Origin of the sequence: Ulvibacterium marinum (assembly GCF_003626755.1) — a bacterium.
Classification (GTDB): Bacteria; Bacteroidota; Bacteroidia; order Flavobacteriales; family Flavobacteriaceae; genus Ulvibacterium; species Ulvibacterium marinum.
Genome location: NZ_RBCJ01000003.1, coordinates 115,344 through 1,038,089, shown reverse-complemented (window position 1 = coordinate 1,038,089; position 922,746 = coordinate 115,344). Strand labels below are relative to the sequence as shown.

The 922,746-nt window shown below is 41.1% G+C and carries 813 protein-coding genes, 9 tRNA genes, 1 other RNA gene and 1 pseudogene (1 of these 824 cut by a window edge); 352 read left to right on the top strand and 472 right to left on the bottom strand.

The features are described 5' to 3' along the window. Positions 1–140 precede the first annotated feature (140 nt). A complete protein-coding gene (locus tag D7Z94_RS17690) occupies positions 141–1,769 on the bottom strand; it encodes a long-chain fatty acid--CoA ligase (protein ID WP_120712884.1) in 1,629 nt (542 codons plus the stop codon). Between the two features lie 262 nt (positions 1,770–2,031). Next, positions 2,032–2,439 carry a nuclear transport factor 2 family protein gene (locus tag D7Z94_RS17685; RefSeq protein ID WP_120712883.1) on the bottom strand — a complete coding sequence of 136 codons (408 nt, stop codon included), beginning with the start codon at positions 2,437–2,439 and terminating at the stop codon, positions 2,032–2,034. Between the two features lie 619 nt (positions 2,440–3,058). Here D7Z94_RS17685 and msrA point away from each other — a divergent pair. The 5 genes from msrA (at position 3,059) to D7Z94_RS17660 (ending at position 8,251) form a co-directional block, all read left to right on the top strand. After that, positions 3,059–3,757, top strand: coding sequence for a peptide-methionine (S)-S-oxide reductase MsrA (gene msrA / locus D7Z94_RS17680; protein WP_120712882.1), 699 nt, complete (start codon positions 3,059–3,061; stop codon positions 3,755–3,757). A gap of 233 nt (positions 3,758–3,990) precedes the next feature. Beyond that, the gene (locus D7Z94_RS17675) at positions 3,991–4,839 is read left to right on the top strand and encodes a sugar phosphate isomerase/epimerase family protein (protein ID WP_120712881.1); all 849 of its coding nucleotides are present in this window, start codon (positions 3,991–3,993) and stop codon (positions 4,837–4,839) included. A 10-nt stretch (positions 4,840–4,849) separates the two neighbouring features. Then, positions 4,850–6,181 (top strand): Gfo/Idh/MocA family protein, encoded by a 1,332-nt coding sequence (locus D7Z94_RS17670; RefSeq protein ID WP_120712880.1) that lies wholly within the window; start codon positions 4,850–4,852, stop codon positions 6,179–6,181. A gap of 42 nt (positions 6,182–6,223) precedes the next feature. Then, the gene (locus D7Z94_RS17665) at positions 6,224–7,414 is read left to right on the top strand and encodes a Gfo/Idh/MocA family protein (RefSeq protein WP_120712879.1); all 1,191 of its coding nucleotides are present in this window, start codon (positions 6,224–6,226) and stop codon (positions 7,412–7,414) included. A gap of 102 nt (positions 7,415–7,516) precedes the next feature. After that, on the top strand, positions 7,517–8,251 hold the full coding sequence (locus D7Z94_RS17660) for a sugar-binding protein (RefSeq protein ID WP_120712878.1): 735 nt from the start codon (positions 7,517–7,519) through the stop codon (positions 8,249–8,251). On the opposite strand, the gene D7Z94_RS17655 is transcribed toward D7Z94_RS17660, so the two are convergent. The 3 genes from D7Z94_RS17655 to D7Z94_RS17645 are packed head-to-tail and all read right to left on the bottom strand — an operon-like array spanning position 8,252 to position 10,818. Continuing rightward, positions 8,252–9,733 (bottom strand): CCDC174 family protein, encoded by a 1,482-nt coding sequence (locus D7Z94_RS17655; protein ID WP_120712877.1) that lies wholly within the window; start codon positions 9,731–9,733, stop codon positions 8,252–8,254. It abuts the gene before it with no gap. Further along, complete coding sequence (locus tag D7Z94_RS17650) at positions 9,705–10,292, bottom strand: hypothetical protein (protein ID WP_120712876.1); 588 nt, start codon at positions 10,290–10,292, stop codon at positions 9,705–9,707. The genes D7Z94_RS17655 and D7Z94_RS17650 overlap by 29 nt, the downstream gene beginning before the upstream one ends. Further along, positions 10,276–10,818, bottom strand: coding sequence for an RNA polymerase sigma factor (locus tag D7Z94_RS17645; RefSeq protein ID WP_120712875.1), 543 nt, complete (start codon positions 10,816–10,818; stop codon positions 10,276–10,278). Before D7Z94_RS17645 ends, D7Z94_RS17650 begins: the two co-directional genes overlap by 17 nt. Here D7Z94_RS17645 and D7Z94_RS17640 point away from each other — a divergent pair. From D7Z94_RS17640 to D7Z94_RS17620, 5 genes are all read left to right on the top strand, one after another. Further along, complete coding sequence (locus D7Z94_RS17640; protein WP_245967238.1) at positions 10,818–11,834, top strand: aldose epimerase family protein; 1,017 nt, start codon at positions 10,818–10,820, stop codon at positions 11,832–11,834. The two genes, D7Z94_RS17645 and D7Z94_RS17640, sit on opposite strands and share 1 nt — an antisense overlap. A 26-nt stretch (positions 11,835–11,860) precedes the next feature. After that, positions 11,861–12,421, top strand: coding sequence for a DUF2911 domain-containing protein (locus D7Z94_RS17635; protein ID WP_120712874.1), 561 nt, complete (start codon positions 11,861–11,863; stop codon positions 12,419–12,421). Between the two features lie 2 nt (positions 12,422–12,423). Further along, a complete protein-coding gene (gene meaB, locus D7Z94_RS17630) occupies positions 12,424–13,470 on the top strand; it encodes a methylmalonyl Co-A mutase-associated GTPase MeaB (protein WP_120712873.1) in 1,047 nt (348 codons plus the stop codon). Between the two features lie 90 nt (positions 13,471–13,560). Further along, positions 13,561–14,520: a glycosyltransferase family 2 protein gene (locus tag D7Z94_RS17625; protein ID WP_120712872.1), complete on the top strand. Its 960-nt coding sequence runs from the start codon at positions 13,561–13,563 to the stop codon at positions 14,518–14,520. Continuing rightward, on the top strand, positions 14,504–15,376 hold the full coding sequence (locus D7Z94_RS17620; protein WP_120712871.1) for a lysylphosphatidylglycerol synthase transmembrane domain-containing protein: 873 nt from the start codon (positions 14,504–14,506) through the stop codon (positions 15,374–15,376). The genes D7Z94_RS17625 and D7Z94_RS17620 overlap by 17 nt, the downstream gene beginning before the upstream one ends. 43 nt (positions 15,377–15,419) lie before the next feature. Here the strand turns inward: D7Z94_RS17620 and D7Z94_RS17615 are convergent, their stop codons facing one another. The 6 genes from D7Z94_RS17615 to mazG form a co-directional block, all read right to left on the bottom strand. Next, complete coding sequence (locus tag D7Z94_RS17615; RefSeq protein WP_120712870.1) at positions 15,420–17,078, bottom strand: ArnT family glycosyltransferase; 1,659 nt, start codon at positions 17,076–17,078, stop codon at positions 15,420–15,422. Next, positions 17,075–17,644, bottom strand: a complete 570-nt coding sequence (locus tag D7Z94_RS17610; protein WP_120712869.1) for a phosphatase PAP2 family protein — start codon at positions 17,642–17,644, stop codon at positions 17,075–17,077. Before D7Z94_RS17610 ends, D7Z94_RS17615 begins: the two co-directional genes overlap by 4 nt. Before the next feature lie 5 nt (positions 17,645–17,649). After that, the gene (locus D7Z94_RS17605; protein ID WP_120712868.1) at positions 17,650–17,877 is read right to left on the bottom strand and encodes a hypothetical protein; all 228 of its coding nucleotides are present in this window, start codon (positions 17,875–17,877) and stop codon (positions 17,650–17,652) included. 63 nt (positions 17,878–17,940) lie between these two features. Next, positions 17,941–19,305, bottom strand: a complete 1,365-nt coding sequence (locus D7Z94_RS17600; RefSeq protein ID WP_120712867.1) for an MATE family efflux transporter — start codon at positions 19,303–19,305, stop codon at positions 17,941–17,943. A 105-nt stretch (positions 19,306–19,410) separates the two neighbouring features. Further along, positions 19,411–20,982, bottom strand: coding sequence for a sulfatase family protein (locus tag D7Z94_RS17595; RefSeq protein ID WP_120712866.1), 1,572 nt, complete (start codon positions 20,980–20,982; stop codon positions 19,411–19,413). 54 nt (positions 20,983–21,036) lie between these two features. Further along, complete coding sequence (mazG, locus tag D7Z94_RS17590; RefSeq protein WP_120712865.1) at positions 21,037–21,810, bottom strand: nucleoside triphosphate pyrophosphohydrolase; 774 nt, start codon at positions 21,808–21,810, stop codon at positions 21,037–21,039. 176 nt (positions 21,811–21,986) lie between these two features. Here mazG and D7Z94_RS17585 point away from each other — a divergent pair, with 176 nt between their 5' ends. The 12 genes from D7Z94_RS17585 (at position 21,987) to D7Z94_RS17530 (ending at position 35,004) form a co-directional block, all read left to right on the top strand. Further along, on the top strand, positions 21,987–22,919 hold the full coding sequence (locus D7Z94_RS17585) for a TRAP transporter substrate-binding protein (protein WP_211341801.1): 933 nt from the start codon (positions 21,987–21,989) through the stop codon (positions 22,917–22,919). After that, positions 22,916–23,377: a TRAP transporter small permease gene (locus D7Z94_RS17580; RefSeq protein ID WP_120712863.1), complete on the top strand. Its 462-nt coding sequence runs from the start codon at positions 22,916–22,918 to the stop codon at positions 23,375–23,377. The genes D7Z94_RS17585 and D7Z94_RS17580 overlap by 4 nt, the downstream gene beginning before the upstream one ends. A gap of 10 nt (positions 23,378–23,387) precedes the next feature. Further along, positions 23,388–24,662: a TRAP transporter large permease gene (locus D7Z94_RS17575; protein ID WP_120712862.1), complete on the top strand. Its 1,275-nt coding sequence runs from the start codon at positions 23,388–23,390 to the stop codon at positions 24,660–24,662. A gap of 67 nt (positions 24,663–24,729) precedes the next feature. After that, on the top strand, positions 24,730–25,563 hold the full coding sequence (locus D7Z94_RS17570; RefSeq protein ID WP_120712861.1) for a sugar phosphate isomerase/epimerase family protein: 834 nt from the start codon (positions 24,730–24,732) through the stop codon (positions 25,561–25,563). Positions 25,564–25,629: 66 nt separating this feature from the next. Next, positions 25,630–27,279, top strand: a complete 1,650-nt coding sequence (locus D7Z94_RS17565) for an N-acyl-D-amino-acid deacylase family protein (RefSeq protein ID WP_120712860.1) — start codon at positions 25,630–25,632, stop codon at positions 27,277–27,279. 117 nt (positions 27,280–27,396) lie between these two features. After that, complete coding sequence (locus D7Z94_RS17560; RefSeq protein ID WP_120712859.1) at positions 27,397–28,290, top strand: SMP-30/gluconolactonase/LRE family protein; 894 nt, start codon at positions 27,397–27,399, stop codon at positions 28,288–28,290. A gap of 180 nt (positions 28,291–28,470) precedes the next feature. Continuing rightward, positions 28,471–29,787 (top strand): pectate lyase family protein, encoded by a 1,317-nt coding sequence (locus tag D7Z94_RS17555; protein WP_120712858.1) that lies wholly within the window; start codon positions 28,471–28,473, stop codon positions 29,785–29,787. Between the two features lie 168 nt (positions 29,788–29,955). Beyond that, positions 29,956–30,981, top strand: coding sequence for a serine hydrolase domain-containing protein (locus D7Z94_RS17550; RefSeq protein ID WP_120712857.1), 1,026 nt, complete (start codon positions 29,956–29,958; stop codon positions 30,979–30,981). A gap of 240 nt (positions 30,982–31,221) precedes the next feature. Further along, positions 31,222–32,019 (top strand): hypothetical protein, encoded by a 798-nt coding sequence (locus D7Z94_RS17545; protein WP_147415923.1) that lies wholly within the window; start codon positions 31,222–31,224, stop codon positions 32,017–32,019. A gap of 340 nt (positions 32,020–32,359) precedes the next feature. Next, on the top strand, positions 32,360–32,761 hold the full coding sequence (locus D7Z94_RS17540) for a hypothetical protein (RefSeq protein WP_120712855.1): 402 nt from the start codon (positions 32,360–32,362) through the stop codon (positions 32,759–32,761). A 463-nt stretch (positions 32,762–33,224) separates the two neighbouring features. After that, positions 33,225–33,659, top strand: a complete 435-nt coding sequence (locus D7Z94_RS17535; RefSeq protein ID WP_120712854.1) for a lipocalin family protein — start codon at positions 33,225–33,227, stop codon at positions 33,657–33,659. Positions 33,660–34,053: 394 nt separating this feature from the next. After that, positions 34,054–35,004, top strand: coding sequence for a bifunctional helix-turn-helix transcriptional regulator/GNAT family N-acetyltransferase (locus tag D7Z94_RS17530; RefSeq protein ID WP_120712853.1), 951 nt, complete (start codon positions 34,054–34,056; stop codon positions 35,002–35,004). A gap of 173 nt (positions 35,005–35,177) precedes the next feature. Here the strand turns inward: D7Z94_RS17530 and D7Z94_RS17525 are convergent, their stop codons facing one another. Then, positions 35,178–35,612 (bottom strand): cupin domain-containing protein, encoded by a 435-nt coding sequence (locus D7Z94_RS17525; protein WP_120712852.1) that lies wholly within the window; start codon positions 35,610–35,612, stop codon positions 35,178–35,180. 72 nt (positions 35,613–35,684) lie between these two features. Between D7Z94_RS17525 and D7Z94_RS17520 the strand changes: the two genes are divergently transcribed. The 5 genes from D7Z94_RS17520 to D7Z94_RS17500 all read left to right on the top strand — a co-directional run bounded on the left by D7Z94_RS17520 (position 35,685) and on the right by D7Z94_RS17500 (position 39,605). After that, positions 35,685–36,278, top strand: coding sequence for a TetR/AcrR family transcriptional regulator (locus D7Z94_RS17520; RefSeq protein WP_120712851.1), 594 nt, complete (start codon positions 35,685–35,687; stop codon positions 36,276–36,278). A 237-nt stretch (positions 36,279–36,515) separates the two neighbouring features. After that, complete coding sequence (locus D7Z94_RS17515) at positions 36,516–37,355, top strand: DUF6503 family protein (RefSeq protein WP_120712850.1); 840 nt, start codon at positions 36,516–36,518, stop codon at positions 37,353–37,355. A gap of 415 nt (positions 37,356–37,770) precedes the next feature. Beyond that, complete coding sequence (locus tag D7Z94_RS17510) at positions 37,771–38,220, top strand: ASCH domain-containing protein (RefSeq protein ID WP_245967237.1); 450 nt, start codon at positions 37,771–37,773, stop codon at positions 38,218–38,220. A gap of 60 nt (positions 38,221–38,280) precedes the next feature. Next, entirely contained in the window at positions 38,281–38,919 is a 639-nt protein-coding gene (locus D7Z94_RS17505) for an outer membrane beta-barrel protein (RefSeq protein WP_120712848.1), read from the top strand. Positions 38,920–38,987: 68 nt separating this feature from the next. Next, complete coding sequence (locus D7Z94_RS17500; protein WP_147415922.1) at positions 38,988–39,605, top strand: L-2-amino-thiazoline-4-carboxylic acid hydrolase; 618 nt, start codon at positions 38,988–38,990, stop codon at positions 39,603–39,605. Between the two features lie 29 nt (positions 39,606–39,634). On the opposite strand, the gene D7Z94_RS17495 is transcribed toward D7Z94_RS17500, so the two are convergent. Further along, complete coding sequence (locus D7Z94_RS17495; protein ID WP_158594672.1) at positions 39,635–41,038, bottom strand: serine hydrolase domain-containing protein; 1,404 nt, start codon at positions 41,036–41,038, stop codon at positions 39,635–39,637. A gap of 225 nt (positions 41,039–41,263) precedes the next feature. Between D7Z94_RS17495 and D7Z94_RS17490 the strand changes: the two genes are divergently transcribed. The 8 genes from D7Z94_RS17490 to D7Z94_RS17455 all read left to right on the top strand — a co-directional run bounded on the left by D7Z94_RS17490 (position 41,264) and on the right by D7Z94_RS17455 (position 48,237). Continuing rightward, a complete protein-coding gene (locus D7Z94_RS17490; RefSeq protein WP_158594671.1) occupies positions 41,264–42,097 on the top strand; it encodes a sigma-70 family RNA polymerase sigma factor in 834 nt (277 codons plus the stop codon). Positions 42,098–42,154: 57 nt separating this feature from the next. After that, complete coding sequence (locus tag D7Z94_RS17485; RefSeq protein WP_120712844.1) at positions 42,155–42,784, top strand: FMN-dependent NADH-azoreductase; 630 nt, start codon at positions 42,155–42,157, stop codon at positions 42,782–42,784. Then, positions 42,771–43,286: a cupin domain-containing protein gene (locus D7Z94_RS17480; RefSeq protein ID WP_120712843.1), complete on the top strand. Its 516-nt coding sequence runs from the start codon at positions 42,771–42,773 to the stop codon at positions 43,284–43,286. Before D7Z94_RS17485 ends, D7Z94_RS17480 begins: the two co-directional genes overlap by 14 nt. 157 nt (positions 43,287–43,443) lie before the next feature. After that, a complete protein-coding gene (locus tag D7Z94_RS17475; protein WP_211341800.1) occupies positions 43,444–43,785 on the top strand; it encodes a winged helix-turn-helix transcriptional regulator in 342 nt (113 codons plus the stop codon). Between the two features lie 10 nt (positions 43,786–43,795). Beyond that, complete coding sequence (locus tag D7Z94_RS17470) at positions 43,796–44,335, top strand: DinB family protein (RefSeq protein ID WP_120712842.1); 540 nt, start codon at positions 43,796–43,798, stop codon at positions 44,333–44,335. Positions 44,336–44,530: 195 nt separating this feature from the next. Then, entirely contained in the window at positions 44,531–45,829 is a 1,299-nt protein-coding gene (locus tag D7Z94_RS17465; RefSeq protein WP_120712841.1) for an agmatine deiminase family protein, read from the top strand. Between the two features lie 158 nt (positions 45,830–45,987). Beyond that, positions 45,988–46,968 carry a sugar phosphate isomerase/epimerase family protein gene (locus D7Z94_RS17460; RefSeq protein WP_120712840.1) on the top strand — a complete coding sequence of 327 codons (981 nt, stop codon included), beginning with the start codon at positions 45,988–45,990 and terminating at the stop codon, positions 46,966–46,968. Positions 46,969–47,067: 99 nt separating this feature from the next. Beyond that, positions 47,068–48,237: a serine hydrolase domain-containing protein gene (locus D7Z94_RS17455; protein ID WP_120712839.1), complete on the top strand. Its 1,170-nt coding sequence runs from the start codon at positions 47,068–47,070 to the stop codon at positions 48,235–48,237. An 8-nt stretch (positions 48,238–48,245) separates the two neighbouring features. Here D7Z94_RS17455 and D7Z94_RS17450 read toward each other — a convergent pair whose 3' ends face one another. Continuing rightward, positions 48,246–48,623, bottom strand: a complete 378-nt coding sequence (locus D7Z94_RS17450) for a Fur family transcriptional regulator (protein WP_120712838.1) — start codon at positions 48,621–48,623, stop codon at positions 48,246–48,248. Between the two features lie 115 nt (positions 48,624–48,738). On the opposite strand from D7Z94_RS17450, the gene D7Z94_RS17445 reads away from it, so the two are divergent. The 5 genes from D7Z94_RS17445 (at position 48,739) to D7Z94_RS17425 (ending at position 52,229) form a co-directional block, all read left to right on the top strand. Continuing rightward, positions 48,739–49,647 carry an NAD(P)/FAD-dependent oxidoreductase gene (locus D7Z94_RS17445; protein ID WP_120712837.1) on the top strand — a complete coding sequence of 303 codons (909 nt, stop codon included), beginning with the start codon at positions 48,739–48,741 and terminating at the stop codon, positions 49,645–49,647. An 82-nt stretch (positions 49,648–49,729) separates the two neighbouring features. Next, positions 49,730–50,302, top strand: a complete 573-nt coding sequence (locus D7Z94_RS17440) for a Crp/Fnr family transcriptional regulator (protein ID WP_120712836.1) — start codon at positions 49,730–49,732, stop codon at positions 50,300–50,302. Between the two features lie 79 nt (positions 50,303–50,381). Continuing rightward, positions 50,382–50,834, top strand: coding sequence for a carboxymuconolactone decarboxylase family protein (locus D7Z94_RS17435; RefSeq protein ID WP_120712835.1), 453 nt, complete (start codon positions 50,382–50,384; stop codon positions 50,832–50,834). A 191-nt stretch (positions 50,835–51,025) separates the two neighbouring features. Further along, positions 51,026–51,658 carry a GyrI-like domain-containing protein gene (locus tag D7Z94_RS17430; RefSeq protein WP_120712834.1) on the top strand — a complete coding sequence of 211 codons (633 nt, stop codon included), beginning with the start codon at positions 51,026–51,028 and terminating at the stop codon, positions 51,656–51,658. A gap of 118 nt (positions 51,659–51,776) precedes the next feature. Next, positions 51,777–52,229, top strand: a complete 453-nt coding sequence (locus D7Z94_RS17425) for a DUF1569 domain-containing protein (protein WP_120712833.1) — start codon at positions 51,777–51,779, stop codon at positions 52,227–52,229. A 4-nt stretch (positions 52,230–52,233) separates the two neighbouring features. Here D7Z94_RS17425 and D7Z94_RS17420 read toward each other — a convergent pair whose 3' ends face one another. After that, positions 52,234–54,441 (bottom strand): carbohydrate binding family 9 domain-containing protein, encoded by a 2,208-nt coding sequence (locus tag D7Z94_RS17420; protein ID WP_120713202.1) that lies wholly within the window; start codon positions 54,439–54,441, stop codon positions 52,234–52,236. Positions 54,442–54,661: 220 nt separating this feature from the next. Here D7Z94_RS17420 and D7Z94_RS17415 point away from each other — a divergent pair, with 220 nt between their 5' ends. From D7Z94_RS17415 to D7Z94_RS17405, 3 genes are all read left to right on the top strand, one after another. Continuing rightward, positions 54,662–55,900 carry a serine hydrolase domain-containing protein gene (locus tag D7Z94_RS17415; protein WP_120713201.1) on the top strand — a complete coding sequence of 413 codons (1,239 nt, stop codon included), beginning with the start codon at positions 54,662–54,664 and terminating at the stop codon, positions 55,898–55,900. A gap of 76 nt (positions 55,901–55,976) precedes the next feature. Next, on the top strand, positions 55,977–56,702 hold the full coding sequence (locus D7Z94_RS17410; protein WP_120712832.1) for an MIP/aquaporin family protein: 726 nt from the start codon (positions 55,977–55,979) through the stop codon (positions 56,700–56,702). A gap of 42 nt (positions 56,703–56,744) precedes the next feature. Beyond that, a complete protein-coding gene (locus D7Z94_RS17405) occupies positions 56,745–57,614 on the top strand; it encodes an alpha/beta hydrolase (protein ID WP_120712831.1) in 870 nt (289 codons plus the stop codon). A 90-nt stretch (positions 57,615–57,704) separates the two neighbouring features. Here D7Z94_RS17405 and D7Z94_RS17400 read toward each other — a convergent pair whose 3' ends face one another. Together D7Z94_RS17400 and D7Z94_RS17395 are read right to left on the bottom strand one after the other, a co-directional pair. Beyond that, positions 57,705–58,982 carry a mandelate racemase/muconate lactonizing enzyme family protein gene (locus D7Z94_RS17400; RefSeq protein ID WP_120712830.1) on the bottom strand — a complete coding sequence of 426 codons (1,278 nt, stop codon included), beginning with the start codon at positions 58,980–58,982 and terminating at the stop codon, positions 57,705–57,707. Between the two features lie 49 nt (positions 58,983–59,031). Then, positions 59,032–59,991 (bottom strand): RraA family protein, encoded by a 960-nt coding sequence (locus tag D7Z94_RS17395; RefSeq protein WP_120712829.1) that lies wholly within the window; start codon positions 59,989–59,991, stop codon positions 59,032–59,034. Positions 59,992–60,183: 192 nt separating this feature from the next. Here D7Z94_RS17395 and D7Z94_RS17390 point away from each other — a divergent pair, with 192 nt between their 5' ends. Continuing rightward, the gene (locus D7Z94_RS17390) at positions 60,184–60,831 is read left to right on the top strand and encodes a GDSL-type esterase/lipase family protein (RefSeq protein WP_120712828.1); all 648 of its coding nucleotides are present in this window, start codon (positions 60,184–60,186) and stop codon (positions 60,829–60,831) included. A 70-nt stretch (positions 60,832–60,901) separates the two neighbouring features. Further along, complete coding sequence (locus tag D7Z94_RS17385) at positions 60,902–62,518, top strand: family 20 glycosylhydrolase (protein WP_120712827.1); 1,617 nt, start codon at positions 60,902–60,904, stop codon at positions 62,516–62,518. A gap of 151 nt (positions 62,519–62,669) precedes the next feature. On the opposite strand, the gene D7Z94_RS17380 is transcribed toward D7Z94_RS17385, so the two are convergent. From D7Z94_RS17380 to ruvX, 3 genes are all read right to left on the bottom strand, one after another. Continuing rightward, positions 62,670–63,089 carry a DUF5606 family protein gene (locus D7Z94_RS17380; RefSeq protein ID WP_120712826.1) on the bottom strand — a complete coding sequence of 140 codons (420 nt, stop codon included), beginning with the start codon at positions 63,087–63,089 and terminating at the stop codon, positions 62,670–62,672. Positions 63,090–63,272: 183 nt separating this feature from the next. Continuing rightward, positions 63,273–63,863: a peptide deformylase gene (gene def, locus D7Z94_RS17375; RefSeq protein WP_120712825.1), complete on the bottom strand. Its 591-nt coding sequence runs from the start codon at positions 63,861–63,863 to the stop codon at positions 63,273–63,275. Further along, positions 63,860–64,273, bottom strand: coding sequence for a Holliday junction resolvase RuvX (gene ruvX / locus D7Z94_RS17370; RefSeq protein WP_120712824.1), 414 nt, complete (start codon positions 64,271–64,273; stop codon positions 63,860–63,862). Before ruvX ends, def begins: the two co-directional genes overlap by 4 nt. Before the next feature lie 103 nt (positions 64,274–64,376). Between ruvX and D7Z94_RS17365 the strand changes: the two genes are divergently transcribed. Further along, entirely contained in the window at positions 64,377–65,192 is an 816-nt protein-coding gene (locus D7Z94_RS17365) for a 2,3,4,5-tetrahydropyridine-2,6-dicarboxylate N-succinyltransferase (protein WP_120712823.1), read from the top strand. Positions 65,193–65,295: 103 nt separating this feature from the next. Then, positions 65,296–66,090, top strand: coding sequence for a glycosyltransferase family 2 protein (locus tag D7Z94_RS17360; protein WP_120712822.1), 795 nt, complete (start codon positions 65,296–65,298; stop codon positions 66,088–66,090). Here the strand turns inward: D7Z94_RS17360 and D7Z94_RS17355 are convergent. Beyond that, positions 66,072–66,908, bottom strand: a complete 837-nt coding sequence (locus tag D7Z94_RS17355) for a glycosyltransferase family 2 protein (RefSeq protein ID WP_245967236.1) — start codon at positions 66,906–66,908, stop codon at positions 66,072–66,074. The genes D7Z94_RS17360 and D7Z94_RS17355 overlap by 19 nt on opposite strands. A gap of 18 nt (positions 66,909–66,926) precedes the next feature. On the opposite strand from D7Z94_RS17355, the gene D7Z94_RS17350 reads away from it, so the two are divergent. From D7Z94_RS17350 to D7Z94_RS17320, 7 genes are all read left to right on the top strand, one after another. Further along, positions 66,927–68,006: a glycosyltransferase family 52 gene (locus D7Z94_RS17350; protein ID WP_147415921.1), complete on the top strand. Its 1,080-nt coding sequence runs from the start codon at positions 66,927–66,929 to the stop codon at positions 68,004–68,006. A gap of 8 nt (positions 68,007–68,014) precedes the next feature. Then, positions 68,015–69,184 carry an N-acylneuraminate cytidylyltransferase gene (locus tag D7Z94_RS17345; protein WP_120712820.1) on the top strand — a complete coding sequence of 390 codons (1,170 nt, stop codon included), beginning with the start codon at positions 68,015–68,017 and terminating at the stop codon, positions 69,182–69,184. Next, complete coding sequence (locus D7Z94_RS17340) at positions 69,174–70,043, top strand: N-acetylneuraminate synthase family protein (RefSeq protein ID WP_120712819.1); 870 nt, start codon at positions 69,174–69,176, stop codon at positions 70,041–70,043. Before D7Z94_RS17345 ends, D7Z94_RS17340 begins: the two co-directional genes overlap by 11 nt. 135 nt (positions 70,044–70,178) lie before the next feature. Next, the gene (locus D7Z94_RS17335) at positions 70,179–71,606 is read left to right on the top strand and encodes a CCA tRNA nucleotidyltransferase (RefSeq protein ID WP_120712818.1); all 1,428 of its coding nucleotides are present in this window, start codon (positions 70,179–70,181) and stop codon (positions 71,604–71,606) included. Between the two features lie 79 nt (positions 71,607–71,685). Continuing rightward, positions 71,686–72,717, top strand: coding sequence for a COX15/CtaA family protein (locus D7Z94_RS17330; protein ID WP_120712817.1), 1,032 nt, complete (start codon positions 71,686–71,688; stop codon positions 72,715–72,717). A 28-nt stretch (positions 72,718–72,745) separates the two neighbouring features. Then, on the top strand, positions 72,746–73,240 hold the full coding sequence (locus tag D7Z94_RS17325; RefSeq protein WP_120712816.1) for an IS1096 element passenger TnpR family protein: 495 nt from the start codon (positions 72,746–72,748) through the stop codon (positions 73,238–73,240). An 83-nt stretch (positions 73,241–73,323) separates the two neighbouring features. Then, on the top strand, positions 73,324–74,382 hold the full coding sequence (locus D7Z94_RS17320) for a nucleoid-associated protein (RefSeq protein WP_120712815.1): 1,059 nt from the start codon (positions 73,324–73,326) through the stop codon (positions 74,380–74,382). Positions 74,383–74,583: 201 nt separating this feature from the next. Here D7Z94_RS17320 and D7Z94_RS17315 read toward each other — a convergent pair whose 3' ends face one another. Further along, positions 74,584–75,669, bottom strand: coding sequence for a hypothetical protein (locus tag D7Z94_RS17315; RefSeq protein WP_211341799.1), 1,086 nt, complete (start codon positions 75,667–75,669; stop codon positions 74,584–74,586). A 91-nt stretch (positions 75,670–75,760) separates the two neighbouring features. Here D7Z94_RS17315 and D7Z94_RS17310 point away from each other — a divergent pair, with 91 nt between their 5' ends. The 6 genes from D7Z94_RS17310 (at position 75,761) to uvrB (ending at position 85,680) form a co-directional block, all read left to right on the top strand. Then, positions 75,761–76,663, top strand: a complete 903-nt coding sequence (locus tag D7Z94_RS17310; protein ID WP_120712814.1) for an ABC transporter ATP-binding protein — start codon at positions 75,761–75,763, stop codon at positions 76,661–76,663. Between the two features lie 7 nt (positions 76,664–76,670). Beyond that, entirely contained in the window at positions 76,671–77,504 is an 834-nt protein-coding gene (locus D7Z94_RS17305) for an ABC transporter permease (protein WP_120712813.1), read from the top strand. 26 nt (positions 77,505–77,530) lie between these two features. Continuing rightward, a complete protein-coding gene (locus tag D7Z94_RS17300; protein WP_120712812.1) occupies positions 77,531–80,245 on the top strand; it encodes a T9SS type B sorting domain-containing protein in 2,715 nt (904 codons plus the stop codon). Between the two features lie 57 nt (positions 80,246–80,302). Next, complete coding sequence (locus D7Z94_RS17295; protein WP_147415920.1) at positions 80,303–82,039, top strand: T9SS type B sorting domain-containing protein; 1,737 nt, start codon at positions 80,303–80,305, stop codon at positions 82,037–82,039. Between the two features lie 12 nt (positions 82,040–82,051). Continuing rightward, positions 82,052–83,506: a T9SS type B sorting domain-containing protein gene (locus D7Z94_RS17290; protein ID WP_120712810.1), complete on the top strand. Its 1,455-nt coding sequence runs from the start codon at positions 82,052–82,054 to the stop codon at positions 83,504–83,506. 185 nt (positions 83,507–83,691) lie between these two features. Further along, positions 83,692–85,680, top strand: a complete 1,989-nt coding sequence (gene uvrB, locus D7Z94_RS17285; protein ID WP_120712809.1) for an excinuclease ABC subunit UvrB — start codon at positions 83,692–83,694, stop codon at positions 85,678–85,680. Between the two features lie 298 nt (positions 85,681–85,978). Here the strand turns inward: uvrB and D7Z94_RS17280 are convergent, their stop codons facing one another. Both D7Z94_RS17280 and D7Z94_RS17275 read right to left on the bottom strand, forming a co-directional pair. Then, positions 85,979–86,404 (bottom strand): Hsp20/alpha crystallin family protein, encoded by a 426-nt coding sequence (locus tag D7Z94_RS17280; RefSeq protein WP_120712808.1) that lies wholly within the window; start codon positions 86,402–86,404, stop codon positions 85,979–85,981. A gap of 220 nt (positions 86,405–86,624) precedes the next feature. Next, positions 86,625–87,026 (bottom strand): tellurite resistance TerB family protein, encoded by a 402-nt coding sequence (locus tag D7Z94_RS17275; protein WP_120713198.1) that lies wholly within the window; start codon positions 87,024–87,026, stop codon positions 86,625–86,627. Positions 87,027–87,158: 132 nt separating this feature from the next. On the opposite strand from D7Z94_RS17275, the gene D7Z94_RS17270 reads away from it, so the two are divergent. After that, a complete protein-coding gene (locus D7Z94_RS17270; RefSeq protein ID WP_120712807.1) occupies positions 87,159–87,524 on the top strand; it encodes a DUF1456 family protein in 366 nt (121 codons plus the stop codon). Positions 87,525–87,555: 31 nt separating this feature from the next. Here the strand turns inward: D7Z94_RS17270 and D7Z94_RS17265 are convergent, their stop codons facing one another. From D7Z94_RS17265 to D7Z94_RS17255, 3 genes are all read right to left on the bottom strand, one after another. Next, a complete protein-coding gene (locus D7Z94_RS17265; RefSeq protein ID WP_120712806.1) occupies positions 87,556–87,891 on the bottom strand; it encodes a hypothetical protein in 336 nt (111 codons plus the stop codon). 240 nt (positions 87,892–88,131) lie between these two features. After that, positions 88,132–89,325, bottom strand: a complete 1,194-nt coding sequence (sucC, locus tag D7Z94_RS17260; RefSeq protein WP_120712805.1) for an ADP-forming succinate--CoA ligase subunit beta — start codon at positions 89,323–89,325, stop codon at positions 88,132–88,134. A gap of 99 nt (positions 89,326–89,424) precedes the next feature. Continuing rightward, a complete protein-coding gene (locus tag D7Z94_RS17255; RefSeq protein ID WP_120712804.1) occupies positions 89,425–90,063 on the bottom strand; it encodes an LON peptidase substrate-binding domain-containing protein in 639 nt (212 codons plus the stop codon). Between the two features lie 283 nt (positions 90,064–90,346). On the opposite strand from D7Z94_RS17255, the gene lysA reads away from it, so the two are divergent. The 3 genes from lysA (at position 90,347) to D7Z94_RS17240 (ending at position 93,222) form a co-directional block, all read left to right on the top strand. Further along, positions 90,347–91,588, top strand: coding sequence for a diaminopimelate decarboxylase (gene lysA / locus D7Z94_RS17250; protein ID WP_120712803.1), 1,242 nt, complete (start codon positions 90,347–90,349; stop codon positions 91,586–91,588). Between the two features lie 63 nt (positions 91,589–91,651). Next, a complete protein-coding gene (locus D7Z94_RS17245; RefSeq protein ID WP_120712802.1) occupies positions 91,652–92,185 on the top strand; it encodes a thioredoxin family protein in 534 nt (177 codons plus the stop codon). Positions 92,186–92,421: 236 nt separating this feature from the next. After that, entirely contained in the window at positions 92,422–93,222 is an 801-nt protein-coding gene (locus tag D7Z94_RS17240) for a carbon-nitrogen hydrolase family protein (protein ID WP_158594670.1), read from the top strand. Positions 93,223–93,267: 45 nt separating this feature from the next. Here the strand turns inward: D7Z94_RS17240 and D7Z94_RS17235 are convergent, their stop codons facing one another. The 8 genes from D7Z94_RS17235 to D7Z94_RS17200 all read right to left on the bottom strand — a co-directional run bounded on the left by D7Z94_RS17235 (position 93,268) and on the right by D7Z94_RS17200 (position 104,369). Then, on the bottom strand, positions 93,268–94,587 hold the full coding sequence (locus D7Z94_RS17235) for a dienelactone hydrolase family protein (protein WP_211341798.1): 1,320 nt from the start codon (positions 94,585–94,587) through the stop codon (positions 93,268–93,270). Between the two features lie 79 nt (positions 94,588–94,666). Then, complete coding sequence (gene guaB / locus D7Z94_RS17230; RefSeq protein WP_120712800.1) at positions 94,667–96,139, bottom strand: IMP dehydrogenase; 1,473 nt, start codon at positions 96,137–96,139, stop codon at positions 94,667–94,669. Between the two features lie 201 nt (positions 96,140–96,340). Beyond that, entirely contained in the window at positions 96,341–98,788 is a 2,448-nt protein-coding gene (locus tag D7Z94_RS17225; protein ID WP_120712799.1) for a TonB-dependent receptor domain-containing protein, read from the bottom strand. Beyond that, complete coding sequence (locus D7Z94_RS17220) at positions 98,769–100,136, bottom strand: HTTM domain-containing protein (protein WP_120712798.1); 1,368 nt, start codon at positions 100,134–100,136, stop codon at positions 98,769–98,771. Before D7Z94_RS17220 ends, D7Z94_RS17225 begins: the two co-directional genes overlap by 20 nt. 3 nt (positions 100,137–100,139) lie before the next feature. Continuing rightward, positions 100,140–101,279 carry an imelysin family protein gene (locus D7Z94_RS17215; protein WP_120712797.1) on the bottom strand — a complete coding sequence of 380 codons (1,140 nt, stop codon included), beginning with the start codon at positions 101,277–101,279 and terminating at the stop codon, positions 100,140–100,142. Between the two features lie 110 nt (positions 101,280–101,389). Further along, positions 101,390–102,691, bottom strand: coding sequence for a DUF4856 domain-containing protein (locus tag D7Z94_RS17210; RefSeq protein WP_245967235.1), 1,302 nt, complete (start codon positions 102,689–102,691; stop codon positions 101,390–101,392). Positions 102,692–102,845: 154 nt separating this feature from the next. After that, on the bottom strand, positions 102,846–103,712 hold the full coding sequence (locus D7Z94_RS17205; protein ID WP_120712796.1) for a hydroxymethylglutaryl-CoA lyase: 867 nt from the start codon (positions 103,710–103,712) through the stop codon (positions 102,846–102,848). Positions 103,713–103,742: 30 nt separating this feature from the next. Then, positions 103,743–104,369, bottom strand: coding sequence for a LysE family translocator (locus D7Z94_RS17200; RefSeq protein WP_120712795.1), 627 nt, complete (start codon positions 104,367–104,369; stop codon positions 103,743–103,745). Between the two features lie 79 nt (positions 104,370–104,448). Here D7Z94_RS17200 and D7Z94_RS17195 point away from each other — a divergent pair, with 79 nt between their 5' ends. After that, positions 104,449–104,874, top strand: a complete 426-nt coding sequence (locus tag D7Z94_RS17195) for a Dabb family protein (protein ID WP_120712794.1) — start codon at positions 104,449–104,451, stop codon at positions 104,872–104,874. Positions 104,875–104,938: 64 nt separating this feature from the next. Here D7Z94_RS17195 and D7Z94_RS17190 read toward each other — a convergent pair whose 3' ends face one another. Continuing rightward, positions 104,939–105,982 (bottom strand): quinone-dependent dihydroorotate dehydrogenase, encoded by a 1,044-nt coding sequence (locus D7Z94_RS17190; protein ID WP_120712793.1) that lies wholly within the window; start codon positions 105,980–105,982, stop codon positions 104,939–104,941. 93 nt (positions 105,983–106,075) lie between these two features. Beyond that, positions 106,076–106,522 (bottom strand): hypothetical protein, encoded by a 447-nt coding sequence (locus tag D7Z94_RS17185; RefSeq protein WP_120712792.1) that lies wholly within the window; start codon positions 106,520–106,522, stop codon positions 106,076–106,078. Positions 106,523–106,589: 67 nt separating this feature from the next. Between D7Z94_RS17185 and pepT the strand changes: the two genes are divergently transcribed. Beyond that, the gene (gene pepT / locus D7Z94_RS17180) at positions 106,590–107,819 is read left to right on the top strand and encodes a peptidase T (RefSeq protein WP_120712791.1); all 1,230 of its coding nucleotides are present in this window, start codon (positions 106,590–106,592) and stop codon (positions 107,817–107,819) included. A gap of 40 nt (positions 107,820–107,859) precedes the next feature. Beyond that, entirely contained in the window at positions 107,860–108,243 is a 384-nt protein-coding gene (locus D7Z94_RS17175; protein ID WP_120712790.1) for a DUF1801 domain-containing protein, read from the top strand. Positions 108,244–108,371: 128 nt separating this feature from the next. Here D7Z94_RS17175 and D7Z94_RS17170 read toward each other — a convergent pair whose 3' ends face one another. The 4 genes from D7Z94_RS17170 to nusB form a co-directional block, all read right to left on the bottom strand. Further along, positions 108,372–109,721: a Gfo/Idh/MocA family protein gene (locus tag D7Z94_RS17170; RefSeq protein ID WP_120712789.1), complete on the bottom strand. Its 1,350-nt coding sequence runs from the start codon at positions 109,719–109,721 to the stop codon at positions 108,372–108,374. 260 nt (positions 109,722–109,981) lie between these two features. Continuing rightward, entirely contained in the window at positions 109,982–110,269 is a 288-nt protein-coding gene (yajC, locus tag D7Z94_RS17165; protein WP_120712788.1) for a preprotein translocase subunit YajC, read from the bottom strand. 27 nt (positions 110,270–110,296) lie between these two features. Continuing rightward, positions 110,297–110,767, bottom strand: coding sequence for a DUF1573 domain-containing protein (locus D7Z94_RS17160; RefSeq protein WP_120712787.1), 471 nt, complete (start codon positions 110,765–110,767; stop codon positions 110,297–110,299). A 43-nt stretch (positions 110,768–110,810) separates the two neighbouring features. Continuing rightward, positions 110,811–111,758, bottom strand: a complete 948-nt coding sequence (nusB, locus tag D7Z94_RS17155; protein WP_120712786.1) for a transcription antitermination factor NusB — start codon at positions 111,756–111,758, stop codon at positions 110,811–110,813. Positions 111,759–111,936: 178 nt separating this feature from the next. Between nusB and D7Z94_RS17150 the strand changes: the two genes are divergently transcribed. From D7Z94_RS17150 to D7Z94_RS17140, 3 genes are all read left to right on the top strand, one after another. After that, a complete protein-coding gene (locus D7Z94_RS17150; protein ID WP_120712785.1) occupies positions 111,937–113,685 on the top strand; it encodes an ABC transporter ATP-binding protein in 1,749 nt (582 codons plus the stop codon). 85 nt (positions 113,686–113,770) lie between these two features. Next, a complete protein-coding gene (locus D7Z94_RS17145; protein WP_120712784.1) occupies positions 113,771–114,142 on the top strand; it encodes a PUR family DNA/RNA-binding protein in 372 nt (123 codons plus the stop codon). 87 nt (positions 114,143–114,229) lie between these two features. Further along, positions 114,230–116,761 (top strand): M14 family metallopeptidase, encoded by a 2,532-nt coding sequence (locus tag D7Z94_RS17140; RefSeq protein ID WP_120713195.1) that lies wholly within the window; start codon positions 114,230–114,232, stop codon positions 116,759–116,761. Between the two features lie 32 nt (positions 116,762–116,793). Here the strand turns inward: D7Z94_RS17140 and D7Z94_RS17135 are convergent, their stop codons facing one another. Continuing rightward, positions 116,794–117,837 (bottom strand): lysophospholipid acyltransferase family protein, encoded by a 1,044-nt coding sequence (locus D7Z94_RS17135; protein ID WP_158594669.1) that lies wholly within the window; start codon positions 117,835–117,837, stop codon positions 116,794–116,796. Between the two features lie 252 nt (positions 117,838–118,089). On the opposite strand from D7Z94_RS17135, the gene D7Z94_RS17130 reads away from it, so the two are divergent. The 3 genes from D7Z94_RS17130 to D7Z94_RS17120 are packed head-to-tail and all read left to right on the top strand — an operon-like array spanning position 118,090 to position 119,515. Next, on the top strand, positions 118,090–118,650 hold the full coding sequence (locus D7Z94_RS17130) for a thioredoxin family protein (protein WP_120712782.1): 561 nt from the start codon (positions 118,090–118,092) through the stop codon (positions 118,648–118,650). A 15-nt stretch (positions 118,651–118,665) separates the two neighbouring features. Beyond that, a complete protein-coding gene (locus D7Z94_RS17125; RefSeq protein ID WP_120712781.1) occupies positions 118,666–118,989 on the top strand; it encodes a cupin domain-containing protein in 324 nt (107 codons plus the stop codon). A 4-nt stretch (positions 118,990–118,993) separates the two neighbouring features. Beyond that, positions 118,994–119,515 (top strand): GNAT family N-acetyltransferase, encoded by a 522-nt coding sequence (locus tag D7Z94_RS17120; protein ID WP_158594668.1) that lies wholly within the window; start codon positions 118,994–118,996, stop codon positions 119,513–119,515. Positions 119,516–119,550: 35 nt separating this feature from the next. Here the strand turns inward: D7Z94_RS17120 and D7Z94_RS17115 are convergent, their stop codons facing one another. Continuing rightward, the gene (locus D7Z94_RS17115; protein WP_120712779.1) at positions 119,551–120,093 is read right to left on the bottom strand and encodes a YfiT family bacillithiol transferase; all 543 of its coding nucleotides are present in this window, start codon (positions 120,091–120,093) and stop codon (positions 119,551–119,553) included. Positions 120,094–120,259: 166 nt separating this feature from the next. Between D7Z94_RS17115 and D7Z94_RS17110 the strand changes: the two genes are divergently transcribed. Continuing rightward, a complete protein-coding gene (locus tag D7Z94_RS17110) occupies positions 120,260–120,898 on the top strand; it encodes a peroxiredoxin (protein ID WP_120712778.1) in 639 nt (212 codons plus the stop codon). 262 nt (positions 120,899–121,160) lie between these two features. On the opposite strand, the gene D7Z94_RS17105 is transcribed toward D7Z94_RS17110, so the two are convergent. Next, on the bottom strand, positions 121,161–121,934 hold the full coding sequence (locus tag D7Z94_RS17105) for an SDR family oxidoreductase (protein WP_120712777.1): 774 nt from the start codon (positions 121,932–121,934) through the stop codon (positions 121,161–121,163). Positions 121,935–122,045: 111 nt separating this feature from the next. Then, on the bottom strand, positions 122,046–122,960 hold the full coding sequence (locus D7Z94_RS17100; RefSeq protein WP_120712776.1) for a helix-turn-helix domain-containing protein: 915 nt from the start codon (positions 122,958–122,960) through the stop codon (positions 122,046–122,048). Between the two features lie 189 nt (positions 122,961–123,149). Between D7Z94_RS17100 and D7Z94_RS17095 the strand changes: the two genes are divergently transcribed. Then, the gene (locus D7Z94_RS17095) at positions 123,150–123,344 is read left to right on the top strand and encodes a cold-shock protein (protein WP_120712775.1); all 195 of its coding nucleotides are present in this window, start codon (positions 123,150–123,152) and stop codon (positions 123,342–123,344) included. A gap of 519 nt (positions 123,345–123,863) precedes the next feature. Here D7Z94_RS17095 and D7Z94_RS17090 read toward each other — a convergent pair. From D7Z94_RS17090 to D7Z94_RS17080, 3 genes are all read right to left on the bottom strand, one after another. Continuing rightward, complete coding sequence (locus tag D7Z94_RS17090; RefSeq protein WP_120712774.1) at positions 123,864–124,796, bottom strand: peptidylprolyl isomerase; 933 nt, start codon at positions 124,794–124,796, stop codon at positions 123,864–123,866. A gap of 102 nt (positions 124,797–124,898) precedes the next feature. Next, complete coding sequence (locus tag D7Z94_RS17085; RefSeq protein WP_120712773.1) at positions 124,899–126,275, bottom strand: M28 family peptidase; 1,377 nt, start codon at positions 126,273–126,275, stop codon at positions 124,899–124,901. Beyond that, positions 126,272–127,156: a PPK2 family polyphosphate kinase gene (locus D7Z94_RS17080; protein ID WP_120712772.1), complete on the bottom strand. Its 885-nt coding sequence runs from the start codon at positions 127,154–127,156 to the stop codon at positions 126,272–126,274. Before D7Z94_RS17080 ends, D7Z94_RS17085 begins: the two co-directional genes overlap by 4 nt. Positions 127,157–127,352: 196 nt before the next feature. On the opposite strand from D7Z94_RS17080, the gene D7Z94_RS17075 reads away from it, so the two are divergent. Beyond that, positions 127,353–128,060, top strand: coding sequence for a hypothetical protein (locus D7Z94_RS17075; RefSeq protein WP_120713194.1), 708 nt, complete (start codon positions 127,353–127,355; stop codon positions 128,058–128,060). Between the two features lie 66 nt (positions 128,061–128,126). Here D7Z94_RS17075 and D7Z94_RS17070 read toward each other — a convergent pair whose 3' ends face one another. The 10 genes from D7Z94_RS17070 to D7Z94_RS17025 form a co-directional block, all read right to left on the bottom strand. Next, entirely contained in the window at positions 128,127–129,290 is a 1,164-nt protein-coding gene (locus D7Z94_RS17070; RefSeq protein WP_120712771.1) for a sigma-54-dependent transcriptional regulator, read from the bottom strand. A gap of 9 nt (positions 129,291–129,299) precedes the next feature. Continuing rightward, positions 129,300–130,142, bottom strand: a complete 843-nt coding sequence (locus tag D7Z94_RS17065; protein WP_120712770.1) for a DUF6268 family outer membrane beta-barrel protein — start codon at positions 130,140–130,142, stop codon at positions 129,300–129,302. 31 nt (positions 130,143–130,173) lie between these two features. Continuing rightward, positions 130,174–131,109 carry a mechanosensitive ion channel family protein gene (locus D7Z94_RS17060; RefSeq protein ID WP_120712769.1) on the bottom strand — a complete coding sequence of 312 codons (936 nt, stop codon included), beginning with the start codon at positions 131,107–131,109 and terminating at the stop codon, positions 130,174–130,176. A 2-nt stretch (positions 131,110–131,111) separates the two neighbouring features. Then, positions 131,112–132,440, bottom strand: a complete 1,329-nt coding sequence (locus D7Z94_RS17055) for an ABC transporter permease (RefSeq protein WP_120712768.1) — start codon at positions 132,438–132,440, stop codon at positions 131,112–131,114. Next, positions 132,433–133,368: an ABC transporter ATP-binding protein gene (locus D7Z94_RS17050; RefSeq protein ID WP_120712767.1), complete on the bottom strand. Its 936-nt coding sequence runs from the start codon at positions 133,366–133,368 to the stop codon at positions 132,433–132,435. The genes D7Z94_RS17055 and D7Z94_RS17050 overlap by 8 nt, the downstream gene beginning before the upstream one ends. A 341-nt stretch (positions 133,369–133,709) precedes the next feature. Beyond that, a complete protein-coding gene (gene dnaJ / locus D7Z94_RS17045; protein ID WP_120712766.1) occupies positions 133,710–134,831 on the bottom strand; it encodes a molecular chaperone DnaJ in 1,122 nt (373 codons plus the stop codon). Between the two features lie 9 nt (positions 134,832–134,840). Further along, the gene (locus tag D7Z94_RS17040) at positions 134,841–135,401 is read right to left on the bottom strand and encodes a nucleotide exchange factor GrpE (RefSeq protein WP_120712765.1); all 561 of its coding nucleotides are present in this window, start codon (positions 135,399–135,401) and stop codon (positions 134,841–134,843) included. Between the two features lie 143 nt (positions 135,402–135,544). Further along, on the bottom strand, positions 135,545–136,507 hold the full coding sequence (locus tag D7Z94_RS17035) for a TIGR01777 family oxidoreductase (RefSeq protein WP_120712764.1): 963 nt from the start codon (positions 136,505–136,507) through the stop codon (positions 135,545–135,547). Positions 136,508–136,637: 130 nt separating this feature from the next. Next, entirely contained in the window at positions 136,638–137,300 is a 663-nt protein-coding gene (gene mnmD / locus D7Z94_RS17030) for a tRNA (5-methylaminomethyl-2-thiouridine)(34)-methyltransferase MnmD (protein ID WP_120712763.1), read from the bottom strand. Between the two features lie 95 nt (positions 137,301–137,395). Next, positions 137,396–137,899, bottom strand: coding sequence for a DUF4920 domain-containing protein (locus D7Z94_RS17025; RefSeq protein WP_120712762.1), 504 nt, complete (start codon positions 137,897–137,899; stop codon positions 137,396–137,398). 106 nt (positions 137,900–138,005) lie between these two features. On the opposite strand from D7Z94_RS17025, the gene D7Z94_RS17020 reads away from it, so the two are divergent. Beyond that, entirely contained in the window at positions 138,006–139,073 is a 1,068-nt protein-coding gene (locus D7Z94_RS17020) for a branched-chain amino acid aminotransferase (protein ID WP_120712761.1), read from the top strand. A 79-nt stretch (positions 139,074–139,152) separates the two neighbouring features. Here D7Z94_RS17020 and D7Z94_RS17015 read toward each other — a convergent pair whose 3' ends face one another. Beyond that, complete coding sequence (locus tag D7Z94_RS17015; protein WP_120712760.1) at positions 139,153–139,539, bottom strand: pyrophosphohydrolase domain-containing protein; 387 nt, start codon at positions 139,537–139,539, stop codon at positions 139,153–139,155. 544 nt (positions 139,540–140,083) lie between these two features. Between D7Z94_RS17015 and crcB the strand changes: the two genes are divergently transcribed. From crcB to D7Z94_RS16985, 4 genes are all read left to right on the top strand, one after another. Next, positions 140,084–140,455, top strand: a complete 372-nt coding sequence (gene crcB, locus D7Z94_RS17000) for a fluoride efflux transporter CrcB (RefSeq protein ID WP_120712757.1) — start codon at positions 140,084–140,086, stop codon at positions 140,453–140,455. A 292-nt stretch (positions 140,456–140,747) separates the two neighbouring features. Then, positions 140,748–141,086: a P-II family nitrogen regulator gene (locus tag D7Z94_RS16995; RefSeq protein WP_120712756.1), complete on the top strand. Its 339-nt coding sequence runs from the start codon at positions 140,748–140,750 to the stop codon at positions 141,084–141,086. Between the two features lie 28 nt (positions 141,087–141,114). Beyond that, positions 141,115–142,347, top strand: a complete 1,233-nt coding sequence (locus D7Z94_RS16990) for an ammonium transporter (RefSeq protein WP_120712755.1) — start codon at positions 141,115–141,117, stop codon at positions 142,345–142,347. Positions 142,348–142,464: 117 nt separating this feature from the next. Then, the gene (locus tag D7Z94_RS16985) at positions 142,465–143,535 is read left to right on the top strand and encodes an outer membrane beta-barrel protein (RefSeq protein WP_120712754.1); all 1,071 of its coding nucleotides are present in this window, start codon (positions 142,465–142,467) and stop codon (positions 143,533–143,535) included. Between the two features lie 73 nt (positions 143,536–143,608). Here the strand turns inward: D7Z94_RS16985 and D7Z94_RS16980 are convergent, their stop codons facing one another. Then, positions 143,609–144,259 carry a DUF1684 domain-containing protein gene (locus tag D7Z94_RS16980; RefSeq protein WP_120713193.1) on the bottom strand — a complete coding sequence of 217 codons (651 nt, stop codon included), beginning with the start codon at positions 144,257–144,259 and terminating at the stop codon, positions 143,609–143,611. Positions 144,260–144,344: 85 nt separating this feature from the next. Here D7Z94_RS16980 and D7Z94_RS16975 point away from each other — a divergent pair, with 85 nt between their 5' ends. After that, on the top strand, positions 144,345–145,082 hold the full coding sequence (locus tag D7Z94_RS16975) for a DJ-1/PfpI family protein (RefSeq protein ID WP_120712753.1): 738 nt from the start codon (positions 144,345–144,347) through the stop codon (positions 145,080–145,082). Here D7Z94_RS16975 and D7Z94_RS16970 read toward each other — a convergent pair. From D7Z94_RS16970 to D7Z94_RS16960, 3 genes are all read right to left on the bottom strand, one after another. Continuing rightward, on the bottom strand, positions 145,069–146,481 hold the full coding sequence (locus tag D7Z94_RS16970) for an alpha/beta hydrolase (protein WP_120713192.1): 1,413 nt from the start codon (positions 146,479–146,481) through the stop codon (positions 145,069–145,071). The two genes, D7Z94_RS16975 and D7Z94_RS16970, sit on opposite strands and share 14 nt — an antisense overlap. A gap of 86 nt (positions 146,482–146,567) precedes the next feature. Beyond that, complete coding sequence (locus D7Z94_RS16965) at positions 146,568–147,392, bottom strand: mechanosensitive ion channel family protein (RefSeq protein ID WP_120712752.1); 825 nt, start codon at positions 147,390–147,392, stop codon at positions 146,568–146,570. Between the two features lie 81 nt (positions 147,393–147,473). Further along, complete coding sequence (locus D7Z94_RS16960) at positions 147,474–147,926, bottom strand: Lrp/AsnC family transcriptional regulator (RefSeq protein WP_120712751.1); 453 nt, start codon at positions 147,924–147,926, stop codon at positions 147,474–147,476. A 180-nt stretch (positions 147,927–148,106) separates the two neighbouring features. On the opposite strand from D7Z94_RS16960, the gene D7Z94_RS16955 reads away from it, so the two are divergent. From D7Z94_RS16955 to D7Z94_RS16930, 6 genes are all read left to right on the top strand, one after another. After that, complete coding sequence (locus D7Z94_RS16955; protein WP_317125785.1) at positions 148,107–148,454, top strand: hypothetical protein; 348 nt, start codon at positions 148,107–148,109, stop codon at positions 148,452–148,454. Between the two features lie 101 nt (positions 148,455–148,555). Beyond that, the gene (purU, locus tag D7Z94_RS16950; RefSeq protein ID WP_120712749.1) at positions 148,556–149,407 is read left to right on the top strand and encodes a formyltetrahydrofolate deformylase; all 852 of its coding nucleotides are present in this window, start codon (positions 148,556–148,558) and stop codon (positions 149,405–149,407) included. A gap of 53 nt (positions 149,408–149,460) precedes the next feature. Next, positions 149,461–150,168: a DUF4197 domain-containing protein gene (locus D7Z94_RS16945; RefSeq protein ID WP_120712748.1), complete on the top strand. Its 708-nt coding sequence runs from the start codon at positions 149,461–149,463 to the stop codon at positions 150,166–150,168. 510 nt (positions 150,169–150,678) lie between these two features. Continuing rightward, positions 150,679–152,046, top strand: a complete 1,368-nt coding sequence (locus D7Z94_RS16940; protein ID WP_120713191.1) for a helix-turn-helix domain-containing protein — start codon at positions 150,679–150,681, stop codon at positions 152,044–152,046. A 651-nt stretch (positions 152,047–152,697) separates the two neighbouring features. Then, positions 152,698–155,697, top strand: a complete 3,000-nt coding sequence (locus D7Z94_RS16935) for a SusC/RagA family TonB-linked outer membrane protein (protein WP_120712747.1) — start codon at positions 152,698–152,700, stop codon at positions 155,695–155,697. Positions 155,698–155,707: 10 nt separating this feature from the next. Further along, complete coding sequence (locus D7Z94_RS16930) at positions 155,708–157,081, top strand: RagB/SusD family nutrient uptake outer membrane protein (RefSeq protein ID WP_120712746.1); 1,374 nt, start codon at positions 155,708–155,710, stop codon at positions 157,079–157,081. 408 nt (positions 157,082–157,489) lie between these two features. On the opposite strand, the gene D7Z94_RS16925 is transcribed toward D7Z94_RS16930, so the two are convergent. Together D7Z94_RS16925 and D7Z94_RS16920 are read right to left on the bottom strand one after the other, a co-directional pair. Then, positions 157,490–158,017: a hypothetical protein gene (locus tag D7Z94_RS16925; RefSeq protein WP_245967234.1), complete on the bottom strand. Its 528-nt coding sequence runs from the start codon at positions 158,015–158,017 to the stop codon at positions 157,490–157,492. Between the two features lie 10 nt (positions 158,018–158,027). Next, positions 158,028–158,813: an alpha/beta fold hydrolase gene (locus tag D7Z94_RS16920; RefSeq protein WP_120712745.1), complete on the bottom strand. Its 786-nt coding sequence runs from the start codon at positions 158,811–158,813 to the stop codon at positions 158,028–158,030. A gap of 229 nt (positions 158,814–159,042) precedes the next feature. Between D7Z94_RS16920 and D7Z94_RS16915 the strand changes: the two genes are divergently transcribed. Next, on the top strand, positions 159,043–159,237 hold the full coding sequence (locus tag D7Z94_RS16915; protein ID WP_120712744.1) for a hypothetical protein: 195 nt from the start codon (positions 159,043–159,045) through the stop codon (positions 159,235–159,237). A gap of 8 nt (positions 159,238–159,245) precedes the next feature. Here the strand turns inward: D7Z94_RS16915 and pyrF are convergent, their stop codons facing one another. From pyrF to D7Z94_RS16870, 9 genes are all read right to left on the bottom strand, one after another. Further along, on the bottom strand, positions 159,246–160,067 hold the full coding sequence (gene pyrF, locus D7Z94_RS16910) for an orotidine-5'-phosphate decarboxylase (protein ID WP_120712743.1): 822 nt from the start codon (positions 160,065–160,067) through the stop codon (positions 159,246–159,248). Positions 160,068–160,153: 86 nt separating this feature from the next. Further along, positions 160,154–161,230, bottom strand: a complete 1,077-nt coding sequence (gene prfA, locus D7Z94_RS16905) for a peptide chain release factor 1 (RefSeq protein WP_120712742.1) — start codon at positions 161,228–161,230, stop codon at positions 160,154–160,156. 157 nt (positions 161,231–161,387) lie between these two features. Then, entirely contained in the window at positions 161,388–162,659 is a 1,272-nt protein-coding gene (locus tag D7Z94_RS16900; protein WP_120713189.1) for a DUF3570 domain-containing protein, read from the bottom strand. A gap of 122 nt (positions 162,660–162,781) precedes the next feature. Further along, positions 162,782–162,991, bottom strand: coding sequence for a DUF4266 domain-containing protein (locus D7Z94_RS16895; RefSeq protein ID WP_211341797.1), 210 nt, complete (start codon positions 162,989–162,991; stop codon positions 162,782–162,784). 9 nt (positions 162,992–163,000) lie between these two features. Beyond that, positions 163,001–163,996, bottom strand: coding sequence for an FAD:protein FMN transferase (locus tag D7Z94_RS16890; protein WP_245967233.1), 996 nt, complete (start codon positions 163,994–163,996; stop codon positions 163,001–163,003). Next, on the bottom strand, positions 163,993–164,427 hold the full coding sequence (locus tag D7Z94_RS16885) for a thioredoxin family protein (protein WP_120712741.1): 435 nt from the start codon (positions 164,425–164,427) through the stop codon (positions 163,993–163,995). The genes D7Z94_RS16890 and D7Z94_RS16885 overlap by 4 nt, the downstream gene beginning before the upstream one ends. 32 nt (positions 164,428–164,459) lie before the next feature. Then, entirely contained in the window at positions 164,460–164,903 is a 444-nt protein-coding gene (locus tag D7Z94_RS16880; RefSeq protein ID WP_120713186.1) for a QcrA and Rieske domain-containing protein, read from the bottom strand. Between the two features lie 49 nt (positions 164,904–164,952). Then, entirely contained in the window at positions 164,953–166,131 is a 1,179-nt protein-coding gene (locus D7Z94_RS16875) for an AIR synthase related protein (RefSeq protein ID WP_120712740.1), read from the bottom strand. 166 nt (positions 166,132–166,297) lie between these two features. Beyond that, positions 166,298–168,484, bottom strand: a complete 2,187-nt coding sequence (locus tag D7Z94_RS16870) for a glutamine synthetase III family protein (RefSeq protein ID WP_120713185.1) — start codon at positions 168,482–168,484, stop codon at positions 166,298–166,300. Between the two features lie 215 nt (positions 168,485–168,699). On the opposite strand from D7Z94_RS16870, the gene D7Z94_RS16865 reads away from it, so the two are divergent. Continuing rightward, on the top strand, positions 168,700–169,722 hold the full coding sequence (locus tag D7Z94_RS16865) for a glutamine synthetase beta-grasp domain-containing protein (protein WP_120713184.1): 1,023 nt from the start codon (positions 168,700–168,702) through the stop codon (positions 169,720–169,722). Positions 169,723–169,786: 64 nt separating this feature from the next. On the opposite strand, the gene D7Z94_RS16860 is transcribed toward D7Z94_RS16865, so the two are convergent. The 5 genes from D7Z94_RS16860 to D7Z94_RS16840 all read right to left on the bottom strand — a co-directional run bounded on the left by D7Z94_RS16860 (position 169,787) and on the right by D7Z94_RS16840 (position 177,360). After that, a complete protein-coding gene (locus tag D7Z94_RS16860) occupies positions 169,787–171,388 on the bottom strand; it encodes a carboxypeptidase-like regulatory domain-containing protein (RefSeq protein ID WP_120712739.1) in 1,602 nt (533 codons plus the stop codon). A 2-nt stretch (positions 171,389–171,390) separates the two neighbouring features. Beyond that, complete coding sequence (locus D7Z94_RS16855; protein ID WP_120712738.1) at positions 171,391–173,160, bottom strand: carboxypeptidase-like regulatory domain-containing protein; 1,770 nt, start codon at positions 173,158–173,160, stop codon at positions 171,391–171,393. A 17-nt stretch (positions 173,161–173,177) separates the two neighbouring features. Next, the gene (locus tag D7Z94_RS16850; protein ID WP_158594667.1) at positions 173,178–174,755 is read right to left on the bottom strand and encodes a carboxypeptidase-like regulatory domain-containing protein; all 1,578 of its coding nucleotides are present in this window, start codon (positions 174,753–174,755) and stop codon (positions 173,178–173,180) included. 77 nt (positions 174,756–174,832) lie between these two features. Then, positions 174,833–176,407 (bottom strand): carboxypeptidase-like regulatory domain-containing protein, encoded by a 1,575-nt coding sequence (locus D7Z94_RS16845; protein ID WP_120712736.1) that lies wholly within the window; start codon positions 176,405–176,407, stop codon positions 174,833–174,835. 14 nt (positions 176,408–176,421) lie between these two features. Next, complete coding sequence (locus D7Z94_RS16840) at positions 176,422–177,360, bottom strand: calcium/sodium antiporter (protein WP_120712735.1); 939 nt, start codon at positions 177,358–177,360, stop codon at positions 176,422–176,424. Between the two features lie 131 nt (positions 177,361–177,491). On the opposite strand from D7Z94_RS16840, the gene D7Z94_RS16835 reads away from it, so the two are divergent. From D7Z94_RS16835 to D7Z94_RS16820, 4 genes are all read left to right on the top strand, one after another. After that, the gene (locus D7Z94_RS16835) at positions 177,492–177,851 is read left to right on the top strand and encodes a BlaI/MecI/CopY family transcriptional regulator (protein ID WP_120712734.1); all 360 of its coding nucleotides are present in this window, start codon (positions 177,492–177,494) and stop codon (positions 177,849–177,851) included. Continuing rightward, the gene (locus D7Z94_RS16830) at positions 177,852–179,585 is read left to right on the top strand and encodes a M56 family metallopeptidase (protein WP_120712733.1); all 1,734 of its coding nucleotides are present in this window, start codon (positions 177,852–177,854) and stop codon (positions 179,583–179,585) included. 445 nt (positions 179,586–180,030) lie between these two features. Further along, positions 180,031–181,368, top strand: a complete 1,338-nt coding sequence (locus tag D7Z94_RS16825) for an SPFH domain-containing protein (RefSeq protein WP_120712732.1) — start codon at positions 180,031–180,033, stop codon at positions 181,366–181,368. Between the two features lie 67 nt (positions 181,369–181,435). Further along, positions 181,436–181,591 carry an SsrA-binding protein gene (locus tag D7Z94_RS16820; protein WP_120712731.1) on the top strand — a complete coding sequence of 52 codons (156 nt, stop codon included), beginning with the start codon at positions 181,436–181,438 and terminating at the stop codon, positions 181,589–181,591. Here the strand turns inward: D7Z94_RS16820 and D7Z94_RS16815 are convergent. Further along, complete coding sequence (locus D7Z94_RS16815; RefSeq protein ID WP_120712730.1) at positions 181,585–182,094, bottom strand: adenine phosphoribosyltransferase; 510 nt, start codon at positions 182,092–182,094, stop codon at positions 181,585–181,587. The genes D7Z94_RS16820 and D7Z94_RS16815 overlap by 7 nt on opposite strands. Before the next feature lie 60 nt (positions 182,095–182,154). On the opposite strand from D7Z94_RS16815, the gene D7Z94_RS16810 reads away from it, so the two are divergent. From D7Z94_RS16810 to D7Z94_RS16790, 4 genes are all read left to right on the top strand, one after another. Then, positions 182,155–182,228 (top strand) — tRNA-Arg (locus D7Z94_RS16810). Positions 182,229–183,042: 814 nt separating this feature from the next. After that, the gene (locus D7Z94_RS16800; protein WP_120712728.1) at positions 183,043–183,228 is read left to right on the top strand and encodes a hypothetical protein; all 186 of its coding nucleotides are present in this window, start codon (positions 183,043–183,045) and stop codon (positions 183,226–183,228) included. Positions 183,229–183,660: 432 nt separating this feature from the next. Then, the gene (locus D7Z94_RS16795; protein ID WP_158594666.1) at positions 183,661–184,326 is read left to right on the top strand and encodes a DUF2064 domain-containing protein; all 666 of its coding nucleotides are present in this window, start codon (positions 183,661–183,663) and stop codon (positions 184,324–184,326) included. A gap of 113 nt (positions 184,327–184,439) precedes the next feature. Next, on the top strand, positions 184,440–187,574 hold the full coding sequence (locus D7Z94_RS16790; protein ID WP_120712726.1) for a TonB-dependent receptor: 3,135 nt from the start codon (positions 184,440–184,442) through the stop codon (positions 187,572–187,574). Between the two features lie 465 nt (positions 187,575–188,039). Here D7Z94_RS16790 and D7Z94_RS16785 read toward each other — a convergent pair whose 3' ends face one another. Together D7Z94_RS16785 and D7Z94_RS16780 are read right to left on the bottom strand one after the other, a co-directional pair. Continuing rightward, on the bottom strand, positions 188,040–188,747 hold the full coding sequence (locus D7Z94_RS16785) for a LytR/AlgR family response regulator transcription factor (RefSeq protein WP_120712725.1): 708 nt from the start codon (positions 188,745–188,747) through the stop codon (positions 188,040–188,042). Then, entirely contained in the window at positions 188,744–189,769 is a 1,026-nt protein-coding gene (locus tag D7Z94_RS16780) for a sensor histidine kinase (RefSeq protein WP_120712724.1), read from the bottom strand. The genes D7Z94_RS16785 and D7Z94_RS16780 overlap by 4 nt, the downstream gene beginning before the upstream one ends. Before the next feature lie 229 nt (positions 189,770–189,998). On the opposite strand from D7Z94_RS16780, the gene D7Z94_RS16775 reads away from it, so the two are divergent. Beyond that, positions 189,999–191,114 carry an NAD-dependent epimerase/dehydratase family protein gene (locus D7Z94_RS16775; RefSeq protein ID WP_120712723.1) on the top strand — a complete coding sequence of 372 codons (1,116 nt, stop codon included), beginning with the start codon at positions 189,999–190,001 and terminating at the stop codon, positions 191,112–191,114. 48 nt (positions 191,115–191,162) lie between these two features. Here D7Z94_RS16775 and D7Z94_RS16770 read toward each other — a convergent pair whose 3' ends face one another. The 7 genes from D7Z94_RS16770 to D7Z94_RS16740 form a co-directional block, all read right to left on the bottom strand. Beyond that, positions 191,163–193,394 (bottom strand): DUF4838 domain-containing protein, encoded by a 2,232-nt coding sequence (locus D7Z94_RS16770; RefSeq protein ID WP_120712722.1) that lies wholly within the window; start codon positions 193,392–193,394, stop codon positions 191,163–191,165. Positions 193,395–193,410: 16 nt separating this feature from the next. Continuing rightward, on the bottom strand, positions 193,411–195,651 hold the full coding sequence (locus D7Z94_RS16765) for a GH92 family glycosyl hydrolase (RefSeq protein ID WP_120712721.1): 2,241 nt from the start codon (positions 195,649–195,651) through the stop codon (positions 193,411–193,413). Between the two features lie 41 nt (positions 195,652–195,692). Beyond that, positions 195,693–197,957, bottom strand: a complete 2,265-nt coding sequence (locus D7Z94_RS16760; RefSeq protein WP_245967254.1) for a GH92 family glycosyl hydrolase — start codon at positions 197,955–197,957, stop codon at positions 195,693–195,695. A 52-nt stretch (positions 197,958–198,009) separates the two neighbouring features. Beyond that, a complete protein-coding gene (locus D7Z94_RS16755) occupies positions 198,010–199,056 on the bottom strand; it encodes a carbohydrate-binding family 9-like protein (protein ID WP_245967232.1) in 1,047 nt (348 codons plus the stop codon). A gap of 46 nt (positions 199,057–199,102) precedes the next feature. Further along, the gene (locus tag D7Z94_RS16750; RefSeq protein ID WP_120712718.1) at positions 199,103–200,068 is read right to left on the bottom strand and encodes a glycoside hydrolase family 130 protein; all 966 of its coding nucleotides are present in this window, start codon (positions 200,066–200,068) and stop codon (positions 199,103–199,105) included. Positions 200,069–200,072: 4 nt separating this feature from the next. Then, positions 200,073–201,914: a sodium:solute symporter family protein gene (locus D7Z94_RS16745; protein WP_120712717.1), complete on the bottom strand. Its 1,842-nt coding sequence runs from the start codon at positions 201,912–201,914 to the stop codon at positions 200,073–200,075. A gap of 115 nt (positions 201,915–202,029) precedes the next feature. Beyond that, a complete protein-coding gene (locus D7Z94_RS16740; protein WP_120713183.1) occupies positions 202,030–204,291 on the bottom strand; it encodes a GH92 family glycosyl hydrolase in 2,262 nt (753 codons plus the stop codon). 384 nt (positions 204,292–204,675) lie between these two features. On the opposite strand from D7Z94_RS16740, the gene D7Z94_RS16735 reads away from it, so the two are divergent. Then, a complete protein-coding gene (locus tag D7Z94_RS16735) occupies positions 204,676–205,239 on the top strand; it encodes a YeeE/YedE family protein (RefSeq protein WP_120712716.1) in 564 nt (187 codons plus the stop codon). Next, positions 205,236–205,649 carry a DUF6691 family protein gene (locus D7Z94_RS16730; RefSeq protein ID WP_120712715.1) on the top strand — a complete coding sequence of 138 codons (414 nt, stop codon included), beginning with the start codon at positions 205,236–205,238 and terminating at the stop codon, positions 205,647–205,649. Before D7Z94_RS16735 ends, D7Z94_RS16730 begins: the two co-directional genes overlap by 4 nt. A gap of 16 nt (positions 205,650–205,665) precedes the next feature. Here the strand turns inward: D7Z94_RS16730 and D7Z94_RS25965 are convergent, their stop codons facing one another. From D7Z94_RS25965 to D7Z94_RS16705, 6 genes and pseudogenes are all read right to left on the bottom strand, one after another. Beyond that, positions 205,666–205,941 (bottom strand): ATP-dependent Clp protease adaptor ClpS, encoded by a 276-nt coding sequence (locus D7Z94_RS25965; RefSeq protein WP_245967253.1) that lies wholly within the window; start codon positions 205,939–205,941, stop codon positions 205,666–205,668. 39 nt (positions 205,942–205,980) lie between these two features. Next, positions 205,981–206,814 (bottom strand): annotated as a pseudogene (prmA, locus tag D7Z94_RS16725) (50S ribosomal protein L11 methyltransferase); the annotation flags it as partial. A 101-nt stretch (positions 206,815–206,915) separates the two neighbouring features. Continuing rightward, positions 206,916–207,665, bottom strand: a complete 750-nt coding sequence (gene tpiA, locus D7Z94_RS16720) for a triose-phosphate isomerase (RefSeq protein WP_120712713.1) — start codon at positions 207,663–207,665, stop codon at positions 206,916–206,918. Positions 207,666–207,702: 37 nt separating this feature from the next. Further along, a complete protein-coding gene (locus tag D7Z94_RS16715; protein WP_120712712.1) occupies positions 207,703–208,098 on the bottom strand; it encodes a four helix bundle protein in 396 nt (131 codons plus the stop codon). A gap of 40 nt (positions 208,099–208,138) precedes the next feature. After that, on the bottom strand, positions 208,139–209,236 hold the full coding sequence (locus D7Z94_RS16710; RefSeq protein WP_120712711.1) for a BT_3928 family protein: 1,098 nt from the start codon (positions 209,234–209,236) through the stop codon (positions 208,139–208,141). Next, complete coding sequence (locus D7Z94_RS16705; protein WP_120712710.1) at positions 209,233–209,793, bottom strand: DUF1599 domain-containing protein; 561 nt, start codon at positions 209,791–209,793, stop codon at positions 209,233–209,235. The genes D7Z94_RS16710 and D7Z94_RS16705 overlap by 4 nt, the downstream gene beginning before the upstream one ends. Positions 209,794–209,902: 109 nt before the next feature. Between D7Z94_RS16705 and folP the strand changes: the two genes are divergently transcribed. Beyond that, positions 209,903–210,724 (top strand): dihydropteroate synthase, encoded by an 822-nt coding sequence (folP, locus tag D7Z94_RS16700; RefSeq protein WP_120712709.1) that lies wholly within the window; start codon positions 209,903–209,905, stop codon positions 210,722–210,724. A gap of 57 nt (positions 210,725–210,781) precedes the next feature. Next, positions 210,782–211,567 carry a diadenylate cyclase gene (locus tag D7Z94_RS16695; protein ID WP_120712708.1) on the top strand — a complete coding sequence of 262 codons (786 nt, stop codon included), beginning with the start codon at positions 210,782–210,784 and terminating at the stop codon, positions 211,565–211,567. Here D7Z94_RS16695 and D7Z94_RS16690 read toward each other — a convergent pair whose 3' ends face one another. Together D7Z94_RS16690 and truA are read right to left on the bottom strand one after the other, a co-directional pair. Further along, positions 211,568–213,334, bottom strand: a complete 1,767-nt coding sequence (locus tag D7Z94_RS16690; RefSeq protein WP_120712707.1) for an ABC transporter ATP-binding protein — start codon at positions 213,332–213,334, stop codon at positions 211,568–211,570. It lies immediately after the preceding gene. Next, the gene (gene truA / locus D7Z94_RS16685; protein ID WP_120712706.1) at positions 213,306–214,079 is read right to left on the bottom strand and encodes a tRNA pseudouridine(38-40) synthase TruA; all 774 of its coding nucleotides are present in this window, start codon (positions 214,077–214,079) and stop codon (positions 213,306–213,308) included. The genes D7Z94_RS16690 and truA overlap by 29 nt, the downstream gene beginning before the upstream one ends. 102 nt (positions 214,080–214,181) lie before the next feature. Between truA and D7Z94_RS16680 the strand changes: the two genes are divergently transcribed. From D7Z94_RS16680 to D7Z94_RS16665, 4 genes are all read left to right on the top strand, one after another. After that, positions 214,182–214,676, top strand: a complete 495-nt coding sequence (locus D7Z94_RS16680; protein WP_120712705.1) for a metallophosphoesterase family protein — start codon at positions 214,182–214,184, stop codon at positions 214,674–214,676. A 190-nt stretch (positions 214,677–214,866) separates the two neighbouring features. Further along, positions 214,867–216,291: an alkaline phosphatase D family protein gene (locus D7Z94_RS16675; RefSeq protein ID WP_120712704.1), complete on the top strand. Its 1,425-nt coding sequence runs from the start codon at positions 214,867–214,869 to the stop codon at positions 216,289–216,291. 99 nt (positions 216,292–216,390) lie between these two features. Continuing rightward, entirely contained in the window at positions 216,391–216,738 is a 348-nt protein-coding gene (locus tag D7Z94_RS16670; RefSeq protein ID WP_120713182.1) for an ArsR/SmtB family transcription factor, read from the top strand. Then, positions 216,735–217,196, top strand: coding sequence for an SRPBCC domain-containing protein (locus D7Z94_RS16665; protein ID WP_120712703.1), 462 nt, complete (start codon positions 216,735–216,737; stop codon positions 217,194–217,196). Before D7Z94_RS16670 ends, D7Z94_RS16665 begins: the two co-directional genes overlap by 4 nt. 72 nt (positions 217,197–217,268) lie before the next feature. Here D7Z94_RS16665 and D7Z94_RS16660 read toward each other — a convergent pair whose 3' ends face one another. Beyond that, positions 217,269–217,679, bottom strand: a complete 411-nt coding sequence (locus tag D7Z94_RS16660) for a DUF4293 domain-containing protein (RefSeq protein ID WP_120712702.1) — start codon at positions 217,677–217,679, stop codon at positions 217,269–217,271. Positions 217,680–217,875: 196 nt separating this feature from the next. On the opposite strand from D7Z94_RS16660, the gene rho reads away from it, so the two are divergent. Continuing rightward, positions 217,876–219,453 carry a transcription termination factor Rho gene (gene rho, locus D7Z94_RS16655; RefSeq protein WP_120712701.1) on the top strand — a complete coding sequence of 526 codons (1,578 nt, stop codon included), beginning with the start codon at positions 217,876–217,878 and terminating at the stop codon, positions 219,451–219,453. Positions 219,454–219,535: 82 nt separating this feature from the next. Then, positions 219,536–220,294 carry a HEAT repeat domain-containing protein gene (locus D7Z94_RS16650; protein ID WP_120712700.1) on the top strand — a complete coding sequence of 253 codons (759 nt, stop codon included), beginning with the start codon at positions 219,536–219,538 and terminating at the stop codon, positions 220,292–220,294. Between the two features lie 49 nt (positions 220,295–220,343). Here D7Z94_RS16650 and D7Z94_RS16645 read toward each other — a convergent pair whose 3' ends face one another. The 5 genes from D7Z94_RS16645 to proS all read right to left on the bottom strand — a co-directional run bounded on the left by D7Z94_RS16645 (position 220,344) and on the right by proS (position 223,727). Further along, a complete protein-coding gene (locus tag D7Z94_RS16645; protein WP_120712699.1) occupies positions 220,344–221,339 on the bottom strand; it encodes a fasciclin domain-containing protein in 996 nt (331 codons plus the stop codon). 283 nt (positions 221,340–221,622) lie between these two features. After that, positions 221,623–221,874, bottom strand: a complete 252-nt coding sequence (rpsT, locus tag D7Z94_RS16640) for a 30S ribosomal protein S20 (RefSeq protein ID WP_120712698.1) — start codon at positions 221,872–221,874, stop codon at positions 221,623–221,625. Between the two features lie 46 nt (positions 221,875–221,920). Beyond that, positions 221,921–221,992 (bottom strand) — tRNA-Glu (locus tag D7Z94_RS16635). Positions 221,993–222,070: 78 nt separating this feature from the next. Continuing rightward, a tRNA-Glu gene (locus D7Z94_RS16630) sits at positions 222,071–222,142 on the bottom strand. A gap of 109 nt (positions 222,143–222,251) precedes the next feature. Further along, positions 222,252–223,727 carry a proline--tRNA ligase gene (gene proS, locus D7Z94_RS16625; protein WP_120713181.1) on the bottom strand — a complete coding sequence of 492 codons (1,476 nt, stop codon included), beginning with the start codon at positions 223,725–223,727 and terminating at the stop codon, positions 222,252–222,254. 95 nt (positions 223,728–223,822) lie between these two features. Between proS and D7Z94_RS26100 the strand changes: the two genes are divergently transcribed. Further along, entirely contained in the window at positions 223,823–225,142 is a 1,320-nt protein-coding gene (locus D7Z94_RS26100; protein ID WP_158594664.1) for a hypothetical protein, read from the top strand. A 42-nt stretch (positions 225,143–225,184) separates the two neighbouring features. Beyond that, positions 225,185–226,690 carry an OmpP1/FadL family transporter gene (locus D7Z94_RS16610; RefSeq protein ID WP_120712696.1) on the top strand — a complete coding sequence of 502 codons (1,506 nt, stop codon included), beginning with the start codon at positions 225,185–225,187 and terminating at the stop codon, positions 226,688–226,690. A 53-nt stretch (positions 226,691–226,743) separates the two neighbouring features. Here D7Z94_RS16610 and D7Z94_RS16605 read toward each other — a convergent pair whose 3' ends face one another. Further along, on the bottom strand, positions 226,744–228,189 hold the full coding sequence (locus D7Z94_RS16605) for a T9SS type B sorting domain-containing protein (protein ID WP_120712695.1): 1,446 nt from the start codon (positions 228,187–228,189) through the stop codon (positions 226,744–226,746). A gap of 129 nt (positions 228,190–228,318) precedes the next feature. Further along, positions 228,319–230,124: a T9SS type B sorting domain-containing protein gene (locus D7Z94_RS16600; RefSeq protein WP_120712694.1), complete on the bottom strand. Its 1,806-nt coding sequence runs from the start codon at positions 230,122–230,124 to the stop codon at positions 228,319–228,321. A gap of 136 nt (positions 230,125–230,260) precedes the next feature. Here D7Z94_RS16600 and folE point away from each other — a divergent pair, with 136 nt between their 5' ends. The 6 genes from folE (at position 230,261) to D7Z94_RS16570 (ending at position 235,056) form a co-directional block, all read left to right on the top strand. Beyond that, entirely contained in the window at positions 230,261–230,944 is a 684-nt protein-coding gene (gene folE, locus D7Z94_RS16595; protein ID WP_120712693.1) for a GTP cyclohydrolase I FolE, read from the top strand. Positions 230,945–230,956: 12 nt separating this feature from the next. After that, positions 230,957–232,438: a cysteine--tRNA ligase gene (cysS, locus tag D7Z94_RS16590; protein WP_120712692.1), complete on the top strand. Its 1,482-nt coding sequence runs from the start codon at positions 230,957–230,959 to the stop codon at positions 232,436–232,438. A gap of 96 nt (positions 232,439–232,534) precedes the next feature. After that, positions 232,535–232,756 carry a membrane protein insertion efficiency factor YidD gene (gene yidD / locus D7Z94_RS16585; RefSeq protein ID WP_211341796.1) on the top strand — a complete coding sequence of 74 codons (222 nt, stop codon included), beginning with the start codon at positions 232,535–232,537 and terminating at the stop codon, positions 232,754–232,756. A gap of 184 nt (positions 232,757–232,940) precedes the next feature. Then, on the top strand, positions 232,941–233,903 hold the full coding sequence (gene lgt / locus D7Z94_RS16580; RefSeq protein WP_120712690.1) for a prolipoprotein diacylglyceryl transferase: 963 nt from the start codon (positions 232,941–232,943) through the stop codon (positions 233,901–233,903). Between the two features lie 119 nt (positions 233,904–234,022). Next, positions 234,023–234,511, top strand: coding sequence for a DUF192 domain-containing protein (locus D7Z94_RS16575; RefSeq protein ID WP_120712689.1), 489 nt, complete (start codon positions 234,023–234,025; stop codon positions 234,509–234,511). 5 nt (positions 234,512–234,516) lie between these two features. After that, on the top strand, positions 234,517–235,056 hold the full coding sequence (locus tag D7Z94_RS16570; RefSeq protein ID WP_120712688.1) for a GNAT family N-acetyltransferase: 540 nt from the start codon (positions 234,517–234,519) through the stop codon (positions 235,054–235,056). A gap of 21 nt (positions 235,057–235,077) precedes the next feature. Here the strand turns inward: D7Z94_RS16570 and D7Z94_RS16565 are convergent, their stop codons facing one another. After that, the gene (locus D7Z94_RS16565; RefSeq protein WP_120712687.1) at positions 235,078–237,846 is read right to left on the bottom strand and encodes a phosphoenolpyruvate carboxylase; all 2,769 of its coding nucleotides are present in this window, start codon (positions 237,844–237,846) and stop codon (positions 235,078–235,080) included. A gap of 232 nt (positions 237,847–238,078) precedes the next feature. On the opposite strand from D7Z94_RS16565, the gene D7Z94_RS16560 reads away from it, so the two are divergent. Then, on the top strand, positions 238,079–239,332 hold the full coding sequence (locus tag D7Z94_RS16560; protein ID WP_120712686.1) for an ATP-binding cassette domain-containing protein: 1,254 nt from the start codon (positions 238,079–238,081) through the stop codon (positions 239,330–239,332). A 37-nt stretch (positions 239,333–239,369) separates the two neighbouring features. Here D7Z94_RS16560 and secDF read toward each other — a convergent pair whose 3' ends face one another. Then, positions 239,370–242,345 carry a protein translocase subunit SecDF gene (gene secDF / locus D7Z94_RS16555; protein WP_120712685.1) on the bottom strand — a complete coding sequence of 992 codons (2,976 nt, stop codon included), beginning with the start codon at positions 242,343–242,345 and terminating at the stop codon, positions 239,370–239,372. 158 nt (positions 242,346–242,503) lie between these two features. After that, a complete protein-coding gene (locus tag D7Z94_RS16550; RefSeq protein ID WP_120712684.1) occupies positions 242,504–243,430 on the bottom strand; it encodes a malate dehydrogenase in 927 nt (308 codons plus the stop codon). Positions 243,431–243,685: 255 nt separating this feature from the next. Between D7Z94_RS16550 and D7Z94_RS16545 the strand changes: the two genes are divergently transcribed. Beyond that, positions 243,686–244,057: a hypothetical protein gene (locus D7Z94_RS16545; RefSeq protein ID WP_120712683.1), complete on the top strand. Its 372-nt coding sequence runs from the start codon at positions 243,686–243,688 to the stop codon at positions 244,055–244,057. 73 nt (positions 244,058–244,130) lie between these two features. On the opposite strand, the gene D7Z94_RS16540 is transcribed toward D7Z94_RS16545, so the two are convergent. From D7Z94_RS16540 to asnB, 4 genes are all read right to left on the bottom strand, one after another. Beyond that, positions 244,131–245,147, bottom strand: a complete 1,017-nt coding sequence (locus D7Z94_RS16540; RefSeq protein ID WP_120712682.1) for a DUF6588 family protein — start codon at positions 245,145–245,147, stop codon at positions 244,131–244,133. 71 nt (positions 245,148–245,218) lie between these two features. Further along, positions 245,219–247,159 carry a DNA topoisomerase (ATP-hydrolyzing) subunit B gene (gene gyrB, locus D7Z94_RS16535; protein WP_120712681.1) on the bottom strand — a complete coding sequence of 647 codons (1,941 nt, stop codon included), beginning with the start codon at positions 247,157–247,159 and terminating at the stop codon, positions 245,219–245,221. 226 nt (positions 247,160–247,385) lie between these two features. After that, positions 247,386–247,739, bottom strand: coding sequence for an iron-containing alcohol dehydrogenase (locus D7Z94_RS16530; RefSeq protein ID WP_147415918.1), 354 nt, complete (start codon positions 247,737–247,739; stop codon positions 247,386–247,388). Between the two features lie 424 nt (positions 247,740–248,163). Next, entirely contained in the window at positions 248,164–249,834 is a 1,671-nt protein-coding gene (gene asnB, locus D7Z94_RS16525; protein ID WP_120712679.1) for an asparagine synthase B, read from the bottom strand. Positions 249,835–250,077: 243 nt separating this feature from the next. Here asnB and D7Z94_RS16520 point away from each other — a divergent pair, with 243 nt between their 5' ends. Beyond that, on the top strand, positions 250,078–250,617 hold the full coding sequence (locus tag D7Z94_RS16520) for a DUF2911 domain-containing protein (RefSeq protein WP_120712678.1): 540 nt from the start codon (positions 250,078–250,080) through the stop codon (positions 250,615–250,617). Positions 250,618–250,681: 64 nt separating this feature from the next. Here the strand turns inward: D7Z94_RS16520 and D7Z94_RS16515 are convergent, their stop codons facing one another. From D7Z94_RS16515 to D7Z94_RS16490, 6 genes are all read right to left on the bottom strand, one after another. Then, complete coding sequence (locus tag D7Z94_RS16515; protein ID WP_120712677.1) at positions 250,682–252,313, bottom strand: amidohydrolase; 1,632 nt, start codon at positions 252,311–252,313, stop codon at positions 250,682–250,684. Between the two features lie 148 nt (positions 252,314–252,461). Then, complete coding sequence (locus D7Z94_RS16510) at positions 252,462–252,905, bottom strand: hypothetical protein (RefSeq protein WP_120712676.1); 444 nt, start codon at positions 252,903–252,905, stop codon at positions 252,462–252,464. Positions 252,906–252,972: 67 nt separating this feature from the next. Then, on the bottom strand, positions 252,973–253,725 hold the full coding sequence (locus D7Z94_RS16505) for an NYN domain-containing protein (protein WP_120712675.1): 753 nt from the start codon (positions 253,723–253,725) through the stop codon (positions 252,973–252,975). A 61-nt stretch (positions 253,726–253,786) separates the two neighbouring features. Beyond that, complete coding sequence (locus D7Z94_RS16500) at positions 253,787–254,848, bottom strand: OmpA family protein (RefSeq protein ID WP_120712674.1); 1,062 nt, start codon at positions 254,846–254,848, stop codon at positions 253,787–253,789. A gap of 182 nt (positions 254,849–255,030) precedes the next feature. Further along, positions 255,031–256,788 carry a TonB-dependent receptor gene (locus tag D7Z94_RS16495; protein WP_245967231.1) on the bottom strand — a complete coding sequence of 586 codons (1,758 nt, stop codon included), beginning with the start codon at positions 256,786–256,788 and terminating at the stop codon, positions 255,031–255,033. Positions 256,789–256,822: 34 nt separating this feature from the next. Next, entirely contained in the window at positions 256,823–259,846 is a 3,024-nt protein-coding gene (locus tag D7Z94_RS16490) for a tetratricopeptide repeat protein (protein ID WP_120712673.1), read from the bottom strand. Positions 259,847–260,089: 243 nt separating this feature from the next. Here D7Z94_RS16490 and D7Z94_RS16485 point away from each other — a divergent pair, with 243 nt between their 5' ends. Next, entirely contained in the window at positions 260,090–260,773 is a 684-nt protein-coding gene (locus D7Z94_RS16485) for a cell division ATP-binding protein FtsE (RefSeq protein WP_120712672.1), read from the top strand. 5 nt (positions 260,774–260,778) lie between these two features. Here the strand turns inward: D7Z94_RS16485 and D7Z94_RS16480 are convergent, their stop codons facing one another. The 4 genes from D7Z94_RS16480 to D7Z94_RS16465 form a co-directional block, all read right to left on the bottom strand. Further along, positions 260,779–261,126: a VOC family protein gene (locus D7Z94_RS16480; RefSeq protein WP_120712671.1), complete on the bottom strand. Its 348-nt coding sequence runs from the start codon at positions 261,124–261,126 to the stop codon at positions 260,779–260,781. A gap of 59 nt (positions 261,127–261,185) precedes the next feature. Further along, complete coding sequence (locus tag D7Z94_RS16475; RefSeq protein WP_120713179.1) at positions 261,186–261,698, bottom strand: DUF2165 family protein; 513 nt, start codon at positions 261,696–261,698, stop codon at positions 261,186–261,188. A 43-nt stretch (positions 261,699–261,741) separates the two neighbouring features. Next, complete coding sequence (locus D7Z94_RS16470; RefSeq protein ID WP_158594663.1) at positions 261,742–262,566, bottom strand: alpha/beta hydrolase; 825 nt, start codon at positions 262,564–262,566, stop codon at positions 261,742–261,744. Between the two features lie 89 nt (positions 262,567–262,655). After that, positions 262,656–262,934 (bottom strand): hypothetical protein, encoded by a 279-nt coding sequence (locus D7Z94_RS16465; RefSeq protein WP_120712669.1) that lies wholly within the window; start codon positions 262,932–262,934, stop codon positions 262,656–262,658. A gap of 275 nt (positions 262,935–263,209) precedes the next feature. Between D7Z94_RS16465 and D7Z94_RS26095 the strand changes: the two genes are divergently transcribed. Further along, positions 263,210–263,332 carry a hypothetical protein gene (locus D7Z94_RS26095; protein ID WP_262696934.1) on the top strand — a complete coding sequence of 41 codons (123 nt, stop codon included), beginning with the start codon at positions 263,210–263,212 and terminating at the stop codon, positions 263,330–263,332. Positions 263,333–263,398: 66 nt separating this feature from the next. Here the strand turns inward: D7Z94_RS26095 and D7Z94_RS16460 are convergent, their stop codons facing one another. The 6 genes from D7Z94_RS16460 to D7Z94_RS16435 all read right to left on the bottom strand — a co-directional run bounded on the left by D7Z94_RS16460 (position 263,399) and on the right by D7Z94_RS16435 (position 268,590). Further along, a complete protein-coding gene (locus D7Z94_RS16460; RefSeq protein WP_120713178.1) occupies positions 263,399–263,782 on the bottom strand; it encodes a VOC family protein in 384 nt (127 codons plus the stop codon). 150 nt (positions 263,783–263,932) lie between these two features. Beyond that, positions 263,933–264,745, bottom strand: a complete 813-nt coding sequence (locus D7Z94_RS16455; RefSeq protein ID WP_245967230.1) for an AraC family transcriptional regulator — start codon at positions 264,743–264,745, stop codon at positions 263,933–263,935. An 88-nt stretch (positions 264,746–264,833) separates the two neighbouring features. Further along, entirely contained in the window at positions 264,834–265,628 is a 795-nt protein-coding gene (locus D7Z94_RS16450) for a sugar phosphate isomerase/epimerase family protein (RefSeq protein ID WP_147415917.1), read from the bottom strand. A 73-nt stretch (positions 265,629–265,701) separates the two neighbouring features. Continuing rightward, on the bottom strand, positions 265,702–266,139 hold the full coding sequence (locus D7Z94_RS16445; RefSeq protein WP_147415916.1) for a hypothetical protein: 438 nt from the start codon (positions 266,137–266,139) through the stop codon (positions 265,702–265,704). Between the two features lie 20 nt (positions 266,140–266,159). Beyond that, the gene (locus D7Z94_RS16440) at positions 266,160–267,200 is read right to left on the bottom strand and encodes an alpha/beta hydrolase family protein (RefSeq protein ID WP_120712665.1); all 1,041 of its coding nucleotides are present in this window, start codon (positions 267,198–267,200) and stop codon (positions 266,160–266,162) included. A 100-nt stretch (positions 267,201–267,300) separates the two neighbouring features. After that, a complete protein-coding gene (locus D7Z94_RS16435; protein WP_120712664.1) occupies positions 267,301–268,590 on the bottom strand; it encodes an APC family permease in 1,290 nt (429 codons plus the stop codon). A gap of 198 nt (positions 268,591–268,788) precedes the next feature. On the opposite strand from D7Z94_RS16435, the gene D7Z94_RS16430 reads away from it, so the two are divergent. Together D7Z94_RS16430 and D7Z94_RS16425 are read left to right on the top strand one after the other, a co-directional pair. After that, positions 268,789–269,262 carry a MarR family winged helix-turn-helix transcriptional regulator gene (locus tag D7Z94_RS16430; RefSeq protein WP_158594662.1) on the top strand — a complete coding sequence of 158 codons (474 nt, stop codon included), beginning with the start codon at positions 268,789–268,791 and terminating at the stop codon, positions 269,260–269,262. Then, a complete protein-coding gene (locus tag D7Z94_RS16425; protein ID WP_120712662.1) occupies positions 269,259–270,593 on the top strand; it encodes a S41 family peptidase in 1,335 nt (444 codons plus the stop codon). Before D7Z94_RS16430 ends, D7Z94_RS16425 begins: the two co-directional genes overlap by 4 nt. A 118-nt stretch (positions 270,594–270,711) precedes the next feature. Here D7Z94_RS16425 and D7Z94_RS16420 read toward each other — a convergent pair whose 3' ends face one another. From D7Z94_RS16420 to D7Z94_RS16395, 6 genes are all read right to left on the bottom strand, one after another. After that, positions 270,712–271,170, bottom strand: coding sequence for a YHS domain-containing (seleno)protein (locus D7Z94_RS16420; protein WP_245967229.1), 459 nt, complete (start codon positions 271,168–271,170; stop codon positions 270,712–270,714). Positions 271,171–271,375: 205 nt separating this feature from the next. After that, entirely contained in the window at positions 271,376–271,735 is a 360-nt protein-coding gene (locus D7Z94_RS16415) for an SPW repeat domain-containing protein (RefSeq protein WP_120712660.1), read from the bottom strand. A 4-nt stretch (positions 271,736–271,739) separates the two neighbouring features. Continuing rightward, on the bottom strand, positions 271,740–272,093 hold the full coding sequence (locus D7Z94_RS16410; RefSeq protein WP_120712659.1) for a SnoaL-like domain-containing protein: 354 nt from the start codon (positions 272,091–272,093) through the stop codon (positions 271,740–271,742). 101 nt (positions 272,094–272,194) lie between these two features. Beyond that, positions 272,195–272,782: a Crp/Fnr family transcriptional regulator gene (locus D7Z94_RS16405; RefSeq protein ID WP_120712658.1), complete on the bottom strand. Its 588-nt coding sequence runs from the start codon at positions 272,780–272,782 to the stop codon at positions 272,195–272,197. A 115-nt stretch (positions 272,783–272,897) separates the two neighbouring features. Then, positions 272,898–274,031 carry an FAD-dependent monooxygenase gene (locus D7Z94_RS16400; protein WP_120712657.1) on the bottom strand — a complete coding sequence of 378 codons (1,134 nt, stop codon included), beginning with the start codon at positions 274,029–274,031 and terminating at the stop codon, positions 272,898–272,900. Positions 274,032–274,165: 134 nt separating this feature from the next. Then, positions 274,166–274,990: a winged helix-turn-helix domain-containing protein gene (locus D7Z94_RS16395; RefSeq protein ID WP_245967228.1), complete on the bottom strand. Its 825-nt coding sequence runs from the start codon at positions 274,988–274,990 to the stop codon at positions 274,166–274,168. A 204-nt stretch (positions 274,991–275,194) separates the two neighbouring features. Here D7Z94_RS16395 and D7Z94_RS16390 point away from each other — a divergent pair, with 204 nt between their 5' ends. Next, positions 275,195–275,731 carry an energy transducer TonB gene (locus D7Z94_RS16390; protein WP_120712656.1) on the top strand — a complete coding sequence of 179 codons (537 nt, stop codon included), beginning with the start codon at positions 275,195–275,197 and terminating at the stop codon, positions 275,729–275,731. Positions 275,732–275,987: 256 nt separating this feature from the next. Here the strand turns inward: D7Z94_RS16390 and D7Z94_RS16385 are convergent, their stop codons facing one another. Further along, positions 275,988–276,761 (bottom strand): hypothetical protein, encoded by a 774-nt coding sequence (locus tag D7Z94_RS16385; RefSeq protein WP_120713176.1) that lies wholly within the window; start codon positions 276,759–276,761, stop codon positions 275,988–275,990. An 87-nt stretch (positions 276,762–276,848) separates the two neighbouring features. Between D7Z94_RS16385 and D7Z94_RS16380 the strand changes: the two genes are divergently transcribed. Next, positions 276,849–277,463 carry a TetR/AcrR family transcriptional regulator gene (locus D7Z94_RS16380; protein ID WP_120712655.1) on the top strand — a complete coding sequence of 205 codons (615 nt, stop codon included), beginning with the start codon at positions 276,849–276,851 and terminating at the stop codon, positions 277,461–277,463. Between the two features lie 168 nt (positions 277,464–277,631). Here the strand turns inward: D7Z94_RS16380 and D7Z94_RS16375 are convergent, their stop codons facing one another. The 13 genes from D7Z94_RS16375 to D7Z94_RS16315 form a co-directional block, all read right to left on the bottom strand. Further along, entirely contained in the window at positions 277,632–277,916 is a 285-nt protein-coding gene (locus D7Z94_RS16375) for a type II toxin-antitoxin system RelE/ParE family toxin (RefSeq protein ID WP_120712654.1), read from the bottom strand. Beyond that, on the bottom strand, positions 277,909–278,148 hold the full coding sequence (locus tag D7Z94_RS16370) for a ribbon-helix-helix domain-containing protein (RefSeq protein WP_120712653.1): 240 nt from the start codon (positions 278,146–278,148) through the stop codon (positions 277,909–277,911). Before D7Z94_RS16370 ends, D7Z94_RS16375 begins: the two co-directional genes overlap by 8 nt. A gap of 185 nt (positions 278,149–278,333) precedes the next feature. Continuing rightward, positions 278,334–279,611, bottom strand: coding sequence for a serine hydrolase domain-containing protein (locus tag D7Z94_RS16365; protein ID WP_120712652.1), 1,278 nt, complete (start codon positions 279,609–279,611; stop codon positions 278,334–278,336). 147 nt (positions 279,612–279,758) lie between these two features. After that, a complete protein-coding gene (locus D7Z94_RS16360) occupies positions 279,759–280,640 on the bottom strand; it encodes a hypothetical protein (protein WP_120712651.1) in 882 nt (293 codons plus the stop codon). Then, positions 280,637–281,374, bottom strand: coding sequence for a hypothetical protein (locus D7Z94_RS16355; RefSeq protein ID WP_120712650.1), 738 nt, complete (start codon positions 281,372–281,374; stop codon positions 280,637–280,639). The genes D7Z94_RS16360 and D7Z94_RS16355 overlap by 4 nt, the downstream gene beginning before the upstream one ends. Positions 281,375–281,445: 71 nt before the next feature. Beyond that, a complete protein-coding gene (locus tag D7Z94_RS16350; protein ID WP_120712649.1) occupies positions 281,446–281,907 on the bottom strand; it encodes an HAD family hydrolase in 462 nt (153 codons plus the stop codon). 66 nt (positions 281,908–281,973) lie between these two features. Then, entirely contained in the window at positions 281,974–284,322 is a 2,349-nt protein-coding gene (locus D7Z94_RS16345; RefSeq protein WP_120712648.1) for an ABC transporter permease, read from the bottom strand. Between the two features lie 109 nt (positions 284,323–284,431). After that, positions 284,432–286,906, bottom strand: coding sequence for a TonB-dependent receptor domain-containing protein (locus D7Z94_RS16340; protein ID WP_120712647.1), 2,475 nt, complete (start codon positions 286,904–286,906; stop codon positions 284,432–284,434). An 80-nt stretch (positions 286,907–286,986) separates the two neighbouring features. After that, positions 286,987–287,796: a helix-turn-helix domain-containing protein gene (locus D7Z94_RS16335; RefSeq protein ID WP_120712646.1), complete on the bottom strand. Its 810-nt coding sequence runs from the start codon at positions 287,794–287,796 to the stop codon at positions 286,987–286,989. Positions 287,797–287,848: 52 nt separating this feature from the next. Then, entirely contained in the window at positions 287,849–288,778 is a 930-nt protein-coding gene (locus D7Z94_RS16330; RefSeq protein WP_120712645.1) for a DUF5996 family protein, read from the bottom strand. A gap of 128 nt (positions 288,779–288,906) precedes the next feature. After that, complete coding sequence (locus tag D7Z94_RS16325; RefSeq protein ID WP_120713175.1) at positions 288,907–290,223, bottom strand: prolyl oligopeptidase family serine peptidase; 1,317 nt, start codon at positions 290,221–290,223, stop codon at positions 288,907–288,909. Positions 290,224–290,475: 252 nt separating this feature from the next. Next, positions 290,476–290,985, bottom strand: a complete 510-nt coding sequence (locus tag D7Z94_RS16320) for a hypothetical protein (RefSeq protein WP_120712644.1) — start codon at positions 290,983–290,985, stop codon at positions 290,476–290,478. Between the two features lie 30 nt (positions 290,986–291,015). Next, the gene (locus D7Z94_RS16315) at positions 291,016–293,358 is read right to left on the bottom strand and encodes an outer membrane beta-barrel family protein (RefSeq protein WP_120713174.1); all 2,343 of its coding nucleotides are present in this window, start codon (positions 293,356–293,358) and stop codon (positions 291,016–291,018) included. A 260-nt stretch (positions 293,359–293,618) separates the two neighbouring features. On the opposite strand from D7Z94_RS16315, the gene D7Z94_RS16310 reads away from it, so the two are divergent. From D7Z94_RS16310 to D7Z94_RS16295, 4 genes are read left to right on the top strand one after another with little or no spacing between them, the layout of a single operon-like run. Continuing rightward, entirely contained in the window at positions 293,619–294,626 is a 1,008-nt protein-coding gene (locus D7Z94_RS16310) for a sensor histidine kinase (protein ID WP_120712643.1), read from the top strand. Next, on the top strand, positions 294,623–295,324 hold the full coding sequence (locus D7Z94_RS16305; protein WP_120712642.1) for a LytR/AlgR family response regulator transcription factor: 702 nt from the start codon (positions 294,623–294,625) through the stop codon (positions 295,322–295,324). Before D7Z94_RS16310 ends, D7Z94_RS16305 begins: the two co-directional genes overlap by 4 nt. A 43-nt stretch (positions 295,325–295,367) precedes the next feature. Next, entirely contained in the window at positions 295,368–296,249 is an 882-nt protein-coding gene (locus D7Z94_RS16300; RefSeq protein ID WP_120713173.1) for an MBL fold metallo-hydrolase, read from the top strand. 16 nt (positions 296,250–296,265) lie between these two features. Continuing rightward, the gene (locus tag D7Z94_RS16295; RefSeq protein ID WP_120712641.1) at positions 296,266–297,150 is read left to right on the top strand and encodes a dienelactone hydrolase family protein; all 885 of its coding nucleotides are present in this window, start codon (positions 296,266–296,268) and stop codon (positions 297,148–297,150) included. A gap of 44 nt (positions 297,151–297,194) precedes the next feature. Here the strand turns inward: D7Z94_RS16295 and D7Z94_RS16290 are convergent, their stop codons facing one another. From D7Z94_RS16290 to D7Z94_RS16265, 6 genes are all read right to left on the bottom strand, one after another. Further along, positions 297,195–298,037, bottom strand: a complete 843-nt coding sequence (locus tag D7Z94_RS16290; RefSeq protein WP_120712640.1) for a DNA alkylation repair protein — start codon at positions 298,035–298,037, stop codon at positions 297,195–297,197. A gap of 107 nt (positions 298,038–298,144) precedes the next feature. Then, on the bottom strand, positions 298,145–299,281 hold the full coding sequence (locus D7Z94_RS16285; protein WP_120712639.1) for an alpha/beta hydrolase-fold protein: 1,137 nt from the start codon (positions 299,279–299,281) through the stop codon (positions 298,145–298,147). 161 nt (positions 299,282–299,442) lie between these two features. Further along, positions 299,443–299,913: a YHS domain-containing (seleno)protein gene (locus D7Z94_RS16280; protein ID WP_158594661.1), complete on the bottom strand. Its 471-nt coding sequence runs from the start codon at positions 299,911–299,913 to the stop codon at positions 299,443–299,445. Between the two features lies 1 nt (position 299,914). After that, positions 299,915–300,124 (bottom strand): hypothetical protein, encoded by a 210-nt coding sequence (locus D7Z94_RS16275; protein ID WP_120712637.1) that lies wholly within the window; start codon positions 300,122–300,124, stop codon positions 299,915–299,917. 12 nt (positions 300,125–300,136) lie between these two features. Further along, positions 300,137–300,493, bottom strand: a complete 357-nt coding sequence (locus D7Z94_RS16270) for a YciI family protein (protein WP_120712636.1) — start codon at positions 300,491–300,493, stop codon at positions 300,137–300,139. Positions 300,494–300,581: 88 nt separating this feature from the next. Then, positions 300,582–301,862 (bottom strand): RNA polymerase sigma factor, encoded by a 1,281-nt coding sequence (locus tag D7Z94_RS16265; protein ID WP_120712635.1) that lies wholly within the window; start codon positions 301,860–301,862, stop codon positions 300,582–300,584. A gap of 229 nt (positions 301,863–302,091) precedes the next feature. Here D7Z94_RS16265 and D7Z94_RS16260 point away from each other — a divergent pair, with 229 nt between their 5' ends. Further along, on the top strand, positions 302,092–303,069 hold the full coding sequence (locus D7Z94_RS16260) for a M28 family peptidase (RefSeq protein ID WP_120712634.1): 978 nt from the start codon (positions 302,092–302,094) through the stop codon (positions 303,067–303,069). Between the two features lie 2 nt (positions 303,070–303,071). On the opposite strand, the gene D7Z94_RS16255 is transcribed toward D7Z94_RS16260, so the two are convergent. From D7Z94_RS16255 to D7Z94_RS16195, 12 genes are all read right to left on the bottom strand, one after another. Next, on the bottom strand, positions 303,072–303,551 hold the full coding sequence (locus D7Z94_RS16255) for a nuclear transport factor 2 family protein (protein ID WP_147415915.1): 480 nt from the start codon (positions 303,549–303,551) through the stop codon (positions 303,072–303,074). 113 nt (positions 303,552–303,664) lie between these two features. Further along, positions 303,665–303,973, bottom strand: coding sequence for a hypothetical protein (locus tag D7Z94_RS16250; RefSeq protein ID WP_147415914.1), 309 nt, complete (start codon positions 303,971–303,973; stop codon positions 303,665–303,667). Between the two features lie 115 nt (positions 303,974–304,088). Then, complete coding sequence (locus D7Z94_RS16245; protein WP_120712631.1) at positions 304,089–304,772, bottom strand: helix-turn-helix transcriptional regulator; 684 nt, start codon at positions 304,770–304,772, stop codon at positions 304,089–304,091. Positions 304,773–304,879: 107 nt separating this feature from the next. Beyond that, a complete protein-coding gene (locus D7Z94_RS16240) occupies positions 304,880–305,266 on the bottom strand; it encodes a DUF4345 domain-containing protein (RefSeq protein ID WP_120712630.1) in 387 nt (128 codons plus the stop codon). 59 nt (positions 305,267–305,325) lie between these two features. Beyond that, entirely contained in the window at positions 305,326–306,036 is a 711-nt protein-coding gene (locus D7Z94_RS16235; protein WP_211341795.1) for a helix-turn-helix transcriptional regulator, read from the bottom strand. Between the two features lie 69 nt (positions 306,037–306,105). Further along, positions 306,106–306,558, bottom strand: a complete 453-nt coding sequence (locus tag D7Z94_RS16230) for a nuclear transport factor 2 family protein (protein ID WP_120712629.1) — start codon at positions 306,556–306,558, stop codon at positions 306,106–306,108. A gap of 174 nt (positions 306,559–306,732) precedes the next feature. Next, positions 306,733–307,563 carry an ABC transporter six-transmembrane domain-containing protein gene (locus D7Z94_RS16225; RefSeq protein ID WP_120712628.1) on the bottom strand — a complete coding sequence of 277 codons (831 nt, stop codon included), beginning with the start codon at positions 307,561–307,563 and terminating at the stop codon, positions 306,733–306,735. Further along, entirely contained in the window at positions 307,560–308,438 is an 879-nt protein-coding gene (locus D7Z94_RS16220) for a sterol desaturase family protein (RefSeq protein ID WP_158594660.1), read from the bottom strand. The genes D7Z94_RS16225 and D7Z94_RS16220 overlap by 4 nt, the downstream gene beginning before the upstream one ends. Positions 308,439–308,507: 69 nt before the next feature. Continuing rightward, entirely contained in the window at positions 308,508–309,068 is a 561-nt protein-coding gene (locus D7Z94_RS16215; RefSeq protein WP_120712626.1) for a Crp/Fnr family transcriptional regulator, read from the bottom strand. 265 nt (positions 309,069–309,333) lie between these two features. Further along, positions 309,334–309,993, bottom strand: coding sequence for a Rossmann-fold NAD(P)-binding domain-containing protein (locus D7Z94_RS16210; protein WP_120712625.1), 660 nt, complete (start codon positions 309,991–309,993; stop codon positions 309,334–309,336). A 33-nt stretch (positions 309,994–310,026) separates the two neighbouring features. Then, positions 310,027–310,662: a DUF2306 domain-containing protein gene (locus D7Z94_RS16205; protein ID WP_120712624.1), complete on the bottom strand. Its 636-nt coding sequence runs from the start codon at positions 310,660–310,662 to the stop codon at positions 310,027–310,029. Between the two features lie 595 nt (positions 310,663–311,257). Beyond that, positions 311,258–312,190, bottom strand: coding sequence for an endonuclease/exonuclease/phosphatase family protein (locus D7Z94_RS16195; protein WP_120712622.1), 933 nt, complete (start codon positions 312,188–312,190; stop codon positions 311,258–311,260). Between the two features lie 67 nt (positions 312,191–312,257). Between D7Z94_RS16195 and D7Z94_RS16190 the strand changes: the two genes are divergently transcribed. From D7Z94_RS16190 to ppgK, 3 genes are all read left to right on the top strand, one after another. Then, positions 312,258–313,388: a serine hydrolase domain-containing protein gene (locus tag D7Z94_RS16190; protein ID WP_120712621.1), complete on the top strand. Its 1,131-nt coding sequence runs from the start codon at positions 312,258–312,260 to the stop codon at positions 313,386–313,388. Positions 313,389–313,457: 69 nt separating this feature from the next. Then, complete coding sequence (locus D7Z94_RS16185; protein ID WP_120712620.1) at positions 313,458–314,930, top strand: sulfatase; 1,473 nt, start codon at positions 313,458–313,460, stop codon at positions 314,928–314,930. 85 nt (positions 314,931–315,015) lie between these two features. After that, positions 315,016–315,765 carry a polyphosphate--glucose phosphotransferase gene (gene ppgK, locus D7Z94_RS16180; protein WP_120712619.1) on the top strand — a complete coding sequence of 250 codons (750 nt, stop codon included), beginning with the start codon at positions 315,016–315,018 and terminating at the stop codon, positions 315,763–315,765. Between the two features lie 114 nt (positions 315,766–315,879). On the opposite strand, the gene D7Z94_RS16175 is transcribed toward ppgK, so the two are convergent. From D7Z94_RS16175 to D7Z94_RS16165, 3 genes are all read right to left on the bottom strand, one after another. After that, on the bottom strand, positions 315,880–316,668 hold the full coding sequence (locus tag D7Z94_RS16175) for an SDR family NAD(P)-dependent oxidoreductase (protein ID WP_120712618.1): 789 nt from the start codon (positions 316,666–316,668) through the stop codon (positions 315,880–315,882). A 194-nt stretch (positions 316,669–316,862) separates the two neighbouring features. Continuing rightward, positions 316,863–318,662, bottom strand: coding sequence for a translational GTPase TypA (gene typA, locus D7Z94_RS16170; protein ID WP_120712617.1), 1,800 nt, complete (start codon positions 318,660–318,662; stop codon positions 316,863–316,865). Positions 318,663–318,818: 156 nt separating this feature from the next. Beyond that, a complete protein-coding gene (locus tag D7Z94_RS16165) occupies positions 318,819–319,409 on the bottom strand; it encodes a hypothetical protein (protein ID WP_120713172.1) in 591 nt (196 codons plus the stop codon). Positions 319,410–319,483: 74 nt separating this feature from the next. Between D7Z94_RS16165 and kdsA the strand changes: the two genes are divergently transcribed. From kdsA to D7Z94_RS16145, 4 genes are read left to right on the top strand one after another with little or no spacing between them, the layout of a single operon-like run. Beyond that, positions 319,484–320,305 carry a 3-deoxy-8-phosphooctulonate synthase gene (kdsA, locus tag D7Z94_RS16160; protein WP_120712616.1) on the top strand — a complete coding sequence of 274 codons (822 nt, stop codon included), beginning with the start codon at positions 319,484–319,486 and terminating at the stop codon, positions 320,303–320,305. Between the two features lie 50 nt (positions 320,306–320,355). Then, positions 320,356–322,335: a DUF3857 and transglutaminase domain-containing protein gene (locus D7Z94_RS16155; RefSeq protein WP_120712615.1), complete on the top strand. Its 1,980-nt coding sequence runs from the start codon at positions 320,356–320,358 to the stop codon at positions 322,333–322,335. Positions 322,336–322,368: 33 nt separating this feature from the next. Beyond that, entirely contained in the window at positions 322,369–323,697 is a 1,329-nt protein-coding gene (locus D7Z94_RS16150) for a sulfatase-like hydrolase/transferase (protein ID WP_245967227.1), read from the top strand. Beyond that, positions 323,694–325,304: a sulfatase family protein gene (locus tag D7Z94_RS16145; RefSeq protein WP_120712614.1), complete on the top strand. Its 1,611-nt coding sequence runs from the start codon at positions 323,694–323,696 to the stop codon at positions 325,302–325,304. The genes D7Z94_RS16150 and D7Z94_RS16145 overlap by 4 nt, the downstream gene beginning before the upstream one ends. Before the next feature lie 68 nt (positions 325,305–325,372). Here the strand turns inward: D7Z94_RS16145 and D7Z94_RS16140 are convergent, their stop codons facing one another. After that, positions 325,373–325,732 (bottom strand): DUF1801 domain-containing protein, encoded by a 360-nt coding sequence (locus D7Z94_RS16140; RefSeq protein ID WP_120712613.1) that lies wholly within the window; start codon positions 325,730–325,732, stop codon positions 325,373–325,375. Between the two features lie 93 nt (positions 325,733–325,825). On the opposite strand from D7Z94_RS16140, the gene D7Z94_RS16135 reads away from it, so the two are divergent. After that, positions 325,826–326,947, top strand: coding sequence for an Sb-PDE family phosphodiesterase (locus D7Z94_RS16135; protein WP_120712612.1), 1,122 nt, complete (start codon positions 325,826–325,828; stop codon positions 326,945–326,947). 152 nt (positions 326,948–327,099) lie between these two features. Here D7Z94_RS16135 and D7Z94_RS16130 read toward each other — a convergent pair whose 3' ends face one another. Next, the gene (locus D7Z94_RS16130; protein WP_120712611.1) at positions 327,100–328,311 is read right to left on the bottom strand and encodes an NAD(P)-dependent oxidoreductase; all 1,212 of its coding nucleotides are present in this window, start codon (positions 328,309–328,311) and stop codon (positions 327,100–327,102) included. A 345-nt stretch (positions 328,312–328,656) separates the two neighbouring features. Here D7Z94_RS16130 and ssrA point away from each other — a divergent pair. Both ssrA and D7Z94_RS16120 read left to right on the top strand, forming a co-directional pair. Further along, positions 328,657–329,055, top strand: a transfer-messenger RNA (tmRNA) gene (ssrA, locus tag D7Z94_RS16125). A gap of 235 nt (positions 329,056–329,290) precedes the next feature. After that, on the top strand, positions 329,291–330,511 hold the full coding sequence (locus D7Z94_RS16120) for a site-specific integrase (protein WP_120712610.1): 1,221 nt from the start codon (positions 329,291–329,293) through the stop codon (positions 330,509–330,511). 24 nt (positions 330,512–330,535) lie between these two features. Here D7Z94_RS16120 and D7Z94_RS16115 read toward each other — a convergent pair whose 3' ends face one another. After that, positions 330,536–333,613 (bottom strand): metallophosphoesterase family protein, encoded by a 3,078-nt coding sequence (locus D7Z94_RS16115; protein ID WP_120712609.1) that lies wholly within the window; start codon positions 333,611–333,613, stop codon positions 330,536–330,538. Between the two features lie 1,052 nt (positions 333,614–334,665). Here D7Z94_RS16115 and D7Z94_RS16105 point away from each other — a divergent pair. From D7Z94_RS16105 to D7Z94_RS16065, 7 genes are all read left to right on the top strand, one after another. Next, complete coding sequence (locus D7Z94_RS16105; RefSeq protein ID WP_245967226.1) at positions 334,666–335,172, top strand: hypothetical protein; 507 nt, start codon at positions 334,666–334,668, stop codon at positions 335,170–335,172. 165 nt (positions 335,173–335,337) lie between these two features. Further along, a complete protein-coding gene (locus D7Z94_RS16100) occupies positions 335,338–335,580 on the top strand; it encodes a helix-turn-helix transcriptional regulator (RefSeq protein ID WP_120712607.1) in 243 nt (80 codons plus the stop codon). After that, entirely contained in the window at positions 335,552–335,866 is a 315-nt protein-coding gene (locus D7Z94_RS16095) for a HipA N-terminal domain-containing protein (protein WP_120712606.1), read from the top strand. Before D7Z94_RS16100 ends, D7Z94_RS16095 begins: the two co-directional genes overlap by 29 nt. Next, positions 335,863–336,825: a HipA domain-containing protein gene (locus D7Z94_RS16090; protein WP_120712605.1), complete on the top strand. Its 963-nt coding sequence runs from the start codon at positions 335,863–335,865 to the stop codon at positions 336,823–336,825. Before D7Z94_RS16095 ends, D7Z94_RS16090 begins: the two co-directional genes overlap by 4 nt. Positions 336,826–337,117: 292 nt before the next feature. Further along, complete coding sequence (locus D7Z94_RS16085; protein WP_120712604.1) at positions 337,118–337,318, top strand: GIY-YIG nuclease family protein; 201 nt, start codon at positions 337,118–337,120, stop codon at positions 337,316–337,318. A gap of 979 nt (positions 337,319–338,297) precedes the next feature. Beyond that, positions 338,298–339,293 carry a hypothetical protein gene (locus D7Z94_RS16075; protein ID WP_120712602.1) on the top strand — a complete coding sequence of 332 codons (996 nt, stop codon included), beginning with the start codon at positions 338,298–338,300 and terminating at the stop codon, positions 339,291–339,293. 232 nt (positions 339,294–339,525) lie between these two features. Next, positions 339,526–339,933 carry a hypothetical protein gene (locus D7Z94_RS16065; protein WP_120712600.1) on the top strand — a complete coding sequence of 136 codons (408 nt, stop codon included), beginning with the start codon at positions 339,526–339,528 and terminating at the stop codon, positions 339,931–339,933. A gap of 1,057 nt (positions 339,934–340,990) precedes the next feature. Here D7Z94_RS16065 and D7Z94_RS16060 read toward each other — a convergent pair. Together D7Z94_RS16060 and D7Z94_RS16055 are read right to left on the bottom strand one after the other, a co-directional pair. Next, the gene (locus D7Z94_RS16060) at positions 340,991–343,861 is read right to left on the bottom strand and encodes a tetratricopeptide repeat protein (RefSeq protein ID WP_120712599.1); all 2,871 of its coding nucleotides are present in this window, start codon (positions 343,859–343,861) and stop codon (positions 340,991–340,993) included. Continuing rightward, the gene (locus tag D7Z94_RS16055; protein ID WP_120712598.1) at positions 343,858–345,438 is read right to left on the bottom strand and encodes a patatin-like phospholipase family protein; all 1,581 of its coding nucleotides are present in this window, start codon (positions 345,436–345,438) and stop codon (positions 343,858–343,860) included. The genes D7Z94_RS16060 and D7Z94_RS16055 overlap by 4 nt, the downstream gene beginning before the upstream one ends. A gap of 667 nt (positions 345,439–346,105) precedes the next feature. On the opposite strand from D7Z94_RS16055, the gene D7Z94_RS25955 reads away from it, so the two are divergent. Then, positions 346,106–346,495, top strand: a complete 390-nt coding sequence (locus D7Z94_RS25955) for a GIY-YIG nuclease family protein (protein WP_245967225.1) — start codon at positions 346,106–346,108, stop codon at positions 346,493–346,495. 99 nt (positions 346,496–346,594) lie between these two features. Beyond that, positions 346,595–346,879, top strand: coding sequence for a DUF2188 domain-containing protein (locus tag D7Z94_RS16045; RefSeq protein ID WP_120712597.1), 285 nt, complete (start codon positions 346,595–346,597; stop codon positions 346,877–346,879). Between the two features lie 88 nt (positions 346,880–346,967). On the opposite strand, the gene D7Z94_RS16040 is transcribed toward D7Z94_RS16045, so the two are convergent. The 3 genes from D7Z94_RS16040 to D7Z94_RS25670 all read right to left on the bottom strand — a co-directional run bounded on the left by D7Z94_RS16040 (position 346,968) and on the right by D7Z94_RS25670 (position 348,788). Beyond that, positions 346,968–348,110: a hypothetical protein gene (locus D7Z94_RS16040; RefSeq protein ID WP_120712596.1), complete on the bottom strand. Its 1,143-nt coding sequence runs from the start codon at positions 348,108–348,110 to the stop codon at positions 346,968–346,970. Positions 348,111–348,120: 10 nt separating this feature from the next. Next, on the bottom strand, positions 348,121–348,522 hold the full coding sequence (locus tag D7Z94_RS16035; RefSeq protein ID WP_120712595.1) for a hypothetical protein: 402 nt from the start codon (positions 348,520–348,522) through the stop codon (positions 348,121–348,123). A gap of 95 nt (positions 348,523–348,617) precedes the next feature. Further along, positions 348,618–348,788 carry a hypothetical protein gene (locus D7Z94_RS25670; RefSeq protein ID WP_158594659.1) on the bottom strand — a complete coding sequence of 57 codons (171 nt, stop codon included), beginning with the start codon at positions 348,786–348,788 and terminating at the stop codon, positions 348,618–348,620. A gap of 345 nt (positions 348,789–349,133) precedes the next feature. Here D7Z94_RS25670 and D7Z94_RS16025 point away from each other — a divergent pair, with 345 nt between their 5' ends. The 10 genes from D7Z94_RS16025 (at position 349,134) to D7Z94_RS15980 (ending at position 362,581) form a co-directional block, all read left to right on the top strand. Then, positions 349,134–351,371 carry an AAA family ATPase gene (locus D7Z94_RS16025; protein ID WP_120712593.1) on the top strand — a complete coding sequence of 746 codons (2,238 nt, stop codon included), beginning with the start codon at positions 349,134–349,136 and terminating at the stop codon, positions 351,369–351,371. Between the two features lies 1 nt (position 351,372). Further along, a complete protein-coding gene (locus tag D7Z94_RS16020; RefSeq protein ID WP_120712592.1) occupies positions 351,373–352,266 on the top strand; it encodes an HNH endonuclease family protein in 894 nt (297 codons plus the stop codon). Positions 352,267–352,311: 45 nt separating this feature from the next. Further along, on the top strand, positions 352,312–354,066 hold the full coding sequence (locus D7Z94_RS16015; protein ID WP_120712591.1) for an amidohydrolase family protein: 1,755 nt from the start codon (positions 352,312–352,314) through the stop codon (positions 354,064–354,066). Between the two features lie 31 nt (positions 354,067–354,097). Next, entirely contained in the window at positions 354,098–354,541 is a 444-nt protein-coding gene (locus D7Z94_RS16010; RefSeq protein WP_120712590.1) for a hypothetical protein, read from the top strand. A gap of 57 nt (positions 354,542–354,598) precedes the next feature. Further along, positions 354,599–356,596, top strand: a complete 1,998-nt coding sequence (locus D7Z94_RS16005; protein WP_317125784.1) for a DUF2779 domain-containing protein — start codon at positions 354,599–354,601, stop codon at positions 356,594–356,596. 11 nt (positions 356,597–356,607) lie between these two features. Next, positions 356,608–357,774: an endonuclease/exonuclease/phosphatase family protein gene (locus D7Z94_RS16000; protein ID WP_120712588.1), complete on the top strand. Its 1,167-nt coding sequence runs from the start codon at positions 356,608–356,610 to the stop codon at positions 357,772–357,774. 11 nt (positions 357,775–357,785) lie between these two features. Beyond that, the gene (locus D7Z94_RS15995; RefSeq protein WP_120712587.1) at positions 357,786–359,048 is read left to right on the top strand and encodes a peptidoglycan-binding domain-containing protein; all 1,263 of its coding nucleotides are present in this window, start codon (positions 357,786–357,788) and stop codon (positions 359,046–359,048) included. 108 nt (positions 359,049–359,156) lie between these two features. Beyond that, positions 359,157–360,368, top strand: coding sequence for a T6SS phospholipase effector Tle1-like catalytic domain-containing protein (locus D7Z94_RS15990; protein ID WP_120712586.1), 1,212 nt, complete (start codon positions 359,157–359,159; stop codon positions 360,366–360,368). A 113-nt stretch (positions 360,369–360,481) separates the two neighbouring features. Next, positions 360,482–360,943 (top strand): HNH endonuclease, encoded by a 462-nt coding sequence (locus D7Z94_RS15985; RefSeq protein ID WP_120712585.1) that lies wholly within the window; start codon positions 360,482–360,484, stop codon positions 360,941–360,943. 30 nt (positions 360,944–360,973) lie between these two features. Continuing rightward, a complete protein-coding gene (locus D7Z94_RS15980; protein WP_147415913.1) occupies positions 360,974–362,581 on the top strand; it encodes a hypothetical protein in 1,608 nt (535 codons plus the stop codon). Positions 362,582–362,633: 52 nt separating this feature from the next. On the opposite strand, the gene D7Z94_RS15975 is transcribed toward D7Z94_RS15980, so the two are convergent. From D7Z94_RS15975 to D7Z94_RS15855, 26 genes are all read right to left on the bottom strand, one after another. Continuing rightward, the gene (locus D7Z94_RS15975) at positions 362,634–364,547 is read right to left on the bottom strand and encodes an ATP-binding protein (protein ID WP_120712583.1); all 1,914 of its coding nucleotides are present in this window, start codon (positions 364,545–364,547) and stop codon (positions 362,634–362,636) included. Then, on the bottom strand, positions 364,544–365,881 hold the full coding sequence (locus D7Z94_RS15970) for a hypothetical protein (RefSeq protein WP_120712582.1): 1,338 nt from the start codon (positions 365,879–365,881) through the stop codon (positions 364,544–364,546). Before D7Z94_RS15970 ends, D7Z94_RS15975 begins: the two co-directional genes overlap by 4 nt. A 414-nt stretch (positions 365,882–366,295) precedes the next feature. After that, positions 366,296–367,468: a Gfo/Idh/MocA family protein gene (locus D7Z94_RS15965; RefSeq protein ID WP_120712581.1), complete on the bottom strand. Its 1,173-nt coding sequence runs from the start codon at positions 367,466–367,468 to the stop codon at positions 366,296–366,298. A 125-nt stretch (positions 367,469–367,593) separates the two neighbouring features. Then, complete coding sequence (locus D7Z94_RS15960; RefSeq protein WP_158594658.1) at positions 367,594–369,909, bottom strand: GumC family protein; 2,316 nt, start codon at positions 369,907–369,909, stop codon at positions 367,594–367,596. Positions 369,910–370,122: 213 nt separating this feature from the next. After that, entirely contained in the window at positions 370,123–371,088 is a 966-nt protein-coding gene (locus tag D7Z94_RS15955; protein WP_120712579.1) for a hypothetical protein, read from the bottom strand. Between the two features lie 5 nt (positions 371,089–371,093). Further along, positions 371,094–372,548 (bottom strand): MBOAT family O-acyltransferase, encoded by a 1,455-nt coding sequence (locus D7Z94_RS15950; protein ID WP_120712578.1) that lies wholly within the window; start codon positions 372,546–372,548, stop codon positions 371,094–371,096. A gap of 156 nt (positions 372,549–372,704) precedes the next feature. Beyond that, positions 372,705–373,754, bottom strand: coding sequence for a sugar-transfer associated ATP-grasp domain-containing protein (locus D7Z94_RS15945; RefSeq protein WP_120712577.1), 1,050 nt, complete (start codon positions 373,752–373,754; stop codon positions 372,705–372,707). 30 nt (positions 373,755–373,784) lie between these two features. Next, complete coding sequence (locus D7Z94_RS15940) at positions 373,785–374,504, bottom strand: WecB/TagA/CpsF family glycosyltransferase (protein WP_120712576.1); 720 nt, start codon at positions 374,502–374,504, stop codon at positions 373,785–373,787. Then, entirely contained in the window at positions 374,505–376,778 is a 2,274-nt protein-coding gene (locus D7Z94_RS15935) for a glycosyltransferase family 4 protein (RefSeq protein WP_120712575.1), read from the bottom strand. It lies immediately after the preceding gene. Next, on the bottom strand, positions 376,775–377,683 hold the full coding sequence (locus tag D7Z94_RS15930) for an ATP-grasp fold amidoligase family protein (RefSeq protein WP_245967224.1): 909 nt from the start codon (positions 377,681–377,683) through the stop codon (positions 376,775–376,777). The genes D7Z94_RS15935 and D7Z94_RS15930 overlap by 4 nt, the downstream gene beginning before the upstream one ends. Positions 377,684–377,692: 9 nt before the next feature. Next, positions 377,693–378,484 carry a glycosyltransferase family 2 protein gene (locus D7Z94_RS15925; protein ID WP_158594657.1) on the bottom strand — a complete coding sequence of 264 codons (792 nt, stop codon included), beginning with the start codon at positions 378,482–378,484 and terminating at the stop codon, positions 377,693–377,695. Between the two features lie 67 nt (positions 378,485–378,551). Next, complete coding sequence (locus D7Z94_RS15920) at positions 378,552–379,796, bottom strand: glycosyltransferase family 4 protein (protein ID WP_147415912.1); 1,245 nt, start codon at positions 379,794–379,796, stop codon at positions 378,552–378,554. Between the two features lie 32 nt (positions 379,797–379,828). After that, positions 379,829–380,572: a glycosyltransferase family 2 protein gene (locus D7Z94_RS15915; protein WP_120712572.1), complete on the bottom strand. Its 744-nt coding sequence runs from the start codon at positions 380,570–380,572 to the stop codon at positions 379,829–379,831. After that, on the bottom strand, positions 380,541–381,659 hold the full coding sequence (locus tag D7Z94_RS15910) for a hypothetical protein (RefSeq protein ID WP_147415911.1): 1,119 nt from the start codon (positions 381,657–381,659) through the stop codon (positions 380,541–380,543). The genes D7Z94_RS15915 and D7Z94_RS15910 overlap by 32 nt, the downstream gene beginning before the upstream one ends. 427 nt (positions 381,660–382,086) lie before the next feature. After that, positions 382,087–382,704 carry an acyltransferase gene (locus D7Z94_RS15905; RefSeq protein WP_120712570.1) on the bottom strand — a complete coding sequence of 206 codons (618 nt, stop codon included), beginning with the start codon at positions 382,702–382,704 and terminating at the stop codon, positions 382,087–382,089. Then, a complete protein-coding gene (locus tag D7Z94_RS15900; protein WP_120712569.1) occupies positions 382,679–383,968 on the bottom strand; it encodes a glycosyltransferase family 4 protein in 1,290 nt (429 codons plus the stop codon). Before D7Z94_RS15900 ends, D7Z94_RS15905 begins: the two co-directional genes overlap by 26 nt. A 6-nt stretch (positions 383,969–383,974) precedes the next feature. Then, positions 383,975–385,339 carry a lipopolysaccharide biosynthesis protein gene (locus D7Z94_RS15895; RefSeq protein ID WP_120712568.1) on the bottom strand — a complete coding sequence of 455 codons (1,365 nt, stop codon included), beginning with the start codon at positions 385,337–385,339 and terminating at the stop codon, positions 383,975–383,977. A gap of 67 nt (positions 385,340–385,406) precedes the next feature. After that, positions 385,407–385,574: a hypothetical protein gene (locus D7Z94_RS25665; protein WP_158594656.1), complete on the bottom strand. Its 168-nt coding sequence runs from the start codon at positions 385,572–385,574 to the stop codon at positions 385,407–385,409. Position 385,575: 1 nt separating this feature from the next. Continuing rightward, a complete protein-coding gene (gene rfbD / locus D7Z94_RS15890; protein ID WP_120712567.1) occupies positions 385,576–386,448 on the bottom strand; it encodes a dTDP-4-dehydrorhamnose reductase in 873 nt (290 codons plus the stop codon). Between the two features lie 58 nt (positions 386,449–386,506). Then, on the bottom strand, positions 386,507–387,892 hold the full coding sequence (locus D7Z94_RS15885; protein ID WP_120712566.1) for an MraY family glycosyltransferase: 1,386 nt from the start codon (positions 387,890–387,892) through the stop codon (positions 386,507–386,509). Positions 387,893–388,380: 488 nt separating this feature from the next. Next, the gene (locus tag D7Z94_RS15880) at positions 388,381–390,474 is read right to left on the bottom strand and encodes an alpha-L-fucosidase (RefSeq protein ID WP_120712565.1); all 2,094 of its coding nucleotides are present in this window, start codon (positions 390,472–390,474) and stop codon (positions 388,381–388,383) included. A 10-nt stretch (positions 390,475–390,484) separates the two neighbouring features. Next, on the bottom strand, positions 390,485–392,641 hold the full coding sequence (locus D7Z94_RS15875; RefSeq protein ID WP_120712564.1) for an alpha-amylase family protein: 2,157 nt from the start codon (positions 392,639–392,641) through the stop codon (positions 390,485–390,487). Between the two features lies 1 nt (position 392,642). Then, entirely contained in the window at positions 392,643–394,196 is a 1,554-nt protein-coding gene (locus D7Z94_RS15870) for a sulfatase (protein ID WP_245967223.1), read from the bottom strand. Positions 394,197–394,202: 6 nt separating this feature from the next. Then, a complete protein-coding gene (locus D7Z94_RS15865; RefSeq protein ID WP_120712563.1) occupies positions 394,203–395,816 on the bottom strand; it encodes a sulfatase family protein in 1,614 nt (537 codons plus the stop codon). 53 nt (positions 395,817–395,869) lie between these two features. Beyond that, positions 395,870–396,625, bottom strand: a complete 756-nt coding sequence (locus tag D7Z94_RS15860; RefSeq protein WP_120712562.1) for a CPBP family intramembrane glutamic endopeptidase — start codon at positions 396,623–396,625, stop codon at positions 395,870–395,872. Between the two features lie 117 nt (positions 396,626–396,742). Next, positions 396,743–397,849 carry a helix-turn-helix domain-containing protein gene (locus tag D7Z94_RS15855; protein WP_120712561.1) on the bottom strand — a complete coding sequence of 369 codons (1,107 nt, stop codon included), beginning with the start codon at positions 397,847–397,849 and terminating at the stop codon, positions 396,743–396,745. A 192-nt stretch (positions 397,850–398,041) separates the two neighbouring features. Here D7Z94_RS15855 and D7Z94_RS15850 point away from each other — a divergent pair, with 192 nt between their 5' ends. Then, entirely contained in the window at positions 398,042–399,433 is a 1,392-nt protein-coding gene (locus tag D7Z94_RS15850) for an exonuclease domain-containing protein (protein WP_120712560.1), read from the top strand. Positions 399,434–399,890: 457 nt separating this feature from the next. Here the strand turns inward: D7Z94_RS15850 and D7Z94_RS25785 are convergent, their stop codons facing one another. The 5 genes from D7Z94_RS25785 to D7Z94_RS15825 all read right to left on the bottom strand — a co-directional run bounded on the left by D7Z94_RS25785 (position 399,891) and on the right by D7Z94_RS15825 (position 405,166). Beyond that, on the bottom strand, positions 399,891–400,028 hold the full coding sequence (locus tag D7Z94_RS25785) for a hypothetical protein (protein ID WP_170158848.1): 138 nt from the start codon (positions 400,026–400,028) through the stop codon (positions 399,891–399,893). Positions 400,029–400,141: 113 nt separating this feature from the next. Continuing rightward, a complete protein-coding gene (locus tag D7Z94_RS15840; RefSeq protein WP_120712558.1) occupies positions 400,142–400,348 on the bottom strand; it encodes a YgaP family membrane protein in 207 nt (68 codons plus the stop codon). 332 nt (positions 400,349–400,680) lie between these two features. Next, positions 400,681–402,090 (bottom strand): MBL fold metallo-hydrolase, encoded by a 1,410-nt coding sequence (locus D7Z94_RS15835; protein WP_120712557.1) that lies wholly within the window; start codon positions 402,088–402,090, stop codon positions 400,681–400,683. Positions 402,091–402,186: 96 nt separating this feature from the next. Then, positions 402,187–403,917 carry a SulP family inorganic anion transporter gene (locus D7Z94_RS15830; RefSeq protein WP_120712556.1) on the bottom strand — a complete coding sequence of 577 codons (1,731 nt, stop codon included), beginning with the start codon at positions 403,915–403,917 and terminating at the stop codon, positions 402,187–402,189. Between the two features lie 67 nt (positions 403,918–403,984). After that, on the bottom strand, positions 403,985–405,166 hold the full coding sequence (locus D7Z94_RS15825) for a cytochrome-c peroxidase (protein ID WP_245967222.1): 1,182 nt from the start codon (positions 405,164–405,166) through the stop codon (positions 403,985–403,987). A 216-nt stretch (positions 405,167–405,382) separates the two neighbouring features. On the opposite strand from D7Z94_RS15825, the gene D7Z94_RS15820 reads away from it, so the two are divergent. Further along, a complete protein-coding gene (locus D7Z94_RS15820) occupies positions 405,383–405,814 on the top strand; it encodes an SRPBCC family protein (RefSeq protein WP_158594655.1) in 432 nt (143 codons plus the stop codon). Positions 405,815–405,835: 21 nt separating this feature from the next. Here D7Z94_RS15820 and D7Z94_RS15815 read toward each other — a convergent pair whose 3' ends face one another. The 9 genes from D7Z94_RS15815 to D7Z94_RS15770 all read right to left on the bottom strand — a co-directional run bounded on the left by D7Z94_RS15815 (position 405,836) and on the right by D7Z94_RS15770 (position 414,251). After that, on the bottom strand, positions 405,836–407,101 hold the full coding sequence (locus tag D7Z94_RS15815; RefSeq protein ID WP_158594654.1) for an RNA polymerase sigma factor: 1,266 nt from the start codon (positions 407,099–407,101) through the stop codon (positions 405,836–405,838). A gap of 3 nt (positions 407,102–407,104) precedes the next feature. Further along, positions 407,105–407,443, bottom strand: coding sequence for a YciI family protein (locus D7Z94_RS15810; protein ID WP_120712552.1), 339 nt, complete (start codon positions 407,441–407,443; stop codon positions 407,105–407,107). Between the two features lie 88 nt (positions 407,444–407,531). Beyond that, entirely contained in the window at positions 407,532–408,101 is a 570-nt protein-coding gene (locus D7Z94_RS15805; protein WP_120712551.1) for an isochorismatase family protein, read from the bottom strand. A gap of 88 nt (positions 408,102–408,189) precedes the next feature. Next, positions 408,190–408,780 (bottom strand): DinB family protein, encoded by a 591-nt coding sequence (locus D7Z94_RS15800; protein WP_120712550.1) that lies wholly within the window; start codon positions 408,778–408,780, stop codon positions 408,190–408,192. A gap of 385 nt (positions 408,781–409,165) precedes the next feature. Continuing rightward, the gene (locus tag D7Z94_RS15790) at positions 409,166–409,801 is read right to left on the bottom strand and encodes a Crp/Fnr family transcriptional regulator (protein ID WP_120712548.1); all 636 of its coding nucleotides are present in this window, start codon (positions 409,799–409,801) and stop codon (positions 409,166–409,168) included. Continuing rightward, positions 409,798–410,574 (bottom strand): aldose 1-epimerase, encoded by a 777-nt coding sequence (locus D7Z94_RS15785; protein WP_120712547.1) that lies wholly within the window; start codon positions 410,572–410,574, stop codon positions 409,798–409,800. Before D7Z94_RS15785 ends, D7Z94_RS15790 begins: the two co-directional genes overlap by 4 nt. 2 nt (positions 410,575–410,576) lie before the next feature. After that, entirely contained in the window at positions 410,577–411,875 is a 1,299-nt protein-coding gene (locus D7Z94_RS15780) for a M20/M25/M40 family metallo-hydrolase (protein ID WP_120712546.1), read from the bottom strand. Positions 411,876–411,905: 30 nt separating this feature from the next. Next, positions 411,906–412,886: a PLP-dependent cysteine synthase family protein gene (locus D7Z94_RS15775; RefSeq protein WP_120712545.1), complete on the bottom strand. Its 981-nt coding sequence runs from the start codon at positions 412,884–412,886 to the stop codon at positions 411,906–411,908. Between the two features lie 123 nt (positions 412,887–413,009). Next, complete coding sequence (locus D7Z94_RS15770) at positions 413,010–414,251, bottom strand: ABC transporter permease (protein ID WP_120712544.1); 1,242 nt, start codon at positions 414,249–414,251, stop codon at positions 413,010–413,012. A 3-nt stretch (positions 414,252–414,254) separates the two neighbouring features. Here D7Z94_RS15770 and D7Z94_RS15765 point away from each other — a divergent pair, with 3 nt between their 5' ends. Beyond that, complete coding sequence (locus D7Z94_RS15765) at positions 414,255–415,511, top strand: exo-beta-N-acetylmuramidase NamZ family protein (protein WP_120713166.1); 1,257 nt, start codon at positions 414,255–414,257, stop codon at positions 415,509–415,511. A gap of 88 nt (positions 415,512–415,599) precedes the next feature. Here D7Z94_RS15765 and D7Z94_RS26230 read toward each other — a convergent pair whose 3' ends face one another. Genes D7Z94_RS26230 through D7Z94_RS15755 form a run of 3 tightly spaced genes read right to left on the bottom strand, consistent with a single transcriptional unit; the run spans position 415,600 to position 417,157 of the window. Further along, positions 415,600–415,764 carry a hypothetical protein gene (locus D7Z94_RS26230; protein ID WP_394347447.1) on the bottom strand — a complete coding sequence of 55 codons (165 nt, stop codon included), beginning with the start codon at positions 415,762–415,764 and terminating at the stop codon, positions 415,600–415,602. Between the two features lie 45 nt (positions 415,765–415,809). After that, positions 415,810–416,565, bottom strand: a complete 756-nt coding sequence (locus D7Z94_RS15760; RefSeq protein WP_158594653.1) for a WD40 repeat domain-containing protein — start codon at positions 416,563–416,565, stop codon at positions 415,810–415,812. Between the two features lie 7 nt (positions 416,566–416,572). Next, a complete protein-coding gene (locus tag D7Z94_RS15755) occupies positions 416,573–417,157 on the bottom strand; it encodes a YceI family protein (protein ID WP_120712542.1) in 585 nt (194 codons plus the stop codon). A gap of 229 nt (positions 417,158–417,386) precedes the next feature. Between D7Z94_RS15755 and D7Z94_RS15750 the strand changes: the two genes are divergently transcribed. After that, the gene (locus D7Z94_RS15750; RefSeq protein WP_245967221.1) at positions 417,387–418,253 is read left to right on the top strand and encodes a helix-turn-helix domain-containing protein; all 867 of its coding nucleotides are present in this window, start codon (positions 417,387–417,389) and stop codon (positions 418,251–418,253) included. Between the two features lie 106 nt (positions 418,254–418,359). Here D7Z94_RS15750 and D7Z94_RS15745 read toward each other — a convergent pair whose 3' ends face one another. Together D7Z94_RS15745 and D7Z94_RS15740 are read right to left on the bottom strand one after the other, a co-directional pair. Then, a complete protein-coding gene (locus tag D7Z94_RS15745; protein ID WP_120712541.1) occupies positions 418,360–421,626 on the bottom strand; it encodes a S41 family peptidase in 3,267 nt (1,088 codons plus the stop codon). A 113-nt stretch (positions 421,627–421,739) separates the two neighbouring features. After that, the gene (locus D7Z94_RS15740; RefSeq protein WP_120713164.1) at positions 421,740–422,240 is read right to left on the bottom strand and encodes a YkgJ family cysteine cluster protein; all 501 of its coding nucleotides are present in this window, start codon (positions 422,238–422,240) and stop codon (positions 421,740–421,742) included. Between the two features lie 76 nt (positions 422,241–422,316). Here D7Z94_RS15740 and D7Z94_RS15735 point away from each other — a divergent pair, with 76 nt between their 5' ends. After that, complete coding sequence (locus D7Z94_RS15735) at positions 422,317–423,021, top strand: class I SAM-dependent methyltransferase (protein ID WP_120712540.1); 705 nt, start codon at positions 422,317–422,319, stop codon at positions 423,019–423,021. Between the two features lie 60 nt (positions 423,022–423,081). After that, the gene (locus tag D7Z94_RS15730) at positions 423,082–423,957 is read left to right on the top strand and encodes a hypothetical protein (RefSeq protein ID WP_120712539.1); all 876 of its coding nucleotides are present in this window, start codon (positions 423,082–423,084) and stop codon (positions 423,955–423,957) included. Positions 423,958–424,016: 59 nt separating this feature from the next. Here the strand turns inward: D7Z94_RS15730 and D7Z94_RS15725 are convergent, their stop codons facing one another. Then, the gene (locus tag D7Z94_RS15725) at positions 424,017–424,649 is read right to left on the bottom strand and encodes a 7-carboxy-7-deazaguanine synthase QueE (protein WP_120712538.1); all 633 of its coding nucleotides are present in this window, start codon (positions 424,647–424,649) and stop codon (positions 424,017–424,019) included. 272 nt (positions 424,650–424,921) lie between these two features. Between D7Z94_RS15725 and D7Z94_RS15720 the strand changes: the two genes are divergently transcribed. Both D7Z94_RS15720 and D7Z94_RS15715 read left to right on the top strand, forming a co-directional pair. After that, positions 424,922–426,427, top strand: coding sequence for a helicase HerA-like domain-containing protein (locus tag D7Z94_RS15720; RefSeq protein ID WP_120712537.1), 1,506 nt, complete (start codon positions 424,922–424,924; stop codon positions 426,425–426,427). Beyond that, on the top strand, positions 426,427–426,981 hold the full coding sequence (locus D7Z94_RS15715; protein ID WP_245967220.1) for a hypothetical protein: 555 nt from the start codon (positions 426,427–426,429) through the stop codon (positions 426,979–426,981). Before D7Z94_RS15720 ends, D7Z94_RS15715 begins: the two co-directional genes overlap by 1 nt. 81 nt (positions 426,982–427,062) lie before the next feature. Here D7Z94_RS15715 and D7Z94_RS15710 read toward each other — a convergent pair whose 3' ends face one another. Further along, positions 427,063–427,497: a winged helix-turn-helix transcriptional regulator gene (locus D7Z94_RS15710; protein WP_245967219.1), complete on the bottom strand. Its 435-nt coding sequence runs from the start codon at positions 427,495–427,497 to the stop codon at positions 427,063–427,065. A 105-nt stretch (positions 427,498–427,602) separates the two neighbouring features. On the opposite strand from D7Z94_RS15710, the gene D7Z94_RS15705 reads away from it, so the two are divergent. Both D7Z94_RS15705 and D7Z94_RS15700 read left to right on the top strand, forming a co-directional pair. Beyond that, entirely contained in the window at positions 427,603–428,442 is an 840-nt protein-coding gene (locus tag D7Z94_RS15705) for an alpha/beta fold hydrolase (protein WP_120712535.1), read from the top strand. A 72-nt stretch (positions 428,443–428,514) separates the two neighbouring features. Continuing rightward, complete coding sequence (locus D7Z94_RS15700) at positions 428,515–428,940, top strand: VOC family protein (protein WP_120712534.1); 426 nt, start codon at positions 428,515–428,517, stop codon at positions 428,938–428,940. A 20-nt stretch (positions 428,941–428,960) separates the two neighbouring features. On the opposite strand, the gene ahr is transcribed toward D7Z94_RS15700, so the two are convergent. The 11 genes from ahr to D7Z94_RS15645 form a co-directional block, all read right to left on the bottom strand. Beyond that, positions 428,961–429,968: an NADPH-dependent aldehyde reductase Ahr gene (ahr, locus tag D7Z94_RS15695; protein WP_120712533.1), complete on the bottom strand. Its 1,008-nt coding sequence runs from the start codon at positions 429,966–429,968 to the stop codon at positions 428,961–428,963. 174 nt (positions 429,969–430,142) lie between these two features. Then, positions 430,143–430,331: a hypothetical protein gene (locus tag D7Z94_RS15690; RefSeq protein ID WP_120712532.1), complete on the bottom strand. Its 189-nt coding sequence runs from the start codon at positions 430,329–430,331 to the stop codon at positions 430,143–430,145. 1 nt (position 430,332) lies between these two features. Further along, entirely contained in the window at positions 430,333–431,571 is a 1,239-nt protein-coding gene (locus D7Z94_RS15685) for an ADP-ribosylglycohydrolase family protein (protein ID WP_120712531.1), read from the bottom strand. 6 nt (positions 431,572–431,577) lie between these two features. Continuing rightward, entirely contained in the window at positions 431,578–432,435 is an 858-nt protein-coding gene (locus D7Z94_RS15680) for an alpha/beta hydrolase (protein WP_120712530.1), read from the bottom strand. 139 nt (positions 432,436–432,574) lie between these two features. Next, positions 432,575–433,591: a metallophosphoesterase family protein gene (locus tag D7Z94_RS15675; protein ID WP_120713162.1), complete on the bottom strand. Its 1,017-nt coding sequence runs from the start codon at positions 433,589–433,591 to the stop codon at positions 432,575–432,577. An 89-nt stretch (positions 433,592–433,680) separates the two neighbouring features. Further along, a complete protein-coding gene (locus tag D7Z94_RS15670) occupies positions 433,681–435,288 on the bottom strand; it encodes a sulfatase family protein (RefSeq protein WP_120712529.1) in 1,608 nt (535 codons plus the stop codon). 78 nt (positions 435,289–435,366) lie between these two features. Further along, positions 435,367–436,413, bottom strand: a complete 1,047-nt coding sequence (locus tag D7Z94_RS15665) for a nucleoside hydrolase-like domain-containing protein (RefSeq protein ID WP_120712528.1) — start codon at positions 436,411–436,413, stop codon at positions 435,367–435,369. 48 nt (positions 436,414–436,461) lie between these two features. Next, the gene (locus tag D7Z94_RS15660; RefSeq protein WP_211341794.1) at positions 436,462–437,946 is read right to left on the bottom strand and encodes a DUF5060 domain-containing protein; all 1,485 of its coding nucleotides are present in this window, start codon (positions 437,944–437,946) and stop codon (positions 436,462–436,464) included. Positions 437,947–437,990: 44 nt separating this feature from the next. After that, complete coding sequence (locus D7Z94_RS15655; RefSeq protein ID WP_120712527.1) at positions 437,991–438,611, bottom strand: DUF2306 domain-containing protein; 621 nt, start codon at positions 438,609–438,611, stop codon at positions 437,991–437,993. Positions 438,612–438,618: 7 nt separating this feature from the next. Further along, a complete protein-coding gene (locus tag D7Z94_RS15650) occupies positions 438,619–440,274 on the bottom strand; it encodes an alpha/beta hydrolase-fold protein (RefSeq protein WP_245967218.1) in 1,656 nt (551 codons plus the stop codon). Between the two features lie 118 nt (positions 440,275–440,392). After that, positions 440,393–441,715 carry a nucleoside hydrolase-like domain-containing protein gene (locus tag D7Z94_RS15645; protein ID WP_158594652.1) on the bottom strand — a complete coding sequence of 441 codons (1,323 nt, stop codon included), beginning with the start codon at positions 441,713–441,715 and terminating at the stop codon, positions 440,393–440,395. 314 nt (positions 441,716–442,029) lie between these two features. Here D7Z94_RS15645 and D7Z94_RS25660 point away from each other — a divergent pair, with 314 nt between their 5' ends. Beyond that, a complete protein-coding gene (locus D7Z94_RS25660) occupies positions 442,030–442,176 on the top strand; it encodes a hypothetical protein (protein WP_158594651.1) in 147 nt (48 codons plus the stop codon). 54 nt (positions 442,177–442,230) lie between these two features. On the opposite strand, the gene folD is transcribed toward D7Z94_RS25660, so the two are convergent. The 5 genes from folD to D7Z94_RS15620 form a co-directional block, all read right to left on the bottom strand. Then, complete coding sequence (gene folD, locus D7Z94_RS15640) at positions 442,231–443,115, bottom strand: bifunctional methylenetetrahydrofolate dehydrogenase/methenyltetrahydrofolate cyclohydrolase FolD (RefSeq protein WP_120712524.1); 885 nt, start codon at positions 443,113–443,115, stop codon at positions 442,231–442,233. A gap of 69 nt (positions 443,116–443,184) precedes the next feature. After that, positions 443,185–443,556: a four helix bundle protein gene (locus D7Z94_RS15635; RefSeq protein ID WP_120712523.1), complete on the bottom strand. Its 372-nt coding sequence runs from the start codon at positions 443,554–443,556 to the stop codon at positions 443,185–443,187. Positions 443,557–443,695: 139 nt separating this feature from the next. After that, complete coding sequence (gene ffh, locus D7Z94_RS15630; RefSeq protein ID WP_120713160.1) at positions 443,696–445,033, bottom strand: signal recognition particle protein; 1,338 nt, start codon at positions 445,031–445,033, stop codon at positions 443,696–443,698. 243 nt (positions 445,034–445,276) lie between these two features. Next, entirely contained in the window at positions 445,277–445,738 is a 462-nt protein-coding gene (locus D7Z94_RS15625) for a hypothetical protein (RefSeq protein ID WP_120713159.1), read from the bottom strand. Between the two features lie 64 nt (positions 445,739–445,802). After that, entirely contained in the window at positions 445,803–447,572 is a 1,770-nt protein-coding gene (locus D7Z94_RS15620) for a hypothetical protein (protein ID WP_120712522.1), read from the bottom strand. 105 nt (positions 447,573–447,677) lie between these two features. Between D7Z94_RS15620 and D7Z94_RS15615 the strand changes: the two genes are divergently transcribed. From D7Z94_RS15615 to D7Z94_RS15595, 5 genes are all read left to right on the top strand, one after another. After that, complete coding sequence (locus D7Z94_RS15615; RefSeq protein WP_120712521.1) at positions 447,678–448,190, top strand: RNA polymerase sigma factor; 513 nt, start codon at positions 447,678–447,680, stop codon at positions 448,188–448,190. 206 nt (positions 448,191–448,396) lie between these two features. Beyond that, complete coding sequence (locus tag D7Z94_RS15610; protein ID WP_120712520.1) at positions 448,397–449,308, top strand: FecR family protein; 912 nt, start codon at positions 448,397–448,399, stop codon at positions 449,306–449,308. Further along, positions 449,289–451,826: a TonB-dependent receptor gene (locus tag D7Z94_RS15605; protein WP_120712519.1), complete on the top strand. Its 2,538-nt coding sequence runs from the start codon at positions 449,289–449,291 to the stop codon at positions 451,824–451,826. Before D7Z94_RS15610 ends, D7Z94_RS15605 begins: the two co-directional genes overlap by 20 nt. A 448-nt stretch (positions 451,827–452,274) precedes the next feature. Beyond that, positions 452,275–454,617, top strand: a complete 2,343-nt coding sequence (locus D7Z94_RS15600) for a DUF2339 domain-containing protein (protein ID WP_120712518.1) — start codon at positions 452,275–452,277, stop codon at positions 454,615–454,617. A 392-nt stretch (positions 454,618–455,009) separates the two neighbouring features. After that, positions 455,010–457,469, top strand: coding sequence for an ABC transporter permease (locus tag D7Z94_RS15595; RefSeq protein ID WP_120712517.1), 2,460 nt, complete (start codon positions 455,010–455,012; stop codon positions 457,467–457,469). Positions 457,470–457,590: 121 nt separating this feature from the next. Here the strand turns inward: D7Z94_RS15595 and argS are convergent, their stop codons facing one another. Continuing rightward, the gene (gene argS, locus D7Z94_RS15590) at positions 457,591–459,396 is read right to left on the bottom strand and encodes an arginine--tRNA ligase (protein WP_120712516.1); all 1,806 of its coding nucleotides are present in this window, start codon (positions 459,394–459,396) and stop codon (positions 457,591–457,593) included. Positions 459,397–459,510: 114 nt separating this feature from the next. Between argS and D7Z94_RS15585 the strand changes: the two genes are divergently transcribed. Genes D7Z94_RS15585 through D7Z94_RS15575 form a run of 3 tightly spaced genes read left to right on the top strand, consistent with a single transcriptional unit; the run spans position 459,511 to position 462,855 of the window. Next, entirely contained in the window at positions 459,511–459,936 is a 426-nt protein-coding gene (locus D7Z94_RS15585; protein ID WP_120712515.1) for a hypothetical protein, read from the top strand. After that, complete coding sequence (locus D7Z94_RS15580; protein WP_120712514.1) at positions 459,933–461,360, top strand: SDR family oxidoreductase; 1,428 nt, start codon at positions 459,933–459,935, stop codon at positions 461,358–461,360. Before D7Z94_RS15585 ends, D7Z94_RS15580 begins: the two co-directional genes overlap by 4 nt. Continuing rightward, positions 461,344–462,855: a BCCT family transporter gene (locus D7Z94_RS15575; protein ID WP_245967217.1), complete on the top strand. Its 1,512-nt coding sequence runs from the start codon at positions 461,344–461,346 to the stop codon at positions 462,853–462,855. Before D7Z94_RS15580 ends, D7Z94_RS15575 begins: the two co-directional genes overlap by 17 nt. Before the next feature lie 149 nt (positions 462,856–463,004). Here the strand turns inward: D7Z94_RS15575 and D7Z94_RS15570 are convergent, their stop codons facing one another. Further along, complete coding sequence (locus D7Z94_RS15570; protein WP_120712513.1) at positions 463,005–465,128, bottom strand: sigma-54 interaction domain-containing protein; 2,124 nt, start codon at positions 465,126–465,128, stop codon at positions 463,005–463,007. Between the two features lie 312 nt (positions 465,129–465,440). On the opposite strand from D7Z94_RS15570, the gene D7Z94_RS15565 reads away from it, so the two are divergent. The 10 genes from D7Z94_RS15565 (at position 465,441) to D7Z94_RS15520 (ending at position 474,866) form a co-directional block, all read left to right on the top strand. After that, on the top strand, positions 465,441–466,175 hold the full coding sequence (locus D7Z94_RS15565) for a pirin family protein (protein WP_245967251.1): 735 nt from the start codon (positions 465,441–465,443) through the stop codon (positions 466,173–466,175). A gap of 50 nt (positions 466,176–466,225) precedes the next feature. After that, positions 466,226–466,975, top strand: coding sequence for a hydrolase (locus D7Z94_RS15560; protein WP_120712511.1), 750 nt, complete (start codon positions 466,226–466,228; stop codon positions 466,973–466,975). 60 nt (positions 466,976–467,035) lie between these two features. After that, the gene (locus D7Z94_RS15555; protein ID WP_120712510.1) at positions 467,036–468,829 is read left to right on the top strand and encodes an amidohydrolase; all 1,794 of its coding nucleotides are present in this window, start codon (positions 467,036–467,038) and stop codon (positions 468,827–468,829) included. Between the two features lie 32 nt (positions 468,830–468,861). Beyond that, on the top strand, positions 468,862–469,389 hold the full coding sequence (locus D7Z94_RS15550; RefSeq protein WP_120712509.1) for a YceI family protein: 528 nt from the start codon (positions 468,862–468,864) through the stop codon (positions 469,387–469,389). Positions 469,390–469,444: 55 nt separating this feature from the next. Continuing rightward, positions 469,445–469,894 (top strand): DMT family transporter, encoded by a 450-nt coding sequence (locus D7Z94_RS15545; protein WP_120712508.1) that lies wholly within the window; start codon positions 469,445–469,447, stop codon positions 469,892–469,894. 3 nt (positions 469,895–469,897) lie between these two features. Then, positions 469,898–471,250 (top strand): alginate export family protein, encoded by a 1,353-nt coding sequence (locus tag D7Z94_RS15540; protein WP_120712507.1) that lies wholly within the window; start codon positions 469,898–469,900, stop codon positions 471,248–471,250. A 332-nt stretch (positions 471,251–471,582) separates the two neighbouring features. Then, a complete protein-coding gene (locus D7Z94_RS15535) occupies positions 471,583–473,358 on the top strand; it encodes a M1 family metallopeptidase (RefSeq protein WP_120712506.1) in 1,776 nt (591 codons plus the stop codon). A gap of 225 nt (positions 473,359–473,583) precedes the next feature. Next, a complete protein-coding gene (locus tag D7Z94_RS15530) occupies positions 473,584–473,904 on the top strand; it encodes a metalloregulator ArsR/SmtB family transcription factor (RefSeq protein WP_120712505.1) in 321 nt (106 codons plus the stop codon). Position 473,905: 1 nt separating this feature from the next. Then, the gene (locus D7Z94_RS15525) at positions 473,906–474,394 is read left to right on the top strand and encodes an SRPBCC family protein (protein ID WP_120713157.1); all 489 of its coding nucleotides are present in this window, start codon (positions 473,906–473,908) and stop codon (positions 474,392–474,394) included. Between the two features lie 100 nt (positions 474,395–474,494). Further along, a complete protein-coding gene (locus D7Z94_RS15520; protein ID WP_120712504.1) occupies positions 474,495–474,866 on the top strand; it encodes an iron chaperone in 372 nt (123 codons plus the stop codon). Positions 474,867–474,973: 107 nt separating this feature from the next. On the opposite strand, the gene D7Z94_RS15515 is transcribed toward D7Z94_RS15520, so the two are convergent. Next, the gene (locus D7Z94_RS15515) at positions 474,974–475,837 is read right to left on the bottom strand and encodes an AraC family transcriptional regulator (protein WP_120712503.1); all 864 of its coding nucleotides are present in this window, start codon (positions 475,835–475,837) and stop codon (positions 474,974–474,976) included. Positions 475,838–475,871: 34 nt separating this feature from the next. Continuing rightward, positions 475,872–477,182 carry a lactonase family protein gene (locus tag D7Z94_RS15510; RefSeq protein ID WP_211341792.1) on the bottom strand — a complete coding sequence of 437 codons (1,311 nt, stop codon included), beginning with the start codon at positions 477,180–477,182 and terminating at the stop codon, positions 475,872–475,874. A gap of 199 nt (positions 477,183–477,381) precedes the next feature. Here D7Z94_RS15510 and D7Z94_RS15505 point away from each other — a divergent pair, with 199 nt between their 5' ends. The 4 genes from D7Z94_RS15505 to D7Z94_RS15490 all read left to right on the top strand — a co-directional run bounded on the left by D7Z94_RS15505 (position 477,382) and on the right by D7Z94_RS15490 (position 481,881). Further along, positions 477,382–478,248 (top strand): helix-turn-helix domain-containing protein, encoded by an 867-nt coding sequence (locus tag D7Z94_RS15505; RefSeq protein WP_120712502.1) that lies wholly within the window; start codon positions 477,382–477,384, stop codon positions 478,246–478,248. Between the two features lie 103 nt (positions 478,249–478,351). Continuing rightward, complete coding sequence (locus D7Z94_RS15500) at positions 478,352–478,750, top strand: nuclear transport factor 2 family protein (RefSeq protein ID WP_120712501.1); 399 nt, start codon at positions 478,352–478,354, stop codon at positions 478,748–478,750. Between the two features lie 216 nt (positions 478,751–478,966). Next, positions 478,967–480,028 (top strand): serine hydrolase domain-containing protein, encoded by a 1,062-nt coding sequence (locus D7Z94_RS15495; protein WP_120712500.1) that lies wholly within the window; start codon positions 478,967–478,969, stop codon positions 480,026–480,028. A gap of 107 nt (positions 480,029–480,135) precedes the next feature. Next, a complete protein-coding gene (locus D7Z94_RS15490; RefSeq protein WP_158594650.1) occupies positions 480,136–481,881 on the top strand; it encodes an alpha/beta hydrolase in 1,746 nt (581 codons plus the stop codon). A 191-nt stretch (positions 481,882–482,072) separates the two neighbouring features. Here the strand turns inward: D7Z94_RS15490 and D7Z94_RS15485 are convergent, their stop codons facing one another. Beyond that, a complete protein-coding gene (locus D7Z94_RS15485) occupies positions 482,073–482,855 on the bottom strand; it encodes an endonuclease/exonuclease/phosphatase family protein (RefSeq protein WP_120713155.1) in 783 nt (260 codons plus the stop codon). A 436-nt stretch (positions 482,856–483,291) separates the two neighbouring features. Between D7Z94_RS15485 and D7Z94_RS15475 the strand changes: the two genes are divergently transcribed. From D7Z94_RS15475 to D7Z94_RS15460, 4 genes are all read left to right on the top strand, one after another. Further along, the gene (locus D7Z94_RS15475) at positions 483,292–484,446 is read left to right on the top strand and encodes a hypothetical protein (RefSeq protein ID WP_120712497.1); all 1,155 of its coding nucleotides are present in this window, start codon (positions 483,292–483,294) and stop codon (positions 484,444–484,446) included. 294 nt (positions 484,447–484,740) lie between these two features. Then, entirely contained in the window at positions 484,741–485,088 is a 348-nt protein-coding gene (locus D7Z94_RS15470) for a hypothetical protein (protein WP_120712496.1), read from the top strand. 286 nt (positions 485,089–485,374) lie between these two features. Then, complete coding sequence (locus tag D7Z94_RS15465) at positions 485,375–485,701, top strand: PadR family transcriptional regulator (protein ID WP_120713154.1); 327 nt, start codon at positions 485,375–485,377, stop codon at positions 485,699–485,701. Continuing rightward, positions 485,694–488,381, top strand: coding sequence for an ABC transporter permease (locus tag D7Z94_RS15460; RefSeq protein ID WP_120712495.1), 2,688 nt, complete (start codon positions 485,694–485,696; stop codon positions 488,379–488,381). The genes D7Z94_RS15465 and D7Z94_RS15460 overlap by 8 nt, the downstream gene beginning before the upstream one ends. Positions 488,382–488,504: 123 nt before the next feature. On the opposite strand, the gene D7Z94_RS15455 is transcribed toward D7Z94_RS15460, so the two are convergent. After that, complete coding sequence (locus tag D7Z94_RS15455) at positions 488,505–489,146, bottom strand: transposase (protein WP_120712494.1); 642 nt, start codon at positions 489,144–489,146, stop codon at positions 488,505–488,507. A gap of 27 nt (positions 489,147–489,173) precedes the next feature. Next, positions 489,174–490,046, bottom strand: coding sequence for a transposase (locus tag D7Z94_RS15450; RefSeq protein WP_120712493.1), 873 nt, complete (start codon positions 490,044–490,046; stop codon positions 489,174–489,176). 28 nt (positions 490,047–490,074) lie between these two features. On the opposite strand from D7Z94_RS15450, the gene D7Z94_RS15445 reads away from it, so the two are divergent. The 3 genes from D7Z94_RS15445 (at position 490,075) to D7Z94_RS15435 (ending at position 491,865) form a co-directional block, all read left to right on the top strand. Beyond that, on the top strand, positions 490,075–490,404 hold the full coding sequence (locus D7Z94_RS15445; RefSeq protein ID WP_120712492.1) for a hypothetical protein: 330 nt from the start codon (positions 490,075–490,077) through the stop codon (positions 490,402–490,404). 125 nt (positions 490,405–490,529) lie between these two features. Beyond that, positions 490,530–490,910, top strand: coding sequence for a hypothetical protein (locus tag D7Z94_RS15440; protein WP_120712491.1), 381 nt, complete (start codon positions 490,530–490,532; stop codon positions 490,908–490,910). Positions 490,911–490,992: 82 nt separating this feature from the next. After that, entirely contained in the window at positions 490,993–491,865 is an 873-nt protein-coding gene (locus D7Z94_RS15435) for an HAEPLYID family protein (RefSeq protein WP_120713153.1), read from the top strand. Between the two features lie 159 nt (positions 491,866–492,024). Here D7Z94_RS15435 and D7Z94_RS15430 read toward each other — a convergent pair whose 3' ends face one another. From D7Z94_RS15430 to D7Z94_RS15415, 4 genes are read right to left on the bottom strand one after another with little or no spacing between them, the layout of a single operon-like run. Then, positions 492,025–492,771 carry a succinate dehydrogenase/fumarate reductase iron-sulfur subunit gene (locus D7Z94_RS15430; protein WP_120712490.1) on the bottom strand — a complete coding sequence of 249 codons (747 nt, stop codon included), beginning with the start codon at positions 492,769–492,771 and terminating at the stop codon, positions 492,025–492,027. Between the two features lie 47 nt (positions 492,772–492,818). Then, positions 492,819–494,726 (bottom strand): fumarate reductase/succinate dehydrogenase flavoprotein subunit, encoded by a 1,908-nt coding sequence (locus D7Z94_RS15425; protein ID WP_120712489.1) that lies wholly within the window; start codon positions 494,724–494,726, stop codon positions 492,819–492,821. Between the two features lie 8 nt (positions 494,727–494,734). Then, positions 494,735–495,388, bottom strand: coding sequence for a succinate dehydrogenase cytochrome b subunit (locus tag D7Z94_RS15420; RefSeq protein WP_120712488.1), 654 nt, complete (start codon positions 495,386–495,388; stop codon positions 494,735–494,737). Between the two features lie 7 nt (positions 495,389–495,395). After that, positions 495,396–496,190 (bottom strand): universal stress protein, encoded by a 795-nt coding sequence (locus D7Z94_RS15415; RefSeq protein ID WP_120712487.1) that lies wholly within the window; start codon positions 496,188–496,190, stop codon positions 495,396–495,398. A gap of 434 nt (positions 496,191–496,624) precedes the next feature. On the opposite strand from D7Z94_RS15415, the gene D7Z94_RS15410 reads away from it, so the two are divergent. From D7Z94_RS15410 to D7Z94_RS15360, 11 genes are all read left to right on the top strand, one after another. Continuing rightward, a complete protein-coding gene (locus tag D7Z94_RS15410; protein ID WP_120712486.1) occupies positions 496,625–497,767 on the top strand; it encodes a universal stress protein in 1,143 nt (380 codons plus the stop codon). A gap of 13 nt (positions 497,768–497,780) precedes the next feature. Next, a complete protein-coding gene (locus D7Z94_RS15405) occupies positions 497,781–499,529 on the top strand; it encodes a V-type ATP synthase subunit A (protein WP_211341791.1) in 1,749 nt (582 codons plus the stop codon). Next, positions 499,510–500,841 carry a V-type ATP synthase subunit B gene (locus D7Z94_RS15400; RefSeq protein ID WP_120712485.1) on the top strand — a complete coding sequence of 444 codons (1,332 nt, stop codon included), beginning with the start codon at positions 499,510–499,512 and terminating at the stop codon, positions 500,839–500,841. Before D7Z94_RS15405 ends, D7Z94_RS15400 begins: the two co-directional genes overlap by 20 nt. Continuing rightward, positions 500,834–501,433, top strand: coding sequence for a hypothetical protein (locus tag D7Z94_RS15395; RefSeq protein ID WP_120712484.1), 600 nt, complete (start codon positions 500,834–500,836; stop codon positions 501,431–501,433). The genes D7Z94_RS15400 and D7Z94_RS15395 overlap by 8 nt, the downstream gene beginning before the upstream one ends. After that, positions 501,430–501,999 carry a hypothetical protein gene (locus D7Z94_RS15390; RefSeq protein ID WP_120712483.1) on the top strand — a complete coding sequence of 190 codons (570 nt, stop codon included), beginning with the start codon at positions 501,430–501,432 and terminating at the stop codon, positions 501,997–501,999. The genes D7Z94_RS15395 and D7Z94_RS15390 overlap by 4 nt, the downstream gene beginning before the upstream one ends. A 2-nt stretch (positions 502,000–502,001) precedes the next feature. Beyond that, entirely contained in the window at positions 502,002–502,613 is a 612-nt protein-coding gene (locus D7Z94_RS15385; RefSeq protein ID WP_120712482.1) for a V-type ATP synthase subunit D, read from the top strand. Next, the gene (locus tag D7Z94_RS15380; RefSeq protein WP_120712481.1) at positions 502,610–504,457 is read left to right on the top strand and encodes a V-type ATP synthase subunit I; all 1,848 of its coding nucleotides are present in this window, start codon (positions 502,610–502,612) and stop codon (positions 504,455–504,457) included. Before D7Z94_RS15385 ends, D7Z94_RS15380 begins: the two co-directional genes overlap by 4 nt. Positions 504,458–504,497: 40 nt before the next feature. Then, positions 504,498–504,956, top strand: coding sequence for a V-type ATP synthase subunit K (locus D7Z94_RS15375; RefSeq protein ID WP_120713151.1), 459 nt, complete (start codon positions 504,498–504,500; stop codon positions 504,954–504,956). A 126-nt stretch (positions 504,957–505,082) separates the two neighbouring features. Next, on the top strand, positions 505,083–505,763 hold the full coding sequence (locus D7Z94_RS15370) for a response regulator transcription factor (RefSeq protein ID WP_120712480.1): 681 nt from the start codon (positions 505,083–505,085) through the stop codon (positions 505,761–505,763). Then, positions 505,760–507,007 (top strand): sensor histidine kinase, encoded by a 1,248-nt coding sequence (locus tag D7Z94_RS15365; protein WP_120712479.1) that lies wholly within the window; start codon positions 505,760–505,762, stop codon positions 507,005–507,007. The genes D7Z94_RS15370 and D7Z94_RS15365 overlap by 4 nt, the downstream gene beginning before the upstream one ends. Before the next feature lie 225 nt (positions 507,008–507,232). Continuing rightward, a complete protein-coding gene (locus D7Z94_RS15360) occupies positions 507,233–507,754 on the top strand; it encodes a dihydrofolate reductase family protein (RefSeq protein WP_120712478.1) in 522 nt (173 codons plus the stop codon). Between the two features lie 112 nt (positions 507,755–507,866). Here the strand turns inward: D7Z94_RS15360 and ctlX are convergent, their stop codons facing one another. Continuing rightward, positions 507,867–508,799: a citrulline utilization hydrolase CtlX gene (gene ctlX, locus D7Z94_RS15355; RefSeq protein ID WP_120712477.1), complete on the bottom strand. Its 933-nt coding sequence runs from the start codon at positions 508,797–508,799 to the stop codon at positions 507,867–507,869. Positions 508,800–508,953: 154 nt separating this feature from the next. Here ctlX and D7Z94_RS15350 point away from each other — a divergent pair, with 154 nt between their 5' ends. After that, the gene (locus D7Z94_RS15350) at positions 508,954–509,349 is read left to right on the top strand and encodes an ACT domain-containing protein (protein WP_120712476.1); all 396 of its coding nucleotides are present in this window, start codon (positions 508,954–508,956) and stop codon (positions 509,347–509,349) included. Positions 509,350–509,362: 13 nt separating this feature from the next. On the opposite strand, the gene D7Z94_RS15345 is transcribed toward D7Z94_RS15350, so the two are convergent. From D7Z94_RS15345 to D7Z94_RS15330, 4 genes are all read right to left on the bottom strand, one after another. Further along, entirely contained in the window at positions 509,363–510,658 is a 1,296-nt protein-coding gene (locus tag D7Z94_RS15345) for a hypothetical protein (RefSeq protein ID WP_147415910.1), read from the bottom strand. 20 nt (positions 510,659–510,678) lie between these two features. Continuing rightward, positions 510,679–511,452, bottom strand: a complete 774-nt coding sequence (locus D7Z94_RS15340; RefSeq protein WP_120712474.1) for an outer membrane lipoprotein-sorting protein — start codon at positions 511,450–511,452, stop codon at positions 510,679–510,681. A 29-nt stretch (positions 511,453–511,481) separates the two neighbouring features. Then, a complete protein-coding gene (locus D7Z94_RS15335; RefSeq protein ID WP_120712473.1) occupies positions 511,482–513,866 on the bottom strand; it encodes an efflux RND transporter permease subunit in 2,385 nt (794 codons plus the stop codon). Positions 513,867–514,051: 185 nt separating this feature from the next. Continuing rightward, a complete protein-coding gene (locus tag D7Z94_RS15330; RefSeq protein ID WP_158594649.1) occupies positions 514,052–514,636 on the bottom strand; it encodes a TetR/AcrR family transcriptional regulator in 585 nt (194 codons plus the stop codon). 224 nt (positions 514,637–514,860) lie between these two features. On the opposite strand from D7Z94_RS15330, the gene D7Z94_RS15325 reads away from it, so the two are divergent. Next, positions 514,861–515,682, top strand: a complete 822-nt coding sequence (locus D7Z94_RS15325) for a LytR/AlgR family response regulator transcription factor (protein ID WP_120712471.1) — start codon at positions 514,861–514,863, stop codon at positions 515,680–515,682. Between the two features lie 112 nt (positions 515,683–515,794). After that, positions 515,795–516,931: a serine hydrolase domain-containing protein gene (locus tag D7Z94_RS15320; protein ID WP_158594648.1), complete on the top strand. Its 1,137-nt coding sequence runs from the start codon at positions 515,795–515,797 to the stop codon at positions 516,929–516,931. 7 nt (positions 516,932–516,938) lie between these two features. Here D7Z94_RS15320 and D7Z94_RS15315 read toward each other — a convergent pair whose 3' ends face one another. The 37 genes from D7Z94_RS15315 to rpsL all read right to left on the bottom strand — a co-directional run bounded on the left by D7Z94_RS15315 (position 516,939) and on the right by rpsL (position 540,866). Then, complete coding sequence (locus tag D7Z94_RS15315) at positions 516,939–517,853, bottom strand: dimethylarginine dimethylaminohydrolase family protein (protein WP_120712469.1); 915 nt, start codon at positions 517,851–517,853, stop codon at positions 516,939–516,941. Positions 517,854–517,960: 107 nt separating this feature from the next. Then, positions 517,961–519,247 (bottom strand): citrate synthase, encoded by a 1,287-nt coding sequence (locus D7Z94_RS15310; protein WP_120712468.1) that lies wholly within the window; start codon positions 519,245–519,247, stop codon positions 517,961–517,963. 131 nt (positions 519,248–519,378) lie between these two features. Further along, positions 519,379–520,917 (bottom strand): glycogen synthase, encoded by a 1,539-nt coding sequence (locus D7Z94_RS15305; RefSeq protein ID WP_120712467.1) that lies wholly within the window; start codon positions 520,915–520,917, stop codon positions 519,379–519,381. Positions 520,918–521,042: 125 nt separating this feature from the next. Further along, positions 521,043–522,332 (bottom strand): phosphopyruvate hydratase, encoded by a 1,290-nt coding sequence (eno, locus tag D7Z94_RS15300; RefSeq protein ID WP_120712466.1) that lies wholly within the window; start codon positions 522,330–522,332, stop codon positions 521,043–521,045. 113 nt (positions 522,333–522,445) lie between these two features. Further along, positions 522,446–523,567 carry a glutamine-hydrolyzing carbamoyl-phosphate synthase small subunit gene (carA, locus tag D7Z94_RS15295; RefSeq protein ID WP_120712465.1) on the bottom strand — a complete coding sequence of 374 codons (1,122 nt, stop codon included), beginning with the start codon at positions 523,565–523,567 and terminating at the stop codon, positions 522,446–522,448. A gap of 93 nt (positions 523,568–523,660) precedes the next feature. Next, a complete protein-coding gene (rplQ, locus tag D7Z94_RS15290) occupies positions 523,661–524,200 on the bottom strand; it encodes a 50S ribosomal protein L17 (protein ID WP_120712464.1) in 540 nt (179 codons plus the stop codon). Between the two features lie 57 nt (positions 524,201–524,257). Continuing rightward, a complete protein-coding gene (locus D7Z94_RS15285) occupies positions 524,258–525,250 on the bottom strand; it encodes a DNA-directed RNA polymerase subunit alpha (RefSeq protein WP_120712463.1) in 993 nt (330 codons plus the stop codon). Between the two features lie 18 nt (positions 525,251–525,268). Then, positions 525,269–525,874: a 30S ribosomal protein S4 gene (gene rpsD, locus D7Z94_RS15280; protein WP_120712462.1), complete on the bottom strand. Its 606-nt coding sequence runs from the start codon at positions 525,872–525,874 to the stop codon at positions 525,269–525,271. Positions 525,875–525,961: 87 nt separating this feature from the next. Continuing rightward, positions 525,962–526,354, bottom strand: coding sequence for a 30S ribosomal protein S11 (gene rpsK / locus D7Z94_RS15275; RefSeq protein ID WP_120712461.1), 393 nt, complete (start codon positions 526,352–526,354; stop codon positions 525,962–525,964). A 47-nt stretch (positions 526,355–526,401) separates the two neighbouring features. Then, positions 526,402–526,776: a 30S ribosomal protein S13 gene (gene rpsM / locus D7Z94_RS15270; RefSeq protein ID WP_120712460.1), complete on the bottom strand. Its 375-nt coding sequence runs from the start codon at positions 526,774–526,776 to the stop codon at positions 526,402–526,404. A 2-nt stretch (positions 526,777–526,778) separates the two neighbouring features. Then, a complete protein-coding gene (ykgO, locus tag D7Z94_RS15265; RefSeq protein ID WP_013621733.1) occupies positions 526,779–526,895 on the bottom strand; it encodes a type B 50S ribosomal protein L36 in 117 nt (38 codons plus the stop codon). 9 nt (positions 526,896–526,904) lie between these two features. Then, positions 526,905–527,120, bottom strand: coding sequence for a translation initiation factor IF-1 (gene infA, locus D7Z94_RS15260; RefSeq protein ID WP_015753973.1), 216 nt, complete (start codon positions 527,118–527,120; stop codon positions 526,905–526,907). 3 nt (positions 527,121–527,123) lie between these two features. Then, entirely contained in the window at positions 527,124–528,467 is a 1,344-nt protein-coding gene (secY, locus tag D7Z94_RS15255; RefSeq protein ID WP_120712459.1) for a preprotein translocase subunit SecY, read from the bottom strand. A gap of 11 nt (positions 528,468–528,478) precedes the next feature. Beyond that, a complete protein-coding gene (gene rplO, locus D7Z94_RS15250) occupies positions 528,479–528,931 on the bottom strand; it encodes a 50S ribosomal protein L15 (protein ID WP_120712458.1) in 453 nt (150 codons plus the stop codon). Positions 528,932–528,942: 11 nt separating this feature from the next. Further along, a complete protein-coding gene (rpmD, locus tag D7Z94_RS15245; protein ID WP_120712457.1) occupies positions 528,943–529,122 on the bottom strand; it encodes a 50S ribosomal protein L30 in 180 nt (59 codons plus the stop codon). A gap of 12 nt (positions 529,123–529,134) precedes the next feature. Further along, positions 529,135–529,659 (bottom strand): 30S ribosomal protein S5, encoded by a 525-nt coding sequence (gene rpsE, locus D7Z94_RS15240; RefSeq protein WP_120712456.1) that lies wholly within the window; start codon positions 529,657–529,659, stop codon positions 529,135–529,137. A 7-nt stretch (positions 529,660–529,666) separates the two neighbouring features. Further along, entirely contained in the window at positions 529,667–530,023 is a 357-nt protein-coding gene (gene rplR, locus D7Z94_RS15235) for a 50S ribosomal protein L18 (protein ID WP_120712455.1), read from the bottom strand. A gap of 11 nt (positions 530,024–530,034) precedes the next feature. After that, complete coding sequence (gene rplF / locus D7Z94_RS15230) at positions 530,035–530,577, bottom strand: 50S ribosomal protein L6 (protein ID WP_120712454.1); 543 nt, start codon at positions 530,575–530,577, stop codon at positions 530,035–530,037. Positions 530,578–530,600: 23 nt separating this feature from the next. Further along, a complete protein-coding gene (gene rpsH, locus D7Z94_RS15225) occupies positions 530,601–530,999 on the bottom strand; it encodes a 30S ribosomal protein S8 (protein WP_120712453.1) in 399 nt (132 codons plus the stop codon). Positions 531,000–531,043: 44 nt separating this feature from the next. Beyond that, positions 531,044–531,313 (bottom strand): 30S ribosomal protein S14, encoded by a 270-nt coding sequence (rpsN, locus tag D7Z94_RS15220; RefSeq protein ID WP_013993870.1) that lies wholly within the window; start codon positions 531,311–531,313, stop codon positions 531,044–531,046. Position 531,314: 1 nt separating this feature from the next. After that, on the bottom strand, positions 531,315–531,866 hold the full coding sequence (gene rplE / locus D7Z94_RS15215) for a 50S ribosomal protein L5 (RefSeq protein ID WP_120712452.1): 552 nt from the start codon (positions 531,864–531,866) through the stop codon (positions 531,315–531,317). Positions 531,867–531,868: 2 nt separating this feature from the next. Next, on the bottom strand, positions 531,869–532,183 hold the full coding sequence (gene rplX / locus D7Z94_RS15210; protein WP_120712451.1) for a 50S ribosomal protein L24: 315 nt from the start codon (positions 532,181–532,183) through the stop codon (positions 531,869–531,871). A 13-nt stretch (positions 532,184–532,196) separates the two neighbouring features. Continuing rightward, positions 532,197–532,565: a 50S ribosomal protein L14 gene (gene rplN, locus D7Z94_RS15205; RefSeq protein ID WP_120712450.1), complete on the bottom strand. Its 369-nt coding sequence runs from the start codon at positions 532,563–532,565 to the stop codon at positions 532,197–532,199. A 2-nt stretch (positions 532,566–532,567) separates the two neighbouring features. Continuing rightward, positions 532,568–532,825: a 30S ribosomal protein S17 gene (gene rpsQ / locus D7Z94_RS15200; protein ID WP_120712449.1), complete on the bottom strand. Its 258-nt coding sequence runs from the start codon at positions 532,823–532,825 to the stop codon at positions 532,568–532,570. Between the two features lie 13 nt (positions 532,826–532,838). Next, on the bottom strand, positions 532,839–533,030 hold the full coding sequence (rpmC, locus tag D7Z94_RS15195) for a 50S ribosomal protein L29 (RefSeq protein ID WP_120712448.1): 192 nt from the start codon (positions 533,028–533,030) through the stop codon (positions 532,839–532,841). A 12-nt stretch (positions 533,031–533,042) separates the two neighbouring features. After that, positions 533,043–533,468, bottom strand: coding sequence for a 50S ribosomal protein L16 (rplP, locus tag D7Z94_RS15190; protein WP_120712447.1), 426 nt, complete (start codon positions 533,466–533,468; stop codon positions 533,043–533,045). Positions 533,469–533,487: 19 nt separating this feature from the next. Beyond that, positions 533,488–534,204 carry a 30S ribosomal protein S3 gene (gene rpsC, locus D7Z94_RS15185; protein WP_120712446.1) on the bottom strand — a complete coding sequence of 239 codons (717 nt, stop codon included), beginning with the start codon at positions 534,202–534,204 and terminating at the stop codon, positions 533,488–533,490. Position 534,205: 1 nt separating this feature from the next. Beyond that, positions 534,206–534,613 (bottom strand): 50S ribosomal protein L22, encoded by a 408-nt coding sequence (gene rplV / locus D7Z94_RS15180; RefSeq protein WP_120712445.1) that lies wholly within the window; start codon positions 534,611–534,613, stop codon positions 534,206–534,208. Positions 534,614–534,616: 3 nt separating this feature from the next. After that, complete coding sequence (rpsS, locus tag D7Z94_RS15175; RefSeq protein ID WP_120712444.1) at positions 534,617–534,895, bottom strand: 30S ribosomal protein S19; 279 nt, start codon at positions 534,893–534,895, stop codon at positions 534,617–534,619. An 18-nt stretch (positions 534,896–534,913) separates the two neighbouring features. Beyond that, positions 534,914–535,738 carry a 50S ribosomal protein L2 gene (gene rplB / locus D7Z94_RS15170; protein WP_120712443.1) on the bottom strand — a complete coding sequence of 275 codons (825 nt, stop codon included), beginning with the start codon at positions 535,736–535,738 and terminating at the stop codon, positions 534,914–534,916. A gap of 9 nt (positions 535,739–535,747) precedes the next feature. Beyond that, entirely contained in the window at positions 535,748–536,038 is a 291-nt protein-coding gene (gene rplW, locus D7Z94_RS15165) for a 50S ribosomal protein L23 (protein ID WP_120712442.1), read from the bottom strand. Between the two features lie 7 nt (positions 536,039–536,045). Then, complete coding sequence (gene rplD / locus D7Z94_RS15160) at positions 536,046–536,675, bottom strand: 50S ribosomal protein L4 (RefSeq protein ID WP_120712441.1); 630 nt, start codon at positions 536,673–536,675, stop codon at positions 536,046–536,048. Then, a complete protein-coding gene (rplC, locus tag D7Z94_RS15155; protein ID WP_120712440.1) occupies positions 536,675–537,292 on the bottom strand; it encodes a 50S ribosomal protein L3 in 618 nt (205 codons plus the stop codon). The genes rplD and rplC overlap by 1 nt, the downstream gene beginning before the upstream one ends. A gap of 192 nt (positions 537,293–537,484) precedes the next feature. Beyond that, on the bottom strand, positions 537,485–537,790 hold the full coding sequence (gene rpsJ, locus D7Z94_RS15150) for a 30S ribosomal protein S10 (protein ID WP_007094989.1): 306 nt from the start codon (positions 537,788–537,790) through the stop codon (positions 537,485–537,487). A 10-nt stretch (positions 537,791–537,800) separates the two neighbouring features. Then, complete coding sequence (fusA, locus tag D7Z94_RS15145) at positions 537,801–539,930, bottom strand: elongation factor G (protein ID WP_120712439.1); 2,130 nt, start codon at positions 539,928–539,930, stop codon at positions 537,801–537,803. Between the two features lie 6 nt (positions 539,931–539,936). Next, complete coding sequence (gene rpsG / locus D7Z94_RS15140; RefSeq protein WP_120712438.1) at positions 539,937–540,413, bottom strand: 30S ribosomal protein S7; 477 nt, start codon at positions 540,411–540,413, stop codon at positions 539,937–539,939. Between the two features lie 78 nt (positions 540,414–540,491). Further along, positions 540,492–540,866: a 30S ribosomal protein S12 gene (gene rpsL, locus D7Z94_RS15135; RefSeq protein ID WP_013305196.1), complete on the bottom strand. Its 375-nt coding sequence runs from the start codon at positions 540,864–540,866 to the stop codon at positions 540,492–540,494. Positions 540,867–541,731: 865 nt separating this feature from the next. Between rpsL and D7Z94_RS15130 the strand changes: the two genes are divergently transcribed. From D7Z94_RS15130 to D7Z94_RS15110, 4 genes are all read left to right on the top strand, one after another. Further along, on the top strand, positions 541,732–544,989 hold the full coding sequence (locus D7Z94_RS15130) for a SusC/RagA family TonB-linked outer membrane protein (protein WP_120712437.1): 3,258 nt from the start codon (positions 541,732–541,734) through the stop codon (positions 544,987–544,989). 12 nt (positions 544,990–545,001) lie between these two features. Further along, complete coding sequence (locus D7Z94_RS15125; protein ID WP_245967216.1) at positions 545,002–546,732, top strand: SusD/RagB family nutrient-binding outer membrane lipoprotein; 1,731 nt, start codon at positions 545,002–545,004, stop codon at positions 546,730–546,732. Between the two features lie 30 nt (positions 546,733–546,762). Continuing rightward, positions 546,763–547,563 (top strand): hypothetical protein, encoded by an 801-nt coding sequence (locus D7Z94_RS15120; RefSeq protein WP_147415909.1) that lies wholly within the window; start codon positions 546,763–546,765, stop codon positions 547,561–547,563. Between the two features lie 305 nt (positions 547,564–547,868). Continuing rightward, on the top strand, positions 547,869–548,627 hold the full coding sequence (locus D7Z94_RS15110; protein ID WP_120712434.1) for a hypothetical protein: 759 nt from the start codon (positions 547,869–547,871) through the stop codon (positions 548,625–548,627). 124 nt (positions 548,628–548,751) lie between these two features. Here the strand turns inward: D7Z94_RS15110 and D7Z94_RS25550 are convergent, their stop codons facing one another. Together D7Z94_RS25550 and D7Z94_RS15105 are read right to left on the bottom strand one after the other, a co-directional pair. After that, positions 548,752–548,937, bottom strand: coding sequence for a hypothetical protein (locus D7Z94_RS25550; protein WP_147415908.1), 186 nt, complete (start codon positions 548,935–548,937; stop codon positions 548,752–548,754). A gap of 151 nt (positions 548,938–549,088) precedes the next feature. Beyond that, positions 549,089–550,690, bottom strand: coding sequence for a vitamin K epoxide reductase family protein (locus D7Z94_RS15105; protein ID WP_120712433.1), 1,602 nt, complete (start codon positions 550,688–550,690; stop codon positions 549,089–549,091). Between the two features lie 362 nt (positions 550,691–551,052). Here D7Z94_RS15105 and rlmB point away from each other — a divergent pair, with 362 nt between their 5' ends. After that, complete coding sequence (gene rlmB / locus D7Z94_RS15100) at positions 551,053–551,793, top strand: 23S rRNA (guanosine(2251)-2'-O)-methyltransferase RlmB (RefSeq protein ID WP_120712432.1); 741 nt, start codon at positions 551,053–551,055, stop codon at positions 551,791–551,793. Positions 551,794–551,829: 36 nt separating this feature from the next. On the opposite strand, the gene D7Z94_RS15095 is transcribed toward rlmB, so the two are convergent. After that, the gene (locus D7Z94_RS15095; protein WP_120712431.1) at positions 551,830–552,573 is read right to left on the bottom strand and encodes a rhomboid family intramembrane serine protease; all 744 of its coding nucleotides are present in this window, start codon (positions 552,571–552,573) and stop codon (positions 551,830–551,832) included. A gap of 91 nt (positions 552,574–552,664) precedes the next feature. On the opposite strand from D7Z94_RS15095, the gene D7Z94_RS15090 reads away from it, so the two are divergent. Next, positions 552,665–553,942: a replication-associated recombination protein A gene (locus D7Z94_RS15090; RefSeq protein WP_120712430.1), complete on the top strand. Its 1,278-nt coding sequence runs from the start codon at positions 552,665–552,667 to the stop codon at positions 553,940–553,942. 86 nt (positions 553,943–554,028) lie between these two features. On the opposite strand, the gene D7Z94_RS15085 is transcribed toward D7Z94_RS15090, so the two are convergent. The 7 genes from D7Z94_RS15085 to D7Z94_RS15055 all read right to left on the bottom strand — a co-directional run bounded on the left by D7Z94_RS15085 (position 554,029) and on the right by D7Z94_RS15055 (position 561,699). Further along, the gene (locus tag D7Z94_RS15085; RefSeq protein WP_147415907.1) at positions 554,029–554,994 is read right to left on the bottom strand and encodes a hypothetical protein; all 966 of its coding nucleotides are present in this window, start codon (positions 554,992–554,994) and stop codon (positions 554,029–554,031) included. Positions 554,995–555,084: 90 nt separating this feature from the next. After that, entirely contained in the window at positions 555,085–556,518 is a 1,434-nt protein-coding gene (locus tag D7Z94_RS15080; protein ID WP_120712428.1) for a DUF5723 family protein, read from the bottom strand. Beyond that, on the bottom strand, positions 556,515–557,000 hold the full coding sequence (locus D7Z94_RS15075; protein ID WP_245967215.1) for a hypothetical protein: 486 nt from the start codon (positions 556,998–557,000) through the stop codon (positions 556,515–556,517). Before D7Z94_RS15075 ends, D7Z94_RS15080 begins: the two co-directional genes overlap by 4 nt. A 114-nt stretch (positions 557,001–557,114) precedes the next feature. After that, positions 557,115–557,804 (bottom strand): YjjG family noncanonical pyrimidine nucleotidase, encoded by a 690-nt coding sequence (locus D7Z94_RS15070; RefSeq protein WP_120712426.1) that lies wholly within the window; start codon positions 557,802–557,804, stop codon positions 557,115–557,117. After that, complete coding sequence (locus D7Z94_RS15065) at positions 557,797–559,092, bottom strand: polysaccharide deacetylase family protein (protein ID WP_120712425.1); 1,296 nt, start codon at positions 559,090–559,092, stop codon at positions 557,797–557,799. The genes D7Z94_RS15070 and D7Z94_RS15065 overlap by 8 nt, the downstream gene beginning before the upstream one ends. Before the next feature lie 111 nt (positions 559,093–559,203). Continuing rightward, the gene (gene radC, locus D7Z94_RS15060; protein WP_120712424.1) at positions 559,204–559,902 is read right to left on the bottom strand and encodes a RadC family protein; all 699 of its coding nucleotides are present in this window, start codon (positions 559,900–559,902) and stop codon (positions 559,204–559,206) included. A gap of 438 nt (positions 559,903–560,340) precedes the next feature. Next, positions 560,341–561,699: a UDP-N-acetylmuramate--L-alanine ligase gene (locus D7Z94_RS15055; protein ID WP_120712423.1), complete on the bottom strand. Its 1,359-nt coding sequence runs from the start codon at positions 561,697–561,699 to the stop codon at positions 560,341–560,343. Between the two features lie 259 nt (positions 561,700–561,958). On the opposite strand from D7Z94_RS15055, the gene D7Z94_RS15050 reads away from it, so the two are divergent. From D7Z94_RS15050 to D7Z94_RS15030, 5 genes are all read left to right on the top strand, one after another. Continuing rightward, a complete protein-coding gene (locus D7Z94_RS15050) occupies positions 561,959–564,826 on the top strand; it encodes a gliding motility-associated C-terminal domain-containing protein (protein ID WP_120712422.1) in 2,868 nt (955 codons plus the stop codon). Then, positions 564,762–565,787, top strand: a complete 1,026-nt coding sequence (locus tag D7Z94_RS15045) for a PorP/SprF family type IX secretion system membrane protein (protein WP_245967214.1) — start codon at positions 564,762–564,764, stop codon at positions 565,785–565,787. Before D7Z94_RS15050 ends, D7Z94_RS15045 begins: the two co-directional genes overlap by 65 nt. 2 nt (positions 565,788–565,789) lie before the next feature. Continuing rightward, complete coding sequence (locus D7Z94_RS15040; protein WP_120712420.1) at positions 565,790–567,934, top strand: OmpA family protein; 2,145 nt, start codon at positions 565,790–565,792, stop codon at positions 567,932–567,934. A gap of 179 nt (positions 567,935–568,113) precedes the next feature. Further along, entirely contained in the window at positions 568,114–568,425 is a 312-nt protein-coding gene (locus D7Z94_RS15035; RefSeq protein ID WP_120712419.1) for a cupin domain-containing protein, read from the top strand. 46 nt (positions 568,426–568,471) lie between these two features. Continuing rightward, positions 568,472–569,257 (top strand): SDR family oxidoreductase, encoded by a 786-nt coding sequence (locus tag D7Z94_RS15030; protein WP_120712418.1) that lies wholly within the window; start codon positions 568,472–568,474, stop codon positions 569,255–569,257. On the opposite strand, the gene D7Z94_RS15025 is transcribed toward D7Z94_RS15030, so the two are convergent. Further along, positions 569,252–570,082: a tetratricopeptide repeat protein gene (locus tag D7Z94_RS15025; protein WP_158594647.1), complete on the bottom strand. Its 831-nt coding sequence runs from the start codon at positions 570,080–570,082 to the stop codon at positions 569,252–569,254. The two genes, D7Z94_RS15030 and D7Z94_RS15025, sit on opposite strands and share 6 nt — an antisense overlap. Before the next feature lie 291 nt (positions 570,083–570,373). Here D7Z94_RS15025 and D7Z94_RS15020 point away from each other — a divergent pair, with 291 nt between their 5' ends. Beyond that, positions 570,374–576,463, top strand: a complete 6,090-nt coding sequence (locus D7Z94_RS15020) for an alpha-2-macroglobulin family protein (RefSeq protein ID WP_120712416.1) — start codon at positions 570,374–570,376, stop codon at positions 576,461–576,463. A gap of 51 nt (positions 576,464–576,514) precedes the next feature. Here D7Z94_RS15020 and D7Z94_RS15015 read toward each other — a convergent pair whose 3' ends face one another. The 4 genes from D7Z94_RS15015 to D7Z94_RS15000 all read right to left on the bottom strand — a co-directional run bounded on the left by D7Z94_RS15015 (position 576,515) and on the right by D7Z94_RS15000 (position 579,870). Further along, positions 576,515–577,042 (bottom strand): DUF4136 domain-containing protein, encoded by a 528-nt coding sequence (locus D7Z94_RS15015; RefSeq protein WP_120712415.1) that lies wholly within the window; start codon positions 577,040–577,042, stop codon positions 576,515–576,517. 65 nt (positions 577,043–577,107) lie between these two features. Further along, a complete protein-coding gene (gene obgE / locus D7Z94_RS15010) occupies positions 577,108–578,109 on the bottom strand; it encodes a GTPase ObgE (RefSeq protein ID WP_120712414.1) in 1,002 nt (333 codons plus the stop codon). A gap of 53 nt (positions 578,110–578,162) precedes the next feature. Next, entirely contained in the window at positions 578,163–578,681 is a 519-nt protein-coding gene (locus D7Z94_RS15005; protein ID WP_120712413.1) for a GNAT family N-acetyltransferase, read from the bottom strand. An 82-nt stretch (positions 578,682–578,763) separates the two neighbouring features. After that, the gene (locus tag D7Z94_RS15000; RefSeq protein WP_120712412.1) at positions 578,764–579,870 is read right to left on the bottom strand and encodes an adenylate kinase; all 1,107 of its coding nucleotides are present in this window, start codon (positions 579,868–579,870) and stop codon (positions 578,764–578,766) included. A 126-nt stretch (positions 579,871–579,996) separates the two neighbouring features. Here D7Z94_RS15000 and D7Z94_RS14995 point away from each other — a divergent pair, with 126 nt between their 5' ends. The 4 genes from D7Z94_RS14995 (at position 579,997) to D7Z94_RS14980 (ending at position 584,362) form a co-directional block, all read left to right on the top strand. Then, positions 579,997–581,151: a 5-(carboxyamino)imidazole ribonucleotide synthase gene (locus D7Z94_RS14995; protein WP_120713149.1), complete on the top strand. Its 1,155-nt coding sequence runs from the start codon at positions 579,997–579,999 to the stop codon at positions 581,149–581,151. 1 nt (position 581,152) lies between these two features. Continuing rightward, complete coding sequence (purE, locus tag D7Z94_RS14990; RefSeq protein ID WP_120712411.1) at positions 581,153–581,644, top strand: 5-(carboxyamino)imidazole ribonucleotide mutase; 492 nt, start codon at positions 581,153–581,155, stop codon at positions 581,642–581,644. A 79-nt stretch (positions 581,645–581,723) separates the two neighbouring features. Beyond that, positions 581,724–583,751, top strand: a complete 2,028-nt coding sequence (locus D7Z94_RS14985; protein ID WP_120712410.1) for a M3 family metallopeptidase — start codon at positions 581,724–581,726, stop codon at positions 583,749–583,751. A gap of 89 nt (positions 583,752–583,840) precedes the next feature. Further along, positions 583,841–584,362 carry a 5' nucleotidase, NT5C type gene (locus D7Z94_RS14980; protein ID WP_120712409.1) on the top strand — a complete coding sequence of 174 codons (522 nt, stop codon included), beginning with the start codon at positions 583,841–583,843 and terminating at the stop codon, positions 584,360–584,362. 22 nt (positions 584,363–584,384) lie between these two features. On the opposite strand, the gene D7Z94_RS14975 is transcribed toward D7Z94_RS14980, so the two are convergent. Both D7Z94_RS14975 and D7Z94_RS14970 read right to left on the bottom strand, forming a co-directional pair. Further along, positions 584,385–586,214, bottom strand: a complete 1,830-nt coding sequence (locus D7Z94_RS14975) for a heparinase II/III domain-containing protein (RefSeq protein ID WP_158594646.1) — start codon at positions 586,212–586,214, stop codon at positions 584,385–584,387. Between the two features lie 10 nt (positions 586,215–586,224). Next, on the bottom strand, positions 586,225–586,584 hold the full coding sequence (locus D7Z94_RS14970) for a rhodanese-like domain-containing protein (RefSeq protein WP_120712407.1): 360 nt from the start codon (positions 586,582–586,584) through the stop codon (positions 586,225–586,227). A 120-nt stretch (positions 586,585–586,704) separates the two neighbouring features. Here D7Z94_RS14970 and D7Z94_RS14965 point away from each other — a divergent pair, with 120 nt between their 5' ends. Both D7Z94_RS14965 and D7Z94_RS14960 read left to right on the top strand, forming a co-directional pair. Then, the gene (locus D7Z94_RS14965; RefSeq protein WP_120713148.1) at positions 586,705–587,259 is read left to right on the top strand and encodes a sigma-70 family RNA polymerase sigma factor; all 555 of its coding nucleotides are present in this window, start codon (positions 586,705–586,707) and stop codon (positions 587,257–587,259) included. Between the two features lie 2 nt (positions 587,260–587,261). Then, positions 587,262–587,492 (top strand): hypothetical protein, encoded by a 231-nt coding sequence (locus tag D7Z94_RS14960; protein ID WP_317125783.1) that lies wholly within the window; start codon positions 587,262–587,264, stop codon positions 587,490–587,492. On the opposite strand, the gene D7Z94_RS14955 is transcribed toward D7Z94_RS14960, so the two are convergent. Further along, complete coding sequence (locus tag D7Z94_RS14955) at positions 587,489–588,316, bottom strand: UbiA prenyltransferase family protein (protein WP_120712406.1); 828 nt, start codon at positions 588,314–588,316, stop codon at positions 587,489–587,491. The genes D7Z94_RS14960 and D7Z94_RS14955 overlap by 4 nt on opposite strands. Before the next feature lie 126 nt (positions 588,317–588,442). Between D7Z94_RS14955 and gcvP the strand changes: the two genes are divergently transcribed. The 4 genes from gcvP to D7Z94_RS14935 all read left to right on the top strand — a co-directional run bounded on the left by gcvP (position 588,443) and on the right by D7Z94_RS14935 (position 594,023). Beyond that, on the top strand, positions 588,443–591,295 hold the full coding sequence (gene gcvP, locus D7Z94_RS14950) for an aminomethyl-transferring glycine dehydrogenase (RefSeq protein WP_120712405.1): 2,853 nt from the start codon (positions 588,443–588,445) through the stop codon (positions 591,293–591,295). Positions 591,296–591,469: 174 nt separating this feature from the next. Further along, on the top strand, positions 591,470–592,528 hold the full coding sequence (locus D7Z94_RS14945) for a 3-oxoacyl-ACP synthase III family protein (protein WP_120713146.1): 1,059 nt from the start codon (positions 591,470–591,472) through the stop codon (positions 592,526–592,528). A 65-nt stretch (positions 592,529–592,593) separates the two neighbouring features. Further along, on the top strand, positions 592,594–593,148 hold the full coding sequence (locus D7Z94_RS14940) for a methyltransferase domain-containing protein (protein WP_120712404.1): 555 nt from the start codon (positions 592,594–592,596) through the stop codon (positions 593,146–593,148). A 5-nt stretch (positions 593,149–593,153) separates the two neighbouring features. Continuing rightward, on the top strand, positions 593,154–594,023 hold the full coding sequence (locus tag D7Z94_RS14935) for a glycosyltransferase (RefSeq protein ID WP_120712403.1): 870 nt from the start codon (positions 593,154–593,156) through the stop codon (positions 594,021–594,023). 95 nt (positions 594,024–594,118) lie between these two features. On the opposite strand, the gene D7Z94_RS14930 is transcribed toward D7Z94_RS14935, so the two are convergent. The 7 genes from D7Z94_RS14930 to D7Z94_RS14900 form a co-directional block, all read right to left on the bottom strand. Further along, the gene (locus D7Z94_RS14930; protein ID WP_120712402.1) at positions 594,119–594,628 is read right to left on the bottom strand and encodes an OmpH family outer membrane protein; all 510 of its coding nucleotides are present in this window, start codon (positions 594,626–594,628) and stop codon (positions 594,119–594,121) included. A gap of 154 nt (positions 594,629–594,782) precedes the next feature. After that, positions 594,783–595,625: an OmpH family outer membrane protein gene (locus D7Z94_RS14925; RefSeq protein WP_120712401.1), complete on the bottom strand. Its 843-nt coding sequence runs from the start codon at positions 595,623–595,625 to the stop codon at positions 594,783–594,785. A 91-nt stretch (positions 595,626–595,716) separates the two neighbouring features. Continuing rightward, on the bottom strand, positions 595,717–598,338 hold the full coding sequence (locus D7Z94_RS14920; protein WP_120712400.1) for a BamA/OMP85 family outer membrane protein: 2,622 nt from the start codon (positions 598,336–598,338) through the stop codon (positions 595,717–595,719). 4 nt (positions 598,339–598,342) lie between these two features. Further along, on the bottom strand, positions 598,343–599,083 hold the full coding sequence (locus D7Z94_RS14915) for an isoprenyl transferase (protein WP_120712399.1): 741 nt from the start codon (positions 599,081–599,083) through the stop codon (positions 598,343–598,345). Positions 599,084–599,091: 8 nt separating this feature from the next. Continuing rightward, positions 599,092–599,793 (bottom strand): type IX secretion system protein PorG, encoded by a 702-nt coding sequence (gene porG / locus D7Z94_RS14910; protein WP_120712398.1) that lies wholly within the window; start codon positions 599,791–599,793, stop codon positions 599,092–599,094. 108 nt (positions 599,794–599,901) lie between these two features. Beyond that, positions 599,902–600,786, bottom strand: a complete 885-nt coding sequence (locus tag D7Z94_RS14905) for an NAD kinase (protein WP_120712397.1) — start codon at positions 600,784–600,786, stop codon at positions 599,902–599,904. Between the two features lie 163 nt (positions 600,787–600,949). Beyond that, on the bottom strand, positions 600,950–601,606 hold the full coding sequence (locus tag D7Z94_RS14900) for a CBS domain-containing protein (protein ID WP_120712396.1): 657 nt from the start codon (positions 601,604–601,606) through the stop codon (positions 600,950–600,952). 88 nt (positions 601,607–601,694) lie between these two features. On the opposite strand from D7Z94_RS14900, the gene D7Z94_RS14895 reads away from it, so the two are divergent. The 7 genes from D7Z94_RS14895 (at position 601,695) to clpX (ending at position 608,844) form a co-directional block, all read left to right on the top strand. Beyond that, positions 601,695–602,408 carry a pyridoxine 5'-phosphate synthase gene (locus D7Z94_RS14895; RefSeq protein WP_120712395.1) on the top strand — a complete coding sequence of 238 codons (714 nt, stop codon included), beginning with the start codon at positions 601,695–601,697 and terminating at the stop codon, positions 602,406–602,408. Continuing rightward, positions 602,408–603,178 (top strand): alpha/beta fold hydrolase, encoded by a 771-nt coding sequence (locus D7Z94_RS14890; protein WP_120712394.1) that lies wholly within the window; start codon positions 602,408–602,410, stop codon positions 603,176–603,178. The genes D7Z94_RS14895 and D7Z94_RS14890 overlap by 1 nt, the downstream gene beginning before the upstream one ends. A 127-nt stretch (positions 603,179–603,305) precedes the next feature. Next, complete coding sequence (locus D7Z94_RS14885; RefSeq protein WP_120712393.1) at positions 603,306–604,898, top strand: SGNH/GDSL hydrolase family protein; 1,593 nt, start codon at positions 603,306–603,308, stop codon at positions 604,896–604,898. A gap of 78 nt (positions 604,899–604,976) precedes the next feature. After that, positions 604,977–605,321, top strand: a complete 345-nt coding sequence (locus D7Z94_RS14880; protein ID WP_120713145.1) for a phage holin family protein — start codon at positions 604,977–604,979, stop codon at positions 605,319–605,321. Between the two features lie 101 nt (positions 605,322–605,422). Next, positions 605,423–606,745 carry a trigger factor gene (tig, locus tag D7Z94_RS14875; RefSeq protein WP_120712392.1) on the top strand — a complete coding sequence of 441 codons (1,323 nt, stop codon included), beginning with the start codon at positions 605,423–605,425 and terminating at the stop codon, positions 606,743–606,745. Between the two features lie 85 nt (positions 606,746–606,830). Beyond that, positions 606,831–607,511, top strand: coding sequence for an ATP-dependent Clp endopeptidase proteolytic subunit ClpP (gene clpP / locus D7Z94_RS14870; protein WP_120712391.1), 681 nt, complete (start codon positions 606,831–606,833; stop codon positions 607,509–607,511). A gap of 97 nt (positions 607,512–607,608) precedes the next feature. Next, positions 607,609–608,844, top strand: coding sequence for an ATP-dependent Clp protease ATP-binding subunit ClpX (gene clpX, locus D7Z94_RS14865; RefSeq protein WP_120712390.1), 1,236 nt, complete (start codon positions 607,609–607,611; stop codon positions 608,842–608,844). Positions 608,845–608,918: 74 nt separating this feature from the next. Here clpX and D7Z94_RS14860 read toward each other — a convergent pair whose 3' ends face one another. From D7Z94_RS14860 to D7Z94_RS14845, 4 genes are all read right to left on the bottom strand, one after another. After that, entirely contained in the window at positions 608,919–609,476 is a 558-nt protein-coding gene (locus tag D7Z94_RS14860) for an alpha/beta fold hydrolase (protein WP_120712389.1), read from the bottom strand. A gap of 148 nt (positions 609,477–609,624) precedes the next feature. Continuing rightward, entirely contained in the window at positions 609,625–609,990 is a 366-nt protein-coding gene (locus D7Z94_RS14855) for a hypothetical protein (protein ID WP_120712388.1), read from the bottom strand. A 98-nt stretch (positions 609,991–610,088) separates the two neighbouring features. Beyond that, a complete protein-coding gene (locus tag D7Z94_RS14850; protein WP_120712387.1) occupies positions 610,089–611,219 on the bottom strand; it encodes a helix-turn-helix domain-containing protein in 1,131 nt (376 codons plus the stop codon). Positions 611,220–611,258: 39 nt separating this feature from the next. Then, on the bottom strand, positions 611,259–612,773 hold the full coding sequence (locus tag D7Z94_RS14845) for a GH3 auxin-responsive promoter family protein (RefSeq protein WP_120712386.1): 1,515 nt from the start codon (positions 612,771–612,773) through the stop codon (positions 611,259–611,261). 66 nt (positions 612,774–612,839) lie between these two features. Here D7Z94_RS14845 and D7Z94_RS14840 point away from each other — a divergent pair, with 66 nt between their 5' ends. Beyond that, a complete protein-coding gene (locus D7Z94_RS14840; protein ID WP_120712385.1) occupies positions 612,840–613,634 on the top strand; it encodes a DUF2797 domain-containing protein in 795 nt (264 codons plus the stop codon). Between the two features lies 1 nt (position 613,635). Here the strand turns inward: D7Z94_RS14840 and D7Z94_RS14835 are convergent, their stop codons facing one another. From D7Z94_RS14835 to sppA, 3 genes are read right to left on the bottom strand one after another with little or no spacing between them, the layout of a single operon-like run. After that, positions 613,636–616,356 carry an AsmA-like C-terminal region-containing protein gene (locus D7Z94_RS14835; RefSeq protein ID WP_120712384.1) on the bottom strand — a complete coding sequence of 907 codons (2,721 nt, stop codon included), beginning with the start codon at positions 616,354–616,356 and terminating at the stop codon, positions 613,636–613,638. A 43-nt stretch (positions 616,357–616,399) separates the two neighbouring features. Then, positions 616,400–617,110: a queuosine precursor transporter gene (locus tag D7Z94_RS14830; RefSeq protein WP_120712383.1), complete on the bottom strand. Its 711-nt coding sequence runs from the start codon at positions 617,108–617,110 to the stop codon at positions 616,400–616,402. Between the two features lie 3 nt (positions 617,111–617,113). Then, positions 617,114–618,874: a signal peptide peptidase SppA gene (gene sppA / locus D7Z94_RS14825; RefSeq protein ID WP_120712382.1), complete on the bottom strand. Its 1,761-nt coding sequence runs from the start codon at positions 618,872–618,874 to the stop codon at positions 617,114–617,116. Positions 618,875–618,943: 69 nt separating this feature from the next. Here sppA and folK point away from each other — a divergent pair, with 69 nt between their 5' ends. Then, the gene (folK, locus tag D7Z94_RS14820) at positions 618,944–620,089 is read left to right on the top strand and encodes a 2-amino-4-hydroxy-6-hydroxymethyldihydropteridine diphosphokinase (RefSeq protein ID WP_120712381.1); all 1,146 of its coding nucleotides are present in this window, start codon (positions 618,944–618,946) and stop codon (positions 620,087–620,089) included. 107 nt (positions 620,090–620,196) lie between these two features. Here folK and D7Z94_RS14815 read toward each other — a convergent pair whose 3' ends face one another. Further along, positions 620,197–620,739: an RNA methyltransferase gene (locus D7Z94_RS14815; RefSeq protein WP_120712380.1), complete on the bottom strand. Its 543-nt coding sequence runs from the start codon at positions 620,737–620,739 to the stop codon at positions 620,197–620,199. 240 nt (positions 620,740–620,979) lie between these two features. On the opposite strand from D7Z94_RS14815, the gene mutS reads away from it, so the two are divergent. The 3 genes from mutS (at position 620,980) to D7Z94_RS14800 (ending at position 624,022) form a co-directional block, all read left to right on the top strand. Then, positions 620,980–623,562 (top strand): DNA mismatch repair protein MutS, encoded by a 2,583-nt coding sequence (gene mutS, locus D7Z94_RS14810; RefSeq protein ID WP_120713144.1) that lies wholly within the window; start codon positions 620,980–620,982, stop codon positions 623,560–623,562. A gap of 229 nt (positions 623,563–623,791) precedes the next feature. After that, a tRNA-Gly gene (locus tag D7Z94_RS14805) sits at positions 623,792–623,864 on the top strand. Between the two features lie 73 nt (positions 623,865–623,937). Next, positions 623,938–624,022 (top strand) — tRNA-Leu (locus D7Z94_RS14800). 392 nt (positions 624,023–624,414) lie between these two features. Here the strand turns inward: D7Z94_RS14800 and D7Z94_RS14795 are convergent. Further along, a complete protein-coding gene (locus D7Z94_RS14795) occupies positions 624,415–626,763 on the bottom strand; it encodes a DGQHR domain-containing protein (RefSeq protein WP_120712379.1) in 2,349 nt (782 codons plus the stop codon). A gap of 4 nt (positions 626,764–626,767) precedes the next feature. Continuing rightward, positions 626,768–627,604 carry a DNA adenine methylase gene (locus tag D7Z94_RS14790; protein WP_120713143.1) on the bottom strand — a complete coding sequence of 279 codons (837 nt, stop codon included), beginning with the start codon at positions 627,602–627,604 and terminating at the stop codon, positions 626,768–626,770. 204 nt (positions 627,605–627,808) lie between these two features. On the opposite strand from D7Z94_RS14790, the gene D7Z94_RS14785 reads away from it, so the two are divergent. The 11 genes from D7Z94_RS14785 to D7Z94_RS14730 all read left to right on the top strand — a co-directional run bounded on the left by D7Z94_RS14785 (position 627,809) and on the right by D7Z94_RS14730 (position 640,489). Next, positions 627,809–628,507: an orotidine 5'-phosphate decarboxylase / HUMPS family protein gene (locus D7Z94_RS14785; protein ID WP_120712378.1), complete on the top strand. Its 699-nt coding sequence runs from the start codon at positions 627,809–627,811 to the stop codon at positions 628,505–628,507. 15 nt (positions 628,508–628,522) lie between these two features. Then, positions 628,523–629,551: a zinc-binding dehydrogenase gene (locus D7Z94_RS14780; protein WP_120712377.1), complete on the top strand. Its 1,029-nt coding sequence runs from the start codon at positions 628,523–628,525 to the stop codon at positions 629,549–629,551. A 3-nt stretch (positions 629,552–629,554) separates the two neighbouring features. Beyond that, positions 629,555–630,334 carry an SDR family NAD(P)-dependent oxidoreductase gene (locus D7Z94_RS14775; RefSeq protein WP_120712376.1) on the top strand — a complete coding sequence of 260 codons (780 nt, stop codon included), beginning with the start codon at positions 629,555–629,557 and terminating at the stop codon, positions 630,332–630,334. A gap of 74 nt (positions 630,335–630,408) precedes the next feature. After that, positions 630,409–631,302: a sugar phosphate isomerase/epimerase family protein gene (locus D7Z94_RS14770; RefSeq protein WP_120712375.1), complete on the top strand. Its 894-nt coding sequence runs from the start codon at positions 630,409–630,411 to the stop codon at positions 631,300–631,302. A 1,414-nt stretch (positions 631,303–632,716) separates the two neighbouring features. After that, on the top strand, positions 632,717–635,128 hold the full coding sequence (locus tag D7Z94_RS14765; RefSeq protein WP_120712374.1) for an outer membrane beta-barrel family protein: 2,412 nt from the start codon (positions 632,717–632,719) through the stop codon (positions 635,126–635,128). Positions 635,129–635,288: 160 nt separating this feature from the next. Next, positions 635,289–636,314: a sensor histidine kinase gene (locus D7Z94_RS14760; RefSeq protein WP_120712373.1), complete on the top strand. Its 1,026-nt coding sequence runs from the start codon at positions 635,289–635,291 to the stop codon at positions 636,312–636,314. Beyond that, positions 636,311–637,006 carry a LytR/AlgR family response regulator transcription factor gene (locus D7Z94_RS14755; protein ID WP_120712372.1) on the top strand — a complete coding sequence of 232 codons (696 nt, stop codon included), beginning with the start codon at positions 636,311–636,313 and terminating at the stop codon, positions 637,004–637,006. The genes D7Z94_RS14760 and D7Z94_RS14755 overlap by 4 nt, the downstream gene beginning before the upstream one ends. A 92-nt stretch (positions 637,007–637,098) precedes the next feature. Further along, on the top strand, positions 637,099–637,689 hold the full coding sequence (locus D7Z94_RS14750; RefSeq protein ID WP_120713142.1) for a DUF4202 domain-containing protein: 591 nt from the start codon (positions 637,099–637,101) through the stop codon (positions 637,687–637,689). Positions 637,690–637,746: 57 nt separating this feature from the next. Beyond that, the gene (locus D7Z94_RS14745; RefSeq protein ID WP_120712371.1) at positions 637,747–638,325 is read left to right on the top strand and encodes a precorrin-2 dehydrogenase/sirohydrochlorin ferrochelatase family protein; all 579 of its coding nucleotides are present in this window, start codon (positions 637,747–637,749) and stop codon (positions 638,323–638,325) included. Between the two features lie 217 nt (positions 638,326–638,542). After that, positions 638,543–639,178, top strand: a complete 636-nt coding sequence (locus tag D7Z94_RS14735) for a SanA/YdcF family protein (protein ID WP_120712369.1) — start codon at positions 638,543–638,545, stop codon at positions 639,176–639,178. Between the two features lie 57 nt (positions 639,179–639,235). Next, entirely contained in the window at positions 639,236–640,489 is a 1,254-nt protein-coding gene (locus D7Z94_RS14730) for an NRAMP family divalent metal transporter (RefSeq protein ID WP_120712368.1), read from the top strand. Between the two features lie 53 nt (positions 640,490–640,542). On the opposite strand, the gene D7Z94_RS14725 is transcribed toward D7Z94_RS14730, so the two are convergent. The 7 genes from D7Z94_RS14725 to D7Z94_RS14695 form a co-directional block, all read right to left on the bottom strand. Beyond that, a complete protein-coding gene (locus D7Z94_RS14725; protein ID WP_120712367.1) occupies positions 640,543–642,477 on the bottom strand; it encodes an OmpA family protein in 1,935 nt (644 codons plus the stop codon). Positions 642,478–642,488: 11 nt separating this feature from the next. After that, positions 642,489–643,484: a PorP/SprF family type IX secretion system membrane protein gene (locus D7Z94_RS14720; RefSeq protein WP_120713141.1), complete on the bottom strand. Its 996-nt coding sequence runs from the start codon at positions 643,482–643,484 to the stop codon at positions 642,489–642,491. A gap of 7 nt (positions 643,485–643,491) precedes the next feature. Beyond that, positions 643,492–647,589: an Ig-like domain-containing protein gene (locus tag D7Z94_RS14715; RefSeq protein WP_120712366.1), complete on the bottom strand. Its 4,098-nt coding sequence runs from the start codon at positions 647,587–647,589 to the stop codon at positions 643,492–643,494. 239 nt (positions 647,590–647,828) lie between these two features. Next, positions 647,829–648,713 carry an ACP S-malonyltransferase gene (gene fabD / locus D7Z94_RS14710; RefSeq protein WP_120712365.1) on the bottom strand — a complete coding sequence of 295 codons (885 nt, stop codon included), beginning with the start codon at positions 648,711–648,713 and terminating at the stop codon, positions 647,829–647,831. Positions 648,714–648,832: 119 nt separating this feature from the next. Next, a complete protein-coding gene (locus tag D7Z94_RS14705; RefSeq protein ID WP_120712364.1) occupies positions 648,833–649,345 on the bottom strand; it encodes a gamma carbonic anhydrase family protein in 513 nt (170 codons plus the stop codon). Positions 649,346–649,482: 137 nt separating this feature from the next. Continuing rightward, on the bottom strand, positions 649,483–650,211 hold the full coding sequence (locus D7Z94_RS14700) for a LytR/AlgR family response regulator transcription factor (RefSeq protein WP_120712363.1): 729 nt from the start codon (positions 650,209–650,211) through the stop codon (positions 649,483–649,485). After that, positions 650,211–652,385: a histidine kinase gene (locus D7Z94_RS14695; protein ID WP_245967212.1), complete on the bottom strand. Its 2,175-nt coding sequence runs from the start codon at positions 652,383–652,385 to the stop codon at positions 650,211–650,213. The genes D7Z94_RS14700 and D7Z94_RS14695 overlap by 1 nt, the downstream gene beginning before the upstream one ends. 245 nt (positions 652,386–652,630) lie before the next feature. Here D7Z94_RS14695 and D7Z94_RS14690 point away from each other — a divergent pair, with 245 nt between their 5' ends. After that, positions 652,631–653,803, top strand: a complete 1,173-nt coding sequence (locus D7Z94_RS14690) for a vWA domain-containing protein (RefSeq protein ID WP_120712361.1) — start codon at positions 652,631–652,633, stop codon at positions 653,801–653,803. Positions 653,804–653,874: 71 nt separating this feature from the next. On the opposite strand, the gene D7Z94_RS14685 is transcribed toward D7Z94_RS14690, so the two are convergent. After that, entirely contained in the window at positions 653,875–654,867 is a 993-nt protein-coding gene (locus D7Z94_RS14685; protein ID WP_120712360.1) for a PorP/SprF family type IX secretion system membrane protein, read from the bottom strand. A 121-nt stretch (positions 654,868–654,988) separates the two neighbouring features. On the opposite strand from D7Z94_RS14685, the gene D7Z94_RS14680 reads away from it, so the two are divergent. The 4 genes from D7Z94_RS14680 (at position 654,989) to D7Z94_RS14665 (ending at position 659,268) form a co-directional block, all read left to right on the top strand. Continuing rightward, on the top strand, positions 654,989–655,891 hold the full coding sequence (locus D7Z94_RS14680) for a NifU family protein (protein WP_120712359.1): 903 nt from the start codon (positions 654,989–654,991) through the stop codon (positions 655,889–655,891). Positions 655,892–655,961: 70 nt separating this feature from the next. Next, positions 655,962–656,162 carry a dodecin family protein gene (locus tag D7Z94_RS14675; RefSeq protein ID WP_120712358.1) on the top strand — a complete coding sequence of 67 codons (201 nt, stop codon included), beginning with the start codon at positions 655,962–655,964 and terminating at the stop codon, positions 656,160–656,162. Between the two features lie 146 nt (positions 656,163–656,308). Beyond that, positions 656,309–658,345 (top strand): thioredoxin domain-containing protein, encoded by a 2,037-nt coding sequence (locus D7Z94_RS14670; RefSeq protein WP_170158847.1) that lies wholly within the window; start codon positions 656,309–656,311, stop codon positions 658,343–658,345. 86 nt (positions 658,346–658,431) lie between these two features. After that, the gene (locus tag D7Z94_RS14665) at positions 658,432–659,268 is read left to right on the top strand and encodes a mechanosensitive ion channel family protein (protein WP_120712356.1); all 837 of its coding nucleotides are present in this window, start codon (positions 658,432–658,434) and stop codon (positions 659,266–659,268) included. 7 nt (positions 659,269–659,275) lie between these two features. Here D7Z94_RS14665 and tsaB read toward each other — a convergent pair whose 3' ends face one another. From tsaB to ruvB, 27 genes are all read right to left on the bottom strand, one after another. Further along, positions 659,276–659,950 (bottom strand): tRNA (adenosine(37)-N6)-threonylcarbamoyltransferase complex dimerization subunit type 1 TsaB, encoded by a 675-nt coding sequence (tsaB, locus tag D7Z94_RS14660; protein WP_120712355.1) that lies wholly within the window; start codon positions 659,948–659,950, stop codon positions 659,276–659,278. An 87-nt stretch (positions 659,951–660,037) separates the two neighbouring features. Continuing rightward, positions 660,038–661,408: a TolC family protein gene (locus D7Z94_RS14655; protein ID WP_120713140.1), complete on the bottom strand. Its 1,371-nt coding sequence runs from the start codon at positions 661,406–661,408 to the stop codon at positions 660,038–660,040. A 28-nt stretch (positions 661,409–661,436) separates the two neighbouring features. After that, the gene (locus tag D7Z94_RS14650) at positions 661,437–662,579 is read right to left on the bottom strand and encodes an efflux RND transporter periplasmic adaptor subunit (RefSeq protein ID WP_120712354.1); all 1,143 of its coding nucleotides are present in this window, start codon (positions 662,577–662,579) and stop codon (positions 661,437–661,439) included. Between the two features lie 70 nt (positions 662,580–662,649). After that, positions 662,650–663,912, bottom strand: coding sequence for an ABC transporter permease (locus D7Z94_RS14645; protein ID WP_120712353.1), 1,263 nt, complete (start codon positions 663,910–663,912; stop codon positions 662,650–662,652). A gap of 1 nt (position 663,913) precedes the next feature. Further along, positions 663,914–665,143 carry an ABC transporter permease gene (locus D7Z94_RS14640; protein WP_120712352.1) on the bottom strand — a complete coding sequence of 410 codons (1,230 nt, stop codon included), beginning with the start codon at positions 665,141–665,143 and terminating at the stop codon, positions 663,914–663,916. Next, a complete protein-coding gene (locus D7Z94_RS14635) occupies positions 665,136–665,837 on the bottom strand; it encodes an ABC transporter ATP-binding protein (protein WP_120712351.1) in 702 nt (233 codons plus the stop codon). The genes D7Z94_RS14640 and D7Z94_RS14635 overlap by 8 nt, the downstream gene beginning before the upstream one ends. Before the next feature lie 104 nt (positions 665,838–665,941). Then, complete coding sequence (locus D7Z94_RS14630) at positions 665,942–667,054, bottom strand: efflux RND transporter periplasmic adaptor subunit (protein ID WP_120712350.1); 1,113 nt, start codon at positions 667,052–667,054, stop codon at positions 665,942–665,944. 46 nt (positions 667,055–667,100) lie between these two features. Next, positions 667,101–668,360 carry an ABC transporter permease gene (locus D7Z94_RS14625; protein ID WP_120712349.1) on the bottom strand — a complete coding sequence of 420 codons (1,260 nt, stop codon included), beginning with the start codon at positions 668,358–668,360 and terminating at the stop codon, positions 667,101–667,103. 64 nt (positions 668,361–668,424) lie between these two features. Next, positions 668,425–669,669, bottom strand: a complete 1,245-nt coding sequence (locus D7Z94_RS14620) for an ABC transporter permease (RefSeq protein ID WP_120712348.1) — start codon at positions 669,667–669,669, stop codon at positions 668,425–668,427. Between the two features lie 116 nt (positions 669,670–669,785). After that, positions 669,786–669,959, bottom strand: a complete 174-nt coding sequence (locus D7Z94_RS25780; RefSeq protein ID WP_170158846.1) for a hypothetical protein — start codon at positions 669,957–669,959, stop codon at positions 669,786–669,788. A gap of 127 nt (positions 669,960–670,086) precedes the next feature. Then, positions 670,087–670,620, bottom strand: a complete 534-nt coding sequence (locus D7Z94_RS14610) for a DUF420 domain-containing protein (RefSeq protein WP_120712346.1) — start codon at positions 670,618–670,620, stop codon at positions 670,087–670,089. Beyond that, the gene (locus D7Z94_RS14605) at positions 670,621–671,331 is read right to left on the bottom strand and encodes an SCO family protein (RefSeq protein WP_120712345.1); all 711 of its coding nucleotides are present in this window, start codon (positions 671,329–671,331) and stop codon (positions 670,621–670,623) included. Then, positions 671,331–671,963: a hypothetical protein gene (locus D7Z94_RS14600; RefSeq protein ID WP_120712344.1), complete on the bottom strand. Its 633-nt coding sequence runs from the start codon at positions 671,961–671,963 to the stop codon at positions 671,331–671,333. Before D7Z94_RS14600 ends, D7Z94_RS14605 begins: the two co-directional genes overlap by 1 nt. Positions 671,964–672,032: 69 nt before the next feature. Beyond that, complete coding sequence (locus D7Z94_RS14595; protein ID WP_120712343.1) at positions 672,033–672,416, bottom strand: cytochrome C oxidase subunit IV family protein; 384 nt, start codon at positions 672,414–672,416, stop codon at positions 672,033–672,035. A 66-nt stretch (positions 672,417–672,482) separates the two neighbouring features. Beyond that, positions 672,483–673,457, bottom strand: a complete 975-nt coding sequence (locus D7Z94_RS14590; protein ID WP_120712342.1) for a cytochrome c oxidase subunit 3 — start codon at positions 673,455–673,457, stop codon at positions 672,483–672,485. Positions 673,458–673,552: 95 nt separating this feature from the next. Further along, positions 673,553–674,134 carry a cytochrome c oxidase subunit 3 gene (locus D7Z94_RS14585; RefSeq protein WP_120712341.1) on the bottom strand — a complete coding sequence of 194 codons (582 nt, stop codon included), beginning with the start codon at positions 674,132–674,134 and terminating at the stop codon, positions 673,553–673,555. 76 nt (positions 674,135–674,210) lie between these two features. Continuing rightward, a complete protein-coding gene (gene cyoE / locus D7Z94_RS14580; protein ID WP_120712340.1) occupies positions 674,211–675,110 on the bottom strand; it encodes a heme o synthase in 900 nt (299 codons plus the stop codon). A gap of 154 nt (positions 675,111–675,264) precedes the next feature. Next, positions 675,265–675,969, bottom strand: coding sequence for an energy transducer TonB (locus tag D7Z94_RS14575; protein WP_120712339.1), 705 nt, complete (start codon positions 675,967–675,969; stop codon positions 675,265–675,267). Positions 675,970–676,024: 55 nt separating this feature from the next. Beyond that, entirely contained in the window at positions 676,025–676,423 is a 399-nt protein-coding gene (locus D7Z94_RS14570) for a VanZ family protein (RefSeq protein ID WP_147415906.1), read from the bottom strand. Continuing rightward, entirely contained in the window at positions 676,416–676,796 is a 381-nt protein-coding gene (gcvH, locus tag D7Z94_RS14565) for a glycine cleavage system protein GcvH (protein WP_120712337.1), read from the bottom strand. The genes D7Z94_RS14570 and gcvH overlap by 8 nt, the downstream gene beginning before the upstream one ends. A 220-nt stretch (positions 676,797–677,016) precedes the next feature. After that, positions 677,017–684,165, bottom strand: a complete 7,149-nt coding sequence (gene sov, locus D7Z94_RS14560; protein WP_120712336.1) for a T9SS outer membrane translocon Sov/SprA — start codon at positions 684,163–684,165, stop codon at positions 677,017–677,019. A gap of 5 nt (positions 684,166–684,170) precedes the next feature. Beyond that, a complete protein-coding gene (ruvA, locus tag D7Z94_RS14555) occupies positions 684,171–684,752 on the bottom strand; it encodes a Holliday junction branch migration protein RuvA (RefSeq protein WP_120712335.1) in 582 nt (193 codons plus the stop codon). A gap of 144 nt (positions 684,753–684,896) precedes the next feature. Further along, positions 684,897–687,206, bottom strand: a complete 2,310-nt coding sequence (locus D7Z94_RS14550) for an NADP-dependent malic enzyme (RefSeq protein ID WP_120712334.1) — start codon at positions 687,204–687,206, stop codon at positions 684,897–684,899. Between the two features lie 108 nt (positions 687,207–687,314). After that, positions 687,315–689,033 (bottom strand): sodium:solute symporter, encoded by a 1,719-nt coding sequence (locus tag D7Z94_RS14545; protein ID WP_120712333.1) that lies wholly within the window; start codon positions 689,031–689,033, stop codon positions 687,315–687,317. A gap of 271 nt (positions 689,034–689,304) precedes the next feature. Then, a complete protein-coding gene (queG, locus tag D7Z94_RS14540; protein WP_120712332.1) occupies positions 689,305–690,225 on the bottom strand; it encodes a tRNA epoxyqueuosine(34) reductase QueG in 921 nt (306 codons plus the stop codon). Beyond that, positions 690,226–691,551 carry a cytochrome P450 gene (locus tag D7Z94_RS14535; protein WP_120712331.1) on the bottom strand — a complete coding sequence of 442 codons (1,326 nt, stop codon included), beginning with the start codon at positions 691,549–691,551 and terminating at the stop codon, positions 690,226–690,228. Further along, positions 691,551–692,573, bottom strand: coding sequence for a Holliday junction branch migration DNA helicase RuvB (gene ruvB / locus D7Z94_RS14530; RefSeq protein WP_120712330.1), 1,023 nt, complete (start codon positions 692,571–692,573; stop codon positions 691,551–691,553). Before ruvB ends, D7Z94_RS14535 begins: the two co-directional genes overlap by 1 nt. A gap of 493 nt (positions 692,574–693,066) precedes the next feature. Here ruvB and pckA point away from each other — a divergent pair, with 493 nt between their 5' ends. Further along, positions 693,067–694,653: a phosphoenolpyruvate carboxykinase (ATP) gene (pckA, locus tag D7Z94_RS14525; protein WP_120712329.1), complete on the top strand. Its 1,587-nt coding sequence runs from the start codon at positions 693,067–693,069 to the stop codon at positions 694,651–694,653. Positions 694,654–694,766: 113 nt separating this feature from the next. Next, on the top strand, positions 694,767–697,025 hold the full coding sequence (locus D7Z94_RS14520; RefSeq protein ID WP_120712328.1) for an acyl-CoA dehydrogenase family protein: 2,259 nt from the start codon (positions 694,767–694,769) through the stop codon (positions 697,023–697,025). Here D7Z94_RS14520 and D7Z94_RS14515 read toward each other — a convergent pair. The 9 genes from D7Z94_RS14515 to D7Z94_RS14475 form a co-directional block, all read right to left on the bottom strand. Next, entirely contained in the window at positions 697,022–697,846 is an 825-nt protein-coding gene (locus D7Z94_RS14515) for a GIN domain-containing protein (RefSeq protein WP_120712327.1), read from the bottom strand. The two genes, D7Z94_RS14520 and D7Z94_RS14515, sit on opposite strands and share 4 nt — an antisense overlap. 196 nt (positions 697,847–698,042) lie before the next feature. After that, on the bottom strand, positions 698,043–699,866 hold the full coding sequence (locus D7Z94_RS14510; RefSeq protein WP_120712326.1) for a cytochrome c oxidase subunit I: 1,824 nt from the start codon (positions 699,864–699,866) through the stop codon (positions 698,043–698,045). Positions 699,867–699,909: 43 nt separating this feature from the next. Further along, positions 699,910–701,034, bottom strand: coding sequence for a cytochrome c oxidase subunit II (locus tag D7Z94_RS14505; protein ID WP_120712325.1), 1,125 nt, complete (start codon positions 701,032–701,034; stop codon positions 699,910–699,912). Positions 701,035–701,065: 31 nt separating this feature from the next. Beyond that, on the bottom strand, positions 701,066–702,373 hold the full coding sequence (locus D7Z94_RS14500) for a quinol:cytochrome C oxidoreductase (protein WP_120712324.1): 1,308 nt from the start codon (positions 702,371–702,373) through the stop codon (positions 701,066–701,068). 12 nt (positions 702,374–702,385) lie between these two features. Then, the gene (locus D7Z94_RS14495; protein WP_120712323.1) at positions 702,386–702,946 is read right to left on the bottom strand and encodes a c-type cytochrome; all 561 of its coding nucleotides are present in this window, start codon (positions 702,944–702,946) and stop codon (positions 702,386–702,388) included. Positions 702,947–702,948: 2 nt separating this feature from the next. Further along, positions 702,949–703,479 (bottom strand): DUF3341 domain-containing protein, encoded by a 531-nt coding sequence (locus tag D7Z94_RS14490; RefSeq protein WP_120712322.1) that lies wholly within the window; start codon positions 703,477–703,479, stop codon positions 702,949–702,951. A 1-nt stretch (position 703,480) separates the two neighbouring features. Further along, positions 703,481–705,208, bottom strand: coding sequence for an NrfD/PsrC family molybdoenzyme membrane anchor subunit (gene nrfD, locus D7Z94_RS14485; RefSeq protein WP_120712321.1), 1,728 nt, complete (start codon positions 705,206–705,208; stop codon positions 703,481–703,483). A gap of 34 nt (positions 705,209–705,242) precedes the next feature. Next, positions 705,243–708,389, bottom strand: a complete 3,147-nt coding sequence (locus tag D7Z94_RS14480; RefSeq protein WP_120712320.1) for a TAT-variant-translocated molybdopterin oxidoreductase — start codon at positions 708,387–708,389, stop codon at positions 705,243–705,245. A gap of 34 nt (positions 708,390–708,423) precedes the next feature. Beyond that, positions 708,424–709,809, bottom strand: coding sequence for a c-type cytochrome (locus D7Z94_RS14475; protein WP_120712319.1), 1,386 nt, complete (start codon positions 709,807–709,809; stop codon positions 708,424–708,426). A 220-nt stretch (positions 709,810–710,029) separates the two neighbouring features. Here D7Z94_RS14475 and D7Z94_RS14470 point away from each other — a divergent pair, with 220 nt between their 5' ends. Continuing rightward, a complete protein-coding gene (locus D7Z94_RS14470; protein WP_120712318.1) occupies positions 710,030–710,410 on the top strand; it encodes an SPOR domain-containing protein in 381 nt (126 codons plus the stop codon). Positions 710,411–710,445: 35 nt separating this feature from the next. On the opposite strand, the gene infB is transcribed toward D7Z94_RS14470, so the two are convergent. From infB to rimP, 3 genes are read right to left on the bottom strand one after another with little or no spacing between them, the layout of a single operon-like run. Continuing rightward, positions 710,446–713,139: a translation initiation factor IF-2 gene (gene infB / locus D7Z94_RS14465; protein ID WP_120712317.1), complete on the bottom strand. Its 2,694-nt coding sequence runs from the start codon at positions 713,137–713,139 to the stop codon at positions 710,446–710,448. Positions 713,140–713,181: 42 nt separating this feature from the next. Next, positions 713,182–714,414 carry a transcription termination factor NusA gene (gene nusA, locus D7Z94_RS14460; protein ID WP_120712316.1) on the bottom strand — a complete coding sequence of 411 codons (1,233 nt, stop codon included), beginning with the start codon at positions 714,412–714,414 and terminating at the stop codon, positions 713,182–713,184. A 12-nt stretch (positions 714,415–714,426) separates the two neighbouring features. Then, positions 714,427–714,888 carry a ribosome assembly cofactor RimP gene (rimP, locus tag D7Z94_RS14455; protein WP_120712315.1) on the bottom strand — a complete coding sequence of 154 codons (462 nt, stop codon included), beginning with the start codon at positions 714,886–714,888 and terminating at the stop codon, positions 714,427–714,429. A 287-nt stretch (positions 714,889–715,175) separates the two neighbouring features. Between rimP and D7Z94_RS14450 the strand changes: the two genes are divergently transcribed. Beyond that, complete coding sequence (locus tag D7Z94_RS14450) at positions 715,176–716,474, top strand: cation:proton antiporter domain-containing protein (protein ID WP_120712314.1); 1,299 nt, start codon at positions 715,176–715,178, stop codon at positions 716,472–716,474. A gap of 86 nt (positions 716,475–716,560) precedes the next feature. Here D7Z94_RS14450 and D7Z94_RS14445 read toward each other — a convergent pair whose 3' ends face one another. Together D7Z94_RS14445 and D7Z94_RS14440 are read right to left on the bottom strand one after the other, a co-directional pair. Beyond that, the gene (locus D7Z94_RS14445) at positions 716,561–716,905 is read right to left on the bottom strand and encodes a hypothetical protein (RefSeq protein ID WP_120712313.1); all 345 of its coding nucleotides are present in this window, start codon (positions 716,903–716,905) and stop codon (positions 716,561–716,563) included. Between the two features lie 345 nt (positions 716,906–717,250). Further along, positions 717,251–717,682, bottom strand: coding sequence for a hypothetical protein (locus tag D7Z94_RS14440; protein ID WP_120712312.1), 432 nt, complete (start codon positions 717,680–717,682; stop codon positions 717,251–717,253). 620 nt (positions 717,683–718,302) lie between these two features. Here D7Z94_RS14440 and D7Z94_RS14435 point away from each other — a divergent pair. From D7Z94_RS14435 to D7Z94_RS14410, 6 genes are all read left to right on the top strand, one after another. Then, a complete protein-coding gene (locus D7Z94_RS14435) occupies positions 718,303–724,875 on the top strand; it encodes a gliding motility-associated C-terminal domain-containing protein (protein WP_120712311.1) in 6,573 nt (2,190 codons plus the stop codon). Between the two features lie 28 nt (positions 724,876–724,903). Then, positions 724,904–725,845, top strand: coding sequence for a PorP/SprF family type IX secretion system membrane protein (locus tag D7Z94_RS14430; RefSeq protein ID WP_120712310.1), 942 nt, complete (start codon positions 724,904–724,906; stop codon positions 725,843–725,845). 47 nt (positions 725,846–725,892) lie between these two features. Continuing rightward, on the top strand, positions 725,893–727,797 hold the full coding sequence (locus D7Z94_RS14425; protein ID WP_158594645.1) for an OmpA family protein: 1,905 nt from the start codon (positions 725,893–725,895) through the stop codon (positions 727,795–727,797). A 26-nt stretch (positions 727,798–727,823) separates the two neighbouring features. Then, entirely contained in the window at positions 727,824–728,330 is a 507-nt protein-coding gene (locus D7Z94_RS14420) for a hypothetical protein (RefSeq protein WP_147415905.1), read from the top strand. Between the two features lie 72 nt (positions 728,331–728,402). Next, positions 728,403–728,765, top strand: coding sequence for a hypothetical protein (locus D7Z94_RS14415; protein WP_120712307.1), 363 nt, complete (start codon positions 728,403–728,405; stop codon positions 728,763–728,765). A gap of 102 nt (positions 728,766–728,867) precedes the next feature. Continuing rightward, a complete protein-coding gene (locus tag D7Z94_RS14410; RefSeq protein WP_120712306.1) occupies positions 728,868–729,623 on the top strand; it encodes a LytR/AlgR family response regulator transcription factor in 756 nt (251 codons plus the stop codon). Positions 729,624–729,855: 232 nt separating this feature from the next. Here the strand turns inward: D7Z94_RS14410 and D7Z94_RS14405 are convergent, their stop codons facing one another. Then, positions 729,856–730,185 carry a YciI family protein gene (locus D7Z94_RS14405; protein ID WP_158594644.1) on the bottom strand — a complete coding sequence of 110 codons (330 nt, stop codon included), beginning with the start codon at positions 730,183–730,185 and terminating at the stop codon, positions 729,856–729,858. Between the two features lie 138 nt (positions 730,186–730,323). Here D7Z94_RS14405 and D7Z94_RS14400 point away from each other — a divergent pair, with 138 nt between their 5' ends. From D7Z94_RS14400 to D7Z94_RS14385, 4 genes are all read left to right on the top strand, one after another. After that, positions 730,324–730,680, top strand: a complete 357-nt coding sequence (locus tag D7Z94_RS14400; protein WP_120712304.1) for a YciI family protein — start codon at positions 730,324–730,326, stop codon at positions 730,678–730,680. Next, positions 730,664–731,932: an RNA polymerase sigma factor gene (locus D7Z94_RS14395; RefSeq protein WP_158594643.1), complete on the top strand. Its 1,269-nt coding sequence runs from the start codon at positions 730,664–730,666 to the stop codon at positions 731,930–731,932. Before D7Z94_RS14400 ends, D7Z94_RS14395 begins: the two co-directional genes overlap by 17 nt. Before the next feature lie 147 nt (positions 731,933–732,079). Next, positions 732,080–732,427, top strand: a complete 348-nt coding sequence (locus tag D7Z94_RS14390) for a VOC family protein (RefSeq protein ID WP_158594642.1) — start codon at positions 732,080–732,082, stop codon at positions 732,425–732,427. An 11-nt stretch (positions 732,428–732,438) separates the two neighbouring features. Next, on the top strand, positions 732,439–733,056 hold the full coding sequence (locus tag D7Z94_RS14385) for a DinB family protein (RefSeq protein ID WP_120712301.1): 618 nt from the start codon (positions 732,439–732,441) through the stop codon (positions 733,054–733,056). A gap of 317 nt (positions 733,057–733,373) precedes the next feature. Here the strand turns inward: D7Z94_RS14385 and D7Z94_RS14380 are convergent. Further along, positions 733,374–733,445: transfer RNA gene (locus D7Z94_RS14380), tRNA-Gln, on the bottom strand. A 279-nt stretch (positions 733,446–733,724) separates the two neighbouring features. On the opposite strand from D7Z94_RS14380, the gene D7Z94_RS14375 reads away from it, so the two are divergent. Continuing rightward, the gene (locus tag D7Z94_RS14375; RefSeq protein ID WP_120712300.1) at positions 733,725–737,045 is read left to right on the top strand and encodes a glycosyltransferase family 117 protein; all 3,321 of its coding nucleotides are present in this window, start codon (positions 733,725–733,727) and stop codon (positions 737,043–737,045) included. A 154-nt stretch (positions 737,046–737,199) separates the two neighbouring features. Here D7Z94_RS14375 and D7Z94_RS14370 read toward each other — a convergent pair whose 3' ends face one another. From D7Z94_RS14370 to D7Z94_RS14360, 3 genes are all read right to left on the bottom strand, one after another. Then, positions 737,200–737,496 carry a thioredoxin family protein gene (locus D7Z94_RS14370; RefSeq protein WP_120712299.1) on the bottom strand — a complete coding sequence of 99 codons (297 nt, stop codon included), beginning with the start codon at positions 737,494–737,496 and terminating at the stop codon, positions 737,200–737,202. Positions 737,497–737,589: 93 nt separating this feature from the next. Continuing rightward, positions 737,590–738,819: a metallophosphoesterase gene (locus D7Z94_RS14365; RefSeq protein WP_120712298.1), complete on the bottom strand. Its 1,230-nt coding sequence runs from the start codon at positions 738,817–738,819 to the stop codon at positions 737,590–737,592. Between the two features lie 56 nt (positions 738,820–738,875). Then, positions 738,876–739,598: a copper homeostasis protein CutC gene (locus D7Z94_RS14360; protein WP_120712297.1), complete on the bottom strand. Its 723-nt coding sequence runs from the start codon at positions 739,596–739,598 to the stop codon at positions 738,876–738,878. 38 nt (positions 739,599–739,636) lie between these two features. On the opposite strand from D7Z94_RS14360, the gene D7Z94_RS14355 reads away from it, so the two are divergent. From D7Z94_RS14355 to D7Z94_RS14345, 3 genes are all read left to right on the top strand, one after another. Next, positions 739,637–740,632: an isoaspartyl peptidase/L-asparaginase family protein gene (locus tag D7Z94_RS14355; RefSeq protein ID WP_120712296.1), complete on the top strand. Its 996-nt coding sequence runs from the start codon at positions 739,637–739,639 to the stop codon at positions 740,630–740,632. A gap of 55 nt (positions 740,633–740,687) precedes the next feature. Beyond that, a complete protein-coding gene (gene polA / locus D7Z94_RS14350; protein WP_120712295.1) occupies positions 740,688–743,525 on the top strand; it encodes a DNA polymerase I in 2,838 nt (945 codons plus the stop codon). A 132-nt stretch (positions 743,526–743,657) separates the two neighbouring features. Further along, positions 743,658–743,987, top strand: a complete 330-nt coding sequence (locus D7Z94_RS14345; RefSeq protein ID WP_120712294.1) for a T9SS type A sorting domain-containing protein — start codon at positions 743,658–743,660, stop codon at positions 743,985–743,987. 11 nt (positions 743,988–743,998) lie between these two features. On the opposite strand, the gene D7Z94_RS14340 is transcribed toward D7Z94_RS14345, so the two are convergent. The 5 genes from D7Z94_RS14340 to D7Z94_RS14320 all read right to left on the bottom strand — a co-directional run bounded on the left by D7Z94_RS14340 (position 743,999) and on the right by D7Z94_RS14320 (position 750,733). Then, entirely contained in the window at positions 743,999–746,413 is a 2,415-nt protein-coding gene (locus tag D7Z94_RS14340) for a TonB-dependent receptor (protein ID WP_120712293.1), read from the bottom strand. 18 nt (positions 746,414–746,431) lie between these two features. Beyond that, complete coding sequence (locus tag D7Z94_RS14335) at positions 746,432–747,574, bottom strand: DUF4249 domain-containing protein (protein ID WP_158594641.1); 1,143 nt, start codon at positions 747,572–747,574, stop codon at positions 746,432–746,434. Between the two features lie 134 nt (positions 747,575–747,708). Then, positions 747,709–748,854, bottom strand: coding sequence for a DUF4249 domain-containing protein (locus D7Z94_RS14330; RefSeq protein ID WP_120712291.1), 1,146 nt, complete (start codon positions 748,852–748,854; stop codon positions 747,709–747,711). Between the two features lie 68 nt (positions 748,855–748,922). Then, positions 748,923–750,068 (bottom strand): DUF4249 domain-containing protein, encoded by a 1,146-nt coding sequence (locus D7Z94_RS14325; RefSeq protein WP_120712290.1) that lies wholly within the window; start codon positions 750,066–750,068, stop codon positions 748,923–748,925. Positions 750,069–750,235: 167 nt separating this feature from the next. Next, entirely contained in the window at positions 750,236–750,733 is a 498-nt protein-coding gene (locus D7Z94_RS14320) for a lipocalin-like domain-containing protein (RefSeq protein WP_120712289.1), read from the bottom strand. Positions 750,734–751,049: 316 nt separating this feature from the next. On the opposite strand from D7Z94_RS14320, the gene rplM reads away from it, so the two are divergent. The 4 genes from rplM to tsf all read left to right on the top strand — a co-directional run bounded on the left by rplM (position 751,050) and on the right by tsf (position 754,248). Beyond that, on the top strand, positions 751,050–751,505 hold the full coding sequence (gene rplM / locus D7Z94_RS14315; RefSeq protein WP_120712288.1) for a 50S ribosomal protein L13: 456 nt from the start codon (positions 751,050–751,052) through the stop codon (positions 751,503–751,505). Next, positions 751,505–751,891: a 30S ribosomal protein S9 gene (gene rpsI, locus D7Z94_RS14310; RefSeq protein ID WP_120712287.1), complete on the top strand. Its 387-nt coding sequence runs from the start codon at positions 751,505–751,507 to the stop codon at positions 751,889–751,891. Before rplM ends, rpsI begins: the two co-directional genes overlap by 1 nt. A gap of 274 nt (positions 751,892–752,165) precedes the next feature. Next, on the top strand, positions 752,166–753,356 hold the full coding sequence (gene rpsB, locus D7Z94_RS14305) for a 30S ribosomal protein S2 (RefSeq protein WP_120712286.1): 1,191 nt from the start codon (positions 752,166–752,168) through the stop codon (positions 753,354–753,356). A gap of 67 nt (positions 753,357–753,423) precedes the next feature. Further along, positions 753,424–754,248 carry a translation elongation factor Ts gene (gene tsf / locus D7Z94_RS14300; RefSeq protein ID WP_120713139.1) on the top strand — a complete coding sequence of 275 codons (825 nt, stop codon included), beginning with the start codon at positions 753,424–753,426 and terminating at the stop codon, positions 754,246–754,248. 92 nt (positions 754,249–754,340) lie between these two features. Here the strand turns inward: tsf and D7Z94_RS14295 are convergent, their stop codons facing one another. The 6 genes from D7Z94_RS14295 to D7Z94_RS14270 form a co-directional block, all read right to left on the bottom strand. Then, positions 754,341–755,153, bottom strand: a complete 813-nt coding sequence (locus D7Z94_RS14295; protein WP_147415904.1) for a DUF4097 family beta strand repeat-containing protein — start codon at positions 755,151–755,153, stop codon at positions 754,341–754,343. Between the two features lie 81 nt (positions 755,154–755,234). Then, positions 755,235–756,101 (bottom strand): DUF4097 family beta strand repeat-containing protein, encoded by an 867-nt coding sequence (locus D7Z94_RS14290; protein ID WP_147415903.1) that lies wholly within the window; start codon positions 756,099–756,101, stop codon positions 755,235–755,237. Positions 756,102–756,195: 94 nt separating this feature from the next. Continuing rightward, on the bottom strand, positions 756,196–756,999 hold the full coding sequence (locus tag D7Z94_RS14285; protein WP_120712283.1) for a HEAT repeat domain-containing protein: 804 nt from the start codon (positions 756,997–756,999) through the stop codon (positions 756,196–756,198). A 6-nt stretch (positions 757,000–757,005) separates the two neighbouring features. After that, positions 757,006–757,557, bottom strand: a complete 552-nt coding sequence (locus tag D7Z94_RS14280; protein ID WP_120712282.1) for an RNA polymerase sigma factor — start codon at positions 757,555–757,557, stop codon at positions 757,006–757,008. A gap of 231 nt (positions 757,558–757,788) precedes the next feature. Then, on the bottom strand, positions 757,789–760,137 hold the full coding sequence (locus D7Z94_RS14275) for a TonB-dependent receptor (RefSeq protein ID WP_120712281.1): 2,349 nt from the start codon (positions 760,135–760,137) through the stop codon (positions 757,789–757,791). 153 nt (positions 760,138–760,290) lie between these two features. Continuing rightward, positions 760,291–762,162 (bottom strand): M61 family metallopeptidase, encoded by a 1,872-nt coding sequence (locus D7Z94_RS14270; protein WP_120712280.1) that lies wholly within the window; start codon positions 762,160–762,162, stop codon positions 760,291–760,293. A 180-nt stretch (positions 762,163–762,342) separates the two neighbouring features. Here D7Z94_RS14270 and pyrH point away from each other — a divergent pair, with 180 nt between their 5' ends. The 6 genes from pyrH (at position 762,343) to D7Z94_RS14240 (ending at position 769,805) form a co-directional block, all read left to right on the top strand. Then, positions 762,343–763,050 (top strand): UMP kinase, encoded by a 708-nt coding sequence (pyrH, locus tag D7Z94_RS14265; RefSeq protein WP_120712279.1) that lies wholly within the window; start codon positions 762,343–762,345, stop codon positions 763,048–763,050. A gap of 40 nt (positions 763,051–763,090) precedes the next feature. Then, positions 763,091–763,645 carry a ribosome recycling factor gene (gene frr, locus D7Z94_RS14260; RefSeq protein ID WP_120712278.1) on the top strand — a complete coding sequence of 185 codons (555 nt, stop codon included), beginning with the start codon at positions 763,091–763,093 and terminating at the stop codon, positions 763,643–763,645. A 125-nt stretch (positions 763,646–763,770) separates the two neighbouring features. Further along, complete coding sequence (locus D7Z94_RS14255) at positions 763,771–766,167, top strand: efflux RND transporter permease subunit (RefSeq protein WP_120712277.1); 2,397 nt, start codon at positions 763,771–763,773, stop codon at positions 766,165–766,167. Positions 766,168–766,265: 98 nt separating this feature from the next. Next, the gene (gene asnS / locus D7Z94_RS14250; protein ID WP_120712276.1) at positions 766,266–767,699 is read left to right on the top strand and encodes an asparagine--tRNA ligase; all 1,434 of its coding nucleotides are present in this window, start codon (positions 766,266–766,268) and stop codon (positions 767,697–767,699) included. Positions 767,700–767,742: 43 nt separating this feature from the next. Beyond that, the gene (gene rpoN / locus D7Z94_RS14245; protein ID WP_120712275.1) at positions 767,743–769,200 is read left to right on the top strand and encodes an RNA polymerase factor sigma-54; all 1,458 of its coding nucleotides are present in this window, start codon (positions 767,743–767,745) and stop codon (positions 769,198–769,200) included. Continuing rightward, complete coding sequence (locus D7Z94_RS14240; protein ID WP_120712274.1) at positions 769,200–769,805, top strand: hypothetical protein; 606 nt, start codon at positions 769,200–769,202, stop codon at positions 769,803–769,805. The genes rpoN and D7Z94_RS14240 overlap by 1 nt, the downstream gene beginning before the upstream one ends. A 50-nt stretch (positions 769,806–769,855) precedes the next feature. Here the strand turns inward: D7Z94_RS14240 and D7Z94_RS14235 are convergent, their stop codons facing one another. The 9 genes from D7Z94_RS14235 to D7Z94_RS14195 all read right to left on the bottom strand — a co-directional run bounded on the left by D7Z94_RS14235 (position 769,856) and on the right by D7Z94_RS14195 (position 776,165). Next, positions 769,856–770,467 carry an ExbD/TolR family protein gene (locus D7Z94_RS14235; protein ID WP_120713138.1) on the bottom strand — a complete coding sequence of 204 codons (612 nt, stop codon included), beginning with the start codon at positions 770,465–770,467 and terminating at the stop codon, positions 769,856–769,858. Positions 770,468–770,657: 190 nt separating this feature from the next. Beyond that, complete coding sequence (locus D7Z94_RS14230) at positions 770,658–771,347, bottom strand: porin family protein (RefSeq protein ID WP_120712273.1); 690 nt, start codon at positions 771,345–771,347, stop codon at positions 770,658–770,660. A gap of 183 nt (positions 771,348–771,530) precedes the next feature. Next, the gene (locus tag D7Z94_RS14225) at positions 771,531–772,016 is read right to left on the bottom strand and encodes an ExbD/TolR family protein (protein ID WP_120712272.1); all 486 of its coding nucleotides are present in this window, start codon (positions 772,014–772,016) and stop codon (positions 771,531–771,533) included. A 21-nt stretch (positions 772,017–772,037) separates the two neighbouring features. Then, complete coding sequence (locus tag D7Z94_RS14220; RefSeq protein ID WP_120712271.1) at positions 772,038–772,646, bottom strand: ExbD/TolR family protein; 609 nt, start codon at positions 772,644–772,646, stop codon at positions 772,038–772,040. A 15-nt stretch (positions 772,647–772,661) separates the two neighbouring features. Then, positions 772,662–773,105: a hypothetical protein gene (locus D7Z94_RS14215; RefSeq protein WP_120712270.1), complete on the bottom strand. Its 444-nt coding sequence runs from the start codon at positions 773,103–773,105 to the stop codon at positions 772,662–772,664. A 23-nt stretch (positions 773,106–773,128) separates the two neighbouring features. After that, positions 773,129–773,917, bottom strand: a complete 789-nt coding sequence (locus D7Z94_RS14210; RefSeq protein ID WP_120712269.1) for a MotA/TolQ/ExbB proton channel family protein — start codon at positions 773,915–773,917, stop codon at positions 773,129–773,131. A 249-nt stretch (positions 773,918–774,166) separates the two neighbouring features. Then, positions 774,167–774,254, bottom strand: a tRNA-Ser gene (locus tag D7Z94_RS14205). A gap of 69 nt (positions 774,255–774,323) precedes the next feature. After that, entirely contained in the window at positions 774,324–775,352 is a 1,029-nt protein-coding gene (locus D7Z94_RS14200) for an asparaginase (protein ID WP_120713137.1), read from the bottom strand. Between the two features lie 45 nt (positions 775,353–775,397). Continuing rightward, entirely contained in the window at positions 775,398–776,165 is a 768-nt protein-coding gene (locus D7Z94_RS14195; RefSeq protein WP_120712268.1) for a TatD family hydrolase, read from the bottom strand. A 37-nt stretch (positions 776,166–776,202) separates the two neighbouring features. Here D7Z94_RS14195 and D7Z94_RS14190 point away from each other — a divergent pair, with 37 nt between their 5' ends. Further along, positions 776,203–776,649 carry a retropepsin-like aspartic protease family protein gene (locus tag D7Z94_RS14190; protein WP_120712267.1) on the top strand — a complete coding sequence of 149 codons (447 nt, stop codon included), beginning with the start codon at positions 776,203–776,205 and terminating at the stop codon, positions 776,647–776,649. A 42-nt stretch (positions 776,650–776,691) separates the two neighbouring features. Here D7Z94_RS14190 and odhB read toward each other — a convergent pair whose 3' ends face one another. Genes odhB through D7Z94_RS14175 form a run of 3 tightly spaced genes read right to left on the bottom strand, consistent with a single transcriptional unit; the run spans position 776,692 to position 781,724 of the window. Then, positions 776,692–777,918, bottom strand: a complete 1,227-nt coding sequence (gene odhB / locus D7Z94_RS14185; protein ID WP_120712266.1) for a 2-oxoglutarate dehydrogenase complex dihydrolipoyllysine-residue succinyltransferase — start codon at positions 777,916–777,918, stop codon at positions 776,692–776,694. 24 nt (positions 777,919–777,942) lie between these two features. Continuing rightward, positions 777,943–778,911 (bottom strand): DUF3887 domain-containing protein, encoded by a 969-nt coding sequence (locus tag D7Z94_RS14180; RefSeq protein WP_120712265.1) that lies wholly within the window; start codon positions 778,909–778,911, stop codon positions 777,943–777,945. Positions 778,912–778,913: 2 nt separating this feature from the next. Next, positions 778,914–781,724 (bottom strand): 2-oxoglutarate dehydrogenase E1 component, encoded by a 2,811-nt coding sequence (locus tag D7Z94_RS14175; protein WP_120712264.1) that lies wholly within the window; start codon positions 781,722–781,724, stop codon positions 778,914–778,916. 101 nt (positions 781,725–781,825) lie between these two features. Here D7Z94_RS14175 and D7Z94_RS14170 point away from each other — a divergent pair, with 101 nt between their 5' ends. The 4 genes from D7Z94_RS14170 (at position 781,826) to D7Z94_RS14155 (ending at position 785,874) form a co-directional block, all read left to right on the top strand. Further along, positions 781,826–782,347: an alpha-ketoglutarate decarboxylase gene (locus D7Z94_RS14170; RefSeq protein ID WP_120712263.1), complete on the top strand. Its 522-nt coding sequence runs from the start codon at positions 781,826–781,828 to the stop codon at positions 782,345–782,347. A gap of 88 nt (positions 782,348–782,435) precedes the next feature. Continuing rightward, complete coding sequence (locus tag D7Z94_RS14165) at positions 782,436–783,527, top strand: serine hydrolase domain-containing protein (RefSeq protein WP_120712262.1); 1,092 nt, start codon at positions 782,436–782,438, stop codon at positions 783,525–783,527. 160 nt (positions 783,528–783,687) lie between these two features. Then, the gene (locus D7Z94_RS14160) at positions 783,688–784,494 is read left to right on the top strand and encodes a PIG-L deacetylase family protein (RefSeq protein WP_120712261.1); all 807 of its coding nucleotides are present in this window, start codon (positions 783,688–783,690) and stop codon (positions 784,492–784,494) included. Between the two features lie 63 nt (positions 784,495–784,557). Then, positions 784,558–785,874: an amidohydrolase family protein gene (locus D7Z94_RS14155; protein WP_120712260.1), complete on the top strand. Its 1,317-nt coding sequence runs from the start codon at positions 784,558–784,560 to the stop codon at positions 785,872–785,874. 42 nt (positions 785,875–785,916) lie between these two features. On the opposite strand, the gene D7Z94_RS14150 is transcribed toward D7Z94_RS14155, so the two are convergent. Beyond that, positions 785,917–786,264: a hypothetical protein gene (locus tag D7Z94_RS14150; RefSeq protein ID WP_317125782.1), complete on the bottom strand. Its 348-nt coding sequence runs from the start codon at positions 786,262–786,264 to the stop codon at positions 785,917–785,919. 268 nt (positions 786,265–786,532) lie between these two features. Here D7Z94_RS14150 and D7Z94_RS14140 point away from each other — a divergent pair, with 268 nt between their 5' ends. The 3 genes from D7Z94_RS14140 (at position 786,533) to D7Z94_RS14130 (ending at position 789,198) form a co-directional block, all read left to right on the top strand. Beyond that, positions 786,533–787,612 carry a serine hydrolase domain-containing protein gene (locus tag D7Z94_RS14140; RefSeq protein ID WP_120712257.1) on the top strand — a complete coding sequence of 360 codons (1,080 nt, stop codon included), beginning with the start codon at positions 786,533–786,535 and terminating at the stop codon, positions 787,610–787,612. 94 nt (positions 787,613–787,706) lie between these two features. Then, positions 787,707–788,699, top strand: coding sequence for an alpha/beta fold hydrolase (locus tag D7Z94_RS14135; protein ID WP_120712256.1), 993 nt, complete (start codon positions 787,707–787,709; stop codon positions 788,697–788,699). A 76-nt stretch (positions 788,700–788,775) separates the two neighbouring features. After that, complete coding sequence (locus D7Z94_RS14130; RefSeq protein ID WP_120712255.1) at positions 788,776–789,198, top strand: SRPBCC family protein; 423 nt, start codon at positions 788,776–788,778, stop codon at positions 789,196–789,198. A 56-nt stretch (positions 789,199–789,254) separates the two neighbouring features. Here D7Z94_RS14130 and D7Z94_RS14125 read toward each other — a convergent pair whose 3' ends face one another. From D7Z94_RS14125 to D7Z94_RS14115, 3 genes are read right to left on the bottom strand one after another with little or no spacing between them, the layout of a single operon-like run. Continuing rightward, positions 789,255–789,725 (bottom strand): hypothetical protein, encoded by a 471-nt coding sequence (locus D7Z94_RS14125; protein ID WP_245967211.1) that lies wholly within the window; start codon positions 789,723–789,725, stop codon positions 789,255–789,257. Then, positions 789,722–790,750: a UDP-glucose 4-epimerase GalE gene (gene galE / locus D7Z94_RS14120; RefSeq protein WP_120712254.1), complete on the bottom strand. Its 1,029-nt coding sequence runs from the start codon at positions 790,748–790,750 to the stop codon at positions 789,722–789,724. Before galE ends, D7Z94_RS14125 begins: the two co-directional genes overlap by 4 nt. Before the next feature lie 55 nt (positions 790,751–790,805). Continuing rightward, on the bottom strand, positions 790,806–791,960 hold the full coding sequence (locus D7Z94_RS14115) for a DegT/DnrJ/EryC1/StrS family aminotransferase (RefSeq protein ID WP_120712253.1): 1,155 nt from the start codon (positions 791,958–791,960) through the stop codon (positions 790,806–790,808). Positions 791,961–792,053: 93 nt separating this feature from the next. Between D7Z94_RS14115 and D7Z94_RS14110 the strand changes: the two genes are divergently transcribed. From D7Z94_RS14110 to D7Z94_RS14100, 3 genes are read left to right on the top strand one after another with little or no spacing between them, the layout of a single operon-like run. Beyond that, complete coding sequence (locus D7Z94_RS14110) at positions 792,054–793,289, top strand: 3-deoxy-D-manno-octulosonic acid transferase (protein ID WP_120713135.1); 1,236 nt, start codon at positions 792,054–792,056, stop codon at positions 793,287–793,289. Between the two features lie 18 nt (positions 793,290–793,307). Beyond that, positions 793,308–793,544, top strand: coding sequence for a hypothetical protein (locus tag D7Z94_RS14105; RefSeq protein ID WP_120712252.1), 237 nt, complete (start codon positions 793,308–793,310; stop codon positions 793,542–793,544). Between the two features lie 58 nt (positions 793,545–793,602). After that, complete coding sequence (locus D7Z94_RS14100) at positions 793,603–794,964, top strand: sugar porter family MFS transporter (protein ID WP_120712251.1); 1,362 nt, start codon at positions 793,603–793,605, stop codon at positions 794,962–794,964. Positions 794,965–795,345: 381 nt separating this feature from the next. Here D7Z94_RS14100 and D7Z94_RS14095 read toward each other — a convergent pair whose 3' ends face one another. After that, the gene (locus tag D7Z94_RS14095; RefSeq protein ID WP_120712250.1) at positions 795,346–796,041 is read right to left on the bottom strand and encodes an ABC transporter ATP-binding protein; all 696 of its coding nucleotides are present in this window, start codon (positions 796,039–796,041) and stop codon (positions 795,346–795,348) included. Between the two features lie 323 nt (positions 796,042–796,364). Between D7Z94_RS14095 and D7Z94_RS14090 the strand changes: the two genes are divergently transcribed. After that, complete coding sequence (locus tag D7Z94_RS14090) at positions 796,365–797,507, top strand: hypothetical protein (protein ID WP_120712249.1); 1,143 nt, start codon at positions 796,365–796,367, stop codon at positions 797,505–797,507. Between the two features lie 217 nt (positions 797,508–797,724). On the opposite strand, the gene D7Z94_RS14085 is transcribed toward D7Z94_RS14090, so the two are convergent. Beyond that, complete coding sequence (locus D7Z94_RS14085) at positions 797,725–798,666, bottom strand: NADP-dependent oxidoreductase (RefSeq protein ID WP_120712248.1); 942 nt, start codon at positions 798,664–798,666, stop codon at positions 797,725–797,727. A gap of 228 nt (positions 798,667–798,894) precedes the next feature. Here D7Z94_RS14085 and D7Z94_RS14080 point away from each other — a divergent pair, with 228 nt between their 5' ends. Continuing rightward, positions 798,895–799,266 carry a winged helix-turn-helix transcriptional regulator gene (locus D7Z94_RS14080; protein ID WP_120712247.1) on the top strand — a complete coding sequence of 124 codons (372 nt, stop codon included), beginning with the start codon at positions 798,895–798,897 and terminating at the stop codon, positions 799,264–799,266. Between the two features lie 92 nt (positions 799,267–799,358). Here D7Z94_RS14080 and D7Z94_RS14075 read toward each other — a convergent pair whose 3' ends face one another. The 5 genes from D7Z94_RS14075 to D7Z94_RS14055 form a co-directional block, all read right to left on the bottom strand. Beyond that, the gene (locus tag D7Z94_RS14075) at positions 799,359–800,216 is read right to left on the bottom strand and encodes a universal stress protein (protein ID WP_120712246.1); all 858 of its coding nucleotides are present in this window, start codon (positions 800,214–800,216) and stop codon (positions 799,359–799,361) included. A gap of 214 nt (positions 800,217–800,430) precedes the next feature. Beyond that, complete coding sequence (locus D7Z94_RS14070; RefSeq protein WP_147415902.1) at positions 800,431–800,796, bottom strand: hypothetical protein; 366 nt, start codon at positions 800,794–800,796, stop codon at positions 800,431–800,433. Between the two features lie 98 nt (positions 800,797–800,894). Beyond that, a complete protein-coding gene (locus D7Z94_RS14065; protein ID WP_245967210.1) occupies positions 800,895–801,332 on the bottom strand; it encodes a DoxX family membrane protein in 438 nt (145 codons plus the stop codon). An 11-nt stretch (positions 801,333–801,343) separates the two neighbouring features. Beyond that, complete coding sequence (locus D7Z94_RS14060) at positions 801,344–801,982, bottom strand: HmuY family protein (RefSeq protein ID WP_120712243.1); 639 nt, start codon at positions 801,980–801,982, stop codon at positions 801,344–801,346. Between the two features lie 11 nt (positions 801,983–801,993). Beyond that, complete coding sequence (locus D7Z94_RS14055; RefSeq protein WP_120712242.1) at positions 801,994–804,087, bottom strand: TonB-dependent receptor plug domain-containing protein; 2,094 nt, start codon at positions 804,085–804,087, stop codon at positions 801,994–801,996. A gap of 103 nt (positions 804,088–804,190) precedes the next feature. Between D7Z94_RS14055 and D7Z94_RS14050 the strand changes: the two genes are divergently transcribed. The 4 genes from D7Z94_RS14050 (at position 804,191) to D7Z94_RS14035 (ending at position 806,557) form a co-directional block, all read left to right on the top strand. Continuing rightward, the gene (locus D7Z94_RS14050) at positions 804,191–805,117 is read left to right on the top strand and encodes a DUF6607 family protein (protein WP_120713134.1); all 927 of its coding nucleotides are present in this window, start codon (positions 804,191–804,193) and stop codon (positions 805,115–805,117) included. Continuing rightward, positions 805,101–805,655: an FMN-binding protein gene (locus tag D7Z94_RS14045; protein ID WP_120712241.1), complete on the top strand. Its 555-nt coding sequence runs from the start codon at positions 805,101–805,103 to the stop codon at positions 805,653–805,655. Before D7Z94_RS14050 ends, D7Z94_RS14045 begins: the two co-directional genes overlap by 17 nt. Beyond that, a complete protein-coding gene (locus D7Z94_RS14040) occupies positions 805,652–806,023 on the top strand; it encodes a hypothetical protein (RefSeq protein WP_245967209.1) in 372 nt (123 codons plus the stop codon). The genes D7Z94_RS14045 and D7Z94_RS14040 overlap by 4 nt, the downstream gene beginning before the upstream one ends. Positions 806,024–806,104: 81 nt before the next feature. Next, a complete protein-coding gene (locus D7Z94_RS14035) occupies positions 806,105–806,557 on the top strand; it encodes a hypothetical protein (protein ID WP_245967208.1) in 453 nt (150 codons plus the stop codon). 118 nt (positions 806,558–806,675) lie between these two features. Here the strand turns inward: D7Z94_RS14035 and D7Z94_RS14030 are convergent. Beyond that, a tRNA-Leu gene (locus tag D7Z94_RS14030) sits at positions 806,676–806,760 on the bottom strand. A 463-nt stretch (positions 806,761–807,223) separates the two neighbouring features. Here D7Z94_RS14030 and D7Z94_RS14025 point away from each other — a divergent pair. From D7Z94_RS14025 to D7Z94_RS13990, 8 genes are all read left to right on the top strand, one after another. Continuing rightward, positions 807,224–808,147, top strand: a complete 924-nt coding sequence (locus tag D7Z94_RS14025) for a helix-turn-helix domain-containing protein (RefSeq protein WP_120712239.1) — start codon at positions 807,224–807,226, stop codon at positions 808,145–808,147. Positions 808,148–808,267: 120 nt separating this feature from the next. After that, a complete protein-coding gene (locus D7Z94_RS14020; RefSeq protein ID WP_120712238.1) occupies positions 808,268–809,008 on the top strand; it encodes an SDR family oxidoreductase in 741 nt (246 codons plus the stop codon). A gap of 29 nt (positions 809,009–809,037) precedes the next feature. Continuing rightward, positions 809,038–809,502, top strand: coding sequence for a DUF1097 domain-containing protein (locus D7Z94_RS14015; RefSeq protein ID WP_120712237.1), 465 nt, complete (start codon positions 809,038–809,040; stop codon positions 809,500–809,502). A gap of 10 nt (positions 809,503–809,512) precedes the next feature. Next, on the top strand, positions 809,513–810,265 hold the full coding sequence (locus D7Z94_RS14010) for an SDR family oxidoreductase (protein WP_120712236.1): 753 nt from the start codon (positions 809,513–809,515) through the stop codon (positions 810,263–810,265). Positions 810,266–810,373: 108 nt separating this feature from the next. Further along, positions 810,374–811,249, top strand: coding sequence for an SDR family NAD(P)-dependent oxidoreductase (locus D7Z94_RS14005; protein WP_245967207.1), 876 nt, complete (start codon positions 810,374–810,376; stop codon positions 811,247–811,249). Positions 811,250–811,346: 97 nt separating this feature from the next. After that, positions 811,347–812,258 carry a helix-turn-helix domain-containing protein gene (locus tag D7Z94_RS14000; RefSeq protein WP_120712234.1) on the top strand — a complete coding sequence of 304 codons (912 nt, stop codon included), beginning with the start codon at positions 811,347–811,349 and terminating at the stop codon, positions 812,256–812,258. A gap of 162 nt (positions 812,259–812,420) precedes the next feature. Next, positions 812,421–813,314, top strand: coding sequence for an SDR family oxidoreductase (locus D7Z94_RS13995; protein ID WP_120712233.1), 894 nt, complete (start codon positions 812,421–812,423; stop codon positions 813,312–813,314). Between the two features lie 15 nt (positions 813,315–813,329). Next, entirely contained in the window at positions 813,330–814,250 is a 921-nt protein-coding gene (locus D7Z94_RS13990; RefSeq protein ID WP_120712232.1) for a helix-turn-helix domain-containing protein, read from the top strand. Between the two features lie 22 nt (positions 814,251–814,272). On the opposite strand, the gene D7Z94_RS13985 is transcribed toward D7Z94_RS13990, so the two are convergent. After that, positions 814,273–814,677 (bottom strand): winged helix-turn-helix transcriptional regulator, encoded by a 405-nt coding sequence (locus D7Z94_RS13985; RefSeq protein WP_120712231.1) that lies wholly within the window; start codon positions 814,675–814,677, stop codon positions 814,273–814,275. A gap of 122 nt (positions 814,678–814,799) precedes the next feature. Here D7Z94_RS13985 and D7Z94_RS13980 point away from each other — a divergent pair, with 122 nt between their 5' ends. From D7Z94_RS13980 to D7Z94_RS13960, 5 genes are all read left to right on the top strand, one after another. Beyond that, a complete protein-coding gene (locus tag D7Z94_RS13980) occupies positions 814,800–815,345 on the top strand; it encodes a nuclear transport factor 2 family protein (protein ID WP_120712230.1) in 546 nt (181 codons plus the stop codon). Between the two features lie 5 nt (positions 815,346–815,350). Then, complete coding sequence (locus D7Z94_RS13975) at positions 815,351–816,226, top strand: NmrA family NAD(P)-binding protein (protein WP_120712229.1); 876 nt, start codon at positions 815,351–815,353, stop codon at positions 816,224–816,226. A gap of 168 nt (positions 816,227–816,394) precedes the next feature. After that, positions 816,395–817,030: a hypothetical protein gene (locus D7Z94_RS13970; protein ID WP_120712228.1), complete on the top strand. Its 636-nt coding sequence runs from the start codon at positions 816,395–816,397 to the stop codon at positions 817,028–817,030. An 8-nt stretch (positions 817,031–817,038) separates the two neighbouring features. After that, positions 817,039–817,761, top strand: coding sequence for a DNA alkylation repair protein (locus D7Z94_RS13965; RefSeq protein ID WP_158594640.1), 723 nt, complete (start codon positions 817,039–817,041; stop codon positions 817,759–817,761). Next, complete coding sequence (locus D7Z94_RS13960) at positions 817,739–818,653, top strand: SPL family radical SAM protein (protein ID WP_120712226.1); 915 nt, start codon at positions 817,739–817,741, stop codon at positions 818,651–818,653. The genes D7Z94_RS13965 and D7Z94_RS13960 overlap by 23 nt, the downstream gene beginning before the upstream one ends. 198 nt (positions 818,654–818,851) lie before the next feature. On the opposite strand, the gene D7Z94_RS13955 is transcribed toward D7Z94_RS13960, so the two are convergent. From D7Z94_RS13955 to D7Z94_RS13945, 3 genes are all read right to left on the bottom strand, one after another. Then, positions 818,852–819,886 (bottom strand): substrate-binding domain-containing protein, encoded by a 1,035-nt coding sequence (locus D7Z94_RS13955; RefSeq protein ID WP_120712225.1) that lies wholly within the window; start codon positions 819,884–819,886, stop codon positions 818,852–818,854. Between the two features lie 68 nt (positions 819,887–819,954). Further along, positions 819,955–822,414, bottom strand: coding sequence for an ABC transporter permease (locus D7Z94_RS13950; protein ID WP_120712224.1), 2,460 nt, complete (start codon positions 822,412–822,414; stop codon positions 819,955–819,957). Between the two features lie 190 nt (positions 822,415–822,604). Beyond that, positions 822,605–823,237, bottom strand: coding sequence for a family 16 glycoside hydrolase (locus D7Z94_RS13945; protein WP_120712223.1), 633 nt, complete (start codon positions 823,235–823,237; stop codon positions 822,605–822,607). A gap of 109 nt (positions 823,238–823,346) precedes the next feature. On the opposite strand from D7Z94_RS13945, the gene D7Z94_RS13940 reads away from it, so the two are divergent. Continuing rightward, complete coding sequence (locus D7Z94_RS13940) at positions 823,347–824,603, top strand: hypothetical protein (RefSeq protein WP_147415901.1); 1,257 nt, start codon at positions 823,347–823,349, stop codon at positions 824,601–824,603. Between the two features lie 555 nt (positions 824,604–825,158). After that, entirely contained in the window at positions 825,159–826,505 is a 1,347-nt protein-coding gene (locus tag D7Z94_RS13935) for a S41 family peptidase (protein WP_120712221.1), read from the top strand. A gap of 379 nt (positions 826,506–826,884) precedes the next feature. On the opposite strand, the gene D7Z94_RS13930 is transcribed toward D7Z94_RS13935, so the two are convergent. Beyond that, positions 826,885–826,969: transfer RNA gene (locus D7Z94_RS13930), tRNA-Leu, on the bottom strand. A gap of 133 nt (positions 826,970–827,102) precedes the next feature. Between D7Z94_RS13930 and D7Z94_RS13925 the strand changes: the two genes are divergently transcribed. The 5 genes from D7Z94_RS13925 to D7Z94_RS13905 all read left to right on the top strand — a co-directional run bounded on the left by D7Z94_RS13925 (position 827,103) and on the right by D7Z94_RS13905 (position 834,064). Continuing rightward, positions 827,103–828,491, top strand: coding sequence for a dipeptidase (locus D7Z94_RS13925; RefSeq protein WP_120712220.1), 1,389 nt, complete (start codon positions 827,103–827,105; stop codon positions 828,489–828,491). Between the two features lie 184 nt (positions 828,492–828,675). Further along, a complete protein-coding gene (locus tag D7Z94_RS13920; protein ID WP_120712219.1) occupies positions 828,676–829,041 on the top strand; it encodes a BlaI/MecI/CopY family transcriptional regulator in 366 nt (121 codons plus the stop codon). A 1-nt stretch (position 829,042) separates the two neighbouring features. Then, entirely contained in the window at positions 829,043–831,214 is a 2,172-nt protein-coding gene (locus D7Z94_RS13915) for a M56 family metallopeptidase (RefSeq protein ID WP_120712218.1), read from the top strand. 26 nt (positions 831,215–831,240) lie between these two features. Continuing rightward, entirely contained in the window at positions 831,241–832,344 is a 1,104-nt protein-coding gene (locus D7Z94_RS13910) for a serine hydrolase domain-containing protein (protein ID WP_120712217.1), read from the top strand. Positions 832,345–832,351: 7 nt separating this feature from the next. Further along, on the top strand, positions 832,352–834,064 hold the full coding sequence (locus tag D7Z94_RS13905) for a tetratricopeptide repeat protein (RefSeq protein ID WP_158594639.1): 1,713 nt from the start codon (positions 832,352–832,354) through the stop codon (positions 834,062–834,064). Positions 834,065–834,249: 185 nt separating this feature from the next. On the opposite strand, the gene fdhA is transcribed toward D7Z94_RS13905, so the two are convergent. Beyond that, on the bottom strand, positions 834,250–835,437 hold the full coding sequence (gene fdhA, locus D7Z94_RS13900) for a formaldehyde dehydrogenase, glutathione-independent (RefSeq protein WP_120712215.1): 1,188 nt from the start codon (positions 835,435–835,437) through the stop codon (positions 834,250–834,252). Between the two features lie 336 nt (positions 835,438–835,773). On the opposite strand from fdhA, the gene D7Z94_RS13895 reads away from it, so the two are divergent. Further along, positions 835,774–836,874 (top strand): DUF4407 domain-containing protein, encoded by a 1,101-nt coding sequence (locus D7Z94_RS13895; protein ID WP_120712214.1) that lies wholly within the window; start codon positions 835,774–835,776, stop codon positions 836,872–836,874. 6 nt (positions 836,875–836,880) lie between these two features. On the opposite strand, the gene D7Z94_RS13890 is transcribed toward D7Z94_RS13895, so the two are convergent. The 15 genes from D7Z94_RS13890 to D7Z94_RS13820 all read right to left on the bottom strand — a co-directional run bounded on the left by D7Z94_RS13890 (position 836,881) and on the right by D7Z94_RS13820 (position 850,667). Beyond that, complete coding sequence (locus D7Z94_RS13890; RefSeq protein ID WP_120712213.1) at positions 836,881–838,704, bottom strand: DUF5060 domain-containing protein; 1,824 nt, start codon at positions 838,702–838,704, stop codon at positions 836,881–836,883. Between the two features lie 51 nt (positions 838,705–838,755). Beyond that, positions 838,756–839,757, bottom strand: a complete 1,002-nt coding sequence (locus D7Z94_RS13885; protein WP_120712212.1) for a metal-dependent hydrolase — start codon at positions 839,755–839,757, stop codon at positions 838,756–838,758. Positions 839,758–839,814: 57 nt separating this feature from the next. Next, positions 839,815–841,587, bottom strand: coding sequence for a MutS-related protein (locus D7Z94_RS13880; protein WP_120712211.1), 1,773 nt, complete (start codon positions 841,585–841,587; stop codon positions 839,815–839,817). Between the two features lie 43 nt (positions 841,588–841,630). Continuing rightward, entirely contained in the window at positions 841,631–842,107 is a 477-nt protein-coding gene (locus D7Z94_RS13875) for a DinB family protein (RefSeq protein WP_158594638.1), read from the bottom strand. Between the two features lies 1 nt (position 842,108). Beyond that, positions 842,109–842,471: an MmcQ/YjbR family DNA-binding protein gene (locus D7Z94_RS13870; protein ID WP_120712209.1), complete on the bottom strand. Its 363-nt coding sequence runs from the start codon at positions 842,469–842,471 to the stop codon at positions 842,109–842,111. A 90-nt stretch (positions 842,472–842,561) separates the two neighbouring features. Further along, positions 842,562–842,957, bottom strand: a complete 396-nt coding sequence (locus D7Z94_RS13865) for a Dabb family protein (RefSeq protein WP_120713132.1) — start codon at positions 842,955–842,957, stop codon at positions 842,562–842,564. 10 nt (positions 842,958–842,967) lie between these two features. After that, the gene (locus D7Z94_RS13860; protein ID WP_120712208.1) at positions 842,968–843,600 is read right to left on the bottom strand and encodes a DUF4230 domain-containing protein; all 633 of its coding nucleotides are present in this window, start codon (positions 843,598–843,600) and stop codon (positions 842,968–842,970) included. Between the two features lie 31 nt (positions 843,601–843,631). Next, positions 843,632–844,384, bottom strand: a complete 753-nt coding sequence (locus D7Z94_RS13855) for a cyclase family protein (RefSeq protein ID WP_120712207.1) — start codon at positions 844,382–844,384, stop codon at positions 843,632–843,634. A 27-nt stretch (positions 844,385–844,411) separates the two neighbouring features. After that, positions 844,412–845,545, bottom strand: coding sequence for a radical SAM family heme chaperone HemW (gene hemW, locus D7Z94_RS13850; protein ID WP_120712206.1), 1,134 nt, complete (start codon positions 845,543–845,545; stop codon positions 844,412–844,414). 68 nt (positions 845,546–845,613) lie between these two features. Continuing rightward, positions 845,614–845,979, bottom strand: coding sequence for a four helix bundle protein (locus D7Z94_RS13845; protein WP_120712205.1), 366 nt, complete (start codon positions 845,977–845,979; stop codon positions 845,614–845,616). Between the two features lie 36 nt (positions 845,980–846,015). Next, entirely contained in the window at positions 846,016–846,570 is a 555-nt protein-coding gene (gene ruvC / locus D7Z94_RS13840) for a crossover junction endodeoxyribonuclease RuvC (protein ID WP_120712204.1), read from the bottom strand. Between the two features lie 102 nt (positions 846,571–846,672). After that, entirely contained in the window at positions 846,673–847,149 is a 477-nt protein-coding gene (locus D7Z94_RS13835; protein WP_245967206.1) for an energy transducer TonB, read from the bottom strand. 42 nt (positions 847,150–847,191) lie between these two features. Next, positions 847,192–848,328 carry a tetratricopeptide repeat protein gene (locus D7Z94_RS13830; protein ID WP_120712202.1) on the bottom strand — a complete coding sequence of 379 codons (1,137 nt, stop codon included), beginning with the start codon at positions 848,326–848,328 and terminating at the stop codon, positions 847,192–847,194. 6 nt (positions 848,329–848,334) lie between these two features. After that, positions 848,335–850,308 carry a M56 family metallopeptidase gene (locus D7Z94_RS13825; RefSeq protein ID WP_245967205.1) on the bottom strand — a complete coding sequence of 658 codons (1,974 nt, stop codon included), beginning with the start codon at positions 850,306–850,308 and terminating at the stop codon, positions 848,335–848,337. Continuing rightward, on the bottom strand, positions 850,305–850,667 hold the full coding sequence (locus D7Z94_RS13820; RefSeq protein WP_120712201.1) for a BlaI/MecI/CopY family transcriptional regulator: 363 nt from the start codon (positions 850,665–850,667) through the stop codon (positions 850,305–850,307). Before D7Z94_RS13820 ends, D7Z94_RS13825 begins: the two co-directional genes overlap by 4 nt. Positions 850,668–850,818: 151 nt before the next feature. On the opposite strand from D7Z94_RS13820, the gene D7Z94_RS13815 reads away from it, so the two are divergent. Further along, positions 850,819–851,334, top strand: a complete 516-nt coding sequence (locus D7Z94_RS13815; RefSeq protein WP_120713131.1) for a DUF456 domain-containing protein — start codon at positions 850,819–850,821, stop codon at positions 851,332–851,334. 17 nt (positions 851,335–851,351) lie between these two features. Beyond that, entirely contained in the window at positions 851,352–852,671 is a 1,320-nt protein-coding gene (locus D7Z94_RS13810) for a serine hydrolase (RefSeq protein ID WP_120712200.1), read from the top strand. A gap of 18 nt (positions 852,672–852,689) precedes the next feature. Here D7Z94_RS13810 and D7Z94_RS13805 read toward each other — a convergent pair whose 3' ends face one another. Next, positions 852,690–853,244 (bottom strand): nitroreductase family protein, encoded by a 555-nt coding sequence (locus tag D7Z94_RS13805; RefSeq protein WP_120712199.1) that lies wholly within the window; start codon positions 853,242–853,244, stop codon positions 852,690–852,692. 63 nt (positions 853,245–853,307) lie between these two features. Here D7Z94_RS13805 and hutH point away from each other — a divergent pair, with 63 nt between their 5' ends. The 4 genes from hutH to hutG all read left to right on the top strand — a co-directional run bounded on the left by hutH (position 853,308) and on the right by hutG (position 859,232). Then, on the top strand, positions 853,308–854,888 hold the full coding sequence (gene hutH / locus D7Z94_RS13800; protein WP_120712198.1) for a histidine ammonia-lyase: 1,581 nt from the start codon (positions 853,308–853,310) through the stop codon (positions 854,886–854,888). A 1-nt stretch (position 854,889) separates the two neighbouring features. Further along, on the top strand, positions 854,890–856,149 hold the full coding sequence (gene hutI, locus D7Z94_RS13795) for an imidazolonepropionase (RefSeq protein WP_120712197.1): 1,260 nt from the start codon (positions 854,890–854,892) through the stop codon (positions 856,147–856,149). Between the two features lie 117 nt (positions 856,150–856,266). Then, positions 856,267–858,270, top strand: a complete 2,004-nt coding sequence (locus tag D7Z94_RS13790) for a urocanate hydratase (RefSeq protein ID WP_120712196.1) — start codon at positions 856,267–856,269, stop codon at positions 858,268–858,270. Positions 858,271–858,272: 2 nt separating this feature from the next. Beyond that, the gene (gene hutG, locus D7Z94_RS13785) at positions 858,273–859,232 is read left to right on the top strand and encodes a formimidoylglutamase (protein ID WP_120712195.1); all 960 of its coding nucleotides are present in this window, start codon (positions 858,273–858,275) and stop codon (positions 859,230–859,232) included. Here the strand turns inward: hutG and D7Z94_RS13780 are convergent, their stop codons facing one another. Then, a complete protein-coding gene (locus D7Z94_RS13780; protein WP_120712194.1) occupies positions 859,233–860,390 on the bottom strand; it encodes a homogentisate 1,2-dioxygenase in 1,158 nt (385 codons plus the stop codon). It lies immediately after the preceding gene. 364 nt (positions 860,391–860,754) lie between these two features. Beyond that, positions 860,755–862,032 carry an NAD(P)/FAD-dependent oxidoreductase gene (locus tag D7Z94_RS13775; RefSeq protein ID WP_120712193.1) on the bottom strand — a complete coding sequence of 426 codons (1,278 nt, stop codon included), beginning with the start codon at positions 862,030–862,032 and terminating at the stop codon, positions 860,755–860,757. Between the two features lie 91 nt (positions 862,033–862,123). On the opposite strand from D7Z94_RS13775, the gene D7Z94_RS13770 reads away from it, so the two are divergent. Further along, positions 862,124–862,351, top strand: coding sequence for a hypothetical protein (locus tag D7Z94_RS13770; RefSeq protein ID WP_120712192.1), 228 nt, complete (start codon positions 862,124–862,126; stop codon positions 862,349–862,351). 83 nt (positions 862,352–862,434) lie between these two features. On the opposite strand, the gene D7Z94_RS13765 is transcribed toward D7Z94_RS13770, so the two are convergent. Continuing rightward, positions 862,435–863,337, bottom strand: coding sequence for a universal stress protein (locus D7Z94_RS13765; protein ID WP_120712191.1), 903 nt, complete (start codon positions 863,335–863,337; stop codon positions 862,435–862,437). 71 nt (positions 863,338–863,408) lie between these two features. Next, on the bottom strand, positions 863,409–864,113 hold the full coding sequence (locus D7Z94_RS13760) for a Crp/Fnr family transcriptional regulator (RefSeq protein WP_120712190.1): 705 nt from the start codon (positions 864,111–864,113) through the stop codon (positions 863,409–863,411). A 120-nt stretch (positions 864,114–864,233) separates the two neighbouring features. Here D7Z94_RS13760 and D7Z94_RS13755 point away from each other — a divergent pair, with 120 nt between their 5' ends. The 10 genes from D7Z94_RS13755 to D7Z94_RS13710 all read left to right on the top strand — a co-directional run bounded on the left by D7Z94_RS13755 (position 864,234) and on the right by D7Z94_RS13710 (position 874,894). After that, positions 864,234–866,630 (top strand): heavy metal translocating P-type ATPase, encoded by a 2,397-nt coding sequence (locus D7Z94_RS13755; protein WP_120712189.1) that lies wholly within the window; start codon positions 864,234–864,236, stop codon positions 866,628–866,630. Between the two features lie 116 nt (positions 866,631–866,746). Continuing rightward, a complete protein-coding gene (ccoS, locus tag D7Z94_RS13750; RefSeq protein ID WP_120712188.1) occupies positions 866,747–866,968 on the top strand; it encodes a cbb3-type cytochrome oxidase assembly protein CcoS in 222 nt (73 codons plus the stop codon). 5 nt (positions 866,969–866,973) lie between these two features. Further along, positions 866,974–869,175: a cytochrome-c oxidase, cbb3-type subunit I gene (ccoN, locus tag D7Z94_RS13745; protein WP_120712187.1), complete on the top strand. Its 2,202-nt coding sequence runs from the start codon at positions 866,974–866,976 to the stop codon at positions 869,173–869,175. A 6-nt stretch (positions 869,176–869,181) separates the two neighbouring features. Continuing rightward, positions 869,182–869,376 (top strand): CcoQ/FixQ family Cbb3-type cytochrome c oxidase assembly chaperone, encoded by a 195-nt coding sequence (locus tag D7Z94_RS13740; RefSeq protein ID WP_120712186.1) that lies wholly within the window; start codon positions 869,182–869,184, stop codon positions 869,374–869,376. Further along, positions 869,373–870,329 carry a cbb3-type cytochrome c oxidase N-terminal domain-containing protein gene (locus tag D7Z94_RS13735; protein WP_120712185.1) on the top strand — a complete coding sequence of 319 codons (957 nt, stop codon included), beginning with the start codon at positions 869,373–869,375 and terminating at the stop codon, positions 870,327–870,329. Before D7Z94_RS13740 ends, D7Z94_RS13735 begins: the two co-directional genes overlap by 4 nt. 97 nt (positions 870,330–870,426) lie before the next feature. Further along, a complete protein-coding gene (gene ccoG / locus D7Z94_RS13730; protein WP_120712184.1) occupies positions 870,427–871,845 on the top strand; it encodes a cytochrome c oxidase accessory protein CcoG in 1,419 nt (472 codons plus the stop codon). Positions 871,846–871,869: 24 nt separating this feature from the next. Then, positions 871,870–872,316, top strand: a complete 447-nt coding sequence (locus D7Z94_RS13725; protein ID WP_120712183.1) for a FixH family protein — start codon at positions 871,870–871,872, stop codon at positions 872,314–872,316. Positions 872,317–872,375: 59 nt separating this feature from the next. Beyond that, a complete protein-coding gene (locus D7Z94_RS13720) occupies positions 872,376–873,080 on the top strand; it encodes a sulfite exporter TauE/SafE family protein (protein WP_120712182.1) in 705 nt (234 codons plus the stop codon). Between the two features lie 128 nt (positions 873,081–873,208). Then, positions 873,209–874,480: an acetyl-CoA hydrolase/transferase family protein gene (locus tag D7Z94_RS13715; RefSeq protein WP_120712181.1), complete on the top strand. Its 1,272-nt coding sequence runs from the start codon at positions 873,209–873,211 to the stop codon at positions 874,478–874,480. Positions 874,481–874,501: 21 nt separating this feature from the next. After that, positions 874,502–874,894, top strand: a complete 393-nt coding sequence (locus D7Z94_RS13710; RefSeq protein ID WP_394347437.1) for a group III truncated hemoglobin — start codon at positions 874,502–874,504, stop codon at positions 874,892–874,894. 13 nt (positions 874,895–874,907) lie between these two features. On the opposite strand, the gene D7Z94_RS13705 is transcribed toward D7Z94_RS13710, so the two are convergent. The 3 genes from D7Z94_RS13705 to D7Z94_RS13695 all read right to left on the bottom strand — a co-directional run bounded on the left by D7Z94_RS13705 (position 874,908) and on the right by D7Z94_RS13695 (position 877,393). After that, positions 874,908–875,696, bottom strand: a complete 789-nt coding sequence (locus tag D7Z94_RS13705) for a hypothetical protein (protein ID WP_245967204.1) — start codon at positions 875,694–875,696, stop codon at positions 874,908–874,910. Then, a complete protein-coding gene (locus D7Z94_RS25950) occupies positions 875,627–876,118 on the bottom strand; it encodes a hypothetical protein (protein WP_245967203.1) in 492 nt (163 codons plus the stop codon). The genes D7Z94_RS13705 and D7Z94_RS25950 overlap by 70 nt, the downstream gene beginning before the upstream one ends. 666 nt (positions 876,119–876,784) lie before the next feature. Then, entirely contained in the window at positions 876,785–877,393 is a 609-nt protein-coding gene (locus D7Z94_RS13695; RefSeq protein WP_120712178.1) for a bacteriocin fulvocin C-related protein, read from the bottom strand. Positions 877,394–877,722: 329 nt separating this feature from the next. On the opposite strand from D7Z94_RS13695, the gene D7Z94_RS25945 reads away from it, so the two are divergent. Further along, positions 877,723–878,832, top strand: a complete 1,110-nt coding sequence (locus tag D7Z94_RS25945) for an NUDIX domain-containing protein (protein WP_120712177.1) — start codon at positions 877,723–877,725, stop codon at positions 878,830–878,832. A 75-nt stretch (positions 878,833–878,907) separates the two neighbouring features. On the opposite strand, the gene D7Z94_RS13685 is transcribed toward D7Z94_RS25945, so the two are convergent. From D7Z94_RS13685 to D7Z94_RS13660, 6 genes are all read right to left on the bottom strand, one after another. Continuing rightward, entirely contained in the window at positions 878,908–880,761 is a 1,854-nt protein-coding gene (locus D7Z94_RS13685; protein WP_120712176.1) for a hypothetical protein, read from the bottom strand. Continuing rightward, the gene (locus tag D7Z94_RS13680; protein ID WP_120712175.1) at positions 880,754–886,582 is read right to left on the bottom strand and encodes a hypothetical protein; all 5,829 of its coding nucleotides are present in this window, start codon (positions 886,580–886,582) and stop codon (positions 880,754–880,756) included. The genes D7Z94_RS13685 and D7Z94_RS13680 overlap by 8 nt, the downstream gene beginning before the upstream one ends. An 18-nt stretch (positions 886,583–886,600) precedes the next feature. Continuing rightward, on the bottom strand, positions 886,601–890,209 hold the full coding sequence (locus tag D7Z94_RS13675; RefSeq protein ID WP_120712174.1) for a hypothetical protein: 3,609 nt from the start codon (positions 890,207–890,209) through the stop codon (positions 886,601–886,603). Further along, positions 890,206–893,649, bottom strand: a complete 3,444-nt coding sequence (locus tag D7Z94_RS13670) for a DUF6603 domain-containing protein (RefSeq protein ID WP_120712173.1) — start codon at positions 893,647–893,649, stop codon at positions 890,206–890,208. Before D7Z94_RS13670 ends, D7Z94_RS13675 begins: the two co-directional genes overlap by 4 nt. Continuing rightward, positions 893,642–896,275 (bottom strand): S8 family peptidase, encoded by a 2,634-nt coding sequence (locus D7Z94_RS13665; RefSeq protein ID WP_120712172.1) that lies wholly within the window; start codon positions 896,273–896,275, stop codon positions 893,642–893,644. The genes D7Z94_RS13670 and D7Z94_RS13665 overlap by 8 nt, the downstream gene beginning before the upstream one ends. Positions 896,276–896,520: 245 nt before the next feature. Further along, the gene (locus D7Z94_RS13660; RefSeq protein ID WP_120712171.1) at positions 896,521–897,210 is read right to left on the bottom strand and encodes a response regulator transcription factor; all 690 of its coding nucleotides are present in this window, start codon (positions 897,208–897,210) and stop codon (positions 896,521–896,523) included. A 596-nt stretch (positions 897,211–897,806) separates the two neighbouring features. Between D7Z94_RS13660 and D7Z94_RS13655 the strand changes: the two genes are divergently transcribed. Beyond that, positions 897,807–899,603: a hypothetical protein gene (locus D7Z94_RS13655; protein ID WP_120712170.1), complete on the top strand. Its 1,797-nt coding sequence runs from the start codon at positions 897,807–897,809 to the stop codon at positions 899,601–899,603. Positions 899,604–899,691: 88 nt separating this feature from the next. Here D7Z94_RS13655 and nadB read toward each other — a convergent pair whose 3' ends face one another. From nadB to D7Z94_RS13595, 12 genes are all read right to left on the bottom strand, one after another. Then, complete coding sequence (nadB, locus tag D7Z94_RS13650; RefSeq protein WP_120712169.1) at positions 899,692–901,254, bottom strand: L-aspartate oxidase; 1,563 nt, start codon at positions 901,252–901,254, stop codon at positions 899,692–899,694. A 1-nt stretch (position 901,255) separates the two neighbouring features. Further along, the gene (nadA, locus tag D7Z94_RS13645; protein WP_120712168.1) at positions 901,256–902,182 is read right to left on the bottom strand and encodes a quinolinate synthase NadA; all 927 of its coding nucleotides are present in this window, start codon (positions 902,180–902,182) and stop codon (positions 901,256–901,258) included. 230 nt (positions 902,183–902,412) lie between these two features. After that, positions 902,413–903,195 carry an ABC transporter permease gene (locus D7Z94_RS13640; RefSeq protein WP_120712167.1) on the bottom strand — a complete coding sequence of 261 codons (783 nt, stop codon included), beginning with the start codon at positions 903,193–903,195 and terminating at the stop codon, positions 902,413–902,415. Then, entirely contained in the window at positions 903,188–903,898 is a 711-nt protein-coding gene (locus tag D7Z94_RS13635) for an ABC transporter ATP-binding protein (protein ID WP_120712166.1), read from the bottom strand. Before D7Z94_RS13635 ends, D7Z94_RS13640 begins: the two co-directional genes overlap by 8 nt. After that, entirely contained in the window at positions 903,895–905,076 is a 1,182-nt protein-coding gene (locus D7Z94_RS13630; protein WP_245967250.1) for a nitrous oxide reductase family maturation protein NosD, read from the bottom strand. Before D7Z94_RS13630 ends, D7Z94_RS13635 begins: the two co-directional genes overlap by 4 nt. Before the next feature lie 65 nt (positions 905,077–905,141). Continuing rightward, positions 905,142–905,576, bottom strand: a complete 435-nt coding sequence (locus D7Z94_RS13625; protein ID WP_120712164.1) for a CopD family protein — start codon at positions 905,574–905,576, stop codon at positions 905,142–905,144. A gap of 1 nt (position 905,577) precedes the next feature. After that, the gene (locus tag D7Z94_RS13620; protein ID WP_120713130.1) at positions 905,578–905,871 is read right to left on the bottom strand and encodes a cupin domain-containing protein; all 294 of its coding nucleotides are present in this window, start codon (positions 905,869–905,871) and stop codon (positions 905,578–905,580) included. 3 nt (positions 905,872–905,874) lie between these two features. After that, complete coding sequence (locus D7Z94_RS13615) at positions 905,875–906,309, bottom strand: nitrous oxide reductase accessory protein NosL (protein ID WP_120712163.1); 435 nt, start codon at positions 906,307–906,309, stop codon at positions 905,875–905,877. Between the two features lie 2 nt (positions 906,310–906,311). Next, the gene (locus D7Z94_RS13610; RefSeq protein WP_120713129.1) at positions 906,312–906,908 is read right to left on the bottom strand and encodes a hypothetical protein; all 597 of its coding nucleotides are present in this window, start codon (positions 906,906–906,908) and stop codon (positions 906,312–906,314) included. Positions 906,909–907,146: 238 nt separating this feature from the next. After that, positions 907,147–909,102 carry a Sec-dependent nitrous-oxide reductase gene (gene nosZ / locus D7Z94_RS13605; RefSeq protein WP_120712162.1) on the bottom strand — a complete coding sequence of 652 codons (1,956 nt, stop codon included), beginning with the start codon at positions 909,100–909,102 and terminating at the stop codon, positions 907,147–907,149. 32 nt (positions 909,103–909,134) lie between these two features. Next, the gene (locus D7Z94_RS13600; protein WP_120712161.1) at positions 909,135–909,722 is read right to left on the bottom strand and encodes a fasciclin domain-containing protein; all 588 of its coding nucleotides are present in this window, start codon (positions 909,720–909,722) and stop codon (positions 909,135–909,137) included. A 7-nt stretch (positions 909,723–909,729) separates the two neighbouring features. Next, positions 909,730–910,236 (bottom strand): c-type cytochrome, encoded by a 507-nt coding sequence (locus D7Z94_RS13595; protein WP_120712160.1) that lies wholly within the window; start codon positions 910,234–910,236, stop codon positions 909,730–909,732. A gap of 126 nt (positions 910,237–910,362) precedes the next feature. Between D7Z94_RS13595 and D7Z94_RS13590 the strand changes: the two genes are divergently transcribed. Beyond that, on the top strand, positions 910,363–910,794 hold the full coding sequence (locus tag D7Z94_RS13590; protein ID WP_120712159.1) for an RrF2 family transcriptional regulator: 432 nt from the start codon (positions 910,363–910,365) through the stop codon (positions 910,792–910,794). A gap of 67 nt (positions 910,795–910,861) precedes the next feature. On the opposite strand, the gene D7Z94_RS13585 is transcribed toward D7Z94_RS13590, so the two are convergent. The 3 genes from D7Z94_RS13585 to D7Z94_RS13575 form a co-directional block, all read right to left on the bottom strand. Continuing rightward, positions 910,862–911,719 (bottom strand): hypothetical protein, encoded by an 858-nt coding sequence (locus D7Z94_RS13585; RefSeq protein WP_245967202.1) that lies wholly within the window; start codon positions 911,717–911,719, stop codon positions 910,862–910,864. A 19-nt stretch (positions 911,720–911,738) separates the two neighbouring features. Beyond that, positions 911,739–913,808 carry a TonB-dependent receptor gene (locus tag D7Z94_RS13580; RefSeq protein ID WP_245967201.1) on the bottom strand — a complete coding sequence of 690 codons (2,070 nt, stop codon included), beginning with the start codon at positions 913,806–913,808 and terminating at the stop codon, positions 911,739–911,741. 93 nt (positions 913,809–913,901) lie between these two features. Next, complete coding sequence (locus D7Z94_RS13575) at positions 913,902–914,279, bottom strand: hypothetical protein (RefSeq protein WP_120712158.1); 378 nt, start codon at positions 914,277–914,279, stop codon at positions 913,902–913,904. Between the two features lie 162 nt (positions 914,280–914,441). On the opposite strand from D7Z94_RS13575, the gene D7Z94_RS13570 reads away from it, so the two are divergent. Continuing rightward, entirely contained in the window at positions 914,442–915,833 is a 1,392-nt protein-coding gene (locus D7Z94_RS13570) for a Gfo/Idh/MocA family protein (protein WP_120712157.1), read from the top strand. A 16-nt stretch (positions 915,834–915,849) separates the two neighbouring features. After that, positions 915,850–916,722, top strand: a complete 873-nt coding sequence (locus tag D7Z94_RS13565) for a PIG-L deacetylase family protein (protein ID WP_120712156.1) — start codon at positions 915,850–915,852, stop codon at positions 916,720–916,722. Positions 916,723–916,730: 8 nt separating this feature from the next. On the opposite strand, the gene D7Z94_RS13560 is transcribed toward D7Z94_RS13565, so the two are convergent. From D7Z94_RS13560 to D7Z94_RS13540, 5 genes are all read right to left on the bottom strand, one after another. Continuing rightward, a complete protein-coding gene (locus D7Z94_RS13560; protein WP_245967200.1) occupies positions 916,731–918,185 on the bottom strand; it encodes a mandelate racemase/muconate lactonizing enzyme family protein in 1,455 nt (484 codons plus the stop codon). A gap of 166 nt (positions 918,186–918,351) precedes the next feature. Then, complete coding sequence (locus D7Z94_RS13555; protein WP_120712155.1) at positions 918,352–919,179, bottom strand: universal stress protein; 828 nt, start codon at positions 919,177–919,179, stop codon at positions 918,352–918,354. 19 nt (positions 919,180–919,198) lie between these two features. After that, on the bottom strand, positions 919,199–920,560 hold the full coding sequence (gene hemN, locus D7Z94_RS13550; RefSeq protein ID WP_120712154.1) for an oxygen-independent coproporphyrinogen III oxidase: 1,362 nt from the start codon (positions 920,558–920,560) through the stop codon (positions 919,199–919,201). A gap of 116 nt (positions 920,561–920,676) precedes the next feature. Beyond that, entirely contained in the window at positions 920,677–921,837 is a 1,161-nt protein-coding gene (locus tag D7Z94_RS13545) for an alpha/beta hydrolase family protein (RefSeq protein ID WP_120713125.1), read from the bottom strand. A 21-nt stretch (positions 921,838–921,858) separates the two neighbouring features. Then, positions 921,859–922,746, bottom strand: the 3' portion of a protein-coding gene (locus tag D7Z94_RS13540; protein WP_120712153.1) for a Gfo/Idh/MocA family protein. 471 nt of this gene lie beyond the right edge of the window; the window shows 888 of its 1,359 coding nt (coding positions 472–1,359); its start codon lies off the right edge, out of view; it ends in the stop codon at positions 921,859–921,861.

The window sequence follows — 922,746 nt, the reverse complement described above, 5'->3', positions numbered from 1 at the left end:
CTACTCTTAAAACCAAGATAAGCGTGGACCGCGAGGAGAAAATATTATTAACTAGGGAACTGGATTAGGACTTTTCATAGGATACCTTGTTGGCATTTCGTTTTTCCTTTATATTTTATTCTAATCAGCGGTTATTCTACTTAATTAAGTTTTCCTTCGGAAAAAAGTCTTCTAATCTCTTTTTTATCAAACTTACCAACGCTAGTTTTTGGCACTTCCTTTATATAAACATAGTCTTTGGGAATTTGATATTTTACAAAGTCTCTTGATAAAAATTCAATTAATTCTTCATCTAAAATTTTATCTTCATTATGCACCAAGACTATTGAAGCCAAAGGTTTTTCTACCCATTTTTCATCTGATATCGCAATTACAGCAGCTTCTTTAATTTTAGGGTGCGCCATTAATGCAGATTCCAGTGCTACACTGGAGATCCATTCACCGCCACTTTTTATAAGGTCTTTGGCTCTGTCCTTGATTTCCATATAACCATCTTCATCAATTGTGCTCACATCACCTGTTTTAAACCAACCATCTTCTGTAAAGCTTTCATGATTATTCGTCTTAAAGTAGGAGCTTACGGTCCATGCCCCTTTTACTTGTAGTTCTCCCATGGTTTTACCATCTGTAGGGGCCAAAGTCCCATCATCTGTTACAATCCTTAATTCTACACCTGGAAATGCAGTACCTTGCTTCGCGCGAATATCTAATTTTTCATTTTCTGATAAACGCTCATGTTTTGACTGTATTCGACTTACTGTTCCTAGAGGAGATGTTTCGGTCATTCCCCAGGCGTGAACACCTCTTATTCCGAAATCTTTCTCAAAACCTTCAATAAGACTTTTTGGCAATGCAGAACCACCAACAATATATTCTTCGAGGGCTAATTTTTCTTTGGGAGGATTCATTTTCATGGCATCATACACGCCTAACCATATAGTTGGAACACCATTGGCTTTATTCACTTTTTCTTCTTTAAGAATTTTAATAATGGCTTCAGGCTGCAAATTGGAAGAAGGGAGTACCATGTTTGATCCGGACAAGAGACACAAGTATGGAAAACCCCATGCCATGACATGAAATTGGGGCACAATCAATAAAACTGTATCTCTATTGCTAAAATTTCCTGCATTTGGTGATATAATCGTTGTCGCGTGTAAAAAGGTTGACCTATGAGAATACAAAACCCCTTTTGGAAAACCTGTTGTTCCGCTTGTATAACACAAACCGCAAGCATCATTTTCATTTAACGTAGGCCACTCAAAATCTTCTGATTGGTCAGCGAGCAAATCTTCATAATGCAATGTATTTGGTAAAGTAGTTGTAAAATCTTCAGCTGCATTTATTAAAATGTAATATTCTACAGTCTCCAGTAGCGGAGCAATTTTTTCTAAAAGGGGGACTAATGTAGCATCAACAAAAATCACTTTATCTTCCGAATTATTGATAATATATTCTATTTGATGGCTAGACAATCGAATATTTATAGTGTGGCAAACAGCTCCCATACCAGATACCCCATAGTATAATTCTACATGAGGACCATGATTCCAAGCAAAAGTGCCCACCATATCACCTTTTGTGATTCCTAACTTCCGGGTTAACGCATTGGCTAATTTTTTACAGCGTTTATACATATCACCAAAACGATACTCATGTCGCGTTCCATCTGGTAAATGGGTTATTATTTTTTTATGATGATACACGTTGTTTCCATACTCAAGAATAGTATTTGTTGTCAGCGGATAATCCATTATTAATCCTTCCATTCTTAAAAATTTAGAATATTATTCTTTTCTATTACCCTACTTATTGCAGAATATTCAATCAGTCTCCATTTATCTGGTGCTCAAATGCCACCCTTTCTTCTAAATGAATGCCCAACGGTGAGTGTATGAAACGTAGGACATTTCGGAGCTGCGTATTTTTCCACCGCGACTAAACTTGCTGAAAGCACTGTCCGTCCTATGTTTTATACCCATTGTTGTGCTTTCGTTATTTATAGTCACTTATCAACCGATGTAATTAAAATTACTTTTCAGAGTCTGCCAATTTCTTAGTATCCACATATTGTTGAAAGGCAGTAATTTTTCCTTCATCGTTAAGCGTCCATAGATGTGCGGCTTGTGCATTATAAGCCTTGCCAGTTGCTTTCACTTTGGCATCATATCGTAAAGTAGCTAAGACTTTACTGTCGTTCATGCCGTGGACTTTAACATCCTGCAACCCAAAGTGCTCATGGTTAGCTCCAAGACGAGCAAATACACCTTCTAAAATTGCATCTGGACCAATGTAAGGATTACCATCTGCAAGCGAGTTACTTTCGGCTTCATTCCATTCAATTTTAGGATGCATCAATCCCAGAACAGTTGGCATATCACCAGTTGAAAAAGCGTTGTACAAAGAGTCAATAATTTGAGTGTTTTGTTCAGTTGTCATGATTTTGGTTGTTCTTTAGTGCCTACTCTGGTCGGTTTTCGGCTTTCCCGTTTGTTATTTCTCAATTCAGTTGGTCATAATGAAGCATAACTGGTTACATCCGCCCTAATTTACACTTTTATCCTATTCTGTCACTGGTTATCGGGACAATAAGTGCTCGTTTTTGTTATGCTCTCTGCTGAAGTATCCAACCAAAACACCAATCCCCGTAATTATTTCATTTATATGCTTTCCTTTAGATAAGCCCATTGAAATACCTATGCAAATGTTTTGGAGTCATATTAGGTATATCCGTATCGTAATGTATCAAAAGCGTCCTTTTATTTTATACCTGTGGAGAATGTAAATTGGGAAGTTGCCTATATTCGTATACCGAAACGTTAACATTTTTTAACCAAAGTTCCCGTAAGGAGGTGGTAACTTCGGCTACAAACCCTGAAAAAGAAAAATACATGAAACGAACATGAATTTTTTTAATCAAAAACTACACAAAGTGAAACGACTAAAATAAATTCATGAGAGAACGAATGCAACAAGTGCCTGCCTGCCGTAGGCAGGGTTGCATGGGTTCTTAAATTTTTATATATCTTATTTACAGACAGTTAAAAATTTTAAACACATGAAAATCTTAAAAACGTTCTTTTTGGTCCTTTCCTTCTTGGTTTTGGGTAGTTGCCAATCCAAGGCCAATGAAAACAAAAAAGTGGTCATTGATACCATGGGCCAGGAAGAAAACAAGGAAATGGCCCAAATGTCATCCCAAGACTTAAGTGCCTACGAGACCGCGTATTTTGCTAGTGGTTGTTTTTGGTGTGTGGAGGCCATTTTTGAGAGTGTAAGAGGGGTCAAAGAGGTCGTTTCCGGATATTCTGGTGGAAGTGAGGAAAATCCATCCTATGAGCAAGTAGCCCGCGGACAAACCACGCATGCCGAGGCCGTGGAAGTCTACTACGATCCTAAAGTGATATCCTTTGTAGAATTGGTACAGGTGTTTTTCGGTTCCCATGATCCCACCACCTTAAATCGGCAAGGGCCTGATCGGGGACCACAATACCGTTCCGTTGCCTTTTATAAGAATGTACAGGAAAAGAAAATCATAGACGGTTATATAGCGGCCTTAAAGGAGCAAAACGTCTATGAGGGCGCACCTATCACCACAGAAGTCACTGAATTCAGTAAGTTTTGGAAGGCTGAAGAATACCATCAGGATTACGAACGAAAACATCCCAATAATTCCTATATCACCAACGTGTCCATTCCACGTCTCAATCGGTTTAAAAAGAATTTCGGGGATTATCTAAAGAAGGATTCGCATTAATCCTTTTTTTGATCATCAATTGCAAAGCGACCCTAATTCGGTCGCTTTTTTATTTGTAAATTTATCGGATAGTCATAGTTTAGTGGCTTTTGAATCCAGTTGTACCTAAATTTACGCAAACGTTGTAGATTTTCCCTGCTGGTTTTTGCCTGTTCCATATAGAAAAGGCACCATCCAAAACGCAGTCCGTAACGGTACAAAGATGGGACTAGGGAATAAAGAGGAAGACCGATATGAAAAGTAGAAGAAATTTTATAAAAAAAGCATCCGCCGGAATTGTAGGGGTCACGACTGTTACCCTTCCGGAAATAGCCAAGGCATCCGGTTTAAAGGGTACTCCAGACCCAGTGGAAGTAGTCCTAAAGCTTGGGGTGGCCTCCTATACGCTTCGTGAATTTTCCATGGAAGAGGCCCTGGATATGACCTTGCGATGCGGAGTGGATCGGATTACTTTTAAGAGCATGCACCTTCCCTTGGATTCCGATAAGGAAACTATTGAAAAGGCAGTGGCCCTATGCAAACAGAAAGGCGTTGAGCTGTATGGTGCCGGGGTAATTTATATGAAGACCAAGGACGAGGTGGATCAGGCCTTTACCTATGCCCAGACCGCCGGCATGAAAATGATCATCGGGGTGCCTAACCATGAATTATTGGATTATGTGGAAGAAAAAGTAAAGGAAACCGATATTAAGCTCGCCATTCATAACCATGGACCAGGAGATAAACTGTATTCCAGTCCTGAGGATGCCTATGTAAAGGTTCAAAACCGGGATTCCCGTATGGGACTATGTATTGATATCGGCCATGCCCATCGTATCGGTCGCGATCCTGCGGCGGATGTCACCGCTTTTTCGGATCGGGTCTTTGATATCCACCTAAAGGATGTTACCGCGGCAAAGGCCGAAGGGGAGACCTGTATTATAGGCAGGGGTACCATCGATTTTCCAACCTTTTTAAGAACAATACAAAAAATAGAATACCAAGGCACACTGGCTTTGGAATACGAAGCGGAAGCAAAGGATCCACTGCCGGGAATGGCCGAATCCATGGGCTACGTCAAAGGCATTTTATCAACCTTATAACTTAAACCAAATGAGTACGAACAGAAGGGAGTTTATTAAAAAAACAACGGCGGGTACCGCGGCAATTACCTTGGGCGGACTGGTAATGCCCAATTTGGGCAACGCCCGCGTCCTTGGGGCCAATGATCATATCAATTGCGCCGTTATCGGGGTACGGAGCCGGGCCAAGGCCCATGTAAAGGCCATACATGCGGATAGTAATGCCCTAATTCTATACAATTGTGATGTTGATGACAGAATTATTGAGGAGCACAATGCCTGGTGCCAAGAGAATATTGGTTATGTGCCCAAGGTAGAAAAGGATTTCCGAAAGATTTTGGAGGACAAGGACGTGGATGCCGTCTTTATCGCCACTCCGGAACATTGGCATGCACCCATGGCCATTATGGCGCTCCAGGCTGGAAAACATGTGTATGTGGAAAAACCATGTAGCCACAACGCACATGAAAATCAACTTTTGGTTCAGGCCCAGAAAAAATATGGTAAGAAGGTGCAAATGGGCAACCAGCAACGTTCGGCACGGACCTCCATCATGGCCATTGAGGATATCCGAAATGGAATTATTGGCGACGTCTACAAAGGTGAGGCCTACTACTCCAACAATCGGGGTTCCATAGGTAAGGGAAACAAAATACCCGTACCCAAATCCTTGGATTGGGAGCTTTGGCAAGGCCCTGCTCCCCGAGAAAGTTATCGGGACAATATCCATCCCTACAATTGGCATTGGTTCCGCACCTGGGGTACCGGTGAGGTACACAACAACGGAACCCATGAAATCGATATCTGCCGCTGGGCCTTGGGCGTGGACCTACCCGAAACGGTTACTTCATTCGGGGGGAAATACACTTATGACGATGATTGGGAGTTTGTGGACAACCAACAGGTGACTTATGCTTTTCCCGGTAATAAATTTATCACATGGACGGGACACAGTCGCGGTGTGTTAAAACCGACCCGACCAGGAAGGGGCATCACTATTTATGGAAGCAAGGGATCCATTCAATTGGATCGCAACTTCTATAAGTTGTTCGATCTTCAGGGGAATCCCATAAAGGCTGAGTATGAAAAATCGGCCAGTGCAACGACCAATACCCAAGGTATAGGCGGATTGGACGTAGATCACGTAGGCAACTTTTTTGCGGCCATTCGAAAAGATCAGTCCCTTCATGCAGACATCAACGATGCCAGCTTCTCCACTATGCTGTGCCATCTGGGCAACATGGCCCAGGATGCCGGGGAAATGCTAAAGATCGATACCACTACCGGAAAGGTGCTGAACAGTGAAAAAGCCATGAAAAATTGGAAAAGGGAATACGAAAACGGTTGGGAGCCGAAAATCTAATCCAAAAGACATATAACAAGTAAAAAGAAACGATAGATTGAAATGAAGCGAAGGGAATTTGTGGTAAAAAGTAGCCTTGCCTCGGCTGCGGTGGCAACATCCGCAACGGCAATGGGACAGATCATACAAAAGGAAAGTGCCAATGAAACCTTAAATATTGGAGTGATAGGCACAGGAGACCGTGGCAGTGGATTGATCCCATTGATCAATCAGATTAGCAACTTCAACGTTATTGCCTGCTGTGATGTTCTTCCATTCCGATTGGAACAGGGACTTAAAAAGGCAGAAGGCAAAACCAAGGGCTTCAAAGATTATCGTAAACTTTTGGAACACCCGGACCTGGATGCAGTACTGGTCGCAACCCCGTTCAATACCCATTCCAAAATTGCCTTGGATGCCTTGGATGCCGGACTGCACGTTTACTGTGAAAAGACCCTGGCCAAGGGTTTCGATGGTATACAGAATCTAGTCAATAAGGTCAAGACCTCTGATAAAATCTTTCAGACCGGGCACCAATATCACAGCTCACGGTTGTATACCTATGTTGTGGACATGATCAAAAAAGGGGAAATCGGAAAAATTGCTGCTATTGAGTGCCAATGGAACCGAAACGGGAATTGGCGGCGACCCGTGCCCGATCCCAAATTGGAACGTTTGATCAACTGGCGTATGTACCGTGAGTTTTCCGGCGGATTGGTCGCCGAACTCTGTTCCCATCAAATCGACTTCTCCAATTGGGTCTTGGGAGAAACCCCGGAAAAAGTAATGGGTGTAGGCGGTATCGATTATTGGAAGGACGGTAGGGAAACCTATGATAACATTCACCTGCTCTATAGCTACCCTAGTGGAGTAAGGGCAAAATTCACTTGTTTGACCAGTAATGCCATGAACGACTACAAAATAAAGGTGATGGGCGACCAAGGTACCGTGATTATGGATTATGCAAAAGCCTGGTACTACCCAGAGGGCAAAAAGAACAAGGAAATGGGCGAAGTAGACGGTGTGGCCGGAGCTACCCTAAAATGGGACGAGGGCAAGGGCTACCCCATTGAAGTGGATCATGAAGATCCCAGCAAACAGGCCTTAATGGATTTTAGGGAGAGCGTTGCGAACAATACGGAGCCCATATCCAATATCGCTACAGGTGCCAATGCCGCGGTCTGCGTACAAATGGGACTCGATGCCATGCACAACGAAAAAATCGTGCATTGGAAGTCCGATTTGAATCTTTAGCATAGGAAATAAGACTTGCATTTTAACATTGCTTTTTCGAAAAGCGGTAAGAAGTGCCAAAAATTGCTATCTTTAATAGAGTAACCCCAATACTTATTACTGATGAAAGCTGCAATGACCTTATGCTTGGCTTTCCTTTGCATGTGCTGTAATACCACAAAAAAAAAGGAAGACCATCACATCATTTCCGTTAAAAAAAGTCCACATCCTATTGCTATCGACGGTAAGGCTACCGAAAATATTTGGGCGCACGCCAACTGGCATGCCCTGGACCAGAACTGGTTGGGAGGATTCTATGAGCATGACGATTTCAACGGACATTATAAGTTGAGTTGGGATGAGGATGCCCTCTACGTTCTGGTAGAGATAACCGACGATGTCCTATTTGATCAGTACAAAGATCCCCTTAAACTATGGTGGAACGACGATTGCGTGGAGGTCTTTATCGATGAGGACAATTCCGGGGGATTGCACCAATTTAGCCATAATGCCTTTGCCTATCATATTGCCCTGGACGGAAACGTGGTAGATCTTGCGCCAAATAAGGAACCACAACTATACAACGAACACATAGTCTCCAAACATACCACCGAGGGACAGACCACAACTTGGGAAATAGCCATTTATGTGTATGACGATACTTATGTCGATGGGGGAAACAATATCCCAAAAACTTTAAATAGCGCTAAGAAAATAGGTTTTGCCTTGGCGTATTGTGACAATGATAGCAGTACGGAAAGGGAAAACTTTATTGGATCGGTATTTGTTCCGGGAGAGGATAAAAATCAGGGGTGGATCAATGCGGATATTTTTGGGACGCTCTTGCTCGAAGAATAATCAATCCAAAAGGATATTGCTGTACTTGGAATGGATAACGATGGATGCCTTGTTGTTCTCATCCAAATGATACCCTTTTACGATTTCTGTGTTGCGATTCTTTTTTCGGTCAAGTTTTAGCTGCTCAGGGCAATTGACCTTGGAGTTGGTGCCATTGATGTATATGGCATAGGCGGTGGGGGGCAAATTGCAGATCAATTCGGCATTTTGTAAGGTAACGTCCAGCTCCTCAAAGTTCTCGGATACCGTATTGATGTGCAGAGGGCCCAAATCACTTTTTATAAAGGCACTTTTTAATAAATGGTCTATGGAAACATCAGACGAGGTAGCGCTCAAGCGAAGGTTGAGGACTTCCCGTAAATCTACATTTTCAGAATAGTCTGTTTGCAATTGCCCGTAATTCCATTTCTGTACGCTAACCGGAGAATAGGAGACCTTAATGTCAGTCTGGTCACCATCTATAGTACTCGCCCATAAATAGGCATGGGATAGCGTTGCGTTGATGTTTTTGGTATTCTCCGCTAGTTTTACCTCCCCATGGCGTACGTTCATCTTTATCTTGGTATTCTTTGGCATCTTTATCTTAATGGTCTTCTTTACCTTGTAATTTTTGTGCTCCCCATCACTATGAAAATAAAAGGTGTTCGGCAATCTCCCGAGACTGTCTCCTGCAATAAAGGGGTAAACGGAGTCGTGGTAGATAAATCGTTCCACTTTTCGTGCTTCAAGGGCGGCCATTCTTTTTTCACGGGCTTCGGCGCGTTTTTCCCTTGCTTCCTCCATTCTTTCCATACGTTCCGTCCTGGCGGCCTCCCTGGCCTGTAAACGTTCTTCCCGACCCCTTTCCCGTTCCTCCAATCTTTCTTTATTCCGTTTTTCCCTTTCGGCGCTTCGGGCCTCCATCCTTTTCCCCCACGCTTCCATTCTTTCCCTATACTCCTCGTCAAAGTACTTGCCGAATTCCTTCTGCCACTTTTTCAAATACTTTTCACCATCTTCCTTGTAGGCCTCATAATCGAAATCATGAAAGGGGACTACGGGAAGGGGCGGGAATTCAGGAAGTTCTGCAAATTCCGGGAATTCGGGAATTTCGGGAATATCAACGATAAAAGGCTCAATTTCAGGAATATCCATGGACATATTAAAGGAAGGTGCAAATGACCAGGAATTTCCCGAGTTTGTATGTATCTCTATCCTTTTACTGTTGCCCATTATGGTTATAGGATCCTTCTTAAAATAGTGCCGAGCCTCCTCTTCTGTGGCACCCTCCAAGGTTACCACGGCTTCAATACCGATCTGGTCCTTGTCCCAGGTCTCGAATTCAATATCCGCATGACTGGTATTTAATTCCAATACGGTATTATCGGTGACAACAAAGGTCTCGTTATAGGTCTCTGTACGTTTCTGGGCATTTGCAAACCAAATGCCCATACATATGAAAACTAGGATGGCACTATATGGTATTCTTTTTGACTTGTTCATTTTTTGATGATTTTAACTCGCTTAATTTTCCTTTTAATTTTTGCAATAATTGTAACCTTAACTGTAGGTTCTTGATCAAGGCGGTTATGGTCTGATCATTAGGCCCAATATCGTTCAGTTCCATATTAAGCCTTTCGTATTCAGTGTTTAGATCGGCCAGCCGGTCCATAAAACTATCCACCAGTATTTTATTTTCTTCGGACACCTGCAATCTGGAAAGTTCTAGGTTGATGTTGGTTACATAGTAGTCCTCTACTTTCTTAAGATTGGGTGACAGGTCACCAAAGGAAATACCCTTCTTTTCCTTGGATGGGTCATTTTTTTCCACAACGGTGGTCTTGATGGTATCCTCTCCCGTCAATACTTTATAACTGACAATTCCAATACTAAGCAGTACTAAAATGGATGCTGCAATTTTTAAAATATAAAATGAGGACTTCTTCCGTTTAGGAAGTTCGGCTTCCAAACGTTCCAAAAACCGGTTTTCATGACCTTCCGACATTTGGAATTTTCCGGCCTTATTTTCCCTTTTGAACATTTCCCTAAGATCCTGTCCCATATCTTTTCTTTTTTAAAAGTTCCTTCAAAAACCCTTTGCCCCGCAATAATCGTGTTCTACAGGCCGTTTCGCTCAACCCCAATACATTTGCAATTTCGTGATGGTCATAGCCTTCCAACAAGAACATCATCACCACATACTTGTACTTTTCCGGCAATTGTTCCATGGCCAGTTTTACCTCATCCAAGGTTATACCATCTTCCACAGTCCAATCATTATCCTCCACAACCTGCATATAATTTTCATCCAACGGCACCAATCGCTCTTTTTTCGATTTTAAAAAATCGATACTCTTATTGATTACAATCCGTTTGAGCCAAGCTCCAAAGCTTACGTCCCCCTTAAATTGATGTATTTTTTGAAAGGCCTTTATGAACGACTCTTGGATGATATCCTCCGCATCACTGCTATTTTTCACAAAACGCATAGCCACATAGAACATGCCACTGCAGTATTGATTATACAGTTGCAGCTGTGCTTTTCGGTCATTTGCCTTGCATTGCTCTACTACATCAATTTGAAACATTGGCCAGTTTCGTTGTTGGTTTTATCGGTGTCGTTATCCTAAGGACGGGACAAAAAACCCGATGTTGCAAAAAAGACTATTTTTATAGGGAAATTAATGATTTCGTCTTGAAACAGGTTACCATAAGTACTCCCTTCATTACTCTAATCGTACTGGACTACGGTGCCATCATTCAAAAACTTCTGGTAAAGGACAAAAAGGGCAGGTCCACTAATGTGGTGGTAGGATCCAATTATCCTAACAATTATCTTGAGGACACTGTTTTTTTGGGGGCCTGTGTGGGAAGGTATGCCGGGCGTATCTCTAATGCCAGTTTTGAACTAGATCGCGAAACCTTCCCATTATATGGTGAAAAAGGAATACACCTGCATGGTGGAAAGGAAGGCTTCGGAAAAAAGTACTGGACCATTGAAGAGGTAGATTATGGTACTGAGCCTTTTGTTAAACTTTCCTATTATAGCAAACATTTGGAGGAAGGCTATCCTGGAAACTTAAAAGTGATGCTCACCTATAAATTGGTGGAAAACGAATTGCACATCATACATGAAGCTGCGGCCGATCGGACTACGGTGATTAATTTGACCAACCATTCCTATTTTAGACTGGATAAGACGGGGTCCATAGATCACTATCGATTAGAACTTTACTGCCCGGAAATCGTTGAGACGGACAGGAACTTATTGCCTACGGGAAATATCGTTCCCGTCACTGATACCGAATATGATTTCCGTACGGAACGGAAAATTGGGGAATTGCGTTTGGATACCCCTTATGTAAAAAATTCAAAAACGGATTTGGCCGCCCGTATCTTTTCCAGAAGATCGGGCATCTCCTTGGAGGTAAAAACCAACCAACCAGCGGTGGTAGTGTATACTCCGCCCGATTTTCCGGCCATTTGTTTTGAAACCCAAAATTATCCGGACGCGCCCAATCATGAACACTTCCCTAGTTGCATATTACGACCCGATGAAATTTATCGTAATGCCTCCGTCTTTACGTTTGATTTAGTACTTTAGTTTTATAGAAATCAAGACCGGTAATCATGAAGTTTTTAAAATGGTTTTTAATAGTGCTCGTAGTATTGATGGCCTTGTTCTTTTTTGTGGGCAAGCCTTATATGCTGAAGCAAACCAAAAAAAAGAGCCCTGAAAAAACAGTGACCCATATTAAAGATGATTTTGACCTCTCGGTAACCTATAGCAGTCCCTTTAAGAAAGGGCGGGTCATTTTTGGGGAACTTGTTCCCTATGATGCAGTCTGGCGAACCGGGGCCAATGAGCCTACCACTTTTAGTACCAAAACAGATGTAAAAATCATTGATAAAAACCTGCCCGCTGGCACTTATTCCCTATGGACCAGACCTCAAAGGGAATACTGGACCATCATGTTCAACAAGGAAGTCCCGGAATGGGGCGTAACTTTTTTGAGCGGAGGTTCGGAAACTTCCCGTGATGAATCTCAAGATGTCATACAAGTACAGGTTCCGGTTGAAAAACTACCATCACCCCAGGAAAGCTTTACCATAGGCTTTGAGGACGGGGAACAATTGTACCTTGGCCTTTTTTGGGATGATACCAAAGTAAAGGTGCCCATTAATCCATAAAGTTGAGCATTCCAAAAAACACAGGCCAGGAAAGTATCTCCAAAGTAAAGGGGAAGAGAAAAAGTCCACCTTCCGTAGCGGAGCTGGTAGAAGGTATTTTGAGCTCCAATAAGACCGCACTGGCCCGGGCCATAACCCTTGTAGAAAGCTCCAACGGCGAACACCTTAAGAAAGCTACCGAGATTCTGGAGCATTGCCTGGGAAAAAAATCCGATACGGTCCGGATAGGAATCACCGGGGTGCCTGGTGTGGGGAAAAGTACCTTTATAGAGACCTTTGGAAAAACATTGACTTCCAAGGGGAAGAAAGTGGCCGTTCTGGCCGTAGACCCTACCAGCAGTTTGAGCAAGGGAAGCATTCTAGGGGACAAGACCCGAATGGAAGAATTGGTAAAGGACCCCAATGCGTTTATACGGCCTTCCCCTTCGGGAGACTCCTTAGGTGGTGTTGCACGCAAGACCCGGGAGACTATTATTCTTTGTGAAGCCGCGGGATACGACGTGATACTTATTGAAACCGTGGGCGTAGGCCAAAGTGAGACCGCCGTACATGGTATGGTAGACTTTTTCCTTTTATTAAAATTGGCCGGAGCTGGTGATGAACTTCAGGGTATGAAAAGGGGCATTATGGAAATGGCCGATGCCATAGTGATCAATAAGGCCGATGGGGATAACATAAAACCCGCACAACTGGCCAAGACCGAATTTTCCAGGGCGCTGCACCTTTACCCTCCTAAGGAAAATGGCTGGGTTCCCAAAGTGCTGACCTGTTCCGCCAGCGAGAATACCGGAATTCAGGAAATCTGGGAGGTAATCGATAGGTACATGGAGCGGGCCAAACAATCAGATCATTTTCTGTTGAATAGACAGGGACAGAACAAAAATTGGCTGCTGCAACATATTGACAGTCAAATAAAATCCGACTTTTATTCCAACCCAAAAGTAGCTTCGTTATTACCAAAAATCATCCAAGAAGTTACCCAAAGCAAAGTTTCTCCTTTCGCGGCCGCAGAAAAACTGATACAAGCCTACAGACAGGAAGCGAAATAGGGGTATCATGAAGACACAAGTTGCCTTCCAGTCAGGAATATTCCGATTCCGAATAAAAACATAACTTTGCCCCGATAACAAACCGAATACATGCAGCCTATAACGCCTCTACTCCTTTCCGTAGTCGTACCACTTTATAACGAAGAGGATAACGTGGCCCTCCTTACCCAAAAAATTCACGAGAGTTTGGTCGGGTATACTTACCAAATCATTTATGTAGACGACTTTTCAAAGGATAATACCCGAAAGGTGGTCAAAGACCTTAATGATAACAAGGTGCATTTGGTGGAACTCAAAAAAAACTATGGGCAGAGCCTAGCCTTGGCAGCGGGTTTGGATTATGCCGAAGGAGAATATATTATTACTATGGACGGTGATCTGCAAAATGATTCCAGCGATATTCCACAAATGCTACATTTTGCGGTAAATGAGGATTACGATGTGGTAACGGGAATACGTCAAAAAAGAAAGGATTCCCTCGTAAAAAAGATTCCGTCCAAAATCGCTAATTTTTTGGTCCGTCGGGTCACCAAGTTGGACATCAAGGACAATGGTTGTGCCTTGAAAGTGTTTACCAGGGATATCGCAAAAGAACTCAACCTTTATGGGGAAATGCATCGGTTTATTACCCTGTTGGCCCATTTGGAGGGAGCGCAAATCAAACAGGTACCTGTAAAGCATCATGCAAGGCATGCGGGAGTATCCAAATATGGACTGGAGCGGGTTTTTAAGGTAGTGGCGGATATGATGCTATTATTATTCATACGAAAGTACTTTCAGCGTCCTATTCATCTTTTCGGAATATTCGGTGTTCTAATGATCATTTTGGGGATTTTCATCAATATCTACTTATTGATCGTAAAGCTTGGCCTAGGAGAGGACATTGGCACACGGCCGCTACTAATGTTCGGGATGATGTTCATTTTGGCCGGTATTCAGCTGTTTACCATTGGCATCGTTATGGAACTTTTGATACGTACCTATTACGAGTCCCAGCAAAAAAGACCGTACCGAATCAAAAAAGTATCCGTAGGTGGCCAAACATCGTAAAAAGCTTATAACAGTACTGAAAATTGTTGTCAGCATTGCGCTTATTTATTTTGTCATCACCAAAATTGACCTACAGGAGGTTTTGGATATCCTGAAAAGGACCAAGCTTTCCTATCTCCTTCCCGCTCTTGCCCTTTTCATACTTTCCAAAGTATTGGCGGCCTTTCGGTTAAACCTATATTTTCACCAAATCCGTGTTCCCCTATCCCAAAAAAGCAATTTGAGGCTTAATCTTTTAGGTATGTTTTATAACCTTTTTCTTCCTGGGGGAATAGGGGGGGATGCCTACAAAGGGTATCTGATTAAAAAGAATTTTGATGTCGGTACAAAACGGGTGGTCTCAGTTTTGGTGTTGGACCGACTTAGTGGACTTTTACTACTGTTTGTATATGCGTGTATCCTGGCCTTGTTGTTAGATGCCAAGACTCTTACCGATATCAAATGGTTGTTTCTCCTGGCAATCCTCGGAAGTATTTCCGTGTTCCGGTGGGTCAACAGACGTTTTTTTGACTATGTATTGCCCATTTTTTGGAGGTCTTTCGGTCTTTCCGCCCTGGTGCAACTGGCCCAATTGATAAGTGTTTATTTTATCCTCAAGGCCCTATATCTTACAACTGGAATAGTGCCCTATCTATTCATTTTTCTGATTTCCTCAATAGTGGCCGTTCTTCCCTTGACCATAGGAGGAATCGGTAGTAGGGAAGTGACCTTTTTTTATGGGGCCACATGGTTGTCCTTGGACGAAAGCATTTCGATAAGCATTAGTATGGTGTTCTTTTTGATAACCGCCCTAGTATCCTTTTTTGGAATAGTATATCATTTTAGACAACCAAAATTGGAGACGCTTGGGGACTAAATGATGCATCCGCATTCAAATGCCGTTGGCCCAGGCAAGCTATTTAATACACATGGATCAAGTGCATTTTGTTCAATACCTTTTTTCGGGTATTTGGATTAAGGAACTTCGCTTGCAATCTGGTAATCCTGAATTGTTTCTCGGTAAATTGCCGATCCCAGTCGAAACCCAGTTTGTGCAATTCCTGAATCTCCGCATCATTGACGTACAACCAGAAATCCTTCTTTTTCCGTAACTCATTGTACGAAGCTATTTTTAGGGGCTCCTGATTATAAAAATCCAAGGCCCAAGTATGATTGGAAGAAAGCTTATAAATCTTTTCCTTGGGCACCTCGTTTTCCTCTACCCTTTCGGCCATGGAAGACCCTGCCTGATAGTCCAATAAAGATGGGTAAAAATGGATGTTCAGCGTTAGGTTCAGAAGAATGGCACTAAATATGGAAATGGTAATCAACCGGTAATAATACTCCTCTCTTTTAAGAACATAATATATGATAAGACCTCCCAATAATATGGTCCAAATGTGATCGTAAGGATTCTCCGCCTTGAAAACAAAATAACGAATGAGGGTAGAGGCGATAAATACCACACTAATCAAAAAGTATTGTATCCCAAGCAAAATCTTCAACGGCTTTCTTCTTGTATATTGATATAGGCTGTAGAGGTACGAGGCAGTCAAAACCGAAAAAAGAGGGATAATGATATTCAAATAATGGGGCAGTTTAAACTGTGCAAAACTGATAATTAAAAAAACAAGAGAGATACCGCCCAAGGTTAAAAACTCGTACTTGGGGTTATACTTGAACCTCAGCTTAAAAAAGGTCTTTACCCTGCACCAATAGGCGGTAAGTCCTAGGACGGTCCAAGGCACGAACACCCATAAGAACGTATGGAAGAAGAAGAAATAATCACTACTATTCTTACCTACCCCCTCGCCGCTTAGCCGTTCAAAGCTCTGCTCCCAAAAAATAAAAAAGATGCCACTGCGGTTGTCCTTGCCACGGATTATCTTTTCAGGATGCAAATCAAATTGATGGTAATACGCATACAACATGGGAGCAATCGCAATTCCAAAAAACAGAAGCCCAACCAAAACTTTCCAATGCAGCAAGGCCTTCCATTTTCGGGTATAGGCCAAGTGGCACAATAGAGGCAACCCGATGACCAAAAGCGCAATCTGTCCTTTTGTGGAAAAAGCGATTCCTGCTCCAAAAGCACCCAAGACCATATGCACGAGGGAGTTCTTTTCTATATAAGCGGCCAATTGCCAAATGGCAAAAATGGTGAACCCGGTGAGCACCGCATCGGTACGGACATCGATTACCGAAAGTACAATGGTCTGAGAGGTCATAAAGACCAACGCGGCCAATTTGCCAACATGGATATTGTAGAGCAATCTTCCAAGGCCATAACAGCTATATGCTCCTAAAAAAGTGGCCAAAATGGCCGGAATACGATAGGCCCAGTCATACAATCCAAAAACCTTAAAGGACAGCGCTGCCAACCAAAAGTGCATATGGGGTTTGTCCAGATATTCCTCCGGGCCCTTAAAAAGAGACAAAAAGTCGTTCTCCTGTACCATCCGCATGGCCATAACGGCAAATTGGGCGGAGTCATTTTCGAAAAGCGTAACGAACATTCCGGCGATATAAACCAGAATTATCAAGGACAGTAAAAACCAATACCTAAGATTGGATATCATAGAGGAAATCTGTTGAGTGCAAATATATACAACTTTACAAATAACCAGCTTAGAATCAGGCCAATTCCTAGGCCTGTAAGCACATCCAACGGAAAATGCACCCCAATATAGATACGACTATAGGCCACCAAAAACGCCCAAAAAATGAGGAAAACCCCTATATACCAACGTTTTTTGCCTATCAAATAAGTAAAGAAAAAAGCTACTGCCATATGGTTTGCGGCATGCGCAGAAAAATAGCCAAATTTTCCTCCGCAGTAATCCTTTACCAAACGCATCATACCATTTACCTCAATATCGTGACAAGGACGTAAGCGTTGTACCCCATATTTAAAAAAATTGGCCAATTGATCCGTAACCAGAATAAGAACAGCTACGCTGAGAAGGAGCAGCACCGTTTTTTTTGTCCCAAGTTGCCTATAGGAAAGGAAAAGTAGGGCCAGGTAGAGTGGAATCCAACTGAGTTTATTGGTAACGAACATCCAAAATCCATCCCAGGTATCGTTTCCCAAATTGTTTAGGAAGAGGAATAGTTCCTTATCATAGGCTACCAATTGTTCCAACATAGTTGCTATTCTTCATATCGGGATACTTCGCGATCATAAAAATCGGTCGCTTCACGTATCAGATTTTCCGCTTCGGATTCCAATTCCTTTTCATCTTCTTTGGTAAAGTCCTCTAACCACTCTACTTCATCATTTTCCAAATTGATCATAAATCTTGGATACTCCGTATGTATTATGAATATGGCGGAGGGATGATCCGTATTGTCCCCTAAAAGAAATTTTGGCAGTTCCATTCGTTTTTTGTTACTATTTAAAAAAGACCTTTAAGCGACCTTTGGGATAATCAAGAAAACGGATTAACCTATTAGTTTTTTGGTCAAATAATTAAATCGAATATACAACATAATGGCCGATGCGGTAAGCCCAGTCAATAACCCGATCCATATGCCCGTGCTTTTTAAATCGGTATGCAATCCCAAGTAATAACAAATGGGAAAACCAATCAACCAATAGGCGATAAAAGTAATAAAAGTTGGAATTTTAACGTCTTGCAATCCACGCAAAGCGCCGAGAACAACGACCTGTATTCCATCGGAAATCTGAAAAAATGCCGCGACCAAAAGTAACTGGGCGGCCAGCACAATTACCTCCGTATTATCTGCCATGTTCATAACATCATCCACATCCAAATACAAGGTAGGGAACCAATGTCTGCCCAATAAAAACAATGTGGCAAATACGATTTCCAACAGAAGGGTAAGCAAGAAAATGGATTGGGCCAATCTTCGCAATTCCTTAAAATTCTTTAGTCCCTTTTGGTTACCGACACGAATCATAGCGGCAACACCTAAGCCCATCCCGAACATGAAGGTCATACTACTCAAATTCAGGGCAATTTGATTGGCGGCCTGCGCATTTTTCCCCAATACCCCGCTCAACCAAATGGCAGCAGTAAAAATTGCCACCTCAAAGAACATCTGTAAGGCGGATGGAAATCCTAAATTGATAATTTTCCGCATCACTTTGTTTTCAATTTTCCTAAAATTGAATCCTGTAACGTAATCGTAAAATTTCTTTTTGCTCCTTAGGAGATACCAGATAAAAGCGACCATAATAAAACGGGAGGCCAAAGTACCAATTGCCGCACCTACAATACCCATTTTCGGAAATCCGAAGGAACCGAAAATCAACAAATAATTCAATACAATATTCACAACATTGGCAAGAATAGTGGCGTACATGGGATACTTGGTCTGTGATAGGCCCTCGGAAAACTGCTTAAAGGCCTGGAACATAATCAAGGGGACCAATGAAAATGCCACAAGATTTAAATAGGGTATCGCCAATTCCACCACCTCGGGAGGTTGATCCATAGAATACATCAACGGTTTGCAGAGCAAAATGATACCAAAAAGTGACAGTCCCAACAGCGTACACAGCACCAACCCGTGTTTTAAGGCGCTTTTACCATCGGCTTTGTTTTTTGCACCGTCCGCTTCCGCCACCAAAGGGGTAATCGCTGTTGAAAAACCAATACCCAGGGACATGGCAATGAAAATAAAACTGTTGCCTAAGGAGACTGCGGCCAGCTCCGCCGTTCCCAGTTGACCCACCATAATATTATCCGCAAAAGCCACGAACGAATGGCCCAACATACCCAGAATAACCGGGTAGGCCAGCTTAAAATTATAGCGGAATTCTTTGGTGTATTGTTGGAACAAAGGATTATGCGATTAGAACCGACAAAGATAGAAAGTTGATTTCACCGTGGGGTACAACAGTGAAAAAGTTTTTTAACACCTTTAGATACCCATGGATGGACTCCCCTATTTATAGGTCTTTGCCAATATCTCCTTCATAATGGGGTAATCCTCATCCAGATCTTTGTACTTTTTGCGTTCCTCCAAAAGGGCTTCCTTCATTTTTTTAATAATGCCCGCATACTTCTTCTCACCAATGGCATTATGAAGTTCTTTGGGATCTTCTTCTAAATCATAAAACTCCCATTGTGGGTCGGTTATTTGATCGGAAGTCCCTTTCATCCCCAAATCCTGTCCATAAAAAAAGGCCAGTTTATAGCGATCGTCACGAATACCAAAGTGTGCAGGTCTATGCGGGTGGTGCAACCAGTATCTGTAGTACATTTGTTTTCTCCAATCCTCGGGAGGATTTCCCTCCAGTATACCCCTAAAACTTTTTCCCTGCATATAATCGGGTGGGGCTACACCTGCATAATCGGCCAATAGGGCGGCAAAATCAATATTCAGGATAATGTCATCAATGCGCTGGCCTCCTTGTATCTCTTTCGGGTATTGTATTACAAAAGGCATTCTAAGGGATTCCTCATAGATCAATCTTTTATCAAAGAATCCGTGTTCCCCTAAAAAATAGCCCTGATCTGCGGTATAGATTACTATGGTATTGTCGGCGATGCCCTCTTCCTCCAAATAATCGAGCAATTTTCCAATGTTATCATCTATGGCCGCTCCACAACGCATAAAGTCCTTGACCAATTTTTGGTATATTTTTTTTCTTTTTTGAATACTGTCCAGTCCGTCCAAGGGATAAGGCAATCCAGGATAGGAGGTCCAAAATTTTTCCGGGTCTTTTGTGGCTGCTTCCCATCGCGCACCCAAGCGCTCCAAAATTTGACCTCCAAAGGTTCTCCCTGTAGTTTCCTCACCAAAATCCAACAACGATTCCGGTTCTGGAATTTCAAGATCGGTATAGAGGGAAGCGAACCGTTCAGGGTAATCAAAAGGCTCGTGCGTGGCCTTGAAATTACAGAACATCAAAAATGGCTTTAGACTGTCCCGCTTTTCCAAATGCTCTATGGTCAAGTCGGCAATAACGTCCGTAGAGAAGCCGGTATAGGTAGTGCCTCCGGAACTGTCATGTCCATCCTTCCATCCTTCTTTTTTCTTTAGTACAGGGTCCCAATACGAGCCCTGACCGGGAAGTACGTTAAAATAATCAAAACCCTCCGGTTGTTCCACCAAATGCCATTTACCTATCACGGCAGTTTGATACCTGGCTTTCCCAAGAGTCTTGGCGATGTTGGGATGGCCTTTTGGCAGTGGTTCATTAAGTGTATAAACCTGATTGATATGGCTGTATTGACCTGTAAGGATACTGCCCCTACTGGGTGTGCAAATGGAATTGGTGCAAAAGGCATTATTGAGTACGGCCCCATTCCGTGCCATGCGCTTTATGTTTTCGTTCTGTACATAATCCGCTAAAATACCACCATAAATTCCCCATGCCTGTGACGTATGATCGTCGGAAAGTATAAATAGGATATTGGGCTGCTCAGGTTCCGGTGTCTCTTTTTTTGATTCGCAGCTTAAAAAGTAAATACAGGAAACTACGGTAAGGAAATAGTGGATAGGTTTGGACATTTTCTTTTTGGTTTTAGGTTGCGCTTATACTTACGGGCGATGAGAAGCAAGATACTAGATCTTTTTGGCCTCTTCCCAAAAGACATCCATCTCGGGCAAGGTCATGTCCTTTAGGGATTTTCCATTCTCCTCCGCTTTTCGTTCCAAATATTGAAAGCGCTTTATAAATTTTTTGTTGGTACGCTCCAGGGCATTTTCAGGATTGACCTTTAGAAATCGGGCATAGTTAATCATGGAAAAAAGCACATCACCAAACTCTGATTCTATACGATCCGTATCGGATTTTGAAACCTCATCCTGTAGTTCTTCCAACTCCTCCTGTACCTTAAGGAATACCTGTTCTGGCCTTTCCCAATCAAAACCGAGTCCCGCCACCTTGTCCTGAACCCGGCTTGCCTTTACCAATGCAGGTAGACTATCGGGAACGCCCTCCAAAACACTTTTTTTACCTTCTTTAAGTTTTATGGCTTCCCAGTTCTGTTTTACCTGTTCCTCATTCTCCACGTTTACATCGCCATAAATATGGGGGTGTCTATTAATCAATTTTTCACAAATATCGTTGCACACATCGGCGATATCAAAATCCCGGGTCTCCGAACCGATTTTAGCATAAAAAACGATGTGTAGGAGCAAATCGCCCAACTCCTTCTTTACCTCTTCCAAGTCATTTTCCAGAATAGCGTCCCCTAATTCATAAGTCTCTTCTATGGTAAGATGCCTAAGGGTCTGCATGGTCTGCTTTTTATCCCAGGGGCATTGGGCACGGAGTTCATCCATGATGGTCAATAAACGATCAAAAGCTTGTAATTGCACCTTTCTGGAATTCATAAAAACCAATTTTGGCAAAAGTACAAAGACGCTAACTTTCTAAGTGTGGAAATTTTAGAGTATTTTAGGAAGCCGAGAAATACAAAAATTCCATAGGCAAGTTAGTATTCCAAACCAAAATGGCCCGCATCAAAAGACTATTTTTCAGTAGCTCCATCATTTTAACTTGCCTGTTGTTGTTACAATGTAAATCAGAGCAGGAGCCTGAATTCCTTCTTAGGGCCAGTCACCTGACCAATGAAAATCATACTTGGTTCAAAGCCTTTGAATATTTTGCCGAGATTCTTGAGGAACGGTCCAACGGACGGATAATACTGCAAAATTACCATTCCGAACAACTAGCCAAGGAAATTGAAGCCATACGAATGATCCAGGCCGGTGTAATCGATATGACGGTTACCGGATCTACTTTGAACAATTGGATCGAAATCATGGCCTTTTGCGAGATGCCATTTCTACTTCGGGATGAAGCGCATATGGAAAACTTAATACACGGGGCCATAGGGCAACGAATGGAACGAGAAATGCGGGAAAGGACAGGTTTTAGGGCTTTGGGTTATTTTCAACGCGGACCTAGGCACCTTACCTCCAATCGTCCCATTAAACATCCGGATGATTTAAAAGGACTTATCATTAGGGTTCCCAATGTACCTTCCTTTGTTACGGCTTGGCAGGCTTTGGGCGCCAAACCCACACCCATGTCCTTTTCGGAAGTCTTCACCTCCCTGCAACAAGGTACGATAGAGGCCCAGGAAAATCCATTTGCCATGATCAAAGCGGCAGGTTTTTCCGAAGTTCAGGATTATGTTAACCTAACCTCGCATGTGGTCAGTTGGACCTATCCTGTAATAGGTGAAAAACAATTCCAGGCCTTCCCCGAGGATTTGAAGAAAATTTTTCTGGAAGCGGCCCAGGATATGCAGGAATACGAGCATCGTTTGTTTTTGGAAAATGAGAAAGAAGTTCAGGATGAGCTTAAGGCTCAGGGGATGCAATTAGTGGAAGTGGACAAGGAAAGTTTTGAAAAGAAGTCTCGCAAGGCGCTATTTGAAAGTCTCTCACCGGAAATGCAGAAAGTGCATCAAGAAATTGTAGCGTTACGAAAATGAGGAAGACTAGAAAATATGTGGCCACTCTCCTCAAATATGGAACCTTAATCAGTTCTTTAGGGCTTATTGTCTCCACTGTAATACAGATATACGCCCGGTTTTATATGGAAAGTGCCCCCTCTTGGACCGAGGAATCGGCGCGTTTCTTTTTTATCTATGCCATGGCTTTCGCTTCCGGCCTCGCCATGAAAGATGGTTTTTATGTTCATTTTGATGTGTTCTTCAATAGACTGGGCAAAAAAGTGCAACGATGGATTACCCACCTCATATCCTTGCTAACCATAGTGCTATTTATGGTATTGATGCTGTACGGAATCCAATTTGTGATACAAGGGCTCCCCGAACGTTCCCCTAGTTTGGAGGTCCCAATGTCCATTGCCTTTGCCAGTATGATTCTTATGGGACTTTCCGTTAGCTTTTTTGCGCTTTTGGATTTCCTAAAAACCTTGAAAAAATAGAAAAATTGATATGATCTGGGTATTGTTGTTGGTCTTTGTCGTTTGCTTGTTAGTTCGGGTACCCATTGCCTTTGCATTGGGACTTTCCTGTCTTTTCTATTTACTTCTTGAGGGCATTCCCTTGATTGTAGTTCCCATGAAAATGTATTCGGGCATCGATGTATTCGTACTGTTGAGTATTCCCGGATTTATCCTTGCAGGTAATTTGATGAACCATGGCGGCCTTACCGCAAAGATCATTTCGTTTTGTAACCATCTTATGGGTCATATCCGGGGAGGTCTGGCTCTGGCCAATATTGGTGCTTCCATGCTTTTTGCCGGAATTTCTGGTACGGCGGTATCCGATACGGCCAGTATTGGTGCCGTAATGATACCTGCCATGAAGAAGGAAGGCTATGATGCGAGTTTTTCCTGTGCTATTACAGCGGCCTCCTCTACCGTAGGGCCCATCATCCCGCCTAGTGTTCCCATGATTATTGCGGCCACCTTAAGCGGGCTGTCCGTTGGCCGACTGTTCCTGGCCGGGGCCATTCCCGGATTCCTCCTGGGTTTTGGACTTATGGGCATAGCCTACTACATAGCAGTGAAAAAGAAATATCCCAAGCATCCCAGAAGCAACATTGGGCAGATAGCCAAAGGGTTTCTGGACACCTTTTGGTCGCTCCTGATGACCTTTATCATTCTCTTTGGGATTATTGGGGGTGTATTTACCCCAACGGAAGCTTCGATTATTGCCGTTTTATATGCCTTAATGGTGGGGATGTTAGTATACCGTAAATTGAATTTTAAAAACATTTTGGTTATTGTATTGGATTCCATGAAGACCTCGGCCTCCCTGATGGTTTTGGTAGGGTTCGCCAATCTTTTTGGGTGGATCCTTATTACCGAACAATTACCCCAATTGATTTCCAGTGAAATACTGGCCTTTTCGGAGAACAAGTATGTAGTGCTTTTATTGATCAATATCTTATTGATCTTGGTCGGTACCTTTATGGAGACCATTGCGGCCTTATTGGTCCTCTTTCCTATTTTGTTGAAAGTGGCCTTGGCTGTGGATGTAGACCCGATACATTTTGCCGTAATTGCCCTATTAAACCTAATGATCGGGCTTACAACGCCTCCCCTGGGAATTTGTCTCTTCGTGTCTTCCAGTATTGGTAAGGTATCCATTGGCAAAGTAAGTATGGCTGGACTTCCCTTCCTCACCGTAAGCATCTTGGTACTGATCTTGGTTACCCTTTTCCCGCAGTTGTCCCTCTTCCTGCCCGACCTTTTTATGGACTGAGAATTTTGCGCTACTTTTAAACAACATAAAATCAAAAGTCATTCAAACGAATTCCTAAAACCGAAGCATGCAAACACGAAGAAGCTTTTTACAAAAATCGGGAGGATTGGCAGTAGGCACCTTGCTTCTACCCTCTTTTACATGGGCATGGCCCGGAACACAAAAATTTGGGGTACAATTGTATTCCTTTCGTGACGCAATGGCCAAGGATGCCAAGGGCACCTTGGAAAAAATCGCTTCCATAGGGATTACCGAAATTGAATCGGCCCGGAGTAAAAAAGGGCATTATTATGGTCTGTCGCCCAGAGAGATGCAATCCACTTGCAAAGCTCTTGGGATGAAATTGGTGAGTGGGCATGTACATCTGGACGATAACTTTCAAAAAACCATGGAGGAGGCCGTGGAAGCGGATCAGGAATATCTTATCTGTTCCTCCATGCCCTCCAGGGGACAGACCGTAAGCAACTATAAAAAGGTGGCCGACGATTTTAATAAGGCTGGGGAGGCCTGTAAAAAAATGGGATTGAAATTCGGGTATCACAACCACGAATACGAATTTGAGTCACACAAGGGGCAGGTTTTATTTGATGTACTCATGGATAATACCGAAACCAATCTGGTGCATATGGAACTGGATCTGGGTTGGGTAATCGTGGGGGGTAAAGATCCCTTGGACTATTTCCAGAAATATCCGGGTCGCTTCCCTTTATGGCATTTAAAGGATATGAATATGCGAAAAAAGGAAAGTACGGAATTTGGCAAAGGTGGATTGGATATCCCTACTATGATGGCCCACCAAAAAGCATCCGGCGTCAAACACATTTTTATAGAACAGGAGGAGTATGCCAGTACCCCCTTGGAGAGTATGCAACATAATATGGACTATCTAAATAAACTATAAAACAGAACGGAGGGTCGATCCAAAGTTGACCAAACACCTTCTATCACAAATCTTGAAATACATAACATGAAAGACTCCCGCTCCCTCTTTTTCATTTTGATGAGCCTGCTCTTCATGGCCTGTACATCGCCCAAAACCTATGATGTCCTTATTAAAAATGGACAGATTTATAATGGTTCCGGCGAAAAATCCTTTAGAGGGGATATTGCCATCAATGCCGATACGGTTGCAGCAATTGGGCAGCTTAACGGTGCAAAAGGCAATTTGGAAATCGACGCTACGGGGCTGGCCGTTGCCCCGGGCTTCATTAATATGCTCAGTTGGGCCAATGTTTCGCTGATCGAGGATGGGCGTTCGCAGGGAGATATCCGGCAAGGGGTTACCCTTGACGTGCTAGGTGAGGGACATTCCATGGGACCTTTAAACGATGCCATGAAGAAGGAGATGAAAGCGGGCCAACAGGACATTACCTATGACATTCCTTGGACCACTTTGGGCGAATATCTAGAGTTTTTGGAGAAGAAGGGGGTATCTACCAACGTCGCTTCCTTTGTAGGCAATGGTACCCTGCGCCAATACGTAATGGGGTATGAAAATCGAGTGCCCAACGAATCCGAAATGGATACCATGAAATATTTGGTGAATCAGGCCATGGAAGAAGGGGCCGTAGGGATGTCCACCTCCTTGATCTATGTACCCAGCGGCCATGCCCAGACCAAGGAAATTATTGAATTGGCCCAAGAAGTTGCCAAACACAATGGCATGTACGTGTCCCATATCCGTAGCGAGGAAGGGGATTTGTTGGATGCCGTACAGGAGTTGATCACCATTTCCCGGGAAGCTAAAATCTCTGCCGAAATCTATCACTTTAAGGCTTCGGGCAACGCCAATTGGCATTTGTTGGATAGTGCCATACAATTGGTGGAGGATGCCCGTACCGAAGGATTGCCCATTACCACGGACATGTATATGTACAATGCCAGCTCCACAGGACTCAATGTGGTGCTCCCGGCATGGGCAAAAGAAGGAGGTCACGACGCTACCATGAAGTTGATAGCACAACCGGACCAGCGCAAAAAGATGATGGCCGAAATCGATTTTCATGTACCACCGGAAAAAATCCTTTTGGTGGGGTTTCGCAATAAGGAACTTCGAAACCTTATTGGTAAGACCTTGGCAGAGGTTGCCGAAGAAAGACAAAAATCACCCAACGAGACTTTGGTGGATCTAATTTACGAGGACGATAGCCGGATTCAAGTGGTCTACTTTTCCATGTCCGAGGACAATATCAAAAAGAAACTCGCCCTACCCTATATGAGCATTTGCTCGGATGCCGGCTCCTATACCAATGAGGGCGTTTTCTTGGAGCAAAGCACCCATCCCAGGGCCTATGGTTCCTTTGCCCGCTTATTGGGGCATTATGTTCGGGAGGAAAGGGTGATTCCTTTGGAAGAGGCCATTTATAAACTGACTACACTCCCCGCCACTAATTTAAAGATTAAAAAGCGTGGTGCGCTACAAACGGGATTTTATGCCGATGTGGTGCTGTTCGATCCCGAGACCGTAACGGACAATGCCACCTTTGCAAAACCCCATCAGTATGCCACCGGCGTACAACATGTATTTGTAAACGGCACCCAGGTGTTGCAGAATGGAGAACATACGGGAGCCTTCCCGGGACGGGTGGTCCGCGGCCCCGGATGGACCGGTAACTAAATAAGCTTAGATCCTCCCCTTAGCCAAGGGGAGGTGGCTTTCGACCTTTTTGAAAGCCGGAGGGGTTTGGTCTAATCAAATTTCTATTCGTACATTACCATATTAAAATCAAATCCAATGAAAAAGCAATACTTCACAATCCTCGTTCTCCTTGTTTTAGGTGTCCACGGCAAGGCCCAGGAAAACAACCTAGTCGCAGAGGGAGCCGAATTGACCTTGGTCGCCGAAGATTACGACTTTACGGAAGGCCCTGCCCTTGCCCCGAACGGCGATGTCTATTTTACGGACCAGCCCAACGACCGTATCTTAAAATGGGATGCCACAACGAATTCCGTGGAAACCTATCTGCAACCTTCCGGGCGTTCCAATGGGCTTTATTTTGACCATGACGGCAATCTGCTGTCCTGTGCCGATGAAAAGACGCAACTGTGGCGCATTGATACCGAAAAAAACGTCACGGTTTTGGTGGAGGATTTTGATGACAAAAAATTGAATGGCCCCAATGACCTTTGGGTAGACCCCAATGGCGGTATCTATTTTACCGATCCATTTTACAAAAGACCCTGGTGGACACATGAGGAACCGGAGCAGGTCGCCAAACGGGTCTATTACCTCACTCCGGATATGGGGGAGGTCCGTATCGTGGCCGAGGATTATGTACAGCCCAATGGCATCATTGGTACGGCGGATGGAAAAACGCTCTATGTCGCGGATATCGGGGACAAAAAAACCTATTCCTATACGATGAATGCAGATGGTAGCCTGACCGATAAAAAACTTTTCGCCGAATTGGGCTCCGATGGAATGACGGTAGATAACCAGGGCAATGTATACCTAACCGGGGACGGGGTGACTGTTTTTGACAAAACTGGGCAGCAAATCCACCATATTCCCATACCCGAAAAATGGACGGCCAATGTAACCTTTGGCGGACCCAAGCAGGATATTCTTTTTATTACGGCTATGGACTCGGTCTATACCTTGGCCATGCAGGTGCACGGGGTACGGTAGAAACACGCACTGCAAAGAATTTTGTTTGTTTTGTAGGGACAATTTTAGGAGCGCCATTGGGATATCTATAAATTACACTTTCCATCGGTTTCACACCCATATGGGCGTATAAAGATGTATTTTATAGCTATATAAATAAGTTGTGCCGCATGCAAGCCTACTTTAACTAAAATTGAAATTGTGAGAAAACTAATTTTAACAGGAGTATTTTCAATACTGACTTTGTTTTATGCATGGTCTCAACAATTAGCTTTCCCTACGGCAGAAGGATATGGTAAATATACTGTTGGTGGACGTGGTGGAAATGTATTTGAAGTTACAAACCTGAATGATTCAGGGAAGGGAAGTCTAAGGGCAGCATTAGAAGCTAAAGGGGCTAGAACAGTTGTCTTCAGAGTTTCGGGTACGATAACGGGTAATTTTAGCATCAAAAATGACAGCATAACTATTGCTGGACAAACGGCACCAGGTGATGGAATATGTATCAAAGGAAACCTATCAACAGATGCCAATAATATAATCATTCGTTATATCCGAGTAAGGTTTGACCCTTCCATGGGCGAAAATGACGGAATAGGTGGTAGGTATCATAAGAATATTATTTTTGACCATATTTCGGCTAGTTGGAGTACCGATGAAACTATGACACTTTACCATAATGAGAATACAACCGTTCAATGGTGCATAATCGCAGAAGCTTGCCCCAAAGGCACCACAGATGAACATCGATTTGGGGGTATCTGGGGGAATAACTATGGTACCTGGCATCACAACCTTTTTGCTCATAATGCAAGTAGAAACCCACGTTGGGCTTCTGGTTGCGGCTTTAACGATTATAGAAACAACGTACTTTATAATTGGGAATATGCGAGTAGCTATGGAGGCGAAGCACATCAGAAAGGAGATAGACGTAGACCACCTATTGAACATTCTACGATTAACATGGTTGCGAATTATTATAAACCAGGACCTGCAACAGACATAAAAGTGAGGAACTGCATTATAGATCCTTCATCACGGGATGCAGATGCAGATGCCGGGAAATGGTGGGTTTCTGAAAATGTCGTTGAAGGAAGCCCCGAAGTTACTGATAATAACTTGTTGGGTGTAACAAAAACAAGTTCGGCGTATAAACTCAATGAACCATGGCCTGCAATAGAAATTAATCAACAAACGGCAGAAGAAGCTTATAAAGCTGTACTAAAATATGCGGGTTGTTCTTTACCTAAACGAGATAAAGTAGATGCAGATATTATAGATGATGTTCTTCGTGGAACAACAAAATATGGGATTAAGGGTATTATTAATATTCCAAGCGATGTTGGTGGTTGGCCTGAATTGAAAAGTACCTCCGCTCCTATTGATACTGACCATGACGGAATACCTGATTACTGGGAAGACAAAAACAAGCTAGACAAACAAAACCCAGATGACCGCAATTTAGTCGCCCGAGATGGATATACTATGTTGGAAAAATATTTAAACAGTATAAATTAAAAGCACGACGGCACAACAACGAACTGAGTTAAAAAATAAGTTCTTTTAGTTCAATTTCGACACATAGTCTTCCTCTCGCAATCAGAGATCGCTCGCCGGAGACAAGAACGAAATCATGGCCAGGACCATTATGAGCAATTAAATAAGGGCAACTAGTCCTCAGATAAAATGAGAAATAAGCGAACCAAACAAATATTTAGAATAGTATTATTGCTAGGCACTGCAATCTCCTTGTTCTTTGTGCCACGGATATTGGTGAAAGCATGGATACTTCCACTACCGGATACAGTCCAAGAACAAGTAGATGAAGCCATTGGACATGGGTTTGACGGCATGATCGTTTATGTGGACCAAGCAGGAAAACTACCAGAATATTACACAGGTGGTTGGAAAGATAGAAAAAATAAAATACCGGCCGACCCAAAATCATTGTTCAAAATTGCCAGTATTAGCAAGTTATATAGCGCTGTAGCAGCTACTAAATTGGTTAAAGAAAAGCGTTTGTCTTTTGATAAAACACTCATTGATTATCTTCCAGAACTTAGAGGTAGGATTGAAAATGCTGAAGAAATTACCTTGAGGATGATGATTCAACACCGTTCCGGTATTCCAAATTTCACAGATAATCCAGATTATTGGGAAAACGAACAGGAAAATGGCCAAAATGCCTTGGATTTTGCTCTCGACCTACCAGCCAGTTTTAAACCTAATGGAGGATATGAATATTCAAACACGAATTATTTATTGCTTCGTAGGATTATGGATGATGTTTTAGGGTATGGCCACAATCGGTATGTCAAAGAGAAAATATTGATTCCCCTAGAGTTGAAAAACACCTTTTTTTCGATTACTGAAGTCGATTTAGATGATGTTATGAGTGGATATTATGTGGGATATGAGGAAGATTTTAAAGCTCGTGAATATGGGATGTTGGCTACAGCTGAAGATGTGGGTATATTCTTGCGAGCCTTAAACGATGGTTCGGTATTTGACGAGGGAGAAAGGGAAATCTATCCTTATGAATACAATCATGGAGGTCTAGTTATTGGCTATCAAAGCCTTGCAGAATACCACAAAGATATAGATGCGGTTGTAGTTCAATTTATTAATACAACCGATTTTGAGGGATACGAATGGAACTTATCGGAAATTACAATTAACCGAATTGTAAAAATCTTAGAAAAGAAAAACTAGCCACAACAAAACCTATGCGCAATACCCTTCGGGATACTGCGTATAGCCAAACCGTTAGAGCACATTCAGCTGAAGCTGACTTTTTTGCTCCGTGCCAAGGCACTCCCGCCCAAAAAGAAATGTGCTCTAACGACATTTTAATTTTCCATGAAATACCTTCTAACATTCATCCTAATCTTTACGATTTCGTGCAAAAACTTTGAAAATAAAAACGAGGCTAAACTTCTCACGAATGGTGAAATGAGTAAAATTCGTGACTTTGTTAAAGTGCTGAACACAGCTCTAAAAGAATATAATTATGATTTTATTCGGGACTCTTGGGATCATGGTCTGTTTCGAAAAAGAGTCACGAATTTGAATTCCACTGAACGTGGAGTTTTCGATTATATCTATGAATCAGAATTGGCCAAGGACATTGAAAATGCGAATATTGAGCTAATCAATCAAATTAGGCATTCTTTCGGAAAAATGACCCAAGTAAAAACTAATTTTGTGGACGGGAATCATGCTGAGTTGACCTATCTAATGGAGCTGGACTCTCGATTTTATTTTATAAAATACCGAATCGATATATGGGACAAAAAACCAAAACTCTCGGATATCTATTTCTTTAAAGAGGATAAGTGGATGAGCGATGGCGTAAAGGACATGATCAGACTTAATTCCCGATATACTGCTATGTCCAAGAATAGACATGATGCCAATAGAAGTTACTACAATTATCAGAAAGCATTGTCCAATGGAGATACGATCACAGCTTTTCAAGAGTTGAATAACATACCTGAAAGTCATCAAATCACCAACGACATAAGGATTGCGAGAATCAATCTTGCCGCCCATCTAAACGATTCCATATTTAATGAAGTCATAAATCGAGAATTAAGGACAAACCAAAACGTGTATATAGACTATCTCATTGGCCTGTACCTAAATGATTCGCTAAGAAATATGGAATCTTCAGTAAAAGTTGCCAGAAAAATCGGAATCTCCAGAAAATTACTTGATTCACTTCATAGAAAAGGATTGTACTGGAATTAAAAAACGTTCGGTAACAATGGAAATCGCTGCACAAGCCTATATTTTTTGGAATATTGAACCCATATAAGCCTCTTCTAGAGGCTTTTTTCTTGTCAAGCCGATACCGTGGTCAACTCAGTTCGAAGCCTTTCCATTTTTTAGGGAAGGCTACAGGAAAGGTAAGACTACAAAGTCATGCGCAAGCAGCGGATTGTTTTGGGGTATTTTATGTTTAGTTGCGCATATATTCGCAATCACTATTTTTTTGATAAACAGATTCCAAATAAAATAATAGACAATATTCTCTATTCATTGTCGTTTTGGAATAAATCATTTAAACAAAACCCCCAAATTAAAAATCATGAAAAAATCAATTTTATTATTATTTCTTGCAACTGGATTCTTTTTTACTTCGTGCAATAAAGACGATAGCGATTCCAATAATTCCGACAACTCATCTCTTTTAGATAAATGGTGGTTTGATTCAAACAATGTTATTGCTGACATTTATTTTCATTCAGATGGTAAATATGAACAGAGAATAGTTTTATTAGGAAATGAATTTACTGGATCTGGTGATTGGGCTTGGGAAGATGAAAATTCTGGAATAATGAAAATCGAAAATCTTGAAGGTAGCGGACAAATTGCTACATCTGTTTGGTTTAAAATTTCTGACATACAGAAAAATACATTCGCATTGCAACAATCAATTAATGGAACAGACTACACAAAGGAAGTATTTTATCAAGATACAGAAGAATAAAAATCTTTTGCCAACACCAGTAACCGTCATACAAACAACTGATAATTTACAAGCCCCTTTAAGGGGTTTTTTTACACTTTGGTATTGCAAAACCAGGACTTAAAAATTGGACGGAAAACAGAACTTGAAGGTGGCTTGTTTACGCAGATGTGTCGTAATCGGTTATAACAATGAATCCTATGAATGGCCATAGTCTGGTTCTCCCAAACCTGCCTGCCGAAGGCAGGGATAGCGAATATGTTCTTTTTGATTTAAGCCACTTTTTTCGTTTTCGTATAACTTGCTACGTGACCTATATGGGATACACTTCTTTCCCTATTCACCGCATCCGTTCTGAAGCATCCTTGTTGCGAGAAGTATTATATTGGATTTAATAAATCCTAAATAACTATGTAGACAATATTCTCCATAAACTGTCGTTTTGTAATAAAATATTTAAACAAAAACCCCCAAATTTAAAATCATGAAAAAATCAATCTTATTCTTATTTCTTACAACTGGATCATTCTTTACTTCGTGCAATAAAGATGAAAGTGAGCCAAAAACGGACGTAGATCTAATAGGCACTTGGACTTATATCGCGTATGTCGATGATGATGAGGGAGAAATACAGGCCGATGAGTGTGATGGTCAAGATTCGCTTACATTTATGAGTGATAATACTTTTAATTTCACGTACCACTACAATTTTGATGAAGAAGTCGGATGTTACAAAGCTCAAGATGCTATCGGTTCTTGGGAATATATATCTGACGGGGAAATTGAGCTTGATTATAGTAATGGAAATAATGTAGAGCCCAACAACCAGAAAACTCCTTTTGAAATTTCAGGAGATATTCTTACGTTAACAAAAGATGAAGGGTATGGAGTATTCCTAGAAAAGTACAAGAAAAAATAAATGCCCAATACCATCAACCAAAGATTAAAGGCCCGAAAAACGGGTCTTTTTTGGTTTTTGTCAATTTTAATCCAAACCAGTACACTTTTTATGAAATATGAAATTGAAAAATAGTGTTCTTTATCATTATTATGATGTTTATCGATTCCCTATTGGCCTTCTTTTTAGGTGCCACTATCCCAGGGATTTTGTTACTCTTCTCTTCTTCTATTTTTGGACTGGATGGGATCAAAAGCATGAAATAAAAATTAGTTGTTAGCAATGGTTGGGTTTCTGCGCGAAATCCTAATTAAATAGCTTTAGTAGCAAGCCAAAAGGAATATTTCTGAAAAATAATTACAAGTTATGAAATACCTTTCATATTTTTATGAAAGTACTTTTATAAACTAAGGATATGACAGATATACTAAATGAGTTAGGATATCTTGCGGGAGCTTCAAGATTTCGGAGAATTAGCGAAAAACTGCAAAAAGATGGAGATAAGATCTATTCCGATGCAAATATTAAGTTCAAGGCAAGTTGGTTTTCAGTATACTACGTTTTGGCAAAATCCAATTCCCCTCAGACCATACTTGAAATCTCCGAGCAAATTGGCTTTAGCCATATTACCGTTAAGAATATTTTACGTGAATTAAAAAAAGAAGAATTAGTTGGTATTAAACCAAACCCCAACGATAAACGCTCCAAATTAGTTGAACTATCCAAAAAAGGGAAAGAACTACAGAAGGAACTTGAACCTCTATGGCTTTCGTTTTCAAATATGCTCAAAGACCTGTTCTCTATAGGACATCCGGATATGATTGGCATTTTGAACAGACTTGATCGAGAAATCAATACTAAACCAATTCATCAACGGATTCATCGACCCAGAGGCGACTTTGTAAAAATCATAGACTATAAGCCGAGTCTGAAAAATTATTTTTATGAATTGGCAGGTCCTTGGTTATTGGGTGTTTTGAACGGAGCTTTGGAAGAAGATGATAAATTCACTTTGCACAATCCTGACAAAGCTTATTTGGAAAATGGTGGCTTCCTCTTTTATGCACGGTTCAAAAGTGAAATAGTTGGATGCGTTGCCCTAAAAAGATTGGATAAGGACACCTTTGAGTTTGCTAAGTTGTTCATTGACCCAAACCACAGAAAACTTGGAATAGCGACAAAACTAATCGAACGATGCATAGGCCGTTGCTTGGAAAATGATGCTAAAGAACTGTGGTTGCAAACCACGATGAGTATGCCTCAAGCACACAAACTATACTACAAACTCGGATTTAGCGATAAACTGGCACCGCCCCAAATGGATGTACTGGAAAGAACAGAAAAAATTATGTGTCTTTCACTTTGATTCACATTCTTGGTTATACCGTCTTAAGAATCAATTTAGTTTTAATGACAATGAAAAACATCTTTCTATGAAGATTATCCCGGTTGATTGCTAGTTTAAATTGTTTACAATGTTATTTATTCACCAACATCCATTACTAGTATAAAACCTTACCGTTAATAATGAGCTGTAACTTAAATCCTAATAATCATATCAAATTCCGCGGCAGTCGTTATCACCTTATTAATAATTTCTGGAGCAAGCGATTTGTCACTAGCATTTTCTTCATTTTCAGGGATGCCCATTTGCTCGAAAAAATCCCTGAATCCCTTTGGGCTATGGATATTTACCCATTTGCAGGGTCTGTCGCTCTTGTTGGAAAACGTGTGCAAGGTTTTGGGAGGTACGTCCACAGATTCTCCTGCCTTTACGACCATGGTATCGCCATTGACCATAAACTCCATTTCACCTTCAATGATCAGGAATGATTCCTTAAAAGAATTGTGCAAATGTGGTGGCGGGCCTTGGACTCTAGCTGGTGTTTCTGCTACCATTAGGTCATAATCTCCCGTAGTTTCATGGGGTGTTATCTTATGACCGAGTACCCATTTAGTTTTGGTTGAATTCATTTTATGAGATATTTGTCTCACAAACATAAGGGTAAATTTTTCTTTATCCAAATTTTATGAGATATTTGTCTTATGAAAGATAATTACATCAACAGTGGTAGGACAAATCAAAAAATTGAGACCAGAGGTAAAATTTTAATCAGTGCCCAGTATTTTTTAAACAAGGGGCTAGCGTTTAATCTAGAGGATATTGCGAAAAGAACTGGAGTTTCCAGAGCAACAATCTATAGATACTTTTCGAATGTAGACGTATTGGCAGCGGAAGCCGCACTCGACGTTAGCACCAAAAGTCCGGTAACAATTTTTGAAAACCTTCATGGCAAGACCGTTGAGGATAAGGTCCTTGAAATTCAGGACTACTACAACACTTTGGCCACAAACCATGAAAAGTTGTTTCGAAAATACTTGAGTACCGTTTTGGATTCAGGTACTTCAACCCAGAAAAGGGGAGCAAGAAGGAAAAAAACTTTGCAATTGGTACTTGAGAACACAAACTATACCTCCAAAGAAAAAAGGAATCTTTCAAACCTTCTTACTATTCTAATGGGGATTGAACCTCTTATCGTTACGAAAGATGTTTGCGGTTTAAGTGATGATGAATCATTCGAACTTTTAAAATGGGGTATGGAATTACTACTTAAGGGCTTTAACAGCTCTAAAAAATAAAAACTACGCATAGTGATGGATTTCATCTGTTGCGTCAATCCCCAAACTCCAAAAAAACACAACAGTTTATTAGAATGTTAGCTCCTGGGTACAAAAAGTCCTTTCGCTGACTTTATGGTTTCTGGTAAAACACAGGTTTTAGTTGGTTTCATGCCTATTGTGGCTTATAAAGCTGTATTTTATGGCTATGTAAACAAGATGGGGTACATTATGAATTAATTGATTCTATACTACTTTATGAAAAATATGATTACTTACTCCTTGCTATCCCTGTTTTTATTTTTCATAAAGAAAACTACGCAACTAGTACTTATCATCTGTATTTCAGGTAGCCTATTTATTTCTTGTAAATTTTCAAAAGAAAAGGAAAAAATTAACGAGGACCCAAAAAAAATCACAGCTTTAGAAATCGTAGAAAACTCGATTAATTGGGCTGGAACAATTGAAAAATGGAAAAACATAGCCTCTTTGGAATATACCAAAAAAACAAGATTACTCTTGGAGAATGGCCAAATTGAGTCAGAAGTAACCCAAAGACACCACTATGTACTAAGACCTCATAAAAGCATAAAAATATCATGGGTCGTTAACAAGGATAGCTTTCTAATTGTTCATAATGATCTCATTTCCCAAAAATTTAAAAACGATAGCATTATTGAGCAGGGCGATAACGTAAAATCAGCGGTTAACAGTTCACTTTACGTGGTAGGAATGCCTTTTAAACTTTTGGATACAGGCACGATCCTTACCTATGAAGGGCCAAAATTTTTAAGCGCCGCCGATACTGTACACACCGTTAAAGCGACCTATGAACCAAAGAAGCATCAAAATCATTCCACCAAAGACGAGTGGTGGTATCATTTTGACAAAAACAATGGGGCTTTGGTAAGCTTGATGGTCTATCACAAACCAACATACGCTTTAATAGAAAATGTATCCGTTATTGAGAAAGAAGGTCTGATCTTTCCGGAAAGGAGAAAAAGCTACAGATGTAATGAACTTGGGGAAAAACTCTTCCTGAGGGCCGAATTCTGGTATGAAGATTATTCAATTGAATTTCTAAATAACCAAGATTAGCCTATAACACATTATTTTTCAACCATTTATTGCGCAGCTTAAACAACCCTGTTTTATAATTGGCCCAACTAATTTCGTTTAATCAAAAAAATCATCATTCAAACTGTAACTACGATGACTTTATTATAGCTTCCGTTAAATAATGCAATAACATGCCATTAGTTAAACCAAAAGTAATTTGGCCACGTTCTCCCGTACTTCGCTATATTTAAACAGATTTAAGCTCAACGCGACCACATTTAGCCCTGCGTATGGCATTAAACCAAAAGAATCCATGAAACAACTAACAATAGTCTTGTTCTTGATTGTTATAAGCTGTAAAAATGAACAGAAAGTCCAAAATGAAAAGGAAATGGATTCGGACACACAAACTATAGCGAAAACTGAAAACGGAATTGATAAATCCGTCTACGAAATGTGGAACGACTATGTTGAATCAAATCCTGAATTTAAAGACCAAGAAATCCCGGAATCCGATTTTTTTCATAACAATAGAAACGATGCGAATCGACTAGCGGAATTAACACTAAAAGGTAAAAAGAAAGCTTCTTCAGGTTTATTGAGTTTGTATAAACAATACAAAGTTGATTTACCCAAAGTTGGAACAAAACAAATATTAACGGATTTTGATGGCCGAGCACAAGCAATAATTGAAAATACAAGAGTAGATACCATTCCGTTCAATGAAATTTCCAAAGAATATGCGGAAATGGATATGGGAACGGACACTCAACCTCTTGAGAAATGGAAAAAAGCGCACTGGGACTTTTTTGAGAGCTTTTTAAAAGAAAACGGAAAGCAGCCGACCGAAGAAATGCTAGTAGTGTGCGTTAGATTTAAAACCATCTGGCCGAAAAAGCAGTAATGGCATCAACGGCTCCTATGAAAAGATCAAGTTAAGAAAGCGTTATACAAAATTTTGAAAATGCGGTTTTTAATCACTTTTTCACCCTTTTTATTCTGCATTTCTGTACTACAGGCACAGGAGGTTCCAAGTCGATTCCGGCTTGGGTTGTCCGCTAGTCTTGAGGAAAATGTAAGTTCCAAGAGAATGGCCTTTAGTGAGTATACAGGCTTTTCGGTCAATTATGACAGGACCAACTATAGGCTTGGGGCAATCGGGGAGTACAAATTAAAGAGCCACCTTTCGATTAATGTAGCTATTCAGTATTCAAACAAAGATTTTACCGGAACCTATTTTTGTGATGTCTGTGACTTTGCCGTACCTCCAAGTCCAGAGGATGTCGATTTTGCTTTTATCGAAGTTCCTCTTACCGTAAAATACTATTTTCTTCCGAATACCGTCCGATTGTTCGGAGAGGCCGGAATCAACAATCTGTTCGCCTTGGACGATGTGGGTTATGAGGCAAGAATGAATCCATTGACCATTGGATTTAAAATTGGAGGAGGAATTGAATTGGGTTTAAACGAAAAAATCGCTCTACAATTGCTATTTGACTACAACAACAGCCTCACCAAACTTTTTAAGGATTCCTATTTTGAAGATCCGTATTTTATGTTACGGTCTTTTAACTTTGGAATCGTACTACTGAAAAGAATATGAGAACATTGGTTAAATCAAGAAGCAGCAAAGTAGTTGATAGTGATTATACTTAAAGAAACCTTCATGTTGTGAAGCACAAGAGGCATTTTAGAAAAATTTTGACTCGAAAATTTCCGGAATTGTACGACTCGATTTTACAGGATACAGAGAATCGCTATTGGCAAATTTCAAAGGATACAAATTTTTCAAAAAAGTCAACCAACCCGCTCGACAAGAGATTGGACCTCATGGCCTATTTTTTGGCCACAATCCTAACACTTCGGGAAAAGCGATTCGACTTTCAGACAATAAAATCGGTTTGTATGGAAATCGCCTTGGAATTTGTAAGGCCCAAAAACGGACTTCAAAAATGGTTAAAAAAACTTCCTCCAAAGCTTATCGATACGCAATTATCCCACTTATTCCTTAAAAGGATGCACAAAAAAATCAGCCGGAAAGGGCATGAGGACGGATTTCGTGCCGAGCTGATTACAGACAAAAAGGAAACCTATGGATTGGGATATGGCATTGACATTCTGGAATGCGGTATATGCAAATTGTTCAGCAAGTATAAGGCGCGGGAATATACCCCAATTTTATGCGAAGTGGACAAGATAACCTCAAATTTGGCAGGACTGGAATTGATCCGAAAAGGAACTATAGCCAATGGTGCCGATAAATGTGACTTTAGGTTTAAAAAGAAATGAAATCATTTAGCGGTTGGCGTATTCTTTGCCTAGTTCTTTTTGGGCATTGCTTTTTTAGTACCTGTAAACCCATCAAATTTCAGTTTCGAAAAATGTCCCGTACTATCCCGGACAAACTCCAACCGTGACCAAAACTGCCGATTGATAAACTTAACGATTTCACCATCGGCACCTACCACGGGTATCATAGGAGCACCATCGGAAAGCAGCATCCCGTCGGCATAACTAACAGTTACCGTTCCATTGGGGTTGTAAAAATTTTCATCAAACTGAAAGGTTCCCAGCAATTTTTGCGCAAGGTCATTATTTACGTACCTAGGGCTTACCAAGTTTAGTTGCTCATAGGGTTCCCCAAAAAAAATCGAGGCAATCTTGGGTACGTTAAAATAAGGGACATGGATATGAATGTTGGATAGCATGATAACGGTTAGACCTTCGTCCGGATAAACCGCAAAATAACTGGAAAAGCCTGGAGACCCACCACTTCGGTAATAACGCCTATAATCTCCTTGGGGTTTATTGGATATTCCATACCCCAAACTTGTTCCGTAGTAGGAATTGGTCATTTTTTTCCAGGAATCGGCGGACAATAATGTATTGTACATCATAGCTTGGGCAAACTTTTCCAGATCTTCTGCATTGGAGTAAATTGACGCATGACCAATTTTTGTGGACCAATGTATTAACCGGGCCCGCTCCAATTCGGTAACCCCTTGCTGTTCATAACCCAAGGCCAGATGGGGAACGTCCCCATACTTCATTGTATAGGCATAGTGTCCCGTATGCGTCATGTTCAAAGGCGAAAAAATATGGTTTTTAAGATACGCTCCAAAAGACTCTCCTGAGACTATTTCAATGACTTTGGCCAAGAGTATAAAGGAGGTCCCTGAATGCCTATATTTTTCTCCAGGTTCCGCTATAGGTTCCAATATTTTTATGTAATCCACTAATGCATCCAGCGTATGGGCCGACTCGATCATTTTATCATAGGTGCCATTGGTCTGTGATACAAACCTCGGCAGGCCCGATCTTTCCGTGAGTAAATGATGAATGGTTATCTTGTCCCCCTTGGGAAATCCAGGTATGAACTTGGTAAGTTTATCGTCCAGCGATATCTTTCCTTCTTCAACAAGTTGCAATATGGCTACTGCGGTAAACATCGCGGAAAGCGATCCTATGAAGAATTGGGATGCCCTGGTATTTTTGATTTGATTTTCCCTATCGGCATACCCGTAGGATTTTGATAGTATAACATCGCCATTCTTTTTAACTAGAACAGTACCACTGAAATTATTGGAATTGGCAATTGGACGGATCAATGCGTCTATTTTATGGGCAAGTTCATCATTAGAGCTTTTTGTGGTTGAACGGGTATCCTGACCATAGGCCATGATACCGAGAATTGATAATACGAACAGCATTATTTTTTTCATAATCATTGCTTTGGTGGTTTGTTATTAGGGACGGGTGAAATCCATTTTTGTGGCAAAAACCCTCCGAGTCCAATGGAATTCGAAAATTTCCCATTGAAATGAAGCAATATCAGGGTTGGGCCATATCATGTGAGACGTAAAGAGGACGATAGCAACTTTTTTATTCAAAATGTCACATTTTCATTAACTACCTTGTCACACTATTGGAATACTAAAAATTTCGATTTGAAAAATCACCAAAACACCTTGTTTCCCTACGCCTATAATATTCTGGGCACAGTGGAGGATGCCAAAGACGCCATACAGGATGTACTGGCCAAATACCAATCCATCAATCCTGCGCATATCAAAAATGAAATGGGTTATTTAACCAAATCCGTAATAAACCGATCCATAAATATCAAAAACAGAAAAGCCAAAATTACCATGCAAAAGGTTTGGCTTCCCGAGCCCATATCCACAGAAAAAGCGGACGACAACCTTATCGGCGAAGAGATATTATCCTATTCCCTATTGGTCTTATTCGAAAAATTGACGACCAGGGAGCGGGCCGTTTTTATCCTAAAGGAAGCCTTTGATTATTCGCATAAGGAAATTGCGGAAACTATTGGCATTTCCATTGAAAACTCCAGAAAACTCTTAAGCAGGGGAAAGCTAAAATTAGGAGCACATAAAACATCCAGCCCTAAAAACTATTCCGCCGTCCCCTCCCCTCACATGGAAAATTATATCCATGCCATTAAAAATGGGGAAGTAAAACTCTTGGGAGAAATGCTTTCGGAAGATGTTGCGTTAAGCGCGGATGGCGGGAAAGACATCAAGGTGATACGGGAATTGACCACTGGAAAAATGGCAACTTCCAACCTGTTGTTCTATGTGTTCAAAACCTATCAAAAATCATTGTCCATTGAAGTATCCGAAGTGAACCACCAACCTGCCTTGTTATTCTTTGATGGTGACATCTTAATCAATTGTCAAGTCTTCGAGTTTGAGAACAGTAAAATACGGCATATCTACGCGGTCATCGACCCCAATAAATTAAAAACGTTTTTTCGATAAATCCGTCACATTTATTCCTACTACTTGGTCATACTATTGAATTTAAAATATCAATAGATGAAACGATTATTGCGAATCGATTGTAGTTCCAGGACCGTAGGGTCGCACTCAAGAACGTTGGCGGATTACTTCGAAAAAAAATGGAAACTTTTAAACTCAAGCGGAACGGTTATTTATCGGGATTTGGCAAAACAGCAATTGCCGCACATCCAAAACAATACCATAGAGGGGTTTTACACACCTTTGGAACATATGTCTCCTGAAAGTAAAAAGGCTACCGCCTTATCGGATGAATTGATCAAAGAGCTGAAATCCGCGGATGATATCCTGATCAGTAGCCCTTTGTACAATTTGAATATTCCCTCAAATCTGAAGGCATACTTCGATCAAGTGGTGCGCATTGGGCATACCTTCAATACCAATGAAAAGGGCTATTATGGTTTGTTGGAGGGTAAATCGGCTTATTTGGCAACAGCTAAGGGAGGCCGATACAGAGGTACCTTTATGGAATCCTATGACTTTCAGGAACCTTATCTAAAAGCTATTTTGGAACATATGGGCATAAAGGTACGAGGATTATTTTCCCTTGAAGGTACCAGTGTTAACGGAATACTGGAACAGAACAAACAAATGGCACAAGAGAGCATCGATCAATCATTCAAAAAACAGAACAATGGAAGCAATTAAAGCAAATTACTTTGAGGACCAATTGGAGGACAACGCATCCATAATTAGGCCTAACGAAGGGGAAACCTTGGAGCTAAATACCATTGCAATAACCTTTAAGGTGACAAGTGAAATGTCCAATGACCAATTGGGGGTTTATGAGATTTCCCTTCCCTCTATGTGTATCGGTGCAAAATTGCACTATCACAGATTTATGGATGAGACCTTTGTCGTGAATCAAGGTATTTTGACCATAGAAGCAGCCGATAAAGTGTATGGGGCCAAACCGGGAACAGTGGTATATGTGCCACGATTTACGCCCCATGGATTTAGGAACGATACCGATGAAATGGTAAAATTGACCTTGATTTTCAACCCATCACAAAAACGGGAAGGCTTTTTTAGAGGTCTCCACGAAACATTTAACGAAGTCCCTATCAATCCCGAAAAATACCTGCAATTGTATAACAAATATGATAGTTTTCCTGTTAACACTTCTAATATGATTCCCATACGGGAATAAGAATACCAGAGGCAAGAAATGATAGATACCGGCGATTTGAGTTCAATTCAAATCGCCGGTACCTTGTACTTCCTAAATTGGTTTCGCAAAAAATATAGTTAAAAGATTTTGACTATTTGCTACGTTTTTTGTAGTATTGCTACATAATTTGTAGTGTATGGATAGCACCTCACAACCAACTCCCGGAAAACCGGTAAGAGGTTCAAAAACAGGGCAGCCTATAATGGTCATCTTTGATTTACTCGGTCGAAGTTGGGCCATGGGTATTATATGGCATTTGAACAATGGTCCCAGTACTTTTAGAAGGCTTCAAAAGTATTGTGAAAACATTTCTCCCACGACTTTGAATACAAGAATCAAAGAATTGACAAAGGCCAAATTAATTATCAGAACCGTTGATGGATATACCTTAACCGACCACGGACTGCAGCTTTTTAAGTTGATTCATCCCTTAGGGAAATGGGCAAAGAATTGGGCCAAAAACTATCAGGACATCTAAATTATATGTTATGGAAACATTGCAAAAACCCAAGCCATCCGAATATCCATCGTATTCATCGATTTATATGGATCTATTGGATGACAAGAAAAACATCCTAGATCAACTATGGGACAACTTTTTGGAAGTAAAGCGTTTCATTTATAGTCTTCCCAAGGAAAAATTGACCTATAGATACTCCGAGGGCAAATGGACTATTAAAGAGATTTTGGTGCATAACATTGATGATGAGCGTATCTTTTCATGTAGGGCAATGCGCTTTGCACGAAATGATACTACTCCTTTACCGGGCTTTGAACAGGACGATTATGCAAAATTTTCCGATGCAAACGAAAGAAGTCTAGACAGCATTTTTGAGGAATATGAAGCCGTACGGAAAGGTACCATTGCACTTTTTAAATATTTGCCCAAGGACAGTTTTATGAGGAAAGGTTCTGGAATTGATACGGATGGCAGTATAATCAATGAAAGGACGGTAAGGGCTTTTGCTTATCATATTGCCGGTCACGAATTGAGGCATTTGAACATTATCAAGGAACGGTATTTGTAACCTAAGGTCAGTAGAAGGTTTGGCTCCTTTCGTCTGAATTTCCAAATATGCCCGAGGTACAACTAGGGAAATCCAATGTAAAAAGTTATCTTGGAACCTCTGCAAGAGGCAACTTACTTTTATACCTATCTCCTTGATTGTTTGATTCGTTGGAGATACTATTACCAGGTCGGAATGCATCATTAAATCTAAAAAATGAAGGTATCTCTACTATCCATACTCATTCTGGTCTTACTACTTCTGGGGTGTAATCCGCTTTCGGATAAAAAACAGGAGCCATTGAAGGTGACCCGGCAAATGGGAGAGTTTGAAACTATCGATGCACTTTGGCTTATTTGGCCGACCACCGACCATAAGGAAGGAGAATCCGTTGAAAAAGTAACCTTGGCCATTATCGATGCCCTGATCAGTGACTTAAAGATTGTAATAAGCTGCGCGGACGATACGGTTCTTAAAGCGGCAAAATCCAAATTAAGCGAAAAATATCCCAATCTAGAGAATCTTGTTTTTCATGTCATTCCCTCGGTGGAGCTATGGGCCCGGGACATGGGACCTGTCTTTGTAGAAACTGAAAATGGAAAACATGCCATTGCTGACTTTAATTTCAATTCTTGGGGGTATTCGGACACGCTAGATCAAAGCTCCCGGATTGAAGAGAAGTATGATGAAGAGGTGGCCGAATTATTAAATCTTCCACTTATTTCAAGTGCCATGATCAGTGAAGGCGGCAATCGTGAGCTCAATGGAAAGGGAACTTTGGTGGTTACCGAGGTGGTGGAACAGGGACGCAACCCGGGGATGTCAAAAGCCACCATGGAAGCGGAATATCAAAGATTACTCGGGGCACAAAAAGTGATTTGGCTAAAAGACGGACTCCTTGAGGATAGCCATACTTTTTTGGGGCCACTATCAACATCTGATACTACGAAGGCGTATACCGTAGTTACGACCAACGGTCATGTGGATGAATTTGCCCGTTTTGTGAATGATTCTACCATCCTTTTAGCAAGTATTGACAGTACCGAACTGGGAGACCCGATTGCCAGGGAAAACCACAGACGTTTGGAAAAAAACTTCGAAATACTTTCGGCTAGTACCGATCAAGATGGAAATCCATTAGAAATAGTGCGATTGCCGTTGCCCCAAACCATTTTGACCACGATGGCCCCTGGTGATTATGTATATGATTATATTAAAACCCTGGACTACCAAGACGGAAGCCAATTTCCCTATGGAGAAACCATTGCCGTAGTCGCTCCGGCCAGCTATCTCAATTTCATTATCACCAATACCGTAATCCTTGGTCAAAAATACTGGCGGGAAGGCATGTCCGATAAAATCAGAATACAGGATGATGAAGCCAAAAGGATATTACAAACCATATTTCCAGAAAAAAAAGTGGTCATGTTGGATGCGCTGGCCGTGAATTTAGGGGGAGGTGGATTGCATTGCATAAGTATGCATCAACCCAAGTTACTTGTAAATCAAGACTAAAATACCGTGCTTGGCAGTTTATAAGTAGTATCACCTGCACATACTGAATTTGGGCATATAGTCAGCTCCAACTTTTTTGTATCTTTTCGGGCATGAAGCTTGTAATCGGTTGGCATTCCAATCCACATCTTTAGGTTTCATGATAAAACAATAACCCAATGAAAAACAAAATTTCAAGGAGAAAGGCCATCGCCACTGGCCTCACAGGCTCTCTTGCCGCAATAGGAGGTTACGCCTTTACATCCAATGCCAAGGATATGCCAATCGCTTTTGGCCTAAAGGAAAAGAAGCAACTGCCTTTTAGAATTAGTTTGAACACCTCTACCCTATTGCATTACGAGCTGGATGTGGATGTACAAATAGACCTAGTTGCCGATGCCGGTTTTGACGGTATAGAATTGTGGATGCGTAATATAAAGACCTATTTGGAAAAGGGAGGGAACACAGCTGACCTAAAGAATAAACTGCAGGCCCGTGGCCTTGTCCTGGAGAATATCATAGGATTTTCAAAATGGTGTAGTGACGATTCCGAAGAAAGAAAAAAGGCGATAGATCAACTGCGAGAGGAAATGCAAATTACCGCAGGCCTGGGCGGAACCTATATCGCTGCCCCGGTACAAGGAATATCGTCTTTGGATAGAACAAAATACGATGCCTATGCCGAGCGCTATGCCGCTATTCTAAAATTGGGCGATGAAACGGGCGTGACCCCTATTATGGAGCTTTGGGGTATGGGCGCCCTGAACAAGGTAGCGGACTGTGCTCAAATCGCTATTGCCACCGGACATCCCAAAGCGACAATTTTGTTGGATTTTTATCATGTATATCGCGGTGGGAACGACTGGGACACCGTAGATATTCTTAATGGCGGGAAATTACCTGTAATACATATGAACGATTATCCTGCCACGCCTTCTTATGACCAGTTAAAGGATTCAGACCGGGTATTGCCCGGAGAAGGGGTTTGTCCATTTGATGTTATTATCCCCAAACTATACGATGCAGGTTTTAGGGGCGGTTTTTCCGTAGAGCTGTTCAACAAAGGCTATTGGGAAACCATGGATGCCAAGACGCTTTTAAAGCATAGTTACGAAAATACGCATCATACTGTACAAAAAGCACTTGGGGACATCATTTGACCTAACTGGGAAAAAAGGAATCCATCACAAAATACGGACCGCGGTAGCTTGCTAAGGCACTCCATACAGTAAACATACTACCGATAATCATTAAAAAGAATGAAAAAAGTTGTAGGCATTGCTTTTCTTTGTCTTACCATTTTGGTAACAGTATCATGGGCAATCAATCCACAATTATTTAAGATAGCATGGTACCAAAAACCTGAGGTAGATACCTATAAAAGCTTTCCCACAAGAGAAATAAGCCCAAGTTCAACTCCTTTTAGTTTTGCCATAGATACCTCAAAAGGAAACAAACTGGACTCCGTGATGGTTCAAAATTGGGAAAGCCAATATGTTCCATTTTCGGAATACTTTGAAAAAGGTGATTTACTTGCTTTTCTAGTGATTAAGAACGATACCCTTGTTTATGAAAAATATAGGGGAAAATACAATAGAAAGACGGTATCCAATACCTTCTCCATTGGAAAGACCATGATTTCAATTTTAACGGGAAAGGCCATTGATCTGGGGTATATTAAAGACACCGAACAAAAAGTCATTGAGTACCTGCCCGAGCTTAAAGACCTTCCTAATTTTGCCGAAATCACTATTCAGGACCTGTTGAATATGAAATCAGGTTTAAAATTCAAACGGGCCGGAAAAGGGATTGTTTCCGATCTTTTCTGTGATGAAGCGCGATTCTACTATACCAATGACCTAAAGCATGATTTAGTAAAGGTCAAAGCGGATACCCTCCCTGGGACACGTTGGAAATATAGTAATCTTGACCCTTTGTTTTTGACCTGGGTCTTGGAAAGAGCTACAAAAACTAATGTTTCCGAGTTTTTTGAACGTGAAATTTGGAAACCTGTCGGGGCCGAATATGGGGGAAGTTGGGGTATTGACAGAGAAGGTGGTCTTGAAAACTCCCCGAGCAGTTTCCAATGTACGGCCATAGACTTGGCTAAAATTGGGAGGTTATACCTCAATGAGGGGATACGGGATACGGTTCAAATTCTATCTTCAGATTGGGTGAATAAAAGTACTACCATTAACAAGGAGAATAGGGGGAACACAGCAAAAGGTTGGCAAAAAGCAACACATCAATACTATTGGTGGCTACCCCAGGAAAATTATGAAGGGGACTATTCGGCAGAAGGTTTAAGAGGGCAACGCCTTTACGTAAACCCAAAGGAAAACATTATAATCGTTCAATTTGCCAATCGAGGTTATGGAGGTTATCCTTACAGGGCCATAGCCCATCATTTTTCTAGTGATAGTAACTAAAGGAAAACTTATAAGGAACAATCGCTACAAATTCCGGTTAGGATACAATTCATGTTTTCAATGATATACCCTTTGGGAGCGGAGAAGTGGACAGATTCCTGCAAACACTCTATTTTTTGGCAACGCCTACAACGAAAATGAAAATGATGGTCACGGTGCTTTTTGCTGTCACAGTTCGTGCAAACGGCAAAATATTGCTTGCCATCCTCCGCTACTATTTTGTGTACGACCCCATCCTCACAAAAACGGTTTAAAACCCGATAAATCGTTGCCCGATTAATATCAATTTTAATTTCCGTTTCGATGGCATCATGACTCAGTGCTTTGCCACTTTCCTTAAGCAAATTAAATACGGCCTCTTTTGTTGGTGTACTTCTACGATTCATAATTTATTATTGCGACTATGTTGCAATAATAAAAAATACGATTAACTTTGCCAAAAAAATTGAGAGTACAATAGTACTATTGGGCATTTTACCCATCTATTCAAAATAAAACAAAATGGCAGATAGCATTATTTATGATGTAACCATCATTGGTGGAAGTTATGCCGGTCTTTCGGCAGCTATGACCTTGGGACGTTCCTTAAAAAAAACATTGGTAATCGATAGCGGAAAGCCTTGTAACGCACAGACCCCGCATTCCCATAACTTCATGACGCAAGACGGCAATACGCCAAAGGGAATTTCTATGCTTGCCAAAAATCAGGTAGAGAACTATGGGGCTGTAAGGTTCCAGAACGATCTTGCCGTAAGTGGGAAAAAGACAGGGTATGGTTTTGAAATCAAGACGAAATCAAAAAAGACTTTTAGGAGCAAAAAACTGATCTTTGCAACCGGAGTACGAGACATCATGCCTAACATCAAAGGGTTTTCGGAGTGTTGGGGGATTTCGGTAATCCATTGTCCGTATTGCCATGGTTACGAGCACCGAAATCAAAAAACAGCTATCTTGGCCAATGGGGATACCGCGACCCACATGGTGCCTTTAGTTCACAATTTAACAAAAGATCTGACTATTTTAACTTCGGGCAAGGCCGAGTTTATCGATGAGCAGCGGACGAAGTTTGAACAACACAATATTCCCATCGTAGAATCCAAAATAGGTGAAATAGATCATCAAAATGGTCACGTAAAAAATGTAGTTTTTCAGGACCATACAAAAATGGGTTTTGATACCGTTTATGCAAGACCTCCCTTTGAACAACATTCCAACATCCCATCTTTCTTGGGGTGTGAATTAAATGAACAAGGATATATTGTGGTTGATGATTTTCAAAAAACGACCGTAGAGGGTGTTTTCGCCTGTGGTGACAATACCACAGCTTTTCGTTCCGTGGCCAATGCCGTTTACAAAGGAAATGTAGCTGGGGCAAAAGTAAATATGGAACTCACCCAGGAGGTGTTTTAGGAAAAAAATCGTTACTTCACCTAGATTATTTTTGAACCACAATTTCGATATCCATGGATGTTCTATCAAAATTTCCCATGTGATGAAAGAACAAATTAAAACGTATTTTGCTAGATACGTGGAATTTAACGATACTGAAATAGATGGGATCTATTCCGAACTCAAGCCAAGAGTTTTTCAAAAAAAGGAATTCCTCCTAGAAGAAAATACGGTTTGCAAACACAACTATTTTATTATCAAAGGAGTGGTCCGCTCCTATTATATGGATGAAAAGGGAAATGAGAAAATAACACAATTTGCCATAGACAACTGGTGGATAACCAATATGGAAAGCTTCATCAAGGAAACCCCATCAACCCAATATCTACAAGCTCTGGAAGAAACAACAGTCCTTTATTTATCAAAAGAAACATTGGAAAAACTGTATTCAAAATATCCTAAATTGGAGCGACTGTTTCGAATTATTACTGAAAACATGTTGATTGCCAATCTTCGTAAAAGCGATATCTTCCTTCAAATGAGAAGTAAAGAACGGTACACCAGTTTTGCAGAGGCAGTGCCAGACTTCATTCAACGGGTACCGCAATACATGATTGCCTCCTATCTAGAAATTACACCGGAGTACTTAAGTGAATTACGAAGGAATACAAAATGACCGAATTTCTTAAGATACCTTAATTTTTGGGTTCACCGTATTTATAAAATTTGTTCCATACTTTTAAAACAAACGAATCATGGAACGAATTACATATCAGGATATCCCAAAAGGAATGTTTGAAAGTCTACGACCTATTGAAGATTTAATCGACAAATCCCCTCTGGATAAAAATTTAACGGGGCTCATTAAGCTAAGAACATCCCAAAAGAATGGTTGCGCCTATTGTGTTGATATGCACCACAAAGAGTTGAAACATTTAAATGAAACGGAATTACGCCTATCTTCATTATGTGTCTGGGAAGAGACACCTTATTTTTCGGAAAAGGAAAGGGTGGTACTCTATCTCACCGATGCCCTTACCCAATTGGACGGGAAACCAATATCCGGGGAGATATATAATCCATTGCTCGATTTCTTTTCCAAAGAAGAGATTTGCTATATAACATTGACCATTTCGCAAAGCAACACCTGGAACCGATTGATGAAAACATTCGGATTCACCCCAGGGAATTACAAAGTGAACCAATAGTAAGGCAACTTACCGTGGACAAGTGGATTTGAGAAATCCTTATACATGGATATTTCGGGAATGTACCTAACAAGTAGCAAAACAGTGGTCCATGCTAATTCCGCAAAAATGGTTAAAAAGTAATTGGATTCAGTCGACCTTTGACTTCCACTTTTTAAATACATTTAGGCAAAACTAAAGGCTATTGCTTTATGAAACATGAATGGAGAAAAAAGGAAAAGAAGATTTATCTACCCGAGAACCAGCCGGAATTAGTGGAAATCCCTGAATTTAAGTTTCTTACCATAGAAGGTGAAGGTAGTCCTCAAAATAAGATTTTCGCCGAATACATCGGAGTCCTCTATTCCGTTTCCTACGCCATAAAAATGAATCTTAAAAAAGAGGAGAAACAACCAAGTGGGTATTGTGATTATACGGTTTATCCGTTGGAGGGTATTTGGGACATTACCGAGGAAGCTAAAAAAACGTTTAAAGGGACAATCAATAAAAATGACCTGATTTTTAAGTTGATGATCCGACAGCCATCCTTTGTAACCGATGATTATTTTTTGGAAATGTTGGAACAAACCAAAAAAAGAAAACCACACTCGTTTTTGGAGCAGGTTACGTTTGAAAAGATAACAGACGGAAAGTGTGTTCAAATGATGCATATAGGAAGTTATGATGATGAACCCCAAAGTTTTAAGGTCATGGAAGACTTTGCAGAGAAAGAAAATCTTTCCAGAATATCCAAGGACCATAGGGAAATTTATCTGACCGATTTTAGAAAAGTAGCCCCGGAAAAATTGAAGACCGTTTTGCGATTTAAAGTGGAGCCAAAGTAAAAGAATATGGACCGATAGTCATCTATTAACTATAAATTATAAGGAAAAAGAAAGTTTCCCCATGCTCAATTTTATTTTTTAGTACTTTAGAAATTTCAACCAAAAATTAAAGATATCCATGAAAAATATCTTCGATGAAAACGATGTAAAGCAAATCAAGACGCGCATCAACTCCTTGACTTCGGAAACCCAGAATCATTGGGGCAAAATGAGTGTCGATCAAATGCTGGCTCACGTAAACGTAGCCTATGAACTGGTGTATACGGATAAACATCCCAAGCCCAAAGGTTTCCAAAAATTCCTAATCAAACTATTCGCCAAAAACGTGGTCGTTGGTCCCAAACCGTACAAAAAAAATAGTCGAACTGCACCGATTTTTCTTATTGAAGGGCAAAGGGATTTTGAAAAAGAAAAAAAGCGTTTACTGGATCATTTGGATAAAACCCAACAATTAGGGGCTTCCCATTTTCATAATAAAGAATCCCATGCTTTTGGCCCGCTAACGGAAAAAGAATGGAATACCTTATTTTCCAAGCATTTGGATCATCATTTGCAACAGTTTGGGGTTTAAGGGCTTACCGCACCAAATCGAACATTCGCGTATACTTTACTATAAAACTATTGTTCAACGGATCACCGTCCTGAAGGTTATAGTTCCAAACTACAAAAAGTCCTGTATTGGCACGCTGCAACCATCCAAAACGTAGATTGGCCGCCCAAAGTTTATCCGTGGTATTGTGTTGGATAAGTCCCTGTAAATAAATATTGGGTCTAAAGGCATAGGATAGTTGACTTCTCAAAATATTGGCGGTAAAATTGCCTACGGGCAATTGAAAATTGTTATACAAGAACGTAACCTCCGAATTAAACTTATCGCCCAGACGTAAGCGTCCCGTAAGGCTCTCAATATAGCGTGTACCCCCAAAGGACCCTCCGATGACCGACCTTAGGTTCACCGAAAAGGGATGGCTTCTATTTGTAAAGAATACGATTTGGGATTCTACATGATTATAGGTGCCTGGCTGTACAATAACGTTTTTCCCACGGGAAATATCAAAGGCATCCACAACACCTTCCGTGGTTACGTTCACACCGGTATGGATTTCCAACCCACTTTTCCATTCAAAATGATTATCGATATGTAAAAAACTGGTTTCTAAAAAATTATCGAAGTTCCAGTAGCTGCGATACGAAATATGAGGTCTGTACTCCAATATTTTTGCATCCGGATTTCGAGGTCTTAAATGGTAAAGTACTCGGGCCTCCGGTTTTCTAAATGCCGTACGTAACAAAAAACCCACCTCAGGGTTAAAACCCTGCCCCACTTCCGTATAGGCGGCATTCAATTCCCAATTGTTCCAATTGTAGTCTGCCTGAAATTTAAAGGAGCGTTCATTTATGGTATCGTTTGGGTCTTGGGTACGGGCATAAAAGCCCGCCAATCGCGCCTTTTTGCCCAGACCCAATTTTCCATCTATGGCCAACGTACGGTTGAAATTATCATCGGATTGTAAGCCCTCCTTATTGATAATAACGGCCCCCAGCGCCGATCGTCCCTTAAATTCATGATTAACCCGGGCCAGGGTAAAATTGTTTTCCTCTACGCCCTCTTCCTGTACTTCTTCCGTCCACATGGACAAAAAACCGATATTGGTCCGGTTGAGTTTTCCAGAAAGTCTGGCCCCACCGATAATGGGAACAATGTTACCTTCATCCCCAATACCAATTCGACGACTAAAAAACAAGTCTACCTCACCTGGGCTGCCCACACTGAACTGGCCTGCATTTTCTAGAAAAAAGGGACGCTTCTCGGGAAAGAATAGGTTAAAGCGATCCAAATTCACTTGTTGATCGTCTACCTCAACCTGGGCAAAATCCGTATTGTAGGTAAGGTCTAGGGTTAAACTGGGGGTAACACTATATTTTAAATCTCCTCCGGCATCGGCACTCCATTCCGTACTGGGATCGGTCACCTCAAAATCCTTCTCCATACGACCAAGGACATAAGGAATCAATTTTAGATTTCCTGGGCTCCGCAAATCCAAGCCCGTTAAGGTTCCTGCAAGTGAAAGCCTCTTAAGGTCGAGTCCTACGGGCATAGGGGCCCAATAGGTAATTTCATTGGTCTTGCGAATATTTCTGCGGAAGTTAATGCCCCAATCCCTACCGGATTGGAACCGAAGTGTACGCAACGGGATGGCAAACTCGGCACTCCAGCCGTACTCCCCTACTTCTGTCCGAACCTCCCAAGATCCGTCCCAATTCAGATTAAATCCTCCAATGGTACCTCCCTGTTGTCGATTAGCATTAAAATTCCCCTGGCCTTCATTATCTACCTGGGCATCATATTCCACCCCAAGTGCATTGGTACCGAACACAAATCCGTTTTGGCTGTCCTTATACGTATCCAAAATAAAGATAAAGGCATCTGTATTGTCTAAATCCGCGTCCCTACGGGCGTCACTGACCACCAATCCATCCGGGTTGGCATCATAACAAACTGCGGAAATGAAGAACACCTCCGAAGTATAGGCAATACGGATTTCGGTTCGTTCGGTAGCTGGTAATCCGAAATTCGGTTGTGCTTGAACCATTTCATCAAATGGCGCTATGGTTTGCCAAATGGGGTCGTTCAATACATCACCATCAATCAATGGGGCCTCGGTCAAGGCCTGGGCTTCTGCTACAGGTCTCGTATTCAAATCTGAATTTGTAGACTGTGAAACTACAGATACGGAAATACAGCAAAAAGAACAGAAAATAAGGTTTTTAAAAAGGGTCATCGTTTTGGTTGGTCGGGATATTTTGGAAATACTCCTATAGTTAGATGGTTCGTTCTGTTGGGGAAAGCTGGCATCCAATGTACAAAAAAGCGAAATAAAAAGGGTATTTCTCTAGACTTACAATTGAAAGGAGAAAAAAGAGTATCTTGGAAATTCGAAAAACACTATGGGTTTGGCGAATATTGCCATATCCTATATCATATGGATAAAACTCCAAACAATGAAAAATAGCCACCATTTTGCTCTTATCTTAAGTTTTATTTGCCTTTTTGTCATATCTGTCCGTGGACAACAAGCACAACTAGAAAAGAAGGATGTAGCCGGAATATCCTCGGAACGTCTGGACAGGTATGATGCCTTTCTAAAGAAGGAAGTAAAAGAAGGAAGAATTCCCGGAGCGATTTCCCTAGTCTCAAGAAAAGGACAGATAGTACACGACAATATCTATGGAAATAGTAGTTTGAAAGATAAAACGCCTATGAAGAAAGATGGAATCTTTCATATCATGTCCATGACCAAACCCATAATTACTGTTGCTTTTATGATGCTATACGAAGAAGGACATTTTTTTCTTTCCGATCCCGTTTCCAAATACCTTCCCCAATTTAAGGACGTAAAGGTGGCCCAAGACCTTGAACTTGGAAAAGCAGGACCTACCGAACCTGCCAATACCGAAATTACCATTGCGCATATACTTTCCCATACTGCCGGTTTCTCGCATGGCCTTGGAGGGTCTATTTTGGATAAGGAAGTGCGGGAAGCCTTATACTTTAATCCGCAAGAAAATATAGAGAGCCGGGTCAACACTTTGGTGGGTTTGCCTCTTATGGGGCACCCTGGGGAACAATGGTATTATAGTGCTTCCCCGGATGTATTGGCGCTATTGATCGAACACTTCTCAGGGATGACCGTGATAGATTTTTTGCAACAACGGTTGTTCGACCCTCTTGAAATGAACGATACGGGATATAATATTTCAAGGGGAAATCAAAAAAGATGGGTACCCGTCCATAATTTCAATGAAGAAGGAAAAATGGTCAATTCCGAACAGCAACTGCCTACTCAGGGAAATACCGTTTTTGGAGGAACACACGGATTGTTTTCAACAGCCTCCGATTATATGACCTTTTGCCGAATGTTGTTGAACGAAGGTAAATGGAATGGAAGACAATTTCTGAGTCCCAAGACTTTGGAAATTATGACCATGAATCAGGTTGGCGATTTGTATCAAGCTCCTGGTCAGGGATTCGGTTTTGGTTTTGGGGTTACAACGGATTTGGCCGATAGCAAAAGTTTGGGATCTGTTGGACAATATTATTGGAGTGGAGCCTATTGCACCTATTTTTTTGTAGATCCCAAAGAAGAACTTATCGCTATTTTAATGACACAGGTCCAACCCTATAACAATTATTATGGAACCATAATGCGTCAGTTTATATATCAGGCCATTACCGAATGAAAATATGGGGTAAAGGTGTCCCCGTTCAACACCTGTCATATTTTTTTTATCTTACGGCAACTAAATAATCGACTTGATGACCGCTTATATTTTTGAATTCATAGGAACTGGCATGCTTTTACTTTTAGGAAACGGTATTGTGGCCAATGCAGTCCTGAAAGGAACCAAGGGATCTGATTCAGGTTGGGTCGGCATATCCTTGGCATGGGGTATCGCCGTTTTTGTGGGCGTTTTTATTAGTGCCGATGTAAGTGGAGCACACCTAAATCCTGCGGTAACCCTAGGGCTGGCCAGCGCGGGGAAGTTCGCGTGGTCTCTGGTTCCAGGCTATATGTTAGCCCAGTTATTGGGTGCTATGACAGGGACTACATTGGTATGGTTAACCTATAAAAAGCAATATGATGCCACCGAGGAACAGGATGCACTTAGAGCTACTTTTTGCACCTCACCGGCCATTCGTAATCCTTTGTGGAACTTTGTTTCCGAAGCTATTGGAACCTTTGCTTTGGTCTTCGGAGTATTCTATATAGCCGGAGGCACCTTTTCGGAGAAACCTATATCATTGGGTTCCTTGGACGCCCTTCCGGTTGCCCTCTTGGTGATGGGAATTGGTTTTAGCTTGGGAGGACCTACCGGATATGCCATTAATCCGGCACGTGATCTTGGACCGCGCATTATGCATACGCTTTTACCTTTAAAGGGAAAAGGAAGTAGTGATTGGGGTTATGCATGGATTCCCATTCTTGGGCCATTGGCAGGTGGTTTTTTGGCCGCCTTGGCATTTCTTTGGATAGGGAGCTAAAAAGATCCGAACAGAAGTTTAGAATAGTTCAAATAAATACACATGAAAAAAATTACTTTTTTATTGAGTTGTTTAATCCTAATACAGTTTACAGTAGCTCAGGAAATTGTAGAACTCCCTCATGAATCTCCAAAGGATATCTCATGGGAAGGGCCCGAGAAGCAGTATTATTCAAAAATTTGGGACAATGAGGTGGTGACCAATGTGTCCGTTCCCACCATGCGGGTTTTTCGTCCCGAAAGTCCTAACGGTACGTCTGTCATTGTTGCACCCGGTGGCGGACTTTATGCTTTAAGCATTCTAAGCGAGGGCAACCACGTTGCGGAATGGCTCAATAAAAAGGGGATTACCGCTTTTGTTCTCAAATACAGATTGGTACCAACCGGAGAGGATGGTGTAAAGGAAATTACGGATTTGGGCAATTCCAATCCCATGGAAATCGGTAGACGGGTACAACCTGTACTGCCACTATCCATTGCCGATGGATTGGCCGCTATTACCCATGTTCGTACGAATGCAGAAAAATATGCTATAGACCCTGACAAAATCGGGTTCATGGGCTTTTCCGCAGGTGGCGCCGTTACTATGGGCGTGGGCTATAATTACGCCGAGGACAATCGCCCAGATTTTTTGGTTCCTGTTTATCCATGGACAACGGTACTCCCGCCAAAAGACCCTCCTACCGATGCACCTCCCATGTTAATAATATGTGCAACGGACGATCCCTTAGGATTGGCATCGGGAAGTATTGACCTATACTCAAAATGGTTCTCTGCCAAAAAGCCGGTAGGACTTCATATGTACGCCAAAGGCGGTCATGGTTTTGGAATGAAGGAACAAGGGCTGCCATCCGACCATTGGATACAACGTTTTTACGACTGGTCAGTTGCCGAAGGTATTGCTGCACCCTAATCCGCCTATAGCGTAGGAACATTAGAAGGAGTTCTTTGATTTTAATTCAGGGGATAGATAAGGCACATCTTTTTAGTAGAATCCTTTTGGTCATTTGAAAAAGGGAACATCCTTTACCGCATATTTCCGCATGCCCTCTTCATTAATTTCCACGCCAATTCCGGGTTTATCGGAAAGTGGGATAAACCCATCTACCACCATTGGACCATCAAAAGTGACAATTTCCTTGAACATCGGGTTCTTATGAAAGTAAATCTGCCATTCCAATATCATAAAATTGGGTACGGAGGCACAGACATGACAGGAGGCCATGGCACCAAGATATGAAGCCACCATATGTGGAGAAAAAGGAACGTAATAGAGGTTGGCCAGATTGGCTATCCGTTGGGCTTCACCCAGGCCGCCCGCTTTTTGTAAATCCGGCATAATGACATCCACGGCACCTGCTTCCAACAAAGGTCTAAAACCATAAGCCAAATAGTGGTTTTCGCCAGCACAAATAGGGGTACTGGTCGATTCCGTAATCTTCTTATAGGCCTCCACATTTTCAGCTGGAATAGGTTCCTCCAACCACATCATATTCAGGGGCTCCAAAACTTTGGCTACCCGTTCACCTGAGGTGGTATCATATCGTCCGTGCATATCTGCGCAGATATCGATGTTGGGGCCGACCGCTTGCCGTGCCGCAGCCATCTGATCGTACATGCGCTGTATCTCGGCCGGACTCGCCGTCCAATTATAGGCATCATATTTATTGGGATCCTTGGCCTGGTCCAAATCGAATTTTACCGCTGTGAATCCCATCTGCACGGCCTCCTTGGCACTAGCGGCAAAATCCTCGGGTTTTGGAAGTCTATTTTGATAAAGTGCCGTATCCATATACACCCTTATTTTGTCCCTAAACTTCCCTCCCAACAACTGGTACACGGGAAGTCCCAAAGCCTTACCGGCCAAATCCCATAAAGCGGATTCTACAGCTGTGAGTACCGAAACGTACATCCCTGCTTGTGCTCCTTCAAAAAAACCTCTTCTACGTAAATCCTCAAACAATCGATGCACATTCAGGGGGCTTTTTCCCTGTAATCGGTCCCCGAATATTTTTACCAAGTGGTAGGTTCCCGGAGTGGCATCAACACCCTCACCATGCCCCACGATGTCTTGGTTGGTATATATTTTTACAAAAAGACTATGCCCGCCCCGAATATAACCACATTTGATATCCGTAATCCTAAGGTCTGATGGAGCCGACATTTTTGGTGTCCGATCAACTGCAGTTTCAAATTCCTTTCCATAGCTGGCGAAAGGTATGGCGGACAATGCACCGGCAGCCATAGTTTTGGCCAAAAAGTCTCTTCTTGAGTTTTTCATTTCTTGGATTTTAAGGTTATTTTGGAGGGATAGCCGTCATATAATCTACCTACCACGTTCGAGTCTTCAGTAATTCCTGTATCTGTGCCTTGGGGACGGGCAATTCATCAATATGGGCATTGAGCCACTGCGAAAAATCTTTCTCTATGGCATCGGACCAACGGGAATCGATCTGACCAGGTGTATATTTCTGCTCGCGCAATCGCTGGTGTCCAAACATATCTCGAAGTCGCACGATTTCGGAAGTTTTTACCACTTTTTCTGCCAAATGCGGAGGAATGAACATAACTCCACCGTCACGCCCCAGTACTATATCCCCGGGCATTACCGTTGCCATTCCGATCCGTGTGGGCGTATTGATCCCTATCAAAGTAGTATTTAGTTCTCCATCTGGATTGTTCAAATGATGAGATGGGTGATAACTACGAAAAAATGAGGTAAAAGATTCCAATTCCTTCAAACCATCTATATCCCGTATCGCCCCATTATAAACAATCCCGTTCCCGGTTTTTGCATAGATAGAATTCCCCAAATTGTCACCAATGGTAGGACCATCCAAGTGTGCCCCAAATTGATCCACCACATAGACATCTCCCTTGATCAGCAAATCGATGGTCCAGGCATTTTGGGATTTTATGCGACCATCCTTTGTATGACCCTTTTCATCGATTACACGATGAATATCCGGTCTACCCGGCACAAACACCGCAGTTACGGCTCTTCCGACCAAAACACTATCCGGATTGATGGTCTGCCAATTTTCTTCATACTGATACTTAAAATTTTGGCCCTTAAGCACGGCCCAGGCCTCTTCCAAAGTGACCCTTTTCATACGTTTCAAAATTTCGTCGGAGACATAAGGTCGGCCATCAGCCAAACGCTCACCTTTCCATTCTGGCGTTAAAAAAATAAGCTCTTCCTTGGAGATTTGCTGGGCGGAAGCAATTACTGCAAGAAATAGAGACAAGAATAAAAGGCATTTACGAAAAGTGGAAAGTTTGGTAGTCATTTTAGTGGATTTACCTGGTTCTCAAACAAGTTAAGAAAACCACTGCAATTCTGCTTAAAGTTGAATGACAGATTATTGCAATTGACATAATTTCAATTCTTCTTATAGTTTCATACGTTTTAAAATGATGACACCCTAAAACTTTTGGACAATCCCAAATAAAAACTAACTTACGCTCTTAATTTTTGCATAGTGAAATATCATATTGTCCTATTTTTTTTAATACTCTACACCATAGGCCATTCTCAGGACTCACTTCGTTTCAGGGATGAGGTGGAAGGCATGAGCAAAAAATACGATTCCCTTTGGGACCCTTCCAAACGAACCGTCGTTTTTACGGGCAGTTCCAGTATTCGGATTTGGAAAGACTTGGAACAGCACTTTCCCCAGCATCAAATTGTCAACTCTGGTTTTGGTGGTTCACAGGCCTCCGATTTATTGATCCATATAGATGATCTTATTTTAAAATATAACCCGTCAAAGGTCTTTATCTATGAGGGAGACAATGATATTTCTGCCCGTAAAAAGCCCAATGCGATTATTGAAACTACCAAGGAAATCATTGATAAAATCAAAAAGAAGGATAACACTACGCGAATAGTCCTCATATCGGCAAAACCAAGTATTGCCCGATGGAACCTAAGAGGGAAATATAAAAGGTTAAATCGCAAATTCCGCAGATTGAGCAAGCAAGACGAACATTTGGAATTTGCGGATGTCTGGACACCCATGTTGGATGGAAGAAAGGTAAAGACCGATATTTTCATCAAGGACGGGCTTCATATGAATGCTAAGGGATATGAGCTATGGCATGGAGTATTGAAGGCATACATGGATTAAATTTGAAATCTCAGTGACCCATCAAAGAAATATTCATCGATCAACATATCAACCTATAAATTTTTTGAAAATGCTTAAATCGACCTTAATCAAAACTTTTTCATTTCTATTTATCCTTATTCACGTTCTGGCCTGCCAAGAAGAAAAAAAGAAACCTATCAATTTTCCACCTACTAATTTGGCCCAGGAAAGTTTTATGCCGAAACCACTGAAAATAATTCCGACCCATTCCGCTTTTGCCTTGGATCGCTATACGGCAATCTTCACCTCTGAAAACGAGTCCGAGTATGAAAAAGTAGGGCAATTTTTAGCTAAAAAGATAAAGGCCAAAATAGATGTGGAAATCCCGGTTAACAGCGATGCTCCCGAAGGAACCCAAAGGGTTATTTACATCAACCGATCGGATAGCCTGGAGATGGAATCCCCCGAGGCTTATGAGCTGTATATTACCCAGGATACGGTAATCTTGAATTCCAACACGGCCGAAGGGGCATTCCGGGGTATACAGACTTTACGCCAAATCATTCCGGAAGCTAGCAACGATACCTTGGCCGAGCAGCGTATTTGGCCTATTCCCTCAGGGAAGATTATTGACAATCCCAACTTTGCGTATCGAGGATCAATGTTGGATGTAGCCCGGCATTTCTTTAGCGTTGAGGATGTTAAGAAATATATAGACCTACTCGCCTATTACAAAATCAATGTTTTGCATTTGCATTTGACAGATGACCAAGGTTGGCGTATCGAAATAAAATCATGGCCCAAGCTCACCGAAATCGGTGGAAGCACCGAAGTAGGCGGTGAGGCCGGAGGCTTTTTCACCCAAGAGGACTACAAGGAAATTGTTGCCTATGCCGCGGAACGCTATATGACCATAATACCTGAAGTGGATATGCCAGGCCATACCAATGCTGCATCCGTTTCCTATCCCTTTTTGAATGGTAATGGAAAAACACCCAAACTCTATGAAGGTACACACGTAGGCTTTAGCACTTTTAACACGCGAAAAGATACGGTATATGCATTTATTGATGATGTAGTACGTGAAATTTCGGCGATTACGCCAGGACCATACTTTCATATAGGAGGTGACGAAAGTCATGTAACCAAGAAAAGGGATTATATCTATTTTGTAGAAAGGGTAGAAAAAATTGTACAAAAACACGGCAAGCGTATGATAGGCTGGGACGAAGTGGCCACAGCGGATATAGATTCCACCTCCATAGCACAATGGTGGGCCAGTGAGGAAAACGCCAAAAAGGCGGTTGAAAAAGGGATGCAACTTATTGTATCCCCTGCCAAGAAGGCCTATCTGGATATGCAATACGATACACTTTCCAAACATGGACTCCATTGGGCTGCCTACATTCCGGTGGATACAGCTTATGTATGGAACCCCGATACTTATGGCGGTATTCCCAAAGAGAATATTCTGGGCGTAGAGGCCCCACTTTGGTCGGAGACCATCAGCAACATAGACGAACTGGAATATCTGGCCTTTCCACGTGTCCTGGGTTATTCCGAACTGAGTTGGAGCACGGAAGAAAACCGCGATTGGGAGGATTACAAAGTGCGCTTGGCCAACCAAGCCCCCTTCCTGGATCGTATGGATGTAAAATACTATCCCTCACCCCTTATCGATTGGAAAAAGAGCAAGTATACCTATGAGGAGATAGAGAAGGATTGAAAAAATCCAAACCGAAAGGAAAGGCACAATGGGAGAACCCTTGTTTGCCTAACTTAAATAAAAAAGTGTTTGAATAACCAACGGCCTACCAGCCATTTAACAAAAAAGCCTTGGCAAATTGCCAGGCTTTTCCTTTTCTACTGTTGCGTTGCTATTCTTCCTCAGAAGAATTTTCCTCGTCATCGGAAAAATCGGCAATACCATTATCATGCAAGAGGTTATACCATTGAATCACTTTTTTGATATCGCTGGCATATACCCTATCCTCATCATAATTGGGCAATATTTCAAAGAAGTACTCCTCCAGGACTATTTTCTCGGCCTTGTGGCCAACAGAAGTTTTCCCACCTTTTTCCTTTACTTGAATCTTTTGGAAGACTTGCCGTAATGGCAATTCCTCTTCCAAGGTATAGATAGCTATTTCCGAAAGCACGCTAACATTGTTGTGCGCACCAACGGATACTCTTTTTTTATCCAAAAGGGATTCGGCCACAAAACCGGTTCGTGTCTGGGTCAACAGCCTATAAAGACCTGGTTTACCACCTATGGAAAGAATTTTGTCCAAACTCATGTATTCAAAGAATTAAAGCCGCAAATATGATACTTTTCGTTTGACTTGGGAATTAAATAAAGAAATTTTTTGGAACGATTTGTTCTAACTCCTGATTTACATTTTTGCAAAAAGCAAAATAGGAACCCAAATTTATAAGCAAGCTAAACAAAAAAGAATCTTTTGGCACCAGAGGTCTTAAATTTAACGTCCCTTTTTTAGATTGGGAAAACGCATGCGATAATCCACCTCGATCTTGCCTTTGGAAATATTGTTCAACCTCCCTTTCAGCAATCGTTTTTTCAAAGGTGAAAGCTTGTCCGTAAAGAGGATACCTTCTATGTGATCATACTCATGCTGAATTACACGCGCCAGCAACCCGTCATAGGTTTCCGTGTGTTCCTTAAAGTTTTCGTCCAAATAAGAAACGGTAATGGTATCCATTCGCTTTATATCTTCGCGAATATCGGGAATGCTGAGGCAACCTTCGTTAAAGGTCCATTCCTCCCCTACTTCCTTCTCTATTTTGGCATTGATAAAGGCTTTTTTAAAGCCGTTCAACTTTTTTCGTTCTTCTTCCGACAGGTCTTCATCATCCGCAAATGGGGTGGTATCCACCAAAAAAAGGCGAATGGGCAACCCTATCTGTGGTGCCGCCAAACCCACGCCGTTCGCATTGTACATGGTCTCCCACATATTGGTCAAGAGTTCATTCAATTGGGGATATTGTTCGTCTATCTCCTTTCCCACCTTCCTTAAAACTGGGTCGCCATAGGCTACTATAGGTAATGTCATTGCTTTCTTTTTAAATAGTCCTGCAGGATGAGCGTCGCACTTATCTCGTCCACCAAAGCCTTGTTCCTACGTTGTTTTTTCTTCAATCCTGAATCAATCATGGTTTGAAAAGCTATTTTTGAGGTAAAACGCTCGTCCTGGCGATCTACGGGTATTTCAGGAAATTTCAAGGACAACCGCTTCAAGAAAGGCCTTATCAATACTTCTACTTCAGAAGGTGTATTATCCATTTGTTTAGGTTCGCCTACAATAATTTGATCTACCGTTTCATTCCGCAAATACTCCGTAAGAAAAGCAAATAATTCATGTGTAGGCACAGTTGTTAACCCAGAAGCGATCAACTTCAATTCATCGGTAACAGCAATGCCCGTTTTCTTTTTTCCATAATCTAGTGCCAAAAATCGTCCCAATCCTAAATTTTTGGCAAAAATAATTCATTATACGTAATAACGGCACATAAGGATGCATGAATTGAGCGATGACCTGTATATTTGATAAAATTTTAAACAACCAATGACCGAACTGAGACAAATAATTGAAAACGCTTGGGAAAATCGGGAACTTCTCAAACAATCTGAGACCCAAGATGCCATTCGTAAGCTTATAGACCACATTGATGAAGGAAAACTGCGTTGCGCGGAACCTACAAATGATGGATGGCAAATTAATGAATGGGTAAAAAAGGGCGTAGTGCTCTATTTCCCGATACAAAAAATGGAGGTTTTGGAAGCCGGTATCTTTGAATATCATGACAAAATTCCATTAAAACGAGGGTATCAAAAAAAGGGTATACGAGTAGTGCCCCACGCCGTAGCCAGACATGGCGCCTATATTTCTCCTGGAACCATCTTAATGCCCAGTTACGTGAATATCGGGGCCTATGTGGATGAAGGCACCATGGTAGATACCTGGGCAACGGTTGGCAGTTGTGCCCAAATAGGGAAAAATGTGCATTTAAGTGGCGGTGTTGGTATTGGAGGTGTTCTAGAACCTTTGCAGGCGGCCCCTGTCATTATTGAGGATAATGCGTTCATCGGTTCACGATGTATTGTGGTTGAAGGGGTCCGCGTGGAGAGGGAGGCCGTTTTGGGAGCTAATGTGGTCCTTACCGCTTCCACGAAAATCATTGATGTTACTGGTGACGTACCTGTCGAAACCAAAGGTAGGGTTCCCGCTCGTTCAGTTGTTATACCAGGGAGTTACACCAAGAAATTCAACGCGGGAGATTATCAAGTACCCTGCGCGCTCATCATAGGTACAAGAAAGGAAAGTACAAATAAAAAGACTTCCCTTAATGATGCGCTTCGGGAATATGATGTAGCTGTGTAGAAAGTTATTTGTAGGAAATTTATAGATTAACATACTATTTTCTATTTTTTTTAGTTATAAATTTGTTTATAGAATTGATTGTACCTGCTTAACAGAAATTTTTATGACCCCCCCCAAAGAAAAAATATCCGCACTGATAATTGCCTATAACGAAATTGGCTATATTGAAAGATGTATAAACTCCATATCCTTTGCCGATGAGATTATAGTGGTAGATTCCTATAGCACGGATGGCACTTATGAATTTTTGCAAAATCATCCCAAAGTCAAGGTCATTCAACACCCTTTTTCCAATTTTACCTTGCAAAAATCTTTTGCCCTAAAGCAGGCTTCCTATGATTGGATTTTATTTTTGGATGCAGACGAGGTGGTTTCCTCAGAACTGAAATCGGAGATAATTGATACGGTTAATGGCGATATGGGCCATGCGGCATATTGGTTCTATAGAAAATTTATGTTCCAGGATAGTCCGTTACACTTCAGTGGATGGCAAACGGATAAAAATTATAGGCTGTTCCGGAAAAGTAAAGCCCGCTTTTCCGATAAAAAAATAGTTCATGAAACATTGGTAGTAGATGGTACATGTGGTATCCTAAAGGAAAAATTGACACATTATTGCTACAAGAATTATGAAGATTACAAGGCAAAAATGCTGAAATATGGGCGTTTAAAAGCAAAAGAGGATTTTTATAGGGAGCGAAGATTTAGTTTTTTGTCATTAATTTTTAAGCCTCTATGGAAGTTTTTTAATCACTACTTTCTTCGTTTAGGTATTCTGGACGGTAAAAATGGAATTACCATTTGTTACCTAAACGCATTGAGCGATTTGGAAAGGTATCGCGAGCTTAAAAAACTGGAGAAAAAGAACGAACTGGCATACTACTTAGTAATGCCATAATAGGTCCACACACTTTTTTTCTGTCTTACTTCCTTACGGATTACTTGATTCTTGGCAATAGCCTCCGGTGTTCTATACCCCCGCTCATGATCTAAATGAACACAGACGGCACTATAGCGTAATTGCTTTGATCGAACACCAAAATTGAAGAGACGTTCCCCAAATTCACGATCTTCACCTCCATATTGCATCCGCTCGTCAAATCCATTTACATTAAGAATATCCTTTTTCCATCCGGAAGAGTTATGACCGTTCCAACTAGCATTGGTGGGTGTAAACGTGTTAAACAATGTAGAGATAAAACCCCTAGCCGTAAGTTTATTGTTCTTGAATGTCTTTGGGATACCCTTATCCTTAAGCCATTGAATATTAAAACAATTCTGCATTTCAATGTCTTTCAGGGTTATTGCCTTTGAAATATTCATGGGCAACATGTAATATCCACCGGATATAAAATAACCCGGCTCCTTGTTGATGTAATGTACCTGAACAAAATCTTCACGTGGAATACAGTCCCCATCCGTCATAATGATATATTCGGTCTTACTTGCTTGGATGGCCTTGTTGAGAATCCTACATTTTTGAAATCCATCATCCTCCTGCCATACATGATTTATAGGGTAACTGACCTTTTCCTCCATTTCGGCCAAAAGCTCCCGAGTTTCTACACTGGAACCGTCATCGGCGATAATAACCTCAAAATCCTTATAGGTCTGACATTGAAAGCCCCAGAGGACCTTTTTGAGCCATTCTGGTTTATTATAGGTACTTATGATTACACTGACCGTGCTCAAGCTATTTTCCTTAAATTTGTCCAACTTTACAAATGTAGTTTTTTGAGTTCCATCTCCAATATAAATCCAAAAAATTCTATACGCCGTACCTACGTAGGATCCACCATCTACCACATATACCTCTCTATATTACATATTATCCGAGATTCGGGATATGAATCCAACAACTGCGGAAATAATCTTTTGTTCCTAGTGGAAAGTACACCCATGATAGAGACTTTGATTCCTAATCTCAAAAAACGGTTTTTCCGGGATGTACATATAATTTCGGAGCGTAAGGATCATGTAGCGGATTTGGGCAAATTTGATTACTCTTTTCGAAGAAAGAAAAAATTACCTACTTATTTAGAAGAAAAACATCCTGCTTTAAGGGAAGAAAAAGTATTCGTTAATTCTTCGGACCTTTATCTATGTGATACGGACTCTTCCAAGAGTTATTTTCTATACGAGTTTGGAAAAAAGGATATCAAAATGATCGAGGACGGTGCGCGAACATATAGTCAAAGGCATAGCTTTTTTGAGCAGTTGATAAAGCATTATCTTACCAAAACACCTGTTGGTGGAGGTTTCGATAAGGAAGTTAAAACTATTTTCGCCCAATTTCCAAATAGGCTACCCCGACCTTTACAAAAAAAGGCTGTGGAGCTTAACATCAAAAAAGAAACAACGAAATTGGACGAAACGACAAAAAATGAAATTTTTGAAGTTTTCCTTCCCAAGGATACATTTAAAATAGAAGGGCAAAACAACGCTTTGATTCTTAGTCAACCCATTTCCGAGGACAAGGTCATTAAAAATGAGTCGGAAAAAATAAAAATCTACTCGGACGTAATCTCCAAAGTACCTAAAAATATGACCGTTGTACTAAAAGTACATCCAAGGGAAACAACGAGGTACGAGGAACATTTTACCGATATAGTTATACTTCCCGCTCTATTCCCTATTGAGATTTTAGGGCTTAGAAAAGGATTTTATTTTGAACAGGGGTATACCCTTTTCTCCACTGCACTTTCCAATTTGGAAATCGTAAAGGAGCGATTTTTTTTGGGTAAGGATTATTTGGATAAATTTACCGTTAAGGCGACTCGGAATTTAATAGAAAACATGGTCGTGGACCAATAAATAAACATATGTCTAAATCGATAGGATTCATTCCCCTCAGAAAAAACTCCAAAGGTATTCCGGGCAAAAACAAGAAAAAATTGCTGGGCAGACCTTTGTTTACCTGGGTGCTTACAGAGGCCATTTTTTCCAATTTGGACGAGGTTTTTATTTTTACCGATGATACTGAAATCATTGATTATGTGAACACCCATTTTAATTGGTCGACCAAGGTGAAGTGTCTCGAACGTTCTTCGGAAAATGCATCGGACACCTCTTCAACGGAAGCGGCCATGTTGGAGTTTTGCGACAAGGTAGAAACGAATTTTGATATTTTCTGCCTGCTACAGGCCACATCACCCTTGACCCAAAGAACGGATATTGACCGGGGATTGGAAAAATTGCAAAAAGAAAAATTGGATGCTGTTCTAAGCGTTGTAAATACGCATAGGTTTACATGGTCAAAAGATGGAAAACCTCTGAATTACGATTTCCGTAATCGTCCTCGGCGGCAAGATTTTGAAGGTCTACTCATAGAAAATGGAGCTATCTATTGTACTACTAAATCTGCCTTGCTGGCCTCCAAAAATCGATTAAGTGGGGAAATCGGTACTATAGAAATGTCAGAGGATACATTGGTAGAAATCGATTCCGAAACGGATTGGCAAGTTGTGGAACAATTATTGACCTCCAACTTTAAGCAAAATAAATCCACACAACGTATCAATTATTTGATTTTGGATGTAGACGGGGTGTTTACGGACGGGCGGGTGACATTCAATAGCGAGGGGGAATTCTCTAAAGTGTTCGACATGCGGGACGGCATGGGACTTGAAATATTGAGACAGCACGATGTAAGGGTCATGGTAATGACATCCGAAAACTCTGAAGTTGTGGCAGAGCGAATGAAAAAGCTAAAAATAGAGGATGTCTTTCTAGGGATAAAAGACAAATATTCCTGTTTGGAAGATATCTGTATGGAACGGAACATTTCTCCTAAAGAAATTGCTTATATCGGTGATGATGTAAACGATCTTAGCAATATGCTTAGGGCAGGTTGGTCCCTTTGTCCCTACAATGCTACCCGACTCATTCAATTCCATGCGGACATCGTTTTGAAGAACAAATCGGCCGAAGGTGCAATCCGCGAAGCATCCGAATTTATCATAAATTATAACCTAAGATTTAATGACCTATAAAGAACCCTATATTATAGCGGAAATTGGCTGTAACCACAAAGGCGATATGAAAATTGCCAAAGAACTCATTAATATGGCCAAGATTTTTGGCAATGCCAATGCGGTAAAGTTCCAAAAAAGGAACAATCGAGAGCTTCTTACCGAGGAGCAATATAATGCGCCGCATCCAAATCCAATAAATTCTTATGGGGAAACATACGGCGCACACCGGGAATTTCTGGAATTTGACGTTAATCAGCACCGTGAACTTAAGGATTACTGTGAAGAGGTGGGTATTACGTACTCTACCTCGGTCTGGGAAACCATTTCTGCTAAGGAAATGGCAAGCTTAGAACCGGATTTTATTAAGATTCCATCCGCCTGCAATAACAATTTTGAGATGTTGGGCTGGTTGTGCGATAATTACCTTGGAGAAATCCATATCTCCACGGGAATGACCACCAAGGACGAAATTGAGATCCTTGTAGATTTTTTCGAAGAACGCGGCAGAGGGAAAGATTTGGTGGTATACAATTGCACTTCCGGTTATCCTGTTCCTTTTGAGGACATCTGTTTATTGGATATTTTGAAACTTCGGGAAAAGTATGCGGAAAAAGTTAAAAGTATAGGGTTCTCCGGCCATCATTTAGGTATCGCCGTGGACGTAGCGGCCTTCACCTTGGGAGCTCATATCATTGAACGGCATTTTACCCTGGACCGGACTTGGAAAGGTACAGACCATGCAGCATCCTTAGAACCCATGGGATTACGGAAATTATGCCGTGATTTAAGAGCCACCCATAAAGCATTGACCTATAAACAAAAAGACATCTTGGATATTGAAAAAGTACAGCGGGACAAATTGAAATATCAAAAATAGCAGGTTTTATTTCGATTTGGGCAATGTAGCTTTATCGATTTTTAAGTAAAAATTCCATTGTCCCCTTGCCAGATGTAAACATTTTTTTAATTCTTTGCCTTATCCTATAGTAAAGCCCGAGGAAATAGTATTAAAATGCAACAACAAGACCATAAAAAGGCACTTCAAGATCCTATATTTATGCTAATCGCCGACACCGCCAAAGAAGTCGGCATGGACTGCTATGTTATTGGTGGTTTTGTACGCGATTATCTAATGGATAGGGGAACTCCTAAGGATATTGATGTTGTAGCCGTTGGAAGTGGAATAGAACTTGCAAAAAGAGTGGCTTCCCATCTGCCTGGCAACCCCAAAGTTTCTGTATTTAAGAACTTCGGTACCGCTATGATAAATCATAAGGGTCTGGAATTGGAATTTGTAGGTGCACGAAAAGAAAGTTATCAAAGGAACAGTCGAAAACCAATAGTTGAGGACGGGACCTTGGAAGAGGATCAAAAACGCAGGGATTTTACCATCAACGCCCTGGCCCTATCCTTGAATAAGGAAGATTATGGTATTTTACTCGATCCGTTCGATGGGTTGGGCGATCTAAACAGAAAATTGATTCGAACCCCGTTGGAACCTGGTATTACCTATTCCGATGATCCCTTACGTATGATGCGGGCCATTCGGTTTGCTACGCAATTGGGATTCACAATTCATAACGAATCACTTCAAGCGATTACCGAAAACAAACAACGCATTAAAATCATATCCAAGGAACGTATTGTTGATGAGCTTCACAAAATCTTGGGAAGTGCCAAGCCATCCGTAGGTTTTGCCTTATTGCATAAAACCGGTCTTCTTCCGTATATCTTACCAGAACTCAAGGCTTTGCAAGGTATCGAGGAGATTGAAGGCCAACGCCATAAGGATAATTTTTGGCACACCTTGGAAGTAGTGGACAATATAGCAAAGACTACGGAGAATGTTTGGTTGCGCTGGGCGGCCTTACTGCACGATATAGGAAAAGCACCGACGAAAAGATTCCATAAAAAAATTGGTTGGACCTTTCATGGTCATGAGTTTGTAGGTTCCAAAATGGTGTACACTCTTTTTAAACGGCTTCATATGCCCCTAAATGAAAAGATGAAGTTCGTACAAAAAATGGTGCGGATGAGCTCTAGACCCATTATACTTTCCGAAGATTTTGTAACAGATTCCGCTGTCCGTCGGCTTATTTTCGATGCAGGCGATCACGTGGAGGATTTGATGACCCTTTGTGAGGCGGATATAACGACCAAAAACCCAAGGAAACAACAAAAATATAAACGCAATTTTAAACTGGTACGTCAAAAAATAGTGGAAGTAGAGGAACGTGACCATATTCGCAATTTTCAACCCCCCATTAGTGGAGAAGAAATTATGAAGACCTTTGGCTTAAAACCTTCCAGGGAAATTGGCATTTTAAAAGAGGCCATCAAGGAAGCCATCTTAGAGGGTATTATTCCCAATGAATATAGTGCCGCTCAAAAATATATGCTTCAAAAAGGAGATGAGATGGGACTTATTGCAAAAATTTAAGGTATAAAATCCACAAAATGTAGCTCTTATTCTTCTTGACGACGTAATTTTGCAATATATATAACGGTACATTCTTTTCATGCCAAAAAGTTTTAGAAAAATCGCCAAGGTTTCCTTGGTTTTGGTTTACCTTGTAATCATCGCAGGAGCTGTAGTGCGTATGACAGGTAGTGGTATGGGCTGCCCTGATTGGCCTAAATGTTTTGGATATTATATTCCGCCTACCCAAGAATCCGAATTGCAATGGCAAGCAGAAAAAGAATACAAAAAAGGGCAGGTAATCATTCGCAATGAAACTCTTTTGGTGGCAGAAATGGATTTTGTTACTTCCTCTGTTTTCAAACAGAAAAACTGGGCTGCTTATACCAAACATGATTATGCGGTTTTCAATCCATGGCACACTTGGATAGAGTTTATCAATAGGCTTTTTGGGGCTCTAGCTGGTTTGGCGACCTTGATTCTCGCCGTACTCTCCTTAAAACACTGGAAAAAAAACAAATGGATTACGATTTTCTCCTGGCTCGTAGTATTTGGTATGGGATTTCAGGCATGGTTGGGCGCCACCGTAGTCTACTCCGTTTTGGAACCCGTTAAAATAACACTTCACATGGTTATGGCCCTAATTATTGTTGCCATGCTATTGTATGTGATACATCTATCAAAAAAAGAAATACATGCATCTACATACAACAGCACCATATTTACTTTTTTGACCGTTGCCCTTTTAATTACGATAGCACAGGTTGTGTTAGGTACCCAAGTCCGGCAGTTTGTGGATGAGCAAATTGATTTGGTAGGGCAAAACCCATACTTATGGTTGCAAGACCCGTCAATTCAATTTTATGTGCATCGGTCGTTTTCCATGGTCGTTGTATTGATCAATCTTTACTTGGCGTATAGGATCTATACATTAAACTTAAACCTTGTTAAAATCAATTGGGTCCTAATTATATTGTTGGCCGAAGTTATAACGGGGATGGCCATGTATTATTGGGATTTCCCATTTGCCAGCCAGCCTCTCCATTTGGTACTGGCGTCATTGCTTTTTGGGGTTCAGTTTTATTTGGTACTTGAAGCTTATAATTTCAAAAGAAGTCACAAATCTTTGTAACTTTGCCTTCACCCAAAAGTGAAAGCGAATGATTTATAAAATCAGGATAATCCTAGATGCAAAGGAGGATATTTTCAGGGATTTAGAGATCAATGCGGAAAATACCCTGGAAGATTTTCACAATGCGATTGCCCAATCATTTGGTTTTCTGGGCAGTGAAATGGCATCTTTCTACACTTGCGACGATAATTGGACCCAAGATGAAGAAATAGCCCTTTTTGATATGGCGGAAAACGGCTCGGAAGTTCGCCTAATGAACGAGACCTTTTTAGAAGACGTCCTTACCGAAAAAACTCCAAAACTGATCTATGTATATGATTTTCTTAATATGTGGACCTTCTTTGTAGAATTGGCCGATATCGTTAAAAAGGAAGACGGACGATCGTATCCCAACCTCTTATTTAGTTTTGGGGAACTTCCCGAAAATCCGCCGGAGAAAAACTTCAAGTCCGATCCTAAATTTGATTTTGAGGATACTTTTGAAAATTATGATGACTTGGACTTTGACGAAAACTGGAACTAAAAATTGGGTCATCACCTACTGTTTTACCATTTACTTTTTGACTTTTATTCCTTGACCTTTAACAAAAAACCATAACCCGAATTATGCTAAATTTATACCCTACCCAAATTGAAAATGTCTCCCTCCACAGCGTAGGCAACAAAAACAAGAATGAGAGCCTATTCCTATCCGAGAAACCCCTTTTTTTGAACGATGAGACCACTGGTCTTTTAAAGGAATATTTTTTTAAACCGTTTCGGGAAAAGGAAGAAAACTATTTCAAATTGTCCCATGAGGTGGATATCGAATTCAATGAACTTTTTAAAATTGTTACCGAAATTTTTAGCGATCAGGATAGCGTTCATTTGAATTCCAAAAAAATCGCCGCCCATCTCTTTGATCAGTCCAATCATCCCCATATAAAAAGCGGAGAGGTTTATGTAGCTTATTTAACGGGTATTCTGTTGGACAATACCAAAGTAGATGCAATCGGTATTTTCAAAAGTGAATTGAAACATGATTTTCTACAATTCAAGGAAAAGGATGGTAATATAGATATCGTCATTCAACAGGGAATCAACGTTAACAAGCTAGATAAAGGTTGTCTCATATTCAATGTAAACAAAGAAGAAGGGTATAAAGTCCTATCTGTGGATAGTAATCGATATGACACCAAATATTGGTTGGAGAACTTTTTGGGAGTTGATGTATTGGCCGATGAAAACTTTTATACCAAAAACTATTTGAAGTTTTGCCAGAATTTTGCCAAGGATGTTGTTTTGCCGGCAGAGGATAAACAACAGGAAGTTCTTTTTATGAACAAAGCCGTTAATCACTTTGCCAAAAACGATGCCTTCGAGGAATCCAACTTTTTAAATGAAGTTATGGAAAACCCGGAACTCATTCCAGAATTTAAACATTATAAGGTAGAAAAAGGGCCAAAATACAGCATTGAGGATGTTTCTAATTTTGACATCGCCAACAAAGCGGTTTCTGATGTGCGGAAGAAGATAAAAAATGTCATTAATCTAGATACCAATATTCAAATAAAACTGGATTTTATCAATCCGGAATCTGCAGAAAAATTTGTTGAAAAAGGCTGGGACGAAGAACGGCAAATGTACTATTACCTAGTCTATTTCAATAAGGAACAGAAGAGTTAATATTCGAATACCATTATATATACTTTCAGCATGATTGTTTTATCGTGCTGCCATTGCACTAAGCGAATAAATACAACTCTTTTTGGTTTTTGAATTTATGAATGCATAGGTAAACTCTCTTGAAAATAGAGAAGCTTTTCGAGAACCTACAAAAACCGCACACTGTTTACCGTTTACTGTTTACTGTTTACTGTTTACTGTTTACTGAACATCAAACTTTTTCTCGATAATCTGTCTCATGCTCACGTTTTCATAATTGCGACGTACAAAATTTAACGCCAAATCCAATATCTCGCCCATGGTGTTACATTGCCTAAAATCCTTATCCAGGACAAGCTCATAAATCTGTTCCTTTAGGAGATTTACATTTTCTTCTTTACTTATAATATCTGTTTTACAGGCATTCCGAAGTTTCTTTAAGCGATTTCCAGAACTTAGGATACGTTTGGCCACTATGGACCGTTCCTCTATTTTATACTGATCCACAGAATCTTGTAACAACTTTTTTTGGACCATTTCTACCATAACAAAATTCTCCTTAAAAAACTGTGGGAAGTATACCTTCAATTTACCTTCAAACGATTGCTGGTCAAAATCTATGGCCCTTATTTTATATACCACATGGTCAAAGTCATGAACTGGCATTATCACATAGTTGTAGGAACGCATATCTCCCAATAACCGTATCATGCAGCGCTCATTGAACTTTACAAATTCCTTGGCTAATTGGGATTTCTCCGATTCGGTACAGTTGGGCAGCATATCCTTAATGAACACATCACCCGGAATCCCGGCTATATGTTCTTCTATAAGAGTATCCTTATGGACCAAAAAATTAAGGTTGTACGGAGAAAGCATATGCTCCAATTCCAATCCGTAGATACGGGAAGCATCCGTTTTTTTAATATAGAAATAGGTGAAATTGTCATTTAAAATGTTTCGTACCTTGATGCGAAAGGGTTTTGAATTCCCAAACGTACAGTAGTCCACTGCATCCACATTGAGGTATTGAAAAATCCGATCACTACCATCGGAGTGTAGTATGGAATATACTTTTTTAAGGCTCAGGTCAATTTCCTCTCTTTCGGAATCCGAATAATACACCCGTACCCACAAAGTGTCCTCGCCTTCGGCATCATATACGGCTACAGAACCGGCAAAACGCAACAAATCCTCATAGAATATGGGAATTTCTATTTTCCGATTATATTCCTCCAAATAAGCATCCAGCTTTCCGCTGACCGGATAGGTGGGTTTCTTTTTGGACATCATTTTTTCATCCTCCATAATGCCTTTTTTACGTTTAAGGGGGTAGGATTGTAACAAAGTTAAGCTTTCCTCGTCAAGTTAACATAAACCATCCTAAAAGGCTTTTAATTTGGAGAAGATACTTACCGTAAATAAGCTTACCAAGAAATTCGGCTATCTGACTGCCGTAAAAGACCTATCATTTTCAATTGAAAAAGGCAATGTATATGGTATTCTGGGTCCCAATGGAAGTGGCAAATCCACTACTTTGGGCATTGTTCTCAACGTCGTAAACCGCACAAGTGGTGACTTCTCTTGGTTTGATGGGAATACATCTACCCATGAGGCGCTAAAAAAGGTAGGTGCCATTATTGAACGTCCTAATTTCTATCCATATATGACCGCGGTGCAAAACCTTAAGCTCGTATGTAAGATTAAAGAGGTCTCTGAGGATAAAATCGAAGAGAAATTGGAACTTGTAGGATTGTTGGACCGAAAAAATAGTAAGTTCCGTACCTATTCCCTTGGGATGAAACAGCGTTTGGCCATCGCGTCCGCCCTTCTTAACGACCCCGAAATCCTGATCCTGGATGAACCCACCAATGGTTTGGATCCCCAAGGTATCCATCAGATCAGGGAAATTATTAAGAAAATTGCATCCGAGGGCACTACTATTTTATTGGCATCGCATTTGTTGGACGAAGTAGAAAAAGTGTGCAGTCATGTAGTAATTCTGAGAAAGGGCGAAAAACTCTATTCCGGCCGCGTGGACGGAATGTTGGCTAGTTATGGTTTCTTTGAACTGAAATTCAATGACATGGATAAATTGAAATCTATTTTAGAAGATAATTCCAGTTTTGGAGAGATCAAAATAGACAACGGACTACTCACGGCATTCCTCAAAGAAGAGATGAATGCAGAAGTATTAAACAGATTTCTATTTGAAAAGGGGATTGTCCTTTCCCATCTGGTAAAAAGAAAAGAGAGCCTTGAAGAGCAATTTCTAACCCTTACCAAATCACAAACCAATTAGAATAGTTATGATTCGATTACTTCAAATAGAATTTATAAAACTTTGGAACAATAGGGCCAGCAGAGTGTTGATTCTCTCGTATTTTGTTTTGCTTACATCGATTGCCCTTGTAGCCGCTATAAAATTCGATATTGGCCCCATAAAATTCCATTTGGCCGAAATCGGTATTTTTAACTTTCCCTACATATGGCATTTCAACACCTTTGTTACGGCTTTTTTTAAACTGTTCCTGGCTATTGTCATTGTTTCCATGATGGCCAACGAATACAGCAACAAGACCATAAAACAAAACTTAATTGATGGATTGTCAAAAAAAGAGTTTATACTTTCAAAGTTTTTGACCGTACTCTCCTTCGCATTGATTTCTACGGTATTCGTATTTACCGTATCATTAATATTGGGACTTATTTATTCTGATTATGACGAATTACCCATTATATTCTCCGATCTTGAATTTGTACTCGCCTTTTTCGTAAAATTGGTCGGGTTCTTCTCCTTTTGCCTGTTTTTGGGAATCCTTGTCAAACGTTCGGCATTTGCCCTTGGGTTTTTAATCCTTTGGCAAATTTTAGAAGGTATTACGAGAGGGCTCATACGATGGAAACTATTTGATGGGGATACAACAGAAACGATAATGGGTTTCTTTCCCTTACAATCCATGTTTAACCTTCTCAAAGAACCTATTACTAGATTAGAAGCTGTGCAGACGGTGGCGGATCAGGTGGGAGAAGAAATTAGTTTGAATTATCAGGTTCATGGTTATGAAATTCTTATTGTGCTCGGCTGGACGGCAATTTTCATCTATTTATCCTATGCATTATTAAAAAAGCGTGATTTGTAGTATCTTGTAGTGTTTCGGGAAACGCTATGAACAAGACGATTACATTCCTCCTATGGTTAGGGATAACATTTCCTGTCTTCATTTTTGGACAAGGCGAAACCTCCAACTGGTATTTTGGGAATGGTGCCGGTATTGTATTCAACAATGATGGAAGCGTATCCCCAATAACTGATGGCAAGCTCGAAACTTTTGAAGGATGTGCCACCATTTCCGATAGTTCTGGAAATTTACTTTTTTACACGGATGGTATTACGGTATATGACCGGACACATTCGGTCATGGAAAATGGAAGGGGACTCTATGGTGATCCGTCCAGCACCCAGTCCGCCCTCATAGTGCCGGCCCCTTCCAGTCCGAACATATTTTACATCTTTACCGTTGACACCTCTACTTTTGAAAATGATCCGGACAACGGTTTAAACTATTCGGTAGTGGATATTTCCCGAAATAATGGAAATGGTGCAGTTGTTGAAAAAAATATAAATCTTCTCAAGGATTGCTCTGAAAAAATTACTGCAGTGGTCAAGGAATGTTCAGACCAATCCATATGGTTGATGACTTTGGCCTCTGAGAACGGAACCACGGGATTTTTCAATACCTATCATGCCTTTGAAGTAAATGCTAACGGTGTAGTGACAAATCCCATACGAACCACTTTTAGCGATCTACAAATTGAAGACCCCAGGGGTTACCTGAAATTTTCTTCGGATGGAACAAAAATGGCCAGTGCCCATATGAGATTTGGGCTCTATATCTACGATTTTGATGCGGAGACCGGAAAACTTTCAAATCAAAACCGAGTGAGTCTCCCTGCACCGGACAACAACCCTTATGGCATTGAATTCTCACCAAATGGGAAATACCTTTATGTACACGCATCCAACGATGTACAAGCCGCCCAAGGCCATACCTCTTCATTATTCCAATTGGATATGGAAGCAGTAGATATCTCCGATTCGCGGGTGGTTCTGGATAAGAGAGGAGTTTATCGGGGAGCCCTTCAATTAGGAAGTAATGGCACTATTTATAGAACCCTATCAGAAAGCTATTTTAAGGGTTCTTCTTTTCTAGGGGTAATCCATAATCCTAATGGAGGAGGTGTCGGGGCAGAATACGTTCATAATGCCATTGCCCTAAATGGCAAAATAGGGACCCAAGGGCTTCCACCCTTTATACAATCCTTTTTCAACAAGATAGAATTGATTCAAAATGAGGATGGTACTACCAGTAGTTCACTGGATTTATGTGAGGGCGAACCCTTTTTGTTGGAAACCGAAAATATCCCCGGAGCCGTCTATATCTGGAAAAAGGATGGTGTGATTTTTCAGAGTCCAGGGGTAAATAGCTTTCAAATTGATACGGCCAACGAGACCCACTCTGGAAAGTATAGTTTGGAAATTTTGTTGCCCGACCCCAAGGAATGCCCTATTTTGGGAGAATCCCTGATAAATGTACATCCTCTTCCACCCAACGACCAACTTACCTTAGTACAATGTGATGTAGATATTGGTAGTTCTGCGGACGGGGTTACAACGATCAATTTAGGGCAAGTGGAGCCTAACTCGGAATACACCTATACTTTTTTTGAAACCATTCAAGACAGGGATACGGACAATCCTATCCCAGATCCTGAAAGGTTTGTTAACACTCAGGCATTTGATCAAACCCTATACTACCAAGTTACCAGCGCTTTGGGGTGTGAAAGTTTTGGGGAGCTGCAACTTCGGATACAATCGGTAGATTTGGCCGAATCGGCACAGATGACCTATTACGCTTGCGATGATGATCCTGAGGATGAAATTCTTAAGGGGACCTTTGATCTTGAAAATTTCGGGAGAAGTAATTACCCTCAAAATGAGGTAGTGTTCTACAGGAATTTAGAGGATGTGACCCTGGAGCAGAACCCACTGCCCAATATCCATATCACAGAACCTACAGTGATCTTTGCCCGTCTGGAAAATTTGAATCAATGTGAGGATATCTTGGAAATTCAATTGCAGGTAAATCCATCACCAAGCTTTAGCTTACCACAGGTTCATCTCCTTTGTACGGACAATCCAAATTTAAGTATAACGGGACCCTATGGATTTGATACCTATACTTGGTTTAAGGAAGAAGGGGATTCCCAAGAGGTAGTTTCCGATAATCAACAAATTGATATTCTGGAAATTGGGAACTACGTTTTAGAGGTAGGATATGTTTATGAGGTAGATGGGGAAACCTTAATCTGTATCAATCAAAAAAGCTTTGCCGTGCTACCCTCCAACAAGGCTGTAGTAGAAGATATTCTGATTGAGGACATATCAGAAAACAATACCATTCAAATTATGGTTTCCGGGGATGGCGACTATGAGTTTTCCATGGATGAAGCCTCATTTCAGGATGAGGCTTTCTTTGAGGATGTAGCCCCTGGATTTAGAACCATTTCCATAAGGGACAAAAATGGCTGTGGGCGCATTGAAGAGCTGGTTTCGGTTATAGGATACCCAAAGTTTTTTACCCCTAATGGGGATGGCATCAACGATTTTTGGCAGATTATTGGGGTGGATAATCACTTTCAGACCAATACTCTGGTAACCATATTTAATAGATATGGAAAAAAGGTTGCCCAAATAGTACCTAATGACAATGGATGGAACGGCACATACAATGCCGAAGCACTACCCGCTTCAGATTATTGGTTTAGTGCCATTCTGGAGGATGGGAGAGAATTTAAAGGCCATTTTGCCTTAAAAAGATGAATGGAATGAAATGCGGTCTTATAGCAGCGTAGAATTAATGGAAGTTGAATACTAAAAGTGCTCAAAAAGGTCTTACATATATCGTTTATCATACTTGGAGGATTCAGCATCCAAGCACAATTGACATGCCCAATGTTAACAGGTCCCATGGATGGAGATAGTAATGTGCCCGTAGATACCAGTATCTCTTGGAACCCAGTAGATGGAATTACCAGCTATTTGATCAGTATCGGTACAACACCTGGCGGAGGAGAGATCCTAAATCGCGCCGGTGTAGGAATAGACACGACCTATCGGCCTCCCTTTGGGCTTCCAGAAAACACCATAATTTATATAACCATTACCCTCTTTTTGTTCGATGCTGCCGATGTTATCTGCAGTGTTGGTTCCTTTAGAACGGAGGATGTAACCATACCGCCTCCTTGCACCGCATTGGAGTTTCCCATGGATGGGGCAATTGATGTTGATATCGGTACACAACTATCTTGGAACTACGCGCCCCGCTCCACTGGATATAGACTTATTCTAGGCACATCTCCAGGCGGAAATGATATTCTTGATGAAACTATTATGACCTTCATCAGTTTTGACCCTCCGGGTGACCTGCCCTTTAATACTGAAATTTTTGTTAGAATACTACCGTTTAATGAAAATGGCCCGGCTCCAGGTCCATGTCCGAACTATAGCTTTACCACAGGCTCCGTTTCGGAAATACCGGATTGCACTACATTGACCAATCCAGTGGACGGAACTATCAACGTTCCTTTGGCATCCACTTTGGAATGGGAGGAAATACCAGGTGCAGAGGGTTATCGCGTTTCCATAGGGACCTCCCCCACTTCCAATGATATTTTGGATAATGGTATTTTTAGCGGTAACACGGCAGAACTTTTGGATTTCTTGCCCAGAAGAACTTTTTTTGTTACCATAGTCCCGTTTAATGACGGAGGTGATGCCGTAGGGTGTGTTCAAGAATCATTTTCCACTATTTTAGGCTGCGACCCCTTTATCGATTCCGCTACCGGGGAACTTATCTCCTTTAGTCCACAAATAGATTTCCCAGATGTCATTTCTCTATGTTTAAATGATGGCTCTGCAAGCATTATTTCAAATGATCAAGCAGATGGTTATCGCTGGTATAGGCTAAACGCAGATGATACGGAAACTCTGATTTCACAAACACCAGAAGTAAGCTTTTCCGAAGAAGGTAACTATCGCTATGAAATTTCTAACTTGGTTTCCCAACCTGGTACCGTTTTTGAGTGTTCAAGTTCAAAGGAATTTACGGTAATCTCATCCGAGATTCCCAATATATCAAATGTGGATGTCACGGAACAAGCAAATGGATTACGTATTATAGTTCAAACGGAGGGCATTGGCGACTATGAATTTTCATTGGCTTCCAACGGCCCCTTTCAGGATAGTAATATTTTTGAGAACCTCTCCCAAGGTTCATATACCGTTTTTGTGCGTGACAAGAATGGATGCGGTCTCGCCGAACGTAGCTCGAGTAATGGCCTCAGCCCGGATGATTTTCCCAAATTCTTTACACCGAACGGGGATGGTGTCAATGATTTTTGGCAGTACGACCCTCTAATTGATATTGGAGAAGTCGATTTACAAACTATTTATATTTTTAACCGCTTGGGAGCTTTACTGACCCGAATAGACCCTAAATCCCAAGGTTGGGACGGAAATCTGGACGGTATACCTCTTCCATCATCCGATTATTGGTTCAAAGCCAAATCAAATGATAATCGAGAAGTAAAGGGACATTTTTCACTCAAACGATAACTTTCTAAGTAGATGCACAGAAAAATAATAACATATCTTCTTTTTCTACTCCTTGGAGGGTTGTCTTTTGGGCAGGATTGTCCAAGAATAAGTACTCCACAGAATGGGGATATCGATGTGCCCGTTGATAGCGAAATTCGTTGGACCCCGATCAATGGCATTATAGGATATGTCGTTTCTTTGGGAACCACACCAGGTGGAGAAGATATCTTGAATCGACGATCTTCCGGGCAAAACAATTTCTATGTACCCGAGGTAGGGCTCCCGTCGAATACCACAATTCATGTTACCATACGGTTGTTCATATTTGGACAACCAGTAAAAGTCTGTCCAGGTGAGGTTTTCACAACCGAAGAGATTACCGGCCCACCCCCTTGTACTTCCTTGAGCAAACCACTGGATGGAGAAGCAGGTGTTTCTGCAAATGCCCCAATACGATGGAATTATGCATACGGTGCTACGGGCTATAGATTGTCCATAGGAACCGCCCCCGGTCTAAATGATATTCTTTCCGACTTTGATGTGGGAAATACACTTTCCTACAAACCTTCCCAAAGCTTTCCCATTGATACCACCATTTACGTGGGCATTGTTCCCTACAATGAAAATGGTGACTTGGGTCCGTGTAGGGAAGAAAGCTTTTTAGTAGATGAAAGTGTGGATTTTTGCGAACCATTTTTTGATAGCGCGCAAGGTGGTCTAGTTACACGAAAGCCCGACATAAACTTTCCGGATAGCCTATCCATATGCCGTGGAAGTTTATCAACACGAGCTCCTACAGATGATATTGCCGACGGTTTTCGATGGTTTAGAATACATCCGGATGGTACCGAAACTTTCCTTTCCGATGGTCCGGAGGTAGACTTGTCCGAAATAGGCCTATATCGCTATGAAGCTTATAACAGTATAACCATAGCGGGGAGTACCATAGAATGTTCTGCTACTAAGGAATTCTCCGTTTTCTTATCGGAAGTTCCTGTAATCAACGGTATCGATGTTATGGGTCAGTTCAACAATCGAGAAGTTAGGATCGATGTAAGTGGCTCTGGAGAATATGAGTTTGCCCTGAACGACCCAAATGGCCCCTATCAAAATAGCAATGTCTTTACAAATGTTTCAGAACGAAGACAGATGGTTTACGTAAGGGATAAAAATGGTTGTGGCATAACAGAGGGTATTGTTGCCCGCGAACTTTCCGTAGATGATTTCCCAAAGTTCTTTACCCCGAACGGGGACGGCATCAACGACTTTTGGCAATACATTGTACCCCGAGACGATGGCGAAATAAAGGTAGCCCGTATTTGGATCTTTGACCGTTATGGCTCTCTAATTGCCCAAATAGATCCTTCCTCTCAAGGGTGGGACGGAAATTACCGTGGCAAGGCTCTTCCATCATCCGATTATTGGTTTAAGGCAGTATCGTCCAGCAATCAAAATATAAGGGGTCATTTTACTCTAAAACGGTAAGGTTATCCTTAAGACTTTCCAAAAAGTATTCCCTAATTTATGCCCTTTTTGTAATTTTAAGCGATGAAACCCACTTCCCCAGAATTCAAGGGCCATTCAAAATATCTTCAAGTCTAAATCTGATTTTTTAAAGACGATGCAATAATAGATTGCATGTGTCCATACGAATAAACAAACAACAGCACATGAAGTTCAAAGTCGTATCCGAGTTTAAGCCTACCGGAGATCAACCGGAGGCCATACATCAATTATCGGAAGGCATTATTGCGCAAGAACCATATCAGACCCTATTAGGGGTTACCGGATCTGGTAAAACCTTTACGGTGGCCAATGTAATTGAAAAAACACAAAGACCAACATTGGTATTAGCTCATAACAAGACCTTGGCCGCTCAGCTCTACTCCGAATTCAAACAGTTTTTCCCTAATAACGCCATAGAGTATTTTGTGTCCTACTATGACTATTACCAGCCAGAAGCCTATATCCCCACATCAGGATTGTACATTGAAAAAGACCTTTCCATTAATGAGGATATCGAAAAGTTACGGCTCAGTGCAACGTCATCATTGCTTTCTGGTAGAAGGGATGTCCTGGTAGTAGCTTCGGTTTCCTGTCTTTATGGTATTGGAAATCCGGTGGAATTCCAAAAGAACGTAATTTCAATACGTAAAGACCAGGTAATAGCACGGACCAAATTTATGCACCAATTGGTCCAAAGTCTATATTCCCGGACCACCGCAGACTTTAGAAATGGTAACTTTAGGGTTAAGGGAGATGTTGTCGATGTTTTTCCAAGCTATGCGGATCATGCATTTAGAATTCATTTTTTTGGGGATGAGATAGAGGAAATAGAGGCATTTGATCCTTTTAACAACACCGTTTTGGAAGTTTATGAAAATCTGAACATTTATCCGGCCAACATGTTCGTCACTTCTCAGGATGTGCTCCAAAATGCCATACATCAAATTCAGGACGATTTGGTGAAGCAAGTAGATTATTTCAAGGAAATAGGCAAGCCTCTTGAAGCCAAAAGGCTAGAGGAACGCACCAACTTCGATTTGGAAATGATACGGGAGCTAGGCTATTGTTCCGGGATAGAAAACTATTCAAGGTATCTAGACGGCAGAGAACCGGGAACGCGCCCTTTCTGTCTATTGGATTATTTTCCGGACGACTATCTCATGGTGGTAGATGAAAGCCATGTCACCATTCCACAAGTACACGCTATGTATGGCGGTGACCGCTCGCGGAAAGAAAATCTGGTAGAGTATGGTTTTAGGCTTCCAGCGGCCATGGATAACCGCCCCCTTAAGTTTGAAGAGTTCGAAGCCTTGCAGAATCAGGTGATTTATGTAAGCGCCACTCCAGCGGATTATGAACTTCAATTGAGCCAAGGGGTATATGTAGAACAGGTGATACGACCCACCGGACTTTTAGATCCCATAATAGACGTTAGGCCCAGTTTGAATCAAATCGATGACTTGGTCGAGGAGATTCAATCGCGGGTAGAAAAGGATGAAAGGACCTTGGTTACCACACTTACCAAGCGAATGGCTGAGGAACTGACTAAATATTTGAGTCGAATCGATGTGAGATGTCGTTACATACATAGTGATGTAGATACTTTGGAGCGGGTAGAAATTATGCAAGACCTGAGAAAGGGTATTTTTGATGTTCTTATCGGGGTCAACCTATTGCGTGAAGGATTGGATTTGCCGGAAGTATCCCTAGTCGCCATTTTGGATGCCGACAAAGAGGGGTTTTTACGTAGTAACAGATCACTTACGCAGACTGTGGGCCGAGCCGCAAGACATTTAAATGGAAGAGCCATCATGTACGCGGATACCATTACCGAGAGTATGCAAAAAACTATTGACGAGACCAACTACCGGCGTGAAAAACAATCGACCTATAATGCCGAGAACAATATTACCCCTAAGGCATTGAATAAAAGTTTGGATAGCGCCCTTGCCAAGAACTCGGTTTCCACCTATCATTTTGAAAAGGAGACCATGAGGGCAGCTGAACCGGATATGGAATATTTGACCAAAGATCAAATTGAAAAATTGATACGCGAAAAAAGAAAGGCTATGGAAAAAGCGGCCAAGGAATTGGACTTTATGCAGGCTGCAAAACTTCGGGATGAAATCAAAATGTTACAGGAACAGGATTGAAATATTGGATTAAAATCCTTAACTTAATCCAAGTTATCACCAAATAGTTTCCATTTCAATTTCTAAATCAATTAACTAATCTCAATTATCTGATAATTAATATACTATCTATTATTTTTAGATAAGTCTAAATTTTAGATTTCTATTACTTTTCAAGTTCCATTCGCCCCAGTATCCAACAATTCGTAAAAAAGAGCACCCCAAAAAAATGGGGTACTCTTCAACCAACCAACTAAACCAACACTTATGAAACTCCCCCACTGTTGAGAGGGAAATCACATAATTTCCTTATCATTCTTTATGACAATTCTATCATCCTTTTGGGCTTGGGGAGAGCCTCCTCTTTCTTAGGCAAAACGAACTTCAACAAACCATCCGTATAGGAAGCTTTGATTTTGTCCTCGTCAATAGTTTCGGGTAAAGTAAAGGCTCTTTTAAATGAATAGAATCCAAATTCCCTTCTCGTATAGTTTTCCTCCGACTTGGTCTTTTCGGATTTCGCTTCAGCGGAAATTGTCAGTACGTTATCATCCACTTCAATATTGAAGTCTTCCTTCGTTCTACCGGGAACGGCCAATTCCAATTCATAATCGGCTTCATTTTCCTTAATATTTACCGCAGGCACTTTCGTATTGTAATTTTCCATGCCTCCAAACCAATCTGGCTTAAAAATTTCGTTCATCAAGGAAGGGAACAATACATCATTTCTTTTTATTAGACTCATGATTTTATTTTTATAGGGTTAAACACAATTTTCAAACTGTATATGGCAAAGTATGTACCAACCCATCAATAATGACTTTTTGACATTAAACTGGCTAAAGTTAATGCCATAATGTCGCTTTATGCTTTTAAGCAAAGAAACTTCGGATTCAAAATCTAGGTGACCACGGAAAAGGTTCCGCATGTCTTCATACCCTATTTAACTACAAAAACAAGGGTATTTAATTGTAATGCGCTTTAAAGATGTTTATGAGCACGTCCGGAGGTACTATTTTATCAGGATATTTGTGCATTATGGACAATACTTGTTCTATAGCGGAAGGCGGTAAACCCAAACCCAATCCAATGTTATGCAGCTTACTGATCTCAATGTTACTTTGCTCTTGATCCACGTTCATCAATAGGACCAACCTGTGAAATTGTAGAATTCGGTCAGCTTGGGAGTTGGGGATTATGCGTTCCACTTTGGTTTCGAATAAAGCATCGAATGTTTTTCGATCTACTCCCAATTGGGAAGCAACTCCCAACAGAAAGTTATATTCGGATTCCTTAACAACTTTATCCGCCTTGGCAAAAGCGATCATTTCAGAAAGAATGCTCAATTTTTCTTCATAGCTGCCCATAAAGCGCAAGTTTGTAGTGTCTACACACTTTAATAACAAAAAAAAGAAGGGTTTCGTATAAAAAATATGGAAAGGACCCATAATTCATAATCGAATTCCTAATTTGCAACTCCCTTGCAATTATAGAGGATAATGAGCAATAATGATATTTTTAAAAAATTGAGGGTAGCCCTGATGTTGCGGGATGACGATATTGTTGCAATTTTGGAATTGGTGGATTTTAAAATATCCAAAAGTGAACTTGGGGCTTTTTTCCGAAAAGAAGATCATCCAAAATATATGGAATGCGGAGATCAAATCTTACGGAATTTTTTGAATGGACTGGTAATCCATTTAAGGGGGACTAAGGAAAAACCTAAAAATCCCGGTGAGGTATTATTGTCCAGGAAAGCCACCTCTATCCAAAAAAAACCTTTACCCAAGAAAGGGCGGTTTAATCCCAAGAATTTGGACATAACGCCAGTTAAGTATAAGAACAAAGGAAAACCCCGAACTTGATTCTAATCGCGTCCGGGGTTTTATAGGCTCCTTAACTTACAATCTTAACGGGAATAGTATATCTTCTACCTTCGGGAATCTCTTTTGAGTCGACCTTGTGGTAGTTTAATCTGGTCTTGACAAAATACTCCAATACTTTGTCTTCGGTCTCTACGGACAAGACCACGAATTCATTTTCCTTGTTTACCGTAAATAGGATAGTAGCTGTCAAATCTTTTTTGGAGGGTTCTAAGGTATACCCTTTTAAAAGTTTCTGCACCTGTGTTTTAATGGACTGTGTAGGATCGGTCTCCTTTGGACCATTGGCAAAAATGCTCCCTGCGGACAATAACATTGCAGCTACGAATACTAAACTAATTTTTCTCATGACACTTGGTTTTTTGATTAATAAATTGATGAATTACTAAAAAGACTCACAAAACACCTAAAGTGTTACAGCAAAATCATTGATTAACAAAATTTTAATCAATCTTTACTATTTCCGCCAGCAAAAAGAGAATGATTTTTAAGGGTAAGGGAGCGCGTTGAAAGACCCGTGAAACCTTGTTTACAGGAATAAAAAAGCCGCTCTAAAGCGGCTCTAAATATTTTGTAATAAATTATTGGATTACTTCAATACTTCTTCCACCTTGTCCGCAGCTTCCTGAAATTGTACCGCAGAGTGTACGGCAAGGCCGGAATTATCAATGATTTCCTTTGCAAGTTCTGCATTAGTACCTTGCAAACGAACTATGATAGGTACCTTAATGGCATCTCCCATATTTTTATAGGCATCGACCACCCCCTGTGCAACACGATCACAACGCACAATTCCACCAAAAATATTGATCAATATGGCTTTTACAGCTGAATCCTTTAGAATAATCCTGAAAGCTTCTTCTACTCTTTTGGCGTCCGCAGTGCCTCCAACATCCAAAAAATTGGCCGGTTCCCCACCTGCCATCTTAATAAGATCCATGGTGGCCATTGCCAAACCGGCACCGTTGACCATGCAGCCTACGTTACCATCCAGATCCACATAGTTAAGACCAACGGCCCTTGCCTCTACCTCAATAGGGTTCTCTTCTCTAAGATCTCGCATTTCCGCATACTGCTTTCTACGATAAAGGGCATTGTCGTCAATGGACACTTTGGCGTCCACAGCCATAATTTTATCATCCGAAGTTTTTAGTACGGGGTTGATTTCGAACAAGCTAGCATCACTCTGTTCGTAGGCCTTGTACAATGATGTGACAAACTTGGTCATCTCCTTAAAAGCCATTCCCGAAAGCCCTAGGTTAAAAGCCACCTTTCTGGCTTGAAAAGGAAGAAATCCCGTAGCCGGGTCAATTTCTTCGGTAAATATTAAATGTGGGGTCTTGTCGGCCACCTCTTCTATATCCATACCTCCTTCGGTAGAGTACATAATCATGTTTCTACCTGTACTCCTATTGAGCAGAACGGACATATAAAATTCGCTAGTCTCACTATCACCGGGGTAATATACGTCTTCGGCAACGAGCACTTGATGTACTTTCTTTCCTTCTGCCGACGTTTGGGGAGTGATTAGGTTCATCCCGATTATCTGGCCCGCCAATTCTTCTACTTCTTTCAAGTTTTTGGCCAATTTAACTCCACCGCCCTTACCTCTACCCCCAGCATGCACCTGAGCCTTGATTACGTGCCAGCTGGTACCAGTCTCCGAAGTGAGCTGCTTTGCTGCTTCAACGGCTTCTTTGGAATTATGGGCCACGATACCTCTTTGTATGCGTACACCAAAGCTGGCCAAAATCTCTTTTCCCTGATACTCGTGAAGATTCATATGCGAAACGTCTTTAGGTTCGGCAGCAAAAATAGGAAACGAAGGTTAATTACCCTAATCAAAACAAACCTATATCGATTAACTTTGTTGCACAATTTCCTATATTTTAAAATCCTTGAAATCCAAAGGGTCAAAGTTTCTAAAATCCCCATTCATCTCTATAGTGCGTTTGGTTCTGTCCACCTCTTTTAAAACACTTACTGTTGCCAACAAATGGGCCTTAATAAATGATAGTCGTTCACTTTCCTTGGGCATTTGCAACAATTCAAATTCTTGTTCAAAGGACAATCCCATTTTATGTGCCAATATGTAGCTGTTGAATTTCTCCAAGGGTATGGACGAATACGGGACCCCCATAAGACCATAAAGTTCTTCGATGCCATTTAATACCTCCTGCTTCACTGCCCGGTCGGCATCATTTACATTATCCAAAAATTGGACGATGCCTCCCGCATACGGTTTCCCATCGATTTCATTGTCAAACGTAATAATCTTAAAAACCTGCCTAGCCACGCAGACCACATCCATTTCACCTCCCTCGTATGTGGTAACAACTTCCACCAACTGTACTTCCGTACCATAGGTAAGCCCATCATATATGTATACAGGAATGCCAAAAGTAATGGCCTCTTTTCTACAATCATTTATTAACCGCTTGTAGCGCTCCTCAAAAATATGAAGGGGTACGGTCTCCCCGGGAAAAAAAACAGACTGTAAAGGAAACAAGGGTAATTTCATTCTATTATATGGCCTTTTTGCTTGAACCTACATTTTCATCCTGCTTGCCTTTCCGAGTGTTTCCCAAAAAGTAAAGGATGGCTATGTAGATTGGAGTAAATGTATGAGTTATTCTATTTTTGGTATTCGTCCTAAAAGTACAATTCAAATAACGTAATGACAAAAGAAGAAAGCGGCAATTATTGTTTCAAACATAACAAATTGTTGTATTTTTTAATTATGAAGGTTTTTTTTTGCGCATACGATCCTAACACTTTAGTTTTGTCCCAAATTACAAAGTATTATGGAGCACCGAGACCTACTTAAAATCGCAAAAACCTTTGGCGACCCAGTTTATGTTTATGATTCTGAAAAAATAACCTCTCAATTCCAAAGGTTGACCCGCGCTTTTGGGAGTGTTAAAAAGTTGAAATTGAACTACGCCGCCAAGGCGTTGTCCAACATTACCATTTTAAAGTTGATGAACAGTTTGGGCAGTGGCTTGGATACGGTTTCCATTCAGGAAGTGAAATTGGGTTTATTGGCAGGGTTTAAACCGGAATCCATTATTTTTACGCCCAATGGGGTTTCCTTGGAGGAAATAGAAGAAGCAGCGGCACTTGGCGTCCGGATAAATATTGACAACCTGTCCATTTTGGAGCAGTTTGGGAGCAAGCATCCCGATATTCCGGTATGTATCCGTATCAACCCCCATGTAATGGCCGGTGGGAACTCAAAGATTTCAGTGGGTCATATCGACTCAAAATTCGGTATCAGCATCCATCAGATTCCCCATTTGTTGCGTATCGTTGAGCTGACCCATATGAATATCAATGGCATTCATATGCACACAGGAAGCGACATTTTGGATATCGATGTGTTTCTTTATGCCTCGGAAATTCTATTTGAGACCGCAAAGAATTTCAAGAATTTGGATTTTATCGACTTTGGAAGCGGTTTTAAAGTACCGTACAAAGAGGGTGATATAGAAACAAATGTTGAGGAACTAGGTAAAAAACTGAGCTCCCGTTTTAACACCTTTTGCAAGGAATATGGCAAAGAATTGACTTTGGCCTTTGAACCGGGAAAGTTTTTGGTCAGTGAGGCCGGTTTCTTCTTGGCAAAGGTAAACGTCGTAAAACAAACCACTTCTACGGTATTCGCTAGCATAGATTCAGGATTCAATCATCTTATAAGACCCATGTTCTATGGATCCAATCATGAAATAATCAACATATCGAACCCCAAGGGAAAGGAACGCTACTACTCCATAGTAGGCTATATTTGCGAAACGGATACTTTTGGAAGCAACCGAAGAATCAACGAGATTTCTGAAGGGGATGTTCTTTGTTTCCGTAACGCAGGAGCCTATTGCTTTACTATGGCGAGTAATTATAATTCCAGGTTTAGGCCACCAGAAGTACTATGGCATAAGGGAAAAGCCATCTTGATTCGGGAACGCGAAACCTTTGAAGACCTTATAAAGAACCAGGTGGATGTAAAGGACCTATTTACCTCCCAAAGGGAAAAGGTCGCTGCGAAATAAAAGTGCCTAATTTTCGTTAGCTTTGGTATAGTAATTGGACTAAGTAGTTCAAAAAAGTATATCATGATCAAGAGTAGGACCGCAATCATCAGATTCATTTCCCTTTTATCTATAGCATTGGTTTCAGTAAATACTTATGCCCAAAAAGTAGAATGGCTTACTTGGGAAGAAGCAACTACCCTGGCCATGAACGAAGAAAATCCTAAGAAGGTATTTGTAGATATTTATACGGATTGGTGTGGTTGGTGCAAAAAAATGGATAAGGACACCTTCCAAAATCCCGAAGTAGCCACATATATGTCCGAGAACTTCTATATGGTAAAATTGGATGGTGAAGGCAAGGATCCTATAGAATATAAAGGGAAGACTTACAAATTTGTGCCATCAGGAAGAAAGGGTTATCATGAATTCGCCGCTGCATTGATGCAAGGCCGATTAAGCTATCCTACTACCATTTTCTTGGACGAGGAAATGAATATGTTGTCTCCCGTGCCCGGTTACCAAAAACCGAAACCTTTTCTAAATATTGCCAAGTATTTTGGTGATGATATCTACAAGGAAAAGGATTGGCAGGCGTATAGCGGTAAAGGGAAATAAAGCCTTTAGGCAACACCGTTTTTCTTCTTTAACTTTACTAATTGGCAGTGCTTTATTGGAATTAAGGCATAAGGTTCGATGCCTTGGGGTATCCAAAACCAAAATTGTTGTACATTGGTGTATCCCTTTTTTGTTCTATATAGCCGATTATCATGAAAATCTACCATGCAATACAAACAGTGTATTTTGCCTTTTTCCTTTCATCGGTAGTTTTATCAACATTAAATCATACCCTTATGGCCCAATCCATAGCTAAAACAGTGACATTAAATGTTGGCATTGGGCAAATGCATGTGGAAGGTGGAAATCCTGAGGTAAACTTAAAAAATGCCGCTCTTTTTATTAAGGAAGCATCCAAAAAATCATGTGATATTGTCGTTTTACCGGAATGCTTGGATTTTGGTTGGACAAATTCCTTGGCCATTGAAGGAGCGCATTCCATTCCGGGAGCCCACAGTAAAATCTTGCAGGAGGCCGCAAAAAACAACAAAATTTATGTCGTTGCCGGACTCACGGAACGAAACGGGGATAAAATCCACAATACGGCCCTCTTAATCTCACCTACCGGAAAGATTTTAGGAAAACATAGAAAAATCAATATTCTGGATATCGCCCAACACATCTATACTCCAGGGACCAGTTGTACCGTAACCCCTACAGATTTAGGGATGGTGGGTATGAATATTTGCGCCGACAATTCTCCGGCTAGTAATGAACTAGGACACGCTCTTGGATATATGGGAGCAGATATCATACTTTCTCCCTGTAGTTGGGCCGTACCACCTGATTACGACAACGAAAAAACGCCATATGGGGATATTTGGAAAGAGTCCTATACTGAAATTGCGCTAAAACATCATATACCGGTCATTGGAGTGAGCAACACTGGACTGGTCAAAGATGGGGAATGGAAAGGCTGGTGGTGTATAGGGGCTTCACTGGTAGTTTCCAAAGATGGTGAAATCCAAAAGCAATTTGAATATACCAAGGAGGAAAGCAAACTTTATACTATTAAGATAGAAGTAGGGTCCGACTAGTTCAATCCCGACCAAGGCAAATTCTCGAAATCACTTTTCCGTAAACTACTTCAACCATTTATCGAACCATTTAAACGCATCGTCTTGCATGGCCGTATCAAATTTATGTCCGCCAGGGTAGAACTTACCACTATATCGGTCGGAGGCCCCTGCTTTTTTATAAACCTCACGTAAAATAGTATCTGCCTTTTTCATTTCCGGCAAGGCATATAGTTGGTCTTCGTTATTACTCATGACCATAGTTGGTAAAGGTACCCTAAGCCCCAGAACTTCTGGGAAATCCAAAAATTTTGGCAAGAGTGGAACATAGGTCATCCACGTATGCGTAAAGGATTTATTCAATAAAAAATCGTTCCAGGTGGACATAAACCCTACGCTGATGGCACATTGGATCCTATGGTCCAAACCACCAAGGTAATCCGTTCGAAGCCCTCCTCCGGAGAGGCCGCAACAACCTACTTTTTCTTCATCCACATCGGATCGGTCACATAGAATATCCAACGCTATTTGATCCTCCAGTAAAGTCACGCCCGGCCAAGTGGTTCCTCCACAAAAAAGGGATTTTGACATAATATGCTCGTGTTCCGCCGCCCATTCATTGTATATCTTGATATTCTGGGGGTCTTCTGGGTTTTGATCTGTTTTATCCCCAACCATACAATGACCCCACGTAATGCCATCAACATCACCGTATTTGACCCTTCTAGAACCAAAAGTAAAGGTATCATGCACCATTACCACATAGCCCCTTTTAGCGAGTTCATTGGCCCAAGCCAAACCGGAATAGGAATCCTTTTGATGGTCTACAATCATAGGATGTAACTCATCAGAGGTTTTGGTAATCTTTCTTTTTCCAAAATATTTTTGTCCCCCATGGTCATGAAGACCTAAAACGGCCGGTAACGATCCGGAGGCATCTTTTGGTTTAAGCAAAATAGCTCTTGTGGGATTGCCATAAGGAAGTTGCCATTGCAACTCCTCAACCAATAGACCATCGTATTCATAACTTGCCTTTAAAGTAATGCCCAGCGAACCTTTTTTAACTATGGGAACTGATACCAATTCCTTTGTTTTTTCCAGTGCTCTTTGCCGCCATTGGTCCAAATTTGTCCATTTAGTATGCCTGAACGACAGCTCAGGGGGATCGGATACTAATGAAGTGGCCCAATTTCCGTATGCCCCAATAATGCTTTTATTGCCGTCTGTTGTAAATATACTTTCTTTGGTAGGTAAACCTAAAATCGATTCTTTGCCCATATGTAAGGAGTAAGGAAATAGGGGAATGCTGCTGAGGGCCATGGCCGAAGTCAAAAATTCCCGTCTGGATTTTGATGTTTTTTTGGATGGTCCGTTGCTGGATTTCATGAGTTATTGATATACCTATAAATGCACAACTTGCTTAATTTACAAGTTGTTCCATAAATATACCAATAAACTGCTTAGCCTATCTACTGTAATTGGGAGATTCCTTGGTAATGGTCACATCATGCGGGTGACTCTCGTTAATACCGCTTGCAGTGATTTTAACAAAGCGCCCCGATTCCTGTAAAGTGGCAATGTCCTTTGCACCGCAATAACCCATTCCTGCACGAAGGCCGCCGACAAACTGATGGATACTTTCAAACAGTTCGCCTTTATAGGGCACCCGGCCGACAATACCTTCAGGAACCAATTTTTTGATATCATCCTCCACATCTTGGAAATAACGGTCCTTGCTACCTTCTCTCATAGCCTCCACCGAACCCATGCCACGGTATGATTTGAACTTTCTACCCTCATAAATAATGGTCTCTCCGGGTGATTCCTTTGTGCCGGCCAAAAGTGAACCGAGCATAACGGTATCCGCACCAGCCGCAATAGCCTTGGGAATATCTCCGGTATACCGTATTCCACCGTCGGCAATTACCGGAACCCCACTTCCTTTTATGGCCGAAGCGACCTCCAATACAGCCGAAAACTGTGGGAAACCAACACCTGCCACAACTCGAGTAGTACAAATGGACCCAGGTCCAATACCTACTTTTACCGCGTCGGCACCAGCATCCACCAAATACTTAGCTGCCGCACCCGTAGCTATATTGCCAACGATAGTCTCTAAATCCGGAAATTTCCTTTTGACCTTCTGCAAGACGGTAACTACACCTTGGGTATGACCATGGGCAGTATCTATTACGATAGCATCGACTCCTGCATTGACCAAGGCCTCTGCCCTATCCACGGCATCCGGGGTAACACCCAGCGCAGCAGCAACCCGTAATCTTCCATATTTGTCCTTATTGGCTATGGGCTTTTGGGTCAATTTTGTGATATCCCTAAAGGTAATAAGCCCTACAAGCTTATAATCCTTATCCACCACGGGCAGTTTCTCTATTTTATTCTCCTGAAGTATATCCTCCGCCTGTGCAAGGGATGTGCCTTCCCCAACGGTGACCAAATTTTCGGAGGTCATAACTTCCGAAATGGGCCTATCATTATTCTTCTCAAAACGCAAATCCCTATTGGTAACGATACCTATCAACTTTCCGGAATTGTCCACTATAGGAATACCTCCAATACTAAACTCCTGCATATTGGCTTTGGCGTCCTTTACCAAGGCATCCGAAGGCAAGGTAACGGGATCTAAGATCATACCGCTTTCAGCCCGTTTAACTTTACGGACCTTCATTGCCTGTTGTTCAATGGTCATGTTCTTATGCAGAACTCCTATACCTCCCTCCTGGGCAATGGCAATGGCCATTCGGCTTTCCGTAACTGTATCCATGGCAGCGGATACTATGGGAACATTAATAGTGATATTCCTTGTAAATTTGGTCTGGATATTCACTTCCCTTGGGAGAACTTCAGAATAGGCGGGAACCAAGAGTACATCATCGTAAGTAAGACCTTCTCCTAGAATTTTATTGTGGTGGGCTTGCATGGCAATTAAGGATTAATTGCGTGCAAATGTAATGAATAAATCGCTACCTACCTATTCCCCAACGTTTATGAAAATATCCTTTTATAACTTTGCAAGGAAACAAAGTTTTCCTATTCCGGAGCCTTTTAAGTTCATATAAACACAGCATGAATTAGGTTACCAGACTTTACTTTATATATTTTATGGTCTAGCGATTACAATTTAGAGCTTCAATTGTAGCGTGGTATAAAAGGTTCTTGGTTCTGCCGGAATTATTCCTGGACCGGGATATCCTGTCGCCCTTCTGGTAAAATAGCTATTATCCAAAACATTATTGATACCAGCTTCCAGTTTCCATTTCTTATACGTGTACGAGAGCGAAAAATCCATGATATCATAAGCCGGAATAGTCCCAACAACACCGGCACCAGGCTCATTGCCAAAAAGAGGTTCCGCATTGCTCGCATCCGTAAACTGGTCTGAAATATAAGTATATTGCAGGCTTCCCAATAGATTTCCATATCCGAAGTTAAGACCTGTCTTTAGGTTGAATTGGGGAATAAACTCCACCTTTTTGCCTTGTACATTATTCTGATCGGACTTCGTGTATTCAGAATCTGTTATAGCCAGGTTCATAAAGTAGTTCAATTTTATTTTTTCTTGGGAAGGGGCTATCCAATTTTTGAGATTCCAATCCATAAAACTTTCTAATCCATATATGAATGCCGTACCAATATTGCCTCTTCTCCGAAACACCGAATCATCCGTAGGATCAACGTCTTGAATCTCACCAAGTCTATTATCGTAAAGCAAACCGAAAACACTGAGGTCATAGGACAGGTTGTCCTTCCATCTGCCTCGAGCTCCCAAATCCGCGGTAAAACCATCTTCATCGGTAATGTTCTCATCTACTTGAAAAGAAGGATTCACAACTCGGATATCATTGAATGTTACCGATCGGTAATTCTGTGAAAAATTGCCATAGAATTCCATGGATGGAGAAAGTTTGTACGAGGCCCCCAGCCCTAACAGTAAAAAACCACGTTCAAAAGTTCGGTTATCCGGTACCTCTTCATTTAATATGGGGTTACCTGCCAAATCCAATACAATATTCCTGAAGCTACCCTCACTTTCAGTTTTAATATACTCGTATCTAAAGCCTGGGGTAAGTGAAAACTTTTTGGACAGGTTGAATATGTTCTCTCCGAAAACAACCAGGTTTAGATTGGGAAAATCAAATTGTGATTGTCTCTCATAATTTGGAAAGTCGGTTTCCGCAAAAGTGAAATCCGCCGTATCCATAATACTTCCGGGCCCCTGCCTTTGATCATTATTGGATTGGTAGTACTTTGAACCTATTAGGAAAACGGCATCCTTGGTGCCAATGTGATATCTGGTCAACAATCGTGATTCCGCGCCCCAGTTATGAAAATTATCCACCAACAATTCCCTGGGTTCGTTTAAATCATCATCTTGCGAAACCCGATTGGTCCTAAAACCCAATGCCTTTCTTGAGGCATCCAGAGTAAATAGATTTAGACTAAAATCCGTGTTCACCGAAAATGCATGGTCTAAACGTAATGAGAATAATTTCCAGTCTACATTGAACCAGTTTCGATTACGATTGCTAAAGGTAGGATCTTCCAAAAATTGAGCATCGGTTAATCCGCCCGGTTGCTTTGCCAAATAATTCAAAAGGGTCGCTTCAAAGGTCAACTTGGTTTTCTGGGTTAGTTGATATCCAAAATGTCCAAAGTAGTTTCTACTATTAAAATTGGAGTTGGGCCTAAATCCATTACCTTCCTTATAGTTGAAATAGGTATAATATGAAAACTTGCCCAGTATGCCGCTTAGGCTATTGAAGCTTGTTAACAAATCAAAGGAACCCAAGGTTTGCCGGGATACCCATTCTATTTTTTTATTTGGATTCGGTTTTTTGAACTTAAAATTGATAAGTCCACCAAATTGTGGCCCATATTGCAATGAAGCCGCACCACGTACTACTTGGATTTCCCGCAGGGCTTCAGCCGGTGGGGTATAATAACTTTCCGGGTAACCCAGGGCATCAGCACTAATATCATATCCGTTTTGACGAACATTGAAGTTGGCCGTGCGGTTGGGATCCAATCCCCTACCCCCTATATTCAATTGTAGCCCGGCATCGCCGTAGTCATAAATATTGAGACCAACCACTTGATTGTAGATTTGCCTGGGATTATTGGCCGCCAGATTCCCGGTGATATTGTCCAAGAGCACTACCTCACTTTTCTTTCCGGCATATATGGCCGTACCCTCCACTTTTTTTAATTGTTTTAGGGCAAAAATCTGCTCCCTTTGCTGGGTAATTACCACTTCGGAAAGTTGCTCTCCCAACGATTCCAACTTTAGGTTCAACGCGGTATTCTCGGAAATAGTAACTGTTTTCTCCAAAACCCGGAATCCATAGCCAAATAGTATAAGTTTGTAATCTCCGGTAGGGACATTCATAAAAGTATAAAACCCTTGGGCATCGGTTTTTACCAAACGCTCCAATTCAGTAAGATATACCTCAACATCTGAGATTGCTTTGTTATCGATATTGGTTACTTTACCCGACAAGGAGTGTTGCGCGGTACCAAATGACAAAGAAAAGACCAATGCCATGAATATGCTAAATTCCTTTAATGTCATCTGTAAAAGGTAAAATCCAACTTTTGTGTTTAAACGAATCCTTTTGTTTGGTTAAATCAACTTTGGGATCAATGAAAGGTTTGCTCAAACGACCATTGAGGGCAACCTGACTTTCTACATAAATCTCTATGTCCCGTAGTCCTTCTCCCTCGTAATGCTGCTTTAGATGATGGGCATATTCCAAAATGAAATCCGGTTGAAAGGCCATTTGCTTCTCTTGGAATTGCGTCAAAAAATCAGTGTTGTCCACATAGAACCAGCGTCCGGTTTCACCATCAACTACTTTGAATTGGGCATAACCTGACTTTTCCATCAACATAACACGCCATGAAAAACGGTAACCTTCCTCTGTCCAGAACAATTCTCCCGGATATAGTATATATCGAAAGGGAAAAATCAATTGGAGCCCAAAAAAAAGTACAAGTATGCCTTGGGTCAATTTTTTCAATACTACGGAATTATGGCTCCATGTTTTCCCATTATTGAAATGCTTCTTTCCTATTCTAAATAATCGGTTTAAAACAGATAGAATCCGTATATGCAGGCTTGCATCAAAAAATATTAAAGCGGATACGATCATGATATAGGGAAACATGCCAATAGGGAACAAAATACGCGTCACTACATGAAAGAAAATCACCAACGTGAAAGCCACTATTCTTGTTCTCCGATACAATAGTAAGAATGGAATGGCCAGGTCATATAATGCCCCACCCCAACTAAAGGCATAGGCCAACCATTCCTGGTGCACCAAATCGCCCAACAATGGAATGCTAAATTTGGCTGGTAGCCATATCTTGAGGGGCAAGGCCTCCAACATCCAATCCGAGTTCAATTTGGCGAGCCCCGCATAGAAATAGACAGTGGCCAAAAGAAGTTTTATACTATTTATGGTCCAAGCAGGCACATGCTGATATTGTGCACTTTTGTTCCGTAAGGCATCCAAAGAAAAGTAGGCATTGGCCGGAAGGAAGAACATCAAAAAACTGAGAGCACTTATGAAATAGTAATGATTAAGATAGGTGGTCTTATCCATTAATTCTATATACGTAAAGCTTAGGAAAAAAATTCCAATGGCCCACCGATATTTGTACCCCAATGCTACAAAAATGGTAGACAACCCACATAGGGCAAATAAAAGATATGTATATCCACCCAGGGGTTTTATCCATTCAAAGCCATAATAGGAGAAGAAAAATTGAGGATCGACATAAAGCTTGTCAATCCAGCCGTAACTCCAAAAGCGTACAATGCTCAAAAACATCATAAGCCCGAACATAATGCGAAAGACCGCCAAAGGGGCGGCCTCTACTTCTTCGTTCAGATATTTTTTGAGATTTATGTTCATGGGTTAATCCCCGTCGGCATCTACAAAATCGATACTGATGCTCATAGCGGATACCATATCCACCTTTAATAGAGGTACGGCCCGCTGAACTTCATCATAGGCCTGCAACATAGTGGTGGGGGGCGTATTGTCTTCTATTTCCGTTCTGAAGGCACCCAATCCATTAACAGATTCCCGGGCGGTATCAAATTGATCGTTGATAATCCTATTAAGATCTTCTCCTCCTTTAAGGGCATTTAAGGCATCTAAATAGGAAGCCAAACCTTCACCAGTGGTGGATGAGGTGAAATGTCGTCCGTTAAAAAAGTCCTGGACAGCGTCCAAACCTTCCAAGAAAAGTTGTTTTGAAACATCTCCTTTGTGGTAGGCCTCCACATTTTCCGGTATTGGGGTTCCGGAGAAGACTCCTAGCGGAATACCCATCTTTCCGGCTCTTAGAAACTTTTCGTAGTAGAAAATATAATCGTTCACAAATCGATCGACCGAGGCAGTGGAAGAGGATCCGTCATTGTTAACAAAGGTATCCCGATAACCTTCTTTCCAATCCGAAAGTACGGTATTTGAAAGCTGTTGCATGTCGGCCAGAACAGCTTCCACATAGGCTATGTAATTGTCCTTACTCGCCAGTTCATTGTATTTGGAAACGATATCGGCATCTGAATCCCCAAGACCATTAATTAAATAATCCAATGCCGGAAAACCTTTTGTGTCCCGATTGGAGGGTAAAGTTAAATCGTATTCACCGGAAGCCACATGCTGCTCCACTTTCTCAAAATCGACAGGGTAGATGTTAACGTTCAATCGGAGCCCGACATTTTCCGCAGGACCTATTTCGAACATATCAACACGTTGCCACATCAAATATGCATTTAGCCAAGCTGTTCGAAAAGCTACGAGGTTGGCTTCATTGGAATCTTGCTTGAAGTCATCAAAAGCGCTCTGAAGCTTGTCCAGCTCATCGGTGAACGCTTCGTATCCCGGAATGATAATATTATCCGCCCAGCTGACCAACATAGGCCTTCGCTCAAAGCTTTCCGAGGGTGGTCCAGGATCAACATCATCACTCATAGTTGTTCCATTATCCGAGGAGGAACACCCCCAGAGCATTACCAAAACTGTAAGAAGTCTCAAAAAATGCCTCATCCTTATTTTTATTTATTCCAATTAAGCTTTGCAAAAGTATAAAAAGTGCCGTATTCACATAGGAAAAACAGCACTTTTTATTAACATGAGAATCACTTTATTTCTTTATACTAGCTTCCGGCCTGTTCCACGGTGAAATCAAAACGTTCGGCTATGGCTTCTGAAATAGCATCCAACGTTTCTCCGGTGACATCCCAAAGCCCGTTTTCACCGTCATCCATTAAGTCGACCAGAAAGGCATCCACTTCTGCTTTTGTAAAGTAGGGCTCCTCGGTACCAGGTTTTCTCGTGAATTGTAAACTATAGATAAATCCATACCCTTCTGAGAAGTCGTGAAAGGCCCCTCCAAAATCAGGAGTCTCTTGATCTAGCGCATTTTTTCCCTGTTGTAGATAGTACACCGACCTGATACCAATAATCTCAGAAATCTTTTCCCTAATAATCTCGGCTTGTTCATCTCGAACGTCATATTTCTGGGCAACAATGGCAGCACGACCTAGTTTAAATGCTTCGAAAATTTCGTCTGCTATACCGGCAAAGTCGTCATCGCTTTCCACTCTGCCAATGTATTTATTCAAAAAACTATCCGCCCCTAGATCCGCATTTGGATCTGTAGCATCCGCATTCAGACCATAAACATAACCATAGGCCTCATCCCATTTATGCTCCATTTTTGTGTAGGTTTTTCCTTCCTCCACAGTTCCGGCGTCGTTGTTGGCACGGTTATCCCCTTCATCCAATATGGCCGGACTCAGGTAATTGTTCAGTGCTTGATCGGCCGTGAGGGCACCAATTAGACCCTTATTGAACAATTGATTGTATTCCAGTCCCATTGCACTTATGTATCGTGTTGATGATCCATCGGAGATTTGGCCTGCCGAACCCGCAACGGCTGCCACCTCCCAATTCGGATAAACATCTGTAACCTGATTGTTGATCCACAGATCAAAGTCTGCCCGTATCAATGCTTGATTTGTTGCATTTGAAGCAAAGTAATCAGCAGAAGCGGCGGTTTTACTTCGAATATTTTTATCGGAAGCGTTAAGGTCAGCATTCTCGAAATCAGCTTCTCCTTCTATATGGGCAAACATGGCATTCAACTTCTCTACCGTGCTGGTATTGTCCATAAATGCCGCCAATATCTCATCTCCCATGAGCAAACGTGTGGTTTGCCCGTCAAAACTTACAGTAGATTCTCCATTGCGTTCAAAAGTGTAACTGTCAGGGTTTTCTATTGCCGTTTCACAAGGAGTGCACGAACCACCACAATCGACCCCGGTCTCGTCTCCATTTTGTTGGTTATCATCACAAGTGGCTATTGGGTCGGGCATTTCTGCTCCATTATCATCACTGGAACATGCAACAAAAAGCGAAACCATAATAAAGGGGTAAAATAGTCTTTTGAGAAACATTCGATATATTTATTTAGATTAGTTATAAATAATTTATATGCGAAAATAAATGCTCCTCTGGAACTGACAAAATATTATTTAAATTAATTCTAAATAAAATTGAATATTTAACATTTGGATAATTCAACCAATAATCCGGCAGATTTTTTTGGAGTTAATGGTATTCGGAGAAGAGTTCCGTAGCCTTGTTGAATGCAGCTTCAAAGGCCATCCAATTTACTTGGGTATCCGCTTTTAATGACGTAAAATACGAGAGCATTTTCTCGGTAGGCATGTTCCCAGTAAGTTCGTCTTTGGCCATAGGGCACCCCCCAAAGCCTTGTACGGCACCATCAAACCTGCGACAACCTGCCTTAAAAGCGGCGTCTACTTTTTCATGCCATTTGGAAGGAGTGGTATGTAGGTGCGCCCCAAATTCAATATTTGGATATTTTGGGATAAGATTAGCGAAGAGATACCCTATAGTTTTTGGGGTAGACGTCCCTACAGTATCGGACAGGGACAATATCCTTACACCCATATCCGCCAATTTTTCCGTCCACTCCCCTACGATCTGTACATCCCAAGGATCTCCATAAGGATTTCCGAAACCCATGGAAATATAGGTAACCACTTCTTTATTGGCTGTATTGGCAATATCTAGAATTTCGGTTAGGGTTTCCACGGATTGCGCAATAGTTTTATGTGTGTTCCGCATTTGGAAGTTCTCGGAAATGGAAAACGGATAACCTAAGTAATCTATCTTTTCATGCTTACTCGCATCATGGGCACCCCTAACATTTGCGACAATGGCAAGAAGCTTACTTTTTGTATTGGAAAGATCTAGTTTGGAAAGTACATCAGCGGTATCGGCCATTTGCGGAATCGCCCTGGGAGACACAAAACTTCCAAAGTCGATAGTATCAAATCCGCAACCCAAGAGGGATTGAATGTATTTTACCTTATCATCCGTCGGAATGAAGGTCTTGATACCCTGCATGGCATCCCGAGGACATTCGATTATCTTGACCTGTTTGGACATATTTTTTATATACCAATACCAAAATTAGTACTATTTATCCGATAACAATACATATAACCCAATACCGACGAAAACCAAAATTTGCAACCATTTTAGGGCTATTCCTATATTGGAATTTTTGAGTAAGTAACTGGAAATGCTCCCCGCAAGAATGGCTATTATTCCAAAAACGGAAAAGGACACCAAAATAAAAATAAGGCCCAGAATATAAAATTGAATCGCAGTACCCCACTCCTCACTGAACAAGAATGCCGGAAAAAAGGCCAAAAAAAAGATAGTCACTTTAGGGTTTAAAACATTCATGATAAATCCTTGTTTGAATAACTGTATTAAACTCTTCTTGGGCACACCCCCTTCTGTTAACTCTAATGAACCGCTACTTTGAAAAACCCTAAAAGCTAGGTAAAATAAGTACAATGCCCCAAACAACTTAATGGCAAAAAAGAGTTGATCATTTCCCTTTATAACCGCCGATACGCCGAGGGCCAATAGGGAGGTATGCACCAGACAGCCGGACATAAGGCCTGCGGTAGTAGCCAAGCCATATTTCTTTCCATGAACCATGCCCTGCATAAGAACATACACATTATCCGGTCCGGGAGAAATTGCCAAGGCAACTGTGGCCCCTGCAAAAGCCAATAAAACTTCGTAATCCAAGTTTTAAATTTTAAAACGGAAAAATACAAATTCCCAAGACTAAAGTTTAATTTTTATATCTTACCGAAAAATAGAAAAAATGAAAATCCTTTATGTAACCCTCCTTCCATTACTTACCTTTTTAGCTGTTTCCACAGCGCCTATGGACAAAAAAAATGGTAAAGAGGCCCAAACCGAGATTATAATGAAGCAAGATAGTGTTCTACGTCATGTAGTACTTTTTAAATTTAAAGCGGGAACTAGTCCGGAAAAAATCAATGAAATAGAAGATGCTTTTGCAGCACTTCCATCTAAAATTCCTGAAATTTCAGGTTACGAATGGGGGTTGAACAATAGCCCCGAAGGACTTAACAAAGGACTTACCCATGCTTTTTTACTTACATTTAAAAGTGAAGCGGATAGGGCCGCTTATTTACCACATCCCGACCATAAGGCTTTTGGCAAATTGCTATCCCCACACTTGGAAGATGTTACCGTAGTGGATTATTGGAGTAAGAACAAGTAACTGGTTTTCAGTAGCGTGGACAACCAAACTATAATCAGCAACTTCGTCATTGGAATATGTTCCCCTAATTTTGTTTTTCGTGATTTTCCAAAATTGCCCTGTTGATGCGTTTTATCAATGAAGGTCCTTCATAGATGAATCCTGTGTACAATTGAATTAAATCCGCACCGGCCTCTAATTTCTCCAAAGCATCTTGTGGGGAATGTATACCTCCTACTCCTATAATGGGAAAGGCCTTGTTACTTCTTTCGGCCAAGAATCGTATGACATAGGTACTTCTGTCCTTCAATGGTTTCCCACTCAAACCACCTTTCTCTTCGGTTTGGACCAAGTCTGATTTTAGATTTTTCCGCTCTATGGTAGTATTGGTCGCAATTACACCATCTATTTTAGTGCTTTCCACTATTTGGATGATATCCAGCAATTGATTATCCGTTAAATCCGGTGCTATTTTTAAAAGAATAGGCTTTTCCTTCTTGTCCTTGGCATACTTTACATTTTCTTTCTTCAGTTCCCTTAACAAGGCCATAAGGGGCTTTTTTCCTTGTAGTTCCCGAAGCCCAGGAGTATTAGGGGAACTTACGTTGATTGCAAAATAATCCACATGCTCAAAAAGTGCGTCAAAGCAAATTAAATAATCCTTAATCGCATCATCATTGGAGGTAACCTTGTTTTTGCCGATATTACCACCTATTAAAACATGATGCTCTTTCTTTAGGCGTTCAACCGCATCAAAGACCCCTTTATTATTGAATCCCATACGGTTAATTATGGCTTCATCTGCCTTAAGGCGAAACAACCGCCTTTTGGGATTGCCTTCTTGGGGTTTAGGGGTTAATGTACCTATTTCCACAAATCCAAAACCAAAGTTGGAAAACTGATTGTACAATAGGGCGTCCTTGTCAAATCCGGCCGCGAGGCCTACCGGGTTTTTAAACTTCAAACCAAAAATTTCCCTTTCCAGTCGTTTATCTTCAATGGTGTACAAACTTTTGAAGACTCCTGAGAATCCAATTTTTGATAGAAATCGCACCAATGAAAATGTAAGATGATGTGCCCTTTCCGCGTCAAGTAGGAAAAGGAAGGGGCGAACTAGAAATTTGTACATGGGCAACAGTAAGATTTCGTCAAAAATACAAACTTAACCCTAGTATTTTTTCTATCTGAGCTGATTTTTTAAATATTCGATGAAATGCAAAAATCAATTGGAACCAACAGTATCCTTCACCTTTACTGGAATAATCTTGATGGGTTTGCGAAATGCTTCGTGGCAAAGGTCCATATAACGCCTATACTGTTTTTCATTGAAAGTTGTCAGCAGTTTTTTATCGCATTCCCATGAAGCATCCATTATTTTTTGTTCCAATACCCGATATTTCTCGGCCAAAACTTGTAGCTCCTCAGTACTACTTTGCGGATGGTCATTAAAGAGTTTTTGTATATCTTCCTTTAGACTTTTGGTCTGGATTTCCAAGTCGGATTTTAGATTCTCCATTGTTTTTACTTGCTCGCCACTAAGCTGGAAGACCTCTACCATCATATCCGTGTTGTCCCCTCCAATATCCAATGTACAATCCTGGGCATGCAATTCTATGGAAAGTAGTACAAGACCTAAAAAAAAGTAAAATGCCCCTTTGAATTTTATCATCGTCAAAAAAAATATAACAGTACGATTCCTGATGTATAAACAGTATTTTTATGCAAAAATTATATCGATGCAACAATTAGTAGACCGATTTATAAATTACGTGAAAATCGATACACAAAGCAATCCCAATTCCAAAACGACCCCCAGCACGGAAAAACAATGGCATCTAGCCCTGGAACTTGTGGAAGAGCTAAAACAGATCGGTATGGAAGAGGTTACCATTAATCATAACGCATACATCATGGCGACTTTACCCAGCAATCTGGAAAGGGATGTGCCCACAATTGGATTCATCTCCCATTTTGACACTACGCCCGATTTTACCGCTGTGGATGTAAATCCGAAAGTCGTTAAGAACTATGATGGTGGGGATATTGTATTGAACGAGGCAGAAAATATTGTACTGTCCCCAAATTATTTTGAGGATTTACTGCTTTACAAAGGTCAAACCTTGATTACTACAGATGGCACCACCCTTCTGGGAGCAGATGACAAGGCGGGAATTGCAGAGATAATAACGGCAATGGAATACTTGATACAGAACCCAACCATAAAACATGGAAAGATACGGGTCGGCTTTACGCCGGACGAAGAGATAGGTAGAGGAGCACATAAGTTTGATGTGGAGCAATTTGGGGCAGATTGGGCCTATACCATGGACGGTAGCCAGATTGGTGAATTGGAATACGAAAATTTTAATGCTGCAGGGGCCAAAGTAAGTATCACCGGAAAAAGTGTTCATCCCGGTTATGCCAAGAACAAAATGGTCAATGCCATAAGTATCGCCAATGAATTTATAAGCATCCTTCCTCCTGAAGAAACTCCCCCATGCACTTCCGGCAAAGAAGGTTTTTTCCATGTACATACGCTGAAGGGAGAAATTGAACATGCAGAATTTGAATTAATAATTCGGGACCATGACCTTGAAAAATTCGAAAAACGCAAGGAATTTTTAAAGACCGTAACTAATAAGCTTAACGAAATCCACGGTAATTGCATTGAACTGGAACTGAAGGACCAATATTTTAACATGCGTGAAAAAATAGAACCTGTTTTCCACATTGTAGAAATTGCAAAAGAGGCTATGGAAACTGTAGGGATACAGCCTATTATTAAACCTATTCGAGGGGGCACGGATGGCTCCCAATTAAGTTATATGGGACTACCCTGCCCGAATATCTTTGCGGGGGGACATAATTTTCATGGAAAATACGAATACATCCCGGTCCAAAGTATGCAGAAGGCCGTAGAGGTCATTGTAAAAATATGTGAACTAGTGGCCGTAAAAAGTTATTGAAAAATATATAACTTAGTATCTAAACATCTACATCGTAATCATGGACAATTCAAAAAAGGTAGAAACATATTTCCAAGAGAATCACCTATTCAAAGAGGGGATTGCCACTTTACGAAATTTGGCACATAAAACAGAGGCCACAGAAACTTTTAAGTGGCACGCCCCGGTATATACCATTAACAACAAAAATGTGTTTTGGATAGCTAGGTTCAAGAATCATTTTGGATTGGGTTTTTTTAATGGAGTACTTTTAAGTGACCCAAAAAAGGTCTTGGAAAATGCTCAGGAGGGAAAGACCTTCGCCATGAGACATTGGAAATTCACTAAAAATGATGAAATTGATGAAGAGGGTGTGCTTAGCTATATGCTAGAGGCCTTGGAAAATCAAAAAAAGGGCATTGACGCAAAGGCCCTCAGAAAATAAAAGGGGGCAAACCTCCTATAAATACAACACCCAAAAGACATTAAATAGCAACCCTAGATAGTATCAAAATTCCAAATCCCACCAGAAAGACCATCATCTTTTGGAAGGGATTTGGAATTTGAGTTGTTCTAAATCATGGGTAGTTTCCAACCGTTTTGATAGTTTGCCTTCATATACTTGTTGGCTTCCTCTTCCTTGAACTTTCCATTGGCCGTGTCCCAGTAAATCCTATTACCGGTCTTAAAGGCAACATTTCCCATATGGGATACCAAGGCAGCATCATAACCCACCTGTATAGGTGCCGTAAGCTTGGAGGCATCTCTTGCCTTAACGGCATCAATAAAATTAACGGTATGAAGATCAAGACCACTAACGCCGTCCTTATCCTTTAAAATAGCTTCCATTTTTGGCGTTCTTTCCTTGCCCCATCCATTAAAGCTCGTTTCTGGAATTACTTCCCATCCATTTCTATCCAGCACCAGAGTCCCATTATTACCGATAAAGGAAATACCATGATTGCGGCCATAATTGCCCCCATCTATACCCGTGGCATGTTCCCAAAGAATGGAGAAGCCATCGTATTCAAAAACGGTCTGTAAGGTATCCGGGGTTTCAGAGGCATCATCTGGATAAGCAAATTTACCCCCCAAGGCCATTACAGATTTTGGTCTACCCGCTTTCATTCCATAAAGGGCATAATCTATTAAGTGAACGCCCCAATCCGTCATTAATCCACCGGCGTAATCCCAAAACCATCTAAAGTTAAAGTGGAATCGGTTCGTATTAAAGGCTCTTTGTGGAGCAGGGCCCAACCACATATTATAATCCACGCCTTTGGGTACGGCTTCATCTGCAACTACCGGAACCGGTTTCATCCATCCCTGATAAGCCCAAGCCTTGGCCAAGCGTATCTCTCCCAATTTACCGGAATGTACAAAGTTAATAGCATCCACAAAATGTGGTTGACTCCGCTGCCATTGACCGATCTGGACCATGCGATCACTGGAATTTACATAATTCAGCATAATATCGGCCTCCTCGATTGAATTCGCGATGGGCTTTTCGCAATACACATCCTTGCCCGCTTGTAAGGCATCTGTTAGCTGAAGGCAATGCCAGTGATCTGGAGTACCTATGATAACCACGTCTATGTCCTTGTTTTCCAAAAGCTGTCTATAATCCTTATACCATTTTGGTTTTTTGATTCCCGCTTTTTCCAAATCCGCAGTGCGGGACTCAAGTACATTTTCATCGACATCGCACAAAGCAATCACATTGGTCTCGCTTATTTTCAACATGGAGCTTAGGTCACTAAATCCCATCCCTTTACAACCGATGACTCCCACATTGATGCGATCATTAGGTCCTACTCTTTTTCGCATGGTCGCCAACAGTTCCATAGGGAATGCAAATGCTGCTCCCGTTCCGGCGAGGGCCAGGGAACTTTTTTTGATAAAGTTTCGTCGATTTTGGTACATAACTGTAGTATTTTGTTTCGCCTATCAAGATAGTAATTTTCAATGAAAACTGTTCTATAATTTAGGCGTGGAACTACCCTCTGTATATCCAAATAGACCGATATATATTTTGGAAGTTAATCTATCAATTTCGGTCTTGATACAGAGGATGGCCCAACACCTATTTAGGTCGGCTCAGAGCCCTAAAAGAACTTAAAATTTTACACAAAAAAACGCCGACTTTAAAAATCGGCGTCCTAGGTATGTTTATGTAAACAAATCTACTTCTTGGCGGGGCTGCTTAGTTTTTTGCTCATTTCCAAGGATATGGCGGAGCGATCAAACTTGATCTTTCCTGCCATGGTCTCCAAGACACAAGAGTGATCCTTGTCATTAAGGTCCACTACCTTACCGTACATCCCACTTTTTGTGACTACCTTATCTCCCCTTTTAAGTTCTGCAGCAAAACGTTTTTCATCCTTTTGCCTTTTCATCTGTGGACGGATCATAAAAAAATAAGCCACAGCAAAAATGAGGATCATGGGTAAAAACTGTCCTATATCTCCCATTGTTTACGAATCTAATTTTTAATTTGATTAGTTGGCCGTTGGGCCTACCGGAGCAGCACCTTTAGGGTTTACAAAAGCCTTTATACGCAAGAGTTCGGAACCTTTCTCCGTGTTGGCGGTAACCGTAATGGTCTTTGTAACCTGGTTTTGGCCAGATCCGTTGAACTTTACCAACAACTCTCCTGTTTCACCTGGAGCTATAGGATCCTTTGGCGGGTTGGGTACCGTACAACCACAGCTACTTTTGGCATCCGTTATGATCAATGGGGCATCGCCGGTATTGGTAAACTTGAATACGGTCTCTTGGGGAGTTCCTTGTTCAATGGTTCCAAAATCATGCTCTGACTTTTCAAAAGCCATGACCGGAAGTTTTTTGGCGGCCTCGTCCCTTTCAGCGGCTTGTGCCACCTTGTCGGTATCTATTTTACTGGATGCATTTTCCTTACAGGAAACTGACAATAGCGCTATTAAACCTAGGCTTAAAACTATTCTTTTCATTATGTAATATTTTTTATATTCTGTAAAATTACAGAAATATTGTTTACAACAAGCCCCTACCGGTTTTTTTAAGTTTTCCCTCTACCCTGTATTCCTTTACCAGTTTATCTAAAATACCATTGATGAATATGCTACTTTTTGGTGTTGAATACTCCTTGGCAATTTCCAAAAATTCATTTATGGTTACTTTTTCCGGAATGGAAGGGAAGTTTAAAAGTTCGCAAATAGCCATTTTTAGTAAAATAGCATCAACATCCGCTATACGGTCCTTGTCCCAATTTGGGGTCTTGCCCTCTATCTCCTTCTCCCAACGCGTATTGTTCAGCAACGTAGTTGTCAAGAGCTTTTGGGCAAAATCCATATCGGCCTGATCCTTTAGCAGTTTGGGCAAGAAGAAGGATTCATTATGACTTTCCTTGGATTTCTTCAATAGTTTTAAAACAAAGGTATTTACAATGGGAATGTCATCGACCCAAGTTAACTTGTCATCTTCAAAATATTCGTAAATTTTTTCGTTAGGGGCAATTATTTCACGGAATACATCGAGAACAAACTGCCTATCCTCTTCATAACTGCTTTGATTGGAACGCATGTACTGGTCATAGTGCTCACTTTCCAAAATTTCCTTATAAATCAGTTTTACATATTCCTCGTTCAGATACCAATTTTGAAGTTTTCTTTTTTTCAGCTCATCCTCCAATAAACTATTATTGGAAATTTGCAACAGTACCCTGTTGTTTATGAATTTTTCTTTTTTGGGATACTCGTCGGAGATGCCGGACAAATATTTTTTGGAGGTAATTTTTAAATGACCGCTGGCCTTATGCTGTATTTCGGATAACAAACTCAGCACCAATAAATAGAGAACGTACATCCCTTCAATACTCGTCCTCAGAAATTTTTGTTGTTTTTCCAAGGAATCATCTTGGGATTGGGTCAAAGCGTAAATGCACTGCATCACCTTTACCCTAATATGCCTTCTCGTCAACATTTGCGCAGAACTTTTGAAAGAAATGGGTTAATCATCGCCCCGCAAAAATAGCAATCTATTTTTATTCTGTGCCAAGGTTCCAAGCTTTATCTTAGGTATTTTATAACATTTGTTTATCTCCCAAAGACCTATCTTTGGCGAAATCGAAAATAAGCATTACACCTAGCCCAACGGTTGCATGAAGGAATTAAAACACGTTAACAAATACTTCAAAAAATATTGGTTCAAACTATTGGTGGGCATTTTAATTACCATCATTGCCCGAGTATTTCAATTAGTGATGCCTTCTTACGTGAACAATTCCATACAAGTCGTGGAGGATTTCATGGCCCAAAAGATAACTGAACCTGTGGCAAAAGAAATGCTTTTGGAGTTCATCTTGATCATTGTAGGTGCGGCCTTGCTATCCGGGTTCTTTACTTTTTTAATGCGCCAAACGATTATTAATGTTTCACGATATATTGAATATGACCTGAAAAACGAGGTTTTTGACCACTATCAACTGTTAAGCCTTAGTTTTTATAAAAAAAATAGAACCGGGGATTTGATGAACCGCATAAGCGAGGATGTGGGTCAAGTACGTATGTATGCCGGGCCGGCAGTGATGTATGGTATGAATACGGTTACCCTTTTTGCTTGTATTATCCCCATTATGTTCATAAAGGCACCCACCTTGGCAGCATATACTTTGATACCTCTTCCCATTTTGTCCGTTCTTATTTATAAAATCAGTAAAGTCATCCACAATCGTAGTACGGTTGTCCAAGAATACCTGTCTACCCTATCTACTTTTACGCAAGAAGTTTTTTCCGGAGTGTCTGTAATAAAGGCATATGCCCTGGAGCCTCAGGTGAGCGGTGATCTAGGGGGCTTGGCCGTAGAAGGGAAGAACAAAAGTATGGACCTGGCCAAGGTAAACGCATGGTTCTTTCCTTTAATGATCTTGCTTATAGGCATAAGCAATATTTTTGTTATCTACATTGGCGGAAAACAATATATAGACGGAGAGATAAATTCCGTGGGTGTTATCGCAGAATTTATTTTATACGTAAATATGCTCACATGGCCCGTGGCCATTGTGGGATGGCTAACCTCCATCGTACAACGCGCGGAGGCTTCGCAAAAGAGAATAAATGAATTTCTAAAAGAGCGTCCTAAAATATGTAATCAGGTAGCCGAATCAATCCCTATTAAAGGAAAAATCGAGTTCAAAAACGTATCCTTTACCTATGAGGATACCAATATTACCGCACTAAAGGATATTTCATTTTCCATTAGTCCAGGGGAAACGGTCGCCATTTTGGGCAAAACAGGGGCCGGAAAATCTACCATTCTCGATTTAATTACCCGTCTTTACGATGTGTCTTCCGGTGAAATATTAATAGACGACATTCCGGTAAAAAATATAAACCTAAAAACCCTTAGAGAAGCTATTGGGGCGGTACCTCAGGATGCCTTGCTATTTTCCGACACCATTGAAAGCAATATAAAGTTCGGTAAATATGATGCCATGGAGAAAGAAGTTGTAACTGTGGCAAAAAATGCCGCGGTTCACGAAAATATTATGGGCTTTACCAAGAAGTATGATACCGTACTTGGGGAAAGGGGGATTACCTTAAGTGGAGGCCAAAAACAAAGAGTCTCCATAGCTAGGGCCCTATTGAAAGACCCTAAGGTCTATTTGTTCGATGATTGTCTTTCTGCCGTGGATACCGAGACAGAAGAGGAAATCTTAAATAATTTAAAGAAAGTTTCCAATGATAAAACGACCATAATAGTAAGCCATAGGGTTTCATCGGCAAAGAATGCGGACAAGGTTTTCGTCCTGGAGGATGGCCAGCTTTTACAAGAGGGTACGCATGAGGAATTGAACAATGTAGAGGGGTATTACAGAGAGCTTTATATCAACCAACTCTCTGAGAAATAAACAATCAAATTGTTGCCTTATTCCCATTTTTTTCACATTTTTGAAGGATTAATACCATTTATTTAACAACTATAAACTACACAAAATGAGCGAGAGAGAACTAATGGATCAGGAAGAAATCCATTCCAAGGTTTTAAGGGCTGGAAGAAGAACCTATTTTTTTGATGTAAGAAGCACTAAGGCCGGGGACTATTATTTGACCATTACGGAAAGCAAAAAGTTTACACATGATGACGGTTCTTTCCACTATAAAAAACACAAGATATACCTTTATAAAGAGGATTTTCAAGCGTTCAGGGAAAATGTTGAAGAAATGATGGATTTTATTTTTGATGAAAAAGGTTCCGAAGTAATTTCCGAGCGTCATCAGAAAGATTTTAAAAAAGAGGAACCCAGTGAGAATGGAGAAATAAAGTCCGCTGAAAGCTTTACAGATGTAGATTTTGATGATATTTAAATTAGGAGTTTCTTAAATAGTATGATAACGGCTCTTCGGACAAAGGGTCGTTTTTTGTTTTTGCCATTTATAAATTTTAGGTCTTATATGAGAACAGCTATCCCCTTGTTTTTGCTCTTTTTTGCTTATCTAATAGGTTTATCCCAAGAATCCTTGGACTTGAATTACTACCTTCCCCAAGGCATCAACTACAAAGAGGATATTCCCACTCCGAAAGAAATTATTGGTCATGAGGTAGGTGAATGGCATGTGACCCATGATAAGCTTATGTTTTATATGCGGACTTTGGCCGAAGCAAGCGAACGCATTACCATTGAGAGTAGAGGCGAGACTTTTGAGGGACGGCCAATTTTATTACTTACGGTAACCTCAGCAAAGAACCATAGAAACCTTGAAAAAATTAGACAGGAGCATCTTGCCTTAACCGAAGAAAGAGGAAGTTCCTTAAATACCGAAAAAATGCCCTTGGTGGTGTACCAAGGATTTTCCATACACGGCAATGAGCCCAGCGGATCTAATGCAGCATTGGCCTATGTCTACTATTTGGCAACCGCGGAAGGGCCGGACATCGAAGAGACCTTGGATAACTTGGTCATTTTATTGGATCCCTCTTTCAATCCGGATGGCCTACAACGTTTTGCCTATTGGGCCAATACCAACAGGAGCCAGAACCTAAATGCCGATAATAACGAAAGGGAATACCATGAAGTATGGCCCGGTGGGCGTACCAACCACTACTGGTTTGATATGAACCGCGATTGGCTACCTGTTCAATTGCCGGAAAGCCGTGCACGCATCCACACGTTTCATAAATGGCTACCAAACATCTTAACAGATCACCATGAGATGGGCACGAATTCCACTTTCTTTTTTCAACCGGGGGAACCTTCACGGGTCCATCCCCTAACATCCAAGTTGAACCAAGAACTAACGGCAGAGATTGGAACATACCACGCCAAGGCTTTGGATAAGATTGGGTCGTTGTACTATTCGGAAGAGAACTATGACGATTATTATTATGGAAAAGGCTCTACCTTTCCGGATGTTAACGGAAGCATTGGAATTCTTTTTGAGCAGGGCAGTTCCCGTGGGCATATCCAGGAGACAGAAAATGGCCTCCTCACCTTTCCATTTACAATCCGAAATCAGTTTACCACTGCACTATCCACCATAGAGGCGGCTAAAAATATGCGAACCAAAATCCTGGAGTATCAACGTGATTTTTATAACGGTTCAAGGAACGAGGCCTCCCGTAACAAGACCCAGGCCATTATTTTTGGAGACAGCAAGGATGCTTCCAAAGCATGGCATTTGGCTGAAGTTCTACATCGACACGGCGTAAAATTTCATGAATTGGCCAATGACATGACATTAGACGGAAAACGTTACAGTAAGGGATATGGTTATGTAGTACCCATGCGCCAAAAAAATCACCGCCTAATAAAAGCTATGTTCGAAAAACGGACCACATTTAAGGACAGCTTGTTCTATGACGTATCCGCTTGGACCTTCCCACTGGCCTTTAATATGGACTATGCTGAAGTAAACACATTGGAAAATATAGGTCCTGAAATAACCGAACTTACTGATTTATCGGGAAGTGTTGATACCAATAGCAATTATGCCTATCTTTTTGAATGGCACGAGTATTACACCCCCAAAGCCCTTAACATGATATTGGAAAAAGGGCTACGCGCCAAAGTTGCCAAATACCCTTTCTCCTTGGAGGGCAAGCAATACGACTATGGAACCATTATGATCCCCGTTCAGAATCAGGAATTGCAACCCAAGGAACTTCATGATTTTTTAAGTACAGTTGCCCAAAAAAGCAAAGTACATATAAAGGCAGTCAGTACTGGACTTACCAAAGGAATAGACTTGGGCAGTAACGATTTTGATCCCTTAAAAAAACAAAAAGTGGCCATCTTGGTCGGCCAAGGCATACGTTCGTATGATGCAGGTGAGATCTGGCATTTGTTCGATACCCGATATGACATGAAAATCACTAAGATCGATGTTTCCTATTTGGATAAGGTAGATCTCACAAAGTATACGGACCTAATAATACCAAGTTCCAGCAGTGCCAGTATGGCTTTGGCCGCAAAAGGTTCCCAAAATCTAAAGGACTGGGTAATGCAAGGTGGAACTTTAATAGGTTACAGAAGCGCAACCGAGTGGTTTGAAAAAAATGAGCTGATGAAGCTCAAATTCCGAAAGGATACTTTGGTCGCCAAAAATATTTCGTTTGGGGCAAAAAATGATTTCAAGGGTGCGCAAGTGACTGGTGGTGCCATTTTTCAGACCAAATTGGATCGATCTCATCCTATTAACTATGGGTACAAAAATAATCGATTAGCGCTTTTTCGAAATACGAATATTTTTATTGAACCGGATAAGGATAGCTATAACAATCCAATCCAGTATACTCATACCCCACTATTAAGCGGATACATCTCCGAGGAGAATTTGGCCATGTTAAAGGGAAGTGTGCCTTTTCAGGTTCAGAAGTTGGGCAAGGGCAGAGTTGTAGTGTTTACGGATAACACAAACTTTAGGGCATTCTGGTATGGTACCAACAAATTACTGATGAACGCCATTTTCTTCGGTGGGATAATGTAACGTAAAGCTCAAAAACCAGGACAATAACATCCTTAACGCACACGTAACTTCACATACCCCAAATTGAAAAGAAAAATGCCCAGGACTATGATAAAGGCAGTTAAGGGGGCATATAGAATCATAAGCACTATAAACAAGAATGCATAATAGAGCGGGTATGCCATTAAGGCGAAACCGAATCTGATTGTGGCGGTAAACTCTGGTTCCCAAACCCTAGGTTTTACCATAGTTTTCCAAAGCAGTATAATCGGGAAATTAAAAATGTAAAAAGCAATTTGGAGAAACCCTTTTTCCCGTTTCCTCTTTACATGGGTCTGGGTCTCCAAGGGTTTTAGGGTTTTCAATTTTGAATTGACTTTTGTAGGGTCCAAATAATCTGTCCTGTTCTTATCCAAATGCCTTATAATGGCATCATACAAGTCTTCGTCCTCTATATGAGTGGTTAGCGTTTTTAGTGCCTCCGAAACCCTTTGTTTGATGATATGGGTGGATGAAATTAGATTGGAGGCATCATAAAACTGTTGTACGGAAATATCCTGGCCGAAATAAATAGCCACTGAATCTGGGAAACCTTCCGCATTTTGATAATTCAATCCAATGGGAACCAAACGTATGTCCAAATTTGGATTTTGCTGTAATGCAGCGAATACAATACGTGTAAAACCTTTGCTTAAAGGTCTAACTCTACGTTTTAGATTATGATTGGCCTCCGGGAACATCAATATGGCCTTTTCATCGCCTAACAAATGTGCACAATGATCAAATACCTCCGTATTGTTCTTTAAGGATTCTCGACCATCACGAATCCGGTAAATTGGTATCATCTGCAGAAAACCAAAAAACTTTTTCAGCAAAGGCTTTTTGAATACATCGGCACGAGTAAGAAAATAAGGCTTGCGATTACAATCTACGGCAACGAGCAGGACATCCAATAGTGCACTTTGATGATTGGCCAGAAAAAGCACTGGCTTGTCTTTTGGAACATTTTCAAGACCATGGACCTTTATTTTGGAAAAGTATTGATGCAATCCATTTTGTATCCAAAATTTTATGAGGTAATACCCAATTTTTTTCAAATCAATCTTTCTTTTTTCTTATTCTCCAAGGGAGGTTACGGAAATTCCAAGCTAGGATATCAAGTACCTTGGTTTGTTTTGTATATAGTTTTAAATAAAGCCATATAGGTCGCCCTTTGAAGTCTATTTTTTAATTTACATTAGTTCGCCCAAACAAAAGATCCATAAAATTCTTTTTAACTTTGATGTACCGAGTTGTTTTATCTAGTCTGAATCCTTTCATAGGACCATAAATACAAAAAAAAGTACAAAATGGCCAGAACTCCTAGCAATATGTTACCCTTGGGTACTACAGCCCCAGAATTCAGTTTAACGGATACCGTAACCGGAAAAGACGCTAGCCTTCAGGATTTAAAAGGTGATAAGGGAACCGTAATCATGTTCATCTGCAATCATTGTCCCTTTGTAAAACATGTAAATCCTGAAATTTCAAAATTAGGTCGGGAATACCAAAAAAATGGGATTAGTTTTATCGCCATCTCCAGTAACGATGTTCAGAATTATCCCCAGGATGCCCCAGATTTAATGAAAGAGACCGCCCAACAAGAAGGATACTCCTTCCCCTATCTTTATGACGAGACACAGGAAATAGCAAAGGCCTATGATGCTGCCTGTACACCGGACTTTTACCTTTTTGATGGTACCCTAAAACTGGTGTATCGTGGACAATTGGACGACTCCCGTCCTGGTAATGGAATACCGGTAACCGGAAAGGATCTTAGAAATGCCATGAGTGCCCTATTGGAAGGGAGAAAAATCGATGCGTTTCAAAGACCAAGTATTGGCTGCAACATCAAATGGGCAGACGCTTAACTTAAATTTTCTGAAATGAAAATAGATCCTCAAGAAGCATTGGCCAGATTGGCAAAATCCGAATCACTTTTTTTGAACCTTTTTGAGCATGGCACTTTGACCGTAGAAGTGTATAAGCCTCAAAAAGTCGATTTACAAAAACCGCATCCCCGGGATGAAGTATATATTATAATTTCTGGGAACGGTGAATTTTTGAATGATGGGGTGCGCATGAATTTTTCCCCCGGGGATTTCCTTTTTGTTCCTGCGGGAATAGAGCATCGTTTTGAAAACTTTAGCGAAGATTTTGCTACTTGGGTACTTTTCTATGGCCCTGAAGGAGGGGAAAAGGAAACCTAAGTTTATGGACATTGCCATAACTGCATTGACCCGAGAGTTGTTTGATGTCTACTGCGCCATTGGAATCAAATCCTATAGGCAGTTCTATTTACATCTCTGGGAGGACGAAGATCCTGCGCCCTATATAAACACTAGTTTTACCCAATCCATTCTTGGCCAAGAACTGGCACATCCCAACCATGAACATTTCATCATTTACCAAGGGGCATCGCCTGTGGGTATTTTTAAAGTACTACTACATTCCAAAATTGCACCCTACTCCTCCAAAGAAGCGTTCTTATTGGAAAAGCTTTACCTCCTAAGGGAGTACTCCGGTAAGGGTATCGGGACAGAGGTGCTGAATTTTGCCGAAAACAAGGCCAAGGAACTAAAGAAAGAAATTCTTTGGCTGGATACTATGAAAAAAGGTCCTGCCTTAAATTTTTATCTAAAAAATGGATTTAAAATTCTTAGGGAAGGAGTACTGGATCTTCCAAATGTTTTGGAAAACGAGCGACAGATGCTTATACTGTATAAAACTGTCTAGTCCTGTTTTATCACTCCTTAAATCCTAGGAAAGACTCACCAGTTATTTTTGATCAGTAAATTTTTGATGTGTGCGTAATGATGGTTTCCATGCCACACATATCTTCCTATATTCTCTTTTAAGGATGTTTCGGTATTGCTTTCAGGGTGGATGAACGTTCTCTCCAAATCCCCAGGGGAAAGCCTTTTTAACAAATAAACCAACTTGGTATGTATAGCACTTAAATGGTTCAAAGACATTTCAATGGGCCCTGTCCTGGTATCCAACAAATCGGCCCAAGCCTTTTCATCATACGCCTTGATTATAGGTCGATCTTCTGTCAATGCCCATTTAAATCGCATATAACTGTTGTGATGACTGTCCGAAACATGGTGGATCACCTGTCTCACGGTCCATCCGTCCGGTCGGTACGGGGTATCCAACTGTTCATCGGAAAGATTCTTGACCAGAAGCTTTAATTTTTGGGGAAAGACCTCCAATTCCAAAATCCAATCTTCGATAATTGCATCTTCAAAATTTTCTGGAAACACAAAATATCCTATCGGGTAGTGAAGTTTTTCCAAATCGATTTTCTCCATGAAAACAAAGATAGAGAAGATCATATGTTATTCGAAATAAAACCATGGCCTATACAATGAAAATGGTATTAAACTTTAATAGATTTTTAACCAAAAAAACAAGGGATTGCTATTTAATCCAATAATTTTGTAACACAATAAAATTAACAACCTAAAAATACAGGATATGGCTACTATACGATTGGGCGATACAGCCCCTAATTTTACTGCTGAAACTTCTCAAGGAACCCTAAATTTTTATGATTATTTGGGTGATAGCTGGGGAATTCTTTTTTCCCACCCCGCTGATTTTACACCGGTATGTACCACGGAATTGGGAACAGCTGCAAAATTCAAGGATGAGTTTGACAAACGCAATGTGAAAATGATCGCGTTGAGCGTAGACGGGGCAGAGTCTCATGCGGAATGGATCAAGGATATCAATGAAGTAGAAAAGACCACGGTTAATTTTCCCATTATTGCTGATGAGGACAGGAAAGTAGCTACGTTGTATGATATGATCCACCCAAATGCGGATGATAAACTTACCGTACGTTCCGTCTTTATTATAGCTCCGGACAAGGCCGTGAAGTTAATACTCACCTACCCCGCTTCTACGGGGCGTAATTTTTATGAGCTACTTCGTGTTGTGGATTCGCTGCAATTAACAGCTTACCATAAGGTTGCCACTCCTGCCAATTGGGAACACGGACAAGATGTTGTGGTAAGTCCGGCCATCCCAACTGAACAAGCTAGAGAAATGTTTACCAAAGGTGTGGAAGAAGTGAAACCTTATCTTAGAATGACACCAGATCCAACCGCGTAACAAGAAATTCTCAGATTTATCTGTTTGGCCTGTCCAATTTGGATTTTAGGACTTCGGGCCATCTTTTAAAAAACGTAGTTGTAAAAAACAGGCCCCTTGCTTTCACAAGGGGCCTGCCTATATCTAATCCAAATGGAAAACACTTTACTGGATTCCATATTAATTTGGCATGGAGCTTACAAAACCTTCTTTAAATTCCATTCTATCGGATTCTATAAGCATTTACCAATACCCTTCCCTTGCCTATTAAAACGGTGATTGTTTATAGAAACATACCTCCAGAAACCTCAACACGTTGACCGGTAATCCATCGAGCCTCATCCGAGGTTAAAAAGGAAACTACACCTCCAATGTCCTCGGACTCTCCTACCCTACCTAAGGCGGTCATTTGTGAAATAAATCCGGATACTTGTGGGTTTTTAAAAGCTTCTCGGTTAACGTCGGTGTTTATTGCCCCCGGAGCCACTACATTAACCGTTATTTTTTTGGGACCCAACTCTTTCGCCAAATATCTGGTAAATGTTTCAACCGCGCTCTTAGCCGCGGCATAGGCCGCATGTCCAGGAAGGCTAAATCTTGCCAACCCTGTTGAGATATTGATAATCCTTCCTCCTTCATTTAAGAGTTTTAAGGCTTTTTGGGTAAGGAAGAATACTCCTTTGTATTGAATATTGGTAACCAGGTCAAAGGTTTTCTCATCCATAGAAGCTATTGGAGCCTGCGGAATAATGCCTGCATTATTCACCAAAATATCCAGGTTTGTAGCATTCCATTTGGATTTTAGTTCCATGCTTAATCGGTTAAAAAAATCATCAAAAGTAGATACTTTCCCGGTATCCAATTGCAATGCGAAAGCCTTACCTCCCTTACCTCCCCCTTTTTCAATTTGAGCTACTGTATTATTGGCAGCCTCCTTATCCGAGTGGTAGGTAATCACTACATTGGCCCCATTTTCCGAGAGCCGTATGGCCATTTCCTTTCCCAAACCTCGGCTGCTTCCGGTTACCAAGGCTATTTTTCCTTCTAAATTTTTCATCTTTTTTGTTTTTAGGGATTTATATTATTTCTTAAACAAAGATGAAACTTACACTTACGGGGATAAAGGTGTATTTTTTAGAAAAGGAGGTATATTTCTTTGATGATAGTTCTAAGGGTCTTTTCTGTACTTAACCGGTGATTTGCCGACATACTTTTTGAAGAATTTGGAAAAATGGGTCGCCTCCTGAAATCCTAAACTATAAGCTATTTCCTTAATCGGATTTGTGGACTGGGTTAACATGGCCTTGGCTTCGGATAACATTTTTTCGTGTATCCAATTATTGGCGGTCCGACCGGTCTTGGTTTTAACTACGGTACTAAAGTAACTAGGGTTTAATTGCTGCTGAGCGGAAAAGTATTGAACCTGCGGGATTTCCTTTTGTCCTTTGGAATCGTTCAGGAGTTTTCGGAAATATTTTTCCAAATCTTTTTTAAATCTATTTACAATTTCCGAATCCCTATCATATTCCATCTTAAAGCCTCTATCCTTCAAAAGATATTCCTTGACCTTAAGCAAAAAGACCAAGAAAAATGAACTGACAATTTTGTGTTTCAAGACAGTATTTTTCTGTTCTTCGATAATGATTTGTTCCGCTAAAGCATATAGTTCTCCAAAGCGATGTTCATCCAAGTAACAGGGTGGTACGATCTCTGTCAATAAAAACGAAAATTCATCAAAGACATCCCTATGGATGAATTCTTTTAGGAAGTTCTCGGAAACCGTGATAATAAAACCATGGCTTACCTCCCTGATATGAAAAGATTTTAAGTGTCCCGGATTGGTAAAATATAAGGTCCTTCCTTTTGTTGAAAACTTTCTATTGTCTATGCTGTAATCCGTACTTCCTTTTTGTACCAATACAAAGGAATAATAATTGGCCCTAAACGTAGGGGATTTTGTAGGTCTCGGATGTATGTCTTCTAACCGGTTTATGGTAAAATCAGAATCCTGATGTACTTGATTCCCCAAATCCTCGGATTTCAATAAGTCCGAAATCTTGTTATATGACCGTACTTCTCCCATTAGTTAAATATAATAAGAATACTAAACCCCATTCCGGAGCCTTAATTTAAGGCTAGCAAATCCATCTCCGTTAAATCTCCAATTAATTCCATAAGATGTCTTTACAAAAAGATAACATTCAAAAAATCATTGAATTAAAAATTTTAACATTACCTTCGCGTTTTAATTTAATTTTTAATTTTTTTTATTATGGGTAAAGGAACAGTAAAATTCTTCAATGATTCCAAAGGATATGGTTTCATTACAGAAGATGGTTCAAACGAAGATCATTTTGTACACATTTCTGGCTTAATCGATGAGGTTCGAGAAGGCGATGTTGTGGAATTTGAGCTACAACAAGGTAAAAAAGGATTGAACGCCGTTAATGTGAAAGTTGTTGACTAGGTAACGAATAGACTTTTTTATAGGATAGCCCTGGCAGTTTTGCCAGGGTTTTTTTGTGGAGCCTTCCAGGTAATTCTGAGAAGAACACTTCAATTCTATTGATTTTGTTTAACCCTAACGCAACCTTTTGTGTTTATTCCCATCTAAATTTAAACAAAACAATACCCCACTTCTAACAAGAACACACTATGTTGACCTTTTTTGGGATTCTTTTTTTGTTGCTCGTAATCAACATCATCCTGCTTCTTTTAAGTACTAAAAGTGCCAAAACCCTGGATAAATAGAAATATTTATAGAACAGGTAGGGTGTGTGCCTCTTTAGTTGTTTACAATGTATAGGTGATAATATCAATTGACCTATAAAGCAATAAGCCCCAAAGATGTTGATTTTCTTTATACTATTGTTAATCTTGGTCCTCGTAAATGTATTACTTCTACTGGTTAGCATTAATCGCGCCAAATAGTTGGGCTTAAAAAATACATAAATAGTATTTACACAGAAAATACTATGTTTAGTCCCTAACCTACTTTTACCAATTCAACATCGAATAGAAGGGTGGCATTTGGCGGAATAACTCCCCCGGCTCCTGCGCTTCCGTAGGCCAAATCGGGAGGAATAACAAATCGGGCCTTATCACCAACCTTTAAAAGTAAGATGCCTTCATCCCATCCAGGGATTACCTGACCTGTTCCTAGCTGGAAATCTATAGGCTGATTGCGCTGATAGGATGAGTCAAACACTTGCCCGTTAAGTAACGCTCCTTCATAGTGCACGGAGACTTGTTGACCTTTTTCGGCTTTAGATCCATTTCCATTTTCAATAATCTTATAGCGAAGTCCACTAGGGGTCTCATCGAATCCCACTGCAACCTTGTTCAGTTCTGCGGCTTGAAGTTTTCTCTCCTCTTCCAATCTCTTTGCTTTGGAGCTTTCAAAACTATCAAATGCGTCCAACGCATTCCATTGTTCTGCCTCATCACCCACTCGTAAAATTTCCAAGTTCTCGATAATATCTCCTTGAGCAATTTCATCAACAGTTTCTTGCCCTGATTCAACATGACCGAATACGGTATGCTTGTTATCCAACCATGGCGTAGGTACATGTGTAATGAAAAACTGGCTTCCATTGGTGCCTGGCCCCGCATTTGCCATGGATAGAACACCTGGTTCGGAATGCTTAAGGTCAGGATGAAATTCGTCATCAAACTTATAGCCCGGATCCCCAGTACCGGTACCTTGAGGACAACCACCTTGAATCATAAAGTCCGGTATCACCCTATGGAACTTTAAGCCATCATAATAAGGTTCACCTTCCGCCTTTGCCGAATTGTCCTTTTTACCTTCGGCCAGTGCCACAAAGTTACCAACGGTTCCAGGAGTTTTATCGTGGGTAAGTTTTACTACTATCTCTCCTTTTGAGGTATTGAATTTGGCATAGATTCCGTCTTGCATTTTTCGCTTTTTTTAATGAGCGGCAAAGGTAGGAAATTTTGTTGGGTATGGAGTTTCAATTTGAGGTCCCGGAAGCAAAAAATAAGCCTTTACAATTTAGCTCTAATTCACAATTCCATAGGTATCAAAAAGATAAACCAAACTGGTCATGGCAGCTGCGCCCAATTCCAATTCACGTTTGTTAACGTGTTCGAACGTATCGTTTTCCGCATGATGATGGTCAAAATAGCGTTGGGAATCAGGACGAAGCCCCGCCAATACCATTTCCCCATTATCCAATGGACGAATGTCGGCCCCGGAATACCCTTCTTTAAAAAAATGGACCAAATAAGGTTCAAACAATGAGGCCCAGGACTGTGCCCGTTCTAAATTGGCCTTCGAGGATTCAAAGGAAAAACCCCTAGGTGAAAAACCGCCAGCATCACTTTCCAAAGCAAAAATGTGGTTCTCTTTCTTTTCGTAGGCGATTTTCTTGTACCTGTTTCCACCACGAAGTCCATTTTCCTCGTTCATGAACAAAACAGCACGGATGGTTCGTTTTGGCTTGTATCCTGTTGTTTTTAAAAGGTGAAGCACTTCCATACTCTGTACACAGCCGGCCCCATCATCATGTGAACCGTCTCCCAAATCCCATGAATCTAAGTGTCCACCTACTAAAATTATCTCATCAGGATGGGTAGTTCCGGTAATTTCACCAATAACGTTAAAGGATTCCACGTCTTCCTCTTGTCTGCAATTTTGCTTAAAATAGAATTTGATTTTCGGATTAAGTTTTAAGGTAGTACTCAATAATTCAGCTCCTTTGGTACTTATGGCCGCGGCGGGGATCCTATTCTCCAAAGGAGTATCACCATAGCTCATGGCACCGGCATGGGGGTAATCGTCCAAGCGAAGTGTCATTGAACGAACTACAACACCTACGGCACCATACTTGGCCGCTTCCTCTGCCCCATTATAACGTTGGTCCACGCAACCGGTATAAGATTCAAAAGTATCTATTTCCGTAGGATCCATGGGTCGATTGAAAAATACAATCCTACCCCTTATCTTTTCTTCCCCCAAGGCTTTTAAATCTTCCAAACCTTTAACCTCTACAACATTGGCTTTTAGACCGACCAGAGGTGTAGCTACAGATCCCCCTAAAGCACATATCGGTACATTGGTAGTTATTCCAGGATTGGTCTCAATATAGGCAAATTCAGGGGTTCCCCTCACCCACTTGGGAACCATAAAGGGCTGTAACCAAACACGATCTAAGCCTAGCATATCCAACTGGGCCTTGGTGTAGTCTACAGCCTGTTGCGCCTGTACGGAACCAGAAAGCCTTCCTCCTATTTGATTGGAAAGATGGTTGAGCCAGTTGTAAGCCGATCCCTGGGTCAAGGCCGCATCATAAATACGTTTTATTTGTTGTTCATCTTTGGTCTGTGCTATGGTAATCAGACTTGCAAAAAAAAATAGTACACTAATTTTTTTCATTTCCCTTCATTTTCCAATTGCCGGATGTAAGCCTCTAAATTAGTCTGTATTTCCGGATCTAGCTCAGGTTCCTGGATATCTTTGTATTTTTTTAACTCTTGAAGTAGGATGGAGGCTGTAATTACCCTTGCAGCATCCTTATTATCTGATGGGATAATGTACCATGGTGCATGCGGTTTGGAAGTTTTATTGATTGCCTCCTCATAACATTTCTGGTATTGGTCCCAAAGCTTGCGTTCTTCCAGATCGCCTGGGGAGAATTTCCAGTTTTTTCTTTTCAACCTTAATCGTCTTAACTGTCTTTGGCGTTGCTCCTCTTTTGAAAGATGCAGGAAAAATTTGAAAATTATCATTCCGTTTTCGGCAATATGGCGTTCAAAATTATTGATTCTCTCAAAACGTCTTTCCCAAAACTTCTGATCTACATCTTCAACACTAAGAATATCCGGCATATTTTCACTCAAAAGGTATTCTGGATGAACTCGGGTCACCAATACATTTTCATAGTGTGTTCGGTTAAATACGCCAAATTTTCCTTTGGGCGGAAGGGCAATGTAGTGTCGCCAAATATAGTCGTGCTTGCGTTCTAAATCCGTGGGTACTTTAAAACTATGTACCACAACACCACGTGCATTAAAATCCTTGAATACTTCGCGGATCAAACTGTCCTTCCCTGCTGCATCCATTCCTTGGAGGCACACCAGAACACCGTATTTACCATGGGCGTACAAAGTATCTTGAAACTCCCCAAGTTCCTCTCGGGTTTGCTCCAGAGCTTTTTTCAAGTCCTTTTTTGACGCATCCAAGTCCACGTAGGTCGGGGAATCTTCCAATTTTATGGGAGTTCCCACCTTATAATGGGTTAAATCTACTTTCTTCATAAGTGGAATATAAAATATTTTCTCGTTGAAATACAGTGAATGTTAAAAAATTTGACCGTTTGTCATCCAATAAAACCGCTTCATCCAAAATTTGGGTTCTGTTATCCCGTCTATCGAAAAAATAGGCCCCTCTACGCTGTAATGCTTAACTTTACACTGTAAAATGTCCCAAATTTTACCCTTAAATGATCAAAACATGGAAAAGTGTACAATAGTGCTATGCGCTCTTTTTTCCTGCCTATTATCTTCCTATAAGCCCAGCCCGGCTTGCGAATATGCGGGTTCTAATATTGGCTTTGTTAAGTCTCAGACCGAAAAGGCCATTGCAATGGAAAATATCAATCTAGCCCGGTATTATACCTATAAGGCCTTGAACGCTATTGTTAAATCCAGACAACAACTTTCGGAATGTGGTTGCGAGCATGCGGTACTAAATATAGAGGAAGGGTTCGATAATTTGAAAAGAGCCACGCGTACCACTACCTTGAGCGCCACCAAGATATTATTGAATAGGGCTCTAGAGAATACCCTTGAAGGCTTGGAAGCAGTTTTAACATACGAAGCACATGAAAGCCCTTATCCAAGTGATGTTTTAGTAATGAACACCAAGATGGCAAAGAAAAAAAGGATAATTCTTAAAGATACCGATATCAATGCCCTAAGGAAGAAGATCGATATGTCCTTGGTAAACTACCAAAAGTCGTTGGATAACGTAATTAATTCCGTAGATTGTAAGGAGGCCAAAGCCTTTGCCAAAAAAATTCACGACCATTGCGAACAACAACTCCTAAAACCCAATTTAACCGAGGGAAAGAAATATTACAATCTTAAGACCAAGCAGATTTCAGCCGCAGCTTTGAAGCGATTGGGAGGCTGTGAGGACCAATTACTAAGCAGCAAATAGGCAATTTTCAGGTCTTACCCAAGAGAGCTAAATCCTTTTTTTGAAATCGATTACAATATGCATGGATTATTTGCTGGCAAAAAGGGTAACATCTGCCTCGCTAACTTCTTTCCCGCCAAGAATTATCAGCCGCTCTACCACATTTCGAAGCTCACGGATATTTCCGGTCCAATCATAGGTCTTCAACAGTTTAATGGCCTTGTCCGAGAAAGCCTTTGGAACTATACCTTGTTCCGATGCAATTTTTTTAGCAAAATGTGCTATCAGCAATGGAATATCCTCCCTGCGTTCGTTCAAGGAAGGAACCTTTACCAAGATAACGGCCAATCTATGGTATAGATCCTCCCTGAATCTTCCTTCTTCGATTTCCTTTTTTAGGTTTTTATTGGTGGCCGCAATCACGCGCACATCAACTTTGATATCCCTGTCGGTCCCAACCCTCGAAATCTTGTTTTCCTGTAGGGCCCGGAGTACTTTTGCCTGAGCGGAAAGGCTCATATCCCCTATTTCGTCCAAAAAGATAGTGCCCTTGTTGGCCGCCTCGAACTTTCCCGCCCTGTCCTTTACAGCAGAGGTAAATGCCCCTTTAACATGACCAAAGAGTTCACTTTCTATAAGCTCGGAAGGAATAGCGGCACAGTTGACCTCTATAAAAGGGGCATTGCTTCTTTGGCTTTTTTCATGGATCCAATGTGCTACCAATTCTTTTCCCGTTCCATTGGAACCAGTTATCAAAACCCTTGCATCCGTAGGGGCCACCTTTTCTATCATGTCCTTAATAATAGTGATTTCCTTGCTTTCGCCCACCATTTCATAGTTCTTGCTCACTTTTTTCTTAAGGATCTTGTTTTCCACAACCAACTCCTTACGATCCAAGGCGTTACGTACCGTGGTTAAGAGCCGGTTCAGATCCGGGGGCTTGGATATATAATCAAACGCCCCCAAACGCATGGTATTGACAGCCGTGTCCAAATCGCCATGTCCGGATATCATGATAAAGGGAATTTCAGGTTTAATTTTGCGCGCTGCCTCCAGAACCTCAACCCCATCCATCTTGGGCATTTTTATATCGCAAAGCACCAGATCATAATCGTTATTCTTGATAGTTTCCAAGCCTTTTAGGCCATCCTCGGCCTCCTCCACTTGATAGGTATCATTCTCTTCCGAAAGAATCTTTACCAAAACCCTCCTTATGGCCGATTCATCCTCTATTACCAATATTTTTGACATGCGTTAATTTTAAAAAATTGATATCTTAAATCCTGTCCTAAGATAAATATTTCCCTCATCATTCAAGGTATAAGCCCTGTTCCGACCACCATCCCTTAGCAATCCTTCTTGTGTTAAGGAATACCCCAAAAGACTATAAAATGAAATATACTTTGATATTTTATATTGGTAACCTATAGCACTTACCAGGGCAGAAAGTGAAACCGTTGTTCCCAATATATTTCCAGGAAGTAGGATGTCATTCTGAATATTTACAAAATACCCATCCAAAAATAGTGCCGTTTGTAAAACATGCTTCTTCCGTATGTAATATTTTAAATCCATTCTGGGAATACCCAACGAATAGGACCAATTGGGATGAAATCTCTTTTGGTAGTTGATTAGTGGCAGTGGAAAGGGAAGCCCTGTAGCACTATTGAAAGTAAGTCCCAATATTAAACGAAAAGGTTTGTCGATATCCGGTTTTTCTTTCCATACCAAGGCGGAAAAGTTGAAGAGAAAATCATTATTCTCTATACCTTCTACAAAATTAGATGCCAAACGGGGGGTAGCAATGCCTACAAATCGCCAACTTGGATTCCATTTGAGGATGTATCCCAAGTTCACATCAATAATATGAATCTCTTCCAAGGAACCGGAAGGAAAGGGCAATGGATTGTTAAATTCAAAACGATAGGTATTGTACTCGGACCCTGCGACCAAATAGTTCTCTTTACCCATTTTAATTGGAATATTGAACAAAGCCCGGTATCTCGAGGTACTGATCCCAAAATCATTCTCGGGGATATGCGTATATTCCATTCGCAACAAATCGGTAGTCTGCGAAAGACTCACAGTTTGTATTAAAAACATCCCGAAAAGACTTGCTAAACCCCTGATCAAATTAATCCCCATTCTTTCTTTTGGATTTGTCTACTTGATGATATTGAATGGGCCGATCTTGGAATATATGAACGTCTCTTTGCGGAAATGGGATAGTGATATTGTTTTCCCTAAACCCAGAATCTATTCTGTAGCGCATTTCACTTTTTATTCGAGGGTCTCCAAAACTGTCATTTGTAAAAAAATTAATGGAAAACAGCAATGCGGAATCGCCAAAATCTTCAAATAGGACAAATGGCCTTGGGTTCTTAAGTACGCCTTTTTGGTTATTGGCAACTTCTTCCAATATGCGCGTCACCTTATCGACATCGCTTCCATAGGCCACACCGACATGTACTTTTTCACGGGTCGTAGTATGGTTTTGGGTGTAGTTAAAAACAATATCACTGATAAACTTATGATTTGGAATTATAATTACCTTATCATCGCGGGTAATGGCCCTGGTAGTCCTCAACTTTATTTCGTACACCTTACCTACTTTTCCTTCCACTTCCACAATATCCCCTACATGCACGGATTTATCCAAAATGATAAAAATCCCCCCAATAACGTCCTGAAAAAGTTCCTGTAGCGCCAATCCTAAACCAACGAACAACGCTGCAGATGCCGTAATGAGTATGGTAATGTCTATACCGGCAGCACTCATGGTTATCAAGATTACGGCGACGTACACCACATACTTGATAAATTTGAAAATACTGATGAACTTCAGTTTGTCATCAACATCCATCTTTCGGGTAAACAATCGACGTAGCCATTTGAGAAGAAAACTGGTCGCTAAAAAAGCGACAATGAGGAGTAGCAATATTCCGATAGTTATATCTATGCGCTTATCGCCTTGACCTATATGAAGGCCAAGGTCCAAAAACTCCTTTATTGCACCCCAAATATCCTCCTTAATGATTTCCTCTACCTTATTCCCCTCTTCCTGAACCATGATCAATATTTTAGCCACTTGTACAATTCCTTATAGCTCGGTTTTTTACCATACATTAAAATCCCTACCCTATAAATCTTTGCCGCCAACCAGACTATTCCTATGAATGTTCCGACCAATAATACAACAGAGGCGATAAGCTGCCAAATGGGTACTCCTCCCTCTCCTATCCCACCGGGCAACCGCATGAGCATAACAATCGGTGATGTAAGTGGAAATAGGGAAAAGCCAACGGCTATGGGCCCGTGAGGATTACTGAATACTGAAAAAAAACCGACATAGATGGCAAGCATCAAAGGCAGTATAATTGGAAAGATAAATTGTTGAGTATCCGTTTCGTTATCCACGGCCGCCCCAATGGCGGCATAGATGGAACTATAAATCAAATATCCCAATATGAAGTATAGGACAAAAAATGCAATAAGCATAAACCATGGTATTTTCATGAATTCGATGGCATACAACTGTAGGTCCTCGTCCATTGGGGATATGGATTGTGCCATTCCCGGGGCTAAATGTGTACTATTGTTTAATACCGAAAGGTCTACCCCAAAAAATGCAAATACCAGGAATAGAAGCAAAGAAGCGGAAAGAATCCAAATGGCAAATTGTGTAACACCCGCCAGGGAAGTACCTATTATTTTGCCCATCATCAATTGAAAGGGTTTAACGGAAGAAATAATAACTTCAATAATCCTACTGGTTTTTTCCTCAATTACACTTCGCATGACAAAACCTCCATAAATAATTATGAACATCATTATAAGATAGCCAAATCCACCACCAATAAAAGCTTTGACTTCATTAATGCCCTTAAGGTTGAGCTGACCCGAAAATGTAGCTGTTTTAATTTCAAAACGATTATCCACATTTGCAAACTCCTTGGCGGAAACTCCCAAATTTTGAATCCTTTGCTGGAAAAGGCGGTTTTGAAAAATGCGCTCCAATCTCTCTAGAACATTGGTACTAGGAGCTTCCTTACTAAAAAAAAATGCATTTTTGGCTACCTGTTCAAGATTTGCACCCTTAGGTATGTGAAGCAATCCATAATACCCCATGTGCAATGTAGAATCTTTGGCGGACTGCAAGGCTATATCCTTAAAATTAACATATCCTGTAGTCTCCGTTGTTAGAAATTCGTTGGAAAAGAAGTCACTTTCATTTAATACACCGATTATTCTTTTTTCATTGTCATTTATTTTGGTTAGGTAGGCAATTAAAACCACCATACCTACCATTAAAATTGGGCTCAAAAAAGTCATTATCACAAAAGACTTGTTCCGTACTTTGGCCAAATATTCCCTTTTTATGATTAAAGGTAGCTTATTCATGAACCTCCTTACTTTGTACTGTTTCTATAAAAATGTCATTCGCAGAAGGTATAGTTTCTACAAAGCGCACAATATTGGCTCTACTGGAAAGGTGGGCCAACATTTCCTTGGAATCGGCAAAAGGTAATTCTACCGTTAATTCCAATTGACTTTCTCCTGGAAGATACGTTGATGAACGTACTTTGAATTTCCCCTCCAATTCCTTCAAAAGGGAGTCGCCATCTTCAACTTCCAGGCAAACATCAAATACATTATTTTTGTAATCCTTTTTTATATCCGATAATTTTCCATCCAATACTTTTTCAGAATTATGGAGCAGCGCAATATATTCACATAACTCTTCAACGGACTCCATTCTGTGGGTAGAAAAGATTATGGAGGTACCATTTTCCTTAAGTTTCAATATTTCGTCCTTGATAATGTTAGCGTTGATAGGATCAAAACCGCTAAAGGGTTCATCAAAAATCAAAAGTTTGGGTCTATGGAGAACAGTTACGATGAACTGTATTTTTTGAGCCATTCCTTTAGAAAGTTCCTGTACCTTTTTATGCCACCATCCTTCTATTTCAAATCGCTCGAACCAAAACTTTAGACGTTTTTTGGCTTCCGATTTACCAAGGCCCTTTAATTGCGCCAAATACAGGGCTTGCTCGCCGACCTTCATACTCTTGTAAAGGCCTCTTTCTTCCGGCAAATATCCTATTTGCGCAATATGGTGTGCATTTAGGGGCTCCCCGTCAAAAAATACTTCGCCTTCGTCAGGAAAGGCTATCTGGTTTATGATTCGTATTAGGGTAGTTTTCCCAGCTCCATTTGGGCCTAGCAGTCCATAAATGCTGTTCTTGGGAATTTCTAGGGATACTTTGTTCAGTGCTGTATGCTCTCCAAATCGTTTGGTAACCTCTTTAGTAACCAAAATGTTATTCATGCAAGCAATTTTGCCAAAGATATAGAATTGCTTTAAAAAGTGTTCCTGTTTTTCGGTATTTTCTATTCACTAGGAAAGTGAATCGCCTTTGCTTTCAGTATCCATAGCGACAGGTAATATATTGGTTATACCTAACATAAAGGCTAGTTTCCACGTACCTTTGGGAGCACTCCAATAAAACAAAATCGGCTTGTCGCGAATTTAACCTCTCTAAAAAACAAAACCCACCCTTAAAGAAATTAAGGATGGGAAAAAAATTGCTATGAAAAAGAAAATTAATATTGGTTTCCCAATATCAAATCAAATATACGTTTTTTATTTAAAACCCAAATACTATTTGGTCATGAGAACATATCTTTAACTTTCTCGAAAAAAGATTTATCCGATTTTTCGGGTTTTGGCTCAAAATTATCATTCCCCTGCATACGTTCAAAAAACTCCTTTTGTTCCTTGGTAAGCTCTTTTGGGGTCCAAACATTAACATGGACCAAAAGGTCGCCACTTCCATATCCGTTGATGCTTGAAATCCCTTTGCCACGCAATCGCAATATCTTGCCCGACTGAATTCCGGGTTCTAGTTTTATTCTAACTTTTCCTCCTACGGCGTCAATTTCTTTGGAAGTTCCCAAAACAGCCTCGGAAATACTAATGTACAGGTCATAATGGAGATTATCTCCCTCACGTTTTAATGTGTTGTGATCTTCGGTCTCTATAGCCACCAACAAATCGCCTGGAATCCCGTTTCCGGGGGCTTCGTTCCCTTTGCCCGTTACCTTTAACTGCATCCCTTCCTCTACTCCGGCCGGAATCTGGATCGATACCGTTTCTTCAGTTACTTTTAGCCCCTGGGAATCGGCATCACTAGGTCTCTTATCCAGGATTTGGCCACTACCACCACAGGTAGTACAAGTGGTAGCTGTTTGCATACGCCCCAATATGGTATTGGTTATCTTGGCTACCTGTCCTCTACCGTTGCAGGTTCCACATGTTTTATAGGTAACGCCCTTGGCCTGGACTTTTCTACGAACTTTTACCTTTTTTTCAACTCCATGGGCAACTTCTTCCAAGTTAAGCTTTACACGTATTCTTAAATTACTGCCTTTTACCCTACGCTGGCCTCCTCCGCCAAAACCGCCGAAACCGGAGAAATTACCGCCACCAAAGGCACTCCCAAAGATATCTCCGAATTGGCTAAAGATATCTTCCATATTCATTCCGCCACCGCCAAAGCCACCTCCACCTTCAAAGGCCGCATGTCCAAATTGGTCATATCGCGCTTTTTTATCCGGGTTACTAAGAACTTCATAAGCCTCTGCCGATTTTTTAAACATTTCTTCGGCCTGGGAATCTCCCGGGTTTTTATCAGGATGATACTCCAATGCCTTTTTGCGATACGCCTTTTTAATCTCGGCGGCGGTGGCATTTTTGTTTACTCCCAATATATCATAATAGTCTTCCTTCATACCTCGTTTTTAATTTCCGTACACCACTTTGGGATGACGGATTATCCTATCTCCCAGCTTATAACCCTTTTCTATGACATCAATAATTTTTCCCTTTAACTTCTTATTGGGTGCGGCAATCTGGGTAATGGCATCATGTACTTCCGCGTCGAACGTATCGCCCTGTTCCACAGCTACTTCTTCCAAACCTTTGGACTTAAGGGTTTCCCTTAATTTTGTACTTATCAATTCTACCCCTTTGAACATTTCGGTATCGTCCGACTTTGCCAATTCTTTCAAGGCCCTGTCAAAATCGTCGATAACCGGTAAAAGTGAAACTATGACTTCTTGTCCCGCGGTTTTGAACAAGTCCATCCTTTCTTTAGAAGTCCTCTTTTTGTAATTTTCGAACTCGGCAAATAGTCGCAGAAATTTATCTTTTTCCTTGGCCAAATCTTCCCGAAGTATCTCCTCCTCCGTTAGTGCGTTCTTCTCGGAATTAATTTCCTGATCTTGACCATTTTCTTCCGCGGATATATTTTCTTCGGAAACGATTCCATCCATTTCCTCTGCCTTGGCTTTCTTACTCATATAATTTTAGACTTATTATTCAATCTTTTTTCCAGGTGGCAAAAGTACTGCCATTTCTTTAAAAATGTCAAAATGTCATCAAACTTTATAAAAAAATCCGCCATAAGCGGATATCTTAAAGTGGAAAAATGTATTGTTCCGTGTTAGGAGAGAAACTCTTTTTGAAGAAGTTTATCCGGTGATTTTTTTTCGTCCTCCCTATCGTAAATATTTTCCAAGGTTTTACAAATGTTCTTATGGTGGAAAACAAAACCTTCTTCTTCTATCTTTTTAGAGCTTACCCGCTGACTTGCAAATAAAATGTAGGACATCTCACCAAGAATTGCGTTCATAACGAATTTTGGAATATTCGGTAAAAGCAAGGGTCTCTCCAAGACTTTGGCGATTTCCTTTATAAGTTTATTATTCGTAACCGGATTAGGGCCTACACCATTGTATGTGCCTTGTAATCTATTTTCCGCACTAAAGAGGAAAATCCGGGCCAGGTCACGAATATGTATCCAGGATTGCCATTGCTCGCCTGAACCAAATCCAGTTCCGACATAATTCTTGACAGGTTTGGCCATCTCGGGCAAGGCACCGCCTCCTGAGGCCATTACTAAACCGATTCGGATTTTGGCAACAGAAAAACCAAAAGATGTTAATGTATCTATTTCCTTTTCCCAAGCCAAAACGACTTCGCCTAAAAAACTTTGATCCACTTCTCTTTCATCCTCTAAATAATAGCTGGTCAAGGAATTGGGATAGATGCCAATAGCGGATGCCGAAACAAAGGAGGTGATACGGTCACTATCAACTTTCTTCAAAGCATGGTACAACGTTCTGACCGTATTGACTCTGCTGGACATTATTTCCTTTTTATAATCAGATGTCCATCTTTGGGAAATACTGGATCCTGCCAAATTTATTATGGCATCGACCTCGTAGAAACAGTCCATATCTATTTCTCCGGAGCTTGGGTTCCAATAAAACCCCTTGTAATTATCTCTAGAGACAATTTTATCCTTGCTTGTGGACAAGTAGTTAACGGAAATGCCTTGTGAGTGGCAAAGGTCTACAATTTCGCGACCAATCAATCCCGTTGCTCCTGAAATCAAAATTCTCATAATGCAAAACTAATTGATTTAGAAAGCAGAACACCTAGATTTAATTAAGGTTTAACAATGTTGTTTAAGGTTATGTTTTCGGTTGACAGCGTAAATTGGAAATCCGCCTTACCTTTCGGGATAAGGCGTTTTAAGGTTTCTTGGCCCGGAGCATTTCACGTTTTCCCGGAGGGCCGGGCAGACGTTCCACGATGAATCCAACCGATTGCATGGCCCTACGTACGCTGCCTTTAGCGGAATATGTAACCAAAATCCCTCCTTTTTTTAAGGCCAGAAACATTTTCTCAAAAATGGTATCGGTCCAAAGCTCCGGTTGTACCCTAGCTCCGAAAGCATCAAAATATACCAGATCAAACAAAGCTTTGGCATCTATGGTCAGAAAATCTATCTGTTGTTTATGCAATACAAAGTTGTTCGAAATCCCACAATCTTCCTCCCAAGGACATTCGTGCATTTTTTCAAAAGCGCTTTGGAATTCCTTTACTTTTAATTCTGTGATATAGTTTAACTGCCCAATTTCTGTCGGGGAAGGTGGATATGCCTCCACTCCGGTATAACTGATATTTAAATCCATTCTTTCCGCTTCCATAAAGGTAATCAAGGCGTTTAGGCCCGTACCAAAACCGATTTCCAAAATGGAAATAGGACTGTTTTTAAAAAGAGAAAGCCCACTTTTAATGAATACATGGTATGCTTCTTGGACCGCACCATGTTTGGAATGGTAATGTTCGTCCCAATCCTCCAAATAAATGGTTTTTGAGCCATCTGCCGTGGTAACGACTTTTCTTTTCATTTTACTGAATGGAAGAGTTAAAAAAAGCTTGTTTTGGATATGGTAGAATGAATGTCTTGGAAGCGGCAAACTCTTACGTAATGACTCCTTACAAATTAGTCTTTTAGCAAAACCCCCACTGCCTCAAAACCATAGGTCTTTTTGGGTTCTGTGATTTTTTCGATTTCCATTTCGGACTTACCTCCATCCCTTGCAAAGTGTTTTTGATCGGCGACACTCATTTCCTCAACAAATGCAGTTCCACTTACTACCACCTCTTTTCCAGTAATATCCTTGGGCACAAAAAAACCGTAATCCTTAAAACGGACCATGGTTACGCTATCATCATTTAGTTTAAGCTTCATCCAACAGCCCTTGGCCTGGCACACATCGGTGACGGTAGCCCTGAATTTGATTTTAGACGAGTCCATAACGGACATGGTCTGGTATTTAGCATACATATCCCTATCGGAAATTGCATCGTTGGCCACAATTGCGTTTCCAAATGTAAGGTCTCTTTTGCCACTTCCATCACTATTTTCGATGCTCTTCTGGATATTTTGCCCATAACCACCTATATATAACATCAAAATAGCGGCTAAAACGTTAAATCTTTTCATTTCTGACAAAAATTAGTTTCCTACTACAAATCTGATCAATTTTGAACGAAAAAAGAAGAGCCGATAAAGAGAAATCACTAATTTTATGGTTTAAAATTTTATCAAGATGATCGGTACGGCCCAGAAAATTGCGATAGAGAAGACCAAAACCTCTAAAATTACATCGGTAGATTTTGACAATCTTCCTTTTGGAAGCGTATTCTCTGACCATATGCTGGTCTGCGATTATAGGAACGGTGCTTGGGAAGCGCCAAAGATTATGCCCTATCAACCCATAAGTTTGGATCCTTCCGCCAAAATTTTTCATTACGGACAATCCGTTTTTGAGGGAATGAAGGCATACCGGGATAAAGACCATAACATATGGTTATTTCGTCCTGAGGATAATTACAAACGCTTGAACGTTTCCTCAAAACGGATGGCTATGCCAGAACTGCCCAAGGAGTATTTCATGGAAGGGTTAAAGACCCTTTTACAGTTGGACCGGGACTGGATTCCCCAATCCGAGGGTAGCTCCTTATATGTACGGCCGTTCATTTTTGCTTCAGGGCGAGGTTTCCATGCTTCCCCAGCGGATGAATACAAGTTTATCATTGCCACAGCACCTTCCGGTGCCTACTTTTCCTCGGGTAAAGTAAAGGTCTTAATAGAGGAAACGTATTCCAGGGCCGCTAATGGCGGGGTAGGCTTTGCCAAGGCAGGTGGAAATTATGCAGGACAATTTTACCCTACACAACTTGCCGTTGAAAAAGGATACCAGCAGGTTATCTGGACCGATGACAATGCGCATGAATACATTGAAGAGGCCGGAGCCATGAACATTTTTGTTCGAATCAAAGACACTTTGGTTACGGGACCGGTTAGCGATCGCATATTGGATGGAATTACCCGAAAGAGTATTTTAGAAATTGCCAGGGAGGAGGGTATTCCTGCAGAGGTTCGAAAGCTTAAAGTAAACGAGGTAGTAGAAGCTGCTAAAAACGGTACTTTAAAAGAAATGTTCGGCGCAGGTACCGCAGCCGTGGTCTCCCCTATTGCTGCCTTTGGCTATCGTGGATCCGATTACGATCTACCACAGCTAGAAAAGAGCTATGCTTCACGATTTAAAAAGCGCATAACGGACATTCAATATAACCGATCCGAAGATTCGTTCGGATGGCGGTTTAAGGTATAGGTTTGTGATTTATAAAAACTAAGTAGGCAATTACACTTCTAAAAAATCAGAACTAGTTTTATGTATAATTCAATCCCAATCAACGATCCAAGACCCCTTGGATATCCGGTTTAAAGTAATTGGGGCCCTTAAGGACTTTACCATCTTCGCGATAAATAGGCTTACCATCTGCTCCCAATTTGCTCATATTGCTGCGCTGTATTTCCTCAAATACCTCCTCTATCTTATGTTGCATTCCATGTTCTAAAATGGTGCCACAAAGAATATAGAGCATATCGCCTAAGGCATCGGCCACTTCGGTTAAATCATCCGCAGTAGCAGCTTCTAGATATTCGCGATTCTCTTCGTCCATAAGGTTAAACCTAAGAAGGTTCTTATCTGCGCCCAAATTAGCTTTCAGGGTATGGGAAACCCCCAGGCCAAAAGATTTATGAAACTGTTCAACCGCACTGATTTTGCTTTTCATTCCTATACTTTTTACGTTAGCTTTGCATAAAAATACAGTATATGTTCAGCACTGGGCAAGTGATTTTTGCGCTACTTTTCATCATTTTATTCACTATTCTCATAATTAAAGCATACGGAAAGGATAAAAAATTACATCTCAAGAATTACAAGGGAGTCCAATGGGTGGCTATCGGCTTCGCGGTATTCATAATAATTCTTTTCTGTATCAAGTTCTTTCTTAAAAATTGACCTTGAAAATTGAATTCACCACAAAAATGTTTATTCTGACAACAATTTTTCAATTTTCTTCGTTTAAGATAACAAATGGCGTAATTTTGCGTTAATCATCTAAAAGAGGTAATTTTAAATGATAACTTTTTTTACCATATTATTTGTTTTAATCGGAATTAACGCATTAATGATGATTTTCAGTCTTAGCAGCGTAGGCCAAAAGACAAAAAGATCGGAAGGGAATGCCAAAAATTCCGTTACCTCAAAAATCTATCCCATAGATTCGGCTTCTTCTAAGTACAAGAAAGCCGTTTAGTTTTTTACCTTTGGGTATGAAGCAACTTCTTCTTGTCTTTTTGGGAGGTGGTTTTGGGAGCATGCTCAGGTATCTTATCTCAAGAATTTTCAACGATTATTTTCAATACTTTTTTTTAGGCACCTTCTTGGTCAATGTTCTGGGATCTTTACTTATAGGACTTATCTTAGGACTTTCCCTAAAAGGCGATTATCTTAATCAAAATCAAATATTGATATTGGCTACAGGCTTCTGTGGTGGTTTTACAACTTTCTCGGCTTTTGCCTTTGAAAAGCACTCGCTTCTTACATCAGGAGAACTCTTTCACTTTTCATTGTATACCTTGTCCAGTATCGTTATTGGCATCTTTGCCATTGCCTTAGGTCTATGGTTGGCAAAGTTGTTATAAATGTAACAATATCGCATTTCCTTTACCCATTCTTAACATTATTAATCATTTCAATTGATTTTTTGAGTATTTCTTAAAAAAATCTTCCTTTTTCAAGGTTTCCTTCAAAAAACCATGAATGGGTGTGTACCTATCAATTCATATTTTCATTTTTTTACATCTATTTAGGACATACCCATAAAATTTATGGGGTTAAATTAAAATAGTGATAAAAATTAATGACATACCCCTTAATTTTTTGGGGTTATGTTTTTTTTAACAATATTTGGCAACATAAATAATTAAATCAACAATGAAACAGATCGAAGCAATTATCAGAAAATCCAAATTTGATGATGTCAAGGATGCATTACATCAAATTGAGGTCAACTTCTTTAGTTACTGGGATGTAACTGGGGTTGGAAATGAAAAGCAAGGACATGTCTATCGTGGTATTTCCTATAGTACTACAGATATACAGAGAAGGTATTTGTCCATCGTAGTCTCGGATGAGTTTTTACAACGCACCGTGGATACCATCTTAGAATCTGCTTACACCGGCAACGTTGGCGACGGGAAAATATTTGTATCCGAGGTCATCGAGGCCTATAGGATACGTACCAAGGAAAACGGACAAGCGGGTATAAACTAAATTTTAAACTAACTAAACGTATTATAAAATGGACGCAGGATTATTTACAGCAAATAATGTATGGATGATGTTGGCTACGGCCTTGGTTTTTTTCATGCATACGGGCTTTGCCTTTTTGGAAATTGGCTTGACCCGGCAAAAGAATACAATCAATATTCTCTTTAAGAATATCTTTATTATCACCGTAGGCCTTTTGCTTTACTATGCTTGGGGCTTCAATTTAATGTACCCTGGTTTTGAAGATGGAGATTCAGGTTTTCTAAAATTCGCCGGTTTTGGAATCGGAGCGCCGGATGGCGGTATGACTCCTGATTATGCAGACGGAGGATATACTTGGTGGACGGATTTCCTTTTCCAGGGAATGTTCGCGGCCACAGCGGCTACTATCGTATCCGGAGCTGTTGCAGAACGTATTAAAATTGGATCCTTCATGATTTTTACCGTAATCTACGTGGGATTAGTTTATCCTATAGTAGGTGCCTGGAAATGGGGCGGTGGTTTCTTGGATTCCTGGGGCTTTTACGATTTTGCGGGATCCACCTTGGTACATTCCGTTGGAGGATGGGCAGCATTGGTAGCCATAGCCTTACTAGGTGCTCGAATCGGTAAATTTGGAGACGATGGAAAACCCAAGGCTATCCCTGGTCATAGTATACCTATGGCAACCGCAGGTGTTCTTATTCTGTGGTTGGGTTGGTTCGGATTTAATGGGGGTTCCGTACTTTCCGCAGACCCCGAATTGACTTCCCTAGTGTTGGTAACTACATGTTTAGCGGCTGCAGCTGGTGGTGTCGGTGCATTTTTTCTTTCAACCGTACTTTATAAAAATTTGGATTTGACCATGTTCCTTAACGGAATTCTTGGAGGGTTGGTAGGTATAACCGCAGGTGCGGACCTTATGTCCCCCAATGAAGCCGTGGTCATTGGTTTTATTGCAGGTCTTATTATCGTAGGTGGTGTAGCCTTGATAGATAAACTAAAGTTGGACGATCCCGTAGGCGCGGTTACCGTTCACTTGATCTGTGGTATTTGGGGAACCTTAGCCGTAGGTATTTTTGGGTCCATGGCCGGAGGAGGTCAATTTATGACCCAGTTGTACGGTGTGCTTATAATAGGAGCATTCTGTGTCGTGACTTCCTTAATTATATTAGGAGCCCTAAAAGCCATCATGGGTCTAAGAGTATCCAAAGAAGAAGAAGTAGAAGGTTTGGATCTCCACGAACATGGTATGGACGCTTACCCTGATTTTACAAATGACTAATTAAAATGAGAAGGAAACGGAGCGTTTGGCAGAACGCTCCGTTTAAAAAAACCTTTTTCAAAATAGTTTAAATCAATCAATATAAAAATCCCTTTGGGATATCTAAAATCTAAACTTATGAAAACGATTACAAATACAAATTTCGTAAAAAATGTCGTTCTTTTGGCAATCATGCTTGTAGGAACAGTTTCGTTTGCCCAAGAAGAGGACGAGGAAGAAAAGAAATTCTCCTTTAGCGGCACCGTTGATGTTTATTATCGTGCAAATCTAAATGCGGACAATTCGGCTCCTGGAGGCACACCAAATGCGGCCCCGGGCTCCTCCTTTGCAAACTTACCTGGTTTTGCTTTGGGCATGGCCAATGTAATTGCTGGCTATGAGGGTGAAAAAGTAGGTTTTGTGGCCGATTTGGTTTTTGGACCTAGAGGAACGGATGCTATTTTTAACTCTCCAATATATTCCGCAACGGGAAATGTGGTTAACCAATTATATGCCTATTGGAATGTTAGCGACGCTGTTACGCTTACTGTCGGGAATTTCAATACCTTTTTGGGATATGAGGTTATTTCACCTTCTGCCAATTTTAACTATAGTACATCTTACTTATTCTCTTACGGTCCCTTTTCCCACACGGGGTTGAAAGCCGATTTTGCACTATCCGATGATTTTAGTTTAATGTTGGCCGTAATGAACCGGACTGATGTTACCGAGCTCAATTTAGATGGAAAGTATGCTTATGGTCTACAACTGGGTTATAGCGGTCAATACTTAAACCTACTTGTTGACAACGGGGCTTATGAAATTGATTTTACAGGAGGTTTTGATCTCTCCGATTCATTTTTCCTAGGGATAAACGCCGCCTATTTTGATGGTGACGGTGCTGGTGATTTTGCAGGGGTAGCACTTTATCCCCAATTGGCAACTTCCGAAAACTTTACTATTGGTCTTAGGGGCGAATATTTTACCGAGACCGATTTTTTCGGAGCCATCGGGGGATCGGATGCCGATGGAGATGCTAGTGTTTTTGCAGTTACCCTAACGGGTAGTGCTACCATTGGCGATTTAATCATCAAGCCCGAATTACGACTGGATAGTGCATCTGAGGAATCCGGAAATTTTCTGGATAGCGATTTAAATCCTCAAAAAAGTCTTTCATCTTTTTTATTGGCCGCTATCTATCAGTTCTAAACCTTTAATTGGTTGATTTATTTATATATTTCGAGCAATCGAAGACCCTGGCAGCAATGTCAGGGTTCTTTTTTTATTCGGTATCTGGTTCAAATGCTTTTACACCCGCCAAAATCTGTGTACTCAAAGCATTGATACCTGGCACGATAGGACAGGAGTATTTTTTGTTGTAGGCACAATAGGGATTGTAGGCCCTATTGAAGTCGATTTTTATATTATCGCCTCTTGGAATCCGCAAATCGATATACCGCCCTCCGGTATAGGTTTCTTCACCATTGGTTTTGTCCGTAAAAGGTAAAAAGAGATAGTCCTCATAGCCTTCCTGAAGCATCAATTCCGGGTTTTGATAGATTTCCAGCTGCTGCCTTTTTCCATCTAACATAAAGTGGGCAATACCATATACTACTTCCTTAGATTTTCTATCCGTGGTGGTGGGCATTAAAAAAGGAACGGCATCCGGGGTTCTAATAAATTTGGCATGAACGATAAAGTTGGTATCCGGAGCAAAAAAATCCAAACTTTCAAAATTCTTGCGATATCTATCCGGTAAAGGAGATGTTTCCGGGTCTTTGAATTCTTTATTCAGTTCATTTTGAAAATCCAAAATATCCTGAATCGCATCGACTTGAACATCATTACTTTTCCGTAACGATAGGTCATGGTATTTTTTTCCCTGTTTACAACTGAGAAAAAAACAAATTAAAATAAAGGTATAAAAACGCATTTCCACTAAAGGTTTCTTCAAAAATACAATTTTAAGAATTCGTACTTTGTACGAAGCGTTGTACATTGTCATAAATTAAAATTTTATGGTCAAAATATTTGGCATATTGATTTCTACATTGACCCTAGTATCCTGCGAAGGAACCAATACTTTAAAAACGCAGAAACCTGAACTTGAACGGATAATGCCAAAGCTTAAACCGGATAGATATAACGTTGCTTTTTTGATTATGGAAGGCACGTATAACACGGAATTTACCGCTCCTTACGACATTTTTCAACACACCCAATATCGGAAAGGGATACGGGCAATGAATACCTTTACGGTAGCCAATACCTCGGAGCCTGTAACCACTTTTGAAGGTTTACGGATTCTACCTGATATGGATTATACAAAGGATTCTCTCCCCAAAATTGATATTTTGGTAGTACCTAGTGCGGAACATCATCTGAACACGGATTTGAAGGATACGGCAATGTTGAATTTTGTGAAACGTGTAGATCAAAATGCGCTATTCATGACCTCTCATTGCGACGGTGCATTTGTTCTGGCCAAGGCCGGACTTTTGGACCATGTGTCCTCCACCACTTTCCCAAGTGATATTGACCGGTATAGAGAAATGTTTCCAAATCTACAGGTAAAGGACGAAGTACTATTTGTCCATGATGGTAAGTACATTACCTCGGTCGGAGGTGCAAAAAGTTTTGAGGCTGCCCTATATCTATGCGAATTATTGTATGGGAAGGAAATCGCCGAGTCTATCGCCAAGGGCTTGGTCATAAATTGGGACTTGGAAGAAGTTCCAAGGTTTATTCGTCAATAATGTCATATCTGGCCTCTTTCAAGTATTTCTCCACAATTTCATTAAACTGCGGTGTAATCCGCAATAGGGCCGTATTCTCCAAGTTGTAAAGTCCTTTTTTGTCTTGAAAACCATTCTTTAAGAGTTCTTCCAAATAAAATAACGCTGTTCCGTAATCTTCCATTTTTGAGCTTTCGGAAATCACTTTTAGATAATAGGAAAAGTCACCAGAATCCGTTATGGTCTTTAACATCCATAAAAAAATCAAAGCTTCTCTATCTACGTTTTTCTCTATACTGATAATATCAATGTTGTCTTCTATAAGGGCGTTGACGTAACCTTTTAACCGTTTTCCCATTTGACGCTCAAATACTTTTGCGCTTTTATCCAATTTCTTAAGTTCTTCCATTTGATAATTCCACCACCCAAGGTTATTGTAGTTATAGGTAAGGATGTCCTCTTCCAAATAATACACATAATCTTCCCTAATAAGGGTCTCCCTAAAAAAGATAGCGTTTTGATCCCGATTTTGTGCTTTGAAGAGCTTGCTCCTTTTTAATACCTTTTTGCTATTTGCCAAAGAATCAACAGTCAGATGTGGTCTAAATACATCGATTACTTCATCCAACAGTCCATTTGCAATCAAAGGCTTTTGTGAGGCGACCCAGTTATTGACCATTACAAGATTTTCCTCATAAATCTTTTTTATAAAACCGTTGTCACTTGGAATATGTCCTTTGGCCATTGATGCCAGGGTCAAAAACTCCATCGCCGTGGAAAGATATTCTTGTGTAGGCCATTGGTGCTCGCCTTCAAAAACCAAAAGTTGGTTGGGAAATCTTAATCTATTCAATATTTTTTCCAAGGCCAACATCTCCGGATAATTGAAATCGGAATTTCCTACAATTCCAACAAATTGAAACGGCCTTTTACTGGTCAAAACTTCAGTATTTGCGACAGAGGCGCCACAAGAAATAACACCTTGGATATTTTTTACAAAAGTGGGCACCAAACTTGCAAAGCGTGCACCATTGGAAAATCCAGCGGTATAACCCCGTTTTGAGTGAATGGGAAACATTGATGAGACCGTGTTGAACATTCTGGTGGAAATCCTAATATTTTGTGTAATGGACAGGCTATCCCTAATGTCATTGGAAGCCGCCAAAATATAGTTCTCCTCCTCCGCCGCACCGACAAACATACTTAGGGCTTGCTTCCCTCGGCCCTTCATATCATAAACAAAAATAACCGGCCATTTCCTGGAAGCATCAAAATTGGTGGGAAGGTATAGGGCAAAAGTCTCCGGAATAGTATCATTAACCTTAATACCATCGGTTATGATTCCTTTTTTTAGAGCCATTTGTTGAGCATGCGAAGTAAAAGCTACAGCAAGAGCCAGGAACAGTAAAAATCTCTTCATACCATAAGTTTCATCAAAAATCCGGCCAAAAAAATACAAGGTCTGTAGAAATAGTTTCAAAAAAGGTAAAATACCTTAGCTGTGAATTATTCCCCAATACTTCCAATTTCTATACCTTCCGAATATGCAACGGCAATGTTGCTTTTATTAAACGCCCTTTTTATTGCTTTATTGGCGGTAAAAGTTACTTCCCAAAAGTCGTCAGGAAGCACATAAGGGCGTACTATTAGCTGTATGTTATGCGAATCAAAATTGAGAATTCCTATTTCCGGTCTTGGAGACTCCAATATTTTTGGGACTCCTTGAAGAGCAGAGGATATTATTTGCTGCACCTTGGGAAAGCTTTCCTCATAAGGCATTGTGACTTCCAATTCTAAGCGAATCATTCCTTTTTCTGAATAGTTGGTGACCACGGAATCCGTAACCTTGGAATTGGGAATGATTAAAATCTTGTTCCCAGGCGTCAAAACATCAGTGCTAAAAATGCCTATTTCCTCAACACGTCCAAATTTATCTTCAACTTGTATCCAATCCCCTATCTTATAAGGCTTTAAGGTTAATATCAAGATACCGGAGGCAAAATTACCCAGGCTGCCTTGTAATGCCATTCCTACCGCAAATCCCGCAGCCGCTAGGATAGCCACAAGCCCAGTGAGGTCGGCCCCTAGAACCGAGGCGATGACAAACAATACCGTGCCTTTTAGGATTATACTGGCAGTGGAAGACAAAAAGGGCCTTAGTGTTTCTGAAAAACCCGTTTTCTTCAGAGCAGTGGAAATCAGCTGTACCAGTTTCCTCACAATCTTGAATCCTATCCAAAGTATGAAGCCCGCCGCTATGATTCTAGGAAGATAAAAAACGGCCTTATCAATGGCTATTTGAAAATATTCGTTTAGTTTGTCAAATTCCATAAAATAAAATAAGTGATTAAATAGATTACCGACAAATTTTTAAAATTGTTTTTCCCATGAGGTATCTCGTGCAATTATGATTTAAAAGGACACCTTTTCCAACGGGGCGTATGAAACCACTTGTGACAAAACAATATGGGTACGAGTTTCCCCATATTGAATTAATTTATCGATAAATTTTTCCAAATGGAATTGATCCTTTAAAACTACTTCCATAACAATGTTTTCGTTCCCCGTTATCCGGTAGCAGTTAACCACTTCGTTAAGCGAGCCCACCATGGCGAGGAATGGTTTTAGTTTCCCCATAAATGCACGCAAAGTAATAATGGCTTTAAGTTGATAGCCGGATAGGGAATGGGAGACTACCGCTTTGTACCCTATTAGGATTCCTGCATCCTCCATCTTCTTTACCCGCTCAGCAACTGCAGGTGGTGAAAGGCCCACTTTCCTTCCAATGTCCGCAAAAGATTCACGGGCATTTTGCTGAAGACACTCCAGTATCTTCCAATTCAAATCATCTATTTTACTATCCAAAGTTTATTGGTAAAAAAAATTAGTATCCAAGGTAAAATTACAAAATTGCTTTATATTCCAAAGCAAACTTACATTTTACGTTTGTAACTTTATGCTAATCAATTGCTAGTTTAAGAAATAATGTCTTATCAGAGCTTCAGAAGTTTGCCCGTCTACAGAAAGGCCTTGGAACTTTGTCAAATGAGCAGGGAAATTGCATCCTATGTATCTTTTAACAAGGATTTGCTAAAGCTGTATAAGTCCAACAGTCTTAGGGACATTATTGCCGATTCCTTATTAACGGATACCATTCTTATACCACAGAAAATTGCCCAGGCAGAATCCTCGAGCTCACTTTCCGAAAGGATGAAAAGTGCAACCTACATCAATATCATGATACGAAACATCAATTCGTATTGTACCGGGCTTGAAAAGGATGGGGTAAGGGAAAAGGAATACCTGAATCTTCTGCGGGAGGAAATACGCAGTTTCCGACGATCATTTAAGGAATGGAGAAAGTCCCTTTCCGACGATGAAGGTGGCAGCTAGGGCTAAGACCCAAATTCTCAACACACTTCTTTCGAAAAACCTCCTATTTATTTGGTGGTCTATTTTTTATTGTTCTAATTTTGAACACTAAAATACCAGACTTGAAAACAACCATTCTTATACACTGTCCGGATCAATCCGGTATTATCAGTGCCGTCACCGCCTTTATCCATCGGCAAGGCGGTAACATCGTTTACTTAGATCAGCACGTTGATAAGGAAGCTGATGTCTTCTTTATGCGTTTGGAAAGTGACTTTGAAGGGAATCTGCCGGATATTGTAAATTTTAATGAAGAGTTCAATGCTACATTGGCACTACCCTATCAAATGCAATGGTCTCACCACCTTGACGACGTAAAACCAAAAATGGCCTTGTTCGTCTCCAAATATAATCATTGCCTTTACGACCTCTTAAGTAGGTATAAGTCCGGCGAACTTCTTGTGGAAATTCCTTTTATCATAAGCAACCACAATGACCTCACCTATATAGCGGAACAATTTGAAATACCATTTTATCACATTCCGGTTACCAAGGATACCAAGAATATAGCGGAAAGCGAACAATTGGAATATTTAAATCAATATCATGTGGATTTCATTGTATTGGCCAGATATATGCAAATTGTTAGTAGTAAAATTATAAACGAATATCCAAACAAAATCATTAATATTCATCATTCCTTCCTTCCTGCATTTGCAGGGGCCAAACCCTATCACGCCGCTTTTGCAAGAGGGGTAAAGATTATAGGGGCAACAAGCCATTACGTTACCGAAGAATTAGATGCAGGACCTATTATTGAACAGGATGTTACAGCTGTTTCCCACTCACATACCATTAAGGATTTTATTGCCAAGGGACGCGATTTGGAAAAAATTGTACTATCGCGGGCAGTACAACTCCATGTAAAAAGAAAGACTATGGTCTACAACAATAAAACGGTGATTTTTTCGTAAAACTTAGTAATGAACCTAACAAAGGAACTTTTCTACCCAAGAAATTAAAGCTTATGAACAAAAAAATAATTTCTCTATGCATTGTCTTTCAGTTTTTGTCCTGTGCCGAATTACAGCAGGTGGTAGATCAACTTCCACAAGGGGAAACCGGGATTGGAAATGCGCAGATTGCGCAAGGCCTTCGACAAGCCCTGGACGAAGGAGTTGACAAACAAGTATCAAAACTTACCCTTGAAAATGGTTTTTTCAAAAATGAATTGGTTAAAATAGTCTTGCCCGAGGAATTGAGAAAAGTGGATAAAACCTTGCGAGATATAGGTCTCGGTAATTTAGCGGACGAAGGACTTAAAATATTGAACAGGGCCGCCGAAGACGCCGTGGGAGAGGCTACCCCTATCTTTGTAGATGCCATTAAAGGTATTACATTCTCCGATGCCAGAAATATACTAATGGGAAATGAAAATGCAGCCACTCTGTACCTAAGAAATGGAACACAAACATCGCTTTATTCAAAATTCAACCCTATAATAAAGGAATCCTTTGAGAAAGTGGGGGCCGATAAAATATGGAGCAATCTAATCAATAAGTACAACAACTTACCTTTTACCAACAACGTAAATCCAGATTTAACGGACTATGTCACCACTCAAGCGCTAGAAGGCGTATTTACTATGATTGCTGTGGAGGAAAAAGAGATTCGGGACAAAGTATCGGCAAGAACAACCGATATTTTAAGAAAGGTATTTGCCTTGCAGGATTAACGAACAATTATTCAATTTAACTTGCACAATATATCCAATAGTAAGTCGTTGTAAAAGAACAGGGCATTACTGTACATTTGTTAATGTTGCGAAAAGCCCTTAAAGACTTCGTACTGAATTGTTTGAGTTAGTAATTTTTTGAGTTAGTTAGTTTTAAAACCGGTGGGAGCACCGGTTTTTTTTGTGATTTTCATAATCAATAGCACCTTCTATTACATTCTCCATAATTCTTGCCTTTATATGCTTTTTCAAGAGCTCGCTTGAAGTAAACTATTATCGGGGCTTACTTTTTTTAAGAAAATTTTAAGGCCTTATAGTACTATATTTTCTAACTTAAACTTAAGCTAATTCACCAATTCATAAATGAGGCCTATAGGAGTAATCTTTACATTCTTACTATTGTTAGGCAATTCTATCAAAACTTCCGCGTCGCATAAGGTTGACTTCGCCTTCGGACAGGGCAGGGAGAACATAGCAACACTAATAAACAAAAGAGCTGATAGCCTTTTTATGGAGCGAAATTACGCCGTAGCCATCAAGGAGTTCAACAAGCTATTGACCTATCCAGAAATTGAACAGGCCCCTGTTCTTAGAAAATTGGCCGTAAGCGAAGCGGCCTTAGGAAACAATGTTGAGGCGGCCAAATATGTCGAGAAATATCTATTAAAGGATTTCAGGCCCATAATCCTTTCGGATCCAAGTTTTGACAATATCAGAAACACGGAATCATTCAAGGGGGTGGTAAAAAAATATGTTCCAAAATTTAATTTTTGGTCTTTTCTGTACCTCTATGTAGCACTCATTGGCTTTTACATTGCGGCCATCATACATTTCAATAAAAAAATCGAAGTCACCGCCAAAATACTTATTAGCAGTTTCATTTTTATCCATTCATTCTTCATCTTACATATTTTTGTAAATCTCACCAATAATCACTACCAGTATCCCCATACGTATGCAATGTCCACCTGTTTCTCCTTTTTGTATGGGCCTTTACTCTATTTTTATTTCAAAAGGATTGCCCAAGAATATCGGTTTAAACTTAGGGACCTACTTCATCTGGTTCCGACATTCTTATTTTTGATTTACGTGCTTCCTATTTATATGATGTCCGGTGAAGAAAAGTTAAAACTGCTTCTGGAAAGAATTATCAGCGGACGTAGCTTTTACGATATTGCCATAATCGTGTTAAAACTGTCCTCTCTTGCTATTTATGGTTATTTCATACACAAAATCTACATGCGCTCCAGAGAGAACAAGAGCTTAACAAAAGAGAATCAAATATGGCAGAAAAATATATTCAGAATTCATATTATGTATGTTTTCTGCTATGCTGCCTACGGAATTTTGTTAAGCAATAATATAACTTCCGGTTTTCTTTATCATATGCAAGTAATCAGTATGGCATTTATGGTCATGTATGTTGGCTATTCCGCCAACGTACAACCAAATGTTTTTAGTGGGATGTACCACTTCAATGATTCGCTATTCTTCAAATACGAAAAATCTGGTTTGACCGACAGTTTATCCAAGGAACTAAGAGAAAAATTGATTCGCTTATTCGACATTGAAAAAATCTACAAGGAAAGTGATATTAGCCTGGAAATGATAGCACAGCAATTGGACACCACACGACATAACGCTTCGCAGGTCATCAATGAACATTTTAACATGAATTTTCACGAACTTGTGAACAAGTATAGGATTCGGGAAGCCAAGGACATATTGAACAGCGATCAGAAAAAAAACCTGAATATCATAGATATAGCCTATGAGGTAGGTTACAATAACAAAGTTACCTTTAACAAGGCCTTTAAAAAAGATACAAGTCTTACCCCTAGTGAATATCAAAAAACTGCTATGAGAGCCCCGGCGTAAAAAAATCGTAAGCTTTTATCGGAAACGTAAACGTTTATAAGATTTTCCTTAAATAAGACGGAAGCATTCTATTTTGGTTGCTCATGAATTCAAGATTTTGTAAAAGCAGCTCTGCCGGTCATATTCCTAAAATTTTACTTTTTTCTCATTTTTAGAGTAATATATTTGAATTAGTCATCAAAACCAGCGGGGCTGCATTTTTTTCTTCGCTCCTCATTACGCTTTCCAATGATGCAATCCTTCTAAAAAATCCAATAAAGGAAGAGAGCGATGCTTCCACTAAAAAAATTAGCTATTCTTAAAAATGCAGAAACGGCTACTTGAACCTAAGGTAAACTCGCTATTTTAAGATAGAATATAACATATATCCTCGAAATTGTTATGAAAGGTAAAACAAGCGTAAGTATTTGTCGGAAAAGTAAACGTTTATAAGATTTTCCCTTTAACAAAATGAGAGCATGTTACTTTGAGGGCGAATGACTAATTAAATGTTAAAGTAACTCTAAATTCATTTTGTTTATTCGCAACTGTACTTTCAAAATCTTCACCTCATATTTTGAGCAAAGGTTTAAATCGAATCTCCAAGCAATTTAGGTCTTTACTTTTCTTTTCATTAGTCTATTCGTGACTAACCCGAATAAAACTATACGTATGAAAAAACAACTGAAGTGTATGTGTATGCTATTCCTTGTTGGAATGTCATATGCCTATGCACAAGAAAAAACAGTGACCGGTAATGTAACCGATCAGAACGCCATACCACTACCTGGCGTTAATATTTTGGTAAAGGGCACCACCTCTGGAACCCAATCTGATTTTGACGGTAATTATACGATCGAGGCCGAAGAAGGACAGATTCTGGTATTCTCATATTTAGGACAAAGAACGATTGAACTTACTGTTGGTACTTCAAATACCCTGGATGTTCAGATGGAAGAAGACGCTTCCCAGTTGGAAGAGGTAATCGTTGTAGGTTATGGTTCACAATCCAAAAGAAAAATAACGGATAATATTGCTACCATATCCTCAGACCAGATAAACGAAATCCCCACGCCTAGTCTACAAAGTGCATTAACAGGAAAGGCCGCAGGTGTTCGTATAACACAACTGAACGGTAAGGTAGAAGGAGGTATTAAAGTAAGGGTAAGGGGTGTGGCCACCATATCCTCTTCCCAAGAGCCTCTTTACGTAATTGATGGTGTACCCCTTACAAACCAAGACGAGTCCATAAATGATTCTCCCATAAACCCTTTGGTATCATTAAATCCGAATGATATCGAGTCCATTCAAATTCTAAAAGATGCCTCTTCCGCGGCCATTTATGGGGCAAGGGGTACCAATGGGGTCGTTTTGATTACCACGAAACAGGGTAAGGAAGGAAAGACCAAAGTATCTATTAATTCATCCTACGGCTGGAGTACCGCTACCAATAAACTAGACTTTCTAAATGCCGCTCAGTATAGGGAACTCTTCTTGGAAGCTGGACTCAATACAGGTTCTACTGCGGAAGAAATGCAGGAGCAATTTGATTTCTATTCCAACGGACAGGCCAATGTGGACACGGATTGGCAAGACCTTGCCCTAATTGATGGGTCCATAGAGGATTTTGGCGTATCCATATCCGGGGGCGGTGCCAAAACCCGATTTTTTCTTTCCAGCGGATACAACAAGACCCACGGTATTGTACGCGGTAATATTCTGGAACGGTATTCTTTGAGAGGAAATTTTGACCATGATATATCTGATAAATTCAAAACGGGCCTAAATATGACAATTTCAAAAAGCAAGATCAATAGGATATCCAATGATAATGCTTTTGCCACTCCCCTACAGGCTGTTGCCCAAGTACCCGTTTCCCCCGCTTATCTAGAGGACGGCATTACACCCAATAACGATACCACTGAATACTACAATTTCTTAACGGAACAATTCAATGGCAGTTTTGAAACCAACATGTGGAGGGTCATTGCAAATACATATCTGCAATACCAGATATTGCCTGAACTTAGCTTTAGGTCGGAAGTGGGTTATGACTTAAGCGTACAGCTTGCGGAACGCTTCTCGGGCAGTTTAACGGAATCTGCTTCCGTTGGGGGATTTGGTACGGCAAATACGGTAGAGACTGAAAAGTATGTGCTAACCAATTATTTTTCCTACAACAAAATCTTTGGGGAACGATTTGATTTTGAAGCAACCGCTGGTATGAGTTTTGAAGAGAGCAGAAGACGGCTTCAATTGATACAAGCACAAGGTTTTCCTTCAGACGACTTAGAAACCCTTAATAGCGCCTCTGAAATAGTAGCTGGGGGATCAAGTAGAACTGCCTTCAATTTCTTATCGTATTTCGGTAGGGCAAGTCTCGCCATTGACAATAAATATCTATTTAAGGGTAGCTTACGATATGACGGTTCCTCCCGATTCGGTGCCGACAACCGATTCGGTATTTTCCCTGCTGCAGCTGTAGGCTGGATTGTTTCCGAAGAGGATTTTTTGATAGATTCGGAAACGCTCTCCCTTTTAAAGCTCAGGGGTAGTTGGGGTATTACAGGTAATGCAGGAATAGGTGATTTTGCAAGCCTAAGTCTTTTCCAAGGCTCCCCATATAATCAAAAGGCCGCCCTGGCTCCTACCCAGTTGGGCAATCCAGATGTAAAATGGGAACGGACCACACAGGTAGATGTAGGTCTGGATTTTGGCTTTTTCAGCAATAGGATATCTGGGGAAATCGATTATTACGTAAAGACCACCAATGATCTTTTGCTCAATGAGCCCATTCCAGGTACTACAGGTTTTGTTAACATTACAAGAAACGTAGGAGAGTTGCAAAATAAGGGTCTTGAATTTGTCTTGAACACAAGGAACATCCAGACGGAAAATCTACGATGGAGCACTTCTTTCAATATTTCAACTTTGGATAATGAGGTAACAAGCCTGCCCGGTGGAGATATTATTGAAGGCAGGAACATTGTACGGGAAGGGGAGGTCTTATCTTCCTTCTATATGGTGGAGTATGCCGGGGTAAATTCCGAAAATGGGGATGCTCTTTTTGTATTGAATACCCCAAATACCGATGGAACCTTAAATAAAAACACAACGAGCAATTTTAACGAGGCACAGCGTATCGTAGCAGGAAGCCCTTACCCAGATTTGATAGCCGGTCTATCCAGCAATCTAAATTATAAAAACATCGATTTCTCATTTACCTTCCAAGGGGAATGGGGTGCAAGCATCTACAACGACTCGGGAAGATTTCAATCCGGGAACGCACGCTTTTTTGACAATCAAACAGCAGATCAGTTGAACCGATGGCAACAGCCTGGGGATATCACCAATGTTCCGCAGGCGAGACTGTTCTCAACCAATGGACAACAGCCTTCTACCCGTTATTTGGACGAGACCGATTTTATCCGTTTACGTAACCTCACTTTGGGCTATACAATCCCTAAGGATATAACCCAAAAATTTCATATTGATAGGCTCCGCGTTTATTTTTCAGGATTCAATCTGTTGACTTTTACCGATTATATAGGGTACGATCCAGAATCGACTGCGGATTTCAATGATTCCTTGAGCGATATTCAAGTTGGGGAGGATTTCTATTCGGCACCACCGGCCAAAACCTATACAATTGGACTAAACATCGACTTTTAAATCAATACACATGAAAAAGATCCTATATACAGTATTTGTCGTTTTTGCAATATCAAGTTGCGAGGACAACCTAGAACTACTACCTGAACAGAGTTTGTCTCCCGAAGTGGTAATTTCCAACGCCGCAAACCTGGAAAACCTCTTAGTCGGTCTTTATGATGAAGCAGCTCACGGCAGTGCAGAAACCCCAAGCTTTGAAGAAAACATTTACGGAGGAATCTTGAATTTATCCGTTGAACTATGGGCCAATTCCGGCGAACTTTTGTTTAATGGAACTTTCGAGGAGCCGGCAGAGTTTAATGAGAAGGCCATTTTGACGGATAATGTAAATGCAAGGGACATATGGTTGAATGCCTATGAGGTGAATAACCAAGCTAATTTAATTTTGGAAAACCTGGAGATTGTAGAAGATGCCGAAACCAGAAGTAGGATAGAGGGAGAAGCCAAGTTCTTGAGAGGTTTGATGTATTTTGACCTTGCGAGAATATATGGCCTTCCGTACGAGGCTGGACAATCAAATACACAACCTGCTGTTCCTATTGTGCTAAATGCCGTAACGGATGCCTCTGAAGTAGAATCTCCCAGCCGAAATTCGGTAGAAGAGGTATATAGCCAAGCTATTTCAGATTTAACGGAAGCCTATAATCTATTGCCCGAAAGCAATGATGTTTTTGCGGACAAATACGCTGCCCAAGCCCTCTTGGCCCGGTTGTATCTACAACAGGAAAACTATGCAGCGGCCAGGGATGCAGCTGATGATGTGCTCCAAAACAGCGGCCACACACTTGCTATAGATTTTGCATCGGCCTTCAATAATGATGAGGATTCCAGTGAGGATATTTTTGCATGGCAGATTACCGCCCAGGATGGAGAGAACGACATGAATACCTTTTGGGCAGGAGATGATTTTGGAGGAAGATCTGGAAATCCCGATGTGGCCATCAGTGAGGAACATTTTGATATCTATGATGATGCAAACGATCAACGCAGTATGTTTTTCTATGAAACCACTGGTGGAACAGCTACCACAAAATGGCAGGGAGAGTTTTCCAATATTCCCTTTCTAAGAGTGGCCGAAATGCATTTGATTCGGGCCGAATGCAACTTTAGGGAAAGTACTTCGGTAGGACTCTCCCCTGAAGATGAAATAAATGCCCTTAGGGCCAGATCCGAGGCTGGGGCAATTGTTGGCCTAACGTTGCAGGATATTCTGGACGAACGCAAAAGAGAATTGTCATTTGAAGGTTTTGCACTTCATGATATAAAACGATTAAAGGGTACGGTTGGAAGCCTAAATTACGATGACAACTTCCTGGTTGCACCCGTTCCCCAAAGGGAAACTGATTCCAACCCCAATCTTGATCAAAATCCAGGATACAATTAAATTACAACTTAATATACTGACTAACTCTGACTAAAAAGACGGCTAAAAAATGAATTTGGCCGTCTTTTATCCTCTTTTCAACCATAAAAAAGCAGGGAAATCCAATAATCCGTTTTTTTTGAAGGTGGAAAAGTTAATCCAACGACATCCTTTTGAGGTAAAAAACACGTAAACATTTATCGGAATCGTAAACGTTTATAAGCCTTTCCTATAATTAATCAAAGAAGATGTTATTTTGATAAAACAACCAGTTAAATGTAAAGCGGCCCTGAAGCACTTACTCTTAAAAAAACTTTCTGTCTCATTTTTTAGGGTAATTATTTGAATTAGCTATCAAAAATATTCAGGGTCGCAATTTACATATCGATACTACCCAGGCAGATTTCAATAAATTACACGAAACCAATACTATTCGTCTTCTTTAGAATAGAGTCCGTCAAAAACTACGTTGGATACCTTGTCATCTTGTAAAACTTCCCAAAGCTGTCGAACGGTACCGTTATCGTTCAATGTCCAAGTAATCCTATTTTGATAGGTATTTCCATCTGTGTGTACAAAATCTTCGGATGAAAGAATCATCTGATTTCCTACCCTATTACCCTTTAGTTTTAAGTGGTTTCCAAAGTTATCCACCCAAAGCTGTTCCCATTGCCGAGTCTTTGAATTATAAAAATTTAGGCTTGTCCCGGAAAAATTCCCTTTAGAGCTGGTCCAATGTTCCCGAAGCACACAGCCATCCTCAACTTTATCAATCCTATTTCTTCCAACAAAAGACCCTTCGGCATCGGTAACTTTCCATGTACCTACCCAAAAATCAAAAGCCATATGGTTGTCCGTACAACACGCGCATGTATCTTCCTGTGCCCGCGCTGCAGAACCTATCCATAAAATGAAAGCAACGAGAAAATATATATTACGCCCGGTCAATGGAAACAAATATGAATGGTTAGGAACTCATATCGGCCACATATTGGATGACCACGTCATTAAAGAGCTTGGACTGTTCTACATTAACTACATGACCACAGTGCTCTATTAACAGAAGGCTGGAGGTACTTTGCCGTTGCACCACTTTTTTTACCGAAGGTAAAAAAAGATAATCCTCACCTCCCATAACATATAGTGTAGGTATTTTTAAATCCACGGCCCTGAAAAACCGCAATAGCGGATTTATTTGGGAAGAAAGCCTAAACCACTTTACAAATTCTTTTTGATACAATTTCTTAGCCTCACGCACCAAAACGGACCTGGATTCCCTATGGTTACTATCGGGCATGATTATAAAAGTAAAGAATCTATAAAGCCATAAATAAGGTATAATATTCTTAAAAACTCTTCCAAAACCCATCAAAAACTTGAACCTTACATCCAATTTCATAATGGCGCCGCCCATGACCATGCTCTCCACTTTGCGCGGGTATTTTTCCGCTAGATTCCGAATCAAAACAGTACCCAGTGAAATCCCAATAAAGTGGGATTTTTCAATTTTTAAGTGATCAATGACCTCAACGATATCATGAGTTATAGAATCAAAATCATATTTTTCGCTAAATACTCTTTTAAGACTCGGTTTTGAGTTACCGTGTCCTCTAAGGTCCAATAGCAGCACATTAAAGTGTTTTGTAAATTCCCTTACCTGTTTGAACCATATGGATGAACTTCCACCAGCCCCGTGTACAAAAGTAACCCAGGTAGTTGAATCCTTGTGAAGATGTGTAGTATAGTTTAGCAAAGTGTTCTCTAAAAAGCCCCTATTTTAGAGCAAATTGCAATGTATTAAATCTTTTTGTTGTATCTCCACCATAAAAGCATTTTTTATGAACAAAACCTTGATTCTTTGAACGTTCTTTGACGAAATAGTTAAAAATTAGCCAAATTACCTAGATTTTAGTTATATGAAGTAATTACAGAACATCCAAAAACTGTTTACGGCCGTATATTTGTAAGAACAAAAATTGATTATGGAAAAACAGTATTGCAGAGTAGGAACAGTTACCCCCTTAACTCCAGGAAGAAAAGCTATTGCCCTTTTGGAATATCAGTATCAAAATTTCATGAATAAGGCATCCATGGAATATGCAGATAGTAGATTGAGAGAGTTTTTTGAACAAAAAGCATTAAAAGTCAAAAAGACTTTGGAAAGCTTGATGCAATAACATCAAAATCATTTGAGCTTTTTCAGTTCTCTTGTCATTTGACTTTGCAATTCTTTTGCTTTTTTGGCTGCTGCTTGGACATAATCTTCTTTTCTTGAAGCATAAATAATCCCGCGGGAAGAATTTATCAAAAGTCCGACGTTTTTGTTCATCCCATACTTACAGACTTCGCTTAAACTCCCACCTTGGGCTCCTACACCAGGCACCAAAAGGAAATTATCGGGAACTATATTGCGAATTTCCGCCAAATATGAAGCTTTTGTAGCCCCAACAACATACATCAAGTTCTTAGAATTTGTGTACCCCTTTGAAGTCTCCAAAACAGTTTTGTACAACGCTTTGCCATCCATCAATTTGGTTTGAAAATCATAGGCTCCCTCATTAGAGGTCAAAGCCAATAATATGGTATGCTTATCCGTAAACGCCAAGAAAGGTTCCACGGAATCCTTTCCCATATAAGGGGCAACTGTTATGGAGTCAAAGCTCAAGTCTTCGAAAAAGGCCTTTGCATAGCGTGTGGACGTGTTGCCAATATCTCCCCGCTTGGCATCCGCAATAGTGAAAATATCCGGATATTCTTTGTTTAGGTAAGCAATAGTCTTCTCCAGTGCTTGCCAACCCTTTAAACCATAGGCCTCATAAAACGCTATATTGGGCTTATACGCCACACATAAATGATGTGTAGCGTCTATAATGGATTTATTAAATGTGAAAATAGGATCTTCTTCTTTTAAAAGGTGTGGTGGAATCTTCTCCAAATCGGTATCCAGACCAATACAGAGAAAGGAATTTTTTAGGTGAATTTGTTCGATGAGTTGCTGCGTGGTCATAACCTAGGTTTCTCTCAATTAGGATCAAGAGGTTTTTTTGTACTTAGTAAATGCCTTAAAATACCTTCAAGGCCATAAAAACATGTTTAAAAAATCTCCGAAGCTTCCCTCAATTTCTCCGTATTCTCAACCAAACTCAACTCGTCTATGATTTTTTGAATATCCCCATCAATGATATTCTGTAGGTCGTAAAGGGTAAGTCCAATGCGATGATCGGTAACTCGGCCTTGCGGATAGTTATATGTTCTAATCTTGGCAGAACGGTCACCACTACTTACCTGGGAATTGCGTTTGGCCGCATCCTCCTCCTGCTTCTTCGCCAGTTCCAGATCATATAAACGCGAACGCAATACCTTAAATGCCTTTTCTTTGTTCTTGTGCTGTGATTTCTGGTCTTGGCACTGTGCCACCAAACCAGTAGGAATATGTGTTAAACGAACGGCAGAATACGTTGTATTTACAGATTGCCCGCCCGGTCCTGAGGAACAAAAAAAGTCTATCCGAACATCCTTGGGATCTATCTGTACATCAAAGTCCTCGGCTTCGGGAAGTACCATTACCGTTGCCGCGCTGGTATGGACCCTTCCCTGGGTCTCGGTTTGGGGAACGCGCTGAACACGATGAACCCCGGCTTCAAACTTCAGCGTCCCATAGACATCCTCCCCGTTTACTTCAAACTGGATTTCCTTGTAACCACCACTGGTGCCCTCACTCAAATCGATGACATTGGTTCTCCACCCTTTGGATTCGCAATACTTGGTGTACATCCTAAACAAATCTCCCGCAAAAATACTCGCCTCGTCCCCTCCTGTTCCTGCACGGATCTCTACAACCACATCCTTGGTATCTTCAGGATCCTTGGGTATAAGCATCAATTTTATCTCTTCTTCCAGTTGAGGCAGGGCTTCTTTGGCCTCCTCCAATTGCATTTTGGCCATTTCCAACATCTCGGCATCACTCCCGTCGGATATGATTTCTTCCGCTTCCTTAATATTATCAGAAAGCTCTATGTATTGGTCCCGTTTGGCCATAAGGTCTTTGAGATCGCTATATTCCTTGGTCAATTGTACATAGCGCTTTTGATCCGAAATAACATCAGGTTGAATGATAAGATCCGAAACCTCATCAAAACGCTGTTTTACAATGTTCAACTTGTCTATCATAGTCCGTGCTCCTAAGATTGCGAATTTACGATAAAAAGAGACAAGAACATAGGCCGCTCCACGGTTACAAAATAGGCGTTTACAACCTACAAATAGATAGCAATAAGAAAATAGTATTTTTTGAACAAAACTGCTAGGTCCAATACTTCACAAAAAATCAATTCCCTACAAAAGTAGTTCCCAATGTCATAATAAAGGCGTTAAGTCCGTCACTTCGATTATAAGCATTAAAACGAAGGTCTACCGACTTTAAACCAAAAGTAAAAAGTTTGGCCCGGGTAAAAATATCCTTGTATCGTATGCCCATACCGTACTGATGTGCATGATATTCGGAGAGATCATAATCCGAAGTATAAAAATCAACCGTAGAGAGTGCAGTTTCCTTGGCGTAGAAATAGTCTGCTTCGGATTGGGTGTAATATCGGTAGGCCGGATATAAGGTAAAGGTATCATTAAGTTTTATAGGAACTTCCAAACTCGCCGTATGCGCAGTAATCCCCCAATCATCCGTATAGAATCTATAGTAACTCCGGAGTACAACAGCATCGCCCAAAAAATAATTCAAGCGAGCACCGATGGGCAATTTAAACCTACTTTCCGGCAAACGTTCCACATCATCGGCCAACTGGAAATCTTCAATAAAGAAATCATTGGCATCCTCAAAATAGACCCGTTGGAAAGGTGTACTCAACAACCCTCTTTGTAGTACTAGATCGGTAAAGAGCGAAGCTTGTATCCTTTTTCCCAAAATCTGGGAAAGTCCTAAGGATAAGGCATATGAATTTCGGTTCTCTTGATCAAAGACGGTAAAGGAAGGGGCATAAGTTCCATTACCCGTAATACGGTCGTCAAAAAAACCTTCCCTTAGTTCTATAGGATACTGCGGATTCCAGCTATCAAAATAGAGTTGTCCACTAATTGATAATTCTGTATTTTTTTGATTGAACAAACGGGTGTATCCACCTCCAAAACCAATGGAAAAATAGTCATACTCGGACGACACATAGGCATTTCCCGTCCAGACGGAATTCCGGTCATCCGAACTGTGACGGTACGAGGGGTTAAAATGTACCAATTGATCTTTGCGGGACGCTCCAGAAGATGCATTAAACGGGCTTATTTGCCTATTAGGGTTTCCATCCAACGGATTTACATTACTGGACGATGCCGAAGTATATGCAGAAATTCCAACGTCCACGGTAAGTACATCATCTTCATTCATTGGAATTTGAACCACAATGCTGGAGGTGACATCGGTAAGCTCTTCGGTACCTTCCCCACCTGTTACCGCCGCATTGTTGCCATCCTGCCCATAGTAACTGAACAGCAGATCAATCTCCGCGGTCTCCAGGACCCTTTTTTTATAAGTGGTAGACTCATTCTGGGAGAAACCCAAGGTGGTAACTAGAGTAAAAGCAAAAAAGAAAATTCCTTTCAATGAAAAAAGTTAAGGGGTTTCTAAATGTTATTGTTACTATAAATTTTTTGAGTTTTAATGTTTAAGTGTAATCCATCGGTTTCAGAACATTGATCCATTCCCCGCTGTCTAAATCAGTTACATCCGCAACCCCCTCCAGTCTTACCACCATTGGCACCGGAAGCGCCTTCTCGATAAATTTGAAAATTAGTCTCAAAACGTTCGCTTCCTTTGGCAGATAACACCATTTCCTCATCATTAATGTATACCTTATCATATTCTTTTACGGCCACGCAGGACGTCAGAAAAAGGACAAACATTGAAATGAACAATACTTTCTTCATATTTTAAAGTTAGGGATTATTCTCAAACATAATCCCATTGCTTTTATAGATTTTGTTATTGTCATCCACGAGAATCACCTCGGTACCTCCCAGTTGATTGATAAGTGCAAGTCCGGCATCCTTGCCCATAATAAAAACGGCTGTTGCCAAGGCATCACAGAGTTCGGCACTTTTAGAAAAAATGGAAACGCTGTTGACCCCGGAAGAAGGCCATCCGGTTCTAGGGTCTATGATATGTGTATATTTTTTCCCTTTGAACAGTACGTACTTTTCATAGTTACCCGAGGTAGCTACCGAAGATTCTACAATAGGCAACCATGAAAAAATCTTGTCTTTGCTCAAGGGGTTGGCAATACCGATCAACCACTTTTCGCCACTTGCTTTGGTGCCCCAAGTGGTAAGGTCTCCTGCGGCATTGATAATACCTGCTATAACCTGTTTGGAAACCAACAACTCTTTGGCCTTGTCCGCGGCGTAGCCTTTTCCTATGGCCCCAAATGAAATTTTCATCCCTCTTTGTCGTAGGAAAACCGTCTGTTCGTCGGAGTTCAAAATAATCTTTTTATATCCGACCTTGGCAATGGATTTTTTGATTTCCGTTTCTGTTGGAAGATATTTCATGCTTCCATCAAATTTCCAAATTAAGTCCATTGAAGCATATGAAATATCAAAGGCGCCGTCAGTAATTTCCGAGATTTGTTTGGCTCTTTCAATAAGTTTAAAAAGCTCTAAACTTACCTTTACCGGTTTTATTCCGGCATTTTTATTGATCAATGAAGTTTCGGATTCCGGATTCCACGATGAAATCATTTTTTCGATTCGGGTAATTTCCGCTGCGGCCTCTTCAATATTGATGTATCCCAGTTCTTCAGTTGCCGCGACCACTGTGATGTCAAAACGACTACCCATAAGGCCCATAGTCTTTTTGACGGTAACATACTCACGCCCTTGTCCATAGCCTATTATGGTCCATAGACCAAAGAGTAGGGTGATTAATTGTCTCACTTTAAAAATGTATTTAAAAGTGAAATATATGCTCCCGGGGGTATTTTTTGGTATCCTGTTTTTCCCAAAACTTTTTGGTCCTTATTAAGAACCAAGACCAACGGAAAATGTCCTTCCGGGTTAAATATATCGGCCAACCCTTGGTTTTCAATCTTAATTTTTTCCGGTAATTGATTTGCTTTTTTTCTTGGAAAATCCGCCTTATAGAGTACATAGTTATCCCTGGCATGATCTTTAAAATCCTGGGATTGCCAAATGGTTCTGTCCAATTTAATACAAGGTGCACACCAATCAGATCCAGAAAAAATCAAAATAATGGGTTTTTCCTCATTTTGGGCAAGGGCCACAGCGTCCGTATAGCTACGTTGCCAATTTTGGGCATGGCCCGTAACGGATATAAGAAATACCACTATGTAGGTCAGCTTTCTCAAGATATTTCTTTAGGGCAAAATATCGATTCAAATTATTCAAAAATGCGAAGTGTATCTCCGCTCAGCTCGGTATTAAATATTTTTAAGGGTCTGGCGGGGTTGCTGTCTACCTGATTCAGAGGAGTACCATCCTGTTCAAAACGGGAACCGTGAACATCACAGTAAAAGATACCCCCGTCCACATTTGCAAAGCGCACCTGGTCGTAGGCTTCATGGCTACATACCTGGCTTGCTGCAACGAATTCTCCTTCTAAATTTTTAACGACAACGACCAAATTTTTTAGGATAAAATCTCCATTGTTCATCAATTTGGCCCCCTCTTCAGAGGTTAGATCAATAGTAAAATCCACTCCTGATGGCACTTCGGATATATTACCGGGCGTATCATCACTGTTAGAACACCCTTGCAAACAGGGAAATGTAATGGCAAAGGCAGCTCCGGCTCCTATGCTTCTAAGAAATTCCTTTCGTTCCATAGCATTATATTTACTATAAACAACGTAGCATTTGGGGTAATCGTATGCCTTAATATACGAAGGTGCCATACTCACTTACAATCGTGAGTTTTTTGGATGTATTTTCTTCCACCCTACCCACAATTTGGGCTTGCACCCCGAAGCTTTCGGAGATATTTATCAAATCCTGTGCCACAACCTCGTTTACATAAAGTTCCAAGCGGTGGCCACAGTTAAAAACCTGATACATTTCCTTCCAATCTGTCCTGGATTGTTCCTGAATCAATTTAAATAATGGTGGTAGCGGAAAAAGGTTGTCCTTTATGATATGAAGGTCATCGATAAAATGAAGAATTTTGGTCTGGGCGCCTCCACTACAATGTACCATTCCATGTATATCTATCGAAGTATATTTTTCTAAAATCCTTTTGATTATGGGTGCATAGGTACGCGTAGGTGAAAGCACCAATTTCCCGGCGTCCAATGGTGCTCCCTCAATAGTCTCCGTGAGTCCAATGTTTCCAGAATATATCAATTCATCAGAAACCGCAGCATCATAACTTTCCGGATATTTTTCAGCTAAATATTTGGCAAAAACATCATGTCTGGCAGAAGTTAATCCATTACTCCCCATTCCCCCGTTATATTCCCTTTCATAGGTAGCTTGTCCATAAGAAGCCAGACCAACGATGACATCACCGGCTTTGATATTGGCATTGTCAATAACGGTACTGCGTTTTATCCTTGCAGTCACTGTGGAATCCACGATTATAGTGCGAACCAAATCCCCGACATCTGCCGTTTCCCCGCCAGTGGAATGGATTGTAATGCCATACTCCCTTAAATCCGAAATCAGCTCCTCCGTACCATTGATGATTGCGGATATTACCTCACCGGGAATCAAATTTTTGTTCCTTCCTATGGTGGAAGAAAGCATAATATGGTCCACCGCCCCAACACATACCAAATCATCAATGTTCATTATCAACGCATCCTGGGCTATGCCCTTCCATACCGAAATATCACCGGTTTCTTTCCAATACATATAGGCCAAGGAAGATTTGGTTCCGGCACCATCCGCATGCATCACTAAACAATATTTATCATCGTTTGTCAGGTAATCGGGTACAATTTTGCAGAAGGCCTTTGGAAACAGACCTTTATCCAAGTTTTTTATTGCATTATGTACGTCTTCCTTGGAGGCGGAAACACCACGCAAATCATATCTTTTACTATTGGCAGAGCTCATGTTTATTGTTTGGTCAAAAATAGGGGAATTGAAGGAATACACACACTTTAGGGTTTAAAAGATCTGAGCTTTCCAAAGGTTTATGGATTGGAACTTCTGCCCTAACCAACTCTCCCTTGAGATAGTCTTTCCATTTCTTCAGTATGTCATGGGTTTAGAACAGGATTTATTTGATAAACAAAAGTTCCCTATACTTGGTCAAAGGCCATTCCGAATCGTCCACTAAACGTTCCAATTTATCTGAGTGATAGCGGATTTCATCAAAATAGGGTCGTACATTTTCGCAATATGCCGAAGCCTTTTTGTTCAAATCTTTAAGGGTGTTGGCCCTTTTTCTTGCTTCTACCATATGGTCCGTTTTTTTCTTGATTTCCGAAATATGTTCGGCAATCTGTTCAATAATGTTAAGTTGCCCCTCAGTTAATTTTTTGTGTATGGCCCCATAAATCTCCTTCAAACCATTGACATTGGTAATGAGTTTGTTTTGATATTGTATGGATGATGGTATAACGTGATTGTACATCAGTTCATTGAGCACTCGGCCTTCTATTTGAATATGTAGAATATAGGCCTCCAGCTCCACCTCTTGACGGGCCCTCACCTCTATTTCGCTCATTACCTTCATTTCCCTAAAAAGAGCGATACTATCTTTGCCAGTCATTATTTGTAAGGCCTCAGGAGTAGTTTTGTTATTGCTCAGTTTTCTTCGTTTGGCCTCTTTTTCCCAATCTTCGCTATACCCATCACCATCAAAACGTATTTTTTTGGAAGTCTTGATATATTCTCGAAGAACATTAAAAATGGCCTCATCCTTTTTAAGGTTTTTCTTGTCAATAAGTACGTCCACTTCTTTTTTGAACGCCTTCAATTGTTTTGCGACAATAGTATTCAAAATTGTCATGGGTTTAGCACAATTGGTTTTTGAACCGACTCCCCTCATTTCAAATTTGTTACCGGTAAAGGCAAAGGGCGAGGTACGATTCCTATCCGTATTGTCCAGAAGAATTTCCGGAATCTTTCCAACAACGTTCAATTTAAGCTCAGTCTTTTCCTCAGGGGATAATTTTCCTTGGGAAACTCCTTCCAATTCATCCAACACCTGGCCGAGCTGTTTTCCAATGAAAATGGAAAGAATGGCAGGAGGCGCCTCATTTGCTCCCAACCTGTGGTCATTACTTGCCGATGCTATGGAAGATCGCAACAACTCCTCATAATGGTCAACAGCTTTTATAGTGTTTACAAAAAAGGTCAAAAATTGAAGATTCTTCATGGGTGTAGAACCTGGACTCAACAAGTTGATCCCAGTATCCGTGGCCAGTGACCAGTTATTATGCTTTCCTGAACCATTGATACCGGCGAAGGGTTTTTCATGGAACAAAACCTTAAAATTATGCGCATCCGCTATTTTTTCCATAACGTCCATAAGCAAGAGATTGTGGTCCACGGCCAAATTGGCTTCCTCAAATACAGGTGCCAGTTCAAATTGGTTGGGCGCAACCTCATTATGCCTTGTCTTTACAGGAATTCCTAATTTGGTGCATTCTTTTTCCAAATCGCTCATAAAACTCAGTACCCTATTCGGAATTACTCCAAAATAGTGATCGTCCAATTGTTGTCCTTTAGCGGCCAAGTGACCTACAAGGGTACGACCGGTTAGAATAATATCGGGACGAGAGTAGGCCAACGCCTTGTCTATCAAGAAGTATTCCTGCTCCCAACCCAAGGTAGCATTGACCTTGGACACATTCTTGTCAAAATATTTTGCCACCGCAGTCGCAGCTTCGTCCACGGCATGCAAGGCCCTTAACAAAGGAGCCTTGTTGTCCAAGGCCTCACCGGTATAGGAAACGAATATAGTCGGCACACAAAGCGTGGTACCATATACAAATGCTGGTGATGTAGGGTCCCAGGCGGTATACCCCCTGGCCTCAAAGGTGTTCCGAATTCCACCACTGGGAAAGCTGGAAGCATCCGGTTCTTGCTGGACTAATTGTCCTCCTCCAAATTTTTCCAAGCCTTTTCCATCGGGTAGCAAGTCAAAAAAAGCATCGTGCTTTTCCGCTGTAGATCCCGTTAACGGTTGAAACCAATGTGTATAGTGTGTAGCCCCGTTCGCTATCGCCCAACCCTTCATGGCCTCCGCCACTTGATCGGCAATTTTTCTATCAATTTTGGAGCCCGAAAATATAGCTCCCCTAACACTTTCCAAAGCGTCTTTGGTCAAGTATTGCAACATTTTCTCGTCATTAAATACTTGAGTACCGAATAGCTTGGAACGACGACCTTTCTCCTCAATTATTATTCTATTTCTCCTTAGGCTTTCCGATATGGCATTAAATCGCATTTTGAACATGGCTTCTTTGTAATTTTTGGCTAAAATAATCATTTAAGGAATTAATAATATATCCTCAAAAAAATAAACTTTTTCTAAAATACCCTAGCCAAAATAGGGGTATCTTAAATTATGTTTGCTTTTTTGATTTTTAACCCCCGAAAAATTAGATTAATTCATCAAAAAATATATTTTTGTTGGTCTTTAAAAATATAAATATTAACAACCAAAAAATTATGGCAAAGATTAAATTGGAATATCTGTGGTTAGATGGTTACTATCCAACCCAAAATTTAAGAGGTAAGACAAAAGTGGAGGAGCACGAAGATTTCAAAGGAACACTTGAAGAACTTGGAATGTGGTCTTTTGATGGTTCCTCAACAAAACAGGCCGAGGGAGGATCTTCGGACTGTTTGTTAAAGCCCGTTGCGATTTATCCAGACCCTGCTCGAGTAAATGGATACTTGGTTATGACCGAAGTCTTAAATGCTGATGGTACACCTCATGTTTCTAACGGTAGAGCTACTATTGACGATGATGATAATGATTTCTGGTTTGGTTTTGAGCAAGAGTACTTCATTATGGATACCGCAACCCAATTGCCATTAGGATTCCCTGTTGGTGGTTATCCTGGTCCTCAAGGCATGTATTATTGTTCCGTTGGTGGAAAAAATACGTGGGGAAGGGAATTAGTCGAAGAGCATGCAAACCTATGTATAGACGCCGGACTTAATTTTGAAGGGATTAACCAAGAAGTTGCTGCTGGTCAATGGGAATTTCAATTATTTGCTAAAGGTGCAAAGAAAGCTGGAGACGAAATCTGGATTGCTAGATACTTACTGGCCCGTTTAACGGAACAATATGGTTACTATATTGAATACCACCCTAAACCACTTGGAAAAGACATGGATTGGAACGGATCCGGTATGCATGCTAACTTTTCTAATACAACCTTGAGAACTTGTGGTTCTAAAGAAACATATGAAAAAATTTGTGAAGCATTCCGACCGGTCGTTAAAGAACATATCGAGGTTTACGGAGAGTTTAATGATCAACGCCTAACAGGTCTCCATGAGACAGCTTCTATAGATGATTTTAGTTATGGTATTTCTGACCGTGGCGCCTCTATTCGTATTCCAATCATAACCGTTGAAAAAGGATGGAAAGGATGGCTGGAAGATAGAAGACCAGCTTCCAATGGGGATCCTTATAAGATAGCGGGCAGAATAATAAAAACTGTAAAATCTGCTGATATTTAAAACTTTATTAGAATTAATTGATTGTTGTACTACCTAAAAAAGTGTACCTCCTTGGTACACTTTTTTAATTTTCAGTACTTTGTAAAGGCGTGTTCATCCAGTAGTCTTCAAAGTCATTGGGCTTTGCAGTGGGCTGGTCTTCAAAAATAGGTTTGCGCTTGTTCATGAAAAGGCTATCCTCCGGAGCCGTTTGGCCAAGTCTTACCCGCTGTACGAAAAACTCCCTGAATTGTTTATAGTCTCGTTGAGTCCATTTATTGACCAAATTACCTATGGTATCCCTTACATTGGAGACCTTTATGGAAAGTAAATCATTTAAATCTGTACCTTTTTTTATTGCCTTCGTAAATTCACTCAACATTTTCGTAATTTCTTCCTCTTCCATTTTCGGGTTTAAAAAAATCTTGTTTTCCCACCTTCCGGCACTTTTCAATCTCACGCGCTTCTTTTTAAACTCCACTTTGTAATTGGGGAGATGTACGGACTGTTTTGCTTCGGGAATTGAATTGTATTCCACCATAAAGCATCTTCTAGCAAAATTGATGGTAGCATAGTCCACTTTAAAAACCGGAGGTATATTCAATATAAAACTGTTATAAAATGAAATGTAGTTCAGGTACATTTTATTATTTACTCTTCGATAATCCGTGGTAATATCAAAAATTACTTTTTTCTTGTTCCCATGCTTATTTCTTTTACCTGTTTTGTTTCTTTTTTTTTCATCATACATGGTATACTCCAATTTATGTATCGCAAAATTTAGTTTGGAAATATAAATGGTGCCGTTAGCACGATAGTTTGGATAAAACACCCAAAACTTAATAGTATACAATTCTTCCGTATCAACACTGGTGTCACTACCTCTCAAGAAAAAGTGATTTTCAATGAAGTCGGTTTTAAGAGTGCCGATGAAATCATAAGAACCAACATTGTAGTTTCTTATGGCATCATGAATTCTCAAAATTCGAAATTCATTTCCCCCGTAGGCATCCAAATGAGCCTTTTTAATAATTTTTCGTAGTGATCCATAATTATAAGCAGCTCTTGCCAAGGAGTCTTGTTCAAAATAATCGTTCAAACCAAAATGAAATAAACGTGTTTCCGAAGTAGCATCGTCCAACTGATCAAAGCCTTGATCAAAGACTTCAAGAATGGCTTCATTTAGATTGACGTATTGTTGATCATCGTTTAACTGATAATCTCGATAATAGCCAATGCTAGAAAAATAGTTTGAGGGGGAATTTCGGGGTATGGCCTCAATGGCACGCTGTACAATTTGCTTGGCACTTAAGTTTCGGTTTCGTTTACCCTTGGCTTTGACCACTGCCTCATCCAAGCCGAAAACTGTAGGATTTAGGCTCAGTACGTTCAGCTCGGTTTGGCTAAAATCGGTTATAGGTATTTCCTTTGTTTCATAACCCATAGATGATATTTCGATGATATTACCGTACTCCCTGTATTTTAGCGGAATTCTAAAACCACCATCAACATTGGTAATAATGCCCAAAGCTCTATCCTTAATTCGAATATTGGCAAAAACCACGGGTTCATTTGATTGGGAGTCGAACAACCGCCCTATAATATAGTCTTGCTGTTGTGCGAAAATTTCAAAAGAAGTAAAGAACAGCAGAACAAAAGCAACGCGATTAAGATTTAGGCTATTCATAATCAGTTAGCTTTTTTAAGTGGTGTATTCATCCAGTAGTCCGTAGAGTTATTTGGCTTGGCAATGGGCTGGTCTTCAAAAATAGGTTTGCGTTTGTTCATAAAAAGACTACCTCCTGGTGCAATTTGGCCAGGCAGGGCCTGCTGTACAAAAAATTCCCTGAATTGTTTATACTCTTTGTAAACCCTTTTATTGAGAAGAAAGCCATAAATATCCTTAAGCTCTTCAATGGTTACCTTAAAAGTTTTTGGCATGTCTACCTTAAAACTTCCTGCTTTCATTTCTACTTGAAACATATCCGCCCACCCTTCCTCTATTATATCAGAATCGAGTTTTGCCTTGTATATATAAAGGTCCCCATCAATATCCCCAAATCCTTTAATTGTTGCTTCTGAGGTTTTCATCTGGCCCAGTTCCAAATTTCTGATTACTTTTTCTGTCTCCGACTTCATACTGGCAAACTGTCTTTCGGTCATACGAGGATAGAGTTCAACAGTGTATAAGTAAGGTATTATTTTTGAAATAGAAATTTTCTTCCCATTGAAAACGAAACTATAGTTCTTCTTCTTTTTAGCAGAGAAGGCATCGACTATTTCATTGAACCTGACCGTAAAACACTTGCATAAATCATCCAAGTAAATGTTATCTACAACAAATCTGGGCGGCATACCCAATAGAAAGCTATTGTGGAATGAAATATAGTTCAAATACATTTTACCGTATTTTGGTTTATACTCGGAAACTACCTTAAAGACAAGCTGTTTCTTATTTCCATCCTTGTTGCTTTTACCTAAACGTTTTCCCTTAACACCATCATACACGGCATACTCCATTTTATAGATAGCATAGTTTTCCTTGGATATTATCAATCTTCCCGAAATTGTTAATCCCGATTTCGAATTTTTAAACCGTATACTGTACAAGGCTTGTCCATCCAAATAAACATCATCATCCTTATCAAAAAAATGATTATTCAAAAAGTCATTTTCCAATTGGTTTACAAAATCAAAGGAATTGATCTTAAAGTTACGTATGGCGTCATGAATCCTAAGAATGGTAAATTCATTACCTCCATAATTGAATAAATAGGCTTTGTTAATTATTTTTTGCCAAGTCTTGTAATTATAAGGGGCATCCGCTACCTCATCTCTTTTAAAATCCGTATTCTTTTTATAATTGTAAATTTTAACCTTAGTAGTAGCGCTATCCACCATATCAAACCCTAAATCAAAAGCTTCTAGGATAGCTTCGTTGAGGTTTACATAATCATTTTCTTGGTTAAGTTGATAATCCCGGTAATATCCTACTAAGGAAAATGAGTTTTGGGGATAGTTCATTGGTATGGTCTCTATCGCCTTCCTCACTATTTTTCTGGCAGTTAGCCTCCGTTTTTTCTTGGCGGTCACTACCGCCTCTGACAATTCCAAAACGCCTTGGGATAGTCTTATGATATTTATAGCTTCCGGCGCAAGACCGGTTATTGGGATTTCCTTTTTCTGATACCCCATACTTGAAATTATAAGTATATCCCCCAGTTCCTTGAACTTTTTTGGGATACGAAACCCTCCATCCTGATTGGAGATAACTCCAACCGCCTTGTCCTTTATCCTTATTGTTGCGAATACCACCGGCTCACCGGTCCGTGCATCCTGTAGTTTGCCTCGTATAAAGTCATCTTGACAAAAGACCATGGTACCGTAGAAGCACATAAAAAAATAGTGTATCCATTTAATGTTCTTAGAAATCATATGGAAATCACTACAGTTATACATATTTCACTTTTTTGAGGTCATTTTAAAGGGGTGTTCATCCAATACTCCTCAAAATCATCAGGTTTAACAATGGGCTGGTCTTCAAATATGGGTCTGTTCCTTTTCATAAGAAGGCTATCTGGTATAGGCTTGGCTTTTTGATTGATCCGCTGGACAAAATACTCCCGGAACTGCTGATAATCCTTAAAAGTCCATTCATTCAATAGGTTACCTTCTTTGTCCTTGATATTCTCGATTTCGGCAACAAGCAAATCCTTATTTAGAATACCGTCTTTTCTGTTTTCTTCAATCTCCTTGAACATTGCATCCAATTCAGCCTTTTCTATATCCGGATATAGGACTATTCTTTTTTTGTTGAGTTCACTCCTTAAAAATTTCAACTTGCGTCCTTTAAACTTGAATTTGTAATTCCTTAGGATATTTGCGGATCTAGCCTCGGGCTCGGTATTAAACGTGACGATGAAATACTTTTTTGAAAAATCTACAGTAATGTCCTCCGCTATGAACTTTGGCTCTTCCTTAAGTCGAAAAAGATTATGAAGTGAAATATAGTTTAGATACATTTTGGTATAAATCCTTTTGTATTCGGTCACCACCTCGAAAATGGGTTGTCCATGGGGGTTTGATGGATTTGATTTTTTATTGATATTGAAATTTTGGTTATCATAAAGTGTATATTCCATTCCATGAATAGCAAAATCATTTTTTGATATATAAAGTCTGCCTACTACTTTGTATCCTGTTATATATAATTTATTACTTACCCTACTTGCAGGTACACTTTTGGTTATACCAATGGTATAGAGTATCTCATCATCCAAATACAAATCCTCCTCCCTAAAAAAAGAATGGTTACTTAAAAGATCTTTTTCCAGAGTGTTCACAAAATCAAAGGAATTGACCTTATAGCTGCGTATGGCATCATGTATTCTTAAAATAATAAATTCATTTCCCCCATACCCGGAGAGGAATGCATTGCTGATTATTTTTCGACGTGTTCGGTAGTCATACTTTTGTTCTGCAAAATGGTTTCTTCTGAAATCCGTATTCTTCTTATAATCATATATTCTGATTCGAGAGGTTTTATGATCCAATTCGTCAAAACCCGCATCAAATACTTCAATTATTGCTTCGTTGAGGTTTATATACTCATTTTCTTCATTAAGTTGGTAATCCCTGTAATACCCAACGGTGGAAAATGAGTTCTGGGAAAAGTTGACCGGTATGGCCTCTAAAGCCCTTCTGACAATTCTCCTTGGGGAGAGTTGTCTTTTCTTCTTTGCAGTGACCACTGCCTCCGCTAGTTCCAGAACACCATAGGAAAGTCGGATGATGTTTACATCATTGTGTGATAAGCTCTCTATCGGAATTTCCTTTTTTTGATATCCCATACTGGAAACAACTAGTACATCCCCTAATTCCTTGAACTTTTTTGGAATACGAAATCCCCCATCCTGATTGGAGATAACCCCAATTGCGTTATCCTTTATCCTAATGGTGGCGAATACCACAGGCTCACCAGTCTGCGCATCCTGTAGTTTGCCTTGTATGAATTCCTTTTCTTGGGAAAATAGAATTGTACTATAGCAGAACAAAATCAAACAGTATATATATCTAATATTTCTTAGTACCATTTTGTAAGTGCTATAGTTTTATTCTGCCATTTTTCAACCTATTTCAACGGGGTATTCATCCAATACTCCTCGAAATTATCGGGTCTTACAATGGGCTGATCCTTAAATATGGGTCTGTCCTTTTTCATAAGAAGGCTATCGGGAATAGGATGGGTCTTTTGATTTATTTGCTGGACAAAGTATTCGCGAAACTGTTGGTAATCCCGCGAAATCCATTTATTCAATACATTGCCTTCCAAATCCTTAATATCTGATATTTTAATATCGAGAAACTCCTTTTCAAGTCGACCTCGTCTTTCATGGTTTTCAATCTCCTTGAACATAAGCTGTGATTCAGACTTCTCCATATCGGGATACAACTCCATTACATTTTGACGAAGATTACCTCTCAAAAACTTCACCTTTCGGCCTTCGAACCGAAATTTATAATTTCTCAGATTTGTAGCTGATTTTCGTACGGGTAGGTCACTAAAAGTGACGATAAAACATTTTTTGGAAAGATCAACAGTAATGCCCCGCAGCATAAACACCGGAGCATCCCAGAGTTGAAAGGAATTATGAAAGGAAATATAGTTCAAAAACATTTTGTCCTCTATTGGCTTATACTCCGTAATTACTTCAAAAACGAGCTGCTTATTGGTATTATACTTATTGATTTTCTTAACGGTATTCGTTTTTAAACGATCGTATACGGAATATTCCATTCCATGAATCGCAAAATTCTGTTTTGAAATGTAGAGAATTCCATAAACCCTATGACCGGGTAAACTTTTCCGAAAACCTATAGTATACAAAACGTCATTACCCAAATACGTATCTTCTTCCAAAAAAAAATGGTGGTTTCGTAACAAATCCTGTTCCAAAACATTTACGAAGTCAAAGGAATTGACCTTATGATTTCTTAACGCATCATGGATTCTCAGTATAATAAATTCATTGCCACCATAATCCGGAAGAAATGCGTTATTGATTACCTTCTGTTGGGTTTGGTAATTGTACCGTTGCTCAGCTAATGAGTATCTCTTAAAATCCTCATTCCTTTTGTAATCATAAATTCTAACTTGGGAGGTTTTATGATCCAATTCATCAAACCCTTCATCAAATACTTCAATTATGGCTTCATTGAGGTTTATATACTCATTTTTCTGATTAAGCTGATAGTCCCTGTAATACCCAATAGTAGAGAATGCGTTTTGGGGAAAGTTGACCGGTATGGCCTCTATAGCCTTTCTGACAATTCTTCTTGGGGAGGGTCTTCTTCTTTTTTTCCTAGCGGTCACTACCGCCTCGGACAACTCCAAAACACCTTGGAAAAGGCGAACGATGTTGATATCCTCAGATGATAGTCCAGCTATCGGGATTTCCTTCTTTTGATACCCCATACTGGAAATAACAAGTACATCCCCCAATTCCTTGAACTTTTTGGGAATACGAAATCCCCCATCCTGATTAGAGATGACTCCTACCGCCTTTCCCTTTATCCTGATGGTAGCGAATACCACAGGCTCACCGGTTTGGACATCCAGCAGCTTACCCCTGATAAATTCCTGTTGCCCCCACAATGGCGGAAGAAATATTAGAAAGCAAATAACGACAAAGTAGTTTAACTTCATCAAAAAGGGGGTTTTTAGGTTACCGTAAAATAGATGAATACGGTATAAATTCCCACAAGAATCATACCATCTCGCCAACCTAAACGTAGTCCTTTGGGCAAGAAGACCAAAGGCAATATCAAGAAGGAAATGCCCAACATCCAAAAAACATCGTTTTCCAATAATCCCTGGTCCACAACTCGAATAGGCTTGATCATGGCGGTAATGCCTAGAACCGCTAAAAGATTAAAGATGTTGGATCCTATTAGGTTGCCTACGGAAATTGCCTTTTCCTTTTGGATGATGGCGATAATGGATGCGGCCAATTCGGGAATACTGGTCCCAACAGAGACCACGGTAATCCCAATGATACGATCACTAACACCGTAAAAGGAGGCCAAGCCTATAGCTCCCTTAACCAATATTTCCGACCCTCCCCAAAGAGCGCCCCCACCAATACCCAATAACAATACGGCCTTATGTAATGGTAACAGCGTTACATTTTTGGATACCCCTTCTACCACGGCAGGCTTTTGATAACGCAGTAGATAAACCAAAAATAGAAATAGAATCAGGAACATAATGCCTCCTTCATATCGCTGCAATTCCCCGTCAAAATAAATGAATACAAAAAACAAGAGGGAGGACGCCATCATAACAGGCCAGTCCGTAACATAAAAGCTCTTCCGTACGTCTATACTCCCTATAATAATGATAATGGCCAGGACCAGGCCTAAATTTGCAATATTGGATCCCACTACATTACCCAAAGCCAAATCTGGGAACCCGTTCAAAGCGGCATTGACGCTCACTATTAATTCAGGAGCCGAAGTGGCAAAGGAAACCACGGTCATCCCGATTATGATTCTAGAAATATGTAAACGTAGTGAAAGTGCTACAGCCGACTTTAACAACCAATGGCCTCCTGCTACTAATAGTATAAGCCCAACTATAATGTAAAATACATTTTGCATTCATGTGGATTTTACTATAAATATATAATGAAGATTTGAACTTAAATTGTTTTCTTTTTGGAAAAGAATAACTATAAAAATAGTTGTATGACTAAAAAAACAAGAGTATGTTTATGGTATAAAAACAGAGCATGCAGAAATTAACAAATAAAGAAGAAGAGGTAATGAAAATTCTCTGGAAGTTGGAGAAGGCGTTTGTCAAGGATGTGCTTGGTGAAATGAAGGGCGACAAACCCCATTACAATACCTTATCTACCATCATACGAAACCTTGAGGAAAAAAATTATGTGGGCCATGAAGCTTTTGGAAACACGCATCGTTACTATCCTTTAATAACCAAAGAAAAGTATCGCAAAAAGTTTATCAATGCCACAATAGCTGATTATTACGATAATTCCTACAAAAATTTAGTCTCTTTTTTTGCTAGGGAAGAAAAAATCTCTGTGGAAGAGCTAAAGGAAATCATTGATCATATCGAAAAGAAAAAATAAATGGAAGCCTTCTTCTTATACCTTTTAAAGTCATCGGCCATTGTCGGGCTGTTCTTTGTTACATATCATCTTTTTTTAAGGAAGGAAACCCTCTTTTTTGAAAATAGATTATTCTTAGTCGGTGGTCTGGTCGTCTCCGTATTTCTTCCTTTTCTTAAAATACGCAAAGTTGTTTTGTTAGATCCCGGAATCACCACCAACCTTCCCATAACCTCCGAAAATTCCTTGACCGTGAATCAGACTGTGCTTGTTAACTGGGAGACCCTTTTGCTGATGATCTATACTTTGGGTGTGCTCTTTTTGCTATCAAGATTGATACTTCAATTAGCTTCCGTAAGAAGGCTTATCAAAACTGAGGAAATTAGAAGACATGAACAGTTCTATCACGTAAAGACCCAAAAACGAATTTCTCCATTTTCGTTCTTTAATTATATTTTTTACAATCCTGCTCAGTTTAGCCAAGACGAACTAAAATCCATCATCGCCCATGAAGAAGTCCATGCTCAGGAATACCACTCTATTGATATTCTCCTGTTGGAACTCGTTTTCATCCTACAATGGTTTAATCCAATAATCTGGTTCTATAAAACATTTGTAAAGCAAAACTTGGAGTTTTTGGCAGATTCAAAGGCTTTCCAAAAGGTTACTTGCAAAAAGACCTATCAATATTTGATGTTAAAACAGGCCGTAGTTGAAAAAAAGCCTACCGTTACCAATCCTTTTTATAATTCATTAATCAAAAAACGAATCGTCATGTTAAATCAGAATCAATCGAAAAAATTGAACACCATAAAACTATTTCTGGTATTGCCCATGCTAGTCCTATTTCTTATGTCCTTTAATATCAAAGAGGTATACTCCTTTAATGCGGCCGCAGATTCCCATGTACGCAATGCTCAATCCATAGAATTGAATATCAACAAGGATACTTCCAATGATGAATTGGAAAAAATGAAAAAAAATCTGGCAGAGGACAATATCGATTTCTCGTACATCGTAATTCATAACGATAATAATGAAATCATTGATATTACTTTACATATCAGTGGCCAAAGTCCGGATGGTGAAAAATTTAGCGGCAATTACAATTCCAGCTCAGAGGACCCCATTAAGCCGATAACCATATTTTATAATCATGAAACCAATGGGATTTCCTTTGGAAATGCAGTGTCCAAAAGGGTACATGTGCACAAAAACAAGGGAGGCAGTGAAACGGTTCGGGTAGACTTAGATCGTACCGGAGAATATAAAACGATAAACATTAGAAAGGAAAACGGAACCAAAAAAATCTTTGTTGATGGGAAAGAAGTTGATGAAGATACGCTACATGAAATGAATTTTAATATCACTATGGATGAACAAGCCGATGATGACATAACCATCCATTTAACTACATCGGACGAAGACAAAAAAAGAAAGAACAAGAGGGTAAAGTTCAAAAAACATAAGGATGGAAAGGTAAAAGAGAATGTAATGATGATCGGAGATTCGGATGATGACACAACTATTGAGGTCATTGCTGAAGGAGATAGTCCTTTGGTCATTGACGTGGATGGAAAAGAAAAACCCTTATTCTACATTGATGGCAAAAAGGCAACGGAAAAACAAGTAAAAAAGCTATCGTCAGAAGATATTATGACAATGAATGTTTGGAAAGGTAAAAAGGCAATTAAAAAATACGGGGAAAAAGCTGAAAATGATGTTATAGAAATCACGACCAAAAAGAAAAATTAGTCACAACAAATCACCAAAAGTTACAATTTAACCGACCAAGTTTTTGGTCGGTTTTTTATTTCTCCAAAGATCAAAATAGTAAAAAACCCTCTTTTTTAAATGAAAAGGCCCTTGGTTTAAAAAAAAATACCCAAAATAGCCCTTCAATTGTTATAAACTGTAACACTCAGGCTTTCTAACCTTACAATTCAAAATACGGTTCAAGGAAGTTCGAAAAAAATTAAAATACATTTCATTTTTTTACTTACAATACTATATTCAATTGTATTGTTTTCCATCAAATCGTTAGGAAGTATAGATTTTTATTATATATATTAAATGGATAATCGATTATCCGAATACAATTCCTAACCCTTTTAAGATTTAAAGCAATGATCATCATCATAAAAATTATTATTTGCCTTTTGTTACTATCCTTATTGTCTAACCTATAAAACTTCATATTATGTTAACCTTATTTGGAATACTCATTATTGGTATTGGAATTGTCACCTTATTGACAAAACCAATATTTAAAAATCATAGATTACTTGGGTGGTTTACCCAACGTAAAAGCCTACGGATTATACTCTTGGGCATCGTATTGAGCATTGTCACAGGAACGCTATTTTATGCCGAACCGGGAACCGCATACGCGGTTCAATATCCATGGGGCGGGCAAAAGGCTGTTTTTCGTCAAGGTATCCACACTAAGATGTGGGGAAGATTGATTCCTATCCAATTTGAACTGCCCATAAAATATGTGATACCCAATACCAATGGTGAATTGGGTGAGCAAAGCGAATACGCCAATGGGGATGCCGCCAAATATTGGGCCTTTAGTGATGCTGTAAAAGCAAGAATCGCGACCTCTGTGGTCATCAGCATAAATACGGATGGGGAAGCCCAATTCCTATCTGTTGCGGATCGTAACAAAACGGAACAAAACTTAATACGATCCCGGATTATTCCCAATATTGACCAATCCATAAAGAATACCTGTAAACTTATGGATGCCCAGGATTACATTTCCGGACAAGCCTCGGATTTTGATCGATACTTTAAAGATCAATTGGAAAACGGCATGTACGTCCTTGAAGAGTATACAGAAAGTGAGCGAAGGGAAATTATTGGGGACAGTACAACCGTACGGACCGTGGTAAACAAAGATTCCAAGCAAAAGCGTTTTCGGATAAAAAGAATACAAGGAGAGCCTGTTCGTGAGCAAGGCAATTCCTTAAAAGCCTATGGTCTAAAAGTGGTCCAAGCTGTTGTTACGGAAATTGATTGGGAAGAAACCTTTGATAAGCGCCTCCAATTGCAGAAAGAAGAGGTAGCCCAGACCCAATTGGAAAAGCAGCAGGCCGAGCGCGAGTTTTATCGTGCACAAAAGGAAAAAGCGCGGGGAGAGGCTGAAAAAGCAGCAGAACGGGCTCGTTTGGAGAAAGAACAGATACAAAAGACCATAGCTGCGGAAACCGAGGCCAAGGTTGCTGAATTCAACCTTGTCAAGGAAAAGAAGCAATTTGAAGTGGAAAAATTCAAAGCGCAGAGTAAAAAGGTGGCAGCGGACGCAGAGGCGTATCAAAACGCCAAATTAGTAAATGCCGGCCTCACACCCCAGGAACGCGCGGAGTGGCAATACAAAACCTCTGTAGGGGTAGCTCGGGAACTAAAAGAGCTTAACCTCCCCCAAATCTTTATTGAGGGTGGCGGAGATTCCCAGAAAACGGATGCCAACTTACTGCAATCCTTGATAGGTGCGGAATTGGCCAAGAAGATGATGGAAAGCAACTCAAAATAGTATTTCGTTTAAAAAACTCGGCCCAGGGCCGAGTTTTTATTTTGTATTTTTGAGAAAATCGAACATCTTGAAGCAGGGTTTTTTTAAGCTCTTGGCCAAAATAAATAAGGCATTGTTGCCGAGTTACTCCAAGAAAGGATTGGATTTGTCCAAGGCATCCAAACTACAGTTGGCCATTATTGGATGGCGGTATTATGTTACCACAAATGCCCTGGATCAATAGCGCATTAGCGATTTTACATCAAAACCGTTCAATTGCCCCCTCCCTTTTAAAAATTCCAATTCAATAAGAAAATTACATTGTACTACTTTTCCGCCCAAGCGTTCTACTAAGGCACAAGTAGCCACGGCCGTACCGCCGGTCGCCAGGACATCATCATGTATCAAGACCCTATCTCCTTTGGAAATACTATCCTCAAGAATTTCCAAAGTATCCTGCCCATATTCCAAAGCATAGGTTTCCTCTACTACCTTTCCTGGAAGTTTCCCTGATTTACGAACGGGGACAAAACCGGCGTTTAATGTGGAGGCTAAAATTGGGGCGAAGAAAAACCCCCGGCTTTCCATACCTACTACAATATCTACTTCCCCATTGACCATTTGAAGCAATCTCTCTGTTGTTGTCCTAAGTGCCTCAGGGCTTTTTAAAAGTGGGGTTATATCCTTAAAAAGAACTCCTTGGGATGGAAAATCGGGTATATCGCGTATAAAGGCTTTTAGGTCCATATTTTGATGATTGTAATTTTGCCTTAAATTTAAAAAGAAATATATTTGCAGCCCTGAAAAGGCCGCGTGGCGCAACTGAATAGCGCATCTGATTACGGCTCAGAAGGTTACAGGTTTGAATCCTGTCGCGGTCACTTAAGAATGGAAAGCTCGTCATTTGGCGGGCTTTTTTGTTCGAATGAGATCTGACCTCACTCAGGAATCGAGGTGAGAACATAAAAAGTAGCAAACCGTAGGTTTGGAGCTTTTCATTTAGACTACGGAACTCAAAGGAAAACCAAAGGTAATCCTGTCGCGGTCACTTAAAGCGCAAGCCCTGTATGAAAATGCAGGGTTTTGTATTTTTTGGAGGCATCAAAAGCTTAAAGCTTTTGTAGGTAAACAAAAGTGCGAATCCACAGCTTGATAGCGATGCATGTTTGCATTTTCAGGAGGGACTCCAAAGGAAAACCGAACGAAGTGAGGTAATCCTTCCTTCACCAAGCTACCGCAAAAAAACCTGCCGCGGTCGCAAAAAAAATCGACCAAAAGGTGAAGACAAAATATGCTAAAAACATAGCTTGCTTTGTCAAATAATTGTAGTATTTATTGTTCCAGGTCTTTTCATTGTCCGTTTTTATATTGAATATAACTAGTTCAATCATATGCGCGAACCAAGGATCGGGTTTTGCCATCCTTAAAACCAACCGGATTTATGAACGGTAGGGCAGCTAACCGATCATTTCGTAATCTATTGATAATCAGAATACTTTCCGACCCTCGATTCGACATATATGTACAAATTACCTTGATAAGACCTATTAATAACAGTAAATTTAATACGTATATTACTACTTTTTTTATAAGATTTAACACAAAAATTAAGGTTTAACAGTTAATTGATGGTAGTTTCATCGAAAAATTTGAGAATTAACTGTCATGGTACTCGTTTTTTCGTACATTTCGAGCATGGAACATTTTAAGGAAGCTAAGCAGAAGTTGGATTTATCATGGGCCGAACTACACGAGGCCAATATCAATCTCCAAATTTCCATTCAGCAAATGCAATGGGCAAGACAAGATTTGCGAGAGGCATTACAGAATAGCAAGGTCCAAATAGAGGATGAAAAACTAAAGGATTTTCTGGAACTTTAAGATGAACAGGTCCGCCGATAAAGAGGAAATGGTCATTCCAGCGGATTACCGACGTACCACTTGACCCCTAGCTAACAAAGGTTCATTACACCTTTGGTTACCGTCCGATTACTTGCCCCGTCACTGGGAGGAAACTATTTTTGACCAAATGGTCATTCAGTCATTTCCTGCATATTATCCCAAATAACCTCTGGTGAAATCATATATGCTCAAAAAAATAAAATGGTTAAGATGTTTTCAGCACTATTTTAAGGAAGAAGCTCTTTTCCCTTAATGAGCAGTAATGAAATAGAGGAGAATATACTTCATTACTTTTTACGATAATTTTCTAGCAAAATTGTAATGTCACCAAATTGTTAACGACTTAACGAACTATATAAGAATTCAGAACTATAGTATCCAATTAAAACACTTGATAAAAAAATTGCACTTTTGGTTTTTGCTCTTTCTGATGAAGAAGAAGTAAAACGCAAGCCTTTTTTAGCTCAGGATACTCTAGCTAAATCCCTCAATAAACATACCAAGGATATCGCTGTACAAAGTGACCTGCCTGTTTTCCATTTCGATGAAACAAAACAAATAGGAGATGACTTTGGCACACGATTTTCAAATGCAATACGAAGCGTTTTTGATGAAGGCTATGATGGCTTGATTGCTATCGGTAATGATTGTCCATACTTGCAGGTAAACCATATCCATCAAGCGAAAGCAATATTAGAGAATGGTGAGGCAGTTCTTGGACCTACTTATGATGGTGGGTTTTATTTGATGGGACTTTCGAAAAAAGATTTCGACTATAGGGCATTCTTAACACTTTCGTGGAATACTAACAAAATTTTTGAAGAATTCTTTGAAAGTTTAAAAACAAGAAGAATTGAATGTCATTCACTCGAAAAGCTGTGGGACATTAATTACCTATCCGCCTTGGAAAACCTAGTTCTGCATAGGATACGAAATGCACGATTGCGCAGTAGTATCCAATCTGCAGTAAAAAGGCGAAGTACCAATTATTTTGTTTCCAAGGTTACAGAACTCAAACTTTTACATTTCACACTTTTTAATAAGGGATCTCCCGTTTTCTACTTCTTTCAATCCTAGAAAGGTCATTGCTTTGAAGCAAAAGACCTCTTTTTTACTTAAATTTTTTAAAAGATAAATCGCTAATCAGCCTGTATTCCCGCTGTTGGTGATAACAAGACTTGATTATCGGAATGAAAAGAATACCAACTACTGTTTTGTTGACGCTATTTGCCTTAAACACTTTTGCGCAAGAAACTACCGGTAGTCTTCAGGGGATCTTAAAAGACAACCAAAATCAACCTATACCTTTCTCAAATATCGTTTTGACTGATACAGAAACAAATTTCACCTATGGAGCGATATCACAAGAAAGTGGTTTTTACAGACTCAAAAATATTCCCCCGGGTAATAGTTATAAAGTCACGGTCTCTTTTTTGGGTTACAATACCATTGAAGAATTCAACTTGGTCATTAATTTGGGTAGTGCCACTGTAAAGGATTTTGTGCTTCTTGAGGAAAGTACGAATCTACAAGAAGTCGTGGTAATCGCTGAATCCACCCCCAAAAAAACAGGCAACGAAACCCTTCTGGGTCGCAAAGCCATCAAAGGCACTCCAACTATCAACAGGAGTATTCAAGACCTCTCCAAGAATTTACCAGAGAATAATTTAAATTCGTTCGGAGGTGCTAGCAATCGTTTTAACAACTTGAATATTGATGGTATTGCCAATAATGATATTATCGGTTTTCAAGAACCTGCCAGTGGTGCCTCTGGTTCGTCTGCCAACGGTACACCAGGGAGCCTTTCCAGAAGTCAGCCTATTGGGTTGGGAGCTGTAAAGCAAGTAAGTGTAAAACTATCGCCTTTTGATGTGAGCATCGGAAACTTTAACGGCGCTAGCATCAATTTGGTCACTAAAAATGGTACCAATACTACCAAAACCGAAGTCTATGGTTATGGCAATAATCAAAACCTTATAGGGCGCTTTGCCAGCGGGGCCGAACAAGAGGTACAATCTTTCTATGATGTGCAATTTGGCGGCGGTATTGGAGGTGCTCTAATCAAAGACAAACTGTTTTACTATTTGAATTTTGAACAGGCTTTATCCAATACTCCCGTTTTAAATGCACCCGGAAGTGCCTCTTCGGATATTTCCTTGGAGGATGTCACTGCCATTCGAGATAGATTGTTAAATGTCTATGATTATGACCCGGGGGCGTTTCAAAGTGCCAATTTAGGTACAGCAAGCACAAAATTATTTACTAGGTTGGATTACAGCCTTTCCGAAGTACATAAACTTACCCTTCGTAATAACTACGTCAATAGTTTTGCCGATAATTTAGAATGGAACAGTACCTTTTTCAACTTCGGAAATCAAGGTTATCGACATAAAAGTGTGGCGAGCAGTCTCGCTCTGGAATTAAAATCAAACTTCAAAAATGGAAGCACTAACCAACTTTCACTAGGCTTTAATACAGTAAAGGAAAATCGTGATTTTGATGGCCGTATATTTCCTCATATCCAAATCGCAACCACTTCCGCAGGTCGCATATTTGCAGGCACTTATCGCGAAGCCTCTGTGTATAACACCGATTTTTCAACCTTACAGATTGCAGATACTTACGCGTTTGACAGCAATAAACATCACTTCACGGCAGGAGTTTTTGGTCAACTGCATGATGTAGATTATGGATTTCTCTCTGCCTGGAACGGGAGGTGGGAATACCGATCCGTGGACGATTTTTTAAACGATAGACCTGCACGCGTAAGAGGGGTGTATAACGTAAACAATAATGACTTTGGTTTTGTAAGCTCTCGTTCATCGGCTACCATTGGTGTTTTTGAAGCTGCTGCCTTCTTTCAGGATGATTTTCGCATAAACGAAAAATTGGAAATAACGGCAGGCTTAAGAGTGGACGGACAATACCTCACCCAGCGACTGCCCGTGAGTGAGGAAGTACACAATACGCCAGAGTTTGCCAGATTTGATAATACTATTTCCAAGGCACCACAGTTCAACCCACGTTTTGGGTTTAACTATAAAATAGACAAAGATGGCAAGTACACCCTACGAGGAGGAACAGGCTTGTTCTCGGGGCGTATCCCGTACCTATGGTTCGCATATGCGGAATACATTTCGGGCACTGAATACTTTAATATTGATTTAAGACCTAGTGACGTATTGCCTTTAACTGAAAACTTGGAGGGCCTACGAAGCGTTCAACCCAATTTGACCGAGATAAATCTTTTAGACCCCAATTTTAGTCTACCCCGAGACTGGAAAACCAACATAGCTTTTAAAGCCAAATTACCCAACCAATGGACCATTGACGTAGAAGGAACCTATACGGACGTGGTAAAAGGGTTGCTTTTTCAGTCTATCAACCGCAGAAACAATTTGGGTAACTTTAGTGGGGCAGACAATCGTCCATACTTTTTAGAAACGGGAGATGCCATTAAAATCAATCCCACCCTCACCAATGTATTCTTGTTGACCAATACAGATCAAGGATTTCGGTACAACCTTACTTTAGGGCTTCGTAAGCAAGCTGGAAATTATAGTGGTTATCTGGGCTATACTTATGGTCAAAGTAAAGACATCTCCAGTACGGTGAGAAGCTCACCAGCGGCCAATTTTGAATGGAATCAAGCTTTGGTGGCAAATAATCCATCGTTATCTTATTCCAACTTTGACCTCAGACATAAGTTTGTAAGCAGCCATTCCTATCAATTCAATATCAACAAAAACAGTACAGGCTTTATTTCCTTTTTATATAATGGACGTGCAGGAAGTACTTTTTCGTATGTATATCAGGGTGATTTAAACCGCGATGGGTCCTCAAGAAATGACATAATTTATGTGCCCAGAGACACCTCGGAAATCAACCTGATTGATATTACCGATAGTGCCGGAAATGTTACCGTAAGTACTGTTGAACAATGGGAACGTTTAAATACGTTTATCGAAAGTGACCCATATTTAAGAGAAAGACGAGGGCGAATTGCAGAGCGAAATGGAGCACGAACTCCTTGGAATCACGAATTGGATATGAAATTGGAATATGCCTTGAAGTTAAAAAATGGAGATGGAATTTCCCTTTCCTTTGATATGCTCAATGTGTTCAATTTTATCAACAAAGATTGGGGGCGATTGGTATTTGTACCTAATGTGGTAAACTCTAGTTTTAGTCTCCTCAACTTTAGGGGTATCGAAAACAACGAGCCACAATTTCAATTCAACATTCCTGAAGGTACGGAACCCTATGTAACAGATTTGTTCAACTCTCGATGGCGAGCGCAATTAGGACTGAAATATAATTTTTGAAGCCAAATGGATTATATGATTGAACTGCTTTCAACATGGAGTTTCGGTCTTAAGAGCGCACCCAATCCCTAATTTGTAATTGGATTATGCCCAGCTTTAAGAATCACTAAGGAGGTTGAACCAAATTTGTTTCCTTAAAACCCATTATAAACCATCATCTTCTTAATAAGCAAGAGCACCACTGCCACAAATAAACAACATGTAAATGTAAATGCCTTCTGTAAATTGATACGTTCTTTCATAAAATATTTGATTTGGAATCCCTCAAATTTGAGGCAATTCGAAATCTTTTCAGGGATTTATCGATATATGAAAGAGTTTTTGGTATGAAATAAGGCAATACCTCCATTTATCGGATTCAATATGCAAATGGTCTAGAAACGATATTATCCCAAAATTGGGATTAAATGGCCTATTTTACCGACTATCCAGAAAGAAAACCTTGAAATTCCATAAAAAAGTGGCTTATAGGGTCTTTTCCTTCAAATAATCCCATAGTATCGTTTTATAGGTCCTTCCTATTGGGATTACATCCCCATGTATCCATAAAGAGTCGGAATCATATTTTTCTATCCGGTCCAAGGATACTAAATAGGATTTATGCACCCTGGCAAAATTATCTTCGGAAAAAACCGAACAATAATAACCCAAATTACCCTTAACCTTGATCTTCCGGTCTTGTAGATAAATATTACAATAGTTTCGATTTCCATGAACATAGCCGATGTCCCGTTCATAAACCTTTAAATAGGTAGAATCTTCCTTGAAAAAAAAGTACCGATCTTTACCAATCTCCTTGCCCACTAAAGAAGCCTTGGGCATAGATTTCATTTCCATGGCCTTACTAACCGCTGAAAGGAATCTATGATAAGGTATTGGCTTCAGCAGGTAGTCAACCACGCCCAATTCAAGTGCCTCCAAGGCATATTCCGTATAGGCCGTTGTTATAATAATTTTAGGCGGATATTTTAAAATCCGGATAAATTGCAATCCTTTTATTCCAGGCATTTGGATATCCAAAAAAATCAGGTCAACTCTTTGGGTCTGTACATAGTAAAGGGCCTCAAAGGCATTTTGAAAAGACCTTAATAAGGTAAGGCCCTGCGTTTTTTTCAAATGCTTTGTTAAGACATCAATGGCCAAAGGCTCATCATCAATAATTACACATCTCATTTGTTTTCCAGGGGTATTTTTAAGTGAACAAAAAATCTATCCTCGCTTTCGGTTATTGTGAGATCATATTTTTGGGGATATAGATGCTCCAATCGCTGTTTTACATTTTTAAGGCCTATCCCATTTTCGGTTCGGTCCTCTTCAAAAAATGAGGGTTTTGAATTCTCCAGAGCCAACATCAGAATGTCATCAAACAACTCAATTTCACATCGTATCCAACATTTTTCATAATCCTTGGAAATCCCGTGTTTAAAAGAATTTTCTATAAACGGAAGAAGGAGCAAGGGCGCAATCTTTTTATTAACGGTATTTCCTAAAATGGTATGTTTTAAATCCAGCCTATCTCCATATCGTATTTGCTCCAAAGCCATATAATTTCCCAAACACTCTAAATCTTCTTTGACGCTTACCAGCGACTCTTTTGCTTCGTACAATATAAAACGTAAAAGATCCGAAAGTTGAACTACCATATTCGATGCTTTTTCAGGGTTCTCCAATATTTGGGCATATAATCCATTTAGAGTATTAAATAGGAAATGGGGATGCAGCTGAGATTTTAAGAGTTGCAGTTCATTTTGAATATTGGATTTTGCGCGATTGAGATGGTCCAGTTGCTGTTTTTCGCGATCCCGTAACAATTTAATGACCACTGCTATTGAAGATACTATAATGAGATCCAACAAAGGGGAGATAAGTTTTGTTGGGTTACTCGGAATGAGCTTGGTATCGAGATCAGCAAAATAAATCGGATAAACAGTCGCCCATACCAACAATCGTAAAAAAAACATTCCGACAATCAACAGTATGGCAAATTGCAAGAACGCCAGCCCATACTTTTTCTTTAACAAAAATTGAGGTAGAATAAAATACAGCGTGGCGTATACCGTAAGAAATTTTGCGGGCAAAGATGCCAATTCATAAGTGATATGCAATCCCAGGTTTGGTTCCTGTACATAGTAAATCCCTACTGTAAAGAGGATGTACAGACACCAGAAAACACCATGCCTTCCTATTTTTTTCATGAACGAGGAAATCTTGACCAATTTAATGGTAAAATGGTTGCATGAATCAAAACCAAGTATAAAATAACAAAAAATGAGTTCTAATTACATTTAGACGAGTACCAATTACAAAAATGTATTTCTAATATGCTTTGGTAAAAAATAGTAGGCGGTTGGTACTTTTCTGTAAAAGGAAGAATTATTGAAATCCTATTTTTAATTCAGTCAATAGAACTAAAACTTTGGACTCATGTATACCAATAGACGAAAATTCCTAAAAGATTTCTCCATGGTGGGAGCAGCAACCTTCTCCATACCATTTGTGCTACCCAATCCCATATCAGCCGTTAAACTAAATGTGTTGGTATTGGGCGGAACAAACTTTTTGGGACCAGCAATCGTAAATTCACTTGTTGATGAGGGACATAATGTAACCTTGTTTAATAGAGGAATTACCAATCCAGATTTATTCCCTAAGCTTTCCAAAATAAGGGGGGACCGCAAAAAGGGTATTTCCGGGTATCAGAACCTAGAAAGGGCGAAAAAGATTTGGGATGTGGTAATAGACGTATGGCCGCAAAACCCAAATTTTGTCCAAAACGCCATAACTATTTTACGAAATAGAGCCAAACACTATGTATTTGTTTCCAGTATTGCCGTATATGCTAATTATGGACCCATAGGATTGGATGAAAATACGGCAAGGCGAAAAGGTAATAACTATGAGCAGGGCAACTACAATCTCAACAAGGTGCTGTGTGAAAAAGCGGTGGAGGAAGCATTCCCTGGTCAGTTTACTATAGTAAGGCCTGGTGCAATTGTCGGGGATAGGGACTCCGGGCCCTTTGGAAGATATCTGCTAAATCGGATCAAAAACCGAAAAGAAATTCTGGCGCCCAATTCCAATGATCCCGTTCAATTGATAGATGCCCAAGACATTGGTAGGTTCATAGCTTCTTGTCTTGAAAAAAGAGTTGGTGGACATTTTAATCTTATAGGCCCAGCTTCAAAGTTGGGATATAAAGACATGCTGGTTCTTGCAAAAAAAGCATTGAAAAGTAAAGTAAGCATACTATGGATGGACCCTAAATTTTTGGTCGAAGAAGTTAAGCTTGAGCCTTTTATGGAAATTCCTTTTTGGATTCCCATCACTTTTGATCCTGAACCCGGTTTTTATCAAATCAGTAATAAAAAAGCTATTCGCCATGGACTGGCATTTACGGAATACGATGAGACGGTTAAAACAAGTTATCTATCCTTTAAGGAGAAAAGATTCATTGAGGAGGAAGGATATGACGTGGTTTTTGGAATATCCGAAGAAAGGGAGAACGATATCATTGCTCGATGGAAGGAAAAAACTAAGTAGATCCTATCATGAATTCATTGTACCTGTGTTCTTTCCTACTCAAATCAATTAATTGACAATTATTTCATCAGCGAAGATCCAGGAAGGTAATCCAGCCGCATGATGCCAATAGGGCGTTTTGGTGTTACTTGCCTTAATCTTAATATAGCACGTTTGTACCGGGCCAAAATCCATATCAAAATATTGGATGTCGTTTACTTTACTATCTTTATTTAGAGGATAAGGATTAGGTACCGTACCCAGCCTACGGAAATCCTTGTTGTCCAAAGATATCGAATAGGACACTGAGGATGGCAAGAAGACTATGTGATTGGTTACCTGTAAAAAAGCAAGGGATATCGTCCGTATCTCCATAAGCTCTCCCAAATCCAAGACTACCTCCATATCGTTCCCTTCGTATCCCAGCCAATTGGCATAAAAACTGCTCCCCCCTAGGGCACCATCTGTAAGGACCATGGGGTTTTCATCGGCATATTTTTTGGGTCTCGTTAGAGTAACTACTTTTTTGCCCTTGGCCTTATTGGGTTTTAGTGCAATTTCCAGGGCGGACTTATAGTTCGTCCCATATTCCGCTACGGTAAAGCCCATTTCATTCATAAGTCCTATGTTGTGCCCTGAAGTCGTTTCCATAAAGTTGTCCAATAGAGAAACTACCCTAGGGTTGATTTTTTTCGTTCCCCCATCATCCGTAATCACTAAACCGTACTTTTCATTGATATTTTTTCTACTGGCCTCTAAAACCGCATAATCCACACCTAAACGGGCTTTCTTTACCCTGGCTACCAATTCTGGACTATCGGCTACTACATTTTCGGCCTTATCGAACAACTCCATGTATCTGGTCAATAGTTCTGGCCGTAGATAGGAACCAAAAGCCTCCGAAGGATCTCCATACAGGAATAGGAAGAAATCCTCATCTTTTTCCAGTTCGCTATGTATCAAATCTACATAGGCCTTGATGTATGTTCCGGCCTTTCCATAATATCCTTCTGTAAACTCTACCAATAATGCTTCCAAATCCGACTCAGGATTCCATAGTAACTTAGCTGTGATGTAGGATCTCAGTTCAAAAAGTTCACTTGGATTATGGCTATGTTGCTCAAAAACCCATTTCGCATTGTTGTCCCGAAATAATTGAATGTTGGGCCGCAACGTATGGATATTGGGAAATGGTGCCAGAAAATTAGTGTACTGGGTGGTATAGTCCCAGATTCTAACATTATTCGTTAATTTCCCCCAACCCTCCAAATCCTTGGCGAAATCGGTACACTTTTCAGCTATAGGTGCCGCACGGTCACATTCTATGGAGCAAAGGGTTATGAGCACATTATCCGCAGGCTCGGTCTTACTAGGTTTACGGGTATACTGATAGGCCAGGGTGGAAATGGTCTTATCCGGAAAATCAGCGGCCACTTGGTTTACAAAACGGATCACGGTACCCGAAGGACTACCTTCTTCCTCATCGATCTTGTGGCAGGCATCGCACTGACAATGTTGCTGATTGTCGTCCTGACTTACGGAAACAACCGAGGCTTCCGGGTTTCGTGCAAACAATGCGGATACCGAATCCTTAACGATTTGCAATACCTTTTCATTGGTCAGGCACAATTGGGTGGGCAATCGTTGATCTCCTCTTAAGGCATAATATTCCGGATGGGACCCATAGAATTTCTCCTCCGGCAAAAACCGATGAAAAGTATGAACCCTAGCTCCCGGAGCATAGTACGGAAAGGACTCATAAGTTACTTTTTGCTGGTCGGCAAAGCTTTTGTTTTCATAAAATAGTTTGGAATGCACCGTTCTTGTTGTTATCTCCGGTGTATACACGTAATCGATAGGTTCCAGGGATATGGACAGTGTGGACGGAATTTTCATAGCATCGGGAGCATACCATTTACACCCCAGGTAACGTTCTAAAAATTCATAGACCGCATATCGAGTATCCAAATCGGAATGGCCAAAAATGAACAAGTCGTTTCCCTTTGTTCTGATAACAATTTGATTGGGCTCCAATGAATCCCCATTTCTATTTCCAATATAGACTTTATGTTTTGCCGCGTCTTGGGAGTTTTCATCAACAATATCCAGAACTACCTCCCCAATTTTTTGAAGATATTCTTGCAGCAATTCTGCCGATCGGTATGGGCTTTCCGTGCCTTCGCCCAAGACCACTATTTCGTAAGCCGACTTTCCATTTTCGAAAATCCGTAATCGGTTATCATTACATGAAACATGGAAAACCAAGACAGTCGTTAGAAATAGTGATACAATTCTTGGCATAGCTTACCTATGAAAATTAATAGGATATCATTTCAAAATACAAGGTGGAAGCATTCGTTAAATCATTATGTGAAATGAAATAACCCTTATGCGGTTTTCCATCTACCTTGATGCTCTTAATCTCCACATTATCGCCCATTGAATCGCTCCGAATGATCTTGAGTTTTTCATTTTTGTAATACTTATTATCTAAATGAACGGTAATAGTATCAAAAACCGGTTTGGTAAGGGCATAAATAGGTTCCGCTGGAGTGACAGGATATAAACCCATCATAGAAAAGACCGCCCAAGCGGACATGGTCCCTGTATCGTCGTTTCCGGGTAGGCCGTCCGGGCTGTTCTTGAAATAGGTTTCCAAAAGTTCCGATACCTTTTGTTGGGTACGATGCTCTTGGCCTTTTACATAATTGAACAAATAGGGATAGGCAATATCCGGTTCGTTGGCCATATCAAATTGGTTTTTGTCAAAGACATCTTGAAGCCGATTGGCAAATACCTTGGGACCGCCCATCATTTTCATCAGTCCCTTAATATCATGGGGCACCATAAAGGTATATTGCCAGGCATTGCCCTCGATGAATCCCAAGTTTTTTTCAAAATTGGCCCCGGATTCCGGATTGTAGGGTGTAAGCCAAGTGCCATCATCATTTTTTGGTCGCAAAAGATTAATGTCCGAATCAAACAGATTCCTATAGGATATGGCTCTTTTGGCAAATCTTTTTTGATCTTCCTTATTGCCCAATGCCTTGGCCAATTGAGCAATCGCAAAATCGGTAATGTTGTACTCTTGGGTTGTGGAAACCGAACCGCTATTGGTAGTCTTGGTCGTCAAATATCCTTTATCTAGATAATCTTTAATTCCCGGCCGGAGCGGATTGTTCTCTTTTTGATCCGCACTTTTAAGCATGGCCTCATATGCTTTTTCAATATCAAAATCCCGGATTCCCTTGAGATAGGTATCCGCAATGATGATTCCCGCCGGATCCCCTACCATGGTGGTGGTTTCGGTGGCGTTCAATTCCCATTTGGGCAGCCAACCGCTTTCATCGTAAATCTGCAACATGCTTTTGACCATGTTGGACTGTTGACGAGGGTACACCAAACTCATTAATTGGTGCAAATTGCGATAGGTATCCCAGAGGGAAAAAACCGTATACCGGCTTCCGTCCGTTTTAAGAGTTTCCCTTGTTCTCATTTTGGGATAGTCCCCATTGACATCGTTCAGGGTATTGGGATGAATCAAGGTATGATAGAGTGCCGTGTAGAACTTGATTTTATCCTCTTCCTTGCCCCCCTCGACCTCAATTTTGGACAAATATCGGTTCCATTCATCCTTGGCGCTTTTTAGAATTTGATCAAAATTTCTATCGGCAGTTTCTTTTTCCAAGTTCTCCCGGGCATTTGCTATACTAACATAGGATATGCCAATTTTCAATTCCAATTGGGTGGGCTTCTCAAAACTATACCGCATATATGCACCTATGCTATCACCAATGACTTCTTTGGTGTAGCCCCTCATTAACCTGGGCTTTCCATTGTAACCCATCCATTGGGACTCAACTCCATTGTACTTTGTCGGTTTTTTCCAAGTTCCGAATTCCTGCGCCGGTCTTGAAAAACGGGCCACAAAATACACAGGATAGGCTTCCTCCGGTTTGTAGTAGCAAAAGGAACCTACAGATCGCATCCCTTCTATTTCAGTTGGGGAAACCACCTTAACACTAGCTCCCTGTTCATTGGTAAGTCCCAGACCTAAATTCAATAGAACATTCGAATCCCCTTTAGGGAAAGTGTAATTGCTGACCCCTACCCTCGTGGTAGCGGTAGCCTCCATCTTTATATCGTATTTATCCAAATGATTGGAATAATACCCCACTTCGGATACTTCCGAGGAATAGGTGGATCCGTATTTCAAATGATCCGTCTCCATCTCACCGGTAGTTGGCATGGCCAAAATAACGCCCAGTTCTGGACAGCCTACCCCACTTAGGTTGACATGGCTAAACCCGGTCAAAAACGTATTCTCGTGAACATAGGGCGTGGACAACCAACGACTGTCCTTTTCCAACGGCAAGTTTTGTTCTCCTGCCACATTGAAGGGCGAAACGTTGGCCATTCCCCTCACGGCGATGGGACCAGGATTTGTGGTACCAAAATTGGAAGTTCCGATAAACGGATTTACATACTCCACAGGCTGTTTTTGTCCATAAAGGGAATTGATGAAAACCACTGAAAAAAGAAAAAATCTAAAAGTCATAATTTGTTTGAATATCGCTTTCAAATAGTATTTTATGGTCTTTACTCATTGCTTAATGAATACGGTACGGATTCTACCGATATCCCCCAATTTGTATTCGGTTCCGAACCCATTTCAAAGATCAATTCCCCTCCTTTTTGAATTGTCTCTACTCCTAGCCAAGTTTGATCAAAATTTGTACCATTGAGGTTTGCGATCTGAATATAGGGACTACCTTTTCCATTTTCATTGGCTTTGATCAAAAAGGTGTTCCCGTTATCCAAGTGTAGTTTTGCCTCATCAAACAGAGGACCACCGATTACAAATTGATCAGTTGCCGGTGCTACAGGATAAAAGCCCAAGGCACTAAATACATACCAGGCCGAAGTTTGCCCGTTATCTTCGTCTCCACAATATCCGTCCGGAGTTGGGGTGTATAACTTGGTCAATACCTCTCGAATCTTTTCTTGAGTCTTCCAAGGCTGACCTGCGTAGTTATACAGGTATATCATATGTTGAATGGGCTGGTTGCCATGTGCATAATTCCCCATGTTCATAATCTGCATTTCACGTATCTCATGAATGGTAAAACCATAGTATGAATCATCAAATATCGGTGGCATTTCAAAAACATGGTCCAGCATCTTCGTAAATTCATTAGCTCCGCCCATTAGATTGATAAGGCCCTGTACATCATGAAAAACAGACCAGGTATAGTGCAGGCTATTCCCTTCTGTAAAAGCATCACCCCATTTTAAGGGGTTAAAAGGAGACTGAAAATTCCCGTCCTTATTCTTGCCCCGCATTAGTTTTGTGGACGAATCATAGAGATTTTTGTAGTTCATGGACTTGGAGAAGTACATTTCTGCCAAGCTATCCTTGCCCATGGTTTTCGCCATGCGGGCTATGGTAAAATCCGCATAGGCATACTCCAAGGTACGGGCCGCGTTTTCATGGATATCCACATCATAGGGAACATAGCCCAAATCGTTGTAATAATCCACACCTTCCCGTCCCACGGAAGTTTCCGGCCGACCTTCTTCCACTGTGGCATTTTTAAGTAATGCTTCAAGCAATATGGATTTATCCTTTTCGGGTACATTCCCTTGTAAAAAGGCATCCACGATAATCGGTGCCGAATTGGAACCGATCATCACATCACGGTGTCCGGGACTGGCCCACTCCGGTAGCCAACCCGACTCTTTATAGGTATTGGCCAGGCCTTCCATAATCTGGGAGTTTAGGGTAGGATACATCATGTTGAAAAAGGGAAATACCGCACGAAACGTATCCCAAAAACCATTATCCGTAAACATGTAACCGGATTCTACTTTGCCGTTATACGGACTGTAATGGACCACCTTGTTATCCTTGTCCAATTCATAGAACTTCCTAGGAAATAGGAGTACCCGGTACAAGCAGGAATAAAAAGTCCGTATATCATCCAAATTATCCGAAGTTACCTGAATGCGATTTAGTTCCTTTTCCCAAGCCGAACTAGCCTTTTGTCGGGTTTGATCAAATGTGTCGCTGCTTATTTCCCGGTCCAAGTTCAATTGGGCCTGCTCCGGACTTATAAAGGAGGAAGCTACCTTTACATGAACCTTTTGGCCTCTTTTGGTCTTGAATCCAATGATAGCCCCCACATGATTCCCTTCGCTTTGGGTCGTATTCTCTTTTAACTTCCAGTTATCCCCCCAGGTATGGGTCAACTCAAAATCCGTATCGAATTGCGCCACAAAATAATTATGGAAATTCTCCGGTACTCCCCCACTGTTGTTCCTACAGTAGCCGATTATCTTTCTTTCATCTGGGAGAATCTTAACCATGGAACCTTCATTGAACGCATCGAGTACCACATAAGCGGAATCGGTTTCCGGAAAGGTAAACTTAAATTGGGCCGCACGCTCTGTTGGGGTCACTTCCGTGATAACATCATAATCCGCCAAATAAACGCTATAGTAATCCGGGCGTACGGTCTCCGATTTGTGTGAGAACCAGGAGGCCCGCTCATCTTCCTGGAACTTTAATTCACCGGTAACGGGCATAAGGGAAAAAGCAGCATAATCGTTGACCCATGGACTCGGTTGATGGGTCTGTTTAATCCCGCGAATCTTATAATCATCATAATTATAAGTCCATCCATCTCCCATTTTAGCGGTCATTGGTGTCCAAAAATTCATGCCCCAAGGCATGGCAATGGCCGGATAGGTATTTCCATTGGAAAGGCTAAATTCTGAATCTGTACCCATTAGAGGATTCACATGTTCTAACAAAGACATTTCCAGATCTTTTTGTCTATCTTCCTTCTCAATCTTTGGATTCATACAAGATATCGCCCCTACTATAATGAAAAAGCTAAAAGCACCTATAATAAGACTATTTTTCTTCATGAGTTTCAAATTTTCCGTCGTTCCTAACTATCAGCGTTTTGTTGGTAAAAGGACTCTTTGTCCAAATAGTAAACCCTGTCTTGCTATGCTCTAATATGGGCGTGAAAGACTTCCCGAATAATTCTTTTGAGCACCCGAAAATCTCATTGTCTTCGGATTCCCACTTTGTATTTTGTTTCCTTTTACCCCTAAAATCTCTGTACAATTCGTAAAGATGCCATTTAATATACTCGTCTTCGGGTATTGAAAAATCATCTCTTCTTCCAGTCTTATCGGTGGAAAAATAGACATAACCCCAATGCTCCGGTTCATGCATGTTGATGACACCTTGTGGAGACCATACCCAATTGTATTCGGGAACGTATTTTCCATTTTCGTCCTTTTTTCTGGAATAGCGTCCATCCGTCAATTCATAATCCCAATTGACCCTTGAAAAGTTAATCCGCCAAAATTCATTTTCGGGAGGATTTTTGCTATTGCCGGCCTCGGTAAGCACGGACCAAGGAATGGCAATTTCAACACTCCACCCTGTATCGATATCATTGGATTTGTTCAGGGTTCCGTCCACGTAAACTGCCGATTTTAGGCCCTGGATATCCCAACTGTCCAAAACTTTTCCTTGGTTTCTATAGGGTTTGGTCAAAAATAGGTCCCAAACGGTGTTCAGGGCATTCATTTCAAACTCCATATAATTGTGGGTATCCCCATCTGGGTCTATGAAAATCTCAAAGTCGTTATTGTAATATATCACTGTATCCCGTTGCTTTAAAGTTCCCCAAACATGTGGTTCTTCCATTTGCGCGAAAAAGTAGAGATAGGTATCGTCCCAAAGCATTTTCATTTGGGTTTTATATTCGGGCATTTTTATCCCTTCAATATCAATAAAATCTGAGCTCCATTCTGCATTGGACCACGAAGGTTCATTCGCTTTCCCATCAATACTAAGGGCTTCCGAGGTCTTTAGGGCAACATATTTTCTCGGTGTTTCTTGACCGGCCAACTGTATGCAGCCTATATACAAAAGAAAAAGCATTAGGCTTACCGTTTTGACTCTTTTCAAAGACTCATTCCCCATTTACCTATAAACTGTTTTGTTTGGTAAAAGCAATTATTTCCGAAATATGGCCAAATGCCAAAGCAGTTACCGTATCGGCCGCCCCATAATACAATGCCAACTTGTCCTCTTCCAAGGAATGTAAAGTGGCACACGGAAAGATGACATTGGGCACATCTCCTACCTGTTCATAAATCTCCGCAGGGGCCATTAAGTAGGGTTGTGTCCGATACTTCACTTTATCCGGTTGGTTCTCATCCAATACCGCGGATCCCACGGAATAGCGAAAACCATTACAGGTCTTTATCACCCCATGATAAAACACCAACCAACCTTCGTTTGTCCAAATAGGTACCGGACCAGCACCTATCTTGGCACATTGCCATGCACTATCATTAAAGGGAGCGGCTTTCATCACACAGCGATGTTCGCCCCAATATTTCATATCCGGGCTGTAACTTAAATAAATATCACCGAAAGGGGTATGACCATTGTCACTTGGCCTACTCAACATCGCATATTTGCCATTTATTTTTTTCGGGAATAATACTCCGTTTCTATTAAAGGGTAAAAATGCATTTTCGCATTGATAGAATTCCTTAAAATCAAACGTATAAGCGATACCAATGGTTGGACCATGATAACCATTACACCAAGTAATCCAATACCGATCTTCGATGAAGGCAACCCGTGGATCATACTTATAATCCGAGTCGATCATCTGGGTGTTCCCCGTCTGCATTGCTATGGGCTCGTGATTTATATTCCAATGGACACCGTCTTCACTGAAACCAGCATGGATGTTCATTTGGACTGCTTTGTTATCACAACGGAAAACTCCGGCAAATCCATTTTCAAAAGGTACGACCGCGCTATTGAAAACACTGTTTGATGTGGGAATGGCGTAACGGTCTATAATGGGGTTGGCACTAAAACGCCAAAGAATATCCTTCGAATCTTTTGGCTTTTCTTGCCAAGGTACTCTGTTCATCAATTCAATTTTTATCTACTAACTCACTTGATTTTAACTTATCATACCACGTCCTTTTCAGGATCACGGACGTGATTATCATTATAAGAACTACAAAAGCCATACTATAATATTCCTTTATTATAAGGTAAATCGGGAACAGGACAAAGGTCATCTGCCAAACGATACCTATCAAACAATTAAATGCATCCCTCAAAAAATTCCTGTTCGGTTCAAAATGGGGGTCTTCTTTTTGTATTTCCATAATAATAGGCTTCCAGAAACCCCATGGTTTTGTTGTTCTATAAAAATGTTTCAACACCTCCATATCATCCTGTTTTGCAAAAATTACCCCTAGGAAGCAACCTATAAAGGAAATAAGCAATATTAGTGGAAACAAGTAGATTGCGGACGTATCCGGATACATTTGTGGAACTATGGTAGCCGCAACAAGACCTGCCAACATTCCCCAAAAATATCCATAGGAATTAAACCGCCACCAAATCCATTTTAACGCATTGGCCGCGGCATACCCACCGTACAGAGCCGAGGTAAGCCATAAAGTAAGGGTATTGATAGAAGAAGCAAAGAATCCGCCTATAAGTCCGACCACCACAATGATAATGGAAGATAAATAGCTGTACCGAACATAGGTCTTTGCCGAAGCATTCGGGTTGATGTATTTCTTATAAATATCATTTACGATATAGGCTGGAGCAGCATTGATAAAGGCAGCAAATGTTCCCATAAAGGCAGCTAAAAGACCAGCTAACAAAAGACCTTTGAAACCTATAGGCACAAAGCGTTGAATAGCTACCGGAAGTAAAGTCTCAAAATCAACTCCCTCTCCCATGGCCTGCAATTCAGGACCGAGATATACAATTCCCAAAACGGCAAATCCGGCAATCATCAAATATCGGGGTATGGAGAGCACCACGATGGTCAAGCCGCTCATTTTAGAAGCTTCCACTTCATTACGGGTGGAGAGTACGCGCTGCATGTCGTAACTTGGCACGGGACCTGCCAAACTGGCGAAAATTCCCTTAAAAATCATCATCATAAACAAAAATCCAAACAGGGAAAAGCCATCTTCCTCAATCTTCGTATTTACACTATCTATATACCCTGTCCAGTCTAAATCCAATTCCCATCCAAAGAAGACATTATGCCAACCCTCCGGTACGGCAGCGGTTACTTGATCGGCCGTAATTGAATTAAAGGCAATATACCCTATGACAAAACATGAAATGGTCATAATTATAAATTGCAGAACTTCGGTACCTACAACGCTGTACATTCCTCCTTTTAGCGTATAAATTGTGGTAAGTCCTATGATAACCAAGGCATAGGCCTGTTCTGAATTAACTGCCAGAGGACCTAATTCAAAAGCGAGGTCCCAAGGAAAAAATATGGTAGCAAACTTCCCGATGCCCTCAAAGAAATAGGAAATAAAGCCTAAGGTGCTAATAATGGCAAAAACAGTAACGATAATATGTGATAATTTGGCCCCAAAGGTCTTGCCAAAACGATAGGTAATCCATTGGGCTCCGGTCATTACGTTGGAACGCCTTAGCCAAGCGGCTAGGAAAACCATAATGAAGACTTGGTTCCAAATGGGCCAGAGCCAAGGTAGCCAGGCACTTTTAAGACCATAAACGAACATAATGGTTACCGCCCACATGGTACCCGAAATATCGAACATACCAGAAGCATTGGAAAGCCCCAAATAGTACCAGGGTATTTCATTGCCTCCCAAAAAATAAGAATCGATATCCTTGGAGGCCCTTTTTGAAACCCAAAGCCCAAAAAGAACCGTAATCACTACATAGCCGATAATTATTCCGAGGTCAATACTTGATAGTTCCATATATATGAGTTGATTGGTTTTATAGTTTGGTTTGTGGTTTAAAGTTTGGTTTAAGGTTTAAGGAAAAAATAATTTTGTTTGTTTTATTCATTTCTTGTGTCCATCATTTTATTATCTATTCCTGTTCTACGACTGCCCAGACCTTATTGGGTTGGGAACCCATAACAAAATCCAAAGTACCTCCGGAAACAATTTCACCATGCCGTACGTAAGTCCTGTTCAAAGGTTCTCCGTTCAATTTTACTGATTGTACGTATCTATTTTCATGGGATGTATCGGGAGCTGAAATTACGAATGTTCTATTATTCGGTAATTTGATGGTCGATTTTTTAAATAGTGGACTTCCTATCTCATATTCCAGGGAAGCAGGATTCATAGGATATATACCTAGGGCACTCATCACGTACCAGGCAGACATTTGTCCGCAATCTTCATTTCCGCTCAAGCCATCCGGCCGGGTGGTATATTGTGAATTTAAAATCTCCCTTGCCCAATATTGTGTACGCCAAGGCTGGCCTGCTTTATTGAACATATAGGCGATATGATGACTAGGCTCGTTCCCATGTGCATATTGTCCAATCAATCCTGAGATATCGGCCGAAACATTGTCTCCCTTTAATTCCGAGCTCTCGGTAAAAAGTTGCTCTACCATTCTGGAAAAGGGTTCGTTTCCGCCATGCAATTCTATAAGGCCCTCAACATCGTGCAATACATACCAACTATGTTGCCAGGCATTGCCTTCGGTATAATCCGTATCCTCAATATGGTTGGCCACTTTGGGGTCAAATGGTTCATGAAAGGTAGCACCGTCCGAGGATTTGCCTCTTAGAAATCCCGAATAGGGGTCGTGGAAATTTTGATAAGCCTTGGAACGCTCATTGAAATATGTATAATCCCGTTCCCTACCCATTTCCTTTGCAACTTGGCCCACGCACCAATCGTTATAAGCTAGCTCCAGACTCATAGAAACGGATTGATCCATTATATCGTAAGGGATATACCCGAATTCCTTATAGGGGCCCAATCCCCTTTCATCGCCCATCATGGTTTTTTTCATGGCTTCAAAAGCCTTTTCCGTATCATAATCCCGAATACCTTTTAAGTAAGCTTCAGCAATAATGGAAACAGAATGGTATCCAGGCATGGTCCCAGTTTCATTTCCGGAAAGTACCCAAACCGGTAAGACCCCACTTTGATCATAATAGGTCAACATAGATTGTACCATATCGCTGATAAGCTCCGGATCCAGTATACCCAAAAGTGGAGTTTCCGCTCTAAAGACATCCCATAGGGAAAGTGTGGAATACATATTGAACCCTTCGGTCTTGACAATGCTGTCATTTTGTAAACGGAATTCGCCGTTGGCATCACCAAACAACGTTGGAGCGACTTGCGTATGATAGAGCGAAGTATAAAAAATAGTTTTTAATGAATCTACCGGGGTTTCAACACGAATCTTATCAAGTAAACCGTTCCAACTATTTTCGGTTTCAAGTCGTACCCCATCAAAACTTTGAGAACCATATAATTTTAGGTTCATCTTTGCATTTTCTATACTGACTGAAGAAACGGCCACTTTCAATTCTACCGAGCCCTTATGCCCATCAAAAAAGAAATGTCCCCCGGTTTTTGTACCTGTAACTGTGTTGGTATCCTGCATTGCTACTCCATCTGCCGCCAAACTGTAATCCGTAATAGGCCTTGATGTCCCAATAACAAAAAACACCTTCTGGTTCCTTGCCCAACCTGTACTAAACCGATAACCGGAAATTAAGGTATCGTTTTCGATCTGTACAGTACTGCCCGTTGCTTTGTCCCAGTTCACTTCATATCCCAAATCGAGAATAAAAGAGGAAGCTTCTTCCTTGTTTTTATAAGTGTACCTATGATAGGCCACATAATCATTTGCTGTTAACTCTACATCTATTTTAGGGTCTTCCAAAAAAACCTGATAGTACCCCGGGGAGGCTTTTTCATTGGCATGCGAAAATTTGGAAGTGTACGGCAAGGTATCCCTACCGCTCCCAAAAAGTGAAACATCTACCGTTTCCGTGGTGGGCATTAAGAGTACATCCGTTAAATCGCCTATTCCTGTTCCACTGAGGTGTAATTGTCCAAAGCCTGAGATGATGGAGTCCGAAACATGATATCCTGAACACCAATCCCATCCCGTAATACCATTGTCAGGACTAGGTTGTACCCTTCCAAAAGGGGCTGTGGCACCTGGATAGGTATGCCCGTGCCCTCCTGTACCTATAAAGGGGTCTACATAACCCAGAATAGTCTCCTCGGGGCTGTCTTTTGATTCAGTTTCGTTGCCGCAAGAAAAAAAAAGTACAATGATGAGGACGAAGCAAAGGGAGCGAATTTTTATCATGGTCATAGTCATAAATACCACCATTTGTAAGTGTACTGGTGGAATCAGTGCTAAAAATAAGTAAAAGCAAGTGATTTTGTGGTTCGTAATATGGGGTTTTGAAAATATAATTTAGGGTTGCGAAATACGGTTCCAAAAATCAGAAATCCACAAGCGGCCAACTAAAGAAATTCACCCTTATGGCATGTAGGTTTTTTTTGGATTGTTTGAGGGGCTAAAAAGAGGAATAGTAGGGTCTCCAAAGCTTTTGCCAAAGATTGTGTGTAGGTATTTAAAAGTGTACCTACTATTTCCGATATTGGAACTTCACAATAATTATACTATGTAACTTATATTACACGATACGGGAGAGCAACCCATTATTTTTGACAAAAACGAATTGCTATGGATTTTTTATTACAACCTTGGCCTTGGTATGTTTCAGGCCCATTGATTGCCCTGGTACTCTTAATCTTGGTCTATTTTGGGAAGACCTTTGGGATGTCCTCCAATCTAAGAACCTTATGTAGTATAGGTGGTGCCGGAAAGTATTCGGACTTTTTTAAATTTGATTGGAAGGCCCACCGGTGGAACCTCATCGTTGTTTTGGGTGCTATTGTGGGCGGTTTTATAGCAGTAACCTTCCTGTCCGATGGTTCCACGATTCCCCTTAATCCTGAAACCGTTTCAGATTTGCGTGAATTGGGTTTTTATGATGCCGGAGAATCCTTGCTTCCTGCTGAAATTTATGATTGGGGGAGTGTCTTTAACATCAAAGGCCTCACCATATTGATCGTTGCAGGATTTTTGGTAGGTTTTGGCACACGCTACGCTGGTGGATGTACCTCCGGCCATGCCATCACGGGATTAAGTAACCTTCAACTGCCTTCACTTATTGCTGTGGTAGGTTTCTTTGCGGGTGGACTTATTATGACTCATATACTGTTACCCTTAATTTTTGGAACATGAAGCTTTTAAAATTCTTTCTTGTGGGCATTTTTTTTGGGATTATCCTTGTAAAGTCCGAAGCCGTATCGTGGTATCGAATTTTTGAAATGTTCAAATTTCAGTCCTTCCATATGTACGGAATTATTGGCTCAGCTGTATTTCTTGGGATGTTGTTTCTTTGGTTGATGAAAAAAACAAATCTTAAAAGTATTGATGGCGATGCCATACATCTTCAACCTAAGGATAGGGGATTTGTCCGTTATATTATTGGTGGTAGTATTTTCGGTTTGGGTTGGGCATTGGGTGGTGCTTGTCCGGGACCTATGTATATCCTTTTAGGGACCGGAGTATTTAGTATGTTGATCGTTATTGCAGCTGCAGTTCTGGGCACCTTTGTATACGGCGTCTTAAAGGATAAGCTACCCCATTGAATAAAATGCTCCTACCTTAAACGATTTCGGCACTCAATCCCGCTTGCAATAATCTACTGCATCTAGGTTCCAAATCTTTATAATCACCTGTTTTAACCGTACATTTTCCATTATAATGGACAATTAATGAACATTGTTCCGCTTGTACGGGAGAGTGATCGCAGACGTCGATCAAGGTTTCGATGACATGTTCAAAAGTGTTTACATCATCGTTAAAGAGGATTATCTCATTTGGCTTTATTGTTTCCTCTTCTAAAAGGAGCTCTTCGGATATTTTTTCTTTAGTGCTCATTACAAGGTTTTTAACCATAAACTTAAAGATATTCCAAAATACATATTTTACGGCAACCCAATTATTTTTTTCAATATTTTTTTCAAATTTCAAACCTACCTCGATACATTTTGCGGAAATCACAATAATATCATCATAATAAAACCCACTTAAGAAAAGTAACCCGTTTCGTTTCAGGCAATTTGCGTAGACCGATATATCCTTCAACAAAATATTCCTATTGATATTGGCCAAAACAATGTCGTATTCCTTATGATGTGGAATTGTGGAGGAGTCTCCCTCCAAAACCTGAATGTGATGACACCCGTTCCGCTCCACATTTTCCAAAGCGTTGAGATAGCACCAATGATCAATATCAATAGCATCAATATCAATAGCCCCTTTCATCTCAGCCAATATTGCCAAGACCCCAGTTCCGGTTCCCATATCCAATACGGATTTTCCTTCAAAATTATGAGCCAGTATATGTTGCAGCATCATATGGGTAGTCTCATGATGGCCCGTTCCGAAACTCATTTTTGGTTCAATAACGATATCATATTTTGAGTTGGATTTTTCATGAAATGGCGCACGGACTGTACATAGATCATCGACTTGAATTGGATTAAAATTCCTTTCCCAAGTAACGTTCCAGTTCTCCTGTTCTATTTCCTTGGAGCGATAAGAAATTTTAAAATCCGGATTTTTTAGAATAAAAATCGAATCCAAGATAGCTTCCTTCCAATCTTGTTTTTGAAGATAAGCCAAGACACCTTCCTGCGTTTCTACAAAACTTTCAAAACCCAATTGACCCAGTTCCGCAATCAAAATTTCAGATGCAGGTTGCAAGGGATGAATTTTAAAGGTGTATTCTATATAAACAGTATTGGGCAATGTTTCAGTTTTTAGCAAAGAAGGTTTTCTGAAAACATAATCCAGGCCTCTCACCTGTAAAGCAAACGGATTAAAAATAAATTCCCTAAAACGATTTAAATTTAAATCGCTTTGATTATGGCCACAAAATCATCGGCCACTAAGGAAGCTCCTCCAATGAGTCCACCATCCACATCCGGCTTGGAGAAAATTTCCTGGGCATTACCGGGTTTTACACTTCCGCCATACAATATGGACACCTTATTGGCAATGGCAGTATCATAAGCCTGTGCTATCGTTTTGCGAATAAAGGCATGCATTTCCTGTGCCTGCTCTGGGGAAGCGGTCTCTCCGGTACCTATGGCCCAAACAGGTTCATAGGCCAGGACAATACTGTCCCATGCACCGTTTTCCAAAGAGAAAAGCGCATTCTTTAGCTGCCCTTCCACAACCTTAAAATGATTTCCGGCCTTGCGCTCATCCAATTCCTCCCCGAAGCAGAACATCACTCGCATTCCTTTCTCCAATGCCTTAATCACCTTCTTTGCAAGAAGCTCGTCCGTTTCTCCAAAATAGGCCCTTCTTTCAGAATGCCCCAGGATAACCGTATCCACTCCTATGTTAAGAAGCATATCAGCTGAAATCTCCCCAGTGTAGGCCCCGTTTTCCTCAAAGTGCATATTCTGCGCCATGACCTGAATTGTTGAAGATTCCAAAACATGGGCGGAACGGGATAAATTCACAAAAGTAGGGGCAACCATTACTTCAGCTTCCGTATCCGGTAATTTAGCCGAGAGTTCGGCAAGTAGTTTTTCCGTTTCCTCTAAATTATTGTTCATTTTCCAGTTCCCTGCAACTATTTTACTTCTCATTTGTTATGTTTATTGTTTAGGGTTTGTAGTTTGGCGTTTAAGCCTCTTTAAATTTTTGTCCTTTAATCTTTGCTTTGCGAAGATAGAACATGAACGCTCCAATTTTATTGATTTCAAATTCGGCCATTTCCACTCCTTTTTTAAATTGTTCTTCAGAAATCAATTTTTTATCAAAAGATCGATAAAGTTGTGACTTTAACTCTGCGCAAGACCCTTTGGAATAACTCAAAAAATTCTGAAATTCCTGATTCCCACCTCTGCCAAATCCCTCTGCAATGTTGTCCATAATTGATCCGGAACTTCTTTCCATTTGATTTCTTAAACTGTAGTTTGAACCCAACTGAGTAGTTCTGAACAATTTTTCCATAAATTGGCAAATTTCCCTAGCTAATTTCCACACTTCCAAATCTTCAAATTTATCTATTCTCGCCATTATATATCGCAACACTAAACTACAAACCCCAAACACTAAACTATTTAAATCTCAGTTCATCCAAATCATTGTAATGTACTTTCTGCAAAATGGTTCCTTGTTGTAAAACCAGTACTCCTGGATTGGAACGAACTATAGTTTTAAGAGTAGTCTCATCCGTAAAGTAAAAGTTGAAATTCAATCCAAAGTCCTTTACCAATCTTTCAGTCTGTTCTTTATTGGAAGCGGACATTCCAATCACTTTGTAGCCTTTATTCAGCGCCTCATCGGTTGCTTTCTTGATTTCAGAGTAAGTACTTCTTTCCGTTTTTCGAAGATCGTAGGCAATTACCATGACCAATTTCTGCTCTTGTAACAACGCAGAGGCAAAATCCTCGCCCTCTTGTTCTATGGTAAAGTCATGAATCGGCGGTTCATATCCTTCTTGGATTTCGGTTGTTTCCACATCCAAAAATTCACCATCTACGGAAGGATATTCTCCATTGGTCACGATTATTTGTTCTTCCTCATTCACTTTAAATCGCCATGCATATTCAAAGACTGCTTTAGGCGCATCGTCAGGAACAAGCATGCCCTGTTCAATATTCGCCCAAATTTTATAGGGTCTAAAATCGATTACCGGCAGATGGTTAAGCACATGATTCGCATAGAGAATGCAGAGTACCAGGGCAACAAGCGTGAGTATCCGTTTTGTATTAGAGCCAAAAATTGAGCCTATGTACTTCTTCCCGATGAACAATAGTACTATCAAAACCAATAACACAATATCCTTTGTAAAGGATTCCCATGGGGTTAACTTAATCGCGTCACCAAAACATCCGCAATCCGTTACCTTATTAAAATACGCCGAATAAAACGTAAGAAAAGTAAAGAAAACTATCATGAGTAAAAGGCTCCAAACCGTAAATTTAACACGAAAACCTACTAGTAGCATCACACCCAACAATACCTCGAATATGACAACAAAAATGGAAATGGCGAGCGCATAGGGTTCCAAAAAAGGAAGATTTAATACCCCTTGGCTAAAATATTCTTCCAGCTTAAAGGAAAACCCAACCGGGTCGTTCAACTTGATAAATCCACTGATAATAAATAAAACCCCAACAAATATGCGGCTAAAACCGACAAGATATTTCATTCCGTAATTTCAGATTTGGTACTTGCGTTCAAATGAATGAGTGCGAATATGGCGTAATTTATCATATCCTGATAATTGGCAGCTATACCTTCGCTTACCAATGTCTTCCCCTTATTATCCTCAATTTGCTTTACCCGCAATAACTTTTGTAGGATAAGGTCGGTCAATGAGCTTACGCGCATATCCCGCCAGGCTTCACCATAGTCATGATTTTTATTTTCCATGAGTGTTTTGGTTTCGGCCACGTGCCTATCATAAAGCACCAAAGCTTCAGACCCAGATAAATCCGGTTCATTTGCAATTCCCTTTTCCAACTGAATGAGGGCCATTATGGCGTAGTTAATAATTCCAATAAATTCGGATTGTTCATCCTCATCCACTTTTCGTACCTCGTTCTCCTGAAGACCTCGAATGCGTTGTGCCTTTATAAAAATCTGATCGGTAAGGGAAGGAAGTCTAAGGATTCGCCAGGCACTGCCATAATCCTTCATCTTTTTTTGGAACAAATCCCGACAAATTTTTATTACGGCATCGTATTGCTCGGAAGTGTGCTGCATTTATTTCTTTGGTAATTTGCGTAAATTTCGCTTAAAAATTTGGAATCGTCAAAGTTCGCGATCTAAACTTATTCGATAATAGTGAATCTCGAACATCAACCCAATCTGTATGACAATTAATTGCAAAGGAACACTTATTGATTTGAATGTACCCAGAGTAATGGGCGTCCTTAATATTACCCCGGATTCTTTTTTTGATGGGGGAAAATATAAGGATGAAAAAACAATAGTTTCCCAAGTAGAAAAAATGTTAAACGAAGGTGCCACTTTTATTGACGTTGGTGCTCAAAGTTCCCGACCCGGTGCCGAGTTGATTTCCGAGAAGGAAGAACTGGATCGAATCCTGCCGATTGTCAATTTGCTCATCAATGAATTTCCCGAAATTGTACTGTCGATCGACACTTTTAGGAGCAAGGTGGCAGAAAAATGCATAGAGGCCGGTGCTGCATTGATCAATGATATATCCGCAGGAAATCTGGATAAAGCCATGCTGCCCAAGGTGGCCCAATTGAAGGTGCCTATCATTTTGATGCATATGAGAGGGGAACCCAAAACCATGCAACAACAAACAGATTATAACGATTTAATCCATGACATCCTAAAGTACTTTTCGGAACGGATAGCCAAAGCCCGTTCGCTAGGAGTACATGACATTGTTATCGACCCGGGCTTTGGTTTTTCCAAAACTTTGAAACAGAATTATGAATTATTGAAAGGATTGGACCTTCTACTTAGTCCTGGACTTCCCATTTTGACCGGGCTAAGCAGAAAGTCAATGATATACAAGATGTTGGAATTGGATGCGAAAGATGCACTGAATGGTACCACCGCCCTAAATATGTATGCCCTGCAAAAAGGGGCGTCTGTTTTAAGGGTACACGATGTAAAGGAAGCTATGGAATGTATAAAACTTTCAACGGCCTTGGTGTAAAAAACTCCGACTTCTTTGTTCATCTATTTTTCCTAATTTTACAAAAACTGCCATTAATTGGATTTTCTGAATTTTATCGACTTTAAGATAACCGATGTCTTGGACATTGTTTTGGTCGCAGTTCTCCTCTACTACATCTACAAATTGGTCCGTGGCTCCGTAGCCATAAATATTTTTATAGGCATTGTTATCGTTTGGGCCTTCTGGAAACTCACGGAGCTTTTGGGAATGGAAATGATCAGCAGCATGGTAGGAGCTTTTATGCAGGTAGGACTCATTGCCTTGATCATAGTTTTTCAACAGGAAATCCGAAAATTCCTCTTGATGATAGGGTCTACGAATTTTGCCAATAAACGTAATTTTATCAGGCACTTTAAGTTTTTAAGGGGGGACGGGTTATCATCAAGTATCGATGTGGATTCTATTTTAGGTGCTTGCGAAAAAATGGCCACTACCAAAACCGGGGCCATTATTGTTATTGGTCGAAACAACTCCCTGGAATTTGTAAAGTCTTCCGGTGACCCCATGTACATTGAGGTAAACCAACCTATTTTGGAGAGTATTTTTTACAAAAACAGCCCATTGCACGATGGGGCGACGGTTATTGAAAATAATCATATTGTCGCGACCAGGGTTATCCTTCCAGTGTCCAATGAACGGAATATTCCGTTACGTTTTGGGTTGAGACATCGCGCCGCTGTGGGAATTACGGAAAAGACTGATGCTTTGGCCTTGGTAGTCAGCGAAGAGACAGGGGTCATCTCCTATATAAAAAATGGGGAATTTGTTAATTTTGGCGATATAACACAATTGGCCTCAATACTAAAGGATGATATTATTTAATTAGGCCACTTCCTCTGCCAGGAACTGGGCTTCATAAAGTTTACTATAGTATCCGCCCCTTTCAAGTAGCTCTTTATGGGTTCCGGTTTCCACTATTCTTCCGGCATCCATGACCAAAATCTTATCGGCCTTTTTTACGGTTGCCAAACGGTGGGCAATAATAATAGAAGTACGACCCTCGGTTATTTTTTCGGTGGCCTGCTGTATTAATTGCTCGGAATAGGTATCTACGGAAGAGGTGGCCTCGTCCAAGATGAGTATGCTTGGGTTACTTACATAGGCCCTTAGAAATGCTATCAATTGCCGCTGACCACTAGAAAGCATAGTGCCCCTTTCCTTTACATTATATCCATATCCTCCCGGCAAACTATTGATAAATTCATGTACCCCTATTTTTTTAGCCGCCTCTTCAATAGCTTCCACGGATATTGACGCATCCTTTAAAGAAATGTTATTGGCGATGGTATCCGCAAAAAGGAATACGTCTTGCAGCACCACGGCAATATGAGACCGTAAAGAAGCCAATTGAAACTCCTTGATATTCGTTCCATCTACGAAAATAGCCCCGGAGTTGATTTCATAAAATCGATTCAATAAATTAATGATGGTAGATTTTCCGGCTCCTGTAGCCCCTACAATAGCTATGGTTTCCCCTGCGTTAACATCAAAGGAAATACCATGGAGTACCTCCTCATCATCCAAATAACCAAAACGTACCGCTGAAAACCGGATGTCGCCTCGAACATTTTCTTTAACAATAGTACCAACATCCTGAATGTGACTGTTAGTATCCAATATACCAAATACCCGATTGGCGGCTACCATTCCCATCTGCAGGGTGTTGAATTTATCCGCTATTTGGCGTAACGGTCTAAAGAGCATATCAATAAGCAGGATAAAAGCGAAGATGGTACCAAATTCATTTACGCCTATATTGGCCACATTCAATAATCCACCATACCAAACGATAAGACCCACGGCAATGGAAGAAACAATCTCGGCAATTGGAAAAAAAATAGAATTATACCATACCGTTTTTAGCCAAGCATTTTGATGTTTCTCATTAATTTCCCGAAATTTTTCACTTTCTATCCTTTCTCGGGTAAATAGCTGAACGATCTTCATACCCGTAATGCGTTCCTGTACAAATGAATTGAGATTGGCTACTTCGGCCCGGACCTCTGTAAAAGCTACTTTCATCGCCTTTTGAAAAAGCCGTGTCGCGTATAGGATTATTGGAAGCAATACAAAAACGATCAAGGCAAGTTTCCAGTTAATAACCAACATCACTAATGCGGCCACCAACATTTTCAGCAAATCCGCCACGATCATAAAAAAACCTTGACTAAAAATTTCCCCAATACGTTGCATGTCCGCCACAGCTCTGGTGACCAAGACCCCGATTGAGGAGTTATCAAAATACTTCATGCGGAAACCCAACATGTGTTGGAAAAGGTTAATACGCACATCTTTTATGACGGATTCCCCCAACCAGTTGGCATAGTAGCTAAAACACAGTTGACTTACTACCTGTCCCAATAGCGCTCCGAGCATAAGCCAAGTGAGAAACCATAGATAGTTGCCATCACCCTTTTTGATTGCTTCATTTATTATTTCCTGAAGCAAAATAGGAGTTGCTACGGCAAAAGCGGATAAAAGGATAGCAGCCAGGGCCACCCCGTAAAAGGTAAGCCTGTAGGGCCGGGTATGGGCCATTAACCGTTTAAAAAGGCGAATATCAAACGCTTTTCCCGAATCTTGGTTCATGGGTACTTACAATCGTATTTGGATAGCCAATAGTGGTCAAATATAATCCTTTTGCAGGGACGGAAGGGCCCGCTTTTTGTCGATCTCCACTTTTTAGGATAGTATTAACATCGTCGACGGTCCATCGTTCCATACCTACTTCCAACAGCGTCCCTACTATGGCCCGTACCATATTTCGCAAAAAGCGATTGGCCGTGATGGTAAAAATCAGTTTGTCGTTTGTATCCTGCCAGAAGGCTTCCTTTATGTTACACAAATAGGTTTTTACATCCGTATTGGACTTGGAAAAACATTCAAAGTCCTCATGTCCCAACAATAAGTTGGCGGCTTCGTTCATAGGCTCAATAGCCAAAGGATGTCTTATATAATAGGCTGAATCCGAATAAAAAGGGTTCTTTTCCTGAACGACCCAATATTCATACGTTCGGGATAGGGCATCAAAACGAGCGTGGGCATTCGATGGCACCTCAAAGATTTTCTGTACGGCGATATCCGCCGGTAAGTATGCATTTAACCGATGCGTCAATTGGAAAGTGCCGGCGATAGGCTCCGTATCAAAATGGGCGAACATTTGTTGGGCATGGACACCCGTATCGGTACGCCCGGCGCCTACAAGTTCTATGGGGCATCGTAAGATTTTGGAAAAAGCTTCTTCCAAAACCTGTTGTACGGTAATGGCATTCGGCTGATTTTGCCAGCCATGATACGCCTTACCAAAGTATGAGAATTGAACAAAATATCTCAAAGGGATATACTAGTTTTGTGATGGTAAATATAAAGGTTCTTATAGGATACTTAGGTTTGGTCTGAATTATCCGATTATTCCAAAATATCCCAAACGCTAAAAATGACAAAAATTTTATTGCTCTCCGATACCCATGGCCATATGGACGCTACTATTTTAAAGTATGTGGCACAGGCCGATGAAGTTTGGCACGCAGGAGACATTGGAAATCTAAGGATAACGGATACCCTGGCCAAGTTGAGACCGCTAAGGGCGGTCTATGGCAATATTGACGATTCAATAATCCAAAAGGAATTTCCTATGGATAATCGATTTAAATGCGAAGGAGTAGATGTATACATGACCCATATTGGAGGTTATCCTCCAAAATATAATCCTAGAACGCGAAAGAAAATCCAGGAAAACCCACCTAAATTGTTCGTCTGCGGGCATTCCCATATCCTAAAGGTAATGATGGACAAAGCGCTTGGCGTGCTCCACATGAACCCCGGAGCCTGTGGCAAGCATGGCTTTCATCAGGTACGGACCATGTTGCGCTTTACAATAGATGGGGATAATATTAAAGATCTGGAAGTTGTAGAATTGGGGAAGCGGTAGGTTTGGTTTAGTTTTAAGGAATCGCTTAATTTTGAAATAAAATGAATTTTTATATCTAAAAATGCTCATATTTTTCACCCAAAAGAGATTTTGGAAAACGACACATTTAACAACTTTTCGGGCCTTTTAAAATATAGAAAAGTCCTACTCTGAACAACAAATCATAGAACTATATTCGCATAATGTCAAAATGGAAAACAAGATTTTACTCCTCGTCCTATTCCTTACCTCCTCGCTTTACCACAATCTTAAGGCCCAGGAAATTGATAATCAAGTATACTTCACTACAGGGTTTAAAATTGGAGAAGTAACCGATAAATCGGCAGTTATACTGACGCGCTTATGTAAGACATCCAAACCCGTGGCCGTGCATCACAAACGGAAGGAGGCTCCATTTAAAAGCCCTATAGATTTTGATAACACTGTTCCCATAAATAATATGGAAGGGGCTGTGGAAGGCTCCTTTGGTCAAGTAAAAATACGATTGCTTTCCAAGGATACCCTAATCCAGACCAAGTGGATGTACGTCTCGGCCTACAAAGATTTTACTATTAAAAGAAAATTTGAGAACCTACGGCCCAATACCACATATAACATAACCATTGAGGGGAAAAAAGAAGAGGAATCACCAACAACCCATATCAAAGGTAAATTTACCACTGCACCATCCCAAAAGGAAGCGGTTCCTGTATTATTTACGTCATCCACATGTCAATACTATTGGTCCTACGACAATCCCACACGTGGATTTAAAATCTATGATAGCATGTTAAAATTAAACCCATTGTTTCACTGCCAAACGGGGGATTATGTATACTATGACAAACCTGGGCCCATGGCCTATACGGTTCCGCTGGCAAGGCATAAATGGCATGCCATGAATTCCTGGCCGTCTCTCATGGATTTTTACAAGGCAACTCCTTTGTACATCCAAAAGGACGATCATGACTTATTAAAGGACGACGCAACCCCGTATTCATCTCCATTTGGGGAATTAACTTTTGAGGATGGACTTTCCATTTGGAGGGAGCAAGTACCGATTATGGGAAAACCATATAGAACCTTTCGCTGGGGAAAGGATTTACAGATATGGGTTGTAGAGGGAAGAGAGTTTAGAAGTGATAATAAAATTCCAGATGGTAAGAACAAGACCATATGGGGCCGTGAACAAATTAATTGGTTCAAAAAAACCGTACAATCTTCGGATGCCACCTTTAAAGTACTCGTTTCCCCTACTCCAATTGTAGGACCGGATCGCCCCAAAGGTAAATTCGATAATCATTCAAATGTTTCATTTGAGACAGAGGGAACTTGGTTACGTCAGTATCTTGCAGACCAAAACGTATTTGTAATCAATGGTGACCGGCATTGGCAATATGTTTCCGTTGACCCTAAGACGGGTCTTTGGGAGTTTAGCCAAGGACCTGTAAGCGATACCCATGCCCAAGGATGGAATCCTGACAACGTAAAACCCGAACATCGGTTTTTGCGTGTAAAGGGCGGATTTTTAGCTACCAAGGTCTATCGGGAAGATGGTGTACCGATTATTAATTTCATGCATTATGATGTTGATGGCAAACTGATGCATGACGAAAAAATATCTGCCAAACAATAGCTTATGCTCCTATTGAAAAACAACTTTGCATTTTTTTATTGAAACTATTTGCGTAACCGAATGGTTTCATATATATTTGTAACCGAACAGTTACACAAAATGCGGAGAGACGTTTTTCAAGCCATTGCCGATCCTGTACGAAGGGACATTATTCAGCTATTAGCGGAAGAAACGCTTACCATTAATTCTGTTGCCGAGAGATTTGACGTAAGCCGACCTGCCATTTCCAAACATCTCAAAATCCTTGAGGAATGCGGAATTATTGCCATCAACAAGCAAGGCCGGGAGCGCTATTGTCAAATACGGCCCAAAGAGCTTATACCAGCTTTTTTATGGATCGATCAATACAAAAAACTTTGGGAGGACAAACTGGATTCCTTTGAAGATTATTTAACCAAATTACAAACCCGCCTACCCAATGAGGAGGCCAATAAATCAAAAAAATGAGTATACCGGAAGAAGCAAAAAACCGAACCCTGACCATAGAAAGAACTTTTAAAGCACCTTTGGCCTTGGTGTGGCAGGCTTGGACTCAACCTGAACATATTGCCCACTGGTGGGGTCCCAAGGGAATGGAAACTGAGGTAATTGAGCACAATTTTCATGTAGGCGGCCGATGGAAATACAGTATGCAAATGCCGGATGGGAGCAAGTTTATTACCGAAGGTGTCTATTCAGAAATTATTGAATTTGAGAAGATAGTTACCTCGGCAGATTTTAAGCCTATGACAGAAGGTGTGGAATTACACATCCTTTTCGAGGAAAATGGAAATACTACCAATTTCACCTTTAATGTGCTGCATGCAACCGAGGAATATTGCAAACAACAGGAGAAAATGGGCTTTTACAATGGTTGGGGCTCAGTGTTCGACCGTTTGGACTCCTATGTGACCACATCCAAATGAAAAAGTTACATAAACAAAAGACCCTGGAACAAATCCAGGGTCTTACACACTAATACTACTAAGATGTTAGGTTCAACGTAAACGATCTACAGATTTTACAAGATCTTCATCCTTTTTGATGGCCCTGTTGGCCAGGACCAGAAAAACGATAGAAAATACAGGAATCAACATCCCAATACCCTTCTCCGAGACTACAGTCTCTCCGGATAAGTTTAGCGATCGATACACGAAAAATCCCAGTAAAAAAAGATTCAATATTATATTCAATCTGTTTACCACAAATTGATTCTTTCTATTTTTAAAAAGCAATATAGCCACTACCGCCAAGATGGAAGAACCATAGAAAACCAAGGAAATCCATACTTCGTTCCGGGCAAATATTTCATTTCCTTCACCATTTGACCAAAGATTTGCCCAAAAAGGCAGGACAGCTCCCAAAAGCATTACGACAAAAAGATAAACAGTCTGTATACGTTGTATCATTGCCTATACCGTATTACGGACTGCAAAAATAAGGGTCTTTTTAAAATTTATCCCTCAATTGTTGAAAATAATTTGTATTATTGTGGCGTTATTAGTTATAGCACTTACCTGCAGGGAAATCTTTCCCGAGTAATACCCGAAATAATAATACACTTCTTGTTACCATTCTAAAACGTAATAATTTATACTTTACTTAATGTTTGAGATTTCAGATTTAAAATCGAAAAAGCTTCCTGAGCTTCAGGAAATAGCAAAAGGACTTAACGTCCCTAAATTTAAGACCCTAAAAAAGTTGGATTTGGTCTACCAAATCCTAGACCTACAAGCCTCTAATCCTAAAGCTGCTGCCGAAGTTGTCACGGTAGCCCCAGCGGAGAAACCTAAAAGAGCACGGGTATCCCAAGAAAAACCCAAAGAAGACAAACCAAAAGAAGAGCAGCAATCCCATACGCCCCAAAATTCTTCGGAGAATACCAAGAATGATAATCCGCAACGAAACAAGAATAGCAATCAACCCAGAAAGGACCAACAAAAAGGAGCTCCTCAACATAAAAATCAGAACAAAAAGAACCCGCACCATCAAAAGAACGGCCAGGATAAACGGACCAGCAATTTTGACAAGGACCTGAAAAATAGATACAAGGAACCGGAATTCGAGTTCGATAGCATTATTGAAAGTGAGGGGGTTTTGGACATTATGCAGGATGGCTATGGATTTCTGAGATCTTCGGACTATAATTATTTATCCTCTCCGGATGATATTTATGTTTCACAATCGCAAATACGATTATTCGGTCTCAAGACGGGAGATACCGTTTTGGGAAATGTTCGCCCGCCGAAAGAAGGAGAAAAATACTTCCCGTTGATCAAGGTAAACAAAATCAATGGTATAGATCCGCAAGTGGTCCGTGATCGGGTTTCCTTTGAACACTTGACCCCTTTGTTCCCACAGGAAAAATTCAAATTGGCCGAACGACAAAGCAACATTTCTACACGTATCATAGACTTGTTCTCCCCAATTGGCAAAGGGCAACGTGGTATGATAGTTTCCCAGCCCAAAACAGGAAAAACAATGTTACTTAAGGATATAGCCAATGCCATTGCCGCTAACCATCCGGAAGTGTATCAAATCATATTACTTATAGATGAACGACCCGAGGAAGTTACCGATATGCAACGTAACGTACAGGGCGAAGTGGTGGCCTCTACCTTTGATAAGGAAGCAACCGAACATGTACGGGTGGCCAATATTGTGCTGGAAAAGGCAAAACGTCTAGTTGAATGTGGACATGATGTCGTAATACTTTTGGATTCCATTACCCGCTTGGCACGTGCCTATAACACGGTACAACCCGCTTCTGGAAAGGTATTGAGTGGTGGTGTTGATGCCAATGCATTGCATAAACCTAAACGTTTCTTTGGAGCTGCCCGTAATATTGAGGGAGGAGGATCTCTCTCTATCATTGCCACGGCCCTAACGGAAACCGGATCTAAGATGGACGAAGTAATCTTTGAGGAATTCAAGGGTACTGGCAATATGGAACTGCAATTGGATAGGCGTATTTCTAACCGTAGGATATTCCCGGCTATAGATTTGGTTTCCTCTTCTACCCGAAGGGACGATCTTCTATTGGACGAAAACTCCATTCAACGTATGTGGATCTTACGCAAGTATCTAGCGGACATGAACCCTATAGAAGCTATGGAGTTCTTGGAACAACGCATTAAGCAGACCAAGAACAACGAGGAATTCTTGATGACCATGAACCAATAGGCTTTTAGTTGAAAAGATTAGACCCGATGGCGCATGTCATCGGGTTTTTTGTTTGTAAATTAAGTGGATTAAACAAGTTGACATGGGTTTTTATGATTTATCCAAATCGGAACGTACCCAATTGGCAGACACCATCTACAAGGAGATTTCCGAAGCCGTTTCAAATTCCCAATTAAACGGGATTCGTCATTACTTCTCGGATGAGGATACCTATATAAGAAAAACAGCATATCTCTCAATTGGTAAATTATACAAGATTACTGAAAAAACACAAACAGAAATCTTGGAAATCCTTGATATATTGTTGAAGTCCGATAATCCTAAAGTGAGGCAAACAACCATAAATGCAGCAGGGGAAATCGGGATGCAAAACTTTGAAGTAGTGCGGCATTTTTTTGATGTAGGTTTATTTGATAACCACCATTCCGTACGAAATGCGGTAATAGGTTCCTTGAAGAAAATGGGAGCAAGGAATCCCGTACCCACACTTAAATGGGCAAAAGGATACCTTGAACATCAGGAAAAGGAAATACGGCGGGAAATTTGTCATGGCATCGAGTTAAGAGGACGTACCCATCCACAAGACGTTCTACCCTTGTTGAAAAAGCTACAGCATGACGAAACCTCCCGTGTCCGGAACACGCTTATCCATGTGCTCGGGCAAATTGCCTACAAGAAAGGGTGTCTAGAAACCGTGGTGGGCACATTGAAATCATGGGATAATATAGAACTTGTAAAATTAGCCTTGGACGAAATAGTAGATGTTCATCATCGCTATAAGAACTTTGCATTTTTATCCCAGCAACAGGCGATAACCTATATAAATCAAAATTTTAATTGAAGGGACGCCTTAGGGGCGTCCCTCATACTTTCTCCCGTTTAAGAGTATCCTAGTTTTCTGTATTTGGAATCATTACCCTATTAATGACATGCAGCACTCCGTTTGAACCTTGAATGTCAGCCGCGGTTATGGTAGTATCGGTATTACCACTGCCATCGGTAATCAATATGACGTTATTGCCGGTTACGGTAAAGGTAAGGGTGTCCCCTTCCAGGGTAGCCGGGGATTCTTCGTTGTCCTCTATATCCGTTGAGACAATATTGGCTCCCCCAATAACATGATGTGCCAATACCGAATTCAACAAGTCTTCATCTATGTCATCTAGGGAATTCCAATCCGGATTACTGGACAAAAGTGCATCAAAAGCTGTGTCCAAAGGTGCAAATAAAGTAAGTAGGCCTGTATCTGACAATACCGTAATGTAGTCCACAGTAGGAGTAGCCGAGGTCAGGGCTGTTTCCAACTCCCTGAAATTGGAATCCGCCAATACAAAAGTTGCCAAGGTGGGTAGCCCAATCACCCCATCAACAATATGTATAGAGCCATTTGAAGCTGCAATGTCCCGGCCTCCTGGAGCTACTTTTGCCACATTGTTGAAACCAATGCCATCCGTTCCATCTACGTACATGCTCATTCTGTTCTCCGCTACCGGTGCTTCGGCAAATGTTCTTACGTAACCTGATATACCTATTAGGTTGGTTGAACGAAACTCTCCGACCAAAACATGGTTTAACAATACTTGCCTAAGGACATCGATGGGTATGGCATCTATATCGGTAAAATCGTTGTCCTCCAAAAATGCAGTAAGGGCTGCATTATTAGGTGCCAAGAGCGTAAAAGAGCCCAATTCCTCTAAATTGGAAACCAAATCCGCTCTTTCCAAAGCCGACTCCAAAAGCGATAAATCGTCTATGGTCTTAACTACATCAGCAATATTTTCTTGAGGTCTTTGAATACCACCATTATCATCACTTAAACAGGACGCGGCCATAAGCGTGACTAAGAAAAGGAAAAGAATACTTTTTGATTTGAGGTGCTTTTTCATAGTATATATTTTAAATTCATTTTATAGTATAGATTAAAAAATGTGTTAATAGTTGCCTCCACAACAAAAAGTTTAACATAATTGGGTTCCAAAAAATGGTTTTGGAAGAGCATTAAAAAATCCTATTCGAAAAATAAATGATTCGGAAAGATGTGATCCAAAATTGGAAATTGCAGGGAAGTATCGGTCTTAATTAACCATATATATTACATGTAGAGAAAACCTTGAAAACAAAAAAACGCCCTACAAAAAGGCGTTCTGGTGAATCTTTTTTTGAGAAATTTTATAGGGCGGCCACGTGCTTGGCCAACTTACTCTTCAAATTGGCGGCCTTATTGGCATGAATGATGTTGCGCTTGGCCAATCTATCGATCATGCTAACAACACCTGGCAACATGGCTTCGGCATCCTTTTTCTTCTCTTCTGCACGTAGTTTCTTAATAGCGTTACGCGCAGTCTTGTGTTGATATCTATTTCTCAAACGAACCGCCTCGTTCCTTCGTATCCTCTTTAATGCAGATTTATGATTTGCCATCTTAAATATTATATTATGTTTAAGGGCTGTCGCCCATGCTTTCAAGTAGCCCGTAGGGGAATCGAACCCCTGTTACCAGGATGAAAACCTGGCGTCCTAACCCCTAGACGAACGGGCCTAATCAATGAAAATGAGCAATCAAAAATGAAAACTTCCAATTTTTGATTATTCCCTATTCATTTTCTATTAAACCTTGTAGCCCGTAGGGGAATCGAACCCCTGTTACCAGGATGAAAACCTGGCGTCCTAACCCCTAGACGAACGGGCCATTACCAAACAAAAATGCAAACTCTTATGATATTAATACCATTCAAGCGGGTGCAAAAATACAATTATTTTTAACTATCGCAACAACTGATTCTTATTTTTTGCCTGTTTTAATAGGCTTTTGCGAACAGTACTCTTTTGGAAGAAGGCTTGCCCGTAACCATACAATTTCCCACTTCCGCTTCTGCGTCAATAGGAATACAACGAATAGTGGCCTTAGTCTCTTCCTTGATGCGGTCTTCGGTTTCTAACGTACCGTCCCAATGTGCCAAAACAAACCCTCCCTTTTCTTCCAGAACGGTTTTGAATTCGTCATAGGAATCGACCTTGGTTATGTGCGCCGTCCTAAATTCCAATGCTTTTTGATAAATGTTTTTCTGGATATCCTCCAACAAGAATTCTATTTTGGAAATCACCTCATCCATTGGCACGGTCTCCTTTTCCAAAGTATCCCTACGTGCTACCTCATAGGTACCATTTTCCATATCGCGCTGACCAATGGCCAAACGTACGGGAACGCCCTTTAATTCGTACTCATTGAATTTAAAGCCCGGTTTATGGGTATCCCGGTTGTCAAATTTCACGGATATTCCCTTGTTGCGCAACTCTTTTACCAATGGATCGACTTTTTCGGAAATAGCCTCTAATTGCTCTATCCCTTTGTAAATTGGTACAATTACAACTTGGATAGGTGCTAATTTTGGAGGTAGTACAAGTCCGTTATCATCACTATGGGTCATGACCAAAGCTCCCATAAGTCGGGTGGATACACCCCAAGATGTGGCCCATACATGTTCTTGTTTTCCATCCCTGGTAGCAAATTTTACGTCAAAGGCCTTGGCAAAATTCTGCCCCAAAAAGTGAGATGTCCCTGCCTGAAGGGCCTTTCCATCCTGCATTAATGCCTCAATACAGTAGGTCTCTATGGCCCCCGCAAAGCGCTCGCTCTCAGTCTTAATTCCTTTTATGACCGGTACGGCCATGTGCTCTTCAACAAATTCAGCATAGAGGTGCATTATTTTTTCTGCCTCTTTAATGGCCTCATTCTCGGTTTCATGTGCAGTATGTCCTTCTTGCCAAAGGAACTCGGCGGTACGTAGAAACAATCGTGTCCGCATCTCCCATCGCACCACATTGGCCCATTGATTTATTAGAAGAGGTAAATCCCGATAGGATTGAATCCATTTTCTGTACGTATCCCAAATAATGGTTTCCGATGTAGGTCTTACAATAAGTTCTTCCTCCAAACGTGCCTCGGGATCTACGACAATTCCGCTGCCATCCTCAGCATTTTTTAATCTATAATGTGTAACTACGGCACACTCCTTGGCAAACCCCTCCACATGGCTAGCCTCTTTACTTAAATAAGATTTGGGTATGAACAGCGGAAAATAGGCATTCTCATGTCCCGTTTCCTTGAACATCCTGTCCAAGCCGGCCTGCATTTTTTCCCATATGGCAAAACCATAGGGCTTAATGACCATACATCCCCTTACGCCAGAGTTTTCGGCCAAATCAGCTTTAATGACCAGTTCATTATACCATTTGGAATAATCATCGCTACGCTTTGTCAAATTTTTACCCATTATCCGTAGTTTGGCACAAAACTTGTGCATGTGTATGCAAAATAACTCGGTAAAACTAGTTATTTTTAATATGTCCAACAATTAAAATTACTATGATGATACGTTCTCTACCCCACTGCAAAATATACCCTTTGGCCTTTGCCATTAGTATCAGTTTTTTGGTCGTTTCCTGTGGATCCTATCAACAGGCTTCCTATTATGATAATGATGGTATCTATACCAGTGATAATGTCCGCGTTGTTGAGAAAAACCCACAACAAGGCAGATCGGTCAAAAAACAAAATGAGAGCAACGCTTATGCCGATTATTTTGGACGGCAGGCAGATGAAGTGGAGGAAATTCTGGAAGACGAAATCTTTACAGATATCGATTCCTACAGCAGTACTGTTGAAAATGACAGTATAGCCGAGCAGGATCGGTTAACAGATTATTTTGACAATAACGATAATGATTATGTAGGCTATGCAGGATGGGGAGACAATGCCACCAGTGTAAATATCAATGTATATGACAACAACTGGGGCTGGGGCGGCGCCTGGGGCTGGGGCGGAGGCTTTGGCTGGGGTTGGAACGATCCATGGCTCTGGAACGGCTGGGGCGGAGGAGCTTGGGGTTGGGGCTGGAACAACCCATGGAGATGGAACCGTTGGGGCTGGGGCGGCGGCTGGGGCTGGAACAACTGGGGTTGGGGCGGAGGCTACGGCTGGGGCTGGAACAACTGGGGTTGGGGTGGCTACTATGGTCGTAACAGAAGCTTTGCCCTAAATAGAGGTAGGCGTGGCTACTATAATAGGAATGCCGTTGCCGGTACCGGTAGAAGTAATTTGCGAACTAGGACGTCCAATGTGAGGAATAGAGGTACATCACCCAGGTATAGAAGCAATACGGCAAGATCTAGATCTGCCGTGACGCGAAATGGCACGACCCGAAATTCAAGAAATTATAGAAGCGGAACTACGGCCAGAAGAACCGTAGGCGTAGACAGAAATAGAGCTTATAGAACAAGTAGGAGTACTCGGGCCGTGCCCAGGTACAACAGCTCTTCCAGAAGTCAAAGTTATAGAAACGGAACGGCCAGAAACGGCACCTATAGGAGCGGATCTAGGACTACTGCACCAAGAAGTTCGGGCTACAGTTCAGGAAGTCGCACAAGAAGTAGCAGTGCTTACAGAGGTTCAAGCTCCAGAAGCAATCAGTCCTATAGAAGTTCGTCACCCAGAACGGGCAGTTATCGCTCCTCAGGAAGTCGAAGTTCAAGCTCAAGGAGCAGTGGAAGCTACCGCTCTGGAGGCAGTTCCAGAAGCTCCGGGGGAAGCTATAGAAGCTCAGGGGGATCGTATAGGTCCTCTGGCGGAGGTAGGTCATCCGGAGGTGGTCGGTCTTCAGGTAGAAGTAGTGGAGGTAGAAGAAATTAAGCCCATAAAATCATCAAGAACTTTAGTACTAAATTTTCGATCATGAAAAGTCATTTAACTTTCATCATGCTATTGGCATGTGCAGTAACCAGTGCCCAGAACATCAGCGATGTATTGCGCTATAGTACAGAAAATATTCAGGGAACCGCTCGCTTTCAGGGAATGGGAGGAGCCTTTGGGGCTCTAGGCGGAGACTTGTCCGCCTTAAATACCAATCCTGCCGGTTCGGCGGTTTTTAACAATAGTTTGTTCTCGGTTTCCGGCACCCACTATACTATGGACAATACAGCCAATTATTTTAATGGTACAAATGGAACTACAACACATGATGTTGATCTGAACCAATTGGGAGGTGTATTTGTTTTTAAAAACACCGATGCCAATTCAGATTGGAAAAAATTCTCGCTTGCCGTCAACTACGACGTGGTGGAAAATTTTGACAACGAGTTTTTCGTTGCCGGTAACAGCAACCAGGGTATAGATAATTACTTCCTGGATTTTGCACAAGGCGTTCCTTTCGGTTCAATATTGTTGCAAGATGGTGAGTTCCTGGAGGAAGCGTATTTGGATATTGGTGCTGTACAAGGTTTTGGAGATCAGCAGGCATTTCTAGGCTATTATGGTGGAATAATTGATCCAGCAGAATTAGAGGATGCCAACACTACATACATCAGTAATGCGGACTATAGCTCTGTTAATCAGGAATTCTTGAGAAGTACTTCCGGTTACAATAGCCGATTTACCTTGAATGTCGCTTCCCAATATCGGGAAACGCTTTATCTTGGCGCTTCAGTGAATTTCCATAATTTGGTTTATGATAGATATGATCAATTTACAGAAAACGGATATGATGCCGATTCCGAAATCCAGTTCACTACTTTTGATAATCTTTTGCACACCGAGGGTACCGGTTTTTCGTTCAGCTTAGGCGCTATCGCAAAATTAAACGAGTTCATAAGAATCGGAGGAAGTTATCAATCCCCGACATGGTACCGATTAACGGATGATCTATCTCAACGAATCAACTCCGACCTTGCCGATGATGATATCAATTTTATTAATTTCAATGTAGTCAATCTATTTGAGGTATACAGAATTAAAACCCCGGGAAAGATTACGGGAAGTTTGGCGCTAGTTTTCGGAAAGAACGGTTTGCTAAGCTTTGACTATGGCTATCAAGATATGTCACAAGCTGAGTTAAGACCTGACAACGACCCCAGCTTTACTGTGGTAAATACAGATATTTCAAACCAATTAGGTACGGTTTCCTCATTTAGGGTCGGTGGGGAATATAGAATTGAGCGATTTAGCCTTAGGGGAGGATACCGCTTTGAACAAAGTCCATATGAAGATGGGAATATTGTAGGAGATCTGGAGGGAATATCAGGTGGTATTGGCTATAGCTTTGGTGCAAGTAGAATTGATCTTGCCGTAAACAGAACGGAACGGGACGTGGCAGAATTTCTTTTTGATACGGGCCTTACGACTCCGGCTGCCGTAAACCGATTAAATACAAATGTAACCTTAGGCTTTACCTTGAATTTTTAAGAAATATAAGAACTAATAAATAGTAGTTATGGCGGCCAAATGGTCGCCATTTTTTATCGCTTTAATGTAAAATGTGTTTTCCTGGTCTTTGCTACCACCAACCCTTCCTCGTCTTCAGAGTATTCAAACCTAAACCAATAATCCGAAGAAGGCATGGGCCTTCCATTAAAGGTACCGTCCCATCCGATCGTAGCAGCATTTAATTGTTTTAAAAGCTTGCCGTAACGATCAAATATAAATACTGACGGATCATTCAAGGTCTCTATTCCAAGTACGTTCCATGCATCATGAATTCCGTCCCCATTGGGTGTAAAGAATTTGGGATAACCTACAACTAGAAATTCCAGAGGCTCCGTAGTACCACATCCATTCTTGTCATTGATGATCAGTGTATTTAAGCCCGGCGGAATATCCCTAAAAACCGGATCGTCCTGAAACTCGCCTCCATTAATGGCATATTCATAATCCCCGTCCCCGTCTACAAAGATTTCAATGTTGTTCATGTCAGGATCCTCGGATAAATTCGTATCCAAGATTTCTACCCGGTCCAAGACGGGAATTCCATAGAATGTAATAAGAATTCCTCCAACATCGGCAACGGTTGGTGGCGTACCTGTAATTGTAGTAATTTCTGCGAAATAGCGCCCGGAGTTCGGACTGGCAACGATCAATTCGGCACCAAATGGCCCGGTACCGGTCAAGGCATCGTCAATAACCCCGTCATCTTCGTAGTCCACCGTCCAAGCTACATTGGCAATATCGGCACCTGCCGGAGAGTTCAATGCACTAAGCGTTATATCCGGGTCACCTTCACAAGCAATGATGTCCAATCCTAGAAATTCATCTCGCAACGTACAATCCAGCGCAGTATTTTGGTCATCCTCTACGGAAGTACCGGTAAAAACAATAGAATAAGGTTCTGGATCTCCATCAAAATTAGTATTGAAATTATTTATAAGAATGTAATAGATTTCTCCAGGCTGTACATCCAACCACTCATCGTATGTATTTTGGCTGCCTATCAAAAAGGGAGCTCCCTGTTGTCCATTTTCCGGGTTAACCCCAATTCCTGTAAAATTCGTATCATTTACCTCATAGTTACACCGAATAGGTTCTGCAGTACCATTACTTATATCCGCGCAATCCACATCAGGACCATAAACGGCAAAATCCCACTCAGCGGTGACCGTTCCGGAACCTCCTACCGGCAATGCTTCGATATCAAAACCTACTTGTCCTCCGGTTCCAGCCCTAAATACGAACCAAGAAGTATTGTTTTCTATGTTTGCGGAGGCCACACTTCCTTTTTCCAAACAACCAGATCTTCGAATGATATCGGGATCAAAATCATCGATGTCACCACTACCGTCTGCCTCAAAGAATAAAGGACCTTGATCGGCACATACGGGAATAGCAGTTCTACAGTCCGGTGAGTTTTGTGCCTGTATTTCCGAAGTAGCTAGAAATAGGGCACAAATAGCAAAAAAAAGTGTTCGCATAGGGTATGGGGCTTACGTTACACTATTAATCACTAAGAATAACTCGGATAGGTTAGATTTAGTATATTTTGAACGAAGATTTCTGCCGTTTATCGATGAACTGCTTAAGAAGTGGAAAGTTCAAGAGCTTTAGCGACGCAATGAAAAGTGGTTATTTATATATTTAGCAGTTGTTAGCTCGCCGTTAGCGTCCACGTAGGTAAGCCTAAACCAGTAATCCGATGATGGCACCTCCTGACCATTGAACCTACCATCCCAACCAATGGTGTTGGAATCCAAACTCTTTAGAAGTTTGCCAAAACGGTCAAAAATAGAAATAACAGGGTTTTGAAGGTTTGATATTCCGATGATGTGCCAATCATCATTTATATTGTCCCCATTGGGCGTGAAAAATTTAGGGAAGCCTACCACGACTATATTTTCCGTTACGGCACCACAACCGGATCGATTATTTACAGTAACGCTATGCATTCCCGGAAGTACTTCTGAAAAGACATTTGCGGATTGATATGGCCCATCATCCAAACGGTATTCAAAGTCACCTTCAACATTGGTGATTACCGTTACGGAATTGTTATTTTGCACATCTTCTATGATAATATCCGTTATTTCCGGTGGTCGAGAGACCCTGACTCTTACGGTCAAGGAACTTGTACAGGTTTCACCGTTCTGTGAGTTCGTAGCGGTAAGAGTATACGTGCCTTCCTGTGATACTATAATGGAAGAGGTTGCCTCTCCGGAACTCCATAAGTAATGGAACCCGACGTTTGGAAACGGATCTCCTATAGCTATTCCTGAATTATCCTCACAAATCTCTACCTCCGTAGGAAAGTCTAACACCGGGGTTTGCAAAACCGTTAATTGGAATTGCTGGGACACATCAAAACATCTTGGGTTCTCCAAAGAACTGACCCTAACATAAATAGTCTGTGCCCCTATTCCCGGAATATACTGTTCAGGAAGGACATTCATACCATTCACAGCATCAGAATAACTCGTATAGTAACTAACTCGAAATTCCTGTGGATCCTGACTTCCCAATACCTGGTTATTCTTTTGGGAAAGGTTATAGCCCCCCAAGTCCGAACAAATTGTATCATCAGATATTGGAAAGGACATGGGAAGGGCAGAAAATGCAACTTGTACCTCACTTATTATTGTACTACCGGAAGGCAAGGAGACCCTTGTCCTATATAATGCCGAATTGGTCACCTGCAATGTGGCATTGTTCTCCCCAGATATAAGCTGAAAACCATTTCCACCGTCTATAAACCATTCATAATTTGTTGCATTCGAAGTAGTTGCATCCAATAGTACGGTATCATTTTCACAAGCGGATATAGGAGGTCCCAATAAGTTGTCAATAATGGAACAATCCAAGGCATCATAGGGATTTGTAACAAAAATCTGCCCCGAGAATTGAATAGAAAATCCAGAGTTGTTGTTGCTAAAATTATTGATGAGTAGATAATAATCCTGCCCAGATGTTACCTGAATCCAATCTTCATATTGCACATTGGTGGTATCTCCAGAAGGATCCTCTCCTATGCCTATAAACGTATTCGCGTCTTGATTGTCAAAAAAATTGCACCGGATCGGATCGCCTAAATTGTTACAATCACTGGTTTGGTATAGGGCAAAATCCCAATCTTCATTGCTATCTATTCCGATGTTTATTCCTAATTGCCCGCTGGCTCCTGTTCTAAAACGGTACCAAGCGGAGTTGGATTCAATGGCTCCGACCAAGGCTTCCTCCAAACATCCGCTTGTAGCGGCCCCATTGAAATCATCTAGACCAAATCCATTGGTACCCCCGTTTACGGGAGTGTTATTGCAAATGGGTATGGCATTGCTACAATCCGGAGAAACCTGAGCCACTGCATTTTGAACCCTCATAAAAAAGACCAAGGCCAAGATGGCTACAATACATCTCATAGGTAGGTATAATTCTGGAATTTATAAATTTAAAAAGGGGTTTGTGTTAACACTAATTTATGTTGTGTAGAAGGACAAATAGAGCGTAAAGTGCCATTTTATGTATATCTTTGCGCTTCGAACAAGCCACGGCAAAATGAAAATGGACAGCACATTGGAAGAGCATTTTGAGGAGATGGGAGACGACCATGTTTCCGCTTCCGAAGAAACCCCTTTGCGGAAAGACGCTTTTATTTTAGAAGATGGGGAAAAGATCGAAAGAATACAGCAGAGTATTAGGGATATAATGCTCACCTTGGGACTGGACCTTGACGATGATAGCCTAAAAGGAACACCCAATAGAGTTGCCAAAATGTTTGTCAATGAAATCTTCAGTGGTCTGCATCCTGATCGAAAGCCAAAATCCTCTACGTTTGAGAACAAGTACAAATACGGGGAGATGTTGGTAGAAAAAAATATAACCCTCTACTCCACATGTGAGCATCATTTATTGCCTATTGTGGGTAAGGCGCATGTAGCCTATATTTCCAATGGAACGGTAGTGGGACTCTCTAAAATGAACCGTATTGTAGACTATTATGCCAAAAGGCCACAGGTCCAGGAACGGATGAACATCCAAATCGTAAAGGAACTTCAAAATGTGTTGGGAACGGAAGATGTAGCCTGTGTAATAGATGCCAAACATCTTTGTGTAAATTCCAGGGGAATCAGGGATGTTGATAGTAGTACGGTAACGGCGGAATATGGCGGAAAATTTAAGGAAGAGGCAACACGTCGTGAATTTTTGGATTATATTAATCTGGATACCCATTTTGAATAGCCCTGCCAACGTATGCAATTGTACAAAAGCCAGAACTTAAAGGTCCATAACTCACTTTCCGGAAAAAAAGAAGTTTTTAAACCCTTGAACGAAGGGCATATTGGTATGTATGTATGTGGACCAACGGTATATAGCAATGTGCATTTGGGAAATTGCAGAACCTTTATGTCTTTCGATATGATTTTCAGGTATCTGAGGCATTTAGGTTACAAAGTTAGATATGTTAGGAATATTACCGATGCAGGGCATTTGGTAGATGATGCTGAAGATGGAGAAGATAAAATTGCAAAAAAGGCACGTTTGGAGCAATTGGAGCCCATGGAAGTGGTACAACGCTACACCGTAGATTTTCACAATATTCTAGAAAAATTCAATTTTCTGCCCCCCAGTATAGAACCTACGGCAACCGGGCACATTATAGAACAAATAGAAATTATTAAGGATATTATTAAAAAAGGGTATGCCTACGAGATAAATAGTTCAGTCTATTTTGATGTAAGTAAATTTAACGACTCTCATGAATACGGAAAATTGAGCGGAAGAAAATTGGAGGATATGATTGCCAATACCCGTGAACTTACGGCACAGGATGAGAAAAAAAGCCCACAAGATTTTGCACTTTGGAAAAAAGCGGAGCCACAACATATAATGCGTTGGCCTTCTCCTTGGGGCGATGGTTTTCCAGGTTGGCATTTGGAGTGTACCGCCATGAGCACCAAATACCTAGGTGAGACTTTTGATATTCACGGTGGTGGAATGGACTTGAAATTTCCGCACCACGAATGTGAGATTGCCCAGGCCGAAGCAAGTAACGGACTTTCTCCTGTAAAATATTGGCTACATGCTAACATGCTGACTCTGAATGGCAAAAAGATGGCAAAATCTACCGGAAATAATATCCTGCCGGGAGAAATTTTCTCAGGTGAGAATAACATCCTGAGTAAACCATTCTCGCCGTCAGTTGTGCGTTTTTTTATGATGCAGGCCCATTATGCCAGTATTTTGGATTTGAGCAATGAAGCGCTTTTGGCCTCTGAAAAAGGCTTTAATCGTCTAATCGAGGCAATGGATACCCTTGCCAAATTAGAAACCAAGGAATCAACGGATTTTGATTTCAACGCATGGAAACAGCAATGTTATGATGCCATGAACGATAATTTTAATACGCCGATCCTTATTGCCCACCTTTTTGATGTGGTAAAACACATTAACCTTATAAAGGACGGGAAGGAAAGTATTACCTCGGAACATAAACAAGCTTTGCAACAAAGCATGCATTCCTTTGTTTTTGATATCTTGGGCTTGGAACAAAATTCGGATAACAACAAGGATTCCGATAAACTTGAGGGCGTTGTGGAATTGTTGATCCAATTACGTAACGAAGCACGATCTAACAGGGATTTTGCCACTTCGGACACTATTCGAGATCAATTGGCAGCTTTGGGAATTCAATTAAAGGATGGCAAAGAAGGTACTACATTTAGTATTTCTTGAAGCCATACATGCCCTTAGGAAACCAGTCATTATCCAAAGCAACCTCATCCTTGCAGGGAAACAAATGCTATGGTCACCGAAACAATTTCGGCACTTATGAAAAAAATATTGATAGCCCCATTTGTTCTCCTTGTACGGTTTTATCAAACTGCAATCTCCCCTTACACCCCGGCTACTTGCCGTTACTCCCCTACTTGTTCACAGTATACTTTGGAAGCATTGCAAAAACATGGTCTTTTTAAAGGAGGATGGTTATCCATAAAAAGAATTTTTAGCTGCCATCCTTGGGGTGGAAAAGGATATGATCCCGTACCATAGGCTTCAAATTAACGTACAAGTTCAAGAATCAAGTTGGTAATCAATAGCGAAAATGTAGCTTGTCTACTTTCTAAAAAAGGTAAATCAATCGAAAAAAACATACTTCGTTTATCTGTATTCTAGTTTCCAAAAACCGAAGTGGTCTAGTTTCTATTTTTTATCTTAGCCCTTCAAAATAATGTATATGTACTTTTTAGGTATCATCTGGAATCCGAACGAGACACTTTTTAATCTTGGGCCCATACAAATCAAATATTACAATCTACTGTGGATCGTAGCCTTTGCCCTGGGATGGTTCATCATGAAACGAATTTTTCTCCAAGAAAAAAAAACAGTGGAACAATTGGATTCCCTGCTTATTTATACTTTACTGGCTACCATGCTGGGAGCCCGCCTGGGCCATGTATTCTTCTATGATTGGCCCTATTATCAAAATCATCTGCTAGAGATATTACTACCCATTCGTGAAAATGCCAATGGCAGCTTACTAGGTTTCATCAAGGGCTATGAATTTACCGGGTTCACTGGATTGGCCAGCCATGGTGCTACAATAGGGGTTATCATAGGCATGTACCTCTACAAGCGTAAATATCCCGAGTTTAATTTATTATGGTTGTTGGATAGAATGGTGGTTCCCTTTTCAATTGGCGCTTTTTGTGTGCGTTTGGGAAATTTTTTCAATTCCGAAATCAATGGGAAAGTTACTGATGAATCCTTTATTTTTGCCACCAAATTTGTTCGCGATTCGGATGACATGCATCCCTCCAAGGCAATGGCCGTAACCCAGGAACAATCTGTTAATGAAGCCTATAGTGCCTTGGTAAACAATCCACAGTTTTCGGAATATTTAAATCAAATCCCCTATCGGCATCCGGCCCAGCTCTATGAAGGTGTCGCCTACATTTTCGTTTTTCTCTTGTTGTACTATTTATATTGGAAAACGGATAAGAAAAACAAAACGGGCTATTTGTTCGGGCTCTTTTTGGTATTACTCTGGACCATCCGCTTCTTTGTGGAATTCGTGAAAAAAAGTCAGGGTGGTTTTGAAGAGTCTCTTGGGCTTTTATCCACAGGACAATGGTTAAGTATCCCATTTGTTTTAATAGGATTGTATTTTATGCTAAGACCAAAGGTCAGTAAACATTGAGCAATGTTCAATTGGGAAAACCTAAGGTATCATATCATGTTCTACTTATACTTTTTACAAACTTGGAGATACCATAGTAAAGTTTAGTGTTCCACATTCTTCTTTTAATTTTCAAAATAATGAAATCCCATAGATTTATAATTTACCTTTTTGTCGGCTTCTTGATCCTCCAATCCTGTAAGGAAGAATCCAAAAAGGTCATTAAAACCGAACCCGTAGTTTTTACCAAGGAAGGAGAACTCCAAATTTTTAATATGGAGACAGATTCCATCCTGACCAAGATTGATATTGAAATTGCGGAGACCAGCTATGAAACGGAAACCGGACTCATGTACCGTAAAGGCATGGAAGAGCATCAAGGTATGCTATTCATCTTTGAAGATGTGCGCTTGCACAATTTTTATATGAAGAATACTGAATTTCCTCTTGACATTGTCTACGTTAAGGATAACATGACTATTGCCAGTTTTCAAGAAAATGCCCAACCTTTGGATGAAAAAAGTTTGCCCTCCAAAGTTCCCGTACAATATGTTTTGGAATTGAATGCCGGTCTGGTCCAAAAATGGGGATTGAAAGTTGGTGATAGCATCGCCTTTAACAGATTGTAGGCAAAATGGGGTTACTTCTAAATGGGGAGGAGACAAAAAGATTGAAATTTCGAAATTTATTGTCCATGGATTTTGAGGCCTGGCTCCCATTTCACAAAGATCCGCGAAGTACCCAATATTGGGAGGGGCTACCTAAAGACCCTCAGACAGCTTGCCGAGAACAGTTCGATAGAGTATTTGAACGCTACGAAAAAAAATTAGGAGGAATGAACGCCCTAATTCTTAAATCCGATGGAAACCTAATTGGAATTTGTGGCCTATTGATACAAACTGTAGATGGGCTACAAGAATTGGAAATAGGCTACTCCATCCTTCCTGAATACTGGAAACAAGGTTACGCCACAGAAGCGGCGGTAAAATGCAGGGAATATGCGTTTAAAAATAAATTGGCGGATTCCTTAATTTCCATCATACATGTGGATAATAAACCTTCCCAAAAAGTAGCACTAAATAATGGGATGCATCTGGATAAAACCACCATATACAAGGACAACCCGGTTCAAATTTATAGAATACGGTCTCCTTTTACGATTTCCCAGAATTGAAATTTTCAGGCCCGTTGAACACTAACCCGTATTTCGGTTTGCACTGGCAATGGCGTTAATGGTCAACATCAATTCTGTTTGGGTTTTCTCTGCTGCTTTTGAATTTTGCTTACGCTCTTCCCGCCATTTTCCCAGAAGTTCTATCTGTTTTTTATGCAACGAGGTCATAAGTGTTGTACGAAGCTGATTGGAATAATAATGGTTCTTTCGTCTTTCTTTGATGTCCTTTTCCAAAAGATCGTACAAGTGATCGCGCATGGACTTTAACTCTTCCAGAAATTTGGATAGGAACGCTTTCCTAATATCGGTATCCGGCACCAATTCTGCATACATACTCATTATTTCTTCATCAGTAGCGGCCAGGCTGCTATCCACATTGGTAAAAACGTATCGTAAAAAGGGATCTTCCTTCAACGCTTCCTTCAATTTACCGTAATCCTCCGAATGGGACGACTTCAAATTTTTAAGTGCAGTTCCAAGACCGTACCAACTAGTCATATGATATCTGGCCTGACTCCAAGAGAATACCCATGGTATCGCCCTAAGGTCCTCCAGGGAACTGGCGCCGGTCCGTTTAGCGGGCCTTGACCCTATTTTACTGGTTTCTATGGCATCTATTGGAGTTGCCGTTCTAAAAAATGCAATAAAACCTTCCGATCGTATCAGTTCTCCATACCGTTCCTTACTTTCATTGGCCAGCCACTCTATGATTTTTGCATGTTTATGAAAGGTTTTTTCCTTACTCTGTTCCAATAACGTCTTACTCAGGGTATTGGCCACCAGCAATTCTATATTATAGGCTGCGTTTACCCTATTGGCATATTTCTGGGCAATGGTTTCCCCCTGTTCCGTTAATCGAATGTCTCCATTTGGAGAACCGAAAGATAGGGCCTGAATAAAATAATGTGTCGGTCCCGAGCCGCGACTTATAGACCCTCCCTTCCCATGGAAGAATCGAATATCCACACCAAAGTCCTTACCAACCTGCGCAAGCCTATATTGGGCTTTGTATAAATTCCATTGACTTGCCATAATACCGCCATCTTTGTTGCTATCACTATAACCGACCATAATCTGTTGCCTTGGACGTGCGAGCTTCTTCTGTCGTTGTTCATATTCCAAGGATCGCATCACCATGGAATTACCAAGATATTCTTTCAAGATAGAAGGGCCATTTTCCAAATCCTCAATGGTTTCCAATAGAGGTACTACATGAACTTTACAGACCAATCCTTCATCGGCCATAAAGGTAAGACCAGCTTCCTTGGCCAACAGATACACTGTTAACAAATCGGAAAAGGAGCGTGTCATGCTAACAATAAAGGAGCCGATACAATTAAACCCATATTTGGCCGTATGGGCCTCTACAGCACGATAACATTCCATCACAGTCTGGGCCTCGTTTTCCAATGGGGTCTTGGGATGAACAAAAGGTCGGGCATGCTGCAATTCATCTAATAGGAACCGGGTTCTTTTATCCTCGTCCCAGTCGCCAAAGGAGTATTCTTCCAATTGGGCAGCCTTTAATAATTGAGAAACCGCCTTATCATGAAATGCGCTGTTTTGCCTGATATCCAAAGCCGCTAGATGAAAGCCGAACACCTCAACGATACGTATTGCTCCTGTAATATCGCCATAGGCCATGGATTTGGCTCCAAAATGTAACAACTCCTTCTGTAAAATCAGTAGGTCATTACGTAATTGTGAAGAATGTATATAAGCCCCTTGCACTTCGGAGAGCTTGGTCGCATGGCCTCTTTCCGTATCTACTGGCAATTTGGCGATCATTAGGGAAACCATTTGTCTAAAGGCTTCCCCTTTATTCCGGTTTAGCGCCTCAGGGCCTTTGTCACCTAGATCGGCGCTCATTTCCTGAAGCCTTCCTTGATATTCCGTACTACAGTTCTTCAAACTATGGGTCAAGCTCAGCCGTCTCACCAATGCGTTAAGTTTTCTACGGATGACTACGAAGGCATTGAGACGTAATTGAAGTAACGTATGCCGGGTTACCTCCGCGGTCACCAATGGATGGCCGTCACGATCGCCCCCTACCCAATTCCCAAAAGAAATATGAGGGTAAAAATGATGGGATCTCAAAGTTTCGCTATTGAACCCAACGATGGACAGGGCATGTTCCAAACGGTTATCAACAATGGAAATAACCTGCGGGAAAACGTTCACCAAATAATGCAATATGTTTCTGAATTCCGAGTCTACGTCCGGTTTTTCCAAATAGATTTCCCCAGTTTTCCACAAGCGGTAAAGGGTCAATTTAATGGTCTCCCGAATTCTTTCCTTCTCATGATTGGAATACATCGTATTTTCCAACTGCACCAACAATAGATACAGTTCTCTATGGTGCTCCAAAACGGTTGCCCGTTTGGCCTCCGTAGGGTGTGCGGTCAATACGGGTTCTACGGATAATTTCCCCATGGTGTCCAAAATCTCCCTTTGGGTAAAGCCCTGCTCCTTTAAAGACTTTAAATTCCATGCCCAAAGGCCATTGACCCCCGCAAAATCGTCCTCTTCCAGCTTCCTCCTATTTTGAACGGCACTGTTGATCTCAACCATATTCACTAATTGAAATACCAAGGAATAGAGTTGTACAACCTTTGGAGTAATCGAAACATCCTTAGAGGTACCTTCTTGAATCCATGGAATACCATCGGCAATGCCCTCCTCCCCATTTTCAACGAGAACTTCATAAAGGGCTTCCAATAAGAATCTGAGATCTATATACGCCTTTCCAATTTCTTTTTCTACTTTCTTAAGAGTAATCCCTTCTGCCATGCGTCCGTATTAAATGGTTTTTTGAAAATTTCTGGAAAAATACTTTACAAGCAACGATTAAAAAAGCGCAACTCCTTTTAAAATTGAAAAAAATAACAATTTGTTCAAATTGATGTTTGAGGCCCAAGTCCTGTATTGCACTTGTCAATTGCGTTGATATCAATTTCAAGATACTTTCAAAGTACATACGTCCTTTTGAAGCATTACCCAACAAACCATATCTTAGCAGACTATGAATCCTACTTCAGCCAAAAAAGTACACTGGGCCATTTTTATTGATAATTCCTCGGACAAGACCCATTTCATTGAATCAGTATTAGATGGAAATCCCCCGTCCGAACTATCTAACCTAAAAGAGCAAAAAGGAGCTCTATTTTCGAAACTGGCCTTGGAGCAATTTATGCTGGAAGAAGACCGGCACGATATAAAAGTGCTTACCCACGGGGTTTCCCAAAGCCTTCGATCCCATTCCAGTGGGGAACAAAAAAAAGCACTGTTGAAATATATCTTGAATGGTATTCCAGATTTTATTGTTCTGGACAATCCCTTTGACAATTTGGATACCGAATCACAGGAGGAACTAGCAAAACGGCTTGAAAAAATATCCGCTAGAACAACTATTATTCAAATACTGAGCAGGAGAAAAGACCTTCTCCCATTTGTAACACACTATTCCAGTCTTAAAAAAAGGGACTTACGGGTCCATGAAAACCCAATACCCACTTCTATAAATAGACACATCCCAAGCCTGGGAGATATTCCGGCACCATTGCAATCATGGCAATATAAGCCGAAGGTATTGGTAGATTTAAAAAATGTAAGTGTGCAATTTGGAGACAAAAGGGTGCTCGACGCGATAGATTGGAAAATCGAAAAGGGGGAGTTTTGGCAGTTGATGGGAAAAAACGGAAGTGGCAAGACCACGATTCTTTCCATGATTACAGGAGAAAACCCAAAAGGGTACGGGCAAGAACTCTATATTTTTGGCCATAAAAAGGGAAGTGGGGAGAGTGTATGGGAGCTAAAGGAGAAAATGGGGTATTTTACGCCGGCGATGACAGATAAGTTTACTGGTTATCATACCTTGGAACATATGATTGTTTCCGGGCTTACCGATTCCATTGGGTTATACACAAGACCAACGGAGGCCCAATTGCGTCTGGCCGCGGAATGGTTACAATTAATTGGGTTGTGGGACATAAAGGACACACATTTTCATAACCTGACCATGGGGCAACAACGTCTTATCATGACAGTAAGGGCCATGGTCAAACATCCGCTTCTACTAATCCTGGATGAGCCCACAGCTGGATTGGACGATACCTCCGCAGACTTATTGGTCGCCTTGGTCAATAAAATGGCAAGTGAAAGCGATACGGCCATCATATTTGTATCCCATAGAAAAGAACCAGGCCTAAATCCAGACTTTGTCTATGAACTACAAATGACACCTAAGGGATCAAGGGGAACTAAAAAGCCGTCCTAGGACGGCCTTTTTAAAATCTATCAATACGCTTGGCATACTAGGCCATCGCCTTTTCGGCTTTGGGCTTCAATATTTTCTTCCGTATGGTATCGAACATAATAGGCGTTGCGATAAAAACAGAGGAATAAGTACCTACTATGACCCCAATGATCATAGCAAACATAAAGCCGCGAAGCGATTCACCACCGAAGATGAAAATGGCCAATAACACAATTAAGGTGGTTAGGGATGTATTTAACGTTCGGCTTAATGTGCTGTTTACGGCTAAATTAATGTTTTCCCCGGCCTTCCAGCCCCGCTCGCCAATAATCTCCCGGATTCGGTCAAAGACCACCACGGTATCATTTAGGGAATAACCGATCACGGTTAGTATGGCAGCAATAAAGGCTTGGTCAATTTCCATGTTAAAAGGCATAATCGTGCCGAACAACGAAAATACTCCAAGAACGATCATGACATCATGGAATACGGCGACGACAGCACCCAATGAAAACTGCCATCTCCTAAATCGAAGCAAAATATATAGAAACACTACGGCCAAGGAACCAATAATGGCCAAGAAGGCATTGTTTTTTATATCATCCGCTATGGTAGGGCCAACTTTTATGGACTGCAAAATACCAATGGACTTTTCTCCACTTCCCACTCTAAAGTCATCCATACTGGTACCATCGGGCAAATATTTTTGTAGTGAAGTGTATAATTTGGTCTGGATTTCATTATCTACCTCAATTCCCTCTACGTCTACTTTGTATGGTGTGGTCACTTTTATCTGATTGGCTTCCCCAAAAGTCTTTACATTGGTACCACTTCCAAATACTGTATTAAGTTCAGATGCAATTTCTGACGGATTGACTGCCTGTTCAAAACGAATTTGGTAAGAACGGCCACCGATAAAATCAACACCTTGCTGCAAACTTTGTGTAGCTAGGGAAAAAATCCCGATACCCAGTAATATCAAGGAAATAACATAGGCTATTTTTCGCTTGCCCAAGAAATTAATATTGATGTTCTTGAACAAGTTTTTAGTAATTGCGGTAGAGAAATCAAGCGTCCTACCTTTTCCACTTATGTACCAATCTACCAATAGACGGGTAATGAAGATAGCAGTGAACAAGGAGGTAAGAATACCGATTAAAAGCGTGGTCGCGAAACCCTTGATGGGACCGGAGCCAAATACAAATAGTATAATGGCCGTAAGACCGGTCGTAACATTGGCATCCAAAATGGAAGACAGTGCATTGCTAAATCCATCGGCTACAGCCTCTCCTTTACCCTTTCCTTTAGCCAGTTCTTCCTTTATACGTTCAAAAATAAGTACGTTGGCATCCACGGACATCCCAATGGTCAATACGATACCGGCAATACCCGGTAAAGTAAGTACGGCTCCCAAACTGGTAAGTACCCCAAAAATCAAAAGGATATTCAACAGCAATGCTATATCCGCAAATATCCCTGCTTTTCCGTAGTAGAAAACCATCCATATCAAAACAATGGACATGGCGATCATAAAGGACATAAAACCACTATCTATAGCCTCTTGCCCCAAAGAAGGACCTACAATTTCAGATTGAATAATTTCAGCGGATGCAGGTAACTTTCCAGCGCGTAACACATTGGAGATATCTTTGGTCTCATTCACGGTAAAGGTTCCCGTAATTTCAGAACGTCCCCCGGAAATAGGTCCGGAAGATACCCCCGGTGCCGTATATACTTTGTTATCCAGGACAATAGCAATACCCGTTTGATTCGTAAAGGCATCCCCAGTCAGTTTTTCCCATTCCTTGGCTCCCTTGGTGTTCATGGTCATGGTAACTGCCGGTTTTCCAAACTGGTCAAAATCATCACGCGCATCACTAACGACATCCCCGCTTATTCTTGGAACTGCATCACGGTTGGATTTAAGTGCGTATAAATCCACTACTTCTGCATTTTCGACAGAAGGCCGTTCCCACAAAAATTTAGTAAAGCGTATATCCGCAGGCAACAATCTACGTGTCTCCGGCATTCGCAAATAACCTCCAAATTTGGCAGTATCCTTTATGGCCACCTTTGCAATGGCATAACCACTTCCGGGTCCGGCGATTAAATCGAAGACCGGATTTATTTGATTGGCAATATCCAAGGAATCCTCAGCAACATCGGATAGCAGGGAATCCAGTTCAGATTCTTCCTTTACAGGCTCTTCAATCGAAGTGGTATCCACCAAAGATTTCAATCGTTCATTGGCAGCAATAAAGAATTGGGAAATACTTTGATTGCTAGGGCTGTAGGTCTCCCAGAACTCTAACTGGGCCGTACTGGAAAGAAGATCTTGTGCCCTTGCAATATCCTTTGCTCCAGGAAGTTCCACCAAGATTCGCCCAGAATTCCCTTCCCTCTGGATATTGGGCTGGGTAACTCCAAATCCATCAATCCTTTCGCGAAGCACCTCAAATGCGGAAACGATCGATTCGTCAATTTTCCTTCTAATGATGGGTTTTACCTCATCATCTGTCATCTGAAAATTAATTTCATCGCTTAACCCTTTGTTCGCAAAAATATCTGGAGAGGCTAATTGGGTGTCCCCTTTTATCTGATCAAAAGCATCAAAAAACAATTCCAAATAGGTATCGTCACTGCTTTTGGAAGCAGCATCGGCGTCTGCCAAGGCCTTATTGAAAATTGGATTTTTGGTGTTATTCGCCAGTCCTTTTAAAATATCCTTTACGGAAATTTGGAGGGTTACGTTTATACCACCCTTAAGGTCCAAACCTTTATTTAGTTCCTTCTTCTTGGCATCGTCATACGAGGTATATCCTAAAATCGGGTTCCCACCAATGGAATCCAAATATCTGGCCTCCAACGTTTCACGCTTTGCTACGTAATCGTCCTCAGCTTCCGATATCTGATTCTCGGCAAAAACTTCTGCTTCTTTTTCAACCTTACCGGTGATGAACGTGTAGGATAATTGGTAGATGCTTACCAACCCAAACAAAAAAGCAAAAAGTTTTATAAGTCCTTTATTTTGCATTGATTAAGTGTTTTGTGAATGCTTTTTGTAACAGCGTGCAAATATATGATTTACACTAGGATTTGGCAATATATTTATGAGTAATTGTAAAAACGAAAACCTCCTACCGATTGTCATCGGCAGGAGGCTTTATATGTATTTTACTCCTAGAGAGGTGTCTAAAGTTCCAACAATCCATTGGTTTTGGAGACTCCCGCGGCGCTTTCCTTCATTTTGTTTTTTTCAGCTTCGCTCAAAGGAACGTTCACAATTTCCTCTATCCCGTTTTTGCCCAATAGCACAGGCACTCCTATACAAATATCTTCAAGGCCATATTCACCTTCCAAATACGTAGAGCAAGGAAACATTTTCTGTTGATCGCAGGCAATGGCCTGTACCAAGCTAGAAACGGCGGCCCCTGGAGCATACCATGCACTGGTTCCTAAAAGTTTGGTCAATGTGGCACCCCCCACTTTTGTATCCTCTACCACTTGGGAGAGTCTTTCCTCCGTTAAAAACTCGGTTACATTAATACTATTTCTAGTCGCATGCGAAGCTAAAGGTACCATGCCAGTATCACTATGACCACCGATTACCATGCCATCAATATCGGAAATCGGGGCTTCCAAAGCCTCCGCAAGTCTATATTTAAACCGTGCACTATCCAAAGCGCCTCCCATTCCAATAATCTTGTTCTTGGGAAGGTCCGTGGACTTGTGAACCAAATAGGTCATGGTATCCATAGGATTACTTACCACAATTAAAATGGCATTGGGGGAATGTTCCAATAAGTTGGAGGAGACGGTCTTGACGATTCCTGCATTAATTCCTATGAGTTCTTCACGGGTCATACCGGGTTTTCTTGGAACCCCTGATGTTATGACCGCAATATCGCTTCCCGCAGTTTTGGAGTAATCATTGGTTATACCGGTTATTTTGGTATCAAAACCATTAAGGGAAGCGGTCTGCATTAAATCCATGGCCTTGCCCTCGGCATACCCTTCCTTAATATCCAACAATACTACTTCCGATGCAAAATCCTTTATGGCAATGTACTCCGCGCAACTAGCGCCTACGGCACCTGCCCCTACTACGGTAACTTTCATATTCGTATAATTTATTAGTTGTTCTTTAACACTGCAAAAGTAGGGATTCTACCTTGATAAAAAATGACAAAAATCAGTTTAATCCATGTTGTTTTTAATGTTTTCAAAACCTATAAATCAATTAAAGGTTGTTAAAAAAAATGACCGTTCAACGAAGAAAAACATATTATAGTGCCGTACATCGAATTTTAGCAATATCAATGGTTCATTGAGCGTTCTCAGATATACCAAACCCCGAATCAGAAAACCTACAAAATGAAAAAGCTTTTTTCATTTCTCGCGATCATAGCCATTATCTCCGTTAGCAATTGTTCCCGAATAGCCGAGAATAACGATCAAGTTATTGGAATTTGGTCCAATATCGCAGAAATATCCACAGGCAAGACACAAAACCAAACTTTCCGCGAGGAATGGATTTTTAATGATGCCTATCTTGGCAGATATCACGGTATAGAAAATGGTAAGATTACCATTAAAACTGACTTTAAGTGGAGTCAGGACGATGGTGTATACACTATTTCCTATCCTGGATTGGATAGAGGTGACGACCTCGTAATCCTAAAAGAATCCCAGGACGGAAGTATGTTGGAAGATATGAACGGAAATCCCTTTGCAATCAGGGAATAAAAATAGAAGGTTGATACACAATAAAAGACCGTTGGTGCGATCAATGTACCAATGGTCTTTTCATTATGTTCCATTATCTAAAGCCGAAATTTATGCCTACAGCAAGATTATTGAATTCGGCCAAGGTATAATCTACATTTAATCTAAAGAATCCCAGTTTTAACTTTGTTCCGATATTGGCCCTAACACCACTGGCGTCCTGTTCTACTGAAAAAGGATCAGTATACGTTTGTTGAAAAGGGCCTGATTGTACGATGTAGGTACCCAAAATATCCGTAGAGGATTTACCGGTCATATATCCTATTCCACCATAAAAGTTGATAACGGGAAGCTTGGTAGAGGCAATTGCCTGAAAGACCCAAGTATTCATGACCACATCTATTCTTTGGTTTTGACCCGCTATGATATCCGTAGTACTGAAATCATAGGTAGCGTCCAAATGAGTATATCCAATAACACCTGAAATGGCCAATGGAAATAGCCTTTCCGCAGGTAGATGACTTGTAAATTCATGCTGAAGGCCAAAACCATAGAGCCCTGCCGCAATATCATCCGTATTGATTTTGGGAAAAAAACGGGCTTTTACCTCAGTTCCCTTGAACAACCCAACACTTGCTTGCAAAAAAGCCGAAGGAATAACATTGATGTCCTCGGAAGCAAGTCCCGAGGGCAGTTCAAATTCTTCACGTTCAGTTATACCAGGGGCTATTTCTGCTTCAACGAAGACGCGTACACCATCTAGGTCGCCCAATGCCGTTGAAACAGGTCTGGCCGTACTGCCGTCAACAAATTGAAGGTTTTCATAATCGGCCGTGTCTAAAGTAAACGCCTTTTTATCATCCTTATTCTTGAAGGAAGATACATTGCCAATAATTGAAATTTCAAAACCACCTAAGGGTTTGGACTCTCCCGAGTTATACCATCCATTGGAGATGCTGTGCATTGCCCCTTCGGAAACTGGCGCCAGATAATCATTGGTATACCGTTCAGCATCCTCCAGACCGGCCGCCAGTAAATCATTGATATTGGACTGTGAAAGGATTACTTGAAACCCGAATAGGGCTAGAACTAAGGAAACTACAGTTTTCATTATATGATTTTTCCTTAAAACTAAAAAACCCCGACATAACTGTCAGGGTTTTTGTTGTGAAGTGCCAATTCTTATGCATCAATGTTCGCATAAACGGCATTTTTCTCTATAAATTCCCTTCTTGGAGGTACCTCATCTCCCATAAGCATGGAAAAAATACGATCAGATTCCGTCGCATTATCAATAGTAACTTGGCGTAAAGTCCTGAATTCCGGGTTCATGGTAGTATCTGCCAACTGTTCGGCGTTCATTTCCCCAAGACCCTTGTAGCGCTGCACCGAAGCGGCTCCACCAAAACTTTCTATAATCTCGTCACGATCACCATCGTTCCAAGCGTATCGTTTCTTACTACCTTTTTTAACTAGGTAAAGTGGTGGGGTAGCAATGTATACATGCCCTGCCTCTATCAATTCTCGCATGTATCGAAAAAAGAAGGTGAGGATCAAAGTTTCGATATGACTACCATCAACGTCCGCATCACACATAATAACCACCTTGTGATACCGTAATTTTTCCAGGTTCAGGGCTTTACTATCCTCTTCGGTCCCAATGGTAACCCCAAGGGCCGTATAGATGTTTTTGATTTCTTCATTCTCGAAAACCTTATGCTGCATGGCCTTTTCAACATTCAAAATCTTTCCCCTAAGCGGTAAAATAGCCTGGAAACTACGTTCCCTACCCATTTTGGCCGTTCCGCCCGCAGAGTCCCCCTCAACTAGGAATAATTCGCATTTTGCAGGATCCTGCTCAGAACAATCCGCCAATTTTCCCGGTAATCCACCAATGCTCATGGGTGATTTTCGTTGTACCATTTCCCGGGCCTTGGTCGCTGCATGCCGTGCTTGGGCGGCTAGAATGACTTTCTGAACGATTACTTTGGCATCGTCCGGGTGTTCTTCCAAGTAGTTGGTCAACATTTCGGAAACGGCCTGGGAAACGGCCGAGGATACTTCCCTATTGCCCAGTTTAGTCTTGGTCTGCCCCTCAAACTGTGGTTCGGCTACCTTCACCGAAACTATGGCCGTTAATCCTTCCCTAAAGTCATCACCTTGAACCTCAAATTTTAGTTTGTCCAGCATTCCTGAGGCATCCGCATACTTTTTTAATGTACTGGTAAGTCCCCTTCTGAATCCTGATAAATGGGTTCCTCCTTCATGGGTATTGATATTGTTCACATAGGAATGTAAATTCTCGGTATAACTTGTGTTGTAGACCATGGCCACCTCAACGGGGATATCATTCTTCTCGCCCTCCATGGCGATCACATTTTGAATCAAAGACTCCCGATTACCATCCAAAAACCGTACAAATTCCCTTAGTCCTTCATCGGAATAAAAGGTTTCGGAAATGAATTCACCATCCTCACCTTTCTCACGTTCGTCCGTTATGCTTATGGTTACACCTTTGTTCAGGTATGAAAGCTCCCGCATCCTATTGGCCAAGGTTTCGTAGCTATATTCTATGGTCTGGGTGAATATGGTTTCATCTGGATGGAAGGTGACCAGTGTTCCCCTTTCCTTTGTTTCCCCTACACTTTTAACGGGATATAGCGTCTTTCCCCTTTCATATTCCTGTTCCCATACTTTGCCATCCCTGTATACCGTAGCCTTTAGATGATCGGAAAGCGCATTGACCACCGAAACACCTACACCGTGAAGACCTCCCGAAACTTTATAGGAATCTTTATCGAATTTTCCCCCGGCCCCAATTTTGGTCATAACCACTTCCAAGGCGGAGACACCTTCCTTTTTATGAAGGTCAACAGGAATTCCCCTACCATTGTCCCTTACGGTTATGGAATTGTCCTTATTTATGGTTACGCTAATCGTATCACAGTGCCCTCCCATGGCCTCATCTATGGAGTTATCCACTACCTCGTATACCAAATGGTGCAATCCCCGGACACCTACATCCCCAATGTACATGGATGGACGCATACGTACGTGTTCCATCCCTTCAAGGGCCTGAATACTATCGGCCGAATAATTCCTTTTTTTTGCTTCTTCGCTCATAGAATTTAAAAGTTGTTTTCACCTTCCCAATATCCATTGGGCGCTCATGAAAATCAGTAGATATTTACTTTTTTCATAGGCTTGGTCCCATTCAATTTTTGCAATCCTACAAATATACGGAAAACCCCATGAAATATGGTGTTTTACTCCCTTTAAAGCCTCTAAGTTATCAACAAAAATTGTGGAAAATATTAATGTTTCCGGCCCTATTATTTAGGCTGGTTTTTTATTGGAAAACAGGGGCTCCAAAAATCAAAATAGAAGTATGCCAATTTCTCATTTCATTTTGGAAATAGGATGCTTGATCAGGGTCAATTCGGCCTACAAGTTTCTCCAAAACTTGGGCCACGGTCAGGGGACTGCTTCGAACGGACCCTTCGGCAAGCTCGGGGTTAATTCGGCCAACAAGTTTCTCCAAAACTTGGGCCAAGGTCAGTGGACTGCTTCGAACGGACCCTTCGGCAAGCTCGGGGTTAATTCGGCCAACAAGTTTCTCCAAAACTTGGGCCAAGGTCAGTGGACTGCTTCGAACGGACCCTTCGGCAAGCTCGGGGTTAATTCGGCCAACAAGTTTCTCCAAAACTTGGGCCAAGGTCAGGGGACTGCTTCGAACGGACCCTTCGGCAAGCTCGGGTCAATTCGGCCTACAAGTTTTTCCAAAACTTGGGCCAAGGTCAGGGGACTGCCTCGAACGGACCCTTCGGCAAGCTCGGGTCAATTCGGCCAACAAGTTTCTCCAAAACTTGGGCCAAGGTCAGGGGACTGCCTCGAACGGACCCTTCGGCAAGCTCGGGGTTAATTCGGCCAACAAGTTTCTCCAAAACTTGGGCCTCATTAACAAAACCCCGCCTTAGGCGGGGTTAAGGACTAATTAAAATAAAAAACTGAGCCCCATCACGGCTGATGGGCAAAACAGAACTATGTTTGTTGGGTCCATGATACAAATACCATGTTTTCAATCAAAGACCATCAACAGCCTCTTTAGGCGAGGAATTCCATAAATTTCATTTTACATAGGCATCGTCATGTACATTGGCTACCGCCCTACCTGAGGGGTCGTTCATATTCTTAAATGCCTCATCCCATTCCAGGGCAATCTTGGTGCTACAAGCTACCGATGGTTCCTGTGGAACACATAATGCTGCGGCATCCGAGGGAAAATGTCCCTCAAAAATGGACCGATAATAAAACTCCTCTTTCGTTGTCGGAGTTTGTAACGGGAACCGGAACTTGGCATTGGCCAATTGCTCATCGGAAACTTTTTCCTCCACTAATTCTTTTAGGGTATCAATCCAACTATAACCTACCCCATCGGAAAACTGCTCTTTTTGTCTCCATGCCACACTTTCCGGCAAATAGTCCTCAAAAGCTTTACGGACTACCCATTTCTCCATGCGTTCCCCATTGATCATTTTATCCTTGGGATTGATGCGCATGGCCACATCCATAAACTCCTTGTCCAAAAATGGTACACGCCCTTCGATACCCCAGGCCGCCAAAGACTTGTTGGCCCTAAGACAATCATACATGTGTAATTTATCCAGTTTCCGAACCGTTTCCTCGTGAAAATCCTTTGGGCTTGGTGCCTTATGAAAGTACAGGTAGCCGCCAAAAAGCTCATCGGCACCCTCGCCGGACAATACCATTTTTATTCCCATGGATTTTATAACCCTTGCCATAAGGTACATGGGCGTAGAGGCCCGTATAGTAGTAATATCATATGTTTCCAAATTATAGATAACATCCTTGATGGCATCCAATCCTTCTTGAATCGTGAATTTTATTTCATGATGCACCGTTCCAATATGATCGGCTACCTTTTGGGCAGCTGCCAAATCGGGGGAGCCTTCCAATCCCACGGAAAACGAATGCAATTGGGGCCACCAGGCCTCTTTGGTATCATCCGATTCTATTCGTTTTTGGGCATATTTTTTGGCAACGGCCGAAGTGACAGAAGAATCCAATCCACCGGACAGCAATACCCCATACGGAACATCCGACATTAATTGACGATGGACAGCCGCCTCCAAAGCTTCTTGAATTTCTTTGATACTGGTCTCATTTTCCTTTACCGCATCGTACTCCATCCAATCCCGGGTATACCATCTTCTTAGTTCCCCATCCTTGCTATGTAAATAATGACCGGGTGGAAAAAGTTCTATTTTGGTACACGTACCTTCCAAGGCCTTTAACTCGGATGCGACATAAAAGGTGCCATTCTGGTCCCAGCCCATATATAAAGGAATAATTCCCATATGGTCCCTGGCCACAAAATACTCTTCTTTATCGGCATCATAGATGGCAAAACCAAAAATACCGTTCATTTCATCCAAAAAGTCGGCGCCCTTCTTTTGATACAAAGCCAAAATGACCTCACAATCGGATTGGGTCTGGAAATTATATTTTCCTTCAAATTGCTTTCGTAATTCCCTATGATTATATATTTCCCCATTAGCGGCCAAAACCAACTTTCCATCGGCACTGAACAAGGGCTGCTTACCGGAAACCGGATCTACAATGGCCAATCTTTCATGGGCCAAAATAGCCTTATCGTCCGAATAGATCCCACTCCAATCCGGCCCTCTATGCCTTACTTTCTTGGACATTTCCAAAAGCTGGGGCCTCAGGGCTTCGGTACTTTCCTTCACATCGAACGCACAAACAATTCCACACATATCAATTTAAGTTATATCAATTTAAAAGCAAAGATGTACATAATATGCCTAAAAAAAACAATAAAACTAGTTTTGATTACTAATTTATATTTAAAATATATTTTTAAATGAATACTGTAATAATTAAAAGTAATTTGAAAGAAAAATGGGACGCTTTGTAAGCTGCATAAATTTTAACGACTTTTTATAAGTCTATAAATGGATTACTAACTAGCTTTGAACACACTAAAAACAAAAACAAACATGAAAAAATTATGCTCTCTTGCCCTTTTGGTATTGGCAATTGTATTTTCCTCCGAAGCTTTGGCCCAGAAATTTGATGGACTTGATAAGAGCCCAATGGACATGGCCGCTTACCCGTCCAGTTATCGGGTTTCCGATAAAGCGATACGGATTATTTACAGCCGCCCGCAGTTAAAGGGTCGCTCTTTATCAGAGCTTGCCCCTGCCGGAAAAGTTTGGCGCACCGGTGCCAACGAAGCAGCAGAAATCACTTTTTATAAGAACGTGAATTTTGGTGGCAAGGCTATTTCCGCTGGCACGTATGCCCTATTTACTATTCCCGGCAAGGACGAATGGACTGTTGTGCTCAACAAAAACCTAAATCAGTGGGGAGCCTATTCCTATGATGAAGCAGGCGATGTAGCGAGGGTTGCCGTACCTGCAGCTTCCGATAGTTCTTCTCTGGATGCCTTTTCCATAGCCTTTAAGGAAGTGGACAATGGGACACATATGGTCATGGGCTGGGACAAGACTCGAGTGGCAGTGCCAATAACTATGTAAGGTTGTTTGACTAAATAATTTAAAACCCGAAGCTTTTCTGCTTCGGGTTTTTTTATTTAAATTTTTACTCAGCTATATCCCCGCCGATAAAAGTCTGTTCGGCCCTAAGATTCGGAATTTGTTCTAGCGAAACTGTCATAATATCATCGCTTAGTATTACAAAATCGGCAAATTTACCAACTTCAATACTTCCCTTTTCTTTTTCCTCAAAATTGGAGTAAGCTGCCCAGATGGTCATTCCGCGTAAAGCATCTTCCCTGGTTAGGGCATCCTTGATCTGAAAACCGCCTTCCGGATAATCGTCAAGATCTTTACGAGCAACTGCCGCATAAAAAGTTAGGAAGGGACTTACTTTTTCTACGGGAAAGTCGGTGCCCAAAGCTACCAATCCGGCCTTATCCAATAAGGTTTTGAAAGCATAAGCCCCGGGAATACGTTCTTTACCCAAACGTTCCTCGGCCCAATACATATCGCTCGTGACATGAGTGGGTTGCACAGAAGGGATAATACCATCTTCAAAATAATCAAAATCCATGGAGTCCAAAACCTGGGCGTGCTCTATTTTCCAACGCCGGTCCTCCTCTCCCTGAAGAAACTTTTTGTAGGACCTAAGTACCACGGCATTGGCCGAGTCACCTATGGCGTGTGTATTCATTTGATATTCCGAAATGGCGATTCTCCTTGCCAAATCCTCAATTTCATCAACTGGGGTCACCATGGCCCCATAATGTTCTGGCAAATCCGAATAGGGTCGTTTTAATGCTGCCCCTCTGGAACCTAAGGCTCCATCACCGTACACTTTTACGGAACGAACATTTAAGCGATCGGTCTTAAAAGGTGCCCGATACAAATAATGGTTTAGGTTTTCCGGAGTATTGCTTATCATGGCATAAACCCGAATGGAAATCTCCCCAGTCCGTTGCAAACTATCCATAAGCTCTATGATTTCCCGATCAAGACCTGCATCGTTTACTGTAGTAAGACCATTAACGAAACAAATCTGTTGGGCATCCTTTAAAGCCTGAATCTTTGTTTCCAAGGTTGGTGGAGGGATTATTGAATCGATAAGACGCATGGGGTTGTCTATTAAAACCCCGGTGATACCTTGAATTTCACTATTCCATTTTTTAACGATCTCCCCTCCTTCTACTTTGGTGCTCCAATCAATTCCGGCCATGTCCAGCGCTTTTTGGTTGACCAATAAAGCGTGACCGTCGATTCTTCTCAGAGCTACAGGGGTATCAGGAAACAAGGTATCCAGCTCCTTTTTGGTCGGAAATTCCTTGACCTCCCAATCATTCTGATCCCAACCCCTGCCCAAAATAAAATCCTTGGGGTTTTCATTTTGAAATGCCAATACGCGTTCCAAAACCTCTTCATAACTTTTGGTCCCGGAAAGGTCAACCACCTGTTGGTTTATTCCTAAGCGGTAAAAATGACAATGGGCATCTATGAATCCTGGAGTAATGGTACGTCCATCGGCATCTATTATTGATTCTGCGGTATAGTTGTCTTGGATTTCCTTTGTACTTCCAATTGCCACAAATTTTCCTTTATTAACCGCAAAAGCCTCAGCCTTGGAAAAATTATCATCGACCTTGTACACATTAGCGTTCAAGATTACAAAATCCACCTTTTCCTTTAGCAGTTCGCAACTGGATAGCATCAACACCAATAAACATATCAATTTTCTCATAGTGCTTAAATACAACCAAAGCAAAAAACGGATGTATGTTCCGGCAATGATCCAAAATGTTTGTAAGGGGGAATCTTCAATACCTATAGTAGAACAAAATGGGGCTTCCAGGCTCTTTCAATGGTATCTGGAGGGAATGAAAATGGGTCTATTCCGGTGAAATACTCTTCACTCCTTCAATAACATAATCTCCTTCTGGAGATGAGCTTTTTCCAGAAATTTTGCTTCCGTTAGCAGTCAGGTTAACTGTAACCAGCCCCCCTTCTATCATTAATGAGAAGCTAATGGTGTTCTTTTTTACGGTGACATTCTCCCCTACAAAGGTCCCAGCACCTGTCTGTACCTGGACCTGGTACTTACCATCTTGTCCAACAATCAACAAAAGACCTTTATCGTAGCCTTCTGGAGCACCTTGGGCGGTATACTCCCAACCTCCTACTAAATTGTCACCAACCATTGTGGTTATGTTTTTGTCCTTTAGGAGGACAATCTCTTTTGAAGGTACGGTTGCATGTCCAACAAAGCAAAAACTAAATGCTATAACGACAAATATGCTAAAAATTCCTTTGATAGGGTTCAATTGATTTTTCATTTGTAACGTTTTAAAGGGATTGTGCTTTGTATTGTTACAAAATACAAAAATAAATTGTTCTTTAGGTTTAACGAGGTTTTGTTTTTTCCTTGATCTTTACATAAATCAATTTCTTCTTACCTCGCGAATCCTCACGGCGTTCAACCTCAAAATTGGACAATGATGCAATTAATGGAGTAAGTTTTTGAAAACCGTAGTTACGGGAATCGAAATTGGGTTGTTTTTTTTGGAGCAAGCTACCGACATCACCTAAAAAAGCCCACCCATCATCATCGGCTACATCATCTATAGTGGTGGAGATCAGCTTGATTACCTTGGGCCCTATTTTATCCAAATTAGCTTTGGATTTGGACTTCCGTGTGGTAGCATCCGGCGTATCTTCTTCGGACTGGTCCTTTAAGATTTCGAGGTAAATGAAACGATCACAGGCCACAATAAAGGGATCGGGTGTTTTCTTTTCCCCAATTCCGAATACTTGCATTCCCGCTTCGCGAAGCCTAGTGGCCAAACGAGTAAAATCGCTATCACTACTTACCAAGCAAAACCCATTTACCTTACCTGAATATAGAATATCCATGGCATCGATTATCATGGCAGAATCCGTGGCATTCTTTCCGGTGGTGTACCCATATTGTTGAATGGGGGTAATGGCATTTTCAAGAAGTACGTTTTTCCATTTTCCCAAGCGGGGATTGGTCCAATCCCCATAAATACGTTTAATCGTAGGATTCCCGTATTTTGCGATTTCCTCCATCATTTCCTTAACATACCCGGCAGGTATATTATCACCATCTATTAATACGGCCAGTTTAACATCCATAACTATCTTCTGATTTTGTACAAAGTACGGGGTTTACTACCAAATAAAAACAAATACAAGATTATTCTTGCCTGGAAATCACGAACTCCACCCGCCGGTTTTGTTTGCGCCCCGCTTCCGTTGCATTATCAGCAACCGGTTTTGTACCACCATGCCCGTTCCATAGTATTCTTTTCTGGGGCAGCCCTAAATGTATGAGATAATCCGCCACGGATTTAGCTCTTTCATTGGACAGGTTTTGATTGTAGGTTATGGAACCTATAGTATCCGTATGTCCGTGAATATGTATTTTGAGGGCAGTATCATTTTCTAGATATTGGAAAATTTTCCGTAGTTCCACCTTTTCCCTATCCAACAATTGAAACCTATCAAACTCAAAAAGCACATTTTCAAAAACATGGAGTTGACCCAATTCAATACCCTCTATTTTATCATTAACATCATTGCCTACAAAATGCTCTTCCGTATCTATTTTTTTGGTGGATTCAACTTTCACCATATCTATATAGTAATAGGCTCCCTTTTTGGCACTGCGTTTGGTTTTGAACAACCGGGTCTGGGCATTCTTCTTAAAGTTTCCGATGGTCATGAATCTTTCCCATCCTTTGGCTACAAAATCCGTATGCACCAAGACCCAATCTTGGGTATCTGAGTAAAAATCGGCATAACCGATTTCCAAAGTGCGATACTTGTTTTCCTTATTCTTGTAGAGTACTCCTTTGGAAAGTTCCTTTTTTGTGGTGAATTCTAATTTGTTCTTTGAAAACACCACACTAAATTCCTTTACGGCAAAGTCCGACTGTTCGGCTAGGCTAACATAAAATGAAATGTGATACTTCCTTCCAGGTTCCAAAGTCCGAGAAAGCTCCCCTTGAAGATATTCCCGGTAATCCTCAGGGGCATATACGTACAAGCCTGCATAGCCTTTGCCAAAATCCGCAGGTTGATCACCATTGAAATTCTTCGGTGTTCCCATGGCCGAACTACAGCCATTAAAATAATCCGTAGAGCCTTTTGAGGGCGTAGACCAAGATGAGACGTCATCGTTGAAATTACCCAATCGTTTAGGACAATTGTTATAGGTCTCAAAACTTGGGTTTTTTACCAAATTTTGGGAAAACATAAAACCAATGCTAGAAATATACGTCAGGATGATTCCAAATCCAGAAATCCGATACAAATCCAATTCTTTTATTTAACCAATTCTAAATTAAGCATTTAGTCAATCTCTTTGGATTGATATCGATTAAAGGCAGGGTTCTCGGTTGTTCAAAACAGATTTGCCTACATCTGAAGTGGCCTAGCCTAGAAATCGAACTTATAGGTGGCTCCACCCAAAATCTGGAAGCCCTGCACCGGAAAGTTGGCCCACCGCTGGTAATTGTTATTCGCGATGTTAGCGGCACGTACAAAAACTGATAATTGATCGTTCAATCGGTGGCCTACATGGGCATTGGCATCAAAGAAACCATCCAAGGTAAGTATGGTTGCCGGAAATTCGGAAGGTTGCACATTTACAACCGCCACAGTCGCCACGTCTTCCCTCTCCCCCACATAGAACAGATTGGCTCCCATATACCACTTTTCGCCAATTTGGTAATCCATAAAAAGTGAGCCTTTTATATTGGGAAGGTTCCAAGCCGGATTATCAGTTTCAGTATCGTAATCATATATTTCGGCATTAATGCCCAAGGTAAAATTTCGGTTTACATCCACATTCAATTCACCAAATACGCCAATGGTCTTTATGTCATCATAAAACACTTCAAAAGAGTTACCATAATAGTACCCCTTCTCATCGGTCCTAAATGTGTTTTGCGGGTTTAGTTTGAACAAAGGACTTCGATTCTCCGCCGTATAGGAGCCTTTGATATTATAGCTTAAGTTAGGCAACAATTGCCCTCGTAATCCTAAGTAGGCATCGTACTGCCTATCTGTAGGAACAATGGTCAAAGTTGGTGACACAAAAGGATTGTCCTCTACAAAACCGTAATAGGAATTTTGCCTTAGCTCTCCTTCAATACCACCATAGACAATGGCCACCTCGTCCAGCAAACGATAAGAGGCCGTTACAGCGGGATAGATATAAAAATTGCTATCACTGCGTTCGGTATCCAAGCCGTAGACCAAATTTACCCCGAGGTTTAAGGACAAATCGTCCCGAAGCATGGTCAAGCTGGGATTGATGCCCACCTGGAACTGGCTATAATTTATCCCGTTAATATTGGTTGTGCTATTGATATCGGCATTTTCAAAATTCCCGTTTACATAATCAATCTTTGCGTTAATGCCTAAGGACTCCTCGTTTAAGGGAAATTCAAAACCTGTTTGGAAAACGGCCCTGTTCTCTCCGGATTTTATGGCATCCCAAAATCGACGATATTCCAACGATGCATTCTTAAAAAAGGAATCTTCAAGATTAACATGTCCGGATACTTCGGCCATGTAGTAATTTTGTTTTTCATCAATGGCATTTACCGTAGCCTCATCAAAAACACCTATGGGCAAGCCATACCAATTGTAGAGCTGATGTTGCACACCCAGGTCCACGCCCCAATCCAAATCACGGTCCCTCTTTTTATAGGCTGCTTCCAACTCGGTATCCGAGTAGATATTGTCCAGCACTACTCCATCTATATCCCCTCTAGAGGAATTATGGTCCAGCCCCAAGGTAAATCCCGACTCCCTATCAATAGTTCTACTGGTATAGAACTTGGCCATTAAATTGGCTGGATTTCCGCCTCCCGCCGAAGCATAGGAATTGAACAATACCGGTGGCGGGGTCTTCTTTACCCTGGATGCCTGTCCCTTGGCCGGCGTAAAGGTAGAGGCCACAGGGACCGAGTTGATGCTATAGGTTATATCCTTCTTCTGCAGCGCAATGGAATCACCGAACTGGGGAACAGATTTAATCTTAAAGGCGTCCGAAATAGTAGGTGTATACGCTTTGGTAACTGTTACGGTTTCGGTTCCAATATCATCTTGGTCTTCTTCCTGTCCAAAAACGGCAAGGTAAACTCCCAAGAATAGTACAAGGCTTAAAGCAATCTGTTTTTGTATCATGTGTTCTTTCGTCTTAGAAACTCGGGTCATCATCTTAATTGCCGTCGGTATTTATTGAAGAATTGCTTTGTGCTTCCTTGGCCTTGATAATAGCCAGCTCACCTTTTGCCTCGGTCACAATTTCTGGAAATTGGGCAAAATTGGCGATTACGCTATCCAAAATATAAGTGGCTTGATAGGCATCATCCAGGGCATAAAAGTTTTTGGCCATAATGATAAGGCCCTTACCTCCCCATTCCTTATAGGCCGCGTAGTCCTTTGCCAATTTTTGTACAGCTGTATTGGAGGTCTCGTGATCGCCGGACTTATTTTTAAAATAAGCATCATAATACAGGGCCTCTGCCGCAGTAGCACCGGAGGCAATTTTCAGTACGTCCTTGTACGCGGATTCGGCTTTTGCCTCATCGCCTGTGGCCATGGCCGAGCGCGCGATCATGATTTGGGCATCACTTTTGATACGATTGTCAATAGTGCCATTGGCCAATACCTTGTCCGCATACTCTAAAGTCTTTGGGTAATTCTTCTGACCGTAGTAGCCCTTCATTAAATTCGACTGTGCAAAAGTTCGGTTTTGCTGAATGTTCGCCACACTTTCCAAGCGTTCCAAGTAGGGAAGTGCCTTATCATAATCCTTTTCCCCGATATAGATCTCGCATACCCGCGTCAGCGCTTGTTCGCCATATTCACTTCCGCCCTTGTCCGCAACAAACACATAATATGGCAAGGCTTTTTCTTTTTCTCCCTTGGCAAAGTAGAGTTGTGCCAGATTAAAATTGGCCTGTGCCGCATGTAGCCCATTGGGAAATTGCTTCACATATTTTTCATAACCTTTGATGGCCGCGTCCTTTTTGCCCTCCAGATTTTGTTTGTTGGCGGATTCAAAAGTAGCGTTGTCCAATTCGGAATCCGTGACCTCTACGAAATCCAGGTTCTCTACCCAAGCCGCATATTCGTCCACGCGACCCATATCCACATAAATCAATTTGGCGGTAGCCACCGCCTGTACGGCTTCCTGTGTATTGGGATAATCCCTAACGACCGACTTGAATTTGCCCAAGGCCTGATCGTTTCGGTTGGCGTTGTAATGTACCAATCCCTGCCGCATCATGGCCTGGGGAACCAAGGAGCTTCCCCGATACTCATTGATGAGCCGATTATAGCTCTGCAGACCTTTTTGCTCTTGACCCGAAGTTATATAGGTATTGCCCAGTTCAAAAAGCGCGTCGTCCTTTAAAGTTGATTTTGGATACCTCTCTACAAAGGAATTAAGTTCTTCTATCTTGGTATTTCCCCGTCCAATAAAACCATAACTCAATGCCTTGTGATAAGCGGCATAATCCTTCTGTGGTCCGGTCAAGGCCAAGGCCTTGTTATAGGTTTCGATTGCCGGCCAGTATTTGCTGGTCACAAAATAACTGTCCCCCAAACGCAAATAGGCATCGTACAGTTTTTGCGTGTCCGAAGGACTAGAGTTCGCATAGGCGTTAAAGCTGGAAATAGTATTCCCGTAATCCTTTAACTTAAAATAAGCATAGCCCAGATTATAGTCCATATCCTTATATTCCTCCGTGAGTTTGGCACTGGGGTTTTGCTTAAATTGTATGTAGCTGGACAAGGCATCATCAAAACGGTTGAGCAGATATAGCGATTCGGCCTTCCAGTAACTGGCCCTTGCCTCATACAAGGCATCCTCGGCACTACCCAACGACTTGTCAAAAGTCTCGGCAGCAGCTCCATAATCTCCATCAATAAAAAGTTCCGTTCCAAGATAGAAGGCTACTTTCTGATAGGTCGCCTTACTCGCAAAACCTCGGTTTTTTTCCAAAAGCTCCATAGCGCCCCTGAAGTTCTTTGAGGAGATATATGAATCTACCAAAAGCTCCTGCATTTCCTTGGTATGCGCATCATTAGGATAAAGTTCCAAGTAATTGGAAATAACTTGTGGAACAGGTTCATAAGCATTCCCAATTTCATAACTCAGCCGGGCATAGTTCAAATAGGCATCTTTCTGGATTTCCGGTGAAAAATCCATTTGGGAAGCATTTCTAAAGGCGTTCAGCGCCTCGGGCTTTTTTTCCAGGTTCAAATAGCATTCGGCCAAATGATAATAGGCGTTTTGGGAAACGCTATTAGTGCCTCCAATAATTTTATTGAATTGTTGAATGGCATTGGCAAAATCACCCTGCTTGTAATAGCAATAGCCTAATAGATAATAGTCCGTATTGCTCCATTTCCCACGCTTGCCCTTATATTCTTCCAAATAGGGAATGGCGTTGGCATATTGGCCTAAATTGAAATAGCCCTCCCCGATTATTTTGTTAAGTTCGGAAACTTCCTTTCGGTTGGATTTGGGCAATTGCTTCTTGGCCAAGGCAATGGCCTCCTCGAACTTGCCCAATTTAAAGTTCATATCCGCCTGATAGTAGGAGAGTTTGTCTTCCAACACCTCTTGATCGGTAATCTCGTCAAAACGCTCGTTGGCCGTTTCATAGTCGTCCTGTTGATAGGAGATGTAGCCCAAATAATATTTGGCCTGGGATGCATAGACCGGAGAATTGGTCACTTTGCTTAAGTAGCGTTCGGCATCCTTGGGCTTTTTAGAGGAAAACAAGGAATAGCCATAGTTAAAGTTGAACTTGTCCATCTCATTTCGAGAAAGTGCACTTTGGTCAACCTTTTTATACCATTTTAGGGCGTAGGGGTACTTTCCTGTTTCAAAATAGTATTCGGCCACATCGGCGAAAGCCGAATTCCGTTTGGTGGAGGTAGGATATTTTTCCACAAAATCCTCCATGAGCCGGTCCGCCCCATATTGGTTTAAGCGTACTGCGGCATTGGCCTCATAATAAGCACTGTTGGCCTTGGTTTCCAAATCTGCAGTGTTGTTCTTTACTTTGGCAAAAATGGTCTGTGCCGCTTGGTACTGCTCATTGTTGTACAAAGCCAAGGCATCTTGATAGTCCTTTTTGTCGTGGGTGTAGATTTTGGTCTCTTGGGCGATTCCCAAACAAAACATCCCCAGAAAAATGGGGAAAAAAGCGGTATTTTTTTTCAACATAGTGTTCTAACTATTTATCGATAACCGGATGTTATATACAGTAACGACAAATATCGTTCCTAAGTATATCCTAACCTTCAAAGAAAAAGATTTTTAAAAACGATGTATTCCTTTTCCATTGGAACTTATTACTTTTATATCAACAAAGGAAGTTGCAAAGAAAGGTTCAAAATACAATTGCGAAATTTGAAGGACTATCCGTTTCATCCAACCCAGATCCAATAACCTATTAACGCAAACAAAATGTCAGAAACGATATTGGAATTGAAAGAGGCTTCCATTTTTCAAAAGGAAAGTCTGATCCTTGCCGAGGTAAACCTGGAAGTGCATAAAGGCGAATTCGTATACCTTATCGGGAAGACAGGAAGTGGAAAAAGTAGTTTTATGAAAACCCTATATGCCGATATTCCACTCCGACAGGGCAATGGAACCATTGTAGGTTATGACCTAAAACTGCTAAAAGAAAAGGACATCCCTTATTTGCGCAGAAAACTAGGCATTGTTTTTCAGGATTTTAAATTGCTACCCGACAGGAATATTAAAAACAACCTACTTTTTGTACTAAAAGCCACCGGCTGGAAAGACCCAATAAAAATGGACAAGCAGATCGAAGAGGTTCTGGACAAGGTTGGCATGAAGACCAAGGGGTTTAAATTTCCGCATGAAATTTCCGGAGGGGAGCAACAACGTATCGCTATTGCCCGGGCCCTACTCAATGATCCGGAACTTATCCTGGCAGACGAACCAACGGGAAACTTGGATCCCCAGACGAGTGTAGAGGTGATGAAGGTATTGCAGGACATCAATAAATCCGGGCGCACAATCCTCATGGCCACCCACGATTATGCCTTGATCCTAAAATTTCCATCAAAGACCCTTAAGTGCGATAGCAACCGTGTTTTTGAAGTGGTACAACGGGCGGTTTAATGCGATTATTTATCGGACCAAACGGCCAATTCATTTCCGGAAGGATCGGCAAAATGAAATCTGCGACCCCCCGGAAAGGAAAAAATCTCCTTTGTGATTTTTCCACCGGCCTTGATAATTCTGTTCTTTATAAGATCGAGATTTCTATGATACAAAACGACTAATACCCCATTTATAATTTCTGTATCCCTTTTTTCAAAGCCTCCCTCAAGTCCACTATCTGAAAAGGCAGTATAGGTTGGGCCGTAATCTTTAAAAGTCCAACCAAAAGAGGCGGTATAGAATCCCTTTATTTCTTCAAGGTCTTTCGCTTTGAATTCAACGTAGTTAATGTGACTATCCTTTATATCCATTCCCACTCGATTTTTATACTATTTAGTGATTATTCATTTATACCATAGAGGGTTCTGCGCTAATTTTCAAGTTCTTCATCTTTAAGATGCAATAAAATTAGTGTTAAAACCATAAACGTTACGATTCTTTCGGCACTACCCAATCCATTCCAAACAGAACTTTGCCACATGGCGAACCATTCCCCGCCAATTACCTCAAAACCGAAAAACCAAATGATTATTCCAACAATAAGTCCCGCAATTGACCATTTCTTGGCTGCGTGAAAAGTTGTGGCATCACTTTTTAGGTTTTTAAAGAGAATCCAACTTCCTTTTAAACAACAGAATGCCATTATTGCCTCTAGGATAATAAGCAAAATGTACCCGGCATGTATCAGTATGGGGTTATTTATATCTCGATATTGAATATTGCTTTCAGGGAAAATAGTATCCATTTTAAGGACATGTTCCACAAAATAGTAGTTGGTGTAATAATCGGTCGTATTTCCAATTACGATGATAAAAGCCATCATACCTATCGCAAATATTGAAACAACTTTTGCGATTCTGAGTAATAGGGCAGTTGAATACATTTTCAATTTATTTAGTCGATTTCCTCCTTTTGAACCACTTCCACTATGGTTCAAGAAAGGCCCAAATACTCTCAAATATCGATGCCAATTCTTCCGAGGAAAAATTACCATGTTTTTTACCAGGGACCTTAATCAGGCGATTTTTAATTTTTTCAACGTCCAAGCGCTTGTGCAAGGCAATGGATTGCTCTATTTCCACATTTACATCGGCGTCTCCATGAATGCTTAGTATGGGTGGGGTATGTTGTGAGACATAGTTTATGGGCGAAGTTAAGTCATAATACATTTCCAAATCGCCCTCCCATTTATCGGAAATCATTTTGTTATAGGACGAGTCGTTCCAAAATTTGATTGCTTGCGGTATATCGGTAATACCGTACCAATTGATTATTCCGGCTATATTTCGATCTTTCGGATTGGACAGGACATTTTTTCTTGTGCTTTGGTCCATCATACCAGTTAACAAGGCCAGGTGTCCTCCAGCTGATTCTCCGGATAAATACAAACGGTCAGGATCAAACTTGTATTTCAGCGAATTTTCCAAAACCCAATTTATGGCATCATTACAATCATCCAAACAACCCATAAGATTGGTCTTATCCAATAACCTATAATCAACGTTTACCACACACCAACCCCTTTCCAAGTAAGGTAGCAGGCCTAAAAATCTTGAGGTCCTTTCCTCCTCTACCCAACCACCACCATGAAAATATATCAATGTTGGTTTTAATTGTTCCGATAGAACATCCCAAGGTTCTTCCCCAAGTTTTAGAACGGGAATGTGTATATCCAGTTCAAGAGTTAAGGAATCAATTGTTTTGTAAGCAATATTGGGGAGGGTAGAAATGTTCTCATGAATTTTATACATACCCTTCATTTGGTGGTTTTTTCTTTCATTACAGGATAACAAAATAAGGAAAGATAAAATTATAGATCCCTTAAAATACCTCATGTTAGCTAGTTGTAAGGTTTATTTTTAATCGATTCCAATGATTCAAGCCTGAAGCATTTTATACCATCCGTATTTGCTTGTAATGGTTCGATTACCTCTCCGGCAATCCGAGAATCTTTGGTTAGGCCCAAGTTAACTTTTTGTATTGAATTTCTGCCTATATCTTGCTCCACAGAACGGACAAAAGAAGATTGTTGGAGAATGGAAATACCTTTAAAACGGATTTTTAACAAAATATTCCAAGTTTCAGGATAATATTCTTTTTCTGCCTTTTGCAAAGTCAATTCAATGCATGAATTGATATTTAAAGCACCAAAGCGTAATTCTAAGAGCAGATACTACTTGTATGGCATTTTGAGGTTTTTGAAGAGTACTTGCCTTAGAAAGGCGGAGTCAAAACGCAGCTTCACCAAATCGTCCTCAACTCCCATTCTATAGGGCCTCCTGAGGTGTTAAACTCTTCTTAAACCTGTAAGATTATCGGCTTTTGTACGTCTCATTGTATGTGTAAAAAGGGACGCCTATTGCGCCCATCACACCAAATTAAAGAAGTAAAACAATGAAACATACAAAGAAACAACGCAAGGAGAACAACACAGTTGCAGACAGGTTATTGACCCGTCACGAAAGCTGGAGAAATCACCGTAGGCATACCACATTGGCGCTAATACGGTTTTCTTAAGAATTGTTACTCTAAAAGGGGGCTCTCGCCCCCTTTTTTTATGGTTATCATTGTTGGTTTCGGTTTTTATTCCACGGTCGGTCGGGTAAAGGTAACCAAGTCAATTCCAATACCATTGGGGTCAACAACCGCAAAGTGCCGATCCCCCCAAGGTTCATCCCTTAACGCTATGGCTATGTGCACTCCTTTATCCTTGATCTTTTTGTAGAGTTCATCTACGTCCTCCACCTCAATAGTCAGGTACATGCCTTTTCCATTGAAGGCACTTTGAAATAGAGGTTGTTGGGTAGGATGGTTGGGTTTCAAAAAACTTAGTTCCGCCTGTTTGTTCGGGGTATGTAAAAGCAGATAAAATTCATTTTCAAAAGTTACCCCAAAGTTGAGATTATTGGTATAAAAATCCTTTGTTTCGGCCAATTTCTCGGTAATTACTCCTGCGTTTAGTTTCATAGTATGATCATTTTTGTGTTGTGTTTGGGAAAATCCGATGCTTACGGCTCCCACAAACAGTAAAGTGATTAGGGTTTTCATGCGTTCTATTTTTTGTTTGGAACAAATGTATCGGAGAGGTTTGGGGTACCATTGTAAAAATCGGACATATTAACGAAATGCCCTGGTAGGCGTTACGCCGTAGAAATTCTTGAAATCCTTTATGAAATGTGATTGGTCATAGAAGCCCACATCATAGAACAACTTGTTTTGGGTAAGGTTTTGTTGGGAAGGTTTGGCATTAAGAATATTTTGAAAACGCACCACTTTGCTAAAGGTCTTGGGCGTTGTGCCGATATAGTGATTAAATATCCGTCTTAATTGCCTTGGACTTATCCCTATATCCAATTCCGATTCCGTTTCAATAGTGCCCCAATTTTTTAAAATAAGATGCAATGCCTTGTACAATCGATAATCCTTGTCAAATTCTGCAGCGCTAAAAACGTTGCCTATAATCCGGTCCAGATGGATTGCAACCAAATTCAAATCCATGTTAGGGGAAATGCTTTCCGTTAGGCGTTTGGCAATTTTTGGTAGTACTAGTTCCAGATTTTCAGCTTTATCACTCAATTCCCAAGCGTTGACCTCAAACAATTGTGGCACCATAGAGGGAAAAAATCGAATGCCCACATAATCAAAGGTGTTCTCCAGGGGAAATTCCGTGTATTTTTTACAAAAACCCATGATGAAACTTTCGGAAATATTTTGATTGTTGAAAAAAATATCGATACAACCATCCGCCACCACCCGGTAATTGAATTGATGGGCAAGTGGCTCCAGAGTCTTTAGCTGCCAATAACAATAGATAACGTTCCGCAAAGTGGGATCGGGTAAAATCTCGCGATAGGAAACAATTTTAAACGAAGGGAGAATAGTGGGCTGTACCGGCCTGTACAGTTTTTTTATGGATTCAAACTCTTTCACCGCCGGCTTCATTTTCAAAAGATACTTAATCCCATGTTTACTGATTCTGATTGATTTTTATATCCATATTGCATCCCAGGAAGGATACCTATTTAATATGCATTTTTCTTAAACCGTTCAAATTTGCCTTCAGGACCCTCTCCACATCCTTTTCGGCTACATGCCCGAGTATACCGAAATCCCCTGTATATCCTTTTTCCAACAATAGTTGGATCATTTCTTTTTCGTAATTCCCCTCCCCTATGGTGAGAATTTTAGGCCCTTCCTTTCTAAGGCCACTCAGGTTTACATACCATAGGTAAGGCAGCATGGTGTCTACCATCTCCGGGAACGCATCTATTTGGTGGTGTGCATGATGGAAGTTATAGACCAGACCCAAATCCTCATTCGGCAAGGCCTTGATGATCTGAATCTGATTCTTTGGCTCCCCAAACCAATCACCGTGATTGTACAGACCTATCTTACAGCCCAAAGCGGCTGCCCTTTTACTCAAGAAAGCTATCATTTCCGCTCCTTTTGCTACAGCTGCAGTATCGGATAGATCTTCAAAAAAATTGGCGGCGAAACTTACCCAAATTTGTCCTGTATAACCAACTTCCTCGACAACTTCAAAAACCTTTTCGTTGGAGTCGCTTAAATTTCCCAAAGCGTCCCCATGCCCATCTATCCACATCCAAACCGATATGACCGTAACACCCTGCTTTTTGGCCCATTGTAATTCTTTTGCCATCTGGGAAAGATGTTCCTGCCGCCAATCATAGGCATATTTTGTAATCCCCATCTTTTTGAGCATGGCTATTCTGGCCTGTGGAGATCGCTCCAAACTATCATACGGAACAATACACCAAGCATAAATGTTATCCATACCGATGTCTTGTGCCATTACTTCGTTTTTGTAAAAAACAACCAGTAAAACTAGGAGTAGCAGTGTTGGCCCTTTCAACTTTAACGTATTTTCATTTACTTGGTTTAAAAAGTCCGATTCCGGAAAATATAAAACCTATGGCCAAAATCAAAGCCGATATCATATTAACTTCGGGAAAGGCAAAATTAACCGCATAGTCGGCAGCTACTCCTGCCAATAGCGCAAAAATAGATGCTGTCAACAAAGCCCAATAGACCCAAACTATTCTGTTGGTCAACCCTTTCCAAATAGCAATTAGAATCAATGCATTCAAAGCTGCTACGGATAAATTGGCAAAAAGGCCGATAGAATCCACGGTAGCCAGCATTTTAGGGCTCATGGATTGGATATCCCCTGCATTTAGTATGGCGTATAATCCGGGTGGATGCTTGTCCAGAAAAAGAATACTTACCACCACATATAGTGATGGGAAAAAATTTAGACTACTCCAAATACTAAGAACTATTGAACCTATTTTTAATGAATTCATTATTATTATTTACAGTGTACTTATTCTTTTTCCTTTAACCAATCGGACATGGCATGGAGAAAACCTTCACATCTTTTAAAAGGTAAATCGCTATCTTGAATCTCATAAAAGCCTCCTGTTTTGCATTCGAATAGATTATGGTTACAATCAGGAAACGATTTAATGGTCAAGTCTGTATGGGGTGCCAGTGTCCTTTCGTATAAAGCTTTGGTTTTTTGCCAATCCACATTCATATCATTTTCCCCGAACAAGGCCAAAACTGGACAGTCTATACGAGATAGGATGGAATCAAAATCCTTAACATATACCTGTAACCCAGTCTCTTCATCAAGTTTTTCCTCCATAAAAGTGGGTTGGTATGCATAATACCCCTCTTCCGTAATTCCTCCTTGGGTAAATCTTAGCCAAAAGGGATTTTTCCCAAGGTTGGGTGTAGCATCTTGGTAGGCTTTAAAACTTCCCCCTGAATGACTGATCCTAACGCTCTCTAGCCACTCACCTACGATTACATCTACAGAATCTTTAGGCAGTCCATTAATGCGTAGGTTCTCTTGGAGTAGATATTTGAAGTTTTCCTTCCCATCCACCCCACTTACCGAAATCCAAAATGCAATGTCCCTGTACTGGTTGATCACTATTGGATTTATCCACCCGGCCCTACTAATACCCCATAAACCAATTTTATCCGAACCGGGTGTTTGCTTCTTTTTTAAGCTATGGATGGCCGCTATTACCTCCAAAGCACTATTTTGCACAGATTGATTGTAATTGAAAGTTCCACCACTTTTGCCACACCCCATTTTATCCCACATATAGGTGGCATAACCCGACCTTCCAATCGTTTCCCGTACATCGGAATACCATTCCTGGGCAACGGCGTTAGTTCTTCCGGAACCATGGACGATAAGTACAATTCCTTTGGAGTCGATGTTTTCAGGAGTATTTAGCACACCATTTAATGTGACTCCCTCAAATTCAAAATCCAGGATTTCCTTTTTGATCTGGGCCTTTGAGACAAGTCCAACTAGAAATAGCAATAATAGGGTAGTAATTCGCTTCATTTTTATCTCTAAATGTGACGCAACGGCCCCCTAAACATTATAGACCGAACTTTTCCAAATTTGTTACAAGCCGGAAAATCGCACCGTATTCCGCAAGTCGCTATTGTCTATGCATCGTACCGGGCGTGGTTTTTTTGTATATCCATTCTATTATAAAACATAGGGCAACAATTGATATAGCAACTATCACCCCTGTTTTATTGGTTGAAAATTGCTGACTTATAAGAATTATAAGAGCTATTGTACACAGCAGAAATCCCAAAAGTGGAATGATTTTATTTCCTTTAACCTCAGCGTGTAACTTAAATCCAACATAATTTACAATCGCAAAAATCAATAGAAAACCGATACTTCCCGCTGTTGAAATACTTTCAAGATTCAAGAGATTTGCAACGATTAAAGTGGCAACCGCTGTTATCATTAACCCAATAGGTTGATTCCACAATTTACTGGTCAGATGATGGGGCAACTCATCATCTTTGGCTATCTCATAGCTTACTCTGCTACCTCCTAAAAGCGAGGCGTTAATAGCCGAAAATGTTGATATTAATGCAGCAATCGTAATAATGGTAAATCCGACTTTTCCAAGCATTGGTTTTGCCGCTTCGGCCAACACATAATCTTGTGCTGTGGCTATTTCCTTAAATGGTAGGGAACCAACTGTTACCCACGCAATGACTATATATAGTAAAATGACAAATATTACAGAGTAGTAGTAGGCCTTGGGGATGTTATTTTTTGGATTTTCAATATCGGGTGCTGCATTTGCTATTAATTCAAATCCTTCATATGCCACGAAAATTACCATCCCTCCTGTCAGTAATTTTACAGGCGCTTCCCAATTTGAAATGGAAAGTTGAGAAAGATTTGGATTTCCAATCAGGCCGTAAATTCCGATTAGCACAAACGAAAGTAGTATCACAAGTTTTATTACAACAGCGTAGGACTCGATTTTACCGACGACCTTAATGCTGTAATAATTGATTGCCGTTGCTAAAATGATAATCAGACTTGAATAAATGTGGAAATCGGTTAATGTATTGATGATGGAAAATAGATTGGGTGCATACGAACCAAAAGCCGAAGCGTATAAGGAAAGCATAATGATATAGCTTACCCATAAAAGGTTATTTACTCCTCCGCTAAATATGGTTCTTCCAAAACCTTGATTGATAAATTTTACCGTTCCGCCGCGGTCAGGGTAAGTCAAAGAGAGTTTTACATAGCTATAAGATGTAATTAGGGCCAAAATTCCAGCGAATAAAAAGGCAATTGGCGTTCCTCCTTGAGCTAGCGAAACCGCCAACCCCAATACAGCAAAGATTCCTCCACCTACCATTCCTCCGATTCCGATAGACATGGTTTCTTTCAATCCTATTTTATTATTCACTTGTGCCTATTTATTATACCCAACGTAGGGAGATAGACCATCTAATCTATATCTTCTGTATGGGTAATACGAATGTAGCATTTTTTAAATCCGTTTTGGTATTTCCATAAACGACTCGTCCTATAGCCTATGCAAGCATTTGAATTCGAAAAAAGAAAATTATTGTATATAACTGATATATCAATTATATTTGTATCAATGAAAAATATGGATTCTTCACCCCGGTTGGAAAGCGTGCTTTTTTACGTGATGGAAAAAACCATTAAATCCTACCGGCAATTTGCCCAACGTAATCTGAACACCTTGAACCAGGACCTGACCATAGACCAATGGTTAATCTTAAAAACCCTACATGATAATCCCAAGTTGACACAGCGGGAAATCGCGGAGCGGGTGTTCAAAGATCACGCCTCCATTACCCGGATGATCGACCTTCTGGTAACTAAGGGTTTTATTGAAAGATTCCCGCATCCGGACGATCGTCGCCGATACACCTTGGAACTCACCGCGATGGGAAAAAAGGCACAGCAGGAATCTATACCGATTATCATGCAAAACAGGGCTACCGCCCTTGAAGGTCTTAATGCCGATGAAGTAGCTTCGCTACGAAATCTATTACAACGCATCACCGAAAATTGTCAAAATACAAATCAAAAATCGAAACAATCATGAAACAAATCCGAACCCTCCTTCTCCCATTCCTTGTTGGAATGGTCCTGGCCTGTCCGGCCCAAAACGACAACAGCGGCATATCCGCCCAAGAAAAAAAGCAGGTCATCGATTCCATTTCAACAATTTTGGAGTCCAGTTACGTTTTTCCGGAAGTAGCCCTTAAAATGACCGATTTTCTCAAAATCCAGCTTCAAGACAACAAATATGACGGGATTAAGGACGCCCAAGAATTCGCCCAGAAGCTTACCGAGGATATCCAGTCCGTCAGTAAGGATCTCCACCTAAGGGTACGATTTGATCCGGAAGGTATTGCCCGAAGACGAAACGCCGAACTCTCGGCAGTGGACAGCATTGCCCTCGCGGAACGCCGTCTACGTAACAACAGACGCTCCAACTACGGGTTTCGGGAAGCAAAGATTCTGGACGGAAACATCGGGTATTTGAACCTTACCGGTTTTTTTGGTGTGAGCGAGGAGGCTGGTGCGGCAGCGGCGGCAACCATGAATTTCTTGAGCAATACGGATGCCCTGATCATTGACCTTCGCCGGAACGGGGGTGGGAGCCCGGCCATGATCCAGCTGATCACCAGTTATTTGTACGGGCCGGAACCGGTTCATCTGAACAATTTTTACAATAGGGCCGACGATGAGCAGACGCAAACCTGGACCTTACCTTACGTACCCGGAAAACGCAGACCGGACGTACCGGTTTACGTACTTACCAGTAGCAGTACGTTCTCCGCGGCCGAGGAGTTTAGCTATAACCTTCGCAACCTGGAACGGGCCACCTTGATCGGGGAGGTTACCGGAGGTGGCGCACATCCCGGGGGAACACAAATTGCTACGGAACGTTTTGCCATTTTTGTCCCGGACGGCAGGGCCATTAACCCCATTACCGAGACCAATTGGGAAGGTACCGGAGTAGAGCCCCACATCAAGGTATCGGCCAAAGATGCCCTTGAAACGGCCAAGCTAAAGGCCTTGGAGATGCTATTAAAAAAGAATGAGGGAAAAGAGGGCGCTTTTTTCCTCAAATGGGCCATGGAAGGTATTCAATCCCAAATGGAACCTGTTACCGTGGATCAAAAGATTTTGAAATCCTATGCCGGCGATTATGGTCCCAGGAAGATTTATTACAAAGAGGGTGCACTCTACTACCAAAGGGAGGGAAACACGGAGTACCGACTTATCCCCATGTCCCAAAATAAGTTTCGGATAGCGGAAGTTCCTGCATTTCGTATTGAAATGTTGAAGGAAAATGGAAAAGTAACGGGACTAAAGGGGCTCTATGACAGCGGAAGAACCGATCAGAATGCAAGGATGGGAAAATAAAGGCCACTTTGCAATATGCCCTGCATGGATGTTGGATCGGAAACTTGGACATTTGTTACAAATAGTAAAAACACCTGAAGCTGAAGCTTCAGGTGTTTTGGTTTTAAAGGTACCGGTATTATTTTGTACGTAACTTTTTCCAATTGGTATCCGCTTTTGTTACCAGTTCCTCATGGTTCCCGGCCAACCATAACTGCTGTGCATCTACCTCCAAATCATAAAGGAACAAATAGTACTTTCCGTCTTTTGCTACAAATTTATTGGGATCTATTCTAAACTTTGCCCCGACGGAAACCCCAAAAGCACAATACCCCCCATATTCTGGCAAATACTTTTCAGGATTTGCTTCAAAGGATTTTTTTTGTTCCATACTGGTGAAGTAATATTTTATACCGTTATGGGTAACCTGATATTCCTTTAATCCCTTTTGGGCAATGCCCAGATCTAGATAGGATACCGGACTATACCCGTGTAGGGCTATTTTACTGTCATCCGTATTAATTGCGGTTTTAAGGTTTTGTGCTAAACCAAATGATGAAATGAATAGCATAGCTACTAGTATTGATAATGATTTCATGATTATTATTTTAAATTTTAATAGTATTAATGAATTGTTTTGATTGTATAAACATGTATATCCGTAATTGTGCCAGTATTTAAATTTTATAATCGAAATTCACGCTTTTTGTCCCCTTGAGCGCAGTCGAAAGGTCGGCAATTACATCTCGACTGCGCTCGATGTGACAGGAAAATCAACTACTGGTACGATTACTTGGAATCAATTATGAATGTATCGCCATTTCCGGTTTATGTAAACTGACTACGGCCAAGACCGCGGCACCGTTTATCCAATAGAAATAGGCGTCCAAACCTTCAAACGAAAACGCGAAAGGAGCTATTACAAATACGGCTCCCACCAGGGCATCGACAATTAAATGTCCTTTATAGGAAACTATGCGATATATACCGAACTGATGATCGGTTAAGACTGTAAGAATAAAGGCTGCAATCCCTGTAATCACAGAGAGTTGCAAGGCCAAAGGATTGGAATCTCCCAGCTCCAGTACAAAGGGTAAAACAATAAGTGCCACAGCTACTGGATAATCCAGATAGGCATGCATTTTTTTGGTTACGAATCCCATAATTTTAAGCTTTAAAGTATTGTTCTTCCACGATCTGCCCGTTTTCCCAAACCGTGCGGAGTATCTCGTGCCATAAAACTTTGCTTCCGTCTTTCATGTCAAAGTCAAAGGTGAACTCTGCAAAAGAAATATCCCCATGTAATGACGCATTGTGTAGCGTAATACCGTTTACTTTGTTTATGGCATCCGCAAAACCCTGCATCTTGGCCAGCATTTCTGATTTCCCAACGGTTACCGTACCATCAAAATCATGGGTCTTGGCATCCGAGGCAAAATACTTTTCCGTCGCTTTTACGATTTGCCCTTTTTTTACCATCTCGTTCTTTGCCGAGAAGATTTCATTTAATGATTGTTCCATTTTTTATGTTTTTGAATTGTGTGTCAATATTGACAGGGTAAAAGTCCGGCAATTCAAAAGCAATAAAAATGAAGCAGATCAAGAAAAAAGGTTGATGTAGTTCAACTTTTTTTCCGCGTTCTCTTATTGCGTATTCTCGATAAAAACTCCGTGGTCATGCCTAGGTAGGAAGCCAGGGCATACTGTGGAACACGTTGGACGAAATTTGGAAAGTTCAATAAAAAATTCTCGTAGCGTGCTTCTGCGGAATGCGTTAGATCAAAAAGAATTCTTCGATGTTCAAAGGCAAGCCCCTTTTCGGCCATTATCCTAAAAAAAGTCTCAAATTTATGATTCGCCTTTTTCAGTGCCTGCTCTTTGTTAAATGCGAGCTGAAGAATGGTACTGTCCTCCAACGCCACAACAAAAAGGGTTGCGGGATGTTGGTATATGTAACTGTTGAAATCCGAAACCCACCAGTTTTCAATGGCAAATTGAAGGGTATGTTCCTGTCCGTTATCTGCTACGGCATACGTCCTAAAGGCACCTTTTACTACAAAGGTCCGGTATTGGTTTATAAAGTTGGGCTGAACAATGAATTGTCGTTTTTTGACCTTGACCTCCTCAAAGCTGGACAAGAATTGTTCCATTTCCTCATTGCTCAAAACAACAAAGCTTTGTATATATGTTCTAAGTTGGTCTTTGCTCATTGGTCCTTAGTGTATAAAGCCTTGCGCCATTGCGGGCAAAGGTTAGTAAATGAAATGCAGCCTGCCCAAAGGCGGCTAAGATTCCGTACACATTGTTGCCACCTGTTACTTTTTATCATACGGTTTCAAGTTCAAATATTTTTTCCGATTGCTTTCTGCCCATGTGTTTTGGTGCCATTTTGATAACTTGATTTCTTAAGCCTGTGGCTATCGGGTTTTTCCAATGGGCCATTTTTCCAATTTGCCAACTTGTATTCACAACCTTTTTAACCTTAGGGGTTCTCAGTTTTTGAAAAGTCGAAAATGCCGTTTCGATTGTAAATTTATCTAAACATTCTCCCAGTATGTACGCATCTTCAATCGCCTGACAAGCCCCTTGTCCCATATTCGGCGTTGTTGCGTGGGCTGCGTCACCAAGAAGGCAGACATTCCCCTTAAACCAGCTTTTTATCGATTTTAGGTCCTCAATGGTTGCAGTATGAATAGTTTCGGTAGGGGTCTGATGTATTATGTTCTTGATTACTTCGTTGTAGTTCGAGAAATAGTTGGATAACCTTTCAATTGAATACGCGTTGTTTTGTTTATTAAATGATTTCAAAGCGTACCAGTACACTTTGCCCGGAGCAATTTGAACAAACCCAAACCTGTCACCATTACCCCAGGCTTCATTGAGTTCTTTTTGAAATTTTTGGGGTAGGGAAATATTGACCATGCCACGCCAACAAATTTGATGGGCCGTTCGGATTTTCGTGTTCGGGAACACCTGTTTTCTAACCGTTGAGTTAAGTCCATCGGCCCCCAATGTAATTCTAGAGGTTATTTCTTCTCCATTTTCAAATCGCAAAAGGTTCTTGTTGTCGTAGGTTTCTATTTCGGCAAGTTTATACCCTAAATTCAAGGTGTTGGGTTGCATGTGCTCCGTTAGTATCCTTTGCAGGGTTGCCCGGTGGATAGCTACGTTTTGGCAGTTGTACCTGGTTTCAAAATGTTTCAGGTCGGCACTTGATAATACAGTCAAATCCTTGGTTGTGATATTCACTAAGGATATTGGATTTCCAAATTTTTCGATTTGAGGCTTAAGTCCCATTTTTTGATAAACTTGCATGGCATTGTTTGCCAATAGTATTCCTGCGCCAACGGGTTTTAATTCGTCCGTTTGCTCATAAATCCGAACTTTCACTCCTTTTTGTTGAAGCGCTATGGCGGTTGTCAATCCACCTATTCCGGCTCCAATAATATCTATGTTCATTATGTTTGCTCTAATTGATGGTAACATAGGAATAAATATCATTACTTGTACCACTATTTTATGCAATGATGATTACCCTCTAAAAATTGACCCATTTTGGCCAGGATATCGACGCCTATTTCAGCAGGTTACCCCTAAACCCCTATCACAAGCTTATACCCTACCCCTCGGATGTTTACAATCTTCACCTTTGGATCGGCTTGGAATTTCTTGCGCAATTTCGATATGAAAACATCCAGCGTCCGGCCTACATAATCGCCCTGGTCACCCCAGACCTTGTTTAGGATTACCTCTCGTGCAACATTGGTGTTGGCCGCTTTGTACAATAAAAGCAGTAGATCTGCTTCTTTGCCCGTTAACTCCGTTCGTTGATCTCCCAATACGAGTTCCGTATTCCGTTTGTCGAACCGGTATTCCCCCAAGGAGATTACATTCGGATCCACCCTGGAATTACGTCTTCTCCTCCACAGAAAAACAAAGACCCCAAGCAGGAGAACGAATAGTACCGATAGTGTAGAATACAGCACTGCACCTGGTCCGGACAACCATTCGTTGGAAGGTGCTGGGGTAACGTCTTGCGATGTCACTAGGGGTTTACCGGAATCCAGCAAGGTGAAGAAGAGCTGATAGCAGGCTTTGGGTAACCTTCTGGCCTTGCAGGGAATCAGGTCCTTGTGTTCCAAAAGGTTCATTTCGTAACTATAGACCACCTCACCCGTTTCGCACTGCTCCACCTCCACGATAAAATGCCTAGACATACGGGTTTCGTGGACCACTTCATTAATTGTAGTGACCAGTTCTTCCGGGGAGAATTCAAATTCAGAATCGAATAGAATGCTATAGCGACCATCCTCTTCCTTTTGGATCGGTAATACCCGGGAGATACTATCCCCCGAACTGAGCATTACCTGATGTCCGATCATTCGCAATGCTACTTCCAAATGCCTTTCGTCCTGCATAAATTGGGCGTTGCTCTTTGAAACAAATAGCAATAGGCATATAAAAATTTTAAACGGTCTTGGGTTCATGCTACAAAACTATTTATATCTGTAAAAGTTTAAGTTCTTTTACACAAAATTTACATCATTTTACAGTTGATTTACCTGTTGAAGCGACTGTCCCCGTTAGATTTGATAGCAATTAATCTTTAAATCAATTCTGATATGAAAAAGAACAGTATCATTTTTTGTCTGGCACTTGCCGCTTTTGGGGTACAGGCCTTTGGTTTTATGGAGGGGAACGATTCCGAGACGGATCGGGTAGCCACATCGGTTACCGAGGCCAATGCCATCAACAAGCCGGTAAGCGGGAAAATTAATGCGAGTAGCTTTTGCAATGCTACAGGCCCAGCGTGGGAAACCAGCCAATTGGGGCCATACCTTCCCGTTGACCTTATAAAGGAAGCGACATATGAAGGCGGAATGGAGGCTCTTATGAAATACCTAGAAGAAAATAGTAAGGAAGCTCGGGCCGGGCAGGAAATGGACAAACTACAACCTTTTAAGTTGGTGTTTACCGTGACCAAAAAGGGGACCGTGGAGAATGTTAAACTGGATGGCACTTCGGGTTACTTTGCCATAGATTATAGAATGATCGACCTCATCCTAGAAGCGCCTGGAAAATGGCAACCGGCCGAAAACTCCAAAGGCGAAAAAGTGGATCAGGAACAGGTGGTTGCGTTGGGACCTACGGGTTGTTAAACGTACCGATACCTCTTAGGATTATAGGCTTTTTTACCGAAGTAAAGAAGCCTTTTTAAGTTGATAATTCCTTTTGATCCTGAAATGAGACTGCATATCATATCGCTTATTTTTCATTCCCAGTAGTCGGGAATCTTTTGTTTATATAAATCGGGTCTTGTGCTAAAGCGCTAAAATTTAGGATGACCAATATAAGGATGACCCGATTGTGTTGTATTGTAGGTTTTCATGGTTCGCTTTGGTATAGTAAGCCTGCTTACTCTTTTTTAGTCCCTAATAAGTATAAAATAACACTTGGCCCTGATTTCACTCTATCTATTTCCCAGTTGTAATGCTCCGTTCCGTTCAAATCTTTAACAAGTCCATTCATTTCCTTGACCGAATACGTCCTCAATGAAGAAACCACACCGTCCCAAAGCACAAATAAGGGTACAATGGGAATAAGATAGGTGAAAATAATCCGTCCGAATTTAAATGGCCTTATAAAGGGTGTGGTAAGTAAAACGCTTATGGGTGAAAACAACATGGCCAAAATGCTGGGCAAACTTCTTTCCTGTCCTTCAAATATGGCTATCGGACTGTTCGTATTGATGGCGTTCTGAAGAATTCGTTTGGCATCGTTTGGTTTAAAATGGTGCAATGATAGGAATTGGGTTCGCAATCCTATGAAATCTTCGGGTATGTCCCTTGCATCAACCGGAGTTTTCACATAGTCAAAATTATCTGCCTTTTCCTTTGTTAATCGGAAAGCAGGTATGTTCGGATAGAAGTCGGTCAACAGTATTTTAAGGCCTGGTACGTCTTTCTTCAATTCCGAGTTCAACCAAACAAGTCCACCCCCACCACCGGACCCAAGGTCTATTATTTGGTTGCTTCCGCTTTTTTGAAGTCCTTTCTTGATGACTGGAATAATTGGTTTGTACATTTTTGTTGCGTTCGACAGAAACTGCAAAAAGTCCGTGCCGTAATTTCTTAAAAATGCTGGAAACCACTTTTGATCTTCAAATTCAAATAGTTGCAATCTTCCCATTTCTTTTGCTATTTTATGCTGAATATTGTACAATAATCTAGATTAGTTCAAATGAACTATTCTTTGCGAAGATATTAATTAGTTCAAATGAACCAAACATCTACCAAAGAAAAAATCATCGCTATGTCCCTTGACCTGTTCAATCGAAGTGGGGTGGAGAACATCACGACCCGCCATATTGCGAAGGAACTCGGTATCAGTCAGGGCAACTTGCATTATCATTATCCGAATAAGGACAAACTGCTTGAAACGCTATTTAGTGACATGCTCACTGCATTGAAGAGCGCAGAGCGAATCATTGAGGATAAGCCTTTAGATCCGCAACAGATGCTCCTATCCATGACGGATAACTTTAAAATCATGTATTCGTATCGCCTATTCTTTCAACAAAATGATGTGATCTGGAGAAGGCTACCGGAAATTAAGGAGGTCATGACGCTGTTGTTCCAGACCAAGCAGTCCGAAATTCTGGCCCTTATAGAGTTATACAAAAAGGAAGGAAAGTTCAGGGAAGAAATCAGTGCCAGACAGGTTGAATTTCTGGCGGAACAATTTATCTTCAACATACAATCCTGGTTAAATGTCAAGGACTATAACCCGGATAAGGTATCGTTTGCGTACTATGCCAAGCTCCTTTTTAGATTATGGCTACCCTACCTGCATCCTACTGAAATGAAAACCTGGGAAAAGCTGTTGGATTGATCAAGATGAAATGGATGAATGTATGGTGTCCAGATTCTTTTGGCCGCAGGTGCTAATATAGATCACAACCCATTATCCCATCCTTTCGCATGTAGCATTTAAGATCGTTAACCCCGGCCGATACACTTGCATTTTGGGAGACAGGTACTGTTATTGACTACGATTTTTTTAAATATTGGTCGGGTCTTGCCGTCCTAGTATAGTCATTATTTCAACAGTATCATTCTGAATTCTGTAGTAAATACTATCCGCTCCACATACACAGCGTCGATATCCTTTTTTGACAAAATCGACGGATTCAAAAGAAAATGGGCGTTGTGCAATGAGGTCAAAATATTCGAAGAAAGTTTCAAAGTATGCATCCGCTTGGGCCATTCCAAACTTATGGATACCATAGTGATGAATTCGGATCAAGTCTTTTTTAGCTTGGTTGCTCAACCGGTAGCTAGCCATTAAAGGAAGATTTAGATTGTGCTAGGATGTCCTGTTTGCTGTCCGTCGTAAATCCACTTTCTTCGGCTTTCTTCAGCTTAGCCCTAATCCAATCAATTTCAATTTGTTGATTTCTGGCCTGCCTTATCAAATCATTAACAAGTTCACTTTTACTGGAGTATTCTTTGCTATCTACTTGAGACTTTAACCATTGATCATTGGGTTCCGTTAGGGATATACTTTGTCGCGCCATATGGTATCTTTTGGTGTAAAAATACACCAAAATCGCATCAAAAGCAAATGAGTAGTATTGTAGCCTACAATGGTATATGATCAATGATTAGATATCCCGTCCTAACGACTGTTGTATTTTTCGGGCGAATACCCCGCCGTCACACCTACATTTTGTGTAACGGTTACCCTTGTTCTACAACGTTTTTATTCCTTCGCTTCGTACGGAATATAATTTTGCCATTTCCATGGTGTGTAAGTATCGCCAATAGTTATTTCCAATAGTTCCTTGAATATGCTTTCTGCATTGTCACTGTTTGAAATCATGACGACACCGGTCCCTGTTTCAGGAAATACAATCGTATAATGTTGAAAACGGTTACCATGCCCTTCTTTGAAAGCTCCAAATCCAAATGGTGTTTGCAACAAGCCCCAGCCCAATCCATAGTTTAATTGAATAGGGTCATTTTCATCTGACTCTTGAAGAGACCCAGGTCCAAATTGTGCCTTAGTACGAATGCTGAAATTCGGTTTGAACAAGTGTTGGGTAACCTTTGAATTCTCATGGTACAATTTAATAACATGTTGAACGAATATTGAGTAATCGATTAAATTGGTTTCCAAAGAATGAGCGGCAGCGGTTATTTCTCTTTTGTCCTTTTTACGAACATACTGTTTTGGTGAGTGCCCGTTGCAATATTTATTTTCAAAGCGCTCTTGCCATACATAACTTGTATTATTCATTTGAAGGGGTTTAAAGATTAAATCTTGCGCCAATTCTTCAAGTTTCTTTCCCGTTATATGTTCGATAACATATTGCAAAAGCATCATCCCCTCTCCAGAATAAAAATACTGTGTTCCAGGTTTCGAGTAAATTTTAAGTGTCCTTTTATTGTCAGGATCATCTGGTCTGGGTATCGATCTCCAATTTTGAAAGCCACTGGTATGTGAAAGGCACATTCTTGCTGTAATACTTTCGTAACGTTTGTCATTCTTCAAATCCTGAAACCCATACCGTCTGGTTTCCGAATTCAACTTGTATAAAGGGAAATCCAAGTATGTTTGAAGTGGTTTATCCAAGTCGATGACTTCTTCACTTGTTAAAACCGAAATCAGGTATCCAAAAACCGCCTTGCTCAAGGAAGCACCATAGAATGAGTGATTTATTTGGAGTGTGGTCTCTCGGTCATAATTAGCATAACCGAAGGCATTTCTATAGATAATCTGATTTTCATTGAGTATGGAGATAGCGAGACCGGTTACTTTCGCTTCCTTCATAAGCGATTGAATTCTGGCTTCAAGGTTAACGACGCTAATTTCAGTACTGTCGATTCTACGGATTATGGGTCGTGTGGAGTCCTTAAGTACCATAATGTCATGTACGAGTTTTTCCTTTATGAATCTTTCTGATTCCTCTTTTGATGTACATGATATTACGATAATACTGAGAACTAAAAAGCTTTTAGCATGAAATTTTCTAATCATTATCTAATTGCTTACCACAATTGCATATGATCATTTATCATATATCCCTATTATCTTATCCTCACGAATGTAACATTTTTTCAGTCGATTACCCCAGCCGGTACATCTACATTTTGGGCGATGGTTACCATGGTTGGCAGTAGTTTTTTATTTATAATACTCATAATGATATTCCTCTTCTCGCATCAAATTTCCATTTCCATCTTTAGCTACCACTTTCATTAAAAGTCCATTTGAATATTCGTAAGCAGTGTTGCTTAGAATAGTACCTGTTTTATCTGTTTTCCTGGTCTTTAAAATCTGACCAATTCTATTTCTTTTGTATTGAAAAATGATTGAATCTAAATTTTGATAGACAAATTCACCATTTTTATATTTATACTTTAGTTTATTATCAGCCGTATATCCAAATATCACTTTTCCTTTCTTTTTGTAATAGGATTCTATTTCGTTCTCTAGGTTAGTTACTTTGCTAATTCGATTGTTTTTGTAAAAATAGTTTTGGCATTCTTCCAATATAAATTCAGTTGAGTTTGAACTCTTATAATAATCTCGACTTTTGATAAGTCTATTATCGGAATCATACTCATATTCGGTAAGTTCTTGGTCATCTTCGTCTAGCCAAGTCCATTCAGTTCGAGTAGTTTGATGTTGTTCATTATACTTGTAGTTGACTTCCCAAGCCGCAGTTGAGTCATCGTAAAATTCTTTTTCCCAGACAATATCTCCGTTTCTAGCAAAGTTTTGAATTAACTCAATGTACTTTTCTTTTATATCTCCGATTTTATCAAAGTCTTTTCGCAAAACTTTTAATGATTTTACTTTATTATTTTTAAAAATTTCGTGATACGAATTATCCAAATCGTAGAAATCCTTTTCTTGTCCAAAAGACAAAACTGAAATTAATAGAAGTAATATGAATCCCAGTATTCGGTTCATTAAATTGTTGCCGATGGCCTTGTCTATGATTTTGTCCTGAAACTCGGGATGGATTATAGCTATTGTTGTGGTGTCGCTTTTTCCTGTCATTTTGTATTGTCACTAATCCATACTCTTGGACAACATCGTTTATTATCAGTCTGCAACTCTTTTGAAAGTTTGTCTTTGTCCCAGTCAATTTCCTTGTAGCTCGTATTCTCGTAAAGTAGGTTGTATGCCGAACCGTGCATTCCAATTTTCTTTAGGTAATCGAAGTCCTGTCGGGCTTGTTCTTCAGTCGGGTTTTGTCTAACCCTCTCCATGTACACCAAGTTGTAAAGTGTATCGTTGACCAAATCGTTATTGTATTCAACAGGTTTGTCCTTAAGAAGGATTTCGGCTAGTTCTTGTAGTATTTTAAAAACAACCTGGTCATTATTCTCTTTTTTTCTGCGCTGCCAAAACTCTCGATAATACTTCGCTTCGATGATATCAAGAGGGTAAGTGATGACCAAACTATCAATGATGTGGTTTAGTGGTCGCTTTACATAACTCCAAAGCAAGCAGGGATTTGACGTTAAGTCGTAGTCGGATATAAGTTTCTTATAGCCAATTTTTTTGAATGTCTCATGGAGCATTTCCAAGTTATTGGGCTTTCTCAGCCATGTCTCGTAGGTGTAGCCTCGATATTTGTGGTCAGCATAAGTTATTTCGTAAGGGTCAAAGAAACTTAACTTATTCTCAATGAAATACCTTGACGGGTGGTTGTCAGATTTTTTTTTATCTGAAACACAACCGCTTGTCATCAGAACGAGAATGATTAGAACGATGGAAGATAATCTCATTTTTGAATGCGCCATAACAATTGTATATGATCATTGATCATATATCCTATCCTTACGAATGTAGTATTTTTTTAGTCGATCGCTCCATGCAACGTTTTCAATTCGTTTTTAATTTTATCAATCCAATTCTTGTCTGTCGGCTCAACAATAATTACTCTAAAGTTATATCGTTCAGATTCCATTTCAATACCTTTTGAATCATCAATATGAATATCAAACCCGAAAGCCGTTGGATACTTTGACGCGTTTATATTTCGAGATTTTAAAACATGTTGATTTTCCTCCTGATTAACAATTCGGTCAACCTTTATTCCGTAATATTTTAAAATCCGTCTTATTTTTCCTTTGGTCCGAAATGAAGTTGTGTAAATATGGACCTTATTTCCCTGATTTTGTAATTCCGTAATTAATTCTGCTGTTCCTTTCCGTATTTCTTCAATTCCAAACAGTCTTGCAAATCCACCAAGTTTCTCAGTTTCGAATTCCTTTCCATTCGGAATTAATGTACTATCAAGGTCAAAGCTTATGTTCATTTTAAATGTTGTACAACAATTGTTTATTATCCTATATCCTGTCCTTACGAATGCCGTGGGTAATCTCTATTCGGATTGTAAAGCCGTTACGGGATTCACGCGGACGGATTTCAAAATATGGTACAACAATGTAAGTCCGCTCATGCCTAAAATCAAAACAGCGGCCCCGATAAAGACCAAGGCATCCACGGATATCCGATAGCTAAACCCGCTGAGCCAGTTTTCCATAAGATACCAAGCCACTGGTATTGCCGTAGCCATAGCCAGTACAGCAACCCCCACATAACTTTGGGTCGTAGTCCGTATGAGATGCCAGGCGTTGGCCCCCAATACTTTCCTGATACTTAATTCCTTGGTCTTTTGCAGCAAGTGCAAGGAGAAAATGGCGAAAAGCCCCATACAACAAAGGCTCAGGGATACCAAGGAAAAGAAGCCCAATAACTTGGCCAAATCATCCTCCTGGGTATACATGGCCTCGATAAATTGATCAAAATGGGACAGCGCAAAAGGGGTATTGGGGAAAAAATCCGTCCAGGCCGTCTCCACCAGACCCACGTTGCCCACGGCCGTTTTTACGAGCAACTTGGTGGCATAGGCCTCGTCATAAATAAACACTATGGGCTCTATGGCATTATGAAGGGATGTGTTATGAAAATTTTGCACCACCCCGATCACTGTTCTGGGCTTACCATAATACTGTATCGTTTGGCCCAAGGGGTTGTCCCATTGTAGCGATTGAGCCAAAGCCTGGTTGATCAATACGGCATCCTCTTGGTCACTGGGACGGTCGGCTTCAAAGTTTCGGCCCAGGGCCAATTGGAGCTCCAGGAGCTCGCTAAAATTCTCATCCACCCGATAAAAGTTAAAGATCTTTTCCACTTCTTTCCCCTCAACGGTTACCTGAAAAATCTCCTTTCCGTTCTCCTCGCCCGGTAGGGCTCCACCCCCAATCAAGGAGGCACTTTGGATGGTTGGAAAGCTCTTCACCCGTTCCCGAAATTGGATGTGCTTGTCTTTGAATTCTTCGTTTCCTGGAAGGTCAACGATCATGACCTGTTCCTTGGAAAAACCCAAATCCTTGTTTTTCATAAAATCGATCTGCTGGTTCATCGTAAGCGTTGCAATAATGATAATCGACGCTATGGTAAACTGAAATCCGAGCAGCACTTTTTTAAAGGTATTGACCGAGGGTTTCTTTGTATTCACCAAAGTATTGGAAAAGGATAGGTACACCCCGGAGTAACTCGTTCCCAATAATCCAAAACCAAAGGTAATCAAGGGAATAAAGAGTAGAAGAAGCCACTGGTTGGTTACATCCAAAGCCTGAAAACCCGAATATTGAAAATAGGTGTTGTTAAAGGCCAGCACCAGAATTCCGGCAACCAAGAGCACCAACACCGTCATAATGCCGGATTCCATAGCGCTCTGCAATACCAATTGTCCGCGGGATATGCCGAGCATTTTTTTCAGTTGAATCTCCTTGGTACGTCGGGTGGATTGCGTCAGGGACAGATTAATGGAATTAAGGCCGGCGATCAGTAGCACCAAAACGCCCGCGAATAAAAGCGCATAGACATATTTGGCGTTGCCCTTGGGCACATCATCAATCAATGCGGGTGCAAAATAAAGGCATTTAAGGGGTTGGGCCAAGAATTGTATATCCACCCCGGATCCTTCCAGACCCGGTTTTAGATGTTCGGTGGTCATCTGGGCCAGTTGGTTATCCAAGTCTTTCAGGTCCATGGAACCATCGAGAAGCACATAGGTATAATGCTCCAGATTAAACCATTCCTGTAGTTCATAATCGGCCGCAAGGCCTTCCGAATACAATAAAGCCTTGGGATTCACATGCGAATTCTTGGGCCAATCCTCATACACGCCTTGTATAGTATAGGCATGGTCCTCGATTGTAATCGGTTTGTTTACAACTTCAGTACCCCCAAAATACTTTTCGGCCAAAGACCTGGATAACAGAATCGAATTTGGATCTAATACCGGGGTATTTGTATTTCCTGAAATGAAGTCGAAAGTAAATACTTCCAAGGCCTCCGAGTTAGTTTTAAAAAAACCATTTTCCTTAAAAAGTTCATCGTTCACCCGCACTACCGTATTCCCCTGAAAAGTCAGCCGCGCGTGGTTGTCGATACCAGAATAGTTCTCCGCCAATACACTGCCCAAGGGTTTTCCGGTGGTAGCATAACGGTCGGTATTGCCCCCGGCGGTAATTTGCATGCTTAGCCTATGGATTCGATGGGCATTATTTTGATACGCATCATATCCATAGGAGTTGGTGACATAGTTGGCTATGAACCAAACCGAGGCTATGGCGATTGCCAAGCCAACAAGACTGATTCCCGTATAGAGTCGGTACTTGAACAAAATACGCAGACCGATTCTAAACCCATTCTTGATCATAATCCTTGGATTTTGAAGTTTATGGTCCTTTAAATTACGAATTCCAAACTATATGAACCGAAGGTACGCTTAGGAATTTCAGACAGCGGAGCAAGGCGGGATTTGGAAACTAAAACTCCCGTTTGCCAAATTCACTTTCAATGAACTTGGCCTTGTTGGTATTCTTATTGAAGGAATAACTTAGATTGAGCAAGATCATATCCACTTCATAAACATAATTGGTGGTCGTAAAAAACTCCCCGGGCCTTTGGGTCGTAATGCGTTGTTCATTGGTATCCAGGAGACCCATATCCATATTTTGCCATTGTACCGTGGCCACCAACCGATTGTCCAAAAAGGTTTTTCGAAACGTAAGATTAGGCGAATAAAAACGGGAATCCTCACCTTGAGCCGTATTTTGTGCCGACAAATAATTAAAGGTAAACTGTAGCGATGTGGTGGACGAGAAAGTATAGGTGCTATTCGCATTGATGGAATAGACAAAGCTATTGGTATTGAGCGCTCTGTTATCAAAGGTGCCTGCGATATCATAGCTATAAAAATTACCTCCGACGAAGTTGGACCAATTTTTAGTAGGTTTAAATTGACCGCCTACTTCCATACCCACGGAACGACCTCGTCCTACATTGGAATAAATACGGTTTAAAATGGTATCGTTAAAAACCGTGTTTACCCGATTCACTAAATTCTCCACGTTTCTAAAATAGGCCGTAGCGAACAGGGAATGATTACCCTTAAAATTTTTGGTGACACCCAGTTCCACCAAGTCGATAAACTCCGGGAGCAGTGTGGCATCACCTTGTTCCAGGGTCTCGGAGTGCTCCCTTTCTGGAAAGGGGTTCATTTTAAAGGTAGTGGTCCGCTCAATGCGCTTGCTGTAGGCCGCCTTGATATGAGTGCGTTCATTTAGCTCGTATTGTAGGGAGGCGGAAGGAAAGGGTTTTACAAAATTGTAGGTATAGGTGGTATCTATAGTGTTGTTCTTGTCCTTAAGGCCAAAATCGCGATCCATGGCCTCCATCCGAATTCCGGCGGCATAGTCCCATTTTCCCTTTTTTCCGGTAAGCTGGGCATAGGTGGAGTGAATACTTCGTGTTAAATCCACTTCGCTGGAGAATTCCGGTACCAGTTCGAACGCGCCAGTAGTGTTATTACGCCGTTCATAGACAAAATCCCCGGTATGATCCAATATCCGATACTGATATCCCGTTTCCAAAGTTCCAAAAGCGAAGGGTTTCCAGGCATAATCCAGTTGAAAACGAAACCCGTTTAAGGGGTTGTCATTGGTATTAAATTCATCTTGATATACAAAGTCCGTATTTGGAAAACCCAAATTTCGATTCTTTGTGGGCCCGCCCAATAAGGTGTATTCGTATAATAGTGAAGCCGATAATTTGGAGCGGTCCTGAAAGGTATGTGCGTAATCCAGACTTCCCAAAATGAAGTCCCCTTTTCGTTCCCTAAGGTTTTCATTGAAATATTGAAAGGTATACAAACGCTCCGTACCATTGGCAGGGGTAATGGCATGGTTATCAAAATACAGGATATCCGCTGTTCTGTCCTTTTGCCGCTTTCCGGCATAAAATCCCAGGGAAACTATATTGAGCGTATCGGGCTGATAATCTACCGTAAATCTTCCGCTGTAGTTAATCTCATCAAAACTGCGTTCCCCATCGGAGGGAAAACGGGTAAGCGTATCGTTGATAATCGTAAAGACATCCCCTTCCCGTCTCCCGGCCAGATCGTTTCGCTGATAGTTGGCGCCAAAGGAAAAGTTCCATTTTTCCTTTCGGACATTGTAGGTAGCATCCAAACCATAGCGTCGGGCGGATTCGGCGTTATCATAGGGTTCTATTGAGGGCAGACCGGCCCTGATATTTATTTGTGTAAAAGTACCGGCCACAGCCTCTTTTTGCATAATGATGTTCAAGATGCCTGCTTTTCCCTCCGGGTCATATTTCGCTGAGGGCGCTGTAATCACTTCTACCCTTTCCACCGAATTTGCTGGGAGTTGATTTAACAAAACGGTGGCATCACCCTGTATCGGTTTTCCATTGAGCAATAGTACAAATCCGGTACTTCCGCGTACACTGATCTCGCCCAAGCCATTTACGGCAACCGAGGGTAGGTTTCTAAGCACATCCGTCACATTTCCACCTTGGCTGTTCTGAAATTTGGAAGCCTCGAATACCTGCCGATCTATCTTATTGATTACCGTGGCACTTTCGGCCTGTACCACCACTTCATTTAATTGGTTCGATCCAATGTCAAGGGTTATGATTCCAAGTTTGTTGACACCGGTACGGGCGTTGAATTGTATATCACGAATAGTTTTGGTTTCAAAGCCAATAAAGGAAACCTCCAGATAGTACATGCCCCTTCTTAGGTCGATTAGGGTAAAGACACCTTCGTCATCCGTAATTACCCCGGTTACCAGTTCACCATTTTCCTGATCATATAAAACTGCTGTAGCATATTCTAGAGGGTTGTCATTATCACTGTTAATAATCTTTCCGGTAATCTGTGCAAAAGCAAAATGTGAAATAAAAAGTAAGATGGGCAGAATGCGCAGGCGTAGCTTCATTTGAAAAATACAGGTATGCTAAATGCCAAAGCTACACCAGGACGATAAGGTCTGACGGTGTATTTGAAAAAGTTAAGGTATCATTGCCGTTTCTTGAACTGAATCGGGGTCTTGCCCTCGTGCCGTTTAAAGTACTTCACAAAATGGGAAACATCCTTAAAATTTAATTTGAAAGCGATTTCGGTAACCGAAAGGTCCGTGAAGTTCAACAAGCGCTTTGCCTCTTTTATGATATGTATGGCAATTACCTTGGAGGCTGTTTTTGAATATTCCTTTTGGCAAAGGGCATTTAAATTTTGTGAAGTCGTATTGAGCATTTCAGCATAGTACGAAACGTCGTTTTTTAGTTGTTTTCCCAAATAGGCATTGAATTGGGATAGCTTGTCTCCCATAGAGGGAGCGCTTTCCGTTATGGCATAGCTCAGTATCTTGGCCAATAAGGCCTTTAGGGATCCCTCGATTACTTCGTTTTGACCTGAAGTGTTTTGCCTCGTTTCCCGACACAGTAGTTCAAAGAGGCCATCGATGGTAGGATCCGACCCAACATCAATAACTTGTTTCTGGTTTAACTGCCCAAGTTGGTGGTTGATCTTTTTATCCAGGGTCCTCTCCAAAAATTCCGCTTTGATGATGATGACGAATCCCTCGGGAAGGGTATTGATTTCCCAATGGTGTACCTGGTCTTTTTGGATTACAAAAACTACCGGCGGTTCTATACGGTATCTTTTAAGGTCCATATGGTGAAAACCCGAACCCTTCCTGAAATAAACCAGTTCCAAATACTTATTGTGTCTGTGGGGCTTGGTATACCGCTTATTGACATCAAAAGGCTCAATTTTTATATGGGCATATGGAGAAATCTTGTTGTAGGTATTGATTGCGGTCCTCATGAACAACTGCCTATTTTCTCTGCCATAAACTATAAATCAACGGTTGCTGGTTTTAAATATCTTCCAAGGAAGGAACCGTTAATTCGGCAATATTCCATTTTGCCCGTTTGGCACCGGCTTGGTAGGCACTTTCCAAAAAATCCAATACCATGGTCCTTGGATTTTCCGAATTCCTCACCGTTTCATAGCGCAAAAGGGCCATAGGGCTCCCATTGCTCTCTACCCATTTTGCGGCATCCGGCAACAAAGTTTCTTCATCCAGGCCCTCCGGAGAGGGATAGGTATAGGCATAATACATGGGCTCCGGCATATTGTCGTCACCTGCCCAAAACCCAAAACTAATCTGTTCATGGGAATAGGTATCCCGTTCCAGAATACGCGCTGATTTATCCATGGGCGGAAGTTTCTTGTCCGAAACCCGGGTCACCGTTAGATCCATATGGTGCCAATAGATATGCACAGGACAGGTCTTCCCATAAAACCGGCCGCTAAACTCCTGAAAAACAGCGTTATTCCATCGCATCAATTTCCAGAATGTCTGGATATATTTCCAATCATAATGATGGTATTCCTTGATAGCGTCAAAACGGGTCTCAATACCCAGGTCCAAGGGTTTTTCAATGAATTTGGGATGCAGGTCAAAACTGGCCAGAGCGTTCATAAAATGTCCGTAAAATTCGGCTATGGTGGGATTGGGCAACAGGGAAATGTGAATGGGTTCGTACGAACTATGAGCTAGCACAACGGATTTCTCCACTATATTGAAATCGATCTCCAGGGTGTCAAGTCCGTTATTGACCGGAATGCTATGGGTACCGAATCCCCGGGAAGTGACGTAAAGTGTAATATACCACCAATGATTTTTCCGAGTAGTCAGTTTTAAACGTGTCTTCCCTATGATTTGCAGAATCAGATGTACGGTCAATCGAGTTTCCTTCCACTCCTCAAATGGCAAATCGGGCAATGCTATTCCGTTTTTCATATGTGCTGTGTGCTTTTCTTTTTTTGATAATTTAATTCATCTAAAAGTACAAAAAAGCAAAGGGCTTTTCTGCTTGTTCTTTTGCTTAGCCAAAAAGGAAAAATCAAATCCGTGGAACTCCTGAATCCCTAGTTCCGCTGCGCGGCCATCCACTCCATGATGGTTACAGGTTTGCCTTCTAATAGTACAGGATTGCCCTGAAAATCAAAATCGGCATGGTTGGCATGCGAATAGATCCATGAAAAATGGCCATGATACCGGTAATTGGGACCACCAAAGAAACCCGTAATGTCCACTACATTGTCGTAGTATGAAAAATGGACATTCTTGGCATTCGCTTCCATTAATCGTTTGTAGAGTGGTACTACCGTCTCTTCCGGGATAGTCACTGGGTCGTCCTTGGAATGGACAAACCAAATGGGTACATTCTTAATTTTCTGTATCTGTTCGTCCGTAATAAACTGGGACTGATAGGCCAATGCGCTAATATAACCAGCAGCAAAATAATCGGGATATAGGATAATCAATTTCAGCGACATATAGCCCCCATTGGAGCATCCCCCTATATAGATTCGGTCGGCATCAATTTGGGGATGGTCGGCCACATATTTTTTGATAAGGCCCATAAGCGCTTCATTGTAAATATCATTTTCCTTTCCGCGCGTGTATTCCCCAGAGGCGCTTTGCATCCAAAAGGTAGGGCTTTGGGGTACCAGTACATGGGCCCCTCCAAAAAGGAACTGTATTTCGTCCGAGGCATAATTGGCCGCTCTATTGGCCATCAATGGAATGGTTGTATCGGTACCTCCCTCCCCTCCACCATGAAGCCATATAATAAGGGGGGATTTTTTGTTTGAGGTCTTAGGTTTAAAAGAGGCATAGGTTAGACTGATGTCATTGTTGTGCACATACTTTCCGGTTAAATCGAACTCGTTGACCAAAGGTAGAATCCGATTCGTCTCTTTGTCCCAAACCTTACCGGTCTTGGTGTTTGTAATGGTCATATGGTAATCTATCCATAAATTTCCCCCTGCGCTGGGAATGTATTGCATAGGTGAGGCAAGAACCATATCCGGCCCTACGGTAAGGAGAAGGGTCAGGAATTTTCCTTCGGCCACCCTATTGCCATTTTTATCGGATATATAGACATACTGTACTGTCCGCTGTCCAGAGGCCATTTCATCGGGAATCTGGGCGTGTTCGGTACTGCGCCGTACGGAAACTTCATAATCATTGGAGCCGACGGACGATACGGTTTCATCCAAGGACAGGATTACTCGGCTGGCGGCCGAGCCCCAGTCATATCCCTCGACTATCAGGGTGTACTCCCCTGCTTCTTTACTCTTCTCGGATTGCAAAGGTTCGGTTAGGGGTTCACTGGATAAAAGGTGTATCGGTGCGATGACCAGTCCCCAGATAATAGACTTGAAAATAGTGTTTCTCATTTGATCATTTTTTACTTTTATGATTCCACGTTGTCGTACCAGCATTGAATCCAACTGTCACATCGAGCCTGCCTTTGTCGGCAGACAGGCGTAGTCGAGATGTTTTTGTCGACCTTTCGACTGCGCTCAAGGTGACAAAAATCACATTTCAAATAGTTTATTCTGGCTACTGGACAATTACGGATATACATTTACTTTTTATAACCGAATCGAATCTTATCGCCGTAAACAAATGTACGGTTTGCCCGCTGGTCAAACAAATAACAAAATCAAGGTAAGAATAACACCTCCAAAAGTAAAATAAAGTCCTTTTTTAAATATTGGGGTGTTTGGCCTAAACATCCAAAAGGCGGATAGTACAAAAAATAAAAGGGACACTCCAAAAAAGATATTGAGAAAAAATAAGGGGTGATCGGAATTGGCCTTATGGATTTTGGCCATTTTATCTAATACCAAAGGTAAACGTTTCTCAAGGTATTGGGCCTCCCCCGTTGTTGTATTGTAGGTGCCGGTTTCAAAATAGATGATTCCTCCTTCTTCCTTATTTACCTTGAGCTTCTTTTTCTTTAGAGCTTTGCCCAAATTTTGGGCCGTAAGATGGGTTTCCAGCTTTTTTTCAATTTGTATGTCCTTTTTTAAATAGTCTGTATTTCTAAAAATAAGTACGATTCCGCTAATGGCGTACATGGCCATGATTCCAGCTAAAAAAAAGCCTAGATACCTATGGTAGGTACGCATGGTCTGTTCGGTCTTTCTTCCCATAATCAAAGTTTATTCGGCCGCAAAAATATATTAAAATCTTCTTCGCGCACCAGTAAACTCCATGGCTTCACCTTTTCCAAAACCGTAACTGAATCCAAAGGCCACAAAAGTGCCCCTTAAACGGCGACTATAGATAAAGAAATTTTCCTGACTTATTTCATTTTCTCGTATTCTGGATGCAAAGGCATCACGTACGCTTAAGTTCAGTACACCCCTTCCCTTAAACATTTTTTTTCGTAGACCCAGGTCCAAAAAAGCCATTTCACTTATCCTACCTTGAACGGTTTCGTAGCTAGATCGATAATTTCCGGTGGCTTCCAAATCAATGTCCGCAGGAAGCTTCACCTTGGTCATCAATTTGGAAGACCATTGGTTTGCACTGAAATCGAAGACGGTACCATCAAAAGAGCCATCACGGGCAAACTGGCTGTAGTTAAAGTCGGCATTGAGGGTCAGCCATTTAACAGGACTATATTTGGTATTGAATTCCATTCCTGTGGCCCTATTGGTACCGATATTCTCCGGTCTTACCGTATTCACGTTGTTTTCAAAAATGGATATTCTCTCAATAACATCCGTGGTATACCGATGATAGACTCCAAAATTAAGGGAAGTTCTGCCTATAAAGAAAATACTGGTAACCTCATAGGAATCGGTAAACTCCGGCATTAAGTCCGGATTGCCTTGACGAATGTTAAAATTGTTCCGAATATTGAAAAAAGGATTTAAATCCCAGAGCCGTGGCCTATAAATACGTTTTGAGTAACCGGCCTGCAACGATATCTTTTCGGAAAATTTATAGGAGGTATGTACGCTGGGAAATAGGTTGGTATAATTCTGATCATTGATTTCGTTGGTATTGATCAGTATGGTGTTCAAATCTGTTTGCTCTAAACGTAAGCCTCCCTTTACCCCCCATTTTTCCCCTTCATAGGCTCCGGTGCCATAAAGTCCCAGAACCTTCTGGTCAAACTCAAAAATATTGGTCAGACCGGGGTCATTGATAAATTCCCCCCCTATCAGATCATTGACCTCAAAATCATTGCTTACGTCATTGAGGACATACTGTGTTCCAGTTTCCATGGTCCATTTCTTGGCAAGAGGTAAGGTATAGTCCAATTTAAAGGTAAAAACAGATTCCTTAAAATCCGTACGGGTCCGTTGCGCATCATCATTGTTTTCTCCGGAAATTGTGGTATCCAGAAAATCCGAGGATTGGTCCTTTCCAAAGAAGCTCCCCAATGCACTAAACATTAATGTGTGGTCCTCATCCCCTTTAAAATCTTTTTTATACTGCAGTTCATATTGGAATTTTGGATTGGTAGCTTCCGTGGTTTCATTACGTTCCCATTGAGAGGTAATTTCATCCGAGGCGTCTAAGGCGGCAAAATTGGTGGTAGAGGGTTGATCTTCAAGCTCCAGGGCAAAGTTTCCCGAGAGTGTTATAACGTCATTGGGGCTTAGGTAGTAGTCCGTTCCCAATATGAAATTGTAATAATTTTCATTCCTGAATTCCTCACCGGTGGTCAAAATAGTGGTATTGTTTATCAGATCCACATTCCTATTATCAATGTCGTTGGGCAGATCTCGGAATCCTACCCCTATCTGACTGAATAGATTAAACTTCTCTGTCCTTCGGTTTAAGCTTATCCCCACGCTATTGTTTTCAGGAGCACCGGCATTTACGGAAACGGAGCCGTTAAACCCTTTCCTTTCTTCTTTTTTAATGACAATATTGATAATGCCCGATGTGCCCTCCGCATCATATTTGGCAGATGGATTGGTGATGACCTCCACCCTATCGATCATGTCAGCGGTAATGGTACCCAAGGTATTCCCTTCCTCACTGGCAATAATGGAAGGCTTTCCGTTGATGAGCACCTGTACTCCTGCACTTCCCCTTAGACTTATCTGGCCCTCGATACTTACATTTACGGAGGGTACGTTGTTCAAAACGTCCAAGGCGCTTGCCCCAGTAGTGCTCAAATCCTTTCCCACGTTAAAAACACGTTTGTCCAACTTAAATTCTGTAACGGATTCCTCGCCGCGGACGACTACTTCCTTCAATTGTTCGGCATCCTCGGAAAGTTCAATGGTGCCCAGATCAATAGTCTTACTCCGTACCTCGGGCTGGCCAAAGGTCCTTGTTTGAAAACCCAGGAAACTGATTTCAATGTAAAAATTATTCGCCTCGGTCTCTAGAACAAAACTTCCGTCGTCCAAGGTTGTAGTGCCGCTAATGGGTTTTTTGGTCTCGTTATCCGCAACCATTACCGTGGCAAAGGACACGGGCTGTCCTCCAGTCTGTTCCACTACTATACCCTTTATGGTAATAGGGCCCGTATTTTGGGCAAAAGTCGTACAGATAGCCATAAAAAAGCTAAACAAGAAATAAGCAAGACATTTTGATTTCAAATTCATAGGGTATTCCAATTATACTTTCAAAGATGGAATTCTTAAGAAAAAATTGAAAACAAAATCCTATAAACGACATGGATATGGCCCCAATCGACAATTATCCGTAAAAATTTATGTAGCGCTGTTGTTCAGGGGAGAAAGAACGTCGTTTGGAATACAACTTTTTATGGGTTACCTTTTATACTTTAGTTTAGACCATTCAAATTTCAATTCTTGTGATTTCAAGAAAAGAGCTCTTCTTTCAGATTGTATTGCACATCTTGGTGCTTCTGTTTTATTCCTTTGACAGGAACGATCCGGGCATCGATGGATTTCAAATATGGTCTTTTTTGAGCTATGCCCTGGCAGCCGCCTTTATCACCTATTATTTGATGCCCCGATTCCTGTACCGAAAAAAACAGTGGGCTTTCTTCGGGTGGGTGGCCCTGGTCATTTTTGCAGTTATTTTAATCGAGGAATTTATATTGGAGCAAATATTCTTTGCCGGTACCCGTAGAGCCAGGATTTTCCCAGGTATTTATTTTGCCCTGTTCGATGTACTACCAATCATTGTAATTCTATCCGGATTCAAATTTGGATGGGATGTCCTTCAAAAACAGCGACAGATCGATGAGCTCACAAGTACCATCCAGGAAAGCGAACTTCAGTTTTTGCGATCCCAGATCAATCCCCATTTTTTGTTCAACAACCTGAACAATCTCTATTCGCATGCCTTGGAAAACTCGGCCAAGACCCCGGAAATTATTCTTGAACTTAGCGGGGTACTCCGGTATATGTTGTACGAATGCAAGGAGAAGTTTGTTCCCTTGGCCAAGGAAATAGAACAGTTGCATAATTTCGTAAAGTTGAACAAACTGCAGATCGAGGAACGGGGAAAGGTGAATTTCAACACACAAAATATCGCCTCGGACCATAAAATAGCCCCCCTGATTTTAATCGTTTTTATTGAAAACGCGTTTAAGCATAGCCAGTCAGGACAGTCTAGTAATATTACCATCGATATCGATTTGCGATTGGAGGGTGACACGTTGAAATTCTATTGTAAGAATAACTTTAAGGCATCGGAAGCTTTGGATACCGTGGCCAAAGGCATTGGTCTGGAAAACGTAAAAAAACGTTTGGAACTGCTATATCCGAATAAACATCGATTGGACATCAATCGAAAAGATGAAAATTTTGAAGTGCATTTGGAGTTAGAATTGGAAAAAACGAAAGCACAATGAATTGTATCATCATAGAGGATCAGCCGCCGGCCCAGCGAATTTTAAAAAAATTTATAGCCGATGTGGGCACCTTAACCCTAAAAGAGGTGTTTTCTGATGCAATTTCCGCCATGGAATTCCTAAAAAGCGAAAAGGTAGATATCATGTTCCTGGATATTCACCTTCCCAAAATTTCCGGAATCGAATTTTTAAAGACCTTGCCCAATCCACCCCATGTAATATTGACTACGGCCTTCCCGGATTATGCCTTGGAGAGCTATGACCTCAACGTGGTGGATTACTTATTAAAACCTTTCTCCTTTCAACGCTTCCTACAGGCCATTTCCAAAATACCCCATACAGGCCAAATAGACAGACTCGATACCATTTCAGCGGGAAATCAGTTGAAAAAGGAAATCTATATAAAATCGGGACACGAGCATATAAAGATTCGAATAAGCGATATCATCCATATCCAATCAGACGCAGACTATACCGAAATACATACCCATAAGGGCAAACTCCTCTCCAATGAACCCCTTCGGCATTGGCTGCATGAGTTGGAAGGCCATCATTTTTTTAGGATCCATAAATCCTTTATCTTAAATACGGAAAAAATCGAGCGGATTTCAGGCAATTTGGTCTACCTCGTAAATCAAAATAAAATCCCCATCGGAAGGGCGTATAAGGAGGAGTTTATGAAAAGTCTGCTCAAATGATAATATTATGACCCCGACCAAAAACAACACTAAAAGTTATGAAATGAAAAAACTGATATACGCATTTCTGGGGCTTTTCTTTTTAAACGGTTTTGCACAAAACGATATGGACGATGTAAACATTACTTCGGAAAAGCTTGCAGACAATGTCCACGTACTTTATGGCCGGGGCGGGAACATAGGTTTGGCAATTGGCGATACCTATGCCTATCTTATTGATGATCAATTTGGGGCCTTGACCGAAAAAATCCTTTCAAAGGTCAAGGAAATCACGGATAAGCCTATCAAATTTGTGCTGAATACGCATTGGCATGGAGACCATACTGGTGGTAATGAAAACCTGGGAAATTCAGGGGCCATAATTATTGCGCATGATAACGTCCGCAAACGTATGTCCAAAAAGCAGGAACGAAGTGGAGGCAGGACCACCCCGTCCTCACCGTATGCCGCATTGCCCCAGATTACCTTTAATGATGCGTTTACCATACATTTGGATAGCTTAAATTCCCTGCATCTCATGCATGTCAACAACTCACATACCGATGGGGACTCCTATATGTACTTTCCGCAAAGCAATGTTATTCACATGGGCGATAACTTGACCAATGGCTATCCCTTTATCGACATCAATTCCAATGGAGACATTGATGGTTTTATCAAAAATTTGAATATGGCCCTTTTTATTGTGGACGAGGATACCCAAATAATTCCCGGTCACGGCAAGGTTATGGGTAGAAAAGATTTGGTAGCCTTTCGCGATATGCTGGCTACGTTGCGCATACGGGTCAAGAAAGCTAAAGACGATGGAAAAACCATAGTCGAAGCCCAGAATATGGGTCTTTCAAAGGAATGGGACACTACCCATGGCCAAGGGTTTATCAATTCAGATCGAATCATCGAATCCATTTACAAAACTGTGGATTGATTAAAACAGCATTAGTATGAAAACACTGAAAAAAGATGACATTAAGCAGGAAGTTTTTGACCTGTATGATGACTATGCCCATAATAAAATCCAACGTCGGGAATTCATTGAAAAATTAGGACTTTATGCAGTTGGGGGCATCACCGTTACCTCGTTGATGAGTTTTTTAATGCCCAACTATGTAGATACTATGCTGGTCAAAAAAGATGACCCAAGATTGGATTCAGATTATATTACCTATGATTCACCTGAAGGAGGGGGAGAGATCAAAGGGCTGCTCTCCAGGCCCAAGGACGCCCAAGGAAAGTTGGGAGGAATCGTCGTAGTTCATGAAAATCGAGGGTTGAACCCTTACATTGAAGATACCGCTCGAAGGGCGGCCTTGGAAGGGTTTATTACCCTGGCCCCGGATGCCTTGACCCCTCTGGGCGGTTATCCCGGCAATGATGACGAAGGGAGGGCCATGCAACGAAAAAGGGACCGTAACAAAATGTTGGAAGACTTTATCGCTGCGTATAACTATCTAAAATCACACAAAGATTGTAGTGGAAAAATCGGAGTCGTAGGCTTTTGCTTTGGCGGATGGATTTCCAATATGATGGCCGTAAAAATACCGGAATTGGCCGCGGCCGTTCCTTTTTATGGAGGACAGCCCAAAGAGGATATCGATAAAATAAAGGCACCTCTTATGCTTCAGTTTGCCGGATTGGATACCCGGGTAAACGAAGGTTGGCCCACTTACGAAGAAGCCTTAAAAGATAATGGAAAAGAGTATGTGGCCTACAACTATCCCAATGTAAACCATGGTTTTCATAATACTACCACGCCACGGTACGATAAGGAAGTCGCGGAACTGGCATGGCAAAGAACGATAGACTTTTTTAAGGAGAAGTTGAATTGACCGGAGTGTGTGCTAGTTTGGGCGATAGAAATTTTGACATCCTATTATTTTGCCCTTGTTCGAAGTTCCAGGGCTTTCTCGACTTTTTTTTTGGCAGGATGCCTTAGAGCATGACGAATGACCCATTTCAGCTCCTTGGATGCATTACCAAGCCAGCTTTCACACAATTGCAAGGCTAAATCCAAATTGTCCTTTGCTATATCGCCAACGTGGTTCGCTACACTTCGCCTTACATAAAGGTTTTCATCATTTTTTAATTTTTCCAATATCGGTAAGGAAGGACTGGGGTCTTCCACCAATAAACTTATTTTTTGTGCCCAAGGCAATCTAGGTCTGGTCCCTTCCGAGCACAGTCTGCGGACATGTGGATCCGGGTCGTTCATCCAATCATACAAAATGGAAAATGTTCTATCAGGTTGGTCAATAATAAAACTGCGGATCGAAAACTCCGAAGAAAACCGTTTTGTCAGTTCGTACTGCGCTTTCATCGAAATAGCAAAGGAATCCTCATTGTTGTTATAGCTTCTGTCTAGGCCATATTGTTCCACAAAACTCACATGGGGCAAATAAAACATTCCGGATAATCCCAGGTTTTCCGTATCCTTCAAAGGCGGGGTAAGCGATGCTAGTAATACGGCTATCGCCTCCGAATAGGTATTGGGCAAATATTTTTTTAACACTTCCGCTATCTTCAAACCGCGCTCTTTTAGGGTAAGAGGTTCTATGTTGGACACCGCTTCCTTAACAAAGGAACTTTCATCAAATTTTTTATGGACCAACTTCAAATTACTCCCAAGCTGTGTAATGGCTGGCTTGTCCAGAACAAGTTTTAGAGGTACTCCTTTCTGAATGGAATTTGGAGCTTCCGGCAATTTTAATTTTGTCATACTCTTGTCAATTGCATATGGATAAATCTTCACAACAAATTGCGGTCGCACTCTTGCAAACTATAATGGCGATTTGCGAATCTTTCCTAGGTTAATTCTGATTTTGTTTATCTAAACAATCGGGGCAGTAATGCAATCATGTCTTTTCTCCACGTATCCCATTCATGTCCGCCATCAGTAACTATATAATTGTGTTTTATATCATGATCTGTTAACCATTTATGAACTTTATTGCTTTGGGCAAAGCCCCATTCATCTTTTTTACTGGTATTTAATTGCAATAGTTTTAATCCATTAATTTGTTCTTTGTCCACAATATCAAATGGCGGTATCTTGAGGCCTGTCGACAATCCTACTACCCAACTGAATTTGTCCAAGTTTCTAACACCTAAAACAATGGCATGAATCCCTCCCATGGACGAACCGCATATTGCCATGTTCTGTTTTTCCGTTTTCACTTTATAATGTGATTTCAAAAACGGCAACAAATCATTTCGAAGGTCTTTGTCCAAAACATCAATATTTTTTTCCATCCAGATATTACCCTCTGTCTGTGAGCTAAAAAACCTATAATACTCGGCTTCCAATGGATCGCCATTGGGCATCACGATAATGGGTTCCATAATTTTGTCCTCGGCGATTAAATTGTCGGTAATTAAATTAATCTTCCCGAAATCGGACCAAAAGGACACTTTTTCCCCAAAGCCATGAAGAAGAAAAAGAACGGGATAGTGCCTATCATCATGGGGATTGTAATTGGGTGGAGTATAGATTCTTACCTTATTTGGGCCCCCAATTGTTCTTGAATGATAGATATGGTCATGTAGCGTCCCATGGGGAACATCCGATACTTCATGCAAAAGAGCCGGTGTTCCCGGAACTATCAATTCACTTTTCCCCTCCAACCATGGATAGGGAGACTGGTTTTTCATGTCGGTTATTTTAGCCCCATCAACATTGAATTGATAGTGATAAATTTCGGGAGGTACAGGGCCAATTGTAACTGACCAAAGGCCATTTTTTGCTTTGACCAATGGAATACTTTCAGGTTGGATGGTACTTATAAGATGTATGTTTTCTGCCTTGGGAGCATAGATATTGAATACAACCGTCCTATCCGAATTGACAATTGGAGAGGTATAAATTGGGGGGTTGGCGTCTTGGGCCGCTCCAATGAATGACATTACCAAAAAAAGTAAAATAATTGGAAAGTCTATTAAACGCTTTTTGTTCTCAATTTTCATTAGTGTACAAATTTTCGGATAACAGTCAACGTTTAGTATAAAAGTAGAAGTAGATTAACAAGTACTACTCTTTTGTTTGGGAATTTACATAATTTAAACAAAATAGCGGTTTGGATATTGATCCAAACCGCTATTTCCCTTATAGGTCGTTGTGGTCCGTACTACCTCCAGTTCGCTTCACATTTCTGCAGATTTTCTTTTAGATTTTCTTTCCAATCCGTCTTTACACCCTCACTATCAAAAAGGTAAAGCTTTCCGTTTATCATCTCGAAAGTTCCGGGGTCGGTATTGGCCGTGAATCCTTTACTTACTGCAAAAGCACAGTAACCCCCATATTGGGGAGCATATTTTTCAGGATTTTCAAGAAACAATTGTTTATTATCCTCCGATGAAAAATACCAATCCGCGTTTTTCCAGTTATATGAATATGCCTCATTACCAAGTACGGCCTTGTCCTCTGTAAAATAAGCAACCGCATCATAACCGTTTATGGCTTGGCTGGAAAACATTGGCTGATTCACTTCTTTATGTCCCCAGGATAACGGAGATACCCGTTTAACTTTGGCAAAAGAGAATACCACGGCTAGTATTACGACAAGCGTTATGAGTATTATTTTCGTTCTTTTTTTCATATCACTTGTTTTTCCAATGGGCATCTGCCTTTTCTACCCTATTTGGAAGGAGCTTGAACAAAAATTTGGCCAGGGGATTTGAAAAAAAATAGGTTTTCCCATCGATCGTTAAGCTGTTTTTTCCTCCTTTGACATCGGTCTTTCCTGCACTAACGGCAAAGGCACAATGCCCTTCATATGCTACCGTACTATTTTGGCGCTCTATGCTCATACTATTTCGTTTTTAATTGATTCCGTCCATTTGCTTGATCGGTCTAACTTCTATTCCGCCTTCCGCATCATGGAACATCGGGTTTGCCTTTGCAATTTGGACGGCCTCTTCCAAGTTTTCGGCAACTATATGAAAGTATCCTACGATCACTTCTTTGGATTCGTTAAAAGGTCCGTCCTTAAAAACACCCTTGTTGCCATGGATGATCGCTCCGTCCATTTCCAAGGGTTGTGCCCCTTTTAGTTTACCGGACTCCATGAGTCCTCCGATGTATTCGCCAATTTTTTGAACATGGGCCTGTTGTTGTTCCGGGGAAAGTCCCTCTAAATGGTCACCTTTTGTCTTAATGAAAATCATAAACTCTTGCATACTATTTTCTTTACCGATTATTAAAATTGTTTACGACCCAAAGTCAAATGAAAAGAACCAAAAGGGACATTGAACCCGAAAAAAAAAATCAATTATTTTTGGAATACTCTTTTATCTTTCTAGTAATGAGATACTTACGTTTTTTTTCAACCGGAAGTTCAAGGGCTGCATTCAAGAGCTCAATGGCAATTTTTACCTCATTATTTTGAAAATGAAGCGATGCCTTTGTGGTGTAATAGGGCAAATACGAGTAGAACGCAGGGTTGTCCTTTATTTTTTGCAATTGTTCAAGGGCTTTTTGGGGGGTACTGGTCTTGGAAAGGACCACGGCGCGATTAAGTAGGACAATCGGTGATTTGTCTATTTTGATAAGCAAATCGTAAAGGGCCAAAATACCTTCCCAGTCCGTGGATTCATAGGTTAATGCCGTACAATGGTGTGCAGAAATTGTAGCAAGGATATGATACATGGAAACCTCGTTCTGTTCCGTGGCAAAGTCTAAATAGTAAAGCCCCTTTTTTATCAATTCCTTATCCCATTGGCTTCTATCCTGATGCTCCAGATCCAAAAGATTATCAAATTCGTCCATTCTCGAATTGAATCGTGCCGTGTTCAGCGTCATCAAAGCCAATAACGCGTAGGTATTGGAGGATTTTACATTGGGATTGGAGGCTATAATTTCGGCTAGGCGAATAGCTTCCTCACATAATTCATAACGAATCAAATTAGTACCGGAAGTAGCGTTATAACCCTCATTGAACAATAAATAAATGGTTTCAAGAACACTTGAAAGCCGCTGTTCGAGTTCGTTGCCCGTTGGTACCTCAAAAGGAATATCTGCCTCTTTTATCATTTTTCTGGCCCGTACCAGTCTTTTGTTTATGTTTTCTTCAGTAGTAAGAAATGCCTTTGCAATTTCCGGTATGCTAAACCCACATAATGTCTTTAGGGTAAGGGAAACTTGTGAATCCGTTGAAACTGATGGGTGACAACAAGTAAATATCATTCGTAATTGATCGTCCGCAATTTCCTTGTCCGTAAAAATGTGTTTTAACGTAGGTTCCAGGGTCCATTCCGATTGCAAGTGATGGGCCACCTCCGATGCGTATGCCCTTTTGTACTTTTCCCTGTTCAAGATATTTACGGCTTTGTATTTGGCTACCTTATAGATCCATCCGACAGGGTTGTCCGGCACTCCATTATATGTCCACTTATGAAGCGCTTCGAGCATAGCTTCCTGTACTACATCCTCAGCAAGTTCAATATTTGAAGTCCCGAACGTTTTGGTCAATACGGAAACAAGTTTACCATATTCATATCTGAATACGTGGTCTATTTGATCCGATATGTTCTTTTTATCTACGGTCATCCTGCTGTTGGCGAAAATGGACCCAAATCATTCCGGTCTGCTTGTTGTTTTGAATAAATGTAGGGAAAACTCTTTGTACTGAACACCTTTGCCCTAGAGATTCCATGTCTTTTGCAGCGTTCCGATCCAGATTATGAAAAACATCTACCACCCATTTTCAGTTTTTTTACATCCTGATGAAACGAATTGGAAAAATCGGAATCCTTAAATAGAATTCCAATACATTGTTATGATCAATTTCGACCGAAGAGTTAAATGGGGTTTAATAGTACTGTTATTGCCATTTGTACTCCACGCACAATCCAAGAACAATATAAGGACCCATACCGAATATCTCGCTTCGGATAAACTTGAAGGTCGGGGAACCGGTAGCCGGGGAATCCGACTTGCGGCTAAGTATATCGCCGAGCAGTTCAAGTCAATAGAACTTCAGCAAATTGATGGTAACTCATTTTACCAAAAATTTCCATTTCCCGGGGAAGTGGAAATGGAATCCAACGTAGTGGGATTTATCAAGGCAAGTGCCCCTAGTAAAAAATCAATCGTGTTTACGGCGCATTATGACAGCTTCGGTATACAAAAGCAAGAAGACCAAAAAGATACCATTTATAACGGTGCACGGGATAATGCCGTTGGGGTCGCCGCACTGCTAGAACTTGCCCGGATATTCAAAAACGCCGGCACTCCACGGCATAACTTGGTTTTCTTAGCAACTGCAGGTGAAGAACTTGGCCTTTACGGAAGCAAATTTTATGTGGATCATCCCATTTTCCCAAGTGAGGACATTATAATTTGTCTAAATATCGATGGCTTTAATGTTTCCGGGCCGCGGGAGGATTATTTCATTTTTCCCAGACAGGGAGTCGATTTTATTAATGAAGTCAAAACGATACTGAATCCCTTGGGTTGGCACTATATCAGTCCTGATTGGGTAGATGATCTGAACACGAGTTTTGATACGGCATCGTTCCTTGAAAAAGGAATTCCAGCATTGACACTTTGGACTGGAGATCGCTTAAAGGGAGGTAAAATTGCGGAACCCTTGGATTTGGGAGGAATACATACTCCCAAAGATGAAGTTACCGATAATTGGAATTGGGAAGGCGTTGAGGAACACCTTCAGCTATACAAGCATATTGCGGATTATTTTCTTGAGCATCCTGATGGAATTAGCGTAACCGACCCCACCATGTTTATGGAGCAATGATTTCATTCTTCCGTGATGGGAGAGCTATGTGTGGCTATGGCCTTAATTTTCCCATCCTTCTTTTGATATACATCGGTAAAACGAAGTGCCAACTTTGTGGTGTCCTTACCTGAATTTCCGACTATCACCATCCTTTCTGATCCTCTGACCACTGCAACATCATCATATAGACGAACATCCAAGCCTTCATAAACAATATCCTGAAATGTATAGTCCGCATTAGCAAATTCGGCAATGGTAGCATTCTTATCTGAAACCTGGCCATTAGAGGAGCCGGAGTACACCCAAGATTCGTCAAGAATCTCGTGTAAAGGGGTCGCATCACCCGCCAAATAGGCATCCGTCCATTGATGTAGCAAACCCAGGGCTTCTTCTTCCGTTATTTTATCTACTACTGGTTTTTGTTCTTCCTTGCGATTCCCGGTGTCCTTACAAGAACCCATCATGATTACCAAGACTACCCCAACTAGCACTCTTTTCATAAGTTCCGTGTTTTTTCTTATGGCGTTTGTAATCACAATATACTTCAATTAAATAAAAAACGGTTTGGGCATACTCCCAAACCGTTTTTACTAAAGCACTGCTTTTTGCCCCGTTACTCCGTACTATTAAAGACTTCGAAGTGTTGAAAACTCATTCCCCTTTCATCGATTGTACTAAAGATTTCCACAAGGTCCTTATTTTTCATGGCTTTTTCCGAAGCTACCTTGGCAGAATTCAGGTCCGTCCATAGTACAATATCCAAGAACTTTCCGTCATCCGCCAATGAAGTCTTTCTGGAGATAAATCCGGGTTGATCTTTTACAAAACCATTAAGCCTTGTAATGGATTCTTTTGCTTCTTCGGTGCTAATACCTTCCTTGGATTTCCATAGCACCATTTCTAAAACTTGAGCTTGTTTCATTTTACCTTTTTTGTGCCTGACAGGCTGTACCCATAAGCCGTCAAAACTGTTAAACCTGTAATCATTTTTTCTCATAGTTCAAAAGTAAAGTGAGCCAGTGACAGCCCTATGTCAACTAGATCTGGAAACGTCCAAAATAATTTTGCCAGCTGAATTTCAGGTTTGGCTCAAAAGTTTCGGCGGTCACCACTAGCTGATCGATTCTATCCAATCTAAATTCCCTGAATTCCTCCCGAAGACGGCAATGGGCGATGGCGATCCATAAGTTATTGGTAAAATAAACTGCCTGAGGTTCAATCTTGCGGATCGTTAATTCTTCCTTATAAATGGACCGGTAGGTAATATCGACCACTTTTTTGTTGGAAATGGCCTTTTGTATTTCGGACAGCCCATTACTTTCAATAACCTCACCCTTTACAAAACTAATGGTACGGTCCGCGAGGAACTCGATATTGTCCTTCTGAAAGCTTCTCAGGGTCGATTTTATTTTGATAATGACCGAATCATAATTTTTGGATAACGATCGGTCTCCCTGCCTCTTTATGAACTCTTCTGAAACGATTAAGGCGTTCGCTTCTTCCTCGGTCAACGAAACCGGGGGCAATCGGTACCCATCTACCAAAAAATAGCCGACCCCATTTTCCGAACCGATGGGAACACCTGCTTCCTGTAGCGTTTTAATATCCCGGTAAACCGTTCGCAGACTAATCTCGAACCGTCCGGCAATTTCCTTTGCGGTAACAATTTTCTTTGACTGCAATTGAATTAAAATTGCCGTTATTCTGGTAAGCCTGTTCATGATGTTCGGATTAAATCGTAGTGTTTATAGCTTGTGCCTTTATAGAACACTTGGGTAACCATTGCCATTATTAAATATAAAATGCAAATCAATAATTATGGATCGATTTAAACCCAGGTATTCACCAAGCTAAAAACATTTGCTGCACCCAAAACAATTTCAAACCAAATACCTTGGATTATCTTTTTATTTGGTTTCCCATCGACTGCCATACTAATAAACCTACCTAATGCAAATCCAAGAAAAATCAATGCTGCCACCACAAATGAGGTAAAGGTTATGCTTGGTATGATCGTTCCCAAGAGAATAATGATTCCTCCGCAGAGCATTACGGAACTTACGCCCCGCATTTCATTTAACAGGTTGACATCATTTTGTAAGGTAATTCCAGAATTTTCCAAGTAGTTCTTTATGGGACGACTTAAACGCATTGCGCCTACATAGAGTAATATAAGGCTTGATACTGAGAGAATAACGATTTCAACAATTTCCATTTTTACTTTTTTAAGATGGTTTCACTGCAAACCTAAAATGGAGTTGTGACAGAGATGTGTCAGGGGTATTGTTGATTTTTTATGTATTTCTCAAAGTACTCCTGTATCGTCATATTATGCGGATTAAACGTTTGGTTTTTCACCACAAGTTTTTTGATAAAATCTATTCTGAAGTGTCTAAAATCATTGCGCAACCGACAAAAGGCAATTAGCAGGAAATCGCCGTTAATACTATATATGGCAAATGGCTCAATGCTTCTAATGGTACTTTTAGCTTCCGAAGAAAGATAATCGATGGTTAAGACTTTGTATTGGGTAATGGCCGATTGTATCTGCATCAGGTTATTGCTCGACTTCTTCACGTTCTGATGACCTCCAAAATAGATTCTACCTGCCAACAAATCCGCATTTCCCTTTTGGGAATACCTCAAAATAGCTTTTATTTTTTCAATGGCACTGGAAACATTTTCGCTCAACGATCGATCTTTGTTGTGAATCGCCAATTGCTCCACGGTAATCAAGGCATTGGCTTCATCTTCGGTAAATAGGACAGGTGGAAGGTGGTACCCCTCCATAATGGAATATCCTTTACCTTCTTCCGTAACAATGGGTATCCCGGATTTTTCAAGGGTACGGATGTCCCTGTAGATGGTCCGTATACTTACGTTATGCTTTTCGGCCAGGTATTTTGCGGTAATAAGCCTTTTGGATTGCAGCTGCGTAATAATGGCCGTTAATCTAGAAAGTCTTGGTTTTTCCTTTTCTTTCATTTTCGTTTAGTCTGCCTGTGGCTAAAGCGTCCAGCGTGAAGTGTATTTTATATAGTGCTGCGGTATGTATTAATGGTTCCCGGAATCATTGAATTGCCACAATACATTTACCAGTTGCCATTTTTCGTTCAGTTTTACGATGTGCATATAATCGATCCAGTCATCGGCTACGAGTTTTACCGAGGCGGTTTTATCATAAATATCAAGAATGATAACCTCCTTTTTTGGATTCTCCGGAAACTGGTCCCCATCCCGATTATAGGTCTCGGCCAATAGGATCATGGCATCCGTAAATGTTTCTCGTAAATACTCCTTCCCGGTTTTCTTATCCGTCCAAAAAGTTCTTTTGACCATTCTAGGATGAGCGGCACGTTCAAATTGTTCAGGTTTCACATTATGTTGGGATTCGATATAATCCAACGCAACCTGTTTAATGTCCAGGGAGTCCTTTGGGGTCTGTCCTTGAATAGAAAAAGTAATGAGTAAAAAAACGGCTATAGCGAAGATACCAGATGATTTCATTTTCGATGTTGTTTTTGATGTTGTCTTAGACGTGTCATGACGGCTTGTGTATAGGCGGCTTATCGACTAAATTAGTAAATAAAACGCAGTTCGTCCGTAAGTGATTTTCCAAAGTGAAAACCCAAGCAATGTGCTATAGTAGTTGTTGGCAACACTATATTTTTGGGTCTAATCTCAAGTGCGTTTTAACCTAAAAAGAATTTCTTTTAACCTAAGCAAATTTTGATAAAAGAGAGGCAGATTAATTATACTTTCGATATACTGAAAGACATACATTACCAAAGCGAATAGGGCACCGAATTGCACAATGCCATCACCTACGGATATAATTATAGAAACTACCAGAAAAGCAACTGCAACCATCCATGAAAAAGAAAAATTCACAACCTCCAAGTCGGATAGTTTTATGTTCCATTTCATCATTTCTTTTAGGTGCATGGAAAGTTCATTTTCAAGATTCTGTGAAACTACATCTACCTGACGTTCTAATTCGTTATTTGTCCGTTCATTGTATTGCATTGTTTTTTTACTGCCTAGCCCATAAATGAAGAAGATAATGATGCTAACCGCCAAGCTACCATAAAATACATTTAAGTTGAGTGTGGCCAGAATGGCAATAACGCCTACCAAACCAATGGTATTATTGATGAACTCTGGCAATGAATTTTCTAAAAACTCGATCAACTCTTTGATCATGCCCAAGCGAGCCGTTTTTATGGAAGCCTCTTTGTCCTTGAGTCTTCCTATTGCATCAACTCCCATGTTCTGATATACCTTGGCATAAAAACGGGAATCGAACATACGTCTCCCTGCACCAACAATAAGCAGGGAAAATCCTAAAACTCCCAATTGAATAGCACCTGAGGATTCATTATGTATAGCTCCATCGATCGCATTACCAATAAACAAGGGAAATAGAATAAGGATGGTGGCTTCCAGCAAAATCAGTCCTATTGTTAATAGGAATCGATACTTGTACTGAATCCATAATGATTTGAAATTCATTTGGAAACCGTTTTGGTTTGACGTTCCCTTTTAGGTTTCCACCCTGGTCCTTTTAGCAAATAATTCCAAACTTCATTAAAGTTTTGAGCTTTTTTTAAGTCCTTATAAATTCCGATGAATTCATGTGAATGCACCTTTATTGGATTTATGGTTCTTATTTGCTTGGTCAATCCATAAGTAGGGATGTGCTTTTCCTCTTGAAACGTTCCGAATATCCTATCCCAAATGGATAAAAGGGCACCAAAGTTTTTATCCAGATACATTTTATCATTGCCATGATGTACCCTATGCTGTGAGGGTGTCATAAATATTTTTTCAAACCAACCCAGTTTGCCAATAATTTCGGTATGCAACCAAAACTGATACGATAAAATCAGAAAAAATGTAAGGAGAACAACATATGGATGAAATCCTACTAAAATTGCGGGCAGATAGAATATCCATGTAATAAAACTATCGATAAAAGAAACCCGAAGAGCCGTGGTGTAGTTGTAAATAGGTGAACTGTGATGAATGCTATGGTACGTCCATAAAATTCGTACTTTATGTTCAATTACATGCTCCCAATAATACAAAAAGTCGATAAGCAGAATACATAACAAAGTTGTCCAAATGTTCACGGGAATTTGCCAAGGAATAAATTCTGCGACTACGAAAAAGGCACCTGCAAATACCACAGTGCCGATCTTTTCAAAAAACTGCGCCACAATAAACACAGAAAAGCTTGCCCACATTTCACCTAGACGCCATTTTGTGATTTTCTTTTTATACAATTCGTAAAAGAACTCGACGATTGCCAATCCCATTGAAAAGGCAAATATGGCCAATAGCACAAGTTCAATGTTTTCCTCCATTTTTACAATAATGTCCTCCATAAGCATTTAAAATATCCGGGACAAAATTAGGAGATGGAAAGCGGCCATTTTTTGACCTAAATCAAAAAATCAGTTTTGTCCTCTTACCCTGCTCAGGGTTTCCTGGCTAATATCGAGTAAAGAGGCTATATATCCGAGTTTGATTTCACGCAGTAAATTAGGACTTGTATCCAACAAATACTGATATTTTTCCTTTGCTGATAAGTGAGTAAAGGTCTTGGTTAAAAAATCCATTTCGGCTATAATATGCTGGTAATACGAATTGATAAAGATGTTGAAGGATTCGTTGCTTTCATATAGTTTGCGGTATTCTAGTATTGAGATGGAATAAATGCTGGTCTTGCCCAAGGTTTGCAAACTCTCAAAACTTGGCCTATCGGTAAAAAAACTGTACCATGCCGTCACAAAATCTTGTTCGGTATAGACCCAATGTGTTTTTTCCGTACCATTATCCTTGTTGTAAAAAGAGCGAATAAACCCTTGTTCAATAAAATACAGATGCTTGGTATAACTACCCTCTTTTAACAATATTTCGCCATTGTTGAAAACCTCTTTTTTAAAGGAACCTGCTATTTGCTGCTTGTCGTTTTCTTGAAGATGAATGTGTTTTGAAATGGTTTCAATAAGCATAGTACATTTTATTACCGCTAACGGTTTAAGCCAGGATTTCGTTATGGAATAACACAGCGTGTCATTCCGTTGTACATGTGAATTTAGCAAAAAGGCTCAAAATTCCGAGTAAGAACTTCAGTCGCAATGATTTATGGCAGTATTGGAAATCCAGCCGCTGATGGTTTCTTTATTGGAAGTTAGTGAAAAACAGCTAATAAATTAAAGCTCTTGTTGTAAACTGGTATTATATTTCTTTGTCAGCCGTTTTAATGCTAGTCCAATTTCATGCTTTGGCGTCCTTGTATTTCAATATGTCCCGATTTTCTAAAATTTCCTTGTCCGCACCGTTAAGTCCAACATGGAACATGGCTTCTGCCAACTCTGTTGATGTAATGCTATATCGCTCGCCAAAGAGTTTAAGTAATGGATATAACACTCTAAGTATCGCATATCCGAAATTCGGTTCCTTCCTTGGTTTCACCGGGTAAATATATGCCGGTCTAAAACAATAAAATCTGAGCTTTAAATTGGAAATTTGGTTTTCGGCCATCCCTTTGTAACGCGCAAAGGAAGTTTTACTCTTTTCCGCCCTATCCGCTCCTGCCCCACTTAATAGACATAGTATCGCCCCAGGACTATTTTTCTCCAAGGCCTTGGCAAATTCGACTGCATAATTCACCGTGATTTTTTTAAATAACCCGTCGGAAACTTGCCCCGTGTAGGCCCCGAGACAAAAAAAAGCAACTTTTATATTGTTAAATAAATTGTCCTGTTCGCTATAGTTTGCAAAGTCCTTGACTACTATTTCCATGAGTTTGGTATGTTTCTGTTCGGTCAGTCCTCGAACCAGGCTTATAACTTCGGTTATCTCGGTCTCGTTCAAGCAATGGGTTAAAACTAAATTTCCTATCATTCCCGTACTTCCTGTAATGATTATCCTCATGTATTTTTAAATTATGTAATTTACGGCCCATCGCTACGCTTGGAGAAGTTGCTTTCTCCAAACCAACCAAAATTCCACTAATATCAATGGATACACCCAACAAATCCATTCATAGACGGTCCTTCTCATCTCACTATCCTCAATGAAGCTAAACAGCCCGGTTAATTCATGTACGCCGGGGAGTAAACGGATAAATACGAAAGCAAGACCGCAAACATAGCTCCTTAGCATAAATTCCTTGTGCCTTAGAACATTACGTTTTCGTATAAACCGGTATGCCGCCACGGTAGTAAATAACCATATGGCCGCCAATAAACCCAATGAGGGAATAGCCCCCGGCAGCTCATAGGTTGTCGCCAATAACACATAAACCGTGATTGCCGATACAATAGAACCTATGATGTAAAGGCGGCCTGCCAACCTGTGGAACTTGGGATAGTTTTTCCTGATTTGTGGAACAAATTGAAGCGGGCCAACAAATAAGGTGAAAGCAGCAAATCCAAAATGGGCCATTATCCACCACTTGAATTGCAAGCGGATTGCACTATACTCACTGGTATCCGCAAAAAGATAAAAACTGATATCCCGTTGGTAATAGTAAAGCGAAAAGGCAACCACAACCAGAAGAAGTAGAATCAGCCCAAAATTATTTTTAGTTCCTCTCTTCATTTGTTTAAATTGGAGACAACTGTGATATCATGCGGCCAACTTGTGTTGGGTATAGTGTAATTTACAATGTTTGGCTATAATTAGTATATTGTTTCTTCAGTATTTTTTGACCGCTTGCGCAATGAAATCAGTTTATATAACTTTTATATGTTATAAAACCTCCAATCAAAAAAAGAATTACTAAAAATATTTTTGTAAAGGTATTTTCCTTTGCTTGCTTGGTACCTGGAACAAACAGCCTAAAGGTTCCTGTTAAAAATACCAACCACCCTAAAATAGTAATAATTAAAGTCCAATTGAGATTCCAAAAATTATGAAATCTAACAATTATTAATCCAGATATTAGTAGTATCAGTCCATTTAATGCAACCACGGTTGGGGCAACATTTTTCCAAATTTTAAAATTCAGGTATCAGGATAACGAAAGAATCATCAGTACGGGACCCAAAATACCTCCTATTTGAATTGAAATCTCGTTTATCACCTTACTGCCTTTTATTGAATTCCAGATACGAATTGCATGGAAACAATCATTAAGAACCGAAGTTAACCAACATAAGACCAATGAAGACAATTTCATAAATCTGTTTTAAAATCAATCCCCAGGAATCAGTTCCAAGGTCATGAGAATAGGCAAGTGATCTGATGCCATTGGTTCATCGATTACACGAACATCAATGACTTTCCACCGCTCTTTCGGTCGTACCAAAACGTAATCGATCTGTTTTCGGGGTGCATTGGACGGAACCGTTGGTAATTCTTCATCAAAATCCCCTTTTTGCCAGCCCTTGTGTTCAAGAACATTCAATACTTCGGATTCGGGGGTAGCATTCAGATCACCGGTCATAATGTACGCCTTATAACTATCTTTAGTTATAAAGGCAGCTTCTATTACTTCAACGGCTGCATTCCTTGCCATCTGGGAGCCAATGGTATTCAAATAATCAAAATGGGTGGTGATAAATCTAACCATGATCTTTTCACTTGATTTCTTGGACAGGTCTACGTTAATACACATCGCCTCATACCGACTGCTACTTGCACTCGGAATGGAAACATTGCCCACATAATCAAAAGGGTACTTGGATAATATACCATCACCATAGTGCAATTGGGAATCAGGTACGGGAATGTCCAACAAGCGGTACAGGTTGGGCATTTCCTTTTCGGTAGAAGCCCCGAAAACATTGTGCATATTGGTCAATTGGCCTAGGGCAGCCATCATGGTAGAGTCCTTGACTTCTTGAAGACCTACAATATCAGGATTTATGGTGTTTATAACACCGGCAATCCGCTTAAGGTCTTTTTTTCCGTCCATTCCTACACCGTAATGAATATTATAGCTCAATACTTTTATGGTCAATGGAGCTTCTTGGGCAAGAATCCCATCTGTTCGGCAAAGAAAAATTAGGAGAAGCGGGACTATTATTTTTTTAGCATTCATCTTATCTAAAAACATGGGAACCTTAAAGGTTACTTCTTTTTTCCAAATATAATTGATAAAGGTTTGCACACCTAAGCGAATCATTGTGCGCTATTTCTTTCTGTAACAATTTTATGGAACCGTTCTCTCTATACTGTTAAAATAGACTACTATGACTGGTGATTCACGCTTAAAGTTTATCCTAATCTATAGTATCTGCTGTTGTCTTGTCCATCCGAAACTCTATGCACAGTCGGAATCGCTTCAAAAAGAATTGATTTCCTTAAGCGATGAATATTTAAGGATAAATCCCGAAGCCAGTGGAGTAATAGCCTCGGTCAGTTATCCAAGCGCGGACGATTGGAAATACAGCACAGGAAGCGTCGGGAGAGATGAGGATACCGCGTTGTCCGGTAATGAACGATTCATCGCGGCAAGTATTACCAAAACATTTGTGGCCACCTGTATATTACAGCAAGAGGAAGAGGGACTCCTTTCCATCAATGATAAGGTTATCCAATACCTGGATGAATCCACCATTAAAAAACTGACCGAGTATAATGGAAAATCCTATGAGCAGGAATTGACCTTGGAACATCTTCTGCGTCATACGAGTGGTATTTTTGATTATCTCAATAAGGGCCAGGTACATTTAAATGGCTACAAAAACCAACCGGAACGCGAGTATACACTTCAAGAACGAATTGACTTTGCCTTGGAATTGGGCGCAGCAACCCATAAACCAGGAAAATATGGATATTCCAATACCAATTACATCCTTTTGGGAATAATTGCCGAAAAAGTGGATAACGCTACCATTGCCGATATTATTGACCGTAGAATTGTTGTCCCCCTAGGGTTAAAAAATACTTCCTTACGGCCTTCCGATGATGTTATTCCTCAAATGTTAAAGGGATACTATACGGATTGGGACCTTACCGGTTTTACCCTACATTTCAACAAATTGAATCCTGCTGGAGGCATCCTTACTAATGTAGACGACTTGAGTGTATTTGCACGGGCATTGTTTCAAGGAAAGTTGTTCGAGTCAAAAGTCACTTTGCAAAAAATGCTGGATTTCAAGAAAGGCTATGGTCTGGGGGTAATGCTCTTTGATACCTCGAAAAAAACGGGAAGGGTGATGGGCCATAGTGGTTTTGATCCAGGATATACCTGTTATTTGGCCTATCTAGAGGACTTGGATATCACCGTGGTAACCGTTATTAATCAATCGGAATTAGTAGTGAAAATGCCGGCCTTTTTAATCGTGAAAATAGTACATCAGCTTAAAACGGGTTTATAATCCTATCTTTTTGGCCTACTTCCTATTTTTTGATTACTTTGAATGCCATAGGGTTTAATAGGCTACAGGATGTTTCGATTTTTTTTAATTCTAATCATTACCTTCTTTTTTTCAGGATGCGTTGAAAATCCTCCTCCTAAAAAAGTTAGGCCCAATATACTTTTTATAGCCGTTGACGATTTGCGAACGGAACTGGGTGTATACAATTCCATTGCGAAGTCTCCTAACTTGGATTCTCTGGCCCGGACCGGATCTTATTTTACACGTCACTATGTTCAAGTACCCACCTGTGGAGCCTCCCGTCATGCCCTATTGACCGGAATGCGACCCTCAAAACCTATACACCTGTCCAATAAAGCCATAGAAAAAGAAATCTCCGGCAAACCGGAACAAGTCATTCCCGAGACCTTTATCCATAAATTTAAAAAGGAAGGCTACCACACTGTAGGCATAGGAAAAATAAGCCATTCCGCCGATGGGTTGGTATATGGATATGAAGAGCCCGTTTCAAACAAAAAGGAACTACCCCATAGTTGGAGTGAACTACTCTTTGACGCCGGACAATGGGAAACCGGATGGAACGCTTTTTTCGCCTACGCGGATGGGGAGAACCGGCAAAGCCTAAAAAAGCAGGTAAAACCCTATGAAAAAGGTAATGTGGGTGACGATGGCTATCCGGATGGGCTTACCACTAAGCTTGCTCTTGACAAGTTGCAAGAGCTAAAAAACAAGGAAGAGCCCTTTTTTATGGGCGTGGGTTACTTTAAACCGCACCTTCCTTTTAATGCCCCAAAAAAGTATTGGGATTTATATGATAGAAATCGTATTCCCCTCGCCCCCTATCCTAAAATTCCGGAAGACACCCATTTAAAAAGCCTTCATGAAAGCGGGGAATTCAATCAATATGCCTTGGGCGAGGAGAAAGCGGGCTTATCAAAAATAGTTTCAGATGCTTACGCAAAGAAACTAAGGCACGCGTATTTAGCTTCCATAAGTTATATAGATGCACAAATCGGGAAACTTTGGAAGGAACTCAAAGTTTTGGGACTGGACAAAAACACGATTATCGTTATTTGGGGCGACCATGGTTGGCATTTGGGAGACCAACGCGTATGGGGCAAACATACCCTTTTCGAAAATGCTTTGAAAAGCACTTTGATCATAAAATCGCCCTATCTTGAACATGAAAATAAAAAGGTGGACCATATTGTAGAAACCGTGGATATCTATCCAACACTTTTGGAGCTTTGCGACCTAAAAATCAATCACTCTGTTGACGGAGAGAGTTTTGCCCATACCATGGAATCTATTCAAAAGCAATCAAACGGAGTTGCCTATGGATATTTTAAAAACGGTATTACCCTACGAACGGATTCCTACAGGTTGACCCAATATTATCGGGAGGAAAAACCTACCGTAGAGCTTTATGATCACACCCGGGATGCGGAGGAGTCCAGAAATATCGCCAAGGATAATCCAGAAATTGTACAGGAGCTGATACCCATTTTAAAGCAGGGCAATACGGGATTATATGACTTTTGACTACAGAAAAAACGGGCTTCACAACATAGGATTAGCATAAGTAAAAACTTTTGTTACATTTGCCTGCGTAATACAAAATCTAGCGATGAACGTTCTTGGTATTGATATTGGCGGCTCCGGGATGAAAGGGGCTTTAATAGATTCTTTAACTGGAGAAATGCTATCGGAGCGCTTTAGGATTCCTACCCCCGAATCAAAAAAACCCAAGGATATGGCCAAGGTCTTCAAGGAAATCGTTGACCATTTTGAACATAAGGGCCCAATAGGATGTGGGTTTCCCACAGTTATTAAGCGTGGTATCTGTAAATCGCCGGGCAATCTTCATAAAAAATGGTTAGGGGTAAATGTAAAGGAACTTTTTAGCGATATTACGGGACTCCCGGTAACAGTCATCAATGATGCCGATGCCGCGGGTTACGCTACCATGAACTATGGTATCGGTAAGGGAAAGGGAGGCCTTGTCATTATGATTACCATTGGCACAGGATTAGGCAGTGGTGCCTTTTTGGATGGCGAGTTGATTCCTAATTTTGAACTTGGGCAGATTCCCTATAAAAAATATACAAAAATTGAAACTTGGGCAGCTGCTTCTGCCAAGGAACGCGAAGAGCTTAGTTATAAAAAGTGGGGCAAACGATTCAACGTGTTTTTGGAATTTGTGGAATTGCTAGTGTCCCCTGACCTGATTATTTTGGGAGGCGGTACTTCCAAGGATTTTAACGAATTCAAGGAATACATAAAAATCGATACTCCGGTAATCCCTGCGGAACTTCGCAATCACGCCGGCATTGTTGGGGCGGCCGCTGCGGCATTGCATCAGGCTCCAATAGATTAGGCCTTACATTTTATATAATTTTTGAGCATTAATCCTGATTTTTCCAGTATCAAAACTGTTCTGGATAGTATCGTTCATACCGAAAACACCCAACTATTATTGTTTATCCCAAAACTAAATTGCCTTATGCGAACGACTGGCTTCCTTGAGTTGTTCGTAGTTTTCTGAAATCTGCTTGTCGAACTTTTTAGGAGACTCAAAATTGAGTCGATTATCCTTAAGACGCTGTGATCCTCCAAAGATAAAATGTAGCTCTTTTTTCATCAATGCCTGTATAGATTTCTCGGCCACATACTCCGGGGAATCCATCTCCCGTCCTTCAAATTTTTGCATCATTTCCGTATCCGTGGCAGTGGGATATACACAGGTTACCGAAATATTAAAAGGCTGAAGTTCGCGCCGAAGCGAATCCGAAAATTGACGTATGCCTGCCTTGGTACTTCCATAAACCGTATAAAAGGGCATGCCCAAAAGCCCTAGTCCTGAAGAGACATTCAAGACTGCGGCTTGCCGAGAGGATTTTAGCAAGGGTAGACAATATTTGGTAAGGAACAGTATCGCCATAAAGTTTATAGCCACCTGGTCATAAATCTCTTCGTCCGGGATATCCTCCAACGCCCCGGCCGAAACGATTCCGGCATTATTGATCAGAACATCCAAGCGACCCCACCGGTCCTCAATTTTAGAGGACATTTCCCGAAGCACTCCTATATCCCCCACATTTCCATTGACCAATAGAAAATTTGCTTCCTCAAAGTCTTCGGAGAGCCGCTCTAAATTTTTTTTATCCCTGGCTATGACCGCAATGTCCTTAACGCCATTTTTTATAAGTTCCGCAATCATACATCTCCCGATACCGCGGGAACCGCCCGTAATCAGGACTTTTTTCCCTTTTAGTCTCATGTAAATCGATTTTCTTTGAATGAATTAGCTCCTTCAATTTATACAAATTACACGGCAATCGGTGCAAAAAGAACTCGGCTTATACAATTAATATCAAGGCGATAAATACAGGGCGCGGATTTTACAGATTTAGTAAAAGAGGCCTTCCCAAATAAAGAAAACCTCGAATTGGATTCGAGGTTTTTAAATAGGTATCAATCAATTTTATTACGCTTACGGTCCACCTCCTTCAGGAATATCTTACGAAGCCGAAGATGTTTTGGAGTAACCTCCACGTACTCGTCCTTTTGGATATATTCCAAAGCTTCCTCCAAAGAAAATTTTATGGCAGGAACAATTTTAGCTTTGTCATCGGCACCGGCAGAACGAACATTGGAAAGTTTTTTGGTCTTGGTTACATTAACCGTCATGTCATCGCCCCGAGAATTTTCTCCAATAACCTGTCCTTCATAAATATCCTCTCCCGGATCTATAAAGAACTTGCCGCGCTCTTGAAGCTTATCGATGGAATAAGGAATGGCCTTCCCATTCTCCATGGAGACCAATGACCCGTTCTGACGCTGCGGGATATCACCCTTCATGGGTTGGTATTCCAAAAAGCGGTGCGTCATTATGGCCTCCCCGGCAGTTGCCGTCAACAATTGGTTCCGCAAGCCAATAATTCCCCGGGACGGAATATTAAATTCACAGACCATCCGTTCACCCTTGGCTTCCATACTGGTCATCTCCCCTTTACGGATAGAAACCATTTCAACCGCCTTGCCCGAAACCTCTTCGGGCAAATCTATAGTCAATTGTTCTACAGGTTCGCACTTTGTACCGTCAATGGTCTTGATAATAACCTGTGGCTGACCAATCTGTAGTTCATATCCTTCCCTACGCATGGTTTCGATCAAAACGGAAAGATGGAGTACACCGCGTCCAAAGACCATAAACTTATCGGCACTGTCCGTCTCTTCGACCCTTAGGGCCAGATTCTTTTCCAGCTCCCGTTCCAGCCGTTCCTTAATATGTCTTGAGGTTACAAACTTACCATCCTGTCCAAAAAATGGACTATCATTAATGGTAAAGAGCATACTCATGGTAGGCTCATCTATGGCTATGGTCTTTAACCCCTCAGGGTTTTCGATATCGGCAATAGTATCCCCTATTTCAAACCCTTCCAAACCAACAATGGCACAGATATCACCGGTCGCTACTTCTTGTATCTTCTTTCGGCCCAAACCTTCAAAGGTGAAGAGTTCCTTTATTTTGGATTTCACAATGCTTCCATCCCTCTTGACCAATGAAATTTGTTGACCTTCCTTTAAACTTCCCCGTTGTAATCTTCCTATGGCAATCCTACCGGTAAAGGAAGAATAATCCAAGGAGGTAATCAGCATTTGGGTATTGCCCTCTTCCATCTCAAAACTGGGAATATGTTCAATGACCATGTCCAACAAGGGTTCTATGGAGTCCGTTTCCTTTCTCCAGTCATCACTCATCCAATTGTTCTTTGCCGATCCATAGACTACGGGAAAGTCCAATTGCCATTCCTCCGCGCCAAGTTCGAACATCAAATCGAATACTTTTTCATGTACCTCTTCCGGGGTACAATTCTCTTTGTCCACCTTATTGATGACCACACAGGGTTTAAGCCCCATATCTATAGCCTTCTGCAACACAAATCGGGTTTGTGGCATAGGCCCCTCAAAGGCATCGACCAGAAGAAGTACACCGTCCGCCATATTCAGAACACGCTCTACCTCCCCGCCAAAATCCGCGTGCCCAGGGGTATCTATGATATTTATTTTGGTATCCTTGTAGGTTACGGATACATTCTTGGAAACTATGGTAATGCCGCGCTCGCGTTCCAAATCGTTATTGTCCAAAATCAACTCGCCCGTATTTTCGTTCTCACGAAACAACTGGCAATGATGCATGATCTTATCGACCAAGGTAGTTTTACCGTGGTCTACGTGTGCAATGATGGCAATATTCTTTGTACTGGTCATACCCTGATTTTAAGCGTGCAAAGATACGTCTAATTTTCTCTTGTCAATAAGATCTCAGATTATTTTTATGTTGTTGATTTTTAGGAAGTTATTTTACTAGTCCAGGGGTAGGTTCTGATATAGTCAATTGCAATACGGACATGAGCCGGCAAAATCCTATTCAAATACCGGCTTTCTTGATTTCCGCTTGGTAGCCACCCATCCGAAGTTTACACTGAGGAGCGGACCATAGCCGGAAACCGCCCCATCACCTCGGTAATAGCCTGCACCAAGTTCTACATTAAAATTAAAACCCTTGGGATACGTTCTTTGAATACCATAGACTAAGCCATAGAATCCTAGATTAAAGTCGTCTGGGCCTTCAATATCCGTCGCCAATCGAAGTTGAGAAAAGAAAATGGCCTGGGCCGCCGCGATATAATTACCCGAATTTCCCGAAACATTTTTGTTGTTGTTGGCTCGTCTGCTCAAATTATGATAGTAACGGTATCTATTGTTCCATGCCAGTCCAAGGGCATACCCCTCTTGATAGGTAGCCAAACCCAAGCCTAGATTGGTAGACACGGTTTGGTTTCTAAAAATTCCGAGTTCATAGCTCAACCCGGGGGCAAAAAGATTAAATTTGAATTGATGCCGTTCTAGATGAACAAGATCAAAAACGGGGCCCTTTTCCATTACTTGCCCATAAAGTGATGGAACTGCAAAATATAGGACTAAACCGGCCGAATAAAGTATTTTCCCTAGCATACCCATGGTTTTAATAAGGATAAATCTAACAAGGAAACCCAGGGTAAACACTATATTTGAGGAAATTTTATGATATGGACCTTTCCGCTATTCCCCAAATAAAGCATACCAATTCCAACAACTTTTTTCTACTGTCAGGCCCTTGTGCCATTGAGGGTGAGGACATGGCCATGCGAATTGCGGAACACATTGTAAAACTCACGGACAAACTAAGTATTCCCTATGTATTTAAGGGAAGTTTTAAAAAGGCCAACCGAAGTCGGGTCGATTCTTTTACAGGAATTGGGGATGAAAAAGCTTTAAAGATATTACGAAAGGTATCCGAAACCTTTAATGTGCCCACGGTAACAGATATCCATGAGGTTTCAGATGCGGATAAGGCCGCCGAGTATGTTGATGTGCTTCAAATCCCCGCTTTTCTGGTACGACAAACGGATTTGGTGGTTGCCGCTGCAAAAACGGGAAAAACGGTAAACCTTAAAAAAGGGCAGTTCATGAGTCCTGAAAGCATGAAACATGCCGTGACCAAAGTAAAGGATTCCGGCAATTCGCAAGTTGTCATTACAGACCGTGGTACCATGTTCGGATATCAGGATATGGTGGTAGATTTTAGGGGAATCCCCACTATGAAGGAATTTGCACCTGTAGTTTTGGATGTGACCCATTCCCTACAACAGCCCAACCAGTCCTCTGGTGTTACTGGTGGTAGACCCGCCTTGATAGAAACTATGGCACGGGCAGGAATCGCGACCGGGGTGGACGGACTTTTTATGGAGACCCATTTTGATCCGGCCAATGCTAAAAGTGATGGGGCCAATATGCTCTCCTTGGATTGCCTGGAACAACTTTTGGTCAATCTTACCATACTTCGGGGAACTATAAACGAATTGCAATAATTTTCTACAAAGCCTGTTATTACCTACAACCCCCAAACCAATATCCAATCATGCAACCATTTCTCGCTCTTTCCACTCTTTTATTTTTTTGTATTCTTTCGACCTCGGCCCAAAATAAAACGACTTTTGGAAAGCTTACTACTGCCGAAAAAAGTATGTCCATTTATGAAAAAGACCCCTCGGCCCATGCCGTGGTACTTTACGAAAAGGGCAATAATTATTTTAAGGTTGTCAATCGCCACATACGCCTGATCAAGGAATATCATGTTAAAATCAAAATTTTAGATGAAAAAGGTTTTGATCAGGGAACCGTAGAAATTCCCCTATACCATAACAATGCATTGGCCGAAAAGGTTACCTTGTTAAAGGCGGTAACCCATAACGATAATACCCAATATAATGTTCTACCTTCCGAAATCTTTGAAAACGACCATTCCGAAAGATGGAGGGTAAAAACCTTTACTTTTCCAAAAATGCAAAAAGGAAGCATCCTTGAATATTCGTATACCATAACCACTCCATATGATTTTAATTTCAACGGATGGGACTTCCAAGGATCTATTCCAAAAATTTATAGTGAATTTAATGCCAAAATTCCTGGAAATTGGGTCTATAACCGCTCTTTGCGCGGCAGTTTGGAATTGGATGTGAACGATGCACACATTCAAAAAGGGTGTTTCACTATCGATGGATATCCAAAAGCTGCGGATTGCGAGGTATTAAAATATACAATGAAGGATATTCCAGCTTTTAAAGAGGATGGTGATTTTATGCTTTCCGCCGAGAATTACCGATCGCGGTTGGATTTTGAACTCTCACAATACAACAAACTTGATGGAACCACAAATAAGTATACTAAAAGTTGGAAGGATGTGGATAGGGAATTTAGGTCAGATAAAGATATTGGCAGACAGCTGGCCAAAAAAGGATTCTTCGAACGCCATGTACCGGAAAAACTACTCATCGAAGGCGATGAACTAACCAGGGCCAGGAATATTTTCGAGTTTGTCCAAGAGCATTTCACCTGGAACGAACAATACTCCTCTTATGGTAAAGCACGGGTAAAGGAAGCATTTGAGGCCCAAAAAGGAAATGCTTGGGAAATAAATATGTCGCTTATCAACTTATTGAATGCTGCTGATATTCCCACAAATTTAATGTTATTATCCACGAGAAGAAGAGGGCTGCCTACAAAAATGCATCCCGTAATGTCCAACTTCAACTACGTGGTGGGCAAAACTGAAATTGGCGGCAAAAGTTATCTATTGGATGCAACAGATAAATACATGCCCTTTGGCTTCCTCCCCTTTCGGGCATTAAATCACTACGGTAGGATAATGGATTTTAAAAACGATAGCTATTGGTATGATATTAAACCCCAAACCCGGAACCGATATCAGGTGAGGGCCCAAATAAAATTTGATCCGGATGAAAATAAGGCCTTGGGGGTATTCGATGCCGTAAGTATGGGATACAATGCAGTAGATATACACAAGACCTTAAGTGAGAAAAGTGAAGAGGAATACTTGGATTCCGTAGAGGAGGATATTCCTGGAAATTTTGCAATTACCTCATATGAATTGGTAAAACAACGAACCGACAAACAGATGGTTTCACAGCGGTTCAAGTTTGAAATAGAGGACGTACTCAATGGAGACATGGCCTATGTAAATCCTTTTTTTATCCGATTCTTTAACAAGAATCCTTTTCAATTGGAAGAACGCAACTATCCCATAGACTTCGGTTACCCCAGAAGTTACAGATACCAGATCATCCTAACGATTCCCGATGGGTATGTTATTCAAGAATTACCTGAAAATAAGTCAATTGCCTTAGGTGATACCCTAGCTACGCTCAAGTTTTACAGTACTGGAAATGCAAGCCAGATTTCATTTTCCTTTGAACTGGCATTGAACGGTTCCTATTTTACCGAAAAAGATTACAATGCTTTAAAGGCGTTGTTCGAGGAAGCCGTGGACCTACAAAAAAATTCCTTGGTAGTATTTAAGAAAAAAACCGCACAACCATAAAATTAGTATCTTGGGATTCCTAAAACGGCTCCCTTGAAATCCTTATCGCTTTTTTCTATTGTTCTAACCGCTATTTGTTGCATTTCCGGTGCTGAAAAGAATAAGTCATTGGTTCAGGACCAAAAAAAACCCAATATCATCTTGATTATGGCCGATGACTTGGGTTATGAAACGCTTGGGGTATATGGTGGTAGCAGTTATAATACTCCAAACCTGGATGAATTAGCCTATGAAGGAATGCGTTTTGACCACTGCTACTCCACCCCCCTGTGCACCCCTTCCCGAGTGCAGATCATGACCGGAAAATACAATTTTAGGAATTACATCAGTTTTGGGTTGCTAGATTCAAAAGAAAATACCTTTGGGCACTATATGCAGAAGGCCGGTTACAAAACCTTGATAACGGGAAAATGGCAGTTGTGGGGCAATACACGACAACAGGAATTGGCTGGTGGAAGAACAGGCACAACCCCTGAAAAAGCCGGATTTAATGACTATTGCCTCTGGCAAATAGATGAACGGGGATCACGCTACAAAAATCCACATTTGGCGAGCAAAAAAAACGGCACGCTTATGTATCCCGATGCTTACGGGCCAGATCTCTTTGTTGAATACATGGAGGGATTTATGGAAACCTATAGGGAGGATCCCATGTTCATTTATTACCCCATGGTATTGACTCATGATCCTTTTGTCCCTACTCCAAAGAATCCCGGTTTCAAAACTTTTGAAAATACCTCAAAAACAAATGACACCACCTATTTTGGGGAAATGGTAAGCTATATGGATCTTTTGGTGGGTAAAATTGTTAAGAAAACGGAAGACTTGGGCATACGCCAGAACACCCTCATCCTTTTTATTGGTGACAACGGAACGGATACCGATGTAACTTCGATTATTAACGGAACAGAATTAACAGGAGATAAAGGCAATACCACTAATGCAGGGACCCACGTTCCCTTGATCGCCAATTGGAAGGGAAAAATAAAACCAGGCAGTGTCAATGAAAATCTTATAGATTTTACTGATTTTTTACCAACCCTTTTGGAAGTGGCAACGGGAAAACTGCCCGATAGCATCCAAACGGATGGCCTTAGTTTCCATCCCCAGTTATTGGGCAAGGAAACAAAGGTCAGGGATTGGATTTTTTGTGATTATGACCCAAATTGGGGGAAGTTCCAAGCCCGAAGATATGTACAGGACAGAAAATGGAAGTTGTATGAAAACGGGGAGTTTTACAATCTTGAAGATGACCCCTTTGAGAACAATCCCTTGGATATTACCAACCAGTCCAGTGAGGTAACTTCGCTTATACAACGGTTCAAAAAAGTACTGGAAACCTATAAAACCAAAAAACCATGAAAAAAATTACGATCACGTTCACCATTTTGGGCCTTCTTTGTCTGCTTTCATGTAAAGAAAGTGGTAATAAGAAAATAGCCAAACCCTCTAAAAAGCCCAACATTGTATTCATCATGTCGGACGACCATGCCTATCAGGCGATCAGTGCCTATGACGATAGGCTGATACAAACCCCAAATATCGATCGTATTGCCGAAGAGGGAATGCTGTTTACCAATGCCAGCGTCACCAACTCCATTTGTGCACCTTCCCGGGCGGTAATCCTAACGGGAAAACATAGCCATCTCAACGGGAAAATCGATAACCGTATGCCTTTTGATACTACCAACGTAACCTTCCCACAGCTCCTTCAAAAATCGGGGTACCAGACCGCGATGTTCGGGAAATTGCATTTTGGCAACAATCCCAAGGGATTTGACGAGTTCAAGATATTGCCCGGTCAGGGCGACTACTATAACCCCAAGTTTATTACCTCAACAGGGGATACTACCATAACCGGATATGTAACGGATATCATCACAGACCTTACGCTGGATTGGATGCAAAAGCGCAGGGATACGGCCCAACCTTTTTTGCTGATGTATCTACATAAGGCGCCCCATAGAACCTGGCTCCCAGCCCAAAGGCATTATACCGAATTTACCAAAAAAAGTTTCCCCTTGCCGGAAACACTTTTTGATACCTATGAAACGAGGGGTACAGCCGCAAAAACCGCGGAGATGGGAATTTTAAAGGAAATGCAATTGCGCTATGACAATAAGCTCACCCAGGCCGTAACCGATGCGCTGAAGGTAGAGGACAAATACAAATGGTCCCCTTTGGATCGGATGACCCCGGAACAAAGAACGGCATGGGACGCTACCTATGGCCCAATAAGTGAACAGTTCAAAAAGGACTATCCCAACATGAACGATTCCACCCTCACCGTTTGGAAATACCAACGGTATATGCAGGATTATCTGGCTACCATTGCGGCGGTGGATGAAAATGTAGGGCGACTTTTGGATTATATGGACGAGACCGGGCTCGACGAGAATACGTTGGTGGTCTACACTTCCGACCAAGGGTTTTATTTAGGTGAGCATGGCTGGTTCGATAAACGCTTTATGTACAACGAATCCTTCAAGACTCCTTTATTGATCAAATGGCCGAACGTAATCACACCGGGCACCACCACTACCGAAATGGTGCAGAACCTGGATTTTGCACAGACCTTTTTGGAAATTGCCGGCGTTACTCCAACGGATGATATGCAGGGCGAAAGTTTGGTACCCCTATTAAAAGGGGAAAAGGAAAAATGGGATAGGGATGCTGTATACTACCACTATTATGAATATCCCGCGGTACATGCCGTAAAACGTCATTATGGAATCGCTACCGAGGACTATAAACTGATGCATTTCTATTACAATGTGGACGAATGGGAGCTTTACGATCGCAAAAACGACCCACAAGAGGTCAAAAACGTGTATGACGATCCAAATTATGCAACGGTTGTGACAGAGTTGAAGGAGAAACTAAAAGGACTACGTGCAAAATATAAGGACTCTGATGACTTGAGCAATCAATACATTCAGATCTATAAAGATAATGGATGGATTGAGTAGTCAAATTCCAATACCAAAATTCCAAAGCTCAACCATGTCATGCTGAGCGCAGTCGAAGCACCAAAAAACTATTTCCAGAACCTTTTATCTCGTACCTGATAGGCATCCTGAAGCACTTCCGTTAAAATAGTGTCATCGATTTCCTCTAGCGACCGGTAGCGTAGGGAGCGCATTACTTTCCGCCCGGCGGTGGTCATATGCTCCAAATGAATTGTTAGGTGGGCCGCATTCCAAAAACCGACATCTATATAATCCTTGGTATGGTTCAAATAGCAAAAAGGTCTCCCCTCAATATAGTAGAAGGGAATGCGATATTTGAATTTAAGGTCTATTCCGGGTACCGTATGCTCAATAACCGATTGTAGATGCAACAATATACTACGATATGGTTCGGGCTGATTGAGAATGTAGTTTTCTGCAGGGTTCATGGCGAATCCAAATTTACTATTTCTTCTTCAAAAGACTTGGTTTAAGTACTTGGATTCTTTGGAATCCCTTACTTTTGAAAAAACCGACCCAAGATGAAAAAAATAACCGTCTTCCTTTTTACCCTTTGTGGTTTGGCCTTGATCAATGCCCAAACACACACCCACATCAGCGCCCAACCGCTAAGCTACCCTAATATAGAGGGTTATGTTACCCTAAAGGCAGATTTACATCAGCACACCGTCTTCTCCGACGGTAATGTTTGGCCTACCATCCGGGTTTTAGAGGCTTTACGCGAAAATCTTGATCTGATATCACTAACGGAACATTTGGAATACCAACCCCACTCCGCGGATATTCCCCATCCAGACCGGAATCGTTCGTACGAATTGATAAAGGCCATGGAGGAAGCACAGGAACATGGGCTGCTCATTGCGCATGGTTCCGAGATAACACGATCTGAACCCGTGGGCCATAGCAATGCCATTTTTATTACAGATGCCAACCAACTCATACAGGATAAACCAGCGGATGCTTTTGCACAGGCAAAAAAACAGAATGCCTTTACTTTTTGGAACCATCCCGCATGGCATGCCCAAAGTCCACAGGGTATCCCTATCCTAAGCGATTTCCAAAAGGAACGGATCAAGAAAGGGGAACTCCATGGCATTGAGGTCATCAATTCCGTGGATTATGCACAGGAAGCCTTGGCTTTGGCCCTGGAGCACAATCTCACCGTTATGGGTACCAGCGACATCCATGGGTTAATCGATTGGGATTATACCGAAAAAGGGAACCACCGCCCTATAACCCTAATCTTTGCCAAAGAAAAAAGTCTGTCAAGTGCAAAAGAAGCTTTGTTTGCCGGTAGGACCGTAGCCGTTTATAACGATTTATTGGTGGGACGGGAAACCTATCTAAAACCCCTATTGGAAGCCAGTATCGAGGTGACCAAAGCAGCCTACATGCCCGATACACAAGTTCTGGAAATAGAGCTTCAGAACAATTCCAGTAGCGACCTGATTTTCGAAAACCAAATGGAATATACCTTTTACGATAGCTCTCCGGTATTTGAAATTGCGGCGGGTACTACGAAAAAGTTGTTGGTCAAAACTTTGGAAATAAAGGATAAACTCAATCTAAAATTAAAGGCGTTGGGTTGCTTTACCGCCCCTAAGGCACAGCCTGTCCTGGAATGGGAAGTTAAGGTGGAGTAAGGGTTGTTGACAGTTGGTAGTTGGCAGTTGACAGCGGTCGTAGCAGGTAAACAAAAAATGGCGGAAAGTAAACGTTAAGTAATAATTGGTATTGTACTTGCAGATACTTTTGACAAACAACCGACAACTAACAACTGTCAACCACAAACCACTTACTCCTTCCCGTCCACATAGTCCCGTAGATAGGCGTATCGTTCCGTAAGCTTACCGTTTTGGGTCATCCTTGCGCGTTGCAGTACACCATCCGCATCGCCATTAAAAAAAGCCGGGATTACCTCCTCTACAAAGGCATCACCAAAGCCGTTACTGGCGTCCCTGGGCAGTTCCGCCGGTAGGTTGTCCACGGCCATGACGGCAATGCTACCGGGGTCGGTGTACTCGGTTTCGGATTCGGATTCGGGGTCATACCCATAGATGGGGTCCGCTATGGTAGAGGCCCGTAAGGTAGTCGCTACCGGTCCATCGATATCGCAACTGATATCCCCTACCACCTTGATCTTGAAATCGGGATGTTTTACATCTTCCCGGGTATAAAGATAGGGGGCACCATCCCCATAAAAATGGCCCGCAATATATAAGTCGGTCACTTTGGCGAACCGCATAAATGTAGATTCATACGCCTCCGGATTTTGGAAAAAGTCCTGTTCACCCAGATGCCTTCCATCCTTCCTTTGGTTATAGTCCAGCACATCGATCTGGCAATAGACGGCCTCATCAAAGTCCTGATTCAGGTATTCCGTTACGCTTACCTGCCGCAACTGCATCCCGTCCAACATTTCCTTGGCTCCGTTCCCTACCCTACCCTTTCCGGTCAGTAGGATTTTAATGTTCGGCAAGGTCATTTTTCTGAGCTCGGCTATCAAGGCCTGTTGGTCCACCAAGGTTTCGGCCTTCGGCAATCGGTGCGTACCGGATTTAAGCCCATAGGCCCTAAGCCCATTGTAAGCCCCTACAATGCCCGCATAGCGGCCAAAAGCCACCAATCGCGTTCCCTTGGAATTGGTAATGACCTCATGATCATACAGTTCAATATTCTTTTCCAGAATAGCTTGCAATAATTCCCTATTGTAGGGTTGTTTTTTGATGGTATGGGAAAAGAAGAAGTATTTTTTATTTGGAATGAGGGCACCGATGGGCACTTCCTTAACACCCAGCAATACATCACACTCCTCCATTTCAGGAGAAACTTCAATGCCGGCCTCTTGGTACTCTCCATCCGTAAAAACACGGATGGGCGAAGGTTCTACAATAAGTTGCGCATGAGCATGGGCGGATAGGACTTTTTGGCAGGCCTTTGGAGGCAATACCACGCGCCGATCGGGAGGGTTTTTCCGCTCTCTAATGATTCCAAACTTGAGGTTCACTTTGGTACAAATTTTGTCCTAAAATACACGGAATAATATCGATAGCAAAGTTTTTAGTAGCTTTGCTGCCCTGCCCGCCGAAATGAAAATGAAGGCGGGCCACGTTAGGCTCGCCCGTACTGAGTTGTACGTTCGGGCGGGGATAGAGTCAAGTACCCCGCCTGACGGCAGGCAGGCGTGTACCCGTGATGGCCCGACCTGTCCTAGGGCAGGGAACGCCGATTAAATATTTGTTCTTTGAAAAAACAATGAAGAGAATAGGCCCTTCGACTATGCCGTCCCTATCGGCAGACAGACTCAGGGCATAATTCGTTAACGGTAAGCAAAGCTTACCTAACTCATTATGGGGCCGACCGGTTTTGACAGCGAGACCAATGGCGATGTAAGCATGCCGAGCGCTGGGATATAGCTCGTAAATCTCATATTTCACATTTTTAAATGGCGAATCTAATTACGCTCTTGCCGCTTAATCTGAATTATAGTAGGATTTAGCCTCGTCTCCGCTAGGCGGAGAAGCGAGATGTCCCTGAATAGCCCTTGTTGATGGCGATTCGTTCCGGGGCACCATAAAAGTCAACATAAGGAGGGTGTAGCTTCGGCACCGTCTCTAAAATCTAAAGAAGCTAAGTGTACATTGGGCGGTTTCTGGTCAGGTGTACATCGAAAACTAATCAGATCCTAAGCATGTAGAAAGCATGGTTATTGCTTGTTTGGACGAGGGTTCGACTCCCTCCGGCTCCACTAAAATGGCACCATTTCACACCATTAAACCTGTAAATTACTGATTTACAGGTTTTTTATTTTATTTATATTCAAATGATATCATTTAAAATCATATCAAATTAACACAAATAGGTGCCCTATTTTTAAATTTACAATTTGCTCACCTATTTTTATGTAATCTACTCATTATTATCTAATTACAAATGTAGTTTATTTTATTTTTTGTACATTTATTTGAACAAAAAATTGGTAATCGGTGCCTTCTACCTTTGCAATATTATTCTACATTAAAGAATATCGCCTTGATAAACATGGCAAAGCTGCTATATATGCCAGAATAACAGTAAATGGGAAGCGAAGTGAGATAAGCCTTAACCGTAAAATCTTACCCTCTAAATGGAAGTTTAAAGGCGATAAATTAAAAGGCTGGAGTGCGGAAATTCAAGAATTGAATCGGCTAATGCATACGGTACGGCATCGGATAAAAGTTATACAGGAAAAGTTTATTGCCGCTGATGAGCCCTATACTTCCATAGACATTAAGAATGCGTATCTACACAAAGACAAGAAATTCAAAATGCTGCTTGAGCTCTTTGAAGAACATAATCAGCAAATGGAAAAATTGATAGATGTAGAATTCGCCTTAGGTACTTATAAAAGATACCAGACAACCAAAAATCATTTGTCGGAATATGTAAAAGCCGAGTATCTAAAGGAAGATGTACCGGTCAGAAATGTTGATTTAAAGTTCATTAAAGGCTTTGAATACTTTTTGAAGGCAACCAAGAACTGCAATCACAACTCAGCACTGAAATACGTAAACAACTTTAAAAAAATCATCCGGATGGCCGTTGCCCATGATTGGATATCCAAAGATCCCTTTTACAATTATAAGGTGCAATTTAAAACCGTAGAAAGGGAGTTTTTGAACAAAGAGGAACTACAAAGCTTAATTGATAAGGAAATCAAGGGTGAACGCCTGGGTATTGTAAGGGATATGTTCGTATTCTGTTGTTTTACAGGTTTAGCTTACGTAGATGTACAGAATCTATCACCGAACGACATTTACGAAAACAAGGAAGGTAGCCTTTTTATTAAGTCCAAGCGTTCCAAAACGGATACTGGTTTTACGATTCCATTGTTACCAGAGGCCGTGAGCATAATTGAGAAATACCAAGTCCATCCAAAAGTGGTTAATACTAATCGTATCATACCAGTACTTAGCAACCAAAAGTCCAACGCTTACCTTAAGGAAATTGCGGATCGGTGCGATATCAAGAAAAATCTCACTACGCATTTGGCCAGGCATACTTTTGCCACAACGGTTACCCTGACTAACGGAGTCCCTATCGAGACGGTAGGGAAAATGTTGGGTCATAAAAATTTGCGAACCACACAGCATTACGCCAAGATTATTGATAAGAAAGTGATGGAGGATATGGACATCTTAAAAAAGAAATTAAAGATTATCTCCTAAAACAGCAGATATCCCTTAGCACAATCATTTTCCTAGCCTTTTCCTTTTCTTTTGATCAGACAACTCTTGTTGTATCAAGCCAACATCTGTTTTTTTATCAATCTTAAGTCGTTGTTTTTGAATTGCCGAACTTAACATCTTCTCCAATTCTCTATCCTCGTTGGTTTTAAAAACCAAGTATTCATTTAATTTCAACAGCACAGCAAAGCGCAAAACGGGAATTGTTATTAAGTCGGCAGCCTCTTTTATAAATTCCTGATTTGCTTTTAGATTCAGGTCAACTAGCATGAAAAGTAGAACGAATAGCTCAAACTGATTATCCCTACCTCCGTTGTTTTTCTTTAGAAAGGAAATTCTGTCTTGAATAACTCCTTCCAAATTTTTATGAATTATATGATTTGAAGCATTGGATTGAACAAGAAAAGGAATCATTTTTTGAGCCAAATCATATAAAAGTTCAATTTCATCTTCCGTTTCTACCTTGGTTTGGAAATCAATGGCCTTTGTAGTATCAATTATTCTCAAACCCCATTGACAAACTGTTTTTATATAATAATTAAAAACATCCTTTACTTTTTTCTCAGAATTTATTTCATCCACATTTCTAAAGACCCTTCCTAGAATAAACAAAGCATTATCCAAAACACTAACATCCTCTTGATTCAATTCAATCGCCTGTTTTTGCTTTACTCCTTCGATAATTTGGGTATCAATATCCAGTTCATTGGCCAATTCATCCAGTTCGTCAAGCTCTTCAAAGGTCAGTGATCTTGTCTTACGAGAAAGCTCCAACATCTTTCTTTCGTAATTAGGAAGTATACTTGCTCTATCCTTAAGGGATTTATCCAACGACATTCCATCAAATTCACTGTTCAGTGATTGGAATATTTTCTCGGATTTTTCAACAATAGAATCGAGAAAAACTTCATCATCCCTTGATAAACCAGCGTAAATTTCAAACTCATTTTTAAACGTTATATACAATTCGTCGTTTTCTAATACATGCTTTTTAAAATTAGAATCGACCTTCATGTGATATCCTAGGAAATACTCAAAAACCCCGTTGAGCCTGAAACTGTAGTTATCATCATCTACTTTTTTAAATATTCCTCTCTCTTTTAGATAACTCCAAACATCCATAGCACTAACCTTTTTGTTTCTTGGATTTTGGAGTAAATACTCCCCAATGAAATTAAGAATTTCAAGCTCTGGGGCACTGTAAGTACTTTTATGATGATTTACCAATAAATGATATGCCAAATGACTTAGTAATTTCAGATATTTATCATAATCAAAGCTCGCATTAGATTTTATTAAGTTTTCCCTTTCGAGCAATGATTCAATATAAAGATTCACCAATCCAACATTGTTTTGGATACTTTTTTCACCACTCTTTTTGAACACCCAGATAAAAAGTGAAACGGTCCAAAAGTTGAATGGTATAGAAAGTTGTTTAAAAATTGAGCTTATTTTTGTAACCACTTCCTCAGTTTTATGAGTGTCTAATGGTGTCCATTTCTTGGTTAAGGCCCGAACTTGCTTCTTTCTTAAACTCTCAAATTTTAATGGAATAAATCTTTTGTCATCAAGTCCAGGAGATTTTATTAGAAATTCAGTTCCTTTTGCACTTGTTCCTACAATCTTGCATGAAGGATAATTCTCAATTAAGTACTTTACCGAATCAGCATGATTCTTATCTGAAAGATCAAAATTATCCAGTAATAAGAATAAATTTTTGCTTTCCAGCAATTCTCTAGCAGTATTAGTATTTAAATCATAGTATCTTCTAAACTTTTTCTCAAAAGCATCTTTAGACAATATTGATTGTGTAACTCTAAAATCAACAAGGAAAGGAATTGATTGCAAGTACTCATAATTTTGGAGTAATTCTATTTGGATTTTTTTTAAAAGCGAGGTTTTCCCACATTTATCATCTCCGAAAATCAAATAACTTCTATCATCTTTGGTTAATTCGTCTAAGCTGATTGCACTTACTTCAGTCCTATTTTGTCCGAAATTGTGCTTTTTTAGTACGGGCGAAACAAAAATATCCGTAAACTCCTTATTTTCCTCTCCAAATGATACAAACAAATCCTTGGCATGTTCCTTTTCTCTTATCAAAACTTTTCGGAATGTTCTTCTAAGGGAATTTTGTTTTTTTGTTATTTCATCTTCCGGAATCTCGTACCACACCTCATCAGGACGTTTATAAAAAAAGCTATTTCTCTCGTCATATAAAAATGTGTCAACTTTAAACCTGGATTCGTCAAAATCAAAATTTATCAAAGAAAACCCTATTTCTCCCCCTTGATGACTTTTTAATGAAGCGGGAGAAATTATTTTTATTAAACCCGTTTTTGGTGTGAAATCCAAGGACGTAATTGACTTATGAATGTGACCAAATAAGGTAATGTCAAATTTGTTGTGTACAATATCTTCTAAAACATATTGATTTGATGACTTCAAAAAATTTAAAGGGTGGTGATGAATAAGAATTTTTTTGTCAACTCCTTCTATCTTACTTAAAGCTTCATAAATAAACTTGGTAGGAAATAAAAGTTGATTTTCATCCTCTCCAGTGGACCTCCATGAAGAATTAATAGTTACAATACCCAAATTAAATTTTCCCGATACTCTTCTATGAACAGTATACATTTCATTAAACACGTCATCTTTTGGAAAATCAAGATTTGAAACAAAATCAAAATAGTTTTTTGACATTTCTAGAGTATCGGTAAAATCCTTATTTCCAAAATCTGAAAAGCTATTTAAATCTTCTTCACCTTTAATTTCTTCATCAAGATATTTTATAAACGGTTTTCTAATCTTAGACCGATCAACATCATGATTCCCCTGACAAAAGAATACTTTTGAAGCGTTCATATTCTTTAATTCAAGAACAGGGGCAATCAATGATTCGTATGCTTCCTGAAACCATGTTGATTCTGCTCCGTTAAAAACCAAATCTCCAGAAAATACGACGAAATCAAAATCTAAATCTTTAATGGTTTTCAATACTGATTCCACCAAGTCCTTTTGTTTCTGAATTGATTTAGGACCAGATTTGGTAAAATGGTAATCGGTTAAATGTAAAATTTGCATTCGGTTAAATATATGTAGAATGAAAAACGAAGAAAATAAACGGCGTAATCTACCAGAAATTTAGTAAGAAAAGTTCTATTATCGTTCTTTTGATTCGGAATATTCTTAACACCTCAATTGAACTATCAGCTTTTATTGTCCCAAGTCTTACCATAACTAACCTGCGCCGGATCCTGTTTCGATTTTATAGCGTTCTGGTAGATAAGCGTCAGCCCGCCAAAGGCGGGTAAATAAAATTGAAATAGGGCGCACTTCGTATGTCTCAATTAAATTTACGAAACAACTTCATCTTTCGCCGTACTCTTTAAACAGCACCAAATGACATCAAATTAAATTTGCGAAAAATAGTTGCCCAAACATCAACAGATCGAAGCAAATAATATTTTTTTGTATCAAAATTTTTCAATGTTTATAGGGGTTTCCAAGGTTTTTGGCGCAAAAATAATTTTAGGCCATTTTGGATTAAAATCCAATACTTTGATTGTCAGACATTTACAAAATCAGATTTTTCCGTTGCAACTATTTTACAATAAACTTTTTCAATGTTTATAGGCCTTACAAGCTGTTTTTCAATAAACTTGTAACGACATCAAATTATTCAAAAAATACAAATAACTGATAATCAACCGAATAATGTACGTAACATCGCTTTAGCGTGTTACCCTCTTGCTGTACATTTTTCACTCGCAAAAGCTCGCTTAAAAATGTAAACACGATGTGCTTTCTGTACCTATTAAATCCCAATAAAAAATAACAGATTTTATGTATCCTAAAAATTCACAGCGAAAGAGGTTATAATACATATAGAGTGAATCCATTTGATATGAATTAACATCAAAATGGCTAATTAGCGGTCTTTTATGTTCAGCAATAGGACTTAACCCAATTTCAAAGAAACTTGGGTTGTGTCCGGATAGAAAGAATCAATGCACTCCATCCAAGTGAAATGAGGTATGGTGTGTATTGGTTTGTGGGTATTTTCAAAAATTATTGTAGATTCGCATATCGCGATTCGCGAATTGCAAATCAATCTTATGAAAAAACATAATGGTATGCGACCACATGATGTGGTCATTCTACTTAAGATTATAGCCAAGGGTGATAAACCATGGTTCAACAAGGACTTGGCCAATGAATTATACATAAGTCAAAGTGAGGTCAGCGAATCCTTAAACCGAAGCAAAATAGCAGGCCTTGTTTCGGGAGACAAAAAGCAAGTTTTTAAAGCGGCCCTCCTTGATTTTTTGAAATATGGACTTCGCTACGTATATCCTGAACAGCCTTCTTCTTCTGTCAGAGGGGTGCTGACTTCCCACAGTGCTCCCCCACTCAATGAAGTCATTCAAAGTGAACAAGACTATGTTTGGCCCTATGCCCTAGGTTCAAATCGTGGATTTGCCATTGAGCCCTTACACCGCAATGTTCCCAAAGCCTGTTTAGAAGATGCTAAACTTCATGAATTATTAGCACTCGCTGATGCCCTGCGCGTAGGAAGAGCCAGAGAAAGAAATATCGCTGTCAAAGAGTTGGAAAAGCGTTTTTCTATTTCCCTGTCATAAGTAAGTCAATCTAAAAATATTTAATATACCCATAAAGGTATAAATAAAGAATTAGGTACTTTTTTATACCCTAAAAGGTATAAATTCAAATTTTTTGTCTATTTTACACCTGAAAAGGTATAATTAAAATAATTTAGTCTATATTATACCCTAAAAGGTATAGCAATGGAAACATGGAACAGGCATAATCCTATTGCTCAATTTACTCGGCAAAGAAGAAAAGAGCTTAACCTTACCCAAGTTGAACTTTCAGATACTACTGGAGTTGGACTTCGGTTTGTCCGTGAACTGGAACAAGGAAAACCCAATTTGATGACCGACAAAGTCAATCAAGTACTGCTATTCTTTGGGCATGAGTTAACACCAACACCAATAAGTGATGAGACAAGGAGAGATTTGGGTACATAAAGACTTAGCGGGCATATTGGTCGAGGACGAGGAAGGCTATCATTTTAGCTACTCACCAGCGTATTTGGAAAAGGAAAATGCAATTCCCGTTTCCCTAACATTGCCTTTGCAAGAGAGAGAATTTCATTCAGATTTCCTGTTTTCATTTTTTGATGGATTGGTTCCAGAGGGATGGTTATTGGACATTGCCCACAAGAATTGGAAACTAAATCCGCGTGACCGTATAGGGCTTTTATTGGCCACCTGTAAAGATTGTATCGGCAACATAAGCGTATTGGAAAAATGAGTAACTGCCTAGCCTGCCAAAAACCACTTTCTCCCGAAGATGAATTATATCATCCTGATTGCCTAAAAGCGTTTTGGCAAGAGGATGAACCGGTATTTCAATTGGATTATGAATTATCCCAAATTGAAGATCTGGCTAAAGAAAATGTAGCCCAACGAGTCATAGTAACTGGGGTACAACCAAAACTCTCTTTGGGGTTTACCAAAGAAAATAATCCCAGGTTGACCATAGTTGGTGCATTAAATGGCAGGTATATTTTAAAGCCTCCCCATTCAGAATATCCACAAATGCCAGAAATAGAAGCATTGTCAATGTTAATGGCAAAAGCATGTGGAATTGACACAGTTCCTTTTTTGTTAATTCAACTAAAGGATGGTCATCTGGCCTATTTGACACGAAGAATAGACAGAAATGCTAAAGGAGATAAATTTGCCATGGAAGATGCATGTCAATTTACCGGACGTTTGACAGAACATAAATACCGTGGTTCCTATGAGCAAATTGCAAAAGGCATAATAGCCTTCTCGAAGAATCCGTTATTTGATGTAGTTCGCTTCTATGAACGGGTTATCATATCCTTTTTGATGGGTAACAACGATATGCATCTAAAAAACTTCTCCCTAATTTCATATGACGGAAAATCATATTCACTTGCTCCGGCTTACGATATGATTGCTGCTCAACTACTTTTACCTGACGACCCCGAGGAATTGGCACTTACCCTGAACGGTAAAAAAAGAAAACTGACCAAAACCGACTTTGACACCGCTATGGAAAAAGTCCGGATACCAAAAAAGGCCATCGAAAACTTATGGGCAAGAATTGTGGATGGTGCAAAAAAGTGGCCTGATCTTATTGATACTAGTTTTTTGGACGATAATCAAAAAAGTCTATTTAGGAGTTTAATCGGTGAAAGAATGAACTTTTTAATCACTAATATGACCAAAGAAAAATCATAGCATACGTATGACCAGGCCACAAACCATTCAATTTTTTCTATCAGACGGTTCGCCAAGAAGCATAAAAATCGCCGAAATTACCAATCTCGTTTTTAAAGCTGTTCTCGTACCAAGGAACAAATTAGAATATATAGCTACCCGTGATGAATTGAAAAATGTGGGCCTTTATTTTCTTTTTGAGTAATCCAATGAGAAAGCCAAACCCTTTGTATACATTGGTGAAGCGGAAGACTGCTTGGAGCGTATTAAACAACATAACAAATCCAAAGATTTTTGAAATTATGCCATAGCCATGGTTTCAAAAATAAATGCATTCACCAAGTCACATGCCAAGTATCTGGGACATGTCGCATTCAAAAAGGTCAAAGAAATAGATCGCTTTGAAACGGAAAATAGTACAACCCCCATAAAATCCTATATTACCACACCAGTAGGGGGATTCGAGACCGGATTTGTTATGATGAGTGAGGGACTTAGTGGTACTAAAGAATAGGAGAGATGTACCGCCTCTACTACCTAAATTATATATTATTGAAAATCAATAGTATATTTTTGTTTTTGGAAGAAGGTGACAAAATTGGTGACAAAGCTTATCGTTCATAAATATTACTAAAATCCAATCGTAATAACACTTATCTAACTTGTTGATAAAGGTATTTGTTAGTAAGTCACTAAGGAAAGTAGCGATTAATTGGGTAATTTTGAAAAAGAAGGGGTCGGGCTTTGGACACCCGACCAAAGGATCAAAGGCCAAACAATTGAGAGTTTGGACCTCTCAAACCGGAGCGTTAAGCTTTTGAAACTCGACTCCTTCATAATATTCTCCTGTAAAAATAAGCTAACAATCTCTGGTTTAAGCGTTTTTGACTATCGAGGTTTTAACAATTATTAAACAATTGTACAGTTGATAACTTACAATATTGTGTTGAAATCTAAAAAGTTTCAATAGATTGGTATTACTAGAAAGGAAATTGTAACCAATAAATTAGGAGAAAACAAAGTTATTGGTAATTCTTGCCGTAAATGTCTTTTTCTTGTCAATCTCAATTTAGGACTTTTTCAATTCCCAACCCTTCCTCGATTCATTATCTTTATGTTTAGCCCAGACGGATAACGATAGCACAAAAAGATACAGTCAAGATTTGCTTCTAGGTAAAAAGTCTTGCCAGCAGGTTTTTGATTACCGTAGCCCATCCTTTCAAGATTGGAATAGTACTCATATAGCCCGATTTCGAGAATTAGTTTTCTAATACTCTTACATTCATGGAATACATATACATATTTGGCCATATTCCAAATTTATGGAAATATCCCAATAAAAACCTTACTTTTGGCAAATGAAAACCTCATTCAATCAATGGGTTTTCTTCAATTTATCTTAAAAGATTATTTTTTCTATGTACAACCCTTTGAATTAGTGCAAATTGTCTTAATTTTCTTTAATTATCACATAACCAAACTTAATTATTAGTATGACAATTGAAGAAATTATTAATAAACTTCCTAGAGTAAGGGAAAATCGTAAATATTGGTTGGTAAGGGCTGATGGTGGGAAATATTATGATTCTTTTCTTAGAGGAGATTTCATCGCTATCGGATATAATAGAATTTCTCTAAAGGATATAGAAAAAGGAAAAACTAAAGATGAAACAGGGGTACAAATCTTAAAGGAAAAAATTAAGCAGGTTTACGACGAAGTCGAAAAGAGACCTGGTCATACTGCCAAACAGCTTTTGAAATTCACCTATGAGATCAAAAAAAACGATATAGTTCTTATTCCGAGTGAAAACTCTGAGGAAATAGCGTTTGTGGAAGTAAAGCAGACTCCAGTTTTTACTGATTTAAATGACAAGTACGATTGTCCATATATCAAACGAAAAAAAATAAGCTATTTAAAAACAGTTCCGAGAGATGTTTTAGATCCGAATTTATATAAGCTAATGTTTTCCCATCATACAATAACAAGTGCCGAGGACTACAGCAGCCATATTGATAAGATAGTAAATACATTTTTTATCAAAGCGGATGAAGCCCATATAGTACTTAAGGTTGAAGCTACGGAGGATGTTAAAGCCAGAAGTGTGTTTGAGGTAGGGAGTTTAACACTGGACCTTTTTGATGAATTCTGCAAAGAAGAGGGCCTGGACTATAACTCAGATGAATTCGAAGTTAAACTTGCTATTCAGTCTCCGGGTTTTATAGAATTAGCTGGTTACGCTGTAGGAGGAATCTTAATAATTGGTATTATTTTTGTAGCATTAGCGGGTGGTGGATTTGAATTGAAGATTAGGGATGATTTAACCCTAAACATGAAAACTGATGGAATTATTGAGAAGATAAGGTCCTTCCTAAGGACAAATAGTAAAATTCAGACCAAGAAAAAACTGTTGGAGAAACATTCCAAATCTTTAAAAATTAAGGATCCGCAAGAATTGATAGATGTTTTAAAAGAAATTGACAAAGATTGATGAATAGAATACTTAACATAATATCTTTAACTGCCAGTTTTTCTGTTGTCATGGCAGTCTTAATATTGATTCAGGAGTATACTATTGGACAAATAGGCGGATTTAGAAAAATAATACTCACGGATACGATACCGTTACGTTTTTTATTATATCCAATAGTTGCAATAATCTTAATCGTTAGGTTTTTTAAATTCCATATTCCGAACAGGCAAAGCTGATTTTATCAAAAAGGATGGCACAGGATAGAAGACTAGAAAGAGTTTTACAGATGATGGAAAACCGTGCAACGATTACAATTACAAAAGATACTCCTGAAGATTTGCGTAATGACATTCGACGTGCTAAAGCTTTGGGCTATATTCAGAAAAGAATTAATCCTAGGACCGGGAGACCAACCAACACATATGAGTATACTGAAAAAGGTCAGAGACTCGTTGATTCAGGTTACAATTTTACTGTAGTTGATGATTCTTCTTCCATTAGAGTTGAAGGAACTAATATACATGTTGGAACCAATTATGGAGTAAATAATTTTACACAACAATGGAATAAAAACAAAAAACTTAGTTGGTGGTTGACTTTGATAATAATGGTAGTAGCTGGTATTATCGTGTTCCTTATAGAAAAGTATTTATTTTAGTTGGTAACACCCCGCACCGGGACTTGGAACGGGGTGTTTGAGCACAAAAGAAAAGTTTGTTAGTCTAAAGTTGCTATACGCCTAAAGCATGGAATCAAAGTTTTTCCATCTTTATCTATTTCAACGAATTCGGGCAAAGTCGTACGTACCCTGTTCATGTAATCATTATTGAAAAGACCATCGGAAAGGGCTTCGTTCACGTTATCAGAGATTTTTTTAGCATATACTTTTCAAAGGTATATTAAGCTTAAGACCCGAAATCAAATATTTTAACTAAGCTCTGCGTAAACTTTCCCGTGGATTCCGGCGAATATCGGAATCGGGACTGTTTCGATTTTATAGTGTTCCGATAGATAAGCGTGAAATAAAATCGAAATAGGGCGTAAGTGCCATTTTTAAAACATCTTTTTTTGAGCATTTTTCAAATCGCAACAAATACCTTCAAAATAAATCCATGAAAAAAGGTGGCTCAAATACCAACAATTTGGACAAAATATTATTTTTTACAGATTTTTACATCTCCATAAGAAATTGAAAACCAGTCAACTAAAAATCGTAACGTCGCTTTAGCGCGTTACCCTCTTGCTTTACATTCCTCCCTCGCAAAAACTCGCTCAAATTGTAAACACGGCGTGCATTTTTAATCTATCGAAGTACTCTAAAATGCTTCATAATTTATTAAAACTGCAATTTGGTCTTTTTGTCATTTTGGATTACGTCGAATGAAATGGATTAACCACAAGTTATATTATCCCACGGGAGACCAGTAAAACCGACTAATTCATAGAGAACAAAAAATTTCAATAAGGGATTTGGTAGTTACGAGGAGTAGAGTTTGATAAGGGTATCAACAATATTGTACATCAATTATTATCTAAAGAGTCGATGCCAAAGGTTCCAAAAAACTGAAACATAAATCAATTAGAAAGATAGGACTAAGTCTTGATAGTTACCTATATTGATAGAGATACTGGTGTTATAAAATATAAAACCTATTGCAGAGTTTTTAAGTAAGATTTTATGAAGGCACCTATATTCAAATCCACTAGGTACATTTTCAAAATCCATAAACTTCTTGTATTGATTTGAGATGCTCTAGGCATTCTTTCAATTCACTATCTGCTTCATTGGCAATCATTCCATGGCTTTTGATTTGATTTAAAATTTCTGCGGCTCTCTTTGTATATATTTTCTCGCCATTTTTTTCTATCTCCTTTCCATATATCTCCAAAAGATTTGCACTTAGCATACAATAGAACCTGTCGTAATTTCCTGGCCCGTAGTCTGTTCCGATTTTTGAAATAATATTCCGACCTTCAATAAGATATTTTTCTGCCTTGTTTACTTCACCCTTGTCATAATTTAACATCCCCAACTCATTCAGGTTGTCCAAAATAGTCGATACAAACTGAAAATTATTTTCCTCCGTATATCTTTGAAAAATTTCCAACGATTCTAAATACATTTTTTCGGATGCCTCCGTCGCATCAACCTTCCAATAAATATAGGCTAAATCAGAAAGTCCAAGGGCATATTCATGTTGATATGAATCAGGATCTACTATTGAGAGAAATCTCTTTACCTTCAATGACATCCTAAGAAAGTTTACTGAGGATGAATACTTATTTTCTACAAATAAGACTTTCCCATGATACGATAGAATTTTGGACAAATCAATCAGTTCTGATAGCGTAATAAATTCAAATAGACCTTCCAGTTTATTCACGTTAGACAAGTAGCCCTCGGGGAATTCTAATTTTTGTTCCGCATGAAAAATTCCAATATGATTTAACGCCCTAAGTAAGGCCATTGCATGACTTTTAGGATTCTTTTTAAAAAGTTCTTGTGCTATTTCGATCGACTTAAAAAATGAACTTTTGGCTAAATCATATTTCTGACTTTTTACATATACGATTCCTAGCCTCAATAAAATTCTACTTTTTTCGGATAGCCTTTTTTGTAGGTTTACAGTTTCGTTAAAATCAAGGTAGCTCAATATTTTGGGGAAAATAACAAGAGCTTTTTCATAGTTTTCCGAATTCAGCAGAAAATCTCCATAATATATATGGATATTTATGTAATTATCGAAATAACTGTTTGGGTATTCCAAAACAAGATCATCAGCCATTTGAACAGCTTTCAGAAAATACTCTGTGGCCTCAATTTCTTTTTTGTTGATCCCTAAAATATGCCCATAGTTTCTTAACAAGTCGGCATATTCTATTTTGAAAACACTTGAAGTATCCTCCAGTAATATTTTAAGAGCTTCTAAAGCCCTGTCCATTTTTATAATTGCCTTATTGAGGTTACCTGTTTTACCATAATATATACCAAGATTGTTACAAACTTGAGCAAGGTTTAGCGCATAGGCTTTAGGGTTTTTCTTATTTAATTTTTCTAAAATTTCCAATGCTTCGGTATAACTTTTTTCTGAAGCGTTAACACTGTCAAGTTCAAAATAAAGGGAGCCAAGTACATCTAAATTTTTTGCCAGCAGAAGGTTGTTAAAGTCAGATTCTTCTTTTGCTATTACCATACGGCTTATTTTTACGGCCTCCCTGCCCCAGCGTTTTGCATCCAAATACTTTTCTCTTCTCCTATAAATATTAGCCAGACTCGAAAGCGAGCCGCTCAAAATTGCTAACTCAAAACTGACTTTTTCATCTCTTAGAACCTCGTTGATTTCAATAGACTTAATGTAAAAATCCTCTGCCATGATCTCATCAATAGTGCTATAAAACTCCCCCATATTGTGCAGGATTGCACCATATGAAGGAAAGTACCATTCAGGGTCTTCGAAAACTAATTCTTCATAAATTTTCTTCGCCTCACCATAATACTTTATGGCCTCTTTTCTTTGTTGTAAATTGCTAAAAACTTCTGCTACATTTGCCAATATGTTTGCAAGATCTTGTTTGTAATAGGAATCTTCTTCAACTAACTTACGCAAACTCTTTATTTCCTCCAATGCATATTTTTTTGCTTTATCGAGCTTGTTTTGTGTCATAAGAAATGAAAGATATTCTCCAATAAAACTCTCATCATCGACCCCATACTTAAAAGCTAAGTCGTAATACATTTCAGCTGACAAAAACTCATACTCCAACACGTGTAAACGAGCCTTAAATAGACATTGTTCTGTGTCTTGTTTAATTTGTTTTTCTCGGATTAAAAGTCTTTCTCCAATTTCTGTAAGTATCTCTTTATCCTTCCCTGCCTCTTGCGCATTAATTTCTAGCCGACCTTTTAAATCAACTTTGTCAAGAATATTCAATGCGCCTTCGATATCTCCTTGCAAGAAAAATTTAAACGCATTTTGGTATGCAGGAGACTGATCGTCAAGGTTAACAGTTAGAAACCTTTCGGCTAACTTTTTGGCTTTTAATTCGGAATTGATAAGCTGTTTTTCAAGTATTTCTCTGGCTTCGTGTACCGAGTTTATCTCTTTATTAAGTTGGAGCTTTAGTTCTGTTATTAATTTTTTTCTCTCGTCGCCTTCCTTTTCAAGTCTGTTTATTCGAGTTTCATAACTCTTGACAACAGCATCTCTGGAAATATCATAATAACTCAATTGATTCTCTAGATATTTACCTCTTTCGCATAAAACCACTTTCATTGGAGTTTTCCTTCCAATTATAGCGGATTTTTTCAACTCCACCTCATTAACTACTTGGTATCCATTTTTTGATGCATATATGATGGCCAAATTACCATTTGGTTTATTGGAATATATTAATGTAAATCGCCCTTTTGAATCACTCATCTGAGGTGCAGCTCCAGGTGACCTAATTTGAGCTTTGGACAGATACACAATTCTACCAGTATTAAACTTGCTATTTTGCTCAACTACAACACCTGGTAGATTGGTATCTTCCTGACAAAAAATGAATATAGTATTAAAGAAAAATAAAAAATAAAAAATTCTCATCTACTCCTTTTTAATGAAATTTCTATAGGTTGCCCTGTATGGGGAGCAATACTATCAATATCCTCCATGATAAATCCTTCTTTGAAAAAATTTACTTTAAGAAACTTGGACTGTTTTCCAGGAGGGATCTCAAGGTCAAACCAACCAAATTCATCTGTATAAGTAGCTACATTTTGCACGCTTACTCTAACACTATCTATAACATTCTCCGTTTTGAAATCCCATACTCTGCCACTAATTTTATTAATACCTCTTAAGAATACTTCTAAATACAACGGCTTGTTTTTAACCAAAATATAACTGGAATCAGGATTTGCAGACACATAGGGCTGGGGATGCTCAATAAATAAATGTGCCTTATGGCCTAGATATTTTATAGGAATTTCCTTAAATGTGGACTCCCCTTCACCATTTACTCGCTCGCTCTCTCTTGTGTTTCCAAAATCCAATACAACACTACCTTCATTTTTCAAAATCAAGTCATCTTTACCGTCCTTTCCGTGAACAAAAACTGTTATTGAAAAAGACCCGTCCTCAGATTCTTTTTTACTATTACCCAACATCAAACTCCAAAATAATATTCCAATAGTTGATAATATTATGGAAGCCCAAAAAAAAGTTTTGATTTGATTCTTCTTTTTCGAGACTTTATTGTTGAGTTTTTGTCTTGTTTGTTCTAAATTTATCTTTCGGTTTTCAAAGTCTTTAAGTCTTTGATCATTTTTATTGATTTTTCCTTTTTTAATCAAGAATTTTAACGATGCAAGCCTTCCAGCTTCCAGTAAAAATTCTTTTTCAATGTCGGTAAGTTTGAATTTGAGTGTAGAAATTGGTCTTGTATCAATTATAACCGTATTATTTTCATACTTTCTTAAAGCAACAAAATCAATAGATTCTGTCCATATTGATAGTAATTCACCTAAAATTGATTTCTTCTTATAACCTTCAAAATGTTCTGGGCCTAAATAAAGGCCAATAAAGTTTGAATTAGGATTATTTTTTATAAGTATTTCGACAGGATAATTATTTTGTGCTCCTCCATCAAATACCATTAATCCGTCTTTATACTGGGGTGTAAAAATTAATGGAATGGACATACTACATCTTACAGCATGGGCGGCAGGGGTGTCCTTAGTTCTTGCATCCTTCGAATCAAAAATTAAGGCTTCTTTACCCCTAGTACTAGCATAAACAGAAACTCTGTTTTGGAGCATATCAAGTGTTACTTGATTAGATGTTTCTAACTTTTTAGATAGTTCCTTTTCCAACCATTTTGTGAACGTGTTTGCCTCATATAAACCCTTTTTAGTAGCTAAGTTGTAGAGTTTTCTGAAAAATTGAGCATCTTTAAACTCATTGAAATTTTTGTTCATTAAAATACTCTTAAGCTCATCCACACTTAACCCAGATCCCAAAAGAACAGCCGAGATTGCTCCGGCTGATGTACCTGCAAACCAATAAAAATCATAATATTCCTCTAGCACCTCTAGGGCGCCTACATATGCGATGCCCTTAATTCCGCCACCCTTCATTATCAACAACCTTTTTGACTTTTCAAATTGGTGCATACTATTCATAAAATTTGAATTTTAAGTGTCTTGCTCTTACTATCAAATAAATTTAACAAATTGAGCTTGAGTAAGAAAAAGATTCAAATAAATATAAGTATTGTCTTTAGACACATCGGTTTACCCCAGAATTAAGGCATTTGAGTTTCCAAATCAAAATAATTGTATAAAACTTTGGGACACCTATTCGGTGAGCATACAATTCTGAAAGCTTGAAAAACCATTATTTATTGGGGTTTTCGATGATACGTTCTATTCCCTCCGGCTCCACCTACGCTCCCCGAAGCCTTGTGCGAAGGGGAGCTTTTTCATTTTACGCAACAAAGTATCCCATATACATATTCCTATTTAAATTCGGTGCGCTTCGGTGGACCACGGTCCACAATCCATATTCCCGAAGCCTTGTGCGAAGGGGAGCTTTTTCATTTTACGCAACAAAGTATCCCATATACATATTCCTATTTAAATTCGGGGAGCTTCGGTGGACCACGGTCCACAATCCATATTCCCGAAGCCTTGTGCGAAGGGGAGCTTTTTCATTTTACGCAACAAAGTTATCCCATAAACCTATTCCTATGTAAATTCGGTGCGCTTCGGTGGACCACGGTCCACGGGTCACGGCCCACAATCCACATGCTCCGAAGCTTTGAGCACAGCGAAAAGCAAAATAGGCTTCTTGAACACTTCACAAACCCAAATCAACAAAACTGTCGGACTTCGGCGGACCAAGGGTCACGGCCAACAATCCACATTCTCCGAAGCTTTGAGCGCAGCGAAAAGCGAAGGAGAATCACTATATTCCCCTCAAAATAAATCAATTATGACCCTACCCTACGCGGTGTACATTCTAAAATGTGCAAATGGACAGTACTATACCGGTTTTTCAGCTAATCTTGAGAAAAGACTAAATGCGCATCAAAATGGGGAAGTTCATTTTACGAAAGACAAATTACCTTTTCAATTAGTTCATGTTTCCTACTTTGTGGACAAGAAAAAAGCATATGATTTTGAACGATACTTGAAATCTGGTTCAGGTATCGCCTTTAGAAACAAGCGATTGGTTTAAGTCCTCCGAAGCTATGCGCTCGGTGCGTAGCGAAGGAGGGCTTTTTATATTTAGAAATTCAGCAAATACCCCTATCTTAGAAACCAACAATACCAATCCATGTCCAAAGGCACCTCTTGGTTACGAACCCTAATAGACCTCATCGAAGTCTTTTTGAATAGTGCGCAACGCAACAAACGCGGCCGTACCTGGCACCAACATGTGGTGCCCTATGGAGAAGGTTGGGCGGTACGCCGTGAAGGGAACCAACGGATAACGAGTAAGCACCGAAAACAGAGTACGGCCATCAACAAGGCGAAAAGGTTGGCCCGGAAATACAAGGCCGATGTCATTATCCACCGCGCCAACGGGGGGATACGAGACCGGATAAGCTATGATGATTAGAATTAAATTCTCAACAGGATGCCATTAGAGCCTTTTTTAAAGAAGGGCAACACAAATTTTATACAAACCACTTGTTTTCTTCATCCATCTAGTTAGGTGATAGTCGTACAGAGCTATTGTTTTCCAAGCCCCATTGAATTCCAAATAGGGCGATAGTGGTCCCTTCACTTCGAAAATTTTCCCCAAAACCGCCATGTATCGCAAAGGAATCATTGATCCGATACCGAATCGAGCCTATGGAACGGGATCCCTCGTCCATATCGCTATCACGCTTAATAAATTCATAAGCAAAGGATAGCCTGTCAAATTCCAACTCTATCTTGCCCCCAAAATCAAGCTTATCCACGCTAAATAGCTCGGTACCGTTTTCTTCCAGGTTGATCCCGTCCCTCAAATACCTAAAGATGCCATAAAAATGGACGTAGCTGTTTTTGCCGATCGTTGGCGTATATAGGGCCAAATCGCCTGAGGCCCATATTCCAAATCGTCCCATGGTATCCTCAAAACCACTACTTTTATCTCCAAGAAAATGACTATAGGCCAATGCCACATCCAAAGCAAAGAAGGGCTTGCTTTGGACTACTTCCTCAAAATCATTTCGTATTGCTATAAACTCTTGAAGCGTAGTTACTTTCTCATTTTTTTCGGCGCTACTCAAACTGCTATTCGCAAGTATATCCAACACCTGTTGCGACCTCATCAATTGGAGGTACCTTTTATACTGCTCCTTAAAGCCATCTATTTGCTTTTTCGTTCTCAATGAAAGCAATCTCGTTCGGGCACCCACGGAAATAAAGGATTGGGTTTCTTCAAAGACCTCAAATGTCCCATCCATAAGCGCCAGGGAGAAAGAGGCCTTTTTCCAAATGTCCCCAAAAATATTCATCCCATCATAATCGTCCACCGTTGAAACCTGGGATTTTGAGGAGGTAAGGTTATTATACTTGAAGAAATTCATGTTCTCTCGTTTTACATACCAGTAGGGTTGTACCTCAACGGCATAATTTCCATTGGCAGCCTCACTATTTCCGGTAAAGGCATTGATGGTCTGTATCGAAAATGCCTGTACATTTTCCGGGATGATGATGTTGGAAGGGGTAATATCCATCAAAACAAAGGCCGGGGAACTGGGTGGGGCCAGGTTTTGCAATTCGGCGTTAGGAACCGTCCCCTGCGAATACCCTATGCCTGTACAAAGAAGAAGGAACACGAATACATTGGCTACTCTCATAATCACGATTTTAAAGTAGTTTTAGTCCGCTTTCCACCATACAGGTTTGGGTGGTAAAGAACGCTTCGGTAGTAAAGGATATGGGGAAGGGTGAGGGGTTCCCCCCGCTAATTTCGGCGATGTAACTTCCTTTTATTTGTGCAACGGCCAAATTGAAGGTCTCTTCATTTGGGAACGAATTAAAAAACGTAAAAAAGGTAATTACCCGAAAGACTTTGCCGCCCACTTCATTTCCTTTGTCCAATGACTTCCACCCCGTTTTCAAAGAAGGGTCAAAGGGTTCCATTCTAGAATACGGCATTTCATCAGTTTCCGAATGATAAATAAATCCCGACGTAACGGCCATAGCCTCCGTCTGTACTGAAACCCTCAGCTTGATCGGGGCATTGTTGCCCACATTTAGATGATCCATAGGTATTGGTTTTATATGCGCTTTTCCTTAAACGGTTAGAAAGGTCTTCGCAACATAGCAGGTCGTAACGTTGAATCCGCAATCTTTGAAGGCAGCTATAAGCGCTGTAGTTCAATATCGGTAAAGCGGTATTCCAAGTAGGGGAAATCATCTTCAATATAGCTTTTTTGATGAAGAATGGACAACACAAAAACCTTAGTATTCATAAGGGTTTCATCGGGTCTTAGACCTACAAAAACCACAGAATTTTTGAGGCTTTTCCTCAAAGCCTACCGTTTATCTAAATAATTGATTTTTAATCCATTATTATTTCCTAAGCCCACTTAATTCGTATATTAAATAGACGTCTTACGAGGAGTACTTCCCTACAAAAACTGTATCGTAATCAACCTTTTCGACCATGAAAAATTCTTTTTTCACCACCCTGTTTTTTGGGCCAAGCCGAGCTCCTAAAAATCCTGGGAGGAAATGGTATCCCAATCCAATTTTGGAATCGACAACCATTGCGATAGGGACTCAACCCATTTATGTCCGAATCAATCCAAATTCCGGTAGGCTCGCTCCTATTTGCAAAAAGACCTTAAAGAGAATACCCTTTAAATTGTGATGTTATGATCTATATAGACCGAGATGGCGTTCCCGTTCCCAAAATTCTATTAGACGGTGAAAAGCCCTATGAAGAGGAAATCCTTTTTAGATTGGAACAACAAACCAAATTTAAGCAGGCACGATTTAAACAGGACGATTATTATTTGGATCCTACTCTCGACGACCTTCATACCCTTTTTCATAGCAAATGTGCTTATTGTGAATCGAACGTGGTGGAAAATGACAGTATCGATCATTTTAGACCCTCTGAGAGCGTATCCGATCGAAAAGGAAGGGCGGACGAAGGTTATTATTGGTTGGGGTATACCTGGTTTAATCTGTATTTAAGCTGCCATGAATGCCAGCGTTATAAATCGAATTACTTCCCCGTAATCGGTCCACGATTAAGCCCCCCCGATACGGAGACCTACTTGGATTATGACCAATTGCGGAACTATGTAAACTCCGAAGACACCCTACTTATAGACCCCTGCGACGTACGAGAGCATGAGGAAGTCCAGTTTGGATATGATAGGGAGGGCCATATCCTTCCACGTTCCGAAAAGGCCGAATATACCATTGAATTACTTCAACTCAATAGGCCACAATTAGTTGAGGAGCGCCAAGAACGAATTCAATTCCTATCGGAAATGCTCACCGACATTACCTTTTCTTCCGATGAGAGCCATAAAATCAAGGACGTATTGTTCCATCTACAGGACGACCAAACGCATCTGGGATTGAACCGCCATATGATAGCAGAATGGTACCTGGCCAACGAAAAACTTGTGGACAATGAATACCCTGATTTAAATGAAGACCTGAAATCGGTCATCTCAAAGATTGTCCCTTATTGGTTACAGATTGCCCAATCATCGAATACGATATCCTCCTTTGAACCGGAAGATATCAAGGCTGAAAACAATTATACTATAAAGGGAGTTGACAGTGCTAACCTCGGAGATTCCCAACAACCGGCTCCCCAGGAATTCTCAAAATTCCTGGAATGGGTAGAGATCATCAATTACAAATGTCTTGGACATGTGAAACTGGATATCCCCCAATCCTCCGAAGGCAGGGGCGAACAAAGTATTTTGCTCATTGGCGAGAACGGCGTGGGGAAAAGTACCGTGCTACAGGCCATCGCCTTGGCCATGATGGGGAACGAACAACTGCAGGAGTTGAATCTTGGCGACTATACCGATTTGATCAAGCGCAACGCCAAGGAAAAACGTGCAAGAATTACGGTAAAGTTCCTTAACGAATCAGATCCTATTGTAGTTGAGATTACGCCAACCGGCATTTCCTCTAACCGAGAGCAATTGGTAAAGCCTACAGTAGGTATCGGATCGGTGCGCCGCCTACCGGAAGATGGAGAAACCGTTGGTTTTGAGGATGACCCGTCACGTATTTTGGCCTTGTTCCGGCATGATGTGGTGTTCCCCGATGTGGAGCCATGGTTGAGTAATCTTAAGGCAGTGACCGCCCATCAGTTTAATGAAGCGGCCAAGACCATCATCGATATGTTGATGATTCCGGAGGATCTCATCACCGAAGACCGAATGGTAAACCGAAAATCGGGCAATGTAACCGTTAATGTGGGGAATGGTCCAGAATCCATAAAAAGTATGTGCGATGGCTATCGTTCGGTTATCGGTTATGCGCTGTATATTATGCGCTCCCTCAATCTATATTGGGAAAGTGCCTACAATGCCGAGGGACTAATTATTATTGACGAAATTGGCAATCATCTACATCCAACTTGGAAAATCAAGGTCGTATCCTTGTTGCGCCAAGTTTTTCCAAGGTGCACCATTATCATAAGTACCCATGACCCCCTATGCCTCCGCGCTTCTCGAAAAGGAGAGGTCTGGGTAATGAATTTGGATGAAACGGATCGTAGTGTAAAACTGCAGCAAAAGGACATTCCCATGGGTATTTCCTTGGAAAATCTGCTCATTGGCGAGTGGTTCTATATGAATTATACCACCGACGAGCAAACAAGTAAGCTCATAGAAGATCATAGCAACGAATTATTTAAAGAGAATCCGAATAAAGAAAGGATCAAAGAAATGGAAGCCCAATTGGAGCGGACCGTAATGCAGACCTCTTCTGGGATCAGTAAATTAGATACCTATTTTGAGGTGATAAGGGAGGTTAAATCTGAAGAAATGAAAGAAATTTCCAAAACGGATTTAGCAAATGATGCAGAGCTTCGGAAAAAATTGGCGGCAAGAATTCGAGATCAAATAAAGTCATAGCATGCTACAGTTTAAGCGACCTAGACGACCCAATGGACTGAAGCAACGAAGTAAGGAGCAGCTACAGGCCTTAGGCTTGCCCAATAACAACGGATGGCCCGATTTCAAGGATAAATTCTGGCAGGATCTGAAACCCCATTTTATGAAAGCCCAACATCAGAAGTGTGGGTATTGTGAAATTCAGGTGTCGGCGCATGGTGATGTAGAGCATTACCGGCCCAAAAGTGAATTACAAGAATTGGTGGCCGAAGGGACCGAGTTGGCCAATAGCCGTAAATTGAAAGGACGAAAAATTCCTGCCATTACCGAAAAGGGCTACTGGTGGCTGGCCTATGAATGGGAAAATTATTTGCTCTCCTGTGCCATCTGCAATCAGAAGTATAAAAGTGCCTTATTTCCAATAGCCCCAAAGAGGAAAGCCCGCAATCATGGAGTATTTAAGGCGGAAGATCCAAAAAAGACCGATGTACGGAAAGAGAAACCCCTATTGATAAATCCTTTTGAAAAGGACTTAGATCCCTATGAGCATTTCGAATTCCTGCGATCAGGGGTAATCAAGGCACGTAATAATGACCCTCGCGGAAAAGAGACCATTAGGGTATGTGGCCTTCGAAGAATAAGTCTTTCGCGCCAAAGAGGTCCAAGGGCGGTACAAATTTGGGACGACTCACTTGATTTTTTACTTGCCGAGGATGACAGCAATGAACAACGGCGATTAGCGACCGGACTCTATTTTTCCGGACATGAAATAAATTTATATGCCGGGATGGTCCGCATTATTTTTAAGCAGATAACTTTTTTGGAGTGGTCCGATCTTAAAAATCTTATAGATCAAAAAGGTTGGATGCCCATTGTAGAGGAAAGGGTGAAGTTCGCTACGCAATTTCAAGAATAATGGAAGAACAAAGGGATACTTAAAACTTTTACCAACAGGAATACTATGTCAGAAAATCGATTGAATACAGAAGCCCCTTTTATCAATGCCCATACGCATACCTTTACCAAGAAGCACACGCCAAAGTACATGGCAAAACAAATCTTTCCTTGGCCTTTTTACAAATGGTTGGCCACAGGTTATATGGTGAATCGTATCAAGGCCTATTTAAACCGTAACAAGCAAGAGTTTTCTTTTACAGGGCGCAACAAGAAACACGAGGCCTATAAGAAAAAGAAATTCTGGACACAAACCCCTGGGATTACAAAAATTTACAATGCCTTTTTAATTATAATTTGGTTAATTTTTGCCTATTACCTCATAGAACTTATTCTCCCCTCCCTACAAGGCACTTGGTTAGGTTGGCTTTGCTGTCATTTTGTTGATGTATTATGTCCGATTATGCCCGATTTGGGAAGTTCTTGGAATTCCATACTTCTTTTAGTATTTATTGTCTTGATTTTTAGAAATGTACGACGCACTATAAAAAAATATGCTTGGGGGAGAATCAAAAAGGCTGTTGGCCCGGAACGTCTCGAATTTTTATTGCGATACATCAATATTGTACGTTTTACTTCCAATGATGGACAGGCCTATATTTTCAACAGTCTCGAACAGCAATATCCCGTAGGCACCAAGTTCGTTGTTTTGCCAATGGACATGGAGTACATGGACGCCGGTCCGGTGGAGGAATCCTATCCCGACCAGATGAAGGAGGTATTGCGACTGAAAGCGAATAATATGGATACCTGCTACCCCTTTATTTTTGTGGATCCGAGACGTATAGAAAGGCAATCCCAGAAAAAAGAATTCTTGAATCTAAACACGGACAATCCGGATAACATTGTTTTAGAGGAATGTTTGATGAAGGACTATATTGAAGGTGGTTGCGCCGGAATTAAGATCTACCCAGCCTTAGGTTACTATGCGTTCGATAAAAACTTGCTTCCCCTGTGGTTATATTGCCAACAAGAAAATATCCCTATCACTACACATTGCTCTATTGGCCCGGTATATTACCGCGGAAAATTAAAGAACCTCGGAAAAGACTACGACTATCACCCCATTTTCGAAGAGGTGTATAAAAAGGATGAAAACGAGAAGAGAACTTTTGGAAAAATGCGTTTTCATGAGCTAAAGAACAAGCACTTTCAAAAGAACTTTACGCATCCTTTGAATTACCTCTGCCTATTACACAAACCCCTATTAAACAATGTGGTAGAAACCTTTGACAAGGATGGTGATTTGAAAATGCTGTTTGGTTATGAAAATGGAGAAATTACAAGAACCCTTCATAATTTAAAAATCAACCTAGCGCATTACGGAAGTGCAGAGATGTGGGACAAATTCTTGTCCCAAGACCGATATCGTGAAGCCAATGCCATCATCAAAGATCCCCGGAATGGCCTGGACCTAAAAGGTAATTTGGATAATATAGCCAAACTATATAGTTACTGGCACTGGGTAGATTGGTTCTCTATCATCTCCACCATGCTAATGCAATTTAACCATGTATATACAGATGTAAGCTATACCTCCCATGACCTTAACTATTTAAGCTTATTATCCGAAATACTGGATAACCCAAATATAAGCAACCGGGTTCTGTTCGGTACCGACTTTTATGTGGTGAGCAATCACAAGACCGAGAAGCAATATTGGATCGATATGCAAAACACATTGGGTTCCAGGAAATGGGAGCGCATAGCCTACCAAAACCCCACCGAATTCTTAACGAGTTCATTGCCGGGATCCCTATAAATCAGCAAATGTTCACTAAAAAACCATTCTTATGAAACCAGTCAACATTATCGGAATCTATTTGCTGCTCGCCATTTGTCTGTTGGTAGCCCTGCCGATATGGATATATACCTGTAATCCGTTTGAAAAGCAATTGTTGAACATCTTGGTTTATATAGCTTGCTCAGGGGGTATTGGCGGTACTATCTATTGCATCCGGGGTTTTTATCAAAATTTGGGCAACAACAACTTTAAAATGAATTGGACCTGGTGGTATGTATTTAGGCCCATTATTAGTGCCATTATCGGGGTATTTGCCTACTTCATGATCATTGGGGGCCTGATGAGCATTTCCAATTCCCCTGATGTGAATTATAGTAAAAGTGTAATGTTCTATTGTGCGATATCCTTTTTGGCAGGTTTTTCCTTTAACAAATTCGTCGAAAAGATAGATGTAATATCGGACACGTTGTTCTCGAAAAAAGATACGGACTAATTCAATTTTAATAAAGGTGACCCTAACATAAACTGAAGTCTATTATTTGTACTAAATATGATGCGCGTACTCACAAAATCCCGATTTAAACTCGGTTTGGAATGTCCGAACAAATTGTTCTTTACCAACAAGGATTCCTATGCCAATGCCAAGCTAGAGGACAGTTTTTTGGAAGCCTTGGCAAATGGAGGTTTTCAGGTAGAGGAATTGGCCCGAATGTCATTCCCCGAAGGCATCTTAATAGAAGGCGAGGACTGGGACTATGAAGCACTATGGTATAGGACCCGAAATCTGCTTAGAGAAGAGGATACAACGATATACGAAGCGGCTTTTCTACATGAGGACCTATTTGTACGGACCGATATTCTAGTCAAAAAAGGGGATACCATTCAATTGATAGAAGTAAAGGCCAAATCCTTCGATTCCGATGAAGAGCACCTTTTTGTCGGGGCACGGGGTGGTTTAAAAAGTGGATGGAAAGCCTATTTGTTCGATATCGCCTTTCAGAAATATGTGGTACAGTTATGCTTTCCCGATTTCAAGGTGGAGTCTTACATTATGATGGCGGATACTTCCAAAAAAGCCTCGATCGATGGACTGAACCAATTGTTTCGAATCACCAAAACAGTGGGCCATAGGACGGGAATCAAGGTATTGGCGAAATCGTTGAATGATTTGGGGACCTCGGTCTTAACTAAAGTTGATATCACCCACATCGTCGCGGATATTGAAAGCGATGTCCACAAATACCATAAGGACCTCTCCTTTAAGGAAGCTGTAGAGCAATTGAAGTCCTATTATGTAAACGACGAATATGCTAACTGGCCTACGGCCTATTCAGCCTGTAAAAATTGTGAATTCAAGACCACCAAGGCGGAAAGGGAAAATGGACTGGATTCCGGATATGAACATTGCTTTACAAAACAACATCAATGGAAAGCGGCGGACTTTGAGCGACCGGCCGTCATCGATATCGGTGGGCTGTATTACCAGCGTGGAATCCAACTGTTCGAAAAGAAGAAGTTCTTCATGTCAGAGGTGACCAAGGATGATATCAAATTTAAAAAAGAGGACGGAAAATTGTCGGGTACCGAACGAAATTGGCTTCAAATTCAAAAGGAGGCCAATGCGGATACTTCCATTTATGTAGATGTAAAAGGTTTGAAAGCGGAAATGGATGCATGGACCTATCCCTTGCACTTCATTGACTTTGAAACTAGTGCATCGGCCTTACCATTTCATATAGGGCGACATCCTTATGAGCAAGTTGCCTTTCAGTTCTCCCATCATAAAGTAAATACGGATGGAACTATTGAACATGCATCGGAATATTTAAATGTAAAAGCCGGCGTCTTTCCTAATTTCGATTTTGTACGAGCCTTAAAGGGTGCTTTATCAGGGGATAACGGTAGTATCTTCAGGTATTCCAACCATGAAAATACGGTCTTGAATGCTGTTTATAAACAATTGAACGATTCCGATGAACCGGACAAGAAAGCACTTATGGATTTCATTCAACACATCACAAAAAGTACCCAGGGTTCCGCGATAAAGTGGCAAGGGAAGCGCAACATGGTAGACCTTTTGGATGTGGTCAAGGATTACTATTATAATCCACTTACCAAAGGATCCAATTCCATCAAGGATGTGCTTCCTGCGATTTTGGAAACAAGCAAAAAACTCCAAGAAAAGTATTCCCGACCCATAGGTGTTCTTAATATGTCTTCCCTTAATTTTTCGGACGATCATGTTTGGCTTACTGTTAATAGGAACACCGTTTCGAGTCCTTATAAGAACCTGCCCCCCATTTTCGAGGATTGGTCCGAGGAGGCCATTGAAAAATCCTTATCCGAAATTGAATCCATCAGTGATGGCGGAGCTGCACTTACCGCTTATGGTAAGCTTCAATATACCGATATGGATGAGGAAGAAATACAGGAAATACAAAAAGCCCTTTTGAAATATTGCGAACTGGATACCTTGGCCATGGTCATGATCTACGAACACTTTCTAGAACTCGTAAAACCCGCACAACATGAAGATGAAACCCGATAAAACTAAAAATTATGCCTTACTATTATCCGCTTAAAAAATTGAAGAATGCCGACCTTCGCTTACGTACGGTAGAAGGTCTACAGCGCTTGAGGAAACAGTTGAAGGACGAGCGTTTCCCGAGCAAAAAAACCTCGGAATCACTCATTCTTGGTACGTGGAACCTCAGAAATTTTGATGATGACCGCTTCAATTATGGACCGCGTCTTTATGAATCCTTTTACTACATTGCTGAGATTATCAACCATTTCGACGTAATCGCCATACAAGAAATATGTACCGATTTATGGCCGTTAAAGCGTGTTATGAACATTTTGGACAAGGACTATGACTATATCGTCACCGATGTAACGCATAGCAGCATTGGCGGGAACCAGGAACGGCTTGGGTTCATCTACAATAAGAGCAAAGTGACCTTTACCGGTATTGCGGGCGAGATCGTCCTACCCCCAAAACTTATGATCAGTGAGGTGGCTTCCAAAAAAAGACAGTTTGCCCGTACACCCTTTGGCGTTGATTTTCAATCCGGTTGGTTTAAATTTTTCTTTTCCACAGTGCATATCTTTTTTGGCTCCAACAGCCCCAGTTCGGTAAAATATCAACGTAGGGTACAGGAAATAGAAGCCGTGGCCAAGTATATTGCCAAAGAGGCGAAACACAGTGATTCCAATCATATTCTGGTGGGGGATTTCAATATTAAAAAAGCAGGTAGTGCCGGTTTCAATGCATTGGAAAAAAATGGCTTTACGGTCGTAACCAATAATAAGGGCAGTAATAGGGACCAAACCAAATTCTACGATCAGATTTCCTTTCGGTCCAAAAAGAACGAATTGGCCTTTTTGGAACCTGAGCGTAAAGATCGGGTCATTCAATTTTTCAACAGCATCTTTAGGGACGAGGATTATGGGATCTACAAACCGATTATGAAGGAACGTATTGCCGACAAGTTGAAAACGGCCCGGGCGGCTTTGAAAACAGCGACCTCAAAAACGGCAAAGAAAAAATTAAATAACCAGATTGCAAGTCTAACCGCTGCCAGAAAAACGGATGCGTCCCTAAGAGCTTATTATGACGAATGGCGCACCTTTCAGGCCAGTGACCACCTACCACTTTGGGTAGAAATCAAAATCGATTTTAGCGATCAGTATCTGGAAAAATTAAAAGTTATGGATAATCAATAAACAACACGATCATGGCCTTACTCTATCTCGGCAGTTGTGATGCTTCCAAGTACCCTAACGACAGAAAAAACTTTCTTAAGCCCTATCATAAGGATGGGTTGTTAGTGGGCAAAGTCACCTTTAGGGATGATGACCGTACCAAATGGCGTTCGTTTCGAAAAGTCGACGGTAAAGCGGTGGAAAACTTGCAGCACTTTTTACAGAAGGCAGGTTTTCTTGGCGATAGAATGAATATCGGTGTTTTTGATTACGCCACTCAGGCAGCAGTCCGTCTTTTTCAAGAATATGTGAGAACCGTAGATGAAGATGGCGACGACAAAATGGTTCCCGATGGTTTTGTAGGAAGTGGCACCCTAAAACATGTCAACCGCTGGACTGAAGAAAAAAAAGTCTGTAGTTGGGGTCTAGCCTCGGCAGCAAATCCAACAAAGGAATATGATGATTGGTTCACATTGCTTAACCAGGCTAAGGAATTTTACAAGGCAAATCCCGGTCCTATTCTAGAGCATGTCAATACAATGAAAAAGACCTACTCAACCCGAAAAATTGATGATTGGAAGTTTGACCGAGATAAAATCCATCTTATAGGAATCCGCCGTGAACACGATAAAGAAGTATACGATCGGGCCAATGATGATCTTTTCGTGCTTTTGATCAATGGTCAAGTCTTCAAATTTTGGGGCTCCACAGATCCCAATCAGGCTGCGGCCTACAACAAGAAAACGCGAAAGGGTCGTTTTGACGAACCATTTTTGGTGGAAGGTCAGCACGAGTACCGATTTGGATGGCATAAAATAACACAGGAAAGGAAGATATATCGTGCAGCAAAGCCGTTGAATTGGAAAGGGGTTTTAGTGCTACGGGACTGGGACAACGACAATTCATTGACATCCAAGGATTTGAAAATAAGGGACCAGAACGGGAACCTAAAGGGAATTCAAGTAAACAATTCCATTAACATTCATTGGTCGGGAATTGGATCTTGGAATTTTTCAGCAGGTTGTCAGGTAATATCGGGGCGAAGCTATATCAATAATTTTGATAAAACCATTAGCTGCGCCCAGTTCGCCTCAAAAAGCTATGGTGAACTGAATACCTCCCAAAAGAAAACCAAAGGGGCCTATAATGTGCTTACCGATCTTGTTGTGGCTTATACCAAAGCAGGGGTTAACAGTCTGTTATACACTTTGGGAAGGGAAGAATCGCTAAACATAGATTCTAATTTTGGAGCCGGTTACGCCAGGAAAGCTATGGAGGAGATGACCAATATGTAGACACCCTTTTTTTACCGTGGGTGGTGTGAAGACAATAATGCAATACAAAGCTCATCCATCCATGGCGTGATCTTATTATGATTCGATACTGACAAATTATAGAAAAACATGGCAAAAAACATCATCATCTGCTGCGACGGTACTTCCAATGATTTTGGGGAAAAACCATCCAATGTTGTACATCTCTTTACGGCTTTGGAGAAAAATCCTGAAAATCAGTTGGTGTATTACGACCCGGGAGTGGGTACCCCAAGTACCTATGACGCTTTTAATCCAATTACCAAAAAACTGAAGTATATATTGGGCCAGGCTTTTGGTTATGGACTCAGTAGCAATATCATGGAAGCCTATAAGTTCTTGATGGAGCATTACGAGGAAGGGGACCAGCTTTTCTTTTTTGGTTTTAGCAGAGGGGCCTATACGGTAAGGGCTCTTGCCGGCTTCATTGATGTATGTGGCCTACTGCATCCAAACTGTGAAAACCTGATACCCGAGGCCATGCAAATCTATTGGAACCAAAAATTCTCGAAGTATCCCAAAGACAGCACAGGAAAAGCTTTGGGCGACTCCATTTCAGGAAAATTCAAAAAAACATTTAGTCGTACTATAACAATTCATTTTCTCGGCCTTTGGGATACGGTTACCTCCGTAGGTTGGGTTTGGAATCCTGTGACTTTACAATCAACCACAACCAACAAAAGTGTTATCAACGTGCGCCATGCCATATCCATAGATGAACGGCGTGCATTTTTTCGGCAGAACAAGTGGGGCAAACCAAAAAATGAAACTCAGGATATTAGGCAAGTGTGGTTCGCCGGAGTCCATTGTGACGTAGGTGGCTCCTATGCACCGGAGAAATCCGGATTGAGCCATATTGCCCTGGAGTGGATGTTGGTAGAGGCTAGGAAAAAAGGGATTTATATTAAGGTGGACAAAGCAAAGGAACTCATACACCTAAAAATCAATGGTGAGGTAATCGACGATTTGCATTTACAACCAAAGAACAAATCATTAACCCGGATGTGGCATATAGCCGAATTATGGCCGAAATTGATCAAAAAAAACCGGGCCGCCAAAAAACAACGGGAGGCACGGAAAAAAAACACTTCAGTTCCAAAGGATAAATGGGTTTCCAGAGTATATTTCAATCTATGGCAGCATCGCTATATTTCACCTTTTGAAACGCATACATTGCATGAATCCGTTGTATTGAGGATGCAACAATTGGAAACATACCGACCAAAAAATTTGATGAAGATAGGTAGGGACATATCAGAAATCAAAGAAAAGTTTGAAATAGAAAAGTGGGAACGCCTTTGATAAAGAAGGATATCTCCCAAGTAAAAATGAGCTGATTTCTTGGAAAGTCCAGTTGAAAGTTTTTCAAACGGGTATATCATTCACTTAAATAACATCATATAAATCAATTTGATATGAAAGCGAGACAATACAAATCCAAGGACGTTAAAAAGCTTTTTGCCCTTTCGGGAAATCAATGCGCCGAACCTTCCTGCACACGAGAAATGATTTCGGAAGATGGTAACAATGTGCTGGGTGAAATAGCTCATATAGCTGCGGCCAGTTCCGAGGGGCCGCGATATAACCCCAATATGACTGACGACGATCGACGATCATTCGCAAATTTGATCCTGTTATGTGACGCACATCATAAGATGATCGATAATCCCGAAACGGTAGATAAATTCCCGGCTTCAAAAATCTTGGAATGGAAAAGCAAACATGAGGCAGGTCATAAGAGTACACCTCAACTGGATTCGGGCATTGAGAAATTAATATTGGAACATCTCAAAAAAATGGGCACTTCCACTAAAATTGTCCAGAACGCGGAAAAAATTTACAATATTGATAAGATTGATAACGCCAATTTTGACTAAATGTCCTTTTGGTTTCAAATACTCTTTCCTATGAAGGTAGCCCTATTATTATGCGTTTTTTTGTTTACTTTTTCTTTCGGCCTGAAATTAAATGCACAGACGTCTTTGCGCATAGACAAAAACGACACCATTACCCTTGCACAGGCCTACATCAATTTATCGCTGACCCAATTGTATTTGGACGAGCTGAGAGGTGGGCGCATCCAAAAAATACTCTCCTATGAAGAAAGTGAATTGAAGACCATAATGGATAAAAAGTTCATTCGCCGAAATGCGGGCCTACTTAATTTTGCACATGCCTTGCTTTTCTTGAATAGGACCAAATTACTCTATAGAGAAAGAACGGATGTTGATCGAGAAGGAATGGTGGAATGGAAAAATACGCTGGATAAGGCCAACGAACACTATGAAAATGCCATAAGAAAACCTGGTATATTTAGACGAATGGATACGTCATGGCATGGACTTATAAATTATAACGAGGCATCCAAGAGCGAATTAGCCAAGGCTATTGCCGAATTAAGACTTCAATTTACCCCGCTTTTCAATAATGATATTTATCCTGAATTCCAAAAGTTGTTCTACGATGCGAAACGATCCAATACTTACAATTTTTTAGGGCTATGGAGTAATGCGGCCACCTATAATCTATCCTTGGAGTTTTCGATTTTGAACGATTTGAATTTCAAATTATCCAGTATTGTACGGCCTTCATCACGAGATATCATTTATCAACTGGATATGAGGCATGATCTCATATCTAGATATATCCAACTTAAATATATTGCATCGGAAAGGAATACAAGGACTTTGAACAATCATGATCTAGAGCTGTTATATGGGAATTACGACAACTTTGTTGATGATGTCAAAAAGGAAAGGGACGTATTTATTCAAAAAGAACTCAATTCCGAAGTACGCGAAGCATTGTATAGGGAACTAAAGAAAAAATATCCTTATCAAAGATTGCATTTGTTGTACAGCATAGACTCTTTGCATACTGGACGGGATACGGATGCCGATGGAATCTACGACAAGAGCATAACGCACTATTTTTTCCCAAATCCTGCGCCTATGGCGTCGGCCGATCATGCTGTTACAAACTACAAATCTGGAATGACCACCTTGGGGGATGTTAATGGGCACATGGGGGGAATCCTTAAAACTGCCGGATATGAAGGTCAAATGCATTATTATTATCATGAACTCAATGGATTTGCCTTGACTACAAGTTTGGAAAAATTCAATACCGATGGCTCCAAAATAGAATCTGATGAGCGCTGGATAGATGGTCTAGGAAGCAATGACAAATTTTCGTACTACGAAATTTTTAAATCCCTGTTCTTTGAAATAGCATCCGAGTTTCGAATGTTCGCCTTTATTATTTCTTCTAAACGTATTAGTATGGGCAGTACCCCTCTTACCGCTGGTCTTGCGGAGGAGTTGTTGAAAAATAGTTATCCCACCCTTCCCGAGGATTTGAAAACACAAATAGTTCGCGATAAGAATCTGACTATTCTGGTATACCATTTTCATCAAAATGATATAGGTGAAGTTCCTGAGCTTAATCTTAGCAGAGACCTAAGTGCTTTAGAACATTTAAGGATAGCCAGTTTGGAAGATTTCATCGTTGATTAAAATGTCCTAAACGCCTACCCATTATAACGAATGGAATTTGGTGCGTTGGCCCTTACGGATTTTGAGCCACAAAGTCCTTCCATGGTAAATTACGATGAATCGTGTCTCCGGTCTTTAATATGATGTTAATATCATACCCTCCGGGGCAATAGCCATAGCCTAAATATCCAATTGAAAAAGACGATGTAGGCTCGGTAGAAATGCGACGTCGGTTAATGAATCCCGGGCAGAAGTAATAGTGGACTTCTTGGATTTCCAATTTCCTGAACGAAGGGACATCGATCCACATCAAATAGGTTCTGTTGCCGTTCTTCTCCTTGGGTCCTATGTATCCCCGGGGAACAATCAAGCTATCGATTGGAAGTGTTTGATCCATAGACAATTTCTCGTTCAGTAGGCTATCCTCTATATTTTCATATCGCTCCCTTCCCTGCATTACAAGTTTTAATAATTCCTGAGTTCTCTCCTTAGCTATACTTGCTTCCAAATTTTTCTGCTTAGCCAGTAATGTTTGTTCCTGAGCATCAATTGCCAGAAAAATGACCAATGTCGTAAAACCGATTAAAATGATGATAGCTCCTATTAAAATCCGTATTTTCCTTTTTTTGTTCTTATCGGCAATTTGCTTTTCAAGGTCTCTTTTTCGTTGCTCCTGAATGGCAATCGTACTTTCCCCTATCCTTTTTTGTAGCCCTACCGGGTAATCCAAACTTCGCTTAAAAGGTCTTAAATAATCAATTTCGTCCTGGCTCAAAAGACCTGTTCGCTCTTTATATACGCTATACACATCTGCGGCCTTTTCGCGAAGTTTCATTTCCTCGGTCAAGTTTTGCCCCACTACTAGGGCCAAGGAATCATGACTGATCTCATATTGGGTTTCGTCACCTATTTTCAATGAACGCAGAATGCGCCTTTTTTCCAACGCGTTCAATAGATCCGAAATTGGATTCTTAGATATCACTTTTTTATCATCCAAGTCGGCCATAATTGCTGGTTCACTCAGTTGAAGTTTGGTAAATTTTTCGGAAATCATGGCGGCCAAAAGTTCCAATGGAACTCCTTTGCCGAAAGTAAGATCCAACTCCTTCATCTGTTTTATCAAGAAGCTTTCTAGAATCCTTTCCAGATCGTCGTCCGCATGAATAAGGGAGGCACTTAAAAGGGGCAACCCATTCTCTTTTTTTACCTCTAGGGCGCGATCCCAAAGTTCCCCCAAGAATACCTGTACGTGCGACAATTCAATCTCTTTTTTCTTATCGGGAAGTCTGGATAAGATTTTTTCCGTTAGCTTTTGGCTATCATCAACGTTAAAAAAAGGCTTATAATCCGGCGCTTGCAGAATCTGAAAGATGACTTTTTCTACGTTTTTCCTGTCCATTTTCTCTACCCGAAAGCGATGCCGAAGAATACTTGGACAAAGCGATTCAAATTCCGAGAGATGGCCAATGAACTCCTCTCGCATGATAAGCACAATACGACATGGAAAATTGTGGTGAATAAGTTGGTTCAGACCAATGAAGAAATCACGTTTTTCATCGGTTTCACCGGATATCAACAGTTCCTCAAATTGATCGAACAATAGGTATATGGGTTGAAAGCGTTCCTTGAACAACTTATGGGCCGCTTCCGAAAACCCTATGGAACTGTCAACGGGCAATTGATTGGTGGCGTTAATATCGATTTTGGTCGTAAGTGCGCCATTGATGGCAGCAAAAATGGACTTACTAATATGGTCACCTTTTCGAATGGTCAGCGCGAACCAATCTGCGTCTGAAAAACGATTGCGTAGGCCACACTCTACTAAACTAGTTTTACCAGATCCAGAAGGTCCGTATGCCAAGAGGTGTTTTACACCGCTCAATGCATCATAAAGGTCCGTAGTCTCCGTATCCCTTCCAAAGAAAACTTTTTTGTCCGATTTCCGGTAAGAGTCCAGGAACTTAAAAGGTGATGGAGCCCGATTCATGATTTCCTAATTTTAAACGGGTTAAGCATCTCTTCCAGTTGCTCGAAGAGATCATCTAGACCAGCTAGGTCCGTATTGGTGGATTTTACCTCAAGGGTTGGGTACAACGTATTGTCATTCTCCTTATCCAAATCCAATTCCTTATTAAATGGGGAATAGTTATATTGTCTCTTACCTTTTTGATAGCCTGTAAAATAATATACTTCCGGTGTTTGTTTTTTATCCTCATCATCATAAACACTTTTGTCCAAAAGCAATGGGGTAAGGGATATGTAAGCAGTCTTGTCATCAATATTGCGCAAACAGCTGGCCAAGACGTTCCCTTTAAACAATAAAATGCTTTTACTATAAGTGAACGAACCTTTTACCTGGATAGACTTTGTGATATCTGCAACCCTTCCATCATTGTATATGCCGTAAAGTTCACCATACCGATGCAGGTAGGTTTCTTCAGAACCTATACGATAATTAAGATTGATGTCCTTAATGGACACTAGGCGGTAGTTGGCCAAGAAGGACAAATTCTTTAGCCAGAACACCAAGGCGGTGAGGTATTCTTCCAATAATTCTGGAAACCTTTCATCCTTTTCTATTGACCCTGAGAGTAAATTACGGCGCTGGGTATCCAGAAAACATGCGGTTCCGAATAAATCGGATTTTGTGTCCTTTAGATCGTGGACAAATTTATTTACCTCGCTTACAAAACCTGTATCGCCCAACAATTCGGTCGTTTCGAATAGAAGGCTGCTATAATCAAAATCTTTATATTCATCATCGCCCATCTGTATGAAAGCTGAAATAATATCCCTTTTGGGCTTATCTTCCATTACTAATACCTGTGCCACTTGTATATAACATAAATAGCGAAGCGAGGCCTGATAGGCCTCTACCATAAAGGAAAGACCATAGGGCGTTTTTTCCTGGCCAGGTGGAGTGCGCATTTTTAATAGAAAAACCTGTATCAGCCAATCATAGCTCTTGAAAACTTCGGTAGGGTCGTCCCCAACGGGTATTCCTTCCCTAAGCAAGGCCTTTACAAGACCTTTAATCCATTCGTCCCCTTCCCCGACTAAATTCTCGGATAATGTGACAGGTAAAGATCTGTCATACTCGGCCTTACCCATCAAAAAATCAAAATTCGCATGGGTAATCGTTCCGATATTATAAATCTTATCCGCAGTTTGAACGGATTTACTGGACAGTTTCTTCATGAATACCATCAAGGCATCCAATTTTTTCTCAATTTCCTGCGATTTACCGTTGACATCTATTGTAATGGAATCCTCCGTTACGCCTTGAATGATGATTTTATCATCTTCGTCTAAGGAACTCATAAATCGCCTTTTAACTAATAAACCAAGATTCGTCTAGATACCAAGCACTTGTCCGGACGGGTCACTCTTAGGTTTTGGGGTAAGGTCATTACAAAACCGGGACAAAAAACCTTCAAGTCGTCAACAACCAAGGTTTTGTAGGATAAATTAAGCAAAATTTCAGAGAATTCCTATATAAAATTAAGCGAGACTATGGAATAAAGGTTATGTTAGAGGAGTTTAAGGTAGGTTCCAATCCATGGGAAAGACCAAATGGCCTTCCACATTTCCTTTACAAAGAGCGCTCCTACTCCACTTTTTAGGTCTCAAAACGGTACAAAGTCCTTGAAAAGGTAATCTATTAGAATTTTATCTTTCACTTACAAGCTTATTGGAACTTTCGAATTCCCACCTCTGCTTTTCTTAAGGTTATATCTATCCAACATTTAGCCGAAACGCCATATCCTGGGCAGTAATAGCCAATTCCGCAGCTAGGAAGCAGTGGTCCTGTGGCATGGCCGTTTCCGTGCGTTCCACCACATCCGTGACCAATTGTTCGCCGTAGGGCATATACACATTGCTACAATCGAAATATTTGGTCTCTTTTTGATTTACAAGGAATAGGTGATTTCCGCCTTCGCGACCTGCTATGTCTATATACTTTCGCATTTCGATATATCCCTCGGTACCCAAAATAAAGGTTCGCCCGTCACCCCAGGTTCCCAGACCTTCCGGGGTGAACCAATCGATTCGGATATAACCGGTGGCATGCTTGCTACGGACACTCATATCACCAAAATCCTGATAATTCGGATAGTTTGGGATGTTAAAATTTCCGGTTTGTGCAAAACTGACCTCCGCCTCTTTGGAATCAGTATAGTAAAGGAATTGATCACATTGATGGGAGCCGATATCGCATAATATACCGCCTGCCCTATCCGGTTTAAAAAACCAATCCGGTCTACTTTCGGGTCGCATACGGTGAGGGCCCAGGCCTATAAGCTGAACCACTTTACCAATGGCCCCATCCTGTACCAGTTTCCCAGCCTGAACCGAAGCGGGATTGGCCAAACGCTCACTATAGGTAATGGAGTAAATACGCTGGGTCTCCTTTTGTACCTTCTTTACTTCACGGAGCTGCTCCAAAGTGACAATTCCAGGTTTGTCTGCCATAAAGTCCTTTCCCGATTTCATCACGCGAATCCCCAGTGGGGCACGATCAACCGGAATCGAGGCACTAGCCACCAGTTGTACCGAGGAATCCTGAATAATTTCATCTTCGCTCTTGGCTATTTTTGCTTGGGGATAACGTTTAGAAAAATTTTGCAGCAATTCTTGCTCCTTGGCATATACAGCTACCAAGGTCCCGCCTCCATCCAACAACGAATTGACCATCCCATAGATATGCCCATGATTGAGCCCTATTACCGAAAATCGGATCGTATGTTTTGGCTTGGTACGTCTTGGAGGCTTTACAACAATCTCTTCGGGTCGTGAAGTGGTGTGCAAGCCTTGCCCAAATAGTGAGGTGGGAATCATGGAAGCGGCAGCCAATCCTGCAGCTGAAGTAACCCCCTTGGACAAAAAATGTCTTCTGTTAAATTCCATAAACTTGGTTCGTTTTAAGAGTATAGGTAGGGATGAACCTAAAAGTAAGGAATTTCTTTTTATCTAAATATGGTACAGCTCAGTGTCAAAAAATTCAAACATCTAAATCCAGGGATTCGAAATCATCAGTGCTTTTTCCCGTATCCGTAACTGTATTGTTTAGAGTCTTTAGGACGTACGTCATTGAGTACGTAAGCCATATGGGTGAGCTTACCTTTATGGTGTAGTTCCTTGGAAAAATTCAAAAGCTTTTTATCGGTAAGGCCGGCCCGCATCACGTAAAGGGTAATATCCGCTTTCTTGGATATCAGTAAGGTATCCGCCACCAACATCGTTGGCGCTGTATCCACCACAATATAATCATATGTTTCCTTGGCAGCATCAATAAAGGTCTCAAAACCGCCATCCGACAACAATTGCGGTGCGTTAGGGGGAACAGGTCCACTTAGGCACACTTTGTGAAATCGGTTGTCATCCAATCCGGGATATACAAACTCGTTCCAATGTATCTTAGGATCTTTCAAATAATCCGACAATCCCTTGGTGTTTTTGCCCATGCCAAAGTAATCATACAATTTAGGACTACGTAGATCGGCATCCACCAGTAGAACTTTCTTGTTTAGACTGGCAAAGGCCACGGAAAGGTTGTAGGCCAATAGGCTCTTTCCTTCGCTTTCAATAGAGGAAGTCATATAAATAACCTTCCCTCCTTGTTGACCGGATTTTGGTAAAAAATAATTGACGTTGGTGGCCAAAATCCGGAAGGACTCCGCCAAAATAGATCGGTCGTGGGCGTCATGAAATTTTTTGACCTTCCGCAAATGGGGAATTTCACCCAAAAGTGAAATTTCCGAAGTGGCGAGTTCCATATCCGAGCTTCCCTCTATTTTGCTGTTCGCCGAGAATTTAATAAACAATACGGCAAAGGGCAAAACTAGGCCCATAAGCAAACCTATAGGATACACGATTCGTTTTTTAGGGGACAAGGGCTCATTACTGGTCAAGGCATAATCCACCACCTTTATGGAGGGTGCCGTGGTGGCATAGTTCATGGCGGCTTCCTCACGTTTTTGCAAGAGCAACAAAAAGAGGTTTTCCTTAATACTTTGTTGCCGCTCTATGGCTCGTAAGGTCTTTTCCTTTTCGGGAAGTCGGGAAAACATACTATTGGCCTGACTTTTTTCCCGATTCAATTGGCGCAAGGACAATTTTAATTGGGTCTGGTATACATTTAACGACCGTAGGATATTTACCTTAAGATTTTCCAATTGGCCCGAAAGTGTTACCAAGGTAGGATGATTGTCACCCACCGTGCTGATCAATTTTTCGCGCTCTATGGCCATTTCGTTATACTCCGCCACCAAAGAGTTGATTCCACTATTTTCCAATCCCACATCCACGGGCAGCAGCCCATAGGCCGATTGTCCCAGAACCGCATTTTTGAGTAGGGCCGCCAATGAGATCTGGGTCTCCAGATTGGTCACCTCATCTTGGGCCACCGCTTTTCGTTGTAAGGAAAAATCCACATCGGATTCAATGTAGGACAGATTGTTCAACCGCTTAAAGTCCTCTTTGCCTACTTCAATGGAATCCAGCTCCCCGGATAAATAGGCAAAACGCTCGTCTATAAATTCCAGGGTGCGTTTGGAGATCAACTGCCGGTCTATGATACCGTCCTGATTAAACTTATTAATCAATTCGTTGATAACGGTTTCCGATCGCTCCGGACTTTGCCCCTTTATGGAGAGGGAGAGCACCTCGCTCCTTTTATCTGTTGGTTGTACCTGCAATTTTTCGGACAGCGCAAATACGGCATCCTTGACGGACTTTAGGACCACCCTAAATTGAATCCCTTCATAGGCAATGGGTTGGGCATTTTCCAAAAAGGTAATATTAAAGGGGAGCTGTATGGGTACGGTATCCTTCTCCGCTAAACCAACCACCGTAGTCGCCCCGTCCATATTGGTAATTCGTGCTTCAAAGGCGTCCAGGCTAATGTCATAGACCCGGGGTTGCCCTATGCTGTCCTCGGCAATCAATTTGGTAATGGCAAAAGGAGGATTCCAAATTTCCGTCGTCTTTATATTTCCTTTTTGGAAATAGGACACATCTAGATTTAGAGCCTCTACTACCTGTCCTAAAATGCGGTAGGATTTTAGGACCTGAATCTCGTTATCCAAGTTAATACCGGGATTTCCGCTGAGCAGGGCCATGGGATCTACCGTAATATCCATTTCCTTGGCCTCGTCAATAATCTTGATCTTGGCTGAGGATTCGTAGACTATGGGCGCGTAGCGCATATAGGCATAAGCCCCTCCTAGGCAGATCAAAATGCCCAGTACAAACCAGGGCCAATAGCGAAGATATTTTTGGGCCACCTCCCAAAGGTTGACAGATTCCTCTGTTTCGTCATAGTCCAAACTGAAGGGTGATTCCGCCATGCGTTTTTTCAGATTAAAAATGTGGGGTAAAAATACGGAAACAATCTTGAAAAGACAGCCTAGGATGGGCATTTCCAGACCAAAATACCTTACCGTTCATCGATAGTGCCCCATGGGTCCTGGGGTTTGGCATTCTATAGATTTTTGTTGAAGCTAGCGCCCTCTTTTTCCACGGCAACAAAAGTAAGTAGTTAAGTATGGATAGTGCCGTTTTTAGGGCTTAACTTCCTTTTGAAGGTAATCTGCAATAACTTCGGCGATCAGCTCCCTCCCGTAATCGTTCCAATGTTTATCATAGACCAAGGTCACCGGGGCCTTGGCGTTTTGGAAAACCTCCGAAAAATCAAGATACCTGATGCCGTTTTCATCGCAAAAATCCAAAAAGCGACCATCCGTGACCCGACTATCCAATAAGAGTATCGTTTTTTCGGTATGCCAACCATATGTGGCTATTAACTTTTTAAAGTTGTCAATACGTTCCGTAACCGAACTTACGCCCATTTCCGGAACGGCTACATCCCCATGGTCCCTGCCCCTAATAAAGTTCAACCCCTTCCAAATGGCGCCGGCTATATTCTTTATGGGCAATGTCATACCATAATTGGATCCATAAACCCAAAGTTTACAATTTTCCCGAATCCTAAAGGGTAGGGTCTTCAGCATCCGAACCAATTCGTAATCTGCCCGATGTTTACGGGAATCAAAGTCGTTTCTAAATTTCATATATAGAATGACCTTATCTATTTTGTCAAACCGATCCCTATAGGCATCTACCAGATGCATTTGATAAGCCATGGTAGCACCCGTATACCCGTATTCAAAGACTTCCACCTTGGGCAAGCGGTCTTCTATCTTTTTCCCCAGTGAATTGTCATAATCCTGGTGAAAACCCTCGATAAAGGAATCCCCGACCAAGGCCACTTCATATTTGTCCTCACTGGGCTCAAACTCTCGATAGGAATTAAACCCGGAACCATTAATGGAAAAATGGGTAAAATGCTGACGGCGATTACCCTTAACGTAATGTCCTTTACTTCCGGGTACTCGTTTCTCCACCCCAAATTCATCGATCATTTTTGGGGGATCGTCCGCATGTAAGTGAAAGGCCCGGACCAAAAGTTCCAGAGCCAACAGGATTAGGCCCAAATACACTACCGATTTCAGGACAAACTTTTTCATTCCCGTCAAAATTGAAAATAAATAAAGGAGCGGTTTACCCCATCGTCATAAAACAACAACATGGCAAAAATAACCAATACATAAAGTACAAACCGAACCACCGGGGATTTAAAATGAAACGGATTCCGTTCATTTTTGCGGATCCTGTACTCATATACCACAAAAAGCAGCATCAGTACATAATAATCGATCATACGGTACCCCACGGGATGGGTATAGGCCGCTATCCGAACATCGGTAAAGATTCCCTGGATATAGCCAAAGGCGTCCGTAAGGGTAGGGGATCGGAAAAAAATCCGGGAAAAGGTCACTAGGCCAAAGGTCAGCAATACTTGGCCTATTTCCTTTACTGAAGGCAAAAAGGAGTTTTGTCCAATAACACTTTCCATATAGATCCGATTCCGTTTCAATAAAAAAACCGGGATAAACAGAAGCGCATGAAAACCGCCCCAAAAAACAAAAGTCCAATTGGCGCCATGCCAAAGCCCGCTTACCAGAAAAACCACGGCAATATTGAAAACCGCCCGCCGTTTGCTCACCCGGGAACCTCCCAAGGGGATATATACATAATGCCGAAACCAGGTAGAAAGGGATACGTGCCAGCGTTGCCAATATTCCGCTACATTTCTTGAAAAATGGGGAAATCGAAAATTGGACATCAACTCTATTCCAAAAAGTTTGGCGGTACCAATGGCAATATCCGAATAGCCGCTAAAGTCCCCATAGACCTGAAAGCTAAACATGACCACGCCTAAAATCAGCGTAGAACTTGGATAGGTACCATAATGGGCAAAGATATCATCCACCATGGGTGCCAGGGAATCCGCAATGACCAACTTTTTGAACAGGCCCCATAAGATAAGTTTAAGTCCATCGGCGGCCTGGGTATAGTGAAACTTCCTGGACCGTTCTATTTGGTGCAACAGGTTGGATGCCCGTTCTATGGGCCCGGCCACCAATTGTGGAAAAAAGGAGACGAAGGCCGCAAAGGCCACAAAATTGGTCGTGGGTTTTAATCTGCGATAATAGATATCAAAGGAATAGGACAAGGTCTGAAAGGTGTAGAAGGATATCCCTACTGGTAAAATGATGTTCAAGGTATAGCTACTTTCCGGGGTATACCCTAGGGCCTGAAGGCCATCCACAAAGGAGTCCACAAAAAAATTGTAGTACTTAAAAAAACCCAACAGCCCCAAATTGGCCATGACACTTAGCATAAGCCAGGCCTTGGCCCTTCTACGATCGTCCAGATGCACATAAATGCGTTGGCCTACCACATAATCCACCACTGTACTAAAAGCGATCAACCCCAGGAAACGCCAGTCCCACCAGGCATAAAAGAGATAGGACGCACCAATTAAAAAGAGGTTTTGGGCTTTCGGGCGTATTTGGGTTATTCCCCAATAGCATAGGAATGCTATTGGTAGAAAAAGCGCGAACTGTACCGAGTTAAAAAGCACCTGGAAATTCTTTTTATCCTACTAAAAATTTACCAAGCTTTGTTGAGGGGGGTTTCCAAAACTTTCTTTTTTCCGAGCTGCAAATAAACCCAAATACCCTCGGTTTACCAATAAAAAGCAAAAAATTTGGATAAAAAACATTTTGGACTAGTTTGCTCAATTTTCTTTCCACAACTTTTCCCAACCCAAGTCAGCAAAACAGGGGCCTTGGGTAGCTTCGGAGTATTTGATATCGTTGTGGTAGCCATTCCATTCCAAAATTTGCACCTGCCCCTTTTGATCAATGGCCAGGTCCCAACCTATGCTACCTATATAAGGTACTTTAGCATGCAATTCTTTACACAGGGCCTTGGCCTCATTAAAATGGGGGATAGTTTTGTTTTTGAAGGCCATTTGGGTATCCGGATGTTGGTAAACGGACCTCCAATTGTTCAAATGGCCATATTCGGCAAGCTCCCCGGAACTGATGTCTATACCTACCTTGACCTGAGATTGGGATTGTACATGGGTCTCTCCCGAACGGCCCATTCTCAAATAGGCGGCCCTAACGGAAGCCTGGTGGCTTAAATGCAACACTGTTGTGATACGAAGGGTCGCCGTAGCCGCCCCAAAATCTTCAAAAAAGGGATGGTGCGGTATATACCTTTGAAACACCCCATTGCCCAATTTTACGATTTGCTCGAGATTAAAATTTTTCCTTTGAATCAGATAAACCCCTTTCCCCTGAAACGATTGGTCCCTTTTAAATATCACTAGGTCACCTTTGGAAAAGATGATTTCCTGTATTTCACCGGAGCTCAAAACACTTAAATCTTTGGAAAGCCACTGCCCGTTTACGTAATAGCCCAAATCGGGAAATTGCTTTGTTTCAAAGAAGGCATTACTATGAAGTTTAGCAAACGATAGCTTTCCATAGGCGCCTTGTATTTTGGGGACCACCACCTGTCCGTAATAATTATCCGGAATCCAACCTTCCTTAAAGGTCCCGTTTACTACGGAATACACATATAGCCAGGGGGCATACCGCTTAGCCCCGAAAATGTCCTGGGCATATTCCATAGCTTTTTTCTTTAGGGGTGGGGAAAGTCTGCCTTTTTCTTTCTCAATGCGGCGTAGTATTTCTTTTGCCTCCCTTTTGTGCGAAAAGTGAAATCGGTAGATTTCCGCTTTGCTCAGGATCGATTTTAGGGAATGGATTACTTTCATTGTATACGAACTAAGGCCAAGGTTTTTGGATTATAGCAGACCCTTTTTAAAAAGTTTATAAGAGAATACTTCCAAAATGAACTTTGGCGTAGAAACCAAATTTCGTTCTGCCAACCGCTTGGGCTCCTTGAGGAAACGCGGCAACCACTCCAAGCCCAGTTTTATCCAGAAGGGATGCGATCTTTTTACCGTACCTGCATAAAAATCAAAGACCGCACCAATGGAACAAATAATGGCCGGCGAGAGTTCCGCTTTGTTTTGGTATACCCACTTTTCCTGTTTTGGAGCCGTCATTCCCACGAATAGCACATGGGCACCGGAAGCTCTAATTTTGGCACACATGGCATGGCTCTCCTCCCAATCAAATTCCGGTTTATAGGGCGGGGAATACGTATATACCTGGATATTGGGATATTCTTGCCGGGCACGTGCCTTGATCAAGGCCAAGGTGTCTTTGGAAGCCCCTAAAAAAAAACAAGAACCCGATATTTCGTTCAAATATGCCATAATATGGATAAAGATATCATAGCCCGCAATTTTTGATATCTTTTGTTTATTTAGCGTTCTTGCGGCCCAAACGATCCCGATGCCGTCTGGCACCAACTGATCGGAATCCTGTAAAGCGGTCTCAAATGCACGGTCTTTACGGGCCATACAGTAACTATGGGGGTTTAGGGTATTGATGATCATTTTACCCTCCAAGGACAATGCTGGGTAAGTATGGGCAATGTTAAAACCAAGTAATTGCATTTAGATTAATTTTTCCATAATGTTATGAAAGCGTGTTTCAAAGGCCTCCAAGGTAAAATGTTCTTCGTAGCGCTTTCTCCCCGCTCGTCCCATTTTCATACGTAGTTCTGGATTACGGATCAATAGTTCCAATTTTTTGGCTAGGGCCTCGGGGCTTTCCTTTTCCACTAAAAAGCCCGTCTCACCTTCCTTAACCACATCGGGAATCCCTCCTTCAAAAGTTGAAACAATAGGCAAGGAAAATTGCATCGCCTCCAAATTAACAAGTCCAAATGTTTCATTTGGATAATACGTTGGAAACACAAAAATATCGGATTTAGCATAAGCCTCCTCCTTATCGATACCATATTTTCTACCGGCATACTCCACAATTCCATCCAAGCCCAGATTTTTAATCCTATTATGGAATTGGTCAATCTCAATGTCACCTTGGCTACCAATGAAAGTACAATGAAATTGAAGATTCTTTTTTTGAAGAAGTCTACAGGCTTCTAGCAAAACAAAGACTCCTTTGGACTCGATCATGTTGGATAAAAATAATAAGCGAACAGGTCCTGTACAGATTCTCTGTCCATGCTCTATTTTCATATTTGGAGGTATCCCATTTGGACAAAAATGTACTCTTTCTTTAGGGACATATTTTTTTACATCGTAGTATAGATGTTCTGAAAGCAAAATTACCTCTGATTTTCTAAAAACCATTTTATATAGTAAATGGTCCCACCATCTGGTTTGCTTTCGCGATACCCCTTTGTTGTGGAAATGGAATACCACCTTTTTCCGAAACCATTTGGCAAGCAAGACAATAAAGGCATCCTTATAAAACCCGGCACCTGAAGCCGTAAGGGTAATATAGACCAATTGGGGTTTGTGCCTCTGAAGATGTTCAAAGGTCTGTTTTAAAATTGTAAGGAATCGCTTTATTTTTGACCATCCTCCCTGTCCTATCTCATGGACACTGGTAGAGGTGCCCAAATTAATATAAAACAAGTCAAAGCTATCGTTGATCAATTTGCTTTCCATAATATATTGCCCCACCATGGCCGCACCATGTACTGGAGGTGGATAGTGGAGAACAGATAAAATCTTTTTGGCTTTCTTTTCCTTTTGCTGCAATAGTATGTCATACAAAGCCAGCACATTTTCATACACCTTTTCCCTGGTGTACCAGGTATCGGCCTTTATTCTTGCCTTAGCCCCCAAGGCCTTACATTTTTCCGAATGGTCATAGAGCTCCCTGATTGCCTTGGCCAAACCAATGGCATCACCGGGTTCTACCAACAAACCATTCTCTCCGTGGTCTATGATGGCGGACATTGCGCCCAAGTTACTGGCAATAATAGGTCGTGCGTGTTTCATAGCCCGGGTTATCACATTGGGAAATCCTTCATACCACTTGCTGGGAACCACTACCATCTTGGATTCACCAAAGGCCTTATCCAACTCTTTTCCGGACAAGTACCCTTTCCATGTTACGTTTTCCGGGGAACCGGATTTTAAATGGACGTAAGATTTTGGAATACTTCCAGCCACTACAAAAGGAATTTTGGGCAATAAACGGGCCGCTTCCAAAAACTCAAGTATCCCCTTTTCCCTACTTATCCTTCCAATAAAGGAGACGTATTTTGGGATTAGAAGTTCGTCTTGACTATAATCCACGGGGGTTAATCCGGGAACAATGAATAACTTCTCGGGCGGGATGCCATTGTCCATAAATTTTTGGCGCTGAAAAGCGGTCTGTACAATATAGGCATCCATGGTTTTGGTAACCCCCCAAACTGTTCGCGCCAAAAAATTCCGTAGGGCATACCCAATACTCTTGGGAATATCTTCCTCGCAGTTTTTGGCAATACAATTCCATTCCCGAGTACCACTCAAACACTTTTCACAGATCGTCCCTTTCGGGTCTAAATGCAACCCATTGGGACAAAACAACCGGTAATTGGGGCAGCGCATGACCAGAGGGATACGCCTCCGCTTTATAGTTCTTATAATGCCTGGGGAAATAAAGGGATACAAGTTCTGTACCTGGACGATATCCGGTTGAAACTCATCCAAAATACCCTTAAGTTCCTTTACCGCTCCGGGATTGTACATGCCCGAAAAAAAGGCTTGTACCTTCTTCCAAAAGGAATCGCTAATGACATCCGAAAATCGCCGAAACCACTTCACCTCATGTCCATTGGCAACTAATACTTCCCGTAGGGCTTCGGCGGCCTGTTCCTCGCCACTGGTGTTGCTGGCATAATTGTTATGGATAAAGAGTATTTTCAATGGGCTTGCAATTTGGGATTGTCTTTATCCAATTGTACCCAGCTTCCGAACTCAAAATCCTTTTCCACCGGATCAAAAACACCAAAGCCATTACAAGGATAGAAGGTCATCTCCCCAAAATAGATATGACCCTCCACATTATAGAAATCGACTCGGACAAACTTGAATCCTTGGGCCAAGGTCCGCGCCAATTGCGTCATGGTTTCGAGATTTTTAGGTTTGTACAAATCTTCTTTTGCCTGAGGGTACCACAATCCGAAGGGAAGCCGGTTCCATTCCAAGTCATAGAAATTAAGTGTATGGTTTACAAAGCGATCACGATCAATCTGAATGTGTTTGGGTTCTCCATGGAAACAATGGTATTTAAAATCTACCAAAGCGCTTTCATGTGCATTGGCGAGGTATTGCTCACAAATGATTCTTGGAGGCACCTTATCGTAAGCATGTTCGCCCCATAGTTTGTAAAAATTGGTAGATAACCATTTACGCATGGTTTTTTTAGCATTGCTAATGTCAAATTGGGATTTGTCTGTACATATCAAGATCATATCGGCACCATGGGTTCCTTTAAGGACAAAGGATTTGGGCAAGATATTGAAATCAATATCTTCTACCTGTTCATATACCCCATACAATGTATTAAGGTATTGGGCACCAATCTTTTTACCTACATAATCGCGTACGGCGTATTTGTCTACCAATTGGGTATATATGGGGGCCCGATCGCATAAATTCTGCCAGATGATCTTGGCCATTAAGGTATCCGGGGCTTTAAGGTTAAGTCGTCTTTTAAAGGTAAAATAATAGCGGATTTGGTAATATTGCTCATCAGAAGTTAACTTACGTAGAATTCGTAAGGCATATCGCTTTACCATGGTTTTAAGTGGGCTTTCTTTGGTGTTCATAATTTTGTACTATAAAGCACATCCCTTTAAATAATACTTTATCTTCAAAATCTTATTCTTTGTTTTCAAAACTAACTTTATGATCCTAAAAAAACTTTTGCCAAATTTTGGATGAACCGCCCTACTTTTTTCATCTATTACATGTTGTTCCCTACTATGCTGAGGATTTTGATACCCTGTTAAAATCTGAGCCGATGTTTTGTTATCCTCGGAAATTCTAAATTTGACAAAAAAATCATTTAACCTCTTAACTTTCAAATGATTCCTACACCGTAAAAACCATTCCGCATCCATCATATAATGAAAAGATGTATCCAATGGGTTATCTAAAAGTATTTCCTTCCTAAAAAGAGTCCCTGTTGTGGGTGGCACATACACTCCAAAAACAATTGCCATTCTGGAAAACCTGTTAAAGAACTGCCTCCTAACGATTTCACCATTTTTATTGTTGAAAAAAGTCATATGCCCATATATCACATTAGAATCGGGTTTCTTTTCAATGTATTCTACATATTTATTTAAGGCATTAGGCAATAAAACGTCGTCAGCGTTTAACCATAAAATCCAATTTCCCTTGGCTTTTTTAAAGCCTTTGTTTAAAGCCTCACTTTGTCCTTTGTCAGATTCAGAAATCCATACTAGATGAGTGTATTTCTTTAATATGTTAAGTGTTTCATCAGTAGAACCACCATCAATAATTATATGTTCATATCGCGTGTGATCCTGTGACAAAACCGAACAAATCATTTCCTCAATAAATTGTCCTTGGTTTAATGATGGCGTTACTATTGATATTTCCAAATTAGGCTTTTCGATGAGCGGAGAAATTTATCTTAAAAAATTTAGTTTGTAACTAAAATTCAAGTTCTCATTTTTTAAAGGTTTTAATGGCATTTAAATAATGGTCATTCATTATTTCAATTTTCGAACCCCATGAAAGCTCTTCACACCTTTTTATACAGTTACGGGAAAAGTTAGCTAAAAGTTCCCTGTTATTATTTAAATGCAGCAATGCATTGCTAAAATCCTCTACAGCCTTTTTAGGATTCTCCAAAGGTATCTTAATTCCTATTTCGTCATTTACACAATCCCCTTGTCCACAAGTGTCAAAACAAATTATAGGTAATTTATTTTCAATGGCCTCCAACACCACATGAGGAGTCCCTTCCATAATACTTGTAAAAAGAAATATATGAGACTTTTGCATTAAAGTTTTCACCTTCATACGTTCAACAATACCATGCCAAATTATTATTTCTGAGATTTTAAGGTCTTCTGCAATTTTTTTATATTTTTTGGATCCATTATCGTTTAAACCCACAATATGAAATTGTATTCTAATATCTCTTCTTGATTTTGCTATAATGCGCAAAGCCAGGTTTAACTGTTTAGTAAACAAGTCTCGACCAACCCATAAAATATTAAGAGTTTTATCATCATACCTATCCAATTGATTAGAAAGTGTCGAAAAATGCGAATAAGCACCAGTTTCATTTATAACTGGTACATCAACCTTTAAATGGTTCAAAAGCCTTTTTTTTGAATCGTGATTGGCAGCAATGATTTGAGTATAATTTTTAAAAGCTTTCTTTACGTTATTTGAATATTTTAACTGAAGTAAAGAGATAATATTCTTTAAGTAATATTTCATTTTTAAAGAATAATTGATGTCAACCAAAAAATTTCTTTGAATCTGGCTCAATCCTCCAATTGGTCCCCATATACTTGGCACTTGGGTTTTCCAAAGATAACCGGGCTCTCGAAACCCTATCATATTTAGTTGATGAACCAAGTCAATCTGGTGTGTATTTATAATTTGCTTAGCAATTTTATAGGTCTCATTATGCCATTTTCTATAGTAATAATAAAAACGCCAATCCCCTTGGTTTTGGCCCATTCTTGTAGCCCTTTCTCCGATATCGTTAAAATACAAAAGCACCTTATTTTCTAGTGAATACTTCCTAATGCCAGATACCAAATCTGCTCTAAACTCACAATTCGTAATCAAATGGATTTTATGAAATTTTGAAAGGTGCTTTACCCAAGCCCAAGCCATTCCCGGTTCAGACCCCTTGTATGGACTGCAACTGTATGCGGAGATGATTATTTCCAAACTTATGATTATTTAGCCTTTGGTCTTATCACTTAATTCCAAATTTTCAACTTGTAAATTACATATACGCTTAATTCCAAAAACAGGGCAAAAAGGATTTCCAAATAGTTCATGCCGACATTCCTTCTCACAAGAAAAGACTCTTGAATCCTTTTATAAATGGATGTTTTGGCACTTATTCCTCCTATTCGATAATTTACCGTTGGAATCTCCACATAGAAAAAACTTTTTGAGGACCTGAAAAATGTTTCTAAAACTAATTGGTAATCAGAATAGATACTTAAGTTAGTGTTGTAACGATGCAATCTGTATTCTTTTGCAGTTATGAACATAGTGGGGTGGTGATAAGTCATACCATAATATTTAAACTTAAAGGTAGACTTATTATACTTTCTTAAAGTTTTTTTTCCATTTTGATTGATTATAAAAATATCAGAATGGTAGATAGAATAACCTGGATTCTCTTTATACGCCTGTACCATAGAATGGACTGCATTTCTTTCATACCAATCATCACTGTTAATCATAGCGATTAATTCCCCATTTGCTAAATCAACGCCTTTATTCATGGCATCATACAACCCTTTATCCGGTTCACTTATCCAAGTAGATATTTGACTTTCATAATTTTTAATAATTTCTATCGTTCTGTCTGTCGATCCACCATCAACGATTATGTACTCCGTATTAACATAAGTTTGATTAAGCACACTTTTTATAGTCTGCTCTAAATGCTCTTCGCCGTTATAAACTACTGTGATAAGTGTGACCAGCATTTACTTTATTTTTAATAGCTACACCTCTAACGATAAGGCTTAATTTCGAATATAGAAGACTTAAAACAAACCAGATTAGGTATAAAAAAGGTATATTCTGCCCGCTTGTAGTAAATAAGTTAAACTGACCGAATGAATATAAAATATTGATGATAGCCAAAGACAGAAGCAGAGAGCCATAGACACCAAACTTCTTCTTAAATTTGCCAAATCTAATCTTTACTCCCAATTTGATAAATCTAAAAAAAAGGATAGAATAAAGAAATACACCTAAAATGCCCGAAGCCCATAAAACCCTAAAAATTTCACCTTCAAAATAGGTTCTCAAAGAACCTTCTTCTCTCACGAAAACTCCTTCGTCCTTTTCAATATATCCTATTTCCTCGGTACCTAGTCCATTTCCAAAATAATACAATTCCGTATTTGCCATATCTTGGAAAGATTCAAAAAAAACGGGATCTCTTGCACCTAATAATGCTAGAATTGGATTTTTGCTTTCGAATGAATCAGAAAGTATCTTGAACCTTTCATCATTCTCTATGAAGGAGAAAACAAATATTCCAAAGCATAAGATTAAAGCAATTAACGGTAATATTCGGATGAAGTTACTACTCATTAACTTGTTCGATTTTGAAAATAACAGATAGAATAAAAATGACATACCTATAAAAACAAAGCCTTGCCTTGAACCCAAAAGAGACACGAGTAAAAATGAAAGCATCAAGGTTACATTTTTTAACCATTTCAAATGTCCAACATTTAAATACAGTAAAATATTGACTACTAAAACCGATATTAAAGCAATTTGTGGCTTATCCATTCCTAAAAAACCGGTGAATAATTCTTCGTTTGGATAGTACACGTCGGTATCTATAATATTCATGAATTGTGCTAACCCTATCAAGCAAATAAGAAACCAAAGAAATGAAAACATTGCCAAAATGTTAGGGATTAAACTTTGATTTCTTTGGCCTATTGACAAACCCTTGTGTAAAACACCTAAAACAATCGAAGCTCTAGATAAATGAAAAATGACGTATCCATAATTATTTATATTTCCATTCCAATGAGCTATTAGTGTCGTCAATAATGGAATAAATAGTAATAATAAAAACAGATTCAATTTTATACTAAACCCCCTTTTCCAATTTGAGATAATTCCAGATAAATTGTACACTAGGTAAAAAACAAATAGAATGTCTGACAAATAGACATATCTGACATACAAAAAAAGTGGAACGGGAATGAGCAAGGACACAATTAAAATAAATTCGAATGTATTGGAGAATTTATTCTTGAAAAAGTATCCAGTAATTAATATTAGAAAGACGGTTAAAATGAAATTAGTTATTTCAATCATATTCTCAATAATTCACCTAAGACGCTTGTCAGATCGAACATTATCTTGGAACTTTATTTAATCATTTTGTATTTTCTGAAATTGATATCTTTTTTAGGATTATTCTGTATATTTTGGCAGGCTTTATTGATGACCAACTTAAACAGACAAAAAACTAATCGTTTATTCTAATAAAACGAGCTGGGTTTCCTGCCCATATTTGATCATCCGGAACGTTTTTGGTTATCACCGAGCAAGCTCCAATTACTACATTACTTCCAATAATCACCCCTTTCAAAATTGTGGAATGTGCGCCAATAAGAACGTTATCTTTTATAATAATTGGTTTGGATGATGTATTTTGTCGGTCAATATCGAAATTCATCCTATCTTTTGAAGAAAGGCTATGAAAATCGGTATCATAAATTACAACATTACCTCCTATTTTAACATTATCCCCAATTTTAATGCTTTTATAACAAACGATGGCCGTACTGCTCATCCCGACATTTGCTCCTATCGTCAACTTTCCATTATTTCCAACGATTATGCTACATTTTTTAAAGCGCCCAATTGGATTTGACATCTCCCTATTATTTGAACAAAATCCTGGACCAATTTTGCAGGATCCCCCTATTCCAACATTAATTATAGGCCAACCAATATTTCGGAAACTTGAGTATTTCACATCATTTGAATTGAACAATAAATAGCTCATTAACCAATCAATTGGCATCAAGAATTTCATCCATAAAAAGCGTGCTCCTTTATATGCGAAAATGAGTGCTCTCATGAGATTTTTTTATTTCCTTGTACGTATTCACCAAATCTTTAACTATTTTCTCCGGATTGTGTCTTTCATCAGCAACAATCTTGCCTTTTTCACTAATTCTCTTCGCTAGGCTTGGATCATTTTTTAGCATAATTAAGTAATATACTATTTCAAATATTCCATTCGATGGAACCAAGAGCCCGGTTACCTCGTGTATCAAAAAAGAAGAAATTCCACCTACATTGCAAGCAATAACTGGTAACCCAAGGATTTGTGCTTCACACAAACTGTTTGGACTATTTTCAATATATGATGTATGCACATAAATATTGGACTTATTCAGTAGATTTATCATTTCTGTTGGTTCAAGCCTACCATGACATACCATTTTAACACGCTGATGTTTTATTTTTAATTTTTTTTCAAAATGTTGGAATAATCGATCATTCTTATCAACTCCAATAATATCCCACTGAAAGTCAAAGTCCGCCAAAAGAGTCAAAAGATTCGCAGATTTTAACACAACATCTAATCCTTTATAAATAGTTGGGGATAATGTAGAAACAATTCTTAGTTTATGAATATTATAATTTTCATCGGCTTTCTCAAAACTTTTATAGAAGATTGGTCTAAGTACCTCATCTACATGAAAATATTCTATTTCTGAACTATATAATTTAACAATATGTTCATCCCAATGAGTACGGCCCATGATGTAATTAGCACCTTTCAAATGTTTAATCTCTCTCTTTGCCCTGTTCCGGAGTTTCTGAAAATGAAATGAAGGAGAACTGCCAATAAGGTTTTCGAAAAAAAAACGTAAGCTTATTAAAAAACTAAATTTTGATTCATTTACCGGAAAAAAAGAATTTACAATAGGATTTAGCAGACCTTGGATATGTATTACAACAGGAATCTCAGTAAAGTGCTGAACGTTTGCGAACTCTTCTTCAGTACCAAAAACGTGTATTAAATCAGGCGCAAAATCTTCGATGATTTTTCTATAATGCTCACCTGATAAGTGTTCATCAATGTTACCCCACCAGTTCTGAATCAATCCTTTAACTGGATTGCTTTTTTTGCTCCTTATCTTAATAGGATAGTAGGTAATTTTGTTCTTGACTACTTTTTTACAATCTCCTCTATTAAAAAAGGCTATTGCCAAGTCCACGTCCTTTCTTTCAGCGACCAGTAATTCTAATGATTCTATCCATCCTCCACCAAAATACGGCTGTCGGTTGTCCTCATAATTTGAAGGAGTAGGAGTAAACCAAAGTACTTTCATATGGGATTATTTATTCCAAATACCTTTTGCAGTGGAATTTATGAGCTTGCTGTATTGAATTGGCCATAAAACCAAAGTTATTAATAAACAAAAACAGGTGGCCAAAATTACTCCTGTTGTACCAAAGCCTAAATATTTCCCAAAATAAATGCTCAAAGGAATATTGATTAACATTACAAATATTGAAGACAATAATTGAAGTCTAAGTTTGCCAATACCATTTATAAAAGAAACATAAACCATATTAAAAGATAAAATAGCTACAAAAAAAGCCATGGAAATAGACAAATGTTTTGGAACATGGACTTGATTCCCAACCCAAACTTCATAAAACCAGTCGCTCATTAAAATCATAATTACCAAGGCCACAGGAATTATCAACCAAATTCTCTGAATGTTCCGAACTGAATTTTTAATCCAATTAAAGTCACCACTAGCATAAGCTTCGGTGAATGCAGACCAATAAGGTGTTGTTAATATCGTATAAGCAATTATAATTATTGAAAAATATTTATAGGTCACATTATATGGAACAACTTCCTTTGGGGAAAAAAGTTGAGTAATTATAAAATTATCTGTCGAAAACAACACTACGGTTGCAATTTGAATTATAAAAAAATTGAAGCCTAAACTGGTAATTTCTTTTAGATACTTCCTCTTCCATAACTTTGTGGACGGTAAAAATCTACGATATCTCGTCCTAAAGGCATATAAATTCACCAACAATAAAACTAGTAGGGGTAAGGACGAAAATACTAGTGCATAAACAATCAAAGAACTTCTATCTATTTGAATGAGAATCCAGATACATATAAGAGAAAAAATTTGAGTGATAAATTGAATCTTATCTTGAATGGAATGTTTTTGATCACCCTTGTAAATTGCTGTAATGAGTTTTGCGACTAACTGCAATCCAAAAAGAGTAATTAATAACGGAATTAACAATTCTAGGCCTTCTTCTTCCATTGGTGAAGTGTTAAATACTTCATACCAATCAATATATTGACTAATGAAAAAAAAGCAAGTAACTAAAACTAGGCTTATAGTGCCAATGGTAAAATAACCAGAACTTACTAAAGCTCGGGCCTTTTGAACATTGCCTTCTACCTGTGCTTCCGCAAATTTATTCCGTAAACCATTTTCCAATCCAATGTCCAAAAAAGAAAACCAGGCAATGAATGAACTGATTGTCAGCCATATGCCATAACTATTGAGCGATAAGTGATTTATAGTTAAGGGAACTAGAAGGAAATTGGAAATAACACTCCCAATTTTGTAAAGTACAGACCAACTAATATGCTTAGTTATATTTTTGGTGCGATTACTCTTTATTCCTAAAAAACCATGAATCCAATCAAACGTTTTTTTCATTTTTTTATAAATAGAAGCAGAAGTAACAAATTAGTTGAAAAATTTATTCTTTTGACAGGGGACAACTTTAATAAGTCTTTAAAAACCACTTATACTTCTCCCTAATTCCACCTTCCAAAGCTATCTGGGCCTTCCAACCCAAGAAACGTAACAGGGAGATATCCATTGACTTTTGGGAAAACAATGTGACCTGGAGCGCTTTTTTAGAGCTTTTAATTTGAATCCCAGTACCCATATTACACCGCGGTTTTATTCCAATGATTTAGGCATTGTGTTAAGGATTCCTCCCAATGTGGAATGGCAATGCCAAAATCCCTTTTGATTTTTTCCGTATCCAAGACACTATACTCAGGCCTTTTGGCAGGCGTTGGGTAATCGGTGGTAGGTATTGGGTTTGTCATAACCGGTAGTTGCGCCACTTTAAAAATGGTGTTCGCAAACTCATACCAACTACATTCTCCGGTATTGGCATAGTGGTAAATGCCTACATCCTTATTTTTTAGATGGGTAAGTAGTTGAAGTACCGCCGCCGCGAGGTCTCCTGCATAGGTAGGACGGCCTACTTGATCATGAACCACATTGAGTTCCTTCCTTTCCCTTCCCAGCCGCAGCATGGTCTTTACAAAATTGGAACCGTAACTGGAATATACCCAGGAGGTCCTAATGATCACCGTACGTGCTGGATTGATTTTGAGGATGGCATTTTCGCCATCCAGTTTGGTTCTACCATATACGCTTTGGGGATTTGGTGTATCCGTTTCGGTATACGGTTCCGAAGCAGTTCCTTCAAAAACGTAATCCGTAGAAATATGCACAAAGGCCAAACCCTTTGCTTTAGCAATTCTGGCCAAATTTGCCACGGCCAAATGATTGATGGCATCCGCTTTTTCCACCTCGGTTTCCGCCTTATCCACAGCGGTGTAAGCGGCACAATTGATCAGCGCATCAATGCTGTTCTCAGCAATAAAATGCTCCACAGCCTCATGATCTGTAATATTCAGTTCGTTAACATCTGTAAAAACAAAGGTTTTTCCCGTTTGGGAAGCGGCCAACTCCCGAATCTCAGAACCCAATTGTCCGTTTGCCCCTATGACCCAAAATGTTCTCATACCAAGTAATAAGGTTTTTCTATCTTCTCTATTCTTTAGCTGGAGTCCTGGGAGGACCTTAGGACTGCTTTCGCAAACTTCTACCCACTTTTTTTAAATCTGTGGTGGTCACCTTTTTAAAATCCGATAATCGCTTCGAAACCATGCTTTGTCTTTCAAAATCCTTTATTTCGCTAAGGTAAGGATTGGGAACGGACAAATCTAATGGAGTCGGCTCCTTGTCCCGAGCAGAATTTTCCAGTTGCACTACCCCAGAAGTCTCCGGTGTATTTGAATTCAGCTTTTGATCCTCCAAGGTGTTTTTTATCCCACCACCCAAAATGCTGTTACTTTTTGTTTTTTCAGGGAGATAAAACGCCTTTTTTTGAAAAACCTTTAGAAATGGAATCAGGTATAAAGCCGAGCCGACCAAAACACTAATAATCAATTGAAGATTTATATTTAAATCGTCTATAAAAAGGACCAAGCTTATAATAAAAATGTTACAAACGCAAACGATCAAGGTAGCCTGCTCATGGGCGTTCCCCAAATCCAAAAGGCGATGGTGTATGTGGTTGCGATCGGCACTGAACGGGCTTCGTTTCTGCCATATCCGAATACTAAAGACCCGTAAGGTGTCCAACAAGGGATAGGATAAAACAGCCAATAGCAAGATAGGTGCATTCGGAATGGCGAGTGCCGCCAGGGCATTTTCATTGACCCCAAGAAAAACAACCCCTTGATAGGCCAATAAGAAGCCTATGAGAAGGGAACCGGAATCGCCCATAAAAAGCTTTTGGGTATTGGATAAGTTGTAATATAAAAAACCGATTAGGGAACCTATCAGGGCAAAGGAAATTAGCGATAACAGGTACTGTTCATTAAGTAAAAAGAAAATGCCGAAAGTAACGCTGGAGAGTACGGCAATGGATCCGGCGAGCCCATCAATTCCGTCGATAAGATTTACCGCATTGATCACCAAAATAAACACAAAAAAAGTAAAGAAAATAGAAACCCAATAGGGTAGCTCCCCAATACCCAAAAGTCCTTGAAAGTGGGCAATGCGCACATCGGATAGGAAAATTACCATACTCGCGGCCAAAAGCTGTCCGATTAACTTTTTCTTGGGCGACATGAGTACCAAGTCGTCCTTAACACCCATAATCAAAAGGAGTAAGGTCCCGGCTAACAGCGATACCAACTGAAGCAGTTCCGGTCTGGACAAATCGGCCAAAACGCCCAATAACATTACCGTCAAAGAAAAAACAATGAATAAGCCCATACCGCCCAGGGTAGGTACCTTATTGGTATGTGCACTTCGCTCATCCGGATCGTCCATCAATCCCTTTCTGTTGACCACATAGATAATAATGGGATACAATCGAAAGGAGATTAACAGCGTTACTGCAACCGAACAGGTCGTTAGAAAGTAAAGGTTATCAAAGATATTAGAGATTTGCGCCATAGATTGTGGGATTTACAGCAGTTGTGGGTTTGATCTTTTAAATTTCCATCCGAACCATAGATTGTTTCTACAAACGATACCTTATCATAAAAAAGGAATTGTTCGTTTTCACAGGTAATCTCCAAGAGATTTAATGGCATTCTTTGTATTTCAAAAATACTACTATTTGGGTGTTTTGTTGAGGCTTTACTTTGCATTTCAACGATTTTATCAATACATATAAAGTTGAACAATAATATTACGAAAGCTATAACGAGAAATCTTTTTATTCAGATAAAGATAAAATAGTTATCAAAAAGTTATGAAAAGGCCTACAAGCGATGGGCATATAGCTTACTCTTCATTTTGTTTGAAGTAAGAAATCTTGATATCCCTTTAGAATGTGATGTTTCCCAGATATAAACCTAAAAAACTACTAGACTAAATGGGTTCTCTTTCAAGGCTTGAAGGAAACCTAAGAAGGTGGTTTCCAGAAAACACAACTATTTTCAAGGATCCGTCAAAACTCCAAGCTCGCCAAAAGAGGTCCTAAAATCGAGGCCATCCAATCGGAGTCCCTTTAGTTTAATGTATCTGGCCTTTGTAGGTTTGAAATCCACCCGTTGCTCAATACGATTGTTGACCACGTTGCCAAATTCTCCCGTAGCAGTGATTTTCCAGTTTACATTGTCCGTGCTCGTGGAAAATTCATAGGCCGTAATGATACCAAAGGGATAACGCTCCTGAATGGGCCAATAGGTAAAACCGGTCAAATCATGGATTTGCCCCAAATCGATAACAATTTCCTGGGGAGTGCCATTTCCTTCCTCCGTAGCCCAAAATGTATCGGAGTCACCGTCTATACTAGCACTGGCCCGGCTTAAATCTCCGGATGAGACGCGCAGTACCTTCCAATCCTTTTTGGCAATGTCAAAACGCTTTGCCCCAATCACAGAATGGTCTCCATTGTTGGGATCAACTGTTATTGCTTTGACAGAAGCGGGTGTACTGAGAAGAAATGGACCTGAATATTTTGCGGAAGTCGGAGAGGGTTCGCTTCCATCCAAAGTATAACGAATTTCTACGGCATTGTCCGGAACTTTTAGGGTTACGAGACCCTCCTTATTTCTTTCAATTTCCGGTGGCACCAAAAGATTCGGCGCACCGTATATTTCCAAGTTCGTAAGGGCCAAAGGGCCCTTGGATTCGATAAAATTGATGCGAATCCGTGTTGCCTCTACCGTTTTAAACCGTAAGATACGTTTGTACCCTATCGTAGTTTGTTTATCAATCTTTGTCCACGATCCATCTACCTCGGCCTCCAGGCTAAAATTTTGTACACGCTGGCCTAGGGCAATGTATTCTTGAAGTAAAACTCGATTTACTTTCATCGGTTTGTCAAACGCAAGGGTAAGGGATGCACTGGTGACACCATCGTTGGTAGACCAATAGGTATGCGGACTGCCATCAATGGCCTTTTCCGCCGAAAATTCGGAACTATTTTGGCGTTCATCCGTCGCCATTATTTGTTGACCCTTTGCGAGTTCTGTCGCAAAGTCCTTGTCCAATTGGTTACGAAGGGCCATTAATTGTTGAACATCCGTCTCATGGACAAGACCTCTGTGGTCTACGGGAAGGTTCAGTAATAGGGACGCATTTCTCCCGACCGATTTGTAGTATATGTCCAGCAAATGGGGCAAGCTCTTTACCTGATGGTCTTCCCTTGGATGATAATACCAACCCGGACGAATGGAGACATCGGCCTCTGCCGGCAACCAATGTGTCCCGTCTTCATGACCGGAACGCAGTTCCTTATATCTGGGCCAGCCCGGATAAATCTCGTCACGTCGCATAATACTCCAATTGGTCGCATTCGCCCAGCCTTCCTCATTGCCTACCCAACGGATATCCGGACCGCCATCACTAAAAATAACAGCATCTGGCTGTAGTTCCCTCACTATGGCTACGGCCTTTTCCCATTGGTAGTACGTTTTATTATCAATTTTTCGGGTTTCGTTGGCACCACCATAAAAACCAGAGCCTCCATTGGCACCATCGAACCAAACCTCGAAAACCGATCCATAGTTAGTCAATAACTCCCGTAACTGCTCATGGAAAACTGTTACATATTCCGGTTTGCCATAGTCCGTATGATTTCTGTCCCAAGGGGATAGATACACACCAAACTTAAGTCCATATGCTTTACAGGCCTCGGAAAGATCCTTCAATACATCGCCCTGTCCATTTTTCCAAGGAGAATTCACTACGGAATGATCGGTAGTCTTTGTGGGCCACAGGCAAAAGCCATCATGGTGTTTGGCCGTAATAATAATACCGCGCATACCGGCTTCCTTGGCCACTTTGGCCCATTGCATGGCATCCAGTTCCGAAGGATCAAACTGTACGGGGGATTCTCCGCCCGTACCCCATTCCATATCGGTAAAGGTGTTCATGTTGAAATGGATAAAGGCGTAGTATTCCAAACTTTGCCATGCCAATTGCCGTTCGGAAGGAGTGGGACCTATAGGTGTCGGTGGCTGTACCCGGGAGCATGAAATGGTCCCAACAAACACAAACAGCAATAAAAATCGATATATCTTCATACTTATCTCACTAGTGTATCACAAACCAAGTAGATGCTGCCGCTGGAATGGTAACTTCCATAGTAACCTCAAAATTTCTACCCAATTCATATTTTTTTTCCACGCCATTTTTATCCGATACAGTGGCATAATCTGTTAAGCCCGTGTAATACAAGGGAATCTTTATTTTTTCTTGAATATCATTTTGGGTAGGATTGAACAATAACACAAACCCCTTATGCTCCCCGTTTGGGTCAACATGCATAAAACCATCCCATGATCGACCATTGGGCCTCCTCAAATGGATAAGATCTGCATTAAGGATCTTACGATATTTCTTATAATGTCGGATTTGATCTATTACCAGCGACTTAGTATCTGTGGTATCATAAAGCCTAGGGCCGCGATAACAGGCCTGCACTCCAGACCCATAGTTCTGAATCATATGGGCTTCGTATGAAAGCAAATGATCTTTTAAGGGCTCCAAAGTAGCGGCCGCACCGCCTCCGTGATACTCGGTGAGCGGAACAAACGTCCATGCCATTGAAGGGGCTTTTTCCCAAGTACCGTCATAGATGTTCTGTCTTCCCAAAACCAGTTGTTGTGCTCGAGGTAAAGACCAATTGACCTCTCGATATCCAATACCACATTTGTTGGAACCTTGCAAAAAATAAAAGTCCGGTGCATTGAGGTATATATCTTTTTCCCGTAACCAATGGTAAAACCCTCTGGTCATGGTCCATTGTTTCCACTGTGAGTCCTCGTAACCATTGTGGTACTTATGGGTAGTGGAAGCGCAATAGTCCCCTGGGTAAGGCCCATCGTGTTCCAAAAGATCAAAGCCCGTGTGCTCCAAAAAAAACTTGATTTTCTCCAAATAATCGTACCCCCATTCGGAAGCCAAGCAGGGAGCATTTCCAAATTTGGCTCCACCGGGCTTACCTGTTACCTTATCGATTACATCAACGGAATCCGCAATTTTTCTACTGGAAAACAACGAATATCCTCCCAGCTCAATACCCTTGCCATGGGCATAATCCGCCAGAGCCTTGAATTTTGCAATATTCTCCGGACTGTTGTCCTCCATATTCAGGCCACTGCCGAAGCTCAAAATTACCATTTCGTAACCCGTTGCCTCGCATTGGTCCACAGCTTCCTTTACCTTATCCTCATCCGTAGTCGTCAAGTGCATAAAAATGGGGTTCTCCGTAGACCACGGTGCCAGTAGGCGATACATTTTTCGCATGGCCAAAGTATTTCGTTCACGGTCCGTACCATCCAATACTAATTCATAGGTCCGAAAACTTTCAAAAGCAGCACCGCTTTTTAAATCGATACTCGGCCCAATAGGCAACTTACTTATCAACAAACAAGGCGTCTCCATTTTCCAATTGACCTGGGAGATATAGGTGGAGTCCGTTTCCCAAAAGGTGGTTACATTGGATTCTCCCGAAGTAAATCCTCCAAAAGCGTAATCGCTTTCAACATGAAGGTTCGGGCGTTTCCATGTATTTGGGGTCTCTACCGGATTTTCCACTTCCGGATAAGCCAAAAGCTCACTTTTAAAGCTGTCCAAGCTCAAGGTCTCCAGTGAATTATTCTGGACCACAATCCATTTTGAAACTAAGGGAATACCATCATACAACTCATAATGTACCTCAACCACTACCCCTTCCAGTTCCGAAGAAGCATGTTGAAAGATCAAAATCAGTTCTTTTCCGGTCGGAGCAATTTTTTCGGCCATATGAAGACGTTTTTGGCCGCTCCATTTTAATTTGGGTCTTATCGGCTGAATTGTATAGTCCAAGTACTGAAAGACATCGGGATCTGAATTCAAATCGTCCAACCATTCCTCCAAAAGATAACCATGTTCCTTTAGACCGTGTAATCCTCCAATGGCGTATATTTTTCCATTTAGGGTAACCTCTGCTTCCGGTTGAAGGCTTCTGAGCAGGGTTTCGCCTGTAGTCAAATTTTTGAATTCTACCGTGGCCGCATTTGGTGCCCATTTAATTTCACGACGTAACAGCCCATTGTCCAAAATAATACGGTCTGCCTTTTTAACTACTTTAGCGGTATAAGCGGTATTCTCAAGAAGCCAATCCTCAGATTTGGCAGTATCCTGGCCATAACAGACTAGGGAAGCAACCCAGAACGCTCCAAGCAACAGAAGGCAAGTTTTATTCATACTATAGCAGTTCAAACGGATATTCTACTCGTTCCCCTGTTTTTTTGTCCATGGGCATTTGGGCCTTAACGGATTTTAGATGATTGGTTAAGGTCTCTGCCAATTCCTTGGCTTTTTCCGGGTTTTCCTCAAACAAGTTTTTGGTCTCTCCGATATCCTCTTTCAAATTATACAATTCCATTCGCCTATCCGCGTGGAAATAGACAAATTTCCAATCTCCCTTACGTACCGCACTAGCTGCACCAATGCCTGGACCATTCGGACCCCATTCGTTTGGATAATGCCAATATAGGGGTCGGACTCCCTTATATTCCCATTCCCCGCTCAACACCTCTACAAAACTTTCACCGTCAATTTTCTGCACTGTCTGTAAACTATCAACTTCTGCCATTTCCAGAATAGTGGGGTAAAAGTCCTCAATAATTACTTGATAGTCTGTGATTGATCCAGGCTCCGTTTTTCCGGGCCATTTCACCAACATGGGTTCTCGGATTCCTCCTTCATACATAGCGCCTTTGCCACTGGCCAAAGGTTTGTTATGGGTATGGGGTTCACCTCCACGGGCATGTGCACTCAATCCACCATTATCCGACATAAATAGCACAATGGTCTTTTCCTCTAGCCCCTTTAGTTCCAGGTAATCCATTATATCGCCCAAACTTTTGTCCATACCCTCTACCATAGAGGCGTATTTGGCCTCAATGGAATCCAATCCTTTTTCCAAATACTTCTGCATAAAACGGTCATCGGCCATAATGGGCGTATGTACCGCATAATGGGACATATAGAGGAAAAAAGGTTGTTGGGTGGTCGCAACGGAATCAATAGCCTTCAAAGCCTCTAGGGTAATGGCTTCGGTCAAATGGATATCCTTCCCATGATAGGCCTCCAAACCAGGAACTGCCCAAACTTCCTTGCCTTCTTTTCCGTTGCCAAAATTTTCGATTCCCAGATAACTTTCAGGGGCCCCGGCGGCATGGCCCGCAATATTAACATCAAACCCCAAATTCAAGGGTTCTTCTCCCGGTGTCCCGATAGCTCCCAAATGCGCCTTGCCCGCATGAATTGTAAAATATCCCCTGTCGTGCAAAGCTTGTGGCAAGGGTATAGCGTGTACGGCAAGACTATCGCCTGCAATGGGACTCATGCCATTTACATTCCAATAGGGGAAAATTAAATCGGAGTGGTTCTTTTCCATTCGTTTTATGGAATCCTTTTCCAACGTCCAATTGGTTACCCGATGCCTTGCAGCGTTCATCCCAGTCATTAAACTGATACGGGTAGGTGAACAAACCGGGGTGGCATAGGCCTGGGTAAACTTCATCCCATCCCGTGCCAAACGTTCCATAGAAGGAGTTTTATAACGGGCATTGAACGGGGTGCTTTGCGTCCAAAAAGGAACCGAGGTATCCTGCCAACCCATATCATCTACCAGGAATAACACGATATTTGGAGGGGTTTCCGGTAACTCTTCGGACTCACAGGAAACTAAAATTATGGACAAAACCCCTAAATATAGTAGTCCCCTACGAATCATTCTCTTTGTTCTTCTCATCTCGACTTACGGTTCTGGAATCCCAAACTTAGCGTCCACGGACAATGGATTCCATGGCTTACCTTTTAAATCCCGAGGCGCATTGGGTCGTTTTTCACCAGGGGTACTCCTACCATGCTCTATATAGGATATCATTAGTTTGTGCAGTTCCTCTGCTTTCCCAGGATTATCAAGATATCGGTTTTTCTGTTCAGCTGCATCTTCAACAAGGTTGTATAACTGAAATTTAGGTAGGTCATTAATTCCTTCCGAATCGGGTTTAGGGTCACTCCACCCTCCCGATCCGGGACAAAAAATGAGCTTCCAATCCCCTTTTCGAATTGCAAAACTTCCATTTACGGAATGATGTACGGTAGCTTCCCGGGTATATTCTTTTTCATGGGAGTTCAGCAACGGCATAAGTGAATAGCTATCCTCTCCCTCATTGGCCTGTAGGGGCAGTTGGACCAAATCCGCACAGGTTGCCAGTAAATCGGTATGGCAAATCGTTCTGTCAGAAACGGAACCTGGAGTAACGTGGCCCGGCCATTTTACGATAAAAGGTACACGATGACCTCCTTCAAATATATCCGCTTTATGGCCTCGATAAATATGACTAGGATCGTGTCCGAATTCTGCCAAAACTTCATAATCCGCTTGTGGTGAACAACCATTATCGCTAGTAAATACAATCAGGGTATTGTCTTCAATTCCAGATTCGGTAAGTGCCTTCGTTAGCTGTCCTACATAATCATCAATCATCATGACAAAGTCGGCATAAGGGTTCAATCCGCTCTTTCCCAACCATTCCTCAGTGGGCAAAATTGGGGTGTGGGGAGAAGGTAGGGCCAGATAAAGGAAAAAAGGATCATCATTCCCAGATTTGTCCTTTACGTAGTCAATAGATCTTTGGAAAAAATTTGGTGTAACCTGTTCATGGACAAAATCGGAAGCCGTGGGCCCCTTGCGCCACCAAGTATATTTTCCGGTATCTTCAGTTATGGAATCGACTTTTGAGGTAATCTTCCCATTCTCAACGTAGACATACGGTGCCATATCCAAAGAGCCTGAATGGCCATAGGCATAATCAAAGCCCAAATCGTTTGGGGTATGGGTCACTGGCTTTGTAAAATCTAGGTTGTCAAAATCTTCGGGGTTCCAACCGTCTCCTCCAATGACATTGGAATCCTTTACGGCCCAATTCCAGCCCAAATGCCATTTCCCGATAAAAGCGGTTTCATAGCCTCCCTTTTTTAGAAGTGATGCTACCGAGGTTCTATTTTTTGCGATCAGGGCATTGGACTTACCTGTCAATACACCTTTTTTAAGCGGGCTACGCCAACTATAACGTCCGGTAAGGATTCCATAACGGGTGGGTGTACAAACCGCTGATGGACTGTGTGCATCCGTAAATTTCATTCCCCCTTGTGCCAACTTATCGATATTAGGGGTCTTTATCTTTCCGTCAGGATTGAAAGCCCTAATATCACCATATCCCAAATCGTCCGCAAGAATATAAATGATATTAGGTCTAGCTTTCGGGTTTTCGGCAATGGGTTCCGTTTTCTCCTTACATGAGATAGAATGGAACAGCAAACCAAGGGATCCCAACCCAAGAATAACATACTTCTTCAAATTCATCTGTGTTGGATTTGGTCTAAAAATACACAATCCTTCCCTATCATTCCATTTTTCTAACGTACAATTAGTTCACCTCCACTTGCAGCGAGGTAACCGGCCAAGGCTCCCAAAATATTAAGTGTACAGTGGATGGCTATCCCGAGATATACGTTCTTCTTTTTCCATACTACAAAACTGATTACGATACCGACCCCGATAATCGCCAGATAGTTATGGGGTTGCCAGAAGTGATAAAGTCCGAACAAAGTGCCGTTTACGACCGGGGCCCATTTTTTTAGATAGGTCATTCTGGGCAAAAGATACCCTCTAAAGAAAAGTTCCTCAACGACCGGCCCAATTATTCCATCGATAAAAATACCGAGAAGGAAAACTTTGGCGATCAGATCCATATCGGACGTACCAAAGCCGGGGTCAAAATACCATTGTGGCAACCATTTGAATACATTATCCTTTAGAAATAATCCCAAAGGGTACAGGGGTACATAAATTAGGGTACATCCCAAAATACCGATAAATGTCCATTTTAGGTACTGTGCTATTGAAAGCTTTCGTGTAAAAGCAATAACATTTTGTAAAGAGAATTTTCCGTTCAGTCGATATCCCTTACGTGCCAAATGTGCCATACCGATGGGAGCCAGTACAAAAACTTCCACGAACAAAAGGGCGGTCAATCCCGGATAGCCCAGATCTACCAGATATTTGCTAATGAGAATGTATACCAAGGTTATGGCAATACCAGGATAAAAATGGTACCGCAATTGTCTTTTTAAAGTAATCTGATCTTCTCTTAAATTGAATATTTTTTCCATGATACTTGTTTTATGGTTTACCACAAATTTCAAGTATGCAATAAAGTCTGGCGACCGATTAAATGAAGTCGAACTCTTTTTTATCGGTTCGATTTTGTACCTGTAGAAAGTTGAACGTTAGGTATTCAGCCTTAAGAACTCTGATGGGGTAAGACCTGTTTTTTTCTTGAATTGTGTGTTAAAAGAGGACTTGGAATTGTAGCCCACCTCATACATCACTTCCAGGACCGTAAGTTTGGGGTCTTTACGTTCCTTGAATATTTTTTGTGCCTCGGCTATACGATAGGTGTTGATCAAGTCAAAAAAACTATGGCCCATGCTATCATTGATTACCTGGGATACTTTTCTACTGGAACACCCTATGGCTTCGGAAAGATGGCCCAAGGTCAAATCCGATTCCATGAACAATCGCTTGTCTTTTAAGGCCACTTGAATTTTGGTAAAGATCTCTTCAGACTCCTTTGGATCCATTGGGATTCCAGAATTTCTTTTGATCCCATCCAATTTGGGGATAATGAAGGGTTCGTCCAGGGCATTGAGGATTAGCCTTACTATAAACAGACAGACCAATACCAGAATAATAATCAGACTTATTTCAAAATAAAACTTTAGGGCACTATATTGAAGGATTCCGTTCACAATGGAAATGAGAAGGACAACGACCAGGGCATTCAACAATTTATCCAACCAAACCAAATAGCGTTGGGAAAAGTACCATTCCACATTCTTGGTTACACGCTTGATCTCTTTTTTGGAAATGTGGATATAATAGAAAAGGTGAACATAGACCAATGCGAAGCCCAGTAGAGATCTAAAATCCTGTTCCATACCAACGATGCCCTTCAATATTTCCATTTTCCTATCCAAAGAATGTATATGGTACACCAGAATCATTGCAAGAATCCCGACAACAAAAGGAATCAAGTGTAAAAGTTGGAAATAATTTGGTCGTTTCTTTGGCGATGTAAGCTGTAGCGTATAAAAATATAACAGGGGACCATATAATAAAATGAAAGGCTCGGCCCATAGTGCGAAATTCGGATAGTGGAGATAAAACCCTTTAAGTAGTAAAACACCGTCCAAAAAATCCAGTGCCCAAAGAAAAAAGAAGAGGCCGAGAAGCTTATTCGCCCGTTTATTCCCTTTCTGGGTGACCAAAAGAAAGAGGCCCAGTACCGTGAAAAGGGTAACGGAAATGACGGTAAGTACTAGGATTAGGTCCATGTCCGAAAAGTGGTTCGTAATGAAACAAATGTAAAAAATGATTTCCGTGTTCGGGTAGGTATGTGGAAAATGGACTATTTTTAACTACTAAATCCCCCGTAAGACATTCATCAAGGATAACTGAGGGCCACAGTTAGAAAACTAGGCACGAAGACTCCAAGTGACAGGGAATCTTTTTTTAAAAAACAATTAGTGTATACCATAGTCGACATAGAAACTACCGGAAATGGGATAAAAGGGAACAAGGTTACCGAGATTTCCATCTTTAAATATGACGGTTACGACATTGTGGACGAGTTTACCTCATTGGTAAATCCGGAATGTGAGATTCCCTATTTCATCACAGGGCTTACGGGAATTGATAATCAAATGGTCCGTGACGCACCTACTTTTGAAGCTTTGGCTTCTACTATTTTACAGTTTACGGAGGATTGCATTTTTGTGGCCCATAGCGTTAATTTCGATTATAATGTCCTTAAAAACGAGTTTAAGGAAATTGGTCTGGATTTTGTTCGCAAAAAACTATGTACGGTACGCCTATCCAGAAAACTGTTCCCGGGTTACCACTCCTACAGTCTGGGCAAATTATGTACTTCGCTCAATATTCCCTTAAAGGACAGGCATAGGGCAAGAGGGGATGCCCACGCTACCGTATTATTGTTTCAAAAATTGCTGCGTGCCCATGGAGCGGAAAAGGTTTTTAAAACATTTCTCAATGCCCGTTCACAGGAAGCTACTTTGCCCCCATCCCTTCCAAAGGATGTTTTTGAGAATTTGCCTACCCAACCCGGTATCTATTATTTTAAAAATGCCAAGGGAAAAATTATCTATGTAGGGAAAGCCATAAATATCAAAAAAAGGGTGTTGAGCCATTTTTATGACAAGGCCAACAAAGAAGTGCAAATGTGCCAAGAGACCAACCATATCGATTTTGAGCTTTCCGGTGGAAATCTTTTGGCGCTCCTCATGGAATCTGCGGCCATAAAAAAACATTTTCCGGAGTACAATCGGTCCCAAAAAAGAAATTTACGCCCCTATGGCATTTTTTGTTATGAGGACCGGAAGGGTATCTTACATCTTGCCTTTAATCACCTGAAAATGGCGCCCAATGCCCTGTCCACTTTTTACAGTCCAACGGATTGCAGATTGTATTTGGAGGAGTTATGCGAGACCTTTGGCCTGTGCCCCAAGTACTGCCATTTGCAGGAAAATGTAAACAGCTGTTCCCATTACCGTGTTACATCCTGTTATGGGGTCTGTAGGGGAGCGGAATCCGTATCTGAATACAATGACAAAGTACAAGCGGCCCTAACGCACATTCGTTCAAAAAAATCGGACTTCATTATAAAGCAAAAAGGGAGAACCCCTATGGAAGATGCCTTTGTTTTGGTGCGCAACGATACCTATCTGGGTTACGGGTTTGTTGCAAAGGATGTGGACATAAGCTCGTTCGAGGACTTGGAAACCTTTCTATTGCCCCAGAAAGACACCTTGGAAGTTAAAGGTATCCTTACATCTTTCTTAAACAAAATGAAAGGAAAAACGTTGGTAGAATCTTACTTCACGGAAAGCACCCATGTCTAGTCTCCCATTTTCCGGTACATACGAATTATAAAAAGGAGCCAAATCATAAATATGACGGCTACAAAAATGGAATATATCAAAATAAAATCCACTACTTTTTATACTTTAAATAATTCATAAAACCCAATATGGTCGGTGCCCAGAATGCCACGAAAATGGCATCCATTTTTTTTCCGCTTAGAAACAGATATTCCGAGACAACGATAATTGAAAGTACTACCAGAAGTAATATACAATTCATTACCCCTACTCGCTCAATAAAATTTTTAAACATTCAAGTAAAGTAATTCCTGTTAAATATACGTATTAGTTTGCTTCGATTCCCCTAAAACATTAAGATTTTATTAACATTTAGAGGATTCTGAAAGATACGTATTAAGAATTAATGCATTCCCATAAAAAGGAATAGAATGCGCTGAAAAATTGAAAGCGTAGGTGAACGGAGATGAAGAAGGGTTTAAGTTTGGCCCTCATCTTTTTTACCACTGTTCATAAGACTGACCAATACCGCTATCAAAGCAATAACCACAAGGGCAAAAACCCCAATCATGACTATGCCGTTGCTCCAATTCACCAAGGGAAGTAATGTTTGCATTTTTTAAGGTTTGATGATTTTGGCGATAAAAATAAATTTTGGGAATTTCTAAAAACATGATATAAATCAATAAATCAAAATTTCCCTAAAATTCCATAATCTATTTTAGCAAGTTATTTTTTTAGGCCACAGGTATTTAATCCAAAGATACCGTACAACGGGCAAAAGCTGACAAGGCTGGTTAAAACAAAAATGGCCGCCAGTGCCAAGAGGACATAGGAAAATGTTCCCTGTACCACTTCAAAATAGACCAAAAGTCCGGCCACTACGGCCAAAAGAACACGAACGACCTTATCGGTACCTCCCATATTTTTTTTCATCTCAAATTGTTTTCGTTAATGATTCAACTACTAATGTTATTGCAGTAACAATACCGATACATAAAAGGCAAACCAAAAAAAATTTACCGGCTTTGCTTAGAGCCTGCTTTGAAATATGTCAATTGTTTTTTTATGGTTCTTTTTGCGCCTAACTTCGTTAAAATTTTCAGCCGTAGCCCTGCTATGTCCTCAAATTTTGCCTAGTTATGCATCAAAAACAGCCTATAAGAAATTTCAATCACATATTTCAAAACAGGCTCTTAATTTCATGGACATAACGTTATAGACCTTCTTCAGGGATTATCATGACGGTGGTCATCACATACCCAATGCTAAAGCGTTGTAGGGCAAACATAGTCCGTCACCTCCGCACCTTCTTTTTTTAGTGCCCCAAATCCACCGGCAATATCCACCAAATTATGGATGCCCCTACTTTTTAAAATCGATGCCGCAATTACCGAACGATACCCGCCCGCGCAGTGCACATAAAATGTCCCATTAATCGGAAATTCAGCCATATGGTTATTAAGAAAATCCAAGGGGGTGTTTTTCGCATTCAACACATGTTCTGATTTATATTCGCTTTCCTTTCGGACATCAAAAACGGGGGTTTCGTTATTCTCAAGATTTTTCTTTGCCATATCCGCAGATACTGAAGTAATGGTATCAAATTCCTTTCCAGCCTTTTTCCAAGCCTCAAAACCACCGTCCAAATACCCCAAGGTCTTATCAAAGCCCACACGTGATAATCGTGTAACGGTCTCCTCTTCCTTTCCTTCCGGTATTATCAAAAGAATGGGTTGGGCCGTATCCGCTATCAAAGCCCCAACCCAAGGCGCAAAATCACCATTTAACCCTATAAATACAGACCGCGGGATATGCCCCTTTACAAAATCATCTTGATGACGTACATCCAAGACAATGGCCCCAGTTTCATTGGCCGCAGTCTCAAAGGCCTCTGGCGAAAGCGCCTTGGTCCCCCGCTCCAATACCTCATCAATATCTTCATACCCCTCCTTGTTCATCTTTACGTTATGGGGAAAGTACTTTGGGGGCGGAAGCAGTCCTTCGGTTACCTCCTCTATGAATTCCTCCCGGGTCATATCTGAACGGAGCGCATAATTTACCTTCTTTTGGTTTCCCAAGGTATCCACAGTTTCCTTCATCATGTTCTTACCACAGGCCGATCCTGCCCCATGGGCCGGATATACAATGACCTCATCGGCCAAGGGCATTATTTTTTCACGAAGACTGTCGTATAACAATCCGGCCAGTTGCTCTTGGGTCATATGGGCGGCTTTTTGGGCAAGATCAGGTCTTCCCACGTCACCTAAAAACAAGGTGTCCCCGGAAAAAATAGCGTGGTTCCTCCCCTTTTCATCCTTTAAAAGATAAGTAGTACTCTCCATCGTATGGCCCGGGGTATGCAAAACGGTAATGGTCAATTTTCCCAATTGAAATTCTTGCCCGTCCTCCGCTATTATGGCATCAAACGAGGGCTTGGCCGTTGGTCCGTATACAATGGAAGCGCCGGACTCCTTGGCAAGTGTAATATGGCCACTTACAAAATCGGCATGAAAATGGGTCTCAAAAACGTATTTGATCTGAGCATTGTCTTCCTTCGTCCTTTTCAAATAGGGTTCTACCTCTCTGAGGGGATCCACAATGGCAACCTCTCCATCGCTCTCTATATAATAGGCTCCTTGGGCCAAACAACCTGTGTAAATCTGTTCTATGTTCATAGTGTCAATTTTCTATTCTTCGTTTCTTCGGGATTGAAATTAATCTTTTACAATCCTTGATAAAAGTACGGCGATTTACATGAATCTTTCGTAACCTTAGTTACGCTTTGTTAGATTTTGATAGGCTACTCTTTCTTCAAGTTCCGTTGGGGTCTTTATGTGATCAAAGTAATCGACCGCCTCAGTAGTGCGTGCGAAGAGAAATTCCTTTCCAAGTACATCGATAAGGGCGCTGCTAAAAATAATATCCCGAGTTGGCCCAGTAGCTCTTGCCATATAAAATTGAATATTTTTTTGGTGTAATTCCTCAATTATCCGTACCAACATTTGAGTGGCCGTGGAATCGATATAATTTATAGGTTCCGCATTGAGTATCACGGCTTGTAATCCTGGTCCTTTGGCCTTAATATGTTTGAATAATTGCTTTTTAAAGTAGTCCTTGTTGCCAAAGTACAATTGTGCATCAAAACGAACGATCAGCAGTTCATCACGAACCTCTATTTCGTTGCTAAATCGGTCTATGTTCCGGTAATAATCGGATTCCTTAATCCTGCCCAAAACCGCAAAATGAGGTTTGGAACTCTTATAGACCATAAGTACTAGTGAAAACAATACTCCAATCAAAATACCTTGGGGAATACCTATGAAAAGTGTAATCAAAAAAGTAATGGTCAAAACCATAAACTCGTCCCTGCGATACGTCCAAAGCTCTTTAGGATACGATACATCGATAAGCCCAAAAACCGAAACCATGATGATACTGGCCAGTACCGCATTGGGTAGGTAGTAGAATATTGGTGTTAAAAAAAGGAGGACAATTACAACCAGAACCACACTGAACATGGATGCCAAGTTGGTTTTTGCCCCAGACTCTTGATTTATCGCAGAGCGTGAAAAGCTCGCCGCAATGGGATATGATTGAAAAAATGACGCTACTACATTGGAGGAACCCAAGGCCACCAATTCTTGATTGGCGTCCATGGTTTCCTTTCCACTTTTCCCTTCCAGGGATTTACCGATGGAAATGGTTTCCGTGTAACCTACCAACGCCAGCGTAAGCGCAATAGGCCATAGATCCATGAGGTTATTTAGATCAATCCGGGGTATCTGAAAACTGGGCAACCCCCTAGGAATACGCCCAACAATATGAACACCATAGGGTTCCAATTGCAATGCAAAGACCGCTAAAATCCCCAGTATCACGACCAAGAGAATCCCCGGTATTTTTGGGTTCCATTTTTTAAGTGATAGGATAATCACAATACCAAGACAACCAATGGTAAAATCCAAGAGATTGGTCTCCATTGCTTTTTCCAAAACACGGCCAACCAACTCATGAAAATGGCTACTATTTCCAACCGAAATACCCAGAAGGTGCTTCAATTGGCTAAAAATAATGATAAGAGCCGCGGCCGATGTAAAACCGCTAATTACAGGTTTGGACAAAAAATTCACTAAGAAACCCATACGCAAAAGCCCCAAAATCAATTGAATGGCCCCTACCAAAAAGGCCATAAAGATAGCCATGGCAATGTAGTTCTCCAGACCGGTAATGGAAAGGGCACCCAAACCGGCGGCCACCAGTAAGGAATCCATGGCCACAGGGCCGACGCTCAACTGTCTTGAAGTTCCCAAAAAGACGTATACCAGTACCGGCACCAGGGAAGCATAGAGTCCATAAACTGGTGGCAGGCCCGCAATCATGGCATAGGCCATACCCTGAGGAATTAGAATAATGCCTACCGTAAGTCCGGCCATCAAATCCTTGGCCAGCCAACTCTTATTATAATCAGAAAACCATTGCAAGAACGGGAAGAAGCGTTGCATGAATCAAATGTACCAATAAAAGAACAATGCCCCGGTAACCCATGTTACATGTTAACGATGCATCTTTTTAGTTGATGTTACCACCTACGGGAAGACCACTCGGTACGGACTGGGGAATCTCCTTATCAAAATTATCATCGTTCAAGGTGTTCAAAAAGGAAATAATCAACGACATTTCCTTAACGCTCAATTTCAGTTCGCGAACAAAAGGATCAAAGTCTTCTTTAGGCACGTAAGGATTTCGTTCTTTCCCATTGGCGATGTCCTCATAAAATTCCAGTACGCGTTGTAAACTCTTCAAACTGCCATTGTGCATATAGGGAGCGGTAAAACGAAGATTGCGCAAGGTAGGTGTCCTAAAGGCGAAACTGTCCCCGATTCCTGCATCCGGAGCGGATAATTTCTTGTTTTCCGGAACCCCAAGGACATGGGGTTTGTAATCGGAAAACATAGGGCCGTTATGGCAATTGGCACAACCTACTTTTTGGAACAGCTCAAAACCCTCTTGCTCAGAAATAACAATGGCCTCCCTATCCCCCCGCATGTATTGATCAAAACGGGAATTATTAGTGACCAGGCTACGTTCAAATGCGGCAATGGCCTTTCCTAGATTTTCCGCGGTAATAGCCTCGTTTTCTTCAAAGGCCAGCGCAAACAAGTTTTGGTATTCCGGTATTTGTTTTAAGCGTTCCACGACCAGGTCCAATATTCCTTCTTCAGAATGGCCATGGCCTCGCATTTCCTCAAGGGCTTTAATGGGTTCCAATGCCTGGTTTTCCAAACTTTTTACGCGATCGTCCCAAAACATGGTGGCATTTTTCGGGGTATAGCTATTGAACACATCCATACCGTTAAAAGCGGTGTTAATAATAGTTTGCGCATTGCGTTTTACAAAGGGGATGTCATTGGGAACATTAAACCTGCGTTTACTACCTAATCCATGGGCATTGGCACCCATGGAAATATCTAAAAATTCAGCATATCCTGTATTTGGATGATGGCAAGTGGCACAGGCCACATCCTTATTGCCCGAAAGGATGGGATCGTAAAACAGTAATTTTCCCAATGCTACTTTATCTGGTGTGCTAGGATTGTCCTTAGGTGATTTTATAGTTTCCGGGAGGGCGGCAAACCGAACCACTGCCGTAGGCCTTTCTGAAGACCTTTTCCTTTTTACATTGGAGTCCATACATCCTGAAAAAAGGATTACCCAAATCAAAAAAAACGAACTGAAAACAGCTTTTCTCACATTTATCAATGAAGCATTACCAACGAAAATAGTTAAAAATACCGGAACAAAACCTGAGGATCATCAGGTCTAAAAAACACTGTCTTAACCCGAGATTTTGTCAACAAGAAGGAATCTGATGGTCATAAAATCCTATTTTTTTGGTCTACCAACCATTCATCCTGTCCTACTTCCATGAGTTCATTTGTCAAACAAGTATATACAAAATCAATTAATATGGATATTACACACAATTTACACATTAAGGCCAACCCGGAAAAAATCTATCTGGCCGTTACCACAAAAAACGGGATTAGCGGTTGGTGGTCAAAAGACTGTTCCGTGGGAGAGTCCGAAGGGAAAAACTCTTTGTTGAAATTCGATAAACAGGGGACATTGGTCGAAATGGGTTTTATAACCTTGGAGCTTGTACCCCATGAAAAAGCCGTATGGGAATGTATTTCTATGCCCAATCCAGCATGGATAGGTACTACGATACACACTGAAATAAGAGAATCCGCGAATGGTTGCGATGTTGTTTTCTCCCATAGGGATTTTGATCAAAAGTGGCAGGGACAGGAACCATTTGAGCAGACCAAAGCAACTTGGAATCATTTTATGGACAGTTTGGTATCCTTTTGTGAGAAAGGTAAAGGCCAGCCCTGGTAAGAAAATATAGCTCCCAGCGGGTTAATCCTTTGGGAGCATTTTTTTACATTCCTTGATTTTATCCTGTATAAAGGCAATTTCCTTACGGGAGGGGCCCATAGTCAACGATTTTTCCAAAAAGACCCTTGCTTTTCGATAGTCCTGAAGTTTCATATGGAAGACGCCCTGAGTTACCGGTAACAGGTAGTATCCTTTTAAATCGTCATTTTTAGTAATATTCTCCAAGAGGGAGAGTGATTTTTTCACCCCTTGAAGTTTGCTTTGAATGATAGCCAGGTTTAGTTGGATTATCGGGTTGGGCTTTAATTTTTGCAATAGTAGGTAGTGGTCATGGATAACCTGCCAATCGGTTTCCTTAAAACTTGACGACAGGCAATGTTCCGCTGCAATGCGCGCTTCCACATGATATGCCGAAATACCAGTATCATGAAGCGATTTTTTGAGATATCCCATGCCAATGTGAATCAAATCTTTATTCCAAAGACTTCTATCCTGATCCTCAAATAGGATAATAGTTCCCTTATCATCAATTCGGGCATCGAACCGGGCCGTATGGAAACACATTAGCGCAAGTAAGGCATTCAGTTTATGGTCGTCTTGGTAACGGTCTACCAATAATTTGGCCAATCGAATGGCCTCCAGGCACAATTCCTTTTTGATAACCGATTCTCCATCGGTCGCATTGTATCCCTCATTGAATAATAGGTACAGGCTTAGGCCAACGGTATCCAATTTTTCCATAAGCTCGTTCCCTTGCGGAATGATAAATGGAGTTTCCGCTTTCCTAATTTTTTCCTTTGCCCGATACAGGCGCTTGTTCATCGTAGACTCCGTTGAAAGCAAAGCCTTCGCCACTTCCTTTACACCAAATCCGCAAAGTGTTTTCAATATCAGGGCAATCTGTGATTTTTTGTCCAAAGCGGGGTGACAACAGGTAAAAATCATTCGAAGTTGACTATCCTTAATTTCATCATCCAAAAAAAAGGCATCGATATCTTCTACGGAATTGTGTGACGAAATGTGGATATGATGATGCCTTAACATCATATGCTTTCGTTTTATTTCATTCAACGCCTTCCGTTTTGCCACTTGTACCAGCCAGCCTGTTGGGTTAGCAGGTATCTCCCCTGTACTCCAACTACTCAAGGCGGAAATCAATGTTTCCTGGACCATATCTTCGGCCAGTTGTATGTGCGATGGGCCGAAGAGTTTTGTAAGGGTTGCAAGAAGTTTTCCATACTCCGTTCGAAAAAGGCGCTCTACAATCTGTTTGCTCCGGAAGTCCAAAATCTAGCTCATTTTGGGAAAGGCAATAGGCCGTACCTCAATGGAATATAGACCGAGATGAGGAGAAGAAAGGGCAATTGCATTAGCCTCTTTCTGATTCTTGGCTTGAATCAGAAAAAATCCGGCAATAATTTCCTTGGATTCCAAAAAAGGGCCATCGGTCAAAATCGCATCGTTTTTGGATCGGAGCAAGGCGCCATTTTCTTCCAACCTTTGACCTCCCAAATAGTCTTCTCCCAATTCCCCTACCCATGATTTGTAGTCCTCTAAAATACCTTGTAGTTCGTTTGGAGAGAGGTGGTTCATTCCATCGCCCTTTAGTATCAATAAGAATTCTTGCATGTCGTTTTCCTTTATGACAATCTAATAATTATTTTTAGGACGGGATATCCAATTTTTTGTGCTACAAGAATAATCTAATTGGGAGCCATTATGATGGGTTACTCCGTATCATAATATCGCGTTTGATCTGTTCCAGTTTCTTTACTTCGACTTTTCCGTCGGTCGGTAGCATATTTTGCCAAACCCAATTATAATGTTCAATCACTTTTTCAGCTTCCAAATGTGGTCTCGCCGCGGTTGTGTGTCCATCGGCGACTACGGTGATGGAATAATCCTTTGTCAATGCTGACTGAATGGTAGATTCAACACAAAAATCGGTTGCACAACCCGTAATGAAAAGCTCGTTTATGCTCAATTCATTAAGCTCCGATTGAAGGTTGGATTTGTAAAAAACATCATTTGCATATTTGTCTACCAAAATATCCGTTGGTTCTAGAATCAGCTCATCCAAGTTTTCCCATTCGGTGGAGTTTTTTTCAAATTCCCCGGTTCCCGTGCCATTATGTTGAATACAAAACACAGGAAAATGTAAAGTTCTAAACAGCGTGGCCATTTCATTTATGCGTTTAACTACACCATCCATATCAAAGCGGGGGGTTCTCGGAGTAAAAGAACCCTTTTGCATATCAATTATTAATAGTGCTGTTTTGTTTTCCATTTTTGGCCTTTACCGGTACATAGATACGCCATAGCTTGTTTATTCAAACCCATTATTGGTAGTTCACCCCTTCATCAAATCGCAAGAATCAATCGTTCAACTTCCCTAAAAAGACATTCACTTTGGGGTTCATCGGATTACCCGCAAGGCGGCGAAGTGTTGCAATCTGCCCGGCATGCCAAACGGCATCCTCAATGGGTCCATTAATCTGATTCCAAATTGGAAATTCAGAGGTGCCTTTGGACCGTACGAAAATGACTTTGTGTTCGGTCAGGTCCTCCGTTGTTTTAAACAGGAAACTGGCCTCAGCCAAATATTCCAAAGTCTTTTTTCGTTTTTCATCATTATTCATCAATGGTTGCTTCTCGGAGAAATCGCGAGGTCGTTTTTGGGCCGATCGTAAAATGGTCAATGAAAGATTGTACACATGGTCTATGGTTTCAGCAATGGTACGACCGCCATTATCCGGTTGATGGTCCAATTCGTTTGTGGTAAGTCCCTCTGTGGCCCAATAGTAGCGAAAGCCGAGACCATCTATCATCCTGGAGACTACTGTGCCGGGGGTGACAATTTTAGGTGCTTTAGGGATTGTCGCATAAGGAACGGAATCATTCATGGTATTCTGGGCGTTTAGAGAGATAGAAACGAAGGCGAGAAGCAAAATCAAGGTTTTTTTCATGGAAGAGCCGATAGTATTTAGGAGCTAAACTTAGAGATTGTTTTAGAAAATGTCAATTTTTATTTCCTGACCATGAGAAGGCGTTAGTTTGAATACAATTTTCCAACCCTTCCGTCTTCCCGACTTTTGTTGGGAAGTCACCTTCCCTTTTCTAAGGGAAGGAGCAAAACGTATGGCTGTGGCAAGTCGTAAATAAAAAAATTCTTGAAATCCACTATCCCCTAGGCAAGCCATAGGGGTATTCCGCCGATTTCATCCCGATTACCATCGGGAACCGAAATTTTATATTTTGCCCCTCCCGGAATTGCGCAAAGGCAATTCCGACCTCCCCAAGGGGAGGTGTGATCGGGAACCCCGAGGCAAAGCCATCGGGGAATTATACAGATTAAAGCTCCAGCACTTTGATCTGATTGCGATGCATCTCGATCTTACCTTCCTTTTCCAGTTTTTTCAACAATCGGGAAATGACCACCCTAGAGGTATTCAGGTCATAAGCAATTTCCTGATGGGTTGTTGAGATAACCTCATCATGGTTTACTTTGGCCTTATCCCGTAAATGTTTTAGCAGTCGTTCATCCATTCGCATAAAAGCCAGGGTATCTACGGTTTCCAGAAGCTCCTTGACCCGTATATGGTAACTCTCCAAGATAAACTCCCGCCAACTTTGGTATTTGGCCATCCAGATTTCCAATTGCTCCACGGGAATCATAAAAAGCTCTGTATCCGTTTCGGCCACGGCACGAATCTCGCTTGTATTCTTACCCATACAACAGGAAAAAGTTAGGGTACAGGTATCCCCTCTTTCGATATAATAAAGCACCAACTCGTCCCCTTTATCATCTTCCCGAAGTATCTTAATGGCGCCATTGAGCAGCAATGGCATATGGGTAATGGGTTGGCCGATGTCCATCAAAAGCTCCCCTTCTTCTACTTTCTTAAAAATGGCCACATCGCTAATCTCTTGGAGCAATGCTGCCTCAAAAAGGTAATCATAGTTTTGTTGTAAAGCTTCGTTGATCATATGGGAATTATGGATATGCTGAATTCTTTTTTATCGCTATTCAATTGTTGAAAGCCTTGCTGTAAATTTTTCTGATCAACGGCATAGGGGTAAAACGTAATCGGTTCTATGCAAACCATATTTGGGACTTCGGTCCATAACATAAAATGTCCAAAACCATGGGTCTTAATGAGCAATTCCCTTTCGTCCTTTAGCAGGATTTCGTTACAATCAGGAACTTGTAATGCCCTACTTCCCACAGCCAGGACATCTGGAAGCGTTATTACTTTGAATCCTATGTTGATTGTTGGATTTTTTGTGTGCAATTTAAAAGCCGGGTGATAGCCCAACATATATGGCATATCTTCATCACCAGAAATTGTAAACGTGATTTCCAGCCCCATGCCGGTAAGCTCAAAGTGCTTCTTGAATCGGAAATCGAATGGCCAAGACAACTCCGCTTCAGTAGATTTTTTCGGGTATTTTGAATTCTTGATGGTTGTACCCGCAATGTATTCTTTTTGGAACATCGCTTTGGTATCGGATTGGGAACGAAGTCTATATTCCATTTCCCGAAGCAATCCGTGTTGGTCTTGGACGGCTTCTCCCAGAGGTGTGGTTACCTTAAAATCGGCTTCAGCCGTTGGCCCGATTATCGGGAACATTTCGGTATCTGAACTGCGCCAACCGGGACTTCCTTTTTGATGAATGAATTCATGTCCATCTACCTGATAGCCCACAAGTTCCCCAGCATCGATTTTGACCCTTTGATTTTCGAATTGTAACTGAATCATGGTCACTGGTTTATTAGCCTATGAATTAAAATCGCGGTACGCTTGGTCAAGGCCTCGATCGTGTTAAGGTTTACCGTTTCTTCGGGCGTATGTGCTCCGGAACCCATGGTACCCAATCCATCCAAACAATCCACATATTCGGCTACAAAAGAGGTATCGGCTGCACCACGTTTACCGGGATCATAAGCCAAAACTTCACCTTGACCCAAATCCAAGCTAACTTGGTTCAATTGCTGCAACAGTTTTTGGTTCCCTTCGGTAGGTTCCATGGCCGGATAGCTATCGGTAAAACTAATTTCCGCCGCAGTTTTTGGTAGGTGGTCCGCCACGATTTCACGCATTTTATTCCGTGCTCTTTCCTTTTGTTCCTCGGACATAAATCGGAGCCCACCTCTTACCAATGCGGTTTGAGGAACCACATTGGTTTTGCCAAATGCCTCACCTTTTCCAGTTTTTATATCGTAATCTATAAAGGTGCCGCCCAATAGCACGCCTGGATTAAAGGTAAGGTACTGTTCCCCTTTCACTTCTTTATAAAATCCGTTTAGGATACGGGACATTTCAAAAATGGCTCCCGCCCCGGTCCTTTCACTAAAAACACCAGAGGAATGGGCCCTTTTGCCTGTAGCCTTCAACTCCCAGCCCGAAGCTCCCCTACGGGCCACGGTAGCGAAGTTGAATCCCGTAGAAGTTTCAAATCCCAAGGCGATATCACTGCGCTTTGCGGCCTCGATCAAATCCTTTCGACTGATTTCCAAAGGTTTTCCCGTACTTTCCTCATCACCGGTAAACGCCACAATTATCTGGGCATCGTTCAACAACCCATTCTCCTGTAAAGCCTTAAGGGCATAAAGAACAATTATGTTTCCTCCCTTCATATCGTTACCGCCCGGTGCATGGGCAATGCTATCGTTGACCATTTTGAACAGCTGAAAGGGACTATCCTCCTCGAAAACCGTATCCAGATGACCTATTAAAAGTAATTTTTTGCCCTTGTTTCCCGAAGTTTCCGCGAATAAGTGTCCGGCACGGTTCATCTCGTCCGGCATGGAAATCCAAGTGGTCTTAAAGCCCAGGGCATCAAATTCATTTTGAAAAACCTCGCCTACCTTTTGTACGCCTTCCAAGTTTAGGGTGCCACTATTGATGTTGACCACTTTTTCCAAAAAATCGATAGCAGCAGAATTGTTGCTTTCTACGGAGGCAACAATCTTTCTTTCAGGTCTTTTGAGCTTTTGGGATTGCAGGGCAAGACTCAAAAATCCCAGTACCAATATGGGGAAATAATCTCTAATTTTCATACAATGGGTTTGTTACTCAAGATACCAAAACTAATCCAGAAACCCCTGCTTGCGCATCCATTCGTCATTGAACATTTTGGCTACATATCGACTTCCGTGGTCATGGAAAAGAACTACTACCACATCGTCCTTCCTAAAATGTTCCTTAAGCTGAAGGACGCCCTTAATGGCCGCGCCTGCCGAGTTACCTAGAAACATACCCTCTTCACGGGCCAAGCGTTGTGTATATACGGCGGCATCCTTATCGGTTACCTTGGTAAAACCGTCAATAATATTGAAATCCACATTTTTAGGTAAGATATCCTCGCCGATACCTTCAGTGATATACGGATAGATTTCATTTTTATCGAAAATACCGGTTTCATGATATTTTTTAAAAACAGAACCGTAGGTATCCACGCCCCAGACCTTGATATTGGGATTTTTGGATTTTAGATATCTACCCACCCCGGAAATGGTTCCTCCCGTCCCTACGCCCACCACAAAATGAGTAACCGTTCCTTGGGTCTGTTCCCAAATCTCCGGACCGGTACTTTCAAAATGCGCCTTGCTATTGGATGGATTATCATATTGGTTTACGTACCAGGCATTAGGAATTTCCTGGGCCAATCTTCTAGCTGTTGAATAATAGCTTTTAGGGTCGTCCGGTTCTACATCCGTAGGGCAGACATGCACTTCACTTCCCATAGCCTTTAGTATATCCACTTTTTCCTTGGACTGCTTGTCCGTAGTAACACATATAAGCTTATATCCCTTAACGGTTGCGGCCAAAGCTAACCCCATTCCGGTATTGCCGGATGTGCCTTCAACAATTGTACCCCCCGGTTTCAGGAGTCCGTTAGATTCCGCATCTTCTATCATTTTAAGGGCCATCCTATCTTTAACGGAATTCCCGGGATTAAAAGTTTCGTACTTGGCCAATACCAGACAAGGTAGTTCGGCGGTGAGTCTATTGATCTTTACCAAAGGGGTATTGCCTATAGTATCGAGTATACTTTTTGCGTATTCCATGCGGGGCCAAAGATAAGCAGAACCTATTCAAGCTCAAACTCAAATATGAAGTTCAAGCTCAAATTCAAGTTCGAGTTCAGGGTCAATCCAAAGAAGTATCAAGTCGACCCTTAAAACTTGCAACTATTCGAACTGTATGGCCTTTACTGGAGTAATTCTTGTAATGGCGTAGGAGGGCAGTAAAAGCATTAAAAGGCACAATATCAACACTCCCACGTTCAAAATGAGTATGGTAGGTAAATCTATAGACACGGGTATGTATTCTATGTAGTATTCTTCCGGATTGGGGAATTTGAAAATCATAAATTTCTGCTGTAACCATAACAGAATCAACCCAATGGCATTTCCCCAAAATAGACCTACTGCTATCAAATAGGCCGCATTATACAGAAAAACTTTTCGAATACTCCAATTTGGAGATCCCAAAGCCTTTAAAATGCCTATCATTTGGATACGTTCCAGAATTAAGACCAATAGTGCCGTAATCATGTTAATACCACCTACAATGACCATAATGCCTATAATAAGGGCGATATTAAAATCGAAAAGACCGATCCATTCAAAAATCTTAAAATATTTACTGGTAATGGTCTGGGTATCCAGATTCGAAAGCGTCTTCCCATATATTTCACTGGCCTTCGCGTCAATATCGTCAAAACTATCCAGAAAAATCTCAAAATTCCCCACTTGGTTTTCCGTCCATTTGTTCATTCGTTGAATATGGCGGATATCCACAAAAATGTACTTACTATCGATTTCCTCAAAACCGCTGTCGTAAATGCCGGTTATCTTAAACCTACGTTGATTCGGAGTTTTGGAGGCATCCCCGTCCTTTAAGAAAAAAGCGAAAAAAGAATCCCCTACCTTAAACCGCAATCGACTGGCCATTCGGAGCGAAAGCAATACCTCATCGTTCAGTTTGCCTGTATAATCCGGTAATTGCCCATCAACGAGGTATTCTTTAAAAACATCCCAATTGTAATCTTCGCCCACCCCTTTGGCAATAATGCCTTCAAAAGTTTCCTCTGTACGTATGATTCCTCCTTTACTGGCCACTGCCTGTATATGGGAAATTCCTTCTACCGATTTAAACTCGGGATAGAAATCCTGTTCCAAGGAAACAGGGACAACAGATACCTCGGAGTTGTTATTGTCGTAGTTATATATCTGGACATGCCCGTTGAAAGCAGAGACCTTCTCGCGGATTTTTTCCTTAAGGCCCTGACCTGTTGCAATGGCGATCAGCATCATAAGGATGCCCAATGCAATTGCAGCTATTGCTATTTTTATTATCGGTGCGGAAATACTAACTTTATGTTCCTTACCGGTAATGAGCCTTTTGGCAATGAAATATTCAAAATTCAAAAGATGGTGATTTTCTCCAATCTCAAAAATACAGTTTTATTGTGGTTTTTGATTGTATCGGCCTGCGGAAACGTGGACAAATCCCAGAAGCCCACATCGGATGAAACAGATTTGAAAAATGCATCCGATCAAATACTTCCGGTTGTGGTCGGAGCGAACAGGACGGAAAAATACCTCCCAATGTTGCAAGGAAAAAAAGTGGCTGTTGTTGCCAATCAGACCAGTGTGCTGTTTAAAGGGACAGCAGACAAAACAACGAAATCCCATGTTCATTTGGTAGATTCTTTACTTGCGCTCGGAATCCAGATCCAAAAGGTCTTTGCTCCAGAACATGGTTTTCGGGGCCAGGCCGATGCCGGAGAAAAGGTAAAGGACGGTACGGATACCAAAACGGGACTGCCCTTGATTTCGCTTTATGGCAAAAACCGAAAACCTTCTCCGGAACATCTCGAAAACTTGGATGTTATCCTTTTTGACATTCAAGACGTGGGGGTACGATTTTATACTTACATTGCCACGTTACAGTTGGTCATGGAAGCCTGCGCGGAGAATGGTATTCCCATAATCGTATTGGATAGGCCCAATCCCAATGGACACTATGTAGATGGTCCTACTATGGAATCAGCTCATACAGGGTTTCTCGGGATGACTGAAATCCCTTTGGTCTACGGTATGAGCATTGGCGAATATTCAAAAATGATCAATGAGGAGGGATGGCTCAATGATAGTATACAAGCGGATCTTACCGTTATTCCCCTGGAAAACTATACCCACCAGACGACATATAGTCTTCCCATCCGACCCTCTCCCAATTTACCCAATGACACGGCCATTAATCTTTATCCCAGTCTTGGACTTTTTGAAGGTACCAACATTAATGCCGGAAGGGGAACGGAATTTCAATTTCAACGCTACGGCGCCTCTTTTTTAGACAAGTCACAATACAGCTTCAAATATTGGCCTCGACCTAATTTCGGTTCCAAAAACCCCAAAGAAAATGGAGAAGTTTGCTACGGGAAGGACTTGTCCCAACAGCCTAAAATGAGCGAGGTCTCCTTACAATGGTTATTGGATGCCTATATGAATGCCGAAGATAAGGACAAAGTGTTCAATACAAACGGCTTTACCAGACATGCAGGTACTGAAAAATTGCAACAGCAAATCGAAGCCGGACGCACCGAGGAGGAAATAAAGGTAAATTGGCAACCAGATTTGGAGAAATTCAAAAAAATCAGGGAGAAGTATCTCCTCTACGAATAACGCTTTTTATCCTTTGGAACATATTCATTTCTAAGTGAAGGGTTATTCGATCAAAAGAAAGTTCTTCATTCTGATTTTTGTCCTTTGGTCATTTCAATTCATTTATACTGTTTGCATTTTTATCCCAAATAATAATTTTTCCTTCTTTACTTGAAGTTACTATGTATTTCCCATCTGGACTCCAATCTATGCCCCACAAATAATCTTCAGTCGATTTTGATCTGGATAGCAATTCGCCTCCTTTGGACCACACGCTTAGAGCATCACTCGCAGTTGCCAATTTTTCACCATCGGGATGTCACCTTATATTTCTATATTCCACCGTACTCCCCTTAATTTCATTGCGTTTGGTGCCCTCCATATTCCAGAATTGCACCATTTTATCTTTTGCATTTTTTAAATCACCATAGTCTCCAACAACAAAGAAATCACCGGACACGTGCCATTCCACACATAGTAAAAAAGCTTCTTCCAATCTAGGCCAAAAGGTCTTGATGGTATCTCCTAAGTGACTGTAGATTCCTATCTGCGAACCTACGGTTACCATGATGTTTTTTGATGGGTGCCAATCCAGCCCCGCCACCGCTTTGGGATCCGCTAAAAATCTGCTTACAAGCGTACCGTCAATCTTATAAACGGACACAGCAGCTTCAAACTCGGAGACGGCCAAAAGATTTCCGGTATAATTCCAGTCCAAACCGCGAAAACTGGATTCTATGCCTTGTAAATCGATCCATACCTCTTTATCAAGGTCAAGTATTCTTGCCTTTATGGTTCTGCTCTGGGTTATTATGGCCAGCATATTTTTAAAAGGATGCCATTTTATCCTGCTAAGTTGTACCGCTTTTACCGGATAGGTTTTTATTAACTCAAATGTTTTTCCATCAAATAGTTGTAGTACATCCTGATTGCCTCCGGCAGCTATATATTTGCCATTGGGACTCCAGGCTACGGTCCATATGGTTTTCTTATCTTCCGTTTGTTGGTAAGCCTTATTCCATGTTAAAATCAGTATCAAGAATAAAAACCAGGTTTTTACATTGGCTTCAATCATATCGATTTTATTTATCTGATTTAAGGGCAACGGTAACCTCAAACTCAATGGCATCAGAAATGATATCATCCTTTAGGCCATGCAAAAGACTTTTGGATTCATAGTTTACGTTCCACCGTGTTCTGTCTATGATGAATTGGGATTTCATTATCAGTTGTTCACCACTTTGATCCAAAGTGGATGAATAGTTTATCGGTTGCGTTATTCCCTTAATCGTTAGACGAGCCTCTATATCCAGATTGCTATGGTCTTTATAGGTTATTTTAAGAATTTCCAATCGGGACTTTGGGTATTTTTCGACGTCAAAAAAATCTTCGTTTTTTAGGTGTCCTACAAGCATTTCATTGTATTTACCATCCGTGTTTCTTATGGTATTCATATCAATTTCAAAGTCACCCCCGATTATGGAATCTTTTTTCAGAACAAGGTTACCCTTTTCAAATTTTACCGTCCCAAAATGTTTGTTGAATTTGAAAAGGTTGGAACCTGTCCATTTTATGATGCTGTTGGTAGTATCCACATGAAATCTTTTTTGGGCATTGAGCACTGAAACAAAGCCCATGGCAATTAATAGGAAAACAACTTTTTTCATTTTATGTATTTTCGGATAAAACTAGGGGGGACACCATCAAACAAGGTGAAAAAAGTGTAAAAGAAGTGTAAAAAACTGCAACTTTTTACTTGGCAATTGTGCCGAAGTAGGTCAATTATTTTTTTATACCCTTTTTTGCCTATAACTTAGTTGACCCCATAAGGATAAATGGAGCGGCAACATGATACAAAACGGCAGTCACTATTAAAAACCCTCAAAAATTAAGGATGTGAGAATACTAAAGATTCTTTTTCCAATATTGCTTTTGGTATCATTGTCCTTTACCTTGGTCGGATATATTTCCCATGATGAAAAGGAGCATTTTCCGGAGCTGACGAAAATCGCGTTACGAGATTCCGGTAATAGACTTTTATTGGCCGACCATGATTCCACCTCATTGGTATTGCCTGTAGTGAAGTTGAATCAAAACCTATTTGAGCTGTCCTTTCAAACACCTTTATCCATATTGCCGGATAGTTTGGTAAGTATCCTAAGTAAAAGCTTCCAGGTTTCCAATTTGCCGAAAGACTATATTGTAGAGGTTATTGATTGTGACAGCAAACAAGTAGCCTATAGTTATCAAATATCCAAGAACGTAGAAAAGAACCTTATTCCCTGTATAGGTCGTAAACTTCCATCCAATTGCTATAAAATACACGTGCTCTTTACGGACCAAAAATCAGGTTTATCCTCTTATAAGACCTATTCATTGCTTTCCTTTGTCCTTATCGGTTTTCTAAGTTTGGGATTATTCCGCAGCAAGAAGGAAAAAGGTAAAGGTTCGGTCCGGGAGGTGTCACATCATTCTAAAATCGGCGCCTTTACCTTTTATGAAAACCAAAATATATTGGTAAGGGACAATCTGACCATACAACTAACTTCCAAAGAATGTGAGCTCCTCAAAATACTCAACAAAAATCAAAATCAAGTGGTAAAAAGGGACTTGCTCATAAAAGAGGTATGGGAAGATAACGGTGTTTTCGTTGGACGGAGCCTTGACACCTTTATTTCCAAAATCAGGAAAAAGCTAAAGGATGATGATACCCTAAAAATTGTCAATGTCCACGGTGTAGGATACAAACTTGAAGTATCCTAATAATCCCGAACCCCAAACATTAGGAATCCTGAAAAAGGCGATTCCTTACCTACCTTTTTAGTTCTAAGGGAGAATGCCGAATATTCGAAAAGCTGCGTGTCTTTGTCTAGTTACGAATTTCAAATTCCGGCCTTGGCGGGGCTTTAAAACTCTTACCGTTATTTATAAGCTTTAATACCTCCTCTATACCGGCTTCCAATTGAACATCCGTTCCATTGGCCAGTTTTTGGAAATCCTCTACGACCTCTATATCTGGATCTACCCCATGACCTTCCTTAAACCAGCCACCTTTAGGATTGTACATTCTAAAGGTGGGCACGGTAATACGGCCATTATCTACCAAATTAGGAGCACCAGAGATGCCTATTAATCCACCCCAGGTCCTGGTGCCTATCAATGGCCCCAGGCCTCTCTTTTTAAAGTAATCCGGGAAGGCATCCCCACCGGATCCACTAAACCCGTTGATAAGCATTACCTTGGACCCAAAGTTACCGGAAGGAGGCCATGCCCAATCTTTTCCATCCCTTACTGCCCAAAATGCCAAAGGTTTTCTATCTAACAATTCGATGAACCTATCCGGTATTTGACCACCGCTATTAAATCGTTCATCTATAATCATGCCTTCTTTACTCATTTGTCCATAGAATTGCCGTACCAATTCATTTTGTCCATCCAATCCGGTACTCCGTACATAGATATAGCCTATCCGCCCATCAGTAGCCTTATCCACACGTTGGCGGTTATTTTCAATCCAAGCCAAATGACGCAATCTTGTTTCGGATCGCATGGTCTCTACAAGCACTTTTTTGGCATTTGAGAGCGAAGGGGCTTTGTTTACCGTCAATTGCACGGTAGCCCCGGACAATCCCTGGAAGGCAGCAGATAAGGGTTTAGTAGTGTCCAACGGAACCCCATTTACAGCTAGGATATAATCTCCTTCATTAATATCGATACCGGGTTTTGACAATGGAGATCGCACTTCAGCATCCCATGGTGCCCCGGAAATAATTTTTTTGATACGATATTCACCATTTTCTAAATGAATATCCGCCCCTAAGTAGCCCACACTTATTCTATCTGCATTATCAATATCACCCCCACCGGTATAGGTATGGGAGGCATTTAGTTCTGCAATCAGGTCACCTATAATTATATTTACATCATTGCGGGAATTGGCCTGATCCACTAATGCCCCATAACGCGTTTTCATGGCTTCCCAATCCACTCCATGCATATTGGGGTCATAGAAATAGTCACGCTCAAACCTCCAGACATCGTTAAAAATTTGTTTCCACTCTTCTTTGGGAACTACGGTCATGGTCATATCTTTAGTGGGAACAGTATCATCTACTTTTTGATCCGCATCAACGTTCAACACGGCCAATTTTTCGCCTTGAAGGACCAATACTTTTTTCCCATCGGCGGAAACCTCATAGTTGGATACATCCGATAGTATGGTCTTGACCTCCTTCTCCTCAAAGTCAAAATAATCCAACGAGGGAGACATCTCATCCGGTGAACCGGAATTGGGGTAGCGTACAAACAATAATTTATCATCAATAGTGGTTAAATCGTCCAGGTTACCCGGGGTTATATCCAACAACTCCACGCGATTTTCAAACCCGGATATTTTAATCGTAGTCTTTACTTCTTCGGATGCTCCATCATCCTTGTTCTTCTTCTTTCTTTTCGATTTGCCTTTGTCCACGATCTCATCCTCTTCTTTTTCAGGTACCTTAAAAGCATCATTTTCTACCTCCAAAAGCGAAGGGGTAGAACCATCCAAAGTACCCACCGCGATGTTGGCGGTATTGGGATAGATAAACGTATTGTCCAAGTCCGAATATACCGGTTGAAACGTTCTTGTAGTCCTAAAGAAAAGATGTTTTCCATCCTGACTGAATGTAGGGGAGCTATCGGAATAAAATCCAGAGGTAAGTTGCGATACATTCTTGGCATCTATATTGTACAGAAAAATTGCAGAAGTGGAAGGGTTATCAGTTCCTCGGCTATAGACAAGCCATTTGCTATCAGGAGACCACGAAACCCGGAAGTCCCGCAGACCACCTTCAAACATATATTTACCCTGATCGATCTTTACTACTTGGCCAGTATCAATATCCACATAGTTTATGGCCATGGACTGATCTACATAAGCTATTTTTTTACTGTCCGGGGACCAGTATATGGTATAATTGAACCCTTTTTTGAAATTGGTGATCGTCTTTGGCTTTTGATTACCTATTATATTATGTAAGGTCAATTGGTATTCCCCCGTAGCGTCGCTCCAATAGGCAAGGTACTTTCCGTCCGGTGACCAGGACGGTTTTCTTTCCGCAATTCCAGGGCTGGATGTTAAATTGGCCACAAAACCTTTTGTTGCAGGAAGGTCAAACAATTCGCCTCTGGCCTGAACCACTACCCTATTCCCATCCGGAGAAAGCGTCGCGGACTGCATAAACGAGGTGACGTTCTTTTGTTTTGCGATAAGACCTTTTTGATCTGAAATTAACTGAACGTTGACCTCGGAAACATTGCCCGAGGAAAGGTTATACAGATATAGTTTACCACCGGCTTCAAAAACGATATCAGACGGACCTACCTCTGGAAAAGTTATGTCAAAATCCTTAAAATTGGTCAGCTGTTTGTTGGCTTTACTGGCGATATCATATTGCCATAGATTGTTCCTTTTATTGGGGCCGTTGTCGGACATATAATAAATGGTTTCCCCATTCCACATAGGTAGTTCATCATTGGCATTGTTTTTAGTTACATTTTCCGTCTGAAAGGAATTCAGGTCAAAGACAAGGATATCTGGAGCGGTTCCACCTCGGTATCGTTTCCAGTTTCTGTTCACTCGAGACCTGTCCGTGTAAGCAATCTTTTGTCCATCAGGAGAAAATGAAGCATAATCACCATAGGGTATAGGGAGTTTTTTGGCTTCCCCCCCATTAATGGAAACTGTATAAAACTGATTGTAGCGTTGACGCCCGCTTTCCCTTGAGGATGAGAACAACACCGCTTCTCCACCCGGAGTCCAACCCAAGACCCTATCGAACATTCCGTGATAGGTAAGTCGCCTTGGTATTCCACCGTTTGTTTCAACAACATACACATCGCTGTTTCCATTATAATTGGCCGTATACGCAATCATGCTCCCATCCGGAGAAAATTTTGGGTAGCGCTCAATTCCTTTTGGTGAACTTAATCTACTGGCCGTACCACCCGACTTTGGAACTATCCACACATCATCACCATAAACAAAGGTAATTTGGGAGTCGGAGACATCGGGATACTGCATTAGACTTCCATTGATCTGCGCATTTATGGTTCCGTACAGAAACGAGAATGCTAAAAGTAGTGTTGTCTTCATTAAATGATCTTGGTTTTAATGTTTGTAAAAGATATTAGGTTTTCCTTTTATTTATGGTGCTCAGGTTAAATTTATAGGAATCATTTCACGAGAAAATGCTAAAAATTCCTTTATCATAATCTATTGTCCATTAACTTTTTCATTTTTTCAACAATGGTAAAGGCTGCAGGGCAAATGGCCACGTTTTTTAGGGTCAAGTGGCTAATTTGATAAAACCTTTTTCGGTCTGTATGCGGAAACTCCCTACAGGCCTTTGGCCGTACTTCATAAATGGAGCAATAATTGTCCGCTCCCAAAAAGGTACAGGGCAGCTGTCGCAATACATAATCGTTCTCCTCATCGATACGCAGGTAATCATCAATAAACTTTTGGGGCTTCAATCTTAAATACTTCGAAATCCGTACCACATCCGCATCCGTAAAAAGTGGGCCGGTCGTTTTGCAACAATTGGCGCATTGCAGACAATCGGTGTGCTCAAATTCCGATTCATGGAGTTCTCGCATTGTATAATCCAAGTTTTTGGGCGGTTTCTTTTTTAACCGGGTAAAAAACTTTGCGTTTTCACCATGTTTTTCTTTTGCCTTTTGCGGAAGCTGTTTTAATATTTCCTCCATGCCTGTTAAATCGTGCATCAAAACTAGCCAAGAAATCTATAAATGCACCATTTTTGTAGAAACTAAATCCTATTGAATGGAAGACATCTTCGGCAAAACTTTATTAGATTTTCAAATTGGACGCTATACCGAAGATATTGTTACATATTCCTCTTTAAATATTAAGGATACCTTGCCCCTGCCCTATCTCTTCAGAGACCATGACAGCATGCCCGTTCTTGAACAAAAAGCATTAGATCTTTGTTACGGCGAAGTATTGGATATAGGATGTGGTGCAGGTAGCCATAGCCTTTATTTGCAACAAAAAGGATTTAAAGTGACTGCCTTGGATCGTTCCCAAGGGGCCATTGAAACTTGTAGATTCCGGGGAATTGAACAAACGGTATGCAGCAATATTTTGGATCATACCAAAAAATATGACACCCTTTTATTGTTGATGAACGGAATTGGTATTATCGGTAAGCTTCAAAACCTAGATCGTTATTTTACACACCTGAAGTCCTTATTGAAACCTAATGGACAAATTCTATTGGATTCCAGTGACATTATTTATATGTATGATGAAGATAAAGATGGCGGCATATGGCTTCCGAACAGCAGTTCTTATTACGGGGAAGTGCAATTTACACTGGAATACAAAGGAGAAAAAGGGCTTCCCTTTTACTGGTTGTATTTGGGTTTTAACACTTTAAAAAGAGCATCTGCTATACATGGCATGGCCTGCGAACTCGTAAGTAATGGGGAACATTACGACTATTTAGCAAAATTAAATGTATTTTGACCCCTTTAGGATACAGTTGGGTACATTTTTTGCGTTATCTTGATAAATAAAAAAATTGTCATGAAAATTAATACCGTTTTGGTACTATCCGCCTTCTATCTTCTGCTTTTAGGATGTTCCAGCAGTTCGGATGATGATGGGCCCGACAATCCTCCTACCATAGATAGATCTGCCAATCTTTTGGGTACCGGTGATTCGGCAAACGACATTCTTTCCAATGATACGTTTACCAAGCTCAAAATCGAAATAGCCTACGTTATAGGGTTCAGACCTACGGCCAGGGCGATGGAGAATTTTGTGAATTTTATTCGGGCCAGAACCTTTAAACAGGACATAGAGCTTGTTTATACCCAGTTACCTTCTCCTGATGAAGAGACGTTAAGCTTGGAGGAAGTTGCGCAATTGGAAAGCGACAATAGAACGGCATACAATGAGGGTGATACTTTGGCCATTTATATTTATTTTGCCGATGCTCCGGCAGATGATGACGATGAGGAAGAAGGTCTTGTAACCCTGGGTGCCGTGTATCGCAATACCTCCATGATTATCCACGAGGCTACTGTGTGGAGTCTGGCGGCCCAAAGTATTTTCATATCCATTACCGATGTGGAAACTGCCACTTTGGAACATGAATTTGGACATTTGTTCGGTCTAGTAGACCTAGGTACGGAACCGGTTAATGATCATGAAGATCCCGATGCCGCAAACCATTGTGATGTACAAGGTTGTTTAATGCGAGCGGAACTACAATTTGGAGGCCCAAGTTCTAAAAGTGCCCTTACCGAAAAATCAGATGGATTTAAGGCTGACTGCTCCCTGAGCGGAGCAAGTGTCCTAAAATTGTTGGAGACAAAAACAGCTAGCGGTTCATCAATGATCGTTCCTAATCTTGATGCTGAATGTATTTTAGACCTACAATCCAACGGAGGGCGATAAATAAGGGTATTTTCTATTCGTAAATTTCGAAATGGAATTTTCTGTAATCTGAACTTGGCCTATGGAATGTTCAAGTATTTATGGGTTTGCAAGGAAACAATCCATTTGGGGTCTTTCATAACATAATCCACAATCAAAGGAATCATTTTTTCACGGACGCTCCATTCTGGTTGTAGGTACAGAATGCAGTTTTCGTTCACCTTTGCGGCTTCCTGCTCTGCAAAAAGAAAATCATGTTTATTGTAAACAATGACCTTAAGCTCGTGTGCTACACCATAAATTTCCGGTTTCGGCAGCTTATTTTTTTTGGGCGAAAGACAAATCCAGTCCCAAACCCCCGTTAGTGTATAGGCTCCCGAAGTTTCTATATGGATTTTTAAATTTTTGTTCTTAAGGGCACGGGTAAGTGGTGTCATATCCCAAGTTAGGGGTTCCCCACCTGTTATAACGATGGTGTCCGAATATTTGACTGCATTTTCCACTATACTTTCTACGGCTGTAGGTGGGTGCGTATCCGCGTTCCAGCTTTCCTTCACATCACACCAATGGCAACCGACATCACAGCCACCTACCCGAATAAAATAGGCAGCAGTACCTTTATGATATCCCTCCCCTTGGATAGTGTAAAACTCCTCCATTAAGGGGAGCATCAATCCCTTATCCACAAGGGTCATTACCTCATCTTTGACCATTTGGCAAAGATACACCCCTTATGTTCCAAAACACAAATTCCATACATTAAAGTTTCGCTATTCCGTAAACATGAATCGTATTGAAAAAAATGGTGCCAGTGGAGCAATGCACAATGTAATTCGATGTAACAAAACAAAGTCTGAATTGTAATTTTTCAGCTATTTACGCGTAACGGATTTACTGATCTGTTCCTAAGACAAATGGCAATAAACCCTGCAAAACCAATACCTAAACCCACAAAAATCCCTATTTTTGGGGCAAAATTAACCGAATGAGCAGCAAAGACCAATTCTTTAGCCATATCGAAAAGGGCTATACCACCAAAGGCGACTTTATCACGATGGGTGCTGCCATGTTGGAGGGAGAGGCCATAACTGGGGCACATGTTAAGGTTCCCCTAAAGACTTTGAACAGACATGGACTCATTGCCGGAGCAACAGGTACCGGAAAAACCAAGACTTTGCAGGTATTGGCCGAAAATTTATCCGACCAAGGTGTACCGGTGCTTTTGATGGATTTGAAAGGCGATCTTAGTGGTCTTGCCCAACCCAGTCCCGGACATCCCAAAATAGATGAGCGCCATGAGAAAATAGGCCTACCTTTTGAAGCGAAGCATTTTCCCGTGGAAATTCTTTCTCTTTCTGAGCAAGATGGTGTAAAACTTCGGGCCACGGTATCGGAATTTGGCCCTGTACTCTTATCTAGAATTCTAGACCTAAGCGAAACCCAGGAAGGTATTGTTTCCGTGGTATTTAAATACTGTGATGATAACAAACTACCCCTACTTGATTTAAAGGACTTTAAAAAAGTCTTACAATATGCCACCGGGGCCGGTAAAAAGGAATTTCAGGAAGAATACGGACGTATCTCCACGAGTTCTACAGGTACTATTTTAAGAAAGATCATAGAACTGGAACAACAAGGTGCCGATTTGTTTTTTGGTGAAAAATCATTTGAAGTGGACGATTTGACCCGGATTAATGATGAAGGAAGGGGTTATATCAATATCATACGACTTACGGATATCCAAGATCGGCCCAAACTTTTCTCAACTTTTATGTTGAGTTTATTGGCCGAAATCTATGCCACTTTTCCAGAACAGGGGGATAGTGACAAACCGGAGCTGATATTATTTATAGACGAGGCCCACCTGATTTTCAAAGAAGCGTCCAAAGCACTTTTAGATCAAATAGAAAGTATCGTAAAATTGATACGTTCTAAAGGTATCGGTCTTTATTTTGTAACCCAAAATCCAACCGATGTGCCCAACGAAGTTCTAGCACAATTAGGATTAAAGGTGCAGCATGCGCTTCGTGCATTTACCGCAAGGGACAGAAAAGCGATAAAGTTAACTGCGGAAAATTATCCGGAATCCGAATTTTATGACACCAAAGAGGTTTTGACCTCACTTGGAATTGGGGAGGCCCTGATATCTGCACTGGATGAAAAAGGTCGCCCTACCCCATTGGCGGCTACGTTGTTACGGGCTCCTATGAGTCGCATGGACGTGCTTACCGATAGTGAATTGGAAGATGTGATCGATAGTTCCAAACTGGTTAAGAAATACGGTGAAATCATCGATCGTGAAAGTGCCTATGAAATATTGAACGAAAAAATTGAAAAAGCGGAGGTCTTGGCGGAAAAAGAAAGAAAACAACCTACCCGCAGGCGTACTACTTCACGCAGGAGTACACGTCAAAATCCAGTTATTAAAGTACTTACCAGTGCCACTTTTATCCGTGGTGTATTGGGTGTATTGAAAAAAGTTATCCGGTAATGCGCATAGCAAACCTAAATTTTGTTGTCGTTTTGATGATTTTCGCATGGGGTTGCGAAAAAGAAAGGGACACGACCTTTTTGATAACCCAAAATAAGGTTGGCAAATTGGAGAGAGGTAGTTTGGCCAGGGATGTGGAATTGATTTTTGCAGCAGATTCCGTGGCAAAAGATACAACTATGTTAAATCTTGCGAACAAGGCACAACGGATCAGAATACTCGAAAAGGGCGGCCAACTTTTGTTAACCCTAACACCAAGTTCGGATAGTATTCCAATCATCGAAAATGTTCGTATTGAGGATCCAAGATTTCTCACCGAAAAAGGAGTAGGCATTCAAAGTACCTTTAAGGATATCAAGGAAAAGCATAAAATCAAGAAGATTATTACTTCTATGAACAATATACTCGTTCTGCTAAAGGATAGCGATGCTTACTTTACCATAAGCAAGGAAGAACTTCCTTCCAGTCTACGCTATGCATCCAGTGTTAATATAGAGGCGGTTCAAATACCGGATAAGGCCAAAATTAAATATATGATGATTGGCTGGGATTGAATGTCCAAGTTCAAATGCAAATTCAAGTTCAAACTCAGAAAATCAAATAAGGGCCAATAGTTCAACCCATTCATTCGTGGTTCAAAACACTTTAGTTGTAGATTTTCCCGACTTTTTACGATTTGCCAAAATAATATCGCTGTATTGGGTAACCCATTCTGTAAGATCTAACAATTTCTGTAGATAGGAATGCCCGAAATCGGTCAATTCATATTCAACCCGTATGGGTACTTCTGGATATAAGGTTCGGGATAAATAGCCATCAGCTTCCAAAAATTTTAATTTTTCGCTTAAAACCTTATTGGAAATTCCGTATACCTTTTTTTTAAGTTCATTAAAGCGAAGTATGGGGTAGTATCCTAAATAGAGAACGATAAGAATACTCCATTTATCCGAGGCCAAGGCCATAACATCGCGGATAGGACAATATTCCGCCGTACGTTGATCTATATGCCCAAACATTTTTTTTATTTTCTTTGCCACCCTAACCTTCTCATTCTCAGTAATAGTTTCCATATCCATACCTGGTTATTGTTTTACAACCGCTTTTTTATCGTAAAACAAATGTATATTTTAGTTTCCTTAAAAGAGTAAGTTACAAAAAGTTACTTATATAATTTTATGAAAAAGACATTTAATAAACTTCTCCCAAAGCTGTATGGCGCTTATTTTAATACGCTCTCCTTATTTTCCAAAAAAAGAGCCGCTAAAAAAGCATTTGACGTTTTCTGTACGGTTCGTAAGGGCAGGGTACTTCCACAGCAGTCCGATTATTTGGAAAAAGCAAAACACTCTATTCAGGACACCCATGGTCACCGACTACAGACCTACCATTGGCCCGGAAATGGAGAAACTATACTATTAGTTCATGGTTGGGAAAGCAATAGCTACCGCTGGCGTAATCTGATTGCCAAATTACAGGATGCAGACTGTAATATTTTCGCCTTTGACGCCCCTGCACATGGGCATTCTTCTGGAAGAATATTTTATGTGCCCCTCTATGCGGATTGTATACAGCATATGATAAACACATTTAATCCCGTTTATCTTATTGGACATTCCGTTGGAGGGATGACGATTTTATACAACCAAAGTAAATATTCCAATTTGGATATAGATAAAATAGTGACTATCGGTTCCCCTTCCGAATTTCATGAAATCCTTGCACATTATCAAAATCTTTTGAACTTCAACAACAGGGTATTAAAGGCTTTCGAGGACTATATTTTTGAACGATTCGGTTTTCATGTACATGATTTTTCTTCTTCCAAATTTGTGGAAAACAATACAAAAAGAGGTCTTTTGCTTCATGACGAGTTGGATACCCTTGCTCCTTTTCACGCCTCGGAAAAGGTTCATGCCCAATGGAAAGGAAGCCAATTTATACGGACTCGAGGCTTAGGCCATTCCATGCATCAGGTACATCTTAACGAACAAATCGTGGATTTTTTGAAGTCCTAGGAAAGGGCTACATTTATAATTCATAATCGCCACCCTATATAAGCTCAAACAGGAGGGGTTAAATTTTGATTTATGCCCAATGTAGCACCCTTTCATATTGCCATTCCCGTTCATAACCTGGAGGAATGCAGAAAATTTTATCGGGATGTTTTGAATTGTTCCGAAGGTAGGAGTAGTGACCATTGGGTAGATTTTAACCTCTTCGGTCACCAATTGGTAATCCACTACAAACCAAAATCGGAGATTGAAGACCTGCGCCACAACCCGGTAGATGGGCATGATGTACCTGTACCGCATTATGGCGTTGTTTTGCCTTGGGATACATTCCGGCCTTTTGCCGAAGAATTAAAGCGCAAGGGCGTTAAATTTATCATTGAGCCCTATATCCGTTTTAAAGGACAGCCTGGGGAACAGGCCACCATGTTCTTTTTAGATCCTGCAGGCAATGCCTTAGAATTTAAGGCCTTTAAAGACTTGGAACAATTATTTGCAAAGTGAATCCGTATTCAATACCTGTCCTATACTTTTAGGACAATTCTAAATCTGGCCTTACCCTCCTCCATGTGCTTTACAGCTTCATTTACCTGCTCCATCGGAAATTCCTCAACGGTCGGATAAATATCATGGCGTACACAAAATTCCAACATGGTTCGGGTCAAGGCGGGGCTCCCGAGCGGACTACCCCCTACTGATTTCTCTCCTCCAATAAGACTAAAGGCCGGGATGGCCATAGGCTCCAAAACAGCACCTACACTATGGAGTTTTCCCTTCGGAGCCAAAGTGGTAAGGTAAGAGTTCCAATCCAAGGTAACATTGGTAGTATTCAAGATAAAATTAAGACTACCTGCAATTTGTTCCAATTCCTTGGGATCCCTAGAATTGATAACCTGATGAGCCCCCATGGAAAGTATTTGTTCTTTTTTGTCCGAATTGGAACTAAAGGCAACAACCTCGCACCCCCAATTTCTTAAAAATTTTAGGGCCATATGCCCAAGTCCCCCAATACCGATCACTCCAACCTTATCCGTCGGTTTCACACCTGATAAAACAATGGGATTAAATACCGTAATACCCCCACAAAGTAACGGGCCCGCCTTTGACAAATCAATTCCTTTCGGGAGTAGCGTGGCCCATGACCAATGGCAACGCACATAGTCGGCAAAGCCACCATGACGACCTACAATGGTCTGCTCTGCTGTGTTACAAAGATGGTGGCTCCCATCCATACACTGATCGCAAAACATACAGGATGCCGAAAACCATCCCAATCCGACCAAATCGCCAATGTTTAAGTTTTTCACCTCATTGCCCAATTCAATGATTTCACCCACTATTTCATGCCCCGGGACAAAAGGGTATTGAGTCATCCCCCATTCGTTTTTGAGCATACTTAAATCAGAATGGCACATACCACAATAATGTACCTTAATGGCCACTTCTTCGCCTCCAAGGCCATCAAGTTGATATTGAAAAGGTTTTAGTTGTCCATTGGCCTCAGTGGCCGCATATGCATTTACGGTGGTCATTGTAGTTTGTTGTTTTAGTCAGTTTTGAAGATAAGGAATTTATGGTCAAATGCACTCATGCACTGTACTGATATTTTATGAACAATAGCAACCAAGCTATGGCTTCCCATATCTAGATTATGGGCAAAGAAATACCGGCATTTTCCAGTTTTTCAAGCCTTAAGTACCAATATCCTATTCTTTTTTATTCTTCCACTTTTCCCGTATCCAGATAAAGAGTCCGTAAATAATTCCGAATATCAATCCTTCACCCAGCTCCCTGAGGATAATGGGTTGAGTATAGTCCTTTTCCAAAATCAAGGAAATAACGGTATAAAGCAATATGGCCGCTACAACTTGGGCAATGATTCGCTTTTTCTCCATTTTAAGCTTTGATGTGATAGATTGTAGTACCACTTTCTTCCGTTTTCTTTCCGCCATTTTCCAAAATGGCCCTTTCGGAAATGGCCAAGATTCTATCTATGATGTCCGAAATATAGGTGAGATTGGGCAGGCCATCACGTGAATAGTTTATGTATTGGTTGTTAAACGGAGCGTCCCATTTTTCGTTGTAACCCATTTCATGAGTCAATTCCCTGGGAATACACCCGGCACCATTTAATACCCCAATCAAGCCAGCACAAGTGGCTCCCTGGTTGTCACAATCATATCCAGCAGAAACGGCAATACCGGTGGTCTTTATAAAATCTCCTTCCCCATACAGTATGGCCATGGCCCCACAAAGTCCATTGACCATTGCGGAGACCTCCTGATAAAATGGATTATCCACCACTTTTGGATATGCCAAGTAGTTATTCTTTATAAGCTCACGGGTAGTTTTCCAATCCGAGTTCTCCTTATGCCACCTTTTTACGTCTTGCAAACCCTTATAAAAGGGGCTATCCTTTGGAATATAGGACATGCCTATATCATATAATTTGGCAATGTCCTTCTCATAAAAAGCTGCGCTGCAAAGGGCGGCATAGAACATGGTGGGGTGTGTACCCCAATCATCACTGGTAATCCTTGCTCCCCATTCGGCACGCTCAACGGCCTTATCAGGCATTGCCGGATAAAAAGCACTCCAAATCTCATTTACCAACTGGGGGTCTATGGCATACCAGTAGGGGTTGTTCTCCTTTTTACCGGTATCCGGAGCTACCAACCCCTGGTCCATAAGGTCACGAGCTTTGCGGTTACTTACCCAAATAAAACGATTGATATGCTTTTTCCAGGCATTTGTAATTTCTTGGTAATTGATATCCAACCCGTGTTCCTCTACGGCATGTAGGGTAACGAATTCGATATCTGAGTCGTCATCGCTCCAAGCTCCTCCCAAGGCATCCGCAAAAATGTTGACATTACCACGGCGGTCGGTGTGGTTCATCTTAATGCCCGACGAATCCGTAACGTTGTAATATTTATCAATGAAAACCGGCGCAGGATCGGCACTATACACAAATTCAAATGGAAATCCCATATAGTTCCCCACCAATTGGCCCAACCAATATCCCTCTATTTTGCTTCGAAGTTCTTTTTTGGAAATGGTATGGTACTCTTGTGAAAGCCCAAGACTTGAGCCAAAGACGACTAAAAATGAAAATACTATTATTTTTTCTCTCATGTACCATTAATATTGATGAAAGGCCTGGGATACAAAATGAAGTACTTCCGGTAGGGACTCGCGCCAGTAGGTCCAGCTATGCCCGCCGTCCCGTACGCGATATTCATGTGGAATTTCCTTTTTGGTCATCGCTATATGCACCAAACTATTGCCTTCATATAAAAAATCATCATCACCACAATCAATATACCATCGGACGGATTTAACATCCTCAACGGGAACACTTTCCAATAAATTCAGGGCATTGTGTTTTTGAAAATATTCCTTGATTTCCTTATCCGAATATTTTTTGTTGCCCCGAGCGATGCGTCGCTTTAAATCTTCAATGGTCAACGGTCCCACATAAGCACTTAACGGGCAGGCTGAAGAAAACAATTCCGGATGATGCAAGGCATACATAAATGAGCCACCGCCTCCCATAGAAAGTCCGGCTACGGCGCGATAACGCTTTTCTCCCTTTATGCGATATTTCTTTTCTACGTGCGGCATCAATTCCTCAAAAAAGAAGTCCTCGTATTTCCAGTCGCCTACATTGAAATAGCCCATCTGACCGGTATCGGCATCAGGCATTACTATAATCATGGGTGTTGCCTTACCTTCCTTAATGGCCTTATCGGTTATATGAAGCACCTCACCGAATTGCACCCATCCAGTATGATTATCCGTGGCACCATGTAATAGGTAAAGTACGGGATAACTACGCTCGGAACTTTCATAATCCGGGGGCAGATACACTGCGTAGTTGCGTTCCCCGTCCAATATTTTACTGGTCAGGGTCAGGTTGTCATAGACCTTTCCCGATTGCCCAATAACGGATACACAAATTGCTAAACTGAATAGTAAAAAGAGGAGTGACTTTTTCATTTTGTATGGTCTTGGTTGAAGATTCACAATATAGTGAATATTCATGTTTACACAGGCCTATTTCACGGGTGAATCTGATCATAACCTTTAGGTAAGACAAATAGCAAGATTACCAAGAATCCATACTTCAAACTATATACTATCCTGATCCAAATTTTAGCTGGTAATCCGAAATTTCCGGAGAGTATTCGTTACCATAAATACTTTTGGGCATTCCCATGGCATAAGGTGAAGGCTGGACCCATACACTTTTGACACCCTCCAGGGATAGAGTCCCTTTTGGGTCAAGTGTCGCGAATGCATAGAGCGGATCCTTATAGGTCGCCATATTGGGCAACCATTTATATTGCTCGTACAAGGCCTTTGGATAACGTTGGGTATTTTTATATTTGTCTTCCATCCATTGGTAGGACATACTATTAATTTCCAAATAGTCTATCCCGTTTTGATGATGATGAAAATCGATGTGGTTATGGCCATTCATACAGCAGATGATTTTCTCTTTATGCGCTTCCACAATCTTTTGCAGGGCCAGCCGATTTTTTACGCCCCATTGATAATGCCAAAGACTCTGATGCGAGAATATGACCGTTGGAGCCATCGTGGCTTCCAAGTCCGCCTTTAACCACTCCATTTGCTCCTCATCGATAAAGGTCCTGTATGAATTATCCACATAAAAATTGGATTTTTCATAATCTACAAAAACTCCATCTTTATAGAGAAAGTTGGCATCCAATACAACAAAATGAAAACCATGAAAGTCATAGGAATAATACGTTTTGGGCATGTCCCAGAATTCCAACATCTCTTTTTTGGAATTTCTATCCATATCATGATTGCCCAACACATGGTATTTGGGACCTTTAAAGGTTTTCCAAATATCCATGAAATCTTGGTTTTTGTCATCGGCCATACAAAAATCCCCAAGCTGTATGATGTAATCAACCTTCCTTTTTTGTGCTTCGGATATAAATTTTTCCAGACGCTCGTCCGCATCCGGCATAAGATCCTTGTGCACATCGGCGACAATTCCAAAAACCAAGGGTTTGGTCTTATGGTTTCCCTGGCCAGAGGTGCCAAAGGATAACATCATCGAAGGCAAAACCGTTGCTGTTGTTCCCGCCCCCAATCGACCGATAAATTTTCTACGATCCATAGTCCTTCTATTTTTAATCATATTCCCTTGAACAATCCAAAAGGATTCACCACCCCGTTCCGAGAGTTTCTAAACTTGACTTTTGGAACCTAATCTACAATCTTTTCCTGAACGGACTTTTTCAATTCCGGCAACGGATCGCCCTCAAAATCCGCAGCAATACTTTTGAACGGTTCGTTCTTTAGGTAAAAAAGCGACCCTTCCAAATCCGGATACTTTTTTCTTAAGGCTTCATACTCCGGATTTACACAATGCTTACCCCATATGCCCAACATCAAAATTAGTCCTTCCTCGCTTTCCGGATATTGCCCCTTGTCATCAGTTTCTGCAATCCATGTATCCAAGACATTGGCATATTCCTGTAAAGTCTCTCGGTATTCCGTATGTCCGGCAAGATTGTAAAGTTCAAAAGGGTCTTCTTTAAGATTATACAATTCTTCAGCAGGCCTCTCATCGGACATAAAACGATCCTGTACCGAATCAAGTTTTTTATCATTGTGCAACTGATGCATTACCTGAACAAATGGAATACCGTCCACATCCATATAAGTGGGTTGGGTATAGGGCCTATCCGTCATAAAATTTCGGATATACTTAAATTTCTTAGAACGTACGGAACGAATACGGTCTATGGTAAAATCGCATCGATCCCTGGTCGAAATAACATACTTCCGTATTTCTCCACTATCGTCAAAAATATTTCTACCCTCCATATATTCGGGAATCGGAATATCCGCCAAGGCCAGAGAACTTGTTCCAAGGTCCAGGCCACTAATTAAGTTTGTATTGATACTACCCGATGGAATCTTGTCATATCGCTTTGTAAAATCCGCAATTATCAACGGAACATGCAGGCCTCCATCATACAAAAACTGTTTGTTTCTGGTCAATCGCATTCCATGATCTGAGAAAAAGAAAATAATGGTATTATCAAGCACACCGCTTTCCTTTAACTTTTGCATGACCTCACCGACTTTCTTATCGGTTATTTGAATCGCCTCTAGATGATTCGCATATTCCTCCACAATTACTGGATTATCGGGGAGGTAAGGAGGAAGCTCGATTTTTGATCTATCTATCAGGGTTTTTACGTTATCCTTAAACTCGGAAGAAAATATTTCCTTGCCCCCATACATCTGTATTTGACCAAAAAATGGCTCTTTGGTATTTAAGGTAGAAATATCCATTCGTACCCCACTTTTGCCATATAGAGGATGTATTTTATAGTCTTGGCTATATAAATCCCTTCGGTCATAGACAAAATTGTAGTCATCTTTCCCATTGTTGAATGTAAAGTACCCAGCCTTTTTAAAAAGTTCCGGTATTGTCTTTAGGCCTTTGGGTAAACTTATGGCAGATTCCTTTGTCCGTGAACTATGATGATTATGCGCACCGAAGGTTGTGGACATAACACCTGTGATAATGCTTGAACGACTAGCTGAGCACACCGGTGCCGGCATATACACATGTTGATACAAAACACCCTGCAGGGCAAGACTGTCAATATTAGGAGTGGAAACAAGCGGGTTCCCGTAACATCCCAACAAAGGGGCTGTATCCTCCAAATATATCCATAAAATGTTAGGTCGCTTTTTGGGTTTTTCTTCCTGCTTTTTCTCAACGCAGGAGTTCATGCCAAAAACTATCCATACCAGAATGCCTAAAAAAAATAGTTTTTGTCCTTTTTTAAAAATCATGCAGGATGTGTTCATATTTAATTGAATAACAGTAAACCATTGAAGGATTTTATCCTTTTATTCCCTATTGGTACTCGTTTATTTCTCCGCATATATTCTTCTTACTTTACGCAACAATGCTTCATACATTCCTTCTCTTTTTTCCTCCAACGTACCTTTGGCATAGGCATCCACCTTGGTATGATTTTCCCAAGTTAGGCATGGATCATTATAATTCCATGTAATGGAACCGTGATCATCCGTGTAATAGTTAGGTCTTTCAACTGGAAAAGGTTTTACAAATTTTCCGGCCCAGCTGCCAGAGGTAGGATCGGCCAAAGGATTGTCCGGATCTAGGACATATAAAACGGATGGGGTATCCCCCACGCGGAAGTATTGGGCCCAGTCGTGATTTTTGACCACTTCCTTAATATGCGTTCCCAGGGCTCCATACTTTGATAATCTTTGAAACATCTGCTCTGGCTGCTTTCCGGTGAACATTCCGGCAAAGGTCCAATTGATTTCCAGCCACCACATCGTATCAAATCTGGAGTCATTGTAAATTTTGTTCCTTCCAAAGCCGTTCCAATTCAATTGCTTACAAGGAGCCGATCTTTCCCAACTTGGGGGCATTTCCGGAATATGCTGCTCCAACATCAATCCGGTACCTATGGTTATCAATCGTATGTTCTTTGCCAAATGGGGGTTCTGTTCAAGTGCCTTATAAAAAACTTCCATATTGCCCCAAACCAAAACATAAAGCGGATTGTCCTCTATGGAGGCGGCTTTTGAAAAAAGCTGTACGGCATCCAAAGTATCTTTGGCGATTTTATTTTGAATGTATTTGGTATCAGGATATCCCAAATCCTTGAATCCATAGGTTTCATAATCCTTTTTATAGGCTTCAAGTACCATTTCACAAGCCTCATAACCTTTGGCATTCCATCGGTCAGGCACAATCCCTTCTATTTTTAATTCATCCGCATACCATAAGAGATGGACTAAGGATTGCCTGTCATCCGGATCACCCGAATCGATATTGATATCCGTAAATACGAATACTCTGGGGCTAGAATCTTCTTTTTCCTTTAATGAAAGCATCAAAGTGCCCATCAGAACCACTACTATCAATACTATCCTTTTCATTTTCCTTCTCCTGAAATATTTTGAATTCTTTTTATGAGTATCTAAGTTTTACTTTGCAATGGCCCTTACCGCCATATAGGGTCTTTGTTGGGGAAGAGGGATTTCCACAGTGCCGCTGTATTCGTCTTCTAGTTTTTCTACGGTCATGTTCCAGGCATCAATAATCTCGACACTATACTTTTTATCCTTTGCAAGCTTCAACCGTGCACTGGCTTGTTGACTATTTCCATAATAGAACAAAAAATAGTCTTGTTCCTTGTACAGGTAGGTTTCTTTATTCCATTGCGTATGTATGGGTGTTAATCCTTTTTCCGGGGCCGCTTTCATGATTTGCGCCAGAAACCGCAATCTTTTAGGGCTCTTCCCATACAATTTACCTCCCTTGGCCCACCAAAGAATATTCTCCGGATGTACATAGGTTTCCCCATGTGAGGCATATCCCCCACGGCAATATATGGTCCAGAATCGGTTTACGGTTTCCTCCGGAGTCAGATTTCCCCAGTCAAAAGGAACATTGCCTTCATAGACAAATTCATCATTGACAACGGGTTTATGATAGGTCTCCCGCCAAGTTTGAGTTTTCTCCAAATATGGAGTCTGCACACTTAAATGGGTTATCCAAGGATTGGAATGATTGTACCAGGACTTGCCATTGTGAATGGATTTTAGATGTTGGTATGGGTCGTTGGCAACAAGCTCCTTAAAATAAGTTTCCCATTCCGATTCCGGTTTGTGCATTACATCATATTCATTGGCCATACTCCACCAAACATTTCGATACGATGCCAATCTTGCGACCAGATATTTTAAATAGAACACATTTTCCTCTACGGTACCCTTGCTAAAACCCCAACTATCTTTATCGTAAGGGTGAAAAATGATAATATCGGCCTCTACGCTCCGCTTCCTAAGTTCCCCGACCTGTTTTTCTAGATGCCTAAAAAACTCCACATTAAATCGCGTCCGATCCCAACCTGATTCCAATGAACCTTCAAAAGGATATAGATCCGGTTCATTCGAAACATATCTACCATAATATTTGGGCATAACCGTCATCCGAATTTTATTAAAGGCCTCCTGCTCCAAGGTGTTCAACGTTTCCTTTATCCGTTCTTCCTTTTGGTGGACCCAGGCATAGGCCGTAGTGCCCAACACGTAAAAGGGGGCGCCATCCGCATATTTAAAATGAAAGGTATCCCGTACGGAAACAGGGCCGTGGTTGTTCGGTGTTGCCGGGGTACATCGAAACTTTCCCGTTTTACCGTTCATTTCAGGAGAATTACTTTTTATTACATACGTCCATTTTCCAACATGTTCCGGCATAAATCGGATTTTATAGGTCTGATCGCCATCATAAAATCCATCTACATGGTAACGAAAGTTTTTAAATTGAAATTCGGCCTGTACCCAAATCTCGGTAAAAGGGTTTTCTGTCTTCGGGCCTTTTAGTTCTATTTCAAATATGTCCCATCGTTCCGTGGCGGAAACCGTAATAGAGACGAACAACAGCATAATGCCTAAAAATGGTTTCATAAATTTTTGTTTTTTACAGGCAAGGACATTGTAAATCATGGCATTTATCCCAATTGCAAACCTCGCCTTCGCACCCAAAAAAATGCGAATATCATATTGGGCATCCAACACAACCATGCTACGATGCGATAGGCCATCGTGAAATCGTGAAAAATAATGGTCAGTAAAGGCAACCAGATCCTAAGGGTTACAGCTGCAAAGCAAGCGGCATAACTATATATCATAAACCCTTGGTGTAATTGCAAATCCCTTTTGCGAACCGCAAGATAGGCCCTGCTTGTAAAAAAGAGCCAAAGAACGCCTAAACTCATAAAACCGAGTGTGGAGATAATTCCACCTGTTGCGTACAAGGCGATATAGATAGCACAAACCCCACTAATAAGAGCGGAAATGATATATATTTTACCAATGGTGCGGTGTCTTTTTAGGTTTGCTTTTCTCCACTTTTTATTGAATTGTACCCACCCTACCAATAGGGCCAGGCCCCCGAATAGAATGTGGCCGTAGAATCCGATGTTCCAAAATAAGTTGGAAAGTAGCGCATCTTCCTTAGAAGCCAATAACCCAAAATCCCTATCGATAAAAAAATAAAGCGCCGGATAGAGCCCGATAACAACCGCCAAAATGGCGAATACCGCCCATGCTACTTTGTTCGTGGTATTCATTTATATTTTATTTATAGCGCCAACTGGTCAGATCTGCACCTTTGGGTGCACTTTCCGCAATGCGTTTCATAATTTTAGGTACATACATGCTGTTATATCGCAAACGAGATATATGATTGGGTTGTTCCAGGTCTCCGTTCCAACAATGTTCTGCACGGTCTCCGTATAGTACCTCACCCTCGTAATAGGGGCTGGTTGTACTCTCCAGAAAATCCTCCATTAAGTAGACGGCATTGTTTAAATAGTAGTTATCCATATCTCCACAGTAAATATGGATCTTGCCCTTTAGACGCTCTCCCAATTTATCCCAATCCCGCTCTAAAATATGGCGCAGATCGTAGTTTTCCTTCCAGTATTCCGCTACCTTATGATCTATGTCACCAGTCATTTTATCCCATAAACGAACCGGGTAGCCATCCTCTCCTTGTGGGGAATAGGTGGCCTCCCAAATATCCCACTGCTGACCGGAGCGGCTTTTATCCCCCAGAACCAGTTCAAAACGATTGTATTCCCTAATCGTGGTCTGTACATGTCCTAGATAATTTCGGTGTCCTGGTACTTCCAACGGCTTATGGTCGCTTTCATAAAAATAGGCATTCTTGTCATTATAAATATCGGTAAGACAATAGGCCCTAAAATCAATGGGGTCCGGGCAAGCAGCAAAGCAACCGTTATATTCCTCTGGATACTTAACTTGTACCGCCAGGGCTTCCCATCCTCCTGTAGATCCGCCATATAAAAAGCGTGACCAACCTTCCCCTATTCCCCTGAATGTCTCCTCGAGGTACGGAATCAACTCATAGGTGATGGCATCCCCATAAGGCCCCTGATTTGCTGAGTTCACAGCATAGGAGTCATCATAGTATGGGGTAGGGTGTTGGATTTCAATAATAAGAAACCTAGGGTAATCAGGTTCATTCCAACGTTTATAAAAGTCATAGGCCTCCTGTTCCTGAACTATATTGTAGCCTTCTACATCAAATCTTTCCGAGTACTCGGGTTCCATATTTGGTTCAGGAGGGGTGGTTCGGAATCCACCGAAATCACTTGGAAAATGTCCGTGGAAAATCATCAATGGATATTTGGCCTCGGGGTGTTCCTTAAACCCTTTGGGCAAAAGTACGTGGGCCCCCAGGTACATATCCCTCCCCCAGAATTCGGAAAGTTTTTCGGACTTGATTTTTACATGTTTTATCCATTCCGTATCCTCTGGTTCCTCAATTGGAGGAATCACCTGATCCATAACTACGTTTATGTTTTCAGCACCCTCCTCGGTAATGGTAATTTTAAAAGGTTTGCTATACAAATTTCCCGGCGATTTGTTCCACTGTTGCCCCTCGCCCTTATCCATAGGCAGTTTTACTGTGTGACCTGTAGACAGCTCAAAAGTTTCATAGATGTGTAAAAGTGCTTGAACATGATATTCCCCGGGCGGAACATCGGCCAAGCTGGTGTATGGAAAACCAAAGACATTGGCATCGAACTTCTGTATCTTGCCAGCCTTCATCCCTTCGACGTTCATTCCAAAAATGATTTGAGTATCAAGGCCTGTATTAATCTGAAAACGGGGTTCGTCTCCATCCTTGTCGGACAGCATTAAAAGAAGCCTTCCATCCAGTTCACCTTTATCCAAAATCTCAGAAAAAGATACATTTATAGTCATTTGTGATTTTTTTTCTAATTCCGACCGACAACCTGTTAATATACTAAGTAAGGTGATAGAAAAAAAGAGATGTCTTTGCATAAACTCGAATTTAGCTGGTTTTTAAGTAGTATGATAATTAATGTTCCACCTTTACTAGTATTCTTTTGTATCCGGTTAATGGAATGTCACCATCATCCACTACCCTTAAAACAATAGGAATGGATGTACCTTTGGCCTTCTTGGGAACATTGACCGCAACCCTTGAATTGTTCGTGTCTTCAATAATGGCATTATTCGCCTCCAAAAAAGTTCCTGGTACTGGATAGACCATCCAATTAAAGCTAAGGTTGTCCCCATCCGGATCTGTGGAATTTGAGGCGTCCAAAGTAATTGTGTTTCCCGCTTCTACGGGAATTTCTACATATGCGTCATCTGGATTACCGGATATTACAGGAATTGGGGCATGGTTTACCCTATCTTGATCCTCGGACCCCCAATGTGCCCTAGCGGCAAAATCATTCTGAAAATCGTTCCGCCATCGAAATACGGTTGCCATGGACGACATTCTCCAAGCCTCTTTGTCCTTGTCAAAATATTTGTCCTGCACATCCCTAAAAAAGTTTGGGCGTTCTTGTTTAAAACGACCTCCCCATCCTCCCCAATGCGGATAATCCGGAAAGTTTAGCCCATTGGAAAGAAAATACAACCAAGAGGGAGAATCTCCTTCTTTTAGGGCCATGTGTGGGTTGAATTTTTCACCTCCGGTATAGGCTTCATCGGGATACTCGCTGGCCAAGGGATTTTTTCCAATTATATTTTCATTAAGCCATTCCCGTGATGTTGAAGAGATATCTCCTCCTAGAAACATTCCTCTATAGGATGACGCCCATTTATCCCCAGATGGGTCAAGTGCCAATATCAGCCAAAGCTCCGGAAATTCTCGAATAATCCATTCATTGGATGAATCTTGCTTCCCAATAAAATAGACCCTTAACTTTTTAACGAATGTTGCCAATTCTTCCCTAGAACTTGTTTCCTTTACCTTCCACAACGCTTGGGCCAAATCGCAAGCTCCGCCCCATACGGCAACATTTATAGGTCCGCTAGATTGCTTGACCGATTCAATGATCCAATCGGAGCCTTCCGTATCATGGCCCGGGCCCACATAATCGGTTACTGGTATTTTTACACCATTTTTATTACTCCCCTTTTTTACAAGCGAATGCAGATAATCCGCAGTGGGATAATGAGGGGAATGTAATTTTAACCTGTCCTGTATCAATGCGTATTTTGAGATCAGGTTATATAGTATATCATCCCGAACCAAAGGAGGTTCATGGTCGTAGTTTGAATCGGCATTGGCTATGAACCCTACGAAATCAAACTCATTGGCATAGTGTAAAAGCCGTACAAAAGACTGCTGGTCATCAGGATCTTGACCAATATCCGTGGTGACCATTAACTTAGGTCTTTGCGCATACAGTTGTGAAACTGACAAAAAAAAGATACTAATCATTAGCCAAAAAGCACTGTTTTTTAAACTTGAAAAAATAGACTTTACATCACTATTTAATGCGACCTTTTTTTTTATCAAGCCAAAACACAATTTTATCATGGTATACTTTACAGAATATCGAATTCCCTGGTTAAAAACTCAGTATTCAATTCCCACAAAAGGTACTCATTTCCCATTAACCGTCAAATACCAAATATCGGATTTCACCGTTATTAAATTACGGTAGCTCGATGAAGACACCTACTAAATTATCAGCTATGAGGAAACTAATTTGTGTTGGGCTTATTTTGGCTATGATTATAGCCATAGGAAGTTGCAGCTATGATGACAGCAACGATTTGGACGTACTGACTCCCAATGACAGTACGCAAACGGCTATAGGAGATAATCTTGATTCTCTTTAGCAGGAAAAAGAATTTCCACGTTTTATTGACCTGATAGATACTCGTAAAAGTCGGTTACTTTTTACTTCTATGCCTTTTTCTAGCCAGTAAAGTGTTCTTCAGTAACATGGCAATGGTCATTGGGCCTACCCCACCTGGAACAGGGGTTATAAAGGATGCTTTTTTAGAAACCTTTTCAAAATCGACATCACCGGTAATGTAATAGCCTCGCTCCCGGGATTCATCCGGTACCCTAGTAATGCCCACATCAATAATTACCGCTCCTTCCTTTACCATATCCGCCTTTAAGAAATGGGGGACGCCTAAGGCTGAAACAATAATATCCGCTTGCAGTGTCAATGCCTTGATATCCTTGGTACGGCTATGCGCCAAAGTAACGGTACAATTTGCCGCTTTCCCCTTTTGACTCATCAGTATGCTAATGGGCCTGCCCACAATATGGCTTCGACCGATGACCACGGCATGCTTACCTTCCGTATCCACTTCGTAACGCCTCAATAATTCCATTATGCCAAAAGGTGTGGCCGAAATAAAAGTTTCCATATCCAGGGCCATTTTACCAAAGTTGGTTGGATGAAAACCATCTACGTCCTTATCAGGATGTACTGCCATTAGTACCTTTTCCTCATCAATGTGTTTGGGTAGAGGCAATTGTACGATATAGCCGTCTATGGTGTCATCCGTATTCAACTGATGTACTTTTTGGAGTAATTCTTCCTCTGAGGTTTCTTCAGGCAAATGGATAAGTGTGGATTCAAAACCGATTTTCTTGCAAGACCTTACCTTACTTCCAACATAGGTTAGGCTAGCTCCATCATTCCCTACAAGTACCGCAGCCAGATGTGGTACTTTTTCACCGCGTTCTTTTATCTGGGCAACCTCAAGGGCTATTTCTTCCTTTATTTTGTTGGAGATTGTTTTTCCGTCAAGAATAGTCATTTATGTAGTATTCGGTAGGCAGTTGCAATTGGTAGTATTCGTATGCAGCAGCAGGTTGCAGTTGCAGTACTAATCTTCCATTACTCCAAACTTGCCCGGATTATTAATCATATAATTTATGAGTCGACCAACTTCTTCACTACGTTCTGTAAGTTGATCATAGACTTTATGGTCTATATAATTGCAAGATTTGGCGAAATCAAGCCAAACTTGGGTTTCTGAATTTTCACCGTCAGAATCGGTTAGCTTACTTATCCAATTCTTAACATATCTTCTCTTGCGATAAGCTTCGGAAATATTGGCACATACAGACCTGGAAGACCTACGGACTTGATCGCAAAGTGAGTAGGTTTCTTCTTTTGGAAATTTTTTTGATACTTCAAAAATGTCCATAGCTAAAGAAAAACCCTTTTTATAACCATCGAGCGTCTTAAAGCTCATTTGCTAAATCTGTTTTTTACTTAATAATCCATTTTATCACTGCAAACTGTCCCTGCCAACTGCTCCTAGTATCTAAATCATCCATCTTTTTTAGCTTAGGAGGCTAACTGTTTTCCGAGTTAGTCGTGAGGACTCCACTCTATCTCAAACCTTTCGCACCGCCCATCATCTGCATCATCTTCTTTCCGCCACCACCTTGCATCATTTTCATCATTTTGCTCATTTGATCAAACTGCTTGAGCAATTGATTTACATCCTGAATGGTTCGGCCGCTACCCAAGGCTATCCTCTTTTTACGACTAGCGTTCAATTTAGAGGGGTTTGAGCGTTCGTCCGGGGTCATGGAATGGATAATAGCCTCGATATGTTTAAAGGCATCATCATCTATATCCATACCTTTTAGTGCCTTACCAGCACCTGGAATCATGCCCATAAGGTCTTTGATGTTGCCCATTTTCTTTATCTGTTGAATCTGGCTCAGGAAATCATCGAACCCGAACCTGTTCTTGGCAATCTTTTTCTGGATTTTCCTTGCCTCTTCTTCATCAAACTGTTCCTGGGCCCGTTCAACCAATGAAATTACATCGCCCATTCCCAAAATACGATCGGCCATACGTGATGGATGGAAAACATCTATTGCTTCCATCTTTTCCCCGGTACCAATGAATTTAATGGGCTTATCCACAACGGATTTTATGGATATAGCCGCACCACCACGGGTATCCCCATCCAACTTGGTAAGGATTACTCCGTCAAAATTCAAGACATCATTAAAGGCCTTTGCCGTGTTTACAGCGTCCTGACCGGTCATGGCATCTACAACAAAAAGGGTCTCTTGCGGTTGTATCGCGGTGTGGATATTTGAGATTTCGGTCATCATTTTCTCGTCGACCGCCAGACGACCGGCAGTATCTATGATGACCACATTGTTCCCATTGGTCTTAGCTTGGGCAATACCAGCTTTGGCAATGGCTACCGGATCGTTGTTCTCCCGATCGGAATATACCTCAACCCCAATCTGTTCCCCTACTATATGCAACTGATCTATGGCCGCAGGGCGGTATACGTCACAAGCTACCAATAGAGGTTTTTTGGATTTTTTATTCTTAAGAAAGTTGGCCAATTTTCCTGAAAACGTAGTTTTACCCGAACCTTGAAGACCAGACATTAGGATTACAGATGGGTTTCCTGACAGGTTGATGCCTTCGGTTTCGCCACCCATAAGTTCCGTAAGTTCGTCCTTTACGATCTTTACCATTAATTGGCCGGGCTGTAGGGTGGTCAGTACATTCTGGCCTAAGGCCTTTTCCTTTACCCTATTCGTAAATTCCTTGGCTATCCTAAAATTGACATCGGCATCCAACAAGGCCCTACGGACCTCTTTGGTGGTCTCCGCAACATTGATTTCGGTTATCTGTCCATGTCCTTTAAGGACATGGAGGGCCTTATCCAGCTTTTCACTTAAATTATCAAACATCGTCTTACATCCTTTTTGAAGAAAAGCAAATTTAAGAATTACCAAGGGAAAGAGGTGGCGTTGAAGGGAAAAATGTAATGAATAGCATAATCCCAACGAAGGTGCGGAAACAAACATGGGACTCTACAAATAGAAACGCTCCAATGAATCTAAGATTCCCAAGGCAACATTCGGGTTACAAAACAAAAAAAGCACCCACCTTTCGGTGGATGCTCTGTTTGGGATATGGGGCAAAAAAGGCTGCTAAATCTTTTCAAAAGTGAGGTAATCGGTACTTCCGTCATCTACACTTGTGTCCCAAAGTTCTATTTTGGAGCTGGTATATTTTAGGATATCCCAATCATCTGCCAATTCCTCAAAACTATCGGGAGAAGCAAAGAAGATATTAAAATCTACATCACTCTCGCTGTCGTCGTCATTACTATTCTCCGATTCTATTACGGACCAGGCACCGGACAGCGACGTACTTCCATTAGTGGCACCTAGGGTTCCATCTGGATTGAAAGTAAAAACATATCCAATGTAATTACTTGTCTCCTCAACATCGGAATCCGCATAGAAAGTTATTTTCCATTCGCCATTGGTCACAATTGCTTTTACCTCTTCCGTGTTGACCACCATAATTTCATCGTCTCCATTGTTCTCATCGGTACTACAAGAGACCAATACAAAACTCAATACCAGTAGGTTAACAATTCTCTTCATGGGTTCATGTTTGTAGGGGTAAAAGGAAATCCCCGATGCTAAGACATCGGGGATCCTTAAATATTTACTGTTTCCTTTCAAAGACCAAAGTGGTAATACTTTCGTCGTCTCCGCTAATATCTTTCAGTTCGATACGATTACCATCCTCGGAGATGGATACAAAATCCCAATCTTCCGTCAATTCCCCAAGTGGGTCGGTATCTCCTAAGTTAAGATATACCTTCAACTTACCATCACTGTTTCTTATAACCCTCCACAATCCTGGTAAAGTAGGTCCGGTATCACCGGTTGTAACGGCTATCATATGCTCCGCTTGAAATGCAAAGGTATATGCGGCGTAGTTATCGGTTTCATCAAAATCCCCTTCGGAATATTGGGCCACCATCCATTCACCGCCCATCATAACATTTCTAATTTCAGGAACATCACCATCATTGGCATTATCGTTACATACGCGTTGCAATATCAATTCATAATCGATTTCAGGAATTTCAAACTTTAACCTGTCGTCCTTAAGATCGGCTATGGGCCATTCAAAACTCACACCAGGCTCCTGACCAATATTGATTGCCATCACCAATCTTTCCTGTGCGTTCATGGTAATCTCCCAAGTACCTTCGGAAACCATATCGCCATTGGATAATGTTACTATACCTTCTGGCATGAATTGGAACTCATAACCTAGCAGCCTCCTAATTTCCTCATTATCGACCACTACTTTTTTAATGATCCAGCTACATTCCTTTAGTATTTCACGAAGACCATCAGGATTGGTATCATCTTCACATCGTTGTTGCATAATGATCCTGTTCCCCTCACCAGCATATAATTTAATCTTATGCTCTTCAATTTCATAGACCAACCATTCCAAGCTAAAGTCTACCAGAACATCAAACTCCATCTTTAAAAGGGCACCATCATCACTTGCACGGGTACTCCAAGTTCCCTCTAAGTTGTTACCTTCTCTATCCTTAACGGTTACGGAACCATCTTCCTTGAAATTCATCAGGTATTCAAAATACTGATCGGTTTGGTCTGTACCGTCCCTTTTTACTTCTTTAACCAACCAGGAACATTGCGTTAAACAGAAATCCAATCGTTCCTCATCAAAATCATCGTCATTGTAATCGTTGTCATCGTCCTCATCACAGGCCTCTTTGGCATTCTCGATGGCGTTCGCCAATTCTGCATTGGAATCAACAACTATTTCCGTACCATCAAACAATTTTAAGGTCACGGGAAATTGAATACTGATCAGGTCTTCTTCATCCAATCCGGCGAAAAAACGTCTCATTTCCATATCGCTCTCCACAGCGACATTTCCGGTTTGTTGTTTGTTGATGTCAAAGGTGAACAAAGTAATAGGATATACAAAGTCTATACACTCTATATCGTCATCATCGCCGCCTTCAATACATTTCTCCGCCCATTCGCGTAAATCGCCCTCGCCATTAATGGTTATCTCTGTAAAATCTCCCAAGGTAATGGTAATGGGAAAAAGGATTTCCAAAATATCCTCATCATCGTCCAGGGCATCAAAAATTTCTTCGATCAGCTCAAGGTCCTTTACTTCGTTGATGGTCAATTCCAATCCATTTACCTCAACGGTATATGGGAAACGGACGTTAAAGCAACTAGAACCATCCACAATATTATCAAAAGATCCATCATTGGAAACGGTCTTTTCTACGAGTTGTGCCGTAGAAGAACTTGCCATAATGGTTTCTTGTTCATTCTCTCCTGGGAGTTCCTCATATTCCGTTTGGCAGGAAGAAAAAGTGAGCGCTATCATAAGTAGGCTGGTGTACAGTGTGTAATTCAAAAACTTTCTCATAACGATTTGGATTTTTTTGTTCGTTCGTCATTAAAACAACCCATTTGAAAAATACCCTACTTTATTTTCAATTTTTTCAAATATCTTTGATGTAAAACCAACCTATTGAAAACTGAATCCCAGGACAATGTATGTGAGGAAGCGGTGTTTAGTTCGCTCTTCAAATCTAATTCCAAAACGGTTTTTAACTATATATATTATAAGTTCGGGAATGAAGAGAAGGCCTATGATGCCGTTCAGGAGGCTTTCTTAAAACTTTGGGAAAACTGTGCCAAGGTTAGCCCGGAAAAGGCAAAGTCCTATGTATATACCGTTGCCAATAACCTTTACCTTAATGTCATCAAAGCCGAAAAGGTACGTCTAAAATATGCGGACAAAACATTGAACAGTACCAATGAGTCGCCGGAATTCCTAATGGAGGAAAACCAATTTAAGCAGAAATTGGACCAAGCGTTGGCCAGTTTGCCGGAGAACCAACGTACCGTTTTTTTGTTGAATCGAATCGATGGAAAAAAATATGCGGAAATCGCCGAAATGGAAGGAGTAAGTGTAAAGGCTATAGAAAAAAGGATGCATTTGGCATTGAAGACGCTCCGTGAACAGATCGATGGGGTTTGAGGTTTGAGGTTTGAGGTTTGAGGTTTGAGGTTTGAGGTTTGAGGTTTGAGGTTAAGATGTGAAAAATTTCCATGTTGAATTTGAAAATCACATGCCTTGTTATACTAAAATTATGAACAACCGGACATAAAAATCGATAACCCAGTCCCAAACCAAAGTAGGGTTTTTTGGTAGTAAATTGTTATTAAGGTGTAAAGCTAGAAATCATGCAAGAAAATTACTTGGCAAAATGGCTCAACAATGAACTTTCCGAGGAGGAACTCGCGGAATTTAAAAAGTCCGACGAGTATACCACCTACCGGAAGATTCTTGAGGCTTCCGGTACATTGGAAGGTCCTGATTTCAATATGGACCAAGCATTTACCGCTTTGAAGAACAAGCGTGAATTGGAAACACCAAAAGTGGTGCAATTACATCCTTTCCGAAAGTTCCTTAGGGTAGCGGCGGCCATTGCCGTATTGATGGTTACTTCATACTTCTATTTGAATTCCCTGGATGAGAATGTTTCTACTCAATTTGCAGAGAATAAAGAAGTTGTGCTCCCGGACAATTCAGAAATTGTATTGAACGCCGATTCTGAAATTTCCTATAGCGAGAAAGCTTGGGATAAAGAACGTAACATTGCCTTAAGGGGTGAGGCCTTTTTTAAGGTGGCCAAGGGAAAACGTTTCACCGTTTCCACAGATGGCGGTACCGTAGCTGTTTTGGGCACACAATTTAATGTGGAGAACCGCAATGGTTTTTTTGAGGTAACCTGTTATGAAGGGTTGGTAAGCGTTACTTTTAATGGCAAGGAAACCAAACTTCCTGCTGGAGATTCCTTTCTGGCCATAAATGGGAAGATTGCCAAGGGTAAAGTGGTCGACATTTCCTACCCTTCCTGGATGAGTGACGAAAGTTCCTTTAAGAGTATTCCGTTACAATATGTTTTGGATGAGTTTGAAAGACAGCACAATATTACCGTTGAAACCAAAAATATCGATTTAAATCAATTATATACTGGCACTTTTAGCAACACAAATGCAGATTTGGCGTTACAGAGTATAAGTGTTCCTTCTCAAATAAAGTTTAAATTAGAGGGGAATAAAGTGCTATTCTATGCTGAAAACGCACCCTAAACGCCTTACATTCTTTTTTTCTTTCTTACTGTTTCTGGTTTTCGTACAAAACGGAATTGGCCAGGATAGAGCGGGCACAGCAGAACCGTTGATTTCGTATCTCCAAATCCTGGAAAGTCGGTTCGAAATCAAATTTTCCTATGTGGACGAGGATATCAGAAATCTTCAGATCATTGTTCCGGAAACTAATGAACTTCAGAAAATCCTTTCCGAAATTCAGGCTCAGACCCAGCTAAAAATTCAGCAGCTTAACGAGCGATATTATACGCTTACCCAGAGTAGCACCGTAGACATTTGTGCCACGGTATTGGACAACTTTAAACAAAATACGGTCATGGGAGCGACCGTTAAGGTATTGGATTCCGAAGTTGCCGTCATCACTGATCTGGATGGAACTTTTTCATTGACCAATATTCCTAGAAAGGCCGTATTGGAAATTAAGCATTTGGGATTTAAGACCCTGTTTATAAAGGCAGAGGAATTGACCGCTACCCACCCTTGTAAAACGTTGTTATTGGCCCAGTTCTATCAACAGCTGGACGAGGTAATCGTTTACCAGTTCCTTACCACGGGAATCGTAAAGGAGTCCGATGGGAGCATCCAAATGAATACTGCCGAATTTGGTATCCTTCCCGGTTTGATAGAACCGGATGTACTGCAGACCGTGCAAGCCTTACCGGGAATTAAAAGTATAGATGAAACCGTTTCGGACATCAATATCCGTGGGGGCACCAACGATCAGAACCTCATGCTTTGGGATGGTATTAAAATGTATCAGTCCGGTCATTTTTTTGGACTCATTTCCGCATTTAACCCCTATCTGACCGATAGAATCACCCTCATTAAAAATGGGACTTCGGCCCAATACGGGGATGGTGTCAGTGGAGTTTTGGATATGCGTACCAAAAATGAGATTACCGATGCTTTTACCGGGGGTGCAGGGGTAAATCTTATTGGAGGGGATGTATACGGTCAATTACCCTTATCCGATAAATTAGGCTTTCAGTTCTCCGCACGGCGTTCCCTTACCGATTTTTTGGAAACCCCTACCTATGGCCAATTTGTAAACCGTGTTTTTCAGGACACGCGTGTAACACAAAATAGCGACTTTTATTTTTATGATTTTACAGGGAAGCTACTTTATGACATTAATCCAGATCAGAAAGTACGCCTAAGCTTTATCAATATCAACAATCGGTTGGATTATCAGGAAACCAATACCGACAGTTTTAGAAGTTCGGAAAGTACCTTGGATCAAACCAACCTTTCTTTTGGTGGAAGCCTGGAAAGCCATTGGACGGATCAATTCTCATCCCATCTTAACCTGTACTATACCAATTATAATCTGGATGCCGAAAACAGTACCGCAAATGGCCAACAGATACTTTTCCAAAACAATGAAGTGATAGAAACAGCCTTGAAATTGAATACCAATTTCCAAGTTAATGAGACTCTGAATTGGCTAAATGGGTATCAACTTACAGAAACCGGTATCCGAAATGCCACCAATGTTAGTCAACCCCAATTTACCAGTAATATTAAGGGCGTACTAAGGACCCACTCGCTATTTTCCGAAATCGAATACAAATCCCAAAATAACAAGTTGATGGCTAGAGGAGGTGCCCGTCTTAATTATATCAAGGATTTGGAAACATTTGACACTTTTGAGGAGCTAATCATAGAACCCCGTTTAAATATCAACTATGCTTTAAGCAAACATTTGAATACCCAGATTCTGGGGGAGTTCAAGAGCCAGGCTACCAATCAGGTGATTGATTTGGAGCAGAATTTTTTGGGCATAGAAAAGCGCCGCTGGATATTATCCGATAATGATTCCCTACCTATAACCCGAAGTAAACAGGCTTCCATCGGCCTTAATTACGATCATCCAAAGCTCTATGTTGGGGTAGAAGCCTTTTATAAGGAGGTAAAGGGAATCAGTACCGAAACACAAGGTTTTCAGAACCAAAACCAATTTGATGGAGAAATAGGACAGTACGAGGTAAAGGGAATAGAATTCTTGATCAACAAAAAGACCAATGATTATAGTGTTTGGTTAAGCTATACCTATAACTTTAATAGATATGCCTTTCCGGACATAAATCCGACAGAGTTCCCCAACAATTTTGACATTCGGCATAACCTCACCTTTGCTGGCACCTATACCTATAATGATTTCAAGTTTGGCATAGGTCTAAATTATCGTACAGGACGGCCTTTTACAGAACCTGATCCAGATAATCCCATAGATACCACCTTTTTTCCGTTTCGGGTCAACTTTCAAAATCCCAATAGCAGTAGATTGCCAGAGTACCTAAGAGCAGATGCATCCGCAGTATACGAATTTGACCTGAGCCGAAGGTTCAAAGCTTCGGTCGGGGCTTCCATATTGAATTTTACGGATCGCAGAAATATCCTCAACACCTATTACCGCATCAATGACTCTGGCGAAGTAGAAGCTATTGAAAATGTTTCCTTGGGCATTACCCCTAATTTTAGTTTCCGGGTACGGTTTTAATAGGTAAGGTATGATAGGGAATTTAATTCCGTTGGCTGTTGACTCTATGGGAATTGAAACGGTGTAAATCTACTTCCGCATTCGGATTTTCTTCAGAACATGAAATGTTCAGGATAATGGCACACATGAAGAAATAGAATAATTATTTAGTAACAGTGTTGAATTTTAGTTTGTGAATTTGTAGGATATTTACATTATACTATATTCGACAATAGTAATAATTTTGATTTTTATAGAATTTGTTCTAAGTCACTTCCATATTATCACTGAAGAATCATTGTTCCGGAAGAGTCTTAAATAAAGAAAGATAAAGTGAGGTGTCAATATTAATGAAGTCCAAACTTATGTTGATAGAACAAATTCAATATTCAGTTTTGATTAAGAAATCAAACCCAACTATATGCAAACACGTTTGGTACTAAACGTGCTACATCTTTAATCGTAGACAATGGATAATAAGGACAAAATCGAGCATCTTAGAAGTGAGCTTGAAAAACTTTTGAAAAGACAAAATGATATTTCCGAGGATATCAATAGTTTACGTGTTGAAATAGACAAACTACACAATTCTGAGACGAGACAAGAAGATAAGGCCTTACCACGGGACTACATGACCGGGGTAAAGCCAAATCAAGACCTTTCTTCCCCGAAAAAAGAGATTGAAAGTGGATTACTGGGCAGAACTACTCCTGAAGTAAACGAGTCCCAAAAGATTCAATCAAATCTTGAGAAATTCATTGGAGAAAACCTAATTAACAAGATTGGAATTGCAGTAACGGTAATTGGAATAGCCTTAGGTGCAAAGTACTCAATCGAACATGATTTGGTTAGCCCACTCGTGAGGATTATCTTAGGGTACCTATCTGGAATTGTACTTTTGGGTTTTGGTTTTAAATTAAGGAAAACGTACAAGAATTATAGTGCCGTACTTGTTAGTGGTGCTATTTCTATCTTGTATTTCATTACCTACTTCGCCTATAATTCCTATGGCCTGTTTCCCCAAATGACTGCATTTTTATTGATGGTGATATTTACAATATTTTCAGTTTTTGTTGCAATCAACTACAATAAACAAGTAATCGCACATATAGGTCTTGTTGGGGGGTATGCGGTTCCATTCTTACTGAATGAAGGCTCCGGAGAAGCGGTAACACTCTTTAGTTACATTACGATAATCAACACAGGTATTCTAATTATTTCATTCAAAAAATATTGGAAATCACTTTTTTATTCTTCGTTTGGGTTCACATGGCTCATCTTCTTTTTATGGTACTTATCAAGATATCGGGTAGATGAGCATTTTGGCCAATCACTAATCTTCTTATGTATATTCTTTATAACATTTTATCTTACGTTTCTTACCTATAAATTAATAAAAAAAGAAGAATTCAGGATTGAAAATATTATTTTATTACTGTTAAACTCCTTTATTTTTTATGGTATTGGATATGCTATTTTGGGCGACCATCAAGTAGGCCAACAATTATTAGGGGTTTTCACCATTTGTAATGCAATCATACATTTCCTTGTTAGTATCTTGATTTACCGGCAAAGAATTATTGATAGAAACATATCTTATTTTGTTTCGGGTATTGCACTCGTATTTGTTTCCATCACAATTCCTATTCAATTGGATGGCAACTGGGTAACTCTCTTATGGGCAGGAGAAGCTGCATTATTGTTTTGGATCGGTAGAAGAAATAGTACTTACATCTATGAAAAGTTATCTTACTTTTTGATGTTTTTAGCCTTTTTTAGCAACCTCCAAGACTGGGCAACCATGTACGGGACGTACAAAGCTGAAAGTACAAATCTAAGAATTAAGCCTTTACTTAATATCAATTTTCTATCATCCCTATTAGTCTCAGCCGCCTTTGGTTTTATAAACCTCGTAAATAGAAGTAAGAAATACTCTTCCTATCTAAATCCTCAGAGACGACTTTCAAAAATTATATCGTTTTCTATTCCAGCATTTTTTTTGTTTACCCTTTACGGTGCCTTTCATTTGGAAATAGCAAATTTTTGGGATCAACAATTTGTGGATTCGACAATAACAATCGGCGAAGAAGACGTGCAATATCACGGTTTATATAAAAACCATGATTTATTGAGATTTAAAACCATATGGCTTATTAATTATACTTTGTTCTTTGTTTCTACTTTATCTTTTTTGAATATAAGAAAATTAAAGGAAAGATCATTGGGCACAGTTAATCTTTGCCTAATCGTATTGTCCGTTGTAATCTTTTTGACTCTCGGACTTCATGCACTTAGCGAGTTGCGCATAAGCTATCTGGAACAGACATTATCGCAATACTACCAAAGAGGCATCGGCAATATCAGTTTAAGATATATCTCTTTGGCATTTGTGGCTTTGGCACTTTTTATGAGCCATAAATATATAGGTCAGGATTTCTTAAAACGAAATTTCCGAATTCCTTTTGATTTTTTTCTTCATACTTCAATCCTATGGGTTTTGAGTAGCGAATTAATCAACTGGACCGATATAATGGAATCCACGCAATACCAAAAGCTTGGATTAAGTATTCTTTGGGGGAGTTATTCATTTTGGCTTATTGTATTGGGCATTTGGAAAAAGAAAAAGTATTTACGCATTGGAGCTATTACACTTTTTGCCGCTACGCTGTTAAAACTTTTTATATATGATATTTCTCATCTCGACACGTTTAAAAAAGCAATTGTATTTGTTTTGTTAGGAATTTTGCTTTTGATAAGTTCATTTCTTTACAACAAGTACAAACATATAATATCCGAGACAAAGAAAAATTAAAATATCCGTTTGATTAACTATTTCAAAGACATCTCATTTACTCAATTGCCCTGACTCCATTTATTTCTTTTCTTATGGAAAAGTATGTTCCTTGAACTCCTTAGAGGAGATGCCTCAACGGTTTATGAATTCGACTTAAGCAGAGAGCCCAAAACCTCCATAGGAGTGTTAGTATTAACCTTACGGTCCGATAATTAAGATTACTGCCAAAATTCCCATAAATATGTATATATCTTGGACATGTGTTGTAAATATTTTTTACATTGAAAGTTCTTTATTTTAAAAAAATTAGTCATAAGTAATTGTTTTTAAGCCGTTTAGTAATATGGCATAATTCTAGCTTGTGGAAACAGAAGGGATTATCATTTCCTTTTATTTAAGTCAATTGAATCATGCTAAAGAGCTATTTCATCCTCTTTTTCCGCAACCTTCGAAGGCAAAAATTGTTCTCAAGTATAAACTTGATTGGGCTTACCATGGGAATAGTAAGCACTCTTGTTATCTATTTGTACGTCCGTGATGATTTTAGCCATGACCGTTTTCATAAAAATGCCAATCGAATTTATCGTGTTAATCAAACCAATATCTGGAATGAAAATGACCCAAGGCAATTGGCGCGGACCGGACCCGGTGTAGTGGACGCATTGAAATCTGAACTTCCTGAGGTAGAGAGTATTACCAGTATCCATACCGCAGGAAATTTCCTGGTGTCCTATGAAAATCCTTCTCAAAAAGTGATTGCCTATGATCAGGAAAATGTCCTCGCCGCTGAATCGAATTTCTTTGAGATGTTCAGTTTTCAGATGGTGAAGGGTAGTCCAGGATCATGTTTACTTCAACCACAAAGTGTCGTAATTACCGAATCGACAGCACTTAAGTATTTTGGGGATGAAGAGCCCTTGGGCAAGCTTTTGGAGCTATCCACGGACCAAAACTCCAAGGCTTTTGAGGTAACCGGAGTAATCAGGGATGCCCCCAGTAGTTCCTATATCGATTTTGACATGCTATTGTCGATGAACAGTTTTCCTAAAGTAAAGGAGAATAGCTGGAGTTGGATATGGACACAATTGGAGACGTTTGTCCTAATTGATAAAAACGCGGACATTGAAGATGTTCGAGCAAAGTTAGGGTTAATTCCACCTAAGTATGCAGAAACCACTTTGCAGAAAGCCATGAATATGTCTTTTGATGAATACCTCAAAACAGGAAAGTCATGGGAACTCTATCTGCAACCTTTGACACAGATCCATTTGTACTCTGACGATGTCGTTGGAAATTCCAACATCGTAGGAAATCTCAAAATTGTCTATGTTCTCGCTTGCTCGGCAATTTTCATCCTTCTCTTATCATGCATCAACTTTGTTAACCTCTCAATTGCTCAATTTACAAGAAGAATTAAGGAAGTCGGTATTCGCAAAGTGTTAGGGATAGGCGGGAAAGAATTAGTGTTTGGATATTTCATTGAGGCGTTTTTGTTTTGTTTATTTGCTCTTGCAATCGCTCTAACTTTCACCAAGATCGTGCTTCCTTGGTTCAGTCAACTCACTGGTAAAACTCTCGAGATGAATTTAGGGCAGGATACGGGATTGACAGTGCTCATGATTTTCTTACTGTTCATTTTGAGCGCGTTCTCAAGTAGTCTACCCACATTATTCTTGAAAACTTTTAGTCCTTTGGATGCTATCAATGGAAAACTTTCTGGTGGAGAAAGGGGTAAGGGATTTAGAAATGCATTGGTTGTTCTTCAGTTTACGGTATCAATAATACTTATTATATGCACAGCCATTGTGTTCCAACAACTCCATTTTCTTTCGGAGAAAGACTTGGGTTTCAATAAGGAAAATCTCTTGGTCATCGATCATGTTGATCGTGTTGGAAGTGGTGCCGCCTTTACAAATGAAATCTCTAATATTCCAGGAGTTCTAAATACCTCATTTTGTGCACAACTACCTTTAAGTATGGGCAATGACGCTTTTAGACCGGAGAATGGCGGCGACAAGGATTTTATACTCAATTTTGCGGCAGCTGACGAAAATTACCTTTCCACTTTGGGAGCCCAGCTTATTATTGGAAACGATTTCGACCTTGATAATCCCAAGGCAGATGGAGTAATACTAAATAAAACGGCTATCAAAGCACTGGGATGGAAGATGGACGAATCCGTTATTGGAAAAATAATAGACTATCCCAATGAGTTTACACAATTTGAAGTAATCGGCGTAGTGCAAGACTATCAGTTCAGCTTGTTGGAAAAACAGGTTGAACCTATGGGGATATTCAATATCGAAAGTAAGGTCTATAGTCCGAAAAAATTTGCCTTGGTTCGTATCGCTCCACAAAATGGCAAGGCTTGGGCCTCTATTTTTGGTTCCCTTAAAACTATTTGGAAAGAACATATGGGAGACTTACCGTTCAAATATGAATTCATTGACCAAACCTTTGCTGCAAAATTACAGTCCAAACAACAATTTGGAAGCTCACTATTAATTATGGCAGGCCTTGCGCTATTAATTGCCTGTCTTGGGTTGTTAGGGATGATTATTTATACCCTGGAACTCCGTACGAAAGAAATCGGGACCCGCAAAATATTGGGTGCCTCCATCTTTAATATATTAATACTTATTTCACGAGGGTATACCAAACTGGTAATTGTGGCCTTTGTTATCGGTGCTCCGCTTTCTTACTGGCTCGTTCAGCAATGGCTTCAGGATTTTGGAAATAGAATTACGCCCTCGATCTGGGTTTTCGCCTTAGCAGGCATAGGCACTTTAATGTTTTCGTTTCTGGTTACTGGTTACCATTCGGTTAAAGCTGCAATTACCAATCCAATTGAGGCGTTGAAAGACGAGTAATAATTGTTTTGGAAGTCAATTTTAAAATACTCCGGGCAAAAGAAAACTAACCGACCTTAAGACCTGCCAGGTTTCAAAAAACTGGCAGGTCCACCCTTAATACTGCTTTGGCTCTATTGACCTACATCCGATCTGGTACTTGTATGCCCAATAGCTGGAATGCCGATTGGATGACCTCCCCTACTTTTTTGGACAAACGTACCCTAAGTATTTTTTTGTTTTCATCAGCCTCCCCGAGAATGGAGACCTGTTGATAGAACGAATTGAATTCCTTGACCAAATAGTACACATAATTGGCAATAAGGGCAGGGCTGTAGTTTTCCGCTGCGAGATCAATTACTTCTGGGAATAGTTGAATCAGTTTGATCAATTCTTTTTCCTTGGGATGCAACTCTTCGACTGCCTGCCCGACAAAGTCATTTAGGTGGGCACTCGGAGTGATACCCTGATTTGAATCGGCCTTACGCAGTATGGACTGTATCCGCGCATAGGTATACTGGATAAAAGGTCCTGTATTCCCCTGAAAATCCACCGATTCCTGTGGGTCAAAAAGAATACGTTTTTTTGGGTCTACCTTTAGAATATAGTACTTTAATGCCCCAAGCCCTATGATGCGGTACAGGTCCTGTTTTTCGGCATCCGAATAACCCTCCAGTTTTCCTAGTTCTTCCGATAGTTGGGCCGCAGTTTGCGTCATATCTTCCATCAGCTCATCGGCATCTACTACTGTCCCCTCCCTACTCTTCATTTTTCCACTGGGAAGGTCTACCATTCCATAGCTAAGATGATATAAGTTTTTGGCCCAGGAAAATCCCAGTTTTTTTAAAATCAGGAAGAGCACCTTAAAATGGTAGTCCTGCTCATTGCCAACAGTATATACCATCCCATTAATATCCGGATAATCCTTTACCCGTTGTATGGCCGTACCGATGTCCTGGGTCATATAGACGGCCGTACCATCAGATCGTAAAACAATTTTTTCGTCAAGGCCCTCATCGGTAAGATCGATCCAAACACTACCATCATCCTTTTTATAAAAAACTCCTTTTCTAAGTCCGTCTTCTACCACATCCTTCCCCAACAAATAAGTATCGCTTTCATAATAGAGTTTATCAAAATCTACCCCAAGATTTTTGTAGGTTTCCTCAAAACCGCTATAGACCCAGCCATTCATAGTGGTCCAAAGATCAACCACCGCATCATCCCCGGCCTCCCATTTGCGAAGCATTTCTTGGGCTTCCAATAAAATAGGTGCCTCTTTTTCAGCCTTGTCCTTTTCAATTCCCCGAGCCGTCAATTCGCCAATTTCGGCCTTGTATGCCTTATCGAAGGCCACATAATACTTCCCCACTAGTTGATCGCCCTTCAAACCGGTAGTTTCCGGTGTCTCCCCATTACCAAAGCGTTGCCAGGCCAACATGCTTTTACAGATATGGATGCCCCGGTCATTAATAATCTGGGTCTTGTATACCTTTTTACCGGAGGCCTTCAAAATTTCCGCCACGGAGTAGCCCAGTAAATTGTTTCGGATATGCCCTAAGTGCAAGGGTTTGTTGGTATTGGGAGAAGAGTATTCCACCATAATCGCATCGGTATCCCCGTTAACCGCATAACCGTAGTTTTCCGTTTCATAAATAGAATCAAAAAAGTGGAGATAAAAAGCATCGTCGATAATCAAATTCAAAAATCCTTTGATTACATTAAAACCCGAGACCTCCTTCACTTGCTCTTCCAAAAATGTCCCGATTTGCTTTCCAATTTGCTCAGGGTTTCCCTTTATATGGCGTAACATGGGAAAAACAACCACGGTAATATCGCCCTCAAAATCCTTTCGGGTAGGCTGAAATTCCACGGAAGGCAGCTCAATATCAAAAATGGATTTTACGGCTTCCTTTACCTTGGCCTTTAAAATGCTTTGTATATCCATCAAAACTTGGGTTATGAGGCTGCAAAACTACATTTTTTTGGGCTTTTAGCGGTGAATTGGTCCATTTAAGTACGGTTTTCAGTAACTTTATAGAGCTGCAGAAAAAGAAGGGATATGCTATTGAACGTATCATATAACGATAAAAAAATCACTGAAAAAATAGATTCGGAAGTCGGTAAACCTTTCACATTAAAGGAACGTTGGGCGATGGGCGGAATTGGTTCCCCAAGACTGTTCATCACGGAAACCAGCGTTGAAATTCGCAACCTACTTGTTTTGGATAACAATCGGGACCAATGCAATATTGAAATGCGGCCCAAAGGCATTATCGTTCGATTTCGTTCTTTGCTCGAAACCTTTGCCCTGATCATACCATACTATAAATTGACCCTTTATAAGGGCGACCTGGCCAAATATTCCATTTACAGGGACCATCATTTCATTAAGGTGCAGGCGGATACCAAAGCGGTACAGAAGTTTTTCAAAAAGATTTTGGATTATAAGGCCGATAATATGCCTACTTCAATAGAGGATTTATGAAAATCCTGCTTACAGGTGCCAATGGATATATAGGTATGCGATTGCTTCCCCAATTATTGGATTTGGGGCATGAGGTGGTCTGTGCCGTCCGTGACGAAAATCGTTTGTCCATCGATGCCGAAACCAAGGCACTTGTAGAGATTGTAGAAATTGATTTTCTCAAGGAATTTCAAGAGGGTTTGCTCCCCAAGGATATTGATGTGGCGTATTACCTTATCCATTCCATGAGCTCTTCTACCGTGGATTTTGATGAGAAGGAAGCCCTATCCGCCAAAACCTTCAATACGTATATGGCAGGAACCCACGTGCAACAGGTGGTTTATTTAAGCGGCATTGTAAATGACACCCAACTGTCCAAACACTTAAGTTCCCGTAAAAATGTGGAGGACATTCTATACGGCGGAAAGTTTAACCTTACCGTTCTTAGGGCCGGAATTATTGTGGGTTCTGGTAGTTCTTCCTTTGAGATTATCCGCGATTTATGTGAAAAGTTACCCTTTATGATAACCCCAAAATGGGTGTTGACCAAAACGCAGCCCATTGCCATACGTGACATAATCAAGTTTCTAACGGAAGTGATCGGGAATACGAACACCTATGACGCATCCTTTGATATTGGTGGACCTGATATACTCACTTATAAGGAAATGCTCCAACGATATGCTAAAGTCCGAGGTTTTAAAAATTGGATCTTTACCGTACCCGTAATGACCCCCAAACTATCCTCCTACTGGCTCTACTTTGTAACCTCTACTTCCTATAAGTTGGCCATGAACCTTGTTGACAGTATGAAAATGGAAGTAGTAGCCAAGGACAGCCGCTTGCAGGACCTGTTGGGAATACAGACGCATACCTATGAAGAGGCCATAGATATGGCCTTTAAAAAAATTGAACAGAATCTCGTAGTCAGTAGTTGGAAAGACAGTCTGATCAGTGGTCGTTTCAAGAAAAATCTTGAAAAATACATCCAAGTCCCAAAGTATGGGGTTCTGAAGGATGAAAAAAAACTCGAGATAAAAGATAAGGAAAGAGTACTACAGAACATCTGGAAAATTGGCGGAGAAACGGGATGGTATTACGGCAATTGGCTTTGGAAGATACGCGGATTTTTGGATAAGGTCAACGGAGGTGTTGGACTGCGAAGGGGACGTACCCATCCAGATAAAATTTATCCCGGGGATTCCCTGGATTTTTGGAGGGTACTCCTGGCTGACAAGGAGGCGAAAAGGTTATTGCTTTTTGCGGAAATGCGATTACCTGGGGAAGCTTGGCTAGAGTTTAAAATAGACGAGCATAACATTTTACACCAAACTGCTACCTTTAGACCTAAAGGAGTACGGGGTAGATTGTACTGGTATAGTATACTTCCTTTCCATTATTTTATCTTTGGAGGAATGATACGAAATATTGCCAAAGCTAAATAGTATTGTAATCGAGCTACTAGAACTTTTAAAAAAGAACTCTTTACTTTCTGTTTCCCTAGGAGTACTATTCCTTTTTTCTATTATTGTTTTTTTTGCGACGGACGCCAGTTATGATGCCATAGAATCCGCTTCGATATGGGTTCGGAATTACTTCGGTTATTTTTATCTGTATTTGGGTTTAGGTTGTGTGCTCCTACTAGTAATAGTAGCCATCTCTCCTTTGGGAAGGATAAAACTCGGTAAAGAAAATCAAAAGCCGGAACATTCCCTTTGGGCATGGACGGCCATGTTATATAGTGCGGGTATGGGCGCAGGAATTTTGTTGCGCGCTGTTCAGGAACCTGTATTTATGTTTCAAAATCCGCCTTATCCTTCCGAATTGCAACCTGAAATCTTGGCGCTGGAATTTACGTTTTATCAATGGGGATTTACGGCGTGGGCCTTTTACGGCCTCTTTGCCATGGTCGTTGGGTACGCCTTATTTGTCCGGAAAAAAAAGGTCTTGGTCAGTTCCACCATAGAAGATACCATTCGCAATACAGTGGCAAGAAAGGGTATAGATGTCATGACTATCCTTACTACGGTTTTTGGTCTGATTGCGGCTATCGGGCTGGGAACGGCCCAGATCAATGGAGGACTGAATCATTTATTTACATATAGTTTTGGTTTGGGTACAACGCTGCTCCTTGCCGTATTGATTTCCATGATTGCCTTTTATTCTGCTTGGCAAGGGGTGGATAGAGGAATCAAGGTTATCTCAAAATTCAACATTATCATTACATTGATGCTCTTGTTCTTTGTATTCCTTACCAGCAATGTGGGGGACATTTTAAGTTCGTTGGGAAAAGCTTCGTTACAGTATATACTGGATTTTATACCGATGAGCCTTGCTTGGGGCAAATATAATCCGGGTATCACATTCCTAACGGATTGGACCTTTTACTATTGGGCTTTTTGGTTGGCCTGGGCTCCTTTTACGGGCATCTTTATCGCACGGATTTCCAAGGGAAGGACATTGCGTCAACTGCTATTGGGTGTTTTGATTATCCCATCCTTGGGCACTTTTTTCTGGTTTTCAGTTTTTGGCACATCGGCCTTTCAGCTAATAGAAAGTTGGGGAACGTATTCCAACGAATTTGACAACGTGTTCTCCTCTATTTTTGTGTTTCTTGAAAACTATCCTATGGCCGGCTTGCTCAACTTGACCACCGTTTTACTCCTGATAAGCTTTTTGGTGACCTCGGTGGATTCAGCTGTTTTTGTACTCAGCATGTTTACGGATCGAGGAAAGAAAACACCTAGGAAAAGTCATAGACTGCTGTGGTCCATTTTTATTCTATTGGCTACTTTGGCCCTGATTCTTTTGGGAAGTGCCAAGCCAGAAATTGATGTACTGGTTGCGGTCCAAAAACTTCTAATCATTACCTCTTTGCCTTTCGCCCTTTTTATGGTAGTAATGACCAGTATTTTTCTAAAAGAAATCTGGAAAGGCTAGGTGCCCATAAAATACTGAAAGAGTTCCGTAAAAAGGTAATTGAACGAATTACTAAAAAAGACCATGTATAGAACACTACGGCCTATATACACAAGGTGGAAAGTCCGGTTCTTTAAATTGGCCGTTTTTTAGAACCGATTGATTAATGCCTATTTCACTTGATTATCCCTCAAGCCCACTTGTTTTTCGATGCCCAATTTTTTCATTCTGGCAAAAAGTGTTTTGTCTTTCATTCCTAAAATAGTAGCTGCACCCTTCGGGCCACTAACGCGCCAATTGGTATGGTTGAGTACTTTTACAATATAATCACGTTGCGTATCATCCAATGTTTTAAAATCCTCCGAAGTAATAATGCCCTGAGAAGTTGGTAACCAATTCCCAAGCTTTAGAGTAGTTCCATTTTCTATGATTACTGCCCGTTCAATTAGATTTTCTAATTCTCGAATATTTCCCGGAAAGCTATAGTTCATCAAAGCCTCAATGGTTTTCTTTGATAATCGCTTAAAGGATTTACCTGCCTTGACTGAATATTTTTCCAAAAAGAACTGCGCCAATAAAGGAATGTCTTCTTTTCGGGCACGTAACGGAATGTTCTCGATAGGAAATACATTCAACCTATAGTACAGGTCTTCCCGAAAGGTGCCTTTTTTAACCATCTCCTGTAAATTGCGGTTGGTAGCTGCTATGACCCTTACATCTACTTTGGTGGTTGTGGTTGCTCCTAATTGGTCAAATTCTCCCTCTTGTAAAACGCGCAACAATTTAGATTGCAAATCGATAGGTATTTCACCAATTTCATCTAAAAAGATAGTCCCATCATCCGCCAGACTAAACTTTCCTTGTTTATCCGCTGTGGCTCCCGTAAATGCCCCTTTTTTATGTCCGAATAGTTCACTTTCAATCAATTCTTTCGGTAGTGTGGCACAGTTTACTTTTATTAAAATATTATCCTTTCGAGTACTGCTCATATGTACGGCACTAGCTAGAAGCTCTTTACCCGTACCTGATTCGCCGGTTATTAAAACAGTAGCATCGGTCACCGCCACTTGCGTAACCTGTTCCAATATTTGTCTGTAGGCATCGCTTTGGCAAATGATGTTTTCAAAATTGATAGTATCACTAATTTCTTGACGTAAGTTTTGATTATCAATTTCCAACTCATTTTTTAATTCAGAAAGTTCGTTAAGCGCTTCTTGTAATTGATTTTCTTTTTCTTTTATTGAGGTTACATTTCGAATGACCGCGCAATTGACATCGTTACCCTCATAGACTAAATGATTGGCCACAATACTGGCCGGAAACACGGTCCCGTCTTTTCTGGTAATTTCCCAATCTAAACTTAAAGAACCTTTTGCTTTTAGCTCATCAAAATGGTTGTGCCACCAGGACGGATCTATTCTGGCATCCAAATCATAAATGGTAAAACCATCAAGTTGTTTTTTGGTAAACCCCAACTCTTTCGAAACCGAATTGCTATAGTGCAAAAGCTTTCCATCCCTATTGTACAGGTAGATCAAATCCTCGGCATTGTCAATAATCTCTTTAAAGAACTGTAATCTATTCGCCCTTTTATAAGATTCGCTTACATCCTGATACGTGCCAATTATCTTATATACTTTATTTTTTTTGGTTTCGGCCTCGGTAACACACCTGACATGTCTTCCATTCTTGAGCTCCAGTATTTCATCATACGCAGTACCATTGCGCATTACTTCACTTAAAAGTTTCTTAATAACATCGCTCTCTTTAAATTGATGAATAACATTGCCTGGTAGCAGGTCATCATTATTTTCAGCATCAAATATGCAAAGTGCCTGTTCGGTCACAATTAAAGAACCATCCTGAAGGTTTAGTTTCCACCCACCCACATTGGTCATTCGCTCTGCGTGATGTAGTAGATTTTTATAAAAACTAGATTCTGTGATTTCGCTGACCACAGCACAAATAGTATTTTTTCCATTATTTGAGAAAAATTGAGCAAAAACTTCAACATTATAAAATTTGCCATCTTTAGTTTGGTGTACAGATTTAAAATGGTCCTCACCATTTTTTTTTACCCTTGCCCAATGTTCTTTCCAGCTTTCTTTTGTTGCCCCAGGATTGATATCGAAAACGGTAAGCTTTGTTACCTCTGATTTTCTGTAGCCCAATCGCTTACAGAACTCTTTATTTCCATATATAATAGCCCCATCCTCATCCATCCACATCATTTTATATGGAAGATTCTCAAGCAACCAGTGGTTGATTTCAACTTGTGATAATTCTTTGCCCATAACCCTAAAATTTGGGTGTTAAAATATGTATAAAATTTCTCAAATAATAGAAAATTCTAAAAAATGAGAAAATGATTTTTCATCTAATTCAATATAAAATATTGGTTATCAGTAGTCTATATAAATGGCACAAAACTAGCCTATAGAGAGGCAAAGAAAAATGAAATGAAGCGAAAAGAATTTATACAAAACATCTCTTGGGGAGGAATCTTAGCTGCTTTTGGCATAGGAGACTACCTGAAAGCCGCTACGGGTTCTTCTTCGAATCGAATACAAAATGTAAAACATGTAGGATTTAATCACATCAAGACTATGGAAACAAAAACCACAACAACAGTATTGCACAAAGCAGATAGTAGAGGAAGCGCAAACCACGGATGGCTTCAATCGAAGCACACCTTCAGTTTTGCGAATTATTACAATCCTGACCGAATGCACTTTGGTGTATTGCGTGTACTTAATGACGATACCGTTTCTGAAGCGCAAGGATTTGGTACACATCCACATCGTGATATGGAGATTATTTCTATACCACTGGAAGGTGACCTAGAGCATAAAGACAGCATGGGTACTGCTGCAGTAATCAAGCAAGGCGATATACAGGTAATGAGTGCCGGCACGGGAATTATGCACAGCGAGTATAACGCCAACAAGGACAAGCCTGTAAAATTTCTTCAAATATGGGTGTTCCCGAACAAAAAGGGAGTGGTTCCTAGATATGACCAAATCACCCTGAATCTAGAGGACAGAAAGAACCAGTTACAGCAAGTGCTTTCACCCAATCCAGATGATGCTGGAGTATGGATTCACCAAAAAGCTTGGTTCAATATGACTTCTTTGGAAAAAGGAAAAACACTCAATTATCAGCTCAACGACCCAGAAAACAATGGCGTGTATGCCTTTATCATCAATGGTGATGCCACTTTAAACGGTCAAGAACTTGAAAAGAGGGATGGCTTTGGCATATGGGATGTCGCATCACTTGAAATTACAGCAGACAGTAATGCCGAAATACTTCTTATGGAAGTACCAATGAATGAAAATTAATGAATAACTGAATAATAAAAACCGTCAACATTGACAAAAATCTAGAAACAATGAGAAAATTAAGTTTATCAATCGTAGCACTATTCGTAAGCATGGTAGCATTTGCGCAATGGGATATGTACAACCCAAATCCAAACAATGACCCTGAAAACGCTTCAAAGGAGTTGTTGAACCCAACCAATCATACCCTTCTAATGATTGACCACGAAAGCCAAATGGCGTTTGCTGTAGAATCTCAACCCATAGAAGAATTGCGAAACAATACCGGATTGCTTTCTGCCACAGCAACTCTTTATGGAGTACCCACGGTAATCACAACGGTAGCCGAAAAATCATTTAGCGGGCCGGTATTTCCTGAAATTCGAGAATATTTTCCAGATGAAAAGGAGTACATAGACCGCACAACGATGAACTCTTGGGAAGACAAAAGGGTTGTAAAAGCTGTAGGCGATATAGGAAAGAAAAAACTGGTTATAGCAGGTCTTTGGACAGAGGTTTGTACACTTAGCGCAGCATTGTCAGCCTTAGAAGATGGTTATGATGTTTATGTGGTAACCGATGCGTCGGGGGGCACCTCGCAAGAGGCCCACGACATGGCCATTACCCGGATGATTCAAGCTGGAGTGAAACCTATCACCTCACTGCAGTATCTATTGGAAATCCACAGAGATTGGGCGCGTAGCGACAAGTACTTAGACGTTGTAAAAATTTCAAAACGATATGGTGGTGCTTATGGCTTAGGTATCGATTACATCAAAACAATGCAAACCTGGATGAAGGAAAATCCGAGCGACCACTAAATTTCAAAGAAGTTTAATCAATCGCCTCCTTAACTCCAGGAGGCCTTAATTCTTACAAAAATGAGAAAGCTACTTTCATTTATTGGCCCTCTATTACTAGTAGTTGCTTGTCAACAAAAGGACATCGTTTCCGCAGACCTGGTAGTTACAAACGCTAAGGTAGCTGTTATGGATGAAAATAGGACCCTTACTGAGGCCATTGCCGTAAAAAATGGCAAAGTGATGGCTACAGGAACGGGCGAGGAAATTTCCAAGCTCGTGGGCGATAGCACAAAAGTTATTGATGCAAGGGGCAGAACTCTTATTCCGGGTTTGAATGACTCACATCTGCATCTGACACGCGGTGGGCGCTTTTTTAATGCCGAAGTGCGTTGGGACGGTGTAAAAACCTTGAAGCGTGCACTTGAAATGTTGAAAGAACAAGCCGCTAGAACACCCGAGGGGCAATGGGTACGTGTTATTGGTGGTTGGAGTCCTTTTCAATTTGAAGAAAAGCGATTGTTCACCATGGATGAGTTGAACGAGGCTACAGGAGATATACCAACTTATGTACTCTTCTTATACAGCCAAGGATACTTAAATCAAGCAGGTCTGGATACTTTGGGCATCGATGAAAATACCAAAGCACCGGAGGGTGCTCGATTTGAGAAAGGGCCTGATGGAAAATTAACTGGGGTGTTGATTGCAGAACCCAACCCATCAATTTTATATGCGCGTATCGGCAGTTTGCCACCATTGACTCAGGCTGAAATGGAAAATGGCACCAAGCAATTCTATCGTGAATTGAACAGCTTTGGAATTACCAGTGGTATCGATGCAGGTGGAGGTGGTCATAAATTCCCCAAAGACTATGCGGGGACGAAGGCTTTGGCTGATGCTGGTGAAATGCCTATCAGATTATCATACTACCTATTCCCACAAAACAAAGGAGCCGAATATGAGGAATTTCAGGAGTGGATGGCCAATAACGAAGTCGGCCATAACGGCGAAATTCACTTAGACCACGGGTACGAATTGGAGGGTGGCGGTGAATTTTTAGCGTGGAGCGCAGGAGACTTTGAAAACTTTTTGGCACCACAACCGATGCTCAACCGAGACAGACCTACGTGGCGCAAAGATTTAAAGCGTATCGTAAGACTTCACGTTGACAATGGTTGGCCTTTTCGAATTCATGCTACTTATGGCGAAACCATTTCCAATATGTTGGATGTCTTTGAGGAAGTGAATGAAGAAACTGGCGGTAAACTTGCTTCAAAAAGATGGTTATTTGACCATGCTGAAACTGTGCAGGTTAAAGATCTAGAACGCATCAAAGCACTTAATGGCGGCATCGCTATTCAGGCACGTATGGCTTATGCTGGCGAATATTTTGTGGAACGCTATGGAGCGGAAAAAGCAAAAGAAGCGCCACCGGTTAAGAAAATGATAGAGATGGGATTACCAGTAGGAGCAGGAACCGATGGCACCCGAGTCGCGAGCTATAATCCCTGGCCAGCGTTGTACTGGTTGGTTACTGGCAAGACGGTTGGCGACTTCCAATTGGCTTCGGAAGAGAATCAATTGAGTCGTGAAGAGGCTTTGAATTTATATACAAAAGGGAGTGCCTGGGTATCTAATGAAGAAACAGTAAAGGGAACACTTGAAAATGGAATGTATGCAGATTTTGCCATCCTTTCCAATGATTACTTCACGGTGCCAGAAAAGCAAATCAACGATTTAAAATCTGTACTTACCATAGTGGGGGGTAATGTGGTATACGGTGCGGAAGAGTATAGCGAAATGAGCCCTTCCATACCAGAACCCATACCGAACTGGTCACCAGTAAAATACTTTGGTGGCTATCAATCAAAATAAACTATAAACATTAAAAATTAAATTCATTCAACATGGAAACAGCAGTAAAAACAAAATGGAATATTGATAAAACACACTCAGAGGTAGGTTTTAAAGTAAAGCATATGATGATTTCTACCGTTAAAGGACACTTTGAGGATTACAGAGCATCAGTAGAAACTTCAGATGATTCATTTAGTGATGCATCTTTCAGCTTTTCAGCAAAAATAGATTCCATCAACACTAAAAATGGCGACCGCGACGATCACTTAAAGTCCGATGACTTTTTTAATGCAAGTGAATATCCTGAGATGACCTTTAAGTCAAAATCCTTTGATGGCGAAAACTTGGTTGGCGATTTGACCATAAGAGATGTCACCGAAGAAGTAACACTAGAAGTGGACTTCAATGGGGTAGCAGTTGACCCGTACGGACAGACAAAAGCAGGTTTTGAAATGAGAGGAAAAATCAACCGAAAGGATTTTAACTTGACTTGGAGCGCAGTAACCGAAGCGGGTAGCATTGTGGTGGCTGATATAGTGAACCTAGCCATTGATGCACAGTTTGTAAAAGAAGTATAGATTCAACGTAAAGGCTGTCTTTTAAGGGGCGGCCTTTTTTAATCAATTCAATTCGATGAAGTCTCAACTCTTTTTTATTCTTCTGGCAATAATAGCCGGAGCGGTTTTGCCTGTGCAGGCTGGATTGAATGTACAATTGGGTAAGTCTGTACATCAACCCATCTTTGCAGCCTTCGCTTCATTTTTGATCGGAACGCTCGGATTGTTAATCTACCTATTTATCCTCAAATTCGATTTTTCTTCCATTACGCAGACCAAAACGGTTTCACCCGTAGTTTGGATGGCAGGAATTTTAGGGGCATTCTACGTAGCTGCTGTTATTATTCTTGCACCCAAACTGGGTACGGCATTGACCTTTATTTTAGTAGTAGCTGGGCAAATGACCATCTCCTTGATATTGGATCATTATGGAATACTCGGTTTACCCATAAAGCATATCAACTGGCAGCGTTTATTGGGTGTAGCATTTTTGGTAGCAGGTGTTTTGTTGATACGACGGTTTTAGAACATGAAATTTTGGACGGTCATAATGTGCCTAATTTGTTTTGTCTTTGCAAAGGCTCAGGAGACCAAGATATCATACGATTTTGGCCTACTTCGCCAAAATGATAGGATAACCATGAATCGGGATAAGGTCAAAGGTTTTTATCCAGGCTTTAAGCAAATGCAATTGGGGGAAAAAACATCCTTGAGTTTTGGGGGAAGTTATCGCTTTCAGACGGAAACCTTTATCAATGAACAATTTTCTTCGGAAGAGGACCAAAACGATATTTGGTTTTTGAATCGGTTTCAGTTGTATTCACACCTTAAGGTTTCAGATATATTTGAACTTTTCACAGAACTGAATTCCAGTTTGATTACCAGTAAAGCAAATCTGGCTCCTGTAGATAGGGACGAACTGAGTTTCAATCAACTTTTCGCCCGATATCATTTCAACGATCACTGGAATGTGTTAATCGGTCGCCAGAATATACGTTTGGGAAGTGGGCGTTTGGTAGATGTTCGCGAGGGTCCAAACGTTCGCCTATCTTTTGATATGGCACAGCTCGAATTTCAAGATGAGAAAACAAAAGTAACCGGATTTTATGCAGTACCTGTGCAACTGGAAGGGGGAGTATTTGATAATGATGTATTGAATTTTGATAAAATCTTAGCTGCGCTATACTGGACACAAAACTGGAGTGCTTCTAATAATACAGACATCTATCTGCTATATAAAGAAGAAAAAAATAAAACCTGGGATTCAGGTACTGCAGATGACAACCGTTTATCCATTGGGCTAAGGCATTTCGGATCTTGGAAAAAGTTTACCTACAACAATGAATTTGTATACCAAACAGGCAGTTTTGGTAACCAGAATATTCGTGCTTGGACAGCCTCTTTCAATATTGAGCATCCGTTTAGGTTGTTGGGTGAAAACGCCGCGATTGGCCTAAAAACCGAAGGGATTAGTGGGGATGCCAGTAATACGGATAGTACATTAAACACCTTTGACGGACTCTACCCAAGGGGTGCCTATTTTGGTCGTGTTGCAAGATTCGGGCCTTCCAATTTAATCGATATTCATCCCTATATCAATACACAATTGGGCAATTTTAGCCTATCGTTGGACTATGTGGCTTTCTGGCGATTCTCAAAAAGAGATGGAGTATATAGTCCACCATTGCGTTTAGAATACCCATCAATAAATGGCGAACATTTTATTGGGAATCAAATAGGAACCATCACCGGACTTGAAGTGAATGCGTTTTTCAATCTTGAATTGGAGACCAACCTCATTATTCCAAGTAATTTTTTGGTGAACAGCGGATTGGATGACACGCTGTTTCATACCGTAATAACCGCAGAATTTAAATTTTAGAACCATTGGAACGACATACTTTCAGAGGCAATTGCAGACTTACAAAACAAGGATATACTGAAGACTAGAAAGAAAATAAATTTTTAGATCAAAATTCTTGTTTGCGAACCACAACATAATTAGAGGTTCATAAAATTGGATTATTTTTCTTCTATTATTCAAAGTTTCATAAAACCAACATTTTTTGGGACTAAGCTACTCTTCCCAAATGTCTTTGTTAAACGGGCATTTTTTAAAGAACTCTCACGGGAACAATTTCACTTTTTCCTTAGTCGATATGAACAACTACTTCTTGGCCGACCTTTTCGACTTGAACTGTAACAATTGATGTCATGGTTCGTCGTAATACAGATGGTCATGGTTCGGGCCGGACCGATAACATGAATGAAATAATCATCACTTATACTTTCGCCATGAAATCCCATATTACCTATCTATTAACGGCAGCTTCGTTTTTTGTTCTATTCAAATCGGCAGGTCAAGTAAGTATTGATTCCATTGCCATGGAACCTCACGCCAAGAATGGATGGGGATGGAAGATAGATAATCTCGATATGGAAATTACCTTTGCACCGGATGAGGAAATGGTCCGAATCACAGGGAAGATAACCTTGGAACTACAAGAGGAAAATTCCTTGGGGCCGACACTGGCAATACTTGGTTCCAATGGGAAAAGCATGAAATTTGATCAAGTATCCTCCAAAGGTGCGGCATCGATTATTTTGAACCAACAAAATGATGAGATTCCCGATGTGACCTTGGCGCATATCAGGTTCGCAATGCCCTTCGAGAGAGGACGGAGCATAACAGTTTCCTTTTCCGTTTCCGGAAATCCTACGGATACCTGTTGTTTTGATATTAATGAAGATGGGGCAATCGGTTCATGGAACAATGCATGGCACCCCATACCTTTGTTCGATGTCAAGGGAGAAGTGTCCCTGGCCAAGGCATCCATCAGCACGGGCAAATCTACATTCTACCTGCCAAGGGAATGGCATGCCATGACGGAAGGAGAACTTACCGAAACCCATGAGTCGGGCAACATAAGGATAGAGGTTTTTCAGACCTCTATCCCATTGGCCCGGTCATTCGTGGCAGGCCCTTATGATATAACTACCCGAAAAGGGATATCGATCTTTAAGGTCGCCCAAGAAGGTTCAGACCCAGAAGAGTTATTGGAAACCGCCAGTGAAATATTTTCGGAGCTTGAAAGAAAATGGGGCAGCATTGAAAGAGAAGGGTATTCCATCGTTGAAGTTCCTAACACTTTAGGGACATCAACATGGGGCGGATCTTCCCAACAAGGAATGTTCTGGGCCAGGCCCAGAACTTTTGCTGAGAACCAAATAGCGGTATTCGCACACGAAATAGGTCACTTATGGTGGGGGAATATGGTCACGACCGCGGGGGATGGATTCCTTTTATTGAACGAAGGAATAGTCCATGCCGAAGCTTGCACGTTCATGGAAACGATCCTTGATAAGGAAGCCGCATCACATCTTAGACGATTCGGTGGGCACGGTGTAAACAACCTGCATACCGCTAACGGCTATTTTAAATTATGGAGGGAAAATAAGGATATGGCGATTAGTGAAATACCATCTAACCATGATGAGAACGCAAAGGATCTCGTATGGAGCAAGGGCCAATGGTTTTTCCATATGCTCCGCTATAAAATTGGAAACAGGGCATTTTATGGAACCATGGCCTCGATATTCGATGAACATCGAGATAAAATATTGACCCTTCAGGCTTTTAGGGACACTTTCATTGAAACTGTGCCGGAACATGACCTAGAGCAATTCTTTGGTCAATGGTTGGACCAAACCGGAGCTCCAATACTAAGCCATGACTTCAGAATCGCAGATGATGAAACTGTAGTGGTGTCCATTGTACAGACTCAAACGGGCAAACCATACCATCTTGATTTGGACATTCGTTTCATTGCCAATGATCAAGAAATCGGAATCCATACCGTAAGGTTAACAAAAAAGGCACAGACATTTGAGTTCAAATTGAACAAGGCCCCTGAAGGTATTGAACTCGACCCATTACACAAACTCCTGATTTGGATGCCGGAGTATGGCGAGAATCCTATTGAACCTTAAGTTAAAGTTGGCCTGGTTGCTTTGAAACATCCTTTGAATACATTCCTTTTTTGAAATATCGATAAAATTCCATTAAACGAACAATTTTAGGGAATCTACCTCTCCTCACCAATCTGTCTCATTAACTTGCCATATAACGGAACTCTTCTGTCACGTAAAATTTAACATCATACAATTTGCGTAGCTACTTGACTTCATTTAAATTTGTAGCCAAACGACTTCATAATGAAAGCCAGACGAGATGTTTACCAGGCCATTGCCGATCCTACAAGACGGGCGATACTCGCCCTCTTGATCAGCCAGAACATGACCGCTGGGGATATTGCATCCAAATTCGATAGTGCCAGGCCGACAATCTCGAAACATATCAAAATATTACAGGAGTCCGAACTCATTGAATCCAATCGTATGGGACGGGAAATACACTACAAGATCAGGGTCGAGAAAATGAAAGAGGTCGATAAGTGGCTTGCACCCTTCAGAAAAATGTGGGAAGACAGATTCGAAGGTCTTGATAATTTACTGGATAAACTAAAAAATGAATAAGATGAACAGCACAATTTTTACAGCAAATGGAAACATACTCAAAGTAGAGCGAACGTTCAACGCACCCATTGAACTTGTCTGGAGAGCATGGACGGAAGCGAAGTTATTGGATCAATGGTGGGCTCCGAAGCCATGGAAATCCGAAACGTCCCATATGGATTTCTCCGAGGGAGGTTATCGCCTTTATGCCATGGTCGGGCCTGAAGGAGAAAAACATCTGGCCCGTACGGACTATAGGTCAATCAATACCCATAAACAATTCTCAGGAGATGATTCTTTCTGTGACGAAAAGGGAAATATCAACCCTGAAATGCCCGTGTCAAAATTCAATAACCGGTTCAAGGATACAAACAAAGAAACCTTTGTGACCATAATTTCAGAATATGCCTCTGAGGAGCACTTACAACAGGTCATTCAAATGGGAATGAAGGAAGGACTTTCCATGGCGTTTGAAAATCTTGATAGCACACTTGAAAAACTGAATGTTTAATACAATCAATTAATATTTAGAGGAAAGACTGGAACCCTATTGATTTGTATGCACAACAATGGCAAATAATTCTTAACAACAATAAAGGCAGCACAGAAAAATGACTGATTCGAAGATACCTCAATCATTTTTGGACTATTTGGCTACCCAACCGGAAAAAACACAGGCAGCTCTTAGACAACTACGGGATTGTATTTTAAAGGCGGCCCCGGATTCAACGGAAATGTTCAACTATAATATTCCGGCCTTTGCTCTAGTGGAAGGTGGCAAAAGGGAACAGCAGATTATGATAGCGGGATATAAAAAGCACGTTGGGCTTTATCCACATCCAACGACTATGGAAAAGTTCGATACCGAATTGAGTGCCTATAAAAGAGGAAAGGGGTCGGTTCAATTCCCATTGGACAAGCCCCTACCAAAAGACCTGATTGTTGGAATGATAAAATATCGGAAAGAATTATTGAGAAAATAAAAATGGCTCTTCTTGTGAATTTCCTATTGTTAGGTCATTTCTTATAAACTAGACGTTTCCTCTTAAGTCTTTATTAGCTCCCATAAAACCAACCTATAATCAAACTTCTAGGATGTTCTCAAGGTATGTGAGGGAAGATAGCCAAAGTGAGACTTATAGGATTTACTGAAATGGGAGTAATCTTCAAATCCGACATCTAAATAGATTTCCGTAGGTCTTTTGCCGGAATGTACGATTAGCTCTCTGGCCGTTTGCAACCGTTTTTCCTTTATCCATCTGAATGGGCTCGTACCAAAAAGCTCCTCGAACTCCCTTTTAAAGGCAGAAAGGCTACGTCCGGATATTTCGGCCAGTTCTTTGAGGTTCATTTTTTTTATATACATGTTTTCCATAAAAAGCCTAAGGTCAATTTTGGAAGACATGACCATATTCGATAGAAATTCGGGCAAACCCTTAGTACGATAAGAAAGATTCAAAAGTATCTCAAATGTCTTTATCCTGAAAAGTTCTTTGCTCGTTTGGGCAGCATTTCGGATGTAGGGCCTCATGGACTGGAAGGCCGCATCGAGAAGTGGATCAGCCCGAAAAATAGCATACGGGGTCGTAAGTTTCTGCCAGGGTTCCTTAAAACTATGGTCTTGCAGAAACTCCATAATAAATTCGTCCTTAAGGAAAAACAGGATACTTTGGTAAGGGGCTCCCATTTTTTGATACTTCAAAATGGTATGCTTGGGCATTAGGATGGATTGCCCGTCAAAAAGTTCAATGTTTCTCCCGTCGATAGTCAGCTTGCACCTTCCATGGATTACATGAAGTATTTCGTGCTGGGTGGTATAGCCCACTCCCTTTACCTCATGTTGATCGTCATGACAACTCTCAAGTATGGTCACATCATCGAGCTCGACTATCTCATGGCGCTCAAGATGATGTTTGAACTGTTGGGGCATAATGAAAGTATCCAAAGCTTCCATACTATAAAATTTAGACTAAAAATACATTAATCAATTATTTTATGAGCACCATGGAGTGTACCCCTCTTGCAACCGGAACGTTATGGTTGGTATTTACCAAAAAAGGAGTCTCCCCGGCTTGTTTGACCACACGCCAAAAATCGATTCTACTACCCTTTCGGCTATCATCAAAGCTATCGAATACGGCAACGGCCAGATAATTGTCAGAGGCATCAAAAACGGCTGCCTCGGGCAGTACCCCCTGAAAATAGTAATCGCCGATATGACCGAGTTTTCCGGTCTTTTTGTCAATCGAAAGCAGGGATAGTGAACTGTACCAGGTGATACGGGGTTCCGCACTTTTGCTTTCATAGGGCAGGTAGCTTCGTTCCAAGTTGGTGGTCACCAACAATGTTCCGTCATTACTTATTGAAAAACCTTCGGGACTGATCCCGGCTTCTGCAGTCGAGATATTGGAATGCAGTATTTTTCCATCATCCGGGCTGCTGTCAAAACGAATGCTGTTCAACTGTCCCCTTGGTGCTTCTATCCAAGTACCGTCCACATCGGGCCCCCAGTACAGGCAGGTGGTGATGTAATGGTTTCCATTCGGGGTAAAATCCCCTTTCATGGGATATTTACCTGTGCCGACCACGTTACCGTAACCCTCGACGATTGGCTTTCCTTTGGAAAGGTCTACCTTCATAAAAGCAATTTGATTGGAGTTTTGCATGACAGCGGCAAGGTATTGGCCTGAAGGGTGCCAATCGATTTCGTTGGCAGCCGTTTCTGGATCCACATTGGGTATGGTAAAGGTGTATACCTCACCAAGTCTGCTGTTTTTGAAAGGGATAAGGCCCAAGTTTTTGTTACCGTTGCTGTAATAGCCAATGGCCAACCAATCCCCATTTGGACTGACCGAGACCCCTACAGGACGTTCACCTATATCTTTTGTCTCCAACAATTTGGGATTTCTGGGATTACCAATATCAAATACGGACAATAATCTTCCAATGCTTAAATCGTTAAAGGTGGTACCCCCCTCAGATGGTGGAGTAAAGGTTTCCACAACAAATGCATACTTTCCCTCCGGGGAAACAGCCACCGAGCAAGGCGGACCGGCCACCGAATTGGAGGCAAAGGTCTCATAGGCCTTCCAATCTTTATAATTTCCGGTCAATGGAATGAGGCTTATGGCATCTCGACCCTCCTTTTCTCCCAATTTACCATCTACATAAGCAGAAGAGACCATATCGGCATCGGAGACCGAGACCAAGGCCTTACCTTCAAAATTCAATGGCGCCATCCTATTTTGGGCAAAAGAAACCTGACTTAGCAAAATAACAAATACAAGTATTCTAATCATTTTATGACATTTAATGGATATATCATCAAAAATACTTGGACAAGAAAGTTTTTTCTGGTCTGACAAGTCCAAAAAAAGGTTCAGGAAGGCCAAAAGATTAATTTAGAATAAATTCTCTACTAAGTGGCCATTTCATTGAACTATTCAAATTTATGGTCAGAAATACATTGCTATCTTTACTGTCATACCAGGCTGTTCAATGAAATCTGAAACTCTACATAACTATAATTACCAAGAATATTTAAAGAGAGTTCTGCAATCCAAGGAAGTTGATGTACCAATATTCATCGCGACCGAAAAGGAGTTCGCCTCAGGCGAAGGTATAGACCACCCTTATCGCAGTAATTTCTATTCTTTCGGACTTCTTCACCAAAGTGAATGCCGGCTCCATGTCGGTATTAACGAATATCACTTAAAGAAGGGCTCATTAACGATGGTTGGGCCTGGCATAGTGCGCAATTGGAGCTCTAACAGTTGGGATATGGCCAATACGACGGTTTTCTTTAAAGAAAGTTTATTTGGCAGGCCCTTTTATGACAATTTCTTATTGGACTATGATTTTTTTAAAGTCGGCGCGAATCATGTTATCGATTTGTCGGATGAGGAATACGGTAAATTGAATTTGCTTCTTGAGCAGCTAAAGGAGTTCATGAGCGATCGGTCCATCGCTAGCGGGTTGCTTTTCTCCATACTTGAATTTATCGATGGCATTTATGATGACAGGCATACAAAGGTTCCAATGTCAAGAAATGATGAAATAGCACGAGATTTCAACGAGCTGCTCCTGAATAACTATCGACACCAAAAAAACGTGGACTTCTATGCCGAAAAACTCAACCTTAGCTCGAAACACTTGTCCGACGTGCTCAAAGGCACTATCGGCAAAACCGTCAAACAGGCCATTGAGGAAATGGTAATCTTCGAGACCCAAAGCCTGCTCAAACAAACATCGATGGATGTAAAAGAAATCTTATACTTGTTGGGCTACAAAGACGCTTCCTATTTCACCAAATTCTTCAAGGGAAAAACCGGCCTGACCCCTTCCAATTACCGCTTGAAGGGATAAGCCCGTAAAAAGTACTATTCTTACCGCAATAATGACTAACCGGTGCCTTACTGCTTCACGGATATTTGTATAGTAAAATTTATTAATCTTAAAAATAGATATCATGAAAACTAAAAACTTAAGGGTAAAACAACTTTCAGCAAGTAGTTATGGAAAATACCTGGCCTATCTAGAGGCAATGGACAAAAAGGATGTTGATACTTATGGAACCTTTTTGGCCAATGATGTTGAAGTATGGTTCAACAACGACCTTTTCGGTAAGGGCAAAGAAACAATACTTAAGGGTCTTGGAGACTACTGGCAAAGTTTTGCATCGATAGAACATGATTTGACCAATATCTATGGCACGGACAAGAGCTATGTACTTGAGGCTTTGAACCATTACAAACGACATGATGGTAAAGATGCGACCGTAAAGGCGGTAGCTTTCACAGATCTTAACGGTGTCGGTAAGGTTCGATCGGTAAGGCTTTATATGGACATGTCCCCGGTATTCTCTTAGTTCGAAAAGAAAACAGGGGAACTATAGCTTCCCCTGTTTTAGCAGTATTGATGGTAGGGCAATTGAAACAACTTTTTGGGGCTTTCCTTTTTTCTTTCCTAGCGCCATTAATTGACTATTTTTTGAAACTTTATCGACCTTATTATTGTATCCTCAATGAATATTGTAACTGTAACATTTTATGGGGACGGTCATCTTTAAGTCAAAGCTGGAAGGATGAAACTGTTATTGCTTACCCTAGGAATACTGTGCCCCACATTTACCTTTGCCCAGGAGCCGGGTCTCGACAATGTTTTGACAGGCTACACCGATGAATACGGTTTCAATGGGACAATACTGGTGCAAAGGAAGGACAGTATACTTCATTTCAAGGGTTATGGCCATGCCAATATGGAATTCAATGTTCCCAACCGTCCGGAAACCAAATATCGCATCGCTTCGATCACGAAACTGTTCACCTCTGTGTTGGTCTATAAATCCATAGAGGACGGGAAAATGAGGCTGGACAAAACGATCGGCACATATCTGCCGGAATATACCGGGGAAGGTCGTAATGTTGTGACAATCCACCATTTACTGACTTCCACTTCCGGGATACGGAATATAGAAAGCAACGGCGACACGGTCTACGAAAAGAGGTTGTCCAGCGATGAAATACTGGCGCAATATTGCTCCGGCCCCTTGGTATCGGAGCCGGGGAAAAAATTCACCTATAACAATGCAGATTATGTAATTCTCGGAAAGATCTTGGAAAGGGTACACGGACAAACGTTCAAAAAGATATTGGAAACGGAATTGTTAATTCCCTTGCATATGGAAGGTACAGGACTGTTCGATTATGGTATAGTGGAAGGTCTTGCACAATGTTACTGGCGGAACGAACAGACCGGGGTACTGGAAAGGGATATCCCTTATTTCGTCGAGAACTATCATGCATCCGGCGGCATGTACTCCAATGCGCTAGATCTGTTGAAATTCTCGGATGCACTTTTTGGATATGAGATAATCTATAAGAAAACGCTGGATACACTTTTAAAAACGGATAAGGAAACGACGGATTTTGAACACTATGCCAGCGGGGTATGGTCCTTTTCGGATGATGCCCCAAGGATATCAAAACGCAAGGGGGTATCCAGGCCCGGGAACATATGGGGAACGGAGACCCTGCTTTTTAGATTTCCCGCAGAGGAGATATCGATCATTATTCTCTCCAACGCTATGGGAACCACCGAACTCTGGGAGCTTTTCCGCAAAATCCGGTCAATGATCATGGAATAGAGGCCTAGTGGACTTCCATTTACAATCCTTGAACTGTAACAGTTTACGAATCGCTACATCTTTATACTATAATGGAAGGACTTGTCCGAACCTCTAAAACAGTTTCAATGAAGATCAAGGCAATACAATTCCTGTTTTTCGCCTTGGTGCCCCTTGGTAGTATCGGGCAAACCATATCAAAGCAAACAACGGTAACCGGAAAGGTAGATCCCATCCTGTCGGACGAAATCCATCTGGATGATACATCGGTCCCAATAGGTCCTGATGGTGCATTCCGGTTCGCACTTGAAACGACCTCGCCCAAGTTTTATGGCCTTTCGTATGGGGATGATGAAATGGATCTTTTTATAAGCCCTTCGGACAGCCTACATATTGAAATCGGTATCGCAGATTCAGATCAAGAAATAAACTTCTCGGGAGGCAGTGCGGCCTTGAACACGTTTTTAAGAAGTCAATCAGAACTTAGGCTTGAAACGGAGGAATACCTGGACAAGAACGAGGAGGGTATCTATTCAAGAAAACTTCCCCTTTTTCGACAAATATTGGATTCCTTGAAGCAGGTACATATGGAAGACCTGAATTCCCTCTCAAAAAAAGAACACGACCTGAACGAATGGTTCCTACAAAAAGTAAGGGCCGATATCGAGTTCTTTTTTAAAAGGAAGGAGCTTACCTATCCGTTGCTCTATCACAGATTTACCGGTGAAAAAGCAGAGGTCCCTGCGGATTACTACCAAAGGATCGTTGACAATACTTTCGGGGAGCCAAGATTGCTATCATTGGACACCTTTTTGGATTTTTCCAGTGAATACCTCAATATTATGGCATCCGGAAATTACAGATATGAGGATTTCTGGGGCCTACACATCAATATTATGGGAGACCCGCGTTACAGCGCCATTTCCGAACTGGATGCGCATCGGGGTATAAAGGACCACTTTCTTGCCGAGCATCTTAGGACCTCTATAAATACCTTGAGCAGTAAGCACGTAGAAAAGATGGTAGGACGGTTCGGGAACGATTGTACCAATGATCTTTTCAAGGAGGAAATACTCCAGCTTTATGAGGCAAGTATCAAGGAAAGGGAAAGGCCCGACGATATACAGGTCTATAGAACGGTCCAGGGCAGGGACCTTGAGGCCCATATATTCTACCCGGACGGTTTTAAAAAAGATGACAAGCGTTCCGCATACCTTTTTTTTCACGGTGGCGGATGGCGGTTCGGCAAGCCAGAATGGGCACATGGGGACTCCAAGAAATATGCAAAAAAGGGTATGGTGGCCATTTCTTTCGAGTACAGTTTGAACTACGTAAGCAATGCATATATTTCCGATGGGGTAAGGGATGCCCAAGCGGCTGTCCGCTGGGCAAGGGCCAACGCATCCGAATTGGGGATAGACCCTTTAAAGATCGTTGCCGCGGGCTATTCCGCTGGGGGGCACTTAGCGGCCTGTACCGCAATTTTGAAGGACATCGGCAATGGGGACGAAAACTTTGGTTCAATAAGCTCTAGGCCCAATGCTCTGATATTGACCTCCGCCAGCTATATGCCCACCGGTTCCGGATTTCCCAATTCACCAGAGGACGATCCCAAGGATTTCTCACCTTTTCATAATCTAAAAAGTCCGATGGTTCCATCGCTATTGTTCCATGGGACGAATGACTGGGTCGTTCCACATGAACGATTCGAGGCGTTCGTCGGGAAAATGAAGGAACTGGACAATGAATTTGAATATCGTTCTTTTGAGGGTGTAGGGCATTTTTTGGATTCGGAATCGGCAGAGATCATAGATACAATGAGTGAAAAGTTTTTGGTCTCACACGGCTTCATACAAAAAAGGAACCGACCTTAACAATTCCGGATTCCCTGACTTATAGTTAAAGTCCCGTAAAAAGAACATTTTATGGGACATCACCCGAAATCCATTTGAACGAAGTTTTCATAAAAGCATCGTTTTTCCTTAAATCGAAAAGCTCGATTCTAGTTGAATATATGGCTGATGGAACTAAATCTACAGTTCTTATTGTATCCTTTGTCCATTAGTCATTCACTCAATAATTCAAGAGTGACCAGATAAGCACAATGGTCCGAGGCGATAGTATCTTTAATGACCTCACGCTTTATTATCTTCCAGCGGTCCTTTGGATAAAACATTATGTAGTCGATTTTTACTCTTGGGCCATCCGAAGGATGGGTAGGTTCTGGGTTTTCCTTATCATAGGTAGCTTCCCAAACTTCCTCAAGGATGGAAATGGGCCCACTGCCAGGGGTCGCATTGAGGTCTCCCGCCAAAATGGTAGGGTACTTATTCTTGGAAAATACCTCGTTTATCTTTTTGGCCTGCAATTCCCTTCCGGCATTACCTTCATGGGCAAAATGGGTACCCACAAAGGCAATAGTATCTTTTGAAGGTAATTCGGCCACTATTTCAATGGCAGCCCTTGGTTCCTGCCCCGAAATGTATGGTAGGGCCACATTTCTGGTGCTCAGAAATGAAAGTTTGGACAATATCCCTTCACCATACTCCCCGCCATCATAATACATTGCCCTTGCGAATAAGGGAGCCATCTTGGTCCTCCAGCCCAATTCAGTGGCCAGATCGTATTTCTTGGATCTGTTTACTTTATAGTCTACTTCTTGCATGGCCACAAAATCTGGATCCGCATCGTTTATAAGTTTTGCCAATACATCTAAATTAAAATCACCCTTTGTGGTTCTTCCTCCAAGGATATTGAACGAAAGTACTTTTACAATTTTTTTGTTCTCAACTTTGGTTTGAGCATGCACAGGCACATAAGCGAGAATACATACTAAAACGATTGACATTTGTAATTTCATTTGCTTCATAGTTTTTTCAGATTAAGGTTATTTTGTTATTCAGTTTTAGATATCAGTAATCCAATTTAAATTTTGATACTATCAGGAAATGATCTGAAGGAAAGCCAAGAATTAAAACGTTACAGAACAATGGCTCCCATAAAAAATGCCGACCCGGTCCTAGTCCATAAAACGAACATCTTAAGGGACATTGGCTTTCTTCTCCGATTCTTCCTTTTAACGGATCATTTTTAAAGGGCTGATCATTATCATAAATAAATTTTATCGCCATTGCTACATTGCGGATAAAGTAAATATACCTTTTATACCCATGTGATTTGAATTAAGCAAAACATGCTTAATCGGAATTGTTGTCACAATAAGTATAGAATCACATCTTTATGTTAGCACTCATTGTAATAGTATCTCCAAAAAAGTAAAAACCATGAAAAAAGTTTACTTGTTAATATTAGGCGTTATCACAGTTACAAGTTGTAATCAAGCACCGAAGCATGATATAGAAATCAACAAATATGTTGATTTTTTAAAAAATAAAGATAGGCCGGCAAAGGACTATATTCTGGATTTATTTAAAAAAAATGACTTGGTGATTCTCTGCGAAAGATATCACCAGGAAAACACACAGTACGAACTTATAACAGATGTAATCTCGGACGCTAGATTTATCAAGGATGTTGGAAATATTTTCTTTGAAACGGGCATGAGAACTCTTAATCCTGAACTTAACGATTTTGTTCATTCAGAAAACTTGCCTGAAAATAAGGTAGAAGAAAAATTAATAGCACTTCAAAGAAAATCCGATTATTTTCCCCTTTGGGATTATTACAATTTCTATTATCAGAACAAACAAATCTACACTATAAATCAGTCTTTATCAGAGGACGAAAAAATAAATATTTATGCAACAGATGTTGCCATACAACAGGATTCCATAAATGTAAGCCAATTAGAAGATTTCTGGAACGGTGATATTGATCATAGGGACAAATTGATGGCCGAGTACATCATCGATACGTTTGAACAGATCAAAAACTCCGATGAGAAAAGAAAAAAAGGGCTTGTCATAATGAATTATCGCCATGCTTACAACAAGAATTTTCAGGAGCCAAATGGAGAAATGATTTATAATGTTGGGGCATTTCTATTTGAAAAGTATCCAAATACAACTGCGAACGTCCTTATAAATTCAGTGATTATGCAAGATGGTAAGTGGGACGCGGCATTTAAAGTGGTAAACATTGAAGATTCAGGGTTTGACTTTGAAAACTCACCTTTTGGAGAAGACCATTTCGACATGTGGACGTTCACGGAACATGATGATAAGTATCAAGATATTTTTACAGGATTTGCTTATTACAAAAGCCCCGAAGACTTTGAACTGATTACGGGAGTGGATGGCCTGATAGATTCATCCTTTATCCAAATTTATAAGAATAGAGTCAAACTCTGGGACCAGGTCAGGGGACGGAATACCTCTTTGGAAGATGATACCATCTATGAAGAGTACGGCAGAAAAAATGTGCGGCCACTCGAAAATATTGATTCAATATCATCCTTAGTTAATAGGTGGTTAAAATAATAAAAATATGTGCTAACGATGCCAAAATAGTCTTAGTCGTTAAATACATCTACCTCGTTTACACGAACCGTTAACTGCTGAATTGCCCTCATATATCCAAAAACAAACATATTGGAGGATCTGCGGTCTGTTGTTCACCTTGTTCCATTAAACCGTTCTTTGAAAAGGCTATATAATTACCATGTAGGCAAATGAAGCTGGACTTTTTTTACTAATTCCCATGACGCAACTATTTTAAGAAATCGCAATCTTATTATTAAAACTATTCCCTTTTTTAGGGATTAACTTTTTTCAATGAAAAACGGACTAATATTAAAACTGGCTTTTCTTCTTATTTGTCCTTTTTTGGCAAATTGCTCTGATGATGATGAAAACAATATCATTGAAAATCAAGAAGGAACTGTTTTGGGTGGGGCGTCATGCAATACGGAAAACAATGGTCTTGCTGTTCGGATTGATGTTGATAATTTAGAATCTCCGAATTTCATTATAACCGCTACCCTACCGGATAGTCTTAAACAAGAAGGGCTTAGAATTATTTTTGACATGGAACTATCCATGGAAGGAATAACATTGTGTACCGCGAATTTCTTCCCGAACCAATTTTATAAGGTCAGCAATACAATACCTATTGAAGATTAGTTTTATCTTCATAATTGCTTTTTTCTTCGACCAGTAATGACAGAATATGAAATCATTGCGTTCATAGTATTTCAAGAGATTTAAAAATCAACATTTAATAGGAGCCTTTGCTCCTTTTTTCGCCCCGAACTTTTAATCGGCAGATTAAAAGAACCGAATAAAGATTGTATGGCAATACGTCTTGGTTAGCTACATACAAAAAGCTGTCAAATCATTTTATACAAATATTAATGATATTTATCGAAAAACCTATATATTTGTTATACAAAAATTAATGATATATGAAATGATACAGAGTTTAGGCCATTTGGAAGAAAATATTCTATTAATCGTAATGATCGAAAAGGAGACCTACGGGGTATCCATAGCCGAAGCTTATGAAAGACATATAGGTAAGACTATTTCTATACCCGCCGTCCACACTGTTTTAAAAAGGTTGCAACAAAAAGGTCTGGTCAGATCCCAAATGGGAGGAGCTACTCCCGAGCGAGGAGGGCGGCGTAAAAGAATATTTGAAGCTACCTCACGCGGTTATAATGTAATTGCCGAAATTCGGAAAAACCGAATATATTTTTGGTCGTTGATTCCAAAACTGAACGTTCAAAATGGATAATAAAAAGCCGAACAAACAGAATTTGGATCCTCCTAAATGGGCCGATAGGTTCCTCGAATGGTATTGCTCACCAAATCTCTTGAACGAAATCCAGGGAGACCTTTATGAGGCATTCTCAATAAGGGTCAAAAAATATGGTCATCGAAAGGCTCGGCTTATGTTTATTAAAGAAGTGCTCCTATTTTGCAAACCATCATCTCTTAAAAAATCAAGTAACATCCCAAACCTTCCCATTATGCTAAGTTTTTTTAGATATTATCTCAAGACCACCTTTCGGAATTTGGTAAAAAATAAGGCGTTTGCCAGCATCAATATTTTTGGATTGGTCCTTGGCATGACCGCTTTTCTTTTAATCCTCAACTATGCGTGGTTTGAACTTAGCTATGATGAATTCCACGAAAAAGGGAGTCAAATTTATAGAATCAGGAACGATCATTTCTCCAATGGAATTTCCACATATAACAGGGCTATCACGTATCGTGATGCAGGCCCTAGTCTTAAAGAGGAATTTCCCGAAGTTTTGGATTTCACCAGAATGAACGGATTGTTTGGACGAAACCTTGTAGTGACCTATGCCAATGATAACGGAATAGCCAATACCTTTAAAGAAGAGAATGTTTATTATGTAGATGATAACTTTCTCTCCATGTTCACATTCCCCTTGATTAAAGGAGATCCTGCGCAAGCTCTAAGAGATATGAGTTCGGTAGTTCTTACGGAAAGTATTGCCATCAAATACTTTGGAACGGAAAATCCCATAGGCAAGATAATCACCGTGGATGGCAATGAGTCCTTTACAGTAACGGGGCTTCTTAAGAATATCCCATCAAATTCCCATATGAAGTTTGATATTCTCTTCCCCATAAAAAGTTTATCCGAATACCAAAATAGAAACAACAAAATGTGGTCGGGTGGTGGCGGAGACGTGGCGTATACCTACGTACTACTGGCAAATGGCGTAAATCCAGCTTCGCTGGAAAGAAAGTTTCACGATTTTCTGGGTAAACATCAGGTTCCGCATATAACCGGAACCGAAATTACCGATCAGTTCGTCCTACAACCATTGAAGAGAATTCATTTACATTCCAATTTGGAGTTTGAAATCAAGGCCAACGGCAATTCAAAAATGGTCACCTTTCTAATGATTATAGGGTTTCTTGTATTGTCTATCGCATGGATAAATTACATAAATCTCTCTGCTGTAAGGGCTACCAAGAGAGCAAAGGAGGTGGGTGTAAGAAAGGTAATCGGGGCTACCAAGGGACAGCTCGCCAAGCAATTTATCACGGAAGCATTGGTACTCAATTTTATGGCCTCCTTGCTTTCGGTCGTTTTAATCCTTATCCTATTTCCAAAGTTCAAGGAATTGACAGGGTTGGCCATGGAACCTGTTTTTTTTAGCAATCATATGTTCCTGCTTCCATTGGTTCTGTTTATCGTATTCGGTGCTATTCTGTCCGGTCTTTATCCTGCTTTTGTTATGTCTTCCTTTGAACCATTGGTTGCCTTAAAAGGGAAAGTGGGGCAAAAATTTAAGGGTATTTCTTTGGTAAAGGGAATGACGGTATTTCAATATGCAATTTCGATTGTTTTATTGGCAGGCACATTTACCGTTTTCAAACAGGTCGATTTCATGCAGAATCAGGATCTGGGAATAGAAATAGATCAGACCATAGTTATAAACGCACCTAAAATAACAAAGGACAACTATGCTTCCGTTCTGGAATCCTTTAGGGAAGAGACTCTCAAACATCCCGATTATATTGAAATGACCGCCTCCTCCGAGATTCCTGGTAGACCGTTCAATGCCACCTCCATGATGGCCCCATCTGGCGCCAGCAGGGAACAGCACAAAAAATATGCTAGTGCTTGGGTAGATTATGACTTCTTACCGATATTTGGCCTGGATCTGATTAGTGGGAGAAATTTCTCGAAAGATTTTCAAACGGATGAAAGCGCCATTATTGTAAACGAGGAATTTGTAAAATCCCTTGGTTTTGTGAAGCCGAAAGATGCGATCGGCCAATTGATTTCTTCAAATAGGGGTACGGCTAAAATAATCGGCGTTGTAAACAATTATCATCAGGTTTCCCTTAAAAATGCTGTTGAGCCAGCTGCCTTCTTCTTAAATTCCGAGAGAAACAGGAAGTATATTTCCTTTAGAATAAGTTCAAAGAATCTGTCGGGTACTATCGATACACTTCAAAAGGAGTACGAGGCCATGTTTCCTGGAAATCCGTTTGAATTTTTCTTTCTTGATGATTATTTCGACCAACAATATAGAGCGGACAGATCCTTCGGAACAGTTTTCTTGCTTTTTAGCGTCCTGGCCCTATTTATTACCTGCTTGGGACTATTTAATCTATCTTTTATAACTACGCTGAATCGCATTGGGGAAATTGCAGTAAGAAAGGTGCTCGGAGCTTCTACCCCGTCTATTGTAATGCTGTTTTCAAAAGATTTTATTAAGCCGATAGCGCTAGGTTCTTTCATAGGGATTCCCATTATTTGGATTATTCTTCGGGAATGGCTGTCCAATTATGCGTTCCGAATTGACATTTCTTTTTGGCTATTGTTCACTCCTGTAATCTTAACTCTTATAATCGCCAGCATTACCATGAGTTACCATATTTTAAAAGCTGCAAGAAGCAATACCGTGGAAAGTTTAAGAATTGAATGAGTTTTAGGTATTTTAAATGAGTACTGCTACAATTGTGTCTACTGCTTAATACGTTCCTTTAAAACGAACGTGGCCGTTGCAGAAGTGCTCTGTACGTATGATATCGACCCTAGTCGGCTGTTTTTACGGAACCTTAGTGAGAGCCGGTCTCGGTTGGGTTTGCAGGAGAAAAATGGTCAGGTTGCCTTGTAAGGTATTTATAATGGTCCTTATAATGCCAAGGGAGGGCTTCCTTCCCCCTTTCTTGAGGTACTTTTTCAGGTTGAAGGCGATTGCCGCCATGAGCATGACCTTGTGCGCACCGGCCTTGCCCAATACGCCTATTTTTCTCAGGCCGTAGAACTGGGTCAAACTACCGAATACGGGCTCCACCGTACTTTGTCTCAGCTTTTTCATTCGTTTGCCCCTTTCACTGTGCTGTCGGGCGTATGCCCTCAAGTATTGTTCATCATAGATCGTTCTGGTGATTTTTTTACATTTTGTATTCGGCACACATTGGGATTTCATGGGGCAGGCCTTGCAGTCTTTCGGTGCCGCCCAATAGCATTTCAGTACGCTACCGTCCCGGTTGGTACGGAATCCCTTGAAAGGTATTGGCCTGTTCATCGGGCAATTGTATTCGTCCTTTTCCCTGTTGTAGGGAAAACCGTCTATCTTGGGTTTGTATTTCCCGAAAACGGGTATCCATCCGGTAGCCTTCCTTTGTTCGAGAAAATCGTAGTTGGCGCCATTGGAATAACCTGCGTCCGCGAGGAAATCCGTCATTATCAGCTCGTTCTTCCTTAAACGGTTCTAGATCCGCAGGCTGATATCGGTCAGGTACTGGCTGTCCCTGCCGTCGGCAAAGTCCGCCTGGATATGTGAAATGACCCCTTCCGCGGTATCCACCGCCATGCTGCAACGGTAGTTGAGCTTTCTGGCCTTGCCCGGTTTTACCGATATGCGGGCATCCGGGTCATGGGGGTTGTAGTGCGTCTTGTTGCTCAGCAGGCGTGCCTTTTTATGGCGGGCGCCGACCAGTTGCACCGGACTGTCCCGAAGGTTTTGGTGGTGCTTTTCCACGCGCCTGAGATGGTGCTCGGGAGCGGTGATATGTGCGGGGGACATGGTCTTCGCTTGCCTTTGCTGTGTTCCCCCGTTCTCTTCCGACACTTTTTTCAAGTGGTCCCCCATGGGGGCTGCGGGCATTTTCGGCACTACGCTTTCCATGGATGCGTTGGCCTTTATCGGGGCCGAATCCACCGCCTGGGTGTGGCCGGAAACCATCCCGCTGTCGACGCACAGGGCGAATACCTTGTTGAACAACTTCTCGAAAAGGGATGCCGGATAAAGTTGCCTCGTCCTACTGATGGTCGAGTGCCATGGCAGCTCCTCGTCCAGGTCATAGCCCAGAAAGTAGAGCACGTCCATCCGCATGCTACAGTGTTCCGCCAGTTTTCGGTCGGAGGTGATGTTCTCGAGGTATCCCGCGATCAACAGCTTGAAGAAGACAACGGGGTCAATGGACGGGTTGCCCGTACTGCCATAGAGTTCCTTCGTGTCCCTGTAAAGAAAACTCAGGTCGAGCGTCTCGCGGAGCCTTCTGTAAAGGTTGTCCTCGGGAACACGGTCCGACAGCCTGAAGCTGAGGAACAGTTTTTCGGTGTAGCTTTTTCTGCCTTGCATACCATAAGTTACCGATTTCCCGACGCTTATGAAAGCAAGAATTGATGAATATCAGAGTTGTGCAACAGCCACGAACATTTTTGAGAACAGGGAATTTACCAACAGCGTTACGGTGTGCGATTTTGATTATCCGGAAAATCGGGAACTCAACCATTTTGGTTCACCGATTCCTTTGGAATTAGAAATTGGAGGTTCCAAAGGGGATAGCGGTGGCGGAGTGTTTATGTACCACCATGGCAAACACATTTTGGTTGGTATAGTTTCCGGGGCATTGAACCGTAGAATCAAATACGGTTCCGTGATGGCTCTGGCAAGGGTTTCAAAAGCGAACGAATGGATAGATTCGGTTGTCGATTAATTATGTCCACTTTTATATAAAGTACTTTTCCCTGTATTTGCAAAAGATGGGAAACCAGGGGGCAAAGTTTGCGGATATACCAATCCGTTAATAATTATATGAGAAAAGAACCCTAAATTTACGTTGTGTTTCGGCGTATTAGAAATAGTGGGTTCATTCGAATTCTTTGGGGATTTATGGGTCTGTATCTCCTCAATATCAGTGTAGACACTGCGGATGCCAATCCAGAGCACATTGCGGAAGATCTTACCATTAACGACCAAGAGAGTCTAATCGAAATTATTGTAGAAAAAATATTGGGATTCGAGGATGCCTTCGCCGAATACGATGATCCTGATAGCGAAGACCATGACAAAAAGAATAAAATCGATTTGATCGTTCTGCTCTCGGTCGAACAAACCGGTTCAAAAAATCCTTTTGAAACAATAAGTCGGGCATACCCCGATCATAGGGCTTTTTTAACAAACGGATATTGCCAACTTCACACTCCCCCACCCAAAATTTGATTTGTTTTTAGGTATTCACAATCATCCAATTTTTAATAACTAAAGATTGGATAAACTTCTTATTCACAAAAAACAAATCAATATGAATATTAAAAACATAGTGGTGCCAATTTTCCTATTGGCATCATCAATATATACTTTGGCACAAACTGAAGAAGTAAAAAAGGACAGCCTTTATATTCAAGAAGTAGAAGATTACAAGGAACCTGGCAAGGTATTACATGCAGAACCATTGTACATAGACCTTATAAGAGATCTTGGAGCCAGAAAAGGTGAAAGGGAATGGAACTTGGGTTTTGGGTTAACGGATAACTTAAGGTTTGATTCTTATGAGGCCTTAATTGAGTATGAATGGGCACCAATGGATCGCTTAGGTTTGGAAGTGGAATTGCCATTCACTTTTTATTCGCCCTTGAACGGTGTAGCCAAGGATTCCGTTCCTTCAAATCAATTGAACAGTATAAAACTGGCGGCCCAATGGTCTTTCTTTGTAAACGAATCCATGGCAACGTCCATGGCTATTGGCTACATCAATGAATTTGAGTTATCCGATTTTGAAAACTTTGGGAAGCCTCTTATAAAAGGGAATGTGTATAACCCGTTCTTGGTCGTTGCCAAACGTTGGGGAAACAATTTTCACTCATTGATCTATACAGGCCCCATGATAGAACAGAATTTCAAAACCAGTGACTTTAAAGCAGATTATCACATCAATACCAATTTTCATTATATGATAAGCGGTACAAGGAACTTTATTGGCGTTGAATTCAATAAAATTATGGACAAGAAGGACTTTGATATGACCATTCGCCCACAAATGCGAGTTGGTATAGCCGATAATCTTTTGATTGGAATAGTGGCCGGAGTACCCGTAAGTAGGGAAAACGAAAGGTTTAGTTCCTTTGTCCGGCTTATATGGGAACCTACGCATAAATTAGTGAAACATCCCCGTTAAGAGTAAAACTGAAACATAGGGTGGCTTGTAGGTTTGAAAATGGAATTTTCGACTTCACCTCAACTTCGGTGGAATCAATAACACCTCAAAAAACCCTATGTTTTAGTACCAAACCAACATAATTAAAAAAGCATCAAGAAGCAGTGTATCTCTAGGTTTTCATTTACCCAACCATTTCGCCTTCACCCTTCTTGCGTTCATCTCGGCAATATTGATCATGGGAATCTCCTCTGGACATTCCACCTCACAAGCACCGGTAAAGGTACAGCTCCCAAAACCCTCGAGTTCCATCTGACGGGTCATTTCCAAAACCCGATTGGAAGCTTCTGGCTTCCCCTGTGGCAAGCTGTTCAAATGATTGATTTTTGCCGCTGTAAAGAGTGCGGCCGAGGCATTTTTACAGGTAGCGACGCAAGCCCCACAACCAATACAGGCCGCCGCGTCCATAGCTCTATCCACTACTTCTTTCCCCACAAGGATAGCATTTGCCTCTGCAGCGGTTCCCGTTCTCGCGCTAATATATCCTCCCTGCTCAATAATTCTGTCAAAAGCGGAACGGTCGACCACCAGGTCTTTTATAACCGGAAATGCCGCTGCCCTCCAAGGTTCCACGACTACGGTCTCCCCATCCTTAAAACTTCGCATATGTAGCTGGCAAGTGGTGATATTATCATGCGGACCATGGGCCCTTCCGTTGATGAACACCCCGCATTGTCCGCAGATACCTTCACGACAATCATACTCGTAGGCAATGACCTTCTCATTGCGCTGTACCAAACGTTCGTTGAGATAATCCAAAGCTTCCAAAAAAGACATATCCTCCGTTAATCCGTCTACCTCATACGTCTCAAAACCCCCTTGGCTCTTAGAATTTACCTGCCTCCAGATTTTAAAAACTATCTTCATCGTAGTATTCCGTTGTAGTGCTTAGTTTTCTGATGTTCTTCAATGCTTTATTTATAGCTTCGCACGGTCGGTTGCACGTTTTCAAATACCAAGGGTTCCTTATGCAACTGAAAATTTCCGTTGTCATAGGCCCAGGCCGATACATACGCATGCGTCTTATCGTTACGCATAGCCTCACCTTCATCGGTCTGATATTCTTCCCTGAAATGGGCACCGCAGGACTCTTCCCGCTGAAAGGCATCGGTGCACATAAGGAGCCCCAACTCCAAAAAATCGGCCAAACGCAATGCTTTTTCCAACTCAGTATTCATTTCCTGTTGTCCCCCGGTAACATTGACTTCGTTCCAAAAGGCATCTCTAATTTCCTTGATCTTTGAGATAGCATTCCCAAGCCCCTCCTTATTTCTGCTCATGGCACATTCCTGCCACATAACCTTGCCCAATTCTCTATGGAAGTGATCCACGGTTTTGTCGCCTCTTACAGTCAAAAGCTTTGTGATTTGTTGTTCTACTTCTTTCTGTGCCTTGTCAAATTCTGGATGATCTGTAGTAGGATGGTCTTCCTTCAACTCATCGGCCAAATAATTGTTGATGGTGTTCGGCAGTACAAAATATCCGTCAATACTGGCCTGTAATAACGAATTGGCCCCCAGACGGTTGGCTCCATGATCTGAAAAGTTACATTCGCCAATGGCATAGAGCCCGGGGATGGTGGTCATCAATTCATAATCCACCCATAGTCCGCCCATGGAGAAGTGGGCCGCAGGTGAAATCTGCATAGGTTCTTGATAGGCATCCACTCCGGTAATCTTCTTGTACATTTTAAAAAGATTACCATACCTATCCTGGATAGTTTGAATCCCGAAACGTTCAACCGCATGTTTAAAATCCAGATAAACCGCATTTTTGAAAGGCCCTACACCATAACCGGCATCGATACGCTCCTTTGCTGCCCTTGAGGCAATGTCCCTCGGCGCAAGGTTTCCAAAGCTCGGATACCGCCGTTCCAGGTAATAGTCCCTTTCTTCTTCAGGAATGGCATTGGCTCTTCGGTCATCATCTTTCTTTTTGGGAACCCAAATACGCCCATCATTTCGTAGGGATTCGGACATTAGGGTAAGCTTGGACTGTGCCTCGCTGGTCTGGGGCAACGCAGTAGGGTGCACCTGCGTAAAACTGGGTGCGGCAAAATAAGCCCCTCGCTTATGGGCTTTCCATATCGCCGAGCCATTGCAGCCAATAGCCAAGGTAGAGAGCCGAAAGACCCTGGAGTAGCCCCCTGTAGCCAACACAACTGAATCTGCGGCAAAGCGTTTCAATTGACCAGTGATCAAATCCCTTGCTATGATGCCCTTTGCCTTTCCATCGATTACCACCAAATCCAACATCTCATGGCGGGGAAACATAGCCACTTTTTGAGCACGTTTCATTTTATACAATTGTGAATAGGCGGCCAAAAGCAATTGCTGCCCCGTTTGTCCACGGGCATAAAAGGTACGCTGCACCTGAACACCACCAAAACTGCGATTGGCAAGTACCCCGCCATATTCACGGGCAAAAGGTACCCCTTGTTGTACATAATGGTCAATAAGCGGGGCCGACAATTCCGCCAAGCGGTATACATTGGCCTCCCGTGACCTAAAATCGCCTCCCTTTAATGTATCATGGAACATTCGCCAAACACTATCACCATCGTGCTGATAGTTTTTTGCGGCATTAATACCGCCTTGAGCCGCCACGGAATGGGCCCTACGTGCCGAATCCTGATAGCAAAAACATGTAACGTCATAGCCCAATTCCGCTAAAGTGGCCGCGGCACCGGCTCCTGCCAACCCGGAACCGACCACGATGACATTCAGTTTTTTCTTGTTGGCCGGATTAATCAGCTGGGATTTGGTCTGATAGCTGCTCCATTTGTTCTCCAAGGGTCCTTCAGGAATTTTTGAATTCAGCATCTGAAAATTTATTTTAAGAATACAATGAAGGGAATCAAACCAAACCCCACGGCCATGACGGCAGCATAGACCAATGAAATCTTCGCCAATACTCGAAGTCCCTTTTTATGGTAAAAACCCAAGGTCTTAAAAGCACTTTTCAATCCGTGGTTGAGATGTAACCCAAGGGGAATCATCAAAATTGTATAGAATACTACGTAATAGATATTTCGAAAAAGACTGTAGGTTACCTCATAAACATCTACGTGGCCATTGGCATCCAGAGCTACGTTTTCACCTAGGCCCAGCTTGATACGGGCCCAAAAGTTGGCGAGATGTACCACGATGAACAACAGTATCATGATGCCCAAAAGTCCCATGTTCTGGGAGGTCCAACTGCTATTCTCCCTATTACGGTTTAGCAAGTAGCGCTTTGATTTTGCCTTTCGGTTGTTCAAAACAATCAATAGGGCATAGATAACATGCAGCACAATAGACAAGTATAGTACGTAGGCCACAATCTTAATCAGCGGGCTTTCCCTTAAGGTGGTCGAATACGAGTTGTACAGGCCTCTTGCCATTTCTTCGGGAAGCACCAAAATGCTGTTTGCGGAGAGGTGTACAATCAAAAAGATACATAAGAACAGGCCCGTAAGGGCAATTATGGTTTTTCTAAGGAACATCTAAGATCTAATCATGTAGGATAAGCAACGGTACCGGACTGTTAAAAGTCTGCTTTAAGGTAACACTTTCGTTGAGAAGTCGATGCATGAAGCCTTTCTTTGTTCGGATAAGGCAAAGCAAACCGGCAAAATCCTTCATCATGTAATCGTTCAAGTCCTTATTGGTATCACCTGTACCAAATGCATAGTCTACGGATGGATTCAAGTCTTCGATAGCGGTCAAGGCCTTTTCAATTTGAGGTGTTTTCTTATCCGCGATATGTAGCACTTTTACCTTGCTTTGATGCATGGTGGCGATCTTTCGCAAAGGTTCCAATAGATTAGCATCGGAAAAAGGATCATCACTGACCGCAAAGACAATTTCCTCAAGTGAACGGAAACTATACCCGGCCGGAACTACTATTACGGGGGCCGAGGTCTTGGAAATGACACCGCCCGCAACACTTCCCAAAAAAACCTCCTTGAGTCCGCTCGCCCCTTTGGTACCCATCACAATATAATCATAATGACCACTATCCCCTAGTGATGCTATGGCAGAAACGGCATAATTCTTAATGATTTTGGTCTTTAGCGTTAAATCGGGATGCTTTTTTTGAACGTTTTCCAACAGTTCATCCATTCTGCGCTTGGCATCCTTCTCCAGCACACTATTAATGTTCTTCATTAGAAGTGCGGTAGACTTTGTACCGTATACATGTAAAACGGTAATTTCTGTGGCGGATCCCCTAAACAATTCCGTGGCATAGGACAGGGCATTGGATGAGGTATTCGAAAAATCGACGGGGACAAGAATCTTATTCATTTTTCAAGCTATTTTAATTGCTGAACTATTTTAGGATAAGACTATCTTAGAGTTTCTAAAACAACATCATTCTTAAACACTATTCGCAGCCTTATTTTTGTTTGTATCTTTAAATTTAATAACAGAATCTAAAGCAAAACTTTAGAAAGGGACCCAGCCTATAAATATTTGTTTCAAATACTCCTAAACTATATGGGGCCGGATATACCAATAATCCCGCCCGCCCGTTGTACAAACTACCCTTTAGATCTTGTCCATATTTTTTCTACTTGAACCTCTTCCTTCGGCCCATTTCTTAAGTTTCCCTGAAGAATTGCATACTAGCTTTATACAAATTTCAGGGGATGGTTCCAAAATCGGATTTGCAACCATCAATTCTAAGTCATAATTCTGGTCCGTAATCAGCGAGAACCTGCACATTAAAATGTTGTTTTATGAAGCTTTTGGAAAAGATTTTATTGGCGCAGGATTTTAGTAAATCCTCCCAAAATTTGGTGCATAGCGCAATTGAACTTGCAAAAATATTCGAATCGAAAATTGTTCCCATTCATGTACTGCCGGATGATATCATAAATAAGAAGGTCAAGGCCTTGCTAAATGAAACAGCCATGACAAAATTGGAAGAAACGGCACAACGTATTGAGAATGAGGGGGTGGACTTGGATAACCCCTTACTGGCGTTTGGTTCTCCCCACGAGGCTATCGTAAGGGCCGCGGTGGATATAAACGCCAATGTAATTCTTACGGGTTCCGGTGAAAGCAAAAAGGGGGATACCTTTCAATTGGGTACCACTACGGAGCGTATTATCCAAAAAAGCGAAAAACCCGTTTTCGTCATCAAGGAAGGAATCCTGCTCAATGTACGTCATATACTTTGTCCCGTTGATTTTTCCGAATCTTCCAAAAGGGCTCTTAAAAACGCCATTACCATGGCCCGTAGGTTCAAGTCGGAACTCACCATTCTCGCGGTATGCGAATTGCAAGGCTCCATCTGGTTTACATCGGAAAAGGACAAGGAACAGGAAAATGAGCTTAGATATACCCTACATCAGGAGGAATTCGATTCCTTTTTAAACGGGTTCGACCTAACAAATCTTAATTGGACAAAAGAAACCCCTAAAGGTAATCCCGCCAAGGAGATATTGAGTGCCATTTCCAAAAAAATGATCGATCTGCTCATCATGGGTACTGCAGGAAGGACGGGGCTTAACCGAATGATCATGGGCAGCGTTACCGAAAAGGTGGTAAGGGAAGTGCCCTGTTCCTTCCTCACCCTAAAATCCGAGGATGTCATCTCCCTACAACTGGAAACGCATATCAAGGACATCGAAAAACTTCACAGTACCGGCCTGCAGTTGATGGAGGATGGTTTCCATGAAGAAGCCATTGGTCAGTTTAAGGCCTGTTTAAGCATTAATGATATGCACGTACCAGCATATAAAGGGCTTGCGAAGGTTTATGAAAAACTGGACCGACCGGAGAAGGCCAGGATGTACAGAAGAAATGCCAAGGAAATTATGGACAAGATCTGGTATCAAAAAATAGAGGAAGAAGTCCGAAAACTTCGCGGTAGCTAAAAAATATCCATACATGATGCAAAAAGCAAAAGGAAAAGTAGTCAGCGTCAACGAATCCCTTGTTGGGGCCCTAACTACGGAGGGATCTGTCATGAACGGTGAGGTAGCCTATATTATCATTGAGGACGGCAAACGGCTCAAATCGGAGGTCATTGATGTGAAACCCAATGATATAGTATATCTACAGGTCTTTGAAGATACCGGCTGGATGAAAGTAGGCAACCTTGTGGAATTTTCTGGTCTTCCCCTGGCCGTAAAACTGGGGCCCGGCATTTTAGGTTCCGTAACGGATGGTCTGCAAAACCCCTTGTACGAATTGGCCAAGAAAGAATGGTTTTTGGAGCGGGGGCTCGTAGTAGAGCCCTTGGATATCACGGTTAAATGGCACTTTACCCCTTCAGTGCAAAAAGGGGATTTGGTAACGGGCGGTACCGTACTGGGTTCCGTTCCTGAAAAACTGTTCGAACACAAGATTTTTGTCCCCTTTTCCATACAGGGGGATCACACGATCGAGCAAATAGCTCCCGAGGGAGAGTATACCGTAGATGAGCCCATAGCCGTTATAAAGGACGCCGTGGGCAAAAGCGTGGAACTAAAAATGGTATTCGAGTGGCCCGTAAAAAAACCTATGCCCTTTAATGAGCGTTCCGTCCCCATAGATCCAATGCCCACGGGAATCCGGATTCTAGATGCCCTTTTTCCCATTGCCTATGGCGGTACGGCATGCAATCCAGGACCTTTTGGAGCAGGCAAGACGGTATTGCAACATAGTTTGGCCCGGCATTCACAGGCCGATGTGGTTATCATCGCAGCTTGCGGCGAACGCGCCGGGGAAGCTGTGGAGGTCTTTAAAGACTTCCCTGAACTGATCGATCCACGAACGGGAAAGTCCTTGATGGACCGTACCTATATTGTGGGGAATACCTCATCCATGCCCGTGGCCGCCAGGGAAGCATCTGTCTACATGGCCACAACCGTGGGGGAATACTACCGCAAACAAGGGCTCAATGTGCTTATCCTAGCTGATTCTACTTCCCGATGGGCACAAGCACTCCGTGAGACCTCGGGACGAAAAGAGGAAATTCCAGGTCCCGAAGCCTTCCCCATGTATATTTCCACATTGATCTCCGCTTTCTACGATCGCGCGGGAATTGAATTGCTACCCGATGGAAAAACCGGATCCTTAAGTATTATCGGAACAGTTTCTCCAGCGGGCGGGAACTTCGATGAACCGGTAACGCAGGCCACTTTGTTGAGTACGGGGGCTTTTTGGGGGTTATCCCGGGCATTGTCCGATGCACGGAAATATCCCGCCATAGACCGTATTGATAGTAATTCCAAATATCCCTCGTTGCTGAATCGGGAAGAGGTGAACTTTTTATTGGAGCTGTTACGGGATGGTAAGACCATAGCTTCCAATATTATCCTGATGGGCGAAAAGGGTATCACGGACGAAGCCTATATCCGTCACCAAAAGGCCGAATTGCTCGATGCCGTCTTCCTGCAACAGAACAGTTTTCATGAGGTGGATGGGGTAACCACTCCCGATCGGTTGCGGGCCATGTTCGATATGGTGAAGGAAATCATAGACGCAACGGTAGGTATTAAAGGTAAGGAAGGGATACGGTCGCATTTTAATTTCATCCGACTAGCTTTTCTTGACTGGAACTATATGAAACCCGATGAGGAGGGCTTCGAAAAACAAAAAATGAAACTAGTGAATTTGGTCAAACAAAGGGAACATGTTGCAGAAAACGTATGAGAATATAGACAGTATTGGGCGCGCCATTCTGGGCATTAAGGCCAAGGGTGTACACAATAAGGAATTGGCAGAGGTAATCTATCCCAACGGACAAAAGGCATTTGCTCAGGTCATTGCATTGGATGGCGATCAGGTGACCCTTCAACTGTTCGGAGGTGGATTCGGGGTCTCTACCGATTGTAAGATCCGTTTCCTGGGAAAACCGGTCCAAGTAGGATTTTCCGATGATATGTTGGGGCGTGTCTATTCGGGCAATGGCCAACCCATAGACGGAGGTCCTGAACTACTGTCCGATATGATTCGGGTGGCGGGACCCTCCATTAATCCAGTAAAAAGGCTCATCCCCAAGGATATGATTCGTACAGGGGTACCCATGATCGATGTATTCAACACCTTGGTACGTTCCCAAAAGATACCCATTTTTGCCAAGGCAGGCGAACCCTACAACCGCCTATTGGCCAATATCGCTACCCAGACCGATGCGGATGTAATCATAATCGGTGGGGTGGGACTCAAATATGATGAGTTCCATTACTTCAGACAGCGTATTGAAGAGGCCGGAAGTAAGAACAAGACCATCATGTTTGTCCATACGCATAGGGATTCTATAGTAGAAGGCCTTATGGTACCCGATTTGGCCCTGGCCGTAGCCGAGCAATTTGCGTTACAGGGTAAAAATGTTTTTGTACTGCTATCGGATATGACCCAATGGTCCGATTATTTGCGGCAAGTAGCCAATGCCCAGGATCAGATTCCGGCCAATCAAGGTTACCCGGGCGACCTGTATTCCCAGTTGGCCAGTCGTTACGAAAAAGCGGCTGATATTGAGGGTGCAGGAAGTTTGACCATCCTCGGGGTAACCACAATGGACGATGTTACCCATCCCGTACCGGACAACACCGGATATATTACCGAAGGACAATTCTATATGAAGGACGGATATCTGGAACTGTTCGGATCATTGAGCCGTTTGAAGCAACAAGTAAACGACCGGACCCGTCCGGATCATAGAAGTATCATGAATGCTATGGCGCGGTTGCTTTCAGAAGCCGAAGAACGGGTAAAGGCCCAGAAATTCGGTTCGGTGAAGGATGACTATTCGTTGCGGTTGTTGGATTACCGAAAGACCTTCCAAACCGAATTGATGGATCCCTTCCGCTACTTGGAACTGGAAGATGCCCTAGACCTGTGTTGGGATACCCTTGCCCAACATTTCAAAAAGGAAGAGGTAGGGCTATCCTCCAAGCTGATCGAGGCGTATTGGCCGGAAAAAGGGAAGTTCAAAATATTAAAAGAGATGACCCATGAGTGAGAAAACCTTGGATAAACTGATTGCCACCCTAAAATCGGAAGCTATCAAGGCAGCGGACAACGAAGCGATGGATATCGTGGAGAAGGCACGCGCACAGGCCCAAAAAATCATAAAGGATGCGGAAGCCAAAAAAGAAGAACTTCTGGAAGACGCCAAGAAAGAGGCCCAAGCCACGCTCAACAAAGGGGAAGGTGCCCTTAAGCAAGCGGCAAGGGATCTTACCGTTTCGGTACGCAACGATTTGTTGAAACTTCTTGGGGCTGTACTGGAAAGGGAAATAGAAACTGCCCTTACTCCGGATCTTTTGGAGGAAGCCGTCCTAAAAGTCATCGAAAACGTAGGTAGTGGAGTTACCCTAAAGCTTCCGGAGAATGCCGAGGCAAAGCTGGTAGACCGAATCCAGAAACGTTTGCAGACGTCGGATACACTGGCTTCTATCAGCAAGGATGCCACTATTCTCAATGGGTTCTCTATAACCAAAACGGATCAAGGATGGAGTTACCATATTTCGTCCGAGGAAGTCGCCGAACTTTTAAACGTTCATCTTAGTCCAAAATGGGTTCAAATCCTTAAAAATGAATCGGAGGTATGATTACCGGAAACCTGGAATATGTAATGAGCAGCTTCCCGCATCTGTATTTTCAAGACTCCGATGAGGAACGCCTTAGGGTGTTTTCCATCCTAAGAAAATATGCAGGGCCTTCAGGGGAGGAAAAAAGCATCATTGCTATTTTGGACGAAGAGGCCGGTAACTATTTAACCTCAAGGGCATCCCGTACGTTACAACAAATTACATTGGAGGATATCCATAAGGAAATTTTCCAACGCAGTAAAAACAAAATTCTATCGGCTTTTTCCACTTATGTCCATAGGCTTAAAAGTGATATCGAACAACTTCGCGTCTCCCGAAAAAAAAGGGTGGATGCCACCATGGCCAAAAAGCAACCGCTACCCTTAACACTGGGTACTCCGCTGGAAGAGGAAATTCAAATTTTAAAGATGCAATGGGACAAACTTGACGGGCTTTCCATTGGACATTATACCGATTTTGGGGCCTTGATCATCTATAAACTGAAGCTGCTGCTCTTATTGCGATGGTGGAGTTTTGATCAAAAAGTAGGGTTCGACAATTTCTTACACATTACAAAGAAGGACTGAACATGGCGGATAAGATCTTAATGAACAAAAACACCCTGGCCGCCTTGAAAATAGAGCTGAGGGAATACAACACGGCCCTACCCGTCTTTGAGATGAAGGAACAGCAGTTGAAGGAGGTAGTACAGACTACGGAAAATAATATTATTCGGCTGAAACGGACCATTGAGACGACTGATGCGGAAACAAAAAAATGGGTGGCCGTGATGGCCGAGGAGACCATTGACCTGTCCGAATTGGTAAAAGTCAATGAAGTTGTCACCGAAAAACGGGAAATCGCTGGAGTAACCATAGAGACGTTTAAGGACATCGCGTTTAAGGAAGTGGAGGTAGATCTTTTCAATACGCCACTTTGGATCGATGCCGCCCTAGAGGCGATACGGGAGCAAAAGACCAACAGGACCTTGGTGGAAATCGAAGAACGAAATTTGGAATTGCTCAAGGAAGAACTTGCCGAGGCCCGCCGGATGAAAAATGCATTAAAGGAAGTGTTTATACCGGAAACCCAAGAGAATATTCGAAAAATTGAAATCTATCTGGGCGATGTAGAGCGACTGGCCATAGGCTGTGCCAAACTGGTAAAAAAGAAGAAACAGGAAAAAAAGGCCATGGCATGATCGTTCGGATGAAGGAAATACTGCTCTTTACCACCGCACGTTCCGTGGACGAAACCATTCGTGTGCTCGGAAATCTCGGAGTGATGGACATCAAGGAAATTGACCGATCGCCCAATGGAATTGCCGAAAGGCGATTGGTTTCGCTCAATAAAACTGAAAATGCAATTTCCTCCCTTAAGGAACATTCAAAAAAGAAAAAAGATACCATCACCCGGGTAAAATATCCAGCCAAGGATCCCAAACAGCTTGTAGAGCGCGTATTGATGACAGAAGAAATTAAGCGAAGATGTAAAGACCGACTTGATGAGCTCTACCTACAGTTGGATTGGTACAAAACCTGGGGCGAAAAGGTAAACGTAAAGGACTTTGAGATCCTTAGGAAAAAAGGGATTTACATTCGGCTCTATCTTTTGGGCAAATCAATGATACCCAAAGTGAAGGAAGACCATACCGTCGTAACTTTCCCTGAACAGAACGGGAAGATACCGACGGCATTGGTTACTCAAAACGAACATGAAAAATTAAATCAAAAAGAGGTAGTCCCCCCGAAATTATCTCTGGGGTCCATACAACGACAGATTAAAAGGAAAAAACGGCAATTGACCGAAGTAGAACGTTTTTTGGATGATCAAACCGAACATCTGCACTGGCTGGAGGAATACCGCATATTGTTGAAAGACCGATTAGGTATGCAACAGACCTTGGGAGGTATGGGCGACATTGATGGCAAGTTGAAATACCTTAAAGGATATATACCTTGCGATTCCGTAGATGATTTCGTTGCAAAAGCGGAAGAGAACCATTGGGGTTACCACATCACCGAGCCTGAAAAACCGGAAGAGGTACCGGTCTTCATCAAAAATCCCAAGTGGATCAGTATTATCAACCCGGTAATGAAATTTATAGATATCGTACCCGGATACAAGGAAGTCGACGTCTCCATTTATTTTTTGGTGGCCTTTGCCCTATTTTTTGCCATGCTTGTCGGTGATGCAGGATACGGCTTGATCTTTCTATTGGTTACCTTATTCCTTCGTAAAAAACTAACGCCCCAGATGCAGATCTTGGTCTATGTTCTCAGTGGCACGACCATTGTTTGGGGAATACTTAGTGGCACCTATTTTGGTGCCGAGGAGATAGCCGCCCTTCCCTTTTTCAAGAACTTGATCGTTGAGGAAATTGCCAGCTTCGGGTTCGATAATGTTTCCTTTATGATGCATCTCTCGTTCCTGATAGGGGCCATTCACCTAACCGTGGCCCATGGAATTCGCGTTGCCCAGTTTATCAACTCCATACGGGCCCTTAGTGAAATAGGTTGGATCTTTTTGGTGTGGGGGTTGTTCTTCTTGACCGAGCAATTGGTACTGGGCAAGACTATGCCCATATGGGGGCCTTGGCTATTTATAGCGGGAGTAGCCTTGGTTGCTCTTTTCTCGGTCGAAAGCAAGAACTTTTTGAAAAGCATGCTGGTTTCATTGGCCAATTTGCCGTTAAGCTTAATTAGTGGATTCTCCGACATTGTTTCCTACGTACGACTTTTTGCGGTAGGTATGGCAACGACAGCCGTTGCGGCGAGTTTCAACAATATGGTGTTGCCCGAAGGGATTACCGATATGGGGCTTTTGGATTTGTTAATGGCGGCCATTGCATTGCTCTTGGGGCATGGACTCAATATTGCCCTCGCCCTCATGGCGGTTATGGTACATGGGATACGCCTGAATATGCTGGAGTTTGCAGGGCATCTTGGTGTACAGTTCTCCGGCGAAGCCTATAAACCGTTTACACTGGTTTCCCAAAAAAGCGTAGTAGAACCAGAAAAGATGGAACCGGCCCCAACATTATAAAAAAATCATAAAATTATTAAACTATAAAATCATGGTAGATATGGCAATTTTAACAACGACGGTAACAGGATTGGGCGATATGGGAATGTCCTTGGGCATTGCCGCTATAGGGTCTGCAATAGGAACCGGAATAGCAGGTATGGCCGCTATCGGGGCCTGGAAGAAAATGATAACCAGTGGACAAAAGGCGGCTACTGCCCTGCTCATTTTTGTAGGTGCCCCACTTTCCCAGGTTATCTATGGCATGATTCTCAAAAACGCCATCGCCGATGCCGACCTGGCACCTGACTCCTACCTCTGGCAAATCATTATCGGTCTGGTTGCAGGGGCGGCCATGGCCGGTTCGGCCATATTTCAGGGAAAGACAGGGGCACGGGCCTGTGATGCTATTGCATCGGGTGCCAATGATACGGCAAAATACATCATGATTATCGGTATTGTGGAAACGGTAGCCCTTTTCGTCATGATCTTTACCATGACCGGGTTGCCTACCACCTAATCCAAGTCGATACATATTTTAACTTTTAGATTTTTTTTAGTACCCATATGGTATAATGTCATGTTTTATCTAACCCATACCCACTAGATTTATGCCTTAGGATATATTCACCCAAAGCCTTCCACTATGAAGATATTGGTTATCGAGGACAATATTGAACTTCTGAAGGACATCAAAAACTTTTTGGAAGTGGAGGGGAACATTTGTGAAATTGCCCATACTTATAAATCGGCGTATAGCAAGGTAGGTTATTTTCCGTATGACATTTTGATAGTCGATATTGGGTTACCTGATGGCAATGGGCTTGATATTATTAAGGAGGTAAAGAAAGAAAACATTGATGCGGGCATCATCATTATTTCTGCCAGGAACGCGGTCGGTGATAGAATACACGGATTGGAAATAGGCGCGGACGATTATTTGACCAAACCTTTTTACTTGGCCGAGCTGAACGCCCGGATCAAAGCATTGTACCGAAGGAAAGTTTACAATGGAAGTAGGGAAATCTTTTTTAACGAAATCAAGATAAAGCCGGACAGCCATGAAGTCTTTGTAAACAATCACCTTTTGAACCTTACCAAAAAAGAGTTTGACATTTTCCACTTTTTTGTGGTGAACCGGCATAGACTTTTGACCAAGGAGGCGATAGCGGAACACCTTTGGGGCGACCATATTGAAATGGCCGATTCCTTTAATTTCATCTATACCCATTTGGCCAATTTGAGGAAAAAAATTGCAGGATCGGGAGGGAGGGACTATATTAAGTCCATCTATAGTGTAGGATATAAATTCACCGACCGCGAATGAACTTAGTTAGGAAGACCAATACATATTACCTCATATTTCTGGCTTTCCTTTTTCCGATTATGGTTACGGTAGATTATTATCTCATCCAATACATTGTCAATAGCGAAGTGGAGGAAATATTACTTCATGAAAGTGAACGGATCAACTTTCACCTCGTCGAAGAAGGTACATTTCCCGCTTCCAACTATTTGTTCGAGACTACACCCGTTAGTGAGGACATCGCATTTTCCCCCAAGTTTAAGGATACCTTGTTCTACGAGGCCTATGCCGATAAACGCATCCCTTATCGCACCTATGAGTTCATCGCACAAGTCCATTCACAAAATGTGCGGATTTCGTTGAAACATGTTCTTTTGGAAATCAATGAATTGATCCTATTGCTTTTTGTAACCACAACATTGGTCTTATTGGTTTTGGTAACGGGATTGTTTTTCATCAACCAAAAAATATACCGGTGGGCGTGGAGTCCATTTTTTAAAAACCTTACGACCCTTAACAATTACGATGTTGCCCAAAAACAATCTATTCATTTGGAACCTTCCAATATTTTGGAATTTGAAGAGCTCAACAAGGTGGTCACATCATTGATAGACCAAGTGAAAAAAGATTTTCAAAATCTAAAGGAATTTAACCAGAACATTTCGCACGAGATACAGACCCCTTTGGCCATTATCCGTAACAAAATTGTATTGCTCCTGGAAAGCCAAAACCTTGATTCAAAAGAATTGCAATGGGTACAGGCCGTTTATCAGGAAACCAATAAACTATCAAAAATTGAAAAGTCCCTGACCTTGATTTCCAGAATAGAGAATCAGGAATTTAAGCGGTTGGACAGTGTTGATGTTCGCCTCCTTATAGAGAACATCATGAACAACATGATAGAAATGATTACCTTTAAAAAACTAAAGGTAAAAACCAATTTGAATCCTGTTAAGATTAAATGTGATCTTGTTTTAGCGGACATCCTCTTCACCAACCTGATTAAAAATGCCGTACAACACAATCATGAAGGGGGCTCTATAGAAATGTTTCTGAGCGAGGAGAAATTTGAGATCATCAATACTGGGGACGAATCGCTGATAGAAACCGCGCAATTGTTCAATCGTTTTCAAAAGGGAAATGCATCAAAGGAATCCCTGGGTCTGGGTTTGGCCATAAATCAAAGAATATGCGAACTTTACGGGTTTCGTTTGGATTATAATCGCCAAGGGCGAATACACACGTTTTCTTTGTTTTTTCAATAGACCATGTCTTGTTGACAGCAGTTGGAATGGTATTACTAAGAATAGCCTATCATTCCCGTCTCATTAAATTCATCGTTCAATAAATTAGGAATCAAAATAAAATCATTCACCGCGATAAACTAACTTTACCGTCCGTTGATAGTTTCCATGGGATAGGTTGGCTAATCCTTCAACAGCATAATAAACAGATTTAGAACTAACTATATTGCGTTTCACAAAGATCAAATGAGCAAAAGAAAAATAATATTGAATTTATGTACAAGCCTCGATTCTTTCATTGAAGGGGAGAACGGTGAGATTGATTGGTGTTTAACAGATCAGGATTATTCGATGACGGCTTTTTTGAACCGGATCGATACCATTTTTTTTGGACGAAAAAGTTATGAGCAATTGGTCCAGGAAATGCCCAATGCGTTTTCTGACAAGAAGAAAGTGGTGTTTTCCAAAACACTGAAGAATATAGATGCCCATTCAAGAATTATAAGTGGAAATATTGAAAATGAAGTACGGGACCTAATCAACGCCCCAGGGAAGGATATTTGGCTTTTTGGTGGAGCAAACCTAACTACGACGATGCTAAATCTAAACCTTGTGGATGAACTGATGATTTCTGTACATCCCTTACTACTTGGAAAGGGAAAACCTTTGTTCTCCGCTATTGAAAGGAGAAAAAAGCTGAGACTAACGGACACGAAGACTTTTTCCACCGGATTGGTGCAATTATATTATACAGTAGAAAAGGAATAGTATATACATCACCTTAGCTCGGCAATTGTTAGCTATTTTGAAGGAATTCAATTGGTTACAGTAGAATCTCACGACACTACCTCAAGTAATATTTTACCACCCCCGAACAAGACTAAGCCTTTGGCAAAAACACCTCAGCCATCATACAGCGGGCACTTCCGCCTCCACATGTTTCGATGGTATCCAACGGACTGTGAATAATGTCACAATGTGTTTGGATAGCCTTGATTTGATTAGGTTTTAGACTTTTAAAAGCCGCTGAGCTCATTACCATAAAGCGTTGGTCATTTGCGCCGATTACTTGCAGCATATTACCTGCAAAATGGTGCATCTGTAGTTCCGTGATAGGAATAATTTCCTTACCGTCCTTTTTTAGATGCTCAACAACGTCCTTACGTTCTGCTTTGTCATCGATGGCATCTAGACAAATCACTGCAAAATTCTCTGCCATGGCCATCATTACATTGGTATGGTAAATAGGGAGGCGTTCTCCCCGTACCGTTTGGTTGGCCGTAAAAATGACAGGAAAACAATCAAAATCCTCACAGAATTCTATAAACAATTCCTCATGCGCTCGCTCGGATAAAGCGCAATATGCTTTTTGGTGGACCCTATCCTTTAGAATGCTTCCCGTACCTTCCAAGAATATTCCCTCCTCCTCTGCGGAAGTATAATCCAAGATATTGTTAATTCTAAAACCGTTGGCCTCAAGAATGTCAAAAATATCCTCGCGCCGTTCCCTTCTTCGGTTTTTGGCAAACATGGGATAAATTGCAACGGTACCGTTGGCATGAAAAGACACCCAGTTATTGGGAAAAATGGAGTCCGGAGTGTCCGTTTCTTTTTTGTCATCAACTACTATAACATTCACACCTTTACTGCGCAGAATAGTTACAAAATTGTCAAATTCCTTTTGTGCCCGAGAATTGATGGTTTGGTCGTTAAGCTCCAAATGCTCCATAAAATAATTATTCACAGCGGTTTGTTCGTTCATACGGAAGGCAACCGGCCGAATCATCAAGATAGTATTTGTAACCTGTGTCATAGTGTATAAATGGAATACCTGAGCGATATTGAGATTATGTAGACCCAAGGGGCTAAATTATGATTTTTCTCAGGGTCTTTCATCCTATTTAAACAAAAAAAGACAACCTTTGCCTGCAAGGATTAAAGACTTTTTTCATTAGTAAATCAATGCCATGTCCGGAGAAACCCGTCTAAAAAAACTGATCAATGAAATGGATCCCAGACTTAACCCTGGGGAGTATGTGTTTTCAACCGTAAGTACGACCGATACTATAGACCGAGCCAATATTTTATGCGAATTCAAAGAACAAGAAGGTATTACGGTTATCCTGGAGCGTACCCAGGCCGAAGCCTATGGGCTAACTTATGAATTTGTTGCCGCTTGGATAACCCTCAACGTACATTCCGCTTTAGAAGCCAAGGGACTTACGGCTAAAGTGGCCACGGCCCTGGCCGAGCACAATATTAGTTGCAATGTGGTTGCCGGCTACTACCACGATCATCTTTTTGTTCCCCATGCAGAAGGAAATAAGGCCGTCGATATTTTGAAGGCCTTGTGCATGGGTTAGATAACAGGCATTTTTAGAAGTATTTGGAAATGGCTATCCGCAGAAAACTATCGTCTCGAAAGTTCGAAAGAATCAGCTCATTTTCATCGATGGCATTAAAAATCCGGGCCTCTGCTTCCACAGTCCAAGTGCTTCCAAAACGTCGGGAAGCCTCCAGACTAAAAATTTTACTACTGGATTCCAAATCAGTAATACCTCCTATTAAAATGGAAGTATCCGCGTTGTCATTGAACGCGATTCGGCTACCAAAGAATACATCGTTCTGAAGGGCGGTCAAGGCCAGTTCGTCCCTTTCATCGTACAAGTACTCTCCCAGTATGCCTATATCTAAACCATTCCCATCTATATTGCTAAACGTATATTCCAGTCCTGCTGCCAGTGCAAAAAAATCCTGGGCTTCGGCATGTCTGTAAATAGATTCCAATTTCCACAGAAAAGCATCATGCGTAGCCTGAAGCTCCAATCCGCTCTGATGGATTACGGGATAAAAGGAATTGATAGCACCTGATGGTTCGAACAAAAAAAGTGGTTCCCTGCCATTACCATAGAAATGCGAAAGTCCAACGTCAAAAATCCCGAAATAATGTTTCCATCTAAACGCAAAATCCTGCCGCCATTCCTCGGCGCCACTTTCGTAACCCAAATCATCTTGATTGATGACCGTTCCAAAGCGCAACCTACCCGCTACCCCGGGAAATGTGCGCTTACGGTGGTAGGGCAGATAAAAGAAATCGAATGTTCCCCATGAATTTGTAATCCAACTGAACTGCACCATAGGTTGTCCTAATTTTTCCTCTCCATCAAAGGTCTCCACGGCATCGGTCTGATTGATGACGTCCACCAGATGATTGCTCTCTATAACACCCCAATACACCTTTTTCAATCCTACGCTCAATTCCCAACTCCCTTTTGCCTTTTGGTAGTAGAGTTCACGGATGTCCCAATGCGTACGCTCGTCATCTCGATCAAGTCTAAAGAAACCTTTTGCATTGATACTTTCATAGCCTTTGTTCCAGGAGGCGGAATACTCCGGTCGGAAGGCCAGAGAAGGATAGTGCGCTTCTTGCCCATCAAACTGGCCAGGGTCAAAAAAATACCGATACTCGGCTTCTATTTCCAACTCAAGGTCATGTTCCACTTTTTTTTTGGCATCATCATTTTGAGCAAATCCATATGTAAATCCTATAAGGCAAAGAATGCCCAATACCTTCCTGTTTTTCATCTGTACATATTGAAGTAAAGGCAGGCCCAAAATCATGATACCATTAGTATTTCCGGTGGAACCGATAAAGGTATCGACCAACATCATTTCGACCTGCCTTGCTAAATTTATCTTCCTGCCCGTTGCAAAGCTACTTGGGAAAAGTCGTCTTCAGAAAGAGCGACCCCAAAATCATAATCACTAAACTGCAACAAGGTTTCCTTGTTACTTTGATGATTTACCATATTAAAGGTAGCCGCACGCCAAAACTTGTTTTTGTACAATTTATAGTCACTATAGGTCAGGGTCTTTAATAGGGCATTTTTCCTATCATAAAATTCCACTTTTTCAATGCGATATCCTTTGTCCTTATTATAGGTAACTATACGACGTGTATAGCCAGATTTGGGGTCTACGGGATCCTGTTCCACCAATAGTAAATTCCCTTTTGCCTCCAAAAACTTATAGGTGTATTTCTCTACTTCCTGGGAGGAAAGGTCCTCGTAGGCAAATTCACTTCCCACAAAAGGACCGGATTTGTTATTGGATGAAATTCGCTTTACCCTTTTGATGGAAGGCAAATACAGCCATTGATCATCGGAACCCACTTTATGGGTATAGGTCAAGGTAGCGGTTCCCTTAACATCCTTTGGGCTGCCAAATGCGATAAGCGACTTGTCGCCATCTTCTGTTAATTCCAAAGTTCGGGTGGTCATGGTCCGCTCACTGGTCTGTCCATTTTTGTTTTTCAAGACCATTTTAAGCTCCACAGAAGAACTTCCAAATCCCTCATCGGCAAGTTCTGCAGCTTTGGCTATTTCCAATCCACGTTCTTCAGGTGTTTGGGCAAAGGCCAAACTTATTACGGAAAATGCAGCTAAGGTTAAAATCGATTTTTTCATTTTTGTATGATTTATGTTTAAAGTGAGTACTATTTGTTAAGTTTTAATTCTGGCTTCAATTGATTTGGTATAGCTTCAACCGCTTCATCTTTTCTGCTAGACAAAATCAAAAGAGCGGGAAGCAAGAGAAAATCAATAATCAATGCGGCGGTAATAATGATGACCGTAATTCGGGCCATGTAACTGTTCAGGGCAAAGGAAGATGTTGAAAGTACCGCAAACCCGGACAACAATACCACGGTAGTGGTGACCAAAGCACGGCCCACGGTCTCAAAGGCATAGATTACCGCTTGTTTGGCATCATATCCCAATTCCCTACGTGCCCTTAGAAACTTGCTCATGAAGTGCACGGTATCATCTACGATGATGCCCAAGGTCATTCCAAATACAATGACCATCCCTGTGTTGATTTGCCCTTTATAAAGCGCCCAAATTCCAAAACCTACCAAGACCGGGGTTACATTGGGAATAATACTTAAAAGGCCAAGTTTAAAGTTGCGCAGGGCCAACATCAATACTAATGAAATGAGGATCAGGGCGATAATATTTCCATTGAACATACTGTCTGCCTGCCTAAACCCCAATTTGGAGAACATCATGGTAGGACTAACGCCAATGGAATGCATGGGCTCCTTCGTATTGTTTCTCAACCACTCCTCTGCCCGGGCCGAGAAGGCAATCATCTCAGCGCTGGAAATATTCTTTAAAGTAGCCGTTACCCGTGTTTCTGATTTATCCACATTTATCTGGTTGTTCAAATCCAGACCAAAAGGCAATGACAACTCATATAACAGGAGAAATTGTGCCGCTTCTTGCCGATTGTCCGGTACCCGATAATAGGTTTGGTCGTCCCCGTGCATTGAACGATTTACCCTTCGGGCCACTTCACTAAAGGCATTCACGTGGACCACCTCGGATTGGTCATTTAGCCAATCCTCAAAAGCATTTAGTTTTTGGAGATATTCCGGATTGTTGATTCCGCCACTTTCGCCACTTCCCACTGAGAATTCCACATTGTAAAAACCGGTAAGATTATCGTTTATAAAATCACTATCCCTTCTAAACTGTACCGAATCATCAAAGTATTCTACAAATTCGTCATTAAATACATTTAATGTCGCCAAATAAGTAAGGCCGGCGATAACGACAAGGGAAATTACTGCTAAACGAGCCGGTTGCCTGGTCACAAAAAGACCTAATTTGGTATACATACCTATCTTTTCCTCTTTTTTGCTTGCCACTTTTTTCCTCCAAAGGGGAAAGATGGCCATAAGTGCTGGCAAAGTGGTGGTGGAATAAAGAAATGCCATGGCCATACCGAACGCCGTAATGTTCCCTAAGTGCCAGAAAGGGGGTACATCACCAAAATTCATAGTCAAAAATCCGATAACGGTCGTGAGGCTTGTAATAAAGACAGGCATAAAATTAAGACGCATACTTTCTACCAGAGCTTCTTTTTTACCCATCCCGTCCTTACGAACCTTTTGCAACATGGTAACAAGGATATGGATACTATCGGCCACAGCAAGGGTGAGTATCATTGTTGGAAATACCGCTGAGGGAGGGGTAAGCTTTATTCCAGTAAGGCCAATGAAACCAACAGCACTCATAATAGAGAACAGGACCACTACAAGTGTGGAAAGGGTGGCAAAAAAGTTTCGAGTAAGTAAAAATGTAACGACTACAACAATGAGTAGCATAATTCCGATAAGTGCCAAATCGCTTTGCGAAGCTTCAAAAAACGCCGTGTTCAGTGGAACCAAACCTGTAGTGTACACTTTAAATTGAGGATGTTTCTCCTTGAATTCGTCCACCATTTTTCGAGTAGCCACGGTAACCTCGGGAATCTCAGCAGCACTGTCTACCCCAGGTAATCGTACCGTAACATTGATTGCGGTAACACTCCCTTTTTCATTGATGATTCTGTGCAAAAGCAAGGGTTCTTTCAAGGCCTTTGCCTTGATTTCCTTAATCTCAGCATCTGTTTTGGTAGCCGATTCGTATGATAAATCATCCACATACAAATCATCTCCGTCGGCACTGGTATGCTGGAAATTGGTTACGGCATCTACCCTTGAAGAGTAAGGGGTATTCCAAGCGCTTGCCGTTAGTTCTTCAATAGCAACAAGATTTTCCCTGGTAAAAACCTCGCCATTATCAGGAGCCAAAACAATCACAATATTGTCGTCTTTGGTGTATTTCTCCTGAAGGGCATCAAAGGCTTCCAACTCCGGATTGGATTCGCTGAAGAAGACGTGATAGTCTCCATCAAATTCCATTTTTCCCTGGGAGGCCAGACCAAGGGCCAATAAGATAGTAAGCAGGAATACGGGCCATTTGAACTTAATGACAAATTCCGCCCATTTTTTGGCAAAAGTGTTTACGGAATTTCCCGCTTTTTTAAGTGCATTCATAATGTTTAGGTTTAGTAGTTGACCAGTCGCCTATTAATGTTGCGAACGGGTTTTAATAAAAATTGCATTCTATATTATAGTACTAAGACGATTAAATTCTGCTGATCTGGACAATTTTAAAATAAAATCTGTTCTTGTTTGAATATTTTATAATTGACCGGTCATCTAGTATCTTTCAAAAAAAATTATTTAAGCAAAATGGCTCTTACCATATTCATAAAATTATCAATGGGGTAGGCACTTTTCATTTCCTTCATAGTGGTCATCGCCCCTTTGCCGGCATCTTCAAAAAAAGCGACTATATCCGCTGCGTTCAAAGTGGAATCAATTTCCCCTAATTCCTGCGCCTCCTTCACAACAGCCGTGATTTGGGCTTGTACTAGAGTTTCCCTTTGAAGGATGGCTTTTCTAATGTTTTCGTTATGCTCGGCCATTTCGTTGCCCAAATTACAAGCCAAACATCCCATTTTACATTCCATTTCATTCTTTAGCACATTGCATCGGAATTCATGAAAATTCAGAAGACGTTCTTTCGGAGAAACTGTTTTGTCCAATAAAATTTCCTGTGCAGGGGCAAATTGGGCTTGAAAATACTTATCGATAGCCTTAATGGCAAAATCCTCCTTACTGTCAAAATAGAAATAAAAAGACCCTTTGGGGACATTGGCCGCCACTACAATATCATTTACACTTGTAGCATTGTATCCTTTGGACCAAAGCAATTCCATTCCCCTTTCCAAGAGATAGTCTGCCTTTATTTCATGTTTCAAAGTTTTATGCATCATTTTCAAACTCCGGACAAAAATATGACCACTCGTCTAGTAAACCAAAAAAACAGGTGTTAAAGTTTTCTATATGTCAAGAAATGACTACTCCGCCCAGGCCCATAGATAGTCTATCACCCACCCGACAAATTATTCATTGTATCAGCCCGTGACCTTACTTTGTAACAAAGAAAATAGGTCGTTATCTTTAAACTTAAATAGTGTATGGGATGTCCTCAAAATATCTAGGCAAATACAATGATGTTCCGTTGTTTTTGATATTGATACCCATTATCAATACCATCAACTATCATCTTACTTATGCTACGATCAGATGGGATTGGTATACCTATACTACGTACTCCATCGATACTGTAACGGGTTACATCGCCTGGTGGTTGATAAGACGTACCATTCTTTGGATGGATAGGACAATGCCCTACGAAAAGGCTCTGGTCAAACGGTTGGTATTGCAATTATTGATTACGAATCTAGTAGCCCAAGGTTTTATCATCTTGGCAACTGAAACTATAAATGCCCTTTTTGGTGAAGGACCCTTACCAACCGGTTTTTACACGTATAATTTGTTTATCTTCTTTATTTGGATATTGGTCATCAATGGTATTTATGTTGGATTTTACCTCTACGATCAATGGAGAATCGCCCAATCATTGCGCGAAAAGGACAAAAAACTACGCTCAAAAGGTTTTTCAGTAGTTCTAGGGAATAGCATAAAGCAAATAGCCTTTGAACAAATAGCGGTATTTTATGTAGAGGATAAGGCCACCTTTCTTAGAACCAAGACCGGGGAACAATTTGTTTTGGACGATTCCCTGAACAAGATTTTGCCTGAGTTGCCCGGAGAGATTTTCTTTCGATTAAATCGAAAATATATTGTGCATAGAGAGCAAATTAAAGGATATCGTAAAGAGGTAAATGGCAAATTGTTGGTTGAATTTGATTCTGGGCTATCCATGGAGACTTCAATTGTAAGTAGAATTACTGCACCGGACTTTAAAAAATGGTTCAGTATTACGGCTCCTCGTTCTTAAACCATCCCTGTTCTACATCCCAGCCCTAAAAATACTACAGTTCATCCTATTCGTTTCAAAATCATTGGGATTGTGCTTAGCTATGCCCGGATATTTGTCAAAATTTCAAGTCATGAACAGAAGGGTTAAAATTATGGGATTACTGTTGGTAGTTACACTATCCCTTACTGCACAAGAAAGTGGGTTTCCCCGGGAAAAACAGGAAGCGGTAAAGAGCGTACTCAAAAAATACGTAGATCTTGGTATTCCCGGCCTATCATTGGCTGTTTACAATGAACAAATAGGATTATGGTCCCATGCAGAAGGCCTGGCAAATCTCGAAAACCAAACTCCACTTACCACGGAACATTTACATTACCTACAAAGTATAAGCAAGACCTATATGGCGGTCGTTATCCTTCAATTGTATGAAAAGGGAAAATTGAAATTGCAAGATCCCATTGTTCAGTACCTTGATTATCCTTGGTTAAAACCGATAAAGGGTGTGGACAAAATCACTATAAAAATGCTTTTGAACCATACCTCCGGACTTCCGGAGTATAGTACCGATCCCTTATTGGTATCTCGAATTATCCAAGATCCCTTAACCGTGCTTAACGTCTCCGAAATGCTCTCCTATATAAGTGGAAAATCTTTGGATTTTGAGCCCGGTAGCAAGTACGCCTATCGCAATACCAATTTTGGTCTCCTGTCATTAATTGCGGATAAAATAACAGGGGATCACGTGGCTTACATGGAAAAGGAATTGTTTGAAAAGCTTAATCTGAAATCCACTCATATACTGTCAAAAGACAATATCGATTTGAATTTACATTTGGTAGATGCCTATTGGGATGTACTACTGGAAGGTATACCGACGAACATTTCGAAGTTACAAAGGGCCAATGTATCCTCTATGAAAGGTGATGATGGTCTGGTGGCTTCCAGTGAAGACGCCATTCTTTTTTTAAGAGGTCTAATTTCCGGGAAATTACTTACCCCAAAAACTCTGGAAATCATGCAAGAATGGGTCTTAAGCGAAGAAGGAGAACGCAAATATGGTCTGGGTTTAACGTACTACGACTTGGGAACCACGTGTGGCATTGGTCACTCCGGAGGTGGAGTCGGAGCGGGATGCGTCCTAATCTACCTACCGGAGTTAGAGTCCGTTGTCTTCATTGCCACCAATTTCAACACCATGATGGAATCACCTATCCGTAAAAAAGCAGAAAACCTTCAAATGGATATCTTAATGGCACTGTTTATGTAAAAGGAAGTTAATCCCTGATCAGAGGCATTGTGCTACAGCGCAATAACCCACCTTGCTTGGAAATTTCCGCGTAGGGTACTTCTTCAACGGTTAACCCTCGGTCCCGTAACCAATTATTGAGTCGGGTAAAATTACGTTCGGAAACCACAACATCGGGCGAAATGGAAAATACATTGCTAAACATACGATACATTTCGTCAGCGGTAATCTCAAAAATATTTTCTTTTTCAAAATAGTCTACCAACCATTGATATTCGTCTTCCACCAAAAATCCATTTTTATGAAGAATGGCCTTATCCTTTCCTACGGGTTGGAAACAACAGTCCAAATGAAGTGCATTCTCCTTTGGATTAGCGATTGATTTCCGAAGCTCAAAGGACTTTACCTCTTTATGGGGAAACATCCGTTTAATATACTCCACTCCTTCCCAATTGGTTCTCGCGGTAATATAATCCGGATAGTCATGACCCGTATAGGTACCAATGAAAATATAATTGTTCCAGGGCATAACATCACCACCCTCAATATGAACCTCCTCAGGTGGATACAGGATATTATCCGGATGGATGTATTCCAGCACATGTAAAATAGCATCAAACTCTTCTTCCCTATCCGGAAGTATATTGGCCTTTATCAATTTATCCTCTATAACAAAGGCAATATCCCGGGAGAAAATCTGATTACAGTCCTCCAGTACTTCCGGCCTAAATACCTCAACATTGTAAGCCCTAAAAATGTTTGCCAATGCCTCCATTTCATTTATCATATCCGCTTCCTTAGGGTAGGTACCTGCCAATATATGCTGAAGGGATTTTGGATCGTAGGCGTTCTCGGGTTTGGGTATGGGCCCATTGTTCCTTGCCGTTCCCAAAAGCACCGCCCTCAATCGGGAGGTTTCATCGTTTACATTAAGATGGAGCATTATAAATTTTTTGGCAAATATAGGAATTCCCAGATAGCGGGAACCAACAAAAAACCCTCATCCAAAATTGGATAAGGGCTATTCTTTACAAAACGATCTAATCGATATTATCTCAAATCCACAGCAACAAAAGGTCTATGATTTTCACCTATATAGACTTGTCTGGGACGACCAATGGGCTCTCCATTTAAACGCATTTCCCTCCATTGGGCAATCCAACCGGGCAATCTGCCCAAAGCGAACATTACGGTAAACATCTCGGTAGGAATGCCTAGGGCACGATAGATAATACCCGAATAAAAATCCACATTGGGATATAATTTTCTGTCCACAAAGTATTGATCTTCCAAGGCTTCCTTCTCCAGTCCTTTAGCGATTTCCAAAATGGGATCTTCGATACCTAGATCTCCCAAAACTTCATCTGCAGATTTCTTGATAATCTTGGCCCTAGGGTCAAAATTCTTATATACTCTATGCCCAAAACCCATTAATCGAAACGGGTCACTTTTGTCCTTGGCCTTGGCCATATATTTTTTAGTATCGCCACCATCCGCCTCAATGGCTTCCAGCATTTCTAGAACTGCTTGGTTGGCACCTCCATGTAGTGGCCCCCAAAGCGCGGAAATCCCCGCGGATAGTGATGCAAACAACCCGGCATGTGAAGAACCTACAATTCGTACAGTAGAAGTAGAACAGTTCTGTTCATGATCTGCATGTAATATTAACAACTTGTCCAGCGCATCGATTGCGATTTTGTTCTTGTTATATTCTTTATTGGGCCGTTTGAACATCATTTTATGGATGTTCTCGACATAGCCCAGAGTATCATCTCCATAATCCAAGGGCAATCCTTTTTTCTTACGCATGGCCCAAGCCACAAGTACAGGAAACTTTGCCAGGATCCTTACAATGGATTTATACATTTCCGATTCGGAAGAAACATCCACAGAAGAAGGATTAAAAGCTACTAAAGCACTGGTGAGCGAAGAAAGTACGCCCATAGGGTGGGCGGATTTAGGAAAACCATCCAAAATCTTCTTCATCTCCTCATCCACATGTGACTCTTCCCGAATATCATTATGAAATTTGGAAAGCTGCTCCTTATTGGGCAACTCCCCAAAAATCAATAGATAGGCAACTTCAAGAAAATCGGCCTTCTCGGCAAGCTCTTCTATGGAATAGCCCCTATACCTTAAAATGCCTTTTTCACCATCCAGAAAAGTAATGGCACTTTCGCAAGATCCAGTGTTTTTGTATCCCGGATCTAGGGTAATCATTCCCCCGGTAACGGACCGTAACGTTTTTATGTCCATGGCGAGTTCGTTTTCGGCACCCTCGGTTACAGGAAATTCATATTTTTTACCATTATATTCCAGCGTAGCTTTGTCTGACATTTGGATGATTTAGATATTATTTAGAAAGAACAGTAAAGTTAAGAAAAAGAGAGAATGTTAACAATTAAGGTTTCTTGTTTAGGAGATTATTAACATAGCCTATAGACCGAATTAAAAACCTCTGAAAAAGCTTAAAGTAAATAGAGCACCTTATAATATTCATCCACGGATTTCTCCCAGGTAAATCTCATTTTTTTTGCCGCGGATTGTATCTTTTTCCATTTGGGTTTATCATTCTGAAAGACATCCAAAGCCTCATCAAAACTCAGTAGCATATTGTTGATTTTCTCATCGTAGGAGTCCCCACCAAAACTAAATCCGGTCTTCATATGTTCCACTGTGTCCTTTAGGCCTCCTGTTGCATGTACTAGACAGGGATTTCCATTACGCATGGACAACATTTGACTAATGCCGCAAGGCTCAAAAAGGCTTGGCATAAAATAGAGGTCCGTTTCCAGATAGATGGAATCAATCAAATCCTCTGATTGACCATTGGTAAAAATGAAATTCTCATGCTCGTAACTCAATCCCCTAAAGAGTTCCTCGTACTCCGGTGCTCCTGTTCCCAAGAGCATAAAGATACCATCAACCTTTTGCAACTTCTTCAGGATTTCAATAAAGACTTCAGGAGAACGCTTAAAGAAATAGAACTTTTGTTCGGTTAAACGGGCCACGCTGGAAATGATGAACTTAGGTCTATTATCTACCAATTCCATAACCTTTTCCCCGGTATGTGCCAGGAAATCCGCCTTGTATTTTTTGGACTCTTGTTGCAACCATCTAAAAAGTGCCTTGACCGTATTACGATAGATGTTCCCTTTCTTGGCGGTACGGATATTTTTGTAATTGGACCCATTTAAAATCCCATAAAGCCTACCTTGATTTTCCGCCTGCCCTAAATCTTTTTCCAAACCTTCCCCACCTATAAACTCAGGAGGGGAACTGGGTAAAAGTACATCTTCCTTATAGGACGGAGATACTGTATGTACAGCATCGGAAAGCCGAATGCCCAAAGCCATAAGGTTAACACAATCCCGGTATCTATAATCCATCAAATTATCGTAATCCAAAGAAATATCAGGGAACCAATTTTGTAAAGAAGAATAATTATCCCCGAATGGCCGTATGCCTTGTATTGCCAAATTGTGGATGGTATATACAAATCGTATTCTTTTTAGGGACTCATATGCCGGGTGGTATGTCTTTAAGAATACCATGAGGCTGGAATGCCAGTCATGCATATGAACAATATCCAAACTACCAAAAGCATCTTCCTTAATAGCTTCGGCCACTGCAGTACAAAATATAACGTACTTAATGAAATCCGTATAAAATGGCTCAACGGGATTGTTATGATAGATATGGGCAATATCCCCTGCCTCTATTTCAGGGTGATGGATAACATAATGGTGGATATTGTTATATTCTTTTTTTGGAATCACCTCATACAACTCCGCAGAATAGGTAGTTCCCCTTAGATGAAAGGTAAGCCGCGTTTTTAGAGTTCCTCCATCTCTGTGAAGTCTGGAATAGGAAGGGACTATAACATGTACCTTATCCCCTCTTTCGGAAATCTGCCTGGGGACATCCCTAACAACGTCGCCCATACCGCCAGCCTTACAATTGGCTATGGCATCATTCTCGGCGGCAACAAAAAGGAAGTTGTTCATTCGTAAAAATTAGAAGGCCAAAATATACGCAATGCGCATTAAATATGTAATGAGATTGGTCATAAACTACAAAGAAAAAGCCTTCCTTTTTTAGGAAGGCTTCCTATAGGTTAACAAAAGGTAATTTATTTTACTTTAAATGCTTTTCCCTGTGGATAATAGGCCACTTCCCCCAATTCTTCCTCTATACGCAGCAACTGATTGTATTTGGCCATCCTATCCGATCGGGAAGCTGAACCTGTCTTGATCTGGCCAGTATTCAACGCAACAGCCAAATCAGCAATGGTGTTATCCTCGGTTTCCCCGGAGCGGTGACTCATTACAGAAGTATATCCCGCATTCTTGGCCATGTTTACCGCCGCAATTGTCTCTGAAAGTGTTCCTATTTGATTTACTTTGATCAAAATAGAATTGGCAATCTCATTTTCGATTCCCCGTGAAAGTCGTTCCACATTGGTAACAAAAAGATCATCCCCGACCAATTGTACTTTATCGCCAACTTTTTGGGTGAGGAGTTTCCACCCGTCCCAATCGTTTTCGTCCATTCCATCCTCAATCGAGATAATAGGGTATTTAGAACAAAGTTCGGCTAAATATTCAGCTTGTTCCTCAGAGTTACGTACCGCTCCCTTATCGCCTTCAAATAGGGTATAATCATAGGTGCCATTTTCATAGAACTCCGCCGCTGCACAGTCCAAGGCTATCATTACATCGTCCCCGAATTTATACCCGGCATTCTCGACCGCCTTGCCAATGGTATCCAGGGCATCTTCCGTACCATCCAAAGTAGGGGCAAATCCTCCTTCATCACCTACTGCGGTACTTAAATTTCTATCGTGAAGCACTTTCTTTAGATTATGGAAAATCTCGGTTCCCATTTGCATGGCATGGGCAAAATTCTTGGCCTTCACCGGCATTACCATAAATTCCTGAAATGCAATAGGTGCATCGGAATGCGAGCCTCCATTTATGATATTCATCATGGGAACGGGCAAGGTGTTTGCACTAACACCTCCTACATATCTATATAACGGGATTCCTAATTCATTGGCAGCGGCCTTTGCCACAGCAAGGGAAACCCCCAAAATGGCATTGGCCCCTAGTTTTGACTTATTGGGAGTACCATCCAATGCAATCATGGCCTGATCGATTGCGTTCTGTTCAAAAACGGAGGTCCCCAAAATCTCCTCGGCGATTACGGAATTTACATTGTCAACGGCCTTACTAACACCCTTTCCCATAAATGAGCTGCCCCCATCCCGTAACTCCACTGCTTCATGTTCCCCGGTAGATGCTCCTGAAGGTACCGCAGCCCTTCCTAGAACACCATTCTCCGTAATTACATCTACTTCTACCGTTGGATTTCCCCTTGAATCCAGAATTTGTCTTGCATGTACACTAAGGATGATACTCATTTGTTTTTTCTTTAGTTTTTAGGATTGATTTTGAAAATGCAAAGATACGAAACGGTGCCCTTATCCTAAGGCTTTGAGCTACAATATTCTCTATGAAATAACGATTATTTAATCTAAACCGTTTGCTGTGACGTCTTCTTGATTATCTCAAAAAAATCATCAAAAAGATAGTCCGCATCATGAGGTCCCGGACTTGCTTCCGGATGGTATTGTACCGAGAATACATCCTTGTTCTTCATTCGTATTCCTGCTACGGTTTGATCATTGAGATGTACATGGGTAATTTCCAAATTTGGGTTTTTTTCGGTCTCTTCCCTGTTGATGGCAAACCCATGGTTTTGAGAGGTTATCTCTCCCTTTCCGGTAATCAAGTTTAGAATGGGATGATTGATTCCCCTATGCCCATTATGCATTTTATAGGTAGATACTCCATTGGCAAGGGCAATGACCTGATGACCTAAACATATACCGAAAAGTGGTTTGTCTGTTTTAATAATTTCCTTTGCCGTTGCAATAGCCTCCGTTAAAGGTTCGGGATCCCCGGGTCCATTGGATATGAAATAGGCATCCGGATTCCATGCAGCCATCTCCTCAAATGAGGTGTTATAGGGAAACACCTTTATGTAGGCATCCCGTTTTGCCAAATTCCTAAGAATGTTCTTCTTTATGCCAATGTCCAATGCGGATATCCTATAGCTGGCATTCTCATCCCCGTAATAGTAGGCTTCCTTTGCCGAAACTCTGGAGGCCAGTTCCAAACCTTCCATACTGGGTACTTCTGCCAATTTACTTTTGAGAGCTTCCAAATTTTCTACATCCGTAGAAATCACGGCATTCATAGCACCATTGTCCCTTATATAGCTGACCAATGCCCTGGTATCCACATCCGAGATTGCAAATAAGTTACTCTTGTCCAAAAACTCCTTCAAGCCCATATCCGCATCAGGTCGGGAATATTCATAACTAAAATTTTTACAGATAAGCCCGGCTATCTTTACTGTATCGGACTCCACTTCTTCATTATGCGCCCCATAATTTCCGATATGGGCGTTGGTCATGACCATGAGCTGTCCAAAATAGGAAGGGTCCGTAAATATTTCTTGATATCCCGTCATACCCGTATTGAAGCATACTTCACCAAATGCCGTACCTTCTTTATCACCAACTGCCTTTCCATGGAAAATTGTTCCATCTGCCAATATCAATAATGCCTTTTTTTTGGATGTGTACTTCATAAGTGCTGCTCTATTTTTGTTTCACAAATAAACATAAAAAAAGGATAAACTATAAAGTCTATCCTTTCGTAAATATTAAAATATACTAACATTTTATTCTTCAGAATCATCCGCTTTAGCTTCAATGTCCGCTGCTTCTTTTGATTCTACTGCGTTTTCCGCCACGGCCACAGGTGGTGCTTCGGATTTACTTCCTTTACCCCTTCTGCTCCTACGCGTGGATTTCTTCTTCGGTTTACCAGCATTATAAAGTTCGTTAAAGTCTACCAACTCTATCATGGCCATATCCGCATTATCTCCCAGACGGTTGCCCAGCTTTATAATTCTTGTATAGCCCCCTGGCCTATCGCCAACTTTTTCCGAGACTGAATCAAAAAGCTCAGTAACCGCATATTTATCTCTAAGGTTCTTAAAGGCAACACGCCTATTGTGCGTGCCTTTTTCCGCCGTTTGATTGTTCTCCGCCTTGGATTTGGTAATCAATGGTTCTATAAACTGCTTTAAGGCCTTGGCCTTGGCCACCGTGGTATTTATTCTTTTGTGTTCAATTAGGGAACAAGCCATATTTGCCAGCATGGCTTTTCTATGGGCAGCTTTTCGTCCTAAATGATTGAACTTTTTACCGTGTCTCATTGTAGTTTTCTATTTTCTTCCTTATCCGGGACCCTCCCTTCCAACAGAAGCAAATTATTAATCTTTATCCAACTTATATTTAGAGAGGTCCATTCCAAAACTTAGACCTTTGTTGATAACCAATTCCTCCAATTCGGTGAGGGACTTTTTACCAAAATTCCTAAATTTCATCAAGTCATTCTTGTTAAAGGATACCAAATCCCCAAGTGTATCCACCTCGGCAGCTTTCAAACAGTTCAAGGCACGTACGGAGAGATCCATATCTACCAATTTTGTCTTAAGCAATTGCCTCATATGCAAGGATTCCTCATCATAGGTTTCCGTTTGTGCAATTTCATCCGCCTCCAAAGTAATACGCTCATCGGAGAACAACATAAAGTGATGTATAAGGACCTTGGCTCCCTCGGTCAAAGCATCCTTTGGGTGAATGGAACCATCCGTTTCGATCTCGAACACCAATTTTTCATAATCGGTCTTCTGCTCCACACGAAAATTCTCGATGCTGTATTTTACATTCTTTATTGGGGTGAAGATAGAATCTACCGCAATGGTTCCTAGGGGTGTCCCTGACTTTTTATTTTCCTCGGCTGGTACATAGCCCCTTCCTTTATCAATGGTGATTTCCATATTGATGCTTACTTTGGCATCCATATTGCAAATAACCAAATCCGGATTCAGCACTTGATATCCCGAGATAAACTTTTGGAAATCTCCTGCGGTCATTTGCTCTTTACCACTTACGGATATAGAAACGGTTTCCGCTTCGGAATCCTCTATTTGCTTTTTAAACCGAACCTGTTTTAGGTTCAGTATAATCTCCGTAACATCCTCTACAACACCCGGAATTACGGAAAATTCATGTTCTACCTTATCGATCCTTACCGATGTGATGGCGTGTCCTTCCAAGGAAGAAAGCAATACCCTTCTTAATGCGTTCCCAACAGTTAATCCATAACCAGGCTCCAAGGGGCGAAATTCGAATTTGCCCTCGAAGTCTGAGGAATCGATCATTATTACTTTATCGGGTTTCTGAAAATTAAATAATGCCATAATTGGATCAGTGTTGATTTATTTTGAGTATAACTCGACTATTAATTGTTCCTTGATATTCTCAGGAATCTGCAAACGTTCAGGGGTAGAAACAAAAGTACCTTCCTTCTTCTCAGTATTCCATGTAATCCATTCATATACACTGCTATTGGCAGCCAATGCATCTTGTATAGCTTGCAGGGACTTGGATTTTTCCCTTACACCAACAACATCTCCAGGTCGTAAAGAGTAAGACGGTATATTTACCAATTCTCCGTTTACGGTTATGTGCCTGTGGGAAACCAATTGCCTTGCCCCTCTTCTAGATGTGGAAATACCCATTCTGTATACCACATTATCCAAACGGGACTCGCACAATTGCAATAGTACTTCACCGGTAACACCTTCCTTACGTTTTGCCTTGGCAAAAAGGTTGCGAAACTGTTTTTCCAAAATACCATAGGTATACTTGGCTTTTTGCTTCTCCATTAGCTGGATGGCATATTCCGATTTTTTTCCGCGACGTCTGTTTTGTCCATGTTGTCCCGGAGGGTAATTTTTTTTCTCAAAAGACTTATCGTCTCCAAAAATCGCTTCTCCGAACTTTCGGGCGATTTTACTTTTTGGTCCTGTGTATCTTGCCATTTTCCTATAGTTTGAAGTGCGATTATGAATTAAGGCTTATCCTTCGATAATCATTAGGTACACTCCTATGAAATATTTATGTGTTGTTTAAACTCTTCTTCTTTTGGGAGGTCTACATCCGTTGTGGGGCATAGGGGTAACATCAATAATTTCAGTTACCTCAATACCGGAATTATGAATAGTTCGTATTGCCGATTCCCTACCATTGCCCGGGCCTTTTACATAAACCTTAACCTTTCTAAGGCCAGCCTCATGGGCAATCTTTGCACAATCCTCTGCGGCTACCTGTGCAGCATATGGTGTATTTTTCTTGGAACCCCTAAAGCCCAACTTGCCTGCTGAGGACCATGAGATTACATCGCCCTTCTTATTGGTCAACGAAATTATGATATTGTTAAAAGAGGCAGTGATATGGGCCTCTCCTACCGAGTCCACGATAACCTTGCGTTTTTTTGCCGCCTTTGTACTTGCCTTTGCCATTTTCTTTTCGTGTTTAGTATTAAGCTGTTATACTATATACCAATTTGTTATTTCGTTGCCTTCTTCTTGTTGGCAACAGTTTTTCTTTTTCCTTTACGGGTCCTGGAATTGTTCTTTGTCCTTTGCCCTCTTAAAGGTAATCCTGATCTATGGCGAATGCCTCTATAGCATCCAATATCCATTAAACGTTTAATGTTCAATTGGGTCTCTGAACGTAGTTCACCTTCTATGGTATAGGATGAAACGGCTTCCCGAATACGACCAATTTCGTCATCGTTCCAGTCAGATACTTTGGTATCCTCGCTTACTTGGGCCTTTTCCAAAATTTCCTTGGCCCTACTTTTTCCAATACCAAAAATATAGGTCAGGGCTATTACACCTCTTTTTTGTTTTGGTATATCTATACCTGCAATTCTTGCCATAACTATCCTTGTCTTTGTTTAAATCTAGGATTCTTTTTGTTGATCACGTACAATCGTCCCTTTCTCCGAACGATTTTGCACTCGGCACTCCTTTTTTTTATCGATGCTCTTACTTTCATGTCTCCTTCTTAATATCTATATGTAATTCTAGCTTTGGTAAGGTCATAAGGACTCATCTCCAACTTCACCTTATCCCCTGGAAGTAGTTTTATATAATGCATGCGCATTTTTCCGGAGATATGGGCGGTAACTACATGACCATTTTCCAATTCTACCCGAAACATTGCATTGGACAATGCCTCTATAATGCTACCATCTTGTTCTATAGGTGCTTGCTTGGCCATAAACTATGCTACTTTTCTATTTTTTCCAGTTTTCATTAATCCATCATAATGTCTGTTCAGCAAATAAGCATTTACTTGTTGAACCGTATCAATGGCTACTCCTACCATAATTAACAAGGAGGTGCCGCCATAGAACAATGCCCATCCCGCCTGCACATCCATAAGTTTTACCACAACTGCAGGTAGAACCGCAAGCAAGGCCAGGAATATTGAGCCCGGGAGTGTTATCAAGGACATGATTTTATCTAAAAAATCGGCCGTTTCCTTGCCAGGTCGTATCCCGGGAATGAACCCTCCACTTCTTTTAAGATCATCCGCCATTTTATTGGTAGGTACGGTAATAGCCGTATAGAAAAACGTGAATATTACGATAAGTACCCCGAATAAAATATTATATGCCAAACCAAATATGTCGCTGAACTGTACCTCCATCCACTGTCCAAAGGCTGTCTCGTTGAATGTTTTCCCCAACAATCCCGGGGCGAACATTATTGCTTGGGCAAAAATAATGGGCATAACCCCGGATGCATTTAGTTTTAATGGGATATATTGTCTTGAACCCATTACATTCTTTTCATATCCTCCTGATGCGGATCTTCTCGCATACTGAACCGGAATACGCCTTGTGGCCATTACCAAGAGTACACTGGCCAGAATAACCAGAAACCATAGGATAACCTCGATCAAAATGAACATTAAGCCTCCAGTGTTATTCGTAGTCCTAGAGAAAAACTCCTGTACAAATGATTGGGGCATGGTTGCAATAATCCCGATCATTATCAACAAGGAAATTCCATTTCCAATACCCTTGTCCGTAATTTTTTCACCCAACCACATCGCAAAGACGCATCCTGTTACCAAAATAATTACAGCGGGAATCATGAAGTTTAGGCCTTTTCCCAAAAGGAATGCACTGTCCCTAACCCCAAAAGCTTCCAAGCCATACAAATATGCCGGTGCCTGCACAATACAGATTCCGATGGTCAACCATCTTGTAATCTGGTTTTTGGTCTTCCTACCACTTTCGCCCTCCTTATCCAGTTTCTGAAGATAGGGTATGGCTATTCCCATTAATTGAACCACAATAGATGCCGAAATGTAGGGCATAATCCCCAATGCAAAAATCGATGCATTAGCAAATGCCCCTCCTGTAAAGGCGTTCAACAAACCGAAAATACCTTGATCCGTACTGGAAGCCAATTCGGCAAGTTGTGATGAATCAATACCTGGAAGAACAATTTGGCAACCAAAACGGTACACCAAAAGAAGACCCAAGGTAATTAAGATACGATTCCTTAGCTCTTCTATTTTCCAAATATTGGATATGGTTTCAAAAAATTTCTTCATAATATTCTTCCTTATAAACTTATTGCCTCTCCACCTGCAGCCTCTATCGCCGCCTTGGCACTAGCAGTAAATTTATGAACGGAAACTTTGAGGGAGGCTTTTAACTCACCGCCCCCAAGGATTTTGACCAAATCATTTTTACGGGCCAATCTATTTTCAATCAATGCATCAATAGTTACCGTATCCTTTATTATTTTTTTATCGACCAATTCCTGCAAAGTATCCAGGTTTATACCCTTATATTCCTTCCTATTGATATTGGTAAAACCAAACTTGGGAACACGTCTTTGCAACGGCATTTGTCCTCCTTCAAAACCTATTTTCTTGGAGTATCCAGACCTTGATTTTGCACCTTTGTGACCTCTGGTAGCTGTACCTCCTTTTCCGGAGCCTTGGCCCCTTCCTACTCTTTTCCCTTCTTTATGGACAGCACCTTTGGCTGGTTTTAGATTACTTAAATTCATGATCTTTTATGTTAAGCTCCTTCGGTGGAAACCAAATGTTTTACTTTGTTTATCATGCCCAGGATATTAGGTGTGTCCTCATGCTCCACTACCTGCCCTATTTTTCGCAGACCAAGCGCCTTTAAAGTCCTTTTTTGATTTTGTGGTCGCTTAATGCTACTCCTAACCTGTTTTACTTTAATCTTTGCCATTATCCTTACCTGTTATCCTTTAAACACTTTTTCCAAGGAAATACCTCTTTGCCTTGCAACTGTCCTGGCGTCCCTAAGTTGTAGCAACGCATCAAAAGTTGCCTTTACAACGTTATGCGGATTGGACGATCCTTGGGATTTTGACAATACGTCCTGTACACCTACGGATTCCAACACCGCCCTTACGGCTCCACCTGCAATTACCCCGGTACCATGGGATGCCGGCTGTATATAAACTCGCGCACCGCCATATTTTCCTTTTTGCTCATGCGGAAGTGTACCTTTATTCAAAGGAATACGAATCAGGTTCTTCTTGGCATCTTCAATGGCTTTGGCAATGGCCGTTGCCACTTCCTTGGATTTACCCAAACCATGTCCCACAACACCATTTTCATCACCAACAACAACTATTGCGGAAAAGCCAAAGGCCCTTCCACCCTTGGTTACCTTGGTTACCCTTTGGACGCCCACCAATCTATCCTTCAATTCTAAGCCTCCAGGCTTAACGGTCTCAACGTTTTTGTATTTCTGGTACATACCTAATTTAAAATTTTAGTCCTGCTTCCCTGGCTCCTTCGGCCAAAGCTTTTACCCTTCCATGATAAAGGTTTCCACCCCTATCGAAGGCAACTTTTTCTATACCTGCTTTAGAACATTTTTCGGCAATGGCCTTACCCACCAATGTGGCTACTTCCTTTTTGGTTCCTTTTGCCTTGGCCAAATCCTTATCTCTGGAAGAAGCTGCAGCTAAGGTTTCACCTTTCCTATCGTCTATGACTTGAACGTAAATTTCGCTATTACTTCTAAAGACGGATAACCGGGGTCTTTCGGCAGTTCCAGAGGATACTTTGCGTATTCTCTTTCTTATCCTATATTTTCTTTCAATCTTTGATAATGCCATTACTTGTATTATTAAGCTGATTTACCTGCTTTTCTTCTTAATTGCTCACCAACAAATTTGATACCTTTCCCTTTGTAAGGTTCCGGCTTACGGAAAGATCGGATTTTGGCCGCTATCTGTCCCACCAATTGCTTATCATGGGACGTTAATTTTATAATCGGATTCTTTCCTTTTTCGGATGTGGTCTCTACTTTAACCTCAGGCGCTAGGTTCATAACGATATTATGGGAGAATCCCAAGGCAAGGTCTAACTTCTGTCCTTGATTGGATGCCCTATATCCTACGCCTACCAGCTCCAATTCCTTGGTCCATCCTTTAGAAACACCATCCACCATATTTCTGACAAGAGCTCTATACAAACCATGTTTGGCTTTGTGTTCCTTGGAGTCCGAAGGTCTGGCAACCAATACCTGGCCGTCTTCAATCTTTATGGATACTCCGGAATACTCCTGTGTCAACTCTCCAAGTTTACCCTTTACCGTAACCACATTGTCGCTTACCTCTACGGTCACTCCTTCAGGAATCGCTACCGGGTTATTACCTATTCTAGACATCTTTATACTTCTTTTCTATACTATTAATATACGTAGCACAAAACTTCTCCCCCAACGTTGTCATTTTTGGCCTGCTTACTTGTCATTACCCCATGTGAGGTTGATACTATGGCAATTCCCAAACCATTAAGGACACGAGGTAAATCTTCAGAACCCGCATATTTCCTTAATCCAGGTTTACTTACGCGTTGAATTTTCTTGATGACCGGTTCCTTGGTCACCTTATCATATTTGAGGGCTATCTTAATTGTGCCTTGTACTTCATTGTCCTCAAACTTATAACTTAAAATATACCCTTGGTCAAAGAGTATCTTGGTTATTTCCTTTTTAAGGTTGGATGCGGGTATTTCAACTACGCGGTGTCCTGCTCTACTGGCGTTCCTAACCCTTGTTAAATAATCTGCTATAGTATCTGTAACCATTTCTCTTTATTAAGAATATCTGTATTCAGAATTATACAATTAATCTACCAACTGGCTTTTTTAACCCCTGGAATCAATCCTTTGTTGGCCATCTCCCTGAACATTACCCTGGAAATCCCAAAAGTACGCATATACCCTTTGGGTCTTCCCGTTAACTTACAACGATTGTGCATACGCACCGGGGAGGCGTTTCTCGGTAACTTCTGCAAAGCCTCATAATCTCCAGCTTCTTTTAAAGCTTTACGCTTTTCAGCATATTTAGCTACCGTTCTTGCCCTTTTCCTTTCACGGGCCTTCATTGATTCTTTAGCCATACTAGTTCTTTTTAAAGGGTAATCCCAATTCCGTTAACAATGATTTTGCTTCCTTATCTGTATCTGCAGAAGTAACAAAAGTGATATCCATCCCATTGATCCTATTAATCTTATCAATGTTGATTTCCGGAAAAATAATTTGTTCCGTAACACCCAAGTTATAATTGCCGCGCCCATCGAAACCGGTGGCCCTAATACCTTGAAAGTCCCTTACCCTGGGCAAAGCAGTAGTAACGAGTCTATCCAAAAATTCATACATACGCTCACCACGAAGTGTAACCTTGGCACCGATTGGCATTCCTTTTCGCAACTTAAAGGCAGCTACGTCTTTTTTGGATATTGTGGCAACTGCTTTTTGGCCGGTAATGATACCAAGTTCTTCAACGGCATGGTCGATCAACTTTTTATCCGCAACGGCGGCACCGACTCCTCTACTGACCACGATCTTCTTCAACTTCGGAACTTCCATCACATTCTTATAACCGAATTCCCGCTTCAAAGCATCGATGATTCGCTCGTTGTATTCTTTCTTTAACCTTGCTACGTAAGCCATAACTAAATTACTTCATTCGATTTTTTGGAAACCCGTACTTTCTTTCCATCCCTAATCTCAAATCCGACTCTAGTCGTTTCTCCCGACTTTGCATCGATCAATGACAGATTGGAAATATGAATAGGCGCTTCCTTTTTGACAATACCTCCCTGCGGATTTTTGGCACTAGGCTTTTCATGTTTGGAAACCATATTGGCACCTTCCACGATTGCTTTGTTCTTCTTAATATCCACACTTAAAATCTTACCTTCGGTTCCTTTGTGGTCACCGGCAACGATCCGTACGGTATCTCCTGTCCTTATTTTTAACTTTCTCATCTCCAATACAATATTATAGTACCTCAGGCGCCAAGGATACAATTTTCATGAATTGTTTTTCCCGAAGCTCCCTGGCCACTGGTCCAAACACCCGGGTTCCTCTCATTTCTCCCGTTGGATTCAACAATACACAGGCATTGTCATCAAAGCGTATGTAAGAGCCATCCGGTCTTCTCACTTCTTTTTTGGTCCTTACCACAACGGCAGTAGAAACAGCTCCCTTCTTTATTCCCCCATTGGGCGTCGCTTCCTTAACGGTAACCACTATTTTGTCCCCAATGGAAGCATATCTTCTTTTTGTTCCACCGAGTACCCTAATGGTCAAAACTTCCTTTGCCCCCGTGTTGTCCGCTACCTTTAGCCTAGATTCTTGCTGTAACATAATTATTTAGCTCTTTCCAAAATTTCTACTAACCTCCAACATTTGGTCTTACTCAAAGGACGGGTCTCCATTATCTTTACGGTATCTCCTATATTGCAATCGTTCTTCTCGTCGTGCGCAACATATTTTTTCGTTTTTAAAACGAACTTACCATACATGGGATGCTTAACCCTTTTGACTTCCGCTACCACAATGGATTTCTCCATTCTGTCACTTGTCACGACCCCTATTCTTTCTTTTCTTAAGTTTCTTTTTTCCATAAAGCAGAACCAATTATTGGTTTTCCCTATTAGTTAATTCCGTTGCCAATCTTGCTACAGTTCTCCTGACCTTCCTTATCTGAAGTGGATTTTCCAATGGTGTCACAAAATGGGCCATTTTCAAGTCGGCATGTTGCTTTTTAAATTCGGCAAGTTTTTCCGTAAGCTCTTCTACCGACATTTGTTTTATCTCTTGTTTTTTCATATCACCTTACGATTAATCCTTATGCTCATAATCCCGTGCAACAACAAATTTTGTTCTGACCGGCAATTTCTGTGCCGCCAAACGTAATGCTTCCTTGGCAATATCCATAGGTACACCTGCAACCTCAAAAAGAATCCTTCCAGGCTTAACAATGGCTACAAAATATTCCGGGGCTCCCTTACCTTTACCCATACGTACTTCCAAGGGTTTTTTGGTGATAGGCTTGTCCGGGAAAATCTTTATCCACAGTTGTCCTTCCCTTTTCATATATCGGGTAGCCGCAATACGGGCCGCCTCGATTTGTCTTGATGTTATAAACTTTGAATCCAAGGTCTTTATACCGAACATACCATTTGAAAGTTGATGCCCTCTTCCGGCATTGCCTTTCATACGGCCTTTCTGCATTTTGCGGTACTTGGTTCTCTTTGGTTGTAACATTTTCTACTTCTTTAAAAAATTACTTTCTACGGCGTGGTTTCCTTCCTCCATCTTGTTTGCCCCCTTTTCCTTGGCCCTTGGACATGCCGACCAATGGGGAAAGCTCCCGCTTACCGTATACCTCGCCCTTCATGATCCATACTTTAATACCCAATCTTCCATAGGTGGTATGGGCTTCCTGCATGGCATAATCAATATCTGCCCTAAAGGTCGATAATGGAATCCTGCCTTCCTTGTAAGACTCGGATCGAGCCATTTCCGCCCCGTTTAAACGTCCTGATATTTGTACTTTTATCCCTTCTGCATTCATACGTATCGCTGCGGCGATAGCCATTTTTATAGCACGTCTGAAAGATATTCTACTTTCTATTTGACGGGCGATACTGGCGGCTACCAAATTGGCGTCCAACTCCGGCCTTTTAATTTCATAGATATTGATCTGGACCTCTTTATTGGTAATCTTCTTAAGCTCCTCCTTCAATTTATCTACTTCTTGTCCGCCCTTACCAATTATGATACCCGGTCTGGCCGTAGTGATGGTGACTGTAATCAATTTTAGCGTACGTTCAATAATTACCCGGGATACGCTCGCCTTGGAAAGACGTACATGGATATACTTCCGTATTTTTTCGTCCTCGGCCAATTTTTCACCATAATCGCTTCCTCCATACCAGTTGGATTCCCATCCCCTGATGATTCCTAGACGATTCCCTATCGGATTTGTTTTTTGTCCCATCCTAACTTTCCATATTATTGTTAGATTCCAAAACCAATGTTACATGGTTGGAACGCTTTCTTATTCTGTGTGCCCTTCCTTGAGGGGCAGGCCGTAATCGTTTTAGCATACCTGCACTATCTACTCGTATTTCCTTAATAAAAAGCTCGGCATCCTCAACGTTGGCCTCTTCGTTCTTAGCCTCCCAATTGGCCAATGCCGAAAGTAACAACTTCTCCAACCTGCGCGAAGCTTCCTTAGGATTAAACCTTAGGATTGCCAATGCCTTTTCAACACCTTCGCCCCGAATCAAATCCGCCACTAAGCGCATTTTGCGTGGTGAGGTGGGACAATTATTGAGCTTTGCAAATGCCATCTGTTTCTTTTCAGCCTTTAGTCTTTCGGCCATCTGTCTTTTTCGAACTCCCATAGCTTACTTTTTACCTTTGTTCTTTGCACCTGCATGACCCCTAAAAGATCGAGTAGGTGAAAATTCTCCCAGCTTGTGGCCCACCATATTTTCGGTAATATACACAGGTACGAACTGTCGTCCGTTATGAACCGCAATGGTCAGACCAACAAAATCAGGCGTTATCATAGAGGCCCTGGACCACGTCTTAATGACGCTTTTCTTTCCAGAAGCTGCATTCTGCTGAATCTTTTTCTCTAAACTATAATGAACGTAAGGTCCTTTCTTTAATGAGCGTGCCATTTATTCTTCTTTCTAATTTTACTTCTTTCTACGTTCTATTATGTATCTGTTGGTATCCTTGGTCTTGGAACGAGTCCTATATCCTTTGGCCGGGATTCCATTCTTGGATCTAGGATGGCCTCCGGATGCTCTTCCTTCACCACCACCCATTGGGTGATCTACAGGGTTCATGGCAACAGGACGCGTTCTAGGTCTTCTGCCAAGCCATCTACTTCTACCCGCCTTACCGGATACAATTAACTGATGATCCGAATTGGACACTGCACCAATGGTGGCCAAACAGCCAGAAAGTATTAATCTGGTTTCTCCTGAGGGTAGTTTAACGGTCGCATACTTGCCTTCCCTTGCCATTAATTGGGCAAAAGTACCGGCACTTCTTGCCATTACTGCTCCTTGTCCAGGTCGCAACTCAATACATGAAATAATTGTCCCTAATGGAATTTCGCTCAAGGGTAATGCATTACCGATTTCCGGTGCTACACCTTTCCCAGATGAAATTTTCTGGTCGACTTGAAGACCATTTTGCGCAATTACATGGCGTTTTTCACCATCAGAATACTCCAAAAGTGCTATAAAGGCAGTCCTATTGGGGTCATATTGGATAGATTTGACCGTAGCGGCAACATCTTGTTTGTCCCTTTTAAAATCAATAATCCTGTACCTTCTTTTGTGGCCACCACCTCTATGGCGTATGGTCATTTTTCCTTGACTGTTTCTACCTCCCGACTTTTTTAACGGAGCAAGCAAGCTTTTCTCCGGCTTATCAGCAGTAAGCGCGTCAAATCCGTTTACTACTCTAAAACGCTGTCCGGGAGTTATCGGTTTTAATTTTCTAACTGACATTCCGTGTCTTTATAGATTACTGTAAAAATCGATGATATCTCCATCCGCTACATCTACAATTGCCTTTTTTAAGGCATTTGTTTTACCATGCTGTACTCCTGTCTTGGTGTATCTGGATTTTCTGGTCGGGCCATAGTTCATGGTCCGAACCTTTTTAACCGAAACTCCATAAGTGGCCTCAACAGCATCTTTGATCTGCAACTTGTTCGCTTTGGGATCTACAAAGAAACCATAACGGTTGTACAACTCGCTATCAGCTGTCATCTTTTCGGTTATTATAGGTTTTATCAACACACTCATGGCTTTCTTATTTATTTAGGTTGGTCTCAAGCCCTTCCAAAGCACCTTCCAACAACACAATATTATTGGCGTTTAATATTTTGTAAGTACTTAATTCTGAGCTAGTTAAAACCTCTGAACCCTTCAAATTACGCGAAGACAAATATACGCTATTATTTGAATGGCCCAACACAAACAAAGATTTTTTGTTTTCCAGCCCTAACGACTTCAAAACTTGAATAAAATCCTTGGTCTTTGGCATCTCAAAATCAAAATCTTCAACAACTAAAATTGCCTTATCCTTTGACTTCATACTCAAGGCCGATTTACGGGCCAAACGCTTTACATTTTTGTTTAGTTTTTGGGAATAGTCCTTAGGCCTCGGTCCAAAAATACGTCCTCCGCCTCTAAAAATCGGAGACTTAATACTACCGGCCCTGGCGGTTCCCGTACCTTTTTGTTTTTTTATTTTTCGGGTACTTCCAACTATCTCACCGCGCTCTTTGGCCTTATGGGTACCCTGCCTTTGATGCGCCATATATTGCTTTACGTCCAAATACACCGCATGTTTGTTGGGCTCTATTCCGAAGACTGCATCAGAAAGGTCTGCCTTTCTACCAGTGTCTTTTCCTTTGATATCTAAAACTGCTACCTTCATTACTTCTCAATAGTTACGTATGCATTTTTATGACCGGGAACACATCCCTTAACAACGATAAGGTTTTTCTCAGGTACTACTTTAAGAACCCTTAAATTTTGAACGGTAACCCGATCTCCACCCATTCTACCGGCCATACGCATTCCCTTAAAAACCCTTGAGGGTGTGGATGCCGCACCAATAGATCCTGGGGCCCTTAGCCTATTATGCTGCCCATGTGTAGATTGACCAACCCCTCCAAAACCATGTCTTTTGACTACGCCTTGAAAGCCCTTCCCTTTTGAAGTGCCCACTACATCAACAAACTCTCCTTCTACAAAAACATCGACACCAATGGTATCTCCCAATTTAAATTCACCTTCAAAATCGCGGAATTCAATGACCTTCTTTTTAGGAGATGCGCCTGCTTTCTTAAAATGACCGGATTCGGCCTTGTTTGCACGCTTTTCTGCCTTGTCATCGAAACCGAGTTGAAGGGCACTATACCCGTCTACCTCTTCGGTTCTGACTTGGGTAACTACACATGGGCCGGCTTCGATAACGGTACATGGAATGTTTTTTCCATTTTCGTCAAAGATGCTGGTCATGCCTACTTTTTTTCCTATTAACCCAGACATATTGATTTAGATTTTGGATTTTGGATTTTCAAGCCGAAAATCAATCATCCGTTACTATTAAATTATGTATTACTGTTCCTTACTTTCCAAAAAAATAGGGTCAAAAATTATTCAACCCTGAATTAATTTTTTTCCGTTTTTCCTTCGCTCGCGGCTCTGGACATGTCATTCCGCACTAGCGGAAAATTGAAACTAAACCTTAATTTCTACCTCAACCCCACTAGGAAGCTCCAACTTCATCAACGCATCAATCGTTTTGGAAGAGGAACTATAAATGTCAAGGAGTCGTTTATACGAGCTCAATTGAAATTGTTCCCGGGACTTTTTATTTACGTGCGGTGAACGTAACACTGTAAATATTTTTTTATGTGTTGGCAAAGGAATGGGGCCTGTAACCACAGCACCGGTAGTCTTTACCGTTTTTACGATTTTTTCAGCGGACTTATCCACCAAATTGTGATCGTACGATTTTAATTTTATTCTAATTTTTTGACTCATCTTACTAGAATTAAGCGGTTACACCTTTGGCTGCCTTTATTACTTCTTCAGCTATATTGGATGGCGTTTCCGCATAGTGCGAAAATTCCATTGTGGAAGTAGCCCTACCGGATGACAACGTACGCAAAGCAGTAACGTAACCGAACATTTCAGAAAGTGGAACCTCGGCCTTTATTACTTTGGAACCTGCCCTATCATCCATATTGTTTACTTGTCCCCTTCTCCTATTAAGGTCTCCAACGATATCACCCATATTTTCTTCCGGGGTCAACGCCTCCAATTTCATAATAGGCTCCATTAGAACGGCGCGTGCCTTTTTAGCTGCTTCCTTATAACCTAATTTAGCTGCCAATTCAAAAGATAATGAATCCGAATCCACAGGGTGGAAAGAACCATCCTTCAGGACTATCCTCATACTATCCATCTCAAAACCGGCCAAAGGCCCATTCTTCATGGCCTCCTTAAATCCTTTTTCTACGGATGGAATATACTCACGGGGAATATTACCTCCCTTAATTTCGTTAACAAATTCCAATCCCGCTTTGGTCTCGTCACTTGCAGGCTCCATAGTGAAGACGATATCTGCAAATTTACCGCGTCCACCGGTTTGCTTCTTGTATACTTCCCGATGCTCAGCGGAGGCAGTTAAAGCTTCCTTATATTCTACCTGGGGTTGTCCCTGATTTACTTCAACCTTGAATTCCCTCCTTAGGCGATCTACAATAATATCCAAATGAAGTTCTCCCATTCCGGAAATTATGGTTTGTCCAGAAGCTTCATCAGTCTTTACTTGAAAGGTTGGATCTTCCTCAGCAAGTTTTGCCAATGACATCCCCAACTTATCAACATCTGCTTTTGTCTTGGGCTCAACCGCGATACCGATTACCGGATCGGGAAAGTTCATACTTTCCAAAACAATCGGATGTTTTTCATCGGAAAGGGTGTCTCCAGTCTTTATATCCTTAAATCCTACCGCCGCTCCAATATCGCCAGCACCTATTGATGCAACCGCATTCTGTTTATTGGAATGCATTTGGTATATCCTAGAAATCCTTTCTTTATTTCCAGAACGATTGTTCAAAACATAAGATCCGGCATCCAATTTCCCGGAATATGCTCTAAAGAAAGCCAAACGACCAACAAAAGGGTCTGTGGCAATTTTAAATGCCAAAGCCGAAAAAGGCTCCTTTAAATCTGGTTTTCTAGCAATTTCTTCTCCTGTATCGGGATTAGTGCCCACTATAGCATCCTTATCCAAAGGCGAAGGCAAATATCTACATACAGCGTCCAGTAAGAATTGAACACCTTTGTTCTTAAAGGAGGAACCGCATATCATAGGGATTATACTCATATCCATAACTGCTGCCCTAAGTGCCGTGTGAACCTCTTCTTCCGTTATGGAATCCTCATCCTCAAAGAATTTTTCCATAAGGTTCTCGTCATATTCGGCAACCGCCTCTATCAGTGCCGCCCTATGCTCATGGACTTCTTCTTCCATTTCCGCAGGGATGTCTACCACATCAAAAGTGGCTCCCATATCATGTTCATGCCAGACAATAGCACGGTTCTTTACCAAATCCACTATACCCCTAAAATCAGCTTCATCCCCAATAGGAAGTACAATAGGGACGGCATTTGACTTCAACATTTCCCTAACCTGCTTACACACATTAAGGAAGTTAGAGCCCTGTCTATCCATTTTGTTTACAAAGCCCATTCGTGGAACTTTGTAATTATCGGCAAGCCTCCAGTTAGTTTCTGATTGTGGCTCAACTCCGTCCACAGCACTAAACAAAAAGACAAGCCCGTCCAGAACACGTAGGGACCGATTCACCTCAACAGTGAAATCTACGTGACCCGGGGTATCTATAATATTAAAATGGTAGGGTTTTGTAACATCTGTAATCTCACCGTTTTTCATTGGGAAATTCCAAGTACATGTAGTAGCTGCTGATGTAATGGTAATACCACGCTCCTGCTCCTGCTCCATCCAGTCCATAGTAGCCGCACCATCATGCACCTCCCCTATTTTATGACTTACTCCTGTATAAAATAGGATACGTTCAGTAGTAGTGGTTTTTCCGGCATCTATATGAGCCGCGATACCAATATTCCTTGTGTATTTTAAATCTCTTGCCATTTTTGATTAAAATCTAAAGTGGGAAAATGCTTTGTTTGCTTCTGCCATCTTATGGGTGTCTACCCGTTTCTTTACCGCAGCCCCCTCTTCCTTTGCAGCTGCCAATATTTCGGCTGCCAGTTTTTGTGACATTCCCTTTTCATTTCGCTTTCTTGCATAGCTTATCAACCACTTCATGGCAGTAGAAATCTTCCTGTCCGGACGGATTTGCATAGGAATTTGAAAAGTTGCACCCCCAACACGCCTGCTTCTAACCTCAACGTGGGGCATTACATTGGAAAGGGCATCTTTCCAAAGATCCAATGCGCTCTTTTCTTCATCTGTTTTCTTTTCCTCAACGATATCCATGGCACCATAGAATACATGGAAGGCAACGGACTTTTTTCCATCCCACATCATCATATTCACAAAACGGGTAACCAATTGATCATTAAACCGGGGATCCGGTAAGAGAGGTCTTTTTTTTGCCTGTTTTTTTCTCATTACTGCTTTCTTAAAAGTTTAAGGTTCCAAATTGAGGTGAGCTCCCAATGCTCTCCCCCTTGAAAATAAACCATTAAATTACTTTTTGGGTCTTTTTGCTCCGTATTTAGATCTACGTTGGGTTCTACCTGCAACACCTGCTGTGTCCAGGGCTCCCCTCACGATATGATACCTAACTCCCGGCAAATCCTTTACCCTTCCGCCTCTTACCAATACTATCGAGTGCTCTTGGAGGTTGTGTCCTTCCCCTGGAATGTAAGCGTTAACTTCCTTACCATTGGTCAACCTTACCCTGGCAACCTTTCGCATCGCAGAGTTTGGTTTCTTAGGAGTGGTCGTATATACCCGGGTACATACACCTCTTCTTTGTGGACACGAATCCAAAGCAGCCGATTTACTCTTCTTGGTAATTGTGGCCCTTCCTTTTCGTACTAATTGTGAAATTGTTGGCATTACTTATAATATGTATATAATATAACCCTCGTTTAAGGGCTGGCAAATGTAGTGATATTTTCCAAAAATTCAAACGGTAAAAAATTTATTTTTCATCCATTTATATAAGGGTACCTAAGGTTGCTCAACATTGTCCACCGGAAGAACGAAATTCTGTAAAAAAATATGGCTCCTCGGCCCTTGTATAAAGATCAAATAAATTGATTAAGCAAATCTGTTACATTCACTAATTCATTGGAGCACCCCCCATAAATCTTTTGCTTGTCGAAAATATCACGGAAGCTTGTTAATAAAGCAAACTCATATTACAGCAACTCTTCTACTAGATTATGGGATGCAGATATGGACATGCTGAATATCTCCTAGATGTTTGTTATTCAGTTTCCGGCAAAACTCACTCAATTGAACCAAATCAAATGATATATTCATAATGAACAGATGATACAAAAAATGTTCCAGGGTAAAGTATTTTGATTCAATTTTTATTGATAAAAATGTTGCTTGCCAATCGGATTATGTCATATCCCCAAAATCTATTTGACATATCATTTTTGATTTCGCATTTTTTTATTTAAAAAATTATGAAAATGATATTTTAAGAATTTTTCTGAGGGCCAAAATCGATTTTTGCGTACTTGTTAAAAATTTAACTTTTTTTTGTAGGTATTCTCTTTATTGACTTTTTAATAATGTTGCATTTATAATCTAGGTACGTACATATGTGATATTTTACTAGAATTTACTTTCAATTTTCCATTTTTTAACAAACGAAAAAGTTATGCATGCATAACTTTAAGATAAAAAAAGTTGGATTATTAACATGAATTTATGACTTTTGCCGGTAGCTAATTCAAATAATTAAAAAATGAGAACAAAACTTAATGGAATTTTAACGCTATTTCTGGCGTTAATTGTGCAGCTATCTTTTGCACAGGAAAAAGCGGTTTCAGGTACCGTGACGGACCAAGACGGTCTTCCTCTGCCTGGTACTTCCGTAGTGGTCAAAGGAACCACAACGGGTACTCAGACTGATTTTGATGGAAACTATACCCTTAACACGGAAGAAGGCGCTGTTTTGGTTTTCTCCTACATTGGGCAAAGAACCCAAGAAATTACCGTAGGAAGTGCAAACACCATTGATGTACAAATGGTGGAAGACGCACAGGCCCTTGAAGAGGTTGTCGTTACGGCCCAAGGTATTCAAAGGGAGGAACGATCTCTGGGGTACGCCGTGACCACGGTAGACGAAGAGCAGGTAAGTTCCAGGCCTGAAGCCGATATAGGACGGGTACTTCAAGGAAAAGTTGCTGGTGTTAATATCACCAATAACAACGGACTCTCAGGTTCGGGAACCAATATTATTATTCGTGGTTTTAGTTCCGTTACCCAGTCCAACCAACCTCTATTTGTTGTGGACGGTATTCCCATCGATTCCGGGACCAATACACAAACTTCCTTTTTGGATGGGAACACGGAATCCAGCCGATTCTTGGATATTGATCCCAATACCATTGCTAGTGTGAGCGTATTGAAAGGACTAAGTGCTACGGTACTTTATGGTAACCGTGGACGAAACGGGGTAATCTTGATTACCACGAAAGGTGCCGCCACAGGTGAGGCCCCTTCCAAGACCGAAGTGACCGTTAACCAATCCGTTTTCGTAGCTGATGCCATATTACCCAAATATCAGGATAATTACGGTGGAGGGTTCCATCAAGGTTTTGGTTACTTCTTTAGTAACTGGGGGCCACGATTTGACCGTACCGATGATGACGGTATTTCACAAGCACGTCAATTTGTTGGAGACGGTCCAGGCGGTGTTGCCATCCTGCAACATCCCCATAACTTTATCGCAGACCAGACCTTAATTGCTGGCTTTGAGGACCTTTTGGACGATCCTTATCCCTACCAACCTTATAATGGGGTAGAGGAATTCTTTCGTACAGGATTTGTTACCAGCACCTCTGTAAATGTTCGAGGTGGAGGTGAAAAGGCCAGTTTCAATTTGAACTATGGGCGCACCGAGGATAGAGGTATTACCCCGGGAAATACGCTTCTTAGAAATAACTTCAATTTAGGGGGTAATGCCAGATTGTCCAATAAGTTAACGATAAGTGGCGTTTTCAATTTCATCCGTACCGGATTTAAATCTCCTCCAAATGCGGTAAGCACCGGTAGTGGTGCGGCCTTTAACGGAGGTGCGGTTTTCGGGGACATTCTCTATACCCCACGTAGTGTGGACCTAACAAATTTACCTTTCCAGGCTGCGGACGGCAGAAGTGTCTACTATCGTGAAACAAATGATATACAGAATCCCTATTGGACCGTAGCCAATGTGAAGACATCCCAGGATACAGATCGTTTCATCGGTAATACTTCCCTTACCTATGAAATCAATGATTGGATGAACCTTACCTATCGTTTAGGCCTGGATACCTATAGTGAATTCAATTTCTATGGTCAGAACAAAGGAGGAGTCGATGGCCCGGTAATCGGTCTGTTGCGAACCAATAGCGTACGAAATACGATTTGGAACCACGACCTTATTCTTTCCGCCGACAAGGACCTTTCTGAAAATCTTAACCTAAAGGCCATCGCTGGTTTAAATAGCAGAAGGGATGAATATGAGCAAGATGGTATCGAGAGCCAAGGTCAACTGGTTTTTGGTGTACTGGAACATTTTAACTTTACAACACCTTCAGCCCAAAATTCTCTAACAAGATCAGGAAACAATCCAAACCTGAACCAGAACTTTGAACAAAACTTAGTCGGAGCTTATTTGGATTTGACCCTAGGTTATAAAGATTGGTTATTCTTGAACGCAGTAGGACGGAATGACTGGTCTTCCACTTTAGAGCGGGAGAATAATTCGATTTTCTACCCCGGTGCAAGTATCTCTTTTGTACCTACTTCTGCCTTTGAAGGTATCCAGGGCAACTTTTTGAACTATGCCAAACTCCGTTTGGGATACGGTTCGTCAGCAGGTTTCCCTGATCCTTTCACTACACGAAGCGTATTGGGACTTACTGCACGAAGCCTTGTAGATGTGAATGGAAATGTAATTTCATCCAATTCCGTGGACAATACTTTGGGGAACGCCGATCTGAAACCGGAACGGATTCAGGAATTTGAAGTAGGTTTGGATACTCGTCTGTTCAACCGATTGAATTTGAATGTTAGCCTCTTTGACAAGCGCACCACCGACTTGATTACCGATCGTACTTTGGACAGCTCCACAGGCTTTACAAGTACAACGGTCAACATTGGTGAAATCCAGGCGCAGGGAGTTGAGGTTGATTTTGACCTAGCTATCCTGAAGGAGTTCGAGAGTGGAATCGGCATCAATATTGCCGGGAACTGGACCACCATTGAGACTACGGTTACGGACTTGGCCGATGGTACGAACAATATTTTGTTAACCGATGCCATTGCCCAGGAAGCCGCTAACTATGCCGTTGAAGGGAGACCATTTGGGGTACTGCTGGGTAGTGACTTCGTATTTGACGATGATGGAAATAGGTTAGTAAATGATGCAGGTAGGTATTTGTTCGATCCAACTATCCGGGAAATCGGTGATCCGAACCCAGATTGGCAGACTGCATTGATTCCTACCATTACCTTTAAGAATTTCACCTTATCCGCGAACTTGCAGTACCGTCATGGCGGGGATGTTTACTCGGTTACCACCTCGGCATTGATCGGTCGTGGGGTGGTTGATGACGACAATCCGATTGATAGAGAAGCCAATTACATTCTTCCCGGCGTTAAAGCGTCCGATGGCACACCTAACGATACGGCTATTAGCTCAACTGAGCTGGGTTTCAATACCTATTTTGGAGGAAATATCAATCCACTTAGTATATTTGACGGTTCCACAATAAGACTACAGGAGGCTTCTTTGGGCTATTCACTGCCATCCAAAATGTTGGAAAAGACCCCATTTGGTAGTCTTACCTTTACCTTATCCGGTCAGAACTTATGGTTTAAGGCCATCAACTTTCCGGACAATGTTCGCTACGACACCAACTCATCGAGTACGGGTGTAGGTAACGGTCAGGGCATTGACTTCTTTACAGGTCCTTCTGTAAGGAGATACGGTTTCACTGTAAGAGCTAGTTTCTAATCGAAAAAGAAAATGAAAAATACACATAGCATTATGAAAAATAGGTTTAAAAATATTGGTCTGGCCCTAGTTGCCGTATCAATATTGCTAACAAATGGATGCGAGACCACCGAACTAGGCGTGGTTCCAAGTCCCAATGAACTAAATCCGACCCAAGCGGACGTTGATTTCTTCCTGAATAGTATCCAACAACTGGTTGCCAAAGTACATTCTGGAACGGAAGGTCTTGCCGAAAACGGTACGGCACAATTTGGTATGGAGGCTGTACGCATGCAACATTCCTTTGGCCCGACCTATAGGGAATCCTATGAGCCATCTGATTTTGACCAAATATGGGATGATACCTATGCAGAGGCCCTTATCGACATTCGAACCATGACCCCACTTGCCGAAGAGGCCAGTCAGTTTACCCATATCGCCATTGCCCAAATTTTGGAGGCCTATCTGATTACCACAATGGTGGATATGTTCGGAGATGTACCTTATTCGGAAGCAGCGCGTGGTGGAGAAGGAATCTTTAACCCGGCTGTGGATACAGGAGCTTCCATTTATGCAGCTGCCGATCAGCTGTTACAGGATGCCATTGTTAATCTTAACAGGCAAGAGCTGGTATTACCTACTAACGATTTGTATTACGGGGGTGATGAAACCCAATGGATCAAGGCGGCCAACACCATGCGACTAAGGCTAGCAGTCCAATCAAGATTGGTCAATCCTGCTGAGTCCACTGCAATTATTAATAGTTTAGTTGGAGGTGGTCAATTAATTGTCGATGCTGCAGATGACCTACAATTTCAATGGGGTTCCAATCTAGCCGCTCCAGATAGCCGGCACCCTTATTTTGATTCCAACTATGATGGTCAAGGTCCTAGTTCGGACTTTTACACCTGCAATTATTATATGAACCTGATGGCCAATCAGTATGGAGAAGCCGACCCCAGGACTCGTTATTATTTTTATAGACAACAGGAAGATTATTCCGGTGCCGATGTAATCACTAAGGAATGCGTTACGGAGCCGGCTATCCCGGCTTGGTGGGCTCCTTTTGATGTTTATTGCTTGGTACCTGCAACAAATGGCCTTAATGGATTGTGGGGTAGGAACCACTTGGATGATGACGGTATTCCACCCGATGATAACTTCCGTACCCTACACGGCGTCTACCCAATCGGGGGACCTTTTGATGATAACAGTTTTAATACGGCGGTATCCGGCTCAACAGCGGCAACTTTTGGATTGGCCGGTGCAGGTATTTCTCCCATGCTGTTAGCCGCTAATACACACTTAATGCTGGCCGAATCAGCTTTGGTTTTAGGCACTTCCGGTGACGCGAGGGTATACTTGGAAGAAGGAGTCCGACAATCGATGAATAAAGTAGCTGCCTTTGGTGCAGTACTGGCCGACGGTACTGGTTTTGAAGCCACTCCTGATGCAATCAATGCGCACATAGCAGATATCCTTGCCGCTTATGATGCCGGCAATGATACCGATAAACTACGTATCATCGCCGAACAGGTATTTATTGCTTCTTGGTGCAATGGTATGGAAGGCTATAATACCTATAGAAGAACGGGACAGCCTGATAATCTTACTCCTGCTACCCGAGTGGCTGACCCAGGTACGTTCCTAAGAAGTATGTGGTATCCACAAACTGCTTCAGATAATAATACGAATATAACACAGAAGGCCAACCCCGATACCCCGGTATTTTGGGATACCAATCCAGAAGGATTTGTGGACTAAATAAAATAACTTTTTATAAAAATGAAAAAAATGAAAAGAATATATATGTATATGATCGGGTTCTCACTTCTTTCTGTCGGATTAATTTCCTGCGAAGAAGATGAAAAGGACCCTATGCAAGTTCATTTGGACGAGGCTAACAAGGCACCCTATGTTAGGATTCAAACAAATGCCAGGGTACTTGGTGCCAGCGAACTGCCAACTTCGAGTTTTGATGCTACTGTTGAGGCTTTGGAAAACAATGTAGCTTCCTGGGATGTAACGGTTACCCTTGAACAAGGAGGCGAAGCAGCAGCAGGGCCAGCTGCGCTCACCACAGTCACCAGCTTTCCATCCGATTTTTCCTTTACCTATCCAGAAATTGCCACTGCCTTGGGCTTAGGTGATATTTCTGAAATTGTAGGTGGTAATGTACTCCGTTTTTTGGGTACAGCTACTGGAACCGACGGACGAGTAGTCACCCAGGATAATCTTAGTGGGAGTATCTTAGGCCAAGCGGAGCAATTACAGGCCTTTAACTTTATAGTTACTGTAGATTGTTCCCCAATTTCTGATGTTAGCGTAGGAGGCACTTGGAACATTGATATTTTCGACAGCTTTGGAGATGGCTGGGATGGTGCTTTTCTTACGTTTACGGTCAATGGTGTGGATACGGTTTTCACTATTGCAGGAGGATCTGAAGGAAACTTTACTATTGATGTTCCGGCTGGGGCCGAATTGTTTATAAGATACACATCTGGTGCTTTTGAGGAGGAACATACCTTTACGCTTACTTCGCCCGAGGGCCCGTATGGAGATTTTGGACCAAATCCTTTGTTGTGCGTGAATTAGTATTTGGCATTATGACTTTTTAAACAATATAGAATTCAGAAAACTAGAAAAACCATGGTTCCCAAATTTGGGAACCATGGTTTTCTTTTTTTGGGTTATCGAGATAGCCATGTAGTTTCGGAAAGTATTATCATAAACGTAATTCTTCTAGTTTTTCTATCCTATACCAAAATACTACAGTATTTTAACCAATTTGATAGATTTCCTACAACTCTTATTAGATTATTTACTAACTTTAGAAGTAAGGCATAAATCTTATTTGGAGTAATCTCAATTAAGTTCAACCATCAATAAAAATAAAAACAATGAAGAAGAAGTTAGTATTTACTATCATAGCATGCATTTATGGATTTTCGGTACTCGGGCAAGCCGGGCTACAAGCCAACCCTTCCGGAGATACAGAAAATAACTTTAGATTGGCAAGTTACTTTAACAGCTTAAGCAATAAGCCCGAGGCCATAGTTGCTGACCGTACTTTGGACCTTGCGAATATAGAAGGATCCATGTACTACGTGGAAGCTTTTATCCCTGGACAAATCTATTATTCCGGTAAAACTTTCAAGACTGTTCCCATGCGCTATAATGCCTACACGGATGAGATTGAAATAAAAAGAGCGGGACAACAAGAGGCCGAGGCGCTTCTTAAGGATGCCAAGGTTTCCTGTGAGGTAAATGGAAATCTATTCGTGTATTCCGAATACCGCAACAAAAAAGGAGATTTAGAAAATGGCTATTTGGTCGAAAAATTTTCTGGTCAAAAATACAAGCTCTACCAAAAAATATCCAAGGCATTTAAGGAAGGCCAACAGCCCAAAACTTCGTTACATTTACCTACCCCTGATAAATTTGTAGATCGATCAGGCTTCTACGTTGCAATGGAGTCGGAAACACCTCAATTTTTTCCTGACTCTAGAAAGAAGCTTTCGATGGTCTTTGATAACGATAAAATCGGCATTTTAAGAACCTTCATTAAAAAGAATGAAATTGATCTAAGCAAAAAAGAAGATTTACAACGTCTCTTATTATACGCCGAAACCATCACAACCGAAGGGAAAGGTGTATAAGTAACTCTCAAATGAAGTCAAATAAGTTTTAAGAGTGCCAATTTGTGAAAGAAGATATCCTCAATATTTCATGAAATCCTCAAAAAAAGCAAAGGGTTTCATGAAACCCTTTGCTTTTTAATTTCTAATAAGGTATACAGGTTTCAAAGGCATTACACTCTCCCGGACATCCACAATGCCCATTACCATAACAAGCGCTGCCTTGTGGCCTTCCGACACAACTTGCCGGACATTTAACACCCCCAGCAATGGTCTTTTGTTCAAAACTAGTAAGGACTTTTACTCCACTTAGATCAAATAAACTTTTCATAATATAAATATTAGAATTATATTGGCCCTGAACGGTTAAGGACACTCAAGGTTTATGTCCATCTTTCGCGAAAAGATATTGTTCCCTTTGCAAAAGCTTTTCCGCCAAAAGCGGAAAAGCATACGCATCGGATTGTATTTTCAGGGCTAAATCATACTGGATTTGCCTCCTTAATTTCAGTTCCTTCAATTAAATCTTCAACGAAATAAGCGATATCACTTCTTTCGTATTCTTTTGGAAATTCCCTTCCATTAATCAAAACAGCGGGAGTAAAATTAATTCCATTGCTATGACACCATTGTTGCTGTCGCTCCAATAGATATTTGAACGAAATATCCTTCACTTCGCCCCATTTGGATAACCACATATTTAAATCTGTATTATCCAAGTATACTTCGTGCAAAGCCTCAAAAACCATTTCTTGAGGTTCTAAACTATACAACTCCAACAATCTGCATGTAACTCTATAGTCCAAATTTTCCTCGGTCTTTGTAGACACATTGAACCTAATCAGGATTCTAAAGCTATCATGATTTTTACGCAATAACTCCTTTAAATCATGATGTGCCGACTTACAATAAATACAGAGTGGGTTGGTAACCATCAACAATTCAATTGGTGCATAAGCGTTACCTAATACTATTTCCCTGCCTTCAATTTCGGGGATTCCCGTTTGTATCTTATTGCTTTTGGCTAACAGGGCATCAAAAAGAGCATAGTTTCTTTTAAATTTATTGTGCGCAATGGAAAGTTTTTTCAGCTCTATTTGCTTTACTAACAAGGGCTTTGAAAATAGCCAAAAAGAAAACGCAAGCCAAAAACCAAGTAGAAATAGTACTATGGAAATACTATCAACATTTAGAGTACTGAGGGAACTTTCAAAAAAAATAAGAGTACAAGCCTGCATCCATAAAACTACTACTATCCCTAAGCATAGAGGACACCATTTTTTAACCACAAAAATCTGATAAAAAATAGAATACAGGGTAATTGGCAAGGCCAATACGGTCAAAAGTATAATTGGCAAATCATTGATTCGAAAAATAAGAAGGATATTCCAAGAAAGTACGAGCCCTAAGAAATAAACAAAGCTTGCATCGCTTAATTTGAACCACTTCAGGATTGTTGCTCCATTAGAGTTTAAAACTGCGTCACAACTTGTTGTTTCATTAGCACTGCAAACTTTATGAAGCATTCGAGTGTTGAGCCCTAGTTCGTGTCTAACGATTAAAACACTAATTGCAAATCCAATGATGGAAAACAAAAAATGACCTGCCCGAAAGGCTGTAGGGCCTTGAAAAAAAAAGAGCCCTAAAATTATACAAATGGTAATTAGATATACTATTCCATGTACCTTGTTGTTACCAGCTTTTTTGAGGATCTCGTCTTCCTTTTCGGTCACTACTACTATACCACGCCAGGATTCCAGAAACTTGTTGACGGATATTTTTTTTCTTCCTCTATCGGTCGAAATCGTGCTAACACCCCCCCCTTCTTTTATTGCCACTAAAAATTGATCCTTCTTATTAAGCGTTATGAAGGTTTTTGGCAATTGCCCTAAAATGTCTCTGTTAATCGGAACTTTCAAAGCAAGGTTTTCAATTCCAAAATGATTTAGGACACCGGTAACGGAATGTAAGCTCGGGTAAGATGGGTGACTCAGTAACTGAAACTCCAATTCGTCAAAGTCGGTTTTTAGTCCTTGCTTTTTTAGAAAGGCTTTAAGAATATAAAAAAGGGAGGAATCTTTCATTGCAGGCCAATTTTTAACACATAATGGTAGTCGGCTATTGGAATAACATATAATAAGTAATATACCAATTTTGTAAGAAATTACATTAAAATATAAGTTAAATTTTAATTATATAATTGTATATATTTCTTATATATTTAGTTCTATTAAAATCAACTTAAGATCTGTTTTTTCTTACTTATTCTTTTCATTTATCAAATTATAGATAAGTGGTGGAAAACTTTTATGTGCGTAATTTGGATATAAAGAAAATGTTGAAAAAAAGAATACTCATTCAAAAGAAGAAGAGATTTTGATTTGAAAACTATTAATCGCATATTACCGGAAAAATAGATTACATTCACATCATATAGCGGTTAATTATGCAAAAAACCGAAAAGATTTATGGAATACGGGCCGTTATCGAAGCTATACATACAGATGAGACCATTGACAAGGTCTTTTTGCAAAAAGGATTAAAAGGGGACTCGTATCGGGAATTGGAAACCCTAATCCGAAAAAAGGGAATAAATACGGCTTACGTTCCCGTAGAAAAACTAAACCGACTTACAAAAGGAAACCACCAGGGCGTAATAGCGCATATATCTCCCATTTCTTTTTTCGAATTGGAAGAACTTATAGAAGGGACACTTAATTCCAAAAAGCAGCCTCTCTTTCTTTTACTGGACCAAATTTCGGATGTCAGAAATTTTGGAGCAATCATACGAACTGCGGAATGTACAGGGGTAGACGGCATTATAGTTCCAAGGAAAGGAGCCGCCCCGGTTACCTCGGATACCATTAAAACCTCGGCCGGAGCAGCCTTTAAAGTCCCTATGACCAAAGTAAATCATATTAAGGATGCCATCTTTTATTTACAGGCTTCGGGTGTAAAAGTTGTGGCCGCTACGGAAAAAACCGAAAACTCCATTTATGATGTTTCATTCAAAGGGCCCTGCTCTATTGTAATGGGATCAGAAGGGATGGGGATTTCCCCTTCAACACTTAAGTCCGTAGATGAAAAGGCTAAATTACCCATGTTGGGAGAAATAGGATCCTTAAATGTCTCTGTTGCCTGCGGGGTTTTTTTATATGAAGTTCTACGTCAAAGAAGTTTGTCCTAAAAAGGGTTAAGTAGCCTTGTACCTTTTATACTGATTCTATTCACTGCCTTTGTCCTTGAGTTCCTTTTTTAAGTGATAAGTAATCCGGATAGTCTCGTTTTGATCATCCCGAGATTCTTTTTTCTCGACAAAATTTCCATTTTCATCAAACTGTTGCAAAAACTCATCCTCCTCCTCATTGTAATCTTCCTTTTCCCAATCAAATTTTTTGGGTAATGGTATTTCCGCTTTTACAAAAAAAGCCAATAAAAGTCCGGTTATGAACCCCCCCAAATGTCCTTCCCAGGAAATTCCGTCCTTTACCGGAAAAATATACCATAACAGACTGCCATAGATAAATACCACAATAAGTGAAAGCGCAACCAAGCGGTAGTACTTGGAAAAAATACCCTTAAAAAAAATAAAACTAGCCAAGACATAAATAACGCCACTAGCCCCGATATGAAAAGAAGGCCTGCCTATTGTCCATGTTAACAAACCTGATAAAAATATACCCCAAAACAAAACCCTTAAGGCTATCTTACGATAAAAAAAGAAAAGTGATGCCGTAAGCACCGCCAAAGGTATTGTGTTATTGTAAAGATGCTCTACTGAACCGTGAATGAAAGGGCTAAGGAAAATGCCCTTTAAACCGGAAAACGTTCTTGGATAGACCCCATATTCGTTAAGGTTAATATGAAAACGTAATTCCATCAAAAAGATGGTCCAAATAGACAATATAGCCAAAAGGGGTACTACGACCACCTGATTGGAAAACTTAAAATACTGTTGTTCAGACATACTATAAAATTAGCTCATTTAACTCAATAAGTCGGCCATACCCCTAAAAGCTGAAAGATTGTCATCTGGAATTTTGTTCTATTTTTATGGTATGAACGCACCATTGGCAGAACGGGTACGACCTAAAAGTTTGGATGAATACATAAGTCAAAACCACTTGGTAGGTGAAAATGGTTCGCTTACCCTACAGATAAAAAAAGGAATCATACCCTCCTTAATTTTTTGGGGGCCTCCAGGGACTGGCAAAACGACCTTGGCAAACATCATCGCCAACGAAAGTCAACGGCCGTTTTATACCCTAAGTGCCATTAACAGTGGTGTAAAGGATATACGGGAAGTTATCGATAAGGCCAAACAAAGCGGTGGACTCTTTACTTCCAAGAATCCCATTCTCTTCATTGACGAAATCCACCGTTTTAGCAAATCCCAACAAGATTCCCTTTTGGCGGCCGTAGAGAAAGGTTGGGTGACGCTTATAGGTGCAACAACCGAAAATCCCAGTTTTGAGGTAATTCCAGCCTTATTGTCGCGTTGCCAGGTTTATGTCCTAAACCCTTTTGGAAAAGAAGATCTGGAAGCACTTCTACATAGGGCAATGGAACAGGACGAACTCCTGAGGAGCAAAAAAATAAAATTAGAGGAAACAGAAGCTCTTTTGCGCCTGTCCGGTGGAGATGGCCGCAAACTTCTCAACATTTTTGAACTTGTAGTACATTCCGAAGAAACTGATAGTTTAACAATAACCGATGCCCTTGTAATGGGCAAAGTTCAAAAAAACACGGTCTTATATGATAAAACGGGGGAACAGCATTATGACATTATTTCGGCTTTTATTAAATCGATTCGAGGAAGTGACCCTAACGGGACGGTCTATTGGTTAGCTCGAATGATCGAGGGTGGTGAGGATGTAAAATTCATCGCCCGACGTATGCTCATTTCGGCCTCCGAGGATATTGGCCTTGCCAATCCGACAGCACTCGTCATTGCCAATTCCACATTTCAGGCCGTGACCACTATTGGCTATCCTGAAGCGCGAATCATCTTAAGTCAATGTGCTATTTACCTAGCAACATCCCCTAAAAGTAATGCGAGCTATGCAGCAGTTGGAAAAGCGCAGCAGGCTGTAAAGCAGACAGGTGATCTTTCTGTACCGCTGGCCTTACGCAACGCTCCTACCAAATTGATGAAGGATTTGGGTTATGGCGAGGAATATAAGTATGCTCACGACTATGAAAACAATTTTGTTTCCTTGGAATTTTTGCCTGACCAGCTTTCAGGCACCACATTTTATAAGCCGGGTAACAACCAACGTGAGAGGGGCATTAAGGAATTTTTAAAAAACCGATGGAAGGATAAATACGATAGTTGATAGTTGATAGTTGTTGGTTGTTGGTTGTTGGTTGTTGGCTAAAAAAGAAATCTGGCATCAATGTATTAAACCCTAATAAATCTCTTTCAAAATTTGATGTTCAATTCCTTGGTCATGAGATTTCCTCCTTGGTAGTACTCAAAGAACCATTTCCCATTCTTTGTATAGACCATCCCATTTTTGTTGTCCATCTTAGCATGATAAACACCCTGAACCGAACTTTCGAAAAGTTTCATTCGTATTTTAGGCGTGCTATCCACCAATTGGTATCCATTGGTCAATTCTTGGGCATACCAGATATCCTTAGCTTCGTTTATGTCAGAAGTCCTTTTTGTAGAATTCATATCCGCTTTTGATATGTTGGATGATACGGGTTGTCTACTTTCATAGCTCTGTTCTTCTTTGGTGGCTACTTGTTGGATTGTTTCCTGTCCACTTTCAATCTTCTTTGTAATATTGGATTCAACCGGTCTTAAATCCTTATAGCTTTGCTCTTCTAAGGTAGCCTTTTGTTGTACCATAGGGTCTTGGTTTGCATTCAATTCAGAAGTGGTTTTCGTGTTTTCTTCCAGTATTTTTACATCGTTCTTAAAACTTACCGTAACGGGTTCCGATTTAGTGGATGCACCACTGTACCGGTAATCCAAATTATCTAAGGAAGTAAAAGCGCCCTTTATAGCTTCATTGTACGAAGCAGTGTATTCTTTCAATCTACTTTTACCTTGAATGGTAGTAAACACCTCTTGGGATCTACAATCCTTTAGTGCAAGGGCAACCTTCGTACTAAACATGGAAGAATCGTCCTGAAGCCCTACCAAAAGACCCAAGCATCTATCTTCCTGTAGTTCAATGGGCATTTCGTCTTCATAAACGGCCTCAAAACCATTTTTGATGAACAAATGCTTTATGAATGTACTGGTCTGGTATTGGTTCACCCTTTTGAAGGCATCGAACTTTTTGGGGATGATGATATATTTATAATCGTTTAAATCTGTTTGCGTCATACCTAAATAGCTCGATACGAGCAAGAGGGTCAATAGTAATCGTTTCACGAGTAATCCTTTTGAGGTTTATGGTATTGTGGAATGAAAAAAACGTGCCAAAGAGGTATTCTTGAAGTTGAGGCCCACCTCACAATCCCATTAATTTTTGCCCCAAGATATGATATTTAATCCTAATTGGAAAGAAGCGTAATGGGTGTCCGCCACATTTCTGTAGGCCAAAAGATTATCGGCCATCAGATATAAATTTACAGGGCCCGCTTGTATACTTACCCCAAGACCGATATTGGAATAAGAGAACTTATCTACGGTATATGTGGTTTTGGCGGTCAAAATGTTTCCGAAACGTCTTAAATAAAAAGCAGTTAGCGCGGTTTGTGGTCCACGGGGCCTATTGATCATATAGAGCTGCCCGCCAAAACTATTGGCATATCTGTAACGCATCCCGTTACCTCTAGCAACCACTGTATTGCAATCACAAATTTCCCTGGATTCCAGCTGTTCCCCAAAATCACGACGAATAGAGGCATATAATTTGGTTGGCCTAAAGGTGATGTACCCCTTTGTGTCATCCTCAAAAGGCACCAAAGCTTCTACTTCATCGACCAAATCCTGCCAAAAATCCGCATCGGGATCGGAAAGAGCGTCGGGAAGTATTACCTCAACTCCTTCTATGGTCGCCGTACCATTCAATGTATAGGTCTGCACATCATTGGCATGGTAGATGAATCCCAAGTCCAAAAGACTTCCTGTAATTACAGTCTGCTCGTTAAGATTATAGGAAAATCCTAGATCCAAACCCAATCCAAGGTTTCCACCAAAGAAACCACGTTTCATAATAGTACTAGCCAGGTTTCCATTATCCTCGGCATCTTCCAATTCAGAGATACCAGATGTCCGCAACTTCATATCTGCATCAAGGGTACTGGCCAAAAGATTGTTTTGGCCTTCCCTGGTCACAAAAAAACCCTTGTTCCTGGTTGAGTTAAAATCAAAAATACTGGAATATATTTTTCCCCTAGCCCCAACAACAAGTCGATTATCCACTCTTTTATTGATGCCAAAATGGAATACATTTACCATTTCGCCTCGAGTTTTTAAGTGGCTCAAATCAAACTCTTGATTTAAACGATCGGCATTTCCTTCAAAGGCGAGAATGGCATAGTCCTTAAACCAATAACCAATCGCGTCTCCTTCATTATAAATTCCGAATGAATAAAAATAATCTGGATTTCTTCCCCTGAATCCTCCACTTAAAAGTTCTAGCTGATAGGTTCCACTGAGTTCATCCCTAATGTTCATACCATTAATTGCCCTATCCCTCACCTTATCGTTAATATCCAATCCATCATCCGCAAAAATGTCATTCACTGTAATCCCGCTTGATCCCCCGTGCAACGATATTCCTGACAATGCTGGAATACCAGCATACCATTGAAAGTCGGTTTTAACCCCAGGATTAACCATTAAGGATTGGGGAACATCGGTAAAGTCATATAGAAGCTGTTTGTTTTGGGTATACGCATAGCAGCAAACCCAAAAAATGGTTGAAAAAAATAGGTGTCGAATTTTCATTTTATGCGAACCCTAAATTTTCCACTGGACTTTAAGGTAACCATGGGGTCCGGAAGCGTGGAGGTACTAGTAGAATCCCCCAAATTTGTTCCACTCAATCGTATACCGGAAGTGTTTCTAATAATGTCCATGCTTCGACCTGCGTTGCCATAGGCTATCTCTCTACGTAAAACGGCTGTAGGGGCGGGGTCCATGGAAAAGGATTCCACATCAAGTACATTGCCGTCCACATCCAAAAATTCAATGGTCAGGTCCAGTCTTTTGCTTGTGGTATTTTCCACGTCATAGGTAAGTACACCATCTAATACTCTTTCCGAGAAAATATCCTCGGCAAAGGCATCAAAATTAAAGTCCTGGGAATAAAAGTTAGCGCCGCCGGCAGCATTGATCACACTTTCCGGAGTTTCTAGGTAAACGATGCTGGCTTCATAGGTAGGAATAATGTCCAAATCATCATATTGGTCAAAATCTTGTGTCTCCATACATGATGAGAAGATTAGAGCCGATAGCAGCCCTAATAAAGCGTATGTGCGTAATTTTCCCATTTATGCCAAAAACTAAGCCTTTAAATACAAGGCGTATCACCCTATATAACTCTATAAAAAGGATTTTATTTCACGTAAATCATTAATCATTTCGCAAAATTCGTGCTGTGGTTCATTATGGACGTTAAAGTGCAAAGTATGAAGCCCCACGGCCTTGGCTCCAAGGATATCCGCCTCTAGACTATCGCCTATCATAAGCGCTTTTTGGGGCGATACATTTGCCTTTTGAAGAGCTAATTGAAAAATTATGGGATTTGGTTTCTTTACCCCTGCCATTTCAGAATTAATAATATGGGCAAAGTAATCGCATATATGGGCATTTCTCAACTTTTTTTCCTGTATTTCCTGAAAACCGTTGGTGATAATATGAAGGTTATACTTCGGTTTTAGGTATTCCAAAACCTCAGTGGTATTTGGAAAAAGATGATTATAATTGGACAAATGCGCAATGTACTCCTCAGAAAGTAGGTTTATAGTTTCATCGGATATGGGATATTTAAGCGTATCAAAAACAGTTTTCAATCGTTGATAGCGCAGCTCTGATTTGGTTATTCGTTCTTCCCTGTATAATTTCCAAAACGCCAAATTAGTAGGTATATAGATTTCCAAAAAATCCGGGAGTTCCACCCCAACATTGTTTTCTGCCAGGATTTTTTGAAAGGTCAACTCAGAATTTTTTTCGAAATCCCAAAGGGTATGATCCAAGTCGAAAAAAACGTCGGTTACAATATCCCTAAACATGATATTTTTTTAATGTATCGCCATATAAGCGTTTCCAATCCACGTTATGGTCCTCCCCTAGGAGCTCATTGGAAAACACCGTAATAAAATGCCCTCTCACTTTTTTTACCAAGCAATACATCATTTCTATTTTTTCCAATATTTCAGTCTTGTTCTTGTAGTTTACAAAAGCATAATCATGCACGGCGAAAGGATGGAGTCTTACCGGTTGTTGTATTTCTAGGTTTATATCATAAAAATAAAAGGGAGAGCAGGTTCCCGCTCTAAAACCTATCTCATGGGTGTAGCCCATAGTATAGTCGTCCGTAAATTCGGCCTCTACCAAATTCCTATACGTGTTGGGAACGTCCACCCTATTGTAGCGCATCCGGGTACAATTTACAGGTCTGTTTATAACATCTTCCAAACGTTTTTTTTCTGTTTTCAATACCTCGGTTTCATTAAAAGAGCTATAGGAAGCAGCCAACGAAACTTTGCTATAGTCCGCAATGGATTTTATTAAAGATCGGAACCTATTATTGTTTGGGGATACATTTTTATCATAGGTGGAATAGGAAGCAAATTGAAAAAAGAACATACTATTTATGTTATATTTTTTGTGCATTTCAACCAAAAATCCAAAATTGTTATAGGGGTCTTTTGAAGGTTTGAACCAAACCGTAATACGCTGAAAGACCCTTTTTAACTTGAACTGTCCCAGGTCTAGGAAAAATCCAGCCAAACTTCGTACAAATCCTCTATGTGCAAAGCAATGCGAGGTAGTTATGTCCAAAATCGAGGTCTGTGTGTACGACCGTTGCTTAGTTTTGATATCCGGAAACCGTTCTAAAAGACTTTCCAATAATTTAAAGGCCCATAAATCTACTACTGGTTGTTTTAAAAAATTATTGTTATAGGCAATACTGTCCTTAGGTGAGAACCGTCCATGAATGTCCTTAACGTGGGGAAGATATTCCTCATAACGACTAAGAAGGTAGAAACTGGCAGAAAAAATATCGTAGGGAATATTACTGCGCTCCCCGGTAGAAAAAAAACAGGGAATACCGTCCCAATCCCCTACGGTAATCTCAAAATCGTTGATGCCCTGCTCAAACAACAGATCATTGTTCCTAACAAAAAATTCATTTTGTAGAGCCTGTTTGGTATAGGTAATCTTTGGTCCGGTATGTTTGATAAAGTCTTCTACCTTCGTTGTGAACAAAACTTCAATTCCCAAAATACGCGTAAAAATATGCTTCATAATATAGCTGAAGCGCGGAGTGATTTTATGCGTGTAGATAAGTAACATACTCTTTAAAATTTCTTTATGGAAAGCCGTAGGTCTCTACTTTTGTTTCATCCCATTATTCCCATTTAAATTGGGAGTCCCAAACCTAAGAAACCCATAATGTAACGATCCTCACAGTAATTTTTCATCGGCAAAACTTAAATAATCTTTCTGAACAATAATTAAATGATCCAATACCTTTAGATCAAGGGCAGCGGCGGCCAATTGCAATTTTTGCGTAATCTCTTGATCTGCCTTGCTGGCCCTTAAGTTTCCGGACGGATGATTGTGGGCCAATATTAAGGCCACGGCACCCAATTCCAAAGCTTGTTTCATCACCAGACGCACATCGACCAAAGTACCTGTAATACCTCCTTTACTCAATTGGGCCATGTGCAAGACCTTATTCGCATTGTTCAGGTATAGAATCCAAAACTCTTCATGTTCCAACTCTCCCATTGTGGGATGGAGCAATTCAAAAGCATCCCTACTACTACCAATTTTTGAAATCTTCGGTCCCTGCTCTCCTCTCCGTCTCCTTCCAATTTCCAGGGCTGCAGCTATGGTTACGGCTTTTGCCTCACCAATCCCTTTGAACTTCGTTAATTGTTTTGTGGATAGCTTTCCAAGTTCGTTCAGGTTATTACCAACAGATGCCAAAATACGTTTGGAGAGTTCTACAGCACTCTCATTTCTGCTACCGGATCCAATAAGTATGGCAATCAGCTCTGCATCGGAAAGCACCAACCTACCCTTTTGCAAGAGTTTTTCCCGTGGTTTGTCGTCATCTGCCCAATGTTTTATGGAAAAAGTAGTTGGCTTTTCTTGCATTTGCTAAAGATAATGAACTAAAGTTTTTATCCCCGGCATCCCTGGAAAAATCAATCGAAAAAAATCGCTACGACAACAAAAAGATGTTCAATGAACCAGCATAAGCATATCATACTTTTTTAAACGTTTGAATCAACATGAGTCTCATCACATAGGGGGTAGTATTCGGTATGGAGCAAGGTCAAAAAGGATCATCATCGGATGGGATATCGCGCTCTTCCAAATGGTTCCTGGTATCATATAGCGTTCTATCCTCTTCCATAATTGCATTGGATATGCCTAGCATAACAGCGATTAAAACTATGGAAGTCCTACGTCTGAATGTTCTAAATAGACGATTTAATATAGCGTATAGTTTTATGCCTAACATACTACCCGTAGGTCAAAACCTATTCCAACCTAGGGCTACATGACAAATCTTCCTTTCTAAATCAAATATCAATTGGAAACTTTTTGTCTAACTGCTTCCAAATCCAATCCTCCATAGTTTCCGGAACTCATCAGCAACAACACAGTATTTTCGAAATTTTGGTTAAAAACAAAATCGTGAAATTGGGATGCCTGTGTAAAAATTTTCAGATCATCTCGTTGGAAGGCCGCCGTAACCTGATCTGGGGTTACTTCCTGCAAGCGTTTGATTTTTACGGACTCGGGCAGATAAAAGACAACGGCCACATCCGCGGCATCCAAAGCTCCTTTATATCCTTTCAAAAATTCTGCATTGAAGCTGCTGTAGGTATGTAATTCCAAACAGGCAACCAATCGCCGATCCGGATATTGTTCCTTCACGGCCTTAGTAGTAGCGGATACCTTGCTAGGTGAGTGGGCAAAATCCTTGTAGACCACGCTGGAAGTACCTTCACTTATTTTTTCCAATCGTTTTGAAGCTCCCTTAAAAGTGGCTATGGCCTCATAAAAATCATCTTCATCCACACCCATATTTTGGCAAATCCATTTGGCTCCAGCAAGATTGCTAAGATTGTGTTTTCCAAAGACTTCTATGGGCATGGCTCCCTCAGGAGTCTCCAACAAGGTCTGGCCATCCTTTACGGAATACAAGGGAGTAATATAGGGCAATTTTCGAATGGAATTTTCGGAGGCCTCCACAACTTCTTTGACTTCTTCATCCTCTACATTATAGGTGATGCTTCCTCCCTTTACGATACTGTCCACAAAAATCCGAAACTGCTCCACATAATTCTCAAAAGTGGGAAATACATTGATATGATCCCAGGCAATACCGCTCAACAACGCGATATTTGGTTTATATAAATGGAATTTAGGTCGCCTATCGATGGGTGAGGATAGGTATTCATCCCCTTCCAAAACTATAAAATCGTTCTCCTCCGTTAAATGGACCATACGCTCAAACCCATCCAATTGGGCTCCCACCATATAATCGACCTCCCTATCGTGATAATTCAGCACATGTAAAATCATTGAAGTAATGGTGGTCTTTCCATGACTGCCCCCTATGACGACACGGGTCTTATTTTTAGATTGTTCGTACAAAAATTCAGGATAGGAGTAGATCCGTATCCCCAACTTCTGGGCACGTACTAATTCGGGGTTGTCGGATTTGGCATGCATTCCAAGGATAACGGCATCCAAATTAGTAGTTACTTTTTCGGGAAACCACCCAAATTCAGTAGGCAATAAGCCCTTTTCTCCCAACCGACTTTTAGAAGGTTCAAAAATAACATCATCACTTCCTGTAACGGTATATCCCTTGTGATGAAGGGCCAAAGCCAAATTGTGCATGGCACTGCCTCCTATGGCAATAAAATGGATATTCATAAATGCATAAAATATTACTCAAAGATAGCGATTGCTTTTAAAGGCATTAAACCTAATAAGTGAATTTCATAGGTCCGTAAATCCGTTAAAAAGTCCGAAAAAACCGATAAAATGCAATATAAATCATCTCCTTTTTAACAGTTTTAGTAAGATTCACCCTTCATTATTCCATATTCACAACATTCTTTTCCTCAAGCTGCGTATCGCAGATACATTTGAAAGACCAGGCTAAGCGTTCAAAGCTATCAAAGAAACTAAAATGACCAACCACAATTTACCTAAGACCATTTTTTCATGGGCCCTGGGTCTTTTTTTATTGAGTTTTAGTCAAAACATCAGGGCACAATGTGCCGGTACCGATACTACGGTAACAGTCTGTGAGAAGGATGCTGATATTACCACACAGAACTATACGCTTTTCGATAAACTAAATGGAACTCCTACACCAGGGGGCACTTGGTCCACCAATGATCCTGCCAATTTCTTCGCGTTAGATCGCGCCAATGGCATCGTTAACCTTTGGGAAGTTAAAAACTCGGGAGTCCATCAGTTTACCTACACCAACGACGCTTGCGGTGAATCTGCCATTGTGACCATAAATCTAGGCGGATATCCTGGAGAAGACAATATAGATGGGAGCGCTGATGCGTGCGGAGATGATCCCGCTGTTAACCTACATAGCTATATTGGGGACGAGACTGAAGGGAAATTTCAGGATTTTAATGGAATTTGGGCCGCCGTTACCCCAGAAGCCATACCCCATTTGAATGAAAACTTTTTTGACGCCGATGCGGCAGGACCCGGTATTTACGAATTTACGCACACAGTACCCATAGTGGATACTTGTCCCAGCCGTCAAGTGAGATTACTATTGGAAGTACAAAGGCCTGCAAATTCTGGCATCGGTTCAAATTTAGTGGTGTGCACAACCGATGATTTATCGGGTCTTACCAATTACGATCTAGATGCCCTATTGCTGGGTGAGGACAGTAATGGTACTTGGTCCGAGGTACCTTTGACCAATGAGTTGGACGATCTTACCGATCACATCATAAATGTAGAAGCCATACGGGATGCGAATAGTTCGGGTACATTTACGTTTAGGTATACCGTATTTCCTTCACATGCGGTCTGCACGGTAAACACCACCGCTGTGGACATAGTAATTCTTCCGGTTTTACAAGGCACTATGGCCACTGTCAACTATTGCGAAGGGCCTTCGGAGTATACCATTGAAATAACGGACTACGACACCACTTTAATAGCAAGCGGGACCTATACGGCAACCTATTCCCTAGTATCCGCCAGTGGTACGGAAACGGATTCTGCATCATTAACCCTAAACAATGATGGAACAGGAGTCTTTCAAATTGATGCCAATCCCATAAACCTGAACGAACCCACTACCCTAACCATTACCTCCTTAGGCACAAACGTGTGTTCTGATATACAGGTCCCTCCCATTTCATTTAGTGTGACCAATCCAACTACCAACGCCATGGATGGTTGTGAAGGGGAAGGTTCTTCCGTAGACTTAACGAATATTTTTGATTCTTCGCAAAACAACGCCAACGGTAATTATGATATTACCTATTCGCTCACTGCTCCTAGCGGTGCGAGCACCAATTTCACTTTAAACGATATTTCCTTTAGCTCGGGAAATGCTACGTTCTCCATACCCGCCGCCCAAATTACCGAAACGGGGGAATATGAAATAAGCCTGGATGTAGCGAGTGGATTTCCTTTAGATTGTCAAATAACGGATACATTCATGGTAACCCCTACTCCACCATCTATAGATTTGGGCCTTCTTGTGGACAATTCTTGTGATGCGACCAGAATTGATGTAACGGTAGATGCACCAGCTCTATCCGATGGTTCATATACCATCACTTATGACGTAACCCAAGTGAGTACGGGTCAGGTGGCCATTACCAATACCATAAACTTTGCAGGTGGCACAGCTTCCTATGAACTGGATGTGACTTCTCTTGAGCAGGGAAACTACAACGCCAGCGTACGAAGCACCCAGGACGATACAACACCATGTAGGTTGGTATTCGATTTTGAGCTGAATGAAAACTTTGCTATAGAGGGTATACCGGCTATCCCTACAGCACAAGCGCAACAAAGTTTATGTTTGAGTGCCTTCACACCGGATTTACCTACTTTGGAAGACATTGAAGTATCCGCTACGGGTGACATTTTGTTCTATGCTACCGAAACCGATATGGATATATTACCATTGGATACCGAGTTGACCAACGGTGAGGATTACTTTATTTCGAACATCGATCCGATGAACAATTGTGAAGGTTCCGATAGAATACAGGTAACTGTTACTCTGATAGACCCCACGGTACCGACTGCATCAGACTCCAATCCTCTCTTTTGTGCATCCGATAATCCCACAGTGGGTAATTTGGACGCGGTCATCTCAAGTGCGTCTTCCGTAGTTTGGTTTGATGCGGCGTCCGGAGGTAATGCCCTGGAAAATTCTGTAGCGTTAGTAGATGGCCAGAGCTATTATGCGGCAACCGAAGGGGATGACCAATGTTTAAGTACGGGACGTTTGGAAATTGTACCTACAGTATTCGGTCTTGAACCCGCATCCCTAGAATTTACCAATCTCGCACTATGCGGCCTGGACAATCCTACGGTCGCTGATTTAAGGAGTATTGAAAGTAACAACCAGTTTGAGGTGCTCTGGTACGCTAGTCCGGAAAATGAAAATCCATTGGCCAATGGTATGCTTCTGATCGAGAACATGACCTACTATGCCGAAAGTTTTGATCCTGATACCGGCTGTATAAATCCCGATCGGATTGCCGTAACGGTTGAATTGAGCAATTGTGATCCTGAGGATTACGGATTTTTTATCCCTGATGGATTCTCGCCCAATAACGATGGTAGGAACGACACTTTCTTTATACCCGATATAGAAGTAATATTTCCGGATTTTACTTTGGAAATCCTAAACAGGTACGGGTCAACATTATTTAAGGGAGATAGAAACAATCCGTCATGGGATGGGGACAAAGCTCCCAACGGTGTGTATTTCTATGTCATCGATTACAATAAACAAGGACATGACGCCAAGCAGGGACGACTATACCTTAATCGCTAGACCAGATAGCAACATGAGAATATTGAAAAAAACATTGTACGTAAGTTTTGTTCTGCTATTGGTCCAAATTGGCGTTTATGCGCAACAGGATCCCCAATACACGCAGTACATGTACAACATGAACGTAATCAATCCAGCCTATACCACCAACGAGCCGGGAATGTTGAATTTTGGCCTACTCTATCGCTCACAATGGAACGACGCCGTGGGTGCCCCAAAGACCCTGACTTTTTTTTCGCATATACCAATGAGTGAAAAGATAGAGATTGGACTGTCCTTTATTTCAGATGATATTGGCGACGGGGCCCTTAAGGAAAATAATATTTATGCCGACTTTGCCTATATCCTAAAATTGAATGAAAAAAGTAATCTTTCCCTTGGGGTAAAAGGTGGAATAACCACTTTTGAAACAAGTTTTGACGGATTTATGCTCCCGGAATTCCAGGACGATCCCGCCTTTAACGAGAATTTAAACAATACTTTCCCGAATGTAGGAATAGGTGCCTTTTATCATCGAGGGAATTTCTATGCGGGACTTTCCATACCCAATCTATTGACCTCCACCCATATTGAAAACAAAGATGGCATTAACCGTATCGGTTCCGAAGAAATACATACGTTCTTGACCTCCGGTTATGTATATGAACTAAATCCTAATCTTAAGATCAAACCTTCCGTAATGGCAAAAGTGGTAAAGGGCTCGCCTCTGACCATGGATGTTTCGTTGAACGTGCTGTTCAACAATCGGTTTGAGGGAGGCTTGTCCTACCGTCTGGAAGATTCGGTAAGCGCCATGTTCAACTTATCTGTTCTGCCAGCCCTGCGTATTGGGTATGCCTATGATTATACGTTATCCAACCTGAGTGATTTCAGTTCCGGTTCACATGAAATTTTTGTTCTTTTTGACCTGGATTTATTGGGCATGGGAAAAGGATATGATAAATCTCCTAGATTCTACTAGTTATGAGAAAGTTACTATTCATACTGCTTGCTATAAATTCACTGACCCCGGTTTTGGGCCAGCAGGAGTTGAAGCGTGCTGACACCTATTTTGATAGGGCATTCTATAGTGACGCAATTCCTTTGTACGAAGAATTGTTACCACGCAACAAGAGTTCAAAGCTCATCAAAAACTTAGCGGACAGCTATTACAAAACTTATAACATGAAAGCCGCCGCACGGTGGTATGCATATTTAATATCAAATTATGGGGAAAACATGGATGAGAGCTATCATTTTAAGTTAAACCAGTCCTTGAAAGCCCTGGGTGATTATGAACAGGCAAACACAGTTTTGTTGGATTTCTATTCCCAAAGTGACCAAATGGACAAAGTAGATCAACTAAAAAAGGAATTTGTGTATTTGGAAAACGTAAGTGCCATTGGCGAGCGTTTCGATATTAAAAATCTTGACATCAATACGACTACCTCCGAATTTGGTGCTGTACTTGTAGATTCAAACTTGATGTACACTGCCTCTAGAAAAAAATCCGGCGCTATCCCAAAGCTCTATCGATGGAACAACCAGAATTATTTGGATATCTACTCACACCCCATACAAAAATTGGCTTTGGGCGATAGCTTAAGCGTTCCATTGTCCAATACAATCAATACCAAAATGCACGAAGGCACTTTTGCCATTACCAAAGATCGAAAAACCATCTATTTTACTCGAAATAGTAAAAAGAAGACCGATACAAAAAAAATTACGCATCTTAAGATATACAAAGCAGAATGGGTAGATGGCGCATGGAAAAATAGTATCGAACTTCCCTTTAATGACGATGCGTTTTCTACAGAACATCCCGCATTAAATGAGGACGAGACAAAACTGTATTTTGCATCCGACCGAGAAGGTGGGTTTGGTTCTTTTGACCTTTATTATGTCAACATCCAATCAGGTGTGCTCTATGGAAATCCCATTAACCTGGGAAAGGATATCAATACGGACAAAAAGGAACAATTTCCCTTTTTAGACCAAAAGGGCAATCTATATTTCTCCTCCAACGGACACCCAGGCTATGGTTTGTTGGATGTCTTTATCTCTAAAAACGAGAACGGAATTTTTCAAAACCCGGATAACTTAGGTTTGCCCGTTAATAGTGGCTATGATGATTTTTCCTTGACACTGAATCATGATGGAACAGAAGGTTTCTTTTCGTCAAACCGACCTGGAGGGAAAGGTAGTGACGACATTTATTCCTTTAAGGAAAATAAACCGCTTATCATTGAGGATTGTAAACAATTTATTGCCGGAGTTCTGACCGATAAAACCACAAACCTTCCTATTTCCATGGGAAAAATAAGCTTGTTGGATGTTGAAGGAAAAGTGATAGAGACAATTACCACGGGCCAGGACGCTTCTTATAAGTTTTTGGTCCAATGTACGGCCGAATACAAAATCGAAGCTGAAAAAGAAGGATACGAAGACAATTTCAAAATCATCATAACAGATAAGGAAAGAAACGCTATCAAAGATGGTTCCCTTACTTTGTTTTCCTTGGAGGAGCGGGAAAAGCAAAAAGCATTGGCACTCCAAAAAAAGAGGGAAGAAGCAGAAAAAATAGCCCTTGCAGAGGCTGAAAGAAAACGTAAAGAGGAGAGAATAGCCGAGGAACAACGCCTCCAAATGGAAAGAGAAAAAGAAGAAAAGATAAAAACCGCAGAGAAAAAAGCGGAAAAAGAACATCTACAAAAAATTGAAAAAGTCATTCAACAAGAGGAAGACATTGTTAAAGAAGATGGGCGTACCCTTATCAAAACCGAAGAAATTCATTTTGATTACAGCATGTGGTACCTCAGAAGAGAATCTCGCAAGCGTTTGGGCAAAGTCATTGAAATTATGAAATCCAACCCGGGAATAGTTCTTGAAATCGGCACACATACCGATATTCGGGGCAATAGCGAATATAATAGAAAGCTTTCCCAAAAGCGGGCGGACTCGGCAAAAGAGTTTCTTGTTGAAAACGGCATTGCAGAAAACAGGGTCATTGCCAAAGGTTACGGTGAATCTAAACCCATTGTAAAATGCGAGACTGTGGAAAGCTGTACAGAGGAAGATCATGAGTGGAACAGACGCTGTGAGCTTGTCATCGTTAAATGGGAATAAAAGAAGGAATTATTTGTCGATTAGAGATACCAAGTAAAAACCTCTTTCAATTAGTGGAGACGAAAAAGACGTTATAAATCGAGGTAAAATAGTTTAAGACCCCGAAAGGTTTTGAAAACCTTCCGGGGTTTTCCTTTGTGAATGGATTCTTTTTATATTAGTCGGATAGAATATATCTTATGAACCTAGCCAATATCCCTTCCAAAGAAATCATGCCCGGCTATCATGGCAAACTTGTCCATACCCAGAATATGAGCATCGTTTTTTGGGAGGTAGAACACGGCGCAAAAGTCCCTTTACATTCCCATGGGAACGAACAGGTAATGCAGGTTCTGGAAGGAAAGTTCGAGTTTACTTTGGATGGAATTACCAAAATCTATGAGAAAGATGATATGGTGGTAATTCCACCACATACGCCCCATAAAGGAAAGGCGTTGACATCCTGTAAGTTAATGGATGTTTTTAGCCCGGTTAGAGAAGAATACAGATAACAATGTCTTTAAAAAAGAGAGGGCATTTACGTAACTCAAAACAAATATGGACATAGATTTAAAAGGGAAAAAGGCCTTGGTCGGTGGAAGTAGTGGCGGTATCGGAAGAGCAATCGCTTTTCAATTGGCAGAAAGCGGTGCCAGTGTAACCTTGATGTCCCGTAGCAAAGAAAAACTAAAGGGAATTGTTTCGGACTTGCCGGTCACCCAAGGGCAATCACATCAATATTTAGTTGTGGATTTCAATGATTTTGAAATTTACACGAAGACGATTTCCGACTATTTTGAGAACAATTCCGTGGATATTTTGGTCAACAATACCCAAGGTCCGGCCGCCGGGAATACATTGGAAAAAAATGTACCCGATTATCAGGAAGCCTTCGACCTACTGTTCAAAACCGTTGTTTTTACTACGGAATTGGCCTTAAAACAAATGCAGCAAAAGCAATGGGGGCGCATCATCAATGTGGCCTCCGTGTCCGTTAAGGAACCCCTCTCTTATCTGGCCCTCTCGAATACAATCCGGGCCGCAGTAGTTACTTGGGCTAAAAGCTTGGCAACGGATGTAGGCGCTTCCCGTATTACGGTGAATAGTGTCCTAACCGGATATTTTGATACGGACCGCATCGCACAACTAAATGCAAAAAAAGCAGAACAATTAGGAATTTCCACGGCTGAAGTACGTTCGGAAATGGAATCCCGAGTTCCTTTAAAACGAATTGGGAAACCGGAAGAGTATGGATACTTGGTCGCTTTTTTGGCTTCGGATAAGGCGGCGTATATTACCGGCACTTCTATACCCATCGATGGTGGCCTGCTAAAAAGTCTATGACCCCAGCGTGCCCATGGCCTCTATTTTTTCCTGTTCTTCCAAGGCGGGTTTCAATATACCATCCAGACGCAATGTTTTGGCAATCCATTTTTGGGCATTAGGTTTATCTTCCTTCTTTCTATATAATTTTGCCATCCTAAAATAGGCCCATTTTAAAGGGACACCGTCCAAAGGTGTGTAGTTTTTAATGTATTCCCCCATATGGTACAGACCTTTTTCCAATTTAACACCATACTCCCCGCAAACCTTTCCTATCTGATAATGCAGTTGGTTTCGCTTTATATTACCTAAATCGTCCAAAAGCCTTAAGGCATATAAATAATTGTCCTTTGCCTTTTTGGGGTCTCGATCATACTCGTGAATGTAGCCCATGGCCAAATAGCCATCAATGGGAGATATGGATTTTAGTTTTTTTGCATGGTCAAAGGCTTTGGACGTACTACCTCCCAAAATACCTGGTAAGGTAACATAGAGATCTACCAAAGCCCACTGCATCCCGACCGACTTGGGGTTTAGTGTAGCAGCTTTTTTTAAATTTTCCTTAATCTTACCTACAAGACCAAGGGCAACGATTTTATTGCTGTCCTGTGCCTTTCTCGCCAAAACGCCACCATATTTAAAAGCATACTCGGCGACTTGGGGGTAGGTATTCGTTAGTTCTTTGTAAATGGCAATGGCATCGTCCCATTTGCCCTGATAGCCGTAAACCTCCCCTAATTTATCCTTCATGTCCCTATCCGATGTAAAATGAAGTTGGCTTAATAGCTTAGTCTGGGCTTTGGCATATTTCTTTTCATTAATCAATTGATCTATTTCGGCTTCCATGTTTTGTGCACAGCATACTAACGACTGCGTGAAAACCAAAGAAAAAAGTAAGTATTTCATAGAAAACCGCAACTTTAGTAATTTGTCGGTAGTTCTTTCTATCCCTTAACCTTTTGATGTTATTTTCAAGTTACAAAGTAGTTATTCAAACTCATCCAAAAACGACGTTCACTCATTTAAACTTTCTAATGGCACAGGTTTTGCTCACTTTTGTTACGTAATTTTATCATAGGCGACCACAAGTGCTTTGTAAACATGTTGGTCCCATGATGAGACGGAATACATTTTAAGATGAGATATCTATTAATACCTTTTATAATACTTCTATTTTCAATGGCAAATGCGCAAAAGGGCACCTCTTATGAAGCACTTTGGAAGCAAGTGGAAAAATTGGAGAATGAAGCATTGACCAAATCGGCCTTAAAGGTGGTACAATCCATCTCCGAAAAGGCAAAGGAAGAGGATAATTCACCGCAAATAGTCAAGGCATTGCTGTATACCTCCAAATACGCCCTGACATTGGAAGAAGATGCCCAATTGAAGATTGTAAGCGATTTTACGTCCGAAATCCGCGAGGCAGAGTTCCCTACCAAAAATATATTGGAAAGTTACTTGGGAAATCTGTATTGGCAGTATTTTCAACAAAACCGCTATCTATTTTATAATCGTACCAAGACCGAAACCAAGGTAGATCCTATTGACTTTCGTACTTGGGACTTGACTACTCTTTTTGAAGAAATCAATATACATTTTGCTGCTTCGTTGGAAAATTCATCAGAACTGCAGACCTTACATGTGGATGAATTCCAAGAAATCCTGACCGAGCAGAAAGGCTCTGAAATCTATCGCCCAACATTATTCGACCTCGTGGCCCATACTGCTTTACAGTTCTATAAGGCCGCTGAAAATAGCATTACAAGACCTGCGGACAAATTTGAAATAGACGATCCAAAGTTACTTTGCGAAGCTTATCAATTTACACAACTATCCATTGATTTTACCGACAAGACTTCTTTGCAATCCAGAGCCCTGAAAATCTATCAAGAACTTGTGGAATTTCATTTTCCGGATGTTCGATTGGAGGCCTTGGTAGATGTGGATATTGAACGATTACGATTTATTCATCAAAATGCGCTTTTCGCAGATAAGGATACGGCCTATCTTGATATTCTCCAAAACTCAGCTGAAAACTTAAGCCATCATGAAGTATCCGGCTTGTATCGATATGAAATCGCCCAGTTATACTACCAATGGGGGAACTCATACCAACCCAATACCAAGGAAGAACATCGATGGAAGTTAAAAGAAGCACTGACGCTCTGTGAATCGGTCATTGCACAATTTCCCGAAAGCAGGGGTGCCGAAAAGTGTAAGGCCCTACAATCGGAAATTCTTTCCAAAAGCCTGCAATTAACTATAGAACAACATGTTCCCATAGATTCTCCCTCCCGAATATTGGTCAGCTACAAAAACCTTAACCAACTTCAGTTTGTAGCCTATAGAGCTTCAAAAAATGATATGAAGCAATTGACCAAGCTGTATCCGGAATCCAAACAACTGGACTTTATCAAAAAATTGTCCGCCATCGAACAATGGGAGGCACCATTGAAAAATGAAAATGATTTCCAACGGCATGGTATTGAAGTTTTGATGCCTAAATTGGGCAATGGGCAATACATTATTTTGGCCGTTCCAAAGGGAGATACAAACAAAACGTTCGCCTATGCCAAGGTCCAGGTGACGAATTTAGCCTTGGTAGAGACCCAAACCCCGGAACATCATCAGTTTCAACTCATCGACCGGAATAATGGAAAACCCCTGGAAAGCGCCACGTTGCAATTTACCTACCAGGAAAACTACGATCGTAAGTTTTTAACCAAAACATTTACAACCAATGACAAGGGGTCTATACGGATTCCATTTGGCACTAAGCGATGGACTTCCATAGATATAAAGTTGACTTACAAGGAAGATACCGCCTATTTTGGAGAGTACTATATCGGCTCAAAATCAAATCCACAGATTAACCAGTCCATTGATAATTCTGCTTTTTTATTTACCGATAGAAGTATCTATAGACCAGGGCAAACATTATATTTTAAAGGAATAGCGGTTTCGAGAGAAAACGATGTGTCCAAAATCTTGCCCAATATTTCGGCAATGGTAAGCTTAAGGGATGTGAATTATCAAGAAGTGGCTAAATTGGAGGTAACAACCAATGAATATGGTTCGTTTTCCGGAAAATTCATATTGCCAGCAACCGGACTTACCGGAAATTTTTCGTTGGGAGTAAGCTCAAAATCCATCCAAATCAATGGTACTACCGACTTTTCCGTAGAGGAGTATAAACGACCTAAATTCCAAACCTCCCTTGAACCGGTAACCAAAACCTATAAGGTAAACGATAGTATTACGGTGAAGGGTACGGCGACCGCATATGCAGGTAGCGCTATTACCGATGCCCAGGTGGCCTATACCGTACGCCGAGTTGTGTATTTTCCCAGGTGGTATTATTGGAGCAGGCCCTCTGTTAATAGATCTGAACAAGAAATTGCATACGGCAACACCGTTACCGATGCTTCAGGGAACTATACCATCCATTTCAAGGCAATCCCGGATAATAGCATTGGAAAAGAACATCTCCCAACCTTCAGTTATGAAATTATCGCAGACGTAACCGATATTAATGGTGAGACACACACGGCGACCCATATCGTTCGTGTGGGTTACCACAGCCTCAACGCAGAGGTCAGGGCCCAAGATAGACTGAATAAAAATGCAAAAGACCATAAAATTGAAGTAACTACAACTAATTTAAACGGTCAAGCCGTTGGTGCCAGGGGGACTCTTAAAATGTACAAGTTGCAGGCCCCTAAATACGTTCTGCGCAATCGACCTTGGGCCGCACCTGATTATCAAAATTGGGACAAGGCCAGTTTTAAGAAACTTTTCCCACATGATGCCTATACCAATGAACATGATTTTACGACTTGGGCAAAAGGAAAATTGGTATGGGAGTCTAGTTTTGATACGGAAAAATCTACTGAAATTCTCTTGGACACTTCCAAAAAATGTGAATCGGGGAAATATATTCTGGAGCTCTGGACCCAAGACAAATTCGGACAAGAGGTAAAGGCCAAAACCATTACAACACTTTTCAGCGAAAAAGATGCAACTTTGGCGGACAACCAATTGTTCAATATAAAGCTGGATAAATCCGAGTATCACATTGGTGACCGGGCAAAAGTCACCTTAGCCTCAACGGCCAAAAATCTTTGGGTAAACGTAACCGTGGAAAAAGATCAAAAAATCGTAGATACCCGAATCATTCGATTGAATAGAAATACAGAAAGCTTTACTCTTCCAGTAACAGAAACTGATTTAGGCGGTTTTGCCATCAATTACAGTTTTTCGGCATTCAATGCTTTTACCTCCGGCTCCTTAATGGTTTCCATACCTTATCCCAAGACCGATCTGGAAATTGAAACGGTGACGTTTCGGGACAAACTCAAACCGAATACGGAGGAAACCTGGACTTTCAAACTAAAAGGTCCAAAGGGCGATAAGGTAGCTGCAGAACTTTTGGCTAGCATGTACGATGCTTCTTTGGATGCCTTTCGAGGGCACTCTTGGAACACCGGTTTTGATTACCGACCCACTTATTATTCAAATATCTATAGTAACGCTTATAGAAGTTTTGGAACAGAAGGTTTCCGAGTGTATAACGATTTTTCCAATGGCCACAATTACCAGCCCCAGTATTATGATACTTTTGACTGGTTCGGATTACATTTTGGGGTTGGGCTAGGAATACGTGGATATGCCAGCGGTTTGGTCCGAAAATCCGGGCCTCCTTCGTCAGCTCCAGTGGAAATACTGGAAGATAGTTCCGAGCTGGAGGAAATGGTTGTGGTGCAAAATGGCCTTACAGGAAATGTTGCCGGGATTGCGGAATTTGACAAAGGGCCGGAAGACATTCAACGTGAGCAAAACGAAGAGGATTTTAGCACTGTTTCCATTCGCAAAAACCTTCAGGAAACTGCATTTTTCTTTCCGCAATTATATACGGACCAAGAAGGCAATGTTTCGTTTAGCTTCACTACTCCAGAGGCTTTGACCACATGGAAACTGCAGTTATTGGCCCATACCCAGAACTTGCAAAGTGCGTACACGTCCATGGAATCTGTAACCCAAAAGGAGCTCATGGTCGTTCCCAATGCCCCTCGTTTTTTACGTGAAGGCGATGAAATTACCATGAGTACCAAGATTGCCAATCTCACCGATAAAAAACTTGCCGGCCAAGCCAAATTACAATTGGTCGATGCCCTTACGGGTGAGGACATTACGAAAAAATTAGTGTTGACTTCTTCCTCTTTAGAAAAGGTGTCCGCCCAAGTTGAAAAAAAGGGATTCTCTGTTGATTCGCTTGGCAATACCCAAGTCTTTTGGCGATTAAAGATTCCTGAAGGCATACAGGCTGTACAGTATACCATACTGGCCAAAGCAGGAGATTTTAGCGATGGGGAACAGAACGTACTTCCTGTATTGACCAATCGGATTTTGGTGACGGAAACCTTGCCGATGTGGGTCGGCAGCAACCAGACTAAAACATTTGTTTTGGATAAGTTACGGAATAATACCTCTACCACCCTCAGCAACCATAAACTGACCTTGGAAATCACCTCCAACCCGGCTTGGTATGCGGTACAGGCCCTACCCTATCTTATGGAGTATCCCCATGAGTGTAACGAGCAAATTTTTGCAAAGTATTATGCCAATACATTGGCCAGCCATATTGCCCATAGCAATCCAAGGATACAGGAGGTATTTGATCAGTGGCGAAATTCCGATGCGCTAGTAAGCAATTTGGAAAAGAATCCGGAGCTAAAATCACTTTTGATCCAAGAAACCCCTTGGCTACGTGATGCCCAATCGGAGACGGAACAAAAAAAACGTATCGCATTGTTATTCGACCTCCATACGATGCGGAACGAGAGGGCCAATTCTTTGGGCAAACTTCAACAGAACCAAATGTCTTCCGGGGCTTGGGCATGGTTCAAGGGAGGGAGGGCCAACCGGCACATCACACAGCACATCATTACCGGATTGGGACATTTGAAACATTTGAAAATTACCCATGGGGATGATGGTACCGAACAAATGCTTAAAAGTGCTATTCGTTACCTGGACACCGAGTTTGTCCAGGAATATGAGCAGATGAAAAAGTATGCGAAGAACCTCAACGATGACCATTTAAGCCAAATGCAAATCCATTATCTCTACATGCGTAGTTTTTTCAAAAACATTAAGACCTCCAAAAAGGTGGATGAAGTTTTGGCATACTATCAGGGACAAGCACAAAAGTATTGGACAAAAAAAGGATTGTATTCCAAAGGCATGCTGGCCTTGGCCCTTTTTCGTATGAAAGATGGGACTACCGCCAAGAAAATATTAAGGGCCTTAAAGGAAAACAGCATCTCCAATGAGGAGCTAGGTATGTACTGGAAGGAAAATACCCCTTCCTGGTATTGGCACCAAGCCCCCATAGAAACACAAGCCTTAATGATAGAGGTATTTTCAGAAATAGAAAACGATTCCAAGACGGTGGACCATTTAAAAGTATGGCTATTAAAGCATAAGCAGACCAACCAATGGGAAACTACAAAAGCCACTACGGAAGCAGTATATGCACTTTTGTTACAGGGAAGCGATTGGTTGTCGGTTACCGAAACCGTTGATGTAATGGTGGGAAAAGAAAAAATGGACCCTTCCCGACTTGAAAATGTAAAGTTGGAAGCGGGAACCGGGTATTACAAAACCTCTTGGAGCGCCAAGGAAATTGAATCTAAAATGGCCAATGTTAAGCTCACGAAAAAGGGAGAGGGCATTGCTTGGGGTGGATTGTATTGGCAATATTTTGAGGGTTTGGACAAAATTACCTCCGCGGAAACCCCTTTACAATTAAAAAAGAAACTCTTCCTCAAAAAGAATACGGATACAGGCGAAGAAATTTCAGCGATAACCCAAACCACTGATTTGAAAGTGGGTGACCTGGTACGGGTACGTATAGAACTTAAGGCCGATAGGGATATGGAATTTATACACATGAAGGATATGCGGGCGGCAGGCTTTGAACCTGTCAATGTGCTTTCCAGCTACAAGTGGCAGGATGGGCTAGGTTATTATGAAAGTACCAAGGATGCCAGTACTAATTTTTTCTTTGACTATTTGCCCAAAGGGGGTTATGTTTTCGAGTATGACCTTCGGGTCAACAATGCCGGAGATTTTAGCAATGGCATAACTACAATTCAAAGTATGTATGCCCCAGAATTCAGTAGTCATAGTGAAGGCGTTCGAGTCTTAGTAAATAACGGACAATAGGCATTCAGAAAGCAAATGCAAAAAAAAGGACTATTTAAAAGCTTTGATTATCTATTTTCTGGTTTTCGGTGGGTATTTGGATAGCACCTTCTCCACAATTTCTTTTAGCTTTTGCTCACGCTCCAATGGGGATGCATCTTCCTTGAAGGAACTTTCACTGACCGCTTGCCAAAAGAGCATATCTTTTTGGTTATCGACAAAGTCAAATTGAATCTGACGTTCCAGGTTAGGCCTGCCAACCGGGATGCCTATGGAAACACCGCCACCAACGTTTCCACCCCCACCGCCCACTCCTAGGCCTACATTGCTATTTCGAGGAGTCTGAAATGTATTGCTCTGGATATTGATCAAAAAATCAGGTTCCTCAGAAAAAACCAAACCTTTGGATTGTAGGGCAATGTCCAACACCCGAAACAGTCTTTTGTTATCCAATTCACTAAGTCCGGTATCCATATCCGAATAATAATTGAAGGTAGTATAGTTGGAAAAATCAGTAGCCTTGTCATAATCATAGTTGACCCGGATAGCATTGCAAGAACCCAAAAGAAGCACAAGAAGAATATATCCCGCTGTTTTCATTACCTTACTTTCCTTAAAAATACTGAAAAAAGAAATAACACTTTAGTATTCAGTACTATATTCGATTAACCGTTGAGCATGGTCCAAAGCTTATCCTTTAACTCTTGAATACCCAGCTGCGCTACGGAAGAAATGAATAAATAGGGTATTTCCTTAAAATCCTTGTTTAGTTCTGTACGCATCATTTCCATCAGTTCCTCATCCAATAAATCACTTTTTGATATGGCTAACAAGCGCTGTTTATCCAGAAGTTCCGGATTGTAACGTCGTAGTTCGTCCAACAAAATTTCATATTCCTTGCTGATATCCTTACTATCCGCCGGAATCAAAAAAAGTAAGGTGGCGTTCCGTTCTATATGTCGCAAAAAGTAATGGCCAAGGCCCTTACCTTCAGCAGCCCCTTCAATTATTCCAGGAATATCGGCCATAACAAAACTCTGGAAATCCCTATGCTTCACAATGCCCAGATTGGGTTTTAGAGTGGTAAATTCATAATCCGCTATCTTGGGTTTTGCCGAAGTAACAACCGAAAGTAAGGTAGATTTTCCGGCATTGGGGAAACCCACCAAGCCCACATCGGCCAATACCTTTAATTCCAAAATTACCTGTTTTTCCTGCCCGGGTAATCCAGGTTGGGCATATCTAGGTGTTTGATTGGTGCTACTTTTAAAATGGGAGTTGCCCAAACCGCCTTTACCACCTTTCAATACAATTTTTTCTTCCCCCTCTTCCGTAATTTCAAAAATAATGGCATTGGTCTCCGTGTCCCTGACTACAGTACCCAAGGGGACTTCCAATATAACATCTTCCCCATTGGCACCGGTGCTGGTCTGTTTGCCACCATGCCCTCCATGGCCGGCCTTAAAATGTCTTTTGAACTTGTAATGAACCAATGTCCATAAATTGGTATTCCCCCGAATGATAATATGGCCACCACGACCCCCATCGCCTCCATCCGGCCCACCCTTGGCCACAAATTTTTCTCGCCGAAGATGTGTAGACCCCTGGCCTCCTTTACCCGAAGTTAGGTGAATTTTTACGTAGTCTACAAAATTACCTTCGGTCATAAATTTAATTTCAAAATCGTCTAAAACAGCATCCTTTATGCAAGTCCTATTTATTAAAGTGGGCTCCAAATCACATAGGTAATCCCTTCTTCTTCAGGTAATACCCAGGTCTTTTCAGTTTCGTTTAACCTTTTGGCCCCGATTTTTTCAAGTGCTCGTTGAGAACGAAAATTCTTTGGGTGGACGTAAAAAACAACATTTCTGCAGGACTTTAGGGCGTAGTTCACCATTAACTTCTTAATCTCCCGGTTGTAAAGGCCACCCCAATAATGCCTGGCTAAAAATGACCATCCTATTTCCACAACGCTATCAATTTCGTCCACTATCTTAAACCTGGAACTCCCCACAACGTTTTTCGATTGCCGATCCTGTATTAGCAAAGCACCCCGGGATGCAAGGGATTCCTCAAAAAATCGGTTAAATTCCTTCAAAATATAACGATCTTTGTTTTGATGCTGTTCCCATATCAAGGAGTCGGATGCTACTTTGAACAAATCTTCAAAATCTTCTCCTCTTAGCGGTCTAATGGTCACCAAATCATTTTCCAAAAACGGCTGAAGATCAAAATTCATCACGACATATTAAACATCAAACTGCCAAAATCAAGCGGTTGGAAAGTTGATCCGAGGATCAATTTTTGAAGCATAATGTGCCCTAGAGTTCTTCTATCACCTTCCCTAAGCGCATAGTAATTTCATCTATGGCCCCAATACCACTAACACTGTGGAATTTGCCTTGGGCCTCATAATAGTCCTTTAAAGGAGCTGTCTTTTGGTTATATTCCTCAAAACGGTTGCGAATTTTGGCCTCGTCCTGATCGTCAGAACGGCCACTCACCTTACCACGTTCCAATAGTCTTTGAATAAGCACTTCATCATCGGCCTCCAAAGCAATAGTGGCATTGATTTTCATATTCTTGGTTTCCAACAGCTTATCCAAAGCCTCGGCTTGTGCATTGGTCCTTGGGAAACCATCAAAAATGAACCCACTGGCTTCCGGATTTTTGTCAACCTCATCCCGCAGCATATTAATGGTCACTTCATCGGGTACCAAATCGCCTCGATCCATATAGGATTTTGCCAGCTTGCCCAAATCCGTTCCATTTTTAATGTTGTAGCGAAATACATCCCCGGTGGAGATATGCTTTAGATTGTATTTTTCTTTTAGAAATTCGGCCTGAGTTCCTTTTCCGGCACCCGGTTTCCCGAACAATACAAGGTTGATCATATGCTTCTGGTTTAATTGGTATACTTCTTTTAAGTTTCGACCCAGTTCCTTGTAATCCAAACCATAGCCCACAATAAATCTATCCGGAATTTCAATGCCTACGTAGTCTATTGAATACTCCCCATTATATACCTCGGATTTATAAAAAAGACTGGCTACCTTGAATTCCTTCACATTGGAATTGGAAAACAAATGGACCAATTGCTGTAACGTACGCCCGGAATCTATGATATCCTCTAGGATAATTACACTACGGCCCTCAATGTTCTCGGGAGGATCTAAAAGTGTCTCCACGATCCCTGTTGAGGTAAGCCCTTGGTAGGAGCTCAATTTTACGAAAGAAACCTCACAGGAATAGGCATAAGCCTTAAGGAAATCCGAAACGAACATGAAGGCACCGTTTAGAACACCTACAAAAATAGGGGTCTTCTCCTTATAGTCTACCGCAACTTCATTAGCAATTTTCTGGATAGCTGCCGTAATCTGACTTTCGGTCAAAAAAGGTTTAAAATATTTATCGTGAAGCTTTATCAAAGGCACAATCTTATCTGGGATGGCAAATATACCAATTTGATTTTGCTTTTTGAGCTGAGCGACTTTTGTTTTGGAAATTCATTGTATTTTTGCATCGCCTCCCAAACACGGGCAAAACGGAATCCAATGAGCTATTTTTCTTCCAATTTTAAACTAGGTATTTTAGGTGGTGGTCAATTAGGGAAAATGTTGCTTTACGAAACCCGAAAATGGGACATTTATACTCGGGTAATGGATGCATCCGAAGTTGCCCCTTGCCGGATTGCCTGTAATGAATTTGTCCTCGGAAATCTTATGGATTTTGATGACGTTTATTCCTTTGGCAAGGAAGTGGATGTGCTTACCATTGAAATCGAAAATGTAAATGTTGATGCCCTGGAAAAATTAGAGGCTGAAGGTGTAAAGGTATATCCGCCTACCAAGGCCTTACGGACCATACAGAACAAGGCAAAGCAAAAGCTTTTTTATGTAGACCACGGTATTCCAACAGCACCTTTCTCTCGCTTTGCTTATGCTAGTGAAATAAAGGATAGTTTGGAAAATGGCGGATTGGATTTTCCATTTGTCTGGAAAAGTGCCCAATTCGGATACGATGGCCAAGGCGTTAAAATTGTTCGAAAAATTGAAGATTTGGAGGGATTGCCACCCGGTGAATGCATTGCCGAAGACATGATACCGTTTAAAAACGAATTGGCGGTTATTGTGGCCAGAAGTGTTAATGGGGAGCGTACTACTTATCCAGTAGTAGAGATGGAATTTCATCCCGAAGCCAATCAAGTAGAGTATGTTATCTGCCCGGCCCGTATTGATGCCAAAGTAGCCGAAAAAGCTCAAGAAGTTGCTCTAAAGGTCTCCGAAGAAATTCAGCATGTTGGATTACTGGCCGTGGAAATGTTCCAGACCCAAGAAGATGAAATTCTGGTAAACGAAGTGGCACCAAGACCCCATAACAGTGGGCACTATAGTATTGAGGCAAGTTATACCAATCAATTTGAGCAGCACATTAGAGCCATATTGGATTTGCCCTTGGGAAATACAAGAAGTAAGGTAGCGGGCATTATGGTCAACTTGGTAGGTGCCGAGGGCCATACCGGGGATGTGGCCTATGAAAATATGGACCAAGTTTTACGGATGGAAGGCGTAACCCCGCATATCTACGGAAAAAGGCAAACGCGCCCATTTCGTAAAATGGGCCATGTTACCATAGTAAACGAAAATATTTCCAAGGCAAGAGAAATTGCACAGCATGTAAAGGAAACGATAAACGTAATAAGCAAATAGTATGAGCAAAGTAGCCGTGGTGATGGGAAGTACCAGTGACCTTCCCGTTATGCAGGAAGCCATAGATATCCTAAAGGGATTTGATATTCAGGTTGATGTGGACATTGTATCCGCGCACCGTACACCTGAAAAACTGTTCGAGTTCAGTAAAAATGCCCATAAAAATGGTTATTCCGTTATCATAGCTGGTGCTGGAGGTGCAGCACATCTTCCTGGTATGGTGGCTTCCATGTCCCCACTACCGGTAATAGGCGTTCCTGTAAAGAGTAGCAATTCCATGGATGGATGGGATTCGGTACTCTCCATTCTGCAGATGCCCGGAGGCGTTCCTGTAGCCACCGTTGCCCTTAACGGGGCCAAAAATGCGGGCATCCTTGCAGCACAGATTATCGGTAGTTCGGATACATGCGTGCTGGACAAAATTGTACTCTATAAGGAGGGGTTGAAACAGAAAGTTATTGACGGAGCAAACAAAGTACGAACCAAAAAATAAAAATACTTACCCATTCTTGGTTGATGGTTATTTATCTAAAATTGTATCCGTCCACCATCACCCTAAACTATCAAAGCATATGAATCCCCTACTCAGCCCTTTTGACACGGCACCTTTTTCAAAAATAAAGGATGAACATTTTAAACCTGCCTTTCTCGAGGCCATGGAAGCCGCTCGTAAGGAAATTGATACCATTACCGATAATCCAAATGACCCGACCTTTGAAAATACTATTGAGGCGTTAGAGTTTACCGGTCAGCATTTGGATAGGATTTCAAGTCTATTCTTTAATCTGAATTCTGCGGAAACCAATCCCAAAATCCAAAAGATAGCCCAGGAAATCTCTCCCTTGCTTTCGGAATTTAGCAATGATGTTACTCTAAATGAAGGGCTATTCAAAAGAATCAAATCGATCTATGGGAAAAAGGATGCATTAAATTTATCTACGGAGCAGCAGACTTTACTGGAAAAAAAATACAAGAGTTTTAGCCGCAACGGGGCCAATCTTTCTGAGGACAAAAAGAAAAGGCTACGTGAAATTGACACGGAATTGGCCAAACTTAAATTGCAATTTGGGGAAAATGTCCTGGCCGAAACCAACAAATATGAGTTGCATCTTACCAACGAATCGGACCTGGATGGTTTACCTGAAGGTGAAAAAGAGGCTGCGGCCCAATTGGCCAAATCCAAAGATAAGGATGGTTGGTTGGTAACCTTGGACTATCCCAGCTACATTCCTTTTATGAAGTATGTCGAAAACAGGGAATTGCGCAAAACGTTATCCTTGGCCTTTGGCAGTAAGGGCTTTCATGAAGATGAACTGGATAATCAATCAAACGTGCTTAAGATAACCAAACTTCGACACGAAAGAGCCAATTTGTTGGGCTACGAGACCCACGCCCATTTTGTGTTGGAAGAGCGCATGGCCGAAACTCCCAAAAAGGTACATGCATTTTTGAACGAACTCTTGGAAAAGGCCAAACCGGCCGCTAAGCGGGAATTTAAACAATTGGAGGATTTCGCCAAGGAGCTTGATGGTATAGATCGATTTCAAAAATGGGATAGTAGTTATTATTCCGAAAAATTGAAACAGAAACTCTTCAATTTGGACGATGAGAAATTGAAACCTTATTTTAAATTGGAAAATGTCATTGCCGGAGTTTTTGAGGTAGCGGAAAAACTCTTCGGATTGCGGTTTGAGGAAGTTTTTGATGTGGATACCTATCATGAAGAAGTAAAAACCTACAAGGTTTATGATTTGGATAGCAATTTCATCTCTCTTTTTTATGCCGATTTCCATCCCAGAAAAGGCAAACGTGGTGGTGCTTGGATGACCTCCTACAAGTCGCAATACAAAAGGAATGGGGAAGATGTACGACCTCACGTTTCCAATGTCTGCAATTTTACACGTTCAACACCAAGCAAGCCTTCCCTACTCACCTTTACAGAAGTGACCACATTGTTCCATGAATTTGGGCATGGATTGCATGGTATGTTGGCCAATACCACCTATCCGAGTCTTTCGGGCACTTCTGTATATTGGGATTTTGTGGAACTGCCCAGTCAAGTGATGGAAAACTGGTGCTACGAAAAAGAGGCCCTTGAACTATTCGCCACACACTATGAATCCGGTGAGGTAATCCCTATGGAATTGGTTGAAAAAATAAAGGAATCCGCTACTTTTCAAGAAGGCATGGCCACACTCCGGCAATTGAGTTTTGGATTGTTGGATATGGCATGGCACGGAGGGGACCCTTCAAATATAACGGATGTAAAAGTTCATGAAACTAAAGCCTTTTCGGGTACCCAATTGTATCCGGACACCCCAGAAACCTGTATAAGTACAGCATTCTCCCACATTTTTCAGGGAGGATATTCCTCAGGTTATTATAGTTATAAATGGGCCGAGGTTTTGGATGCCGATGCTTTTGCTTTTTTTAGGGAAAAAGGAATTTTTGACAAGGAAGTGGCAACGAAATTCAAGGAAAACATACTCTCCAAAGGAGGCACCGAAAAACCAATGGTACTTTATAAAAGATTTCGGGGAAGTGAACCAAAGGTAGAGGCTTTATTGGAAAGAGCCGGACTTTTGGATAATGTGGAGTAGTTTTTTTAGGTTAACTTATTGATAAGCTCTTGCACAGGGTTCCCCGATTCTGATACTTTTTACCGAACTTCGCCCAAAATTAGCATAGTATGGTCTTATTTGTAGACATGGACGAGGTTATTGCGGATACCTATGGCGCACATATTGAACAGTATAACAAAGATTTTGATGAAAATCTTACTTTGGAATTTTGTTCCGGCTGGGAGGTTTGGCAAAAAGTACCCGAAAACAGACGAGAAAGTATCCGTAAACATACTGCCCTAAAAGGTTTTTTTAGGGATCTTAAGGTTATTCCCGATAGCCAAAATGTGATGAAGGAACTATCCAAAAAAAATGAGGTATACATTGCCTCGGCGGCTATGGAGTTTCCAAATTCCCTTGAGGAAAAATCAGAGTGGTTGGATGAACATTTTCCTTTCATTCCTTGGCAGCAACGTATTTTATGCGGTCATAAGCATATCTTGAAGGGAGATATTTTGATTGATGACCGCACCCGTAATTTGAAAACCTTTCAAGGCAGGAGCATTATGTTCAGCTCTCCGCATAATATCCATACCAATGGTTTTGAGCGTGCCAACGACTGGCAGGAAGTGGCTAAGATATTACTATAGCCGTCAAATCCGCTTCCAAATGTTACTTCAATTTTACCTGAATTATTTCCTTCGAATCTTTAGTGGAAAAAACTTCAAACCCCAATAAGCGTGTTCCCGGGTTTGATGCATCAAAGTCCGAAGGGGGCGGATCGGTTTTATATATTTTAAACGAAGTATCCTCCGGCCGTAATAGTTTTACCGTTATGGATTGTCCTTCCTTGGATAGGTAAGCAGCCCGGCCATCTTTGGCAATCTCTACTTCAGCAGGGGTTACAAAAGCCCAGCGAATTGTGGCGTTACTTGTTTCCGTGGTCCGTAGGGAATCCGTAATTACAAGCTCTTGATCCTGGCTAACTTCAAAAGTTCTTCTTGCAGAGGCCAATTGCGGGGTATAAATTTCCGATAAGTTGATGGCTGCCTTAAATGCATGGGTATCATCCTCAATCTTTTCAATAGTAGCAAAGGCGTCCGGATTCTGCAAGGAGTCATTTACAACAAGGGTATTATGGGAGAATACATTATTTCTAAAAACTTTCCATCGATCGGAACCCCTATCTTTTTTCCAAATTCCCAACCCAAGGCTTTCAAGGGAATGATATCCCTGTAGGCCTAAATCCATTGCCCAGCGTATCCCATGCTTTTCAAATACAAAAGAGCCAATATCCATATGAGCATGATTTGCCGAAGGACTCCCTGCCTTTATGCCGAGGTAGAGGGCCGAGTCCGACCAGGCAGATCTGTATATGGCAATCGGCGTAGTACCATGTGCAATGTATTGGTTTTCATTCGAAGACCTGACTTCGGGCATATCCAGAGACCATAAAAGAATAAAGGGGAGAAATCGATTTGAAATTCCGGAGGCCTTAAAATTTCTCTCCCCATTCCTATAAGATTCTAAGATATCCATTTCTTGCCACAGTAATTCCGGGCTTTCCATTTCCTTGGAAAAATAGAATTGTGCCGAATTAAGCCCAGGGATTTCCCTGGAATCGGAATAATTAAAATATAGCCCGGAAGGGCCAATGACATGGCGATAATAATTAGCGGTTTCCAGAAATCCAGGTTTACTTAGCAGTCCAAAATCGGAAGCAAAGGCCGTTTGCAAAGCAGCGACCAATAATACATTGTACGTTGTCCCATAGGACCAGTACATAGGTCCTTCGGGATAGTTTCCATTCGCAGCGTATTCCTTCATTGCCTCAGGCACATGTTCAATGCTCCTTTTGATTACTGTTGTGCACACATCGGGAGCGAAATCGAATATCGCAATTGCTGCGGCGGTCAATCCACCATGACAGACAGGATTCCAATTATTGGAAGAACTTATCCAACCATGTTCCAAAGTCTTGTCAATTGAGGTTCGGATTCCCTTTTCCAACAACGCACTGGCAATAGTTTCTCTTTCCGCTGTACTAAGGTCATGAAACAGCCAATCATATCCTATTGCCAAGCCCATGGCCATTTCGGCAACGTCCAAATAATGGGAAGGATTCCAAGATGAAAAGGCACTTGCAGCCAGCATTTCCTGCTTGGCTTTCTCAAAATAAGGTCTTTGTCCCGTAATCCGGTAAGCATAGGCTAAATAAAGTATACGCTTCAAATAGGTTCTGGAAACCTCCAGTAGTCTTCTCCCCTCCTTAATTTCCTGTGCCGGAGACATGGTCAAAAGGCTATCACAATTCCTCAAGATCTGTTCATGGATAAAGGCATATCTTGTATCCGAGTCAGTTCTTTTTTTTATATCATTGATTATATTTGATGTGATAAATAACCGTGGATGTTCCTCAACCAGATTCTCAAATGTCTGTGAAAGCGAAAGATGAACCGATAAACAAAACAGAAGAAGTGTTAGTACTGGGTATCTAATCATCATTAATCCTTTAGAATTTCTTATTGGCTTTCCAATGGTCATAGCCCCCTTCCAAATTAACCACATTCCAGTAGCCTAGGGAGTCCAGCAATTTTTGGGCCTTGGCACTACGACCTCCCTTTTTGCAATACACATACAGTCTTCTCTTCTTGGGAATGGTGTCAAAACGCTTGGAAAACTCCTTATCGAACCAATTGATGTTCAGGGCATTTTCTAAATGTCCCATTCCAAATTCCTTGGGGGTCCGAACATCAATCAATATCCCGTCTTTGATATCCTTTTGTGAAAACTCTGTGATAGGTTTTGATTTTATTTGAGCATATCCAAAATTAAGGCTTAGAAAAGCTATGATTACGGGCACAAATTTCATTGAATTGAATTTAAAAATTAAAAATAAGCAATTATGGCAGCTAGAAAATATAATGAACAAAAAGAAAATATGCGGTTAATTAAATCAAATTCATCTATTTTTGATAACGACAAGGCATCTATGGCAATGCGACAACTACATCCGGAAACTTGGGTAGACTCTTATGCGGATTACCTTTTTAACTATGCCGTGGCCCGTGTAAACGATTCGGAAATAGCCAAGGATTTGGTCCAGGAAACATTTTTTGCAGGATTGAATTCAGCTAAAAACTATAAAGGAGATGCAGCGGAGCGCACTTGGCTTATCGCTATTTTGAAGCGAAAGGTAATTGATTACTATAGAAAAATCAATTCAAAAAAAGGCAGGGCCGAAGTACGCATGAGCTATAGCTCAGGAAGCGAATCCGAAGGTGATTGGATGGAAGAACAGGTAGCAGACCCCTTTAGTAGCTTTGAAAATGATGCTATTGAAAACAAGGAATTAGGATTGGCAATACAAGACTGTATTTCAGAATTGCCCAAGAAACAATCTTTGGTATTCACCATGAAAACCATACGTGGAATGAGTACTGAAGATATTTGTAATGAACTGGATATAAACCCGTCTAACTTGTGGGTGATGATCCACAGGGCTAGAACGTCCTTAATGGGCTGCCTTAATCAAAATTGGTTTTAAAAATGATGATATCCTGCGAGAAAGCGGCATTGATATGCAATAAGACACAGTATAGGGAAGCCACCTTTTGGGAAAAGATAAAGCTGAAAATGCACTTACTCATGTGCAAAACATGTTCGGCTTTTACCAAAAAAAATACGGAGTTGACCGCTTTATGTGAAAAAGCAAATCTGCACAGCCTCTCTGAAGGAGAAAAAATAAAGATGAAGCAACAATTGAAAGAGAAAATCTAATTTCCCCTTCCTATTAATACCCAAATTAATATCCACCAGAAAATGGGTATAGCTTCCACCCAAAATACTGAAAAATATTTATTCTGATTCTTTTTTGTAATCAACAAAATACTTCCCATACCCAAAGACAAAAGTGTTTTGGATACAATTTCAAGCTGTGTTGTTTCATCCTTTAAGAGCGTTAGGAAGAAAAAAAGGAAAATTAATAGTATACCTAAAGTTTTGGTCTTTACCATGCCGTAACGACGTGGGAACGTTTTCAGTTCCGGTGGGTCATATTTCATATCCCGAATCTCAAAGGGCAATATTAATATAAGTACCAGTATTAAGCGTTGTATCGTTTCTATCCAAACATCCCATGAAAGAGCAGAACCTGCTGCCCATACTGGCAATACTACAGTAGTACCTGCCCAAACAAGAGCAACTGGAACTATTTTAAAGCCTGCCAAACTTCTTAAATTCCGGGTTCCGGGCAAGACTGGGAGCGCATACAGTCCCGTGAACAATCCTAAAACCCCCAATATAAGAATGGTTTCCCACTCAAGAAAAAATAGATGGTATGTTGCAATTCCTGAGCAAACAAAACTGAAAAACCGGATGTATTCATGGCATGGGTTGCCAAGCCGTATATATTTCTTTATTTCAACTCCATATTTAATGAAGTTATAGCAGGCAATACTACAAAAGAATATGAAGGAGAACAGGTTCTTATCCGATGGAATATTTAAAATTGAGGAAGTAACCCAAACCAAAGAAAGAATGGCCAACGCCACATGGATGCTTGCATCGAGATAAAAATTAAAAATGCGGCCCAAGAGCTTCATCGAACAAAAGTAGCCAAACTGTTCATAAACCACTTTTTTCGTTAAAAACTTTGCCTCCCCACCCACCTCGTTTTATCCATTTTCAGGGAATTTATCCCTAATTTTGTGCAGCTTTTATTGAGAATTATGAGGACAGATTTGTTTGCTTTGCGCCATATTGGGATTCGAGAAGAAGACCTTGCCCATATGTTGAAGATTATTGAGGCAGAAAACTTGGAACAACTTGTCTATGAGACAATTCCAGATGAAATTCGGCTTAAGGAACCTTTGAGGTTAGATGATCCAATGAGTGAGCACAAATTTCTGGCCCATTTACAGGAGCTGGCCAAAAAAAACCGTGTTTTTCGCTCATATATAGGTTTAGGATATCATGAAAGCCTAACACCCTCCGTCATAAAGCGGAATATCCTGGAAAATCCGGGATGGTACACGGCCTACACCCCTTATCAGGCCGAAATTGCCCAAGGTCGTTTGGAAGCATTACTTAATTTTCAGACCATGGTTTGTGACCTCACAGGAATGGAAATTGCCAATGCATCTTTGTTGGACGAAAGTACGGCTGCGGCCGAGGCCATGACCATGTTATTTGCCGTAAGAAACCGTGAGCAAAAAAAGAACAATGTCAACAAATTTTTTGTTTCCCAAGACGTATTGCCACAGACATTATCGCTTTTAAAAACCCGTTCAACACCCTTGGGAATTGAGCTTGTTGTTGGTAATCACAAGGAGTTTGGTTTTGGGAACGATTTTTACGGAGTCCTTTTACAATATCCTGGCAAATACGGTCAGATTCATACGTATTCGGATTTTATCTCCAATGCAACAAAAAACAACATTAAAGTTTCAGTAGCTGCCGATATTCTAAGTCTAGTACTGTTGACTCCTCCTGGAGAACTTGGTGCCGATATAGTGGTGGGTACCACCCAGCGTTTTGGCATTCCATTGGGGTATGGCGGGCCCCACGCCGCCTATTTCGCCACCAAAGAAGAATACAAAAGACATATCCCGGGTCGCATAATAGGGGTCACGAAGGATATGGATGGAAATTCCGCTTTACGTATGGCGCTGCAAACCAGGGAACAGCATATAAAAAGGGATAAGGCCACATCCAATATCTGTACAGCTCAGGTACTTTTGGCCGTTATGGCGGGCATATATGCGGTATATCACGGCTCGAAGGGATTAAAATATATTGCTGAAAAAGTACACCGTACTGCAGTAACTTTAGCCGAAAGCTTGGAAAGAATGGGGTTGTACCAGTTAAATACATCCTTCTTTGATACCATTGCGGTTAAATGTGATGCGAACAGACTTAGGCCAATTGCTGAAGAGCATGAAATTAACTTCCTTTACATAGATGCCGATACTGTTTCCATTTCGGTAAACGAAGCCACTTCGCTCAATGACTTGAACCAAATTATCAGTGTTTTTTCTAAGGCCTTAGGCGAAAAAGAGATGGACTCTATCCAAACATTATCGGACCAATCCGCTATTTTGGAAGAGGTTGTACGAATTTCCCCATTCTTGGAAAACCCCGTATTCAATTCCTATCATTCGGAGACGGAATTGATGCGTTATATCAAAAAGTTGGAGCGAAAAGACCTATCCTTGAACCATTCCATGATTTCTTTGGGATCTTGTACCATGAAGCTCAATGCAGCTTCCGAAATGCTACCTATTAGTTGGACAAATTGGGGTAACATACACCCCTTTGTACCTGTTGCACAAGCTGAGGGTTATCAAATTGTACTACGAGGATTGGAGAAGGACCTTACCGAAATAACGGGGTTTGCAGGGACTTCGTTACAGCCCAATTCAGGGGCCCAGGGCGAGTACACAGGCCTGATGGTAATCAGGGCCTATCACGAATCCAGGAATGAGGGGCACCGCAATATCTGTATCATCCCTGCGTCGGCACATGGTACCAACCCGGCATCCGCAGTAATGGCCGGGATGCAAGTGGTAGTGACCAAAACGGACGAAAAGGGGAATATAGATGTGGCCGACTTGGAAGAAAAAGTGGCAAAGTATGCAGATAATTTGGCTGCTCTAATGGTCACTTACCCTTCCACACATGGGGTTTTTGAATCCTCAATAAAGCATATCACCAAACTTATCCATGACCATGGTGGACAGGTTTATATGGATGGTGCGAATATGAATGCCCAAGTTGGACTTACCAACCCGGCATCCATTGGAGCAGATGTTTGCCATCTTAATCTCCATAAAACTTTCGCCATACCACATGGTGGCGGTGGGCCTGGAGTTGGGCCCATTTGCGTTGCAGAACAATTGGTACCTTTTCTGCCCGGAAATCCGGTTATCAATACTGGTGGGGAAAAGGCAATTTCTGGAATCTCGGCTGCGCCTTGGGGAAGTTCCCTTGCCTGTTTAATATCCTATGGATACATCAAGATGTTAGGAGAGCAAGGGTTGACACATTCCACCAAAATCGCAATCCTTAATGCCAACTACATCAAACATCGTCTTTCCGGAAAGTATAATGTCTTATACAGTGGAGAAAATGGTAGGGCGGCACATGAAATGATCATTGACTGTAGACCTTTCAAACAAAATGGCATTGAGGTCGTAGATATTGCCAAACGACTTATGGACTATGGTTTTCATGCCCCTACGGTTTCTTTCCCGGTTTCAGGAACCGTTATGATAGAACCTACGGAAAGTGAGAGCCTAGGCGAATTAGATCGGTTTTGCGATGCCATGTTATCTATCCGAGAGGAAATTGATGTTTCCGATACGGACAGCCCCAATAATGTGCTTAAAAATGCCCCACACACTTTGGAGATGGTTACCAGTGATGACTGGAATTACCCTTATAGCCGGCAAAAAGCGGCATTTCCCTTACCCTATGTTTCTGGGAATAAATTCTGGCCATCGGTCAGGAGGGTAGATGATGCCTTTGGCGACCGTAATTTAATCTGTACTTGTACGCCTATTGAAGCTTATATGGAAGTTTAGAAATATCGCAAATCAAAGTGAAGCCAAGCCTTTTTCCCGATATCTATCGAGATTAAAAGGCTTTTTTGCATTCGAAATTCTTTAGCCTCCCTTTATGGACATCGTATTGTCCACTCAAAATGGACTTCGTTGAAGAAGCAATTGGCTACCTTTATAGAAACCAACATACTTGCCATGAATATTGGAATTACAGGCACTGGAAGCTACCTCCCCGCTCAAATAATTGAAAATAGTGATTTTAGCGAATACGAATTTCTTAACGCAGACGGCTCCTCTTTCAAACATTCCAATACGGTTATTATAGAAAAGTTCAAGTCCATCACAGGAATTGGAGCACGTCGGTATGCCAAAGACCATTTGAACACTTCCGATCTTGCTTTTTTCGCAGCCGAAAAGGCCATTGCCGATGCCAGAATCAATAAGGAGGAACTGGACTACATCATTTTTGCGCATAATTTTGGAAATGTTCCCTTTGGGAAGACCCAAGCGGACACGGTACCTAGTTTGGCAACTCGTGTTAAACATCACCTAGAGATAAAAAATCCCAAATGTGTGGCTTACGATGTTTTGTTCGGGTGTCCAGGATGGATAGAAGGTGTTATACAGGCCTACGCCTTTATCAAAAGTGGTATGGCCAAAAAATGTCTGGTCATCGGAGCAGAAACTCTCTCGCGAGTAGTGGACAAGAACGATAGAGATTCCATGATCTACTCGGATGGGGCCGGGGCCGCAATTATTGAGCAATCCGCAAAGGCAGGAATGATTTTGTCGCATATTTCGGCAACCTATTCCTTTGAGGAGTCCAATTTTTTGTTTTTTGGAACATCCTATGATAAATCTGCTGAACAAGAAGTCAGCTATATTAAGATGTATGGGCGAAAAATATATGAATTTGCATTGACCTATGTACCTAGTGCCATGAAGGAATGCTTGGACGAGAGTGGAATTTCAATCATGGAATTGAAGAAAATATTTATCCATCAAGCCAATGAAAAAATGGACGAGGCCATTGTTAAAAGATTCTATGAACTCTACAACCTCGAAATGCCTAAGGGTATAATGCCCATGAACATCGCGCAATTGGGCAATAGTTCCGTTGCAACCATTCCCACTCTATTGGATATGGTAAAATATGGGAAAATTGAAAATCAAAGTATTGCAAAAGGAGATGTTGTTATCTTTGCAAGTGTCGGCGCGGGTATGAATATAAATGCCATCGTTCATAGGTTTTAAAAGTTTAAGGTTTTATGACCTGAAGCCTGAAATGCCGAGAATTCAAAGTCATTTAAGCCAAAAAAATGTACGAAAAAACCTATCCAAATAAACGCTTTCGACATACTTTATCTTTTCTTCAGAAGCACATTTCTACCCATGAGTCTATCTTAGATTTAGGAGTTGAAAACCCATTTTCGGAAATCATGTTGAAGCAGGGGTATACCGTGAAAAATACGAAGGGAGAGGATTTGGATGTTGACTTTTCCATAGTTCAAAACACTAATACGGACGTGGTTACAGCTTTTGAAATCTTTGAACATTTAGTAGCTCCGTTTAACGTGCTAAGAAAAATAAGATCCAATAAACTGGTTGCCAGTATCCCCTTGCGATTATGGTTTTCCCCAGCCTACCAAAGCAAATCCGACCCATGGGATAGGCATTATCACGAATTTGAGGATTGGCAGTTTAATTGGTTACTGGAAAAATCGGGATGGGAAATCAAGGACACAGCCAAATGGACGAACCCTGTAAACAAATTAGGTATACGTCCCTTACTAAGAAGTTTTACCCCACGGTACTATATTGTCTATGCAGTACGAAAAAATAAGGATTCCGAATTTAGCACTCAGATTCAGTAGCAATCATGGACTATTACATAATAATACCTGCCCACAACGAAGAATCCTTTTTGGCAGATACACTGAATTCCGTTCAACGACAGAGCCTGCCTCCAAAAAAAGTTGTAGTAGTCAATGATAATTCAACCGATGGCACGGAATCTATTATCGACGATTTTGTAAAAGGTAGTCCCATTTTTGAAAAACTCAATAGTATATCATCAACCGATCACTTGCCTGGCCGAAAAGTAATCAATGCTTTCAATAAGGCCTTGGAAACACTGGATGAAACCTACGATTTTCTGGTAAAACTTGATGCAGATATTATCTTGCCCAAAACCTATTTTGAAAGCATAGCGGAAATATTCAAAACGCAGCCCGAAGTTGGAATAGCTGGCGGATTTGCTTATGAAAGAGATAGTAATGGAGTATGGAAATTAAACCATCCTATGAACAAAGACCATGTAAGGGGTGCCTTTAAAGCTTATTCCAAAGCATGTTTTATAGCAATAAATGGCCTTAGAAATGCAATAGGTTGGGACACCGTGGATGAGCTTTTGGCCCAATATCACGGTTTTAAGATTTTTACCGAAGAAACACTTAAGGTCAAACATTTGCGCCCTACGGGAAAGGCGTATAACAAGAAAGCAAGATTATTGCAAGGAGAAGCAATGTACACCATGGGCTATGGAATCTTGCTTAGTGGTATAGCTTCCATGAAAATGGCTTTGAAACAGCAAAATGCAAACGTCTTTTTTCACAACCTAAGAGGTTTTTACAATGCCAAGAAAAATAAGACTCCCTATTTGATATCTGAAAAAGAGGCAAAGTTTATTAGAAGGTTGAGATGGAAAAATGTCCGAAACAAATTTTTACTTACACACTTATCGGGATAGTGTCGTCGGAAACAAATTTTTAAGGAAGTAAAACAAAAAAACCGCAAAGTAATCCTTTGCGGTTTTGTTATTATAAGATAAAATCGTTCTTCTTTTTAAATTCCCAATTCGGCCTTTACTTCTGGCAAAATATCTTTGCCCTTTGATACTATTAGAGGCCCACCGGCCTGGGCATCAATTACATAGTCAAAACCTAGGGACGCGGATACTTTTTCAATAGCCGTCTTTGCCTTTTCCATAATGGGCTGAATGAGTTCCGCTTGTTTTTTGCCCAATTCCTGCCGCGCTGCCTGTTCCGCCTCCCCTATGCTCTTTTGGAAACCTTGTAACTCAAGAACCCTTTTTTCATTTTCCTCCCTAGTTTTGGAAGCAGCCTCATTTTCGTACTGGGTAGTTTTGTTCTGATATTCCTTATACGAGCTTTCAATATCCGCCCTATACGTTTCCTGAAGCTTTTTAAGCTCGGCTTCGGCAGCTTTCATTTCGGGCATGGCAGACAATAACTGGGTCACATCAATATGTGCTACCTTGCTCTGTGCGTTTACAAAACTGCTCGCGGCTATAAATAAAACTAGTGCTACAGCTATCCTTCTTACTTGTTTCATGAGTTAAATTTTAATTGTTTTTAATGGTCTCACGGAACCTTCGTTCATCAAATAATTTTTTTTTCAAAAATAACTATTTGTTTGATTTGGTCAATTCCCTGATCCTAATTCTAATTTTTGAGTGTTAATTATGGTTAAAAACTTTTATTTCATCTTAGTTAGTGGAATCATTCTCGTCTTCGGCCTCTGTTTCTTGCTTTTTTCGGGCTTCTTGTTTGGCTTTTCGTTTTGCCTCACGTTCCTCCAAAAGCTTTTTTCTTCTCGCTTCGTAAGCTTTTTTTCGTTCTTCCCTTAATTTTAACTGCTCCGCTCTTCTCTCATCAGCTGTTTTTGCCCTCGCATCTGCTGCCTGTTCCGCTTTTTCTTTTCGTTCCTTTAGAGCGTCGCTTATTTCTTCTTCCGCCGGTTCTCCCTCAAAATCTTGAAGTCGGCTTCTAGTCTCCGCCTTTTTCCTGGGTTTACTGATTTTTCGGGTCCTGGCAATGCCCCTTAAAATCAAATCGCTAATATCGTGCCTTTTTTCGGAGTACAACATTACAACATCTGCCGATTTATCAAAAATAAAATCATACCTTTTGTTGGCTCCAATTTTTTGCACCTCGTTAAATACCTGATCTTGTATGGGCTGGATAAGCTGGCGTTTTTGCAAAACAAGATCGCCTTGCGGACCAAATCGGTCTTGCTGATACTCCAACATTTCCTTCTCCAAAATCTGTATTTCCTCCTCACGTTCTGCAATCAGCTCGTCAGTCAATAATACCTTTTCCGCCATAAGGTCCTTTTTCATTTGATCGACCGAGCTTTGTTTTTGCTCAATTTCCACTTTCCATTTTTGGACCTTGGACTCTAATTGTTCACTAGCTTCCCTGTATTCCTCAACATTTTCCAAGATATATTCCATATCCACGTACGCGATGCGAACTCCTCGCTGGGCATGGGAATACCATGAAAACAGCACAATTGACAAGATTAAAAGAACATTTGATTTTTGCTTCATTATATTTTCGTTTTATCCAATAGAAAATATCATGCCAAAATTACTAAATCTTTTAAAATGAAAGGATTAGCTATGGTCACGATTTCTAAATCTAAAACTGTTGGCCAATGATGAAGTGCGTTTGCCATCCGCTTGGGCCTGCTTGGGGGCTGACATTATCTGGATCAAACCCGTACCCAAAATCAATACCCAATAGACCGAATGCCGGCATAAAAATCCGAAGCCCCGCCCCGACCGATCGTTTTAACTCAAACGGATTAAATTCCTGAAAATTGTTGAAAGCGTTACCTGCTTCTAAAAAAGTTAGGGCAAAAATAGATGCGGAAGGTTTTAAGGTAAGCGGATATCTTAGTTCCAGAGAGAATTTGTTATATACCAAACCACCCTCCTGCCTTCCCGTTGTAGGGTTTATGGGGGTCAATGATTGGTTCTCATATCCCCTTAATTGTATAATGTCTCTTCCGTCCAAGGTAAAGTTCCCAAGACCATCGCCCCCTACGAAAAAACGCTCAAAAGGAACATCTCCAATATCCGTATTGTAACTGCCCAAAAAGCCGAATTCCGCATTGGATCGCAATACCAATGTTTTGTCCGCACTACCTACCAAAGTGGTGTACCAATCTCCCTTAAACTTGATTTTGTAATATTCCAACCACTTAAAACGCTCTTCTTCAAGCGCTTCTCGTCTTTCATTTAAGGCTATGGCCTGGGGGTCATTGGGATCTAGCTGACTAATTTCTTCCAAGAGTTCCTCACTTTCGTCCCGAATAGCTTTGAAGTCTTTGTTACTAAAAAGAGAGTAGGGTGGAGTCAATTTTGCGGTAATTTCAAAATTAGACCCTCCGCGTGGAAATATGCGCCCTCCAGAAGTTGCATTTCTTGATATCCCTAATGTATAGGTAAATGAATTAGATGACCCATTACCAAAACTGAACAACCCGATATTATAATTATTGAAATCGTATAGCTGATATCCTAAGGAATGGGAAATAGTAAAGAAATCATCCGGCCATTGTACCCTTTTGGCAAGTCCGAGGGATATTCCGGTAATGGCAAAACCTCGGCTTTTATCCACATCTATTCTTCCCCTACTGTCAAAACTCGTTCCAAACTGCTGCGTCCTAGATAAGGATAGATTAAAACGTACGGGTTTCTTACCTCCCAACCAAGGCTCGGAAAAGTTGAGGCTATATACCCTAAAAGTTCTACTGGCCTGGACCCTTACGGCAAAAGTTTGTCCATCTCCCATGGGAACTGGTTTATAGGCTTCCCCCTTAAGCAAGTTTTTTATGGAAAAATTACTGAATGAAAGTCCCAAAGTACCAATAAAACCTCCTCCTCCATAACCTCCCTGCAGTTCTATTTGGCTAGAACCGGATTCTACCAAACTATAGGCGATATCTACGGTACCTTCGTTGGGATTGGGATTCTGTATATCCGGCTTTATCTGCTCCGCATCAAAATAACCTAGCTGTCCCAATTCCCGAATACTTCGGATGATATCTGATTTATTGTATTTCTGGCCGGGACGTGTACGAAGTTCCCGAAAGATAACATGGTCATTGGTCTTGTCATTTCCGGCAACCGTAATATGGTCCAAGAATGTTTCCTTGCCCTCTATAATTCTAATTTCGAAATTTATGGTATCATTCTGGGCAGAAACCTCAACAGGGTTAATACTGGAAAAAAGATAACCATTGTTCTGGTATAGACTGCTCAAATCTTGAGCATCTGGTTTGGAATCGTCAGCTATGCGCTCTCTAAGTAGAACGCCATTGTAGGTAGCTCCTTTTTTGATACCCAATACTTGGCTCAACTGTCTATCCGTGTACACACTATTTCCGACAAAATCTATGTCGCCAAAATAGTATTTGTCTCCTTCCTCGACTGCAATTTTGATATTAATATTGTTATCATCCAGCTTTATCACAGAGTCTGATAGTATGCGAGCATCTCTATATCCATTTTCGGCATATTTGTCCACCAGGAGCGAGAGATCGTTTTCATAATCATCTTCTATAAACTTGGATTTTTTCCAAAACCGGCCCAGTCTCTTTTCCTTGGTCTTCTTAAATGCTTTTCGCAATTTCTTGCTCTTAAGCTTTTCATTTCCCTCAAAGATGATATCCTTAATCTTAACCTTATCACCTTTGTTTACGTTGATGACCATCTTCTGTGCATTGGTTTCCGAGGTGTCGTTAACCGTTGTTATGGAAACCCGGGCATTTAGAAAGCCTTGCTTTTTATATTTGTTTTGAAGGTAATTCTTGGTATTTGCAATTAAGCTTTCGGTAATCTTTTTACCTTTCTTAAGGTCGGTATCCTTTACAATGTCATCTACCTTCCTTTTTTTAATACCATTTATGGTAACTTTGGATAAGGTAGGGCGCTCTATGATATTAAGTTCCAAAAAAACTTCATCTCCCTCTACTTTAGTAATATAAAAATCTATATCACTAAAAAGCTCCAATCCCCACAGTTTTTTTATGACCCCGCTTATTTGCTCCCCGGGAACGGTGATGGGCTGCCCTACCCTAAGACCGGTATAGGTCTTAACAGTCTGCTCATTATAACTCTGCAATCCGGTAACCTCCAAACCTCCAAGTATATATTTTTTCCCCTCCTCATATGAGGTTACTTGGGCTAAGGAGAATGTGGTGATGAAGAGTAAAAGGAAGGTAATCAGTGGTTCAAGAGATATGAACCTTTTCATATCGCTAGTTGAGTTGTTCGCTAGTTTTTCCAAATCGTCGTTCTCTGTTCTGGTAATTACGGATGGCCTCTACCAAATGTTTCTCACTAAAATCGGGCCAAAATACGTCAATAAAATATAATTCCGCATACGCTATCTGCCAAAGCAAAAAATTGCTGATCCTATGTTCCCCACTGGTACGGATCAACAAGTCTACATCTGGTAAATCGTGCGTGTAAAGATGGCTATTTATAATGGTTTCATCAATATTTTCAGGAGAAATTATATTATTTTTAACTTTGGTACTTATCCGCTGTACGGCATTTTTCAATTCTTCGCGAGCACCGTAACTAAGGGCCAAAGTAAGGGTCATCCCAGTATGGTGATCTGTTTTTTGCATAACCTCCAATAACTCTTGCTGAGCTTTTTTTGGCAATGAACCAATATCGCCAATGGTGTTTAACCTAACATTATTTTCCTTAAAAGTCCTGAGTTCTTTTTTTAAGGAGGAGACCAAAAGTTTCATCAAGGTATCCACTTCCAATTTTGGGCGTTTCCAATTTTCCGTAGAAAAAGTATAGAGTGTTAGGAATTGTATCCCGATTTTGACACAGTCTTCCACTGTATTCCGAACCGTACGTACCCCGTTCTCATGACCAAAGACTCTCAGTCTTCCTCTTTCTTTTGCCCATCTCCCATTACCGTCCATGATAATAGCGAGGTGCTTCGGGAGGTTCTCACGATTGATGTCTTGCAAAGTGCCCATATGCAAAGTTACTCAAAACAATCGGAGCACGGTTTTCTGCCAAAAGTATAGGTTAAGGTTACTCCTGAAAATACGTACCAATCGTCGCTTAGGATATTTCCGAACTCGGGTCCCGGATTAATCTGTTGCATTACATTGGATTTTTCGGGATTGCTTCCATCAAGATTATCCGTAAAGGTGTATCTGGCACCTATCTCCGCCCCAAGTATTAAAAATTGATTGAGCCGTAATTTGGCACCAACGGTCATTGGAATGGCAAAAGACCCATCCCTTTGATTGGCGTTGATAAATTGACCGGCATCGAAATAATTATAATCATACCGAAAGTAGGTTAATCCAGTGTATAAATATGGAGTAAATGCCGGACCTAGTTTATGAAGGTTGTATTCTACAAAATTAAATTCCAATCCTGCCGAGGCCTCTAAAATGGAGTTATCCATGACGAAACCTCTTTGTTGTCTTGCGGAGCTACTGGATTTGGAATCGTCAGCAGTGAACTTTCCGTAGACAACACTTGCCCGCCAAGCATATCTTTTGCTCTTGTTCCATTTGAAAAGTCCCCCGATAGCTATATCGGACGGCAGAATATAATTGGTTCTTCCTACATCCCCTATAACATTGGCCCCTCCAAAAAATCCTCCTATTTCGTAGGTTTGGGCGCCCAACTTAAAACTGATCAAGACAAGAATTACGATAATGCATCGCCTCATAAATTCCAAAAGTTTGCGAATGTAAAAATTTTAACCTACTCCATTGGTTATATTCCCGTTCTCTCTTGATAAACAGCTTTTAGTTGTATTTATTGTTCCAAGGAAGTGTCAATTACGTGGATCTTCTCCCCATAATAGTTTATTCCTAAGAGTTTTTAGGAAGCTTTCAGAAGTATATTCTATCATCTTTACTGTAAAATCAGCTTTTTCTACAGTTATTTCCGTTCCATTTTCTACAGATGCTATTCTGGAATCCAAAGATATCAAATGATGCTCTTCCCTACCGGAAACCTTTAGGCGTATTACGGTTTCATCCGAAATAACCAAAGGTCTGGCATTAAGATTATGCGGTGCAATGGGAGTTAGGACCAAAGATTTTGCCGTGGGAATAATAACCGGCCCGCCACAACTCAAGGAGTAGCCCGTAGATCCGGTTGGGGTTGAAATAATGAGCCCATCCGCCCAATATGACGTTAAATATTCGCCATCCAAGTGCGTCTCAATAGTAATCATGGAAGTGGTATCCTTTCTGCTTACGGTCACCTCGTTGAGTGCAAAATTTAGGTCTTTAAATTCGGGGATACTGGAATTGGAGCTTACCTTGACCAAGCTTCGTTCCACAACGTGATAATCCCCCTTTACAAATTCTTGGACCACCTTTCTGACGTCTTCCTTTTTAAAAGTGGATAAGAACCCTAAACGACCTGTATTGACCCCAACAATTGGAATACCCAAATCCCTTACATAAGTAGTGGCCCTTAAGATACTTCCATCTCCCCCGAAGCTCACGAACATATCATATGAACCGTCCAATCCCTCGGAAGCGGTAAAGGTTGCGAAATCCTTTGTATTAGGTTGATTCTGGGATAGAAAGGCTTGAAAATTTTTCTCAACGGATATCTCAGCAGATACGGTTCGGAGTTCTTCCAACAGTTCTTCAACGAAATCCGAAGTTGTTTCTTGATACGTTTGGCCATATATAGCAACTTTCATTGAACTTGGCTTTGGAAGTTAAAAAAGTCAGCTACAGTTTTCATTGAAATTATTGAGGGAGCATCTATTCCTTGCTACCATTTAAGTAGATATAAATTTAACAATCTTATTGTTATAATCTAATCAATAGGGCGAAGAAACCATAAAGAGCCCCATTACGGAGTTAAACATTCAAATACTTATCCAAATAATCCGAGCGTTGCTTTAAATCCTCCAAAAACTGGTCATCCTTGCTGCCCAATAAGATGTTGTAGTTGTATCTCCTAAAGGTCTGAAATACTTCATTTAAGCTGGATGTGCTTATCTTAAGGGTAATCTGGACCACATCGTTCCGCATATCCGTAATGAACGCACCAATAATCTTGGCATTGTTGCTTTCTATGATTTGGGCAATCTCGCTAAAGGAATAATCCTTTGTGCCTTTGGCAACCACCACAATGTCACCCGGCTCGGTAAAAAAGGGTGTATCTATGAATGCTCCCACAATTTCGGTGAGGTCATAATACCCAATTACCTCCTCATTGTCATCCAATACGGCTAAAAGATTGGCTTCGTTTCGAGCAAATGTTTCAAGAACGTCCAACCAATTGCTATCTTTTCGAACAAAAAAGGCTTCCAAATTATATCTGTAGTCCTCAATTTTTTTATCGGTATTGTAAGTATCCAAATCGTTCTCGCCCAATGTTCCCAAAAAACTACCATTTTCTGATATAGCCACATGCGAAAAGATACTGCCTTCAAAAAAGAGAACAGCCTTTTCCAGCGAGTCGCCAATATCAAAAACCGGTAAGTCCGTAAGGATGTGCGTTTGAATCTGCATAACTTTAAATATAGCGCAAAATAACAATTAAAAATATCAAAAGGTATGCCTAATTTGTATTTTTGCGACATAATAATGAATAAATCGGATGACCAAACTTAGCGTTAATGTAAACAAGATAGCCACGTTGCGAAATTCTAGGGGGGGAAATGTTCCGGACCTCCTCAAAATGGTTGCGGATATCGAGGAATTTGGATCTCAGGGAATTACCATACACCCTAGACCTGACGAAAGACATATACGTTACCAGGATGCAAGGGACCTAAAGAAAATAGTAACTACTGAGTTGAACATAGAGGGGAACCCCATTCCAAAATTTATTGATTTAGTCCTTGAAGTAAAACCGACCCAGGTAACCCTGGTACCCGATTCGGTGGATGCCATAACCTCTAACGCTGGGTGGGATACGATCAAAAACAGGGATTTTCTAAAAGAGGTGATATCCACTTTTAGCGAAAATGGTATACGAACCTCAATTTTTGTAGATCCGGATAACCAAATGGTAGGTGGTGCAGCAGAAACTGGTGCAGACCGTATTGAACTTTATACGGAAAGTTATGCCAAATCATATGCTACTACAAGGAAAAATGCCATAGAACCCTTTGTAAATGCTGCGGATTTGGCGCACAAGTTGGGACTAGGCATTAATGCCGGGCATGATCTTAGTTTGGAGAACGTAGCATATTTTAAAAACAATATAGGGCATTTACTCGAGGTCTCCATTGGTCATGCTTTAATCTGTGAGTCGCTATACCTCGGATTGGAAAATGTAGTACGAATGTATTTGAATAAATTGAAGTAATGCAGGAACTACACTCCAAGATCCTAGGGAACGGGAAACCATTAATCATTCTTCATGGCTTTTTGGGAATGTCGGACAATTGGAAAACCTTGGGAAGCCAATATGCGGAAAAGGGCTTTGAAGTACACTTAATTGACCAGCGTAACCATGGTAGGAGTTTTTGGTCGGAGGATTTTAATTACGACCTAATGGCCCATGACGTACACAACTACGTTTCAAACCACAGATTGGAAAGAGGTCATCTTATGGGACATTCCATGGGAGGTAAGACCGCAATGCAGTTTGCCTGTACGTATCCCGGATGGGTGCATAAATTAATCGTCGCAGATATTGCACCCAAATACTATCCACCGCATCATCAAACTATTCTGGATGCACTCAACGGTTTGGATTTGGATGTATTGGATTCCCGGGGAAAGGTAGATCAGGAACTTTCTAAATCAATTTCGGAAATAGGGACCAGACAGTTCTTATTAAAAAACCTATATTGGAAAGAAAAGGGAATTTTACGGTTCCGATTCAACCTGAAGGTCTTGAGCGATAAAATGGAAGAAATTGGGGACAACATTGGTTCCTCTGAGAAATTTGAGGGAGCCACTCTTTTTCTGCGAGGAGGTAATTCAGAATACATAGCTCCAAATGATATCCTGGAAATTAAGAAACACTTTCCCATTGCGGAATTGGATACCATTAAAAACACAGGTCATTGGCTACACGCCGAAAACCCCAAGGAATTTTTTGAAAAATCCCTTTCGTTTCTAAATCGATAAAAAATGGGGTCGTTTATTATGCATGCATAATTTTTTTGTCCGAATTATTGTACGTCCCGTAATTTTGGTTAATTTTGATTTTACATCGTTTTAACATAGACTTTACGTAAACTAACTCTTTATAACTATGAAAAAGATTATAACATTACTAGCCTTTTTCGGATTTTTGATTGTTTCATGTAGTGATGACGACACGCTTCCGGATGATACTGGTGGCATGACGCCAGAGCCTGTAAATTACACTAGTGGATCTGCGGATTTTTCTACCTATGTAGCTCTCGGGAACTCACTTACGGCAGGTTTTTCCGATGGGGCCCTGTTTAGTGCCGGCCAAACCGCGTCTTTTCCCAACATGCTGGCTACAAGCTTTGCCCAAGCCGGTGGAGGCGAATTTACAATTCCGTTCATGAACGATGATTTAGGGGGGTTAACCTTGGGCGGTATGCCTTTGGAAGATTTTGAAAATCGATTTATCCTTTCTTTTGCATCGGGCTCCCCAGCACCTGTTCGATTGGACGGAACTGGATCCACGGAAGTATCCAATGTTTTAAGTGGCCCTTTTAATAATATGGGGGTTCCTGGCGCCAAGATTTATCACCTACCGGCCGCAGGTTATGGAAGCCTGGATGCCTTGGCCATTGGTGCGGCAAATCCTTATTATGTTCGGTTCGCTTCTTCGCCCACCGCATCAATGATAGGTGATGCTGTTGCCCAAAACCCAACTTTTTTTACCCTTTGGATCGGAAACAACGATATTTTGGCCTATGCCACCGAAGGTGGTGACGGCGAAAATCAGGAAGGAAATACCAATCCACTCACCTATGGGTCAAGTGATATTACTGATTCTGGTCTATTCACCCTTGTGTACGATCAATTGCTACAAGCGCTTACTGCAAATGGGGCGAATGGTGTATTGGCCAATATTCCCAATGTTACAAGCATACCTTATTTTACAACGGTACCATCTGCACCCCTAGACCCTACCAATCCAGATTTCGGACCTCAAATCCCTACGCTCAATGCCACATATGCACAGTTGAACCAGGTTTTTGAGTTTTTGGGAGTTCCAGAAAGATCCATCACTTTTTCTACCAGTGCTGCCAGTGCATTGGTTATTAAAGACGAATCATTGACAGATTTATCGGCACAGATAACCGGTGCATTACAAGTAGGTGGTTTGGACGCTCCCACAGCTGCAGTAATTGGATTTTTATATGGGCAGGCAAGGCAGGCCAATGAAAATGACCTTATTGTATTGCCCGCGCAAAATGCAATTGCCCAATTCAATGAAATTGCCTTTGCCACATTGCAAGACCTTGGTGTACCCGCAGCGGACGCTGGTCAATTATCCGTAAACGGAATTACCTATCCTATGGAAGACAAATGGGTACTTACGCCCAGCGAGCAGGAGACCATAGCCGTAGCCTTGGACAGATTCAATGGGATTATTACCACTTTAGCCGTCCAATATGACCTCCCCGTTATTGATGTAAAAGCACTTTTAGAAAGAGCGGGAAGCGAAGGCATACCGCTTTCTGACGGAAGCACGATTACGGCGGAATTCGCTACTGGTGGTGGATTTTCACTGGATGGTGTCCACCTCTCCCCAAGGGGATATGCCCTGATAGCCAATGCGTTCATAGAAGCCATTGAGACGAAATATGGAGCGGAGCTACCTGAGGTAGACCCATTGGAATTTACCGGACTTTATATCGATTGAATCTAAAATATATTTTATACTTTTAGAGGAATCGGGATAAGCCCGGTGCCTTTTTTCAATCCTTCAAAACAATTTGATATGAAGCTTATCCTTCGCATTCTACTCAGTGCATTGGCCGTAGTAATATTGTCAAAAATTCTGCCCCACGTTTTCGTGGACTCCTACCTTACCGCCATCATTGTTGCCCTGGTGTTAAGCCTTCTGAATTTTATCGTAAAACCTATTTTGGTGATTCTGACATTGCCGGTAACACTAATTACTTTTGGTTTATTTCTCTTGATTATCAATGCGATTATAATACTATTGGCGGATCAGCTTATCACAGGATTTAGAGTGGACGGTATTTGGTGGGCCTTGCTATTCAGTTTACTTTTATCGTTTCTTCAATCCATATTATTTTCGCTGTTGAAAGAAAGCAAATAATAAGGTTATTCTTTGGTGATCAAGTAATCCAAAAACTTGTCGGGATATTTTAATTGTGCTACTTTTGCATCCCATTTTATTTTTCTAAATAGATACAAAAAATGAATATCACCAAAGAGCAGATAGATGAGTTGAATGCCGTTGTAAAAGTGGCCATTACAAAGGACGACTATCAGGATAAGGTAGATAAGATTCTCAAGGACTATAGAAAGCAAGCCAACATCCCCGGTTTTAGAAAAGGGCAAGTACCCATAGGGCTTATAAAAAAACAGTATGGCAGGGCAGTTCTAGTTGATGAAGTCAATAAACTGCTGCAGGACAATCTAAACAAATACCTTACAGAGGAAAAATTGGATGTTCTTGGCAATCCTCTACCAAAGCAACAGGATAATTTTGACTGGGACAAGGAAGATTTTGCCTTTGAATTTGAATTGGGATTGGCACCATCCTTTGAAGTACCCTTAAAGACCAAAAAAAGCATCACACGGTATAAGATCTTGGCCGACAAAAAGATGGTAACCGAGCAGGTAGAACGTATGCGGAAACAATATGGGAAATTGGTTACAAAAGCGGCAGTGGAAAAAAAGGATGAAATAAATGGTATTTTCCTAAATGAGGATGAGGAAATAGAAAACAAGGCCACCGTAGAACTGGAGAAGGTAAAAAGCAAAAAAGCGCTGGCGGCCCTTATTGGAAAAAAAGTCGGTGAAAAGGTCTCACTAAATACCAAAGGTCTTTTTAAAGAGGATTATCTCTTGTCCAGTGTTTTGGGTATTTCACAGGAAAAAGCCAAAGACCTAAAGATAGACGTATCCTTTACCATTGAGGAAATCAATGAGCGTGAACCGGCACAATTGGATCAAGACTTTTTTGACAAGTTGTTTGGCAAGGATACGGTAACTTCCGAGGATGAAATGAAAGCGCGTATAAAAGAAGATTCGGAAAAGCAGTTTGAACAGCAATCCGATCAGAAGTTATTGAACGACATTACGGAGTATTTCATTGAAAACACAAAATTTGACCTTCCATCTGAATTTCTGACCAAATGGATTCAAATGACCGGGGAAAAGCCCCTTTCCCCAGAAGAAGCTACCGAGGAATTTGAAAAGTCGGAAAAAGGTCTACGTTATCAATTGATCGAAGGGAAAATCATCAAGGATAACAATTTAGATATACAGTTTGATGAGTTAAAGGAATTTGCCAAAGGCTTTATTAAATCCCAAATGGCACAATTTGGGCAATTGGATCCCCAAGAAGAGGAATTGGACAATATTGCGGCAAGGGTTCTGGGAAATCAGGATGAAGTTAAGCGCCTATCCGAACAGTTAATGAGCCAAAAATTGTTGAACCTCTATAAAGACAAAGTAAATTTCAAGGTAAAAGAGGTTACCTATGAAAATTTTGTGAAGGAAGTGTACGGATAATTTCCGAAAAATAATAAGTATCTTTACGGTGCCGAAGCAATAGTTTCGGCACCTTTTTTTATTAAAAAATGTTAGTTTAAAACCAATGGATTACGGAAAAGAATTTAAGAATTACGCTATAAAGCATCAAGGTATAAGCAGTACGTATTACGATACCATCTTAACCAGCATGTATCCGGTAGGCCTTACCCCCAATATCATTGAAGAAAGACAATTAAATGCTGTGGCCATGGACGTATTTTCCAGGCTTATGATGGATCGCATTATCTTTTTGGGCACGGGAATCAATGATCAAGTGGCCAATATTGTACAGGCACAACTGTTGTTTTTGGAAAGCACGGATGCCTCCAAGGATATTCAGATTTACATCAATTCTCCGGGAGGTAGTGTATATGCAGGTCTGGGCATCTATGATACTATGCAGTTCATTAAACCGGATGTCGCTACAATTTGTACCGGTATGGCCGCTTCTATGGGCGCTGTATTGTTGTGCGCTGGCGAAAATGGAAAACGTAGTGGCCTTACACATTCCAGGGTAATGATACATCAACCTATGGGAGGAGCCCAGGGGCAGGCTAGTGATATCGAAATTACGGCCCGGGAAATCCTAAAACTCAAGGAAGAATTATATCAAATCATTGCAAAACACTCAGGGCAATCCATTGAAAAAGTGCACGAAGATAGTGATCGCGATTACTGGATGAAAGCGGAAGAAGCCAAAAAATATGGTATGATCGATGAAATTCTGGTAAGGGAGAGGAGCTAATTTCGACAAAGCGCTACAAAAACCGGATATTACCGTGAAACGCAATGAACCAAAATCCAAATTCTTTCGTTAGTATCTTGGATATACGATAATAGTTATGGCAAAGGAAAACCTAGAATGCTCCTTTTGTGGACGTAAGAAGCCTGAGACCAATCTGCTCATAGCAGGTTTGGATGCCCATATATGTGACCGCTGTATAGAGCAGGCTCATGGAATAGTCGCCGAAGAATCCAGACAGACCAAGACCAATGATTTAACTTCTGAACTTGTTTTAAAAAAACCCTTGGAAATCAAGGAATTTCTGGACACTTTTATTATCGGTCAGGAGCGGACAAAAAAAGTAATGTCAGTTGCCGTATACAACCATTACAAAAGGTTGTTGCAGCCCTCTTCCAAAGAAGATGAAATAGAGATACAAAAAAGTAACATCATCATGGTGGGGCAGACGGGAACGGGAAAGACCTTAATGGCCAAGACCATCGCAAAGATGCTCAATGTTCCTTTAGCTATAGTAGATGCTACCGTTTTGACCGAGGCAGGTTATGTCGGAGAGGACGTAGAAAGTATACTTACCCGCTTACTGCAGGCGGCGGATTACAATTTGGAAAAAACGGAGCGAGGAATCGTATTTATAGATGAAATCGATAAAATCGCACGTAAGAGCGATAACCCTTCCATTACCCGGGACGTATCCGGTGAAGGAGTACAGCAAGGACTCTTAAAGCTTCTGGAAGGTACCGTAGTAAACGTACCGCCCAAAGGAGGCAGAAAACACCCAGATCAAAAATTCATTGAAGTAAACACGGAAAACATATTGTTCATTGCAGGGGGTGCTTTCGATGGAATTGAAAGGGCCATTACCAAACGCCTTAATATGCAAGCCGTTGGCTATAGTGCGTCAAAAGCAGAGGAGAACTTGGATGAAAGAAACATCTTGCAATATATAATTCCCAGGGATTTAAAGGAATTTGGTTTGATTCCAGAAATCATTGGTAGGCTACCTGTCCTTACCCACATGAATCCATTGGATAAAAAAACGCTTAGAGCTATACTCACAGAGCCTAAAAATGCTATCATAAAACAGTATGAAAAGCTGTTTGAAATGGATGGTATATCCTTCAAGATAACGGAACAAGCTTTGGACTACATAGTAGAGAAGGCTATTGAATATAAGCTTGGGGCCCGCGGGTTACGTTCATTGTGTGAAGCAATTTTCACAGATGCCATGTTTGAAATGCCGAGTAATGACGAAACAGAGCTCAAGGTTACCAAGCCTTATGCAGAGAATAAATTGTCCCATGAAACCATTAAAAAACTTAAAGCGGTTTCATAGTTTGAAAAGCCATTAAAAAAAGTCCCGAGGTTCTAAGGACCTTGCGACTTTTTTTAATATATCATCTTAAGAGTTTATACCGCTTTTTTGGGTTTTGATATCTTCTGTGTTGCCCTATCCAATAAATCCTGGCATACGCTCTGAATTATCTTCTCATCCGTATATAAGGTATGACCAAAATTCTTTACGATTTCCGTTTCAACACCAACTTTGGAAAACCATTCACAGGAAGGACGATATTCATCGTTTTCTCCATATAGCAAACTTATGGGCACATTTGGTTTTTCAGTTTCCATTCGTATTCTAGTTGCGGAAATGGTATATAAAGATTTTATAGGAAGCCCTTTCAAACCTGCTTTCCAAGCTATGGTACCACCCGTACTAAAAGCTAGGTAATGACTTGGGCGGTCCTCCCGTTTTAATAAATGGGCCACGGCAGTATCTATACCCCCATTTACAAAGGCATGATGGATATTTTTATCCGTTTGGATCGTTAAATCAATATTGGCCAGTTGTTGGCAATCATAGAAAACTATATCATAATATTGCTGAAGATAACCGAGGTAGGACGTAATCCAAAGTCCTTTTTTAACACCCCACATATCTGAAATCACTACAAGTCTTTGCGCCATGAGAATTCTACGATTAAGTATTGATTAGGTTAAATTGTACCACAAATTGTACATTTAACGTCATATATCCATATTTATTTGTTCATCTGAAGTAATTCTTCGATGTAGTCCTTTTTCTTAAAAAAATGATTGAGCAAAGCCCGTTGACTTAATTCTGCATATAGTCTATGTCCAAATCGAAGTCAGGCCCAAAGGTAATTGCTAATATCCCAAGGGCCGTTCCCGCAAGTATAATAGGCAAACCTGCTGTTTTTAAGAAAGAAAACTTTCGTTCCTTTATAACCATAACCTCCTCTTGAGCAAGCTTTGTCAAAGTCCCTGATGATTTTGATTTGCGCCCGATCAATGTATCGCCGTACTTCAAAATCCATATTTTGTGATTTTTATTATCGGCGGTTATAATCTTATATTTTTTACCCTTGCTTATAACGGATGTTCCAGTATCCATTGTTTTATAACTATAACAACTGGAAAAAACCATACAGCTTGTTAGTAGCCAAATCTTTGTTTTCATGATGCTGAGTTTAATTTTCGAAAACAAAATTAATGGGCTATCAACAGGGAGTGTCCAAGATTATCCAGACCACAAGATTTCGGACAAGGGTAACACTTTTAAGAATGTTCCGCTCTAAATTGTGTAGGAGTCTTTCCCGTAAATTTTTTAAAAGCAGTATAAAATGTAGATTTTGAATTGAAACCGCACTCCAAGCCTATTGCTACTATGGTATACGCATCATAATCAGGATGGGACAATAATTTCTTTGCCTCCTCAACACGAAATTTATTGATATAGTCTGAAAAATTACCCTCGGAATAAGTGTTTATCAATTTAGACAAGCTGCTCGTGCTGGTGTTCATTTCCCGGGAAAGACTTTCCAGACTTAAATAAGGATCCAAATAATGCTGTTCCCCCAAAATAAAGGTCTGAATTTCCTTAAAGGTATTTGCTTCTTTTTGGCTTCTATCAAGATCCGGCAAACCTCTTTGATCATTTTTACCTTTTGTAATCCGTTTGTTTCGGATCACCCCCCGCAATACTATTCTATCCTTTAAAATCACATATTGAAAGAAAGCCTGGTACCCTACCCAATAAATTAAGATGGAAGACCCCAAGCGCAAGGGATAATAGCTATAGGGTTGTTCAACCATTCCCGTAAGATTAAAAAAAATAGCTGTCATCCATAAAACAAACACAAGCCCGCCCATGGACATAAACCGTTTAAGCCAGTGAAGATTATCAAACAGCAAGATAGGACTGTGCAATCCTTCATATTTGTATAGTATGCGGTACGCTTTAAAAAAAAGAAACAGAGAGTAGGACAGGGTTAAAGTGTCCTCCAAGATATTATAATCATTCAACCGATGCTGATTCCATACACCATCGTAAACCATGTAGGTAACCCAACTTCGGGTTAAAAACTCCAATAAAAAAATGCCTCCTGATATTAGGATAAATGTCCATCTTTTTCTTTCAATTTCAAGATAGGATATCAAAAAGGCATAGTACATCGGCACAATCAGAACATACCAGGGTATTATAAAATCTTGCCAAAAGCCATGGGAGGAAACAAAACCTTTATCAATCAACCAGGACTGTAGATTATTCAATGAAAGAAAAAAAACGAACAGATTCAAGAAAAGAATAGTTTTCTCTATTTTCTTTCTTGAAAAAAACGTAGCTATGTTAAAAACAAAACCCTGTACGGCCCCTGCAATCATAAGAAAATTGAAAACAGCGGTCATGACATAGGGTTGGTGGAACGGTTATTGTCTAAGATACTATTATTTGTTCATTTGGAGCAATTCCTCTATGTAGTCCCTTGTATTGGATAATCTCGGTATTTTATGTTGGCCGCCCAACTTGTCCTTGGATTTCAACCAATCATAAAAAAGATTCTCCCTGGCAACATGCACTTTGGGCATCTTTAAGGTAATGTTGTTATAGCGCTTGGCCTCATAATCGGAGTTGAGTGATTTTAAGGCATTATCCAAAAACTCAGTAAAGTAATCGATTTTCTCCGGTGGTTTTCTGAATTCAATGATCCATTCATGCGCACCCTTTCCTCTGCCCGACATAAAAATGGGACCTGCCGTATAATCCTTTATTTCCGCCCCGGTCTTTTTACAAATACTTTTTAGGGCCTCCTCCGCATTTTCAATTATCAATTCCTCTCCAAAGACATTAATATGGTGCTTGGTACGCCCAGTTACTTTGACCCTATAAGGGTCCGTTGATGTAAACCGTACGGTATCCCCAATTCTGTATCGCCATAATCCAGCATTGGTGGTAATTACTATGGCATAGTTGGTCTTTGTTTTTACCTCCCAAAGTGGAATCGCTTTTTCAAGAGGGGTCCCATAGCAGTCCATAGGAATGAATTCATAAAAAATACCGTAATCCAGCATTAACAAAAGGTCGTCGGCATTATTACGATCTTGGATGGCGAAAAAACCTTCCGAAGCATTATAAATTTCATAGTACCTGAAATTCTTCCGAGGTAAAAGTTTTTGATATTGCTCCTTATACGGAACAAAACTTACCCCTCCGTGAAAATATACTTCCAAATTCTCCCAGACTTCGAACAGATGCGATTTCCCGGTCTCCTCGAGCACATTGTTCAACAAGACAAGCATCCATGAGGGAACCCCGGCAAGACTTGTTACATTTTCCTGGGTACTTTCATGTATTATAGCCTTTAGTTTGTTTTCCCATTCGCTCATAAGCGATACCCTACTGCTGGGGGTACTACTAAACTCTGCCCAAAGGGGCATATTATCTATTAGAATAGCCGAAAGGTCGCCAAAAAAAGATCCATTGTCCTCATATAGTTCCTTACTACCGCCCAACCGAAGGCTTTTGCCCGCGAACAATTGGGAATTCTCGTTATTGTTAAGATACAAACAAAGTAAATCTTTCCCGGATTTATAATGACAGTCCTCAAGGGCCTCGGAACTTACCGGAATAAATTTGCTCTTTGCATTTGTAGTACCACTACTTTTGGCAAACCATTTTATGGATGTTGGCCAAAATATGTTCTGCTCCCCCTTCCTTGTACGTTCTATATCCGGCTCCAATTCCTCATAGGATATAATAGGTACTCTGTCCCTAAATGTTTCATAATCCGGAATGGATTCAAAATCGTACTTTTTCCCAAACTCCGTGTCCTCGGCTATTTCAAGTAATTGTTGTAATACCTCAGCCTGTACCTCCAAGGGATACTTCAGAAAAAGTTCTATCTGGTGATAACGTTTTTTAAGTAACCACGAGGCAATGGAATTAAATAGCGGTATCGGCATTTTTGGGTATCTTTATCCGCCTAAATTAGCTTTAATCCTTATTATTTTCAAATAAGAAATACTTTTATGCAGTACGAGGGTGTTTTACAAAAGATGCAGACGGAGGTGGGTACGCCCATTCAATATTATTTGGTGTTCGAGAACGATTTTTTGAACATGAACCAGATATTGGACAAGCACCTGCAGATAGACTTCATCAAATTCCAATGCCTAAACTGCGGACGGGACAGGCCTATTTACCGGCAGGGGTTCTGTAAGACCTGTTTTTATGAAGTTCCGACTGCTGGGGATTGGATCATGCGACCCGAACTTAGTACTGCTCATTTGGACAAGGAGGACCGTGATCTGGAGTATGAAAAAAAAGTGCAATTGCAACCACATATCGTTTACCTGGCCAATAGCAGCAACATAAAAGTAGGGGTAACCCGAAAATCACAGGTACCTACCCGATGGATCGACCAAGGTGCCCATGAGGCCATAGAAATTGTAGAAGTGCCCAATCGCTACCTGGCGGGTATTACAGAAGTGGCGTTGAAGGACCACCTTAGTGATAAGACCAATTGGCGTAAAATGCTAACCAATGATGTAAAGGATGAAAACTTGGTGGATTGGCGGGATCGGTTAAAGGAATATATTCCCGAAGAGGCCTCGGAATATTATATTGATACCAATAAAGAAACCCATTTACAGTTTCCCGTACTTCAATATCCCGAAAAGGTGAATAGTCTAAACCTTAATAAAAACCCAAGCTATAAGGGTATCCTAAAGGGGATTAAGGGGCAGTACCTCATTTTTGAGGATAATACGGTCTTTAACATTCGTGGGAGCGAAGGATATTATGTGGGATTGAGTATCGATTGAACTACTCCTTTTTGACCGTATCCTTTTTCTTTCCGAACAAACCTCCCAAAATACCCTTTGCCGCTTCTTCTACCGGATCTTTTTTTGGAGCAGCCAAGGAGTCTATTTCCGTTTGAGTACTATCCTTTTCGTTCTTGTTGCCGCCCAAGATACCACCTAACACCGCTTTGACCCCATCCGAAGTGGAATCCTCATTTTGAGTAGAATCATTTTCGGATGAATTGTCAGATAGTAACCCCCCAATTAAATCCGCGGCCTTATCCTTTCCTTTATTAAGAAGCTTTTGCTTCTGAATCTCCACCAATTGGCCAGTCAAGTTTTTAACTCCGGAAGCTAAATCGGTACTTACATTGGGACTGGAATAGTCCCCTCCAATGTTTGCGGTTATGGGAACAGTAAGCGTTTCCAAATCCCCATCATCCATCTGGGCAATTAAATCGTTGACCTGTTTGCCCAAATATTTGGCTGGCACTTCCATAGTAGCCTTATAGTCCAGTTTTCTATCAAAACTATGGCCTCCGTCCACGTTAATGGCAATATCCCTATATTGTATCGTAAAAGGTTTTACACTTACCAGGCCGTTCTCAAAGGAAAGTTTGGTCTTCAAATCCTTTAGGTCCAGTTCCTTTAGGTTAACAAAATCCAATTTACCGTCCAATGAAGAAAGTAATGGAGCCTGCTCGGTATTGATTTCCCGGGTCATTACATTGGCCAGCAAATCTCCGGTCAATGTTAAGAGATCAGGGGTAAAATCTTCCGTCAAATTTCCGGAAAGCTTTATTTCGGTATCCAATTTTCCTTTTAAAACCTGGGCGATGGGTGCCAAGACCTGAAACATTTCCATAGCCTCAAAAGTCTCCCCTATCTGCAATTGATCCATATCCAGTTCCATGGCAAAGGTGGGTGTTTCATCCTTGGTAGAGACCTCTCCATTAAAGGCCATTTGACCATCAAAAATTGAGGAGGTCATATTGCTCAAAACCGCTTTCTCGTCCTTAATGCGAAGATTACCCTTCACATCCTTTAAACTAATATTATCATAGATCACGGTATTTGCCGCAGCATTGATGCTTACATCCAAAAAGGAAGGAATCTTTATTTTTTCTTCCGTAGCTTCCGGAACCTCGGACTTGGTTTCCGAAGTATCCATTGTTTCCTCTACCATAAAATCATTTAAGGCGAAAGTGTTCGATTTTAGATTGAAATTACCCTGCACCTTTTCATCATTGAACATAAACCCTAGTAGATTGCTGATTTTGCCGGTTATGTCAAAATCGGTTTGGCCCGTAATCCCGTTCATTTGTTCAAGATTTACCGTTTCGGGAGTGAAGCTCATGGCCACAGAATTCAGTTTTACGGGGTTGGCAATTTCGGTGGAACCGTATTCAAAATTCCGTATGCCAACATTTCCGACCGTTTTTGTCTTTTCGTATTGCTTTTTTTCCACAGCGGTCATATCAAAGGCCGTTGTGACATCTGCATTCAAGATTCCGCTTAAGTTCAAATCAGCAGGAACCGGATAGGCCTGGGAGATATTGGCAAGGTTCATCGTACCATCAATATGGGCATTGACCTTGGTATTACCCATAAGTTCCGAGATTTTTGAGGTCATGTTAAACTGATCTTCCTCAATTTTAAAAGACAGTTTTTCAATGGTAATAAACGTATCCTCGGTAATGCCCGTAGTATTGCTGATTTCCGTATCAATGAAAACATTACGAACCGATTTGGGCAGATCCGGATATTTAAAGGAGGCGTTTTCAGAATTTATACTGATGTTGAACTTCGGAATATGTGTTTCGTCGACCACTCCATTGATATCTCCTTTCACGGTAAAATTTCCGGTAGTTTTTACATTTTCAATATTCTTGGAGTATTCTTCTGGAATTACGGCCAAGAAATTTTTAAAGTCGGACGATGGCGTCTCAAAACTAATAGCCACTTCTTGATTCTTCTCATTTACTTTTACAAATCCATCAAATATCAAAGGTAATTGGTTTATAAGAGCTTCGTTCTTTAAAAAGGTATATTTATTTTCCTTTAAGTCTATCCCTATCAAGGCATCCAGTTTCAGCTTATTTTTGCTCAAATAATTGGTGCTGTCCATTCCAAAAGTCACCTGTGCCTGGGTCTGTGTATCCAATTCGGATGTTTCCAGCGAAAGATCTCCTGTTCCGCTATGTTGGAGATCGGATAGTACCAAACTGGTACCTGTTGCCAAATCGGTATACGAAACTTGGGATTCTGTAATCCCATAGGATTCCAAGTTAAAGGAGAAACCATTTGTAGGCTGTTCCGTTACGTCCTCTATCTCGGATTTCTTGGCAATGTCATAATTGGCATTTTCCGCACTATCGATTTTGATATTCAATTGTGCACCGTCCACTTGAAAATTTTTGATGCCAATAGGGTCACCTTGTGATTTAAACAATTCGCCCAAACCCATTTTTAAACCTATCATTCTTGCCGCAAAAAGGGTATCCCCCTCAAATGGTGTAGTATTAAGCAAGGTTACATTTTCCAAGGTGACCTCGGCATTCGGAAAACTGCCGAGCAGGCTTAAACGAGCATCGGTAAAATCGAGATGTGCATTTACATTGGCATTGACATTGTTCTTAAGGATATCTCCTATTTTGGCTTCGAGAAAAAAGGGAATCGCCACCAATAAGGCAATGACCAACAGCAAGGAAATAGCAAGAATTCGGAGGGCCTTCTTTTTCATAGTATGTATATTCTTCGATTAAAACTTAAAAAAGCGTTCTTTATTATGCTTCCAAGTCGATTTCCTCGCCAATGGCAAGTTTAAACCGTCTTCTAATAAGATATACGAAGAAATAGAGAAAAGGGGTATCCAGAAATGCTATAAATATCTTAAAAATGAAACCGCTGATAACAAGTCCGTAAAACAGGCTCCAAGGCAATACCCCAAAAATACATAACAGTCCTACTACCGTAAATGTGTCAATGAATTGCGATAGAAAAGTAGAAAAGTTATTCCGTAGCCATAAGTATTTTCCTTTAGTCAATTTTTTCCAAAAATGATAAATAGCGATATCCACATATTGCGCGGCAAGATAGGCCAGCATAGAAGCCAAAACCGCTACTGGAGAAAGAGCGAAGACCTTTTCAAAAAGGGCATCATCAATAGGGGAAGAAGGTATAGCCGGTACCGCATCGGAAATATAAATGAATCCCATGGAAAAGAAGGAGGCAAAAATACCTGCTGTTACAATCTGGTTGGCCTTTTTCTTTCCAAAAATTTCAGAAATAAGATCTGTAATTAAAAAAGTAACGGGATAAGGCAATACACCCACCGAAATTTCAAACAAGGGAGCTCCAAAGAGCTCTATCTTTCCGAAGGGATTCCAATAGAAGAATTTTTGGAAAATCAGATTGGACACCACCAACGAGGTAATGAACAGTGCCCCCAGATAGAGATAGATCTGGTAGGCCAATTTCTTGTCCTTTTTGGTCATAAATTATTTAATATTGAGAATAAAAGGCATCCGAGCCTGAATACCTTTTTGCTCCATGGCAATCTTTATCTGTTTTATAATGTTATAGGCTTCAAGGCCAACTTCCTTTTCAATGATACTTTCACGGGTCTTTGCACTGGAACCACCCAAATCTTCCATGAAACGCTCAAAACCCGATTTGTATTTTGGGTATTTTTTAATGCCATAGCTCTCCAGTTCCGCTAATTTGGCGGCTTCGCCGATAGCATCTTCCAAGGTACCCAGTTCATCTACCAAACCTAATCGTTTGGCATCCACCCCACTCCATACCCTACCTTGGGCAAGGCTATCCGCTTGGGCCATTGAAATACCCCTACCTTGGGATACTCGCTGTAAAAAAGTCGTGTAGGTCTCCTCTATACCTTCTTGTACCACTTTTCTAAAATTATCCGTCATGGGTTCAAAAAGGGAGTAATCTATTGAGTTTTTATTGGTTCCCACTTGTTCTGCGTTGATTCCAATATTCTCGGCCAATTGTTCGATGTTCGGAATTGTGCCGAATACACCAATGGATCCTGTTACCGTTGTAGGTTCCGCAAATATTTTATCCGCTCCTGCGGCTATATAATAGCCTCCGGAAGCAGCTACATTCCCCATGGAGACCACGACTGGTTTTTTCGCTTTGGCCAGTTCAATTTCCCGCCAAATAATATCGGAAACCAAGGCACTTCCTCCGGGAGAATTCACGCGGAGTACTATGGCCTTGATGGCATCATCCTCACGTGCTTTTATAATAGCTTCGTTAATAATGCCCTGCCCGATTACATCGGGGCCACCTTCACCATATATAATTTCACCCTGTGCAAAAACCACGGCTACTTTGTCCCTTCCGGTCGTTTTTATTTGGGTATTGGAATAGCCCATATAGTCATCCAATTGCACATAATTTAGTGTCTCACCGGTGTTCACACCGGAAGCGTTCCTAAGCTTTTCCTCGTATTGATCAAAATATATGATGGAATCCACCAAACGGCTCCGTACTGCATATTCCGGTGTCCTTCCCCCCAAGGTATCCGCAATGACATTCAAATTTTCTTCGGGTATATTGCGTTTCTCGGAAATTTCGGTTACCATGGAGTTCCACAACGATCCTAACAACTCCTTGATCTGGGTTCGGTTGGCGTCGCTCATCTCATTGGACAAAAATGGCTCTACGGCACTTTTGTATTTTCCATGCCGTATTACTTCCATTTTCACCCCTGTCTTCTCCTGAAAATCCTTAAAGTATAATACTTCAGAAGATAACCCTTTAAAGTCCATTCCGCCGACGGGATTCAAGAAAATTGAATCGGCCACACTTGCCAAATAATAATCTTTTTGCGTAAAGTAATCCGAATAAGCATATATGAATTTACCGCTTTCACGAAATTTAGAGAGTGCCTTGCGGATTGCCTGGGTTTGCGCCAGTCCCGCCATTATAAAGTTATTACTGATACTTATGCCTTCGATTTTAGCATCTTCCCGGGCGGTTTCAATGGCCTGTAGAATGTCGTCCAACCCCTGGGAATCTTCAAAAATCCCAGCAAACGGATCCATTGTATTGGTGCCCACATAATCATTTACCGGGCGTCGTATTTGAAGTTCCAAAATGGAATTTTCCTTAATATTAGGGGTATCCTCTATATTGCTTACCAGGCTTAGAAATATCATCGCTATTACCACGATGATTCCAAAGGCAATCATACATCCCAGTATCGCGGCCAACAGATTTCTTAAAAATTTCACGCAACGCTTTGTTAGAATTCCTTCCAAAGATAACCAAAGTGATTTTGTTTTACTTATTTTGTTCGATCTATGGAGGCAACAAATCTGACATATCTTTCCATTGGAAGCAATCTGGGAAATCGATTTTTGAATATCCAAGAGGCTCTATTTCATATTCATGAGGAAATTGGTGAAGTTGTTGCCATTTCCCGTGTATACGAATCCGCTTCTTGGGGTTTTGAGGGAGATGATTTTTACAATATCTGTATATCCCTTAGGACTGCCTTACCACCACTGGACATCCTAAATTGTCTTTTGTCCATTGAGAAGCGATTAGGGAGAACACGCCGAAACGGAAAGGAGTATACATCCAGAACTGTGGACATCGATATTTTATACTACGAAAACGAGATAATTGATACGGACCAGCTCGCCATTCCCCATCCCAAATTACATGAACGTCGTTTTGTATTAAGGCCATTGGCAGATATTGCACCACAACATTACCATCCCCTTCTGAAGAAAGATACCCGTAATCTCCTGCAGGAATGCAAAGATCGAAATGCTCCCAAAAAGACCGATCATACTTTGTTTCCCTCTCGGGAAGCACTTTTTTCAAGTGTTCAGTTTATTGCCATTGAAGGAAATATTGGTGCGGGAAAAACTACCTTGGCCAAAAGAATGGCAACCGATTTTAATGGCAAACTGGTCTTGGAAAGGTTTGCAGAAAATCCTTTTTTGCCCAGTTTTTATGAAGATCAAAGCCGCTATGCCTTTCCTTTGGAGATGTCATTTTTAGCGGACCGTTACCAACAATTTATGGATGATACCTCTCAGTACGACCTTTTCAAGAGTTTTATGATAAGTGATTACGATATTTTTAAGTCGTTGATCTTTGCACAGGTCACACTGCAAAAAGAGGAGTTTGAGCTGTACCGAAAAATTTTTGGTTTCATGTACAAGGAAGTGAAAAAACCGCAAATCTACGTGTATTTGTACCAGACTACGGAACGTTTATTGGAGAATATTAAGAAGCGGGGGCGGGATTATGAACGGAATATTGGTCCAGAATATCTTGAAAAGATCAATAGGGGTTATTTTGATTTTTTAAAAAGCTATCCGAAGGATAATTGCCTGACCATAGATATTAGTCAAATGGATTTTGTGGAGGATCGGGATGATTACAAAACTGTGGTACGGACCATCCAAAACTTTGCGCTTCATCAATTCAATTAACACAATTTTGGCAAATTTCTTGCACAATACCTATGGATTTACGTTATTGCACCCTCAATTAAGCAACTAACTAACTCAAACTATATATTTCTGCCCTAGCATTTTTGTTAGGGCATTTTTATTTTATGCAGTTTTGACCAAAGATCCCAGACGACGACACCTACACTTACCGCAATATTTAAAGAGTGTTTTGTACCATGTTGCGGGATTTCCAATACACCGTCGCAAAGACCCAATACTTCCTGGGACACCCCCTTTACCTCGTTGCCAAAAATCAAAGCGTACTTTTTATCAGCATTAACGGAGAATTGGTTCAGCATTGTAGCATGTTCCACCTGTTCAACAGCCATAACGCAAAAATCCCGAGCTTTAAGTCCTTGTACCAACTCCACCGTATTTTCATGATATTCCCATGATACACTTTCCGTTGCGCCCAAGGCCGTTTTATGGATATCCTTGTGCGGTGGAACAGCGGTAATACCACATAAATGGATTTTTTCGATCAAGAAAGCATCAGCTGTCCGAAATACCGAACCAATATTGTTAAGACTTCTGATATTGTCGAGAACAATAACAATAGGGGATTTAGGCGTCTTTTTGAATGCAATCACATCCAAACGTTCCAGTTCCTCATTTCTAAGTTTACGCATTTTTGGGTATTGGGATTCTATATTTCAGGTTAAACCATCAAGATTCATTCTTTGGTTCCATGGTAAGCTTGCCCAAAGGATTTTGAGTCTATGTTGTATGGGAAAACTTATCCATAAATATCAACATCCATTTTCAATGACTCGCAAAATCGGTACATTCGTTCGAGTCATTTTTTGTAAAAATAAACGATTAAAATCGCTTTGGGCAATACATCAAAAATAAAAAAGGTAACTCCCTTGATGAAGCAATACAACACCATCAAGACGAAATATCCCGATGCCCTGTTGCTATTTCGTGTCGGCGATTTTTATGAAACCTTTGGCGAGGATGCAGTTAAAGCCTCCCAAATTTTGGGCATCATCCTAACACATCGGAACAATGGCGGTGACCGTACGGAACTTGCCGGCTTTCCCCACCACTCTTTGAACACCTATCTTCCTAAATTGGTAAAGGCCGGACAACGCGTTGCTATTTGTGATCAACTGGAAGATCCGAAAATGACAAAGACCATAGTAAAACGGGGCGTTACTGAATTGGTAACTCCAGGGGTGGCCATGAACGATGATATCCTCCATGCAAAAACGAACAATTTTTTATGCGCCGTTCACTTTGGAAGCAAGATGTTGGGGGTTTCCTTTGTGGACATTTCCACGGGGGAGTTCCTTACGGCCCAGGGAGATGAGGAACAAATCGATAAATTATTACAAAATTTTGGGCCCAATGAGGTATTGGTTTCCAAGGCACATAAAAAAGAGTTTTCCGAAGTTTTTGGCGCCAATTATCATTCATTTTATATAGAGGATTGGGTGTTCCAAGACGATTATGCCCTGGAAATGCTCAACTCCCATTTTAAGACGACCACACTTAAGGGGTTTGGCGTAGATCATCTTACTTACGGTATTATGGCATCCGGTGTGGTGTTGCATTATCTCTCCGAGACCCAACATAGACAATTGCAACACATTACTGCCCTGAGACGCATTGCGGAGGAGGAGCATGTTTGGATGGATCGTTTTACCATTAAAAATCTGGAACTTTACCATTCGGTCAATGCCGAAGCGGTTACGCTTTTAGATATTATGGATAGAACCTTATCCCCAATGGGCGGACGAATGCTAAAACGCTGGCTGGCCCTACCCCTGAAAAATATAGAAAAAATAAGAAGGCGGCACCAAGTAATTGCATATTTATCCCAGCATGAGGATATCCTTCAAAAACTTCAGCATCATATTAAGCAAATGGGCGATTTGGAGCGACTCATTTCCAAAGTAGCCACGGGCAGAATCCATCCCAAGGAGACTATCCAGCTCAAAAATTCATTGGAATCCGTTATCCCGATAAAACAATTGGGCGTACAAAGTAACGATAAATCATTACAATCCATTGGAGATCAATTGCATTCCTGTGATATGCTTAGAACGCGAATCAAGGAAATGCTCCATGAGGAGGCCCCTATGAACATACAGAAGGGCAACACGGTAGCCAAAGGGTATTCTGAAGAATTGGACCAGCTGCGGGAACTTGCGTATTCTGGCAAGGAATACTTGGACAAAATGTTGGAACGGGAAACCGAGCGTACGGGTATAAGCTCACTCAAAATAGCCTCTAACAACGTATTCGGCTATTATATTGAGGTACGGAATACCCATAAGGACAAGGTGCCCGATGAATGGATCCGAAAACAGACCTTGGTCAGTGCGGAACGGTACATTACAGAAGAACTTAAGGAATACGAAGCAAAAATATTAGGGGCCGAGGAACGGATCTTAAGCTTAGAGCAACAACTGTTCTCCCAACTTATAGTGTGGATGCAGGAATATATTGCACCTGTTCAGAACAATGCCCATCAAATTGCCCAATTGGACTGCCTTTGTGGATTTACGCAATTGGCACGGGAAAATTCCTATGTACAACCCTTAATCAATGATTCCACTGAAATCGAAATCAAAAATGGGAGACATCCGGTTATTGAAAAACAATTGCCCTTAGGGGAAGCCTATATTGCCAACGATGTTTTGTTGAATCGGGAAAATCAACAGATTATTATGATTACCGGGCCCAATATGAGTGGTAAATCGGCTATTTTAAGGCAGACCGCATTGATTGTGCTCCTCGCTCAAATAGGAAGTTTTGTACCTGCGGAAGATGCAAAAATTGGTGTCGTGGACAAAATTTTTACAAGGGTGGGCGCCAGTGACAATATTTCCATGGGTGAATCTACTTTTATGGTAGAAATGAATGAAACCGCCTCTATCTTGAACAACCTCTCCGAACGCAGCCTTGTACTCTTGGACGAGATAGGACGAGGAACCAGTACCTATGACGGGATTTCCATCGCTTGGGCCATTTCGGAGTATCTGCACGAACACCCAGCCAGGGCCAAAACCCTTTTTGCCACGCACTATCATGAGCTTAATGAAATGGCCGTAACTTTTGAGCGTATCAAAAACTACAATGTTTCTGTAAAAGAGCTAAAGGACAAGGTCCTTTTTCTTCGAAAACTAACTCCCGGGGGCAGCGAACATAGCTTTGGTATCCATGTGGCAAAAATGGCCGGAATGCCGCAACAAGTTATCCATAAGGCCCATAAAATCTTGAAGAAGCTGGAAAAATCACATTCCAGCGAAGAACTGACCCATAAGCTCCAGACCGTGCAAAATGAAATGCAATTGAGTTTCTTTAACCTGGATGATCCGCTTTTGGAAGAGATTAAGGAAGAGATTACCCATTTGGACATCAACACTCTCACGCCAGTAGAGGCCCTTATGAAATTGAATGAAATAAAACGTTTGTTGACCAAGAACGAAAAAGCGAGCTCGTAAAGGCATCAAACCTTTCTGGTCTAGGAGACCAAACAAGTTTTTCAATTAAATTTCTTTGCCTTTTACCGAATTGTCTTAAATTTGCACCTGCCTTAGGGTAGACAGGCATGCACAATAGTTTTGTGCTACGTTCTTAATAATCTGCGAAAATAGCTTCCCGATAGCCATCAGGAGTAGAGCGCAAAATTTCCTGGAAGTTTTCGGTCGATCAAGCTATTTTGCTGGATATGCGAAAATAGCTCAGTTGGTAGAGCGCCACCTTGCCAAGGTGGAGGTCGCGGGTTCGAATCCCGTTTTTCGCTCGACTTCGACTCCGCTCAGTCACCAAGGGTGGAGTTTTTTTTTAATTGAAGTAAAAAATTATATTTAAGTCCTGCTCGAGTGGTGGAATTGGTAGACACGTTGGACTTAAAATCCAATGGCCATTATGGCCGTGCGGGTTCAAGTCCCGCCTCGAGTACGAATACGTAAAAAACCAAGGCAAAAGCCTTGGTTTTTTTATGAAACAAAATGAGGCAAGTTTACTTGAGCGAAATTTTGTGAAATAAAATCAATTCGTTTGAATTGATTTTTTACTTTCAACACGTTCGAGCTGGGACTCACGAAGGCCTGAAAGGCCGAGCAATTCTCGCCTCGAGTACAACAAGAGAACCCTGACACTTTGGTCAGGGTTTTTTTATGGAACGTAGTGAAATAAAAGAGGGGCTTGTGACTCCTGCCGCCGAATGGCGGTACTCACTTCGAGCTCCTTTATCCTTGTTAATTTATTGATTTTCAGTTATTTTAAATTTTGTTTGGCAAAATAGTGGGAATTATTTGATTTGAGTACTATTTAGCTTCATATTGTTACTATTATGTCGAATAGAAATGGCTGTGCACTCTTTGTAAAAAACTTACTTCTTCTTTATTAAGTCTTTTTTCTTTTGTTCCTTCGTGGGCCCATAGATTACGATAAGAGTTAAAGTATGATATCCACCTAATTCTGTCGGATTTGCTATTAAAGCCATCTCCTATATCAATCGAAAATTCATCCTGAAATGTCACAAAGTTTGATTTTTCGTTTTCATTTTGGGGTATTTTGGTCCAGTATTTCGTGATTATGCTTTTGTAATCATTGATATTGAACATTTCTGTCCAATGAACATCTTTCTTTCCCAATCCCTCCTTATAGTAGCGCTCCTTCTCTTCCTCTGCCCTCTTAATACACTCACGTTTTATACTATTAATTTCTAACTCCCAATTTTCATTAAAGAGACTTTTTATTTTCGAAAGGGCCAACTTCTTTATTTTTTTTTCAATTTCCACACCGTATTTTCTTCCCTCATTCTGCAATTCTTCATCTTGCCTTTCTTTCCAATCAACTAACTCAGCCGGCTCATATTCAGAGAATTTAGCATTAACCAAACTTTGATAAAACCTAAACCACCTAATGTCGGCACCAGTACCATAAGACGATAGCATCGTTTCCTCCTCTTCTTTTTTCAAGTCCTTTAATCTATTTAGCAGAGCTGTTAAATATTTCTTTACGGCTTCAAACCTTATTTCGGGACTAGATTCTTTATCAATTTTTTCTAAATCAAACTCAAGCCGGTTTAAACTACCTATTAAACTTATAAATGCATAAGTACCCCTATTTGATATTATATATTTCTCATAAATTTCAGGGAAATCTTCTTCCACATAGCCGTAGCACAAATTGACGAAGTCTACAACCTTCTTTTTTGTTGCTAACATTTCTTTGTTATGGTCAAGTTTATTTATATTGTAAAAACTCGCTCCAGTGGTGTTAGAATCATAATTATTCCCTTTCGCTACTGGTAATAGACCGCACTTTATCAGAGCAGTGGCGAAAGGTCTAAATGCAAGTTCTGATGCATCCTCTCCAATTGAAATACGACTGTAGAGTGGGCCGTTAATATCTTCTGCAAGTTCCTTAATTATTCCTGACCTTAATGCCTTTAATCGAGAGTCAACTCTATCAGCATTCCAATATAAATCTTCTTCAAGGGTAAGTCTCAAGCTTGGACTAACAGCTTTCTGATTTTGATTAATGTCCATAAAAATCTCCAACTGTTCTGTCGCGGTCAAATCTAAAAAAGCAACCACAGGCACGGTATTACTTTCCTTATATTCCGTTTCCGCATATCCATATACTCTATGCTGACCATCAATGATATAAGCCAAGGCATAGGCGTTTGGAATTTTAAGCATCCCAAAACGTGATCTAGAATTGCCCGACCTAGCAGAAGCTTCAAAAGTTACCTTGTGCTTTCTTTGTGTAAAATTCAAAATAATAGAATTAGGAAAAAATCCTCCTTCAGTAATAAATTTGCTAATTTTTTTTAATCTGCTAGGTACAAGAAGACGTTGATAGGTGGGCATTTCAGATTCATTTGCCTTTGTTCTGTGAAGGATGAAACCCATTTTTAAAAGAAGATAAGGTTCAATAGAAAACATATAATATTTCTTGCCTCCCATGTCGCCCTCTACAGCCGGTACTTCAACTTTATCATTATTTATAAGTTGGTTTTTAAATAGCAACCCGAACAATTGATATTTTGCAGCACTTTTATAGCTTTTTATTAGACTGTTGATATACTCATAAGTATTGTCGTTGTAATAAAACGAATTGGTTCTGAGGAGTCTTTTAATTTCGACGCTATCATTGGAAATCCTTAGTTTACGTGTTGCGAAAATATATTTGATTTTTTTTCCTTTACCAAAAGCTTGTTCCAACGACTTTTTAAAACCATCAAGCCTTTTTTCAAGTCCTTCAAATTCTGTTTTTAGTGAACTTACTTTTTTGGGTTTCCCACTGGACTTGCATTCAATAAGAAAAATAGTTTCCTCATCAATAGCAACCACGTCAATTTGTTTTTTGTCTTTAGGGGTTTTACCGTAAGGAAGTATGAAATTTTGGTCATAATTGAGCATTCGATACCCTAGGCCATAAAACTGACACCAGACATCATCTTCGAATTGTTTATCATGGGGTTTCTCTTTTCTAAGTTTGGTCTTGGTCTTTAAAGGTCTTCCAAATTCTTCCCACCCCTTTTTTAGCATGTCATCCACCAACGAATGATCTACACTTTTTGTGATGTATCTGCTTTTTTTTGCTTTATGTAGTCTGCCCAATGTTGATAAATCGGTAGCAATTTTTTCTTTGAATTGGTCAATTTCAAATTGTTTTAAAAACCCCATTTAATTAAATATTGGTTATAAGCAGTTCTTTGTATTGACCACGTTTTGCATTTTTACCTCCAATTAGTGATGCCCTACTCAGCTCATATATTTTCTTTGCATCACCAAAAATTTCCTTTATTTTATAATGTGCTGCGTTGGTAAGTATGTAATGAGCACCTATTTCATTAATTTTAACAAGTAGATTATGAAGTCGATATTGGTCTTCAAGTGAAAAGAGCTTTTGATTGTATTTTATGAAGCCGTTGTTATTGTGTGCCACGGTATAGGGAGGATCCAAGAAGACTAAGTCATTCTTCTTGATATTATCCAGACAATCTGCAAAATCATTATGGCTAAAAATGCACGGCTTAAGAATATTGCTTATGGTTTTCAGATTCTCTTCTTCTATAAAATCTTTTGTTCTGAAGCCATACGGAACATTATATTCTCCGTTAAGATTTACTCTATAAATACCATTAAAAGAGGTTTGATTTAGATAAATGAACTTTGCTGCTTTCTTGTAATCACTTCTATATTTCTTAGAACGAATTTTATAATAATCATCCTTAGTATTATTTAATTTTTTAAGCTCTTCTAAGACCTTCATCACGTCATCTTTTACACACTGGTATGTATTAATCAAGTCAGGATTGAAATCATTTAAATACGATTGACCTTTTGGTCGTAGGTGGAAAAAAACGGCTGCTCCACCTAAAAAGATTTCATGATATTTAGAATAGCCGCCACCGGGAAGGAATTTGTGCAAATCCTTTATGAGCCACCTTTTTCCACCAGCCCAACGTAGAAAAGGCTCACAGGATAGTTTATCGTTTGTCTTTGTAATCAAGGAGTTGGTCATAACAGTTGAATTCATCAAAAATATAAAAATTCCTACAAGAAAATCCTTGCAACCTATTTTACTTTTATGCCGCGATTAAACCAAATCAAAAGAAATATGAATTCCAAACTTCTTTGGCTATCCCAATAAATAGTTTCTTAACAATTCAATTTACCTTACCATCCTTGCCCTTAAATTTCTATATTTATAGGATAATTTTTTTATATGCAACCCATCGTTCAAATATCCCTAGATCTTACACATATTGATGAAGCCCTTGAAACTGCGGCAATGGCCCTACGCGCTGGCGTGGATTGGTTGGAAGCCGGTACCCCTCTACTTTTAGCAGAGGGTTTGCACGGAGTTAAAAAATTAAGGGATGCCTTCCCCGATGTTCCTATTGTGGCGGATTTGAAAACCATGGATGGCGGATATCTGGAAACAGAAATGATGGCAAAAGCTGGTGCCACCCATGTTGTTGTCATGGCACGGGCACATGAAGAGACCATTAAAGTAGTGGTGCAGGCAGGTAAGGACTTTAACGTAAAGGTTATGGGCGACAATTTGGGTTGCCCGGATATGGTGGCTGGAGCGAAAAAATTGGAAGCGCTTGGTTGTGACTACGTCATTCACCACATAGGCTACGATGAAAGAAGAGGGATAGCCGCAGCGGGATTGCCCATGCCGAGTCCCTTGGATGAATTGCAAAAGATAGTCGAGGCCGTAAATGTTCCCGTGCAAGCTGTAGGCGGACTTTCTTTGGAACAAGCTATACAATGCCCGGAATATGGTGCGCCCATGGTTGTTCTTGGAGCTCCATTAACAATAGATGCCGATGCCTTCAAAACGGCGGAGGGTAATCTTGAAAGTTCACTTAGACTTATTTGTGAAAAAATCCACGGATATGGACAACCTTCCAACTAAACAAATTGTGTATTTATGAAATCTGCCGCAGTCGTTAATTTTGCACCTAAAAAAGGTAGTGTTGAGATAAGGGAGATTCCAAAACCCGCTATTGGGGAAGATGACGTTTTGCTTAAAGTGTCCCATGTTGGGGTATGTGGTAGTGATCTACATCAATGGACTGCTGATCATAGTTGGCCCGTAAACTACCCGGTAGTACTAGGCCATGAATTTGGTGGACATGTTGTTGAATTGGGAAATCGAGTAAAGGATTGGCAGGAAGGAGATAGAGTAGTCAGCGAGACTGCGGCAATAATAAATCCGGACAGCCCCCTCTCCCGTCAAGGGCTTTACAATCTGGATCCGGATAGAAAAGGTTTTGGTTACGGGGTGAATGGAGCAATGACACAATTTGTCCGTGTCCCGGCAAGATGCCTTCATACCGTACCTAAAGATTTGCCTTTTGAGCATGCATGTTTAACGGAACCCTGTGCCGTGGCCTACAATGCGGTTATCGTAAATTCGAATATTAGGCCAGGAGATCGTGTTATTGTTTTAGGTCCGGGCACCATAGGTATGCTTTGCGCAGCCATGGCCGTTTTATGTGGGGCCGAAGTGGCGGTAGTAGGTCTGGAATCTGACAAAGAACGCCTAAAAACTGCACTTCGGTATAATTGTCATACGATAACCGGAGATGCTTTGGAGTGGTCGAAGGAAAAGGATGGGTTGGGTGTTGACTGTGTAATAGATGCTGCCGGGGTTAGTAAAACCTTGCAGGTTGCCCTTCAGTTGGTTCGCCCCAACGGCCAGATTACAAAAGTAGGTTGGGGACCACAACCTCTTAACTTTTCATTAGACCCTTTGGTTCAAAAAAATATTCGATTACAGGGAAGTTTTAGCCATAACTGGCCTATCTGGGAAAAAGTACTATCCTTACTGCAATCCGGTCGCCTTGATGTAAAACCAATTATTGGTGGAATTTGGGGCGTAGAGCAGTGGCATGACGCTTTTACCGCCATGCATTCCGGAAAAGTAATCAAAAGTATTCTGCAACCGAATTCATAAACCATGCGACTAGAAAACAAAGTGATTATAGTTACCGGAGGCTATACGGGAATTGGAAATGCCATAGTCCGCGCTTGTCTGAGGGAAGGAGCCCGTTTAGTGGTTAATGGTCTGCGGGAAGAAAAGGCCAAACAGCTAATCAACGAATTGGGTACTGAAAACCTAGTGGTACATACCCAGGATGTTACGGATGAAACGGCTCCCGAACAACTTGTAAAAGTCGCCATCGATACCTTTGACAAGGTGGATGCCGTGGTCAACAATGCCGCCATCATCAAGCCTTCCGATATAGCTACTACGGACATGGACTTTCTGAAGCGTATGTTAGCAGTTAATACCTTGGCGCCTTTTGCCATCATACAGACGGCCCTACCCCATCTTGAAAAGACCAAAGGCTGCGTATTGAACATAGGCTCCATAAATGCGTGGAGCGGCGAACCTAGTCTCTTGGCTTACAGTATTTCCAAGGGAGCCCTAATGACCATGAGTCGAAATCTAGGGGATGCCCTTTTCCGGGAAAATGGGGTCCGCGTAAATCAGATCAATCCAGGGTGGGTATTGACAGAAAATGAATTGGCCAATCAAAAAGCGGCGGGAAAGCAAGAGGGTTGGCATAAAGAACTTCCAGAACTATTTTCACCCGCAAATAGATTACTCAAACCAGAGGAGATAGCAGCTGCAGCCGTCTTTTTGCTTTCCGATGAATGTGGTCCCGTTAGCGCTCAGGTCATTGAACTGGAACAATACCCCATGATAGGTCGAAATATAACAAAGGCCTGGTAGGCCTTCATAGAAGGTTAGATGTTTAAAGGCAGTAGAAAACCAGTAATTTAAAATCACCCAAAAAACTTTATACTTTGCCAAAATTAGCCGTTTTTCCAAAAGCATTTATGCAGGCCCTTTGCAAGGATGGAACCATGAAGGTTTCCGAATGGATCCAATTGGCCAACAATCTTGATGTTCATGGCCTAGAATGGTATGCCGGGTTTTTAGAGATGGAGAATAGGGCCAACTGGCCCTTATTCCGAAAGCAGGTAGAAGATTGTAAAAAAACCATCCCCATGCTCTGTTGTTCTCCAGATTTTACGCATCCCGATGCCTCCTTTCGGCAAAAGGAAATTCAAAAGCAATTGAATTGGATAGAAATGACCCATACGTTGGGTGGATCCTATTGCAGGGTCTTATCCGGTCAACGACGGCCCGAACTAAGTATTGAGAATGGAGTAGATCTAGCTGCCGAATGCATTGAGACCTGTTTGCCCCAAGCCGAAAAATTGGGCGTAACCTTAATTTTAGAAAATCATTATAAAGACGATTTTTGGGAATACCCAGAATTTGCACAGCAAATGGACGTATTCTGTACCCTAGTAGACAAAATAGATCATCCCTACTTTGGTGTAAATTATGACCCCAGCAATACATTTCTGGCCGGGGAAGACCCTTTGGAATTGTTATATAGGATATCCGATCGGGTGGTTACCATGCATGCCAGCGATCGCTATCTTATCGAAGGAACCCTGGAAGATCTAAGGAAAGAGGAAAACGATTCTGTAGGTTATGCCAAGCGATTGCGCCATGGGGAAATTGGCCAAGGACTGAATGATTATGATGCCATTTTTACTGAATTGAAGCGCGTAGGGTTTGATGGCTGGATCAGCATCGAAGACGGCGTAGATGGTATGGATCAGTTAGAACGTAGTGTTTTGTTCCTTAGAGAAAAAATAAAAAAGTATTGGCCGGAATTTAATTAGTGCTCCTATTGAAACGTCTTTGTCGATTGCTTTTCCATAGAATGATTATTTAAAGACATCAAATTTTAGCGGTATATGGTAGCAACTTCACCCATATCAGTTGCATGTGCCCTACCTTCCTTGAAGCGTAGCCTCTCAATTTTCAAAAATGAAAGGACTACTCTCTTATCAATTTTTTAAAATTCCCCGAAACCTCCGCCTAACATTCATCACACTGCCCTGAATGAAAGATTAGGTATAAATCAAAAAAAAATCGAGATATAGTGTAACTTTTTCAAAAGGCTGTGGTCTTTATTCTGTATATCAAAAAATACAAAGTTCATTTAATATATTGATTATCAAATGTTTAAATTTTATATGAAGTTAGTATTTCAAAAATAAATGTTAAATTTTACATAAAATAGTACCTTTTTATACATAGTACTGTAACAAAAAATATTTTGCGTCGTCTATTAGTCAGAAGTCAATTAAAAAACAATACTAAAAAATATTAAAAACTAGAAATTATGAAAGCATCATTTACAAAAACAGCAACAGAATCAAAAACAGGACAGTACTTCTCTTCCTTTAGCGGTAGTAAAAGGGCACAATGGGCGCAGTACAGAAACTTCAACCGCTAATACCAATTAAAAAAATAACTATCAACAACATAAAAAACTAGAAATCATGAAAGCATCATTTACAAAAACAGCGACAGAATCAAAAACAGGACAGTACTTCTCTTCCTTTAGCGGTAGCAAAAGGGCACAATGGGCGCAGTACAGAAACTTCAACCGTTAATACCAATAAAAAACAACTATCAACAACATAAAAAACAAAAAAATCATGAAAGCATCATTTACAAAAACAGCGACAGAATCAAAAACAGGTCAGTACTTCTCTTCCTTTAGCGGTAGCAAAAGGGCACAATGGGCACAGTACAGAAACTTCAACCGTTAATCATAATTAGGTGAAGGCATATCATCAAAAAACGAACAATATCATGGAAACATTCATCAATCAATCAGTAACAGAATCCAGAAGGCTTGTTTTTCTAGCCAATATACAAGACAGTAAGCGGATTCGTAGAACAGATCAGACCTATTGTCTTCACTAAAAGGTCTGCCTAAACATAGAAAGGAAAGGGGGTACACTTCATCAATGTATCCCCTTCTTTATATATAGGAATTCCGGGGATTTTTCGAACCTGTTTAACTCCACCAAAGAAAAACGCAAGAGAGAATCTTAGCCAACCCTATTTTTCATTTGAGTTTTTTTCAACTAAATCGAACTGCTTTTCGGAACACAAATTCTACTATTTAAATACAAAACAAACCCATACTATTAGGTCGTTGACATGACAAACCAAGTTGTTCAATGATTACTTTTCCTGGTGAAAGGGGTGTTTCAGAAATTGAAAACCTAATCTTTCATTATGATAGTGCGCCTTCTACTTTTTGTATTTATACTATGTATCTCAGCTCCAGTCAATGGTCAAAGTTCAATTTCGGGGCAAATTTCATCCGATGATAGGACATCTCTTGCTTTTGCCAATGTTCTACTACACAATGCACCGGATTCCACTTTTATAAAAGGTTCGATTACGGATATGGATGGAAGATATATTTTTGAGGAAGTAGCAAATGGCTCCTTTTACATTTCGGCCAGTATGGTTGGATTTGAATCAAAGGCCTCGGAAGTGTTCCAAATAGATAATGGCCAAAGTTTTGAGGTTCCCACAATTACACTTGTTGAAGGTCTAGCTTTAGATGAGGTGGTCGTGAAATCAACAAAACCACTATTTGTACAAAAAATAGATAGGATGGTCATTAATGTAGAAAGCAGTATCCTATCTTCCGGTAGCTCCGCATTGGAAATATTGGAACGTTCCCCAGGTGTAATCGTGAATAGGCAGAATAATGAAATTTCCCTAATAGGCAAAAGTGGCGTAGTCATATTGATCAATGGGAGAAATAGTAATATGCCTCAATCCTCCATTATACAATTGTTGGAGGGAATGGGATCGGACAATATTGAAACTATAGAATTGATTACGACACCTCCGGCCAATTTTGACGCCGAAGGTAATGCTGGTTTTGTTAATGTAGTCCTTAAGGAAAACCCGGAAATTGGCCTAAATGGATCCTATTCAATTTCAGGTGGTTATGGTAATGGGTCAACTACCTCGGACAATATCAGCTTCAACTACCGGTTTTCAAAGTTCAATCTCTTTGGTACATATTCCTTTTTAAGAAATGGGCAGGGTCAAATTATAACATTCCGAAGAAGCTCGTTGAACGAACAAAATGAATTGGAATCTCTAAACACCATTTCTACACGAGATCCGGTGAGAAGAAATCATAATCTTCGTTTAGGATTTGATTACGAAATATCATCAAAAACGATAGTTGGCGCTCTTTTAAACGGTTACGATAACCAATGGACTATGGACGCGATCAACAGTAGCAAGGCCTTACCCAGTGCTACAAGTGCCGAATTGATAAACACCGAATTAAACCAGTGGCGGCATTTTAGCGGCAATGTCAACTTAAAGCACAATTTTAATAAAGATAAAGTATTGACCATTGATCTGGATTACCTATACTACAACAATGAAAACCCAACGGATTACACAAACAGAATCTTTGATTCCCAAGGTTTACTTGAAGGTGAGGAATTCATCAAAAGCGATAAAAGTACCCCCATTAATTTTGTGGTAGCAAAAACGGACTTTAGCAATACGTTATCTGAGAAATTGGCCATAGAGATTGGAGCAAAGGCCACGTTTTCCGATTTTGATAATACAGTTTCCGCTTCCAATCTCATTGACGACGTTTTTGAAGAAGACCCCACACTAACCAATACAAGTAACCTTAACGAAAATATTTTTGCCGCCTACACTTCCCTTGATTTTCAATTAAGTGATAAAACCTCATTGAAAACAGGGCTTCGCTATGAACATACGGACACAGAGGTTACTACACAAACAGAGGGCACAGTAGTAGACAGGAATTTTGGAACTTTCTTTCCAACTGCATTTATTTCGCATAAAATAAACGATTCCCTAAATTATAATTTTGCATATTCCAAAAGAATCCGGAGACCAACAATAAACAATCTCGCTCCCTTTGTAATATTCATTGACCCTACTTCCTTCATAACTGGAAATCCCTCGCTTAGACCTTCCATTTCCAATTCCATCAAGTTTGATTTAAACTATAAACGAAACCTGATAACATTACAATATGGAATCATAAAGGAAGGGATTTCGGGTTTTCAGCCAAGATTTGATGGTGATACGGACCGTTTACTATTCGAATCTACAAATATTGATAAAATCACGGTTTTTTCCCTAACCTTAGGACTTCCGCTTAGGTTTTCCAGTTGGTGGGAGATACAAAATAACCTAGTGTATATCAATACAAAAGTGGAAAATCGTATTGATGACCTCAACTTGCTTTTTAAGCAAAATACATTTAGGGCATTCAGTAGCCAAACTTTTAGGATACTTAAAAACCTTACCTCCGAATTAAGTGTCAACTATTATGGTCCAAACCTGTTTGCTTCTACAAAAACCGAAGGAACCTATGCTCTGAATGCCGGTCTTCAGATAGATTTTGGTGATACCGGAGGCCGCTTACGATTTAACGTGAACGACATTTGGGATTCCTTGGAATTCACGGGAAATACAATTATTCCCGAGCAAAACATTAATACCAGCAATACCTTTAATATGAGCAACAGGACTTTTTTGCTCACCTACTCAAGGACATTTGGCAACAAGAAACTAAAGGCTTCGCGAGATAGAACAACCGGTGCCGACGATGAAAGGCGGAGAGTGAACTGAAACCAAGACCTGGAATCACTAGGGCTAAACTATACGCTTAGAAAAAGTAGTTTAGGCCTATAAGCAGTTCACCTCCTTAACCAAGTAGTTGAAGGCAAAAAAAAGGTTGTTCAAATAATAGAGCATATAATTTCTTCCAATTTCATTATATTCTTTATAAATGGTAAACACTAAGAAAAAAATTGAGAATCTCCTTTCCAAGGATATCTTTTTACTTGGTATTTTTTGGGTGATGCTCTTGCTTTTCGTGACTTTTGGAAAGGATAATTACTATCATTTACATCTATACGAGCTTGTAATATCAATAAATAAAATAGCGTATCTCTTTACAATTAATTATATCCTATTACCAAAACTTTATTCCCAAGGCAGACCAGTAAGTTTTATAGCCGCCCTTGTATTAGGTGCATTTTTTTTTGGAGGTATTGAAGAATTTTTCATTGAACCCTATTTGGATAATGACGTTTCCTCCCATCCTGTGGCTCCCCCGTTGTCTATTCTATTTTCATATGGTACTACGGCCCTAATTTTCCTTGGAATAAAGCAAATAATCCAAGTACAAAAAAAACAACGATTGATCGATCAGCTTGAACGGGAAAAATCGGAAAGTCAACTGAAATTTTTGAAGTCTCAAATCAATCCACATATTCTTTTCAATAACTTGAACAACATCTATTCGCTTACTATCCATAATGATCATAGGACCTCTAGCAGTGTTTTAAAATTATCCAATTTAATGAGATATGTCATATACGAAAGTTCCGAGGATTACGTCTTGTTGAGTAAGGAACTGAAGTATCTGGAAGACTATTTGGAGCTTCAAAAAATACAGCTTGAAGGCAGGGGAAATGTAAAGTATAAGGTCCTGGGAAACCCAGCGGGATATACCATTGCTCCCTTATTACTATTACCGTTTATTGAAAATTCTTTTAAACATAGTATGGACACGCAGATAGATAACATTAGTATTGATCTTAAGGTTGAGATTAAAGAGAACACTTTGATTTTCAAAAGCGTTAATTCTTATGTGTCCTCAGCAAATAATGCCAGTATTTCCCCCAATGGTATTGGTCTGAACAATACGAAACAACGACTTTCCCTATTGTATCCCAACAATCATGTTTTGACTATTAGAAGTGAAGCGGATTTGTTTACCGTTCAATTAACGATCAATCTTGTTCAATGAGTTTTACTTGTATAATCATAGAGGATCAATTGCAAGCTCAAAAAGTTTTGGAAAGGCATATATCCAATGTAAGTCATCTGTCATTGTTGGGAGTTTTCAACAATGCTTTGGATGTGGTGCATTTTCTTAAGTCAAACACTCAAGTGGATATTGTTTTTTTAGATATCAATTTGCCCAAATTGAACGGAATTGATTTTTTGAGAACGTTCCGTCCCAAAACTTCAGTCATAATTACTTCTGCTTATAGTGAATATGCTATTGAGGGATTTGATTTGGATGTAATTGACTATTTGATCAAGCCTATATCGTTTAATCGGTTTTTTAAGGCAATCTCAAAAGTTATTTATAAAGAATCTGCTATTACGGATAATTTAGAATCCAAACAATTTCTTTTTGTAAAGGATGGTCATAACATTATGAAGGTCGTCTTAAGAAATATCGTTCTCATAAAGTCCGATTCGGATTTTACCACCCTAATATTGCAGGAGAAAAAGCTCTTACTTTCCTATAGCTTAAAATTTTGGCAGCAGGTACTCCCAAAAAACGACTTTTTTAGATGCCATAAGTCCTACATCATTAATTTGAGAATGATAGACAAAATAGTAGGGAATACCATTTACATCAATGAAAAAAGGATACCTATTGGCAGGACAAGTAAAGAAGCCCTTATAAAAAAAATCAACCTGATATAAACCGTAAAAAGTTTCCTCAAAGAAGTGCCTACCTTGCCCATTAAAAAACAACCAGAGCGGTCTTTTTGTATCTTCGAACAAAATGTATGGATATGTCCGACCCAGACAAATTATCGAAGGCTTTTCGACTATTTGATAAGGCTAACAGTGAAGATCCGAATAAAGAAGAGCATATAGGAAAAACCTATCCGAGGGAATTGCTGTATGCCATCCGCATGACCGAAAAGTTGAACAGTTTTGCCCCGAACTCTTCAGAGGCATTACAACTGACCGCTCGTTGCCAGCATATCCGACGCTGGGAAATCCCTAGGAATTCCTATCCCATGGATCGAACAGGGTATTTAAAATGGCGACAGGAATTGAAGAAGTTTCACGTTCAAAAAGCCTCAGAAATTCTAAAAGGAGTGGGCTATGGAGCGGATAGTATTGATAAGGTTTCCTTTTTATTGGAAAAGAAACAACTCAAAAAAAATGAGGATACCCAAACCTTGGAAGATGTTATCTGTTTGGTGTTCTTGGAGTTCTATCTTGAACCCTTCTCCGAAAAACACCCAAAAGAAAAGAGCTTGGAAATCCTTCAAAAAACCTGGCGGAAAATGTCTGAAAAGGGACAGGAGGCCGCATTACGCTTACCGCTTTCAAAAAAGGCGTACGAATTGGTTTCCAAAGCCATTGAAAAATGAATTTAAAAAGTAGGTATGGAGAGAATTATGTTGATGAAACAATAAAAGCAATGTTAGATGGAACGAAATGAACTCTATCCCATATTCCTAAAGGTATCCCAGCTGAATGTCCTTATTGTGGGAGGGGGCAATGTAGCCCTGGAAAAACTTACCTTTTTATTAAAGTCGAGCCCAAACGCCCAAGTTCAAATGGTCTCCAAGATGTTCCGGGAGGATACCATTGCATTGGCCAAGGAATTTGATGTGGAAATGGTCGAGGCCGCCTATGACCACAGCTACTTGGAAGGCAAGCACATGGTGGTAGCCACCACGGACAATATTTCAGTAAACGAGCTGGTTTACCATGATTGTAGAAAACGGAGTATCCTGGTCAACGTGGCGGATAACCCTCCGTTCTGTGATTTTTATATGGGCGGTATCGTGACCAAAGGCAATGTAAAGGTGGCCATTTCCACCAATGGGAAATCGCCTACTACGGCCAAGCGCCTACGTCAGTTTTTTGAGGATGTTATTCCCGATAATATTGATGACCTGGTCAAAAACCTAAACGAGTTCCGGAAAACCATTAAAGGGGATTTTGAGGAAAAAGTGGAGACTTTGAACGAGTTCACCAAGGGATTGGTCAATAAAAAATAAACGTACAAAATAGTAATTGGTATCTGGAGCATTCCTTTGTGCTATCCATTGACAAAATTGGAGGTAGCTACTTTTGGAAAAGAGGACATGTTGAGAAAAAAGGAATCCAATACTCCAACCCTTACTTCAGGGTATATTTTGATCGGGCTTTCGTATTTTTCAATACCTAAATTTCCTTCAATTCCTTACCTTTACCTACCATTCCCCCTTACCCAAGATGAAAAGAAAATACCTTAAGTTCTTGATTTTGCTTGTTTCAATTCCATTACTGCTCATTGTGTTGTGCAACTTTATCATACATACATCGGCGGAAGAAAAAACATTCTCAAATGTAGATGAGATTCCTAAAAATCGTGTAGGATTGGTACTGGGAACGTCTAAAAAACTGATTAATGGGCAGGCAAATCCGTATTATACCTTTAGGGTAGAGGCAACGGTAAGGCTTTTTAAAGCAGGTAAAATTGACTATATACTTGTAAGTGGAGACAATGCTACCATTTATTACAACGAGCCTTCGACGATAAAAAAGGACCTTGTAAAACATGGTGTTCCCAAAGAAAGAATCTTTTTGGACTATGCCGGTTTCCGGACCTTGGATTCAATGGTCCGGGCAAAAGTAGTTTTCGGCTTGGATAGTGTAACGGTAATTTCGCAAAAATTTCATAATGAGCGGGCCATTTTTCTAGCAGAAAAAAAAGGGCTTAGAGCTATTGGTTATAATGCTAGGGACATTACCGGCCAACAGGGTTTTAAGGTACAGTTTCGAGAATATTTTGCTCGGGTCAAGGTCTTTCTTGATCTTTTGTTCAATACCCAACCCAAATTCTATGGAGATCCCATAGAGATAAAATAGTGCATTTCTTGGTTTAGTCCAAAATACCTTATTTTAGGCCTAACTAACCACTAAACTATGTCAAAAATCAAGACGCTTTTGAGAAACCTTGGGCCGGGTCTCTTGTTCGCCAGTATGGCCATTGGCACCTCGCACTTGGTACTTTCCACCAAAGCAGGGGCCCAATATGGTTGGGTAATGATTATTCCCATTGTATTGGCCAATGTGTTCAAGTATCCTTTTTTTGAGTTTGGCGTGCGCTATACCAATGTCACCAATAAAACCTTGATAGAAGGTTATCTGAACCGTGGCAGGGGATATTTATGGTTCTACGCCTTCATTACGCTAATAACAACATTTACGATCTTGGCTGCCCTATATACAGTGACCGCAGGTCTTTTCATCAATCTTTTCAAGGTTTCGGGTGTTTCGGTTGGCATGGTGGCTTTGGGACTATTTGCATTTATAAGTTCCTTGTTGATTATTGGCCGTTATAAGTTCTTGGAAGTTTCCTTAAAATTTGTGGTTTCCATTCTATTTGTTGCCCTAATCGTAACCACAGCTCTTGTGGTTTTTAAGGGACAAGTTACGGAAGTAGAAAATTTTACCCCACCTCCAATTTTTAATGAAATCGGAATCCTGTTCTTGATAAGCTTAATGGGATGGATGCCGACCACCGTAGAAGCATCCAGTTGGGTAAGCCTATGGAGTATTGAAAAATGGAAAGGACGGCATGGGAAACCCTCTTTAAGGGAATCATTGCAGGAATTCAATACCGGTTATTTGATAACAGCTATTTTGGCTATCTTTTTCTTGACGATTGGTTGCATGACGCTTTACGGGACCCAAACCGAACTTAGCGGAAATGCAATAACTTTTGCCGATCAAGTGGTACAATTGTTCACTACCCATATTGGACCTTGGGCTTATATTTTTATTGCTATCTCGGCTTTCGCAACCATGTTCAGCACCTGTATGACCGCGCATGATGCGGTTACCCGTGTAGCCTTGGACATTATAGACTTATTGAATCCGAAGGTTAAATTAACCGGGAAAAAGGGTTATTTCGCACTGGGCGTTCTCGTTTTGGCTGCTGTCAATTTTGTGGTAATCGCCACTTTTAGCGCAAACATGGGGAAATTGGTAGCCTTGGCAACTTTTGTATCCTTCGTAGTGGCCCCAATTATAGGATATATGAATCTCAAAAACGTTATGAGTGAAGAAATCCCTGAAACTCATCGCCCTAAAAAAGCGCTCCGAATCCTTACCTATCTGGGAATTGTTTTTCTATCCCTTTTTTCTCTCCTCTATTTTTGGATGATTGTTTTTTAATACAATACGGCCCCATTCTTAAATTATATTAATAGAAAGGGTTTTGCGAACCTTTATTCCAGTTCTGAATAGTTCTCAATCACAATCAGTGTGCGCAAATTTTGATTGTGTAAAAAATCCAAACAATAGACCCCATCCGTACAGTTGTTGAGTATTTTTTCCTCCCCAAAACCTTCCACAGATAAAATATTGGCCCCCGGCACCCCTTTTTGCAGAAGATAGCTTTGGACTGCCTCCGCGCGTTGGGTGGATAGCTTTTTATTGGCATATTTACTTCCACGACTATCCGTATGGGATTCGATACGAAATCGCATTCGGGGAAACTCCTGTACTATTTGAGCAACCTTATCCAATTCTGCCATCATATCCATGGATAGGTCGCTCATGCCCTTGGCAAAAAGAAAATCATTTAATTTTAAAACGGTTTTCCCTTCTTTCTTCTCCACAATATTTTCCAAAAACAATAATTCAATATCCAATGGGGTTTTTTGAATTTCCTCGAGCTTGTTTTCCTCATACCTGTAACGAAACTTGGAGTATCTCTCTTTGCCAACTTCCAAATATATGGCATCTCTCCAAGGAAGCTCTACTTGAAACATGCCATCTTCATCAGTGTATACTTCCTTAATCAAGTCTTCACTTCCGCCCAAAATTTTTACGGATGCCTTTTCAATTTTCTGTCCTTGCCCAATTTCGGCAACACTTCCACGTAAAATCAAGGTTTTTAATCCCGGAACACGATTAATTTTAAATCCATAAATATCATCACCTCCCTTACCCCCTTTGCGGTTGGATGAAAAATAACCGGAGTAACCGCCAAAAACGTTTTCTTCAATTATGAAACCAAAATCATCAGAGGGAGAGTTAATGCTACTTCCTAAATTAACAGGTATTGTAAAGATTCCATCTGGCTGAATATTGCTTTTATAGATGTCCATTCCGCCCAAGCCATAAAAGACATCCGAGGAAAAGTATAAGCTTCCTTCAAAAACATAGGGCGCTATTTCATTTCCAGCCGTATTGACACGAGGCCCCAAATTAAAGGGTTCGGACATAATTTGTCCATTATTGGTGTTTACATAGTATATATCCGTACCTCCAAGACTATCCTCAAAATTTGCGGCAAAATAAATCCTATTCGTCGAATCCTGAAAAAATGGGTAGTAGAACGACGTACTTAAATCCTTTAAAAGGAATCTAAAAAACCCATTAGGGTATACCATGCCCAAGGCCAGTGAATTTTTACCGTTCTCATCAAAAGCAAGTCTATCATCCTCCGTATTGGAAAGGATGTAAAAAAATCGATCCAAACTTTCTGAATAATAGGGAGTAGCCTTGTGATATTTGGAGTCCGGTATTGTCGTAAAGGTATTGGCATTAAGCACATCCCCGTTAGACCCGACCCTGCCCACGTAAATATCCAAAAAGGAATCTCCGGAGGGTTCATATATCTTTTTTGATTTTTGTAACCGCGAACTGCTAAAGAGCAATCTATCCTTATAAAAGGAAGGTGAGAAATCCGCTTGGGGGCTGTTTATACCCAAATTGAAAATTTGAAAGTCCTTATCCGATTCGGATTCAGCCCGGAGCAATTCGGAATTGAAGTCCATGTTTTCCAGTAACTCTATAGGTAGCCTTTCCTTTTTTGTGTCTAAAAACGCATTGAGTCGGTCCTTCTCCGAGTTTTTGGCCATACTCTGTAACATCTTGTTAAATTGATGAACTGACATTATGGTATCCTTGGAATTGACCTGCAAATACAGTTTGGAGGCATTTTTATAATCTCCGGTATGAAAATAGGAATCGGCCAGATTTAAAAACTGGGAATTGGTCATTAATTTTCCATCCCGCATTTGTTTTTGATAGGCTTCAATAGCATTCGCATAGGCATAACTGTAGAACAGCTTGTCCGCCTTTGTCATTTTTTCCTGAGCCAGGCCAACGGTAGATACTACCCAAAAGGCCAACAATAAAAGTCGTGTTCTCATAGGAATATCATTTAAAAAAACCTTGGTGTATCAATTTGTTTCGGTTGATCTTTACTATCCGGTTTCTCATCTTTTGAACGCCCTTTGCCCTTACCCAAATAAAATTTAAGAATAATTTCATGGGAACCATTATTGAATTCCCCAAGTAAATTGGTGTTATAATCGTACGAATAGCCAATAAACGTGCTACTTGAAACCTGGAACCCGGCCAATCCACTTAGTGCATTATCTATACGATAGGAAGCTCCCGCCGTAAACCTATCGTTAATTAAAAAATTTGCCGAAATGTTGGTGTTCAAAGGCGCTCCGTTGACATAATTGAGTAAAAAAGCCGGTTTAAACTTTAAGGTTTCGGATAGGTCAAAGACATATCCACCAATAACATTCAAATGTATGTTGTCCTCCACAATAGCGGCGACGTCCTCATTATAAATCCCATCAGTTAGAAAATTAGGTATGGAAAGTCCAAAATACCAAACATCCTCACTGTACAAAAACAATCCAGCTCCTATGGTAGGGTAAAAATTGTTGAGGGGGCTACGATTCAATATTGGTTCTCCCGGGTTTTCAAATGTTCCTTTAGAGAAATCAACATCCAGAAAACCACCCCCAACATCCATTCCAAAAGATAACATGGTATTATACGTAACATTAAATTGGTACGAGTAGGACAAATCTACATAGGTTTGGGTTACGGGCCCGAGTTGATCGTTAACTACATTAAACCCAAGACCGTGTTTCTTGTTTTCAAATGGAAAATTTACCCCGAACCGAATAGTTCTTGGCGACCCGGGAATGTCCAACCACTGAGCACGATACAATCCAATAATCTCCGGATTTTCCACGGTGCCCACATATGCGGGGTTAAAGCTGCCAATATTGTACATATATTGTGTATACTGGGGTTCCTTCTGGGCTTGACCCTCATACGTATTGCATAGGGCGACAAGTGCAAGTAAAAAATAAATGTATTTGTGTGGTGTTGATATACCTGTGCTATATGCCATTGAAACGTTATCTAATAAGCTGAATCCAGCCTTTTCTTGGTTGGGAACCGTCCCCAAGATCTAATATATAAAAATACGTACCATCCGGTGCTTGCTCATTCTTCCATGTGCCGTCCCAGACATTGTCATCCTGCATATTACTTGTCGCAAACACTTGATTGCCGTAACGATTAAATATCTCCAAAGAAGTATTGGTAAAGGTTCCGACATCCCTGATTTTCAAGAAATCATTGGTGCCGTCCCCATTGGGCGAAAACTGGTTGAACACAAACCCTGGATCAGCTTCGGTCGGTAAGCTTACCGTAACCGTTGCTGTGGCCTGATTATTGCCCGGGTTACCATCCGCCGGGGAAGACCGTAAAATAGTTGCCGTATTCGCAAAAGTACCTTCAACGGGAAGTACGGTTCCTGTAATCTCCAGGGTGGCTTCCTGACCCCTGGACAAACTGGCAATTTCCCATAAACCCATGTTTATATCATAATCCTCTGAATTGGAGGTAACGTTGGTAATCCGGCCGTCAGGACCGGAAGGCAAAATGTCCTCCACAACTATATTGGTAATCGCATCGCCCTCCGTAGACTCATTCGTTACGATTAATACGAATGTTATTTCTTGCCCAACTAGGGGATATATATTAGCCGAGTTTGAGCCGTTTCCAATTCTTGCTAATTTTTGAATGACCAGATCTATCCCTTCAGGAAGGTCAATATTCAGGGTAACGGTAGCGCTATTATTGGCTACGGTCTCATCCAGAGGAAAGGAATCCAAAAGTTCCGCGGTATTGGTATAGGGCCCTCCTTCCAAAACATTGGCAATGATGGTAAGGGTGGCCTGTTCGGACGCCGCCAGTGCCGCGATGGTCCATTCTCCGGTATTTTCATCATACATACCTGAAGAAGGTTCATCGGAAACAAGCTCGAAGCCGGTTTCCAAAAGGTCTCCAATCAATATACCACTGGCATCCCGATCGGATAAATTGGTCACCGTAACAGTAAAGGTCACTTGACTGCCGATTACAGCATTTTCATTGTCTACAACTTTCGTTATCTCCAAATCTATAGGGGTCGGATTACAATTGGGGTGGTCCGGATCGGGATCACAGGGGTCGTTGGGATCGGAGCCATTGGCCTCTTCATCCAGGTCCGAAATATCATCCATATCAAAATCGCACTGGCCGTTCTGTCGCGATGGAACACAAGGATTGTCATTTGCGGGATCTAATTGATCTACGATACCATCCAAATCGCTATCTAGAACATTGGAGTCCAAGGCATCAATAATACCATCGTTATCCTCGTCCAATGGATTCTGGACATCACCGCCTACTTCCACACCGTCGTCAATACCATCCCCATCCGTATCCGCATTATTTGGATCCGTTCCTAGAGCGGCTTCTTCGCCGCCCAATAAACCATCACCGTCTTCATCGGTGTCACAACTACTTACCGAAATGGTTACTATGGAAGATTCATTGACACAAGGTGCCTGTGCCCCTGTAGTGGTATAAGTAAACACATAATCGCCAGCGGGTTGGCCCTCAAAATCAATATTGTTAATTCCGCTTGCAATGGTTCCACCAGCGGGTTGTGAGGTAACCGCCCATACCCCGGCATCCGCTCCGGTCAATTGATCTGCCAAATCTAGGGTAGTATTGCCAAAAGCGGCATTATTACATGAAGATCCATCGGAGGGAGTACCTGGAGAGACTTCGGGTACAACGGTAGCGATTACTTCTTGTCGCGGTGATGAAGTACAACCATCTGCCGTGGCTTCTACATAATAGGTAGTGGTGATACTCAAATCCGGCATTACGGTAGATCCCGAAAAAAGGGCTGTACCTCCTGTCGGTACTGTATACCAATTAAATGTCGGTGGTTGACTCTGCCCTGGAACGTTTCCAGTAACTTGTAGTTCCACCGGTCCCGGACCACAACGTTCACCATCTGTTGTTGATGTAATAATCGGAATGGGCCGTAATGCCAATATCACTTCTAAAAAAGGGCTGGCGCAACTATTGACATCATCCCAGTAAAACCCAAAATAAGAACCCCCGTTGGACACGTTTATAGAGCTCGATAAAAGATGGGCCGCTTCATCCGAGGTATCGGAAACCGTGCTCCATCGTAATTCGGTCCCCGAAGGTCCGCTACCCGTAACAAAATCATCCAAATCCAATACAATACTATCCCCGCAATAATCCGTATCCGGGGCACTAGGATTTAGAGTCGGTGCCAAGTTTCCCGCAGTACAAGGATCACAATCTATAACGGTAATGGTCACATCAACGGACTCATTGGTACATGGGGCTACAGCACCATCAGTGGTATAAGTAAATATATAGATGCCCAAAGGCAAGCCTTCAAAATCTATCTGATTATTATTTGGTATATTACCCACAGAAGTTCCACTCGTCTGTGACCAATCCCCTGAATCTTCATTTTCTATCAAATCGTCCAAGTCTATTTCGGTCTCCCCAAAATTATCATCAGTACAAGCGTTCGCATTGGTTGTGTTCCCTGCTGATGGCTGCTGACTAACCGTGGCTATCACGGCACTTCTTGCAGAAGTACAACCATTTAAAGAAGCTTCCACATAATAGGTCGTAGTAGTGGTTATGCTTGGAGTTGAAAAACTCGTACCCGTTCCTATACTTGTACCGCCTGTATCCGTAGCAAACCAGCTGAGTGTTCCGGAATCCGCCGTGGCTCCTAAGGTAAGGGTTCCGGGATCGCATCTGGAGTCCGGGGTAGTATTCGTAATAACTGGAATGGGATCTATAGTAGCTATTACCGCTGTTCTGGCCGAAGTACATCCATTTATGGAAGCCTCCACATAATACGTTGTAGTCGTGGTTATACTTGGAGTCACAAAACTTGTACCAGTTCCGATGCTTGAACCTCCAGTTGGTGCCGCGAACCAGCTTAGCGTTCCTCCACTCGCGGTAGCACCCAATGTAAGTGTTCCGGTACCACATCTGGAATCCTCTGTTGTATTTGTAATCGAAGGAGTCGTACCGAAGGTAAGCGTTACGGATGATGTTGGGCTAAAACAAACATTGGCAGCATCCCAGTATACCGCGTAATAAGTATCTGAAACCGTTACGGACGGATTGGCTGCCAATAAATCCCCTCCACCAGCTGGATTCGGATTCGTGCTCCAACGTAATTCAGCTCCTGCGGGTGCGCTTCCGGCACCTCCTTGTATAAAACCATCCAAGTTTTCTCCTGTGGAATCACAAAATTCGGTCGGATTACCTCCCAATATGGTGGGTGCGGTAAATCCCGCAAAACAGTCATCGTCCTGAATGGTAATATCAACACGATCATTGGCAAGATCTATCGGAAAAAGTGTGGTATTGCTCGTATTATCTATTCGGATACGCGCAATTTCAGGTTGTTCGATGTCCGTATCGTCCAAAACATCCAAAGTCAATGTAGCGGTCTGTTGTCCATCAATGATATCGATCGAAGCTGGAAAAGTAGCAAAATCCACGCCTTCCGTAGCCGTACTTGCACCCCCTACCTCAAAAAATATGGTGATTGCCCCACCTGTGCCGTTGACACCGCCTAAAGTAATGGTATATTCCCCGTCATTGGAGGGTTCCGAGGCATCCCCGTCAGAGACCGAAATGCCAACCAAACCTTGATCATCATCGATAATCTCCGCTGTGGCCCTATCCGCCAAAACGTTTATGGTTCCCCCATCGGTACCAGTCAATATTACTGTTAGGGTCTCGTTTCCTTCTATCAAAGCATCAATCCTTCTGGCAATTTGAATATCCACAAAAGTTGATGAAAAGACACTTGCAGGTAAGGTAACAGTATTTGATGCCGGAGGTGTATAGTCAACACCGGATGTAGCAGTATCGCCAACATCACCAACGGAAAAGGTTACGTTAATATCCGGGGCATTGAGTACCGCGGTCCTAGTGACCCTGAATATGGCCAGAGCACTTCCATCTTCATTAGCATCGCCAATTGCAGCAATCGAAATATCCTGTGCCCGTACAAAAACGCTCACAGACAGGAAGAATAACCAACAAAAAAACTTTGTTAAGGCTATGGTTCTTTTGGATGGGGCGTCCATATCTTTTTTCTTTTTCACTTCTTATTCTTTTACACCCTCCTAAAAGGGGGGACAGGTGCAATTTGCCGACAAAGCAATTGTTCATATAACACATCGGCATATAATCTTTTTGAATTCTTGGAATTCAAAATCAAGTGGGGTTGGTGGGTTATCCGAAAATGGATTCAATATTACTAAAAAAAATAGCCCAGTCCTTAAATTAAAGGATTAAATAGGTGTTTTTCGGATGAAATACCGAATTCAATGGCAAACTTGAGCTATTGCGTTTCGGCTGCGAAGGTTTCCACATCCGGCGCTATCTTTTTTACCAGACCTTGCAATACCTTTCCAGGGCCTACTTCTATAAATTTGGAAGTGCCGTCCTTGGACATATTCTGTACGCTCTGGGTCCATTTTACCGGTGCCGTCAATTGAGCAATCAAATTTTTCTTTATCTCCGATGGATCGGTAACTGCAGTAGTGCTAACATTCTGGTAAATAGGACATTTTGGATCGTTAAATGTAGCCTCCTCAATGGCCGCCGCCAACTCCTCTCCTGCAGGCTCCATCAATGGGGAATGAAATGCCCCCCCAACAGGCAATGCCATGGCTCTCCTAGCACCAGCTTCCTTTAGTTGTATACAAGCTTCATTTATGGCATCAACCTCCCCGGATATGACCAACTGACCTGGGCAATTGTAATTTGCAGGAACTACAACTCCGGAAATCTCGGCGCATGCCTTTTCCACTGTTGCATCGTCCAACCCCAACACCACGGCCATGGTTCCTGGTTTTAATTCACAGGCTTTTTGCATGGCCATAGCCCTTCGTGAGACCAGTTGAAGCCCGTTTTCAAAACTTAGGGTGCAATTGGCCACCAAAGCCGAGAATTCTCCCAAGGAATGTCCGGCTACGCTATCAGGTTTAAAGTCTTCTCCCATAACCTTGCTCAAAATGACCGAGTGTAAAAAGATAGCGGGTTGGGTTACCTTGGTTTGTTTTAAATCTTCCACAGTACCCTCGAACATAATGTCGGTAATGGAAAAACCGAGAATATCATTGGCCTGTGCAAACATTTCTTGGGCAATGGGATATTTTTCATAAAGATCTAAGCCCATTCCCACGAATTGAGCTCCCTGACCTGGAAATACGTGTGCGTTCATAATTTATGTTTTGACCCCACAAATATAGGAATTAAAGATTGTTGGTTAATTTGGATTGTTGGTTTTTTGGATTACCACAGGGACTGTGCCCGAACCCTCTAAACAGGTTTGTTGAAGCATTATTTGAACCAACTTGAATACTTTACATAGGCGTTGGCAATCCTATCTATCTCCCCGGAACTTAATTCAGGGCTTATGTCCTTAATTTTTTTGGCCGGCATGCCTGCGAAGACGCTTCCGGAGGGTATATGGGTACCCTTGGTGACAACGGCGCCGGCGGCAATGATACTATTACTTTCCACTACGCAATCGTCCATGATGATACTCCCCATACCTACCAATACATTGTCTTTAATAGTACAGCCATGAACTATAGCATTATGACCAATGGAGACATTGTTACCTATAGTAGTAGGCGATTTTTGATAGGTACAATGGATAATGGCACCATCCTGAATGTTTACCTTATTCCCCATTTTTATGTAGTGAACGTCCCCACGAACCACGGTATTGAACCAAATGCTGCAAAGGTCGCCCATATGTACTTCGCCAACTATGGTCGCATTTTCTGCAATGAAGCAATCCTTCCCTATCTGCGGGGTTTTTCCATTAATGGTCTTTATTATTGGCATGATTCGGCGTTAAATGTTAAGTGTTAGGTTTTGAGTTTTGTAATTTGATGCTTTGACTTTGCTCAGTATGACATGTTTGGTGTTTGGTGTTTGGTGAAAAGAAAAAATCAGTGTAGCTAATGAACCTCCATTCTTTATCAAAAATAGGACAACAATTCCCTTTTTTTAGAGGCCGAGACCAAAAGTTCCTTCCCATTTGAGATTACTACGCTACCTCCTTTGCCCTTTCTATATTTGACCACTTCATTGACGTTGACCAAAAAGGACTTATGAATACGGGCAAAGGAAAAATCCGAAAGGGCCTCTTCAAAGTACTTTAAGGTTTTGCTCACCAATATCTTCTTGTTTTCCAAATAGATTTCGGTGTAATTATCGTCCGCTTTGCAATATAGAATATCCGATACGTTCAACACCTGAAAACCGTCCTGCTGGGGCAAAGTAATTTTTCCTTTTACCCCCTTAAGCTTGGGCTGTAGCACCCGATCTTCCAAATAGGCCTCGCGTTGTTTTATTTCCCTCACATAATCCACAGCCTTGATCAATTCATCAATGTTAATAGGCTTCATCAGATAGTATGCCGCATGTTGGTTCAGTGCATCCTTGGCATAGTGGTCGTAGGCAGTGACAAAAACCGTTTCGAATGTGCGCTCGGGAACTTTATCTAAAAGGTCGAACGCATTACCAAAAGGCATTTCCACATCCAAAAAAACCAAATCCAATGTGTGTTCTTTTATCAAGTCCAATCCTTCTTTTATAGACGCAGCTTCTCCCCTTAAATTAACTTCCTTGGTGTACTTGTTTATATAATTCCTAAGGATTTCCCGGCTACTTGCCTCATCCTCCACGATAATCGCATTGATCTCCATTACTTCTTTTTTAGGTTGAAGGACACTTGGGTGCCTGTGCCGTCGGTATTCAAGTCCGAAATATGAATCGCTATTCTATTCTTGTACATATCGTTTAAAATGGCAATCCGCTTAGCAATATTTCCCATACCCTTGGATTTCTGCTTTTTTTGATTTTTGGTCTTCAACTCGGCCGATTTCTTCCTTCCTATCCCATTGTCCGCAATAGTTATTTCCAAAGTCTCCTTATCCTGTTGTTCTAAATGTATTTTTAAGTACCCCTTTTCCTTTTTATAGCGTAAGCCATGCCAAATTGCATTTTCTATGTAGGGTTGAAGTAGCATAGGTGGAATTTGATAGGATTCGATATCCAAGTGATCGCTTACAACTATATCATAGTCAAACTTGTCCGGGAAACGGGAATGTTCCAGTTTAACGTACAGTTCCAATAATTCCAGTTCCTTGGAAAGCGGGATGAAGTCTTCCTCGGAATTCTCCAACACGGAACGCATTAAAGTGGAGAACTCACTTAAATATCTGTTGGCACTTCGTTCATCGCTCTTTGCTATATAGTTATTCACGGAATTTAGCGCATTAAATATAAAATGGGGATTCATTTGTGAGCGCAACGATTTTAAAGCAAGTAAATTATTGGCCAGTTTCTGCTGTTGATTGCTTCGATAAAAGAAAAAGGCGGCCAAAGCGGTAAGGATTATCCCAAAAATCAAGGAATAGATAATCCATTTTTGTCGTTTATTGTTCTCCTGGATCAATTGTTGTTCCGTAAGGGCCAAATCATATTTGCTTTGGGAAAGTTCACGTTCCTGCTCCAGTCCGGTAATCCTGCTTTGTTTGGCGGCAACCTCCCGATTGAACCTTGCGGCCCTGGAAATTTCTTGTTCCTTACGTACGTATAGGGTATCTACCAAGGCCACATACTCTTGATAACTTTCCAGAGCCCTGGAATAATCACCCTTATACTTATAGATTTCTGACAATTTTCGTGTGGCGTCCTTCTGCACCACCAGATCATCCTCGGAATCTGCCTCAACGATACTGCGCTCCAAATAGGGAAGGGCCTCATCATACTTGTCCTGAGCAATGTAGGCATTGGCAATCTTATAATTGATACGCTGTGAAGTAATGGTATCCGGCACTCTAGTTAAAACTGAGTTGCCATTATCTACAACAGGGCTCGAAATTTCCAGTAGTTCATTCAAAGTTTTTTTGCGCAGCTGAATTTCCTCGTCATATCTGTTTTTTTTATTGTAAAAATCGGCGACTTTTTCTTTCTCCTGAATAGCCCTTTGGGGTGCTTGTTGTTTGGCAAGTTCCAAGGAATTGCCATAAAAGCCTTCCGCCTCAATGGTCCGGTTTTCATTTGCATAGGCATCCGCAATTTTGGAAGTGAGGTCTGTCATCTTTGGGGTAATCTGATTTTTTTTGGCGACTTGCAACCCCGCTTCATAATAGGCGATAGCCCTATCCAACTGCTTCTGGCCTTGGAAGGCATCCCCTAAAAATTCGTAAAGCTCAGTCTTTCGATACGGCTCCAATTGCTTTATCTTTAGCAAAGGTAAAAGCGTGGCCCTCGCTGCATCGAATTCCTTGTTTCTCAGATAGGCTTCGCCCAATAAGAGAGAGGCTTTTACGGTCTTATTGGCCTCATTGGCATCCTTAAGATTGTCTATGGCCAAATCATATTGTCTATGGTATAGGTATACTTCTCCCAGCAGGGTGAGCGATCGAGCCAATTCCTTTTTATTTCCCCGCTTACCCAATCTGGAAATAGATTGTGCAATGAAGTCGATACTTTTTTCAATATCAGTTTTTTTGTATAGGTCTGCCGAATCCAAAAGGGTTCGATGTGCGGGTATTCCCCCATTTGAAGAGCTGCTTTTTCGTGTATTTTTAATATTTCCGGCATACCCCTCCACCAAAACATCCACATCCTCGCTGCTGGCAATGGTATAACGTACCGTTTTGAACTCAGGACTTGAAAAAACGAGTTCATCTCCAATACGGGCATTTATCGCAAATTCACCAAAAGCGTTCGTCAACGTATACTCCCCAGTATTTGTGGAAACCTCAACACCGGATATAGGTACACCTGTTTCCCTGCCCTTTACCGAGCCTTCTATTTTCATCTGCACAGAGTTCCCACTTACTTGAGGAAGTACGGTGGAAAAAAGCATCAGAAACAAAAACGTTATGTACGGATTGCTTCGCATGTGGTTCTATTATACCCTGTAAACTTAGGGGATCTAAATGGTACTGAAAAACAGGAAAATCCCAAAAACAAGACTTAAAAGAGTTTGTTTTGGCCCTTTGATCGATCAAATGACCACTTCACGCATTCAAAAAACCATTTTACTCATTCCCCATTTTTTAAGGAAAAGTTTGAATCTAGTTTTAGACCATAATCCAAAAATAAATCGAAATGAAATTTGCACAACAACTCTTCGGAATAGGACTATCACTTTTTGCTATAACCTTATATGGATGCGAACCCAAAAAAAATAGCCTAAATAAGCAGACCATTATAGCCCAAGCTGTTCTGGACAAGGAAAAGCCATCTAACAATACCGTAAAAATCGCGTTGCTGTTGGATACGAGTAATAGCATGGACGGACTTATTAATCAGGCCAAGGCACAACTATGGGATATTGTAAACAAGTTTACCCATGCCAAGTGTGGAAATCAAGGTGCACCTAATCTTCAAATTGCCCTATACCAATACGGGAACGACAATCTTTCTTCCAGGGAAGGTTATATTCAGCAAGTATTAGGTTTTAGCGACGATCTCGATGAAATTTCAGAAAAATTATTTTCCCTTACCACAAACGGAGGAGAGGAATATTGCGGAAAGGTTATCCAAACGGCATTAGGGCAATTGGATTGGGGTAAAAATCCGGATAATCTTAAAATGATGTTCATTGCGGGAAACGAGCCTTTTACCCAAGGAAAATTAAACTATGAAGATGCCGCAATCAATGCGAAGGAAAAAGATGTAATCGTAAATACTATCTTTTGTGGGGACTACCAACAGGGAATCCATACCCAATGGAAGCACGGAGCAACCCTAACCGGCGGTGAGTATACGGCCATTGATCACAATAGAAGGGTGGTACATATAGATACCCCCTATGACGATGTAATCATAAAATTAAATTCCAAATTAAACAAAACGTATATCTCCTATGGGGCTCTTGGAAAGAAAAAAATACAGATTCAACTCGATCAAGATGATAATGCCATGGAAATGGAAGAAGCGGTGGCTGTAAAGCGTGCCGTGAGCAAAAGTTCCCGATTGTATAAAAATTCTAAATGGGATTTGGTGGATGCCTATGCTGAAGGAACCGTAGCGTTAGGTAATATCAATTCAGATGAATTGCCTTCCGAATTAAAAAACAAAACCTCAAAGGAAATTGAATCCTATATCCTGAAAAAAAAGGAAGAGCGAAAAAAAATCCAAAAAGAAATTCAGGAACTCAATGCCAAACGAGAAATCTACATAGCAAAAAACCGAAAGGAAAATTCCAAGGACAATTTGGAAGGGGCCATGTTGGAAGCTATTGAAAAGCAAGCGGCCCAAAAGAATTATAAATGGTAATAAGATAGGACTTTAAAAATACGTCTTATTCATTGGTTCACAATGGGTGAGGCGTTTCTGCTTTTACGATCTTACTGGGCTGCAGGACAATAACAATCGTAGCGCCTTTCGGATTGTCCGAAATCATAACCAACCGTAATCTGGTGAAACCCGCCATTGTCAAAACGGATGTCACCCATTTGATAGGAATAGTTATAGGATACCATGAAGTTGTTGATATTGGCACCTATAATCGGAGTGATCAGTTGTAGCCTTTGCTCACCAAAACTGCCATCGGTCTGGAACTGGGCCCCATCAAAACTTCTTCTGTAGGATAGACCGCCCCATATACGTCCAAAGCTTACATCCTTATATACCTTAGCATTGATATCGATGGTTCTTTCCTCGGTAAATTCAGTCAATTGAAATAGCACTGAAGGCTCATATTGCCATTCGTTACGCCCAAAAACATATCCTGCGGAAATTAGATATCGTCTTAGGTTATCGAACTCTATAGCCGTATATAAATCACGCCCTGAACCCAAGACATTAAGTACGGAAAAATGGGCATAAAATTCCATAAGACTGTAGGACATGCCCAAATCCATATTAAAATAGCTGACACTATTTCTTGTTCCCGTAATAATCGGATCAGGGATTACGGAACGGAATTCCGTCTCATCCAAACTACTTTGAATTAGACCTCCACTAAGTCCAAAGGACAACTGATTGAGATATCGGATATCGCCTCCTAACTTTAAATGATGTGCATAGGTCAACTTTAAACCTGTCTGGGAATGATATCCATTGGCATCGTTAAAGAAGATGGCTCCAACCCCACTATTACTGTCACCCAATCTAAAATGGGCATTCAAGGTCTGGAGATTGGGAGCTTCGTCCACACTAAACCATTGTTGTCTTATAGTGCCCCTTATCTTTCCACCTTCCCCAATGCCTGCCATAGAGGGGTATACAAGGTAGTAGTTATCAGATAAGTAATCAAAATATACGGGAATCCCTTCCTGGGCAAATGACTTAAGGCCAAAAGCAAGAAAGAAGTACAAAGGCAGTAAGCGAAGTTTCATCAAATTTGGGGGGGATATGAATTAATATCGACTAAATATAACATATAACGAACGAAACGCTACATTATTATATATGCAAATACCGAGAAAATGGTTGTATTTTTGAAAAAAATTAGTAGCAATGAAAGAGTATACCATTACCGTAGTCCCCACTCAAAATCCGACCATATTAAAATTTGAGACAAATCAAAACCTCACCCAAGGGAATAACTATGAGTTTAAAAACATTGACGAAGCCAAAAAATCTCCACTGGCCCAGCAGCTATTTTACCTTCCTTTTATAAAAACTGTCTATATCTCCGGAAACTTTATAGCCTTGGAGCGGTTTGATATTGTGGAATGGGAGGATGTAAAGGACGAGGTGGCCCAGCAATTGGTGGAATATCTGAATGCGGGAGAGCCCGTTGTCCTGGAAGAAGCTATTGGAAAAAAAGTTCCCGTAACCGTCTATGCCGAGGTTACTCCTAACCCTTCTACAATGAAATTCGTGGCGAGCAGAAGAATTGTCCCTGAGGCTTTTGAATTTAAAAATATTGATGATGCAACGGAATCCGAACTGGCTAAACAACTATTTCATTTCCCTTTTGTAAAACAAGTGTTCCTGGACGAGAATTATGTTTCCATTAGCAAATACGAAATGGCGGAATGGGATGAAATTACCATGGAACTACGAGAGTTTATACGGGATTTTATCGCGGACGGAAAAGAAGCCGTAACGCCAAATGCACATGCCATAAAATTGGGTAGCGCACCAAAAGAACAGGAAGTAAAGGAAAATTTGGATAACACTTCCCTGCAAATCATAGATATTTTGGAGGAATATGTGAAACCGGCCGTAGCCAGTGATGGGGGGAATATTCTTTTTAAGTCCTATGAGGAAGAAAGCAAGACCGTGAACGTAATCCTGCAAGGGGCATGCAGCGGTTGTCCATCTTCTACCTATACCCTAAAAAATGGGATTGAGACTATGCTTAAAAATATGATGGGGGATAAGGTCAACGAGGTCGTTGCCCTAAATGGTTGATTTTTGACAAGGGATATTTAATTCCAACTAATATTCCCTAACTTTAATAGAATTTAAAAACACAATCATTATGGCAGTTTTAAAAGTTATTGAAGTATTGGCAAACTCCGATGAAAGTTGGGAAGATGCCACAAAAAAAGCAGTGGCGGAAGCCTCTAAATCTGTAAAGAACATCCGTTCGGTATATGTTAACGAGCAGAGTGCTACTGTAGACGATGGAAAACTAAAGGAATATAGGGTAAATGTAAAAATCACCTTTGAGGTAAAGTAAGTATCTTTTACTATATACGTAACTACGCTCGCCAATAGGCGGGCGTTTTTTATACCCTGTTTGCACTACCTTTGGATATGTCTTTCTTTAGATATTTGCTATTATTATTTTTTACCCTAAATGGGCTTGCCCAAAAAACCCAACAGATGACCCATACGTATACCAATGCCCTAATTCATGAGACAAGCCCCTATTTATTGCAACATGCCCATAATCCGGTGAACTGGCAAGCATGGAATGTGGAAAGCCTTAAGACGGCCCAAACAGAAAATAAATTGTTGCTCATAAGCATCGGGTACGCCGCCTGTCATTGGTGCCATGTTATGGAGCATGAATGTTTTGAGGATGAAGAGGTGGCCGAAGTTATGAACCAAAACTTCATAAATATTAAGGTAGACAGGGAAGAACGCCCGGATATTGATCAAATTTATATGGATGCCATCCAGATTATGACCGGAAGCGGCGGTTGGCCCCTAAACATCGTCGCATTACCGGATGGTAGACCTTTTTGGGGCGCCACTTATGTAAAAAAGGACAACTGGATCAAAGTATTGGAACAATTAAACGATCTGTACCAAAAGAACCCTTCGAAGGTTTTGGAATATGCCCAAAACCTGGTCGAGGGCCTGCAAGCGATAAATTTGGTCGAGAATCAATCGAATCTGGATATCATCAATTCCAGAGATTTAGGCGTGGGCATAAAGCAATGGTCACAATTTTTTGACAAAAAAATGGGCGGTTATCGGCGAGCACCTAAATTTATGATGCCTGTTAACCTTAATTTCCTGTTGCATTACGGTACGGTAGAAAAGGACCAAGAAATCTTGGATTATGTAAATACCTCCCTTACCAAGATGGCCTGGGGCGGAATTTTTGACCATGTTGGTGGTGGATTTTCCAGATATTCCGTAGATGCCAAATGGCATGTGCCCCATTTTGAAAAGATGCTCTATGACAATGGACAGTTAATAAGCCTCTATGCAAAGGCTTATGCCTCCTCGCAAAATGAGCTTTACAGAAGTGTTGTCGAAAAAACCATCCAATTTGTAAAAAAGGAATTGATGGCAGAAAATTTCGGGTTCTATTCTTCCCTGGATGCCGATAGTATCAACGAAAGTGGTGGTCTGGAGGAGGGCGCTTATTATGTTTGGCAAGAGGATGAATTGAAATCAATCTTGGGAAAAGACTTTCCAGTGTTTAAGGATTATTTCAATATTAATAGTTATGGGCATTGGGAGCACGGGAACTATGTATTGATACGTGATGAGACTGATGTGGAAATCGCGAAAAAACACGGCACGGATCAAAAGCATTTGAAAACAGTAATAGCGAATTGCCTTCAGCTTTTGGAAAATAGACGCAGTAAAAAAAATAGGCCCAGATTGGACGATAAAATCCTTACTTCTTGGAACGGCCTTATGTTAAGAGGTTTGGTGGACGCCTACAGATATCTTGGCAAAAAAGAATACCTGGACTTGGCCTTAAAAAATGCCAAGTTTATTGAATCGGAATTGACCAAGGAAGATGGTGGACTTTATCATAATCACAAGAATGGTATTAGTACTATTAATGGCTATTTAGAGGATTATGCCTCCATTATTGATGCATTTATTGGCCTTTATGAAACAACCTTTGAGGAGAGATGGTTGTCAAGGGCCCAGGAATTGACTGATTATTGCCTTGAAAACTTTAAGGATGAGGTAAGTGGTCTGTTCTTTTTCACTTCCCGGAAAGAACCTAGACTTGTTCGTAGAACCTTGGAAACCTCAGATAATGTTATCCCGGCATCCAATTCCATAATGGCCAAGAATCTGTTTAGATTATCTAAAATCCTTTTTGAGGCCAACTATGAAGATATTGCCCAACAAATGCTTAAAAACATTCAGGGAAACTTCGAAAAAAACGCACAAAGCCATGCCAATTGGATGCAACTGGCACTATATTTTAACAATCCATTTTACGAGGTGGCCGTTGTGGGAGAACAATATCAAGAAAAGGCGAAAGAATTGTACGCCTCTTATCTACCCAATATAGTCTTGGCCGCAGCAAAAAGAGATAGTAAATTGATGTTATTACAAAATAGATTTAAACCAAAAGAAACCTTATATTATGTTTGTGAGCATGGTTCATGCAAACTACCTGTATTGCAATCAAAAGAGGTTTTGACCCAAATACAATTTTAGAATTAATATTAACACTAGTTTAATCCTTTCTTTTTGATTGGATATTCGCTTTTTTTTATGTTTCGGAAAACCAAAAAGCTATAAAAATGGAAAAATTTACGGATTGGCAAAAGCACATTGATGAAGCAATAAACTGGATCTGGGATATATTACCAAATGTCCTCATGGCGATTATTATTCTAATTGTGGGATTATGGATAATAAAGTTTATCAACCGTATGGTCCGTAAATTCTTCCAGAAAAAGGATTATGACCAGGCTTTGGAAACTTTTTTACAGAGTTTCATAAGCATTGCGCTGAAACTACTCTTATTTGTATTGGTCATTACACAACTAGGGGTTAAATCATCATCCTTGGTCGCTATGGTCGGCGCAGCTGGTCTTGCCATTGGCCTTGCCCTACAAGGTTCGTTATCCAATTTTGCTGGAGGAGTTCTAATTCTATTGTTCAAACCTTTTAGGGTGGGGGACTTTATTTCGGCTCAGGGTGTAGACGGTACCGTAAAGGAAATCTCCATATTTACCACAAAACTCAACACCTTTGGCAACCAGGTGGCTATTATCCCGAACGGGCAATTGAGCAATAACAACATTATTAATTATAATGCGGAAAGCACGCGAAGGGACAAAATAGATATTGGCATCGGGTACGGGTCCAACATAAAAAAAGCCAAGGATATCCTGTTACAAATATGTTCGGAAAATGAAAACATCTTAAAAGATCCTATTCCTGAGGTATATGTTGGGGAATTGGCGGATAGTTCCGTCAATCTCACGCTACGTTTTTGGGCAGACAATGACGTCTTTTGGGCGGCTCATTTTTACGTGATGGAAGAAATAAAGCTCCGGTTTGATGAAGCAGGGATTGAAATTCCCTTCCCACAACGGGATATTCATATGAAGTCGGAAACTTTTAAAAAATGATTGAATCCTAAGTAGCTTTCCCTTGAATTATGAAATCCTTCAAATAATACGGTTCAAAATAGGCCACATCTTCAAACACCGATTTTTGATATTTTGCAAAGGAAAGTTTGTTCATGTCCTTAGCTGATGGAATTATAGAGTCCATAAAAACAAAGTTAGCGTGACTGAGAACTTCATCACACTTTTTAGCACCTGGGCCTAATAGCAGGGTTTTACCGGTTTTCACATATTCGGCAAACGAACTTTCCGTAATAATTTCGGCCTTTGTTTCCCTAATTTGATTAAAATTTGCGTCGAACACCGCCGAGTAAACTTCCATTCGCCGAGCATCTAACACAGGAATGATAAAATCAAAAGACTCCATTCTTGCCTGATGGGCCATACTTTCCAATGTAGCAATGGAAATCAAAGGAATATCCAAAGCAAAGCACAGACCTTTGGCGGCAGAAACTCCAATTCGTAATCCTGTATATGAACCAGGGCCTTTGCTAACCGATATGGCATCCAAATCAGAAAATGACAGCGAAGCTGTATCCAGAGCATTCTTTATGAAAACATGCAATTGCTCGGAATGTGAATAGTTTGGTGTATTGTCTTCCTTAAGCGCAAGAATATTGCCATTCTCCCCAACACTTACGGAACAATTGGTCGTTGCCGTTTCTAAATTTAGGATTACTGCCATAACGGGAGCAAAGATAGGTGGATTTCCAAAAAGACCCGTTAGGTTTTAAAACCTGACGGGTCTGCTATTCTATTTAGACTAACCGATTTAATCCAAGGCGATGGGAATTCCAAAATAAAACTCCAGTACCTTAAGTCTAAAGATATAGTCGTATTTGGTACGGATAACCTCGGCTTCGGCATTATCCAACCTGGCCTGTGCCTGGCTGAAATCGAAAGCATTCATCAACCCTACATCATAACGCTCCTTGGCATACACATAAGCCAAGCGCCTAGCATCCAAGGTTTTTTGAGCCGCTTCATAGGTCTTGAAAAAATTCGTGACGTCCACATAGGCCTGATTGATATCGGTTTCCAGGTTCAATTTGTCCTGTTCCAGTTGCAATTTGTTACGCTCCAAGTTTATTTTGGATCGCCTTACATTGTTTCGGGTGGCCCAACCATTAAATACTGGGATATTCATTTGAAAACCATAGGAAATTCCATCATTTAGCCACAGCTGATCTATAAAATCCGCTCTAAATGCAAGGGGGGGATTGTTGACAGGATCCACAGGATCTGGGATAGTCTGAAACTGATTGGTATAAAAAGTGTTGTAGTTGAAAAAAGCATCTATAGTAGGATAATTGGCTCCCTTGGCAATCTGTAGATCTTTCTCTGCCAATTCTACATTGGTCTCGGAGAATTTGATATCGTTTCGAAAAGTCAAGGCCTTGTCAAAAATAACCTTTGCTGAATTGTTCAAGACATCCGAAGGTGGAATATTGAACTCTTCATCGGCTACATCAAAATTCTCATAATCCGTAATTTGGAGCAATTGCGCCAGTGCAATACGGGACAAAAGCACTTGGTTCTCCCCGTTTACGATCTGTTGCTCCTGAGAGGCCGCAGTAGCCTCAATCTCCAGTAAATCGCCCCGGGGAAGCACCCCGGATTCCACTAATTCCTTAGTCCGCTTTACATCTTGTTCCGTTACCGCGTATTGGGCCCTAAAGACCTTTAGGGACTCCTTATTGGAAATAACCTGCAAATAGGAATTTGCTACGTTTAGACGAATATCGTCCTTTAAGTCGTCCAAGCGGTATTGGTTGGCAAGGGTGTTCAATTTAGCCCGGTTTAATTGATGGATGTTCCTTAGCCCATCAAAAATCCGCATGCCGCTATTAATACCTGCCGAAGTTGAAAAAATTTGCCCGGGCTCTATAATGTTGGTGTTCGGATTGGTAACCAAACCAGATCTTTCACTTACACTGGCGCTACTACTAAGCGTTGGTAAAAAGGCCCCCAATGCATCCGACTTGTCGATTACGGCATTTTCCAAATCCAGTTCAAATTGTTCAATAGTCAGGTTATTTTGCAGGGCATAGGTGACGCACTCCTCCAAGGTCCATTTTTTTTGTTGAGCGGTCGTAATCCCAATTGAAAATAGAATGAGTACTGCAATTGCAAATGATTTCATGTATTCTTTTATTTGATTGATGTTATTCTTATTCTGTATCCTCTTCATTCTCATCTTCTTCCTCTTCACCTTTCTTTATGGGTTCTGTCTTGTTCCATTCCTTCACCTTATCCTCCATAGAAAGTCCAGAGACTATCTCTACATTCACCCCATCAGAGATTCCTGTTTCAATATCTTTACGCTCAAATTTCTGCTCTCCTGTCTCTATTTCTACATAGGGCTCATCGGTTTCTTTGTCAAATTGTAATAGGGCTTCAGGGATGACCATAACACTATCCTTTTTTTCCAACACCAAAGAGGCATTGGCACTATAGCCCGCACGTATCATAAAATCGTCCGGAACCTGAACGTCTCCTTCAATTTTAAACTGTACCGCTCCGGTCTCTTCTATTCCCTTGGGTGCGATAAACCGTAATTCTGCATCAAGTTCTTTGTCCTCAATAGCTCCCAGGCTAATTTTTAAGGGCATACCGAGTTCCAATTTGGCAACTTCCCCCTCATCTACCTTTCCCTCAAAAATCATCTTGCCCAAGTCCGCAATAGTGGCAATGGTAGTCCCATCGTTGAAATTATTACTCTGTATCACTTGCACACCTTCTTCAACGGGAATTTCCAAAATTGTTCCGGTGACCGTGGCTCGTATATCCGTGTTGGCACTTGAAGAGCCTCCCGCGGAACCTATTCGTATAATTCGATAATCGGCCTTAGAGTTGTCCAGTTCTTGGACTGCCTGATCATATTGTAGCTGTAAATTGTTGAAGTCTTGATTTGATATCACTCCCCTTTCGTACAACTTTTTGTTCCTTTCGTACTCAATCGTAGTGTTTTTAAGGGCAATTTCTGCATTTCGGACCCTACCTTGAGCTTGATTCAAGGACTGCTCATTGGGCACAACCTTAATGACAGCTATTAGATCACCTGCCTTAACATCTGCTCCTTCTTTCAAGAATATCTTATCTATAATACCGGTAATCTGAGGTTTAATCTCGACTTCATCTTCTGGTACCACTTTACCGGTAGCTACCGTCTTTTTCTCAATGTTTGAGATAAAAGGTGTTTTTGTTTCATATACAATGGCGGATTTACTATTTGATTTGATAAAAAATGCAGCGGCCCAAAGTGCACCTAGCACCAAAACACCGATAATAATATATTTTACAATTTTGTTCATTTTATGTGTGTTTATTATCTGTTGGTTATATTATTTTCGTTTTTGTTACTATATAATTCCATCTACTTTGCTATTCCTCCCGCAACGCATCTATAGGTTTGATACTCACGGCTCTTTGTGCAGGTATCAAACCAATCAATGTTCCTAATATGACCATTATGGCCAGAGCACCCAATACATAAGGGATGGGAACCGTAGGGTTTGTATATGGAAAATCTATGTCCTGGGTAAAGCTATTGATCAATTTTAGGGTAGCTGCTCCCAAGATAATTCCCATGATACCGGCTATCATGGTCAAGAAAACAGATTCTAAAATAATCTGGGATCTTACTTCCCTAGGAGTAGCGCCCAAGGCCCTCCGAACACCAAGTTCCTTGGTACGTTCCTTTACGGAAATCAATAGGATGTTACCTATACCGATGACACCTGCCAAAATTGTGGCAATGCCTACAATAAGGGATAAAAAGGTTATGCCTTTGGAAAAACCAATGATTCTGTTGAAGGCCTCACCCAAATTGAACGAGCCAAATGCCCTTTCATCATCTGGGTGCACCCTGTGGATATTCCTTAAAAGGGCCTTTATATTATCCTCTACCTTCACCACATCCACATCGTCATGGGCCGCTATGGAAAACCACCCTACATTATCCCCAGTATTGTACAATTTTTTATAGGTAGCAAAGGGAATAAAAATATCGCCATCCCCGCCGAATCCTCCACTTGGATCAAATTTATGGACACCGATCACCTGAAAATAAACGTCATCTATTTTTATATATCCACCTATGGGATCTTCATCCTTTTCGAATAACTCCTGCTGGGTCCGCTCACCAATTACGGCGACTTTTCTTGCCTGATCAATATCCTCATCATTTATAAAGCGACCACCATCATATATTTTTTTTGGAGCTATTTTTGTAAACACCGGGAAATCCCCAAATACTGGATAACTACCTGATTTATTCTTCCTACCGATAATGGCCGGTTCCGATCCAAAAAACCCCTTAACATTCCTTGGGGCAATATACTGTAGTTCAGGAATCCTGTTTTCCATCATAGCGGCGTCTTCCAGCTTCAACTGCAATTGCCTGCCCGTTTTAAACCCTTCATGGGGAATGCTCGTACTCTGTGCCCATACAAACATGCTATTTCTCGCAATACTTTCGAACATACTTTCAAAGCCATTGTCCATTCCCTTTGCGGCCCCGGAAAGGGCTATATAGATGAAAATACCCCATAACACTCCTACTATAGTGATGATGGTCCGAACTTTGTTCTTACCTATAGAACCAAAAATCTCTTGCCAAGTATTTCTATCGAATAATAATCGCATATCAATCGTCCCTTAATGCTACAATAGGTTTGATTTTTGCCGCTCGCCTTGCCGGTACATAGCCGGCAATTGCTCCAAAAATTATCAAAACTATAGTCGCCACTGTTGCCATAGTCAAATCTATATAAGGATTGGTAATAAAAAAATCCTTTAACTTTTCACCCAATGAACTTAAAACCGCAATCCCGATCAACATACCTATGAAGCCAGAAATAGTAGTAATAAATACCGACTCCAACAAAATAGTACCAATAACGGATTTGGGGGTGGCACCCAGAGCTTTCCGTATACCCAACTCTTTGGTCCGTTCCTTTACCACAAAGACCATGATATTACTTATTCCAATGATTCCAGCTATAATGGTACCAAAAGCAACGAATCCAACGATAATCTGAAGTACACGTGCAAATTGCTGATTCTGTTTTAACTGGTCCGCCACGTTACGTATAAAAATTCCATTTTGATCTTTGGGGTTTATATACTTCTTTTCCCGTATAAAGCTATTTAGGCTTCGCTCAAATGCCATGGCTCCTGCGTAACCTATTTCCGGTTTAAAACCCACAATAATTTGATCTATTTCATCCGTATTTTTTTCGATAAGTTGTCGCGTTGTATAAGGTATATAAATAATGCGCTCTTCGTTATCTCCACCATCGTCCTGAAAAACACCAACTACCTTGAATGAACTACCGCCAATATCAATATATTTTCCAATCGAGGTTTTGGCTCCAAATAAATCTTCTTCCACAAGACGACCAATAATCGCATATTTGGTTTTATCTTTAATATCATTTTTGTTCAAAAACCTCCCTTTCATCATAATTGTCTTTTCAGCATATTGATGGGAAGGGGAGACGGCCTGAGTGGTGTAGCTATTGGATTCTTCTTTATATTTCACAGTATCCTGTCTCGAAATTCTAGGGGTAGTATATTCCAAGAACAATGGAAAATTCTTTTCTATGTCCGCAAGGTCGCTATTATCAAATTCAATTTGCCTATTGGATTTATATCCTTTGTATGGCATAGTAGTCCTACCACGAAAAACATAGAACACGTTGGTGGCGTCATCTGCAAAAAAGTCATTGAAGGTGTTAATAAGCCCGTTTCCAAAACCAAAAAGGATAACAAAAATTAGAATCCCCAAAGCAACAGTAAAGCCGGACAAGAAAGTCCTCAACTTATTCTTTTGGATTGTCTCAAAAATCTCTTTCCAGTTATCCCTACTAAACATATTCGGAAGCTCTTACCTGCTTTACTTTTTCGTCTTTTACAATAATACCATCCTTTAAATGTACAATCCGCTTACACATGTGTGCGATATCCTCTTCGTGTGTCACTACAAGAATAGTATTTCCCTGATCGTTTATTTTCTGGATCAGATCCATAACTTCATAGGATGTTTTACTATCCAAGGCTCCCGTAGGTTCATCCGCTAAAAGTACTTTGGGTTCTGCCGCCATGGCCCGAGCAATGGCAACCCTTTGCTTTTGACCTCCTGAAAGCTCATTGGGCAGATGAGTGGCCCATTCCGTTAAACCTACTTGACCCAAATACTTCAATGCCTTTTCCTGCCTTTCCTTTCTGCCCATCTTCTGATAATAGAGGGGTAAGGCCACATTTTCCATGGCATTCTTATAATTGATCAAGTTGAAGGATTGAAATACAAAACCCAAAAATTTATTTCGGTATTTGGCCGCTTTGGTTTCGTTCAAGTCTTTTATAGGCACCCCGTCCAAAGTATATTCTCCGGAATTTGCCTCATCCAACATGCCCAAAATATTGAGAAGTGTTGATTTTCCCGATCCGGAAGAACCCATGATCGCTACAAGTTCCCCTTCCTCTACAGAAAAATTGATACCCTTTAACACATGTAGGGAATTGCTCCCCATTTTATAAGATTTGTGAAGATCCTTGATTTCAATCATGGTGGTTATGTTAGTGATTTCCTAGGTGGGAAGTACCTCACCTACAATGAGACAGGCAAGTTGTTAAAATGTTACAAGATGAGTTCAAAATATTATGTTAAAAACTAGTTTACCGCCCCGTCGGGCTCCACTTTGTTCCAAACCTTGATCTTGTCGTTTTCCGCAATACCGGACTTTACCTCAACAAAAATTCCGTCGCTTATTCCCAACTCAATATCCTTTCGTTCAAATTGTTGTTCTCCTTGTTCTATCTCTACAAAGGGTTTTTTGGTCTCATCATCAAATTGTACCAAAGCTTCCTTTATGGCCAGTACGCTATCTGCCCGGCCTAGAATTATAGATGCATTGGCACTCAGTCCCGCTCTTATAAATACCGAGTCCTGTTTATTCAGCGTGCCCTTAATCTCAAACTGGATGGCTCCATTCTCCTCATTCCCTTTTGGAGCAATATAATCCAACACAGCATCAAAAACGGTATTTTCTATAGCTCCGACGGTTATTTCCAAAGGCAGGTTCTCTTCGATCTTCCCGACTTCCGACTCATCCACCTTTCCTTCAAAAATCATTTTTTCGACATCTGCTATGGCCGCTATAGTAGTACCTTCATTAAAAGTATTACTTTCTATAACCTGGTTCCCCACTTCTACCGGGACCTCCAATACCATACCACCTACCGTAGACCGAATTTGGGTATTCGCCACGTTGCCATAGCCCCTTGATGTACCGGTCTTAATGATGTCATAATCCTTATTGGCGGCGGCGTAGGACTGTTTGGCCTGGTCATGGGCAACCTCCGCCCGTTCCAAGTCCACTTTGGAGATTACCCCTTTATCAAAAAGACTTTTTTGGCGCGTAAGATTTCGAATTTGGTCATCCAAGGCAATTTTGGCCGCGTCAATAGCATTTCTTGCATTGTTCAAGGCATTTAAGTTAGGAACTACTTTGATACGGGCTAGGAGATCGCCCGACTTCACATAATCCCCCCCTTCTACAAAAATCTCTTCGATAACTCCGGAAATATTAGGCTTTATCAACACTTCCTCCAAGGGAAGAATGCTTCCGGTGGCCACGGCCTTTTTGATAATGTTTTGTTTGGAAGGCTCAGCAGTTTCATAGACAATGGGATCCTCAGCATTTTTTTGATACAAGTAATACATGGCTCCCCCAAAGGTTATAGCTATGAGCAATAAGATAATTATGGTAACCGACTTTTTCATTTCCTGTCTCGTTTTTGTTTTATGATTTGATTGATGTTTCTATTTTTTATTCGGTCCTGAGCGCATCTATAGGTCTTACCTTAATAGCACTTTGTGCCGGGATGAAGCCCGCCAACAAACCGGATACGACCAATATGACCAAAGCACCCACCACTACACCCAGGCTTACACTGGGATTAAGGAACATATCCACCGGACCATTGGCATCCAATAGTGCATTGACCGCATAAATGAACAGTGCCCCAAAGCTAATTCCTGCCATTCCGGAAATAAGGGTAAGAAAAATGGATTCCATTAATATTTGTTTTTTAATGGACCACGGATCTTCACCTAAAGCCCTGCGTATCCCAATTTCCTTGGTCCGTTCCTTGACTACGATCAACATAATATTGCTTACTCCGATAATACCGGACAACAATACCAAGATTCCAACAAAATAGGCTATGAATCCCATGGCACCAAAAAGGCTTTCTACCCTATTGTATTGTTCATATAGATCAAAATAGCCAATCGCCCTATCATCCTCTGGATGTACTTTCCGTTTAGCCTTTACTGTATTTATTACTCTTTCCTTTAAGTCGGAAATGGAGTGGCCGTCATGGGCGGTAATGGCCATCCATCCCACATCATTACCACGATTAAAGGCCTGTGAAAAAGTGGTGAAGGGGACAAAAATCTCTTTTTGAGCTTCTTCTCCGTCACCATCATTGCTATTTTTCTTATAGGTACCCACTACCATAAAATTTACACCTTGGATTTTAATATAGGTCCCCAGCACCTCTTCATCCTTTTCGTATAGGTCATTCTTTACCCCGCTTCCAATTATGGCTATTTTCCGTTTCTCGCGGATATCATTCTGATTGAGAAACCGACCGGAAGTTACGGTCATGGGGTCTTGGTTTATAATTTCCGGATAATCCCCGTATACATTGTATGCCCCTGTCTTAAGTCCTCGTATGACATTGCTTCCTCCTCTAAAACCGCCCAATCGATTCCTTGGCGAAATGAATCTAAGATGGGGAATATTATCCTTCAGCGTTTGAACATCCTCAATCTTAAACTCAAAACTTCTTCCTTTGGGAAGCCCCTGATAGGACTTAGTGGTACTACGGGTCCACATGAACATAGTGTTTGTGGCAATATCCCCAAAATCCGCCTTTATGCCATTCTCAAGACCTTTGCCCGCTGCCAGAAGGATAATTAATATCAAGATGCCCCAGAATACACCAAAAGCGGTCAGTACGGTCCTAAACCAATTACTAGTCAGTACCTCCAAAATTTCTTTCCAACGATCTCTGTTAAACATTGTTCACTTTGTGAAAAATTACAAAACTCAAATTCCAAGACCCAAGTCCACCTTTTATTAGTGTTCACTCATCCTTTAAGGCTTCTACCACCTGTACCTTTGCTGCGCGCCAGGCAGGGAAAAAGCCTGCAAAAGTCCCTGCAAAAATCAGTACAAAAACAGTGGCCAATGCCACATTGAAGTTTACGGACGGATTCATGATATAATCCACCTCTATGTGAGGGCCTACCAGTTCCAAAAGCCCCATACTAAAAATTAGGCCGGCGAAACCGGAGATGGCAGTAACGAAAATAGATTCATGAAGGATCATACCTACTATAGACCAAGGCTTTGCTCCCAAAGCTTTCCGTATTCCTATTTCCCTGGTCCGCTCCTTCACTACGATAAGCATTATATTACTTACACCGACCACCCCAGCTATAATGGTACAAACCCCAACAAACCAAAAAAAGAATTTAATGTTTCCGGTTAACCCATAATAACGTTTTGCCTCCTCCATGGCACTCCATACATAAATGGCACTTGTATCGTCCGGAGCAACCGTATGGGCCTGTTGCAAGTATGCCCTCAAGTCGTTTTTGAACTTTATCGCGCGGGCAGCCGCCTCATCAAAGTTTTCCATAGGAGGCACGGTATATGCCAAATTGCTAACCTTATCCGATCCATTAAAAACCCTTTGAGCTGTAGTAATTGGAATATAGATAACTTCCTCCTCCCGTTCCTCTTGTTCTCCAAAAAAGCCAATAATCTTAAAGGGAATACCGGATATGTCTATATACTCTCCCAAAGGATTATCTACATTCTTAAATACATCCCTTTTAATCTTATTACCAAGAACAGCCACCTTTGCAGTACCTATTTCATCACTATAATTGATAAACCGGCCTTCGGACATCTTGGCATTGTCAATTTGCTGAAATTGATAGGAGACTCCTTGCACACTATAGACCAGGACTTCATTGCCATAATTGACCGAAACATCCTGGACAAATATACGTGGTGATTTGTATTCTATATCTTCACTTAAAAGGGATACGCTATTCTCAAAATTCTCGTTGCGTAATTGAATTCTCCTTCCGGGATTAAGTCCTTTGTACTCCTTAGCGGTTACTCCCGGCCACACCCAAACACTTGTAGATGCATCCTGTTCAAATTCATGGGCAACGCCATTTTGCATCCCTTGCCCGAAACCCAATAAAATTACCAATATAAAGATGCCCGAAGCAACGGAAAGTCCCGTAAGGAAAGTTCGCAATTTGTTTTTACGAATGGTGTCAAATATTTCCTGCCATCTTTCGATATCAAACATTCGGTCGGTTTTTGATCGATAGGTACAATTATGTAACCGTGCACTGTAATAAGACTTCTAGAACATTCCAATGTTACAGTACTCTTCTTAAAAATATGTTAAAAATAACCAAGGGGCTACCCCTTAATTTTCTTGTACACAAAGTAAAATAGTACCCCAACAAGGACATAGGGTATGGCCATAAGGTATACTATGCCATTGTTTATACCCTCTGCCGTACTTTTGTTGCCTTCACTTTCCAAAACGGCGCGGCACATGGCGCATTGAGCCTCGACAGAGAGTGAAAACATAAGAAAGCATGCAAAAAACAAAAGTAATCCAGTCCGATTTGAGACTGCCCTTGAAATATGATCGATCGGTCCCTTTGTTTCGTCCCATATGGCAGGGAGAAAATAAGGCAAGTTCAATTTTTTTCTATTAGTGTACATAGTAGGGTGAAATCATGATATAAACAACGACCCCGGTTACCGCTACATAGAGCCATATGGGAAAGGTAATCTTGGCCAATTTTCGATGCGCCTCAAACTTACCAAGATATGCCCTTGCATAGGTCTTTAATACCAATGGGATTATTAAAATTGATAATATGATATGTGAAATTAGAATGAAGTAGTACACATACTTGATGTTTCCTTCTCCCCCAAAAGGTGTGGATTCCGATGTCATATGATATGCGATGTACATGAGCAAGAATATGCCGGATAGTACAATACAGGTGGTCATTATATTTTGGTGAAGTTTTCGTTTTCCTTGTTTTATGGCCCAAACGGCCAAAATCAATAAGAGTGCCGTTATACCATTGATCGTCGCATAGATAGGCGGCAAAAAAGTCAATGGCTCCACATTGGGCAGTTTAACGCGAAACAGCATAGCTACCACCACGGGTACCAGAATAGACACGACCGTAATCACCCTATTGAATCTTTTCTCCCTAAGCTCTATGGTTTCCATCTATTCTTCCTTCAACAATTTTTTGATATCCTCTTTTAACATACTAATTTGTTCTTCTTCCCCTTCATTATTTTCCCTTTGTTCCTCTGTAACGGTACCTCTATAATAGATTATCGGATTATTTGCTGCATCCCTCCTTGAACGGAAAAACCCATTTTTATCAATTAAAGCGAACATACCAGAATGTTCAAAGCCACCGGGAGCTTCCTTATCTTCAGTGGCAATCAAATAAAATCCATTTTGAGCCAAATTGTAAATTGCATCCCTATCACCGGTCAATAAATGCCAATCTATGTCCGTAATGTTATTCTTCTCAGCATATTCCTTTAGAACTTGAGGCACATCATAACGTGGATTTATGGTGAAAGAGGCGATGCCAAAATCCTCGAAATCCTTAAAAGTGTTTTGGAGCTCTACCAAATTTTTAGTCATTACCGGACAGATGGTGGGGCAGGTAGTAAAAAAGAATTCTGCCACATATACCTTTCCCAAATAATCCTTATCCGTAATCAAAAGGCTATCCTGATTAATGAAAGAAAATGAGGGTACCTTCCTTTTTTGACCATTGACCTCAATAAAGGCCAATTTGCTCATTCTATCATTATCAACGATTTCACCGCTTCGTACACGATCCACAATTTTTGGGATAAAAATTATTCCAAAAATCAAGATTACGAAGGATACCCAAACATAGGTGTACTTCTTGTGCATTATTTATCCCTGTTGGAAATGTTTTTCTTTAATGCCATACGATATTCTGCCAGGATTATTTTTACATCATCTTCCATCTTGTTGTTCAAATCGGCTACAGAAGTGGCATTAAAACCATACTTTGTGCCCTCATCCTCATCATTTGTCCTACCCCTTAAATTACCGTCCTTGTCTATTATAAACACATATGGGGTGGATAAACTTTCATCCAAGGACAAATTGGTCCGTAAGCCCTTAAAAAACATATGTATTTCATTCTCCCCGGCATAAACAAAATTCCATTTTCGGACATCCGCCAAACCACCTAATTCCTTTTTTAATTCCAAGACCTTTTCTTCGGTTCCCTTAGGTACAACCATAAGAAATTGAAAATCTTGAAACTCATAAAATCGTTTGTATATTTTTTGATTTAGATTGAAGGCGTTACCCTTTTTAAGCTCAATATCCTTTCCTAAAAATCCTAAAATAGTAATCTTGCCCTTTAGCGAAATATCACTATCGGAAGATGGTAAATCGGCTATGTTTTCCGTTAAGGTGGGGAGTTTTCCAAAGTTGGTGACCCCAGAAGCAAAAAACAGATATACCACTATAGGTAACACAAACAAAACGGTTAGTACAAATGTCTTTTTCATAGCGCTGTAGACCTATGCAAAAATAAAAAAAGACGGTGCAAACCGTCTTTTAAAGCTGTTAATTCTACGTTAGAAATTCCATTTTACATAGCCATCCTTAAAGACATTATAAATGTAATCCGCTTCAAAGAGAAGAATAAAAATTAAATAGGCCACTAAAAAAATGGGGGTCCAGACTATGGCTCTTCGTAATGCATTTTTCTCATCCCTAAGATGCATGAAATCCCAGGCGATATAATAAGCCTTTACCAGTGTTAGGATAATGAATATCCAATTCAGAAGCTTCATTCCCAGAAAGTAATTCCCTGTTAATGCTGTAGGTTTTGTAATCCCCAACGCAACTTCAATCGCGGTAACAATGGTTAAAAAAACTAAAACCCCCCATATTTTCTGGGTGTTGGATTTGAACTTTAAAAGTCCCCTAAAAATTTCAAGCTTATGTTCGTGTGCCATGTTTCAATTTGTCTTGTTTTCGACATATTAGACTTTCCTTCTTTGAGGAAGTAAAATCAAAGACTTTTATACCAAATAGAAAAAAGTAAATACAAATACCCAAACCAAATCTACAAAGTGCCAATATAGACCTACTTTCTCTACCATTTCATAATGCCCACGTCGCTCATAGGTACCCAATATGACATTGAAGAATATAATGATATTGATCACTACTCCCGAGAAAACGTGGAAACCGTGAAAGCCTGTTATAAAGAAAAAGAAGTCGGCGAAAAGTCTGCTACCGTATTCGTTATGAATAAGGTTTGCACCTTCAACTACTTGAACGGCATCCTTAAGTTTGGTCAATGATTGTCCCCGATCCAGAACTACCTTTTCCCCTTCTTCATTAATGGTCTCTGTTCGTACCAATATATTAGAGTTGGCCTTAAATCCTTCTATTACCTCATTTAAGTTGTAACTGGGCATATAGCCTTCATCGTAGTACCAGACACCATTTTTTCTCTCATGCTCCAGACGACTATCTGGAATAACTTCGGCGAAATCCGCCAATGCCGCTCTTTCTCCAGTATCGGCGTTTACAAATTGCAGGATTCTTCCGCCCTTGGTCTCCAAGGCACCAAAATCACCTTTAATGAACGTAGCCCACTCCCACGCCTGGGAGCCCACAAATATGGCACCTCCTATTATGGTGAGGAACATATACCATATCACGGCATTTTGCTTCATCCTATGGCCTGCATCCACCGCAAGCACCATAGTTACCGAGGACATAATCAGTATGAAGGTCATAAAAGCCACATAATACATTGGGAAGTTACCATGGAAGAAGGGAACGTGCGTAAATACCTCATCCGCGATGGGCCAAGTCTCTATAAATTTAAATCTGGAGAATCCGTAGGAGGCTAAAAAACCGGAAAAGGTCAAAGCATCGGAAACGAGGAAGAACCACATCATTAATTTCCCATAACTGGCATTAAGGGGTCTGTTGCCCCCGCCCCAAACATTTTCTTCCGAAGCAGTAGTAACCGTAGAATCCATAAAGTCTTAAAGTCTGATTAGAATTGGCACAAATTTATAGTTTTCTTCTTTTAAACGAAAGCGGATTTTAACGAAAAGCCCGTATATTTTTTTAATTACCTCACAAAAGTCATGAACAACACCAGATATATCCATAACAAATCTAGAAAATGCCAAAATGTAGCGCCTAGGGAAAGTCCCAAAAACTCATTGGCCGTATACTTTCCCTTAATTTGATTGAACAAAACGACAAGTAAGGATATAATTCCGGCAACAACATGTACAATATGTACGGCGGCGATAAGAAAAACATAAGACATCTTGATGCTACTGGTGGGTCCCGTAAAATAATATCCCTGGGCCACCATTTGGGAAAACCCGTTAAACTGCAGCACAATAAAAAGAATGCCCAAAACCAAAGTAGCGACCAACCAAGAGGTACATTGCCTGGAATTTCCCATTTTTATGGCTCTTATTGCCAAAATATAGGTAATACTACTTATTACAATTACAGTTGTACTCAGGTAAAAGGCAGGGGGAAGTTCCAAATCCTGTAACCAATCTTCCCGACTACTGCTTACGATATAGGCACTGGTCCATCCCGCAAAAGCCATCAACAGGCTCACAATACCGAACCAAAGCATCATTTTTTTGGCCCTTGCCTTTTTCTCTTTCTGTGTTGACTGGGTTAAATCCATTAAAATTTTTTGTGCTGTTTTATTCCTGATCGCCCTGAACAATTCAATTCATTGTTTAGAGGCCGAACGCATTTCATTATATAAATTTGTCGATTACGTATACCACTTGCATTAGGGTAATATAGCTTACACTGGCCAACATTAATCTCCGGGCCGAGGCATTATCCCTTTTTTCATAGAGCTTAAAGGCGAAAAGCAGCATTACCAATCCCATTAGAAAAATAAGGATTGCTGCCGGAATAGAGAGGTGTAATCTTCCTGTAATACCAAAGACCGGGATAACTGAAATAACCATCATCCATATGGTATACATAATAATTTGCAAGGCCGTGCCACCGTCCTTCTTTCCCGTAGGTAACATTTTAAATCCGCCCTTTTTGTAGTCTTCGTCCAACATCCATCCCAAAGCCCAAAAATGAGGAAACTGCCAAAAAAACTGAATCATAAAAAGGGTGCCCGGCTCTATTCCAAAATCGTTGGTGGCCGCCACCCATCCCAGCATAAATGGTATTGCCCCTGGGAACGCCCCAACAAATACGGACAACGGTGTCTTTGTCTTTAACGGGGTATATATACTAGTATATAAAAAAATGGATATCGCACCGAACATGGCTGTTTTCGGATTTAGGACATACAAGGTAATTACGCCTAAAAGTGTAAGGAGTACAGCTATGAACAATGCTCTATTGACTGACATTCGGCCTGCAGGAATTGGCCTATTCCTGGTTCGATTCATCAAAGCGTCCAAATCTTTTTCTATGATTTGATTATAAACATTTGAGGCACCGACCATACAATATCCCCCAAAGGCAAGTAGTACTAGAGAGACCAAATTTACTTGATCGGCACCTAAAAGATAACCGGCCAAGGAAGAAAAGACTACGCTTACGGCTAGCCTAACTTTGGTAATCTCCTTAAAATCAGCAAAAGCCAAGGCCCATGAGGTGTTTTTTGCCGCTCCAATCGCAGTTTTCATTCTTAAATTCCAATAGGTTCGCAAAGATAGCCTCAAACACTATTTCCTGCAACGAATAGTGCAGTTTATTGGACGAAAGGACTTTATCAAAAAAGTAAAAACCCTGATGTTAATCATCAGGGTTTTATTTTAAATTTTATTATGGCTTTCTACCTTATTGAAGCTTAAATGTAATGGGGATACTAAAAGGAACCCTAACTGCTCTTCCCCGTTGTTTCCCGGGAGTCATTTTAGGTAATTTACCAATGATACGAGCTGCTTCCTTTTCCAAGTTTTTATCTGGGCCCCGCATTCTAACGTTACCAATGCTGCCATCCTTTTGAATAACGAACATGATGTTAACCCTTCCTTGAACACCCATTTCTTGGGCAATTTCAGGATAGCGGAAGTTTTTGCTAATATGTTTTTGCATCATTTTATTGAAACAGGCCCTTTTGTCTCCTGCACTTTCACAACCAGGAAAAACAGGAACATCTTCAATAACCGCAAATGGTACATCAACATCTTCTTCTATCTCATCTACCGCTACATCCTCTACTTCTATGATTTCTTCCTCTTGACTCGTTTCCGTTGATTCTATGACGGTCTCCTCTACTTCCTCTTCATCCTCTACTACCTCAATAACCTCAGGAGCAGCCGGTGGTGGCGGTGGCGGCGGTGTTTTTATCTGTTCCGTCATGGGAACTTCCTCATCCAAATCATCATCAACATTCAGCGAGATATCATAATCGTTTACCTTGTCATAGGTTTTCCATTCCAAGGCACCGTAGACCAAGGCCATGACCAATGCCAATCCTATTACAAAATAAAGCCCACTGTTCCTTCCAATATCGGCTTTTGGGTTCTTTTTAGGTTCCATAACTATATCTTTAATGTTCGCTAATTTAATTAAAATAATGCGTAAAAAGCAAATACTATTTCCAATTTAACCTGTTTTTAGAGGAAAAAAGCATTTTTGCTGTCACCAGCCCTGCCAAGGCACCAAGGGTATTGGCCAAGGCATCAAAAATGTCACCTGCCCTTGATGTAGTGAATCCATACTGAATTACCTCAATAATAATACCAAAAATAGTCAGGAACAATAACATCACTATTATAAGTTTCCTTAAAGGGGCACCTTGTGTTACTCGTATACGGAAGGAGAGCAGGCCTAAAATCGCGGCCACAAAGTAAAACGTAAAATGTACAACCTTATCAAGATGGGGAATGTTAATGGTCGGCACACTTGTATCCTCAAAAGAATATAAGCTGGAAAATGCAACGAACACCATCCAGCTTATAAAGGAAATTGTAAAAATTGGCTTCTTAGGCACCTATCAGTTCTTTGTAATCCCCGGCACTGAGCAAATCCTCGATTTCCGATGGTTCACTTAACCTTATCTTCACCATCCAACCTTCACCATAGGGGTCAGAATTCACTTTTTCCGGCTCATCTTCCAAGGATTCATTGAACGCTATAATCTCACCGCTCAGAGGTTGGAACAAATCCGATACCGTCTTTACGGCCTCTACCGTTCCAAAAACCTCTTCCCTATCCAAGGTTTCGTCCAAGGTCTCTACTTCCACATAAACAATGTCTCCCAACTCACCTTGGGCAAAATCCGTAATACCCACAGTCGCTACATTGTCTTCTATCCGTACCCATTCATGGTCTTTTGTGTATTTCAATTCGGGTGGTATGTTCATTTTTTTTGTTTTTTATGCAGACAAATGTAACGGATTCTGAATAGGTTTTCAAGAATAAATTGAAGTTGAAATAGTAAACTCCCATACAATATTTGGTAAATGTGAAATAAACCCTATTTCTAAGTCAATTCAAATAAAAATACCGCTATGGCATGGTGCCTCCAACATGGGCAGTTTACGTTTTACCATATAAATTTTGAATACATACTTGTACCCGTGTTTAATTTCCAAAATTGTAACGCAGGGTAAATCCGGCATTTATGGTAGTCTGTGGAAAAGCCGTGGATACGGCAAATTGTGAGAACGAGTGATCATAGAAGAACAGGGCGTTCAGATTTTTATTCAACGCATAGTCCGCAGTAAACTTAATGGACAGCAGGTTTTGGCCAGAGGTAATCTGGTTATTGTCTATATCCAAATTTCGGATGATGGTAATATTGTCACGAAGTGTAACATCTGCCTTAAGGTTTAGATCTCCCTTAAGCCTAGTTTTGTTGCCTCCAATATTGGTTACGAATTTTACGTCTTTAAAACGGTATCCCAACCCTACCGTATATTCCTTACCGCTGACCTCTGTCATAAGATTATTGTCAAAGCTCAGGGACAGGGCCCTATCGGTTCGTACCTCGGCCAGAACACTAATGGAATTTTTCATTTCAAAATCCACACGCATCAGAGGATTGAACTGATCGGTAAGCACCACATTGTTCAAAATAAGGTCTGGTAACAAATCTCCGGTTTCGGAATCGATGTTGCCATTTTCTTTTTCCAAATTGGTTTGGAAGGAATTGATACTATAAGCGGCCCGGTATCCATGGGTCAATGAAAACCGCTTGAATTTTTTCTTGAACCATTTGTTTCGCATCAATCCGGTATACTTTATGTTCCAGTTGGGAATAGGAATGTCCCGAAAAGCATCTAGATTTACCCTATTCACATCCTGACCGGTATATGCCGCAAAAAACGCGGGTAAAAGTACTTCTTGATTAGTCTTGCCATACAACTGTGGAAAACCGTCCTCATCCAAATCACCCACGGCTTGTCCTCTATCCGCTACCAATCTATTGGCAATGGTCAATCTATTTTCCTTAAATTTTTCAAAGGTTTCGGAGGTAAATTCGTCGCTTTTGCTAAAGGCCGTGCCGATCATCATGGTGGAGATACTGAAATTCCCAAATTGATTACCCAATAATTGATTATATCTGAGGCCACCATTTTCAATATCGGGAATCACTTCAAAATTTTCCTGATAACTACTGGAATATTGCCTATCTGCAGATAAATCTATGGTCAAATCATTCGTAACTTGGGCGGTTGCCGTGATATTCAATTGTTTGTTGGTACGTTCCAGGAACTGTTCATTAAATCCATCGAATTGTGTTAACCATCCATTACGGGCAGCATCAAAACGTACATCGGCCTGACTGCCAAAAACAAATCCTACGGAAGGTCGTAAAGATCCAATAAAACCTATAGTCTGGGTATATCCAGGAAGCACTTTTCCATTGCTCTCGTTGTAATTGATGTTTAAACGTTTCACCATGGTCAAAATATCGACAACCGTATTAAAAACGGCACTAGTCTTTTGTTTTTGCCCTTCTTCTTCGGATTTTGTGTTTCCGGCCTTATCCCTGCGGATTGGAGATCTATTTACGGCCACCTTGCCATCTCGCTTTTTAAGCCCAATCATATCATAAAACTTCTGCAGGGTAAGGTTTGCCGTTAGGTTATGTGTATTGGCATTCTGCACTGTGTTAATATTCTCTCCAGCAACTACTCGAAGCGCATCCCCGCCCCGCTGCCAATCAAAATTACTGGTGTAGGTATATTGGGCATTAATGAAATCCAGAGCAGGAATCTTATTGAACGGCAACTCATAGTTCAATTGCATTTGCTGGGAATGCCTATTAGGTTCCCCCAAATCCCAAAATCCGTCCCAAAGCCCCAGAGTTTGATCTATTTGTGAATTCGGATCATCCTCATCCTCTAAAAAATTGCGCACAATATTGTTATTGCTTCCCGTAAAATTCAATCGTAAGGACTTGGTAAGATTATAGTTTATTGCATATTGCCAATTAAACTGATAATTCCGTTGCTGTAGTTCAGGAAGCTCCAAACGTTCCACACCTTCCTCACGTACATCCCTGAAGCGTTGCCTGTTAAACTGTCTGTTAATATTGGAGTTTACAGAAACAGTAGCCGGCAAAAGATTTAGATTTAGATCCTTGAGCCACTGCCAATATTTACCGGTAAAGAGCGAATCCTTTTTAGCAAAAGGTGCTACTTCCACAGGTTCAAAAGCGTGATTGTACACAAATCCTGTAACTACGTTTTGATCTTGTAGGTTGGCTATTTCAAAGTCCCTGTGATTTGTCTCGTTATAGGAATAATTGAAGGTAAAGTTTTCAATATCATAGAAATTGGCATCGGCTTCCTCTCCCCTATCCTTGCGCACACCGATCAGGTTAATACTGGTCCGTTTGGTATAGTCCTCGGCCTGTTCCCTAATTTCTTCCGCTGCTTCGGCCGTAGGAGCGGTATCGATCAAATCATCCAATTTTAAATCGTCATAGACCGGGTCAAACTCAGGGGTAATCAACTGTTCGGAAATACCATAATTGAAGGGAAGTTGTATACCCCATTTTTTGGGTAGCAATTGACCTACGTTTACATTGGTGACCACATCATAGGAAATGGCATCTTCCCTGGCCCGTTCGTTGGGCATTTGATCGATGGCCCCAAAACCTGAGGTACTCCTACTACCTGTAGCGGAGACATTGGCAAAATCGGCCAAGTTGGCATCCACCGCGGCTACAGCCGCCCAGCCTCCATTATTGTCCAGTCCGGCCAAACGTAATTCGTTGAACCATACTTCACCACGGGCCGGAAAATCGTCCGTATTCTTTACCCCGACCATCATACTTCGTATACTTCCCAGGGATGGATTTCCTTTAATACCTATACGGAGCCTGCCCGGGGTCCTGGGAGCAAATTCTTCCACCGGTATCACTTCTCCATTTTCCACTTCAAAAAAGCGAATCTCGCTCAAATCCCCACTATTGATCCACAGGGATTTCACCTTGTTCAAATCACTTAATGCCAGATCCATTTCGTTATCCTCTGGCCAAATCTCACTTTCGGAAGTGGCCGTAAATGGCGTAAACCGAAGGGGCAGTTCTATCTGGTAAAAATTTTGTGTGAAATCCGTCCCGATTCTTAAAAACCCTACCAAGGGAATATCATCATCGGAATAATCACTATCCACAATCTTCTCTGCATGCATGAACATTTTTATCTTTTCATATTGCCGAAGGTCTATGTTCAAATTTTTAAAGACTCCCCGGGAATCCCGCGATTCTAAATTTTCCACAACCAAGGAAAGTGATTGCTCATTTTGCCGGATAATCGTGTTATTGTTGTTCAATTGTTCCCGCACTACGCCTGGAGGAAGCACATAGGGGATAGGAATCCTAGAGTTGTTCTCCTCAATATTTACGGTATTTACATCTACTACGGTTCCATCATCAGTAGGATCCGTATCCAAATCCTCATCCTGCAGATTTTTAAGATAGGTCCGCCAATCGCCCCGCACTAAATCAAGGGTAGCAAAGCGGAGCACCACATCACTATTAAAGTTGGTCAAATACATTCGCATAAAGCTGATGGACCTAAAATCGGTAATGCCTCCCACCGCCTCGGTAAAATCGCTTAATGGGACCTTATATTGTATCCATCTTCGGTTGAGTTGAGATCCGTCCGGCAATTCCGGTGTAACCCCTTCCTTAATATCGGTCACATATAAATCGTCAATCGTAGTATTTGGTTGGATGGGAATTCGATATTCATAATAACTGTTGACCGTATTCATGGTTAAATCCCGATCAATATCCTCAACATCCGGCAACGTAGTGGAACCCCTATTGGTGTTGGTCACCTGGACCGGAGAGTTCCCCTGGGGGTTATTAAAATCGATATAGCGCTCCAAAATCCCACCTTCCCTGTTCAGGTAATATTGATAATTGTCCAAAGCGGGATCATCCCCTGTATTATTTGAATAAACCGATGCTTCACCGGCATCGTCCAGGCCATCCAGACCAATATCCTGAAGGCTACGATTGGTTTCGCTGGCATCAAAAGCATATACCAATGACTGTGTAGCCGGAACCTCACCCCAGGATGTTGGGGCGACCAAATCATTGCTTTCTACTCCTGGCAACCCATTTTCATATTGTTTCTTACCGTCCCTAAGAACATCCTCAGAGATGTTTCCCAGGTTCAGGACCAGTTCTCCTGGACTTGTAGTTGTCCCGTCCACATAGGGATCTAATACCCAGAACTGGACAAATTCCACATTGGACTGTTCAAAGTTGGTACTACTTAGGGAACGCATAATACCTCCCCATTTGTTGTCCGGTGTTTCCGTATCAAAATTGGGATTATTGTTATAGGGACCCTTTTGATTGGGATAATAAGCCAAATCCAAGGTATTCTGAACCGTGGTCTGACCTTGGGCGATATCCACTTGTGGAAAAACCTCATCCACAAATATTCTTCGTGTGGGATTGGTGGAAACATCGCTATCCGAAACACCTGATGGCCTTTGGTTGGTGTAAAATATGGGATCAATGGTATACCAGGCCATCTTGGCCCTACCATAACCATTTAAAAGATTGTCCGGGTCTTCCGGCGAGCTTCCGGACAATTGGCCTCCCGGAGTAAACTCCAATGGGGTACTGGCCAAGGTCCAACCCAAAGATCCCCGTATATCTATCAAGGCCTGTGCGCCTTCAAAATCATCCAGATATGTTGTGGTCTCTCCCTGAAAATCGGCATTTTTTGGGGAATTGGGTTTTAACCAAGCTACCTCTGCGCGTACGGATACATTAGAAGGTACATCCGTATCTATGTTCGGCAACTTATTGACCATTCGCGTAAGGAAAGGCACCTCGGTTGAAAAGTTTCCATTAAGGCCAAAAATGGTATTATTTACAGGTTCTACACCAAAATTTGATTTTTGGGTAAGGGGCCTTTCATTTAGATTTAACCAAGTAGCCCCAAGCACAAAGTTCTCGTTAAATTGATGCTCAACATTAACACCGGTAAACCTTCGGGTCTGCTGACCAAACACGGCATTGTTCTCAACGGAAATATTTATGGGGGTATTGGAGGCCTCAAGGCTCGGGTCCAAAATTTGCACCGTCCCTGCCTGATAGTTTACGGTATAATCTATACCCTCTTGCAACTGCCGGCCCCCAGCGGTAACTCGTACGGATCCTCGAGGCACGTTAAAGGCACCTATGGGAATTCCGCTACTTCCTTCGGACTTATAGCGACCCTTTAGAATAAACTTGTTCTTTTCCGGGTCTTGCAAGGCAGCAGCCTTGGTAAGCTCATACATGTCGCGAAAAACATACTGTTGCTGGTTCGGGTTATATCCCTGTATGTTCTCATAGACGCCACCCCCAAGCTCCTCAAATAAGAACTCGCCAAAGGGTTCCACCTTTGTAAAAATAATGAGCCCTCCCTGGGTATTCACTGTAATTCCGGGTACAAAATCAAAGAAACCGTCGCCTCCAGGCTGTACATCATTGTAGATATTCAAGCGATCCAAATTGAAAACTTCTAAAAGGATGTCCTCTTCCAAACCTGTGGGCCAGGTTGCATCATCTACAGGTGTAATATAATTTCTAGGGGTAGGGTCGGAATACAGAATATTCATCTTAAAGTCTTCCTGGCTCAATTGAAAAGCCCCGGTAGCATAGATATTCTTCATCATCAAATCCCAAATAGGATCGGATATATTGGTAATATTGCTTTTTAACAACTTAAGGATTAAGGTATTGTTTTCAATTATGGGATTTGCTCCGCTAGAAACCGTTGTGGCATCCAGGCCTCCATTCGCAAACTCTCCCACCTGAAAGACTTGCCCGTTGAAGGTATATTGGAATGCAACACCCAATACCTCGTCATTGCTCAAACGTTGGTTTAGGGATATATAGCCTAATTGTGAATTGAAATCATAATCCCTTCCCGCTTCCAGCTTTCTAGCATTCTCCAAGATGGCATAATCAAATCCTTGGTTTGACACATATCCTGGAATGTTAAACCCAGCCTCCACAGTAGCAATGTCCCTAATAGACTGGGTTAAAGCACCTGTCCCTATCTGCTCGGGGTCAAAATCATTGGCATCGTTCCTAGGCAGGACATTACTGGGGTTATTGAAGAAACCCGCTGGTGCACCGTTAAGAAGCCCAATCCGGGTCTGTTCCTCGTTGGCTTCCCCCAAATCTTGTATGGCAACAACATTTCGCACATTTAAGGTTTGCTGACTCCTATTGGTTACCCAAACCTCCAAACGAGTGATCTGGACTTGGCTTTGGATAAAAGGATAATTGGCCAAAGCACCATCATATTGGTCTCGAAAGTACTGGGCCAAGAAAAAGTGTTTGTCCTCGTCATAATCGAGGGCGGTAATGGAAAAATCGTTCAATGTACCTCCTCCTTGGGCTACTACCGTATTGTTTTGGGAACGTTGCTCGGAAAAGACCGCAGTAACCGATGTTTTTCCAAACTGTAATTGGGTCTTTACCCCGAAAAGGCTTTGCGCTCCTTGAATCAAAGAACTATTCAAGGGCATGTTTACATTTCCTATTTCTATTTTTTGGATAATGTCATCCTCGGTTGGGGTATAGTCCAACTTTACGATATTTTGAAAGTCAAAGGTGGCTTCAGTATCATAATTGGCAGTCACCTGCAACCGTTCCCCGATTTTACCCAACATACTCAAACTGATCCGCTGGTCAAAATCAAAGGAAAGATTTGTTCTGTTTCGAGGCGAAAGTGCTGGATTGTCATTCTTTTGCCAGATTACCCCTAGATCCATAGCAACGGAACCCTGCGGTATGACCTCAATGGTATTTCCTCCGAAAACGGACTGAAAAAAGTTATTATTGATATAAAAATTGGGAAGCAGGTTTCTGCGCGCTTCCTCACTACCTTCCTTTTTGCCGGAATAGGCATCGGACTTTTCCTTGAAGTATTCCTTAATACCTTCCTGCCTGGCCAATTCCATGTATTCTTCAGGAGTAAGAATTATGGGATAGCCTATATTAAATTCTCCAATACTTTCATTATAAATATACCTGTCCAGTTTGGGGTCGTAAATGTACTTGGAGATTATGCTTTCAGGGTTGGGCATTACCAATTTCCCCAAATCCGGGCCTGTTTTTACAGAATCCTGCTGTTGTTCAACAGGTTCTTCCCCCTCAGTTTCCTGTGCTACGGCAGACGCCGAGATCATCAGAAGAAACAGGAATAGGAAAGTAAGCTTAAATGTTAATTTAAGAAATTGCTTGGCCCCTTTTTTCAAACTTGCTACAAATTTTTAAGCGCGTGTTTTATAATGTTCTCAACGCTTAGAGAAGGGTCTTGGTTTAGCACTTTGTCCACTGCCTTTTCGGCTTGTCTTCGGACAAAGCCAAGAACCTCTAAAGCAGATAACGCTTCTTCTTTATTTGTATTGTTTGAATTAATGGAAACTTCATCTATATCGTAGACCTTCAAAATTTTGTCCCTTAGGTCCAGAATAACCCTTTGTGCGGTTTTTGCCCCAATTCCTTTTATTGCTTGAATTGTGGCCACATTACCATTAGCAATGGCCTCCCGTATTTGGGGCGGGGACAAGGAAGACAACATGGTCCTTGCAGTGCTAGATCCTATTCCTGAAACAGACAGCAGTAAACGAAATATTTCACGCTCGGATTTCTCCGCGAAACCGAACAATGTATGCGAATCTTCCTTTACTTGTAAATGGGTAAAGAGATTAATGAGCTCTACATCGGATATTTTGGAAAATGTGTGGAGCGATATATTTACGAAATAGCCTACCCCCCCACATTCAATAATAACATGGGTCGGATTTTTTTCTATCAGTTTTCCTTTTAGGTGATGTATCATAAATCAAAGTTCAAGCACAAATATCAACTTCAAGTTCAATTTGATATGCTTCAGGTTTAAGGTTTAAGGTTTAAGGTTTAAGGTTTAAGGAATGTATTCATTACATTAAAATCGATCACCGAGACTAATTCTATAACCAAATTTTTATGCCTTCCGAGAACTATTCCCTGTTTTGGCACGTTTGCGTTTTTCCCTTTCCTGGGCATCTATAACCGCTACGGCCGTCATGTTCACCATTTCATCAACACTGGCTCCCAGTTGTAGGATATGGACGGCTTTTCGAAGTCCCAACATTATAGGTCCAATGGCATCTGCAGCATGCAGTTCCTTCAACAATTTATAGGTAATGTTCGCGGATTCCAGATTCGGGAATATCAAAGTGTTGACCTTTTTCCCAGCAAGTTTTGAAAACGGAAATTGGCTTTGAAGCATCTCCCTGTTCAGCGCAAAATCAGTCTGTATTTCCCCATCTACAACCAAATTGGGATTTTCGTCATGCAGCTGTTCGACGGCCTTTCTTACTTTTGAGGCATGAGGATGATTTGAAGCGCCAAAATTGGCATAGGACAACATCGCCACAACCGGATCAAACCCGAAAGCGCTGCCTAAATTAGCTGTCATTCTGGCAATTTCAGCCAACTCCTCCGCGGTAGGATCAATATTGATGGATGTATCGGACAAAATCAGAGGGCCATTATTCGTTATCATAATATGAGCCGTTGCCGCCTTTCTTACACTGGTCGCCCTTCCAATAACCTCAAATACGGGTCTCACTACATTGGCGTAGGCCCTGGAATGTCCGGTTATCATACCATCGGCATCTCCTTCCAAAACCATCATGGCACCAAAATAATTGCGCTCCCGCATTTTTATTTGTGCACTATACAAAGTAGTTCCGCTTCTCTTCCTACTTTCCCAATATCTTTGGGCATAGTGGTTTCTCTTTTCCAAGGAATCATCCCCATATTGATCAATGATGGGTACATCCGCATCAAATTCCAATTCTTTCTTTAACTCGGAAATAATTTGTTTATCCCCCAACAAAATGGGATGTGCTATACCCTCCTCGTAAGCAATCTGGGCGGCCTTTAGAACATCCAGGTGATCGGCTTCGGCAAAAACTATTTTTTTGGGGTTTACCTTTGCCCTATTCATAAGTAAGCGCATCACCTTGTTGTCATCGCCAGATCGTTGTAGGAGTGCCTCGCAATAGGCTTCCCAATTTGTAATTGGAGCCTTGGAAACCCCGCTCTGTATGGCGGCTTTGGCCACTGCAGGAGGAATTTCGGAAATGAGCCTTGGGTCAAAAGGTTTGGGAATAATATAGTCCTTACCGAAAGTAAGTCTAGTCTCACCGTATGTGATATTAACCTGTTCGGGGACGGGCTGTTTGGCCAAATCTGCCAATGCCTTCACCGCGGCCATTTTCATCTCCTCATTGATAGTAGTCGCCCTTACATCTAGAGCACCTCGAAATATGAACGGAAATCCAAGAACATTATTCACTTGATTGGGATGATCCGAACGTCCCGTAGCCATGATGATATCATCCCTGGTTTTACAGGCCAACCCATATTTTATTTCCGGATTTGGGTTGGCCATGGCGAATACAATGGGATTTTTGGCCATGGATTCTAACATTTTTGGAGTCACAATATCGGCAATGGATAGTCCAATAAAAACATCCGAATCCTTCATAGCCTCTTCCAAAGTATCTATTTTTTGGTCCGTGGCAAACTCCAGCTTTTCATGGGATAGATTCTCCCTGTCCTTTCGGATTACGCCTTTGCTATCCAACATAACAATGTTTTCTGCCATGGCCCCAAATGCTTTGTACAATTTGGTACAAGAAACTGCGGCAGCTCCCGCTCCACTGACCACTATTTTTACTTCCTCAATTTTTCTATTTGTCAATTCCAATGCATTCAATAACGCAGCGGCGGAAATAATTGCTGTGCCATGTTGATCATCATGCATGACGGGAATATCCAGTTCTTCCTTTAATCGACGTTCTATTTCAAAGGCCTCCGGGGCTTTGATATCCTCCAAATTAATTCCACCGAAGGTGGGGGCGATGGTCTTTACCGTTTCCACAAACTTGTCCACATCCTCAGTATCCAATTCAATATCTATTCCATCGATATCGGCGAAAATCTTAAATAGCAAGCTTTTACCTTCCATTACAGGCTTGGAAGCCTCAGGTCCTATATTTCCCAAACCCAAAACAGCTGTGCCATTGGAAATAACAGCAACTATATTCCCTTTGGAGGTGTATTTGTAAACATCTTCTCGGTTCTTTTCGATTTCCAGGCAGGGCTCCGCAACTCCGGGAGAATAGGCCAATGCCAGATCACGTTGGGTGGCATACGGTTTGGTAGGTACTATTTTTATTTTTCCGGGACTGGGTTTGGCATGGTATACCAAAGCCTCCCGTCTACGTTTCTCTTCACTCATATCCGAAGTTTGATTTGTAAATTTAGCCTAATCTTTTAGGAAAGGGGTTCCCAAAAATAAAAAAGCACCAATAAAATTATTGATGCTTTCCCAAATGTTAAACTTAAACTACCAAAATGAGCCTACTACGATTGTAGTAACGACTAATAATATAATGGCTAAATACCGATAATTTTTATACCACGGAAGAGCACTTAGCTCTTCGGTCTCCTCGGTAAACATTTCCCTTTTGTATGTATACTCTTTTACCTGCTCCTCATCTGGAAGACCTGTCGCTAAACTTGCCACTACATGGACAATAATGCTTATAACGAATAACAGATTCGCCTTTGCCAAGAAATGGAAATCATTGAGGTAAGGGGAAATATCATATGCCGCCGACAATATCATAAAAAGAGCGAAGGCACCACCGACCAACAAACTAACAAAGGCTCCAGTACCATTCGCCCTTTTCCAAAAAAGTCCTAATATGAAAGCAGATACCACAGGAGGACTGGTAAATGCGATGACCAATTGCAAATAGCCCCATAGCGAGTCGCTTACCTTTTCAATGAAGGGAACCCATGCTGAAGCCAGGACCACCAAAACCAAGGTAGCTATCTGACCTGCCCGAACCAATTGTTTACTTGTCATTTCCGGGCGAAGTTGTTTTACAAAATCCATAGTAATCAAAGTAGATGCCGAATTAAAGGTCGCGGAAACCGAGGACATCATGGCCGCCAAAAGACCAGCTACTACCAGACCTAAAATTCCAGTGGGCAGTAATTGAAATAATAATACCGGATAGGTAAGGTTAGGGCAATCGGACAGATTCTCGCACATTCCGCCATTGGCCAAGGGGTAATTAAGTCCAGAAATATCCAGGTTGTTAAAAAGTAATAAGGCCAACACGCCAGGAACCACCATGATAAAAATAACGGGGAGTTTTAAAAACCCTGCAAAAAGTGCCCCCCATCTCCCATGGTTCAGATCCTTGGCCCCTAATACCCTCTGTACCATAAACTGGTTATTGGCCCAGAAATAAAAGCCTAGAAGAGGAACTCCGGTCAATAACCCCCACCAAGGCATAAACTCATCATTGTCCGGACGTACCAGACTAAATACTTCATCCGAATTGGACGGAATATATTTACCTTCGGCAGCTCTATCCCCAAAATTCACCTCCCCACCGGCTAACATGGCGTCCAATTTTTCCATCATTCCCTGCCAGCCACCTCCCAATTGATCAAAAGCAAAGTAGGTAAGGAAGCAAGAACCAATAATGAGAAGCACGGCCTGTATCACTTCGGTCTGTATTACGGAGTTCAAACCTCCAGGAATGGTATATGCCGCTGCTGCGATGGCCAACATAATAATAATATATGTTGAGCTAATTTCAGGGAATAGCAATTTTAAAACAATGCTCCCAACATAGAGGCCGGCTGCTGTGTCCACAAGGACATTCCCCAAAATAGTAATAAAGGAAAAATAGTAACGTGATCGTTTATCGTACCTGCGCATCATAAATTCCGGCATGGTGTAAACTCCGGATTTTAAGTAGAAGGGTAGGAAAAAAATGGAAAAGAAAATTAAGATTACTACAGCATACCACTCATAGTTATAAACACTGATGTTGGTCTGAAAACCATCCGAGGCTAACCCCACCAAGGTAGAACTGGAAATATTGGCCGAGAATAGGGCAATACCGACAATGGGCCAGGTCATGGTCCTCCCACCCAAGAAATAATCCTCCGAACTGCTTCTCTTGGACTTTGATATTCCGTATATGATAATTCCTACAAGATAAACCAGAATTACAATTACGTCCAATGTTTCCAATTCGCCCATAATAGTGTTGATTTAGTTTAGTCAGTTTTATTGGTTCATTTTGGCATTTCCACAATCAATAGCTTTTATTTTAAACTATAACACATATCTATTGCCTAATTTTAAGAAATCTGTAAAAAGTACTGTCTCCGAATATAACGTTTTTAACGACTTCTTAAAAAAATCTTAAAAAGAAAATGGTAAATTTTATTACGAAAACGTTTGCGTTTTCCAGCTGACAAAAAAAGAGGAGAAGAAAACCCTAAGGTTTTGAAAATCTTACCCTTAAAATTTATTTAATGAAGTTGATATTTCTTTTGAGACCGGAAAATTTCGTGCGTTTTACGGCCGATTTCTGAAAAACCTTTCTGAAGACGTCCTCCGTTATTTCTTCCCAGTCTTTTTTGGTCATGGACAGTAATTCTGGTTTGGGGTGAAAAAGAGGTTCGTCATGTGATTTGGAAAACCGATTCCATGGACAGACATCCTGACAGACATCACAACCAAAGATCCAATCTTCAAATTGGTCTTTTACCGAAGTTGGAATTTCATTTTTGAGCTCAATGGTGAAATAGGATATGCACTTGCTTCCGTCCACGACATAGGGCTCTACAATGGCTTCTGTGGGACAGGCATCGATACAGGCCGTACAGGAACCACAATGATCGGTTACCGGAGCATCGTAATCCAATTCCAAATCCACTATTAGCTCCGCAATGAAATAAAAGGAACCCACCTTTTGCGTAAGCAAGTTGCTATGTTTGCCCATCCAACCCAAGCCACTTTTCGCCGCCCATGCCTTATCCAAAACGGGAGCGGAATCCACAAACGCCCGACCATGAACCTCGCCAATTTCTTCTTGAATAAACTGGAGCAGGTTTTTAAGCTTTTCCTTTATCACAAAGTGGTAGTCCATACCATAGGCGTATTTTGACACCTTAAAGGTGTCTTGTATTTGGCTCTCGGAGGGATAATAATTCAGCAGCAATGAAATCACCGACTTTGCCCCATCTACCAGCTTTGTGGGATCCAGGCGCTTGTCAAAATGGTTTTCCATATAATGCATCTCGCCGTGCATACTGTTCTTCAACCATTTTTCCAATCTAGGGGCCTCCTCTTCTAAAAACGCGGCTTTGGAAATACCACAGGACAAAAAACCGAGGCGTTTGGCTTCTTCCTTTATTAAAACCGTATGTCGGCCTTTTCCATGCATTTATATGCGTGCTGTAAGTTTTATATAAGCCCCCTTAGGTTTTAAGCTAATCAGTGGATGAACTTCAATTTCATGGGTAGTGGATAACCGGTATTTCTTAACCAAAAAAGCAATCGTTATTATCATCTCGTACATGGCAAAATTATTGCCTACGCACATTCGAGGTCCCGCCCCAAAGGGAAAGTAATGAGCGGAAAAGTCCTTTTTAGCGTCCGAGGCAAAGCGTTCCGGGATGAATTGATGCGGGTTCTCCCAGAAATCCATATGTCTATGTAACTCGTAAATGCTCATTAACCATACGGTACCTTTTTTAAATATATGCCCTTTTATGATATCTTCGGCCAAACTAACCCGATCCGTAAAATATACCGGGGGATAAAGGCGCATGGATTCCTCTATGCACTGTAGGGTATATGACAATTGGGTCAAAGCCTGTAAATTATTTCCATTTTCAAAATTAACTTCCCTTACTTCCTGAAAAAGTCTTTGTTGAATCTCTGGATGTTTTGCCAATAACATCAGCGTAAAGCTCAAAGCATTGGCCGTAGTTTCATGACCTGCCGTAAAAAGTACCATCACCTCATCGATCAACTGTTCCCTCTGCATGTTCGTACCATCCTCATAACGGGCATCCAATAGCATATCCAACAAATCGTCCTTTTTCTCATTGGAGTCCAAGCGTTCCTGAACGATTCCATTGATCAAATGCCTTGCCTCGCCGGATAGTTTTAAATGCCTCCCTGTATCCCCTGTCAAATTGAACCACCATTTTAGATAGGGCATTCGCATTTCCTTGATCAACATTTTTTGGTTGGCTATGGTAATCTCCTTTAGACGTTGCATCCTATCATGGATATTGTCCGCACTAAAAAGGGATCTTGCCACTACTTGAAAGGCCAAATCTCCCATCATGGGAAAAATATCATACTCGGAATTTACTTGAAGTGCATTTAGCTCGGCCACAATGGTTCTATACATCATGCCTATAAGGCCTTCCAATTTTTTCTTATGGAAGGCCGGTTGTATCATCCTCCGATGTACACGCCAGAACTCACCATTGGACGTTAGCAGTCCATGGCCGATATATTTGGCCAATTCCTTGGTCTGTAAGGACGACTTTCCATAGTTCTTGTGGTTTTTTTGAAGTATGTGCCGTATAGATTCCGCATTCCTGGTAAATACCCAGTCATTGCTCCTACCTAAATTTATCCTAAAGGTGTCCCCATACTCCTGAAAATACTTGTGATGAAACGGCAAAGGGTTTTTTAGAATAGTCCTTCTGTTCCTTAATACTTCATATCGGGGGATACTCGGTAAATTTTTCATCAGAACAAGCCCGGCTGATCACCACCTTTTATCCGTCCCAAATGTTTATAGGCCAATTCCGTTACCTCTCGGCCCCGTGGCGTACGCATGATAAAACCCTGTTGGATCAAAAAAGGTTCATAGACTTCCTCGATGGTCTCTGCACTTTCGGAAACAGCTGTGGCCAATGTAGTAATACCGACCGGGCCTCCCTTGAATTTATCAATTATGGTGGTCAGAATCTTATTGTCCATTTCATCGAGACCATGGGCATCCACATGCAACGCATTGAGACCAAATTTTGAGATATCCATATCTATATTCCCATTACCCTTGATCTGGGCAAAATCACGGACACGGCGAAGAAGGGCATTGCAGATTCTTGGCGTACCTCTACTACGTCCGGCAATCTCAATGGCCGCTTCATTGGTAATAGGTACTTTTAAAATATCCGCACTACGCTGCACTATTGTAGAGAGTAATTCCGTAGAGTAATACTCCAATCGGCTTGAGATCCCAAAACGTGCCCGCATGGGTGCCGTCAACAAACCCGAACGTGTAGTGGCCCCGATCAAAGTAAACGGATTAAGGTTAATTTGAACGGAACGCGCATTAGGGCCCGTCTCGATCATGATATCAATTTTGTAATCCTCCATGGCAGAATAGAGATATTCTTCCACAATAGGGCTTAGCCTGTGAATCTCATCTATAAAAAGAACATCCCTTTCTTGGAGATTAGTCAGCAGACCGGCCAAATCCCCGGGCTTGTCCAACACGGGTCCCGAGGTAATCTTGATGCCTACTCCCAGTTCATTGGCCAGAATATGTGCCAGTGTGGTCTTGCCAAGGCCAGGTGGGCCATGGAACAAGGTATGATCCAAGGCCTCTCCTCTTAAGTTGGCCGCTTGTACAAATACCTTTAGATTTTCCAGAACCTGTTCTTGTCCCGTAAAATCTTCAAACGTCACAGGTCTCAATGCCCTTTCGACATCCAGTTCTTCTTGGGAAAAGTTCTGTGCGGTTGGATCCAAGTGTTCATTCATATCCTAACAAAGATAATAAAGCATGTAGAAGTAGTTATACCATTTAACTAAACCGCTACATATTTAAAGTGCATAGGTTAATAGGAAAGATGATATCATAGGTGAACATTGGGCCAAAGTAGCGATAAACAGTTCGCAATCGGCAGTTGGTGGTAATATATTGTTACATGGGCATACATCTTTTTCCAACAACCATCAACCAACAAGCTTGGACTATGTCATACCGAGGACTTATATTAAAGACATCTTCGGGCAGGAATTTGAAGCACCAAATCTGTGATGCTGAGCCCTGTCGAAATGCAAGCAGGGTTTCAACAAACTATGCGACCAATGAAACGGTGAATCAGGTTATCTTAAGGTTAAATTCATAGAAAGCCGACCATTGATTTTTACCTACATGACATTTGTCATCTTTTTTACCATGCCCTGTACCCTACATTTGCACTAGAATTTATGAGCAAATACTATATATCAACTTTAAAAACAATTGAACATGGCAGAAGCATTTAATCTTCGGAAATACGGTATTGATACCGAGACCATTTATCGAAACAGTAGTGTACCTGTGCTGTACGAATTAGGACTGAGATTGGAAAAAGGTACTGCAATTTCCGATGTAGGCGCTTTGATGACCTACTCTGGAGAAAAGACCGGTCGTAGTCCAAAGGACAAACGTATTGTACGGCATCCCGATTCTGAAAACAATATTGACTGGGGCGATATCAACATAGGGTTGGACGAGCATACCTATATGGTAAACCACGAACGTGCCCTGGATTATCTTAATACCCGTGAGCACCTATTTGTTGTGGATGCTTTTGCAGGTTGGGATCCGGATTATAGGATAAAAACCAGGATTATTTGTACACGGGCCTATCATGCGCTCTTTATGCAGAATATGCTGATCATGCCCTCCAAAGAGGAATTGGCCAATTTTGGTGAGCCGGATTATGTTGTCATGAATGCCGGTGGTTTCCCAGCCAACCGTTACACATCCGAAATGACTTCCAAGACCAGTATAGATGTCAACTTGGAACGCAAAGAAATTGTGATATTGGGTACACAGTATGCCGGGGAAATGAAAAAAGGTCTCTTTGGCGTCATGAATTATCTTATGCCATTGGAGGGAGTTATGCCTATGCACTGTTCTGCAAACGTAGGTGAAAAAGGAGATGTCTCTATTCTTTTTGGTCTTTCCGGTACAGGTAAAACTACCTTAAGTGCAGATCCTAAACGTAAATTGATCGGTGATGACGAACATTGCTGGACAGACAAAGGAACCTTTAATATTGAAGGAGGTTGCTATGCCAAGGCTATTGATCTTTCTGCAGAAAATGAACCGGATATCTTCAATGCCATTCGATTTGGAACTGTTCTTGAAAACGTGGTCTATGATAAGGATACCCGTCAGGTAGACTATTCCGATGTTTCCATAACACAAAATACAAGAGCATCATATCCCATAGAATTTATTGATAATATACAGATTCCATGTATTGCAGGTCACCCGGAAAACATCATTTTCTTGACTTGTGACGCGTTTGGTGTATTGCCTCCGGTAAGCAAATTGACTCCCGAGCAGGCCAGTTACCACTTTATTTCCGGGTATACGGCAAAAGTAGCCGGTACTGAAATGGGTGTAACGGAACCCCAAGCCACGTTCAGTGCATGTTTTGGAGCTGCCTTTATGATGTGGCATCCGAACAGGTATGCCGAGTTATTGGCTGAAAAAATAAAAACACACAAGGCCACGGCTTGGTTGGTAAATACCGGATGGAACGGTAGTGGTTCCCGCATGAAATTGAAGCATACCAGGGCTATGATCGATGCGATTCATAACCACGACTTTGACCATGCGGAATATGTTACCGATGAGGAATTTGGTTTCCAAATTCCGACCAGTTGTCCAAATGTGCCAGAAGAGGTCTTGATTCCCAAAAATACCTGGGAAGATAAAGAGAAGTATACCCAGGTTAAAAACAAACTGGTTACACTTTTTAACGACAACTTTGAGCAGTTCAAGGCCAATGTGAACCCTGAAATCGTTGCTGCCGGTCCAAAAGTTGCTGAAACCGCATAGTTTTAGTTTTTTTACTTAGTTGTATATAAAACCCCTGATCGAGTCCGATCAGGGGTTTTTGTTTTATAGCTCATGGCTTTTTTGGTTCTCCCTTAAAATCGTAAATTCAGGACATGGAAAAGTACAGCCCTGGGATTCTTCAATATATTCCCTTTTTTTATGTCATATGGTCAGATGATCTATTATCGGCTTCGGAAGTTGCCATTGTTGAAAAGGCCTTGGAACAGGATAATTCCTTATCCAAAGAAGAACGAGATACTTTGTTCAAATGGTTGAAGAGGACAAACCCTCCATCCAATAAGGAATTCAAAAACTGGAAACATACCATTTCCAAGTCTATGGTAAAACTTGTAGAAAGTGACACCTATCCCTTGGCCACTTTTAGTCAAAAAGTAGTGTGCCGCTATAACGATGAATGTCCATTCAATGAAAATCTAAAGTATATCGAAGTAAACCTTGGTATACAGCCCAACCACTATAACCATCTCTTTGACGTAGAAGTAATTCACCAAAAAACATCCCATTATTACAATGCCCATGAATTGGATGCCCTATTAAAAGGTAAGCATGCCAACGTAATTGATAATTTTCGCTCTTTTTTATCCCGTCCTCTTTTTGATTGGAACATTCATAGGGACAAGGATGAATTCAGAAAACGGGTCCTGGAGCAAGTGCAGTTTCTTGGAGAAAATGGTTATGGCGCCATGGCATATCCAAAATCCTACGGTGGAACGGAAGATATGGAGGGGTATGCCGCTATTTTTGAGAACCTTATGTACGTGGATGGCAGTCTTGCAATCAAGTTCGGGGTACAGTTTGGGCTATTTGGGGGAAGCATCCAAAAATTGGGAACCAAAAAACATCATGACCGGTATCTTAAAAAAACTGGGGAAGCCAAACTTTTGGGCTGTTTTGCCATGACCGAAACGGGACATGGCTCCAACGTAAGAGGCATTAAGACCACGGCAACCTATGATTCCAAAACCGATGAAATCATAATTCATACCCCTGGCGATAAGGATAACAAAGAATATATTGGAAATGCCCTACATGCTAAAATGGCTACGGTATTTGCCCAATTGATCGTAAATGGAAAAAACGAAGGCGTGCATGCCATTCTTGTTCCTTTACGGGACGACGAACATAGGTTGCTCCCTCGAATAAAAGTAGAGGACAATGGATATAAATTAGGGCTTAATGGCGTGGACAACGGGAAAATTTGGTTTAATCAGGTACATGTGCCGAGGGAGAACTTACTGAACATGTATGGCCACATAAAAGATGATGGCAGCTACCATTCGGATATCCAAAATCCAAATAAGCGCTTCTTTACCATGCTAGGTACATTGGTGGGCGGACGTATTTGTGTGGCTCGCGCCGGATTGGGGGGTGCAAAGTTTGCATTGGCCATTGCCGTGAAGCACGCCTTAAGAAGAAGGCAGTTCAATGACAACATTAAAATTCAGGAAGACCTATTACTAGATTATCCTACCCATCAACTTCGGCTTACACCTTTAGTTGCCAGTGCGTATGTATACCACGTTACCTTGGACAGAATTATGGAGGCCTATTGCAATGAAGACCATACGGATAAACGCAAGGTAGAGACCCAAGTGGCCGGTCTAAAATCATTGATTACCTGGTATGCCAATGATGCCATCCAGGAATGTAGGGAAGCCTGCGGAGGTAAGGGTTATCTACTGGAAAACCGTATTGCGGACCTAAAGGGCGATGTAGATATTTTTACCACTTTTGAAGGTGACAATACCGTCTTATTACAATTGGCCGCCAAAGGAGTTCTCTCAGACTTTAGGGCCGAATTTAATAGTGCAGGTTTTTCTTCGGTATTGCGCTTACTCACAACCCAACTTGGCGAGAGGCTTTCCGCTATTAACCCTGTCTACACCAATAAAACGGACAAGGAACATCTATACAATCCTAAATTTCACGGACACGCCTTTAACTATAGGACCAAAAGGCTTACATATACCTTGGCCATGCGCATACGGGATCAAATAAAAAAAGGTGTACCTTCCTATCAGGCATTCCTTAAGGTACAGACGCATTTATTAGCCCTAGGCAAAGCATATAGTGTAGAACTGGCCTATACCCTATTTTCCGATTTTGCATCCACACTCAAGGATGAAAAAAACCGTCTATTATTCCAAAAGCTGGGAACACTTTATGCGTTATATGAAATCCGAAAGGATGCCGAATGGTATTTGGAGCAGGGCTATATGGGAAGAACCAAATCAAAGGCTATACGACAGAGGGTAGAACGTCTATGTTCCGAGCTTAGGCCACATATGGAAGTTTTGGTGGATGGCTTTGGTATTCCAGAACATTGTATCACCGCTCCGATTGCAGTTTAATCCAGTGTTTTATGGAGCTTGGAAGTGTCCAAAAACTCCGAAATTTTAATATTGGGGTTTCCATATAGATTAACTCTGGAAGAACCCTTGGAAGAAAGTTCAAAATTTGTAATGGCATAAATGTTGGCATCCGAAGATTCTTCCAAAATGGCCTTAACAATGGTTGCTTCACATCTCTCCGCCTTAAGATTGGCATTCCCATATAATAGTACCTGTAGACTGTCCGTGGTGCCCTCTAATCTTGACGTAGCATTCTTTTGCATGGAGACATGGGTACTCTCTCCGACCACATATATGCGAGCGTCTATACGGTCCGATAATTGAATATCTATGGAGTCGCTTGCAAAATTAAAATCCCCGGAACTTATGCCTTCCATGGCAAGATGTGTTATGGTTGCGTTGACATTCAATTCCAATCGCGAAGGGCCCGAAGTTTTAATGTGCAATTCATCGGAAGAGATTACATCATCTGTATTCATCTTACCATTTTCCATGGTTATTGACTCCAATTCCCTGTAATTGACAATAATCTCCAACTTTTTTTTAGCCGTAATCTTATAAAAGGAACTGATGAACAACGTACCGTCCTTAACCTCAAATTTTAGGACATCGATTAAATTATCATCCGCTTCAATGGTATAACCTTCCTCAAAGGATTTCTTTAAAACAATCTCCAAATCATCAATAAGTTGTATGGCATTAAATGGAGGCAAGTTCTCGTTTACCTGCACAATGCTTCTATTTCCCTTGATCTTAGGTTTGCGTTGCGCGTGTACAAACCCTGTTAACATGATCAGTGCAATAAGAAAAGTGTGTTTCATAACAGGTTAGATTTCATGGAGGATTTCAGCACGCCCGTCAATGGTACACCCAATTACTAAAACGAATTTAAATGGGGATTTCAAATAGGGCTTTACTAAGATATTACAAAAAAGCGAGATTGTCTTTTTTCAATCACCATCAAAAAAAATGCCCGACTTAATGGTACGGGCATTTTTTGTTTGAATTAGTTTGGTGTTAATGATTTAATTCTTCCTCATCTTCTTGTAGGGGCACCGTTTGAGGTACAAAATCCTGCCCCGGAATAATGTATTCCCCATTTTCATCGGTCTTACTGTAATCATAAGCCCAGCGATGAACATGTGGTATGGGGCCGTCCCAATTTCCATGAATATGTTTTACCTCTGCCGTCCATTCCAAAGTAGTTGCCTTCCAAGGGTTCTTGGGTCCTTTTTTACCATAGAAGATACTGCTGATAAAGTTATAGGCAAAGACCAGTTGTGCTCCAGCGGTTATCAATGCAAAGACCGTCATAAGGACTTGTACATCCGTTAGTTCATCGAACATGGGAAAGGCGGTATTCTCATAATACCTCCTAGGCACTCCTGCCATACCTACAAAGTGCATGGGAAAGAATATTCCATAGGAGCCTATTGCCGTAATCCAAAAATGGACATATCCCAAATTCTTATTCATCATTTTGCTTTCGAACATTTTTGGGAACCAATGGTACACTCCGGCAAATAAACCATATAGTGCCGAAATACCCATTACCAAATGGAAGTGCGCCACTACAAAATAGGTATCATGTACGTTTATATCCAAGGTGCTGTCGCCCAAAATAATTCCGGTTAAGCCTCCCGTGATAAATGTGGAAACCATTCCAATGGAAAATAACATTCCAGGATTTAGCTGCAAATTTCCTTTCCATAGGGTCGTTATCCAATTAAATGCTTTTACCGCCGAGGGTATTGCAATCAATAGCGTAGTAAAGGTAAATACAGATCCCAAAAATGGGTTCATCCCGGAAATGAACATATGATGTCCCCAAACAATTGTGGATAAAAACGCAATGGCCAATATGGAGGCAATCATGGCACGATACCCGAAGATAGGTTTACGGGCATTAACGGACATCACTTCGGAAACGATACCCATAGCGGGTAGGATTACAATATAGACCTCTGGGTGACCCAAAAACCAAAAAAGATGCTCGAACAATACCGGAGATCCTCCTTGATAATGCAAAACCTCTCCCTGAATAAAGATATCCGATAAAAAGAACGATGTACCAAAACTCCTATCCATAAGCAATAATAGCCCGGCGGATAAAAGAACGGGGAAGGAGATTACACCGATTACCGCTGTAACGAAAAATGCCCAAATCGTCAAGGGCAAACGGGTCATGGACATACCTTTGGTCCTTAGGTTCAGTACCGTAACGATATAATTCAAAGATCCCAAAAGGGATGAAGCAATAAATATAGTCATGGATACCAGCCAAAGCGTCATCCCCATACCCGATCCTGATTGGGCCATAGGCAGGGCACTTAAAGGTGGGTACACGGTCCACCCCGCGGAAGCCGGACCGGCCTCAACAAAAAGTGATATCACCATAATTACACTGGACAGGAAAAATAACCAATACGACACCATGTTCAAAAAACCTGATGCCATATCCCTGGCCCCGATCTGCAGGGGAATCAAAAGGTTACTAAAGGTACCGCTCAATCCGGCAGTAAGCACAAAAAACACCATTATGGTTCCGTGTATGGTAACCAAGGCCAAATAGATATCCGCATCCATAACACCATCTGGAGCCCATTTGCCCAATAAAGTTTCGAATATTGGGAAGGATTCCCCCGGCCAGGCCAGTTGCATCCGAAACAATAGAGACATCGCTATTCCAACAAAACCCATTATGAGTCCCGTAATCAAATACTGTCGGGCTATCATTTTGTGATCCTGACTAAAGATGTATTTGGTAATAAATGTCTCTTTGTGATGATGCCCATGATCATGTGCATGGTCCTCTACATGTGCTTGTGCCGTAACAGACATAATTTTACTTTTTTAATTATCCTTTCCTTTTCTAGCAATACTCTTAATCCTGAGCCTTATAAGATAGCTCCGCCGTTTCCGCTCCAACAGGATTGAAATCCGGTTCCTGTACGTCCGCTACCATAACGGTTTCCGCAAAGGTCTTTTGGGATTTTATCCATTCATTATATTCTTCCTCGGTCTCTACAATAATCTTCATTTGCATATTATAATGCGACTGACCGCATATTTTGTTACAAATGAGTACATAGTCAAATTCCCATGGGTCGGAATTTGGTCTTCCTTCCGCGGCCCATTCGGCTCTAAGTGCATTGGTACGTTTTACTTTTTCCACAACATCCGGGTTTTGTCTCATTTGTGCCGTTGTGGTTATCGGAGTAAACGAAAATTCTGTTGTCATTCCCGGCACACAGTTCATCTGGGCTCGGAAATGGGGCATATAGGCGGAATGTAATACGTCTTGGGAACGCATTTTAAAATTCACCTTTCGGCCTACCGGCAAATGAAGTTCCTTTACGATTATATCATCCGCAGCATAGGAGTCGGACTCGTCCAGTCCCAATACGTTTGCCTTGTCAATATCTATCATTCTTACGTTGGCCGCGCCCAGAACATTATCCTCTCCGCCATATCTGGCCGTCCAGTTAAATTGTTGGGCATATAGCTCCACTATTAACGGATCATCCTCCTCATTGATGTCCATGATATTTGTCCATGTATACAAGCCCCATAATATGAGTCCGGCCAATACGATTACGGGGATTATCGTCCATATAAACTCCAAACGGTCATTATCTGCATAAAAAAGAGCCTTCTTGCCTTTTTCTCCCCTGTACTTATACCCAAAATAATGTAGTAATGCCTGGGTAATGGTCTGTACAAAGAAAATGATGATAAAGGATACCAACATTAAATAATCATATTCGCCACCATGTTCGGAAGCTGCCTCTGGAAGCAAAACCTTGGAGTACTTCCAAAAACTGAAAATGGTAATGCCATAGATAAAGATCAAAAATGCAAACAATAGGTACCCATTGTACTTATTATCGTTATCGTTGGCTATCTCCGAAGTATTTGTTTTGAGTTGGGCAAATTCGAACATCTTTGTCATCTGCCAAATTGCGATTGCCACGAGAACTAAAACAACTAAAACCAGTAATGTAGTCATTGTATGATTTGAAATTATTCTTTAAAATCCGTTAATAGTGAAAATGCCTACTTTCCTCAATGAATGGGTTTCTCTTAGGTTGTAAAGGAACAGTGCCAAGAGCCCTGAAAACCCAAAATATAAAAAACCCGGCAAAGAAAAGAATTGCCCCGATTTCGGGAATGCCAATATACCATTGATCTCCTACAGTAGCTGGCATAATCATATTAAATATATCTACATAATGTCCGGCCAAGATAACGATCCCTGCCATTATTACGAACCAATTAATTCGTTTATAGTCACTATTCATCAAAATCAAAAATGGAAATACAAAATTCATCACAACCATTCCGAAGAAGGGCAGTTTATAATCCTCAATTCTTGTAACAAAATAGGTGACCTCCTCAGGGATGTTGGAATACCAAATTAACATAAACTGTGAAAACCATAGATAGGTCCAAAAAATACTGATTCCGAACATGAACTTGGCCAAGTCATGGATATGACTATCATTTACATCCGGTAAATAATTTTTTGATTTTAGGTAAATAGTAACCATGGCAATAACCGTTATACCAGATACGAACATACTGGCAAATACGTACCACCCGAACAAGGTACTAAACCAATGGGGATCAACACTCATAATCCAATCCCAGGACATCATGGATTCGGAAATAAGGTAGAATACCAAAAATGCAGCGGAAATCTTAAAATTCAATTTGAAGCTTGAATTATCATTGGACTCATCTTGCTTAATGGACAATTTTCTGGAATACTCGCGATAAAGAATCCATCCGCCCAGGAATATTGCCGCTCTAATCAAAAAGAAGACCGGATCCAGGTATCCTGCTTTTCCCTGTAACAATTTATCATGGGCCACCACATCGGCATCCATCCACACAAATAAATGGTTCATATGCATTACGGAAAGGACCAAAATAACAAAGACAATGATTCCACCGGGCACCAGATATGCCGAGATACCCTCCATAACGCGGAACAACAATGGCGACCAACCTGCTTGCGATGCACGCTGAACGGCATAAAAAGCCAGGGTGCCTAAGGCAATCATAAAGAAAAAGAAAGCAGCAACATATAATGCCGCCCAAGGCTTATTCTGTAATTGGTGCAACAGGTGCTCATCATGGGAGGCATCGTGTTCTCCGTGAGAATCTGTATTGGCATGTGTCCCTTCCCCATGGGATCCTCCATGACCATCATCATGACTGGCGACCATGGCCTTGGCTTCCTCTACAGATGTCGGCATGGTAATAAAACCGTAGCCTAAGCCCAAAGCTCCCACGATCATCATTACTATAGACGCAATTTTTAATCTACTTGAAAACGTGTACATATTGTCTATGTATTATTTTGTTAAGTCTTCTTTTAATTTCATTACATATTCCGAAACCTGCCACATCTCTGTAGTGCTCATTTGCGATGCGTAAGACCCCATGGAATTCAAGCCATATTGAACTGTATGAAAAGTAGTGCCCACTGTAATATTTCTTGCTGCATCGTCATAGCTAGGCACACCCAATATCTTTTCGCGCTTCACTAAATTCCCTTGCCCTTTACCTTTGGCACCATGGCATATTGCGCAATAGATATCATACAATTCTTTTCCTGTAGCCAGATTTTCTTCCCTTTGCAATGAATCCAGAGGGCTCATCTGCACGCGTGCCAATTCCTTCCCTTCGGGGGTGTTTTCATACCCATAGGGCAACCATCCCCTAGGAATAGTATTTTCCGGTGGTACAAGGGCCTCCGTACCTTTGGGCAAAAAATAGACCTCATCATAGGTCTCATAACCTACGGCCTCATACATATTAGGCATATACTGATAATTTGGAATCTTTTCATCCTGACAGGAAAAGAAGACCAGAATTCCAAACAATACCATTCCTATTTTACCAAAACTTTTCATATTCAATGATCGTTTTTATCTGCTATGCTTATCTCTACCGCACCTGTATCCAACAATAAGTTACGCAATTCCTTTTCATTGTCATGGATTTCAATTTCCATCACAAAATGATCGTCCGTTGTTCTCACATCCGGATTTTCAGCTTTTTTAAATGGCCATAGCCTACTTCTCAGATAAAAAGTGATAACCATTAAGTGGGCCGCAAAAAATACGGTTAGCTCAAACATAATCGGCACAAAAGCAGGCATATTTTCGATATAGCTAAAACTAGGCTTGCCACCAATATCCTGGGGCCAATCATCGATCATGATATAATCCATCATGGCAATGGCCACTGCCAGCCCTAAACAACCATACATAAAGGATGTAATGGCAATTCTGGTCGGCGCCAGTCCCATGGCCTTATCCAAACCATGTACCGGGAAAGGACAATACACTTCCTCTATATGATGTTTGGCCTCCTTTATCTTTTTGACCGCATGCATCAACACATCATCATCATTATAGTAAGCATGTATAACTTTAGATGCCATATTATTTATTGTTATTTAAACTTCTAGCTTGTCCGGCCCAATCATCTCGTTGTGCACGTCCGGGGAAAGAACCAGTTATGGAATCCAAGAGGTTATACTCTTTCTCCGTCATTTTGCCTACTTGAGCAAAGGTGAATATCCCAATTTGGTTCAGGGTTTTTTCCATTTGGGGACCAATTCCTTTGACTTTCTTCAAATCATCGGGCGTTTCCGTGTTCGCATCAAATGAGCCTATTGAGTCCAGTAAGGTAGAAACTTGACTTTCCTGCTCTTCTTTGGGAAGTGATTTTTCTTCAACCACACTTTCCTGAATATGGGCGGTTTTGGTAATCTCATACAATGGTTTTCCTGCTTCCCTTAATTTCTTGTAACGTTCCCCAGAAGATTTTAATATGGTCTTTACTTCGGCCTGCGCAATTACCGGGAAGGTTCTGGCATAAAGCAGGAACAATACGAAAAAGAATCCCAAAGTACCTATGAATATGCCTATATCCACAAAAGAGGGAGAAAACATGGTCCATGAAGAAGGGAGATAATCCCTATGCAGTGAAGTTACGATAATCACAAAACGTTCAAACCACATCCCAATATTCACTACTATGGAAATAAAGAACGAGAACATGATACTGGTACGTAATTTTTTAAACCACATAAACTGAGGTGAAAATACGTTACAGGTCATCATAGCCCAATATGCCCACCAATACGGTCCCGTAGCCCTATTCAAAAAGGCGTACTGTTCATATTCTACACCGGAATACCAGGCCATAAAAAGTTCTGTAATATAGGCGCACCCTACAATGGATCCCGTAATCATGATTATGATGTTCATCAACTCAATGTGCTGTACGGTAATGTATGCCTCCAGATGACAGACCTTGCGCATTATGATCAACAACGTATTCACCATAGCGAAGCCCGAGAAAACAGCACCGGCAACAAAGTAAGGAGGGAAAATTGTGGTATGCCATCCCGGAATTACGGATGTAGCAAAGTCAAACGATACGATAGTGTGCACGGAAAGTACCAAAGGGGTGGCCAAACCGGCCAAAACCAAGGAAACCTCCTCAAAACGTTGCCAATCCTTGGCACGCCCGCTCCATCCAAAACTTAACAAGCTGTATATTTTCTTTTGAAATGGTTTAACGGCACGGTCACGAATCATAGCAAAATCCGGCAAAAGGCCTGTCCACCAAAATACCAAAGAAACCGAGAGGTAGGTCGAAATTGCGAAAACATCCCAGAGCAGTGGCGAGTTGAAGTTTACCCAAAGTGAACCGAATTGATTGGGAATAGGTAAAACCCAATATGCCAGCCAAGGACGACCCATGTGTATGATAGGGAACAACCCGGCCTGAATTACGGAAAAAATGGTCATGGCCTCTGCGGAACGGTTAATGGCCATTCTCCATTTTTGACGGAACAGTAACAATACAGCGGAAATCAACGTCCCTGCATGACCAATACCTACCCACCAAACGAAATTGGTGATATCCCATGCCCAGTTAACGGTCTTATTCAAACCCCAGGTACCAATACCTGTGGAAATTGTATAAATGATACACCCAACACCCCAAAGTAATGCGGCCAAGGCAATGGTAAAGACAATCCACCAGTGCTTATTGGCCCTTCCCTCTACCGGAGCGGCAATATCCACGGTTACATCGTGGTAGCCTTTATCCCCAATTACTAAGGGCCTTCGAATAGGTGCTTCGTAATGCGACGCCATAGATTTCTATTATAGTTGTTTTTTATTGTATGGTTTAAGCTTCGTTGGTATTCCTAACTTTTACATGATAGAATACATTGGGTTTGGTTCCCACATGCTCCAACAAGTGGTACATACGGTCACTTTCCGCCAATTCGGCAACCTTACTCTCCTTGTCATTTACATCCCCAAATACGATCGCGCCACTGCTACATGCAGATGAACAAGCTGTCTGGAACTCCCCATCTTTAATTTGGCGGCCCTCACGTTTGGCATCCAAAATGGTTTTCTGCGTTTTCTGGATACAAAGGGAACACTTTTCTATAACTCCCCTTGAACGTACGTTGACATCAGGATTGAGAACCATCTTGCCCAAATCGTTATTCATATGGTAATCAAACTCATCATTGTTATTGTACAGGAACCAATTGAACCTCCTCACTTTATATGGGCAGTTATTGGCACAATAACGGGTACCTACACACCGGTTATAGGCCATTTGATTCTGTCCTTGACGACCATGCGATGTAGCCGCAACCGGGCAAACTGTCTCACAGGGCGCATGATTACAATGCTGACACATTACGGGCTGAAAGGCCACCTGCGGGTTGGTAGCTGGATGTTCCAACTCCCCGAAACCTCCCAAAGAGCCTTTTTCTCCTGAAAGACCATCAAATTCCTCTTTCTTGGTATTATCCTCCTCAAATGTATCCTCTGAAGAATAATATCTATCTATTCGCAACCAGTGCATATCCCTGGAAAGCCTTACTTCTTCTTTACCCACCACTGGGACGTTATTCTCTGCGTGACAGGCAATAACACAGGCACCACAACCCGTACAAGCATTTAAATCTATGGACATATTGAAGTGATGCCCAATAGAACGATCAAAGCTGTCCCAAAGATCTACGGTAGTAGCCGGTACCTCTTGGTGATTAAGGGATACCACTGGAACATGGTTCCATTCGGCATGGTCCTTGGTATTGAAAATTTCTAGGGTAGTTTCTTTGATGATATCACCCCTACCCATTAATGTCTTGTGTAATTGAACGCAGGCAAATTCATGCATTCCCGGTGATTTTTCAATCGTTACGGACTGAACAGCATTGAAATTCCGGTATAATGTATAGGCATTCACACCGGTCTGCATCTCCGATTTCATACCCACTTTTTTACCATACCCAAAAGAGAGTCCTACAGAACCGTTGGCCTGCCCGGGTTGAACAATAACGGGAACTCCATCAATGGACACCCCATCTACCGTAAGCTTTACATAACTTCCATCCATACCGCCATTGGCGACATGCACGTTTTCCAATCCCATTTGTTCTGCATCTGCCTTGGAAACCGTAACGTAGTTATCCCAAGATACTCGGGTAATGGGATCCGGGAATTCTTGCAGCCAAGGATTATTGGCCTGCTGCCCATCTCCCATACCTATTTTGGGGTAAAGTGTAAGTTCCATACCACCGCCACTGGTAGCATTCGCCAAACTTCGCACCGCGGAGGCTATAGGCACAATAGACAAGGATGTAGCCGATTCTTCGGTCATTGTTTCATCCGATGTTTCCTTGTCTTCTTGCCCCAACGTATTTTCAGGATCACCCTCTACCTGATCGGAAACTACAAATACTCCATCATGAAGCACTTTGTTCCAATCAGCACCGTTGAGCACAAACGTTTCCCAAGTTTCCTTTATATAATCGTAGTAACTAATATCGCGGCCCATCCACCCCAATAGCGCAGTTTGAAATTGCCTAGTATCAAACAACTCCTTGATTGTGGGCTGCGTAAGGCTGTAATGGCCTTTTTTGATATGAACATCTCCCCAGGATTCCAAAAAGTGGTTGGTCGCCGCAGTATACTGTGTTACCTCAGTAGTTTCGTTCCAATTGGTGGAAAACACAACGGATATATCTACTTTTTCAATACCACTGGCAAAATCCACCGCATTGGGCAGGGTATACATTGGGTTTACCCCATCCATTATCAATGCCCCGACCTTCCCTGCGTTCATATCGGAAATCAAAGCATTAACGGCATTGGTATTTCCTTGTCTGCTATATTTAGGGGACTTTGGGTCAAATGCTTTACTACCCAACATTTCATTTATGGCCAGAACCACAGACTGGGCATTTACGTCATCAATACCGGTAACTACCACGGCATTGCTTGTATTTTTCTTTATTTGTGCAACCACGGCATCCAGTGCCTGTTCGGCATCCCCGATTTCACCACCAACCGAAGTGCCATTTAATTTGGCATACAACTTGGCCAAGGCTACTTTTTGTTGCATAGGCGTCAACGGAACGCGTTTATCAGCATTTGCCCCGGTTAGGGACATATTAGCCTCAAACTGGACATGCCTCGACATTTTTCCATTTTTTGGAATCCTGCCTTTGGCATAACCGTTATCAAATCCACCACCTTGCCAGTCCGCCAAGAAATCGGCTCCGAAGGAAATGATCAAATCCGCTTTTGAAAAATCATAGTCCGCCAAGGCACGTTCCCCATATCGGTTCTCGAAAGCGGTAAGAGCGGCATCCTCGGAAATCGCGTCATAGGCAACATGGTTCACATCGCCATACATTTCCTTGAACTCCGCTACAAGCCTAGAAGTTGAGGGACTCGCATAAGTTTGTGTTAATAGGGCTATTTGTTTTCCGGAACCTTTTAGACTTCCCAATTTGGCCTTTACCCCGGCATCCAAGGCATCCCACTCAATAGGCTCCCCGTTAGCCAAGGGACCTTGCAGCCTTGTGCTGTCATATAAGGACAGAACCGAAGCCTGGACCCTGGCATTTGCACTTCCGCCCACTTTGGCCTCTGTATTATTTTCAACTTTTATCGGTCTACCTTCCCTTGTCTTTATAAGTATACTCGCAAAATCAAAACCATTGGCAATGGTAGTCGCATAATAATTGGCCACACCGGGCACAATATTTTCCGGTTGTACTACATAAGGAATGGATTTACGGACAGGTCCTTGACATGCTGCAAGGGAAGCCGCAGCGGTACTAAACCCTACATACTTTAAAAAGTCCCTTCTATTGGTGGTAGTGGCGGAAAGGTTCTCCTTATCGCCCAAGAAATCATCAACAGGAATCTCCTCTACAAACTCGTTTTGCTTTAGCGTCTCAACAATGGAATCGTTAGGATTTAACTCCGCTTCGCTTTTCCAATATTTTTTGTTTGATGCCATACGATATCTCTGTAATTAGCTGCTTTAGTTTTAATCAATAGTGACATTTTCCACATTCCAAACCGCCCATCTGGGCCGCCGTAAGCTGGTCTACACCATATTTTTTGGAAAGTTCCGCGTGGATTTTTGCATAGTATTCGTTGCCTTCAACTTTTACATTGGTTTCCCTATGACATTCCACACACCAACCCATGGTCAAAGGAGAGTATTGGTACATGATTTCCATTTCCTCAACGGGGCCATGACAGGTCTGACATTCTATACCGGCCACCGAAACGTGTTGTGAATGATTGAAATAAGCAAAATCGGGAAGGTTATGGATACGTACCCATTCAACAGGCTGACTTTCTCCAGTGTACTTCTGATTCTCTTCGTCCCAACCAACGGCCTTATACAATTTCTTTATTTCACCCGTGTAAAATTCATTGGTATATCCATTGGCCAAATCCTCTTGGGTAGGCCCTTCCGGATTTCCTTTATATTCGTAAATGGATTTATGACAGTTCATACAGACGTTCAAGGATGGAATTCCGGAATGTTTGGAAACCCGTGCCGAAGAATGGCAATACTTACATTCTATCTTATTATCGCCCGCATGTATCTTATGGGAATAGTGTATAGGCTGAATGGGCGCATATCCTTGATCTACACCTACTTGCATCATCCATCCATAAGCAAAGTAAGCGCTTCCCAGCAAAAGAAATATCACCGTGACCAAGACCAAAAACTGATTTTGCGCAAATGCCTTCCAAATGGGAGTTCTCTTTTCCGCGCGCTCTTTTTCCAGAACAACACCATTGGCTTCGGCAATTCTCTTAAGGGTACTATTGACCAAGAAAAGCATTAGTACCAAAAGTCCAAAGACCACGGCCAAGGCGCCTAACAGTATTTCATTGGAAATTCCGGAAGACTTTGAAGAACCTGCACTATCTGTCGCCGTAGCAGCTACCGATGGTGCGGCCGCAGGAGGAGGAGCTGCAGTGTACGCTAAAATATCATCGATATCCTGATTACTCAACGTTGGGAAAGCGGTCATTGCCGCCTGATTGTATTCATTATAAATTTTGACCGAATAGGCATCACCGGACTTTATCATTCCGGGACTGTTCTTTATCCAAGCATACAGCCATTCCTTATCCAGGCCTTCTTCCTCTGCGAGTCTACTTTCAACATTGGCCAAAGCCGGTCCGGTCATTTTTCGGTTCAGTGCATGGCAAGCAGCACAATTTTGATTGAACAAGGATTTTCCCTTTGCAGGATCCCCGGCAGATGTGTCCGCTGCACCTTCTTCCGTTGCAACTTCAGCATTCTCGGCAACTGCTTCTTCTTGACTGTAGAGTGAAATGGAAAAAAGAAGGAAAATAATGAGACTAACACCTAAAACTTTAGAAATTCGATTGCGGTATGGAACCTTTTTCATATGGTAACTATTTCTTTCGAAATCTTGGCACGATAATTAGTATATATGGGATGTTAGGTAGTATTACGGTGCCTCAAATTGAAGGCAAAAATACGACATTGACTTTATTTTGAAAATGTTAATGGATTTATAATTTATAATTTATAATTGTTCTAAATAAAGGAAAAATTCAAGCACTAAAACATAAAGAATTACTTTTGTAAAACTCTAGAAACAAACTATGGACTTTATCTTAAAAACACCGCTATCATTGGTTGTATTGATTTTGGGAATTCAGCTTTGCAGTGCACAGCAAGGAAAAATAACCATTGAACAGGATAAAAATATCGAGACCTTATTGGACATTTATAAGTCGGCCAATGCGAGTACGGAACATTATAGGATACAAGTGGGTTTTGGTTCTTTTGACCAAGCCCAGGAAATACAAATGGAGGTAGAGGAAGACTTCCCAGAACTACCTTCAAAAATAGATTTCGATTCCCCTACCTATAGAGTCAGGGTCGGAAAGTTTAAGGACAAGTTGGAAGCTGAGCGGAAGTTTTTGGAAGTACGGGAAAAATATCCCAATGCAATGTTGTTAAAACCAAAAAAATCGACCTAATTGGTCGATTTTTTCTTTCCGTTAAATTGTATCTATCATAATTTTTTCTTCACGGCCACCTCTTGGAAGGCCTCAACGATATCGCTCTCCTTAATATCATTATAATTCTTAACCTGAAGACCGCAATCATAACCTTTGGCTACTTCCTTAACATCGTCCTTGAATCGTTTTAGGGATGACAATTCACCGGTATAGATAACCACACCATCTCGAATAAGGCGAATATTGGAATTTCGGAATATTTTTCCGCTGGTAACCATACACCCTGCGATTGTACCTACCTTGGAAATCTTAAAGGTTTCCCTAATTTCAGCTGTACCCGTAATTTCCTCTTTTATCTCAGGAGAAAGCATTCCTTCCATGGCATCCTTAAGGTCATTAATGGCATCATAGATTATGGAATACATGCGGATATCGATTTCTTCCTTTTCCGCAATTTCCCTGGCATTGCCCATAGGCCTAACATTAAAGCCAATAATTATTGCATCCGAAGCTGAAGCTAAGAGTACATCGGATTCCGTTATGGCACCCACCCCCTTGTGAATAATATTCACTTGAATCTCATCTGTAGAGAGTTTTTGGAAGGAATCTACCAAAGCTTCGACCGAACCATCCACATCTCCTTTGAGTATGATGTTCAATTCCTTGAAATCTCCAAGGGCAATTCTCCTTCCGATTTCATCCAACGTAATATGACGTTGTGTCCTAACGGATTGCTCCCGTAACAATTGGGATCTTTTTGTTGCAATCTGTTTGGCTTCACGTTCATCTTCCATGACGTTGAATTTATCTCCCGCTTGAGGCGCCCCGTCCAATCCCAATATTGAAATGGGCGTAGCCGGACCGGCCTTTTTTATTTCTTTCCCTCGCTCATCGTACATGGCCTTGACCTTTCCGCTATGGGTACCGGCCAATACATAATCCCCTATTCGCAAGGTTCCGGCCTGTACCAAAATAGTGGACACGTATCCGCGCCCTTTGTCCAAAAAGGCTTCTACGACAGTACCTGAGGCATTTTTATTGGGATTGGCCTTTAATTCCAACAATTCTGCTTCGAGCAAAACCTTTTCCAATAGTTCCTTTACCCCATCACCCGTTTTGGCCGAAATATCGTGGGATTGTATTTTTCCACCCCAGTCCTCTACCAAAAGGTTCATATTGGCGAGTCCTTCCTTGATCTTATCCGGATTGGCCGTTGGCCTATCTATTTTATTAATGGCAAATACCAGAGGTACCGCGGCAGCCTGGGCATGACTAATAGCTTCCTTGGTCTGGGGCATAATATCGTCATCCGCCGCTATCACAATTACCGCAATATCCGTTACTTGCGCCCCACGAGCACGCATTGCCGTAAAGGCTTCGTGACCGGGTGTATCCAAAAAGGTTATTCTTTGGCCATCGTCCAATTCCACTCCATAGGCCCCGATATGTTGAGTAATACCTCCGCTCTCCCCTGCAATGACATTGGCCTCCCGAACATAATCCAACAGGGATGTTTTACCATGATCTACATGACCCATTACCGTAACAATAGGTGCCCTTGGTTTTAAATCCTCAGGTGCATCTTGATCCTCTTCTATGGCCTCCTCAATTTCGGCGGTAACGAACTCTACTTCGTAACCGAATTCATCGGCAACTATGGAAAGCGTTTCGGCATCCAAGCGCTGGTTCATGGTGACCATAATTCCAAGCGACATACAGGCCGAAATAATTTCAGTAGTAGAAACGCCCATCATCGTTGCAACCTCACTGGCGGTAACAAATTCCGTTACCTTCAAAATTTTACTTTCCAGTTCTTGTTGTTCAAGATCTTTCTCCGTTTGTTGACGGTGCTGGTCTCTTTTGTCCCTACGATATTTGGCCCCTTTGCCCTTTTTGGATTTCCCTTGAAGTTTTTCCAAGGTTTCCCTTACCTGTTTTTGAACATCTTCTTCGGAAGGCTCCACTTTGTTTGCGGAAGCAAAGCGTTTTACATCTTTTCTCCCTCCAGGTCCCCTGCCTCGTGACACTGTGCCTTTGTTGGCATCACCGGTATTGCTTACAATCCGCTTTCTTCGCTTTTTCCTATCTCCCCCTGTATTGGTGCTCTTTGGCTCCTCTTTCTTTTTCTTCGGTTTCTGGAATTTGGTAAGGTCAATCTTATCACCGGTTATTTTTGGTCCGGAAAGTTTTTGGTATTGCGTAGTTATCTTTTCGTTCTCCTTTTCAGCTTCAGCTTCATTTTCATTCGGTTCAGCGGCCTGCTTAGGTTTTTCTTCAGGGGCTATTGGAGCTTTTGGGGCCTCCTTTACCTCAGGTTCTTTAGCTTTGGCCGTTTCTTCTGTCTTTTTAGGAGCGGCCGGAGTCTTTTTTTTCGGATTTAGATCAATCTTGCCTACAGTCTTGGGACCGGAAAGCTCAGCCTTGGCCTTGATAACATTATCAGCGGCAGACGAGGCCGCCCTTTTCTCCCTGGCAATTCGCCTTTCTTCCTGCTCTTGTTCCAATTGCAACCTTATGGCCTCTTTTTCCTTTCTTTTCTCCTCCCCTACTTCCTTGGACGCAACCTTTTTGCTCATATCCGTCTGAAACTCGTCCAAAAGTACTTGGTACACTTCATTGGATATCTTGGTAGTGGGACGGGCATCTACTTCATGCCCTTTGGATGTTAAAAAGTCCACTGCCCTATCCAAAGAAATGTTGAGCTCCCTAAGAACCTTATTAAGCCTTATGTTTGCATTGTCTGCCATAAATACTAATTCCTATTTCTTTAAATCGTTGCTAATATATAGCTAATCTTCCAATTCTTCTTTGAGTATTCGTACAACTTCGTAAATGGTCTCCTCCTCTAGATCAGTTCTTTTCACAAGGTCGTCCACATCTTGTTCCAGTACGCTTCGGGCCGTATCCATTCCTATTTTTTTGAATTCCTCAATAATCCATGCATCTATCTCATCAGAAAACTCGGTAAGTTCCACATCTTCTTCCACTCCTTCTCGGAACACATCGATCTCATAACCGGTCAACTGGCCGGCCAAACGGATATTGTGGCCGCCTCGGCCTATGGCCTTCGACACTTCCTCTGGTCGAAGATACACTTGCGCCGCCATTTTTTCATCATCGAGCTTTACCGAGGTAACTCTTGCCGGGCTTAAAGATCTTGTGACCATAAGCTGCGGATTGTTGGTCCAATTGATTACATCTATATTTTCATTACCAAGTTCCCTCACAATACCATGTATACGTGACCCCTTCATTCCGACGCAGGCTCCGACGGGATCAATACGATCGTCATAGGAATCTACGGCAACCTTGGCTTTTTCCCCTGGAATCCGAACTGCTTTTTTAATGGTAATAAGGCCGTCGAAAACTTCTGGAATTTCCTGAAAGAACAACTGCTCCAAAAAGCGCGGAGAAGTTCTGGACATAATTATTGTGGGCTTGCTACCCTTAAGTTCCACGCTCTCAATAATTCCACGAACATTATCGCCCTTACGGAAAAAGTCCGAAGGAATCTGACGATCCTTGGGCAGGATAATCTCGTTGCCCTCATCGTCCAGAAGGATAATGGCCTTGTGGCGAATGTGGTGCACCTCCGCGGTATATATTTCGCCTTCCAAATCCTTGAATTGCTTATAAATGGTGGTGTTATCGTGCTCATGGATCTTTGAGATAAGATTTTGACGCAGTGCCAAAATGGCCCTTCTTCCCAAATCTATAAGCTTTACCTCTTCGGAAACATCCTCGCCGACTTCAAAATCGGGTTCTATTTTTCGTGCCTCGGAAATGGATATTTCCTCATTAGGGTCCTCAACTTCACCATCTTCTACCACTATCCGGTTTCTCCAGATTTCCAAATCCCCTTTGTCCGGGTTTATAATAATATCAAAGTTATCATCGGAACCAAATTTTTTCTTTAGGGCGTTCCTAAAAACATCCTCTAAAATTGCCATCAGCGTTACCCTGTCTATGAATTTATCGTCCTTAAACTCCGAAAAGGATTCTATTAACGCAATATTTTCCATTTTTGACTACACTTAAAATTTTAAAATAACTTTTGCTTCCTCTATTTCCGAAAAATTGATTTCCTTTTTTTTCTGGACCGTAATTTTGCCCTTCCCTATCGGTTTGGGCTCACGGGCCTTCCATGTTAAAACAATACCATTTTCCAATGTTTCAACAAGGTTTCCTTCATAGGTACCCTCTTGGGTTCTCACTTTTAATTTCCTACCAATATTCTTTTTATACTGTCTTGGGATATGAATGGGTGATGCAGCCCCAGAAGAGGTCACTTCCAATGAAAAATCCTCCTCATCCCGATCCAGACTGTGCTCTATGGCCCTACTGACCTTCATACAATCCTGAAGTGACACCCCTTTATCTCCATCGATTACCACCTTGATCGTATTGTCCGATGAAATGGAGAAATCAATCAAAAAAAGGGATTCATCCTTAGCCAAGGCTTCTTTCAAAAGCATCTCTACCTTATCCTTCAACATTTTGCATCACTTTTCTACCCACCCCGTCCTTTAACGGTGTTAGCCTCAACCCATCGGTTTACTCGGAAGTAAAAGAAACCCCTAAACCAAAGTTTCAGCAATAAAAAAGAGGACCAATTGTCCCCTCATGAATACATTTATATCCGTTCAGTGGTGCAAATATACAAATTTTTCCGACTTTCAATATCCAAGCTAAAAAGTAATCCTTGAATAAAATTGACAGGGCGGGTATGAATTAAAAATTATACTCTATTTTAGGGAAATAGACCAAAAAACATCCTAACCAAATGGACGTATTTTCATCCTATAACCTCATCATCGAGGCATCGGTTATTCTTATTTTATCCTTCTTGTTCAACGGTATTGCCAAACGTACCAACATACCTTCGGTATTGCTATTGATCATCTTGGGCGTGGTACTCCAATTTGTCCTAAAACATATGACTTCCGAGAAGGTAGACTTTTTTCCGGCCCTTGAGGTATTGGGCATCATTGGACTTATCATGATCGTCCTGGAGGCCGCCTTGGAATTGGAACTGAAAAAGGAAAAACTGGTGCCCATACTCAAATCTATGGCCATTGCCCTTGTAGGTCTTATAGGGTCCGCATGGGTAGCGGCATTGATACTCTTCCAGTTTATCCCGGAGATAACCATGCAGTCCGCTTGGCTCTATGCTACACCCTTGTCCATTCTTTCCAGTGCTATAATTATTCCAAGCGTAAGCGGGTTAGCGGAACACAAAAAGGAATTCCATATATACGAGAGCACTTTCTCCGACATTATGGGCATTATGATGTTCTATTTTTTGGTAGGCGGGCTAAACCCAGCGGAAGATTCCGGTGCAGTTGGCTTTGCAGTGAACATTGTACTCACCATAGTGCTATCCTTGGTTGCCAGCTATGCTATTATTCTCATATTCCAGCAAATAAAGAGTCAGGCCAAATTATTTCTTCTGATAGCCGTGCTCTTGTTGCTTTATGCCATTGGCAAGCAATTACATCTTTCCTCACTTTTGATAATTCTCATATTCGGTTTGGTAATCGCCAATATGAAGTTATTTTTCGCCGGGAAGTTGGCCCATTTTTTGGAATATGAAAAAGCACATCGCATCTATCATGAGCTCCATATCGTCACCTTGGAGACCGCCTTTGTGGTACGTACTTTTTTCTTTGTGATTTTTGGGCTGACCATCGCCATAGCATCCCTCTTTAGTTTGAGCGTAGCCTTGATAAGCCTTCTTCTCATTGCGTCCATTTATGTGATTCGGTTTGTAATCTTACGAACTTTTATAGGAAGTGATATCTTACCTCAATTGTTCATCGCCCCTCGTGGATTGATTACGGTACTGCTATTTTTTGCTATTCCGGCAGAAGCTCAAGTAGCTACTTTTGAGCCCGGAATTCTATTGTTCGTAATCATAGGTACCAGTCTGATCATGACCTGGGCCATGATCAAGGACAAAAGAAAGGTAAAAACCCTAGTGGATCAAATTGACGAAGAATACAAAACGATCAATGAGGAAAAATCTGAACCGGGAGAAACGGAAAACGACAATGAAATTATAGGAGAACGGCCTGAAATATAATACTAGGGAACGATCGAATCTGTATTAGTTTGAATCCATTCAAGGCATTCCCAAGATTCCTAAGGATAATCACTGCAAAAGAGCATCTATTTATTGGATAATAGGGAAGTGGCAATTGTGCTCCCAGCACGCTGAATATTGGCATTTTTCCCTTCCAGTGCATTAAGGCTGTCCACCTCACGCCTAAATTTCAAAATCATCAGGGTATCCAACTGTAAAGCGATGCTATCCTTCATTCGCCTCCAATTCCTGGAAGTCATTTTTTTGTTGTACTCGGTAATTTTATTGAAACGGGATAGGTTGTAGCGATTTGCTTTCCAAGCGTGCGCGGTACTTTTACGATGTTCCAAGTCTTGCAGGTAAATCCCTAAACCAAAGCCAAGAATGACAAGGACAAGAATAACCTTTAAGTTTTTTACGGTTAACTTCATCTGCTATAGCTAAAATGTTCACTAAAATTGTGGGGCAGTGAATTGGGATGGTCCTATGGTCAAACACCTTGGTTCCAACCCAAATTCCGTAACAATATACAAATTATAAGAAATCAGTTGCGGAAATATGTACAATCAGTTCGTTTCTAACGATAAATGGTAATTTTATGGAAGAGATGAATATGTACTTCCTTCTTCCCATACAGGATTTTAAAGCAAAAAAGTCCATGGAATTCTTTGACCCCTAAATTTCACTGTTGCTTTTTAAGGGTATTCATGAATACATTATGATATCTAAAAACTTTGGGGGGGTACCATGGGAAGGAACAATAGTCTTTCACCTATTTATGAATGTTCCCAATTCCGATTCTCCAATTCCATACTTTTTATGGCCGATCTTTTTTCTATAAGGCCAAAAACATCATATTGCCGTTCTATTAGGAAAAAGAGTGCGTCGGACCGAAAACATCGCCAATCCTTAATATCCCCATCGGCAATGGCCCATAAATTTTCGACCAATTCACTTGCTGAAAAAAAAGTAAGTTCCTTTCCTACTTTTTCCAAACCCTTAAGGTTATGCTTTAGTACATTCAAAGGTTTTAGAATAGGTTTAAAATCAAAGTATTCGTTACTATATCCTATTTCGCCGAACCATATGGTGGTCGTAGATTCTGAAAAGTGAATCCCAGTAAACATTTTGTCTTCCTCAATACGATCACCTTCCCTATGAATAACAAACTTCAGCCTGGTACCTACGTAATATTTAAGTTCGTTCATCTTTGGACAATTGTTTTATTCCTCATGCCGAATTCGGATATTACAAAGAATCCTTTTTTTATCCTTGAGAAGTAAATGATACATATGGCGACTAAAAAAATTATAATACTGCCAGCTCCAAAAGTCATCACTACTATTTGATTTTCCATAAGCATTGTATTTAAATACCAAGCTTTAATAGAATCTTGATATTCCAATTACACTCTTAGACACCTGATTCTGGATTGCGTAACTCTTAAAATGTAAATAAGTATTTCCCTACCCTTAAACCAGATGTTTCCTCGGCTGTGTTTTTACAATATCATTTAATTTATAAATTACTGTAAGACAAGTACTTATATTTTTAAAATAGTATGATGGTGCTAAAATTTTGGTTTTGACCGGACGATAAATCTTAGCGAAAAAGCCGCTTTTACCGAAAAAAAGGTACAGCTACCTATTATCAAACGAAATGCACCGCTTATTAGATGAGACCTTTTTATGAGCGTTCTCAGCAATAATTTTGAACTCGTCTTGGGTTTTGGCAAAAAATCAAGTGTCGCTTGAGTTGCCATAGTAAAACATCCCAGTTCTTATGCTTTAACCTACGAAAAACCAACTTCACCCTAAGTAATCCTATCATGAGAAAAACAGTACATTTTAAAACCGTACTCCTTTTAACGCTACTATGGGTTTTGGGCTCTCAAATGGCCCAGGCACAATGCGATCCCAACAATTTTACGGTAACCGTTACCGAAGGAATTTGCCCCAATGATGGAAATATTGCAGTGACACTTCCCGGCGGTTCTCCCTGTGTTGGATGGCAAGCCATCCTTACAAACCCTGGAGGTTTGGAAACAGTACTCAATATCCCCGATACGGGAGGACCTGTTAACTTTAACAACCTTGCCGTAGGTAGTTATATGGTTAGGTTGGTAAACGGTGTTACCGTTATACAGTCCCCGGACAATCCCATAGTGCTGACCAGCACCTATCAGGCTATGAACATCACAAGCACCAATACGGCGCCCTCCTGTCCTAGTGGAACGGATGCAACATTGACCATTGATATCAACAGCGGAGGTAACGGACCCTTTGAATATACAGTGACTCCCCCAGCACCAGGAATACCACAAACTTTTGGCCCCACTCCAAATAGATCCCATACCTTTTTGGGGTTGAATGGCGGTGAATCGGTCTCTTTTGAAGTAACCGATTTGGGCTGTTCCGTATCACAAACGCAAAATCCTGTTATTGCCGACAATACCGCGTTAGTTTCTGAATATCGCAATGCTACCTTTCAAAGAAAATGTAGTCCAGATTGTGGGGCGTACGACGTGACATTTTTTACTACAGTCCATTCTACAAATGGTATAACTACGATACAACAACCAGGTAATGCTACAATAAGCATTAATGGGGGCATTCCACAAGATCTGGCATTGGACAATGTAAATGGTAGCAGTATCTCATTTACATACCCCCCAGGACTTGATGAAAATGTTTCGTATGTACTTGCTTTCAATGATGGATGTAACACTTTTGGCACAACCAAAACCACGCTTCCTGTAGATGATACCTTATTGACTATAGATCAAGAAATTGCCATTGCCCCGGACTGTTCCCCAATTCATACTGTGGATGCCATAAGCATAACCTCCGATGGGGGGGACACTTATAATATGTTCTGTACAACAAATAGTATTGCCATAGAACAGGAAACTCCCGCCGGTTCAAATGTATGGGTAAACGTACCCTTGGTAGGAGGTGGTGGCAACCCTTTGGGCGCAGGTAGTTTTTCCGATTATTATACGTTGCCCGGAGAAGGAAGTTATCGGATTACAGGTACAGATGATTGCCATTCCACATCCGTGGAATTCAGTACACTTGCGCCCACAAACCCATTGGATGCCGTAAGAATACGATCTTCCCTCTCCATTTTGGAAGATACCGGAGCTATTGTGATAGATCGGATTCCGGGTCAGCCCAGTTCTAATCCCATTCCGGAAACCACATATACCATTCGCCCCGTACCGTTTCAATCCAGTATTACCATAAATCCTACCCAACCTTTTAATCTGGGAGGTTCATACACCCTAAATTTCCCCTTGGCGTACACCACTACTATCAATCGTTCCATTATAGGAGACCTACCCCCGGGGGAATATGAAATTACGACAACGGACATTTGTGGCAATGTGGCGGTACAATCCTACATAATCTCACTTACGGCCCAATACAATCCTGAAATTACAGCTTTCAGTGGTTGTGCCAATTCCGGTAGTATAGCATATGATATGAATGTGTCAAGAGTTGCCAACTCCATTGGTCCCCCACGGGTGAATACCATAGTGGAGCTATGGACGGACGACGGTAGCGGTAATCCAGGAACATTGCTGACAGATGATATTCCCGAGAGTGGATTAACCGGAACTTTCAATAATCTTACGGCAGGGGATTATGTGATACGCTTTTCAAATATTAATTTTCAATCAAATAACGACAATGAGATTTTTTCAGCGGCTACAGGTAACAATAATGATCGGGAATATTGGACAGCGGTAACCATTGCGCCTTTCCAAAGTATAACCGCAGCTACCGCAGGGGCATTCTGCGATTTTACCGATCCCAGTACCGGAATCATCTTTACCGAAATCACAGGTGGAACCCCCACCTATCCTATAAACTATGAGTTGTTTGCGACTTCAGATTTGGTCAACCCCGTAATGACCTATGTTGAAACAGACCCTTCCATGACCAGCCATCTTTTTGAAAATGTCACCGCCGGGAATTACTTAGTTCGAATAACTACACCCTGTGATGGTGTTGATCTGAATGTAAATTTGATACTCGCTCCCATAACAACCACAATAACGGCAGATAATAATCCCATATGCGCTCCCGGAGGCGACGTGGAATTATCCATAAACTTGCCAACGAGTATTTTTGATATTACCTGGACCGATAATCTGGGCAACACCGTAGGTTTGGGTACTCCGGTAACGGTAACAACCAATGCCACCACCACCTATACGGCTAGCTACGCCATAAAACCGGCATTTTGTCCAACAGCACCGATAAATACCAATGATATTACAATTACGGTCCATCCGGAAATTGTTCAAGTAGGGACTGAAACCCCTAGTTGTAATCTTCTTGGAACCGAATATACCCTTGTTGTGGAAGTGGCCGGAACCGGCCCGTATAATGCCATAGGCACGGGGGCACCCGGTATTTTTGCGGGAAATACATGGACCTCCGATCCAATTCCGGCAGGGACTGACTACAGCATAGATTTTACGGACGCCAATAGTTGCAATACACTTAACGTAGCAGGAACTGCACCCAATTGTTGTGTATTTGATCTAAATCTTACCACATCTGATATAGACCTCTGTTTGAATCCCGGGCCATACAGCACCACTATTGCCAATACCACCCTTGGCCTTACGTACGAGGTGCGGGACCAGAACGGTATTTCCTTTATCCCTGCCCTGACCGGTATAGGAAACGGTGGTGATCTTTCAATAAACATTCCTCCCTTAAATGTTCCTCCCGGAGGTACGGATTACCAAGTGTTTGTAACCAACGGCCTCCCAGGTTGTGGTGGCACGCTTGTTGACCCCTTTTCATTTATCAATGGTAATCCGGACATATCTTTGAACGTGACCGGAGATACGGTTTGTGAAGGCGATGCCGCAACAGTTACTATATCCAATTCGCAAGTAGGGGTCACCTATCAGCTTCTACAATCTGGCGTCCCCCTTAGTCCTGTGGTAACGGGAACAGGTACAGGAGGAGATTTACTGCTTACTATACCTGCCCGACACCCACAACTGGCTACAGGCACATATAGTGTAGAGGCTTCCAGCATTGGATGTAGTACGGCAACGTTGAACCAGTCGCCCCTTATTACGGTAAATGTTTTGCCCACTTTTTCAATATCCGGCCCGGCGACATGCTCTCCAGACCTTACAACCTATTCATTAGAAGTAACGGTGAGTACCGGAACAGTAAGCAGCACTTTCGGTAACGTTTCCAACACCTCAGGAAATATCTGGTCGATTACCAATGTGGCGGCAGGAACCGATATCACTTTGACCTTGACCGATGCCAATAGTTGTGTTGCCACCTTAAATATCACAGCACCTGACTGTAGTTGTCCTATAGTGAACGTACCAATAAGCGGTGGTGACCAAAGTTACTGCGTCGGAAGTGCAATTCCCGCCTTAACGGCGACCGTAAATCCAGGAGAAACCGTAGATTGGTATGGAACCCCTACAGGAGGCACTCCATTGCAGTCAGGTAGCACCAGTTACACACCTACGTCCCCAGGAAGTTATTATGCCGAAGCTAGGAATGCCATCAATAATTGTATCAGCACTTCACGTACACAAATAACATTGACCGAGAACGCTTTGCCGTTAATAGCACCTGCCCCGGCGACATGCTCCTTAGACCTGCTGACCTATTCCTTGAATGTGTCGGTAAGCTCAGGGACACTAAGCAGTTCTGTGGGTACAGTAACAAATATTTCGCCCATTCTTTGGTCCATTACTGATGTACCAGCGGGAACGGACATTCTTTTGACCTTGACCGATGCCAATAGTTGTGTCGCCACCTCGACTGTGACAGCACCCAACTGTAGTTGTCCAGTAGTAAATGTACCAATAAGTGGTGGTGACCAAAGCTACTGTGCCGGAAGTGCAATTCCTGCCTTAACGGCGACAGTAAATCCCGGAGAAACCGTAGATTGGTATGGAACCCCAACGGGAGGCACTCCGTTATTGAGTGGAAATACAACGTTTAACCCTACGGCACCCGGTACCTATTATGCGGAAACAAGGGACACGGTCAATAACTGTACCAGTCCCACACGTACGCCGATACAATTAACAGAGAACGCTCTGCCGTTAATAACACCTGCCCCGGCGACATGCTCCTTAGACCTGCTGACCTATTCCTTGAATGTGTCGGTAAGCTCTGGGACACTAAATAGCTCTGTCGGTACAATAACGAACATCTCTCCTATTCTATGGTCCATTACGGATGTGCCAGCGGGAACCGACATTCTTTTGACCTTGACCGATGCCAATAGTTGTGTCGCCACCTCGACTGTGACAGCACCCAACTGTAGTTGTCCAGTAGTAAACGTACCAACAAGCGGCGGTGACCAAAGCTACTGTGTTGGAAGTGCAATTCCTGCCTTAACGGCGACAGTAAATCCCGGAGAAACTGTAGATTGGTATGGAACCCCAACGGGAGGCACTCCGTTATTGAGTGGAAATACAACGTATAACCCTACGGCACCCGGCACCTATTATGCCGAAACAAGGGATACGGTCAATAACTGTACCAGTGCCACACGTACGCCGATACAGCTAATAGAGAATGTCCTACCTATTGTTACTTTTAACGACCCTGCCAATATATGTGTGGATGCCAGCGTCCTAGACCTGACGGCATTCGTAAACCCTATTGGAGGAAACTTCATCGGAACCGGGGTTGCGGGCAACAATTTTGATCCGGCTACAGCCGGAACGGGGACGCACACCCTTACTTATGAATTTACCGATGCGAACGGATGTACCAGTAGCGATACCGCAGATATAACCGTGACAGCCCTATTGGCGCAAACAGGTACGGCAACGACTTCATGTGCCTTGGATGGCCAAAGCTACATTCTAACCGTGGAACTAAACGGCACAGGGCCCTACAATGCAACAGGTAACGGAACACCAGGAACATTTGCTAGTAATACCTGGACTTCTGACCCTATCCCTGCAGGAACCGATTATAGCATAGATTTTACGGATGCCAATGGCTGTAATACGGTTACTGTAGCTGATGTAGCACCAATATGTTGTGTCTTTGAGGTCACCTGTCCTACTTTCCCTGCCACTACCGTGGAATGTTATGAAGATATCCCAACTGTCACTGCCCTCACCGAAATAGAATTTGAGGCCTTGGGTAATGCAGATGGAATCATTGGCAATATCCCCTGTGGTATTATTGAAATAACTGCAGCCAATACCCCAGATACGGGCAATTGTAATATGGCCGTTATCCGTACCTACACGGTAACCGAGTATGAGGATACGAACAGCAATGGTATACGGGACTTTGGAGAGAATACGGTGCTCAACACATTAGACTGTACCCAAAACATTACCGTACAAGATACCACTGACCCTGTGTTCGTAGGGACCTTGCCTATAGATATTACCGTGGAGTGCGATGCAGTACCTGCGCCTGAGACCTTAACCGCTACGGACAACTGTGGCACTGCTATTGTGACGTTTGTAGAGACTAGAACGGATGGGAGCTGTGTATCGGATTATAGCTTGGAAAGAACATGGACCGCAACAGACGAGTGCGGACTTACCACAACACATACGCAGACCATTGCCGTACAGGATACCACTGACCCTGTATTCGTCGAGACACTTCCTACTGATTTCACCATGGAATGTGATACGAATCTTCCTATAGCTGAGACACTGACTGCCATGGACAATTGTGGGACTGCAACGGTGACCTTTAGCGAAGAAATCTTAAATAGCGGATGTGCCGGCAACTACACGGTTCTAAGAACCTGGGAAGCAACGGATGCCTGTGGCAATGAAACCGTACATGAACAGATGATCACGGTAGAGGATACTTCTGCCCCCGTATTTGTGGAAGCTTTACCTCAGAATGGTTTTGCAGAGTGTGATGCCATTCCCGAAGCTGCAGTACTTACCGCCACGGACAATTGTGGTACGGCTACTGTTGACTTTACAGAAACCGAAGTACCTGGAAATTGTAGTTCCGAATATTCCATAGTACGAACATGGACGGCCACGGATGATTGTGGAAACGAAACCTCCCATACCCAAACGGTACAACTTACCTGTCCGGTTAGGATATACAATGCCGTCTCCGCCAACAACAACCTGCAAAACGATATCTTCTTATTGGAGGGCATCGATTGTTTTCCCAACAACCAGGTTGAAATATTCAACCGTTGGGGGGTAAAAGTGTTTGAAACCAACGGATATGATAATCAGAACAAGGTTTTCAAGGGATATTCCGAAGGTAGGCTTACCGTTGCCCCAAATGAAAAACTGCCTACTGGAACCTATTTCTACATAGTACAATATGAATCCCCGAATAACGGTGAATCGCGGACCATTCAACAGTCCGGTTATTTATACTTAACAAGCGATAATTGATTCCATATTCTCAAAACAACCAGATACCATGAAAACAATTATTAACAACTATAAAAGAACCGTGTTCTTCATCCTACTGGGAATAAGCCTTCCTTTCCTCAGCTGGAGCCAGCAAGATTCGGAATATACCCAATACATGTACAACACGGTTACGGTAAACCCGGCCTATGCCGGAAATAGGGGCGTGTTAAGTTTCAACAGTCTTTACCGTTCCCAGTGGACGGGACTGAACGGGGCTCCTAATTCCCTTACCTTTTCGGTGAACAGCCCGATTGGGGAACGTGGCGTGGGCCTTGGTCTTTCTGTTATCCACGATGAAGTAGGTCCTTCTACGGAAAGTAATATAACTGTTGATTTTTCCTATACCATTCCTTTGAATTTAAAGACCAAGTTATCCTTTGGGTTAAAAGGAGGAATAAACCTCCTAAATGTTGACTTCGGAAAATTGGACATCAGGGATCGTAGCGAATTGGAATTTTCCCAAAACATCGAGAATCGCTTTTCACCCAATACGGGACTAGGTGTTTACCTACATTTTGATGATAGGTGGTATATTGGGCTGTCCTCTCCGAACATATTGTCAACAGACCATTATGATGACGCCATCTCATCCACTGCGTCGGAAAAAGCCCATTTCTACCTAATCAGCGGATATGTTTTTGAAATTAATAGAGGACTTAAATTTAAGCCGGCCATACTGACCAAAGCCGTAAAAGGTGCACCTTTGGCCTTTGACGCCTCAGCCAATTTTTTGTTCAATGAAAGGTTCACATTGGGGCTCTCCTATCGTTTGGATGCAGCTGTAAGTGCCTTGGTCGGTTTCCAAATAAACAATCGCTTTATGTTGGGTTATTCCTATGACTATGACACCACGGAGTTAGGGAACTACAATTCAGGCTCCCATGATTTCTTTTTGCGCTTTGAGTTCACCAAAAAAACCATAAACTCCATAAACCCAAGATTCTTTTAACACTCTTTATAAAATCTATTATGAATACATATCCAAAAATCCCATACATGTGCGTCGCGTTCTTTTTTGCCTTTGTCCTTACTTGCCTTGGACAGGAAGTGAAGTTGGACCGCGCCAACAAAAAATATGAAGACCTGGCCTTTATCGATGCTTCGGAAATCTACCTGGATTTGGCGGAATCGGGATACCGATCGGAGGATCTTTTCCGGAAACTGGGTAACATCTATTACTTCAACGCCAAATATGTAGACGCTGCCAATTGGTATAGAGAATTGTTCTCATTGACCGAAAACCTCGATCCTATTTACTATTTAAGGTATTCGCAATCCCTTAAGGCCATTGGGGACGAAGGTCTATCCATCTATTGGTTCAATACCTATATTGAAAAAAATGGTACGGTAGATGAAACCTACGGAAATGCCATAGATTATTTAAAGATCATTGAAGAAAACTCCGGAAGGTATACCATGCAGACAGCCAAAATAAATTCTACAGGGGTGGATTTTGGAGCATCCTTTCATGAAAAAAAACTGGTCTTTGCCTCTACACAGGATGTTACAAAAACGGGGAAACGTCTTAGCCCATGGGACGGACTATCCTATTTGGATTTATTCGAGTCTGCCATGGGCAAGGATGGGTCCCTACAGGCACCGACCAAACTTAAGGGGGATGTAAACACAAAGTATCACGAATCCAGTGCGGTTTTTACCGCTGACGGGAAAACCATGTACTTTACCCGTAATAACATAACGCCTTCCAAAAACAAAAGAAAACAAGAAGTTCAGCACTTAAAAATCTATAGGGCAAAATTGAAGAACGGAAAATGGACCGATGTGGAGGACCTATCCATCAATGGAGACGACTATTCCAACGCACACCCTGTATTAAGCCCCAAAGAGGACAAAATGTACTTTGTATCAGATAGGCCCGGGGCATTGGGCTTCACCGATGTCTATACAGTTACCATAGGCCCAAATGGTATTTTAGGCCAACCAAAAAACCTGGGGCCAAAAATAAATACAAAGGGGAGGGAATCCTTCCCTTTCCTAACACCTGATAATGAATTGTACTTCTCTTCAGATGGCCATTACGGCCTAGGTGGCTACGATATTTTTTATATAAAAATCAAAGAGGACGGCTCTTTTGGAAATCTATTGAACGTTGGTAAACCTCTTAACTCTTCCTTTGACGATCTTGCCTTTGCCATCATGGGCGACAAGGGTTATATAAGCTCCAACAGACCAGGCGGCCTAGGCCATGACGATATCTATAGCTTTATAGAAACCGAAAAAATCAAAGATGTATTAAAGAGCAGGATTTTTGGGGTGGTCACCGACAAGGAAACCAAAGAACCTTTAAAGAATAGTTCCATTACACTATATGATGAGAGAGACCAGGTTTTTGTTGAACTGAACACCAATGAAAAGGGGTATTATGATAGTGAAGTGGATATAAATACTTCCTATATCGTTAAAGCCGAAAAGGACAAATATGAGTCGAAGGACGCCTATTCCCAAAAAGGACAAAAAGAACGAGAGCACAATTTTGAACTTGACAAAAATGTAATTGATATTAAGGCAGGAGACGATATTGCCAAACTCTTCAATGTCATTATCTATTTTGATCTGGATAAATCCAACATTCGCCCGGATGCCGCACTGGAACTGGAAAAAATTGTCTCCGTGATGAAACTGCATCCCACCATTAATATTGATGTGCGATCACATACGGATAGCCGTGCAGATGATATGTACAACATGGACCTCTCTGAAAGAAGAGCCAAATCCACGATAGATTATTTAATCACTAGGGGAATATCAAAGACAAGGCTTACGAGCAAAGGCTATGGTGAAAGCCAATTGGTGAACCATTGTTCCAATGGTGTACACTGTACAAAGGCCGAGCATCAGCTCAACCGTAGGAGTGAATTCATTGTTGAATTCAAAAACTAAACCCAAAAATCCCAAAAAAAGTTCCCATGCAAACACAAGCCCTCATAAGAAACACAAAACAACACTGTTTGTTTTATCTACAAAAACTTCTTTTCCCAACAAGTGATGTATTTGGAGTGGAAATGACCATTCCCTATTACGACTACAGAGAGTATGACACAGAAGAAGAACATGAAGAAGAGTCCTTAGTAGATGACTACAATGGCCTCCGAGTAAAATATTTCATTAACCAATACGGTCATTTATGGGTAAGGGATTATGAAATGATTCCTGTAGGAGAGCCCTTAAAAGAAAGCCCCAAAGGTTTAGATCCCACTGAGAGTAATTTCTATTACACCCTGGTAGATCAAGAACGTACCCTTATTGCCCTGGGGACCCTACCGGAGTTGGATGCCTTTCCATTTTCAGAAGGTACTTTTTTTGACATTGGTATTCCGCTGAACAACACGGCCAAATGGATTAAAATTTATAGAAATAACAACCTCCTATTGTCCCATGTTATCCCAACTTCCGATTCAAACTTAACCATCTAACAGGATCAATTTGCCCGATTTCTTTTATACCTACTTGACAATTAATACTAACCACGTCTTTTAAAAGGTAATATGTTTGAAGCAGAAGGAAACTTTATAATTTATGATAAACAGGGGCCATTAGGCAGTATCATTAAGCAATCCTTAAAAAAAACCAATATCAAAGTTTATCGACACAAAAAAATTTCTGGTATAGCCGATGCCGTTAAATTGAAATCGGAAGTCAAGTTCCTTTTTATACTTTTTGTTTACAACGAGGAATACGAACTTATAGATTGCGTTCGGTTGGCCAAATTTGACATCCCCATTGTCTTCGCTCCTATCGATAAGAACAGTCATGATAACTTAAAAAGAGTGAAGGGAATTGAAGTAATGGATGTCTCCACCAGTAAGATTGAATATGTTTCCCAAATCGTGGATTTTTTAAAATTGTGAATTTTGGATAATTAAAACTGCATTTTATCGTTAACTAGGTAATAATTAGCCAAATAAGATGTATATTATAAAAAGTGATGCATTGCTATTAAATCTTTTATAATGACGATTGTACTAATAGATGACGACATATCAGATATAGAATATTGTAAAAAGTCATTGTCCACAAACTTTGACTGCTTTGATACGCCACAATGTTTTACCGACCCTTTGGAAGGTCTTGAATATCTCAATGAGCATAAACCGGATTTGCTCATTGTAGATGTTGAGATGCCAAACTTGACCGGTTTGGAATTAATGAAATATCTAAAATCTCCAAACACGGAAGTAATCTTTAGCACAGCGCATGATAAGTTTGCCATTGAGGCCTACAGAAATTTTGCACTTGGTTTTTTATTAAAGCCTTACAGTCAGGCAGAATTCATTGCGGTTATTACCAAAGCTTTACAAAGGTTGGCCAGTGGTAAAAAGAAGAATATCAATAGCAAGTTGCTCTTGGATATGCTGGCATTGGAAAACAAAAAAATTGCTATACCGACCTTGGGATGCACCTATTTTGCCAATATCTCGGACATCATACGGCTAGAAAGCGTGGAGGGTTACGCAAAAATATATCTGCAGGATGGAAACATTCACCTAAGTTCCTATGGCATCAAATTTTTTGAAAACTCTTTGACATCTCCTTTATTTTTCAGGGCCCATAAATCCCATTTGGTAAACATTCAGAAAATAAAAAAGTTTTTTCCGGACGGTACATTGATTCTTGAAACGGGAGAGCGTATTCCCGTAGCCAGGAGGAGAAGAACCAGTTTGCTGGAACTTTTTAATAGCCAAGGTTTGGGATCAAATGTTGCTTAAGTAAAGAAAGTACCCTGAAAAGCTAGTTTTAGTGGAGCCTTATTCCCTTATTTTGGTCTATCTCCTCATAATCCACTTCCTAATCCAAATTCCTCTCATAAGTTGACCCCTAGTTTTGCATTATCGTGAAGTAGGCCATCTACAATTTGTTGATTTAATTGCTACTTTCACCGGCTCCTAAATCTGAAATACAATCAATAGTTCCAATACAATAGGCGAACATCACGCGTTTCTATTTCATTTCTAAAATGGGCATAACTACAATAGTGTTAAACTCCAATAAAGGGCACTCATTGGTTATTTGAATTGCCGCATCCAAACTCTCTGCAACCAGATGTATATAACCTGTAATTAGATTGGCACCCTTAAGAAAGTTGCCATTCAAAGAACATTCTCCTTTTTTTGTTAATAGGGCCCCATCTTTTCGAAATGGACTCCCGGCCACGTAATTCCCAGAATCAGTATATAGTTGCATCCACGGCGTGTAATTTTGAAGTAATTTCTGCATATCTTGCGATGTTGGCTCAACACCTTTACTCTTTACGATTAAAATAAATTCCATTTTGATATTTTTAAGTCTTGGTTTTATAAAGAACAAAATCAATAGGATAATGGGGACACTTTTTGTCCCCATTCCACTCTTTTCTTTGTTTCTATAGAGTAACTTAACAAGACATACGTTTCAATTAAAATTAAAAGGGTGCAAGAATTTCTTTTATTGATCCATGGAAGTGGATATAAAGATGAGTCTCCAAAAATGTTAAAAAAACATATGGAGCGATATATCAATTGGATGAATAGTTTGGTAAAACAAGAAAAGTTTGTAAAGGGCCATAGATTGGACGATAGTGGTCACTATTTGATGGACAAGGATACGGTAATCAGCGATGGTCCCTTTTTAGAGCCTAAAGAAATTATTGGGGGATATATCATTATAAAAGCTGAAAATTTGGAAAATGCCACAAAAATTGCCCAACAATGTCCCTTGATCGATGAATTTCAAATATCCATTAGACCCATGTATAAAGGTCCAAATGAACATGAGTTTCCAAAATGAGGAAGTAAAGGTCGTTATTGAGACCATGTTCCGTACCCAATATGGAAAAATGGTAAGCTATCTTACGTCAAAGTTTGGGCTTGGATTTTTGGAGGATGCCGAGGATATCGTTCAAGAAACACTTTTTACCGCATTTCAAAAATGGGCTTTTGTCGGTATTCCTGAAAACCCGGAGGCCTGGATATTCGTAGTTGCTCGAAACAAGGCCTATAACCTTGTGAAAAAAGAACAAAAAAGTTCAGATTTAGATGTAGAAAAGTTGGTCGGGGAATTTTCCGAAAACGAAGATCGGATTTTCCTGAATAGAGAGATTGAGGATAATATGCTTCGTATCATTCTTGTTTGCTGCAATCTTAAACTTCCTATTGAAAGTAAAGTGGTTTTTATACTTAGTTGTCTCTGCGGTTTTAGCCGAAAAGAGCTTTCCCAAGCGCTTTTGGTCCAAGAGGAAACAATAAAAAAGAGACTCTTCAGGGCCAAAAGGGCGATACGCTCACAAAATCTGAGTCTAACCACTGCTGATGAAAAAACTCTCAAAAATCAAGCAGGAGCAATTTGCAGTATCCTATATATTCTATTTAATCAAGGGTATAATTCTTCCAGTAGGAAAAATGTATTGAACAAGGATATTTGTTTTGAAGCTATGCGTTTGACCAAACTCCTGCTAAATCACTTTCCGAAGGATCCAAAGATACATGCATTGTTCGCTTTGATGTGTTTGCATAGTGCTCGGTTTATGAGTAGAATGGACGAAAATGGGGCTATAGTCCTTTTTAGAGATCAAGACCGAAACCTTTGGAATACAGAGCTAATTAAATCTGGAATCCATCATCTTGCACGGGCTTCCTCCGGAGAAGTTATTACTGCCTATCATTTTGAAGCAGCCATTGCCGCCGAGCATTGTACGGCCAACAATTTGGGTGAAACAAATTGGGCATTTGTTTTACAGCAGTACCAGCGATTATACCAACTTAAGCCCACGCCAATAATTTTACTCAATATGGCCATTGTTAAAAGTATGATGGGCAGAACGGAGGAGGCCATCAACGAACTTTTACTATTACAAGATAATCCCCAGCTTAATACCAATTATTTATTATATGCTTCCTTGGGAGAATTGTTAGGCCTACAAAAAAAATATGAGCAAGCCATTGCTGCTTTTGACCATGCAATGGAATTGACCCGGTCCTTTCAAGAAAGGATGTTATTGGGCAAAAAAAAGACCCATATAGAATTCCTCAAAAAATCCTAAAGGGCAGTATTTTCAAAAATTAGTCCCCATTATCCATCTTCAAATGTCTTCATTGTAAAACTTACAATGAGATACTTTATACTTTTTTTATTGTTGCTTTTTACAACGTGTATGTTTTCCCAACTACAAGAAATTAATCTTGGGAATATGAAAATTAATCATCACGTGAAGGATACCAGTAAGGTTAGAAATTTTTACAAGGATGTATTGGGCGCCAAACTAGTTCAACCCAAATCCAAATTTCCAAGGGACTATTTGGAATTCTCAAACGGCTTTAGATTAAACATCATTTATTTAAATGAAGGTGTTCCCAGCCTTACCGAGTTTTATGATGGACTTTGGATAAGGATACATGTTGAAGATTTTAAAAAGGTGGCGCAAAGGATAAAAAATTCGGGCGCAAAGATTATTAAAGATAGGCCAGAGAACAATGAAATATACTTTCAGGCACCGGGCGGACAAGTTTTTCGGATGGGAGGACTAAAATCAAATTAAACAACAATATCATGAAAAAATCAATCCTATTTATTTTGACAATTTTGTTTACTATGAATACTCTGGATGCCCAAAAAAAAGGAGAGGAAGTTTTAGACAAGAGCTTAGCTTTGGACCTTCTTCAAAGAACCATGGAGGAGCTTGAAAAAATAGTGGAACCCTTGGATAGTAAAGAATTGGGTTACGTTCCACAAAACGGTGGGTGGTCCGTTTTGAACTGTCTTGAGCATTTAGCTTTGGTAGAGCCGGTCTTGTTCCTAGAAATCAAGAAAATGATCGAGACCAATACACTTAATCCAGGCAAGGATTTAAGTACGGAAGATGGGCTCATAATTACCTACATAACAGATCGAACGAAAAAGGTGATGACACCTAAACCTTTCAGACCCTTGGAAGCAAATAAACACAAAACCAAAGAAGATTTTTTGGAAGAAATAAGAAACACCAGGGCCGAATTGATATCATTGCTTAAAAGTACCGATGCGAATCTCAGGCACTTATTTGGACCATACCCTTATGGCGAGGCTGATGCCTACCAACAATTTATAATAGCGGCCGCCCATTCACACCGACATATTTTGCAGATTAAAGAAATACTAAGTGAACTAGAAAACAAGAGATCCAAATAGCGCATAGTTTTAAACGAAGAAGTCTATTTGTGCTACTCAATAACAAAATCGGATAGGTTAACTCCAATATTGGATTTATTAAATAAAAATCCCGTAGAGCATCTCTTCATTGAAACAATGGGATTGTCCCATTTAGAATCTAAATCTTTGATATTTTGGAGCAGCTAACTATTCACTAAATAGTTGCCTCAATTCCTATTTAACATAAACCAAAGTGGCTAATAGGATTCATCTTGGCCATGTCATTTGCAAGCTCTATTATGATGGCTGTAAGAATTAAAAATCCCTTGATTATGGCATAATCAAGGGATTTAAAGTTGGCCCACTAGGACTCGAACCTAGAACGACTGGACCAAAACCAGCTGTGTTGCCAATTACACCATGGGCCACTACCAACTACTTAGCCAAAACAAGTTGGCAATAAGAGCGTGCAAATTTAAGACAAAGTTTGGTTTGCACAAACATTTTTGTGGACAATCCTCCAAATTTGGACCGGCCCAAACCGTTAATCCTTTGTAAAAAATATACCTCCATCTAGGTTAGATTTAGTAAATTCGCCGTTATTGTTGCACTGTATAAAAACATATCCCCCTAAAAGCGGGATTAGTCCAGCCCAAGGTTTTAAAGAATGTGTTTTGAAACCAGGGTTTACCAAAACCACGGATTGCATGTTTTCAAAAAACTTCGAGAAATGGGACACCATCCTTGGATGGGTCGTTTTTTTTATAGCCTTTATTACTTACGCTATCACCGTTGAACCTACCAGCAGTTTTTGGGATGCCGGTGAATACATAGCCACATCGGCCAAGTTACAGGTGGGGCATCCTCCGGGAGCGCCTTTATTGCAAATGATAGGTGCTTTTTTTGCTATGTTCGCATTTAGTCCGGACCAAGTGGCAAGAATGGTCAATTCCGTTTCCGGTGTCTCCAGTGCTTTTACCATTCTTTTTATGTTTTGGACCATAACCAATCTTACCCAAAAACTTATTGGGAAAAATAGCCCCCTCACCAACAGCAAGGCGATAGCCATATTAGGAAGTGGGTTGATTGGCTGTCTGACCTTTACATATTCTGATAGTTTTTGGTTCAACGCAGTAGAGACCGAAGTGTACGCGATGGCCAGTTTTATAATGGCACTTTTGCTTTGGATGGGACTAAAATGGACGGATAACTTGGACAATCCTCGAGGCAATAAATGGCTGGTCTTAATTTCCTTTGTTGTTGGACTAACTTTTGGCATTCAATTTATGGGCTTTTTGGCTATTCCTTCCATAGGTTTGCTCTATTATTTTAAGAAATACAAAACTACCACGGTAAAGAACTTTTTGATTGCCAATGTTGTGGTCATCGCGATCCTAATGCTGGTTTATAAATTTTCATTGACCTATGTACTGAAATTCTTTGGCTGGAGCGAGGTTTTTTTTATCAATAGTATTGGATTACCTTTTAATTCTGGCACTATCATTATGGGGCTTATTTTTATAGCCGCCTTCTATTTTGGCCTTAATTATACCCGAAAGAACAATTTTAGAATTGCAAATACCATAGTACTGTGCCTCATGTTTTTGTTTCTGGGATTCTCCTCTTGGCTTATGCTACCCATTCGTGCCAATGCCAATGTTGTTATCAACGAAAATAATCCCGCAGACGCAAGGGCCCTGTTGGCATATTACAATAGGGAACAATATCCCGGGGTGGACAGTCCTGTATATGGTACATATTATTCCGATATTTTTGCTCCTCCAGGAGACGACAAGGATGAAGCTCCAAAGTATGAGAAAGATGAAAAATTGGGCAAATATGTTATCGTAAACTATTACAAAGACGCTCTGCAAGGCCCAAACCCTGATCATGTAGGTGTCCTTCCCAGATTGTGGAGTGGGCAGCATGCGGAAAATTATATGCGCTATTTTGGGCCGCTGGACTTTAAGATGACCCAATCCAACGAAGAACTTCGTAAAGCGGTAAATCAAGTGAAGGACGGTTATGCCAATGGCGAAATCGATGCGGAACAATACATAAGTTTCTTGAAAAGATTTAGCGAATACATCGAGGTACAACCTCCAACGCTATGGCAGAATATCAAATACATGTTGGAGTTCCAGTTCGGTTACATGTATTGGCGCTATTTTATGTGGAACTTCACGGGAAAAACCAACGATGTCCAAGGCAGATATGATGAAAATGGCCGTTGGCTTTCTGGAATCCCTATTGTGGACAGTTGGTTTTTGGGGAGCCAGGACAACCTTCCCACTGAGGTTTTGGATAACAAAGGTAGAAACACTTATTTCTTTCTGCCCTTGATTTTGGGAATTATCGGTATCCTATTCCAAATCTCGAAGAACCCCAAGCACTTTTGGGTGCTCTTTATGTTCTTCATGTTTACAGGTATCGCCATTCAATTTTATACCAATCCCTATATCTTTCAACCCAGGGAACGGGATTATTCCTTAGTGGGTTCTTTTTACATTTTCGCGCTTTGGATAGGATTGGGTGTATATGGCCTATTTGATGAATTTAAAAAATGGTTGACCCCAAAGATTTTGGCCCCTCTCGTTGTAATTCTATGTCTTCTTGCCGTACCCACGGTTATGGCCATACAAAACTGGGACGACCATGACCGGTCAAATCGCTATACCGCCTGGTCATCGGCCCGAGCCTACCTGGATTCCTGCCAAAAAGATGCCGGGGCCATACTGTTTACCATTGGGGACAATGACACCTTTCCACTATGGTATGCCCAAGAAATTGAAGGTTTTAGAACGGATGTTAGAGTTGTCTGTACCAGCCTCTTTGAGACGGATTGGTATGTAGATCAAATGAAGCGCAAAGCGTATGATAGTGAACCTATACCCTCCCAAATAGAACACGACAAATACCGTTGGGGCTCCCGGGACGTACTTTACTTTCAAGGCCTTACGGACAGCAGATGGAACGTAAAGGACTTTATTGATTGGCTGGATAGCGATAAACCGCAGACCAAGCTGAAGCATATCCTACAAAAGCAAGGTGCCGACATCGACCAATATTCCGAAAACTTTTTGAATACGGTCTATTATCCCACCAATAAAATCCGTATTCCGGTAAACAAGAAAAATGCGCTGGAAAGTGGATTGGTTAAAGCAAAGGATTCTGCACTTATAGTGGATTACATAGATATAGACCTACCGCAAAGTGCCATTACTAAAAAGAGCATGATGATGTTGGACATCATGGCCAACAACGATTGGAAGAGACCTATATACTTCTCGGGTGGAAGTTTCGACGATGCCGAATTCATTTGGATGAAGGATTATCTACAGTTGGACGGCCTGGCCTATAAATTGGTCCCCATCAAAACGGAACGTAGAAATTCTTTTGAGATGGGGCGCATAGATACCGAACTCATGTACGATGTGGTAACGAATTGGGAATGGGGCAACTCCGGCAGTTCGGATGTTTATCATGATACGCAGACACGTATCCAAGGACTCACGTTTAGAAGCAACCTTGCACGATTAATGGAGGAACTTATAAATGAGGAGAAAATTGACAAGGCCAAGGATATCATTGAAATTGCAATGACGAATTTGCCCGTGGATCATTTCGGATACTATACATTTGTAGAGCCCTTTGTGGATGGTTATTTCAGGGTAGGCGAAACGACCAAGGCACGGGAACTCTTTAATCAACTAAAAACAAAATATCAAGAGCGTTTGGAATATTACGCCGGAATCCCTTTGGATGAACAATATGACCATATCGATGATATTATAGCCGATATGGAAGGTTATAGAAGAAATATTGATATTCTTATCTCCAACAACGATAGGGAATTGGCGGAAAAGGAAACATTGATATTCAATGAATACATAGACAAGTTCGCCCATTTTTATAGGGACGATATGCTGGACGAAGGAATGGAAGGCGAAAATGATCCCGATCTTAGGGATACCATGCCCCTGTCGGACAGTACTTCCGTTGATAGTTTAGAGTCCCAAAATCAATGAAGACCATTTCCGCTATCACAAAAGAACGCTAATTGACTTTTCCTTGTAGACAAAGTGAAGCAATTGTTTTATAGGTATTAAATGTAGCTTGGGTTTGATTCCCCAGGATAAGAAACAAAAAGGCTATTCCACTTTACTCCCCGTATCGACCTACCTAAACGTACTCGTTAAGTATCCCTATGAGCGTATTGGCATCCTGCTCACCGCTTTGCCGCCAGACCATTTCGCCCTTTTTGTAAATCATTAGAGTAGGTAGTCCCTTAACACGTAAAGCCTGGGAAAGCTCTTTATTTTTGTCCACATCGATCTTAATTACCTTTCCCTTATCGCCCAGGGCAGCGGCCACATCCCTGAGTACGGGATGCATAGCAGTGGATTGTTCGTTCCACTCGGCATAAAAATCCAAAAGAACCGGAACACTTACGTCTATGAGTTCACCAAATTTAGACATATGTAAATCATTGGGTTATGCGCCAAATGTAGTAAAATTTGTTAAAAAACACTTGGAAACCCTTGTTTTTGTAGTAGGGAACGAAGGTTAAAATCATGTTAAGATTTTCTTTTTAAGCGTAATTACGGAAATCTCCGGCCAGATTCCTACCCGACCTGGATACCCTATAAACCCAAATCCTCGATTTACATTGATAAACTGACCCATTTCCTTATAGATGCCAGCCCAATATTTATAGCGCCACTTGACGGGACTCCATTTTATCCATCCCGGTATTTCTATCCCAAACTGCATGCCGTGGGTATGCCCGCTAAGCGTTAGGTGGTAATGATATTTGTGAGCGATCACCACATCCTCCCAATGTGAGGGGTCATGACTCAATAAAATCTTAAAATCGTGCTCCGATATCGTTTCTATGGCCCTGTCCAGGTCGCCAGCTTTTTTGAATCCGCCACGGCCCCAATTCTCCACCCCTATGAGTGCAATTTTGTCCTTTCCCTTTTGTAGATATTTGCTTTCGTTAAGCAAAAGATCAAAACCGATTTCCTTTTGTAATTTTTTTAGTTCTTCCAGGTTACCCCTTTTCAGCTCTTCGGTCGGCCATGGTACATAGTCGCCATAATCATGATTCCCCAAAATGGAATATTTCCCATCCTTGGCCTCAAGTCTTGCAAAGACATCTTTCCAAGGGTACAGTTCCTCCGCTTTGTTATTTACCATATCACCGGTAAAAAAAATCACATCACTACCCTGTTGGTTAACCAGATCAACGGCATATTCCACCATAGCCTTATCATCAAAACTACCGCTGTGAACATCGGATATTTGTGTAATCTGATAGCCATCAAAAGCATCCGGTAGGTCTTCAAATTCCAAATTGTACTTCAATACCTGATAATTGTACTTCCCGCGATACATGCCATATAACAGGGCACCAAAGGGTACAGCGGCAATACCCAAGGCAATGAGGCTCAGAAATCGTCTTCTTTCTGGCAAGCTGAACTCTTTTGAACTTCCAAAAAATTTATGGTACGCCCCGGCCAGCAATCGGAAGATATCCTCCGAAAAAAGGAAAATGATGGTAATGAACTGAAATGTAAGCACGGTAATCAAAAACCCAAAGGCATAGCTCTTTGGTCTACTTAATACCCGTCCCTCGGTCTCTCCCCAGGTAAACTGATATACAAAATTACCAAGTACCAAAATGGAAATGGCAATAAAAAGGTAGTATACCCAAGGAAAACGGGTAGCTGTTTTTAGGGCTTGTAAGGTATATAGTCCAAGAACAATATAGATAGCGATAAAAATAATCCAGCGTAGCATTAATCTTTTTTTGCAAAGATATCCCTTACCGCACTCTTAAGCTTATGAATCCGGATTTATTTGGCCTCTTCCACAATATGACGAACAATATTCAAATCCGTTACGGTTATTTCATCATCTTTTAATTTTGGGCCCGAATGCATTGGTATATTGGGAGGGTCTTTCAATTTTTTAATGGAAGAGCTAGCGGAAAGATGTATGGCCTTGAAGTTTCTATTTTTAAATTCCCGCAGATTTTCTATTCCAACTCCGCCGCCTGGTTGAATGATACAGGTAGAAGCCTGTTCATTTAGCTCCGTTAATAAATCTATACCCTCCAAAGCGGATTTTTGTTGTCCCGAACTCAGCAAGATGTGTACGCCCATATTCTCCAACTTTTCTAGGGTGTTCAATGGATCTACCACCCAATCAAAAGCTCTATGGAACGTAAAATGAAGTCCCTCCGAAGCTTTGACCAAAGATTGTGTACGCTTCTCATCCAGAGTAAAATCCTCATGCAAGACCCCGGTAACGATTCCCTCAAAACCTAAATCCCGACAAAGGGCGATATCCTTTTTAATAATCTCAAATTCCAAATCGGAATAGGTAAAATCGCCGCTTCTGGGCCTTATGAGTACATGAACCGGAATAGAGATACGCTCCCTAATGCTTTTTAGCAACCCATAGGAAGGAGTAATACCCCCTATTGCCAATTCTGAACAAAGCTCTATCCGGTCCGCGCCCCCTTTTTCCGCGTTCAATGCCGATTGCAAGGAATTTGCACAGATTTCCACCAACATATTTATGTATATTTAGGGCTGTAATTTACCAATAAAACATGCAACGAAGAACCTTCCTTAAAAATTCGGCGGCAGGTACCGCTGGACTCGTTTCCTCATCTGTTTTGGCTTCCTGTGGCGAGACAGACAAGTCATCCACGACATTGCCGGAAAAGATGGAAAACATTGGTCCCATTGTTATTTGTACCTGGGATTTTAACAATGCTTCGGCCAAGGCCTGGGAGGTCTTAAAAAGTGGAGGCAATTCCTTGGACGCGGTGGAAAAGGGGGTCATGGTAGAGGAGGCCGACGTGGAAAATCAGACCGTTGGTCTTGGTGGACGCCCGGACAGGGACGGAAAGGTTACCTTGGATGCCTGTATCATGGACAAGGATGGTAACTGTGGAGCGGTGTTGTGTATGCAGAACATAGCCCATCCCATTTCCGTTGCCCGTAAGGTTATGGAGGAAACACCACATGTTATGCTTGCGGGAAAAGGCGCTGAGCAATTTGCCCTGGAACAGGGTTTTAAAAAAACCAATCTCCTAACGGAAAAATCAAAACAGGAGTGGATAGAATGGAAAAAAACCTCCCAATACAAGCCTATAATCAATATAGAAAACCATGATACCATAGGTATGTTGGCCATTGATCAAAATGGGGATCTCGCCGGTGCCTGTACTACCAGTGGTATGGCCTATAAATTGGCAGGGCGTGTTGGGGATTCCCCTATTATTGGGGCCGGACTTTTTGTGGATAATGAAGTGGGCGGAGCTACCGCAACAGGCGTCGGCGAAGAGGTGGTACGTACTGTGGGCAGTTTCTTGATCGTAGAACTTATGCGACAAGGCAAAACGCCCCAGGAGGCATGTGAGGAAGGCGTAAAGCGTATCATTGAAAAAAATAAGAACAAACTAGACTTTCAGATCGGCTTTATCGCTATTAATAAAAAAGGGGAAACCGGTGGATATTGCATTCAACCCGGCTTTACCTATAGAACGTATTCCAACGAAGGTCACCTAAACAATCCATCTGATTCATATATCACTTCCTAACCCCATCAAAAGAGGATAATATTTGTAGTTTTATAATTCTTCAAGAACACCTAATATGGCTGAACAAAAACGACTTTTTTTATTAGATGCCTATGCGCTCATCTTTCGTGGTTACTACGCTTTGATCAAGAATCCGAGGATCAATTCGAAAGGAATGGATACCTCTGCCATTATGGGGTTTATGAACTCACTTTTTGATGTCATTAAAAGGGAAAAACCGGATCATTTGGCCGTATGCTTCGATAAGGATGGTAGTGCAGAACGTACGGAAATGTTTGCCGATTATAAGGCGAATCGGGATGAGACCCCGGATGCCATAAAGATTGCCGTACCCTATATTCAGGATATTCTGAAGGCCATGCATATTCCCGTAGTGGAACTTTCCGGACTTGAGGCCGATGATATCATAGGCACCTTGGCCAAGCAGGCCGAAAAAGAGGATTATAAGGTTTTTATGGTGACACCGGACAAGGATTTTGGGCAATTGGTCTCGGAAAACATTTTCATGTATCGCCCGGCCAGAATGGGCAATGGTATAGAAATATGGGGAATTCCCGAAGTGCAAAAGCGCTTTGGGGTAAAACGGCCCGAACAGGTTATCGACTACCTAGGAATGATGGGAGATGCCAGTGACAATATCCCCGGATTGCCCGGTGTAGGGGATAAAACCGCTAAGAAATTTATCCAAGAATTCGATTCCATGGAAGGATTATTGGCCAATACCGATAAGCTGAAAGGCAAGATGAAGGAAAAGGTAGAACAGAATGCCGAACTGGGTATTCTCTCCAAAAAACTGGCAACTATATGCATTACTTGTGATGTTCAATTCGATGCCAAGGACTATGAACTTTCCGTCCCCAATAGTGAAAAGGTCCAGGAGATTTTTGAGGAATTGGAATTCCGAAGGTTAAAAGATCAATTCATAAAAATATTTTCCGGCGAAGTGGAGGAAACCCAGACGCAGGTGAGTAGTACAGAAACTGCAAAAAAACAAGCGCAACCTGCCGGTAGTGGCCAGTTTTCCCTTTTCGGTAATGATGGGGCCAGCCCAGCTGCGACCATTAAGGAAGTCTCCAGCAGAAAAACCATAAAAGACGTTCCCCATGTCTACCAAAGCGTTGCTCCAGGAATGGCAATGAAACTGTTTCTACAAAACTTAATGAAGCAAGAGGCTGTATGCTTCGATACTGAAACCACAGGCATAAATTCATTGACTGCCGAGCTCGTTGGTATTGCTTTCTCTTGGGAACCAAAAAAAGGATTTTATATTCCCTTCCCAGATGAAAGGGATAAAGCACAGGAAATCATAGAACAATTACGACCCTTTTTCGAATCGGAAACCATAGAAAAAATTGGGCAAAATCTGAAGTATGATATAAAGGTGCTGGACAAGTACAATATAAAGGTGAAAGGTAAATTTTTCGACACCATGTTGGCTCATTACCTGATCAATCCGGATATGCGGCACAATATGGATGTCCTATCAGAAACCTATCTCAACTATACCCCTGTTTCCATTACCGAACTCATTGGCAAAAAAGGGAAGAACCAATTGAGTATGCGTGATGTGCCATTGGGACAACAGACCGAATATGCCGTGGAGGATGCCGATATCACCTTTCAATTGGCACAGCATTTTCGACCCGAATTGGCAGAAGCCAAAACCGAAGACTTATTCAATACCATTGAAGTTCCCTTACTATTGGTATTGGCCGATATGGAACTGGAAGGCATCAATCTGGACGAAGAATTCCTAAAATCTCTTTCTGAAGAACTCAACAATGATATTGCAACCCTGAAAAGCAAGATTTATGAAGCTTCAGGAGAACAATTCAATATAGCTTCCCCAAAACAATTGGGAGAGGTACTTTTCGATAAAATGAAATTGGTGGACAAACCTAAAAAGACCAAAACGGGGCAATATTCCACTTCGGAGGATGTGCTATCCTATTTAGCCAAGGACCACCAGATTATTCAGGATGTATTGGATTATCGCGGACTTTCCAAATTAAAGAGCACCTATGTGGATGCGCTTCCGGAACAGGTGGAAAGCTCCACGGGAAGGGTACACACCGACTATATGCAGACCGTGGCCGCTACAGGTAGATTAAGCAGCAATAATCCCAATCTACAGAACATTCCCATCCGGACGGAAAGAGGACGGGAAGTTCGGAAAGCTTTTATTCCGCGGGATGAAAATTATACCTTATTGGCAGCGGATTATTCTCAAATAGAACTTCGTATAATTGCCGCCCTGAGTGAGGAAACCACCATGATCGAAGCCTTTAAAAATGGAGAGGACATCCATGCCTCGACAGCGTCAAAAGTGTTCAATGTACCCTTGGAGGAAGTGACCCGCGAACAACGCGGAAATGCCAAAACCGTAAATTTTGGTATTATCTATGGCGTTTCGGCCTTTGGACTAAGTAACCAAACGGACCTTAGTCGGTCCGAGGCAAAAGAACTCATCGAAACCTATTACAAGACCTATCCCAAATTGCGAAACTACATTAGCGATCAAATTGATTTCGCCAGAGAGCATGGGTATGTACAGACCGTTTTGGGCAGAAGGCGCTATTTGAAGGATATCAATGGGAGCAATCAAGTGGTACGTGGAGCCGCGGAGCGCAATGCTGTGAATGCGCCTATACAAGGTAGTGCGGCGGACATTATTAAAATTGCCATGATCAACATCCATCGAAAACTCACCGAGGGAAATTACAAGACCAAGATGCTACTCCAGGTACATGACGAACTGGTCTTTGATGCGTATAAGCCAGAATTGGAAAAATTAAGGCCGCTTATCCAATCCGAAATGGAAAACGCTTATGAACTTGCCGTTCCTTTAGATGTGGAATTGGGTGAAGGAAACAATTGGCTGGAGGCACATTAGCGGTATATCCAAACTGTTAACATGCGTTAATTACTTTTCTTGAACCATCAAAAACTCATTTTCACAACAATATTTTGTGGAACAGGGCGGGCTGGAATATTTTTAATCCCGTATTTTAAGGGTATCTCGGCTATGAAAAAACTCATCCTTATACTTAGCTTGTTCTTTGCAATGGCATTGGGTCATTCCCAGGAAGGGAATTCCGAACAAATTGCTGTGCAACCCAAAATAAAACTATTCCCCAATCCGACAACCAATGTAATCAATGTCCTGGGTCTTGAAAATAGTGCTCGAGCGGATATCTTGATTTCCGACATTTACGGAAATCCGGTACTGCAACATCAATGGAAAATTAAGAACAATGCATTGAGCATACCCGTTGCCCATCTTGAAAAAGGGGTATATATGATTGTTATAAATTCGCTGGAGCAAAAAGTTCATACAAAGTTCTACAAACAGTAATCCGTCCAAATCTAATCGAAGACAAAATTGTAGGTAACGGCAAATAAAGGACTGTTAAGTACGGAGAGCTCATAGGTCCCCAAAGGACTTCCCAGGAATACATCCGCATCCACCCCATCCTGCCTCTGTGCGTAGTATAGGTTTAAAGGATTTCTTCTGCTGTACACGTTGTAAATGGTAAATGTCCAATCTCCCACCCATCTTCTATTGGGGTTTCTTCCATATTTCACCTTCCACGAGAAATCCAGTCTATGATAGGGCCGTAAACGTGCATTGTTCCTCTCCAAAAAAATGGGCACATTGATATCCTCAAGGGCAAAAACACTATTGGCCACGGTATAGGGTCTTCCACTTTGGGCCGTAAAATTAAAACTCCAAGTATTGTACTTGTCCCCTTCAAAGTTGATGGTACCATTAAATACATGGGGCCGATCAAAGTCCGAGGGAAACTGCTGGTTGTTATTTACACGATCCGCCAACCTTTCATTGAAAGAACGCAAAAAGCTACGGGACCAGGTGTAATTGAACCAACCATTAAACTTTCCTTTTGGTTTCTTAAAACTGAGCTCTACGCCGTAGGCCTCACCTTCCGCTTGAACCACATCCCTTTCTAAAAATTCTTCCAAGAAAAAATCGGCTCCAGGTTTATAGGTCAGGTTGTTCTTTGATTTTCTATAATAGCCTTCAAGCCCTATTTCTATACCACTTTCTTCCAGGTTTTTGTAGATACCGAGACCGTAGCTATCGCTTTGCTGAGGTTCAATGTTCGGATCTGCGGTTTTCCAACGGGAAGTAGGCAACGGGGTAGTTGTGTTGTAAATATTCTGAAGATATTGGTTTAGCCTGGCATAGCTTGCCTTAAGGGACATTGTTTTGCCAAGTTTATAATTAATGCCAAGTCTGGGATCCAAACCATTATAGGTTTTTACTCCAGCTCCTTTTTCAAAAAATTGTGTGTCCAACAACGCACCTGTATTATCATCAAAAGTAGCTTGGGTATATGGCCCGACGAACACAAAATGATTGAAGCGCAGTCCAGCAGAAATGGTCAAATCTTCGGTTGCATTCCAATTGACATTTCCAAAGCCAGCAAATTCATAGCTGGTTTCCGATTCCAGGGTAACGGGAATGATGCTATTCCCTGCTCCAGGATCTAAACTTCCTGGATCTATGTTATATCTATTGGCTTGGACACCTCCATAGTATTCCAACTTATCGCTCACGCTCTTGGAATACTCGGAAATAAAACTCAAATAATTGATTTTGGATTCAAATTCGATTTCATTATCACTGTCCCTTTCCGGAAAAATAGTCTTTGGCGTATAGTCGCTCACTATAAAAATGTTCCGAAGATTGGACTCGTCCCCAAAAGTGTGTATCCAATTGAGTGTTCCATTCAATGTTTGGAAATCATATTGATTACTACTTGCATTGATATTCTCAATTTGTGTAATTAAATCCAGCTGGTAAAAGTCTTTGCTATAAAATCCTGTAAAAGAAATCTGGTCGTTCTCCGTAGGCAAGTATAAGAGTTTCATGGTACCATCATAAAAATTGGCCTTGGTATTTTCCAATCGTTCTGAAAAAAGCGGTAACAAAAAATCGGTAAATCCGGCCCGTCCCCCAATATTGAGTAGTAGCTTGTCCTTTATTATGGGTGTTTCCAATGATAAGCGGCTAGAAACAATGCCTACACCACCACTCAGTTTAAACTTGTCCGTATACGGGTTTTTCACTTTAATGTCCAGTACCGAGGTAGACCTACCCCCATACCGCGCAGGAATATTGGCCCTATACAAGTCTACGGAAGAAATGGCATCAGGCGTAAAAACGGAAAAGAGTCCGAACAAATGGGTAGGATTAAAAACCGGGGCATAATCATACAAAACTAAATTCTGGTCCAAAGACCCTCCTCTTACGGATATACCGTTACTTATTTCCCCGGCATTGTTGACTCCTGCAAGAAGTGTCATGCCCCGTAAAACATCAAACTCACCAACAGCGGCTGGTATTTTTTTTAGTTCTTGGGAAGTTAATTTCAAGGCTCCCATTTGAGGGGTTTCAATATTGTCCAATATCCGTTTGGCCCTAACCACCACTTCTGAAAGTTTTTCTTCCTCTTCATACAATTGTATCTGTACAATCTGACTTTCATTGAGCACAACGGTCTGGACGTAATCCTTGAAACCAATAAAAGAAACCGTCACCTCATATGTATTTTCCGGAAGAGTAATTGAAAATCTTCCCGAGGTATTTGTGACACCCCCACAATTACAAGGCCGAATCGAAATCTGGGCATTGTCCATAGGCAACCCTGTAGCCTGGGCTAACACTTCAAAAGACAAGGCATATTCCTGAGATCTAACCAAAGAGGTCAGGCAAATGCACAAGAAAAAGGTTAGTAAGAATTGTAGTTTTACGGACATATTGGTTTTGGTTTGGTTTTATTGGTCGATCCAGGCTTCAGGGCGGATGGCAGTTCTAAATCGGGTTTCGCTACACGGTGCCGAAACAGTTGCCGGAGGGGGTAACGGCGAGCCAAATGTTGGTTCCGTGATTAAAGGCTCCCTTCCTTCCAAGGCTTCCTCTCCTATGAAGGTCCTGTCAACAAAAACAGAGGCCAAAGAGGTCGCAGCGGCGGTGAATCTACCAAAGACAAACTCTTCACTATCCGCAGGATTGAACATATTTCCAACCAAACCGGCCGGTGGTGGTGCGTTAAGCCCGCTATTGTTATCAACCAAATCCTTGAGTACCTTGTAGTACTCATGTGCCGAGGCCGATATCGCGAACTGTTGCACCTCGATTACCATATCCTCTTTTGTATACAATATGGCATTGCCTATGGAAAAATCGGTAATGGTCCGGCCATTGGAAAATTCATCCTCAAAAATGGGAATACTTTCAGGAAAACGGATACGCCAACAATCACTTTGACAGGGGTAATCGTAATAGGGCTGCAGACCACCAATACCCCTAGGAAGAGGTCGGCATTCACCGTCCCGGAAATAAGACTCCCTACATTTTTCGCAAATATCCAGATTTTCATAGCTGCGATAACTCCAATAATAATAATTACCAGCTCCTGGAGGATCGGTAAAAGAGACAAAAATTTCATGGCCTGGAACAAATCTTCCCCCGAAAATTTCCCTAAACTCCAGTTCAGGGTCATATTGCACTTTTAAGTCAGATAGCGGTATGGGATCTAATACTTTTTCTACTTCCGAGGTAAATTGCTTGCCATCGGGCATAAGTATATTCAGTTTCCAGCTCTCTCCGGGAGCTACGGTAAAATCCTCTGGCGGCACATAGGCTTCCTCGATTTCGACAAGTGGAACAATCTCACCATTATCCACATTTTCGAGCTCGGCCGAAGCCCCTTCCACAAAGTTAACAACATATACGCCAAATTCGATAGCCGATTCGGTAATGGATACAAAGGAAACACCAGGTTCTGTAGAAGCAAAACCCTCAACAAAAATAAGTCCTTCACGAAGTTCAAAATCAGGCTCTATCGGGTCAATGCAATTGGAGATAATTGTAAGAACCAAAATGGCAAAAAAATATATTCCCAATCTTTTTTGCATCGCCTTCATTTATGAATTCCGAGACTTGGAATATAATCCAAAAAAAGGTAAAGGTCAATAGGAAAAGTCAGTTTTACCTTAAAATAATTTAAAGAAAAGGAAGTGGTTTATGATTATACATTTAGTTTGTAGTTTTATTGACCAATCCAAGCTTCCGGGGGAATAGCCGTTCTAAATCTAGTTTCGGAACATGGTGCAAAATTGGTCAATGGCAGTGGTACGGGGTCAAACATATCTTCCAAAATAATTGGATCCCTTGGTTCTAAGGCTTCCTCGGCAACTCGGCTACGTTCTACAAATGTCGAGATTATGGAAGTTGAAGCCGCCGTAAAACGGCCAAAAACAAAATCCTCAGAATCGTCGGGGTTTGAAATATTGCCGACCAAGGGTGCAGGGGGTGGAGCATTCAGCCCGGCATTGTTGTCTACAATATCCTTTAATACTTTGTAATAGTTGTATGCTGCAGCATTTATGGAAAATTGCTGCACTTCCACCACCATATCTTCATAAGTATATAACGGCAGGTTTCCTATAGCAAGTTTTGATACTGATTTCCCATTGGAAAACTCATCACTAAAGACCGAAATACCCTCGGTATATCGTATGCGCCAACAATCGGTTTCACAGATATATAGATAAAAGGGAGGTAGGCCACCTCTACTTTCCGGAACAACGCACTGCCCGTTTCTAAAATATCCTTCAAAACACTTTTCACAGAAATCCAAATTTTCAAAAGTTCGATAGGTCCAGTAATAATGGTTCTCCATGTCGGATGGGTCTTCAAAACTTACAAGGGCCCGGTGTCCCGGGATAAACTGCCCACCTCGCACTTCTCGAAACTCAAGTTCCGGGTCATACTCTATTTCCAAGTTTGAAATAGGGACAGTTGGCAACACACTTTCCTCAGTTGAAACGTAATGGGTACCGTCCTCAAGAACTATATTCAGCTTCCACTCTTCTCCTTCTGTGACCGCAAAACCTGCAGAAGGCAAATATTGCCCTTCAATTTCAACCAAGGGCTCTTCATCACCGGTCGTAGTATTTAAGAAACTTACATTGGCCCCTTCCTCAAAATTCACCGTATTTTTTCCTAGTTCCCTTACGAATCTACTTATAGTAACAAAAGAGGCTCCCGGAGCGGTAGAAGCAAAACCCTCGATAAATACGAAATCCTCTATAAACTGAAACTCAGGTTCGACTGGGTCGACACATGCACAATGGGATGCACAAATTATCCATACAAAAAAAATCTTTAAAGGTAATTTAGGAACTTTGAACACTAGTTAGAAATTTAAGTCTAAATATAGAATATGCTCAGTTAACCTTTCACTGTGGGGGTTCAACTTCCTTAGTCTATCCAACCTAAAGGGCGCAAGCCAGTAATGAATCTGCTTTCAGTACAGGGAGCAAAAATAACAATAGGCCTCGGAACAGGTTCTTCTTCTCCCTCATACTGTCCCGGCAATATGGTTTCCAAAGGGCTTCCTTCCACAAATGTACGGTCAATGAATACCGGTTTTATAACAGTAGATGCCGCAGTAAATCGACCTAATACAAACTCATTTACATTATTAGGATTGGACATATTACCGACAAGGGCCGCAGGTAGCGGCGCATTGAATCCAGAGTTATTATCAACAATATCCTTAAGGGTCTTGTAATACCTATATGCCGAAGCGGATATGGAAAACTGTTGCAATTCTACCAAAATACTTCTCTTGGTGAAGAGGGGAATACTCGCTACCGATAAATTTGAGATTTTTGTACCATTGGTGAATTCATCCGAAAAAATATTGATGTTGTCCTCATACCTGATTTGCCAACAATCCGATTCACAGGCATAGGTATAATATGGTTTCCTAATGGACGCGCTGGCTGGTGGATTGGTCTGGCATTCCCCATCCCGATAAATTGAATTAGTACAAACAAGACAGTTTATCAATTTTTCAAAAGAGCGAAAACGCCAGTAATAATAATTTTCCTCATCGCCGGGATCTTCCAAAGTTAGCGAAAGAGAATGTCCCGGGATAAATTTATCCAAACCCTCATTGAAAAGGAGTTCTGGTTCATAGCCTACATCCAATTCTTGAATAGGTACCGATGTTGGAACTTTTTCAGGAAGTGAACTGTACTCCCGGCCATCCGCCAACTCAACCTTCAGCTCCCAAATCTCCCCAATCTGAGCTTTAAAATCAGAAGGTGGTAGATATAATTCTCCCTCCTCCTGCAAATAAACCTGCGTCTTATCATCAGTCTTGATAAAAGAAACCTGGGCACCACTTAAAAAAACATTATCATTTATACCAAACGCTTCGGCGGATTCCAAAATTGAAACATAGGAAGCTCCTTCAACCGTACCTGCCAAAGCATCTATATATACCAAACCCTCTTGGTATCTAAACTCCGGATCTACCGGATCCACGCACCTCCATAGTAGAAAGGCCAAGACCAACAGGGTCGTTTTTCCTAAAAATTTGTTCCTTGGATAGTGCATTTAATCCTATTCCGTCCGCATATAAATATAAGAGGTTTCGGTAAGCAAAAAGATTTTTTTAGCTAAAAACGGTATCTTATCCTTATCAAAAGGGATGGTAAGAACAAAAACGGGCATTGCCAATGACAATGCCCGTTTATCGTATAAAAGAGATATTCGGTAGAAAACTAATTCTTCTTAAAAACAGCTTCCGCTCCCGCCAGGTTATCCTCATCGATGATTTCCGCTGAAACGGTTAGTGTATCGCCATTCAATATGATGGTGACCGTATCGCTCATACCATCGTTATCTACAATGGTCAATTGATCACCTTCCAAACTCCAAGTGGAAGAAGTAATCTCGGCATTTTCCGGGCATTCAATTAAAAGTCCGGTACCTCCTGAATTCACATCGGTTCCAGTCTGCGTAAAATCCCTATATTCAGCTTGCATAGTCTGATCACTTTTAAATTCAAACGACAGAATATCACAACCTTGGGAAATAAGAACCTGGATAACTTCATTGGCCAGTTTTATCTCTCCATCGGCATCATCAACAATAAGTTCAGTAAAACTCCACGTTCCTATCAAGGAATTATCGTCTCCCCCATTTTCACCATCGTTGTCAGAAGAACAGGCCAATGATAGGGTAGCTGAAAGAAAAAGTAATGCTATTCTTGTTTTCATGGTTATTTTTGTTTTCCGTTATAAGAGGTAGTAACGAAAAAAAGATGGTTATATTTTAGTTGGGAATTGATCCATATTCAAAAAACAACCCTATTCATAACCTTTAAGAGAAATATATCACTATTTATCCCAAAGGGTGAAAAGGCCTTTTCATCCTTTTCACTACCAATTTTAAGATTTCCGCAAAATGCTATCTGATATAAATCAGAAAATCCTAAAAAATACAAAGAATAACGGTTTGCATTTCAAGTTAATAATTGTACATTTGCAGCCCATTTTACAGAATTGAAAGGTTTAATCAATAAAAATATACGTAGTGGATACATTAAGCTACAAGACAGTTTCTGCAAATAAGGCTACAGTTGACAAACAGTGGTTATTGATCGATGCGGAAGGGCAAACTTTGGGTCGTTTGGCCTCGGAAGTGGCCAAATTTCTTAGGGGAAAACACAAGACCAATTTTACCCCCCATGTGGATTGTGGCGATAATGTCATAGTCATCAATGCCGAAAAAATACAGCTTTCCGGAAATAAATGGGAAGATAAGGTGTATTTGCGCTATACAGGCTATCCAGGAGGTCAACGATCTACAACAGCCAACGAACTATTGGAAAAACATCCGGAGCGTATTATTGAGAAATCGGTAAAAGGTATGCTTCCAAAAAATAAATTGGGTGCTGATCTTTTTAGAAACTTAAGGGTTTATGTTGGAGCGGAGCATGGCCAGGAAGCTCAAAAACCCACTGTAGTAAATCTTAATGAAATTAAATAATGGAGACTATTCATAAAATCGGTAGAAGAAAAAAATCCGTTGCACGCGTATATGTTTCGGAGGGGAAAGGGAATATTACCATAAACCAAAGAGATTTAAACGATTATTTTCCTACCGCTACTTTACAGTATAAAATAAAGCAACCTTTTGCCCTTACCGAGACAGAAGGAAATTATGATGTAAATGTAAATGTGTATGGTGGAGGAATTACCGGGCAAGCTGAGGCTATTCGTTTGGCACTTTCCAGAGCAATGTGTGAAATTGACGAAGAAAACAGAATTGTCCTTAAACCTGAAGGGCTATTGACCCGTGACCCCAGAATGGTGGAACGCAAGAAATTTGGTCAAAAGAAAGCCCGTAAGAAGTTCCAGTTCTCCAAGCGTTAATTTGTCCTATAATTCATCTCTGTATCGGCTGAATGTTTTCGGACTGTTTAATTGAAAGATAAATTTTACAAAAAGACCCTGAAACAAATTCGGGGATAGATAACCAAGTTCATTGAAAGTTAGCGCCCTAGGGCAATGACAATTAAAATCCTTGACTTGCTTTCCACAGCATCAAGGTAAATTAGTTTAGCATCTAAATGCTGGAGGCTTCCGTTCAAATTTTCGGATACCACTCCGGTATTGCTAATTCAAAGGAACGTAAACTAATAACAAAATGGCTAAAAAAGTCGAAGTAAAACAATTATTGGAAGCAGGTGTGCATTTTGGACACCTTACGAGAAAGTGGAATCCGAACATGGCTCCTTATATCTACATGGAGCGCAATGGGATTCACGTCATCAATCTTTACAAAACCGTTGCAAAATTGGATGAGGCCAATGCGGCACTCAAAAAGATTGCGGCCTCTGGTCGTAAGATCCTTTTTGTAGCAACTAAAAAACAAGCTAAGGACATTGTTGCCGAGAAGGTGGCCAATGTAAATATGCCCTATATTACGGAAAGATGGCCAGGAGGGATGTTGACGAACTTTGTCACCATTCGTAAGGCAGTAAAGAAAATGGCTTCCATAGACCGGATGAAAAAGGACGGTACGTTCAACACCTTATCGAAAAAGGAACGTCTGCAGGTAGATCGTCTTCGTGCCAAGTTAGAGAAAAACCTAGGTTCCATTTCGGAAATGACTCGATTACCAGGAGCTCTTTTTGTTGTGGATACCATGCGGGAGCATATAGCGGTTAAGGAGGCACAAAAATTGAACATCCCTATTTTTGCTATGATCGATACCAACTCAGATCCCAGGGATATTGATTTTGTTATCCCTTCCAATGATGATGCCTCCAAGTCCATTGATATCATCATGACCCATGTGACCAATGCGGTAGCGGAAGGCTTGGCCGAAAGAAAGGCAGAAAGACAGTCCGATAAGGAAGGTGCGGGAGAACCACAAGCTCCCAAAGCCGAAGCAACTAAAGAAAAGACCGTTGAAGAAACCCCTGAAAATGCCAAGGTTGAAGCTGTTGCAGAAGCGGCAATAGAAACAAAAGAAGTTAAGGAAGAAACTCCTGTTGTTGACGAGGCTCCTAAGGTCAAGGAAGAAAAAGAAGAACCCAAAAAGGAAGCCGCTGAAACTCCCAGTGAGGAAAAATCCGAGAAGGGAGACGACCTCACTAAAATAGAGGGTATAGGGCCCAAAGCGGCAGAGGCCATTGTAAATTCGGGAATAGTATCTTTTGCCGATTTGGCAAAAGCCAAGTCCGATAAAATAAAGGAGATTTTGACCGAAGCCAGTTCCCGCATGGCCCACTTAGATCCGACCTCGTGGCCAAAGCAGGCCAAAATGGCGGCCGATGGTAAATGGGACGAGCTCAAGGAATGGCAGGACAAGGTAAAAGCCGGAGTAGAATAAAGATCAAACACTTAGTAAAATAATCCAATTGGGAAATGTAATTTCCTAAAAAACATAAGAAATAATGATGGTAAAAGTTACCGCAGCAGACGTAAACAAATTAAGAAAGATGACCGGTTCCGGCATGATGGATTGTAAAAATGCTCTTGTGGAAGCCGAAGGCGATTTTGAAAAAGCCATTGAAATCCTACGCAAGAAGGGACAAAAAGTGGCAGCCAAAAGGGCCGATAGGGAGTCCTCCGAGGGTGCGGCCATAGCCAAGGTAAATACCGACAATACCTCCGGTGTTATCATCTCATTGAATTGTGAAACCGATTTTGTAGCAAAGAACGACAGCTTTGTTACCTTGGCCAATGAACTGGCCGAATTGGCACTTGGATTTGACACGAAAGAGGATTTTCTTTCCGCCGATTTCAAAGGAAATACAGTTCAGGATAAATTAACGGAACAGACCGGTGTTATTGGGGAAAAAATAGAAATTGGTGGTTTTGAAAAATTGAACGCCCCATACGTTGGATCATATATCCATGCCGGTAATAAAATAGCTACTTTGGCAGGGCTTTCAGCCGCTGTAGAAGGTTCAGCTGTAGCTGCCAAGGACGTCGCCATGCAGGCGGCGGCAATGAATCCTGTGGCATTGAACGAAGAAGGTGTGGATCAGTCCGTAATAGACAAGGAAATTGAGATAGCCAAAGATCAATTGCGCCAAGAAGGCAAACCAGAAGCCATGTTGGACAATATCGCCAAAGGGAAACTAAAACGTTTCTTTAAGGATAATACTCTGGTAAATCAAGCTTTTATCAAGGACAGCAAACAAAGTGTTGCACAATATATAAAATCCGTTGATGCCAATTTAGAAGTCACCGGATTCCAACGTGTTGCCCTAGGGTAATTTAAAACATAAAACCAATTCTTATGAAGACGCCCCGACAAAACTGTCGGGGCGTTTTTTATCAAAATTTATTACTTAAAAATGTACTGGAACTAGTTAGATCTTATAATGATATCCCCATTAAAGGTTTTAAAAAGCATTTCCGGACCACCGCCATTCAACTTTCCACGGACCCATTGCTCAATCTCCACTTTATAAGTACTTGATGATTTGTCGGTTTTGGATACCGCCTTTTGTTTATCAGTGACCATTTCAAAATCCGTGTAGATATCGCCCTGTTCAGATTTTAGTTTAAGGTCGCTCTTTACTGAATTTGGGAATGTAACATCCAAGTCCCCATTAAGACTGCTAAAGGCCATATTCACATTTGGTGTAACCGAGACGAAGCCTACTTTTATATCCCCATTGACCGTATCGGCCAAAGCAGAACCGCCAATACCCTCAAGGGTTATTTCGCCATTAACATTACTAACCTCCATTTCACCGCTAACTCCTTTTACGTTAATGTTTCCTTGGTTAACGGTACCTAGTTTTAATGAGAAATTTTTAGGCACCTTAATTTCAAGGTTGGTAGCCCTATCCCATTGTTCATTGATAATCCGAACCACATTGTTCTTTTCCTCGGCACTTATTTTTAAGGAACTATTTTGAATCCGTCTTAGGCCACTTTTTTCCTTTTCCTCCTTATAGTGTGCCTTTTTATTACCAAAAGAAGCTTTGACAACCACTTCACTCCCTTCATAGGCCAGAACATCAATTGACCCCGCCAATTGCTCTACAATCAATTTTCCAGGGCTGTTGGCATCGCTCAATGGGACTGAAAACAATTCTACACTCTCCTCTTGGGCATTGATCCACAAAGGTAACATGAGCATTGATACGATTAATAATCCGATATTTTTCATTTCTCTATTTTTTAATTGTTTAAACATTTCTATCTGTTAGAACCAGGCACTGTAATACACTAATGGAAATCGTTATTCTTTTTATATTTTTTTAATAATGACATCCCCGTTCAAGGTCTCAAAATCGAAGGATAGACCACCTTCCCCTACCCGTACTATAGGTCTGGACTCGTACTTATATTTGACATTCCTTTCCCCAGTCTTGTTTTTAGTAGTCTTGGAAAACTGCTTGGCAATATCAAAATCCGTAAACAGTTCTCCATTCATGCTTTTGAAGGCGATATCTGCCGATAAATCCTTTTGATAGGTAATGTTGATATCCCCATTAAGCGAATAATAAGTCGATGCAACTTTTGGATTATCCGCATAGGAAATATTCACTTTTCCGTTTATGCAATGTACTTTGGTCTCACCTGTAATGTTTATAAGCTCAATTCCTCCATTTATATTATGTGCCTCTACATAATCACCGTTCGTGTTTTTTACCAAAACCTCCCCATTATTGATAGCACCGACCTTTAGCCTATTACTTTTAGGCATTTTCACCTTGAAGTTCAAGGTATGGTCATAGGGAGACTCCTCCCAATGTTGACAGTTTTTGGAGGTAAACCGACCTTCTTTGTAATGCATATTGGGCGAATCCGGATAAACAACCAGCTTATTGCCCTCTTGAAAGACTTTCACCCCGATTTCCTTTTTTCCTAATTCAAGATCTGTTGTGGTACTAGCGGTTATGATTTTTTCCACTTCCAAAAGAACTTTATCACCATCATATCCTTCAACCGAAATAGAACCATTTAGGTTTTGTACCTCAAGCATTCTGTCTTCGCCTGTATTCGTATAGGACAGCTCTTTCTTAATGACTTCACTAAATTCTTTTTTTTGTGCCTTTGCACATTGTACCATAAAAGAACCTGCTAACATGGCACACACTACTACTCTTTTCATTTGTCTATGTTTTAACTGTTCGTGATTTGGTGCCGAAACAGGTTCAGCACGTATTGATGAATAAACTCCTTGTACTATGTATTTGATATCAACTCTAGATGATTGAATTGATTGATGTTTCCAACTTTTGTTTTACGGACTGATCCAATTCCTGTGTACGCATTAACGTCTTAAAAGACTCTATGGATTTCTTCTCTTGAAGGGCCACCATAAGACTTGCCAAGGTCACTTGGACTATTGGGGAATCTTGCTTTACTATAGACTGCACCAAGCCCTCTCGTACCGTTGGGTGATCCAAATAGTTGGTCAGCGATTCTATCGCGGCCAGACGTACATTTACATTTGAATCGCTATTCAACGTTTGCAATAGAGCCTTGATTACAGTTTCATCTATTTCTTTAATCTTGGTGGCTTCATTTATACCCTGTAGGCGTTCGTTGGCCGAAGGTTGTTTCAATAGGGTCAATACCAATTGTTGCCTTACCCCTTCTGCCTCGGAGTTGTCGGCCACCGTTGTTTTTACAACTTCAGAAGGACTATCAGAATTCAAAAAATATCCCAGATTTAGTCCTAATACCAATAACAATATTCCATAAGCCATTTGTGGTCTCCAAAGAACCGTTGTAATTCGTGAAAACCACGATGGCAAACTGTTTTCCGACGCTTTCGTTTTTTCAATTTCGCTATGGAGCATGTCAAAAAAACGTTTATCCATAGCCTCGGACGGTTCAGGGACGGATGTAATATCCACTTGACCCCAAGTTCGTTGCATCTCGCCAAACTGTTTTTGATATTCCGGATGGTCTTGTAAAAACCGCTCAAATTCCTTTTCCCCTTTCACATCCAAACTATTGGAGAGGTATTCCATCATCCATATGTCGAATCTTTCCTGTTCCATGACTTATTACATTTCCAGTTGTAGAAAAATTGTTCTTAAATCCTTTAATGCCCTATGGGCCTTTACTTTGGCAGCACCTTCGCTACACCCTAAAATTTCCCCTATTTCGCTAAATTTTATTTCCTTGTATTTGCTCAATATCAAAACTTCCCTTTTTTCAGGCGTCAATAGCTGCATTGCGCGATTCAATTGTGAAATTTTATCTTTTTCCTCCATTTTGTTTTCTAGCCCGTGTTCATCCTCTAATCTATATTCTAACGATGTAAGTCCCGCTTGGTTAGCTTCCTTTTTGTGCTTTCTGTAATGGTCGTAGTTTATATTTCTTGCGGTTCTAAACATCCAGGCCGCAAAAGAGCCTTCTCCGGTAAATGTATGCCTGTACCTCAGCATCCTTATAAATACGTTCTGCACCAAGTCCTCGCTAATGGATGGATTTCCGTTCATATTGTAAAAAAAGCCGAACAACCTTTTTTTATGTCGTTCATACAACAGGCCCAATTTATCCAGGTCCCCTGATTTTACTTTTAGCATTAATGCGTTATCGGTCAGTTGCTGCATGCTCTATTCTAGGTCTTCAAAAGGGTAAACCGATGTTTTTTGAAAAGGTTACAAAAAAAGTTCAAATTTCCTTTAAGGTACTCCTTTTAATCAAAAGAGAATGACCCTTGTTGAGACTTGGTCTAGGGAACAAAACGCTAATGAACACCGGATGTAGTAAAAATAACCTACGCAAATTTAAGGCGTCATTTCAACGACTCTTTTTAGAAAGTGATAGGTTGATTGGGTTTGCTAAAACTCTATCCTGTAGTTGATAAAGGGAATCAATTCAAGTTGCAGATCGGTTTCCAATTGCCCCGTATTGGGATTAAAAAAAGCCCTATCAATATTTTTCCGATTGGTAGCGTTTTGAATATCCAGAGAAATTCTATGGGCAGCTTTGGGCCTATTGAGCCGGTAATAAATACTGGCATCCAACCGGAAGTAGTTATCTAGTTCAATCGTATTTCTAAGACTTTGCTCCAAACGGACCTCCCCAGTCTCATCGAATAATTCCTGATTTATGGGTGTAGTCCTTTTTCCACCATTTACAAGTGTCCTTGCACTGAGGCCAATGGTGTTGTTTTGCTTCTTGCCCACAGTAAATTCCTTTCCTCCCACCAAATTGAAGGTATAGTTATAGTTATAGGCACTATCATACCAATTGCCATTCGAGGCTCTATATTTTGTATCATATAAGGATGCTGTGGCCAAAAAATAATATTGCCGCGAAAAGAACTTCTCAAAAGTGAACTCAATGCCATAATTTCGTCCATCACCAGTATCCGTCAACTCAATAGGAATAAACTGTCCGTTCAGGTATGAAGCAGTAAAGTTAGGATCTCTGGACACTGCCACCTTGTTCAGGTCTTGATAGTATACTTCAACTTTTATATGTCCATTTTTAATGATTCGCCAATCGTGCCCGATTATGTAATGAACGGCCTGCATTAAATCCAAGTCCGTATTCGGCGTTCGAAACCCATTTCCCTCAGGAATGTTAATAAAATATTGGTTAAGGGGCATTCTTCTTGAATGTATTCCAAAACCTGCACTCAGCGTATGATTGGGATTTATGCTCCATTGGAGGCCCAGCCTGGGCTCTACAACAAAATCCTCATTGACCGAAAAATAGGTGCCATGAAGGCCAAAAGTGGTTGAGAAATCCGTTGTAAAACGATATTTTCCCTGAACATAGGCCTGCGCCATAGTACCACTACCCTCTTCCCTTACCAAATCCCTACTTTGATCGTTAAAGGTTTCCGTGGTCAACACATCGTAATTCAAAAAACTTAAAATAGCTCCGGAATTTATGGTTGTTTTTGCACTTACCTTTTTAGTGTAGTCCGTACTTATACGGAAGGCATTGTTGCGAAGAATATCACTCTCCTCAAAAAAATCACTTGTATCTGTATTCCGTGATTCAAATACATAATCACTTGCATTTCCGGAATATGAAAGTCTCGTTTCCAATTTGTCATTATTCTTGAAGAAATGTGAAATTGTTAAACCGGACATATAGGTTTTGGACTTAAAAATCTCCTCACTTGAAAAGTTGTCGTTTATTTCAGGGTCTTCATCCTCATCACTAATTCCACCGATTCCCCAAATAGAAAGATTGGTCCTTGAACCCAAAGGAAAATTCAATTTCATGGAAATATCCTGAAAAGTCGGGGTACTTCCAGGGGTGACATCGGTAATTTGATTTAGTAAAGCAATCGTTGAATAGCGATAATTGACCAAATAGGATCCTCTGTAACCCTTGCTGAATGGACCTTCTGCGGTTAAGTCAGCACCCAATACCCCAAATTGAAAGGCATACTCTCCCTTTTCACTGTTCCCGTTTCTTAGATTGATATCAAAAACACCGGAAAGCGCATTCCCATAGGTTGCCGGAAAGGCACCTGTAAAAAAGTCCGATTTTCCCAACATACTCGTGCTGACCAAACTAACATTGCCTGGAGAGTATCCTTCCTCCGAAAAATGATTGGGTTCTGGCACCTCAATACCCTCAATGCGCCATAACAGTTGATTCGGAGCGTTTCCCCTAATAATAATTTCATTGCTGGAATCATCCGAGTTGGTCACCCCGGCAAACGATAGGGCCATACGTCCCGGATCGCTAACACTTGCCGGAAAACGTTTGGTCTCCTCCACACTAAAGGAACGTGCACTTACCGTGGCCAGTTTGTTATTCGGTGCGCTGTTATCCGTAGGAGCGGTAAGTACAACCTCATCCAGTTGATTCAGCGCTTCGGTCAAATATATGTTCAACTCCACTTCTTTAGCGGAACCAATAAGAATTTCAGATGCGACAAAATCCTCATATCCCAAAAAGGCAAATTGAAATGAGGCACGACCCACCGGAATTCCCTCAATCCGAAAAAAACCCTGCTCGTCCGTTATAGCTCCTTTCTGTGGATTACTATTTAAAACTACTATATCCGCACCTAGCAAAGGGGCCTCAGTCTCGGCATCCAAAACCCTTCCCTTCACTGTTTGGGTAAGTGTTTGGGCAGAACTAATAGAAATAGAGAAGACTACGATCAAAAAAGCATAATTGCTTTTTTTGCAAATGTTTGCCAAAATTAGCTTAAGCATTCTCAAATCTACTTTTTATTGTGTACAATCTGTACCTGAAGATATTCATATACTTAAAGACATCAAAAATTGGCATAGGTTGCATGTCCGAACAAATAAAACCAAAACGTCACCTAAGTGGTGACGTAGAAAGTAGTTAGGTACATTTGTTGGTTAGCCCTTTAACCACGCTTCCCGCAACTGGGTTTCTTTTGGGCTTGCATTTTCCACAGGAACAATGGTCTCTACCTGCAAAACGGGTGTTCCTACTTTTCCTTCTAAAGTTATCTCTTCTTCCCCTCGTTGCACGGTCATCTTAATTTCTGTTTCCGGACTCCATTGAAAACTTTGTCCGATGATTGGCCGAATGGCGTCAAGATTGATGGAAGTATCGTTGATGCTTTTTATGACATCACCGCCTTTGGCACCCAAATCATTGAAAAATGAGTTCAATTCAATTCCTTTTCGAACAAAAATCGAGTTCCCCTCGGATTGATTAACATCTATAAAGGGCATCTCGCCATCTAGAAAATAACCTGATTCCTTTTCAATGGTTTTAATGGTAAGGCCAACCTTGGCCAAATACTTGCTATAATCTATTGGAGTGTTTCCAATTACATGAGTATCAAAAAAAGTTCGTATCTCCGGGTAGGTCATCGCGACTATCTCATCGATCAACTCGTCATCCTTAAAAGGGGTCATATCTCCGTATTTTTTTGAGAGCTCCTTCATTAACCATAACACCCCTTTTTCTCCGTTACTTTGTTCCCTCAACAAAATGTCCAGCACCATATTGATCAAAGCTCCCTTCTCATAAACGTTTGCATAGTTCTTTTCATAAGGTTCCTCAAGAATGTTCTTGCTCATTTCCGTAAATGACATTGCATCATCATAAGCCTTGGCATTGTTGGTTTTGTCCATCATTCGCTTATAAAATTCCTCTTTGTTTATCAGTCCTTGTTGAATTTGAAAGAGGTTCGCAAAATATTCGGTAGTCCCTTCGTACATCCACAAATGTTCGGACATTTTAGGATCATTAAAATCGAAATATTGGATTTCTTCCGAATGTATGTTCAATGGTGTAACGATATGAAAAAACTCATGGGATACTACATCTACCATAGCCTGTTCCAAACGATCCTGGGGCATGGCCTCCGGTAAAACCACAACGGTGGAAGTATGGTGTTCCAAAGCTCCAAAGCCATTGGCATCAGACGAATCCATAGTGGATAAGTACAATAAAATGTTATATTCTTTGGTACCATCAATATCACCCAAAAAAGCCTTTTGGGCCGCCATCATCTTTTCCATACGGTCTTTCAGGCTTAAAGCAGTGTATGTCCCATTGGGAGAATATACGCTGAGCGTAACCGCAATATCATTGATTTGGAAAGTTTCCGTATTCGGCTTGGTATATTGGATCGGGTTATCGATAACTTCAAAATAGCGATCGGCCGTAAATAGATCTATATTAGGTGCCAGTCCTTCATCGCTCTTTTCTTTAAGGGAGGTAGTAGCGGTAAGACCTGCTGGCCTAGTAATAGAAAGTTCATAAGGCACCTCTTTTAATCCGTTAAAATAGCCCACAAACCCATGTAGGTTCAAAACATAGTTTTTATTGGCCAAAATATTGGTGCCTGCTGGTGAGAAAACGGCGTCTTTAACCTCACTTTCCGTGTCAAAGGTGTCATTGACATAGTAGGAAACCCTGTCCAAACTCCTTGCATTTGAGATGTTCCAAGTATTGTCATCCGCCTTGTTAACCGCAAGTTCATTCCCTTTATAATCCAATGCTTTAAAACCCTCCACATACTTGCCATAATTGTCTTCGCTATAGGTTCCTGGAACCGTCTTGGGGATGTAAAAGGAAACCATATCCTGTTGGAAAGCTCCGGGGTCGATAGATACTTGTACCTTGTCATCAACAACATTTACTAAATCTATCGTTACGGACATAGGAGCTTTTTCTACGGTCAACAAAGATTTAGAGGAACCGCAGCCATAAATTGTCATCGTTAGAAGGGATACTATAATCAGTTTTTTCATTATCATCGTTTTTACCATCTATTCAATACTTAACGCCATAATTATTAATGTGTTGCAAGAATATAAAATATACGGCATCAATATATCATTATTATGAAATAATTATGGCATTAATAACCGAAAAAGTGAAAGTTTTGCCTAACTTTTTTTGATTATTTTTGCCTGAAACAATTTCTTGGCATGGAGTATAAAAGAATACTTTTAAAATTGAGCGGTGAGGCCCTTATGGGAGAAAGACAATATGGAATAGATCCCAAAAGACTTGCCGAATATGCCAATGAGATTAAGGAAGTAGTAGATCGTGGTATAGAGGTTGCGGTGGTTATTGGAGGAGGCAATATTTTCCGCGGACTTTCTGGGGCGGCAACTGGAATGGACCGTGTACAGGGAGACCATATGGGCATGTTGGCAACTGTAATAAATGGACTTGCCCTGCAGAGTGCCCTGGAACAAAAAGGGGTACAGACCCGGTTACAAAGCGCAATTAAAATTAATGAAGTAGCCGAGCCTTTTATCCGTAGGCGTGCTATGCGCCATTTGGAAAAAGGGAGAGTGGTTATCTTTGGTGGAGGGACGGGAAATCCTTATTTTACAACTGATTCTGCTGCTGTATTGCGAGCTATTGAAATTGAGGCCGATGTTATTTTGAAAGGAACCCGAGTGGACGGGATTTATACCTCTGATCCTGAAAAGGACAAGAATGCCACTAAATTTGATACCATTTCGTTCAACGATGTGCTTCGAAAAGGGCTTAAGGTAATGGACACCACGGCTTTTACGCTAAGTCAGGAGAACGAGTTGCCCATTGTTGTCTTCGACATGAATAAAAAAGGTAATCTAATGAGGATTATTTCAGGAGAGAATATCGGAACTGTAGTCAACTTATAACGTGGTTCAACTTTTGTTTCACCTTTAAAAATTCTTCAAAATGAACGAAGAGGTACAATTTATACTTGAGGCAACGGAAGAGGGTATGGGTGCTGCCATTGCCCATTTGGAAAAGGAATTTATAAAAATCCGTGCGGGAAAAGCAAGTCCGGCAATGCTTTCTTCGGTTATGGTAGAGTATTATGGCTCGCAGACCCCTTTGTCCCAAGTTTCCAACATCAATACTCCGGACGGGCGAACTATCTCCGTACAACCCTGGGAAAAGAGCATGCTACAGGAAATAGAGACGTCCATTATGAACGCCAACTTGGGTTTTAATCCGATGAACAATGGTGAAATGATCATTATTAACGTACCTCCCTTAACGGAAGAGCGCAGAAAACAGTTGGTGAAGCAGGCCAAAGCTGAGGCGGAACATGCCAAGGTAGGAGTGCGTAGTGCGCGACAGGATGCCAATAAGGAAATCAAGGGATTGGATATTTCCGAAGATTTACAAAAAAATGCAGAATTGGATGTACAGGAGCTTACGGACACCTATACCCAAAAAATAGATGACTTTCTCCACGCCAAGGAGGCAGAGATTATGAAGGTGTAATTTCTGCGTTGTTTTGCTCTTTTCATTTTTTATTTCCACCCAGAATTTAGTTTGAACTATTTCAATACTACATTTTAGGAACACAAGCGTTCATTTTCTACCTTTGCGCTCTGTAAAAATCTACTGTGGTAGCAAAACTTACACAAGGCTTTTGGGCGAGAACGGCGCGTATCATCCTTCGTAATAGGGTATTGATATTGGTATTAATCGCGGCGTTTACCGTTTTTTTAGGCCTACAGTGGGAACATATGCGTTTTAGTAGCTCTCAGGCCAATTTGCTACCCGATGACCACCCTATCAACCAGGAATATCAATCCTTTTTGAAGCAGTTTGGTGAAGAAGGCAATGCCGTAGTATTTGCCGTCAAGGACAGTGCCTTGTATTCTCCACAAAATTTTAACCGATGGAACCGGCTCAGCAAGCAATTACAGGCCTTTCCGGAAGTGGATTTTGTCCTTTCCACAGATAATCTTCTAGAGCTTAAGCGTGATTCCGAAAAACAGGAATTTGTCTTGGAACCCTTTATCAAGGATTCCTTAAATACCCGAAGCAAAATAGATAGTCTTACCGGATATCTTTTCAACAATCTCCCCTTTTACGACAAGCTCATTTATAATAAGGAAAGCAGCACTATACGCACTATAGTAAATTTGGATAAGGATATTGTAAACACTTCCGTACGGAAAGATTTTATCCTAAAAGACCTTACCAACCTGATCAACGATTTTGAAGAGGAAACCGGCTTGAACGTGCACGTATCCGGTATGCCCTACATACGTACGTTGAATTCACAGAATATTATAGATGAAATCGGGAAGTTTATTTTTGCAGCATTAGCCGTCACTTCCCTGATTTTTTTCTTTTTCTTTAGAAGCGTAAGGGCAACTACTATTTCCATGTGCGTCGTGATTATCGGGGTAATGTGGGCCTTTGGAATTCTTGGCCTACTACAATATGAAATAACCGTGCTCACCGCACTTATCCCCCCATTGATTATAGTTATCGGAGTGCCCAACTGTATTTTCCTTATCAACAAATATCAGCAAGAGGTAAAAAAGCATGGCAACCAGGCACTTTCATTACAACGGGTAATTTCCAAAATTGGGAATGCAACCCTAATGACGAATATGACCACGGCCTCCGGGTTTGCGACCTTTATTATTACCGACAGCAAATTGTTAAAGGAATTCGGTGTTGTTGCTTCCATAAACATTATCGGCATTTTTATCCTTTCCCTTCTGATCATTCCCATTGTATATAGTTTTATGTCCTTGCCTAAAACAAAACACCTAAAACATTTGAACAAAAGATGGATAGATGCCTTTGTGAATTGGATGGAACGCATTGTCCGGGACCATAGAATAGCCGTATATATCGTTTCCATTGCCCTTTTGGTCGTTAGCATCATAGGAATCTACCAAATTGAGATCTCCGGAAGCCCTATAGAGGATATGCCAAAAAAGGCGGAGTTTTTTCAGGATATCCGTTTTTTTGAAAGTGAGTTTGACGGTATTATGCCTGTAGAAATTGTGGTGGATACCGAACGGCCCAAAGGCGTACTAAAACCTGCCACATTAAAACGGATAGATCGATTGGGGGGAGTCATCGAAGAAATCCCGGAGCTTTCCAAGTCCATTTCCATAGTTAATCTGGTCAAATATTCAAAACAGGCCTTTTACAATGGTATTCCCAAATACTATCAGCTTCCAACCACGCAAGAGAATAATTTTATCATGGATGTTGCCCGAAAATCCTCTGGCAATAGTGACTTGCTCAAAAATTTTGTGGACAGTACGGGACAGACCGCCCGGATTACTACCTTCATGAAAGATGTAAAGACCGATCGCATGGAGGAAATCGAGGATAGGTTATTGGAAAATATCGAAAAAATATTTCCTTCGGAACGTTACAATGTTTACATGACCGGAAGTGCACTGCTATTTCTAAAAGGCACCAAATATTTGGTAAAGAACCTAGTGCTTTCATTGGCGTTTGCCATTTTTTTAATCGCCTTGTTCATGGCCTATTTGTTCCGTTCGTTCCGGATGATCATTATTTCTTTAATCCCCAATTTGCTTCCATTGGTCATTACGGCCGGGGTCATGGGTTTTGTGGGAGTTCCAATAAAACCTTCTACTATCCTGGTGTTTAGTATTGCATTTGGTATTTCGGTGGACGATACCATTCACTTTTTGGCCAAATATCGTCAAGAGCTTACCGCAAATAAATGGCGTATCCAAAAATCAGTATATGCAGCGCTTAGGGAAACAGGGGTAAGTATGTTTTATACATCAATTGTTTTGTTTTTTGGTTTTTCCGTTTTCGTCATCTCCAACTTTGGGGGAACAGTGGCCTTGGGCGCTTTGGTTTCGGCTACTTTGCTTTTTGCCATGTTGGCCAATCTTATTTTATTACCTTCCCTCTTGCTGTCCTTGGAAAGAAGTATAGCCAATAAGGAGGTATTGAAAAAACCACAAATAGATATTCTTCCCAAAGAAGAGGTAAACATAGAAAATCCTTAGGGATACTACCTTACCAAACCTTTTTTATACCCCTTATCCAGTGATTCCTTTTAATCAAAAAAGCTATCTTTGCCGTTCTAATTTTCATGTGTCAAATGATGAAATCATCCAGTGTAAAAGAACTGCTTTTAACAGCACCCACATTGCAGGAAGTCCAAGTGAACGGTTGGGTAAAAACATTCCGAAGTAATCGCTTTATAGCCCTTAACGATGGATCTACGCTTAACAACATCCAATGTGTTGTGGACTTTGAACAGTTCGATGAAAATTTGTTGAAGCAAATTGCTACCGGAGCGGCCCTACGGGTTACAGGTACTTTAGTTGAAAGCCAGGGAAGAGGTCAGAAGGTGGAAATACAGGTAAAGGAGATTTTTGTGCATGGAGGTGCAGATCCAGAAGCTTATCCCATTCAGCCAAAAAAGCACTCTTTGGAATTTCTTCGTGAAAAAGCTCATTTGCGGGTACGTACCAATACGTTTTCGGCAGTTATGAGAGTACGTTCAGCCTTAGCTTTCGCAATACACAAATACTTTAATGAAAACGGCTTTTACTACTTCCACGCTCCCATTATAACCGGGTCCGATGCTGAAGGAGCTGGAGAAATGTTCCGTGTAACTACCTTGGATGATAAAAATCCACCATTGGATGAAAATGGACAGGTAGACTTTAAAGAGGATTTCTTCGGAAAGGAAACCAATCTCACCGTGTCTGGTCAGTTAGAAGCGGAAGCCTATGCCATGGGGCTTGGAAAAGTGTATACTTTCGGCCCAACTTTTCGGGCGGAAAACTCTAATACTTCCAGGCATTTGGCCGAATTCTGGATGATAGAACCGGAAATGGCCTTTTATGATCTGGATGCGAATATGGATTTGGCGGAGGACTTCATTAAATCCGTTATTCACTATATACTGGAAAATTGCAAAGAAGACCTGCAGTTTCTGGAAAAACGGCTGTTGGACGAGGAGAAGACCAAACCACAAGCCGAGCGAAGTGAAATGACCCTTATAGAAAAACTCGGATTTGTAGCGGACAACAGTTTTAAACGGGTTACCTATACGGAGGCCATAGCTATTTTGCGCAACAGCAAACCCAACAAAAAGAAGAGATTTCAGTACCCCATTGATGAATGGGGTGCCGATCTGCAGAGCGAACATGAACGTTATCTAGTGGAAAAGCACTTTAAATGCCCAGTAATCCTATTTGACTATCCGGCCAACATAAAGGCCTTTTATATGCGCCTGAACGAAGATGGCAAGACTGTACGGGCCATGGATATCCTTTTTCCAGGAATAGGCGAAATTGTTGGGGGATCACAGCGCGAGGAACGTCTGGACGTGTTAAGGGAAAAGATAGCTGCACTTGATATTGACGAAAAAGAACTCTGGTGGTACCTAGATCTTCGAAAATTTGGAACTGCCGTACATAGCGGATTTGGTCTTGGTTTTGAAAGATTGGTGCTTTTTGCAACGGGTATGGGAAATATAAGGGATGTCATACCTTTTCCAAGAACACCACAAAATGCTGAGTTTTAGAATTCATTTTTTAACTTTATAAAGTACGTAGAATTTAACCCTAATGCTCAAACAGCACCTACAGTTTAAATTATCACAAAAGCTTTCCCCGCAGCAGATTCAGCTGATGAAGCTTATACAATTGCCTACCCAGGCCTTTGAGCAGCGTTTGAAACAGGAATTGGAGGAAAACCCTGCTTTGGAAGGTGGCAAAGAGGAGAACGCTACGCAGGAGGATGAGTATGGGGATATCTACGAGAGTGATACGGACAATGAGAGCATTAATACGGAAGATATTAATATTGATGATTATCTAAGTGATGACGAAATTCCGGATTACCGTACCAAAACCAGTAATTACAGTGTTGACGATGATGAAAAAAGCGTTCCATATGCGGCAGGGACTTCTTTTAATCAATACCTATTAAATCAACTTAATACCGTTTATTTAAGTGATGAGGAATGGACCATCGCCGAATTTTTGGTGGGTAGTGTTGATGAAAGTGGATATATCCGAAGGCCTCTTTCCGATATTATGGACGATCTGGCCTTTACCCAAAACATATATACGGATGAAAAGACCATCGAAAAAGTACTGGGAATAGTGCAGGAATTGGATCCACCGGGAGTGGCAGCAAGGTCATTGGAAGAATCCCTTATCATACAATTGAAAAGAAAGGAGCCTTCCCCTAGTATTGAACTGGCCATTACTGTATTGGAAAAATCGTTTGAACAGTTTACCAAAAAACATTACAAAAAATTGGTGCAAAGGCATGGTATTTCCGAGGAGGAGCTTAAGGATGCCATTTCTGAAATTGAAAAGTTAAATCCCAAACCGGGAGGATCCTATTCCGGAAATAATAGAATAGTAGAGCATGTAGTTCCTGATTTTTCCATACGGATCGTAGACGGAGAACTAGAGCTTACACTAAACGGTAGGAATGCACCGGAGCTTCATGTATCCCGGGAATACAGCAATATGCTCAAAGGCTATAAGGACTCCAAGAACAAATCCAAATCCCAAAAGGATACGGTACTCTTCATCAAACAAAAGTTGGATGCTGCCAAGTGGTTTATCGATGCCATTCGCCAAAGGCAACAGACCTTGTACATCACAATGAACGCAATAATGCAGTACCAAAAGGAATATTTTTTGACCGGTGATGAGCGAAACCTGCGCCCTATGATATTAAAGGATATTGCGGATGAAATAGATATGGATGTATCTACAGTTTCTAGAGTGGCCAATAGCAAATATGTAGATACCCCCTATGGCACCAAATTAATAAAGGATTATTTTTCTGAATCCATGAAAAATGAACAGGGCGAAGATGTTTCCACCAAGGAAATCAAAAAGATTTTGGAGACCGTGATACAGAACGAAGAAAAGAAAAAACCTCTTACAGATGATAAATTGGCCAAAATCCTAAAGGAAAAAGGTTACCCCATTGCACGAAGAACGGTTGCTAAATACAGGGAACAACTGGGAATATCGGTGGCCAGATTACGAAAAAAAATATAATGGGTCTATTTTTACGGGCTATCTCCTATATCTCCCATCCTTTGTTCATACCCCTTGCGGGGACTATTGCCTATTTCATCATAACCCCGAAATATAGCCCCTTAGAATTGCAGAGCGGTAATATATTGCCCATTTTTATATTGACCATAATCATCCCCATTGTTTCCTACCTTATACTTAGAAATATCGGCGTGGTGCGCTCCATTTTTATGCCTTCCATCAAAGAACGTAGATACCCCCTTCTTATTCATATCGGATTATTGTTAATGATTGTTTACGAAGTTATTCCCAATAACTTCGTAATGGAAATCCATTATTACTTCTTAGGATTGACGGTCGCAGCGATTGCCGCCCTTTTCACACTACTCTTTAAGGTTAAATGTAGTTTACATCTTATGGGCTTGGGAAGTCTATTTATGTTCCTTACCGCTTTAAGCATTCACTTTGAAATAAACATCACCCTAGCTTTAAGTATCCTTACCGTATTCATAGGCCTAGTAGCCAGTTCACGTCTTTATTTAAAGGCACATTCCAAAGCTGAACTTGTGATAGGTTTTTGCATAGGTTTTATTTCTCAGTTATTACTGGTTAGGTTCTGGTTATAACCTTTGAACCATTTTCCGGTAATGGCAGTTGATAAGGAAACCGTAGCTCTTCATTCCACTTTTACTTCCGATATTTTTTGAGGAAATAGGTTTTGGATTTGGGTAATCCTTTCCTTGAGCCTTTCCTTAACAACAGATGATGTTCCTGGGTGCTCATATTGTTCCATCAGTGTTGAATAATTCACCTGGAATAGGCGTTGGGATTCCCTATTTCGCAATTTGTTATATGCCGCTATCAATTCATTTTGAACGGTGATGTACATTCCATAACCGGTCTCCCTCGTATAGGTGAGTGATACAATGGCCTTGGAAGGATTATCAGAAGAAGATACATCCCTATTACCCTTACAGTAATCACAAAAATCCGGAGCTTCCCTTACCGCTCCCCCATTGTCCAAAAAATCTACGACGATACCTTTAAGATCTTCGATTTCCACTAATTCTTCTTCAACTCGTAATTCATTTTTATTGTTCACTTCTATCCGAAATATATTCCTTTCCAATATTTTTCCCTTGAAAGTATTGGTCGTTGCAGGCATAATCCTATCTATTCCAACATCTGTTTCTATGGTAGTGGTTACCAAGAAAAAAATCAATAATAGAAATGCGATGTCGGCCATAGATCCGGCATTTACTTTAGGTACTTCCTCTCTTTTGGACATAATGTATTGTTTTGGTTTATAAAAGTTAAACCATATCATTCGGAAAGTAACAAAGATCATTGGGGAAGAAAATGACTGGCCTGTTCAAAAAATAAAAGTCCAGACAACACTCATTAATCAACAACATTCATGCCATAGACCTTTTGCCATTCTATTAAAAACAATATGAAAAACCGTAATACAGGAAAATCTATAAAATGTAAAAGATGAGACCTATCCGTAAAGGTCTCATTGAGATTTCGGTGCCATTAACAAGAACATCGTCATTGAACAAGTCGTTAAGGGCATAATATAGGTGAATATTAAAAGTATTGTACCCAAAATTAAAAGTGAGTCCATACTGAAATTGTCTGATATCATCATTGTAAAAGGAAAAATCTGCAGAATCCGACACAAACTTAGATCTGCCTCCTACCACATATCCGAACCTTAACCCGGTATATACTCTCCAAAATTTATAACTGGCAGCTGTGGAATTACGCCATCGAAACTCCAATGGCACTTCTATCAAATGGGTTTCTACCTTATTCCTTTTAAAATCCGTATCGCCATCAAGAATGTCATAGACCACATCATCACCGGATTCCATTGCCCTTAAGTTAGAATAATAGGAATTTACATTGTAGCCAATACCTATGCCCAAGGCAACGGTCCTATCCGCATTGACGGGAATATCCTTTATGAAACCAGCTTGTAGCCCATAGGACAGATTACGTTGACTAACATCAATCGGTTTTTTCAATAAAAAGTTATAGGTAATTCCGATATAAAACTGGTCTTCAAGATAGTCGGTGTTCCCAGCAAAAGTGTCCTGACCCACTTGAGCGTAGCACGAAACCAAAAACCCAAAAAAAATATATAAAAGAACTAAGCATCTCATAAGTTTTAAGACCCACTTTAGACGGATAGAAATTGTCGGTATCAGCTTAGTAAAGATTTTATATGTTGCCCAATTATAGTTTCCAATTAATTGGATTGTTATAGCAACACTAAATTAAGAAAATAAAAAACGCCTTACTAGGAACAGTAAAGGCGTTTCAAAAATAAAATCCGTAATAATATACTATCTATTCAGATTCATGAAGGCATCTCCTTCATATGTAGTATAATTTACCTTAAGGGCATTCACCTTTCTCAATTCTTGCTTTATGTCCGAGATAAGTCCCATATTAGCATTCTTATCAACCTTCAAGGCAGTGGTCAAAACATTCTGAAGTTCTTGTGCCTTTTTAGCCCTTTCTTGTAATATGTAGTCTCCGACTTCGGATGGACCGGCAAACTTATCATTCAATTGAATTTTCGGTTCAGACCCAAAAACCTTTTCGTATTGTGAGGTTGGTTTACCTACGTAGATATAAATTACCCTGTCTTTCTTTTCCAATTTTTTTGTTTCACTGGCATTTGGCAATGTGTTCTCAACCTTTAATGTACTATCCTTCATTACCGTTACGGTCATGAAAAAGAATAAAAGCATAAAAACAATATCCGGTAAAGATGCCGTGGACACTGCAGGAACATCCCCGTCTTTTTTCTTTGCAAATTTTGACATATCAGACTTTTTAAGCTTTTATTAATTACTTGTTGAGGTCTCTGCCTCGGACAGTTTCTGTGGAAACAAATCTTGAATGCTTTTCACCTTCTCCTTAAGCTCATCCTTAAGGCTTGAAGACGTTTCCGGATTTAAATACTCAGCTTCCATATCCGTAAAGTCCCTGCCGAACAAACGCTGTGACTCTCGGTTACGTAAATCGTTATAAGCACCTACCAACTCATTCTGTACGGTAATGTAGGTTCCGTATTTGGTTTCCCGATCGTTTTTCAAAGAAATAATAGCTTTTGAAGGATTATCCGAGGATTCGGCATTCTTTCTCCCTTTACAATAACTACAAGTACCATCACCACCATTATCCAAGAACTCCATGGCCTTCGCCCTAAGATTCTTAAGGTCTATAAGCTCTTCATCTGCCAAGAGTTGGCCGTTCTTGTTAATATTGACTTGAAATATATTCTTCTGCTTTATGACCACATCGGTATCGGGTGGTTCAATGGGCGGCAACATACGATCCAAACCTGCATCCGTTTCTATGGTAGTGGTTACCAAGAAAAAGATAAGCAATAAGAAAGCTATATCGGCCATGGATCCCGCGTTTACCTCTGGTGCTCCTGCTCTTCTAGCCATAATTATAAAATTTTATTATTTACTAAATAACTTCTTCAGACCCGGTAGAACCATTAATACTATAGCAACCGCGGTAAGTATAAAAAATACGTTCAGTCCCATTCCAATTTTCTTAATGGTGCTCTCTGAAGTGGCTACCCCCCTATTGGCCATTTCCTCGATACTTACATCTGTTCCACTGGACAAAACATAGGAAATTACCACTACCAACAAAAACCCTCCAATAACAAACAAGGTTTTCTTTAGTCCTTTAGGGTTGGAGAATAGGTTTTTAAGGGTAAACAACAAAGCAAATATCACTGCGATTGCCAAAAGCAGGTAGGTAATCCAGAACATACCGTTCATGGCACCGCTTTGGGCGGCTTCAGCTGCCGGCATGTCCTTTGGCGGTAGAAAGTACCACAATATTGCAGAAAGGACGCCTACAACTATGAGAACTATTTTTAATATTTTATGCATGACACTATTTTAAATTATCCGACTTATTTTTTGTGGTCCACCAACATATCAATCAAAGAGATTGAGGAGTCTTCCATGTCATTAACAATACTGTCGATTTTTGCAATGATATAGTTGTAGAAAATTTGTAGTATAATAGCTGTAATAAGACCAAATACCGTAGTCAAAAGTGCCACCTGAATATCACCTGCAATAAGCGAGGCACTTAAGTTACCCACAGCACTAATTTTCTGGAAGGCTTGAATCATACCGATTACCGTACCCATGAACCCAAGCATGGGTGCGATGGCTATAAAGAGAGACAACCAGGAAACGTTCTTTTCCAATTGTCCCATTTGCACACCACCATAGGCAACCACGGCTTTTTCAGCGGATTCGATGCTCTCACCGGCCCTATCCAATCCTTGATAGTATATGGATGCTACGGGTCCTTTGGTATTTCTACAAACTTCTTTTGCAGCTTCTACTCCACCTGAAGCCAAGGCATCTTCAACTTGTTGCTTGAGTTTGGCGGTATTGGTGCTGGCCATATTAAGATAGATTATCCTTTCAATGGCAACAGCCAATCCCAATATTAAACACAAAAGAACGATGCCCATGAAACCGGCACCTCCTTGTATAAATTGAGTCTTTAATACTTGAGTAAAACCTTGTGCTTCCGCCGGGGCCTCATCTTGAAGTATAACCGCTGTTGCAGCTACAGTGCTGGATAGGTTGGACACCATCGTAGCCGCAGTAGCTTTTGCACTTACTGTATTTGTACTTAGAACAAATAACCCAGCTAGAGCTAGGATAGAGAATAATCTTTTCATTTTTTCAAACTTAAATTAGTTAGTTAATAGGGTTAAAGATAAAAAAAAATCGCAATAAAAAAAGTAAAACTTAATCGCAAAGAGTATAGGGTTTATCAAAGATTAGCCCATGTCTCTTAACAATTATCAGGGGAATTCAAAAAGGACTCTATTTGAAGCTATTCCATTTAAAACTTCGATTATCTTCGAAATTGGATTCTCGGACAACCTTGGTTCAAAATATTTCGCACAAAAACCTTTCTGTCTTCGCAGAGAGGAAGGGATTCGAACCCTCGATACACTTTTGGTGTATACACACTTTCCAGGCGTGCGCCTTCGACCACTCGGCCACCTCTCTATTACTCCCTTTTCAGGGGTGGGCAAATAACAAAAAAAAACTTAGTTAATAAAATTTAGCACACTATTTTTATTGCATTTCCCCGCGAAGTGAAGTTTCAAAGACGGTCTTGAACAATTTATGCGAAAAACCGCTTCCCAAAAGATACATCAACTTGGTAATAGCAGCCTCTGTAGTAATATCCTTTCCATTAATGATCTGCAGTTCCTTAAGTTGCTCACTTGTTTTATACTGCCCTAGAATTACACTACCGCCAGAGCATTGGGTAACATTAACAATATGTAGTCCATTTTTCATGGCCTTTCCCAAATCCTCCAACAACCAATGATCAGTAGGCGCGTTTCCGGCACCATAAGTCTCCAATACCAATGCTTTAAGATTGGGGGTTCCCAATACGCTTTGAACCACTGCCCGATTAAGTCCTGGGAAAAGCTTTAGGATCATAACATTGGAATCCAACTCTTTATGTACCAAAAACCGTTTCACACTTTTTCTTTGCATTAGATATTCATCAAACACTTTTAGATGTACCCCGGATTCGGCCAATGGTGGATGGTTCAATGAAGTGAAAGCCTGAAAATGCTCCGCGTTTATTTTGGTAGTCCTGTTACCACGATACAATTTGTATTCAAAATAAAGTCCCACCTCCTGGATAACCGGTTTCCCTTTTTTTTGCAAAGCCGCTATTTGTATAGAAGTAATCAGGTTCTCTTTGGCATCGGTCCGCAAATCCCCAATAGGCAATTGAGATCCCGTAAAAATGACCGGCTTGGCCAGATTTTCCAACATAAAGCTTAAGGCCGATGCAGTGTAGCTCATGGTGTCACTGCCATGCAACACCACAAAACCATCATGGTCTTCATAGTTTTCCTCGATCAGCGTTGCAATTTTTGCCCAGTGGTCCGGATTCATATTGGACGAATCAATCGGCTTATCAAAGGACACCGCATCTATACTACAATCCAACTGTGCCAATTCCGGAATATGCTTGGACATTTTATCAAAGTCAAAGGCTTTTAACGCGCCGGATTTGTAATCCTTTACCATTCCGATCGTTCCTCCGGTATAAATGAGTAATATGTGGGTCTTATTTTTCAAATCCAACTTCAACAGATTTAAATTAAAGCATGTAAATATCCAATATTAAACGCTGAAAACTTCTTTTGAATTTTCAGTTGTGATCCTGGCGATCTCCGCTTTCGATGTGCCATAAACGTCGGACAATTTTTCCAACACATTCATTAGATACGCACTTTCGTTACGTTTGCCACGATAGGGAGTTGGGGCCAAATAAGGAGAATCCGTCTCCAGGACGATATGTTCCAAATCGATTTGATCCAGGAACCTATCAATTTTTCCATTTTTAAAAGTAACAACTCCCCCAATACCCAGTTTCATATTATAGGATATGGCGGTCTTTGCCTGCTCCAGATTCCCGGTAAAGCAATGAAAAATCCCGAACAGGTTATCGCCTTTTTCGATTTCCAAAATTTCAAATATTTCATTGAAGGATTCCCTACAGTGGATTACAATGGGCAATCCGTATTTTTTGGCCCATTGAATCTGATGGCGAAAAGCCTCCTGTTGTTGCCTTAAAAAAGTCTTGTCCCAGTACAGATCAATGCCGATTTCCCCTACGGCGTAAAATTTGCGTTTGGCCAATTGCTCCCCAACATGTTGCAATTCCTTTTTATAATTCTCCTTTACATGGGTGGGATGAAGCCCGGCCATCAAAAAAATGTTTTTGGGATAGGCACGCTCTAAATCCAACATAGCCTGGGTATAGGTAGAATCGATGGCAGGAATAAAGAAACGTTCAATTCCCTTATCCAAGGCATTTTGAATAACCCTATCCCTATCCTCGTCAAAAGCTTCGCTATAAAGATGGGTGTGTGTATCGGTTAAAATCATATGGCAAAAATAGGCTTATCTTTGTCAAAAATCGGCAATGACATCCCTCAAAAAATTCCTGGACAAAAAGAGTTACACCCAAGTTCCCTTAGTTTTGACCGATACCAATCATTTTGAGATTTCAGCTAAAATCAATGGGGTGGTAGGCCGATTTATTCTGGACACCGGGGCCTCCAACACCTGTGTAGGATTTGATAAAATTGAGTTTTTTAGATTGACTTCCAAGGAGTCCAAGATTAAGGCAGCCGGAGCCGGGGCTACCAATATGGAAACCCTAATCTCTACCAAGAACAAGATCGAAATCGGCGATTGGAAGAAAAAGAAATTAAAGATTGTTTTGTTCGATTTAGTTCATGTAAACGAAGCCTTGATTACGCACAAAGCGCTACCTGTAGATGGAATTATTGGTGCCGATATCCTTAAAAAAGCAAAAGCGATTATAGATTACAACAAAGGTTACGTTTATTTGAAACGGAAAAAGTAATTCTATCGGTTATTCGGCGTCCATCCTTTCCGTAAGGGGACTTTACATTTCCAACGCCCGCTCTATATTATTCTCCATCAACAATTCTTCGGGATTTTCCAAGGCTTCCTTCACCGCTACTAGAAAGCCTACCGATTCCTTACCATCAATTATCCGGTGATCATAGGAAAGTGCGACGTACATGACGGGGGCAATAGCAATGGCACCATCCCGTACAATCGGTCTTTCCACAATATTGTGCATGCCTAGAATAGCACTTTGCGGTGGATTGATTATCGGGGTGGATAACATGGAACCAAACACACCGCCATTAGTGATGGTAAAGGTACCTCCGGTCATTTCATCAACAGTAATCTCCCCTTCCCGGGCACGTATGGCCAAGCGTTTTACTTCTGCTTCAACACCTCTAAAGGTCAGGTTTTCAGCATTACGTATTACAGGGACCATTAACCCCTTAGGACCGGAAACCGCTATACTGATGTCACAGAAGTCATAGGAAATCATTTCCTTACCATCTATCATGGAATTTACCGCCGGGAACATTTCAAGGGCCCGTACACACGCCTTGGTAAAAAAGGACATAAAGCCCAGACTTACGCCATGTTTCTCCTTAAAATCCTCCTTGTACTTTTTCCTTAACTCAAAAATTGGGGTCATATCCACCTCGTTAAAGGTGGTCAACATAGCCGTCTCGTTTTTGGCGGAAACCAGTCTTTCGGCAACTTTACGCCGCAACATGGAAAGTTTGGACCGGGTTTCGCCCCGATTGCCTCCAGTTGGAGACCCCATAGCAGGAACTGCGCTTACGGCGTCCTCTTTTGTAATCCGGCCATCCCTGCCCGTACCTTTAACACTAGCTGCCGGTATGTCTTTTTCGTCCAAAATCTTTTTGGCGGCAGGGCTTGGTGTACCCGTAGCATAGGTCTTAGGAGCTTGCTTGGAGGTTTCGGAAGCTGGTTTTTCTTGAGCATCCTCCTTTTTAGGAGCTCCCTTTGCGGATTCCTCAACGGCTCCAGTTCCCTCAGGCTTAGGGGCATCGGTGTCGATCAAACAGACCACTTCGCCTACGGCAACCGCGTCACCAACCTCGGCTTTCAGGGTAATCGTTCCACTTTCTTCAGCTGGAAGTTCCAAAGTGGCCTTGTCCGAATCTACTTCGGCTATAGCCTGGTCCTTTTCCACGTAATCACCATCTTCTACCAACCATTCCGCTATTTCCACTTCAGTTATCGATTCCCCTGGGGAAGGAACTTTCATTTCTAGAATCATTCTGCTCTTTTTTGATGTGCTAATTTAGTTTATATTTTGTATAAAATCTTCTTTGACGGGAAGGTAATCCTCCCTGACTTCTCCATTCACCAAAATCCGATCAAAATATAACCGGGCTCCTGTGGAATTAAACATTTCCACATCATTCTGAAGACTCAAATGCAAATGGGGTTCGGTGGAATTCCCGGAGTTGCCGCACTGTGCCAGAGGTTCTCCCTGCAGCACATCCGCCCCTTCCTCTACCAAAATGGAGCCCTTTTTTAAGTGAGCGAATAGCAAATATTCCCCGATGGGTGTCTCCAGAACTATAGTGTTTCCGGTAAGTTGGTCTGGATTGGTCTCTCCCGGAATATTATCGGGTACCCCAGTAATTACCTTGGCCACCCTTGCATCACAGGGTGCAATTATCTCCTTGCCGAACACCAAATAACTTTCATTACTTTTCGAATCACCCTTATGGGAGCTTCCATCGGCCACCATCATCAGGTCATAGGCATATTGCTGGCTTATCTCCCTTAAATGAAAGTTTTGTTCCAAGGTAGTGCCCCCCCAAAATACAAACCACTCTTCTTTAAAGGGTAGGATCATGGGGGTGGTATTTCGCTCCAACAAAGGAAAATCCAAAGGTTTGGACGGGGTTATATACAACCCACTAATTTCATTCTTGGTGTTCAGCGAAATCAAAATATCGGCTACGGCATTGTCAAAAATAGTCCGATATAGATGCGCCCCCCTTTTAAATCCAAAGAATTGCATGGACTGGATGTTCCCCATAAGATTGTTGACATTCTGCGTAAAAAACCGAAGTGTCCGTTCGCGGGGCAGAGCCTTCTTCATATCGGCATCAAAAAGGTTAAAAATACCCTCATAATCCGCATTATTGTACAAGGCCATGAACTGAGACGACGCCACCGCATAATTGCCCAATTCGTCTTGTGAAAATGAAGAATTTAAGCCTGCCACAAAGACCAAGGCATATAGGATTCCTTTCATTATTACGCTTTGGTTTTGCTCTTGGGACGGGTCATATTGTCCTTTGTTTTATCAAAAACATAATCAATTACCTGCTGGTGCCGCATCTTTGAGCGAACGGCGCTGCCCGCTGCCGGGGAGGCGTAGAAGCGACGTGAAGCGACCCTAAGCTTGTCCGCCTCTGAAAAATGCATCATCAAATGGCTCCAAGCACCCATATTCCTAGGCTCTTCCTGTGCCCAGACCCAGTCATCCGCCTTGTTGTATTTTTTGATGATATTCTTCATTTGTTCAACAGGCAAGGGAAACAATTGCTCAACACGTACCAAGGCCACATCCTTGCGGTCTTGATCTTCTTTTTCGGCCAACAGGTCGTAATAAAATTTACCGGTACAAAAGACCACGCTCTTTACTTTCCCTACATCCGCCGCAGCATCATCGATTACTTCTTGAAAGTTCCCTGATGCCAATTCCTCAACAGTGGATACCGCCTTGGGATGGCGTAATAAGCTCTTGGGCGTAAAAATAATCAAGGGCTTTCTAAATTTGACCTTCATTTGTCGCCTCAAAATATGGAACATTTGCGCCGGTGTGGTCACATCGGCAACATACATATTGTCCCGGGCACATAATTGCAGGTACCGCTCCATACGGGCAGAGGAATGTTCGGCCCCCTGACCTTCATAACCATGTGGCAACAGCATTACGAGTCCGTTCTGCAACTTCCATTTGTCCTCTGCCGCTGAGATATATTGATCGAGCATAATCTGCGCCCCGTTACTAAAATCCCCGAATTGGGCCTCCCAAATAGTGAGGGTATTGGGGCTCGCCATGGCATAGCCATAATCAAATCCTACCACACCATATTCGGATAAAAGGGAATTGTATATCTGGAACCTACCTTGCTTGTCCGAAATACGATTGAGCAATAGCACTTCTTCCTCACTTTCCTCTACCTTCATAACGGCATGGCGGTGAGAGAAGGTGCCCCGCTCCACATCTTGGCCGGACATGCGCACGCCAAAACCTTCTTCCAACAAGGTACCATAGGCCAAAAGTTCGCCCATGGCCCAATCCAATCTGTTGGTCTCAAAGAACATCTTTTTACGATCACCGATTAATCTTTCTACCTTACGTAAGAACTTTTTACCCTCTGGTAGTTCGGTAATGACCTTGGCAATTTTAGCTAATTTTTTAGGGTCAAAGGTGGTATCTACTGGATCCATCATTTCCCATTCCCTAACGCTTTCAAACCCTTTCCATTCATCTGCCATAAAAGGGGTGATTTCCGTTTTATCTTCCTTTCTGGAATCCTCCAATTCCTCTTCCAGAGAGCTTTTGTACTCCTTCTCCAATGCTTTTACATGGCCTTCCTGTATAACGCCTTCGGAAAGCAATCGCTCGGCATAGATATCCCTGGGGTTTTTATGCTTAGCAATGGTTTTATAGAGCTTGGGTTGCGTAAAGCGCGGCTCATCGCCCTCATTATGCCCGTATTTTCGATAACCTAAAAGATCCAGGAAAACATCGCGTTTAAATTGCATTCTATATTCCAGTGCAAATAAGGCAGCGTGTACCACAGCTTCCGCATCATCGGCGTTTACGTGAAGAATAGGACTTAAGGTCACCTTGCCCACATCGGTACAATAGGTAGAGGATCTACCGTCCAGATAGTTGGTGGTAAATCCTATTTGGTTGTTGACCACCATATGAATGGTACCACCGGTCTTATAACCGTCCAATTGGGCCATCTGTACCACCTCATAGGCAATACCCTGCCCCGAAATTGCGGCGTCACCATGGACCACAATGGGCAATACTTTTGAAAAATCCTCTGGGTAATGAGTGTCCTGCTTGGCCCTGGAAATGCCTTCTACAACGGCACCTACGGTCTCCAAATGGGAGGGGTTGGGCGCAATGTTCATATTGATGCGATTGCCGTTATCCGATTTCCGTTGTGAGGTCCAACCAAGGTGGTATTTTACATCCCCATCAAAGATTTCCTGTTCATAATCCTTCCCGTCGAACTCGCTAAAAATATCCTTGGCCGATTTTCCAAAAATATTGGTCAATACATTCAATCGGCCTCTATGTGCCATGCCCATAACGAACTGCTCAACACCTAATCCCGCCGCTCTTTCCACTATGGCATCCAGAGCGGGAATCAAGGTCTCATTACCTTCCAATGAAAATCGTTTTTGCCCCACATACTTGGTATGTAAAAAGGATTCGAAAGCTACGGCCTGATTTAATTTTTTGAGGATATGCTTCTTCTGGTCTACATTGAATTGCGGGTGATTGTCATTGACATTGATCCAATCCTGTATCCAATCGACCCTATCCGGCTTACGGATATACATGTATTCCACCCCAATGGCATCGCAATAGATCCGCTGGAGGTGTCCCAGGATTTCCCGTAAGGTCTTTCTTTGGATACCGATAATCTCGCCTGCATTGAATTCAATATCCATATCGCTTTGGGAGAGTCCAAAATTCTCGATGTCCAGCGTGGGCTCATATTTTCTACGTTCCCGTACCGGATTGGTCTTGGTAAACAAATGGCCCCGACTACGGTACCCGTTAATGAGGCGAACTACCTGAAATTCCTTTTGAAGCGATTCCGGCATGGCCAAGGCCTCGCCGTTGGCAAGGGCTACCGTTCCATTCTGGGCAGAAATGTCCAGCTCGTCCAGGGCACTTTCCATCCCAAAATCAAAGCCTTGGAAAAAGGCCCGCCAACTGGGTTCCACGCTATCCGGGTGCTGTAGGTACTTATCGTAGAGTTCGGCAAAAAAAGTGGTATGTGCCGTATTTAAGAAGGAATACTTATCCATAAAAGGTTTCTCTGAAATCAGAATAAAATATGTTCAAAAATACAACATTTACGATATCTAGGCGTATCTTAGATTAGGTAATCATAGAAAATTAAGGGATTATGGCCAAATTCTTCCTCAAGTCTTTTGTTGTTCTTTTTTGTGTGCTCACCTGCAACACTCTTTTTGCACAAAATCCCATGAACCGAAGTAATTTCTGGAACCGGGTCCGGTTTGGAGGCGGTGTGGGTCTGGGCTTTACCAATGGCGGATTTAACGGGTCCATTTCCCCAAGTGCCATTTATCAGTTCAACGATCAATTCGCGAGCGGACTGAGCCTTAATTTTAATTATGCCAAATTTAATGACGACAAGCTGCTGGCCTATGGCGGGAGTGTGCTTTCACTCTATAACCCCGTCCCCTATCTTCAATTGTCTGCCGAATTGGAACAGTTGCGGATCAATAGGGAATTTGATGACGGCACCTTTCGGTTGGAGGACAACTACTGGTCCCCTGCCCTATTTTTGGGTATCGGTTATACGGACCGGAATTTTACCTTGGGTATCCGCTATGATGTGCTCTACGATGATGAAAAAAGCATTTATGCCAATGCCTGGATGCCTTTTGTTCGGGTGTTTTTTTGAGTTTTCCGATTTTAGTTATGTCCAATAAAATTGCCCAAATATTCCTTTCAAATATCATTTTGTTGTAATTGGCAATCAGATTCCATTTATGAAAAAAATTCTGATAATAGTTTCGATTTTATTCATTTCTTGTGAAATCCAAGAGGCCAAAAACGGTCAAAAATATTTAGTTAAACAAGTTTCGGATATTCAGGCAAATCTGATTTTTGATAAAACCAAAGTCTTCCCAAATAACAGTCAGATTTCAATTGCAATAGTAGAAAACCGATTAGTGACATTTTATGGTGTCATAAGGAAAAACGATACCATCTATTCATTCGACAACAAGAACAGTGTTTTTGAGGTCGGCTCCATAACCAAAGTTTTTACATCAACCCTCCTGGCTAATGCTGTGGTAGAGAACAAGCTCAAACTAGAGGATAATATTAACGACTATCTTAATTTCTCGTGGAAGGATGATACAAAAATAACTTTTCAGAGTTTAGCAAACCATACCTCTGGGCTTCCAAAAAAACCATCTAATTTGGGGTCGGGTCTGGGTAATCCAGATTCAAGGTATCGGTATTATGATGAGGAAAAACTAAAAAAATATTTGACCGAAGACTTAAGGTTGACGCACAAACCTGGAGAAAAAAGTAAATATTCAAATTTAGGTGTAGGGGTTCTCGGTTATACACTATGTAGCGTTTACAACACAGACTATGAAGACCTTGTTCAGGATAAAATATTTGAGACATATCAAATGAAAAGCTCAACCAGCAATAAAGAAAAGACAGCATCATTTCTTGTAAAGGGTTTGGATGCCAGCGGCAACGAAGTGCCTAATCTAGATTTATCGGTACTTGTTGGAGCAGGTGGTATACTTTCAACTGTAGAAGATCTATCAAAATTTGTAATTGCCCACTTTGACAATTCCAATAAAGAATTGCAATTGACTCTACAAAAGACTTTCTCAATAAATAAAGGCGTAGACCGTGGTCTTAGCTGGAGAATTTTAAGAAACTCTGATGCCCAAACTTGGTATTTTCACAATGGAGCTACACCAGGATATAAGTCTTTCATTGTGATGAATACAAAAACTCAAAACGGCATAGTGATATTATCAAATGTATCCGGTTATAGTAAAAACCAAAACAATATAGACGAATTGGGTTTCGAACTAATGAAAACTTTAGAGTGAAATAGCTATTACCTATATTATCTGTTAATCGGTCTTTCTTTTTGTAAAACCAGAATTTTCTATCTTTAAATAGTTTGCTTTCGAAGCCAGAATTTTGTTATGTTAAATTCTGGGTTAAAGTTATGTCAGTAATACTTTTCCAGTAAAAAACCAAACTCCTATGAAAACCAAATTAACCGCAATATTCCTGGCCGCTCTCCTTTTTTCTTGTAAAGACAAAGAGAAAACGGAGTTTCCTGAAGCAAAAAAGCCTCCAAAAACCATCATGGCCCTATTTGCCCACCCGGATGATGAGACCACCATAGGGCCTATTTTGGCCAAGTATGCTTCCCTAAGTGATGTACATCTGGTGGTGGCCACTGATGGCCGATATGGCGTAACCGACCACTCCGGACTTCCCGCCGGGGATTCCTTGGTCGCCGTTCGAAAAGAGGAAACTAAGTGTGCCTGCGAAAAACTAGGTATTAATCCACCGCATTTTTTGGAGGCCAAGGACGGCCTTGGTCTTAACGGTAACCATAACTTTTATGTGGAAGTCAAAACCTTAAAAGAACGTATCCAAGAAAAAATAACCGAACTCCAACCCGATGTAATCCTCACCTTTGGCCCCGATGGCGATACCGGACATCCGGATCATCGCATGGTGGGGCTATTGGCCACAGAAATCCTGCTCCGAGAAGGTTGGGCCAATACCATTGACCTCTACCACTTTGGGTGGACAAAGGATCAGATCAAAAAATTTCCTCAGGATTGGGGCTTAGGTTATGTGCATCCAGACCATTTGAATACGACCATCTCCTTTAGTCCGGAAGAGGAGGAAAAAGCGTTTAGCTCATTGCGCTGTCATAAAAGTCAATTTGCCGAGCCGGATATGGTCAAATGGATCCAAGCCGAACGAAACGATACTACCAACGTACTGTACTTTCGGAAATTCAGTTTGGATAACGCTACATTGACCGGTTTTTAACCTGATAAACAAAAAAGAAATGATTACAGTTTGAATCGGTTATATTTATAAAAATATCGCACGATGAAATTTTTGTCAAAATACCTGATTTACTTGCTCCTAGTAGGCTCTTGTGCCCCTAGCCCTAAAACAGAGCAGGCCCCCATTCAAAAAAAGGCCAGTACCCATACGATCTATGCCTTGAACGCGAATGAAATTCGCAAAGGCGAAGAAACCATTGCCATTGTGGGTGCCACTTTAATCGATGGTACAGGCGTAGCCCCCATAGAAAATTCCCTGGTCATTATAAAAAATGACAAAATCGATTTTGTCGGTATGGTTGACGAACGGAAAGTCGAAGATGATGCCACGGTTATTGATGCTCAAGGAAAAACTTTGCTTCCCGGCCTTATCGATGCCCACTTTCATGGTGGGGAAAACGCCGAAATGTCTACTCTTTTTCTAAAAAAGGGTGTGACCTCCGTGCGGGATCCCGGTGCTTGGAATGCCTCTTATGATTCCGCTCGAAATTCCGGAAGACCCATCCCCCGTTTGTTTTTGACCGGCCCGCACATTGATGTGTATCCGCCGGCCTATCCCAAAAATTCATATTTAATTCAAGATGCAGAGGAAGGCCGAATCGCAGTAAACCGTTTTGCGGATGAAGGCGCTACAGCCATCAAGGCTTATTTTCGGCTTTCTACGGAAATGATAGCCGCTATTTGCGATGAAGCCCATAAAAGAGGTATTCCCGTTACGGCTCATCTGGAAATTACAAACGCAATTGATGCTGTTAAGGCCGGGCTTGATGGAGTGGAACATGTTACCTCATTCGGCACGGCCCTACTCTCACTGGAAGAAGCCGAAATCTACAAAAACAAGGTTATGGCCGACAACGCCGCCCGAAGATCGGGGAGATACGAGGTATGGAATGGGTTGGATATGGACAACAATCCTTTGGCGGATAGTTTGGTTCAACTATTGGTAGAGCACAAGACCTTTGTGAGTCCCACCTTGGCCATTTTTGAGCGGCAGTCGGACAGAGGCGATAGTGTGACGGTCAACGGTTTTAAGAATATGCTCAAATTCGTCGGCAAGGCCTATAAGGCGGGCGCAAAGGTAGTGGTAGGCTCCCATACCTGGGTACCCTATGCGGATTCCGGAGACGCCTATTACCGCGAAATGGAGCTATTGCATAAGGCGGGGCTAAGCAATATGCAGACTATTGTAGCCGCTACCCTAGAGAATGCCCGGTTTTTTAGAATAGACTCCCGTTTGGGCAGTATTGAGAAAGGGAAAATTGCCGATTTGATTTTGCTAAAAGAAAATCCACTTGAAAATCTAGAAGCAATGAAAACGGTAGAACAGGTAATCTTGAACGGCGTCCTCTGCGAATTTTAGTAACACTAAGTTAAAGATGGGTTTTTAACGATACTTAACTTGCTAACCGTACTTTGCCTTTAACCATACCTTTTGCAACTCTCTTTTTAGGATGAGGAGCGAGACTTGTTCCGCTACTTCTACCGCATCGGTCACCTGGATTTCCTTAAAAGCTCTTTCGGGTACATCTACGATATACAATAGGTTAAGATAGTCCGTAAATTTTTCAAGAATAAGAAAATAGACTTTTTCATGGAGTGTGGCTTGTAGGTCTGTAGGTTCAACATCCAGTGAAAAATCTACAGGAATATTGGCCAACCCAAAATCCTTTTCCAGTTGAGATACCAATTTAGTATACAAACCTTGGTTTTCAGCACTTTGTAGGAGTTCTGTACTATTAGGGAAATTCATGACCATGTCCTATGTACGAGTTTCTAAGGGGCTTTGGTTTACCAGTATGAAGTATCCTTGAAGAAAGTTCAAACTCAAGCTCAAGTTCAGGTCCAAACTCAAATTTAAATTGGCTATAATTCATTGCCTTCCCTATTCCAAGTTGAATATTTATATTTTTATATGGCCGGATTGGAAACGGTTGGAAATCTAACAATTTCCGATACCGGCACAAAGAAAGTATATGAGCCGAGACCGCCGTGAGCTCCTAAAAAACAAACAAATTTAAATGAACAAACTATATTTTTTGATTTTTATAGCAATTACAATTATTAGTTGTAAGGGCCATAAAGAAAAGGAGTTTGAAAATATTTCTGATGAAATCTCAGCTATTATCAGTGAGAATGCCGAAAGCCTTCTTGAAGATAAAAGATTTCATTCGGTATCGATTGCAGTTCTCAAAGATGGAATTGAAACATCCAAACATTTTGGAGAACTCGAAATCGGCAAGGGAAACACACCTAACGATTCTACCATTTATGAAATTGCTTCTTTAACAAAAACATTTTTAGGCACAATAGCTGCAAAAGCCTTTCTAGACGGCAAAATCAATTTAGATGATGATGTCCGAATCTACTTGGAACAGCCTTACCCTAATCTTGAATTTGATAAAAAACCGGTAACAGTCAAACACCTTTTAACGCATACAAGCGGGTTTCCAAATTTTCCGATTAAAGGGGAAAATAAAACTGATTTTTTTGAAGGACTAAAAGAAATAAAAATAGAATCCGAAATCGGTTCAGAATATGCCTATTCAAATACTGCCCCCGAATTAATGGCATATATTTTAGAAAAAACATATGGAACACCTTATGAAGAACTTGTTTCAAAATTTATTCTCAATCCAAATGGAATGTATAATACAAAATTTGATTTGACCCGAGATGAAAAATTACGACTGGTAAAAGGTTACAATGGGGAAAACAAATTAATGCCAAATTTCAAACGAAATCTATGGGGTGGTACAATAGGGCTACATTCTACAACATTAGACTTAGTAAAATATATGAGGTTTCAGTTAGACGAGACAAATTCGGTAGTAAGAGAATCACATAAGGAATTTTTTAAAACTCCATACAACTTTTCTATTGGCTATCATTGGAATATACTTAAAGAAGAGGATTACATAATTTACCGACATCACGGAGGAATTTTCGGAATGCAAAATTGGTTTATGGTTTACCCAAAATACAATATGGGAATTTCTATTTTGAGCAACGCCAGTTTCGAAGATACTGGTGACATTTTAGAAGAAGTAGCAGAAGATATAGCTAACGCAATAAAGGACTTAAAAGAAAACGAAGAATAAAAAACGTCACACAACGGGGTGTATAATTGATTATAAGGATTTATACTGTAACAAACTTCTTAAAATAGTATCTCTAAAGTGAAAACTTTAGAAAATGAAATTTATGCATAGTACCAAACCATTTAGAATAGTTATAATCTTGGTGATTGGTTTAACATTCTTGGCAAAAGGGAGTGCTCAAAAAGAATCGGACGAACAAACAATAAACCAATGGTTTCTATCTACCGGCGACTGGGATAATGACCCACAAATCTATGTGAGGGAAATTGGAACCGGGACCAAACCGGTAATCATGCTTCACGGAGGCTGGGGTGCCGAACATAGTGGGCTAGTAAAGTCAATAACAGAACTACAAAATGAATTTAGGTTTATCTTTTACGAACAAAGAGGTTCATTGAGATCGCCATTTCCTGATTCCCTAATTTCATTTAGTCAGCACATTAATGATCTAGAACTACTCCGAAAGGAGTTGGATCTTGAAAAGATGACCATCGTTGGACATTCTATGGGGGCAGTTTTAGCTTCGGCGTATGCTTCAAAATATCCAAAACACGTCAAAAAACTTATATTGGTTAGCCCCGCACATCTTAAGGAACCGTTTCCGGAAGCGGACAAAGATATCCAGCATCAACAATTCTTGGCAAACCAGGAATTTCAAAACAGGGTTGAAGTAGGAAAAGAACTGGAAAAATATGGCCTAATGAGAGCCGATTCCCTTCTAAATTCAAAGGAAAAAACAATAAAATCTAGAATCAACTTTGGAAAGTTGATGCTATATGATATTTCAAAGTGGACTGAATTAAGCAACGGAAAGGGATTATATAAAGGCAAAGTTTATGATTTAACAGCTAATACTTACCCTAAAAATGGCTGGAACTACTTTACAACATTCGAAAAACAAACATACCCTATTGGTATTATTATCGGAGACCACGATTGGCTGGATTTTGGAAATGGACTATATAAAAAATGGACCAAGGAAGTCTCAAGAATCACAATGACAAGTATAAAAAATGCTGGACATATGCCATGGATCGATCAGTCAAAGGAATTCACCGGAACATTAAGAAAACACTTGAATCAATAAACCATTGTCAGTAATGCAAAACCATAACCGATTTTTATACCGGACCGCTACCGTCCTTTTAAAATCTTAAGGGAAAATGAAAACAATTACATGGAAAATCCATTTAAAATCCAACCCAAATGATGTCTTTGATTTGCTAGTTACTTCCGAGGGAAGGTCAAAATTCTGGTCGGAAAAAGCAACAGAAGAGGATGGTGTAATTCATTTCTTATTTCCCAATGGCCAAACCTATGACGGTCGAATTCTAAAAAAAGTCCACAACAAAGAATTTCATTTGGACTATTTCGATAGCGTGGTAAAATTTCAATTGGAGCAGGCTGAAAATGATGGAACCGACCTTACCCTAATTAATGAAAACGTACCTGAAAGTAATTTCTTGGAGGTACATGCCGGATGGATATCCGTATTGATGAATCTTAAGGCAGTGGCCGACTTCCAATGTGATTTAAGAAACCACGATCCGAAAAGAACTTGGAATCAAGGCTATGCAGATAATTAGCTAAAAACTCACTACAACAAAGAACTGAGTTAAAAAACAAGCCCTTTTAAGCTAATTTACTTCTGAAGTCGATAAAAGATGTATGGTGCTATGGTTACCCAAACGAGTACAATTATCCAGACTCGACCCTTTAAAATATTATAATCTTGGAACAGCTTACTCCAGGAATGACCGGCGACATAGTGTCCGAATAGAAATTCGAACAAGACCGTAAGACCTAGCCAAAGTAGACCAATGGTAATTGCTTGTTCGGTGGACTCCGGTTTCCAGTTTCGAATTACTATCCAAATATAAATTCCAAATAATATTACTAATGTGACGGTTGATACTTGATGAGCAGCTAGTTCCCTTAGTCGACCGGCAAGGAATTTTTCCCGGAATATTCCATTGGCGATAGCAATGAAAATCATGGGTGCCCAAGCAATGAAGTATTTCCACATAATTGATGTAATTGCGTTGCGAAGTACAAAAACGTTCCCTATGGTTTTTAGAGCTGATTTACGGGACAAAGAATCCTCCTTGATCACTCAACCACTCCTGATCTAACCTTTTGTTCCCAGTCCCAAGCGGACTTCATGGCCTCATCCAAGGTGTATTTTGCTTTCCAACCTAAAATTTCATTGGCCTTGGTAGTATCTGCATAGGCAGAGGTGATATCCCCCGCACGTCTACCCACAATTTGATAGTTCAGTTTTTTACCGGATACCTGCTCAAAACTTTGAATGACCTGTAGTACCGTACTTCCCTTTCCCGTACCTACATTAAAAACCTCGTAATTATCCCTATTTTTCCCTTCCAGTAATCGCTGCAGGGCAACTACATGGGCCTTGGCCAAATCTACCACATAGATATAATCCCGAACGCAGGTACCATCCTCTGTAGGATAATCGTCCCCGAACACGGAAAGTTGTTCCCTAAGCCCTATCCCTGTCTGCGTAATAAAGGGGACCAGATTCTGGGGCACGCCAATGGGCAGTTCCCCGATCTCCGTACTGGGATGGGCTCCCATAGGGTTGAAATAACGTAGGGAAATGGCTTGTAAATTTGGAGTCACCTTACAGGTATCGCGAATGATTTCCTCCCCGATCTGCTTGGTATTGCCATAGGGTGATTCGGCAGGTTTTACCGGAGCATTTTCGGTAATGGGCATTTTGTCCGCCTGGCCATATACCGTACAGGATGAACTGAAAATAAAGCTCGATTTTCCCTTTTTGGAAAGTTCCTGTAGCAGATATACCAATGTACCTAGATTATTCTCATAGTAGAGCAAAGGCTTCTCCACACTTTCACCTACCGCTTTGGAAGCCGCAAAATGGATGACGCCCTCTATATCTGGATGAAGACTGAAAAAATCTTGTACTCTCTCTTTTTCCCGCAAATCCAGTTTTTCAAAAATCGGCACCTTTCCGGTAATTGAAATAATACCCTGTAAAACTTTTTCATCCGCATTGGAACAATCATCAACTATGACTACTTCAAAGCCTTCATTTTGAAGTTCCACCACAGTGTGGGAACCTATAAATCCGAGACCTCCGGTTACAAGTATTTTCATGGACTATATTGTTTTAGGTTGAAGTTTGTCGATTGTGTTACGGAGTGTGTAAAAATCAATGGTTTACAAATTGTAGGACTGTATCCGTAATGTAGGCTATCTGCTCGTCGTCCAATTCCGTATGCATGGGCAGGGAAATTACTTCCTGGACCAGTTGATTGGTTACCGGAAAATCTGCCTCGTCATAGCGTTCATCCACATAGGCCTTTTGTTTGTGAAGCGGGATTGGGTAATAAATGCCGCACGGTATTCCTTTTTCACCCAAATGTTGTGCCAGCGCATCCCTCCTTCCGTTGGTAATCCGTAACGTATATTGATGGAATACATGGCAATCACAGGTATCACAAATACCTTCACAACGGTTAACCGTTTTTGGCACGATGATATGTTCCTGATTTTCAAAAGCCTGGGTATACTTTCTGGCCGCGTCCCTACGCGCGTCGCAATAACTATCCAGTTTGGGCAGTTTGGCCCTAAGTACGGCGGCCTGAATAGAATCCAAACGGGAATTGACGCCTACCACATCATGATGGTAACGTTCATACATCCCATGGTTGACCATTCCTCGGATAGTGTGTGCCAAATCATCGTCATTCGTGAAAATAGCACCTCCATCTCCATAGGCTCCCAAATTTTTGGAAGGAAAAAAAGAGGTACAGCCTACATGTCCTATAGTTCCAGCTTTTTGTTTGGTACCATCCGGAAAAATATAATCCGCCCCTATCGCCTGGGCATTGTCCTCTATAATATGTAGCTTATGCTTTTCGGCCAATTTTAGTAGCGCATCCATATCGGCACATTGCCCAAAAAGGTGCACAGGAACAATGGCCTTGGTCCTTGGAGTAATGGCTCTTTCTATGGCGGCAATGTCGATATTAAAAGAATCGGGTTCCACATCCACCAAAACAGGCGTCAACTGCAACAATGCGATTACCTCCACGGTCGCCGCAAAGGTGAAGTCCGCCGTAATAACCTCGTCCCCGGGCTGCAATCCAAGGCCCATCATGGCAATTTGTAGTGCATCGGTACCATTGGCGCAAGGAATAACATGTTTTACTCCAAGATAGTCTTCCAGCTCTTTTTGAAAAGTATGGACCTCGGGGCCGTTGATGAAAGTCGAATTTTCTAAAATTTGGGCAATGGAACTATTGATCTGTTCCTTAATGGGCTGGTACTGACCGCCCAGGTCTACCATTTGAATCTTTCGCATGGAAACGGTTTGAAAACGCAAAGGTACAAAAATAGGCAAGGTAGGTTATGCATTTATGGAAAGAACCGTAATTTAGCTGCAAACGATTGTCTAGTGTACCTTCTCTATACTTTTGCTGTCCATATTGCTTGGTTTTTTCTAAGGTTAACGGAAATCTTTCATCCCAAGATCAAACTTTTCGTAGAGGGCAGGAAACGGACTTTTGATATCCTTGAAAAGTCGATTTCAAAACAGGACAAGATCATTTGGATGCATGTGGCCTCTTTGGGCGAATTTGAGCAGGGATTGCCCATACTAAAACAATTGAAATTGGAATATCCCGATTTTAAAATATTGGTGACCTTTTTTTCACCCTCCGGTTATGAAGTAAAGAAGAACACTGCTGCTGCGGATATGGTTACCTATCTTCCCATGGACACCCAAAAAAATGCAAAACGTTTTTTACAAACCGTTAATCCGAAATTGGTGCTGTTCGTGAAGTATGAAATCTGGCCGAATTATTTGAAATTGCTGGCGAAGAAGGAAATCCCCACGCTTTTGATTTCGGCAATATTCAAAAAGGAAAAGATTTATTTTAAAGCCTATGGGGGATTCATGCGAAAAGCCCTGAAAACGTTCACCCATTTCTTTGTCCAGGATGCACATTCAAAGAGCCTTTTAGAGTCCCTTAATTTTTACAATGTTACCGTAAGTGGTGACACTCGGTTCGATAGGGTATCGGAAATTTTGAAGCAGGACAATCATCTATCTTTTCTGGTGGATTTTAAGGGATCCGATCTCTGTTTTATTGGTGGAAGCACATGGCCCGAAGACGAGGAAATCATAACGGAATTCATCAACACCTCGCAAAAACCGATGAAGTACGTTTTGGCCCCACATAATATAAAGGAAAACCATATCCACAGCTTAAAAAAGTCGTTTCAAAAGAAGGTTGTGTTGTATTCTGAAACAGCGGGGAAAGACCTTTCCGGTTTTGAGGTGCTAATCGTGGATACCATAGGCCTATTGACCAAAATCTATAGCTACGCGGACATTGCCTATGTAGGTGGTGGTTTTGCCACTGGCCTTCACAACACGCTGGAACCTGCAGTATTCGGTACACCTGTAATCATAGGCCCACAATATGAAGGTTTCAATGAGGCCGAGGAATTGGTAGACCGTGGCGGAATCTTGGTGGTTAAAAATTCCCTGGAGTTTTCCAACATGCTTAATAGTCTCCTAAAGGACAAAGATTATCTCCAAAATACAGGGCAAATCAATGCCACATATGTCGCCGAAAAAAAAGGCGCAGGCGTCCAAATAATGCATTATATCCGTACATTACTTTGAATCCCGTTACGTTGACATATGAAGTTTTCCCAAATTTTTATGCTCTTGGTCATATCCTGTATGGTCTTACTTTCTTGTGGGGAGAACCTTGGGGAAAGAAGGAAGTTACATCCCAATGAGCAAACGGCACCGGCAATCGAAAAACCGGATTTCCAAAAATCAGCGCCCAAAAAGATTCCCGATAGTCTACTGAAAAAAAAGAAAAAACCCAATGCCTTGGACACCCTAAAACCGAGTGTTGCCACATTGGATTGATGTTTACAAACGGTTTGGTTTTTTTTGTTAGCTTTACCGAAATCGACAAACCGAACCTATGAATTCCAAGCTTTTTCGAATTTCGCTGACCGCAGCACTATCCGGATTTTTATTTGGTTTTGATACCGTGGTAATCAGTGGGGCAAACCTTCCTATAAAAGAACTTTGGAATACCTCGCCATGGTTCCATGGTACTTTCATAATGTCCATGGCCCTGTGGGGTACGGTTATCGGATCACTATTTGGGGGTATTCCCTGTGACCGTTTTGGTAGAAAGAAAACCCTATTCTGGATCGGTATCCTTTACGCCGCTTCCGCATTAGGGTCCGCTATAGCTCCAGACCCGTATACTTTCTCCTTTTTTCGATTTATCGGAGGGCTTGGGGTAGGTGCTTCATCCGTGGCAGCTCCTATCTATATTTCGGAAATTTCATCTCCTGAAAATCGGGGAAAACTTGGGGCGTTATATCAATTCAATCTCGTACTGGGAATACTTGTTGCCTTCATTTCCAATTACCTTTTGCAGGGCTTTGGCGGCTCCAATGATTGGCGTTGGATGTTGGGCGTAGAAGCTATTCCTGCCATTCTCTATACGATCATGGTCATTAAAATACCCAATAGCCCACGATGGTTGGCCATTACAAAACAGGATGATGAAGGTGCATTAAAGACCTTGAAGCTATTATTCAGTGAAAATCAAGCTTCGGCAAAGCTCCAGGAAATCAAAGAAAGTATCTCGGTTACCCGGATAGGGGAAAAACTTTTTTCAAAACGGTATAAGACCCCTTTGATACTTGCCTTTCTTATTGCTTTTTTCAATCAGTTATCGGGTATCAACTTTGTACTGTACTACGCTCCGGAAATCTTGGAAAGGGCCGGGCTTGCGGCACAGGAATCACTTTTCAGTTCTATTTCCATCGGAATCGTAAACCTGATATTTACTTTTGTAGGGGTTTGGTTGATCGATAGATTGGGCAGGAAACAACTGATGAAAATTGGTTCCGTAGGCTACATTGTAAGCCTTGCCATGGTAGGATGGTGCTTTTATAGTGGAGCCAGTTCCACATTGCTATTAACTTTTGTACTCATTTTCATTGCTTCACACGCAGTAGGTCAAGGAGCTGTGATCTGGGTCTTTATTTCAGAAATTTTCCCCAATAAGGTCAGGGCTTTTGGTCAATCCTGGGGAACGGGAACCCACTGGGTATTTGCGGCACTCATTACTTTAGTAACCCCCATTTTTCTAGATGCCGAAAATGGTATTTTCAAGGACAATCCGTGGCCCATATTTATTTTCTTCTCTGGAATGATGGTCCTACAATTAATCTTTGTACTCTTCATGATGCCAGAGACCAAAGGTGTTTCCTTGGAAGAATTGAGCTCAAAGCTAAGCGGAGGCAAAAAAAGTAGTGAACAATAGGACTTATATCCCTTTACCGATTAAACAAACCGTATACCGAGAGAATATACTAAAGGCAGCGCAATTGGTCGAAATACCCTTCTAAATCCTTGGTTTTTAGTCAATTATTCTATACATTGTGATAAATAAACTAATCATGGAAGAGGAAATCACTTTTGGTGCTAGGGTCTTGAACGGCTTCCTCAGTGTGATGGTGGTAGTTTTGGTTGCCATCCTCTTAGCTGTAGTTGTCTGCCTAATTCTAGCAGCCCTTGGATTCTTTTAGACCAAGAAGTTCAATTCCCCCAAATTTAAGACTTCCCTATGAATTGTTTATGTATTGATTTTGACAAAAGCCAAAAAGCCCTTCAAATTTGAAGGGCTTTTTCTTTTAGATTTTATTTAAACCAATGCACCTATAGCCCTATTCTGATTTTCGGCTACGATTTGCCCATCGAATAAATTGATAACCCGATGCGCGTAATGCGAGTCCCGATCCGAGTGGGTAACCATCACTATGGTCGTATCCTCTTGGTTCAATTCGGTCAGAAGGTTCATAACTTCGATTCCATTCTTGGAATCCAAGTTACCTGTAGGCTCATCCGCAAGTATCAATTTCGGATTGGTCACCACGGCCCTTGAAATTGCCACACGTTGTTGCTGACCCCCGGATAATTGGTGTGGAAAATGTTTCTCACGATGACCTATTTTCATTCGCTCCAGTACGTTCATCACTTTTTCCCGACGTTCCGCTTTCTTTATTTTTAAATAAATAAGTGGAAGTTCCACATTTTCGAAAACCGTAAGTTCATCGATAAGGTTAAAGCTTTGAAAAACAAAGCCCAGGTTGCCCTTACGTAATTCCGTGCGCTGGCGTTCCTTCAGCCCACTTACTTCATGACCGGCAAATTGATAACTTCCTTCGGTAGGATTGTCCAACATTCCAATAATGTTAAGCAGTGTTGATTTTCCACAACCGGAAGGTCCCATAATGGCGGCGAACTCGCCATCTTCAATTTTCATGTTTACATTGTTTAGAGCCAAGGTCTCTACCTCCTCGGTTCTAAAGCTCTTTCTTAGATTTTGGATCTGTATCATTTTTTGATTGATTGATGTTATAGAACCGTAGTTCTATAAGTAAAGACTTCGTTTTTTCGATTTAGTGACAGTTTTATTCATATTTTTTTCTTTTCATCTATACCACTTATCCCATTTTCAAAGTTTTTGGCTCATCATACAAGCAAAGGATCCTTTTGATCCTTACTGTTTTTGGGGGTGCAATGAATCAGAAACGTTACTTGGGTGAATAAGACTTTTTATTCGTTTGAGAACCGTCTTGGGGACACTAAAAGCCCTACCCCGACAAAATAAGCACCTCTTCCATACGTTATAATCTTACCTGAATCTTTAAATGAACACCTATGAAAAGTACTTCTTTGAGCCTTACAGAGAGTTTTGTGAAAATCTTTCTCCCCATTTTCTTATTTTCTATGGTATTGTTAAATAGTTCTTGTAGCACGGACAATGAAGACACTATTGAAGTTATCGATAATTCGCAAATTTCGGACGACACAGAAAATAACGATGGTACTGACAATGATGTTGATGAAAATCCGGATACTTCGGGGGCCATTGTGTTTGAAGAAAATTTTGTCTTGGAGGATAATCGAAGACTGGTAAATTTTGTTTTGTCGAACAATGAGTACAATAAGTTTTTGGAAGGCGAAGGGGATGTAAAAATGGTATCTCAAAAAGTATATGAACATTTTAATGATGATTTTGATTTTATATTTATTCTATCCGTAGAAGAGCAGCAGCCGGATGGCCTATATTATGGCAGGTCCTACAAGGTCAAAAATGACGTTCAGGGTCTTGGTATGTCCCTCTATGAAGGCACCCCGGAATATGGTTCTCTTGGTACGCTGAAAAGTGTAATCCATATGCCTCGGACGGAGTATATCGTCAACGGTCCATTTCTACACGAAATTGCCCATTATTGGAGCAACCACAGCTTTATTCCGACTACCATTGGTGGGCATTGGGGATATTCCAGTGCCGGTGGGCAATTAGGCGGTTTTGATGAACTCATAGATCTAGGCAATAATACCTATCAGGGCAAATTAAATGGCAAGAACGGATTTGGCCCAAATGCCAATGGGGGCAATTCTGTTCCCTACAGCAATATAGAACTGTATGCCATGGGCCTTATAAGTTCAGGGGAGTTGGAATCGATCCAGGTAGCTGAAAACCCTGAAAGAGGAAGTGCATTCGGACAATTTACAGCGGATGCTATTACGACCCTAACCAATGCCGATCTTATCACTCAACATGGGGAACGTGTCCCGTCCGTTCAAAATTCACAGAAATCATTTAAGGCCTTAGCCGTAATAATCTCTACTACGAAAATCGGTGAAGATCAGAGTGATACCATCAGCCGGCACTTGGAAAACTTTGCCAGGCAGGGAACACCGGATGGGTATTGGGGCAATACCTATAACTTCTGGATGGCAACCGGCGAAAGAGCATCACTTGATATCCAAGTCCTGGATGAAGACTTAAAATAAGGATTGTCCAGAAACCTATGCCAGACGATGAAACAAGCAAAGGAAGTAATCACAGACTTTAACGGCATTGACAAAGTATAAATCTTGGGGAGGTACAAAGCCCCGAATAAAAGAAAGAAAGCCAGCCGCCAAGTTAACAACAATGGCCTGGAAAACGGTAACTTTCAAAAGTTAATGCGCCCTTAACTTCTTTTATTGATACCATAAGCATGTCCATTTATAAGGTAACCACTACTTTTCCCACGGTCCTACCACTTTCCAGCTGTTGATGTGCCTCCGCCATACGGTCAAAAGGAAAAGTTTTGGAAACCTGTGGTTTGATAGCTCCACTTTCCAACAGGCCTTTAAGCGTATTCATATCATTTCCATTAGATTGTACCAAAAGATTAGAAACATGGACATTGCGTTCTTTGGCCAAATTCATGATTTCATCGGAAAACTCCGGTGTTGGTATGGAAACGATGGAGCCTCCTTTCTTTACCACTTTGACCGAGTTTAGCAAGATATCCCCATTGAACATATCAAAGACAAAATCTATATCCCTAACGACATTTTCAAAGGCCTGTGCTCTATAGTCTATATGTTCGTCCGCACCCAAGGCCAAAACAAAATCCCTATTCTTGGCCGAGCTGGTCGTAATCACATAAGCGCCCAACCATTTGGCAATTTGAATCGCAAAATGACCAACGCCTCCAGATCCGGCATGTATAAGCACCTTGTCATCTTTTTGAACCTTGCCCTGTAAAACCTGTAGGGCGGTCAATGCGGCCAAAGTCGTTGCCGCCGCATCTTCAAAAGATAGGTTCTTGGGCATTTTTGCGATATGGTCTTCCGGAGCAGCCACAATCTCGGCATAGGCATTTCCTCTTCCAGGAAAATTTAGCATCCCAAAAACTTCATCGCCCACTTTATATTGGGAAATACCGTTACCTATGGCTACCACTTTTCCTGCTACGTCCCAACCCAGAATTATGGGGGCTTGTCCCCCACATATCTTTTGAAGCACCTCATCATTGGCGCGTACCTTATAATCAACGGGATTAACACTGATAGCTTTTACAGCTATTAACACCTCATTTTCCTTAGCCACAGGATTTTCAATATCCTTGATGGTCAGATTTTCAGCTCCTCCTGTTTCTTCCAATACTATTGCCTTCATATTTTTTGTGTTAGCTGTGACTGTTAAACTATAAAAAGTATAGTGACAAAAGTAATTTGGGTTTTCAAATCTCACAATAACGGTCAAAAATGATAGTATTAAAAAAATAACCAATTATAATTTATATATTTGATATTCAGATATATAAAACTTCAATAATTACTATATTAAGTATAGTTGCATAATTCTATATAGTATTCTAATTTTGGTTCCTATATTTTGGCACATATGGCAAAACAACATGAAAGACGACTGATAAAATACAATGACAAATTGTTTTCCTGTACCACCAGCATTGCTATGGAATTTATCGGAGGGAAGTGGAAAAGCGTGATATTGGTTTATCTTATCGACGGAAAGAAACGGTATAATGAATTGCGAAAATTAATTTCTACCATTACAGAACGTACGTTGAGTTTGCAGCTTAAACAACTGGAAAAAGATGGCTTGATCTCCCGGAAAGTCTATACAAAAAAACCACCATTAAAAGTGGAATATGCCCTTACCCCGTTCGGTGAAAGTTTGGTTCCGATTTTGACATCCATAGCTGAATGGGGCATGACCGTGGTCCAAGAAAAGGGAACATTTATTGAGGAATGAATTTAGTAGTATTAAATCGATCAACTAAAACTTGTTCCCATATGTTTTGCCAACTCCAAACTCAAAAAGTATTGCAATAAAGTTGGAAAAAGTCATTGTGTATCCCCTTTTTTGCTCCAATGTGGTAATACCATAAAAGGAATGGTAATAGTAAACCCAATTTTCTTTACAATCGATTTTATAAAAAGGCGCTCCAAAAAAGTGCGCTTGTTTTGTATCATGATCAAAAAATCCATAGGGTTCTTTGCCTGAAATTTATAGATTCCCTCAACAGTATTACCGTTGGGAATATCATAGAATAAAGAATTCCCTTTTACTATTTTTTGCAGTTTCAATTTGTTCGACACCTGTTGTTCACTAAGATTAGAACTCCCTCCTATATGTAATATATGGATTGCTGAGTTGTATTCGTTGGCAATATTTAGTAGTTCTGCGAGCTGTTCTTTTCGGTAATCAATTTCATAATCGGTCGGAAACAATACATTCCCAGGAATCTTAAAAATATAATTGGATGGAACCGCAATTACCGGACATTCTATTTTTTTGATGACATCCACCGTATTGGTACCAAAGAGGACTTCTTTTGCCCCTGTAGCTCCCTTTGTTCCCATGATAACCAAGTCTATCTCTTCCTTTTCTATCATAGTTCCAATTTCATCTACAAGGAAGCCCAACGTAGAGTGCGGGACAAATATGTGTTTGGGGTTTTTAAATTTCTTCAAAATTCGTTCCCGTAGTTCATTCAATTGCCGTAGTGAATCTATTTGGTTTTCATCGTCCAAAGGCATTTTCCTATCATCATAAAATGTTCTTTCTTCATAGTAAATGGATGGAGAGAACACGTGTAGCAGATAAAAAGAGCATGCCTCTTCTTTAAAAAGATTTAAGGCATAATCGATGGCATTATAAGCGTTTTCGGAAAAATCTGTGGGCAATAGTATTCTTTTCACGACAGTTTGTGTTTTTATGGGTTGTTAAGCCACCAAAATAAATCGGAAAACACTTTTAGGAAATGACTATGGTCAGCTTCTTATTTTTAGGACTATCAAAGCAGATTACTATAATGGGTAGACTTGATCATGCATTCGTTACCTATATTACTTCCTATATTTTGCCCCATATTGAACCGGTTCAGTCAGATTTTTAAACCCTCCAACTCCGGTTCTATTTCCATTCCCCGTCATTCTTCGGCTTGAGAAGATGTTCTTCTAAGGTAGATTCCATATCCAAGATAAACAGGGTTCCTTTAATAAGGTCTTCCAATAAAAAAAGGATACGTTCGTCCACCTTAAGGTGGATATCCATTAAAGGATTGGTGCACCATATTTTGTTGCAACGATCTCCACCACATTCTGGGCATGTACATGATGACCCATGGGATTTAAGAACAATTTTGAGCAGGTGGTCCAAGTCCGAACGGGACATAAAGAGGCCGGCGGTGTCAATGATCAGCTGAATCTCACAGGAGGGGTTGGGGCTACGAAAAATTCTGTAAGTTGCACCGTAATCATTTTGGTAGAGTAGTTCCATATTTTTAGTCCGTTTGTAATGGATTCCAAGGTTTGTTAAAGTGATTAAAAAGGCCGGAAACCAAACCTGATAAATTTCCGGCCCCAACTAACTCAAACTCAAATCGGTTTTATCCATAACAAATGTTTCCACTTATCCTTTTCCTTCAGAACCAAAAGAATATTGATTAGAAACAATCCGCCTGTTTCCAGAAGTTCTCCCACCTCATCGGACTCAAGAAATACATGGAACAAAAAAATGTGTAATGTAATAGGCAAGAGAAAGAAGGCACCTACCAAACTGGTTCCCTGAAGTAACAACAATAGACCGAACAACAATTCACAAATGCCCAAGACCTGCCAGAAATAGCCTGTCTGTTTTGCTCCGCTGATATACAATATCTTTTGTAGCGTATTTTCCTTTTCGGGCGCGGCAAACTTTTCCGCTTTTTCCACCACTTCCACAGGAGAAGGTAAAGGTCTTTGGAATTTTTGTATCCCACCATAGAGCATCATTCCACCCAAAATCAAGCGAAAAATTATGAATACTATTTTCACAGGCTTTCCCATTATTCCAAGGTGGTTTGCCCTTCGTTGGGATTGTACACGTAATTGAAGGTATAAAAACGGGCTTCGTCAGCCATGCCGTCAGGTTCTGCAGGTGCATCCCTATAGTAACTCAATATCTCCAGCTTCGCATATTTCCCATCATGGGTCCTAAGCACCAAAACCCGTCCAGGAATGGGGGAAATTACGTTTACAGGAAAAGGAGTATAGTTATACCATCCATTATCGCTTCCTGTAAGGATGGCAAAACCACTATCAGAATCTTGCGCAAAGGTGTAACTTGCAGCATCCGTAATACTTGCAAAAGTACCTGTTGCTACAAAGGCCCCGGCTTCACCATTTCTTTCAGGTTCATCATTGGTACCTGTAGCCGCTCCACCATTAACAGCTATTGTAGTACCCCTAAAAGCAATATCCCATTCCGTTTCACTTGTAGTGACGGCACCGGTTGAAAAACTGAACTTTGTAAATGGGCCGCCTATAGGATCTGAGGTGGGTTGTCCTCCCGTTTGTGGGGCAGGAATGTTGGTCGCTGTTTTACTTTCTACAGCCAAGGGCTCAGGGCCATTATCATCGTCGCTACACGAAACAAATACAAAAGCGACAAAAAGTATAGTAAAGAATTTAATCATAATTTTCATTGGAATTGTTTTTAGAATTTAAAATTGATTTTAGTAAATAGCAGTATTCCGGCAAGGCCGGGTATATTCTCCTCGTCCTTATAATCAAAGAGGTTGTTGGCCCCCAATTGTAAGGTGTACTTTTTCGAAAAGGTTTTGTTCAATGCCAGATTGGCAAGGGCGTAGCCATCCACAAAAGTGGTGTCAAAATCGTCCAAGATTCCATTACCATTGCCATCGAAAAGTCCGTATTTGCTTCTATAGTTTATTCGGATGTTGATATTGAAGTCCCATTGGGGAACATCATAGAATACCTTAAAGTTGGCGGTGTGCCTGGAACGGTTGACGAGCCCAAAATAATCCGAGTTGTCCAAAGCTATGGTCTGCAGGGTTTGAGGGTCGCGCGCAAATACCTCGCCCCGTTCCAAGGCCACCTTTTTTTCCTTATCCTTGGCATATAGTAACTGATAGCCTGCGGTAAAGGTCAATTGTTTGTTAAAGCTATAACTGGCATCCATTTCAAAACCGGTAGTATAGATCCGGTCAAAATTGGCATAGCTGAATACATTTTGTCCATTGGTCCGTCTGGCAATGGCCCTTGTATCAATTAAGTTTTTAAAATCGTTTCGAAAAAAGTTGAGATTCAGTTTTACGTTTCCCATTGCATAACCGGCACCCAAATTGTACCCAATGGAACTTTCCGCTTCCAAGGGTTCCTCCAATTCGGATAGGTCAAAAAGGATGTCGGTCAATTGTCCCTGGGTTTCCAATTCCTGGACTTTTTCTATGGCAACGTTATAGCCCAGTACTGTATAACCGACCGCAGAATTGGTAAAATCAAAATAAAGTTGCCTAAAATCAGGGGCTTTAAAGCCATAACCTATGGAACCCTTTACCGAAATGGCTTCGCTCAATTGAAAGTTGGCCGAGGCTTTGGGGCTAAACTGGGACTGGTATTCGCTATGATTGTCAAAGCGTGCGCCAAGAATCAGGTTTAGTTTTTCCCATGGAAAAAAATCATATTGGGCAAAGACGTACTGAGAATCGAAGACCACTTTTTCATCAAAAAATGTACTATCCAGATTCTCATGATTGTAACCCGCCCCAGTGGTAAGTGCATGTTTTGGTTTGAAGGTATACGTGGCTCTAATTTCTGGCCTCACCAGATTTTGATCAAAATTACTTTGGCTGAATACATCATCGGTAATCGGGCTTTGCAAGATTTCGGATGCCTTGTAATTGGTGTAGTAGAACTCGTATTCCAGAGCCCATTTATCGTTGGCCTTATGATTAAACCTCAGATGTGCGTTGGTCTCGTCAATATCACTATCCCCTTCAAACATCTCATCGTTTACAAAGAGATCAGCCTGCTGTTGCTGTTGATAATGTCGGCCGGAGGCGAATAGTTTTAATCGATTGGAAAAATCGTAAAATACCTGACCATTGAACGTATAATTGTTGAAAGGGGATACCGTTTGCCCTTGGGTCTCAGGTTGCAGATCATAACCATCACTATGCAGGGTATTGGCAAAAAACGAATAGCCAAGTTTATCTAATTTTTGGCTCAGGTTAATATTGGCATCGTGCGTATTGAACGAAGCGAACCTATATGAAATGTCACCATGCAAGTCTCCGTCCTTTGGAGTTTCCGTGATGATATTGATTACCCCGCCCAATGCTTCGGAACCATATAGACTGGAGGAGGGGCCTTTTACGATTTCTATTTGTTTTATGTTACCGATGGTGAGTCTGCTTAAATCCAAATTACCAGCGGACCTTCCTACCAAAGGCACCCCATTGATAAGAATAAGTACATAATCCGAGGCGATACCCTGTATTTGTACGCCCTCAAATCCGCTTTCATCGGCCACCGTGATAATTCCGGTCTGCTCGTTGAGTATTTCGTCCAAACGGATGACTCCGGTTTTCTGTAACTGTGTTTTGGAAATTAAGGTAACGGGCAGTGGTAGAGAAGAGAGCTGCCTCAACGTACGGGTGGCGGTAACGATTACCTCGTCCAAATCCTCTATGGGTATGGAATCATTTTCCATGGTCATTTCCTGACCAAAAATTGATGTTCCCAGAACCCCAATAAAAACAAGGATGAAAACCTTATTTAGATCCATTCTACATAATTATTTTGACAAATATATGCGTTATTTTTAATCAATCTAAATAAAAATACTATTTTTGGAGAAGAATTTTGGATATCAATTAAAACCCATGATTATGAAAAATTTAGCTCTTTTTGGGCTGCTGTCCGTTATGTTCAGCCTCTCGATTCTTGCACAGGAAAACAAAAAGCAGCAGGACATCAAATCCATTAAGGATATGTGTGGTTGTTATGAAATCAAGTTCAAGTATACGGAGACATTTGCTCCTGAAATCGATTATGAAAAACACCACGATTATACGGCCGCTGCACTGGAATGGGCCCAACTCATAGAGGATAAAAACAACAAGTTATCTATACAACACATTTTGGTGGTCAGTGATACTATGGTCGTAAAACACTGGCGACAGGATTGGGAGTACGAAAATCAAAATGTCTTTTATTATGATAAAGACAATACCTGGAAGTTCAAAAAACTTCCCCCGGAAGATGTAAAAGGTAAATGGACACAAAAGGTCTTTCAAGTAGATGATAGTCCCAGGTATTCAGGTTCGGCAACTTGGATCCATATAGATGGTAAGCATTATTGGGAAAACAAGACGGATGCCCCTCTACCCAGAAGGGAATATAGCAAAAGAAATGATTATAACGTAATGCTCCGCGGCAACCGACAGGAAATTACCGATTATGGCTGGATACACGAACAGGACAACGATAAGGTAATCCGAGGTGATGGTGAAGAAGATGTGTTGTTGGCACAGGAGAAAGGCTATAACATCTATACCAAAGTAGCCGATGAAAAATGTAAGCTTGCCCGGGATTGGTGGAAATCCAACCATAAGTTCTGGGGAAAAGTCCGCAAATCATGGGACAAGGTGTATGACAGGGAGGGAGCGTTGACCCTCAACAAAGCGGTAGATGGGCAACCACTGTTTATGCATTTTTATCCCCTGGAAAAAGGGAAGGCCAAAACACAGGATATTAAAGAGGTCATCCAAAAATTCGTGACCGATAAATCGGTAATAGATGTACAAGGTAAATAAGCCTTTTTCTTTGTTGATTGCCTTCTGGGTCGTTCTCCTCTGTTTTTCGTTTTCCGAATTGCAAATTTCCCCTAGGCTACAAAAGAAAATAGATGCTGCCATTTATTCAACGTACGGCATCGAAACCTTTCAGTTGAAGAGGATTGCCATCAGATCTGATTTAAAGGATACTATCCCTTTAACATTAAACGGTGATTCCCTTTTTAAAATAATCCAGGATACAGACTTAGTTGGATACCTATATCTGGGCGAGGCCCCAAGTATGAAGCGGATGTTCGATTATATCGTCATGTTCAATCCTGATTTGATCATAAAAAAATCAAAAGTCTTGATTTATCGCGAAGATTACGGGCAACAAATCGGAAGCCAACGATGGTTAAAACAATTCATTGGGCTTTCTATTACCGATACTCCCACATACGCGGAAAATATCGATGCCATCTCCGGAGCTACCATTTCCGCCTCCAATATGACAAAGGCGGTAGCCAATGTTTTAAAAAGTGTAGCCATTTTAGAAGAAAAAAAACTACTCCCATGAACCATATGCAAGATATCAATCCTATTTACCATAATCCATTCGGGGTGGCCTTTCAATGGAAAAGGAATAGTGTAAAGGACATCAACATGGTTCAATTGGTCTTCCGTGATACGGGCCTCTTACTTTCGAGAAAGGAATTAACGGATTTTCAAAAAAACATTAAGTGCGCCTTGGAAAGTCATACCCTCTGCCAAGATTGTCAGCAAAATGAATCGTGCCGGGCACTTTTGTTGGACACCCCAGCACCACAGGTCACATTAGCTTTAAGCAAGAAGGAATTAAATGCCGTTCATGATCTGGTAGAAGGAACACTGTTCCAGTTACAGTTGGACAATCTGTTGTACGGGCCAAAAGAGCCCGGGATTTAAATCCTCTATTCTTCCATCACATTATTAAGCTGAATAGTCCAAATGCAATTCTATCGTTCCATTCAACATTTCCCAAAAGAGATGAAGGTTCTCCTTGGTACTTTTTTGGTAGTTCTTAGTATTGGATTCTTGTCGGCATTACAATTTGTATCGGTTACGACCGAGGCAAGCCCTAAAGGTATTCAGGAAAATTATCTGGGTAATGAGGAAGACTTGGAAGCAGAGGAAATGAAATTCAAGAAAAATGAAAAACAGCTGCTAAACATTATCCATAGCCATATTTTATCCATGGGTCTAATCTTTTTTATTTTGGCCCTTTTAATAATGACAACTCCCACAAAGGGATTCCTTAGAAAATTTCTATTGGTTGAGCCCCTGCTTTCTGTACTGATTACCTTTGGGGGAATTTATTTTTTATGGAAAGGTGTTCTCTGGATGAAATATGTGGTCATGATTTCCGGAGGATTAATGACGATTGCATTTATACTCTCCGTTATTGTGATTTTCTATTGGTTAGTTAGAAAGAGTTCCTGATTTTATAAATGTGATAGAATCACAATTCTATTGATTTTTCTTAAACGGCTGTTATACCCGAGCAACAAAAGCTACCGCTTACAACAAAAAAAGCTCCCCATTATGAGAAGCTTTCTTGTGGTGCGGGCGGAGAGACTCGAACTCTCACACCTCGCGGCACTAGATCCTAAGTCTAGCGTGTCTACCAATTCCACCACGCCCGCTTTTTCAATATTTTAAGAACTTTGTATTTGTTTAAATCCTAAGTCTAGGAGAAATCTAGCGTGTTTTTACTAAATACTAGATAATCAAACTTATCTGATTTTAGTGTCTAATGAAAATTGAATTTGTTTATATCATTTTGAAGATTTATTTTACCCATGTTATACCTACTCCAAGTAATTATTACAACAATACTTGAAACCTCTTCCTCCTGAATAAGCTAACAAATTTGTCCTGTAAAAGGTATATTAACGAAACTATTAAAAGAAACCGTGAATGGGACACTTTGAGGATAAGTCAAGTGATTTTACCAAATAGTCCTTTAAACCGGCCGTTTGATGAGACCATCTATCTCTATTTAAGCTCCGCCCCAATGTATTAATTAATCCTAAACCATGATTCTCTAAATTTGCCAATAACTACCTTGTCGGTGCGGTATAACATTCAAGGTAAAAAATCTGGGAAATGAAAAACGAAAATCCCGAGGCAAAGTCACTCTATGAATTGTATCTTCATTTGGGACTACCTGTGGATTTAATTCAACCTTCCGAAGGATTCGCTATCCTTAATTTGAAGGATATTAATTTTACGCTTCCTTATCAATCCCCATCATTCCGTCCGGACTACTTTTCGTTTCTCTTTGTAAAAGACGGTAAGGGGAAGTATGCTATAGACGAATACTCATTTCAGGTAGAACCACATTCCATCTACTTCACCAACCCGAGCAATTACCGAACATTCAGTTGGGAAAAAATCGAAGAAATTTACCTGATTACTTTTGATGAAACATTTCTAAAACAATATGTCAGGAAAGACATCTTTTCCGAATTTCCATTTTTATTGACTGAAACCATCAGCCCAAAAGTTGTAAGCGATGAATTTTATGGCGAAGTGGAACCTGTTTATATAAATATTCACAACGAATACATCAATCAATCAGCTGATGCATATAGAATTATCGGACATTTGTTGGCGGTGATGCTTTATAAAATCAAGGCCTATTTTTGGCAGAATTACAATCCCATTTATGAGGGAAACAGAAGTTCACGAATCGTTAAATCGTTCAAACGACTACTCGAAAAACACTATCGTGATTTAATAACGGGAAAAACGGAAACCGTTTTTAGAGTTCAGGATTATGCGGATGCACAAAATTTACATCCCAACTATTTGAGCAACATTATCAAAATCAAAACAGGAAAAACGGTTACTACTTGGGTTGCCGATAAAACGATTTCCGAAGCCAAATCCCTCTTGCAAAATTCATCCATGCCTATCAAAGAAATAACCTATAGACTGGGATTCTCCGAAACTGCCCATTTTAGCAACTTTTTTAAAAAACACACGAGAACATCCCCTGTTCAATATCGAAAAGAGCATACTATTTAATGACATAGTCCTCTATTCCCCTTTTCTATTTAAATTTTACAACTAGTACTGTATTCCACGCAACAAACAAGGGATAGTACCTAAATACCTTTGTTCCAATAAATTTAAAAAGATAGACAAATGAAAAATTTAAGTAACAAAGTAGTACTTATTACAGGTGCATCAAGAGGTATTGGCGCAGAGGTAGCGCTACATTTGGCCAAAGCCGGGGCAAAAGTGATTATTAACTATGCCGGTAGTACAGAAGCAGCTGAAGATGTTGTAAAACAAATCAAAAAAAATGGTGGGGATGCCATCGCTATATTGGCCGATGTAAGTAACTCACAAGATGTAAAAGGCCTTTTCAATACTGCCATTGCCCACTACGGAAAAGTTGATGTGTTGGTCAATAACGCAGGTATAATGATCAATACACTGATTAAAGATACCACCGACGAGGATTTTGCAAAACAAATGGATGTAAATGTAAAAGGAGTATTTAATACGCTTCGTGAAGCTGCTACAAAATTAGCAGAAAATGGAAGTGTCATCAACTTTTCAACTTCGGTCAATAGAATCATGTTGCCCACCTATGGGCCTTATGTAGCCACCAAAGCAGCCGTTGAACAATTGACCCGTGTTTTTGCAAAAGAAGTGGGAAGCAGGGGTATCAATGTAAATTCAATCTCTCCTGGACCTACAAATACTGCACTGTTCACAAAGGGAAAACCACAGGAAGTAATTAATCGATTAGCTTCTTTATCAGCCTTCAATCGTATTGGTGAGCCAGAGGATATTGCAAAAATTGTGACCTTCTTGGCCAGTGATGAAGCCAAATGGATTTCTGCTCAGAACATAGGTGCCAACGGAGCAATGGCTTAACTACTCTAATCATTTAAATATTACATATTATGAAAACATTTTTAACAGCCCTTGTCATGGGGCTATGCGGAGCATTGGCAGTATTTATCTCATTTTCCATGGGATGGGCTACCTGGGTCATGTTCCTTGCTTGGGTAAGTTATTACCTATTCGGAAAATCTATCAAAGTATATACTCCCAATTTCTTACAGATCATATTGGGAATACTACTCGGAGTACTTATACAATCTATGGCCAGTCTTCTTGTGCCTACAATAGGAGCAATGGGATTTCCATTGACCGTTTTTATCCTTATCGGTTCGCTGGCATATGTATCAAAAATCAATGGACTGAATAACATCCCTGCTTGGTTTCTAGGATTGATCATCTTTTTTGGGGTACACCCAGAGCTACAGGTGATTCCAGTATTGGGTCTACTTGTCCCAATAGTTACAGGGGTCATTTTCGCATTGATCAATGATATAGGACTGAAATACATAAACACAAAATTTTAAAACATAGACAATGAATTCATTACAAAATAAAACAGCCTTGATTACCGGTTCCGCAAGAGGTTTGGGAAAAGCCATAGCGGAAAGGTATGCGGCCCTTGGTGCCAATGTGGTCATAAACTTTTCAAAAGACAGTATATCGGCTGAAGAGACCTTATCAAATACTATAGCCATGGGGGTTAAAGCCATTGCTGTACAAGCTGATGTTAGTAAAACATCCGATATAGAACGCTTGTTTGACGAATCAAAAAAAGCCTTTGGAAAGATAGATATTGTCGTTGCCAATGCCGGTATAGAAATGGTGGAAACACCGGTAACGCAATTCACGGAAGAGCAATTTGACCGTTTGTTCAGCATTAATACCAAAGGAGCATATTTTACCATGCAGCAAGCGGCCAAGAACATTGAAGATAACGGACGTATCATTTATATCGCTTCGAGCACTACGGCTTTTCCGGTTCCGGGAATGGCAGTATATGGAGGAAGCAAAACTACGCCCCGTTATCTAGTGGATGTTCTTTCAAAAGAAATAGGACACCGGGGTGTTACGGTAAACTCCATTATTCCCTTTGCAGTAGACTATTCTGGAATATTTGTCGACCCAAGTGCGTATCCCGAATTAAGAAAATCGCTGATCGAAAGCTGTCCCATGGGTAGGTTGGCAGAAGTAGAAGATGTAGCAAACCTGGCAGAATTTTTTGCCAGTGATCTATCATCCTTCGTAAATGGACAACATCTATTGGTCAATGGTGGTGCTACGCAGTGAAAGTATACCTATAGTTGAAATGAATTACTAAGGTAATTGATCAGATAAACCCAAATTCCTCACTTTGGCTACATCCTTCCCCAATTCGGCTACACGAAGGCAAAAGTGATGATTGACCTTTGTAGTGTTCTAATATTAAAATGTAAGATCATGGAATATCAAAAAGAAAACAAAGTTTGGTTCATCACGGGCTCTTCCCGTGGATTTGGACGTATTTGGACGGAAGCTGCACTTGAGCGTGGCGATAAAGTCGTGGCAACAGCCCGCAGATTGGATAGCATATCCGATTTACGAGAAAAGTACGGAGAAAAAGTGTTCACCTTAGCACTCGACGTAACAAAGCCAAATCAGGTAAAGACTGCACTCGAGCAAGGATATCATTATTTTGGCAGACTGGACGTCATTCTGAACAATGCCGGTTATTCACTTGTTGGTACTATCGAGGAATCAGGTTTGGACGACGTCCGGGCACTCTATGAAACCAATATTTTTGGTGCGCTATCTGTTATTCAGGCAGCACTGCCACTATTGCGCAAGCAGGGCGGAGGTCACATATTGGGCGTATCAAGTAGTCTGGGCCTTGAGTCGATGCCCGTAATCGGATATTATTGTTCCACAAAATGGGCGTTTGAAGCCATTCATGAAAGTTTGGCTGCAGAGGTGAAGGCCTTTGATATCAAAGTAACCCTTATCGAGCCAGGTTCCTATGCAACTGAGTTCGGCAGTCCGGAGTCTTTGAAGATGGCTAGTGGGCTTGACATCTACTCCGATTTTAAAGGGCAATTTATACAGGGTCTTCGAAACTTGGAAAGGGGAAACCCAAACGCTACTCCTAAAGCTCTTTTCAAAGTGGTTGATGCAAAGCAACCACCGCTAAGACTTTTCTTGGGCAACCAGACATTGCCCTCCGTGCGCAAGGCTTACAATGAGCGACTGGCAACATGGGAAGCCTGGGAATCGGTATCCAATGCAGCCCAAGGTTGAGAAACATAGTAATCAAAACAAAATACACAAGCGTTTTAACTTTAACGATGACCGATATTTAGTATCTTATCGGTTGTCGTTTTCTAGTTATTAATCAATGAGAAGAAAAGAAAATATACCACGAAAATTTGATTCCTTACCGGACTTTCATCGTGCGTTTGGACTGCAACAACCCACTCACCCTTTGATAAGTTTTATAAATATTGAAGAAATCTCTATTCCAACAGCCGAATCATTCTATTTCTTTATTTTAAACTTTTATAAAATCGCCTATAAAAACACGCTTTGTGGACAAGCAAGGTATGGTCAAAATTACTATGACTTTGGTGAAGGTGGACTGATTTTTACCGCCCCAAATCAGGTATTCGAAAGCCCAAAAAGCTCTGCTTCGGGCTATATCTTTTTTATCCATCCCGATTTTCTATTGACATACCCATTGGCTAAAAAAATGAAGGAGTATGGCTTTTTTTCATACGCCGCCAACGAAGCATTACATCTTTCTGCCGAGGAAAAAGCAACCATTATAGCCATTTTTAAAATCATCGATGATGAATTAAAAAGCAGAATAGATGATTTTAGCCACGATGTAGTCATTTCGCAAATAGAATTGTTGCTGAACTACAGCAATAGATTTTACAACCGACAGTTCCTCACACACAAAGCTGTTTACAACAACCTTTTGTTACAACTTGAGGATATTTTAGAAGCATATTTCAACGGTCCAAAACCGTTAAATGACGGTTTGCCCTCTGTTCATTATTTAGCTGAACAGGTCAACGTGTCCCCAGGTTATCTAAGTGATATGTTGCGCTCACTGACCGGGCAAAATGCCCAACAACATATTCATCATAAGTTAGTGGAAAAGGCCAAGCAAGAGTTGTCCACTACTCTCCTATCCGTGGGTGAGATTGCCCATACTTTAGGCTTTGAGCACCCGCAGTCGTTCAGTAAGTTTTTTAAGGCAAAGACCAAACTCACCCCATTGGAGTTCAGGAAATTGTACAACTGACATCCTTAATCGAAAAAACGAAGGCCAACCAAGGGTCGAAAATTGGGCTCGATGTTCAACGTATTGAAAAAATCTTTCATTCCGACTACAATAAAAATCGTTTTGGCTACACCTGTTGTTCCATGGTTCTAGAAATTTGTTTTGAACAAATAAAATAGAAAAATGAACATTGTTTTAACAGGCTCATTGGGCAATATTGGCAAACCTCTTGCGAAAGAATTAATTGTAAAAGGACATTCCGTAACGGTGATAAGCAGCAATCCTGAAAAACAAAAAGACATTGAAATGTTGGGGGCAAAAGCTGCTATGGGTACAATGGAAGACGTGTCCTTTCTTACCGAAACTTTTAAAGGTTCAGATGCGGTGTATTGTATGATTCCACCGGGAGACTACTTCGACCAAGATTTTAATCAACTAGAATTTTATAAACAAGTTGGTACTAACTATGCCGAAGCTATTTTAAAATCAAACGTAAAAAAGGTAATACATTTAAGTAGTATAGGTAGTAATATGGATAAAGACAATGGCCAGCTTATTGCACACACCCATGTAGAAAATATCTTTAGGTCCTTACCAGAAGAAATTAAAGTTACGACGCTAAGACCTACATCTTTCTACTATAATTTATTTGGATTTATTCCTGCAATAAAATCTCAAGGAATTATAGCTTCCAACTATGGTGAAGATGATAAGTGTCCTTGGGTATCACCTTCTGATATTGCCGAAGTTGTTGCTGAGGAATTAGAAGGTTCATTCTCAGAAAGAAAAGTGCGCTACATTGTGAGTGAAGAGTTAACTTGTAATGAAATAGCAAAAACGTTGGGTGAAGCAATTGGAAAACCGGACTTAAAATGGATTTTGATTTCCGATGGGGATATGTTCAATGGGGCTTTATCAATTGGACTTAACCCTAAAATAGCAAAAGGATTAACAGAAATGCAAAAGAGCATACATAATGGTAAACTATTGGAAGATTATTACAGTAATAAGCCAAAATTTGGGAAAGTAAAGCTAAAAGATTTTGCCGAAGAGTTTGCAAAGGCATATAACCAATAATCGGTACATTTAAATATGGCGATGAAAAAACCATATAGAATTAAAACAATTCGTGAGTTTCATAAATTTAGAGGGCTGCCAGCTCCCGAGCATCCTTTGATCAGTGTGATAGATTATGCTTCGATAAAGCATTCGGATGAAAGCAATGCAATGAGCTGGGTACTTGACTTTTATGCTATTTCTTTGAAAAAATCCTCCCATACCAATTTTGGATATGGATACCAACAGTGCGATTTTGATGAAGGCTCACTGTTTTTTATGGCACCAAACCAAGTATTTCGTGTGGAAGTTGACAAAAACCATGTGCCTGTGAACTCAGGATGGATTCTTCTTATTCATCCTGATTTTATTTGGGGCACAGCTTTGGCAAAAACAATCAAGCAGTACGATTTTTTTGGTTACGCCGTAAACGAAGCCCTGTTTCTGTCCCCCAAGGAAGAATCTATCATAAATGGTATCATTCAAAGCATTCAGCAAGAGTATCAAGCAAACATTGATAAATTCAGCAAACAAATCATTGGCACGCATATTGAAAATTTGCTCAGCTATTCTGAACGCTTTTATAATCGTCAATTCATAACAAGAGGAAAGGTCAATCATCAAATTTTAGAACGTTTGGAGATGCTATTGACAGATTACTTTAACAGTGATGATTTGGAAATAAAAGGCTTGCCATCTGTTCAATATGTTTCTGAGGAATTGAATGTTTCACAAAGTTACTTAGGAAGGCTGCTTAGAGTGCTAACGGGACAAAATACGCAACAGCACATACATGAAAAACTGATTGAAAAAGCCAAGGAAGAATTATCTACATCCAGCCTATCGGTGAGCGAGATTGCTTATGTTCTTGGTTTTGAGCATTCTCAATCGTTCAGTAAGTTTTTTAAGGCAAAAACCAAACGCACTCCCTTGGAATTTAGGCAGTCGTTCAACTAAAGACCAGCGCCAACGTAGTAAGTCATTTTTTTCCCTTGGTTTTTTTATAAATAGCACGAAGTCTATCCTCCCAATCTACTGACCAATCGTAAAAACTGGACAAGGGCTCAACAAGGCTGGTTCCAAACTCCGTTAAGGTATACTCTACGCGCGGCGGTACCTCGGGATATACCTTTCGTGAAATCATTCCATATTTCAGTAGAGTTTTTAATGTCTGCGACAACATTTTGGGTGAAATGCCAATGACCTGTTTTTGCAAATCGCTATTTCGTTTTGTTCCCTGCATCAAAGTAGTTAAGATCAATAAAGTCCATTTATCCGCTATCAAAGCAAAGGATACCTGTATGATACAGTTTTCATCAAAAACGGTTCTGGCACTCAAAGATTCCAAATATGAAATTTTTTTAATTTTTTTTTCAGCTTCCATTACTATTGTTTATTCATTTACTACCCAAAAGTAAGCTATGCACTATTTAGTGCCCTCTTGCGAGATACAAGTATAGCACATAAATTTGTGTAAACAATTAAAAATTTAAAAAAAATAATACAATGAAAACAAAAACATTCAACCCGATACTGGCAATATTGATTGCCGTATTTCTGACAACCACGTATTCGGTCCAGGCCCAAAAAGGACAAATCGAAACGAATAACGGGACCTTGATTATAGATGAAGAAAAAATAGTTCAGGATCTATTGGAAGCCTTCAATCTGGGCACTGAAAATGTACTTGAGCTTTTTCATGAAGATGCCATTATTGAATACCCTTATGCCCATTCGTTGGGTACGCCATCCAAACTGGATAAAACGCAGTATGGCAATTATTTGAAAGGTGCGCTTGCGAATATGCCGGATATCGCCTTCTCGCTGGTGAAAAGCTATATGGTACAAAACCATGTCGTATGGGCCGAATTCCACGGGGAAGTGGTTATCCCGTCGACAAAGCAGTTATACAAACAAGACTATGTCGCCCGTATAATGCTAAAAAATGGAAAAATCATCCATTATAAAGAGTACTGGAACCCTTTGGCTGTATCCGCTATGGGAGACCATGCAGAAGTTAATAAAATGTTTAATAATAAATCAAAAAAATAAAAATCATGAAAATAGTAATTGGGGCGGCCGCAGGTAATGTAGGTAGCCGTATCGCAAAAAAAGTAGCATCAGCAGGTCATTCTGTTATATTGCTGGGAAACAAGCTGGATGCATTAGAAAATTTGAATATCCCAAATTCTTCTTCACATGAAGTGGATATGAGTAACACGGAACAGGTAGTTGCACATACAAAAGAGGCAGATGTGCTATTCTGGCTTGTGCCTCCGGCACTCGGAGTGATAAGCTTAAAAGAGTGGTATGATGACATTATCGCTGCCGGGGTAGCTGCCATTAAAGAGAACAATATACCTCGTGTGGTTGCCATTTCTTCCCTCGGTGCCGGAGCTTCCGATAACCTTGGAACAGTTACCTATGTGGGTACTATGGAAAGAGCTTTCAAAGAAGTGGCATCGAATGTGATTTTCTTGAGACCTGGTTATTTTATGGAAAACTTCCTATTGCAAAAGAACGACATCCTTGAAAAAGGTTATTTCTCCTTTCCGTATGCTACGGATCATGATATTCCTTTTATAAGTGCCGACGATATTGGGGATATAGCCGCTGAATACCTGATGGACGAGCATTGGGCAGGACAATGGACGAGAAATATTATGGGGCCGCACAACATTACCCTAAAGGAAGCAGCGGATATATTCTCCTCAGAATTACAACAGCAGGTAGTGTACAAGCAGGTGACTTATGATGATATAAAAAATCAATTCGCCCAGTTCGGCGCCAATGATACCGTTCAAAAAGAATTGGTCGACCTCTATAAGGCTTTGGGAGATCCCGATGGTGCCTATGCGACACCTCGAACCTTTGAGGCCCATACGCCAACAACTCTTGAGGACGTAATCCGGAACAAGTTTATTTCAAAATAATCAATTTGTAAAGTTGTCCCGAAAAATGAACAATTTAAAGAAATTTTGAGATTCTTCTATTGCGGTCTCATTGAGCTGCCTTTTAATGGGACTCCAAAATCTGAAATAGAATGTCCTATCTATCGGGATGAGGTCAGTACTGCTTTATCTTTGTAGAAAACAGTATTGATGGAAAAAGAAATAAGCATTATTGAAAAGTTGGCCTCTTCACTTAAGCGAAGAGATGAAGTACCTAATCAAGAACTTGCCCAAGAGATCGTACTTTCAAAAAATAAGAAAGCAATAAAAGAATTGGTAGAAAATCTATCAAGTAAAAAAACTATTCAAAATGATTGCATAAAAGTACTCTACGAAATTGGAATGCAAGAACCTAGGATGATTGCTGATTATGTCCATGAATTTGTAAAACAGCTGAATACCAAAAATAACCGACTTCAATGGGGGATAATGATCGCTCTTAATACCATCTCCAAGGAACGACCGGAAGAGATTTACGATGTACTTCCCCATATTCTTAACGTTGCGGACAAAGGCTCAGTTATTACCAAAGACCACGCCGTAAACATTTTAATAAAATTATCGAGCGTTGAAGGCTATGCTGATAATGCATTTACTTTACTGATCGAACAGCTGCTAAAAAGCCCAGAAAACCAGCTTCCTGCATATCCAGAAAAGACCATTCCAGTAGTTAACGGGAAGAACAAAAAGCTTTTTGTAAAAACGCTGAATACCAGACTTGCCGATATTGAAGTGGACACTAAAAGAAAACGTATAGAAAGGGTGATTAAGAAAATTGGGCAATAATGAGTGTAGTGACCAGAAAATCCGAAGTTAAAAAATATTTGCAGTGCTGTATTTCAGCCTACCAAGAAAAAGGATTGTCAGCATGTGTATTGGAGCTTAGTAATCAAATACTAAACAGGAAAATAAAATTTCCACTACTTGAGTTTTGTGCCCATCAATTGTCGGAGAGAATAAAAGTAAATGAACAAGTTGCATTGTGTGATGGAATAGAAACTCTAAAAACGGAAGGTGGCAATGTTATCATTGGGATCATATTACAGAATAGATTAGAAAATCATTTTCAACAATCCATTGACAAGGCTACCGAATACACCTCAAAAGCCGATATTTGGTATGTGTGTGATATAATAGGAGAAAGAGTCTATGGATTTGCATTACTGCACTATCCTGATAGAACCATTCCTGAGATAAGAAAACTTTCCTACCATTCTAAAAATTGGGTATTACGGTCTTTGGGTGCAGGAGTACATTATGCTGTTAGAAAAGGGTTGGATAAACAAAATGTGGGTATCGTATTTTTGATTCTGCTCTCATTGGCAAATACAAAGGATAAAGAAATACGACAAGGAATCGGTTGGGCAGCAAAAACTACAACAAGGTTCCACCCTGATATTATTGAGCAGTACCATGCCGATATTCAGAACCAAGAAAAAGTAGCCAATTGGTTTAGAAGAAAAGTTGCTATAGGCCTTGAAAGACATACGTATTATGCCAAGAGAAATTCACGTTAAATCCGTTTTAAACAAAACAAAAAAGAGAGACCAGTGGTTTCTGGATGACTATACATTTAATCCGTATAGTAGTTGTTCGTTTAATTGCCTGTATTGTTACATTAGGGGAAGCAAGTATGGTTCCAATTTGGAACAGAGTTTATCCGTCAAGACAAATGCTATTGAGCTATTGGATAAACAGTTGGCAACGCGAGCAAAGAAAAATCAGTATGGAGTAATAGTCCTTTCCTCGGCCACTGACCCCTATATTCAAATCGAGAAAAAATATAGGTTGACACGGCAGGCTTTAGAGATAATTCATAAGCATAGATTTCCAGTTCATATGATTACCAAATCGGACATGATAGTGCGTGATTTTGACCTGTTGAAAAAGATAGAGCGTGATGCTATTCTGCCATTAGACCTACCAGAATTAAAAAGAGGTGTAATTATCAGCTTTTCGTTCTCAACAATACAGGACAAAGTAGGGAAAATCTTTGAGCCTGGAGCTACTTTGCCCTCAAAAAGGATAGAAGCACTAAAGCAAACCATTGATGAGGAATTTCTAACAGGTGTAAGCTTAATGCCGCTGATTCCATTTATATCGGACACCTCAGAGCAACTACATCAATCGTTTTCTTTGTTCAAAAGGATTGGTATTGACTACATTTTTCCGGCAACAATCACTTTGTTTGGAAACGGAAAGGCCGATAGTAGAACGCTAATGTTAAATGCAATAAATAAGCACTACCCTGAATTGAGGGAAAAATACGATAAATTCTTTTCGGCAAATACTGAAATGCCAACATATTATCAGAATGCATTTCGTAAAAAAATAAAGGAACTCTGTAAAGAATATGGATTAAAGAATGATATAATAAAAACAGCAGCTAACTCCATAAATAGCCAATAGGGTATTTAGTGGGTTACGGAGGTCCAGTGGTAATTTTTAAAAACAAAATACGACATTTTGGCTCTTAGCAAACTTGGAAGTTCATCGCTTACTACTGCTCTACTTGACGTATACTCAACGTTAGCTGCAATTTTTAATAGGCCGGTAAAAAGAACGTTTCTTGATACTTGACCTAACGGTAAGGAATAGTTCATAACCTCAATTGTAAATCAATTTTTCCCTAGTAACAATATCCAAAGGAAGACTGACCACTTTTGGTGGATTTTGCCCCATTTCAAGATATTTATAAAGGTATTCGATACCCAGATAAGTCTGTTCGTAAGGGCGTTGATTGATTAAAAAATCTATTTCTCCGGTCTTTAAAAGAGCTTGGTTCTTATACGAAATGTCATAACCAACAATCCGGATGTGATTAAATGAATACACAATCTTTGCCAATACAAAAGATTTTGAATTTGGAACAAATACGCCCAATATCTTATTGTCTGAATTTAATTTGTCTCTAATTTTTTGTGCTATATTTTTTTCCTTCCATGAAATTGAGAATACTTCGATTTCAAAATTTCGCCCTTTATTTCTCTTAAAATAGGACTCAAATCCTGTTATTCTTTCTTTAACAATATTATATCGCTCCTGGGCAGTTTCAATGTTCAACACCAAAAACTTCGAAGCCTCTTTTTGGCCCATGCTTAAAAGTTCCGCGGCCAGTCTCCCGCCTTGGCCCAAATTCGGTTTGAAATAGCTGATTGCTCCCAAATCAAGCCGACTACAGCCCATTAAAATAAAGGGAATTTTCCTTTTTTTACAGTCTTCCAAAAAGGCATTGGCTTCGTCCAAAATCACTTGGGTCAATAGAACAGCATCATTTTTATCTTTAAGGATTTGAATGCCTGCTTTGTATAGTGAGGTCTTCTCCTTTTGGTTATAGTGATACACAGTTACTGCACTTAAGAACTTGAAATCTTTATTCGCCATCTTTGCCGCTTTGCAAGAGCCAGACCAGTAGTCGTACTGTCCATGCTCGGGCAGCAGCACTGCAATCTTAAAACTTTTTTTCAGCACCAAGTTTCGCGCGAAAGTATTTGGAACGTAGTTAGTATCCGCTATGATTTTTTTGACTAGCCGGGCGGTTTTCTTTGCAACACCCCCTCTATTGTGCAAGACCCGATCTACCGTAGCAATGGAAACATTGGCAAGTTTGGCAATTTCCTTAATTGTAGACTTTTTGTTCATGAATTCTATGAGTAATCAAAAGGAGCTGTACATAGAAGAAAAATCAGACTATCCCTATTCTACTTCGTTTATTCGTTCTTTAGTGATTTAGCGGGGTCAACGATGGATGCTTTGATACTCTCGTAAGCTACGGTCAATAGGGTTAGCCCCACAATGATAGCGACCGAAATCGCAAAGACTGACCAACTTAAATCGATTCGATATGCAAAGTTCTGAAGCCAGTTTTGCATCAAAAAGTAGCCTAAGGGCAGGGCGATCAGACAGGCGACCAGAATCATCTTCAAAAAGTCGACTACTAGCATCCATACGATTTGAGGTACGGATGCCCCTAACACTTTTCGTATTCCAATTTCCTTGGTTTTTTGTTCGGCAGTAAAAGAGGCCAATCCGTATAAGCCTAAACAGGCAATAAGTACTGCCAATACGGAGAAGAGTCGCACCAAATTAGATAATTTCAATTCGGCGCGGTACATTCTTCCAAATTCGTCGCTGAGAAACCAATAGTCGAAAGGAGCACTGGGTAGGGTTGCTTTCCAAATACGTTCTACATCGGCTATTTTACCGGACATTTCATCAGCAGGTAATTTCACATATAAAACTTGATTTCGTATGTGTGGTTTTCCCTGGATGACCATTGGTTTAATATTGGAGTAAATTGATTCGAAAGGAAAATCCTTGACTACACCGATTACTTGTCCGTTTTCGTCGGACGTGGTATTTCTAAGATTGAGTCCAATGACTTCTTCAGGAAGCATATTTAGGGTGCGGACCGCGGTTTCGTTGATGACATAATTAGTGGAATCGTTCACGTACTGTACATCAAAACTTCTTCCGGCCACCAGCTCCATATCAAATACGTCGGGAAAGTGATAATCTCCTCGCAAATGCTTCCAATTGTATTCCTGATCACCGCTTATATCCGGGAGAACAAAAGAAGTCTCTAGTAAACCACCGAAATTTTCCCTCCGAGGTAGATTCACCGCTAAGGCTACCTCAATGATTTGTGGATCGCGTAATAGCTCATCTCTCAACGCTTGGTAGCGTTCCAACGGAGCTACCCCACCCCCAAATCGCACGGATATAATCTGGTCGGCTTGATTGTACAGTTTAGAGCTTTGGAGCATTTTCATCTGCTGAAGAATAACCCCGGTACTGACAATCAGTAATACGGAAACCGAAAATTGCATAATCACCAGCGTTTTACGAAAATAGGCAGGGCCTTTTCCCAACGTGAGGGTTCCTTTCAGCACCTGTGTTGGCTTAAAGCTGGATAAAAAGAGTGCAGGATAGCTACCTGAGACGAAAGCGACCACCAATCCGATCAGTAATAAGCTTCCAGTGATTCTTCCGTTCATTAACAAGGTCCATGGAAGGTCTTTATCGGCCAACGTACTAAATGCAGGCAGCACGATAGCCACGAGTACAAGTGCCAACGCCAGGGCGATGGAGGTCGTAAGCACTGACTCCAACAAGAACTGCCCCACGAGATACAGACGGCTACTGCCCAATGTTTTTCGTATTCCTACTTCTTTGGAACGTTTGGCCGATTTTGCCGTAGCCAGATTCATGTAGTTAATACATGCAATGAGCAGTATCAATAGCCCAATAGTGCTAAATAGGATAATGTAGTCAAAACTCGCCGAAGCGTTCCACCTTGACCAATCTACCTTTTCATCAAAGTGTAAGTCAGTGATATTAGTCAAAAAGGGTTGGTACCGACTAGCCTGGTCTTGCAGGTGTTCCTTCACGATTCGATGTAAGGCGGCTTCTACGTTGGCTATATCCGCCCCTTCGGCAAGCCGAACATATGTGAACGCATTGAATCTATCCATACTGGATAGATAGTCGGTAATCGATATGCCCAAATTTTTCCGCAGATTGTCATCGAGCAGTTCGGTGGGCAGTAAATAGTCGGGTTGCAGATGCGAATTACTGGGATAGTCCTTCATCACCCCGGTAACCTCCAAGGGTATGTATTCATCGGTCAGCGCTATATGCTTCATCCCCAATTGACGCCCTAATACATCAGTGGTACCAAACAAACGTTGGGCGGCCGTTTCCGATAAAACGATACTATTTGGCTGACTAAAAACTTGATTTTTGTCGCCCTGAAGCAGTGGAAAGTACATCACGTTTGGGTATGTTTTCTCTACCAGAAGAACTTCCCCATCATGGGTAAGCAACATATTGTCACTATCCGGGTTTCTCATGCTGTAAGGAAAACCCACATAAACGTAGCGAAACACGTCAACAACTTCTGGCATCTGATCTTGTAAAAGACTTCCCCATCCGGCAGGAACTGTAGGACGACTCGATTTCTCTCCTCGATCGTTGGTGAAATCATGCCCAATGCCAAAGGTCAAATCCGGTGCAGGATGCATCGTGTCGTAACGAAGCTCATCCTGAACATAGATAAAGATAAGTGTCGCGGATGCAAGACCGATAGCCAGGCCCACGATATTGAGCAGTGCGACCCCTTTTTGTCGGATAAACCCACGAATGGCGACACGAAAGTAATTTTTAAACATTGCGACTAGAATATGTTGATGATACCTAAACTGCCATCAAAAGTAACGAGACTATGACCTTAAGAAGCCCGACATCATTATACGAAAAGGAGTTTGTGTTTTCGTCCCCTCCTAGAAAATGTTTGGGACTTTGACTGAACATGCTTGCTCATTTTACGTAGCTTGCTGTGTATCTTAATTATTGGAATGACTATCTGTCCTTTACGGTCAAGTTCCTGAACCATCCATCCATACTATCCATCCATAGACCGATCATACCTTGGGAACGGTCGTTTAATTTTTCCACGGTCAAGGTCGGCTCGTTGCTCCCTTCCAAATAGACTTCTACTTTCTTTCCGGTAATTTCGATTTTTACGTGGAACCAATCGTTCGGGTCGGGCACGGGTCGAACGGCATTTTCATATTTACCGGGGAACTTTTTCCGCAGCTCATAGAATCCATTATCGGGGCTATCGATGTATTGCACTGCATTGTCCTTCTTCTCGGGACTTTTGAAATTAAAGGGTCGGAAATAGACCGCGTCATAATGCGAATTGTCCAGACCATGGAAGGCCAAACCAACAAAACTCTGGCCACGTACGTCCTTCCCCTTTATGTCCAATTCAATACTGCCATCTTTAAAATTGGACTCCTTCAACCAAAGTAATGCGCTCCCTTCCCCATCATTTCTCAAATGATTCAAATGAATGGTTCCATTCTCATAAACGGCCTTGCTGTTATAAGTGGTCCAGTTCTCTTGGACAGCTTTGGTGTTCGTTTGGGCATTCAACCCTCCAAAATAGAGGGAAAGTGTGATCGATGTGAATAAAATTAATGACTTCATGATTTTTTTTATAATACTACGAAATTGGCCGTCCTAAGGGGAAATCATTTCTCGGTCAAAACCAGGTCAAAGTGATTTAATGGGTGCATTCTTTTTAAATTTGTATATGATGAAAACCGAACAGCAGCATATTGATCTTTGCAAGAAACTGATAGAACAAAGATTTTCCTTTGGTAACGGGCAAGGGCCAACGCAAAAGGACCTAGAAGTCCTTTCGGAACATATACTGGAAAAGACGGGCGTAAGCATCAGCCTTTCCACTTTAAAGCGGCTTTGGAAGAATAAGTACAAGCAAAAGCCCCAACTGGCAACGCTCAACGCCTTGGCGGTACTTCTGGACTATCTAGATTGGCAAGACTTTAAAAGAGCCAATTCCAAACAACGAATGCTTATCGGCCCCATACTAAAATGGACCGTACCCGCTATCTTGCTGACCATCATCTTGGTCTTGGTCTTTGGTTCTTCATTTAGGTTCGAACAACAACAGGGCAAATACCGGCCTCCCGAGATTACCGGCCCGGTGAAATTTGAAGCCACCAAGACCGTTACCAAGGGCATACCGAACACGGTAATATTTACCTATGATGTGTCCAATGTAGTCGCCGATTCATTTTACATCCAACAATCGTGGAACCCCGATACCAAAACATCCATAGACCCCAAGGGCAGTGCACTTGCAAGCATCTATTATGAGTCCGGGTATCACAGGGCCAGGCTGATGGCCAATGATTCGGTAATTGCGGAGCGGCCCGTTCATGTTCTAAGCGACGATTGGGAGCCACATATTTACTCCAGCAAAGCTAGCACGCCCATTGATTTTAGTGATGAATCTTTTATTGCCAATGGCCGATTGCACCTTGACAGCCACCTTTTGACAAAACGGAATATCGACCGTACAAAAAAGTTTCATTCCAGAATATCCAATAGCCGGGTATTTGATGTGCACTCCGACAATTTTAGCCTTTACTCGCGTATAAAAGTGGATGGAGTACGCGATGTGCTTTGCCCTTGGATGGCGGTTATCATTGTTACCGAAGAAAACATTTTTAGTGTGGCACTGCAGGACAAGGGCTGTGAAAAATACACCGGTTACAAGCTTGGGGAAATCTCAAAGGGCGGCAATGACAACGATCTCTCGCTATTAGGGCGTGATGTCAGGGATTGGCAGGATCTTGAGGTAAGGGTAAGGGGCAAAAATGCCTCCATCCATCTCAACGGAGAACTTACCTATAATGAAGTATTCAAAGAGGATCTGGGAAAGATCGTCGGTCTCGTATATACTTTTGATGGGACAGGGTCCATCGACCTGGTCAGGTTAATGGACGGGGACGGGCAATCGGTTTTCGAGGATAATTTCCAGAGATAGAAGTGGGAAATCAAAAAATACGAACAGCCTTCCTCTTGGAAATTGTTCCAATCAAGTGCCGTAAAAAGAACATTTTATGGTGCCTACTTGTTTATCTCTAAATTGCATCAAATAATAAAGTATAAATAAAGAGTTAAAAAAATTTCTTAATAAAACCTTTGTGCCTTTTCAATTAATAACTTTCCTCAGTTCACCACAACTCTAGTCTGGTTCACAACAATTATTAAGATTGCTGTGGCAACCCACCTACATTTACCATGTAATAATTCAGAAAGTAAATTTTTCATTTTCATATAGTGTTCTCGTAAAAGGGTCTTGTGGTTAAAGCAAGGCTCTTTTTAGTTTAGGGGTGTAGCCTTCCCTACTTTCACCTTCTTTATTTTCGACAATTCAGAATTCAGAAATCTTATCGTTACTAAAGTTCAAACAAACGATTCGCGAGGGCACCCAAATAACGCTTCAATTTATCTTAACTTAGTTCCACACATAAAAGATATATAGATCATATGATCTATGTTCCTACGTTGTCATTAATTTTGAAGAAACATTTTCCGAATGAAAAAAATCCTCTTTCTATTTCTTTTAGCTACCGTTTTAAGTTGTAATTCTCAACAAAAGGACTTAGAAAAAGAACAGGGTAAGTTTTCAAAAATATATGCTCAAAAACAATACTTAGATGATATTGAAGAATTATCCGAAAAACTGATAAGCACTCATCCACAACCTTTCGAATTTATATCAAAAGAGAATTTTTTTAAAGTGGTTGAAGAAAAGAAGAATGCAATTACAGATAAAACCACATTTGGAGAATTTATTTGGCATACAAGCGAAATAGTTGCCAACATTGGTTGTAGTCATACAAACCTAGGTGCCTTCATTCAAGAAAGTGAAATTTTGCCCGTGGATAAAATATTTCCTCTAGAAATCCGCATGATTGAGGGTAAAATGTATATTTCAAATTCACTAATCAATAAAGAGAAAAAACTAGAAGGTTCTGAAATATTGAATATTAATGGAGTAAGTGCTAAAAGTATCAAGGACGATATTTATAAACATATATCCGCCGACGGAGGAGATGGTCGAGAATCCAAAAAGAAATATTTCAATTTCTTTTCTCCATATTACATTTCGTATTCCCTCAATTTTCCTGAAAACTATGAGGTAAAAATAGCAGGAATAAAAGAACCCATTATTCTAAATAAATTAAAAGAATATGAGTTCACATATGAAGGCAAAGAAGATTACTCAAAAGAATATTGTGAAGATGTACTATGTTTTAGGACTATTGATGATAAAAGCACAAGCATACTCACTATGAGAACCTTTTATTACGACGGAGAAGATTTATTAAAATACCGACAATTACTTGAAAAATCATTTAAGGAGCTAAAAGAAAAAGGAATAAAAAACTTGATTATTGATTTGCGAGGAAATGGAGGTGGTCAATCATTTAATGGAGCTCATCTTCTTAGATACCTATCATCTGAAACCTTTACTTATTTTCTAAGAAATGAGTACGCTGACGAAGAACAATTTAACCCAATGAATCCTTTTGAAAATCAATTCGAAGGGAACATTTATATTTTGCAAAATGCCGGTTGCGGTTCAACCACAGGACACTTTTTATCTTTAGTCAAATCAAATAATATAGCAACATTGATTGGCGAGGAATCAGGTGGGACTTACACTTGCAATGATTACAGCTTCTCCTTAGAATTAAAGAATACGGGAATTACAACAAGAATAGCGAGAAGTACTTTCACCACAACTGCTGAAAATCTACCTAAAGACAAAGGAATTGTACCAGACCACAATGTCGTTCAAAGTATTCAGGACTTTTTAAGAGGTCAAGACACAGTTATGGAATATACGTTTGACCTAATAAATGCGGAAAAAAACTAATGACAACAAAGCCTAAACGTAATGCGGCCTTTAGGGCTAAATCGAAAGGCCTGTGTTTATTTATAAAGTCGCTAAATCTTATGGATTTAGCTTTAGACAAGAAAAATAAAACTAAACAATAAGCTTTAGCTTCGTGAGCGGACGGAAACAGAAAGTTTCCTTGCCCCCGCACTACGCTTAGCCGAACCGTTGCCAGTATTTTTTTTGTAGTGTCTTAAAGGGAACCTTTTAAGGGAAACTTGATTACCTATCAAAGTTTGTTTAATAGAATACAACGTCAAAACATATCAAACAATAAGATTTTAAATTGCCCAGTAAAAAAAAACAAAATGTTGTACCCGAACAAAAAAAGCTCCTCAAAAATTGAGAAGCTTTCTTGTGGTGCGGGCGGAGAGACTCGAACTCTCACACCTCGCGGCACTAGATCCTAAGTCTAGCGTGTCTACCAATTCCACCACGCCCGCTATTCAATATGTACTTTCACGGTTATATTTCGCAAAAGGATTGCAAATATAAAGTAAAAATCCTATTCCCTAAATATTTCGATAGGCAAAAACTTCTTTTTTGTAACTTCGGTTTAAACTCAAGTTCCGGCCAATGGATAATATTACCAACTATATTGAACAAAACAAAGAACGTCTTCTAAACGAGCTTATCCAACTTTTAAAGATTCCGTCCGTAAGTGCGGATTCGGCCTTCTCCCAAGATGTCATAGACATGTCCGAGGCGATAAAAGTAGCCCTGGAAGAAGCGGGTTGCGATCAAGTGGAAATCTGCGAGACAGAAGGCTACCCTATTGTCTACGGTGAAAAAATGGTGGATGCCTCCCTCCCCACCATTTTAGTATATGGCCACTACGACGTTCAGCCACCGGATCCTTTAAACCTATGGAATTCTCCTCCCTTTGAACCTGTGATAAAAGAAACCGCGCTACATCCCAAAGGTGCAATTTTTGCTCGGGGATCCAGTGACGACAAGGGACAAATGTATATGCACGTAAAGGCATTGGAGTTTATGGTAAAAACCGATCAATTGCCCTGCAATGTAAAATTTATGATCGAGGGGGAGGAAGAAGTGGGGAGTAACAGTCTTACAACCTTCGTAGCCAAGAACAGGGAAAAACTGGCCAATGACATTATTTTGATATCGGATACCGGAATGATCGCCCCTAACGTACCTTCCATCACCACGGGACTTAGGGGGTTAAGCTATGTTGAAGTAGAAATAACGGGGCCCAATCGCGATTTACATTCCGGACTTTATGGGGGTGCCGTTGCCAACCCTATCAACATTCTTACTAAAATGATTGCTTCGCTCCATGATGAAAACAACCATATTACCATTCCCGGATTTTATGATAAGGTAGAGCAACTCTCACAAGGGGAACGGACTGAAATGGCCAAGGCTCCCTTCGATTTGGAGGAATACAAAAAAGCGCTGGATATTGAAGCCGTATATGGTGAGAAAGGGTTTACTACCAATGAACGGAATTCCATAAGGCCTACACTGGATGTAAACGGTATATGGGGTGGCTATATAGGTGAAGGTGCCAAAACCGTTATCGCCAGTAAGGGCTATGCTAAAATTTCGATGCGATTGGTGCCCGATCAGGATTGGAAGGAAATCACTGAGCTTTTCAGTAAACATTTTGAAAGCATCGCCCCTAAAGGTGTACGCGTAAAAGTTACACCGCATCATGGGGGTCAGGCCTATGTAATGCCCATAGATCATACAGGATACAAGGCCGCGGCAAAAGCCTATGAGACCTCATTTGGAAAATCTCCCGTTCCACAGAGGGGCGGGGGCAGTATCCCAATCGTTGCCTTGTTTGAAAAGGAGCTAAAAAGTAAAACAGTCCTTATGGGATTTGGCCTGGACAGTGATGCCATTCATTCACCAAATGAACATTTTGGGGTTTGGAATTACCTGAAAGGCATTGAAACCATACCTTATTTTTACCATTATTTTACCGAAATGAATTCGTAACGGGTTTTCTTCAAAATCAGAGGTGTTTTTGGGTGGTGAAGTCCTTTACATTGTACTAAACCCAAACTATGGATTACTGCTGGGAAGAACGGAAGTTCGCTCAAAACTTTAATTTTATCTCTACATTTGTAGAATTAAATAATTTATTCTATTTTTGTAGAAATCATTCTAATTCTGTAGAACAATGAAATTGACAAAAGCCGAGGAAGAACTTATGAATATGCTCTGGAAGCTCAAAAAAGCTTTTATGAAGGATTTGTTGGATGCGTACCCTGAACCTAAACCCGCAACAACAACTGTAGCCACACTTTTAAAACGTATGACAGACAAAGGGTTTGTGGCCTATACTGCTTTTGGGCGTTCACGGGAATACTATCCCACGGTAAAGAAAAAAGATTATTTCTCCAGACATGTGAACGGATTGATCAAAAACTTTTTTGACGACAGTCCGGGCCAATTTGCTTCATTTTTTACACAGGAGACGGGACTTAGCAAAGAAGAATTGGAGGATTTAAAGAAATTGATAGACCAGGAAATAAAAAGAAAATAAGATGCTTGCGTACCTATTGAAATCGACGGCTTCCATGGCTATTTTGTTTTTGTTCTACAAACTTCTATTGGAAAAGGAGAGCATGCATGTTTTCAAACGGTTTTTTCTTTTGACCAGCATACTAGTTTCTTTGGTCATACCCAGTATCGTTTTTGTAGAATATGTTGAACCTGCGGTCACAACCTACACAACCACCGAACCTTTTGAGGATACGACAATTGCAAGTTGGTCACCTGAACGTTCTGGGGATATTGATGTCATCAATTGGCCGCTACTGGGGTGGACCGTATACATGTTAGGGGTCATGGGGTTTGGATTTCGATTTTTTAAGCATCTTTCTCAAATATTGATTCGAATAAACCGTAATCCCAAACGCAAAGGAAAATCCAGCATAAAAGTATTATTGCAAGAACAATTGCCACCACACACCTTTTTCAGGTATATTTTCTTGAATATGGCAAAATTTGATGCCAATGAAATACCCAAAGAGGTAATCTTACATGAAGAAGTACATTCCAAACAACACCATAGTATTGATGTGATTTTTATAGAATTCATGCAGGTCATCCTATGGTTCAATCCCATGATGTTCTTCTTTAAAAAAAGTATTAAACTCAATCACGAATTTTTGGCCGATAGTGCGGTCTTAAAAAAAATCACATCACCAAGCAAGTATCAGAACACACTATTGTCTTATCTATCGCAGAGCGATCGAAAAAAACATCAATCAATCGCAATAGCCAATGCCATTACATATTCATCAATCCGTCTAAACGTGCTCGGTAAGAAATTTGAATTTATGAGCCCGTATAGGCAAGTCAAAAAACGATTTACGGTCATGAAAAAAAGAACATCAAAAAAAGCAGTTTTACTACGCAATGTTTTAGTATTGCCCATTTTTGCACTGCTTTTGTTTGCTTTTAGCACTAACAAAGAAGTTATTCGACCAACAAGTGGAACAACCTCTTTAAATTTTGAACACACGGCAAGAAGTATTGAAATTATTATTCTTAAAGATGGTAGTTACCTCGTTGAAGGAACTAAAGCCAACAAACATAATTTAGTAGAAATAGTCAATACGCTGCATAACGATGTTACACCAGAGATTAGAAGGAAAATAATGAATATTCATCTAAAATCCTCAGAGGAAATAACAAGAGAGGAGGTTTGGTTCTTTTATGATTCCCTTTTGGACTATGGTTTTTATAGAATAGTGAGCCGAGAGCAAGTAGTTGACTTATCAAAGGGAAATAAGCCCCTAGCCATTGAAAATAGCAAAAATATAGCGAAAAAGAACATTCAAGAAGGTGCTTCCCGAAAGCTCATGGCAGAATACAATGCCTTGGCGAAAAAATACAATGATGTGTCCATGGACGAACGAAATGTAAAAAGCGAGGATATACTGCGCATGGAACATATCTACCACCGTATGTCCAAAGACCAGAAAAACGGAGTTGAACCTCTTCCAAGATATGCCGATCCCCTTCAGGAATCACAAGAAGGCGCTACCCCAGAACAAGTTGCGCAATACAATGCCTTGGCCAAAAAATACAACGCCATGATCGAAACTGAGGAAGACATCTTCATCAAAAAGTCTGACGTGGAACTTCTCGAATACCTCCATAGTATCATGACCGAAGAACAAAAAAGTACATCGGAGCCTTTTCCCGATTTTCCAGAGCCGCCGAAACCACCTGTACCGCCTGTCCATGAAGTGGTGGAAATACAACAAGAAGTGGAAAAGTTGGCTGCCTTGATGGTCGAAAAAGAGGTAGAAGTAAGACAGCAAAAATCCGAAATGGAGGAGATGGAAATTGAAATGGAAAGACAGGAAGTGCTGATGAAGGAACAGGCCGTCGCATTGGAAAAACAAGACAAATTGATGGAAAAGGAATCTCTGGAACTGCAAGAACAGGTCCTTAAGATGGAAAAGCAGGCTAGAAAAATGGAACGAGGCGTTCCGGCTCCACCACCCCCACCAGAACCAGAATCGCCCTTGGAATTTGTCCAAAAAATGAAGAAAAAGAACGCCATCTTTTACCACGAAGGAAAAAAGATATCCGCTGACCAAGCCATTGAGCTATTAAAAAATAGCAATGATGTTAACATTAATTCCAAAGGCGCAAAAGGAAAGAGGCCTATCATAGAAATATCCACCGGCCCTTACCAATAATACATTAATTTCCATATCATCCCATTATGATTTTGACAATAACGAAAACATTGTCCTGGATAACTACGTTCCTATTTCTCTGGGCAAGCAATCCCAACATTGAGGACCATACGCCTCAACCAAACCTATTCCATTCGAATAAGAATTTGGAAAAGTATCTACAATCATTAGAGCAGAAGGGGTTTTCTGGAACCATTCTAGTAGCCCAAAAAGGGGGAATCATCGCGCACCTTGCCTATGGCATGCGCAATAAATCCGAAGGGCTAAAAAATCAAAAAAGCACCATTTTCGATATCGGTTCCGTCACAAAACAATTTACCGCAGCCGCTATCTTAAAGTTGGAGATGCAAGGAAAACTGTCCGTAGATGACCCAATTTCAAAATACTTTGTCGGAATACCCAGGGATAAAAATGAGGTTACTATCCATCAGCTTTTAACACATACCTCCGGTCTGGTAGCAAGTGTCGGTAACGATTATGAAGAAATCAGTGAGAAGGATTTCCTAAATCGGGTCTTTACATTGGAATTGAAATCACCCGTAGACCAAAAATTCCGCTATTCCAATGTGGGTTATAGCTTGTTGAGTATCATAATCGAGAAGGTAAGCGGCATGGGTTATGAAGCCTACCTCAACGAAGCACTTTTTAATCCGGCCGGAATGCAAAATACCGGCTATATGCTCCCTTCCTGGGATTCCAATTCCATTGCAAAAGGATATTCAAAAAAGAAGGAGCATAAAAAACCCAATGAAGAGCATTGGGACGAAGATGGACCTTTTCTGAACCTTAAAGGAAATGGCGGAATCCTATCCAATACCGAAGATCTATTCAAATGGCATACAGCACTATTAAGCAATACCATATTGGACGAAAAAGCCAAGGAAAAGTACTTCTACCCCCATACACCTGAAGATGCAAGCGGAGAATCCTTCTATACCTATGGTTGGGTAAGTATGCCTTTTGGCCCGAATAAGACCGCAATTTGGCATAATGGGGGTAACGGTATATTCTTCGCAGACTTTTGGCGATTTATACAAGAAGATGTTGCTATCATTGTCCTATCCAATAAGTACAGGGGCGGTAAGGACGATATCATCGCCGAAAAAATTTCAGCAATCATTTTACAATAGTACAGTCATGATAAGCGTAATTTCCCGTTTACTCTTTTACGGTATCCTTTGTTACTGTACGGCAATGGCCCAAGAGTCGTCACTTTCCATTTCGGAACCCTATGGCAACTACGGAGTAGGATTTCAAACATTTAACATCCTAGACAAATCCCGAAGTTTTTCTCTTGATAGAAACAGCCCTGGCATGGGTTCGGACAAAACTATTTTCAGACCTATTCAGGTATGTGTTTGGTATCCCGCAGAAGCTGTTGACAAAAGCCCGATGAAATACGATGAGTATTTCTTTCTAATGGCCCATGAAACGGGAAAAATAGACTTATCAAAAACCTCCAGGGATAGTCTGTTGGAGAACTTCCTTGAAACCGAGCAAGTCGACACAAAAATCCTGGAAAAGGAATTAAAGGTTAATATGCGGGCCATAGAAAATGCCGCTCCCAATACAACACAAAAGTTTCCCGTTCTGATCTACGGTCCAAGTTGGTCCTCTTCCGCCTATGAAAATGCGTTACTGAGCGAATTCTTGGCAAGTCATGGCTATGTCGTTATCTCTAGCCCAAGCGTGGGCCCGGAAAAACGAGACATGCCCATTTCCAGAATTGGTGTGGAGACCCAAGCCCGTGATATGGAATTTCTATTCAGCATTTTGGATACGCTACCTAACGCCGATACGGATCGGGTAGCCATAGCCGGATTTAGCTTGGGGGGATTGTCCAACGTACTGATGATGGCCCGAAACTCATCGGTAGATGCCTGGATCGGTATCGATCCGAGTATACACGAGGCCTATGATTTCTTTGAGGATTCGCCCTATGAGGACTATAGGCGTTTTTCGAAACCCACCTTGTTCATCAATTCCTTGGGTTATATGAACGAGCTTCCTTTCTACGATAAATTGGTTTACAGCGATGCCTATATGGTCAACCTACCTCAATTGGAGCACACGGACCTAGCTTCCCAGTTCATAAAGCTTTTTGGGTCAAATGATACCAAAGAAAATGTTGCCGTCAAAGTAAAGGGTTATAACCTTGTGGCCAAGTATGTCTTGGCCTTTCTAAATGGAGTATTCCGGGATAAGCTTGATTACCGGGACATGACCCGGAAATACTTTGATTCAAATCAAATAGACCCCTCCTTTACGCAAATAAAAACTAAAAAAGGATTACCCAAAGTAGAGGCACTTTTTGACCGATATATAAAAGGCAAGGTTAAAAATCTGGTTTCGTTTTTGGACTCAACGGTATCCAAGGAACAACATATGATTTATCCCGAAGCCGACCTACAAAAACTAATCTATCTGGCTGCGCAAAATAATTTGTCACAGACCTCTAGGGAACTAATGGCCTGGTATAAGTCCAACTACAGAGGGGCCTTTCATAACAAGGTTTTGAAACATATTACTTTTGACCAAATGTTGGAATTCTTTTTGGAAGTATACCGGACCAATGAAAAGTGCGACTTTGATTATTACCAGCTGAACCATACGGCCCAGTTATTATCTATGGGGGGAAAGGGTGAGGAATCCCTTAAATACTTCATTCTGAACACCCAACTGCATCCAACGAATTATCAAGCCTATTTCAATCTGGGCATTGGATATTTTAGAATGGACGATTTTGAAAAGGCCCGAATCAATTTTAAAAAATGCCTAGAATTAAATCCGGATGAACGATTTAAGGGTCTGGCCAAGGATTTTTTATCAAAATCCCGAGATAAGAAGTAAAAAAGTTTCTCTACGCCATTACTGTTATGTGAGGAACCAATATATTCACGGGACATCTTCCAACCTTTCCCTTAAAAAGCTTATGGAATGGTATCTCAACAACCAGAATTATTTATTGTCCTAAAATAAATCGAAACTCAAACAGATAGTTTATCCAAAACGATGTGAAATTAGCAAGTATGATTTTAAACGATCATGCCATGTGGGTCGATTACGTACTTTTTAGCGGCGCCCTTGTCAAAATCATCATATCCGTTCGGTGCCTGGTCTAGGCTAATAGTTTGTACATTCACCGCTTTTGCTATATGGACCTTTTCATATAGAATAGCTTGCATCAACTGCCTGTGGTATTTCATTACAGGACATTGACCGGTATGAAACGAGTGGGATTTCGCCCATCCCAAACCTATCCGAATACCAAGGTTTCCTATTTTGGCATTTTCGTCTACCCCGCCAGGGTCTCCGGTCACATAAAGTCCAGGTATGCCAATGGCCCCACCGGCCCTGGTAATGCTCATTACTGAGTTCAAAACAGTGGCAGGCTGTTCTATATGCGAACAATTACCATGTCCCTTCGCTTCAAATCCCACACAATCAACAGCAGAATCCACTTCGTTGATACCTAAAATCTCAGCAATTTGTTCCTCTAAAGTAGCATCCTTTCTCAAATCTACAGTCTCACAACCAAAACTTCTGGCCTGTTCCAAACGCTCCGGAATCATATCTCCTACTATTACAACCGCAGCCCCAAGTAAATGGGCCGAAACGGCGCTTGCCAAACCTACGGGACCTGCCCCCGCAATATACACAGTAGAACCAGGGCCCACTCCAGCAGTTACTGCTCCGTGGTATCCGGTTGGGAAGATATCCGACAATAAGGTCAGGTCTCGAATTTTTTCCATGGCCTGGTCCTTATCCGGAAATTTTAATAGGTTAAAATCCGCATAGGGCACCATTACATATTCGGCCTGGCCACCTACCCAACCTCCCATATCTACATAACCATAGGCGGCTCCCGGCCGGGCCGGATTTACATTGAGACAAATACCTGTTTTACCTTCCTTGCAATTTCTACATCTCCCACAGGCAATATTGAAGGGTACGGAGACAATATCCCCTACATTTATAAATTCAACGTCACGTCCCACTTCTATGACCTCCCCCGTAATTTCATGGCCAAGTATAAGCCCCTCCGGAGCGGTAGTCCGGCCCCTGACCATATGTTGATCGCTTCCACAAATATTGGTCGAAACAATTTTAAGGATTACCCCATGATCGCATTTTCTGTTTCCAATTGCCAATTCTGGAAAATCAATATGCTGTATTTCTACCACACCGGGTTTAATATAAGCGACACCTCTGTTACTTGCCATGATTTACTTTTTTCAAGATTAAAAAACGTCAACACTATTGGTTATAATATACTAAATTTTGAGTTATTTGGGAAAAAATTTAAACATATTATAAAAATTTAAAACTTTTGTTATTTAATTCACATTTTATGCCCTTACGGCAGGTAATACTTCGATACGTTTGGTTTACATGAACTGTCACAAAACCAAAACCTGATATACCTTTACAACTTTAATTAAAGTGAACAAAATCATAAATTATGACTTAGCATCCTCATTTCTACGGCATTTCTGTAACATTTTACCCAAAATCGCGTTCTAACTTTCAATTGGAATCATCAATCAAATCAGAACACTATGCTACAACGTTTTTTTATCCTCTGTTCCGGGGCGGATGCCTCCATTCTTAAAACTTGCTCCGAAGGCGAGCAGAATAAATATGCCGGTATCGGGGCCACCGTTTTCTTTACCGCCGTTATGGCCTTTATTGCAAGTAGTTATGCACTTTATACCGTTTTTGACAATGTATATATTGCCATCTTCTTTGGGGTTATCTGGGGGCTCCTGATTTTTAATCTAGACCGGTTTATCGTTTCCACGATCAAAAAGCGAAACAGCTTTGGAAGCGAGCTCTTACAAGCTACTCCCCGAATTATTCTAGCCGTCATTATTGCCGTGGTTATCTCAAAACCCTTGGAAATGAAGATTTTTGAAAAGGAAATCAACCAAGTATTATTAGAAGAGAAGAACGAAATGACCTTGGCCAACAAACAGCAATTAGCGCAGCAATACACCCCTACCATCGAAAAATTAAATGGAGATATTGAAGGGTTAAAAACCGAAATCAATACTAAGGAGGCCGAAACTAATGCGCTATATGACACCTACATTTCAGAGGCCGAAGGAAGAGCGGGAACCATGCTTTTGGGCAAAGGCCCCGTATACAAGGAAAAACGTGAAAAGCATGATGCCGCTTTGGCCGAGCTTCAACAATTAAAGCAAGAGAACAGCGAAAAAATTAAAACTATTGAGGGACAAATTGCAGCGTTAAATCTGGAATACGCAGAGGTAGTAAAAAATTCCCAGCCTATTATCGATGGTTTCGACGGGCTTATGGCACGTATCAATGCCTTGGGCAAGTTACCTTGGTTCCCTTCATTCTTCATTTTCCTTTTATTTTTGGCGATCGAGACCTCCCCTATCATTGCCAAGCTATTGGCTCCAAAAGGCGAATATGACCTAAAATTGGAAGATGAGGAAAGTGCCGTTAAAACCTGGGTAACGCAAAAAGTAGAACAACGGGAGAAAATCTTAGCTACGGATACCGCGTTAAACGAAAAAATCTATAGTGAAATAGAAGAGGAAGAAGCGGTCTACGCTTATAAGAAACAGAAAGCCGAAGAACTTCTAAAACTTCAAGCAGATACCTTCCATGACCTACAGGTAAAGAGCCTGTAGCCCGTATTACTTTACGATCTGTAATAGGGCCACCCAATCTTGCTTGTCCGCTTCAGGAGGAAAGCCTAATTCTTGGACTGATCCACCCTGAACAGTCTTGATGGAACCTTGCTGAAGTTCGCCACCCTTTAAAGGGTCATACCAATGCAGGGAATAATCACCTCCTGCCTCAGTTAAATCGATAGTATATTGCTTGGAATCGGGCAGGTAAACCACATATATTTCTCCAGTTTTTCTGAAGCAATACGCTTCCTTTGAGTTGATCAACCCATGTTCCGGGCTCATTTCCCAATAGGGTAAATGTGCCCTAAAGAAATTAAGGGCATAGTCCGTGATTTCCCATAAACGATCTCGAGTACGCCAATCCTCGGTGTTCAAATCATGATAGCGGTTGTTCGCCCCAAAATACCATTCTACCCCGGCCGCTCCAGAAAGTAAGGTACCCCAAAGCACGTAACGTCGCAACGTATCATGGTTTCCATCTAAAGAATCCGATCGGGCACCGGTATGCCACATCCCGATTTCATCCATGGTAATCATCCACTCATGACCAGCTTCGCGTGATTTGCTCTTCCAAGTTTCCACGACACCGGACGCCCCTTCACGTTTATCTACCTGTAGCGAAAGTCCATCAAGATCCGTAAAGCCCACTATGGAGTCCAGAACGTTCGTACGGGCCGGTTCATGCGAATGGGTATGCAAGAGAATGGGATGGTTATAAGGGTCTATCTTCGTGATAAAACGGGTCATTTCCTTGCGTTGTTCGTCATTCTGGGCTATAGGTGTGAAATCAGCAGGCCCGTTTTCTTCCCCAAGATTGAAATTCATCCCAAGATGATGTCCAAACCGGGCCAAAAGTTCCCTTAAGTATAACTGTCGTAAAGGACCGGTATCACCTCCATCCAGCATGGTCTCGTTTTCGGTTTCCTGAAGTACCATATGCAGCAAAATCCCTTTGGATTGCATATGCTGAAAAACAATTTCCCATTGTTCCAATTTGCTTACATCAAAGCGGGTAAAATCATCCGGAGAAACATAAGGCCAAACGTCCTTTCCATCGCCTTTAATGTTATTGGTCAAGAAATACACGACGTTCATTCCCTTGGAAGACAAATAGTTTAAAGCACCGATAAGGCCCTTGCCCTTACCATCTTGCCAAGTAGGGTCGCCTTCTTTCCAGTCCCTTAGATGTGGTCCGTAGTTGTGGAGGGTATCATTCGTTTTTGCCTCTCCGTCATCGTTAGAAGTCTGCATACGGTAGGTGCCGTCAAAACCCTCATAGGCCAGTAAGTTTTCAGGACTGTCCGCTCCTCCCTTAATCCAATACTTGCCGGAATCCTTAAATTGAAAATAGCCGTTTGATGCTATAAGACGGCCATGTCCGCGAAAATCATCCCCTTGTTTATCCGAAGGAATTACCTTAAAATCGCCCGAAGCATTTGTTATTTCTACTGGGGTTCCATCATCGGGGTCTTCACTTAAAGCTATATTTTCACCTTTATGCATCGTAGCCGCATAACTCCATTTTCCCTGCTGATCTGGCGTAAACCGAACTTGCCAAATGTTTCCGGAATCTGCACCGGTCTCTGCGGCATCACCGTCCGCGGCATAAAATCCCGGTATGATATATTCGTTTTCACCATTTTTAAATGTTACCCACAATCGGTAGTTCAAAAAAGGATTTTCACCAGCTTCCTCAGAGGTTTCAGGACCTTCAAAGGACAAGGTAACCATATGCCACTGCCGGTATTCCGTTATGGACTTCTCATTTTCCTTTTCACCACAGGAAAGGAATAGCAGAATCGATACGAGCAAAAAAAAGTTCTTCATAGTGCCGGGTTGTTTTTTGGAATGGGCATGAAGATACTGAAAATTGAAATATTAGTTGCCCCATATCCTTTGCCAAAGTGCAGCAAGAAGATGCTTGGCATCACTTCTAAGCTTTGGGGTTTCCTCTATAACAATCTCGTCCCCCTTTGGAATTATTTGGTAGCTAAATGCAAAGCGTTCTTCCTCGGAATCCAAGCTAATCAATCCAAAACGTAGATCATTAAAAAACAATTGATCGTTCTTTTTTGTTATCGTATACCAACCCTCTACAATATGTTTTAGGCGTTCTATCTTTTTATCGGTAGCCAAACTGCCCAAAAGCTGATGATTTTTGGGGTAGGAAGAAAACTGTATGGGTCTGGAATCAAAAAATGAATAACTGCCTATCAAATAGGTGTCGGCGGTCTCTATGTTGGCCGTCCATAGAATGGAATTAAACGGAGTTGGCCTGGTATCCATGGCGATGTAGTCTATCCCCTGTTCTTGTAAGCTATTGTTAAATTTGACGTAGGCTATTCCTTTTAGAACAAGGGTTAAAACCAAATAGCTACTGCTAACCAGCAAACCCAAGTTGTTATATTTTAATCTTTTGGGCGAAGTCCTTTTTTGAAATAGAACGAGTATCAAAAAAACTAGAAAGGGAAGGGTATATAATGGATCGATCACAAAAATGTTCTGAAAGGCGAGCCGTACATCAAAAGGCCAAAACAGCTGGGTACCCCAAGTGGTAAAGGCATCCAATACGGGATGGGTAAACAGCCCCCAAAACATAAGCTTGGACCAATCCTGCCAGGTAGTGTCGGATTTTCTTTCTATTCTCGAAATAAGCCAACCAAAAATTGGGGCAAATAACAACGAAAAGAAAATGGAATGGCTAAATCCGCGGTGCCATTCAATTGCGGTAACGGTATCGGTAAAATTGCGCGCAAGCACATCCAAATCCGGTATCGTACCCGCAATGGCCCCGTAGAGCAGCGCCTTATTGCCCACTTTTTTACCCAGAACCGCCTCACCGACCGAGGCTCCGAGAACAATTTGTGTTAGTGAATCCATAATTCAGGAACAAGATATTGAATTTGCAACGTTAGAATTGAACTTTAAATCCATTCATTATTCCACAATCTCCATTTTTTTTAATAAGAAAGAGGCGTTCATGTTCTGGCAAATACCAGCTTTGAGTTTGTAGTCAAAATGGAGTTCATTATCGATAATTTCAGCATCAAAATAATAATTGCGAATTTGATCGAGTTCATTTGCTGCATCACATAGGCTCAGGTCATGGGTTGCAATAATCCCAGTAGATCGGGAACGAACCAGCTTTTCCACAAATTTTCTGGAGCCTTTGGCCTTGTCCGAACTATTGGTACCCTTTAGGATTTCGTCCAACACAATGAAATACCGGTCTCTCTGAATCTCGTCAACAATAAATTTTAAACGTTTCAATTCCGAAAAGAAATACGACTCTTCATCCGTCAAGGAGTCCGTAGTCCGCATGCTTGTTATGAGTTTAATAGGAGAGTAACGCACTTTAGAGGCACAGACGGGAAGCCCTATATTGGCCATCACGATATGGAGCGATACAGTCCTTAAGAAAGTACTTTTACCCGCCATATTGGCCCCTGTGATGATAAAAAACTGTTCCTTACCAACTTTAAAATTGTTCAGAACACTTTTATCGGGATCCAGCAATGGATGGCCGGCCTTTTCGGATTCCAAAATAATTTCTTCCTCGGATAGGGATGGAAAGCAATAGGAAGGATGGTTAAAAACGAAATTGCCCAGACTATTATAGGCATCAAAAAAAGCAATGGTCTGGAACCAACCTTCTACCTTGGAACCATACGATTTAAACCAATCTTCTATGGCATAAACCAATTGCAGGTCCCGCAACATAAACGCATTGGCGAACAACCCGATTATGATGTTATTCCGTTGGTCTAAGGCGTTTAACAGTCTAGAAAACTTTTTTAGAATCCTGGATGCCTTATCCGTTTTCTCAATGATCAAACTTCTTTTCTCCGATAAAAGATCTGAGGTAAACTCCATTTGCTCCAACTCCGTTATTAATTTTTGATACTGTTGAAAAGTGCTCTGTATTTTGGAGGTGTCCGCCGAAAGCTTGTTTATGTTACCTAAAAATCTTCCGGTAATACCCAATCCTAGAAAAAACCATCCGACCAAAAACCATTCTGAAACCGTATCTAAAAAATACAGCGTCCAGACCATTAGGGACAGAACACTAAAGATAGTAGGCAGAATCTTCATTATCGCGGGCATAAATGGTCGATAATTCTGTATCCATTTGATAATAGTGGTATATTTAGTTTCCGTCCTTACCAAAGTGGCGATGGCCGAAAAATTCTGCCGCCATTCCGGTATTTGGGACAATTCCTTTAGGGCCTCCTGCTTTTGCGGAATGCTTTCGATGGTATTCCCAGTCAAGATTTTTGCCAAGGTTTCACTTCCCTGTTGAAGTGCGGTTCGATTGCAGTATTGATAGAAAGAACCCCTCCCGAACAAATCGATGTCCTGGCTAAAGAAATGCCCGGAATCCTTGAATTCATTTCCTTCTGGTAATTGATGGAAATTGCGGTTCAGAACTTCAATCTCGGTTTCGTTCAATTGTAACAATGCCCGTAACTTGTCTCGCTGATATTGCAGGTCCGTATGCCGCGAAACCAAGAACAAAAAAAGGATAAACGTGATGAGAACTATGCCCCATACCATTGGGGTATTTCCGAATAAAAAATAAATCCCAATGGCCGAACTTGCAAACACTGCCAAACGAATCATGCTTGAAACAAAAAGCCGCCGTTTTATAAGGGACAACGCAGTCTTATGTTTTTTGATTTGTTCGGTATAGAACACGAAAGCATCTTGCATAGATTATCCAAAAATGATAAGACCCAAAGATATGTATTCCATACTAGCTTTTTCCCATGGTATATAGCATGGCTATCTGTCCTAAGTGATAGATATCGTGTTGGGCAATACTGGGCAAAACATTTCCGAACGTATATTTTTTCCCGGGTACTTTTTTCTCCAACAAATCATCGGAGCTATTGGACAAAATACCAAGAATGTCCTCCTGCGTTTGCTTAAGTTCGAACTTCAATCCTTCCCATTCCTCTTTGGTTGTGATGTTTACCTCCGTCCAATCGTTAGGGCCATCTATTATCAAGTCATAGTCAAGGTCGCCTTCCAATTTTTTTAGTACGAACACCCTCCAATTGAGTATATGCTGAACTAGCACTGCAATGGACTTTTTCCCATAGTGCCTTTCATTAACATATTGCCAATCCAGGGAATCCAATTTTCCCATCAAGGAATCCCCATACCAAGGCCTGCCATCAAAGCATTCCTCTAAATCGTAGATTATTGTATTAAGCTTATTGGCAGACATACTATTCATTTAAATTATCAAGCTCAGACTTCAATTTCTTTGTGAATTTGGAGACCACCAATTCATAGGAGTGGTCTACCAATTCCATAATCAAGTTCGGCGGAAGGTGTTCCAAATACAAGGTGTTCCAGTGTACCTTGCTCATATGGTAGCCCGGGATAATGGTCCCATCATACGCTTCCCTCAAGGTAATGGCCCGTTCCGGGTCACATTTCAGGTTTACCTGTGGCGGAATACGCTCCAGGGCACTTAACGCGAACATTTTACCCATTACCTTAAAAACGAGGGCATCCGGACCAAAGGGAAGTTCTTCGGTTACCCCTTTTTTAGCCATACAATAGTTTCTGAATTCCTCAATGTTCATATCAAGATGTGCTTGTCAATTGGTTACGAATCCTAAATAATCGATGCCCGAGTCCTTTTATCCAAGAGTCAGGTCTTCCCTAAGCATTTCTTAAATTCCTTTGGAATCATAAACAATTACTTTTTCCCATAAATCGCTAGATTCTTCTATAAACAATTTATGTGGAGCTTCGTCCTGATAGTTTTGCTGTGCCTCGGCAGATTCGAACGTTACGATCAGGGAATAGGTAAAAGATCCATCCACAACATCCCTACTGGCCTGGGGCGGGGTACCTATAAAATTGGTCTTTGCATATGCCGAATTGTCCAAGAACTTTTGGAGCGAGGTTTCAAAGGCTTTGCGGTCATCTGGATTATCCGGGTTCTTCAACCAGAAATACACCGTGTGTGCAAAATGAGGATCAAATTCTTTCATGTTTGTTTTGGTTTGGCCATAACTACTTACGGCAAAGGTTAAAATTAGTAAAGGATAATATAGTTTTTTCATTTGTTGTGTTTTATTTTCTGATGTCATCAAACAATTTTTTCTGTTCATCGGAGATTTCCAAAGCGGAATAATCCAAGGTCCACCCAATGGTCTCCACAATTTTTTCGATAAGCAGAACGGCCTCCAAAGCTTCCCGTTTTGCAGTTTCCATAAGACCACTTTCCGGAATCTTCTCCTTAATGTGCTTTTTTGCCTCTTGATTTAAACTGGTAAGATCATCTGGAGTAAAGGAATTGAAAAGTCCGTTCTTAATATCATAAAACTCCAATTCCGGTTCTATGGACAACACTTCCGGTTGGGGAAAGTTGGTGAGGATTATTTTTTTCTTGGCCGTGTCAGAGTGCATCAGCACTTTTTGGAGGTCATAGCCTATCTGGGCCTTGGCGTTGATAACGATCAGTGCTTTCTTTTTGCTGCTCACCAGGCTCATAAACCGTTCCTTAGTATTCTCGTATTTGTAAATCTCGGCGAAATCGCCTTCCACGGAAATCAACTTGCAAACACTTTTTATTTTTTCCAACAATACCGTGGACTGATGATGGGTCAACTCCTTGCTCTTCTTTTTGCGGAAAAAAGAGAAAATCCAATACATCATAATCGCGCCTAAAACCAGACCTAGAAATATTTCGAGAATATTGTCCATGGAGTAAATATAAGGAAGTTATCGATTACGGTTATACCTCTTCCACCTCAAATAAAACGGGCCGGCTAGGGCTGGCATCATTGACAAAAGGCGCCACCTGAAGGTTTAAAAAATACTTACCATCCTGAATATGATTAGGTACAAAGATGAGCTCGGTGATCGTGGCAGACTTTCTAAGTGCTCCATTGAAATTCCAAAAGGCCTTATGCGCCAATAACTCCCCATTATCCTTTTCCTTGTCCACGGATGGAAGGTCTATGAGAAGATGCTGCACTCCTATCTCGAAAAGGAATTTTGCTGCCTCTTCCAATATGTAGGGAGGATTGGTGTGGGAATATTGCCGGGAGAGCTTTGCCTTGGTATTCGGCAGGGTTCGGATTACTATTGCATCCCTTCGGCCCTGACCCAAAACGTACTCCAATTGTTTTTTTGAAATGACAAAATCGTTTCCTTGTTTTTCGGGAGCAATGGTCAATAACTCGGCGGCAAAAAAATAGCGGTTCAAATGGGTATTAACGGAATGGAATTCTTCTGTGATATGACCCACACACTCGGTATGTGTTCCATGGGCATGTGGATTGAACCAGATATCATTAAAATTAATAGCGGCTCCTTCCGATACTTTAGCAACAGAACCTCCTTCTTGATGCGGTTCTATTTTAGGATGATCCAAATACCAAGCATTCACATTGCTTGCCTCTCCCCGCAAGGGAATCGAAATGTCCAAGGGTTTGGACAGGTCAATTTTATAAACTTTGTTATTGTATTCTACTTTTGCGAGCATGTCTGCCAAACTTTTTCTAAACCCGATTTAGGACAAGTTAACCATAAATAGATCACTGGCGATTCCGTCCACCAAAAACTTACCTTTTCTTGTGGCCAATAAGGTGTCGCCATCCCAGTACAACAAGTGGTTATGAATATGTTTTTCCGCTTGTTGTGTGATATACTGGCTGTACACGTCCCCATAGTGACCCCTTATCTTTTCAAGGGAAACTCCCCAAATGGTCCGTAGACCGGTCATGACATACTCATTGTATCTATCGGTCTTGGACAGTACCTCCACCTCCATGGGCAGTTCACCTTTGGCGATGGCCCTTAAATACTTGGGATTGCTCCTAATGTTCCAGCCCCGGCGCTGCCCATCATAGGAATGTGCTGACGGTCCTATACCCAAATACGTTTTCTGCTGCCAATAGGCCGTATTATTCTTTGAGAAATAACCCGGTCTGCCAAAATTGGAAATCTCATAACAGGTATAGCCGGCGTCCGCCAGAGTATCCGACAAAATATGAAAATGTACCTGTGCAACCTCATCATCCACATTTTGAACCACTCCCTTTTCAATAAAATGGGCCAAGGCCGTTTTAGGCTCAACCGTGAGGGCATAACTTGAAATATGGGGGATATTGAATGATAGTGCTTTTTCAATATTTTGTTTCCAACGGGCATTGGTCATTCCGGGAATTCCATAAATCAAATCGATAGAAATATTCTTAAAATATTGGGATGCGTCCTTTATCGATTCTTCGGCCTCCAACGCATTATGGGCCCGGTTCATCAATTTCAAATCTTCATCAAAAAAAGATTGGACACCAATACTCAACCTATTGATCCGGCTTTTTGCCAGCTCAACGATTCGATTTCTGAACAAATCATCCGGGTTGGCTTCCAAGGTAATTTCCGGATTCTGTATTACTCGATAATTAGTGTATACAGCATCAGCAAGTTGGTTAATTTCCCCAATATCTAAAACCGAAGGTGTTCCTCCTCCAAAATAAATGGTTTCGACGTGTTCTTCCTGCAATTCATTTTTGCGCAACAACATCTCCTTCATAAGGGATTGGACCATAGCCTCCTTTTTACCCATGGAAGTGGAAAAATGAAAATCACAGTAGTGACAGGCCTGTTTGCAAAAAGGAATATGGATGTAGATGGCGGACATCTTGTAGTAAATAGTAAAAGGTAATAAGTAAAAAAGGATAAGTTACATAGTTACGTCTAATACAAGTTCTATTTAGCGCCAAACTTACTTGGGTTGTTGATCATATAATAAATTAATTTTGCTATTTGAACCGTTTTTTCAAATAACGATTCAAACTTCTCCTGTTCTATATACTTGCATTCTCTCGAAAACTCCAACCATGCTTGAGTTTCCAAATTCTCACCATCACTATCTGAAAGCTTAGATATGAAGTGTTTGGGGTATCGACGTTTCGCATAAGATTCGGCAATATTCGTAGAAACACTTCGGGAAGACCTTCTTATTTGGTCTGTCAAAGAATACTTCTCCTCTTTTGGAAACTTTTTAGAAACTTCAAAAATTTCCATTGCCAACTCAAAAGATTTTTGATATGCTAGTAAATCTTGAAACTTCATAAGAAGGTATTATTTTTACTTATTACTATATACTTTTCACTTTTTGAGTCGTCCTTCATTGGCTTTGACAAACGCTTCCCAACCCGAGTAACTTTTGCCTACTTCTATTCGGCCTTCGTTATAAAAATGGCAGACTGCGGCGGCAAGACCATCTGTGCTATCCAGGTTTTTAGGGAGGGTTTTAAGGCCCAAAGTGCCTTGTAGCATTTTAGCAACCTGTTCCTTGCTCGCATTTCCATTTCCGGTTATGGACATCTTTATTTTTTTGGGAAGGTATTCCGTGATAGGTATTTGTCGTGAAAGTCCGGCCGCCATGGCCACACCTTGAGCACGACCCAATTTTAGCATACTTTGTACATTTTTGCTATAAAATGGTGCCTCAATGGCAATCTCATCAGGATGATAGGTATCTATCAACTGTAAGGTTCGTTCAAAAATAAGCTTGAGCTTGGTATAGGGGTCGGTATACTTTTTAAGCTGGAGTTCATTCATCTGGATGAACTGCATTTTTTTGTCCACAATTTTGATAATCCCAAAACCCATGATAGTCGTTCCGGGGTCAATGCCAAGTATGATTTTTTCGTGGGCCAAGGTCTTATGGTTTATGGTTTATGGTTTATGGTTTATGGTTTAAATTACATCCAATAAATTGATATTGAATATTTTGCATGATTTTTGGCTCAAATATAAAATCTAATTACTGCGTAAGCGTATGGGCAACCGGAATTTTGCTGAGACCGGAATACCCCTCTTTAGGGCCGGAGCCAAAGGAGGCATGTTCTTAAGGCTTTGACGAACAATACCTTCAAATTCTGGCATTTGTCCATCGATTTCATTATCCTTTACAATCTCCAGGATGGTTATTTTTCCTTCCTTATCCACCAAAAAATCAACAGTAATGGTAGAGTCGATTTCTGAACCTAATATAAATTCGAATTCTGTTAGGGTAGCCGAAAAATGGGACAAGAGCTCCTGTTCAAAACACTCCCTTTGCCCTATTTTGGATGCAGTCTCGTCACAGTTCTCAAATAAGGGGTAGTTGTCCACATTGTTCCAATCAATGGCTTGTATTTCCTGGTCCACCATTTCCTGGGTCTTCTTGTCTTTGGAGACCCACAGATTGCAGGAAGCCAGACCACAAAAAACCAACAGCATCCAAAAGTGTCGCATACCCTCCAATTCTTGGGTGGAAATTACGATTTTTTACACAATCTAATCGGAGGTAAAATGGATTTCCTCCTTTAATTGGCGGATTCGTTTGGTGACAAAATCGGTGACATAGGGTCGCATAGTTCCAAATTTTTCCATGTATGTTTCATAGTATTCCAAGCTGGTTTTGGGGTCTTCATAAATTTGGTCGGTCAAGGTACAAACATTATAGTAGGTCATAGGGTTTAAGGGGTCTTCTGTATGGGCCATTTGGTAGTATTTGAGTGCTCCTTTCAAATTTTCCTCTACCCTGGCCAAACGGGCCAAGCTTTCATACTCCCTCCATAAAACAGGTTTTTGCACCTCTGTGGATCTATTGAAATAGAACCGGGCACTATCTAGTTTTTGGTCTTTCCAAAATACGTGGCCGAGATGAAAATAGGCGTCTGCATTGGCATCATCAATATCCAGCAAAACTTTGTAGCTCTTTTTGGCCTTTTCCAGCTCCCAACTTTTAAATTGGCAATAAGCCAGTTTAGTGTAAATGTATTCTTTTCGTTCGCCTAACTCCACCAAACGTTCAAACAGGGGCATGGCTTTGTCGTATTCATCATTATTGAAAAAAGCCAATGCCTTTAAGTTGATCAAGGCCACATCATTAGGATAGAATTCCAATCCCTTTTCAATATAAGGTAACGCTTGATTTTTTAGCTGTTTCATAACGAAATACTTACCCAACTGGAACAAACTTCGTAAGTGTGTGCTATCTCTATTGATGGCCTTTTTGTAAGCTACAATACTACTGGCAGGTTGTCCCAACTCTCGATAGACCTCCCCTAAATAATAATAATATTCCGGGTTATCCTTTCCGATACCCACCAACTTGGAAAAGAGTTTTCTAGCTTCATCGTAATCCTTGGTCTTTACTAGCAACTTTCCCAATTCAAAGGAAGCAATCTGTAAAGACGGATGAAGTTTTACAACACTTTTATATTGCGCTACCGCTTTTTCAAAATTGCCAATTGCCGTATAGGCCCTAGCAATCTGCAGGCTAGAATTTGCACTTGCGGTTCGTGCATAATAATTAATGGCCTTGGTATAGTGACCTGTGGCGAACAAACTATCAGCAATGGACGAGGCCGAAGATTGGGCTCCGGCCTTGACCACAAACAACAAAAAAGCCAAGAAGATTATTCTCACTTTGTATTATTTTAGTTTAAAGGTGATAGGAATTGAAAATGGAACACTGACATTTTTACCATCTTGACTTCCCGGTTTCATCTTGGGCAATCGCGAAATAATCCGTACAGCCTCGTCTTCCAATGTCTTGTCAGGACCTCTTTTGGCAATATTCGTAATATTCCCTTCGGCATCTATTAAAAACATAATATTTACCCTTCCCTGTATTCCTTTCTTTTGTGCTTCCTGCGGATACCTAAAATGTTTAGCTATATGCCTCTGGATTTTTTGCTGAAAACAGGCTTTAGGGTCAGAGGCATCTTCACAACCCGGAAAAATTGGTGCTTTCTCCACTATTGCGAATGGAAATGCATCCCGGTATTGTAATTGAATTTCTTCCGATAATTCCTTCAACTGTTCTTGCTGTAGTCTTACATAATCCGGATCCTGGGAGGCGGGACTAAAACTAGCCTGTCCTAAACTAAAGGTAATGGGAATGGAAAATGGTACTTTTACCGCTTTACCTTCATACTTACCAGGCTTCATTTGGGGTAATTTTTCAATAATCCGTACAACCTCATCCTCCAATAATTGGTGGGGCCCACGTTTTCGAATATCAGTAATGTTCCCGGCCTCATCAATGGTAAATATAACATTGACCCTCCCTTGGATTCCAAGCTGTTGGGCTTCTTGAGGATATCGAAAATTCTTACTGATGTGTTTTTGCATCATTTTGTTGAAACAGGCCCGCTGATCGGAATCGTCCTCGCATCCCGGAAAAATTGGTGATTCCCCTGCAAAGGCGAAAGGAACCATATTGTTTGTTTTATACGTTTCCTTCCAACTGGAACCCTCTCCAACCGATCCCATAAAATTTTTATAAAACCTTTGTGAATCCTTAAAGTCAATGGTCATCTGTGCTCGAATGGGCTCATTATGAAGTCCCGTGACAAATACATCTTTGTCCGTGCTTACAAAATCCAGTACAGTTTCCGTATCCCGTACTTGTAGTTCCCAGTCTCCGTCTTTTTCGGAGAGTGATTTCAACTGTGCATAAACATAATTCTCCTCCTCCTGTGTCAAATTTTCAACGTCTCCTACCGTAATAATCCCATTTTCATTTTCTATGGAATCCTGGGAATTACCCTCGTTCTCACAGGAAGAATACAACAACATACCCATAACCATAGGTATCAAGGCCATATATTTTAACTTCCAAAGTGTACTTGATTTTGATTTTTGTAACATGACTATCCGTTTTTTAATTAATGATTTTTTAAAAAATTGATTGATGAAGGAGATATTCCGTGTCTGGAACACTTGGGACAACAAAAGTTGGACTTGCTCCTTTTTATGGGTTTTGGCCGTATGGGCATCCGCAATGAATTCATGCAATTCCGAAATCCGATTTTGATAAACATAGACCAACGGATTAAACCAACCCAAGATGCGCATCAATTCAAAGAATATGAGGTCGTATGAGTGTCTTTGCCGAATATGGACCAGTTCATGCTTAATGATGGTATCGTGTTCTCTTTCGACTACCTTATCGCCTAAAAAAATGGCTCTGAGAAAGGAAAAGGCAGCTGTGCTGTTGGGAAGGATTACCCGGGTAAACTCATTGAAATAGTGTACTTCCCCTAGCCGTTTTAGTTTGCGGATCTGGAATAGCTTGTACGCAAAAAAAACGGTGGTCAAAATCATACCGCTAAACAACAGGACTAGCTCCCAAGACAGGGCAAAGGTAGACCCTTTATCCCCTGTGACCGTTATTGTGGCATTGTTCAAATTCCAAAGAAATTCCGGATATCCTTGAAAAGCTGTAGGCACTTCGGTTCTAAAAGCTTCTATTTTCACCCAGGGCAATATCATCGAAAGCAGATACGTGCCTATAAGATAGACTCTGTTCCATTGAAAAAAGGTTTCACGTTTTAGCCAAAAATCATATATGGCCAAAAACACCAACTGAAAGGCAATACATTCTAGGACATACTGTATCATTTTTCGTCTTTTTTGATTTCTTTTAAAATGGATTCCAATTCTGAAAGACTCATATCGTTCTTTTTCATAAAGAAGGACACCATGCTCTTAAAAGATCCCTGAAAATAACCGTCCACTAATTTGTTTATGGACTGATTGCTATAATCCGATTTCTTAATCAGTGGAAAATACAAGTATCCTTTTCCCTCTTTCTCATGGTCTACAAATCCTTTACTCTCCAAAATCCGTACAATGGTAGAAACCGTATTATAGGCGGGTTTGGGTTCAGGGACTTCATCTATAATGGCCGCCACATTACATTTTTCCAGCTTCCAGAGAATTTGCATTACCTCTTCTTCCGCTTTGGTCAATTGCTTCATTTAACTAAGTTTTTAGTTCAAATAATATTCAAATATAACTAAATCTTTAGTTAAAACTAATTATTTAGTTAAAAAATTTATGGATATCACAGTGCCGTGTATATTTTCTGTAACAAAATGCGTGTATCTTAGTCCAACAGAAAAGGAAAAAATGGATATTGTATTACTGGTCCTAGGATTTATTTTAATGCTCATTGGCATTCTGGGAAGTTTTTTGCCCGTACTTCCTGGGCCTCCTATAAGTTGGGTAGGCCTATTATTGCTATATCTAACGAAGGCCGTTCCACAAGATTGGTGGTTATTGGGCATCACCCTCGGAGTTGCAATTATTGTCGTTGCATTAGATTACATAATCCCAGCAATGGGGACCAGGAAATTTGGCGGAAGCAGGGCCGGAATGATAGGAACTACCATTGGATTGTTGGTAGCCTTGGTATTCCCTATATTGGGTATATTCGGAATTATTATTTGGCCGTTTGTGGGTGCCCTTGTGGGTGAAATCGTTAACAAAGCGGACAGAAAGACGGCAATGAAGGCCGCTTTTGGTTCCTTTCTAGGATTCTTGACGGGCACTTTCCTAAAATTTTTGGTCACAGTGATATTTTTGGGAATGTTTGTTTCAGTGGCCTGGGCACATAAAGCGGCCCTATTTCCTTTTTTTGAATAGTTTCTTAAACCTCTGATATGCAAAAAAACTTCCTGACCTTTTTGTTAACCGGCCTTATCTCTCTGTCCGGGGTTTCACAGCAGATCGATGCTGCTAAACTGGACAGTCTTTTTAACACCTTGGAAATCAATGACCGTTTTATGGGAAGTTTGGCCCTTTCCCATAAAGGTCGAACGATATACGCCAAGGCGATTGGACATAGGGATGTAAAAAACAGCCTAAAACCTACCGTAGGCACTAAATACAGGGTGGGGTCCATAACCAAAATGTTTACCTCGGTACTTATTTTTAAGGCTGTAGAAACCGGCAAACTAAAACTCGACCAAACCATCGATGCCTATTTCCCAGAAATCGAAAATAGCGATCAAATCTCCATTGCCAATCTGTTAAACCACAGAAGTGGTATCCATAGTTTTACAAGCCGTCCCGATTACCAAGATTGGGATACCGAACCCAAAACAAGGGCCGAGCTCCTTGAAATCATCCGAGATGGCGGAAGTGTCTTTGATCCTGATAGTAAGGCTCAATATAGTAACTCCAACTATGTGCTGTTGACGTTTATTCTAGAAGATGCCTTCAAAAAGACCTATTCAGAACTCATATCCGAAAAGGTTACCGGACCCCTAGACCTAAAAAACACCTATGTAGGAGGTCCCATTAATTTAGACCATAATGAGGCCCATTCCTACACCTATGAAAAAGATTGGAAAAAAAAGGATGAGACCCATATGTCCATCCCCTTAGGGGCGGGTGCTATGGTTTCTACACCAACCGATTTAAACACCTTCATACACGCCCTTTTTACGGGGACGTTGATTTCCATGGAAAGCCTCTACCAGATGAAAACCATTTCTGATGGTTATGGCATGGGTATTTTTCCGGTACCCTTCTACAACAAAAGTGGATATGGCCACAATGGCGGAATAGATGGGTTTACCTCCGTCCTGGGGTATATGCCTGAGGATAAGGTCTCGATAGCCCTGACCTCCAATGGCAATCGCTATGCCAATAATAATATCATCATTGCCGTATTGAGCGCGTATTATGGAAATCCTTTTGAGATTCCCACTTTTAAGACCATCAAAGTACATTCAAAAGATTTGGATAAATATCTTGGGGTCTATGCCAGTGAACAAATGCCGTTAAAAATTACAATAACCAAGGAAGGGGATACTCTTTTTGGCCAAGCTACGGGACAACCTTCCTTTCCTATGGAAGCCGTGGAAAAGGATGTATTCGAGTTTGCGCAGGCCGGAGTACGATTGGAATTTACCCCCAATGAAAAGACCATGGTCTTAAAACAAGCCGGTAGCGTTTTCAACTATACAATGGAATAGGTCTAAATCTGGAATTTATTATTCGAGCCAAACCGTTTTTTCAGCTACAGGTGTCCTGGACTGTTCGGGAATTTCTTCATCATAATGCCCCATATAAAAAAAGCCCAAACACTTTTCCCCTTCGTTCAAATCCAAAAAGTCTCCCATATATTGTATTAGTCCCGGGGAGCTCCAATAGCAACCAATCCCCATTTCGACACAACATAACCACATATTCTGTACGGCCATGGCCGTAGCTGCTATTTCCTCCCATTCCGGTAAACTTTCCTTTGCGTCCCGTTGCATGCAGATAGCAATTATTGCCCCTGCCCTTCTAGGGTTCTCCAAAAGCTTTTTGATTTTAATCTGTTTGGGGCGTGTCTCAGTCTCCTGATATTTTTTGGAGAGGAACTGTCCTAACCTTTCCTTGGCTTCTCCAAGTAAGACCTTAAATCGCCAGGGCTCCGTCTTTCTATGGGTCGGGGCCCAGTTGGCGACCTCCAGTACTTTTTCGATATCAGCTTTGGCAATTGGGCTGGAATTATATTGAACCGGAAATACCGAACGTCTCTTTTTTATCAAATCGAAGATCATATGTTATATATTTAACAATATCAAACTTAATGAATACATTTAGGGTCCTGAAATATAGTCTGAATGGTATCGAAATCAAAAAAATTCCTCTTTGGCCAAGAACATCTTACCGCTGGCATTGCCCTTGCCCTAGTTAGAGGTGAGATTACTGGAGAAATTCCCGAGGAATCCCGAACCAAGCTTAGAGCAAGCCAAAAAATGGTACATGTCATTGTGGAACAGGGCCATCCGGTATATGGTATTAATACGGGGTTCGGGCCATTGTGTACCACCAGTATCTCCAAGGAGGAAACCAAAATACTGCAATCCAATATCTTAAAAAGTCATGCGGTTGGAGTTGGACCAGCTATCGATACAGAAATTGCCAAATTAATGTTGGTTTTAAAATTGCATTCACTTGCCAAAGGGTATTCCGGGATTGCAGAGACAACGATGGATCGAATTCTTTGGCATTTAGAAAATGATGTAATTCCAATGGTTCCCTCACAAGGCTCTGTAGGCGCATCCGGTGATCTGGCTCCTTTGGCCCATCTTTTCCTTCCGCTTATTGGATTGGGAAAAGTAGCCCATAAAGAAGAGGTTTTGGACACTTCCACTTTTTTTAAAAAAGAGGGGTTGAAGGCCTTGGAACTGGGCCCAAAAGAGGGCTTGGCATTAATAAACGGAACACAATTCATAGCTGCCCATGCCGTTGCAGTAATCGAAAAAATGCAGGCATGCCTTGCCCAGGCGGATATCATAGGAGCCATGATGATAGAAGGCCTACAGGGATCCATTAAGCCCTTTTACAACGAATTACATGTCCTCCGTCCTTTCAAGGGAAATATACACGTGGCCAAAAGGGTAAAACGATTGCTCAAGGGTTCGGAAATCATGGAAGCCCATATCGATTGTGAACGGGTGCAGGACCCTTATTCGCTGCGCTGTATTCCTCAGGTACATGGTGCTTCACGAAATGCATGGTTGCATTTAAAGGAGCTTTTGGAGACAGAATTGAATGCGGTTACGGACAATCCGGTCATTTTCGAAGAAGATCTCACCATAAGCGGGGGCAACTTTCATGGCCAGCCCTTGGCCATGGCTTTGGATTATGTTTGTTTGGCATCTTCGGAACTAGGCAACATCTCGGATAGACGGATATATTTGGCCTTGGAAGGCAATAGCCCTGGGGTTCCCAAATTATTAATGGAGGATACCGGTATCAATTCGGGTTACATGATTCTACAATATACGGCTGCAGCGTTGGCCAGTGAAAATAAGGGATTGTGTTTTCCTGCAAGTGCCGATAGTATTCCCACATCCTTGGGACAGGAAGACCATGTAAGTATGGGATCTATCTCTGGAAGAAAAGCACTGCAGGTTATAGAAAACGTGGAAAAGATTTTGGCGATTGAATTACTGACCGCTGCACAGGCATTCGAATTTCGAAAACCTTTAAAATCGGGGATTTTGTTGGATGAAATCCATAAGGAAGTTCGTAAAGTAGTAGCCTTTGCAGAGGAGGATAGGGTTTTTGCGAAAGATATTGAAATAGGAATCGAATTAATACGATCAAAGTTCTTGATTTCGATTATCGAGGAAACACGGAAAAAGAAGAATATCTCCTTGGAGACTCCTTATTCCGAGGAATTTGAAAAATACTAAAATGACAGGTGTTAAAAAACTAATCGGTCCCTTTAGACAAGTTATTCCCATGACCGGCCTACCCCTAAAGGGTGCTATTCCAGATACTGAACTAGCGGTTATATCCGAAGCGGGAATTCTGGTTGTAGAGGACAAAATAGATTCCATAGGGAAATTTTCCGAGCTACTGACAGATTTCAAAGGAACCGGTACCGAAATCATTCGTTTGGAGGGCGACCATGTCTGTTTGCCAGGTTTGGTAGATGCCCATACGCATATATGCTTTGGAGGTTCCCGGGCCAATGACTATGCGTTGCGAAATTCAGGAAAGACGTATCTAGAAATCGCCAAGGCCGGCGGTGGTATCTGGGATACGGTGACCCAAACCCGAAAAGCCACAAAAGATAAACTTGCTAAACATACGGTTAAACTCGCAAAGCGCCACTTTAAAAATGGAACGACCACATTGGAGGTCAAAAGTGGTTACGGGCTGTCTGTAGATGAGGAACTCAAAATGTTATATGCCATAAAGGAGGCCAACGAAATCCTTCCCATAGATTTAATACCTACCTGCTTGGCAGCACATATGCTGCCCAAGGATTATCCTGGAAGTGTGGATGACTATTTAACGGAGATTGGAACTGTACTTTTTCCCAAACTTAGAGAGGAGGGCTTAGCCCATCGGATTGATGCCTTCATTGAAGAAAGCGCCTTTTCGGCAAAGCAAATTGCACCTTATTTTAAAAGAGCTAAAGACATGGGGTTTGACGTTACCGTCCATGCCGATCAATTCTCTACAGGTGGTAGCGAAGTTGCTATTCAGTTTGATGCGCTCAGTGCAGATCACCTTGAGGCGAGCACCCAAAAAGAAATTGAACTATTGGCCAAAAGTAAGGTCATTGCCACTGCATTACCTGGAGCTTCCTTGGGACTGGGCTGTAATTTTGCACCTGCCCGAAAGATTCTCGATGCTGGCGGGGCTCTGGCCATTGCTAGCGACCACAACCCGGGGTCGGCCCCAATGGGGGATTTATTGACCCAAGCCACCATTTTGGGAGCTTTTGAAAAACTGTCCAATACGGAAGTGCTCGCGGGCATAACTTTTCGCGCCTCGGCGGCCCTCAACCTATCGGATAGGGGCCAATTAGCCAAAGGTTATTTGGCCGATCTTGCCGTTTTCCATACAAACAACTATTCCGAAATTCTCTATAACCAGGGAAATTTAAAACCGTGTATGGTGTGGAAAAATGGAGAACTGATTTTTGATAGACATAAGGGTTGAAGTAAGAAATGGTAAGTGGTAAGTGGTAAGTGGTAAGTGGTAAGTGGTAAGTGGTAAGTAAAAAACGCGAAGTGGATAGAAAAAAATGCAAAATATAAATTGCAGGATAAAACGAACATGACTTTTAAAGAACAGATACTTCAGGGTATTCCTACTAAGCTTCCTCCCATAAGGAGTTACTCAAAAGACGCAAATCATGCGCCCAGGCGAAAAGACCTATTATCCCGGGAAGAAAAAAAATTGGCCATTCGTAATGCCCTACGTTACTTTCCGGAGTCATGGCATTATGAGCTTTCAAAGGAATTCGCGGAAGAGTTAAAGGCCTATGGCCGGATCTATATGTATCGTTTTAAGCCGGACTACGAAATGTATGCCCGGCCGATTGATGCATACCCGGCGAAAACAAAAAAGGCGGCGGCCATCATGTTGATGATCCAGAATAATCTGGATCCCAAAGTTGCTCAACACCCCGAAGAATTGATAACCTATGGTGGCAACGGCGCGGTTTTCCAAAACTGGGCACAGTATCTTTTAGCCATGTACTATTTGGCCACGATGACGGAGGAACAAACCCTGCATATGTACTCGGGTCACCCAATGGGACTTTTTCCGTCGGCAAAGGAGGCCCCTAGGGTAGTCATTACCAACGGGATGATGATTCCCAATTACTCCAAACCGGATGATTGGGAAAAATACAATGCACTAGGCGTCACCCAATACGGGCAGATGACCGCAGGTTCCTACATGTATATCGGGCCGCAGGGGATTGTACACGGCACGGCCATTACGGTAATGAATGCCTTTCGGAAAGTACTAAAAAAGGATGAAACCCCGGCCGGAAAAGTGTTCCTGACCGCCGGACTAGGCGGAATGAGCGGTGCCCAGCCCAAGGCCGGAAATATAGCGGGATGTATCACTGTCTGCGCGGAAGTAAATCCCACTGCGGCCAGAAAAAGATATGACCAAGGCTGGGTAGATGTGTTAATCGATAATCTTGATGAGCTAGTATCACGTACCAAGGAAGCCCAAAAGAGCAGTGAAGCCGTATCGTTGGCCTATATTGGAAACGTTGTAGATGTATGGGAACGTTTCTTTGCGGAGAATATTTTTGTTCACTTGGGTTCCGACCAGACTTCTTTGCACAATCCATGGGCAGGGGGATATTATCCTGCTGGATATAGTTTTGAGGAATCCAACCAGTTAATGACCAAAAATCCAGGACTCTTTAAGGAGAAAGTTAAAGAATCGCTTCGAAGACAGGTAGATGCTATAAACCAACATGCCAAAAAAGGAACCTATTTCTTTGATTATGGCAATGCTTTTTTGCTGGAGGCTTCCCGTGCGGGGGCCAAAGTAATGGCGGATAACAAGATTGATTTCAAATACCCCAGCTACGTTCAGGACATTTTAGGGCCTATGTGTTTCGATTATGGTTTTGGGCCATTCCGATGGGTTTGTACTTCCGGTAATCCCGCTGACCTTCAAAAAACCGATGCCTTGGCCTTGGAGGAAATGCAGAAAATCAAATCAAATGCCCCGGAGGAAATCCAACAGCAAATGCAGGACAACATCAAGTGGATTTCCGAGGCAAATCAGAACCGATTGGTCGTGGGTTCCCAAGCTCGGATTCTATATGCCGATGCAGAAGGCAGGGTCAAAATAGCCGAAGCTTTTAATAGTGCCATAAAAAACGGGGCGATTTCGGCTCCTATTGTTTTGGGAAGGGATCATCATGATGTTAGCGGAACGGATTCCCCATTCCGGGAAACCAGTAACATCTATGACGGAAGCCAATTTACTTCGGATATGGCCATACATAATGTTATCGGTGACAGCTTTCGGGGAGCGACCTGGGTCTCCATCCACAATGGTGGGGGTGTTGGATGGGGCGAAGTCATCAATGGGGGATTTGGTCTGTTGCTCGATGGTTCCGAGGAAGCCTCAAAAAATGTACGGAATATGTTGTTTTATGATGTAAACAACGGTATCGCCCGGCGAAGTTGGGCACGGAACAAGGAAGCGCTTTTTGCCATTCAACGTGAAATGGAACGAACTCCGGAATTAAAGGTTACGATATCCCATTTGGTGGAAGACGGAATACTTGAAAAATTGTTCGATTAACTATGCCTATTTACAATCCAACGAATCCCGAAATTTGGACAGGAAGAAAATCCGGCAAAAACCTGTATCTACATGAAATCGTAAAATATACTGATCTGGATTCAATCGTTCCAGACGCTACTTCAAAAACAATCGCAATCTTGGGTTACGCCTGCGATGAAGGGGTAAGGCGAAACCAAGGAAGGATCGGGGCGGTAGAAGGCCCGGATGCCATTCGGAGCCAATTGGGGAAAATGCCCAATCATCTGAATCTGAATACAAAGTTGTTTGATATGGGTTCCATTCAATGTGCGGAGGGAGACATGGAAGAAACCCAAAATGCACTTTCGGAAAAACTAGCCCAACTTTTGAAGAAAAGTCTATTCCCAATGGTATTGGGCGGAGGTCATGATATGGCCTATGGACATTTCCAAGGCATCAAAAAGTTTTTGAACGGAAGCAGGTCCATAGGTATTATCAATTTTGATGCGCATTTTGACCTAAGAAACAACGCCAACGCCAACAACTCAGGAACGCCTTTTTACCAAATCGCCCAAGAATGCAAAGCCAATGGAGCTGGCTTTAACTATTTATGTCTTGGAATCCGAAAGGATGCCAATGACAAGGTTTTATTTCAAACAGCTAACAAACTTGATGTAAGCTATCTTGAAAACGAACGCTTTCATCTTCGATATTGGAAGGCCGTTAAACAGGAACTTCACACATTTATTGCCAAAGTAGATGCCTTATACATGACTATTGACCTAGACGGATTTTCATCAGCCTATGCTCCAGGAGTTAGTGCCTCCTCCCCTATGGGGTTTTCACCGGACATTGTTTTGGAGTGCTTAAAAGTTATTCTGCCTTCACAAAAATTAATAAGTATGGATATTGCTGAAATGAATCCTAAATATGATATTGATAACCGTACCGCAAAATTGGCGGCTTCGTTGATCCATTATATAACTCAGCAAATTGGCTAGCTATTCCAACCAACTCTTATAATACTTTCCGTCATCAATATCCAAGGCCGCCTGTGTAAGTTGTAATGGTTTAAAAGTATCGATCATCACGGCCAATTCTTCCGTCTTGGCTTTCCCAATACTGGCTTCATAGGTGCCCGGATGCGGCCCATGGGGAATACCTGCAGGATGTAGGGAGATGTATCCCTTATCAATATTCTTACGGCTCATGAAATCCCCATCTACATAATACAAGACTTCATCGGAATCAATATTCGAATGGTTGTAAGGAGCGGGAATGGCCTGCGGATGATAGTCGTACAATCGCGGTACAAATGAACAGACCACAAATGCCGAGGTCTCAAAAGTCTGGTGCACTGGTGGCGGTTGGTGTACCCGTCCCGTAATCGGTTCAAAATTATGAATGGAAAATCCATAGGGATAATTATAGCCGTCCCAGCCCACTACGTCGAAAGGATGCGTTGCATAAACCACATGGTGCAATTGTCCCTGCTTTTTTATCTTGAGTAAAAACTCGCCTTTTTCGTCATTGGTATGTAAATTTTGAGGTAGCTTGAAATCCCGTTCGCAAAAGGGAGAATGTTCCAAATGTTGCCCAAACCAATTGCGGTAACGTTTCGGCGTATAAATGGGGTGGTAACTTTCCGTAACGAGCAGTCGGTTGTCTGCGCTATCAAACTCAATTTGGTAAATCATCCCCCGAGGAATTAAAAGGTAATCCCCATATTCAAAAGAGATTTCTCCTAACAAGGTCTTTAAGGTACCTGTTCCCTTGTGGATGAAAAGGAGTTCATCTGCATCCGCATTTTTATAAAAATAATCGGTGACCGAGCTTTTAGGCGCGGCCAAAGCCACATGTACATCCGAATTGAACAAAACCGTTTTTCGGCTTTTCAGGTAATCCTCTTCGGGTTGTATTTCAAAACCCTTTAATAATCGAGAAGCTATATTATATTCCACTGCGGCTTTGGGAGCAACATCTACGACTGTTTGAACGGCCTTGACCTGTGTAGGCCTATGCAAATGGTATAATAAAGAAGACATTCCATCAAAGCCAATGGTACCGAACAACTGCTCATAATGTAAGGTTCCATCGTCCTTTTTGAAAATAGTATGTCGTTTCCGGGGTATCTTGCCCAATTTGTGATACAATGGCATAACAGCGAATTTTTGACTCTTTTAAAAATACAATAAATTAAACAGATATTTTATAGATTTAGAGAATTGTAATATTATCAAAACATTTGACAATCAGTTGATTATATCTAGTACAAGTGTCGCGAAAGTTGGGATTTTGTATGGTTATCCATCGAATTTCCGAAAGATTGATAATGTAGGTCTAAAAGTGATTTTTGGGAGAAATTTAATTTAATCCGAATTCCAAAGGTGGAATATCATCCACAAAAAAAGCCTCCCATTATGGAAAGCCTTTCATTGGCCCTGACCTTAACGGTCATGGGTCACAACACAACGTTGCAAATATAACAAAGGTTTTCAACAAAATGACTAAACCGGCCGTCTTTTATGTTTTGGGCCTAAAGGGCCTAACGATAAGCCTAGCCGCCTTGTCATAATTGATATAGTTGTACGCCCAGTTAAAAAATACGATGACCCTATTTCGGAAACCTACCAGGGCCATCAAATGCACGAACATCCAAATAAACCAGGCGAAGAATCCACCAAACTTTAATCTGTGCAAATCCACAACGGCTTTGTTCCTACCGACAGTGGCCATGGTTCCCTTATCGTTATAGGTAAAAGGTTCCATAGGTTTCTCCTCCAAGAGCAGTTTTAAGTTTTTTGCCAAAAGCTCCCCTTGTTGTATGGCCGGTTGGGCCACTTGGGGATGCCCCTTTGGATAGTGTTCCGTTTCCATATAGGCCACATCGCCTATGGCAAATATGTTCTTGTAATTCTCTACCTGATTAAATCGATTTACTTTAAATCGATTAAGCCGTTCCATTACGGAAGAGGAATCTATACCTTCAATTGCAGCGCCTGTTACACCTGCCGTCCAAATAAAATTTTTGGTGCGCATTTGCTCTCCGCTGTTCATAGTGAGTATCCCCCCGTTAAAATCCTGTACCAAAGTGTTTAGAAGAATTTTTACCCCTAATTCCTCCAAAAATTTGGTTGCTTTTTTGGAGGCTTGTTCACTCATAGGAGGCAAAATCCTATCGGCACCTTCAAAGAGATGTATCTCCATTTCATCTATATTTAGATGTCTGTAATCCCTAGGAAATACATGGCGTTTCAATTCTGCGAACGCGCCGGCGAGTTCAACTCCCGTTGGGCCTGCGCCCACGATACAAAAGTTGAGCAAGGCCTTTCGTTCTTCCAAGTCATCACAATCATCCGCCTTTTCAAAATTTTGCAGCATCAAACTCCGTATGTTAAGAGCCTGTGGTACATTTTTCATGGGCATGGCATGTTCCGCAATGGTTGCATTGCCAAAAAAGTTGGTCTTGGTCCCAGTAGCAACGATCAGATAGTCATAAGAAAGCTCACCAATATTGGTGATTACTCGATTATTCTCCGGCTCTATATGCTCTACCGTTGCCCATCGAAAATGAAAGTTTTTAAGACGTTTTAGTACTTTACGAATTGGATAAGCAATGGAATCCGGCTCCAAACCGCTAGTGGATACTTGATAAAGTAAGGGTTGAAAAGTGTGGTAGTTGTGCTTGTCTATCATGACCACTTGCACATCCAAATTTTTAAGCTTTTTTGCCAACGATATTCCAGCAAATCCACCACCTATAATGACCACTCTCTTTTGGTCCGTCTTGGGTAGGTTCATGCAACGATTTTGTACAAAATTACGTATTCTTTTACCGTTATCTTAACAGTGCCAAATAAAGATTTGTGTTACTTTAGAAATAAAAATCGCTATGCAAAGTACTTCCATGTTTTGGGTAGGAATTACTACCCTGCTTCTAGTTATGGTAACGATTATGGTCGCCATGGACTTCCCATTCAATTGGGTCTTTTATTTGACCGTTTTAGGACAAATTTTAATTGTCTATATGGTCTATAAAGTATTGACCGAAAATTATCACACGGAAAAAACGTTTGAGGATTTCTATGAGGACTATCCCATAAGTGAGCGTCTTCATTAGAAATGATATCGCAGCAATTTTCCATAGGAACGCCGCTGTGAATACCCATATAAAAAGAAAATCTACTTTGAAGGGACCAATAATTATTTGGAAACGGACATTTCTTGTTCCCTTTTATGCCTATATGGTGCGCTCATGCCCAACTCTGGGATGACCAACAAAGGTATTTGCGTATGGAAGGCCATGCGTTTTACTACAGGTTCCCGGGTCATACGTTCCATATAACTATGTTGATAGTGAAGCATGGCCAATAGATGGATGTCCAACTCATTTACAAACATCTCCAAGGTTTTGGACACAGAATTTAGTTCGGAAACCGTATGCACATAATGCTCTACATCGGAAAGGTATTTGCGTAACATGGATAGATTAAACTGCTGAATCTCCGTGAGTGACTTGATTTCATATTGAACGTATACAATGCGTATTACGGCATTAAAGGTATTCGCCAGTTCAATCAAAGGTATAAGCTCGGATTCCGTATAAAAGCGATTAAAATCCGTAGCGAAAGCAACCTCTGAAGGAGCAACATATCTAAAATGTTGTGGAACGGCCAGGACGGGGCAATTTTTAACCGATTTTATTATTCGGACCGTATTGCTTCCCATAAATACCTCCTCCAACCCGGAAGCGCCTTTTGTCCCGGTAACCACCAGATCTATCTCTTCTTTTTCTACAACTTCCTTGATTTCCTCGGTCAACAAGCAGAATGAGGACAGGGTTTTAAAATGGTGTTTTGGATTCCTATAGTTTTTCTGTATGCGTTTCACTACTTCCTTCAGCCCATTTTCAGAAAAGGCCCGTGCCCCATTTTCCAAATTGCCGGCATCCAAGGTGGCCGCCATAAATCTACTATTGGCAATTGCGGGAGTATATGTATTGAGTAGGTGGAAAACGCATTCTTCATCCTTAAAAAGCTCCACGGCGTATTGGGTAGCATTCCACGCATTATCGGAAAAATCGGTAGGTAATAATATGCTTTTCATAGATCGGAGTCTAATAGTACAAGGTAAAATTAATCTAGTACATAGGCTCAAACTATGATATATGTCAGCTTTTAAAATCCTTCTACCAAGTCCTGCAGTTTTCGTTCATCGGCAATACCTATTCTTTTTCCAGAAGTCTTTAAGAATCCTTTTTTTCTAAATTCGGAAATAATACGGATGCAACTTTCCGTAGCGGTGCCAACTACATTGGCAATATCCTCCCTGGAAAGGGTTAGCATTAAAAAACCTTCTTTATCCTCTCCGAAATTATTTTTCAGGTATAGAAAAGCCTCTGCAACCCGTTGTTTTACCGTTTTTTGGCTCATATTTACAATAACATCATCGGCCTCCCTTAAGTCGTGGGCCATATGTCGGAGTACTTCTACGGTAAAGTCGGGATTGGATTTTAAGGTATGGACAATACTTTCCTTTGGAATATAGCACACTTCCATATCATTTACGGCCACAGCACTTAAATTGGAATGTTCCTCGGCAATTACGGAACGTTGTCCCATAACTTCTCCTTTAGTGGCCAATTTTACGATTTGATCTTTACCGTTGGCACTCAACTTGGAGAGCTTTGAAACCCCGTTACGAACACAAAAAACACCATTGAGTTTTTCTCCTTCCTCAAAAATGGACTCCCCCTTTTTTATTTTTCTAACCATCTTGGAGTCGGATACCTTTTTAAGCTCCTCTTTGCTCATGGCGCGCAATGCATTAAATTGGCGTATGATACACTGCTCACATCTACTTTCCTGCTCCTCCTTATCCATACCTCATTGTTATTGGGTTGTTACGAAAAATTATATAAAAATATTGAAAAGCTGACAATTATCATATCTATGTTTGTAAAACTTGCAAATATTTGCAAAAGGTATAGTAAGCAAATGTGAATGGAAACGACCAAGTGTTATCATTGCGGTGACCATTGTGGCACTACATCCATTAAGTTCGATGAGAAAGACTTCTGCTGTAACGGTTGCAAAACTGTATACGAAATTTTTTCTAGCAACGACCTATCCTATTATTATGACCTACAATCGGCTGCTGGGGCCACTCCAAAAGAGGTTGAAGGAAAGTACGATTTTCTGGATACTCCTGCTATTGTTGAAAGACTAACGGAATTCAATGAAAACAAGGTCCAGGTTGTTAGCCTGTATATCCCCCATATCCATTGTAGTTCCTGTATCTGGGTACTGGAGAATCTAAACAAGTTGCACCCCTCGGTAACCGCAGCCCAGGTAGATTTTCCCAAGAAAACGGTACGCATTACCTATACGACCGCTGAATTTTCCTTAAAAAAACTGGTTGTCCTACTGGCCCGTATCGGTTATGAACCCTATATTTCCCTAGAGGACTATGATAGTGGCAAAAAAAAGGTAGATCGGAGTCTAATTTACAAACTAGGAGTCGCAGGTTTTGCCTTTGGAAATGTAATGTTTCTCTCCTTTCCGGAATACTTTGATCTGCATTTGGACGAATCGGTCACCGAGGAATTTTGGCTGGAGCGGTACAAACATCTTTTTCGTTGGTTGATGTTCTTCTTTTCGTTGCCCGTGGTATTTTATGCAGGCCAGGATTATTTTATATCGGCGTATAAGGGATTGCGGAGTCGGTTATTGAATATTGATGTTCCCATTGCCCTGGGTATTTTGGTACTTTTTCTACGCAGCACCCTGGAAATCATTTTCAACTTGGGAAGCGGTTTCTTCGATAGCCTTACGGGACTTGTCTTCTTCCTTTTGCTCGGAAAGTTCTTTCAACAAAAAACCTATTCCTTCCTTTCCTTTGAACGGGATTACAAATCGTATTTCCCAATTGCAATTACTCGTATAAATCCTAATGGAAAGGAGGAATCCGTTCAGGTTTATAAAATTAAAAGAGGGGATAGGCTTCTTATCCGAAACCACGAACTTATTCCGGCAGATGGTATTCTCATTAACAGTGATGCCCAAATAGATTACAGTTTTGTTACGGGCGAATCGGAACCCGTATGCAAAGTGTCCGGGGATAAAGTTTTTGCCGGAGGAAAGCAATTAAGCGGGGCCCTGGAAATGGAGGTTTTAAAATCCGTATCGCAGAGCTACCTTACCCAACTTTGGAGCAATACTGTATTTCAAAAAGATAGACCGAGCCGGTTCAGGACGATTACGGATAGTATCGGAAAACGATTTACATTAGCCGTTTTGACCATAGCATCCATTGCTACGGCCTTTTGGCTGTATTATGATCCCAGTAAGGCCCTGAATGTTTTTACAGCCGTTCTCATTATAGCCTGCCCATGTGCCATTGCTTTGGCGGCACCATTTACCCTAGGAAATATGTTACGCATCTTTGGCAGAAAAAAATTCTACCTAAAGGATGTACAGACCATAGAACGATTGGCTGGGATAGGCACTGCTATTTTTGATAAGACAGGAACCATTACCACAACCAAAAGGACTACGGCCAGTTATGAAGGTATGCCCCTGACCGAGGAAGAGGAATCATTGTTGAAAAATACGTTACGGGCCTCCAACCATCCATTAAGTCGTGCCTTGTACGATGTACTTGCGGAAAACAACATTGTTCCCTTGGATGAATATGAGGAACATTTGGGCAAAGGCTTGGAAGGAAGCAAGGATGACAATCACATCAAGATTGGATCGGCAGATTTTGTGGGTACGGAATCATCCGCCAATGAGTTGAATACCTCGGTACACGTGAGTAGCAATGAGAGCTACAAAGGACGTTATGTCTTTCATAACATGTATCGCGAAGGTGTTTCGGAATTGTTCAAGACCATGGCTGCGGATTTGAAGTTGGCCATTCTCTCAGGGGATAATGAAGGTGAAAAAGCCCGTTTGGAAAAACTGTTACCTAAATTAGTACCTTTATATTTTGACCAGAAACCGAAGGACAAACTACAGTTCATCAAATCCCTTCAGGAGCAAGGTGAAAAAGTGATGATGGTCGGCGACGGACTAAATGATGCCGGGGCCTTGGCCCAAAGTGATGTAGGTATTGCCATCTCCGAAAACGTAAATGTGTTCTCCCCCGCTTGTGACGGTATTTTGGATGCCACCAAATTTCGTCAGTTGCATCAATATATATTGGCTTCCAAAAAAGCCATGAAAATCATTAAACTGAGCTTTGTTTTGTCCCTACTATACAATGTAATCGGACTTTACTTTGCGGTAACAGGGCAGTTACAGCCCGTTATTGCGGCCATTTTAATGCCTCTGAGTTCAATAAGCATTGTGACATTTACTACGGTAATGACCAATTTATTGGGCAAAAAAATAAACTGACAAATTTCTCTTTTCGCAGACGTCAAGGCAAAAAGAAAAATTATTTTAAAACCTGATAAATATCATTTTCTATGGATAGTGCCCAACTTAGTTTTACGCCAGAATTCAGGTAAGGTATGAGTGTTATATATGTATTGTTGGCCATTAGCATTGTTGTTGCGGTCATCTTTTTCACGGCATTTATTATTTCTGTTAGGAGTGGTCAATATGACGATTCCTATACTCCATCGGTACGAATGCTATTTGAAGATGAATTGGTAAAGCCCTCATCCTTGACGGAAGGGGAAAAATCAAAAGGTGAACTAAAAGTGGATAAATCAACCGAAATAAATCAATAGTTATTATGGAAGTACAGCAGTTTTACTACGATAATAAAATCGTAAAAAAATTCCTCTATGCGACAATGCTGTGGGGGATTGTAGGTTTTCTGGTGGGGCTTATATTGGCCTTTATGTTCCTATTCCCCAACTTGACCGATGGCATCTCCTGGTTAAGTTTCGGTCGCTTACGGCCGTTGCATACCAATGCGGTAATCTTTGCCTTTGTGGGGAATGCCATTTTCGCGGGGGTCTACTACTCCACCCAGCGTTTGCTCAAGGCCCGGATGTTCAATGATTTTCTGAGCAATTTTAATTTTTGGGGGTGGCAGTTAATCATTGTGGCCGCCGCTATAACACTTCCTTTGGGCTATACCACCTCCAAAGAATACGCCGAGCTGGAATGGCCTATTGATATTGCTATTGCACTGGTTTGGGTCGCTTTTGGGGTGAACCTTATCGGAACCATGATCAAAAGGAGGCAGCGCCACCTATATGTAGCCATTTGGTTCTATGTAGCTACCTTCGTAACCGTTGCCGTACTTCACATTTTCAATAGCCTTGAGCTTCCCGTAAGCGCCTTAAAAAGCTATTCCGTTTATGCCGGAGTCCAGGATGCCTTGGTTCAATGGTGGTATGGGCATAATGCCGTGGCCTTTTTCTTGACTACCCCTTTCTTGGGACTTATGTATTACTTTGTTCCCAAGGCTGCGAATAGGCCGATCTATTCCTATAGACTGTCTATAGTCCACTTTTGGTCCTTAATATTCATCTATATCTGGGCTGGGCCACACCACTTATTGTACTCTGCTTTGCCAGATTGGGCACAGAATCTGGGTGTTGCCTTCTCCGTAATGTTGATTGCTCCTTCTTGGGGTGGTATGATCAATGGATTATTGACCCTTCGTGGGGCATGGGACAAGGTACGGACCGATCCAACACTCAAATTTATGGTCGTAGCGATTACCGGTTACGGTATGGCTACATTTGAGGGACCCATGTTATCCTTGAAGAACGTAAATGCCATTGCCCACTTTAGTGACTGGATCATTGCCCACGTCCATGTTGGTGCATTGGCTTGGAACGGCTTCTTGACCTTTGGCATGATCTATTGGTTGGTTCCCAAAATGTTCAAGACGCGATTGCATTCCACTCCCTTGGCCAACTTCCATTTTTGGATAGGTACTTTGGGTATCATCCTATACGCACTGCCTATGTACGTCGCCGGATTTACCCAGGCATTGATGTGGAAGGATTTTAATCCGGATGGCACATTGGTCTATGGAAACTTCTTGGAGACCGTAAACGAAATTATACCAATGTATTGGATGCGCGCCATTGGTGGCAGTCTATATCTTGTAGGGGCACTGGTAATGGTATACAATGTGGTGGTAACCATTAGATCGGGTAGCAAGGTAGAGGATGAACTTGCCGAGGCAGCCGCCTTGACCAGGGTTTCCAAAAGAAGGACCGCAGGTGAGACCTTCCATACGTGGTTGGAGCGTAAACCCATACAACTGACCATCTTGGCCACCGTGGCTATCCTTATAGGGGGTATTATCCAGATTGTACCCACAATTCTGGTAAAATCGAATATCCCTACTATTACTAGTGTAAAACCGTATACCCCATTGGAATTGGAAGGTAGGGACCTTTATATCCGAGAAGGATGTGTGGGCTGTCACTCCCAAATGGTTCGTCCTTTCCGAAGTGAGGTGGAACGCTACGGCGAATACGCCAAAGCCGGGGAATTTGTCTATGATCACCCCTTCCTCTGGGGCAGTAAACGCACCGGACCGGATTTGCTTAGGGTTGGTGGAAAATATTCGGACAATTGGCATTTTAACCATATGTACGATCCCCAAACTACCTCATCGGGATCCATAATGCCCGCTTACCAATGGCTTATAAACAACGAACACGACCGTAGCTCGGTACAGGACAAAATGGAAGCTATGGTTAGCCTAGGGGTACCCTACACAGAGGAGGATATTGCCAATGCCGTGCAAGCGATGGATGAGCAGGCGAGCCAAATTGAAAAGAACCTATATTCCGATCCGGATTTTGTAGCGAGCTATGAGGCGTCCAAAAAGCGAGCACAGGAAAACGGACAGGAATTTGTAGAAATGAAAGACCGTGAAATTGTTGCCATGATCGCCTATCTGCAAAGGTTGGGCACGGACATTAAAGTAAAGGAAACCGATGAACTACTCTCAGAAAACAAATAATAGGCCATGTTGAAATTTGTAAAAAACCATATGGAAAGTATAGAGGGCATTGCCACCTATCCCATGATATCGCTACTTATCTTCTTTATCTTTTTTGCCCTGCTCTTTTGGTGGGTATTTACCGCAGGAAAGGACCATATAAAAGAAGTAAGCGAATTGCCCTTGGAAAAAGATAATCAACCTAAAGAAGAAGTATTATGAGAAATATATCACCCTGGTGGATACGGATCCCCGTAGTTTTCTTCCTCATTTTTGGATTGATGGAATATTTCATCGATTCTGGGGATAAACCGGCAATCATTGAATATCCCATTACCCAGTTCTTCCTACTGATGGTGTTATTGATATTGATTGGGATAGAATTGATGCTACAATCCATAGAAAATGTGATGTTCCAAACACTCTCGGAGGAAGCCAAGGAACGATACCTTTCGGCAAAAGCCAAAAGATGGGAATGGAAATGGGGCAAAAAAATATACCAAAGATCATTAGGCTCTAAGCCTATAGAAGCCGAAGGCGAGATTATTCTGGACCACAACTATGATGGTATCCGAGAATTGGATAACAAGTTACCCCCTTGGTGGGTCTGGATGTTCTATGCCACCATCGTTTTTGGTGTAATATATCTTGCCCGTTTCCATGTTTTTGGGGATTACACCCAGGATGAGGAATATGTTACCGAGGTGGCCTTGGCCGAGGCCGAAATAGAAGAATACAAGAAAACAGCAAAGGACTTGGTAGATGTCAATACTGTAGAACTTCTAACAGACGCCTCCGATTTAAGTGCAGGCAAGGCCATTTTTGAGACCAATTGTGTTGCCTGTCATATGGCCGATGGTGGTGGGGGAATTGGCCCCAATTTAACTGATGAGCACTGGATTCTTGGTGGTGGCATCAAAAATGTGTTCAATACCGTTTCCGAAGGAGGACGGGATGGCAAAGGTATGGTTGCCTGGAAAAATGTACTTAAACCTGCAGAAATGGCTCAGGTGTCTAGTTACTTATTGACTTTCCAAGGAACGACGCCCGCAAACCCAAAAGCTCCAGAAGGGGATATTTGGATCGATCCGGATGCTCCGGCCATGGAAATCCCAGAACAATCAAAAGACTCCGTAATTGTGGAAACGGACTCAACAACAGTAGCCGTCAATTAAGGAACTTTTCAGGTTTTGAGGGCATAAAAAAGTATGAATTCCCTGAGGGCATTCCCAAATTATAAGGAAACGAAACGGGGTTTGAAAGCGGTGTAAAATGGCACAGGACCAGGAAAATTTTAGGGACAGCATAGGCACCATCAGTGAAGAAGGTAAGCGGGCCTGGGTATTTCCAAAAAAACCAAGCGGAAAGTTCTATGCCTATCGTAAATACGTAAGCTATTTACTTTTGGCCTTTCTATTTGCCTCACCGTTTCTTAAAGTTAACGGCAATCAGTTTTTGATGTTCAATGTATTGGAACGCCGTTTTAATATTTTTGGTTTCCCTTTTTGGCCACAGGACTTTCATCTGTTTGTGATTTCAATGATTATCGGAGTCATATTCATTGCCCTGTTCACAGTAGCTTTTGGCCGTATTTTCTGTGGATGGATGTGTCCGCAGACTATCTTTATGGAAATGGTCTTCCGCCGTATCGAGTATTGGATCGATGGTGACCGTGGAGCCCAGATAAGACTAGACCGACAGCCATGGAATGCGGAAAAAATCAGAAAGCGAGTCTTAAAATGGATTGTATTTTTCTTGATATCCTTTCTCATCGCCAATGTTTTTTTGGCATATCTCATTAGTAGCGATAGATTGATACAGTACGTTACCGATGGCCCTTTTCAGCATGTAAGCACCCTGGTATCACTATTGATCTTTACGGCAGTCTTCTATTTTGTATTTGCTTGGTTTCGAGAACAGGTCTGTATTATCGCTTGTCCGTACGGAAGAATGCAAGGGGTACTGCTGGACAATAAATCCATTGTAGTGGCCTATGACCACAAACGCGGAGAGGCGGAAAATGGACGCAAAAAATGGCGTAAGAATGAAGACCGAAAAGCATTGGGCCATGGAGATTGTATAGACTGTAACCAATGCGTAGTGGTATGCCCAACCGGAATAGATATTAGAAATGGGACGCAGTTGGAGTGCGTTAACTGTACGGCCTGTATCGATGAGTGCGATACCATTATGGAGAAGGTAAATTTGCCTAAGGGCCTTATCCGATATGCCAGTGAGGACGAAATCGTTAAAAAGGAAAAATTTAAATTCAATCCTAGATTAAAAGGATATACCGCAGTATTGACCATTTTGACCGGAGTATTGATCGGTATGCTCTTTTTAAGAAACGATTTGGAAGCGAACATTCTGCGCTTACCAGGGCAACTGTACGAACGCAAGGATAATAATATCATAAGTAATGTGTACACCTATAAATTGGTAAATAAGACCACAAAAAGTATTGATGATGTAAGTTTCAAACTTTTATCCCATCAAGGAAAAATAGAATTGGTGCGGCATGAGAATTTTGAGGTTCCTGCACAGGATTTGGCAGAAGGTACATTGTTTATCGAAATAAACAATGCGGCCTTGGAAGGCGACAAGGATAAGCTAAAAATTGGTGTTTACAGTGGAAGCGAGCTTATCGAAACCACTACGGCCCGTTTCTTGGCGCCTCGGAGTTACAATTAAAAAAATTTGATAAAGGAATCGATCATGAAAATAAACTGGGGAACAGGTATTGTACTGGCATTCATAGGGTTTATTGGGTTTATCCTATTTTTTGTCGTACGGATGAGCATGGACAACAAGGCCAACCATGACCTGGTCACCGATGAATATTACAAACAGGAGCTGGCCTATCAAAAGGAAATAGATGCCGAGGCCAATGCCAAAAATTTGGTCGACCCTGTTAAAATAGAAAAAACAAATAATGGCCTTCTCCTAAAATTCCCAAAAATTCTGGAAGGACAAAACATACAAGGAACAGTGTCCCTATATAGACCATCCAATAAACACTTGGATTTTGACTTACCCGTAAGTTTATCCAATACACATTTGCTCATACCTGACAAACGTTTGTTGGGTGGTCGCTGGGACATTAAGATTACTTGGGAGCATAAAGGAAAAGAATTTTTGCATAAGGAAAGTATAACGTATTAGATATTGGAAATAGTTTTTACCCGTTCAATGTCCCGTATCTCAAGTCTTATATCCAATAAATGTTAATATCTGCTATCATTTTAGGACTTATGGGAAGCTTGCACTGTATAGGCATGTGTGGCCCTATTGCCTTTATGTTGCCGGTAGACAGAAGTAACAATCTTAAGAAACTTCTTCAGGTATCCATTTATCACTTTGGTAGATTACTATCCTATGCCTTGATCGGTCTAGTGTTTGGGTTGTTGGGTAAGGGACTCTACATCTTTGGAATGCAACAAAAACTATCCATAGGGGTTGGCCTGTTGATGATTCTTCTTGTACTTATCCCTGCAAAAGCCTTGAACTCCTATAGTCTTTCCAAGCCCGTTTACGGAGTAATCTCGAAGGTAAAAAACCGATTGGGTCAAGAATTGAAAAAGAAAACCCCGGATACCTTTTTGACCATTGGGTTCCTAAATGGATTCTTGCCCTGTGGATTGGTCTATATGGCGTTATTTGGCGCTATCGCCATGGGTAGTGCCTGGGAAGGCTCCTTGTATATGATGTTATTCGGATTGGGCACTGTGCCCTTAATGACATCGGCCATTTACTTTAGTGGATTTCTAAAAGGAACTCTACGACATCGCGTTCAGAAATTGATTCCTGCGTTTGTGGTGGTAATTGGTCTGTTCTTTATTCTAAGGGGAATGGGATTAGGTATTCCCTATATATCGCCCGAACCTGTACAAGATGTGGTAACGGCCGAGATAGAATGTCATGATTAGTTGTAAAGGTATCTGCTGAATTTTTATCGATTTGGAGAAAAAGTAAGCCAACCCCGACCAAACAATGAGTTATATCATGTTTAATTCCTGTCTTCCTTAAGAACTTTGTACCATAAATTTTAGCCGATATGAAAATAGTTTCTATAGAAAAAGCCGCGTCCTTTGTTAAACCGGGAGATCGAGTTTTTGTACAAGGTGCCGCAATGACCCCAAACGCCTTGATCAATGCCCTTTGCGAAGAGCGATATACCGAATTGGAGAATGTGGAAGTTATCTCCATTCATACGGACGGTGAGGTTAAATATGCACTACCTCCTTATAACAAGGCCTTTAAAATAAATAGTTGTTTTGTCGGCGGCAATGTCAGAAAGGCCGTTAACACCAATCAAGGAGATTATATCCCTATTTTTCTTAGTGAAATCCAATTGCTCTTCAGAAAGAACATTCTTCCTTTGGATGTTGCCATTGTTCAGGTATCCCCACCGGACAGGCACGGTTACTGTTCCTTAGGCGTTTCCGTAGACGTTGCTCTACCCGCTATTCAAACGGCCAAAAAAGTGTTGGCCCAAATAAACCCCCAAGTCCCCCGGACACATGGCGATGGTATTATACATATCAGCAATATCGATTTTGCCGTAGAAGTGGATATGCCCATACATACTTATGAACCGACCGAGCTATCGGAAACTGATCAGATGATCGGTAAACATGTTGCCGGGCTGATCGAAGATGGTGCAACCCTGCAATTGGGTATAGGCAATATTCCCAATGCCGTATTGGCTAACCTTCAAAACCATAGGAGATTGGGTATACACACCGAAATGTTTTCGGATGGTATCTTGCCCCTAGTGGAAAAAGGAGTAATCACGGGTGAGGAAAAAGAATTGAAAACGGGAAAAATCGTTACCTGTTTTGCTGCGGGTTCCCAAAAATTGTATGACTTTATCGACGATAATCCATCTGTTCATTTTAAGGAGGCAGCCTTTACCAATGATACTGCCCTGATCCGAAAAAATCCCAAAGTAACGGCAATTAACAGTGCCATTGAAATTGACCTTACGGGACAGGTGTGTGCTGATAGTATAGGCTATCGCCATTTTTCCGGGGTAGGAGGTCAAATGGACTTCATCCGTGGGGCATCCCTATCGGAAGGCGGAAAACCCATTTTTGCTATTTCTTCCGTTACTCCTAAGGGCATTTCAAAGATTACCCCTGCCCTAAAGGAAGGTGCTGGAGTAACTACTACCAGGGCGCACGTTCATTATGTGGCCACTGAATATGGTGTTGTTAACCTTTATGGAAAAAATTTGCATCAACGTGCCAAGGCATTAATTTCCATTGCGCATCCGGAACATAGGGAAGAGTTGTCCAAAGCAGCTTTTGATAGGTTCGGAAGATAGGAATGCCTATATTGGTCTGTGGTGAAACAGGATATACAAACACGAAAGGACGTACATTTTTTGGTCAGATCCTTTTATAAAAAAATACGGGCTCATGAAATACTTGGGCCCATTTTTAATACCATAATTACCGATTGGGAGAGTCATTTGGACCTCCTTACCGATTTCTGGGAGACTCAACTTTTCCTAAAACGAAAATATTACGGCAACCCAGTAACCGCTCACCAGGAAGTAGATGTTAAAATGGCCCATACCATAACCTCTGAACATTTTGGATTATGGCTCAACCTTTGGTTTGAAACCTTGGACGAACTATTTGAGGGGGAAACGACGTGGATAGCCAAAAATAGGGCTCAGAAAATGTCGACCATGTTGTACATGCAAATCTACCAGCACAGGAAAAACAAGTCGTAAGTGATTGGAATGGTCATTGGTTCCATACCTTCCTTTTTCTGTTAGTACCCAGAAGTATCCCCAAGCTTAAAGGAATAAGAAAACTTCCTGCCCATAGGATTTCGTTATAACTTTCAAAAACCGCGAAGCTATGCCATGCCGCAATACCTTTGTAAAAAATGAGAATTTCGGTCAAGAAAAAACCAAATAGATAAAGAAAGTAAGTCTTTGGTGAGATTTGCAACAACTTCAAATAATCGAGAAATAAAAAAAGGGAAAGGGTGACTACACCCAGGAAAGTCCAATGTAGATACCCGATGGTAAAATCCAGTATGGTAGCGGCCAAATTGGCAAAATAGGGAAAAGCCGTTAGTAACTGTAGTAGCATTTTAACGATCAACACTACAATTACGGTCTTCAATATCCTTTCCTGAAAGGTGGTAAAAAAAATGCTTACTTTTTTGCCCAAAATACCAAAGGCAATCAATTGCAACAATGCACCAATATCACCCAAGATGTTAAAAATCAAAGGTGGATGGGCAAATAAAGTCGATAGGAAAAAGGAAAGGACTATTCCCAAGTTGATACTCCAAAAAAAGCTTTGGAAAAGTATCCTGGAAAGCCCCACACCCCGTATTTCAAAAACCCGTAAAAGTATCCCCACAAGTGCCAAGATCATCCATCCATTATACAAAAAATGCAAGTAAAAATAGATGGCCAATCGATACCAAACGGATTGTGCACCCAAAGTATTCATAATGGCCCCAAAGCCCAAGGCCCCAAACTGGATAACACCATATACCACAAGGCAAACTTTACACATTTGTACGCATTTTTTTTCTTCAATGAAATAGGAACGTTCTTGATGAAAAACCATACAAACCAATAAGAAGCGAACAAAAACAACGTAGAAAAAACAATGGAAAACAAGGCGTACCCCATAAATGGAAATGTAAGCAACATACCCCCCAAAGTGAATTGGGTAAACCAGAAAATCTTCCGGTATCCCTTATCCAAGTCCAGATTGTCCAAATAGAGTTTATACAGCAGAGTGGTAATCGACAAATACACCCAACCCAAAAGCGCAATATGGGAATGCGTGTGTACAATAAACTTATAGTTAACTGAAATCGGGACAGAAGCGAAAGACCTCAACAACACCCCAAAAATTGCGGCCAACACAAAATAGGCCAAGGCGATTTTGGCATGCGACCTAAGATTTATCCGATTTAAAGGTGCTCCCATACTTTAGAGGACAAGATAATCCATTCTTTTCGGGACATCCGTAACAAATCGTTTAAAAAGGAGAGGATACCGGATCGGTTGATGACACCTTCGTGAAGCAATAGCTAATTAATTAGATTTAGAAAAGTCCTCATGAGGAGTAACAATTTCATCTAGTTCGACATATCTCCTTCTAGTTTGTTCTTTAGTTTGATTATATAGCCCGTTGCGATAAAAATATTCTACATCAAAAACTTCTTTATCTCTTTTTAAAAGATTTATCATCTCATCCTCACTAAAGTGAGCCTTTAACTTTTTATCAATAGCACTATAACTTCTCCCATGCAAGGGTTCTAATCTTCTGCTAATTAGAATTTTTTGATCGTTTTAAATTTTCAAGTAACCCAAATATAAAGTCAAACGGTAAGTAAAAAACATCCCCATTCCCGGGTATTTTTCAACAAACCATCAAATTGTAAGAAAAGACAAGTGAAATTATGTGGCCATAAATTGTCTGAAAATTTTGAATAAGAATTTAGGTTGTTTTCAAAAGAAGAAGATATCTTTTCGGTGAGCATAAATTCCACAACTTCTCAAAACCCCTATATATATGGCATTCCATTATCAAGTTCCGAAGCCGCCTTTAGAAATAGGAGATTGATCTAAGGCATTGCAATAGTTTCCAGTTTAATCACAGATACCATTGCAATTCCACATTAGCAAAGGGCCACATGGAAGTCGTTTGCAAGGAAGAGGTTTACAATTCAGTATTTGAGGGAAAATAGGGCACTGAAACCATGCATTCATCTCACAATTGCAATTAGGCCTTGGGACTTGCTGTAGTATCCTATTCGCTTCGTTCTTCTCTCCCAAAGAAAATAGTATCTCCCTGAACAACAAGGTATCCCGCGCAAACGCTATTTCAGTTTTTTTATACCATTGTTGGGCATAATCCATAAATTCCCCTGATTGCAGGGAATCATAAGCTACCGGACTCAGTCGGTCCCTCATCTCCATTATTAGCACTTTTTGATCTTCCTTTAACCCAGTCTTCAAAGAAGCTGTCAACCGGTCTTTCCACAACTCGCTTTTTATTTCATTGGGTAGAGTCTGAAATATTATTTTCTGATCATATTCATTTAGCGCCGTAATTCCCAACCTCAATTCGGTAATAGGTTGCTTTTCCATTACCTGAGCAGATTCTATGGTTTGTTCTAAAGCTTTCTCATTGCAGGCCATAAGCATGCTTATGGCAGCAATTATAATTCCCATCACTATGACCCTGGTTTTCATCATTCTCTATTTTTTTGGTTGGACTTTTACCTGACCCTTTAATATACTGGAAAAGGCGGTGGGGTGCAAGTTTGGAAGGTCGTTGTTCGCTGAGGATTCAGAGGGTAAAGATTAGTAAGGCCTGCCAGCCGAAGCTTCTTCATTAACTTTAGCGAATGTTTTGCCAATCCAAACTATCAGCGGATACCGGAATTTGGCGCCGCTTTTAGAAAGCGGAATTTAATGTAAGCCCCCAATCCCCAAATCATTTCAAGAGACTTTTTATTTGTATCTTATATGATTCAAACCCGGATTCACTTTAGCCTCTTTTGGCTATTAATAAATGGCGGCTCATGAATTTTGAACCAGGAAAGTTCTATATAGGGATAATCGATTTTTTCTCTGTTCTCTTACCGGGAGCGCTGTTAGTATACTTGACTAAAGATTGGGCCTATTCCTCTTTTATTGGCGGTTCCTTAGGAGACCTTCACCCAACAGAACAATGGCTCCTTGTGGCTTTTGCAAGTTATTTGCTGGGGCACTTTATCTTCCTAATCGGCGCAGCTTTCCTGGATGATCATGTGTATGACAGGATTAGAGCTGGCACCTATCACAGGCAAGTGAGCCGCCTAGCCAGGGGAAAGAAGCTCAGCCCCCGATGGATTCGTTTTTTGGCCGCTCAAAATTTTGATTCCCGAATGGACAAGGCCTTAGGAAAAATATTGGAGCTTAAGGCCCTTACCCTGGATCCTTTACAGGCTGGAAATACCGTCAATGCCTTTAAGTGGTGTAAAATTCGCTTGAGTATGACGGCGCTTCCGGCCCTGGCCGAATTGGAACGCTATGAGGCCAATTCTAAATTTTTCAGAAGCCTGTTTGTCGTACTGGCCGTTCTCCTGCCCTTTAGTCTCGTAGGAAAACCATGGTACGTCTCTCCAATGGTTTTAGTCCTGATGTTGCTCTCTTTATGGCGCTATATAGATCAGCGAAAAAAAGCCATACAGCATGCTTATTGGTCGGTCATTATCCAGGAAGCGGACAAGCCCGATACTCCAGAACGTTACGCCGATACAAGGAAAGGGCAATTCACCCACGCAGGTGGAGTGGTTTACAGAGGCCACGGGGAAAATAGACAGTACTTGTTGGTTCGCTCACGAAGTGATAAAGAAGAATGGGTTTTACCAAAAGGGCATATTGAGCATGGAGAGATCCCAGAAGAAACTGCGGTTCGGGAAATCAGGGAAGAAGCAGGGGTTTGGGCTAAAATAGATGCTCCGCTGGGGAAAGTGAAATTTAAATTTGAGGGAGAAAAAATAAAGGCCCAGTTCTTTAGCTTGCAATTTCTAAAGCAAGATAAAGTGCTCGAAAATCGATCTATTCAATGGGGCCGACTGGAAGATTGCCTTGACCTGGTTTCTTTTGAAGAGACCAGGGAGCTTCTTGGACAGCTCTCAGATAAATAGAGCAAGGGAAGGCATTAAAATGGTTTGTAGTCGGATTTCAAACAACTCTTATCGTGCTGGCTTTATATCTCCTAGCTACTTTCTGGTCTTTTTAACCGGCAGGATCTGATCAAATGCCAATCCGCTTGAGCCTTCACCACGGCCTGTTTTCTTACGTGCACCAAGCCAATTGAATACCTTTCCCCCGTACCAGCGTGTACGCTGAAACGACTGACTTACAGAAATTCCTGCTCGTGGCACTTCTTCTTCATGAATATAATAAGCTGTCTTTGAATCCTTATCGAGCCCTTCCCGTAAAAGAACAGTTCTGGGGCGTATACGTTGAGGATCGTCAGGGTCACCTTCAATAATTCTTGGCATAGAGGCTCGCTGTAGTTGAATTTCACGCTTGTCATTGTCTTTGTGGACCGGAATAAAAGGAATCCAGTTTTCCGGCACTGAGTTCATGATCTGATAGCGAATATCTGCTATTTCGTCCTCACTTTGTGGTTGTGACGGTGCGGGGATCAGTCGCCTATAAAATGTAAGCAATTCCCTTGCCGCTTCTGCCGCCTTGTCCCTTTTGCCTGAAGGAAGTGTGATATCGATTTCAATTCCCCAGACCATATTGGCAATTTCGTCTCTAACCATGATAAAACGTTCCATCGCCGGGCCTTCCTGTATCTTTGGTACGGTAGGCAGCATAAGCAAGCTGCTATCAGCTTCTTTCAGGTCTTTCCCCTTTTTATCGATCGTAAACATGGTCCATCGATCTTCCCATTCATCATCTTTCCCTGTTCCTGTAGGTTCTACCCATATCCTTTCTCCAAAGACATTGGCTACAACCAGGCCTTCCACATTAGAAATGGTACCAGCCTGTACTGTATGAGGAATCAAGAACCAATCATTGGCATATATAAGCGCAAATTCAGTAAAAAGAAGTTTACCTATATCAATGGTATTAGGTTTTATGTCGCCCACATAAGTCTTTCTTTCTTCAAAGGTCCACCAACGGGTATTTGGCATTCCCCCAAAATCGATATTGGTCGGTATGAGCGAGCTTACCGTGGCACCTTCAAGATCAGTGGCCACCGGTTCTGTAACCTCCAGTTCTTCGATTTTATCATTTATGGAAAAATTAAACCAATCCAATCGTCCGGAATAATATTCCTCCGCTTCATATACTTTTTCTCTTCCTTTTTTGGGAGCAGAGCAGGCAAATTGGTATTCCAAGCGAGATGGCAGCCAGGCATTTTCATCCGGTTTCTCCGGTTCAAGGAAAAATTCTTCCACCCACTTCTTAAAGGCCGGGGCCAGTGCATTAATTCCTGCCTCGTCAGGGCTGCCAGAACCAATGTTGATACCACCGTCTATGTCCTTATATATTTTATATCCATCCACTTGACGGCCTGCTACGGCAGCAAATTTTTGCCAGGCTTCAGGATGTGCTAAAATAAATGCATCTTTTTTCTCGTCAGGGTCTGCCGGTGCGGTAATTGTATAGTTATTTTGAATAAAAAAAGTCGTTTGGTCTCCAAGTGTCTTCTTAAGCATTTTTATCCAATGCCTTCCCATCATTAACCGTATATCCAGGGAGAATATCTCATCCTCAAACTCATAGGGTACGGGCCGCTGTTCAACAATGGCTTCCAGAGGCACATCATTGTTGAATGGTCTTGCAGGATGATTAGCTGCACGATACTTATTCAGTCGTGTAGTTGCAATCTGAATTTTTGCGCCCACCGGAGATCCTGCATCATCACCCATAAATTCGCCTATTTGCCATTGTTTTGAGAGCATCCACAGCGCATCGCGAATTTCAGCCTTGAGAGCCCTGTCAAAATCTTCCTTTCGGGGACGGCCTTCCAACCTGTTCCACATTGTAATAGTGTGAAATGACCGATCATTTAGTGCCGTCTGCATATTATCTATTACGAATCTGCTACTCATTTTCTGCTATTTGAATGTTGGCAAATCTTTCATTGTTCAAGGCATAATTCAGCATTATGCTAATAGGGTACTTTGTCGTCGTCGATACCGTTGCCGGTAACAGATTGGCATAGCCGGTCTGATCAATTTGCTCAGGTTCCACAGCCCTTAGTTTGGCTTCATGAAGTGTTTCATGCAAGGTATCCACCAGATCTTCCCAAAGCCAGCCACGATCATTTATTTTTGGTGATAGTGCCAACAACATGGATTGTGGAGGTTCTGAGTTTGGCCTATCGTAGTGAAAAGTAACACCTGTAGTTTCCTCCTCGGTTGGAACAATCTCCGTCCATTCATCAATGATCAGTCCGCACTGTTGGTTCGAGGAACTGAATGATTCATGGTACCAGGTTGTATACAACAGGTGATCGTTCTCACGAAATATTTTAGTCAGGAGTTTATTTTTGTCCTCGTCTTCATGACCAAACTCTAAGGCCAGCCAACAATATGGCTCAGCGAAAGGTAATTGCACCGGAGTGAGGGTTATGGTTTGGGATTTGAATCCCTCGGCCATGATAACGGCCTGTTCCATATGGGTTATTTTCTCGCGCACCCTGGCAACACCATAGAACCAGTCATCCACGGGTAAAGGATTTTCCAAGGTTTGGATCTGGTAGTCCAGCAAATCGTCCACTTTGTCAATTCCATTTTGCCATTCTGCTTTATTCACATCAGGCAGGTCAAACCATGGAATCATTTTAAAGTCTTCACCCAGGAGCTTTTTGCCAGCATCCTGAAGGAGTGTCACTTGTTTTTTGGGATTCGATTCAGCAGCATATTGTGTTAGCAAGTCGGTAACGGCATCAATTCGCTTACCTAAATCAGCCTGAAGCAACTTGGCTTTGTTAAGAAGTTCATCTGCCATGGCCAAACAGGCCTTTTTAACCTCGTTCGTATCCGTAGCTTTCAGATAAAATTCTGCATAAGACAAGGGTGCTACTGAAGCTGTTAATGCTCCAGAAACCGTGGTATGGTCGGCAGCCAGGTAGTTTTCAAAATCCACCTTTCGCGCGTCGAAGCTAGCTTTTTTGACGTCTACTACAGTTGATTTGAATGCCACAGGATCTGTACCAGGATCTAAGGTCACTATGGTAGAAATTACCCTTTCCATTTGTAGCAAATGTGTTATTTTCTCTTCATCACTTGGGAGTGCACTAAGACCGGAGAGTAAATCTGCATATTCAGTCTCCTTATTGGTCCAGTCCTTGACCAATTCTTTAAACTTCTTAAACAGCGCTTCTAGTTGTGTTTTTCTCCAGTCGTATGCAAATCCAATTCCCGTCTGAGGTAGGCCTAGAAGGCCAATAGAATTCAATATGTCAACAAAAGCAGTGAGATTGGTATCAATGTTACTAATTATCGTAGCGTTATCGTCGCCTCCTTCACCCAGGGATGTTTCCAGAGCGCTTACATAATTATCGAGATCTGTTTTGGGGGTATTCAAATACGCTAATATTAAATCGATCCGCTGTTTGCTCAGACTTTGGTTCGAATTGGTACTATCTCCTGCTTCATTGCTCTTTATTACATCACTGGCCTGCAAAGTCTTTGAGCGTAAAAGAATCGCCTTTAGGTGACCTATTAGCGGAGCAATTTCAAAAACTGATGCAAACCCACTGATCACCTTAAAGTAGGAAATTGCAATTTTTGCATCGGGTCGAGGGGGTTTTGGGCCGCCCGGACCAGGAAAATCAGTGTTTAATGTATGATTTACGACCATGTCATCGAGACTGTCCATGTTCTGGCTGGTGTCGCCTGAAATAAGAAATAGCAAATCGATGGGTTGTAGGTTGAGATCTGCCATACTAATGGGATGCTCGGTGATGTCATTTCCGGATGCGTTGTGATGGAAACTAACGTAGCATCGAATAGTGCTTAATGCCGGCAGGATATCAGCTAGAAATTCGTTCAAGCCAGGTTCTCCCATTGCTCTGGGGGTATAACCTGCAACCGAAGGGTCTGCATTGGCCTTGATCTGCAGACCTACCCGGTGGGTCAGGTTTACACCACTACGTGGGGTCTGTACAACTTCGGGTAGCTGCGGATAGTTTCCTGAGCTGTAGGTGTCGAGTGTGCCGGCTGCCCGATCTATATTTCCCTGAGCCACCTGATGAATACTCTCGGCAAAAGCCAGATCAGCTACGGCATCGTTGATATCCCGGATGTTATTTATTTCATTTACGATGATTTTCTTATCTGTATTAGATACTCCTACTAAGCCCAGATCATCAAAATAGTCAGGTTCTTCATTCGGACCCAAACCGGCCTCGGCAAATTCAATCAATTCAAGGCCATTGACCACATTTCTCGCTTCAATTGCCTCAATCGGTATATTTTCGTCAGATTCGAAAGTCGAGCTCATTTGATTCCCTGCTAAGGGGAACTTCCGGCGAATTTTAAAGACATAGTGGTCAACGTTGGCATTTTGATTATTGTCGTGAATTCCCCTTTCGAACTGATAGCCCAGTAATGCAGCCAGGCTCTGACCATTCTGAATTCCCTCTATAACTTGGATGGCCTTTCTAACTCGGGCTGATGAAAGGTTAATATTAAAGACATTTGCATTTTCCTCGCCAGCCCTTGAAAGATACCCATTCCTAAGGATGGCAGCAGTTACCGCATGATTTAAGGAAGGTGCATTTATAAATCCCAAGTTTGTATTGTCTTCGTAGATCGGAGAATCTTCTGTGGGTTTAAAAACCTCTGACTGCTGAGGATCCAGATCTTTAATATTTAATTCTTTACCTTCAGATTTCACATTTTCCAACCAGCCATAAGCTCCAATGTAAACGCCTTGATTGTTGTTCTCTTCTTCATTGATCTCTCCGTTGTCATCAGTAATTTCCGGTTGATTACGCATGGCTTTCAACTGGTAATTTACTGCGCCGAATTTCCATGCATCAAACCGATATGAAGCGCAATCAATGTGTTCTGCAAACGATTTTTCAAGTCGATTTGTAGGTGTGGCTTCCAATAACCTTAGTGCATCCAATTGATCTGCCAGGTATCGCGTGGCAAAATGCTTGGTTTTCAAAGCCTGAGGGATGAAATCTGCCACAAGCATATCCGGATTGCCCGTAATTGCCTCTTGCTTTTGATACATCAGATTGTACCGGCTTTCACTTCTGAAGGGGCTATCCAATGGCTTAGCCACCTGCAAATTATCTGCGACAATTAAATCGTCAGTCCCGGTATTGGTTTTTTCCCGTATGTGTATAAAGTCAGGTTCAATTTTAGCAAGTTGAAGGGCCTCGCTGCTGAGCACTTCATTAAGTTGGTATAACCGTAGTGTGGCTTCAAAGAAACTCTGTTCCAGAGAGTGCTTGAGCATGAGGTATAATAAGGCAGAGGGCCTTTTGTTATCTATAAAGCCTTCACCTTTCCGCAAGCTGTCAAAGGAAGTGTCGGCAGCGCGTATGAGCCATTGAATATAATTTTCTGGTGTAACTCCATCCAAACCATTGCTATAAATTCTTATGGGGTTACTATCCGATAGAGGTACATCATCTATCAGAGGGCCATTTAACTTTTCAGCATTGGTCACAAACAGTTTCTCCAGGATTTCAGGTGTTTCATTACCGGTATACCCCAATTGTGTGAGTATGAACCAGCCGAGCTGCTGATTTATGCCCCCTTTGAAGTATTGTTCAAAAGCGGACATCCCGGGTGTATTCGATCCGAAACCATATAGGAATCCTAAAAAGTTAGGTATATCTTTCTGGCTGGATTGCCATAAATTATATAGGTGATTCAGGCTTTCGCCAATCCTATTATGAAATTCCACAGAACCTCCATGCAGTCCCAGCACATCAAGCATAATTTGATGCGGATCCTTTGTACTGTCTTTGCTTACAAATGAAACGCTATTCAGCATGCCCTCCCAACTTTGCTGAACAATGTTGAATTTTGAATGTAGGATAGGAAAAAATCGGTTGAATGCAGTTGGTATTTCATTGGCGACATCTGCCGGAATTGGTAACTGCTTTGGATTGATCCAGGAGATCTTTGAAAATGCCGTAGTTGGTAGTATTCCATAAGGCTGGTCATCGATCCTTACCGAAGGAATGGTTCCCCTGCCCACCACAAAATGGTTGAAATACCATCGTATCTTTTCAATTTCTTCCTCCTTTAACGCCGGTTTAAGCATGGTTTCCAGATAATATCCCCAGGTAGTGGGCCAAAGTGCAGTATGCATGGCTCTGGCTTCCTGCTGCTCAAACCCGTCGGTATTGATCATGTTTTCAAACACTGTTTCGGAAATGCCCATCATCTCGCAAAACCACTTTCTGTCCGATTTAGCCCACCACTTTTTGTCATTTTCCGTTTCTGGCTCCTCTTCCTGCTTAAAAACAAGATCGAAGGACTCATCGGCATCCTCGTTCTCAGTATATCCCGAGGGTGTATTCTGGGTATTGTTTGTGGGTGTTCCCACCGGCAAAAAGCTGAAGCCGGAATTTCCGTAATAGTGATTGTGTATCAGTTCTTCCAGTGCTTCTTTCCCATCCATACGAGTAGCGCTCATCTTTACTCCCAGCACAAAAATTTTGTTGAATCCTTCCGTAATCTGAGCCTGACTAAGATCAACCTTGAAACCCATTCCTTTTGAAACGGCTTCCTCGAAATCAAGCATCCATTTCATATCAGCACTGACTTTTACATCAGTACCTTGGATTTCAATAAGGTCCTCTTCCTTCATTTTCGGATCAGGTCCTACTATCAGTGGAAATGGAATAACATTTCCTAATTCTTCTATTTCAAGCACATCGTTTCTATACCCTAATAAATAGAGTCGTTCCGGTAATACTCGCACTCGAGGAGCTTTAGACCAAGATTCCTTTTGTGACTCCGTTTGCAGATCAGGTAAAAAATTGATGAACATTACTTCAACAGCTATTTCTGTTCCATCAGGTACGGCAGGAAGGTCATCATTTAAATTTTTAGGAATATTGTCTTCCGCTAATTGTGTGGCCCTGCTTTCGCCAAGTGTGCTATCCAGATCGTTTTTAGCAGCCTTTATTTTATCCGCATCTCGCTGAGCCTTCCAAACTGCTTCCCAAAACTGTGACAATGCAGATTTTTCCCCAGGTTGTATATCATTATTTTCATTAATAATCAGAAATACCGTGGGTTCGGTCAAATCATCCCCGGACTTTAATATTTCCTCAAAATTATCAGGTTTGTAACGGTCAATCATGTATTGCGATCGGCCATGCCCATGACCATCAACTAAGGCCCTCCATGCGGCACGCCGTAAGCCTTCGTCTCCGGCTGCTGCCCACCAATCCGTCCAAAAAGTCTGAACATCTCGAATTTCGTACTCAGAGAGTGTTTCTTCAAAAGTGTCAATAGCGGCATCATCCGGATAAATGCGAACCCAAAGCTGGTCAATCAAATTGCCATTATCTCTTTTTACCTTCTTAAATCGTGTTTCAATGCGAAGGGGCATGAGAAGAATGGGATAATGATTATCTAGGCGATTAAGGTGTTCTTTTGGGTCTGTGAAGCCTTGAAAATCCTGCCAGGCAATAAGCATGTCGTCCTGAATACGGGCAAGATTTCGCCTTTCCTCTGTTATTAAAGAGCTTGCGGTTCTTTTTAGGGAGGCCAGGGAGTCATTAAAAGCAACATCATCATCGTTCTGAGGGTTAAAGCGCCTGTTTAAGCCTTCTTGCTGCCCTTCGATCTTCTTAATTCGCTCATTGGCGAGAAATATCGCCTTTTCGCTGAGTTCTTTTTGTTTCCTGAACTCATTTAATTGCTGACTTTTAATTTCGTTGAATGGCATCTCTAAGGCATTTAGGAATTAAGTTTTTGGAAGCATTTCTGCGCCGTGCACAGCAACCATTACCGGAGCCTGAAAAAGTATATAAGCAAGCTCCGCCGAATTCATTTCTTCATTCCAGGTAAATTGTTTGTCTTCCTCACGTTGTACAAGTTTTTCGTCGTCATCGTCCTCTAAAGGATTGGTGTTGACATCTATATCTTGTGTTGCGGAGGTTATTTGAAGAAATTTTCCATTGGCCGTTGCCGGGTCAACCGCAGGGGTAACATTTCCCCAGGCCATATCGTTCCATACCTCTAATTCTCCTTCTTCGGTAGTACCAATATCCAATCCGAAGCGAGGTTCTCCTGGCCGTTCTTTTATCACAAAGAACCATCCGGCACGATCCTCCAAATCAGCAGGTTCTCCCTCTGTCATACCTTGAGCTTCTTCCGCTGTAAGGTCAAATCCAAAGAAATAAATATCAGGATCCACTTTGGCTTCATAGAGTGGTGTTTTAACCGTATCCCTAGGTGGGTTGTTTTCTAGGTCATCGGGTATGGGTACCAATTCTCTTTCTTGATTTCTGTCAGGGGTTGGATCTGTATCACTTATGGGTTTCCATTGTGCTCTGTGCGCATAAATCACGGCATTAGGATATTTTTTGAGTAATTCCCCGCGAATCACAAGCACCACCTCCTGCTCATTGTCACCAGGCTCCTCGCGATTGTCATGGCTTCCTAATTTTGAATGTTTGGACCAACGATGTAATACGGGAATGTCCTTCAGCCTTTCCTTAATTGTTTCCTTTAATTTCTTTGCAATTTCTTCCGGAGTTGCATCTTCACCCAAGTCATTCCCTATTTGCTGTAGCATTTTATCAATCTCCTCCTGATCGAACAAATATTCACTCACATCCCAAAACTGCCGAAAATAACTTCCCCGCTGGTCCGTAAGATATTCGCGCCACATTAACTCCCTGGCAAATTCGTGATTGAGCCCAACCATATAAGCTTCAATAAATTTCTGATTGGTTTCGAGCAGGGAAATAGAATTTTGTTCTATAAGATTTATATTGGGAAGGAAAAGGTCTGCGGAAATATCTATTAAAGGCTTGTACATCGGCGTATCAATTTCAGGATAAGCCATAGCCTCTTTAAATACTTCCGGCTTTGCAAGCCCCAATTTAATTCTGTCCGGAATTAATATTTTGTTGTTCAGAACGAATCCCGGAATGGTTACTTTTGGATCTATGGTCCTTAATGTGGCCGCAGAGATGTCCTGGAGGTTTAGCTGAGGTTTTATGGGTTCGAAAGATGCCTCAATATGCCCCTGCATCATTTCACCTACATCTCTTTGTGCTGCTTTAAAGCGAACTCCCTCATTGCTATCTGAGGTGCCCGGTCTAAAACTTACATTATCGCCTGGCAAGGTCAATTCAAAGTCAGGAAATGACTCGTAATCATCAACAGCCTCGGGAGTCTGCTCCAGAGGATCCAAACTATCTGCTTTGTCCACTTCATTTTCCCATCGCAACATCCTGAAAAACAGGAATAACAAAAGAAGTGCAACAAAGGCTGCGATACCTGAAATTGTTTGTAAACCTATTGAAAAGCTTGAAATATTCGGAGAGACAAAAATCACTAATAAGAGAAGGATCAACAACGCTATCCCTAAGAAAAGGTATTTTAGCCATTTGTGCTTTTCCATCCATTTCATTAAGAAACCGGGAACATTTTGAGGTTTCAGGGTTGGGATAACTTTTTCGATAGTTGGTAAATCTTTAGGGACTTTTTTTTCTGGGGCCGGCTTAACTTCCCCTGTATTAATTCGATCTACCAGTGCGGTTTCAGGCTTGATATCCTTAGTGAAAGGCAAAGTCTTTACCATACGCCCTCTTGGGCGCATGAATTTTCGCATTTCCGGAGCAAAAGCTACCGCCGGAACCTTACTGGTTTTCACATGGTGATGTACCGTCAGTACCTCTTCATTTTTCTCTAGGGTCAACCCATTGGATAAGACTCTAGCCTGCATCGGTTGAGTTAACCACATAAAGGCACCTTCATTTGTTTTCTGAAGTGATTTCACATGGGCATTGAACCAGTATTTACTTACCGCCTGTGCTAGCTGTGCCTGACGAATTTGCCGATTGGCCTCTATTACCTTTCCTATTTGCTCCCATGCGGCTTCCATGTACTTCTCCTGGTTGGTCTGTATTATACCTGTACCAAATCCTGCTGCCACCCTGAAGCGGGGGTCTAGATTCAATTCATGAACCCAGTTGTTATCAGGTATCGAATCTCCGGCTTCCAGCAATCGATTGGTCAACGCATGCCAACGCCCGTACAATGGCGCCGTTATTAATGGGTCAGGTTCATTTTCAGCGGCTGATTCACTAATGATCTTATCCGACAATTGTGGATTTTGATGTGCAGTTTTTGCTGTGTCTTTTGAATAATCGTCCGCCAGGTTAATAAAGGCAGCGAGCTGTTTTTGAAATTCACGTGGATAGGGAGTTTTTGCCCACTCGTTGTAGTTATTATATTCAACCTTCTCTGTATCCGACATGGAATTGACCGGTACCTGCAGTGCTCCACCAAGGCGCAGAATGCCTCCCAATTGATTCACCGGAATGCCATTCTCATCCAAATCCCCTATCCCTTCTATATTAGAGCCTGGATTTCTGACATCCATGTCCCAGCGGCCCACACGGTTATCCACCGGCTTTGGTTCCAGCAAACGTACCAGATATTCAAAATCGCCGACTGTGCCCGTTCTAAAATACCATTGGTAGTATACAGGAAACGAGGCCGGCTCTGTCTTACCTGCGTAGTCTTCCCAGGCCGAGGTCGTTGCATTTAAGGTCGCCTCGGCATCGAAAATGCCTTCTACATCCAGTCCCAGGCCAGCAAGGCGCCCGCTTTCAAAAGTCGGAATCAAAAATGCATGGTAGGCCTTATTTTCTTCTAGGCGGCGCGGACAAATTATCCGGGAGAAGGTATTATCCGGATCCTGACCAACGAACTCCTCAAAATCGTCTTTTATTTGCGTGGCCTGATTTTGATTTGCAGGATCTGAAATTACCCTTTGAATAGGGGTTTGTGGATCATCAGGATTTGGTAGATCATCTTCGATCAGATCGGTGTTCACATGCACATGGGCCCATGCCCACAACTGATCTGCAGGTGGAAATACTTCCGATGCAGCTATTTTCAGATCGATATATGACAGGGGACGGTCCGCCATATTTTTACCATTTTCAAATTCGCTCTCCTCCAGGACAACTAGGGTAATCCAGGGTCGTAAGCGATCCTTATTATCTGGCTTAGCCGGTGTATATCTCCAGGGATAGTCTTTGTGGATCAAGTCAATTGATGCCAGGTAATTTGGTTCAAAATTCGTAATCCAGTTTCGCGGCTCAGTTTTAACCACAGCCCTGGAATCGATCCCAATAATATCTGCCGGGCCATACAAGCCAACGGTTTGTGATATGGGCGGGTTCACAACCTGTCCATCCGCTTTTATACTAAGATCGACAGTGATGGGGGCCCTTAGCTTTACTGTTGGGTCATGATCTTCGACCTGGATCTGGTTTGCTATTCCTTGCCTGATCCATGGTAGAAATGAATATGATGAAAGTATTTTGCTCATTGAACCAGATTTACTTCGTTATTAGGAATAGTATGCACAGCATCAGCCATATGCGGATCATCCGAGATCAATTCGTTTATAAACTCATCTGCTCTGGCCATACTTTCGAAATTCGTTGCATCTTTATTGAAAGGCTTATTGTCCTTATTAAAGGCAACGGTATAGGCGCCAGCCCGTACGTCAATTTTTTCATCAAATGGCTGGAATTCCTTCTTCACCCTATGAGAGACTGAAACTCTTCGCACCGCAGAATTGGCAAAGAAGTGCACAAACAGTCGCTGTGACCAATTGAAGAAACGCCTGCGCCTTCGCTTATAGGCCGTATCTATGGTAATCAATTCGTAGCGTACATGACGCACGGTAATCTTTCCAAATCGTGTCTGATCTCCGGTGACAGAGAGTTCCAAACCACCATCCTCTTTTTCATAGGCTGGGCTGCTCAGCTTTTTACTGTCTTTCATATCCTGGAACTGTGCCCTGGCAAACGATTCTTTAATATCAGAGATTTTTTGCAGCGGTCCGCTTACTTCAACCTCCAGTTTGTTTGCATCATCAGGTTTTTTACTACCGAATTTGTCGAGATGAATCTTCAAAGGCAGGGCACGCTGGCTCACTCTTAAGGTACCTACCGGGTGTAGCGCAATGCTGTCATCTGAATCCGGAACTTCTCTTAGCGAAACGAGTAAACCGCTTGTTGATGCGGGTTCTAGGGCCTGCCAGTTTTGAATGTTTTGAAGTTCTGCCTCGAGTAAGGGGATAATTGAAATTGGAGGCAGTTTTGTATTCTTGCTGTCGCCCCAGGTTTTATCAAACTTGGCTTTAAAGCTAAAGAAGAGTATTTTGAGTTTTCCATAACCAGTAGCTCGCCATGGAGATGTTCCCTCTAGAGAGAACTTCAGGCTGATCGTAAACAGATCAAAACCAAATACCTTAAGCGATACTTTTCCGGATATTTCAATGACAAAGTAGAAAGGATCGAACTGGAACAGGGCATCGAAGGCCAGGTGTCCCTCAATTTTAAATTCGCTGAAGCCAAAATAAAGTTCAAGCTTACATCCTAACTGTACTGTGTTGGTGGTAACGGCAAAGTATCCCTCGACACGTATTTTACCCCAGGATTCGTTTAAAATATTTAGGGCGACTCTTTTCGGAACCGGAAATGGTAACGGAGGCGGGTTAAATCTCGGATGAAAACCTCCAACGCTTACCACAAAATTGGAGTCATCACCCCAGGCTACGAGCACGCCCATTTCACCTTCAATGGTGATGAATAATACACGGGACTCAAAAATTGAAGCAAAGAAGAATGCATTTTTCTTCTGAAAATCTATGGCACCTATGAAACTTACTTGTAACACCAGAAGAGCGGCTTCTTCATCAGGTAAGATACACTTAAGGACCCCTAGGATGGCAATTCTCTCAATTCCTCCGCCATTATTCACTCGTATTTCAATAATAACTCCCAATGAAATACTTATAAGGGTAGGTGTCCCCCATCCCAGTTTGACCATAGGACCTATGAGGAATTTGCCCTCTTCAACCGGAAAGAATACCTTAAGGTCGCTGATTATTTTTGGGGCATTCTCCACCACATTTGTAGGGAACAGTATGCCGCTGGTAGCTCCCGTACGAACTCCTTCAGCCAGCGGTTCGAGTTTCATGGTGCGATGCAATCCCAGTAAGCCTCCGGCTCCCAGGAATACAAACCCAAACCCTAACTGTATGGTAAACTCAGCTGTGATGATGATTATCATTGAAAAGCCGTCCGAACCGTCAGGCATTTTAGTGGTAATCAGCCCGATGGCCTTTAAGGACAGGAATTCGGCAAAGGTGAGTTCAAGGGCACCTGCGTATTCTTCATTATCAAAATCAAAAAACAGATAGCCGCCGCCCTTTACGACTCCGGCATCAACAGATAAACCTACTCCATTAGGGGGTTTGAAGCTCAAGTCAAAATCCAGAGGTCCCAGATTTCCTTGCCCATCATCAGGTATATCAAATGAAATATTTGCCCCCAGGCGATCAACTGATGCCGCAAGAGGGCCAAGATTTAGTTTCAAACTACTACTAAGTTCAATGGATACTGGCTTGGGATTGAATAGATTGGCGATAAAATAAATACTTTCAATTTCCAGTGGTCCCAGTGAAATATGGGTCGGAAATTGAAGCTCTAGACCTCCACTCCCCTGAATCATCACCTTATCGGCTGCAAAATTGGCATTTAGCGAAAAGTTGGCCTCTGCAACTTCCATGGGTATAGCTGAAGAAAGAAAACCATCGCCTCCGGAAAAATCTAAGGTCAATTTCCCTTCTTCCAAAGCCAATGAAAAAGAGGGATCAAAGGCGGCTGTGCCTTCACTTGGATTCCAGTTGGCACTTATAGTATTTCCAAAACTAACTTTCCCGACCTCCAACCTTGTACCTCCGGGCAGACCTACCAATAGCATTGGCCTTCCGGGGATGTTTGCAATAAGTTCGTTACTTACAGTTAAGTTAATCTCTCCTGTTGGGGGTTGAAGTATAAAATTACTGTTCGGGATATCAATCACCCCTTGTATTCCTGCGGCAAAACTACCCCCAAAACTCGATTTTAATGACCAGGGAGCAATTAACGGATAATTATTTTCGATTTGTCCATTTCCAGGGATACGTAATTCAAAACCAAGTGCTGGTGGATTAAAGGCATTATTTGCTTGCAGGCTCAAAAGGAACATCTCAAAAATCGGAGGTTGCACACCAACATCAATTATTTGGGTTGGAAAGTCAAGTGGCCGAGTAATCTTTTCAATGCGTTCAAATAATTTTCTGCCGTCAAAAGTAGGAGTGCCAAGATCCGTCAGGTCTTGAATATATGAAGCAGGAGAGTTAAAAAGGTCCACCAGCCTGCTCAACTCCAACCTCCTCTCTAAATAGGGAGGTTGGGTGAAATCTTCACTGCCCTCATTTATAAGGTTCTTTTCTGCAAAGCCCATAAAATCCAATACACCATAAAATTTGGGTACTTTTTCTTCGAGAAGACGAACCGCCATAGATTCGAGTATGCGTGGAATAAATCGGTCAAAGAAATTCTGGAAATGTGCTTTTTGGGCAGCGGATAATGATGCGTCGCCCTGGGCCATTTGGTTAACGGTATCACCCAACTGAATTGCACTATGAATAACTGATGAAACCCTTTCTCCAAGTACAACACCCTTTGCGATGATTTGCAGGGTATTTCCATCATCAATTGCCTGTTGCAATTCCGCCATAGCTGCCGAAAGCGTGCCACTTACTGATTGGACATTATTTATGGCTCCCGTAAGTTGCCCATTGGAATGCCATGAAGCCGGCATCCCCACGCCCATTTCATGGAGGAATCCATGACTTAACTCTTCAGAAAGTGGTACTAAGGCCTCAGCTAAATATTTTAAAATTAACTCAAATGTACCGGCACTAGACATGGGCGTTCATTTTATCCGATTCAAGAATCATTTCTTCATACCGTGAAACAAACTGGTTAAATGTATTTCCAATCAGATGAGGAACTTCCTCCATAGCCTTGTTTAATGCTTCGCAGGTTTTGGGGCTCACATAATTTTTAAGGCCGGATACAATATTTGTCAAATACTGAATTAGCGGTGTACCTTCAATTTTGGTTGGTACTGCAACCGAGGGTAGTAAAGAGGCTCTGTTTAGATGGTGTACCAAAAGTGGGCCCTTATTCCTATGCCAAATTGTAGCCATGCGCTTGTTGGTATTAACCAAATCTCTGATTTCACGGTAATTTCCTAGCAGAAGTCCATAGAGTTCCTTTCCTTTTGGAGTCTCGGTTAGTCTTGAAATCGGTGAATTTTTTGCGAAGAGCGGTTCCGGATTTAAATTAAAAGTTTGAAACCTTTCTCTTTCAAAAAAACTTGAATTCATAGTAATTCCTACGGCAACGGAGTCGACTGCCGCCTGAACATCAAGTTTTCCAGCGCCAAACTTGTTATTAGGTACCGCTGCTGTAAAACTGTCCGTCACGGCGGTATCCATCAATGCCTGTCTTATTTCATCATTGTCTAGCTCGGGGTTTTTTTCTAACAGAAGTGCAGCAGCTCCTGAAACATGAGGAGCAGAATAGCTTGTGCCCGTTTTTGCTATATAAAAATCGTAACAGCAATCGCAACATGAACCTGCATCTGGATCGTGTCGGGCAGAATAGACGTTAGTTCCTGGAGCAGAAATTTCAGGCTTTATCCTATTATCAGAGGTTGGACCCCTACCTGATGATGTATATAATCCGCCTGAACTCTTGCCTTTTGTAGTATGATTGCCCACTGTAATTATTAATTCTGCAGTTCCGGGTATACTGATCGTTCCTGACTTTGTAAAAAATGTAGAAAATGTTGCCAGTTGATCTCGTTCAATATATGCATGAATATCTGTGGCTGTTGCAGTAGTGTTGGTCAACTTCATTGTCCACACCCCGGATAAACTATGATCAGGATTGTTTGCATCAATATCAATGAAGATTCGTTTTTTGCCATTTGTTTGAAGAGTCTGAGAATCTATTGTAATTGTGCTGTTCTTAGTATCTTCAGTAAAACTTACGTTGTCCCCGGGGCTTGCGGTGTTGGTTCCAGTGATATTACCACCAGGTGGTACTATTTCAATATCAAGATCACTAGCTCCGTCATACCAAATATCAATCTCTATGTCCCTTTGATCATCACTATTTTTTGGCGGGACCACATTGATTTTTAGTTCTACCGGTGCACCTGCATTATTAGCTGGAACGTTCGTCTCAGCATGTCTTTTTTTATTGCCTAAATTTCCCGCAGATTTTACAATGGTAAACCCTTTAGAGCTTTCATTTATTCCTAGCAAAAGAAACAGATCAATCATCTCTTCCACCAAGGAGGATCCATCATGTGCGCCTAAGTTGTCACCCTGACTAATATTTATCACTAGTGGTTTGTCAGCTTCCTCAGCCTTACGCATAAGAAATGTGATGGCCTCGACGAGATTATCCGAAGTACCAAGCTGTCCTGTACTCCCCGTTATTAATCTCACTAAAATAATATCTGCTTCGGGTGCTACACCTACATAGTGGTATGATCCGTGACAATTACCTGCTTGCGCCCCATTGCCGACAGCGATTCCTGCAACACGGGTTCCGTGCCCCTTTGGCCTGTGGCGTACGACTGTCAGGGGATCTTCAGCGGCCATAGCACTTTCCAATTGCTCCTTGGTATAGATTACTCCCTTGGGAAGTGGGTTACCAATCATATCAATGGGAATGTTATCTCCTGGTTCTTGATCAAGGCTTTGATCATATAAAAAAAGAACCCTGGACTTTGAACTATCTGCTGGATCCCTAAACACACCATGGCTATATTGGAAACCAGAGTCTATTATACCAACAATAACACCTTTACCGGTGAATTTACCTGTACCAGAAAAAGGAGGGCTATCGTTTCTCAAATTATGAGCATTTACATGTTCTACAGTTTCGTCTAGGTCCGGACTGTAACTTCTATTGGTTTCTATACGAATTACATTAGGATGGTTTGCAACACTTACAATTTTATCAATTGGTATTCGAACAGCTGCGATATTGCCCACCACACTGATAACTTGGCAACCTAGGACAGTAAGAAATTCATAAGAACCTCTAAACTTCAATAGCACTCCCAGAGATTCTACACCACCACTTTTACCAGTCTCTTTTTTAGTCGCGTACTTGTTCGGTTTATTCATTATGACTTTAAGGCGGGGATCTATTTTTATGCTTATGGGAATGTCGGCGGGTTCGCCGGCAAATTTTATGAACAGTACCTGTTTTAGTGAAACGAATTCTTCAATTTTACCGAGTTGGAGTGTTCCCGAAAACGTCCCTTTCTCCTCTAGTTTATCAACATTAAATTGATATTTCTCAAGTTCCACTTGATTGGCGGTACTTATAACAATAACCGGCACTTTATCTCCCTCTAACAGACAAGGATGTAACCAATCCATCCTTTTCTTTCCTAATTTTTGAAGATTCAAATAATTTTTATAAATAAGCTGAAGCTCTGAATCTAACTTGTGCAAAAATTTAGACATAGAATAATTTTAATTTATGCAACCACCAGCATATTTATCTGATCGTGAATATGAAGTCAATCCGAGTAGGATCTAAAACTTCAGGGAAACAAGCCAAATGTGGCGCAACAAGGAATTTTTATTAGGCAATCAAGACCTATTGACTCAATCTAAATTAAGGATTTGGCATGTCCGTTGCAATCCCTAAAAATGGTGATTTTCAGTTCTTTGAGTATGATAAAACGGAAACTGAAATTGTTCCTGATTTACAATTCCATAATCTTTGAAGCCTTTTTGATAAGTTGGGCGGTGTTCTTTACCTGAAACTTCTCAATAAGGTGTTTACGGTGAGAAATGGCAGTGTGATTGCTAATGAAAAGTCGGTCAGCGATTTGCTTGGAAGAATAGCCATCTGCTATTAATTTTAGTACTTCTTCCTCACGAGGGGATATGAGCTTTGCAGGATCTGTCGGTGTACTATTGCAGTTTGTGATACGGCTCAGGCAGTGTTCAATGCGTTCTTTTTCGGTAACATTGTATAGGTAGTTGATTACAAAGGTTAATTCTATTTTCCTGTGAAGTACCATTTCATGCTTCAGGCAGATATCGCTTCCTGTCGCATCATATATATGGTATCGAAGCGCCAGCAACTTTTGGTCGAAGGGAACGGTAAGAAAATCGTTCACTTTGTTTTTGATAAGTAAAGCTTCTTCACTCCACATATTTGCAAACCAAAAATCCCATCCTCTTTCATGGAATTGCGGTAATTTGTATCCCAAAAGTCTCTGAAAGGCTCTATTGTTATAAAAAAATCTTTTCTGCTCCAAAAGATAAATGGCTACAATTAAGTTATTTGAACGATCTCCTGAATCAAGTATACTGGAAATCTCGGCCAGAAAGCTATACCTCCCAATAGACGGAGTCCAATTTAAACCATACGCATTATCCTGTTTCATTTGGAATCAGAGGTTATTTTCTCAAAAATAGGAAAAACCTACATTTAATAAGAGAATTCTTGTATAGTTTGTGAAGTTTGATGTATCAATTGTAAATAGCTTGAAAATGATAAGCTTTGGCCAACCTTAAAATGTAATTATTCAGACAGCAAAAGAAGATTAATTTAAAAAACGGTAAACAATAGCTTCAATCCATATTTATATGTTGATGGATTATTTTAAAGGAGACTTTTGTATAGACAGTAAAAATCTGATTGAAAGAAAATCCTACTTGTGATTTCTTTCTATAGTTTCATTAATTGATCGTTTACAGGAAGGTTTTCTAGTGATTTTTCATGAACTCTTTGACATCATTGCCGATGATGCCAGATTTGAACCAATAGTAGGGACATTATACCCGAAAAAGAAAGCTGGGGGTCAGGAAACCTTGCCAAACAACTTCTGTATAGGTAAAACATGACAAAAGTCATATTCTGTAATCATTAAAACCTGAAAATTTGTAGCAAGCAAGTTCAACCCAAAATAAAAGGGATTCACAATACCGTGAAAATTTTCCAAACACTTTGCCGAAATAATAGATTTAAACCGATTACCACATGACACATGCACATTCTTTCCATATTCCTGTAATGGGAATTGGGTTTACAATAGATACACCCTTAAAAGTTTCTCAATTTGGGATGGATTCGGTGATTTCCTTAGTAGACGATATCCTACTCGAAAAACTGAGGAAAATGTACTGCGAGAAGTTCGAGATCAAGTATACGGAAATCACGGAAAAAATTGATGACTTCCGGGCAAAGCGAATTACCTCCTACCTGGACTTGATGCATGAACTTGCCCAAAAGAAGTTCGATGTGTTTAAAAATACAACCGCTGAGACCGCAAACGGTATTCGGGACTATTTTAATATGCTACCAGATACTTCAAGTATAAAAAAGGAATTCAAAAAATTAACGGCGGACTATTTTAATCTTGAGGAAATCCAAAACTGGGTCAAGGAGCACATGGCCATGGGAAGTATAGATGTAAATATCATGACCAAGGTTGATAAGGATAATTATATAAAAAACGAAAAGCTTCCCAGTGAATATAACGATGCGCATGCCGCACTGAGAGGGTTTGCCAATAGCAGCCTGCGCTCTTCAGTTATACTTTCGGCCGGAATGAACCCAAGATTATATAGTTACCTGGAACAGTTTGAAGATTTTTATCCGGACGAAAATGGACATATCAAAAAGAAAATAGTTCTAAAGGTAAGTGACTACCGGTCCGCTTTGATTCAAGGTAAATTTTTGGCAAAAAAAGGATTATGGGTATCCGAATACCGCATAGAATCGGGGCTCAATTGTGGTGGTCATGCTTTTGCAACGGACGGATACCTTATGGGCCCTATTTTACATCAATTCAAGGAAAACAGGAATGATTTGATAGCATCCGTTCATGAGATTCTTGTAGGTGCATTGACACAAAAAAATAGACTTATTCCAAAAAAAGGACTGCCCCTAAAAATAACCGCCCAAGGTGGCGTGGGAACTGCCGAGGAACATCAGTTTATATTGGACCATTACAATGTGGATTCCGTTGGGTGGGGCACCCCTTTTCTTTTGGTCCCCGAAGCAACTACGGTTGACGATAACACACGTGACAAATTGATGGAGGCCAAAGAGGATGATCTGTATCTAAGCAATACCTCTCCATTGGGAATTCCTTTCCATAGCCTTAAGGGCAATACCAAAGATGATGAAAAATTCAACTTAATCAATAAAGGAAGGCCAGGCAGCTCTTGCCCTAAGAAATTTGTTGCCCTGAACAAGGATCTTACGGATAAGGGAATTTGCATAGCCTCCAGGCAATACCAGCATTTAAAAATAAAAGAACTTGAAAGTCTAGAACTATCCCCTGCCCAATATCAATCCAAATATGAAAAAATAGTGGAGAAGTCCTGTACCTGTGTTGGGTTGGGAACGTCTGCCCTACTAGCCTACGGTCTGGATACGAAAACCGAAGGTGAGGGTGTTTCTATCTGTCCAGGACCAAGTATGGCCTATTTTTCAAAAATAGTTAGCTTAAATGAAATGACCGATCACATTTATGGAAGGACCAACGTAATCTCAAGAACGGATCGCCCCAATATGTTCGTCAAGGAATTGTACATCTATATTGATTATCTCAAAGACAAAATTGAGGAAGCCAAAGAAGCGGTGACTGATCGGCAAAAAAAGTATTTGTCCACTTTTACAAATAACCTTAAGGACGGCATTGCTTATTATCATTCGGTTTTTAATACCCTTAAAGGAAGTTTTGAAAATACCAAATCTCAAATTGTGTTCGATTTGGACCGGGGCCTAAAGACCTTACATCTTATGGAAAAGGAGATAAACACCTTATAGATTTGAATTTTTGAAGAGTATTGCCATAAATGCGATGAACTAAAAAATGTCACCCCAATAGCGGATCGTTGGCGATCTCAAATATGTCTTAAGAAGCTGTATTGTTATCTATATTGTAATACCCGCCTTTGTTTTCTTTCCTTTTCAAGGATTGACCGATTGTCAAATGTGCTACATTAATCATGTTTCGTAATTCGCAAAGTGTTGTGGTTACCTTTGAGTTTTTATAAAGTTCCTCCACTTCCTTGTAAATCAAATCCAGATGCAGTACGGCCTTTGCCAAACGGTCATTGCTTCTAACAATACCCACATAATCCCGCATTAGGGCCTGTAACTTTTTAAGATTGTGGAGTATTAGAATATGTTCCTTGGGAATACGGGTTCCTTCATCGTTCCATTCCGGAATAGCAATACTTAGAGAATCGGTAGGATGTGAAACATGGTATTTGTAGATATTGTGGGCATACACCAAGGCCTCCAACAAAGAATTGGAAGCTAGGCGGTTAGCACCATGCAATCCGGTCCTAGAGCACTCGCCACAAGCAAATAAGTTGTTTATCGAAGTCCTCCCGTCCTTATCCACAACAATGCCGCCACATAAGTAATGCGCTGCAGGCACTACAGGAATCCAATCTGTTTCAATAGCGATATGGTTTGCCAAACATTCTTTGTAAATGGTTGGGAAATGTCTTTTAAATTGATCGATATCCAAATGGGTACAATCTAAAAAAACGGAGGTATCCCCTGATTTTTTCAATTCGTTATCTATACTTTGCGACACGATATCCCGGGAAGCCAATTCGGCCCTTTCATCATAATCCGGCATAAACCTATGCCCATTTTTATCGCGTAAAATGGCTCCAAACCCACGAACAGCTTCGGAAATTAAAAATGAGGGGCCTTCTTTCACGGTATAAAGGGCAGTGGGATGAAATTGTACGAATTCCATGTCCCTAATCTCCGCCTTGGCCCTATATGCCATAGCGATGCCGTCTCCGGTTGCAATTACAGGGTTGGTCGTATGCCCATAAACATGACCAATGCCACCGGTAGCCAATAATGTACTGTCCGCCTTGACGGTAATAATATCTCCTGTTTTTTGATCTAGCACATAGGCTCCATAACAAAAAACTTGCTTTGATTTCGGAACCTCCAGATGGTGTTCCGTAATAAGATCTATAGCAAAATGATAGGTCAAAATGGTAACATTGGGCAATCTTCTTAAATTTTCCAGCAATGCCCGCTCCACTTCGTAGCCCGTAAGGTCCTTATGATGAACCACCCTGTGCTCCGAATGGCCACCTTCCTTACCCAACTCCAATTTTCCGGAAGCATCAATATCAAAACTTGCACCCCATGCCATTAATTCCTTAAGTCGTTTTGGACCTTTCTTTACCACCATTTCCACTACTTCCGGATTACAGAGCCCGTCTCCGGCAACCAATGTATCTTGAATATGCTTCTGGAAAGAGTCCTCCTTCATATCCAAAACTACGGCAACACCACCTTGGGCATATTTTGTGTTGGATTCTTCCTCATCAGCTTTTGTGACTATAGTTACTGTCTTTTCCGGAAGTGCTTGGGCAATTTTTGAAGCAAAGGTCAATCCTGCTACCCCTGAGCCAATAACAAGAAAATTCGTTTGTATCATCTTACTTCGATAGTTCCAACATCCTTTCTATGGGCAATAGTGCGGATTGTGCCAAGGCTTTCGGAACATCTATTTCTGGGGATTCGTTAAGCAGGCAATCGTATAACTTCTGTAAGGTGTTCACTTTCATATAGGCACATTCGCTACACGCACATGTATTATCTTCCTGCGCTGGAGCCGGAATGAGGACCGTATCAGGAACTTCTTGCTGCATTTTGTGGAGTATACCAGCTTCTGTGGCAACGATAAACTGCTCCTTGGGATGCTTTTTCACGTAGTTGATCATTCCGGCCGTGGAGCCAATATAGGTCGCAACATCCAAGATATGTTCCTCGGACTCGGGATGCGCAATGATTACGGCCCCTGGATTTGCTTTATGGAGCTCCAATAATTTGTCTATTGAAAAGGCTTCATGCACCACACAAGAACCATCCCAAAGCAAAAGGTCCCGACCTGTCTGTTTGGCGATATACTTACCTAAATTTTTGTCCGGTGCAAAGATAATGGGCTTATCCTCTGGAACAGATTCCACAATTCTTAAAGCGTTGGAAGAGGTACAAACAATATCGCTCATTGCCTTGATTTCTGCCGAACAGTTGATATAGGTAATCACCAAGTGGTCTGGGTGGGCATCCTTAAACTTGCGAAAAGTATCCGGTGGACAGGATTCGGCCAAGGAGCACCCTGCATCAAGGTCAGGCAGTAAAACCATTTTAGACGGATTCAGGATTTTGGCCGTCTCCGCCATAAAATGAACACCGGCAAATACGATAATGGAAGCATCGGTTTCAGCGGCCTTTTGTGATAGGCCCAAACTATCACCTACATAATCGGCAATTTCCTGTATTTCAGGCCGTTGGTAGTAGTGCGCTAACACTATTGCCTTTTTAATTTTTTTTAGCTCTAAGATTTCGTTTGCCAAACTCATGTTCCTCGATTCCAAATTTTCGGATGCAAATGTATTTTTAATCTACACTGGAAAATATGATTTTCGTCACAATGTACGATAAAACCCGCACTTTTGTTTTGAGCTAAATTAGCTCAACTTTGATGTTTGATTTTCTCGTATAATTTTACCAAAAAAATGCAATGCTTCTTTTGCTTTAGTCAACGCCAAACCATTACTTTTTATATGTTTTCCAAATGGCAATAAAATGATTAAAAATCCTTTCGTTTTGATTTTATGGCCAATCGCCAAATAGGAAGTATCGTCCAAAACAATAGTACAACAAGGGAAACCAAAAGACCAAAGTCAGTACCAAAGAACTTCTTAAAAACCGCTCCGGTATATCCCAGAAGTGCCGAAATGTCCAATTTTAAAAGGATAAGCGTTCTCGAAAGGTCAATGGGATTGAACATTGTAGCTGCCAGGGAGAACGTATCCAACGGATACTCCTCAAAAACAATTAGGGATAATAAAAAAAGTCCATCGTAAATGACCGCCAAAAACAACCAAAGCAATACCGCGTACCCGAAACCTTTTATCCTGTTTTCATTGGAAAGTGCAATATTGAACGCCAATGCCGTAAAGATAAATGTCAAAAAGGCTCCGGTAACCAATAAAAGTGTAAAGTTGAAAATAGCATCACTTCTAAAAAGTCCATAAAGGATAAACGGAACCCCTAGGCCTAAGAACAAGCTAAGCGTCAAGGAACCGGCGACCCCAAAATACTGTCCCAGAAAGATGGTGGAACGGCGCAAGGGTTGCGCCAACAACAACTCGGTGAATTCCTTTGAGTTGTAAAAATACATTACCCCAAAAATAGTCCCAATCAAAGGCACCAACACGATGATAACATTCATTAAGGTGATGACCGCTTTGGAAAGATCGTTGTTAAGGAAGAGCAGTACAAAGCCCAGGGCCAAATAAAAAAGAAAATACACATAGCTCCAGCGGCTCCGCATCAAATCATAAAAGCTATATTTTAGGATTTTAAGCATCTGTGGTTTGCATTGCTATGGCCGCTATGGCATGTTCAACATCAACTTGATCGGTCTTTTGTTTCAATTCTTCAATACTTCCCTTAAAATAGACCTTGCCTTCCAGTAGGTAAACGATCTCATCCGCAACTTCTTCCACAAACTGCATAATGTGCGAAGTTATCAACAGGGTTTTTCCTTTCTTCTTTTCTTCCTGTATCAATTTCTTTAACCGAATCAAGGATCCCGGATCCAAGCCCGTGGTGGGTTCGTCCAAAATCATCAAAGGGCTGTTGAACATAAAGGTAAGTACAATGTTCACCTTTTGCTTGGTACCCCCGGATAGCGTTCCCAGTTTTTTGTCCAAAAAAGGTTCCAGTCCAAACAAACTGATTAATCTGTCTTCATCACTGGGCTTTTGCCTTAAGTCCTTTATCATCCGTATTAATTCCCCTACCCTAATATTATTGGGAAAATTCGCTATCTGCGGTAAATAATCAATTTCCTTGCGATATCTCCAACCGTTTTTAATGTTGGTATCAAGCACATTTATGATTCCCGTATTTGGAATCACCATTCCCAAAATACTTTTGATAAGTGTAGTCTTCCCTGATCCATTAGGGCCCAAAATTGCATAAATACCTCCGCTCTTAATACTCAGTTCCACCCCGGAAAGTACCTGATTCTTTCCAAATCGTTTATGTAGATTGTCTATCTGTATCATTTCACTTTTCGCATCAAAGGATTGGGATCCATTAAATTGTCCGGTGTAAAAACCGGTGAAACCTTTTCCGAAAAATCAATAATGTCCATAAATAGACTACGTAAGAGTACAATGGTCTCCGGTGTTCTATTTACAATATACGAGAATAGTTTCACCGGTCTATACGGTACATCACCAATACCATTTTTGTCCAAATCGTATCCAGTATAGCTACTCCAATAATTCTGTTCGAATATATTGTCGTTCACCTTGCTATTGTAGGAAATATCAAAGGAATTATATAAAAAGTTGTTGTTCTTAAAGATATTGGTATAGCAGGCGCCCCTTACTTTTACGGCCCAGCCGTTATTGATGAAATCATTGCCGATATAGTTGATCCGATTGGAACCTTCAATATTGATACCAATAGTGTTTTCTTCAAAGGTATTCCCGCTAATCTCTGCATCATTAATTTCCTTTAGGAGCATTCCAAAGGAGGCCGTACCCCAGTTTTTTCGAAACGTGTTGTTCTGCATCCTGATATTTTTGGAAAACATCACGGCCACTCCCGCTCCGTTGTTCTCAAATGTGTTGTTGGTGTAGATATCATCATTGGAGAACATAAAATGTAGCCCATATCGTATGTTATCAGAACTTCTATTGTTGTTGATCGTAACATTATCGGAAAACTCAAGATAAATACCATCACGGGTGCCTTGTACAATATTCCGGTCTACCTGAACATGGTGTGAATACCATAATTGGATGCCATTTCCCGAGTTGTATTCATCTACGGCATCGCCAATAATCTTATTATGGTAGACCTTGCCATTGTTCGATTTCTCCAAATAAATACCAAAGAAAAGTCTTTCAAGGACCACATGTTGTATCAGGAAATTTTCGCTCTTTACTACTCGAATGGCAGCATAATCTGTGGTGTAGCTGGTTCCAACATTGATAATAAAAAGACCATCCACGGTCACATTGTCCGAAACAATGGTAATAATCTCACCCTTTTCCTCACCATCAATGACAGGGTAACCTTCTCCGAGAAGGGTCAAGGGTTTGTCTATAACAATATTGTATTCTTTGTAGGTTCCTTTTTTGATTAAAAGGGTGTCATATTCCACAGCTAGAGCAATTCCTTTCTTAATAGAAGATACTTCGCATGTAGAACAGATGGTAATTGTCCTACCCATCAAAAATTGACTACCTCCGATCAAGATGAGAAAGAACAATAGTTTGCTATGTAGTAATATATGGTTCATAACAGTCCCCCACTTCTTGCACTAAATCCCGTAAAAACAAAAAGAACGGCAATTATGGTTACTGCCAGGATATGAATTGCCAATAGTTTTAAGCGCCTTTGGGGAATCAAAAAAAATCGGGCGTGTACGGCCAGGGCCAATGTAAATATCAAAAGAATAAATTTAAATACTAGATGTCTTGTATAGTGGTCGGCCATATCCATCTTAAAGAAATCCGGGGCATAATGGACAGTCATATAAACACCGGTAACGACCAAAATGAGCAGGGCCGGCATTCCAATAGGTTCATACTTGGACTCGAAATTTTCGATAATCCCAAAGTCTCTTTGTTTTAAGGCTTTTGGCAAAAACCCCAGGGTTAGCACCAAATGGCCTCCTGTCCATATCGTTGCTGCAACAATGTGGATGAAAATAACGATTTTAAGGAACATCTTAGCGGATTATCAGAAATTTGGAATTTTCGTTTGCCTTCACCCAATGTGGAGTTTCTCGAGGAAAGGAAAAATACTCCTGTTTCGTTAAGTGAAAGTTATCATGGTCGATGTGAAAATGAATATCCCCTTCCAAAACTACCAATAGCGCGTCCGTAGGAGATGTGTGCTCCGGAAAAATTGCACCACTTTCAAGACTAATACTCAATACCTCCGCCGCATCGTTCTTGGAAAGCTTTTGTATTTGTAGTTTATCGTAAGGTTGCGTTTTGATTTCTTCTCTAATTTCGTACATCATTTATGGCTTAAAACGGTTCAACAATTCATCCCAAGAATACAAATCACCGCCGTTGCCCTCCTTGGCATTTTTTGCATCGGCATCGTTACCAAAAGCTGTCAGGAACTCTCCCATTGGGCTTGGTATGCCTTCACTGATTAAGTACGTGGCCTTTTTGGCATCGACTAATTCACCCGGTTCGGAATAATCATTTACTAAAAACAGCGCCACCGTACCTTGATCTATCTCCTTTAGATGGTTCATCATACATTCTACCGCATCAAACTTAAAGGTCTTGCCCTTCTCGGTAACCATCTGTGCGGCGTGCTGCCGATCAACAATAGTCATACTGCAAAAGTGGCATCCATCCGAACCGTATTCGATGGGTTGAGGCTTTACATTGCAAGCAAACACCAATACTGTAAAAAAACCAAAAAGAATACCACGTGATCGCATAACTAGTCTTTTAAGGTTTGTTTCTCCTTCTTCCCAAAAAAATAGGCAATCAATCCTAAGGCGATTCCTCCACCCAAACAATAGGCTCCCAATTGGGGATAGGAATGTGCCGTAAAGTTTAAAATATCCTTGGAACCAAAGAATGGTGGCTGGAATCCCATTACGGAACCATCCGGATTGGTAAACTTCATAATAGCCTTGGGGTCTAGATCATGGCCATAATCATGCTCCCAGATATAAAAATCAATTAAGCCTGCAGTACTAACCATGACCATCATAATAAACCAATACAGAAACCATTTATGGTTGGCTTTCCATGCAATGATCAAACCAATGACCGTTGTGATGATTATGCCTATTGGGAATATTTTGAATTCTGGAATGGCATCCGGTATATATTTCATCCCCACATAATGGTTCATCAAATTTATATTCTTTATATCATGCGGATTGGCATCGGCAAAATCGTTTATATAGATATACATCCCCAAGGGAGTAGGATATTGCGGTGCTTCCAAGGTAATTTTCCAAAGTGGAAATACAAAAAGTAACAAAGGCAATAAGGCGGCCAAAACCATGATAATCCGTGATTTTTTCATGTGTTTGAAATTTTTAATTCCCTGTAAATAAGCTATCCAAAAATTTAAGAACCCATGCAACCACTCGTTACACTCGTTCTCTCATAAATTTATTTTAATCGTTCCTCTGCGTGTAGTTTTTGATTAAAAAAATTCATGTTCGTTTCATTTCTGCAATTCGTTAACCGGTTAAAAAGTGGGCCGGCCATAGGGCCGGCCCTGCCTTAAGTTTGAAAAACTAATCTTTAAGGGTAATTAATTATTCTCCCAAAGACCATGAAAGGTCAATGTTAGAGCTAGCTGGGGATACCCTTACATACCCCTGCATTTCTTGGTGCAATGCGGAACAGAAATCCGTACAATAAAATGGCCATACCCCTGGTTGTTTGGGCTCCCATACAAAGGTTTCCGTCTGTCCGGGCATAATCAACAATTCTGATGTATTCGCACCGATGATACTTACACCGTGTGGCACATCATAATCCTGTTCCATATTGGTAACGTGGAAGTATACCTTATCCCCTACTTTTATTCCTTCGATATTATCAGGGTTAAAGTGACTACGTATCATGGACATGTAAATATGAACTTCCATACCGTTGCGTTCCACCCTAACATCGGCATCTGAGGTTATACCATATTCGTGCTTGTTTTCCTTTAAATCGAAAATCTTTTTGGACCGTTCCTTTACAATATCCGCGGCAATACCTGCGGCATAATGAGGTTCTCCCACTGTAGGGAAATCCAATAAGAGCTCCATCTTCTCTCCGGAAATATCATATAGCTGTGCCGATTGTGTTACTTCTGGACCTGTAGGCAAGTACCTGTCCTTGGTAATCTTATTCATGGCCAGCACGTATTTGCCAAAGGGCTTTCTAGAATTTCCACCAGGAATCATCAAGTGGCCAACAGAGTAGAAACAAGGTTGTCTATCCACTACTTCCCAAGTGCCCAATTTCCATTTGACAACTTCCGAGGAAATAAAGAAAGTGGTATATGCATTTCCTTGACCGTCAAATTCAGTGTGCAATGGTCCAAGACCGGGTTGGCTTACCGTGCCGGCCAAAACATCCTCGAACTTCAAGATAGGGATACCATATGCGTCACCGTCATATTTCTTTCCTTCTATGGCTTCCAACATTTTTGTAAAGGAATGAACCGTTAAATCAGCGGAGAGTTTACCGTTACCTACAATATATTCTCCAGATGGATCTACATCGCAACCGTGAGGTGATTTAGGTGTAGGCAAAAAGAAAACAGCACCAGGTACATCTGTTGGATTTACCACAAGCACTTCTTTTTCCATAGTAGAAGTAGCGGTATGCGTTTCTTCATTATAAACATTATGTGCATAGTTGGAGGGCATTTTGGTACCTCCGCCATTGTTTACATATTCCTCTATCTTTTTCCAATTGACCGCAGCAATAAAGTCTTTGTCATTCTGTGAAGCATTTACCTCAAGTAATGTACTGGCTTCCTCGGAGTTGTACGTGGTAAAAAAGAACCATCCGTGCGATTTGCCACGACCGGGGTGTGATAGGTCATAGTCAAATCCGGGCATCATCAATTGGAACTTGATATCCATACCCCCATCCTCCGGGTCAACACTGATGAACGTTAAAGCTCCTTTAAAATTCCCCTTGTATTCATTGATGGGCATATCCCTTTGCGGTACCGGAACGGAAAACCGAGTCCCTGCCACCACATATTCGGTATTCTCCGTAACAAAGGAAGAGCTATGGTTACCAGCACTATTGGGAATCTCAATAATCTCTGTTGTTTCAAAAACGGTTAGATCTATTTTGGCGATACGGGGTGTATTATTCCCGTTTATAAATACATAACGGCCATCCAATTCCCCGTTGGTCTGTGAAATATCAGGGTGATGGGAATCGTCCCAAGGTACAAATCCAAAGGACGTATTGAGCATGGGCTTGGTTTCCTCATTGTAGCCCCATGCTTTTTCGGCATCTTGGGAGAAAACAGGAATTACCTTGAAAAGTCTTCCCGATGGCAATCCGTAAACGGACAATTGTCCACTAAATCCACCAGAAACAAAGGCATAGAACTCATCATGTTCCCCAGGGGCAACGTATACTTTTTCGGCGGCATTGGAAGTCAACGCCCCGCTATTACCCTTTTTTTGATCCCCACAACTGGTGAAGACCAAGGCGAGCCCAAACAATACCAGCATTGGATTCTTAAACTTTCTCATTGTTGTTGTTTTTATGTTATTTCGATTTTCAATTATTCCCCGGAAGGTGGTAAGATTACCTTGTCCACTACGTGTACTATGCCGTTTCCAGCAGGAATACTGGCAACGATTTTTGCACCACCCACGTAAACGTCCTCTCCTTTAACTTCTACAGTTGTGTTTTGGTTGTTGGCCTGCCCCAACTTCTTAAATTTCTTTAAAAAGTCCTTGCTATAGTTGCCAGGGGTTACGTGGTGTTTTAGAATATTGGCCAACGCATTTTTATTCTCAGGTTTTAGCAAATCTTCCACGGTACCAGGTGGAAGTGCATCAAAAGCCGCATTGGTAGGGGCAAATACCATCAATGGCCCAGCATTTACCAGGGCATTCTCCAAATCCGCCGCCTGTACAGCAGCCACAAGAGTTGTATGATCTGGGGATCCAATGGCAATGTTAAGTACGTTTGGTGTTGACTCATCATCTTTAATAAAGGCCTGGCCCTGTTTTTTCACCTCCCCGGTTTCCGCTTTTTCGGTTTGGGAAGTCATCGTTTCGTTTTTGGTCTCGTTTTTACAGCTGGATAAAAAAAACAGCATACAAAAACAGCCGACCAACATTTTGAGGTTGATTGTTGTTTTCATTATGAATCTACTTTAGGGTTCTAAAATATTCCAGTACCGCCCTTGCCTGATCTTCCGTAAGGCTCTGATTGGCCATGGGCGATCCATTGAACTCTATTAAAAGTTCTTTGGCCAAGGCATCTTCCTTTACCATCACCTCTGGATTAAGAATCATATTCATAATCCATTCTGGAGTTCTTCTTTCCAATATTCCGTTGGGTGCGGGTCCAATAAACTTTTTGCCTACCCGGTGACAGGCCATGCACATTTGCTTAAATACTTCTTCGCCTTGAGTAGCTATGGCTTGATCTATTGCTGCATCCAACGTTATGGAATTAATGGGCCCCACACCTTTGGAAGTCAAATCTATCCGTTCCGAAGCCTTAACCTGATTTGTAGTGGGTGTCTCCGCTTTCTTCTCCGTAGTGGCTTTTTTCCGTTCAATGCTAAAACCATCTTTTTTCTCTTCCTTTCCTCCACAGCTCAATATCAGTAGCGTGAACAGTACCGTAAAACTTTTACTGATTCTTCCCATACCCTTAATTGTTTGTTATTGATTATGAGGCAAAAGTAAGGGTGGCAAAAAGTATAAAACATGATATTAGTCATATTTAGGATAAAAAACTCTTTTATTCTCTATATTTGTAAAAAGCTTTGCAAAATGTTATCGAACTCCTCAAAATATGCCCTAAAGGCCGTACTGTATTTAGCGGTACATTCCAGTATGGAAAAGAAAATATTGGCCAAGGATATCAGTGAGCCCATAAATGTTCCTCGGGCCTACATAGCCAAAATACTTCAAGAACTTTCCAGACATAATATGGTTTCGTCCATGCGTGGTCCTGGAGGTGGTTTCTATCTGAACGAAGAGAACAAAAAGACCCTTCTTTTCGATATTATCAATTTAATAGATGGTGATAATAGATTAACTTCCTGTGTGCTAAGCCTGCACAAGTGCGATAACGAAAACCCTTGCCCCATGCACCATCTCGTGGATGATACCAAGGCGAGTTTTGTAAAAAAATTAAAGGAAACTTCAGTGGAAGATCTTACATCGGAAATCCGGTCCGGAAAATCATTTTTACCCATTTAGAAATCAAAAAAGACCCCCTTTTTCAAAGGAGTCTTTTAAGGAAAAACAACTACAACCAAAAGTATAACTAAAATTCTATCTCAAAGAACAGGCTGCTGGCCTCATTTTCTTCAGTAACATCCTCTCCCTTCAATACCTCATCATTATCATTCAACAGCTTTAGGTTAATTTTCCAATAGCCCGTCATGGTCAATGACAATTTTCCATTGTACATTTTTGATGCCGGATCATAGGTCAAATCTTCATTATTGGGAGAACCGTGGTTTCCCATACCGGGCATACGAGGATCGATCATTATCTTATAATCCTCTACAGCAGGAAAGGTCATCATGTTCTCCATCTTAAAGAGCACGGCCGAGAAATCGTTCACGGCGACCTCCGGTTTCATAGGCATCATGGCCAAAACGTAACGGGTCTCATCCGTTCCCATAAAAACACTTACTCTTTTTTTGCCGTCTACAGGGGCCTTCACCTCAATACGCTCAGTAGCATTGTAGGTCTGTCCTGCAATAGTGTACTCCAAGTTCAACTCCCAATATTCGTCTGCATTTCCTGGCATTTGAAAAATGCTAGACCCTTTGTAAACTGAGGCGTTCTCCGTTTTGGAAACTTCAGATTTTGGACAGGAGTGCATCATTTCCGTCATGTGCATTACAGGATTCCAAGAAATATTGGCATCGGATACGTAACTCTCGCTAGCCTCATCCTTAATTCGGATAAACAGTTCGTTATAACCAATTGTAAATTGCTCTTGTTCGGAATAGAGTTCAATGCTATGATTATTGGCCTTCACGGCCTTTAGCATTGTATACTCGGCGAGTGGATTCTCTTCCACAATGGGTATGGGATCATCCGAATCATCGGTACAGGAGATAAAACTTGCGGTAAGAAATAGTGTTGTTACTAAATATTTTATTGTTTTCATAATAGAGTTTTAATTGTTATTAATTGATGGCATACGAAACGGTCATAAAAAAGTTACGCCCCATCCGAGGGATATTATTCCAGTCCGTATAGGTTGAATAGAATTCATCAAAAATGTTTTCCACACCAGTTTTTACATAAACATCATCATTGTTAATGGAAAACGATTTCCCCAATGATAAAGAGAACACGGTGTATGCATCGGTTCGGTCCTCGCCAAATTCCGGATTAAAATTCACTTGGTCCGCCGCACCGCGCATCGTTAATGATCCCGAAAATTTGCCCTGGGTGTATTGCAACATGGAGTTATACGTAAAAGGACTTATAAAGGGCAGATTGCGCCCGTCCTGATCCGTACCACGGTGATAGGAGACCAATCCTGTCCAAACGAATTCCGGGGTAATTTGATACTTGGTATCCAAGGAGATATTGTACAAATTGGCATGTTCCAAATTTTTGTAAACCTTTACCCCTTCTGCACCAATGGTCATTACGCTTAAGGCAGGGTTTACCTCCCCTACTATGAAGTCCATGGTGTGGAAGTAATTTCCTTCCAAACTAAAATTCAATTTTTTGATAGGCACCGATATTTTTGTGTTCAACTCAATGGCCTTTTCATTCCTTAAGTCTGGGTCGCCAACATAGTCATGATTGTCAAAACTGTTGAATAGATAAAATCCAAAACCTTCGGAAACGGATGGAGCCCTATCCCCGTAGGAGAGCCCACCGTCCAAATGAACCGATTTTAGTTTTTTATGATACCGTGCCGAAAAGCTCTTTAGAAAGCGGGTCTGCCTTTGGGCCATTTCAGGATAGAAAATCCGGAGGCTGTTCAACCCCATTTCATCGGCCACATTAAAACCTTGTACTGCCAATCTAGTGGATAATTTTAGGGAACTTCCCTTGAAGTCTATTACATCTTCCGCATAAAAACCGTTGTTCAGAGTACGCACATTGGGCCAAGTAAGCATAAACATTTCACGCTCATTGGGATTGTTGGGATACATGGTCATCTCGGCAAGCGAACGATTATAAAATCCATCCAGTTTCAATAAGAATTGGTGGTTATTGCGCTTAAGCGTGGCTTGGGAAAAATAGCCATAGGTATCGCTCCATCCGGGCATATCCATTCGAATGGGAACATCGGGCCTTTGGCTATCATCCATGATATGGGTAATGGAATTGGCATACAGCTTGGTTTCCCAATTCTTGAAGTCACCCATGAAATCTGTTTGTATCCAACTGACGGAACCTATAAAGGCCCGTGCCAGGGAAACATCCATGGGCAAGGCGGGGTATCCCACATCGCGGGCCTCATCAAAAATGAAACTGGCCAACAGTTTTTGGTCTTCGGAAACCTTGTAACCTGCATTGACCGAGAGGTTATATTTTTCAAATTGGGAAAAAGCGACCTCCTCGCCACCACCGGCAACATAATTCTCGGCCTTACGGTAGATAATATCAGTATCCACATAAAATTTTTCATCGGAATAGTTCAATTCACCGCCAATGATCTGTGAGGCATTATTGGTCTCACCACCAGTTTCAATAGAGCCTACCCATCCATCAGGTCTAAAATTGCTCTTTTCCAAGCGCAGGTCGATTGCCCCTCCAATGGTAGCTCCATGTTCCGCCCCTTGTTGACCACAGGCAACATGTATATCGGACAGATTGGAAACATCAACATAGGAGGTTATGGGATCCATTCTATCCGTGCAGGCACCAAAAATACGCATCCCGTCAATGGTGACGGACAGGCGTTCCGTGGTCATATCGTTCAGTACCGGCTCCCAGGCATAGCCCCCCCTTTTTATCAGGTTTACTTTTTTGGAGGACTCCAAATACTGGTCCAATGTGGAGAGTGGTTTATGGTGCGAATTATGCTCCAACGTTCTTTTGTAAGAGGAGATGACGATTACCTCATTTAAGTCGATAGGAAGTATGGAATCCTTTGCCATTATCACCCTTGGCTCTTGAGATATGCTTTGCCAATGAAATACTACAGCGCATAACACGGCAAGCAACAAGGATTTGCCTTTTAGACCTGTCGCTTTAGGGCGGCTTGGCCTACCATTCAATATGGTTTTCATCTGTTTCTGTTTTGGACTAATTCAAAAGTTTAAGGGTACAAGCTTTGTGGACAAACCTTTTGTCCATAGCAAAAATTTGTACATCAAATTGAATTAGGCCAACTCGGGTGGTTGGGAAATATTGGAAGTAAAAAGATTTGATCGAAGAACCTCAATAAATTGCGAATTTTCCATTGTAGACTGTGAAAGGAATACACGTAAATCCATTTGCGGTAAGGATTGAAAAAAAACAACGTGCTGAATTTCGGTTTTTGCCTGATCTTCTCCGAAAGGATTGCTTTTACTTTGTTCCGCTTCCTTGGCCAATTGCTTGGAAAGATAGCATTTTCCGTCGCACTTCAATTGCGGCTTATCCTTATTTTCACAAAGCACGTTTACGATGTAGTCATAGTTCATAACATACTCCGCAATGGGCCAGAGCGGCTTCAACAGCATGAGCATTGCTACAAAAAGGATTACATAGCTTTTCATGGAAACAAATGTAGGCTCCTCCCACAGAGGAAAACATGATAAAAATCATATTAAGGATAAAAAGGTCTTTTATTTTTTTCTGCCAAAAAATGCCTTGGAGCAGAACAACAAAAAACGTAACTTCCATCGCCATTACAACTAAATTCCAAAAGCCATAGAATAATGAAGAAAAATCCGTCTAGAAGGTCATTCCTGAAAAAGGCCACATTGGGTTCCGCTGCCATGACCTCGGCACCATTTCTTATTTCTGCCTCAGAAGGCGAAAAAGTTTTAATGAAACGAGATTACCTTGATGAGCAATACACGGCCAATGACCAAATTAATTTGGGGCTGATCGGCTCCGGGATACAAGGTATTTATGACACAAGGGCTGCACTGTCCGTTTCCGGTGTAAAATTGGTCGCTGCCTGTGATCTATACTCCGGAAGATTGGATCGTGCCAAGGAACTTTGGGGCGATGATATCTTTGTTACCCGGGATTATCGCAAACTCCTGAACCGAAAGGATATTGATGCCGTTATTGTGGCCACTCCGGATCATTGGCATAAGAAAATTGCCGTTGATGCACTAAAAGCCGGGAAACATGTCTATTGTGAAAAACCAATGGTACAACGATGGCAAGACGGTCAAGAAATCATCTCCACACAAAAATCGACCGGAAAAATCTGCCAGATCGGGAGTCAAGGGATGTCTTCCCTAGGGAATGAAAAGGCCAAACAACTCTATGAAGATGGTGCAATTGGGGAAATCGTGATGTTGGACTTTTACAATGACCGATACTCGGCCGAAGGAGCTTGGCAATACCCCATTCCACCAGATGCCAGTCCCGATTCCGTGGATTTTGATACTTTTCTGGGCAATGCGCCAGAGGTACCTTACGAGCTAAAAAGATTCTTTAGGTGGCGTAATTATAAGGACTATGGCACCGGGGTTGCCGGTGACCTTTTTGTACATGCTTTTTCTACCTTGAATCATGTCATCAGTTCCCATGGTCCAAACCGGGCCTTGGCTACAGGTGGACTCCGCTATTGGAATGACGGTCGCGATGTGCCCGATGTTAGCATAACTCTTTATGACTATCCAAAAACCGACACTCATGCCGCATTCAATGCTGCTTTTCGGATCAATTTCATTGCAGGCTCAGGCGGTGGTGGTGGGTTTAAATTGATAGGAACGGAAGGTGAAATGGAAGTAGGACAAAATTCGGTTACCGTAAGGCGATCTAAATTGGGCATGGTCCCCGGTGGTTATTCCATGGTTGCCTTTACGGAAGCCACACAGGAGAAAATACGTGAAGGCTATGCCGCCCAAAATTTAGAAACTCGGGATTCGGCCTTAAACATTGGTGGTACCACTTGGGAAGCGCCAAGAAATTATAAAGGTGCCCACCATGACCATTTTTATAACTTCTTTACAGCCGTCCGAGGAAAAGGAAAAGTAATTCAAGACCCTACCTTTGGATTAAGGGCCGCGGGAGCTGCGCTTTTGGCCAATGATAGTTATTACAAGAAATCACCGGTTGATTGGGATCCCGTTTCCATGAAGCTAATGTAATCCAAGTTTATAGATTATGAGAAAAAATCAGTTGTTCCTTTGTTCGCTCTTAATTTCATTGTTTATGTACGCCCAAGAAGATCCGTTGAATGTTATTGTATTCGGGGCACATCCCGATGATTGTGATGTGGATGCTGGAGGTACGGCCATTCTCTTTTCAAAAATGGGCCACAAAGTGAAATTCGTCTCCTTGACCAATGGAGATGCGGGGCACTATGCCATGGGTGGTGGTGAGCTGGCCAAAATTCGAATTGCGGAGGCCAAAGAAGCCGGAAAACGATTTGGGGTGGAATATACCGTTCTGGACAACCATGATGGGGAATTGATGCCGACCTTGGAAAATAGATTAAAGGTCATCCGAGAAATCCGAAAATGGAACGCCGATATCGTAATTGCCCCTAGACCCAATGATTACCATCCGGATCATAGGTACACTGGGGTTTTGGTACAGGATGCGGCCTATATGGTCATTGTTCCCAATGTTGCGGCCGATACCCCTCCCTTGGAAAAAAATCCGGTTTTTTTGTATTCTGAAGATAGATTTCAAAAACCCAGTCCGTTTGAACCGGATATTGCTGTTATCATAGACGATGTTTTTAATCAGAAAATTCATGCCATGGCGGCACACGAGTCCCAATTTTTTGATTGGCTTCCCTGGACATCCGGCAATTTGGACAAAGTACCCAAGGACGAAAAGGGTCGATTGGAATTTTTGGCCAATTGGCGATCACGTAAACCTAATAGGGCAACCTTGGAGTGCCTAAAAACGTGGTACGGCGCCAAGGCGGCAAACGCAAAGCATGCAGAAGGGTTTGAAATATGTGAATATGGGAAACAACCCTCCGAAACCGAAATCAAAAGATTGTTTCCCATGCTTAAAAAAGAATAGGATTTGGATTAACTCCAAAGCCTATCCCATGCCCGTATCTTGTCCCATTCCGGGGTAGGTGCGAACAGTTTCTCGCCCTTGACGAGGTATTTCTTTACCACTTCCTCATTGAGTTCTACACCAATACCTGGTTTTTCCGGTACGGTTACATAACCATCTTTTACAATAGGCCCATCAAAACCGGTAACCAAATTTTCCCAATCTTTTTTATCTACGGCATGATGTTCCAGCCACATGAAGTTCTCAGTAGCCGCAGCACTATGTACACAGCCTAGGAAAGACACGGGGCCAGCAGCATGGTGATGCATGAAACCAATACCATGTTTGGAAGCAAAATCGCCTATACGTTTTGTTTCCAAGATACCTCCCGCAGTGTTGGGGTCTGGATGAACGATATCCACAGCCCTGGTTTTGATCAGTTCCTCAAAACCACCTTCAAGCCTGTAAATATCCTCCCCGGTCTGGGTTGGGGTAGTTGATGACTCTGTAATTTCCCTCCATTGATCGGTATATTGCCATGGAATGACATCTTCCATATAGGCTAAATTATAACGCTCCGAAGCCCTTGCCAGCTTAATGGCCTCGTTGACCCCAATATGGCCCCAATGATCCGTTCCCATAGGAATATCATACCCTATTTTGGAACGCATCACATCTAAATACTCCATCAGTTTATCAACCCCTTTTTCCGTAATCTGTATCCTTGTAAAAGGATGCTTCGTCATATTATACTTTGTGGACTGGTGTTGGTACGGATTATAGTCCGCCTCATGACCATTGATAAGTGCTCCTGGTATATCCTTGATCAAATTAATACCGATATCCATTTTTAAAGCAGTATACCCTTGATCTACCCTAGCCTGCATCCTATTGGCGTATTCAACCGGGTCTTTTGAAACCGTGGTATCACAGTATACCCTTACCTTATCCCTATATTTTCCACCTAACATTTGGTACACCGGAACGTTGTACGCCTTTCCGGCCAAATCCCATAATGCCATTTCCACTCCGGATACTCCGCCACCTTGTCTTCCATGATGCCCAAACTGCTTAATGATACCAAATAGGCGTTCCACGTTACAGGGATTTTCGCCCAATAGCCTACTCTTTAGGAACAAAGCATATTCCTTGGCGGCGCCATCGCGCACATCACCATGTCCTACAATACCTTGATTGGTGTAAATACGGACAATTGGCGTTCGGAACACCACGTCACCTCCAATTTCCGCAATTCTCAAATCGGTAATTTTAAGATCGGAAGGACTGGAATTTCGGTTAACATTCTGGGAAGCGTAGGCAATCTGATCCCCAATATGGGCAGATGCCCCAGTAAAACTTGCTAGACTGAGACCTCCCAAACCGGCCTTCTTCAAAAAAGACCGTCTGCTTTTGGCCTCATCTTCTTTTTTCATTTTGGAATCCCCGTTCACTGGACGGTTTAGCTTGTTGGTGGTAAACTTCATAGTGGTAAAGTATAAATTGTTTTGTATGGATACGTACCCAAATCGTATAACCCTAGTCAGACGATAGAATAACCTCTGTAAATTAGGGATTTTTTTACTCCTAACGAAACAAAAAAGGGAAACCTAACCGGCTCCCCCTTTTCGCATCAACGAAACATAAAAATCATCAATTACTAATCTTAAAAGTAACTACTGGAATTTTTGAGTGGTTGGCCAAATCTTCCCCAATACTGCCCATAAAGAAATGGGAAAGTCCTTTCCGCCCGTGGGTGGAAATCCCAATGATATCCGCACCGCTCATCTCACTATAGTTAAGAATACCTTTTTCAACACTATAATCATTGTAAATTTCAACTTCCATACCTGTATTGGATTTTCTCAGGAACTTATTTATGCGATCGTAGGCATCTTTGGTACTCAAAAAATTATCCCCTGGAGTGTTGATATAGACCAAATCCAATTTTGCGGACAGCATTTTGGCAAAGTCCTTGGCTTTTTGAAAAGCCAATAAGTTATCATCCCTAAAATCACAGGCGAAAACGAAACGGTCTATTTTAAAATCAGGCATTTCATCCTTAATGACCAAAACCGGTATGGTGGCATTCCGTACTACCTTTTCCGCATTGGAGCCTACAAATATCTCCTTGAGGCCATCCGTTCCATGGGACCCCATGACTATAAGTTCTGCGTTGTGTTTTTTAGCAACCTGGTTCACCTCGCTAAAAACCTTAAAATGCTTTACGATCGGGGTAATGGTAATTCCCTTTAAATACGGTTTATCCAGAAAGTCCGAAAATCGTTTCTCAGCCAATTTTATTAAAAAGACCGTCTGTTCAGGATGAAAACCTTCCGAAGAAGAGACCATGGCCTGGTTTAGCTCCAACATATGGAGGGCCAAGATTTCCGAGCCGTGTTTTTTGGCCAGGGAAGCGGCTACTTTAAGTGCATGTTCCGATTGTTCCGAAAAGTCTATGGGTACTATAATATTTTTCATCATTCTGCTTTTTTTATTGTTAAACTGTCATGGAAAATAAACGTGTCTCTGGAGCCTTTCTATGAAGGAGGACATCAAAGGCCATACAAATATTACGTATAAAAGGCCTTCCCTTTTGGGTCACCTTAATTTGATTTGGGCGAATATCTATCAATTGGTCCAGTTCCATTTCATGTAGTCGATCCAATACCGATGGCAATGCAGGGAAATGTAAATCTGTGTCACTCCATGAGGTCCCAAATCTGCACATTAAATTCAATATGTGCCTTCTAATGATTCGGTCTTCATCGGTAAGAATATGGCCTCTATAAATGGGAATGATAGCATTGTCCACCAAATGGGTATACTCTTCAAGATTTTTTACGTTTTGTGCAAAACTGTACCAGCTGTCACTTATACTGGAGACCCCCAAACCAATCATCAATTGAGTCTTGGAAGCCGTATAACCCATAAAATTACGATGCAACTTTCCAGACTCCATGGATGTATAGAGTCCATCTGAAGAAAGTGCAAAGTGATCCATGCCTATTTCATGATACCCCGCTTTGGTCAATAGTTTCTTTCCGGTTTCATACTGCTTTCGTTTTTCCTCGGCCGATGGAAGATCTTCATCCCTATAGCCACGTTGTCCATTGCCCCTTAACCATGGAACATGTGCGTAGCTATAAAAAGCCAATCGGTCCGGCTTTAGTGCTTTGGTCATGGTTATGGTCTGTTCAATATTGGCCAAAGTCTGATGGGGCAATCCGAAAATGATATCGTGCCCAATGGACTCATACCCAATTTCACGGGGCCATTCCGTAACATTCTTAACATTTTCAAAAGGTTGTATCCTATGAATTGCCTTTTGAACGGTTAGGTTATAGTCCTGTATGCCATAGCTTACCCTTCTGAAACCTACATCATACAGGGCCTGTAGATGCTCTTTGGTGGTATTATTGGGATGGCCTTCAAAACTAAACTCATAGCCATCCGATTTTACGGCCGTACTGAAAATTCCGTTGATAAGCCGCTTTAGATTCAGGGGCGAAAAAAAGGTAGGTGTACCTCCCCCTAAATGTAATTCCTTAATAATCGGTTTTTCCGAGAACAGGTTACAATATAATCTCCATTCCTTTAAAACAGTCTTAATATAAGGAGCTTCAACATCATGCCGTTTGGTAATGCGTTTATGGCATCCACAGAAGGTGCACATACTTTCACAAAAAGGTAAATGAATATAGAGACTGATGCCTTCGGACGAATTGCTCTCTTCAAAACTACGCTTCAAGGTAGATTTCCATTCCTTCCCCGAAAAAGTCTCGATGTTCCAATAGGGAACCGTGGGATAACTGGTGTAACGGGGACCCGGAATATTATATTTTTGAACGAGATCGCACATGGATGTAATTTGTTTAATTACAAACTTAGTTTCCGCCTACAAAAAAAAATATGATAATTATCAGGTGATAGGAATCCTGCCCTGTCCGTGTAGCTAAAATTTTGATAGATTACCTCTCAATCAAACTCCAAAAATTTCATGATTTTAAGATTTCCCTTTAGGGCATTCCCCGGCATGGGATGTTCATTATTGAAAACCTTTAGGTCTTCCTTGCCCAGTAGGGTCACAAAATCTTCTCGATATCCATTTTCATAAGGGATAGCCCCCAGGTTTAATTGTAGATGGTTTCCAAAAAAATTGTACACCGCTGTTCTTTTGGAATACCCATAATCATGCTTTTCAGAAGGCAAATGCACATTTTCTACTTTGTGTTCCGCATCGTAAAGGGCATATACCCTTTGTACGTAGGGATATTCAATTCTGGGCGTATTGCGCGTCCAATCCGCTCCATTGGAAACCAATAAAAGTGGCCTTGGTGCCGCCAATGCCGCTATCTCAACATTATTGGTCTGATGGTTTTCTCCCTTATGGACGGGCATACCACTTTCGCAGACACATCCCCCGAAAAAATGGGCCGAAACTTGTACAACTGGAGCAACCGCTTTAATACGATTGTCCAAGGCGGCGAGCATAAAGGTCTGGGTAGCCCCTCCGGAACCACCGGTCATACCAATTCGATTCACATCCACATCATCACGTGACAATAGATAATCCAATACCCGCTTACTATTATATGTCTGTAGGGCAAGCGCAATGGGAATCGTGTGTTCTACCTGTTTGCTTTCGCTAAAGCCCAGCATATCATAGGCAAAGACTACGGCCCCCATCCTCGCAAAAACGGCAGCTCTGGTCTGCACATCCTCACGTAATCTTTTGTCCGGTAAATGTCCATGTGGGCTAAGAATCGCTGCAAACTTTCCGTCACCAGTAGAAGGTCTATACAGATTTCCGGTTATGTAAAAACCTGGGAAACTCTCAATCGCAATGTTTTCCACTATGTATCCATCCATTTCTCTTTTACTGTGGATAACGGGATTAAAATTCCCGGTTATTTCAGGCATTTTCTCCCATTGCATACCACTTTTGATTCCTTCTTTGATCTTAGCGGCCCTTTCTTCCCAAGACTTTAAATCACTCCATTGAGAGGCGAATTCCTTCATTTTTAGGTTGGCCTGATCCGGTGTCCAATAATGGCCCACGCATAGTTGATCTTCTTGCGCAATAGCGGATAAGCATACCATTAAAATAAATAGAGTGGCTCTTAAGTTTGTATTCATAGCTTTTCCAAGCATTGTTGATCAATAGGTTTCCTTAATCCAGTTATAGGGTTTCCTTTTCATCCAAAGTCCCTTGGTAAAGTCCGGAAAATCCTGGGGTGCGCCGTTGTTCTCTATGGATACTTCCGAAAGCGGGGTAACCGCACTCCAGGCCGCGGCATCATAGGCATCCATAGGCGGAGCAACTTTCGCCTTGGCCGATTCCACAAAGGAGTTCAAAACAAAGAAATCCATTCCACCATGTCCCGCGCCCAGTGCGTATTCCCCGTACTTTATCCATAAGGGATGGTCATATTTCTTTAGCCATTCGTCGGCAACATCCCAAGTATGTGGTTCGGATTTGCCTTCAACATAGATTCTATTGCCATCTACCTCCCACAGTCCGTTGGCTCCCTGAACCCGGAATCCCAAAGAATAAGGTCTTGGTAGATTACAATCATGGGTAACAATAATCGTTTCGCCATTTGCGGTTTCAATGGTGGAGGTAATCACATCACCTTGTTTGAATTTCACCTTGGCATTAGGATGATTTTCTCCGCCCACCTCAACAACATAATTATGAAGTCCAATGGCCTTGGACGCACTGGAAGTCATAGAAACAAAACGGTTTCCTCGGTTAATATCCGCCATAACGGCAATGGGGCCTAGGCCGTGGGTAGGATAAACATCGGCATTGCGCTTTACTGAATGGTGGGTACGCCATTTAGCCTCTGAGCTTCCCTTTTCGCCAAATTCAGCACCTTTTCCATGGGCAGTTGTCCCATCATTAAATTTTACACCCCGAAGGTCATGTTGATAACCGCATCTAAAATGTACCAATTCCCCAAAAACATTCTGTTTTACCATGTTGAGCACAGCCATGATATCGCGCCGATAATTTACATTTTCAAGAATCATCATATGTGTACC

Coding starts and splice junctions, on each gene's coding strand:
- D7Z94_RS17335 (WP_120712818.1), top strand. CDS start 70,179: ATGCAACAACAAGACCATAAAAAGGCACTTCAAGATCCTATATTTATG.
- D7Z94_RS14830 (WP_120712383.1), bottom strand. CDS start 617,110: ATGACCAAAAAGGACAAGAAATTGGCCTACCAGATCTATCTCTATCTG.
- D7Z94_RS16460 (WP_120713178.1), bottom strand. CDS start 263,782: ATGAAACTAAACGCAGGAGTAATTACCGAGAAATTGGCCGAAACAAAG.
- D7Z94_RS14655 (WP_120713140.1), bottom strand. CDS start 661,408: ATGAAATCATTTGCAATTGCAGTACTCATTCTATTTTCAATTGGGATT.
- D7Z94_RS15765 (WP_120713166.1), top strand. CDS start 414,255: ATGGTGATTTTCTCCAATCTCAAAAATACAGTTTTATTGTGGTTTTTG.
- D7Z94_RS17235 (WP_211341798.1), bottom strand. CDS start 94,587: ATGAAATCCAGCAACGGACCATCCAAAAAAACATCAAAATCCAGACGG.
- D7Z94_RS15515 (WP_120712503.1), bottom strand. CDS start 475,837: ATGGAAGCTTTGGATACTTTCATTATGCCCCAACAGTTCAAACATCAT.
- D7Z94_RS15520 (WP_120712504.1), top strand. CDS start 474,495: ATGACTGATTCGAAGATACCTCAATCATTTTTGGACTATTTGGCTACC.
- D7Z94_RS14685 (WP_120712360.1), bottom strand. CDS start 654,867: ATGAAACTTCGCTTACTGCCTTTGTACTTCTTTCTTGCTTTTGGCCTT.
- D7Z94_RS17455 (WP_120712839.1), top strand. CDS start 47,068: ATGAAAAAAGTTGTAGGCATTGCTTTTCTTTGTCTTACCATTTTGGTA.
- D7Z94_RS14140 (WP_120712257.1), top strand. CDS start 786,533: ATGAACAAACTATATTTTTTGATTTTTATAGCAATTACAATTATTAGT.
- D7Z94_RS15600 (WP_120712518.1), top strand. CDS start 452,275: ATGGATAATAAGGACAAAATCGAGCATCTTAGAAGTGAGCTTGAAAAA.
- D7Z94_RS14070 (WP_147415902.1), bottom strand. CDS start 800,796: ATGGAACTACTCTACCAAAATGATTACGGTGCAACTTACAGAATTTTT.
- D7Z94_RS16800 (WP_120712728.1), top strand. CDS start 183,043: ATGGAACATTTTAAGGAAGCTAAGCAGAAGTTGGATTTATCATGGGCC.
- D7Z94_RS15130 (WP_120712437.1), top strand. CDS start 541,732: ATGAGAACAAAACTTAATGGAATTTTAACGCTATTTCTGGCGTTAATT.
- D7Z94_RS15485 (WP_120713155.1), bottom strand. CDS start 482,855: ATGTCAATCGTTTTAGTATGTATTCTCGCTTATGTGCCTGTGCATGCT.
- D7Z94_RS17655 (WP_120712877.1), bottom strand. CDS start 9,733: ATGAACAAGTCAAAAAGAATACCATATAGTGCCATCCTAGTTTTCATA.
- D7Z94_RS14470 (WP_120712318.1), top strand. CDS start 710,030: ATGGACTTTATCTTAAAAACACCGCTATCATTGGTTGTATTGATTTTG.
- D7Z94_RS15405 (WP_211341791.1), top strand. CDS start 497,781: ATGATGCAAAAAGCAAAAGGAAAAGTAGTCAGCGTCAACGAATCCCTT.
- asnB (WP_120712679.1), bottom strand. CDS start 249,834: ATGTGTGGAATTGTTTGTGCGTTCGATGTGAAGGAAAGTACCGAAGCC.
- D7Z94_RS16345 (WP_120712648.1), bottom strand. CDS start 284,322: ATGATCAAGAATGGGTTTAGAATCGGTCTGCGTATTTTGTTCAAGTAC.
- D7Z94_RS14240 (WP_120712274.1), top strand. CDS start 769,200: ATGGGTCTATTTTTACGGGCTATCTCCTATATCTCCCATCCTTTGTTC.
- D7Z94_RS16710 (WP_120712711.1), bottom strand. CDS start 209,236: ATGAAATATCTTGTCGGTTTTAGCCGCATATTTGTTGGGGTTTTATTT.
- D7Z94_RS17120 (WP_158594668.1), top strand. CDS start 118,994: ATGGACATTGCCATAACTGCATTGACCCGAGAGTTGTTTGATGTCTAC.
- D7Z94_RS17665 (WP_120712879.1), top strand. CDS start 6,224: ATGAAGCGAAGGGAATTTGTGGTAAAAAGTAGCCTTGCCTCGGCTGCG.
- D7Z94_RS15880 (WP_120712565.1), bottom strand. CDS start 390,474: ATGAAGATATATCGATTTTTATTGCTGTTTGTGTTTGTTGGGACCATT.
- D7Z94_RS13715 (WP_120712181.1), top strand. CDS start 873,209: ATGAAAATAGTTTCTATAGAAAAAGCCGCGTCCTTTGTTAAACCGGGA.
- D7Z94_RS15990 (WP_120712586.1), top strand. CDS start 359,157: ATGGCAAAAAACATCATCATCTGCTGCGACGGTACTTCCAATGATTTT.
- D7Z94_RS15755 (WP_120712542.1), bottom strand. CDS start 417,157: ATGAAAAAAGTTGTTTTCCTATTAATTGCCATGGGCTTTGTTTCAGTG.
- D7Z94_RS14545 (WP_120712333.1), bottom strand. CDS start 689,033: ATGGGCGAATTGGAAACATTGGACGTAATTGTAATTCTGGTTTATCTT.
- D7Z94_RS17255 (WP_120712804.1), bottom strand. CDS start 90,063: ATGAAATTACCCTTGTTTCCTTTACAGTCTGTTTTTTTTCCCGGGGAG.
- D7Z94_RS13760 (WP_120712190.1), bottom strand. CDS start 864,113: ATGGATAAGGAGGAGCAGGAAAGTAGATGTGAGCAGTGTATCATACGC.
- D7Z94_RS14210 (WP_120712269.1), bottom strand. CDS start 773,917: ATGAAAAGATTATTCTCTATCCTAGCTCTAGCTGGGTTATTTGTTCTA.
- D7Z94_RS16930 (WP_120712746.1), top strand. CDS start 155,708: ATGAAAAAGATCCTATATACAGTATTTGTCGTTTTTGCAATATCAAGT.
- D7Z94_RS16395 (WP_245967228.1), bottom strand. CDS start 274,990: ATGCAGGACGAAAGGCATTTGGAAGTAGCATTGCGAATGATCGGACAT.
- hemN (WP_120712154.1), bottom strand. CDS start 920,560: ATGTGCGATCTCGTTCAAAAATATAATATTCCGGGTCCCCGTTACACC.
- D7Z94_RS14720 (WP_120713141.1), bottom strand. CDS start 643,484: ATGGCATATAGCACAGGTATATCAACACCACACAAATACATTTATTTT.
- D7Z94_RS14945 (WP_120713146.1), top strand. CDS start 591,470: ATGAATATTGGAATTACAGGCACTGGAAGCTACCTCCCCGCTCAAATA.
- D7Z94_RS16670 (WP_120713182.1), top strand. CDS start 216,391: ATGCGGAGAGACGTTTTTCAAGCCATTGCCGATCCTGTACGAAGGGAC.
- D7Z94_RS15545 (WP_120712508.1), top strand. CDS start 469,445: ATGAAGTCTCAACTCTTTTTTATTCTTCTGGCAATAATAGCCGGAGCG.
- D7Z94_RS16605 (WP_120712695.1), bottom strand. CDS start 228,189: ATGCGAACACTTTTTTTTGCTATTTGTGCCCTATTTCTAGCTACTTCG.
- D7Z94_RS17340 (WP_120712819.1), top strand. CDS start 69,174: ATGACCTATAAAGAACCCTATATTATAGCGGAAATTGGCTGTAACCAC.
- D7Z94_RS15125 (WP_245967216.1), top strand. CDS start 545,002: ATGAAAAATACACATAGCATTATGAAAAATAGGTTTAAAAATATTGGT.
- D7Z94_RS17170 (WP_120712789.1), bottom strand. CDS start 109,721: ATGTACCAAAATCGACGAAACTTTATCAAAAAAAGTTCCCTGGCCCTC.
- D7Z94_RS13910 (WP_120712217.1), top strand. CDS start 831,241: ATGATTTTGACAATAACGAAAACATTGTCCTGGATAACTACGTTCCTA.
- D7Z94_RS13985 (WP_120712231.1), bottom strand. CDS start 814,677: ATGGAAGCTGAAAAAAAAATTAAAAAAATTTCATATTTGGAATCTTTG.
- D7Z94_RS15450 (WP_120712493.1), bottom strand. CDS start 490,046: ATGCAAGGCAGAAAAAGCTACACCGAAAAACTGTTCCTCAGCTTCAGG.
- D7Z94_RS15285 (WP_120712463.1), bottom strand. CDS start 525,250: ATGGCATTATTTAATTTTCAGAAACCCGATAAAGTAATAATGATCGAT.
- D7Z94_RS17085 (WP_120712773.1), bottom strand. CDS start 126,275: ATGAAAAAAATTAGTGTACTATTTTTTTTTGCAAGTCTGATTACCATA.
- D7Z94_RS17645 (WP_120712875.1), bottom strand. CDS start 10,818: ATGTTTCAAATTGATGTAGTAGAGCAATGCAAGGCAAATGACCGAAAA.
- ctlX (WP_120712477.1), bottom strand. CDS start 508,799: ATGACACAGGTTACAAATACTATCTTGATGATTCGGCCGGTTGCCTTC.
- D7Z94_RS15710 (WP_245967219.1), bottom strand. CDS start 427,497: ATGGAAACTATTACTGAGAATGAGAAGGTTAGGGTGGCAAAGAAAATA.
- D7Z94_RS13625 (WP_120712164.1), bottom strand. CDS start 905,576: ATGTTCCTTAAAATCGTTATTTTCATCCACATTGTTGCAGCAACGATA.
- D7Z94_RS16275 (WP_120712637.1), bottom strand. CDS start 300,124: ATGAGCATAGAGCGCCAAAATAGTACGGTAGCATATGAAGGGCATTGT.
- D7Z94_RS15610 (WP_120712520.1), top strand. CDS start 448,397: ATGCAAGAAAATTACTTGGCAAAATGGCTCAACAATGAACTTTCCGAG.
- D7Z94_RS13695 (WP_120712178.1), bottom strand. CDS start 877,393: ATGATGAAAACCAGGGTCATAGTGATGGGAATTATAATTGCTGCCATA.
- D7Z94_RS14750 (WP_120713142.1), top strand. CDS start 637,099: ATGTCCGACCCAGACAAATTATCGAAGGCTTTTCGACTATTTGATAAG.
- mutS (WP_120713144.1), top strand. CDS start 620,980: ATGAAGCAATACAACACCATCAAGACGAAATATCCCGATGCCCTGTTG.
- D7Z94_RS15490 (WP_158594650.1), top strand. CDS start 480,136: ATGAAGATCAAGGCAATACAATTCCTGTTTTTCGCCTTGGTGCCCCTT.
- D7Z94_RS17520 (WP_120712851.1), top strand. CDS start 35,685: ATGAAAGATAATTACATCAACAGTGGTAGGACAAATCAAAAAATTGAG.
- D7Z94_RS14920 (WP_120712400.1), bottom strand. CDS start 598,338: ATGAAAAGGTTCATATCTCTTGAACCACTGATTACCTTCCTTTTACTC.
- proS (WP_120713181.1), bottom strand. CDS start 223,727: ATGGGTAAAAATTTGACAAAGCGTAGCGATGATTATTCCAAATGGTAT.
- D7Z94_RS16155 (WP_120712615.1), top strand. CDS start 320,356: ATGCAACCATTTCTCGCTCTTTCCACTCTTTTATTTTTTTGTATTCTT.
- D7Z94_RS14835 (WP_120712384.1), bottom strand. CDS start 616,356: ATGAAAAAGAAGGCCCTCCGAATTCTTGCTATTTCCTTGCTGTTGGTC.
- D7Z94_RS15350 (WP_120712476.1), top strand. CDS start 508,954: ATGTCCGGAGAAACCCGTCTAAAAAAACTGATCAATGAAATGGATCCC.
- D7Z94_RS16475 (WP_120713179.1), bottom strand. CDS start 261,698: ATGTATTCAACTGCCCTATTACTCAGAATCGCAAAAGTTGTTTCAATA.
- D7Z94_RS14940 (WP_120712404.1), top strand. CDS start 592,594: ATGTACGAAAAAACCTATCCAAATAAACGCTTTCGACATACTTTATCT.
- D7Z94_RS15370 (WP_120712480.1), top strand. CDS start 505,083: ATGAAGATATTGGTTATCGAGGACAATATTGAACTTCTGAAGGACATC.
- tsf (WP_120713139.1), top strand. CDS start 753,424: ATGGTAAAAGTTACCGCAGCAGACGTAAACAAATTAAGAAAGATGACC.
- D7Z94_RS14475 (WP_120712319.1), bottom strand. CDS start 709,809: ATGAAAAAGGTTCCATACCGCAATCGAATTTCTAAAGTTTTAGGTGTT.
- D7Z94_RS14405 (WP_158594644.1), bottom strand. CDS start 730,185: ATGGAATTTATTTTAATCGTAAAGAGTAAAGGTGTTGAGCCAACATCG.
- porG (WP_120712398.1), bottom strand. CDS start 599,793: ATGAGGCGATGCATTATCGTAATTCTTGTCTTGATCAGTTTTAAGTTG.
- D7Z94_RS15875 (WP_120712564.1), bottom strand. CDS start 392,641: ATGAATAAAACTTGCCTTCTGTTGCTTGGAGCGTTCTGGGTTGCTTCC.
- D7Z94_RS15360 (WP_120712478.1), top strand. CDS start 507,233: ATGAGCAAAAGAAAAATAATATTGAATTTATGTACAAGCCTCGATTCT.
- D7Z94_RS15525 (WP_120713157.1), top strand. CDS start 473,906: ATGAACAGCACAATTTTTACAGCAAATGGAAACATACTCAAAGTAGAG.
- D7Z94_RS17105 (WP_120712777.1), bottom strand. CDS start 121,934: ATGAAAAATTTAGAAGGAAAAATAGCCTTGGTAACCGGAAGCAGCCGA.
- nusA (WP_120712316.1), bottom strand. CDS start 714,414: ATGGAAAATATTGCGTTAATAGAATCCTTTTCGGAGTTTAAGGACGAT.
- rpsC (WP_120712446.1), bottom strand. CDS start 534,204: ATGGGACAAAAAACAAATCCGATAGGGAATCGTCTAGGAATCATCAGG.
- tpiA (WP_120712713.1), bottom strand. CDS start 207,665: ATGAGAAGTAAAATAGTTGCAGGGAACTGGAAAATGAACAATAATTTA.
- rho (WP_120712701.1), top strand. CDS start 217,876: ATGTTTGAGATTTCAGATTTAAAATCGAAAAAGCTTCCTGAGCTTCAG.
- queG (WP_120712332.1), bottom strand. CDS start 690,225: ATGCATGGAAAAGGCCGACATACGGTTTTAATAAAGGAAGAAGCCAAA.
- D7Z94_RS17670 (WP_120712880.1), top strand. CDS start 4,850: ATGAGTACGAACAGAAGGGAGTTTATTAAAAAAACAACGGCGGGTACC.
- D7Z94_RS16195 (WP_120712622.1), bottom strand. CDS start 312,190: ATGATTCGCTTAGGTGTGCAAACCTTTATCAATTATATTTGGAAAAAA.
- D7Z94_RS13835 (WP_245967206.1), bottom strand. CDS start 847,149: ATGCGACACTTTTGGATGCTGTTGGTTTTTTGTGGTCTGGCTTCCTGC.
- D7Z94_RS13790 (WP_120712196.1), top strand. CDS start 856,267: ATGACTTTTAAAGAACAGATACTTCAGGGTATTCCTACTAAGCTTCCT.
- D7Z94_RS15940 (WP_120712576.1), bottom strand. CDS start 374,504: ATGCAATTACTTGGTTTTAACATTGCCCATACTTACCCAGCATTGTCC.
- D7Z94_RS14425 (WP_158594645.1), top strand. CDS start 725,893: ATGTGCGTCGCGTTCTTTTTTGCCTTTGTCCTTACTTGCCTTGGACAG.
- D7Z94_RS16835 (WP_120712734.1), top strand. CDS start 177,492: ATGCAGAAATTAACAAATAAAGAAGAAGAGGTAATGAAAATTCTCTGG.
- D7Z94_RS13880 (WP_120712211.1), bottom strand. CDS start 841,587: ATGCAAGATGCTTTCGTGTTCTATACCGAACAAATCAAAAAACATAAG.
- D7Z94_RS14415 (WP_120712307.1), top strand. CDS start 728,403: ATGTTTGAAGCAGAAGGAAACTTTATAATTTATGATAAACAGGGGCCA.
- nadA (WP_120712168.1), bottom strand. CDS start 902,182: ATGAGTTTGGCAAACGAAATCTTAGAGCTAAAAAAAATTAAAAAGGCA.
- rplB (WP_120712443.1), bottom strand. CDS start 535,738: ATGTCAGTTAGAAAATTAAAACCGATAACTCCCGGACAGCGTTTTAGA.
- D7Z94_RS13565 (WP_120712156.1), top strand. CDS start 915,850: ATGAGAAAAAATCAGTTGTTCCTTTGTTCGCTCTTAATTTCATTGTTT.
- D7Z94_RS16665 (WP_120712703.1), top strand. CDS start 216,735: ATGAGTATACCGGAAGAAGCAAAAAACCGAACCCTGACCATAGAAAGA.
- D7Z94_RS16300 (WP_120713173.1), top strand. CDS start 295,368: ATGAAAAAACTGATATACGCATTTCTGGGGCTTTTCTTTTTAAACGGT.
- D7Z94_RS14705 (WP_120712364.1), bottom strand. CDS start 649,345: ATGCCAATAATAAAGACCATTAATGGAAAAACCCCGCAGATAGGGAAG.
- rplE (WP_120712452.1), bottom strand. CDS start 531,866: ATGGCTTACGTAGCAAGGTTAAAGAAAGAATACAACGAGCGAATCATC.
- rplC (WP_120712440.1), bottom strand. CDS start 537,292: ATGTCTGGGTTAATAGGAAAAAAAGTAGGCATGACCAGCATCTTTGAC.
- D7Z94_RS15310 (WP_120712468.1), bottom strand. CDS start 519,247: ATGTCAGACAAAGCTACGCTGGAATATAATGGTAAAAAATATGAATTT.
- D7Z94_RS13680 (WP_120712175.1), bottom strand. CDS start 886,582: ATGCCATTCAACGAAATTAAAAGTCAGCAATTAAATGAGTTCAGGAAA.
- D7Z94_RS17145 (WP_120712784.1), top strand. CDS start 113,771: ATGAGCGAGAGAGAACTAATGGATCAGGAAGAAATCCATTCCAAGGTT.
- D7Z94_RS13545 (WP_120713125.1), bottom strand. CDS start 921,837: ATGAATACAAACTTAAGAGCCACTCTATTTATTTTAATGGTATGCTTA.
- D7Z94_RS16870 (WP_120713185.1), bottom strand. CDS start 168,484: ATGTTCAAAATGCGATTTAATGCCATATCGGAAAGCCTAAGGAGAAAT.
- D7Z94_RS14285 (WP_120712283.1), bottom strand. CDS start 756,999: ATGGAACAGGAAAGATTCGACATATGGATGATGGAATACCTCTCCAAT.
- D7Z94_RS14345 (WP_120712294.1), top strand. CDS start 743,658: ATGAAAAAACTCATCCTTATACTTAGCTTGTTCTTTGCAATGGCATTG.
- D7Z94_RS15535 (WP_120712506.1), top strand. CDS start 471,583: ATGGTTCGTCGTAATACAGATGGTCATGGTTCGGGCCGGACCGATAAC.
- D7Z94_RS15470 (WP_120712496.1), top strand. CDS start 484,741: ATGAAAAACGGACTAATATTAAAACTGGCTTTTCTTCTTATTTGTCCT.
- D7Z94_RS13845 (WP_120712205.1), bottom strand. CDS start 845,979: ATGAAGTTTCAAGATTTACTAGCATATCAAAAATCTTTTGAGTTGGCA.
- D7Z94_RS17265 (WP_120712806.1), bottom strand. CDS start 87,891: ATGAGAAAAATTAGTTTAGTATTCGTAGCTGCAATGTTATTGTCCGCA.
- rpmC (WP_120712448.1), bottom strand. CDS start 533,030: ATGAAAAAACAAGAGATAAAACAAATGTCGGTAGAAGAGCTTACGGAA.
- pyrF (WP_120712743.1), bottom strand. CDS start 160,067: ATGACCACGCAGCAACTCATCGAACAAATTCACCTAAAAAATTCCTTT.
- D7Z94_RS16045 (WP_120712597.1), top strand. CDS start 346,595: ATGTCCAAAGGCACCTCTTGGTTACGAACCCTAATAGACCTCATCGAA.
- D7Z94_RS17365 (WP_120712823.1), top strand. CDS start 64,377: ATGACCGAACTGAGACAAATAATTGAAAACGCTTGGGAAAATCGGGAA.
- D7Z94_RS15340 (WP_120712474.1), bottom strand. CDS start 511,452: ATGAAAAAATCGATTTTAACCTTAGCTGCATTTTCCGTAATAAGTTTG.
- D7Z94_RS16565 (WP_120712687.1), bottom strand. CDS start 237,846: ATGGCAGAAGGGATTACTCTTAAGAAAGTAGAAAAAGAAATTGGAAAG.
- D7Z94_RS17405 (WP_120712831.1), top strand. CDS start 56,745: ATGAAAAAAATTACTTTTTTATTGAGTTGTTTAATCCTAATACAGTTT.
- D7Z94_RS14480 (WP_120712320.1), bottom strand. CDS start 708,389: ATGGCATCAAACAAAAAATATTGGAAAAGCGAAGCGGAGTTAAATCCT.
- D7Z94_RS17475 (WP_211341800.1), top strand. CDS start 43,444: ATGGATAGCACCTCACAACCAACTCCCGGAAAACCGGTAAGAGGTTCA.
- D7Z94_RS14020 (WP_120712238.1), top strand. CDS start 808,268: ATGAAAAATTTAAGTAACAAAGTAGTACTTATTACAGGTGCATCAAGA.
- D7Z94_RS15415 (WP_120712487.1), bottom strand. CDS start 496,190: ATGAATAAGATTCTTGTCCCCGTCGATTTTTCGAATACCTCATCCAAT.
- D7Z94_RS13770 (WP_120712192.1), top strand. CDS start 862,124: ATGCAAAGTACTTCCATGTTTTGGGTAGGAATTACTACCCTGCTTCTA.
- D7Z94_RS17470 (WP_120712842.1), top strand. CDS start 43,796: ATGGAAACATTGCAAAAACCCAAGCCATCCGAATATCCATCGTATTCA.
- infB (WP_120712317.1), bottom strand. CDS start 713,139: ATGGCAGACAATGCAAACATAAGGCTTAATAAGGTTCTTAGGGAGCTC.
- D7Z94_RS17530 (WP_120712853.1), top strand. CDS start 34,054: ATGACAGATATACTAAATGAGTTAGGATATCTTGCGGGAGCTTCAAGA.
- D7Z94_RS15565 (WP_245967251.1), top strand. CDS start 465,441: ATGGAAACAAAAACCACAACAACAGTATTGCACAAAGCAGATAGTAGA.
- D7Z94_RS15730 (WP_120712539.1), top strand. CDS start 423,082: ATGAAAATTAATACCGTTTTGGTACTATCCGCCTTCTATCTTCTGCTT.
- yidD (WP_211341796.1), top strand. CDS start 232,535: ATGAAAAAAATATTGATAGCCCCATTTGTTCTCCTTGTACGGTTTTAT.
- ppgK (WP_120712619.1), top strand. CDS start 315,016: ATGAACGTTCTTGGTATTGATATTGGCGGCTCCGGGATGAAAGGGGCT.
- D7Z94_RS16280 (WP_158594661.1), bottom strand. CDS start 299,913: ATGAAAAAAAGAACGAAAATAATACTCATAACGCTTGTCGTAATACTA.
- D7Z94_RS15780 (WP_120712546.1), bottom strand. CDS start 411,875: ATGAAAATTAGAGATTATTTCCCCATATTGGTACTGGGATTTTTGAGT.
- D7Z94_RS16425 (WP_120712662.1), top strand. CDS start 269,259: ATGAAACAAATCCGAACCCTCCTTCTCCCATTCCTTGTTGGAATGGTC.
- D7Z94_RS14390 (WP_158594642.1), top strand. CDS start 732,080: ATGAAAATTAATCATCACGTGAAGGATACCAGTAAGGTTAGAAATTTT.
- D7Z94_RS17020 (WP_120712761.1), top strand. CDS start 138,006: ATGATCGGTACGGCCCAGAAAATTGCGATAGAGAAGACCAAAACCTCT.
- D7Z94_RS15400 (WP_120712485.1), top strand. CDS start 499,510: ATGTTGCAGAAAACGTATGAGAATATAGACAGTATTGGGCGCGCCATT.
- D7Z94_RS15510 (WP_211341792.1), bottom strand. CDS start 477,182: ATGATTAGAATACTTGTATTTGTTATTTTGCTAAGTCAGGTTTCTTTT.
- D7Z94_RS14175 (WP_120712264.1), bottom strand. CDS start 781,724: ATGGATAAGTATTCCTTCTTAAATACGGCACATACCACTTTTTTTGCC.
- pckA (WP_120712329.1), top strand. CDS start 693,067: ATGGCAGAAGCATTTAATCTTCGGAAATACGGTATTGATACCGAGACC.
- D7Z94_RS14745 (WP_120712371.1), top strand. CDS start 637,747: ATGGAACGAAATGAACTCTATCCCATATTCCTAAAGGTATCCCAGCTG.
- folK (WP_120712381.1), top strand. CDS start 618,944: ATGGAGGCAACAAATCTGACATATCTTTCCATTGGAAGCAATCTGGGA.
- D7Z94_RS16560 (WP_120712686.1), top strand. CDS start 238,079: ATGAATCCTACTTCAGCCAAAAAAGTACACTGGGCCATTTTTATTGAT.
- D7Z94_RS17090 (WP_120712774.1), bottom strand. CDS start 124,796: ATGCAAGACGGAATCTATGCCAAATTCAATACCTCAAAAGGAGAGATA.
- D7Z94_RS15670 (WP_120712529.1), bottom strand. CDS start 435,288: ATGATTTTTAAAAAAGGACAAAAACTATTTTTTTTAGGCATTCTGGTA.
- D7Z94_RS16755 (WP_245967232.1), bottom strand. CDS start 199,056: ATGCTTTTTCTTTTGTATATAGGCTGCATACAGTTGGCCGGTCAAGAA.
- D7Z94_RS14670 (WP_170158847.1), top strand. CDS start 656,309: ATGACCCATACGTATACCAATGCCCTAATTCATGAGACAAGCCCCTAT.
- nadB (WP_120712169.1), bottom strand. CDS start 901,254: ATGATACAAACGAATTTTCTTGTTATTGGCTCAGGGGTAGCAGGATTG.
- D7Z94_RS17440 (WP_120712836.1), top strand. CDS start 49,730: ATGAAAGAACAAATTAAAACGTATTTTGCTAGATACGTGGAATTTAAC.
- D7Z94_RS16480 (WP_120712671.1), bottom strand. CDS start 261,126: ATGGATATAAAGGATAGTCACATTAACTACGTTGAATTCAAAGCGAAA.
- D7Z94_RS16140 (WP_120712613.1), bottom strand. CDS start 325,732: ATGAACCCTGCAGAAAACTACATTCTCAATCAGCCCGAACCATATCGT.
- D7Z94_RS15745 (WP_120712541.1), bottom strand. CDS start 421,626: ATGAAGACAACACTACTTTTAGCATTCTCGTTTCTGTACGGAACCATA.
- rpsT (WP_120712698.1), bottom strand. CDS start 221,874: ATGGCAAATCATAAATCTGCATTAAAGAGGATACGAAGGAACGAGGCG.
- D7Z94_RS14690 (WP_120712361.1), top strand. CDS start 652,631: ATGAAATTTGCACAACAACTCTTCGGAATAGGACTATCACTTTTTGCT.
- D7Z94_RS13580 (WP_245967201.1), bottom strand. CDS start 913,808: ATGAAAACCATATTGAATGGTAGGCCAAGCCGCCCTAAAGCGACAGGT.
- D7Z94_RS14270 (WP_120712280.1), bottom strand. CDS start 762,162: ATGAAAAAACTGATTATAGTATCCCTTCTAACGATGACAATTTATGGC.
- D7Z94_RS14005 (WP_245967207.1), top strand. CDS start 810,374: ATGATTGACCTTTGTAGTGTTCTAATATTAAAATGTAAGATCATGGAA.
- D7Z94_RS16550 (WP_120712684.1), bottom strand. CDS start 243,430: ATGAAAGTTACCGTAGTAGGGGCAGGTGCCGTAGGCGCTAGTTGCGCG.
- D7Z94_RS16340 (WP_120712647.1), bottom strand. CDS start 286,906: ATGAAGCTACGCCTGCGCATTCTGCCCATCTTACTTTTTATTTCACAT.
- D7Z94_RS14440 (WP_120712312.1), bottom strand. CDS start 717,682: ATGAACGAACTTAAATATTACGTAGGTACCAGGCTGAAGTTTGTTATT.
- D7Z94_RS15035 (WP_120712419.1), top strand. CDS start 568,114: ATGAACCTAGCCAATATCCCTTCCAAAGAAATCATGCCCGGCTATCAT.
- rpsG (WP_120712438.1), bottom strand. CDS start 540,413: ATGAGAAAAAAACAGGCAAAAAAAAGACCTCTCTTACCGGATCCCCGG.
- D7Z94_RS17395 (WP_120712829.1), bottom strand. CDS start 59,991: ATGACTACCAAACTTTCCACTTTTCGTAAATGCCTTTTATTCTTGTCT.
- D7Z94_RS16290 (WP_120712640.1), bottom strand. CDS start 298,037: ATGACAAAATTAAAATTGCCGGAAGCTCCAAATTCCATTCAGAAAGGA.
- D7Z94_RS15885 (WP_120712566.1), bottom strand. CDS start 387,892: ATGGCGCAAATCTCTAATATCTTTGATAACCTTTACTTTCTAACGACC.
- ffh (WP_120713160.1), bottom strand. CDS start 445,033: ATGTTTGATAATTTAAGTGAAAAGCTGGATAAGGCCCTCCATGTCCTT.
- D7Z94_RS14195 (WP_120712268.1), bottom strand. CDS start 776,165: ATGATTTTAACCGATACACACACCCATCTTTATAGCGAAGCTTTTGAC.
- D7Z94_RS16185 (WP_120712620.1), top strand. CDS start 313,458: ATGTTTCGATTTTTTTTAATTCTAATCATTACCTTCTTTTTTTCAGGA.
- ahr (WP_120712533.1), bottom strand. CDS start 429,968: ATGACCACCGTAAATGCATATGCGGCCACTGAGGCCAATGGACAACTA.
- D7Z94_RS14085 (WP_120712248.1), bottom strand. CDS start 798,666: ATGAAGGCAATAGTATTGGAAGAAACAGGAGGAGCTGAAAATCTGACC.
- D7Z94_RS15775 (WP_120712545.1), bottom strand. CDS start 412,886: ATGGAATACGCAAAAAGTATACTCGATACTATAGGCAATACCCCTTTG.
- D7Z94_RS13825 (WP_245967205.1), bottom strand. CDS start 850,308: ATGATACAGTATGTCCTAGAATGTATTGCCTTTCAGTTGGTGTTTTTG.
- asnS (WP_120712276.1), top strand. CDS start 766,266: ATGAAATCATCCAGTGTAAAAGAACTGCTTTTAACAGCACCCACATTG.
- secY (WP_120712459.1), bottom strand. CDS start 528,467: ATGAAGAAATTTTTTGAAACCATATCCAATATTTGGAAAATAGAAGAG.
- D7Z94_RS16210 (WP_120712625.1), bottom strand. CDS start 309,993: ATGAGGATAATCATTACAGGAAGTACGGGAATGATAGGAAATTTAGTT.
- D7Z94_RS13640 (WP_120712167.1), bottom strand. CDS start 903,195: ATGCTTAAAATCCTAAAATATAGCTTTTATGATTTGATGCGGAGCCGC.
- clpX (WP_120712390.1), top strand. CDS start 607,609: ATGGCAAAGGAAAACCTAGAATGCTCCTTTTGTGGACGTAAGAAGCCT.
- D7Z94_RS15495 (WP_120712500.1), top strand. CDS start 478,967: ATGAAACTGTTATTGCTTACCCTAGGAATACTGTGCCCCACATTTACC.
- lgt (WP_120712690.1), top strand. CDS start 232,941: ATGTACTTTTTAGGTATCATCTGGAATCCGAACGAGACACTTTTTAAT.
- D7Z94_RS15585 (WP_120712515.1), top strand. CDS start 459,511: ATGCTATTGAACGTATCATATAACGATAAAAAAATCACTGAAAAAATA.
- D7Z94_RS16020 (WP_120712592.1), top strand. CDS start 351,373: ATGCTACAGTTTAAGCGACCTAGACGACCCAATGGACTGAAGCAACGA.
- D7Z94_RS17290 (WP_120712810.1), top strand. CDS start 82,052: ATGCACAGAAAAATAATAACATATCTTCTTTTTCTACTCCTTGGAGGG.
- D7Z94_RS13920 (WP_120712219.1), top strand. CDS start 828,676: ATGAAATTGACAAAAGCCGAGGAAGAACTTATGAATATGCTCTGGAAG.
- rpsE (WP_120712456.1), bottom strand. CDS start 529,659: ATGTACCAGAAATACAAAAACGTTGAGACCGTTAAGCCTGGAGGCTTA.
- D7Z94_RS13960 (WP_120712226.1), top strand. CDS start 817,739: ATGCCAAGAGAAATTCACGTTAAATCCGTTTTAAACAAAACAAAAAAG.
- D7Z94_RS17425 (WP_120712833.1), top strand. CDS start 51,777: ATGAAAAATATCTTCGATGAAAACGATGTAAAGCAAATCAAGACGCGC.
- D7Z94_RS17685 (WP_120712883.1), bottom strand. CDS start 2,439: ATGACAACTGAACAAAACACTCAAATTATTGACTCTTTGTACAACGCT.
- D7Z94_RS13720 (WP_120712182.1), top strand. CDS start 872,376: ATGTTAATATCTGCTATCATTTTAGGACTTATGGGAAGCTTGCACTGT.
- rimP (WP_120712315.1), bottom strand. CDS start 714,888: ATGTTGAAGGATAAGGTAGAGATGCTTTTGAAAGAAGCCTTGGCTAAG.
- D7Z94_RS13890 (WP_120712213.1), bottom strand. CDS start 838,704: ATGAAGAACTTTTTTTTGCTCGTATCGATTCTGCTATTCCTTTCCTGT.
- D7Z94_RS16690 (WP_120712707.1), bottom strand. CDS start 213,334: ATGAACCAAGATTCGGGAAAAGCGTTTGATATTCGCCTTTTTAAACGG.
- D7Z94_RS15065 (WP_120712425.1), bottom strand. CDS start 559,092: ATGTTACTTATCTACACGCATAAAATCACTCCGCGCTTCAGCTATATT.
- dnaJ (WP_120712766.1), bottom strand. CDS start 134,831: ATGAAGGAAGACTATTATGATATATTGGGAGTAAACAAAAATGCCACC.
- D7Z94_RS13765 (WP_120712191.1), bottom strand. CDS start 863,337: ATGAAAAGCATATTATTACCTACCGATTTTTCCGATAATGCGTGGAAT.
- D7Z94_RS17595 (WP_120712866.1), bottom strand. CDS start 20,982: ATGTCCAAACCTATCCACTATTTCCTTACCGTAGTTTCCTGTATTTAC.
- D7Z94_RS16040 (WP_120712596.1), bottom strand. CDS start 348,110: ATGAGAGTAGCCAATGTATTCGTGTTCCTTCTTCTTTGTACAGGCATA.
- D7Z94_RS15605 (WP_120712519.1), top strand. CDS start 449,289: ATGCTGAAAACGCACCCTAAACGCCTTACATTCTTTTTTTCTTTCTTA.
- D7Z94_RS16420 (WP_245967229.1), bottom strand. CDS start 271,170: ATGAAATCATTATCAATACTAGTAGCTATGCTATTCATTTCATCATTT.
- ccoN (WP_120712187.1), top strand. CDS start 866,974: ATGGAAGTACAGCAGTTTTACTACGATAATAAAATCGTAAAAAAATTC.
- D7Z94_RS15420 (WP_120712488.1), bottom strand. CDS start 495,388: ATGTTCCTTAGAAAAACCATAATTGCCCTTACGGGCCTGTTCTTATGT.
- D7Z94_RS13905 (WP_158594639.1), top strand. CDS start 832,352: ATGATAAGCGTAATTTCCCGTTTACTCTTTTACGGTATCCTTTGTTAC.
- D7Z94_RS16000 (WP_120712588.1), top strand. CDS start 356,608: ATGCCTTACTATTATCCGCTTAAAAAATTGAAGAATGCCGACCTTCGC.
- D7Z94_RS13815 (WP_120713131.1), top strand. CDS start 850,819: ATGGATATTGTATTACTGGTCCTAGGATTTATTTTAATGCTCATTGGC.
- folE (WP_120712693.1), top strand. CDS start 230,261: ATGAAAATGGACAGCACATTGGAAGAGCATTTTGAGGAGATGGGAGAC.
- D7Z94_RS14325 (WP_120712290.1), bottom strand. CDS start 750,068: ATGCACTATCCAAGGAACAAATTTTTAGGAAAAACGACCCTGTTGGTC.
- D7Z94_RS13630 (WP_245967250.1), bottom strand. CDS start 905,076: ATGGGTAGGACAATTACCATCTGTTCTACATGCGAAGTATCTTCTATT.
- D7Z94_RS13810 (WP_120712200.1), top strand. CDS start 851,352: ATGCAAAAAAACTTCCTGACCTTTTTGTTAACCGGCCTTATCTCTCTG.
- rpsK (WP_120712461.1), bottom strand. CDS start 526,354: ATGGCAAAGGCAAGTACAAAGGCGGCAAAAAAACGCAAGGTTATCGTG.
- D7Z94_RS16505 (WP_120712675.1), bottom strand. CDS start 253,725: ATGGATGTTAAACTGGCCGTATTAATAGATGGTGATAATATACCTGCC.
- D7Z94_RS17635 (WP_120712874.1), top strand. CDS start 11,861: ATGAAGTTTTTAAAATGGTTTTTAATAGTGCTCGTAGTATTGATGGCC.
- D7Z94_RS14340 (WP_120712293.1), bottom strand. CDS start 746,413: ATGTCCGTAAAACTACAATTCTTACTAACCTTTTTCTTGTGCATTTGC.
- D7Z94_RS15425 (WP_120712489.1), bottom strand. CDS start 494,726: ATGCTGAATTCAAAAATTCCTGAAGGACCCTTGGAGAACAAATGGAGC.
- D7Z94_RS15580 (WP_120712514.1), top strand. CDS start 459,933: ATGAAAATCCTGCTTACAGGTGCCAATGGATATATAGGTATGCGATTG.
- rplW (WP_120712442.1), bottom strand. CDS start 536,038: ATGAGTGTGTTGATAAAACCTATAATAACCGAAAAGATGACAGCTGAT.
- D7Z94_RS14850 (WP_120712387.1), bottom strand. CDS start 611,219: ATGACCGCTGTTTTCAATTTTCTTATGATTGCAGGGGCCGTACAGGGT.
- D7Z94_RS17125 (WP_120712781.1), top strand. CDS start 118,666: ATGAAAATAGATCCTCAAGAAGCATTGGCCAGATTGGCAAAATCCGAA.
- fabD (WP_120712365.1), bottom strand. CDS start 648,713: ATGAACGCACACGTATTTCCAGGTCAGGGAGCTCAATTCGTGGGAATG.
- D7Z94_RS15865 (WP_120712563.1), bottom strand. CDS start 395,816: ATGAATTTGAAGAAGTATGTTATTCTTGGGTTGGGATCCCTTGGTTTG.
- D7Z94_RS16545 (WP_120712683.1), top strand. CDS start 243,686: ATGAAAAAGCTTTTTTCATTTCTCGCGATCATAGCCATTATCTCCGTT.
- D7Z94_RS14080 (WP_120712247.1), top strand. CDS start 798,895: ATGGCAAAACAACATGAAAGACGACTGATAAAATACAATGACAAATTG.
- purE (WP_120712411.1), top strand. CDS start 581,153: ATGAGCAAAGTAGCCGTGGTGATGGGAAGTACCAGTGACCTTCCCGTT.
- D7Z94_RS13855 (WP_120712207.1), bottom strand. CDS start 844,384: ATGCTCGCAAAAGTAGAATACAATAACAAAGTTTATAAAATTGACCTG.
- D7Z94_RS15625 (WP_120713159.1), bottom strand. CDS start 445,738: ATGAAGAGAATTGTTAACCTACTGGTATTGAGTTTTGTATTGGTCTCT.
- D7Z94_RS14035 (WP_245967208.1), top strand. CDS start 806,105: ATGAAGGTTCTCCTTGGTACTTTTTTGGTAGTTCTTAGTATTGGATTC.
- D7Z94_RS14610 (WP_120712346.1), bottom strand. CDS start 670,620: ATGGAAACCATAGAGCTTAGGGAGAAAAGATTCAATAGGGTGATTACG.
- D7Z94_RS16955 (WP_317125785.1), top strand. CDS start 148,107: ATGAGCAGGGAAATTGCATCCTATGTATCTTTTAACAAGGATTTGCTA.
- D7Z94_RS14050 (WP_120713134.1), top strand. CDS start 804,191: ATGAAAAATTTAGCTCTTTTTGGGCTGCTGTCCGTTATGTTCAGCCTC.
- D7Z94_RS14755 (WP_120712372.1), top strand. CDS start 636,311: ATGAGTTTTACTTGTATAATCATAGAGGATCAATTGCAAGCTCAAAAA.
- D7Z94_RS16025 (WP_120712593.1), top strand. CDS start 349,134: ATGATCTATATAGACCGAGATGGCGTTCCCGTTCCCAAAATTCTATTA.
- D7Z94_RS16145 (WP_120712614.1), top strand. CDS start 323,694: ATGAAAAAAATTACGATCACGTTCACCATTTTGGGCCTTCTTTGTCTG.
- D7Z94_RS13895 (WP_120712214.1), top strand. CDS start 835,774: ATGCTACAACGTTTTTTTATCCTCTGTTCCGGGGCGGATGCCTCCATT.
- D7Z94_RS15435 (WP_120713153.1), top strand. CDS start 490,993: ATGAATATTAAAAACATAGTGGTGCCAATTTTCCTATTGGCATCATCA.
- D7Z94_RS16445 (WP_147415916.1), bottom strand. CDS start 266,139: ATGAATTCATTAAAAATAGGTTCAATAGTTCTTAGTATTTGGAGTAGT.
- D7Z94_RS16115 (WP_120712609.1), bottom strand. CDS start 333,613: ATGCAAATTTTACATTTAACCGATTACCATTTTACCAAATCTGGTCCT.
- D7Z94_RS16380 (WP_120712655.1), top strand. CDS start 276,849: ATGAACCAAACATCTACCAAAGAAAAAATCATCGCTATGTCCCTTGAC.
- D7Z94_RS13660 (WP_120712171.1), bottom strand. CDS start 897,210: ATGAAACAGGATAATGCGTATGGTTTAAATTGGACTCCGTCTATTGGG.
- D7Z94_RS17320 (WP_120712815.1), top strand. CDS start 73,324: ATGCTAAATTTATACCCTACCCAAATTGAAAATGTCTCCCTCCACAGC.
- pyrH (WP_120712279.1), top strand. CDS start 762,343: ATGGAGTATAAAAGAATACTTTTAAAATTGAGCGGTGAGGCCCTTATG.
- D7Z94_RS16100 (WP_120712607.1), top strand. CDS start 335,338: ATGGAAACATGGAACAGGCATAATCCTATTGCTCAATTTACTCGGCAA.
- D7Z94_RS16490 (WP_120712673.1), bottom strand. CDS start 259,846: ATGTTGAAAAAAAATACCGCTTTTTTCCCCATTTTTCTGGGGATGTTT.
- D7Z94_RS17215 (WP_120712797.1), bottom strand. CDS start 101,279: ATGAGGCATTTTTTGAGACTTCTTACAGTTTTGGTAATGCTCTGGGGG.
- odhB (WP_120712266.1), bottom strand. CDS start 777,918: ATGATTCTAGAAATGAAAGTTCCTTCCCCAGGGGAATCGATAACTGAA.
- D7Z94_RS15665 (WP_120712528.1), bottom strand. CDS start 436,413: ATGAAAAGGATAGTATTGATAGTAGTGGTTCTGATGGGCACTTTGATG.
- D7Z94_RS15095 (WP_120712431.1), bottom strand. CDS start 552,573: ATGTCTGAACAACAGTATTTTAAGTTTTCCAATCAGGTGGTCGTAGTA.
- mazG (WP_120712865.1), bottom strand. CDS start 21,810: ATGAATTCCAGAAAGGTGCAATTACAAGCTTTTGATCGTTTATTGACC.
- D7Z94_RS13620 (WP_120713130.1), bottom strand. CDS start 905,871: ATGTACGAAATTAGAGAAGAAATCAAAACGCAACCTTACGATAAACTA.
- D7Z94_RS16225 (WP_120712628.1), bottom strand. CDS start 307,563: ATGAATTTCAAATCATTATGGATTCAGTACAAGTATCGATTCCTATTA.
- D7Z94_RS15430 (WP_120712490.1), bottom strand. CDS start 492,771: ATGAAGATAGTTTTTAAAATCTGGAGGCAGGTAAATTCTAAGAGCCAA.
- D7Z94_RS16055 (WP_120712598.1), bottom strand. CDS start 345,438: ATGAATAGTATGCACCAATTTGAAAAGTCAAAAAGGTTGTTGATAATG.
- D7Z94_RS16785 (WP_120712725.1), bottom strand. CDS start 188,747: ATGAGATGTGTAATTATTGATGATGAGCCTTTGGCCATTGATGTCTTA.
- D7Z94_RS17225 (WP_120712799.1), bottom strand. CDS start 98,788: ATGACATTAAAGGAATTTAGCATATTCATGGCATTGGTCTTTTCTTTG.
- D7Z94_RS13885 (WP_120712212.1), bottom strand. CDS start 839,757: ATGGATTCACTAACACAAATTGTTCTCGGAGCCTCGGTCGGTGAGGCG.
- D7Z94_RS15760 (WP_158594653.1), bottom strand. CDS start 416,565: ATGATTGAAGCCAATGTAAAAACCTGGTTTTTATTCTTGATACTGATT.
- cysS (WP_120712692.1), top strand. CDS start 230,957: ATGCAATTGTACAAAAGCCAGAACTTAAAGGTCCATAACTCACTTTCC.
- D7Z94_RS16650 (WP_120712700.1), top strand. CDS start 219,536: ATGGGTTTTTATGATTTATCCAAATCGGAACGTACCCAATTGGCAGAC.
- D7Z94_RS16065 (WP_120712600.1), top strand. CDS start 339,526: ATGGCACAGGATAGAAGACTAGAAAGAGTTTTACAGATGATGGAAAAC.
- obgE (WP_120712414.1), bottom strand. CDS start 578,109: ATGACCGAAGGTAATTTTGTAGACTACGTAAAAATTCACCTAACTTCG.
- D7Z94_RS14995 (WP_120713149.1), top strand. CDS start 579,997: ATGAGCTATTTTTCTTCCAATTTTAAACTAGGTATTTTAGGTGGTGGT.
- D7Z94_RS17210 (WP_245967235.1), bottom strand. CDS start 102,691: ATGTTTCTCAAAAGACTATTTTACCCCTTTATTATGGTTTCGCTTTTT.
- D7Z94_RS13980 (WP_120712230.1), top strand. CDS start 814,800: ATGAAAACAAAAACATTCAACCCGATACTGGCAATATTGATTGCCGTA.
- D7Z94_RS16520 (WP_120712678.1), top strand. CDS start 250,078: ATGAAAAAATTATGCTCTCTTGCCCTTTTGGTATTGGCAATTGTATTT.
- D7Z94_RS15975 (WP_120712583.1), bottom strand. CDS start 364,547: ATGAATCGGGCTCCATCACCTTTTAAGTTCCTGGACTCTTACCGGAAA.
- D7Z94_RS14795 (WP_120712379.1), bottom strand. CDS start 626,763: ATGGGGTTTTTAAAACAATTTGAAATTGACCAATTCAAAGAAAAAATT.
- kdsA (WP_120712616.1), top strand. CDS start 319,484: ATGGACCTTTCCGCTATTCCCCAAATAAAGCATACCAATTCCAACAAC.
- D7Z94_RS15390 (WP_120712483.1), top strand. CDS start 501,430: ATGATTACCGGAAACCTGGAATATGTAATGAGCAGCTTCCCGCATCTG.
- D7Z94_RS13975 (WP_120712229.1), top strand. CDS start 815,351: ATGAAAATAGTAATTGGGGCGGCCGCAGGTAATGTAGGTAGCCGTATC.
- rpsL (WP_013305196.1), bottom strand. CDS start 540,866: ATGCCAACAATTTCACAATTAGTACGAAAAGGAAGGGCCACAATTACC.
- D7Z94_RS14010 (WP_120712236.1), top strand. CDS start 809,513: ATGAATTCATTACAAAATAAAACAGCCTTGATTACCGGTTCCGCAAGA.
- D7Z94_RS13685 (WP_120712176.1), bottom strand. CDS start 880,761: ATGAGTAGCAGATTCGTAATAGATAATATGCAGACGGCACTAAATGAT.
- D7Z94_RS14590 (WP_120712342.1), bottom strand. CDS start 673,457: ATGGATTCTACGGTTACTACTGCTTCGGAAGAAAATGTTTGGGGCGGG.
- D7Z94_RS15895 (WP_120712568.1), bottom strand. CDS start 385,339: ATGAAAAAAACGTTTGATTGGATTCATGGTTTTTTAGGAATAAAGAGT.
- D7Z94_RS15030 (WP_120712418.1), top strand. CDS start 568,472: ATGGACATAGATTTAAAAGGGAAAAAGGCCTTGGTCGGTGGAAGTAGT.
- D7Z94_RS13735 (WP_120712185.1), top strand. CDS start 869,373: ATGAGAAATATATCACCCTGGTGGATACGGATCCCCGTAGTTTTCTTC.
- D7Z94_RS14025 (WP_120712239.1), top strand. CDS start 807,224: ATGAAAAACGAAAATCCCGAGGCAAAGTCACTCTATGAATTGTATCTT.
- D7Z94_RS17095 (WP_120712775.1), top strand. CDS start 123,150: ATGGGTAAAGGAACAGTAAAATTCTTCAATGATTCCAAAGGATATGGT.
- D7Z94_RS16285 (WP_120712639.1), bottom strand. CDS start 299,281: ATGAAAATTGAGAACAAAAAGCGTTTAATAGACTTTCCAATTATTTTA.
- D7Z94_RS15595 (WP_120712517.1), top strand. CDS start 455,010: ATGCTAAAGAGCTATTTCATCCTCTTTTTCCGCAACCTTCGAAGGCAA.
- D7Z94_RS15655 (WP_120712527.1), bottom strand. CDS start 438,611: ATGAATACCACGAACAAAGTAGCATGGGCGGTATTCGCCATTTTGGCG.
- D7Z94_RS13955 (WP_120712225.1), bottom strand. CDS start 819,886: ATGAACAAAAAGTCTACAATTAAGGAAATTGCCAAACTTGCCAATGTT.
- D7Z94_RS17535 (WP_120712854.1), top strand. CDS start 33,225: ATGAAAAAATCAATCTTATTCTTATTTCTTACAACTGGATCATTCTTT.
- D7Z94_RS13655 (WP_120712170.1), top strand. CDS start 897,807: ATGACACATGCACATTCTTTCCATATTCCTGTAATGGGAATTGGGTTT.
- D7Z94_RS13585 (WP_245967202.1), bottom strand. CDS start 911,719: ATGAAAACAATAAAATATTTAGTAACAACACTATTTCTTACCGCAAGT.
- D7Z94_RS14375 (WP_120712300.1), top strand. CDS start 733,725: ATGTTTTCAAAAAACTTCGAGAAATGGGACACCATCCTTGGATGGGTC.
- D7Z94_RS13555 (WP_120712155.1), bottom strand. CDS start 919,179: ATGAAAAATATTATAGTACCCATAGACTTTTCGGAACAATCGGAACAT.
- D7Z94_RS15460 (WP_120712495.1), top strand. CDS start 485,694: ATGGATAATAAAAAGCCGAACAAACAGAATTTGGATCCTCCTAAATGG.
- D7Z94_RS14235 (WP_120713138.1), bottom strand. CDS start 770,467: ATGTCCAAAAGAGAGGAAGTACCTAAAGTAAATGCCGGATCTATGGCC.
- D7Z94_RS17175 (WP_120712790.1), top strand. CDS start 107,860: ATGGACAATTCAAAAAAGGTAGAAACATATTTCCAAGAGAATCACCTA.
- D7Z94_RS15955 (WP_120712579.1), bottom strand. CDS start 371,088: ATGAAAAAGTTTGTCCTGAAATCGGTAGTGTATTTGGGCCTAATCCTG.
- D7Z94_RS17415 (WP_120713201.1), top strand. CDS start 54,662: ATGAAAAATAGCCACCATTTTGCTCTTATCTTAAGTTTTATTTGCCTT.
- D7Z94_RS15375 (WP_120713151.1), top strand. CDS start 504,498: ATGGCAATTTTAACAACGACGGTAACAGGATTGGGCGATATGGGAATG.
- D7Z94_RS14055 (WP_120712242.1), bottom strand. CDS start 804,087: ATGGATCTAAATAAGGTTTTCATCCTTGTTTTTATTGGGGTTCTGGGA.
- D7Z94_RS16825 (WP_120712732.1), top strand. CDS start 180,031: ATGTTAACCTTATTTGGAATACTCATTATTGGTATTGGAATTGTCACC.
- D7Z94_RS14165 (WP_120712262.1), top strand. CDS start 782,436: ATGAAAAAAATTCTGATAATAGTTTCGATTTTATTCATTTCTTGTGAA.
- D7Z94_RS14675 (WP_120712358.1), top strand. CDS start 655,962: ATGGCAGTTTTAAAAGTTATTGAAGTATTGGCAAACTCCGATGAAAGT.
- D7Z94_RS17050 (WP_120712767.1), bottom strand. CDS start 133,368: ATGAATAACATTTTGGTTACTAAAGAGGTTACCAAACGATTTGGAGAG.
- D7Z94_RS17380 (WP_120712826.1), bottom strand. CDS start 63,089: ATGAGTTTGGACAAAATTCTTTCCATAGGTGGTAAACCAGGTCTTTAT.
- polA (WP_120712295.1), top strand. CDS start 740,688: ATGGCTGAACAAAAACGACTTTTTTTATTAGATGCCTATGCGCTCATC.
- D7Z94_RS15465 (WP_120713154.1), top strand. CDS start 485,375: ATGATACAGAGTTTAGGCCATTTGGAAGAAAATATTCTATTAATCGTA.
- D7Z94_RS17015 (WP_120712760.1), bottom strand. CDS start 139,539: ATGAAAAGCAAAATCAGTGCGGTTGAACAGTTTCATAAATCTTTTGGC.
- D7Z94_RS14905 (WP_120712397.1), bottom strand. CDS start 600,786: ATGAAAGTTGCTATATATGGCCAAACGTATCAAGAAACAACTTCGGAT.
- D7Z94_RS15945 (WP_120712577.1), bottom strand. CDS start 373,754: ATGAAAGTAATCCATTCCCTAAAATCGATCCTGAGCAAAGCGGAAATC.
- D7Z94_RS13875 (WP_158594638.1), bottom strand. CDS start 842,107: ATGTCTGCCAATAAGCTTAATACAATAATCTACGATTTAGAGGAATGC.
- D7Z94_RS17400 (WP_120712830.1), bottom strand. CDS start 58,982: ATGAAAAACTCAAGAAGAGACTTTTTGGCCAAAACTATGGCTGCCGGT.
- D7Z94_RS15810 (WP_120712552.1), bottom strand. CDS start 407,443: ATGCAAGAATTCTTATTGATACTAAAGGGCGATGGAATGAACCACCTC.
- D7Z94_RS15070 (WP_120712426.1), bottom strand. CDS start 557,804: ATGTTTAGGGATATTGTAACCGACGTTTTTTTCGACTTGGATCATACC.
- D7Z94_RS17190 (WP_120712793.1), bottom strand. CDS start 105,982: ATGTACAAATTTCTAGTTCGCCCCTTCCTTTTCCTACTTGACGCGGAA.
- D7Z94_RS15335 (WP_120712473.1), bottom strand. CDS start 513,866: ATGAATGCACTTAAAAAAGCGGGAAATTCCGTAAACACTTTTGCCAAA.
- D7Z94_RS16860 (WP_120712739.1), bottom strand. CDS start 171,388: ATGAATAGCCTAAATCTTAATCGCGTTGCTTTTGTTCTGCTGTTCTTT.
- D7Z94_RS17660 (WP_120712878.1), top strand. CDS start 7,517: ATGAAAGCTGCAATGACCTTATGCTTGGCTTTCCTTTGCATGTGCTGT.
- D7Z94_RS14760 (WP_120712373.1), top strand. CDS start 635,289: ATGGTAAACACTAAGAAAAAAATTGAGAATCTCCTTTCCAAGGATATC.
- D7Z94_RS16495 (WP_245967231.1), bottom strand. CDS start 256,788: ATGATACAAAAACAGATTGCTTTAAGCCTTGTACTATTCTTGGGAGTT.
- D7Z94_RS15040 (WP_120712420.1), top strand. CDS start 565,790: ATGAGAAAGTTACTATTCATACTGCTTGCTATAAATTCACTGACCCCG.
- D7Z94_RS15540 (WP_120712507.1), top strand. CDS start 469,898: ATGAAATTTTGGACGGTCATAATGTGCCTAATTTGTTTTGTCTTTGCA.
- D7Z94_RS13570 (WP_120712157.1), top strand. CDS start 914,442: ATGAAGAAAAATCCGTCTAGAAGGTCATTCCTGAAAAAGGCCACATTG.
- D7Z94_RS14060 (WP_120712243.1), bottom strand. CDS start 801,982: ATGAAAATTATGATTAAATTCTTTACTATACTTTTTGTCGCTTTTGTA.
- D7Z94_RS15305 (WP_120712467.1), bottom strand. CDS start 520,917: ATGAACAACTTCCTTTTTGTTGCCGCCGAGAATGATGCCATAGCCAAT.
- D7Z94_RS14735 (WP_120712369.1), top strand. CDS start 638,543: ATGAAAAGAAAATACCTTAAGTTCTTGATTTTGCTTGTTTCAATTCCA.
- D7Z94_RS17240 (WP_158594670.1), top strand. CDS start 92,422: ATGGCCCAATCCATAGCTAAAACAGTGACATTAAATGTTGGCATTGGG.
- D7Z94_RS14985 (WP_120712410.1), top strand. CDS start 581,724: ATGAATCCCCTACTCAGCCCTTTTGACACGGCACCTTTTTCAAAAATA.
- D7Z94_RS13950 (WP_120712224.1), bottom strand. CDS start 822,414: ATGTTTAAAAATTACTTTCGTGTCGCCATTCGTGGGTTTATCCGACAA.
- D7Z94_RS16105 (WP_245967226.1), top strand. CDS start 334,666: ATGCGACCACATGATGTGGTCATTCTACTTAAGATTATAGCCAAGGGT.
- rpsQ (WP_120712449.1), bottom strand. CDS start 532,825: ATGGAAAAAAGAAACTTAAGAAAAGAAAGAATAGGGGTCGTGACAAGT.
- D7Z94_RS17510 (WP_245967237.1), top strand. CDS start 37,771: ATGTGGAACGACTATGTTGAATCAAATCCTGAATTTAAAGACCAAGAA.
- D7Z94_RS15320 (WP_158594648.1), top strand. CDS start 515,795: ATGAACAGAAGGGTTAAAATTATGGGATTACTGTTGGTAGTTACACTA.
- D7Z94_RS15055 (WP_120712423.1), bottom strand. CDS start 561,699: ATGAATATCCATTTTATTGCCATAGGAGGCAGTGCCATGCACAATTTG.
- D7Z94_RS15110 (WP_120712434.1), top strand. CDS start 547,869: ATGAAGAAGAAGTTAGTATTTACTATCATAGCATGCATTTATGGATTT.
- D7Z94_RS16600 (WP_120712694.1), bottom strand. CDS start 230,124: ATGAGATGTATTGTAGCCATCTTGGCCTTGGTCTTTTTTATGAGGGTT.
- rplX (WP_120712451.1), bottom strand. CDS start 532,183: ATGAGAAAGTTAAAAATAAGGACAGGAGATACCGTACGGATCGTTGCC.
- nrfD (WP_120712321.1), bottom strand. CDS start 705,208: ATGGCGTCGCATTACGAAGCACCTATTCGAAGGCCCTTAGTAATTGGG.
- D7Z94_RS14150 (WP_317125782.1), bottom strand. CDS start 786,264: ATGAATTTCCCTAATAGTACAGAACTCCTACAAAGTGCTGAAAACCAA.
- rlmB (WP_120712432.1), top strand. CDS start 551,053: ATGCAAAAAACCGAAAAGATTTATGGAATACGGGCCGTTATCGAAGCT.
- def (WP_120712825.1), bottom strand. CDS start 63,863: ATGACATTACCTATAGTAGCCTATGGCGACCCAGTTTTAAGGAAGGTG.
- D7Z94_RS16190 (WP_120712621.1), top strand. CDS start 312,258: ATGACTGGTGATTCACGCTTAAAGTTTATCCTAATCTATAGTATCTGC.
- D7Z94_RS14360 (WP_120712297.1), bottom strand. CDS start 739,598: ATGTTGGTGGAAATCTGTGCAAATTCCTTGCAATCGGCATTGAACGCG.
- D7Z94_RS17615 (WP_120712870.1), bottom strand. CDS start 17,078: ATGATATCCAATCTTAGGTATTGGTTTTTACTGTCCTTGATAATTCTG.
- D7Z94_RS14935 (WP_120712403.1), top strand. CDS start 593,154: ATGGACTATTACATAATAATACCTGCCCACAACGAAGAATCCTTTTTG.
- D7Z94_RS14635 (WP_120712351.1), bottom strand. CDS start 665,837: ATGATTGAAATCAAGGATCTTCACAAATCTTATAAAATGGGGAGCAAT.
- D7Z94_RS13970 (WP_120712228.1), top strand. CDS start 816,395: ATGGAAAAAGAAATAAGCATTATTGAAAAGTTGGCCTCTTCACTTAAG.
- D7Z94_RS14100 (WP_120712251.1), top strand. CDS start 793,603: ATGAATTCCAAGCTTTTTCGAATTTCGCTGACCGCAGCACTATCCGGA.
- D7Z94_RS16095 (WP_120712606.1), top strand. CDS start 335,552: ATGAGACAAGGAGAGATTTGGGTACATAAAGACTTAGCGGGCATATTG.
- D7Z94_RS15840 (WP_120712558.1), bottom strand. CDS start 400,348: ATGAAAAAAAATATGGGAGGTACCGATAAGGTCGTTCGTGTTCTTTTG.
- D7Z94_RS14490 (WP_120712322.1), bottom strand. CDS start 703,479: ATGGCATCTAAAGTTATACATGCTTACTATAATGATGATGATGTGTTG.
- D7Z94_RS13805 (WP_120712199.1), bottom strand. CDS start 853,244: ATGATCTTCGATTTGATAAAAAAGAGACGTTCGGTATTTCCGGTTCAA.
- D7Z94_RS13725 (WP_120712183.1), top strand. CDS start 871,870: ATGAAAATAAACTGGGGAACAGGTATTGTACTGGCATTCATAGGGTTT.
- D7Z94_RS17060 (WP_120712769.1), bottom strand. CDS start 131,109: ATGGTTCAGGAAGAGGGGAATAAGGTAGAGGAAATCATTAAGGAGGAT.
- D7Z94_RS14855 (WP_120712388.1), bottom strand. CDS start 609,990: ATGAAAACAAAGATTTGGCTACTAACAAGCTGTATGGTTTTTTCCAGT.
- D7Z94_RS16230 (WP_120712629.1), bottom strand. CDS start 306,558: ATGAAATCATCTGGTATCTTCGCTATAGCCGTTTTTTTACTCATTACT.
- D7Z94_RS17480 (WP_120712843.1), top strand. CDS start 42,771: ATGGAAGCAATTAAAGCAAATTACTTTGAGGACCAATTGGAGGACAAC.
- D7Z94_RS16005 (WP_317125784.1), top strand. CDS start 354,599: ATGATGCGCGTACTCACAAAATCCCGATTTAAACTCGGTTTGGAATGT.
- rpmD (WP_120712457.1), bottom strand. CDS start 529,122: ATGGCAAAGATTAAAGTAAAACAGGTTAGGAGTAGCATTAAGCGACCA.
- D7Z94_RS16470 (WP_158594663.1), bottom strand. CDS start 262,566: ATGTATAAAATTCATGAGAACATTTCTACCCTCCCCAATATTGCTTAC.
- D7Z94_RS13860 (WP_120712208.1), bottom strand. CDS start 843,600: ATGGACAATATTCTCGAAATATTTCTAGGTCTGGTTTTAGGCGCGATT.
- D7Z94_RS15550 (WP_120712509.1), top strand. CDS start 468,862: ATGGAAACAGCAGTAAAAACAAAATGGAATATTGATAAAACACACTCA.
- D7Z94_RS26095 (WP_262696934.1), top strand. CDS start 263,210: ATGAAACATACAAAGAAACAACGCAAGGAGAACAACACAGTTGCAGAC.
- D7Z94_RS17515 (WP_120712850.1), top strand. CDS start 36,516: ATGAAAAATATGATTACTTACTCCTTGCTATCCCTGTTTTTATTTTTC.
- lysA (WP_120712803.1), top strand. CDS start 90,347: ATGGAGCACCGAGACCTACTTAAAATCGCAAAAACCTTTGGCGACCCA.
- D7Z94_RS14960 (WP_317125783.1), top strand. CDS start 587,262: ATGATGATATCCTGCGAGAAAGCGGCATTGATATGCAATAAGACACAG.
- D7Z94_RS15455 (WP_120712494.1), bottom strand. CDS start 489,146: ATGACGGATTTCCTCGCGGACGCAGGTTATTCCAATGGCGCCAACTAC.
- D7Z94_RS15720 (WP_120712537.1), top strand. CDS start 424,922: ATGAGCAGCAAAGACCAATTCTTTAGCCATATCGAAAAGGGCTATACC.
- D7Z94_RS13615 (WP_120712163.1), bottom strand. CDS start 906,309: ATGCGATCACGTGGTATTCTTTTTGGTTTTTTTACAGTATTGGTGTTT.
- D7Z94_RS14115 (WP_120712253.1), bottom strand. CDS start 791,960: ATGCGAAAGATTCAAATGGTAGACCTGGGCGGTCAGTACCAGCCCATT.
- D7Z94_RS17605 (WP_120712868.1), bottom strand. CDS start 17,877: ATGGAACTGCCAAAATTTCTTTTAGGGGACAATACGGATCATCCCTCC.
- ykgO (WP_013621733.1), bottom strand. CDS start 526,895: ATGAAAGTAAGAGCATCGATAAAAAAAAGGAGTGCCGAGTGCAAAATC.
- D7Z94_RS16220 (WP_158594660.1), bottom strand. CDS start 308,438: ATGGAGGACATTATTGTAAAAATGGAGGAAAACATTGAACTTGTGCTA.
- D7Z94_RS17150 (WP_120712785.1), top strand. CDS start 111,937: ATGAAGGAATTAAAACACGTTAACAAATACTTCAAAAAATATTGGTTC.
- gcvH (WP_120712337.1), bottom strand. CDS start 676,796: ATGAACATACCACCCGAATTGAAATACACAAAAGACCATGAATGGGTA.
- rpoN (WP_120712275.1), top strand. CDS start 767,743: ATGCTCAAACAGCACCTACAGTTTAAATTATCACAAAAGCTTTCCCCG.
- sucC (WP_120712805.1), bottom strand. CDS start 89,325: ATGAATCTTCACGAGTATCAGGGAAAAGAGATTTTGGCCAGCTTTGGT.
- D7Z94_RS17460 (WP_120712840.1), top strand. CDS start 45,988: ATGAAAAACAAAATTTCAAGGAGAAAGGCCATCGCCACTGGCCTCACA.
- D7Z94_RS15560 (WP_120712511.1), top strand. CDS start 466,226: ATGAGAAAATTAAGTTTATCAATCGTAGCACTATTCGTAAGCATGGTA.
- D7Z94_RS14650 (WP_120712354.1), bottom strand. CDS start 662,579: ATGAACAAAATTGTAAAATATATTATTATCGGTGTTTTGGTGCTAGGT.
- D7Z94_RS14975 (WP_158594646.1), bottom strand. CDS start 586,214: ATGATTAGATACCCAGTACTAACACTTCTTCTGTTTTGTTTATCGGTT.
- D7Z94_RS15050 (WP_120712422.1), top strand. CDS start 561,959: ATGACCAACCACAATTTACCTAAGACCATTTTTTCATGGGCCCTGGGT.
- ruvA (WP_120712335.1), bottom strand. CDS start 684,752: ATGATACATCACCTAAAAGGAAAACTGATAGAAAAAAATCCGACCCAT.
- D7Z94_RS13560 (WP_245967200.1), bottom strand. CDS start 918,185: ATGAAGTTTACCACCAACAAGCTAAACCGTCCAGTGAACGGGGATTCC.
- D7Z94_RS16175 (WP_120712618.1), bottom strand. CDS start 316,668: ATGAGACTAAAAGGGAAAAAAGTCCTGATTACGGGCGGTTCCCGCGGT.
- D7Z94_RS16325 (WP_120713175.1), bottom strand. CDS start 290,223: ATGAGAAACACTATTTTCAAGTCTATTATCTGGGGACTGGTCATCGCA.
- D7Z94_RS15020 (WP_120712416.1), top strand. CDS start 570,374: ATGAGATATCTATTAATACCTTTTATAATACTTCTATTTTCAATGGCA.
- D7Z94_RS17080 (WP_120712772.1), bottom strand. CDS start 127,156: ATGAAGAAAGTAGATTTAACCCATTATAAGGTGGGAACTCCCATAAAA.
- D7Z94_RS17550 (WP_120712857.1), top strand. CDS start 29,956: ATGAGAAATAAGCGAACCAAACAAATATTTAGAATAGTATTATTGCTA.
- D7Z94_RS15790 (WP_120712548.1), bottom strand. CDS start 409,801: ATGATCAACGAAGCTTTACAACAAAACTATGATTACCTTTTTGAGGCA.
- D7Z94_RS13870 (WP_120712209.1), bottom strand. CDS start 842,471: ATGAACATTGAGGAATTCAGAAACTATTGTATGGCTAAAAAAGGGGTA.
- D7Z94_RS16570 (WP_120712688.1), top strand. CDS start 234,517: ATGGGGTTACTTCTAAATGGGGAGGAGACAAAAAGATTGAAATTTCGA.
- D7Z94_RS16660 (WP_120712702.1), bottom strand. CDS start 217,679: ATGATACAACGTATACAGACTGTTTATCTTTTTGTCGTAATGCTTTTG.
- rplF (WP_120712454.1), bottom strand. CDS start 530,577: ATGTCTAGAATAGGTAATAACCCGGTAGCGATTCCTGAAGGAGTGACC.
- D7Z94_RS13675 (WP_120712174.1), bottom strand. CDS start 890,209: ATGAGCAAAATACTTTCATCATATTCATTTCTACCATGGATCAGGCAA.
- fdhA (WP_120712215.1), bottom strand. CDS start 835,437: ATGGCAAGTAACAGAGGTGTCGCTTATATTAAACCCGGTGTGGTAGAA.
- D7Z94_RS15025 (WP_158594647.1), bottom strand. CDS start 570,082: ATGGAAGCCGAAATAGATCAATTGATTAATGAAAAGAAATATGCCAAA.
- D7Z94_RS15690 (WP_120712532.1), bottom strand. CDS start 430,331: ATGGAGAAAAAGCGAATCATTGCCCAAGTTGTAGCGGCCATATTGCTT.
- D7Z94_RS16075 (WP_120712602.1), top strand. CDS start 338,298: ATGACAATTGAAGAAATTATTAATAAACTTCCTAGAGTAAGGGAAAAT.
- D7Z94_RS14000 (WP_120712234.1), top strand. CDS start 811,347: ATGAGAAGAAAAGAAAATATACCACGAAAATTTGATTCCTTACCGGAC.
- D7Z94_RS13775 (WP_120712193.1), bottom strand. CDS start 862,032: ATGAACCTACCCAAGACGGACCAAAAGAGAGTGGTCATTATAGGTGGT.
- ccoG (WP_120712184.1), top strand. CDS start 870,427: ATGGCACAGGACCAGGAAAATTTTAGGGACAGCATAGGCACCATCAGT.
- D7Z94_RS15960 (WP_158594658.1), bottom strand. CDS start 369,909: ATGGCGGAATCACCCTTCAGTTTGGACTATGACGAAACAGAGGAATCT.
- D7Z94_RS14045 (WP_120712241.1), top strand. CDS start 805,101: ATGTACAAGGTAAATAAGCCTTTTTCTTTGTTGATTGCCTTCTGGGTC.
- D7Z94_RS14135 (WP_120712256.1), top strand. CDS start 787,707: ATGAAATTTATGCATAGTACCAAACCATTTAGAATAGTTATAATCTTG.
- rplN (WP_120712450.1), bottom strand. CDS start 532,565: ATGTTACAGCAAGAATCTAGGCTAAAGGTAGCGGACAACACGGGGGCA.
- D7Z94_RS13780 (WP_120712194.1), bottom strand. CDS start 860,390: ATGCCATTGTATCACAAATTGGGCAAGATACCCCGGAAACGACATACT.
- D7Z94_RS16765 (WP_120712721.1), bottom strand. CDS start 195,651: ATGACTTTTAGATTTTTTCTTTTTTCAGTGGTTTTCATCAATTCCCTT.
- D7Z94_RS16305 (WP_120712642.1), top strand. CDS start 294,623: ATGAATTGTATCATCATAGAGGATCAGCCGCCGGCCCAGCGAATTTTA.
- uvrB (WP_120712809.1), top strand. CDS start 83,692: ATGAAGTTCAAAGTCGTATCCGAGTTTAAGCCTACCGGAGATCAACCG.
- D7Z94_RS16135 (WP_120712612.1), top strand. CDS start 325,826: ATGAAAAAAATAACCGTCTTCCTTTTTACCCTTTGTGGTTTGGCCTTG.
- D7Z94_RS16090 (WP_120712605.1), top strand. CDS start 335,863: ATGAGTAACTGCCTAGCCTGCCAAAAACCACTTTCTCCCGAAGATGAA.
- D7Z94_RS13995 (WP_120712233.1), top strand. CDS start 812,421: ATGAACATTGTTTTAACAGGCTCATTGGGCAATATTGGCAAACCTCTT.
- D7Z94_RS16730 (WP_120712715.1), top strand. CDS start 205,236: ATGAAGCTTTTAAAATTCTTTCTTGTGGGCATTTTTTTTGGGATTATC.
- mnmD (WP_120712763.1), bottom strand. CDS start 137,300: ATGAAAAGAAAAGTCGTTACCACGGCAGATGGCTCAAAAACCATTTAT.
- D7Z94_RS15830 (WP_120712556.1), bottom strand. CDS start 403,917: ATGCAACGCTTCTTCCCGTTCTTGCAATGGTTTTCTGATTATAATAAG.
- D7Z94_RS17140 (WP_120713195.1), top strand. CDS start 114,230: ATGAGAACAGCTATCCCCTTGTTTTTGCTCTTTTTTGCTTATCTAATA.
- D7Z94_RS15380 (WP_120712481.1), top strand. CDS start 502,610: ATGATCGTTCGGATGAAGGAAATACTGCTCTTTACCACCGCACGTTCC.
- D7Z94_RS17300 (WP_120712812.1), top strand. CDS start 77,531: ATGAACAAGACGATTACATTCCTCCTATGGTTAGGGATAACATTTCCT.
- D7Z94_RS16270 (WP_120712636.1), bottom strand. CDS start 300,493: ATGCAAGAGTTTATGATTTTCATTAAGACAAAAGGTGACCATTTAGAG.
- D7Z94_RS14535 (WP_120712331.1), bottom strand. CDS start 691,551: ATGAAAAATTTACCGAGTATCCCCCGATATGAAGTATTAAGGAACAGA.
- D7Z94_RS15385 (WP_120712482.1), top strand. CDS start 502,002: ATGGCGGATAAGATCTTAATGAACAAAAACACCCTGGCCGCCTTGAAA.
- D7Z94_RS13940 (WP_147415901.1), top strand. CDS start 823,347: ATGAAAACCGAACAGCAGCATATTGATCTTTGCAAGAAACTGATAGAA.
- D7Z94_RS15800 (WP_120712550.1), bottom strand. CDS start 408,780: ATGAAAAAAACCTTGATTTTGCTTCTCGCCTTCGTTTCTATCTCTCTA.
- D7Z94_RS15985 (WP_120712585.1), top strand. CDS start 360,482: ATGAAAGCGAGACAATACAAATCCAAGGACGTTAAAAAGCTTTTTGCC.
- D7Z94_RS14790 (WP_120713143.1), bottom strand. CDS start 627,604: ATGACCAACTCCTTGATTACAAAGACAAACGATAAACTATCCTGTGAG.
- D7Z94_RS15445 (WP_120712492.1), top strand. CDS start 490,075: ATGAAAGCAAGAATTGATGAATATCAGAGTTGTGCAACAGCCACGAAC.
- D7Z94_RS16255 (WP_147415915.1), bottom strand. CDS start 303,551: ATGAAAAGAGTGCTAGTTGGGGTAGTCTTGGTAATCATGATGGGTTCT.
- D7Z94_RS15915 (WP_120712572.1), bottom strand. CDS start 380,572: ATGCTGGTCACACTTATCACAGTAGTTTATAACGGCGAAGAGCATTTA.
- D7Z94_RS17025 (WP_120712762.1), bottom strand. CDS start 137,899: ATGAAAAGATTTAACGTTTTAGCCGCTATTTTGATGTTATATATAGGT.
- D7Z94_RS16450 (WP_147415917.1), bottom strand. CDS start 265,628: ATGGCACAAGACATCGGTATGGATAACATTTATGCTTGGTGTATTGTT.
- D7Z94_RS16165 (WP_120713172.1), bottom strand. CDS start 319,409: ATGCTAGGGAAAATACTTTATTCGGCCGGTTTAGTCCTATATTTTGCA.
- D7Z94_RS17465 (WP_120712841.1), top strand. CDS start 44,531: ATGAAGGTATCTCTACTATCCATACTCATTCTGGTCTTACTACTTCTG.
- D7Z94_RS17650 (WP_120712876.1), bottom strand. CDS start 10,292: ATGGGACAGGATCTTAGGGAAATGTTCAAAAGGGAAAATAAGGCCGGA.
- D7Z94_RS16775 (WP_120712723.1), top strand. CDS start 189,999: ATGTATACCAATAGACGAAAATTCCTAAAAGATTTCTCCATGGTGGGA.
- D7Z94_RS13820 (WP_120712201.1), bottom strand. CDS start 850,667: ATGAAGCAATTGACCAAAGCGGAAGAAGAGGTAATGCAAATTCTCTGG.
- D7Z94_RS16980 (WP_120713193.1), bottom strand. CDS start 144,259: ATGCGTTTTTATACCTTTATTTTAATTTGTTTTTTTCTCAGTTGTAAA.
- D7Z94_RS16245 (WP_120712631.1), bottom strand. CDS start 304,772: ATGAACAGGCTTACCAGAATAACGGCAATTTTAATTCAATTGCAGTCA.
- rplV (WP_120712445.1), bottom strand. CDS start 534,613: ATGGGAGTTCGAAAAAGACAGATGGCCGAAAGACTAAAGGCTGAAAAG.
- D7Z94_RS14230 (WP_120712273.1), bottom strand. CDS start 771,347: ATGAGATGCTTAGTTCTTTTATATATTTTTTTTGGGTTTTTGGTTTCG.
- D7Z94_RS14575 (WP_120712339.1), bottom strand. CDS start 675,969: ATGGAACCTAAAAAGAACCCAAAAGCCGATATTGGAAGGAACAGTGGG.
- D7Z94_RS16875 (WP_120712740.1), bottom strand. CDS start 166,131: ATGAGCTCTGCCAATAGTAAAAGATATGATTTGCGTGGTGTTTCCGCC.
- gyrB (WP_120712681.1), bottom strand. CDS start 247,159: ATGAGCGAAGAAGCAAAAAAAAGGAATTATTCGGCCGATAGTATTCAG.
- frr (WP_120712278.1), top strand. CDS start 763,091: ATGAACGAAGAGGTACAATTTATACTTGAGGCAACGGAAGAGGGTATG.
- D7Z94_RS15970 (WP_120712582.1), bottom strand. CDS start 365,881: ATGAGTTCCTTAGACGAAGATGATAAAATCATCATTCAAGGCGTAACG.
- D7Z94_RS14840 (WP_120712385.1), top strand. CDS start 612,840: ATGCAGTACGAGGGTGTTTTACAAAAGATGCAGACGGAGGTGGGTACG.
- D7Z94_RS17580 (WP_120712863.1), top strand. CDS start 22,916: ATGAGGAAGACTAGAAAATATGTGGCCACTCTCCTCAAATATGGAACC.
- D7Z94_RS14090 (WP_120712249.1), top strand. CDS start 796,365: ATGAAAAGTACTTCTTTGAGCCTTACAGAGAGTTTTGTGAAAATCTTT.
- D7Z94_RS14170 (WP_120712263.1), top strand. CDS start 781,826: ATGGCCAAATTCTTCCTCAAGTCTTTTGTTGTTCTTTTTTGTGTGCTC.
- D7Z94_RS17345 (WP_120712820.1), top strand. CDS start 68,015: ATGTCTAAATCGATAGGATTCATTCCCCTCAGAAAAAACTCCAAAGGT.
- D7Z94_RS14295 (WP_147415904.1), bottom strand. CDS start 755,153: ATGAAAAATATCGGATTATTAATCGTATCAATGCTCATGTTACCTTTG.
- D7Z94_RS16745 (WP_120712717.1), bottom strand. CDS start 201,914: ATGGAACTATCAAGTATTGACCTCGGAATAATTATCGGCTATGTAGTG.
- D7Z94_RS16675 (WP_120712704.1), top strand. CDS start 214,867: ATGGAAAACAAGATTTTACTCCTCGTCCTATTCCTTACCTCCTCGCTT.
- D7Z94_RS17690 (WP_120712884.1), bottom strand. CDS start 1,769: ATGGAAGGATTAATAATGGATTATCCGCTGACAACAAATACTATTCTT.
- D7Z94_RS13935 (WP_120712221.1), top strand. CDS start 825,159: ATGAAAAAAATCCTCTTTCTATTTCTTTTAGCTACCGTTTTAAGTTGT.
- rplP (WP_120712447.1), bottom strand. CDS start 533,468: ATGTTACAACCAAAGAGAACCAAGTACCGCAAAATGCAGAAAGGCCGT.
- D7Z94_RS25660 (WP_158594651.1), top strand. CDS start 442,030: ATGAGGAAACTAATTTGTGTTGGGCTTATTTTGGCTATGATTATAGCC.
- nusB (WP_120712786.1), bottom strand. CDS start 111,758: ATGTTGACGAGAAGGCATATTAGGGTAAAGGTGATGCAGTGCATTTAC.
- D7Z94_RS15555 (WP_120712510.1), top strand. CDS start 467,036: ATGAGAAAGCTACTTTCATTTATTGGCCCTCTATTACTAGTAGTTGCT.
- D7Z94_RS14965 (WP_120713148.1), top strand. CDS start 586,705: ATGGCAATGCGACAACTACATCCGGAAACTTGGGTAGACTCTTATGCG.
- D7Z94_RS17280 (WP_120712808.1), bottom strand. CDS start 86,404: ATGAGTCTAATAAAAAGAAATGATGTATTGTTCCCTTCCTTGATGAAC.
- D7Z94_RS15965 (WP_120712581.1), bottom strand. CDS start 367,468: ATGGAATTTAACAGAAGACATTTTTTGTCCAAGGGGGTTACTTCAGCT.
- secDF (WP_120712685.1), bottom strand. CDS start 242,345: ATGCAAAATAAAGGACTTATAAAACTTTTTGCTTTTTTGTTTGGGTTG.
- D7Z94_RS16385 (WP_120713176.1), bottom strand. CDS start 276,761: ATGGGAAGATTGCAACTATTTGAATTTGAAGATCAAAAGTGGTTTCCA.
- D7Z94_RS17435 (WP_120712835.1), top strand. CDS start 50,382: ATGGAACGAATTACATATCAGGATATCCCAAAAGGAATGTTTGAAAGT.
- D7Z94_RS17055 (WP_120712768.1), bottom strand. CDS start 132,440: ATGAATAAGCTACCTTTAATCATAAAAAGGGAATATTTGGCCAAAGTA.
- D7Z94_RS14605 (WP_120712345.1), bottom strand. CDS start 671,331: ATGCACAAGAAGTACACCTATGTTTGGGTATCCTTCGTAATCTTGATT.
- D7Z94_RS17185 (WP_120712792.1), bottom strand. CDS start 106,522: ATGATAAAATTCAAAGGGGCATTTTACTTTTTTTTAGGTCTTGTACTA.
- rfbD (WP_120712567.1), bottom strand. CDS start 386,448: ATGAGAACATTTTGGGTCATAGGGGCAAACGGACAATTGGGTTCTGAG.
- carA (WP_120712465.1), bottom strand. CDS start 523,567: ATGAAGTACACATCCAAAAAAAAGGCATTATTGATATTGGCAGATGGA.
- D7Z94_RS17420 (WP_120713202.1), bottom strand. CDS start 54,441: ATGACCCTTTTTAAAAACCTTATTTTCTGTTCTTTTTGCTGTATTTCC.
- infA (WP_015753973.1), bottom strand. CDS start 527,120: ATGGCCAAGCAAGCACCTATAGAACAAGATGGTAGCATTATAGAGGCA.
- D7Z94_RS16645 (WP_120712699.1), bottom strand. CDS start 221,339: ATGAAAAAGCACCTCAAATCAAAAAGTATTCTTTTCCTTTTCTTAGTC.
- D7Z94_RS17410 (WP_120712832.1), top strand. CDS start 55,977: ATGACCGCTTATATTTTTGAATTCATAGGAACTGGCATGCTTTTACTT.
- D7Z94_RS16995 (WP_120712756.1), top strand. CDS start 140,748: ATGAAACAGATCGAAGCAATTATCAGAAAATCCAAATTTGATGATGTC.
- D7Z94_RS15505 (WP_120712502.1), top strand. CDS start 477,382: ATGAAATCTGAAACTCTACATAACTATAATTACCAAGAATATTTAAAG.
- D7Z94_RS14620 (WP_120712348.1), bottom strand. CDS start 669,669: ATGTTTGATATCGAAAGATGGCAGGAAATATTTGACACCATTCGTAAA.
- D7Z94_RS16760 (WP_245967254.1), bottom strand. CDS start 197,957: ATGAATCCAAAGATTGAGAAGGAAGATAGACAAAAAGATCTGGAAATG.
- D7Z94_RS16735 (WP_120712716.1), top strand. CDS start 204,676: ATGGATTTTTTATTACAACCTTGGCCTTGGTATGTTTCAGGCCCATTG.
- D7Z94_RS17565 (WP_120712860.1), top strand. CDS start 25,630: ATGAAAGACTCCCGCTCCCTCTTTTTCATTTTGATGAGCCTGCTCTTC.
- D7Z94_RS15635 (WP_120712523.1), bottom strand. CDS start 443,556: ATGAGCTTTAAGACGCTCGATGGTTATAAAAAGGGTTTTTCTTTAGCT.
- D7Z94_RS13590 (WP_120712159.1), top strand. CDS start 910,363: ATGTTATCGAACTCCTCAAAATATGCCCTAAAGGCCGTACTGTATTTA.
- D7Z94_RS14395 (WP_158594643.1), top strand. CDS start 730,664: ATGAGTTTCCAAAATGAGGAAGTAAAGGTCGTTATTGAGACCATGTTC.
- D7Z94_RS13575 (WP_120712158.1), bottom strand. CDS start 914,279: ATGAAAAGCTATGTAATCCTTTTTGTAGCAATGCTCATGCTGTTGAAG.
- D7Z94_RS17065 (WP_120712770.1), bottom strand. CDS start 130,142: ATGTTTTTAATACAAACTGTGAGTCTTTCGCAGACTACCGATTTGTTG.
- D7Z94_RS16295 (WP_120712641.1), top strand. CDS start 296,266: ATGAAAACACTGAAAAAAGATGACATTAAGCAGGAAGTTTTTGACCTG.
- D7Z94_RS15685 (WP_120712531.1), bottom strand. CDS start 431,571: ATGAGAGAAAAAATAATAGTATTTTCATTTTTAGTCGTCTTTGGCTCA.
- D7Z94_RS16360 (WP_120712651.1), bottom strand. CDS start 280,640: ATGACAGGAAAAAGCGACACCACAACAATAGCTATAATCCATCCCGAG.
- D7Z94_RS14890 (WP_120712394.1), top strand. CDS start 602,408: ATGCAGGAACTACACTCCAAGATCCTAGGGAACGGGAAACCATTAATC.
- D7Z94_RS15675 (WP_120713162.1), bottom strand. CDS start 433,591: ATGGATCGTAGAAAATTTATCGGTCGATTGGGGGCGGGAACAACAGCA.
- D7Z94_RS14500 (WP_120712324.1), bottom strand. CDS start 702,373: ATGTACACGTTTTCAAGTAGATTAAAAATTGCGTCTATAGTAATGATG.
- D7Z94_RS15930 (WP_245967224.1), bottom strand. CDS start 377,683: ATGAACACCAAAGAAAGCCCACTTAAAACCATGGTAAAGCGATATGCC.
- hutI (WP_120712197.1), top strand. CDS start 854,890: ATGACAGGTGTTAAAAAACTAATCGGTCCCTTTAGACAAGTTATTCCC.
- msrA (WP_120712882.1), top strand. CDS start 3,059: ATGAAAATCTTAAAAACGTTCTTTTTGGTCCTTTCCTTCTTGGTTTTG.
- D7Z94_RS14895 (WP_120712395.1), top strand. CDS start 601,695: ATGACCAAACTTAGCGTTAATGTAAACAAGATAGCCACGTTGCGAAAT.
- D7Z94_RS16085 (WP_120712604.1), top strand. CDS start 337,118: ATGGTTTCAAAAATAAATGCATTCACCAAGTCACATGCCAAGTATCTG.
- D7Z94_RS16715 (WP_120712712.1), bottom strand. CDS start 208,098: ATGGCGAGAATAGATAAATTTGAAGATTTGGAAGTGTGGAAATTAGCT.
- D7Z94_RS14385 (WP_120712301.1), top strand. CDS start 732,439: ATGAAAAAATCAATCCTATTTATTTTGACAATTTTGTTTACTATGAAT.
- D7Z94_RS17560 (WP_120712859.1), top strand. CDS start 27,397: ATGAAAAAGCAATACTTCACAATCCTCGTTCTCCTTGTTTTAGGTGTC.
- D7Z94_RS14695 (WP_245967212.1), bottom strand. CDS start 652,385: ATGCTTTTTTCCACCGTACTTCCTCAAGTAAGTGGGAACTCTGTGCAG.
- D7Z94_RS14355 (WP_120712296.1), top strand. CDS start 739,637: ATGCAACGAAGAACCTTCCTTAAAAATTCGGCGGCAGGTACCGCTGGA.
- D7Z94_RS16965 (WP_120712752.1), bottom strand. CDS start 147,392: ATGGAATTTGACAAACTAAACGAATATTTTCAAATAGCCATTGATAAG.
- D7Z94_RS16335 (WP_120712646.1), bottom strand. CDS start 287,796: ATGAGGACCGCAATCAATACCTACAACAAGATTTCTCCATATGCCCAT.
- D7Z94_RS16400 (WP_120712657.1), bottom strand. CDS start 274,031: ATGAACATAGATATTATTGGAGCCGGAATAGGTGGATTGACAACCGCC.
- galE (WP_120712254.1), bottom strand. CDS start 790,750: ATGAAAATACTTGTAACCGGAGGTCTCGGATTTATAGGTTCCCACACT.
- D7Z94_RS13670 (WP_120712173.1), bottom strand. CDS start 893,649: ATGTCTAGTGCCGGTACATTTGAGTTAATTTTAAAATATTTAGCTGAG.
- D7Z94_RS16410 (WP_120712659.1), bottom strand. CDS start 272,093: ATGGAACAATCATTAAATGAAATCTTCTCGGCAAAGAACGAGATGGTA.
- rpsH (WP_120712453.1), bottom strand. CDS start 530,999: ATGGTTACAGATACTATAGCAGATTATTTAACAAGGGTTAGGAACGCC.
- typA (WP_120712617.1), bottom strand. CDS start 318,662: ATGACCAGTACAAAGAATATTGCCATCATTGCACACGTAGACCACGGT.
- D7Z94_RS25780 (WP_170158846.1), bottom strand. CDS start 669,959: ATGTTTTCACTCTCTGTCGAGGCTCAATGCGCCATGTGCCGCGCCGTT.
- clpP (WP_120712391.1), top strand. CDS start 606,831: ATGGATTACGGAAAAGAATTTAAGAATTACGCTATAAAGCATCAAGGT.
- rpsI (WP_120712287.1), top strand. CDS start 751,505: ATGGAGACTATTCATAAAATCGGTAGAAGAAAAAAATCCGTTGCACGC.
- D7Z94_RS14040 (WP_245967209.1), top strand. CDS start 805,652: ATGAACCATATGCAAGATATCAATCCTATTTACCATAATCCATTCGGG.
- D7Z94_RS16510 (WP_120712676.1), bottom strand. CDS start 252,905: ATGAAAAATCAATTGAACCCTATCAAAGGAATTTTTAGCATATTTGTC.
- D7Z94_RS14095 (WP_120712250.1), bottom strand. CDS start 796,041: ATGATACAGATCCAAAATCTAAGAAAGAGCTTTAGAACCGAGGAGGTA.
- D7Z94_RS14925 (WP_120712401.1), bottom strand. CDS start 595,625: ATGAAGCAAAAATCAAATGTTCTTTTAATCTTGTCAATTGTGCTGTTT.
- D7Z94_RS15500 (WP_120712501.1), top strand. CDS start 478,352: ATGAAAACTAAAAACTTAAGGGTAAAACAACTTTCAGCAAGTAGTTAT.
- D7Z94_RS15660 (WP_211341794.1), bottom strand. CDS start 437,946: ATGAAACCATTTTTAGGCATTATGCTGTTGTTCGTCTCTATTACGGTT.
- D7Z94_RS16770 (WP_120712722.1), bottom strand. CDS start 193,394: ATGCCAAGAATTGTATCACTATTTCTAACGACTGTCTTGGTTTTCCAT.
- D7Z94_RS17360 (WP_120712822.1), top strand. CDS start 65,296: ATGACCCCCCCCAAAGAAAAAATATCCGCACTGATAATTGCCTATAAC.
- D7Z94_RS15080 (WP_120712428.1), bottom strand. CDS start 556,518: ATGAAAATTCGACACCTATTTTTTTCAACCATTTTTTGGGTTTGCTGC.
- D7Z94_RS13865 (WP_120713132.1), bottom strand. CDS start 842,957: ATGAAAAAACTATATTATCCTTTACTAATTTTAACCTTTGCCGTAAGT.
- D7Z94_RS16405 (WP_120712658.1), bottom strand. CDS start 272,782: ATGAGCAAAGACCAACTTAGAACATATATACAAAGCTTTGTTGTTTTG.
- D7Z94_RS14785 (WP_120712378.1), top strand. CDS start 627,809: ATGCAACCCATCGTTCAAATATCCCTAGATCTTACACATATTGATGAA.
- D7Z94_RS14640 (WP_120712352.1), bottom strand. CDS start 665,143: ATGTTTAGTAGGGATAACTGGAAAGAGATTTTTGAGACAATCCAAAAG.
- D7Z94_RS15820 (WP_158594655.1), top strand. CDS start 405,383: ATGGATATTACACACAATTTACACATTAAGGCCAACCCGGAAAAAATC.
- D7Z94_RS17130 (WP_120712782.1), top strand. CDS start 118,090: ATGGCCAGAACTCCTAGCAATATGTTACCCTTGGGTACTACAGCCCCA.
- D7Z94_RS17270 (WP_120712807.1), top strand. CDS start 87,159: ATGAGCAATAATGATATTTTTAAAAAATTGAGGGTAGCCCTGATGTTG.
- D7Z94_RS14015 (WP_120712237.1), top strand. CDS start 809,038: ATGAAAACATTTTTAACAGCCCTTGTCATGGGGCTATGCGGAGCATTG.
- D7Z94_RS17315 (WP_211341799.1), bottom strand. CDS start 75,669: ATGGAGGATGAAAAAATGATGTCCAAAAAGAAACCCACCTATCCGGTC.
- D7Z94_RS15855 (WP_120712561.1), bottom strand. CDS start 397,849: ATGGACCTAATCCTAGTACTTACCGTCATTTCCGTTACCCTTTTCACG.
- rplD (WP_120712441.1), bottom strand. CDS start 536,675: ATGAAGGTAGCAGTTTTAGATATCAAAGGAAAAGACACTGGTAGAAAG.
- D7Z94_RS14550 (WP_120712334.1), bottom strand. CDS start 687,206: ATGAGTGAAGAGAAACGTAGACGGGAGGCTTTGGTATACCATGCCAAA.
- D7Z94_RS15105 (WP_120712433.1), bottom strand. CDS start 550,690: ATGAAAGATTCCTCCCTTTTTTATATTCTTAAAGCCTTTCTAAAAAAG.
- D7Z94_RS17625 (WP_120712872.1), top strand. CDS start 13,561: ATGCAGCCTATAACGCCTCTACTCCTTTCCGTAGTCGTACCACTTTAT.
- D7Z94_RS17205 (WP_120712796.1), bottom strand. CDS start 103,712: ATGTCCAAACAGGTCAAGATAATCGAATGTCCTCGGGATGCCATGCAG.
- D7Z94_RS13945 (WP_120712223.1), bottom strand. CDS start 823,237: ATGAAGTCATTAATTTTATTCACATCGATCACACTTTCCCTCTATTTT.
- D7Z94_RS17540 (WP_120712855.1), top strand. CDS start 32,360: ATGAAAAAATCAATTTTATTATTATTTCTTGCAACTGGATTCTTTTTT.
- D7Z94_RS13610 (WP_120713129.1), bottom strand. CDS start 906,908: ATGAAAAAATCACGGATTATCATGGTTTTGGCCGCCTTATTGCCTTTG.
- D7Z94_RS14420 (WP_147415905.1), top strand. CDS start 727,824: ATGCAAACACAAGCCCTCATAAGAAACACAAAACAACACTGTTTGTTT.
- D7Z94_RS15715 (WP_245967220.1), top strand. CDS start 426,427: ATGCGCATAGCAAACCTAAATTTTGTTGTCGTTTTGATGATTTTCGCA.
- D7Z94_RS16845 (WP_120712736.1), bottom strand. CDS start 176,407: ATGAAGTTAAACTACTTTGTCGTTATTTGCTTTCTAATATTTCTTCCG.
- D7Z94_RS16265 (WP_120712635.1), bottom strand. CDS start 301,862: ATGACCGTAGATAAAAAGAACATATCGGATCAAATAGACCACGTATTC.
- D7Z94_RS16350 (WP_120712649.1), bottom strand. CDS start 281,907: ATGAACATAAGCTTTGACCTTGATAGTACATTAATTCCGAATGGAAAG.
- D7Z94_RS16035 (WP_120712595.1), bottom strand. CDS start 348,522: ATGGATCATCTAAATGTGGGCAACAATGCCCCGATCAAGCTGAGGGTT.
- ccoS (WP_120712188.1), top strand. CDS start 866,747: ATGAGTGTTATATATGTATTGTTGGCCATTAGCATTGTTGTTGCGGTC.
- D7Z94_RS15345 (WP_147415910.1), bottom strand. CDS start 510,658: ATGATGTTGGTCGATACCTTTATCGGTTCCACCGGAAATACTAATGGT.
- D7Z94_RS16370 (WP_120712653.1), bottom strand. CDS start 278,148: ATGGCGCGACAAAGTATATCCCTAACGGAACCCAATGATCAATGGTTA.
- D7Z94_RS16500 (WP_120712674.1), bottom strand. CDS start 254,848: ATGTTTTCCCAAAATTTGGTAAAAAACCCAAGTTTTGAGACCTATAAC.
- D7Z94_RS14860 (WP_120712389.1), bottom strand. CDS start 609,476: ATGGCGCAAAGACTTGTAGTGATTTCAGATATGTGGGGTGTTAAAAAA.
- D7Z94_RS14900 (WP_120712396.1), bottom strand. CDS start 601,606: ATGCAGATTCAAACGCACATCCTTACGGACTTACCGGTTTTTGATATT.
- folP (WP_120712709.1), top strand. CDS start 209,903: ATGACAATTAATTGCAAAGGAACACTTATTGATTTGAATGTACCCAGA.
- D7Z94_RS16940 (WP_120713191.1), top strand. CDS start 150,679: ATGGAGCGAAATTACGCCGTAGCCATCAAGGAGTTCAACAAGCTATTG.
- D7Z94_RS16515 (WP_120712677.1), bottom strand. CDS start 252,313: ATGAGAAAATTGATATGTTTATTGGTGTTGATGCTATCCAGTTGCGAA.
- D7Z94_RS16780 (WP_120712724.1), bottom strand. CDS start 189,769: ATGAAAAAAATAGGAAGGCATGGTGTTTTCTGGTGTCTGTACATCCTC.
- D7Z94_RS17305 (WP_120712813.1), top strand. CDS start 76,671: ATGATTCGATTACTTCAAATAGAATTTATAAAACTTTGGAACAATAGG.
- D7Z94_RS16880 (WP_120713186.1), bottom strand. CDS start 164,903: ATGGAACGAAAGGAATTTCTTAGAAGCATAGGAGCCGGAGCTGCCTTT.
- D7Z94_RS17525 (WP_120712852.1), bottom strand. CDS start 35,612: ATGAATTCAACCAAAACTAAATGGGTACTCGGTCATAAGATAACACCC.
- D7Z94_RS15740 (WP_120713164.1), bottom strand. CDS start 422,240: ATGGAGGAAATATTAAAACAGCTTCCGCAAAAGGCAAAAGAAAAACAT.
- D7Z94_RS16250 (WP_147415914.1), bottom strand. CDS start 303,973: ATGAAACAAGCTCAAGTTTTAGAAATGGTGCTATGGAAATCCAAGGAA.
- D7Z94_RS14680 (WP_120712359.1), top strand. CDS start 654,989: ATGAAAGAGTATACCATTACCGTAGTCCCCACTCAAAATCCGACCATA.
- D7Z94_RS16440 (WP_120712665.1), bottom strand. CDS start 267,200: ATGAAGCGAATTACTACCCTATTATTGCTATTTCTAGTTGGACTTGTC.
- D7Z94_RS15805 (WP_120712551.1), bottom strand. CDS start 408,101: ATGGAAAACAAAACAGCACTATTAATAATTGATATGCAAAAGGGTTCT.
- crcB (WP_120712757.1), top strand. CDS start 140,084: ATGAAGCAACTTCTTCTTGTCTTTTTGGGAGGTGGTTTTGGGAGCATG.
- D7Z94_RS14155 (WP_120712260.1), top strand. CDS start 784,558: ATGAAATTTTTGTCAAAATACCTGATTTACTTGCTCCTAGTAGGCTCT.
- D7Z94_RS17070 (WP_120712771.1), bottom strand. CDS start 129,290: ATGTCAAAAATATTGGTAATAGAGGATGAATCGGCCATAAGGAGGGTT.
- D7Z94_RS14625 (WP_120712349.1), bottom strand. CDS start 668,360: ATGTTTAACAGAGATCGTTGGAAAGAAATTTTGGAGGTACTGACTAGT.
- D7Z94_RS14780 (WP_120712377.1), top strand. CDS start 628,523: ATGAAATCTGCCGCAGTCGTTAATTTTGCACCTAAAAAAGGTAGTGTT.
- D7Z94_RS14495 (WP_120712323.1), bottom strand. CDS start 702,946: ATGAAAAGTTTTGGTAAAATAGGAATGGTATTGTTTGGAATTCTGGTC.
- D7Z94_RS25665 (WP_158594656.1), bottom strand. CDS start 385,574: ATGGGTACTGGGATTCAAATTAAAAGCTCTAAAAAAGCGCTCCAGGTC.
- tsaB (WP_120712355.1), bottom strand. CDS start 659,950: ATGGCAGTAATCCTAAATTTAGAAACGGCAACGACCAATTGTTCCGTA.
- D7Z94_RS15650 (WP_245967218.1), bottom strand. CDS start 440,274: ATGACTATAAATGTATCTTTTTCTGAGATTTTGGATAAAGGTGAACTG.
- D7Z94_RS17220 (WP_120712798.1), bottom strand. CDS start 100,136: ATGAACATAAATCTCAAAAAATATCTGAACGAAGAAGTAGAGGCCGCC.
- D7Z94_RS15835 (WP_120712557.1), bottom strand. CDS start 402,090: ATGAACATAGAACAGATTTACACAGGTTGTTTGGCCCAAGGAGCCTAT.
- D7Z94_RS14445 (WP_120712313.1), bottom strand. CDS start 716,905: ATGAAGTTAACCGTAAAAAACTTAAAGGTTATTCTTGTCCTTGTCATT.
- D7Z94_RS14520 (WP_120712328.1), top strand. CDS start 694,767: ATGGAAAAGTACAGCCCTGGGATTCTTCAATATATTCCCTTTTTTTAT.
- D7Z94_RS14885 (WP_120712393.1), top strand. CDS start 603,306: ATGAAAAAGATTATAACATTACTAGCCTTTTTCGGATTTTTGATTGTT.
- D7Z94_RS13990 (WP_120712232.1), top strand. CDS start 813,330: ATGGCGATGAAAAAACCATATAGAATTAAAACAATTCGTGAGTTTCAT.
- D7Z94_RS13600 (WP_120712161.1), bottom strand. CDS start 909,722: ATGAAAACAACAATCAACCTCAAAATGTTGGTCGGCTGTTTTTGTATG.
- D7Z94_RS16415 (WP_120712660.1), bottom strand. CDS start 271,735: ATGGGATTCGTAACCAAAAAAATGCATGCCTATCTGGATTATCCAGTA.
- D7Z94_RS17505 (WP_120712848.1), top strand. CDS start 38,281: ATGCGGTTTTTAATCACTTTTTCACCCTTTTTATTCTGCATTTCTGTA.
- D7Z94_RS14370 (WP_120712299.1), bottom strand. CDS start 737,496: ATGTCTAAATTTGGTGAACTCATAGACGTAAGTGTTCCGGTTCTTTTG.
- D7Z94_RS17160 (WP_120712787.1), bottom strand. CDS start 110,767: ATGAAAAGAATAGTTTTAAGCCTAGGTTTAATAGCGCTATTGTCAGTT.
- D7Z94_RS25965 (WP_245967253.1), bottom strand. CDS start 205,941: ATGAGCACTAAAGAAAAAATATCCGAAGAGCTCCTTTTAGAAGAGGAA.
- D7Z94_RS15315 (WP_120712469.1), bottom strand. CDS start 517,853: ATGCTCCATCTTAATGTAAACGATGAAACCTCCCGATTGAGGGCGGTG.
- argS (WP_120712516.1), bottom strand. CDS start 459,396: ATGGATATACAAAGCATTTTAAAGGCCAAGGTAAAGGAAGCCGTAAAA.
- D7Z94_RS17035 (WP_120712764.1), bottom strand. CDS start 136,507: ATGAGAATTTTGATTTCAGGAGCAACGGGATTGATTGGTCGCGAAATT.
- D7Z94_RS15995 (WP_120712587.1), top strand. CDS start 357,786: ATGGCCTTACTCTATCTCGGCAGTTGTGATGCTTCCAAGTACCCTAAC.
- D7Z94_RS17040 (WP_120712765.1), bottom strand. CDS start 135,401: ATGAGTAAGAAAGCCAAGGCAGAGGAAATGGATGGAATCGTTTCCGAA.
- yajC (WP_120712788.1), bottom strand. CDS start 110,269: ATGGGAGATATAGGACAGTTTTTACCCATGATCCTCATTTTTGCTGTG.
- pepT (WP_120712791.1), top strand. CDS start 106,590: ATGCAACAATTAGTAGACCGATTTATAAATTACGTGAAAATCGATACA.
- D7Z94_RS13925 (WP_120712220.1), top strand. CDS start 827,103: ATGGATAATATTACCAACTATATTGAACAAAACAAAGAACGTCTTCTA.
- D7Z94_RS15395 (WP_120712484.1), top strand. CDS start 500,834: ATGAGTGAGAAAACCTTGGATAAACTGATTGCCACCCTAAAATCGGAA.
- nosZ (WP_120712162.1), bottom strand. CDS start 909,102: ATGAGAAAGTTTAAGAATCCAATGCTGGTATTGTTTGGGCTCGCCTTG.
- D7Z94_RS16240 (WP_120712630.1), bottom strand. CDS start 305,266: ATGGAAATTGTTGAAATCGTTATTCTCTCAGTATCAAGCCTTATATTA.
- D7Z94_RS14980 (WP_120712409.1), top strand. CDS start 583,841: ATGGTCTTATTTGTAGACATGGACGAGGTTATTGCGGATACCTATGGC.
- D7Z94_RS16790 (WP_120712726.1), top strand. CDS start 184,440: ATGAAAAGAATACCAACTACTGTTTTGTTGACGCTATTTGCCTTAAAC.
- D7Z94_RS14105 (WP_120712252.1), top strand. CDS start 793,308: ATGAAGTTTTCCCAAATTTTTATGCTCTTGGTCATATCCTGTATGGTC.
- D7Z94_RS16945 (WP_120712748.1), top strand. CDS start 149,461: ATGAACAAAAAAATAATTTCTCTATGCATTGTCTTTCAGTTTTTGTCC.
- D7Z94_RS16015 (WP_120712591.1), top strand. CDS start 352,312: ATGTCAGAAAATCGATTGAATACAGAAGCCCCTTTTATCAATGCCCAT.
- D7Z94_RS15705 (WP_120712535.1), top strand. CDS start 427,603: ATGAAAAAGACATTTAATAAACTTCTCCCAAAGCTGTATGGCGCTTAT.
- D7Z94_RS14880 (WP_120713145.1), top strand. CDS start 604,977: ATGAAGCTTATCCTTCGCATTCTACTCAGTGCATTGGCCGTAGTAATA.
- D7Z94_RS13915 (WP_120712218.1), top strand. CDS start 829,043: ATGCTTGCGTACCTATTGAAATCGACGGCTTCCATGGCTATTTTGTTT.
- D7Z94_RS15365 (WP_120712479.1), top strand. CDS start 505,760: ATGAACTTAGTTAGGAAGACCAATACATATTACCTCATATTTCTGGCT.
- gcvP (WP_120712405.1), top strand. CDS start 588,443: ATGAGGACAGATTTGTTTGCTTTGCGCCATATTGGGATTCGAGAAGAA.
- D7Z94_RS14970 (WP_120712407.1), bottom strand. CDS start 586,584: ATGAAATTTGTGCCCGTAATCATAGCTTTTCTAAGCCTTAATTTTGGA.
- D7Z94_RS14515 (WP_120712327.1), bottom strand. CDS start 697,846: ATGAAACACACTTTTCTTATTGCACTGATCATGTTAACAGGGTTTGTA.
- D7Z94_RS14585 (WP_120712341.1), bottom strand. CDS start 674,134: ATGGATTTAACCCAGTCAACACAGAAAGAGAAAAAGGCAAGGGCCAAA.
- D7Z94_RS17075 (WP_120713194.1), top strand. CDS start 127,353: ATGGAAAAGTGTACAATAGTGCTATGCGCTCTTTTTTCCTGCCTATTA.
- D7Z94_RS25950 (WP_245967203.1), bottom strand. CDS start 876,118: ATGGGAGCACCTTTAAATCGGATAAATCTTAGGTCGCATGCCAAAATC.
- D7Z94_RS16365 (WP_120712652.1), bottom strand. CDS start 279,611: ATGATTAGAAAATTTCATGCTAAAAGCTTTTTAGTTCTCAGTATTATC.
- D7Z94_RS14730 (WP_120712368.1), top strand. CDS start 639,236: ATGTCAAAAATCAAGACGCTTTTGAGAAACCTTGGGCCGGGTCTCTTG.
- D7Z94_RS17545 (WP_147415923.1), top strand. CDS start 31,222: ATGAGTAAAATTCGTGACTTTGTTAAAGTGCTGAACACAGCTCTAAAA.
- D7Z94_RS14215 (WP_120712270.1), bottom strand. CDS start 773,105: ATGCATAAAATATTAAAAATAGTTCTCATAGTTGTAGGCGTCCTTTCT.
- D7Z94_RS16260 (WP_120712634.1), top strand. CDS start 302,092: ATGATCAATTTCGACCGAAGAGTTAAATGGGGTTTAATAGTACTGTTA.
- rpsN (WP_013993870.1), bottom strand. CDS start 531,313: ATGGCTAAAGAATCAATGAAGGCCCGTGAAAGGAAAAGGGCAAGAACG.
- ruvB (WP_120712330.1), bottom strand. CDS start 692,573: ATGAATGAACACTTGGATCCAACCGCACAGAACTTTTCCCAAGAAGAA.
- guaB (WP_120712800.1), bottom strand. CDS start 96,139: ATGCAAGCCCACCACAATAAAATTCTAGGAGAAGGTCTTACTTACGAT.
- D7Z94_RS17445 (WP_120712837.1), top strand. CDS start 48,739: ATGGCAGATAGCATTATTTATGATGTAACCATCATTGGTGGAAGTTAT.
- D7Z94_RS15900 (WP_120712569.1), bottom strand. CDS start 383,968: ATGAAAGTACTTTGGTTTACTCCTACTCCTTCAAATTATGAGGACAAC.
- D7Z94_RS15410 (WP_120712486.1), top strand. CDS start 496,625: ATGAAGCTTTTGGAAAAGATTTTATTGGCGCAGGATTTTAGTAAATCC.
- rpsJ (WP_007094989.1), bottom strand. CDS start 537,790: ATGAGTCAAAAAATTAGAATAAAATTAAAATCGTACGATCACAATTTG.
- D7Z94_RS25785 (WP_170158848.1), bottom strand. CDS start 400,028: ATGCAAACATTACTTCCCTTGGTGAATTGGAGCAACGGCATAGTCATG.
- D7Z94_RS17675 (WP_120712881.1), top strand. CDS start 3,991: ATGAAAAGTAGAAGAAATTTTATAAAAAAAGCATCCGCCGGAATTGTA.
- D7Z94_RS16215 (WP_120712626.1), bottom strand. CDS start 309,068: ATGCTTATTGAAACCATTTCAAAACACATTCATCTTCAAGAAAACGAC.
- D7Z94_RS26100 (WP_158594664.1), top strand. CDS start 223,823: ATGATACGTTCTCTACCCCACTGCAAAATATACCCTTTGGCCTTTGCC.
- D7Z94_RS16865 (WP_120713184.1), top strand. CDS start 168,700: ATGGCAAAGATTAAATTGGAATATCTGTGGTTAGATGGTTACTATCCA.
- D7Z94_RS17450 (WP_120712838.1), bottom strand. CDS start 48,623: ATGAATCGTAGAAGTACACCAACAAAAGAGGCCGTATTTAATTTGCTT.
- fusA (WP_120712439.1), bottom strand. CDS start 539,930: ATGGCAAGAGATTTAAAATACACAAGGAATATTGGTATCGCGGCTCAT.
- D7Z94_RS14435 (WP_120712311.1), top strand. CDS start 718,303: ATGAGAAAAACAGTACATTTTAAAACCGTACTCCTTTTAACGCTACTA.
- D7Z94_RS15570 (WP_120712513.1), bottom strand. CDS start 465,128: ATGGGCAAAGAATTATCACAAGTTGAAATCAACCACTGGTTGCTTGAG.
- D7Z94_RS16830 (WP_120712733.1), top strand. CDS start 177,852: ATGGAAGCCTTCTTCTTATACCTTTTAAAGTCATCGGCCATTGTCGGG.
- D7Z94_RS16815 (WP_120712730.1), bottom strand. CDS start 182,094: ATGGACCTAAAAGCCTTTATACGCGATATACCCGATTTTCCATCCCAA.
- D7Z94_RS16970 (WP_120713192.1), bottom strand. CDS start 146,481: ATGAAGAGATTTTTACTGTTCCTGGCTCTTGCTGTAGCTTTTACTTCG.
- D7Z94_RS14430 (WP_120712310.1), top strand. CDS start 724,904: ATGAAAACAATTATTAACAACTATAAAAGAACCGTGTTCTTCATCCTA.
- D7Z94_RS13665 (WP_120712172.1), bottom strand. CDS start 896,275: ATGTCTAAATTTTTGCACAAGTTAGATTCAGAGCTTCAGCTTATTTAT.
- eno (WP_120712466.1), bottom strand. CDS start 522,332: ATGAGTATCATCCTTAGTGTACATGCAAGACAAATTCTGGATTCAAGG.
- D7Z94_RS13755 (WP_120712189.1), top strand. CDS start 864,234: ATGGAAACGACCAAGTGTTATCATTGCGGTGACCATTGTGGCACTACA.
- D7Z94_RS16750 (WP_120712718.1), bottom strand. CDS start 200,068: ATGAACAGAGTACCTTGGCAAGAAAAGCCAAAAGATTCGAAGGATATT.
- D7Z94_RS15645 (WP_158594652.1), bottom strand. CDS start 441,715: ATGGTCACCACGGATATTGGTCAAGATCCTGATGACCAGCAGTCTTTT.
- D7Z94_RS13740 (WP_120712186.1), top strand. CDS start 869,182: ATGTTGAAATTTGTAAAAAACCATATGGAAAGTATAGAGGGCATTGCC.
- D7Z94_RS14180 (WP_120712265.1), bottom strand. CDS start 778,911: ATGAAAGGAATCCTATATGCCTTGGTCTTTGTGGCAGGCTTAAATTCT.
- D7Z94_RS16975 (WP_120712753.1), top strand. CDS start 144,345: ATGGTCAAAATATTTGGCATATTGATTTCTACATTGACCCTAGTATCC.
- D7Z94_RS14410 (WP_120712306.1), top strand. CDS start 728,868: ATGACGATTGTACTAATAGATGACGACATATCAGATATAGAATATTGT.
- D7Z94_RS16540 (WP_120712682.1), bottom strand. CDS start 245,147: ATGAAAACTGTAGTTTCCTTAGTTCTAGCCCTATTCGGGTTTCAAGTA.
- tig (WP_120712392.1), top strand. CDS start 605,423: ATGAATATCACCAAAGAGCAGATAGATGAGTTGAATGCCGTTGTAAAA.
- D7Z94_RS16205 (WP_120712624.1), bottom strand. CDS start 310,662: ATGAAGAGAGGAACTAAAAATAATTTTGGGCTGATTCTACTTCTTCTG.
- rpsD (WP_120712462.1), bottom strand. CDS start 525,874: ATGGCAAGATACACAGGACCAAAAAGTAAAATCGCCCGAAAGTTCGGA.
- D7Z94_RS15475 (WP_120712497.1), top strand. CDS start 483,292: ATGAAAAAAGTTTACTTGTTAATATTAGGCGTTATCACAGTTACAAGT.
- D7Z94_RS17495 (WP_158594672.1), bottom strand. CDS start 41,038: ATGAAAAAAATAATGCTGTTCGTATTATCAATTCTCGGTATCATGGCC.
- D7Z94_RS14225 (WP_120712272.1), bottom strand. CDS start 772,016: ATGTCAAAATTTGCAAAGAAAAAAGACGGGGATGTTCCTGCAGTGTCC.
- D7Z94_RS14765 (WP_120712374.1), top strand. CDS start 632,717: ATGATAGTGCGCCTTCTACTTTTTGTATTTATACTATGTATCTCAGCT.
- D7Z94_RS14815 (WP_120712380.1), bottom strand. CDS start 620,739: ATGCGTAAACTTAGAAATGAGGAACTGGAACGTTTGGATGTGATTGCA.
- D7Z94_RS15325 (WP_120712471.1), top strand. CDS start 514,861: ATGTCCTCAAAATATCTAGGCAAATACAATGATGTTCCGTTGTTTTTG.
- D7Z94_RS17110 (WP_120712778.1), top strand. CDS start 120,260: ATGGCTACTATACGATTGGGCGATACAGCCCCTAATTTTACTGCTGAA.
- D7Z94_RS15905 (WP_120712570.1), bottom strand. CDS start 382,704: ATGAGAGCACTCATTTTCGCATATAAAGGAGCACGCTTTTTATGGATG.
- D7Z94_RS14775 (WP_120712376.1), top strand. CDS start 629,555: ATGCGACTAGAAAACAAAGTGATTATAGTTACCGGAGGCTATACGGGA.
- D7Z94_RS14505 (WP_120712325.1), bottom strand. CDS start 701,034: ATGACTACATTACTGGTTTTAGTTGTTTTAGTTCTCGTGGCAATCGCA.
- D7Z94_RS14915 (WP_120712399.1), bottom strand. CDS start 599,083: ATGGGCACTTTGCAAGACATCAATCGTGAGAACCTCCCGAAGCACCTC.
- D7Z94_RS15530 (WP_120712505.1), top strand. CDS start 473,584: ATGAAAGCCAGACGAGATGTTTACCAGGCCATTGCCGATCCTACAAGA.
- D7Z94_RS14365 (WP_120712298.1), bottom strand. CDS start 738,819: ATGCTACGCTGGATTATTTTTATCGCTATCTATATTGTTCTTGGACTA.
- D7Z94_RS13635 (WP_120712166.1), bottom strand. CDS start 903,898: ATGATACAGATAGACAATCTACATAAACGATTTGGAAAGAATCAGGTA.
- D7Z94_RS17275 (WP_120713198.1), bottom strand. CDS start 87,026: ATGGGCAGCTATGAAGAAAAATTGAGCATTCTTTCTGAAATGATCGCT.
- D7Z94_RS14955 (WP_120712406.1), bottom strand. CDS start 588,316: ATGAAGCTCTTGGGCCGCATTTTTAATTTTTATCTCGATGCAAGCATC.
- D7Z94_RS15045 (WP_245967214.1), top strand. CDS start 564,762: ATGTCATCGATTACAATAAACAAGGACATGACGCCAAGCAGGGACGAC.
- D7Z94_RS17430 (WP_120712834.1), top strand. CDS start 51,026: ATGAAACATGAATGGAGAAAAAAGGAAAAGAAGATTTATCTACCCGAG.
- D7Z94_RS14320 (WP_120712289.1), bottom strand. CDS start 750,733: ATGAAAACAAGAATAGCATTACTTTTTCTTTCAGCTACCCTATCATTG.
- D7Z94_RS16060 (WP_120712599.1), bottom strand. CDS start 343,861: ATGAGAATTTTTTATTTTTTATTTTTCTTTAATACTATATTCATTTTT.
- D7Z94_RS14280 (WP_120712282.1), bottom strand. CDS start 757,557: ATGCAGCAACTGACCGATAACGCATTAATGCTAAAAGTAAAATCAGGG.
- D7Z94_RS13595 (WP_120712160.1), bottom strand. CDS start 910,236: ATGGGAAGAATCAGTAAAAGTTTTACGGTACTGTTCACGCTACTGATA.
- D7Z94_RS14725 (WP_120712367.1), bottom strand. CDS start 642,477: ATGAGAACACGACTTTTATTGTTGGCCTTTTGGGTAGTATCTACCGTT.
- D7Z94_RS15870 (WP_245967223.1), bottom strand. CDS start 394,196: ATGAGAAGAACAAAGAGAATGATTCGTAGGGGACTACTATATTTAGGG.
- D7Z94_RS17195 (WP_120712794.1), top strand. CDS start 104,449: ATGAAAATCCTTTATGTAACCCTCCTTCCATTACTTACCTTTTTAGCT.
- D7Z94_RS14930 (WP_120712402.1), bottom strand. CDS start 594,628: ATGAAACAAGTAAGAAGGATAGCTGTAGCACTAGTTTTATTTATAGCC.
- D7Z94_RS15090 (WP_120712430.1), top strand. CDS start 552,665: ATGAACGCACCATTGGCAGAACGGGTACGACCTAAAAGTTTGGATGAA.
- D7Z94_RS16610 (WP_120712696.1), top strand. CDS start 225,185: ATGAAAAGTCATTTAACTTTCATCATGCTATTGGCATGTGCAGTAACC.
- D7Z94_RS15005 (WP_120712413.1), bottom strand. CDS start 578,681: ATGAATTTTGATCTTCAGCCGTTTTTGGAAAATGATTTGGTGACCATT.
- D7Z94_RS15075 (WP_245967215.1), bottom strand. CDS start 557,000: ATGGAGACACAAGATTTTGACCAATATGATGATTTGGACATTATTCCT.
- D7Z94_RS14645 (WP_120712353.1), bottom strand. CDS start 663,912: ATGCGATTATTATTCGATAGAAATACTTGGCAAGAGATTTTTGGTTCT.
- D7Z94_RS15860 (WP_120712562.1), bottom strand. CDS start 396,625: ATGGAAAAAATATTCAATTTAAGAGAAGATCAGATTACTTTAAAAAGA.
- rpsB (WP_120712286.1), top strand. CDS start 752,166: ATGGCTAAAAAAGTCGAAGTAAAACAATTATTGGAAGCAGGTGTGCAT.
- prfA (WP_120712742.1), bottom strand. CDS start 161,230: ATGATAGACAAGTTGAACATTGTAAAACAGCGTTTTGATGAGGTTTCG.
- D7Z94_RS14510 (WP_120712326.1), bottom strand. CDS start 699,866: ATGTCTGTTACGGCACAAGCACATGTAGAGGACCATGCACATGATCAT.
- cyoE (WP_120712340.1), bottom strand. CDS start 675,110: ATGAAAACTGCGATTGGAGCGGCAAAAAACACCTCATGGGCCTTGGCT.
- D7Z94_RS14290 (WP_147415903.1), bottom strand. CDS start 756,101: ATGAAAAGAGTAGTAGTGTGTGCCATGTTAGCAGGTTCTTTTATGGTA.
- rplO (WP_120712458.1), bottom strand. CDS start 528,931: ATGAATTTAAGTAATCTAAAACCAGCCAAAGGTGCTGTCCATAAAGAA.
- D7Z94_RS16430 (WP_158594662.1), top strand. CDS start 268,789: ATGAAAAATATGGATTCTTCACCCCGGTTGGAAAGCGTGCTTTTTTAC.
- D7Z94_RS16330 (WP_120712645.1), bottom strand. CDS start 288,778: ATGAAAAACGGAATAGCATTGCCCGATTTGCCATTTGAGGAGTGGAAG.
- D7Z94_RS16485 (WP_120712672.1), top strand. CDS start 260,090: ATGTCAGAAACGATATTGGAATTGAAAGAGGCTTCCATTTTTCAAAAG.
- D7Z94_RS17115 (WP_120712779.1), bottom strand. CDS start 120,093: ATGGAGAAAATCGATTTGGAAAAACTTCACTACCCGATAGGATATTTT.
- D7Z94_RS16355 (WP_120712650.1), bottom strand. CDS start 281,374: ATGAGATTATCTTCCATCGTTCTAATCATTCTCGTTCTGATGACAAGC.
- D7Z94_RS15700 (WP_120712534.1), top strand. CDS start 428,515: ATGCCCAATGTAGCACCCTTTCATATTGCCATTCCCGTTCATAACCTG.
- D7Z94_RS14665 (WP_120712356.1), top strand. CDS start 658,432: ATGGAAAAATTTACGGATTGGCAAAAGCACATTGATGAAGCAATAAAC.
- D7Z94_RS14845 (WP_120712386.1), bottom strand. CDS start 612,773: ATGCCGATACCGCTATTTAATTCCATTGCCTCGTGGTTACTTAAAAAA.
- D7Z94_RS16935 (WP_120712747.1), top strand. CDS start 152,698: ATGAAAAAACAACTGAAGTGTATGTGTATGCTATTCCTTGTTGGAATG.
- D7Z94_RS15725 (WP_120712538.1), bottom strand. CDS start 424,649: ATGGTCAAAGATGAGGTAATGACCCTTGTGGATAAGGGATTGATGCTC.
- D7Z94_RS16895 (WP_211341797.1), bottom strand. CDS start 162,991: ATGAAGAAAGTATTGTTCATTTCAATGTTTGTCCTTTTTCTGACGTCC.
- D7Z94_RS15785 (WP_120712547.1), bottom strand. CDS start 410,574: ATGATTCAGTTACAATTCGAAAATCAAAGGGTCAAAATCGATGCTGGG.
- D7Z94_RS14190 (WP_120712267.1), top strand. CDS start 776,203: ATGACATCCCTCAAAAAATTCCTGGACAAAAAGAGTTACACCCAAGTT.
- D7Z94_RS17385 (WP_120712827.1), top strand. CDS start 60,902: ATGCTTAAATCGACCTTAATCAAAACTTTTTCATTTCTATTTATCCTT.
- D7Z94_RS14130 (WP_120712255.1), top strand. CDS start 788,776: ATGAAAACAATTACATGGAAAATCCATTTAAAATCCAACCCAAATGAT.
- D7Z94_RS13705 (WP_245967204.1), bottom strand. CDS start 875,696: ATGTGTAAAGTTTGCCTTGTGGTATATGGTGTTATCCAGTTTGGGGCC.
- D7Z94_RS16985 (WP_120712754.1), top strand. CDS start 142,465: ATGAAAACGATTACAAATACAAATTTCGTAAAAAATGTCGTTCTTTTG.
- D7Z94_RS14595 (WP_120712343.1), bottom strand. CDS start 672,416: ATGGCACACGAACATAAGCTTGAAATTTTTAGGGGACTTTTAAAGTTC.
- rplQ (WP_120712464.1), bottom strand. CDS start 524,200: ATGAGACACGGTAAAAAGTTCAATCATTTAGGACGAAAAGCTGCCCAT.
- D7Z94_RS17325 (WP_120712816.1), top strand. CDS start 72,746: ATGATTTATAAAATCAGGATAATCCTAGATGCAAAGGAGGATATTTTC.
- D7Z94_RS17330 (WP_120712817.1), top strand. CDS start 71,686: ATGCCAAAAAGTTTTAGAAAAATCGCCAAGGTTTCCTTGGTTTTGGTT.
- D7Z94_RS15120 (WP_147415909.1), top strand. CDS start 546,763: ATGAAAAGAATATATATGTATATGATCGGGTTCTCACTTCTTTCTGTC.
- rplR (WP_120712455.1), bottom strand. CDS start 530,023: ATGGCATTATCAAAGATTGAAAGAAAATATAGGATAAGAAAGAGAATA.
- hemW (WP_120712206.1), bottom strand. CDS start 845,545: ATGTCCGCCATCTACATCCATATTCCTTTTTGCAAACAGGCCTGTCAC.
- radC (WP_120712424.1), bottom strand. CDS start 559,902: ATGCAAGAAAAGCCAACTACTTTTTCCATAAAACATTGGGCAGATGAC.
- D7Z94_RS14160 (WP_120712261.1), top strand. CDS start 783,688: ATGAAAACCAAATTAACCGCAATATTCCTGGCCGCTCTCCTTTTTTCT.
- D7Z94_RS17485 (WP_120712844.1), top strand. CDS start 42,155: ATGAAACGATTATTGCGAATCGATTGTAGTTCCAGGACCGTAGGGTCG.
- folD (WP_120712524.1), bottom strand. CDS start 443,115: ATGACTATTCTTGACGGAAAAACAATCTCCAACAAAATAAAGGAAGAA.
- D7Z94_RS16705 (WP_120712710.1), bottom strand. CDS start 209,793: ATGCAGCACACTTCCGAGCAATACGATGCCGTAATAAAAATTTGTCGG.
- D7Z94_RS16740 (WP_120713183.1), bottom strand. CDS start 204,291: ATGATAAAAATTCGCTCCCTTTGCTTCGTCCTCATCATTGTACTTTTT.
- hutH (WP_120712198.1), top strand. CDS start 853,308: ATGGTATCGAAATCAAAAAAATTCCTCTTTGGCCAAGAACATCTTACC.
- D7Z94_RS15015 (WP_120712415.1), bottom strand. CDS start 577,042: ATGAAAACAGCGGGATATATTCTTCTTGTGCTTCTTTTGGGTTCTTGC.
- rpsS (WP_120712444.1), bottom strand. CDS start 534,895: ATGGCACGCTCATTAAAGAAAGGACCTTACGTTCATTATAGTTTAGAG.
- D7Z94_RS14630 (WP_120712350.1), bottom strand. CDS start 667,054: ATGAAAAAGTCGGTTACCATAATTATCTTATTGCTCATAGCTATAACC.
- D7Z94_RS16010 (WP_120712590.1), top strand. CDS start 354,098: ATGAAACCAGTCAACATTATCGGAATCTATTTGCTGCTCGCCATTTGT.
- D7Z94_RS25550 (WP_147415908.1), bottom strand. CDS start 548,937: ATGAAAAGTTTATTTGATCTAAGTGGAGTAAAAGTCCTTACTAGTTTT.
- D7Z94_RS16390 (WP_120712656.1), top strand. CDS start 275,195: ATGAAAAAGAACAGTATCATTTTTTGTCTGGCACTTGCCGCTTTTGGG.
- D7Z94_RS17610 (WP_120712869.1), bottom strand. CDS start 17,644: ATGTTGGAACAATTGGTAGCCTATGATAAGGAACTATTCCTCTTCCTA.
- D7Z94_RS16990 (WP_120712755.1), top strand. CDS start 141,115: ATGGACGCAGGATTATTTACAGCAAATAATGTATGGATGATGTTGGCT.
- D7Z94_RS17245 (WP_120712802.1), top strand. CDS start 91,652: ATGATCAAGAGTAGGACCGCAATCATCAGATTCATTTCCCTTTTATCT.
- D7Z94_RS25945 (WP_120712177.1), top strand. CDS start 877,723: ATGAATTTTGAACCAGGAAAGTTCTATATAGGGATAATCGATTTTTTC.
- D7Z94_RS17575 (WP_120712862.1), top strand. CDS start 23,388: ATGATCTGGGTATTGTTGTTGGTCTTTGTCGTTTGCTTGTTAGTTCGG.
- D7Z94_RS14600 (WP_120712344.1), bottom strand. CDS start 671,963: ATGAAAAAGACATTTGTACTAACCGTTTTGTTTGTGTTACCTATAGTG.
- D7Z94_RS16840 (WP_120712735.1), bottom strand. CDS start 177,360: ATGCAAAATGTATTTTACATTATAGTTGGGCTTATACTATTAGTAGCA.
- D7Z94_RS14220 (WP_120712271.1), bottom strand. CDS start 772,646: ATGGCTAGAAGAGCAGGAGCACCAGAGGTAAACGCGGGATCCATGGCC.
- D7Z94_RS16855 (WP_120712738.1), bottom strand. CDS start 173,160: ATGTATAACTGTAGTGATTTCCATATGATTTCTAAGAACATTAAATGG.
- D7Z94_RS14700 (WP_120712363.1), bottom strand. CDS start 650,211: ATGGAGATCAATGCGATTATCGTGGAGGATGAGGCAAGTAGCCGGGAA.
- D7Z94_RS16320 (WP_120712644.1), bottom strand. CDS start 290,985: ATGGGAAGAAAGACCGAACAGACCATGCGTACCTACCATAGGTATCTA.
- D7Z94_RS14335 (WP_158594641.1), bottom strand. CDS start 747,574: ATGCAAAAAAGATTGGGAATATATTTTTTTGCCATTTTGGTTCTTACA.
- D7Z94_RS16680 (WP_120712705.1), top strand. CDS start 214,182: ATGACAAAAATTTTATTGCTCTCCGATACCCATGGCCATATGGACGCT.
- D7Z94_RS16575 (WP_120712689.1), top strand. CDS start 234,023: ATGAAATCCCATAGATTTATAATTTACCTTTTTGTCGGCTTCTTGATC.
- D7Z94_RS15680 (WP_120712530.1), bottom strand. CDS start 432,435: ATGAAAAAGTCACTCCTCTTTTTACTATTCAGTTTAGCAATTTGTGTA.
- rpsM (WP_120712460.1), bottom strand. CDS start 526,776: ATGGCAAGAATTGCAGGTATAGATATACCAAAACAAAAAAGAGGTGTA.
- D7Z94_RS16915 (WP_120712744.1), top strand. CDS start 159,043: ATGGAAAAACAGTATTGCAGAGTAGGAACAGTTACCCCCTTAACTCCA.
- D7Z94_RS16315 (WP_120713174.1), bottom strand. CDS start 293,358: ATGGCTATCTGTACGACTTTTGCCCAAAATACGGGCCCTATTACCATA.
- D7Z94_RS17570 (WP_120712861.1), top strand. CDS start 24,730: ATGCAAACACGAAGAAGCTTTTTACAAAAATCGGGAGGATTGGCAGTA.
- D7Z94_RS17100 (WP_120712776.1), bottom strand. CDS start 122,960: ATGGGAGAAGTACGGTCATATAACAAGATTTCGGACTTATTGAAATCC.
- D7Z94_RS16375 (WP_120712654.1), bottom strand. CDS start 277,916: ATGGCTAGCTACCGGTTGAGCAACCAAGCTAAAAAAGACTTGATCCGA.
- D7Z94_RS15735 (WP_120712540.1), top strand. CDS start 422,317: ATGGAAGACATCTTCGGCAAAACTTTATTAGATTTTCAAATTGGACGC.
- D7Z94_RS15980 (WP_147415913.1), top strand. CDS start 360,974: ATGAAGGTAGCCCTATTATTATGCGTTTTTTTGTTTACTTTTTCTTTC.
- D7Z94_RS14450 (WP_120712314.1), top strand. CDS start 715,176: ATGGACGTATTTTCATCCTATAACCTCATCATCGAGGCATCGGTTATT.
- D7Z94_RS14275 (WP_120712281.1), bottom strand. CDS start 760,137: ATGCTTAAGCTAATTTTGGCAAACATTTGCAAAAAAAGCAATTATGCT.
- D7Z94_RS16235 (WP_211341795.1), bottom strand. CDS start 306,036: ATGAAAGAAAAGGAAAAACCAAGACTTTCTAGATTAACGGCCATTATT.
- D7Z94_RS15620 (WP_120712522.1), bottom strand. CDS start 447,572: ATGAGAAAGTTTTTGAATTACACACTGTACACCAGCCTACTTATGATA.
- hutG (WP_120712195.1), top strand. CDS start 858,273: ATGCCTATTTACAATCCAACGAATCCCGAAATTTGGACAGGAAGAAAA.